The organism is Aeromonas sp. 55A, from assembly GCF_051919665.1.
Classification (GTDB): Bacteria; Pseudomonadota; Gammaproteobacteria; order Enterobacterales; family Aeromonadaceae; genus Aeromonas; species Aeromonas veronii.
On the sequence record NZ_JBQBEH010000008.1, the window covers coordinates 2809886 to 3732631 of the forward strand.

A 922746-nucleotide genomic window follows, 5' to 3' on the forward strand; every position below is an offset into this window, starting at 1 on the left:
AGTGGCTCTCTTGCTGTCTGTTGCTTGGATTATGGGCGCCAATGGCATTGGCCAGGGCCCTGTGCCCCGAGCCCATTCAGGTCGGTTACGATAACTGGCCCCCCTACCATTATTACGAAGCCGACTCACCGCAAGAGGTGCGCGGTTATGCCGCCGAGGTGCTGACGGCTGTGCTCACTTCCATGCACTGCAAGGTCCACTATGTGGAGCTGCCCTGGAAGCGGGTACTGCACGAGATGGAGCATGGCGAGATAGACATGGCGATGGAGGCGAATATCAATGATGAGCGCGCCAGTTATGCCTGGTTTTCCGACTCCTACAATCCGGGTCGCACCTTGCTGTGGATCCCCAAGGGCAGCCACTATCCCGAGCAGGATCTGGCGAGCTGGCTGGCCAGTGGTTACTCCCTCGGCGTCACCAAAGAGTACTTCTATGGCGATGAAGTGATGTCGCTGCTCGCTCGCTATGCCAAACAGGTGAGTGCGGTGAGCGACCAGCAAAATTTTGAGAAGCTGGCCCGCGGGCGGATCGACGGTTTCCTCGGTGACATGCTGGCTACCCCCAGCGCCCTTAACAAGGAGGGGATGAGCGGTCTGTTCACCAGCCACCCCATGGTGGTATCTGAATCGCCGAGCTTCTTTATGTTGGGCAAGCGCAGCTTTTCGCCGCAGTTCTTGCAACAATTTAATCAGGCGTTGGCGCGGTTCAAGGAGACAGATGCGTATGACATTATCTGGCAGCGTTATGCCCCCGGGCGCTAGCAAAGTATTGGCCGTTCACGCATCATGAGCGGCCTGAGCATCGGGTCTGCTTGTCAGGCCTGACAGAGTGAACAAACCGTTTTGAGGTACCCATGGGGATGAAGTATTGGCTGGCCCTTGCCAATCTGGTGTGGCTGGGATGTTTGCCCGCTGGCGCGGTACATGCGACCGAAGCACAAGTTGTGGTGGCGGCCAGTGAAACCGGACACGACTGGTATCAGGGCAGTCAGGCCGAACAGGCCCGTGTCGAGCTGGAGCAGCAGTTGCAAGAGGCTGTGCTTGCCCAGCTGCACCCCGATTTTTTCACGCTGTGGAAGCGCCTGCAGGCCACACCTGCAGACAAGCGTGGTGCCATCTATGACGACATTTTTACCAAGCTCAGTCGTTTCCAGCACGCCTGGCGGGGGATGGATCTGGTCTCTCGTGAGCAGATGAAGACCCTCAAGCTCGATTTGAACCGCCCTGTAGTGACCCAACCCAGCGATGATGACCTACTCACCCAGGTGAAATCCCTGCGCCCTCAGGTGGCGGAATACGAGGCGGTGCGGGCCAAGGTGCACAAACTGCTGGCAATGCCGATGGCCAGCAAGTGGCCAACCCTCGATATGCCGACCCTGCGTGCCGGAGAGAGCTCCGCCGAGCTCGGCCAAATCCGCGCCATGCTCAACGAGCTGGGCGACAGCGCCCCGAGCCATGGTGATCAGATTTACGATGGTGATACCGAGCAGGCCATCAAACAGTTCCAGCGTCGTCACGGTCTCACCGCGGACGGCATCATCGGCCGTCAGACCCGCTCCTGGCTCAATACCGGCCCTCAAGTGCGCGCCAGCCTGCTGCTGCGTAACCTGTGGCGTCGCGATCTGGTGGATCAACTCGCTGGTGGTCGCTACGTGCTGGTCAATATTCCCGACTACCGTCTGAGCGTGGTGGAGTCCGGCAACGAGGTGTTTACCAGCCGGGTCATCGTCGGCAAGGAGCAGCGGGCCACTCCCATTTTGGCCAGCGAAATTCGCTCCATCGTGCTCAACCCCTCCTGGCATGTGCCGCGCTCGATCCTGAGCAAGGACATCCTGCCCAAGCTGGGTCGCGATCCCGCGTACCTGAGTCGCGAGCAGTTCGAGGTGATCGACAGCGAGGGCAATCCGGTCCAGTTCACCGAAGAGGGGTGGCATCAGGCGCTGGCCGCCGGTTTCCCCTATCGCCTGCGGCAAAAGCCGGGGGATCACAATGCCCTGGGGCGCTACAAGTTCTACCTGCCCAACAATGACGCCATCTATCTGCACTCCACCCCGCGCAAGGCGCTGTTCGAGCAGGGGGCGCGCGCCTTCAGTTCGGGCTGCATCCGGGTGGAACATGCGGACGATCTGGCCGAACTGTTGCTGGCAGATTCCCGCTATCAGCCGGACAAGGTGGCCAATATCCTCAAGGAGAGCCAGACCAAATGGTTGCCGCTCACCACGCCTATCCCGGTCTTTACCGTCTACTGGAGCAGCTGGATCGACGAAAATGGTCGCCAGCAACTGCGCAACGACATCTACGGATTTGATCGGGTCAGCTTCCAGAGCCGCCTGCTGTGATCCCTGCCACAGAGTGAAAAGCCCGGCCTGTGCCGGGCTTTTCTATGGGCGATTGAGGTTTGACAGGTCCCCCCGCCGGAGGGTAGTTTCAAGCGCCTGTATCACATTCAATCAGTGATTTTATTCAACTATTTTCGCTTGAATCTGCGATGGACGAACCCCTTATGCTGGAACAAGAGATAAGTCGACGTCGCCTGTTGTTGGGAGCCGGTTGCCTGCTGGGCAGCTCGCTGATCTCCTTCCCTGCACTGGCCAGCCGCAGTACCACCGGGCGTGAACTCAGTTTCTTCAATCTCAATACCGGCGAGCGGGTGCGTGCCAGCTATTGGGAAAATGGCCACTATCTGAGCGACGGGTTGGCCGAGCTCAACCACATCTTCCGCGATTACCGGCGCAATGAAGTGTTCAACATCGACAAGAAGCTGTTTGATCAGCTGTTCCTGTTGCAGCACAAGCTGGGCCGGCGCAGCGAAATCCAGCTGATCTCCGGCTATCGCGCCCCGGCTACCAATCGCCAAAAGCGCCACAAGAGCCGCGGCGTGGCCAAGCACAGCTACCACACCCTGGGGCAGGCGGTGGATGTGCGGATCCCCGGCGTACAGCTGGCCCATCTGCGCAAGGCGGCGCTCCAGCTCAAGGTGGGTGGGGTTGGTTACTATCCCCGTGATAACTTCGTTCACCTCGATACCGGCCCGGTGCGCAGCTGGTAAAGGGGTTGGCAAGCTGCCAAGCTCTTCCCACCAGAGAGGAGATAGCGATGAAAAAGATAGTGATTGGCGGCCTGATCGCCCTGTTGTTGACCGGTTGCAGCAAGCTCAACCGTGAAAATTACGACCAGTTGAAGATGGGGATGAGTTACGCCGAGGCCAGCACCATTCTGGGCAAGGCGGAGCGCTGTGATGATGCCTTGGGCACTACCAGCTGCCTCTGGGGCGGGGAAGGGAAGAACATCAAGATCCGCTTTATCGCCGACAAGGCGACCTTCTTCAGCTCGGAAGGGATTAACTGAGTCGCAGAACGTCCATGAAAAAAGCGCCACTCGGGCGCTTTTTTGTTGCTCGCAATCCAACCTGCTTCGCCAGAAGCTGGCGTACTCAATGGGTCGCGTACTGGTAGTTGAAAGTAGGCAGACCCCACTTGAACCGTACCGCCAGCAGCCGCAGCACAAAGCCGATCCCGATGGAACCGAACGCGGCCCAGTTGGTCGGCAAGCCCTGATCCAGCGCCAGACAGTAGAGGGCTGCGGTGATCAGCGAAATGGCTGCATAGAGCTCGCGACGAAATACCAGTGGAATCCGCTGGCAGAGCAGATCCCGCAGCACCCCGCCAAAGACCCCGGTCACTACCGCCATGATGCAGGCAATACCGGCGCCGTGGCCCATATCCAGCGCCCGGGCCGCACCGAAGATGGAGAAGACCACCAGTCCCAGGGCATCAAGGGCCATGAACAGCTTGCCGAGATAGCGCATCAGGGGGGCGGAGACCACACCCGCCATCGCAGCTGCGGCAACCAGCAGCACATATTCCGGATGTTCAATCCAGAGCAGCGGATAGTGGCCGAGCAGCACATCACGAATGGTGCCACCACCGATGGCCGTCGCCGAGGCGATGATCACCACACCAAACAGGTCCATCCGTCGCCGACCCGCGGCCAGCGCGCCGGTCATCCCTTCGGCCACCAGGCCAACCAAGAAGAGTGCATGTAACATGAGATATCCCAGGGAACGAGAAAGGCCAGAATCCTACCAACTCGTGTCATATGGGACAAGCTATCGAATGCATGCATTAATTTAATTCATGCTAAATGCGAAAAAGGCACCGTTTCGGGTGCCTTTTTCTAATCAATGTTCAAGGGTTAGCGCCCCAACTGCTCTTGCCGGTAGTGATCGACCCACATGGCGGTGGCACCACAGATGGCGACTGGCATCACGAAGAGGTTCACCACCGGAATGGCGGAGAAGAGGGTCACCAAAGCGCCGAAGCTCAGACACTTGCCACGGCGTTGCTTCAAGGCATCGCGCATGGTGATGAAGTCGATCTTGTGGTTGTCGAACGGATAATCCACATACTGGATCGCCATCATCCAGGCGCTGAACAGGAACCAGAGCACCGGCGCCAGGGTCTGGCCCACCACCGGGATCAGAAACAGGATCAGGCAGCCGATGGCCTTGGGCAGGTAATACTTCAGCTTGGTCCATTCGCGGCCGAAGGTGCGTGGCACATCCTTGACGATATCCAGCATGCCGCCGTCATTGGCGGGCTGACCGGTGAGGATCTGCTCCACCTTCTCCGCCAGCAGGCCGTTGAAGGGGGCGGCTACCCAGTTGGCAACCGAGCTGAAGATAAAGGAGAAGACCACCAGTATGGTGATGAGGGCGATGGGCCAGAGCAGGTAGTCCAGCCAGTCGAGCCAGGCGGGGATCTGCTGGTGGAGCCAGGCGAACAGGCCGTCCAGTTGCAGCAGCAGGGCATAGAAGGCCCCGGCAAACAGCACGAAGTTGACCAGCAGGGGGATCAGCACAAAGGTGCGGATGCCCGGTTGGCGAATGAGGGAAAATCCGCGCAGAAAGTAGTCTGCACCGCTGATTGAATCTTTGACCATATGGGGTGATTGGCTCATGTGAGCTCCATCTATGCATGGGAGAACTGCCAGCATATTACAAACAAGCCTTTGATTTGGTAAAGTCGCCGACTATTCCTTATTTCGTGCCGTGGCGACCAAAAATCGGGCATGAATGGGGATGATGCCTGCATATTACACACAAAGCCGGGTCTGGATTTGGTAAAGTCACCTGCCCGCATCCTCTTTATTTAGCCACTGATACAGGTCGCCATGCGTCTGAAACTGATCAAACTCGCCGGCTTCAAGTCGTTCGTCGAGCCGACCCGCATCGAACTGTCGGCAGACATGACCGCCGTGGTGGGCCCTAACGGTTGTGGCAAATCCAACGTCATCGACGCGGTGCGCTGGGTGCTGGGGGAGAGCTCCGCCCGCCATCTGCGCGGTGAGAACATGACCGATGTCATCTTCAACGGCTCCATCAATCGCAGTGCGCACGGGCGCGCCTCGGTGGAGCTGGTGTTCGACAATCCCCATAACCGGGTGCCCGGCGAGTTCGGCCGCTTTACCGAGATCTCGGTGCGCCGCGAAGTGCTGCGCGATGGCTCCAACCACTATCAGATCAACGGCCAGAAGTGCCGCCGCAAGGATGTGACCGACCTCTTCCTCGGCACCGGTCTTGGCCCCCGCAGCTACGCCATCATTGAGCAGGGCACTGTCAGCCGACTGGTGGAGTCGCGTCCGGCCGATCTCAAGCTCTTTATGGAAGAGGCTGCCGGGGTTTCCCGCTACAAGGAGCGGCGCCGCGAGACCGAGCAGCGCATTCGCCACACTCAGGAGAACCTGGAGCGCCTCGGCGATATTCGCGGCGAGCTGGGTTCGCGCCTTGAGCACCTCAAAGCCCAGGCTGAGACAGCCGAGCGCTACAAACAGCTCAAGAGTCGTTCGCGCGCTGCTCGTGCCGAGTTGATTGGCTCCGAGTTGTGGGCGCTGGAGACGCGCCTTGGCGAGGCCAAAACCGAACTGGCGCAGGCCGAGCAGGCGCTGGCGGCGCTCGATGCCAAGCGCACCGCCGATGAGGGGCGCCACGTCACCCTGTCGGTCGCCAGACAAGAGGCGCAAGCCGAGCAGGCGAGCCGTCAACAACAGATTTTTCTCGGCGGGCAGGCTATCGCCCGTCTCGAGCAACAGCAACTGCACCAGAGTGAACTGGGGCGCGATTGGCAAGCCCGTGCAGAGGCGCTGGGCGAGCGGATCGCTACCCGCAAGGCGCAGCTTGCCAGCCAGCAGGATCAACTGACCGAAGGGGTATTGCGCGCAGAGCAGGAGAGCGCCCGGCTGGAGCAGTGTGAGCAGTTGCTCACCGAGCAGCAGGAGGCCCGCCAGCACGCCAGCGAGCAGCTGGAACAGGCCCGCTTGCGCCAGCAGCAGTGGCAGCAACAGTTGGCCGGGTTGCAGGGCCAGCTCAACCAGACTCGTACCCGGTTGGGTGGCTTGCAGGAGTTGCAAGCCAAGACCCGGTTGGCCCGCCTCAAGCTGGAAGATGAACGCGCTGGCCCCCTCGGCGCTGAGAACGATGACCTGCAACCGGCCCTCGATGCCCTGAGTGGTGAGCTGGAGCTGACGCGGGCTGCCAATGGCGAGCTGATCGAGCAGCTGGCGCAGGCGGTCGACGCCCATGAACAACTCAAGCAGCAGCATGGCCAGCAGTTGAGCCTGCAGCGGGAGTTGGAGGCGCGGCTGGCGACCCTGGATCAGATCCTCGGCGAACAGATGGAGGGGGCGACTCTGGCCGACCGGTTGCAGGTGGCCCCCGAGTGGGCACAGGCACTCGACAAGGTGCTGGGTCGCTGGCTCACCGCAACGCCGGCGGACGAGTGCAATCTGGCGCAAGAGGGGCTCTGGATTGGCCCGGCGCAACCGGCGGTTGCCGGTACGCTGGCGGCGCAACTGGGCGGCGAGCATATTCCCGCCTTCCTCAATGCCATCTGGTTGGTGGAGAGCCGGGAGGCCGCATTGGCCCGCCAGCCAAGCCTTGCGGCCGGTGAGTCGGTACTGACTCCTGCTGGCGACTGGCTGGGGCCAAACTGGGCAGATCTGGGGCAGGGCGCGGCGCTTGGCACCATGGCACTGCTCGGTGAGCGTGAGCGGTTGCATACCGAGCAGGAGAAGGTTGCCGCGGGGCTGGCACAGCTGAGCGAGCAACTTGTGGCTGCCGATGCCCGGCGTGCCCAGCTTGCCAGTGCGCAGGAGTTGTCGCAGCGAACCTTGCGCGAGCAAGAGCAGAAATGGCAACAACTGCGCGAAGCCTGGAGTCTGCAACAGGGTCAGCGGCAGGAGCGGTTGCAGCGGCTCGGTCAGCTCGGCGAAGAGCTGATCCGGCTTGATCAGGAGCAGGCCGAAGAGGCAGAGCGACTGGCCAGCGCCCGCGAACAACTGGAACTCGATGAGGCGCGCCTTGCCGAGCTGCAGGAGCAGGGGGAGCCGCTGACGCAAGGGGTGCAGCTCGCGCAGGAGCTGCTGACTCGCTGCGAGCGGGCGGTCGACGAGGCCCGTGCGCGCCGCGAACAGCAACAAGCGACCTGCCAGCGTTTGCAACTGGAGTTGGGCAATCTGCGCCAACTCATTACCTTGGGCGAAGAGGAGTTGGCGAGGCTCGGACTGGAGCTGGCCGGGTTGAAAGGGCCGGATAGCGAGGCAGTGCCGGATCTGGCGCCCCTGCTGGCCGAGCAGCGCAATCTGGAGGCGCAGCAGCTTGCCTGCCATCAACGGCTTGCGGAGCTGGAGCGCCAGCTCGGTGAGCTGGAACAGGCCAGAAGTGCCGATCACAAGCAGCTGGTGACGTTGCAAGAGAAGCTGGCGACCCTACGTCTTGAGCGCGAACGCAACCTCACCCGTCGACAGGGGCTGCACGAGCAGTTCGAAGAGCTGGGGGTTCGACTGGTCGATCTCGATCAGGCGGTGCTCATCGCCGCTGATCGCAGCAAGTTGCGGCAGGAGATCCAGACCCTGGAGGGGCAAGTGGAGGCGCTCGGCGCCATCAACCTGGCGGCGCTGGAGGAGTACGAAGAGGCGAAAACCCGGGCAACCTATCTTGAAAATCAGTGTCAGGATCTCGAGCAAGCGCTGGAAACCTTGAGCCAAGCCATTAAAAGAATTGATAAAGAGACACAAATACGGTTCCGGGACACTTTCGATAAGGTCAACGAAGATTTAAAATCCCTGTTTCCGAAAGTGTTCGGTGGGGGCAGTGCCTGGCTTGAGCTTACCTCCGATGATCTTTTGGAGGCCGGAGTGAGCATCATGGCGAGACCTCCGGGTAAGAAGAATGCTACCATTGCCCTGCTTTCCGGGGGGGAGAAGGCGCTAACCGCGCTTGCGCTGGTTTTTGCCATCTTCAGACTCAACCCAGCACCTTTTTGTCTGCTGGATGAGGTGGATGCACCGCTCGATGAAGTGAACGTCGGTCGCTTCTGTTCTCTTGTCAAAGAGATGTCGAGCACAGTACAGTTCGTTTACATCAGTCATAATAAGGTCTCCATGGAGATGGCTGAGCAGCTGGTTGGCGTCACGATGCAAGAGCCGGGAGTTTCTCGCATTGTGTCGGTCGATATCGGTGAAGCCGTCGCTTTGGCTGAGCAAAACTAGAAAGAGAAGCAGCTAATGCAGGAATTGCGTTACATCTTGGTTGCCCTGGGCGGTATTGCTATTGCGGCATTGCTCATTCACGGGTTGTGGAGCAACAAAAAGAATCGTCAGGCACCGATCAAAGAGAAACCGATTGGACGGATGGACTCCAAGTCGCGGGATCGTGATAACGACGCCTTCGACAGCGATGGCATCGGCCAGGTACGCGTGGTCAGTGGTGGCCGTCGTGCCGAGCCCAAGCTGCGCAGTGAAGAGAGCCGCCAGCCGGAACTCGGTCGTCGCCCTGCCGTCCCCGCCTTTGATGATGAAGATGACGAGGACGATCTGCCGCCGCCCGTAGTGCGCAAGCCTGCTGCCCGCCCGGTTCCGCCGCCTCCTGTCTATGAAGAGGAGGAAGCGTTCGACGAACCGCTGCCCGAGGAGATCGACGAGGCGCCCGCCGCACCGGTGCGCAAACCAGCTCAGGTCAATCGTCGTACCCCGGTCTACCGTTCCCGTCCCCAGCGCGAGCCCATGATGCAGTCGCTGGATGACGAGCCGCTGGTCGAGCCCGCTTACGCGACCGCCCCGACTTTTGGTGCCCGTGCAGAGACAGTCCGTACCGCCGACACCGTTCGTGCCGAACCGGTGCGTGCTCCCGAGCCTGTTTATGAAGAGCCGGCCTATGTGGCACCTGCTCCTGTGGTTGAAGAGCCGCGCATGGCGCCCCATCCGGTCGAGAAGATCTGGCAGGATGTCTATGTCATCAACCTGATGGGCCGTCCGGGTCACGACTTGCAAGGTGCGACCCTGCTCTCATCCCTGATGGCGCTGGGCTTCAAGTTTGGCGAGATGGATATTTTCCACCGTCACGAAGATCCCAACGGCAAGGGTGAAGTGCTCTTCTCCATGATCAACATGGTCAAGCCGGGTACCTTCAACCCGTACCGGATGGAGCAGTTCACCACGCCGGGTGTCTCCCTGTTCATGCAACTGCCGCTGCGCAGCAATGCCGCGTTTGCCTTCGAGGATATGTTGCAGGCTGCCGATCAGCTGGCCAGCGATCTCGATGCCATGCTGACAGATATGGATCGCAGCCCGCTGAGCGACGAGACCATTGCCCGTTACCGTCACGAGCTGGCTGCCTACGAGGCCAGTCGCGACTAATACGCCATGCGGGTCGAGTGAAGAAAAAGTGCGGTACCCAGGTACCGCATTTTTGTTTCTACCCCGACCGTATGTTCAATCACACTTCGAGACTTTTTCATGAGCGACACCCTCTCCCGCCACCGTCAATTGTGTGAACTGCTTACCGAATATGGTCACCAGTACTATGTGCTGGATAACCCTACAGTGCCGGATGCCGAATACGACCGTCTGATGCGCGAATTGATCGCACTGGAGGCTGACCACCCCGAGCTGAAAACCCCGACTTCGCCGAGTGTGCGGGTCGGCGGTCAGCCGCTGACCGCCTTCAAACAGGTGCGCCACGAGATCCCCATGCTGAGTCTGGATAACGTCTTTAGCAGCGAAGAGTTGCTGGCGTTCGAACAACGGATGAGCGATCGCCTCAAGCGTGACGTGCGTTTCACCTTCTGCTGCGAGCCCAAGCTCGATGGTCTGGCGGTGAGCCTGCTCTATGTAAATGGTCAGCTGGTGCAGGCCGCGACCCGGGGCGATGGCGCTACCGGTGAGGAGATCACCGAGAACGTGCGTACCATCAAGGCCATTCCGCTCGCATTGCGGGGCTCTGGCTGGCCCGATCGGCTGGAGGTGCGTGGCGAAGTCTTTATGCCCAAGGCCGGTTTCGAGGCGATGAACGCCAAGGCGCTGGCCGCAGGCGAGAAGGTGTTCGTCAACCCGCGCAACGCCGCCGCCGGCAGCCTGCGTCAGCTCGATTCACGTATCACCGCCAGCCGTCCCCTGAGCTTTTACGCTTACGGTGTCGGTGTTGGCGGCGAGCTGCTCGGTGACTCTCACTTTGGTCGCCTCAATCAGCTCAAGGAGTGGGGGCTGCCGCTCAGTCCAGAGGTGAAGCTCAAAGAGGGGGCTGCCGGTTGTCAGGCGTTCCACGACGACATTCTGGCCCGCCGTGGTGAGCTCCCTTACGAGATCGACGGTGTGGTCTACAAGGTGGATGCCATCCCCCTGCAGGAAGAGCTGGGCTTTGTGGCCCGCGCCCCGCGCTGGGCGACCGCCCACAAGTTCCCGGCGCAGGAGGAGATGACAGAGCTTGAGAACGTCGAGTTTCAGGTCGGCCGCACCGGCGCCGTGACCCCGGTGGCCAAGCTTAAACCGGTGTTTGTCGGCGGCGTCACTGTCTCCAACGCCACCTTGCACAACGCCGACGAGATCGAGCGCCTCGGCGTGATGATCGGCGATACGGTGATCGTGCGCCGGGCGGGGGACGTGATCCCGCAGATCGTGGCCGTGGTGGAGGCGCAACGCCCTGTTGATGCACGCGAAATTCTCTTCCCGACCGAGTGTCCGGTCTGTGGCTCTGCGGTCGAACGGCTGGAAGGGGAAGCTGTTGCCCGCTGCTCCGGTGGCCTGTTCTGCGAGGCGCAGCGCAAGGAGGCGATCAAGCACTTCGCTGCCCGTCGTGCCATGGATGTGGATGGCCTTGGCGACAAGATTGTCGAGCAGCTGGTAGACAAGGGGCTGGTGAAGACTCCCGCCGAGCTGTTCAGCCTCAATGCCATCCAGCTGGCAGGTCTTGAGCGGATGGGGCAAAAATCGGCCCTCAATCTGGTAGCCGCAATCGATGCAGCGCGCAGCACCACCTTGCCGCGCTTCCTGTTTGCTCTGGGGATCCGCGAAGTGGGGGAGGCGACTGCGCTCAACCTTGCCAACCACTTCCTCACCCTGGATGCACTGCGCGCAGCCTCGGTGGAGCAGCTGCTCGAAGTGGCTGACGTGGGCGATGTGGTGGCCAAGCATGTCTACTACTTCCTGCGTCAGCCCCACAACGTGGAGGTGTTGGAAGCCTTGCTGGCTGCCGGCATCCACTGGCCGGCCATCGAGAAGAAAGAGGCCGCGGAGCAACCCTTTGCCGGCAAGACCTTCGTGCTGACCGGTACGCTGACCACCTTGTCGCGCAACGATGCCAAGGCGGCACTGCAGGCGCTGGGGGCCAAGGTGGCGGGTTCGGTATCTGCCAAGACCGATGTGCTGGTCGCAGGGGAAGCGGCCGGTTCCAAGCTGGCCAAGGCACAGGAGCTTGGCATTACCATCTGGAGCGAAGAGGAGTTGCAGCAGGCGCTGCAAGGCCAGAGCTGAGTTCGTCTCTCTGATAAAAAAACAACCCGGTATTCGTGCCGGGTTGTTTTTTATTCCCCCGCTATCACCATTTTTTGCGGGGGTGCAGCAAGCGCCTGAGCAATATTTCCCGAGTGCTCAGTTTGCTCAATCAGTATGGCAACACTCTACAAGGCCACCTGATGCATCAAGCCGAAGGGGGGCATCCTCTCTCGAGGCTTATTCCTGTGGCTTGAGGAAGTTGCGATAGAGCATATAGAGGTGGGCCGAGCTCCAGCTGAAGTTGCTGGCCCCCTGCATGGCGCCGGTCTCCGGATTGTAGTTTTCGCGGATGGGGCCGCTGCCCGCCAAGCCCTCTGCGTTGTTGAATAGCTTGTTGACCAGAGCCTCGGCATCGCTGCGGTAGCCGTAGTTCTCCAGCCCCTTCACCCCGAAGTAGAACTGATCGAGCCATACCCGGCCGCGCCAGTAGATATTGGGGTCGTAGGCCGGGTTGGTGAGTGCGGCTGTGCCCAGCGGAATCTTTGTGTTGAACTCCTGGGCGTTGAGCATCACCTCACGCACCCGCGCCGCTTTCTCCTTGTCTGCGACCTCTGCCCAGAGCGGGCTCCACCCTTCCGGACCACGGCCGCGAGCGGTCAGCAATTTGCCGACGCAGCCGTTGCCGTCAGCAACATCCCCCTGAGCAATCTGACGATCGTAATAGAAGCCTGATGCCTCATCGAACATGCAGCTGTTGATGTAACCAGCCAGCTGGGTCGCGCCATCGCGGTAGCGGCTCGCGTCGTCCGGCTTACCAAGCAGGTCGGCCATATCTGCCAGAATGCGTTTCTCTTTGGCGAGGAAGGCGTTGAGCTCCACTGACTCCTGATCGATGGAGAAACCGATCAAATCGCCATTGTCCTGATGGTTTTCAAAGAAGGCGACGTTCCAGTCCTGACGCGCCTTGGCCAAATCTCCGCCATAGGTCTTGTCGGCATAACGTTGCAGCTGGCCCGGTTCGATAAAGCCGAAGCGGGCGGCGTTGTCCATGCCGGACTCCCAACCGGCGCCGTGCTGGGCACCGATATCCATGTCGCTGTAACCGCCCACGTTCAACACCTGTTGATAGAGCGGCATTCCGGCGCAGGCATACCAGCCATCCCCCTCACTGGTACAGCTGGAGAGATCCAGCCCGGCGGGAATACCGTTGGAGTACTGCACCTTGAAGGTGATATTGCCGTACTCGTCGTTGTGCTCCACATGCTTGGTGGCGCCATATTCGATGATACCGTTGCGGTTGTTGTCCCGCGCGCGGTACCACCAGTCGTGGTAGGCCTGCAGCTTGGGATACATCTCGGCGATAAAGGCCTTGTCCTTGGTGGCGCTGTAGATTTCCCAGATGGCCCAGGCGGAGAGGGGCGGCTTGGTATCGCGCTCGTTCCAGTTGCCACCATCGCCACCGCGATCCGCCAGCTTGTTGTAGAAGACGGCGTCGATCACCATGCCCGCATCCTGCGGTCGTACCGGATCATCCGGCTGTACCTGATAGTCATACATGGCGCGCACGTTGTTCTTGGCGATCTCCGGGTTGAAGTGTGCCATGGCATAGGCGTGCTTCCAGCTGTCCCAGGCCCAGACGCCGTCGAACCAGCGGGCGGTATTGGAGGGGGTTACCCCGTCGTGGAGGATGGCGCCAGCCGGGGAGCGCCAGTTGCCGTTGAGGGTCTCCATCGCCTTGACGGCGATGCGACGCTCCGACTCGGGGATCCCCTGATTGGAGAGACCCTTGGCAAGGTAGCTCTCCCAGCGGCGGATGGAGTCGGCAAAATAGCTGGCCGGGTTGGCCAGCAGGGCTTGACGGCTCTGCTGATGGCGGCTGGCGTCATCTGCGGAGTGGAGATAGCTCTGCAGGGTGTAGATATCTTCGCTCCCCTTGGCGGCCAGGGTAATGCTGGCGTCGCTTTGGTAGCCCAGTGTCTTCTGGTCGAGGGTGGTGCGACTTGGCAGGGTACGGTCGATGCGATAGCGGGCGCTGCCGCTCTGCATGATGTTCCAAGTGCTGCGCAGTTTACCGAACTGGAATTCGATTCCTTTGTCGCTCTCGCTGATGGTGCGAGACCAGCCTGGATATTTGCTGGCAATCGTATCCTTGGCATCCCATTGATTGAGCAACTCACCCTGCCAGTTGAGGTTGAGGGTGAGCGGTGCATCGGTCTGGTTGATGAGTCGGGTGCGGATAAGGGCGGTGCGGGCATCGCCATAACGCAGCTCCAGCTCCAGCGTGAAGGGCTCGAACTCGAAGCGTTGCACCAGCGCACCGGGAATGGCGTACACCTCCTGCTTGCGGGCGCTGGTGAGCGGGAACGGGCGGCCGCTCGCATCGCTCAGGGTGAGCTTGTCCAGCTCGCTGGCAAAGAAGAGGCTGTACTCCTCGGAGATGACCATGGGGCCGGTAAAGCCTCCCCACTCCTTGTCGCTGGCAGGCAGCAGGAAACCGTGCCAGGCCCCCAGATCGAGCAGCGGGTTGTATTTGAGGTTGGAGTAGCTGTCAAAGTCGCGGAATTGGGTCGGTGTTCCCCGACGGTCGATCACGTCCTTGTACTGGATGGCCTGCTCCGGTTTGGCGACTGTGCTGCTCTCTGTCTGGTTATCGTTGCAGGCGGTCAGTCCGAACAGGGCGGTGCCTAGGGCTATCGAGAGTAAAGTTTTACGAAACATTTCTCGCTCCAATTCCGTTTATGTAGGTTAAAAGGAAGATTTTTTACGCTTATTTTTAGTGAAAAGGTGTTCGGTAGCCATTGTATGGCAAGGGGAAAGGGAGCGCTGGCGCGAGATCACACTCTGAAGAGGCGGCAATGTGAGCGGGATCACCGGGTTACATCAGGTTACATAGAATGGTCTTTAAGTAATATTTTACTTTTCGTTGCTCGCCAATCTGGCAGGGCAGGTGTGCAGGTATTGGTGGGGCGTCAGGCCGAACTCCTGTTTGAAGCGGGCGGCAAAGCGACTGGGGGAGTCATAACCGCAGGCGAGGGCGACCTCCAGCGGGGTCAGGCCCTGTTGCAACAGGTTGAGGGCGTGGCTCATGCGTACCTGAGCCAGCAACTGGCGAAAGCTGCGACCTTCGGCGGCCAGCTTGCGCACCATGGAGGCGCGGCTCATGGAGAAGTGGGGGGCCACCGCCTCCAGGGTGTGGTCGATGCCGGGTTCCACCGCCAGGTAGCGTGCCAACCGTTCTGCGAGGGTCATGGTGCTGGCGGGAAAGAGTAACCCGAGGGCGTTGGCGGCCCGCAGCTCGGCATAGAAACCGCGCAGCAGTTCGGCCTGGGTCGCCTCGCTCAGTCCCCGTTCGGCCATGGTGCTGATGAGCTCGAAGCAGAAGGCGAGCCCGGGGGTGACCTTGACGGCGGGTTCCTCCAGATCGGCGTGGGAAGGGGCTGACTCTGCCAGCCATTCTGGTGGCGGCGGAGTGAGCAGCGTGATGGCGTGGGAGCGAAACTTGCCCTGCTCCGGCTGATTGACGAAGGTGAGCTGGTGGCCTGCCGGGATCAGCAGCCACCGCTCCCTGTCAAACGACAGACGTCGCTCGCGCCACCATAGTTGCTTGCTCCCCTGGGTGACCCAGATAAGGGTCGGGGCATAGATGAGCACCCGATGCAGGGGCTGTTGGCGGATCCCGAGATAGTGGCTCTGTTGCAGCAGGGGAGTGCTCATCCGGTTGGCTCCTAGGGGGTGACGAAGGTGGCGGTCAGGGTGGCTTTGCCGAGCGCCATGCTGTTGAGCATGTAGCCTACCATAGCGGGCGGGGTATCAGCCTTTACCTCGAGATCATGGGGCAGGGCCCAGGCGGTGAACTGATAGCGGTGCATGCCCTGACCAGCGGGCGGGCAGGGGCCGCCGTAACCCTGGCTGCCAAAGTCGGTGCGGATCTCCAATCCCTGCTTGAGCTTGCCGGAGGCATTGCTGGCCAGCTCGCTCTGGGTGGCAGGCAGGTTAACCACCAGCCAGTGCCACCAACCGCTGCCGGTAGGGGCATCGGGGTCATAGGCGGTGATGGCAACACTCTTGGTGCCTGCCGGCAGATCCTGCCAGCTAAGTTGGGGCGAGTGGTTGTCGCCGCTGCAGCCAAAGCCGTTGAAGCTGAACTGTTTGGCCATCAGCTGGCCTTCGTGAATATCCGTGCTCTTCAGGGTCATGGCAAAGGCTGGCATGGCCGTCAGGCAGAGCAGTGGCAACAGGGCACTCTGTTTGAGCAATTTCATCGGGTGACTCCTCGTGTGGTAACGGGTTCACTTTAACGAGGGCAGAGTAGAATGTTATTGCAGAACAGCTCAATGTGAGGTCGATTGGTGAGTTAATTGAGCCTTTCGGTGGTTTTATGGCAAGAAGGTAAACGGCAGCCATAAAAAAACCGGCATCAGGGATGCCGGTTTTTTGTTTGACGATGAGAGGTGCGGCTTAGCGCAGGATCATCTCGTCACGGCCCGGGCCGACGGAAACCATCGGAACCGGTACGCCGAGCAGTTCTTCGATACGCAGCACGTACTGCTGGGCCGCTTTGGGCAGCTCTTCGAAGGTGCGGCAGCCGGTGATGTCTTCGCTCCAGCTTTCCATCTGCTCGTAAACCGGCTTCAGGGCAGCGGTTTGCGGCCAAATCGGGTTCTCGGTGTGGGCACCTTCGTAAGCCACGCAGATCTTCAGATCCGGCAGACCGGTCAGGCAGTCCAGCTTGGTCAGGGCCACTTCGGTGGCGGCTTGCAGCTCGACCCCGTTCTTGGTGGCGACGGCGTCGAAGTAACCGACATCACGGGGACGGCCAGTGGTAGCGCCGAACTCATTGGTGATCTTGCGGAACTCGTCCTGGTTCTCCATGGCGGTCAGCAGGGTGCCGGTACCGACAGAGGAGCTGAATGCCTTGGCTACAGCGATGACGCGCTCCGGGCGCAGACCCGGCAGACCGCCACCGATACCGGCGTAGGCGCCGGATACGTGGGAGGAGGTCACCCAGGGGTATTCGCCGTAGATCAGGTCACGGCCAGCGCCCAGCTGGGCTTCGAACAGCAGGGTCTTGCCTTCAGCCTGCAGCGCTTTGAGCGGCATGCTGACGTTGCACACTGCGTCGATCCAGGGTGCAGAGACTTCCAGCAGCCAGTCGGCCATCTCTTGGGCAGTCTGGGTGAATTCGAAGGAGGGGTAGATAGCCTTCATCTGCGGCAGTTTCCAGTCCAGCATGAACTGGATGCGCTCGACCAGCACGTCCGGCTGTTTCAGCCAGCCAACCAGGATCGCTTTCTTCATCACGCGATCGCCGTAGGCAGGGGCGATGCCCTGACGGGTGGAGCCATAGGCGCCGTCACCCAGACGTTGCTCTTCCAGGGTATCTTCCAGTGCGTGCAGCGGCAGGCAGAGAGTTGCGCGGTCAGAGATGGCCAGCTTCGGAGTCACGCCGGAGGCTTTGACTTCCTCGAGCTCGACGGTCAGTTTCTCGGGGCTGATCACCATGCCCGGGCCGAGGACAACCAGGCAATCCGGGTTGAATACGCCACTCGGAACCTGGTGCAGCTTGAAGGTGCCAAGGTCGTTGACCACGGTGTGGCCAGCGTTGTTGCCGCCCTGGAAGCGAATGCTGGCGCCAGCTTGACCTGCCAGATAATCCACGATGCGGCCTTTGCCTTCATCACCCCAGTTAGCACCTACGACTACGATAGACGACATGACTCTTTCTCCTAAGACGTTAGGCGTCCATCCTAGGAGCCTGATGCGGATTAGAAAAATTAATTATCTTTATGATTCCGATAAGAGAGCCATATAATTATGGCCAATTAAGCGGCAAACCGTCCGATTTTTCCTGGCAAGCCCCGCACCTCGCGGGTTGAGGGACTCTTATGCTGGATATTCACTGGCTGCAAACCTTTGTCACTCTGGCCCGATTGCAACATTTTGGCCAGACCGCCACCGAACTGCACATGACCCAGCCCAATGTCAGCCTGCATATCAAGCGGCTGGAGCAGGCGACCCGGGTGCGGCTGATCGAGCGCAGCCCGTTTCGCCTGACGCAGGCGGGGGAGCGACTGCTGCAAAGCGCCGAGCGCACCATTGCCGAGTTGCAGCTCTGCCAGTCCGATCTCAATGCCCTCAACCAGCTGAGTCAGGGGACGCTGGCCATCGCCGCCAGCGACATCATCTCCCGCCTGCTGCTGATCCAGCCGTTCCAGCGCTTCAAGCGGGAGTTTCCCGGCATTGATCTCACCCTGTTCAACACCACTTCGGATCAGGCGGCCGAGCTGGTCAAGGCGGGCAAGGCGGATCTGGGCTTCGTGATGGCGCAAAAGCGCAGCGAGCCGCTCTTCTATACCGAGCTGCAACAGGTAACCTGGTGCGCGCTGGGCCACGGCCTTGCCCGCTGGCAGGCGCGGGCAGTGGCGGGGGAGAGCGATCCCCTCGATGAGCCGACCCTGATCCTGCTCGGTCACGACACCCGCACCCGGGCGCTGATCGACCCATCCCTGCCGCTGTTGGCGTTACCCCCTTGCCGCATCATGGAGGTGGGCAGCGTGGACGCCCAGCTTGATTGGGCCGAGGCGGGCTTTGGTGTCGCCATCGTGCCGGACTTTTCCCTGCATCCGCGCCTCAACCTCACCGCGCCGGTCACCAGCCTCGGCGACTTTCCCGGTACCAGTCTGGGCTACGTGGTGCGCCAGAATCAGGTGTTGTCGCGGGCCATCAAGCAGTTGCTGCACTGGGTAGAGGAGGAGATCCAGAAGCCCAACCCCTATCTGACCCGGGTGATGGAGCCGTAGCGGGGCGGCAAGGTGACTAGGTCTATCGGGGTGACTGTGCCGCCATCAATTGCGTCACTATCGAACGTGCGTAAACAATCAGGGCAGCCGAGGCTGCCCTGATGCATTTGTGGGCGCTGACCATTCAGGGTTGCTGCTGTGTGGCTGCGCTGGCGGCAGGGGAGGGCAGTGTATCGGTTTTATCCTGCGGTGGGGTTTCGTCAGCAACCGGGCTGCTCGCAGGCTGGGTTGCCTGTTCTTGCAGCGCAGTGGCCGCAGAGGCGCCTTGTGGCAACTGAATCGACACGGCAGCCGATGGTGATGGAACCGTTGACGCTGCGGCAGAGGGAGCCACTCTGTCCCCCTCGGTGGTCGGCGTAGCAGTGAGCTCGGAGGTGACCTCAAGTGCCTCTTCGGGCAAGGGATTAACCTCTGTGGCTTCTGTTGCCACTGCGGCCCTGCTGGTGGCGGTCGCGTCAGAGGGCGCAGTCGTCCCGTTGGCGGCGCTCACCGGCCCTGTCGTGGGCACCGCCTCTGAGGCCGATGGCGCTGGTGTTAACGGCTCCGGTGTCAGCTGTTCCGCGGTTAACTGCTCGGGGGTCAGTGGCAAGGGGGCTGGCGGTTGATCCGACATCCCCGCATGGAGGGGCAGCTCGGTTTGCGCCTGCAACTGCTCGGGGGTCACCTTGCTCAGGGCAGGATGCAGCCGACTGAACTGTTTGACCCGGGCCAGCAGGGTATCGCGCACGGTTCGGACGATGGGGTCCGGCAGGCTGGCCAGCGCCACCAGTTCGGCACTCATCCCGATATTGTTGATGGCGGTGGTCTGCCCCGGATAGAGGTTGGCGGCGATGCGGCTGCGCTGGTAATAGGGGTGTTGCTTGAGCAGCGTGTCGATCTGCTCCCCTTCGATGGGGATGAGGCGCACCTTGCAGCGGCTGATCAGGTCGCCGACTGCCAGACTGGGGTGACCGGCCACCACAAAAGCGGCATCCAGCGAGCCATCGCACAGCCCTTCCAGCGGTTCGCTCTCCGACTTGAGCTGATAGGCAGCAAACTGCCCGGGTTGCCATCCCATGGCTGCCATCAGGGCCTGGCTGGTGATCTGCTCACCGGCGCCGTTGTTGCCCGGATAGACCCGTTTCCCTTCGATATCTGCCAGGGTGGTGATGCCGCTATTGGGGGCGGCCAGCAGGGTCAGCGACTCCTGATAGAGGCGAAACAGGCTGCGCAGCTCATTGTTGGCCCCCTGCCCGCTGAAGGGGCCGGTGCCGTGCAGGGCGTGGTGCAACACATCGGATTGCACCAGCGCCAGCTGTACGTCCCCCTTGTCGAGTGCCTTGAGGTTGGCCATCGAGCCACGGGTGCTCTGCACGGTGCAGCTGTCCCCATGCAGGGCATGGCCGGCATTGAGCACCCGGCAGATGGCGCCACCGGTCGGGTAGTAGACCCCATTGAGCGGGCCCGTTCCGATAGTCAGCGCCTGGCTGCCAAATGGGTGCAGCGCAGAGAGTGCACAGAGGGGGAGCAGAAGGTGATGCAAGATCCGTAGAGACATAATTGACCGTTGACTGAGTTGACCGCTGGCTGATGACACAGGGAAAAAGGGATGGGGCTTGCCCATCCCGTTGCTGGCTGATCAGGGCTTGTTGTGGTTGAGGATTGCCCGCTCCATCCGCGCCAGCGCGTCGGTCAGCCGTGCCCTGGTGCAGCCGAAGTTGAGCCGCACGAACTGACCGTCGCCAAACTGGGCGCCGGGGGAGAGGCCAACGCCGGCCTGCTCGAAGAAGGCGATGGGATCGGCAAGGCCAAGGGCGCTCACATCGATCCAGGCCAGATACGTCGCCTGATGACTGGCCAGCTTGACGCCGGGCCAGCGGGCAACTGCTTGCTGGATCAGGGCCAGATTGGCTGTCAGATAGTCGAGTTGCTCGGTCAGCCACTGTTCGCCCCCCTCATAGGCCGCTTCGGCGGCGACAAAGCCCAGCAGGTTGACGTCGGCGCTGATGCCGCGCATCGCCTGTTGCAACCTGAAGCGCAGACGGGCGTTGGGGATAATGGCGAAGGAGCAGCAGAGACCGGCGATATTGAAGGTCTTGCTCGGAGCCATCATCACCGCGCAGCGCTCGGCCGCTTGCGCACTGATGGCGCCGTAGGGAATGTGGCGGGCATTCTTATCCAGCAGCAGATCGCAGTGGATTTCATCGGAGCAGATCACCAGATTGTGGCGCGCGGCGATGGCATCGATGGCCAGCAGCTCGTCACGGGTGAATATGGTGCCGCCCGGGTTGTGGGGGTTGCAGAGCAGCAGCAGATCTGCGGCGGGAGCCTGACGCTCCAGCTCTTCAAGATCCAGCACCCAGCGACCGGCTTCTTCAATCATCGGCACGGTAAGCAGGGGACGATCATTGAAGCCCGGCGCCTGCAGGAAGGGGTAATAGACCGGCTTGGGGGTGATGATACCGCGGCCATGCTGGCTCCACGCCTTGCAGGCAAGGTTGAGCCCCGGCACCACGCCGGGCAGGAACACCAGCCATTCGGGCTCGATGGCCCAGCCATAGCGGGTTGCCATCCGTTCGATAATGAGTTCGATCAGGCGCGGCGAGGGGCGTGAATAGCCGAAAATGCCGTGGGCAACCCGTTTGGTCAACGCCTCAATCACGGACGGGGGAGAGACAAAGTCGGTATCGGCAACCCACATGGGCAGCACATCCTGACCCTTGTACTTGTCCCATTTCAGGCTCATGGTGCCACTGCGGTCTACTTCCTGATCAAAATCAAACATGCGAACTCCTTGTGCTGGCAGGATGGGCTTTCACTCTACGGGGTCGCGGCCTCCCTCGCAAGGCGCACGCCTGCTTATGCATCCTTGAGCCCGCTCTTGATAGTGACATAAGATAGGCGCCGAATTTTCATACGGCTGCCGCCCGTTAGCCCGTATCGTCCCTCCAACCAGTGGTAACCCTATGAGCTTGTCGATAGCGGCGGTCAAACGCCCTGACCCCGTCTCTCTTTCATTTCTTGCCGTGACCTTTATGACCGGCGTCGCGGTGGCACTGCAGGTGCCTACCTTAAGTCTGTTTCTGGCCGAAGAGGTGCAGGTGCGCCCCTTTCTGGTCGGGCTCTTCTATACCAGCAATGCGGTGGTGGGCATTCTGGTCAGCCAGTGGCTGGGCCACCGCTCCGACAACAAGGGGGATCGCAAGCGACTGATCCTGCGCTGCTGTTTTGCCGGGGTGGCGCTCTCCCTGCTGTTTGCCTGGAACCGCAACTACTGGCTGCTGGCGAGTCTGGGGGTCATGCTGGCGGCGCTGGCGGCCACGGCCAGTCCCCAGCTGTTTGCGCTGGCGCGGGAATACTCCGACAGCCGCAACCGGCGGGCTGACATGTTCAGCTCGGTGATGCGAGCCCAATTTTCGCTGGCCTGGGTCATAGGCCCGCCCATCGCCTTCGCGCTGGCCATCGGCTACGGCTTCGAGCTGATGTATCTGGCTTCGGCACTGGCCTACCTGCTCTGCGCCCTGGTGGTGTGGCGCTGGCTGCCCTCTCTCCCTTTGCCCAAGATGGCTGAAGAGAGCGAGCGGGTCAGCAGCTGGCGGGATCCGGCGGTGCGTGCGCTCTTTATCGCCTCCACCCTGATGTGGACCTGCAACAGCATGTACCTCATCAATATGCCGCTTTACATCACCCGCGAGCTCGGGATGGATGAGAAGCTTGCCGGTATCCTGATGGGCACGGCGGCGGCGCTGGAGATCCCCTTCATGCTGCTGGCGGGTTACTACACGGCCCGTTTTGGCAAGCGCCCCATGATGCTGCTGGCGGTGCTGGCTGGTGCGGCCTTTTACACAGGTCTGGTGACCCTCACCGACCAATACGCCCTGATCGCCTTGCAGCTGTTCAACGCCATCTTCATCGGTATCGTGGCGGGGATCGGCATGTCTTACTTTCAGGATCTGATGCCGGGGCGGGCCGGGGTGGCGACCACCCTGTTTGCCAACAGTATCCGCACCGGCTCCATCATGGCAGGGGCCATCGCCGGTGTGGTGGCGGAGGTGTGGAGTTTCCACGGGGTCTTTATGGTGGCGCTGGGATTGGCACTGGTGGCACTGGCCGCCAGCTGGCGGGTGCCCAACGTCTGACGGGGGATCTGGCTGTTATTTGTCGTGTTGGGGCTGGGCGTGCGGAAGCGGCGCTGATTCGCCCTGATATTCGTTGCGCAGGCAGCGCAGCAGCAGCTCGGTCGCGGGGCCGAGAGATTCGGGGGAGAGGGTCAGCAGGTAGGTGTAGAGGTGGCGCTCGTTGCCGCTTTCCAGATCCAGCTGTATGAGTGAACCTTCCGCCAGCTCCCGCTCCACCAGATGACGCGGCAGCCAGGCATAGCCGAGGCCGAGGCGCAGCATGGCGAGCACTTCGTGGTAGTGGGTCGCCTTCCAGCCGGTGTCATCTGCATCGTTCCAGTCCACCGAGCGGTGAATGGGGGGATGAAGGCTGATCTGGTTGTGGCTGGTCAATACGTCGCTGCGGATGGGCCTCTCCTCTTGCGCCAGCGGATGGCTGGCGGCGCAGAGGGGCAGCAGGCACACCTCGTCCAGCAGCAGACCGGTGCGATCGCCGGGCAGGTGCTCGGAGAGCATCAGATCCCCCGGTTGCAGGGCGTTGAAGTGGCAGTGAATGCGTTCGTGCAGGTTGACCCGGCAACCCCGGCTGCGGGGATAGAAGCTGGCCAGGGCCCGATAGAGGCGATCCCTTGGCTGCAGCGCCGAGACATAGAGGTTGATCTGCGGCTCCCACTGCCGCTCCAGGTTGTTGGCCAGATTCTCCAGCTCCTCCACCTGCTGGCTCAACTGACGAGCCCGCTTGAGGAAGATCTCGCCCGCCGGCGTCAGCACCGCCTTGCGGCCGCGCACCTCCAGCAAGGGCACCCCCAGACTCTGCTGCAACTTCGCAACCGCATGATTGAGGGAGGACTGGCTCTTGTTCAGCGCCTCGGCCGCCTGGGCGTAGCCGCCGCAGTCGACCACCGCCTGAAAGATCCGCCATTGCTCAAACGTGCTCTTGGGACGAAACATAGTTCAACCTGATTGGAGATAGGATGGTCAGTGGTTCGAACAGGGAGCCTGTGCCCCCTATTCAATTTAACCCCTGCCGCACAACACTCTGGGTATTTTATTGATTTATTTGGGCTGGGCCACGCAACTTGTTTATTTTGGCTGAGCCACAAAGGTCTGGCCGGTTTTGCCGCGGCTGTCCGACCCCATCAGGTAGAGGTAGAGCGGCATCAGGTCGGCCGGAGTCTTGAGGTTCATGGGATCTTCCGCCGGGAAGGCGCTGGCGCGCATCTTGGTGCGGGTGCCGCCCGGATTGAGGGTATTGACCCGCACACCGGTGTTCTCAAGCTCGTCGGCCAGCACTTCCATCATCCCCTCGATGGCGAATTTGGAGATGGCATAGGTGCCCCAGTAGGCGCGCCCTTTGCGCCCCACGCTGGAGGAGGTGTAGACGATGGAGGCATCGCCCTGCGTCTTGGCAGTCTGGCGTAGCAGCGGCAGCAGCGCCTGGGTCAGCAGGAATTCCGATTTGACGTTGACCTGCATCACCTCGTCCCACTCCTTCTCCTGAATGTGTTCAAACGGAGAGAGGGTGCCAAGCAGACCGGCGTTGAACAGCACGCCGTCGAGGCGGCCAAACTGCTGGGCGAAGGTTTCGGCCATGCCGCGGTAGTGGGCGGCGGTGGCCCCTTTCAGATCCACCGGCACGATGGCGGGCAGCGGATAACCGGCCGCTTCAATCTGGTCATACACGGCTTCGAGTTTGGCGCTGGTGCGGCCGAGCAGGATCACGGTGGCTCCGTGGGCAGCGTAGGTGAGGGCGGCTTCGCGGCCGATCCCGTCGCCGGCACCGGTGACCAGAATGACTTTATCCTTGAGCAGATCGCGGGGTGCCTGATAATCGAGCATGACAACTCCTGTTAACAAATTCCGGCCATAAGTGCATGGCAATCGGCGCCAAGTGTACTGATCCGCGCGCCTGTTTGACCAGCCAGCGGCAAGAAAAATGTGAAGAAAATAGAGAGGTTGTGATGCCCGGGTTGGTTTTTCCGGGCACTGGCTGCGATTTTTTGCGCGCTTCCATCAAACTCCCTAGAATGTGACGAAAACCGATCCATTCTGGAGTCCATCGTGACATTTCTGACCGAATATGGCCTGTTTCTGGCCAAGACAGTGACCTTCCTGCTGGCCATCGGCGCCATCATCCTGATGATCGTCAGCACTCGCCAGCCGAAAGCGCGCAAGGGTGAGCTGGTGGTGACCGATCTCTCGAGCGAGCTGGAGCAGGGGCAGTTTGCGCTCAAGAGCGCGCTCGCCAGCAAGGCCGAGCGCAAGGTGCTGGAAAAGCAGCAGAAAGAGGAGCAGAAAAAGCGCGCCAAGGCCGGTGATGAGCGCAGTCGCCTGTTCGTACTCGATTTCAACGGCAGCATGGATGCCAAAGAGGTGGCCTCCCTGCGCGAGGAGGTGAGCGCGGTGATTGGCGTGGCCCAGCCCGGCGACGAGGTGCTGCTGCGGCTCGAATCCGGTGGCGGCGTGGTGCATGGCTACGGGTTGGCCGCTTCCCAGCTGCAGCGGTTGCGCGATCGTGACATCAAGCTCACCGTGGCTATCGATAAGGTGGCGGCGAGCGGCGGCTACATGATGGCTTGCGTGGCGGACAAAATCCTGTCGGCCCCCTTTGCCATCGTCGGCTCCATCGGGGTGATCGCCCAGCTGCCGAACTTCAACAAGTTGCTGAAAAAGCATGACATCGAATTCGAGATGCACACCGCAGGGCAGTACAAGCGCACCATCACCATGTTCGGCGAGAACGACGATCTGGGGCGCGAGAAGTTTCGTGAGGAGCTGGCGGCGATCCACGAGCGTTTCAAGGCCTTTGTGGCCGAACATCGCCCGCAACTCGATATCGATCAGGTCACGACCGGTGAGCACTGGCTGGCGAGTCAGGCCAAGGGGCTGGGGCTGGTGGATACCCTCTGCACCAGTGATGACTATCTGCTGGCGCAGGCCAGCCACCACAAGGTGATCGGCATCAGCTATCGCAAGCCAAAAAGCCTGACCCAGAAGCTGGGGCAGCAGGGCGCGCAGGCGCTCGAGGCAGGACTTGGGCGGCTGTGGCAGCAGAGCCCCTGGCGCTAAGCCTGGCTCTCTGGCGTTAGCCAGAGGGAAATCCCGCGATAAAAAGGCCAGCCGATGCCCATCGGCTGGCCTTTTTGCATCCGGTTGCACCTTGCTGGCGAGGGTTGTTTCTATTGAGGCCCTCTGTTACAACTGAATGCTTTCCCCGTTTATGACAGGATCTTGTGGTAAGAGCTGCGGGGCATGGAGCATATCGATGTCATGGAGCACCTTCAGGCAATTTACCCCGCTGGTCTGGATCGTCATTCTGGGCACCTTCATGGTGCGCACCAGCTACTACATGGTGTGGCCCTTCCTCTCCATTCTGCTCTATCGGGAGTATGACCTTTCGGCCACCTTCATTGGCCTGTTACTGGGTGGCTCGATGTCCCTCTCTACCCTGGTCAGTTTTTACGGCGGCTGGCTCTCTGATCGCTTCGGACGGCGCAGCATACTGCTGGCCGGTTGTCTGGTGGCGATGATCTGTTCCGGCCTGCTCGGTTTCTCCCATGCGGTGTTCTGGCTCGGGGTCGGGGTGATGGGCAGCGGCCTCTCGTCGGGGCTCATCGATGCCCCCGGTAAGGCGTTGATGGCCGACAGTCTGGCCTCGGCCAAGGCGAGGGAGCTGGCACTGCACCTGCGCTATTTTCTGCTCAACCTGGGGGCTGCGTTGGGGCCGCTGCTCGGGGTGACCCTCGGGATCAACGCCCAGCAGGAGACCTTCCTGTTTCTGGTGGTGAGCTATCTGCTGCTGGCGCTGGCCTTTGGCTGGGGCTTTTGCCGGGCTGGCAGCACAGGCAAGCCGGGGACTGCCGGGCCCGGCTTGCGGGATGCCATCAAGGTGTTGCTGGCGGATCGCGCCTTCCTGCTGCTGGTGATGGCCAATCTCCTGATGGTGCTGGTCTACTCCCAGTTTCACTCGCCGCTGGTGCAATACCTGACTCGGGCCGGTATGCCGCAGGTGGCCGAGCTGGTTGCCCTGCTGGTGGCGACCAATGCCCTGACCGTGGTGCTGCTGCAATTTCCGTTGCTGCGGTTGTTGTCACGCTGGCCGGTACGGGTGCGTCTTCATATCGGTATGGCGCTCTTTCTGGCGGCTCAATTGCTCTTCGCGCTGGGGGACCCGATGGTGCGCAGCCACTGGTTTGGCGCCGTGCTGCTGCTCAGCATCGGCGAGACCATCCTCTTCCCCCTGCTCAACGTGCTGATCGACCAGATGGCCCCCACCCACCTCAAGGGAAGCTACTTTGGTGCCAGCGCACTGGCCGGGTTGGGAGGGGCCGCCGGCGCCCTGCTGGGAGGCTGGATCCTCGAGCAGTGGAGCGGTCAGTGGCTCTATGTGCTGATGGCGCTGCTTTGTGTGGCGATTTTTGCGCTCTATGAGTGGGGGGCCAGAGTACAGCGTCCCGCTGTGGCCACGTCTGTGGTTGAGCGGAGCTGACCCGGTTAACGCGGGGATCTGTGATGCTGAATGTTCAGTGCGTGCTACCCGGCGTCTTCTCTTTGAACGCCTTCTTGGCTGCGTACATCCTCTCGTCGGCGAGCCGGATCAGGTTTAGTCCATCGTCGTAGTGCTCCGGCCCGGTCTGCACTATGCCGATACTGAGGGTGAGATCGCCCAGCTGCTCCTTGACGGTGTTGACCAATCGTTTGAGATAGATATCCCGCGCCTGACTCTCGTTGCAGTTCGGCAGGATCAGGCAGAACTCATCTCCGCCATAACGAAAGCAGCTGTCTTCGGCGCGAAAGACCTGACGGATGCAGTTGCCGACGATGCGCAGGATCTCGTCTCCGCGCTGGTGACCCTCGGTATCGTTGATTTGCTTGAAGTTGTCGATATCGAGATAGGCGATGGCCATGGGTTCGGCACGGCGCTGACAGGTGCGCAGGCTCAGCAGCAACAGCTCGTTGAGGTGGCGAACGTTGAGCAATCCGGTCAGAGCATCGGTGCGGTTCAGCTCCTCCAGTTGTTTGGTACGCTCGCGTACTTTCTGCTCCAGACTCTTGGCATAGTTCTCCGACTTCTCTCTGGAGGACTCTATTTCCGACACCAGACTGCGAATGTAGGTTTCGAAGACCAGAGTGATGTCGAACAGAAAGAGTTTGTCCAGTGCGGCCAGCATGACGAGGCGCTCCGGTTCATCGCGGATCTGCTCGAACATATCCTCGATCAGCAGGGCTTTGAGGGTGTTGATGGCGGCCAGATAGAGCTTGGGTTCGACCCCGATCCGCTTGTGAACCAACCCGATCCGCAGCCGGTTGTTGACGTACTCCAGATCGTAATGGCCGCTGAAGAGATCGAGCACATAGCGCCGTTGCGCGGTGCGCAACCGTATGAGGGTATCGGCATCCCCGATCAACAGGGCGATCTCGGTGATGGCCGTCTGCTGCTGGTAGAAGCGATCCACCAGGGCGTCGATCCGTGGTTCTATCTTGCTGCAATAACTTGCCAGCCGCGCCACATCCTGCTCATTGAGCAGCAATAACTCCTTGCGATGGGCAATTTCGAAGTCGGTGATCCTCATCTGCTCAAGCAGGGTCTGTTCGGTCGGATTCATCGTCGTCCTCGGTTTATTACTGGGCGTTACGCTGTCCGTGAGGTGGGACAAACAAGCAGGCGTGGCAACTGATAGTGTAGTCAGTGAGGCTGGCGGCGCGTGCAATGCCCCCGTATGGCGGGGGCCATGGAGGGTCAGATGAGGGCTAAAGGGGCAAGAGATCCGGAGGGGGAGATCAGAACGTCAGCACCTTGTCGGCGGCGAGGGTCCACTGGGCCAGCATCGGCAGGGTGCCGACCTCAATCCCCTCGATCAGCGGCAGGGCGGTGATGCCACGGGCATCGGTGCAGGTCTTGCACAGGCGAATGGTGACGCCTTGCGCCAGCAGGATCTCCAGCATCTGGCGCAGGTTGTACCCTTCGGCCGGAGCCTGACCGGCCAGTGCTGCACTCACCGCATCGGACATCAGGAACAACTTGAGGCTGGCACCACCCTGTTCGTTGAGGGCGATAGCGAGACGCAGGGCGTTGAACAGGGATTCGCTGCCGTAGGGGGCACCGTTGGCAATGACCACAATTTGTTGATTCATAACAGACTCCTGATTGGAAAGAGCGCCATTGTAGAACCAACAGGGTGCCAATTGCGTGATGTTGAACAACTTCTGTCGCACCTTTTTCCCGCTTGCTTGACCCTGCTGCCGATCGAGGTTTTTATGGTCAGCTCGCAAACAAGAGCGGATGAATCGAGATGTGGAAAGTATTGGGAGCCGGCTTGCTGCTGTTGGCGGGTCAGGCCTTTGGCAGTGAGGCGGTCGGTTGCAAGGCTCGTCTGCAGGCCGTCAACGACCAGCTGGTGTTTGCCAAAGAACACAATAACGCCGGGCAGATTGCCGGGCTGGAACAGGCAGCGCGCAATATCAAGGCCAACTGTACCGATGAAGGTCTGCTCAAGGAGCAGAAAGAGCGGGTTAACAAACTGCGCGGCGAGGTGGACGAGCGCCTGCTCGAGCTGCAGGAGGCGAGAGTCAGTGGCAAACCGGAGAAGATTGCCAAGCGGCAGGCCAGGCTGGAGGAGTCCCAGACCCGGATGCTGGAGGCCCAGCGTGAGCTGGACAAACTGATCCGGCTGGTCGGCAAGTGATGGCCAGCCGCTGAACTCAGGATCAAAAAAGGCCGATTGCTCGGCCTTTTTTCGTTTTATTGCCTGTGCATCCGTACAAATTTCTCCATCAGCTGATCTTCGGTCTCCACATGAGCGGGATCCCAGATGATGCAGTCGATAGGGCAGACACTGATGCAGGTCGGCTTCTCATAGTGACCGACGCACTCGGTGCAGCGACTGGGGTCGATCTCGTAGATCTCCTCACCCAGGCTGATAGCCTGGTTGGGGCACTCGGGATCGCACATGTCACAGTTGATGCACTTGTCGGTGATAAGCAGCGCCATTTCAGGCCGCCGTGTGCGGGTTGCGGGTATCCTGGCTGTCACCCAGATTGCGCAGCAAAATGCCGTAGTTCACATCCAGATCTTTCGGGACCGGCACATAGACTACGTGACCGTTGCCCGGCGCGGTGTCGATAAGCTCGCCCTTGCGGTTCTCCATCTGCTCCAGATTGAAACGGACGTTGCCCTGCGGGGTCATCAGCTCCAGGTTGTTGCCCACCAGGAACTTGTTCTTCACCTCGACCTCGACCATGTCACCTTTGCGACCGGTGATCTCGCCGACAAACTGCTGGGTGTCGGAGACGGAGTAGCCGTAGTCGTAGTTCTGGTATTCGCTGTGGTTGTGACGGCGCAGGAAGCCCTCGGTATAGCCGCGGTGGGCCAGATTTTCGAGGGTGCCCATCAGGCTGCGGTCGAACGGACGACCCGCCACCGCATCGTCGATGGCCTTGCGGTAAACCTGAGCGGTACGTGCGCAGTAGTAGAAGGATTTGGTGCGCCCTTCGATTTTCAGGGAGTGAACGCCCATCTTGGTCAGTCGCTCGACGTGCTCGACGGCGCGCAAGTCCTTGGAGTTCATGATGTAGGTGCCGTGTTCGTCCTCGAACGCGCTCATGTACTCGCCCGGGCGATTGGACTCTTCCAGCAGCACCAGCGCATCAGTCGGCTTGCCAAGGCCCAGGGTGTTGTCCGGACGCACTGCGATGGGCTCCTGACGGTGGACGATCTGGCCCACGTCATCTTCTTTACCTTCGTGCACCTTATACTCCCAGCGGCAGGAGTTGGTGCAGGTGCCCTGGTTGGGGTCTCGCTTGTTGATATAGCCGGAGAGCAGGCAGCGGCCGGAGTAGGCCATGCACAGCGCGCCGTGAACGAACACTTCCAGCTCCATCTCCGGCACCTGCATGCGGATCTCCTCAATCTCGTCCAGCGACAGCTCGCGGGAGAGGATGGCGCGGGTCAGGCCCATTTGATGCCAGAACTTCACCGTGGCCCAGTTGACCGCGTTGGCCTGCACCGAGAGGTGAATGGGCATATCCGGGAAGGCTTCACGCATCATCATGATAAGACCGGGGTCGGACATGATCAGCGCATCCGGCTTCATCTCAACCACAGGGCGCATGTCGCGGATAAAGGTCTTGAGCTTGGAGTTGTGGGGCTGGATGTTGGCCACCACATAAAACTGCTTGCCCAGCGCATGGGCTTCGTTGATGCCCAGTTGCAGGTTTTCGTGATCGAATTCGTTGTTGCGCACCCGCAGGCTGTAGCGAGGCTGACCGGCATAGACGGCATCGGCGCCATAGGCATAGGCGTAACGCATGTTCTTGAGGGAACCTGCGGGGGAGAGCAATTCTGGTTTAAACATGGCGGACTCTTTATATCTGATTGCAAATCAGGACGATGCCACCTGATGGCATCGTAGTGGTTGAGTTGCGGTGCAAGATGCCCTCCGAGAGGAGGCTCAATGCAGCGCGACCCGATGACGGCATATCCGGGGCTATCTAAAGAAGATGCGCCGGATATTCGGGGTGCGAGATTGTACTCGCCCCCACGTCATCATGCAATTTGGCAGGAAATTGTTGGCAGCGCGAGCCGACAGAATGCCGAAATGAAACAGCCGCTCAGGCCCAACGGGAGAGGGGGGAGGGCATGGCGTAGACGTAACCCTGTTGATAGTCACAGCCGAGCTGATCGGCAATCTCGATATGGGTCTGGTTTTCCACCCCTTCGCACACCACCTTCATGCCGAGTCGCTGCAGGTACTCCACCAGTCCGGTCAGCATGCGCAAGGCATGGCTACTCCTGGTCGCTTGCAGCAGCAGAGAGCGATCCAGCTTGATGACCTCGTAGGGGAGCGCCATCACTCGCTGAAAATTGCACTCCTGGGTGCCAAAGTCATCGCAGGCGATATGGGCACCGTGGCTGCGCAACACTTCTATCAGTGCCAGCTCCTTGTGTTGTAGCGGGGAGTGCTCGAGTACCTCGAACCAGATGTCGAGCCCTACCTTGCGCGCCTGGAGCAGTACCAGCAACAACAGGTTCTGGTAGGTGGGGCTGTTCAGTGCTGGGTTGAGGTTGATTGAGAGCAGACTGGTGCTGCTCTGCGCGAGCGTCGGCAGGTCTCGTAGAATCGCTCTGAGCATGACGATGTCCAGATGCAGGGACTCCTCATCGTTGAGGGAGAGAAAGTCGATCCCCTGATAGCGCTGCTGGCGTGGTTCCCAGCGTCTGGCCAGCGCCTCAAAGCCAATGATCTGGCTGTTCCGGTCAACGATCGGGGAGCTGAGGGGGTTAAGCGTACGGTACGAAGAGTCAGTTGTTGTCGAGGGAGAACTGAAATAAGGGGAACTGCTCACTCATAAAATCGCGGGGTGTATGGCCATTACCAGCGCCAGCCAGCCACTCCCAGTCCAGTCTTGGCGAGCCCGCTTTGAAGCGTTGATAGGCAACGCCCTGATGAATGGTCAGAAAGAGGGTCGTGGGGAGTCCCAGCTTGTTGCTGTAGCGCACCATCAGATCGCCCTGATAGTCGTTGCTGATTCTGATTTTGAGTGCCTGCAGTGTCAGACCTGTTGCGTGGCCATGCTCATCCCAGACTTCAAACATGATGTGAACACTCTGATGTTGATGATGCCACGATGAGCAAGGTGGGATGCAATTGCAACTGTCAAATCTGACAAGGGCGGAAAGTGTTAGTGGGCAAGAAAGCGAAAACCCGGCGCAAGGCCGGGCTTTCTTAATGATGGTGGAGGGAGAAGGATTCGAACCTTCGAAGGCAGAGCCGTCAGATTTACAGTCTGATCCCTTTGGCCGCTCGGGAACCCCTCCACAGGGTATTGCATATTGCGTTCAGGAAGATGGTGGAGGGAGAAGGATTCGAACCTTCGAAGGCAGAGCCGTCAGATTTACAGTCTGATCCCTTTGGCCGCTCGGGAACCCCTCCACGGGGTATTTTCCTGAATTTTTGCACTTGAATGGTGGAGGGAGAAGGATTCGAACCTTCGAAGGCAGAGCCGTCAGATTTACAGTCTGATCCCTTTGGCCGCTCGGGAACCCCTCCCCAAGTGCGAGGCGCATACTATCAGATCCAGAGGCTTTGTGAACCCCTTGATTAGGCATCTGGCAGTAAAAAATGACTGTTCGTCGATTTTTTGATACATTCAGCTCAAAATTCAAGCTTATCAGCAAGTTGTGTGCTGCTTTTCTGCACAAAACAGCATCCGTGCAAGCTGGCGATCGCGCTGAAGACAAGGCAGATAGCAGAAGACCGCCAGCGTCGGCAGTCTTCCCGGGCATCACATCTAGCGCTGGAACGGGTAGACTAAACCCAGTTTCAGGATCTGGGTCAGCTCGTCCAGCGCACTGCGGGACTCCTGCACCAGTGCCGGATCCCGCAGGTCATCGAGGGTCAGGCGGTCGCGGTAGTGGCGATCGACCCAGCCATCGAGGCGGGCAAACTGGCTGTCGTTGATAAGGCAGGCCGGATTGACCGCAGCGAGTTCCTGATCGTTCATGGCGACCCGCAGTCGCAGGCAGGCCGGGCCGCCACCATTGCGCATGCTCTGTTTCACATCTATATAGTGGACCGCCTTGATCGGAGTCTCCTGCGTCAGCAGCTTGCCAAGATAGGCCGACACCGCCGGATTATCGCGGCACTCGGTGGGGGCGATGATGGCCATCTCGCCGCTCGGCAGGGTGAGGATCTGGGTATTGAACAGGTAGGATTTCACCGCATCCAGCACCGATACCTCGGCGGTCGGCACTTCGATAAAGTGCAAATCCCCCTCGCCAAACTTGCCGCGGATCTCGGTCAGTACCGCCTCGGTATTGAGGAACGCCTGCTGGTGGAAGAAGAGCACGTTCTGGTTACCCACCGCGATCACGTCGTTATGGAACACCCCCTGATCGATCACCTCCGGGTTTTGCTGAATAAACACCACGCTCTCCTCGCCAAGGCCATGCAGGCGAGCGATGGCCTGGCTGGCCTCCAGGGTCTGGCGGGCCGGATAGCGCTTCGGCGCCGGGCGGGAGTAGTCAAAGGCGCTGCGGCCATAGACAAACAACTCGACCCCCGCCTCGCCATAGGCGCGGCAGAGGCGGGTGTGGTTGGCTGCCCCCTCGTCGCCGAAGTGGTCATTCTCCGGCAGATGGAGGTGGTGGCTGAAGTGGCGATCATTGTTGAACACGGCGCGCAGGATACGGCCTGTAACGTCCGGCTCCAGAGAGCGGTGAAACTTGTTGGTCAGGTTGGCGGGGGTGAAGTGAATGCGGCCATCCTGGGTATCGGCACTGGGAGAGACGGTGGCGGCGTTGGCGGTCCACATGCTGGAGGCTGAATAGCAGGCAGCCAGTACGGCAGGTGCCTGCTTGGCGGCCTGCTCCAGCACCCGGGCATCGTTGCCGGTGAAGCCGAGGCGGCGCAGGGTAGCGAGATCGGGACGCTCTTGTGGCGCCAGCACCCCCTGGGTCATACCAAGCTCGGTCAGCGCCTTCATCTTGCGCAGCCCCTGTTTGGCGGCCTCTTTCGGATTGGAAGCCTCCTGGGCATTGCTCTGGGAGGCAACATTGCCGTAGGAGAGGCCGGCATAGTTATGAGTCGGGCCGACCAGACCGTCGAAATTGACCTCGAAGTGCTTCATTGAGTACATCCTTTCGATTTTTATGATGGGTAGCGGTTCCTTCCGCGCACAATGCGTCGGGGTTGGGCCATTATAAAGAGATTTTATGTTTTTGTAACAAGCCGGTAACCAGCAGACGTTTTTATGTCGTTTCAGATATAAAAAGAGGGGCGGTATGGCAGAAAATTGAAAAAGCGGTTGCGTCCGGCCTGTTGCCTTCGCATTAATAAATAAAGAAGCAATAAAAGAAGCAGTGTGGTTCGGGCTGGTCAGGCAAATTTGCTCACAAGATTGCTTTTTCGCGCCAAATCTCTTATACAGCCCCACAAAACCGCACACCAACCCCGTCGGGTGCAATGAGGATAATAGTTACAGCATGGGCAAATCACTGGTCATAGTGGAGTCTCCGGCCAAGGCCAAGACGATCAACAAATATCTGGGCAAGGACTACGTGGTGAAATCCAGCGTTGGTCATGTTCGCGATCTGCCCACCAGCGGCAGCGCCAGCACTGAGCCCAAGAAACCTGTCATTCGCGGCATCAAGTTGAGCGAATCCGAGAAGGCTGCCAAGGATCGCAAGGCCCTGTTTGCCCGGATGGGTATCAATCCGACCGCTGGCTGGCAGGCTAACTACCAGATTTTGCCCGGCAAGGAGAAGGTGGTCAGCGAGTTGCAAAGTCTGGCCGAGAAAGCCGACACCATCTATCTCGCAACCGACTTGGATAGAGAAGGAGAGGCGATCGCCTGGCACCTGCGCGAGATCATCGGTGGCGACGACAGCCGCTACAAGCGCGTGGTGTTCAACGAGATCACCAAGAGCGCCATCAAGGAGGCGTTTGCCCAGCCGTCCGAACTCAATATTGACCGCGTCAATGCCCAGCAGGCCCGTCGTTTCCTCGACCGCGTGGTGGGTTACATGGTTTCCCCGCTGCTGTGGAAAAAGCTGGCCCGCGGTCTCTCCGCCGGTCGGGTGCAATCCGTTGCGGTGCGTCTCATCGTCGATAAAGAGCGCGAAATCAAGGCGTTCGTACCGGTCGAGTTCTGGGATCTCAATGCCGACCTGCTGACCGCCGACAAGAGCGATCTGCGGATGGAAGTGGTCAGCCGCAACGGGGCCGACTTCAAGCCGGTGACCCAGGCCGAGACCTTTGCCGCCGTGGCGGCCCTGGAAGGGGTCGACTACAAGGTGGTGAACCGGGAAGACAAGCCGACCGGCTCCAAGCCGTCCGCGCCGTTTATCACCTCTACCCTGCAGCAGGCGGCCTCTACCCGGCTGAGCTTCGGGGTCAAGAAGACCATGATGATGGCCCAGCGTCTCTATGAAGCGGGTTACATCACCTATATGCGTACCGACTCCACCAACCTCAGCAAAGAGGCGGTTGAGGCGGTGCGTGAATATATCGGCGAGCAGTATGGCGCTGCCTATCTGCCAGCCGAGCCGAATCTGTATGGCGCCAAGGCCAATGCCCAGGAAGCGCACGAGGCGATCCGTCCCTCCAACGTACAGGTGACTGCCGAGATGCTGGAAGGGATGGAGCCGGATGCCATGCGTCTGTACGATCTCATCTGGCGTCAGTTCGTTGCCTGCCAGATGACCCCGGCTCAGTACGACTCCTCCACCCTGACCGTCAAGGCGGGTGAGTTCGAGCTCAAGGCTCGTGGCCGTACCCTGCGCTTCGCCGGTTGGACCAAGGCCCTGCCGCCGATGGGTCGCAAGGGCGAAGATAGTCAGCTGCCGGCGGTGACCGTCGGCGAGGTGCTGAAACTGGTCAAGCTGGATCCGCGCCAGCACTTCACCAAGCCGCCGGCCCGTTTCACCGAAGCGGCGCTGGTGCGCGAGCTGGAAAAACGCGGCATCGGCCGTCCGTCAACCTACGCCTCCATCATCTCCACCATCGTTGATCGCGGATATGTGCGGGTCGAGAGCCGCCGTTTCTTCGCCGAGAAGATGGGCGAGATTGTCACCGATCGTCTGGTGGAGAACTTCGTCGAGCTGATGAACTACGAGTTCACCGCCAAGATGGAAGACAAGCTCGATGGCATCGCCGAAGGGAGCCTTGAGTGGAAGAAGGTGCTGGACGCCTTCTACGCCGAGTTTACCCAGGAGCTGGAGAAGGCTGACAAGGCGCCCGAAGAGGGCGGCATGCGTGCCAACCAGATGGTGATGACCGACATCGACTGCCCGGATTGCGGCCGCAAAATGGGGATTCGTACTGCCACCACCGGCGTGTTCCTCGGCTGCTCCGGCTATGCCCTGCCGCCCAAAGAGCGCTGCAAGAAGACCATCAACCTGGTCTCTGCCGACGAGTTTGTCTCCGCCACTGACGGCGAAGAGGCGGAAACCGAAGCGCTGCGCGCCAAGCACCGCTGCGGCGTCTGTGGTACAGCGATGGATGCCTACATCATCGATGACAGCCGCAAGCTGCACGTCTGTGGTCGCAACCCGGACTGCGATGGCTACGAGATCGAGAAGGGCCAGTTCAAGCTCAAGGGCTACGAAGGGCCGAGCATCGAGTGCGACCGTTGCGGAGCCGAGATGCAGCTCAAGAACGGCCGTTTCGGCAAGTACATGGGCTGCACCAACGAGACCTGCAAGAACACTCGCAAGATCCTGAAAAACGGTGACATCGCGCCGCCGAAGGAGGATCCGGTGCCGCTGCCGGAGCTCAAGTGCACCCAGTCCGATGCCCACTTTGTACTGCGTGACGGTGCTGCCGGTCTGTTCCTTGCGGCCAGCAACTTCCCCAAATCCCGCGAGACCCGCGCGCCGCTGGTGGAAGAGCTCAAGCGCTTCAAGGATCGCATCTCCGCCAAGCACAAGTATCTGGCCGGTGCCCCGCTCACCGATCCGGACGGCAACCCCGCCATCGTACGCTTCAGTCGCAAGACCAAGGAGCAGTACGTGATGAGCGAGGTCAACGGCAAGGCGACCGGTTGGACCGCTCACTACGACAACGGTACCTGGCAAGAGAGTTTGCCAAAGGCTAAAAAAGCCTGATGAAAAGAGGCCCCGACAAGGGGCCTCTTTGCTTATGGATAGCGGTATACTGAGACAGCTGCAAGGAGTGCAGCTGTCATCAATCGCGAAGTAGACAAGGAGGTTGAGATGGAGATAAACGAGATCCGGCCGGGCATGAGCTGCATGACCCGTGAAGGGGCGGCCTATGTGCTGGAGGTTGACCGGCAGAGCCTGCTGGTGCTGCTGCAGCGCGCGGATGAGACCATACCGGTGCAGGTGCGCAGCGACGAGATCCTGGCGCCGCTGGAGTGATCCGGCTGTGCCCCCCTCAAAACGGCAGTAGAAAAAGCAGCTCGGCCAGATCGGGCTGCCATTGCCACTCCTTCATTCTGACCCGCCCACCGATCACCACGACCCCTTCTTGCTGCAGGCGTCCCGTCTGTTCGGCAAAGCCTGGCGATCCTTTCGGTAACGAGATAGTGCCCGCTGCGCCCAGCACCCGATGCCACGGCAGTACCTTGTCGGTTTCCCGCAGCACCTTGCCCACCAGTCTTGCCCGTCCGGGCAGCCCGGCCAGATCGGCCACCTGACCATAGCTGACCACCCGGCCTGCCGGGATCAGGGCGATGATCGCTTCGATACGGGCCGTTTTGTTCAATGGGGATGGTCTTGGTTCAATGCTCATAAACCCGATTCGTCAAAAACAACAGAAGCGCCATTGTGGCGCTTCTGTCATGGGGCTGGCAATGATTCAGCCGAAGGTCTGGCTAAGCCCCTTCAGTTGCTTGGCCCGTTCCAGCAGAGCCTGACTGGAGTGATCGACATCCAGCATCTTCTGACTGTTGGCGTGGGAGTATGCGGATATCTGGTGGATGCTGCGGCTGATCTCCTCCACGACCGCTTGTTGCTGCTCTGCAGCGGTGGCGATCTGGGTGGAGTGTTCGGTGACCAGCTCTATCTCTGCCAGCACGGTATGGAGGCTGCTGGCGCCCTGGCGGGTCATCTCGGCACATGCGCGGGTCTGTTGCAGGTTCTCCTGCATCATCCCCTTCCAACGTCCCAGCGTGTGCTGGATCTGCTTGATGCTGCCCTGGATCTGCTCGGTCGCCTTGTGGGTGCGGGTCGATAGAGTACGCACCTCGTCTGCGACCACCGCAAAACCACGGCCCTGCTCCCCGGCGCGAGCGGCTTCGATGGCAGCGTTGAGGGCCAGCAGGTTAGTCTGCTCGGCGATGCCCTGGATCTCGCCCATGACACTGCCAATCCGTTCGGATTCACTGGCGAGCTCTACCGCCGAGTTGAACGCCAGCTCTGCCTGTTTGGCGAGCAGTTCGATCTGTTGCTCGGTCTGGTTCAACTGCTGGTTGGTTTGTTCACAACGATTGCGAGCTTCGTTGACCTGACCGTTGGAATCTTGAATGTTGCGGGCGATCTCGTGAGCTGTGTTGGCCATTTGAGTCATAGCCGTAGCCATCTGCTGGGTCTGGGCATCTTGCTCGTTGATATCGAGACAGGCCTGATGAGAGGCCTGCTTCAAATTGATGGCCAGGGTTTGCAGAGGTGCCGTGGCATCGTTGATCCGCCCCAAAACGGTTCGGATGCGGGCCTGCAGCATCTTGATATGAAAATCGGCAATGGCGCCGGGGTTGTCACCGGAGTAGACCAGCCGGGTCAGACTGTCATATTCGCGGCCCAGTTGCTGCAGATAGTGGGGCAGGGCAAAGAGCTCGCGCCAGTAGGCTCCGCCAATAAGCAACAGGGGCAGCAGCATAAGCAGGACGGTCATGGCCCCTTGGCTGGTGAAGGTCCAGCCCATCAGGCCGAGCAGCAGCAGGGTAATGGCCGGGGTGCGCACTCTGGCAAGAGAGGGAAGGTTGCTGCTGTTGCTGCGCTCGGCCTTGAGCAGGGCTTGGTAGGTCTGAGCGGCGATGCGCTTGAATTGGGGCTCTGGCTTGCAGCGTACCGACTGGTAGCCGCTGATCCTGTTGCCTTCATAGATGGGGGTCACATAGGCATCTACCCAGTAGTAACGGCCATCCTTGCAGCGATTTTTTACCATACCGCGCCAGGGTTTGCCCTCCTTGAGGCGGGCCCAGAGATCGGCGAAGGCGGCCTTGGGCATGTCGGGGTGGCGTACCAGATTGTGGTTGTGTCCCACCAGTTCATCGACCGTGTAGCCTGCGATGTCGCAAAAGGCCGGGTTGGCGTAGGTGATCACCCCGCGCAGGTCTGTGGTGGAGACCAGTTGTACGTCGGCAGGAAACTCCACTTCGCTATCCAGGGTATGGACGTCTCTGCGGGTCATAGGAATACGCTCCGATGTTCTTGTTGATAATGTTGTCGTTGTTATTGTGGCAGATCTGGAGGTGGCCGCAGGCTCGCGCCAGCAGGAGGCGGACCAGCTTCATTGGGGGCTGGATTTTGCCAATAATGGCGGATGAATGGTAGGGGGAAGTTGATGTTTTGTTGGTTAATCGTAAAAAAGGCGGCCGATTGGCCGCCAAAGTAGAGACAACATTACCTCTGTGGCATCCGGTAGCGCACCTGCAACTGATCGAGGATCTGCAGCTGACCCGGCAGGCGGGCGGCGAAGTGCTCCCAGCCCTTGTAGGCGGGATCGCTCCAGGCCACCTCGGCCGTGGCCAGCATACGCGGGAACAACATGTAGTCGAGACGATCACGGCTGGTGATCAATTCTGACCACAAGGGGCTCAGCACCCCGAGGATGTTATCGTTGGCATGGAAATCGGCTGGGGCAGGGTCACACGCGTAGATCTGCTCCAGATTGAGGGTCCCCGCCCAGTAGAGGCCGGGTTCATGAATATCGGCGCTCCAGGCGAGATCGAGATAGAGGAACTGGGCGGGCGCCATCACCACCGGATAACCGGCTGCGGCTGCGTCCAGCCCCGCCTGAAAGCTGGTCCAGGCACAGATGGCCGCTTTGCGGCTCACCTTGTCGCCATGCAGGATCTCCTCCCAGCCGATCATCTGTTTGCCTCTGGCGGCCAGATAGCGCTGACAGTGCCGCAGCAGATGGCCCTGCAGCTCGCGGCAGTCGGCGTAGCCCTGCTCGGTCATCAGCTGCTGGCAGGCGGGGCTGTCGGTCCAGACCCCGGTCGGCACCTCGTCACCCCCCATGTGGATCTGCGGGCCGGGGAAGAGTTCGCACACCTCGTCCAGCACCGCCTCCAGGAAGCGGTAGGTGCCGGGCAGGGCGGGGTTGAGCACGTTGTCATCGAAATGCTGGACCGAGCGGTAGCGGGAGTGATCTGCCGTTTCGATCAGCAGCTCGGGCAGCGCCTTGATGGCAGCGTGGCAGTGGCCCGGAATGTCGATCTCGGGAATGATGGTGATGCCGAGCTCACTGGCATAGCTCACCAGCTCCTTCACCTCGCTCTGGGTGTAGTAGCCGCCATAGGGTTCGGCGCCGCCGCTGAGCTGGGGGCCGATCGCCAGATCGTGGCCGCGCCAGGCACCCACATCGGTCAGCTCCGGGAAGGTCTTTATCTCGAGTCGCCACCCCTCGTCATCGGTCAGATGCCAGTGGAAGCGGTTGAACTTGTAGAGGCTCATCAGTTTGAGCAGACGCTTGATGGTGGCTGGGGTGTGGAAGTGGCGGGCGCAGTCGAGAAAAATGCCGCGAAAGCCAAAGCGCGGGGCATCCTCCAGCGTGACGCAGGGCAGGCTCTCCCCATGTTGCAGATACCACTGGGCCAGAGTCACCAGCCCGTGGCGCCAGCCCGCTTCGTCGGCGGCGGCAATCACCACCTCCTGCGGCGTGATGGTGAGTTGGTAGGCTTCGGGTGCCAGTTTGGCCTCGGTCAGCCGGATTTCTGCATCGTGATCCTGCTCCAGCGCCAGCGATGTGAGTTCGTTGAAGTGGGCCAGCAATTTCGGCACATCGTGAGGGGCGCTGACATGAGCCCGCTCGGCCAGCCGGAAGTTCCCCTCCAGCAGTACCAGATGGGCCGGTTGCGGCACGATTCCGGGCAGAGGCTCGACATCCGGCAGGTCGGGGCGGGTTACCGGCGGGTTCTCCAGTCCGAGATCCTGAGCGGCCAGCGTCACCGGCAGCAGCTGGGCACCCGTGGTGGCCTCCGGCAGGCTGAGAAAGAAGCCCTGCGGCATGTCGGAGAGCTTCTTGATGGGGGTCTGGCGGCAGCAAAAGCGCAGCTCGCAGCTGCCAGTTTTTGGGACAATCACCTTGTAGCTGCCGCTCTGGCGCTCCAGCTCGCCCCCTTGCAAGGAGTCGGGGTCGATATGGCGAGCCAGACAGAAGTGCAGCTTCCACTTGGTATCAGGCATGCGTGAGAGGGTGAAGGTGAACCAGACATCCTCGCTGTCACGTCGGGCGACCTGGGTGTGGATCAGGGGTGTAGACATGGAAAATCCTCTGATTGGGCAAACAGGATGGCGCCATCGAGCGCATCTGCCTGGGGGGGGATCAGGTTGAGCTGGCCGAGACGGGGAGCGAGGCGGGTGCCAATCCCCCCCAGCAGGGCGATCTGTCTGGCACCGAGCTGGGTCATTCCCTCCAGCAGGATCCGCAGCTGTTCGCAGGTCTCGTCCAGCAGCTGATTGGCGAGCTCGTCGCCATCGCTGGCGGCATCGAACACCCAGGGGGCAAAGTGGCCATAGTCCGCCGGAATGGCGCGGGCGGCCCAGCGAACCACCTCGGCCTGATCCCGCTTGAAGCGATCCATCAAGCGGATGGCGAGGGTGCTGGGGGGCAGAATGCCGTCGTGGCAGAGCAGGGACTGCTGGATGGCGCGCAGCCCCAGCCAGGCGCCGCTGCCTATGTCTGAAATGGGGAAGCCGCGGCCGGAACAGGTGCGGATCTGCCCCTCCTGATAGACCAGCCCCACCGAGCCGGTACCGGCGATCAGAATGGCTCCCTCCCGGCCGCCAAAGGCGCCGAGGCAAGCGCCGAAGGCATCGGAGGTGAGCCTGACGCTGGCAAAGGGGAAGGGCATCTCGAGCAGGGCGTGATAGCAGTCGGCCAGCTCGGCGGAGGCGAGCGCCAGCCCTACCCCCATCTGCTGTTCGCTCTCGATAGCGATTCCGGCGGCAAGGCGGGCGCTGGCGATGGCGGCCAGCACATTGGCGTGGGCATGGGGGATGCCCAGCTCCAGATTGGAGCCGGCCGCGCGCCCCTCGCCGAGCAGCTTGCCCGCCCGATCCCGAATGCGGGCGCGGGTGTGGGTGCCCCCGCCGTCGACCCCGACCCAAAACTCAATCATGGCGACCTCCCTGCTCATGTCGATCACTCTGCGCACTCTGCCAGCTGATGGCCAGGGCAAACCAGGCGGCGTGGGGGATCCACTGCTCGCCCCAGCGCCAGTTCTGATCCAGCCGATCCTTGTACTCCTCCGGAATAAAGGCCACCTCATTTTCGTCATCAAACCCGGCGGTGATGCCGTTGCAGATCCCCCCGAGCGCATTGGGATACCCGGCGGTATAGGCGGGGTTGTTGATGCCGTGGCCCGCCAGCATGCAGGCGTTGAAGGGGTTTTGCCCGAGGATCCAGTCGAGTTGGCGCTGACCGTAAGTGATGAGCGGCTGGCTCTGGCGGGGGAAGTGGCGGGCGCCGGCAAAGGCCATGGCCGCCAGCGAGGCGAGGCGGGCATTCTCCCCCTGCCACCAGTAACCGGATTCGTTGTTGTGGGGCATAAAGAAGCTGACGCGCGGCGCTTCATCCACCCCTTTCACATATTGGCGGGCGAGGGAGAAGGGGTTGTCCGCTCGGGCGCAGAGCGCCAGCTCGGCGGCCAGCGCCTGCTCCACCACGGTTTGTACCCTAGCCTTGTATTCCTGATCCGGCTCTACGCCCAGATATTCCAGCAGCGCCAGCACCGGCAGGCCCGCCTCGGTGGCGTGATAGTAGGGGCGCGAGCCATCCTCGTTGGCCGACCAGTAGTGACCCAGCTCAGGATGAGGGCGCTGGCGGGCACAGAGCTTGCTGGCGCGGGCTCTCGCCTCATTGAGCCACTCGGCGCCGAAGGTGCGGGTCAGCTCCACCGCTGCCAGCAGCGCGCAGTAATCGTCGATGATGTTCTCGACCCCGTCATCAAGGTAGGCAAGGTTGTGCTCACGCAGATGCAGGTAGCCGCGTTTGGCCGCCTCGGCGTAGCGGCTGGCATCGAAGTCGCCGCTGACGCTCTCGCGGGCGGCGCGGGCCAGCGCGGCGATGGCCATGCCGCCCCCTTGGCGAAAACCCGCCTGCCAGTTGGCGGACTTGAGCCCCTGCTGGGTGGCATAGGCGCACAGCTCGCGCTGGGCGGGATCCTTGCTCCACTTGTCGAACAGGGTCATGAAGAAGAAGCCCGACTCATCCTGCATCCGGCAGAGGAAATCGGCGCCGTGCAGCGCCTCGTCATTGAGCCGCTTGCAGAGGTTCACCCCGTCGATATCGCGGCGCGGGGCCAGCAGTTCGCGGCACTTGAGCAGAGCCCACACCACCATGGGGGTCTGCTGGGGGTTGAGGTAGTTGGCGTAGGAGAGGTGGCTCAGGTACTTGCTCATGTCGCCGCTGGCATCGAACCAGCCGCCGTGCACATCTTTGTGCTGGTCGGTGCCAAACAGGCGGGCGTTGCGGTCGGCTCGATCGAAGGTGCCGCTGGCGCGCTGTCCCTTGAAGTAGTGAATGACGTCCGAGAGGCAGCGGCTGGCCAGCAGGTCCTGGCCGATGGCAAAACGGGTCGAGCGGACTATGCCTTGGGCAGTGATCGCCTCCAGCCGATAGTGGCCGGGCTCCTTGAAGGCGGAGAAGTCGGCACGCCAGTAAGCGCGCCCTTGCCAGCCTGGGACGCTGCCAGCCGGTTGCAGCGGGGCTTCAAACAGGATCTGGCCATCACCCTGGCGTTGCAGCCTGACATAGCCGCCGAGATCAGGGGCGGGGGAGGTTTGCAACAGGGCGACCTTGTGTCCGTCGCACTCGTAGCCCACCTGATTGATCAAGAGTTCCATCAAGGTATTACTCCTGTGGTTCACCGCCGGGCGGTGAGGCACATCACGGGGCTGTGGCCGCCCCGTATCGAGGCATGGCCGGACAGGGTTGTCCGGCCGGTATCGGGTTCACCTTCACTCGTAGAGGTAGCAGCGCACGAAGTGGTTGTCGGCAAGCTTGGTGATGGGGGGGAGCGCCTCCTTGCAGCGGGGCATCGCCTGATTGCAGCGCCCGGCAAAGGGGCAACCGCAGGACTCCGGCGTCCAGAGCGGGATCTCCCCCTTGCGGCCACCCTCCAGCTCGGCGTGGATGCTCTTCTCGGGGTCGGGCACCGCCGAGATGAGCAGCTGGGTGTAGGGGTGCTGCGGGTGATGCAGGATCTCGTCCACCTCGCCCCACTCCACCATGTGCCCTACATACATCACCGCCAGATCTTCCGCCACATAGCGGGCGGTGGCGATGTCGTGGGTGATGTAGAGGATGGAGACGCCGAGCTCATTCTTCATCTGCTCCATCAGGTTGAGGATGCCGATGCGAATGGAGACGTCGAGCATGGAGGTGGGTTCGTCCGCCAGCACTACCTCTGCTTCCACCGCCAGATTGCGGGCGATGTTGACCCGCTGGCGCTGGCCGCCGGAGAGCTGGTGCGGATACTTGGCCGCCGTTGCCTTGGCGGGGGTCAGGCCGACCTTCTCCAGCAGGGCGTAGACCATGTCGGGCAGCTCTTTCTTGTCGATCACCTTGCTGTGCAGCAGCAGGGGGCGGGCGATGTGGTGATAGATGGTGTGGGTCGGGTTGAGCGAACCGAACGGATCTTGCCACACCATCTGCACGCTCTGGCGATAGTCGAGCAGGGCGGTGCCCTTGTTGAACTCCTCCAGATCGTGGCCGCGATAGAGGATGCGCCCGGCACTGAGCTTGTACATCTTGGCGATGATCTTGGCGATGGTGCTCTTGCCGGAGCCGGACTCCCCGACCACCGCCAGGGCGCGGCCCCGGTGCAGGTTGAAGGTGATGTCGGAGAGCGCCCGCATCTTGCCACTCTTGATGGCATTGGAGTTGATGGGGAAGTCCTTGTAGAGGTGCTGGACTTCGATGATGGGTGCATCGGTTTTGGCGATTTGCATGACAGACATCCTTAACAGCCAGCGGCCTTGTCCAGATAGATCACGGAATCTTGTTGCAGTCCCTGCTCCTCATAGAGGTGGCAGGCGGTCTGTTGCCCGGGGCGGATCTCGGCCAATTTGGTGTACTCCTGACGGCAGCGATCGTGCACCTTGCCGCAGCGGGCCTGAAAGCGGCAGCCGACCGGCACCTCCAGCAGGTTGAGCGGTGTGCCCGGGATCCCTTCCAGCACCTTCTTCGGTCCGTGTAGGGGCGGGAAGGAGTTGCCGAGCCCTCTGGTATAGGGGTGCAGCGGCGCGGTCAGGATCGCCTTGGAAGGAGCCACCTCCACCAGTTCACCGGCATACATGATGCCGATGCGATCGCAGAACTCCACCATCAGGGAGAGGTCGTGGGTGATGAACAGAATGGAGAAGTTGAACTTCTCTTTCAGGGCATAGACCTTCTGCAGGATCTCCCGCTGCACCACTACATCGAGCGCCGTGGTTGGCTCATCCATGATGAGCAGCTCAGGGTTCAGCGCCATGGCGATGGCAATCACCAAGCGCTGACGCATGCCGCCGGAGAACTGGTGCGGGTAATCCTTGAGCCGGCTCGGGTGGATATCGACGATGGTGAGCAGCTCCTGGGCGCGCTTGATCGCCTCGTAACGGGTCATGCCGGGGTTGTGGGCCAGCAGCACGTCGCAGAACTGCTCCTCCATCCGCAACACAGGGTTCAGGGCGTTCATGGCGGACTGGAACACCACCGACACCTGTTGCCAGCGATAGGAGCGTAGCCGCTCGTCGTTGTAGTGGAGGATATTCTCCCCCTTGAACAGGATCTCGCCACCGCTGATGTAGGCGGGCGGCTTGTGCAGCCGGGCCACCGAGAAGGCGACGGTGGACTTGCCGCAGCCCGACTCACCGGCGAGACCGAAGATCTCGCCCTGTCTGATATCGAAGCTCACCGAGTTGACGGCGCGCACGTCGCCATTTTCGGTGATGTAGTCGACGCAAAGATTGCGTACTGACAGCAGGGGATGCTTGTTCATGCTGTCTTCTCCTGTGCGGCAGAGAGTGGTGTTGCGACCGGTGTGGCCAGTTTCTTCCAGCGGCTCAACCCTTTGTGGGAGCGCAGCTGCGGGTTGGCAATCTCGTCGATGGCGAAGTTGAGCAGGGCCAGACCGGCACCAAGGGTGGCGATGGCAAAGCAGGGAGCCAGGATCTCCCACCAGGCGCCGACCAGAATGGCGCTGGAAGTCTGGGCGTTGTAGAGCATGATGCCCCAGCTCACCACGGTCGGGTCGCCAAGCCCCAGAAACTCCAGGGTCGCTTCGGTGACGATGGCGTAGATGATGGAGCCGATGAAGCTCACCCCGATGATGGAGATGAGGTTGGGCAGGATCTCCACCAGAATGATGCGCCAGGCCGGCTCGCCCAGTACTTCGGCGGCGATGACGAACTCCTTCTCGCGCAGCGCCAGGGTCTGGGCGCGGATGACCCGAGCGCCATAGGCCCACGAGGTCAACCCTATTATCACGGCAATTACCGCCGGTGACGCCTCCCCGATAAAGCTCGCCAGCACCAGTAGCAAGGGGAGGTTGGGGATCACCAGCACCACGTTCATCAGGAAGGTGAGGCACTCATCCACCAGACCGCCGAAGTAACCGGCGGTGATGCCGATGGCGACGGCCAGGGTGCAAACCAGCAGGCCTGCACTGAAGCCCACCAGCAGCGAAATACGGGCGCCGTTGGTGAACTGGGCCCAGATGTCGTGGCCCATGCGGGTTGAACCCATCACGAACTCGGCACTGGGCGGCTGGTGCGGGCGAGCCACCCGTTTGGTCGGCTCGTTGCTGGCCAGAATGGGGGCAAAGAGGGCCATCAGCACGAAGGCAACCACGATGGCAAGGCCACAGGCAGCCTTCTTGTTGCCCAGCAGGATTTTTAGAATGGTCGGCATACGCATCTTATTTGCCTCCTGTACGCAGACGGGGATCCAGGAAGACGTAGAGCACGTCGGCCAGGAAGTTGAAGCTGAGCATGGTGATGGTCATGATGAGCAGCTGCCCCTGAATGAGCGGGTAGTCGCGGGCCAGAATGCCCTGATAGAGGGTCAGGCCCAGGCCGGGATAGTTGAAGATCACCTCGGTGATGAGGGAGCCACCGATAACGAAGCCGAGCGCCATGGAGAGGGCGGTGACGCTGGGCAGAATGGCGTTGCGGGCACCGTAGTTGAAGATCACACGGTTGCTGGAGAGCCCCTTGGCCTTGGCCATGGTGATGTAATCCTCGCCCAGCAGGTTGATCATGTTGTTGCGCATGGTGATAAGAAAGCCCCCCACCTGCACCATGGCCAGGGTCAGCACCGGCATGATGGCGTGGGTCATGATGCTCTTGATGTGCTCCCAGCCCCAGTCAGCCTTGATCTCCGGGCTGTAGGCGTAGCCGATGGGCAGCCACTCGAGGCTGACCCCGAACAGGAACAGGGCGAGCAGGGAGACCACCACCGGCGGAATGGCCTGCATCACTAGGGTGAGCGGGGAGAGAATGCTGTCCATCCGGCCGCCGCGATACCAGGCGGCGAAGATGCCGACGATGGAACCGAGGGAGAAGCTCAGGATGGTGGAGGTGCCGACCAGAAACAGGGTCCAGCCGATGGCACGGCCCAGCACGTCAGAGACCTGCTGCGGGTAGAAGCGCACCGAGGTGCCGAGATCCCAGGTGAAGACACTCTTCACATAGGTGAGAAACTGGGTGCCGATGGGGCCGTCGACAAAGCCGAAGGTGGCTTTGAGGGCTTCCAGGGCGGCGGGTTCCATCATGGCGCCAGCGCGGGCAAACATCACGGAGACAGGATCCCCTGGCATGGCACGGGGTAACAGGAAGTTGATGGTGGCGGCTACCAGAAAGGCAACCAGATAGAAGGAAAAGCGTCTCAGTATGAATCCCATGATAGTACCTTTTACTGCAAGTCTGCCCCGCGTCGGGTATAGCTACCCCAACCCCGGCAAAGTCGGGCAAGCAGGGGATTAACGGGGAAGATGGCCCCCCGCAGGGGGCCGGGATTGTTTAGCTGTTTGGCTTGAGGGACAACACGTGCAGCAGACGCTCAGGGGTGTCCGGGTGGAGCTGAGGTTTGGCTACCGGGTTATCAGCACTGAACCAGCCGTTGAAGCGCTTGGTGCTGTACTCGTACCAGGTCGGGTTGTTGAAGACCGGAATGATGGTCTGGTTGGCACCAACACGATCCTGGATGGCGAACATGATCTCCTTCTGCTTGGCCGCATCGGCGGTCTGGGTGAAGTCATCGATCAGCTTGTCGAGCTCGGGATCCTTGTAACGAGGCGCGGCGAAGCGGTTGCCACGGTCGCCCATGTTGCGGGAGTGGAACGCGGTCTCGAAGTACTTGTGCGGGTTGGCACCGGCAAAGTAACCCTGCAGGGCGACGTCGAAGTCACCGGTGATCAGGTTCTCGGTCCAGACGGTCGCTTCCGGGGTGGCTGTCTTGGCGTTCAGGCCCAGTGCCTGCAGCCCTTCTACACCAATCTGAACAGTGTTGACCCAGTCGGTCCAGCCGTTCGGTACCAGTACCTTGAACTCGATCTTTTTGCAGCTCGGGGTGTCGAGGAACTTGTCGCCGTCACAATCCTTGTAGCCTGCCTCTTTCAGCAGGGCCTTGGCCCCTTCCAGATCGAACTTGTTGTACTTGCCGTACTTCTTGTCCACTTCGGGGTTGTTCCAGGAGTCAAAGGCTTTGCCCAGACCTGACGGGTACTCGTTGACGGTGGGGTAGCCGTAGCCCGCGATATCCACCATGGACTGGCGGTCCATCGCCATGGAGAAGGCGCGGCGGAAGTTGATGTCGTTGAAGGCTTCGTTATTGCCCGGGTTCTTGGTCTGGAAGTTGACGTTGAACGCCACGGTACCAGAGGCCGGGAACCAGTATTTGTTGTTCTTCGGATCGTTGCCGACGTAGAGGCGCTCGATATCCGGCACGAAGGAGCCGAACCAGTCGATGTCACCTTTCATGACAGCAGCCAGCACCTGGTCGTTGGTGGCCATCTGCGGCATACGCAGACAGTCGATGGCGAGGTTGGCGTTATCCCAGTAGTGCGGGTTGCGGCACTGGGTATAGAGCTGGGCGGAGAAGTTGTCCACTTCGGTGAAGGGGCCAGTACCAACCGGCTTGTCGTTGGTGAAGGCAACCGGATCTTTCACCGATTTCCACTGATGCTCCGGCACGATAGGTACCAGCACCAGATCGTTCACCACGTTGGTGTTGACCTCGGTCAGGTCGAATTTGACCTTGTTGGGGGCCAGCTTCTCGACGCTCTTGATCTGGGTCCAGATTGAGCGCTCATCCAGCGCCTTGTTGGCCTTGACCAGATTGAAGGAGAAGATGATGTCATCGGCATCAAAGGCTTCGCCGTCAGACCACTTCACGCCGTCACGCAGATCGAAGGTGACGGATTTCAGGTCATCGCTGAACGCATAGTTGGTGGCCAGACGATAGACGGGTTTGCCCCCTTGCATATCGTTGAAGATCACCAGCGGTTCATAGATGAAGTGACGGGTGGTGTGCAGCAAGCCCGCTTGCAGGAAGGGGTTGAAGTTCTTGACCCAGGCGGTTTCCTGCTGTGCGACCATGGTCAGCACGGTTTTGTTTTCTGCGGCCATGGCGTTACCGGCGGCACCGGCAAGCATCATGGTTCCCAGCATTACAGCGGTAGAGATTTTGGATACTTTGGCAAGCATATGTTTTCCTTTCTTATTTTTTGGCATTCCCGAGGGTTCGCCTTGTTTTGTGTGAGCACCGGTTTCGCATGCTGATGAAATCGGCCCTCTGTGTTGGTCAGGTGTCTAACCTTTGTCGTTCTGTTTTCCAACGCCCTAAGCAAACCAGAATTAACAGGAAAACAACAACTATTGATTTCGTTGTTTTCGTAAAAATTGACGGTGTTACGTCAATCTCGTCAAAATGCATTTTTATCTGTTTATAATCATTGGTTTGCGTTATTTGCTCTCGCGTAGAAAGTGGCTGTGAAAATGGCGTATATGACAAATTTGTGAATTGGATCTGCTCTCGGTTTCGGGGTCGGGCGGGGCTTTGTTTTGCATAAAAAGAAACCAGATTGCCAATTGTGATCCGGCGCCCGTTTAGGGCGCCGTGTCACGGCTTGCGGTTGGCGAGTTGACGCAGGGTCTGGGCGCTGTGCTGCAACTGCTGGCGCTGGTGGTCATTGAGCGGGCAGTGGCCCAGCACATACTCGGTGGTGGCCACGACCGTCTTCCAGCGTGGCGACTTGGGCAGGGTGTCCAGACTCAGGTATTTGTCGAGGGTGCGGGTCTGCGGGCTGGATCTGTCCATATAGACCCGCCACAGCTTGCTCTTCTCCGCCAGCACGATTTTGCCCTTGCCGGTTCCCTGCTGCCAGGCATCCAGGGTGAGCTGCATGGTCTCTACCAGCGCACGGCGCAGCGGCTCGTCATCCTGCTGGCGAATGAGGTCGTCGGCCAGCGAACGGAACTCGCCACCCAGGCGGCTCAGCTCGCCCAGCAGCTGTTCATCTTCGATGATGGCTTGCCGCGAGAGGTTCTTGAGGGCGTTCTCCAGCGCCATTACCCGGTTCTCATCCTGACGCAGCTCGGTACTCAGAGTGAGGGCGAAAGCGGCCTGTCCTCCGAGCGCGATGGGCAGGGCACGGGCGTTGAGCACATCTTTTTGCCCGGCCACCAGAAACTCCAGATTGTGTTCCCGCTCGCTGGCAAGGTCGGGCCACTGCTGTTGCAGCGGGGTGGCGAGCCACTCATTGAGGGGCTGCCCCTCCATGGCTTCCGGCTCCTGTCCCAGCAGGCGCGCCAGCACCCGGGAGGCAAACAGCACAGTGCCCTGCTCGTCGATAAAGAGCATGGGGTCGGCCCCTTCACCGAGCAGGGCCAGCAGGCGCTGCTGATCCTGATGCAGTCGATCCTGCAGGGTGAGGCGATGTTCGATCTCCTGCTTCAATAGCCGGTTCTCTACCAGCGAGGCACGTCCGGCCTTGGCCTCCAGCAGTGCCTTGACCCGGGCAAACAGCTCCTCCTTGCAGAAGGGTTTGACCAGATAGTCGTTGGCACCGGCCCCGAAGCCCTCCTCGATATCCTTGGGTTGGTTAAGGGCGGTGAGCAGCAGCACCGGCAGCATATCTTTCGGGTGCTGCTGGCGCAGGCGGCGGCAGACGTCAAAACCGGAAAGGGTCGGCATCATCACATCGAGCAGGATGAGGTCCACCGGCTCCTCGGCTAGCTTGGCCAGCGCGTCGTGGCCATCGCTGCTGGGCAGAATGCGGTAGCCGCAGGGCTGCAGCAGATGGCGCAGGATGTGCAGGTTGATGGGCTCGTCATCCACCACCAGAATGAGCGGCGCATCCTCGGGGGAGGGGGCAGATCGTCGCTCTCCCAGTCCGGCAGGATCAGAGGTTGCTGGCGCACCAGCTGATGCTCGATCTGGCGGCTGTCGAGAGTCAGATTGGCCGCTTTGCCGGTGGCAAGGGGCAGGGTAAAGGCGAAGGTAGAGCCTACGCTCGGCTCACTCTCGACGAACAGCTCGCCCCCCATCAGGTGCACCAGCTGGCGGGTGATGGAGAGGCCAAGGCCGGCCCCCTGCTTGCTTACCTCCGGGCTCATCTGAACCAGTGGCTCGAAGATGTGCTCCAGATGATCGGGGGCGATGCCGATGCCGGTGTCGGTGACCTTGATGCGCAGGAAGTTGTTCTCGACGATGGCACTGAGCACCACCTTGCCCTGCGGCGTGTACTTGATGGCGTTACCCACCAGGTTGTAGAGCACCTGTTCGAGCCGCTGCTCGTCGGCCAGCACCGGCGGCAGTTCGGCCGGGCTGATATCCACAAGGGTGAGGGGTTTGGCCTGCACCAGATGCTGGCAGAGATCCAGCACCAGCCGGATAACCCCTTTTGATGAGACGGGCTGGGAGTGGATCTCCAGTTGGCCATAGCGCATCTGATGGTAGTCCAGCAGATCGTCCACCAGACGGGCCAGGCCATCGGCGCTCTTGATGATGAGGCCGAGCTGCTTTTGCTGCCCTTCGGTCAAATCCTGCTGACTGGCGAGCATCGATTCCGCCATCCCCTTGATACCGTGAATGGGGGTGCGCAGCTCGTGGGAGGTGTTGGCCAGCAGTTCATCCTTGAGCTTGTCCGCCTGCTGCAGGCTAAGGTTCTGCTTGTGGGTCAGCTTGACCTGCTGCTGCAGCTCCTGGGTCTGCTGTTCGATCAGTTCGATCTTGTCCTTCACAGAGCGCTGCATATGGCGAAACGCTTCGGCCAGCCGGTCAATATCATCGCCGGTTCGCTCGATGGCGATGGGGTGATCCAGCGCGCCGTCGGCCACCTGCTCGGCTGCTTCGGTCAGGGAGCGCAGCGGCGCCGTAATGGAGTGGGAGAGCCAGCGAGAGAAGAGGATCAGCAGCAGTACCGAGCCCGCCCCCAGCACAATCACCAGAGTTTCCAGCTGGCGGATCGGGGCATAGGCTTCCCGGGTGGAAATCTCGGCGATAAAGGCCCACTCGGTGTCGAACACCTTCACCTGGGTGTAGGCGGCCAGCACCTCGTCATCCTGATAGGAGTGGAACAGCCCGACCCCCTGCTCGCCGGAGAGCGTCTTGGTGATGAGGGGCGTTTGCAGCGGCCGGAAATTGGGGCTGAAGCTGTTCTCGACGCTGAACTCCGGTGCCAGCCAGGCATCGGCGCGCATCCGCTTGTCAGGGCCGATGAGGATGGTCTCGCCGGTCTCGCCCAGCCCCTCCCGCTCCGCCATGATCTGGTTGAGCTTGTCCGGCAGCAGCTCGAAAATCACCACCCCGCGCACATAGTCGTACTGCATCACGGGGGCCGCCATGTAGGCGACCACCTGCCCGGTCAGCTCGTTGCGGCCAAAATCGGTGAATTCGAAGATCTGCTGCGGTTTCTGGCCACCATCGAGGCGGCGTTTGATCTTGGCGAAGGTCTGGCCCAAGCCGCTGCCCTGATAGGGGCCGGAGAGCAGATTGGTGGCAAAGTTAGGGTGCTTGGTGACCGAATAGACCACATCACCGTTGAGGTCCACCAGAAAGATGTCGCTGTAGTTGGACTTGCGCACCATGTCGGCATAGCCGCGATGAAAACGCTGGTGCACCCGGCCATACATCTCGTCGGCGAGGATAAGCGCCGTGATGGAGGGTTCGATCTCCACCTGACTGTCCGGTTTGCGCAGTTGATCCCAGGAGCCGGGCAGATAGCGGGCCTGGGCACGGCTGCGGGCCTCCTGCGGTGTGGTGCCCAACTTCTCGAAGGCGCCGGTAAAGCCATAGAAACGGCCGATACTGTTGCCGGCAAAATCCTGCTGGGAGAAGTTGATGATCTGCTCTTTGAGGTTGTTGAAGTAATCCTCGAGCTGACTCTTCTTGATATTACGAACGGAGACCAGATGGTTGGAGGTCTGGGTGGTGAGATCCTTGCCGTGGCTGTATAGGAAGAAGAGGGTGATGACCAAAAAGGGCACCATGCCCAACATGAAAAAAGCCAGCATTAACTGCGGCCTGAGCCCACGAAGCGTGAAGATCCATTTCATCTTGTGATTTTCAATTGAGAATCCGGTTATTAAGCCGCTCAAGTCTCGAACGAAAGCGTAATCATTTCAACGACTTTATCCCAAATTCGCTTGGTGGGTCACAGCTGGCTGGAGAAAAATGCAGCAAGGCGTTTAAACCCTGAGCAAACAGTCTGCATCAGGGCTTAAATTGCGAAAAAGGGGTTGTGCTGGCGCTCGTGGTACGTATAATGCGCCTCGTTGTCAGGCAACTGGCACGAAAGCAATAACGCGGGAATAGCTCAGTTGGTAGAGCACGACCTTGCCAAGGTCGGGGTCGCGAGTTCGAGTCTCGTTTCCCGCTCCAATTTTCCATCGCACCAACGATGGAACTCACTTTCAAGACAATCAGTCTTGTCAGCATGGCGCGTTAGCAAAGCGGTTATGCAGCGGATTGCAAATCCGTTTAGTCCGGTTCGACTCCGGAACGTGCCTCCATATTATCTCTCTTTTCCCTGATTTATCACTCTTCGAGCCGTGAAGCTTGGTCAGTATCCTTGCTGTACCAGTAACTGCTCGCAGCCAGCCTGTTTCCACTCGCGCTCGAGATAGTGGCTCACATCCGCCATGTTTTGCCCCCGATATTGAAACTGCACCTCGGCACTGTGCTGGTTGAGATCCGCAATCCGTTGCTTCAGTGTGCCGCATTGCCACAGGCTGACGGTGGGCACGCCCCGTTCGGCCAGCACGATGGCATCTTCCCGATTCAGTTGCCACTCCTCCAGTTGTGCCCGTGTCAGGGCAACCATCAGCACCAGCAGTGCCACTTCCGGCAGTTTCATGCGTGTCTCCCTACAGCATGTTTTTCCCCTGATAACTGTGGCAAAGCGCACGATTTTCGCAAGTTTGTTAACTGTTGGTTAATAACGTAACCCGTTTTCAGTATTTCCCGTTTTTCACCATTTTTTTATAAAAAAATGCGTTGGTGATGTAGTAATCCTACATGGAGTGGGGTAATCTTTGCTCAGTGGTCTTACCAGTAAGGAGTTGCATCATGTTTCATCCCTTTTCCCTGACTCAGATTATTCTTCGTCGCATTTATGTATTGCTGGTGGGCATTCTGGCTTTCCCCGTGATGCTGTTTCGCAGCGATCGTGCCCGCTTCTATAGCTATCTGCACCGGATCTGGAACAAAACCAGCACCAAACCGGTGTGGCTCAAAATGAGCGAGCGTGGCGAGCGGATCTTCTACTAAACCCCATTCGCACCATGTGCAAAAAGAGACAGCCAAAGCTGTCTCTTTTTTTATCTGCTTGCTGCAACTCCTGGCTCCCAACATCACTCCAATTGTTTATTTCTTGTTTCTTTAAAGTTGCATCCAGCCCTGCCTGTTGGCGGGGCTTTTTTATGTCTGACGCATCTCTTTTGATGGAAGCAGTGAAGAAGATTAACGGGATGAAAGCACCATATGGCACTTTCCTCGTTCATTAATGGGGGGGCGTCGAGAAATTTTCAATGATGAAATAGTTGTTTAGAATCAATTCATTGAGTGTTTTCCTTTGGGTTTTTTAACTCTTTTTGTGTTTTTTTGAAAGGGAATATCCCGTTTGCCGGTTCTATTGCAGGTACCCGGTTGCGACAAATCGGGGATATCAGCAACATCCAACGACATCAAAAGGAACATGAACATGAATGTTAAAAAAAGCACTGCTATCGCCTCCGCCATGACCGGTCTGCTGGCGCTGGGCGCCCAATTTATCGCGGCACCAGCAATGGCTGCCGATGAAAAGGAGAAGTGCTACGGCGTGGTCAAGGCCAGCAAAAATGACTGTGCGACCAAGAGCAGCTCCTGCGCCGGTACTGCCAAGGAAGATGCTCAGGGTGATGCCTTTGTGGTGATGCCCAAAGGGCTGTGCGAGAAGCTGGTCGGCGGTTCGCTGCAACCCAAGTAAGAGACATCGGGCAGGGTATGGCCAACGGGTCGCCCCCTGCATCTTCTCTGATTGGCGAAAGCGAGTCTTGCGATGAACCCTTTGATTGGTATCGGATTACGCACTCCCCATTACGATGAGATCCGGCAAACCCTGCCGGCAGTCGGTTGGCTGGAGGTGCACAGTGAAAATTACTTCGAACGGCACAGTCACGGTTTTCAGGTGCTCGCCGAACTGGCGCAGCACTACCCCGTCAGTCTTCACGGCGTTGGCATGTCCCTCGGTTCTGCCGACCCGCTCGATCCGCACCATCTGCAGCAGTTGTCGACACTGGCCGCGGCGATCAAACCGGTACGGATCTCCGAACATCTCAGCTGGGGCAGCATTGGCGGGCGTTATTTCAACGATCTGCTACCGGTGCCCTATACCCGCGCCTCTCTGCGCAACATGAGCGACAAGATCCAGCAGGTACAACAGACCCTGAGTAGCCGCATGCTGATTGAAAATCCCTCCTCCTATCTGCAACTGGCCGGGGAGATGAGCGAGTGGGAATTTCTGGCCGAGCTGCAGCAGCGCAGCGAGTGCGGCATCCTGCTCGACCTCAACAATCTCTATGTCAGTGCCTTCAATCACGGTTTCTCTTGCGATGAGTATCTGGCGGCGATCGATCTCGCCACCGTCGGGGAGATCCATCTGGCCGGTTATACCGAGAAGCAGCTGCCGGAAGGCTCCCTCTATATCGATACCCACAGCGCCCCTGTGGTGGCGCCGGTCTGGGAACTCTATCGCCAGATCTGCCGCAAGCAGGCCATTCCCACCCTGATTGAGTGGGACCTCGAGATCCCGCCGCTGCCGGTCTTGCTGGCAGAGGCGGCGCAGACCGGCGCCATTCTGGATGAGGCGCGTGCCATGAGTGCACCACGGGAGGTGGCCCATGGCTGAACTGGCACAGCTGCAACAGCACTTTGTTGACGGTCTGCTGGGGGAGCCTGGCGCCATTGCCCCTCACATCAGCTCCCGGCTCTTTCCTGCCGAATCTGTGCTGCAGGTCTATCGCAACCACTTCATCCTGAGCCTTGGCGAGGTGCTGGCGAGCAGTTATCCCGCCGTCAAGGCCATGGTCGGAGATGACTTTTTTGCAGCGGCGGCCCGTGGCTTCGTATTGGCCGAGCCGCTCAGGGAAGGGAGCGTCATGCACTATGGCGCCGGATTTGGCCAATGGTTGGCCCGCTTGCCGACCACTACCGGACTGCCCTGGCTGGAGGCGCTGGCGCAGTTCGAATGGCAGCTTGAGCGTGCCAGTCTGCTGCCGCTGGAATCCCGCTGCTGGCCAGCTGAGCGTCTGGCCGCATTATCGCCGCAACAATGGGAGCGGCTGCGGCTATTACCAGCCACGGATCTGCTGCTGGTTGCCAGCGATTATCCGGCGCTGGCCCTGTGGCAGATGGCGCTGCACGGTGGTGAAGCGGTAGAGGTGCTTGATGCCCCCGTCTGGCTGGCATTGAAGAAACAGCCGGATTGCCGGGTTGCCCCCTTGCCCCTGACGGCGGGTGAGTGGGTGCTGCTACAGGGTTGTCTCGCCGGTACGGCGCTGGTCGATCTTCTGGCGGCCGGCCCTGCGGCCAGTGAACATCTCACTCGCCTGATAACTCTTGGTCTGCTGGTGGATATGGAGGTGATGCCATGATGGCAAACAAATGGCTGGCGCTGGCCAGCTCGAGTGGTGATTTGCCGCGCTGGAGCAGCGCTGGTGTGCTGTTGCTGGCGCGGCTGTGGGTCGCCTCAGTTTTTTTCACTTCAGGCTGGCTCAAGCTGACGGCGTGGGATTCCACCCTCTATCTGTTTGAATCCGAGTATCAGGTGCCCCTGCTGCCTTGGTTATGGGCTGCTTATCTGGGTACGGCGACCGAGCTGCTGTTGCCGCTCTTCCTGCTGGCGGGGCTTTTTACTCGCCCGGCCGCCTTGCTGCTGTTTGGCTTCAATATCATGGCGGTGATCTCCTACCCGACCCTCTGGGCGGGTGGCTTTTACGATCACCAGCTGTGGGGCTGGATGCTGCTGACCCTGACCATCTGGGGCGGCGGTGTGCTGAGCCTGGATTATTGGCTGACACGTCGCAACCATTGATTTATCAGTGTTTTCCCCAATGACAAAGAGCGCCACAAGGCGCTCTTTGTCATAATGACGGCCGGCGAAATTTCCCATGAGAGAAAAGGAGCAGCCAATGATCATTCGTCAGGCAAGGGCCGCAGATATACCCGCACTGGTGGCGCTGCGCATGGAGCTGTTTTGTGAGGTCGGTGAGCTGGTGACGTCGCAGGCAGACCCGGCCTTGTGGCAGGCCACCCTTGACTACTTTACCCGGGCGATGAGTGAAAAGAGCGCTTTATCATGGCTGGCTGAGGCCGATACGCAGAAGGGCGGCAAACAGATCGTGGCGGCCGGGACGCTGGCACTATTTGTACGGCCACCCTATCCCGGCAATCTGGCGGGGGTGGAGGGGTATCTGCTCAATATGTATACGCGGCCACAATGGCGCCAGCAGGGGATCGCCACGGCGCTGCTCGATGCCATTACAGCCTTCGCCAGATCGCGTCAGCTGGGCAAGGTGTGGCTCCATGCCAGTGAGCAGGGGCGCCCTCTCTATGAGCGGATCGGCTTTGTCGCCAATCCAGTCTATCTGGAGTGGCAACCGGCGGTGGAATAAGGGTTTCAGCTCTGCATGAGTGGCGTTTGGTCGGTGAATTTGATTTACAGCAATAAATATGGCGTCAGATGGGATCGCGGCAACACCGCCAACTATGCTGATGGAGCACGCCACCATTATCTTATTGATCCACTGCGTGGTTTGGCCATGGTGGGTGCCAGTCTGGAGGATACGTTTCGATGTTCAATAGCAAACTGAAAGCCGAGTTGCAGCAGTGCCAGGATCAACTTCTGGAACAGCAGGGATTTTTTGACGCAGTGCACGGCAGCGTGGCGACCATCACCTTTACGCCGGATGGCACTGTGCTGGCCGCCAATGATCTCTTTCTCAACGTAGTGGGCTTCAGTGCGCCCGAGGTTATCGGCCAGCATCACCGTATCTTTTGCGACAAGCTCTATGCCCAGAGCAGCGACTATCAGCAGTTTTGGGCGGATCTGAAGCAGGGGCGTTCCCGTACTGGGGTATTCCAGCGCTTTAACAAACGGGGCGAGGCGATCTGGCTGGAGGCGACCTACTTTCCCGTCAAGTTGCGGGGGGGGTGACCAAGGTGATCAAGATTGCCGCCGACATTACCGAGCACCACCTGCAACTGCTCAGCCAGCAGGCGGTGGTGACGGCGCTGGATCGGTCGCTGGCGGTCATCGAGTTCACCCCCGGTGGGGAGGTGATTTCTGCCAACGGTAATTTCCTCCATACCATGGGCTATACCCTGGCGCAGGTGCAGGGCAAGCATCACCGCATCTTCTGCGACGATCAGTTTTATCGAGACCAGCCCCACTTCTGGGATGAGCTGGGCCGTGGTCAGTTCAAGTCCGGTCTCTTCTGTCGTCAGAACAGTCACGGTAGCAAGGTGTGGCTGGAGGCGACTTATAACCCGATCCTGGATGACAACCGCCGGGTGGTGAAGGTGATCAAGTTCGCAAGCGATATTACCGAGCGGATCAACAAGAGCGATGCGGTGCGGGAAGCGGCCATGTTGGCCCACGATGCGGCCTGGGAGACCCTGAACTGCGCCGAGCGTGGCGCGGGTCTGCTCTCCTCGGTGGTCGATACCTCCAGCCTGATTGCCAGCCAGCTGACTCACAGCATCGGCCTTATCAATCAGCTCAACGAGCAGTCGCGCAGTATCGAGGCGATCGTCTCCACTATCAGCAGCATCGCCGACCAGACCAATCTGCTGGCCCTCAACGCGGCCATCGAAGCAGCCCGGGCCGGGGATCAGGGTCGTGGGTTTGCGGTGGTGGCCGACGAGGTTCGCCAGCTGGCGGCCCGTACTTCCCTCTCTACCGACGAGATCGCCAAGGTGGTACAGAACAACCGGGAGCTGACCGCCAAGGTCACCTCCGAGATGTCCGACGTCGCCAGCAGCGCCGAGCTGGGCAAGCAGCAGGTGGGCGAGGTGAATGAGGTGATGAGCGACATCCGCCGGGAGGCGAACAACGTCTCCAGCACCGTCTCTGATCTGGCGATTTGAACCCCCTGACTTCCTACCATGCCGGGGCATTGACTCATATTTGAGCAGTCAGTGCCCCAATCTGAACCCCTCCTGTATCGTCCCGCCATTGTGAATTGTCCTCTTCTGGCCCCTTGATTAGGCTTGCCGCATCATTTATTTCAGAGCAGGAACAGAACACGATGGCATTACAACAGAAGGGGCGGGCAATGGCCCTGCTGGTTATGGTCGCGAGCATGGGTCTGGGCGGCTGTATGGGGCAGATGGGGCTTTCCGGCATGGTCACCAAGGGCAACCTGAGCGTGGTGGATAACCGCTACGCTCGTGCCGGGGTCTTCATGCTGCTCTCCCCTGTCTACGGTCTGGCCGCGACCGCTGACCTGTTCGTCTTCAATACCATCGAGTTCTGGTCTGGCAAGAACCCCATCACCGGCAAATCTCCGGCAGTGGTGGACATGAAAGCCGATCCGGTAATCAAGGTGAACCAGCATCTGGATCCGGCCCTCAAGACGGTGCCGTTGGCCATGCTGCCACAAGGGGTGCGCGAGGTGGAGATCAGCTACCCGGACGAGCATACCGCCCAGATGGAGGTGCACTATCTGGATGGCCGCCGCAGCATGATGCGTGGCGAGAAGCGTGGCGAGATGATGGATATCTACTTCGATGGCCGCTTTGTCTCTACCCTGAGCCGTGCTGAGCTGGAGCAGATGAGCGAGAACGCCCGCACGGCGGCCTGATCATCAGTGCCTATGCCGACAGGAACGCCCCGCAACTGCGGGGCGTTTTGCATTGGGTCTAGTCCGGCTGCTTGCGATGGGGCGGGGTGAGGATCAGTCCCAGCAGGCGGCGCAGGTGGGTGAGCTGCTCGGTCAGCTGGACGTTGAGCCAGAGGTAGCCATTGATGGCTGCCTCGGTATTGGGGGGGAGCGATACCTGGGTTGCTACCTCGTGCAGGCGGGCGATGGCGGCATCCGCGCCACGCCCGTCACCGGTTTGCATCATCAGGGCAAGCTGGTTGATCGCCTCCTCGGTGGCCAGATGGCAGGCTTGCAGCGCAGCCGTGCTCTGCATCAGGAAGTGGCTCTCCCGATCGTTCCAGTAGGTGTTGGCCAGCATCTCCAGAGTGCAGAGGGTGTTGCGCATGGTGACCTGCACCGCATCAAACAGGGCGATGCTGTGGCGTGTCTCCTTGGCCGCAGGGGCCAGCAGGGCCCGCAGTTTGCCGGTCTGGGCCAGCAGTTGGGAGAGATTGTGCTTGAGGTGCGGGCGCTCCAGCACATTGGGGGAGAGGTGGGTGTGATAGAGCCGCCCCGACTGCTGCAGGATCTGGTGCAGTTGCAGCCGCCAGTGGCTGTAGGCCCGCTGGGGATAGATGCTGCAAAAGAGCAGCGCCAGCAGGGAGCCCAGTATCACGTCGGCACTGCGCCACAGCGCCGTCTCTATGTCCCCCGGCATGGCCCCCATGGTGACTCCCAGGGTGATGCCGATCAGCAGCCCCACATAGGGGCGCTTGCCGAGGGCCAGATAGCCGCAGAGGAACATGATGCACCCGCACCAGATCAGGGTAAGCGGTAGCGAGTAGATCTCGAGATAAAGCGCCACGACCCCGCAACTGGCGCCGAAGATGGTGCCCACCACCCGCTGCAGGGCGCGGGAGAGCACATTGCCCCAAAACGAGATGGGGCCCATCACCACCACCAGCGTGATCAGCGGCCAGGTGCTCTCCGGCAGTTTCAGCTCGCGGGTCAGCAGAAAGGTGAGCATAAAGGCGAGCGCAATGCGCAGGCCATGGACGATCCGGTAGCGGCCATAGACCAGCAGATCGAGTCGGGAGAGGGGGGCATCAAGACGCACGGTCTGCCTCCTGTCAGGTGGGTGACGGGGCGTCGTGCATCCGGCCGACGCCCCGTCGGGATTTAGGCCAGTCGTCCCTGCAGGGGGTGGATCCAGACCCGCTCGCCAACGGCTATCCCGGGTTGATCCGGTACGATTTCAATCAGGCAGTTGGCCTCGGCCATGGAGCTGAGAATGCCCGAGCCCTGCGGCCCCGTTGTGCGCACCCGCAGCTGGCCGTTACGGTCCTGATGGAAGATGCCGCGCAGAAACTCGGTGCGCCCCGGGCGGCTCTTCATCTTCTCGTCTGCCAGTGCCGAGAGGCGCAGCGGCTGCCACCGCTTGCCTTGCAAGCGGGCGATGGCAGGCTCGACAAACTGCAGCACGCAGATCATCGCCGCTACCGGATTACCCGGCAGGCCGAAGAAGGGGGTCTGCCCCAGCTTGCCAAAGGCGAGCGGGCGGCCCGGCCGCATCTGGATACGCCAGAAATCGATCTGGCCGAGCTCCGCCAGTACCAGCTTGATAAAGTCGGCGTTGCCCACCGAGACCCCGCCGGAGCTCAGCACCAGATCGGCGCTGGCGGCGGCCTGCTCCAGCTGCTGGCGCAGAATGGTCTTGTCATCGGGAATGATGCCAAGATCCATCACCTCGCAACCGGCGGCGCGGATAAGGGCCATCAGGGTGAAGCGGTTGCTGTCGAAGATATGGCCGGGGGCGAGCTGCTCGCCCGGCGCCTGCACCTCGTCGCCAGTACTGAACAGCGCCACTTTCAGCGGGGTGCGCACCGTGAGACAGGCCTGACCGAGTGATGCCGCCAGCCCCAGCTGGGGGGCACCAAGCCAGGTCCCAGCCGGGATGGCGACAGCGCCCTTGGCGAGATCTTCGCCGGCCAGGCGCACATTCTGCCCTGCGCGGATCGGTGCGGTGACCGTGACCCACTCACCTTCAATCAGCGTCTCTTCCCGCATCACCACGGTATCCACACCGGGGGGCAGCGGAGCGCCGGTCATGATCTGCACCGCCTGACCGGCCAGCACAGGCTCGTGGCGCTGCTGGCCCGCCAGCACTTCCCCCACCAGTTGCCAGCGACCGGCGGCGAGATCGTCGCTGCGCAGGCCAATGCCGTCCATCGCCGAGTTGGCGTGGGGCGGCACATTGATGGGGCTTATCAGATCGGCGGCCAGCACGGCGCCGTGGCACTGGGCCAGCGGTTTGTCGCTGCAGGCCGTGCTCGGGGTGAGGGCCGCCAGAATGGCGTTGCGGGCCGCCTCGACCGAGAGAAAGCCCTTGCCCGCCTCCGGCTCCTTGCTCTGGCAGCCGTCAAGCCAGCGGCAGACGAAGTCGGCAATGGCCGCCATATCGTTGATATCGAGCCGGGGCAGGCTTGTCTGCTGTTGTTCGCCACTCTGTTGGGGCTGATCGCTGGCCAGCGCGATGATGTCGCTGTCTTCGGGGAAGAGCAGCGGCTTGCCAATTTCGGCGCGGTGCAGCTCGATTTTCGGGAAGTGTTCGTGCTTGAACCCCTCGACCAAGAGCAGATCGAGCTCTGTCTGATCGAAGCTGGCCAGCAGCTGGCGAAAGTCCGCTTCGGCCAGCTCGGTTTCAATCATACGGGCATGACGACGGCGGGAGGCAACCATCATCTGCTTGGCACCCGCCTTGCGCAGGCGATAGCTGTCTTTGCCCGGCTGGTCGATATCAAAGTCGTGGTGGGCGTGCTTGAGCACCCCGATGCGCAGGCCTCGATCCACCAGTAGGGGGATCAACTGCTCCAGCAAGGTGGTCTTGCCAGTGCCGCTCCAGGCGGCGAAGCCGAGCAGGGGAAGAGTGGGGGCCGGGGTCATGAGGTGACTCCTTGTTGGGGGTCGATAGCCGTGGCGAGCAGACGGGCCTCGTAGGCGGCCAGCTCGGCAGGGCTATTGAGATTGATAAAGGCATCCGGCTGATCGGCAAAGCTCACCACCGCCATATTGTGGCGGGCAAACCAGATATCGATTTTGCGCTCTCCCTCTGCCAGCGCAGCGGTGAGGGAGGGGAGCAGGGATTTGTGCAGCAGGGCGACCACGGGTTGCAGCCAGTCGCCATCGTGGGCAACTACCAGCTCGGTATCCGGGGTCAGGGCGGCGTGAAAGCGGCTCATCAGATCCAGCGGCAGGGCGGGGCCATCGCAGGGGACAAACAGCACCCAGTCGTGACGGGCGGCAGCAAGACCTGCCTGCATGCCCGCCAGCGGGCCGAGATAGTCGTTGTTGTCATCGCTGATGACCGGGGCCAGCGCCTGATAGCGGGCCTGACTGCGGTTGGCGTTGATCAGCACCTCATCCACCTGGGGGCGCAGGCGCGCCAAAACATGGTCGATTAGGGGGCGTCCCGCCAGTGCTACCCATCCCTTGTCTTCGCCCCCCATCCGGGTGGCGCGGCCTCCTGCCAGGATCACTGCTGATACGGCAACGGGATCAGAGTGGCTGTCGCTTTTTGAAGTCATGTCGCTCGATGATTTTTAAAGGGGTCGTCTCTTGCAGCTGGCCACGGGCGAGGGTCCATTGCCGCTCGCACAGGTCGGTCAGGGCGTTGCTCTGGTGGCTGATGACGACCAGGCCGCTGCCATGTTCCCGCAGATCTTGCGCCAATGCGGCCATCAGGGCAACCGAATGTGTGTCCAGATTGGCGGTGGGCTCATCCATCAGCAGAAAGGCCGGTTGCAGTGCCCAGGCACGGGCCATCGCCAGCCGTTGCCGTTCGCCACCGGACAAAATGCTGATGTGCTCCCGCGCCAGCCCTTCCAGCTCGACCCGGCGCAGCGCCTCGAACACCCGGATCTCGCTGCCGAGCTGTTTATCGAGCGCCCAGGCCACGTTGTCGTGCACCGAGCGATCGAACAGATAGGGGGTCTGGTGCAGATAGGTGACCCGGCCCGGCCCCAGATCCCGCTTGAGCAACCGGTTGAGCCGCTGTTGCCAGCGCCCCGGCAGATTGGTGTGGCCGCGGGTGGGGGTGAGCAGCCCCGCCAGGATCTTGAGCAAGGTGGTCTTGCCCACCCCGTTGGCTCCATGCAGCCAGATGGCATCCCCCGGCGCGATGGCGAGCCGGTCAATCTCGAACAGCTGGCGCTCGCCAAAGCGCATCGTTAGCTGGTGGGCGGTCAGGGCCATGGGGTACTCCTGTTGATACACAGTGGGGGCATGGTCAGTTCTTCAGATAGCTGTGGCCGCGACACGCGGTCAGCAGCAGGTTGAGCAACAGGGCGAGGGTGAGCAGCACTATGCCGAGCGCCACCCCCTGGGTGAAGGCCCCTTTCTGGGTCTCCAGCGCGATGGCGGTGGGGATATTGCGGGTAAAGTGCAGGATGTTGCCCCCCACCATCATGGAGCAGCCCACCTCGGTGACGATGCGGCTGAAGGCACCGATGATGGCGGCCAGCAGGCCAAAGCGGCACTCGTGCATCAGGCCGATCAGCGCCTTGGGCCAGGAGACCCCCAGGGTCAGGGCGGTCTCCCAGGCGCGCCGATCGCTCTGGACAAACGCCGCGTGAGCCATGGTGGCGATCACCGGAAAGGCGATCAGCATCTGCCCCACCACCATCGCCTGCTGGGTAAAGAGCAGCTTCCAGTCGCCAAAGGGGCCGGCCCGCGACAGCAGCATATAGAGCAAGAGGCCAATCACCACGGTCGGCACCGATTGCAGGGTATTGATGCAGGAGAGCCAGAGCCAGCGGCCGGGCAGCGGCAGATAGGCCAGGGCAAAGCCCAGCAGCAAGGCGGGCAGCAACACCAGCAGCAGGGCGATGCAGGAGACGGAGAAGGAGACCCCCACCACCTGCCACAGTTCGGTGTCACCACTGAACAGCAGGGCGAGGGCCGCCAGCGTGGTATCGATCAAGGTCGGCATGACGCCTCTCTCTCATCGTGCAGGGCGAGGGCCGTCAATACGGTCGTGTCGAGCAGGGTCGGCATCAGGCGCCTCCCTCAGCGAACCGGGGGAGGGCCATCAAGGTCATCGCAGGGGTCAGGGTTGCCATTATTTCCCGTTGGCATCCGCCACAAACAGCGCCTGACCCGCCACCTTGAAGTCGCCGATCAGCTTCTGGCCATGCTCGGAGACCAGCCAGTTTTTCAGGGTGCGGGCCCCTTCGGTGTTGAGATCCGGGTAGCGCTTGGGGTTGACCAGGATCACCTGATAGGGGTTGAACAGGCGCTTGTCACCCTCCAGCAGTACGGCGAGATCCAGCTTGCTCTGGTAGGCGAGCCAGGTGCCGCGGTCGGTCAGGGTGTAGGCACCCAGCTCCGAGGCCATGGTCAGGGTCGGGCCCATCCCCTGGCCGATGGATTTGTAACCGGAAAACTCGGGTTTAACGTCAGCGGCTTGCCACAGGGTCTTCTCCTTGATGTGAGTACCGGACTCGTCACCGCGGGAGATAAAGGTCTGGCCCTGCTCCTTGATGGCTTGCAGCCCCTTGGCTGCGTCGTACAGTTTGCCGAGACCCGCCGGATCTTTGGCCGGGCCGACGATGACGAAGTCGTTGTACATCAGGTGTACCGGCTCGATGCCAAAGCCCGCATCGACGAACTTCTTCTCGGCAGAGGGGGCGTGGGTCATCACCAGATCCGCGTCGCCGTTCTCGCCCATCTTCAGGCTCTGGCCGGTACCGGCCGCCATTACCTGCACCGGATAACCGGTCTCCTTGGTGAACTGGGGCAGCAGCCAGCCCAGCAGACCGGACTGCTCGGTGCTGGTGGTGGTGGCGAGGCGGATCGGCGCTTTTGTGGCATTGGTATCCGCTTCGGCGTGGGCCGCACCGGCGATCAGCAGGCTGGCGGCGAGGGAGAGGGCAAAACGTTTGAGGTTGGTTTTTATCGTCATCGTGATGCAACTTTTTCCAGGGTGGATGAGGAGAGGGCAAGAGTAAGCAAGCAGGGTGCCAAACTGTTCCTGTGCCGCTGCATTCACGGTTTGCCGTTTAAAAACAGAAGCTTATTAGAATCAATTAGGTGAGCTTGTTATCGCTTTTAATAATTGGTGTTGGTGCTTTTGATACGGTAAGGACAAAATGTCCCACTAAGGTTCCGGTTATCGGGACATTCACCGACCGTACGTGCATCCGAGGTACTTTTTTCCATGACACTCCCTCCCAGCCGCTGGTCTGCCCTCTCCCTGCTTATCGTTGACGATGAGCCCGGCATGCGCAGCTTTCTGGCCAAGGCGCTGGCCAAGCGTTTTGCCCAGATTGAGACTGCCGCCAGCGTGGAGGAGGCGGAAGCCCTGCGCTGCCGCCTTCACTTTGACCTTATCATCGCCGACATCCGGCTGCCGGGGCGCTCCGGCATCGAGTGGCACGAGGCCATAGACCCCGCCACCCGCCGCAGCGACATCATCTTCATGACCGGTTTTGGCGATATGGAGACCGCCCTCAAGGCGCTGCGCCTCGGCGCCAGCGACTTTATCCTCAAGCCCTTCAACCTCGATCAGATGGTGCAGGCGGTGGACAGAGTCATCGAGCGCCGCCAGATGGAGCGGGAGAACCTGCTGCTGCGCCGGGAGGTGAGCAAGCTGTTCCCGCCCACACTGATTGGTGACAGTGCCAAGACCCGCGAGCTCAAGACGCTCATCGCCAGAGTAGCCCCCTCCAATGCCGCCGTACTGGTGGAGGGGGAGTCCGGCACCGGCAAGGAGCTGGTGGCCCGCGCCCTGCATCAACTCTCTGGCCGGATGGGGGCCTTTGTGCCCCTCAACTGCGCCTCCATCGCGCCGGAGCTTTTGGAAAGCGAGCTGTTCGGCCATGTGCAGGGGGCCTTTACCGGCGCCCGCAAGGGGCGTGACGGCCTGTTCCGGGTCGCCCATCAGGGCACGCTCTTTTTGGACGAGATCGGCGAGATGCCGCTCGCCATGCAGGCCTCATTGCTGCGGGCACTGGAGCAGAAGGCCATCCGCCCGGTGGGGGCCGAGCGCGAATTGGCGGTGGATGTGCGCATCGTCGCCGCCACCAACCGCAACCTCAAGGCCGAGGTGGAGGCGGGCCGCTTTCGCGAAGATCTCTTCTATCGCCTCAACGTGGTGGCGCTGCCGGTTGCCCCGCTGCGGGAGCGGATCGACGACATCCCCGCGCTGGTACACCACTTTACCCGCCAGCTCACCGCCGAGATGGGAATGGGTTCCTTGAGCTGGACCCACGAGGATGTGGTGGCGATGCAGGCTTACCCCTGGCCCGGCAACGTGCGGGAGCTGCGCAACCTTATCGAGCGCTGCCTGCTGCTGGGCAAACCTCCGGCGGATTACTGGCAGAGCAGCAAGCCCGCTGAACAGGGGGCGAGCGAGGAGGGTTACCCGCTGGCGTGGCCGCTGGCCGAGGTGGAGAAGGCTCACATCCTGCAGGTGGTGGCGAGCCATGATGGCAACAAGTCGGCCGCCTCCCGGGTGCTCGGGGTGGCGCGCAAGACGCTGGATCGCAAATTCAAGGAGTGGGCCATCGAATGAGGAAGGCTGACTGGATGGGGTGGCGATGAAACTGCCCCTGCTCTCCCGCTGCATGCGCGCCCTGTTGCCCCGTTGCGTGCGCACCAAAGTGCGCTGGCGCCTGCTGCTGCTCACCTCGGTACCCATCATGCTCACCCTGGTGGGCATGATTGCGCTCACCCTCTACTGGACCCTCACCTACAGCTGGCAGAACCTGCTCACCACGGTGCGCAGCGATCTCGGGGTGGCCCATCACGCCATCACGGTGCAGCAGCAGCGCCAGACCGAGCATCTGGAGCATCTGCGCGATGCCTGGGCCTTTCAGCTGCGGCTGCGGGAATCGCCGGATCAGCTGCATGACTGGGTGATGCCGCTGGCGGCCAACTATGGCCTCGATTTTCTGCGCTTGCGCCGCGGCCCCGAGCTGGATCAGCTGACGGCGCAGGAGCGCGCCGCCCTCACGGCCGGGCGCAGCGTCAGTCACTTCGTGGTCTGGTCGCAGCAGGAGATGCTCGCCCTCTCCCCGCAACTGGCCAAGCGGGCCGTGCTGTGGCAGCGGGATGGCACCAGAGTGGTGGAGAACAGGGGGCTGATCAGCCTGTCGCTGACGCCGGTGATGGGCCGCGACGGCTCCCTTTGGGCCGTGCTGGAGGGGGGCGAGCTTGTCAACGGCAGCACCCGGCTGGTGGATGAGCTCAAGGGTCAGGTGTTTGCCAAAAATACCCTGCCGGATGGCAGCGTCGGCACCGTTACCCTGTTTCTCGACGATCTGCGGGTGAGCACCAACGTGCCGGTCAGCAGCAGCCGTCAGGTGGGTCGGGCGGTGGGCACCCGGGTCTCGCCGCCGGTGCGCGAGCAAGTGCTGGGGCGGGGGGAGATGTGGGTTGACCGCGCCTTCGTCCACGACGCCTGGTATGTCTCTGGCTACGAGCCGCTGCTGGGAGCCAGGGGCGAGCGGCTCGGCATGCTCTATGTGGGTTTTCTCGAGTGGCCCATTATCCGCACCTACCTCACCAATCTGGTGGAGCTGGGCTCCGGCGTGGTGCTGCTGTTGCTGCTCTCCGGCCTGCTGGTCTATCGCGGCGCGCGGGATCTCTTCTCCCCCATCGAGCGGATGCACAAGGTGGTGCGGCAGGTGCAGGCCGGGGAGTCGGCTCGCATCGGCCCGCTGGCCCTCGACCCCGACCACGAGCTGGCCCAGCTTGGTCGTCAGTTTGACGCCATGCTGGACAGGCAAGAAGCGCATCAGCAGCAGATGGCCCGCAGCGCCGATGAGCTGGAGCAGAAGGTGGCCGAGCGCACCCAAAGCCTCGAGCTCAAGACCGCCGAGCTGGAAGATCATATCCATATGCTGACCGAGGCGCGCCAGCAGCTGCTGATCAGCGAGAAGCTGGCGGCCCTTGGCGAGCTCTCGGCCGGGGTGGCCCACGAGATCAACAACCCGCTGGCGGTGATCCTCGGCAATGTGGAGCTGATGAAGCTGGAGCTGGGGGAGGCGGCCGAGCCGGTCAGCGAGGAGCTGGCGCTGGTGCTGGCCCAGATCGAGCGCATTCGTGCCATCACCCGCAGCCTGCTGCAATACTCTCGCCCTGGCGATTACGAGACCGCGCCGGTGTGGCAGCATCTCAATCCCATCATTGAGGAGAGCCTGACGCTGGTGCGCTCCGCCCTGCGCCAGCAGCAGGTGGAGCTGGTGGCCGATCTCAGGGCCCAGCAGCCCATCGAGGCGGATCGCCAGCAGCTGCTACAGGTGCTGATCAACCTCCTGGTCAACGCCAGCCATGCGCTGGGGGAGCAGGGGGAGATCCGGGTCGAGAGCCGCGACTGGGTCGATGAACTGGGTCAGCTGCGCGGGGCCGAGGTGCGGGTGATCGATAACGGCAGCGGCATCGAGGCGGCCATTATCGACAAGATCTTCGACCCCTTCTTCACCACCCGCGCCACCGGCACCGGTCTGGGGCTGGCCCTGAGTCACCGCATCATCAGCCGCTGGGGCGGCGAGCTCTTGGTGGACTCCACCCCGGGGCAGGGGAGCTGCTTTACCGTGCGGCTGCGCAGCCACGCCCTGCTGCCCAGCGGCAGCGAGCCCGCGAAACTGGAAGGGTGGCGCATCGCCCTCAATGCCGAGGGGCGTGAGACAAGCGATTGATGCTGTTATAAAAAGGCCCATTATAAAAACAGCCCGTCAACATGGTTGACGGGCTGTTTTGTCGGTGGGTGAGTGGTTATTTACTGCGGACTCCACACCAGCTTGCCGCTCTGGGTCAGGTCATAGCCGCCGAGGCGAGCCGCCAGCTCGCGCCCCTCGGGGGATTGCAGCCAGCCGATCAGCTGCTGCAGCAGGGTGCGAAAGAAGACCCCCTGCGGCATCACCAGATCGAAGCACTCCTGCGACAACGGCATAAAGCCGAGGCCAAACTCGGTGGCGGTGCTCTGGGCGCCGGGCCCGACGTCCGCATCGCCGCGACTGATGGCGGCAGCCAGCTCCCGCTCGCTGTTGACCTCGAGGGTGCGATCCAGCCGGGTCAGCGACTCCCCCTGGGTTTGCAGCCACTCCTGCAGGGCGCGCTGGCTGCCGGCACCCTCCTGACGCATGGCCCAGCGCCAGTCGAGCGCCTCTTTCGCCTCCTTGGGCTGCAACCCCTGCCGCAGCACCAGCCCCTGCACCCGGCGAAATCCATGAACGATCACCCATTGCCGGTGGCCCTGATACTGCTGCACCAGCGCCGGATGGCGCAGGTGAGCCTCCTCGGCCTGCCCCCAGTGGATGGCGCACAGATCCACATGGCCGCGGGCCAGCATCGCCAGCCCCTGACGGGTGCCGCACGGGGTGTAGCCCACCAGTGCCTGGGTGCCGAGCTGCCGGGCCAAACGGCTGCTGGCGTAGTGGAGCAGCACGTCGTCCGAGCCCGCCAGCAGCAGCCGGTCGTTCATCACCCCCTCGTGGCAGCTGCCGAGCAGCCAGCGATCGAGCAGGGATCGCGGAAACAGCCACTTGCCGGTCGCCTTGGTGGCGGGGATGCGCGCCTCGTTGGCGAGCTGGTAGACCTTCTTCTCGTTGAGGTCGAGGTACTCAGCCACCTGCTTCACATTCATAAATTCATTCATGGCTTAGTCCCGCATCCCGCGACCGGTTGAACCGGGCGCCAGCACCGGCGGCTTCTCGTCCAGCACCATATGGTTGTGGCCGCTGAATACCTCGAAATGGCGCCCCTTGGCGCGGGCAATCATGGTGATGCCGAGCTGGCGGGCGAGATCCAGTCCCATCTGGGTGACGCCGGAGCGCGACAGCAGCACCGGAATGCCCATCTGCGCCACCTTGATCACCATCTCCGAGGTGAGCCGCCCGGTGGTGTAGAAGATCTTGTCGTGGCCAGCCTCGCCGCGCATCCAGAGCTCGCCCGCCAGCGTATCCACCGCATTGTGGCGCCCCACATCCTCGACAAAGGAGAGGATTTCGCTGCCGCGGCAGATGGCGCAACCATGGACGGCACCCGCCATCTTGTAGGTTTCGTTATGGGCCGACAGCGCCTTGAGCAGGGCGTAGAGGGTGCTCTGTTTAAGCTCGGGCGCCGCCAAAACCACCCCTTCGAGCTTCTTCATCACGCTGCCATACATGGTGCCCTGACCGCAGCCGGAGGTGACCGTCTTCTTCTCCAAGGATTTGTCGAGATCGGCGGCCTGCTGGCTGCTCACCACGGCGGCGGCCTCACTCTCCCAGTCGACGATGACCGACTCGATGGCTGCAATATCCTCGATAAAGCCCTGATTTTTCAGATAACCCAGCACCAGCGCCTCGGGGCGGGCCCCCAGCGTCATCAGGGTCACTATCTCCTTCCAGTTGAGGTAGACCGTCAGTGGCCGCTCACAGGCGATTTGGCGGGTTTGCAACGTGCCCTGTTCATCCATCACCTCGACGGCCATGGTGAGCTGGGCTGCGGCATTGCTTTTGATAAAGGTCGGTGTCATGGGCCCCTCGCGACCGGTTGCCGGGATCTAAGGGGAGGGGCACAGCAAGTTTTGTTCCAGACTACTTTGGGTGAGGCTCTTTTTTTCTACGACCCTAGAGTGGACCGTCTATCTTTTGTCAAAGATGCTCGAAGGACAAGGAAAAAGATAAAAAACAGGACCCTGGACAACCTTATTTCTTAAGGCCCTGTACATGAGCTACGCCTATCTAATTAGTAGTCAACAAGCACTTGCTAATTATCCGAATTCACTTACCCACTCTTTATTATTGGCTTCTATAGAAATTTCAATGACTGAACAGGAATTTGGTACCAAATAAATAGCAGTTTCTCCAAAGTCTAAAACTGCTGCTTTTTTTCTCGCTGCGTCATCTTCGATCACACCTTTAGATGTGGACCATAACGTGGACTCACAATTTTTAGCATTGCGATTTGCGGTAAATTTAGTAATTTTAAGGCCATTCATTTTGCTGGTAATAGAATACCATTTCCATGAGTTTTTTATACCTTCCATAGCAAATCTAAATGGTGGTTCATTTGTCTCGATGGGTATATTTTCTACTTGTTGTTCATCATGTAAAGGCTGTTGCGCTAGTAATGCCTTTTCAATCTCAGCCTGGGTCATCTGATTGCCATGCTCGTCGAGGTCTAATTTGTTATCTTTCGTCCGGCACTGATATGTTCTGGGCTCATTTTTTAATGAAGAAAGAGATTCATTCGCGAGGCTACCAATCTCGCAATAACTACCGTTAATAAGGGAGTAAATTAACCAATTACAAGCATACGCAGCTGCACCGCAATTAGGGCCATAAATAAAGCCAAATTCCTTTTGATTATCCCCATTGATATCGCCCTCTACATAATATATATCGTCCGGTGTGAATTTATCTGTGAATTCTGAAATGTTATTTTCATCGTAATACTTCTTTTTTAAATGCAAAATAAGATTATCATCATTTGCAGCTTGAATGCTAATTGCCGGAAGTATAAAAAATAAAAAAATAGTGATTTTAATTAGCTTTGTAATGCACTTGTACATATTTAAAGTCCTTTGGAGGGACCCTTAATAGGGCTGGGTGATAATTGGAATGTTACATGTATTATTCGAAAAATAGATGAATCGTTGAAAATGATTTTTATTGATGGTGCTGATAGGATTCTGACTTTGTTTTTCGTACTGAATGACTTGCTATAGGCACCACAAATAACATTATTGTCATTAGGTTTCGATAGTATCCACTTTAGAGATTTTTTGCAATTAATCTTGATGGGTTAGTTGATATGAACGGCTGAGTATCCTGTCCGCCTTGAAGGAAAGCCACATCCAGCCTTGGCCCCACTCTTGCTATGTCTTATCCCATTAATGGCCGTGGCCGCCATAAAACTCCTGCTCTGAGCCGCCCCGAACGGGGTGGTTCAAGGGGAGGGCGGCCCGGCAGAGACCTTCTGATGGGAGCCGTGACAGTGCAAGAGACAACCAATACCTTGCCCCCGCAGCGCTGGCTGCAACTGGAGTTAAAGACCATCGACAGCCAGGTTGGCCGCTGGCAGAGCCGCCGTTTCGAGATTGCGGCGCTCCATCCCGCCGAACCTGAGGCTGCCGGTGCCTTGCCCCTTACCCTGTTTCGCGATGAGCGGGGGGATTATCGCTTCAATCTGAGCTCCGGCTCGCCCCGCCTCTTTGTCACCGGAAGCCGTGTGGACAATGGCTTTGTGCCCGATGGTCTCACCCTGAGCCAGACCGTGGCCGCCGCCTATATGGATGGCGAGCGGCAGGTGCTCTCCTGTCCGCTGCCCGAGGCGCTGCAAGCCTGGGTGGAGGCCTTTATCGGCCGCCACGGCGAGCTGCTGGAGGCCCGCCGCAAGGGCAAAAAGGGTAAGGGACGGGCGCAGGATCAGCTCGGTGTCGATACGGTAGATCAAGCCAGCTGCGGCGCCGTCAAAGCCACCGGCCCCGATGGCCGCGAGCGTGGCAGCGACAGCGGAAATCGCGCCCATGAGTGAGTTCCTCAAGCGCTGGTCGTCTCGCAAGAGTGAGGCGCGCAAGCATCAGGCATTGCAGCCAAGGGAAGAGGTTATCCCCGAGGCGGTTTCCGCCCCCATCGAAGGCAGTGGCGAGACTGAAACTCCAGATGTTGCGCTGGATAGCCCCGTAGTCAGCACTGACAAGGGGTGCTGTGACCCCCTTGCCTTTGAAGGGGCCGAGAGTGGCGAACCGCCGCTAACAACAGCCCCGCTGGGCAAGGCCAAACTCCCCGACAAGGAGGCGCTTCGGGCCATGTTTCGCAGCCATAAGCCGGATGGGCTCGACGACTACACCCAGGATTTCAGCCAGCCCGAATTGCTGCCTGCGGCCATGACCGCCGGGCTGCGCAACTGGCTGGTGGATCAGGTGACTGCCCCTGACAGCGAATCGGCCAATCCGGCTAGCGGGTCTGCTGAACCGGTGGCGGTTGTCAGCGAACCTGCCGCCGACGAGCTGGCTGATAACCATTCTCAAACCCACACCGACGATCGGGACATTTTGGTTTCCTCTGGTGGACAAAATGTCCCAACCAAAGGTGGGGGAATGGAACCCTCAGGATCCTGACTCCCTGTCAGTCACTTTTTTTCCGGGGGAGTTGGCTCGCCTCTTGCTCTCTCGGCTTACCAACAAGCGCCCATCCCATGAGGTGGCGCGCACAGGAGCGTATGTGAGCACTGAACAAACATTGCCAAATCTGGCCCCAAATCTAGCCTCCAATCTTGCCCATGGGGCGGGGGCGGCCGAGCATAACGCGCGCGCTCGCGCCTATGCCCTGCAGCATACGGTCAAGACCGACAACCTGATCCCGGCCACTGTCTCTTACCAGAGTCAGGGGCGCCTGCTGCTGGTCGGCCCGGAAGATCGCATTCGCCGCGCTGCCAGCCTGCTGCCCGCCGGGGTGAAGCCCACCCTGCTGGTGACCGAAGCGGTCCACGATGCCGAGGCGGCCGATCTCGAAACCATTTTCGATGCCACCGCATCCCTCGCGGCCCTGACCCTGCGCGAGCCGAGCCTGACAGGGTATCTGGGGCAGTTCCAGCTCACCGGCCTCAATGGGCAGGGGGCGCGGGTTAATCTGGCGGCGCTTTGCTTCCCACAACAAGGCTTTCCACAACAAGCGGCTGCTGTCAGTGAACAGCCACGCGAACCGCGCTTTGACCTGGTGGCCGATCTGGGCCGCGCCCCGCTGTTTGCGCTGGAGCGCCCGCCGGTCGGCTATCTGCATCTCATTGATGACGATGGGCTGGCCGAACGGCTCGCAGAACTTTGCGCGCTGACCGGTATCTTCGACAAGCCGCGCTATTTTCGCCTCGACCCCGAGGCCTGCGCCTTCACTGCCCGCGGCGTGCCCGGTTGCAGCCGCTGCCTCGATGTCTGCCCGACCGATGCCCTCAAGCCCATCAATGGTCGCATCCAGATCGATCCCCATCTCTGTCAGGGCTTTGGCAGCTGCGCCTCTGCCTGTCCGACCGGGGCGATTGCCTATCACCAGCCCGATGCCAACACCAACAGCGACTACCAGTTCCGATTGCTCAAGCATTATCGGGAGGCGGGCGGCGAAGCGCCTCGACTGCTGATCGCCGGCGAAAGCGAGCGCGAATGGGTGGAAACGGAACTCACCCGCCTGCCCGCCAACTGGCTGCCGGTCTGGGTGGAGGAGAGCGCGAGTTTAGGCATCGAGAGCTGGTTCGCCGCACTCGCCTATGGCGCCAGTGCGGTGCGCATTGCGCTGGGCGACGATGCCCCCGAAAGCGTCCGTGCGCTGGTTGAGCGGGAGCTGGCGAGCGCCGCCGTGCTGCTGGCGGGCGCCGGCCTTGCTGCCGATCGCATTGCTCTGTTTGACGCAGATGCTGGTGAGCCTGTTTCCGGCCAGCCGGCCGTTGCCTTGCTGGAGAAGCCGCTCAAAGGAGACAAACGGGAGAACCTGTTTGCCGCCTTCGACGCCCTCTGGCAGGCCAACGAAGGGAGCCGCGAGCCGCTGGCGGTGCCTCACGGCGCCCCATACGGTAGCGTGGAACTCAAAGAAGCAGACTGCACCCTCTGCATGGGCTGCGTGGCGGTTTGCCCGAGCCGCGCCCTGCATGCGGTTGGGCACACGCCCGGCCTCAACTTTATCGAGCAGGACTGCATCCAGTGCGGCATGTGCGAAAAGGCGTGCCCCGAGCAGGCCATCGTGCTGGTGCCCCGCTTGCAGCCTGTGCCCGAGGCGCGCCGCGCCGTGCAGAGCCTGAAAGCCGAAGAGGCCGCCTGTTGTATTCGCTGCGGCAAGCCGTTCGCGCCCGCCTCGATGATCCGCCGCATCCAGCAAAAACTGGCTGGTCACTCCCACTTCCAGAACGAGGCCGCCCAGCGGCTGCTGATGTGCGAGGAGTGTCGGGTCAAGGATGTGTTTGCGACGCTGGCGGCGGATCCCGTCTCCCAGCTCAAGGTATGAGGGGCCAGTGATGAGTGAACAACATAACGAAAAGGCTGACGAACTGACCATGACCGAACTGGAACAGAGCAGCGCCGATCTCTACGCCCTGCTGGCGAGTCTCTGGCGCGCCGCTCCCCGTGGCGAACAGCTCGCCTGGCTGCAAGGGTTGCAGCCGATGCCGGGCCCCTTTGCCAGAGGGCTGGGGCTGGTGCAGCTGGCGGCTAGCAGCCACCACGAAAACGAGCTTGCCGAGGAGTATCAGGATCTCTTTATCGGGCTGGGGCGCGGGGAGATCGTGCCGTTTGCCTCCTGGTATCTCACCGGCTCATTGATGGAGCTGCCGCTGGCGGTGCTGCGCGCAGATCTGCAGTCCCTCGGCTTCGAGCGCCAGAGCGGAGTGTGCGAGCCGGAAGATCATCTCGCCGCCCTCTGTGAGGTGATGGCGGTGTTGATTGCCGAGCAGCACCCGGAGCGCAACCGCTTCTATGAACGCCACCTTGCCCCCTGGGTACTCGCCTGCTGCCGCGATCAGCAACAGGCGAAAGGGGGCAGCTTCTACCGGGCGGTCGGCGCCCTTGCCGAAGATTTCTTCAAGTTGGAAAACGAATTGCGCCTACCGTTTGGCGCCTGCGTGGTGCCGGGCTGAACGCCCTTATCTGCGCATAACAAGAGCTGCGCATAAACGAGCAGACGAGATATCCCATTGGACGCGAAGCTGGCGCGCAGGCGCCGGCAAGAACAACAACAGAGGTCACAAGAATGAGCGATGAACAGCTGAAAGACCCGTCCCGCCGCAATCTGATCAAGGGAGTTGGCGTGGTTGCCACCATAGGCGTGCTGGCCGGTGCCACCGGTCGGGTGGTGGGCAAAGAGGTGCTGACCCACGATACCGAGCCTGACAAGGGCTATCGGGAGACCCCCCATGTTCACGACTTTTATCGCACCCTGCGCGGCACCGACTGAGCCGGATCAGTGCCGAACATAGCGAAGGATAACTTATGAAACTGACAAAACGTGCCGAGCAGCCCCAGGCGGGCGAGCAGGGCAATCAGGCTGTTCGCGGTCAGGGGCTGACCCGTCGCGCCTTTATGGTCAACTCGGGTCTGGTGGCCGGTGGCGCCGTGGCCGCCGGTTGGCTGGCCCCTGCCATGATGCAGCGGGCCGAGGCCAAAACCGTGGCGGCCGGGGTGCCGGTCGAGGTGAAGCGCACCATCTGTTCCCACTGCTCGGTGGGCTGCGGCGTCTATGCCGAGGTGCAGAACGGCGTCTGGACCGGTCAGGAGCCGGCGTTTGATCACCCCTTCAACCTTGGCGGTCACTGCGCCAAGGGGGCGGCCCTGCGCGAGCACGGCCACGGTGAGCGTCGCCTCAAGTACCCGATGAAGCTGGTGGGCGGCAAGTGGCAGCGCATCAGCTGGGATCAGGCCATCGAAGAGGTGGGCAACGAGGTGCTGCGCCTTCGCAAGGAGTCCGGCCCCGACAGCGTCTACTGGCTCGGCTCCGCCAAGCACTCCAACGAGCAGGCCTACCTGTTTCGCAAGATGGCGTCGCTTTGGGGCACCAACAACGTGGATCACCAGGCACGGATCTGCCACTCCACCACGGTCGCTGGCGTCGCCAACACCTGGGGCTACGGCGCCATGACCAACAGTCTGAACGACATGCACAACAGCAAGTCGATCATGTTTATCGGCTCCAACCCGGCGGAGGCCCACCCGGTCGCCATGCAGCACATCCTGCTGGCGAAAGAGCGCAACGGCTGCAAGATTTTGGTGGTCGACCCGCGTCGCACCCGCACCGCCGCCAAGGCGGACATGTACCTCTCCCTGCGCCCGGGCACCGACGTCGCCTTTATCTGGGGCATGCTCTGGCACATCTTCAAGAACGGCTGGGAAGACAAGGAGTTCATCCGCACCCGCGTCTACGGCATGGATGAGGTGCAAAAAGAGGTGGCGCGTTGGACTCCGGCCGAAGTAGAGCGGGTGACCGGCCTCAACGAACAGCAGGTCTATGGCGCCGCCAAACTGCTGGCCGACAACCGCCCCGGCTGCGTGGTCTGGTGCATGGGCGGTACCCAGCACACCACAGGCAACAACAACACCCGCGCTTACTGCATCCTCGAACTGGCCCTCGGCAACGTGGGCAAGAGCGGGGCGGGCACCAACATCTTCCGTGGTCACGACAACGTGCAGGGCGCCACCGATTTTGGCGTCACCTCCGACTCTCTGCCCGGCTACTACGGGCTGGAAGAGGGCTCCTGGAAGCACTGGGCCCGGGTGTGGGATGTCGATTACGAGTGGATCAAGGCCCGCTTCGACAACAAGGCCTACAACGGCAAACTGCCGATGAACAACAACGGCATTCCGGTCTCCCGCTGGGTGGACGGGGTGCTGGAGAACGCCGATCTGATCGAGCAGGGCTCCAATATCCGCGCCATGTTCTACTGGGGCCATGCGGTCAACTCCCAGACTCGCGGCCCCGAGATGAAGAAGGCGATGCAAAAGCTCGACATGATGGTGATTGTCGACCCGTATCCCACAGTCGCTGCCGTGATGAACGATCGCACCGACGGCGTCTACCTGCTGCCGGCCACCACCCAGTTCGAAACCTATGGTTCCGTCACCGCCACCAACCGCTCCATGCAGTGGCGCGACAAGGTGATCGAGCCCCTGTTCGAATCCAAGGTCGACCACGAAATCATGTATCTGCTGAGCAAGAAGCTCGGCTTTGCCGACCAGTTGTTCAAGCACATCAAGGTGGAGAACAACCAGCCGCTGTTGGAAGACATCACTCGCGAATATAACCGCGGCATGTGGAGCGTGGGCTACACCGGCCAGAGCCCGGAGCGGCTCAAGGCGCACCAGCAGAACTGGCACACCTTCCACAAGACCAACCTCAAGGCCGAAGGTGGCCCGGTCAGTGGCGAAGTGTATGGTCTGCCCTGGCCCTGTTGGGGCACCCCTGAGATGAAGCACCCCGGCAGCCACATCCTCTACGACACCAGCATTCCGGTCTCGCAAGGGGGCGGCGGTTTCCGTGCCCGTTTCGGCATCGAGTATCAGGGCGTCTCGCTGCTCGCCGAAGACTCCTGGCCGAAGGGAAGTGAGGTGGAAGACGGCTATCCCGAGATCACTGCCGACTTGATGAAGCAGCTCGGCTGGTGGGATGAGCTGACCGAGGCCGAGAAAAAAGAGGCTGAGGGCAAGAACTGGAAGACTGATCTCTCCGGCGGTATCCAGCGGGTCGCCATCAAGCACGGCTTCGTCCCCTACGGCAACGCCAAGGCGCGCTGCGTGGTGTGGACCTTCCCGGATCAGGTGCCCAAGCACCGCGAGCCGCTCTACACCCCGCGCCGCGACTTGCTGGCCGACTACGCCACCTGGCCCGATGCCAAGAGCCTGTGGCGCCTGCCGACCCAGTACGCCTCGGTGCAGGAGAAGGATGTCAGCAAGGAGTTCCCGATCATCCTCACCTCCGGCCGTCTGGTGGAGTACGAGGGGGGCGGCGACGAGACCCGCTCCAACCCCTGGCTGGCTGAATTGCAGCAGGAGATGTTCGTCGAGATGAACCCGGCGGATGCCAACGACGTCGGCGTGCGCGACGGTCAGGATGTGTGGGTCGAGGGGCCGGAAGGGGGCCGGGTCAAGGTGAAGGCGCTGGTGACCCCGCGGGTCAAGCCGGGGCTCGCCTTTATGCCGTTCCACTTCGGCGGCCACTTCGAGGGCAAGGATCTGCGATCCAAATATCCGGAAGGGTCTGACCCCTATGTGCTGGGGGAGTCGGTCAACATAGTCACCACCTATGGTTATGACCCGGTCACCCAGATGCAGGAGACCAAGGTCACCCTGTGCCGTTTTCGCAAAGTAGGAGCCTGATCCCATGGCCAGAATGAAATTCATGTGTGACACCAAGCGCTGCATCGAGTGCAACGGCTGTGTGACGGCGTGCAAGAACGAGAACGACGATGCCCTCGAGTGGGGCATCCAGCGCCGCCGGGTGGTGACCCTCAACGATGGCCTGCCGGGGGAGACCTCCATCTCGGTCGCTTGCATGCACTGTACCGACGCCCCCTGCATGGCGGTCTGCCCGGCCGACTGCTTCTATCACACCGACGACGGCATAGTGCTGCACAACAAGGATCTCTGCATCGGTTGCGGTTACTGCCTGTTTGCCTGCCCATTCGGAGCGCCCCAGTTCCCGAAAACCGCCGCCTTTGGCGATCGGGGCAAGATGGACAAGTGCACCTTCTGCGCCGGTGGCCCGGAAGAGGATCACAGCGAGGCGGAGCGCCAGAAGTACGGTGCCAACCGCATCGCCGAGGGCAAGCTGCCCATGTGTGCCGAGCTTTGCTCTACCAAGGCGCTGCTGGCGGGGGATGCGCAGGTCATCTCCGATATCTTCCGCGAGCGGGTTGCCTATCGCGGCGCCAAGGATGCGGCTTGGGGTAATGGCGATGAGCTGTTTCACGATGCCAGCAAGCTGAACAAGCAGGGAGGGGCGGCATGAAAACCTGGCTAATGGCCCTGTTTGCTGCCCTGCTGCTGGTGAGTACCGCAAGTTTCGCCGATGCCGAGAAAGAGGCGGTCGGCTTTGCCGGCGCCGATTATTGGCGGGCGGTGAAGGATGGGCAGGAGGGGGTGACCACCTCCCGCTCGCCGGAGCACGGAGTGCTTATCTCGGTGCCGGGCCAGCTCTGGTTCGAGGTGAAGACCAAGTGGGTGTCGCCGCTCGGTGCCATCGCTATCTTTGGATCCTTGGGCATGTGCGGTCTGATGTACCTGGTGGTGGGGCAGACCAAGCTCTCCAAACCGCGCACCGGGCGCAAGCTCAAGCGCTGGAGTCGGCTTGATCGGGCGCTGCACTGGACCACGGCGGCCATGTTTCTGACCCTTTCCGGGTCGGGGCTGGCCATCATCTACGGCAAGTACTTCATCAAGCCGGTGGTGAGCCTCGGGGTGTGGGAGAACTGGATCTGGTTTGCCAAGGTGTTCCACAACTACGTGGGGCCGCTCTTCTTCCTCTGCCTGATGGGGGTGCTCATCAAGTGGTTCCGCCACAACATCGTCAACATGGTGGATGTGCAGTGGTTCATGAAGTTTGGTGGCATGCTCGGCAAGCACAAGGGGAGTCACCCCTCGGCGGGCTTCTCCAACGGCGGCGAGAAGGCGATCTTCTGGCTGCTGATCTGGTTTGGCGGCATTGTGGTTGCGACCGGGCTGTTCCTCGACTTCCCCATCTTCGGCCAGCTGCGCCGTCAGATGGAGTGGGCCAGCTTCATCCATATCGTAGGCGCCTTGATCCTTATCTGCGGCTTTATCTTCCATATCTACATGGGCCTGTTCCAGCTGGAAGGGGCGCTGGAGGGGATGGTGACCGGCGAGGTGGACGAGACCTGGGCCAAGGAGCACCACGACCTCTGGTATGAAGAGGTGAAACACACCCTCGATGAGCCCAAGGCGGGCAAATCAAGCTGATGGTCGACAAAGAGTAAAGAGAAGGGGCGCTGCGGCGCCCCTTTTGATGGCGGGTCGATCGTGATGGCAAATTGATTGAGCGATACCGCGAACGGCGATGGTTTTTTGGGCCACCTTGAGCAACAGTAACAGGGGTTCCATTCACACAAGGGATGACAAATGATGAGAAAAGCATGGCTGGCAGCGGTATGTGCATCTGCGCTCTTCGGTGGTATTGCGGGCGTGGCGCAGGCGGCTGACGGGATCAAGACCCAGCAAGTGCAGTTCAAAAAGGGGGAGTCAGGGGCAACCATCAACGGCACCATTCAGGGTAGCCAGACCCTCGATTACAAGCTGACGGCCAACAAGGGCCAGAGCATGGTGGTGATCCTGACCGGCAAGCCCTACTTCAATATTCTGCCGCCGGGCAGCAAGGGGGAGGCGATGTTTATCGGCTCTACGGAAGGGAACAACTTTGAGGCAACCCTGCCCGCCAAGGGCACTTATACCATTCGGGTCTACCAGATGGGGGCGGCCGAGAGCAGCAAGGCCAAGACGCCGTTCAAGCTGGAGGTGGGCATCAGCGGCTAATGCCAGCAGTTGACAAGCATCACAGAGGTGGCGGCCACAAAGGGCCGCCACCGTTGTTTTATCCCCTCTGTTTTTGCCTCGCCAAGGTTAATAGTCCCCCCGGGCCAGCCGTTCGAAGTAGCGCTGATAACGTCCGCTGGCGATGGTCTGCTGCAACTGTTGATTGAACTGATCCCGCAGTTTGGCTGAATCTGGCATCTTGCGCGGGAACATCACGAAGCTGTCGTTGCGCAGAAAAGGGGTCTGACTGTGGGTGATGAGTGCCGCGCTGGCGGGATCGAGCTGGCTCTGCAGCTCGGCCAGACCGACTCGCAGCTCTTGCGGATAGAGGTCGATCCGTCCGCGCAGCAGCTTGCCGAAATTCTGTTTCACGTCGGTGACTTTCTGTAGGGTTACCTTGCCATCGGCCACCATCTTGTCCAGCTCGGGCCCGTAGCTGTAGGCGATATCGCCCCCGAGGCGCATGCCGATGATTTGCTCAAGGCGCTCGGCCTGCAGCTGCCGTGATTTGAGGGAGAAGAAGACAAACTGCTCCTGCAGCACCGCTTCGCTGAACAGAAAATCCTGCTCCCGCTCCGGTTTGTGCATCCAGACGGCGGTGGCATCGTAGAGCTGGCTGTTGGCCGCCAGCGAATAGACCCGACCCCAGGGGGCGAAGTGGAACTTCACCTGATAGCCCGCTTCCTTGAACAGATCGCTGATGAGGTGGGCCACTGGACCGTGCTGTTTTGATTGCTCGGAGACGAAAGGGGGCCATTCACCCACGATGATGTTGAGCACCCGGCCCGGTGCGGCGAGAGCCGACTGGCTGGTCAGAAATAGCCACAGAGCAAGCAGCGGGATCAGGCGCATGGCAGGAAGAAGGGGGCGCAGGCTGGCAGAGGCGAGGGCATCAGGTCACTCCCGGCTGTGATGCGGTGAAAGGGGCTGGGTTGCCCGCAATGCTAACATGAGTCTCATTCTTTGTCGTGGATATTTGTCTCGTCGGGGCCGCCAGGCGCCTATTTTGGCCGCAGGGTATGCCCAAGCTCACAAAACCGATCGAGTAAACGTCATATGATTGATTTCATTATGAGTCTTGCTCTCCTGCCGAACGGCAATTTCACGTAAATCAAAGAGAATGACTATGGCTACCGGACAATATCTGCTGTGGAAAGATGCACAGGGGCAGGATTTTCGCCCCGTTGCACTGACCGGCACTGATCTGCTTAACAATCGATACCTCAACAAGGGCACAGCCTTCACCGAACAGGAGCGGGCCGATTTTGATCTCGATGGTTTGCTGCCGCCTCAGGTGCAAACTTTTGAAGCCCAGCTCGAGCGAGTGTATGAGGGGTTCAAGAGCGCTTGCAGCGATATCGAGAAGTACCAGAACCTGCGTGCCCTGCAGGATCGCAACGAGACTCTCTTCTATGCCCTGTTGTCACGCCATGTGGAGGAGATGACTCCCTACATCTATACCCCGACCGTGGGCAAGGCGTGTCAGGAGTTCAGCCACCGCTTCCAGAAGCCGCGCGGCCTCTACATCACCCCGGACAACGTAGATGATATGGGCAGTCAGGCCCGTCACTTCGATGCCAAATCGATCCGCATCATAGTCGTCACCGACAGCCAGGGCATTCTGGGGATCGGCGACCAGGGTGTTGGCGGCATGGGCATCCCCATCGGCAAGCTGGCGCTCTATACCCTTGGGGCCGGGATTCACCCCGCCTGCTGCATGCCCATCGCGCTGGATGTGGGCACCGACAACCAGAAACTGCTCGATGATCCCATGTATCTGGGCCGCCCCCACAAGCGTATTCGTGGCAAGGAGTACGAAGAGTTCATCGACAAGTTCGTGCAGGGGGTCAAGCGCCACTTCCCCAATGCCGTGCTGCAGTGGGAAGACTTCAGCAAATCCAATGCCTTCAATAATCTGGCCCGCTACCAGCAGGCACTGCCGTCATTCAACGATGACATTCAGGGCACCGGTGCCGTGGTGCTGGCCGGTATCATAGGCGCGGTCAAGGTCAAGGGGGAGACCCTGGGCCAGCAGAACTATCTGGTCTATGGCGCTGGCGCCGGTGGGGTTGGCGTCGCGGATCAGATCTGCGCGGGAATGATCCGCGAGGGGATGGATCCGCAGGCGGCCCGCGATCGCATCTACATTCTGGATACCCAGGGGCTGGTGTGCGACAACCGGGACGGGCTCGACGAGTACAAGCGCCGCTACGCCAAACCTGGGCTGTTGTTGGCGGGTTGGGATACCGAGGTGCCCGGCAAGGCCAATCTGGCCGATGTGCTGCGTCATGTGCCCATTACCGTGTTGCTGGGTACCAGCGGCTCGGGCGGTGCCTTCCAGGAAGAGCATATCCAGCTGATGCTGCAGCATTGCGAGCGCCCCATGGTGTTCCCGCTCTCCAACCCGACCGCCAACTGTGAAGCGCTGCCGGAAGATATCTACCGTTGGAGCAAGGGCAAGGCGATCGTGGCGACTGGCAGCCCGTTCAAGGATGTGAGCTACGAGGGGCAGGAGTTCCGGGTCGGGCAGGGCAATAACGTCTTTATCTTCCCCGGTGTAGGTCTGGCGGCCATCGTCAGCCAGATCCGCGAGATCACACCCGATGTCTTCACGACCGCCGCCTTTGCGCTGGCCGAGTGCGTGAGTGAGGTGGACCTGGCTAAAGGGGCCGTCTATCCCCGCATTCGCGAGCTGCGCAGCATCTCGGTGCATGTGGCGACCGCCGTGCTCAAGGATATCGTGCGTCGGGATCCCTCCCACCCGCTGATCGGTCAGGATCTGCAGCAGCATATCCTCAACCACATGTGGGAGCCGGTTTACCTGCCCTATCGTCGGGTATAACCGCGTATTCACCGCCCGGATAACGGATCGGTAAAGATGACAAGGGGGTAGCGCTGCTACCCCCTTTCGTTTATCCCCCGTGGCATTCACTAAGTTCGCAATGGCCGCCAGCGCCCTTGCTGATTGCGACAGGCGGTATCCTGCCACTGCTGGCTCGCCTTGCCGATATAGAGTTGCTCGCGATAGTCGCGACACCACTCCCCGCTGGTATGGCGGAAGGTGCGCAGCGGGGTGACGCTACCCGAGTGACGGTTAGCTGGATTGAACCAGGTGAGGCTCTGCCCTTTGGTGCGGGTTTCCAGCGCCTTGGCAAGGGCCTGATTGGCCAGTTGAACATCTGCCTTATCCATCTGATGGTAAAGCGGCGGGGTGTCGACCGTGGCGCAGCCAGCGAGGCCGAGCAGGAGGAGTGGTAACAGATATCGCATTATGGTTGCCCCTGTTGGCGAAAACCGTTGTTGAGCAGCGCCCGCTCCTGCTCATCGGTAAGCACTTGCTGGCGATCATCGACCGTGCCATCACCTCTTAGTTTGTTGCCGTTGGCATCGACAGCATCCACACCGTTGTCATCGACCGTGCCATCGCCCCTGAGTTTGTTGTCGTTGGCATCGACGGCATCCACGCCGTTGTCATCGACTGTGCCATCGCCTCTGAGCTTGTTGCCGTTGGCATCGACGGCATCCACACCGTTGTCATCGATGGTGCCATCGCCTCTGAGCTTGTTGCCATTGGCATCGACGGCATCCACACCGTTGTCATCGATGGTGCCATCACCTCTGAGCTTGTTGCCATTGGCATCGACCGCATCCACGCCGTTGTCATCAACGCCATTGCCAAACCCGCGGCCACCCCCATGGCGTTCTCTCCCTGCATGTTTTTCTCCACCAGCATGCCGTTCACCTCCACCATGCTGCTCTCCGCCGGCATGCTCGCCTTGGCCGCCACTGTCATCGCTGCCCCCATCGCTGTCGCTGCCACCGCTGCTGTTGCTGCCTCCGTCGTTGTCGCTGCCGCCGCTGTTGCTGCCTCCGCCACTGTTGCTGCCTCCACCGCTGTTGCTGCCTCCGCCGCTGTTGCTGCCTCCACCGCTGTTGCTGCCTCCGCCGCTGTCGCTGCCACCGCCGCTGTTGCTGCTACTGCCGCTGTTGCTGCCACCGCCGCTGTTGCTGCCTCCACCACTGCTGCCCCCACTGCCACCATCGCCATCTTTGTTGTGAACGATCAGCTCATTGGCGATGTAGCTGTGGCTGCCATCGAGTAGCAGATTGAAGAGTGCGGTAGTGGGAGATGCCTCGATCCAGCAGAGTGACTCAACCAGCAGTAATTCCGGCTGGGGTTGCAGGGCCAGATTGCCCGTCACCATGGCAGGTGCCGGGCGACACATTATCTGCATGCCGGTAAATAGCGGCAGCACCGCCAGTTGCGGGTTTTCGGTTCGGGTCATGGCCGGTGAGATGGCCGCCCAGCCCCGAGTGGTCAGCAGAGGGTGCTCTGCGGTAAAGAACGGGGGCAGATCATTGATCCCGTAGAGTCTGCGCTTGCCCAGTATGACCCGTTCGATCGCCAGGATCCGGTTACTGCCGCCGTGCTGATCCAGCACCTGTTCACCGACCCGGAGCGTCTCTATGGGGCGGGTGGAACCATCGGCCATCGTGATGCGAGTGCCAGCGATAAAGCAGGACTTGGCATAGGCCTGATTCATTTGCCACTCATTTTGGGCGAAATCATAACTGAGCGGGTTCGCAAACAGGGCGAGTGCGATGGCCGAGCCAATAAGCAATCTGCGCTGGCTGGCCTTGAATGGGGGCTGTGACATGGGGACTCCTTGTCCATCTTGATTCACAGGATCCATTATAGAGCGCGCCCCTGGTGGCGGCATTTTTGACCATGAACACAATAAACATGATGGAAAAACGATTGGCGTTCGTCACAATAATGCGTAAAATCGCATACTCGATGCTTGTAGCAACGAATCCCGCCTAAAAAGCCAGTTTCATGCCCTTCCCAAGCAGTAAAAGGTAACAGGTGACGCATTTGTGTTCATTTTGTGCCTTGGAAAAGTCTTGTGATAACTGAAAAGTGATAAATATCCCCATCAGTTATCAAAAAATTAAGGACATCCATGTTTTCCTTAGTCAAGCAAAGTGTCGCCGGGCTGCAAATCCTGTTTGTCGCCTTCGGCGCCATGGTTCTGGTGCCCCTGCTCACCGGACTGAACCCCTCCATGGCCCTGCTTGGCGCCGGTGTGGGCACCCTGTTGTTCCAGCTCTGCACCCGCCGCCAGGTCCCGATTTTCCTCGGTTCCAGCTTTGCCTTCATCGCTCCCATCATCTACGCCACCCAGACCTGGGGATTGCCATCCACCATGTTTGGCCTGTTTGCCGCCGGTTTCATGTATTTCATTCTGGCTGCGCTGATCCGGGCAAAAGGGATGGGCTTTGTGCACAAATTGCTGCCGCCCGTGGTGATTGGCCCGGTGATCATGGTGATCGGTCTTTCTGTGGCGCAGGTTGCCTGCAACATGGCGATGGGCCGCGCCGGTAGTGAGCAGGTGGTTCCTGCGGGAACTGCGCTGACACTGGCCGGTATCTCGCTGGCGGTCACCCTCATTGCAGCTGTGTTTTGCAAGGGGTGGATCAAGCTGATCCCCATCCTGTGCGGCGTGATTGCCGGTTATGTCTCGGCGGTCTTCATGGGCCAGGTGAGTTTCGATGGCATGGTGAACGCCCCCTGGTTGGCGCTGCCCCACTTCGAAACCCCGGAGATCAACTGGGCTGCTGCGTTGTTCATGTTGCCGGTAGCCATCGCCCCCTGTATCGAGCATATCGGTGGCGTGTTGGCGATTGGTGGCGTGACTGGCAAGGATTACACCAAGGATCCGGGTTTGCACCGTACGCTGGCCGGTGACGGCATCGGCGTCTGCTTCGCCGGTTTCATCGGTGGCCCACCCGTGACCACCTACGCCGAAGTGACCGGTGCCGTGATGATCACTCGCAACTTCAATCCGGTCACCATGACCTGGGCTGCGGTGTTTGCCATCATTCTGGCCTTCTTCGGCAAGTTCAATGCGCTGCTTACCTCCATCCCCATGCCGGTGATGGGCGGTATCATGCTGCTGCTGTTCGGATCCATCGCTGCCATCGGTCTCAAGACGCTGGTGGAATCCAAGGTGGATCTGGGACTGTCACGCAATATCGCCATCGTCGCCGTGACTCTGACCGTCGGTGTCGGCGCGCTGGAGATGAAGATTGGCGACTTCGCGCTGGCCGGCGTTGGCCTGGCCTCCGTTGCCGCCATCCTGCTCAACCTGATCCTGCCTGCGCACTCCGAAGAAGGTGTGATGGACGCCGCCAAGGATTGAGTATCGCCAGACGTTCATCGTTAACTTGTAGAAGGCCACCTCGCGGTGGTCTTCTCTGTTTCGGTTCTCTCGCACCACTTTTCGGCTCTGCGGAGCTCATCTGGAATCTAATTTGGAAGTAGATGAGGGGGTTAGCACTCTCATTTGACGTATCTCTTTTCGTGACCTTAGCTAAAGGACAGGTTTGGCTCTGAGGTCTCCTCGAGCAGTATGGGAAAATGGATGTTGGCGTTTTCTATCATTTCTCTCCCAGACCCTGGTCATTAAACGATGCGCTTCTGCTTCGCCACAGCGCTGTTGTATGGCAGAGGTTTATCCGCCCCCTCCACACTCCCCTTATGCTGCCCAGGCATGTTTCCTCCTCGATTTGTTGTGAGCCTCCCTCGCCGGTTGCGTTTCGTTGCGCACAGGCAAAATCCGGATCTGTTTGCTGCTGCACATGGGTGGGCGGCGAGCCGTGAAAGCCGGCATGACCCCAGCGGGTCAGAGGTGCACCGCCATCGGTAACGGCGGATGTTCAGGGATGAATGGCAAGCAAAGCGAGGTTGCAATGAACTATCAACTGCTGTGGAAAAGTACAATTTTTTCAGTCTCTTCCATGATAGCGATAAGCTCTGTTCAGGCTGCGCCCCTGAACGTGATGACCGAGGATTACCCTCCGTTCAACATGCAGGGGGAGGGGGGCAAGATTGTCGGGCTATCGACCGAGGTGGTCGAAGAGCTGCTCAAGCGTGCCGGCGTCGAATACAAGCTGACCCTGATGCCCTGGAAGCGGGCGTATGAAGATACCCTCAGCACTCCCAACACCGCACTCTACTCCACGACTCGTACCCCGGAGCGTGAGGCGCTGTTCAAATGGGTGGGGCCGCTGGTCAATAACAACTGGGTGTTCTTCTCCAGCTCGACGGCCAATATCACAGTCTCTTCGCTGGAAGAGGCCAAGCAGTATTCGGTGGGGGGCTACAACGGTGATGCGGCAGCCGAGTATCTCAAGGCACAGGGATTTGCCAAGTTGCAGCTGGCAGCCAATGACACCGCCAACGTGAAAAAACTGGAGGCCGGTCGTATCGATCTCTGGGCAACCGGCCAATATCTGGCCCCCTATCTGGCCAACAAGGAGAAAGTGGCTTCGCCCAAGCCGGTCTTCGTGTTCAAGGAAACCCAGATGAGTTTGGCGTTTAACAAGGATACGCCCGATGAACTCATCAACAAGCTCAACGAGGTTCTGGCAGCCATGAAAGCCGACGGCACCATCGAGAAAATCAACGCCAAGTACCAGTAAGTTTTACTGTTCCTGCTGCCGTTAATACCGGGAGGAAGTCATGGATTGGAAAAGTCTGAAGTTCAGGATTGCCGTACTGACTTCCCTCTCGGTGAGTCTGCTACTGGTACTGTTTGGTGGTTATAACTACAGCTCGGTGAGGGAAGAGAGCTACAGTAAACAGGCTCAGCTGGTCGAGCAGGCGATCAAGCGACTGCAGCTCTCCTTGCCTGGCCCTTTGTGGAATTATGAGTCGGCCTTTATCGAGGCATCGCTCAAATCCGAGCTGGCGGCCGATATGCTCAGCACTTTGCTGGTGGTCAACAAGGAGAAGCTGGTGGCCGGGTTTGCCCGCGATGCAGCGGGCACTATTTCCCCTGTAGCGGCCATACCCGCCGATACGGCGGCCTATGGTGGGTATGATCTGGTCTACGACGACAGCGGCCAGAAAAATACCGTGGCCAGATTGCTGGTCGAAACCAGTGATGCGGCCATTCAGGCCAACTTGCGCCAGCAGTTGATCACCACTGTCTGGCAGATCCTGGTACTTGATATCTGTATCATTGCCTTGTTGATGGTACTCATTCATCGCAATGTGCTGAGACCACTTCATCAGATGAATCTGGCGGTGTTCGATTTGGCCAGGGGAGAGGGGGATCTGACCCGGCGTCTCAAGATCCTCCGTCAGGATGAGATGGGCGCGCTGGCCACCAACATCAATCACTTTATTGCCAAGCTTCAGGAGATGGTGGCCGAAATCAACGAGCTCTCTGCCGGCGTGCTGCAGACCGCCGAACGTTGTGACACCCTTGCGGCGGATACTCGGGGCGCCAGTGATGCCCAGCAACAGGAGCTGGATCAGGTCGCGACAGCCATTACTGAGATGAGTCAGGCGGTGCAGGAGGTGGCAGGTAATGCCGTGAAGACTGCTACGGCGACCGATGAGGCCAACCTTTATGTCGAGCAGGGCTACAATCTGGCCGGTCATGCCAATCAGGCGATTCGCCAGCTGGTGGGAGAGGTGGAACGGGTGGCGGGGCTGATGCGTTCCCTTTCTACCGAGAGTAGCAGCATTGGCAATATTATCGAAGTGATCAATGGTATTGCCGAGCAGACCAATCTGCTGGCGCTCAATGCCGCCATCGAGGCTGCGAGAGCTGGGGATCAGGGGCGCGGTTTTGCGGTGGTGGCCGATGAAGTGCGAACCTTGTCAGGTCGTACCCGTCAGTCGACCGAAGAGATCAGTGCCAGCATCAAACGTCTGCAACAGGCGACCCAGAATGTTGGTGCCGGGATGCTGCTGAGCCAGGAGCAGGCCTCTCGTGCGGGAGCCGAAGCAGCTGATGTACAGATATCGGTGGAGAAGATAAAAAACCAGGTCAGTCTGATCCGCGAGATGAACATGTATATTGCCCAAGCCTCGGAAGAGCAACACTCGGTAGCGGAGGCGGTGAGCCATAGCGTGAACCGGATTGCCACCCTCAATAGCGAGAGCGCGACCAGGGTGGTGCAAGTGGCTGAAGCCAGCAGCGATTTGCGCCAGCTCTCCGGTCAGCTCGATACCCTGCTCAAGCTGTTTCGGGTCTAGAGAGCACATACGCCCTGCGGGGATCCTCGGTGCGAGCGGTGGTCGCGATCACGCGCGCAACGGGGGTCGTGGTGTTCTCATATTCTGCCATGCAATCCCGGATCGATATTTTCCCTTTACGGGCCCATGCATGACAGTCTGGAGAGTTGTTGTCTACTCACGACACAGCTTGCACCAGGGACCGGTGAGCTCGCAGTACCCGGTCTCGTCGCCATGCTGCCAGCCAAGCCGATGATAGAAGGCCACGGCCGCCGTATTGCGGGTTGCCACCTTGAGTGATGCCGTGCGGGGATTATTTGCCAGACCATGTTCGAGCAGCGCTCGCCCAATCCCCTGACCATGCCAGTCGCTCGCAACGTACAAATGATGCACAAAGTGCTCGGGTTGCCATACGGCGATAAATCCGCAGAGCGTCCCCCCTCGCTCAGCCACCCATATCTCTTCTCCCCGGGTCTGCTCGATAAAGTCATCCAGGTGAAACAGGGAGGGGTCTACCCAGTGAAAGGTTTGTCTGCGGCCTTGTAAAAACAGCTCGGCCAGCGGGGTGATATCACGTTCTTCCATGCGCCTGATCATCATGCTCTCCCAAGGGCGGTCACTGTTCCCTGTTGCACGCGGGCAAGGTTATCTGGGGCAAATGACAAGGGTGTGATTAAGGGCTGTCCAATACATTTGTCATGGGGCTATACTGCCGAAGTCCCCTGTATGGATGGCGTGAGGATTGTTGATTTATGGACAATAAACAGATTGAAGGCAACATTTTTGTTCCGGCTCATATCGATGACGTGTGGCACGCCTGGACGACAGAGAGTGGTCTGCGCAGTTTTCTGGCTCCCGAGTGTTTGATGGTAGCCGAACCGAATGGCCCCTTCGAAATCTACTTCAGGCCTGATGCTCCACTGGGTGAACGGGGCAGTGAAGGGTGCAGGGTCATGGCTGTCATGCCCTATGATTTGCTCAGTTTTAGTTGGAATTTTCCGCCCAGTCTGCCCCATATTCGTCAGCAGAAGACTCAGGTTTGTCTGCGCTTTGTGCCGGAAGGGCAGGGCACTCGCCTCTACTTCCTGCAAACCGGTTGGGCCAATGATCCTGACTGGAATCAGGGGTATGCCTACTTTAGGGAAGAGTGGCTGGAGACCAGCCTGCCACGGCTGCAGTACCGCTTTACCCATGGCCCCATCGACTGGAACAACCCGCCCGACCAGGCACAGCTGAAGGCGTTGTCCCAGTAATTTCGGGGCACAGAGATAAAAAAAAGGCTATGTCCCAATTACGTGTTGCATGGGGCGCCCCAGCGCCTCATGCAAACATGCTTTGATATTTACGCCTTTTCCGTAACGCTCCAGCATCCTGCGCCAACCCAGGTAGTTCTTCAGGTAGTGCGTTGCCACGCCATGGAACCGCTCCATCCACTCTTTCAACCGATGGTGATACCCGTTTACGTGCTGGGTGTGATACGCACCGACCACCCGTTCGCCTTGACGATTGCGCACCACCTGATGGGTTACACCCTGTTCTTTGCTGAAACAGGCATACACACCCGCTCCATCGCTACACAGCACCGCATCCGGTGACACCAACGGCTTCAACACCGCGATGACCGTCTCGGCATCTATTTTCTCCAACTGGAAATCCGCATGGTGGCCTGCACGGTCTTGTACCACCATCACCGGGATGTAATCTGGCCCGGCTCCACGAGTTCGACCTTTACCACCGCGATGACGTGCCGGACGCGGCAGTCCCCGCTGCCCCTTGAACGATTCAAGGAAGAAGGTCTCATCAACCTCAACGATGTCCTCTTCCCGGGTGGCCTGATGGGTTGCCATCGCGCGCAAGAATCGGTGACGCCAGAGGAACGCGGTGTTTTTGCTGACCCCACAGCGCCGCGCGGCCTGGCGGACAGTCAGTCCTTCGATGAGAGCTTGCGCGTAGTCTTCCCAGCACTGTGCTTTACGCAATCTGGCCAAGGGCGTCTTGGTCAGAACGGTGCTGGTGCGCAGACACAGTTTGCAACGGTAGCGGCGCAGTCCCCGACTCCATCCCCAAGGCGCCAGCTGGGTAACATCGGCCTGACAATGGGGGCAGCCACTGCATGCCGGTAACTGAGTATTGAGCGAGGTAATGGTGTGGGGTGCAGTAAGCTCCTGCTGAGCAACACGGCGCTGGCGCAGGGTTAACTGGGGAAAAAGGGACAACAGGTGTTGAAAGGCTGGGGTATCCATGATGGTAGACCTCAAGGTGATGGCCTACTTCAAGATTATCCTTTCAACACGTAATTGGGACATAGCCTAAAAAAAACCGGCCAAAAGGCCGGTTGAAACAGTTCAGGCTTGTCAGGTGACAAACGTATCCAGCGGATGAGAGTCGCTTTCCACTCCTTGTGAAGTACAACCCTCTTGGTTACGTGCCACTACTATATGCCATCCACACTGAATCGATGCTGAACCACGGATGTTTCAGTTTCACTCCACCTTACAATCAGATGGTAATCCCCATCGACTGGCGCAGGTAAGCGCCAGCGCCGAGCAGGCCAGGTCCTTCATGGGTGATCAGGAATACCGGAATATCCTTGAGGTAGGATTTGAAACGGCCCTTGTCTTCAAAGGCAACCCGGAAACCGGAACTGGTGAAGAACTCCTGGAAGCGCGGCACTATGCCCCCTGCGATATAGACGCCACCAAAGGTGCCCATATTGAGCGCCAGGTTGCCGGCAAAGCGGCCCATCAGCACGCAGAACAGGCTCAGGGTGCGGCGGCAATCCAGACACTCGCCCGCCAGCGCCCGTTCGGTGATGTCTTTGGGAGCGAACGGCTCCGGCTCACGACCATCGGATTTCACCAGCCCGCGATAGAGATTGACCAGGCCCGGGCCGGATAAGAAACGCTCGGCCGAGACATGGCCCAGTTCGCCACGCATCACCTGCAGCACCGCATCTTCCTCTTCGGTGTTGGCGGCAAAATCCACATGACCCCCTTCGCCCGGCAGGCTCAACCACTGATCGCCCGCCTTGACCAGATGCGCAACCCCAAGGCCGGTGCCCGCTCCATAGATGGCGATGGGTTTGCCAGCCACCGGTGCGGCGCCGCCCAGCCGGATGCGATCCGATTCGGCCAATACCGGTACCGCCATCGAGACCGCGGTAAAGTCGTTGATTACTTGCAGGCGCGCCAGCCCGAGATTGCTCTGCATCTCGCTGATGGAGAACTCCCAGCTGTGGTTGGTCATGGCGACCCAGTCACCATTGATGGGGCAGGCGATGGCGATGCAGGCTTCAGCCACCTCGACCTTGTGTTCCTCCAGATAGAGGCGAACCACGGCTTCAAGGCTGGGATGGGCCAGACCTGAGTAGGTCTTTGCCTGAGAGATAGTACCGGTGGCCAGCTCACACAGGGCCAGACGCGCATTGGTACCGCCGACATCGCCGACCAGCGCATGGGTATGCTGCATAACAACTCCTTCGTTACAGGATGGGGACGACTGTGGTGTCCCGACATTATTGTTGGATTATGACGGCCCATTCTATCCGAGCTCAGGCTCACTCACCCGCCGGATCGATACAAACGTGCGCCTGCTCACAGTGTTGTTGCTTTGCAACATTTGTAAGCGGTTTCACAGTGAGGTGACGTTTTGTAACGAAAAGTACGAAATAATTAGAGATGAGTCATACTTTGTACGGCAGGCGTTAGTTGCGATAACCGCTTGTCTTGTATAGTCATCAGCTTGATTGGAAACCTGCTTAGCCGTAGATTTAGTGCAAAGACACTGAAGCTAAATTACAAAAACGTCTGGTGGTGATGATGAATACCCTTGATAAAATTACGAACAACCTGGAAAGTTTCAGTAAATCAGAACGCAAGGTTGCCGAGGTGATCCTGGCGTCTCCCCAGACCGCCATCCACTCCAGCATCGCCGCCCTGGCCAAAATGGCCGACGTCAGTGAACCGACCGTCAACCGTTTTTGCCGTCGCCTCGATACCAAAGGCTTCCCCGATTTCAAACTCCATCTGGCCCAGAGCCTGGCCAATGGCACTCCTTACGTCAATCGTCATGTGGAAGCAGAAGACGGCCCCGATACCTACACGGCCAAAATCTTCGAATCCACCATGGCTTGTCTGGATGCAGCCAAGAACAGCCTGGATATCTCGGCCATCAACCGCTGTGTCGATATCCTGACCCAGTCCAAGAAGATAAGCTTCTTTGGCCTCGGCGCCTCCTCCGCCGTTGCCCGCGATGCCCAGAACAAGTTCTTCCGCTTCAATATCCCGGTGGTGAGCTTTGACGATATCGTCATGATGCGCATGAGCTGCATCAACAGCAGCGAAGGGGACGTGGTGGTGCTGATCTCCCATACCGGCCGCACCAAGGCGCTGGTCGAGATCGCCGCGCTGGCGCGCGAGAACGACGCCACCGTCATCGGCATGACCGCCAAGGATTCCCCACTGGCGCGCGAGTGCAACCTGGTGCTCTCCATGGATGTGCCGGAAGATACCGATGTCTACATGCCGATGGCTTCCCGCATCGCGCAGCTGGCGCTGGTGGATGTGCTGGCAACCGGATTTACCCTGCGCCGGGGGATGAAATTTCGTGAAAACCTGAAGAAGGTAAAAGAGGGATTGCGTGAATCCCGCTTTGAAACACCACACTCTTCCTGAATCGTCGGGGGCTTTGGCCCCCGACTGTCTATGCCACCCTCCTTGGTGTAGTCTTGATGTGGTATTGTAACTTAATAACAAAAACCACCCGGATGGTTTGCTAGCGGGTGCATCGAGCCATCGGCTTGATGGGGCAGAATCTCAAGTTATCTCAACTTCATATTGGAGTCTTTCATGCCTAGACGTACAAAGATTGTAACCACACTTGGTCCGGCCACCGACCGCGAAGGGATCCTCGAAGGGATTATCCGCGCTGGCGCCGACATGGTGCGGATGAACTTCTCTCACGGCACTCCTGAAGATCATATCCAGCGCGCCAATCAGGTGCGTGACATTGCTGCCAAGCTCGGCCGCCACGTTGCCATCATGGGTGACCTGCAAGGCCCGAAAATCCGTGTATCCACCTTCAAAGACGGCAAGATCTATCTCGCCATCGGTGACAAGTTCGTGCTGGATGCAGCCCTGGGCAAGGGTGAAGGTTGTCAGGAGCAGGTCGGCATCGACTACAAGAGCCTGCCAAATGATGTGGTGCCGGGTGACATCTTGTTGCTGGACGATGGCCGTGTACAACTGAAAGTCGAGAGCGTGGAAGGCACCCGCATCCACACCACTGTGACTGTGGCGGGCCCGCTCTCCAACAACAAGGGCATCAACAAGAAAGGGGGCGGTCTCTCCGCGCCAGCCCTGACCGAGAAAGACAAGGAAGATATCAAGACAGCCGCGCTGATGAACGTAGATTATCTGGCCGTCTCCTTCCCGCGCTGCGGTGATGACCTGCGTTACGCCCGCGAACTGGCTCGCGAAGCTGGCTCCAATGCCAAGATCGTGGCCAAGGTTGAGCGCGCCGAGACTGTCGCCACTGACGAAGCGATGGAAGATATCATCCTCGGCTCTGATGCCGTGATGGTCGCCCGTGGCGATCTGGGCGTCGAGATCGGTGACCCCGAGCTGGTTGGCGTGCAGAAGAAGCTGATCCGTCACTCCCGTCGTCTCAACCGTGTGGTGATCACCGCTACCCAGATGATGGAATCGATGATCAACGCGCCGCTGCCGACTCGTGCAGAGGTCATGGACGTCGCCAACGCCGTGCTGGATGGTACCGATGCGGTGATGCTCTCTGCCGAAACCGCCGCCGGTCAGTTCCCCATCGAGACTGTGACCTCCATGGCGAGCGTCTGTGTCGGTGCCGAAAAGCACCCGAGCCTGAACGTTTCCAATCACCGCATGAGCTACACCTTCACCTCGGTGGAAGAGGCGGTTGCCATGTCCACCATGTACGCAGCCAACCACCTGGAAGGGGTCAAGGCGATCGTGGCGCTGACCGAATCGGGCACCACTCCGCTGCTGATGTCCCGTATCAGCTCCGGTCTGCCGATCTTCGCCATGTCTCCCCACAACAAGACCCTGGCCTGGACCAACCTCTACCGTGGCGTGACCCCGGTGCTGTTCGACGGTGACGAGACCAAGCCGGTCTACGAAGTGTGTCGCGACGCGCTGGCCGTGCTCAAGGAGAAGGGGCTGCTGCAAAGCGGTGACATGGTACTGCTGACCCACGGTGACAAGATGGAAACCGTCGGCAGTACCAACACCTGCAAGGTGATGATGGTCGAATAAGCCCGTCCGGTTTTACAGTGTTCAACAAGGCTGCTCCTCTCTGATGAGCAGCCTTTTTATTTCGGGCTGTGGCGGGATAAACAGGACTCAATGATTGCTTAACCGGATTCCCCTTCCGATAATGCGGGAGTGATTTTCACCGGGTAGCCTGTTGTAGGGGATCGCAGGATAACCCAGACACTCGACAATACGGGAGTGAAAAAATGAACAAGCGTAACTGGTTGCTGGCCCTGTCACTGACGTTGGTGGTGTCACCCAGCCATGCCGACTGGGAGAAACTGAAGGCTGCCGCCGCCGATCTCGGCACCGCCGTGAGTGAGACTAGCAAGGAGGTATGGCAGGATGTCAGCGACTTCTCCAAAAAGAGCTGGGCCTCCATCTCTGCCTGGGGTGAAGAGGCGTTCAATACCGCCGGGGTCTGGACCGACAAGAGCATCGCCACTGGCAAGGAGTGGCTGAAGGTAGCCGACAAGAAGCTCGACGAGATGCTGGAGCCCAAAACCCCGCAGGAGGCGCGGGTGGCGCTCAACACCATGGCCGACACGGCACTGGTGCGCCTGTTCAATGAACAGCCTTCAGCCAAGTTGCTGTTTGACAAGGCGTATGGCTACGCAGTATTCGATTCGCGCAAGTTCTCCCTGATGCTGCATACCAATCAGGGCGCCGGGGTGGCCATCAATCGCAAGAGTGGCAAACACACCTATATGAAGATGTTTGGCGCGGGGCTGGCGGCCGGTATCGGTGGCAAGTTCTATCAGCAGGTGATCCTGTTTGAAGACAAAGCCAGATTCGATGCCTTCGTGACCCAGGGTTGGGAGGCCACCTCAGAAGTGGGCGTGGTAGCTGGCAAGGAGAGCGCCGAGCTTACCGCCAAATACAACGGCGGCATGGCCATCTACCAGATCGGCGAGAAGGGATTGCTGTTCGATGCCAACATCTCCGGCTCCAAATACTGGATCGACAAGGATTTGAGTCAGTAACCATTAAGGCGGTGAGCCCTCGGCATTTGCCCTGCTCACCGTGCGGCAGTTGCAGTCAAAGATCGCCCGCACTCATCCTGCGGGCGTGCTTGTTTGTGGTGGCGTGATGCGGGTGTTGGATGGCAAAGCGCCTTTTCCCGTGCGAATGCTGGGGACAAAAAGCCATCGCCCCCCTTGGCTGCAACCGGTATAATGCGCGACCCGAATTTTTCCAGGTGTTCAAAATGCAGCCGGTACCCAACCTTTTCTCCTATCCCCGCTATTGGGCCGAGTGCTACGGCACGGCGCCCTTCCTGCCCATGTCCCGCAAAGAGATGGACAAGCTCGGTTGGGACAGCTGCGACGTCATTCTGGTGACGGGGGATGCCTACGTGGATCACCCGAGTTTCGGCATGGCGGTCATCGGCCGGATGCTGGAGGCGCAGGGCTTTCGGGTCGGCATCATCGCCCAGCCGGACTGGTCATCGAAGGATGACTTTATGCGTCTGGGCAAACCGAACCTCTTCTTCGGGGTCACCGCGGGCAACATGGACTCCATGATCAACCGCTACACCTCTGACAAAAAGCTGCGCCACGATGACGCCTACACCCCGGGGGATGTGGGCGGCAAGCGGCCGGATCGCGCCACCCTGGTCTATACCCAGCGCTGTAAAGAAGCCTTCAAAGAGGTGCCCGTCGTTATCGGCGGCATCGAAGCATCCCTGCGCCGTATCGCCCACTACGACTACTGGTCCGAGACCATCCGCCGCTCCATCCTGCTCGATGCCAAGGCCGATATCCTCATCTACGGCAACGCCGAGCGGCCGCTGGTGGAAGTGGCCCACCGCATCGCAGCGGGGGAGAGCATCGACACCATGCAGGATATTCGCGGCACTGCCGTCATCCGCAAGGAGCCGCTGCCGGGCTGGAAAGGGGTGGATTCGAGCAAGCTCGACCAGATTGGCCGCATCGATCCCATCATGAACCCCTATATGGAAGGGGCTCCTTGTTCTGACGACGCCACCGAAGCGGCACCTGCCGCGCAGGAAGCCCAGCCTGTGCTGGTGCAGCCGGCCAAGCCCAAGCCGTGGGAAAAAACCTATGTGAAGCTGCCGGCGTTCGAGCGGGTGAAAGAGGACAAGGTGCTTTACGCCCACGCCTCGCGCATTCTGCACCACGAGACCAACCCCGGCTGTGCCCGTGCCCTGTCGCAGGCCCACGGCGATCGCATCGTCTGGGTCAACCCTCCCGCCTTCCCGCTCGAAACCGAGGAGATGGACGGCGTCTTCGGCCTGCCCTACCAGCGGGTGCCGCACCCGGCCTATGGCAACGAGAAGATCCCGGCGTTCGAGATGATCAAGACCTCGGTCAACATCATGCGCGGCTGCTTTGGCGGCTGCTCCTTCTGCTCCATCACCGAGCACGAAGGGCGCATCATCCAGAGCCGCTCGGAAGAGTCGATCCTCAAAGAGATCGAAGATATCCGCGACAAGGTGCCGGGCTTTACCGGCGTCATCTCGGATCTGGGCGGCCCCACCGCCAACATGTACAAGCTGCGCTGCAAGAGCCCCAAGGCCGAGCAGACCTGCCGTCGCGCCTCTTGTGTCTGGCCCACCATCTGCCCGCACATGGACACCGACCACAGTCCGACCATCAACCTCTATCGCAAGGCGCGCGACCTCAAGGGGATCAAGAAGATCCTCATCGCCTCCGGCGTGCGTTACGACATCGCGGTCGAAGATCCCCGCTATATCAAGGAGCTGGCCAAGTACCACGTCGGCGGCTACCTCAAGATTGCGCCGGAACACACCGAGGAGGGGCCGCTCTCCAAGATGATGAAGCCGGGCATGGGCAGCTACTACCAGTTCAAGGAGCTGTTCGACAAATACTCCAAAGAGGCGGGCAAGCAGCAGTACCTGATCCCCTACTTCATCTCCGCCCACCCGGGCACCACGGATGAAGACATGATCAATCTGGCGCTCTGGGTCAAAGAGAACCGCTTCAAGCTCGATCAGGTGCAGAACTTCTATCCGTCGCCGCTCGCCAACGCCACCACCATGTATTACACGGAGAAAAACCCGTTAAACAAGGTGAGCCGTACCGGTGGCGATGTGTTTGTCGCCAAGGGCGAGCGCCGTCGCCGCCTGCACAAGGCACTGCTGCGCTACCACGATCCCGCTGGCTGGCCGATGATCCGCGAAGCCCTGCTCGCCATGGGCAAGGGCCACCTGATTGGCAACGGCCCCGGCTGTCTGGTGCCTGCGGAAGGGCGTAACGAGCGTGCCGCCACTGGCAAGGGGATGAAACCGGCCCTGACTCGCCACAGTAACATTGCCCATCAGCGCGGCAACGGCACAGGCAACAAGCCGACGGGCGGCAAGCCAGTGGGTTCCCAGTTGCAGAAAGGGGCGGCTAATGGCAAACCTGCCGGAAAACCCGCCCATAAGGGCAAGGCGCCGACCCGCGCAGGCTCGGCCAAGCCGGGTGCCAAACCCGTCACTCAAGGCAGCAAGCCTGCAGCCAAAGGAAATGGTGCCAAGCGACCGGCTCGGTAAGTTTTCCTGATTGGAAATCGATAGAAATAATAAAGGCGACCGGATGGTCGCCTTTTTATTTGAACGTATTGTATGGAGTGTATGGAGTGTATGGAGTGTATGGAGAATGATTAATGTAGTGGGTGCAGGCTATTTTAAAGTTATTACAGTGTTCTCTATTAAGTTATATTATTTCCCAATGATTAACCGATCTTAAATAGACATAATTTTTCACAAAAAATTTGAATGATTCTTTTTCGTTCAATATTATATTGCCAATACGCTTGATCTAATTTTTTTATTTTGTCTGTACCATCGATTGCTTCATATTCTTGATCAGATAAAATCGTGTATCTAACCCAATTCATCATCCAAGAAAGAGCGGTGTCCATAATGGATTCATCTTCATTCCATAGGCCAATTGCAGAGCTCAGCTCAGTATAGGAAATGCTACCTTGGGAAACTTTTTTAAATAATCCCGGATTAACTACTTTTAGCGTGCTTACGAAAGTAATAATAGGAACCAATCTGAGATGGTTTTTTTCTGATGTACTGTAAATAATAGCTAGGTTTGTAAAAACCTTTTCTAGTTGTCGGAGTGATAAATTGAAGTGTTGACCAAGAGGCTTTAGACAATCATGTATATTATGTTCATCTCCCCATAGTTCTAGTTCATGCAATTGTAGCAATCTATTTATATAGGCGCTTATGTCATGGCCATGATAGCTATTTAATCTTTTGGGAAGAGAAGTTTCAATGTTTATAAATTTATGTAAATAAGTGTGAGCATCAATATTTTCACCATATACAGACTTAATCGCTTCTTCTAGCTGTGATTTATGCATAACCAGAACAAAAACAACATTTTTTACGGAGAAAAAATGTTTAATTTTCTCAAGGATCTCTACAGCGAATGATGGTCGACATCTGTCTAATTCATCAATAATAATAACTAAACGCCCACTTCTATTCTCTTTTATAGCGTTTGGAATTTCTGACAATGACTCTTTGAAGCTTTGAATAAGCTCACTCTCTTTTGTATGTGAGCTCAGTCTTTCTTGAATTAATGCAGAAATACTTTCCGATGTGTCAGAAGCAATATCACTCCCTATTTCTGACAGAGCTTCGATATCTGAGCTCTTGATAGCACCAAGAGTAGCCGCCTTTATTCCTATTTTTGCACTCCACGAGAGAAGGCGAATACCTACTTTTTTTGCCTTATCTGAAAAATGGGCTTTAGCCTCAGTTTCGGGAGCGTATTGTTCTACATATGTATTTATAGAACTGGCTATTGATATAAAGGCATCATCAGTGTAGTCATTCTGAAATGCATCAATGTATATGCTAGGAACTCCATTTTCTTTCAAAAGCCCTTGCCACATCTTAACGAAAGTTGTCTTACCTTCTCCCCATTGACCATCAATGGATATTACAAGGTCATCTGTAGTTCTTGTTACCATATTTAATAAAGCTTCACCAAAATATTTTCTCTGAAGCACATCATTCTTAAATCCATCACCCTGTTCAATTACAAGGCTGGGTGTTACGAATTTCATATCATTCCTTTTTATCGATAGAAAAAATATTTACACTGCGATTGCTGACCTTGAATTTTAATTTTGCATGACTAAAAATATTTTTTGATAAACTCATCCATGGGCATTGGAAGAAGTTGGTCATTTATTCTAATAATGGCCATTAGTAAGCGTTCCCTGATGGCTGATCTCGGTTTTCTATCCTCAGAATTTTCTATTGCAATCAGTATGTCGCTGAGAATTTCAGTGATTTTTTTAGTGTCCACCTTGTGGCTATTTATTTTTCGATAAATTATTTCATCTATAACAGTGTGAGTGGATACTTTGTTTTTTTTATCGCAAGGACATATGCATTTTCGTTCACCTTGATAAAGCTGAATGCCTGTCCATATGTACATGGGGTCGTTGTATTTTACTGATATGCCATGTTCATTTGTTGTTGGGTACCCATCATCAACATTATAGTGACCTTTGTTATGGCAACTGGTATGCCGAGTCACCTTATATATTCCGAAATATTTTGATGCTAGCTTAAAATAAGCACTATATATGTTTTCCAGTTTATTCTTAATCATGTAATTAGGGGTTGTATTATCCCAGTAAATACATCCACCTGAATTTTCCACTCCACTAATGACTTTCAGTAAATCGCCTCTTAGCTCTAAGTAAAAACTATTGATTTTCATTGTTTCTCACAATTAATTATTTCAGTGATATTAAAGCAGTGAAGGAATATTTAGAGTCTCCTTCATTTCGGAGTGGAGCTTCCACGCTACCGCCCGTGGATTACAGCTTCCAATATGCTCCCTTGACCCGCGATAGCAGCAACCCATCGCAGCTCAACAGGTTCTGAATGGCCATGGTAAGCCAAACGAAACTGCCGAGGCGAGCCTTAAAATGACTTAACTATCAGAAACTAATCGTTTTTTGAGCTTGATCAGCAAATGGAACTGGAAGGTGGCTTTATAGCCATATCCCGCTTTGGCAAGCAGGGAAGGGAGTGAATTGGGGCGACATGATGGTCGCCCCTGGTGATTGCCATATCCGGCGCGCGAAGGGTTAGCCGTTATAGCCGTAGCAGCGTTTGAGCTCCTCGAAGTCGTAGTAGTGGCTGCCGCTTCGGTAGGGCTGGCAGCCCGTTTTAAAGGCGATCTCCTTTTCGTTATAGAGCATCTTGACCAGCACCTGCCGCTGCCCGTTCTGGTAGATATCCCACTGAATATTGGCGGTATAGGGGGAGACCCAGCCGCCGCGCCACTCGTTGTTCTGCTGGCTGAACAGCTGATCCGGGCTGGCCCCCTGACGGCTCCCTTCCAGCTTCATCAGGGCGGCGAGGGGGATAATGGCTTCGGCATGGGCAAAGCGCAGGGTGGCCCGTCGGCTCTGCTCGCCCTCCACCACCTGACGCTGCACCTCGCCAAACAGGCCGTCGAGCAGCGGCTGGGCAATGGCGTAGGGGGCGCTCTGGTTGGCAAAGCTCGGCCCCTTCTCGTAGAAATCTTCCGCATCGGAGAGGTAGGAGAACCAGGCAGACTCCTCCGGAGTGAGGAACTGCTCCAGCGCCCAGGGTTCGCTGCCCTGTGCCTGCGCTTCGCGGATCATGCCGGGGCCGATGATAAAGAGGTTGTAGAGCATCAGGGCCGCATCCACTTCGTCGCGCACATAGGTCATGCCGCCATCTTCCGGATTGATGGCGACAAACTCGACGCCGCCCGCCAGATAGTCGACAAAGCCCTTGCTGTAGATACGCTCCAGCATGCTGCGGGCCATCTCTTTGGTCTTGCTCAGGTTTTTAAGCTGCTCCAGCGCCCTGGCCAGCTCGGGAGCCGGTGCGATTCCGGCATCTTCGTCGCCGATAAAGCGCTGGTAGCTCTCATAGGCGGGCAGGTAGTTGGCGTAATCCCCCTCGGGGGTGGTCTTGTGGAAGTAGAGCTCGAACTTGTTGACCAGCTTTTTGTCGATCTTCGAGGGGTCATCCTGCGTGAGGTAGCACTGCGCCGAGTCGCTGACATAGTTCACGTCGCGCTTGAGGCTCTCCATAAAGTAAAAGGCGCTTTCGTTGGCCCTGTCCTTGCCCGAGGTGACCACCTTGATGCAGTGGGGCTCGCTGCTGTTGAGCAGGGTCGGCAGCCGCGCCGCCAGTCGGGTGGCGAGATTGGCGTGCTCCTCCTTGCCCAGCGCCGAGAGCAGGCCATAGCCCAGTTTCTGGTTGGCGGCCGTCACCAGATCGACCTTGCCTCCCAGCCCCTGCCCGAGAGTGGTGAGCGCCCCCTGACGCTGCGCCTCTTCCCATACCAGCTTGGTCAGCACGTCATATTTCGGGCTGGAGAGGGAGCGCGAGCCGTGGCGCGCCACCATTTCGGTAAAGACCGGGCTGAACCCCTGAGGCGCTGGCTCGTAGCTCTCCGCCTGCTGCTGCGGGCTGTAGACCGCTTTGGTGCTGTATTGGTAGGCGGTTTTGCCCTGGTTGTCGGCAGACGATTCGTTCTCTGACTGGCAGCCACCAAGCAAGACCAGCGAGACGGCCAAAGCCACATAAGAAGAGCGCGGGAAAGTCATGATGTTCCTTATCTATCCATATGAAAAATAAGTGAAAAACTCTATGACTTGAAAATGACCGCGGGATGTCAGCCAGATGACAGGCTGATGACTTCTGATAAAGCCGTAAGCAAGGGGAGGGGAGAGAGGATGGCTACAGGGAGGGCAATAGAGGCTCAACCAACCACTGCGCCGGTCACGGCTGAGTGGTCAGTGAGCGCGTTTGGGATGGGGCCTTATTGCCTTACCTCCAGACCCGTCATCTTGATCCAAAGGGGGGGAATTAAAGGTTGCCAATTAAGGGTTGCTTAATACCACGCCAATAAGGCATCGAACATGCGGGTATGGGTCACTTGCAGGTTTGCCGCCTTGGTAGAAATGGCTGCGCTATAGAGCTGGACGCCGGGTTCGTTATGACTCTGCACCAGATAGTTTTTATGGCGACAGGTCCCATAGAGAGAGAGGCTTTTTCTCGCACAGTGGCCGAGAAACAGCACGGCGCCAAGGCCGATCAACAGGCCGGATATATCCAGCAGATTGACGGCGGGCAGGGCAAATTGAGCCTCGGCTTGCAGGGCGAGTTCATAGAGCGACACGGCAAACATGGCGCCGCAGAGCAGCAGTTTGATACGGGCGAGGCTGGTGAGTTTGGTCTGCATCACGTCCGGCGAGACAAAGTAGAGGTTCTCCAGATGTCGTCTCTGCTCTTTGATAAGGATCCCGCGCACATTGACATCAACCTCGACCTGGGTTGATTCGCGATAGACCAGCCCCTGTTTTTCCCACTCGTCCGCCAGCATGGCAACCAGCACCGGATAGACGACAATGGCCAGGCCGCAATAGATCGGCAGCGCATGATATCCGCTGGATATCAGCCCAACTGACAATATTGCGAATATATAGGGCGACAAGGCTTTGAGTGCAATTGATGATTTCATCGTTATACATCCATAAATAACGCGTTTTATAAGTGCCGATAGCGCACAGGCAATAGTGGCCGCGCCAATAAGCTGCGGCCAAACAGGGCGTTGGTCAGCGGTAATCCATTCTGGCAAATAGTCTGCAACAGCCCTTTGCACGGCAACAGGGAGAAGAGCGCCATAGTAAGCCAAACGAGGCCACTCTGACAGTGACCCGGATGACATAAATCTGTGTGCCGCCGTCGAAATGAAATCATATTTTGTCGCTACTCCGGTTCCTCTATGCAAAAAGCCCCGAGAGCAGAGCTTTCGGGGAAGAGGAAAAACATCGACAAGGAATTACAAAGGCATTGGGGTCAGGCCTGAAAAAGATCAGGCATCGACATAGAGCACCTGGCCGCTAATAAAGCCATCGACGGAGCGCTCAAACGCCTTGCCGACCAAAGCACCCGGCACCGGCTGGAAGCCCGGCATCATCTCGCCATATACGTCCCACGCCTCTTCCAGTACGGTCGGGTTGACCACATTGATGCGAATGCCACGGGGCAGCTCGTGGGCCACGCACTGGACAAAGGTATCGATGGCGCCGCTGGTGGTGGCATCGGCAATGGCCAGCGGGATCGGCTTGATATTGAGGATGCCGGAGGTCAGGGTGAAGGAGCCCCCCTGATTGATGTAGTTGAGGCCGACATTGACCAGATTGATCTGGCCCATCAGCTTGCTCTGGATGGTGGTTTGCCACTGCTCGTCGCTCATCTCGCCAAAGGGGGCGTATTCGCAAAATCCTGCGGTATTGACCACCGCATCGAAGGAGCCCACGTTTTGGTAGAGCCGCTCGATGGACTCTCGGCTGGTGATATCCACCTGAAAATCACACCCCTCGCCGGAGCGGCTGGCGGTAATGACCTTGTGCTTGCCCAGACCACTGAGGGCGGCTTGCCCCATTTTCCCCTGAGCACCAATCAGAATGACCGTTTTCATCGTTAACCTCGCTTTGCTGGAAGAGCTGCAAGGTTAGAGAGCCACTGATACAATGTAAATAATGGGTGGTTTGTATGTGATACAACTTTAATTGGTGAGGTAAGGGTGGAGAAGATCGATATCAGGCAGATGCGGGTGCTGGTGCTGCTGGTGAGATACAAGAGTGTGTCGCGGGTGGCCGAGCTGCTGGAGATCTCCCAACAGGGGGTGAGCAGCCATCTGAAAAAGCTGCGCGATATCTTTCCCGCCGAGCTCTTTATCCGCCAGAGCGCCGGGTTGCAGCCGACCGACTACGCTTGCGAGCTGGCTGACAAGTTCGAGCAGATCCTGGCCGATATCGACGGGGTCTTTGTGGCTGCCCCCTTCGATCCCGCCAGCAGCGAGCGCACCTTCAGGGTGATGGCGAACGAATATGCCCAGCTCGCCATTATCCCAAGGCTGGCGAGCGCTCTGCGCACTCAGGCGCCCTCAATCCGGCTCGATGTGGTGGACTTTCAGGCCGAGCAGCATCTGGAGGCGCTGGCCAGCGGCGAGGTCGATCTGGTGATTGGCTTTGATGCCTATCTCGACCCGGGGTTACTGCGCGCCACCCTGCGCCGGGATCACTACTGCTGCGTGCTGCGCCGCGACTCCCGATATCTTCCGGACAACGCCCCGCAGGATCTGGCGGCCATCCCCTTTGTGCAGTTCGCCAACAGCGTCGGCAATTTCGAAGGGCAGATGAGCCCGCAGCAGGTTGCCAGCGCGGCGGTGGCGACGCTCCCCTGTTACACCTCGCTGCAAGCCTTTATGTCGGTCAATGACGTGGCGGCTTGCATTCCGTCGGCCATCGCCGCCCTCGGCGATTTTCGTGTGCTGGAGCTGGCCGGGGCGCCGCAGCCGTTCGAGGTGGTGGTCGGCAGACACCGCAAAAGTCAGGGCAATCTCGCCATCGAGTGGCTGGCCGAGGTGATCAAGTCGGTCAGCGATCTTGCCATGCCCGGATAACGTCGCCGTTTGCACAGAGCGGCCGCCACCAGCCAGCGCGCTAACGGCAGGCTGGATCTGCGGGACAAATCCTGCGATGGTGCGGGCAGTTATCCGCTTGTCCCGTTATCAAGTGAAAAGGAGTTGAGATGCGCATTGCCATGATTGGTCTGGGGGATATCGCCCAGAAAGCCTATCTGCCGCTGCTGGCGAGCGACGAGCGGGTCACCCCGCTGCTCTGCACCCGCAATCCAGCGGTGCTGGAAAAGCTGGCCCGCCAGTATCGGGTCGCCGAGTGCTTTACCGACGTGGCGGCCATGCTGGCCAGCCGCCCCGACGCCGTGATGATCCACGCCGCCACCGCCGTTCACCGCGAGCTGGCCGAGCAGTGCCTGCGCGCAGGGATCCCCACCTTTGTCGACAAGCCCCTGTGCGATAATCTGGCCGAGGCAGAAGCGCTGGCCAATCTCGCCATCGCGCAAAATTGCCCCCTCTTTACCGGCTTTAACCGCCGCTATCTGCCCGCCATGGCCGAGGTGCGGGCTCAGCCGCTCACCGAGCTGAACTGGCAGAAACACCGCTTCGCCCTGCCGGGCAAGGCACGGGATTTTATGTTCGACGACTTTATCCATGTGCTCGACAGCCTCTGCTTCTATGGCGGCGTGCCGGACGGCGACTTCCATGCGGTCTTGCGACCGGATACGAAGGACCACAGCCTGTTGGCCGGGGTAAGCGTCAGCTGGCAGAGCGGCGATCGCGCCATCAGCGGCAGCATGAACCGCAGTGCCGGGATCACCGAGGAGCGCATCGATGCCTACGGCGACAACCTCTCCCTGCACCTCGAGAACTGCACTCGCGGCATCATCACCCGCGACAAGCAGGCACAGATGCTTAGCCCCAACGACTGGCAGCCGGTGCTGGCCCAGCGCGGCTTTGCTGCCATGCTGGAGCACTGGTATCAGCAGATTGCAATCGGCAAGGCGGATAGCGAGCTGATCGCCTCCTACCTGCACGGTCATCGGCTGGCGGAGCAGCTGGTGGCGCTGGCTGACAAGCGGGGATAAGGCTGGCCGAGTCAGTGCGAGGTATATGAATGGACGGTACGCGAAGATAGCGCACCAAACACAACGGGGGGCCGCAGTTGCGGCCCCCCGTTGTTATGGGATGAGATGCATGGGATCAGATGCACTTCACCGGCTTGGGCAGGCCGCCAATCTTGGTCGCCTGCTTGGCGGGCCCTTCCGGGAACAGCTTGTAGAGATAGCGGCTATTGCCCTTCTCGGGGCCGTACTGTTTTTCCATCGCCTTGACCAGCGCGCGGATGGCGGGGGAGGTGTTGAACTCCAGATAGAAGGCGCGCACAAAGCGCACCACTTCCCAGTGCGGCTCCTCAAGCGTGATCCCCTCCTGCGCCGCCAGCACCAGCGCCAGCTCCTCGCTCCAGTCGTTGCTGTTGAGCAGGTAGCCCTTGGCATCGGTCTCGATGAGTTGGCCGTTGAATTCCAGCTGATGTTTTTCGGACGCAGACATGGGGGCTCCTCGCTAATGGGGCTATCAGGATTGGGCGGGCATGGTAGCGCCTTGATCCCCGGTGAGCAACCGGCTCTCGTTGGCCAGATGCAGCAGCTGATCCGCCAGCTCGCTGATCAGGTTGAGCTGCTGGGTCAGCATCAGCTGCTCCTCGCTGCTGTCCGGGCTGCTGTCCGTGCAAAGAATGGGACACTGACTACCGATGGAGCTGGAGGGGTTGCCCGCCAGATGACCGGCGGCCTGCTCCAGGGTGTGGCAGATGTGGTGGCGCACCTCATCCAGCCCGCTGATGGCCTCCAGTTTGTCGCGATGGGCCCCCAGCGCCGAGATGTAGGAGAGCAGGGCGTGGTTGCGCCAGGTGAGGGTAAAGCAGAGATCGAGGAAGCGGCGGCGCTTGTGCGGCTCCACCAGCATGCTCTGCCAGGCGGTGGCCAGTTCGCTGTCCGCCAGATGGGCGCTCTTGCGCGCCACCCGATAGTCGATGGACTCGTCCCGCTGCTGCTTGAGGCTCGCCAGCACCGCCGAGAGATAGCGGGCGTTGGCCGAGAGCGAGTTGGCGATAAGGGTCGGCAGTCGCTTGTACTGCCAGTCCGGCCAGAGCCAGGCCACCAGCCCGTAGGAGATCAGGCAGCCGAGCAGGGTATCGAGCAGGCGGGGCCCGAGAATGGCAAAGCCGATACCATCAAGCAGGTTGAACGCCATCAGCACGTAGAGGGTGATAAAGCAGACCGCGGCGCTGTAGTTGTTGCGCACCTGGGTGAAAAACAGGAAGGCGGCCAGCCCCATCACCACCAGCTGAACGTGCAGCTCAGGGAAGAGCCAGAGCACCGGAATACCCACCAGAATACCGGCGAAGGTGCCGAGCATCCGCTGCACCAGTCGGCGGCGGGTGGCGCTGTAGCTGGGCTGGCAGACAAACAGCACGGTCAGCAAAATCCAGTAGCCCTTTTCCAGATCAAAGGCTTGCAGTATGCCGTAGCCGATCACCAGCCCCAAGGAGAGGCGCAGCGCGTGGCGAAACACCATGGAGTGCAAGGTGAGGTGCTGCTTGAGCTGGGCCAACAGCGGCAGGCGGGGCGGGCGCGCCAATGCGGGCAGCTCTTGCTCCGGCTGCTCGGGGTTTTGCAACACTTCGGCGCTGCCGAGCAGCTGGTTGATGCTGGCCAGATTGCGGCGCAGGAACTTCATCGGCGTCAGCAGGGTTTTCGGGTAGTGCTGCTTGAGATTGGTGAACTCCAGCTGATCGCCAAGGGCCTCCAGCGTCCAGTGGATGCGCTTGTTATGGGCGTAGGGCTTGTGCACCAGAATGGCGTAACCGAGCCGCTGGCACGCCTCGGAGAGTTGCAGGAACACCTCCTGAAATCCTTCCAGTACGATGCCCTGCTTGAGCTCCGCTTCCAGCCGGCTGTAAGGGTAGTGGCTGGAGGTGGCACGCTCGTGAATTTCCAGCGCCAGCAGGTAGAGGCGCAGCAGGCTGGCAAGCTCGGGGCTTGCCGGATGGCGGCGGCTCAGGCGGGCGTTGAGGGCCGACTTGGTTAGGGTCAGTGCGCTCACCAGATTGATGTTGAGCTGGGCCAGATTGTGGCGAATGGCCTGGGCGCCGTGCTCGTCCGCAGGGAAGAAGCGGGACTTTTCCAGCAGGTAGCGGCCAAGGGCGAAGTAGCTCTGGGCCAGCTGCTCGTGCAGGGTTTTGTAGGGCAGCAGCCAGAGCCAGATAAACGAGACCAGCCCGTACCAGAGGGCGCCAGCGCCGAGGGCCAGCGGCTGGTAGAAGAGATCCGGCGCCTTGGCGGCCCCCAGCATGGTGTAGATGGCGATCAGCAGCGAGCCGAAGCTGATGGTGGCGTAGCGGGCACCGAGCGCCCCCACCATCACGAAGATAAAGGTGGAGCTGGCCAGCCCGATGGCAAACAACCAGGGGGTGGGGTAGAGATACTGCACACAGAGGGACGCGAACATGAAGCAGATCAGCGTCATTGCGAGGTTTTTGAGGCGTCCCCACAGGCTGTCGTCGGTTTCGGCGATGGCACCCGCCACTACCCCGAGGGAGAGCAGCACGGTGAGCTGGATATTGCCGGTGGCCAGGGTGAAGGCGAGCAGACCGAGAATGGCCAGCAGCACTTTGAGAGCGAAGTAGATGTGACTATCGGTCAGCAGTCGGCGCAGCAGGCCAGAGAGATCCATCGGCATGAGACAGGTGAAACCCTTGATCGAAACGAGAGCGAGATAGTAACCCGCCAAGCGCGAAGTGGCCCTGATCCAAATCAGGGCCACTTCGCTTCATATCCTTGATTTACAACTTATCCTGACAGAAAGAGGAGCCAATAAAAACCCCGCCGAAGCGGGGTTTTTGATTAGTTGCGGTTGCCGCCAAGCAGGCTCAGCAAGCTCAGGAAGATGTTGTAGATGGAGACATACAGAGTGACGGTGGCAGAGATGTAGTTGGTCTCGCCGCCGCGCACGATCTGCTGGGTAGTCAGCAGGATGGCGCCGGAGGAGAACAGCATGAACATGGCGGACAGAGCCAGGCTCAGGGCGCTCATCTGCAGGAAAATGTTGGCAATCATGGCTACCAGCAGTACCCAGAAACCGACGAACAGCATGCCGCCGATGAAAGAGAGGTCACGCTTGGTGGTCAGGGCATAGGCCGACAGACCGAAGAAGGTGAGCGCGGTGCCGCCAAGGGCGGTCATCACGATCTCGCCACCACCATTGTTCATGTACATGTTGATGATGGGGCCCAGGCTATAGCCCAGCAGACCGGTCAGGGCGAAGGTGAAGACCAGCCCCATGCCGTTGTTGCGATTCTTCTCAGTCAGGAACATCAGACCGTAGACACCGATCAGGAACACGGCCCAGTGCAGCGGCGGCATGTTCATCACGGTAGCGACCCCCGCCACCACGGCAGAGAAGCCCAGAGTGAGGGAGAGCAGCATATAGGTGTTACGCAGCACCTTGTTGGTATCGCGTACGGCACTTTGGGTGCCAGTGTAGATAGAACGGGTATCCATCTTGGGTGTCCTCTTGATGTCCGGGTGAGACGGCGAGCAGCCGCCTCGTGATCGCTGTTTGTTACTGCATGTTTACGCATTGTATGTAGAACAAATAGGGATGACGAGGAACAATTTCAAGCCACCTGCCATTTTGCTCCCGCACACTATCCCACAGGAAATATGTATTGCATATGAACAAGGGCTTAGCGTAGTATGCACGCCGTTCGGAGGGGTGGCAGAGCGGCTGAATGCACCGGTCTTGAAAACCGGCGATGGGCGACCATCCGTGGGTTCAAATCCCACCTCCTCCGCCATATTCAAAGAGAAAGCCCAAGTGATTCAATCGCTTGGGCTTTTTTGTATCTGCGGTTTTTATCGGTCCACCTGATGGCGTGCTGGCTATTGCCACTCCCGATAGCTGGCGAGGCGGTAGCCGCGCTCGGCGATAAGGGCGGGCAGGGACGGGTCGGTCAGGATGGCCAGTTCGTTGAGGCGGGGCTGGCAGTAGGAGCTGCCCTGCATTTCAAGATCGACAAAGGAAGGGTGGCACATGATCTCGAGCGAATGGGCTCTCAGTTCACTGGCCTCATCGAGCAGTTGCAGCAGGCTGGCTTGGGTCAGCTGCGCGCCGTAGAAGCGGTCGTCGAACCGATCGCAGCTCTGCGGATGGTTGACGGTCAGTCCGTGGCGGGCTATTTCGCCCCGGTCGATGCGAAGGGGCAGGCCATGCGCCTTGGCGAAAGCCTCCACCAGCGGGTAGATAGTCGGCAACATATGAACATGGTGGTGGCTGTCGATATGGGTCGGCCGTTGGCCGAAGATCTCGACAAAGCGCTGATACTGACTCGCCAGCTCGCCGGATATCTCGGCCAGATCCAGCTCTCCGGCTTCGCTCTTGTGCCAGATCCCCTTGTTGAGTTCACCCTGCTCGTTGACCAGCGAGGTGAGCGGCGTGAGCGGTTTGCCCCAGCTAAGCATAAAGTGCAGCCCGACTGGCAATTCGGGGAAGCGTTTGGCCAGCCAGGCGGCATGCTCGATGGCGGTGGTGGTGACAATCGCGGTGGTGGAGCTGACGACTCCGTGCTCGAACGCCTCTATGATGCCGTAGTTCTGGGCGCGGCAGAGGCCGAAGTCGTCGGCGTTGATGATCAATCTCTTGCTCATGAGGGTTCCCTTGCGGTTAAGCGCCCCGCCGGTTCGGGCGGGGCGTGCTGGCCTCAGGCGAGGGCGTCGATGGCGGCGGCGAAGTTGGGCAGGTGTTCGCGGTGGGCCAGCAACAGCTCGCGGGCGACGATGCGGGCATCGTTGTCGGAGTGGATCAGCGGGTTGAGGTTCATCGCCAGCAGCAGGTCATCGAAGTTGCCACTGATGGCGGCTTTGGCTGCGGCGATCTCGAAGCTCTTGATGAGGTGCACCAGCCCGTTCACCTTGTCGTCAAAGCGGGTGAGGCGCGGATGGGGAATGGCGCCGTCACGGCCGATCAGGCAGCTCATCTCCACCGTCCAGTCGGCCGGGATATTGGTGACATGGCCCTGATGGGGCACGATGACGTAGTGCTCGCTCTGCTTGTCGTTGTAGATGGCGCTGATCACTTCGCAGGCTGCATCGGAGTAGTAGGCGCCGCCACGCAGCTCCAGCTCCTTGGGCTTTTCGCACAGATCGGGGTTCTGGTAGAGCTCGAACAGTTTCTTCTCGACCTGCTGCACGACTTGAGCCCGGGCGCCGCCTTTATAGAACTCGCCCATCTCGATCCCCAGCATCTCTTTCTCCTTGAAGTAGTAACGCAGGTAGGAGCAGGGAAGCAGGCGCAAGCCGCGGATAAAACCGGGGTCGAACGGCAGGTCGAAGATGTTCTTGACCGAGCTGGCGCGGGTCAGGCTGCCATCGGCGACCCCTTCCAGCAGCTCGTCAAAGCGGGATTCGCCGTTGACCAGCACATCGCCGATAAAGACCAGATGATTGAGGCCGAACAAATCCATGGAGAGGTGATCCTGCTCGGTCAGTTTGAGGGCATCGCGCACAAACATCTGCATACCGACCGGAATGTTGCACACCCCGATAAAGCGGCGGAAGTTGGTATGACGGCGCACCGCTTCGGTCACCATGCCGGCCGGATTGGTGAAGTTAATCAGCCAGGCATCCGGGCAAAGCGCTTCGACGTCGCGGATGATGTCGAAGATGACCGGTATGGTGCGCAGTCCCTTGAACAGGCCGCCTGCGCCGTTGGTCTCCTGCCCCAGCATGCCGTGGCTCAAGGGGATGCGCTCATCCTTCTCCCGCGCCTGCAACTGGCCGACTCGAAGCTGGGTGGTGACGAAGTGGGCGCCCACCAGTGCCTCGCGGCGATCCAGGGTTTTGTGCAGGGTCATGGGGATGCCCGCCTGACGGATCATCCGTTGGCAGAGGTCGAAGATGATGTTCAGTTTCTCTTCGCCAGCGGGAATATCCACCAGCCACAGCTCGCTGATGGGCAGCTCGGCATAGCGCTTGATGAAACCATCGACCAGCTCGGGGGTGTAGCTGCTGCCGCCGCCAATGGTGACTACCTTGATCTTCTCGCTCATAAATCCCTCTTCATCGATCTTTCTAGGTTTGATGGTGGCCGCTCTGTCTTCATGGTGAGAGGGGCCGCAGCCGCCTGTGGCAGGGGCTGGTGACAATGGATTGGTTCTCTTGAACCGGGTTGTTTAGGTCAGCAACTCGCTGGTCTCAGGCTGAACTTTCGAATTTCGGATAGAGATATTTGCGGTAACTGCCCGGGGTAAACGAGGTGAGCTTCTTGAAGTTTTTGATAAAGAGGCTGACGTCGTTGTAGCCGGTCTCGAAGGCGATATCGGCCACCGAGTTGTTGGTCACCTCCAGCTGCATCTTGGCGTAGTTGATCCGGATCTCGTTGATGATTTGCATCGGCGTCTTGTTGTAGTAACGCCGGGTGGCCCTGGTCAGATACTCCTGGCTCTTGCCACAGAGGGAGACCATGTTGGCCAGCGCATCCTCGGCAAAGAGGGGGCGATCGTGCATCCGCTCCACGGTTTCGTGGAGCCAGAGCGGAAGATCATCGCTGGCGGAGGTGTCCTTGTAGTGACGCAGCCGGTTCATCACCGCGTAGGTCACCACTTCGAGAAATTCGGTCAGCGCCTCTTCCCTAAACCCCGGCGAGACCAGCACCGACTCGATGTAGCTGAGGAACTCGCTCTTGAGCGCATAGGCCTGTGAGGCGACGAAGTGTTCCGGCAGCAGGTATTTGAAGTGCTCGTCAAAATAGGTACGGGTGATCCCGACGTTGAAGATGCGGGTGGTGCCGAACTCGTAGTAGCTTTGATGGTGGGAGCCGAGCGGGATAAAGACCACATCCCCCCGCTCCAGCAGCACCCGCTTGCCGTTGACCTCCTGATAGTAACGACCGGTCAGTACCAGGGTGAACTCGTAGTAGTCGTGCTGGTGCAAACCGGTTCCGCTCACCTGTTTGTTGTAGATGAACATGTGGAACGGTTTGTTGTTAAACAGTTCGGTTTCCCGGATTGTTTTAACGCTCATGAGTCGCTTCCTGATCTGCGGGCCGATGACGGGGCCTCTCGCCCCGTCCGGAGGTTATTGGTTCTGCAGCTTTTCGTGCAGCTCGATCAGCTCGCTGATCAGCTCACGGGCCAGCATGGAGGTCATCAGGTGATCCTGGGCATGTACCAGCACCAGGGTGACCGGGATCTTGCCTTCCCCCTGATCGTCCTCGATCAGCTGGGTCTGCACCAGATGGGCGGCATTGAGCGCCTCGCGGGATTGGGCCATCAGTTGGTGAGCGGCGGCCAGATCCCCCTCCTTGGCCTTTTTCAGCGCGGTGTAGGCGAGGCTGCGGGCCTGCCCAGAGTTGATGATAAGCCCCATTACCACCTCTTCCAGATCGTTGCTGGTGGTGGCTTCTTCAGTGATGTTGTCCAGATCGAACATGTGTCGTTCCTTACGTAAATGCGTTAATTAAAACCATGGTTGCGCGCTACCTCGGCAAACCAGTAGCCGCTTTTCTTGATGGTGCGCTGCTGGCTCTTGAGATCGAGGCGGACGAAGCCGTAACGGTTCTTGTAGGCGTTGAGCCAGGACCAGTTGTCGATAAAGGTCCACAGGTGATAGCCGCGACAGGCGCTGCCCTCTTCCAGTGCGCGATGCAGCCACTGGAGGTGCTCGCGAATGAACTGGATGCGGTAGTCATCCTCCACCCGTCCCTCGGGACCGATAAAGCGCTCTTCCCCTTCGACCCCCATGCCGTTTTCCGAGATGTAGCAGGGCAGGTTGCCGTAGTTGACTCGCAGGTCGGTGAGGATGTCGTAGATCCCTTTTTCGTAAATCTCCCAGCCGCGGTGGGGGTTCATCTTGCGGCCCGGCATCTCGTAGTAGTCGAACAGATCTTCCGGCGTACGCGGTACACCCGGCAAAGCCACCTCTTTGGCCTTGACCCGGCGCGGCTGGTAGTAGTTGATGCCGAGGATATCCACCTTGCCGGCGGCGAGCAGCGCCTTGTCACCCTCTTCGATCTGCGGCAGCAAGTCGTACTGCTCTAGCAGCGCGACCAGCTCGGGGTCGTAGCTCCCCTTCAGGGCAGGATCGAGGAAGCTTTTGTTGAGCAGCAGATCCGCGATGCGGGAGGCGGCGAGATCTGCCGGATCCTGCGAGCGGGGATAGGTTGGGCTCAGGTTGAGGATGATGCCGATCTCGCCATCATGCTGGCAGGCGCGATAGGCCTGCACGGCACCGGCATGGGCCAGCGCGGTGTGGTAGGCGACGGTAGCCGCCCGACTAAAATCGACCACGCAGGGGTAGTGGTAGTGGCCAAGGTAGCCGCACTCGACCGGCACAATCGGCTCGTTGAAGGTGAACCAGTGCTTGATGCGACCGCCAAACAGGTCGAAGCAGCGGGTGGCGTAGCGCACATAGGCGGCCATCACTTCCCGGCTCTCCCAGCCGCCACGCTCCTGCATGCACATCGGCATGTCGAAGTGGTAGAGGTTGATAAGCGGGGTGATCCCCTCGGCCAGCAGCCGGTCAAAGACGGCGTTGTAGAAGCTGACCGCCTCCTGGTTGATTTCGCCCACCCCGTCCGGGATCAGCCGTGACCAGGAGATGGAGGTGCGAAAACTGTTGTGCCCCAGCTGCTTGAGCAGCTTGATGTCGCTCTCGAAGTTGTCATAGAAGGTGGAAGTGTCGGTCGGGCCGACCCCGTTGTGGAAACGCTGCGGTTCGATGGAGAACCAGTAGTCAAAGATATTGGTGGATTTGCCGCCGCGGTTGGCGGCGCCTTCCATCTGCGGGGCCGAGCTGGCGCTGCCCCACCAGAAGTTATCCGGAAAACGATACTGCATGGGTTACTTCTCCAGGCTGTTAGGGGAGGAGTTTTGCTCCTCCCTTGCTGTCATTGGAATGGCTGTTATCAGAACTTCAGAGCCAGAGCGATATCCTCTTCGCTCTCCTCTTCTTCATCGATGACGTTCTGCGCTTTGTTGGCAATCAGCACGAAGGGGATATACATCATGGTCGCGACACCCAGGTTGAATATCGCCAGGCAGAAGGCGGCCACGCTGCCGTTGGTGTTGAAGAAGGCACCCAGGCCGGTCGGCATGGTCCATGGCGCTATGTTGGTGATGGGCGGGATGATCCCGGCGTAGTAGGCCGCCATGGTGATCCCCATCAGTACCGGGTGCACCAGGATGAAGGGCACCAGCAGGATGGGGTTCATGATGACCGGCAAGCCGAACAGGATGGGCTCGTTGATCTGGAACAGACCGGAGGGCAGACCCAGCTTGGCCACCTGACGGTAGTCATCGCGGCGTGAGACCATAAAGATGGCCAGGATGAGGCCCAGTGTGGCACCGGTACCGCCGAGGAAGACGAAGGAGTCGGTGATCGGCTTGGCCCAGAAGTGGAACTGCTTGCCTGCCTCCAGCGCCGCTTCGACCGAACCGTACTGGTTGTAGAGGGCGACGTTTTCCAGGGCAAAGGGGAACAGAATGCCGGATTCCAGCGCGGTGAGCGCCAGCATGCCGTGTACCCCGAAGAACCAGAGGAAGGAGGAGAACACCACATAGACCCAGCCGACCAGACCGCTCATATTGGACAGCGGCTTGGCGATGCTGTCCATGATCAGCTGGTGGAAGTTGGTGCCCGCATCGCTCAGCAGATAGGAGATGACCCCCATGATGGAGAGGATGATAAAGCCCGGAATGAGCGCGGAGAACGAGCGGGAGACCGAGGCCGGCACGCTGTCAGGCAGGGTGATCACCCAGTTGCGACGGACGATAAAGGCGAACATCTCGGCCACGACGATACCGATCAGCATGCCGGAGATGATGTTGGCTCCGCCCAGCCAGTTGGCGCCCACCGCATAGGCGTCGCCCACGCTGAACGGCGTGACGGTCATAAAGGCCGCTACCGAGAGCAGGCCCGATGCCAGGGGATCGCTCTTGCGCTCTTCGGCCAGCGCCAGACCGATAAAGAAGGGGGCCATCAGGGACATGATCCCCAGAGTGCCGTTATAGACGTTGCCACCGATGCTTTTGAGGCCGTCTAGGGTGGCGATGGTGGCAGGATCGAGCCGCACACCGATGGAGTAGAAGAAGGAGCCTTCGCCAAAGCTCAGGAACACGTTGTTGATCAGTACGAACATGGCCCCGACCAGTGTCAGGGGCATCAGCTTGATAAAGCCGTTCTTGATGGCGTTGACATGAGGCTGTTTGCCCAGCTTGACGGCAATGGGCAGTATGACCTTCTCCAACGATGCGATGATGTTGCTCACAGGGATCTCCTTACCTATGCGAGGCTCTTCTTGATGGAGGCTACTGCCGCCTTCAGTACGCCGAGGCCATCGACCTTGCCGTAGAGCAGGGTGTCGATCACCTCGACCGGCTTGCCCGGCAGTTGCTGCTGGATCTCCGGCAGCATGTAGGCGATTTGCGGGCCCAGCAGCACCAGGTCGGCATCCTGTCCCTTCTCGCCTGCCAGGGTCTCCGGATAGGCATCGATCAGCACCGGCACATCATATTTTTCTGCCTGCGCCTTCATCTTTGAAACCAGCAGTGAAGTGGACATCCCGGCAGAGCAAAACAGGTAGATACGCTTCTTTTCCATAACCCTTTCCTCAACGCTTGAAAACCAAATGAACAGATCGGTCGAGATGGTTGCCTGTTGTGTTATCTAGACACATCAATCATCTCAAATTGACTTCATTGTATCGGCCTCTGGGTTCCATCTGGTATTTCGATGTTTTTATCAATGGTCTCTGGTTGACCTATTGTTTTGCCGTTGCTCACATTTCTGATGGGTTGGCACAAAGGAAATGAGATTGAATGGGGCGTGAAGAGGATGGTTTTCTTTTTTAATCGTTATTTTTCAGTTAGTTATTTTTATGCTCTGGTGGGCGGCTGTAATGTGGCTGGAAAAGATCAATAACGGGTGACAGCTCACATTTATCAAATGATGCAATCTTATTGATATTTAATTTGGCTATGGCGAGTTGCCACTTTTTGAGCAAGGTGTGTGCTCATTGACCATTTGCGGCAAGTGGATTGACGAGTGAGGCTGGTTGTTGCTGCGCAGAGCGGGTTGAAAGAGAGGGGGATCAGACACTCTTACAGGGGATGTGGCGGTACGTCAGAGTTAAATGAGTAAGGGCTGAGGGGGTCAGTGCAGTGAGAGGAGAAGGCACAAAGGGATAAACAAGCTGACCCCGGAGTGGCTCCGGGGTCAGCGGGATAGGGGGTTAGATCCGCCCCTGATAGCGCAGGGGGAAGCGGCCCTGACTGTCGGGCTGGCCGAGGAAGGGGAGCCCTTGTTGCATCTGCGGTGGCAGTTCTGGGCCCGGTTTCAGGGTGCCCTGGAACAGGTATTGGCCATTGGGTTGCAGCTCGAGGCGACCCATGGTCTGCACCGCATCGGAGCCCTGCTTGAGTTCAGCCACCAGTTTGGAGCCGAGGCAGGTGAGCTTCAGCTCGGGGTCGGCCAGATCCAGCTTGCCCGCCGGGGTATCGGCACTGGCGTTGTACCAGTCGAGGTTGCCGTAGAGGTTGTCACACCAGGGATTGCCCTGGGCAAATTGCTCCACTTTGAGCTGCAGCTGGCCGCTGACGGTGAGCGGGATCGGCAGGCGCATCGGCACCCGGCTCAGCAACCAGGGGGCGGGGGCGTTGAGAGTCAGATCCCGACCGAAGGCGGCGCCATTCCAGCCGACAACGCCCTGACCGTTGAGGCCGTTGCGATCGCCAAAGCGTATGGCTACTTCGGGGGCGAAGCGCAGCAGCGACCAGCCGTTGAGATCCCAGCGCAGTTGGTTCACCGATTCGCTGGCATATTGCAGTCGGGCAATCTGGCCACTCCAGAGGGTGCCGCTCACCCCTTCCAGTTTCAGCAGGTTGGCAACGTTGGCAGGCAGCGGCAGATGGCGAGCCACCAGTGCCGCGGGCAGGGTGGCCAGCAGGAAGAGCAGATAGGCGGCCAGAAACAGGCTGGCAATCAGGATGCGTTTTTTCATTGTGGACGACTCAATTGCAAACGTCTGACCTTGACCAGACCCGGGGCCAGATCCTCGCGGGCGATCTCGATGATTTGAACCTGAATGCCGTGCTGCTCCACCAGCGTGGAGAGCCAGAGCAGCAAGTCATCGAACTGGACTGTGTCAATCCACACTTGCAGCTCCTGCGCCTGGGGTTGCAGCCGGGCAATCTTGATCTTGTGGTTGAAGGCGGTGCGGTTGACCACCCCTTCCAGGGTGCCGCTGGTGTCGATATGGCGACCCGATCCCCCCTGCATGGCCAGCACCTCTTCACCTTTCTCCTTGAGCCAGGCGAGGGTCTGCTGCTGGTTCTGCACCTGCCGCTCCCGCTCCGCGATGCGGTTGGCGATGGGCTGCCAGACGCTCCAGTAGAAGAGACCAACCAGCAGCAGAACGCCGCCTGCGACCACCAGCCGCTGTTCCCGTGCTGTGATGCCGTGCCACCAGCTCTGCAGTTTTTCCATCATGATGATTTACCCTTGAGCACCAGTGCGCCCTCTACCTTGCCCTCGGTGCTGCGCACCTCGCCTTGCTGTACCTCGAATTGCTTGCCAGCCAGCTCGCGGAACCGCTCGATCTCGGCAAAGCCGGGAGCGGTCACCTGCAGCCTCAGCTCGCGGCGACTGGCATCAAAGCGCATCACCTGCGGCTTGAGGCCGGGGACTTCGGCAAAGGTGGGGGCCAGCTCGGTGAGCATCAGCAGTACGCCGTTTTGCGGGGCTTGTCCCATCTGTTGCAGATGCTGGGTCATCTGGCTGCGCACGTTCACGATGCGGCTCTCACCCGGGAAGATGCGGGTATAGACGGCGCGGATCTCCGCTTTCAGCGCCTTGTCCTGCTCGGTGAGCTGATAGAGCTGCACCCCGCGCTGGCCGAGGGCCACCAGCAGCAACAGGCCGGCGGTGATGGCCACCTTGCGCCACTGCAACCAGTAGCGGGCATATTCGGTCTGGGGCCGGTAGGGGCCGGTCAGCAGGTTGGCCCGGCAGGTGAGGGCCCCCTTGGCCAGCAGCAGCATGGGCAGCTCGGGCTCCGCCGCCCGCCAGTTGGCGGCTGCAATGGCGGGCACCGGGGTGTGGCTGTGGATGGTGACCGGCTCGGCTTCGGTTGCCAGCAAGATGGCCAGCAGTAGCTCGTCGGCGACGATCCCCTGACAGGGGCCTTGGCGTACCAGCCACTCATTGCCGAGTTGCAGCGCAGACCAGCCATCAGCGGCCTGTGGCAGCGCCAGCACATCGGGCAGCAGTTGCAGGCTCTTGAGGCCTGCGGCATCGAGCCAGCCGAGCCACTCGGCCATCTTCTGCCGATCCACCGCCATCAGATCGACCTGCTGCCCTTCGTGGGCCAGCACCACCAGATGGAGCTCGTCCACGTCGGAGGCGATCTGCTCCTCCAACAGGTAGGGGAGAGCCGCCGCTGACTGGCGGTTGTAGCGACCCGGCAGGGTGACGCGCCGGAAGATCAGATCGCTGCCCGGCACCAGGGTGACCACGGGGCGGCCACCGGCCCGCTCCTGCAGCTCGCCCAGGGCATCGGCCGAGGGCAGGGTGCCGGAGGCGATGATCTCTTGCTCCTGACTCGACCAGACCAGCCAGGCCACGGGTTGTTGTTTATTGGTCCCCAGTCGGATGACCAGACTTTCGCTCACGCATCTCTCTCCTGCGATACCGGTTTGCAAAGGGCGTTGTGCGCCCTGGCAACCGGTGCGCAGCCCGCAGGCTGCATCCAACATCTCTCGTACCCGCGGGCGATGGCCTGCAGGTGCGCTGTTTATTCGGCGCCGCTACTGAGGCGGCGCAGCATCACCAGTTTATTGTCCTTGCCCCGCTGGAACAGAGTTTCTAGCCAGGCCCGGTTGTCGCCGACCTCGGCCACGACTCGGGCTTCGAAGAAGTCGCTTTTCACCACCAACGCATCTTTCAGCCCTTTCACCGAATCGACCGGAGCGAGCATGTCTGTCATCAGCTTGCTCTCTTTCCACCCCTTCTGTGGCCGCTCGTTCAGCACCCGCTTGGCGTCATCCACCCCGATAGTACCCAGATAGAGGGCGACCAGCAGCTCGGGGCGCTGGGGGGCAAGGGTATTGATATTGATCTTCAACTTGTCGTTGGGCAGGGTGCAGACATAGGGGGCCAGTTTGGCATAGACCCTGGCCGTCACCCCGCGCACCGCCCTCAGCTCGTCCTTGCCCAGCATCCACTGGTTGGCGGTCAGATAGGGTGGCTTGAGACCCTCGTAATAGGCGTCCTCTGCACCAAGGCTGGAGACCAGCACCGTATCCTTGTCGGTCCAGTCACGGATGGCATCGGTGAGCTGGGCCGCCTCGTAATCATCCATCGCCAGCTGCTTGAGCAGTTCGCGAAACACTTGCACCGGATAGGGCTGCTGCGCCAGCTCCTCGCCGCTCCCCGCCTTGGAGGCCACGCTCAGGCTGTTGAGGTTGAAGCAGGATTGCAGGTCGGTCACCTCGCCCTTGAGCTGGCCATCGTCCACCGGAAATACAGTGTTCTTGCGGGCCCAGTTCTGGCTGAGGTTGACCACCTCGGGGTTGTCCTTGAAATCCTGCGTCAGCACCTTGCTCACCAGCGCTTCTGCCGAGAGGGCATACCACCACGCCTGTTTGCCTGTGGTGATGTTGGCGGTGCGGCGCAGCTCAAGCTGCAGGCGGCCGCTCATATTGCTGGCGATGATCACCATCACCGAGAGGATCAGCAGCACCACCAGCAACGCCATGCCGCGCTGGTGACCGGGGGCGGCGAGATTAGCCCGCATTGGCGCCCCCTCCGTTCTGGCTGTCACCATTACCGCCATTGGCATTGGCAGTGCCGTTGTTGTTGCCACCTTGGTCGGGGTTGCTGCTCTGGCTGTTCTCTTCGGCGCGCTGGCCACCGGCACCAATCAGGAACTGGCGGCGAATGGTGCCGTAATCTTCCAGATCCAGCTCCACTGCCAGCCCGTGGGGCAGCACGCTGCGCTGGGTCCACTCCTCCTTCCAGTTGCCCTTGTCGAAGAAGTAGAGGCGAAACGCCGTGACCCCTGTCAGCACTGGCTGGATGCGCGGCTCGGTGCCGATCACCGGATCCGGATAGAGGTAGCTCAGGCGCTCCAGCTTCTGATCCTTGAGGCGCCAGCCGACCCGTTGCAGATGGGAGCGGGGCAGCATGCCGTCCGGGTTGAGCCAGCCGCTGCGCATAAAGGCCATGCCCCAGTCATCGCTCTGCTGGCCGAACCGGGAGGCCGCCAGCAGCACCTTGTTGTTCTCTCCCTCGATGCGGCCGCTGCGCGGCACCATCTGGGTGACGTCTCGCTCCAGCAGGGTGAAGGCGAGCTGCAATTCGTTGAGGCGAGCCTCCTTGCGCTTGGCCACCTCGTCGCTGGTGAGCACCCCCTGCAGCACCTGATAGGCGCCCATGCTGAGAGTGGCGAAGATGGCGATCGCCACCAGCATTTCGAGCAGGGTGAAACCGGCATGGCTGACGGGGTGAGGCGTGCGGGCGGAGTGCTGGGTCATCGGCTGATATAGGTCCGCATCATGGCGACCGGGTTCTCGGCTTTGGCCTCGGTACGCACTTCCATATCGAGCGCCCGGAAGTTGTTGTCGGCGGTGGCGACGCCGCGATAGCGCCAGTACCAGGTGCTGCCCGCCATCTGCTCATCCCCTTCCACCCAGCTGTCTCCGGGCCACTTGTTCTCGAGCTTCTGTTGCACCAGCTGGTTCTCTACCACCCAGGTGGCGAGTGTCTTCTGTTCCAGATAGTTGAGGGCCGAGAGGTGTTCGCTGGCGGTTTTCATTACCGCGAGACCCGCGATGGCAAAGACCGCCAGCGCCACCATCACTTCGAGTAAGGTCATGCCGCGGGCGTTCATTCGCTCACCTCTTCCTCTTCATCGCCGGTGAGCAGGGTGAGGCGGCCGAACTCGTACCCCTTGACAATGCGGGTGTAGCGGGCATCCTCATCCTGCTGGGTGAAGGTGAGCACGAACGGGCTCAGCTCGCCGCCCGGGAAGATCAGTAGCTGCGGCGTGCGCTCCTTCTCGTCGCGCTTCTGTTCGGTTTTCTCGTCGGGATCGGGCTGCCAGCCAAAGCCTTCCAGCTCCAGTGCCAGCGTCATGTTCTCGGCCAGTTGCACCGGCCCAAGTTGCTTGTCGCCAGTCAGGGCCAGCCACTTGCGATCTTTGGCCTGACGCTGCATAAACTGCCAGCCGTTATCCTCGATGCGAATGCCTACCAGCCGACCATCCATCACCGCATACTCCTGCGCCAGCTGCAGCGTCGCCATCAGGCGACGCGCCTGCTTGTCCAGCTCCCTATCTCCTCTGGCGCCTCCCATGCTGAGAGTGACGGCGGTGGCCACCAGCCCCATCAGCATGGCGACCAGCAACACTTCCAGCAGAGTAAAGCCGGATTGGCGACGAGCAGATGGCGCAGCCTTCATTCAGGCTGCTCCAGCAAGGCGGAGTGAATGCGCTGGCGACATATCACTTATTGGAAATCCTTCAGGTTCCAGTTGCCGATGTCGTCATCGGTACCGGCTTCGCCATCCAGACCCATGGAGAAGATGTCGATCTTGCCGAACTGGCCCGGGCTCAGCAGCTGGTACGGGTTGCCCCAGGGATCTTGCGGCAGGCGCTTGATGTAGCCGCCATCGCGGTAGCTGCGCGGCGCCGGATCGATTGAGGGCTTTGTCACCAGCGCGTCCAGACCCTGTTCTGTGGTCGGGTAGCGGTTGTTGTCCAGCTTGTACATGTCGAGGGCATTTTCCAGCGCCACGATATCGGAGACCGCTTTCTGCTGGTCAGCTTTCTCCTTGTTGCCCATCAGATTGGGCACCACCAGACTGGCCAGAATGCCGAGGATCACGATGACTACCATGACTTCCAGCAGGGTAAAACCGGATTGACGACGTTTGTTCATGAGTTGCTCCGTAACGAATGAGATGGGATAGCCCATCAGAGAGTGATCACTGGGTGGGTTCGACGGGCCGCCAGCGGGGCTATCGAACGCCGGAAACTTACATATTCACCATGTTGTTGAGCTCGAGGATCGGCTGCAGGATCGACATCACGATAAACAGCACCACCCCGGCCATGGAGACCACCAGCATGGGTTCGAACACCCCGAGGGCGATATTGACCTGGGATTCAAACTCCCGATCCTGGTTGTCTGCAGCCCGCTCCAGCATGCTGTCGAGCTCGCCGCTCTGCTCGCCGGAGGCGATCATGTGCAGCATCATGGGCGGGAAAATCTTGGTCTCGGTCAGCGACTTGCGCAGACTGGTCCCCTCGCGCACCCGTTCGGCGGCCTCGAGAATACGCATTCTGGCAAAGTCGTTGGAGAGCACTTCGCCGGAGATCTTCATCCCCTCCAACAGCGGCACCGCACTGGCATTGAGGATGCTTAACGTGCGGGCGAAGCGGGCGGTGTTGAGACCGCGACTGACCCGGCCAATCACCGGCAGGCCGAGCAGCACCTGATGCCAGCGTCGGCGGCGCTTCTCGTCGGTGAGCCACCAGCGCCAGACAAAGCAGCCCAGGAAGATCAGCAGCAGGAACCAGAGGCCGTAGGCCTGCATCAGTTCGCTGGTGCCGATGAGAAAGCGGGTGGTGCCCGGCAGCTGCTGGCCCATGTGTTCAAACTGGGCCACTACCTTGGGTACCACGGCGGTAAGCAGGATCGAGATAACCCCAATGGCGACGCAGGTGAGCACGATGGGGTAGATCATCGCCTGCAGCAGCTTGGTGCGCATGTGCTGGCGCTGCTCGGTGTAGTCGGCGAGGCGGTTGAGCACCTTCTCCAGATGGCCCGATTTTTCACCGGCCGCCACCATGGAGCGAAACAGCTGGTCAAATACATGGGGAAAGGCCCCCAGCGAGTCGGCCAGCGAATAGCCTTCCACTACCTTGCTGCGCACGGTGGCCACCAGAGAGCGCAAGTGAGCTTTTTCGCACTGCTCGGCCACCGCCTTGAGGGCCTCTTCGATGGTGAGGCCGGCACCGACCAGAGTGGCCAGCTGGCGAGTGATCAGGGCCAGCTCGGCTGTGCTGGCGCCACGCCGAAACAGGGCGAAGCGGGTCGCCTCCCGTTTCGCCTTCTCGGTGGTCTCGTTTACCTCGAGGGGAGTGAGCCCCTGCTCGCGCAGCAGCTGGCGCACCTGACGGGCCGAGTCACCCTCCATCACGCCGCTCTTGCTACGCCCCTTGTTGTCGAGGGCCTTGTATTCGAATGCCGCCATCTCAATCTTCCCGGGTCACGCGCAGTACCTCTTCGAGGCTGGTCTGCCCTTTGAGCACCTTGTCGATACCGTCGCGGCGGATGCTGGGGGTATGGCCGCGGATCAGCCGTTCAATGGCCATCTCGCCGCTGGCGCCGTGAATGGCTTCACGCACCGCCTCGTCCACCACCACCAGTTCGTGGATGCCGGTCCGGCCACGATAGCCGGTGTGGTTGCACTGTTCGCAGCCGACCGGGCGCCACACCTGCTGATCAGGTTCCAGTGTGATACCCATTGCAAGTCGCTCCTGCTCGGTGGCCGGACGCGAGGCGCGGCAATCGGGGCAGAGGGTACGCACCAGCCGCTGGGCCAGCACCGCCAGCAAGGACGAGGAGAGCAGGAAGGGCTCGATCCCCATGTCCCGCATCCGGGTGATGGCGCCGATGGCGGTGTTGGTGTGCAGGGTCGACATTACCAGGTGACCGGTGAGGGAGGCCTGTACCGCGATCTGGGCGGTCTCGAGGTCACGAATTTCCCCCACCATCACTACGTCCGGATCCTGGCGCAGAATGGCGCGCAGACCGCGGGCGAAGGTCATGTCCACCTTGCTGTTGACCTGGGTCTGGCCCACCCCTTCGAGGTCATATTCGATGGGGTCTTCCACCGTTAGGATGTTGCGATCCCGCGAGTTGATTTCTGACAGCGCCGCATAGAGGGTGGTGGATTTACCGGAACCGGTCGGGCCGGTGACCAGAATGATGCCGTGGGGCTTGCGGATAAGCTCGCTGATGATGCTGCGGTTGGCCGCGGTCATCCCCAGCTGCTTGAGCTCGAGGCGCACGTTGTTCTTGTCCAAGAGACGCAATACCACCCGCTCGCCGTAGCTGGACGGCATGGTGGAGACCCGCACGTCGACGGCGCGGCCGCCGATACGCAACGAGATACGGCCATCCTGCGGTACCCGCTTCTCGGCAATATCCATCCGCGACATCACCTTGATCCGCGAGACCAGCAGTGATGCCAGCTTGCGATGGGGGCGCAGGATCTCCCGCAGTACCCCATCGATACGAAAACGGATCACTAGTGCCCGCTCGAAGGTCTCGATATGGATATCGGAGGCCTCCTCCTTGATCGCCTCGCTCAACATGGCGTTGATGAGGCGAATGATGGGGGCGTCGTCATCGGCATCCAGCAGATCTTCGCTTTGCGGCAGCTCTTCGGCCAGGGCGAAGAAGTCCATCTCGTTGCCGAGATCTTCCATCAGCTGGCGCGCCTCGGAGGAGTCGCGCTGATAGTGGGCCATCAGCAGCTCTTCGAAGGCCTCGTTGTCGAGCTGCTCCACCGCGAAGCTGCAACCCGCGACCCGCCGCACTTCCAGCAGGGCCTGCGGGGTGACGCCGGGGCGGCACTGCAGCACGGGAGCGCCGTCCCGCTCAATCAAGATCACCCCGAAATTGCGGGCAAAGACAAAGGGGAGCTCGGGCAGTGGCGCAGGCCCGACGCTTCCATCCAGATGGTAGGCACTCATCAGGGCTTACTCTGCACAAACGGGGTGGTGGTCTCGACAGTGCTTTGCTGTCTGCTCCGCATCTCGTTGATCTGCTTCTGGATCTCTTTTTGCAGCTCGGGCGACACCATCACATCCTGGCCATAGGCAGGCAATACCTGACGGGCGGGGGAGGTGAGATACCCCTCCTGCGAAGCGGCATTGAGCTGCTCGGCGCGGAACAGGGAGTACTTGTTGCTGGAGACACCGGTATAGACGTCCGCATCACGCAAGATGGTTGGCCGGATAAAGACCATCAGGTTGCGCTTGGAGGTGGTGTTGGAGGTAGAGCGGAACAGATAACCCAGCACCGGGATATCGCCCAGCAAGGGCACCTTGGAGACCTGCTCCTTGGTCTGTTCGTCCATCAAACCGCCCAGTACCACAGTTTCGCCGCTTTTGACCAGCACCGCATTCTTGACGGTACGGGTATCGAAAGTGGGGCCAAGGTTGGCAGTACCGGTCGCCTGGGTCTGGGCGACGCTGGAGACCTCCTGCTCGATATTGAGCAGCACCGAATCCCCTTCGTTGATCTGCGGGGTCACCACCAGCTTGGTGCCCACCGTCTTGCGCTCGATGGTGTTGAACACCTGATCGCTGGTGGTGGAGCTTTGCGAACCGCTCTGGACCGGGACCTCCTGACCGACGTTGAAGGAGGCCTCCTTGTTGTCCATGGTGACGATACTCGGGGTGGAGAGAATATCGTTCTTGGTATTGGAGGCCAGCGCCGTGGCCAGCATGGCCCAGTCGCCGTGATAGAAACCGGCGGCCATGCCGTTGAACTCTTTCAGCAGACCGGCAGCGGTGTCGGTCTTGCCATTCTGGTAATCCTTGCCCGCCGCAATGGCGCTGCCGAGAGGCAGACCTGAGTTGGTGAACTGGGTGCCACCGCCGTTGGCATTGCCCCACTGGACGCCAAGGCTGAGGCCGTCGCCATCCTGCATCTCAACGATGATCGCCTCCACCAGCACCTGGGCGCGGCGGATATCGAGCTTGGCCACCACCTGCTCCAGTTCGGACATCACGTCCGGCTGGGCGGTGATGACCAGCGCATTGGTGGTCTCGTCGGCTGAGATGGCCAGCTTGCCACCGCCGATGCTGGCGCCGCCGCCCTTCTTGTCGGCCTCGATGCTGGAGCTGACCCCCTTGAGCACCTCGACCATGTCTTTGGCCTTGCCATATTTGAGGTAGAAGACCCGGGTGTTGCCCTGGCTCTGCAGGTCGCGGTCGAGCTGGCGCACCATCTGGATGATGCGGGCGCGCGCTTTCGGCTCACCACTCACCACCACAGAGTTGGTGCGCTCGTCGGCCACCACCTTGGGGGAGAGCAGCAGGGAGGCGGTGCCGCCCTGGGGGTTGCCATCCTTGTTGAGGTTGGTCACCAGCCGCACCATTTCCCCCGCCGAGGCGAACTTGAGCTTGATGATGTCTACATCCTGATCGCCTGCGCGGTCGACCCGGTTCACCACCTCCACCAGCCGGTTGACCACGGCGGCGCGGCCGGTGATCAGCAGCACGTTGGAGGGCTCGTAGTGCACCACGTTGCCACCACCGGCGTTGTCATTGAGCTGGCGCAGCAACGGCGCCAGTTCACGGACCGAGACGTTGCGCACCGGCACTACTCTAGTCACCATCTCGTCGCCCATGCCCGGGTTGCTGCCATCCACCACCGGAATGGCGGAGGTCTTGGCATCCCGCGAGCGCAGCACCTTGAGCACTCCGTTGTCCATCGGCACCACGGCAAAGCCGTAGACGTCGAGCACGCTCAGGAAGAACTGGTAGTACTGCTCCTCATTGAGCAGGTCGTAGCTGCGCACGTTGATCTTGCCGCGCACCGAGGGCTCTATGATGATGGTTTTATTGAGGTTCTTGCCCACCGTATTGATGAACTCTTCAATGTCGGCGTTCTTGAAACTGGCAGAGTATTCGGTGGCCCAGGCTGAGCCCGCCATCATCAGTGCCGCTGCGATAGTGGCCAGACGCCAGCATTTCCCTTTAGTGGTCATTATTGGTACGACTCCAAATCATTATTCTGACAAGCGCACATAGATGTCGAACTGTTCGCCCTGTCGCTCGACGGTCACTGTCATTTCCGTTGCGCCAGCCATCTGCTGCATCGCCTGCATGGCTTGCATGTTGTCCCGTAAATCCAGCCCGTTGATGCTGATGGCCAGGTCATTGGCCTGCAGCCCGCTCTGGTTGAAAAACTCAGGATTGCTGCCCGGATTGAGGCGATAGCCGGTCATGCGGCCATCCACCTGAACCGGTGAAATATTGAGGTAATCGGTGATCTTGCCCGGATCGGCCATCAGCTCGCTGCGCAGGGAGCCAAGGGGAGCGGTGTTGGTCTGCGGCAGCGGCTTGCCATACTCCTCGCCATCCAGCATCAGGGTCTCGTCGCGGCCATCCCGCTCGATGATCACCCGATCCGGATAGACCTGCCGGATCCGCGCCTGGGTGCCGTCAATCATGTCACCGACCCCGTAGGAGTTCTGGATGCCGGACATGGCGATGATGGCGATGGATTTGGCGGGATCTGAGCTTGCCAACACTCCGTTGAGCTGGGCATTGAGCTGGGTACGCGGCGCATTGGCGGCCACGGCGGCTTTGGCCTGTGCCTTGGGGATCGCCTTGCCAAACAGCGCCAGTCGGCTTACCTCGCCCAGTTCAAGGCGCGGGTTGCTCTGGCCGTTGACCGCCACTGCGGAGGGTTGCCACGGTTGGCTGGTTTGCGGGCTTGCCAGGGTGAGCAGACGCCAGGTGAGGGCGGCGCTCTGCTGGGCCAGCATGATCAGCAGCGCCAGAAAGGCCACCTGGGTGACTCTGGTCATGGGAAGCCGCCGGCACTGGGCCAGCAGCATGGTCAAAATGTCATCCCTGAATCGTAGCGTCATATTAATCAACAAATTCCAGGCTCTGGGGCGGCTGCGTATTGTGTACGGCCGGTGGCTGTGACACAACGGGTCGGGGCGCGCCAAACCGTAAAAATGGATATTTCATCACACCGTAAACCTTTGAATGCTCACAAAAGTGGCACTCAGGTGAGGTGCATCCTGCTTGCCAGCGAATATCAGGGTACGGTGCGTACTCACCCTCGCCAATCCTGCAGCGCCTTGAGGGTCACGCTCTGTCCGGCGACCTGCAGCACTATGTATTGCTGGTCGATGGTGGCGAGCACGACTCCCGGGGCGATTTCGCTCCCCTCCCGGTATTCCCGGCCATTGAGCACCACGGCGCGCTTGGCGGGGTTGGAGGAGAATACATGAGAGCCATAGCTCAATTGCGGGACCTGCTGGCGCACCGATTGGGGTGCCGAGCCCAGCGCCATCAACTGGGCTGGTTGCACGTTGTCCTGGCCGGTGGCGTGTGGCGTCTCCTGCAATGGGGTTTCATTGAGGGCTTTCATCAGCTGCTCGGCCAGACTCAGCGCGGGGGTATTCCCCTGACTGGTCCCCTCGTCTTTGGCCACTGCTCTGGGTTGTACCACCGGCTCCGGCAGGGGCGGGGGTAGCGGACGGGTGGCCATTGCCTTGGGTTCGACCCGCACGAAGGGTGGAGTGATCACCTCTTTCACCTCCACCTTCTCCTCGATGGGGCGCAGGTGGATCAGATGCCAGCCATAGTTGGCGCCCGCCCCCAGCAACAGGGCCAGGGGTGCCAGCAGCCAGCCGATGCGGCGTGGGCTGCGCTCCTCTTCCCGGGGCATGGGCAAGCCCATGGCCGGAATATGGGCGGAGAGTTGCGGTTGCTGCGCACGGCGCAGCGCCTTGAGCAGGGTTGACATCAGGAGGCCTCCTCCAGTCTGGGCATGGGTTCACCGGAGAGGGCGTTGAGACGCAGCAGGGTGTTGCTGCCCGCGATGCCATCAGGGGTGAGCCCCTGATCCCGCTGGAACTGCTGCAGCTTGTTTTTGAGCTCGCCATCGAAACGGCGCACCTTGCGCTCGGGTTGTTGCAGCGCACGGCTGAGGGCGTTGTCGAGCCACTGGATCTGGGTCTGACCGGCATTGCTGGCGATCAGGCTGACGCCCCCTTTCGGCATGCGCCAGAGCAGGGTGTAGCTGCCGCCCCAGTTGTCGCTGAGCCACTGGCGATCCACCTGCCAGCTCTGGTCACCTATCATCAGGCTGGCCTTGTTCGGCCCCAGATTGACCAAGGTTGCGTAGTAGAGGCCGCCAGTCTGGTCAGTGAGCGTGATCATGGCGGGATACTGCAGGGCGCGCAGCTCGTCAAGGCTTGCCTCTCCCTCCTGACAGCGCAGACCGGCACGGGGTGCGTTGTCACAGGTTGCCTCGAACGGTTCCGGTTCATAACCCCAGACCCGATAGAGATTCTGCATGGCGCTGTCGGGGTCGATGGCCTGATTGATCGCCTCGGTCAGCTGCTCCTGCTGCTCGGCGGTCTCGTCGATGGTGACCGGCACCTCGACCTTGACTACGGGACGGGTGGGGAACACGCCGAAAAATTGCCAGCCCCACCAGCCTGCGGCCACCAGCAGGGCGCCCGCCAGCGTCACCATCAGACCGGAGGCCCAGCTTCCTTCGTCCCGCACGCCATTGACCTCGAAGGCTGCCTGGCTGATATCGCTGTGGACAATCTTGTAGCTGCCACGGGCGAAGGCGGCGATCAGGGCGCGGTCGCAGATGAGGTTGATGAAACGGGGGATGCCGCCACTCAGGCGATGAAGCGTCTTGATGGCGCGCGGGGTGAAGATGGGTTGTACGCAGCCTGCAACTTGCAGCCGGAAGCGGACGTAGGCATCCACATCGCTGTGAGAGAGCGGCAGCAGGTGATAGCGGGCGGTAATGCGCTGGGCCAGCTGACGCAGCAGGGGTTGGCGCAGCATCTGTTGCAGCTCGGGCTGACCGATCAGCACTACTTGCAGCAGTTTTCGTTCGTCGGTTTCGAGGTTGGTGAGCAGACGCAGCTGCTCCAGTACGCCGGGCAGCAGGTGCTGCGCCTCATCCACCAGTACCACGCTGCGCTTGCCTGCCGCCAGGTTGGCCAGCAGGTGATCGCGAATAAGGTCGAACAGCCGCTTGATCCCGGCATCTTCGGGATAGGGGAGTTGAAACTCGTCGCAGATGGCAGCCAGCAGATCCCGTTCGGTCAGGGAGGGGTTGAGGATATAGGCGATCTCGGTCTCGGCGGGCAGCTGTTGCAGCAGGCAGCGGGAGACGGTGGTCTTGCCGGTGCCCACTTCGCCGGTCAGCAGCACAAAGCCGCCGCCATCCTGCAATCCATAGTTGAGATGAGCAAGGGCTTCGCCGTGGCGCTCGCTCATATAGAGGTACTTGGGATTGGGCGAGATGGAAAACGGGTGTTCCGAGAGGCCGAAGAACTGTGTGTACATGAGGGTATTCTTTTGTAGCCGGCGACAGATAAGAAATGTCTCCGGATGATAGCAAACCTCGAATTCATTGGAAGCCATCATTGGCAAAGGATGACAAATTGCAGCCTTTTCCTGTCATCTTGTGATCCAGATATCGCCCCGTTGCACCATGGTACTCAAAAATTGCAACCAATCTGAAAAATAAGTTTTTCATCAATGGCTTGTCGGTATGCGTTGTCACAGTAGTCCGGTGTTTTCGGATCAATAGTCATGGTCTGGCCACTATTTATGCCCGTTTTCTCCTCTCGCAAGGGTGAACCGAGAGAGGGGCTAGCGGCGAAACAGCGCCAAACCCCAATCAGAGTACAGGGCGCGGGCCACTCTCCCCGCGCACTCTGTTACTGTCGTTGTAGCAGCAGGCTACCGATGGAGTAGCCTGCGCCAAAGGAGCACAGTACGCCGCGAGCCCCCGCAGGAAGGTCGCGATTGTACAGATGAAACGCGATGATGGAACCCGCCGAGCTGGTATTACCATAGCTATCAAGAATGACCGGCGCCTCCTGCTGGCTGGCATCGTGGCCCAGCAGCTTGCGACCGATGAACTGGTTCATGGTGAGGTTGGCCTGATGGAGCCAGAGCCGGTTCAGGCTCTCGGCGGGCCAGCCCTGCTCATCGAGCTGGTTGGCAATCTGATCGCACACCAGCGGCAATACCTCCTTGAACACCTTGCGTCCCTGCTGGCGAAACAACTTGTCGTCGCTGTAGCGGGTACGCGGGCTCAGCCGGTTCAGAAAGCCAAAATTGTTGCGGATGTTGTTGGAGTATTGGGTCACCAGCTTGCTGGCTACCAGCTGCCACGGATTGGCCACCTTGCAATCGGTCTCCCGCTCCAGCAGCACTGCGGTGCAGGCATCGCCGAAGATAAAGTGACTGTCTCTGTCCCGGAAATTGAGGTGTCCCGAGCAGATCTCCGGATTGACTACCAGCGCCACGTTGGCGGTGCCTGCCGCCAGCATGTCGGCGGCTGTCTTGATGCCGAAGGTGGCAGACGAGCAGGCCACGTTCATATCAAAGGCCATGCCGCTCGCCCCCAGATAGTGCTGCAGCTCGATGGCCAGTGCCGGATAGGGGCGTGGCATGTTGGAGGCGGCAACGATGACCAGATCGATCTCTCCCGGTTCGCGGCCGGCGGCGATCAGCGCCTGCTCGGCGGCGGCCACCGCCATCTCCACCATGATGGAGGGCATCTCATCGGGCCGCTCCGCCAGCAGCGGCTGCATGATGTCGGGGTTGAGCACCCCCTCGCGGCTCACCAGATAACGGCTCTTGATGCCGGAGGCCTTCTCGATGAACTCGCAACTGGAGTGCTGCTTGGCGGGGAGTTGGCCGGCATCGATGGCGGAGGCGTTCTCCTCGTTGTAGAGATCCACATACTGGTTGAAGGCGGCCACCAGCTCTTCATTGCTGACGGCAAAGGGTGGGGTATAGAGGCCTGAGCCACTGATCACGATAGAGGTCATCTTTGCTCCTCGCCGGGTGCGTTCCCGGCTTGTCGGTTTATAGGGTAGAGAGGGTTAGAGCTGGTCGATCGCCGCAGCGAGACCCGCTAGGGTCAGCGGATGCATCCGTCCGCCAACCACGTCATTCATCAGTTTGATGGAGGGATGCCAGAGCCACTCCCGCCGCGGGGTGGGATTGATCCACACCAGTTTGGGAAAGTGCTGCTGCAAGCGGGTAAGCCACACCTGACCCGACTCCTCGTTCCACTGCTCGACACTGCCGCCCGGCCAGGTGATCTCGTAGGGGCCCATGGTGGCATCCCCCACCAGGATCACCCGGTAGTCGCTGCCGTAGGTGCGCAGCAACCGCAGGGTATCGAACCGCTCCTCAACGCGGCGGGCGTTATCCTTCCAGACGAAGTCGTAGAGGCAGTTGTGAAAATAGAAGTACTCCAGATGCTTGAACTCGTGGCGCAACGCAGAGAAGAGGCGCTGCACCTCGGCCACGTGGGCATCCATGGAGCCTCCCACATCGAAGAAAACCAACAGCTTCACCCCGTTGTGGCGCTCGGGCCGCAGCTTTACATCGAGCCAGCCCAGGCGGGCAGAACTTTTTATGGTGTCGTCGAGATCCAGCTCGTCGGGATTGCCTTTGCGCACCCAGCGTCTGAGTTTGCGCAGCGCGAGCTGAATGGCACGCTGGCCGAGCGGTGAGTCGTCGCTGAAGTTGCGATAGTGACGGGCCTCCCACACCTTGGCCGCCTTACCGTGCTGCCCCTCTCCACCCATGCGCACCCCCTCGGGGTGAAAACCGCCGTGGCCAAACGGGCTGCTGCCACCGGTTCCCACCCACTTGTTGCCACCGGCGTGGCGCTCTTTCTGTTCGCTTAACCTCTGGTTAAGGGTCTCCAGCAGCTTGTCGAGTCCGCCGAGGGATTTGAGCAGCGCTTTCTCCTCTGGGCTCAGCAGCCGTTCGAACTCCTTGCGCAGCCACTCCTCGGGCAGGTTCTCCGGCAGCAGGGGGATGGCTTCCAGCCCCTCGTAGTATTCGGCGAAGGCGCGATCGAAGCGATCGTAGTGGGCCTCGTCTTTTACCAGCAGGCAGCGGGAGAGTTGGTAGAACTCGTCCATATCGACAGCGACCAGCCGGGCCGCCAGCGCGGCGTGCAAGTCCAGCAGTTCGCGCAGGCTGCAGGGGAGCTTGTGGCGGCGCAGGTGGGTAAAAAAGTCGATCAGCATGAGTCAGCTGCCGCGCCGGGCCAAAAAGGCGAGCTTCTCGAAGAGATGCAAATCCTGCTCGGTCTTGAGCAGAGCGCCGTATAGCGCGGGCACCAGCTTGCCGGGCTCGCGGGCGCGCATCGCTTCGGGGGCGATATCGTCGGCCAAGAGCAGGCGGATCCAGTCCAGCAGCTCTGAGGTGGAGGGCTTCTTGCGCAGTCCCTCTACCTCGCGCAGCTCGAAGAAGAGATCCATTGCCTCGGCAAGCAGGCTCTCCTTGAGGTCGGGGTAGTGGAGCTTGACGATGGCCTGCATCTCGGCCTTGTCGGGGAAGCGGATGTAGTGGAAGAAACAGCGGCGCAGGAAGGCATCCGGCAGCTCTTTTTCGTTGTTGGAGGTGATGATGACCACCGGCCGCTGGCGCGCCTTGACTCGCTCGCCGGTCTCGTAAACATCGAACTCCATTCGATCCAGCTCCAGCAGCAGATCGTTGGGGAATTCGATGTCGGCCTTGTCGATCTCGTCGATCAGCAGCACAGGTCGCTGCTCGGCGCTGAAGGCCTGCCACAACTTGCCTTGACGAATGTAGTGGCTGATATCGGCCACTCTGGGATCGCCGAGCTGTGAGTCCCGCAGCCGGGCCACCGCATCATATTCGTAGAGTCCCTGCTGGGCCTTGGTGGTGGACTTGATATGCCAGGCAATGAGATCGGTGCCGAGATGGTCGGCGACCGCTTCCGCCAGCACCGTCTTGCCGGTGCCCGGCTCCCCTTTGATCAGCAGCGGTTTTTCGAGGGTGATGGCGGCATTGACCGCCATCTTCAATGCATCGGAGGCGAGATACTGGCTGCTTCCTGAAAATCCCATAACGTCGGTTCCTTTGACGATTGGCTCCCGGAGTCAGGGGCCAGAGAGAATAAGCTCTATATGTTGTAATACCATATGGTTATAACGAATAGTCACTTCTCATTCAGAAACCACAGGGTAATCTTGTTTCATCGTCGTAACAAACACAGGGATAGCACCATGAGCAAAATTTTTGAGGACAACAGCCAGACTATCGGTCACACCCCGCTGGTTCGTCTCAACCGTGTTACCAAAGGCCGCGTGCTGGCCAAGATCGAGAGCCGCAACCCCAGCTTCAGCGTCAAGTGCCGCATCGGTGCCAACCTGATCTGGGATGCCGAGAAGCGCGGTATCCTGACCAAGGGTAAGGAGATCATCGAGCCCACCAGCGGCAACACGGGTATTGCTCTGGCCTTTGTCGCGGCCGCTCGCGGCTATCCCATCACTCTGACCATGCCGGCCACCATGAGCCTGGAGCGCCGCAAGCTGCTCAAGGCGCTCGGTGCCAATCTGGTGCTGACCGAAGGGCCCCTCGGCATGAAGGGGGCCATTGCCAAGGCCAACGAGATCCTCGAATCCGAGCCGGGCAAGTATGTGTTGCTGCAACAGTTTGAAAACCCGGCCAACCCGGAGATCCACGAAAAGACCACAGGCCCCGAGATTTGGGATGCCACTGACGGTGAGGTGGATGTGTTCGTGGCCGGGGTCGGTACCGGCGGTACCATTACCGGTGTCTCCCGCTACCTGAAGAAGACCCAGGGCAAGGCGGTGGTCTCTGTCGCGGTCGAACCGGCCGAGTCGCCGGTCATCAGCCAGAAGCTGGCCGGGGAAGAGATCAAACCGGGCCCCCACAAGATCCAGGGGATCGGCGCCGGCTTTATCCCGGGCAACCTGGACCTCTCCCTCATCGATCGGGTGGAGAAGGTGACCAGTGACGAAGCCATCGAGATGGCCCGTCGCCTGATGGAGGAGGAGGGGATCCTGGCCGGTATCAGCTCCGGTGCTGCGGTGGTGGCTGCCAGCCGTCTTGCCGAGCTGCCGGAATTTGCGGGCAAAACCATAGTGGTCATCCTGCCGAGCGCGGCGGAGCGTTACCTCTCTAGCGCCCTGTTTGCCGGGGTATTCAGCGAGCAGGAGCTGCAGCAGTAACTGATCGGAATCTTTCAAAACAGCGGCGCTCCCAGGAGCGCCGCTTCTTTATGGGCTAGACTCAACCCCTGTTAGTGTCACTTGATCCTTATTTTTTGGGGTAAAATAACAAGTTCCGGAGTGAGAAAAAAAGCAGACATTCCGCTCTAAATCTCATATCCTGTGCGGCGTCACGCGGTGTTTGCTGGCTGGGTATCACAAAGTAACAAAGTGTTATTTTTCGTTATAAAATAATTTCAGGCCAGTCCTGATGCGGCTTGTAGCCCAATAACTAAAAATTGCCAACCAGCGCGCCGATTACTGCACAGAAACTTGACCTGGATTAAACCATTGCGGGTCTGCTTTCGTTACTTTACAACATATCCATACTGACACGGTGGGTCAGGTTGCTTCAAAAACGACCAACCCACCAAAAAATATCAATAATATGGGGTGAAACCATGTACGAGAAGTCTGTTGTTATTACTGCTGAAAACGGCCTGCACACCCGTCCGGCAGCTCAGTTCGTGAAAGAAGCCAAAGAATTCCAAAGCGAGATCACTGTGGTCTCCGGTGGCAAGTCCGCCAGCGCCAAGAGCCTGTTCAAGCTGCAGACCCTGGGCCTGACCAAGGGTACCAACGTAACTATCCAGGCTGACGGCCCGGATGCTCAGCAGGCTGTTGAGAAGCTGGTTGCCCTGATGGACGAGCTGGAGTAATCCAGCTTTAGATTCCTCCCCCACAGTCGTTTTAATAGGAAGGATTATGATATCTGGCATTCTTGCGTCCCCCGGTATCGCATTCGGTAAGGCGCTTCTTCTTAAAGAAGATGAAATCGTTATCAATCAGGGCAAAATCTCTGCTGACCAGATTGATGTCGAGATCAACCGTTTCCTCGAAGCTCGTACCAAGTCAGCTACCCAGCTGGAAGCCATCAAAGAGATGGCCGGTCGCACCTTCGGTGAGGAAAAAGAGGCCATCTTCGAAGGCCACATCATGCTGCTCGAAGATGAGGAGCTGGAAGGGGATATCAAATCCTTCATCAAAGAGAACAAGGCTTCCGCTGACAAAGCCATCTATGAGGTGATCGAACAGTACGCCAAGATGATGGCCGAGCTGGATGACCCTTATCTGCGCGAACGCGCTACCGACTTCCGTGACATCGGTACCCGTCTGGTCAAGAACGTACTGGGCATCGCCGTTGTCAACCTGAGCACCATCGACGAAGAGGTGATCCTGGTCGCCAAAGACCTGACCCCGTCTGAAACCGCTCAGATCAACCTGAAATATGTGCTGGGTTTCGTCACCGACATCGGTGGCCGTACCTCTCACACCTCCATCATGGCCCGCTCCCTGGAGCTGCCGGCCGTGGTAGGCACCAACGACATCACCGAGCGCGTCAAGAACGGTGACATGCTGGTGCTGGATGCGATCAACAACCAGATCATCATCAATCCGACCGCTGAACAGCTGACCGAAGCCAAGAAGTTCCAGGCTCAGTTCCAGGCCGAGAAAGATGAGCTGGCCAAGCTGAAAGATCTGCCTGCCATCACTCTGGATGGTCACCAGGTCGAAGTGTGTGCCAACATCGGTACCGTCAAGGATACCGAAGGTGCCATCCGCAATGGCGCCGAAGGCGTGGGTCTGTACCGTACCGAGTTCCTGTTTATGGACCGTGACGCGCTGCCGACCGAAGAAGAGCAGTTCAAAGCCTACAAAGAAGTGGCCGAAGCGATGCCGGATCAGCCGATCATCGTGCGTACCATGGACATTGGCGGCGACAAAGAGCTGCCGTACATGAATTTCCCGAAAGAGATGAACCCCTTCCTGGGCTGGCGTGCCGTGCGTATTTTCTTCGACCGTGAAGACATTATGCACGCTCAGCTGCGGGCCATTCTGCGCGCCTCTGCCTTCGGCAAACTGCGCATCATGTTCCCGATGATCATCTCTGTCGAAGAGTTCCGTAGCCTGAAAGCTACCGTAGAGACGCTGAAAGCCGAACTGCGTGCCGAAGGCAAAGCCTTTGATGAATCCATCGAAGTGGGTATCATGATCGAGACCCCGGCCGCTGCCGTGATGGCTCATCATCTGGCCAAGGAAGTGGATTTCTTCAGTATCGGTACCAACGACCTGACCCAGTACACCCTGGCTGTCGATCGTGGTAACGAGATGATCTCCGCCATGTACAACCCGCTGTCACCCTCCGTCCTGACCCTGATCAAGATGGTTATCGATGCGTCCCACGCCGAAGGCAAGTGGACCGGTATGTGTGGTGAACTGGCTGGTGACGAGCGCGCTACCCTGCTGCTGCTGGGTATGGGTCTGGATGAGTTCTCCATGAGCGCCATCTCTGTACCGCGTATCAAGAAGCTTATCCGCAACACCAACTTCGAAGATGTGAAGGCTATGGCTGATCAAGCACTGAGCTTTGCCACTGCTGCTGAAATCGAAGCGTGCGTAGATAACTTTATTAAGCAGAAAGCAGTCTGCTAAGATCGGCTGCAAACAGCGACAAATCATCTCTAGGAGCTTTATATGGGTCTGTTTGATAAACTGAAGAAACTGGTTTCCGACGATAGCTCTGACACCGGCGGCATCGAAATCTTTGCTCCGCTGTCTGGCGAAATCGTGCCGATCGAAGATGTGCCTGACGTTGTCTTCGCCGAGAAGATCGTTGGTGACGGTATCGCCATCAAGCCGGCTGGCAACAAGATGGTTGCGCCGTGCGATGGTACCATCGGCAAGATTTTCGAGACCAACCACGCGTTCTCTCTGGAATCCGACTCCGGTATCGAGCTGTTCGTTCACTTCGGTATCGACACCGTTGAACTGAAAGGCGAAGGCTTCAAGCGTATCGCTCAGGAAGGCCAGCAGGTCAAGCGCGGTGATACCATCATCGAATTCGATCTGGCCGTTCTGGAAGCAAAAGCCAAATCTACCCTGACTCCGGTGGTCATCTCCAACATGGACGAGATCAAAGAGCTGGTGAAGATGACTGGTGCCGTGACTGTGGGCGAGACTCCGGTTATCCGCATCAAGAAGTAATGGTCGGCTGGCCTATGCCAGTTGCCGCAGTAAAAAACCGAAGCCTGGTGCTTCGGTTTTTTTATGGTTGCGTGCGAGCTTCCCTTTCTGGCTATCAGGCTATTGTGCCGAGATGACCACCCGGTTACGTCCCTGCTCCTTCGCCTGATAAAGGGCCCGGTCTGCCATCATCAGCAGATAGTCGATGCTCTCCTGACCCTTCATGCTGGCACACCCCAGACTGATGGTTAGCGCGATCTGTTTTCCTTGCCATGGCAAGCGGGTGGTACTGACATGCTGGCGCAGTTGTTCGGCGCGCCGTGCTGCCTGTTCAATATCGCAACCAGGCAGGATCAGCAGGAACTCCTCCCCGCCCCAACGGGCCAGACTCTCCCCCGGCAACAGCTGGCCCGCCATGGCGTGGGCGACGGCGCAGAGCGCGGCATCGCCCGCAGGGTGGCCGTAGCGGTCGTTGACCTGCTTGAAATGGTCGATATCTCCCAGTACTACCGTGAGGGGCTGGCCCTGCAACCAGAGAGCCTGCAGCTGTTGCTGGGCGCCACGCCGGTTGGTCAGTTCGGTGAGGGGATCGGTGCAGGAGAGGCGGCTCACCTCTTCTACCATGCATTGCAGGTCGTGGATATCGCGAAAGGTGACGATATGGCTATCCGGGATGGCATCTGCCCCCAGCTGGGCGGTGACGATAAACCAGCGAGAGTGGCCACTCTTGCATCGGATCAGCGCCGGCATCTCGGCGACCTCCAGTCCATGGTGCAGGCTCTGCTCTATCTGGTTATGCCAGGCCTGAATTACCGAGTTGCGATAGCTCTCATCGGGATAGGCGAGGTGAAACCAGCTCTCCATGTCCGGCAGATCCTGCAGCTCATAGCCCAGCTGTTCGCGAAAGGCCCTGTTGAGGAAGAGATGGCGACGCAGGGGGATCCGGTCGGGTGACATATGACCCTGGCTGTCGACTCGGACACCAGGATTGGGAACGGGATCACATCAAAGGAGCGAAACAGAATGTGCTCTAGTTGTTGGTCATCCATGGGCGAAAACGCGACTCCCTGCTCTCCCGTTCGTCAGCCTACATTAGGTGAGAGACCGCAGCGGGTAAACTCATTTATCACTCTCCGGCGGTTGCCTGAGGGGACGGTCGTGGCAACGGGAACATAAAAAAGCCGCTCACCTGGGTGAGCGGCTGTTGCTATCAGATTAATGCAGTTCGCTATCAGGCTGGCTGCTTGCCATCTTCCGCGGGCGGCGGCAGGGCGGCGGAGTTGGACTCCACCTTCTGCTCTTCGCCCTGCATGTTCTTGATGTAGACATCCATCTGGTTGAAGGCGATCTCGATGCCGTTCTCGCGGAACAGCTGGTCGATCTTGCGGTTCAACTCGTCCACCGCCGGGTTGCGATCACCCAGTTCGCTCACGAAGAAGCGCAGCTCGTGATCCAGCGTGCTGGCGCCAAAGGTGAGGAAGTAGACGATGGGGGCCGGATCTTTCAGCACGCGGCTGTTTTCGTCGGCCGCCTGTTTGAGCAGGGTACGGGTCAGTTCCAGATCCGAGCCATACGCCACGCCCACCCGCACGATCACCCGGGTGACGGTGTCACTCAGCGACCAGTTGATGAGCCGTTCTGTCATCAGCTGCTGGTTGGGGATGATCACCTCTTTGCGGTCGAAGTCGGTCAGGGTGGTGGCGCGAATGCGGATCCGCGAGACGGTACCGGAGAAGGAGCCGATGGTGACGGTGTCACCGATCCGCACCGGACGCTCGAACAGGATGATGATGCCGGAGACGAAGTTGGAAAGAATTTCCTTCATGCCGAAACCGATACCGACTGACAGACCACCCGCTACCCACTGCAGCTTGTCCCACTGCACACCCATCATGGAGAGAGCGGTCAGGGAGCCGAAACCGATCAGCACGTAGTTGAGCATAGTGGTGATGGCGTAGGCGGTCCCCTGAGCCAGGTTGAGCTTGGAGAGCACCAGCACCTCTAGCAAGCCCGGCAGGTTGCGCGCCAGTGACCAGGCACCGCCGAGCAGCAGGAAGCCGATCAGCACGTCACTCAGGCTGATGGGGAAGAGCACGGCGTTGGCGCCGGTGCCTTCACTGCGGTGCCACAGCACCATGCTGTCGAGGTAGGAGAATACCGCGACCAGATCGGACCAGAGCCAGTAGAAGGCGACGCCAAAGATCAGCAGCAGCACGGTACGGGTCAGACGCAGGGACTGCTGGCTGACATCCTCCAGATCCATGGGCTGCTCTTCGATGGACTCGCCACCTTCCGCATCTTCCGAAGATTTGTGCTCACGCTTGGCCACCGCACGGCGGTAGGCCAGACGACGGGCAGCCAGCTCCAGACCACGCAGGGCGGTGCGGTAGACCAGGCTCCAGATGATGATGAGGTAGAAGGATTCGATCAGGCGACCGGTGAGCTTCAGCGCGGTGTAGTAGTAACCGAGCACCGCCAGCACGATCAGCGCCACCGGTGCCAGCGCCAGGGCAATGGCGATCAGCGACTTCTGCATGCTCGCCTCGCCCTTGATGCGGGCGCGGGAGATGGGGAACACCAGATAGGCGGCCAGTCCCAGCAGGGTCAGGGTCATGGCCTGGCCGATCACATCGTTGCCCAGGGTGGAGGGTTCAACCACCGCCTTGGTCGCGAGCATGATGAGCGGCAGCAGTGGCAACCAGATGTAGCGCATGCTGTTGCGCTTGGCCTGCAGCTCCGCTTTCGGGATCCGGAAGTGGGTTTCGGCGATGCCGCCCGGGCGCATCACCGCCAGATAGACGCTGAACACCAGATAGCCGAGGGCGAGGTTCAGGGTGATCTGGAACATCAGCTTGGGACTGAGCAGACCGCAGTAGGTGAGCAGCAGACCGCCAGCCAGAATGAACATGCTGCCCGGCAGGCGTTGCAGCACGGTATAGAGCAGGGCGCGCGGGGTGTGCCACTGGCTGTCCTGACGGAAACGGCCAAGGTCCTTGGTGATCTTCTTCTCGCGCTCAACCAGCGCCGGACGTTTCCAGACCAGCAGGCCGCCGATCAGCAGCAGCGGGAAGGCAAGCAGGGAGATCCCCAGCAGCTCTTCGCGCCAGCGTTTCCAGTCCGGTTTCAATACCCAGTCGGAGGCCTGTTTGTAGGCCTGGGCGGGCCAGCTGATAAACCACTTGCTGTCGATGGGCTTGTTGCTGCTTACCCAGAAGATATGTTGCTGCAGGGTAAATTCGATAGAGGCATAGACCCGCGCCAGCTGCTGCTGGGTCAGCTGCAGGCTGATGGCGTTGGTGAGCTGGCTGTCGAGTTGGCGGTTGAGCTGATCGAGCAGATTGATACGGGTATCGAGCAGCTTGGCAAGGCTCTCCTTGTCCTCCTCGCTGACCGGATCCTTGCTGCCGGCGATCAGATTGTCCAGATAGAGGTTCTTCTGGAACAGTTGGTCACGCTGCTGGCTCAGTTCAAACTGGGCCAGATGCAGATCGGCGATCTGCTCTTCCAGGTTTTTGACGGCGATGGTGGGCGCCGCTTCCAGCTGCTGGTAGAGCTGATAGAGGATGCGTGACAGCAGCAGATTGCCCTTGAGCATCTGCACCTGTTCATTGAGGTTGCGCTCGGTCTGGATGCCGCGCTCCAGCCAGCTCTTGGCTTGCAGGTTTTTCTGGACCAGTGAGTTGAGGCTGGTGGTGGCACCGATCAGCTGCTGGCTGAGCTGGTGATTGAGCTCCTGCTCTTTTTGCACCAGCGGGCTGTCTTCGGTCGCCACCAGTTCACCGGTCTGCTCGGCGGTTTTTTCGGTGTCGCCGAGGCGCTTGGCGCTGCTCTGATCCTGCAACAGCTGCAGTTTCTGCTCTTCGCTGGCGAGACGGGCACTCTGGTAGTCGCGCTGCTTGATCGCCAGATCCTGCATGCTGGTACGGTTATCCAGCTCCTTTTGCAGGTGGGCCAGTTGCAGGTCGAGCAGGGCCAGCTCGGCACCGAGCTTCATCTTCTCGGCGCTGGAGACGCTTTCACCGGCGTTGAGGCGGGTACGGATCTCCTGACTGCGCTGGTAGGCACGGCTCATGCTGGCCTGGGCCCGCTCCGGCAGGGTCTGCAAGCTGGTGAGCTGGCTGCCGATGGCGCCGAGGGCCTCCTGGGCCGCCTGCATGTTGGCCAGCACTTCCGGCTGACGGCTGTCGAGCTCCGCCAGACTCATGCTGGCGTATTCGCTCTTGATCTGCTCCGCACTCTTGCCCTTGGTCAGGGCATCGAGCTTGGCACTGATCTCTCTGAGCTCGGTGGGCAGGTTGCGGATCCGCTGGGCCTGGGTCTTGGCCTTCGCCTCTTCCTTGTCGATGCTGTCGAGCAGTCCGAGGGTTTCGGTCAGCAACTTCTGATCCGCTTGCTGACTGACGGTCAGGGTCTCTGATTTACCCAGACCATCCAGTGCTCGCTGAACTGCGTTGCGAGAGGGGACATCTTGCGCCATGGCTTGCGGGACGCAGAGGCTGGCGAGGAGACAGAGCAGCGGCAACAGGGTGGCCGAGACTCTTTTAAAACGTATTGAGGGCATATAACTTCCGGGTTATTACGCGATATTCGGGAGATTTCCCGCATAGATTAAATTCGCGTGGATTCTAACACCGGGCTTGGCAGGTAAGCAGGGGGAGGGACAAAAAAAACGGCGCCCGCAGGCGCCGTTTTCAACTCGTTCAGCTCTGATTAAAGAACGTGAACAGAAGCGGTGTTGGTGGTGCCGCTCGGTACCAGAGCACCGGAGACCATCACAACCACGTCACCTTTCAGACCCATGCCGATTTCCAGCGCGGCTTCTTTACCGATGCGATAGAAATCGTCGGTAGAGGCGATGCTGTCAACCACGTGAGCAACCACACCCTTGGTCAGAACCAGCTGGGCAGCAGTCTTCTTGTTGGTGGTGATAGCCAGGATCCAGGCTTTCGGGAAGTACTTGCGAATGGCCTTGGCAGATTTGCCGCCTTCGGTAGCAACCACGATCAGCGGGGCGTCCAGCTTCTCGGAGGTCTCTACGGCGCCTTTACATACGGCTTCGGTGATGCGCAGCTTGTTGCTGTCGTTGGCAGCAGACAGGTTGGACGGCATCACGGCATCGGTACGCTCGCAGATGGTGGCCATGATGGTCACGGCTTCCAGCGGGTACTTACCCTTGGCGGATTCACCGGACAGCATCACTGCGTCGGTACCGTCCAGGATGGCGTTGGCCACGTCACCAGCTTCGGCGCGGGTCGGACGCGGGTTCTTGATCATGGAGTCCAGCATCTGGGTGGCAGTGATAACCACTTTGCGGGCTTTGTTGCACTTGGCGATGATCATCTTCTGGGCGAAGATAACTTCTTCAACCGGGATCTCTACACCCATGTCGCCACGAGCAACCATGATGCCGTCGGAAACAGCCAGGATCTCGTCGAAGTTGTCCAGACCTTCCTGGTTTTCGATCTTGGAGATGATCTGGATGTTCTCGCCACCGTGGGCTTTCAGGTGCTCACGGATTTCCAGAACGTCTTCTTTCTTGCGGATGAAAGAAGCAGCAACGAAATCAACGCCTTGCTCGCAACCAAAGATCAGGTCGCGCTTGTCTTTCTCGGCCAGGGCCGGCAGCTTGATGGAGACGCCCGGCAGGTTAACGCCTTTGTTCTCGCCCAGGTCACCGTTGTTCAGCACTTTACAGATAACTTCGCGCTCGGTGATTTCGATGACGTCCAGACCGATCAGGCCGTCATCAACCAGGATGCGGTTGCCGACGCGCAGATCGTTGGCGAAACCTGCATAGGTCACGGCCACTTTGTCTTTGTTGCCAACCACGGTCTGGTCGGTGGTGAAGGTGAAAGTCTGGCCAGCGACCAGCGCGACGTCGTTGCCGCCTTCCAGCTTCATGGTACGGATTTCCGGACCCTTGGTGTCCAGCAGGATAGCTGCGTGCTTGCCGGTCTCGGCCATCACAGCGCGCAGGTTGCTGATGCGGCTGCCGTGCTCGGCGTAGTCACCGTGGGAGAAGTTCAGGCGCATGACGTTCATGCCGGCGTCCAGCATTTTGGCCAGCATTTCTTTGGATTCGGTCTTCGGACCGATGGTGCAGACAATTTTGGTCTTTTTCATGTCAATCTTCATGGTTAAGGAATTTCCGCCGAGCAATATACACCAGTTTTTGGAATCTTTTTATGATCCAGAAACAACGTTTTGACCAGATAACGTTTTCTTTTCAGGGATAACGTTTTCCTGTGAGTCACATTTTAGAGCATACGGCCACAGGTTCGGGCTGAAGGGATACAAATGTTGCCATCTGTGGTTGTTTGGCCGGGTTGAGGTTCAGATGTTGTAAAATGACCACCCGTCCGCTGTCACCGTCTTGTCACCGGCTTGCGCAAAAATGTTAGTTCATTGGCGCAAGGGTGAAGGAGGTCGGGATGAAAAACAGCCATGAAACCGGATGGGCTCTGCTCTTGCTGGGCGCCGCCCTGCTGCTGGTTCAGATGCTGCCAGCCCGCTACTGGCCTGACAATGCCGGTCTGCTGGCGATCTTCTCCCATCCGGTGAAAGGGGAGGCGGCCGCCGAGGGATTGGCGTGGCGAGAGTGGCAGGATCACAGTGCAGCGACCCGGATGGCGCTTCGTGTAGCCCGACCGCTGCCGGATGCTCCTCAGCCTTGATATCTATTGCCGATTACCTGTCGTGAAGGCGTGAAATTATCAACCATTGGTTGATAGTTCTTATCTATCTTGCTGGATTGTTCACCTTTAATGGCTGGGGGATAATCGATTCCAACAGCGATATCCCCTCCGGTATCGCCCCTGATACTTTGTTGGAGTCTGCTTTATGTCCCTCGCCCCCGTCTGGTTTATCTCGCACGGCGCACCGGATCTGGTGCTGCGTGAGCAACCCGCCACCCGCTTTCTGCGAACCCTGCGTCTGGGTGAGCTCAAGGGGCTGGTGGTCATCTCCGCCCACTGGTTCAGCCGCGAGTTACAGATCAACGTCGAGCCCAAACCGGCCTTGATGTACGACTTTTACGGTTTTCCCGAGCCCCTCTACCGGATGCGCTGGCCTGCCAGCAGCCCCGAGTGGCTGCAACAAGGGGTGAGCGACCAGCTGGCACTGGCCGGACTGACCGCCACCCAGGTGCGGCGCGAGCTGGATCACGGGGTCTGGTCGCCGCTCTCCCTGATCGACCCAAACAGCGAGATCCCGCTGGTGCAGATCTCCATTCCCGCGAGCTTCACCCCGGCCCAGTTGTGGCAACTGGGAGAGGTATTGGGGGCGCTGCGCAGTCAGGGGATTGGCATCCTCGCCTCCGGCGCCATCACCCACAACCTGCGGGCGCTGGCACCGGAAGGCTCGCCAGTGCCGGAGTGGGCCAGCCAGTTTGTCGACTGGCTGGAGCAGAAGATGGCCGACGAGGATCGGCTGGCGCTGCTCGACTATCGCCAGCAGGCCCCCGGAGCGGTGGAGTCTCATCCCCACGATGATCATCTGCGCCCGCTCTTTGTTGCGTTGGGGTCGGCCGATGGTGTGGCGCCCACCCGGCTGCACGAAAGCTGGGATGGCGGCAGCCTCTATATGGGCGCCTACCGCTTCGGCTGATAGCCTCTCAACAAGACCCCGCCAATTGGCGGGGTCTTGTTATTTTCGGCGTAGTGATTTAGCCGATGGTAGTGGTGATTGAGCTGATGCTACTCAGGGGACCACTACCCGGCTCTCGCCGCCGCCGAGGGCTTCGACTCTGATCTGCACGCCAATCCGTTCTACCAGCGTCTGGACGTGGGAGATGACCCCGATCTGGCGACCGGCGGCCTGCAGGGAGTCGAGGCTGGCGAGCGCCAGATCCAGACTGTCCGGATCGAGGGTGCCGAACCCTTCGTCAATAAACAGCGACTCGACCTGGGTCTGGCGTGACGAGAGGCTGGAGAGGGCCAGCGCCAGCGCCAGCGACACCAGAAAACTCTCGCCGCCGGAGAGAGAGTCCACCGAGCGCACCTCGTCCCCCATATCGAGATCCACCACCTGCAGCGCCAGATCGGTGCCGGGCACCCGCTCCAGTCGGTAGCGGGGCGAGAGCTCGGCGAGCTGGGCGTTGGCCTCCAGCAGCAGACGCTCGAGGGTGAGGCTCTGGGCGAAGGTGCGGAACTTGGCGCCGTTGGCCTGCCCGATCAGATCGCACAGCTGCTGCCAGTGGTCGGCCACCGCCTGCTGGGCGGCCAGTTCCTGTTGCAGGCTGCCCGCCTTGAGCGCTGCGGCTTCGGCCTGTGCCAGCTTGCTCTTGCACTCGAACAGCTGCTCTTCAAGGGCGCGACAACGGGCATCGAGCGCCGTCAGCTGCTCGCTCAGCTCTGCATCCGGCAGGGCGGCCAGCTCGGGATGGTGCTCGCGATAGCGATCCCGCTTGCTCTCCTCCAGCGCCAGCGCCCGTTGCCGCTCGGCAAGGCGGGTACGCGCTTCACCAAGGGCATCTTCCAGCCCTTGCAGGGCAGAGCGGCGAGCCTTGAGTTCATCGGGGCTGATGGCGAGCAGGCGGCGAAGGTCGTACTCGGCAATGCCAAGGGTGCTGGCGTGGGCAGCCCAGCGCCCCAGCACCTCCCGCTTGCGGCGGCTGCTGGTCTGCTTTTCCTGCTCCACATGGGTGAGGCGGGTCTTGAGTTCAGTCTGCCGCTCCCGCAGAGCACGGCCGCCGCTTTGCATCAGCTCCAGTTCGCTGGCGAGTTGTTGCAGTCGTTGCTGCCAGCGGCTCTCGACCAGCGGGATCTCCTCGCCACCCAGACAGGCGGCACGGCTGGTGAGCAGCCCCTGACGCTGCTGTTCGTGCTCCTTGTAGTCCCGCTCGAGTTTGTGCAGCAGCTCGCGCTGGGTCTGCAGGCGTGCCTCCTGCGCACTCAGGGCGGGGGTGAGGCTGGCGATCTCGCTGGCCAGCCGCTCCCACTCGCTCTGGCCGTGCAGCCAGGCTTCGCAGGCTCGCTGCCACTCGTGCCACTGCTGGCTGCCGAGCCACTGGCGCCACGGTTGGCCGCCCATCTGCTCGTCGAGGCGGTGGGCGCCTTGCTCAAGGCGCTGGCGCAGGGTCGCCTCCTGCTCGCCCATCCCCTTCACTTCCCCTTCCAGCGCGATGCGCTGGCGATCGGCCTCCTGCCACTGCTGGTCAAACTGCTGGTGCTGGGCAGCCAGTTGGCTCAGTTGCTGACGCACCCCTTGCAGCTGTTGCTGACCAAGCTGGGCCTGACGCAGCTGCTGCTGGCTCTGGGCCAACCCCTGCTCCAGCGCCTGGCCACGGCCAAGCAATGTGCTCATCAGCTCGTTCCACTCAATGGGGCTCTGGCGCAGCGGCAGCGGATGGTCGAGCAGGGTATCGCCCCCCAGCTGTTGCCAGCGCTGGGTCAGCTGCTCGGCGCGGGTTTCCAGCTCCGGCAGATGTTGCTGACGCACCGCCAGCTGGCGGGCCAGCTCCTGACGCTCGCTCTCGCACTGAATGTACTGATGGTTGAGCTGCTCCCATTCGAGTTCGAGGCTTCTGACCCGCTCCGCCAGCTGAGCCAGGATCCCCGCCACCTGGGGCTGGCTCTGGCTGTAGGGGTGCTCCCCGGAACCGCACAGCGGGCAAGGTTCGCCATCGCTCAGGATATGGCGATACTGCTCGAAGCTGGCGATAGCGCGGGACTGCTCCAGCGCGTGGCGCGCCTCATCCCGCTGCAGGGCGAGCCGCTCGCGGGCCGGTGCCAGCTCTTCGCTTAGGGTGGCGAGCTTGCCCAGCGCCTGCTCCAGCTGGGCAATCTCCTGCTGCAAGCGGCCATGTTGCTCGCCGTGGTTGCGGCCATAATCGGCCAGCTCCAGCAGCTGACGCAGCTGACCCAGCTGTTCGGTCTGCTGCTGCCACTGCTCCTGCGCCTTGGCGAGGCGGCTCTCCCACTGTTGCTCCTGCAGCTCGTTCTGTTGCTGTTGCAGCCTGTCTTGTTCATGTTGCCAGTAGTCGCGCTCCTGCTGACCTTGCTCCAGTTGGCGCTGCAACTGTTGCAGGGCGCGCAGCTTGTGATCCCGCAGGGTGAGCAGCTGTTGCAGCTTGTCGGCATCCTCGGCCCAATCCTGCATGGCGGTGAGCAGGGGCTGCCACTGGCGGGCCACCGGTGCCAGCTCCTTGTGCTCTTCGAGCCAAAGGCCCCACTGCTGGTGCTGCTGCTTGAGCAGCTCCACCTGTCTGCTCTGCTCGCGCCAGCCCTGCTCGAGGGTGAGTTGCACTTCTCGCTCCTGCGCCCCCTCCTGCTGGATCTTCTGCAACTGCTGCACTTTTTCCCGGATGCGGGTATCGAGCTCCTGCGCCCGCTTGAGTTCGGGTTGCAGGGCGCCCCACTCCCGCTCGGCGGCAATCTTCTCCGCCAGCAACTGCTGTTCGGTCAGCGCGCTCTGCTGGGTCTGCTCCTCGAGCTTGGCCAGCTCTGGGCCCAGCTCGGCGATCACCTTCTCCTGCTGCTGCACCTCAAGGGTGAGGCGGGCCAGCTCGTCGTGATCGGCGCGGGCTACTTGGGCCTGTTCGGCACGTGCAAACTCCTCGCGCTCGGGGGCCGCGGCGCCGTGGGCCTGCAGGGCGGCATCGAGCGCCGCCTGTCCCTCGGCGCAGCCCTGCAGCTGGGCGGCAATACGGCTGTTGAGGTCGCGCAAGTCCTGCATCAGCTGCTGCTGTTGCTGCTCGTGTTTGAGGGTGGTGGAGAGGCTTACCTGCTGGCTTACCCACTGTTCGCGGGTGGCCTCGTCCATCAGCGCCACATCGCCGAGGCGCTGGGCGATGGTGGCCAGCTTCTGCTGCTCTTCCCGTGCCCGTTCATAGGTCTGGATGGAGATGGCGGAGTAGAGCTCGGTGCCGGTCATCCGTTCGAGCAGGGCGGAGCGCTCGTTGGCATCCGATTTGAGGAAGGCGGCAAATTCCCCCTGCGGCAGGATCACCGCGCGGCGGAACTGCTCCCAGGAGAGACCCACCAGCTCGTCGATGCGATCCTGCAGCTCCCGCTTGCTGCCGGAGAAAACCTGCCCTGACTCCACATCGGTCAGGGTTCGCTCCTGCGCCTGAAAACGCCCCTCCGAGCGGTTTCGCGCCCGGCGCACCGCCCAGCGGGCCAGCCAAATGCGGCCATCGCAGCCACGAAACTGCACCTCGGCAAAGCCGCTGGCGTGGCCGCGACTGAGGATGCCACGCACGTCGTTGGCCTTGAGCTTCTCTTCGTCATCCATGCGGCCCACTTCGGCCACGTTCTTGCGATTGGCAATAAAGCGCGGCATCTCGTCGTAGAGGGCCAGACAAATGGCGTCGAGCAATGTGCTCTTGCCCGCGCCAGTGTTGCCGGTGATGGCAAACAGACCGGCGGCGCCGAGCGCCCCCCTGGTAAAGTCGATGGTGAAGGGGCCGGTCAGACTGGCCAGATTCTCACCTGACAGAGACAAGATTTTCATTGGTTTGACTCCTTCACCTGCTCCAGGATCTCTTCAAACGAGGCGACCAGTTGTGCTTCGGGTTCCCCCTCGAACTGGCGCTGATAGCAGAGGCGAAACACCTCGGTGGGGGAGAGCTCATCGAGCCTGCGCCGCTCGCGACCATCGGCCAGCCCTTCGCCCGAGCCCTGATACTGGGTGCTGATGCGGGCCAGACGCACCGGTTTGTCTGCGATTGCGGCGAGAATGCGCTCGCGGATGCGCGCTTCTGGCTTGGGCAGCAGCAGCCGCACTTCGAGGAAGGGTTGTGCCTCTTGTGGACAAGCAGGCAGCTCGAGCGATGCGATGGCTTGGAGTGCGTCGTCGAGGCTGCTCTGGGGCAGGCGGATCATCTCCACCGCGCGGGGTACAGGGATCCGCTCCAGCCCGGCCAGTTTCCCCTCTGAAAAGGTCACTTCCAGCACCTGATGGTTGTAGTTGGCTTCGGCCAGCGAAAGCGGCAGCGGCGAGCCGCTGTAGTGCACCCCCTCGGCCGGGCTCTGGGCCAGATGGAGGTGGCCGAGCGCCGTGTAGTCGGCACCGGCAAAGAGTTCGGCAGGCAGTGCGTGTTGGTTGCCGCCGAGCACCCGCCGCTCCGACAGCTCCGAGAGCTGGCCCGCCGCCAGATAGGCATGGCCCATGGCGATGAGCGGCAGACCCTCCCCGCAGCGGGCGCGCCCTTCGGCCAATACCTCGGCGTAGATTTGGCGTACCCCTTCGATCAGCCGGTCCTGCCCTTCTTCCAACGGCTCCACCCGCAAGTCGCTGCTGCGCAGGAACGGCACGGCGGCGCACCAGGCGGCAATGTTGCCCTCCTTGTCTTGCAGCGCTACCAGCAGGCGGTCGGTCTCGAGCTTGCCCTCACTGTCGCGACTGATGCTGCCCACCAGATGCAGATCAAAGGCGCGCAGCAGCTCGTGGGGGGCATCGAGCTTGGAGGGAGAGTCGTGGTTGCCGCCGATCAGCACCATGTTGAGGTGGGGCATCTCGGCGCGCAGCCGCGCCAGAAAACGGTAGAGTTGTTGCCAGGCGCTGGCGGGCGGATTGGCGGTATCAAACAGATCGCCCGCTACCAACAGGGCGTCGATCTCGCGCGCCTTGAGGGTGTCGCTTAGCCAGTCGAGGAAGGCATCGTGTTCAAAACGGCGGTCATGACCATGGAGTTGATGGCCAAGATGCCAGTCGGCGGTATGGAGGATTTTCATTGGAAAGCAGCCCGGTTGCAGGGACGATGCCTATGGCACCCGATGGAGACAAGATGAGGATGCCCCGTGCTTTTTTCAAGTAAAACAGCGGTCTGTCATCAGTTCATGCGGGTTCGCAGCACATCTTGTACTGGGGGTGACCGGTGAGAGGATCGGACTCTTCACCCTTGATGACGAAACCGTGGCGACGATAGAAACGTACCGCCTGATCGTTCTCGACGAAGACCCGGGCGTAGAGCGACGCCCCCTGACGCTTGGCCTCCTGCAGCAGGGCGTGGCCGACACCGCGACCCTGACGGTCGGGACGCACAAAGAGGGCGGCGAGATAGTTGTCCACCAGCGCCATAAAGCCGAGCAGATCGCCGCGCTCCTCGAACACCCAGATGGCGGCACGATCGAGATAGCGGGTACGCAGATCCTCCTGGGCCTGCCACCAGCAGGAGGCATCGACGAAATCGTGGGCCTGCAGGGAGGCCAGCAGCCAGATTTCGACGATCTCTTCCATATCTTCCGGGCGACTGGGCCGCAACATAAATCCATCCTTGGTAACAACTTGTACACTCGCAGTCTAGGGGAACTTGACGGCCGTTCAGGTGATATAAATGAGACCCTGTGAGGTCGATCGCCCTTTATTTAGCGAGAATGATTGGCTGATCACAAAGCGCCTCTCTAGTACAATGCCCGCCGGACAATCTAGAGACCGAGGACGCCATGTGGTTTAAAAACCTGCAGATTTATCGCTTTACCCGCCCCTTTGACCTGACCGTGGATCAGCTGGAAACCCAGCTGGAAGCCTGTGCCTTCACCCCTTGCGGCAGTCAGGACATCTCCCGTTTCGGGTGGGTCAAGCCCCTTGGCAAATTCGGCTCAACCCTGACCCACTCTGCCTCCGGCCACATCCTCATCTGCGCCCGCAAAGAGGAGAAGATGCTCCCCGGCACCGTGGTCAAGGAGATGCTGGCCGAGAAGGTAGAAGCGATCGAGTTCGAACAGGGACGCGCCCTCAAGAAGAAAGAGAAGGAAGCGCTGAAAGAGGAGATCCTCCACACCCTGCTGCCCCGTGCCTTCAGTCGTACCAGCCAGACCTTCGCCTGGATCAATCCGGCCGACAATTTGATGGTGGTGGATGCAGGTTCTGCCAAGAAGGCGGACGATCTGCTGGCGCTGCTGCGCAAATCCATCGGCTCCCTGCCGGTGGTGCCGGTGGCCCTCAAGAACCCGCCCGAGATCACCATGACCGAGTGGCTGAACGAGGGCAATCTGCCAGCCTCCTTCACTCTGGAAGACGAAGCCGAGCTGCGCAGTGCCATGGAGCACGGCGGCATCATCCGCTGCAAGCAGCAGGATCTGATGACGGATGAAATCAAGAACCACCTGGCCAACGACAAGCTGGTGACCAAGCTGGCCCTCAACTGGGGCGAGACCGTCAGCTTCGTGCTGGGGGATGATCTCTCCATCAAACGCCTGAAATTCAGCGAAGAGCTGCGCGAGCAGAACGACGATGTCACCAGCGAAGATCCGGCCGCCCGTCTGGATGCGGACTTCGCGCTGGTGACCTCCGAGCTGTCCCAGTTTATCCCGGCGCTGTTTGCTGCCCTGGGTGGCGAAGAGCAGTCCATCTAACCGGACTTGCGCCTGTTTGGCCTCTGCCATCCCATCGTAAAAACCGCCTTCGGGCGGTTTTTTTATATCTATTGCGGATTGCCATTATTGATAGATGAGTAAGATATTGATCTTGCTCAATAACTTGAGCTGTCAGCGCCAATCGTGACATAGTCCCCCTTCATGGTCATAAAACAGACAAGGAGAGTGTCATGTTGCGCAAACCTCTGGGGCTGGCTGTCGCCCTTGCCCTGCTGGCCGGTTGTGCCAGTGACAACGGCTTTCACTACACCCCGCCAGCCCAGACCCTGATCGCGCCAGAAGCCGCCAGTGGCTGGACCGACAAACAGGGCTGGCAGGGCCATGACTTCATGGTGGCGGCCGCCAACCCGCTGGCGGTGGATGCGGGCTACCAGATCATCAAGGCCGGTGGCAGTGCTGTCGATGCCGCCATTGCGGTGCAGCTGGTGCTGACGCTGGTGGAGCCGCAATCTTCCGGGATCGGTGGCGGGACGCTGCTGCTGGTGTGGGATGGCCGCAAGGTGAGTGCGGTGGATGGCCGCGAGACGGCGCCGGCTGCCGCCACCGACCAGCTGTTTATGCAAGATGGCAAGCCGCTGGCGTTTTATGACGGGGTGGTCGGGGGCCGCTCGGTCGGCGTTCCCGGCACCCTGCGCGCTCTGGCACTGGCCCATCAGCGTTATGGCAAGTTGCCCTGGGCTGCGCTGTTCGAGCCCGCCATCACGCTGGCAGAACAAGGATTTGTAATAAGTCCACGGCTGGCCACATTGCTGGCCAAGGATCCCTATCTGGCACGGGATCCGCAGGCGCGAGCCTATTTCTATCAGACGGATGGCAGCCCCAAAACGGCGGGCACCCGGCTGACCAACCCGGCGCTGGCCAGGGTGTTGCGCACTCTGGCCACAGAGGGGGTGGATGCCTTCTATCAGGGGCCGCTGGCGGATGCCATGGTGGCCAAGGTTCGCCAGCATCCCACCAATCCCGGGGTACTGGCGGCCACCGATCTGGCCAGCTATCAGGCCAAACTGCGGGATGGCCTCTGCTTTGACTATCGCCAGAGCAAGATCTGCGGTTTCCCCACTCCCTCGTCCGGCACTCTGGCGCTCGGCCAGATTTTCGGCATGCTGGAGAGCCGTGATATGGCGGCCCTCAAGCCGATCACCACGAAGGAGGGGGGACTGGCTGCCTCCAGCGAGGCTATCCACCTCTACAGCGAAGCGGCGCGTCTGGCCTTCGCCGATCGCAACCAGTACGTCGCCGACAGCGATTTTGTCAGCGTGCCGGTGCAGGGGTTGCTGGACAAGGGCTATCTGGCCGAGCGCGGCAAGCTTGTCGGTCAGCACTCCATGGGGGTTGCCAAGCCCGGTACGCCTCCACTGGCGCTGGCGCGCGGCAAGGATGCGACCCCGGAACTCCCCTCTACCAGCCATGTCTCGATCGTCGACAAGGCGGGGATGGCCATCTCCATGACCAGCTCCATCGAGGATGGTTTCGGATCGCGTCAGATGGTCAACGGCTACCTGCTCAACAACCAGCTCACCGATTTCTCCTTCACCTCGGTGGATGCCGCCGGTCTGCCGGTGGCAAACCGGGTGGAGCCGGGCAAGCGGCCCCGCTCCTCCATGTCACCGCTGCTGGTGTTTGACAAGCCAAGCGGCGAGCTGACCATGACGCTGGGCTCGCCGGGGGGCTCCGCCATCATCAACTATGTGGGCAAGACCCTGCTCGGTACTCAGGATTGGGGCCTGAACCTGCAACAGGCCATCAACCTGCCCAACTTTGGCAGCCGCAACGGCCCCACCGAGCTGGAAGCGGGACGCACCCCCATGTCGGTGGTCGAGGGATTGAAGGAGAGGGGACACGAGGTGGTATTGAACGAGCAGACCTCCGGCCTGCAGGGGGTTGAGCGCAACGCTGGCGGCTGGTTTGGCGCTGCGGATCCGCGCCGGGAAGGGATCGCCAAGGGGGAGTGAGATTCCCATAGCAACAAGGCCAGCATGATGCTGGCCTTGTTGTTGATGGAGCGTGACGGAGCGCTTACTGGATACCCAGCAGCTCCACGTCGAAGATCAGGACTGATCCCGGCGGGATTTTGCCAGCGGCGCGGTCGCCGTAGGCGAGGTTGGCGGGGATGTAGAAACGGGTCTTCTCACCTTCCACCATCAGCTGTACCCCTTCGGTCCAGCCAGCGATCACCTGATTGAGGCCAAACTCGATGGGCTCGCCACGGGCGACCGAGCTGTCAAAGACGGTGCCGTCCAGCAGCTTGCCCTCGTAATGCACCTTCACCTTGCTGGTGGCGGTGGGGTGAACGGTGCCGGTGCCCGGGGTCAGCACTTCGTACTGCAGGCCGGAGGCGGTGGTGGTTACCAGCGGCTTCTCCTTGTTGCTGGCGAGGAACTCGGCGCCAATCCGCACGTTGTCAGCCGCCAGCTTCTTGTTGTTGCTGCTGGAGTAGAAGTAGTAGGCCACACCGGCGATGAGCAGCGCGATCAGTATGAATTTCATCGGTTTTTCCTGTTCCATGAAATGTAAAAAGTGCAATGAGGACGCCATCTTATCGCGCACCGCCCCTGATGGCGAGCCACAGGGCGGGAGGATGTGAGCGGGCAGGCAAAGCCCGGCGAGCTGGACGCAAAAAGGGGCGAGTCGCTGACTCGCCCCTTTTCATGGCAGCTGCGCTTACTTGGCGGCCACCATCATCAGGGCGGGCAGGGCGAAGAAGAGACCCGTTACATAACCCAGAGCCAGCAGCTTGTTCTCGCTGCCTACCCGGGCCAGCCCCTCGGCGGCGCGCACCGGCAGGTCGCGCAGGAAGGGGATGCCATAGATGGTGACCACGGCAAAGAGGTTGAACAGCACGTGGACCAGCGCGATGGTCAGGGCCAGCTGGGCACCGGCTCCACTGATGGCGGTGGCAGCCAGCAGGGCGGTAATGGTGGTCCCGATATTGGCCCCCAGAGTGAAGGGGTAGAGCTGACGGGTGCTGAACACGCCGCCGCCGGCCAGCGGGATCATCAGGCTGGTAGTGGTGGAGGAGGACTGCACCATGATGGTCACCAGCGCACCGGAGGTGATGCCGGTCAGCGGGCCACGGCCCAGCGCCTTGTGCAGCACCTCTTTGGCACGGCCAACCAGTACCTGTTGCAGCACTTTGCCGAGATAAGTGACGCAGGCGAGGATCAGCAGGATACCGATGACGATAGTGGCGATGGCGGCACCCTTGCCCGGCAGGAAGGCGACGGCGCTGTCAATCAGCTGCTGGGCCGGTGCGGTCAGCGGCTTCATGAAGTCCATGCCCTTCATCGACATGTTGGCGGAGCCTACCAGCAGGTTGGCCAGCCACTCGGCGCTGTGTTGCAGCAGGCCGAACATCAGCTCCAGCGGCAGGAAGATGAACACCGCCAGCAGGTTGAAGAAGTCGTGCACGGTGGCGGCGGCGAAGGCGCGGCGGAACTCGGCGCGATCCCGCACATGGCCCATGGAGACGATGGTGTTGGTGATGGTGGTGCCGAGGTTGGCACCCATCACCATGGGGATGGCCATGCTGATGGGCAGGCCGCCAGCCACCAGACCGACGATCACCGAGGTGACGGTGCTGGAGGATTGCACCAGCGCGGTAGCGAGAATACCCAGCAGCAGGGCGACAAAGGGGTTGTTGGCAAAGGCGAAGATCTGGGCTGCGCCCTCGGCGCCGCCGGAGAAATCTTTGAAGCCGTGGGAGATGGCGCCCACGGCAACCAGGATCAGGTAGACCAGTACGATGACACTCATCCAGTTGAACAGGGCGCGGGTCGCGGGCGGCTGTGACAAGGAGTGATGGTGTTGCATAAAGCCTCTTGAGACGGTCGTTCCGTCTTGGGTTGTTGATGACCCGCGCATTTAATCAGTGGTTAATGACAGAAATATGACAACGTGACATTTCGATGATGTTTTTATGACGACGAACTGCGGCGACAGGCGCTGACCGAGCCGGTTGGCTCTGGGGTGGCAAAAGGGGGGGACGAAAGCACTGCCGCCTTGTCAGCCGGAATGTGATCGCTACACTGCGCCCCTTTATTGGCAAGCAGGAGTAAACAAGATGATGCGTGCATGGATCCTCTCTCTGTCGCTGGGGCTGCTCTCGGCAGGGGCACAGGCCAGCCTGTTGAAAACCGACTGCAACCTCGACAAGGCCCTCAAAAACGAAGCGGTGAATGCCACTCTGGGAGTCAAGGGCAACTGTGATACCAGCAAGCTGGTGAAGCAGGAGAAAGAGAAGGTGAAAGCTGAGGTGCAAAAAGGCCGCAACGACCTGCTGGGCGAGAAGCGTGCCGACCTCAAGGAGAGCGGCAACGGTATGCAGCAGAAGATGGACAAGGCAAACCAGCAGCTGCACAAGGCGGAGCAGGATGCCAAGAGCATCGCTCGCGATCCGCTCAAGGCTGCGGCGACCGCCGTACTGGATAAGCAGTAAGCAGACCGGGCCCAAGCCCGTGTGACCGGCCACAGACCGGCAGCAAAAAGGGGAGCCATGGCTCCCCTTCTGTCTATCCATTATCCGCAAAGGATCAGGCGTCAGCCGCCTCTTCGTACTGGCGGAACGGGATGCGGAACACCGCCAGACGCAGGAACAGATAGGTTGCGCCGAGGCCCGCCCAGATCAGGCCCAGCTCCAGCGAGCTCTGCTCCAGGTTGATCCACAGAGCACCTATGGTGGCGGCGCCGAGCAACGGCATCAACAGGTAGATGACGTGATCCTTGAGGGTCTTGTTGCGCTTCTCGCGCACCCAGAACTGACCGATCACCGACAGGTTGACGAAGCTGAAGGCCACCAGTGCGCCGAAGTTGACCAGCGCCAGCGCGGTATCCAGATCAAACGACACGGCGGAGAGGGCCAGACCGCCCACCATCAGCACGTTGATAGCCGGAGTACGGTATTTCGGGTGGATGTAGCCAAATACCCGCTCCGGGATCATGCGGTCACGACCCATCACGTAGAGGATGCGCGACACACCGGCGTGAGCCGCCATGCCGGAGGCCAGTACCGCGACCGTGGTGCAGACCAGCACTACGGACTGGAAGAAGGTGCCGCCAACGTAGAGGGCGATCTCCGGCAGTACTGCATCCGGATGCTGGAAGCGGGCGAGGCTCGGGAAGTAGAGCTGCAGGCAGTAAGAGACCACCACGAAGATGATGCCGCCGATAAGGGCAGTCAGCACGATCGCTTTGGGGATCACCTTGCCAGCGTTCGGGGTCTCTTCGGAGAGGGAGCTCAGACCGTCAAAGCCCAGGAACGAGAAGCAGAGGATGGTGGCACCGGTAAAGAGCGGTACCAGCTGTGCTGACTCGAAGTGGAACGGACGGCTGCTCATCAGGGTGCCAGCCCCTTCACCGTGGTAGATGCCCCATGCCATCAGGCCGATAAAGAGGGTGATGATGGCCAGCTGGATCACCACGATCAGACCGTTGAAGTTGGCCACCAGATTGATGCCGCGCAGGTTCAGGAAGGTCATCACGGTCACCAGACCGAAGATGAACACCCAGGGCTCGACGCCCGGGAACATGGCGGTCAGGTAGATCTTGGCCAGCAGAATGTTGATCATCGGCATGAACATGTAGTCGAGCAGGGATGACCAGCCGACCATGAAACCGACGTAGGGGTTGAACACCTTCTGGGCATAGGTATAGGCAGAGCCCGCAGAGGGGAACTTGCGTACCAGATGACCGTAGCTGAAAGCGGTGAGCAGGATGCCACCCAGAGCCAGCAGATAGGCGGTGGCGACCCGGCCATCGGTGATGTCACCGACGATGGCGAAGGTGTCGAAGACAGCCATGGGGGTCAGATAGGCCAGACCCATCACAATCACTTGTGTCAGGGTAAGGGTCTTGAGCAGCTTGGCGTTTTGCGATGCCATTACGCTTTCTCCTCAATCAGTGCCGCAGCACGTGCTTGCAACGAGCGCAGGGATACGATGGATTCGCAAGCCTGTACATCAAGGGCGCCGGGGAGGCGCATACCGGGCTGTACCGGCAGGAAAGCATTAAAACGCCCCATTGTTATCCTCTCAACGTCGGGAGATTGTTTGGCAATCTCGGATATCACTTCCGGAAATGTTCCGGCCTCTTGTGGTGGGTTTGTACTGCACTTCAAAATAGAAAAACCGATGTCGCAGTGAACATCGGTCCTTTATTGGCGGCGTATTGTGCATTCGGTCAGCCCCCTTGACAAGCAAAAAAGGGCGGATTAACGCATTTTTTTGCATACGCAGGGGGCGGGTAAGTGGTCACTCGCCCCCGGCAGCCGTCCCCGAGCCGCTCCCCCCTTTTCGGGGGGAAGAGAACCCTGTCGTAACGTATGAAAAGTCGGCAAATCGGGGCTGCAGGGTGCATAGCGCCTCAACATTGATCCTGATCATATTTGCCGGCGTTCCCCCGTGCTCGAGTCCTGCGATCTTATCGGCTGGCGGGGGATGGGAGGGGGTGAAATGGAAAAAGAGTGATTGCATATCCATTCACATTAGTGACTAATGATAGGAGGCGACGCGGCTCGGGCCATGGCACGGCGAGCGGTCCGGCTGGGTAGTTATTTGAAATCAGTCACACTTCCTGCAGAAACCGCGTTTCTGGCAACCAGCTCGCCGCAAAAACAACAAGGAGCCCGCAGGCTCCTTGTTTTGTATGGCGGTATGGTTGAGCCGCGATTACTGGGCGATCTCCACCTTGTCAGCAGGTTGTAGCGGGATGCGGAACACGGTGAGGCGCAGGAACAGGTAGATGGCACCCAGCGCCGCCCAGATCAGCCCCAGCTCGAAGGAGGCGGGTTCCAGATTGAGCCACAACACCCCGATGCAGGCGGCGCCACAGAGCGGCAGCAGCAGGTACATCAGGTGATCCTTGAGACACTTGTTGCGGCCTAGCTTCACATAGAAGTGGGCAATCACCGCCAGATTGACGAAGGTGAAGGCCACCAGGGCGCCAAAGTTGATCAGTGCCAGTGCCATCTCGAGATCGAACGATACCGCGGAGAGGGCCAGCAGACCGACCAGCAGCACATTGCATGCCGGGGTCTGCCACTTCGGATGCACATAGGAGAAGAAGCGACTCGGCAGAGCGCGATCACGACCCATTACATAAAGCAGGCGCGACACCCCGGCGTGAGAGGCGAGTCCCGAGGCCAGCACCGCCACCGTAGTGCAGACCAGTACCACCGCCTGGAACAGTTTGCCACCGACATAGAGAGCGATCTCCGGCAGGACTGCATCCGGTTGCTTGAAGCGGGAGATGTCCGGGAAGTAGAGCTGCAGGAAGTAGGACGTGCTGACAAACAGCACACCGCCGATCAGCGCCGTCAGCACGATGGCGCGGGGGATCACCCGATCCGCGTCCGGGGTCTCTTCCGACAGGGTGCTGATGGCATCAAAGCCGAGGAACGACAGACAGAGGATGGAGGCACCCATCAACAACGGCGAGATGTTGATCTGCTCGGAGAAGAAGGGACGGCTGCTGGCCACGGTCCCCAACCCTTCACCGTTGTGGACGCCCCAGGCGATCAGGCCGATGAAGACGGCGATAATACTGAACTGCATGATGACGATCAGGCTGTTGAAGTTGGCCACCAGCTTGATGCCGCGCAGGTTGAGTATGGTCATCACCGCGGCCAGTCCGAAGATATAGGTCCAGGGCTCCACCTCGGGGAAGAGAGCCTGCAGATAGATCTTGGCCAGCAGCATGTTGATCATCGGCATGAACATATAGTCGAGCAGGGAGGTCCAGCCCACCATAAAGCCGACATAGGGGTGAAACACCTTCTGGGCATAGGTATAGGCGGAGCCTGCCGACGGGAACTTGCGTACCAGATGGCCGTAGCTCAGGGCTGTGAACAACATGCCGATGAGGGCAAAGAGGTAGGCGGTCGGCACATGGCCTTCGGTAATTTCGGTGACGATGCCGAAGGTATCGAATACCGCCATGGGAGTGAGGTAGGCAAGACCCATGACCACGACCTGCCACAGTTTCAGGGTCTTTTTCAGACCAACCGGTTGGGCGTTCATCATGCCTGTTCCTCACGCGGTGCCAGGGCGGCACACTCCATCAACGAAACCGGGAGAGAGGCCCGGAAATCAAGGGCGCCGGGGTGGCGCGCGCCGGTCAGAGCCGGCAGGAAAGCATAGAGATGCCCCATGTTGTTCCTCACAGAATGTGGTGTCGGGAGATTGCTGCCAATCTCGCTATCTTTTCCGGGGGTGATCCGGCCTCGTTTATGGGTTTGTTCGCTGCACAAAAAAGGACCGGTGAGATGTGGTGATACCGGTCCTTGCAGTGGCGGCGCATTGTGCATTTGCAGGGCCCCCTTGACAAGTAAAAAAGGGGGGCGAAACTGCATTTTTTTGCACAGGTTAGCGATTGCTTTCCTGCTGGTCAGTCCAGCACGGCCTCCAGCGATTTTTCAAGGAGTCGCAACCCTTCGTCAATCACTGCCGCAGGGGCGGTCAGGGGGGCGAGAAAACGGATGACATTTGCGCGCACCCCGCATGAGAGCAGGATCAGACCGCGTTTGCCCGCCTCGGTCACCAGACGTTTGGTGAGGTCGGGATCGGGCCGGCTGGCATCACGTTGTTTCACCAGTTCCATGGCCACCATGGCTCCGGGTCCACGAATTTGACCTATGCAGTCAAAACGCTCGGCTATGCGTTCCAGTCCCGCCTTGATCTGCTCACCTTGCGCCTGGGCCTTCTGGTTGAGCTGCTCCTCTTCGATCACCTGCAACACCGCCAGCGCGGCGGCGCAGGCAATGGGGGAACCGGCATAGGTGCCACCCAGGCCCCCCGGCTTGGCGGCGTTCATGATCTCTGCCTTGCCGACTACTGCAGAGAGCGGGAAGCCCCCCGCCAGACTCTTGGCCAGGGTCATGATGTCCGGCTCGATGCCGGCATACTCGGTGGCGAAGGTCTTGCCGGTGCGGCAGAAGCCGCTCTGGATCTCGTCACAGATGAGCAGAATGCCGTGCTGATCGCAGATGCTGCGCAGCTTTTGCATAAAGCTCGCGGAGGCAGGATAGAAGCCACCTTCTCCCTGTACCGGCTCGATGATGATGGCGGCAACGCGGGAGGGTTCGATGTCGGCGCTGAAGCAGAGATCGAGGGCGTACAGGGCATCCTCTTCACTTACCCCCAGATAGTCGGCGGGGAAGGGGATGTGGTAGACCTCACCCGGGAAGGGGCCAAAGCCGGTCTTGTAGGGGACCACCTTGCCGGTGAGCGCCATCCCCATCATGGTGCGGCCGTGAAAGCCCCCCTTGAAAGCGATGGTGCCGCTGCGACCGGTATGGGCGCGGGCGATCTTGATGGCGTTCTCGACTGCCTCGGCACCGGTGGAGAGAAACAGGGTGCGTTTCGGGGTCGGGCCGGGCACCAGGGCGTTGAGCTTTTCGGCAAGCTCGATATAGCCCGGGTAAGGGGTGACCTGAAAGCAGGTGTGGCTGAATTTTTCCAGCTGCTCGCGCACCGCCGCCACCACCTTCGGGTGGTTGTGGCCGGTGTTGAGCACGGCGATGCCGGAGGCAAAGTCGATGTAGCGGTTGCCCTCCACATCCCACAGCTCGGCATTTTGCGCACGGTCGATAAAGACCGGCAGCAGGGTGCCGACGCCGTTGACCACGGCCGCTTCACGGCGTGCTTGCCACGCCTTGTTTGATTCTGACTGACTCATCTTTCCTCCCTGAGGGGCCGCAGCCCCGGATATTCCCTGAAAATGTGGTGGGCGATCTGGCGCCCATTACCGCCGAACAGCCCATCGGGCCAGATCGGCGGCCTGTCGTCTCTGTTTTACTGCCCTAGCGAATGGCGCCAAAGCAGAGATATTTGGTCTCCAGATACTCCTCCAGCCCCTCGGCGGCCCCTTCCCGGCCCAGACCTGACTCCTTGATGCCGCCGAAGGGAGCCAGCTCAGTTGAAATGATCCCCTCGTTGATGCCGACCATGCCGTATTCAAGCTGCTCGGCGACGCGCCAGACACGGGCGATATCGCGGCCATAGAAGTAGGCGGCGAGCCCATAAGGGGTATCGTTAGCCAGCGCGATGGCTTCAGCTTCCGTCTCGAAGCGCACCAGCGGGGCGACCGGGCCGAAGATCTCCTCCTGCAGGATGGGGTTGGTTTTATCCACCTTGCCCAAAATGGTGGGTTGGTAGAAGAGGGGGCCGGCGGGGTGGGCTTCGCCCCCCTGCAGCACTTCGGCACCGGCGGCGACTGATTGCTGCACCAACTCGGCCACCTTGCTGGCGGCAGCCGGGTTGATAAGCGGGCCGATCTGGGTGCCCTCCGCCATACCATCTCCCACCTTGAAGGCTCTGACGGCAGCGGTCAGCTTCTCGGCGAAGGCGTCATAGACACTGGCCTGCACCAGAATGCGGTTGGCACAGACGCAGGTTTGCCCGGCGTTGCGGTATTTGGAGGCGAGTGCCCCGGCCACGGCGGCGTCGAGGTCGGCGTCGTCAAAGACGATAAAGGGGGCGTTACCGCCCAGCTCCAGCGACAGCTTTTTCATGGTGTCGGCGCATTGGCGCATCAGCAGCTTGCCGATGCGGGTGGAGCCGGTGAAGGAGAGCTTGCGCACCACCGGATTGCTGCACAGCTCGTTGCCCACCGCGTTCGCCTGATGGCTGGTGACGATATTGATGACACCGGCGGGGATGCCCGCCTGCTCGGCCAACACCGCCAGCGCCAGCGCGCAGAGCGGCGTTTCTGCGGCGGGTTTGATGACGATGGTGCAACCCGCTGCCAGCGCAGGGCCCGCCTTGCGGGTGATCATGGCAATGGGGAAGTTCCACGGAGTGATGGCGGCGACTACCCCGACCGGCTGCTTGATGGTGGCCAGCCGGCGATCGCCGCTAAAACCCGGGATGGTGCGGCCGTAGGCGCGCTTGCCCTCCTCGGCGAACCACTGGATAAAGCTGGCGCCATAGGCCACCTCGCCCTTGGCTTCCGCCAGCGGCTTGCCCTGCTCGCAGGTCATGATGCGCGCCAGCTCGTCGCTATGGGCTGTGATGGCGGCAAACCAGGCGTAGAGCTTGTTGCTGCGCTCCTTGGCGGTCAGCGCAGCCCAGGCGGGTTGCGCCGCGTGGGCGGCCGCGATGGCGCGGCGGGTATCCTCGGCATCCAGGTCGGGCACCTGGGTAATGACGGCCCCGCTGGCGGGGTTGGTGACCTCGAAGGTGCGGCCGCTGGCGGCCTCGCACCACTGTCCATCTATATAGGCGCGGGATGTGATCAAGCTGGAGTGGGATGTTGTTCCTGACATGAGAAGCCTCGAGTGTGGGTCAGAGCAGCTGGTTGCCGGAGTGAGCCGACCCTTCCTGCGCCGCTGCCGTATAAAATAATAAGCACAGGAAGACCATAATTTGAGCTGAAATGTTTTTCAAGTGTTAAATATATTTGAATTGCTGGGGGGCGCCATGCTAGAAAATGGGCTGTGTAGCGCGCTTTCTCCGGTTCGCTGGCAGGCTGCAAGTGGGCAGACGACCGGGGGATGGTAAATCAGGTGTGCAAAATAATGAACGGCTGTGCTGTGTAACATAGTGAACGGCAAGGGAAAGCTGGTTGGCTATTTTAACCAGCAGGGTAAACAGGCAGCGCCTGATCCGATGCGATCACGCGCAATCAGGAGAGGCTGATGATGCAAGGATGCAGACATAGCGCAGCAGGGGGCCTTTCATGAGCGGGCCACAGAGCCGGGAAGGCGTGGCTCGACCGTTGAGTGTGGCTGACGCCGGGGCGCGCACCATGGGGGAACGGCTGGCGGCGGTGCGCCATCAGCTGGGGCTCTCCCAGCGGCGAGCGGCCGAGTTGAGCGGCCTGACTCATGGCGCCATCTGCATGATCGAGCAGGACAAGGTGAGTCCCTCGGTCGCCTCCCTGCAAAAGCTGCTCACCATCTACGGCCTGCCGCTGTCGCGCTTCTTCGCCGAGGAGGAGAGCCGCACTCCGGAGGTGGTGATCAAGGCTGATCAGCTGATCGAGCTGGGCAGTCAGGGGGTCTCCCTCAAGCTGGTGCACAACGGCAACAACCGCCGCCAGCTCGGCTTTATGCTGGAGACCTATCCCCCCGGCACCGACACCGGCGGTCAGGTGACTCATCAGGGGGAGGAGGTCGGCACCGTGCTGGAGGGGTCGGTGATCCTGACGGTGGCGGGCCAGAGTTATCAGCTGGAGGCGGGCGACAGCTATGTGATCGACACCGGCGAGCCCCACAGTTTCAGCAATCCGTCGGGGCAGATCTGTCGCATCGTCAGCGCCCACACCCCGGCGAGCTTTTAATCCTGACAGTAGTTTGGCAACAGAACCGGTAAGGAAACAGGGATCATGACCGAACATGTAAACAGTTACTACGCAGCCAGTGCTAATAAACACGCGCCCTACCCGACATTGACCGAGCAGCTGGAGTGCGATGTCTGCGTCATCGGGGCGGGCTATACCGGCCTATCCAGCGCCCTGCATCTGGTGGAGAAGGGCTACAAGGTGGTGGTGCTGGAGGCTGCCCGGGTCGGCTTTGGCGCCAGCGGCCGCAACGGCGGCCAGATCGTCAACTCCTACAGCCGCGACATCGACACCATAGAAGCGAACTGCCCGCCGGATCAGGCCATGCTGCTCGGTTCCATGTTGTTTGAGGGGGGCCAGATCATCCGCGAGCGGATCAAGCGCTACAACATCCAGTGCGATCTGCAGGAGGGGGGCGTCTTTGCCGCCGAGACCGAGAAGCAGCTGCACGAGCTCAAATCCCAATACGCCCGCTGGCAGAAGTGGGGCAACGACCAGCTGGAGCTGCTCGATGCCAAGGGGGTGCGCGAGGTGGTCGCGAGCGATCGCTACGTCGGCGCCCTGCTCGACAAGAGTGGCGGCCATATTCACCCCCTCAATCTGGCGTTGGGGGAGGCTGAAGCCATCCGCATCCAGGGGGGCAGATCTTCGAACAATCCGCCGTCACCAGTATCACCCCGGGGCAGCCAGCCTTGGTCAAGACCGCCAAGGGGGCTGTGAAGGCGCGCTTTGTGGTGGTGGCGGGCAATGCCTACCTCGGTAATCTGGTGCCGGAACTGGCCAGCAAGAGCATGCCCTGTGGCACCCAGGTGATCGCCACCGAGGTGCTGGGAGAGGAGCGGGCCCGGTCACTCTTGCCGCAAAACTACTGTCTGGAGGATTGCAACTACCTGCTCGACTACTACCGTACCTCCGGCGATCACCGGCTGCTCTATGGCGGCGGTGTGGTCTATGGGGCGCGGGATCCGGCGGATATCGAGCGGCTGATCATCCCCAAGATGCTCAAGACCTTCCCGCAACTGGCCGACGTCAAGGTGGAGTACACCTGGACCGGCAACTTCCTGCTCACCCTGTCGCGGCTGCCGCAGTTTGGTCGCATCGGCCCCAACATCTACTACATGCAGGGCTACAGCGGCCACGGCGTCACCTGTACCCATCTGGCGGGCAAGCTGCTCTCAGAGGTGCTGAGCGGTCAGGCGGAGCGCTTCGATGCTTTTGCCAAACTGCCGCACTACCCCTTCCCGGGTGGCCGCCTCTTCCGTATTCCCTTTACCGCCGCGGGCGCCGCCTGGTACACCCTGCGCGACCGGTTGGGGGTATAAGAGCTGCCCAGCGAGAAATGTGGGCTGGTGGGTGCCGCTTAGATAACGCTGACGCCAGCACCTATATCGGAAACAACAAGGCCACCGCGAGGGTGGCCTTGTTTATCATGCAGCAGCGCGCTGATTAGCTGTAGAAGGCTTCAACGGTGCCTTTGAGCTTGATCAGGATGGGCTGACCACGGCGATCCAGCGCTTTGGGGGAGGGGATCTTTACCCAACCTTCGCTGATGCAGTACTCCTCGACATCGGTGCGCTCTTTGCCGTTCAGGCGAATACCGATCGGGTGCTCGAAGCAGGCGGCCACATAGTGAGGGCTGCGGGGATTGCAGGATAGGTGATCCGGCAGAGCCGGTTTGGTGTTGGTATCGCTCATCGATATAACCCGAAATGAATAAAAAGTGGGTCATTGTAGAGAATGCCGCCATGGCATTCAAGGCGGCCACAAAACAGGCAAAGTGTGCTCGCCATCGCTATGGGCGACCCGCTTATCCTTGTTGCCAATGCATCACCAGCTCGGGGTGGCCGCTATGCTCGCACAACTGCTGCTCACCCTCTTTGAAACCGTTGCGGGAATAGAAGCGCCGCGCCTGCTCATTTTCGGCGTAGACCGTCAACTCGAGTCGATCATATTGGGCTTTGAGGTGTTCGAGCAGTTGGCGACCCAACCCGTGTGATTGGTGATCTGGGGAGATAAACAGGGCGGCGACAGACCCCTGATACCAGGAGATAAAGCCCAGTAGCTGTCCATCCTCCTCATAACCCCAGCTCTTGCTGGCGGGCAGATAGATGTCCCGCATCGCTGCCCGTTGCTCATGCCAAAAGGCGGCGGGAATAAAGTCGTGGGCTTTTACCGATGCCTGATACCAGAGCTCGACGGCGACATCCAGATCGGTTGTTAATAATGGGCGGATCATAGTGGCCTCGACTGTGAAGAGTGGTCGCACGATATGCCCGCTCCATGTCGTGTTATCGGGCATATCGTTTATCGCAGGCTGACTCCTATTTGCGGGTCAGCTTGTCGAGGTAGCCCATGGCGAAGGCCGAGAGGACAAAGGTGATGTGGATCAGCAGGTACCACTTGATCTTGTCGTTGGGGAGGTTTTCGGCATTCATAAACACTTTGAGCAGGTGAATAGAGGAGATGGCGACAATGGAGGCGGCGACCTTGTTTTTCAGAGAGCCGGCATCGAGCTTGCCGAGCCACACCAGTTTGTCGCCCTCATCCCCGACATCGAGGCGCGAGACGAAGTTCTCATAGCCGGAAAACATCACCATCACGATAAGTCCCCCCACCAGGGTGATATCGATCAGCGACAGTGTGACCAGCACCAGATCCACCTCTTTCATCTCCAGTATGTTGGGCAGGATATGGAGGATCTCCTGAAAGAATTTCACTCCCAGTGCCAGCAGTATGAGGCTGAGCCCAAGATAAATGGGGGCCATGATCCAGCGGGATGCGTACATCAATCTTTCAAACATGTTTTCCATAGTGCGATTACAGGTCCATCAAATGGTTAACAAACGAGTCGGCCATAGCTTAACCGAGATGCCTCACATCTCAAGCATCTCGATAGCATATTGCTGAATTGGGTGGTGTCAGGCAGGAGTTTTTAACCCTGGGTAGGGCAGTGCTGCGGGTGGCAGAGGGCCCGTGGTCGGGCCTATCCGGTGTCAGGGAAGGTCCAGTGTAAAGCGGGCGCCGCCGAGGGGGGATTCATCGACCCGGATCTGGCCGCCGTAGCTGTGGACGATTTCGGTCACCACCGCCAGACCTATGCCCTGACCGGGTGAACTGTCTGCCCGCACGCCGCGCTGGAAGATCTGTTCCGATTTGGCCGGATCGATACCCGGGCCATCATCTTCCACTTCGATGCGCAGCCGCTCGAGATGACGGCGCACCGTCACCTTCACTTCGCTGATGGCAAACTTGCAGGCATTGTCGAGCAGGTTGCCCATCAGCTCCATCAGGTCACCCTGTTCGCCGTGAAAGAGGGCGTCATCATCGAACTTGAAGTGGGTTTGCAGCTTCTTGTGGCGATAAACCTTGGTCAGGCTGGCCAGCAGTTTTTCAATCAGCGGTACCGGCTCGGTACCCTTGCTGGCAAGGCGCTGGCGGCCGGTCACGGCCCGTCTGAGCTGATACTGGATCATCTGATCCATGGTGAGGATCTGCTCGTTGATGTTGTCATGGATCTCCCGCCCCAGCTTCACTTCGCGGGTGGTGATCTGGATCAGCGCCAGCCGGGTTTTCAGGCTGTGGGCGAGATCGTTGAGGGCGTGCTGGTAGCGCTGGGTCTGCTGGCGTTCGTTCTCCAGCAGCTGGTTGATGGAGTCGGTCAGCGGGGCCAGCTCCCGCTCAAAATCGCTCGAGAGGTCATCGCGCTTGCCGGCCCGGATATCGTCGATCTGACGGGCGATGGTGCGCAGTGAGCTGAGGCTCCAGAAGGTGGTGAGCAGCAGCAGCCCGGCCAGCAGCATATAGGCGAGCAGCGCCTGTTTGGCGGTCTGGTAGAGATAGGTGCGGGACTCTTCGTGATAGCGTTTGGCCGAGTCGATCATCACCACGTAGTAGGCGGTGGTGCCGCTGCCGGGATTGCGGATAAACCGCAGGCTGTAGACGAAGTAGCTCTCGCCGTTCTTGATGGTGTGCTTCTTGAAGAAGTAGTCGAGATCCATCCCCCCCAGATACTTCATCAGATCGCCGCAGATGGTCTGTTTGGCCTTGATCACCTCCGGCATATGGAGGCTCGACCAGACCAGATCGCCATCGGCGCGGCAGATCAGGGTATCGAGGTTGCGATCCCCTGCACCACGGGATATCCGCCCCAGCTCGACGTTCGACCCCTTGTCATCCGGCTCGGTGGAGGAAAACAACTTGGCCAGGTTCTCCTGCATCCGGGCGCTGGCCTTCTGGGTCTGCTCCTCGACGTGGCCAAGATAGAGGGCGTAGACGGCAAACCCCATGATAAGCGCGATGACCAGCAGTGAGCTGAGCAGCAGTTTGATGTGCAGTGAGCTGCGGATCATCTTGATGGGGCGCGGCAGATGAAACTGCATCAGTTACAGGAGAGGTTGAAGATGTAACCCTGACGCCGGATGGTGGAGATGGGTTGAATCGTCCCTTCCGGATCCAGCTTCTTGCGCAGGCGGCTCACCATCACCTCGATGGTGTTGGGGTCCCCTTCGCCATCGCCGTAGAGCTGGTCGAGCAGTTGCTGCTTGGAGACTACCTGACGAGCATTGCGCATCAGGTACTCCAGAATGAGGTATTCAAAGCTGGTGAGCACCGCCACTTCACCTGCGATAGTCAGCTCCTTGCGGGAGAGATCCAGCTCGTAATCACCGGCCTTCACCTTCGGCGAGATAAAACCGGCGCTACGGCGCACCAGCGCATTGAGTCGGGCCAGCAGCTCATCTTTCTGGAACGGTTTGACCAGATAGTCATCAGCACCTGCTTCCAGTCCTTCAACCTTGTCCTGCCAGTTGCCACGGGCGGTCAGCACAATGATGGGGAAGGGGATCTGCCGTTCGCGCAGTTGCCGGATCAGTTGCAGGCCGTCCATATCGGGCAGACCGAGGTCGATGATGGCCACATCAATGGGATAGTCGGCGGCGTAGTGCAGTGCAATCCCGGCCTGGTCGGTGCTGTAGACCTGATTGTCGGCTTCGGTCAGCAGAGAGGAGAGGTGGTGATTGAGCAGCTTGTCGTCTTCGACCAACAGAATTTTCATGATGTGAGCGGTCATAGGGATCCAGGCTGTCAATTAGAAAGTGTATGTCGCTTCGAGTCAATTCGAATCCTAATGCATCCCGGCTGTATCGGGACTGAATCAGCGGGACTTCAGAGTTCGCGCCAACTGGTCGTTTAACCATGGTCCGGGTTGTCGATGGCCTGCTGGTCGGCAGCCATGCTGCGAAAGGTTTGATGTGATGAGAGAGATGGCCGGGAGGCTGCTGGCGCGATTGCAACAGCGTGAGCGCAGTGACCTCCTCTATATTGTCTGGCTCTGCTGGGGGGCAGCCTTGCTGCTCTACGTGCTGGGGTCGCCCTGTTTTCTGTGGCCAGTGGCGCCGATGCCGCTGGTTCTGCTTGTGTGGTTGGTGGAGAGAGTACGGATGTTTGGAAGAAACAAAGGTGGTGCGGCTACTGGGCCGGCCGGGGCCACTGTGATTGCAGCCGGTGCCCGCTTCAAGGGTGAGTTGCAGGTGGAGGGGGATCTGGAGGTGCGCGGTCAGATCAATGGCACCATCCAGCTCATCGGTGGTGTGCTGCGCATCATGGAGGGCGGTAGCGTTGAGGGGGAGGTGAGTGCACCCCGCGTGATCATCAATGGTCTGCTGGAAGGCACCTGTACCTCCGCCGAGGTGGAGATCCTGGAGAGCGGCAAGATGCAGGGGATCTTCAAGGGGGGCAGTCTCTCCATCTGTAAGGGCGGCAACTTTGTTGGCCAGTCCCAGCCCACCGTGGCCGGCAAGACCGATCCCGTGTTGCAAGCCTTGTCTGAAAACAGTGCGTCTGGGAGCAAACAGCCGGAGAGCAAGAGCAATGTGAAAAAGCTGCCGCACGAGCCGAAAGGCAAGCCGACCGAGGAGCTGGCCAAGCAGGCGTGATGCTCTTTGCCAGCGTGCTGTTCAGGAAACGCAGAGGGGGCCACAATGGCCCCCTCTGCATTTCCTCATTAGCCGTTAGCTGCGGCGCGGCGGCAGCATATTGGTGAGGGTGTTGTCTTTGAGAATATGGTGGTGATAGAGGGCCGCCACCGTGTGCAGGCCGATCAGGGCGTAACCGATATTACCCAGCGTCTCGTGTACCTCCTTGATCAGCCCTTTGAGATCCGGACTGGGGGAGAGCAGAGCAGGCAGCTCAAGTCCGAAGAAGGGGATGGGCTTGCCCGCGGCGCTCAGCAGCAGCCAGCCAAACAGCGGGGTGAGAATCAGAAAACCGTAGAGGGCGAGGTGGGCCAGTTTTGCCAGCTTGTGCATGATCGGGGAGAGCTCGGGCACGATACGCGGCGTCGGGCTCATCCAGCGCAGGGCCAGTCTGACAAAGACCAGGGCGAAGATAAGCAGCCCCAGCATAAAGTGCCACTCCTTCATCAGATCCCGGCCAGGGTCCCCTTTGGGGAAAATATCGCGAAATTCGATCAGGGCGTAGACGGCGATCATGGCCCACAGGGTCAGCCAGTGCAGCCCGATATTCAGGGTGCCATAACGTTGTTCACTGTTCATCAGCATAGGTTTGTTCCTTCGAAGTGCTGTCACATCCGTGTGGCATCCCCGCACTCAAACGTGTCGGGGCGAGGCCAGATCCTTTGGCGGCAACAGGCAGGCTGCCATGCTTGCCATCAACCGGCAGCCTGCGGCTGGCCTCAGTCAGAGAGGAGATGCCCTCTGCTGTCTGCATGGTATCACTGGCAACCGGGTGGATAGTCTGATCAATGCCACACAATTTACAGGCTCATTAAGCCCCTTGTGACGTGAAGAAGGCGTGAAATAGCATCAGTGATGTCGGCCCGCCAAGGTTCAGGCGGGCTCGATGGCCAGCACCACGCAATCCGGCTCGCTGATGCGAAAACGGACGTTGCAGTCAAACAGCCGCACCCCGTACTCCTTCTCATCGGGCTTGCCCTTCTTGTAGGCGGGGCGCGGATCTTGCGCCAGCACTTCGTTTACCAGCTGGCGCAGCTCGGGGTGGGCCTTGAGCCAGGGTTGTAACTGCTGCTCGGCCTCGGCACTGAAGCTCACCGCCAGCGGCGGGGTGGGCGCGTCGGGGGCAAAGCCACCACGGGCATCAGGCAGGCTGTCGGCATAGGGAATATAAGGCTTGATATCGACGATGGGGGTGCCATCGAGCAGATCCACCGCCCCCAGCTCCAGCCACAGCTTGCCCCGTTCGCGGCCGACCCCGTGCAGCTCGACCACCGAGAGCCCTAGCGGATTGGGGCGGAAGGTGGAGCGAGTGGCAAAGACGCCGACCCGTTCGTTGCCGCCAAGGCGCGGCGGGCGCACCGTCGGGTGCCAGCCCTGCGCCATGGTCTGGTGAAAGACGAAGCTTAGCCACAGATGGGAGAACTGCTCGATGCCGCGCAGCACATCCGGCTGATCGTAAGGGGGGAGCAGCTCGAGGCGGGCGCGGGCCGATTTGACCAGTCCGGGCTGGCGGGGGATGGCGAACTTCTCCTTGTAGGGAGAGCGAATGATCCCGAGGGTGTCGATTTCGAACTTCATGGCGGATCCTGACTGAAAACCCCGGCAATTTAGCACAGGCGGCCCCAAAACGCAGGCTCGGCCTCGCTACGCCAATTTCTGCGGCGCTGCCGTGATCCCTGTCCCATCCCGGCCAGTCGGGGGCTGTGCCCGCGCGCCAAGTTGCGTAGGGTGGAGGCAACTGGCGTGTCAGGATGAAATGTGCGCACATGCGCCGAAGGGAGGGAGAGGGATGAAACTGCTGATTATCGGTGGCACCGGCTTTTTGGGGCGCCACCTCACCGCGCTGGCGCTGGATTGGGGCCATGAAGTGACTCTGTTCAACCGTGGCCTGCACCAGCATCCGGACTGGCGCGATCTGGTGCAGCTCACCGGCGACAGGGACAAGAGCCTGAGCGCCCTGCAAGGGGCCGGGTTGCAGTGGGATCTCGTCATCGATACCTGCTGCTATCGCCCCGAGCAGGCGGCGAGCCTCTCGGCGGCCTTGCTCGGGTGCTGCGCGCGGTTGATCTTTATCTCCACCATCAGCGTCTATCGCGATTTCTCAATGCCCGGGATGAATGAGTCGGCGCCGCTGCATGCTATCCCCGAAGGGGAAATGCCCACTGACTATGGCCCCCTCAAGGTGTTGTGCGAGCAGGAGTATCGCGCCCGCTGGGGTGAGCGGCTTTGCATCCTGCGCCCGGGCGTGTTGTGCGGCCCCCATGATCCTACCGGGCGCATGGCCTGGTGGATTAAGCGGGTGCTGCAGGGTGGGCCCTGGTTGCTGCCGGGCAGTGGCGAGGATCGCTTGCAGTATCTCGATGTGCGCGACTGCGCCGAGTTTGTGTTGCGCGCGGCCGAGCAGCAGTTGGGGGGCACATTCAACCTGCTCAAACCCGGTATTACCTTGAGTGACTGGCTGGAGCGGCTGAGCGCCCGGTTGCAGCCCGCCCGCCCCATCCAGCCCGAGTGGCTGCCCTGGCCCACCCTGATGGCGGCCGGTATCGAGCCCTGGCAGAGCTATCCCACCCTGCTACCCTGCGCGCAGGCGGAATTTGCCGGTTACGGCTCTATAAGCGCCGAGGCGGCCATCGTTAAGGGATTGAACTTTCGGCCGCTGGAGGAGACCGCCGCCGACCTTGCCCACTGGCTGGCCATCGAGCCTGCCGCCGGGGGGGCGGCGAATGCCATGACTCAGGCCGAGGAGACTTCGCTGCGGCAGCAGTTGCTGGAGCCCAGTCTGCAATAGGAGAGGGAGCATCGTGCCGCTGCTGCCGAGCGTGGCGCGGCAGGTGTGAATACAACGAGAGAGGGCATCCCGCGGGATGCCCTCTCTGTCTATCCATGCCTGATGGTTGCCGAATACAGGCTGACGCGATTCCCCATCCCATCGCTGTCGCTCACCGAGTTAGCGAATGGCGGCCCCCGCGGCTACCAGCAGCTCTTTCAAAATGGTGCGATGGCAGCGGGACTCCTGCTCGCAGTAACAGCCCACCGATAGGTTGGTGGTGTGGGAGAGGGCGGCCAGCAACGCCAGATCATGCCTGGCGGCAGGTTGCGCCATCTCGGCCTTGTACTGTTTGCCAAACGCTGCCCATTGGGCGGGCGTCTCGGCTGCCTGCCCCAACTTCATGGTCTCGCTGCTGGGGGCCAGGTTGGGGAACCAGACATCGTACCAATGCTGGCTGGCAAATTCGCTCTTGGGTATGCCGCGGGGCGGGCGGCGCACCGTGCCGATCCGCAGCCCCTCATCGGGCAGGCGCGGGCTGCCAAGGCGAACGATGGCGAGGGCCATGACAGCGAGTTACTTCTCTTCGGCCACTTTCAGCGCCTGCCCGTAGCAGATCACCTGTTTCAGGCAGCCCGGGGTGTCGCTGAATTCGGCGCATTTATCGATGGTGACGCCGTTGCCGCCCATGTCGGCTGCGCGGCGGCGGGCCAGGGTGCGCGCTTCACCGGCGTTGGGCACCGGCTGGTTGGCATCGGCCTGGCAGGATTCACCCTCGATGGTGCCGAGGTAGAGGTAGTTGAGGTCAGCCAGCTCATCCTGTTCATAGATGCGCACGCTACCGGGTTTGAAGTATTCGTCGAAGTTCTCTTTATCCAGATTGCTGTTGAAGGCGTAGTTGGCACAGCCGGAGGCAATCAGGGGCATCATCAGGATCAGGCGTTTCATCGTCTCGTATCTTGTGTCGGTGATGAGGACAGTAGAAATGCGCAGGCGCTCCATGTCGGCATCTTGTTGAATAATGAGGGGGACATTATAGGGGCCAGCCGCCTGCGGCGACCAGCCCCGTTTTGCGCCCGGTTGTCAGGGTGTGACCCCCATCAGGCTGATATCAGCCTGATATCAAACAGGAGCCAGTCGCTGATAGAGGCTGCGGTAGTAATCATCCCCCAGCAGCTCGTTGTGAGGGGCGCAGAGGCGGATCTGTCCCTCTTCCATCAGGGCAATCCGGTCCATCTGCTCCATCCCCAGCAGACGGTGGGAGATGAGCAGCAAGGTGCGATCTGCCCCAAGCCGGAACAGCAGATCCATGATCTCCCGCTCGGTCTGGCTGTCTAGCCCTTCGGTCGGCTCGTCCAGCAGCCAGAGCGGCGCATCGTGCAGTAGGGCGCGGGCGATGCCGATACGGCGACGCTCGCCACCAGAGAGGGGGCGGCCGCCGTCACCGAGCCAGGCGTCGAGGCCCGCCTCATCCTCCAGCAGATTGGCCAGTCCGACCTGGGTCAGCACCGCAATCAGCTGCTCGTCAGTGGCGGTCGGGGCGGCCAGTTTGAGGTTGCCCCGCAGGGTATCGGCAAACAGATGCACCCGCTGGCTCACCACCGAGATGGAGGCGCGCAGCGCCCCTTCGCTGTAGTCGGTGAGCGGCTTGCCATCGAGCAGGATCTTGCCAGCCTGCGGGCTCCACTCCCGGGTAAGCAGCCCCATCAGGGTCGATTTGCCGCAGCCGGTCTGGCCCAGCAGCGCCAGCTTTTCACCGGCGTGCAGTTGCAGGGTGCAGCCACGCAGCACAGGTTGGGGGTTGCCGGGGTAGCCAAAATAGAGGTCATTGATCTGCAGCGCACCAACGGTGGCATGGGTCTGTTCGTCGCCCCACACGGGGGCTTTTGCCTCTTGCAGGATCTCGTTCAGGCGGCGTGCCGAGGTAAGGCTGGTGGAGAGGTGCTGGAAAGCCCCCGCCAGCGGCATCAGTGCCTCGAAGCTTGCCAGGGTGGCAAAGACCATCAGTGCGGTAATGGGGTCGGGCGCAGCACCCGCTACCCCATGACCGGCCAGCCAGAGCATCAGGGTCAGGGTCCAGCCGCTCAGCAGTTGCACCGAGAAGTTGGCCAGCCCGCTCACCTTGGCCATGCGGGCCTGCGCGACGAGCAGCGCCTGTTCGGCTTGTTGCAGCTCAACCAGCGCCTTGGGGGCGGCGGCAAACATCTGCAGCTCGGCCTGACCATCCAGATAGTCCACCATCCGGGTGCGCAGGGTCGATTTTTCGGCAATCAGCGCCTGACCGGGGCGACGGCCGAGGAAGTAGAACACCAGCGGCAGGGCAATCATGCCAAACAGCAGAATGGCTCCCAGGGTAAGGGCGAGGCGACTGTCGAAAAACGACAGGAAGAAGACCAGTCCGGCGGTGCTGAGCAGGGCCGCGCCTATGGGGGTGATCAGCCGCAGATAGACGTGGTCCATCGCATCGATGTCTGCCACCAGTCGGTTGAGCAGATCCGCCTGACGGAAACCGGCCAGGGTACCGGTGGAGAGCGGCGAGAGTTTCTGCCAGAACCAGACCCGCAGTCGGGTCAGTACCCGGAAGGTGGCGTCGTGGCTCACGACCCGCTCACCCCAGCGACCGGCGGTGCGGACGATGGAGAAGAAGCGCACCCCGCCTGCAGGGGTCATGTAGTTAAAGGCATGGGTCGTCGCAACTGTCATCCCCGCCACGGCGGCGGCGGAGAGGAACCAGCCGGAGAGGGAGAGCAGTCCCATGCCGGCGGCCAGGGTCACCAGCGCCAGCAGCAAACCAATGGTGAGGCTGAGCCAGTGTTGGCGATAGAGGCGCAGAAACGGCAACAGATCACTCATCGAGAGAACCTCCGGAACGTTGGGAGAGCAGGCGGGCAAAAGGCCCATCCGCCTGACTCAATTGTTGGAAGCTGCCTTGCTCCACCAGCTGGCCGTGGGCCAGCACCATTATCTTATCCATCTTGGTAAGCTGGTCGAGGCGGTGGGTGATCATCAGCAGGGTCTGGCCAGCCATCGCCTGCTCAAGGGTGGTCATGATGGCGCGTTCGGAGTGCCGATCCAGACTGGCGGTCGGTTCGTCGAGCACCATCAGCTGGGTCGATTTGAGCAGGGTGCGCGCCAGTGCGAGGCGCTGGGCCTGACCGACCGAGAGGCCGCCCGCCTGATCGCCGACCGGATAGTCGAGCCCCTTCTCCATGGCAAATTCCCACGCCTGTGCCCGTTTCAGGGCATCTTCCAGCTCGGTATCGCTGGCCGTTGGTTTGGCCAGCAGCAGGTTGTCGCGCAAGGAGGCGTGGAACAGCTGCGGGTTTTGCGAGAGCCAGCCCAGTTGCAGGCGCCACTGGCTCATGTCGAGGGTGGCAAGCTCCTGTCCGTTGACCTTGAGCTCGCCACGATAGGGGGCAAAGCCGAGCAGGGCGTTGACCAGCGAGCTCTTGCCGGCGCCGCTGACGCCGATGAGGGCGGTGCGCGAACCGGCTTCCAGGGTGAAGTCGATGGGGCCGACCAGCACCTTGCCCTCGGCGCTCAGCACTTCAAGGGCTTTGGCTTCTACCTTGACCGGGCTGTCGGCATGGAACGGTGCATTGCCTGCGGCCGGCTCGCTCACCTCGGCTTCGAGGAACTCCAGCAGCTGCTCGGCAGCGCCGATGGCCTGCGCCTTGGCGTGGTAGTGGGCACCCAGTTCCCGCAGCGGGGCGTAGAACTCGGGGGCGAGAAACAGCACGAACAGGCCGGTAAAGAGGGTGACCTTGACCCCATAGCTACCAAAGTTCAGATGGTCGATATAAGAAAAGCCGAAATAGACGGCAACCAGCGCTACCGAGATGGCGGCGAAGAACTCCAGCACTGCGGTACTCAAAAACGCCAGGCGCAGCACCTCCATAGTGCGCTCGCGAAAATCTTCCGAGGCGTCGCGAATGGCGTCACCTTCCGCCTGGGTACGCATAAAGAGTTGCAGGGTACGCAGCCCCTTCAGGCGATCGAGGAAGTGACCGGAGAGACGAGCCAGCGCCTGAAAATTGCGGCGGTTGGCATCAGCGGCGCCCACACCCACCAGGATCATAAAGATGGGGATGAGGGGCGCAGTGCCGAGCAGGATCAGACCTGCCGCCCAGTTGACCGGGAACACGGCCACCAGAATGACCACCGGAATAAAGACGGCGATGGCCATCTGCGGCAGATAGCGGGAGAAGAAATCCTGCATGTTTTCAATCTGTTCCAGCAGCAGGCTGGCCCAGCTACCGGCCGGACGGCGCTGGATATAGGCAGGGCCGAGACGACTCAAGCGAGTGAGCACCAGCTGGCGGATGGTCTGGCGCACCGCGCTGCCCGCCTTGAAACTGGCCACTTCGCGGCCATAGGCCAGCGCCGCTTTGCCAAGCGTCACCAGCAGGAGGGTAATAAAGAGCGTGATGGATTGCTCAGGCGTTGAGCCTTCGATGATAAAGCCGTGCAACAGGGTCGCCAGCAGCCAGGCTTGCGCCACCATAAGAATGCCCTGGCCAAGGCCAAAAGCGATGGATATCGTGATCCAGCGGCGACCGTGACTCGATTGCTTGCGCAACCAGCCATAGAGACGTTTTTGCGTTTTTTTATCCATTACCACCATCCTCGCGTCGAGTGGCGCAAGACTATCCTTGCCGTTTGGCCTTGGCAACCTTGTAAATTATCTGTGTTGAAAATGTTTGATTGAAAAAGCAACCGTCTGTTCAATCCTTGTCCGAACAGATTGATTTATTGAAAAAAGTGGCAAAGGCGCCATTGCGCTCGGCGGCAAAATGCATATAGTAGGAGCCCTGACGCGGGTGTAGTTCAATGGTAGAACGGTAGCTTCCCAAGCTGCATACGTGGGTTCGATTCCCATCACCCGCTCCAAATTTCAGATGCCAGGCGGGCATCGTATAATGGCTATTACCTCAGCCTTCCAAGCTGATGATGCGGGTTCGATTCCCGCTGCCCGCTCCAGCTTCAAAACAAAAAGCCCACTCCAGCGAGTGAGCTTTTTGTTTTTCATCTTTCTTTTGCGCCGTTCGACGTCACGCTCACCGTTTCTCAGCTTTTAAGGCAAATCTCAGAGACAGAAAAGGCGCCCGAGGCGCCTTTTCAGATCAACAGCGTCGCGGGAGCTTATTCCTGCTCCAGCTCACCACAGAAACGGTAGCCTTCGCCGTGGATGGTGGCGATGATCTCCGGAGTATCGTTGACGCTTTCGAAGTGCTTGCGAATGCGACGGATGGTCACATCGACGGTACGGTCGTGGGGCTTGAGCTCACGGCCGGTCATCTTCTTCAGCAGCTCGGCACGGGTCTGGATCTGGCCCGGGTTTTCGCAGAAGTGCAGCATGGCGCGGAACTCGGAGCGCGGCAGCTTGAACATGTCGCCAGTCGGGCTGACCAGTGCGCGGCTGTTGATATCCAGCGCCCAGCCGTTGAACAGGTAGCGCTCAACCAGCTTCTTCTCTTCGCCACCGGCAGCCACGTTCATGGTGCGGCTCAGCAGATTGCGGGCACGGATAGTCAGCTCGCGCGGGTTGAACGGCTTGGTGATGTAATCATCGGCGCCGATCTCCAGACCCAGGATCTTGTCCACTTCGTTGTCACGACCGGTCAGGAACATCAGGGCGATGTTGTCGTTCTCACGCAGCTCACGGGCCAGCAGCAGGCCGTTCTTGCCCGGCAGGTTGATGTCCATGATCACCAGATTGATGGTGTGGGAAGTGAGGGCCTGGTGCATTTCGTCGCCGTTGTTGGCTTCGAGCACGATGTAGCCTTCGGCTTCAAAAATGCTTTTCAGGGTATTGCGTGTGACCAGCTCGTCTTCGACGATCAGAATGTGTGGTGTTTGCATGAGTATTCCCAGATTCTTATCAGTTAATTATCTTAAATTTAACACTCTTTGGCGTTTCAAACCGATTTCCTGACTGATCCTGAAAATTTATTACGTCATCCTGGGTATGAGAGTCAGGTCGGAATATCGCGAATTAGGCATCAGTACCGGCAAGTATCCCTGTGCCACTTATAGGTTCCCGACAAGTCTGGTCGAGCAGAGCCTGGAAAGGTCGTCCATTACGAAAGTGGCCGCATTTTATCAGTTAACAGGAGCATAACAACACTCTTTGCCGTCAGATAGCAACTTTTTAACTCTGATTTGATATAGGTCAAACCCTGGTACAGCAGCATCATACTTGGCCTGAACCGGGTTTTCGCCCCTACAAAATGTAATGGAATGTAACATGTGATTGACATGAATTTGTGGGAAAACTACAAGAAAATCTGCTTTATCGCGCCATTTGAGCCACCAGAGTGGTCTGCCTTTGCCATCATCACAGCCTGGAATCCGGCCAGCCAGTGGGTCACACAACGACGCAATATGCGGCGGGAACGGGCGCTGTGGCGCCATCTGACCGTGGATTTGCAGGTGCCCGTGGTGGGGCCATTTTGGGGATCTGACCCGGACGAACGCTGGCAGGAGTCATCGCTGGCGGTGGCGCTATCCCTGCCACAAGCCCGTCAGCTGGCTGTTCGTTTTGGCCAGAACGCCATCTACTGGGTGGAGGATGGCCAGCTCTGGCTGACACCAGTATTGATGGATAAATCAGCAGCTTATCTGGGTAATATTGAATCCTTCTGGATTGCCAGAAACCTTGCCTGATGAAAGAATGAACACCTTCATGTATCTGAAAGGAATCAAATCATGCTGGATCTCCTGCCCGACCTCTGCGATCAACACGGCGACTTGCTGCAAGTGGCCGACCCGGTGTTTCAGGATTTTGGCGGCAAGGCCCTCTTTTATGGTCGCGCCGTAACGCTCTCCTGTTATGAAGACAACAGTCTGGTGCGGGATCTGGTGACCCGCCCCGGTCACGGCAAGGTGATGGTGATCGACGGCGGCGGTTCGCTGCGCCGTGCGCTGCTTGGCGATCAACTGGCGGTCAAGGCGGTGGAGCAGGGGTGGGAGGGGATCCTGATCCACGGCGCGGCGCGGGATGTGGGCACCCTGGCGACACTGGCACTCGGGGTCAAGGCGCTGGCGGCCTGTCCGGTCAAGACCGAGAAGCGGGGATTGGGAGAGCTGGGGGCTGTGGTCAGCTTTGCCGGGGTGACCATCCACGAAGGGGATTATGTCTATGCGGATCGCAACGGCGTGGTGGTGAGCGCCACGCCGCTGTTGTGATCATCAGAAATTGAAGCCGACGCCCAGGCTCAGCGCCTGATCGGCAGTGATGGCGCTGACGCCGTAGTTGGCGGTGAGGGAGAGTCTGGGGGTCAGCAGCAGGCTGGAGTTGAGCTCCAGCAGGGTGCTGGCCTTGTTGAGATCGAGATGCTTGATCTGGCTGCCGATATTGAATGCCGGAGAGAGCTGGTAGCGTACCCCCGAACTCATATTGAAACCGGATGTGCGATTCTGATCCGCCACCGCCGGGCCCGCTTCCATAAAGAGGGTCACATCATCCACCACCGGATATTGATAGCCGCTATTGACCAGCCAGAGATCAAAACTGTCGCTGTGATGGCTATGGCCATTGAGCAGCACACCCGAGTAACTTTTGACATAGAGAGACGGGTTGGATTGCGGCTGAACCACTGCCCAGTCGGCGGCCTGTGCGGCCATGCTGGCGCAGGTTGCAAGCAGTGTGATGATGAGCGATTTGACCATTCGTTTCCCCTCCCTGGGTCCGGAACTGAGCCTAAGCATGGCACATGCCAGCTGGTAGTAAAGTGAAGCGAGATCACAATAAAATCCTTTGGCATGGGCGCCAGCCATGTTAAACAGGCTGCCGTATTGATGGCTCTAATCATTAAGAGGTGAATCCATGAACAAGAAACTGACTCTGCTGGCCGCGCTGGCACTGGGAGGCTGCGCAATGGCAACGGGTTCCAGCATGGCTCAACTGCAAGCATCCAGCTGGCAGCTGCAAGGCGCCACCGGCGATACCTTCACCCTGCAAGTGGTCGACGGCAAGGTGGCGGGCAAGGGCGGCTGCAACCGCTATTTTGGCGGCATCACCAAGCAGGGTGACGGTGTCTTTACGCTGGGCGCCATGGGCTCCACTCGCATGATGTGCATCGGCGACGCCATGAACAAAGAGACCGAGTTCCTGCAAAAGCTGGAGAAGGTGGCAACCTACTCCATCAACGGCAACCAGTTGACCCTGAGCGATGCCAACAAGGCGGCCCTGCTCACCTTCAACGCTGTGCCTGCTGCCAAATAAGGCACGCGTTTGTCTGATTGCCCCGACAGCGCTGACTGTGCTGGCGGGTCAAACGCTCTGATACGCCCTCCCTCTGGAGGGCGTCTGTTTATCTGCGACGAGCCCTGTTTGGTCGTCCGCAACGGTTGTTCACTCGTCGCTCCCTTTCTGTCCGCTTTGATGCCAGAACCTCGTATCTTCGCTTCGGTACGTATCTTGATCATTTCGATAATTCTTGTATAGTTGAAATGAAAGGTCGCACTAAGGGGAATGAAGATGAACAAAGAGATGGCCACCAAGGTCTTTGAATCGCTGGCATCCGGCATCCGGCTCGATGTATGGCGGCTGCTGGTGAAGGCCGGGCTGGAGGGGCGGGTCGCCGGTGAACTGGCCAGCGAGCTCGATATTGCCCCCAATACCCTCTCGTTTCACCTCAAGGCGATGCTCAACACCGGTCTGCTGTCGGTGGAGCAGGAGGGGCGCTTTCTGCGCTACCGCGCCAATATTCCCCTGATGCTGGATGTGATCGCCTACCTTACCGAGGAGTGCTGCGCCGGTCATCCCGAGGCGTGCGGCGTGATGCGTGCCGAGTCAGCCTGCTCCCCCCATGTTCTGCCTGCGCAGCCCTGCTGCAACAAGGAGTAATGCCATGTCCTCCATTCAGATTTTTGATCCCGCCCTCTGCTGCTCCAGCGGTGTCTGTGGTACCGAGGTTGATCAGGCACTGGTCACCTTCGCAGCCGACCTTGCCTGGGCCAAGGAGCAGGGAGTTGCCATCGAGCGTTTCAATCTGGCCCAGCAGCCGATGCAATTTGCCGAGACACCTGCCGTCAGCGCTTTTATGACCCACGCCGGGGAGGAGGGGTTGCCGCTGGTGCTGGTGGAGGGGCAGGTGGTGTTGACCGGCCGTTATCCGAGCCGCAGCGAGCTGGCCCGTTATGCCGGGCTGCCTGCGCCGCAAGCGGCCATCAAGGGGATCGTCAAGGGCGGTTGCTGCTCTGGCAGCGGTTGTTGCTGAGTCGTGACGCACCATTCGGGAGAGGCTATGTACTATTTTCTGACCAATCCTCCGCCGTTTCTCTTTTTCACCGGCAAGGGCGGGGTGGGCAAGACCTCGCTGGCCTGCGCCAGTGCGGTGGCGCTGTGTGATATTGGCAAGCGGGTGCTGCTGGTGAGCACAGATCCTGCCTCCAACGTGGGGCAGGTGTTTGCCACCGAGATCGGCAATCGGGTCACCGCCATCGCCGCTGTGCCCGGTTTGTCGGCGCTGGAGATAGATCCCCCCGCGGCGGCCAAAGCCTATCGGGAGCGGATTGTCGGGCCGGTACGCGGCAAGTTGCCCGAGAGCGTGGTGCGCAGCATCGAGGAGCAGCTCTCCGGCGCCTGCACCACCGAGATCGCCGCTTTTGACGAATTCACCGCCCTGCTGACCGACCAAACACTGCTGGCTGAGTATGACCACATCGTCTTTGATACGGCTCCAACCGGTCACACCATCCGGCTGCTGCAACTGCCGGGCGCCTGGAGCGAATTTCTGGAGCAGGGCAAGGGGGATGCCTCCTGCCTTGGCCCGCTGGCGGGGCTGGAGAAGCAGCGCAGCCAGTATGCCGACGCGGTCGCCGCACTGGCTGATGCCACTCGCACCCGGTTGGTGCTGGTGGCGCGGGCCCAGCAATCCACTCTGCGGGAAGTGGCCCGCACCCACGAGGAGCTGGCCGCCATCGGCTTGTTGAACCAGCAACTGGTGATCAATGGCCTCTTCCCCGAAGGCGCCATTGCCGCAGATCCGCTGGCAATGGCGCTCTGGCAGCGCGAGCAACAGGCTCTCGCTCAGATGCCGCAAGGGATAAAGGGGCTGGCGCAGGATCATATCCCGCTGCTGGCCACCAATCTGGTGGGGCTCGACAGTTTGCGGCTGTTGCTGCAATCAGAGGGAGCAGCCGCTCAATCCCCGACAGTACCGTCCACTGTCAAACAAGCCCAGCCCGAGTTGAGTTCGCTGGTGGACGAGCTGGCCGCCGATGGTCACGGCCTTATCATGCTGATGGGCAAGGGCGGGGTGGGCAAAACCACCCTGGCGGCCGCCGTGGCGGTGGAGCTGGCGAGCCGCGGTTTGCCGGTGCACCTCACCACCTCGGATCCCGCCGCGCATCTGAGCGAGACGCTGGCAGCTAGTTTGCCCCATCTGGAGGTGAGTCGCATCGACCCCCACGCCGAGACCGAGCGTTACCGCGCCCAGGTGCTGGCCACCAAGGGGGCGGCCCTGGACGAGCAGGGGCGAGCACTGCTGGAGGAGGATTTGCGCTCCCCTTGTACCGAGGAGATTGCCGTGTTTCAGGCCTTCTCGCGCATCATTCGCGAGGCGGGCAAGCGCTTCGTGGTGATGGATACCGCCCCCACCGGCCACACCCTGCTGCTGCTCGACGCCACCGGCGCCTACCACAGGGAGATCGCTCGCCAGATGGGAAACAAGGGGCTGCACTTCACCACCCCCATGATGCAGTTGCAGGATCCCAAGCAGACCAAGGTACTGATTGTGACGTTGCCCGAGCCGACGCCGGTACAGGAGGCGGCCAATCTGCAGGCCGATCTGCGCCGGGCTGGTATCGAGCCCTGGGGCTGGCTCATCAACCACAGCTTGCAGCAAGCCGCGGTCAGCTCACCGCTGCTGCAACTGCGGGCCGAGCGCCAGTTGCCCCATATCGAGGCGGTCGAGCAGCAACATGCCAGCCGCTACGCCGTGGTGCCGCTGCTCGCCGAGGAGCCGGTGGGGCCCGATGCCCTGCGCCGTCTCTGCCAGCACCATTGAGTCGCCGCCCCGGTCTGCTGCCGGGGCGGCTTGAATATGCCGTTACTTGTTATAAACCTGTGTTTTGAACCAATAGAAGATGCGGGATTGCGCCGCATCGGGAGCTGTGATGTCTGCAACATGTGATGCCAAGGCCGTGCCTGCCATCGGCTTTTTTGAACGTTATCTGACCGCCTGGGTCGCCCTCTGCATTCTGGTGGGGATTGGTCTCGGGCAGGGGTTGCCGGATCTCTTCAAGGCGATCGGAGCCATGGAGGTGGCCAAGGTCAACCTGCCGGTGGGGCTGCTGATCTGGGTGATGATCATCCCCATGCTGCTCAAGATCGATTTTGGCGCCCTGCATCAGGTGAAGGGGCACATGAAGGGCATTGGGGTCACCCTCTTTATCAACTGGCTGGTCAAGCCCTTCTCCATGGCCTTCCTCGGTTGGCTCTTTATCCGCGTGCTGTTTGCCGACTGGCTGCCAGCTGATCAGCTCGACAGTTACGTAGCAGGCCTGATCCTGCTGGCGGCGGCCCCTTGCACCGCCATGGTGTTTGTCTGGAGTCGTCTCACCAACGGCGATCCCTACTTCACTCTGTCGCAGGTGGCGGTGAACGACCTCATCATGGTGTTTGCCTTCGCGCCGCTGGTGGCGCTGCTGCTCGGGGTCTCCAGCATCATAGTGCCGTGGGATACCCTGCTTACTTCTGTGGTGCTCTATATCGTCATCCCGGTCATCATCGCCCAACTGCTGCGCAAGGCTTTGCTGAGAAAGGGTGAGGCCCATTTTGACGGCGTCATGACCCGCATCCAGCCCTGGTCGGTGGCGGCCCTGCTGCTCACTCTGGTGCTGCTGTTCGCCTTTCAGGGCAACGCCATCATCGAGCAGCCGCTGGTTATCGCCCTGTTGGCGGTGCCGATCCTGATCCAGGTGCTGTTCAACTCCGGGCTGGCTTACTGGCTCAACCGCAAGGTGGGGGAGAAGCACTCGGTTGCCTGTCCTTCCGCCCTGATCGGCGCATCCAACTTCTTCGAGTTGGCGGTGGCCGCCGCCATCAGCCTGTTCGGCTTTCACTCCGGCGCGGCGCTCGCCACCGTGGTCGGGGTGCTGATCGAGGTGCCGGTCATGCTGCTGGTGGTGCGGGTGGTTAACGCCAGCAAACCCTGGTACGAAGCTGGGCTGGGCCGTTAACTGATGGCCGCTAACAGATGGCCGCGAACTGATGCTATCCATTTTCTATTCACTTGATTAATGAGAGACACGCAAATGAGTGCAATCACCATCTATCACAACCCGGAATGTGGTACCTCCCGCAACACCCTGGAGCTGATCCGCAACAGCGGCGTGGAACCCACTGTCATCCACTATCTGGAGACGCCCCCCTCCCGTGACCAGCTGGTGGCGCTGATCGCCGCCATGGACATGCCGGTGCGCGATCTGCTGCGCAAGAACGTGCCCCCCTACGAGGCGCTCGGGCTGGCGGAAGACCGTTTCAGCGATGATGCGCTGATCGATGCCATGCTGGCCCACCCCATCCTCATCAACCGCCCCATCGTGGTCACGCCGCTTGGCACCAAACTGTGCCGTCCGTCGGAAGTGGTGCTCGATATTCTGCCCGATCAGCAAAAAGGGGCCTTCGCCAAGGAGGATGGCGAGCAGGTGGTGGATTCGAGCGGCAAGCGCCTCAAGTAATCATCTGAGTACTCAAGTACGGATTGAAACAGGGCCAGCGTCACGCTGGCCCTGTTTCGTTGTGTGAACAAGTTGAAAAAGTTACTCCGGCCAATCGTTTTACCGCTTTTTCTGTGACGATGATCACTGTAGCATCGCCGCCCGACCTGCCACCCGGCCGCATCTCCCCCTGCGACGGCGCTGGCGTCACCCGATACATGCTGTCACCCGGAACGTGAATGACCCCAGGATGGGACCCGCCACTAACCTGTAGGTTTGTGGTCTGCGTGTCGCGTGGGTCGGCACTTCTCCCGCCGGATCGCCCGCGACGCCTGTCTGCAGACTTGCCATATGAAACTCCTCTCTTCATAGGTGCAAGATGACACTGTTATTGAGTCTGGTCGGTATGCTGGCCCTGATGTTTATCGCCTGGCTGGCGAGTGAAAACCGCCGAGCCATCCGCTGGCGAACCGTGCTGGGTGCGCTCGCCCTGCAAACCGGTTTTGCTGCCCTGGTGCTCTATTTCCCCCCCGGACAAATCATGCTCGGTGCCATGAGCAATGGCGTCTCCGCCCTGCTCGGCTTTGCCGACAGCGGCATCCGTTTCGTGTTTGGCGATCTGGCCAGCAACGGATTTATTTTCGCCGTGCGGGTGCTGCCGCTGGTGATCTTTATCAGCGCGTTGATCGCCGTGCTCTACCACTTCGGCATCATGCAGTGGGTGATCCGGGTGCTGGGCGGCGCCATTCACCGCCTGCTCGGCACCAGCCGCGCCGAATCCCTGGTGGCCACCGGCAATATCTTCCTGTCGCAAGGGGAGTCGCCGCTGCTTATTCGTCCCTTCCTCGCCGGTATGACCCGCTCCGAACTCTTCGCGGTGATGACCTGCGGCATGGCCTCGGTAGCGGGCTCGGTGCTGGGCGGTTACGCCGGTCTGGGTGTGGATCTTAAATACCTCATCGCCGCCTCCTTTATGGCGGCGCCGGGTGGTCTGCTGATGGCCAAACTCTTGGTACCGGAGCAGCAGCAGGTGAGCGATCAGACCGAGATCACCCTCGACAAGAGCGACTACAGCAACGCCATTGACGCGCTGGCGGGCGGTGCCATGGGCGGCATGAAGATCGCCGTAGCCATCGGTACTATCCTGCTGGCCTTTGTCAGCGTCATCACCATGATCAACGCCGGTCTCACCACTGTCGGCGAGTGGTTCGGCTGGGCCGATCTCTCCCTGCAGCAGCTGCTTGGCTATCTGTTTGCCCCGGTGGCCTGGCTGATTGGCGTGCCCGCCAGCGAGATGATGGCGGCAGGATCCCTGATTGGTCAGAAGGTGATCATGAACGAGTTTGTCGCCTATCTGGACTTTGCCAATATCAAGGCGGATCTGAGCGCCCACACCCAGATCATCATCACCTTTGCCCTCTGCGGTTTCGCCAATCTGGGCTCCATTGCGGTGCAGCTCGGCTCCATCGGCACCATGGCGCCGGAGCGCCGTCACGACGTGGCCAATATGGGCTTCAAGGCTGTGCTGGCGGCGACCCTCGCCAACCTGATGAGCGCCACCCTGGCCGGGATCTTTGTCTCCCTCTGATGAGATAAAACGAGGCTGCGCCAGTAAAAAAGCGCCCGCCCCATGTGGGGCGGGCGCTTTGCTTTATGGGCTGGGTGCTAGCGAGCGTTTGCTTCCCCCAGCCGTGGGTTGAGGGAGAGGATCCGGGTCTTGCTGACCCGGTGGCGATAGATCTCCCGCAGATAGAGCAGCGCCTTTTTCACCGATTCACGACTGAGGCGAATATCGTTGATGGAGACGAACTTCTCTTTCTCGCGGATAAGCTCCCGATATTTCTTCTCATACATGGGCTTGATGGCGTACCAGTTGGTATCGAGGATCTTGGCCGGATTCTCGAACTCGTTGAGCATGCTGTCGAGAAGCGCATCGTTCCACTCCTCATTGCAGATCATCTCGATCACCGCCTTGTCCAGATGCTCATCGAAGCGATAGTGATCCTTGGCAAAGCAGCGCTTGATAAAGGCCACGATCAGGGTCAGGAAGTCATCGCTCAGGCAGGGGCTCTTGACGATCAGGGTGGTGAGGGAGATGTTGGCCGACGCCCCTATGACCAGCGCATAGCGCTTGAGGGTGGTATTGGGGAAGAGCCCGTTGAGGTGAGACTTGAGCCGGTTGAGATCCATATAGGAGAGCTTGTACTCCTTGGGCAGGGAGATGATCGACACCACGGAGGAGCAGTTCTTGAAGAAGTGCAGCTCGTTGAGGTGGGCCGGGTCATGGCCACTTTTTACATAGTCGTCCAGATACTCCCGATAGTTGCCCGCCTCGATGGGCAGCAGACTGATCCCCTCGATGGCCTGGGTCATCTTGTTGAAGTGGGGCAGCTCGATGGAACGGGTGAAGAGATCGTCCACATTAAGCCCGTCCTCCTTGTCAAACAGGCCGCAGGGGGGCGAGATGGACTCGGCATACGCCACCGCCACCGGCCCCGCCAGACTCATAAAGAGGTCGTTGGCATCGAGTCGAATGGTTTCGCTGATATCGATGCCCGCCCGGCGAAAGTAGTTCTCGTCGTAGTCGGTGGTGACGGCCTGAGCGGTAAGAATGTTGAAGATCTGCTGGGAGATGTACTGGTTGGCGTACTTCTCCATGGTGTTGACGTCAACGTGCTGGATCTCGCCATCGTCGCTCTCTTCGGCGTAGCGCATGATGTCGTTGGAGATCAGCATCATGGCATTCCAGGGCCTGATCCGCTTGAGCATGCTGGCATCGCACGCCTGCTCGTTGTCGAAGTGATAGGAGAAGTCCCACTCTTCGGCCAGATACTTGCACAGCAGGCGCCCCGCGTTGATGTGCAGCGCTTCCGAGATCTCGATACCCCGATCACAGATATTGGGCAGGATGCAGATACCGCTGGTGAAGATGGGATCGAACATGAAGTGCTCCCCGAGGGAGAGGTGCTCCTCCTCTTCTGACGGGGGCGAAAAGGTCTTGCTCATGTAGGAGTACTGCTGGGCCAGCCCGAACTCGGAGGCCATGCCGGAGCCGGTGCCGCCCCCGGCACTGAAGATGTAGAAATAGAGGCGGGACTGGTTGGCCTTGATGCCGCAGGAGTCCACCAGATAGGTATGAATGGCCTGCCACTCGGAGTTGGCGAAGTAGTGGGGGCTCTTGTTGAGGATGATCTTGGCCAGATACTGGCCAAGGATAGGGGCGTTACCCGCGCCTCCCGCGTGGATCTCCGACAAGTCCATCACCCGCATCTTGGCGTAATCACGCAAGGAGCCACCTTCGCCGCTGCGATTGGAGTGGCGGATGCGGCCATCGATGTCCTTGTCCAGATCCCCCAGCATCACCATGGGCTCGATCAGAAAGACCGGCCGGGCCCCGTTGTTTGGCAGTCGCAGGTTGCGCCGGATCCAGCTAACCGGACCAAACTCCTTCTCCCGCTTTCGTTGCTCTTCACTATTGAACTCATTGAGATAAAAGCTGCGGGCGTTGTAGACCAGCGAGGCGACATCCTGCGCGATGTTGGAGCCGCAGCGCCCCAGCCCCACCAGACAGACGGACGGAAAGTTGTGGGGCACGGCAGCGCCCGTTTCACTCTCTCCGATGGCGGCCGGAAACACCGCGTGGCGCAGCTGTTCCAGATTGGCAAGAATGCGGGCCAGATCCCCTTCGGTGTAGTAGAGGTAACGGTTGCCTGCGTCCTGCTCATCATCCGTGTTGATAGGTAGCAGATCGATATGCTCGGTCATGAAAAAAGATCCCTCTTGGCGGCGAATGTATATAAATCAGCAGCTTTGCACTGCCCGGTAACTCTAGATGATAAAAAGCGGGGGCGCGGTGAGAGGAGGGCGAGAGTTGTGACTGTGTGATCATGGGCACAGCAACACCCCGGAAATCTGCCGGTACTCCTCACCGGACGGATTGGGTGATGGCACCCCATCCCCCTGACAAACGGGGAGACCGCACTCAATCATGTGTTGGCCGCGTGCCGGATTATCACGCTCTGAGCGGCCTGTTTCCCTTGCGCTGGCGTGGTGGAATAAACAAGAAAAAGGATTTTTAGATTGGTTTTAGCATTTCCAATCGATTATTTGATTGGACAGTAACGGCATTAGCGGTGTCAGATTAGGGGAGCAGGTTGGCCAACGCGCCGTCAGCCAGTCTTTACGCGGTCACACAAGGAGACACTCTGATGGAAACACTTGACCAGAAAATCGACACCATGCGAGAAGCATTTATGCAGCAGGAGCGCAAACAGGCCCACGACAAGTGGCAAGCCAGGGTCGAAGAGCTGCTACAGATACGGGGTGAGGAGAGACAACCGGAGGAGCAGGAAGAGTAGTGCTCGTTCCCGGGCGAAAGTTGAGGTAGCGAACCCTTCATATCGGCTACCCGTTATCTACCACCGATAAAAAAACCACCGACCTTTTGCAGGTCGGTGTTTTTTTTATGGATTGCGGCCGATTGGATGGCCTGACTTCCGGGCCGAGCAATGGGGTCACATCCAGGGGCGTAGGGGCGTGACTACTTCGAATGGGTGACGGGCGGCGTTGTTGCCCAAATTGATGCAGTTTGAATGGAACTAATTGAAAACTTGGTGATCTGATCACCAGCATCCACTTCAAATCTGCATCATGAGCACGTCGCTTCACCCCATCACCAACTGGCCTCAATACAACAAGTCCCTGATTAACCGTGGTTCACTCACCTTCTGGGTTGATGCCGCCGCCATGAACAATTGGTTTCACCACGACCATCATGGGCGGCGGGGCCGCAGCCAGCTTTACACTGACCAGACCATCGCAACCTTCCTGATGCTCAAGGGGATTTTCAACCTCACTCTGCGAGCAACACAGGGACTACTCGACTCCCTGTTCGAGTTGATGAACGTACCGCTGTGTGCGCCGGACTATAGCTGTGTCAGCAAGCGAGCACGCACGGTGACAGTGGCTTATCGACAGCCCCCAAATGGAGGCATTACCGACCTGGTTATCGATTCAACCGGGCTGAAGGTGTTTGGCGAAGGCGAGTGGAAGGTCAGAAAACACGGCGCCGAGAAGCGGCGAGTGTGGCGCAAGTTGCATCTGGCGGTAGACCCGGCAACCCACGATATCGTGGCAGCAGAAGTGTCATTGGAAAATGTCCATGATGCCGAGGTGTTGCCCACCTTGCTCAACCCTCTGCGGCGTAAGCTGGGACGTGTTTATGCGGATGGCGCCTACGACAGCAAAGCCAGCCATCAGCTTATCTCGCTCAAAGGGGCGACAGCCTGTATCCCGCCTCGCAAGAACGCTGGACTCTGGAAAAAGGGACATCCAAGAAATGAGGCTGTGCTGGTAATGCGCAAGGAAGGGCTGGCGCACTGGAAGAAGATATCGGGGTATCACCGTCGCTCGCTGGCAGAGACGGCAATGTATCGGTTCAAGCAGTTGCTGGCGGGAAAAATCAGTCTGCGTAACTACAACGGCCAAGTGGGAGAAGTCATGGCGTATGTCAGCGCCATAAATAAACTGAATACCCTTGGCCTACCTGTCAGAAAGCCCCGAGTGTAGCGGTCACCTGGGGCTGGCGAAGTCATGACTTGCTGGCTGATTTGGGAAACAATGCCGTGACGGGCTCTTCGGAGAGCAACTCGTTGACGAGTCCAACGGCTAAATGAATATTCGACTCCATCTTGTCGCCATCCACCGCATTCTCTTTCCACGATTCGGGGGCTTCGGGGTGTGGCCCGGAAACCGCCACCTTGCCTTTGCCGTATGAGCTGATCAGCGCGGCAATCTGATGGTTTTGAAAATGGGCGATGACCTTGACCTGCTCGGGGCTTGGCACCGGCGTAAATTGCGGGCCGGCCTGGTAATACATCTGGCGCTCTTCACCAAGCCAGCTGATCGGGAAGATCCTGGCGCTAAAGTCGCCGTCATAATCATCGGATGTGGCAGGAACAAGGCCCAGCGCCGGCACAAAGCCCTCTTCTTCTGACCAGCCGGTGGATGCCACAAAGGCACCCCCACAGATCCCGAGGTAGCGGCCACCGTTCTGCAAATAGGTTTTTAACGCCGAACGCGCTTGCGCAGTGAAGCCATTGAGGAGCGGCTCAACATCGTCCTCTGTGCCGCCAACGATAAACACCCTGGCATTATCGAGCTCTGCAGGCAGCGCCTCGATATTGGAGAGATACCTGACTGGCAAGCCCACCTGCTTGACCACATCCGCAATCGCCTTCGTGCTATCCCCATCAGAAATCGGCCCGTTATAGATCAGCGCGTATTGCTCTTGTTTCGGCAGCGCAGAGGCGGCCTCTGCCATGCATCCAGTCACTAACCAAAGGCTGATAACGCTCGCAATCAGCCTGATGCCTTTTGATACATTCATCGCTGCCACTATCCCTGTGATGTGAATCGAAGAGACTACTTAGCACGATCCCGTTCTACATGTCAGCTGGTTTTTAAATGAACATTCCGGGTTTAGTCAACAACGTCACTGAAAAGGATCATATTCGTGAGATTACTCTCTTTCGGGAAGTGCTATACATATCTTCAAATTTAGCTCAACAAAGTGCTCCCAAGTATATTGCTCTGAAAATCGAGATGTATACTGTAGTTTGACCCGACAAATATCAGGCCTATCTTCGTATATTGAACAGAGCTTTGTATTTAAATCGAAATGCTTACAACACCCATCTCCCCTATCAAGAAACTTCGTTTCATTAGATAGATGGACGTTAGAACAGCATTTACCACATTGATAACAAGGGAATGAGTAGCTCATCAGAATTTAAATGAATCCTCTGATAACATAATTTGATCAAATTCTTCAAAAGATTTATATGGCAATACAGAGCCAAATTGTTCACTGATTGTATTCAATGCCTCTATGCATTGATTTGGTTCCCAATCATTCATCCCTAAATCAAATGAATCAAATGCAGATATAAATAACTTTTTTCTTAATTCAAAATGCTGATCAAGTTGCTGCTGAAATGCTATACGATTTTGTCGAATTTGAGGGGCTGCTGCAAGGCAAAGGGCCTGTATCTGAAGTCTTCTCTCCTTCGCTATTTTAACTAATTGACTATCACCCAGAGCTACTAGACCTGCTTGATGGATCAAAGTGCCAATCATATATCCGACACCTGCTCCGACAATGGAACCTACGACAGGGATAGGAATCATAATTTGACCTAGAGCACCATAATAGAATGAGGCCGAACTAGTTATCGCGGTATGTGTAATTTCATCACTAAGTTGCTCTAGCTCTATATCTCCTTTTAGATAGTTAATCATAGATTTACTAGAACTAATAATCCCTGATGCAATTGCGACAGGGGCATTGCTTCTTGCTAACGCTCTTGACACTCCATCACCTAAAAAATGTGTCGCAGAATGTGTTATACCTTTACTTAGTGCTGTTACTATATAACCTGTTGCATAACCTTTTGCTGTCGATATTGCAATATTTACTGTTGCTTCTCCTAGTTCACGCTCTCCGTTATAAACTTGGTAAAACTCTGTCACGGTACTGGTCACCCCACTCAATGCTGCGCCTATGTTTCCAGCCCTTTTCCCTGACTCGTGCATATCAACAAAGGCAGCTTCCAGTTTAGATTTATTAGCTATGTCTGCAGCCACATTTGTATCGGTAGATTTTAGTGCCTCATCATAAGTTGTTCCAGAAGAATGTACATCTTCATGCTCGAGTGACTCCGTTATATTTCTATATGTTTGCTCGTATTCTTCGGCCTTAAGAGTTCCAGCTTCAATTCTCTTCTCAAGCAACTCTTTAATTTTTTCGACTTGGTCTTTAGGTGCCAATCTTTGCATTTCTTGGTATTTTTCATTGGATAATGCGAACGCACTGCGTGCAGCACTATTACAGGATTTGGCTTGCACTGCCCTTAAGGTTTCCTTACCGTTGGAAATGATAATGTCAACAGGATCTGTTGGAAAACCCATGCTTGCTGTAGTTTTGGCGAAAAGCTCACTATCTTTTTTTAGAGCATCCAAGTTGAATTTTATGACTTCAAGCTGTTCGAACATATGTCCTTGAGCCTTATCAGCAGCAACATTCTTCCATTTTTGAGCGAGTTCAACTAAATGCTCACTATCTTCAAAAATCTTGAATGTTCTCTCTGTAAACCGCTTTGTGGCAGTGTCAGCTGTGTATCCACCCAGAATGGATACAAAATCATCTTTTTTTTTCATGATGGGGAAGCCTTGGATTAAACAAGTGGGAAGGCATTATCGCCTTCCCATTTCGTTGCATTACGCAATCATTTTTTGGGTTTCTTCCAACACCTTGCGAGACTCTGGTGTTAGCGTCCCTTCATTGTCGATAATAGGTGTTTCCAGCAAGTTCTTTAAAACTTTTGCAGTAGATGCTGCGATCATTACACCCTTACGATCTTCTTCAGAGTACGTACTATAGTTTGTATTCGATTCTACCAACTCGTTTAATGATTGGAGTAATGGTTGGAATCTAATCTCTAAGCTACATAAAATTTTGGTAATTTCTTCAAACCTCAGGCGTATTCCATTTGCTGCAACTTTAGCCTCTTTCATCTGCTCTGAAGCCAATTCAGCCTTATCAAGGTTACCATATGCATCTTCTTTAGCAGCCTCAGCTTTAGAAGCCATCATCATTCCGCCAACAGCGAGGACAGGCCCTGCGACAACACCACCTAAAACCATCATGCCACCTGCCACACCGTAACCTCCTACAGCGAGTGAGCCGCCACCTAACCAAGCTAGAGTCGCATTAGTAGCAGCGGCACCACTTAATGTGCCTATGGCGGTACCTGTTGAAGCAGTTCCTAAAACACCAACACCACCGTAAGCAGCTAAACCAGCAAGTCCACCACTACCAAGAGCCGTGATTCCACCTGAAAGAACATTTTTAATGTCTAAGACACTAGTTTTCATGCGAGCAAGCTCTCCAGCACTCATAGCTGGTAAATTTGTCGCATCATCTAGAATATTGTCATCAAAAGAGATATTTTTTATTTTTGAAAAAATGTCAACAAAGGGAACGAGCGATTCATTATAAATTTTGTATTTTGCTTGACCTAGTTTTTCCATTGCTTTCTGAGTTGACTCTCGCTCATCTTCTAGCTCAGCCTTTGACTCGTCAAATATAGTCTGCGCACGATTATTGATCCTTTTTGCTGTGTCAAAGTCCTCTTTTGCATCGATACCTTTTTTCACACCGTACCCACCGGCAACCAAGGCCACACCTGCTAATATGAATGGTAAAGGCATCGTTATATCTCCATGAATAAATTAGCTTCTTTAACCAGAATCATTTGACGTTTCACCCAATTTTCCATGTCTGTGAGTAGACTGGGTGAAATATCTAGAGTCTCTGCTAAATTCCTAATGACAGTAATCTCACTTTCTTGATAAGTTTCATCGGCATAAGCAACACCAATGAGCTCCAGCATAAACGCCACTTTTTGGTGCTTAAACTCAAATAAACTATCTAGTTTATCAAATTCAGGTTTACTATCGAAATTCACGTTGGCATCACATTGAGACCGAATTGTTTCCAACATAAGCTTTTCTTTTTCGTCGATATGTCCATCGACAGCGATAATTTTTTTAGTAAAAGCTATCAATGTTGCTTCTTGCTCATTATTTAAATGCTGAATAAACATATTTGTCATTCCTTAACAGACGATTTAACAGATTAATTGAGAGCGCTTAAATAACACTGTAAGTTATCTATGACCCTCATAGGACTTAGTGCTTGGGAGTTGTCGTCCAAACAGACTATTCCACACAAGCTAATAGTTGTCTTTTTTATCCATATTTTTGTTACATAAGCTGTGGTCTTGAAGATCCGCAATAGTGATCGTCTGTTGGGCTTCGCTACGATCTGAGCAAACCTACAAAAACCATGCTACCGCCCCTGAGTAACAGCCCCCAGTTCGCTGCTTTTAACTAATGAGATAGTAATAATTGTTGGCATTACGCCCTGCTGAGAGGTTGATTGTCGTTTGGCTATCTTATGGGGGAGGGTGAAGGGCGAGAAGATTGTTTTGACGGAAATTTGCACTAGATCAATAAAATTATCATTAGCGACGTTTGAGGTGCGTCGTTCACTCTGCTGGGTATGTGCAATACCCCTCCCCCAGCCCTCTCCCGGAGGGAGAGGGGGTAAACAGCCGGGGGCGTTAAGCGGGTACAAGCGGATAAGAAGAAAGGGAGCCGGTCAGGCTCCCTTTCTCATGGTTATGGCGTGGTTATGCGAACTGGCAGATCAGGGTCACAACCAGCTGACCCCAAATCCAACCTTATCTATTGGTCGCGGCCTTCATCCCTTCCACAAACTCTTTCAAACGAGTGAGCATATGTTCCGGATTCTGGTGGTGGGTCTCGATGATCTTCACCACGGCGGAGCCGGAGATGGCACCGGCGGCGCCAGCGGTGATGGCTTCACGCACCTGAGCCGGTTCGCTGATGCCAAAGCCGAGCAGGGCGGGGGGGGCGTTGAACTCGCGCAGGGTATTGATCAGCCCCTCCACCGGCATGCCGGCCTTGGTCTCGGCGCCGGTGACGCCAGCGCGGCTCACCAGATAGGTGTAACCATTGCCGAGCTCCGCCACCTGCTTCAGGGTTTCGGCGTCGCCATTGGGCGGGGCGATAAAGATGCTGTCGATGCCGAACTTGTCGGCGGCCGCCTTGTAGGGGGCGCACATCTGCACCGGCACGTCGGCGACCAGCACCGAATCCACGCCCGCCTGCTGGCACTTCTCGTAGAAGCCGTCAATTTTGCGCACATAGACCAGGTTGGCGTAGACCAAGAGGCCAATGGGCAGCTCCGGGTACTTGGCGCGGATGCGGCCGAGCAGCTCGAAACAGTCGTCCGGGGTGGTGTGGCTGGCAAACGCGCGCAGGGCGGCGCCCTGAATGGTGGGGCCATCCGCCACCGGATCGGAGAAGGGAATGCCGAGCTCGAGGGCATCGGCGCCCCCTTCTACCAGCGCATCGACGATGGCTAGCGACAATTCGGGGGTGGGGTCACCCAGCATCACGAACGGCACAAAGGCGCCCTGATTGGCTTCATCCAGACGGGAGAAGAGTTGTGCGTAACGGTTCATGACAAGGTTCCTTCTTTCTCAAAAATGTCAGCAACGGTGAAGATATCTTTGTCGCCACGGCCGGAGAGGTTGACGATGAGCACCTGCTCTTTTTCCGGTTCACTGCGGGCCATCTTGAGGGCATGGGCCAGCGCGTGGGAGGACTCCAGCGCCGGGATGATGCCTTCGGATTTGGCCAGCTCCTGGAAGGCGTCCAGCGCCTCCTTGTCGGTCACCGAGGGGTACTCGGCGCGGCCGATGGCGGCCAGATGGGCGTGCTGCGGGCCGACGGAGGGGAAATCGAGACCCGCCGAGACGGAGTAGGACTCCTGAATCTGGCCCTGATTGTCCTGCATCAGGTAGGAGTGCATGCCAAAGAAGACCCCCTTGCTGCCGTGACCCAGTGGTGCACCGTGCTCGCCGCTCTCGATACCGTGGCCGCCCGGCTCTACGCCGATGAGGCGCACCGACGGCTCATCGATAAAGTCGGCAAACATGCCGATGGCGTTCGAGCCGCCGCCGACGCAGGCGATCACCGCATCGGGCAGCCGCTCTTCCTTCTCGAAGCACTGGGCCTTGGCCTCTTCGCCGATCATCTTCTGGAACTCCCGCACGATAGTGGGGAAGGGGTGCGGGCCGGCGGCGGTACCGAGCAGGTAGTGGGCCGACTCGTAGTTGGCGGCCCAGTCGCGCAGCGCCTCGTTACAGGCATCTTTCAGGGTGGACGAGCCGGACTGCACCGGAATCACGGTAGCGCCCATCAGCTTCATGCGAAAGACGTTGGGCTTCTGGCGCTCGCAATCCTTGGCGCCCATATAGACCCGGCACTTGAGGCCGAGCAGGGCGCAGGCCAGCGCAGTGGCGACGCCGTGCTGACCGGCACCGGTCTCGGCGATGATCTCGTTCTTGCCCATCCGCTTGGCCAGCAGCGCCTGACCCAGCACCTGGTTGGTCTTGTGGGCGCCGCCGTGCAGCAGATCTTCGCGCTTCAGATAGAGGCGGGTCTTGGTGCCCTTGGTCAGATTGCGAGTCAGGGTGAGCGGGGTCGGGCGACCGGCATACTCGGTCAGCAGGGACTGAAACTCGGCGATAAAGGCCGGGTCATCCTTGGCATCGACAAAGGCTTTCTCCAGCTGGAGCAGGGCCGGGATAAGGATTTGGGGCACATACATGCCACCAAATTCGCCGAAAAACGGGTTGAGCAGGGTCATGGCTTCTTCCTTGTATTAGCTAAATCGAAACATCAAAAAGGGTTGCGTTACAGGTTGCGCAGTGCGCCGAAGGCGGCTGCAATCTTGTGCGCATCCTTCTGGCCCGGGGCACTCTCCACCCCGGAGTTGAAATCAAGGCCGAGGCAGCCCACTTGTGCCGCTTGCAGGGCGTTGTCGGGATTCAGGCCGCCCGCCAGCATCAACTTGGCTTTATCGAGATTTGCCAACAGGGCCCAGTCGAACGCCTGACCGGTGCCGCCGCTCTGGCTGCCTACTTTGGTATCCAGCAGCAGGCGATCGGCCGGGTAGTCGAGGGCGGGCAGCGGTTCGCCACTTTCTTTGCCGAGAGAGACGCCTACGGCCTTCCAGATCTGGCAGCCCGCGGGCAGCAGCGGACGCAGGGTGTCGATATAGGCGGCATCCTCATCCCCATGCAGCTGGACTGCGGCGAGCCCCAGCGCATCCACCGTCTTGGCGATGGTGGCGGGTTGGGCGTTGCGAAAAACCCCGACGTAAGAGAGCGGCGCACCCGCCATCACGGCGCGGGCGGCGGGGATGTCTACATAGCGCGGGCTTTTGGAAACAAAAATCAGGCCGCCAAACACCGCACCCTCCTGATGGGCGGCGGCAGCATCCTCGGCGCGGGTGAGGCCGCACACCTTGTTCTGGCCCAATACCAGCTTGCGCACAGCCGCTTCCAGATCCGGCTCGGCCATCAGGGATGAGCCCACCAGAAAGCCTTTGGCGTGGTGGCGCAGATCCGCCACCTGAGCGCGATGGTTGATGCCGGATTCGCTGATCACCACCCGATCGCTTGGAATGTCTTTGGCCAGCTGTTTGGTGCGGTTGAGATCGACGCTCAAGTCGCGCAGATCCCGGTTGTTGATGCCAATCACCGGCGCGCCCAGCGCGATGGCGCGGGTCAGCTCCTCCTCGTTGCTCACCTCGGTGAGCACGCCCAGGCCCAGCTCTTTGGCCACCGCGAACAGGGCGCGATAGCCCTCGTCGGTGAGCACGGAGAGCATCAGCAGAATGGCGTCCGCCTGATAGTGACGGGCCAGATAGACCTGATAGGGGTCAATCATGAAATCCTTGCAGAGCACCGGCTGCGATACGCGGCAGCGCACCCGCGGCAAAAAGGCGAAATCCCCCTGAAAGAACTTCTCGTCCGTCAGCACCGAGATGGCGGTGGCGTATTTGCCATAGATGTCGGCGATGGCCTCCGGGCTGAAATCGTCGCGGATCAAGCCCTTGGAGGGGGAGGCCTTCTTGCACTCCAGAATAAAGCGGGTGGAGCCCGCCTTGAGCGCCCCGACGAAATCCCTATCGCTTGGGGTCAGCTCGCTCTGGAAGCTATCCAGCGGTTGGGCCAGCTTGCGGGCGGCAACCCACTCCTGTTTGGCCGCCACGATCTTGCCGAGAATGGTCTGGCTGATGGAGGCCATGTTCAGAAATGCATGGGGGGCAATAAGGTCTGACATCTCGTTATCCTTGCGAAGCTGGCTCTTGCCCTGCGGGCGTTCTGAATGACTGTTGTGCAACGTGGTGGCTGACATCATGCCTCCTGATGGCTCAGAGTAGCCAGCCGAGCAGCCAGATCCGCTGCCTTGCCGCTCGCCAGCACCGCCAGCACCTCGGCCGCCGCGCTCTTGAGATCTTTCGCCTTGCCCGCCATCAGCAGCAGTGGCGCCACATTGGCGGCAATGGCGGCGTTGTGAGCCGGGGTGCCACGCCCTTCCAGAATGGCGGCGGTGATGGCGCGGTTCTCTTCAGGCTCACCACCCTGAATGGCGCTGACCGGATAGGTCTCGAGGCCAAAGTCAGCCGGGGTTAACAGAAACTCGCGGATCTCGCCGTCACGGATCTGGGCCACCTGGGTCGGGCCGTGAATGGCAATCTCGTCGAGCCCGGCGCCGTGAACCACCATACCGGTTTTCAGCCCCAGTGCCAGCAGGGTTTCTGCGATGGGACGCACCAGCTCGGGGGCATAGACCCCCATCAGCTGATAGGTGGGGCGAGCGGGGTTGATAAGCGGCCCCAGCACGTTGAACAGGGTGCGGGTCTTGAGGGCCTGACGCACCGGCATGGCGTGGCGCACGCCGGCGTGATACTGGGGGGCGAACAGGAAGCAGATGCCGAGCTCGTCCAGACAGCGGCGCGCTTGCGCCGGGCTCATGTCGAGCTTGATCCCCATTTTGTCGAGCAGATCGCTCGAACCAGACTTGCTCGAGACCGAGCGGTTGCCGTGCTTGGCCACTTTCAGGCCGCAGGCGGCGGTGACCAGCGCCGAAGTGGTGGAGACGTTGATGGTGTTGAGGCCATCGCCACCGGTGCCGACGATGTCGCAAAACTCATAATCCGGACGCGGGAAGTCGCGCGCTTCCGCCAAGAGCGCCTCGGCGGCGCCGGCGATCTCCTCCGGGGTCTCCCCCTTGATCTTGAGGGCGGTCAGCAGGCTTGCGAGCACGATGGGGTCCACTTCGCCACGTACCACCTGACCGAAGGCGTCGCGGGTACTTTCACGGCTCAGAGACTGACCCTGATAGAGGGTGTTGAGATGTTGATGCATGTTGGTCTCCTTACCGCACACTGCTTTCTGGACGGGTGATATGGGCGAGCGCCTGGGTCAGCAGACGGGCCCCTTCCGAGGTCATGATGGATTCCGGGTGGAACTGGAAGCCCAGCACCCGCTCATCCTGCTGCTCGATGGCCATGGGCATGCCCTGATAGTGGGCAATCACCGTCAGATCTTCCGGTACATAGGTAGCGACCAGCGAGTGGTAACGGGCTACCGGCAGCGGGCTCGGCAGACCGGCGAAGGCGCCGTGGCCGTTGTGCTCAATCAGGGACCGCTTGCCGTGGACGATTTCGCCCGCCGCCCCGACGGTGCCGCCGTAGGCTTCGCACAGGGCCTGATGGCCGAGACAGATACCGAGGATGGGCACCTGACCACGAGCCAGCTTGATAAGGTCGATGAGGCAACCCGCCTCGTGGGGGGCGCCCGGCCCCGGTGAGAGCACCAGTACGGCGTCCCCTTCACAGGCGGCGATCTCGCTCATGATGCGGCTCGCCGGCAGGCTGTTGCGGTAGATCCGCACCGGATAGCCGAGGGAGCGGAACTGGTCGACGAGGTTGTAGGTAAATGAATCGAAGTTATCGAGCAGGAAGATGTTAGTCATGGCTCACGTCCTTATGTTGCTCCTGCTGGGCGCTCAGGGCTTGCAGAGAGGTGCCATGGCTGGCAGCGATGGCGGCCAGCACGGCGGCCGCCTTGGCGCGGGTCTCGTCCGCTTCGGCCTGGGGCTTGGAGTCATAGACCACCCCGGCACCAGCCTGTACATGGGCCACGCCATCTTTCACGAAAGCCGAGCGGATGACGATACAGGTATCCATCTCGCCTGCGCCGTTGATGTAGCCGACCGCGCCTCCGTAGCTGCCGCGGCGTTTGCCTTCCACCATGCGAATAAGCTCGCTGGCGCGGATCTTGGGGGCGCCGGTGAGGGTGCCCATGTTCATGCAGGCCTGATAGGCGTGCAGGGCGTCAAGATCCGAGCGCAAGGTGCCGACCACCTTGGAGACCAGATGCATCACGTGGCTGTAGCGATCCACTTTCAGCAGCTCTTTGACGTAGCGGGTACCGGGCTCCGAGATGCGGGCGATGTCGTTGCGCCCCAGATCCACCAGCATCAGGTGCTCGGCCACCTCTTTTTCGTCCTGACGCAGTTCCAGCTCGATGCGGCCATCGAGATCCCGGTTGATGCTGCCATCCGGGTTGAAGCCGCGGCGGCGGGTACCGGCGATGGGGTACATCTCCACGTCGCGGCTGGCGGCGCAGAATTTCACCGCGCTCTCCGGCGAGGCGCCAAACAGGGTGAAGCCCTCATCCTGCACGTAGAACATGTAGGGGCTGGGGTTGGTCTGTTTGAGGCGGCGATAGGCGGCCAGGGGGCTTGGGCAGAGCAGGGAGAAGCAGCGGGATGGCACCACCTGGAAGATGTCGCCACGGCGGATAAAGCCCTTGAGCTTCTCCACCTCGGCGCAGAACTGCTTGTCGCTCTTGTCCACGCTCATGCCACCGGTCAGGGGCTGGGTGGTCAGCTCGGCGCTTAGGGGTTGTTGGCAAATCTGTTTGAAGTCGGTGAGCCGTTCGGTCAGGCGGGTGTATCTGTCTTCAACCTGGCTTTCGTCGCTATCGCCGCCAAAGATGCAGGCCAGCAGTTGAGTGGTGCGTTCGATATGATCGATGGTGATCAGGGTTTCGGCCACGTAGAAGCAGTAGTCGGGGCAGCTGTTGCTCCCTTCCGGCACGTCGGGCAGATCTTCAAAAGAGGCGATGAGGTCGTAGGCAAAGCTGCCCGCCATAAAGAGCGCTTCTTTGCCGAGCTGGCAATCGAGCTCCCGCTGCAGGGTGCGCAGCACGTCCAGCACGCTGCTCCCCTTGAGGCGGGAATCTTCGTCCAGCTCCCGATCGGAGGCCGGGAAGTCGAGTTGCAATTCGCCATCTACCAGCGAGCGAGCCACCACCGCAGGCAGCCGCTCGGCCAGCAGGCTTTGCAACTGGGCACCGTTGTCATTGAGGCTGCGAACCCGCACGGTGCGACCACGGCACTCGATGCGCAGGCAGGCGTCTACCAGCAGCAGGCTCTGCTTGCCTGCCTTGGAGTCGATCTCCACCGATTCCAGCAGCAGGTTGTTGGGGCGACCCTGACAGAGGCGGGTATAGAGCGCCAGCGGATCGGCCACATAGGGGGCGTTGAGCTTGAGGGTATCGAATTCACCCAGAGGAAGGCGATGTGTGGCTGTCATAGTGCGTTCCCTTGCGTGTGATGCGTGTTACCGATGTTCATGACGTTGAATTCCTTGAAAATTTAATTGGTCCGGGGTGGCTGGTTCAGGGGCGCCATCGCCAGGTCAGCTTGCTTGTCTGAATTCTCGGTTTCATCACAGGTCCATTTGCCGGATAATAAAAAAGCCCGCTGGGGTCAGCGGGCTTTTTCTTTGGGTTCTTAATTTGCTGTCAGATTACAGGTACAGCAACGACCACACGCCCGCATGTCAGGGAGTGTGCCACCACCAGATGGTCAGGATGGAAGTCGTTTGCATGATAAAGTCCTGTAAAAAGATGTTTGCAATGAAGTGCCTACAGAAAACGATAAAGCCGCGGCCAAGTCAAGTCGCTTTTTAGCCTTCTTTCACCGATTTGCCATGAATGGTGACCTGACCACGAGAGCGGAATAACCTGATGAGATTCGATCTTCACTGCCATACCACTGCCTCCGACGGGGTGCTGAGCCCAGCCGAACTGGTGCGTCGCGCCGCCGAAAAACAGGTCGAGGTGTTAGCGGTTACTGACCACGATACCCTTGCCGGACTTGATGAGGTGCGCCGCACCATCGACGCCGAGCAACTGCCGCTGCGACTGGTGAGCGGGGTCGAGATCTCCACCGGCTGGGAGCATCACGAAATTCATATCGTGGCGCTGGGGGTGGATGAAAAAAATCCGCAACTGACCGACTTTCTGGCCGGTCAGCTGGCCCGTCGCGAGGCGCGCGCGCTGGAAATCGGGCGTCGTCTGGAGAAGTGCCTCATCCCCGGCACCTATGAAGAAGCCAAGGCGCTCGCCGGTGACGCCGCCGTGACCCGCGCCCACTTTGCCCGAGTGCTGGTGGCACGCGGGGTGGCCGACAATATGCAGAAGGTATTCAAAAAGTACCTGAGCCGTGGCAATAAAGGGTATGCCCCGGCCGAGTGGCCCGAGATGAGCGAAGCTATCGCGGCCATTCATGCCGCCGGTGGGCTGGCGGTGCTGGCCCACCCCAGCCGTTACGATCTCACCGCCAAGTGGATCAAGCGGCTGCTGGTGGCCTTCAAGGCGGCAGGTGGGGATGCCATGGAGGTTTCGCTGCCCCAGCAGAGCCCACAGGAGCGGGCCAATCTGGGCCAGTGGGCCAAGGAGCACGACCTCTATATCTCGGTGGGATCGGATTTTCACTTCCCCTCCAACTGGACCGAGCTGGGCCGCCACCTCTGGCTGCCCAAAGAGGGAATGCCCGTCTGGCTGGCCTATCCCGGTCACTTTGGGCTCACCACCGAACAACATGCCGAGCTGCTGGCGAGTCGCTAACGGCGCCAGCGAAGCAGCCACAAACAGGTTTAAGGTAGTGTCATGGGTCTTTGGCCCGTGACCATACGAGCGGGCAGGTATTGCTGCCCCCATTGCGAGAACAAGCTATGAGTCAGCATTTTTACGTACATCCTGAAAACCCCCAGGCCCGTCTGATCGGTCAGGCGGTACAGATCATCCAGAACGGCGGCGTCATCGTCTATCCGACCGACTCCGGCTATGCGCTGGGCTGCCAGATGGGTGACAAGGGCGCGCTGGAGCGCATCTGCCGCATCCGTCGCCTCGATGCCAACCACGACTTCACCCTGGTGTGCCGCGATCTCTCCGAGATCTCCACCTACGCCAAGGTCGACAACAGCGCGTTTCGCCTGATCAAGAACAACACCCCGGGCGCCTACACCTTCATCTTCAAGGCGACCAAAGAGGTGCCGCGCCGCCTGATGAACGAGAAGAAGAAGAGCATCGGCATCCGGGTGCCGGACAACAAGATTGCCCAGGCGCTCTTGGAAGCCCTCGGCGAGCCGCTGCTCTCCACCACATTGATCCTGCCGGAGTCCGAGATGGCCGAGTTTGACCCGGAAGAGATCTTCGACAAGCTGGGCAAGCAGATTGATCTGGTGGTCAACGGTGGTTATCTGGGCGAGCAGCCCACCACAGTGGTCGATTTCTCTGACGACGAGCCGGTATTGCGTCGTCGCGGCGCCGGAGATCCAACCCCGTTTGAGTGATGTCGCTGAACCGGTGACAGTCCCCTCCGCCGAGACGGGGACTGGCGCCGCGCTACCCATCGCGAAAGTCCTGGGGCAGCCCTATCACGAGCTGCCCCAGGATCTGTTCATCCCGCCCGATGCGCTGGAGGTGTTCCTCGATACCTTCGAGGGGCCGCTCGATCTGCTGCTCTATCTCATCCGGCGCCAGCAGCTCGATATCCTCAATCTGCCGATCCTGCAGATCACCGCCCAGTACATGGAGTACGTGGAGCTGATGCAGGGGCTCAACCTTGAGCTGGCGGCTGAATATCTGCTGATGGCGGCCTGGCTCGCGGAGATAAAATCCCGCCTGCTGCTGCCCAAGGCGCCGGAGCTGGAGGATGAAGAGGAGGGGGAAGACCCGCGGGTGACCCTTATTCGCCGCCTGCAGGAGTACGAGCGTTACAAGGTAGGTGCAGAGAGGGTCAATGAGCTGCCACGGGTGGAGCGGGAGATTTATATCGCCACCGCCTTTCCCCCCGATTTTGGCGCCCTCAAGCCACTGGCGCCCGATGTTTCGCTGGTTGAGCTCGCCCTTTACATGCAAAGTGTGGTAAAACGCGCGACTCATTTCGAACATCACCAGATCCGCCGCGAACAGATCCCGACCCGGGTGCGCATGGCGGAGATCCTCGCCATGCTCACGCTGGGCCAGACCCTGCGCCTTGAGCAGGTGCTGCGTGCCGAAGAGGGACGCATGGGGGTACTGGTGACGTTTCTGGCCCTGCTGGAGCTGTGCAAGGAGCAACTGATCTGGATCCTGCAGGCAGAACCGCTGGGACCAATTCATTTCGCATTGGCCGAGCAGAGCGAGGAGGGCAACCGTGGCGCTGCCCACTGAACGACTCAAGACCCTGATCGAAGCGGCGCTGTTTGTGGCCGGTCGTCCGCTTAATGTCAGCGAGCTGAAAAGCAGCGTGCTGGCGGATTATCCGGTGACCAGTCGCTATGTTCAGCTGCTGTTGGCCGAGATCAGGCAAGATTACAGCTCGCGAGGCGTCGAGCTCAAGGAGGTCGCCTCCGGCTGGCGCTTTCAGGCGCGTCAGGAGTATGCCGAAGAGCTCTCGCGGCTCTGGAGCGAGCGGGCGCCGCGTTATTCGCGCGCCGTGATGGAGACGCTGACCCTGATTGCCTATCGCCAACCCATCACCCGGGCCGAGATAGAAGCGATCCGTGGGGTGGCGGTGTCGAGCCAGATAGTGAATACCCTGAAAGAGCGTGGCTGGGTGCGCAGCATCGGCCACAAAGAGGTGGCCGGTCGCCCCGAGCTGCTCGCCACCACCAGAGAGTTTCTGGATTACTTTAATCTGCAGAGTCTGGAGCAGCTCCCCGAGCTTGATCCTGAACTGCAACCCCTGTTGCCCTCTGCGGTGGACGGGGAGAGCTATGCCCGGTGAATGGTGCCCAAGCGTGCCTATGTCACCGAGATATACATTTTTCAACTGTGGCGAGTGCTCCAACCGGCGTTTGTTACAGTTAACCCCGTTGCCCCTATTACCTGTGGGCAGCGATCAACAATCAGGTAACCCCGATGAGTGAAAAACTGCAAAAAGTGTTGGCCCGCGCGGGTCACGGCTCCCGTCGTGAGATGGAGGCCCTGATCACCGCAGGTCGGGTCAGTGTGGATGGCAAGGTCGCCACACTGGGGGATCGCGTCGAAGTGAACGCCGTGATCCGGGTGGATGGTCACCAGGTCAAGACCCGTGCCGCAGAGGAAGTGATCTGCCGCGTACTGGCTTACCACAAGCCGGAAGGGGAGATGTGTACCCGTCACGATCCGGAAGGTCGTCCCACCGTGTTTGATCGTCTGCCCAAGATGGAAGGTGCCCGCTGGATCGCGGTCGGCCGCCTCGACGTCAACACCTCCGGTCTGCTGCTGTTCACCACCGATGGTGAGCTGGCCAACCGCCTGATGCACCCGAGCCACGAAGTAGAGCGGGAATACGCGGTCCGTGTCTTTGGCGAAATCACCGAAGCCATGCTGCAGCGTCTGCGCAAGGGCGTGCAGCTGGAAGATGGCACCGCCAAGTTCAACAAGATCAAACCGGCTGGCGGTGAGGGTCTGAACCAGTGGTTCAACGTCACCCTGACCGAAGGACGCAACCGTGAAGTGCGCCGCCTGTGGGAATCCCAGGAAGTGCAGGTGAGCCGCCTGATGCGGATCCGCTACGGAGACGTCAAGCTGGACCGCGGCATCCCGCGCGGCGGCTGGCAAGAGCTGAAACTGCCGGAAGTGAACTACCTGCGCGGTCTGGTCAACCTGCCGCCGGAGACCGAATCCAAGGTCGATCTGCAGCAGGATGGCAAAACCAGCCGTCACAAGCAGGCCGCCCAGATCCGTCGCGCCGTACAGCGTCACAAAGAGATGCAGGGCAAAGAGCCCCGTGCCCGCGCCACCACCGCCCGTCGCAAGCCGCAAGCCTCTACCCGCAACTCCGGTACCGGCAGCAAGTAAGCCGACAACCCGTTGCGAACTGCGCGCCGTTCAAGTGCGCAGTCGGCCAAGCAAAGGCCCGCACCAACTGGTGCGGGCCTTTTTGTATCAACCCCCCTGGCTGGTAAAAGGGGGGTTGAGGGGCATTTCTGTCTTCTGCTTGCCCGCAGACGCGCCGCTGCGGTTGCTCTGCTCCGGTGAGCTTGTTAGCCTGTGCGGCTCTGATAGAGGAGTGAACAATGAGCAAGGTACTTGATGAGCTGCTGGCGTTGCTGGCGCTGGAAAAAATCGAGGAGGGCCTGTTTCGGGGCCAGAGCCAGGATCTCGGTCTGCGGGCCGTGTTTGGCGGACAGGTAATGGGGCAGGCCTTGTCAGCTGCCAAGCAGACGGTCGAGACCGGCCGTCAGGTTCACAGTTTTCACTCCTACTTCCTGCGTCCGGGGGATGTGACCCGTCCCATCGTCTATGACGTGGAGAATATCCGTGACGGCCAGACCGTCTCCACCCGCCGGGTCAAGGCGATTCAGGGCGGCAAGCCCATCTTCTATCTCAACGCCTCGTTTCAGGTGCCGGCCGATGGCTTCGAGCATCAGGCGCAGATGCCCACCGGCATCACCCCGCCGGAGGAGCTCAAGAGCGAGCTGGAGCTGGTGCGCCCCTACGAGAACCTGATCCCGGCCTCCCTGCGGGACAAGATCCTCTGTGAGCAGCCCATCGAGATGCGCCCTGTGACCCTGGTCGACCCTATTCGGCCGACGGTGCAGGATCCGGTGCGCCACGTCTGGTTCAAGGCCAACGGTCAGATGCCGGACGATCTGCGGGTGCACAAATACCTGCTGGCCTACGCCTCCGACTTCAACTTCCTGCTCACCTCGCTGCAGCCCCACGGGGTGTCCTACTGGGAGCCGGACATGCAGGTGGCCACCATCGACCACTCCATGTGGTTCCACCGGGATTTCCGCTTCGACGACTGGCTGCTCTACGTGGTAGACAGCCCGAGCGCCAGCAGCGGCCGCGGTCTGGTGCGCGGTCAGTTCTTTACCCGCGATGGAGTGCTGGTGGCGAGCACCATGCAGGAGGGGGTGATCCGCCGTCGCGGCAGTTAAGGCGCAAAGCGGATAGCAAAACGGGGTGGCTTGGGCCACCCCGTTTTCGTTGCTGCGATGTGCGTGGGCGCTGCGGGATCAGCCGCCGCGCTGGTACTTGAAGCGCTTCTTGCGCCGGTAGGGATAGACATCCTCGAACACCCCCACCTTGATGTTGCTCTGCAGCATCTTCCAGTAGTTGGCGTCGAACATCTCCTTGTGCAGCTGCAGCATGATCTCCCGCACCTGCGGCTTTTGCAGCAGGAAGGTGGCGAACTCCTCGGGGAAGATGTCGTTGGGGGCCACCGAGTACCAGGGCTCGGCACTCCACTCATCCTCGGGGTAGCGCGGCGGCGGGATCTGGCGGAAGTTGCACTCCGTCATGTAGCAGATCTCGTCGTAGTCGTAGAAAACCACCCGGCCGTGACGGGTGACGCCAAAATTCTTGAACAGCATGTCCCCCGGGAAGATGTTGGCCGCCGCCAGCTGCTTGATGGCGTTGCCGTACTCCTCCAGTGCGAGCCGGGTCTGCTGCTCGTCCGCCTTGTCCAGATAGAGGTTGAGGGGGATCATCTTGCGCTCGGTGTAGAGGTGCTTGATCACCAGCTTGTCGTCGCTGATGGTGAGCGCCGACGGCGCTACCACCTTGAGCTCGGCAAGGAGTTCGGGCGAGATGCGATCCAGCGGAAACTCGAAGTTGGTGAACTCCTGGGTATCGGCCATGCGGCCAACCCGGTCGTGCTGTTTTACCAGCCGGTATTTCGCCTTCACCTGCTCGTGACTCACATCCTTGGGCGGCGTGAACTCGTCTTTTATCACCTTGAACACCACATCGTAGGAGGGGAGGGTGAACACGCTCATCACCATCCCCTTGATGCCGGGGGCGATGATGAACTGATCCCGACTCTGTGCCAGATGGTGGCGGTAGTGGCGATAGAGCTCGGTCTTGCCATGTTTTTGGCAGCCGATGGCGTTGTAGATCTCGTAATCGGGCTTGTGGGGCATGATCTGGCGCAGGAAGGCGACAAACAGTGCCGGTTCGCGGGCATAAACCATAAAGTAGGCACGGGCGAAGCCAAAGACTATGGAGGCGAGATCCGGCTCGAAGATGACGGTATCCACATAGATGCTGTGGCCGGTGCTGAGCAGTGGCAGGATAAAGGGGAAGACCTGATCCCGGGCCCGGATCAGCCCCACCAGATAGGCCCCTTTGTTGCGGTAGAACACCTCTTTCAATAGCTCGATGGCAAACGGCTCGTCATGGAGTATTTGTGGGCCGTTCTCCGCAAGATGGCGGTGGATGTCGACAATATCCCGCTGCTTGTCCTCGTAGGGGAGGGTGAAGCTGTAATCCCCCAAAAGCTGGCTCAAGGTCTGCGGCAGGTGGGCGAGATCGGTGCGATAGATCCGCAGCAGGGCGCTCAGGTCCGGTTTTTCGCCACGGCTGACAAAGGGGTGGATATAGAGGTTCTCGTCGCGGATATTGCGATGGCGAAAGATCCGGCGATAGACGGAGTTGAAGAAGGACTCCGCCACCTCGAAGTTGTCACAACGGGGCAGCAGATCGCTGAAGGCGCTTTTGACCCGCTTGAGCAGCTCCTGAGTGGCGTGGTGCTCCCCCATCATCTGGCGGATGGAGCTGGCGGTGGCCCCCACATGGTGGTCATAGAGGCGAATACGCTCGCGCCCGGCGAGCTGCACTCCCAGCCAGTCACTGTTCTCGAAGCGGCTCTTGCTGCCCTGGGTTATCTCGAGAAACCGGCTGTAAAACGACTCGAAGCGTTGCAAGATAGTCTCGGCGACGGCCTGTTCCAATGGCTGCTGCATCTCTCTCTTCCTTGTGATCTGTCGGGCCGATAGCGCGAAGGATTGGGTGTAATTTGTTCACACGTCAGGCCACTATCGCAACATTCAAACGTCTGTTCAAGTGGCAATTTTCGGGGATAAACGGTAGATTGCGCCCCTGTTTTGGTGATGGTTTAGCGACTGTTTGCTGTCTGTTTGAGAGGCCGTTTGGCCTGCGAGGAAACCCGATGAAGCTCTATTTTGTCCTGGTGGAACCTGCCCGACCTGCGAACGTGGGGGCGGCTGCCCGCGCCATGAAAACCATGGGATTCGATGCCATGCGACTGGTGGCTAGCCGGGTACACGAAGAGGAGGAGGCGAGCTGGGTGGCCCACGGCGCCCAGGAGATCCTGACTCAGGCCGAGGCGTTCGAGACTTTGCCCGAGGCGCTGGCCGACATGGATCTGGTGATCGCCACCACCGCCCGTGAACGCGGTCGCTACCAGCACTACCTCACGCCGGGGGAGATCCGCGAGCAAATCCGCAGCAAGCCTTCACTCAACAAGGTGGCCATCGTCTTTGGCTGCGAGGAGTCGGGGCTCTCCAACGAGCAGCTGGCCGAGGTCGATCTCATCAGCTATCTGCCCCTCAAGGTGAGCTACCCCTCCCTCAATCTGGGGCAGGCGATCATGCTCTACGCCTACGAGATGAGTCAGCTGATGGATGAGCTGAACGCCGACGGCGCCGCTGCGGTAGCAGAAAATTTTGATAATGCCGGGCAGGTTCGGGTGCTTAAAAGCAAAACAGCAGAATTGCTGGGTGAACTCGGAGTTTCGCAGGATGAAAAACTGCATCAATGGGTGATGGACCGGGTTCCCATGCTGCCGCAGCGGGATTTGAACATGCTCCACCTGCTCTGCAAAGACCTTGCGCGCCGCTTTGGGCGTGAGTAGCGAAGAGGTTTAAGTTGACAGCCCATCGCCCGCCGCGGTATTGCTAAAAGCCAGCTTCGTCAACGAGTGTTCGTCATGCAGTTATTCACCAACGTCATCACCACCACCATTATTACCGGTACCACCACAGGTGGCACTGGGGCCGGTTGATGCGCTGACGAACAAGCACAGAAATCAAAAAAGGCCCGTACCCACCCAGTACGGGCCTTTTTGTTGGATTGGTTTTTAGATTGAATTTCATAGATTTACAGGGAGAGAAAGCGATGAGAGTGTTGAAATTTGGCGGGTCTTCACTGGCCGATGCAGAACGTTTTTTACGGGTGGCCGATATCGCGGTCAACACCCACGGCCAATCTCAGGTAGCCCTGGTGCTCTCTGCTCCTGCCAAGGTGACCAATCATCTGGTGGCGCTGGTGGAGCAGACCAGCCGCGGCATGGATGCCAGTTCCACCCTGTTTGAAGTCAACGGTATCTTCTCCCGACTGCTGGCCGGGTTGAAGGCGGCCTATCCGGCGCTCGATGACAAGGCGCTGCTGGCCCGTCTCACCAGCGAACTGGATCAGGTGGAGCGCCTGATGCAGGGCATCCGTCTGCTGGGCCTCTGCCCGGACAACGTGCAGGCGCGCATTCTGAGCCGTGGCGAGAACCTCTCCATCGCCTTTATGCACGAGCTGCTGCGGGTGCGCGGTCTGGATCTGGAGCTGATCGTGCCGGAAGAGCTGCTGGTCACCGACGGCGGTTATCTGGAAGCCCACGTCGATATCGAAGCCTCCCGCCTGCGCTTTGCCGCCAAGGGGCTGCGCTCGGTTGTAGAGGGGCAGGGCCCCTCTGGTAAAGAGTCATGTCTCTATCTGATGCCGGGCTTTACCGGTGGCAGCGACAAGGGCGAGACCGTGCTGCTGGGTCGCAACGGCTCCGACTACTCCGCCGCCGTGCTGGCTGCCTGCGTCGATGCCGAGTGCTGCGAGATCTGGACTGACGTCGAGGGTTGCTACAGCTGCGACCCCCGTCTGGTGCCGGATGCCTACCTGCTGAAAACCCTCTCCTACAAGGAGGCGATGGAGCTCTCCTACTTCGGCGCCAAGGTGCTGCACCCGAAAACCATCGCGCCGGTGGCCCAGTTCCATATTCCCTGCCTCATCAAGAACAGTTTCAACCCGCAAGGGCCGGGCACCCTGATCGGCCCCGAGAGCGGCGACGATGACCTGAAAGTGAAGGCCATCTCGGATCTCTCCGGCATGTGCATGTTCAACGTCTCCGGCCCCGGCATGAAGGGGATGGTCGGCATGGCCGGTCGCATCTTCTCCGCCGTCTCCCGCGCCGGGGTCAGTATCGTGCTGATCACCCAGTCATCTTCCGAGTACAGCGTCAGCTTCTGTATCCACAGCTACGACCAGGATAAGACTCGCAAGGTGCTGGAGCGCGAGTTCGAGCTCGAATTCAAAAACCAGCTGCTGGAGCCGCTGGATATCATCAGCGATCTGGCGATCATCTCCCTCATCGGTGACGGCATGCGCACCAGCAAGGGGATGGCGGCCCGCTTCTTCACCTCGCTGGCGCAAGCCTCCATCAATATCGTCGCCATTGCGCAGGGGTCGAGCGAGCGCTCCATCTCGGCGGTGGTGCGGGATCGCAAGGTGGCGGAAGCCATCAAGGCGTGCCACCAGAACTTCTTTGGCAGCCAGCAGTTTATCGATCTCTTTGTGGTCGGGGTCGGCGGCGTCGGTGCCGCGCTGGTGGATCAGATTGCCCGCCAGCAACCGGTACTGGCCGAGCAGGGCACCGGCCTGCGGGTAGTGGGCATCGCCAACAGCCGTCAGATGGCGGTCAACAAGGATGGCCTAAACCTCGCCAACTGGCGCGAACAGCTGGCGGAAGCCCGCGACAGCTTCTCGCTGGAAGGGGTGAAAAAGCTGGTGGAAGATAGCCACATCATCAACCCGGTGATCGTTGACTGCACCTCCTCCGAGGCAGTAGCCGTCCAGTATGCCGACTTCCTCGCCGCCGGTTTCCACGTGGTGACTCCGAACAAGAAGGCCAACACCGGCTCGCTCGATTACTACAAGGCGCTGCGTCGCACTGCCCGCCAGACTCGCCGCAAGTTCCTCTACGAGACCAACGTGGGCGCCGGTCTGCCGGTTATCGAGAACCTGCAGAACCTTATCAAGGCCGGTGACAAGCTGCGTGCCTTCGACGGCATCCTCTCCGGTTCACTCTCCTTTATCTTCGGCAAGCTGGATGAGGGGATGGCCTTCTCTGAAGCCACCAAGATCGCTCGCAGCAACGGCTTTACCGAGCCGGATCCCCGCGACGATCTCAACGGCATGGATGTGGCGCGCAAGCTGCTCATTCTGGCCCGCGAGGCGGGCATGGCGCTGGAGCTCTCCGATGTGGAAGTCGAGCAGGCACTGCCGCCCGGATTTGATGTGAGCGGCGACGTGGAAGCCTTTATGGCCCGCCTGCCGGAGGCTGACGGCTGGTTCCGCGACCAGTTCGCTGCCGCCCAGCGTGAAGGCAAGGTGCTGCGCTATGTGGGCTCCATCGAGGGTGGCAAGTGCAAGGTCGCCATCAAGGCGGTCGGTGGCGATGAGCCGCTGTTCAAGGTCAAAGACGGGGAGAACGCGCTCGCCTTCTTCTCTACCTACTACCAGCCAATCCCGCTGGTGCTGCGTGGCTATGGCGCCGGTACCGAAGTGACTGCGGCGGGCGTCTTTGCCGACGTGCTGCGCACCCAGAACTGGAAGCAGGAGCTATAAGCATGAGTTCAGACATGTACCCCTCTTATATGACGGAAGGCGGCAGTGTCGTTGCCTACGCCCCCGCCTCCAGCGCCAACCTGAGCGTGGGATTCGATGTACTGGGGGCGGCGCTCGCCCCCGTGGATGGCTCTCTGCTCGGCGATCGGGTGCAGGTAAAAGCGGCTGACGTGCCTTTTGTGCTGTCCTCTGTGGGCCGTTACGCCCACAAGCTGCCGGACGATCCGAAAAAGAATATCCTCTACGACTGCTGGGTGGCCTATGGCGAGGCGCTGGAGAAGCGCGGCCTTGGCCTCAAGCCGCTCGAAATGGTGCTGGAGAAGAACTTGCCGGTGGGCTCGGGTCTGGGTTCCAGCGCCTGCAGCGTGGTGGCGGCCCTTGAAGGGCTCAACGCCTTTCACGGCGCGCCGCTCAACGAGCACGACATGCTGCTGCTGATGGGGGAGATGGAAGGCAAGATCTCCGGCTCCGTTCACTACGACAACGTGGCGCCCTGTTATCTCGGCGGCATGCAGCTGGTGCTGGAAGAGCACGGCGTTATCAGTCAGGGTATTCCGGTGTTCGATCAGTGGTACTGGGTGGTCTGCTACCCGGGTACCGTGGTTTCGACCGCTGCCGCCCGCGCCATTCTGCCGGCCCAATATCGCCGTCAGGATTGCCTCACCTATGGCCGCCGCCTGGCTGCCTTTGTCCACGCCAGCTACACCGCGCAGGAGGGGCTGGCGGCGAGCGTATTGAAAGACGTGATTGCCGAGCCCTACCGCGCGGCGCTGATCGAAGGCTTTGCCGAGGTGCGGGCGCAGGCGGCCCAGAACGGAGCGCTGGCCACCGGCATCTCCGGCTCCGGTCCCACCGTATTTGTGGTGATGAAGGATCTGGCGCAGGCCGAGCGGATGAAAGATTGGATGGAAGCACATTTCGTGCAGAACGAAGATGGATTTGCCCGGGTCTGCAAACTGGACATGGCCGGGGCACGGGTAACAGGAAGCGAGCTATGAATCTCTACAACATCAAGGACAACAGCGAACAGGTGAGCTTCGCGCAGGCGGTGCGTCAGGGGCTGGGTCGCGAACAGGGGCTCTTCTTCCCCGAACAACTCGAACCGCTCGCCGATGTGGATGCCCTGCTCGATCTGCCGCTGGCCGAACGCTCTGCCCGCATCCTGAGCCACCTGCTGGGGGACGAAGTGCCCGCCGCCAAGGTGAGCGAGCTTGTCAACGCCGCCTTCACCTTCCCTGCGCCGCTGGTCAAATTGAAAGATGGCACCTATGCACTTGAGCTGTTCCACGGCCCGACCCTGGCGTTCAAGGACTTCGGCGGCCGCTTTATGGCCCAGTGCCTCGCGGCCTTTAGAACCAACGACAAAATCACCATCCTCACCGCCACCTCCGGCGACACCGGTGCCGCCGTGGCCCACGCCTTCTACGGGCTGGAGGGGATCGAGGTGGTGATCCTCTATCCCAAGGGCAAGATAAGCCCCTTGCAGGAGAAGCTCTTCTGTACCCTCGGCGGCAATATCCGCACCATCGCCATCGATGGCGACTTCGATGCCTGTCAGGCGCTTGTAAAACAGGCCTTTGACGACGAGGCGCTGAAAAAGGCCATTGGCCTCAACTCCGCCAACTCCATCAATATCAGCCGCCTGCTGGCGCAGGTTTGCTACTACTTCGAAGCGGTGGCCCAGTTGCCCAAAGCCGACCGTGCCAAGGCGGTGATCAGCGTGCCGTCCGGCAACTTTGGCAACCTCACCGCAGGCTTGATTGCCAAGGCGCTGGGGCTGCCGGTGAAGCGCTTTATCGCCGCCACCAACGCCAACGATACCGTGCCGCGCTACCTGAAAACCGGCCAGTGGGATCCGCACCAGACAGTGGCAACCCTGTCAAACGCCATGGATGTGAGCCGCCCCAACAACTGGCCACGAGTAGAAGAGCTCTGCCGTCGCAAAGGCTGGGCGCTGGAGACTCTGGGCTCCGGTATGCGTGACGACGCCCAGACTCGTGATGCCCTGAAACGGCTGCATCAGCTGGATTACCTCTGCGAACCCCACGGCGCCATTGCCTGGGATCTGCTGGGTGAACAGCTGGCCGAGGACGAAGTTGGGGTGTTCCTCTGCACCGCCCATCCCGCCAAGTTCAAGGAGTCGGTGGACGAGATCCTCAATCTCGATGTGCCGCTACCTGGCCCGCTCGCCAAACATGCCGAGCTGCCGCTGCTCTCCGTTAATTTGCCAGCGGAGTTTGCTCGCTTAAGGGCATTTTTGGTGGATTAAGCCGCCGAGCTGAGATAACCGATAGAAATAAAAATCCCCCAGTAATGGGGGATTTTTATTTTCTGGATTGGGAAAGGTGGCTAAATTATGAGTCATCCGAGTAATGACTGACTCAGAAGGGGGGGTAAAAGTTCCTTAAATGAGTTTATTGAAAACGATTGCTGTTTTTTACAAAATCAAAGATACACACCAACTTACAAAAATTACTTGATATACTCGGCATCAATAAAGCATCATCAAAATGCTTTTTAAGGATTTTCAATAAATCATTAATATCGCGTTTTATTAAACCGAAATCCATAAATGGAACCATTCTTAGGAATACGCCAAAATCATCATCGCTGTTGTACAACTCATTTATTCCAATTTTTATTTCAGAATATTTCTCAGCTCTTTTGCTATCACCGCCACTAGATCTAAATGAGCTCTCATCGATATGGAATCTGGCTTTAACTCCATTCGAAAAACTATAATCCTCTATACATGTCCCATCTGTATTTAATAAGCCAGCATTATTTAAAAAATGAAAGATTGGTATTCTTGCATTACCTTTACAGTGCTTAGGCAGAACATCATTGGCAACTTGCTTCCAGTCATAATTACCATTTTCAAATACAACCTCTCGCATAAGATCAAATCGTTCTAGTCCAACTAATCCTTTTGCCGCCATTGATTCTGATTTTTTAACCATCGAAATAGCACCATAACCGACAACAAATTCTGTTTGTGCCTTTGCATCTGCTATTGATTCTGCATCTCGAACGTATAGCTTTCCTTTAGGATCATCCGTTAATACAAGCTCATAAAGCTCATCTTTTATTGTTCTAAACAAGTGGGCTGGAATTCTTTTCTTGGTTTCACTCAACACTTCAAATATTTCTTTGTAAGATGAAGTCCTTACATACTTCACTGGTATTTGTTTATGAATAACTGAATCACTAATACTCGCTTCTTCTGTATCAGGCTTCCACTCAACAAATAATAGTTTATTTTGTAAAAACTCTAAACTTTGCACTGGAAAGCAACTTACTATATCTTCAAGAATTTCTGCTATATGTGGATCAGTCAAAGAATAACCTAAAAATACAACTGGTCTTTCAATAAACATCGTTAGAAGTTTTGATGATAAATAAGGATTATTTTTACGATATTTATCGTAATCTGAAGATGTTAGAACTAAGCTGTTTGGACTTGAGCAACATCCGTGAATTTTATATATTTCAGCGATGCCGTGACTACGACCAGTAATTAACCCATCCTGACCAATAAAAGGCGTAAATCTTGGGTATTGTTGTTCCAAGAACATATCCCAATTAGTTGTAATAATACCATCTATGTTAGCCCGTGCTAATAATGAAATTTCTTCTTTTAGTGACTCATCACTGGTGACATTGTTATGGGAATTACCAATGAATACTGAAATTGATACTTTTAGTGGGGATTGCTCATCTGTAAATAATTCCTCATGTTCTTTAATTAGCTTTTCAGCCTCATCTGTACCCCACCATTTTTCTGAATAGGTTTTAGCAAGCATCTGAGCATACAGGGGCCAATCCTGGCTAGATTTTGCCCGAAGTTGAATATGATTCTCACCAATTTTTTCAGAAAAAATTTTAAGTAAATCTTCCCAACAGCATAATCCTAGATAACGTTTGGAAACCCCCGACCCAACAAATAATATCGGGGATGCATCAAATTGCTTAAAATGATTTTCCAGATCTTTCTTAAAACTCATTTTTGTATCCTTTTTACATTTACCTTATTAGTAGTATTTTTATTCGATTTGAATACAATTCGGTAAATTAGTATCTGTCGAAAATCTGGTACACCAACCTTTCTGAGCACTGGTCGAGGACACGCATGTTGGGCTAAATATCGTAGGTTGGTGCTGAACGAAGTGAAGCCCAACGTTTACCGTGAAAGCTAAAATTTATTTGGTTGTTGATTTTGGTATGATTAAAATTTATCTTGCTTTGGAAGTAATATCTCTCATTTGTTGGGCTTCGCTACGCTCAGCACCAACCTACACGAACTGAAGCCCAACGTTTACCGAGAAAGCTAAATTCGGTTTTTGATTTTATATGGTCAAAATTCATCTTGTTTGGAAAGTCATATATCCCGTTTGTTGGGCTTCGCTACGCTCAGCGCCAACCTACAAAACATTCCAAGCCGATTATTCCCGACCCGAGTCACTATCAATGGCCCAATCTGGCGTTATCCATCCTACGGCGATATGGCGATGAATTGACGAGTAAGGCCAATCGACAGGTTTGGCACAATAACCATGTTTGACCGGATTGAAATGGATGTAATCGACATGGGCTTGCAGATCTTTGTCATCCCGGATCAGATGCTCCCAATAACGGCGTTGCCAGATACCGCGTTCCCGTTTTCTGAGTCGGCTCTCCCGTATCCGCTCTGTTTTGGCGAGATTTCGTGAAAGGCCAGCCTTGATCAGAGACCAGCGCATGGGATAGTCACTGTCATCCGGTGGTAGTTGCCAGATGGCATGGAGATGATCCTGCATCACCACCATGGCAATGATCTCGAAGGGGTGTTGTTGTTTGACGTTGCGGATCACTTCACGCAGAAGGTCGATATGACGTACCAGTAGATCCTGCTTGCGATCAGCCAGGTTGACGGTGAAGAACCAACATGCCCCGCTGGTTGTTGCTCGGCGATAGCGCATGGTTCTCCTTTCCGGTGTAGGGGGTGAAATATCCGGTCTGTTCGGTTACACGAAATGGGAACCAACTAATCGAAGGCATACGTGTTGGGCTTCGCTGCGCTCAGCGCCAACCTACGCAATGCATAAATCACTGTGCAAAACCCACGCTACCGCCCGTGGATTACAGCTTCCAATATGCTCCATTAACCAGCGAGGGTAGCAACCCATCACTGATGAATAGGCACCGGATGGCTATGTTAAGCCAATCGAATCTGGCCACACCAGTCAAAAAATGACGTAAGTGTCAGTAATGACTGATTTTTTGCGCTGGCTCAATAAAAGGGTGTGGGCGGAGGCAGGATTCCCATGACCCTTGATTCTATTGGGGTTGGCGGGAAAGTAGGGGGCAGGCTTGCTGTTGGAGAAGGCTTTACGGGGACAATCCCGCTCAGCCAATCGGCGCTATAGTGCGGGCGATGGTTGCCCTGTGCTCCCTCTCCCAAACTGGCGAGGCGGGGGATCTGCGGCAACAATCAGCTGTTGCCATCACAGCCATTTGCAACACATCGTCATGCAAATATGACCGTGCAAACACATCACCAGATAGAGAGGAGATCACCCATGAAGCGTACCATCCTGTTCGGCCTGCTCTGCGGCAGCGTGCTGCTGGCCAATCCGGTCTTTGCCAACGACACAGCCCAGTTGCATTGCGAGGCGCAGGCCGCGGCCAAAAAGCTTAATGGCGCCGCCAAGACCAGCTTTGTCGGCAAGTGTGTGAAAGATGCCGCTGGCGCTGCGACCGGCGAGTGCGAGAAGGCGGCGGCCGACAAGAAGCTGGCCGGTGCGGCCAAGAACAGCTTTATCCAGAAGTGCGTGAAGACGGGCGCGGCAGTGGATCCGGCGGCCAAGTGCGAGAAGGCGGCGGCCGACAAGAAGCTGGCTGGCGCGGCCAAGAACAGCTTTATCCAGAAGTGCGTGAAGGATAGCGCCGCCAAGTAAGGCATTTTCTCATCCGGTGTGTTTGCGGGGGCCATCAGGCCCCCGTGCTTTTTATGCGTAGTGAACGCCGTGAAGCCCAAGCGTTGTCGGGAACATTAAATTCGGTTGCTGATCTTCTATGACCGGGCTCCCTATCTGGTTTTGGACATATTATCTCCCGCTTGCTGGGCTTTGCCTTGTTCAGCGTCAACCCATGAATGGTATCCATCACGGTTCACCGCCCACGCGATCGCCGATGGATTACCACTTCCGATTTGAGCCATTAACCCGCGAGGGGGCCACCCATCACTGATAAATAGGCATCGGATGGCTGGCGATAAGCCCCTCTTCAGCGGGAAGAGGGGCCGCAATAGTGCTCCCTGGCGGGCCGAGTTAGCCGAGGCTGGCCCAGGCCAACCGCAGTTTCAGTCCCGGGCCCGAGCTCCAGCCAGTGGTGGAGCTCACCACTTTACCCTGCTTGATGATGAGGAAGCTGGGGGTGACGCTCACCTGCCAGCGGGCGGCAAGGTCGCCATGCTCATCATTGTGGGTCGGGAAGGTCAGCCCCTTCCTGGCCATCCCCTGCTGCAACCTGGCTTGGTCGCCGGAGCGCAGCGCCACTGTCAGCACGTTTTCGCCGTCTCGCCATAGCTGCTCCACTGTCGGTGTGGTAACACGGCAGACTGCGCACCAGCTGGCCCAGTAATAGATCAGCAGTGGTCTGTCCCGACTCATTGTCTGCAGGTCGGCCAGAGTGCCATCTTGCAGCAGCAGTTGAGGCAGCGGGCTTTCCTCTGGCAGCGCCGGACTGCGCCAGAGGTCCAGCGCTGTCGAGATAATCACCGCCAACAGCAGCAGCCAGAGGGCCTCCTTGCTCCAGCGGCGCAGACGGAGGATCCGGGATGATGCTGCTGTCATGACTCCCCCTTGATGACCAGTGCGTTTTTGACGTTGCCCCCGCGCGCTATATGAGGGAGATCAGCCGATTGCCGATAATTTCCCCCTTGCGCTGCGGGTATGCCCCGCTCTCCCGGCAGGGTCTGTATGAGCAGGATATATCTCATCTTGTTTCTCCTTGAACAGGGGCGTTCGCAGCGTGCTCCAGAGTGGCCAGCAGAGTTGCACGATCCAGCAGGGGAGAGAGGATCTCGCCACCCGGTAGCCCGGGGCCATAGATTTGGGTGAAAGGAATGGCCACACTGCCGCGTTGGCGCAAGAAGCCGGCGATGCTGTCGGAGGGGCGGCTCCAATCCCCGCGCAAGGCCACCACATCGGGGGCACTCAGGGCTCGTTGCACATCATCGCGCAGCAGCACGTTGAATTTGTTGGCTTTGCAGGTGATGCACCAGTCGGCGGTCACATCGACGAAGACCCGCTTGTGTTGTGCCAGGGCGTCCTGGATGGCCTGCTCCGAGAGAGGCTGCCAGTTGACGTTATCCTGTGGTGGTTTGCCCTCCATGGTGAAGGCGCCGCCGAGCAGCAGGGCTGCGGCCAGCAAGCAGCCCAGCGCCAGCCCCAGGGTTACACCGCGAATACCGTGGCGCCATACGACAGCCAGCAGCAGGGCCACCGATATCAGCACCATCAGGATCACCACCCTGTTATGGCCGATATGGTTGCCAAGCAGGCTGAGCAGCCAGAGGCTGGAGCCCAGCATCATCAGGCCGAGCAGGATTCGCAGGCGCCCCATCCAGCGTCCCGGTTTTGGCAGCCAAAGCGCGAGACGGGGCAGGGCGGCGATGAGCAGCCATGGCAGGCTCATGCCAATCCCCAGTGCGGTAAAGACAAGCCAGAGTTGACCGGATGGTGCCCCGAGCGCAAAGGCGACTGCGGTGCCAAGGAAAGGGGCGGAGCAGGGGGTTGCCAGCAGAGTGGCAAAGCAGCCCTGCAGAAAGTGACCGGCCATGCCGTTGCCACCCGCGGTTGCCAGGCGGGTGTTGACATTGCTGGATAACCTGATCTCGAACAGCCCCAGCAGGTTGGCACAGAACAGCAAGGTCACCACGACCATGAAGCCGATAAACCAGACGCTCTGGAACTGGATACCCCAGCCGACGGCCCCCTGGGTGGCGCGCAGCAGGGTGCTCATCAGTGCCAGCGTCCAAAAGGAGACCAGGATACCTGCGCTTGCCGCCAGGAACTGCAAGCGAACCGGGCGACGCTCACGGGTCTCCAGTTGCAGTACTGATCCCAGCTTGAGGGCCAGCACCGGCAACACACAGGGCATCAGGTTGAGAATAAGCCCACCAAGCAGTGCAGCTCCCAGGATCCAGCGCAGCGAGTGGCCACCAGCGGGTAGTGGCAGGGGATCACCTATGGTGACCTGGCTCTGCCAGGCTTCATCACCATTGACCAGTACCACGCCCAGTTGCTGATGACGGATATCCGGTGCATCCCCTTGCCAGCCATCGCTGACCGGAATGCGGGCAATCAGGGTATTGCCCTGCACCTCCAGGCTGGGCTCGCCAAACTCGACCCCCTCCAGCTGCTGGATGAAAATCTGCGGAGCCCGCCACCCCTCTTGCTGCTTAGCGCTCAGCTGTAGCCGGTTTTGCTGGTAGCCAGCCTGGAGGTTGACGCTCTTGGGCATGGCTTGTGGCAGCTTGCTCATCGCCTGTGCATAGGCAAGATCGAACCCGTCCGGTGCCGTACCATCCAGAGCAAGGGCAAAAGGGTAGTCGGTCAGGATGCAGACGTTGCTGCAGGTTGAAAGGCGTAACGTGCCGGTCAGCGCCTTGCGGTTGCCATGGCCAAGGCTGATGGGAAAGGTAACGGCCTGCTGATACCCCTGGGTCGACATGCCGCTGACCGCGAATCGCTCTGGCACTGGCCAGTGCCATTGTTGAGTGAGTTGGGGATCATCCCAGAGAATTTCAGGGGCAATTCCCCCTTCACCCGGGTTTTGCCAATAGGTTTTCCAGCCGGACTCGAGTGCCAGACTGAGCAGCACCCGGGGCTGTGCCGGATCCCGGCTATCTGCTTGCAGCCGGATTTGTGCGTGATCGTTGCGGGGGCTGGTGAGCCAGCCGGTATCGCTGGCCAATCCGATGGATTGCCACAGCAGGCTGCCCAGCAAGAGGGCAGTCTTGAAGATGTTTGACATGGTGTTGTCTCTTGAAAATGAAAGTCAGGGTTGTTTAAGCCGCGACTGACTCATTCTCGCCAGACACAAAGGGTGAGATGAAGCCGCCGTTCTGGCGGGGAGATATTTCTGGGTGGGGGGAGGGGGGGCGAGCAACGGGGCAGTGGTGCCAGCAAGGCGATCAGGAATGCGATGGCAAAGAAGAGCTGTTCGGCGCATTGCAGGCTGGCGGCACTGAGCCACTTGCCGTTGAGCTGGCAACTGCCGGGTTGCGGCGTTGCGGCGCGGCCATCCTCATCGACATCGATGGCGGAGGATGGGGCGGTCAGCATATGGCAGCCAGCGGCTATCTCCAGCTGAGCCAGCCTGGTCAGCGGCTGGAGTGCACAATTGAGCAGCAGAATGGAGACCAGCAGCAGGAGTCTTGTCGCCACGCGTTGTCGCAAAATCATGTTGCTCCTGCCCTCTTGGAATGGGGCACATCCTATCGATCAATGACAGCCCGGGCAAGCCGGTCGGATGAAGCCCCGTTTCTTGCAACCGGTGAGTCGCCACGTTTGCCCTCGTAGCTGGCCGAGTACCGAGCGTGCTGGCCAGATCAGTCTGCCAATGCTCCGGACAAGGGGGGAGTCGTTCAGCTGCCAATCGCCGATAATGCCCCGCGCATTCCGGCGGTCAGGGCCAACAGCCCCCTCGAGCCCTGAATGGAAATGGGTATATGGGATCCATGCCGCGACGAGGAAGGCCGGGTTGGAGATGGTTCATTTGGTGCAAGATCATCTCTTTAGGTCGTCAAAAATTGAAACCGTTTTCAGAAATCCTTTTCAACTGTGATCCGCTTCAAAGCTTTTTCGGGCGCCAACCTCTAGCATTGGCTCCACGAATTAGGGGCTAGCGCTCCCGATTTTCCCGCTGTGGGAGGTAACCGGATGATCCGGCTATTTCCTTCGTTACTTTCGACGGTCATCATGGATGGCCGTTTTTTTTTGAGTTATTTCACGGTAAAGGGTCGAGCCGCTGGCGCTTTACCGTTAAAATTCCGCTTTTGCACTTGCCCGTGAGTCTTGATGTCTGCGTCCACCCTCTCTTCGGATAGTTATGCCCTGCTCGCCACCCTGCAATTGCAGCGTGTTGCCAGTACCCGTTTGCTGCAAGAACAACTGGCGATAGGCCATGCCCTGATCGATAAACTGACCCGATTGCAGGATGCGGGGCTGGTCAGGTTGCGCGGGGAGCAGCAGTGGAGCCTGACCGCCGAAGGGACGCTGGCGCTGATCCTGGGGGTGCGTGCCGGTCTCTGCCCGGCGCCGGACTGGAGCCGGGTGCCCTCATTGACCGGGCAGGATCTCACCCATGCGGTGGTGCGCGAGCTCTGTCGCGGCAAAGCGGGGGAGATCCCCACCTATTTCTCGGCCAGCGATCTGCTGACCCTGCTCGATACCCCGGACGCTCACCAGTTGTTGGCGGGCTCCAGCCCCGCCTGGCAGCAAATGTTGCTGGAGCACTTCTCGCTGCAACTCTTGCTCGATGCCCCCTATGAAGAGCGCTGGCCGCTGGCCAATGCGCTGGTGCGCTGTGCCCCCGAGGTGCAGGCACGGGCCAAAGCGTTCGAGGCGGAGTGGCGCTGGCTCTGCGGGGATGGCGAGAGCACATCGCCAACCGGCGAGGACAAGGATGCCGCCCCCGGCTGGCCGGCCCTGCAGGCGCTGGCCCAACAGAGCCAGAGCGGCCCGCTTGGCGAGCGACTGCTCACCGCACTGGGCCAGTGGCAGGCAACCGATGAGGGTGAGGCGGGCCAGTGGCCCCGTTCATTCAGCGCCCTGCTCTGGCTTGGCTGGTTGCAGCAGGCCGATCCCGTTATCGCCAGCGAACAGCGCAAGAAGTGGCAGCGCAGCCTGACTGGCCAGTTCCCCCTGCTTGCCGACCTGCTCAGCCAGTGGGCGGGCGATCGCCACGGTCAGGCGGTCGGCCTGTTCGATACCCTGCAACTGCCGGTGGAGGAGCTCCACTGGGGCTATCTCTGGCTCGATCTCTGTGCGCTGGCCCGTCACGGAGCCCAGAGCCCGCAGGTGGCCATGTTGCACAAGTGGGATCTCTCCCATCTGCTCGATGCCGAACCCCATCATCGCCTGATGGCCTTTTGTCAGGATCTGCTGCGCATCTTGTTGGGCGAGGCGGCCAAAGGGGCGCCCCTGTGCCAACTGCGCGGCAGTGAGGAGTGCGCGCAAGAGGGCAGTGACGAGCAGGATGATGACGGGGACGAGGACAAAACCGCGGCCTCTGCCAGCTGGCTCAACTGGTTGCAGGGGCTGGGACGCTCCAGTGGCGTGCGCAAGCCGCAAGAGCGGTTGGTGTGGCTGCTCCATGCCGACGGCCCCGAGCTGGAGTGCAAGATCCAGAAACTGAGCACCAAGGGGGAGTGGACCGCCGGTCGCCGAGTCGATCCGGCCCTGCTCTCTACCCAGTATGCCGCCATGCTCGATGAGCACGACTGGGCACTGGTCCGCACCCTGCCACGGGTGATGGGACGACTGCCGCGGGATGTCTGGGCGCCGCTGGCCGATCACCCCCGTTTGTTCAACGCCAAGGGGCAAAAGCTGCAACTGGCCATCAGCGCCCCCCTGCTGCAGGTGGTGGCCACCGAACAGGGGATGAGCGCGCAGCTCTGCCCCGATGCGGCCGCCCGCGGGGCCCATATCATGCCGCTGGCGCAGGATCTGTGGCAGCTGATCCTCACTCCGCAGCCGCTGCTCGACCGCTTGCCTGCGCTCGAATCTATCCCGCTGCTGCCCGCCGAGGGGCTGGCCGAGCTGCAACGCACCTTGGACGCCATTCCCGAGCTGCCTTGGCACAGTCAGGTTGCGGGGCTTAGCGGCAACGCCGAACTGGCTCCCTGGCCGGGCATTCCTTCGGTGCAACTGGATTGGCAGGATGGTCAGCTGTCGGTCAAGCTGGTGACCCGCTTTGAGGATCTGCCGCCCCAGCCCCTTGGCAAGGGGGAGGCGATCGTGCGGCAGGGGATCAAGGCGTACCACTACTGGCAGCGGGATCTCGCGGCCGAGAAGGGGCAGGCCCAGTTGCTGCGCAATCAATTGCCCATCGGCCTGCCCGGCAGCGAGTGGCTGCTGCAGGGGGAACAGGCGCTGGCGCTGGTCAATGCCCTGCCAGAGCTGGTGGACGCCGGTGTGGTCATTCACTGGCATCAGGACAGCGCTCGCCTCAAGAGCCTCGATGAAGCGGCTCTGAGCCTGCGCATCGAGCGGCGGCAGGACTGGTTCCAGGTCGAAGGGGCGCTGGCCCTCGATGAGCACCAGATCCTCGACCTGCGCCTTATTCTGCGCCAGATGACCCCGGGCCAGCGTACCGTTCAGCTCGACGAGAAGACCAGCCTGATGCTGAGCGACAAGCTGGTGGAGCGGCTCACCATGCTGGGGGCCATGCTCGATGAAGAGCAGCGCATCAACAACAAGCTGGCCTATCCCCTGACCCGTCTGCTCTCGGTCATTACCACCGAAGGGGATGCGGCGTGGCAATCCCTGCAGCAGGAGTGGCAGCAGGAGGTCGATTGCCCGGACGAGTTGCTTACCTCCCTGCGAGACTATCAGAAAGAGGGGGTGCGCTGGATGGCGACCCTGGCCCATCACGGTTTTGGTGCCTGTCTGGCCGATGACATGGGTCTGGGCAAGACGCTGCAGGCGCTTATCGTGCTGCGGATGCGCCAGCACCTTGGCCCTGCGCTGGTAGTAGTACCCAAGTCAGTGGTCACCAACTGGCAGGAGGAGGTGACCCGTTTCGCCCCCGAGCTTGATGTGGTGGTGTTCGAGAACCCGGCCGAGCGGGAGGGGATGATTCGCGAGGCCAAGGCCGGTCAGGTGATCCTCATCAACTACGGCATGCTCGGCAGCCTGGCGGAGGCGCTCAAGTCCCGCCGCTGGTCTTCCATGGTGCTTGATGAGGCCCAGCAGATCAAAAACGCCGGCACCCAGCGCGCCAAGCTGCTGTTCCAGCTCGACGGCGATTTTCGCCTCGCCCTCTCCGGCACCCCCATCGAAAACCATCTGGGGGAGCTGTGGAGTCTCTTCACTTTTATCAACCCGGGGCTGCTCGGCAGCCTTGGCGAGTTCAAGCGTCGCTTTGGCAAGGCGGTCAAGGATCCCCAGCACATGGCGCTGCTGCGGGCGGTGATCAGCCCCTTCATCCTGCGCCGTCTCAAGCAGCAGGTGCTGACCGAGCTGCCGGACAAGACCGAGATCATCCACCACATCAGCCTCTCCCCCGAAGAGCGCCAGCTCTACGAGGCGACCCGGCGGGAAGTGGTGCAGCAGGTGCAAAGCGCCGATGGCCGCGCCCTGATGCATGTACTGAGTGGCCTGACCCGACTGCGCCGCCTATGCTGCTCGCCGGAGCTGGTGATGCCCGAGTGGTCGCAAACCAGCAGCAAGCTGGACGAGGCGATGGCCCTGCTGGAGGAGGCTATTGACGGTGGTCATCGGGTGCTGGTGTTCAGCCAGTTCGTCGACCTGCTGAGCCTGTTGCGGGCCCGCATCGAGCAGAAATCCTGGGATTACTGCTATCTGGATGGCGGCTGCTCCGCCAAGTCCCGTCAGGACTCCATCCTGCGTTTTCGTCATGAGGAGGTGCCGCTGTTCCTCATCAGCCTCAAGGCGGGGGGGACCGGCCTCAACCTCACCCAGGCCGATACCGTGCTGCACCTCGATCCCTGGTGGAACCCGGCGGTGGAAGATCAGGCGAGCGATCGGGCTCACCGGATGGGCCAGACCCAGCCGGTGACCGTGTACCGGCTGGTGTGCGAGCAGACGGTGGAGGAGAAGATTGTCGCCCTGCACGATGAGAAGCGGGCGCTGGCCGATGGGTTGCTGAGCGGCCAGTCCGAGGTGCGCGGGCTGGATGTGGAGAGCCTGCGGGCCCTGCTGATGGGCTGATTGGCGACGCCGCCTTACATACCGTCTATCGATACAGAAAAGGGGAGAACATCCAGAGATGTTCTCCCCTTTCTTATTTGGGGTGCTGATGCGGGATACTTCGTTTATCGCGGCAAGGCGGCCCAGCTATTTCTGATCCAGTCACCCCTGATAGAGATAGAGGTGCAGCCGCTCGATGATGGGCTCGCCGCCAATCTTGCGATCTCGCCGCGCTTGCCGGCTCTTGGGGGGATAGTTGCCCAGATGGGTGACCGCGGGCGGGGTATCCGAGCAGAGCAGTAGTGGCAGGCTCGCCTTGATCTGCTGCTTGCGCGGGGTGCGCTCCAGCCAGAGCAGGTTGATCATCGGGTGAGTCTTGACCGGGCGGCGGATCCGCAGCTCGGCATCGGCGGGCAGACGGCGAATGTCGTACACCTCCTGATCCACCATCTTGCTCCACTCCTCGTTGTTGGAGAGGGCCGGTATATAGCGGCGGCTGCGCTCCAGCATCTCAAGCACCTGCTCGCGACTGAGGCGATTGATGGTCTGCTTGTCAGCCCAGGTAAAGCCGAGGGATTGCAGCTCACCTGTCAACAGGGTCAGCTTGCGGTAGACCTGCAGGGTGATCACGCCGGGCAGGGCAGTATGTACCAGCTCGAACTTCTCGTCCCGTCCCCCCGCCTGCTGCACCAGCGCCTTGAAATCGAGTTTGTGCTGGTTGATTTGGTCGATCAGCGGTTGCAGCAAGGGGGCTGCGGCGGCAGGAAAGCGCAACCAGCCGGGCAGCCGATGAGTTGCCTTGGTGGAGCAGCCGGGGCGGGCGCTGTGGTCCCGATAGGCGGCGAGGGTGGCCGCCAGCGCGGCTTCACCGTTGAGATAGCCCACCTCAATTTGCTCGATCGGGTCGTGCTCTTCCCCCTGTGCAACCGGGGGGAGAGGATAGACATGGGCCTCCTGCAGATCGAGTTGGCCAAGCAGATCGGCCAGCTGCTTGAGAGAGGCTTCAATGGCGGCCATCTGTTGACGCAGGGCGGCGGTCGGGGTAAAGGTGTCCATCGATGATCCTGTGGTTTCATCCGCCTCTGACGGCATAAACGATGGCGTCAGGGCAGGGGAGTAAACTACTGTATAAATAACCATACCAGTATGCCGATTGCGCGCCAAGAGGGGCGTTTTCGGGTCTTCATCGAGGGAGCGCGCGGGAGGAAAAGTAAGTTTTTTTTATGTTTCATTGTGTTAATTTAAGATCGCAAAGAGATCGCAGAATTAACAATCGAATGTAATGACAGGGTTGCCACCCATGGCACGTCCATTGGCGAGTGCATAGGCAATGCGGTAAATTGCATATGTAAGGTGGTGCCATGCAGCACAATATGCTGCGGGCCGTTGATGGTCGAATAGTGACTTAATTATTCTTTATAAATCAAAGCATTAAAATTTTACCAGTCAGCTTTTTACTATTAGTTTTCCTAATGTAACGTATCAAAATTCGTCAATTGAGTCGGCCCTGCTCCCTGACTAAGCTTTGCGCATCAAATAAAGCCCAGTGCGTAAACAAATATTCAGAGGAGCCACATCATGGCCAACATGACTTATACCGAAACCGGTTACCAGCATTCCAGCCAATTGAATCTGGTTGCTCGCGTTAAAATGACCGTTCTGACCTGGCTAGAGCGCAGCCGCAGCCGTCGCCAGCTCTCCGAGCTGCCCGAGTACCTGCTCAAAGACATCGGCCTGAACGAAGCTGACCGTTATCAAGAGACCACCAAGCCGTTCTGGCGTGGTTGATCAGCCGGGCATGGATGCCTTGTTTTTCTGCTGAGTCGTTTGCTGTTCTGCCCCTGTGGCGCCCGGCCGCCATGTCTGTCATTGTCTGTTTTATCTCCCCCCCGCTTTACGTTGATCCTTTTTCCTATCCTCTTTATTCCATATCGCTACCGTCATTGCTGTGATCGTTCGATTGTTATCACACTTGTATCGTTAATGTTTGAATTTGTTTAAAAAACGATTTTAAGCCGCGATGCCTTGCGTATAATCCGGCCATAGTATTCCAGAGCGAGAGGGTGAGACGGATGATTCCCCAGCACGATTTTTTGGCCATGACCCGCAGCCATGAGTGGCAGCTCGATCCCTTTGAATTTGCCCTGCCCGATGGTGCGTGGGTCAGCGTCTGGGATACGGGCGTGCTCTGTCTGGAGCCTGCCAGTGGCGCGGGCGGCCAGCCGGGAGGACGCAAGGATATCGTCCTCTCCTGCGGTATTCACGGCAACGAGACCGCTCCCATCGAGATCTGCAACCAGCTGCTGAGTCGTCTGCTCTCAGGCGAGCTGAGCGCCCGCCATCGGGTGCTGTTCCTGTTTGGCAATCCGGCGGCGATGAATCTGGGGCTGCGGGAGGTGGAGGAGAACATGAACCGACTCTTCTCCGGAGCACACAGCAAGGGAGAGGGGCTCTGCAATCGGGAGCGGATCCGCGCCATGCGCCTTGAGCAGTATGTGAGCCGCTTCTTTGCCAATCCTGCTCGTCCCCGTTACCACTACGATCTGCACACCGCCATTCGCGGTTCGCGCCACGAGAAGTTCGCCGTCTACCCCTTCCCCCACGAGCGGCCCCACTGCCGCGAGCAGGTGCAGTTCCTCGGCGCCTGCGGGGTGCGTACCATTCTGCTCTCCGCCAGCCCGACCACGACCTTCAGCTACTACAGCTCCCGCCAGCATGGTGCCCACGCCTTTACGGTGGAGTTGGGCAAGGTGCGCCCGTTTGGCGAGAACGATATGACCCGCTTTATCGAAACCCGGCAGGCACTGCAGGAGCTGGTCACTCAGGATGAAGTGGCACTGAAGCCGTGGCGGGCGGACGATTTCACCCTGTTTGCCATCGATCGGGTGATCACCAAAAAATCGGAGCAGTTTCGCTTTCTATTCGCCAGCGATGTGGACAACTTCACCGAATTTCCGCAAGGGTTCGTGTTGGCCGAGGATGGTGAGCTGCGCTACACGGTCGAGAAGCCGCGTGAGGCGGTGGTCTTCCCCAATGCCAACGTGGCGATCGGTCAGCGCACCGTGCTGATGGTGGTGCCGACAAGGCTCTGGGAATAGCGGTGATAGTTTTGCCTGCAGAGCGGTGATGCATCCGCAGGTGGCGCCAAGCCATTGTTTTAGTCGGCGGCTCAGACACAGCGGTTAGCCGCAGTAATAAAAAACGGGGCCAGTCAGATGACTAGCCCCGTTTTTTATCGGGTTCAAGCGGTGAGGCTTAGCTGTTGTTCTTCACAAACAGAGTCAGCTCCTGACCGGGTTTGAGGTAATCCCCTTTATCCAGCTGGTTCCAGCGCATCACATCGTTGATGGCCACCTGGAAGCGAGCCGCGATGGAGGAGATGGAGTCGCCACGACGAACCTGATACACCATCGATTTGTCGCTCTTCTTCCCTTGCTTGGGATAGACCACCAGCTTCATGCCTGGCTTGAGCGCCGACTTGGCATTCAGACCATTCCACTTGGCGAGCTCTTCGTGGGAGACACCGTGCGCCTGGCTGATGCTCCACAGGTTGTCACCCGAGCGCACCTTGTAACTGACCTTGGCCTTCTGGCTGCTGCCACGGCTTGCCAGCTGCTGCGGTTTGCTGGCGGAGCTGGCCTTGCTGCTGACCTGACCATGGGTCGGGATCACCAGTTGTTGACCGCGACGCAGGTTGTTGCTGCGCAGATTGTTGGCCAGCTTCAGCTCGCTCACGCTGACGCCGTGATTCTGGGCGATGCGCGACAGAGTATCGCCACTGGTGACCTGATAGGAGCGGGTACGAATACGCTCGCTCTTGGGCAGATCAGCTAGTGCCAGCTCCAGGGTATCGGCATACTCCACCGGTACCAGCAGGCGGTAAGGGCCACGGGGCGACATCACGCCACGGCTCAGGGCTGGATTGACCTCCTTGAGCTGTGACGTGCGCAGACCTGCCAGTTGGGCGGCCACATTCAGATCGATCTGGCTGCCAGTCTCAACCACACGCAGCTTCGGCTCGTTGGCGAGCACCGGCAACTGGATATTGTACTTGTCCGCATTGCTGATCATGTCAGCCATGGCGAGGATCTTGGGCACATACATCCGGGTTTCGCGGGGCAGATCGAGCGACCAGTAGTCGGTCGGCTTGCCTGCGCGCTGGTTACGCTGGATGGCGTTGCGCACCCGGCCTTCACCGGCATTGTAGGCGGCCAGCGTTTGCAGCCAGTCACCGTCAAAGAAGCGGTTCAGGTATTCCAGATAGTCGAGCGCCGCATTGGTGGAGGCCAGCACATCGCGCCGTCCATCATACCAGTTGTCGTGGCGCAGACCGAAGTTTCTGCCTGTCGCTGGCACAAACTGCCAGAGTCCGACGGCATTGCTGCGGGATCGGGCATGAGGATCAAACATGCTCTCGATCATCGGGACAGTAATAAGCTCCATTGGCAGCTCACGCCGTTCAATCTCCTCTACCATCAGATAGAGGTAGGGTTCAGCCCGGCTGGCAATGGTCGCCAGATGCTTATCATTGCGCAACAGCCACTCACGTTGCTGGCGGATGCGCGGGTTGTCCGGAGTTTCCAGTTGCATATCATCGCTGATACGCACCCACAGATTGTCCGTCTCTTCCATTTCATCCAGTTGTTCATCGCCAAACAGGAAATGGGAAGAGTGTTTTTTATGCGCTTTTTTCTTGACCTGGGGGGACTTGATCGGCTCGATTGCCGTTAGCGCCCGGTCATCCTGATGGCTCAGGTTTTGGCAGCCGCTGAGCAACAGCGCTGCCAATAAGGCCGTTCGTACCTTCATCTCGTTCCGGTCATTTTTGGGAAAAACAGCCCGCATCATAAGGGGCAATGGCCCCCTGATCAAGGTTTGTTCAAAAAACGTCCTTCCACTGACGCAAGATGGTGAAGGTATCTACCGGATTTTCCACGCATTTTAGCCCCTTCTTTTCAGCAGAAAATTTTACCGAATCGAGCTCGCAGCGCAGAAAAACATTAAACTTGCGTTCATCCTCCAGCCGGGTGGGCAGGCTTGGCAGCCCTTGTTGCCGCAGTTTGCTGATCAGTCCGATCTGATCACGGATCGCCGGATTGTCCGGTTCAACTGCATAGGCAAAGCGCAGGTTGGAGAGTGTGTACTCATGGGCGCAGTAGATCAGGGTCTCGTCGGGCAGGGCGGCAAGGCGCTGTAACGAGTGGTACATCTGTTCCGGCGTCCCTTCAAACAGGCGGCCACAACCGGCCGAGAAGAGGGTATCGCCACAAAAGAGCATGCCGTTACCATAGTAAGCGATATGGCCACGGGTGTGCCCGGGCACATGGATTACCTCGAGGGCGAGGCCGTGCCAGTTGATCTGATCACCATCTTCGAGCCACTGGCCATGATGATCTGGCATAGGGTCAAGTTTGGGGCCATACAGTCTCGCGTGGGGGAAGTGCTCGAGCAATGTGCTGACGCCTCCCACATGGTCATGATGGTGGTGGGTGAGCAAGATGGCATCAAGCACGAGATCCAGTGCCGAGAGCCGCTCCAGCACGGGGGCGGCATCGCCCGGATCGACAACCAGACAGTGATTTTCGTGTCTAATCAACCAGATGTAATTGTCATTAAAGGCTGGAACTGTGATCACTGGATACATGAGTCTGCTTCTCTTTAGGGAGGGTATCTTATATAACAGGATGGCGTTCGAAACCGCGAGTTGAACCCTATTATGCAGGTGGCACGTACCGAACAACAAATCGAGATCCCGACCAGCTGGTCAGCGCTGCCTATGGGTGACTGGGTGGCGGCCGAGATCCAGGAGCGGCTCGACAGCTGGTGCCCCAACTTGTTCGGGTATCACTTGCTCAAGGTCGGAGCCCTGAGCGCCGAGCTCTCCTGCAAATGTTCATCCATTCGTCATCAGGTGGGCGTCGCGCCTGAGGGACGACTGCTGGACATCTATGGCGATCCCCTCGAGCTGCCGGTGCGAACCGGCAGCGTCGATGCCTGTCTGCTGGCTCACTGCCTCGATTTCTCCGCCGATCCCCATCAGGTATTGCGTGAAGCCGAAAGGGTGCTGACCGATGATGGCTGGCTCATCATCAGTGGTTACAATCCGGTGAGTCTGGTGGGAGTTGGCCACTGTATCCCTTTTTTACGGCGCAAGTTGCCCTGGTCTGCTCGGATGTTTACCCCTGGGCGGGTGACGGACTGGCTGCATCTATTGGGGTGTGAAGTGATGTTTGACGAGCGTTTCGGTTACTCGTTTATGGGTAAACAGAGCTGGCACAGCTGGTGGCGGGAGAGTATCGGGCGGGATTATTGCAAGGCGTTTGCGTCGGTATACGTGATTGCTGCCCGTAAACGGCGTTTTCCACTGATCCCGGTGCGGCGGCGCTGGCAACTGCCAAAGTCCCTCGCTACACCGGGCATGGCCCGTCAGGGCTGGTAACCGGTATCCTCGGCCAGATCCTTGCCGCAGGCGGCATCTCTGGCCAGCTCGTCGCACCGTTCGTTCTCCGGATGGCCGGAGTGGCCCTTTACCCAGAGCCACTCAATCTGGTGGCGACCCACTTCTGCATCCAACTCCTTCCAGAGATCGACGTTCTTGACCGGTTGACGATTGGCGGTCATCCACCCCTTCTTTTTCCAGCCGATGATCCACTGGGTGATCCCCTGGCGCACATATTGGCTATCGGTGGTGAGGCGCACCTTGCAGGGCTCGTTGAGGGTTCGAAGCCCCATGATGGCTGCCATCAGCTCCATCCTGTTATTGGTGGTCAGCTTGAAGCCGGCTGAAATTTCCTTGCGGTGTTTGCCATAAACCATGACTGCGCCATAGCCACCCGGGCCCGGGTTGCCTAGGCAGGAGCCATCTGTGAATAAATCAATCTGTTTTAACATGAGCAATCAATCTGTTTTAGCCAGAGGCTTGGGGTAAACTAGCGAGTAAAGCCGAAGTTTGACATAGATTGGATCATGAACACACCCCAACTGAATCGCCAGATCATTCTGGATACCGAAACCACAGGTATGAATACCGGTGGTGGCCCCGTTTACCTTGGCCATCGCATCATCGAAATCGGCTGTGTGGAGGTGATCAACCGCAAGCTGACCGGTAACCACTATCACGTCTATATCAAACCTGATCGTCCGGTCGACCCGGAAGCGGTACAGGTACATGGTATTACCGACGAGTTTCTGCGTGATAAGCCGTCGTTTAGCCAGATTGCCGACGAGTTCCTCGAGTTTATCCGGGGCGCCGAGCTGATCGCCCACAACGCGCCGTTTGACGTGAGCTTCATGGACTATGAGTTCAGCAAGCTCGGACTCAACTTCAAGACGACGGATATCTGTACCATCACAGATACCCTGGCGATGGCGCGGGATCTCTTCCCCGGCAAGCGCAACAACCTGGATGTGCTGTGCGATCGTTACGGTATCGACAACTCCCACCGTACCCTGCACGGGGCTCTGCTCGATGCGGAGATCCTGGCGGACGTCTACCTGCTGATGACCGGCGGCCAGACCAAACTCAATCTGGCTACCGAGAGCAACGAAAACGAAAGCAATCAGGACACCAGCATTCGCCGGTTGGAGAGCAACCGACCCGCCCTCAAGGTGGTGCGTGCCAGTGCCGAGGTTCAGGCCCTGCACGAAGCGAGACTGGATCTGGTACAGAAGAAGGGAGGGAGTTGTTTGTGGCGGCAATGAGCAAGTGGTGTGCCGGTCTGCTGTTGTTGCTCTCGCTGGGGGCGACGGCGACCGAGGTATTTGCCCCTTCCGATATTCCGCTGCTGGATAACCGCTTTCGCATCGATTACGGGGTGAAGGAGATCACCTTCATTATCAAGCGCAAGCCGGGCACTCCGTCCGTGATCCTGGTTCGCCCCGATGGCAGCAAGCTTTACGTGGGCAAGGTCAAACCTGCCGATGTGGGTTGGCTAGCATTGCCGGAGCATGATCTTATTACTCTGCGCAATCCGATGCCGGGCCCCTGGCAGGCGATCGGCGAGGTAGATCCCGACAATCGGGTTCGTATCCTCTCCGATATCCGGCTTGATATTGCCGCCTTGCCGATGCAGCTCTATCAGGGAGAGGTGGTCAAGCTCAAGGCGTGGTTGCTGATCAATGGCCAGCCGCCGCAAGATAAATACTATCTCTCTGATCTTGGCATGACCGTCAAGCTGCAATCGTTCAGCGATGCCGATAAGAAAGAGGTCGTGCTGGATCAAGTACTTGGCCACTATCGCGATGATGGCAAGGGGCTGGACGAAGTGCCGGGTGACGGCATCATGACGGCGGAAGTGACACTACAGGATATTCCCGCCGGCAAATACCGCGCCATGTTCAGCACAGGTAATCAGGTGTTTGTCCGAGCCCGCTATCAGGATGTGCTGCTCTATCCTTATCCGTTCAGCTATAACCTGACACCCCCTTCGGAAGAGCTGGGCGCCAAATTGTCGCTGCTGATCGATCGTGATGAACTGGATCCGGCCTCTGTCGCGATCAAGGGGAGTGTCACCAGCAATGTGGGTGGCCTCTACGAGTTTAGCGAGACGGCCAGTGAGCCCAAGCTTGATATCGATCTCTCTGCCATCAAGGAGGTCGGTCAGCATGAGGTGAAAGCGACCCTTTATGGCACCACTCGTCTGGGGCGCGAGCTGAAGATCGAGTTGCCGGTGAAAACCTTCAATATCTTTCCGCCCCCTCCGCCTCCCGCAGAGGTGGCATCAGCAGCCGCTCAGGCCTCCAGCGCCGAGTCTACCGAAGAGCAGCCTGAAGAGGGAATGGGGTGGCTACTTTGGGTTCTGGTTGGGGGTGGGGTACTACTGGTGTTGCTGGGAGGCGCAGGTTTTGTGGTGATGCAAAAACGGCGTGCTTTTAAACGTGCGCTAGCAGCAGCTCAGGCTGAAAATCAACAAAACGGCCAACCGGCAGCCAAGCTGGATCTCAATTTGCCAGAGCAGTAGCCCAGACTCGGGAAAAACGATACACCAGAGAGAAGAAACCGCCCTCGATAAGCAGGGCGGTTTTTTAGCTCGAACCCTTAGGATAAGGGATTGGCAGCAATCAGTGATCGCCAATATAGACATCCTTGTTCTGCTCGCGGATTTCGAGGAACTTGTCCAGATTGGCCATCATCAGCTCGACCAGCTGGGGGTCGAAATGCTGCCCCTTCTCCTCTTCAATCAGGGCCAGCACCTTGTCCAGCGGCCACGCTTTCTTGTAGCAGCGATCCGAACCCAAGGCATCGAACACATCGGCCAGTGCCACGATCCGTCCTTCCAGTGGGATATCGGCCCCCTTCAAACCGCGGGGATAACCGCTGCCATTCCACTTCTCATGGTGATTGCCTGCTATGGTGGCGCCAATCTGGAACAACGCCAGATCGCTGCCGGAGAGCATATCCTGACCGAGTTGGGCATGAGTTTTCATGATCTCCCACTCTTCCGGGGTCAGCTTGCCCGGTTTGTGCAAAATGGCATCGGGAATACCCACCTTGCCAATGTCGTGCAGTGGTGAGGCCCGTTTAACCAGCTCGCTCTGCTCTTCGCTCATCCCCAGCAGATGGCAGAAAAGCTCGGTGTAGAGCGCGACCCGTTTGACGTGTAACCCTGACTCCTTGGAGCGGGTTTCGACCAGTTCGCCGATGCGATAGATGATCTCCCGCTGGTTGTCGGCGATCACCTCGTTGAGCCGGATATTTTCAAGTGCCACTATGATGTTTTCGGTAAACAGGGTCAGCAGGCTGGTATCGATCTGACTGAGCTGGCGAGTGGTCTCGATATGAAACAACAGGTGGTGGCGCGGGTTTTGGCAGTAGAGCACCATCTGGTTGGTGTTGTAGATATTGCAGCCCCGGGTCATGGCCTGACGCAGTATCTCGGGTGCCTCTGTCAACCGCACCGGGGGATGACCTGGCAGCAGGGGCTCCAGCAGTTGATCCTTCACTTCGTAGGCATATTGTTTTACATCGTAAATCTGGGTCTCTCCCAGATGGAGCAGGGCGCTCAGCTGCTCTTGGGCGCCTTCGACAAACTGACGCAGCGCCCGTTTCTCAAAGATCCCCTTGGAGGCTTCGATGACTTTTTCCAGCCCTTGCCGGTTGCTTTCCAGGGTGCGGATATCCCGATAGGAGCGCAGGCTGGCACGCAGCAGGGTGCGCAGCTTCTGGGAGGTGAGCTCGGTTTTATCCTTGTAGTCGTTGATGTCGTAGTTGGTCACCACGTCATCTTCCGGCGCTTGGCCGGGTTGGCCGGTACGCAGCACGATTCGTACCATCTTGTTTTGCAGCTCTTCACGGACATATTTGACGACATCAAGACCGGCGTGATCGACCTCCATCACCACGTCCAGCAGCAGCAGTGCAACATCCGGGGTGGTGGCCAGCAATTTTTTTGCCTCTGCTGCCGAATAGGCATGCAGAAACTCGATGGGACGATTGTCAAACTCGAATTTGTTTAAAGTGATCTTGGTGATGCGATGCACTTCCGGTTCATCGTCAACAATCATCACCCTCCAGCCTGCTTGCTGCGCGTCGGGGAGGGAGAGCTCGTCATCATCAATAATCAGGATCTGGTCATCCATCATACAATCCTGTTTGGCATCCTGTGCTTACATTAACTGCTTCACTAAGGATAGGAAACTTATTGAGAAATAAAATTTGATCTCGAAAAACTATGGTCGAAATAGGCAAATGGAACCCTGCGTGACAGTGTTGTTGTCCGGCTGCTTTCTTCGTCCAATCATGGGACTAGCGTGCATAAGCCCGTTTCTCTGTTCGGGGGCTGATGGTAGTGATTAGTGATGTTTGAGCCGGATAGACGAGAAATAATCGCATTTGATAGTGATTCCCATTTGTGTGTAGCATAGGCAACACACTCAACGAGGAGCCTCATTGTGTCCCCATCTCTGCCTCCCAATCGTCCCCGTCTGCTGACTGTCAAAGCCATTACCCAGATCACCCCCCATTTGCGTCGTATCACCTTTGGTGGCAGCGAACTGGCTGACTATCCCTTCACCTGCGGTGGGGCCCATATCAAGGTGATGCTGGCCCAGCCCCATCAGGTAGAGCCGGTGCTGCCTGCAATGACCCCGAGCGGCCCGCGCTGGAGTGACCCGGCTGACAAGCCGGTGATCCGCACCTACACCATCCGCGCGTTTCGCCGTGATGAGCAGGAAATTGATATCGACTTCGTGCTGCACGGTGACGGCGGGCCCGCCAGCGCCTTTGCTACCCATGCCAAGCCGGGAGAGAAGGTAATCCTCTCCGGGCCGGGTGGTCCCAACCCTATGCTGCAACCGGCCGATCACTACTGTCTGGTAGGGGATCTCACCGCCTTGCCCGCCATCATGGCGATGTGCGAGGTGATGCCTGCCGATGCCAGAGGGGAAATTGCGATTCTGGTGCCGGATCAGGCCGATGCTCAGCCTTTGACGCTGCCGGTCGGGGTGCGCTGTCACTGGTTTGTCGGCGAGCCCGAGTCCAGCGGCCTGCTGGAGCATGTGATTGCTCTGCCGCTGGTGCGCGATGGTGGCTTCTTCTGGCTGGGTGGGGAAGAGGCGCTGGTGCTGCCGCTGCGCCGCCATTTTCGTTCCGTGCTCGAGGTGGATCGTCAGTCGCTCTACGCCGTGCCGTACTGGCGCCGGGGCAAGAGTGAAGAGGCCTATCACCAGACCCGTCACGATGTGATGGATAATTAAGCGGATGCGAAAGAATACCTGATTCACGCTTGCAAATAAAAATGATTTGCATTTAGTATTGCGCCGTCCCGATGTCAGTCGGTATGGCGCTTTTGTTATTGATGGCTGCGAGTGGCATAACACAACGCAGGGCCTGCCGTAATGCACTGATGTTCGGGGTGATGGGGCATGGACGACTGTTCATGCCAATGAACTCCATCACTTTGCACCGGGTCTGGCGAGGTCAGATAGGGATGTCGGTGGGGTTGGCCCTGGTTGTTTTATGTGGAGTATTGATGATGCGTACATCATCCCGACGATTTGCAGTGCATCCGCTGGTGTTGTCCCTTTTTACCCTGCCAGTTCTGGCCCAAGGGACTGCGCCTGTTACCGCTCATGAAACCATGGTGGTGACGGCGACCAAAACCCGGCACAGCGAGCTGACCGCCCCGGCCAGCGTCTCTGTGGTGACTCGGGCCGAGCTCGACAAGCTCAATGTCAATGACCTCACCGGCGCTCTGAAACAGTTGCCGGGGGTCAATATCAGCCCTGCCACCAGCTACGGCCGCAGCGAGATCAAGTTGCGCGGGCTGGAGGGGGATTACACCCTGTTGCTGGTCAATGGGCGGCGTATCAGCTCCCGCGATGCTCTTACCTCCGGTTATGGCAATGATTTCGATCTCTCCGCCATCCCGATGGCGGCCATCGAGCGTATCGAAGTGATCCGTGGCCCCATCTCCTCCCTCTACGGTGCCGATGCGCTGGGTGGGGTGGTCAATGTCATCTTGCGCCAACCCGGGGAGAAGACCGAAGCGGCGGCCACCTATACCTTCAGCGACCCCACCGACGGTCACGGCGGGGATATCAACAAGGCGAGCGCCTATGTGGGCGGGGCGCTGATCGACAACAAGCTGCTGGCCAACCTGGTGGTAGAAGGGAACCACAGGGATGCCTGGCAGAGCGAGCAGAGCATCAACCCCAAGGCCGATGCCATCGAGCAGCGTGAAAAGCTGGGGATCCTCTCCAACGTCAAATGGTTGATCGATGATCGTCAGGATCTGGATGTAGGGATGAACTACGCCAAAGACGATCGGGAGGCCCACTGGAACAACTACGGCCAGACGCCGCGCAATATCCAGCAGATGGAGCGACTGGGGCTCAATGCCACTCACGTCGGCCGTTGGGATCAGTTCGACAGCCGGGTCGGCTATGCCTTCGAGCAGGTTGACCTGTTTGACGACTCCGAACTGATGACGGCGCTGAGCAAGACCAGCGGCGATGTGAGCCAGACCAACCACACCTTCGATGGCCAGCTGAGCGGTAATCTGGGCAGCCACCTGCTGACCAGTGGTGCCGAGTACCGCATCACCGAACTCAAGCATAACGTCAACCTCAAGGGGGGCGATGTCAGCGTCAACCAGAGCGCGCTCTATCTGCAGGATGAGTTTGGCTTTGGCGATCTGGCGTTGACACTGAGTGGCCGGGTCGATCACCACGAGACCTATGGCACCGAGTTCAGCCCCCGCGGTTATGCCCTCTACAGCCTGACTGACAACTGGGTAGTCAAGGGCGGCATTGGCAAGGCGTTCAAGGCGCCGACCATTGCCCAGTCCAACCCGGATTATGCCGTAGCCGCCTGTCGCGGTCGCTGCGCCGTAATGGGCAATCCGGATCTGAAACCGGAAACCGCCGTCAGCTACGAGCTGGGCACCGCCTATGATGGTTCGTTCTGGGGCGCCGGGGTTACCGCCTTCCACAATGATATCAAGGACAAGATCCAGAGCGAGGCATGGACCTCCACCTGGCGTCCGGCGGTGATGACCTATCAGAACGTCAGCAAGGCCCGCATCAAGGGGGTGGAGCTGAGCGGCTGGTTTGATATCACCGATACCCTGACCCTTTCCAGCAACGTCACCCTGATCGACGGAGAGGACAAGACCAGCGGCAAGGATCTCTATCGGACGCCGGAGCATACCGCCAACGCCAAGCTGGAGTGGCAGGTCATCGAGAGCCTGAGTACCCAGCTCGGCTGGAACTACACCGGCAGCCAGATCCTTCCGGTTCCGCGCATGAGCGGCACCACCTATGAGACCACCGCCGGATTCCACACCCTGGATATCGGGGCAGTCTGGAACGCCACTCGGGCACTGGATCTGAAGTTCGGGCTCAACAACCTGACCAATACCAAGCGTGACTGGGTTGCCACCGAGGCCGATCAGATCCTCGACGGGCGCACTGTCTATGCCGGTGTGGCCTACAAGCTGTAATGGCTGAGCGGGAGCCCGCACTGGCGGGCTTCCGTTGTTGCCACGGTATCACCTCGGATGACGACTTTTATTAAAACCACATGTATTTCAACAAGATGGCATTGCAATCATAAGGAGTTAAAGGGTGTTTAGAGACCAGACCTCGCTGTTCTGGCTGGGATTGTTCCTCCTGTTCGTACTGCTTTCTCTTTCGCTCGCCACCGGTGCGGGTGTCTATGGTGCTCGCGAGGTGCTCGGCTACCTGATGGGGGATGCCCGCTGGGCTGGCGACGAGAAGCTCGCCATGGTGCTCAATACCTTGCGACTGCCGCGCACCCTCTGCGCCATGGTGGTCGGCGCCTCTTTATCTCTGGCGGCCTCCTTGTTGCAGAGCGCGACCCGCAATCCGCTGGCGGAGCCCGGTCTGCTCGGGGTCAACGCCGGGGCCGTCTTTGCGCTGGTGGTGGGGCTCACCTGGTTCGGGGTGGAGTCCGCCTACGGCTATCTGCTCTGGGCCGGACTCGGTGCGCTGCTCGGCAACGTGATTGTGCTGGGGCTCGGCATGATGATTGGCCGCTCCAACCCCCTCAAGCTTATTCTGGTCGGGGTGGCGCTTTCCGCCACCTTCGGCGGTCTCTCCAGCTTTCTGCTGCTCTCCAACAAGATGGTGCTGGAGCAGTACCGCTTCTGGAACCTCGGCTCCCTGTCGGCGGCCAATCTCGATGCCATCATAGCCGTACTGCCCTTCGTGCTGGGGGCGTTTGTCATCACCTTGCTGCTCTGTCGCCAGCTGACCCTGATGCAGATGGGGGACAGTCAGGCCCAGGCGCTGGGGATCCGCCCAAACCGGGTGCGAATTGGCGTGCTGCTGGCCGCCACCCTGTTTACCGCCAGTGCCATCGCCATCGCCGGCCCTATCGGCTTTGTCGGCTTTCTGGCCGCCTACTGTGGCCGATTGGTGGAGCCGGTGAAGCTGTCGGTGCAGGTCTGTTTCTCCGCCCTGTTCGGCATGCTGTTTCTGCTGTTGGCCGACATTCTGGCGCGCTGGCTGATCCAGCCGTTCGAGCTGCCCAACGGGGTTATTCTGGCCCTGATTGGCGCACCTGTGCTGATCGCCATTGTTCATCGCGGGGGCTTTCGTACCCTGCTGACCGTCAAGTGAGGGGTTGATGCGTACACCTACCGATATGCTCTGCCTGCGGGCCGGCAACCGCTCTTTGCTGCTCCATCTGCCAAGCTGGCGCGGGCTGGCTCTGCTGGCCGTGGCGTTGCTGGCCCTGGCTCTGCTGGCCCTGAGCGTTGGCGGCGGCAAGCTCGGCTTTGCCGGGGTGGTCAACACCCTGATGGGGGAGGGGACGCGGCTTGAGCAGCTCACCCTGTTCAAGATCCGGCTGCCGCGCATCCTTGGGGTGGTGGTGGCGGGGGCCGCAATGGGGCTCTCAGGCTGTCTGGTGCAGACGCTGGTGCGCAACCGGCTGGCCACACCCGACATGGTGGGGGTCAACAACGGCGCCTCTCTGGCCATCATCATCTTCTCCCTCTATCTGACCGTGGGCAGCTGGCCCTGGTGGGCGGCCCCCATCGGCGCCATCTTCGCGGCGCTGGTGCTCTATGCCCTCTGCCGCAAACCGGGTGAGCAGGGCTATCTGTTCGTGGTGATCGGTATCGGCCTCTCCGAGCTGTTCGAGGCGCTCGGCCAGTTCGTGATGTCCACTCAGGCCCTGCTGCACCTGAGCTCCCTCTATTTGTGGAATATGGGCAGCTTTATCGCCGTGGGTTACAGCACCATCACCCCCATCGCCATCCTGTTGCTGCTGCTCTGCCCGTGGATCGTCTATCTCTCCCGCTCGCTGGCGGTGCTGCGCTTTGGCCCCGAGATGGCCAGAGGGCTTGGCGTCAACGGCGATCGGGTGCAATTGGGCATTCTGGCCCAGGCCATTCTGGTGGCGGCGCTCGGCACCGCCATCGGCGGCCCCGTGGTCTTTATCGCCATGGCAGCCCCCATTCTTGCCTCCTGGCTGGTAAAAGACCGGGTGGTGCCGCTCTGGCTGGCGGCACTCAGCGGCGCCCTGCTGCTGCTTGCCAGTGATACCCTGGTTCGGGGGCTGGCCAGCCCCCACGAGGTGGCGACCGGTATCATGACCCGCATTCTCGGTGGCCTGTTGCTGCTGTTTCTTCTCGTTAACGATCGCCAGAGGGCTGACTGATGACGCTCACCGTAAATCGCCTCCACTTCGCCTATCAGCAGACCCCCATTTTGCGGGACATCTCCTTCAGCGTGCCGAGGGGCAAGCTGGTGGGGATCGTCGGCCCCAACGGCTGCGGCAAATCGACCCTGCTCAAGCTGCTATCTGGCCAGATGAAAGCCCAACGCGGCGAGATCCTGCTCAAAGGCAAGCCGCTTGCCAGCTACCCCATGAAGGGGCTGGCGCGGGAGCTCGCCTATCTGCCCCAGCGGCCCACCCTGCCTGCCGGCATTCTGGTGGAGCAGCTGGTGCAGTATGGCCGTCACCCTCATCAGGGCTGGTTCAATCAGTGGGGTGAGGAGGATGCCCGCATGGTGCGTATTGCCTGCGAGCGAATGCAGCTTGAGGGGATCTGGCAGCAGAGCGCTGCGTCCCTCTCCGGCGGGCAGGCACAGCGGGCGTGGCTGGCGATGATCCTGGCGCAGGACAGCGACATGGTGCTGCTCGACGAGCCCACCAGCGCCCTCGATATCGGTCACCAGACCGAGGTGATGGAGGCGATCCATCGCATCACCGCCGAGGGCAAAACCGTGCTGCTGGTGATCCACGATCTGGCGATGGCGGCCCGCTACTGTGACGAGCTGATCGCCATCGGCGAGGGGACCATTGCCGCCATGGGCCCGGCCCGGGAGGTGGTGACCAAGTCCTTGATCGACCGGCTCTACCAGACCAGCGTCGACATTCTGCATGCCCCCGGCGACGGGGCGCCCATTATCGTGCCCCGTCGCCACGAACATGGCCGTGCCCTGCGTTCGGCGAGTTGAGTCATATGGGCCTGCTCTGTGGGCCCACCGAGTGTATTCACGCGGCCGATTATCCGGGCCGTGTAACGAGAAGGAGTGAAATGATGAAGCGTTTTGCCGCCCTGGCAGCAGCCATCCTGATGCTGGCCGCGCCGCAGGTTCAGGCGCAGGAGATGCGTGAAGTGACCGATGCGTTTGGCCAGAAGGTGCAGGTGCCAGCCCAGCCAATGCGGGTGGTGGTGCTGAGCGAGCTCGAACTCGACAGCACCCTGACCCTGGGGCTGACCCCCATCGGCGCCGTCAATGGCCGTGGTCAACCCACCTTGCCCCGCTATTTGCTGAACGAGGCGGGCATGGGTATCCAGGTGATCGGCGATCTCGACAGCCCCAATCTGGAGTCGCTGATTGCGCTGGAGCCCGACCTTATCCTGACCGGCCAGACCCGTCCCGAGCTGCTGACCTTGCTGGGGGAGATCGCGCCGACCGTGGTGACCAGCAAGTGGGGTGAGCCTTGGCAGGATAGCTTTCGCCGCACCGCTCACACCCTCAACCGCGACCAGCAAGGGGATACTTTCTTGCTGCAGTATGCCGAGCGGTTGACTCAGGCCCGCAGCAAGCTGGCCAAGCATCAGGGGGAGAGCATCAGCATAGTGCGCTGGAACCCCAAGGGGCCGAGCTTTATGTATCAGGGCACCTTTGCCAGCAGCGTAGTGGAGTCGATGGGGCTGGTACGCCCAAGCAAGCAGCAGGGGACTGGCGCACCCCACTCACCGGCGCTGAGTCTGGAGTCCCTCAACCTGCTGGATGCTGACTGGCTGGTGGTCGGCACTCTGAGCGCCAGCGGTGATGCGGTGGATGCCATGCGACAGGCGGAGCAGACCCCGGCGTTCCAGCAACTGCCGGTGATCAAGGCCAAGCGCTTTGGCGCCGTTGACGGGTCGCTCTGGACCTCCAGCGGCGGCCCGCAGGCGGCCCTTAAGGTGATCGAGGATGTGGAGCAGTTGCTGGCAACCCGCAGCTGAACGAGCGCGTTATCTGAGGGATGAAATCTGTGCGAATGAACCACAGATAGAGTATCTATCAGTGGTTCATTAATGTGGATGTTAATTTCTTTTATTGGCTCATTCGCAAAAGAGTGCTTTCGTTTATTGATTAATGTGTGAATTGCTGCACGTTCTGGGTACGAGCCTCGCGGTATGGCTTTTGTCGCCCCCATTTTTCCGTATGGTATGAGCGTTTATTGGGTCAAGGGTTAATTGCTGCTTGTTCCCGTTAAGTGCTTGCTACCAAAGAGGAATCTAAATGAACGAGAGTCGACGTAGAGTCACCCTGGGGCTGTTGAGTACCCCCCTGGTCGCCACCCTCACCGGCTGCAACAGCAGCAATGACAGCCAGGGGAGTGCGGCGGATTTTCGCACCACCCTGACCGACCGGCTGAGCGCCGAGCTGCACGACGAGCAGACGGCCCGCCAGCTGGCCCCCTTCATCGAGGAGGCCTGCTTCAACATGACCCCGTCCCGGGTCGCCATCGACCAGGCCCACTGCGTCATCGCCTTTGCCTTCGGCAACCGCCCCAACGCCTCGGGCAACCCGGATGAACTGGCCGAGCCCGGCCCCATGAACGAGGCTCTGGCTGCCTGCTGTGCGGCCCTCTATCGGCAAAAGCCGGTGCCCATGTACGTGCAATGGGAGATTGCCCGCTTCCTCGACTCGGCCCGCTATCCGGACATTCCAGCCCGGGATGTCATCTCCATCGAGCCTTACTGGGATAATGAAGGCAAGCTGGTCTACCTCAGCACGGACGGCGTGGTGGAGGCCATTGTCAGGGATTATGCCGGCGGAGATGCCGCCACCCTTGGCACGGCGGCCGTTATCGGTCACCGCGACCACGTCAAGCGCTGCATCATCACCTGCCGTGCCCGCAAGGTGGCGAGCCATGCCCCGGAGGGGATCGAACTGCCCGTCTGGTACGACGAGCAATCCGATCAACCCTGGACCCGTCGCCGCGACCTCTATGTGCTGCAGGATATCTCGGTTCAGTTGATGGGGGTGGCGCAGGCCAACATAGCCCAAGCCTATCCGAACGGCTGAGGAGGCCGCTCGGCGGATGGTGCAATAACAGAAAACGGCGGGATGATCCCGCCGTTTTTTTTGAAATGACTCTGATTACTGTTTCTGGATAGTGGTTACGGTTAGCTTGCCGTCCGGGTTCTCGGCGTGAAAACGCACCGCATCCCCCACCTTCAGATCCTGGAGCTGGGCCGGGTTAGCTACTCGAAAGACCATGGTCATGGGGGGCATCTTGTTCTCGATCGCCTCGTGCTTGATGCCGACTTTGCCGCGCCCCTCATCGAGGCGGGTAATGACCCCCTTGGTCATCACCATTGCGGCCTGTTCGCTCATCTCACCCGTCTGACTCATATCGTGCCCTTCATGGTGCATCATCTCTTCGGCTTGCAGGTTGGTCTGGGTGGCAAGGCCAAGCAGCAGGGTCAGGGTCAGCGTTTTGTAGTTCATGATGGTTTCCTTATCGTTCAGTCAATATGGATCGTGAAATCGGGTTATTCGGATTGCGGGTACGCGCTCTTGCCAAGGCTGCGACTGCGCCACAGGTAGTAGGCGGCGGGCAGCACCAAGAGGGTCAGCACCAGCGCGCTCACCATGCCGCCGATCATGGGGGCGGCGATGCGCTGCATCACCTCGGATCCGGTGCCGTGGCTCCACATGATGGGCAAGAGGCCAGCGATGATGGTGACCACCGTCATCATCTTGGGGCGTAGGCGCAGGGCGGCGCCGTGGATCACCGCCCGGTGCAGACCCGCCTTGTCCGGCTTGCCACTGGCCACCAGGTCATCCCAGGCATGGTTGAGGTAGACCAGCATCAAGACGCCGGTCTCTACCGCCACCCCCGCCAGAGCGATAAAGCCCACCCCGACCGCCACCGAGAGGTTGAAGTCGAGCAGCCAGAGGGTCCAGATCCCCCCACCACCGCCAGCGGCAAGGTGGTGAGAATGAGCAGCACCTCCTGAACGCGGCGAAACGCCAGATAGAGCAGCAGCACGATAATGGCGACCGTCAGCGGCACCACGTAGGCGAGGCGCGCCTTGGCCCGTTCCATGTACTCGTATTGGCCAGACCAGGTGAGGGCGTAGCCCGCCGGCAGCACCAGATGCTTGCCCACCTCGGCTTTGGCCTCATCGACGAAGGAGCCGATATCGCGGCCGCGAATATCGACGTAGACCCAGCCGTTGAGCCGCGCGTTTTCACTGCGCAGCATGGGGGCTTCATCGCTGATGTAGACCCGGGCTACATCCGCCAGCGCGATGCGAGCGCCACTTGGCGTGACCACCGGCAGCAGCTCCAAGCTGGCTACAGAATCGCGATAGCTCTGGGGGTAGCGCAGGTTGATGGGATAGCGTTCGCGCCCCTCGATGGTTTGGCCCACCTCCATGCCGCCCACTGCGGTGGCGAGCACCGCCTGTACATCGGCGATGTTGAGGCCATAGCGGGCCGCTTTGAGCCGGTCGATATCTACCTTGACGTAGCGGCCACCCGCCACCCGCTCGGCGTAGACCGATGAGGCGCCCTCCACCTTGCCAACGATCTGTTCGAGCTGTTGGCCGAGTTGCTGGATCACCTTGAGATCCGGCCCCGCTATCTTGATGCCGACCGGGGTCTTGATACCGGTGGCAAGCATGTCGATGCGGGTCTTGATGGGGGGCACCCAGGCGTTGGTGAGGCCGGGGAAGCGGATGAGGGAGTCGAGCTCCTCTTTCAGCTTCTCCGGGGTCATGCCGGGGCGCCACTGATCCCGGGGCTTGAGCTGGATGCTGGTCTCCATCATCACCAGATCGGCAGGGTCGGTGGCGGTTTCGGCGCGCCCCGCCTTGCCGAACACGTTCTGCACCTCGGGTACGGTACGAATGAGCTTGTCGGTCTGCTGCAAAATCTCCCGCGCCTTGCCCACCGAGATATTGGCTGCGGTGGTGGGCATATACATGATGTCCCCCTCGTCCAGCGGCGGAATGAACTCGGAGCCCAGGTACTTGAGCGGCCAGAAGCCCGCCACCGTGACCACGGCGGCGATGGCCAGGGTGGTTTTCGGGCGGGCCAAGACGGCTTTGAGCAGCGGCACATAGCCCTGGCTTAGCCAGCGGTTCAGCGGGTTGGCTTGCTCCGCCAGCACCTTGCCACGGATGAAGTAACCCATGATCACCGGCACCAGCGTGATGGCGAGCGCGGCAGCCGCCGCCATGGCATAGGTCTTGGTGAAGGCGAGGGGGTGGAACATCCGCCCCTCCTGCGCCTCCAGCGCAAACACCGGCAGGAAGCTGATGGTGATGATCAGCAGGGAGAAGAAGATGGCAGGCCCCACTTCGATGCTCGCCTCTGTGATGATGCGCCAGCGGTTCTTGTCGGTGAGCGCCTCCCGCTCCATGTGTTTGTGGACGTTCTCGATCATCACGATGGCGCCATCCACCATGGCGCCGATGGCGATGGCGATGCCCCCCAGCGACATGATGTTGGCGTTGATCCCCTGCAGGTGCATCACGATAAAGGCCACCAGAATGGCGATGGGCAGGGTAATGACCACCACCAGTGACGAGCGCAGGTGGAACAGGAAGGCGAGGCAGACCAGCACCACCACGGCGAACTCCTCCAGCAGCTTGCCGGAGAGGTTATCGATGGCGCGCTGGATAAGGTCGGAGCGATCGTAGACGGTGACCACCTCCACCCCCTCCGGCAGGCTGCTCTTCAGCTGAGCGAGCCGCGCCTTGACCCCGTCGATGGTGTGCTGAGCATTCTCGCCATAGCGCATGACGATAATGCCGCCCACCACTTCCCCTTCGCCATTGAGCTCGGCCAGGCCGCGCCGGCTCTGGGGCCCGGTGACCACATCCGCCACGTCGCCCAGCAGCAGCGGGGCGCCGCGCACATTGGTGCCGAGCGGGATCTGCTTCAGATCCTCGACGCTCTTGAGATAGCCGTTGGAGCGCACCATGTACTCCGCTTCCGCCATCTCGATGACGGAGGCGCCGGTCTCCTGATTGCCCTGCTTGATGGCGGTCTCGATAAGGGAGAGCGGGATGCCGTAGGCGCGCAGTTTGTCCGGGTCGACCCGCACCTGATACTGGCGCACCATGCCGCCCACGGTGGCAACTTCGGAGACCCCGTCCACCGTCTGCAACTCGTACTTGAGGAACCAGTTCTGCAGCGAGGTGAGCTGGCTGAGGTCATGCTTGCCGGTTCTGTCCACCAACGCGTACTGGTAGACCCAGCCCACCCCGGTGGCATCGGGGCCGAGCTGGGGGCGGGCGGAGGCGGGCAGGTTGGGGGCCACCTGGCTCAAATACTCCAGCACCCGGGCGCGAGCCCAGTAGAGGTCGGTGTCGTCGTCAAACAGCACGTAGACGAAGGAGTCGCCGAAGAAGGAGTAGCCGCGCACCGTAGTGGCCCCCGGCACCGCCAGCATGGCGGTGGTGAGCGGGTAGGTCACCTGATCCTCCACCACCTGGGGCGCCTGGCCGGGGTAGGAGGTCTTGATGATCACCTGGACGTCGGAGAGATCCGGCAGGGCGTCCACCGGGGTCTGTTTGACCGACCAGAGCCCCCAGGCGGTGAGCATGACGGTCAATAGCAGCACCAGAAAGCGGTTGCCGATGGACCAGCGAATAATCGACGGGATCATGATTGAACTCCTTTCTCACCAAGTACAGAGAGCGGAGAGCGGTTGCCTGCTAGGCAGCGAATGATGGCAGGGATCATGATTTCTTCTCCACCTCGGGCATCGCCATCTGATGCTGGCTATGGTCCATGCCTTCCATCTTCTCCATCTCATCTGCCGCAGGCTTGGCGGTGTCGCCAGTTGCTGGTGCTTGCTCTTGCTCTTGATGGATGGTGGTGATGCGGTACTCATCCCCCTCCTGCATCACCTGCAGATGGAAGGTCTGTCCCTCGGCCAGCTTGCTGATATCGACCCCGTCGGCGACGGTGAATTCCATCTCCATGGCGGGCCACTGCCACTCGGGGATGGGTTGGTGGGAGACCATCAGGGTACGGTTGGCCAGATCGATGCTTTCAACCTCGCCCTGGGTCCATACCTGGGCAGGGCGCACTGCCGTCATACGCTGGAAGTCTGAATCGATGGCCGACTCGGAGTCGAGCAGGAACTGGGCCGAGCTGACGATGTTATCCCCCGCCTCTACCCCTTCCTTGATGGCCACCTTGTCGCCAAACTGGGGACCCAGAGTGACGGCCACCGACTTGAAGCTGCCATCCCCCAGCGCCAGCACCAGCCGGTCCTGGCTGCCGGTACGGATCACCGCTTCGCTCGGCACCACCGGTTGCGGCTCTCCCTTGCCCGCCTGAATCGTCACCTTGGCGAACATATTGGGTTTCAAAAACTCGTCCGGGTTGGCGAAGCGCAGCCGCACCTTGAGGGTACGGGTGGTGGCATCCAGAGTCGGGTAGAGGTAATCGACCCGGCCCTGCCAGTGGCGGCTGGGGGCGTAGTCGAGGGTCATGGTGACCGGATCCCCCACCTTCAGCTGGGCGGCCTGGCGCTCGAACACCTCTGCACTCACCCACACCTGCTTGAGGGTGCTGATGTTAAAGAGCGCCGCGGCGGGCTCCACATACTGGCCTTCGCGCACCTTCAGCTCGGAGACATAACCGCTGCTGGGGGCATAGATACGCACCGTCTCCTGCACCTGACGGGTGCGCTTGAGGGCCGCTATCTGATCTGCCGGTACCTGCAGGGACTTGAGCTTGCCTTCGGCGGCGCGCAGCAGCAGCGGGTTGGCAGTGTTGAGGGCCAGCAGGTATTCGTGCTGGGCGTTGACCAGATCCGGGGCGTAGAGCTCGTAAATAAGGCTCCCCTTGCTCACCTGCTGCCCTTCGCTCTTGATGGCGAGGGTGCGGATCCAGCCCGCCATGCGGGCGTTGACCGCCTCCAGCTTGTCCTCGTCATAGCCGACGTAGCCCACCGTCTCGATCTGCTGGTGGATAGGGAGCTTCTCCACCTTGGCAAGCCGCACCCCCAGGTTCTGCTGGATCTCGGGGCTGATGGTGACAGTGCCCGGTGAGCCGCCCTGTTTTTCCTCATAGACGGGGATAAAGTCCATCCCCATGTTGTCCTTGGCCGGGGCATTGCGCTTGTCGCGCGGATCCATGGGGTTGACCCAGTAGAGCGGCGTCTTCTCCTTGGCCACTGTGCTAGCAGTGGTCTGTTTGGCAGCCCAGTAGCCGCCACCGGCGCCGAGGGCCAGCAGCAGGGCTGATACCAGCAGTTTCTGGCTCATCGCACACCCCCACTTAGTGGCAGGGTGGCAAAGTTCTTGGCGGCGATAAGGCCGGTAACAGGGACAAGTGACATCATATCTCTTCTCTTGTGCAGGCCGCCGGATAAGAGATGGACAAGGCATCACCTAAGGGATTGGCGGCAAACGGGGCGCAGCTGTATCAGCGCGCACGGCTCCCTGTGAGCGGGCCGGTTTGGCCGGGGCACAGGGTCAGGCAAGGCGGCAGGAGACGGGCAAGCCGAGGCTTGCCGCTGCCGCAAGAGAAGCGCTTTCTAGTGGCGCAGCACCGACAGCATCAGATGTCGGCGCGGCCAGGAGGGGGGATGGGTACCGCGTGATCGCAGGAAGGGATCCCGCAACCAGTTATCAAGCAGTGCAGTTGCGAAGTTACTGCCAAGTAGCAGGGGGAAGATCAGCAGGGCGACCAAGACACCCAGCAGAGCCATCGCGCCGAAGGAGAGGGCATTGACGCCGGTCTGCATCTGGCACTCATCGCCCATGGCCGACCCCTCGTCTCCCTGATGGCAGGAGAGGGCCATGGTATCGCTCGGGTGAGACATTGCGGGCATCGCATGAGAGCTCTCGCCATCCGCCATCGCCATGGATGAATCCAACATCACCATTGGCAGGGGGCTGCTTTGGGTCGTCTCGGAGGAGAGGGGAGAACCATGCCAGCTGATGCAGAGGGTCAGATTGCACACGAGCAGCAGAGCCAGCAATAGCCGGGCTAGCAGGGCAGAGGGCAATCTTGTCGCAAGCTGGGTGAGTGACAATCCGGTCATCCTTTAGGATCTGGTATCCAGACTCTAAACCTTGCTTCTGGGAGAAGGTCAAGGCGAGGGCTGGCGCTGTTGTTGCAGATAGATGTAGCTGTATTTCTCCAGCAGCTGATCTATCCACTGCCTCATGCCCGGCGCTTGCAGCATGGGTTCCAGCTGTTCGAGGGTGCCAAGATGGGGAGATTGTAGTGAAACAGAAATATAGAGCTCACCGCGCTGCAGTGGCCACTGCAGATCAGTCATTCCGCTGCTCGGGTAACTTTCGCTCAAAAACAGGCGGCCGGAAGAGCGGCCATAGGGAACGAAGTCGACCCGGTCACTGGCCAGCAGGCCAAATACCTGCTTGAGGGAGTTGACCCTGTAGATGCGGGTATTTGCTTGCAAAAAATCATCCATTTCGCTGCCAAGGCTGACGCCTATCATCATGGCTCCCCGCAGTCCGGTCAGATCCTCCCGTTGCTGCAGCAAGCGGCTGCCGGGTTGGCGCACGAACACCGCCATGTCATTGATGGCCATGGGCGTTCGGGTAAAGCGGGAGTAGTGTGCTCTCTCTTCGTTGCGCAGCGCACAGATATTGATGTCGACCTCTCCTTTCGCCACTTTCTGCTGACAGCGGGCCCAGGGGCCCACATAGGAGAGATCCACATTGAAACCCAACCGTTGATAGAGGGTACTGACTACTTCGGCACAAACGCCGATGATCTTGCCATCGCTCAGCCAGTTCCAGGGGGGATAATCGTGATGACCACAGGCGGAGAGGGTAGTGGTCGTCAAGGTCGTCGCGAGCCAGAGCTGAGCCAGCATATCCGGATCCTGTGCAAAAAAGTCTCGATGTGTGTCATTGAAGCACACCGCAGACAAAAAAATACCCCCGCACGGGCGGGGGTAGTTTGTTATCGGTGGCACGCCCGTGGAGAGCGTTACGGCTTGGCGCGTTTTTCCGACCCTTTCATGATGAGGCGGAAGAAGAGCGGGATAAAGAAGATGGCGATAAAAGTGGCGGCCAGCATGCCGCCGATGACCGGCCAGCCGAGAGCGTGACGGCTTGCGGCACCGGCGCCGCTGGAGGTGACCAGCGGCACACAGCCGAGGATGAAGGCCAGCGAGGTCATCACGATGGGGCGAAAACGCAGGCGCGCCGCCTCCAGTGCCGACTCGATGAGGCTCATCCCCTCCTCGTGCTTCATCACCGCGAATTCCACAATCAGTATGGCGTTCTTGGCGGCAAGGCCCACCAGGGTCACCAGCCCGATCTGGAAGTAGACGTTGTTGGTGAGTCCTACCAGCCAGGTGGCCAGCAGGGCGCCGAACAGGGCGAACGGTACGGCTGTGATCACCGCAAACGGCAGGCTCCAGCGTTCGTACTGGGCTGCCAGGATGAGGAAGATCATCACAATACCGAAGCCGAACGCCATGCCTGCGCTACCGGCAGAGGCCTTCTCCTGATAGGCGGAACCGGTCCACTCCAGCTTGGCATCGTTGCCAAGGGTGCTGTTGGCCACCTCTTCCAGTGCGGCGATCGCCTGACCCGAACTGTAGCCGGGTGCCGGCTGTGCCATGATCTTGGCTGCCTGGAAGATGTTGAAACGCTCTACCAGCTCGGGGCCAGTGGCATCACGGACCGTCACCAGGCTGCTGAGCGGGATCATCTCGCCGGTGTTGGAGCGCACGTAGACGTTGCGGATATCGCTCTTCTTGGCGCGGTAGTCCGCTTCGGACTGCAACTGTACCCGGTAGGTTCGGCCAAACTGGTTGAAGTCGTTGACATAGACCTGACCGAAGGTGGCCTGCATGGTGTCGAACACCGCATTGATCGGTAGCCCCAGCGCCTTGGCTTTCTCGCGATCCAGGTCGAGATAGACCTGCGGCACATTGGCACGGAATGTGGATGTGACACTGGCAAACTCGGGGCGCTCCTTGGCGGCGGCGAGGAAGCGCTGTACTTCGCCCGAAAACTCCTGGGCACTGCCGGAACCCCGGTTTTGCAGGTAGCCTTCCAGTCCGCCGGTGGTGGACATCCCCTGGATGGGGGGCGGGTTGAAGGAGGCAACAAAGCCGTCAGCCAGCCCCATCAGGCTCATCCCCTGCAGGGTTTTGGCCAGCTCGAAGGAGTCCTGGCCTGTCCCCTTGCGCTCGCTCCAGTCCTTCAGGGTAATGAAGGTGAGACCGCTGTTGCTGATGATGGCGTTGGAGAGGATGTCGAAGCCCGAGAAGGTGATCACATCCTTCACATTGGGATTGGCCATGGCGAGCTTGTCGAACTGATCCGCCACTGCCTGTGTCCGGCTCATGGCGGCGGCATCCGGCAGCATGACGGCGGAGATAAGGTAGCCCTGATCTTCGTTCGGTACCAGCTCGCCCGGCACTTTCAGGAAGAGACCGTAGATGGAGAGCAGCAGTACGGCGATGATGGCAAAAGCGACCCCCACCCGACGGTTCAGGAAGGCCACACCCCGTACATAGCCGCGGGTCAGCTGGTCAAATTTATCGTTGAACCAGACGAAGAAACGGGCCGGTTTGTGATGTCCCTCTTTGAGCAACACGGCGCACAAGGCCGGAGAGAGAGTCAGAGCCACCAGACCGGAGATGGCCACCGAGACCGCGACCGTGATGGCGAACTGCTTGTACATCACCCCTGTCATGCCCCCCATAAAGGCGACCGGCAGGAACACGGCGCAAAGCACCAGCACGATGGCGACCACCGGACCTGAGACCTCCTGCATGGCGAGGATGGCAGCCTCTTTGGGCGAACATTTCTTCTCGCTCATGATCCGCTCGACGTTCTCGAGCACCACGATGGCGTCATCCACCACGATACCGATGGCGAGCACCATACCGAACAGGGTCAGCAGGTTGATGGAGAAACCGAGCACCAGCATGCCGGCGAAGGTCCCGATGAGCGACACTGGCACCGCGATACAGGGGATCAGGGTGGCGCGGAAGTTCTGCAGGAACAGGTAGACTACCACGAACACCAGCACGATCGCCTCGAACAGGGTGTGTACCACCTCTTCGATGGAGATCTTCACAAACTCTGTGGTGTCGTAGGGGATCTGGTACTCGATATCCTGCGGAAAGCGCTCCTTGAGCCGCTCCATGGTGGTGTGCACCGCATCGGCGACTGCTACGGCGTTGGCACCGGGCTGCAGATAGGTAGCGATACCGATGGCCGGTTTGCCGTTGGCGCGGGCCACCAGATCATAATCCTTGCCCCCCAGCTCGACCCGGGCGACATCGCGGACCCGGATCTTGGAGCCATCGGGCATGGAGCGAACTATGATGTTCTGGAACTCTTTCACATCTTCAAGGCGACCCTTGGTCTGCACCGTGTAGGTGAAGTCGATGGGGGTCGAGGTGGGCTGAGCGCCGATCTTGCCTGCCGCAAACTGGGTGTTCTGCTCGCGGATGGCGCTAATCACATCACTCGGGGTGAGTTCGAGCTGGGCCAGTCGATCCGGCCGCAACCAGATGCGCATCGCATAGTCGGTACCGCCAAACAGAGTGGTATCACCGATGCCGGGAATCCGCTTGAGCTCGTCGATGATGTTGAGCAGGGCATAGTTTGACAGATAGGTGGTATCAAACGAGCCGTTCGGCGACTGGAGGGTGACCACCTGCAGGATGGAGGTCGATTTCTTCTTGACCGTTACCCCCTGCTTTTTCACCTCTTCCGGCAGCTGGGCCATGGCGGCCGATACCCGGTTGTTGACGTTGATGGTGGCCTGATCCGGATCTGTGCCGATCTCGAAGTAGACGTTGAGGTTCATCTGGCCGTTGGAGGCCGAACCCGATTGCATATAGATCATCCGCTCGACGCCGTTGATCTGCTGTTCCAGCGGTGCGGCGACAGTCTGGGAGATCACCTCCGGAGTGGCCCCCGGATAGAAAGCGGTCACCGAGACCACCGGCGGGGTGATCTGGGGATATTGCTCGATGGGAAGCGAGCGCATTGCCGCCAATCCGCCCAGCACGATAATGATGGAAATCACGCTGGCGAAGATGGGACGCTCGATAAAAAACCTGGAAAACATACGAGCTCCTTACTTGGCCGCTGAGTGGCTGACCATCTTGGCGGTGATGGCTTTCATCTCGTCGGCAGAGACAGGTTTCACCACGCTGCCGGGGCGAGCCTTCATCAAGCCTTCGACGATGTAACGGTCACCGGCATTGAGGCCGCTGTCGATCAGCACCCCCTCGGAGACCACCGGGCCCAGTTTGACCGGACGGGGGATCACCTTGTTCTCGGCATCGACCACCATCACCATGCGGTCAGCCTGGGACTGGACGATAGCGCGGGGCGGCACCACTATGGCATTCTTGCGGGTGCCCAGATCGATGGTCATACGGACAAACTGGCCGGGCAGCAGCACGCCGTCCTTGTTATCGAAGATGGCGCGGGCACGGATGGTGCCGGTCTGGGGATCGACCCGGTTGTCGGAGAAGTTGAGCTTGCCCGCTTGTGGGTAGACAGAACCATCGGCCAGGCGGATATGGGTGCGCCAGTTGGTGGCGTCCTTGGCTTCAATGGTCCCTCTCTTGACCGAGTTCTCGAAATCGAGGCGATCCTGCTCCGAGTAGGAGAAGTTGACGTAGAGCGGATCAAACTGGGTGATGGTAGTGAGCAGGCCGTTGTCGCCACTGGTGGAGATAAGGCTCCCCTCGGACTGGGAGCTCTTGCTCGCCATGCCGTTGATGGGGGCAGTGACCTTGGTATAGCTGAGGTTGAGCTCGGCCTCCTTCACCTTGGCCTGAGCGGCCTGATGGCTGGCGATGGCCGCTTCATAGTTGGCGATGGTGTCGTCATAGTCCTTGCGGCTTACCACCTGGCGCTTGAAGAGGGGAATGATGCGATCCCGATCGGCGCGTGCCTTGTTGAGTCTGGCCTGCTCCTGGGCCAGGGTGCCTTTGGCCTGCTCCAGCGCCACCTTGTAGGGCTCGGGGTCGATCAGGAACAGTTGCTGGCCGGCGGTAACCGGTTGGCCTTCCACATAAGTGCGCTTGAGCAGGATGCCACTGACCCGGGAGCGCACATCGATCTCGCGAAAGCCGGCAGTTTCGCCCACCATCTCGGTGGTGAGCGGCACATCGGTCAGGGTCGCCTCGTTGACTACCACGGGCACGGCCGGCATGGTTTGCGCCGTCTGGTTTGTTTCCCCGCCACAGCCGGCCAGTGCACCGGCCAGCGTCAGAGCGAGCATCCCCTGTTTGAATAATCCTGCTCTGGTGTTTGGCTCCATCATCATTTCACTCCTGTTGGCCCGATTGCGGCCATCATGCACACCTTTTTTTTCGGCTGACGTGATTAACTTCATGATTACAAATTAACTCATTGGATTATTGAAGTTTTTCAATCATAGAGCATGAACATTGAACCCAAGCTGCTTGATCGAAAAAGTTCTCTCTGTTCTTCACAACAGAAGCCGTTCTGCTGCTGAAAAATGGAGTAAAGAGTATCATATGAGAACGAGATTGCCGACAGGATAGTGCTTACGATGACAATAGCCAGGAGGAAAAAAAGGGGGGGAGTATTGTGGCGGGCGAGAGGAGCCCTCGCCCGCACTCAATCAATCAGGCGAAGCAGGCCCAGATGGGAGCGTGGTCGGAGGGTTTCTCGATGCCGCGCAGCTCATAGTCGATACCTGTCTCGGTCACGCTGTCCTTGAGGGCGTCGGAGGCCATGATGAGGTCGATGCGCAGGCCGCGGTTCTCGTCAAAGCCCTTGGAGCGGTAGTCAAACCAGGAGAAACGCTCGCACTCGGTGGGGTTGGCGGCGCGGAAGGTGTCGGTCAGGCCAAACCCTTTCAGGCGCTCCATCCATTCGCGCTCGATGGGCAGGAAGGAGCACTTGCCATCCCGCAGCCAGCGTTTGCGGTTCGCCTCGCCGATGCCGATGTCGAGATCGGTGGGGGAGATATTCATATCCCCGATCAGCACCAGTTGGTCATCCGGGGTGTGGTTGGTCTCCAGATAGTGCTGCAGATCCTCGTAGAACTTCTGCTTGGCCGGGAACTTGGTCTCGTGATCCTGACTTTCACCCTGCGGGAAGTAGCCGTTCATCACCTTGATGAGGGAGCCATCTTCGCGCTCGAAGGTGGCCATGATCATCCGGCGCTGGGCCTCTTCGTCGTCGGTGGGGAAGCCTTTCTCCACCTTGACCGGCTTCTGCTTGCTCATGATGGCGACCCCGTAGTGGGCCTTCTGGCCGTGAAACTCTACGTGATAGCCCATGGCCTCCACATCGGCCAGCGGGAAGGCTTCATCGTGCACCTTGATCTCCTGCAGGCCGATCACATCGGGCTGGTGCTTGTCGATGATGGCTTGCAGCTGGTGCAGGCGGGCGCGCAGGCCGTTGATATTGAAAGAGATGATCTTCATGTCCGGGATGCTCATGTCATTTTTATAAGTGGCTATTGGACTAGGAATCGGCGGTGGATGCAAGTTCGGGGCGCGGGTCAGCACCAGTGGCCGACCCGCTTGGCAGGGAGAGGCGTCAGCGGGTCATCTTTTTGACGAATACCACCACAAACAGCGCCAGCGTGAAGCTGCCGGTAAAGGCTTCAAAGGCGGCGAAGATCCTGGAGAGACCGACCGGAGTGAAGTCGCCGTACCCCAATGTGGTGAAGGTGACCACGCTGTAGTAGAGGCATTCGAGCAGGAAGATGGCATTTTGCTCGAGCGGGGCACCGGGTTGGTAGATGAGGTGCTCGCCCTGAAAATGCAGTCCGCAGAAGAAGTAAAAAATGCTGCAGATAAAGATGAGCAGCAACGAGAAGAGCACCACCCGCATCGGGGCCTCGCCATAGCCGCAGAAGAGATCGACCACCCAGGAGGTAAAACGCTGGGTCGACCAGAACGGCAGTTGCAGGCGGCGCATGGTGAGCTCCTGCTGGATATAGTTGCCGGACATGGTGAAGATCCCCTGTGCCTCGGAGGCTTTGCGCAGATCCCGGTAGGTCTCTTCTGCCTCCTTGAACCAGATGCGCGCCTGTTTGGGATCCCGTTCGCGGCGCCCCTTGCGATCCTGCATCACCCGTTTGCCGGTCTGCATGTTGTCGAGCCGGGTGTTGTGCCAGCGGATGCCGAGCAGGTTGACGTCATCGAGGGTGGCGCACTGGAGGTTGGCATCACTGAGATCGGCCTTCATCAGGCTGCCGCCCTTCATGCGCAGGCCGTAGAGGTGACCACCGCGCAGGTTGGCGCGATAGAGGTTGCACTGCTCCAGCAAAAATCCCTGATCGGACTCCTTGTTGACCAGATTGAGGCCCGCCAGATTGGCCCGTGACAGCTGCAGGCCGTGGCAGAGTCCGCCAGCGCGAACGTACTGTTCAAGCGCCTCGGCGGTGTGGGCTTCCTGATGGGTATGGTGGGGATCATGCCAGTGGCAGAGATCGTGCTCGCCAGCCTCTTCACTGCAGTGGCGGCCATCGGCCACCAGATAACGACACATCGCCATCTTCGTTTCCCTCGCATTGCCGAACTGGTTTCAGCATAGGCGGGGAAAAGGGGGCACGGCGGCGTCTTAGCTGAACTGGTTGAACTCCTGGCGCAGCTTGCGAAAACGCTCCTGCTGGGCCGGGTTGAGGGGGATGCCGTCGAGCACCTCCAGGGTCTCCTTGCATTCGGCACCAAACTCCGGGCTCTTGCGGTTTTTCTGCATCAGTTGCAGCAACACCTGGATCTTGTTGAGGGCGGCACCGGTATTGGCGGGCGCGCGGCGCAGGGCCTCGCGGAAGTGACCGAGTGCCTGTTCAAGCTCCCCGGCCTGATAGGCCTTGATCCCCAGATCGTTGAGCTGCTGGTAGCGCTGACGCCGCTCCAGTACCGTCTTGTCATCCCGGGTTGCCTGAATACAGGTGGTGAGCAGCCGGTCTTCGTCCTCCGCCAGCAGGCTCTGCAGGCTCTCGGCGTACTCAAACTCGCCGAGCTGATAGAGAGCGAGGATGGTTTCGCCAAGCAGGGCGGGGGGCATGGTGGCCGGTTCGTCGAGCCAGTTCTGGTTGGCGCGATAGAGCATCTTCTTGCCCTTGAGCAGCTCGCCCAGCGCGATCTGTACCCGAGCCTGACAGATCTGCTCGAACACCGGGTAGTTGAACTCCGACATCATCAACGAATCGCGGATGCGCGACAGGGCAGAATTGACCTGCTTTTGCAGGTTGGCGATGTGGTAGCTGTCGTTGCTGTTGAGGGCGTAGAGGGTCAGGGTCTGGATATAGGCCCCCAGATAATGGGGCGTGCGGTGGATGGAGTTGCGCGACAGGTCGATCAGCGACATCAGCACATCCTTGGCCTGGGCGTAGTCGTGGCGCTGCAGGCACACCTCCGCCAGCCGACGGGAGAGTTGCACCGACTGGGGGGAGATATCCACCGCCCGTCTGAGCTCCTGCTGCGCCTGCTCGTCATTGCCAAGGGCCAGCAGGGATTCCGCCAGCCAGAGGTGAGCCTCCACCATCAACGGGGTATTTTTGAGGGTCGCCTGCAGATGGCTGACCGCCTCTTCGTGGAGCCCCAGGGTGTTGCAGGCCTTGCCCAGCGTCAGGCGGGCCCAGCTGTTCTCCTGCCCTGCCAGCAGCTGGCGCATCAGGGAGCGCGCCTCCTGCGCCTGACCCAGCTTGAGGTGGGTATCGGCCTGCAGGCAGCGGCAGTAGTTGGCAAAACGGGGCACCGCATCGGCCCGCTCGGCACAGGCGGTAATGAGAGCCTGGAAGTTGTTGTCGGCCAGGGCGGTGAATACCGGTGCCAGGGCATGACGCCGGGCGAGGGCGCGTCTGAGGCGAAACGAGAACTGCTCCTGGGAGAAGGGCTTCATCAGGTACTCGTCGGGCTCGGCCTCCAGCGCACTCAGCACCATGGCGCGGGAGCTGTCGCTGCTCACCATTATCACCACGCTCTGGGGCGGGATCAGGCTCTGGTCACGCAGACTCTCCAGCAACTGGCGGCCATTTTCGCCGACCCCCAGATCGTAATCGATGAGATAGATGTCGAAGCTGCCCTTCTGGCAGCGACGCCGTGCATCCTCGGCGGTATTGGAGTAGGTGATGTTGCTGATACCCAGATTGATCAGCATCGCCTTCATCATCACCTGAAACGAGCGCTGCTCATTGACCATCAGAATGCGTTGGGGCTTGGCAGGGCTCTTCTTTTCTGACGCGTTTTCCGGTGTCTGCATTGTTCTGGGTCGAGGCGCTACGGGCTGATGGGAGAAAGTGTGCCACCAAAGCGCCCGAAGAGGCAATTGGCCAAGTTGTCGATTGCGAACCATCTCCGTTTGTCCGCCTTTTGTCCGCGCTCAGTGAAAGAAAAAGGCCCTGTTGCCAGGGCCTTGAACTCACCGTTTTTTCTCTGCCAGATAGGGAGCAAATTGCGGCGTGTACTCGGCCTTGAACCCCTGTTCTGTCTTGATGATGAGATAGACCGCCAGCTGGTGCTGTTTGGCAAATGCCATCCCCGCTTCAGGCCCCATCACCAGCAGCGCGGTATCGAGGGCATCGGCCTTCAGTGCGGTCGGGGTGATGACGCTGGCGGAGACCAGCTTGTGGGTGACCGGCTGGCCGGTGGCGGGGTCGATGATATGGGAGTAACGCTGGCCATCCAGCTCGTAGTAGTTGCGATAGCTGCCTGCAGTGCTGAGCGCCATGCCGTTGGGGATGACGATATCGGAAAACGCTCCCGGCTGATCGGAGGGTTCGACGATGGCCACTTTCCATGGCGAGCCCTTGCTGTTGTTGCCCTTGCTGCGCACCGCACCGGCCACTTCGATCAGGTAGTTGTGTACCCCCTTGCCCTCGAGCAGGGCGGCGATTTCATCCGATGCCGCCCCTTCGCCGAGAGTAGAGAGGTCGAGATAGAGATCCGGGATCGTTTTTTCGAGCAGGAAGTGATCACCCTGCGAGGTCAGGGTCAGCTTGTCGATCCCCACCTTGTGGCGGGCGGCGGCGATGGCCGCCTCATCGGGCCGCTTGACCGGCCGTTTGTCCGGGCCAAAGCCCCACAGATTGACCAGAGGCCCCACGGTCACATCCAGCTTGCCGTCGGTCAGCTTACCGGCATCCATCCCCTGCTGGACTATGATGGCCATGGCGGGCGGGATGGCAAACGGGGTGTTGGCGGGCCCCTGATTGAAACGGGAGATGAGCGAGCCCGGATCGTAGGTGGAGATCTCCTTGTTCATCCGGGCCAGCAGGCTCTCTACATCGCTTTTGAGGGCGGGCTCCCCACCGGGGTAGCTATCGCTCAGGGTCACCACATAGTAGGTGCCCATGGTCTTGCCCTGAATTCGGGTCTGGGCAGGCGGGGTGGGCTGGCAGCCGGCCAGCGCCAGCAGCAGGGTTAGCAGCAGGCCGCGCAGGGCCGCCACGGGGGTTATCGCAATCATCCGGCGCTCTCATCTGGAGAAGGTTCATATCGGGGCGCTAGCTTAGCCAAGGGGCGCCCTTCGGGCGAGCCCTGATGGGGGTAATCGGAGGGGAAAGGGCAGAAAAAATTAAACAGTTTTGAACCTGTGGCGGGAGCGGGTCGTATCGTCCATCCGTGAGGGAGAGAGTGGCGAGTAGAGCACCGTCTGGTGACCTAGCCCGCAGCTTTGGCCAAAAACCATCGCCGATTGAAAACAATTGAGTAAAATGAAGGTCGATTTAGACGGCATCTTTGCGAAGCGTTCACCGCATCCGCCAAGTCGTTGCCATCCATTGCCAATCAAAGGAGAAGATGATGAAAAAGGCGATTACCCTGCTGTTTCTGAGTACTCTGGCTGCCCCGGTTCTGGCGGATGAGTGTGCACTGGTCATCGAAGGCAATGATGCCATGCAGTACAACCTCAAAGAGATGAGCGTTCCGGCCACCTGCAAAGAGGTGACGGTCACTCTGAACCATACCGGCAAGCTGCCTGTGACCGCCATGGGCCATAACTGGGTGCTGTCCAGCACCGCAGACTATCAGACTGTGGCGACGGCGGGGATGAGCGCCGGGGCCGAGAACGGCTATCTGCCCAAGGATGATCCCCGCGTGCTGGCGCATACCAAGCTGATCGGCGGTGGCGAGAGCAGCAGCGTCACCTTCAAGACCGACGGTCTGGCGGGCAAGGATCTCACCTTCTTCTGCTCCTTCCCCGGCCACTTCGCCATGATGAAGGGCTCCTTCAAGGTCAACTAAGGTGCTGAGCGGCATCGAGCCGGTTGCCTCAATAGAAAAAGCCGGGATTTCCCGGCTTTTTCATATCTGTCGCTTGTTGTGGCGTGGCATGACTGCGCACAGCCGACTTTCGCGTTATTTGGCCTGCAGGGTAAAGAAGGCGATGGTGGTCTTCTTCTGGCATTCGAAGTGAATGCTCTCTTCACCGGTCACCACCAGCGTCTCGTTGATGGCCACCTCTTTGCCCTGCACGGTCAGCTGGCCGCTCAGCAGGTGACAGAGGTAGGTCTTCCCTGGCTCGAGGGTCAGGGTCAGCGGGAAGGGGAGGTTCAGCACCCGCACGTTGGCGCTGATGCGAGCCGGATGGTAGATAAGCCCCAGATCGGTCACCTCTTTTTTCAGCAACTCGCAGTGGATCTCCTCGTCGCCGCTAAAATGCGCCGCCTCGAAGGTGGCGTAGGGGTGGCCGTTGAGCACAAAGCCAGCCCCGCTTACCGGCAGCAAAATGCGCTGATAGCCGGGAAAGGGGGAGAAGGGGCCCGCGCTCTTGATGGGTGCCGAGCTCAGTCGATAGTCAAAGTCGAGTTTGGCAAGGCTGCTCCCCTTGGGGGAGATGAGGATCTGGCTGGTTGTGCCCTGCTGGTTTTTCCAGGGCATCTTCTGGTGGTCAGACTCTTTAATCAGGGTGATCACGGGCACTTCCTCACGATAAAAAACGCAGGGAGCCGGGGACATCAACCCCGGCTCCCTGATAGAGATTGGCGATGGTAAAGGCGATCAGCCCTGACCATCCAGTGCGGCCAGCCGCGCTTCCATGGCGGCGAGACGGCTCTTGAGATCGCTCACCTCCTGCTCCAGCTCGCTCAGGCGGTCGGCGGTAGGGGAGGCATAGGCAGCCGCAGGGGCAGCATCCATCATCGCCTGAATATCCACCTCACCGCTAAACAGGTGGGCGTAGCGGGATTCGCGCTTGCCCGGCTCGCGTGGCAGCTTGACCACGTAGGGGCCACGCTCGATGAGCTGGGTCAGCACCGCATCCACTTCGGTGACATCATCGAAGCTGCAGAGGCGGTTGGTGCGCGAGCGCAGCTCCCCCGGGGTTTGCGGGCCGCGCAGCAGCAGTTCGCAGACGATGCCGAGCTCCTGGGCACTGAATTTCAGCTCGCCAAATTCGGTGTTACAGAATCTGTGCTGATAGCGGGGCACCCGGGCGTTGAAGCCTGCAGTGTTGACCACCAGCCGCTTGCGGATCAGCTCGTCCACCACGGCGCGGATATCGAGCTCGGAGAGCTCCAGCACCGGCTCGCGGTTGCTCTTCTGGTTGCAGGCGTTGACCAGTGCATTAAGGGAGAGGGGATATTGATCCGGGGTGCAGATCTCTTTTTCAATCAGACAGCCGATGACGCGGGCTTCCAGTGGGCCAAGTACTAACTCCATTTCCTACTCCCTTCCAAATCGAGACATCAAGAGCCCCTATCTTAGTCATGGTCCGCGCCGCGTCTAGCGTTGCGCGCCATTTTTGCGAGCTGATCAGGGCGTTGGCGAAAGGCTCGCCAACGCCAGAGGTCTCCGCTTTTAGCGCTGCCCCTGATAGAAGCGCGCCTTGTCGGCATACATGGCGTCATCCGCCACCCGGCTCAGCTCCGCCAGCGGGGTCTGGTCGCTGCTGCTCCAGCCGATGGCAAAACGCAGCGGGAAGCTATGCTCCCCATGTTGCACGATGGCGTGCTGCTGGCTTGCCTCCAACCTGCCTGCCAGCTGCTGGCAGGCGAGGTGATCCGCCTCTGCCAGCAGCACGAATTCGTCTCCTCCCATTCTGAATATGCTCTCATTCTGTCGGCACAGCGTGCGCAGTAGTCGTGCCATCTGGATCAGCAGGGCGTCGCCCGCCTCGTGCCCATACTGGTCGTTGGTGCGCTTGAGGCCGTTGAGGTCGAGCATGAAGAGGGCGAGGTGACGCTCCGGATGGCGCGCCAGCACAGCCTGATAGTGATGGAACATCTCTTCGAACGCCTGGCGGTTGGGCAGGCCGGTGAGGTTGTCGGTGCGGGCGACCCGTGCCAGTTCATCGGTAAAGAGTCGCCCCTCGATGCCCACTGCCAGTTGCTTGGCAAACAGCCGCAAGATAGCCCTGTCCTCCGACTCCAGCCCTTCGGCGCTCACCATCAGATAGCCAAACAGCACGCCACTCTGGCTGCCGGGCAGGGTCATGATCTTCCAGAGTGCGTTATCCCACTGGCATTCGGAGTGTTTGACCTCCTCATCCATCAGTTGGGTCAGCTTCTCCTGCAGGGCATCCCGCAAGGGAGCATCGACCCCCTGGGTCAGGGAGTAGTGGGGCTGGCCATCGCGGCGGATCACCAGCCCCCAGCGGTGACCGGGATAGAGCTGGGAGAGCTGCAACAGGGCGGAGCTAGCCAGCTCGGCGATATCCACATCCAGCTGCTGGTGCAGACCGAACTGCAGCCAGGATTGCAGCACATGGCGGCTGCGCTCCTCCCGGCTCAGGGCCGAGCGCAGGGCGGTCGTTTGCGAGGCAACCTCTTGCTCCAGTTCGTCGTTGAAGCCGAGCAGCCGCTGGTTGAAGGCCTCTTTCTCGCTATTGGCCTGCTGCAGCTGTTCATTTTGTTGATAGAGCGCCCGCACCTGATCCGAGATGGTGCTGGCCATCTCCTGTAGCAACTGGCGCACCTCGTCGTACTCCACAAAGCGCAGCGGCGCCTGCCGTTGCTGGTAATTGCCCTTGCCATAGCTGCGCACCAGCGCGGCCAGCGAGCGCAGCGGTCGGGTTAGCCAGCGGGTGAGCCAGACGCAGCCGATGGCCACCAGCAGCAACATGACGGCGATGCTGACGGTCAGCAGCTGTTGGGATTTGTTGAGCTCGCTGACCCTGTCATTGCTGTAGCTGTAGAGGGTGATGGTGGGGGTGATCTCCTGCTCCAGCTGGGGCCAGCCAATGGCCAGGGGCTGCGCCAACTTGCTTGGCTCCCTGTCATCCATGGCGTTGGCGCTCTGGTGAGCCCCTTCGTAGAGACGGTTCTCGCCCTGGGAGATCACCAGATATTCGCTCCCCTTGAGATAGGGTTCCAGCAACTGGGCCATCTGCCGCCAGGGGAGAATGGCCATCACGAAGCCGGAAGGGGTCTGCATCACCCCTGCTCGCTGGTGGTTGCGATAGATGGGGGCTACCAGCGCCAGCCCGCCGCTGCGGTTTTGCTCCATGTCGTCGACCAGCACGGGATCATCGACGGGCAGCAGCAGATGCTTGCCCTGTTTCGCCTCGCGGGTCTTGCCCCAGGCCATCAGCTGCGGCATCAGGTTGCTCGATTCGAGGTGGGAGGCCTGGCCATTGATGTACTCCACCACCAGCCCCTTGTCATCGATGAGGTAGGCCGAGGTGAGCAGGCTGTTGGACTTGATGAAGGTGGCCAGTGCCAGCCGGGCATGGCTGGAGAAGAGGAAGTTGTCGAGGGCCTGATGGAGCACCCGATCCTGACTGAGCTGATTGATCTGGGTGCCGATCAGCTCGCTGCGAAAGCGGGCTTCGCGGGTCATGCTGGTGAGGGCCCGCTCCAGCTGTGACTGCTCGCTCTGGGCGATGATCTGGTGCTGGCGGATCAGCAGTACAGTGCTGGCCAGCAGTGCCGGCAGCAAGGCGACGGTGAACAGGATGATGATGAGGGTCGGGCCGAGCCGAAAGGTGCGATGTTTCATGGTGTTTTGACCTGCCGGTACTGCTGATCGGCCAGCTGCTGCATATAACGGGCGGTGTCGGCGGCACTGATCCCCTCTTTAAAGCGCTCGAACCCTTTCTCCATCGCTTGCCAGGCGATGGACATGGCGCTGTCGGAGGGCATGGGGGTACTGAGGGTGAACTGCTCCAGCAGCACTTTTTCCTGAGGCGTGGGACGGCGGCTGATGGCGGTAAAAGCCTGCTGATTGACCGGCAGCAACGCCCCCTGATGATAGATGAACTGCTGAATATCCTGACGCTGGATAAAGGCCATCAGTGCCTTGATAACGGGTTGCCGATCCTCATCATCCATCGCCCAGCGGGAGGCTCCCATCACGTAGGCGCCGCTCATGGAGTGCATGGAATGGCTTTGCCAGCGGGGCAGCAGGGCGACACCCAGCTTATCCCCCATATTCTTCACCAGATCATTGAACGCCCAGTCCCCATTGATGAGGTAGGCGCTCTTGCCCTCATTGAAGCGGGAGAGGGCGGTGTCATAGTCGCACTCGGGATCGACCCACTGTTCGCTGGCGACGGTGCGATAGGCCTCCAGCGCCTGCACCATGGCCGGGCTGTCGAGGGTGATGCGCCCTTCGGTCACCGGCGAGCCGCCAAAGGTGTGTAAAAAGGCGGCGAAGTAGTACATGTCGTGATAGGGCCAGCTGACGGGGTAGACCCCCTTGGCCTTGAGGGCCGGGGTGATAGCAGTCAGTTGCTGCCATTGGGTCACCGGAGTCGAGATCAGCGCCTTGTTGTAAAACAGCATCAGATGGTTGCCCTGCATCATGGGCATGCCCCAGCGTTGCCTATCCAGGGTGACATAACGCAAGGCACTGGCCATCAATGAGGGGGAAAACCACTCGGCCGGGAGGGGAGCGAGGGTCATCTGGCGATAGAGGCCGATAAAATCGGAGGGGATTAGCATCAGGTCGGGCAGCCCCCTGGCCTGAGCTGCCAGCAGGAGATCCGCCTTGATCTTGCCCGGCTCAATCTGGGTGACCCGTACTCTGTGGTTCCCCTCCTGATTGAAGCGGGCGATCACGTCGTCGATCACGTAACCGGCTTGCTGGGAGTGCCACAGCTCCAGTTCAGGCTCCTGGGCCTGCAGGGGGTGGCTCAATGCGAACAGGCAAAGCAGCAAGAGATGATAAAAAGATAGTTTTCCGCTCATGTTATCATCACCGTTATTCCCTGAATTCCAAGGGAAAAATGTAACAAACTACCGGCAAGATCGGTAGGCTCGGGTGTCAACTAATTGACTGAAACAACAAAAAGCCCGGCGCGTGGGCCGGGCTGGGGGATAAATTGCTTATCCGCATATTCTTCGAGGCATCTATTGTGGATGTTGTTTGAGGATGTCGTATATCTCCTCTTTCAGTTTGAGTTTCTGTTTTTTCAGATCTCTCACCTCGGCGCTATAGTCGCTGGCGTGATGCTTTTCCAACTTTCTAATCTCCGCATCCAGGTCGTTGTGCAAGTCAAACTTCTTCTGGAAATGGACATCACTGCTCTTCAGTTTCGAGATAAGTTCTCTGTACTCTGGGAACATGTAATGGAGCCTCCTTGGTTTCGTTTGATTGTGCCTGTAAGACCAAAGCTACCCCTTAGTGCCGGGGATAAATGTGATCCTGATCGGATTTGGGGGCAATGATTTGGAGTATTCGGCGGGATATTTATAACTTGTTGAATCAAAACAAGATAAGTGATTTATCAATCTGAATGGTGAGCCAAACTGTGCGACAAGTCACAACAGGGGCAGTGTTGGCGTGAGGGTGCAGGATCAAAAAGGGGCCGACTGGCCCCTCCTTATGGATGCAGGCAACGTTACTCTTTCTCTTCGTCCGCCTGCTCTTTTTTCTTTTTCTTCTCGGGCAGCGGCTTGCCATCGCGGTGGATCACCTTGCCCGCTTCAAAGCCAATCTGGGCGGCCAGCTCTTCCAGATCCGCCGACTTGGCCTGATCCCCGATGGCGTAGCGATAGTTGGCGATGGAGATCTTTTCGGCCACCGGCGTGCCCGGGACGATAGGCTCGCGCCAGCCCTGGCCGATGTGGGCCACCAGGGTGCCGTTCATCAGTAGCTCGCCGACGATCTCCTGGGTCGGATTGCCCTTGCCGTAGGTGAGACCCTGCGGGTGCTTCTTGCCGACCAGCGGCTCGTTGCTGGCGGGGATCAGCTTGGTGCGGATCAGCCACTTGGGCTTTTTGGTGTTGCCCACCGCCTTGCCGGTCTGGTACTCGTTGATCTTGATGGTCTTGATCATCTGGGCCATGAAGTCCTTGGTCAGCGCCTTCTGGGCGTCGCTGGTTTCATCGATGGCGATGGGGGCCACATACCAGGTCTGGGTGGCTTGAGCCTTGGGAGCGGCAGGGGCAGTTTGCGCCATGGCCAGGGGGCTGAGCAGGATGGCAGCCAGCAAGAGTCCTATCTTCTTCATTGTGATTCCGCTTTTGTTTCAACAAGAATTTTGTTTTGCCAGCGACGACTGCGCCAGCGCCAGAACATGGCCAGACCGCGCACCCACTCGTCGCAGGCCAGCGCCAGCCAGATACCGACCAGTCCATAACCCTGCATGATACCGAGGAAATAGGAGAGTGGCACGGCAATTCCCCACATGGAGAGCAACGCCATGTAGAGGGGAAAACGGGCATCCCCGGTGGCCCGCAGGGCGTTGATCACCACCAGATTGAAGGTGCGGCCGGGCTCGAGGATAAGGCTGATAAGAAACAGCTGCGCCACCTGGGTGATGATGTCGGCATCATCGGTAAAGAGGCTGATGATGGTGCGGCCGTTGAGGGCCGCCGCCACGGCGATGACGCAGGTGACCGCCAGCCCCAGCTTGAGGCTCTTGAGCAGCTGCTGATAGGCTCGATCGAACTGTCTGGCCCCCGCCAGATGGCCGATGATGATCTCGTTGCCAAGGCCGATGGAGAGGCCAAACAGCAGGATAAACAGGCAGATCTGGAAGAAGTAGGACTGGGTTGCCAGCGCCTTGTCACCCAGCAGTCCGACAAAGGCTGTCACCACCATAAACTGCAGCATCCAGGAGAGGTTCTCTCCTGCCGCCGGCAGGCCGATATGGAGCACCTTGCCCAGCATCTCCCGGCTGGGGTGGACGATATCGCGCACCACCAGTCGAATTCCGGTCTTGCGGGCCACCAGCCACACCAGCAGCACCACGCCGACCAGTCGGCCAGCGACCGTGCTGATGGCAACGCCTGCGACCCCCAGCTGGGGCAGGCCGAACCAGCCGTAGAGCAGCAGCAGGTTGCCGACGAAGGTGATGAGGTTGACGATGAGAGTCACATACATCGCCTGACGGGTGTGGCCGTGAGCGCGCAGGGTCGCCGCCAGACAGAGGGCCGCGGCCTCCGGCAACAGGCAGAGACCGATGATCTGCAAGTAAAGCGTCCCGTCGCTCATCAGATTGGCAGGCAGGTTCATCAGCGCCAGCATGGTGCTGGCCCCCGCCATCACGCCGATGGCGGCCACCAGACCGATCAGCAGGTTGAAGCCGATAGCGGTGTGGATCACCACCCGACTCTTCTCCCGATCGCCGGCCCCCAGATACTGGGTGATCACCACGCTGGTACCGATGCTGACGAAGCTGAACAATGTGATGGCGAGATCGAACACCTGATTGCCGACCGCCAGCGCCGCGACCCCCTGATAGGAGACATGACCCACCATGAAGGTATTGAGGGCGCCGGTCAGAAAGTGCAGGGCGAGATCGATAAAGAGCGGCCAGGTCAGCGCAAAGAGGGTGCCCGGGCCGGCGTGGGATTGAGATTGCATGGCATGTCCAACAGCTGGGAGGGCACGGGGGAGTGTCCTCTGGGGGCGCATTTAACACCAAGGCCAAGGCCGGTGCAATCCTTGTGCAGGATTGCACCGGCCAGGAGAGCAGGCCAAGGGATCAGGCAGGCGTGGCGCCCGCCTCCTGTTCGCTTGGCAGGGTGAGGCGCGCCGAGTCGGGCAGGGCATCATCCTGCGGCCAATTCGAGCGGATGGCATCTGTGGTACTCTCCACCACCGCATCATCCTTGAACACCGGCTCGCGGTAGCAGCGGGTCAGGCGCAGCGCCTGATACATATCGGGGCAGAGGATGATCCCCTCATCGCCTACCCGCACGCCTGCCTGCTTTAACCAGTGAGTCATCTGGCCGTGGCGACCCGCCATCACCATATGGATGCCGCGCCGTTTCAGCTCTTTGTGCAGCTCTCCCACCATGCTCATCACGCTGATGTCCTGATGGGTGAAGCAGGCGACCGCATCGATCACCAGACACTTGGGGGCTCGGGGATCCTGTACCAGCAGGGCCAGCACCCGCCGTTTGAAATAGGGGGCGTTGAAGTAGGTCAGCGGCGAGTTGAAGCGATAGACCAGAATACCCGGTATCGCCTTGGCCTGTTCGTTATCCCCCAGGGTGCGCACTACCCCCTCGTCATCCATGCCGAGCAGCTGATCGGTGGGGCGCATCACATTGCGCAGGAACTGGAACAGCCCCAGCAACACGGCGAGGGTGATCCCGGGGATCACCCCCATGGTAAGCACGCTGATAAAGGTGACCAGCGCCAGCCAGAAGGCGGAGCGATCGGAATGACGCAGGGCCCAGAGGCCACGAAAATCGGTGAGCGACAGGGAGGCCATCACCAGTACCACCCCGAGGGCGGCGGTCGGGATGTATTTGAGCGGCGCCGTCAGATAGAAGGTGATGAGGGCGATCACCGCCGCTGCGATGATGGAGACCAGCTGGCTCTTGCCGCCGTTGGCGTCGTTGACCGCAGTGCGCGAATCCGCGCCACTGATGGCGAAACCCTGGGAGACTGCGGAGGCGAGGTTGGCCATACCGAGGGCCCGAAACTCCTTGTCCGCGTCGATCTCATAGCCGTTTTTGGCGGCAAAGCTGCGGGCGGTCAGCATCATGGAGACGAAGCTCACCATGGCCAGGTTAAGGGCGGGCAGCACCAGCTCCCGCATCAGGCCGGGAGGAAATTCCGGCATCTGGAACGCGGGCAGGCCGGAGCCCACCGTCCCCAGGGTGGCGATATCAAACTGGCCGAGATTAAAGCCCCACACCAGCGCAGCGGTCACCACCATGGCTACCATGGAGGAGGGCCATGCCGGTTTGTAGCGCTTGGCCAGCAGCAGGGTGAGCAGAGCCACCAGACTCATGGCCAGGGTCGGCAGATGGGTTTGGGTAATATAGGTAGCCCCGCTGGCGATCCGCTCGATGAGGTAACGTTCGCTGAAAGTGAAGCCGAAGATCTTGGAGAGCTGGCCCACCATGATGGTGATGGCCACACCATTGAGCAGCCCCATCAGGATGGGGCGGGAGAGAAAGTCCGCCAGCACCCCCAGCTTGAAGCGGCTGGCAATCAGGCACCAGAAGCCGGTCATGGCGGTCATGGTCATCACCAGTTGCCAGTGACGGGTTGGGTCGCCTGCGGCCAGCGGCGTCACCACGGCGGCGATGACCGCACAGGTGGCGGCATCGGGGCCGACAATCAGCTGGCGGGAGGTGCCAAACAGGGCGTAGACCAGCATGGGCAGGATGCAGGAGTAGAGACCGACGATGGCACCTACCCCGGCAAGCTCGGCATAGGCGATGGCGACGGGCAGCGCCACTGCCGCCACCGAGAGTCCGGCGCGAAGATCTGGCATCAACCAGGCGCGCTGGTAATGCAGCAGGGCGGCGAGGCCCGGTAGCCAGCGTTCGAGAGAGAAGAAGTCGCGCATTATTTAACCCATTGAGTTACAACCAGCTTTTCCCCTAGTGTGCCCAAGGTTATCGAAAGATTGCAATCAGGTTATGGCCAGTTTACCTGAAGGTCAGGCCAGATAGCCTGCCAGCGTTTCTCCTTGATGCGCTGGGTAAAAATCTGTTTGTCCTGACGACATCTGGGGTTGGCACTCACTTGCAGCGACCAGTTGATGGTAAAGCCGTAGGGGGCAAGCCACTCGAACTCGCCATCTCGGGTGAGGCGCACGCCGATGCAGGTGGGCACTTCGACCCAGTGGCTCAGCGCCTCAAGGCTGCTGGCAAACGGCGTTACCAGCTGCCGCGTGTGCATGCGGGCCTGATTGCGCACTTCCCACTGCTGATCCGGCAGCCGCTTTGCCAGCCAGGCTTCATGCGCCGTCTCGGCCAGCCCTTGCGGATCGGTTTTGTCGAGATAGATAAGGTCGATATCGTTGAGCGGGGTGGGCTCCGCCTTGTGGTGAAGGTGATCCCAGATGAGGTTGCGGATAAAACCGGCCCCCAGCGCCCAGTCGGGCAGATTGAGCTCGGCCGCAGCTTGCAGGCAGGCCATCCGCTGCGGATCGGCCCGCAGCAGGGCTTCTGTTTTGGCTTGGAATTGCTGTTCGAGGGCGGAGTTCAGAGGTTCAGTTGTTGGCATTGCGGCGTAACCAGACATCAATGTAGCGGCAGCTCGGCACTATAGTGAGCCCCTCCGCCTGAGTCCAGTTGAAGAAGGCGCGCGCCAGCTGATCGGCAATCCCCTGTACCCGCAGCTCGGGGGGCACGAAGGTGCTGTAGGCGTCGATGGTCTTGGCATCGAGCCGCCGGTAGCGCAGTCTCGACTCTTTTCCCTCCACCATACAGATGAACTGCTGCTGGTTGGCCTGATGGATGATGTCGCTCATGGTGGGCACCTCTGGCATAAAGTTGGGTCTCTCGGCACAACATAACTGTTAGCCAAGGTATAGAACAGATAATGAGAGCCCGTGGTCAATATCATCCCCCTTTGACAGAGGGCGCATCGATATCGCGATGCAGATCAAGGTGCCCGATGGTGAGTCGGGCACCGCGTTAGTGTCAGCACAAGAGTGTTGGCAAAGGGGAGGGATCAGACCCAGGCTCGCTCCAGCAGGGTGAGTAACTGCTCACGGTCGGCGTCCTTGCGATTGAACAGCAGGGCACCGTCGTTGACCGCCAGATCGCGGATCTCGGTCAGTAGCGAGCGATCGCTTACCCCTGCCTCGCTCATGGTGCGCGGCAGCTTGACCGCTTGCCACAAGGTGTCGCGCAGGGTGCGAATGGCTGTGATGGTCGCCTCCGCCCGCTGATGGGCCGGGGTGGCAGCAAAGCGCTCTGCCCCCACCAGCGGCAACAGCAGCCGGGCCAGCTCGTTATCCACCTCGGGGCGGTTGTAGTCGAGCACGGTCGGCAAAAAGAGGTTCATGCACAGCCCGTGGGGCAGATGGCAGCGGGCTCCCAGACTGTGGCCGAGGGCGTGCACCAGCCCCACCATGGAGTTGGAAAAAGCCATGCCAGCCAGCGTGGAGCCTTCCGCCAGTTGCAGCCGCAGCTGTTTGTTTTGCGGGTCGTGGATGATTTGCGGCAGGGCGCTGGCGATCTTCTCCACTGCCATCAGGGCCAGCGCATCGCTCACCGGGTTCTTGGCGGTACCGATAAAGGCCTCGATGGCGTGGGTCATGGCGTCCATGGCAGTGGCGGCGGTGATATTGAGGGGCAGCCCCTGGGTCATGCGCGGGTCTAACACCGCCAGCTGGGGCAGCAGGAAGGGTGAGGTGAAGGGCACCTTGCGCCCGCTCGTCTCATCCTTGATCACTGCAACCAATGTCACTTCTGATCCTGTGCCCGCCGTGGTGGGCACCACCGCCAGCGGCTTGAGGGGACGGGTCAGGCAACCGGTACCCGAGTAGTCGAGTAGATGATCCCCCCCCATGGAAGTGAGAATGTTGACTGCCTTGGCGGTGTCGATGACCGAGCCGCCCCCCAGCGCCACCAGACTGTCGCAGTCAAGCTCGCGGTAGCGTTTGGCGATCCGCTCCACCACGGCAGTGGAAGAGTCAGCCGGGATCTCGTCCCAGATGGCGGCGACCGGCAGTTCCCCCTCGGCCAGCACATTGGCCAGCAGGGTGGCAAGGCCGGTGGCATTGACCCCCTTGTCGGTCAGCAGCAGCGGGCGACGGGCACCCAGGCTGGCCAGCTCGCTGGCCAGCTGCTCCAGCGCCTGTTCACCGGCCAGCAGTTTGACCGGGCAGAAAAAATCGTAATAGCGGCTCATTTCAAGGCTCCTTGCGCGTTAGCCGGTCACCAGACCCAGATAGATGTTGCAGGCCCGGCCGATCTTGTTGGTCGGGGCGGGATAGTGGCGCAGCAGCGGCCGCGCGATAAAAGCGGGCAGGATCAGGGACTGCAACTGCTCAAGCCCCCGCACCAGATGCATGGCAACGGTCAGATCTCCCTCCACCAGCAGCCGGTTTTCGCCAAATGCCTGATTGACCCCGAGCCGAAAGCTCAGGGCGCGAAAGGCGATATTGGGGTGCTTGAAGCGCACCCGCAGCGGATGGATGGTGGCATGAGGGGCGGCTGGCGCACCGGGATACCAGCGGCCACCCTGCTTGTGCATGTTCATGGCGTAGCCGATGCCGCCTACTTCGAGGCGGATTGCCAACCCGTCCGGCAACGGCGCCAATTCACGGCGGACTGCCTCGTCGGTGCGGGCGGCGCGACAGAGTGTACGACCCACCACCCAGAGCAGAGTGGTGATCCAGAGGCGGCGACCAAGGGCGGCTAGAGATTCAACGGTCGGAGTTGTCATAGGGGTTGGCTCCTGAGATGGCTGACCAGAAGAGGGCGAACGCACTGGCTTGCCAGTAGTCGTCCTCTCCCAGCTCCGGTTGATCGACAAACAGTGATGCGCAGGCGAGGAACTGGCCCTGACACACCTCCAGCAACAGTGGCGCGGGGGCCTGCATCAGCTCGCCGCTGGCCTGCCCCTTTGCCAGCAGGGCAGGCAGAAAGCGCAGGGCATCGTTCAGGATCTGGCTGCGGGCCGGTCTGGCCAGCAGCGGAGAGTGAAAGAAGCCCAGCACAAATTTGAGCTCATTGGGGTTAGCCTGCATCCACTCCATCGCCAGCTGCCAGTAGTGGCGGGTCTGGTCGTACAGCGGCAGGGTGGGATCTGCTTCATGGATGGCGCTCCCCATCCGGGTTTTCACATCCTGATAGAGGGCGAGGATCAGCGCCTCCTTGCTCGGAAAGTGGTGGAACAGGGTGCCGTTGGCCACCCCGGCCGCCTTGGCGATGCGGGCGGTGGCGGCCCCCTGCAGACCATCTTCGGCGCAGAGGGCGAGGGCGGCATCCAGGATCTGGCGGCGCTTGTCGGTCATGGTTTGTGGCTGCGGGATAGCCTGGTTCATGGTCATCTCCATCAGCGCAGGAAGAAGGCCATCATCAGCTTCTGGATCCAGCTGTTGTAGGGGGGATGGATCAGGGAGCCGGTGGTGAACTTGCCGCGGGTCAGCACGGTTTTTGCCTTGGAGAAGGTGAGGAACCCCTCGTGGCCATGGTAGTGGCCCATGCCGGAGGCGCCGATGCCGCCAAACGGCACATCGTCGGCAGCCACCTGAAACAGGCTCTCGTTGATCGCCATGCCGCCGGAGTGGGTCTCTCGGGTCACTCGCGCCTGCAACTCGGGATCGAAGCTCATCAGATAGAGGGCCAGCGGGCGGGGCCGCTCAGCCACATAGGCGAGCGCCTCCTCCAGAGTGTCGTAGGGTATAAGCGGTAGCAGCGGCCCGAAGATCTCCTGCTGCATCACCTGACACTGACTTGGTACCCCGGTCAGCAGGTGGGGCACCAGCAGGCGGCGCTGGTCGTCGCGGGCCGGGCTGCCACAGGGGTGGAGCTGGGCTCCCGCCTGCTCGGCTTCATCCAGCCAGCTGACGAGGCGCTGATACTGGCGGTCGTTGATGATGGCGCCGTAGTCGGCACTATTGAGCCCCTGTGGGTAGAGTTTGCTGAAGTGGCGGCGATAGGCGGCGATAAAGTTATCCACCTCGCTACGGGGCAGCAGCACATAGTCGGGGGCGACGCAGATCTGCCCGGCGTTGAGGCTCTTGCCGAAGATCATCCGCTCGACCGCGGTGGCGACCGGCATGTCGGGGGCGATGAGACAGGGGCTCTTGCCACCCAGCTCAAGGGTGAGGGGGGTGAGCTGGGGCGCGGCGGCGGCCATCACCAGCTTGCCCACCATGGTGGAGCCGGTAAAGAGCAGGTGATCGAACGGCAGTGAGCTGAACGCCGCCGCCATCTGGGCATCCCCCTCGATGATGGCGATCTCGTTTTCGTCAAACACGCTGGTGAGCATGGTGCGCAGCACGGCGTTGGTATGGGGGGTGAACTCGGAGAGTTTCAGCATCGCCCGGTTGCCCGCCGCGATGGCGGTGATGAGGGGGCCAAGGCTCAGCATCACCGGAAAGTTCCACGGCACGATAATGCCGACCACCCCGAGCGGCTGGAAGTGCACCTCTACTTTGGCGGGGGCCAGCAGCAGGCCGGTGTGACGGCGGTGGGGCTGCATCCAGCGCTTGAGCCGCTTCTGGGTGTAGTTGATCTGCATGATGCAGGGCAGCACATCGGCGATCAGGCTGTCGTAGTGGCTGCGCTGGCCATAATCTGCTGCCAGCGCCTTGCTCAGCTGCCCCTTGTGGGCGAGCAACGCCTGTTTGAGTTTGGTCAGCTGCGCCCGGCGCTCGGCCAGGGTTGGCATGGGGTGAGCCAGACTCGCCCGCTTGAGCCGCGCCAGCTGATCCGGCAGGGACAATTTGATGGCGAGGATATCCTCAGGAGTGTGTTTAAGCTGCGCCGCACCCATGTTGTTCTCCGCATGAAAAATGACCGACTGATTAGTCGGTCTAAATCTAGCTGTTTGTTACCGGAATGTAAAGCTGGCAAGCTGTCTGCCGTTCACCACGAGCCGGACGCAAGAGAGAACTGTGTGTCTCCCCACACTTTTGTGGTTTGCTCGTTGGTGGCTTATCTAATAAGGGGTAGTTTTTGGCTATTAACCTACACGGAGAGAGCACTATGACCAGGGAACTGAACAGCTTGTTGGCCCGGCTTGAAGATGTGGTTGAGCGGATGCCGGATTGCTTCAACACCTACGAATTCGCCCAGAAGCTGGCATTGCAATATCAGCCGGAATTCTTTGCCGCGGGCCACTCTCTGGCCGAGCACGAGGGCAAGGTACTGCGGGTGCTGCACCAGAAGATCGCCGAGGCGCTGGCAGGCAGCGAGATGGTGATTGAAGGGGCACTGCTCCCCTGCGTCACTCCCTGGGGGGAGAAGGCGACCTCACCGCGTTGGCATCGCAAGCACTGAGGGGCGTAGTCAGGCAGATCACTGCCAGATAGCAGATAACGAACAACGATAAAGGGCGCGGCGCTGGCAACAGGGCCGCGCCGTTTTTTGTGCAGATTGTCGCCAGCAGCGCCCCCGCTGCCGGGAGCAAAGGCCCGGTCTGTGATCCCATGCCGGGATACGGGGCCGTCAGCCGGGTAGACTCTCCCTTTTGTCGCAGGGTTTGTCACCGTAGGAATTTCTCATGACCCATAAAATCATTCTGGATACCGATCCGGGTATCGACGATGCCATGGCCATCCTGTTTGCCGAGGCCCACCCCGCCATCGAGCTGCTCGCCATCACCACAGTTTTTGGTAACGCCACCATCGACAATGGCACCCGCAACGCCCTCTGGCTCAAGCAGAAGTACGGCATGAAGGCGGATGTGGCCAAAGGCGCGGCTGCCCCGCTGCTGCGCGAGCCGGTCGGCCCCACCACCATAGTTCACGGCCCGAGCGGTTTTGGCGACCTGGAGGCGGGGGAGGTGAATATTGCGCCCGATCCCCGTCCCGCCTGGCAGTACATTGTCGAGGCGGTCAAAGCGGCGCCGGGGGAGATCACTCTCGTTACCATCGGGCCCCTGACCAATCTGGCGCTGGCGCTGCAGCAGGCGCCCGAGATTGTTTCACTGGTGAAACAGGTGGTGGTGATGGGGGGCGCTTTTGGTGTCAATGGCCATCGCGGCAACGTCACCCCCTATGCCGAGGCCAATATCCACGATGATCCCGATGCTGCCGACCGGGTCTTTACTGCCGACTGGCCGGTAGTTATCATCGGGCTTGATGTGACTCAGCAGAGCTTCTTCAGCAGCGCCTATCTGGATGAGCTCAGGGACAAGGCGGAGGAGCCGGGCCGCTTCCTGTGGGATGTCAGCCGCTTCTACCTGCGCTTCTACTCCGAGAAGCTGGGGCTCTCCGGTTGCCATGTCCACGACCCGTCCGCCATCGCCTATGTGATTGATCCGACCCTCTTTACCCTGCGGGAAGGGCCGGTGCGGGTTATCACCAGCGGCCCGGCCATCGGCCACACCCTGCAAAAGTTCGATGGCAAACGCCACTCCCACGATGACTGGGCAGCCTATCGTCCGCAGCAGGTCGGGGTGGCGGTGCGCGATGAAGCCTTGCTGGCGCTCTATCGCGAGACGCTGGTGGGCTGGGGCAAGGATTGCTGAGCAAAGAGGCGCTATTACGTTGAGGCGGGGGCTGTGATCGGCGCCAAACAATCGGAACGCTCGGCCGCTTATACTGCCTTATATCAAGAGCTTGGGAGGGATGAAGATGGCCTGGATTTCCTTGATAGTGGCGATAGCCCTGATCTGGTGGTTGATGAAGCTGGGACGTGGCGCCCTGTTCGAGATCCGTCTTGCACCCGGCAAGGTAGTGGTCAAGCAGGGCAAGGTGTCACCCGCCTTTATTGAGCATGCTAAACAGATCCTGCGCCACGACACGGTGCGCGGTCGCATTGTGGGGCAGCGTGATGGCGATGGCGTCAAGCTGATCTTCTCCCGCTCCATCCCCGAGCCGGTGGCCCAGCGTTTTCGCAATATCTTCCCGTATGGCGACTATCGTCACGTCACCGCCCCGGGCGCCAAGCCGCGCAAAGGGTAAAGCAGTCCGAGTGCATCAGATAGCAAACGGGCCTCCAGTGGAGGCCCGTTCTCTTATGGCACTTGGTCAAGAGAGAGCTGACAGCCCTTACTCCTTGCCGTGCAGCTCGCGCTGGGCCTTGACCGCCGCCGCCTTGACGGCGGTGCCTTCATTGCCCCAGGAGGCGCGCAGGGTGTTGACCAGCTCGGCGAGCCGCTCGTCATCCATGGTCCAGCCATAGCCCGGCATGTGGTAACCCAGATGGCCGTGGGTGACCGGGGTCTCGGCGCCGTGCAGCAGCACGTTGATCAGGCTCGACGGATCGCTCGCCAGCACGGTGCGGTTGTTGACCAGCGAGGGGATGACGTGGTCATTGCCCTGGCCGTTGGCCCCGTGACAGGTGGAGCAGTACATGGCGTAGTCCGCCTTGCCGCTGGCACTGGCGTAGGCGCGGGCCCCTTTCTCCGCCATCGACTCATCTTTCAGATCGGTGAGATAGGTGGCGATGCTGGCCAGATCGGCGTCGCTGAAATACTGGCTGCTGTGAGTGATCACTTCCCCCATGGGGCCCGCGACCGCTTCATGCTGGCTGCGGCCGGTTTTCAGCAGGTCGATCAGCGCCTGCTTGCTGTAACGGCTGCCGCGAATGTCGGGGGCATACCAGCCATCCAGCGCTGCCCCGCTCAGGTAGACGGGATCCACCTCGGTCAGCGCTTTCTCCTGCATCCCCAATCCGCGTGGAGTGTGGCAGCTGCCGCAGTGGCCGGCGCCTTGCACCAGATAGGCGCCACGGTTCCACTCTTCGCTCTTGCCCGCCACCGGGGTGAAGCGGCTGTCATCGTGGTAGATCCAGTTCCAGCCCATCAGCGGCCAGCGCATGTTGAGCGGCCAGGGGATGTCGCTCTCCTTGTTGGCGATGGCCAGCGGTTGCACCTCCTTCATCAGATAGTGATAGAGATCTTCGAGATCCTTATCGCTCATCTTGGCGTAGGCGGTGTAGGGCATGGCCGGATAGAGGCGATGACCATCGCGGGCTACCCCTTCGCGCATCACCTTGATGAACTCCGGCAGGCTGTAGTTGCCGATACCGTGGGTCTTGTCGGGGGTGATGTTGGTGGCAAATACGGTGCCGATGGGGGTCGGGAACCCTTTGCCGCCCGCCAGCGGCTTGCTGGTTTCGCTGGTGTGACAGGCAGCGCAATCGCCCAGCTTGGCCACGTATTCCCCTGCCGACATGGCGGGGGCTGCGTGGGCGGCAAGGGCGGGCAGGGCCAGCAGCAGGGCGCTGGCGGTCAGTGACAGAGCGCGGCTCATTGGGCACCTCCCTTGCTCATGGCTACCAGCTCGTTGACGGCGCGCCACGCTTCGTCGATGGCGGCGTGGGCGTAGGGGCTCCAGCCTGCATCCGAGTTGGCGATGGTGATGTTGCCGATCGGTTGGCGACCCAGTTCAATCCATTTTTCGCACTGCGCTTCGTCATCAAACAGGGTGTTGGTGACATAGGAGTAGCCGTGAGACCAGCGGTTGACCGTGATGGCGAGGATGTCCTGCTCATGGTTGAAACCGGCGCTGCCGAGCATCCCCTGCAGCTGTTCGCGGATCATCTGTTCATGCTGCTCGAACGGCATGCCGAGGATCATGGCGCGCCCCTTGCGGGACTGTTCGCGGGCCGACAGACCGCTGCCCGGCAGGGTCGGCACATAGACCATGTGCAGGCACATCGGCTGATCCGGGCTCTTGGGATGCTCGTAGCCACCCATGCTGACCGGATAGTCGAGCTTGACCCGGCTGTAGGGGGCGGCGGGGGAGTAGACCTCGTGTACCCCCAGCTTGACGAAGGCTTGCCAGTTCTTGATCACCACCTTGGTGTAGACCAGCGGCGCCTTGGCATTCTGGCGCAGCGCCTCCTTCTGGGGCTCCGGCATCTCGGGCACCATGTAGGGGATCATCATGTTGTAGCCCGCCATGATCGACTGCTTGGCCCGCACCCGGTGCAGTTTCCCCTCCTTGATGTAGGTGACATCCACCGCCAGCTTGCCGTCGGCGAGGCGCACGTTTTTGGCCTGCAACGCCGTGCTGCCAAGGCGCAGTTGCACCTTGTGCTCCGGCAGGTCGAGCTTGCTGTAGTCAAACTTAGCCAGCACCACATCCTGCATGGTGTGACCCGGCGCCACCTGCGGAATGAGCTTGCGTACCATCAGGCGGGTGAGACCGGCGTTGCCATCGGGGAAGTGGAAGATGTAGGGATCGTCCAGCTCCGCCTGCTCCTCGGCATCCAGCGGCGTCAGATTGAGGCCGTCGAACCCCGGCAAGGCGCAGAGGCGCGCATCGGCGCAGGCGGTGGCGTCGATGCCGACTGCCTGGAAATCGTTGGTGCGCTGCTGGAAGTAAGTGATCGCCCGCTCGCTGAGACCCACTTTATCGCGCAGGAAGGTGGTGTAGCTGTTGCGAGTCACCCACTCGTCCTGCTGCTCGCGGGTCATGCCGCTCAGGTAGTCGATCTTCGATTCGTGCAGGGCCAACAGGGCGGCCTTGTCGGTATCATCGAGGGGGAAGTCACCGATAAACTCTGCCAGTGGCCGGCCGTTCAGGCGATCGCGGGGGATATCGTCCGCCACGTTGTGGCCCGGATCCCCGCTTACTATCTTGTTGACGCCAAAGTGCTTCTCGTCGAAATAGACACCACGGCTCAGCCCCAGATCCGGATAGAAGGTCTGCTGGAAACCGGCGGCTAGCTCGTCGATGTTGACCTCCAGCGCCTTGAGCAGACCCAGCGCCACCGGGCTGTAGACCGAACGCGGTGATTGCAGGGACTCACTGCCGCCGTAACCCAGACGCAGGCCATCGGGGGTGGTGAACTCGTTGCGCTTGGCGTGGCCGCCAAAGTCGTCGTGGTTGTCGAGTAGCAGGATCTTTTTATCCGCGCCGAGCAGTTGCTGATAGAAGCAGGCAGCGGCCAGACCGCTGATCCCGGCGCCGACGATCACCAGATCGTACTCCCCCTCAAGGGGAATATTGGCAAAATCATACTGCTTGCCGTCACGGGCGATGCTGTGGGCCGGTTCGAAAGAGCCCGGGTGGTTGCCGCGCAGGCCGGTGAGGGCGGGCGGGTAGGCCAGGGTTTTATCTGCCAGCGTGCTGCCGCTTTCGGCAGCCTTGAGCAGATTGATGGGGGCGACGCCTGCCGCAATGGTGATGGCAACGCCGTTGAGAAAATCTCTGCGTGTAATACTCATGGCTATCCCTGTGTTAGGAGAAGTAATGAATAAGTGGATTCATTATGGGAGGGAGACACAGATCCTGTTCAGGATTGGGCGCCGAATCTACCGCTATCCTCACGCTGAGTCCATACGATTGCTAATGGATTATTAAGCACCATTTTCCTGCTTGTGACGAGAGTGATGCGCTGATGGGGGGGATTTGCCCTGTTGCAGGGCAAATTATCTTCCGGCTCAGTCGGTCAATGATTGCCGCAGCTGATTAGTTTGGGAGGCGTTCGGGCATCATTGTCGACTCGGGGGGATGATCGCGCTAAGCTCTTAACTACTTGTTTTATCGACTCTCTTTTTTATTCATAGGCATAAAGGCCACTCAGGAGGCGCAATGAACTGGTATATCTCGGTCCTCAAGCAATATGCGGTATTCAGCGGGCGGGCCCGTCGCACCGAATACTGGATGTTCGTGCTGTGCAACGTCATCGTCATGTTGCTGCTCGGCATGGTGGACAAGCTGATCGGCGGCGACAATGAGCTGATAAGCTCCATCTATTCGCTGGCTGTGCTGCTGCCATCGCTGGCGGTGGCGGCCCGTCGTCTGCACGATACCGACCGCAGCGCTTGGTGGCTGCTGCTCGGGCTCATCCCCATTATCGGCACCCTGGTGCTTATCTACTTTATGGTTTGCAACGGCCAGCAGGGGCCGAACCGCTTCGGTGAAGATCCCAAAGCGGCCCCCTCACAGGGCTTTATCGTCAGCTAACGGGCGCGGCTTGGCCAATCATCGGTCAATAAAAGAGAGGGAGGCATCACGCCTCCCTCTCTTTTTCGTGTTGATGGTCGATCAACGCTCAATCAGCGGGGCGGAGCGGTAGCTCCACATGCCGTAGGTACGCAGGGCATCCCGGTAGATGCCGAGCAGCTCGCTCTCGCTCGGGGTGGCCAGCTCCTCGAGGGGCTTGTCGGGGTAGCTGACGCTCGCCACCTTGATGTTGGCCGGGCCAATCTGGTCGCAGGCGATTTCCAGTACCGTCTGGCCGCGGCGTACATGGCTGGCGGAGCTTACCAGCACCGCATAGTCAATCTGGTGGCGGGCGAGGGCATAGGCGCTGTAGAGGGCGTTATCCACCGTGCTGGTGGCGTAGTTCTCTTCAATCAGGCGGCTGCGGTCGATGCCGTGGTTGGCCAGCCAGTCAGCCATCAGCTTGCCCTCGGTCTGGCGGTTCTGGGGCACGCCGCCGGTCAGGATGATCAGCGCTTCCGGATCGGCCTTGGCCAGCTCAAGGGTGGTTTGCAGCCGGCCCAGCAGGATCTTGTCCATGCTGCCGTCGGGATTGAGAGCGTAGCCTAGGGTGACGATGGCGCGCTTGCCCTCCCTGCTGGCCTTGAGCTGATCCTCGGTCAGTTCGGTTTGCAGCGGGGCGGCGGTGATCCGCTGCACCCGAGCGATGATCTCCTCCAGATCGGCAGCGCGGCCACTGTTGCGATCCGCCACTTTCGCCAGATAGCTGCGGGAAGCCTCCTTGTTACCCTTCACCAGCTGCCAGATGGCGAGATAGCTGTTGATGTCGAGATCATCGGGGGCGACGGCCTGCGCCTGCTCCAGCAAGGTGATGGCGCGGCTCAGGTTGCCGTTGTAGAGCTGTGCGTTGGCCGCCGAGATGAGCAGGTCGGTGCGGTAGGGCTCAAGCTGGTAGGCGGCCAGCAGCCGCTCGGTCACCAGCTCCATATTGCTCGGCATCTTGGCGGTAAAACCGGCGTGGGAGATTTTGGCTGGCGACTTGTAGATCTGCAGCGCTTCGCCGAGCAACATGTCCACCGCCTGGCGTTTGCTGACCAGGGTATTGAGGTCGTGCTCCATTTGCATCGAGCTCTCGGCCGCTTGCAGGGCGAGGGGCGAGAGCGCCAACAGGCCGCCGAGGGTGAGGGCAAGAAGGGTCTGTTTCATCAAAAGGTCCTCTGTCGGGCTGAATCGCGCCGTGGGCTCCGGTTTGCGGGCCGATGGGATAAGGCAAATGTGCGTCAATTCAGTCTGTTAGTGCCAAAGAGGGGGCAATATACCAGTTAACGGTGCGGTAAACTGTGAGTCGGGGCGAGTCGTCGGGTGATGCCACACCTGTGGCCGCAAAAATGGCCGCAACGGGTCAGCAGCCATCTGAAAAGGGCAGGGGGAGCGTGACTCCCCCTGCCTCTGTTGCGATGCAAGACAGATGGCGTCTCAATCCATCTGTTGGCGGGTGTTCGCGCTCAGTTCCACATCTGGGAGACGCGGGCTTCCAGCGTCTCTTGCTGCTCTTCGGGCATATCGCTGAAGAAGTTGAGCTGGGTCTGCTCCTCCACCTCGCGTACCGAGACCCGGTAGTCGGCGATCTGGCTGATGGGCACCTCTTCCTGCGGCATGATAAAGGCGATGGCCTGCAGTCTGGCCGGGTCCATCACGATCTTGTAGTAGGCGCTCGGGATCGCCACACCCTGACCGATGGACTCTTCAGAGCCGGTAAAGATGGGGCCGGTGATCACCTGCACATCCTTGCGGGAGACCGCCCACTTGTTCACCTTGTCCTCCAGCACGCGCCACGCCTTCTGGTTGAGCACCCCGATCTGCGGTGTCATGTTGCTCAGCAGGAAGCTCTCTTTCATGGTGTTCTTGTTCGATTTCATGTCTCCCGCCGGGGCCTGATGGCCACGGTCGTAGCCCGAGCCCTTGTAGTCGGAGAGGGTGGCGCGGTAGGCGACCGGGATCTCCCTGTCCTCGGCGAAGGCATCCTTGCGGGGCACTGTGCCCTGTGCGCTTTGGGCGGTCATCCGGTAGGAGACCCAGTCCGCCACCTTGTAGTCGTAGTTGTAGCCGACAGCATACCCTTCACGGCAGAGCTTCTGATCCGATTCGGAGGGCAGACCAAAGCGTACGTGCTCGCCGCACTCCCAATGGGCGGCCAGCAAGGGGGTGGCAGTGAGGGTGAGGGTAACAGCCAGAACCAATTTATTGATTTTTATCATTTTTGTGATGCTCCAGTTTAGTAGGCGGAGCCATTTGACATGAGATCTGACCAGCGCTTCAATTGCTGTTTTTTTACACGTCACCGTTCTGTGACGGCTCGCCAAGATCCGTGATGTGACTGGTTAATATGTTTTAAATCAGTGGCTTGGTCGGTGGGATGATGTGCGGTTGCTCGGCAGGCAACGAAAAGGGGCCCATGATGGGCCCCTCGTACTGGTTGGTCTGACTGCTATCAGGCGGCGTTTGCCTTGTTGCCCAGCGTGCGGGCCAACAGTGCTTCCGGATTGTGAATCGCCTCCTTGGTCTTCACATCGATGACCTCGATATTGGTGAAGCGCTCGCGGTTCTTGATTGCCACGTCGTGGGCGAAGATGACGCAGCGGGCGTTGGCGACATCCTTGGCGGTAATGCGGTTGATGATGCCGTTGGCGCCCTGGGTCTCGACCTTGATCTTGATCCCCTGCTTGGCGGCAGCCTTCTGCAGGCTCTTGGCGGCGAGGAAGGTGTGGGCTACGCCAGACGGGCAGGCAGTGATGGCCAGTACGTCCGCTTCTCCTTCCGCTTCAATGACTTCGAAGCTGGTGTGGGTGGCGGTCACGTCATCTTCTTCGCTCACCGGCTTCTTCAGCAGGTTGACGATGATGGCGGTGGTCAGGGCGCCGAGGATGGTACCCAAGATGTAGCCCATCTTGCCTTCAACAACCGGCAGGACAATCCAGCCACCCCAGGGGGCGTGGTTGATACTGTGCATCATGAAGCCGGTGATGTTGCCGACGATGCCGCCTGCGACGATGGCCGGGATAACACGCATGGGGTCAGCCGCGGCGAACGGGATAGCACCTTCACTGATCCCGATCATGCCCATGATGGCGGCCGCTTTACCGGATTCACGCTCCTCTTTCTTGTAACGCTTCGGAGACATAAAGGTCGCCAGTGCCATACCGAGCGGCGGTACACAGATGGCGATACCGACGCCGCCCATCAGCCAGGGCTGGGTGTTGACCTGAGTCTGGGCAAACAGGGTCGCAACCTTGTTGACCGGGCCGCCCATATCGAAGGCGGTCATACCACCCAGAATGGCACCCAGCATCACTTTACCTGAGCCCGCCATGCTGGAGAGCCAGTGGTTCATCCCTTCCATCATGGCGGCGATCGGGGCACCGATCCCCCACATCACGATGCCACACACCAGGAAGGTACCGATCAGCGGATAGATGAAGATGGAACCAAGGGAGGCCATTGAGTCAGGCAGCTTGATCCGTTTGAGCTGATTGACCACGAAACCTGCGATAAAGCCAACCAGAATGGCGCCAAGGAAACCGGTTTGATAGTGCTGAACGGCAATCCAGGAGCCGATCATGCCCGGGGCCAGGCCCGGCTTGTCAGCCAGCGAGTAGGCGATGTAGCCACCCAGTACGGCGGTAAACAGGGTCAGACCGGCGATACCCATGGTGGCCATGTCTTTGAGGAAGCCCGCCTCCGGCACGGCGCCCTTGCCGCTCATCATCACCGACAGGGAGAGCAGCACACCGCCCGCCACGATGAAGGGGATCATGTGGGAAGTACCAAACAGCAGGTGCTGCTTCATGGTGTTGAGGCGATCCTTGAAGGTGCGCTCTTCGGGGGCCGCCGGGGCAGTGGCTGCCGGTTTGGCGGCTGGCGCCGTTTTTTCCATTTTCGGGCCCTGTTTGAGCAGGGTCAGCGCTTGCTCAACGGTAGTGGCCGCCTTCATCTGCTCGATAAAGCCCGGCTCCAGCAGACGGGTAGAGAGCTCGGCCAGCACTTCTATGTGGTGGTTGGCGCCGCCATCCGGGGAGGCGATCATGAAGATCAGTTGAGTTGGTTTGCCATCTTCGGCGCCGTACTCGATACCCTGACGGCTGACACCGATGGCAATGGCCGGACGGCTGACCGCCTTGCTCTTGGCGTGGGGCAGGGCGACACCCTGCTCGAAGCCGGTGCAGTCCAGCTGCTCGCGGGCCCAGATATCCTTGACGAATTGCTGTTGATCAGACACGGCGCCATCGCGCGCCAGCATCTGTGCCATCTCGTCGAACAGGGCCTCCTTGTTGGTGGCCTTCAACTCCAGGCAGATGAGTCTGCCGTTGGTCATGGTGGGTAACATATTACTCTCCTGGCTCCGTTGCCGAGCCGCATGATGGGGGGAACAATTGACCTGGATATTGTTCTCCGGTTGGCGCGGAGCCGAAATCGGACAAATGTGCCGTTTACTGGATTTTTGTGCGGTGTAAGTCGCCATGTGACCCAGCTCGCATATCATCATGAAAGCCAATTTATACCGATATTTTTATTTTTTTAAATAAAAACAATTAATTATGAATGCATCTTGCTACTTGCATGAGTGCGACGAAAAGGTTTCGCCTTCGGAGGTATGGAGATTTGTGTGCTGCTTTGAGGGCGGAAAATGTGAAGGTGCTGGCAAAACGCGTTGAGAGAACAATCAGAAAGAGGGTGGGCTGCTCTTGATGTGAGTTAATCCATCTACTGATCACTTGTTATGTGCATCATCGGTGTCTTAGGGTTTTGTATGGTTCCTTATTTGACAAAGCCCGCCACTTTTATGAATGGCGGGCTGTTTAGTGCTTCAGCCTTATTGGGCTGATGAATGAGGGGGGGCAATCGGGGCTATGTCCGAAACTTGCGTACAACCTCCTGCAGTTGTGTTGCCAACAGGTTGAGGTCGTTGCAAGCCTGAGCCATTTGTTTGGCGCCGGTCGCCACTTCTTCCGAGGCATTGCTGATGTTGACTACATTGCGATTGAGCTCCTCGCTTACCGCCCCCTGCTCTTCAGTTGCGGTGGCAATCTGAATATTCATGTGGGAGATACTGTTAACCGAGCTGCTTATTTCGGCTATAGAGGCTCCCGCTTCACGAGCTGTGTGGACCGTCTCGGACATCATATCCTGACTCTGTTGCATGGTGACGCCCGCTTCGTTAGCGCGCTGCTGCAGTTCGGAGATGATGTGGTTGATCTGGGAAGTGGAGTCTTGGGTTCGTTTGGCCAGAGTGCGGACTTCATCTGCTACCACGGCGAAACCACGACCTTGTTCACCGGCTCGGGCTGCCTCGATTGCCGCATTCAGTGCCAGCAGGTTGGTTTGCTCGGCAATCCCCTGAATGACTTCAAGCACCATGCCGATATTTCGGCTGTCATCACCCAGCTGGCGGATCACCAGAGCTGTCTCTTCGATGGCGGTAGCCACCTTTTCAATCCTGCCGATTGAGTCATTGACGGTCTCGCTGCCTTGTGCGGCTGTGTCGCTGGCCGACGTTGCTGCGCTGGCGGCGTCGTTGGTGTTGCGGGCCACCTCCCGTACCGTGGCTTGCATCTCGTTCATGGCTGTGGCCAGCTGATTGAGCTCATGTTGCTGGGCGCCCATGTTGTTGGCCGATTGCTGTGCCACCGCGCTGATCTCTTCGGCGGCCGCGCCCAACTGCACTACCGAGCCGGAGACCTCGTTGACCAGCATGCGCAGATTGGATTGCATCTCATTGAACCCTTGAGCCAGCTTACCCAGCTCGTCATGGGAGAATTGCTTCATGTCGAGTTGGCTGGTGAGGTTGCCTGCCGCTACCTGGCGGGTCTGCTCCAGCAGGGTCATCACAGGATTGCGGATCTGCCGGATCAGCAGCCAGGCCACAATAACGACGAACAGCAAGGTTAGCGCACCGACTGTAGTGCTCAGCAGTTTGGCCCGTTCATAGGAAGCCTCACTCTGCTTGGTCAGCAGGTTGGCGACCCGATCGTTCTCCTTGCGAAGCTCCAGACCATCCTGTCCTGCCTGCTCGAGGGCAGCGCGGGATTCGTTTTTGATCAGCGACTGCATCTTGGCAATATCTCCCTGCCGTATGGCTGTTTCTAAGTCACCATGGGCTGAAAAATATTTGGCTGCTGCAGTTTTCAGCTCTGCAAACATGTTGCGATCTCGCTCCGACACAAAAGGCATCGATCCATACCGTTGCTCGGCGGCCATGTACTGACTCTTTGCCGCTTCGAAAGACTGTGTGCTGCTGTTGAGGGAGTCGGGATCCTTGCCCAGTGCATCTATCACCATGTTCAGTTCGGCACGGCGCGCGTCCAGCAAGGACACATGCATCTGGCTGGATGCCCGGATGGAGGGAACGATATTGTCGCTGACCTCACTGGCGTCACGGTAAATATTGGAGAGTTGTAAAGTGGCAAACCAGGCAAAACCCAGCATCAACAAAGCGAGAGTGGTAAACGTCATGGTCAGCTTTTGCCCAATTGTCATTTTTGTCAGCATATATCCTCTTTTATCTATTTTTGTCAGGGGATCTTTGTGTGAAATTTATATCGGCGAATAGATGTGATACCTTAAAAATAAATCAAATAAAAGAGATCTTAATCACAGAGGGTATTTAAGGTCTATTTCTTTACTGCAATGAGGTTTGGCTGGCATATCAAAAATAAATATCAAATCTCTCATTACCCTGCTTTTAAATTGATTGAATTGTCAGTTCATTCGGCCTGGCTTTTTTACGGATTACGTCAGCCTTAAGGTGTGATGTAAAAGAAAAAAAGATATATGTATCATAATCTTATGTTTTTTCTTAAGTTTTTCTTTTCGACAAAGATCGAATGGTTTGCTTAGAGTTAAATTATAGAACGACTAAAAAATAGGGCCGCATCTCGAAAAATCAAAAGAGATCCCTTTCGTTTGCATTATTAATGGTTCTGTATGACTACGGCTGCTAAATGTTTACAGACCGAATGATGATGGCCGGGGAAAGGTTTAATGGTGATGCATCTATGTGCTTTTTTAGTTTTCATCAGAGGGTGAAAATAGTAGAGGGTAGAGTTGTTATTTTTATTGCCTCCATTTTTTCGGATACTCAGAGTGTCGCCGTTGCTTGTGCAGGCTGGAATTTTCTTCGTTTCAGCAGACCCAGTCATCTGCATCAGGGGTGCGCCAAGCTTGGGCGACAAACCTGTGGAGCTGGTTGTGGGCAGGATGCAGTCAGGGATGGACTTCAGAGCGATATGCCTGATGGAAGGTAGGCATAAGAGAGCAGTAGAGATACAGACGGACTTGATTGGTAGGCCATATTGCTCTGTTGGGAGGGGGAGGCATATTCCCCCTCCAACAAGAGTCGACTCTTATGCTGATTAGCAGCGGTTGCCAGCGCGGGCGACCCGCCCTTCGGCCAGCAGTTGATAACTGCCAGTCGCTGCAGGAATAAAGGCAGATTGCCCCTTTTCCAGACGCAGTGACTGTTCGCCTTGCTTGAGGGTCACTGTGTCATCGATGGCAAACAGGATCTCGGCGCTGGCAGTGGTGAGCTGATGCTCGCCAGCCGGGTAGACGCTGAAAGTGAAGTCAGGTACCGGCACGTCGAAGTGCTGTACCGCGCCATCACAGCGGGGGGCCAGCAGGATCTGGTCGTCCGGCTTGGGCAAGCAGCGGGTGCAATCCAAAAGCTCTGCCACATCGATGTATTTGGGGGTGAGGCCGGCGCGCAGCACGTTGTCGGAGTTGGCCATGATCTCGAGACCCGTGCCGCGCACATAGGCGTGCGGGGTACAGGCATCGAGGAACATCGCCTGACCTGGCTCAAGCGTCACCACGTTGAGCAGCAGCGGCGAGAAGAGGCCGACATCTCCCGGGTACTGGGCCGCCAGACTGGTGATGAGGGCAAACGTCTCCTCATCCTGATGGGCGGCGGCATAGGTCAGCAGCCCTGCCAGCGCCTCCTCCTTGCGCGCCCCTTCCAGTACCAGCAGCTGGTGGAAGAAGTGCTGCAGGCCCGCTTCATTCTGGCTGGCGGCAAGGGCAGCGGTCAGATCGGCGATGGCCGCCAGATTGACCCGCTCGAACAGTGCCAGAATGGCGGGAATGGCGCGAAAGCCGTTCATCGCCTGATAGGGGGTGAGGGCAAAGACCAGCTCCGGCTTATGGTTCGGGTCCTTGTAGTTGCGATTGCTCGCCTTGATATCGATGCCTGCGGCCTCCTCTTTGGCAAAGCCCGCTTCAGCCTGAGCCTTGCTCGGGTGCACCTGAATGGAGAGAGCCTTCTCGGCACACAACACCTTGAACAGGAACGGCAGGCTGCCAAAACGGGCGAAGGTGGCCTCACCCAGCGCGGCGGCCGGAGCACTGTCGATCACCGTAGAGAGCTTTTGCACACTGCCCGCCAGCGTCACCTCGGAGCAGCCGTTGGGATGGGCGCCCATCCAGAGTTCGGCCTGGGGTTTGCCTTGCGGGTTGGGAATGCCAAACAGGGTGGTGAGGGAGTCATGACTGCCCCAGTCATAGCCTTGAATCGGGTTTTGCATCAACAGAAAGGAGGGCAGATCGCTACTGCTCATAAGGGACGCCTCGTCTAGTTTGAAGAAAATCGGGTGCAGAAAAGGGTGGCATTACTGCTGTGGACCGGACTATAACATGGGCGGTCGTGCGCGCCGCAACCGCTTGCCTCTCTCTTGATCAGGATCACCATGTCTCTCATCTTCAGCCAACTGCTCGACGGAGCCCTGAGCGAACAGGTTCCATTTGACCAAATCTGGTTTGCCAGTGAACAGGGGGTGCCACCCAGTTTTAGCTATCAGGTCAACTTTCCCCGCCTCGAGCTGGTCTTTAGTGGCGAGTATCTCAACCAGATCTGGGACAGGGAGGAGGGGGTCAGAGAGATCAGTGTATTGCCGGGACAGGCGCTCTATATCCCCCCCAACGGCTGGAACAAGCCGCTCTGGACCACCGACTGCTCGGTGCTGAGCCTGCTGTTTGGCAAACGCCAGCTGGGGTTCAGTCTGGTGAGCAAGCGCCGTGAAGATCCGGACTTTTTCGATGTGCAAAAGCACAGCATCATGGCGCGGGCGGGCCATGTGATCGAACACATTTTGGCGGCGCTGAACGTACTGACTGAGGATCCTGGTCGCTCCCCCACCGATGATCACCTACTGCAGGCTCTGCTGGCGAGTGCCCGTCAGCTGTTGCTGGAGTCCGCCACGGATCGGCCACGGGGGGCAGAGCTCTTTCACGGGATCTGCATCTATATCCAGGAGAACTTTCACCGTCCCATCACCCGTGACTCCATTGCCCACCGCTTCAACGTCTCGGCCAGCCATCTCTCCCACCTGTTCCGCGAGCAGGGTCATATGCGCCTTGCCGATTACATCAGCTGGGTGCGGATCGATCGGGCCAAATTCATGCTGAAAAAGTACCGCTTTCGTCTTGAAGAGGTGGCTAGTCGCTGCGGTTACAGTGACGTGAACTACTTCTGCCGGGTGTTCAAACAGAAGACCGGCTTGACCCCTTCCCAGTACCGTTCCCTGAGTCAGCCGCAGGCGGCGGCCAGCGAGCTGGAGGGATAACGGGGCTGTGTCGGGAAGGCGTGGTGACGGCGCACTGGCGGGTGGCTACCTCTTTGGTCTGACATGCTTTCTTGTCGTTTTATTATGAAAATGAATGGGCTAAGATGGCCGCGCGCAACAAACAAGTTGATAACAAACGGAAGTTAGGAGATGCCGATGGAAAGCAAAGTAGTAATCCCGACCCAAGGTCAGAAAATCACAGTCGATGCCAACGGCAAGCTGCAGGTTCCCAACCATCCGATCATTCCGTTTATTGAAGGGGATGGCATCGGTGTTGACGTAACCCCTGCCATGTTGAATGTGGTGAATGCTGCGGTCGAGAAAGCCTACAAGGGCGAGCGCAAGGTCGCCTGGATGGAGATCTACACCGGCGAGAAATCGACTCATGTCTATGGCGAAGGTGCCTGGCTGCCGGCCGAAACCCTGGATTTCATTCGCGAATACTGCGTGGCCATCAAGGGCCCGCTGACTACTCCGGTCGGTGGCGGTATCCGCTCCCTCAACGTGGCCCTGCGTCAGGAGCTGGATCTCTACATCTGCCTGCGCCCGGTGCGTTACTACGACGGCACCCCGAGCCCGGTGAAGCGTCCTGATCTGACCGACATGGTGATCTTCCGCGAGAACGCCGAAGACATCTACGCCGGTATCGAGTGGAAGGCCGACAGCGCCGAAGCGAACAAGGTAATCGCCTTCCTGCAAAACGAGATGGGCGTGAAGAAAATTCGCTTCCCCGAATCCTGCGGGATCGGCATCAAGCCGATGTCCAAGGCCGGTACCGAGCGCCTGGTGCGTGCCGCCATCGAGTATGCCATCGACAACGATCGCGACTCAGTGACCCTGGTGCACAAGGGCAACATCATGAAGTTCACCGAAGGTGCCTTCAAGGATTGGGGTTATGCCCTGGCCCAGAACGAGTACGGTGCCAAGCTGATTGACGGCGGCCCCTGGTGCTCCTTCAAGAACCCGAAAACCGGCAAGACCATCGTCATCAAGGATGTCATCGCCGACGCCTTCCTGCAGCAGATCCTGCTGCGTCCGGCCGAGTATGACGTCATCGCCTGTATGAACCTCAACGGTGACTACATCTCCGATGCGCTGGCTGCTCAGGTGGGCGGTATCGGTATCGCGCCGGGTGCCAACATCGGTGATGGCGTGGCTCTGTTCGAGGCAACTCACGGTACTGCACCGAAATATGCCGGTCAGGACAAGGTCAACCCGGGCTCCCTGATCCTCTCCGCCGAGATGATGCTGCGCCACATGGGCTGGGTCGAAGCGGCCGATCTCATCATCAAGGGGATGGAAGCGGCGATCCGCAACAAGACCGTCACCTATGACTTCGAGCGTCTGATGGAAGGGGCCACCCTGCGCTCCTGTTCCCAGTTTGCTCAGGACATGATCGACCAGATGTAATCTGCTGCTTGCCAGAAACGCAAAACCGGCGCCATGTGCGCCGGTTTTTTTATCGCGAAAGAGTGCAGGGGCTTATTGCGCCTGCTCTACGTGTTGCTGATAGCGTTGCTGCCATTTGCTGGTTTCTGCTTCATCACCCTGGGCCTTCCAGAAGGCGCAGATGGTGTTGGCAAGTTCCGAAGCCATCGCGTGATCTCCGTCACGTCGACTCATCAGATAATCTCCCAGCCAGCTTTGATATTGTTTCATTACCCGATCTCCTTATCTCATGTGCCCTTGAGGGTGCCCACCTTGACGGGAGCCTGTCGGCTCATCCAGGGGGGAACATCATCAGGCATGATGGTGCAAAGTCACGACCCGGGCAGAGAGCCCGATGGGCAATCTGGCGGCGAACGTGACGCGAGATGTCAAAAAATGAGCGCCATTTTAGCACAAACTGACCAACTTGGGGAAATTGTCGCCATGGATTGCGACAGAACAGCCCCATCCCCTTGTTCCCAAAACAGAAAACCCGCCGTGATGGCGGGTTGATTTGCAGATAAAAGTGGCAAAAAAGCCTAGATCTTGGCGCTGGCCAGGTACTTTACCATCTCTTCGGCGGGCACCATGCCACCGCCGGTGGCCCACACCAGATGGGTGGCCTGTGCCATGGTTGCGGCATCGAAACCGCGCCCGGTGAGCCACTCGGGATGGGCAGCCACCCGCCACGGGCCAGCCATACCCGCCAGAGCAGAAGGCTCGAGTGTGATCTGCTCATCGCGCGCCAGCAGTCCCAGCAGGTTATACATCTCCTGATCGCTCAGGGTGTAGAAGCCATCAAGCAGCCGTTCCATGGCGCGGCCGACGAAGCCGGAGGCGCGACCTACCGCGAGGCCGTCGGCTGCGGTGAGGTTATCGATGCCCAGATCCTGCACCGCAATGGCATCGTGCAATCCGGTGTGGACCCCCAGCAACATGCAGGGGGAATGGGTCGGCTCGGCGAAGAAGCAGTGAACGTTATCCCCGAACGCCAGCTTGAGACCAAAGGCCACGCCGCCCGGGCCGCCACCCACGCCGCAGGGCAGGTAGACAAACAGCGGGTGGTCGGCATCCACCTTGATACCCATCTGGTCGAACTGCTTTTTCACCCGCTCGCCCGCCACCGAGTAGCCGAGGAACAGGGTGCGGGAGTTCTCGTCGTCGATAAAGAAGCAGTTGGGATCGCGCTCGGCCTCTTTGCGTCCCTGTTCCACCGCCACCCCGTAATCTTCGGCATATTCGACCACGATGACGCCGTGTTCGCGCAGCTTGCGCTTCTTCCACTCCCGCGCATCGGCTGACATGTGGACGGTGACGGTAAAGCCCAGTTTGGCGCTCATGATGCCGATGGACATGCCAAGGTTGCCGGTGGAGCCCACTGCGATGCTGTACTGGCTGAAGAACTTGCGAAACTCGTCGCTGAACAGTTTTCGGTAGTCATCCTCTTCGCAGAGCAGTCCCGCCTTGATGGCCAGTTGCTCGGCATGGGTCAACACCTCGTAGATACCGCCGCGGGCCTTGATGGAGCCGGAGATGGGCAGGTGACTGTCTTTTTTCAGCAGCAACTTACCGGTCACTTCGACCCCGTAACGTTCATTGAGGGTGCGTTGCATCGCCGGAATGGCGGCGATCTCGGACTCCAGAATGCCGTTGCTGTCGCGGGTCTCGGGGAAGGCTTCGCACATGTAGGGGGCGAAGCGGGCCAGCCGAGCGGAAGCGTCCGCCACATTGTTGTTATCGAGCCCCACATAGGGCAGACCGGCAGCCAGAGTGGTGGTGTTGGGGTTGAACCAGGTGACTGGCTCAAGCGCGATCAGGGATTGCACCAGTGGAAATTGCGCTGTGAGCTGTTGTACGTCGATGTTTTTCATAGTGTTCTCGGTCTTGTTACACGATAAAGGAGAGCAGGAAAGTACCGGCCAGCGCCATCAGGGAGGCGACCAAGGTGGCGGTGGTGTAGTACTTGAGCGTTTCGTTCAGGGTGGCGCCGCAATACTGCTTGACCAGCCAGAACAAGGAGTCGGTCACCATGGTGCAGCCAATAGCGCCGGAGCCGATGGCCAGGGTCATGATCTCCGGGCTGATGTTCGGGTAGTGCACCATGATGGGGGAGACGATGGCGGTGGCGCCCATCATGGCTACGGTGGCGGAGCCCACGGCGGCGTGCAGCACGATGGCCACCAGCCAAGCGAGCAGAATCGGGTGCATATCCAGCTGGGAGAGAATAGTGGCCAGACTATCGCCCAGCCCGCTTGCCTTGAGCACGCCGTTGAAGGCGCCGCCTGCCCCAATGATGAGCAGGATATTGGCGATGGAGGAGAAGCACTCCTCGGTCTTGTTAAGCAGTCCCTCCATCTTCATCTGCTGGCGGATCCCCAGCACGTAGTAGGCGGTGAAGGCGGCAATGAACATGGCGGTGATGGGGTTGCCGATAAACTCCAGCACGGTGTAGAGGTGGCTGGCGTGATCCATGTTGAGCTCGGCGACCGTCTTGGCCAGCATCAGCAGTATGGGCAGCAGCACGGTGAAGAGCGAGGCGCTCAAGGTCGGGAGAGTTGCTTCATCGCGTGCTTTGATATCGGCAAATGCGGCTGGCACTTCCTTAAACGGTACCCGCTTGCCCAGCAGTTTGAGGAACAGGGGGCCGCCGATAAGGGAGGCAAAGAGGCCGACTGCCAGACCATAGACGATGACGGATCCCACATCGGCGCCCAGCTGATTGGTGACATAGAGGGCGGCAGGGTGAGGCGGTACGATGCAATGCACGGCCATCAGGGCGGTACAGAGCGGAATGGCCAGCTTGAGCAGCGAGGTGTTGGTCTTGCGGGCGATGGAGAAGGCCAGCGGGATCAGCAGTACCACGCCGACTTCGACAAACAGGGTGATGCCACATACCAGACCAACCAGCACCATGATGACCTGTGGCGAGAGCCAGCGGCATCTCTGCAGGGCGAGGCCGATGCGCTCAGCCGCGCCAGACACCTCCATCATCTTGCCGAGTATGGTGCCAAGACCAATGACGGCGGCGAGAAAACCGAGGGTGCCACCAATGCCCGCTTCCATGGCATTGACCATGTTGACCGGGTTCATCCCCATCAGGGTGCCCACATAGAAGCTCGCCAGCAGCAGGGCAAGGAAAGGATGCACCTTGCCCTTCACTATGGTGACCACGATAAGAACGATGCTACTTAGCAAGGTAGCGATGACCCATACCTCTGAACTCATACTGCGCCTCGACATCTGTTGTGTGTGATTGTTTATGCGCTTATTGAATGAAAATGAGGCGGGGCTGACAAATGATGAAATCGACCACTTGGGTGAGCCGAGGTGATGCAAGAGCACTACATTGGTCACAATTTATCGAAATCACACTCTTTGGGTCTTTTGGTTTCATCCTGAAAGTGGCCTGTGGGTGTATCATCGGCGGCCATTGCGAAGAGGGGGATGAATGTATAACGGGGATAATTACATATCGCGCAACAAGCTGTTGAGCGGCTACCAGTTGGCCAAGTTGCACACCTTCGAGGCGGCCGCCCGCCACGGATCCTTTGCCATGGCGGCTGATGAATTGTCGCTGAGTCCCAGTGCCGTGAGTCACCGGATCAGCGCGTTGGAAGAGGAGCTGGGGTTCAAGCTCTTTGAGCGTTTTCACCGCAAGGTAGTACTGACGGCGGATGGGCAGCGGGTGTTCTGGGCGCTCAAATCCTCGCTGGAGTTCATCAATCAGGAGATCCTGGAGATCAAGAATCAGGAGCTCTCCGGTACCCTGACCATCTATTCGCGTCCCTCCATCGCCCAGTGCTGGCTGGTGCCCAGGTTGGCGGATTTCTCCCGCCTGCATCCGCAGATCGAGCTCAATATCATCACCGGCAACGAGAACATCAACCTGCATGGTTATGGCATCGATTTGACCCTCTATTTCGATGAGAAGAGCCCGGAGCGGCTTGCCATCCACCCGCTGATGGATGAGTACATGCTGCCGGTCTGCAGCCCGGCATATGCCGAGCAGCACAGGCTTGTCGGTAATCCCGCCAACTTGTCCTTGTGCCGTCTGCTTCATGATCGGCAGGCATGGGGATTTGACTCGGATACCGACGAATGGAGCAGCTGGGCTCGCCACGCCGGGGTCAGCCTCGAGGCATGCCAGCTGAGCATGGGTTTTGATCGCTCGGATCTCGCCATCATCGCCGCCATGAATCACGCCGGGATCGCCATGGGGCGCAAGAATCTGGTGAGCAAGCGACTGGCACGCAACGAGCTGGTGGCCCCTTTTGCCGGGCTGGAGATCAAGTGCGAGCAGCGTTATTACATGGCGACCCTGCCCAATCGGGCGTGTCCCAAGATCCAGGCCTTTATCGACTGGGCGCAGGAAATGGCTGCCGAGATGGAATGAACAGAGGCCGGTGCGCAAGAGCAAAATGAAGATGGTAAAGCGCGAGTGAACGAAGGTAGCGGTTTAACGTAGCGGGAAAATAGGGGGAGAGGGGTTGGCTGATAGTGGTTGGTCGCGAGTGGCCTTGCTGCCAACACCGGGTGGCTGGCAGCAAGGAAACGGTCGGGATCAGGTGGTCTTTTCCAGATGGTTCTGGTAAATCTGCTGCCACTTGTCCAGTTCGTTTTCATCACCCTGCTGCTGCCAGAACTCGCAGATGGAACTCGCCATCTCGCATGCCATGGCGTGGTCACCGTCACGGCGACTCATCAGGTATTGCCCCAGCCAGCTTTGATACTGTTTCATTGCACGATCTCCTTATCTATTTAACCCTTGATACTGCAGCTGTGGGACACCCGTCCGGCAGTGTTGCGCCACACTCCACTTTCGCCGCGCGCTGCTTGTTATCGCCGCGCGTGTTGTCAATCAGGACAGAGAGCGTATGAGAAAAAGGCAAAAGTGTTAAAAATTGGCCACCACCTTATCACAAAATGGTGTGATATGCAGGCTTTGGGTCCAATTGAGTTATAAGCGCGGGTTGTGTGTCCCGACATCGCGACAGGGATTGACGGAGAGTATCGGCACGCAACTTGTGTCACGAGCAGGCGTGTGGCCGGTTACTGGGTCACCCGACGCGCCTGCCAGTAGCGACTGTTCCAGTAGACGTTGTCGAGGCGGGAGCGGATCACTCCCTTGCTGGTGGAGGCGTGAATAAACTCGCCGGCACCTGTGTAGACCCCGACATGGTACTGTTGCCAGCCGGTCTTGAAGAAGACCAGATCCCCGTGTTGCAGCCGGTAGCGATCCACCGGTTTGCCAATGCTGGCCTGAGATTCGGTGGTTCTTGGCAGGTTGAAGCCCAGCACCTGACTGTAGGCGAGCTGGGTGAAGGCGGAGCAGTCTAGCCCGGCGCGGCTGGCGCCGCCCATGCGGTAGGGAACACCGCGCCATTGTTGGTAGAAGCCATCAAAGGCACTGCTCTGCCGGGGTGCCGGAGGCGGCTCCGGCGTGCTGGAACAGGCGGCCAGCAGCAGAGTCAGCAGGGATAGCAGCAGCTTGCGATACATCGGGCTCTCTCCACGGACGGGTCTACCAAACGAGACATTTATCGAGCGCCATATCCTGCCAAATCGTTCTGGCGGTAGGGGGCGCGACAACTTTTCCATCATAAACAGGGATCTGGCTCCAGACCTAGTCTCCGAGAGGAAAAATGTGGTGGGGAACTGAAAAACGCCAGCCCGAGGGCTGGCGTTTGTTGTCACTCGTTGTGGCTGATCAGCGGTTTAAGCAGCTCGGCCAGCTTGTAGAAGGTCTGCACCCGGGTGGTGCTGGGGCGCCAGACCAGCCCGATCTCGCGATAGGAGGTCTCTCCTGGCAGCGGGATGGCCACCAGATCGGAGTTGGCAAGAATGCCGGCATCGATGGCCATCTGCGGCAGGAAGGTGGTGCCAAGACCCGCTTCCACCATCTGCACCAGGGTGTGCAGGCTGGTGGCGGCGAACGGGTTGATCTTGCTCTTGTCCCGCAGGCGGCAGGCGCTCACTGCGTGCTCGGTGAGGCAGTGCTCCCGCTCCAGCAGGAAGATGCTCTGGTTGGGCAGCTCCTTGTAGTCGAACGGGGTATGCAGACCGGCCGCCATGCTGGCGGGCATCACCATGTGGAACGGATCCTGGCCGACGGTCTTGCAGTGAAATCCACCTATCTCGATGGGCAGGGCGAGGATCAGCAAGTCGAGCTGACCCTGTTCCAGCTGCTTGAGCAGATTGCTGGTGGTGTCTTCACGCAGCAACAATTCGAGGTCAGGATAGGTTTTGCTGCACTCTTTCAGCAGCTTGCTCAACAGGAAGGGGGCGATGGTGGGAATGCAGCCCAGACGTACCGTCCCCTGCATCACGCCACCCTGATGTTGCCCGAGCTCCATCAGATCCCGTGCATCGGAGAGCAAATTGCGAGCGCGCTCGACGATTTCCATGCCGACCGGGGTCATAATGAAGCTCTTGTGGTCCCGCTCCACCAGTTGCAGGTTCATCATGTCCTCCAGCGTCTGGATCCCGGTACTCAGGGTCGACTGGCTGACATGACAGGCCTTGGCGGCGCGGTTGAAGTTCTTGTGCTCATCGAGAGCGACCAGATATTGCAGCTGTTTGAGGCTGGGCCAACGTTGCATAGAAAAACCCGATTAATGCTATCTATTTAATTTGATTTAACTAATCTACCACCGGGTCTATATTTTGTCGCTTGAATTAGATGGACTTGGCTCTAGGTAGCCCAATCCTCACCGGATTGTTCACTTCACATAAAGAGGAATTGAATATGGTATTGGTAGGCCGTCCCGCACCCGATTTTACCGCCGCAGCTGTTCTGGGTAATGGCGAGATCGTTGATTCATTCAACCTGTCATCCCACATCAAAGGCAAAGCTGCCGTTGTCTTCTTCTACCCGCTCGATTTCACCTTCGTCTGCCCGTCCGAGCTGATTGCCTTCGATCACCGTTATGAAGAGTTTCAGAAGCGTGGCGTGGAAGTGATCGGTGTTTCCATCGATTCCCAGTTCTCCCACAACGCATGGCGCAACACCAAAGTGGAAGATGGCGGTATCGGTCAGGTCAAGTACCCGCTGATCGCCGACGTGAAACACGAAATCTGCAAAGCCTATGACGTTGAGCATCCGGAAGCCGGTGTGGCGTTCCGTGGCTCCTTCCTGATCGACAAGAACGGTGTCGTTCGTCACCAGGTTGTCAACGATCTGCCGCTGGGCCGCAACATCGACGAGATGCTGCGCATGGTCGATGCCCTGCAATTCCACGAAGAGCACGGCGAAGTGTGCCCGGCTCAGTGGGAAAAAGGCAAAAAAGGTATGCAAGCCTCTCCGGACGGCGTTGCCAAGTACCTGTCCGAGAATGCTGACTCCCTGTAATCGGGCTGCACTCTCCTTGAAGAACCGGCGTCTTGGCGCCGGTTTTTTTATACCTGAGATTTATCCATCCCCTGACATTGCGGTCACACTCTTCTCGCTCCATCGCTATTCCAAGCTGCCGTTCGCTGGCGTACTCGTTGTTTCGAAATGAGATGCTGATCCGAATGGCTGGGTGGGGGGATATGCCGACAGACAATCGCCATAAAAAAAGCGCGCCATAGGCGCGCTTAGTTCACAAGCGGAGGTGTTATTCCTCAAAGATCCCGAAGTGATCCTTGGCGAAATTGACCCGCTGCTCCACGTTCATCTTCACCTGCCCCAGCTTCTCGATGGTCTTTAGATTGGGCACCAGGCCGCGACCGTTGGCGATCTGGATGGCAAGGCCGGGACGGGCGTTGAGCTCCAGCAGCATGGGGCCGCGGAACTTGTCCAGCACCATGTCTGTCCCGATATAGCCCAGACCCGACATCTCGTAGCAGGAGGCGGCGAGGGTGAGCAGGGTATCCCAGTGTGGGACCTTGAGCTCATAGAGATCGAGGCCGGTATCCGGATGGTGGCGCAGCGGATTGCCAAACTGCACCGCCCGCAGGGCTCGACCGGTACGCAGGCACAGACCCACCCCCACGGCGCCCTGGTGCAGATTCGCCTTGCCGTCGGAGGCGGCGGTGGAGAGGCGCATCATCGCCATCACCGGGAACCCCTTGAAGATGATGACCCGGGCATCGGGTACCCCTTCAAAAGAGTAGCCGTCGAACACATCATCAAAGTTGATAAGGCCTTCGACCAGTGCCACGTCTGGCTTGCCGCCAAGCGAATAGAGCCCCGCCAGAATGTTGGAGACATGGCGCTCCAGATCCTGACCGTTGGAGGCGCTGCCGTTGGGCTTGTAGAAGAGGCCATCTTCCTGACGCAGGATCACCAGGATCCCCTTGCCGCCCGAGCCACGGGCCGGCTTGATGCAGAAGCCCGGCCAATCTTTTACCAGCTCGGTGATGCGACCCACATCGTGCTGGGCACGGATGGTACCGATCAGCTCAGGCACGGTGACCCCTGCATCCAGCGCAATTTGCTTGGTCTGCAGCTTGTCATCCACCAGCGGATAGAGGCTGCGCGGATTGTAGCGGCTGATGTAGGAGTGGTTGCGCTTGTTCATGCCGAGGATGCCTGATTGGGACAGGCTCCACGGGGTTGTGTATTTTTCCCAGAACCACATCGGTTACTTGTCCTTACCCGGGGTGACGCCAGATTTCATCTCGTCCACCAGCGGCTTGAAGCGCTTCAGTTCGCTCAGCTTGTATCCGGTGTAGTTACCCATCAACAGCACGGTCGCCATAAGCACCAGCTGCAGGCCGAGGAAGTTGAAGGTGAGGTGACGAATAAGCTCGTTATCCATGGCCAGATAGGCGATGACTGCAACCAGCAGAGAGCCGCCGCCCTGGCGGAACACCTCTTTCGGGCCCTCTTCTTCCCACAGGATGGACATCCGTTCGATGGTCCAGGAGAGGATGATCATCGGGAAGAAGGTGATCTTCATGCCGTCGGTCAGCCCCAGCTTGAAGGCGAACGCGGAGAAGATACCGATCATCGAGATAACCATGATGATGATGGCCGATATTCGGGCGACCAGCAGCAGGTTAAGCCGCGACAGATAGGATCGGATGATGAGACCGGTGCCGACGATCAGCAGGAAGCCGATGAGGCCGGTGACCAGCGAGGTCTGGATAAAGGCGACCGCGATCAGCACCGGCATGAAGGTACCGGAGGTTTTGATCCCCACCAGAACCCGCAGGAACACCACCATCAGCACGCCGATCGGGATCAGCAGCAAGCCCTTGAACAGGGTCTGCTCTTCCAGCGGCAGGCTGTGGATGGAGAAGTTCATCATCTCTGATTTTTCGAACTTCTGCGCCAGTGCCACGCTGACTGGCTGCTCCTGCTCGATCATCGAGAAGCTGACACGGGAGTTGTGACCACCGGTCACGTCCAGCAGGGCGCCGGAGTTGTATTCCCACAGCAGCAGGTTGGCCGGACGACCCTGTTCACCGGTTTGCGGGTTGAACAGCTTGTAGTCGGTCGGGCTGTTGAATACCTGCAGGTAATCCACCAGCTCCTGACGACGGCGGCCATCTTCCAGATTCAGGGCATGCACCACGCGGGTGGGGACGTCAGCATTGTTGAGCAGTTCGGCGATCAGGTTGGCGCGGCTCTTGTGCTTTTTCAGCAGCTCGGCGTTCTGCTCCTGCTTCTCGATCTCCTTGATGATCTCGCGAGTCAGGGTGTAGCCGTCGGCAGAGCGCTCCTGGGCCCGCTCGAGGATCTGCTTCATCGCGGTGGCGTAAGGCTCACTCTCGATCTGCTTCTCGATGGCAGGCGGCTGCGGATTGGCGGCCGGTTTGGCATGGGCATCCGCCATCATGTCGACGCGGTAGTAGAGCTCCTGACGGCCAGAGGCGGTGCGGATGGACCACTCGGCGCGGGCATCGCCATCTTTCTCAACAAAGGAGAGGCCGTAGCCCGGGCTGGCGGCGTTCTCGTTCATCAGGGTGAAACCGGGCTGGGTGCCCGGAATGGCCAGGGAGGCGATCACCGGCTCACCGGTCGCCTCGAACTCCAGCTTGGCTTCGATGGACCAGATCTGGCGCTTTTCACCGGGCGTCAGCGGTACATCCAACGCGATATGGTGATAGATCGTCATCCCCAGGCCGACAATGTACAGCAGGGCTACCAGCAAATAGAACGGCTTACGGGAAACCATGGATTATTTCACATCCTTGAGCTTGGGTTTGGGTTGGATATATTCGCGGGCCACATCAACCACGGCGATGTCTTTCAAAAATTCGCGACCCAGCAGCACAGGGAAGGTCATGTCGCTACGGTCTTTCAGGGTAAATTCGGCTTTCTCGGTCATGTCGCCAATGCGCACGGCCAGACGCACTACCGGACGGCGGTCCAGATCGTCGGCAGAGGCCTGACGCACCCGCACATGGCGTACCAGCGGCGCTTCGATCTGGATCTTGTCGTCCACTTCCTGATGGCTCAGGAAGAAGCGCACCCAGTTTTTGCCGTTGCGCTCGAAAATGGTGATCTCCTGCGCACTGATGGAGGAGGTGGTCGCACCGGTATCGACCCGCGCCTGGAAGGCGTCGTTGGCCGCATCAACCCAGATCCACTCGGCTTCACCGACCATCAGCTTGCCATCGATGGTGTGACCCTGATTGGGGGCCGGGCACTTCTCGGTGGGGATGGCCATCGGCTTGGGCGGCTCGGAGGGGAGGGTGGCGAGCTTGTGGTCTACTTGCTTGATGGACTCTTTCATATTGGTGACATCTGTGTTGAGCTGAACCAGCAGGTGCTGTTGCTGCACATACTGCTTCTGTTGCTGTTCCATGGATGTTTGCAGGCGCAGCTCGCTCTGGCTCAGCTCGCTACGAAGCTCGGCCAGCGTCAGAGCAGGGACCTGAGGCGCTTTTTCCATATTGACACACCCGCCGAGACTAAGCAGGGAGAGCAGGGTCATTCCTTTTAATTTGCTTTTCATGTCATTCATTTAACTGTGCTTCCTGGAATTGGGTCAGTGTAACTTCCTGAATCGCCATCGGCTAGTCTTTGGCCTTGCGGGCAATCAGTACGGCACGTTTCGGCGCCGGGTGTCCTTCTACCGTGAGTGCCGGATTGTCTGGATCCAGATAGTCACTCAAGGATTCATTAATCATCCAGTCGGTACGACGCTGTTCGTCGGTGCTGGTCATATTCTCGTCTACTATCCGCACGTCGGTGAAGCCGCAGCGCTCGACCCACAGCTTGAGGGCGCGGCTTGAGGGAATAAACCAGACGTTGCGCATCTTGCCGTAACGATCGGTGGGCATCAGCACGTCGTTGACCCCGCCGTCAATCACTAGCGTCTCCAGCACCAGCTCGCCATCATCTTTCAATTGATTGCGCAGCTGCTCGATGTGCTCGATGGGGGATTTGCGGTGATAGAGCACCCCCATCGAGAAGACGGTGTCAAAAGCACGCAGCTCCGGCAGTTCCTGAATACCGAGCGGCAACAGGTGGGCGCGCTGATCATTGCCCGCGAAGTGGCGAATGGCCTCGAACTGGCAGAGGAACAGCGGACTCGGGTCTATGCCGACCGCCAGCTTGGCCCCTTCACCCACCATGCGCCAGAGGTGGTAGCCGCTGCCGCAACCTACATCCAGCACGTAACGCCCTTCGAGCGGGCTGATATGGGGCAGCACCCGATCCCACTTCCAGTCAGAGCGCCACTCGGTGTCGATGTGGATGCCGTGCACGGTGAACGGCCCCTTGCGCCAGGGCATGAAGTGGCGCAGCAGGCTCTCGACCTTCTTGCGCTCCCCTTCGCCAAGGCTCTCGGCCGAGCCAATCTCGACCCGGCTTTTCAGCTCGATGTTGCCGGGGGAGACCACCGGCAGCTTGTTGAGGGCGCGGTTCCAGCGCGGCAGGTCGCCATGCTGGTTGTCATGTTGCCAGGCGTGCAACTGGGCGGGCAGAGTATGCAGCCAGTGGCTCAGCCGGTTTTTGGCAATCAGTTGATAGAAATTGGCAAAGTCGATCATGGCTGGGCGTCGCTGGATTTGATGGCAATCATGGAGCCGAAGTTGAAGCACTGGAACCAGAGATCCTGATGGACGAAACCGGCATCCCGCAGACGGGCCTGATGCACCGGCAGGCTGTCGGTGCGCATCACGTTCTCAAGGGCAGTGCGTTTCTGGCTGATCTCCAGCTCGCTATAGCCATTGGCCCGCTTGAAGTCGAGGTGAAGATCGATGAGCAGCTCGTTGACCGGTTCATCTTCGAAGCGGAACTTTTCGCTCAGGATCAGGATCCCGCCCGGGCGCAGACCATCGTGAATGCGCTGGATCAGGGCGGACCGTTTTTCTGGCTCGACAAATTGCAGGGTGAAGTTGAGCACCACCACGGAGGCGTTCTCGATCTCGATGTCGCAGATATCCGCCTCTACCAGCTCCACCGGCACCTCGGATTTGAAACCGGAGAGGTGGGCGCGGGCGCGCTCAATCATCGGGTGGGAGAGATCCACCGCGGTGATGCGGCAGCCGGACTGGCTGACATGGCGACGCATCGCCTGGGTCGCGGCGCCCAGTGAGCAGCCGAGATCATAGAGTCGGCTCTCGGGTTGGGCGTAGCGGGCGGCCATCATGCCGATGGCAGAGATGATGTTACTGTAACCCGGCACCGAGCGCTGGATCATATCGGGAAAAACGTCGACGACCTGTTCGTCAAAACAGAAGTCTCCCAATCGGGCGATCGGGGCGGCAAAAATTTGATCTTTGGTATGCATGCTGGCGCAACCTGACAGCCGGGACATCACCCGGCTGTATTGTTCAATTGAGTCGTTGGGTGACACCCATCAGAGTAGATTTATCACCTGTTTACGAACGGGTTGGCTGGTCGTGAAATCCTTTGGACCTGTCCTGTTCGTACGGGCCATGTTCCGGACCCTTACTTGGGGCGGTAGTGTAGAGGATTGATGGCCGTTTGTCTTGACGCCAGGGCTTGCCACGCCACAAAAAAGCACTTTTTTTGCAGCGAAACGATGGCCGCAGAATGGGTTGGCTAAAAGCGCAGCACTCCCTGCCGTGCGCGATCGTTTTCCCCCGGCCAGGGGGCCATCTCCTGCTCCAGCAAGCGGGTGATCTGGCGGGCCAGCTCAGGTGCCTGGGCGTTGTCGGCAGTATGTATATAGAGGTAGAGATCTTTCCCCTCCGCGAGCCACTGGCGCCAGTGGGGGAGCCAGCTGGGCAGGAAGGGGTGATTGGCCGCCGGATCCGGCAGGCCGATAAAGCGCACCATGGGAGCGTTGGCGGTGGCCAGCAGATGTACCGGCAGGCGTGGCTTCTTGCCCTGGGCATCGACAAGGGATGGCGTGGTTGCTGGCACCGAGAAGAGTGGCCGGCTGTCGAGCATCACCCGGTTCACTCCCTGTTCCATCAGCAGCCGGTTTAATGCCCGCTCGGCCTCCCCCTTGGCGAAGAAGTCGGGATGACGCACTTCGAGGGCGTAGCGAAACGCCCGTGGCAGCCGCTCGATAAAGGCCGCCAGTCTGGCCAACCCCTGTGGCCCGAAACGGGCGGGCAACTGCAGGGTGAGCAGCCCCAGCTTGTCGTGCAGCGGGGCAAGCAGGCGAATAAAGTCGGCAACCTGTTTGTCTGTGCTCACCAGATCGCTCTGGTGGCTGATGGTTTGCGGAAACTTGAAGTTGAAACGAAAGTGATCGGGCACCGCATCGGCCCAGCGCTGAACAGTATCCGGTGTCGGCAGGGCGTAGAAGGTGGTGTTGCCCTCCACCGAATTGAACACGGTGGCGTAGTGGGCAAGGTGTTCGGCAGGCTTGGCGCCAAGGCCCAGCAACTGGCCGGGCCAGCTGGGGTGGGACCACTGTGGCAGGCCCAAATAGAGGCTCATGATGGCTATTCTCTTCGCTCTAGGTGCATTCGTGCCGATTTTTTGCCCGCTTTTTGCCATCGAGTGCAAAAAACTGGCGAAAGGAGGCCGCTGGCCATTTTACCCAAAAGGGGGTTTTCCTCTATAATGCCAGCCCTTTTGTTTTTCAATTTCTTGTGACCCATGCCTATCTACGAATATCGTTGCGACGTCTGTGGCCATGAATTGGCAAAACTGCAAAAGCTTTCCGATGCCCCCCTGACCGACTGTCCGGCCTGTAGCAAGCCGAATCTGGTCAAGCTGATATCGGCGGCAGGCTTCCGGCTCAAGGGAACCGGATGGTACGAGACTGATTTCAAACCGGGTAAGAAAAAGAATCTGGCCAGCTGTGAGACAGACGGTGCTTGCCAGTCGTGCCCGGCGGCCCAAGGTTAACCGTCTCTCTACAATTTCGAAGGAAGAAGTCCATGCGCTCTATCTATTGCGGACAGGTCAATGAGGCCCATGCAGGGCAGACCATTACATTGTGCGGTTGGGTTCATCGTCGTCGTGATCTCGGCGGTCTGATCTTTATCGATATGCGCGACCGGGAAGGGATCGTTCAGGTGTTCTTCGATCCGTACAAGCCGGACGCGTTCGCCCTGGCCTCCGAGCTGCGCGGCGAGTTCTGCATCCAGGTGACCGGCGTGGTGCGCACCCGTCCCGAGTCCCAGCGCAACAGCGACATGGCCACTGGCGCCATCGAAGTGTTCGCCCACGAACTCAACATCATCAACCGTGCCGAGCCGCTGCCGCTGGACTTCAATCAGGTCAACAGCGAAGAGATCAGCCTCAAGTATCGTTACCTGGATCTGCGTCGTCCCGAGATGGCCAAGTACCTGAAGACCCGTGCCAAGGCCAGCGCCTTCGTACGCCGCTTCATGGACGAGCACGGCTTCCTCGATATCGAGACCCCGATGCTGACCAAGGCCACCCCGGAAGGTGCCCGTGACTATCTGGTGCCGAGCCGCGTGCACAAGGGCAAGTTCTACGCTCTGCCGCAATCCCCCCAGCTGTTCAAGCAGTTGCTGATGATGTCCGGCTTCGATCGCTACTACCAGATCGTCAAGTGCTTCCGTGACGAAGACCTGCGTGCCGACCGCCAGCCGGAATTCACCCAGATCGACGTGGAGACCTCCTTCATGACCGCGCCGCAGGTGCGTGAAGTGATGGAAGAGATGATCCGTAAACTGTGGCTGCACATCCTGAACGTGGATCTGGGCGACTTCCCGATCATGACCTTTGACGAAGCCATGCGTCGCTACGGCTCCGACAAGCCGGACCTGCGTCTGCCGATGGAGCTGGTCGATGTGGCTGATCTGCTGACTGCTGTCGAGTTCGCCGTGTTCGCGGGCCCCGCCAACGATCCGAAAGGCCGTGTGGCAGCCCTGAAAGTACCGGGTGGTGCCGAGCTCTCTCGCAAGCATATCGACGAGTACACCAAGTTTGTCGGTATCTACGGTGCCAAGGGCCTGGCCTGGATGAAGGTCAACGAAGCGGCCAATGGCATCGAAGGCGTGCAGTCTCCGGTTGCCAAGTTCCTCTCTGACTCCATCGTGCGCGAGATCCTGGCCCGTACCGGCGCGGCCGACGGCGACATCATCTTCTTCGGTGCCGACTCCAAGAAAGTGGTTTGCGATGCCATGGGCGCCCTGCGTCTGAAAGTGGGCCGTGATCTGGGTCTGCTGGAGAACAGCTGGAAGCCGCTGTGGGTCATCGACTTCCCGATGTTCGAGGAAGATGGCGAAGGCGGTCTGGCTGCCATGCACCACCCCTTCACCGCGCCGAGCAACATGAGCCCGGCCGAGCTGAAAGCCAACCCGGTGGGTGCTTACGCCAACGCCTACGACATGGTGATCAACGGTTACGAAGTGGGTGGCGGTTCTGTCCGTATCCACAACAGCGAGATGCAATCCACCGTGTTCGATATCCTGGGTATCACCCCGGCCGAGCAGCGCCTGAAGTTTGGCTTCCTGCTGGATGCGCTGAAGTACGGCACCCCGCCGCACGCCGGTCTGGCCTTCGGTCTGGACCGTCTCAGCATGCTGCTGACCGGCACCGAAAACATTCGGGACGTCATCGCCTTCCCGAAAACGACCGCGGCCGCCTGTCTGATGACAGACGCCCCCAGCCTTGCCAACGCCGCCCAACTGGGTGAGCTGGCGATTGCAACCACCGTCAAGGGCGACGAGTAAGCCGATACCGGCACCGGAGGCCGCCGCCGTGCGGCCTCTGTGTTTCCCTTGGGTTAGTCATGATCAGTGTTACTGACATTTAAAAAATAACGGAGAGTCTCTATGGCAGGTCACAGTAAATGGGCCAACATCAAACACCGCAAGGCCGCTCAGGACGCCAAGCGTGGCAAGATCTTCACCAAGCTGATCCGCGAAATCACTACCTCCGCGCGTCTGGGTGATGCCGATCCCGCCAACAACCCGCGTCTGCGTGCTGCGGTGACTGCCGCCCTGACCAACAACATGACCCGCGACACCATCAACCGTGCCATTCAGCGTGGCGCCGGTGGTGGCGATGGCGAACAGCTCGAGACCATCGTATACGAAGGTTACGGCCCGGCTGGCTCTGCCGTGATGGTAGAGTGCCTGACCGACAACCGTAACCGTACCGTAGCCGAAGTGCGTCACGCCTTCAGCAAGTGCGGTGGCAACCTGGGTACCGACGGCTCCGTTGCCTATCTGTTCAGCAAGAAAGGTCTGCTGACTTTCGTGGGCGTAGACGAAGATGCCCTGATGGATGCCGCGCTGGAAGCGGGCGCCGATGACGTGGTCACCGAAGAGGATGGCACCATCGAGGTGTACACCACCCCGAACGACTTCGGTACCGTGCTGGATGGTCTGGAAGCTGCCGGCTTCAAGGCCCAGAGCGCCGAAGTGACCATGATCCCCTCCACCGAAGCGGAGCTGGATGCAGAAACTGCACCCAAGCTGATGCGTCTGATCGACATGCTGGAAGATCTGGACGATGTGCAAGAGGTGTATCACAACGGCTCCATCTCCGATGAAGTCGCTGCGACCCTCTGATCGCTGAATCGTGCTCTCCCGATGGCAGCCTGATGGCTGCCATTTTTTTATCTTTGCATCGTGGCAACTGCTGATGTGTCGGTTGAGCAATCGGCGCAACAATTCTCTTCACTGACAATCTTTCCCGTTTTCTCTGCGAATTATCATTGCTCTGTCTCTGCCAGTTGGTTGGCCCTGTACGTATGCCAGTCGCAGTTCTGCTGCATTGCGTTAGCGAGGCTCCGCTTATCCTGTTTATCACACCTTTAGCTCTTGAGATGGCGTTGACTGCTCATATCTGCCCGTCAGGGTAATTCGTTGGGGGTAGGGGATAGGAGGTGATGGAGTGTGCTCTTGTTATCACAGGTGCCCATCAATACAGAGTGACAGGTTGGGATGTTGATAGCGGATTGGCTGGGGCGAGTTGGTTGGTTGGTTGGTTGGTTGGTTGGTTGGTTGGTTGGTTGGTTGGTTGGTTGGTTGGTTGGTTGGTTGGTTGGTTGGTTGGTTGGGAAGTTAGGGGCTGCACTACCGCAATCGGCTGGAGAGAGGAGCTCTGTGATAAGTGGCAGATAAAAAAAGCCCGCGCAGTGCGCGGGCTTGTTATCTCAGGACTGGTTATCAGGCCTTGGATTTCTTCTTGCCTTCAACCTTGGCTTCAACCGGGGCAGCAGTTACCGGAGCGGCTTCGGTGAACGGACGACCGTAGTAGGAGTCCAGCAGAACCTGCTTCAGTTCGCTGATCAGCGGGTAGCGCGGGTTGGCGCCGGTGCACTGGTCATCGAAAGCTTCGATAGCCAGCTGGTCAACCTTGGCCAGGAAGTCAGCTTCAGTCACGCCAGCTTCGCGGATAGAGGCCGGGATACCCAGGGTAGCCTTCAGCTCGTCCAGCCAGGTCAGCAGCTTCTCGATCTTGGCGGCGGTGCGGTCACCGGCAGCAGTCAGACCCAGGTGGTCAGCGACTTCGGCGTAACGACGACGAGCCTGCGGGCGGTCGTACTGGGAGAACGCAGTCTGCTTGGTCGGGTTGTCGTTCGCGTTGTAGCGGATGACGTTGCTGATCAGCAGGGCGTTAGCCAGACCGTGCGGAATGTGGAACTCGGCACCCAGTTTGTGAGCCATGGAGTGGCACACACCCAGGAAGGCGTTGGCGAACGCGATACCGGCGATGGTGGCTGCATTGTGCACCTTCTCACGAGCGATCGGGTCGTTGGCACCGTTCTGGTAGCTGGATGGCAGGTACTCTTTCAGCATTTTCAGGGCTTGCAGCGCCTGACCGTCGGAGTACTCGTTAGCCAGTACGGAAACATAGGCTTCCATGGCGTGAGTCACGGCATCGATACCACCGAAGGCACACAGGGACTTCGGCATACCCATGACCAGGTTGGCATCAACGATGGCCATGTTCGGGGTCAGCTCGTAGTCAGCCAGCGGATACTTCTGACCAGACACTTCATCGGTTACTACCGCAAACGGAGTGACTTCAGAGCCGGTACCGGAAGTGGTGGTGATACAGACCAGTTCGGCCTTCACGCCCATTTTCGGGAATTTGTAGATACGCTTGCGGATGTCCATGAAGCGCATGGCCAGATCTTCGAACGCAGTGTTCGGGTGCTCGTACATCACCCACATGATCTTGGCTGCATCCATCGGTGAACCACCGCCCAGCGCCAGGATAACGTCCGGTTTGAAGGAGTTGGCCATCTCGGCACCCTTGCGAACCACAGCCAGGGTCGGGTCAGCTTCTACTTCGTAGAACACTTCCACTTCCATATTCTGTGCTTTCAGCAGGCTGACCAGTTCATCGGCGTAGCCGTTGTTGAACAGGAAGCGGTCAGTTACGACCATGGCACGCTTTTTACCTTCCAGGTCGCTCAGAGCGATCGGCAGGGAACCACGACGGAAGTAGATGGATTTCGGAAGTTTGTGCCACAGCATGTTTTCTGCCCGTTTTGCGACTGTCTTCTTGTTGATCAGGTGCTTCGGACCCACGTTTTCGGAGATGGAGTTACCGCTCCAGGAGCCGCAACCCAGGGTCAGGGACGGAGCCATTGCGAAGTTGTACAGGTCACCGATACCGCCTTGGGTAGACGGAGTGTTGATCAGGATACGCGCGGTCTTCATCTTGTCGCCGAAGTACTTGATGCGGTCAGCGTTGCGGTCCTGGTCGGTGTACAGACCTGAGGTGTGGCCGATACCACCGATGTTGACCATGTCACAGGCCATATCAACGGCGTTTTCGAAGCTGCTTGCACGGAACATACCGAGCAGCGGGGACAATTTCTCGTGAGCAAACTCATCTTCTGCACACAGCTTGACGCCTTCACCAATCAGGATCTTGGTATCAGCCGGTACAGTCACGCCTGCCATCTCGGCAATCTTGGTGGCTGGCTGGCCAACGATGTTGGCGTTCAGGGCACCGTTGATCAGGATGACTTTACGTACCTTGTCAGCATCTTCTTTGGAGAGCACATGGCCCTTGTGGGATGCAAAGCGCTCTTTAACCTGGTCGTAGATGGCATCAACAACGATGACTGCCTGCTCGGAAGCACAGACCACGCCGTTATCGAAAGTCTTGGACATCAGGATGGAGGCAACGGCACGCTTAACATCGGCGGTTTCGTCGATAACGATAGGCACGTTACCGGCACCGACACCGATAGCAGGCTTACCGGAAGAGTAGGCTGCTTTCACCATGCCCGGGCCACCGGTGGCCAGGATCAGGTTGATGTCTTCGTGCTTCATCAGGGCGTTGGAGAGCTCAACAGACGGTTGGTCGATCCAGCCGATGATGTCTTTCGGCGCACCGGCGGCAACAGCGGCATCCAGTACCAGCTTGGCAGCGGTATTGGTGGAGTTCTTGGCGCGGGGGTGCGGGGAGAAGATGATGGCGTTGCGGGTCTTGAGCGCGATCATGGATTTGAAGATCGCAGTGGAGGTCGGGTTGGTGGTCGGAACGATACCACAGATGATACCTACCGGCTCGGCGATGGTGATGGTACCCATCTGATCATCTTCGCTCAGAATGCCGCAGGTCTTCTCGTCTTTGTACTTGTTGTAGATGTATTCGGAGGCGAAGTGGTTCTTGATAACCTTGTCTTCGATGATACCCATACCGGATTCTTCCACGGCCATCTGGGCCAGGGGGATACGGGCGTTGTTGGCGGCCAGGGCGGCGGCACGGAAGATCTTGTCTACCTGCTCTTGAGAGAAGCTGGCGAATTCACGCTGGGCTTCCTTAACGCGGGCGACCAGTGCATCCAGTTCAGCCAAATTGGTTACTGCCATGTTTATCTCCTGATTATTTGAAAACTGTTTAGTAAGACGTTGGCAATGCCCGGCAATTATAGTCGCCCTGTCAAGACGGTATCGTTGCAACAGCTTTTTCACATGCCTTACTAAATCGCTTTCTGAGTCGATTATAGAGCGGGGCTGACTCAGAAAAACTTGATCTGGATCATGTGTAACAAAAGAACAAAAGAAATTTTATTTCACAATCCTTGTTTGACTGATGTTATCGGAATGTGCATCAAAGGGAAAGGTGAGAGACTTGTTAATGCAGAGTAATAAACCACATTTATCAAGTGGTTAATTGCACTCGGCCATAGTATTACAGAGCTATTTTGGCGGTATAGGTTAGCAAATATGAGTGAATTGGTTTCAAAATCACCGACAAACGCACTTTATTCCAGCGTTTGTTGCAAAAATGATTGTTGTTTTAATCCATGACTAATCCGCTTTATTCCCCAAGGAGGCTATTTCTGCCCGCTTTCCCGGTTTTTGCATTGTGGCTCTCTTGCCGAGTCAATGAAGTGATGTCTGGCCTGAAATAGTGGGAAGGCAAAGCCTGGATCCTCTCGAGTCGCTTGGTCATTCGGTCAGTCATCGTCGTACTCTCCGGTTATGATTAAGCAGGTTTGCGCTCACTTTTCTAACGCGTGTCGGGCGGTAGAAAGGGCTTTTGGCATCGGTTTATGCCAGTTAGCGCGGATGCATTAGATGAACTAACTAAAAAACCCTCAAAATGGTGAGATTATTTGATTGGTGCCCGCTCTGGCTATGATGTAAATTTACGCACGAAATTAATGGACTGGCCCGCTGGGCCCGAAACTCTATTGGAAGGCGCCTATGGCAGCAATTGACGTCTCGTTGTATCTGAAGTTTTTTGTCGGTTTGTTCGCAATTATCAACCCGCTTGGTTTGTTGCCGGTGTTTGTCAGTCTGACCAGCCACCATACCCAGGCCGAGCGGATGAAAACCAATACCACCGCCAATATCGCGGTGATGGTGATCCTGCTGGTCTCCATGTATATGGGGCAGCTGATCCTCGATGGGTTTGGCATCTCGCTGGCGTCGTTCCGGATCGCCGGTGGGTCGCTGATTACCCTGATTGCCTGGTCGATGCTGCAGGGCAAGCTGGGCGAGGTGAAGCACAACAAACAGGAAAAGGGCGAACTGGCAGTGCGCGAGTCTATCGCCGTGGTACCGCTGGCGCTGCCGCTGATGGCGGGCCCCGGTGCCATCTCCTCGGTGATTGTCTATGCCAGCCAGAGCCACTGGCAGCAGCTGCTCGGCATGTCAGTGGTTGTCGTGGTCTTCTCCTTCTGCTCTTGGCTCATCTTCCGCGCCGCGCCGCTGCTGTTCAAGATCATGGGCAACACCGGCATCAACGTGGTGACCCGTATCATGGGTCTTATCATGATGTCGCTGGGTATCGAGATCATGGTGGCCGGTATCAAGGGGGTTTTCCCCAGCCTGATGTGAGCCAGCTCCGCTTTATGAAAGCCGGTCCTCGTGACCGGCTTTTTATTGGTTGCTTTTTGCCCGGTCTTTTCTAGAATCGGTCGTTTGTGTGAAAAATGAGCGTTTTGTTGGTGTTTTAATACTGAAAAAGCGCACCTCAGCTGATTTTTTGACCAGAAAATGACGATTACCCTGACAATATCTGTTGCATTATCGGAATTGGCAGGGAATTATGCTGGGAGCGGGTTTTAACCCCGTCACTTTAAAAAACGCATGGAATGTTCTTGTTGGAGTAGGGAAATGACTCATAAAAAAACAATGATTAACACATTGCTGATGGCTGCACTGTTTGGTGGCGTCAATGTGGCTCAGGCTGCCGATGTCCCGGCGGGAACCAAGCTGGCTGAAGTCCAGCAACTGGTAAAGGGCAACGGCTCCGAGCCTGCGACCCTTGACCCGCACAAGACCGAAGGAACGGTCGAATCCAATATTCTTCGTGACCTGTTCGAGGGGCTGGTACTTTCTGGTCCCAAGGGTGAAGTACTGCCTGGCGTAGCAGAATCTTGGGAAACCAAGGATAACAAGCACTACGTCTTCCATCTGCGCAAAGATGCCAAGTGGTCCAACGGTGACCCGGTCACTGCCCACGATTTCGTTTTTGCTTTCCAGCGTGCCGTTGATCCGAAGACAGCCTCTCCTTACTCCTGGTATCTTGAGATGCCGACTATCGCCAACGCCACCGATATTATCGCTGGTAAGAAACCCGCTGATACGCTGGGTGTGAAGGCGACCGACGACTACACCTTCGAAGTGCAGCTTGAGAAAGCGATCCCTTACTTCGTCAGCATGCTCTCCCACACCACCACCTATCCGGTACCGAAAAAGGTAGTCGAGCAGTTTGGTGACAAGTGGACCCAGCCGGAGAATATGGTATCCAATGGTGCCTATGTGCTGAAGAAATGGGTGGTCAACGAGCGGATAGAGCTTGAGCGCAACAAGAATTACTGGGACGACGGCAAGACAGTGATCAATACAGTGGTCTATTTGCCGATCCAGTCTACCAACGCCGATCTGAGCCGCTATCTGGCGGGTGAGGTGGATCTGACTTACACCACTCCTATCGAACGTTTCAAGCAGCTCAAGAAGGATTACCCGAATGAGCTGAAGGTGACCGGCTTGGTGTCCACTTACTATTACCAATTCAACTTCAAGCACAAACCGTTTGACGATGTGCGTGTCCGTACTGCGCTCTCCTACGCCATCGATCGCAACGTGATCGCCGACAAGGTAATGGGTCAGGGCCAGACTCCGGCTTACGGTCTGACCCCAGACTATGTGGATGGTTTCAAGCCAGTGGTCGCCGATTGGTCGAAGATGACCCAGGCCGAGCGTGATACCAAAGCGAAAGCCATGTTGAAAGAAGCCGGTTTCGATGCCAGCAAGCCGCTCAAGCTCGAACTGCTCTACAACACCGACGACAACCACAAGAAAGTGGCCGTGGCCGTGGCCTCCATGTGGAAGAAGCTGGGCGTGCAGGTGAGCCTGGTCAACCAGGAGTGGAAAACTTATCTGGAAACCAAGAAACAGGGGCAGTTTGAAGTAGCTCGTGCCGGCTGGAACGCTGACTACAACGAAGCCTCCTCCATGCTGGATCTGATGCAGACCACCCACGGCACCAACGACGGCAAGTACTCCAATCCGGAGTATGACAAGCTGATGGATGAGTCTCGCGATCAGGTTGACGATGTGGCCCGCAACAAGATCTATGCCCAGGCTGAGGCCATCCTTGCCAAGGACATGCCGATCGCCCCTATCTATCAATACGTTACTCCGCGCATGGTGAAATCCTATGTGGGTGGCTACCCGGCTAACCCGCTGGATAACCTCTACAGCAAAGATATGTACATCATTGCTCACTGATTTAAAGCAACAAGTCGCATAACAAGCAGGGCCCGCCAGACGGTGGGCCTTTATTACAACCGCGACCCTTTGGAAGCAGTACAGGACAGGAAATGTCTATGTTGAAATTCATTTTTAAACGGCTATTGGAAGCGATCCCGACTCTGTTGGTTTTGATCACCGTCTCTTTCTTCATGATGCGTTTCGCCCCCGGTAACCCCTTTACCAGCGAGCGTTCACTGCCCCCCGAAGTCATCGCCAACATTGAGGCCAAATACGGGCTCGACAAACCCATTGGCATGCAATATCTCACCTACCTGGGCAACTTGGTGCAGGGTGATTTGGGCCCCTCTTTCAAATACAAGGATTTCACCGTCAATGATCTGGTGAGCCAGGCGTTGCCTGTATCCGCCAAGATCGGGACTACGGCCTTCTTCTTCGCCGTGTTGCTGGGGGTCACCTTCGGCACCATAGCGGCACTGAAACAGAACACCATCATCGATTATCTGCTGATGTCGTCGGCTATGGCCGGGGTGGTGATCCCGGGCTTTGTGCTGGCGCCCTTGCTGGTGCTGTTTTTCAGTATTCATCTGGGTTGGTTCCCTGCCGGTGGATGGCAGGGGGGTGGCATCCAGTTTATGGTGCTGCCGGTGTTCGGCATGATGATGTACTACATCTCTGCCATCTCGCGGATCATGCGGGGCAGCATGATCGAGACCATGAACTCCAACTTCATCCGTACCGCCCGTGCCAAGGGCTTGCCGCTGCGCCACATCATCCTGAAACACGCGCTGCGTCCGGCCATGCTGCCGGTGGTCTCCTATCTGGGCCCGGCCTTTGTCGGCATCATCACCGGTTCCGTGGTGATCGAGACCATCTTCGGTCTGCCGGGGATCGGTCAGCTGTTCGTCAATGGTGCCCTTAACCGTGATTACTCCATGGTGCTCGGTCTGACCATTCTGGTCGGCGCCCTCACCATCACCTTTAACGCTGTGGTCGATATTCTCTACGCCTTTATCGATCCCAAGATCCGTTACTAATTCGGGAGTTCATCATGGTTGTTTCAACTGAAAAACGCGATGCCGTCGAGGCGTTCGCGCAAAAAGTGGAAGTGGTGGAGGGACGCTCCCTGTGGAAGGATGCCCGTCGCCGTTTCCTGCGCAACAAGGCGGCCCTGACCAGCCTGATCATTCTGACCATCATCGGTCTTGCGGTCATCTTTGGCCCCCATTTGTCCCAATACACCTTTGACGATCCGGACTGGGGCGCCATGCAGTCGCCGCCCGATATGGAAGCGGGTCACTACTTCGGTACCGACAGCCTGGGGCGCGATCTGTTCGTGCGCACTCTGCTGGGTGGCCGGATTTCCCTGATGGTCGGCATCATGGGCGCCATGGTGGCGGTCATCATCGGCACCCTGTATGGCGCGGCCTCCGGCTTTATCGGCGGGCGGGTCGACAGCCTGATGATGCGGGTACTGGAGATCCTCAACGCCTTCCCCTTCATGTTCTTTGTCATCATGCTGGTCACCTTCTTTGGCCGCAATCTGGCACTCATCTTTATCGCTATCGGGGCGGTGAGCTGGCTCGACATGGCGCGTATCGTGCGCGGCCAGACTCTCAGCCTCAAGAGCAAGGAGTTTATCGAGGCGGCCGTCTGTGGCGTCTCCAAGTGGAAGATCATCACCCGTCACATCGTACCGAACGTACTCGGTATCGTGGCCGTCTACGCCACCTTGCTGGTGCCGGGGATGATCATGTTTGAATCCTTCCTGAGTTTCCTGGGCCTTGGGGTTCAGGAACCGATGACCAGCTGGGGTGCCCTGCTGGATGAAGGCTCCAAGTCGATGGAAGTGGCCATCTGGCAACTGCTGTTCCCCGCCGGTTTTATGGTGGTGACCCTGTTTTGCTTCAACTTCCTCGGGGATGGTCTGCGTGACGCCCTCGATCCGAAAGATCGTTAATCGAGCATCGGGTCGACAGGAAAGCATCACGAAAGATCGATAAGGAGTTTTTATATGAAGTTACTGGATGTGAAAGATCTGCGGGTCGAGTTCAAGACCCCGGATGGCAATGTGGTGGCGGTCAACGACCTCAATTTTTCTCTCTCTGCGGGTGAAACCCTGGGGATCGTCGGCGAGTCCGGCTCCGGTAAATCCCAGACGGCCTTTGCCATCATGGGGCTGCTGGCCAAGAACGGCATTATTACCGGTTCCGCCAAGTTTCAGGGGGAGGAGATCCTCAACCTGCCGGAGTCCAAGCTCAACAAGATCCGCTCCGAGAAGATCGCCATGATCTTCCAGGACCCCATGACCTCGCTCAACCCCTACATGAAGGTGCAGGATCAGCTGATGGAAGTGCTGATGTTGCATAAGGGCGTCAGCAAGGCGGAAGCATTCGAAGAGTCGGTACGGATGCTCGATGCGGTCAAAATTCCCGAAGCACGCAAACGGATGGGGATGTATCCCCACGAGTTCTCCGGCGGCATGCGTCAGCGGGTGATGATCGCCATGGCGCTGCTCTGCCGGCCGCAACTGCTGATCGCCGACGAGCCGACCACCGCGCTTGACGTGACCGTACAGGCCCAGATCATGACCCTGATGAACGAGCTCAAGCGCGAGTTCAACACCGCCATCATCATGATCACCCACGACCTCGGCGTGGTCGCCGGTATCTGCAACAAGGTGCTGGTGATGTATGCCGGTCGTACCATGGAGTACGGCAAGGTAGACGATATCTTTTATCGCCCGAGCCACCCCTACACCGAAGGCTTGCTGCGCGCCATTCCCCGCCTCGATACCGAAGGGGAAGTGCTGCCCACCATCCCGGGCAATCCGCCCAACCTGCTGCGTCTGCCCACCGGTTGCCCCTTCCAGGAGCGTTGCCACCGGGTCAGCGAGATTTGCGGCCAGCAGTCACCGATCCTGACCCCCTTCAACGACGGTCGGGAGCGAGCCTGTCACTGGGGTTCGGATGCCATGAACAAGGGGGCCAACTAAATGGGTGCCGATAAGAAATTGCTGTTGGAAGTGTCTGACCTCAAGGTCCACTTCAGTATCAAGAGTGGCAAGGCGTGGCCCTGGGCCAAACCGTCCGACCTCAAGGCGGTCGATGGCGTGACCTTGCGTCTCTATGAGGGGGAAACCCTCGGTGTGGTGGGGGAGTCCGGCTGCGGCAAATCGACCTTTGCCCGCGCCATCATCGGTCTGGTACCGGCCACCGATGGCAAGGTGGTGTGGCTGGGTGACGATCTCACCAAGCTCGATCAGAATGCCCTGCGCGAGAAGCGCAAAGAGATCCAGATGATCTTCCAGGACCCGCTGGCTTCTCTGAACCCGCGCATGACCATCGGCGACATCATCGCCGAGCCGCTCATCACCTTCTATCCCAACCTGCCACGGGAAGAGGTGAAGGAGAAGGTGCGCGCCATGATGAGTAAGGTGGGGCTCTTGCCCAACCTGGTCAACCGCTATCCGCACGAGTTCTCCGGTGGCCAGTGCCAGCGGATCGGGATTGCCCGGGCGCTGATCCTCGAGCCCAAGATGATCATCTGCGACGAGCCGGTGTCGGCGCTTGACGTCTCCATTCAGGCGCAGGTGGTCAACCTGCTCAAATCCCTGCAAAAGGAGATGGGGCTGTCGCTCATCTTCATCGCCCACGATCTGTCGGTGGTCAAACACATCTCCGAGCGGGTGCTGGTGATGTATCTGGGCAACGCCGTCGAGCTGGGGACCCGCAAGGAGATCTTTGCCAATCCGCTGCATCCCTACACCAAGGCGCTGATGTCAGCGGTGCCGATCCCGGACCCTGAGCTGGAGCGCAACAAGGTGATCCAGATCCTGGAGGGGGACTTGCCCTCACCGATGAACCCGCCGTCCGGTTGCGTGTTCCGCACCCGCTGCCCGGTGGCTGGCCCCGAGTGCGCTAAGACCCGCCCTGTGCTGGAGGGGAACTTCGATCACGCTGTCTCCTGCCTCAAGGTCGATCCACTCTGATGGGGATGAGTTGAACCTGTTTGCGGGGCTCCTTGATGGGGCCCCGATTTATTTCTGGCGGTAGTGAAGATGCCTCTTGGCGTTATCTTTTACCGCTGCTACTATCCGCGCAACAAGGGGAGTAACTTCTCGCCGGTTTGTCGTCATTACGGTGCACCCATTTCCTGCAGTGCACCCGGCAGCCGGGCAGTCGATGCAAATCAGCTGTAAGTGAGACCTTGCCGAGAGGCAAGGTGTATCTGCTCCAAACGCAAACCCACGCCTCTCGGTCGTGGGTTTTGTCGTTTTTGGGAGAAGTGAACATGGGTGAATGGTGGATGTGGACCGGTTTCTTCAGCATAGTGCTGGTCCTGTTATGGATAGACATACGCTTTGTCGGTGGTGGCAAGTCACACAAGGTGTCCCTCAAAGAGGCGGGTGTCTGGTCCCTCATCTGGGTCAGCGTGGCCCTGCTCTTCAACCTGGCCATCTGGCTCTGGCTCGATCACAGCGCGGGCCGTGAGATTGCCAACCAGAAGGGACTGGAGTTCCTCACCGGCTACCTCATCGAGAAAGCGCTGGCAGTAGACAACGTCTTTGTCTGGTTGATGCTGTTCGGCTACTTTGCCATTCCGGCCGAGCTGCAACGCCGGGTGCTGCTCTACGGGGTGCTGGGTGCCATCGTGATGCGGGCCGGTATGGTGTTCGCGGGCAGCTGGCTCATCGAACAGTTCCACTGGATCCTCTACCTGTTTGGCGCTTTCCTGCTGCTGACTGGTGCCAAGATGCTGTGGGCGGCCGACAAGGAGCCTGACTTGGCCAACAATCCGCTGCTGGGCTGGATGCGCCGTCGTTTCAAGGTGACCGAGACCCTGGAAGGGGAGAAGTTCTTCGTCTGGCGCGATGGTGTGCGCTATGCCACCCCGCTGCTGTTGATCCTGGTGCTGGTGGAGGTGAGCGACCTCATCTTCGCGGTGGACAGTATCCCGGCCATCTTCGCGGTGACCACGGATCCCTTCATCGTGCTGACCTCCAACATCTTCGCCATCATGGGTCTGCGTGCCATGTACTTCCTGCTGGCCGGTGTGGCGGATCGCTTCGCCTTGCTCAAGTACGGTCTGGCACTGATCCTGATGTTTATCGGGGTCAAGATGCTGCTGCTGGATATCTTCAAGATCCCGACCGGCATAGCACTGGGCGTAGTCGCGTTGATCCTACTGGCATCCATGGGGCTGAGTCTGTTTGTGACTCGTAAAAAGGCCGCTTAAACGCAACATCATTTAATACCAAACAACAAGGGCTCCCGCGGGAGCCCTTTTTCATATCGCGTGATCAGCGTTTGATCTTCTTGGGGTTGGTGTAGCCCCAGATGGTGTACATGTCCGCCAGCAGGGCGCCGTTGTACTCCTCCAGATCCGCCTGTTTCACTTCGGCTTCACCCTGACGGCCAAACAGCACCACCTCGTCGCCGGGTTTCACCCCTTTCAGATCAGTCACATCCACCATGATGGTGTTCATGGAGGTCTTGCCGACCACCGGCACCTTCTGACCCTGGATCAGCACATAGGCTTTGTTGCTGAGGGCGCGGCGATAGCCATCGGAGTAGCCCAGCGGCAGGTTGGCGAGCCAGGAGTCACGCTTGAGGGTAAAGGTGCGGTCATAACCGACGGTGTTGCCCGCGGCATAGTGGTTGATCGAGGCGACCTGGGTCTTGAATGCCATCACCCGCTTGTACTCGGTGTGGGAGGGGATGGAGTCGCCGTAGAGCAGGCCGCCCGGGCGCACCATGTCGAAGTAGGCGTCCGGCACAGCCAGAGTGGCGAAGGAGTTGGCGGCGTGGATGGTGATCTTGCTGCGATCCAGCTTACCCGCTTCCAGCAGCCACTGGGAGTCCAGTTTGAACTGGGCCAGTCCCATCTTGACGTCCTCTTTCTCCTCAACCGGGAAGTGGGTCATGATGCCGACCGGGGTGATCCCCTTTAGCTTGAGCATAGCCAGCGTATCCTGCTTGGCATCGGCCAGACGCAGGTCGATGCCGTTGCGGCTCATGCCGGCGGAGTTGAGCGCGATATGCACCGGAATGGTGGTGTGGTGGCGCTGGGCGATCTCGGCGATACCCTGGGCACTCACCAGACTGCCGATCAGCTCCTCCATCTTGTAGGGCAGGGCCTGCTCTACTTCATCCGGGGTGGCAGCACGCACCCGCATCAGACGGCCGGTAAAGCCCTTCTCGCGGGCGACGCGCGCCTCTTCGTTGCTGGCGATGCCGATGCAGGGGATATTTGCCTTGACCACGGAGGGGACCAGCAGGTCGATGCCATGACCGTAAGCGTCGGCCTTCATGATGGCGCAGATCTGCGGGCCCTTGTCGCCGAGACGATCCTTGAGGGTCTGGATATTGTGCTCAAAGGCGCCCAGATCCACTTCCAACCAGGCGTTGCTGGCGGTTTGCTCCTGGCCGTTGCGATGATCTGTCGCAAGGGGCAGATAGGGAGCCGCAACGGCTTGGCCCGCGAGCAGGCCGAAGATCAGGGTAGCCAGCAGAGTTTTCTTGTGCATGGTGATTCCTTTTTGTTGTTCGCGTTGGATAGTTTGGACGGGGTCGGCCACATTGGTGGTGGTTTAACCACAACTTATTGTTATTATTATGATCTTTGTCACTCTCAACAGGCGCTGACTGGTTGGGAGTCTACCGCAACACGGGTTCGGCCGACACTCGTCAGGGGAATAAAATGGTCAATCTTGAGTTACGTTTGCCACCACCGCTGATCTTCCTGCTCTGTGCAGGGGCCATGTGGTGGCTAAGAGGGGAGAGCCAGCCCGGCATCTGGGCAATGACGCTGATGGCTGTGCTGGTCGTGGCGGGGACCATCATGGGCTTTGGTGCCCTGCAACGATTTCGTCACCACCAGACCACGGTCAGCCCCACCAAACCTCAGCACACCAGTCGTCTGGTGACCTGTGGCGTCTATCGTGTCAGTCGCAATCCCATGTATCTGGGGCTGCTTTGCTGGCTGGCCGCCTGGGGCTGTTATCTGGGTGGAAGTTGGGTCTGGGTTGGGCCAATCGTGCTGGTTGCCTGGCTGACCCGCTTTCAGATCATGCCGGAGGAGCGGCTGCTGCGCGCCCGTTTCGGCGACGAGTATGTGGCATATTGCCAGCGCGTTCGCCGTTGGTGCTGACTGGCTGTGAGCTGCGTGAGCTGAGGGATAAGTCGGGTCAGCTGTGCTGGATAAAGAGAACCCCGGGCGGGCCCGGGGTTCTCGAGGAACTGGTTAGAAAAAATCGCCCTTCTCGTCCTTGGTGGGTTCGAGGCTCCAGCCGGTGGCATCGCTGCTGCTGGCAATCTGCCCCTTCTCCTTCCACAGCTTGATCTTGAGGCGCAGGTTGTTGGCCGAGTCGGCGTTCTTCACCGCCTCTTCTTCCTCAATTACCCCTTCCACCACCAGATCGAACAGGGCACTGTCGAAGGTAACCATGCCGAGGGCCTTGGATTTCTCCATCACCTCTTTGAGGCCGCCAAATTCGCCGCGCTTGATCATGTCGCGGATGGTGTGGGTGCCGAGCATGATCTCCACTGCGGCCCGGCGGCCGCCATCGGTGGTTTTCACCAGCCGTTGGGAGACAAAAGCCTTGAGGTTGTTGCCCAGATCGTTGAGCAGCTGGGGGCGGCGCTCCTCGGGGAAGAAGTTGATGATGCGATCCAGCGCCTGGTTGGCGTTGTTGGCGTGCAGGGTGGAGATGGCAAGGTGGCCGGTTTCGGAGAAGGCCAGCGCATGTTCCATGGTCTCGCGATCGCGGATCTCGCCGATAAGAATGACATCCGGCGCCTGACGCAGGGTGTTTTTCAGGGCGGCGTGGAAGCTGCGGGTATCCACGCCAACCTCCCGCTGATTGATGATACTCTTGCGGTGGCGATGAACGAACTCCACCGGATCTTCGATAGTGATGATGTGGCCGCCGCTGTTGCGGTTGCGGTGGTCGATAAGCGCCGCCAGCGAAGTGGATTTGCCCGAGCCGGTACCGCCGACAAACAGCACCAGGCCACGTTTCTCCATGATGGTGTCGAGCAGCACAGGCGGGAGTTTGAGATCTTCAAAGCGGGGGATTTCGGTCTTGATGTTGCGGGCCACCAGAGAGACTTCGTTGCGCTGCTTGAAGATGTTGACCCGAAAGCGGCCGATCTGGGGCAGGGAGATGGCGAGGTTCATCTCCAGATCCTTCTCGAACTGCTGCTTCTGCTCGCCATCCATGATCTCGGCGGCGATCCGCGCCACTTCACCCGGTTCCAGCGGCGTTTCGTTGAGGGGGCGCAGGCCGCCGTTAAATTTGGCGCAGGGGGGCGCGCCGGTCGACAGATAGAGGTCTGAGCCATCCTGCTTGGCCAGGATCTGTAACATGTCTCGCAATTCCATTTTTTTGCCTCGTCGATCAATGAGATGCCATGAGCGGGATGATATTGAGTGTACAGTCTCAGGCGCCGGTCAGTTTCTCGCGAAAGACAAAAAAGACCGCACCGAGAATGCAGAGCCCTGCCCAGAGATAGTCCCATTTCAGATCTTCTTTGAGATAGAAGATAGAGAAGGGGACGAATACGGTGAGTGTGATCACTTCTTGCAGGATTTTAAGTTGGCCCACGCTCATCACCGTATGGCCGATCCGGTTGGCGGGCACTTGCAGCAGGTATTCGAACAGGGCGATACCCCAGCTCACCAGGGCGGCAATGATCCAGGGTTTATGGTTCATGCTCTTGAGGTGAGCGTACCAGGCGAAGGTCATAAAGACGTTGCTGCAGAGCAGCAGACCGATACTGGTGAAAATCGGGTTCATAGGGTTCTCCTTGAAAATCCGGCGCATTTTATCCCTGAACCACGGGTTTTCATACGTGGTGCGGGAGGGTATTTTTAACCAACAGGATAAGCCGTGCGAGGTATGCGACGGGATGGGCAAGTTATGCGGGATAGTGTTGTTACTGTTATTTGCCATGCCGGTGCGTGCGGCCCCGACGCTGACGGTGGCCACTGATCTGTGGCCGCCATTTCGCATCCTGCAAGCGGATGGCCGGTTGCAGGGGCTCGACATGGACATCCTGCGCCGGTTGCAACAGGCGAGCGGCATTGAGTTGCAGGTACGGCGGATGCCGTGGGGCAGGGCGCTCAAGCAGATGCAGACCGGTCAGGTCGATCTGATGATTGGCCTCGCCTATACCGCCGAGCGGGCGCAGTTTATCGACTATCTGCACCCTGCCTACTACCAGTGCTGGCACGCGTTTTATGGTCAGCCGGTCAATGTGGCCCGGATCCACCAATACCGCGATCTGCAGGGGGTGAAGGTGGGCTATGTGCTCAACTCCGCCTACTTTGAGCCCTTCAACAGTGACAGCCGCCTCGACAAGCACGGAGTACCCACCGAAGATCAGCTGCTGCGCATGGTGCAGCGCGGTCACCTGCCGCTGATGATTGGCACCGACTGTCAGGTGGACTATGCCCTGAGTCAGGGAAATGCCAGCCGGATAGGCAAGGCGGACTACCGCCCCGCCACGCCGGTGACCCTCTATCTGGGGATGAGCAAGCACTCACCTCACCAGTCGCTGCGCCAGCCCTTGCTGGTGGCGCTGCAAAATCTGGTGGCCAGCGGCGAGATAAGCGTGATGGCCAAGCGTTACCAGCCTTGACCTTGGGTGGCAAGCCACTGTTATCATGCCTTTTTCCTGCTTCTCCCCCGGCGCTGCGACAGGGCCGGGGGGAAGCCTTGTTATTCGGGGATCCTCCTTGTACCTCTCCCTTATCGCCCGCCAGCAGCGCTGGCAGCGGCGCTGGCTCTGTGGCCTGACGCTGCTGACCCTGCTGCTGTTTCTCTTATCCCTCGTCTGGGGCGAGTTTGTGCTGCTGCCCTGGCAGCCCCTTGGCGATCTCGAACAGCGCATCCTGCTGGAGCTGCGTCTGCCGCGCGCCTTGCTGGCCCTCTTGGCTGGTGCAGCGCTTGCCTGTGGCGGTGCCGTGCTGCAGGTGATGCTGCACAACCCGGTGGCGGAGCCCGGGCTGCTTGGTGTCTCAAGCGGGGCAGGACTGGCTGCCATGGTAGCGATGGCGGTAGCCAAATCCCTCGGTGTCTATCTGCCCGGCTGGGGGCTGTCACTGGCGGCCTTCGGTGGCGCCCTGCTGGTGACCATGCTGCTCATTCGGCTGGCTCGCCGGGCGCGTCTCGGCCATGCCCGCTTGCTACTGTTTGGGGTGGCTATCGGTATTCTCACCAATGCCGCCATGACCTGGCTGATGTACTTTGCCGACGACGGCTCCTTGCGTGAATTCATGTTCTGGATGATGGGCAGCCTCTCTTACGGCAGCCAGCAGTTCGGCTGGTGGTGGCTGGTGCTGCCGCTCACCCTGGGCTGGCTCTGCTGGCAGGGCAAGGCGCTGCAACAGTTGCTGCTGGGGGAGACCCAGGCCCGCCTGATGGGGATGGATGTCGACAGGATGCGAGTACGGCTGGTGCTGGCGGTCTGTCTGCTGACCGGGGTGGCGGTATCCCTGTGCGGGGTGATCGGTTTTGTCGGGCTGGTGGTGCCCCATCTGCTGCGGCTCTGTGGCGGTAGCGATCAGCGTTTCCTGCTGCCTGCGTCGGCGCTCGGTGGCGGGGCCCTGCTGCTGGCAGCCGATCTGGTTGCTCGATCCACCCTGAGCGCGGGGGAGTTGCCTATCGGGGTCATCACCGCCTCGGTGGGGGCGCCGCTCTTTATCTATCTGCTATTGAGGCAAACTGCTGATGGTTCTGCATGATTTGGTCGGGGCGCGCAGTCAGCTTATTTACCCGTTGTTGAGGCAAGATGCCGATGTCGCCCGCTGATCCCATGCCGGTTTCTTCTGGTGCTACTGCGCCGCTGCTGGAGGCGCGCGCACTCGCCATTGCCGGACGGCTCTCTCCCCTGGATATCCGCTGGCATGGCGGCCAGCTGGTGGCGCTGCTTGGCCCCAATGGCAGTGGCAAGTCGACCCTGCTCGGGGCGCTGGCGGGGATTTTACCCGCCGATGGCACAGTGTTGCTGGGGGGGGGAGTGCTTACTGACATGACTTGGCCCGAGCTTGCCAAACGGCGCGCCATGCTGCCCCAGCGTCAGCCCCAGCTGTTTCATATTCCGGTGTTTCAGGTGTTGAGCCTGGGGCTCGATGAGATGGTTGCACCTGCCAGACAGAACGAGGCGATAAATGCATTGTGCGAGGCATTGGAGCTGGAAGCTTTGCTGGCTCGTGACTTCAGCCGGTTGTCGGGGGGCGAGCAGCAGCGAGTGCTGATTGCCCGCACCTTGCTGCAGGTGTGGCCGAGCCTCAATCCGACCGGCAAGGTGCTGCTGCTGGACGAGCCGCTGGCGGGGCTCGACCTGCATCACCAGCTGGCGCTATTGCGGTTGCTGAAAACCCTGGCCGGGCAGGGCTTGCTGGTGGTGCTCGCCATCCACGATATCAATCTGGCCATCGACTGGGCCGACCGCATTCTCTGCCTGCAAGGGGGCGCGGTGGTGCGCGAAGGGGGTGTAGAGCTGGTGGATGAGGCGCTGCTGGCGCAGGTATTCCAGATCCGCACCGACCGCATCGAAGCGGCGGGTCGGGTCTGGTTTATGCCCAGTTTGTGAGAAACAAGAAAGGCCCTTGGCGTCAGCCGAGGGCCTTTTTGAAGAATCGACTCGCTCCGTTTCGGCAAAGCCGAGTCGCTGGTGCATCTGCTGCGAGGCAAGATTGTCGATGGCGGCATCGGAGGCCAGTTCCCGGCAACCCAGCTCGCGGCCCCACTGCGCCACCTGAGCGATCAAGGCTTGGGCCACCCCACGCTGGCGCGAGGCCGGTTGCACATAGACCCCTTCCAGATACATCACAGGGCTGCTGTTGCAGCCATTCACGTAATCGTGGCGCAGGGCTGCATCGGCAAAGCCTACCGCCTGACTCTGCTCATCCAGCGCCAGAAAGGCGTTGAGATGTGCATTGGCCAACATCTCAACCCCTTCCTGCAGGTGGGCCGAAAGTGCGTGATGCGGCCACAGCTGCTGGCGCAGGGTTGCCCACTGCGCCAGCAGCGTCTCATCGAGGGGGACTATCTGCCAGCCGATATTTGTCATCGGGGCTCAGGCTTGCCGCTTGGCAAGGCGCACCTGCGCAGCCTCTGCCAGCATCGCCAGCAGGGTTTCGGTGTCGCTCCATGACAGGCAGGCATCGGTGATGCTCTGGCCAAAGGTGGCGGCGCAGCCGTTCTCCACATCCTGACGCCCTTCCACCAGGAAGCTCTCGGCCATGATACCGGCGATGCCGGTGCGGCCGCGGCGCAGCTGATCGCAGATATCTTGCGCGACCAGCAGCTGGCGACGGTGATCCTTCATGCTGTTGCCGTGGCTGAAATCGACCACCAGCCGCTCCGGCAGGCCCACATCGGCCAGCGCCTCGCACGCTTCATCGACACTGGCGGTGTCGTAGTTGGGTCGGTGGCCGCCACGCAGGATCACATGACCAAAGGGGTTACCGGCGGTGCGGTAGATGGTCATCTTGCCGTCCTTGTCCGGCGAATAGAAGATGTGGCTGTGACGGGCGGCGCGCACCGCATCGATGGCGATGCGGGTATTGCCGTCGGTGCCGTTCTTGAAGCCAACCGGGCAGGAGAGGGCCGAAGCCATCTCGCGGTGTACCTGGGATTCGGTGGTGCGTGCGCCGATGGCGCCCCAGGTGATGAGGTCGGCAATATACTGGCCGGTCACCATATCGAGGAATTCGGTGGCGGTGGGCATGCCGATCTCGTTGATGTCGACCAGCAGTTTGCGCGCCAGTTTCAGCCCTTCGTTGACATCGAAGCTGCCATCGAGGCGCGGATCGTTGATCAGTCCCTTCCAGCCGACGATGGTGCGTGGTTTCTCGAAATAGGTGCGCATCACGATGCAGAGGCTCTCTTTATACTGCTCGCGCAGGGCGTTGAGGCGCTGGGCATACTCGCGAGCAGCAGCGGGATCATGGATAGAGCAGGGGCCGACAATGACCAGCAGGCGCTGATCGTCTCCGGCCAGAATGGCTTCCACTTCGCGACGGGCATCCAGCAGATTCTGGGCAATGGTATCGGTGATCGGAAACGCGTGTGCAAGCTCGCTCGGAGTGATCAGTGACTCCAGGCGACGGGTGCGCAATTCATCTGTGTGAATGGACATACAACTCAAGTCTCGAGTGGGTGGTGTCAGCCGCAAGGGGCGAAAAAGCAAAGAGATAAAATAAAGCAAAAGTCCCCTGATTGAAACCTTGGGGGGCTCTGATAGGATGTGAGGCCAAAATCGATTCCAAATGAGGTAGTTAGCGTGGCAAAGCCAGGGGCAACCGGGGTCACCCGCATCATCAACGCAACCGGTTACAGCATGAAGGGGCTCAAGTCAGCCTGGATTAACGAGGCGGCGTTTCGGCAGGAGCTGATGCTGATCCTGTTGCTGATGCCGCTGGCCTTCTGGCTGGGGGATTCTCTCAACCAGATCCTGCTGCTTATCGTCATCAGCTGGCTGGTGGTAATTGTCGAGATCCTCAACTCTGCCATTGAAGCTGTGGTAGACAGGGTTGGCTCCGAGCATCATGAGCTCTCCGGTCGTGCCAAGGATTTGGGCTCTGCCGCCGTCTTTATCGCGTTGGCCCTGAACGCCCTAGTGTGGGGTGCGCTGGTGGGCCGCAACCTGTTGGGATGGTGGTAAGCCATCACGCAGCTATCAGGCTCCACAACGTAAAAAAGCCCGTCATCACGACGGGCTTTTTGCTGCGCAGATAAGGGTCTATCAGTGGAGGATGCGGGCACGGATGGTGCCGTTGATCTCCTTGAGCTTGGCGAGCGCTTTCTCGCTGTGCTCGGTCTCCACGTCGATCACCACGTAACCTATATGGCTGCTGGTCTGCAGGTATTGACCGGCGATGTTGATCCCCTCTTCGGCGAAGATCTGGTTGATCTGGTTCATCACGCCCGGCTGGTTGCGGTGAATGTGCAGCAGGCGGCTGGAGCCCTTATGGCCCGGCAGCGACACTTCCGGGAAGTTGACGGCGGAGAGGGTGGAGCCGTTGTCGGAGTATTTGACCAGCTTGTTGGCCACTTCCAGCCCGATGTTCTCCTGCGCTTCATGGGTGGTGCCACCGATGTGCGGAGTCAGGATCACGTTCTCCAGCCCACGCAGCGGGCTTTGGAACTCCTCGTCATTGGACTTGGGCTCGACCGGGAAGACGTCGATGGCGGCGCCGGCGATATGGCCGCTCTTGATGACGTCAGCCAGGGCGTCGATATCCACCACGGTACCGCGGGCGGCGTTGATGAAGATGGCGCCCGGTTTCATCATCCGCAGTTGCTCGGCTCCGATCATGTTCTTGGTGGAGGCGGTCTCCGGTACGTGCAGGCTGATGACGTCAGACATATTCAGCAGCTCGACCATGCTCGGCACCTGGATGGCGTTGCCCAGCGAGAGCTTGTTCTCGATATCGTAGTAATAAACCTTCATGCCGATGCTTTCGGCGATGATGCCAAGCTGGGTACCGATGTGGCCGTAGCCGATGATGCCGAGCTTCTTGCCGCGCGCTTCCACCGAGCGGTTGGCCAGTTTTTCCCACACGCCGCGATGGCACTTGGCGTTCTTCTCGGGGATGCCGCGCAGCAGCAGCAGGATCTCACCCAGAACCAGCTCGGCGACCGAGCGGGTGTTGGAGAAGGGGGCGTTGAAGACCGGAATACCGCGGATCTGGGCCGCTTCCAGCTCGACCTGGTTGGTACCGATGCAGAAGCAGCCGATGGCGACCAGCTTGTTGGCGGCATCGAGGACTTTCTCGGTGATCTGGGTGCGGGAGCGCAGCCCGATGAAATGGACGTCGCGGATCTGCTCGATCAGCTCCTCTTCGGAGAGCGAGGTCTTGAGATACTCCACACTGGTATAACCTGCGGCACGAAAGGTCTCTACGGTGTTGGGGTGAACCCCCTCCAGCAGCAGAACCTTGATTTTATCCTTGTCCAACGAAAACTTGGCAGTCATGACGATCCCTCTGTATGTGCAAACGTAAGTGCAGATTTGGTGTGCGAAGAAAACCGTAAAGTAGCAAAAACGTTTGGGAGAGGGAATATTTGTGACGAAAGTCAAATTCTTTGAAGTTATCAACGAATGTTGTAAACATCCGTATGCAACTTGTTGAGGGATAAATAAAAACGGCGCCATCAGGCGCCGTCATTTATTCACAGTGCAATGTTTGGGTCATATCCCATCCCGGGGCTCAATCAACGCCGCTGCTGTGTCAGGGCTGGCACAATGGCGTTGGCGGGCGAGGGAGGATGCCGCTGCACTGTGCTGCCGGTGTCGGGATTACTGGGTAATCACGCCGTCCGGCGTACCGATCAGGACCACGTCTGCGCCGCGGGCGGCGAACAGGCCGTTGGTGACCACGCCAACAATGGCGTTCAGTCGCACTTCCAGCGCCTTGGCGTCGGTAATGGCCATGCCTTTTACATCCAGAATGTGGTTGCCGTTGTCGGTGACCACGCCTTCACGCCACACCGGGTTGCCACCCAGTTTGCGAATTTCGCGGGCCACGTATTCGCGGGCCATCGGGATCACTTCCACCGGCAGCGGGAACTGGCCCAGCACGTCGACGGTCTTGGTGTTGTCGATGATGCAGATGAACTTGTCAGCTACGGCGGCAACGATCTTCTCGCGGGTCAGGGCTGCGCCACCGCCCTTGATCATGTCGCGGGTTGCGTTGATCTCGTCGGCGCCATCCACATAGACGGAGAGGGCGTCGATTTCGTTGAGATCATATACGGTGATGCCGAAGCCCTTGAGGCGCTCGGTAGAGGCCACGGAGCTGGATACCGCCCCTTTGATCTCGTCCTTCATGGTCGCCAGCGCGTCGATAAAGTGGTTGACGGTAGAGCCGGTGCCCACCCCGACGATGGTGCCGGGAACCACATACTTGAGCGCAGCCCAACCGGCCGCCTTCTTCATTTCATCTTGAGTCATGATCGTTCCTTAAGAAAAAAGCGGGCGCATTATATCCAACCCGGTACCCCGTCGCGACCTTGTTGCTCACGTTCCGGGGCAAAAAGAGGGACTTTGTAAATCGTTTGCTTGTTTATTCTGCGTTTGCGCGCACAAAGCAGGGGCTGCCTGCCAAAAACAGCTTATTCAAAGCGCCAGCAGTGGCTCGGGGTGATGATCTGGGGCAGCGGCACATCCCACTCCTCTTGCGGGACGGCATCCACCTGCTGGCAGTCGTGGGCAATGCCGAGTGGCTTGGGGCCCAGTTTGTGCTCATGCCAGATGGCGAGAGTGCGATCGTAGTAGCCGCCCCCCATGCCAAGGCGATTACCCTGGGCATCGAAGGCAACCAGCGGGGTGCAGATAAGATCGAGCGTGCTATGGGGCACCACCTGCAGGATATCCAGCTCGGGCTCTTCGATGCCGTAGCGGTTGCGCACCATGGGGCTGGTGGCGGTATAGCGCAAAAAGAGCAGGTGACCCGGGGTAAAGGGGTGGAGCACCGGCAGGTAGACCTCTTTGTGCTGGGCCCACAGCCAATGGATGGTGGGCAAGGGGTTGATCTCCCCATCATTGGCCAGATAGAGGGCAATGCGTTTGGCGGCGAGGATCTCGGGGTGTTGCTTGAACTGGGCCAGCAGCTGTTGGGCCGCCGCCTGCTGCTCGGCCGGACTCAGATTTTTGCGGCGTTGACGAACCAGTTGGCGCAGGGATTGACGTTCGGGTTGGGACTCATGCATGGGGAACCTCTGGTATAGCTGCGCATCGATGGCTTGAACGCGCTCTACCTTAGCACATTCACTCTTGACGTTAAGGGGGGCAGGGAAACCCCGTTCCGGACGGCGATGCCCGGAACGGTGGGATAAATGCTGGCGGATCCGATAGTGAGTCAACAAGGGCCAGGGTGTGGCTCCTGTTGATGGCATGTCGGTGCGCCAGCGTCTGGTCAGTTACTTCTCAGCCTTGCCGCGCATCTGGTGCTTCACAAACACTGCAATGAGTGCCGCTACCGCGAGTGCCATCGGGTAGAAACTCATGCTTACTACCGCCAACGGCGACAGGGCGAAGATGGATCCCAGCAGCAGCGCCTGTGCGCCCCAGGGGATCAGACCCTGTACCACGCAGGAGAAAATATCAAGCATGGAGGCGGCGCGGCGCGGGGTGACACCGTGGTGTTCGGCCAGATCCCGGGCCACCTTGCTCGCAACGATAATGGCGACGGTATTGTTGGCAGTGCAGAGGTTGGTGAGGCTCACTACCCCGGCGATGCCGAGCTCGGCAGCTTTCTCGTTCTGTTCACCATTGTGCTCGCGAGTGAAACGGGCAATCAGGGCGCTGATGCGCTCACTGATCCAGGCCAGACCACCCTGACGCTCCATCAGGGCGCCGAGGCCGCCGATCAGCATGGAGAGCAGGAAGATCTCCTGCATGCCGGTAAAGCCCTGATAGATATCCTTGCTGAACTGACCGATGGCGTAGCCGTTGATCATGCCCACCACTCCGGCGGCCAGAATGCCGATCCCCAGCACCACAAACACATTCACTCCGGCGAGCGCCAGCCCCAGGATCAGCAGATAAGGCATCACCTTGAACAACTCGATGGCGCTGCCGCTGGCAGGGGATTCACCCACTGAGCCCAGGGTCAGATAGAGCAGGATCACCGCGATGGCAGCTGGGGCCGCAATCTTGAAGTTTTCGCGGAACTTGTCCTTCATCTCGCACCCCTGGCTGCGGGTGGCCGCAATGGTGGTGTCGGAGATGATGGAGAGGTTATCGCCAAACATGGCGCCGGAGAGAATGGTACCTGCCATCAGCACCGGATCGATACCGGCCGCCTGCGCCACGCCCAGCGCGACCGGCGCCACGGCACCTATGGTGCCCATGGAGGTGCCCATGGCGGTAGCAATAAAGGCAGAGATGAGGAACAGTCCGGGCAACAGCGCCCAGCCGGGAATGAGGGAGAGACCCAGCGCCACGGTGGCATCAACGCCGCCGGTGGCCTTGGCCACGCTGGCAAAGGCGCCCGCCAGCAGATAGATAAGGCACATCGCCATGATATTGCTGTGGCCGACCCCCTTGAAGAAGGTCTCCAGATTGCTGTTGAAGCTCTCTTTGCCAAGCAGCAGGGCGAGCATCACCGCAGGCAAGGCTGCAACCGGAGCGGGTAGTTGATAGAAGGCGAACTCGACCCCCTGCAGGGTCAGCCAGGTACCGGTACCGATAAAGAGTGCGAGAAAAACCAGAAGTGGCAGCAAGGCCCTGGCACTGGGTTGGATCTGGATCATGTGTTCCTCTGAAATTGAACAATGACCTCCTGTCATAAACTGCTTTGTACCTGTATCGGATAGGGATAGGGGGAAAACAGGGCGGGCATCCTGCCGCATTGGGGTGCCCACAGTAGTGAGTCAACCTCGCTTGGTCAAGATAGACGTCCAGATGGATAGGTGTTTTTGTTTGATGATTCTGGTGTTATTGAGATGTCCAAAGAATATTCGGAAAAAGCAGTTAGTGCTGTTTATTGTTCATTGCCGTTCTGGCGCAGTCAGCGGGTATCTGGGGGTATCGCGTGCCTTTAATAAGGAAAGAGGTAAACGATAAGATCTCTGCATGCCATCTTGGGCTCTCTCCCGCAGCCAAACGTCAGCCGCACCTCTCTCTATCTCTACGTGAGCATGGTACGGATATTTCCAGAACGCGTGGACACAAGACCTGGGCTGTGTGGTTACTGTGTCAGTTTCTCCACCGCCTGAACGGCTGTTGTGATGGCGTACTGTTCCAGCGTCAGCGGAATGTGGCCAATTCCGGGCAGCAGGGTGACAGGCCAGGAGATTCCGAGACGTCTTAACTCAGGTTCAAGTTGATCTGTTTGGAAGGCTTCGTCATTTGCACCCGCGATCACGGCGCAGGGGCGTTGCACATTGCGCATGTTCTGCTGGTAGTCACGCTCCGGCTGAAAGTTCGAGGCAAGGTTGAAGGAGTAGGAGGGGGTCAGCAGGGATTTCGCCTCATCATTAAGGGCAAAGTTCAGCACGGTCAGATGGTTGAGTGCGGAAATATGGAAACCGTTGAGGATGCTCAGGGCGATGAGGCGAGGCAAGCCGACACGCACCCAGCCACCGCTGTTGGGCCTGTAGTTGGCGGCGGTGGGGCCAAGATAGGGGGAGAGCAGCAGATAGCTCTCGAACAGAGTTTGTCGCGTGCTGCCAGCAACACGCAGCACAAAGCCACCCCCTGACGAGAAGCCGACGAGTGTTGCAGGCTTGCCGGGGGCTACCGACTTGATGAAATCTTCCAGATCGTCTTCCAGTTGGCCTATGTAGGCAATGGTGCCTTTGTCGCCCGATGCGCCATGGCCGCGAATATCGAGGGCGTAGGCGTCATATCCCGCTTGCGAAAAGGCGCTCGCCATCTTGTGCATGCTCTGACTGCTGGCAGAAGAGCCGTGAACCAGTACCACGCTGCCCTTGACCTTGTTGTTCTTTGTATTGCCCTCTGCGCCATAGTGCCGATAGGCCAGCTGCGTGCCGTCACGCGCCGGGTATCTTGAGAGGGGTGGCATGTTGCTCCAGTCACTTCCCTTGAAAGGGTCGTTGATGCTGGCCATCGCCGGTGCCGAGCTCGGCCCGCCAAACAGCAGAGCCGCGGCCAGTATGACTAGGGTCAGTGATATCAACCCCACAGCAAACAGCAATCCTGCGCTCATCCTTGCACCTCGTTTGATATCGACACGGGCGTTGCCCTGATTTTGCTTATGCTGGCATTTCACTCGTTCGAACCTATCAGATGGCACCCGGTCTGCCAAATGATGGAATGAGACGATGAAAAACGGCCTGTGACCAAAAACCAAAAGGAAGTTCTTGGCCAGCCAGCGGGCGCTGCCGTTGGCGAGTGCAGCAAGGAGTGGTGGCATCATGGCTTTTCAAACCCGGCGCGGGCTGGTAAAACGGTCTCTTTCCATAATTAAAAGAGATGAGAGGGTGGAGATGGACAATCCGATCCGTGTGGCCGTGATGGGCTGTAATGGTCGTATGGGCAAGGTGCTGCTGGAGGCCATCACCAACACCGATGGCGTGGTGGTTGGTGCTGCGCTGGAGCGGCCGGGCTCGGCGGTGATCGGTCTCGATGCCGGTGAGCTCAATGGGCTGGGCCATCTCGGTGTGGCCATCAGCGACAGTCTGGACAAGGTGCGTGACGAGTTTGATCTCATCATCGACTTCACTCGTCCGGAGGTGACCCTGGCCAATCTTGCTTTTGCGCTGGCCCACCACAAGCAGATGGTGATCGGCACCACCGGTTTTGACGATGCAGGCAAGGCCGCCCTGAAAGAGGCGGGCAAGCAGATCGGTATCGTGTTCGCCTCCAACTACTCGGTCGGGGTCAACCTGGTGTTCAAGCTGCTGGAGCAGGCCGCCAAGGTGATGGGGGATTACACCGACATCGAGATCATCGAGGGCCACCATCGCCACAAGGTGGATGCGCCATCCGGTACTGCGCTCTCCATGGGGGAAGTGGTCGCCAAAACGCTGGGCCGGGATCTCAAGGAGTGCGCCGTCTATGGTCGCGAGGGGATCACTGGCGAGCGGGATCGCAACACTATCGGCTTTGCCACCATTCGCGCCGGCGATCTGGTGGGGGAGCACACCGTCATGTTTGCCGATATCGGCGAGCGGGTGGAGATCAGCCACAAGGCCTCCAGCCGCCTGACCTTCGCCAACGGTGCTGTGCGGGCGGGCAAGTGGCTTGGTCAGCAGGGTGCCGGTCTTTATGACATGCAGGATGTGCTCAATCTCAAGTGATGCCTCTGAGCGGCACTTTCGTACTACTGCTACCCCAGTGAAAAACCCCGGCTTGCCGGGGTTTTTGCTGTCAGTCAGCCAGAGTTTGTGTAAAAAGACACGCTATCGGCAATTTTTATCTGAATGCCTTATAAATCACACTATTGCGTTATCCACCAGATTTTCCCTTCCTGAATGTCATCACCAGGTAACAGATTTGAGCATCTTTATGGCTGATAAAGCCATTTTTTTACACCGATCGGAAAAGACTAAAAATTCAAACGCAGAAAAACGTTTTCCATTTTTCATGTTCACTTTTGTCATCTTAAAAGCGTTAAATTTGTCATTAATGTTTTTTGTGTAAAAATAAATGCCATTGTTTTAATTAGTTTTTTTGTTTGTTTTTGTCGCTATTGCTGGCTTGGTGTCATCTTTTGGTGGTGGTTTTTCATTTTCTTTCATGGGAGGGGGTTGCAAAGCGATTAAGTGCATAGATAATGGGTAATGTTGCTTTTTTATTGAATTTAGATGCATTTCATCTGAGAAAAGACGTTGAAATGCCACTTTTTTTAAGTAGAATGCGCCCAATTTGCCAGAAATCTGCCGGGTTCGAGTCCTGTCCAAGACCGGAACCGAGCCCGCAACACCCAGGTAAATTGCTGAATTTAAAGCTAAATAACTGGAGGTTGTCTTGAATCACACTGCATTGCTAGTGCTGGAAGATGGAACTGTATTCAAAGGCGTGTCGATAGGCGCCGAGGGATGTTCCGTTGGTGAAGTGGTTTTCAATACGTCGATGACGGGCTATCAGGAAATCCTCACCGATCCCTCTTATTCCCGTCAGATAGTCACCCTCACTTACCCCCATATAGGCAACACCGGCACCAACAGCGAAGATGAAGAGTCCAGTCAGATCCATGCTCAGGGATTGATCATCCGGGACCTTCCGATACTTGCCTCCAATTTCCGCAATCAGCAATCCCTCTCCGAATACCTCAAGTCTCACAACATCGTTGGCATCGCCGACATCGACACCCGTAAACTGACCCGCATCCTGCGCGAGAAAGGCGCTCAGGCTGGCTGCATTCTGGCCGGGAAACAGGTCGATGAAGCCTATGCTCTCGAACAGGCCCGCGCCTTCCCTGGTCTGAAGGGGATGGATCTGGCCAAAGAGGTGACGGTTGGTGAGGCGTACAACTGGACCGAAGGGAGCTGGCAGCTTGGCAAGGGTCACGTCACCCCGGATGCCGACCAGCTGAAATACCATGTGGTGGCTTACGACTTCGGCGTCAAGCGCAACATTCTACGGATGCTGGTTGACCGTGGCTGCCGCCTGACCGTGGTACCGGCCAAGACCCCGGCCGCCGAGGTACTGGCGATGAACCCGGATGGCATCTTCCTCTCCAACGGCCCCGGCGACCCCGAGCCGTGCGACTACGCCATCGAGGCCATCAAGGCTTTCCTTAATACCAACACGCCGGTGTTCGGCATCTGTCTGGGTCACCAGCTGCTGGGTCTGGCCTCCGGTGCCAAGACCGTCAAGATGAAGTTTGGCCACCACGGCGCCAACCATCCGGTGAAGAGCCTCGATGACAACACCGTCATGATCACCGCTCAGAACCACGGCTTTGCGGTAGACGAGAACAGCCTGCCGGATTGCCTGCGCGCCACCCACGTCTCCCTGTTCGATGGTTCCCTGCAAGGTATCCATCGCACCGACCGTCCGGCCTTCAGCTTCCAGGGGCACCCCGAAGCGAGCCCGGGCCCGCACGACTGTGCCGGTCTTTTTGACCACTTTATTGAATTGATTAAGCAGTATCGCGCCTAAGAAATAGAGGAAAGAGTTTCATGCCAAAACGTAACGACCTTCAGAGCATCCTGATCCTCGGCGCCGGCCCCATCGTCATCGGCCAAGCCTGCGAATTTGACTACTCCGGCGCCCAGGCGTGCAAAGCCCTGCGCGAGGAGGGCTACCGCGTCATTCTGGTCAACTCCAACCCGGCCACCATCATGACCGACCCGGAGATGGCAGACGCCACCTACATCGAGCCCATCACCTGGGAAGTGGTGCGCGAGATCATCAAGAAAGAGCGCCCGGACGCCATCCTGCCCACCATGGGTGGCCAGACTGCGCTCAACTGCGCACTGGCACTGGAGAAGCATGGCGTGCTGGCCGAGTTCGGTGTCGAGATGATCGGTGCCACCGCCGACGCCATCGACAAGGCCGAAGATCGCTCCCGCTTTGACAAGGCGATGCGCAGCATTGGCCTGGAGTGCCCGCGTGCCGGCATCGCCCACAACATGGAAGAGGCGTGGGGCGTGCAGCAGATGGTCGGCTTCCCCTGCATCATCCGTCCCTCCTTTACCATGGGCGGCTCGGGTGGCGGCATCGCCTACAACACCGAAGAGTTCGTCGAGATCTGCGAGCGCGGTCTGGATCTCTCCCCGACCAAAGAACTGCTCATCGACGAGTCGCTGATCGGCTGGAAAGAGTACGAGATGGAAGTGGTGCGGGATCGCAACGACAACTGCATCATCGTCTGCGCCATCGAAAATTTCGACCCCATGGGTATCCACACCGGTGACTCCATCACGGTCGCGCCAGCCCAGACGCTGACCGACAAGGAGTACCAGCTGATGCGCAACGCCTCCATGGCGGTGCTGCGCGAAATCGGTGTCGAGACCGGCGGCTCCAACGTCCAGTTCGGTATCAACCCGAAAGATGGCCGCATGGTCATCATCGAGATGAACCCGCGGGTGTCGCGCTCCTCTGCGCTGGCCTCCAAGGCGACCGGTTTCCCCATCGCCAAGATCGCCGCCAAGCTCGCCATCGGTTACACCCTCGACGAGCTGATGAACGACATCACCGGCGGCCGTACTCCGGCCTCCTTCGAGCCGGCCATCGACTACGTGGTCACCAAGGTGCCGCGCTTCAACTTCGAAAAATTCGCCGGTGCCAACGACCGTCTGACGACCCAGATGAAGTCGGTCGGTGAAGTGATGGCCATCGGCCGCAACTTCCAGGAGTCCCTGCACAAGGCGCTGCGCAGCCTCGAAACCGGCAAAACCGGCTTCGACCCCATGGTTGACCTCAATGCCCCGGACTCCCTGACCCGCATCCGTCACGAGCTGCAGGACGCCGGTAGCGACCGTATCTTCTACATCGCCGATGCATTCCGCGCCGGTCTCTCCATGGATGGCATCTTCAAGCTGACCAAGATTGACCCTTGGTTCCTGGTACAGATTGAAGACTTGGTGAAACTGGAAGAAGAGGTGAAAGAGCGCGGCATGGCCGGTCTCGATGCCGACTTCCTGCGCGCCCTCAAGCGCAAAGGCTTTGCCGATGCCCGTCTGGCCAAGATCCTCGGTGTGGCCGAAGGGGAAGTGCGCAAGCTGCGTGCCCGCCACAACATCTTCCCGGTCTACAAGCGGGTCGATACCTGCGCCGCCGAGTTCGCCACCAACACCGCCTACATGTACTCCAGCTATGACGAGGAGTGCGAAGCGGCCCCGAGCAGCCGTGACAAGATCATGATCATCGGTGGCGGCCCGAACCGTATCGGTCAGGGTATCGAGTTCGACTACTGCTGCGTGCACGCGGCGCTGGCCCTGCGCGAAGACGGTTACGAGACCATCATGGTCAACTGCAACCCGGAGACCGTCTCCACCGATTACGACACTTCGGATCGACTCTACTTCGAGCCGGTGACCCTGGAAGATGTGCTGGAAATCGTGCGCATCGAAAAACCCAAGGGCGTCATCGTTCAGTACGGTGGCCAGACCCCGCTGAAACTGGCCCGTGCACTGGAAGCCAACGGCGTGCCGATTATCGGTACCAGCCCGGATGCCATCGACCGCGCCGAAGACCGTGAGCGTTTCCAGTCTGCTGTCGAGCGCCTCGGCCTCAAGCAGCCGGAAAACGGCACCGTCACCGCGCTGGAGCAGGCCGTGCTGCTGGCCGAGCGCATTACCTACCCGCTGGTGGTTCGCCCCTCCTACGTGCTGGGTGGCCGCGCCATGGAAATCGTCTATGACGAGCAGGATCTGCGTCGCTACTTCGCCGAGGCGGTGAGCGTCTCCAACGAATCGCCAGTGCTGCTGGATCGCTTCCTGGACGATGCGACCGAGCTGGACGTGGATGCCATCTGCGACGGCACCGATGTAGTCATCGGCGGCATCATGGAGCACATCGAGCAGGCCGGTATCCACTCCGGTGACTCCGGTTGCTCCCTGCCTCCCTATACCTTGTCCAAGAAAATTCAGGACGAGATCCGCGAGCAGGTGCGCAAGCTGGCGCTGGAGCTCGGCGTTATCGGCCTGATGAACGTGCAATTCGCGGTCAAGGGCGATGACATCTACCTCATCGAAGTGAACCCGCGTGCCGCCCGTACCGTGCCGTTCGTCTCCAAGGCGACCGGTGCCCCGCTGGCCAAGATTGCCGCCCGCGTGATGGCCGGTCAGTCGCTGCAAGAACAGGGCTTCACCAAAGAGATCATCCCGCCCTACTACTCGGTGAAAGAGGTGGTACTGCCGTTCGCCAAGTTCCCGGGGGTTGACCCGCTGCTGGGGCCAGAGATGCGCTCCACCGGTGAGGTAATGGGGGTGGGCAGCAGCTTTGCCGAGGCCTATGCCAAGGCGCAGTTGGGTGCCAACCACGCCGTACCGAAAGAGGGTCGTGCCCTCTTGTCAGTGCGTCACAGCGACAAGGCGCAGGTGGTCGACTTGGCCGCCAAGCTGCTGGAGCTGGGTTACGAGCTGGATGCCACTCACGGCACCGCGGTCGCGCTGGGTGAAGCGAGCATCAACCCGCGTTTGGTCAACAAGGTGCACGAAGGTCGCCCGCACATTCTCGACCGCATCAAGAATGGCGAGTACACCTACATCGTCAACACCGCCGAAGGGCGGGTGGCGATCCAGGACTCCAAGCAGCTGCGTCGCGCCGCCTTGCAAAACAAAGTGGCTTACACCACCACCATGAATGAGGCGTTTGCCACCTGCATGGCCATCAGCGTGGATGCCACCGCCAACGTCAACTCGGTGCAGGAGCTGCACCAGAAGGTGAAAAACCGCTAAGAGTTTGCAGCGGGCATCAGCCCGACTTGCCAGACGACCAACCCCCGCCAGCGATGGCGGGGGTTTCTTTTTATCAGGCGCTCACCGTTCGGTTCGGGCCGGGTGAATCCTTGAAGAAGGTCATGTCTTCCGCATCGCAGACAACGGATGGCGCGTGGGGTGGCAAAAGCTGGCAAGGGGAGGGGATGCTGCGAGCGCGGGTTTCAACTGCAGCAGGCAATCCTCTACAATGGCCCCACTTTGCTTGTCAGTGCAGTGCCAGCGGCGCTGCCTGTAGGGCCAACAAAAAATGGACATGCTTATGACCGCTTTGCCTTCCTGTCGTCTTCTTGCCTTCTGCTCTGCCTTGTTGCTGGCTGGTTGTGCCAGTGATCCCGCCTCCGCGCCCACCAAAGAGGCGAGCGTGAGCAACCCCAAAACGCCGCCTGCCATGCAGCCGCGCAAACCGGCGGATATGAAGAGCCGCATCGTGCGCTTCTTGCCCCGTCAGGTGCCTGACAAACAGGGGTGGGCCAACGACGTGGTGACGGCGCTCACCACCCAGGGGGTGACGGTCAATGATCACAATGTCTGTAGCGTGCTGGCGGTGGCGGAGCAGGAAGCCACTTATCAGGCCGACCCCGTGGTGCCGGGCCTTGGCAAGATCGCCTGGAAAGAGATCAACTCACGGGCAGCCAAGCTGCTGATCCCCGAATTTATGGTGCGGGCCGCGCTCTCCATCAACTCGCCCACCGGCAAGAGCTATGCCGAGCGGATCGACAAGTTGCGTACCGAACGGGAGATGAGTGAAATCTTTGAAGATATGATCAGCATGCTGCCGATGGGCAAGACGCTGTTTGGCAACCTCAACCCGGTGCATACTGGTGGCCCGATGCAGGTGAGCATCGCCTTTGCCGAGGCCAACGCCCGTGGCTACCCCTATCCAATCAAGGATTCCATCCGCCACGAAGTCTTTACCCGTCGCGGCGGCATCTGGTTTGGCACCAAGCATATCTTCGGTTATGAAGCGGAGTACCCCGATACCCTCTACCGCTTTGCCGATTTCAACGCTGGCTGGTACGCCAGTCGCAATGCCGCCTTTCAGGCCGCCGTCAGCCGTTTGAGCGGCAAAACTCTGGCGCTGGACGGGGATCTGATCCGCTATGACTCGGATCTGCCGGGCAACACCGAGCTTGCCGTCTACACCCTCGCCAACCGGGTCAATATGAGCACGCAGGCGATCCACCAGAGCCTGCGCAAAGGGGATACCGCCGAATTTGCCGAGACCGATCTCTACCATCGCATCTTTACCCTGGCCGACAAGCAAGCGGGCAAGCGACTGCCCCGCGCCATCCTGCCCGGCATTCAGCTAAAGAGTCCGAAAATTACCCGCAACCTCACCACCGCCTGGTTTGCCAAGCGGGTGGATGATAGAGAACAACGCTGCGTGCGGCAGATGGCGACTATTCGCTAAGAAGCATCAAGGGCGGCCAATTGGCCGCCCTTGATGTCAGGGGACGTTTGCCCTTGTGTGGCAGTTCATGCCTTGCTGTTCCCTGTGAGATTTACAATGAATCTGCATTTGGGGTATCCACTGCATTCCCAAAACCGATTGCCTCGGTTATCCCCACGTTTGGCGGCACGCAATACCATCAGATTGCCGCATCTGGGGCATAGTGGATTTGCTTGGGTGAGCGATTCGATGGTGATTGGTGCGGCGTTCACCACCTGATTGACGACAGACATTGCAGCTACGGATAAAGGTGGGTGGGGAACCTCGCTGTGACGGGCTTTCAACTGCGCCACATGCTGTTTATGGGTCTGCCAATTGGCGGCCAGTCGTCCTCGCTGGATGGTGTCGATCACTCTGGTGACTTCGGCAGGGGTCAGCACCTGAGTGGTTTTACTCTTGATATAGCGAATAAGCCCGCGGTTCATCACGTTATCCGGCATGGGGGTTTTAAAGGTGCAGTCGCCAATAAAGTAGATAATCGAATGGAGCTGATGATCAGCAAGACCCAGCAAGGATTTGAGCGTCATCAGGTGCAGATAGTTTTGGCGCAGGGGATTTTGAAAGGTATGTCTGCGGCGATAGAGCTGCTGGGTCCAGCTCTTGTGGGCTGGATTGCCAAATATCCACCCCTTGATGTTCTTGGTCTCGATCACAAATAGCCCGAAGCGCGAGACGAGCACATGGTCGATCTGGGTAGTTCCCTGCGGGGTAGGCAGCGTAACATCCTTGAGCAGATGGTACTCCCGCTGGTCGAGAAACAGCCGGATGCCCAAGTTGATAAATGCCTCCCCATCCATCCCCTTAAACCTGGGCGTTTTGATCAGGGTGGCAATCAGCAGAAGGGGCAGCAGATACCAGAGCTGGCCCAGCAGAACCGCAATAACAGGTGTGAAGTCCATTTCAACGCTGTCGTCTGATGTGCAATGGCCACATGTTAACAGTGGGTTCAACAAGCTTGTGTGATCTATGACGCTACTACTCTGCCCGCGCCTGCATTGTTCTGTTTGTTACCCGGTGACGAGATAGTTCAATCGTAAAACCAGATTGAATTGAACTTTTTTATTCGGTTTTTTAAGTGGGTGGTGGGGGGTAGGCTAGTCTCAACTGCGAAGCGAAGGGTTTCGCCGTCATTATGACCACAATGAGGATCTGAAGATGGACAAACACGCTAGCGGGGCCGGTCAGTGCCCCTTTGCCCACGGTGCCAATACCTCTGCCAGCCAGGAGCATCAAGTCTGGTGGCCCAATGCCCTCAACCTCGACATCCTGCATCAGCATGACCGCAAGACCAATCCGATGGATGAGGCTTTCGATTATGCCGACGCCTTCAACAGCCTCGATTACGATGCCCTCAAGGCCGATCTCCATGCCCTGATGACCGACAGCCAGCCCTGGTGGCCGGCCGACTGGGGCCACTATGGCGGCCTGATGATCCGCATGGCCTGGCACTCCGCCGGCAGCTATCGCGCTACCGACGGCCGTGGCGGTGCCAACACCGGCAACCAGCGCTTCGCTCCTCTCAACAGCTGGCCAGACAACGGCAACCTCGACAAGGCGCGTCGTCTGCTGTGGCCGATCAAACAGAAGTACGGCAACAAGATCTCCTGGGCTGACCTGATGATCCTGGCGGGCAATGTCGCCTATGAATCCATGGGGCTCAAGACCTTCGGCTTTGCCGGTGGCCGCGAGGATATCTGGCATCCGGAAAAAGATGTCTATTGGGGCTCCGAGAAGGAGTGGCTGGCGCCGAGCGGCAGCGAAGGGAGCCGTTACAGCGGCGAACGGGATCTGGAGAACCCGCTGGCGGCGGTGATGATGGGGCTGATTTACGTCAACCCGGAAGGGGTGGATGGCAACCCGGATCCCCTGAAAACCGCCCACGACATGCGCGTTACCTTTGCCCGCATGGGGATGAATGACGAAGAGACCGTCGCCCTCACCGCCGGTGGCCACACCGTCGGCAAGGCCCACGGCAACGGCAGCGCTGCCAAACTGGGGCCCGCTCCCGAAGGGGCCGATGTGCACGAGCAGGGGCTGGGCTGGATCAACCACGAGAGCCGCGGCATCGGTCGTGATACGGTGACCAGCGGCCTTGAAGGGGCCTGGACCAGCAACCCGACCCGCTGGGACAACGGCTACTTCAAGATGCTGCTGGGCCACGACTGGTGGATCAAGAAGAGCCCGGCCGGTGCCTGGCAGTGGGAGCCCGTCGCCATCAAGGAGGAAGATCGTCCGGTGGACGTGGAAGACCCCTCCATCCGCTGCAACCCCATCATGACCGATGCGGACATGGCGCTGCGCTTTGACCCCGTATACCGGGAGATCTCCGAGCGCTTTGCCGCGGATCAGGCGCTCTTCTCCGACGCCTTTGCCCGCGCCTGGTTCAAGCTGACTCACCGCGACATGGGGCCGCGCAGCCGCTATCTGGGGCCGGAAGTGCCGAGCGAAGTCATGGTGTGGCAGGATCCGGTTCCGGCGGTGGATTACCAGCTCTCTGACAAAGAGGTGAGTGAGATCAAGGCCAAACTGCTGGCCTGCGGCGTGGCGCCAGCCGATTTGATCGCCACCGCATGGGACAGTGCCCGCACCTTCCGCGGCTCCGATTATCGCGGCGGAGCCAACGGTGCTCGCATCCGCCTCGCGCCGATGAAAGAGTGGGAAGGCAACGAGCCCGCTCGCCTCGGGAAGGTGCTCAACGCCCTGATCGCCCTGCAGGCCACCCTGAGCAAGCCGGTCAGCATCGCCGACCTGATTGTGCTGGGGGGCAGCGCCGCGGTGGAGCAGGCGGCCAGACTTGCCGGCGTCGATATCGTCGTCCCTTTTGCGCCTGGCAGGGGCGATGCCAGCGCCGAACAGACCGATGCCGAGTCGTTCGCCTTCCTCGAGCCGGTGCACGACGGTTTCCGCAACTGGCAGAAGGGGCACTACAAGGTGCAGCCGGAGGAGATGCTGCTCGACCGTGCCCAGTTGCTGGGGCTTACCGCCCGCGAGATGACTGTGCTGGTCGGCGGTATGCGGGTGCTTGGCACCAACCATGGCGGGTCGGCCCACGGCGTCTTTACCGACCGGGTCGGGGTGCTCAGCAACGACTTCTTCGTCAACCTGACCGACATGGCCTATAGCTGGCAGCCGACTGGCCGCAACAGTTACCAGATCGTGGATCGCCAGAGCGGTGCGGTGAAGTGGACTGCTACCCGGGTTGATCTGGTGTTTGGCTCCAACTCGGTGCTGCGTGCCTACGCCGAGGTCTATGCCCAGCAAGATGGCAAGGAGAAGTTCGTCCGAGACTTCGTCAAGGCCTGGGTCAAGGTGATGAACAATGACCGTTTCGATCTGAAATAAGTCACTTCAACCTGAATGAGAACGCCAGCCGCAAGGCTGGCGTTTTTTATGGTGGCGGTGATAGCTGCATGATGCGACTCGGAGGGTGGCCCTCTGGCAGCCCGGGTTAGAAGCTCATGGCCAGCCCGATGGAATAACCGCTGGTGTTGTGGCTGAACATGTAGCGGGCAACCAGCCGGGTACGGGTGACAATGATGTCGTACTTGCTGCTGTCCAGCTCCAGACCGGCGCCGATGGAGTTGAGGGAGTCAAAGCCAAGCAACCCCCGTTGCTCCCCCAGATATGCGGTATGAGCCCCCTCCAGTACATAGCGCACCGGTCTGTCGAGCAGGGTCCAGTGGAACAGCGGGGCGCGGCGGCGCAGATAGAGGCCGAGGTTCTCCGCCTCGGCGTGACCACGGACGCTGGTCGAGGTGCCGCCAAAGCTCTGCAGGTGCTGATAGGAGTAGCGCAGTTCGGCATCTATGTCCTGGGCCGGTGAAAAGAGTTCGTAATCGAGCATCAGCGAGCCACCCAGCCCGTACATATTGAGCTGACCCCCATCGAGAAAGTCCAGCGAGTAGCCCTTGGTACGATCCAGCAGCCAGTTGCCGATCCGCAGGTCACTGGCCATGGTACCGAGCGAGACGTTGGCTATGGGGCGCAGCACCCAGTGGCCGCCACGCGGATCTTTGTGAAGGGTGACATCCCAGCCGATCCCGCCCGAGGCGGTCAGGCTATTCCACTTGGTCGGTATGGTGCGACTTTCGGTACCATTGCTTATCACAAACTGGGGGTCGTAGCGGCTGTAGCCCAGCGCCCCCTCCAGATAGATGGGCACGGCTTCGCTCAGGGTTGCGCCGCCTCCCAGTTGCCCCATGTTGAGCGCAGAAGATTGGCCAGTGCTGCTGCCGATGTCCAGGTTGCTGGCGGTGATGTCCGGCACCACGCTGAAAGTCATCAGCGAGATCACCGCATTGGCCCGTTTTTGCGCCCAGTCCTCCTCCTGATCGTCAAGGTTGTTACTGGCCGCGAGTGACGCCATGGGCAGGGTCGCCGCGAAGAGGGCGCAACCCAGACGGTAAAGCGGGCAGAGCGGGTGTTTCATGGCTGGATTCCCCAAACAAGCGACCTCCTGTCGACCTGATCTACTGTAGCGAGTTTCTCTCTGGCTGTCTCGACCTGACCATTGGGCTGGGCTATGGGGGGGCTGCGTGGCCATCTACAGAAAATGGTTGATGCAGCTCATGGTTCTGGCCAATGGCAGATGTCGTCAGCGGCATAAGCGAGCAGGCCGGATATAATCAACGCGTTGATAAAAATGACAGGAGTGCGGGATGAACAGACTCGGATTGGCCGGCAAGATGTTGCTGGCAATTTGCCTGCCGTTATTGGCGCTGCTGTTTTTCGCCAGCCACTACGCATACGACAGATATCGGGTGACCCATGAGATGACGCAAGCCCTGCAGCAGCTGACTGTGGTCGAACGCAGCGCCCAGTTGGTGCACGAGCTGCAAAAGGAGCGTGGCATGTCGGCGGGGTTTATCGGCTCTGAAGGGCGCAAATTTGCAGATGCCCTGCCACGTCAGCGGCAACAGGTTGATGAAGCCATTCATCGCTTTCAGGGGTTGGAGAGGGAGGTTGCCCACGAGCAGGTGGATCTGGCTTTGCGCGAGTTGATGGGGATCCGCGATCAGGTGGACAAACTGGCCATAGAGGCCCCCCGTCAGGTCGCCTTTTATAGCCAGTTGATTGCTTCTCTGCTCAAGGTCGTGGATGAGATTAGTCTGCGTAGCCAGGATGCCGCTATTGCCTTGCAGACCAATGCCTACGCCGCATTTTTGCAAAACAAGGAGCGTATGGGGATGGAGCGGGCGACACTCAGCAATGTCTTTGCCAAAGGGAGTTTCACCCCGGCTACCTTGCAGCAATTTATGTCCCTGCTCGCTGCCCAGCAGAGCTATCTGGAGCGTTTTCGCGCCGTGGCAAGCGAGCCGCGCGACGCCTGCTTGAGCAAATTGAGAAGAGTCCGGTGATGGCAGAGGTCGCGAAATATGAGCAGCTCGCCCTCGGCAAGATGACCGAGGGGAGCTTTGGCGTCGATCCGGAGCGCTGGTTTGCCGTGAGCACCGAGAAGATCGACCAGCTCAAACAGGGCGAAGATCAGCTCTTCCAGCAGTTGTTCGAACGGGTTGAGCAGATGCAGGGAGAGAGTCAGCGCAACTTCTGGTGGGGGGCTATGGCGGTTCTGTGCTGCCTGCTGTTGACTACCCTCATCAGTTGGAAGGTGCTGCGGGATGTGCATCTGGGCTTCGTCGCTCTGCATCGCACCTTTTCACGGCTCGTCAATGACAATGATCTGACGGTGAGGGTCAACTGGCAATCGGGTGACGAGCTTGGGGCATTGGCGCGGGATCTCAACCACTTTCTGCAGCATCTGGAAGGCTTGTTGCTGGAGGTGCGCCGCTCCTGTGAGATATTGACCCGTAGTGCCAGCAACTCCAGCGAGGTGATTGCCGAAGTGAATGAAGGTGTGGTGCGTGGCGTCGGTCAGGTTGAACTGGTTGCCACCGCCGCAACGGAAATGGCTTCGACGGTGGCCGAAATTGCTCGCAATGCGACCCAGACCTCACTGGCGACCCAGCAGGCCATTGGCCGTGCCCGGCAGGGGGACAAGGAGGTGGATCAGACTATCGCCGCCATCGAGCAGGTGGCTGGCACCCTCGACGAGACCCGGCTGTTGGTCAACAACCTGCATCAGGATACCGAGTCCGCCGTCGAGGCACTCAACCTCATCAAGCAGATCTCCGATCGCACCAATCTGTTGGCCCTCAATGCCGCCATTGAGGCAGCCCGTGCCGGTGAGTCGGGGCGCGGCTTTGCCGTGGTCGCCGATGAGGTTCGTTCACTGGCTGCCCGTACCCAGCAGGCGGCAGATGATATCGAACAGATGCTCTCCCGTTTGCGGGCTGGAGCCCGTCAGGCGGTGGTGGCCATGCAGTCGGGCAGCGAGCAGGCGGGCCTCAGCGTCAGTGAAGCGCAGCGGGCGGGTCACGAGCTGACCGACATCGTCAATGAGGTGCGCAAGGTGAGTGACATGACGGCGCAGGTGGCTACCGCAACCGAGCAGCAGCGCTACGTAACGGACGATATCCAGCACAACGTAATGACCATCCGCGAAGTGTACGAGGCCCATCGCCAGCACTCGGTCACCCTGCAGCAGAATAGTGTCGAACTGGATCAGTTGGCACGGGAGCTGGCTGGACGAATTGCCAGCTTCAAGTTGATAGAGAGAGCCTCTCCCCACTGATCCATTTGCGCTAAAGCTTGTCCCTCCCTGGCCGATACCCCTTGTGAGATCGTGTGGAGGGCAAGCAATTGAACGCTTGGGTGTTGGGGTTGGTCAGCATATCCGTGAGTATGCAGTTACAGGCTGGGGTCACCGAATTTGGTGCCGGTCTGGATCAATCCGTCTGGCGTTTGACCTCCGATACCCAGATTGAGTGTCGCCTCGAGCATCCTATTCCCAACTGGGGAACAGGGGCTTTTGTCAGCCGCGCCGGGCGCAAGATCAACCTCGACTTCGAGCTCAAGGGCAAGCGGCCACAGGCCCAGACCCAGACGGTGAGCCTTGGCATCATGCCGCCGGTATGGCGCCCGGGGATAGCCGGGCGAGAAGTGAGTCAACTGCGCTTCTATCAGCAGTTCGATGGGCTGGTGGAGGGGCAAACCGCCTGGACCATGCTCGACGAGCTGGAGGGGGGGCGGATGCCGACCTTCCAGTATCGGGACTGGTATCGCCAGAACCGCGCGGTGCGGGTGTCGCTGTCGTCGGTCAACTTTCGGGTCAAATATCAGGCCTTTATCGACTGCCTGAGCGGGCTCTTGCCCTACAGCTTCAACGACATCGCCTTTAGCGTGCTTACCTATGACAAGAATAGCGATCAGCTCTCCATCCCCTCCAAGCGGCGGCTGGCGATGATCAGCGAGTTTATCAAGGCGGACAAGAGCATCGACGTGGTGGTGATCGATGCCTACAGCGACAGCTATGGCGGCCGCTGGCCGAACCTGAAACTCTCCGAGAAGCGGGCCGATGCCATCAAGAAGGTGTTTGTCGATCTGGGGATCGATCCCGGCAAGATCTCGGTGGAGGGGCATGGCGAGAAGCAGCACGTCGCCTCCAACGAAACGGAGCAGGGGCGTGCCAAAAACCGGCGAGTGGTGATCAGCATGGGGCGTAACGGCGAGATCTAGCGCCGTCCCCGGTCAGAGAAGCATAAAAAAAGAGCGCATCTGCGCTCTTTTTTGATCCTGCCATTCGGCAGCGGGAATCGGATAGCTTAGAAGCTGTCACCCAGGCCGGTACCGGCATCTTTCTTGGCGATCAGTTCAATCTTGTAACCGTCCGGATCTTCGACGAAGGCGATCACGGTGGTGCCGCCTTTAACCGGGCCCGGCTCGCGGGTGATCTTGGCACCGGCGGCGCGCAGCGCTTCGCAGGTGGCATAGATGTCGTCCGCTTCCAGCGCGATGTGGCCGTAGGCAGAGCCCAGTTCGTACTCGCTCACCCCCCAGTTGTAGGTCAGCTCGATCACCGCTTCATCTTTCTCGTCACCGTAGCCGACGAAGGCCAGGGTGTACTTGTACTCGCTGTTCTCGCTCTTGCGCAGCAGCTTCATGCCGAGGACGCGGGTGTAGAAGTCGATGGAGCGTTGCAGATCGCCGACACGCAGCATGGTATGCAGAATTCTCATTGCTCAGTTCTCCGGGTTGGTGATGTGTACTGCTTTCAATCTCGGTTGCGAGGCTATCAGTTCTCGGGATAGACCTTCTCTTTGTACTCGCAGAGGTCCTCGATGATACAGGAACCACAACGGGGCTTGCGAGCCAGACAGGTGTAACGCCCGTGCAGGATGAGCCAGTGGTGGACATCAAGCTTGAACTCGGCGGGCACCACTTTAAGCAGCTTCTCCTCCACCTGATCCACGTTCTTGCCTACCGCAAAGCCGGTGCGGTTGGAGACCCGGAAGATATGGGTATCGACGGCGATGGTGGGCCAGCCAAAGGCGGTGTTGAGCACCACGTTGGCGGTCTTGCGGCCGACGCCGGGCAGGGCTTCCAGCGCTTCTCGGTTCTCCGGCACCTCGCCGCCGTGGCGCTCCAGCAGGATGGCGCAGGTCTTGATGACGTTCTCGGCCTTGGTGTTGAAGAGGCCAATGGTCTTAATGTACTCCTTGAGCCCGTCCACCCCGAGATCCAGCATCGCCTGCGGGGTGTTGGCCACCGGATAGAGCTTGTCGGTCGCCTTGTTGACGCTGACATCGGTCGCCTGCGCCGAGAGCAGCACGGCGATCAGTAGCTCGAACGGCGAGTTGAAGTTGAGCTCTGTGGTGGGGTGGGGATTGTTTTCCCGCAGTCGCTCGAGGATATCTCTGCGTTTCTGGTTGTTCATGCCTTGCGTCCGATCATAGCTCGGTCGCCCGGACGCGAGCCGGGGCAACGTTGCAGTGGGCTACGGTAGCGGCCTGTTTGCGGTCCCGCCAGTCGTTGATGGCGTTCTTGGCGGCGATCAACAGCCCCAGCCCGATAAAGCCGCCCGGCGGCAAAATCGCCAGCAGCAGGCTGGCATCGGCGTGGAACAGCTCGACGCGCAGGGATTTGGCCCACTCGCCCAGCAGCAGCTCGGCGCCATCAAACAGGGTGCCCATGCCGATGATCTCGCGCATGCCGCCCAGTACCAGCAGCACCAGGGTAAAGCCAAGGCCCATCATCAGGCCATCGAGGGCCGCCAGCAGCGGCGGGTTCTTGGAGGCATAGGCCTCGGCGCGGCCGATGATGACGCAGTTGGTGACGATCAGGGCGATAAAGATGCCGAGCGCCTGATAGAGGCCATAGGTGTAGGCGTTCATCAGCAGCTGTACGCTGGTCACCAGCGAGGCGATGATCATCACATAGACCGGGATGCGAATATCCTTCGGCACCCAGTTGCGCACCAGCGAGACGGCGAGGTTTGAGCAGACCAGCACTGCCATGGTGGCAAGGCCCAGCCCTAGCGCATTGGTAAAGGTGGAGGAGACGGCGAGGGTCGGGCAGAGCCCCAGCACCTGCACCAGCGAGGGGTTGTTCTTCCACAGCCCCTGACTCATCAGCTCCTTGAGCTCGCCCTTGCGGCTTTCCAGCTCGGCAAGCGGGGTTGCGCCCGTTTCAATCTGTTCCATCTGGTTCATGATGGCTCGACTCCGTTAGTTCGCCGCCGGACAAGCCGGGGCGTTGCTGAGCAGTTCGGGTTGCTCCTGCTGCAGTTTAAGCAGGTTCTTCACCGCCTTGACCACGGCTCGCGGGGTGATGGTGGCGCCGGTAAAGGCATCGAACTCGCCGCCATCCTTCTTCACCGCCCACTGGGGCTCGTTGTCATGGGTCAGGAATTTTCCGGCAAAGCTGTTGATCCAGTCCGATTTCTTCAGCTCGATCTTGTCACCGAGGCCCGGGGTCTCGTTGTGAGCGAGCACGCGCACGGCTGTGATGGTGCCCTTGGCATCAAAGCCCGCCACGATGCGGATCGCCCCGCTGTAGCCATCCGGCGCGATCGCCTCCAGCGCATAGCCGGTTACCACGCCATTTTTGCTGGCGGTATAGAGGGCCTGCGGCTGATCGCTGCCGAGATACTTCCTGCTGGTCACCTGCTTGCAGCTGGCCACCAGATCGTTGTCATAGCTTCCCTCCGGCAGCAATACCGAGAGGGTCTGCTGTTTCTCCAGCTGCTGCTGGTGGGCGATTTTATCCTTGGTCAGTTCGTTGGTCAGTACCACCAGCGCGGTACAGCCGAGCGCGAACATCGCCAGAATAAGGCCGTTCTTGCGCATGCTCTTTAACATGTCCGGGCTCCGTCAGCTGTGATGGGGGAAAAGGGCAGAAACATCATTGGCGACGAGCTCCATACACTTTCGGGCGAGTCAGGCTGTCAATAAACGGCACACAAAGGTTGGCCAGCAGCACGGCAAAGGCGAACGCATCGGGATAGCCGCCAAAGCGGCGGATGATGTAGACCAGCACCCCGATCAGCACGCCATAGACCAGTCGGCCGCGCGGCGTGGTGCAGGCACTGACTGGATCGGTGGCGATAAAGAAGGCCCCCAGCATGGTCGCGCCGCTAAAGAGATGGAACATGGGCGTGGCAGTCGCATCCGGGCTTACCAGATAGCCGATGGTGGAGGCCGCCAGCAGGGCACCGAGAATCGCGGTGGGAATGCGCCAGTTGATCACTTTCTGTTGCAGCAGGAACAGGCCGCCCAGCAGATAGCCGAGGTTGACCCAGCTCCAGCCGATTCCGCCCCAACCCTCAAACAGCGGGCCGCTCAGGATCTCGCCGGTGGTGAGACCCTGAGTCAGGCCGGTTTTCAGGGTATCGAGGGGGGTCGCCATGGTGAGACCATCCACCCCCTGCTTGAGCTGGGCCATGCTGTAGCCGTCGAGGCTAAAGCCGGTAAAGATCACCGACGCCGCATCACCAAAGCCGAGGCTGTAGGCGCGCACGCTCTCCGGCGGCAGCCAGCTGGTCATCTGCACCGGGAAGGAGACCAGCAGCAGCACATAGGCGACCATGGCCGGGTTGAACAGGTTCTGACCCAGTCCGCCGTAAAGGTGTTTGGCGACAATGATGGCAAAGGCAGTGCCCACCACCAGCATCCACCACGGCAGCAGCGGCGGCAGGGAGAGACCGATCAGCACGGCGGTGACCGCCGCACTGCCATCCATCAGGGCAGGCTTGATGGCGCGGCCCCGCAGCTTGAGCACCAGCGCCTCGCACAGCAGCGCAGTGACCAGCGCCAGCAGGATCTGGATAAAGGAGCCCCAGCCGAAGAACCAGGTCTGGGCCAGCAAGCCCGGCATGCAGGCCAGGATCACCAGCAGCATCAGGGTTCGGGTCTGTTTGCGGTTATGGGCAAACGGCGCAGTCGCAATATTGAACATGAGTCTGTCGATTACCTTGTGGTTGTTCGGTCGGCTGACGGGGCATCTTCCGCGGCAGTCTCTGCTGCTCTGGCCGCCTCGGCCGCCAGCTTCTTCGCCTTGGCGCGGGCCACCGCGGCTGCAATGGCCGCTTTTTTCGGATCAACCGGGGCATCAGCCACAGGGGCGCTCGCTTCAGGCGCGGCAGTGACGGCAAGTGGTTGCTCACTGCTGGCTGCATCGCTTTGCATCGGCTCGGCCGGTGCGCGCTCACCCTCAGTTCCGGCATTTTCTACCTCAGCACTGGTACTTGCGCTCTGCTGGGCCAGTTTTTTGGCCTTGGCCCGGGCGATGGCAGCGGCGATAGCGGCCTTCTTGGGATCGACCGCTGCACTTGCAGCCGTATCGCTGTGGCTGGTGGTTACTTCGCTCTTGGCTAGCGCCACGTCGCGGGTCTCCGCGCTTGCTGATAGCTCACCTTGCGTACCCTCAGCACCGGCACTTGCGCCCTGCTGGGCCAGTTTTTTGGCCTTGGCACGGGCGATGGCAGCGGCGATAGCGGCTTTCTTGGGGTCAACTGCTTCGCTGGCCGCCGTATCGCTTTGGCTGGTGGTTACTTCGCTCTTGGCTACCGCCACGTCGCGGGTCTGTGCGCTGGCAGTAGGCTCACTCAGCGCACCTTCAGCACCGGCACTCTCGCCCTGCTGGGCTGCCTTTTTGGCCTTGGCGCGGGCAATGGCAGCGGCGATAGCGGCTTTCTTGGGATCAACCGCTTCGCTGGCCGCAGATGGCGCATCGCTTTGGGTTGCAGCCGTTTCGCTGGTGCCGGCGGTGTCTGTCAGATCGTCCTCAGCGCTGTCACCCTGCTGGGCCAGCTTCTTGGCCTTGGCACGAGCGATGGCTGCAGCGATAGCCGCTTTCTTGGGATCGACGGGCGCATCGCTTTGGGTGTCTGGTTCAGTTGCCGCGCTGTTGGCTGCGCTTACCGGCTCGCCACTGGCTTCGGCCTTTTTGGCTTTGGCACGGGCAATGGCGGCGGCAATCGCTGCCTTTTTCGGATCAACCTCTGCCTTTTGCTGATCAGCATCTACCGCAGGGGCAGCAACGGCTTCGGCAGTCACAGGCTCGGCGCTCTCGCCAGCCTGAGCGGCTTTCTTGGCCTTGGCGCGGGCCAGTGCGGCAGCGATGGCTGCTTTCTTGGGATCGCTGGCGGGGTCAACCGCCTCGGTGGATTGCAGCGCAGCGGCTGTTTCGCTGTTTGCGCTTTCCGCCAGTTTGGCAGCGCGGCGCGCTTCCGCTTCCCGTTTGCGCGCTTCGCGGGCAGCAATCACGGCGCTGTTGTCGGGCACGCCTTCGCCGGTGGCCGCAATGGCGGTGATGGGCGCCTCCTGCTTGGCCTTGATACGGGCGAGAGCCGCTGCCACCGGATCTTCCCCGCCTGCGGCAGTCATCGCCTGCCGGCGCTGGGCGGCGGCTTCGGCGTGGCGCGCTTCGCGGGCCGCTTTCTCCCGCTCGAAACGGGCCTGCTTGGCTTCAAAACGCTGCTTGGCGCGCTCGGCCTTTTCGGCCTCGGCGCGGGCTTCGCGAATGTCATCCTTGGCGATCTTGTAGTACTGCACCAGCGGGATCTCGCTCGGGCAGACCCAGGCGCAGGCACCGCACTCGATGCAGTCCATCAGGTTGAGTTTCTCGGCCTTGTCGTACTCTTTGGCCTTGCTGTACCAGTAGAGCTCTTGCGGCAGCAGGCTGGCCGGGCAGGCATCGGCACAGGCGCTGCAACGGATGCAGGCCTGCTCCGGGCCGGGGGCGGGCAGTTCGGCTTGCGTCGGTGCCAGCAGACAGTTGGTCGCCTTGACCACCGGCACCATGGCGTGGGGCAGGGTAAAGCCCATCATGGGGCCCCCCATGATCACCCGCTGATCCGCTTCCGGTTGCAGCTCGAAGCGCTGCAGCAGCCAGCGCACCGGCGTACCTAGGCGCACCCAGGCGTTGCCGGGCTTCTTGAAGCTGTCGCCGGTGAGGGTGACGATCCGCTCGATCAGCGGCTCGCCGTCGATAATGGCGCGCTTGATGGCAAACACGGTGGCGACGTTGAGCACCATGATGCCGATATCGACCGCGCGGCCACCTTTGGGCACCTGACGGCCGGTCAGTAGCTCGATGGTCTGCTTGGCACCGCCCGAGGGGTACTTGGTCGGCACCGTCTTGACCAGCACATCCGGGTCTGTGGCGTGTCGGGTCAGCTCGGTGATCGCCTCGGGCTTGTTGTCTTCCACCCCGATCAGGGTGAGTTTCGGTTTGAGCAGGTGCTTGAGCACCCGAATGCCATCCATGATCTCGTCGGCGTATTGCTGCATCAGCCGATCGTCGGTGGTGATATAGGGTTCGCACTCCAGCCCGTTGACGATCAGGATCTCGGTGAGCTGGCCGCGGCCATCGAGCTTGCTGTGGGTGGGGAAGACGGCGCCGCCAAGACCGGCAATGCCCGCCTGCTGGATGCGCTCGAGCAGTTCGCCCCGCTCCAGATTCCAGTAATCGGGTTTGCCGTCGAGCTCGCCCCACTCATCCTCGCCATCGGGGGTGAGGATGACGCAGAGATCGTCAAGCCCCGAAGGGTGAGCGACCGTGTGGTTGCCAATCTCGGTGATGGTGCCCGAGGTAGAGGCATGGACAGGGACGATCCGCCCCTTGGCATAACGGGTCAGCGGCTGCCCTTTTTTGACCTTGTCACCCACCTGCACCAGCAGGTCACCGGCGGCGCCTGCGTGCTGGCGCAGCGGAATGATCAGGCGCGGCGGCAGACCGGCCTGCTCGACCGGGCTCTGGCTCGATTGCAGTTTGTTGTCGGCGGGGTGAATACCACCGTGAAAGTCCCAGATATTCCCGGCTTTGATGCGTTCAAGTAAAGACTGCATGGTTACTCCACCAACTTAACCGGAATCTTGCCCGGAACATGCACGTTATTGAGATCCCACTTCCAGTTATCGACAGTGGTGGGCACCGGAATCATCTCGATGCAGTCGGTCGGGCAGGGATCGACACAGAGATCGCAACCGGTGCACTCGCTGGCAATCACGGTATGCATCGCCTTGGTGGCGCCGACGATGGCGTCCACCGGGCAGGCCTGAATGCACTTGGTGCAGCCGATGCACTGATCTTCGTGGATAAAGGCGACCTTTTTGACCGGCACTGCGGCCTCGTCACTGCCGCCCAGCGGCTGGGGTTCGACCCCCATCAGGTCGGCAATCTTGCGCATGGTGGCCTCGCCACCGGGTACGCACTTGTTGATCTGATCGCCGTTGGCAACCGCCTCGGCGTAGGGTTTGCAGCCGGGATAGCCGCACTGGCCACACTGGGTCTGGGGCAGCAGGGCATCGAGCTGATCGACGATGGGGTCTGCTTCCACATGAAACTTGACGGCGGCAAAGCCCAGGATAATCCCGAACGCCAGCGCCAGCAGGGTCAGCACCAGAATGGCAAAAAGAATATGGATCATGGTTATATCTTGATGAGGCCGGTAAAGCCCATAAAGGCCAGAGACATCAGACCGGCGGTGATCATGGCAATGGAGACCCCGCGAAACGGCGCGGGCACATCGGCGGCGACCAGACGCTCGCGCATGGCGGCAAACAGGATCAGCACCAGCGAGAAGCCGGTGGCGGCGCCAAAGCCGTAGTTCACGCTCTGCACGAAGTCATGACGCTCGTTGATGCTCAGCAGCGCCACCCCGAGCACCGCGCAGTTGGTGGTGATGAGGGGCAGGAAGATCCCCAGCAGGCGGTAGAGGGTCGGGCTGCTCTTGCGCACCACCATCTCGGTAAACTGCACCACCACGGCGATCACCAGAATAAAGGCGAGGGTGCGCAGATAGGCGATCTCCAGCGGCACCAGAATGTAGTGTTCCACCAGATAGGAGCAGGCACTGGCCAGGGTCATCACGAAGGTGGTGGCGAGCCCCATGCCGATAGCGGTTTCCAGCTTGCCCGAGACCCCCATAAAGGGGCAGAGGCCGAGGAATTTCACCAGCACGAAGTTGTTAACCAGCACTGTGCCGATCAATAAAAGCAGGTATTCAGTCATCGAAGGTCGGGTATCCGGTTTGAAGGCCGCAACATTATCTGATGTTAGGGCACGTTAAACAACCGCAAGGCCGCATGGTTATTAGTCAAATGGCCAATATCAGCGTGGATCTGTGCGAGATCTCATCGGCTTTTTCACCACTCATAGCGGTTAGCCAATCGCGAGCTTGGCTGCCTCTTTCCACATAAAAGGCGGCATTGGGGTCATTAGGCGCCATTTGATGTTCATCGGTTGGCTGCCGCTGTGGGATACGTACTCCACCTCACCAAAGTTCACAAAGCCAAGGGTGCGGCCAAATTCATCTTTGCTCTGCTCACGAACGAACAGAAACACGCGCTTACCCTCTGCCCTGTGGTTTATGTAACTCAGCCCCTTACCTCGCTCTGGGCGAGCGCTGTTTTGGCTCTGCCAATGGAACAGCGACTCGTTGATGGCGTAGTCGTGATAACGGGTGGTGGGGGAGAAGTGCTGCTCCGTTTTGTTCAAGGTAACGAACAGCAACTCGATATTTTGCTCTGCGATGACATAGACCCCTTCGCGAGCCGTGGGTTGCTGCGCGAAGGTGGTCGCGCCAAAGCCAACCAGTACCTGCTCTCTGGCATAACGGGCATGCAGTTGCAGTGGATTGCCGGGAAGGTCAGGCATGGCCAGTTGCTCGTGTTGCACCCGGTTGATCAGCATGGGCAACAGATCTGCCAGCTCGGCTCTCAACTCTGGTTGATTGAGTTGTTTCAGGCTGTGCGCCAAGGAGCTAAAGCCGGCGTTGGGTCCGCTCTGTTGCCAGAAGTCGTAATGGCACATCAAGGCCATCCGCTCATCGTGCTCAGCCGTTAAGGTAAAGGCGCTTTTCACCAAGGTTTGTAAGAAGTGCAAGTAATGGAGCGCATCGCAACCCAATAGTCGGGTTTTGATGGCCCGGGTGTAGAGGGTCGACAGCTTCTCATCGCTCATTTCAGAAACAGTGTGGTTGCGGGCCTGTTTGACCAAGGTGCTCCAATTGCCGCGCTTGTAGATCTCCTCAAGGCTGATGTGGGGGTAGAACTTCAAAAAGTTCGCCAGTGTCAGCGGTAAATCGCAATCCTGTGAGAAACGGCGGATCAGGCCCATGAGGCGCGAGGTATTGAGAGTCGCCTTCTTGATATTGCTCAGAATTAACTCTTGGGTCTGTTTTGAGAGTTCGATGCGGCAACCCAATGGGGCATGGGGAAAGCCTTGTTTGATTTCGTGGCTGATCGCCTTATTGGTTTTACCCACCAGAGCCCGGAATTTCTGGGCAAAATCATACTCTGCGCGAGCATTGCCAACAAAATCCAACACAGTACAGCACTCTTTATCGTTCGCCAGCCGCAGGCCCCGCCCTAATTGCTGCAAGAAAATAGTGAGGCTTTCCGTTGGTCGTAAAAACAGCAAGGTATCGACTTCCGGGATATCGACACCTTCGTTGAAGATGTCTACCACGCAGAGAATATTGATAACGCCGGTACGCAAATCTTGTTGTTTGCTATGACGCTCGTCTCGGTTATCGCTGGTGAGGATGTCAGCCTTGATGCCCTTCAATAAAAAGGCCTTGCACATAAAATCGGCATGTTCACGGCTCACACAAAATGCCAGCGCTTTGATCTTGGTAATATCGGTGACGATCTCATAGAGGCTTTGGACTATTTTCTGTACCCGCTGCTGATTATGGGTGTAGATATTGGTGAGCTCTGTGATGTCATAACGACCATTTTTCCAAGTCACTTGGCGCAAGTCTGTATCATCATCGATACCAAAATATTGGAACGGACAGAGATGGCGACGATTGATGGCCTCTGGCAAGCGGATCTCTGCTGCGATGACACCACAAAAGTCAGCGAGAATATCACTGCCATCATGGCGCTCTGGCGTTGCGGTCAATCCCAACAGAATGTGAGGTGCAAAGGCAGCGAGCAGACCACGATAACTGGCTGCCGCAATATGGTGAACTTCATCGATGACGATGTAATCAAAATAGTCTGGGCTAAGACGTAAATTAGCCAGCTGGTTATTCAAGGATTGCACCGAGGCAAATAGCTGACGGTAGTGAGTAGGCACGGCACCGCCGACCAAGAGTTCGCCAAAATTGGATTGCTTGAGCACACCGCGGTACGAGGCTAATGCTTGGCGCAAGATCTCCTCTTTGTGGGCGACAAACAGGAACTTTGCGTTGGGTTTGGTTTTCAGAAAACGCGCAAAATCAAAAGCGGAGATCAGGGTTTTCCCTGTACCAGTGGCCGCAACCACCAAGTTACGGAAGCGCTGGTGTAAAGTGCGCTCCATCGCCAATTGCTCAAGGATCTCCTGTTGATGGGGAAACGGCGCGATATCAAAGAAATAGGCCGGGTTATTTTTGTCCCCATCCCCACGGGCCTCTTGCAGGGCATGTTGTAATTTCTTGCGGCTTTCGAGCTTGCCATCGAACAGCTCAAAATCATCGGATTCCCAATAGGTCTCAAAGGTACTCAGGGATTTCTCGATAATATGAGGGATCTCTTGCGAGGTGATTTTTAGGTTCCACTCCAAGCCACTGGTGAGAGCAGAGTGAGAGAGATTGGATGAACCTATATAGCCGGTATGAAAGCCGGTATTTCGGCAAAAGAGATAACTCTTGGCATGCAACCGCTCGCGCTGGGTGTTATAGCTGAGTTTGACTTCGGTATTGGGGAGGTTGGCTAAAAATTCAACTGCCTTGGCGTCGGTTGCCCCCATATAAGAGGTAGTAATTACTTTTAATTGGCGGCCGCTGCGGGTGAACTCTTCCAGCTCATGACGGAAAATACGGATACCTGCCCATTTGATAAATGAGACCAGCCAGCAGATGCTATCTGCAGATAATATCTCCCGTTTAATCTCCGACTCCATCGACAAACCCGCATTGCTGCCGCAGAACAGCTCACTTTGTGTCAGTCCGGTCAGAGGGAAAATATCTTCGGCATATTGCTTTAAATTGGCTGAGATGGGGTTATCTAACTGGTAGAGCGCGGTCAGAATTTTCCCCTGACTATCGATGAGGTTCTCGCCAATAAAGTCTGGGTCTTGGGTGCGATCCTTTAGCCAAAGCAATAACTGGTTAGCCAGTTCAATCTGCCGTTGCAGCTGATCCTCTCCAGTAACCGAACCCACCGCATATTCCAAAACCCGGCTCAGAAATCGCGATAACCAGATTGCCGCTTCGGCAGGCTCAAGTTGGCGTTCCCCTACGTAAAAGCGCTCGCGGTCAAGTCGAGATGTCAGCAGTTGAGTAATGAGCTGTTCATAAATACCGCAGTGTTGCATCGCGCTCTGACCTTGCATGAAATAGGGGACGAGGCTGACAAGAGTACCATTTTTTGTAGCGAAATCAGTAAGCTGTTATTCCTATAGGCATTTATTGGCGCTGGTGTAGGGAGCCCAGATAAAAGGGGAGCTAATGCCTCTCTTTGCGCGTCACACCACAGTCGCGGGTGGTTTGGCCCGGTATGATGGAGGGGCTAGCGGGGCGTTCCTGTATCTGTGATGTCTATGGCAAACGAGCGGGGATGCAGCTGGCAAGGCGGACAGCCGGGTTGGCTGGCTGCATGTTTATCACCACCGGCAGCCTTGCCGGCATCAGCACCAGGAGGGAATCATGATCAGCCATATCGACCATCTGGTATTGACGGTAAGTGATATCGAGCGCGCCGTGGCGTTTTACAGCTCGGTGCTCAATATGGAGGCCATCACCTTCGGTGCGGGGCGCCGGGCGGTGGGGTTTGGCAACCAGAAGATCAATCTGCAACTGCTCGGGCAGGAGCCGCGTAACCGGGCGCAGGTGGGGTCGGGGGATGTCTGCCTTATCACCCGCTGGCCGCTGGAGCAGGTGATGACTCAGCTGGCCTGCCACGGGGTAGAGATTGTCGAGGGGCCGGTGACCAAAAGCGGGGCTTGCGGGCCCATCGAGTCCATCTACTTCCTCGACCCGGATCAGAACCTGATCGAGATAAGTCGCTACCCCTGAGTCCGCCGCGGCAGAGGGGAGCTGGGTTGGCGTATCAACCGCTGGCCCCGGCCGCTGGTCGGGGCGCAATCATTCCCTCGTTTGCCTCTCTTGGCGAGCCCCGCGCTCGCCATTGCCAGCAGCCTTTGCTGGCCGTGAAATCGGTTAACCCTGTTTGCCCCATCGCCCCTGATGCGGGGCCTCGCGCTGTGAGCTGGCCCGCAATTGTGTCGCCGGTGCGCCGGAGTTGGCGATAATCCGGCGTGCTGTGGCGGGCGATGTGGTAATGTGTCGCACTTTTTTGCCGGATGGGCCGGCATTGGCCTCGTTGAAATTGGAGCCGTATGCAAAAAATCGACGTAGTGGAGAGGGTGATGCCGCAGATCATGTGTCCGGCATGGCCGACGCACGCAACCGTACAACAGGATGGGGTTCAGCCCCTCTGGCAGGTGACTCATGCTGGCTAACGAATCCATGCGCCTGAACAAATACATCAGCGAGAGCGGCATCTGCTCGCGCCGCGAGGCCGACCGCTTTATCGAGCAGGGCCACGTCTTTATCAACGGCAAGCGGGCCGGGATCGGCGATCAGGTGCAGGTTGGCGATCTGGTCAAGGTGAACGGTCAGGTGATCGAGCCGCGCGAGGCGGACAGTCTGGTGCTTATCGCCCTCAACAAGCCGGTGGGCATCGTCAGTACCACGGAGGCGGGCGAGAAGGACAACATCGTCGATTTCGTCAACCACAGCACCCGGGTCTTCCCCATCGGGCGGCTCGACAAGGATTCGCAGGGGCTGATTTTCCTCACCAACCACGGCGATCTGGTCAACAAGATCCTGCGGGCGGGCAATGATCACGAGAAAGAGTATCTGGTGACCGTCGACAAGCCGGTGACCGACGAGTTTGTGCGCGGCATGGCGGCCGGGGTGCCGATCCTCGGTACTGTGACCAAGAAGTGCAAGGTGAAGAAAGAGGCGCCGTTTGTCTTTCGCATCACCCTGGTGCAGGGGCTGAATCGCCAGATCCGCCGCATGTGCGAGCACTTCGGTTTTGAAGTGACCAAGCTCGAGCGCATTCGCATCATGAACGTCAGCCTCAAGGGGCTGCCGGTGGGCGAGTGGCGCGATCTGACCGACGACGAGCTGATCGATCTGTTCAAGCTGATTGAGGACTCCTCCTCCGAGGTGAAACCGGCCAAAGGCGACAAACCCAAGGCGGCCAAGGCTCCTGCGGCGCAAGCCGCCAAACCGGGGCAGGGCAAGAAGCCGCGCCGCGATGACGATCACGAGATTGGCGGTCGCCCGAATGTGCCGGGCCCGGAAGCCTTCGAGAAGAAGCTGCCGGTGGGCAAGGGTGGCGCGGGCAAAGGTGCTGCCAACAAGGGCGGCGCTGGCAAAGGGGCACCCAAGGGTGGCAAACCGGCCGCAGGCAAGCCGCGCACCGCTAACAGCGGACGGCAGAAGAAGGGGCGCTGAGTTGTCCCTCTGAGTGGCGTCAGCCTCGTCTTGTGATCCTCAACACTGCTATCCCCAACACACCGGCCTCAGGCCGGTGTGTTGCTTTGGGTCGCAGAGTCGGTTGGGCGGGGCGCCGAGATGGTCGGCTCGCTGGCGGTCGGTAACCGCATGACGCGGGGATAGTGGCGTGGGTCGAGGCGCAGCACCAGCAGGCTCATCAGCAGTAATCCCCCCAGTTGCCACTGCCAGGCGGCGGCGAAGTCGCCCATATAGTGAAAGAGCCGCGCCGCCACCCAGGGGCCGGTGGCCGCCAGCATAAAGCCAAACCCCTGCATCAGGGCGCTCAGGGTGCCGGCGCGGCGCGGGTCGGGCAGGTGATCGAGCGCAATCACCATGATGAGCGAAAAGCTGCTGCCAAGACCGGCACCGCACAGCATGCACCAGAGAATGGGGGCGCTGGCTGGCGCCAGCCAGAGGCCGCCGAATCCCGCCAGCTGCATGGCGATGGCAATGCCCATCCACAGCCGCCGATCCAGACTGCGCGCCGCCAGCAGCGGCAAGCCGAGACCGCTGGCGGTCTGCGCCAGTGCCAGCCAGGCGACCAGCTCGCCCGCTTGCGCGGCGCTCCACCCTTGCGCCATATAGGCGGGGGCCAGCCAGGCCACTACGATGCCGTAACCGCTATTGATGATGCCAAAGCAGACGATCAGCAACCAGCTGCGTGGCAGGGTGATCAGCCGCTGTTCGCCGTGGAGAATGGCGACCGCGGCGGCCCGTGGCAGACGCACTTTCCACCCTAGCCAGACGAGGGCCAGCAGCACCGGCAGGCTCCAGAGCGCCAGCGCGCGCGACCAGTCGAGGCTGACTGCCAGCCGTGGCGTGAGACTGGCCCCCAATGCCCCACCCCCCATCATGCAGGCAGAGAAGATCCCCATCACCAGCGGCACCTTGTGGGCGAAGGCCTGCTTGATAAGGGCGGGCAGCACCCCCTGCACCAGTGCCGACCCCAATCCACAAAGCGCCGCGCTGGCGATCAGCAGGGCGCCGCTCTGGGCATCGAAGCGCATGGCGCTGCCAATGCCGAGCAGCAACAGGGCCAGCCCCAGCAGTTGGCACGCACTGGCGCGCCGACGCAGGCTGGGAGTGAGCAGCACGCCAATCCCGATGAGCCACAGCGGCAACAGGGTAAGCCAGGCGAGGGTATCCATCCCCAGCGACAGGGCGCGGCCAATCTCGCCGCTCAGCGGGCCGATGGCGGTAAGAAAGGGGCGCAGGTTCAGGCCAATCAGGATCACCAGCACCAGCAGGGCAGTCTGGCCTGCGGGATGATCCGCATTTTGTTGATTCATCGGGTGCAGTTTCCGGTTCTGGGAAAAGTGGGATTCATTCGGGGTGCGGAGTCATCGGGGCTGAACATGGCGGATCACCGTCAAAGGAGGCAAAAACGCCAGCCTAGCGGGGTCGAAAGTCATTTGGAAATTAAATGATAGAATGGGCTTCAGTGGTTTTGTAAATGGAGTGCCCCATGCTGGATCCCCTGTTACTGCGCAGTTTTGTCGCCATTATCGACACCGGCAGCTTTACCCGCGCCGGTGAACGGGTCCATCTGACCCAATCCACCATCAGCCAGCAGATCCGCCGCCTTGAGCAGCAGCTTGGCTGCCCGCTGCTCGATCGTGCTGGCCGTCAGGTGGTGGCAACGGCGGAGGGAGAAAAATTGCTGGGGCTGGCCCGCCGCATTCTGGCGCTGCTGGCGCAGGCCGAAGAACAAGTGACGGAAGGGAGCGTGGCGCTTAGCCTCGGGGTGCCGGAGGATTTCGCCGCGGGCGCCATTACTCCGGTACTGGCCGCCTTTGCCCGCGATTACCCCGAGGTGCGGCTGGAGGTGCAAAGCGGCCTGAGCCACGAGATCTGGCAGCGCTTCGAGGCGGGAGAGCTGGATCTGGCGCTGGTCAAACAGACTCGCGGTCAGGGTTCGCCCCTTGCCAGCTGGCGCGAGCCGCTGGTGTGGGTCGACAGTCACGACTGGCCCGCACGGGAACGGGATCCGCTGCCGCTGGTGGTATTCCCGAGCGAAGGGCTCTATCGGCGGCAGATGACCGAGGCGCTCGATGGCCTCGGTCGGCGTTGGCGTATTGCCTATGTCAGCGCCAGCCTTGCCAGTTTGCAGGGGGCGGTGAGCGCGGGGATCGGGGTGAGCTTGCTGCCCAAACGGTTGATGCCCGTCGATCAGCTGGCCCTGACCCAGTGGCCCAAGGTGGCGCTGGTGGAGCTGGCGCTCCATGCCGGGGTAAGCGGGAGTGAGCCGCTCACCCGCTTGAGTTCGGCCCTGATCGCCCTCTGTGACGAGGTGATGGGGCCGCAGTAACTTGTGGTATGGGGAAAAGTTGAAGTCTGAAAAAGCGCAACAAAGTGTGAGGGCCGATCAGAGATCCTTCCCCTCCGCCAGCTTGCGCTCGTAATCCTGTTTCACGATGGCCAGCGCCGCCAGCACCAGTTCAGGGGCCAGCTGGTTGGTTTCCAGCAGTTCAATCAGATCCACCGCGAGTTTCACCTCGGGCGGGGCAGTTTCCAGTGACATGGGCAGGGTTCCGGTTGCAGGAAGAGGGGGGATTATACAGGGGCGCCGCCGTTGGCCGAAAGCGCCCGCTCTGTCGGGCTGTGAGGCATGAAGGTCAGAGGTGCTGACGCATCTCCTTGTCGATCTCCTCGCGCAGGGCAATCAGCTTTTTGGCGTACTGCTGCAACTGCAGATCGCTCTCGCTCACCGGTTGCCACTGGGGCACCGGGGTCGGTTTGCCCTGCTCATCCATCGCCACAAAGATGATGATGCAGTGGGTAGTCTTGTGGCGCTCGGTGTCGGTGGGGTGGCGGCTGTAGACATCCACCGCCAGATGCATGCTGGTGGTGCCGGTGTGGATCACCTGAGCGTGCACCTCCACCAGCTGGCCAATCTGGATGGGGCGCAAAAAGCGGATCCCCCCCACATAGACGGTCACCGCATAGCCGCCGCACCAGCCAGCGGCGCAGGCGTAGCCCGCCTGATCGATCCACTTCATCACCATGCCGCCATGCACCTTGCCGCCGAAATTGACGTCGGAGGGTTCGGCCAGAAATTGCAGGGTCAGTTCGCGATTGGGCACAGTTACATCCTTATTGCCTGAAGGGTTTCCCTGAGCTTTGCCCCATCGGCCTGCCCGGTCAAGGGTTCATCCCCGATTCAGGGGGGCGGGGTCACTATCTGGCTCTATTCATCCCGATTTCACTTTTTTGACCCGCAGGAGTGACACCATGAAACAGATGCTGGAACAGTTGCTGGGGGCTGGCAAAGGCTGGCTCAACGAAGGCGGAGACAAGCGCAAGGGGCAGATGCAGGGGGCGCTGGCCGGTGGTGCGCTCGGTCTGCTGCTGGGCAACAAGAAGATGCGCAAATATGGCGGTAAGGCCGCTGCCGTAGGCGGTGCCGCAGCCCTTGGCGGGCTGGCCTATAAGCTCTATCAGGATTGGCAGGCCCAGCAGGCGGCACCCGCCCAGCCGACCCATCCCGTCAGCACTCTGGAAGGCAATGCGCTGGACGCTCGCTCGGCTCTCTTGGTACGCGCCATGGTGGCGGCAGCCCGGGCCGACGGCCATATCGACGGCGCCGAGCGCCAGAAAATTCAGGAGTATCTGACCGAACAGGGCCAGAGCGATGCCGCCCGCTGGATTGACACCGAGCTGGCCCGCCCCCTCGATCCCCACGCACTGGCGCGGGAAGTGACCGACATGGAGCTGGCCACCGAGGTCTATCTCGCCTCCCTGCTCGCCATCGAGGTGGATCACTTTATGGAGCGCGGTTATCTCGACGAGCTGGCGCGCGCCCTCAAACTCGATGACAACCTCAAGGGAAGCATCGAGCGGCAGGTGGCTCAGTTAAACGCCCCCGCCTGATATTGCTCACTGCCATGGACTGCCGATAACGCCCCGCTCAAGGGGCGTTGTTGTTTCTGCGCTTTGGCGATCACCCCTCTGTTTCCAACTGCCGTTTTATCAGGCCCGCAAGCTGGTGGAGCGCCTGCTCCAGCTGCTCGCTCCAGGGATGGGAGCTGTTGAGGCGCAGGCAGTGGTTGTGCTGTCCCTGACTGGAGAAGAGGGCGCCGGGTGCGATGGAGAAGCCGCAATCGAGCGCCTGGGCGTGCAGGGAGCGGCTGTCGAAATGGGCAGGCAGCTCCAGCCAGAGAAAGTAGCCGCCATCGGGGGAGGAGATCCGCACCTCGCTAGGCAACAGCCGTTGCAGGGCCGCCCGCATCTGCTGCTGGCGCTGGGCCAGGGTGTGGCGCAGACGGCGAAAATGGGCATCGACCCCGCCCTGGCGCAGCATCTCGGCCAGTGCCAGCTGGCTTGGCACATTGGTAGAGAGGGTGGACATCAGCTGCAGCCGCTGCACCCGCTCGGCATGGGGCCCCGCCACCACCCAGCCGACCCGAAAGCCCGGCGCCAGACACTTGGAAAAGGAGCTGCAGAGCAGGCTGTCGCCGCGCTGATCCCAGTGGCGGATCGGCTTGGGGCGCTCACGACCGAAATAGACCTCGGCATAGACGTCATCCTCCACCAACGGCACCTTGTGGGCGTTGAGCAGTGCCATCAGCCCCTGTTTGTGCGCATCCGGCATGGTGTGGCCCAGCGGGTGCTGCACATTGCCCATCAGCCAGCACGCCTTGATGGGCATCTGGGTGAGGGCATCTTCCAACAGCGCCAGATCGATGCCCACCCCCGGGATCACCGGGATCTCCACCGCCTTGAGCTTCAGCCGCTCGATGGCCTGCAGGGCACCATAGAAGGTGGGGGACTCCACCACTATCCAGTTACCGGGCTCGGTCAGCACCTGCAGACTGAGGGAGAGCGCCTCCATGGCGCCGGTGGTAATGATGATCTCCTGCGGATTGACTGCCACCCCGTCGCTGGCGTAGCGCTGGGCAATGGCGCGGCGCAGCGCCTCGTTGCCGGGGGGCAGGTCAGCCACCGTGCTGAAGGGATCGAGCTTGCGCATGCAGCTGGCCAGCGCCCGTCCAAGCTGGGGGTGGGGGAACAGGGTCGGGTCGGCCACCGACATGCCAAGGGGTACCAGATCCCGCGATTTACTCGCCTGCAACATCTCGAACACCAGATCGTTGATATCCACCGAGCCGCTGTAGTGGGTCTGGCTCGGCGTGTGCTGTACCAACTTGGGCGAGACGGCCTTGACGTAGTAGCCGGACTGGGGGCGGGCGAGGATCCGCCCTTGGCTCTCCAGTAGTTGATAGGCCTGCAGCACCGTCATCGGGCTCAGGTTGTGGGTCTTGCAGCTCTGGCGAATGGAGGGGATACGCTCCCCCGGTTGCCAGATACCGTCATCGATCTGGCTTTGCAGGCGGTCGGCCAACTGTTGATAGAGAGACATGATCTGGATCAACTGTTATAGGTGAAACTCAATATAACTGCATCTGTTATAGGTGTCATGCTCCGTGTTGTACTTGCCATGCAAAAACATGCAAGGCAAATACAACAAAGAGAGTGACGTATGATCAATCCGGATGACGTGGTCAGCCTGTCGCGCCTGCAATTTGGCGCCACGGCCCTGTTCCACTTCCTGTTTGTCCCCCTCACCCTGGGGCTGTCCTGGATCCTGGTGATCGCCGAGTCGGCCTATGTGATGACCGGCAAGGTGATCTATCAGGACATCACCCGCTTCTGGGGCAAACTGTTTGGCATCAACTTCGTCATGGGGGTCACCACGGGGATCACCATGGAGTTCCAGTTCGGCACCAACTGGGCCTATTACTCCCACTACGTGGGGGACATCTTCGGTACCCCGCTGGCCATCGAGGGGCTGATGGCCTTCTTCCTCGAATCGACCCTGGTGGGACTCTTCTTCTTCGGCTGGGACAAGCTCTCCCACGGCAAGCACCTGCTGGTGACCATGCTGGTGGCGCTCGGTTCCAACCTCTCCGCGCTCTGGATCCTGATCGGCAACGGCTGGATGCAAAACCCGGTGGGGGCCGAGTTCAACCTGCTGACCCAGCGCATGGAGCTGGTGGATATCGCCGCCGTGCTGTTCAATCCGGTGGCGCAGGTGAAGTTCGTTCACACCGTCGCGGCGGGCTATGTGGCCGCCTCCATGTTTGTGATGGGGGTGAGCAGCTGGTATCTGCTGCGCAAAACCGAGGTGCAGTTCGCCCTGCGCTCCTTTGCCATCGCTTCGGGCTTCGGGTTGGCTGCCATCCTCTCGGTCATCGTGCTCGGGGATGAGTCTGGCTATCGCACCGGCGAGGTGCAGAAGGTGAAGCTCGCCGCCATCGAGGCGGAGTGGGAGACCGAGCCGGCCCCGGCCTCCTTTACCCTGTTTGGCTTCCCGGATCAGCAGGGGGAGACCACCCACGCCGCCATCAAGATCCCCTATCTGATGGGGATCATCGCCACCCGCTCCATCGACGAGGCGGTGACCGGCATCAAGGATCTCAAGGTGCAGCACGAGGCGCGCATTCGCAGCGGCATGGTGGCGGCCGAGGCCCTCGACCAGATCCGGCAGGGCGATGACACACCTGCCAACCGCGCCCGCTTCGAGCAGCATGGCAAGGATCTCGGCTACGGCATGCTGCTAACCCCCTATGCCAGCAATATCGCCAAGGCCGGTGAGGCGGAGATTGCCAAGGCGGTCGATGACTCCATCCCGCCGGTGGCACCGCTCTTCTGGGGCTTTCGGGTGATGGTGGGGCTTGGCGTCACCATGCTGGGGCTGATGGTGGTGAGCTTTGTCCAGCTCTGCCGCAACCGGCTGCAAGACTCGCCGCGCCTGCTCAAGACCCTGCTCTGGAGCATTCCGCTGCCCTGGATTGCCATCGAGGCGGGCTGGCTGGTGGCCGAACTCGGCCGTCAACCCTGGACCATCAGCGACGTGCTGCCGGTCTCGGCCTCGGTCTCCCTGCTCCAGCCGGGCCAACTCTGGTTCAGCCTGATCGCCATCTGTTCCATCTACACCCTGTTGCTGGTGGTGGAGCTGTTCCTGTTGCGTCATGTGATCCGCAAGGGGCCCGCCATTCTCCATACCGGCCGCTACAGCGGTGAACAACCCGAACTTGCGAGGATCGCCTGATGGATTACGCAACCCTGAAACTCATCTGGTGGGCGCTGCTGCTCTTCATGATGGTCGGTTTTATCGTGATGGATGGCTTCGATCTCGGCATCGCCATGCTGCTGCCGGTGGTCTCGCAGGATGACGACGACCGGCGGCTGGTGATCAACAGCGTGGGGCCGGTGTGGGAGGGCAATCAGGTGTGGCTGATTGCCGGTGCCGGTGCCCTGTTCGCCGCTTGGCCGCTGGTCTATGCCGCCGCTTTCTCGGGGCTCTACATCCCCATGGTGGTGCTGCTGCTCGGGCTCTTTCTGCGTCCGGTCGGTTTTGACTATCGCAGCAAGCTGGCCGATCCGGTGTGGCGCCGCTGGTGGGATCGGGCCCTGGTGGCCGGTGGCCTGATACCGGCCCTGATCCTCGGCGCCGCCATCGGTCTGGTGATGGAGGGGCTGCCGTTTCGTTTCGACACGGCGCTGCGCCTGCACTACGGCGCGTTTACCTTCCACTGGGGCTGGCTGCTCTCGGTGCTGGCCACTGCCATCAGCTTGCTGCTGCTGCACGGCGCCGGTTTTCTGCAAGCCAAGGTGATCGGCACCCCTGCGCTACGCGCACGGGGGATCGCCATCCTGCTGGCTCCGCTGGTGACCCTCTGCTACCTGCTGGCCGGCTGGCATCTGGTGGATCTGCAAGGGTTTCAGCTGACCGGTGCGGGCACACAACCCTTTGACCCGAATGTTGCCCTCAACCCGCTGCTGAAGGGGGTGATCCCCCACGCCGGTGGCTGGCTGCGCAACTATTTTGACTATCCGCTGCTGTGGCTGGTGCCGGTCATCGGGGCGCTGGCACCGCTGGTGAGCGGGATTGCCTCTTGGCTGGAGCGGGGCCGGATTGCGCTGCTGGCCAGCGCCATCGCCTGCGCCGCCATGCTCTGCTCGGTGGCCATCGCCCTGTTCCCCTTCGTGCTGCCCTCATCCCTCGATGCGGTCAGCAGCCTGACCTTGTGGGACAGCACCTCCAGCTACAAGACGTTGGCCATCATGTTCGGCCTCGTACTGGTGCTGATGCCGGTCAACCTGGGCTACACCGGCTGGGTCTATCGGGTGGTACGCGGCAAGCTCGACCGTGCCCGCATCAAGCGCGACGGCCATCAACTCTACTGACCATAAGGAGGACGCTATGTGGTACTTCACCTGGATTTTGGGCCTCGGATTCGCCCTGCTGCTGGGCCTGTGCAACCTGCTCTGGCTGGAAGCGCGCTGGCAGGCGGACGAACGGGACGGCGACTGACGGCGGGGGGCTCGCGCCCCGCCACGGCCGGTGGTTGGCGTTCACACGTCGCCATCGGCCCCTCTATTCCCTCTTTAAACGACACAAACGACACACTTTCAACCGACAACCAACCGACAGGTAATTGTGATGAAACAGAGATTGAAAGCGGTGGCGCTGGCCATCGGGTGCGCGCTCACCGTCGCCCCGGCCTGTGCCGAACCGGTACAACTGACGCCACTGGACAAGAACTTCACCCTGCAGGTGCTCGGCAGTGGTGGCCCCATCTCCGACGATCAGCGTGCCTCCTCCAGCGAGGTGATCTGGTGGAAGGGGAAATCCCGCATCCTGATCGATGCCGGTGGCGGCGTCTACCTGCGCTTCGGTCAGGCGGGGGCCAAGCTCGAAGAGGTCGATTTTATCGGCATCACCCACTTTCACACCGACCATGTGACCGACCTGCCCGCCCTGCTCAAGGGAGCCTACTTCTTCGAGCGCAGCGATCCGCTGGATCTGGCGGGGCCGCAAGCTGGCTCGGCCTTCCCCAGCATGAGCGGCTACTTTGACGCCCTCTTCAACAAGGAGAAGGGCGCTTATGCCTACCTGAGCGGCTTCAAGGATGGCACTGATGGCCTCTTCCCCATCACCCTGATTGATGTGCCCTACCAGAGCCCGCAGCCTCACACCGTCTATCAGCAGGATGGCTTGACCATCACGGCACTCGGCATCCCTCACGGTGACGTGCCATGTCTTGCCTACCGGATCGAGAGCGCCGAAGGGAGCATCGTCATCTCGGCGGATCAGAGCGGCAGCAACTCGGCCTTTGTGCCGTTTGCCAAGGGGGCCGACATTCTGGTGATGCCACTCGCCATCCACGAGGGGGCCGACCCGGTTTCGGCTTCGCTTCATGCCAAGCCGTCTGTGGTGGCCAAAATTGCCGCCGAGGTGAACCCCAAGCTGCTGGTGCTGAATCACTGGATGGGGGTCGGCCTCAATCACAAGAAAGAGGCGATGGCCATCGTCAAGCAGCAGTTCCACGGCCAGATCGTGGCCGCCCGCGATCTCTCCAGCTACCCCGTTTCATCCGTCAAGGAGTCCGCTCATGAGTAACCCAAGTAGCAACAAAACCACCGGCAAACTGACCCTCTCCATCGCCATGACCGGCCTGATTGCCCTGACCCCGGGGCTGGCGCTGGCGGCCACCCCGAGCGATGCGCCGGTGCAGGCCGCCCCTAAAAGTAGCGGTACCGGGGGCAAGTGTGCGGCGGGCAAGTGTGGCACCGAGAAGCGCTTTGAAAAGCAAGCTTTGGACAGCGATCCGCAGGGGCGGCTGGTGCGCGCCCGTGACGGTAAATGCGGCGTGGCGGGCGAGGGGATTGATGGCGACAGATCCGGTTCCAGCAACGGCAGCAAGATGACGGAGGGGGTATGCGGCCAATAAGCTCCCGCAGTCGGGGGATCGGGCTGCGGCAGGAGCATCTGGATGCGCTCTGCTCCGGCCCCGTCCGCCCCGGCATCGACTTTCTCGAGCTGGCGCCGGAGAACTGGATGGCCATCGGCGGTGCCAAGCGCGAGCAACTGCACCTGATCGCCGAGCGTTACCCGCTGGTGGCCCACGGGCTCAGCCTCTCCCTCGGCGATTGCCAGCCGCTCAACCGTACTCTGCTCAGCCAGATCCGTACCTTTCTGGACGAGTTCGGCATCGGGATCTACAGCGAGCACCTGAGCTTTTCCCGCGACGAGCAGGGGTATCTCTACGAGCTCTTACCGGTGCCGCGCCAGTGGGAGAACATCCCCTATCTGGCCGAGCGGATTGAGCAGGTGCAGGAGGCGCTGGCCCGCCCGCTGGTGCTGGAAAATATCTCCTACTACCACGGCTATGACCACGAGATGCCGGAGGAGGATTTTCTCGCCGAGCTGGTGGCACGCAGCGGTTGCGAGCTGCTGCTCGATATCAACAACGTCTTTGTGAACAGCCGCAATCACGGTTACTGCCCCAAGCGGATGATCGCCGGGCTGCCGGGCAGTGCGATCCGCTATTTCCATATCGCCGGTCATCTGGAAGAGGCGGACGGCACCTTGCTCGGGACTTATCTGTTAGACACGCATGGCAAACCGGTGTGCGAGGCGGTGGTGGCGCTGGCCCGTTATACGGTGCAGACCCACGGCCTGCGCCCCCTGTTGCTGGAGCGGGATCACCATCTGCCACCGCTGGCAGAGTTGGAGGGCGAGCTGGCGCGGGTGCATGGCGCCTGTTGCGAGACTCTCGACCATCAGGTGCGGGAGATGCGCTATGGATAGACGGTTATCACTGCTCACCTCGCCCAAAACGGCGCCGCAGCGGATGCAGCTGCAGACTGCCTGGCTGGCGAGCCGGGTGCGGCTGCCGCAGGATGGCATCGCCTGCCACTATGTCCGCAGCGTGCGCGCCAATGTGGCGTCGGTGCTGGAGAGCGTTTTTCCGCTCACCCACGCTCACTGGGCGCCGGTGGAGAGAGGGCTGCTGGTGGAGGGTTTTGTCATCGCGCACAGCGCCGAGGCCCCCGAGTTTCACCATATCGCCACCGAGTTTGTCCGCTATGTGCAGCATCGCCACGGCGAGTGCTCCCTCAACTGGCCCAGGCAGCGACTGGCGCTGCTGGAGTACGAGTGGGCTTGCCTCTGTGTCGAGATTGACCAGGGGGTGGTGCCGCAAGTTGTGGCGGGGGCGGAGGTGACGGCGGAGAGTCTGCTCAGTCTCAATCCCACTCTGCAACTGCTTGAACTTCCCTTTGCCATCCGTCGCAGCGGCGTGCTGCCTACCCGGCAGGGCAACCACTTCTATGGCCTGTTTCGCAGCCCGGATCATCAGGTGGTGACCCAGCGGTTGCGTGAATGGGATGTGGCGCTGATCCAGCTGCTGCAACAGCAGCCGGGGATCAGCCAAGCCGCATTCCAGCAACAGGTGCAACAGGTACGCCGTGATTTTGATCTGATCGAGTGGGCGCGCCATTTTCACCGGCTGGGTCTGCTTACCCTGCCCGTCGGCGAGCGTCAGCACGGCGCCCCTGTGCCCTGACTCAGGCCCTCATTTAACAAACACCAAGGAGAATTCCCATGAACAACACCCTGATCCAGTGGTACGAGCGGGCGGTGGCCCAGTGCAAGCGGCTCGATTTTCTGGCCCTGCTGGCCATTCGTCTCTATCTCATTCCGGTCATCTATGTGGGGGCCCACTCCAAGGTGGTGGGCTTTGCCGGCACCGTCGCCTGGTTTGGCGCACCGGTCTCGGAAGGGGGACTCAACCTGCCGTTCCCGACCCTGCTCGCCTTTCTGGCGGCGGGCACCGAGGTGCTGGGTTGCATCTGCATCGCCCTTGGCCTCTTTACCCGCATCATGGCCATTCCCACCATCTTCCTGATGAGCGTGGCGAGCGCCATGGTGCACTGGAAGCACGGCTGGGACGCCATCGCCACCGGCAGCATGGAGGCCACAGTACGCCTCAACGGCTTTATCGAGTGGCTGGCTGCCAACTTCCCTGGTCGCTACAACTACATCACCGAGCTCGGGGACCCCGTGATGCTCAACAACGGGATGGAGTTCGCCGCCACCTACTTTGTGATGCTGCTGGTGCTGCTGGTTTACGGCGGGGGCCGCTATGTCAGCCTCGACTACTGGCTCAAGCGTGCGGTGATCGGCAAAGCAGGCGTGCAACAGGCGGCATAAGGCTTGACCACGGATAACAAAAATCATAACGACAGAGCGTGAAAAACAGCGAGCGGCAGAGGCCGCTCGCTGTTTTTGTGCTTTGGGGGGGGATCGGTTGCGTCAGCCGTTACTGGTAGCGGCCGACCGCGATGGGGGACTCCTGCTCAATCTGGCCAAGGCGTTCGGCCCATTGGGCAAGCCAGGCCTCCCGCTCTTCTTGCGAGACTCGCACCGGGGCATAGCAGATATGGGGGCGCAGCACGTCGAAGCCGACGAATTGCAGGATCCCGCGCTGGATGGGGCGCAGTACCCCGTCGATATCGCCATTGAAGCCGTCGGGCAGATAGGTCTCGGCAGGGCCGCCGGTGGTCAGGCTCAGCAGTGCCCGCTTGCCGCGAAACTTGCCGCTCTCGTAGATATGGCCCTGACCGTAGACTCGCCCCATGGCAAAGACCCGATCCACCCACCCCTTGAGAATGGCGGGCAGGCCAAACCACCAGAGCGGGAACTGGAAGATCAGCAGATCGGCCGCCTCCAGCTTTTGCATCTCCTGCTCCAGCTGCGGGGCAAAGCTGCCCTGCTCGGTGGCCGCCAGCTCTTCAAGCTGCAGCTTGAGAAAATCGGGATCGCTGGCGGCGGTGAAGTTGCGCCGATCCGAGACGGGATCAAAGCCCATGGCATAGAGATCGCTGGTCATCACGGTGTGGCCCGCCTGCTCCAGCGCCCTGATGGCGTGACAGAAGAGGGCACCGTTGAAGCTTTTGGGTTCGGGATGGGCATAGACAATAAGCACCTTCATAACAGACTCCGTGGCTAATGATGCGAGGGTGACAGGCTTGGTTGCTGAAAAAGTTACTGAAACAGTTGCTGAAATGGTTGCCGGGTTGACGCTGTATCACAGCATAGAAGCCTGCCACGCCGATTGCAGCAGGCGCCACAGTCTTGCGTGACGACTGCTGGCGCAGCTTATGCCTGACAGGCGGCGAGCCGAAGGGCTTCGCGGCGCTCGCTGACATGAGTCAGCCCGTAGGCCAGCAGCACGATAAGGGCGCCGATCCAGGGGGTGTGCATCAGACCGAGGTGCTCCACCACCAAGCCACCGACCACGGAGCCGAGCGCAATGCCGACGTTGAAGGCGGCAATATTGAGGCCAGATGCCACATCCACCGCCTTGGGGGTGTGCAGTTCGGCCTGTTTGACCACCAGCACCTGCAGACCCGGCACGTTGCCGAAGGCAAAGGCGCCCCACACCAACACGGTGAGCACCGCCAGCACCGGATGGGGGGCGGTGAAGGTGAGGGTCAGCAGCACCAGCGCCAGACCGGCAAACAGCAGCTTGAGGGCGGGCAGGGGGCCCATCTTGTCGGCCAGCTTGCCGCCCCAGATATTGCCGACGGCAACCGATACCCCGTACACCAGCAGGATCAGGCTCACCGCACCGGCGCTAAAGCCGCTCACCTGCTGCAGGATCGGGGCGAGGAAGGTAAAAGCCGTGAAGGCGCCGCCATAACCGAGGGCGGTTTTGGCGTAGACCAGCAGCAGCGGCTTCTTGGTCAGTACCGAGAGTTGCTCGCGGATGGTCGAGGCCGCCCCCTTGGGCAGGTTGCTCGGGATCAGCAGCAGGCTGCCCACCATGGCGACCAGACCCAGCAGGCTTACCACCAGAAAAGTTTCCCGCCAGCCAAAGACCTGACCAATCCAGGTGCCAAGCGGTACGCCGGTCACCAGCGCCACGGTAAGGCCGCTGAACATGATGGCGATGGCGCTCGCCGCCTTCTCTTTGGCGACCAAGCCGGTGGCAATGGTACTGCCCACCGAGAAGAAGACCCCGTGCGCCAATCCGGTCAGGATGCGGGCCACGATCAGGCTCTCGTAACCGGGGGCCTGCCAGGCCAGCAGGTTGCCGGCGGTAAAGAGCGCCATCAGCCCCACCAGCAGCCACTTGCGCGGCACCTTGCCGGTGAGCGCCGTGAGCACGGGGGCGCCGATGGCAACCCCAAGGGCATAGAGGCTGACCAACAGGCCCGCCGAGGGGAGCGAGACATTTAGCTGCTCGGCTATGGTGGGGATAAGCCCCACGATAACAAATTCGGTGGTGCCGATCGCAAAGGCACTTAAGGTAAGGGCAAATAACGCCAGTGGCATAACAACTCCTTGGTTAGGGACTCCCGACGGGAGAATGGCGCCAGTATGCCGAGACAGTTTGTTGGCAAAAATGACGGCACCATCAAATTACTTTTGCCAAATCAGCAGCAATGATGCCGCGAAATGGGATAGTGGGAGTGGTTGCAGCTGCAAAGGCAAAGCACGCAGAGGCAAGGCGTGCCGACCGAGCGGGTAACAATGAAGGTGGGGGAGAGAAAGCGGACAAGGGAAAGATGGCAGGGTTGGAGCGCGCAGTTGAACGGGCGACAGTGGCGCGCGGTATTGGAGACAAAAAAGCGGGAGGCATGATACCTCCCGCGGGTGCTTAGAATGTCGTCAGAGCGTTATTTGCACCCTTCTCCCCTTGTGGGAGAAGGGTTGGGGATGAGGGGGCCATCGCTTGCCCCTCACCCTGACCCTCTCCCATCGGGAGAGGGGATAGCGAGTGGTTGCAATAGGTTTGTGAGGGTTGCCGGTATCCGCCGTCGAAGCGAGAGAGCCCATGCTTCCCTTCCCGCTTAATCCCAATCTGGCGCAAAGTCCGGGTTGGCGCAGCGCTCGCCCCGATCCAGCGTGGCGATGGCGGCCATCTCCTCGCTGCTCAAGGTGATATCGAGAGCGGCCAGATTGGCGGCCTGATTCTCCCGCTTGGTGGAGCTCGGGATCACCGTCATCTCCTGCGCCAGCAGCCAGGCTAGCGACACCTGCGCCGCCGATACCCCGTGGCGTTTGCCAATATCCATCAGCAGCGGCTCGCTCAGCACCTTGCCATAGGCGAGCGGCATATAGGCGGTGACGGCGATACCCTGGGCTTTGCAGAACTCCACCACCTTGCGGTTTTGCAGCAGGGGATGAACCTCGATCTGCTGGTGGGCGATGGCCCCCGGCCCCAAAATCTCGATAGCCTGTTTGAGCTGGGCCACGGTGAAGTTGGAGACTCCGATCTCGCGGGTCAGGCCTTGTGCTTTGGCCTCGGCCAGCTGCTCCAGATAGACCGCCATAGGCACCTCATCCTTGGGGGAGGGCCAGTGGATCAGCACCAGATCCAGATAGTCGGTGCCCAGTTTTTCGAGGCTCACCTCAAGGCTCGGGATCAGCTTGCCCGGGCCAAACTCGCTGGTCCACACCTTGGTGGTCAGATAGATATCCTGACGGGGCACGCCGCTCTCGCGCATCAGCTGGCCCACTTCGGCTTCGTTGGCGTAGATCTGGGCGGTATCGATATGGCGGTAGCCAAGTTCCAGCCCCTGCAACAGAGAGTCGCGCAGGGGTTGACCGGTCAGGCGAAAGGTTCCAAGACCCAGGTTGGGCATCTTCATCATGCTACTCCTCAAACGGGTTGCGAAGGGCGCTCAGTGGCGCAGCGGATCAGGCGTCCAGCGGCTGATAGCGGCGAATGGTGCTACTGGCAAACCAGGGCTCGGCCTTGGCGACAAACTCGGTAAAGTGAGGCTGACCCTGATGGGCACTGAGGGCCGCATCGCTCTCCCACACCTCGTAGAGCATCCAGCTGTGGGGATTGTCCAAATCCTGATGCAGCTGGTAGCGCTGGCAGCCAGCCTCCTGCAAGGTGGCCGCAATCAGCGGCTCAAGGGCGGCACGAAACTGCTCGGCGAATTCGGGTCTGGCTTCAAGCTGGGCAATCACAATCACGGGTGATGACATCTGAACCTCCTTGGCAAAAACGAAGGGTCAGTATGCCTGCCGTGACTTGCTGGAAACAGGGCGCTGGTTGCAAAACAGTATTGAGGGGAGAGCAGCAATGGGATCCGATAAATGACACCGACAAAGTCGGTGTCAAGTGATAGTTAGAGCTGTATAGACTTGCGTAGTTATTATGGAATAGCCAAGATACAGCACTTTTTTTTCAGTTGTTTAGCTTGATATCTGATGCTGTCTCTCAAAAACAGAAGCATGGTGCTGATCTATCTTTTCATTGACATAGTTGTCGGTGGCCTTCACCAAGTCTTTTATAAATCTGATTACTTTTTCAAGTTCGTCACGTTTAATCAAATGAGCTGATGGAATTCCTGAGTTTATAGGTTTTGATCGATGGGCTGCATCCCCACGCTTCTTAATCCATTGATTCAATGTTGATCTGGCTTTATCTGGCTCGTAATTTGACCACCGCCACCCTTCAGTGACATCAAACCCTAAATAGTCTTGAAAAATTCGTTTTGTTTTATCGGAGCTAGGGTTGTGGAATGTTTTCAAATCTGTATGAAGTTTTTTTAATATAAAATCACCAAGATAGCTACCTTGAACAATCGCAAGCTTTTTATGCATTTCTTCGACAACACGATCTTCTACATAGGTTTCCCATGCAGTGAGTGCCATTACAAGTCCTGCTCGTTTTAGTACTTCGCTGTTTGGTGGAGGTGGGTTTGCATTTACACTATCAAAATGGGCTAATAACTCTTCAGCATCCTTTATTGCGTATTCAAATCCTTGAATTGCTTTTGACATAATCCCTTCCAGATAAAACGGTATTTAAATATTGTATGGTTGGTATTCAATGTATGGATATGAAAAACATATATACAAGAGCAGCATCATGCTAATAACAAACATTAGCATTGAATGTCGATGATACTTCATTGTTTCCAAAGAATTGCATCGGCAAGATCACAAAACAAGTTATTAATTAGTATTTTTAGATATTTGTAAGAGATCACGGCTGATTATGGATATTGTTGGGGCGCATCGTGTGGATGCTTCTCCCACTAACCCATCACGCACAAGCCGGTTCAGCCCAGACGGCAAACTCATTGCCGCTGGGCTCAACGAAGTGGAAACGACGGCCACCGGGAAAATCGAAAAGAGGGCGGTTGATGATGCCTCCGTGTTGGCTCACCTTGGCTTGGGTCGCTTCAATATCTGCGCTGTAGAAGACCAGCAGGGCGCCGCCCTGATCTGTCAGGTTGCACTGATCCGCCCGATAGAAGCCGCCATCCAGCCCCTCATCGGCAAAGGCGCAGTAGTCGGGGCCGTAATCGACAAATTGCCAGCCAAATACGGCCTGAAAGAATGCCTTGGTAGCGGCAAGATCTCGCGCAGCAAACTCCACATAGTTCAGTTTTTCATGGGCTTTCATTCAGTTCGTCTCCCTCATCATCAGCATCGCTGGGCTCAGCAAGTTGTTCCCACGGGGTCAGTGTAAGCTGCTTGTGCCGTAGCCAGAGGACACTCGCCATAATGAGGCCGATTAATCCCGCAAAAATGGCGGTTTGACGTAGAGCAAATAGCAGATCCATCCCCATGGGTTGCCAGCTGAAAAACCACAACAGAATGCTCCAGATCAGGCCAAGGCCGATGCCAAATACCAGAAAGTTGGTTAGCCAGCCCTCGTACTGAGGCGGTTTGACAGACCAACCCAGTTGGCGCAACAACCAGAACAAGGGGGGATTGTAGTTGGCATGCCATACCCCCTTGTTAGCCAGCTCCTGATGGGCGGCGGCCAGCCGTTCTTCAAATGTCATGTTATTCATCCTTGTGAAATTAAAGGTGCCATACGGTGCTTTTTAGGCTGCATTGTACTGACAAATCGCGAGCATGATGTGGGCTCGTGGTCACGTTCTTTCTCTGTAGAAAAAAAGAACTGGCCTCACCGCACGCTTGCCAATCCACAGCAGCTACGCCTATAAAGACTCATTACTCTTGTCCGGATAACAGCAATGAAGACCCATTCTGATGAACTGACCCTGTTTGTGGCGGTGGTGGAGGCGGGCAGTTTTCGCCAAGCGGCGGAGAACCTCGGCATGGATAACTCGGTGGTGAGCCGTGGCATCAAGCGGCTGGAGGAGAAGCTCTCCACCGTGTTGCTCAATCGCACCACCCGCCGTGTCAGCCTGACCGAGGAGGGGAGCTGGTTCTATCAGCGGGCGGTGAAGATCCTGACCGAGATGAGCGAGGCGGAGGGGCATCTGCTGATGCGCCGGGAACAACCCGAAGGGGTGTTGAGAGTCGATGCCGCTACCCCCTTTATTCTGCACCGGCTGGTGCCGCTCATCGGCGAGTTTCGCCACCGCTACCCCGCCATCGAGCTACAGCTGCACAGCTCGGAGGGCTTTATCAATCTGATGGAGCGGCGGGTGGACATGGCTATCCGCATCGGCGAGCTGACCGACTCCTCCCTGCGCGCGCTGCCGCTGGGCCGTTCGCGGCTGCGGCTGCTGGCCTCTCCCGCTTATTTGAGCGAGCGCGGCACCCCGCGCCAACCGGCGGATCTGCTGAGCGGTCACGAGCTGCTCGGCTTTTTGCATCCCGATCACCTCAACCACTGGCCGCTGCTAAGTGCCGAGCAGGGGGATCGTTTTGCCATCACCCCCAGCCTGCGTGCCAGCAGCGGTGAAACCTTGCGTCAGCTGGCGCTGGCGGGGCAGGGGATCGTCTGTCTGTCGGATTTCATGACCGGGCCGGATCGGGAGAGCGGCGCGCTGGTGGAGGTGCTGGCCCGCAGCAACAGTGGCGCCTCGCGCCCCATCAATGCGGTCTTCTACTCCGATGCCCAGCGGGATATCCGGCTGCGGGTCTGGCTCGATTTTCTCAAAGAGCAGCTGGGCAACCATACCCTTTAGTGCAGGTTGGTTTGTGCGGTTTGTTTGAACGGTTCGTCGCTGCGGTTTGCTGATTGAAGAACAAGTGCGCCTTCGTTGCGGTCAATCAGCATTAGCCAGGCGGCAGATACACATACGGCCGACTTGAGAGTTGGCTACCGGTTCGGGAAGGTGTGTGAGGTGAAGCGCAGTTAGCGGGGTAGTTTGCCCCATACCCTGCTGAGCAAGGCGCCGCCGATCACCGGCGGAATGGCCAGCAGCAGGGTCCACTGCCAGGAGAGGCCGCCGACGGTGGCGGCCAGTACGATGCTGGTGAGCACCACCAGTTGGGCCACCATCATCAGGAAGGTGCCTTCGCGGGGGGTCAGGGTCTCTTTTTGAGTGGCGACGTGAGCTACGGGCGCTTGAGTGGTGGTGGGTTTCATGGCGATATCCCTCTGTTGAGTCTGATATCACTAAGCAATGGCTGTTCCACATTTTTTCATGTTAATAATCAATGTGTTGTGCTCTTGCTCGTCATTCCCGTTTCGAGAGCGCAGGCAAAATGATTTGCAAAATGAAAACGCCACCCTGAGGTGGCGTCTTGGTTATTGAGAAGAGGAGGGGGAAGCGCCGGGCCTAGCCAATCCGGTATTGGCGGATCTGCTCGTCGATGGCTTTGGCCAATTCGAACAGTTCGCGGCTGGCGGCATTGCTCTCCTCTGCGTGTTCACGCTGATGCTCGGCCACCATGGCGAGCTCGTCAAGCGCAGCTCTGGCTTGCCCCATCTGTTGATCCTGAGCTTGTGCCAGCGCGCTGATTTCGTTGAGTTCCCTTGCTGTCTGGTTAATTTGGCTGGTGGTATCGACCAGCACCTCTCTAGCTTGATGCATCCGGCTATAGCCCTCTTCGCTCAGGGTGTGGGAGCCTGCCATCGAGCTGCTGGCCTGCCGGGTACCCTCCTGCAGACGCAAGATAAGATCCTGCACATCCTTGGTGGCGGTCTGGGTGCGCACCGCCAGTTGGCGCACCTCGTCGGCCACCACCGCAAAGCCCCGCCCCATATCCCCTGCCCGGGCAGCCTCGATAGCGGCATTGAGGGCCAGCAGGTTGGTCTGGTTCGAGACATCGCGGATGAGGTTCATGATCTGGGTGATGTTGTTGCTGTCCCTGACCACCTCTTCAAGCAGCGCGGACGAGGTGCCGATGCTGCTGCGCAAAGTATCGAGACGATCGGCACTCTGGATCACATCCTGTTCGACACTGAGCATGTGGTCAGCGATGCGCCGGGTCACGTCGCTGACCCCCTCGGAACGGCTGGCGATCTGCTCGGCATTGCTGCCGATGGCAGCGACTACATTGGTCAGTTCTTGGATGCTCCTTGCCTGCTGGCACGCTTCTCCCGCCAGTGCCTGCGCCTGATGAAGGGTTTGCGAGGATTGGGCGGAGAGGGCACTCCCCGATTGTTGGAAGCGGGAGAAGCTCTGGTTAAGACTCTGGATCAGCCGGTTGAAGCTCTGGGCCATCTGGCCCAGCTCCGACTCGTCGGAGAAGTCGAGGCGGGTCGCCAGATCCCGATCGGCGGTGATGTGGTGCATGCCATCGGCAGCCTGACGAATCGGGCGACTGATGGAGTGAGCCAACCAGGCGGAGGCCAGCATCGCCAGAGTGCCGATGGCGAGCGACACCATGATGATGAGCTGGCGTGACTCATGTAATCCCTCTTCCAACTCGGCGCTGTTGATCTCGCCAATCAGCAGCCGGTTGAGGGTGGGGATGTAGCGTACAGCAAGAAGGTAGGTTTCTCCCTCCAGCGTCAGTGCCTCAACTGCCACCTGTTCCCCAGCCTTGGGGATAAGCCGTTTGACGGTATCGAGAAAGGATTGTTGATGGTGAGCGGCATCTTTTTGCTCCAGTGCGGGGTGGATCTCGATATTGCCTTCCATGTCCGCCAGATAGACCTGACCGCTCTTGCCGATCCGATAGCTGCTGATGAGCTTGCTCAGGGTGCTCATGTCGATGGAGGTACCGGCCACCGCCAGGGTATTGCCCTCGTGGGTGACGGCGGTATTGATATAGAGGGAGGCACGCTGGTTGAAATCGGAGATGTCGAGGTTCAGTTCGTAAGGTTGATTGCGCTGGAGAAAACCGTAAAACCACTCATCTTTCGGGTCTGACTCGCTCAGCGCTTTCTGGGCGGTGGGGCCGTCACTGAAGTTGAGCAAGGTGTTGGTCTGGCGAGGGGCAATAAAGACGTTACCGCCGAGACGTCGTTGCAGAGCCTGAAAGTAGCGCTCCATCTCGGGCCACTCAGCTTCTGGCATGCCAGCGGTCAGCCAGTCGATGACGAAGCTGTTGCTGGCGAGCGCTTGCGCCTCGGTCAGGTGCTGGGTCAGCTGGGCGGTCAGCTGGTTGGCAATGCGGTCCACACTGCTTGGCAGCTCATAGCGTTCGACCCGCTGCTGTGCCTGCGTGTGGGATATCTGCTCGAGGATCAGGGTGATGCAACTGATGGCGATAACCATCAGTATCGCTACGCCGGAGAGGATCCGGGTGCGGATCCCGAGCCCTGACCAGAGTGAGTGCAGTGTAAAACGGTGTATCGCCCTCTCCATATTTCTCTCCTCCATAAAGAAAGGCCGCATATGCGACCCAGATGATGATTATAGATAGAGAACTCAATTGTGTTGTGACGGTTGGTGAGAACAAGATTCACCAGATAAAAACAGGGGGAGCAACGGGAGGGGAGGGCCGGCAAGGGGTAGACAAAAAGAGGCCGACGTGATGGTCGGCCTCCTTGGTGTTTATCTCAACGGAATGTCGGGAGCCTGATCAATCCTCTTCAGCCCAACGGCGTGAACGCTCAACCGCTTTTTTCCAGCCGTTGTAGCGCTTGGCGCGATCGTCTCTGTCCATCTGCGGGATGAACTCGCGGTCCACGCTGAACTTGTCTTCCAGCTCGTCGGAGCTCTTCCAGAAGCCGACTGCCAGACCCGCCAGGAAGGCAGCGCCCATGGCGGTGGTCTCGATGCGGGTCGGACGTACCACCGGGGTGTGCATCATGTCAGCCTGGAACTGCATCAGGAAGTCGTTGGCCACGGCGCCGCCGTCTACCTTGAGGGCAGCCAGCTTGATGCCGGAGTCTTGCTGCATGGCATCCAGCACATCGCGGCTCTGATAGGCGATGGATTCCAGCGCGGCACGGATGATGTGGTTGCGGTTGGCGCCACGGGTCAGGCCGACCATGGTGCCGCGAGCATAGGGATCCCAGTAGGGCGCGCCTAGGCCGACGAAGGCCGGTACCAGATAGACGCCGTTGGTGTCACCCACCTTGGAGGCGAAGTAGTCGGTATCGCGGGCATCGTGAATGATCTTCAGCTCGTCACGCAGCCACTGGATGGTGGCGCCGCCCATAAACACCGCACCTTCCAGCGCGTAGTTCACTTCCCCTTTCGGGCCGATGGCAACGGTAGTCAGCAGGCCGTTGCTGGAGCGAACCGGCTCGGTGCCGGTGTTCATCAGCATGAAGCAGCCGGTGCCGTAGGTGTTCTTGGCCATCCCTTTTTCAAAGCAGAGCTGGCCGAACAGGGCAGACTGCTGGTCACCGGCGATACCGGCGATGGGGATGCGGGAGCCGCCACCACGGGTGGTGTAGCCGTACACTTCGGAAGAGGGTTTCACTTCCGGCAGCATGGACATGGGGATGCCCAGCTCGTCCAGCATCTTCTCGTCCCACTTCAGCTCGCGGATGTTGTAGAGCATGGTACGGGAGGCGTTGGTCGGGTCGGTGACGTGCACTTCGCCATTGGTCATCTTCCAGACCAGCCAGGTGTCGATGGTGCCAAACAGCAGCTCGCCGTTCATCGCTTTCTCGCGGGCACCTTCCACGTTGTCGAGGATCCACTTCACCTTGGTACCGGAGAAGTAGGCATCCAGCACCAGGCCGGTGTTCTCGCGAACATACTCTTCCAGACCGCGTGCTTTCAGCTCTTCGCAGATGGCGGCGGTGCGGCGGCACTGCCAGACGATGGCGTTGTAGATGGGCTTGCCGGTGGCCTTTTCCCATACCACTGTGGTTTCACGCTGGTTGGTGATACCGATGGCGGCGATCTCTTCGCTGCGAAGGCCAGTCTTGGCCAGCACTTCGGTAAAGACAGAGGATTGGGTCGCCCAGATCTCCATCGGGTCGTGCTCTACCCAGCCCGCTTTCGGGTAGTGCTGGGTGAATTCGCGCTGGGAGGTACCGACAATATTGGCATCCTGATCAAACACGATGGCGCGGGAAGAGGTGGTTCCCTGGTCCAGAGCGACGACATATTTCTTTTCAGCAGACATGATGTTCTCCACGTTTCTATTTTCCACGTTTTTATACGTTGGAGGGGGCCGCTCTTATGCGGCAGCCTCTTCTTTGGCGGTTTGGGTCGCTTGCTCGGTGGTGACGACACGGTTGCCCGGGACGCAGGGAGCCAGCACTTTGACATACAGAGCGGTACCAATCTGGGCGCCAACGATGGGGCCAAGGATCGGAACCCAGAAGTAGGGGTTGTCACGACCACCGGTCAGGGCAACATCACCCCAGCCAGCAAAGAACGCGAACAGTTTCGGACCAAAGTCACGGGCCGGGTTCATGGCAAAACCGGTTAACGGGCCAAGGGAGGCACCGATCACCGCGATCAGGATACCGATCAGCAGGGCGGCAGCGAAACCCTTGGGGGCGCCGTTGTTGTTGTCACCCAGCGCCATGATGCCCAGCATCAGGACGGCGGTGATCACCAGCTCGACGGCAAAAGCTTGCATGTTGGTCAGCAGGGCATTGGGGTAGGTGGAGAAGATCCCGGCGGTGCCGAGGCTCTCGACACTGCCGCGCACCACGTTATGGGTCACTTCCCATTGGGTGAAAAGGTTACCATAAAGGAAGTAGACAAGGGCGGCGAAGCAGAAGGCACCGGCCATCTGGGCGATGATGTAGGGCACCACCTTGCGCTTGTCGAAACCGCAGAAGGTCATCAGCGCCAGGGTGACGGCCGGGTTCAGGTGGGCACCTGAAATACCGCCGGTCACATAGATGGCGATGGCCACGCCCAGACCCCAGGTAATGGAAATTTCCCACTGCCCGAAGTTGGCGCCTGCCAGCACCAGTGCCGCCACACATCCGACACCGAAAAATATCAGCAGGCCGGTTCCGATAAACTCGGCGATGCACTCGCCAAGCAGGGTATTGGGTCTTTGTATGCTCATACTTTTATTCCTTATATCCACCCGTAGAGGTTTGATGTTCCGTTCTATCTTTTTGTGTCTATCCGTTGCTGCCGAAAACGTTTCCTTGTTGTTTTTGCGTCTTGCGCAAACGTTATGCTCGTTTGCGCTCGTTATCGGTCGTGACAGAAAATAACCCTTCCCAATAATTTCACCATCCCCCCTCCATAGGAAATGTGGACAAGATCCCACTCATTGCTAAGAAAATGTGACGTAAAGCATCTTGATAACAGTTAGTTACCACTTAGGGGGTAGCTTGCAACCCTTGCCACACAAGGGCTGGCGCTTGCTGAGCAATTTCTCATTTGGAGCTTTTATTTGTAATAAAACTGCAATATTTGAGCATGCATCACAGATTAAATGAGCGCATATGAGCACAATTGGCTCGCTTGCGAATCGGTGGACTCACATGATTCGTTGGAATGGTCAGGGCATCCTCAACCGCCCATAACAACAATAAGGAAGCAGAACATGCTTAGTCTCTTCAGGCCTGCGGCGCACATCGACAGGCTCCCGGCTGACAAGGTCGACCCCTTCTACAAACGCATGCGTTGGCAGGTGTTTTTCGGGATCTTCTTCGGTTACGCCGGCTACTATCTAGTACGGAAAAACTTCAGTCTGGCGATGCCCTATCTGATCGAGCAGGGCTTTTCCCGTGGTGATCTCGGTTTCGCGCTCTCCGGGGTCTCCATTGCCTATGGTCTCTCCAAATTTCTGATGGGGAACGTCTCTGACCGTTCCAACGCCCGTTACTTCCTCTCCGCCGGTCTGCTGCTCTCGGCTGCCATCATGTTCATGATGGGTACCATGCACTGGGCCACCTCCAGCATTGCCATCATGTTCGTGCTGTTGTTCCTGAACGGTTGGGCACAGGGCATGGGCTGGCCGCCCTGCGGTCGCACCATGGTGCATTGGTGGTCACAGAAAGAGCGCGGCGAAGTGGTTGCGGTCTGGAACGTGGCGCACAACGTGGGTGGCGGCATGATTGGCCCGCTGTTTATCCTCGGGATGGGTTGGTTCAACGACTGGCGCAGTGCCTTCTATGTGCCTGCGGCAGCGGCGGCCGCCATCGCAGTGATCGCCTTCTTCGTGATGCGTGATACCCCGCAATCGGTCGGTCTGCCTCCTATCGAGGAGTACAAGAACGACTATCCGAAGGATTACAACGAGAGCCACGAGCAGGAGTTCTCCGCCAAGGAGATCTTCGTCAAGTACGTGCTGCACAACAAACTGCTGTGGTATATCGCGATCGCCAACGCCTTCGTTTACCTCATTCGTTACGGTGTGCTGGACTGGGCGCCAACCTACCTGAAAGAGGCCAAGCACTTCACCGTCGACAACTCCTCCTGGGCTTACTTCCTCTACGAGTGGGCCGGTATTCCGGGCACCCTGCTGTGTGGCTGGATTTCTGACAAGATGTTCCAGGGCCGCCGAGCCCCGGCCGGTATCCTGTTCATGGTGCTGGTGACCCTGGCTGTGCTGGTTTACTGGTTCAACCCGGCCGGCAACCCGACCATCGACATGATGGCGCTGGTGGCTATCGGCTTCCTGATCTACGGTCCTGTCATGCTGATCGGCCTCTATGCTCTTGAGCTGGCACCGAAGAAAGCAGCCGGTACTGCGGCAGGTTTCACCGGTCTGTTCGGTTATCTGGGCGGCGCCGTGGCAGCCAACGCCATGCTGGGTTATACCGTTGACCACTTCGGTTGGGATGGCGGCTTCATGGTGCTGACCGTCTCCTGCGTGCTCTCCATCATTCTGCTGGCGATGACCCTCAAGCATGAGAACATTGCCGTTGCGGCCAAGAAAGCGGCTGCCCATAAGGCATAAAACGTGATCCTCAGCTTATTGATCCCAAAGGGGATCAGGTAAACTGCCAAAAGGCCCCGCATCTGCCGGGGCCTTTTTTTGTCTCATCATCGGAGTGCAAGCGTGAAGCAAACCCAACGACATCTGGAGATCCTGGACGTCCTGACGCGGCAGGGATTTGTCTCGACCGACGATCTGGTGACCCACTTTGACGTCAGCCCCCAGACCATTCGCCGGGATCTGAACGATCTCGCCGAACAGAACAAGATCCGGCGCCATCATGGCGGTGCCTCCCTGCATTCGAGTACCGTCAATACCGCCTACAGCGCCCGTAAAGTGATGCAACTCAAGGAGAAAGAGCGCATCGCCCGCGAGGTCGCTGCCAATATTCCCGACGGCTCATCGCTCTTTATCGACATCGGTACCACCACCGAAGCTATTGCCCGCGCCCTGCTCGATCACCGCGAGCTGCGCATCGTCACCAACAACCTCAACGTGGCCAGCATTCTGACGGCCAAGGATGACTTCACCGTCATCATTGCCGGCGGCGAGATCCGCAACCGCGATGGCGGCATCGTGGGGGAGGCGACCCGCGACTTTATCGGCCAGTTTCGCATGGACTATGGCGTCATCGGGATTTCGGGGATCGACAACGACGGCTCCCTGCTCGATTTCGACTATCACGAGGTGAAGATCGCCCAGGCCATCATCGCCCACTCCCGTCAGGTGTTCCTGGCCGCCGACCACACCAAGTTTGGTCGCAATGCCATGGTCAATCTGGGCAATCTCAGCCAGATCCACGCCCTCTTTACCGATCAGGAGCCACCGGAAAAGCTGGCGCGATTGATGGCGCAACACCAGATCGCCTGCCACATCTGCTGACGGCGAAACACGCCAAGGCTGTGCCGGTCGCCCGTCAGGGCGGCCTCCTTTCTCTTTCTCTCCCCCAGTCCCGCACTCATCTCACCCCTTTATGGGTATTGCCAAAACCACTATTCAATCAGGTTTTTTTGGCTATTAACCCGCCGGTTTTGGCCCGACGCCATTCGGTCACTTGCCGTATCACTTTTGCCACCTCTGGCGGGCTGTGGCGATCACACTTTCGCCATAAAATGTTCGTTTGTTGTATTTTCATGTTCTAAAATGAGCGAAATCAAACATTGCTGTTATAGCAATCATAAAAATGAAAGTAGGTGAACATGAGCGAACATTATGATCTGGTCGTCGTCGGTGGCGGCATCAACGGGGTCGGCATCGCAGCCGATGCGGCAGGACGGGGTCTGAAGGTTGCCCTGTTTGAGGCGCAAGATCTCGCCTCTGCCACCTCGTCCAACTCCAGCAAGCTGATCCACGGCGGTTTGCGCTATCTCGAGCATTACGAATTCCGGCTGGTGAAAGAGGCGTTGGCGGAGCGTGAGGTGCTGCTCGGTATGGCGCCTCACATCGCCCGTCCCATGCGTTTTCGCCTGCCGCACCGCCCGCACCTGCGTCCGGCCTGGATGATCCGCGCCGGTCTGTTCCTCTATGACAATCTGGCCAAGCGCGACAAGCTAAAGGGGAGCTGTGGCGTGCGCTTCCTGCCGCAAGATGGTTTGACCGCAGGGATCAACAAGGGGTTTGAATACTCGGATGCCTGGGTCGACGATGCCCGGCTGGTTGTGCTTAACGCCATGATGGCCCGTGACAAGGGGGCCGACGTGCAGACCCGCACCCGTTGCATCAAGGCGGTGCGCGGATCCAAACACTGGACGCTCACTTTGGAGCGGGAAGGGGGCGAGCAGTTCACCGTCACCTGCCGTGGTCTGGTCAATGCGGCGGGCCCCTGGGTCAAGACCTTCTATGACGAGAGCCTGCACGAGAAATCCCCCCGCGGCATTCGCCTTATTAAAGGCAGCCACATGATAGTGCCGCGCATCCATGAGCGCGAAGAGGCCTATATCCTGCAAAACGAAGACAACCGCATCGTCTTCGTCATCCCTTATCAGCAGGACTACTCCCTCATCGGCACCACGGATGTGGAGCACCACGGCAGTCCGCGGGAAGCGAAGATCAGCGAGGCCGAAATTACCTACCTGTGCAAGGTGGTCAACGCCCACTTCACTCGCCAAATTGCGCCGAAAGATGTGATCTGGACCTATGCCGGGGTGCGCCCGCTCTGTGACGACGAGTCAGACTCGCCGCAGGCGGTGACCCGCGACTACACCCTCGAGCTCTCTGGCGAGTCTGACGGTGCGCCGCTCTTGTCGGTGTTTGGCGGAAAGCTCACCACCTATCGCAAGCTGGCACAGGCCGCCTGCAACAAGCTCAAGCCCTGGTTCAGCCAGATGGGGGATGACTGGACGGCGACCAGCCGTCTGCCCGGCGGCGAGTTTGACTGCTCGGTACGCGAGCTGGCCCGCGCCTTTGCGCTGGAGTTTGACTGGCTCGATGATCGCAGCGCCCTGCGCATTGCCGAGGCCTATGGTGCCCATGCCCGTCTCTGGCTGAAAGAGGATCGCGGCATTCACTTCGGTGGCGGCCTGTACGAGTCGGAAGTGCGTTATCTCATCGAGCGGGAGTGGGCCTGTTCACTGGACGATATCCTCTGGCGCCGCAGCAAGCTGGGGCTGCGCCTGAACGAGTCAGAGCAGCAAATGCTGCAGATCTGGCTCGACCAATACCATCAGGCTCTGCGCAAGGCGAGCTGATGAGTGACGGTGGGCAGTGCGCTGCTGCCCACCGTAAATATGAAACAAACCTCTGATAGAACAATTACCTACACACAATAATAAAGAGCATCACATATGAAAAAACTCGCCGTTTCCCTCATCGCCTTGAGCCTTGGGGCCTCCCTCTCATTACCCGTGTTGGCTGCCGATGAAGGCAAGGTGGTTATCGCCCACCGTGGCGCTTCCGGCTACCTGCCCGAGCATACCCTGGAGTCCAAGGCGCTGGCATATGGCATGGGGGCCGATTATCTGGAGCAGGATCTGGTGATGACCAAGGATGACCAGCTGGTGGTGATGCACGATCACTTCCTCGATGGCATCACCGATGTGGCGGCGCGCTTCCCCGGTCGTGTCCGTCCGGACGGTCGTTACTATGTGGTGGATTTCACTCTGGATGAGGTGCGTTCCCTGCGTATGACCGAGCCATTCCAGCTGGTGGATGGCAAGCAGGTGCCGGTCTATCCGGCCCGCTTCCCGCTCTGGAAGTCAGACTTCAAGATCCACACCTTCCAGGAGGAGATCGAGATGATCCAGGGGCTCAACAAGAGCACCGGCAAGAACATCGGCATCTACCCGGAGATCAAAGCGCCCTGGCTGTTCCGTCACGAAGGCAAGGATATCTCCAAGGCGGTGCTGAAGGTGCTCAAGGAGTACGGCTATACCGGGAAGGATGACAAGGTCTATCTGCAGTGCTTCGATGCCGATGAACTCAAGCGCATCAACAGCGAACTGATGCCCGCCATGGGTATGGATCTGAAACTGGTGCAGCTGATGGCCGAGACCGACTGGAACGAGACCATGGTCTACGACGCCAAGGGCAAGGCGACCCCCTACAACTATGACTGGATGTTCAAGCCGGGGGCGATGAAAACCATCGCCAGCTATGCCGAAGGGATTGGCCCGTGGAAGCCGATGATCGTCACCGAGCCGGGCACTTTGGGCAAGCCGGTCTTCACCGGCATGGTAAAAGAAGCCCATGCGGCGGGCCTGAAAGTTCACCCCTATACTTTCCGTCAGGATGAGGGGCAGATCCCGGCCTATGCCAAGGACTTCACCGATCTCCTTAATATCTTCCTCTATCAGGCTGATGTGGATGGGGTGTTCAGTGACTTCCCTGACAAGGCGGTGGCCGTCATCAAGGCCCATCAAGAGGCGGCCAAATAGCACTCTGGCGCCATTTGAATGCAAAGCGAGGCCAATTGGCCTCGCTTTTTGTTTCAGGCTCTTGCAACGGGAGTGTGCGCCCTGTCAGAAAATAGCCAGATCACGTCATGGTGTGCCGGATCTGCATCATTTTACGCAGTTTTTACGTAGCAGATCGCTGGCATGAAATCGGCAGAGCGGTTAGTCTAGCGGCGTTGAACCAACCCCATGAGGTACAGATGAAAACCGTATTGCGTTTTAGCCTGCTGGGCGCCTTGTTGCTGGGTGGCCATGCCTTCGCCGCCGAGCCGAAAAAATTTGATATCAGCATGTTCCCAGCCGCTGACGTGAATCAGGAACGTGTGGTGATCCGCCTGCCTGAAGTCGAGAAAGAAGCCGACATGATGGTCGAGCTGCAGGTCGGCAAAAAGATGATGGTTGATTGCAACGTACCGCGTTTTGCAGGCAACCTGGAACAGCACAGCGTCAAAGGCTGGGGCTACAACTACCTGAAACTGGGCAAAGTCTCTGACCCCATCAGCACCCTGATGATGTGCCCGGATAACCAGCAGAAAGAGACCTTCGTCCAGATCTACGGTCAGGGCTTCTTCGTGAACTACAACTCAAAACTGCCGTTCGTGATTTACGTGCCGCAGGAGTATGAAGTGCGCTACCGTCTGTGGCGTGCCGACAACCTGGCCCAACCGGCCATGATTGAGTAAGCATGTTTGAACCAAAGGTTCAGCTGGTTCACCTGATGTGATAAATAAAGCGCCGTATGGCGCTTTATTTTTGCCTGTGCAGTCCCAAAAGTGACGTGCAAATTGGCTGTACGTTTACATAAGTTTATTATTTATCAACGTTTTTTGTGTGTTATGCCACAAAATCGGCGCCAGCGATGGGGCAAAGTGACTTCGATAAAAGATATTTATTAACATAGTGAGAAAATTGATTTTGCACTCAGCGATGGCCTGATGATACTTGCCCGCAAAGGTCAAACTAACCAGAAAAAAGAGCACTATGAGCTTCGAATCAGACAAGCGTTTCAACGACTTCAAACATTTTCCCCGTGGCCTGCGTCGCAGTGGCGAATTCACTGTGGCCGAAGCGGACAGTCTGGAAAAGTATGGTACCGCCATGCTGGCACTCTACCAGGGCAACCTTGCACCCCGTGACGATGTCGAGTCCGCCTTCGTCGAGCAGGTCAAATCCGGCGAAGCCGGTGCCAACCCCCATGCCAAGGTGTGGTTCAAGTACCTCAAGGTGATCGGTCCCAAGCGCGTTCATCGCCTCTGCACCGTCGTTGGCGGCGCCAGCGAAGAGAGCAGCGGTGGCGGCAGCTTTGATGTCGGTGGTGGCAGCGGCGGTAGCAGTGACGAGTCCATCGATTAATGGATACCGAGCTGCTTCGGACCTTTATCGAGGTGAGCAAGACCCGGCATTTTGGCCGGGCTGCTGAAAATCTCTACCTGACCCAGTCGGCGGTGAGTTTCCGGATCCGCCAGCTAGAGCAGCAACTGGGTGTCAGTTTGTTTGCCCGTCATCGCAACAACATCCGCCTGACCGCCTCCGGTGAGCGTCTGCTGCCCTATGCAGACGCCATCTTGCATACCCTTGGTCGTGCCAAGCAGGATGTGGCGCTCTCGCCGGGATTCAGCCAGCAATTGGCCATCGGCGCGCCCGCGGTGTTCTGGGAGCTCGATTTCAACGACTGGCTCAATCACATCTATGCACTGGCGCCCGGTTTGGCGGTGCGGCTGGAAACAGCCTCCCGCGAGCACCTCTGCCGTCAGCTGCTGGAGCGCTCCCTCGATCTGGCCCTGCTCTCCGAGCCCACCAAGATCGACGAGATTGCCCTGCATCCCATCGGTGAGCTGGTGTTCGAGCTGGTGAGTCGGGATCCGGCCGCCAATGCCGACAACCTGATGCAGATGCCGCACATCCACCTCGACTGGGGCACCAGCTTCGAGCCGCAACCCAGCCGCTTGCAGAGCCTGCAAAAGACCCCGGTGCTGCACTCCAGCTCCGCTAGCATGGCGTTGCAGTTCGTGCTGGCCAACGGTGGTGCGGCCTACCTGCCACGGCGCATGGTCAGCCCCTTCCTCGAGAAGGGGGCGCTCCATCTGGTGGAGGGGGGCCAGCCGCTGAGCCGTCCGCTCTATCTTGCATATCTGGAGAAATCCGATCGCCGTGAGCTGATCGATCAGCTGTTGACCCTGCCACTGGGTTGGCACGACGCCGAACTGCGCCTCAACGTCGAATAAGCGTCGAGTGTTATCCAAGAAAGAGCCCACCCCACTGTGGGCTCTTCTGTTTGGAGCAGATTGCAGGGAGCGAGGTCACGTAATTGGCGCGGGAGGCTTGGCGTCATCGGCCTGTAACGGTACCTTTTCAGGCTGTTTATCCGATTGAGCACTGACAGGGATGGATTGTAATTGATCGACTTTAGTCACCCCGAGTGGCGGGCGCTGGCGCAGCAGTTGCTGAGCCACTCACCTGTGGTGATCCGTGGCCGTCAGTGGCAACCGCTGGTGGGCCTGCTCAAGGATAACCAGCTGCTGCTTGCCCACGGCAACCACAGCTATGAGCTCACCCCGGCCGGGCGGCGCTATCTCACCCGCGAGCTGATGCTGGCCGAGATCGCCACCGCTCCCCCCGAGCCCGAGGAGTGGTTGCATGCTCAGGGCTGGCAATTGGGGGAGCAGGTCAACGAACGGGTGCTGGCGGCGCTCTATCGCAAGAGCGAAGTGAACTTCACCCCCAACGAGCAGATCGATTTCGAGGACAAGGGGATCCGGCTCTGTGCCGATCAGCTGTTGCGCTTGCGCGCCGCCCAGCCGTTCAGCCTCTTTTTCAGCGGCGGCACCCTGATCGACGCAGCCCCCTGGTTGCAGGCGCTGGGGGAGGTGGCGCTGCCCGAGCGCACCCTGGCGGGTCTTGGCAAGATCCTGTGGGGGGAGGGGAGCATCGAGCGGGTGATCACCACAGACAGCGTCGGCGCCTTTGCCGAGCTGCCTCTTGAACCCGGCACCTTGCTGGTGTGGGCACCCCCATCGGCTCCCCTTGCCTTGCAGCAGGTGGTGGCCGCCTTGCCCCCCAATGTGCTGTGGAGTCATCTCACCGCCCTCGACCCTGCCGGGGTGGATCGGCTGCAGGCACTGGCCCAGCGCTTGGGTCGTCCGGCCAGCTGGTGGCTGCCTCGTGATCTGGCCCCCATCCTCAGCGCGTATGCCCAACCTTTGACTGAAGCTCGGCCCTGGGAACCGAGCCGGATCCCCAAGCCATTGTTAGCAGTTTGTAGCGGTTTGGTTGAGTCCAATTGTGGCTTGTCGGCCGAGGTGTGTGCGCTGGCGCCAGCGTGGCATGCCGTTGGTTGAAATTGGCCTGAAAGCGAGCCAAAAAGCGGTTTTCCCCCATTGAACGCGGTGATATAAAGAGTTGACGAAGCGCTCGCCAGATGAGCGCTTTTGTTTATCAAGCCGCTTTGCCACCCAACGAACTCAACGGAATACAGGGAATACCATGTTTGAAAAGGTTGTTGCCGCCCCAGCGGATCCGATCCTGGGCCTGACCGAAGCCTTCCGCGCTGACTCTCGCAGCCACAAGATCAATCTGGGCGTAGGGATCTACAAGGACGAGTCCGGTGCCACCCCCATTCTTCACTGCGTCAAGAAAGCCGAGCAGAAGCTGCTGACCGACGAGAAGACCAAGAACTACCTCGGTATTGAAGGCAATATCGAATATGGCCGCATCGTACAGCAACTGCTGTTCGGGCAGCACTCTGCGCTGGTTGCCAGTGGCCGCGCCAAGACCGCGCAAGCGCCGGGCGGTACCGGGGCCCTGCGTATCGCGGCCGAATTCGTGGTGCGCAACGGTCTGGCCAAGACAATCTGGATCTCCGATCCCACCTGGGCCAACCACGTCAGCGTGTTCCAGGCCGCGGGCCTGACCGTCAAGTGGTACAAGTACTACGACGCCGCCACCAAGGGGCTCGACTTTGCTGCCATGCAGGCCTCGCTGGCCGAAGTGCAGCCGGGTGAGCTGGTGCTGCTGCACGGCTGCTGCCACAACCCGACCGGTATCGACCCCACTAGCGATCAGTGGCGCGCGCTGGCCAAGCAGAGTGCTGCCGCCGGCTGGTTGCCGCTGTTTGACTTCGCCTATCAGGGTTTTGCCCGTGGTATCGAAGAGGATGCCGAAGGCCTGCGCATCTTCGCCGAGTGCCATGACGAGCTGCTGGTGGCGAGCTCTTTCTCCAAGAACTTCGGCCTCTACAACGAGCGGGTCGGCGCCTTCACGCTGGTCAGCGCGACCAAAGAGATCGCCGATGTGGCCTTCACCCAGGTCAAGACCGTCATTCGTGCCAACTACTCCAACCCGCCGTCACACGGCGCCGCTGTGGTCACCGCCGTGGTGAGCGATCCGGCTCTCTATGCCGAGTGGGTCGAAGAAGTGGCTGCCATGCGGGTGCGTATTCGCGAGATGCGCGAGCTGCTGGTCGAGAAGCTGGCTGCCCTCGGCGTGAGGCAGGATTTCAGCTTTATCCGCGAGCAGAACGGCATGTTCTCCTTCTCCGGTCTCACCAAGGATCAGGTGGAGCGCCTCAAGAGCGAATTTGCCATCTACATCGTCGGCTCAGGCCGGATCAGCGTAGCCGGTATTACCCGCGCCAATATAGATCCCCTGTGCGAGGCGATCGCCAAGGTGCTGTAATCGCATTGCCTTGTGCTCTGGCACTATGCCATGAAAAAGCCCGTCACCTTGGTGACGGGCTTTTTTGATCGTCAACGGCTGATCGCCAAACAAGGGTAAGGGCGGCTCAGTGGTGGCGGGTACCTTGCCACCATTTGCGCAGTTGCAGCAGCAGCGCGGTCAGGGCGCCGCCGCTCAGGGCGGTGAGTACCGCCAGCAGCAGGCTGCCGAGCAGGAAGGGAGGCACCAGGGTGGCCGCCTCCTGCTCCAGCCAGTGCAGGGTCCAGCTGAGGTGGAAAGGCTCCGGCGTTTTGTGCAGTACCAGACAACCGGTGCGATAGGCGTAGAGATACATGAACGGCAGGGTCAGCGGATTGTTGAACCAGACCGCCAGCAGTGCCAGCGGCAGGTTGAGGCTGAATGCCAGCGCCAGACCGACTGCGATGAGCGAGTGCATCGGGATTGGGAACCAGCAGGCGAAGATCCCGGCCGCCACCGCGCCGCTCAGGGCGCGGGTGCCCCCTTGCCAGAGGGCAGGGGCAAGCAGTCGCTCACCAAACAGGGCAAACCACTTCTGCTGGCGCAGGGTATCGGGATCGAGCTTGAAACGGGCAAACCAGCGACTCAGCATGGGCGGGCCATCTTGCGTTTTTGCCACTGGCGCACCGTGCTGATCCGCCAGAAGGTGCGGATCAGGGTGTAGCCGATAAGGGAACTGAGCAGGGCCAAGATCAGCGAGCCCAGCAACAGCGGCGGTGCCACTGTGCCCAGTACCGAGACCAGCCACTCCCAGGTGAATTCAATCTCGATCTGCTGCGCCGAATGTCCCAGCAACTGGCAACCCACCAGATAGGCGCCATAGAGCAGGGGCGGCATGGTAAAGGGGTTGGAGAGCCAGACCAGCGCCACCGAGAGCGGCAGATTGACCCGGCACAGGATGGCGCCACCGGCAGCCAGCAGCATCTGGCAGGGGAGCGGCACCCAGGCCATGAAGAGGCCCACCGCAAATGCCCCGGCAGCCGAGCGGCGGTTGAGGTGCCAGAGGTTGGCATCGAGCAGCAGTTTGCCGAACAGCCGCAGGTGCTTGTGTTCTTTCAGGGTTTGCTGATCGGGCATCCAGCGTTTAATGAGTCGTTTGGGCATATTGAAACCTTGCTAAATACTTGCTCCATGGATCTGCGTCTGTTGTCGTTTGCCCTGGGGGCAAGCCTCACTGCTCTGGCCATGGTTACCTTCACTCGCATGGGGGGGCCTGTTGCTGTCCCTGCTGATCCCCCTTGCATATTGCCGTGCCTGGCGGTGGCTGTTTCTCCTGCTCGGCATCCTCTGGATGCAGGCCAATCTTGCCTATAGGCTGGCCTGGCTGGAGCGGTTGGGCGATCAGACGAGCCACATGATAACCGCACAGCTGCAAAGTGCAGAGCCCGAGGGGGATAAATTTGTCCGGCTGCTGCTGCGGGTGAGCACCCTCGACGAGCAACCGGTGACACCTGAGCCCCTGATCCGGGTCAATGCCTATCAGGCATTACCCGCCATGACAGTGGGCAGCCGGATCACCCTGGTGACCTCGTTGAAACCGGCTCACGGTCTTGCCAACGAGGCGGGGCTGGATGGGCGGCGTCTGCTGCTGGGCAAGGGGATCACCGCCACTGGCAATCTGCGTCGGGTGATAGATATTCAACAGGCACCTGTGGGGTGGCGTGAACGCTGGTTGGGCGCGGCGACCGAGAGTTGGCGCACTCTTGGCCATGCTCCCTTGCTGGCGGCGCTCACTTTTGGCGAGCAGAGTGGCATCACGGATGCCCAGTGGGAGCTGTTTCGCGGTAGCGGCCTGACTCACATAATCGCCATTTCTGGGCAGCACATTGCGCTGGTGGCGGTGCTCGGGTGGTGGCTGGGCAGGTTGTTTTGCCTGCGTGGCGCCATCATCACCTCCCTGCTGTTTGCCGCCGTCTACAGCGCGTTGGCCGGGTTTGCTGTGGCCACCGAGCGGGCCCTGATCATGGTGCTGGTGTGGAGCGTGTTGCGCTGGAGTCGGCGAGAGTGGCCGGCCTGGCGCATCTGGCTGTGGGCCTTTGTGGTATTGACCCTCTGGGATCCCTTCGCCCTCTATTCGGCCGGCTTCTGGCTCTCGTTTCTGGCGGTGGCCATCTTGCTGCTGGTGGGATATCTCCACGACAAGCCGGGGCTCTGGCAGATCCAGCTCTGGCTGCTACTCGGTCTGCTGCCGTTGCAACTGGCGTTGTTCGAGGGGATCGCGCCCCTTGCCATGGTGATCAACCTGTTGGCGGTGCCGCTCTTTTGTATCGCCATCATCCCGCTGGCCCTGATCGGTGTGCTGCTGGCGCCGCTCTCCACCTCGCTTGCCTACGGCCTGTTCTGGCTGGCGGATCTGGGGCTCGGGTGGGTGCTGACCATCCTGAATTGGCTGGCAGACCAACTGCAACTGTGGTGGCCACTGCCCGGTTGGTGGCTGCCACTCTGCACCCTGCTGTTGCTGCTCTGGTTCGCCGCGCAGTGGCGCTCGGCACGCTGGCTCTGGCTACCGGGTCTGTGTGCGCTGTTGCTGGCGCTCTGGCCAACGCCTGCCCGCTGGCAACTGCGGGTGCTGGATGTGGGACAGGGGCTGGCGGTGCTGATCAGCAAGGGGGAGCGAGCCATCCTCTATGACACCGGCGATCGCTATCCCGGAGGCTACAACATGGCGGACGCGGTGATCCTGCCCCAGCTGAGCCATCTGGGGATCCGGGTGATTGATCGCCTCATCATTAGCCACAAGGATCGGGACCATGCCGGCAATCGCAAGCGACTGCTCAGCGCCATGCCGGTGCGCTACGAGCTCTCCTCTTACCCTTTTAGTGAGAGAACGACGCTCTGCCAGCGTGGGCAACAGTGGCGTTGGCAGGGGCTCTCGTTTGCAGTGCTCTGGCCAGAACATCCCGGTGGCGGGCGCAATAACGATGGCTGCGTGGTGCGCATCAGCGATGGGCAGCGCAGCATATTGCTGAGTGCCGATATCGAACGGCAGGCAGAGCTGAGACTGGTGGCGCTGGAGGGGGAGGGGTTGGCCAGCACCTTGCTGGTGAGCCCCCATCATGGCAGTCGCACCTCCTCCACGCCCCCGTTTGTCGCGGCGGTGGTGGCAAAGGAGGTGATCCACAGCGCCGGTTTTATGAATCAGTGGGGCTTTCCCCGTCCCGATGTAGTGGCCCGCTATCGGGATGCCCGCCAGTGGATCACCGGTCAGCAAGGGGCGATGCTGGTCGAACCCACCGCAGCGGGCTTGAGCGTCACCGCCGAGCGAGATCTGGGGCCCTGGTACCGGCGCAGTGGTGAGTGGTGGCGACCGCGAGTGTGGTTTGAGCAATAATCCGCCATTTCTGCCGTGGAGGAATGCGATATAGGTGGCGGCGCTTGGTGTAAGCCTGCGCTTTGGCTAGAATAGCCCGTCATTTCCATTACTAACGGCTATTCATGCAACAAGAAACCTCACAAGAGAGCTGGCCAGTATTCAAACGCCTGCTCGGTTATGTCCGTGATCGCAAGCTGGGCCTGGTCGGTGGCATCATCGGGATGCTGGGCTATGCCGCCGTGGATACCACCTTTGTCTACTCCATCAAGCCGCTGATCGATCAGGGCATCAATGGCAACGACAGCACCGTTTTGAAATGGATGCCTTTCTTCGTCCTCGGCATCGTGGCCCTGCGCGGTGTCGCCAACTTTCTCTCCAACTACTGCATGGCCTGGGTTGGCAACCACGTCGTGATGCGTCTGCAACAGCAGGTGTTCAATCACATGGTGGCGATGCCGATGAGCTTCTTTGACCGTCAGAACACCGGTCATCTGCTCTCCAAGGTGACCTATGACGCCAGTCAGGTATCCTCGGCGGCGAGCACCACGCTGGTGACCCTGGTGCGGGAAGGGGCGACCGTGGTCGGCCTGCTCGGCCTGATGTTCTGGCACTCCTGGCAGCTGTCGGTGATCTTTTTGGTGGTTGGCCCGCTGGTGGGGGTCATCATCGGCCTTATCAGCCGTCGTTTCCGCCAGATCAGCCGTCACATCCAGCAGGCGGTAGGGGATATCACCACCTCCACCGAGCAGATGCTCAAAGGGCACAAAGAGGTGCTGATGTTTGGTGGCCAGAAGGTGGAAGAGAAACGCTTCTTCCAGGTCAGCAACAACATGCGCCAGCAAACCATGAAGATGGTCGCCGCCGATGCCATCGGCAGTCCTGTGGTGCAGATGGTGGCCTCCATCGCGCTGGCTGCCTTCCTCTATGTAGCCACCATCGACAGTGTGCGCAGCGAGCTGACTGCCGGTACGTTTACCGTCATGATCACCTCCATGATGATGCTGCTCAAGCCGCTGAAAAGCCTGACCGACGTCAACAACCAGTTCCAGCGCGCCATCACCGCCTGCCATAGCCTGTTTGGCCTGCTCGACAGCGAGCCGGAGCAGGATATCGGCACCCGCACTCTGGAGCGTGCTCGCGGCGAGATCGAGTTTCGCAACGTCACCTTCACCTACCCGACCAAGGACACCCCGGCGCTGCACAACGTCAGCTTCAAGGTGGAGGCGGGTAAATCGGTGGCGCTGGTGGGCCGTTCCGGCTCTGGCAAGAGTACCATTGCCAGCCTGTTGACCCGCTTCTACGACATCGATCAGGGCGAGATCCTGCTGGACGGCATCAACATCCGCGAATACAAGTTGAGCGAGCTGCGCAAGCAGTACGCGCTGGTCTCCCAGCATGTTCACCTGTTCAATGACTCGGTGGCCAACAACATCGCCTACGCCGCAGAAGACAAATACAGCCGCGACCAGATCGTGCAGGCCGCCCGTATCGCTCACGCCGACGAGTTCGTCAGCAAGATGAGCAACGGGTATGACACTGTGGTTGGCGAGAACGGTGCATCCCTCTCCGGTGGTCAGCGCCAGCGTGTGGCCATCGCCCGCGCTTTGCTGCGCGATGCGCCGGTTCTGCTGCTGGATGAGGCCACTTCGGCCCTCGATACCGAATCCGAGCGCCACATTCAGGCGGCTATCGATGAGCTTTGCAAGGCGCGTACCTCGCTGGTGATCGCCCATCGTCTCTCCACCATCGAGAAGGCGGACGAGATCCTGGTGATCGACGAAGGCCATATCGTCGAGCGCGGGAACCACGAAGCATTGATGGAGCAGCGCGGCACCTATGCCCAGCTGCGCGCCATTCAGTTTGGCAACGCGGGAAGCAAGGCCTGATGCTGGAACGGCTCTGGTATCGCAAAAGTGGCTGGCGCTGGTTGCTGGCCCCCTTTGCCCTGCTGTTTGCCATCATCAGCGGCACCCGCCGCTACGCCTATCGTCACGGCTGGCGCAGGGGGTATCGCGCCTCCTTGCCGGTGATCGTGGTGGGCAATATTTCGGTGGGCGGCAACGGCAAGACGCCGGTCGTGGTCTGGCTGGTGGAGCAGTTGCAAGCCCGCGGCTATCGCCCCGGGGTGGTGAGCCGTGGTTATGGTGGCAAGGCGCCCCATTATCCCTATCGGCTGGATGAGACCAGCACCACGGCGCAGGCCGGAGATGAGCCGGTGCTGATTGCCCGGCGCTGCGGCTGTCCGGTGGTGGTTGCCCCGAAACGGGCCGACGCGGTACGACTGCTGGAGCAGAGCGGTGAAGTGGATATCATCATCACCGACGACGGTCTGCAGCACTATGCGCTGGCCCGCGACATCGAGCTGGTGGTGGTGGACGGCGCGCGCCGTTTCGGCAACGCCTGCTTGCTGCCCATGGGTCCGTTGCGCGAGCCTGTCACTCGTCTCAAACGGGTGGACGCCATCATCTGCAACGGCGGCGAGCCGGGCAAGGGGGAGTACCCCATGCAACTGGTCGCCGACACCCCGCGCCGGGTGCGCGACGATGCCCCGCTTGCTGCCCCCTTGTCGGGGCCGGTCGATGCGTTGGCTGGGATTGGTCATCCGCCCCGCTTCTTTGCCACCCTGGAAGGGCTCGGCTATCAGCTGGATCAGCAGGCCGCCTACGGCGATCATCACCCCTTCGATCGGGATGAGCTGGTGGGCCGCTTTGCCAGCAAGCCGCTGCTGATGACCGAGAAGGATGCGGTCAAGTGTCGTCCGTTTGCCCTCGATAACTGGTGGTATCTGCCGGTCAGTGCCGAGTTGCCCGCCTCCCTGCTCGATGCCCTGCTGCACAAGCTGGGGACAAAGGGGAAGGGCGCGGCCAGGGCGCAAGATTAATCTCTCTTGCCTCGGTGAGGGAGCAGGGGCTTGATACGCCCCGTACGGAATATCTGGTTGCTCGACATCCATCGCTGGCGTGATAAAGCCGCCAGCGCGACATCGTTGAAGGAGTATCGTTTTGGCTTTGGACATCAAGTTGCTCGACATCATCGCCTGCCCGGTCTGCAAGGGTAAGCTGCACTACAACAAAGCAGTTCATGAGCTGGTCTGCCGCTTTGACAAGCTGGCCTATCCGCTGGAGGAGGGGATCCCGGTGCTGCTTGAGAACCGTGCCCGTCCGCTCAACAGCGATGAGCTGCCATCATGAGTTTCGTCGTCGTCATTCCGGCCCGCTATGCGTCAACCCGTCTGCCGGGCAAGCCGCTGGCGGATATCCATGGCAAGCCCATGGTGCAGCACGTGGTGGAGAAAGCTCTGCAATCGGGTGCCGATCGGGTGATCGTTGCCACCGATGACGAGCGGGTACAGCAGGCACTGCAGAGCACCGGCGTCGAGGTGTGCATGACCTCACCGGATCACCAGTCCGGCACCGAGCGTCTGGCCGAGGTGTGCCGTCACTACGGCTTTGCCGCCGATACCATCATCGTCAATGTGCAGGGGGATGAGCCGCTCATTCCGCCCGCCATCATTCGTCAGGTGGCGGATAATCTGGCCGCCGCCACGGCGCCGATGGCGACCCTGTCGGTGCCGATCAAGGATGCCGAAGAGGCGTTCAATCCGAACGCAGTGAAAGTGGTGACTGACAAGGATGGCTACGCCCTCTACTTCAGTCGCGCCTGCATTCCCTGGGATCGGGATCGCTTTGCCAAGAGCCATGAGCAGATTGGTGACCACTACCAGCGTCATATCGGTATCTACGCCTATCGCGCCGGCTTTATCCAGCGTTATGTCGACTGGGCACCGAGCGTGCTGGAGCAGGTCGAGGCGCTGGAGCAGCTGCGGGTGCTCTGGTACGGGGAGAAGATCCACGTCGCCCAGGCCCTTGAAGCGCCGCCGGTCGGGGTGGATACCCAGGCCGATCTGGAGAAGGTGCGCGCCTTTTTGGCCAAGTGATGGCCACAGCACTCAAGTCATGAAAAACGGTGTCGCAAGGCACCGTTTTTTGTTTTGAAAATTTATATAATTATTTGATTTTAAACGCTAAACATGGGTTTTCTCAAACTTTTGGCGTGCATGGTTTGCCAACGCGACGAGTTTGGTTATGATGCAAGACGCCCTGTTAACCCTAACCGGGCGGCTAAAACGAGATAAAACGGGGTGTTTGGGTGATAAATGTATTCCTGGTCGATGATCATGAGCTGGTGCGTACAGGGATAAGACGCATTCTTGAAGATGTGCGCGGGATCAAGGTGGTGGGCGAGGCACAGAGCGGCGAGACCGCAGTTACGTTCTGTCGCCAACACCATCCGGACGTGATCCTGATGGACATGAACATGCCGGGTATTGGTGGTCTGGAAGCGACCCGCAAAATTCTGCGGATCCGCCCCGATGTGCGCATCATAGTGCTGACCATTCATTCAGAAAATCCGTTCCCCACCAAGGTGATGCAGGCAGGCGCCGCCGGTTACCTGACCAAGGGGGCTGCCCCCGACGAGATGATCCAGGCGATCCGGTTGGTGCACTCCGGTCAGCGCTACATCTCCCCGGAGATTGCCCAGCAGATGGCCCTCAGCCAGTTTGCCTCCGCTGACGAGAATCCCTTCAAGTCCCTCTCCGAGCGCGAGCTGCAGATCATGATGATGATCACCAAGGGGCAGAAGGTGACCGATATCTCCGAGCAGCTCAACCTGAGCCCGAAGACGGTCAACAGCTACCGCTATCGTTTGTTCAGCAAGCTGGGGATTAACGGTGACGTGGAACTGACCCATCTGGCCATTCGCTATGGCATGCTGGATGCCGATACCCTCTAATCGGGTGGCGTGTGGTCACAAAGGCGGCGAGTGCCGCCTTTTTGCTTTTCTGCCCTTTTGCTTTTCAGGCGGCGGGGGCAGTATGCTCTGCCCGTCAATTTTTGCCTTTGTGTGAGCCGAGTAGCTGATGACCCTCTCTCCCGAACCTCTCTTCGACAGCAAGGCGTTTTTGAGCGCCGTCACCCATCAGAGCGGTGTCTACCGCATGTATGACAGCGGTGGCACCGTCATCTACGTGGGCAAGGCCAAGGATCTGAAAAAGCGGCTCGCCTCCTATTTTCGCACCAACTTCGACAGCATCAAGACTCGCACCCTGGTGCGCCAGATCGCAGATATCCAGGTCACCGTCACCCACACCGAGACCGAGGCGCTGATCCTCGAGCACAACCTGATCAAGCAGTACCAGCCCCGTTACAACGTGCTGCTGCGGGACGATAAATCCTACCCCTGGATCATCATCACCGCGCACCAGCATCCGCGCATCGGCGTCCATCGCGGTGCCCGCAAGATCAAGGGGGAGTACTTTGGTCCTTACCCCTCTGGCGGCGCGGTGCGCGAGAGTTTGCATCTGATGCAGAAAATTTTTCCGGTGCGTCAGTGCGAGGATGCGGTCTATGCCAACCGCACCCGTCCCTGCCTGCTCTATCAGCTCAAGCGCTGCGCCGGCCCTTGCGTACCCGGGTTGGTGAGCGAGGCCGAATATGCCCAGCAGGTGGAGCTGGCCAAACTGTTTCTGGCGGGCAAGAACCAGCAGGTAATTGGCGAACTGGTGGGCAAGATGGAGTCCGCCAGCGGTGATCTGCGCTTTGAAGAGGCGGCCCGCTATCGGGATCAGATCCTGGCGCTGCGCCGGGTCACCGAGCAGCAGTCGGTGAGCGGAAACGTGCTGGACGAGCTCGATGTGGTGGGGGTCGCCTTCCAGCAAGGCGCTGCCTGTATTCACGTGCTCTTTATTCGTCAGGGCAAGGTGCTCGGTTCGCGCAGCTACTTCCCGAAAGTGCCGGCTGACACCCCGCTCGATGAGGTGGTGCAATCCTTCCTGCTGCAGTTCTATCTGTCGGGGCAGGGGGGACGGCAGATCCCGAGCGAGGTGCTGCTTGATGTGGCCCTTGAGGATGAAAGCGTCATCGCCGAAACCCTGAGCCAGACCGCAGGCTACAAGGTGCGGGTGGTGAGCCGAACCCGCGCCGAACGGACCCGCTTTATCAAGCTTGCCTCCATCAACGCCGAGACGGCGCTGCGATCGCGGCTTGCTCACAAGAGCACCATCACCGCCCGCTACGATCAGCTGGAAGAGCTGCTGGAGCTGGAGCGCCCCATTGCTCGCATGGAGTGTTTCGATATTTCCCACACCATGGGGGAGCGCACCGTGGCCTCTTGCGTGGTGTTCAACCGGGAGGGGCCGCTCTCATCGGAATATCGTCGTTTCAACATCGACGGTATCACTGGCGGTGATGACTACGCGGCGATGGAGCAGGCGCTAGAGCGCCGCTTTGGCAAGCAGCAGGAGCCGGACAAGGTGCCGGACGTGCTGTTTATCGACGGTGGACTCGGCCAGTTGCGCCGCGCCGAAGAGATCCTGGCCCGTCAGCTGGAGTTTCTCGGCGGTAAATATCCGCTGCTGGTGGGGATTGCCAAGGGGGTCACCCGCAAGGCCGGGTTGGAAACGCTCATCATGGGGGAGAGCCACGAAGAGCTCCATTTGCCAGCAGATATGCCCGCTTTGCACCTCATTCAGCATATTCGCGATGAATCCCACCGTTTTGCCATTACCGGCCACCGGGCCAGACGGGCCAAGGCCCGCACCAGCAGCAGTCTGGAGGATATTCCGGGGGTGGGGCCAAAGCGGCGGCAGGCGCTGCTCAAATATCTGGGCGGCCTGCAGGAGGTCAAAAAGGCGAGCGTGGATGAACTGGCCAAGGTACCCGGCATCAGTCAGGAGCTGGCCCAGACCATCCACGATGGCTTGCACAGCGCCTGAGCAGGGTTAGCAGCATGGCAAAATCGCTAACTCCTTGATGCACAAGAGCCGTGACGCGGGGGGGCCGTAAATGCCATAATGGCCCTCGCATTTTGAGAAGATTGATGGATTAAAAAGACCAAGACGGGCGCCAGTGCGGTTGCATCGCAAATCGGCTTTGGCGCACTATGTAGCGACGTACAAGAAGTGGCTGAAAATAATGACAAACATACCTAACCTGTTGACGTTTTTCCGGATTTTGCTCATTCCCGTCTTCGTCATCCTGTTCTATCTGCCTTATCAATGGTCCTATCTGGCTGCCGCCATCGTCTTTATTCTGGCCGCTGCCACCGACTGGTTTGATGGCTATCTGGCTCGCAAGCTCAATCAGTCCACCGCCTTTGGTGCCTTCCTTGACCCGGTTGCCGACAAGATCATGGTCGCCGCCGCACTGGTGGTTATCGTCGAACACTACAACACCATCTGGGTGACCATCCCCGCCATGACCATGATTGGCCGCGAGATCATCATCTCCGCCCTGCGTGAGTGGATGGCCGAGCTCGGCAAACGCTCCTCGGTGGCGGTCAGCTGGATTGGCAAGTGGAAGACCATGATCCAGATGGTGTCGCTCACCGGTCTTATCTGGCAATACAACGTCTGGATGGTGTGGCTCGCCTATGTGATGCTCTATGTCGCCACCGTGCTCACCTTCTGGTCGATGTTCCAGTACATGAAGGCGGCCTGGGGCGATTTGACCCACCACGCCAACCTGTGAGTCACTTGCGCCGCAAGGTGAGGTTTCCGCTGATTTGAGGCAGGAAACGGCCAAAGGCGCTAAAACTGTTCAAAAAGGGCAAAAAATGCCCGAACGATCAGGTAATTAAATATTTCTGGTTGACTGGGCGAGGAACATCGCTAGAATGCGTCCTCGTAGTCAGGCAGTCAGCCAGACCAATGCGGGAATAGCTCAGTTGGTAGAGCACGACCTTGCCAAGGTCGGGGTCGCGAGTTCGAGTCTCGTTTCCCGCTCCAAATTCAGACAATAGAGAGCCAACTCTCTTTTGCATGGCGCGTTAGCAAAGCGGTTATGCAGCGGATTGCAAATCCGTTTAGTCCGGTTCGACTCCGGAACGTGCCTCCATATTGACAAGCCCGCCACGCGAGCTTGATACCGATTGCGGTGCCCGAGTGGTGAAATCGGTAGACACAAGGGATTTAAAATCCCTCGACGTTCGCGTCGTGCCGGTTCGATTCCGGCCTCGGGCACCATTAAAATTGAAGAAAAAAGCCTTACAGATTAAACAGATACGACGCTTCATTGCGTCGTTTTTGTTTCTGCTCCCCAGCGTTTCCCCTCTCTCACTTTTCCTTTCTTGTCCATTTCTTGTCTAAGCGACTTACTACTTCCTGCGACTCGCTGCAAACAATCTGCCCAGTCTTCCAACATAGCCAAGGACGTTTGGTAGGCTACTGCTCCGGACTTTTCCGGGGTCTGTCTCTGGTACTAAGGCAAGCGTGGCGTGCTGTTACGTCTTGGCCGCGCACTTCCCAAACCCGCATTGAATCCCCTTTGAAACAGATATTAATCCCATGATCTAACCCATCATCGGAGGTATCTATGCAGACCAAATTTCGCTTTACCAATGCAGCCATCAAGGCCTTGCCCGCACAACAACGAGACGCTGCCGCCACTGAACTGGAGTTCTCCGATACAGAGGTCATCGGCTTAAAACTCTTGTCAGGAAAAAGCCAGGGCAGTAAGCGTTTCCTACTGCGCTATACCCTCCAGGGCAAGAAGCGCAGCATCGCCCTGGGGCGATTCGGCGATATTGATGTGAGCCAAGCCAGGACCATTGCCCGCAAGTACAAGGCGATGCTGGCAGAAGGCATCGACCCGGTAGCAGAGCGGGATAGCTACAAAACTGAGCCCACCCTTTCGGAGTTCTTCTGGCAGACCTTTTTGCCGCACCTCAAGACCATCGGCAAACGATCGATCAACAGCGACATTCAGCGGTTTAAACACAACATAGAACCACGCTTTGGTGCCATGCGTTACCGGCAACTCAAGGCGATGGATGTCCTGCAGTTACAATCGGAGATGGTTCACCCTAACAACCCTCAGCAGACGGCCTACGCACCGAGTACCGCCAACCGTGTGCTGGCCCAGTTAAAGACCATGGGCAGCTATGCGGTGCGCTGGGGCATTCTGGACACCAACGAGGCGGCCAAGATCAAGCTGTTGAAGGAGGACAATGCCAGGACGCGTTTCCTATCGATTGAAGAGATGAAACGGGTCATTGAGGTGGCATTGCAGGATCGCAATCAAGCCGCAGGCAGCTTCATTGCGATGCTCTACCTGACGGGGGCAAGAAAATCAGAGGTGTTACTCGCTAAATGGGAACATGTGAACTGGGAGGATAAGACGCTGTTCGTACCCCTGACCAAGAATGGCAAGAGCCGGATCATTTACCTGAGTGCGTTGGCTATCGATATTCTGGAGAAGCTCCCCAGAATAGCCGGTAATCCCTATGTGTTCGCGAGCCAGCATATTCGCTGTCAGGGCAAGCCCATCGGTGAACCCAGATGTGCCTATGAACGGGTGTTGCAGAAAGCGGGTATCGAAGACCGTGATGAGGTCTGCTTCCATACGGCTCGCCATTCGGTCGCCAGCGCCTTGGTCTCTTCCGGTCATGTCACCGCCGATGTAAAAATGACCCACTAACGCCGGAGTAAAGTTGACCCACCTGGGCCAAGATCGTGGCTTTTGAGCCACGCCCATGTTGACCCAGGAGTTATCAGTGGAAATCAGAGTGTTGGCCCGTCAGGGCATGAGCATCCGGGCTATCGCCCAGCAATTGCGGGTGTCCCGTAACACGGTTCGTAAGTATCTGCGCAACCCGGGCCTGCCAATCTATCCCAGCCGAGCTGCCCGACCAACCAAGCTCGATCCTTTTAAACCCTATCTGCAAGCGCGTATCCAGGCAGCGAAGCCACACTGGATCCCGGCGACGGTTCTGCTCAGGGAACTGCGAGAGCATGGTTACACTGGCGGGCTCTCCCAGCTCAAGGCCTGGTTATCTCCTCTGCGCCATGACGCCTCTGGCACTGTCGTCCGTTTTGAAACGGCCCCCGGTAAACAGATGCAGGTCGATTTCACCATTATCCGCCGCGGCAATCGGCCTCTGAAGGCCTTTGTTGCTACCCTGGGATTTAGTCGCGCCAGCTATGTCCGTTTCTTCGATCACGAACGTAATGATGCCTGGTTGACCGGACTGCGTGAGGCTTGTCATTTCTTCGGTGGGGTCCCGCAGGAGGTGCTATTTGATAATGCCAGTACCATCATCCGCGAACGGGATGCCTATGGTGAAGGTGACCATCGTTGGCATCCGGCCCTGCTCGCCTTGGCCGAAGAGTTCGGTTTTCGCCCCCGCGTCTGCCGTCCCTACCGGGCCCAGACCAAAGGCAAGGTCGAGCGCTTCAATGGCTACCTCAAGCGCAGTTTTGTCACACCACTGGCAGCCACCCTCAAGCAGGCAGGACTGGCGCTAGATGTGTCAACCGCCAATGCCCATATAGGCCCCTGGTTGCAAGACATCGCCAACCAGCGTAGCCATGGCACTACCGGTGAAGTCCCGGCTATCCGATTGCAACAAGAGCTGCCTCATTTTCTACCCCTGCCACAGGCGCTACCCGTTAGTCCCGGCACCACGGCCACTGCGCGCCCCATGCCGCTGGAGAGCTTGCAGCATCCGCTATCGGTATACCAAGACCTGCTGGAGGTGAACGTATGAACTTGCAGCATGAACGCCTGATGGCCCTGAGTCAGGCGCTGCGCCTGGAAGGGATTGCTGCCCAGTGGTCAGCACTAGCTCAGAAGGCTGCCAACGAGGAGGCGAGCTTCGCCGATTATCTGGAGTGGTTGCTGCACGCAGAGCAGACCTTGAGGACCGAGCGCACCCGCCAGACCTTGCTCAAACTGGCCACTTTACCCGTGGTCAAAACGCTGGAGCAGTACGACTTCGGCTTTGCCAGTGGCGCACCTCGCAGCCAGTTGCAGGAGTTAGCCAGTCTGGCCTTTATCGAGCGTAGGGAAAACATAGTGCTGCTGGGCCCAAGCGGAGTGGGCAAGACGCATCTTGCCATCGCACTGGCCTATCGGGCTCTGATGGCTGGCATCAAGACCAGATTTATCAGCGCAGCAGACCTGATGTTGCAGCTTCAAGCAGCTCAACGACAGGAGCGGCTTAATGCCTACTTCAGCCGTGTCGTGATGGGGCCGCGTTTACTGGTGATCGATGAGATAGGCTACTTGCCGTTTGGGCGTGAGGAAGCAAACCTGTTTTTCAATGTGATCGCCAAACGTTATGAGAAAGGGAGCCTGATCTTGACGAGCAATCTGCCCTTTAGCCAGTGGGCCAGCACCTTTGCCGATGATCAGACACTGACGGCAGCTATGCTCGATAGGCTGTTACATCATGCACACATCGTTCAGATCAGCGGTGAAAGCTATCGTTTGAAAGAGAAACGCAAAGCGGGGGCCACACCCAAAACCAATTAACCCCATGTCCGGGTGGATCACTTTTCAATCGGCGAAATTAGCCAGAGTGGATCAGTTTTCGGTCGGCGTTGACACGGTCAATACAGCCTGTATGACGTCAAGGCGCAACTGGCCCACGCCAGCATTCAATCCTCCCAGCGGTATGCAAAGCTGACTTCTGAGCGCAGTCGCAATATCAGCGAAGGTCTCTCGTCTATGATCCAGGCGGAGTGACCGAAAAGGTATTGTTTATAAACAGATATTAATAACCAGACAGCGCTGTTACATCGGCTGTTGGTCCACATTTCACAGTTCCCAGGCCCTTAAGTTCATCTGAGCTTAAGGGCCTTTTTGTTGGAGAGAAACACGATGAAAACTTGTATGGAATGGCCGGAGGATACACTGCTCGCGACTTACCCGGCACTCCATGTCTCGGTCATGGAAAGGATTATCAAGCCCTTTTCATCAGTAGAGGAGGCGAGGGCATTCTGGGACGCGACCGGTTGTAGTCTGGTCATTATCGAGATGACGGACTCGGTGAGTGAGTTCCAGGCCATGCCACAGCACACCCAAAATCAGGTGATATTCGGTTTGCGGTACCTGGAGCAAGAATTCGCCATATCCGAAGATTGGCGTCTGCTGCTGGCCATTCTCAACGATGAGGGGGCAGGGATTTACCTGCTGATCCACTCAGATGCACCGCTGCTTCCCACCCTGGAGGCGATGCACCATGAGTAATCCCAGCCATAGCGACATTATGCGCAAGTTAAAAGAGATCAAGGGAATTAAGGAGCTGCTGGAGAAGGCCGTGCTCTTGTATGTCTTGCTCACGGATGGCGATCTGCCGGTCTGGTGCTATGCGCTCATCATCGGTGCGCTGGCTTATCTGGTAAACCCGTTCGACGTGGTACCAGAGCCCATTCCATTTGCCGGTTATCTGGATGACTTATCAGTCATCACCTCGGTATTAGCCGCACTGCCGGTTAAGTCGCACCACCGTCAATCCGCGAAAGACCGCTGGCACCGCTAAACGGCGCAAACACCGTTGCGCACCATGGCAAGCGCAAGGGGCTCACCGCTGTGCTCGCATTCTTGGGCGGCAGCATTGGTCTGCATAAGTTCTACACCGGGAATTGGGGCTGGGGGCTTATCTACTTAGTGCTCTGCACCACCGGACTTCCCCTGATCTTGTCCGTGATCGAGTTCATCCGTGTTTTGTGCCTGACACAGGAGGAGTTTGACCGTCGCTATAACTACCGCCCCATATCCGCGTTTTCATGGGTGTGGTGAGGAGCGCCTTGTATGAACATAAAAACTGCAGTCGGTTTAATGATGCTCTGCTCGACAGGCGCTTATGCTGGCGTACTCAGCATGCTGGATGTGGCAGCCCTCAAGGAAAGCGAGCTGGAGATGTGCCCGGACATCTCCGTCGAGAAGATGGTCAACAGCTTTTTCGAAGACCCCGAGTGGACCGGCGGGAAAGCGGCGGATGGTCGGAAGTTGGTGAATGTCAGCGGCACCATCACCTATGCCAGTCAGCCCGCACGGGCCATGGTGCAGGTCTGGATGCAAGACGATGGTTTTTCTGTGGAGGCGCTGGAGATTAACGGGCGACCACAGCCAGAGGGAATGCTGGATCTGCTGCTAGAGAAAATGTGCCAAAGCGCCAGAGGCGCCGACCATACCGGCGATCCACAGCAACAAGCCGTGGCGCTGCCGTTCACGGGAACCCGCTATTTCAACTTCGGGGGTGAAAATGGGATTCAACAATCCATCACTATCGCCCCCAATGGACGTGTCACATTGAGATCCCATGGTGCGACCTCTGTCTCTGTCGATTATCAGGGCACGTATGAAAACCCACTGCTGACCCCGGCGGGTAACTACCGCGTTCATGCCGACAAGATATATGTCACCGACGAAGGCGGAGACTTCCCCGACTCATCAGAGTGCGAGGTCATCGTGTGCGAGACAGAACTGTCTGCACCTTGATGTGCTGAGGCCGAAACACTGCGAAAAGCGGACGGTACTCATAGCCTGGAATGTGGCACGGACGGCGTAAACTGGGGGTCGTGTCAGTGATCCGGCACCATAGAGCAGAAAACGCAGAGGTCAGGGCCGGTCGGCACTGGCCTCTTTTTCACACAGCTTAGCTATAACTGAACATTCCTGACTAATGGCCGAGCCGCATCCCCCTCCCCTGATTTAGGGTCAATCGCCCACATGAAAATCCATCATCCTGCGCAACACGCTTGAAATGCGCATTGCCGATTGTACGTAACCATCTGATTTATTGACGAAGAGGTTATGGGTGTAACCGCGCTATTGGGGATACACTGAATCGCCCCTGTGCTCTAGACACATCCCATTGACAGACTGGATAGTATGCTCCTTTGGCTGCAGTCCAACTAAGTAAGGAAAACGGCTCGGGAGCTTATCCCCTTTGTCTCAGATTAGCCTAGACCTCATTTGAGCCCCACCCTGGAGCAACCGCAGGCCATTCCCACAGTTTTTGTTCAAATTGAACAATGTCAACTAAATTTTATTATTATAATAAAATTTGATATGCTCATGAAAAATGGATGCATTATAAATCGTCTTGACAGGAAAGCAAAAACTGATGGCAACTATTAATGATATTTGCAGAATTACTGGATTTTCCAAGGCAACCGTATCACGCGCCATTAATGAGACAGGTCCGGTTAAAGAGTCAACCCGAAAAGTAATTCATGCTGCCATGCAACAACTCAACTTTCGTCCTAATTTGGTAGCGCAGGCGTTAGCAAATAAGAGTGGCAGTAGTATTGGTTTGGTTGTATCGGATTTTGACGGTGCTCACTTTGGGCATTTATTAAAGAATGCAGCCTTGGTTGCAGACCAAACAAATAAGCAATTGATTGTGACCGATGGCCATAATGAACCAGAACGAGAAAAGCAGGCTATTTATTCACTGGTAGATCGTCGCTGCAGCGTGTTGATTGTGTATACCCGGCATATGACTGAAATTGATATGTTGTCCATTCAGCAAGAAATTGGGCTGCCAATCATCTTTATCGGACGCTCACTACCTTCCCATTGTGGTTATTCGATTTACTTTGATAATGAACACGCCACCAAACAAGCAGTGAGTCACCTGCTCTCCCTAGGCCACACCAGGATTGCCTATTTTGGTCCACCAGCGATCACACCAACAGGCATTGTTCGTATGGATACATATCGGAAGATGCTATTGGAATGGGGTATTGAGTATCAAGAACACTGGTACCAGTGCAGCAGCTTTAACATCGCGGAGGGTTATCGTGCGGCAAAGCAATATCTCACAAAAGGGGGGGGATGTAGTGCCCTCTTTGCCGCGAGTGACTCGATTGCATTCGGGGCGATGCAGGCATTTCGCGAGGCAGGGCTATTGCTACCTAACGACATGTCCATCGTCAGTATCGACGATGAAGAGATCTCGGCCTATCTATCGCCACCTTTGACCACTTATCGGTTCCCGCTCACTGAGATGGTTCACCATGCCATGGCGATAGCACTCAAGTTGATGGATGGGCAAGAAGTACCTTTCGAGTCTAAAGTGTTTCGGGGGGAATTAAAGATCAGGTCATCCGGGATGACTTGCATCACTTCATCGTGATTCGAACTATACCAAATAAAGACCCTTATCGGGTCTTTATGTTTACCTCCAATGCCTAAACGGCCTCGAATGGGCTCGCCCAATCCTTCGCTTATCTATGGCCGCAGTAGACCGGAGTCTTTCGGCGCTAAAACCAATAACACTAGGCCCTCAGGCGAACTTTGGCCTAGCTTCTGACACGTTCTACGAATGCAGTGAACTGTTATTTCTTGTGAGTTGCAGCACAAAAATGGAACCGGTTTCTGTAACCGGTTCCATTTTTCTTTATAGTCATCATCAAGGTGATTAAACACCACATTCTAACTTAAGTATGTTGAGGACTATGTAATGAATAAAAAAATCTATCTGTTTTGTGCCGCAGGCATGTCTACATCTTTACTAGTCAATAAAATGCGTGAGCAAGCCGCCAAACATTCTGTGCCGGTTGATATTGAAGCTTTTCCCGAATCTCAATCAAATGAAAAAGGTATCGAAGCTGACGTTATTCTACTGGGCCCTCAGGTCGGTTATATGTGTCAAGATATCTCAGCGCGTTTCCCTCATAAGCCAGTCGCTGTGATTGATGCAGGTATGTATGGCCGAGTAGATGGACTGAGCGTATTGAAAGTTGCTATAGCCGAAATTAAAAAATCAGCCAAGCCAGCCTAACCTATAGTACTTCGACGTAAACAAAGCTATACCAAATTATTTTATCAATGATCCTGCCAATGATAATTAGGCGGCATTCATTGGTGCGCGCCACCGTTTTTATTAAAGTGGCAAGGGTAACTTTCATAAACTGACTTGGCAATTATTTAACAAATTTTATTTATATTTAAATAATCAGAGGCACCTATGAATTTCGACGATCTAAACCTAGACGATATAAAAGAAGACGGTTCAGAGGTTCAGCAAATGGATCTTGAAGAGCAGGTAATGGGCATCATTATCAATTCTGGTGAAGCTCGTAGCTGTTCTTACAAAGCCTTGGCATTTGCAAAGCAAGGGGATTTTGCTCAGGCCGATGCGAAAATGGAAGAGGCTCGTCAAGCAGCGAATGCCGCCCATTTGGTGCAGACACAATTGATTGAAGCTGATATGGGAGAGGGTAAGACCCCGATGACACTCATCATGGTCCATGCCCAAGATCACCTGATGACATCGATGTTGGCCCGTGAGTTGATCAAAGAGTTGATCGATCTTCACAAGAAAATTTCCAATTAAGCGGAGCATTATCAATGAAGTTTGCACATGACTTTCTTATGGGCGCAGCCAGCGCGTCTTACCAAGTAGAAGGTGCCTGGAATGAAGATGGCAAAGGCATGACTAACTGGGATGAATTTACCAAGATCCCGGGGAAAACCTTCGAAGGCACCAATGGGGATATCGCGGTTGATCACTATCATCGCTATAAAGAAGATGTTGCCTTGATGGCTGAGATGGGTCTGGAGTCCTATCGCTTCTCCATTTCATGGGCTCGAATTTTCCCAAATGGTGATGGCGAGATTAATCCAAAAGGGATTGAGTTTTACAACAACTTAATCGACGAGTGTCTTAAATATGGCATTGTGCCCTTTATCACACTTTATCACTGGGATCTGCCACTGCCCCTAGAAAAAGAGGGGGGATGGTTGAGTCAGCGTACCGTCGATGCATTTGTTAACTATGCAAGAGTGTGCTTCGAAGCCTTTGGTGATCGTGTAAAACACTTCATCACCATCAATGAGACGATTGTATTTTGTTCTCTAGGTTATATGGCTGGCGCTCACCCACCAGGAATCAAGAATGATCCGAAGAAGTACTTCCAGGCTGTTCACAATGTTTTTTATGCTCATGCCAAGGCGGTGCTGCTATATAAATCCATGAATCTATATGGTGAAATTGGTATCAGTAACGTATTTAGTCCAGCTTTTGGCGTTGATGATAGTGAAGATAGCCAAAAAGCGGCATATCATGCTAATGCGTATGCGACCCATCTCTACTTCGACCCGATTTTGAAGGGTGAGTATCCAGCTTATGTCATGGACGCACTGAAAGTCAGCGGCTTCCATCCAGAGCAGACAGCAGAGGAGTTAGAAACTATCAAGTTGGCTGCTAGTTTGAATGACTTTATGGGGCTCAATTATTATCAGCCGAGTCGGGTTGAATTGATCAAAGGTTCTCTAGAGCCGCGTGAAGCTACCCGTGAAAACTCAACTGGTGCACCGGGAAATCCAAGTTTCGATGGTTTCTTCCGCACCGTGAAGATGGATGATAAACGTTATACCAAATGGGATTGGGAGATTTCGCCAGAGGGCTTTGTAGCTGGTTTGAACATGCTCAAAGATCGTTATGGTCAAGTCAAGATTTACATTACTGAGAATGGTCTTGGTGATGAAGATCCGATTGTGGAAGATGAAATTTGTGATGTCCCACGCATAAAATATATCAGCGAGCATTTAACTGCGCTGAAACAAGCAATCAGTGATGGTGTGAACGTCAAAGGATACTTTGCTTGGTCTGTTATTGACCTGTTGAGCTGGCTCAATGGATATAAAAAACAGTATGGCTTTATTTATGTCGATCACAAAAATAACTATCAGCGAAAGAAAAAAATGTCTTTCCACTGGTTTAGTTCGGTGATTAAAAATCGTGGGGAAGATCTCTAATGAGTAATTTTAACCAAAAAATACAAGCCGTGATGCCCTATGTCATGGGGTTTGTTAACTCCAAGCCGGTCAAGGCAATCAAGGATGGCTTTCTTTACACCATGCCGTTGACCATTATTGGTTCGGTATTCCTATTACTGGCGTTTATTCCTATCCCTGGGTATGGCGAATTGATGGCCAGTATCTTTGGTGACAATTGGCAGGGGCCATTGTGGCAAGTAGTAGGTGCCACCTTTGATATTCTGGCACTCATCGGTGTGTTCGGTATCGCTTATAGCTGGGTTCAAAATGAAGGCTATCAGGGGGTTAGTGCAGGCATTTTTGCAATCGTAACCATGCTGATCCTCAACGATAACTTCATTCTGGCTGCGGATGGTGCCACCTTGGGTGGGGTGATTCCTAAAGCCTATATGGGTGGTAAGGGAATGATCGTGGCCATCTTTGTCGGCATCACTGTAGGTTGGATTTATAGCTGGTGCATGAAGAAGAACCTGACCATCAAGATGCCGGATGGCGTGCCGCAGGGGGTTGCTAATGCGTTTACCGCCCTGATCCCGGGGGCCTTGATCATCCTGACAGCCTGCTTCACCTGGATTTTCTTTAAGTTCGCGTTCGACAAGACAGTGGTCGTGGTGTTGTACGATCTGCTTCAGATACCATTGCAGGGTTTGTCTGACTCTCTGGGGGGTGTCATCGTTGTTGCCCTGCTGATTTCTTTATTGTGGTGGTGTGGTGTGCATGGCTCCGCCATTGTAATGGGGATCATGGGGCCGATCGTGACGGCGAACGCGCTGCAAAACCAAGAATTGCTCATCAAAGGAGAGCAGTTGATTGCCGGGGAAAACGCCAAGATTGTTACTAACCAGTTCATCGATCAATATGTAACGTTTGGTGGTGCAGGCCTGACCCTTGGTTTGGTTGTATGTATGTTGATGTTTGCAAAGTCCACGCAATATAAAGATTTGGGTAAAATAGCGATCATGCCAGGGTTGTTCAATATTAACGAGCCGGTGATCTTTGCTTTCCCCATCGTATTTAACCCACTGATGTTGATCCCGTTCTTGTGCGCACCGATTATTTCTGTACTGATGGTTTATTTTTCCATCTCTGCAGGCCTGGTCGAGCCGTTCACTGCGATTACCGTTCCTTGGACCACTCCGATGATCATCAGTGGCTTCATTGTGGGTGGTTGGAAGGCCGCGTTGCTGCAAGTATCAGTATTCTTGATGACTATCTTTGTGTACTACCCATTTATGAAAGCGCAGGACAATATCGCCTGCAAAAATGAAGATGTGTCAAAAGAGACGTTTGAAGAAGATGATGCTTTGTCACTGCAACTGTGACGATATGATGGCAGGGTGTTGATGTTGAAAAACACCCTGCTATAAGCAGAAACAAATATTTAATTAACAAACATCCCAACCAGTACAGATATTGATATTTTCATACAGTTCTATTCAGCTCATTTCATGGATTGAATGGTAATACTTTACCTGTTGTTTTTTCATTCTCAGAAATACTAAGTAAATTAACATGGAGTTATAATGAAAAAATTTAGCTTACTATATACCGCCGCAGCTGTGGCTGCGGTAATGAGTTCCGCGTCTGTTTTTGCGAATAGCAATGATGATATTGAAGCGCTGAAACTTCGCCTTCAGGAGTTGGAAACTAAGGTCAACACAGAAACTAAATATAAAGATGACCAGCAGCCAGCAACATTGACCAGTGAGACAAAAGTACCGGATGGACTTGTATTTTCTGGTTATGCTCGTTACGGCGCACATTATCAAAACTCAGATAAAGAGCGTGTGAGCAGCTTTGGTAGCTTGAGTGGTAATGCTACTGGTCGCTTGGGTAATGAAGGTAATGGTGGCGAGTTTCAGCTTGCCAAAGTCTTTAAAAACGACAGTGGTGCCATCTGGGATTTAGTCTTGATGCTGGATCATTGGTCTGAAGGTTCCTGGGCCGACGACGGTGGTGTCAACGTCAAGAAAATGTACGCCGGTGTGGCTAATGTTTTTGAGTCGCAACCAGACCTGTATCTGTGGGCTGGCCGAGATTTTCATCAGAGACCTCAGACCGATCTGAATGACTATTTCTGGATGACTCATGATAGCCAAGGTGCCGGTTTCAAAAATTTGACCTTAGGTGGGATCAAATTTGATTTTGCTGGTGTCGGCCAAGTTAATGATGACATGGTAGAAGACAACGGTCGTTATGCGCTGACCAGTAAAGTTCATGGCATCAAGTTGGGTGACGTGGATCTTAGCCTTTATGCAAACTACGGTACTACTTCCGAAAAATTGACTGAAGATGACAAAAAAGAGCTGGCAAACTCTGCTTATCAGTTAGCAAGTGAAGCGGTATGGGCGGGCCAAAAGTTTGTTATTCGTTATTCACACAATGCGCTAAACAGTGTGTTTGATTTGGCTGACAATCAAGACGCTTTGTTGTTCAGCCTAGATGGTGTCATCCCCTTGACCGAGCGGGCAAAAATTCAATATTTGACCTCTTATCAAAAACTTGATTTAGACAAGAGTGATGAGAGCCGCAAAAACTACAGCTTTATCCTGCGTCCGACTTACCAGTGGAACGATGTTCATTCTACTTGGTTAGAGGGGGGTTATAGCATCGTTGACTATGATGATATCGATGCGACTAACACCTCTTGGAAAACAACTCTATCACAAAATATCGCTATCGGTGGGGAAACCTGGTCTCGCCCGATGTTACGTTTCTACGCCACCGTCGGGAATGCAGATAATGAATATACCGGTCGTGATGACAAGGGTGTGTTGACAACATCTGATGATGACACAGTGACCTTCGGTGCCATGTTTGAAGCATGGTGGTAAAGAGAAGCTAGTGTTTCATGACGGCCTTATGGCCGTCATGCTTTTCGAGTTACAGGTGTTTACCCCTTGTACCCACAATAGTTGTCTGGGCGGCGTAAATAGTAGATATGCCATTTATGCCATACAGCCGTTACAATAAAGCCTATTTAGGTTCCATCAAAAATTTCATGATAATTTTATCAAAAATATATTCATTCTCATCTAGATGGAAAAATGTAAGCGGCATCTTCATTTAAAATATGCTGCAAGATCAGCGTGAAGGATTAACGGTATTTTTTATGAATAAAAAACTCAAAGTAGTCACCATTGGTGGTGGTAGTAGCTATACTCCTGAGCTGGTTGAGGGATTCATTAAAAGGTATGCAGAACTCCCTATTGGTGAGCTCTGGTTGGTCGATATTCCTGACGGTGAAAAAAAACAGAATATAATATTTGAGCTGTGCCAACGAATGATTGCCAAGTCAGGCTTGCCGATTACCCTTCATAAGACACTCAATCGTCGTGAGGCCTTGACTGGTGCCGATTTTGTTACCACTCAGTTACGGGTCGGTCTGCTCAAAGCTCGAGAAAAAGATGAGCGCATTCCATTAAGCCATGGTTTGCTTGGCCAGGAAACAAACGGTGCTGGTGGTTTATTTAAGGGGCTAAGAACCATTCCGATCATTTTTGATATTATCAAGGATGTTGAAGAAATTTGTCCAGATGCATGGATTATTAACTTTACTAATCCGGCGGGGATGGTCACTGAAGCTGTCGCGCGTCATACCAATTTCAAAAAATTCATTGGGGTATGCAATGTCCCCATTGGCATGAAAATGTTTGTGCAAAAATCGCTACAGTTAACAGATGCTGATGAATTATCTCTTGAGCTGTTCGGTTTGAATCACTTCGTTTTTATAAAGGATGCTTTCGTTAATGGCGAATCTCGTTTTAATGAGCTATTTGAATATGTAATCGATGGCGCACAAAAGGAATCTGCTTCAGTAAAAAACATATTTAGCATTCCCTTTGAGGCTGATTTTTTGCGCGGCTTACGGTTATTACCTTGTCCCTATCATCGTTATTACTTTAAAGAAAAAGAAATGCTAAGTATTGAGATGGGCGAGTATTACAAAGGGGAAACTAGGGCACAGGTAGTACAACGGGTAGAAAAAGACTTGTTCAAGCTGTATCAGGACCCGAATCTTAATTATAAGCCAGAAGAACTTGAAATGCGTGGTGGCGCATATTATTCAGATGCTGCCTGTGAAGTAATCAGCGCCATTTATAATGACAGTCACAGTGAGCACTATGTGATTGTCCCCCATCATGGTCAGATAAAAAACATTCCTGCTGAATGGACAGTCGAGATGACCTGTCGGATCGGTCGTGATGGTGCTAAACCTGATCCACGCTTTAGTCAGTTTGACGAAAAAGTGCTAGGGAAGGTGCGAATAAGCGGGGAAATTCTTCTCGGCTGACGCAGTCATTTCATTTCTTCATGTTTGAGCCGATTTTTTCTCCCGTAAATGCCTTGAATCAGCCTATTTAGACCGTTTCTTCGCCATTTAAGGCGTTATTCCCAGTTTTTAGTGAGATCTCTCCCACTGACGTATCATTTGGTCCGCCCGAAACAGGTTGGCCAGCGTGAATAACATCGCCAGTTGGTTATCGTTTTTCAGCAACCCCTTGTATCTGGCTTTCACGAAGCCGAACTGTCGCTTGATGATGCGAAATGGGTGCTCCACCTTGGCCCGGATGCTGGCTTTCATGTATTCGATGTTGATGGCCGTTTTGTTCTTGCGTGGATGCTGTTTCAAGGTTCTTACCTTGCCGGGGCGCTCGGCGATCAGCCAGTCCACATCCACCTCGGCCAGCTCCTTGCGCTGTGGCGCCCCTTGGTAGCCGGCATCGGCTGAGACAAATTGCTCCTCTCCATGCAGCAGATTACCCAGCTGATTGAGGTCATGCTCGTTGGCCGCGGTGGTGACTAGGCTGTGGGTCATGCCACTCTTGGCATCGACACCAATGTGGGCCTTCATGCCAAAGTGCCACTGATTGCCTTTCTTGGTCTGATGCATCTCCGGATCGCGTTGCTGCTCTTTGTTCTTGGTCGAGCTGGGTGCCTCAATGATGGTGGCATCGACCAAGGTGCCTTGGGTCATCATGACGCCTGCTTCGGCCAGCCAGCGATTGATGGTCTTGAACAATTGGCGGGCCAGTTGATGCTGCTCCAGCAGGTGGCGGAAATTCATGATGGTGGTGCGGTCCGGCAAGGCGCTATCCAGGGATAACCGGGCAAACAGACGCATGGAGGCGATTTCGTACAGAGCATCTTCCATCGCGCCATCGCTCAGGTTGTACCAATGCTGCATGCAGTGAATGCGTAGCATGGTTTCCAGCGGATAAGGTCGCCGGCCATTACCAGCCTTGGGGTAAAACGGCTCGATGACTTCCACCATGTTTTGCCATGGTAGAATCTGCTCCATGCGGGACAAGAAAATCTCTTTTCTGGTCTGACGGCGCTTACTGCTGAATTCACTGTCGGCGAAGGTGAGCTGATGACTCATGATGAACCCTGTTCCATGGCTCCAGATGACAAACATGATCTCATATCAGGGACTTGTTCGCACCTTCCCTAGGTTTAATCCATGGCATTAAAGCGTTTGAAATTGCCGCAGCCAATGCAGCAGTGAGTGGTAGCCTCAATGATTTGCTGGTTGCCATGAATATCAATCCGCTGGTACATTCTGATGATGATGCAAGAAAGGTGGCAACCGAGTTGCTATTTGCACATAAAAAACATTTGCCACAATTTGCTGAGACTATTTCTGAGCTGGAATAAGACTGCCAATCTCATTTAGCATTAACTGGTTGCTGCGAGAACGGCAACCAGTTGTTAATTTTATAGGGGCAACATGTCTAATTATATTTCTTTTGATATTGGCGGCACCGCTGTTAAATATGGTGTAATAGATGATGCTGGAGCTATTTATGAAAAGGGATCATTCTCGACACCTGATAATTTTAATGAGTTACTAAATGCAATGAAGATGGTCTTGTCGACCTATCAACATCAATATTCACCGATTGCTATCGCTCTAAGTATTCCTGGAGCAGTTAATGAAGTCTCTGGTTTTATTGGTGGTATTACAGCACTGAGATATATCCATGGATTTAATATTAAGGCTAAATTCTCAGAGGTCTTTGGTTTGCCCGTTGGAATGGCCAATGATGCTAACTGTGCCGTGTTATCGGAAGGTTGGATTGGTGCTGCGAAGGACGTTAAATCATATGCCTGTGTTGTAATTGGCACCGGCGTTGGTGGTGGTGTGGTGATCAATGATCATTTAGTGAGTGGCGCCACTCAGCATGGTGGCGAGTTTGGCTACTGGATTATGGATCCATTTAGTCGGACCAACTGGAGTGATCTTGGCTCAACACGAATATTATTGCGCAAAGCGGCATGGGCGCTGGGAGTTGATACTATTGATGGCGAGGATTTTTTTGCCTTGGTAGCAAATGGGAATCCATTGATGATTTCTTTACTTGATGAATTTTGTTTTATCAATGCATTGGGCATTTATAACATCAAGCATGCAATTGATCCGGATCTCATCTTGATCGGTGGTGGAATTAGCAGCCAACCTAAAGTGATTGAGGGCATTAATAATCAATTAAAAATATTATTGAGCCGTGGTGGTAACATGGAGTTTGAGGTTGTTGCATGCCAGCATAGAAATGATGCTAATCTAATTGGCGCAGTTTATAATATGCTACTCAAAGATTAGTTTTCACAACCAAATCTTGAATTAACTATATTTTTAGTGCCAATTATTTAGTAGCTGAAAATTTCATTGGATTGAGTTTTTTTGCATATGTAAAGGTAAATTTTCACAATGGTAGGGGCATTATTTGTTGAAACAACAGCGGCCTCTATCAGAAGCAGATAACTTATGCGGATGGTACTCATAGCCAGGAATGTGGCGCGGACGGCGTAAACTGGGGAGTCTGTCAGTAGCCCGGCACCATAGAGCAGAAAACATAGAGGCCAGGGCTAGTCAGCACAGGCCTCTTTTTCGCACAGCTTAGTTAAAACTGAACAATCCTGACTAATGCCGAGACGCATCCTCTGATTTGGCTTCAATCGCCCACATGAAGAACCATAATCCTGCTCAACACGCGTGAAATGCGCATTGCAGCCTGCACGTAACCACATGATTTATCGACGAAGAAGTAATAGGTGTAACAGCGCCATTGGGGATACACTGAATCGCCCATGTGCTCTAGAAACACCCCATACATAATGGCCACGGGTCTAGAAATCTGCCGGGCTCAGCTGATCATGGTCATGTAGTGGTAAACGTTATATGAATATGGAGAAGATGTGGAATGTAGTGGTCTAATCATCCCGGACACCATTTTAGGTGGTACAGTCGCCACCATGACCTGAGGTGTTCAATGACAAGACTACGTCGCTCATTTACTGCCGAATTCAAACTAGAAGCCGCATCCCTGGTGCTCGACCAGGGATATTCAGTCCCCGAAGCCAGCCGTTCACTGGACGTTGGTGAAACCGTACTGCGCCGCTGGGTTCAGCAGCTTCAATCCGAACGCTGTGGTACAACCCCAATCAGCAAAGCATTGACTCCGGAGCAGCGGAAAATTCAGGAGCTGGAAGCCCGAATCAACCGGCTCGAACGTGAAAAGGATATACTAAAAAATGTATGATCTGCTCCTTATCTGCAAGCTTCAACTGATTTCCAGAAGTCGTTTGCGTCAATGTATCCGGCCTGTCTGTGAGCCGTTTTCCGGCTCTGGCCTTGATGGGATCCGCACGTCATCGTCCTAATAAAGCTACCAGTCACGAGAGACTGCTTTTTTAGCCAGGCTGCAACGTCGTGGGGTAAACGCTTCTTTCATCTGTTTTGGGCTCGCAAAACCGGGTATGAGTTCTATCAGTTAAACGGCTGAACTCGTGTTGGGATACGGTTGGTAATCCCTGCCGGATGTCAGCACTTTCCAGCAAATTCGCATTATCTTGTTGGCCAGGGCGATAAGTACCACATGGTGGTGATGGCCGACCTCTAGCCTGGCGACCCATTCGCCTAACGATGATTTGTCACGCTTCATGTGAATTTTCAGCGCTTTGGCGCCCTGAATAACCATTTGCCTTAAATAGCTATTGCCACGCTTACTGATCCCGCCGAGCGAAGATTTGCCGCCCGTTGAATATTGCCTGGGGACCAGCCCTAACCAGGCTGACAGGTCGCGGGCTTTCTTGAATTGTGAGCCATTGCCAATTGCGGCAATCAACGCGGTTGAGACAATTGGTCCAATGCCGGGGACGGTACTGATTTTTTGGCACAAACTCGATATGCTCGAGGCTTGTCCGAGCATGAGGCTCATCTCATCAATCTGAATATCCAGCTGTTGCCACCGTTCTCTCAGACGCAATACCAGAGCGCGGATAAAGTCAGGCAAGCCATGCTCGGCATCTTCAAGGATCGTCGGCAGAGAGCGCTCGAAGACTTTTCTGCCGACTGGCACGGTGAGCCCATATTCCAGCAGCAACGCTCGCATCTGATTGACAGTGGCGGTTCGTTCGACGATGAAACGCTGACGGACGCGATGAGTCGCCTGCAATGCCAACTGTTCATGAGATTTCAACGGGACACAGCGCATAGTGCCTCTGCTACCAGCCTCGGCAATGGCGGTGGCATCGTTGAAGTCATTCTTGTTCGATTTGAGGTAGGGCTTAACAAATTGAGCGGGAATAATCTTGGGCTCGAACCCCGCCTGTTGGAACAGGCGTCCCCAGTATTGCGAACCAGGACATGCCTCGAAGGCAACCCGACAGGGTGGAGTCGTACTGATGAACTGTTTCAGTTGTGAACGAGTGAGCTTTTGCTTGGTCAATACATGCCCCATGCGATCCATCGCCACCAGGTGAAACCAGTTTTTGCCTAAATCGATCCCGTAAATGTAAATCTGCGCTTGAGTCATGATGAGCCTCCTTGATGCTGGCTCCAGCATAGCGGGGTAGATGGAGCAGACCATCCCATTAGGCTACTGCTCTCTTGATGGCGGACGAGTTCACACGTACGCGCTGATAGACCGATTAGGGAGCAAGCCCCCATCACCCTGGTCTGCTGCGCTTTCGATGTTCCCACCTCCTGTTTTTACGATTATCTGGCTCGCAGGCGGACGATTAACCGTGAACGTATGCAACAGCGCTGTGAGTTGCGCCGGTTGTTCAAAGCGAGCCGGAACTCAGCGGGCAGCCGCGCCTTGATGTCGATGATGCGGGAGTTGGGGTATCAGATTGGTCGATTCAAAGTACGTAACCTGATGAAGGAAGCCGGGCTGGTATCCAAGCAACCGGGCGCTCATCGCTATCAGGTCGCTCGGTCTGAACGACCGGACATTCCCAATCTGCTGGCCCGCGAATTTGATGTCCAGCAACCCAATCAGGTGTGGTGTGGCGATATCACCTACGTCTGGGCAGGTGGTCGCTGGCATTATCTGGCAGCGGTTCTTGACCTGTATACCCGGCGGGTCGTGGGCTGGGCGATGTCAGATAAACCAGATGCCGAGCTGGCCATCAAAGCACTTGAGATGGCGTATCAGCAACGAGGTTGCCCTTCTGGTGTGCTATTTCACTCTGACCAGGGCTGCCAATATGGTAGCCGGGCATTTCGGCAACGACTGTGGCGCTATCGCATGACCCAGAGTATGAGTCGGCGTGGCAACTGCTGGGATAACGCCCCGATGGAACGGTTGTTCAGAAGCCTGAAGTCAGAGTGGCTCCCGGCTATGGGATATATGAGCTTGCGAGAGGCGAAACGAGATATCAGTTATTACCTGATGGATTACTACAACTGGCGGCGTCCACATCAACACAATGACGGGATGACGCCAGCAAAAGCCGAGGATCGGCCTAACCAAGTGTCCGGATTTAGTTGACCACTACAATGCCGGCTATGATGCCGTAAAAAAGCGTGACAAATCCAAATAGCTAAAAAATGCAGCTTGGTTGATATCTGAAAGTTACGAAAGGCCACTAGAAATAGTGGCCTTTTTCTTTTTCCTCCGAATCCACATTTGATCCAAACAGGTGTTGTCCGGTAGAGCCTCCGGCGTTTAATTGCCAGCTCAAGCTCACTATCAGGCTTGCCACCCCCTGACTCGGTGGGGAATACAGATCGAGAAAAAGGGATACAGCGGCCAGTCTGAATATTTCCTTGTCACGTAGCGGCTTGCTCATAAGACCTGCTGAATGACGTCAATTTGAGGCTCTTGAAGTGCCAGAGAACGCGGGGCGATTAGCGTTGATATATTGGGTGTTTTTATAACGTTAGTGACAGATGGATGCGGTCTGTTAAAAAGGGCGAGATCGTTCAGATCTCGCCCTTTTATATCAATATGTCACGTCATCTTTCTTATCGGATCAGGCTCCCTGCTCCGGGCGGGCGTCCGGGATCAGCGGATCGGCTTTGCGGCGGCGCAGCAGGCGTACCAGCGGGGGCAGGGTGATCACTGCAATGGCCAGTACCAGCAGGGTCTGGCTGATGCCGCTGCTCCACAGGATGGCGGTGTCGCCATTGCTGATGGAGAGGGCGCGGCGCAGGTTCTGTTCCAGCATTTCACCGAGTACAAAGCCCAGAATGAGCGGTGACATGGGGAAGTGCATCTTGCGCAGCAGGTAGCCAAAGACCCCGAGGCCCACCATCAACAGCAGATCGAAGGTGGTGCTGTGCACCGCATAGACTCCCACTGCCGAGACGCTGGCGATGGCGGGCACCAGAAACCAGAGCGGGATGGAGAGCATGCGGGTAAACAGCCCCACCATGGGGATGTTCATCACCAGCAGCATGACGTTGGCCAGCAAGAGGGTGGCGATCAGTCCCCACACCACATCGGGCTGTTCGGTGAACATGGTGGGGCCCGGGGTAATGTTGTAGAGGGTCAGCGCCCCCATCATCACCGCCGTGGTGCCCGAACCCGGCACTCCCAGCGTCAGCATCGGGATAAAGGAGCCGCAGGCCGATGCGTTGTTGGCTGCCTCTGGCGCCGCCACGCCGCGAATGTCCCCTTCGCCGAATTTGGCATTCGGCCCAGCCAGTCGCTTCTCGGTCATGTAGGTGATGGCACTGGCGATGGTGGCACCGGCGCCGGGCAGAATGCCGACGAAGAAGCCGATGGTGGAGGAGCGCAACATGGTGCCGGTGCAATGGACCAGCTCCTTGAAGTTGAACAGCATCCGTCCGGTGGTGCGCACCAGCTTGCCGCCGCCGCTGGTGTGCTCCAGCATCAGCAGGATTTCGCTCACCGAGAAGAGGCCGATCACCACCACGATAAACTGCACCCCGTCCGAGAGGTGAACGCTGTCGAAGGTGAAGCGATAGACGCCGGTATTGGCATCCACTCCAACGGTGGCGAGCCCCAGCCCAATCAGCGCCGCCATAAAGGATTTGAGCGGGTTCTGGCTCATCATGCTGCCAAGGCAGGCGATGGCGAACACCATCAGGGCGAAATACTCCGCCGGGCCGAAGGCCAGTGACCAGCGCGCCAGCGCCGGGGCGAACAGGATGATGCCGCCGATGGCGAGCATGGAGCCGACAAAGGAGCTGACCGCCGAGATGGAGAGGGCCACTCCCGCCTTGCCCTGCTGGGCCATGGGGTAGCCATCCAGCGCGGTCATGATGGCGGCGGCATCCCCCGGCACGTTGAGCAGGATCGAGGAGATCCGCCCGCCATACTCGCAACCGATATAGACGGTGGCGAGCAGAATGAGCGCCGATTCGGGGGGCAGTTTCAGCGCAAAAGCCAGCGGCAACAGGATGGCGACCCCGTTGATGGGGCCAAGGCCCGGCAGCAGGCCGACTACGGTGCCGACAAAGCAGCCGATGAGGGCGATCACCAGATTCTCCGGGGTGAGTGCCACCGCAAAGCCCTGGGAGAGGTACATCCAGGTATCCATATTGACTCCTTAAGAGAACCAGACGCCGAGGGGCAGGGTGACATCCAGCAGCCGGTCGAAGGCGAGATAGAGCACCAGACCGCCGACAACGCCGGAGAGCAGGGCAGCCTTGGCAGAGGCGCCAAACAGGCGCCCCAGAACAAAGGTGAGCAGGGTGGTGGCCAGCGGAAAGCCCAGCCACTCGAAGCTGGCACCGTAACCGGCCAGCGCCACCACCATGATGGCGAGGTGGCGCAGGGTACGCAGCGGCGGCCAGCTGACGGTGTCCGGCTGGCGGCGCAGCAGCAACAGGGCGCAGAGCGCCATCAGGCCGATGATGCCGAGCGGGAAGGGGCGCGGCCCCAGCGGCTCATAGCTGTATTCGCTCTGGATCTGCCAGGCGATGGCGGCGCCTGCCAGACAGAGCAACAGCCAGATGGCGGCGAAGATGCGATCGCTCATGGCTACGGCTCCTATTTGGCCAGACCGAAGGCCTTGGCCTGCTCGCGATATTGCGCCACCTGCTCCTTGACGTAGCTGTCGAGAGCCTCGCCGGTGAGGTTAAACTCGAACAGGCCGCGCAGATCCCGCTGCGCCTTGAAGGTGTCGGTCTTCACCAATTGATCGAAGGTCTGCTTCCACCACTGGTATTCGCTGTCGCTTACCTTGGGGCCGACATAGAAGCCGCGGATCACCGGCCACACCAGGTCATAACCCTGCTCCTTGGCGGTGGGGATGGTGGCTAGCTTGCCGGGCAGCCGCTCGGCAGCGAACACCGCCAGCACCCGCAGTTTGTCGCCGCCGATATAGGGCACCATCTCGCTCAGATCGCCGGAGACCGCCTGCACATGGTTGCCCAGCAGCGCGGTGACTGGCTCGCCACCCCCTTCAAAGGCGACGTAGCGCATCTTGTGCGGATCAACCCCGGCCTGCTTGGCCAGCAGCGCCGTCTTCATCCAGTCCTGACTGCCGATGGAGGCGCCCGCGCCGATCACCACGCTGTTGGGGTCGCGCTCCATGGCGCTCACCAGTTCCTTGAGGTTCTGATAGGGGGCATCGTGGCGCACCGCGATCATGCCGTAATCGGTGCCCACCGCCGCCAGCCAGCGCACATCATCCACTCCGTAACGGCCAAATTTCCCCTGTGAGAGGTTGAGCAGGGAGCCGCCGGAGAAGGCGACCACAGTCCCCGCCTCGGCAGGGCGCTGGGCCACGATGGCGTTGTAGGCCACGGCGCCGACCCCGCCCGGCATGAAGGTGACTCGCATCGGCTTGTCGATGGTGCCGGTCTCCTGCAGGCTCACCTGCAGCAGCTTGCAGGTGAGATCGAAGCCACCACCCGGTTTGGCTGGTGCGATACATTCGGTACGGCTCGGGGTCGCGGCACTTTCGGCCGCCTGCAGTGGCAGGGCGCCGAGCAGGGTCAGCAGGGCGAGGGCATGACGTGTGCGTTGCTTCATGGTTGTGTGCTCCATCTTGTCGTTGTTTTTCCTGGGTGTGACTCCGTCGATAGACGAAGTGATGCGAAATTGTTAAAACAACAACCTTTCATTCACCTTTCAATCGCTGACCAAGAGCCGGGAGTGTGACCCTGATCGCACCTTCTCCCGCACTGGCAGTGACGAAGGGATGCAGTTGAAGCACTGCGGCTGAATGCCGTGGTTAGGAACAAGGGGAGAGGGATGCGCTTGCTGTTGGCGGAAGATAATCACGAACTGGCCCACTGGCTGTCGCGGGCACTCACCACCGCCGGTTTCGCGGTGGATTGGGTGGCTGACGGGGCTCAGGCTGATCACCTGCTGCGCCACGAACAGTACGCGCTGGCGGTGCTCGATATCGAGATGCCCAAGCTCGACGGGCTGGCGGTACTCGGCCGGTTGCGCAGTCGGGGGCAGGGGGTGCCGGTGCTGCTGCTCACCGCCCGCGGCGCGGTGGAGGAGCGGATCTGCGGTCTCAATGCCGGAGCCGATGACTATCTGGCCAAGCCGTTCGATCTGGGGGAGCTGGATGCCCGGTTGCGAGCCCTGCTGCGGCGCAGCGAAAGCGGTGGTGCCGAGCTGCGGCTGGGTCGTCTGACCCTGCACCCCGACGGCTATTTTCTGCTGGCCGATGCCCGCCTTGCCCTGACTCCGCGCGAACTGGCTCTGCTGACAGCGCTGATGTACCGCCACGGGCGGCCGGTCGCCAAGGGGCAGCTGTTCGAGCAGGTGTTCAACCTCGATGACGAGGTGGGGCTCGACAGCATCGATCTCTATATCCACCGGCTGCGCAAAAAGCTGGTGGGCAGCGGGGTGGTGATCACCACTTTGCGCGGGCTGGGCTATCTGCTGGAAGCGGCGCCGGAGGCTTCCCATTAGTCGCTCCCTGCTCCATCAACTGCTGCTGTTTCTGGGGGGCCCCTTGCTGATCCTCTGGGCTGCCTCGGCCTGGTACAGCTACTACGGCGCGTTGGCGGCGGCCACCTCGGCCTATGATCGCACCCTGCTCGCCTCGGCCCGCACCGTTGCCGAGCGGCTGACGGCAGCCGAGGGCAGCCTCAGGGTGGATGTGCCCTACGTGGTGCTCGACAGCTTCGAGCGCAACATGCGCGATCGCCTCTTTTATCAGGTGCGAAGCATCGACGATAGGGTCATCTCCGGCTTTGATGACCTGCCCCCCATGCCGGACGGCACGCCCCTGACCGACCGCTATCCGGCGCTCGCCTACTTCTACGACGGGCTTTATCAGGAGGCGCCGATCCGCGCCGTGATGCTGCTGCAACCGGTGGGCGAGGGGGGCGTCAACGGCATGGCCCGCATCACGGTGGCGGAAACCCTGCTCGGCCGCCAGCAGTTGGCGGAGCAGTTGCTCTGGTCGGCCCTGCTGACCCAAGGGGCACTGGTGGTGCTCACCCTGCTGCTCGCTTATCTGTTGCTCAAGCGGCTGCTCACCCCGATGCGGCGCCTGTCGCGGGAGATCCTGCGCCGCGATGCCGCCAATCTCGCCCCCTTGCCGGATTTGCTCCCCTGGCAGGAGACCCGGCCGCTGGTGCAGGCGTTCAACCGCCAGTTGGCTCGATTGCGCCAGCTGGTGGCCCGGCAGGAGCGCTTTAGCGCCGATGCCGCCCATCAGCTGCGCACGCCGCTCACCATTTTGAAAACCCAAGTTGAGGTGGCCCGCAGCAGTGGCGATCCGGCCCTGATGAGCGAAAGCCTCGATGCCATGGCCGTGCGGCTCGATCACACCATCGCCCTGACCGAACGGTTACTGTTGCTGGCCCGGCTCAAATCGGACGAGTGCTCCGGGCTGCGCCAGCGTGAGTCCATGGAGTTGACGCCGCTGGTGCAGCAGGCTTGTTTGTCACGGCTGCCGCAGGCCCGCAGCAAGGGGATCGATCTCGGGTACGAGGGGGAGGAGTCCGCCATCATGGTGGCGGGGGAGCCGCTGCTGCTGGGGGAGCTGTGTGCCAACCTGCTAGACAACGCCATCAAATACACCCCGCCCCACGGCACTGTGACGGCGCGGGTGGTGCGAAGCAACGGGAAGATTTGGCTGGAGGTAGAGGATAGCGGCCCCGGCATCGCCCCCGAGCTGGCGGAACGGGTCTGGCAGCCGTTCCAGCGCCTCGAGCAGGGGAGTGAACAGCCGGGAGCGGGGCTTGGTCTGGCGCTGGTGCGCGATATCGCCCACTACCACCACGGCGAAGTGGTGTTGCTGCCGGCCACCCAGCTGGGGGGCTTGCTGGTGAGGTTGATCGTGCCGCTGGCAACATCGTGAGGGCGATAAAAAAAGAGAGGGCACCTCGCGGTGCCCTGTTTATCTACACATAGATGGCGTTGGGGGTCAGCTGCGGATCTTGTTGAAGACAAACAGGACGATAAGGGCGCCCACGGTCGCCAGCGCGATGCTCGGGATATTGAAACCGGTCACCGAGCCCAGCCCCAGCAGGGTACCCACATAGCCGCCAACCATGGCGCCGACAATCCCCAGCAGGGCAGTCATAAAGAAACCACCACCGTCGCGACCCGGCATGATCCACTTCGCCAGAATACCCACCAACAATCCCAATACGATCCAGGTGATAAAGCCCATGGATTAATCCTCTCTGTGTGTTTGAGTCCGCATTATAGGCAGGGATGCCGGGATGCGAAGGGCCAGACGGCGCTGGCTGGTCACAAGCTGTCGGACGGCGCTAGCCTTATCCGGGCTGCACAGTCCGGTTGTGAGCGGTTGAATGGCGTTATGTGCGCTGCCAAACAGGGGCGGGGACGGGCCCACGTAAAGGCCAAGATGAGAAAAGCCCCGCGAGCGGGGCCGGGTTTGTGACGGGGTTGTGCCCTCACTTCTTGAGGTATTTTCTGATCGCCTTGCCTGAGGTGCCGACTGCCTTGACCGCCCGTTTCAGCTGGACCTCGGTGCACTCGAACATTTTGATCCACTGCTTCATCTCATAGGGATCGTTGACATTGATCTTCTTGGCATCGAACGGGTGAGCGACCACATTGCTGTCAGGCATACAAACCTCAACTTGTTGAAATAGCTGGCGAGAAAGACATTTCTGCCTGAGCGCCATCATCCTCTCAATTGGCAAGGGGCAAGGTGACGGGGTTCACACAACCCGGGGACTGAAAGAGGAGTGCAGGTTTGCTTTGCTGATCTGTGAGCGATCACCACTATTTCACCCTCTTCACATCATCAACAACAGGGCCAGAGGCCGGATAAACAACAAGCGCCCTGCCGGGCGCTTGTTGTGGTTATCGTGATGACCGGCTTCAGGGTGTTGGGCAGGCGCTTGGCGAGCCGCTGTTGCGGGGCCAGAGAGTGGATCCATAGCTTTCAGAGAGCGGCAGGAATGTGACGCCTTCGCTCATGTTGGCTGGGGGCAGGTCATCCTCCAGCACATACATCCCCATCGGCAGGCTGCCATAACGCTGGTTGGCCTGCACCTGAGCGACCGCGAGACTGGAGTAACGCAGGCCAAGCAGATCGAAGTGATTTCGCCAGTCCCAGCCGGTGAGCCGACTGAGTGCAACCAGCATAAAGTCATTGCCCGGTATGTCGCGCACCCGTTTGCCGCCATAGACCGCATGCCCCGAGTAGGGGAACAGGCTAAAGCCGAGCCTATCCTTGCTGGCATTCCACTGCACTTCACTGTCGGCTGCCGCGCCGAAGATCCGTGAATGCTGATAGAGCAGGGTGAAGAGAGTGAAGCCATCGTTCAGCCGGGTGCCATCAGTCAGGATCATACCGTGGGCGCGCAATGCCATCTGGATATAAAACGCCATGCGATAGCCGTTGTGGACGGCGTAGGCATTGCTCTTCCAGGGGGCTTCGTAGCGACTCTCGCCGGTATCGAGCACCTTGCAGTTGGCCCCGAGCACGAGGCGGTTGCCACTCCTGTCCCTTACCTGCGCCGCATCAGACATGAACACATAGAAGAGATCCTTGTGATTCATGTGCCCATCCTTGATGGGCGCCGTGTTGCCATCTCTCAGATAATGGGCGCGCCACTTCACCACATAAGGGAAGATGTTGTTGGAGTTTTCCCCCGCCCGGCTCCCGTAGCCACTCCAGTTGTCGGCATCGTCTGCCGCAGCGTACTGCACGTTCAACCGGTTGGTCTGCAGGTTGTGGCCCAGCTCGTGATTGTCGAGCCAGCCGGTCGGGCTGATGCTGCCGGAAGAGTCCCACGGGTTGCCACTGCAACCGCTGCCGCAATGGGCATTCTGGTCATAGTTGGCATGCTGGATGATGGTGCGGGTATGGAGCGATTCATCGAGACACCCCTCCCCCAACAGTGCCACGCAGGCGTTTTTAACATCCGCAGGCAGCGACTCATCGAGCCCCTTGCCCTGAATTTTCAGGCCCGCCAGGGTGTAGACACCATTGATGTGATCCCGGGCGATGCTGTCGAGCAGGGCATTGGTGTCGGGGATGACGCCACCAACCGCCTTGGTGAAGCGATCCCGGCGCAGATGCTGTTCGGCGCCATCGGCCCGCAGATCGATATGGGGCAGCTCGGTTTGTTCCAGCCGCTCGTTGAACTCGCGGATCTGCTGCTCATCACCGAAATCCATGATGGCCGGATGACGGGTGACGCCCGTGGCGCTCACCTGGACGGCCAGCGATGCTGCCCCCCCTTCCAGATAGAGGTAGATAGGGCCGCCATAAGGAGAGGTGAAGGTGACGCTGCCCCCCTTGGCCAAGATCAGCCGCCCGGTGGTCAGCTCCAGCGGGGCTCGATAGATCTTCTGCTCATAGGCGCGATTGGTGTTGGGCCTGTGGTAGTTGAGTCGGACGGTAGCGGACACATCGGCGTTATCGGTGCGTCTCAGGGTGATGGTTTGTCCCGGCAGGGCATACCAGCCGGTGGTGGTCCACTGCCCGCTGTAGGGAACCGCAATGCGCCGACTGTCGGTGAGCGTTGCGGGATAGGCATAGTGAGTCGCTTGTCCCTTCACTACCTTGCTGCGATCGGTGACGTACTCCCCCAGATCGGGTTGGGCCGGGGTACGAGTGCGGGCATAGCTCACCAGCCAGTCGGCAAACATCGCCTGCTGCCAGGATTGATGCTCATCCCAGGCGATGGGGTAGTCGATGGCGGCCCTGTATTTGTCGGCCAGCAGCAGGGTGGCGGGCAACAGTGTCACGCCGTCACGAGCAAAGGGACTGATCCCGGCCTTGTCGAGGGTGATGGCCGCATTTCTCAGCCAGTCGGCACCCAGCTTGAACTGCTGGTTGAAGCTCTCCGAGCCACCGCAATTGATAAAGTTGCCGCCGCAGCTATCGAGCCACTGGGTCGTGAAGTTGCGATCCAGAAGGTTGCCAAGCAGGGTATCGACCGCCATCAGCTGGGCGTCTGGTGCCATGATGGTGTTCACTGTCAGATCGCTGGCTCTGAGTTTTGACCAGTAGTTGCCCCAGGTGACCAGCCCCATATCGAGATAGAGGGGGCTTAGCAGCGGGCTGGCATCGCGCCGATAGTTGGAGAGCAGCAGCGGGATCCCGGCCGCTTTGGCCTTGGCGATCCCCTGTGCGATCCCCTGATACCCTAGCCCCTGGCGGTCGATATCGCTGATCACGATAAGCTCCGGCGCCATGGTGTCGATGCAGTCGCTCAGCGCCTGATAATCGCAGGTATTGGCCGGGTTGATGCTGTGCTTGTCGGGATAGATCGCCTTGAGCCAGTCCCGCACGCCTTCGTTGTGGGGAAAATAGACGCTATCGGCGCGGCTTGGCATCTGGGCGGTGAGGATGCGCAGGCCATCGCTATCCTTGCCCCGGGTCAGCCAGCCAATCAGCCCCTTGAGCAGCGCCTCGCTCTGCGCTGTGCGGTCAACGGAAAACAGGTTCGCCCCCATGGCGGCCTGACGGTAATCGGCTTGCTCGGAGACCATCACCAGACCCCGGATCTCGCTCTCCCCCTTGCCATTGATGTTGGAGGGGAGCAGGGTCACCGTGCTCTCCGGCTGGAAGCTGGAAAAGGTGATGGAGTCGTGGCTCGGGTTCCAGCTGATCTGTGCCATTCCCTGATAGAGGCTGCGAACCAGTTTGGTGCGGTGCGCCTCACTGTCGGCAATCGTCGCACGGGCATGGGCGATCAGGGATTGCTCGCTGGCAAGGGTATGATCTTCCCGGGCAATGGCATTGGCGGCATCGCTGATAAAGCGGGCCGAGATCTGACAATCGGCGCGCATGGGTGCTGTGGTGTAGGTATTACCCGTCAGTGTTCCCTCACATCCTGCGATCTGTGTCAGTACGAAGCCACTTTCGGGCTGCACGGTGAAACTGCCCTGTTCACCGGCGTTCAGACGCAGGGCGTCGGGGCTTAGCCCGCCCCCCTGAGAAGCTTGAGTGGTGGCGTTGAAATAGACGGCGGCACTCTCCTGCGTGAAGCTGGCCGAGATCTGGCAATCGCTGCGCATGGGGCCAGTGGTATAGGTGAGGCCGTCCAGGGTGCCATCACAGCCGCTTATCCCGGTCAGGAGGTAACCGCTGTCAGCCTGTACCGAGAAGCGCCCCTGTTCACCCGCCGCCAACCGCAGGCTGGTGGGGTTCAACTGTCCGCCCGCGCTGCTCTGGCTGGATGCCTCGAAATAGTTGGGGGTGACAGGGGGGCGGATAGGGGTCTCTTCCTGTTCGCCATCACCGCCGCCACAGCCTGTGATCAACAGCGCCAGTAAGGGGGTGAGAACCGTCTTTTTCATTGTTTGATACGTTCCTTGTGTTACGACGGGTGGGAGGAGTCGGTAGTCTAATGAGCGGTTTCGTTTATTTCAACGCTGATTGAATGGTTAATTATCTTTATTTTCAGCATGTTGGATGTGTTTTTTGGCCGGCGTTTGCCGTATTTGGTGTTGCTGGCGCAGCAGAACCGATAGGGATGGGGCGAGCACCCCATCAGCACAGGCCATACCAGCCTGAGCTCACCGTAATGAGTCGCTTCACCGGGTTAACAGGGGATGCCGGGCCGCAGGTTTTGCCTGCAACCCTCGCAGGGGGGATGTCAGACGGATGGGTGAGCGGCGGGGCCGATCATTGCCAGCGCCCGCATTTCCAGCCGCTGCTCGCCGGGGCGGCAGACCAGCACCGAGCCTTGCTCGAACCAGTCTCCCAGCACGATGCGGCGGGCGGGGTGGCCATCGAGGGTGAAGTCGTGGATGGCGGGTCTGTGGGTGTGGCCGTGGATCATCATCCGGCAGTCGTGGGCGCGCAGGGTGTCGTCCACCGCCGCGGGCGTCACATCCATGATGATCTGGCTCTTGTGGGCATTTTCCATCTGGCTTTGGCCGCGCATCTTGCAAGCGATGGCCTGACGGCGGGCGAGCGGCAGTCGCAAAAAGAGCCAGCGCAGCCACTTGAGCTGGGTGATGCGGCGAAACTTCTGATACCCCTCATCCAGGGTGCAGAGCAGATCGCCGTGGCTCAGCACTACCCGCTCCCCATAGAGGTCGATAACGCAAGGATCCCCCAGCAATGTCATCCCAGCGCGCTTGGCAAACTGCTGGCCCAGCAGAAAGTCGCGGTTGCCGTGGATAAAGTAGATGGGCACGTTCTGCTGGCTCAGGGCCAAGAAGGCATCGGCCATCTGTTGATGAAGCGGATTTGGGTCATCGTCGCCAATCCAGAATTCGAAGAGATCCCCCAGCACATAGAGGGCATCGGCGCCGGGGGCGTCGTGCTCGAGAAAGCGCACCAGTGCCGCGGTCATATCGGGCCGCTGGGCAGAGAGGTGAATGTCACTGATAAAGAGGGTGCTCATGATGTGGGGGTCGGGCTCTCGGTCGAAACAGGGCAAACAGGGGTGGCAGAGATAGTAGACACAACAGGGGACGAACAGTGCGCTGCAGGCGCCATCGCGCCAGTTGCGGTATGGATATCGTCACGGGATGGCGGCTGCCATGACAGCTCGGCCAGATTGCGTCCCTCCAGCGTCAGCAGCGCTTCATAAGGATCGCCCGCCAGACCCAGCAACCGGCACATGGCCGCTTCCCCTTTCAATCCCTCTTCAAGGCGCAGGCGCAGCACTTCGCGGTAGAAGGCATCACCAAACCGCTCGAGCAACGCGGCCATCAGGGTGAGGTGGCGCCAGCCATTCAGCGTCTCGATGGGGGCGGGGGTGACATAGAGTTCCAGCGGCCAGCTGGCCTCGCTCGTGTCAGAACCGGTATCTGCACAGCTCTGGTCGAGACAGGAAAAGGTGCGCTCCAGCAGCCAGACATTGTCGCCCTTGGCGCTCGCCTGCCACCCTTGCTCTGCAAAAGTAGCGGCAAATGCCGCCGGATCAGCATGCTGGCAGAGAATATCGAGATCGCTGCCCGGCCGATCGAGGCCGATGGCGAGCGTGCTCACCAGCGCCAGATCGGCGCACTGCGTTGCCAGCTCATCCCACACACCGGCGGTGAGCAGGGCATGGGCCGAGCGCTGGCGCGGGTTGCCGTGGGCCAGATAGTCGAGGCGGCGCCAGTTTGGTCTGGCAGTTGGGGAGGCAGATGGAAAAACTGCGGCCGGGGCCGCAGTTTTGTCAGTGCCGAGTCGGCAGAGATCAGTCAGCAAGGGTCACCTTGGTGATCACCACGTCTTCTACCGGCACGTCCTGATGGATGCGGCCGTAGTTGCCGGTCTTGACGCCCTTGATCTTGTTGACCACGTCCATGCCGGCGGTCACTTCACCGAATACGCAGTAGCCGAAGCCCTGAGTGGTGGCGGATTTGAAGTCGAGGAAGTCGTTGTTGTTCACATTGATGAAGAACTGGGCGCTGGCAGAGTGCGGCTCCATGGTGCGGGCCATGGCGATGGTGCCGATCTTGTTGGACAGGCCATTGGCCGCTTCGTTCTTGATGGGGGCGCGGGTGTCTTTCTCTTCAAAGCCCGGGGCATAGCCGCCGCCCTGGATCATGAAGCCGTCGATAACGCGGTGGAAGATGGTGTTGTCGTAGTGACCGTCACGGCAGTATTGCAGGAAGTTGGCCACGGTTTCCGGGGCTTTTTCAGCGTTCAGGGTGAGGGTGATGTCGCCGTGATTGGTGTGCAGAGTGACCATGATATGTCCTTTCATTTGATGCGGACGACGAAGTGCCCGCAGGTGTATGGCATAAAGTGGTGGCAATTCTAGCCCATCAGGGGCTGGCGGCATAGTCTCTCAGGCGCCGTAACCGTGCTGGCAGGCGGGATTGGCCACGTTTTCTGCCTCGTTTTCTGCCCCTGAACGGGGTATTATGACCAACCATTTTACTCACAGGCAGTGGTTAGAAGATGCTGAAGATATACAACACACTCACTCGTCAAAAAGAAGAATTCAAACCTATCCACCCGGGCAAGGTGGGCATGTATGTGTGTGGTGTCACCATCTACGATCACTGTCATATCGGCCACGGCCGCACCTTCGTCGCTTTTGATGTGGTCGCTCGCTACCTGCGTTACGCCGGTTACGACCTCACCTACGTGCGCAACATCACCGACGTGGATGACAAGATCATCAAGCGTGCCGCCGAGACCCAAGTGACCTGCGACGAGCTGACCGAGCGGCTGATTGGCGACATGCACGCCGACTTCGACGCCCTCGGCATGGTGCGCCCGGATATCGAACCGCGCGCCACCCAGCACATCGAAGAGATCATCGAGCTGGTGCAATCCCTGCTGGAAAAAGAGCACGCCTACGTGGCCGATAACGGCGATGTGATGTTTATCGTCGAATCCTACGCCGACTACGGCAAGCTCTCCGGCCAGGATCTGGAGCAGCTGCAAGCCGGTGCCCGCGTCGACGTGGTCGATGCCAAGCGCAACCCGCTCGACTTCGTGCTGTGGAAGATGTCCAAACCGGGCGAGCCGACCTGGGAAAGCCCCTGGGGCCCGGGCCGTCCTGGCTGGCACATCGAGTGCTCCGCCATGAACTCCAAGCACCTTGGCAACCACTTCGACATCCACGGCGGCGGCTCCGATCTGCAGTTCCCGCACCACGAGAACGAGATCGCCCAGTCCTGCTGCGCCCACGGTGGCGACTACGTCAACACCTGGATGCACAGCGGCATGGTGATGGTGGATAAAGAGAAGATGTCCAAATCCCTTGGCAACTTCTTCACCATCCGCGACGTGCTGGCTCACTACGACGCCGAAACCGTCCGTTACTTCCTGATGTCTGGCCACTACCGCAGCCAGCTCAACTACTCGGAAGATAACCTCAAGCAAGCCCGCGCCGCGCTGGAGCGCATGTACACCTCCCTGCGCGATCTGCCGGTAGCCGCTGCCGCCGGTGGCGACGAGCAGGTGGCGCGCTTCAAGGAAGCGATGGACGACGACTTCAACACCCCGGAAGCCTACTCCGCCTTGTTCGATCTGGTGCGCGAGATCAACCGCCAGAAGGGTGAAGACATGGCCGTTGCCGCCGCGCTGGGCGCCCGTCTGCGCGAGCTGGGCGCCGTGCTCGGCATCCTGCAGCAAGACCCCGAGGCTTTCCTCAAGGGTGACGAAGCGGACGAAGAGGTTGCCGAGATCGAGCGCCTGATCGCCGAGCGCAATCAGGCCCGTGCCGACAAGAACTGGGCCGCCGCCGACGCCGCCCGCAACCGTCTCACCGAGATGGGTATCGTGCTGGAAGACAGCGCCGGCAAGACCAGCTGGCGCCGTGCCTAAGGCCCGCCGGTTGACGACCTGACGCAGAGCGCAGCCCTTGGGCTGCGCTCTTTTTTTCAGGGCCCGGCGCGTTGTTCAAGGCTCGGCCCATGCAAGCGAACATAAGGAAGATGGCACCATGAAGATATCCAGCTGGCCCGTGCTGGCACTGGCCCTCTCTGCGGCGGCCCTGATCGCCCCGGCCCATGCGGGCACCACCACCAGCGGCAAGCTCGATCCGGCCGCCAGTGCCCGCGCCAAGGCCAAGGTGGCCCAGTTTCTCGACTGGGAGCGCCAAGTCAAACCGAGTGGCCTCTATCAGAGCGATCTTGGCGGCGCGCTGCCCACTATCGTCTCCCCCGAGCTGCTCTGCCTGCTCAATGCCGCCTCCAGGGCGCGCGAAATAGCCACCCGCCAGGCCCCCGACGAGAAGCCCCCCTTTGTCGAGGGCAACCCCTTCCTGCCCAACGCCTGGGATAACCTGCTGGGCTCGGAGATCCTCTCGTCACGCGCCATCGCCGGCAGTCGGGATCGCAGCGAGGTCAAGGTGCGCTTCACCTTTGGCGAGCCGGGCACCCCGCTCGACGCCCCCAGCGGCACCTACCGTTTTGTCAGCACCTATCTGGTACAGGACGGGCCGCAAGGCGCCCGCATCACCGATATCGACGCTGGCGGCAGTTGCGACTTCTGCCAATCCGGCAGCCTGCGCGCCGCCCTCTATGAGACGCTCACCGCTTATCCCGCCGCCGGGGGAGAGCAGTGCAAGGGGTTGGGGAAATAGTTTTTATCTGGAATGAAGGCATGTTTGGGGAATAGAAATAAAAACCGCAGCTCAAGGCTGCGGTTTTTTATTTAGAGAGGGGATAAATGTGGTTTTCTTTGTCGGTAGGGAAAATATATATTTGCAAGGCTTGGTTATTTATCGTAGAGGCATTAGTTCGCCATGTGATAGATAGTCCATTAATTCTTGATCTTCCACTACGCCAGAATAAAAAATATTTTCCCATGAGTTTATATTTTTGGTGGCTGCCATCATTTTAAATGCTAATAAAAGCTCTCTGGTATCTTTGTTAGGTAATGACTCCAATCAGTTGAAATGGTGTCTTTCTATAAAGGCACCAATCACTTTCTCGTGGAGCTCAACGGAACGAGAGAAGCAGATGGTCTTGCGAGCCAATCGCTTGATGCGCATTCTGAGCGTCAGGTTGTTACGCTCGATACGCTGGGTGAATATCTTCCCGGTCAGATGCATCTCGCTCGGCACCTCTCTGGCATAGCTTCCCCAATCATCACTGGTGATAAAGCCTATCTGGAACGGAGAAAGCAGGCTCAGCAACCGACGGCATGTCTCATCGTTGCGTGGGCCAAAGGTATATGCCACGACTCGTTTTCTCTTGGTATCAAAAGCATACCAAAGCCAATGTCGATGCTGTTTGTTGCCAACATAGGCCCATTGCTCATCAAGTTCACAGATAAGTGCCACGTCATCGAGCACCACCTTTTCGGAGGTTACTTGCCTTGGGGTGAGTTTTTTAGGGTGCGTATGACTGTGTTGATGCCAATCTTGAGGACGCGAGCAGTATCACGAACACCTGAGCCGTTGAACGCCATATCAACAATCTTGTCTTTGACGCCAGGCTTGCGGGCTTCATAGGTGTAGGTGAGCTGAAACACGTGCGGACAGACGGGGCAACGATAGCGAACATGGCCGGCAGGGGTCTTCCCATGGCGATATACGTGGTCAGAGTTGCAGCGAGGGCAGTGAACGGTGATGGATGCCATGAAGCTGTCGGTCTCAAAAGAGTTCATCATATCAACTCAACCGATCGGATGCATCACCCCGATAGGGATGGGCACCGCTTGCCGTTATACCCGCCATGATTTTTTCATCTATGCAACCATGTCGATAACGCTTGTTGCATAGGTGCGACAATCTGATCTTGCCATGGGGCGGGCGAGGGGCTGACTCTGAGCTAACAACCCGCCAGATCTTTGCCCCGAATAGGCTGGGGAGTGTTACCGCGGTGCAATGCGCTGCGCTTGGTGCACCCTACGCCTGTTAACCGGCCTCGGGGCGGCTTGCTGGGTGTTGCCCCCTGTTGTTCGTCGAGGTGAGCCCGTTTGTCCAGGCCGCGAGGCAGGACGCCGAGCGAGCGCCGCTGTGCCATGGGCCAAACCGGTATTGGACGAGCAACGCTCGGCCCGGTTTGGCGCAAGGACATGGATGTCCGTAGCGGACTTTGACCGACGCCAGGGATGGCGAAGGTCAAAGCCCATCGGCGCGTGCCGTGGGACAAACGGGTGAACCGAGGGAACCCGACGCAGGAGGGCGAACAAGTGGGGGTGGCCTTTCTTTTGGTGACTTTTCTTTGGCCACGCAAAGAAAAGTCACTCGCCAAGCCGCGCAGCGGCGGCGAAACCCCGTCGAGGACGGAGTCCTCGTGTCCTGCATGGCGAAGCCATGTCCATCAGGCGAGTGACCCCTCACCCTAGCCCTCTCCCGCAAGGGGAGGGGGGACGGTTACCGCGGACGATTACGCTTCGCTAATCGACCCTACGCTAAAGTCGCTACCGCCCCTGACTGTCGCTACCAGATTGCACCGTTGACCATTGATCTCGGAAAAGGGGTCAACAGACGCCCTTCGCCATATTACGGAGCCAGAGTGGTCTTATCTATGGTTTTGATGAGCTAACTATCAGAAAAGAGTGATTTTTTGCGCTGGCACAAACTTTTATTAATTAGCGATTAGTTGTTGGTTGCCGGGGCTTGGAGCTGGCAGGGCGGTGGGGGGACGCCGCGAGAGGCGTGCAAACGGTAAAAAGAGGGGAGCGCAAACGGAAAAAAGCGAAGGGGCCCGCGGTGGGCCCCTTGTTGTTGGCGCTCGACGCCGCTATTTGGTGGCGGGGGTAGGGAAGTATTTGCTGTGCAGCAGCGGGTATTCGCTGCTCGCCAACACCTGGGTCAAGCCGGTCTGGAACTCCTTGACCAGCTCGTCGCTCACTGGATGGCTGAAGGCGAAGCAGAGCTGCTCCGAGCTCAGCACCCACTGCTCCTTGAAGCTGGCTGGGTCGATCTTTTGCTCTGCGACCAGCATCTCCATGGTGGTCTTGTGAGTTGACAGCAGATCAACCCGGCCGGAGGTGAGCATCTTGAGCGCTTGTGATAGCCGATTGGCAGTCATCAGCCTGGTCTCGTCAAAGCCGTTGTTGAGCAGCAGTTGCTCCCCCACATCGGCCCGCACCGCCCCGATATTGAACGCCTTGGCATCGTCGAGCTTGGTGATGGTGATATTGCGCTCGGCCAACCCTACCAGCACGACTTCGATATAGCCGACGGGACAGGCCCACTTGAACAGGGGGTCCCGCGCCTGGGTGCGGGCGGTGGAGAAGAGCACTGCATTGGGTTTTTGGGTCAGCAGGTAGTAGCCGCGCGCCCACGGCATGATGGTGATGGGCTGCGCCGGGGTATTGGTCTTTTTCCACACCAGTTGCAGCAACTCGACTGCGAGGCCGGTGGGGGCGCCGCTGGCATCGGCGTAGTTGTAGGGTTTGTACTCTTCGGTGATGTAGTGCAGTTTGCCAAGCTCAGGACTCGCCTGTGCGAGGGTGGCCAGCAGCGCCCCGGCCAATCCAATCCATGGTTTCATTTTTGCCATCCTGATCAAGGGAATATCTGCTCAAGTGTGACCAAGCTGGCCGATTTCGCCAAGGCGACGGAGCATGTTTGGCAAAAAAGCGCGGGCGTACAGCCCCATCCCGCACCCTATGTCGGCGGCGATCGGGGCGTTAGCGCAGCGGCAGGTATTTGGCTTGCAGGGCCGAGAAATCCGCCGAGGCGACGACATGGGTCAGCGCCTGCTGAAAGAGGGCGACCTCGCTGTCGGGCACCTGACGGCTGAAGGCGTAGCAGAGCGGTCTGGCATCCAGCACGAAGGCGACATGAAAGTCATCCGGCTTGAAGCCGAGCTGCTGCAGAGTTTGATAGCCCGCCAGCTTGTTGGTCGCAAAGAGATCGGCGCGACCTGAGGTGAGCATTTTGGCCGCCTGGGTGAGGCGGTTGGCCAGCATCAGCTGGTGCTCATCGATACCGCGTTCGAGCAGCAGCTGTTTGGAGACGGTAGATCGCACCACGCCGACCTTGTAGCGGCTGATCTCGGCCTCCGAGCCTAGGGTGATGTTGTCCGCCTTGCGCCCCAGCAGCACAAACTCCGAGTGATCGATGGGGCAGGCCCACTTGAAGAGCGCCTCCCGCTGCGGGGTGCGGGCGGTGGCAAACAGCACCACATTGGGTTTTTGTTGCAGCAGGTTGTAGCCCCGGGCCCAGGGCAGAATGCGGATGGGCTGGGGCGACACGCCCCGCGTTTTCCAGATAAGCTGCATCAGCTCTACCGACAATCCGGTCGGCATCCCTTGCTGGTCGCTGAAATTAAACGGGGGAGAGATTTCGCTCAGATACTCGAGCTTGCCCGGATCGGCCTGCGCGAAGGTGGCCCACAAGAGCAGTAGCAGATGAGGTAGGTGCCATGTCCGCACGGGAAAGATCCTTCACAATCAACTATGTAGCCCAGTTTGACTGCTTGTGGCGGGAATAGCTAGCCACCTCTATTGCATTTTTCATCAATAAAATGGGCAGCGAACTGCTGCCCATCGGGTGAGTGAGTGCTCAGCGCACCGGCAGGTATTTGGCCTGCAATTTGCGAAACTCCTCCGAGGCGAGGGCGCGGGTCAGGCCCTGCTGAAAGAGGGTGATCTCGCTGTCGGGCACCTGACGGCTGAAGGCGTAGCAGAGCTGCTCGGCGCTCAGCACCATGGCCACGTTGAAGTCGTCGCTATTGAGCTTCAATTCGCGGATGGCGTCATATCCCGCCAGCTTGCTGGTGGCGAGCAGGTCGGCGCGGCCGGAGAGCAGCATCTTCAACCCCTGCGACAGGCGGTTGGCCGGGATGATGTTGTTGTCATCCATGCCGTTGTTGAGCAGCAGCTGCTCGGCGGCGTCCGAGCGCACGGCGCTGATCTTGTACTGGCTCATCTGTTCGAAGGCGGTCAGGGTGATGTTCTGCGCTTTGCGGCCAAGCAGTATGTACTCCGAGTAGCCGATGGGGCAGACCCACTTGAAGAGATCCTCCCGCGCCTGGGTGCGGGCGGTGGAGAAGAGCACCACGTTGGGCTTCTGGGTTAGCAAGTAATAACCTCGCGCCCAGGGCAGGATGCGCACCGGCTGGGGTGTCACGCCGCTGTGTTGCCAGATCATCTGCAGCAGTTCGACCGCAAGGCCGGTGGGCTGGCCTTGCGGATCGCTGTAGTTGTAGGGGGGGTACTCTTCGGTGAGGTACTCGAGCTTGCCCAGATCAGCCCGGGCCGTCGAGGCCCAGCAGAGCAGCAACAGATGACAGATCAGCCATATCCTCATAGGGAACATCCTTAGCGATCAACCTTCCCTTGAGTGTGACCATGAACAGAGTAAATAGCCACTCACTGCCGTTACCAGCGGGCGCGGATCTGCCCGATGGGCTGGTAGGCCTCATCCCGCAGCCCTACCAGCAGGGTCTTGCCATCCGCTTGCAGCCGGAACTCGCCGTAGCGGGCCGCTTCGTACTGCTCCCCCGTGCCCTCTTCAAAGAAGTAGGCATCGGGGCCAATCTGCCACTGCCGCTCGCTCTGGTGCACCTGCAATAGCCGCTCATCGCTGGCGAGCCGATCCGGTTTGCCATCGGCCACCAGAGTGGCCACCTGATGGGCATCGAGGCGGATCACCAGGGTATCGCTGCCCTTGTTTTGAGTCGCACGGGCATCGCGGCTGGTCAGCTCGCGGGCAATTTCGTAGTTGAGTCGCATGTAATCCCCCTGCATCAGGGAGCGGGGATCGACCGGAGCGAGCCGCAGCAGCACCACTTCGCCACTGCTCATGGCGTGCTCATAGCGCCAGACGGTGGCATTGATGCCTGCCAGGATGGCGAGGCCGCTCAGCAACAGAGCGAGCTGTCGGGTGACGAGTTTCATGAGTCGCTCCTTGCCGCGAAGGCGGTGAGCAGCTGGCGGGCCCCCAGCAGCAGGATGCCGGAGCCCAGCAACAGCCAGGATTTGGTCATCAGGGTGAGTCCCAGATCGTAGTAATAGAGCGAACCATAGCCGAGCAGCAGCAGGGCCGAGAGGGTCATCAGCCCCAGACTGCCGGCATAAAACCCGAGGATCAGCACCAGTGCGCCCGCCCCCATGCCGGGGATGATGGCGCTGATCAGCACCAGCGGCAGGCCAAACAGCAGGGGGAGCCTCAGCTTCACCATCACCGCCAGCAGCAGGGCGGCGCAGAGCAGGGGATTGAGCCAGAGCGGCAGGCGAGAAAGCCCCAGTTCGTCCAGCACGCTGCTGCCGCCATCCCAGAGCGGATGGTGCAGACGGCCCAGCACCAGCAGGGAGAGGGCCAGCCCCAGCGTGATGGAGTGGTAGAGCTGGTGACGCTCTGGATCCCTATCTGCCCGCAGCCAGCAGAAGGTGATGGCCGCCATGACTAGCGGCAGCGCCAGCAGTTGCAGCCCGAGGCAAGCGAGGCCAAGGGTGAGCAGCAGGGCCGCCGCCACGCTGTGAAACAGCCGCACCAGCCAGTGATCGAACAGCACGGCGATGGCAAGGGACAGCAGGCACAGACCGAACCAGAGCAGGGCGTGATGAAGGTCCAGCTGATCGAGCAGGCCATAGAGCAGCCAGGCATCGGCCGCCAGGGTGAGGGCCAGTACGAACTGATCCCAGAGATCGCCGCTTTGGCTGCGATTGAGGGCGTAGGCCCCCGCAAGCAGCACGGCCCCCAGCAGCAGGGCGCTGTTGGCCTCGCGGGTCAGCTGCTCGAAGGTGAGAAACAGGAAAAAGAGCAGGAACAGGGCGGCAATCCAGCCCACCAGCCCGAGCAGAAAGCGGCTCGACCAGTGGGGTTGGGTATCACGGGGCATCTCCCCTTCCACCAGATTGGCCTGTTGCAGCGTTTGCCAAAGGGTCAGATCACTCATGAGACCTCCGTTGTTGTTGCAGCCAGCGGGCGGCGGTGACAGAAAGGCCGATGGCAATCAGGCTCAGCAGCAAGAAGCCGTTGATGTCGGGCTCCATCCACTTGCCCAGCGCCGCGAGGATGACGGTAATCAGGCTGAGGCACCCCATGGCGAGTCCGGCGATAAATTTGTGGTGCCACAAGGCATAGGCCGTGGCCAGCCAGCCAAGCCAGAGTGGCCACACCAGCGGGGAGGCGGCATCAAACAGCGCCAGCAGGGTGAGCAGGGTGGCCCCCAGACCGGCAGCCAGACCCGCCAGCCAGCTTGGCATCAGGCGCCAGCGGGTTGGCGCCAGCAGAAGCAGACCCCAGAGGGCGGCGTTGAGCAGGGTAAGGCACCAGCCCAATCCCTCTTCATCGAAGGTAAAGAAGAACGTGAACAAACCGAGCCGCCAGTAGAGCACCAGCGCCAGCTGGCCGAGCAGCCAGCTTAAGGTCCAGAGCAGCGGGCTTTGGCCAAATACCGCCAGTGGAACCAGTATCAGCGCCCAGGTGGCGAACAGCTGCCAGGGATCAGCGCCGGTCTGGTAGGTTTGACCCACCAGCGCCAGCAGGGCGCCGATATTGAGGGCGATAGCGAGCAGCAGCGCCTGACGGGGGGTATCCCCCAGTGGTTTGCGCCACATCAGAAGCAGCATGGCGAGCAGCGGCGCCTCCAGCAGGGCGAGGCGGGAGACCCGGCCCAGCTCTTGCCAGTTGAAGGCGACGAAGAAGATGAGGCCAGCCCCGATACAGAGGGCGCCGAGCCAGAGCAGCAGCCGGTCAAACAGCCACTGCCAGCGCGCCGGATGGGGGGAAGATCGGCGAGGGTCAGGGCGTCTACCAGCTTCTCTGGCGCCAGCCGTCCCTGTTTGACCCATTCGAGAAGCGTCTCTCTTGATACGTTGTGCATGGGGGGACTCCACGAGGTTTGCCCCATTATGGCATGAGGCACCCGCAACCGTGCACTGCCCCTTAGCTCTACGGCTGGTGGTGCGACAGCGGATTACGCAATAGACACAGCAGCAAACAAAAAAGCCCTCCACAGGGGAGGGCTTGAGCAGCGGAAAAGGCGATCAGGCAAAGATCAGAGTGCTCACCCCGAGGCCGACGAAGAGGATGGCGCAGGCGATGCGGATCCCCTTGAGCGGCAGCTTGTCTGCCCCCAGCTTGCCGATCAGCACCACCGGCACGTTGGCCAGCATCATGCCGAGGGTGGTGCCGGTAATGACCTGCACCAGCGAATCATATTTGGCGGCCAGCAGCACGGTGGCGATCTGGGTCTTGTCGCCAATCTCGGCGATGAAGAAGAGCACGAAGGTGGCCATAAAGGGGCCGTATTTATCCAGCGAGCTCTCCTCGTCATCCATCTTGTCCGGCACCAAAATCCAGATAGCCATGGCGATAAAGGCGATGGCGACCAGCCAGGTCATTATCTTGGGATCGAGCCAGCGGCTGATGAACTCACCAATCCAGGCAGCGCCCGCATGGTTGAGCAAGGTAGCCGCCAGCATGCCGGCGATGATGGGCCAGGGCTTGCGAAAACGGCAGATGAGCAGCAACGCCAACAGCTGGGTTTTATCGCCGATCTCGGCAATAGCAACGCTGAGGGTTGAGGTTAACAAGGCTTCCATAAAAATGACCGGGGGACGGAATTGTTATAAACCAAAGACAAGCCTGCGCCATCCGTCCCCGGTATTGGCACTGGCCCGTCAAAGGTCTTGTCAAATCCATGGCTGGCATGGATCACCCTGACCATGGTGATTTGGCACCAAGTATGTTGATCAGGGTCGCAAACCGGTATTCATGCAATGGATGGCACCGGCGTGCGAGACTACTCCCCCTCGATGGGAGCGGGCATTCTAGGGAAAAACCGCATGAGTGACAAGGGGATCAGCCACCCACCAGCTTGACGCTGAAACCGACTTTCTCCAGCTCGGTTTTGATCAGGTCCCGTTTATCCCCCTGGATCTCGATCACTCCCTCCTTGATACCGCCTCCGGTGCCGCACTTTTTCTTGAGCAGGGTGGCCAGGGATTTTTGCTGATCGGCGGGTACGCCATGAATGGTGATCACCCCGGCGCCCTTGCGCCCTTTGGTCTCGCGGCGAATGCGCACGGTGCCGTCAGTGGGGAAGGGGGAGGCGGATTGGGGAGCGCTCTGCTCCTTGATCATGCCGCCATCTGTGCTGTAAACGAGGCGGCTGTTGTTGTCGTGATTCATGGCATTACTTTATGGATTAGCTAAGCGGAGTTTGATTTTACTCAAATAAAAGTTGAAGACACAGCTTATAATGCCCCAAGTAAAAGAGAATTATTATTGTTTAACTTCAGGAGTCAGTCATGGTACTCACGCAGTTGTCACCGGGACAGAGTGCTCGCATCAAGAATATGAATCAGCTCGCCCGGCCGCTGCGCCGCAAACTGATGGTGATGGGCCTGTTGCCCCAGACTGAAGTCATTTATCTGCGCTCCGCCCCCCTGGGGGACCCGCTCCAGATCCAGTGCCAGGGGATCTGTCTCTCCATGCAAAAGAGTCTGGCCCAGCAAATAGAAGTCGAGCCGGTATAACCCCCTGCTCGGCTGCCGCTCAGGTCAAGAAAGTCACCGGGAGCGGTTCAGAGACAAGAAGTCGAACCTGCAAAGCAGCTTGCCACACGCACGCGGCGGGTTCAGAAGAAAATAGAGGTAGAGCTGGTATGAATTATTCCCTGGTAACGGTAGGTAACCCCAATAGCGGTAAGACCTCCCTGTTCAACGCCCTGACCGGCGCCCGCCAGCAGGTAGGCAACTGGAGTGGCGTCACCGTCGACAAGAAGATGGGTGAGTTCAGCGCGGGTGAGCATCACTTCAAGCTGATGGATCTGCCCGGCATCTATAGCCTGGCGGGTCAGGATGGCAGTCTGGACGAGCAGATCGCCAGCCGCTTTGCCCAGGGCCAACAACCCGACCTGCTGCTCAACGTCATCGACGCCGCCAATCTGGAGCGCTCCCTCTACCTCACGCTGCAACTGCGCGAACTGGGCCTGCCCATGGTGGTGGTGCTCAACAAGCTGGATATCCTGCAAAAGCGCCGCATCGTCATCGACGATAGCAAGCTCGGCAAATCCCTCGGTTGCCCTGTAGTGGCCCTCTCTGCCCACAACAGCAAGCAGGTTGCCGCCTTCAAGCAGCAGATCCGGCAGTTTATCGGTCAGCAGCAAGCAGCCTTGCAACTCGATTACGGCCAAGAGCTTGAAACCGATCTGGCGGAGCTGGAGACCCTGCTCGCCCCGCATCACCTCACTACCCGTGGCCGCGCCCTGCGCCTGCTGGAAGAGGATGCGGTGATGCAGGAGACTCTGCTGCCCGGTCAGCAGGCGGCCGCCGCCAATGTGGTAGCTCGCGCTCATCAAGGGCAGGATATCGACCTGCAACTGGCAGATATCCGCTACGGCCATATCCACCAGTGGGTACAACAGGCTCGCCAGCAGAAGGGCAAGCTCACCGAGGCCCAGAGTGAGTGGCTGGATCGGGTGCTGCTCAATCGCTGGATTGGCATCCCCTTCTTCCTGTTTGTCATGTACCTGATGTTCATGTTCGCCATCAAGGTGGGCAGCGCCTTTATCGACTTCTTCGACATCATGGGCGGCGCCCTGTTTGTCGATGGGGTGCACCACCTGCTGGGGCTGATCAATGCCCCCGAATGGTTGGGCGCCATTCTGGCTGACGGCTTCGGGGTTGGTTTGCAGACCGTGGCCACCTTTATTCCGGTGATTGGTTGCCTCTATCTGTTCCTCGCGGTACTGGAGAGCTCCGGCTATCTGGCCCGCGCCGCCTTCGTGGTGGATGCCCTGATGCGCCGCCTCGGCCTGCCGGGCAAGGCGTTCGTGCCGATGCTGATGGGCTTTGGCTGTACCGTCCCCTCGGTGATGGCGACCCGTACCCTCAACTCCGAGCGGGAGCGGCTGATGACCTCCGCCATGGCCCCCTTCATGTCGTGCGGTGCCCGTCTGCCGGTTTACGCCCTGTTTGCGGTGGCCTTCTTCCCTGAATCAGGCCAGAACCTGGTGTTCGGTCTCTACCTCATCGGTATTCTGGTGGCGGTGCTCACTGGCCTGCTGCTGCGCAATACCCTGCTGCCGGGCAAGAGCGACTCCATGGTGATGGAGATGCCGGATTACGAGTGGCCGCGTCCTGTCAACGTTGCCATCAAGACCTGGCAGAAGCTCAAATCCTTCGTCTTTGGCGCCGGTAAAACCATCGTGCTGGTGGTTGCCGTGCTGAGCGTGCTTAACTCCCTGGGTACCGATGGCAGCTTTGGCCATCAGGAGCAGGAGAGCTCGGTCCTGAGCAAAATCAGCCAGGCGGTGACCCCGGTGCTGCACCCCATAGGTGTACGAGATGACAACTGGCAGGCCACAGTCGGTATCGTCACCGGTATCTTCGCCAAAGAGGCGGTGGTCGGTACCCTCAACAGCCTCTACGCCGGTGGTGGCGATGCAGAGGAGGAGAGCGAGTTCTCGCTGGTGGCCAGTTTCCACGAGGCGATCGATGCCGTGGCGGCCAATCTGGCGGAGATCAACCCGAGCGACCCCATGGGGCTTGATGTTGGCAACCTCGACGACCAGAAAGCTGCCGCCGAGGCGCAGGAGGTGGATGTCTCCACCTACGGCAACATGCAGACCCACTTCGACGGGGCGGCCGGTGCCTTTGCCTACCTCTTGTTCGTGCTGCTCTACATGCCTTGCGCCGCCGCCATGGGCGCGCTGGTGCGGGAAACCGGTCGTCAGTGGGCGCTGATGACGGCGGTATGGTGCAACTATATGGCCTTTATGTGCGCCACCCTCTTCTATCAGGTGGCCACCTTCGCCGCTCATCCGGAGCAGAGCCTGTTCTGGATCGTCAGCTATGGCCTCTCTCTGGGACTGCTCTGGTGGGCCGGTCGCCGTCACGGTGACATCGTCGCCCGCAAGGTGGTGACCTTATGATCCTGCGCGAGCTGGGGGATTACCTCGCCGCGCAGCAGAAGGTGAGCCGGCGTGATCTGGCTCGCCACTTCCACACCTCGGAAGATGCGGTGGAGGCCATGCTCGGCGTCTGGATGCGCAAGGGGCGGGTCATCAAGCGTGAAAGCCGTGTCTGTGGTGGCAGTTGCTGCGGCAAGAGCGAGGAGGTGATGTTCGAGTGGTGTGACGCGGGCCAGATTGGCATCAAGATCCGCTAAACGACTACCCAACCTCATCACCAAACATCGAACAATAAAAAACGGCAGATCCTGCGCAAGGGTCTGCCGTTTTTATTGCTGAAAACAGGCGAGATCAGGCGCTCTGGCGAGCCTCGCTCAGCAGTGCCAGCGCCGGTTGGGCGTTGTCCGGCATCAGCCGGTAGGCCTTGTGATGTTTGACCAGGGTGGTTTTCTTGTTGCCCAGGCTCAGCAGCAGGCCGTGCTTGAAGGCCGCCTCGGCCAGCACCTTCTCGTCACCGCGCACATAGAGGGTGAGGGGTTTGACAAGCTCACCGCCCTCGATATGGCCTTCATATTCGCTGTGGCTTACCACTAGGCTCGCCTGACCGCCCGATTGCAGGCGCAGCTTGGCGTTCACTTCGCTCTCGGTCAGCACCAGCCAGCCTGCCGCTGCCAGCTCCTCCAGCAGGGCAGCCAGCTTGGCTCCCAATTGCTGCGGATTGGTCATGGCGCACTGGTATTGGAAGGCGATGCGCTCCAGCAATCCCTTGAGATCGGCGCCCGCACCCAGCGTGCGGCCAAGCTGCACCCAAGCTTTCAAATCTTCCATCACCAGACGGGAGAAGCGCTTCTCCTTGAGGGAGTCGGCCATCCAGGTGCAGAGAAAGTGGCTCTCTTGCGCCGGAGTGCGCTTGCCCGCCTTTTGCTCGGCGGTGCGGGCCAGTTCGGCCAGGCTCTGGGTGGCCATCTCGAACAGGGCCTGATTGTAGGTCGGAGAGGTCATAAGCAATCCTTGAGTTGACCACCAGGGGCCAACACCGATGACAGAGATGGCAAAGGCGCCAGTGGCGCCTTTGCGGTTCAATAGAGCAACTGCCCGCCTTATTTCGGCTGACGGGGCTTCTTGGCGGCGGCCAGACGCTTGAGGCGCTGACCCTGCAGCTTGGCTTCGGCCATCACCTGGGCCACGGCGTTATCTTCACGCTGCGGGCGCTTACCGAAGCGGCGACGCTCCTGCAACTGCTTGATCAGCTCGTCACGGCTGCTCACCTCATAGCCCGGTACCATGATGCGGCGGATCTTCTGGCCGATCAGGGCCTCGATCTCCAGCAGGGTGCGCTCCTCTTCACGGCTGACGAAGGAGATGGCCATGCCGCGCTTGCCGGCACGACCGGTACGGCCGATGCGGTGGACGTAATCTTCCGCCAGGAACGGCAGATCATAGTTGACCACGTATTCCAGATCCGGAATATCCAGACCACGGGCGGCCACTTCGGTGGCGACCAGTACCCGTACCTTGCCTTCCATGAATTCGCGCAGGGCGCGGCGACGGTTGCCCTGGGCCTTCTCGCCATGGACAACGGCGGACTTGATGCCGTCGAGGTTCAGCTCCTCGACCAGCACATCACAGCTCTCGCGGGTACTGGCGAACACCAGCACCTGCTGCCAGTTCTGCTTGCCAATCAGCTCTGAGAGCAGCTCGCGCTTGCGCTTCTGCTCGACCGGATAGACGGTGTGGCTGACGGTGTCGGCGGTGGAGTTCTGCTTGTTGACGCTGACGATCTGCGGTCTGTCCAGCATCAGGTTGGCCAGCTTCTTCACCGCGTCGGAGAAGGTGGCGGAGAAGAGCAGGTTTTGACGGGTTTTGTTGACCGCTTGCAGGATCTTTTGCACATCGGCACTGAAGCCCATGTCAAGGATGCGATCCGCTTCATCCATCACCAGACACTCGACGCCGGAGAGGCTGAGGTTGCAGGCGGTGAGGTGCTCCAGCAGACGGCCCGGGGTGGCCACAATGATGTGAGCGCCCGCTTTGAGCTTCTTGGCCTGCACGTCCTGCTTGCCACCGCCGACGATGGTGATGGTGGTGATATCGAGATACTTGGCGAAGTCATTGATGTTGCTCGCCACCTGAGCCGCCAGCTCGCGGGTCGGGGTCAGGATCAGCACCCGGGCGTTGGAAGGCTGGACCGGCGCCGGATTGTCTACCAGACGCTGCAAGATGGGCAGGGCGAAGGCGGCGGTCTTGCCGGTACCGGTCTGGGCGCTGGCCAGCACATCGCGGCCACGGCGAATGGCCGGGATCGCCTGTTGCTGCACAGGGGTCATCTCCTGATAACCGCAATCTGAGACAGCACGCAAAATCTCGGGGGCAAAATCGAACGATTCAAATCTCATAATGGGTTCCTGTGTTCCAGCTGGGCTGTGTTTGGCTTGGTTAGCTCGGCATGAGCGAGACGGAGGTTGTAACCACCGACGGCTGCGCCTGACATCAAGTCAGAGAGTGAGCCGGAAAATGGCGGGCGCGAAGTGTAACAGATAGACGTCACAAATTCTGCCTCAAATGGTTGTCCTTTTCTCATCCTTTGTGGTGTGAATGGCGATTGAAAGCAATCATTTGACTCCCAAATGCCAAGCTTGGAGGTGTGGGCTAACGGTTTTGGGCAAGGACGAAAGGGATATCGATGGAACTGGAACAGTTAAAACGCCAGCTGGAGCAGCTGGGCGAGCGCAATGACAGCATGCAGCAGGCACGCCACCGCAAGCTGCTCAATATCACCCGCGACACGGGGGTGTTGCTGTCAGTGCTGGTGCAGACCCGTGGGGCGCAGGCGGTGCTGGAGATCGGCACCTCCAATGGTTACTCCACACTCTGGCTGGCAGAAGCGGTGCGTCGGCTGGAGGGGCATGTAACCACCATTGAGCTGGATGAGGATAAGCGCGTACAGGCCCATGACAACTTTCAGAGGTCAGGGTTGGCCCCCTGGGTAACCTTGCTGGTAGGGGATGCGGGCGAGCTGTTACCGATCTTGCCGCAAGGCGGCTATCAGCTCATCTTCCTCGATTCGGATCGTCAGCACTACCGGGCATGGTGGCCGCAGATCCGCCGCCTGCTGGCACCCCGTGGCCTGCTGGTGGTCGATAACGCTATCTCCCATCGCAGCGAGATGGTGGAGTGGATGAACGAGGTCGGGCAGGATCCGGCCTTTGCCACCTCGCTGGTGCCGGTCGGCAAGGGGGAGTGGCTGGTGGTGCGTGTGTAGGGAGAGTGAGTATGGAATTGAACACCATGGAGCCAAAAGCAGTGGTAGAGGCCTATTGGCAGGAGATGCAGAGCAATGACTTTGCGAAGGCTGCAAGCTGGCTGGGAGATGATTTTTTCTGTGACTGGCCCCAATCGGGAGAACGGATTGTGGGGCGAGAGAATTTTATTGAGATCAATCGTCGCTACCCCGCAGCTGGCCTGTGGCGCTTCGAGATTGTCCGTCTTCTGGCACAAGGGAGTGAGGTGGTCAGTGAGGTGCTAGTCAGCGATGGGGTCGTAAATGCTCGCGCCATCACATTTCACCATGTTGCGGAAGGTAAAATTCAACAGCAGACCGAGTATTGGCCCGATGAGTATGCCGCGCCAGAATGGCGCAGTTCTTGGGTTTGTCCGATGCCAAAGAGTTAGCCATCGCTATTCACTGGCGGCATGTCAAAGAAATCAGCCCCGCATTGGCGGGGCTGATAGTGAAAGTGCATCAGGGTCTTGGCCGGTCGGATCAGACCGCCAGATAGTCCATGATCCCTTCGGCCGCCTTGCGCCCTTCGTAGATGGCGGTCACCACCAGATCGGAGCCACGTACCGCGTCGCCACCGGCGAACACCTTGGGGTTGCTGGTCTGGAAGGCATACTCCGCCTGCTCGCGGGCCTTGATGCGATCCCGGTTGTCGAGCTCGATGCCGAACTCCGCCATCCAGGGCTGGGGGTTGGGCTGGAAGCCAAACGCCATCACCACCGCATCGGCAGCCAGCACCTGCTCGGAGCCCTCGATGATCACCGGATTGCGGCGGCCATTGGCGTCGGGTTCACCCAGCTCGGTGCTCACCACCTTGATGCCGACGGTGCGACCATGGGCATCCAGCTCGACAGCTACCGGTTGCAGGTTGAACATGAATTCAACCCCCTCCTCGCGGGCGTTTTTCACCTCCCGCTTGGAGCCCGGCATGTTCTCCTCGTCGCGGCGATAGGCGCAGATCACCTTGTCAGCCCCCTGACGGATGGCGGTCCGCACGCAGTCCATGGCGGTATCGCCACCGCCCAGCACCACCACCTGCTTGCCGGCGAAGTCGATATAGTCGGCTTGCGCCTTCTCGAACCCCAGCAACCGGTTGGCGTTGGCGATGAGGTAGGGCAGGGCATCATAGACGCCCGGCGCCTCTTCGTTGGCAAAGCCGCCCTTCATGTACTTGTAGGTGCCTACCCCGAGGAAGACCGCATCGAACTCGCCGAGCAGATCGGCGAAGGTGATGTCCTTGCCCACTTCGGTCTCGAGACGAAACTCCACGCCCATCCCCTGGAAGATCTCGCGGCGACGCTGCATCACCTCTTTTTCCAGCTTGAAGGAGGGGATGCCAAAGGTGAGCAGGCCGCCGATCTCCGGATACTTGTCAAACACCACTGGGGTGACGCCATTGCGTGCCAGCACATCGGCACAGGCGAGACCCGCCGGGCCGGCACCGATGACGGCGACCCGCTTGCCGGTCTTGACCACGTTCGAGAGATCCGGCTTCCAGCCCATCTCAAACGCCTTGTCGGTGATGTATTTTTCGATGTTGCCGATGGTCACCGCGCCGAAGCGATCGTTGAGGGTGCAGGAGCCCTCACAGAGGCGATCCTGCGGGCAAACTCGGCCACACACTTCCGGCAGGCTGTTGGTCTGGTGGGAGAGCTCCACCGCCTCCAGAATGCGCCCCTCTTTGGCCAGTTTCAGCCAGTTCGGGATGTAGTTGTGAACCGGACACTTCCACTCGCAATAGGGGTTGCCGCACTCGAGGCAGCGATCCGCCTGCATCTGTACCTGCGGCTGATTGAAGGACTCGTAGATCTCCACAAACTGGATTTTGCGGATCTTGAGTGGCTTCTTGGGCGGGTCGACCCGCTGCACATCGATAAACTGAAATACGTTCTGGCTCATAGGGTTCCCTCCTTATTGCGCCTGGATTCTGAGTTCTGCACTGGAACGGCTGGTGTGACCCAGCAGCGATTTCACGTCGCTGGACTTGGGTTTGATCAGCCTGAACTTGGGCACATAGGAGTCGAAGTTGGCCAGGATCTCCTCGGCGCGCGAGCTGCCGGTCTCATTGAGGTGCGCCGTGATGATGCCGCGCAGGTGCTCCTGATGGATGGCGAGATCCGCCACATCCAGCAGTTCCACCAGCTCGGGGTTGGTGCGCTTGGCGAAGTTGCCGCACTCGTCGAGCACGTAGGCAAAGCCGCCGGTCATGCCTGCCGCGAAGTTGACGCCAGTCTGACCGAGCACGGTGACGATGCCGCCGGTCATATATTCACAACCGTTGTCGCCAATCCCCTCGACTACCGCCAGGGCACCTGAGTTGCGCACCGCGAAACGCTCGCCAGCAGTGCCTGCGGCGTAGAGTTTGCCGCCGGTGGCGCCGTAGAGGCAGGTGTTGCCGATGATGGCTGCTTCATGGGATTTGAACGCCACGCCGACATGGGGCTTGATCACCAGCTTGCCGCCGGTCATCCCCTTGCCCACGTAGTCGTTGGCATCACCGGTGAGGATCATCTCAAGGCCACCCGCGTTCCAGACGCCGAAGCTCTGGCCTGCGGTGCCGTTGAAGTGCACCTTGACCGGAGCCGCCGCCATCCCCTGATTGCCGTGACGTTTGACGATCTCGCCCGAGAGGCGCGCACCCACCGAGCGGTCGGTGTTGCGAATGTCGTAGCGGAACTCGCCGCCGCTTGAGGTTTCCACCGCCTCCAGCAGATCTTCCACCATTTTCAGGTTGAGCGGCCCCTTGTCGAAAGTGGGGTTGTGCTGCTGGCTGAACAGGCTGGAGCCTGCTGGTGCTACCGGACGGGCCAGAATGCCAGAGAGATCCAGCTTGGCCTGACGGGCGGTGAGGCCGGGCAGGGCTTCCAGCAGATCGGTGCGGCCAATCAGGTCGGTCAGCTGGGTGACGCCGAGCTGGGCCATCAGCTCGCGGGTCTCTTCGGCGATGAACTTGAAGTAGTTCATCACCATCTCCGGCAGGCCGGTAAAGTGCTCGCGACGCAGCTTCTCATCCTGAGTGGCAACGCCGGTGGCGCAGTTGTTCAGGTGGCAAATACGCAGGTATTTGCAACCGAGCGCCACCATGGGGCCGGTGCCAAAGCCGAAGCTCTCGGCGCCGAGGATGGCCGCCTTGATGATGTCGAGGCCGGTTTTGAGACCGCCATCCACCTGCAGCCGCACCTTGTGGCGCAGACCGTTGGCGACCAGCGCCTGCTGGGTTTCAGCCAGACCCAGTTCCCACGGGGAGCCGGCATATTTGACCGAGGTAAGGGGGCTCGCGCCAGTGCCGCCGTCATAACCGGAGATGGTGATGAAGTCGGCATAGGCCTTGGCCACGCCGCAGGCGATGGTGCCGACGCCAGGCTCGGAGACCAGTTTCACCGACACCAGACAGCTCGGGTTGATCTGCTTGATGTCGAAGATGAGCTGGGCCAGATCCTCGATGGAGTAGATGTCGTGGTGCGGCGGCGGCGAGATCAGGGTCACGCCGGGCACGGAATAACGCAGCTGGGCGATCTGGGCGGTGACCTTGTCACCGGGCAGTTGGCCACCTTCGCCGGGCTTGGCACCCTGCGCCACCTTGATCTGCACTACATCGGCGTTCATCAGGTAGTGGGGGGTGACACCGAATCGGCCGGAAGCCACCTGCTTGATGCGGGAGTTTTTCTCGGTACCGAAGCGCTTGGGATCTTCGCCGCCTTCGCCGGAGTTGCTTTGACCGCCGAGGCGGTTCATGGCAACAGCCAGCGCCTCGTGGGCCTCAGGGCCGAGGGCGCCGATGGACATGGCGGCGGAGTCGAAGCGGGGGAACAGCTTGTCGGCTGGCTCAACCTGATCCAGCGCGACCGGATTGTCGACCTTCTTCAGGGCAAGCAGATCGCGCAGGGTGGCAACCGGGCGCTCGTTCACCAGGCGGGCGTACTCTTTGTAATCGGCATAGTTGCCGGAGCGCACCGCGGTTTGCAGGGTCTGTACCACGTCCGGGTTGTAGGTGTGGTACTCGCCGCCGTGGACGAACTTGAGCAGGCCGCCATGGGGGAGGGGCTTGCGCACCAGCCAGGCCTGACGGGCCAGATTGTGCTGATCCTGCTGGATATCGGCAAAATCGGCACCCTGAATACGGCTCGATACGCCGCGGAAGCAGGTATCGACCACGGCTTTGGCCAGACCCACCGCTTCGAACAGTTGGGAGCAGCGGTAGCTGGCGACCGTGCTGATGCCCATCTTGGACATCACCTTGTAGAGCCCCTTGTTGATGCCGTTGCGGTAGTTGACCATGGCCTGGCGCAGGGACATGGTGAGCACGCTCTCTTCAACCTGTTTGGCCAGGGTTTCGTAGGCGAGATAGGGGTAGATGGCGGTCGCGCCAAAGCCCAGCAGCACCGAGAAGTGGTGCGGATCGCGGCAGCTTGCAGTCTCCACCAGAATGTTGGCGTCGCAGCGCAGGTTGTTGTCCACCAGGGTGCGCTGCACTGCACCCACCGCCATGGCGGCCGGGATCGGCAGGGTATCGGCGCTGATATCGCGATCCGACAGCACCAGCAGCACGGTACCACTCTTTGCGGCGGTTTTTGCCTCCTCGCAGATACGCAAGATGGCCGCTTCCAGCCCCTCTTCGGGCTTGAAGTTGAGGCTGATCACCTGATGACGGTAGTACTCACCTTCCAGTGCCAGTAGCTGGTGGAAGTCGGAGTAGAGCAGGATCGGCGACTGGAACAGCACCCGGTGGGCGTGGCCGAAGGTCTCGTTGAAGACGTTCTGCTCGCGACCGATACAGGTGGCCAGCGACATCACGTGGTTCTCACGCAGCGGATCGATGGGCGGGTTGGTCACCTGGGCAAACATCTGGCGGAAGTAGTCATAAAGGGTGCGCGGGCCGGAGGAGAGCACCGCCATCGGGGTATCATCCCCCATGGAGCCCACCGCTTCCTGACCGTTTTCACCCAATACCCGGATGATCTGATCCAGCTCCTCGAAGGAGTAGCCAAACAGCTTCTGATAGGTTTTCAGCTGGTCGTCGGAGAACTCGCGGCTACCGGTCTGGCTGTCGTCCATCTGCTCGAAGGGGACCAGTCGGCGGCAATGTTTATCCATCCACTGCTTGTAGGTGTGACGGTTCTTGAGGTCGTCATCGATCTCGAAGCTGGTCCACACCTTGCCGTTGCTGGTATCGACCACGAACAGCTCGCCCGGGCCGACCCGGCCCTTCTCCAGCACTTCGTCCGGGGTGTAGTCCCAGGTGCCGACTTCTGAGGCGAGGGTAATGAACTTGTCCTTGGTGATGACGTAGCGGGCCGGACGCAGACCGTTGCGATCAAGTGCGCAGGTGGCGTAGCGACCATCGGTCATGACGATACCGGCCGGGCCGTCCCACGGCTCCATGTGCATGGAGTTGAAGTCGTAGAAGGCGCGCAGGTCGTCATCCATGTTCGGGTGCTTTTGCCATGCTGGCGGGATCAACAGGCGCATGGCGCGGAACAGGTCCATGCCACCGGCGAGGAAGAGATCCAGCATGTTGTCGAGACTGGAGGAATCCGACCCCGTGGTGTTGACGAAGGGGGCCGCTTCCTGCAAATCGGGAATGAGCGGCGTCGCAAACTTGTAGCTGCGCGCTTTGGCCCACTGGCGGTTGCCGGCGATGGTGTTGATCTCGCCGTTGTGGGCCAGATAGCGAAACGGCTGCGCCAGCGGCCAGCGCGGGCTGGTGTTGGTGGAGAAGCGCTGGTGGAAGACGCAGATGGCCGCCTGCATACGGATGTCGGCGAGATCCAGATAGAAGCGCGGCAAGTCCACCGGCATGCACAGCCCTTTATAGACGGTGACCAGGTTGGAGAGGCTGACCACATAGAAGTAGTCGTCGTTGACGCGCTTTTCGATGCGGCGACGCACGATATAGAGGCGGCGCTCGAGATCCTTGTCGACCCAGCCGGGCGGGGCGTTGACAAAGACCTGTTCAATGCTGGGTAGGGAGGCTTTTGCGATGGTACCCAGTACGTTGGTATCGACGGGCACCTTGCGCCAGCCGACCAGACTCAGGGTCTCTTTTTCCAGCTCTTCGTCGATGATGTCGCGGGTCTGCTGGGCCAATACGGGGTCAGGGTTGAGAAACAGCATGCCGACCGCATAGTTGCGGCCAAGGTGCCATCCCTTCTCCTCGGCGACAGCTCTGAAGAAGCTGTCCGGTTTTTGCAGCAGCAGACCGCAACCATCGCCGGTCTTGCCATCGGCGGAGATCCCTCCGCGGTGCTGCATGCGAGCCAATGCTGACATCGCGAGACGGACAAGCTTGTGGCTGGCTTCCCCTTCCATGTGGGCCAACAGGCCGAAGCCACAGTTATCCCTCTCCAGCTTTGGATCATATAGTGACATTGCATTTCTCCCTTGCTCGGCCTTGTATCGCACAGTCATCACCTGACTGCATAAATTGCGATTGGCTCTTGTGGTTCCGTCTGCCTGACGTGGCGAATCTCCAAACTAATGGGATTTTCTGGCGAGGTCAATCGCAGGTCAGGTTTGTCTTCATGGTTACATTCGCATAACAAAATGTCGGGTTAGGGGGATTAGCTCGCAGTTATGGAGTGTTTATTCTGTATGGTTTGATTTTATTGGTTAAATATATCGCCATTGACGGGCTCAATGGTGCGCTCGGCGACGATGGGCGAATGTAGTAATTTTACCAACCAGATGTGGCCGACAGCGGAAGGGATCACATTTTCAATATCCCATGCTTGCAATTGTGTGCTGTCGGGTCTCTTTGGATTTTTCATTGTTCAACAGTGGGTTATCAGGTCTCATTTTCATATGGATGTTTACTGTTTGAATCGTCAAAGAACTGCAAAAATCCTTTTTTTGCGCTTTTTCTCTATATTTATTCAAAATTGGTCGGGTATTTATATGTTTTACCCTCTCCGCTAGCTTGATCCAGCTCAGCCCCTGTTTTGCGCAAGCTCGTACAATGGCGCTCCTTTAGCGGAGGTGTCATGCAGTTACACGAACTCGTCAATACATTCGGTCAGGATCTCAAGCAGCGTCATGGTCAGAAGATCCACAAACTCTCCATCCACGGGGCCTTCACCTGCCCGAACCGTGACGGCACCCTGGGCCGTGGTGGCTGCACCTTCTGCAACGTATCCTCTTTTGCCGACGAGTCGGCCCAACAACTCTCCGTGGTGCAACAACTGCTGGCTCGCCGGGACGAAGTCACCCGTGCAAAGCGCTATCTTGCCTATTTTCAGGCCTATACCAGCACCTATGCCGAGGTCGAATATCTGCAGCGGATGTATGAAGAGGCGCTGTCGGTGAGCGATATGGTGGGGCTCTGCGTGGGCACTCGCCCCGATTGCGTGCCGGATGCGGTGCTGGATCTGTTGGCGGGCTATCAGGCCCGGGGTTACGAGGTGTGGCTGGAGCTCGGGCTGCAAAGCGCTAACGACAAGACTCTGCAACGGATCAACCGCGGCCATGGTTATGCCGCCTATGAGGATGCGGTAAGACGTGCCCATCAGCGCGGCATCAAGGTATGTGCTCATCTGATCGTCGGCCTGCCGGGGGAGGTGCCGATGGACAGCCTCGATACCCTGCATCGTATCGTTGAGACCGGTGTTGAGGGGATCAAGTTGCATCCGCTTCATGTGGTTGAGGGTAGTACTCTTGGCAAGGCATGGCAGGCGGGGCGCCTTGAGGTATTGACGCTGGAGCAGTATGTGGAAGCGGCCGTTGCCATGATCCAGCACACGCCGCCCGAGGTGGTGTATCACCGGATTTCGGCCTCCGCGCGCCGTCCAACCCTGTTGGCGCCAGCTTGGTGTGAAAATCGCTGGACGGCCATGGCGGATATTGCCAAAGCACTCTCATTGAACGGCCCGCAAGGTCACGCGTTGGGCAGACCCTTCATACTTCCTGACCTATAATTGAGCGCCAGATTATTATTTTCACGTAAAACATAGGGTTATATAAAAAACTTCATACCCTAAACTATAGTTTTGGTACGTGCCGGTTGATATAGTGGTGCGCCATAATAAATGTCATTATCAATTAACTCCGACATTCACCCTGGTTGCAGTGTTAGCATGGTGTTGATGAGCCGATTATTTTTACCAATAACGAATCATGCCACCATTGCTGCTGTGCCGGGAAATTGGCGATGAGTGTCGCGATCTATCTGGACAGGTTTATCCCCTGATCAGTCTTATCAGCGGGAAGGCCACTCGGTTTTAGCGTGGCTATAGCAGGGAAATATGAGCGATGAACGCTCTTATCTACCTCATTTATGCAGTGACAGGATGCTATGCAAGCAGAAACAAGTCGTATTGATGAGTTATTGGAGTGTCTGGTCTTCTTGACCCGTTTTTATGGTGTACCCAACAGTCAGGATGCCCTGACGACCGGGTTGCCACTGGTCTCCGGACGCCTGACAACCGCACTCTTTTGCCGTGCTGCCGAGCGGGGCGGGTTATCCGCCCGTGAAGTGATCCAGCCACTGGCCGATATTTCTCCCTTGCTGCTGCCTTGCGTATTGCAGATGCGCAGTGGTGGCGCCTGCATTTTGCTGGAGTGGAACGAAGATCGCAGCCAGGGGAAAGTGATTTTCCCGCAGGCTGGTGATGCCGCGCAATGGCTGACCGCAGCCCAATTGGGTGATGAGTATCTGGGACGCCTCTTCTACGTGAAGAAGCAGTTCAAGTTTGACGAACGCTCGCCCAAGGTGCTGGAAACCCGTGATGGCCACTGGTTCTGGAGCACCTTGTTCGAATCCCGCGGCATCTATCGCGATGTGCTGATCGCCTCCATTCTGATCAACCTGTTTGCCATCGCCAGCCCTCTTTTCACCATGAACGTCTATGACAAGATTGTGCCCAATCTGGCGTTTGATTCGCTCTGGGTGCTGGCGGTCGGGGCCATGGTGGTCTTTACCTTCGATTTTGTGATGCGGCAGTTGCGCAGTTACTTTATTGATATCGCTGGCAAAAAGTCTGATGTGCTATTGTCTGCCAAGATTTTCGCCAAGGTGATGGGCATGAGGATGGAGTCTCGTCCCGCTTCCACTGGCGCGTTCGCCAAACATCTGCAGGAATTTGAATCGGTGCGGGAGTTTTTCACCTCCGCAACGGTTTCTACTCTTATCGATCTCCCTTTTGCCGTCTTCTTCCTTTTTATTATCTGGATGTTTGCAGGCGTAATGGTGGTGGTCCCCATCGTCGCCATGCTGATCCTCATCGCCTATAGCGTCTATATTCAAGAGCCGCTTAAAAAGTCCATCGAAGAGGGTTCCCGGCTGGCCTCTCAGAAAAATGCCAACCTGATCGAAAGTATTTCTGGGCTGGAAACGGTCAAGATTTTTGGCGCCGAGAGTCTGTTCCAGCACCGTTGGGAGCAGGCTGTTTCCCATATTTCCACTTGGGGTGTACAAACACGGCGAATTACCAACTCCATGTCGTCACTGGCCAGTTATATCCAGCAGGTTGTGACGGTCGGTCTGGTGATCGTCGGTGTTTACCAGATCTCCGAAGGCTTGGTCACCATGGGGGGGATGATTGCTGCCGTGATGCTCTCCAGCCGTGCCATTGCGCCCATGGTGCAACTCTCAGTGTTGTCGACCCGTTATAACCAGGCCAAATCTGCACTGGATATTCTGGAAAAAATCATGCAAACCCCGGGTGAGCAGGAGGAGGGCAAGCAATATATCCATCATCCGGTGATTGCCGGTCGAATTGAATTCGAAAATGTTTCGTTCAAATATCCAGGAATGGAAACCAGCACCCTGCACCATATCAATTTGCGTATTCAGCCGGGTGAAAAGGTGGCAATTATCGGCCGGATTGGGGCGGGTAAAACGACCCTCGAGAAGTTGTTGATGGGGCTGTATCGGCCGACTGACGGTTCGGTCCGGATCGATGGTTTCGAAATAGACCAGTTACCTTCCTCGGTGATTCGTCGCAATATCGGTTGTGTTCCCCAAGATGTCATTCTCTTTTTTGGTTCGGTGCGAGACAACATCATGCTGGGTAATCCGCTGGTGGATGACGTGAGAGTCTTGCGCGCTGCCAAGCGGGCGGGCGTCACCAATTTTACCAACCGTGATCCCAACGGGTTGGATCGGCAGATCGGCGAGGGTGGCCGCCAGCTCTCCGGTGGCCAGCGTCAGGCGATCCTGCTGGCACGCGCCCTGCTCAATGATCCCCCCATTCTGGTGATGGATGAGCCTACCTCCAACATGGACAACCAGTCCGAGATGCAGGTCAAACAGGAGCTCGCCAGACTGGGCCCGGAAACCACCTTGATCCTCATCACTCACAAAACCTCGATGCTGGATGTGGCCTCGCGAGTTATCGTCATCGAGCAGGGGCAGATCGTTGCTGATGGCCCCAAAGAGGTGGTGTTACAGCAGTTGAAGGAAGGCAAGGTGCGCGTGCAGGAGGTGTCCCATGGTTAAGGGGCTCATGGACTGGTTCAAGCGCAGCAAAAAGACGCCTTCCGGCGATGTATTGCCGGCACCCGAGCATCTGGAGTTTGTCGATGACGGCGCGGCAGCTGTGTTGCTTACTACCCCAACCGGTGCCCGCATCCTGTTATGGTGCTGTTTCCTCTTTTTCATGAGTGCCATCGTCTGGGCTGCCTGGGCCGAGCTGGATGAAGTCACCGTGGGTCAGGGCAAAGTTATTCCATCCCGTCAGCTGCAGGTGATCCAGAACCTGGAAGGGGGGATCGTCAAAGAGATCTTCGTCAAAGAGGGGGATATAGTCGAAAAGGGGCAGCCGCTGCTGCGTATTGATGACACCCGTTTCCGCTCCGACTTTAGAGAACGGGAGCAAGAGGTAGTCACCCTCAAGGGGGATGTGGCCCGTCTGCGCGCCGAAATGGCCAGTGTTGAGGTTAAAAATGATCCCGCACTGGGGTGGCGTGAACAGGTAGTGGTGGGAGAAGCGCCAATTCAGTTCCCGGATGGCTATGAAACCGTCTTTCCCGAATATGCCAACCGTGAACGCTCGGTACAACGGGATCGCCTCAATAACCTGAAGAACCAGCTCTATATTCTTGGTCAACAGATCGAGCAGAAAGAGCAGGAGCTGATTGAACTGAATGCCAAAATTCGCACAGTAAATCGCAGTGTGGATCTGGCCAGACAAGAGCTCAATATTAGCCGTCCACTGGCAAAAGAGGGTATAGTGCCTCAAGTGGAGCTAATTAAGCTGGAGCGGCAGGTCAACGAGATGCAGGGGGAGCTGGAGAGCAACCGTCTGCTGATACCAAAACTCAATTCGGTGTTGCGTGAGACTATTTCCAAGCGCAATGACATAGCGCTGAAATTCCGTGCTGACTCCCAGACGGAACTGAATGAGAAGCAGGGGCGACTTGGCCAGTTGTCAGAAGGGCAGGTTGGCTTGCGAGATAGGGTTGATCGGACCAGCGTGATTGCTCCGCTCAAGGGCACCATCAAGAAACTCAAGATCAACACCCTGGGCGGCGTGGTGCAGCCCGGCATGGATTTGATGGAGATAGTGCCGCTGGAGGACACCTTGTTGGTTGAAGCCAAGGTGTCGCCGAAAGATATCGCCTTCCTGCGACCAGGGCTGGATGCCATCGTCAAGATCACTGCCTACGACTTTACAATCTATGGAGGATTGCATGGCAAGGTTGAACAGATAAGTGCGGACTCGATCCAGGATGAGGAGGGGAACTCCTTTTATCTGGTTCGGGTGCGTACCGAGAAGAGTTACTTGGGCGATGAGCTTAACGCACTTCCCATCATCCCCGGTATGTTAGCCAGTGCTGATATCATTACTGGTAAAAAAAGTGTCCTAGACTATTTACTTAAGCCGATTTTACGGGCTAAGCAGTCGGCACTGAGAGAACGATAAGCCAACAATCTAAAAACAAAACATGACTGGAGATAACATGAAAAAAACGATTGTTGCCATGCTGGTCAGTGGCATCACCCTGATCCCTAGTTTGGGTCAGGCCCAGACTCTGGAAGAGTCGGTGGCACAGACACTCGCTACGCATCCCAAGATCAAGGAAGCGTTTGATCTCTACCAGGCACGCCTCTATCAGCATGATGGCGCCAAGGGTGGCTATTATCCTACGATCGATCTGCGTGGCGGCGTAGGCTATGAAAAGACTGACAGCCCTTCTACCCGGGCTGCTGGTTCAAACAGCAATATTGATGACTCCATGACTCGCAAAGAGGCTGGACTCAGTTTGCGGCAGATGTTGTTTGATGGCTTTGATGTCAGCAACAACGTCTCCCGAACTGAAGCTGAAGCCAACGCCCAGCGTCTGGCGATGATCTCCGAAGCAGAGAATACCGCGCTGCGAGTGGCTGAGGTCTACCTCAATATGCTGCGCCAGCAGGAGATCCTGGAACTCTCCAAACAGAACCTGGAAACCCACGAACAGATCCGTAGCGACATTCAGAAACGGACTGATTCAGGGCTTGGTTCTACTGCTGATCAGACCCAGATTGATGGTCGTGTTGCCAGGGCCTACGCCAACCAAGCCGCCGCTGAAAACAACTACCGTGATGCGGAAAGCGAGTTTATTCGGGTGGTTAACGAGGTGCCAAAAGATCTCGTTCAACCGGTACCTAATGCCGAGTTGGTCCCGGCTAGTCTCGATACTGCCCTGAAAACGGCGACAGAAGTTCACCCGACCCTGCTCTCATCCCTGCAAGATATTGAAGCGGCCAAGTATCAGCATGAAGGTGCCAAATCCGGTTTCTACCCTAACGTCACTTTTGAAGTGGACCAAAACTGGAATGAGGATATTGATGCCGTTAAAGGTCGCAATGACGATCTGACAGCTATGGTGCGGATGCGTTACAACCTGTTCCGAGGTGGTTCTGACGTAGCCGAGAGCAATGCAACTTCGGCACTGTACTCTCAGGCGAAAGACATTCATCTGAATGCATTTCGTCAGGTAGAAGAGGGAACCCGTTTGGCATGGAATGCGAAAGAGTCGCTGGCCAAACAGAAAACCTTCCTTAAAGAGCATGTGGATGCAAGCTACGATACCGTTCAGGCATACAAGAAGCAGTTTGGCTTGGGTCAGCGAACCTTGCTGGACGTATTGAACACCGAAAACGAATTGTTCGAAGCGCGTCGCAGCTATATCACTGCCGAGTATGATGCACTGCTGGCTGACTATCGCATTCTCAACGCGACAGGTAGTCTGCTCAATGCATTTAGCGTCAAGCAACCCGCTGAATGGCAGCCCAGGCAATAACCGTTTGCTAATGATCCCGCCGGGATGATGATGAACGCCAACATGGTGACTGCTGCTGGCAGTCACCATGTTTGGCTAAAGCAGGTGGTTGCACGGTTTTTGAGGAGTGCAGTAGCAATCATGCAGCAGGCATATGACGTGACACTCCAGCGTGGTACCGGAAGCAGATGGTGTTATCTTCTCAATGAATGGAGATACCGATCGCTACGCGCTTTGCGCCACTCCTTATGGATCCTGCTGTTACCCTTCTCACTTCTGCTCTGTGCCAGTCAGCCTCTGCCACAGGAAGATCTCAACTTGATCAAACGGGCGGAGCAGACCTATGGTGCCAGAGCCGGCAAGCGTGTAACCAGTTGGCGCATGCTGGTGATGGAAACGAAGGGCAGGGCCCTGAGCGAAGAAAAAAAGCTTGAGCGGGTAAATAATTTTTTTAATCGGATGCGTTTTATTGACGATATCAAGTTGTGGCGCAAAAAGGATTATTGGGCAACCCCGCTAGAATTTTTGGGAGCCGCCGGGGGAGACTGTGAAGATTTCAGTATCGCCAAATACTCTACACTGCTCGAGCTTGGGATCCCGGATGATAAAATGCGGATGGTGTACGTTAAGGCTCTTGATTACAACCAGTTTCACATGGTGGTGGCATATTATGAGACACCCTCTTCCGTTCCGGTTATTTTGGATAATTTGATAGGCTCAATTCGCCCTGCCACACAGCGGCGTGATCTAGTGCCTATTTACAGTTTTAACGGTAGTCACTTGTGGTTGATGAAGGCACGAGGCCAAGGGGAGCTGGCTGGCCAATCATCTCGCTTGGGATTATGGAATGATTTACGCAATCGCATGACATCGGGGCGATTGGCTAGGCCTGTGGTGAATTTGGATGATTAACCTATGACGCTTTATAGACAGTTATTGGCCACCATGTTGCTGTTGTTTGGACTATTGTTTGCAGCTACTTATTGGGTGCAATTCAATTCGACACGAACTTATCTGGCACAACAGCAGGAAACTACGGTAATCAACACCGCTACGTCACTGGGACTGGCATTAACCCCTTATCTTGAAAATGGCGACAAGGTGGGAGCTGAGTCGGTGATTAAGGCCATATTTGATGGTGGTTATTACCGTATGGTTCGTCTTGACCTGCTTGCGTCGAAAGATGTAATTGAAGAAGAAAACAGCAGCCGTATTCAGGGTGTACCTGACTGGTTTATTGAACTTGGCTTGTTTCCTGAAGTATCCAATGAGTCAATTCTGACGTCTGGCTGGCTGCAACTTGGCAAGCTCAAGGTGGTGGGCCACCCGGGACAAGCCTATCACGAACTGTGGGCAGGGATGAGCGAACTGGCGACCTGGTTTGTGATTGGATTTTTGGTAACCACGATCTTGCTTATGCGTGCACTTAATTTCCTGTTAAAACCGCTCAAGCAGATTTGTGAGCAGGCCGTCGAGATTGAATTGCATCATTTTGGGCATACCATTCCAGAGCCCAAGACCTATGAATTGAAGCAGGTTGTACAAGCGATCAACATCTTATCCGGAAAGTTGGCGGTGCAATTCAAAGAGCAGGCCGACGAGGCGGAGAAACTGCGTGAACGAGTTTATGTGGATGCCGTTTCTGGCTTGGGTAATCGAGCTTATTTTGTTGGTCAGGTTAATGCCTGGATTGCAGAATCTGGCCAAGGGGGCATCATGTTGGTTGCGGTAGATATGCTCGATGATATCTACCGTGATGAAGGTTTTGCTGCCCGTGATAATATGGTCAAATCTATAGCACAAATCTTACGCGAACAGCTGAAGGGATGGGATGGTGCAGCTGTGGCGCGGATATCAGCGACCGAATATGCTCTGCTCTGCCCGACAGATGATTTGGGTCAGCTTAAGGAGTTGGCAGAAATTATCAATTCTCGTATTGCTGATCTGGTCGTGAACCCAATGGCGGAGGGTAATCCTCTCTCCGTCATTGGTATTGCTGGCCGTGATGGTAATGATGATCTCTCCGTCCTGTTGACTAAAGCGGATAATGCACTCGGCAAGGCGCGTAATGAACGCCGTGGTGCTGTTGTCATGGAAGGGGGAGCCGAGCAGGGATTGATGGGGCGCTTGGCATGGCGTGATTTGGTTCAGGATGCTATTTCGCATCACCTCTGGCGATTCAAGGCTCAGCCAGCTTGCCGATTTGATAACGGAGCCAGGTTGCATGCCGAGTTGTTTGCTTCTATCTCTCGCGATGGCACGGACTATTTTGCCGGTCAGTTTTTGCCTGCCATCGAACAGTTCAAATTGGGGGGCGAGTTTGATCAGGCAATACTTGATGCATGTGTTCCCTTACTGCACAAACAAGCGGATCTAGTGCTGGCAATTAATATAACGGCAGGTTCGCTTTGTTCGGATGAGTTTTTGACCTGGCTGACGCACTATCTGGTCGAACATGGCGAATTGAAAGAACGTCTGTTATTCGAGATACCCGAGGCAGCCATTATGAAGCACAAAGATCATGTGGCCGCTTTGGTAGGCGCATTGCAGGTCCATGGTTTCCAGTGGGGGGTTGACCACTACGGCCGTCACTTCCAGTCACTGGGCTATCTGGAGGAGTTAGCGCCTGCCTATGTCAAGGTGGATCACGGTTATACCAGTCAGGTCATGGAGCCGGGGGCTGACACCTCATTCCTGGCTGCAGTGTGCCGAGCCGCACACAATGCCGGTGTGACCACCATTGCAACCCGCGTCGAAGATCAACATCAAGTGGAACTGCTTTCCAAGTTGCATATCGATGGTTATCAGGGATTTGTGCATCCTGCTTTCCCCTTGTCTTGATTGATATGTGCAGTGTAGAAATGGCCCCGAATGGGGTCATTTTTTATATCAATACAATATATTTTTTGATTTTTTAATTATCAAATTAATATGGGTGTTATTTGGATCCATTTTTATCATTGTGATTTTAATGAAGAAAAACTAACCTTTCGATTTTATTCTCTGTATCGGTTTGAGGGCAGTCAAACCTATAGATTATTGCAACGGAAAAGCACGTTATCTCCCTCTACGGTGTAGACATCAAGATCTGTCACGTTGGAGCAATGGATATGCGTACCCAAATCATCGACAAGTCCGTGGTTGTCTCAGCTATCGAAGGGAATGTGGAGATTGTGCTGGCTGATGGCAGCAGTCGCCCCCTGCAAAAGGGGGAAATACTCCAGTCCGGTGCCAAAGTGACCATAGCGGATGATGCCAAGCTTGTTCTTTCCCCCTATGACGATACACCAGCGCAGAATGTACCCACCGGTTCCGAATTAGCAGAACCGGGGCAACCGCAAGGTGGTGCCAGCACGGAGGGCACTCCTTCTGACATTGCTGCATTGCAAGAGTCAATTTTGCAAGGTGTTGACCCGACGCAAAACTTTGAGGCTTCAGCAGCAGGTGGTGCACCTGCTGCCGGTGGTGGCGGTATTGGAGGCGTAGCCGGAGCGAGTGGTAATGGTGGTTTTGTCACAATCGATCGAACTGGTGATGCGACCATTGCCGAAGCCGGTTTTGATACTACTTACGATACAGGCATCGTTATCAATGAAAATCAGGCAGAAGATTTAATTCTTGAGAATCAGCTTGATGATTTGGGTGAAGCCGTCGTGACCCTCGAAGACACCCAGGTCAGCGGAAATCTGCTCGAAAATAGCACCAATCCTGACGGACCTGCTGATGCCTCTATCGTTTCATATGACTGGGGTATCAACATCGGTGTGCCTGCTGGAGTTGCTGCCACTATTACTGGTGTGGGCACGCTGATCATCAACCCTGACGGGAGTTATACCTTCACGCCTGCGCCTAACTATGATGGCACAGTTCCCTCAGTGAATTATCAGGTGACTGATGGCCAAGACACAGTGACATCAACACTCGTTATCTCCATCACACCGGTCGATCAAGAGGTGGAGCTTGCTGGGCTTGATCTGGTAGGGGGTGAGGTACAAGTCAGCGATACCAATTTAGCGGATGGTTCAGCTCCCAACGCCGCAGCTTTGACTCAGCTTTGACTCAAAGTGGTGTGTTTACCTTCAATGCTCCTGACGGCGTCCAGAGTTTGACTTTGGGTGGCGTTACATTAATCACCAATGGCCAGTTAGGCGCATCGTTTCCACAGTCCATTATCAGCCCATTAGGAAATGCACTGACCATAACAGCGGTGACCTACAACCCGGTGACCGGTGAAGGGCAAGTCAGTTACAGCTATACCCTTGGCGATAATGGAGACCATACAAGACCCGTAAATGACACCTCCCTGAGCGAAAGCTTCAGCGTTGTGCTGATCGATAGTGATGGTGATACGGTTAGCGATACCCTTGATGTCGCCATTTGGGATGACATACCAACTCTGGTTGATGGGGAAGAACTATCTGTGCGCAGTTTGGTCCATGAAGATGCGCTGACCAGCGGTAACAGCGAAGGGGCTGACCAGAGTGTGAGCGCCAGCGGTGCGGCCGGTATCCTCAATAGCTTGGTCAACTTCGGTGCCGATGGGGCAGGCAGCTTTGGTCTGGGCAGTGATGTCATTAGTCTTGTAGGGCAGGGACTGACCAGCGGTGGTGTAGCGCTCAGCTACAGCGTGGTGGGGAATGTGTTGACCGCCAGTGCAGGCGGTGTGCCGGTCTTTACCCTGACCGTAGGGGCGGACGGCAGCTACATCTTTACCCTGAGTGGTCCGCTGGACCATCCGACAGCGGATGGTGATGACGGCGAACAACTGACTGGCGTGGGCATTGACTTTTCTGGCGTACTGACCGCCACCGATGGTGACGGAGACCCGCTGACAGATAGCTTCCCGGCGGGGATCTTTGTTATCAATGTGGAAGACGATGTGCCGAAGGCGGTGAATGATGGCCCGGTTGCGGTGACAGAAGACGGTACGCTGGCTGTCAGCGGCAATGTGCTGACCGATGGCAGCGATGATGTATTTGGTGCCGATGGCAAGGGAGCAGACTACGTGGTGTGGGACGCCAACGCGGCGGCCAAGGCCGAGTTGGCGCAATATGGCACACTGGTGCTGGATGATGTGACCGGGGCGTACAGCTTTACCCTGAACAACGCCAGTGCTGCGGTACAAGCACTGGGTGCAAATGACCTCAAGAGTGTCGACCTGACCTACTTCATTCGTGATGCGGACGGTGACACCAGTCCGGCCAAGCTGACCATTACTATTCAGGGTGCGAATGATACGGCCAAGGTGACGGTGGCGGCAGAGGGGGCGGATTCGACAGTTTATGAAGCGGGTCTGAACCCGGATGGTTCGGCCGCTGAGGGCAACAGTGAAACCGATAGCGACAGCTTCCAGGTCTCGGCCAGCGATGGGATCAAGGAGGTGGTGATTGGTGGCGTGACCTTCTCGGTGGCGACGCTCAAGACCTTCTCGGTCGGTGCGCCGTCGGCAGGGATCAACACGGGGGAAGGTACCCTCAAGGTGATTGGCTACAGCAGCGCCGACGGGGACAAGAGCGCGACGATCACCTACAGCTACACACTCAATGCGGCGCAGACACACACGCAACCGGCGAATGACACCACCCTGACGGACGTGGTGGGAGTGACCGTGAACGGGGTGGGTGGCAGCACAGACAGCGGCAACCTGACGATCGCCATCATCGACGATGTGCCGAAGGCGGTGAATGATGGCCCGGTTGCGGTGACAGAAGACGGTACGCTGGCGGTCAGCGGCAATGTGCTGACCGATGGCAGCGATGATGTATTTGGTGCCGATGGCAAGGGAGCAGACTACGTGGTGTGGGACGCCAACGCGGCGGCCAAGGCCGAGTTGGCGCAATATGGCACACTGGTGCTGGATGATGTGACCGGGGCGTACAGCTTTACCCTGAACAACGCCAGTGCTGCGGTACAAGCACTGGGTGCAAATGACCTCAAGAGTGTCGAGCTGACCTACTTCATTCGTGATGCGGACGGTGACACCAGTCCGGCCAAGCTGACCATTACTATTCAGGGTGCGAATGATACGGCCAAGGTGACGGTGGCGGTGCATATTCCGGCCGATCATGAACACCGATTCCGGTTCAACGTGAACACCATTTCCGGACCAATGTGAACGCTCATTCCGGCTCAACCTGAACACTTTGCTCCTCCTTTCCGGAAACAGTGTTCAACATCCCGGAATCACTGTTCACATTCACCGGAATCATCCTTAACGCATTGATTTAACAACCTTTGATACGCTCTCCCTTTTGCCAGGGAAGAGCCTATGTCTGCCAAGAGGATTGCAATGCGTAAAATTCGTGAAGTGCTGCGACTGCGGCTGGAAGCTGACCTCTCTGTTCGCCAGATAAGTTGCTGCACCAAGGTCAGCGTTGGCTCCATCCAGAAACTCCTCAAAAGTGCCCAGACGCTCGGCCTGACCTGGCCCTTACCTAGCCAGCTTGATGATGGCCAACTGGCGGCCCTGTTCTATCCGCAGGCCGATACCACCATCTCGGCCCGCCATGTTGTACCGGATTGGCCCTCTGTCCATCAGGAGCTCAAGCGTAAGGGGGTCTCCAAACAACTGCTCTGGGAGGAGTACACCCAGCGCTATCCCAACAGCTGTTACAGCTACTCCCAGTTCTGCGACCGTTACAAATCCTGGTGTCAGTTGCAAAAGCGCTCCATGCGCCAGATCCACAAGGCGGGGGAAAAGCTCTTTATCGACTACTGCGGGCCCACGGTGCCCATCGCCTCGCCCTCCACGGGGGAGGTCCGTCAGGCCCAGATCTTTGTCGCCGTGCTTGGTGCGTCCAACTACACCTTTGCCGAGGCTACCTGGTCACAGTCACTGCCGGACTGGTTGCAAAGCCATGTCCGTGCCTTTGAGTTTTTCGGCGGTACACCTGCACTGCTGATCCCCGACAACCTCAAAAGCGGTGTCAGCAAGGCTTGCCGATACGATCCCGAGCTCAACCCCAGCTACCAGCAGTTGGCCGAGCACTATCAGGTGGCAGTGATGCCAGCTCGCCCTTACAAGCCCAAGGATAAAGCCAAGGCTGAGGTGGGTGTGCAGATCGTCGAGCGCTGGATCCTCGCCCGCTTGCGCCACCAGACCTTTTTCTCGCTGGCCGAGCTCAACCAGTGCATCCGGGCCTTGCTGGACGAACTCAACGAGCGCCCGTTCAAGCAACTGCCCGGTAACCGGCGCGAGGCGTTTGAGCAGTTGGACCGCCCGGCGCTGGGACCACTGCCGGTGCATCCCTATCGCTATGTCGCCATCAAAACGGTCAAGGTCAACATCGACTATCACGTCAGCTATGAGCAGCACCACTACTCGGTGCCACACCAGTATGTGGGCCAGCAACTGGAGCTCCATGCTGGCGACACTTTGCTTCAGGTCTATCACCAGCAACAGCTGGTCGCGAGCCATCCGCGTAAAACCATCCCGGGGATGAGCACGATCCCGGAGCACATGCCGGAACGCCACAGCAAGCAGCAACGCTGGACGCCAGGCCGTCTCAAGCAGTGGGCTGCTGATATCGGACCGGGCACCTTGTGCTGGGTGAGCGAACGGCTGGAAGAGAAAGCCCATGTCGAGCAGGCATACCGACTCTGCCTGGGGCTACTGAGTCTTAGCCGGGAGTATCCGCCATCACGGGTCGAGGCCTGCTGTCAGTTGGCTAATCGGGAAGGACTGGTGCGACTCAAACAGCTCAAGTCGGTGCTGACCAGTGGCCGCGACCAACTGCCCGAAAGCCCGCTGAGCTACCCAGAGTTACCGCAAGAGCACGAGAACATCCGTGGCCCCCAGAGCTTCCACTAAAGAGGATACGCCCCATGACCCAACAAACCCTGACCCGCCTGAGAAACCTGAAACTGACCGGCATGGCGGATGCAGTGCAACAACAACTGGAACAGGCCAGTACCTACGAAGGGCTGCCCTTCATCGAGCGTCTAAGCCTGCTGGTCGAACACGAACAACTGAGCCGGGAGCAACGTAAACAAGCTCGGCTAGTCAAGCAGGCGCGGCTCAAACTCCAAGCCACGGTGCAAGAGGTGGACTACCAGTCTGCACGCAACCTGGAGCGGTCACAGGTTGCAAACCTGGCCCAAGGAGAGTGGCTGCGCCGAGGCCAGAACCTGCTCATTACCGGCCCCTGTGGCTGTGGAAAAACCTACCTGGCTTGTGCGCTGGGCTACCAAGCCTGTCAGCAAGGGCATAGCACTCGTTACTACCGGCTGCCGCGTCTGCTACTTGAGCTGAGCCAGGCCAAGGTAGATGGCAGTTACGCCAGACTGCTGGGTCAACTGGCCAGGATAGAGCTACTGGTCCTCGATGACTGGGGACTGGAAGCGGTGAATGCCGAGCAGCGCAACGCCCTGCTGGAGATCATGGATGATCGGTACGGGAAATACTCGACGGTAGTAGTCAGTCAGCTGCCAACTGAAGAGTGGTACGCGAGCTTGGGTGACAACACCCTGGCAGATGCGATCCTGGACCGGCTGATGCACAACGCTCACCGGCTGTCACTGAAGGGAGAATCGATGAGAAAGAGGAGAAGTGAGTTGACCCAATCTGAACAGTCGAGTTAGAAACGGGATGACGTGAGCGCGTTAAGGATCAGGGTGTTCACGTTGGCCGGAATGGCTGTTCAACTTCGCCGGAATACGCAGGCGGCAGAGGGGGCGGATTCGACGGTTTATGAAGCGGGTCTGAACCCGGATGGTTCGGCCGCTGAGGGCAACAGTGAAACCGATAGCGACAGCTTCCAGGTCTCGGCCAGCGATGGGATCAAGGAGGTGGTGATTGGTGGCGTGACCTTCTCGGTGGCGACGCTCAAGACCTTCTCGGTCGGTGCGCCGTCGGCAGGGATCAACACGGGGGAAGGTACCCTCAAGGTGATTGGCTACAGCAGCGCCGACGGGGACAAGAGCGCGACGATCACCTACAGCTACACACTCAATGCGGCGCAGACACACACGCAACCGGCGAATGACACCACCCTGACGGACGTGGTGGGAGTGACCGTGAACGGAGTGGGTGGCAGCACAGACAGCGGCAACCTGACGATCGCCATCATCGACGATGTGCCGAAGGCGGTGAATGATGGCCCGGTTGCGGTGACAGAAGACGGTACGCTGGCGGTCAGCGGCAATGTGCTGACCGATGGCAGCGATGATGTATTTGGTGCCGATGGCAAGGGAGCAGACTACGTGGTGTGGGACGCCAACGCGGCGGCCAAGGCCGAGTTGGCGCAATATGGCACACTGGTGCTGGATGATGTGACCGGGGCGTACAGCTTTACCCTGAACAACGCCAGTGCTGCGGTACAAGCACTGGGTGCAAATGACCTCAAGAGTGTCGAGCTGACCTACTTCATTCGTGATGCGGACGGTGACACCAGTCCGGCCAAGCTGACCATTACTATTCAGGGTGCGAATGATACGGCCAAGGTGACGGTGGCGGCAGAGGGGGCGGATTCGACGGTTTATGAAGCGGGTCTGAACCCGGATGGTTCGGCCGCTGAGGGCAACAGTGAAACCGATAGCGACAGCTTCCAGGTCTCGGCCAGCGATGGGATCAAGGAGGTGGTGATTGGTGGCGTGACCTTCTCGGTGGCGACGCTCAAGACCTTCTCGGTCGGTGCGCCGTCGGCAGGGATCAACACGGGGGAAGGCACCCTCAAGGTGATTGGTTACAGCAGCGCCGACGGGGACAAGAGCGCGACGATCACCTACAGCTACACACTCAATGCGGCGCAGACACACACGCAACCAGTGAATGACACCACCCTGACGGACGTGGTGGGAGTGACCGTGAACGGAGTGGGTGGCAGCACAGACAGCGGCAACCTGACGATCGCCATCATCGACGATGTGCCGAAGGCGGTGAATGATGGCCCGGTTGCGGTGACAGAAGACGGTACGCTGGCGGTCAGCGGCAATGTGCTGACCGATGGCAGCGATGATGTATTTGGTGCCGATGGCAAGGGAGCAGACTACGTGGTGTGGGACGCCAACGCGGCGGCCAAGGCCGAGTTGGCGCAATATGGCACACTGGTGCTGGATGATGTGACCGGGGCGTACAGCTTTACCCTGAACAACGCCAGTGCTGCGGTACAAGCACTGGGTGCAAATGACCTCAAGAGTGTCGACCTGACCTACTTCATTCGTGATGCGGACGGTGACACCAGTCCGGCCAAGCTGACCATTACTATTCAGGGTGCGAATGATACGGCCAAGGTGACGGTGGCGGCAGAGGGGGCGGATTCGACGGTTTATGAAGCGGGTCTGAACCCGGATGGTTCGGCCGCTGAGGGCAACAGTGAAACCGATAGCGACAGCTTCCAGGTCTCGGCCAGCGATGGGATCAAGGAGGTGGTGATTGGTGGCGTGACCTTCTCGGTAGCGACGCTCAAGACCTTCTCGGTCGGTGCGCCGTCGGCAGGGATCAACACGGGGGAAGGCACCCTCAAGGTGATTGGTTACAGCAGCGCCGACGGGGACAAGAGCGCGACGATCACCTACAGCTACACACTCAATGCGGCGCAGACACACACGCAACCAGTGAATGACACCACCCTGACGGACGTGGTGGGAGTGACCGTGAACGGAGTGGGTGGCAGCACAGACAGCGGCAACCTGACGATCGCCATCATCGACGATGTGCCGAAGGCGGTGAATGATGGCCCGGTTGCGGTGACAGAAGACGGTACGCTGGCGGTCAGCGGCAATGTGCTGACCGATGGTAGCGACGATGTGTTTGGTGCCGATGGCAAGGGAGCAGACTACGTGGTGTGGGACGCCAACGCGGCGGCCAAGGCCGAGTTGGCGCAATATGGCACACTGGTGCTGGATGATGTGACCGGGGCGTACAGCTTTACCCTGAACAACGCCAGTGCTGCGGTACAAGAACTGGGTGCAAATGACCTCAAGAGTGTCGAGCTGACCTACTTCATTCGTGATGCGGACGGTGACACCAGTCCGGCCAAGCTGACCATTACTATTCAGGGTGCGAATGATACGGCCAAGGTGACGGTGGCGGCAGAGGGGGCGGATTCGACGGTTTATGAAGCGGGTCTGAACCCGGATGGTTCGGCCGCTGCGGGCAACAGTGAAACCGATAGCGACAGCTTCCAGGTCTCGGCCAGCGATGGGATCAAGGAGGTGGTGATTGGTGGCGTGACCTTCTCGGTAGCGACGCTCAAGACCTTCTCGGTCGGTGCGCCGTCGGCAGGGATCAACACGGGGGAAGGCACCCTCAAGGTGATTGGTTACAGCAGCGCCGACGGGGACAAGAGCGCGACGATCACCTACAGCTACACACTCAAAGCGGCGCAGACACACACGCAACCAGTGAATGACACCACCCTGACGGACGTGGTGGGAGTGACCGTGAACGGAGTGGGTGGCAGCACAGACAGCGGCAACCTGACGATCGCCATCATCGACGATGTGCCGAAGGCGGTGAATGATGGCCCGGTTGCGGTGACAGAAGACGGTACGCTGGCTGTCAGCGGCGATGTGCTGACCGATGGCAGCGATGATGTATTTGGTGCCGATGGCAAGGGAGCAGACTACGTGGTGTGGGACGCCAACGCGGCGGCCAAGGCCGAGTTGGCGCAATATGGCACACTGGTGCTGGATGATGTGACCGGGGCGTACAGCTTTACCCTGAACAACGCCAGTGCTGCGGTACAAGAACTGGGTGCAAATGACCTCAAGAGTGTCGAGCTGACCTACTTCATTCGTGATGCGGACGGTGACACCAGTCCGGCCAAGCTGACCATTACTATTCAGGGTGCGAATGATACGGCCAAGGTGACGGTGGCGGCAGAGGGGGCGGATTCGACGGTTTATGAAGCGGGTCTGAACCCGGATGGTTCGGCCGCTGAGGGCAACAGTGAAACCGATAGCGACAGCTTCCAGGTCTCGGCCAGCGATGGGATCAAGGAGGTGGTGATTGGTGGCGTGACCTTCTCGGTAGCGACGCTCAAGACCTTCTCGGTCGGTGCGCCGTCGGCAGGGATCAACACGGGGGAAGGCACCCTCAAGGTGATTGGTTACAGCAGCGCCGACGGGGACAAGAGCGCGACGATCACCTACAGCTACACACTCAATGCGGCGCAGACACACACGCAACCAGTGAATGACACCACCCTGACGGACGTGGTGGGAGTGACCGTGAACGGAGTGGGTGGCAGCACAGACAGCGGCAACCTGACGATCGCCATCATCGACGATGTGCCGAAGGCGGTGAATGATGGCCCGGTTGCGGTGACAGAAGACGGTACGCTGGCGGTCAGCGGCAATGTGCTGACCGATGGTAGCGACGATGTGTTTGGTGCCGATGGCAAGGGAGCAGACTACGTGGTGTGGGACGCCAACGCGGCGGCCAAGGCCGAGTTGGCGCAATATGGCACACTGGTGCTGGATGATGTGACCGGGGCGTACAGCTTTACCCTGAACAACGCCAGTGCTGCGGTACAAGAACTGGGTGCAAATGACCTCAAGAGTGTCGAGCTGACCTACTTCATTCGTGATGCGGACGGTGACACCAGTCCGGCCAAGCTGACCATTACTATTCAGGGTGCGAATGATACGGCCAAGGTGACGGTGGCGGCAGAGGGGGCGGATTCGACGGTTTATGAAGCGGGTCTGAACCCGGATGGTTCGGCCGCTGCGGGCAACAGTGAAACCGATAGCGACAGCTTCCAGGTCTCGGCCAGCGATGGGATCAAGGAGGTGGTGATTGGTGGCGTGACCTTCTCGGTAGCGACGCTCAAGACCTTCTCGGTCGGTGCGCCGTCGGCAGGGATCAACACGGGGGAAGGCACCCTCAAGGTGATTGGTTACAGCAGCGCCGACGGGGACAAGAGCGCGACGATCACCTACAGCTACACACTCAATGCGGCGCAGACACACACGCAACCAGTGAATGACACCACCCTGACGGACGTGGTGGGAGTGACCGTGAACGGAGTGGGTGGCAGCACAGACAGCGGCAACCTGACGATCGCCATCATCGACGATGTGCCGAAGGCGGTGAATGATGGCCCGGTTGCGGTGACAGAAGACGGTACGCTGGCTGTCAGCGGCGATGTGCTGACCGATGGCAGCGATGATGTATTTGGTGCCGATGGCAAGGGAGCAGACTACGTGGTGTGGGACGCCAACGCGGCGGCCAAGGCCGAGTTGGCGCAATATGGCACACTGGTGCTGGATGATGTGACCGGGGCGTACAGCTTTACCCTGAACAACGCCAGTGCTGCGGTACAAGAACTGGGTGCAAATGACCTCAAGAGTGTCGAGCTGACCTACTTCATTCGTGATGCGGACGGTGACACCAGTCCGGCCAAGCTGACCATTACTATTCAGGGTGCGAATGATACGGCCAAGGTGACGGTGGCGGCAGAGGGGGCGGATTCGACGGTTTATGAAGCGGGTCTGAACCCGGATGGTTCGGCCGCTGCGGGCAACAGTGAAACCGATAGCGACAGCTTCCAGGTCTCGGCCAGCGATGGGATCAAGGAGGTGGTGATTGGTGGCGTGACCTTCTCGGTAGCGACGCTCAAGACCTTCTCGGTCGGTGCGCCGTCGGCAGGGATCAACACGGGGGAAGGCACCCTCAAGGTGATTGGTTACAGCAGCGCCGACGGGGACAAGAGCGCGACGATCACCTACAGCTACACACTCAATGCGGCGCAGACACACACGCAACCAGCGAATGACACCACCCTGACGGACGTGGTGGGAGTGACCGTGAACGGGGTGGGTGGCAGCACAGACAGCGGCAGCTTGACGATCGCCATCATCGATGACGTACCGGTCGCCCAAGATAACTGTGTTGTCATTGCTGAGACTGGTTTGCCACCGTTCAACCTCGTCATGGTGATCGACACATCAGGCAGTATGCTATGGCAGATTGGTACTAACACCATTGGTTCTCCCAATCGCTTGGAACTGGCCAAGGATGCCCTGAACCACATGATCGACTCGTATGTGGCGCTGGGGGTTCCATTGGTCATTACGGTCATTGATTTTGCCAGTGGTGCAGTCCTGATCCCACAAACCAGTGATCCTGATGTGGCCAAGGCCAGCATTTCCGGTTTGCCGACGGATGGCGGTGGTACCAACTACAACGCCCCCCTGGTACTGGCACAGAATCAACTGACAACGGATTTGGCAAACCCAGCCTTTGTCGGGTATGAAACCAAGGTCTATTTCCTGTCGGATGGCGCGCCCAATGAAGGCAATGTCCCCGCCGGCTGGACCAGCTTTGTGAACAACAACAACGTTGAAGTTTACGCCGTTGGTCTGAACGTGAGCGGCAATGCCTCGGCGATCGCCCAGCTGGGACTGGTGGAAGACAACGGAGATGCGGTGACGCTGGTCAACAATATCTATGACCTGGATGCCACTTTGCAGGCGACTGTGCCGCCTCCTGCCACTGGCAATGTGATCACTGATGTGGATGCCAGTGCTGGCGTAGACAGTGCCGGTGCCGATGGTCCCTCAACTGTTTTGCAGGTCAGCTTTACTGTCAGCAATCCGGGTGATTATGTGGGTGTTGCTGATAGTGTTAATGGCAATGTGGTGACTTTCCTGGTGCAAGGAGGGACGACAGGCCCCATCACTACACCTCTGGGTGGGCGTTTGATCGTGAGTGCAGACGGCACTTACTCCTACACACCGCCCAATGATGTGGCTGTCGATACACAGGAGAGCTTTACCTACACCATCATTGATGGTGATGGAGACAAATCCAGCGCGTTGCTGAAGATACTGGTGCTGGATACCACTCCGATTATGGCCTCGGTGTTTGAGGATGGTTTACCAACCGGGCTGCCTGGTAACAATCCTACCTTGACCACAGTAGCTGGTTCCCTCGCCCATTTGGTGGTTGATAGCGTGGGTGTCAATTTCGGTGTCGGTAGTACAGCCGGTTTGCCTGTTCTGACTTCAGGTGGCGTGGCGATCACCTACAGCATCATTCATGGTGTCGGAGTCGATACCCTAGTGGCGAAGGCTGGCAGCAAACCTATCTTTACGCTGGTTGTCGAGACTGATGGGGATTACACCTTCACCCTGGAAGGGCCAATAGATCATGCCGAGATGGATGGCAACGATCTGGAACTGAAAGCGCTAAATCTCTCCAGTGCGATTACTGCCCACGAAGGCGTGGACAGCGTGACTCTGGTTCGAAATTTCATCGTACAGGTTGAAGATGACGTGCCGGTTGTTATGACGCCAGCCGTGGGCGTTATGCTGAATCAATCCGGGGTGACTGGCACCTTCCTGCTGGATGGTGATGGTACCTTGGCAAACAACTATGGTGCGGATGGTGGGAGCATCCGTTTTGGCAGTGTACTTAATGGTTTCATTAGCGGAATGACGTCGGGTGGCTTACCCATTACGTATACGTTATCAGCAAACGGAACCATACTGACGGCCGCAACAGTTGCTGGGACTGTCTTCATCGCGACCTTGCAGCCCGCCTCTGCCACCTACCAGGTCCAAATGATAGGAGAGGTGGATGGCGGACAGACCACGATAGACTTTAATGGTGGCGGCTATAATTTCGTCGGTGGCAACGGGCCTTGGGCTGGATTCACCGCTGCGGCGAATGACAGCAAGGATCTGCTGCTGACGGCGATGACGGGTGGGGTGGACGGCGGCACAGTCAATACCACAGCCCATAGCGGGGGGATCAGCGGAGGCGCATCTATCGGCATCGGTGAGGCTATGCGGATCGACTTTGTTGTCGATCTGACAGGTTCCCCTGGGAGCAGTGGGTCATATGGGGATCCAGCTACTCATGCTTTCGAGGCACATTACGATGTCAATGGTGCTTCCGCATTGATGACAGCGATAACCAGCAGTTCCAGCGTAAGGCTGGTTGCTCGTCAGGATGTAGATAGTGATAACGACATCGGCGATGGTACTAAGGAGTCGCTGACTGCCGTGGCAATCAGCTACAACGGTGCGACCAGGATTGTGAGCATCGGGGCTGGCATGTCCCAAACCGTTAATGTGGGAGGTAAAGACTTTACAGTCAAGTTTACTGATGATGATCCTGGAGCTGGTGTTGCCTATGTTGCGACAGTGGATGGGGTTGTCTCCAATACCAAGCTGGCAGCCTATACCGCGGATGGTTATAACAGTTTGGAGTTCCATCATGCAGGTGGTAATACCTTCAAGATTGGGGACTTTGGATCCAGTGTTGCGACCCCCGGGGTGCCGCTCAGTTTACAATTGCCTATCACGTTGACGGACGGGGATGACGATGCGGTGCGCAGCAACATAGCCCTTAACCTGTTGCCGGAAGCGCCCTTTACCCTGGATTATGACAACGCCGTCAGCGGCGTGAACGTAACCTTCAACAGCACGCAAGGACATGCTATCGGCTCTGATTTCAATGACAGCATCACGGGCAACAGTCTGGACAATATCTTGTCTGGCGGTGATGGTGATGACTTGTTGTACGGAATGTTGGGCAAGGATAGCCTGGTGGGTGGCAAGGGCAACGATACGCTGGATGGTGGCAGCGGCAATGATACCCTCTATGGAGAAGCTGGTAATGACACACTGATCGGTGGGATTGGTAATGACATATTGCAAGGAGGAGATGGCAACGATCTGCTGATCGGAGGCTTAGGCAGTGAGACCATGACGGGCGGTACTGGCAGTGATACCTTCAAGTGGATTGCTGGCAATGCGGATGGTAGTACCGATACCATTACCGACTTTTCGTTGGGCAAAACGAGCAACGGTGGTGATGTTCTCGATCTGTCGGATCTGCTTGTTGGCGTTCCCTCAGTCGCGAATAACAATGATCTGGCAACAATACTGAACAACTACTTGAAGTTTGATGCCACGGCTAACAAGTTGACCATTGATACTAATGGGCTGACTACTGGAGGCTCCCAACTGACGGTGCAGTTCCAGGGCAGTCTGGACTTGGATCATAATGGTGGGTTGACATCAAACCACGATATCATTAAGCAGTTGCTTGATGACGGCAATCTCAAGGTTGATCCGTAACCAGCGAATGGGGCCTGGCTCTCTCTGGCCCCTGTTTTTTCTCAAGGTGGATGGATAAGATAGCGGCAGTAGAGGAGAGGGGTAATCATGCAGTCATTCAACTGGGTCGACATTGATGGCATCCGTTATAGCTGGGATGGGCAGGGGAACATAACCTGTGCAGGCCAGTTTGGCTATCAGGCATCGATCGCGGGGGATCGGCTGGATGGGATGGAGATTGAGAATGAGGCCGGTGATGTAGCGGGCTCGCTCTATGTTGATTTCGCTACGGCCTCTATCACTTATGTGCCGGTCATGGATACCGAGTCTGCCCATAACATGATTCTGGTTGGCCATCATCAGGGTCAGCAGGAGTATCCGCTGGCCAGTTTTCACTCTCCATTGTTGCAAGATTTGCTAGGGCCGTCTGATACCATCCCTTGGTCTGCGATGGAGGAGGATAGTGGTGGCACCAATATCGGACAGGCGGTGCAAGGACACGTTCTGTCGTGGGACTCGTTCCATTTCGATGATGAGGTGTTGGTCTGTGGCACGGCTCCTGCTCTGGATATGGCAAACCAGAGCCAGGATCCCGGCAGCATGGTCACCATTAGTCTCGATCTGACCAATCAGATACTGGATCAGCTCCCCCCCTTGCACGATATATGAATCCCGTAGCTGCACGGGCATAATGGCCTCAATCTTTCCGATTGAGGTTTTTTCTATGTGGCGTCCCCTTCTTACTCTTTCTGCTTTGGTTGTCAGTGCTCCGCTGCTGGCGATTGAAGTGCCGCAAGCGCCCCATCTGGTGGTGAGCGGTTATGCCGAGCAGAAGACCGAACCCGATATGCTCACCCTCAATGTGGCGGTGAGTGCACTGGATAAGCAGGGCCTCAAGGCCAAGCAGCAGGTCGATACCAAGGTCGCAGCCTTTTTCAGCCAACTGGAAGGGCTGGGGATCAAGCGCAGCGATGTCGAGGCTGGCAACCTGATGGTCTCGCCGGAATATCAGTATGGTGAAAACAAGAAGCCGGTATTGCTGGGATACCGTGCCCAGCGACAATTGGCGGTGAAGCTCTATCAGCTCGACAAGTTGAGCCCCCTGATGGATACCGCACTCAAAGCCGGGCTGGAGTCCGTATCCCAGATTGAGTACGGGTTGAAGTCGCCGCAGGTCATCAAGGAGCAGGCCCGTCTGAATGCAGTTGAGGATGCCAAAACCAAGGCTGAATCTCTGGCCAAGGCGTTCGGGATGAAGCTTGGCAAGGTCTACAGTGTGGAGTACCGCAATGCTTCGCCCATTACCGCCTACAGCCGCAACCTGAAGGTGGTGCAGGCCATGGCGATGGCTGCACCTGCGGCGGATATGGCGGACAACAGCTATCAACAACAGCAGATCACGGTAAGTGATAATATCGAGGCTGTTTTCTTGCTGGAGTGATGCCCGTCGTTTAAGTCCAGTCATGAACAACCCCGCCATTTGCTGCGGGGTTTTTATTGCGCATCGATGCAGATATAAAAAAGCCGACGCTCGTGTTTACTTAATCGAGCATCGGCTTTTTGTTGCGCTGGGTTTATCAGGCGGTCACTGCATCAGCCTTGGTCGCTTCAGGTGCCGGGTTGCGGATGAGGTAATCAAACGCACCCAGTGCGGCGGTGGCGCCAGCACCCATGGAGATGATGATCTGCTTGAACGGTACCGTGGTGGCATCCCCTGCGGCGTAGACGCCGGGCAGGGAGGTCGCGCCCTTGGTATCGATCTCGATCTCGCCAACGCGGGTCAGGGCAATCTCGCTCCCTTTCAGGAACTCGGTGTTCGGTACCAGGCCGATCTGGACGAAGATCCCCGCCACCGCCAGGTGTTTGATCTCACCGGTGGTGCGATCTTCGTAGTCCATACCGACCACCTTGCTGCCATCACCGATCACTTCGGTGGTGCGAGCGCTCATGATGATGTCGATATTGCCCATGGAGCGAGCCTTCTTCTGCAGCACTTCATCGGCACGCAGGGTATCGGCAAATTCCACTACGGTGACGTGTTCGACGATGCCAGCCAAGTCGATCGCTGCCTCGATGCCGGAGTTACCGCCACCGATTACCGCTACTCGTTTGCCCTTGAAGAAGGGGCCATCGCAGTGCGGGCAGTAGGCCACGCCCTTGGTGCGGTACTCGAGCTCACCCGGCACATTCAGATCACGCCAGCGGGCACCGGTCGCCAGGATCACGGCACGGCTCTTCAAGGTGGCGCCAGAGGCGAGATCCACGTTCACATACCCATCTTTGCTGATGGCGGCGGCACGCTGTTCGGTGATCACTTCCACGCCGTATTCTTTGACGTGCTGCTCCAGGCTGGCGGCCAGTTTGGGGCCTTCGGTATAGGGCACTGAGATAAAGTTCTCGATGCCGACGGTGTCCATCACCTGACCACCGAAACGCTCGGCAACGATGGCAGTGCGAATGCCTTTACGAGCGGCATAGATGGCCGCTGCGGCGCCAGCCGGGCCACCGCCTACCACCAGTACGTCGTAGGGCGCTTTCTCATTCAGCTCGGCGGCCTTGCGCTCGGCGGCACCGGTGTCGAGTTTGGCGACGATCTCTTCCAGCGAGAACCGGCCCTGGCTGAACGGTTGACCGTTCAGGTAAACATTCGGTACCGCCATGATTTGACGCTCGGCAACTTCTTCCTGGAACAGGGCGCCGTCGATCATGGTGTGAGTGATGCCGGGGTTCAGGGTCGCCATCAGGTTGAGGGCCTGTACTACGTCCGGGCAGTTGTGGCAGGAGAGGGAGATATAGGTCTCGAAGTGGAACTCACCCTTGAGATTGCGGATCTGCTCCTGCACGGCCGCATCGGCCTTGGAGGGGTGGCCGCCGCTTTGCAGCAGGGCGAGCACCAGAGAGGTAAATTCATGACCCATGGGGATGCCGGCAAAGTGAACGCGCGGGGCTTGGCCCTGCGGCGCGACACTCATGGAAGGCTTGCGAGCGGCAGTGCCAGAGGTCTGGGTGATCTTGGGGGACATCTCGGCGATCTCGCTGGCCAGTGCCAGCAGCTCTGCAGATTTGTCGCTGTCGTTGCCGGACACGCTGATCTCGATGGGATTGACGATGTACTGCAGATAGGTGTTCAGCTGTTGTTTGAGGTTGGTATCCAACATGGTCGAATTCCTTCTTGTAATGGCGAGTTGGCATTAAATGTGAGTCGGTCTGCTTTCAGGTCTATTTGGCAAGGCCGGAAAGCAGACCGGCCCTGAAGCGGGCCGGTCTTGGAAGCGGGAGGCTTAGATCTTGCCTACCAGATCCAGGGACGGGGCCAGAGTGGCTTCGCCTTCTTTCCATTTAGCCGGGCACACTTCACCCGGGTGGGAGGCAACGTACTGGGCCGCTTTGACTTTGCGCAGCAGTTCCAGTGCGTCACGGCCGATACCACCAGCGTTGATCTCGACGATCTGGATGATGCCCTGCGGGTCAATCACGAAGGTACCGCGGTCAGCCAGACCAGCTTCTTCGATCATCACACCGAAGTTGCGGGTGATGGTACCAGTCGGGTCACCAATCATCGGGTACTGGATCTTCTGAATGGTGTCAGAAGTGTCGTGCCATGCTTTGTGAGTGAAGTGGGTATCGGTAGAGACAGAGTAGATCTCGACGCCCAGCTTCTGGAATTCAGCGTAGTTGTCAGCCAAGTCGCCCAGCTCGGTCGGGCAAACGAAGGTGAAGTCAGCCGGGTAGAAGAAGACCACGGACCACTTGCCTTTCAGGTCAGCGTCAGACACCTGAACGAATTTGCCATTGTGGTAGGCGGTAGCATTGAACGGCTTGATTTCAGTGTTGATGTAGGTAGACATGTAATTGCTCCTTGGTGATGTACATATGCCGGTCTGGTGTTGAAGAGTCTTGCCAGACGAGGCGCTTAACTTTCGATGGATTCATCATAGGGGCTTCCGTTAATCGATAAAAGCCGCAATTTTGAATCGCTTAAATCTACTTATTAGATAGCTCACTATGGCTGTACCTAACATGAATATCTCTGGCCTACTGAGATAACTCCTTGTCGTGGTTCAATATCTGTGCGCTACATCGCCTTTTCAAGGCATGAGAAGAGGTGTGCAGAGCCACGATAACGCGATGAGATAAACGGTTGTGCAAACAGGTGGCGCAGGAGGTTGAGGCCGCTGCTCGCAGCGATGGAGATGTGCTGACAAGGGGGAGAGCAGCAAACGCGGATAAAAAAATCCCGGCGCTATCGCAACGACAGGGCCGGGTCATCAAACAAGGAATGGCTATATAAACAAATGCTTTACAGCAAAGACTAACTACGGGGTGTGCAAACTTGCAGACATATGAGAGGAAGATAATGGGTGCACAATCCCTCGTCTCCCTCTCGGCAACTATTGCATGAGAGGGATGATAGTGTGATGCAGATCACAAGGCAAGCATTTGGTGTAATTTTTCAATCAAAATGAAAGTGTTTCATCATTTCAGCTTATTTTGACGGCTGAAAACGCTTTTGCTGTAATTTAATTACATGGCAATCTATCAAAAGTCGGTAGGTGGTTCCTGCTCTTCCATCAATTCCAGCAGGTTGATGGCCACGGCAATGAAGTCCGACTCGGTGACAATGCCGATCAGCTTGCGTCCTTTGAGTACCGGCAGGCAGCCATATCTGTGCCGCTGCAGATAAAGTGCCGCCTCCTTGATGCCGGCGTGAGGATCTACGCTCGCCACTTGCCGTGTCATGATCTCGTCGAGTTGCACGCTGTCGGTAAATTCTGCTTCCCGCTCCGGGCTGATAAGCAGCAGCTTGGATTCCCGGGTGGCCAGGATATCGGTGAGGGTTACCAACCCCAGCAGGTGATGCTGCTCATCGACGATGGGAATGTGGCGGATCCGCTCCTGCTGCATCAGGTCCATCGCCTGTTTGACACTGTTTGACGGACCCAGAGTGAAGGGGTGTTCGGTCATGATTTCGGATAGGGTCATCATGGTGGGCCTCCTTGTGTATCTGCTTTCACCCTAGCCCAGCCCCAACTGGCAAAACATGATCAGGGTCAATACAGAACATTAAAGAATCATTAACCGGATGTGTGTCTCAATATTGCTCGCTACCCCTTGTCTCTCTTGGGTTTTTGGTCTTTTGGGTTGCCTTGGAAGATGGGGATAACTAGACTAGCCGCCGATTCCCCCCGAGGTGAAAGATGCAAGTATCCGATTTTCATTTTGATCTGCCAGACGAGCTGATTGCCCGCTATCCGATGGCAGAGCGTACCGCCAGCCGCCTGTTGCAGCTCGATGGTCAGACTGGCGCCCTGCGCCACGGTCAATTTGTGGATGTGCTGGATCAGCTCAATCCGGGTGACCTGCTGGTATTCAATAACACCCGTGTCATTCCGGCGCGCATGTTTGGCCAGAAGGCCAGCGGCGGCAAGCTGGAGGTACTGGTCGAGCGCATTCTGGACGAGCACAGCGTGCTGGCCCATGTCCGTGCCTCCAAGGCGCCCAAGCCCGGCACCCGGATGATCATGGATGGTGGTGTTGAAGCCGAGATGCGCGCCCGCCACGACGCCCTGTTCGAGATCCACTTCCTCGACCCACGTCCGGTGCTGGAGATTTTGGAGGCCATCGGCCACATGCCGCTGCCCCCCTATATCGACCGTCCCGACGAGGATGCCGACAAGGAGCGCTACCAGACCGTTTACAATCAAAAGCCGGGCGCCGTCGCGGCGCCGACCGCCGGTCTGCACTTTGATGAGCCGCTGCTTGAGAAAATTCGGGCCAAAGGGGTTGAAACGGCCTTCGTCACCCTGCATGTAGGGGCGGGGACCTTCCAGCCGGTGCGGGTAGATAAGATTGAAGATCACCATATGCACTCCGAGTATGCGGAAGTGCCGCAAGAGGTGGTAGATGCCATCGCGGCCACCCGTGCCCGTGGTGGCCGGGTGATCGCGGTGGGGACCACGTCGGTCCGTTCGCTGGAGAGCGCGGCCAAGGTCACCCTGGCGCAGGGCAAACCGCTGGCGCCCTTCTTTAGTGACACCGATATCTTCATCTTCCCTGGTTACCAGTTCCAGATTGTCGATGCCATGGTCACCAACTTCCATCTGCCGGAGTCGACCCTGATCATGCTGGTCAGCGCCTTTGCCGGTTATGACAACGTGATGGCGGCCTATCAGGCAGCCGTGGCCGGGCAGTACCGTTTCTTCAGCTACGGGGACGCCATGTTCGTCACCCGTCGCCAGGTTGAAGCATAAGCTTCAGCTTATTTACCGGGCCGTGAGCGGCCCTCCTATTGTCAGACTGTTTATCTGACGCAGCCGAGGTAGCAATGAAATTTGAACTGAAAACCACCGACGGCCGTGCCCGTCGCGGTCAACTGGTCTTCGAACGTGGTGTGGTACAAACGCCGGCCTTTATGCCGGTCGGGACGTACGGCACCGTCAAGGGGATGACCCCGGAAGAAGTGCGTGAAACCGGCGCCCAGATCCTGCTGGGTAACACCTTCCACCTCTGGCTACGTCCGGGTCAGGAAGTGATGCGTGCCCACGGCGATCTGCATGACTTCATGAACTGGCAGGGCCCGATCCTGACCGACTCCGGTGGTTTCCAGGTGTTCAGCCTAGGCCATATTCGCAAGATCACCGAAGCGGGCGTCCACTTCCGTCACCCCATCAATGGCGAGAAGATCTTCCTCGACCCCGAGAAGTCCATGGAGATCCAGTACGATCTGGGCTCCGACATCGTGATGATCTTCGACGAGTGCACTCCGTACCCGGCCACTTATGAAGAAGCGCGCAAGTCCATGGAGATGTCCCTGCGCTGGGGCAAGCGCTCCCGCGACAAGTTTGATGCGCTGGGCAACAAGAACGCCCTGTTCGGCATCATCCAGGGCTCGGTCTACGAAGATCTGCGTGATGTCTCCCTCAAGGGGCTGCTGGAGATCGGTTTCGACGGTTATGCGGTCGGTGGTCTGGCGGTGGGTGAACCCAAAGAGGACATGCACCGTATCCTCGAGCACGTCTGCCCGAAAATTCCGGCTGACAAGCCGCGCTACCTGATGGGTGTCGGCAAGCCGGAAGATCTGGTGGAAGGGGTGCGCCGCGGTATCGACATGTTCGACTGCGTCATGCCGACCCGCAACGCCCGCAACGGCCACCTGTTCACCACCGATGGTGTGGTGAAGATCCGCAATGCCCAGCACCGCAACGACACCAGCACCCTGGATGCCGAATGCGATTGCTACACCTGCAAGAACTACAGCCGTAGCTACCTGCACCATCTGGACAAGTGCAACGAGATCCTCGGTGCCCGTCTGAATACGATTCATAACCTGCGTTATTACCAACGCGTGATGCAGGGTTTGCGGGACGCGATCGAGCAGGGTAAATTAGACGACTTTGTAACAGAGTTTTACCGTCGGCAAGGGAAGCCTGTGCCTCCGTTAGCTGAAAATGACGTTAAATAACAACAACATATAATTTTGTTTTTTTAAATCTACATCAATAAGAGGTTGTTAAATGAGCATTATCTCCAAGGCGTATGCAGAAGGCGCAGCACCGGGTGCACAGGGTGGTGGTATGGAAATGATCATCATGCTGGCCGTATTCGGCCTGATCTTCTACTTCATGATCTATCGTCCCCAGGCCAAGCGTGCCAAGGATCACCGCAATCTGATGAGCTCCTTGTCCAAGGGTGATGAAGTGCTCACTTCCGGTGGCCTGGTTGGCAAAATTGCCAAAGTGGCTGCAGACAGCGATTACCTGGTGATCGCCCTGAACGACCAGACTCAAGTCACCATCAAAAAGGACTTCGTCTCTGCCGTTCTGCCCAAGGGTTCTATCCAGTCCCTTTAATCTCCCAAGGAGCACAGCGTGTTGAATCGCTATCCGCTGTGGAAATACCTGATGGTGATCCTGGTGATCGCCATCGGTTTTCTATATGCAGCCCCCAATCTTTACGGCGAAGATCCGGCTTTGCAGGTTTCTGCCAGCCGTGGTGCCGAAGTCAAGCTAGATACTCTTGATCTGGTGAAAGAGACCCTTGAAGCGGCCAAGATCCCGGTCAAACATGCTGCATTCGAGCACGGTTTTATCCTGATCCGTTTCAAGAACACCGAAGACCAGCTGAAGGCGCGCGATATCGTTGCCAACAAGCTGGGCGACAACTTCATTACCGCACTCAACCTGGCACCTTCCACTCCCGCCTGGCTCGAAGCCATCGGTGCGGCGCCTCTGAAGCTGGGTCTTGATCTGCGCGGTGGTGTGCACTTCCTGATGGAAGTGGACATGGCCGAAGCACTGACCAAGCAGCAAGAGCAGATGGTGCAGGATTTCCGCTCCGAGCTGCGCACCCAGAAGATCCGTTACTCCGGCGTACGCCGGGTCGGTGATCAGGTGCAGGTGATCTTCCGTGACGAAGCCGATCAGGAACGCGCCGTTTCTCATCTGCGTCGTCAGAACCCTGATTTGACTTTCACTACCGAGCAGAAAGGGGATGAGTTCATCCTGCTGGCTGGTCTGAGCGAAGCCAAGATCAAGGAAGTGAAGAAGTACGCCCTCGAGCAAAACATCACCATCATCCGTAACCGGGTCAACGAACTGGGCGTGGCCGAGCCGCTGGTACAACAGCAAGGCGCCGAGCGCATTGTCGTTGAACTGCCCGGTATTCAGGATACCGCCCGCGCCAAGGAGATCCTGGGTGCAACCGCGACCCTGGAATTCCACATGGTCGATGAGACTGCCGACATCCAGGCTGCGGCAGACGGCCGTGTCCCGCCCAGCTCCAAGGTCTACAACGATCGCAACGGTCGCCCTGTGGTGCTGCAAAAGCGGGTGATCCTGACCGGTGACCACATCGTGGGTGCCCAGTCCGGTTTCGACGAGTACAGCCGTCCCCAGGTCAACATCAAGCTGGATGGCCAGGGTGGCAACAAGATGGCCAACTTTACCAAGGACAACGTGGGTAAAGGGATGGCGACCGTCTTCATCGAGTACAAGCCGGTCGGTCAACCGGGTCCGGATGGCAAGCGCAAGTTCCGCAAGCAGGAGGAGGTGATCAACGTCGCCACCATCCAGTCGCGTCTTGGCAGCCAGTTCCGTATCACAGGTATCGACAATGCCAACGAAGCCCACAACCTGGCGCTGCTGCTGCGTGCCGGTGCCCTGATCGCCCCGATCCAGATCGTGGAAGAGCGCACTATTGGCCCGAGCCTGGGTCAACAGAACATCGACAGCGGTATGGAAGCCATCGGCTGGGCCATGCTGGTGATCGTGCTGTTCATGGGGATCTACTACCGCGCGTTCGGCTGGGTTGCCAACCTGGCGCTCTGTATGAACCTGGTGTTGATTGTCGGCATCATGTCGATGATCCCTGGTGCCACCATGACCCTGCCGGGTATCGCCGGTATCGTCCTGACGCTGGGTATGGCGGTGGATGCCAACGTGCTGATCTACGAGCGTATTCGTGAAGAGATCCGCAACGGTCGTGGTGTTCAGCAAGCCATCCATCTGGGCTTTGATCGGGCATTCTCCACCATCGCCGACTCCAACGTGACCTCGCTGATCACCTGCGTGATCCTGTTCGGTATCGGTACTGGCGCCATCAAGGGCTTTGCCCTGACGCTGGGCATTGGTCTGACCGCCTCCATGTTTACTGCCATCACAGTTTCCCGTGCCATTATCAACCTGGCTTGGGGTGGACGGCGTATCGACAAGCTGCCCATCTGAGGATAGAGAGATGTTTCAGATTCTACATTTTGAAAAACCGATCCCGTTTATGCGCTATGCCAAGCCGGGTGTGGTTTTCTCTTCCGTGCTGATGGTGGTAGCCCTGTTCTTCCTGTTTGATCGGGGACTGAACTGGGGTCTGGACTTTACCGGTGGTACCACTATCGAGGTGGGGTTCCAGCAGTCGGTGAGCCTGGACAAGATCCATGACGCTCTGGAAGAGCAGAAGATTGAAGGGGCAACCCTGCAACACTTTGGCTCCAGCCGTGACGTGCTGTTCCGCCTGACCCCGAAAGAGGGGGTCAAGGTAGAACAACAGGGTAACGAAGTGCTGGCGGCGGCCAAGCAGCTCGACGAGGGCGCAGTGCTCAAACGCGTCGAGTTCGTCGGCCCTTCCGTGGGTGATGAACTGGCGACAGACGGTGCGCTGGCCATGCTGGCCTCCATCCTCTGTATCCTGGCCTACGTGGCAGTGCGTTTCGAATGGCGTCTGGCGCTGGGGGGCATTCTCTCCCTGGTGCACGACGTGGTGATCACGCTGGGTGTCTTTGCCTACTTCCAGTACGAGTTCGACCTGACCGTACTGGCGGCGCTGATGACCCTGGTGGGTTACTCCCTGAACGATACTATCGTGGTGTTCGACCGCTTGCGGGAGAACTTCCGCAAGGTGCGTAAAGGGGATACCGAGTACATTCTGGATCTCTCCATGACCGAGACCCTGAGTCGTACCATCATCACCTCCGGCCTTACCTTTATCGTGGTGCTGGCGCTGCTGCTCAAGGGCGGTGCGCTGATCCACGGTTTTGCCGTGGCCATGGTGATCGGTGTGGCGTTCGGTACCTACTCCTCCATCTATGTGGCGAGTGCGTTTGCCATGTTCCTCGGCGTCAAGCGCGAGCACATGCTGCCAACCCAGGTAGAGAAAGAGGGTGCGGACCAACAGGAAATCCTGCCGTAACAGTGAAGAGCGCCTCATGGCGCTCTTTTCTTATCTCTGCGTGTCGTTTGCTGACGCACATGATTTAAACAACAGGAGTTTGTCATGCATCACAATCCCCGTTTTTTGGCGCTGGTTGACGGGATCCGCTCCCGCATCACCGAAACCGATGTTCACCAGATCAAGCGCTGGCAGGATGAAGGGCGCACGTTTCACCTGATCGACGTGCGGGAAGAGAGCGAGTGGGCCAAAGGCCATCTGCCCGGTGCCCGATATCTGGGTCGTGGCGTGATTGAGCGGGATATCGAGACCCAGTTCCCGGATCTCGAGACCGAGCTCTACCTCTATTGTGGTGGTGGTTTTCGCTCAATTCTGGCGGCGGACAACCTGCAACAGATGGGTTATCGCAAGGTGATCAGCGTCGACGGCGGGTTTCGCGGTTGGTGCGATGCCGGATACCCTGTCGAATCCTGATTTATTTGAGGTAGAGGGGCACAGCTACATGACAAAGCAGCTGCTGACCTTTACCATATGCGGGGTCAAGCGTAAGCGTCGGAGTGTTCATTGAACGTCAGGAAAGGGATTGGATACCTCCTCGGTATCCTGTTGTTGCTTCCCATGTGGGGTTGCAGCAGTAGCAGTCAGGTTAACACCCCCAAGGTTCCCAAGCCGCAGCCTGCTTCACTGGTGTTGGCGACCCCCCTGCAGGTCTCCTACCAGAGTGAGCTGGCGCTCGCCCGACTCGGGCAGATGCTCAGTGAAATGGAACTGACCACCGAGCAACGGGCAGAGTTGTTCTATGAGCGTGCCGTGGTGTTTGATCGGGTTGGTCTGCGTTCCCTCGCGCGGCTCGATTTCAACCGTGCCCTGCGGGAGAAACCGGATTTCGCCGAAGCCTACAACTTCATCGGCGTCTATCTGGTACAGCAGCAGAATTACGACGAAGCCTATGATGCCTTCGATTCCGCCCTCGAACTGGCGCCGGACTATGACTATGCCTATCTCAACCGTGGCATCGCCCTCTATTACGGTAACCGTCCCGAGCTGGCCGCGGCCGATATGAAGCGTTTCTACGAGGCGCAGCCGGAAGATCCCTATCGGGTGATCTGGCTCTATCTGGCCGAGCAGAAACTCGACCCGTCGGCCGCAATGAGCCGGATGCGCGAGCGTCTCAACAAGTACGATGACGATGCCTGGAACTGGGATCTGGTTCGCCTCTATACCGGCGAGATCAACGCTTCCCAGCTGATGGGCAACGTGGTGAAAGGGGTGAAGGATAACCGGGAGCTTGCCGAGCGCCTGTGTGAAACCTACTTCTATCTGGGCAAGTTCGAGCTGGGCAAAGGCAACCGCAAGGAGGCCATCAGTTACTTCAAGCTGGCCTTATCTAACAACGTCTATGATTTCATCGAGCACCGCTATGCGCTGCTGGAGCTGGAGTTGATGGCGCGCAAACCCTTGCCGCCGGGTGCCCAGAGCAAAGGCGAACAGCCCTCCTGAATGGAGATGGCGATTACCCGGTGATAAAACACCTCGGTATGAGGCTAATGCCAGTCAGTAAAGCCTGACTGGCATTGTTTTTATCTGCTTTTTCACACCCACTCCCGTGGCTTGGCTCCATGTCACAGTGAGCTTCGTGTCGCTAATCCACACAACCCCGCCAGTTTTTCCAACTCTGCCGCCCGCCTCTGAATAATGAACGGGCACATCTGATCCATGCAGCTCAACAGATGGATGGGGCCGACTCCGTGTGAAACCCGGTCGGCTCGTCGTATGCCTCCTGATATGGGTGATTCTCTTCCCTATCGCGGTGGGCGACTGGTTGACTATCGCTGCTCTTGTCCGATTCCTGCCGGACTGCCTCTCTCATAATGGGTGAGGCTGACGATAGGGAGTAAATATGCGTGCTGGCCCGTGCTTTTACACTCCGTTACATCTGCTCGTCCTGTGACCGCCCCATAATGGTCCCTGGTCTCCTAACCCTGTTCGATGGGAGGTGGATCAGTAGTCGATAAAGTGGAGATCACGAGCAATTTCTTGTCAGCACGGAGGCCTGGACGGCGGATGTCACAGAGCGTATCAAACCAGGTGATCAGACGAATGCTGGGAGCCTGCCAGCAGCAGGGGGGTGATCCCGAAGCCATTCTGATGGCGGGCGGTCTCACGTCGTTCGACATCGAGCGGGAACAGGGACGGTTGCCGGCCCACAGCCACTACCGGATGCTGCAACTGATGCAGCCCTATCTGGCCAGTTTTCACGAAACCATTCTCTCCTACGACATCGGGCAGCTCTACCAGCACTATCCACCCCTTATCAGCCTGTGCCTGAATCAGCCCTCGCCGCGGGCTGCGCTTGAGGTGCTGCTGGCCTATCGCCCCATCATCGGCAGTTGTGACGAGCTGCGGGTGCTGCGGGGGGCGCAGGCCAGCCAATACCTGTATGTCAATCAGGGGCCCGCCAGCCTGGGGGCGAGTCAGGCTATCCCCAACTTCATCATGCTCTACCGAATTTTGCGAGTCTATCTGGCGGATCCCCGGGTCTCGGTGGGCTTCACGGGGCGGCCGCCACCGCGCCATCAGTTGCTGGACCAGTTCTTCGCCACCCGCTGCCGCTGGGAGCAGGAGGAAAACACCCTTACCATCGACAACGCCCAGCTCGACTGTCCCAGCCAGTGCTACAACGAGCCGCTGGGTCATCTGCAATTGGCTCAGCTGGCGCAGATCTGTGCCGACATCGCCGAGCGGGCCCCCTTTGCCTGTCTGGTGGGGGAGCGGATCCGCCACAAGATCCGGGAAGGGGGGCTGGAGAGCGACGAGAGCCTGCTCAAGGAGGTGTGCACGGCCATGAATGTCAGCCGCTGGACCCTGAATCGCAAATTGCAGGGGGAGGGACGCAGCTTCTCCACCCTGCTCAGGGAGGCGAGGGTGAGCGAAGCCTGCCGCTTGCTGGGGGAGGGTGATCAACCGCTACAGAACATCAGCGATCGGGTCGGCTTCTCGTCCCAGAGCGCCTTCAACCGCTTCTTCAAGGCCAACACCCGGATGACGCCGCTGGCCTATCGCAACTCCTGCCAATAAAAACGGGACCGGCGCAAGGCCGGTCCCGTGGTCGGGTCATTGCTGGGCCATTGTCGGGCAAGGCCGGGCTGGGGGCCCGGCCGTGCCTGCCTTTGTTAGCGGGTGATGGTGGTGACGCTGGCGGGATCCACCCCGGTCGGCAGTGCCAGTGCCCCCGGCGTGGTGTTGCTCACCACGATCTCCTTGCTCACCGTGAAGCTGACCGGCGTGCTGGCGGAGACATCCGATGAGGGGCTGATGTAGGCGCTGTAGCGGCCCGGCTCCACGATCCACTGGTTGCTGGCCTCATCGAAGCTGGCGAGGATGCTGGCCGGAATGGTGAAGCTCAGCTGTTCGCTGGCCCCCGGTGCCAGCTGCGCCGTCTTGGCAAAGGCCTTGAGCTCGATGAGCGGTTTCTTCAGCTTGACCTCGGGGGCGGTCACATAGACCTGGGCCGCCTCCTTGCCTGCCATGGCGCCGGTATTGGTGATGGTGGCGGTCAGCACCAGGCTGCCGGTTGCACCATCGGCCAGGGTATTGTTGGCGATGGCGGGGCTGGTGTAGCTGAAGCTGGTGTAGGAGAGGCCGAAGCCGAACGGGTAGGAGACCGCCTGCTCGAAGGTGCTGTAGTAGCGATAGCCCACGTAGATCCCTTCGTTGTAGTAGAGATCGTCCGGTTCGCCGTCCCCGTTGGTGTCTTCGCCCGGGAAGGTGCCGGCGGAGGGAACGCTGGCGTAGCTGTGCGGGAAGCTCTGGGCCAGTTTGCCGCTCGGGTTGACCGCGCCGGAGAGCACGTCCGCCACCGCGTGACCGGTCTCCTGGCCAGCCATGTAGGCCAGCAGGATGCCATCCACCTTGTCGCTCCACTGGGCGGTGTCGATGACGCCGTTGACGTTAAGCACCACTACCACCTTCTTACCCTGGGCGTGGAAGGCGCTGCTCACCGCGTCGATGAGAGCGCGCTCGTCATCGCCGAGCAGATAGTCCCCCTTGCCGCTGCTGCGATCCGCTCCTTCCCCGGCCTGGCGGCCGATACTGATGACGGCGGCTTGCTGGGTGGCAGCCGCATTGGCGATCAGCGCCGCCAGCTCGCCGCTGATTGGCGCCTCGGCGCAGGTGTAGTAGCCCTTGGCGCCAAATTGCCCCTCGTGATAGACCTTGTTGTTCTCGTAAAAATCGCGGTAGTAGCTCTGCAACGCCTCGTTGACCGGGAAGCGTGCCGCCAGTCCCTGCGCGATGGTGGTGGTGCTGGCGGCGTTCACATCCCCGCTGCCGGTGCCGCCCTTGTAGGTGTTGATCTGATTGATGCCGAAGCTGGCCAGGGTGCTGCTTGCCGCCAGCGGCAGGGCCGCGGCCTCGTTGCGCAGCAGCACCATGCTCTCGGCGCCGGCCTGACGGGCCAGTTTGGCATGGGCGGTCAGATCCGGGTTGTTGCTGATGGCCAACTGACTGTAGGAGGGGCTCTTCATCACCTGGGTCAGGATGTGGATGACGGCCTCGTTCACCTTGGCCTCGTCGAGATCGCCGTGCTCGATGGATTGCTGCAACTGCTCCTTGACGTTCCCCGGCTCGATCAAATCCTGCCCCGCCAGCACCTGCTTGTAGGCATTGTTGGCCACATCGCCAGCAAACCAGTCGGACATCACCAGGCCGTCGAACTTCCACTCGCCGCGCAGCAGGTCGGTCACCGCATCCCTGCGCTCGTTGACATAGGTGCCGTTGACCTTGTTGTAGGAGGTCATCACCGCCCAGGGCTGGGCCTCGTCCACCGCTATTTGGAAGCCGCGCAGATAGATCTCGCGGAAGGTTCTCGGTTCGCCGATGTCGTTGATCTGGTTGCGGTTGGTCTCTGAGTTGTTGCCGAAGTAGTGCTTGATGGTGGTGCCCACCCCGTTGCTCTCCACCCCGTTGACCATGGCGGCGCCGATTTTGCCGGTCAGCAGGGGATCTTCCGAGTAGTACTCGAAGTTGCGGCCATTGAGCGGGTTGCGCTGGATGTTCATGCCCGGAGCCAGCAGGATGTCGACCCCGTACTGGCGCACCTCGTCCCCCATGGCCTCGCCGACGGCCTTGACCAGCTTGACGTCCCAGCTGGAGGCGAGCAGCGAGCCGATGGGCCAGGCGGTGGCGTAGTAGCTGGCGCTGTCACCGTCGCGGTTGGCGTTGATCCGCACCCCGGCCGGCCCGTCCGCCAGTTTGAGGGCCGGAATGTCGATGCCGTCCGCGCTGCGCAGTACGCCGTTGATGTAACCCGCCACGCCGGGCACGTCCTGTTTGACGTTGATGGCGCCGTTGGCACTGCCGTAACCGGGGCCGGAGAGCAGGTCCAGCTTCTCGCTCAGGGTCAGCTTGGCCACCATGGCCTCGGCCTGGCCGCGGTAATAGGCATCGTCCTTGACCAGGGGATCCGAGTCATTCTGGTTGCAACCGACCAGCAGGCCGGCCAGCGCCAGGCTGACACCCAGTGAAACCGCTTTCAATTTTGTGGTGATAGGCATGAAGACGTCCTCGTAACTGTCTGAATAAAAATACAAAGGAGATATCGACACCGGGCGCAAGGCATCCGCCCGGGCTGGGCCGCTCTGCTGGCGGCTGCCATTGGATATCGCAAGGAAGGCCGAACGGGCCGGTGGTCCGGCGTTTGGCTGCAGGCAGGTTAACAAGCCGGGCGATGGCTGCCTTGCCCCGGGGGAGCGAGAAATGTGCCGGCGGGAGCAAGGGGGCCGAGTTGTGAGCAAGGTCGCATCGAAAGGCGGTGCCAAAGCAAAGGTGGGGGTGGCAAGAGGGGAAAGGGCAGGGGAGAAGGAGGGAAAACGGATGGCCTGACGGCCAATGAGGATGGCTGCGATCAACACGCGAGGGGGCCGGCGGCCCCCTCGAAGATCAGCTGATATGCCCGGGCAATGGCCCGGGACGGCTCACTTGGGCTGTTTGAGGGCCCCGGCGAGTTCAATCTGCACCTTGACCCCCTCCTGCTTGAGCGCCGTGGCGACGGCGTTCAGATCGGTGCCCGGCTTGGCTTCCAGCAGGGCGATGCCGCCGCTGCTCTGTTTGAAGTTCAGGCCGTGGCGAGTCGCCAGCGCCTTGGCGCTGGCATCGTCAGCTTCCACCAGCAGGGTGCCGCTTACAGTCAGCTCCGGGCTGGCGGCCCCTTGCATCAACACGTCACCGCGGCGCAGGGTCTGTTGCGGGACCTTGCTGTCAAGGCTGCGGGCGACCCGCTTCTTGCTGCCGTTGTCGGGAATGAGGTAGGTCTGGCCGTTCACCTCTATGGTGCTGTACTGCTTGCCATCCATGGTGACGGACTCTTGGGCGCAGAGCTGTCCCGAGAGGGGGGCCAGCAGGGTTGCCAGAAGCAAGGTAACAGGTTTGTTCATGGTAATACTCCTAGCGTGTTAGCTGCGGTTGGCATCGTGACCCAGGACCCGCAGGGACCATGAGATCAGCTTGCCCGGTTGGCGATTGTTGCGCTCGGTCAGGGTGGTACGCTCACGGGTCTCGCGATTGAGCAGAGAGACCTGACGAGTACCGTTGGCAACGTCGGTCACTTCCAGTCGCCATGTGCCTTGCGCCGATTCGCCGTAGAACTTGTTGGATAGCATCCGCATGTCACGCAATCCCTTGGTTCGCACAAAGCCCAGCTGCTGCTGGTCGAGAGATTGGCCGACCAGGCTGTTGAAGGGGCTCAGCAGGATGCTGCGGGTGCCGGCGGGGGAGACCAGTTCGATCAGCAGATCGGGCAGGCGCTGATGATCCAGACTCACCATCACCTGAACCGCTTCTACCGTCAATGGTGTCGCGATGCGGGTTGTTGAGCTGGTCGGGCTGTTGCCCACATCCGCAATGGCGGCGGCACTGCCGGTGACATTGATCTTCTGCCATGGCAGCTGTACCAGCGGGGGGAGGGGCTGGTGATTGGCTGCCAGCTCAAGGGCCTTGTTGACGTCAATCAGACCAAAACCGTAAGTCGGGCTGAACCACATGCCGGCGGCATTGCGCTCCCACCCTTCCAGTCCCTTGACCTCACGGCGTTTTCCGGTGCTGCTGGTGTAGCTCACCATGACCGGAGGATGCGCAGCATCAACCCGGGTAGCACTGCGTGCCAGCAGATCCCGTTGGTCCCGCACCGACAGATCGGGATAGGCAGACATTAGCAGCGCCATGGCGCCAGCGGTGCTCGGGGTCGCCGAAGAGGTGCCGTTCATCACACCGTTGTAGTCACAGCTGGCATCCAGTTGCAGGTTGCCGTGCAGCCGGTTGCTACTGGGATCATCGGTACGGTTGTAGCCCATGTCGCAACCGGGTAGATCCGTGGTGACCATGGCGGGGGAGTCGGTGCCATATTCGCCACCGGTGGCGCTCAGGAAGACGTTGCTGCCGACGCTGGAGTAGGAGGATCTGACGCCATCGGCGTTGAGAGCACTTACCACCAGGTTCCAGAAGTTGCTGTTGGAGGGATCGAGATTGCTGTTTTCAAACGGCAATTTGGGGCCATTGCCGGTGCGGTTAAGCACATAGCCGCCCGCCGCTATCTTGTTGAAGCCGTTGCCGGCGGCCTTGATATAGGCCGCGCCCTGCGCCTTGAGGGTCTGCTGTTCAAACAGGCGATCAAGCTGGGATTGATCCAGAGAGTTGGCAGAGCGGGGATCCACCACACTCATGCCGTAGCTCTGGTTGAACACCCGGTTGTCGCGACTGGCATCGCTGTCGCCAAGGGCGTAGAGCCAATCCTTCTGCAACTGCTGGCTGTTGTCATCCAGCAGGTTGAATCCCTGCAGCTGGGCTCGCGGGGCTATCCCCTTGGTACCGATGGCGTTGTCTACCGCCGCAATAATGCCGGAGACCGAGGTGCCGTGGGCCGTATCCGGATCGGTCGGTGTCGGGTCATCGCTGCCGGTCACCACGTTTTTCGAACCCGGACGCACGTTCTCCGCCAGATCCGGGTGGGCGATGGCCAGACCATCATCCACCACGGCCACATTGACTCCCTGGCCCAGCACGCCGGTGCGATGAGCCCACCAGAGGTTGAGATCATTGCCCGCTATACCGCCACGGGCGCTGAATCCATCCTGGCCGCTGTTGAGCAGATACCACTGCTGATCCTGCAGGGGATTGGTACCAGGCAAGCAGCGCTCGGTGCTGCTGCGTCCGATATCCATGCCGCTCTCCTTGCCGGTGAGCGGCGCACAACCTTCATTTGCCTGAACGAGCGCACTGGGCAGGGTCGACAGCAGTGCTGTGATCGCCAGTGCTAACGATGTTTGCTTCATTATTTTTTTTACTCCATCTTGGATCGCACCATCCTGAGTGCGACGGAAATCTATACACGGGTGGTAGGGGTTCAAAAAGAGCCATTTTCAAAAAACGCAATGAGGTTCAAAGAAATCCGATTTGGTTTATGGTAGGTATTCCAATGACACTGGTTATGTGTTTTATTGAGAATGGTTCTCACCGTTCGCTACTGATCTTTTTATCTGTAATTCACTCCTCTCGCGACTCTCCTTCGCCGCAGCCATCTCGATTCGGGGCAATCCCGAGGGGAGCTCGTGCGCTCTTGAACGTGAGCGGCATGGTTGTGTGTGCCAACGTGAGTACAGCTATGCATTCGGGGGTGACAGCAAGGGTGATGAGGTGGAACCAGCGGTTTATTGCTTGGCGGCGGTGGATGGCTCTGTTATGGTAACCAAAATAGCCGTTTGGATGGCTAGATTGCTGCGGTTTGAGGGGCCTAATCTCTGAGAGCCACCCCGCCGCAGTCCCATAGCTTGATGCGTACCTGACAGGGAGTCCCTATGCCGTTTCGTTCCTTCTTATCTTCTCCTTTGACTGCTTCCTTGCGCGCCACTGCTGGCGCCAGCACCTTTATTGCCGCGATGGCGGTCGGGAGCCTCTCTTTTTCCGCGGTTGCCGCCGATGCGCCCTTGCCGACCAAACAGGAGATTGTGATTGGTACCACGGTGGGGGATTTTGCCGACATGGTGACCGATTCCATCAAGCCGCAGCTGGAGGCCAAGGGGTACAAGGTCAAGCTGGTGGAGTTCACCGACTATGTGACCCCCAATATTGCTCTGGCTGATGGATCACTGGATGTGAACTGCTTCCAGCACAAACCCTATCTGGAGAGTTTTGCCAAAGATCGCGGCTTGTCGCTTGCGCCCATTACCCAGGTGCCAACCGGTCCGATGGGACTCTATTCCGGCAAGCTGGCAGCACTCGACAAGGTGAAAGAGGGAAGCACGGTGGCCATTCCCAACGATCCCACCAATCAGGCGCGGGCGCTGTTGATGCTGCAGGATCTTGGTTGGCTCACTCTCAAGGAGGGGATCAACCCGCTCAAGGCGAGCGAGTTTGATGTGGTGAACAATCCGCACAATCTCAAGCTGGTACTGCTGGAAGCCGCGCAGTTGCCCCGCTCGCGGGAGGATGTGGACTTCTCGGTGATCAACGGTAATTTTGCCGCCTCCAGCGGAATCCCGTTCAGTGAAGGACTGTTTCTGGAGCGCAGCTACGATTTTATCAACTGGGTGGTGGTGAAAAGCGCAGATGCGGATCAGCCGTTTGCCAAAGATGTGGCGGCGGCCTACAACTCGGCGGCTTTCAAAGCCTATGCAGCCAAGCGTTTCGTCGGCTACAAGTACCCGCAAGGGTGGGGTAGCTAACAGTCGTGAACGTGGCCCGGCTATACAACGAAAAACGCCCCGAATTCGGGGCGTTTTTTATGGTAGCAAGCCATCAACGGGCGCTTCACTGGTTGCGATAGAAGCGGTTCAGCTCGTTCATCACCTGGATCATGGCGCCCATATCCGGGGTGCCGTGCTTGATCGGGCGATAGCTGTTGCGTTCCAGCAGTTCGAAGTCACCCTGCTTGTTGAAGTGGGTGATGGTCTCCCCTTCATAGATGGCGAAGTCGTTCTGATCCCCAGCCAGCAGCCAGTTGCGCGGGCTGGTATCAAACAGCGAGCGGCCAACGCTGTAATCGCGCGCCGGATTGCGCACGCCCAGCATCCCCTGCATCAGGGTCGGCGCCAGATCGAAATGGCTGCTTGGTTGTTCCCGAATGTCACTGCCGCGCCCCGGCCAGGCCAGTACCAGCGGTACCTGCACCTGATAGGGTGAGTAGTTGCTGCCTGCGCCCCAGCTGTTGCTGCGGGTGTCGTTGAACTCCTGGCCGTGGTTGGAGGTGATGACAACGATGGTGTTGCTGTCCATCCCCTGCGACTGCAATTTGGTCAGCATCTGCTCAAGCAACTGGTCGGTATAGAAGACCGAGTTCTTGTAGCGGTTCTCCAGTTTTTGCAGGTTCTCCGCCCGATAGGCGGTCGCCGGATTGAAGTTGGCGAGCTCCGGTTGGAACGGCCCCTTCATGGTGGCGGGCAACTGGTAGTCGCCGGGGCTCGAGAGATAGACCAGCGAGAACCAGGGACGCTCGGGAGAGCGCTTCTCCAGCCACTGCTGCCAGTCGGTCAGCAGCTTGCCATCGTCACTCTGCTCGGAGACAAACACCTGTTTGCGCAGACCGGCGAGGATGCTCTTGCGATACTTCTGGGCATCTTCCATCGCGCCGAACAGCCCGAACTGGTAATCCTGACGCAGCATCTCGTCGAACAGCACCGGCGGACGCTTGTCGCTGCTGATGTCCTTGTAGTAGTGACCGGGCAACCCGTAGAAGAGGCTGAACATACCCATCAGGTCGTCGTTGCCGCCACTCAGGTGATTGCGGAACGTCAGATGCTGATCCGCATAGCGCTGCAGATTGGGCATGTTGATGTTGTTGAGCATGTCAAAACGCAATGAGTCGACCACCACAATCAGCAGATTGTTGTGAGTCAGGGGGGCGTTGACGTTGAGCGGGCGCAGTGGGTAATGCATCCGGCTGTCGCTGTTATCACCCTGGGAGGCCGCCTGCTTCTCGTACTGATCCAGATCCAGCCAGCCATGTTTGGCCAGGAAGGAGCGGGCCGTCATGGGGTAGGAGAGGGGGAAGTTGGCTCTCTGCATGGTGATGGGCTGATAGAGGGTCGCATCCGCCCAGCTGTTGACCACGTGGGTCAGAATAAAGCAGATCAGCAGGGCCAGCCCCACCTGATTGCCGTACTGGCGGCGCTTGCGCTTGTTGATCTTGCGCCAGACATAGGCCGACAGCAGCAGTTGCAGCAGGAAGATAGTGGGCACGGCAACGAAGATGATGCTCCAGATTGAGCCCTCTTCGGTTTGCGCCTGATCCAGCAGCAACTGCCATACCTGACTGTTGAGGTGGAACTTGAACAGCCGGAATACCTGGGTGTCGATCAGCAACAGCACCAGCGCCAAGGTAGCGATGATGGCCGAGATGAACCGCAGCGGTTTCTCTTTGGGCAGCACGAAGCTGAGCGGGAAGATCGTCAACAGGTAGGTGACAAAACTCAGAAACGAGAAGTGGCCAATCCAGCTTACAACGAGGTAGATCACGCCAAGCGTGGTCGATGGCCAGCTGATGGCACCCAGATAACGGGTGGCGATGAGCATGGCCAGAATAATGTTGAAGAAGGAGAACCAATGCCCCCAGGTGATCAGGCGAGAGACATTATCACGATAGGGGTTACCGGTTTCGACCATAGTGATCCATCTGCGTTGAGAAACGTCAAATCAACAGAGTCGGGGACTCAGTGTGCGTCGTGGCGATTATCGACCGATGCGGTCAGGGCCTGGACAAACTTTTCAGTGATGGCCTGGCGCTGGGCCGGTGCCATACCGTTGATGATATTGGTGGTCAGATTGCCAAGCACCATAAGGCTGAGATCCACCGGCGCTTTATGCTTTTCCAGCGCGGTGATCAGGTCGTTCATCAGGGCGTCAAATTGCTCGTTATTGTACTTTGATACGATAGGCATAATCTTCAGTTCATCTCGGTTCAAAGCGCCTTATAATACTTCACCCTTTCGGCTAACACTATGGCTTTGTGACATGAGTCTCGATATCGACAAGATCATTCTTCACTCCTTGCGCCAGGGCGGCGATGGTCAACCTCACGCCGATACCCGCAGCCAGCTTCTGCCTGCTGACGAGGCAGTACAGGGGCTGATGGCGGAGCTGCACCGCATTTACAATGGCAAGGGGGGCAAGGGCTTTGGCTTTTTTGCAGACCCCGAGGCCGCCGTCGCCGAGCTGGCCGACGGCATCGATGCTCCCAAGCAGCCTTCACCCGCGTTTCGTATCGCCCTCGAACAGCTGCTCGACGAGCAGACCGAATTCGTTCCCTTCTCGGTCACCGTGACCCAGATGCTGGTCAAGCAGCTGGTGGAGCACGCCCTCGATGAGCAAGGGGTGCTGCTGTTTGCCAAATATAACTACGTCGGGGTCGATTATCTGCTGATTGCCCTGCTGGAGGGCAAGGAGAGCGTCACCGTCAGCGAAGCGCTGGAATTGCGCCATATCCAGTATCTGGATATCGGCAAACTCAATCTGGTGGCCCGCATTGATTTGACCGAATGGAAAACCCAACCTGATTCGCGCCGCTATATCACCTTCAGCAAGGGGCGCATTGGTCGCAAACTGGGCGATTTCTTTATGGATCTGCTGGGTGCCCGCGAGGGCATGGATGCCAAGGTACAAAATAAAGGCTTGCTGCAGGCGGTCGAAGATTATTGTGACAGTCGTCAGCTCGAACCGACCGAGCGCAATGACTATAAAAAGCAGGTCTTCAAATATTGCACCGAACAGGCGAGTGCCGGTGAAGAGATCGAAATCAAGGAGCTGTCTGCAGAATTGCCTGGTGACGGTGACCTCGATTTTTACAGCTTTATCGGTCAGGAGTATGAGCTGGAAGAGCGCTTCCCGGCGGATCGCTCTACCTTGCGTGGTTTGACCAAGTTTGTTGGCTCCGGCGGCGGTCTGACTCTGAGCTTTGAGCAGAAGCTGTTGAACAGCCGGGTGTTTTATGACCCGCAGACCGATACCCTGACCATCAAGGGGGTGCCGCCCAATCTCAAGGATCAGCTGCTGCGCCAGTCATAATGTGATCCGGCCTTCATTTTTGGCAAAAAGACACCGCAGTTCGCTGCGGTGTCTTTTTATTTAATGGGGCAGGGGGTAGCGAAAGCAACTCGGTGCTTTGTTAACAAATTAAACAGAATTATCCATGTGAAAGGGTTTTCAATGAGGTGAAAACCCTTTCATTCATGTCTTTTTATTTCTATTTGGTAATTTAATTTCTTGTGTTGGCGAGAAATATGCCAATAAATGGCGCTAACCCCCTGAAATAAGAAAATGTTTTCAAAACTTTCTGGAAGGAAATACGTAATTGCATTTCAAAAATGCGAGTTGCGTCATGTGAGCCGTTTGCCGCTTGGGATAATATTCATCTCGCACACAATGCTCTTACAGCGCGGAACTAATACAAGGAAAGGCTCATGAAAAAGAAATTGCTGTCATCCCTGATCGGTCTGGCCACTCTTGGCGTCGCTTGCTCTGCTACTGCTGCTATCGATGAAGGCCAGCTGACCATCTGGATCAACGGTGACAAGGGATACAACGGTCTGGCTGAAGTGGGTAAGAAGTTTGAAGCAGAAACCGGCATCAAGGTTACTGTGGCTCACCCGGATCAGGTTGAAGTGAAATTCCAGCAAGCCGCCGCCACTGGCAACGGCCCGGACATCTTCTTCTGGGCTCACGACCGTTACGGTGAGTGGGTCAAAGCCGGTTTGCTGGTTCCGGTAACGCCAAACGCTGCCACCAAAGGCAAATTTGAACAGCTGGCATGGGATGCCATGACTGTTGATGGCAAAACCTATGGCTACCCGGTTGCCATGGAAGCGGTCAGCCTGATCTATAACAAAGACCTGCTGCCCGAGCCGCCGAAAACCTTCGAAGAGATCGCCAAGATTGACGAGACTCTGAAGAAAAACGGCAAGCGCGCCATCATGTGGGCTTATGACACCCCGTACTTCAGCTATCCGCTGGTGGCTGCCAACGGTGGTTACGCCTTCAAGAAAACCGCTACCGGTTATGACGTGAAAGATACCGGCGTGAACAACGCAGGTGCCAAGATGGGCGTGGGCTACATCTCCGAGATGATCAAGTCCGGTCACCTTGAAAAAGGCATCGACTACGGTGTGATGGACGCCAAGTTCAACAAGGGCGAAGTGGCCATGATGATCAATGGTCCCTGGGCCTGGAGCAACCTGGACAAGAGCGGCATCAAGTACGGCGTAGCGCCGCTGCCGACCCTGAACGGCAAGCCGGCCAAAGCCTTCGTTGGCGTACTGGGTGCCACCATCAACGCCGCCAGCCCGAACAAGGATCTGGCTATCGAGTTCCTGGAAAACTACCTGCTGACCGATGCCGGTCTGGCGCCGGTTAACGCCGACAAGCCGCTGGGTGCCGTTGCGCTGAAATCCTTCCAGAAGACCCTGGAATCCGATCCGCACATCAAGGCCACCATGCTGAACGCCCAGGCTGGCGAGCCGATGCCATCCGTTCCCGAGATGAGCCGTTTCTGGTCTTCCTTCGAAACTGCCCTCAAGAACGTGACCTCCGGTCGTCAGGGTGTTGACGAAGCTCTGGATACCGCTGCCAAGCGTATCGTTCAGTAAGCACGCACTACCCGGGAGGCCGTCATGGCCTCCCACTCTCTCAAATCTCTCTTGGCGTTATAAAGGTTAATTGGCATGGAAGTAGTACCTTCTGTTGAGTCCTATGCCGGTCCGAAGGATAAGCACACCTGGCTTAAGTGGACCATAGCGGCCCTGGTTGCCATCCTCAACGGCTACGCAGCCGTGATGATGTACGCCAGTGGCGAGTGGGTATTCGCGCTGCTGGATCTGGTGGTGGTTTCCGTCGGTCTGTATGTCTTCATGAACAAGAAGACCTATGCCCATCGCTACATCTTTCCGGGTGTTGCGGGCATGGTTGTGTTTATCATCTTCCCTCTTGCCTACACCATTGGCATTGCCTTCACCAACTATTCGGGGTCCAACTTGCTCTCCGTGGAGCAGGCGCGGGACTACCACCTGAAGAAAACCTACAAGGTGGCGGGCGGTGAATTCGATTTTACCCTGCTGGGTGGCGACAACGGCCAGTTCCAGCTGCTGCTGACACAGGATGATCAATCCTTTATCAGCCAACCTGTTTCCCTGATGACCAACAAGGTCCGTGAGCTGGCGTCCCGCGAGGGCCGTGTGCAGAACACCCAGCAAGTGGTCGAGCTGCAGCCCTTCACTGGCGAAGCGGCCAGCAAGGCCGCACCGATCCGCGCCATTGTTGAGCATCGTACTCACCTGAGTGACCTTGATCTGGTACTGCCGGATGGCGGTACCCACCTGACCCTGAGCAGTCTGCGCAAGTTTGCCGCCCAGAAGCAGCACTACACCCGTCTGATGGATGGTGCCGTGCTCAAGTCCGGCGTGGTGATCAAAGACAGCAACCTGCTGCGTGATACCCAGAATGGCGAGCTGATGCTGCCCAATGGCGAGACCGGCTTCTATCAGTACATCGACGAACAGGGTCAGTTTGTCGGCAAGGGTATTGCTCCGGGCTTTGTGGTGAGCGTCGGTTGGAAGAACTTCGCGCGCATCGTCACCGATCCGGGCATCCAGTCACCCTTCCTGCAGATCTTCATCTGGACCGTGATCTTCTCAACCTGCTCCGTCGCTTTCACCCTGGCTATCGGCATGGTGCTGGCCTGTCTGGTGCAGTGGGAAGAGCTCAAGGGGCGCGGTTTCTATCGGGTCATGTTGATCCTGCCCTATGCGATCCCGGCGTTTATATCCATTCTGGTGTTCAAGGGGTTGTTCAACCAGAACTTCGGTGAGATCAACATGTTCCTGGAAGCGGCGTTTGGCATCAAGCCGGACTGGTATACCAACCCCTTCCTGGCCAAGGTGATGATCCTGATTGTCAACACCTGGCTCGGCTACCCCTACATGATGATCCTCTGCATGGGCCTGCTCAAAGCCATTCCGGAAGATCTCTATGAAGCGTCCGCCATGGACGGTGCCGGTCCGGTACAGAACTTCTTCAAGATCACAGTGCCGCTCTTGATGAAGCCGCTGACACCGCTGTTGATTGCCTCGTTCGCTTTCAACTTCAACAACTTCGTGCTTATCCAGTTGTTGACCAACGGTGCGCCCGACATCATCGGCGCCAGCACTCCGGCCGGTACCACCGACTTGCTGGTGAGTTATACCTACCGGATTGCGTTCCAGGGATCGGGTGGTCAGGACTACGGTCTGGCCAGTGCCATCGCCACAGCTATCTTCCTCATCGTGGGTGCGCTGGCGCTGCTCAACCTGAAATTGTCCAAAGCCGACAAGCAGCTGTAAGGAGGCTTCAACATGGCAATCGTACAACCCAAATCAGTCAAATACCGGGTGTGGGCAACTCACCTGGTCATGTGGGGCTTCCTGGCGCTGATCATCTTCCCGTTGATCATGGTTATCGCCATCTCGTTTCGTAACGGTAACTTCGCGGTAGGGGAGATCATCCCCTCCAATCCGACGCTGGATCACTGGAAGCTGGCGCTGGGCATGTCCATCACCAACGCCGACGGCAGCATCACGCCGCCGCCGTTCCCGGTGCTGACCTGGTTGTGGAACTCCATCAAGATCGCCGGCATCACAGCCCTGATGATCGTGACGCTCTCCACCACCTGTGCTTACGCCTTTGCCCGCCTGCGTTTTCGTGGCAAGTCCACCATCCTGCAGGGCATGCTGATTTTCCAGATGTTCCCGGCAGTGCTGGCACTGGTAGCCATCTACGCGCTCTTTAACAAGATTGGTGACTACATCCCCTGGCTCGGTCTCAACACCCACGGTGGCCTGATCCTGGCGTACATGGGGGGGATCGCCCTCCACGTCTGGACCATCAAGGGCTACTTCGAGACCATCGACTCCTCCCTGGAGGAGGCGGCGGCCATCGACGGGGCGACCCCGTGGCAGGCATTCCGTCTGATCCTGTTGCCCCTGTCGGTGCCCATCCTGGCGGTAGTGTTTATTCTGGCCTTTATCGGCTCCATTACCGAGGTGCCCATGGCCTCCATCCTGCTGCAGGATGTGAACAATCTGACCCTGGCGGTCGGGGCCCAGCAGTACCTCTATCCGCAGAACTATCTGTGGGGTGATTTCGCGGCGGCTGCAGTGCTCTCCGGTTTCCCCATCACAGTGGTCTTCCTGTTGGCACAGCGCTGGTTGGTTGGCGGTCTGACTGCTGGTGGTGTGAAAGGTTAAGTTTATGGCCGGGGGAGCTGACTCCCCCCGCTATCACGATTTGCAAAGATTCAAGAGCGGAGCTCGTCATGGCTGAAGTAGTACTCAACAACGTTCGCAAAAATTACGATCCGGCTGTTCACAAGGACACCCTGCGCAACATCAACCTCTCCATCAAGGAGGGCGAATTCATCGTCTTCGTCGGCCCGTCCGGCTGTGGCAAATCCACCCTGCTGCGGATGATCGCGGGTCTGGAAGACATCACCAGCGGTGAGCTGACCATCGGTGGTCGCTACATGAACGACGTGCCGCCGGTAGAGCGCAACGTCGGCATGGTGTTCCAGTCCTACGCCCTTTATCCGCACATGAACATCTACGAGAACATGGCCTTTGGTCTGAAGCTCAAGAAGATGGACAAAGAGAACATCCACAAGCGGGTGATGCGCGCCGCCGAGATCCTGGGTCTCGAGCCGCTGCTGGACAGAAAGCCCAAGGCGCTCTCCGGTGGTCAGCGTCAGCGTGTCGCCATCGGTCGCTCCATCGTGCAGCAGCCGCAGGTGTTCCTGTTTGACGAGCCGCTCTCCAACCTGGATGCCGCGCTGCGGGTCAAGATGCGGATCGAGATCGCCAAGCTGCACAAGGAGCTCAACTCCACCATCATCTACGTGACCCACGATCAGGTGGAAGCGATGACTCTGGCCGACAAGATTGTTGTGCTGAGCCCGCTCAAGGCCGAAGCTGCCACCAACCTGGAACAGTTCGGTTCACCGCTGGATCTCTACCACAACCCGGACAACAAGTTCGTGGCGGGCTTTATCGGCTCTCCCAAGATGAACTTCCTGGCGGGCGAGTTGCTGGAGATTGGCGAGCAGGAGTGCCTGGTCAAGTTGACCTCTGGCGATACCGTGCGTGCCCGGGTCGATGCCCGCAGTGGCGCTGTGGGTGACAAGGTGGAGCTGGGTATTCGCCCCGAGCATCTGATGCCGCTGGATCACCCCCATGCGCACAGCAAGGTGAGCGGGATCGTGCAGGTGGCCGAGCACCTGGGTGCCGAGTCCTTCGTTTATATGGATGTGGATGGTCACGACTTTACCGTCAAGGCCACCTCGGATGTGGATGTGGCGACCGGTCAGACCTACAGCGTGGGTATCCCGGCCGAAGCCTGCTACCTGTTCGATGCCAAGGAGCAGGCGTTCCCCCGTACCGCCAAATATATCCGTACCTGATTTTTTGTTGTGCTGGTTTTCCTTTCTTAATAATCAATGCCTTTTTGCCGGTCGTCAGACCGGCTTTTTATTGCCTGCGATTTGAACACGCAGATAGGCAAGGTAACCCGGTTCAGGCCTCGAGTTCGGCGGTAATATCGGGCACAAAGGTCTGGCTGGCCAGCGGCGGGCGCTCATACCCTTCGGTCTTGATGGGGGGGAGTTTGATGGGCTCGTAGTGGATCGCCTCGTAGGGCACCTTGCTCAGCAGATGGGCGATGCAGTTGAGGCGGGCACGGCGTTTGTCATCCGCCTCCACCACGAACCAGGGACAATCCTCGGTGTCGGTGTAGGTGAACATGTCATCCTTGGCGCGGGAGTATTCCACCCAGCGCGAGCGGGACTGCAAATCCATCGGGCTGAATTTCCAGCGCTTGATGGGGGTGTTGATCCGCTCTTTAAAGCGCTTCTCCTGCTCCTCGTCACTGACCGAGAACCAGTATTTGATCAAGGTGATGCCGGAGCGGATCAGCATCCGCTCAAACTCGGGGCAGGCGCGCAGAAACTCGCGATACTCGGCGTCGCTGCAAAATCCCATCACCCGCTCGACTCCGGCCCGGTTGTACCAGGAGCGGTCAAACAGCACCATCTCGCCAGCGGCGGGCAGGTGGGCCACATAACGCTGAAAGTACCACTGGGAGCGCTCCCGATCGGAGGGGGCGGGCAGCGCCGTGACCCGGCAGACCCGGGGGTTGAGCGGTTCGGTGATCGCCTTGATGACGCCCCCTTTACCGGCGGCGTCCCGTCCTTCGAACAGCACCACTACCTTCAGCCCCTCCTGCTTGACCCACTCCTGCAGCTTGACCAGCTCCTCCTGCAGATGGGCAAGGTGGTGCTCGTAGCACTTCTTGTCCAGACGCGGCCGCTTCTTGCTCTTCTCCTTCGCCATGGGCTTCTCCTTTTGGCATCCTTTCATGGGTGACTTCTTTGAGTCACTGCCAGCTTGCACCAGGGAGGCGTCACCTGCCAAGGGGAGACGTGATACACTGCCCGCCCATCGCTGGCAACAGGAGATAACATGAAGCATTTTATGGAGATAGCGGGCCGCCGGATGGCCTATCTGGACGAAGGGCAAGGGCCGGTACTGCTGTTTGGCCACAGCTATCTGTGGGACAGCGCCATGTGGGCGCCGCAAATCGAGGCGCTCAAGGGCAGCTATCGCTGCATCGTTCCCGAGCTGTGGGGCCACGGTGATTCCGACCTGCTTCCGGAAGGCGCCTGCACGCTGGCAACCCTGGCGCGGGATCACCTGGCGCTGCTCGATGCCCTCGGGGTCGACGAGTTCGTGCTGGTGGGCCTCTCCATCGGCGGCATGTGGGGTGTGGAGCTGGCGCGCATGGCACCAGCTCGCCTCAAGGGGCTGGTGCTGATGGACAGCTTCGTTGGCCTGGAACCGCAGATCACCTGCGAGCGCTACCTCGGCATGCTGGCGATGATCGAGCAGCTCGGCACCGTGCCGGCGCCCATCATCGAACAGGTGGCGCCTATCTTCTTTGCGAACCAGCCCGATGCCGACTTGCTGGCCGATTTCAAGGCGCGTCTGGCCGCCTGGCCAAACGAGAAGATTGCCGCCATGGTAGCGGTGGGCCGCAGCTTTGTGACCCGCGAAGATCGTATCGAGTGGCTGGAGGAGATCACCACTCCCGCGCTGGTGATGACCGGCTGCGAGGACAAGGCGCGTCCGGTGCTGGAGGGCTATCTGATGGCCGAGGTGCTGGGTTGCCCGTTCAGGGAGATCCCGATGGCTGGCCACATCTCGTCGCTGGAAAATCCGGCCTTCATCAATCAGCAGCTGACCGAGTTTCTGGCGGCGTTGTAAGCCTGAATTGGCAGCTTGAGCAGGCTGTACGACCAGCTTGATGGTCGTGGAAAAGGGAGCCGAGGGCTCCCTTTTGTTTGGTCGTGTCTCACGGTTCAAGATTCATAACTGTTACCAGATATAGCCCAGCGCAAAACCCGCATAGAGCTCGCCGTCGTGCTGGACGATGGGGCTGTTTTTGATGTCCCGATCATACCATTCGTAGTTCATGGCAAACATGCCAATCCAGTTGGGGCTGAAGCGGTAACTGGTGATGAGGGCCGTCATCGGGGAGAGGGTGGTACCGGTATCCCAGGCGGGCCGCTGGGCGGTTGCCTCGCTCTCGGAGATGCCGCCGAAGTAGTAGTTGGCCATCTTGTCGCTGCGCAGCATCAGCCCCATCCCCGGCATGATCAGCAGGTTGTCACGCAGGATGGGGAAATCGGCCCACAGCAGCAGCTCCTGTCCCTTGCTGCGGCCGGTGACATCGCTGTTGGCACGCACGGTCAGCAGGGCGTAGGGGGTGATGATGTTGCCACCGATCCCGCCTTCCAGCTGCCATTTTCGCTGCTCCATGCCAGTAAAGGCCGGAGAGTCCTCGGGATCCAGATTGCCAAAACGGACCCGGCCATAGCCGTAGAGGGCCACGTTCTCATCCTTGTGGAAGTAATAGCGGGCCCGATCTCCCAGAAACATAAAGTCGTCGCCGAAGTAGATAAAGCCCGGGATGGCGTAGAGGGCGTTGTCCTGCGCTTCATAACGGGCCTGTCCCCCGATGAGCGCCGCACCGGCGACAAAGCCCTGTGGCACCGGGCTGGTAGGGCTGTCGCTGGTGAGCAGAACCATGGCGCCAAGATCGATATCGGCACGCGCTGGCATGGCGGCAGCGAGGAGCAGGGCCGTTAGCCCTGCCGCTCTGATTTGACGGAAAAATATCATGGACACTCCGTTGTCACGATTGCAGGGGAAGCAGGTTATTTTGCGGCACTGGGCATCTCTTCGCGTTTTGGCCAGGCATTGAGCACCGCCTTGACCAGGGTGGCGAGGGGAATGGCGAAGAAGACTCCCCAGAATCCCCACAAGCCGCCGAAGACCAGCACGGCGATGATGATGGCCACCGGATGGAGGTTGACCGCTTCCGAGAAGAGCACAGGTACCAGCAGGTTGCCATCGAGGGCCTGAATGACCAGATAGGCCACCATCAGCCAGGCGAATTCGGGGGTGAGCCCCCACTGGAACAGGGCGACCATGGCTACCGGTACGGTCACCACGGCGGCGCCGATATAGGGGATCAGCACAGAGAAGCCGACCGCGACCGCCAGCAGCACAGAGTAGCGCAGTCCCATCAGGGCGAAGGGAACATAGGTGGCGATGCCTACGATGAGGATCTCGATCACCTTGCCGCGGATGTAGTTGATGATCTGGTTGTTCATCTCCACCCACACCCGGTTGACCAGGGTGCGGTTGCGCGGCAGGAAGCGGCGCAGGCTGCCCATCAGTACCCGCTTGTCTTTGAGCATAAAGAAGACCATCAGCGGCACCAGAATGAGGTAGATCATGATGGCGACCACGTTGACCAGCGAACTGAGGGAGGCGCTTACCAGATGCTCGCCGCCACTGAGGATGCGTTGGCGAATATTGTCGATGACGGTCTCCACCAGACTGACGTCGATGAGCTCGGGGTATTTGTCAGGCAGGGTGCGCACATAATCCTGAGCGTGGGTCAGCATAGCCGGCGCCTCTTTGGCCAGATTGATCCCCTGACTGACCAGCGTCGGGATAAGACCCAGCAAGGAGGCGACTGCTACCGCAATAAAGAGGATCAGAATGACGCTGGTGGCCAGGGTGCGCGACAGCCCCGCTTTTTGCAGCCGGGCGACCGGCCACTCAAGCAGATAGGCCATTACCAGTGCCACCAGCAGGGGGGCCAGCAGATCGCCAAACAGCCAGATGATGGTGAAGCAGAACACCAGCAACAGGAAAAGGGTAACGGCATCGGGATCGGAAAAACGGGTCTGATACCAGCGCTTCAATACTTCTAACATGACGGCATCCTTACATCACTGGGGCTCAAGATGGTTGTTTCGCCCCGACAACCAACTGCAAAGAGAGGGTTTTGTCCGCTTCTTGCTGCACCTCGACATGGTGGCCCTGACGGTGCAGATAGGCCGGAATATCCTGCCGGGAGCCCGCATCGGCCAGCCGGATGGTGACGGTTTGACCGCTTTTGGCCCCCCTTAACCAGAGCTTGAGCCGGATCAGCGGCTCGGGGCAGCGCCAGGGGGTCAGGTCGAGAATTTCCATGGGGGCTCCATCAGGCAGGTGGCCGCTATTATGGCCGTGATAAGAGCATGAAACAACGCTTGTAGCCCTTGATGGGCAAGGGTATTCTGCCGAGGCCCTTTCTGATGGAGATAGAGATAACGTGGCACGTTTTTCCCCCCTGATGGCATCGCTTCCCCTGCTGGCTTCCCTGATGGGCGCCACGTTTCATGCCGAGGCCAACAATCAGCTTCCCGACATCGGCACGGCCGGGGTTGCTGCCCTGCCCATCGAGCAGGAAGTGCGTTACGGCAACGCTTTTATGCGCTTTGCCCGTGCGGGTCTGCCGATCATCGATGATCCGGTGCTGAGCCAGTACATTGACGATCTGGGTCAGCGATTGCTGACCAACGCCGATGGGGTACGTTTCCCGTTTACCTTCTTCCTCATCAATGATCCCAGCATCAACGCGGCCGCCTTCCTCGGTGGGCGAGTCAAGGTGCACACCGGCCTCTTCCTCTACGCCGACAGCGAGAGCGAGCTGGCCTCGGTACTGGCCCACGAAATTACCCACGTGACCCAACGCCATATCGCCCGTTACATGGAGGCGCAGGCGAGCAGTTCGGCTGTGACTCTGGCCGGTCTGGTTGGCTCCATCGCGCTGGCGGTGATCAACCCGACCGCCGGTATCGCTGCGCTGCAGACCACGCTGGGCCTCTCCATGCAGTCTGCCATCAACTACACCCGCGACAACGAATATGAAGCGGATCGCATCGGCATGAAGACCCTCTATGATGCCGGTTTCGACCCCATGGGGATGGCCAACTTCTTCCAGAAACTGGCTGCCGAATACCGTTACGCCAGCAAGCCGCCGGAGATGCTGCTCACTCACCCGCTGCCGGAGACCCGGATCAGCGAGGCCCGCGCTCGGGCGGGCAGCTATGGTCGCCGCGACTTGCCGCCCAGTCTCGACTTCTGGCTGGCCAAGGTGCGGATTCAGGTGCGTTTTGGTACCGATACTCCGCAGGGGCTGCTGAGCTACTTCGATAGCCGGATCCAGAAGGGGGATTATCCGCTCAAGGATGCCGCCATCTATGGCAAGGCGCTGGCGCTGATCCAGCTCAAGCGCACCGACGAGGCGGATACCCTGATGCAGGAGCTGGCGGCCCGTCATCCGGAAGATCTCTTTATCGTCGATGCCCAGACCGACATCGATCTGGCCAAGGGGCGCAGTGCCCAGGCCATCGCGCGCCTCGAGAAGTTCCGCAGCCGGATGCCGGATAACGAAGTGGTGGTGGTCAACCTCGGCAACGCCTACCTCGAGAGCGGCAACTACAAGAAGTCCATCGCCATCCTCGACCCCTATGCCCGTGCCCATGAGGAGAACAATCTGGCCTGGAACCTGCTGGCCGATGCCTATCGCAAGGCGGGCAGAATGACCGAGCTGCATATGGCGCGGGCCGAGATGCTCGCACTGCGCGGGGATTATCAGGCGGCCATCGACGAGCTGATCGTGGCACGCGGTACCACCAGCGATCGGATGACCCTGGCTCGTCTGGAGGCGCGCATCACCGAGCTGGAGCGGGCCAAGAAGGATCTCGACAGCCTCAAGGGCTAACGAAACATATCAAACAAGGGCGCACTATGGTGCGCCCTTGTTGTTTATGGCGGTGGCGTTGATGTGGGGGACGGTGATAGCAGCGATGGGCTAGTGACTCAGGCTGCTGGCGGTCGCCTTGAGCATCTCGATCTGCTGCTGGTCGAGCTCGCCGACCAGCGTCTGCTTGAGCTTGCCCTCGCTATCGAGCAGATAGCTGGTGGGCAGGCCGCTTGGACGAGGGAAGGGGAGCCTGGCATCTTCATTGGCAATAAGGAGCGGCACCTTGATGTGATACTGCGCAGCCAGCTTGTCCAGCTCTGCTGGCGTGGTCGGGTCGTAGTTGATGGCCACCACTGTGATCTGGCCTTCTGCCGCCAGCCCGTTGAGGCGCGGCATCTCCCGCAGGCAGGGAGCGCACCAGGGGGCGAAGTAGTTGACCAGCAGCGGCTTGCCGGCAAAGTGGCGCAGGCTGACCGACTGCCCTGTTGCATCGGTAAATTCGGGGGCGGGTGTGCAGGCGGCCAGCAGGCCCGCCACAATCAGCCAACAAATTCGTTTCAATTCCTTTCCACTGCCGCTTACCCTGACCATCACTTTCCCCTACAATAGCGCCGTTTCTAGTCCCATCTTGCGATTAATCAGGGAGTTACCATGAGCGAGACCCAAATCTACCACAATCCGCGCTGCTCCAAGAGTCGCGAAACCCTGGCCCTGCTGGAACAGCACGGGATCGCCCCTGATGTGGTGTTCTATCTGGAGCAGGCCCCAAGCGAAGATGAGATCCGCAACTTGCTCTCTCTGCTCGGTTTTAGCGATCCCCGCCAGCTGATGCGCACCAAGGAGGATCTCTACAAGGAGCTGGGATTGGCCGGTGTCAGCGGCGATGCCCTCGTCCGCGCCATGCATCAGCATCCCAAGCTGATCGAGCGTCCCATCGTCATCAAGAACGGTCAGGCCCGCATTGGTCGGCCGCCGGAGCAGGTGCTGGAGATCCTCAAGTGAGCACCCGCTTCGCACGTTGGCTGACTCTGGTCGGCTTCTTCGGCCTGCTGTGCTGGGTCATCCTCTGGCATCTGTGGCTGTCGCCTCATCCGGACCTCAACCCCTGGCTGCTGCCGGTGATCTGGACGGTGCCGCTGCTCTTCCCTCTCAAGGGGATAGTGCAGGGCAACCCCTACACCCACGCCTGGGGCAACTTCGTGTTGATGCCCTATTTCCTCCACGCCCTCACCCTGATCACCACGGATGAGGGGGAGCGGTGGCTGGCGCTGGTGGAGCTGGTCTTCACCACTCTCGCCTTTGTCGGCACCATCTATTACGCCCGACTGCGTGGTCGGGAACTTGGCTTAAGCATTCGCAAAAAGAAAGACGAAGCCAACTGATGACAAACGCCCCGCAAGGGGCGTTTTTTATGGGGAAGCTGCTTTATCCAGAGGGATCACTGTGCCCCTTGGGCTGCCCGATATTGGGCCAGCTGCTGCTGGCTAAAGTCCATCAGCGCGGGATAGAAACGCAAAAACCCCGCCTCGCATGTTTGCCACTGCGACTCATCGAGGGTCAGTAGCGCCTCTCCCAGTTGTACCGGGCGGCGCAGTCGGCGACCGATGCCATTTAGCGCTTGCCCCAACCCCTCCCTGTTGCTGTAGGAGGCGATCCAGTTCTGCTCGGCCATCCGCTTGAGGGGGAGTGGCAGTCCATCCGGCAGGCGTGGGTGATCCGCCAATAGCTGCTCATAACTGCGTTGCAGGAAGCGGGGCAGGGGCTCGGTATTGAACAGCTCCCAGTGCTGGCTCAGCCAGTGGTCGTAGATCATATCCACCACTATGCCGCCAAAGCGGCGCCAGGGGGCCTCGAAACAGGCGACCGCCGCCTTGTGCTCGGGGTGGCTGTCGGTGAAAGCGTCAATTTTGCGGTGTAGCCAGATCCCCTCATCGAAGTGGGCGGCAAGCCCCGTGGGCAGCGTGCCTTTGACGAAATCGCCGAGCAGATTGCCGGTGAGGGAGCTTCGGGTGTGGACTGCCAGATGGAGATGTGCCAGAAAATTCATCGGTCGCGGTGGGTCTGTTATGGGATGGCAAGGTGCTTCGAGCCTAACGGATCCTGCCCGCCTTGACCATGATCGGGATTTTGCTACTGCCCTGCTGCTGCCTCTTGCCGGGCAAATTTGGGGCGTGCTAAGGTGATTGCCATCTTTGTCACAGGACGCGACAAACCACCATGATGCGCAAAGCCAGAGGCTTTTTTCTGGCCTTCTACTTCAAGCCTTTCTATCTCTCCGAGTGGTTCGACGAATAGATCGAACCCCTGGAGCAGTTCACTGACGCCCGCTTGGGCGTGATCTCGCTCATCCAGATTTTGCCGCTTTTGGTCATCGTATGCATTCGCTTGCGGTGCCTTGTCCGCGCCTGTGCGCTTTTTATGTAATGGAGTACTCATGATGAAGATCAGACTGACCCTCTCAGCCCTGTTTGTTGCCAGCCTGCTGGCCACCCCCGCCATAGCCAAGGAGTGGAAAACCGTGCGTTTCGGGGTGGAGGGGGCCTACCCGCCCTTCTCCTGGACCGATGCGTCGGGCGAGATCAAGGGGTTTGATATCGATCTCGCCAACGCCCTTTGTAAGCAGATGGCGGTCAAGTGCGAGCTGGTGGCGCAGGATTGGGACGGCATGATCCCGGCCCTGCTGTCGCGCAAATACGACGCCATCATCGCCGCCATGTCGATCACCGACGAGCGGCGCCAGAAGGTCGATTTCACCGAGAAATATGCCCATATTCCCAATCGCTTTGTGGCGGCCAAGGGAACCGAGCTGACGCTGACCTCGGAAGGCATGGCGGGCAAGCGCATCGGGGTGCAGCGTGCCACCACCCACGACAAGTACCTGACCGACAATTTTGGCTCGAATGTCACCATAGTCCGCTACGGCAATGCCGATGAGGCCTATCTCGATCTGAAGGCGGGTCGGGTGCTGGCCCTGCTGGCCGATGCCTCTGCCATTGAGCAGGGACTGCTTGGCAAAGAGGGGGGCGACAAGTTCGACTATGTGGGGCCCGCCCTGACCGATCGTCAGTGGTTTGGTGATGGCATGGGGATCGCCGTGCGCAAGAGCGATAAGGAGCTCAAGGGCAAGCTGGACGAGGCGATCAAGGCCCTGCGTGCCAATGGCGCCTATCAGCAGATCAACCAGAAGTACTTCAAGTACGATATATATGGTGGTTGACGGGGGGAGGGAGCTTGCTCCCTCTCTTTTCATTGGGCAAGCGACAATTGTGCAAGGAGGATCGCCATGTTGACCCTGATCGAGGGAGCCGAGATCTTCAGCCCCACCCACCTTGGCCAGCAGGATTTGCTGGTGGCCGATGGCCGTATCGCCTGGATGGGCAAGGGGTTGACGGTGCCCACAAACTGGCCGCTGCATCGGGTCGATGGTCGTGGCCGCTATCTGGTACCTGGGCTGGTGGATCCGCTGGCCCATATTACTGGCGGTGGCGGTGAGGGGGGCTTTGCCTTTCGCACCCCAGAACTGGCGGCGAGCGAGGCGCTCAAGGCCGGCGTCACTACCCTGGTGGCGGCGCTTGGCACAGACAGCCTGACCCGCACTCCCGCGCAGGTGCTCGGCAAGGTGCGTGAGTTTCGCGCCGCCGGGGTGAGCGCTTTTATGTATACCGGCTCCTACCATCTGCCGGTCAAGACCCTGACCGGCACGGTGGAGTCGGACATCATCCTGATCCCCGAGGTATTGGGGGTGGGGGAGGTGGCCATCAGCGACCACAGATCCAGTGCGCCGACCCACGATGAGCTGACCAGACTTGCCAGCGAGGCGCGAGTGGCCGGGCTGCTTGCGAGCAAGAGCGGGGTCAGCTTCTTCCATGTCGGGGATGGCAAGGGGGCATTGGCGCCCCTGCGGGCCCTGCGCGATGAGACCGACATTCCGCTGCGCCAGCTCTATCCCACTCACTGCAACCGCAACCCCTGGCTCTTTGCCGAGGCCATCGAGTGGGGCAGGGCGGGAGGCTGGGTCGATCTCACCACCTCGAGCTTTCCCGATCTGCTGGAGGATGGCGAGCGGCTTGCCGCCGATGCGCTCCTCGAGCTGTTGGTCGCCGGTGTGCCTGCCGCGCGCATCACCTTCAGCTCGGATGCCAACGCCAGCCTGCCGCGCTTTGATGGCGAAGGGCGGCTAATCGAGATGCGCTGCGGCCAGATTGCCAGCCTGTGGCAGCAGTGCGTGCGTGCGACCCAACTCGGTGTCTCGCTGGAGACGGCATTGGCCGCGGTGACGAGCAATCCGGCGCAGGCGCTGGGGCTCGGCAGCAAGGGGCGTATCGGGGTCGGGCAGGATGCGGATCTGCTGCTGGTGCACGACCGGACGTTTGCTATCGAGCGAGTGATGAGTGGCGGCCAGTGGCGCGAATAAGGCTGCGGGCAATATCGCAGCCAGTGCGTGGTTGATTCAAACAGCAAAAGCCCGACAACAAGGTCGGGCTTTTTGATCTGCAATGTGGAAATCAGGCTTAGATCGCCAGAAACCCGAGGATCAGGATGGGGCCGAGCAGGCTCAGGATAAAGCCGGAGACAATGGCCACCGGCACCACCTGAATGCCCCCTGATTTCTGGATAACCGGCAGGGTGAAGTCCAGCGCCGTGGCGCCGCCGTAACCGATGGCTGCCGAGGGGTGGCGTCGCATCAGGACCGGGATGATCAGGATGGCGATAAGCTCACGCCCAAGATCGTTGATAAAGGCAGCAGAACCGAGCACCGGCCCCAGTTTGTCGGCCACCAGAATGCCGGAGAGCGAATACCAGCCGAAGCTCGAGCTCATCGCCAGACCATGGGCAAAGGGCATCCCCAGCAATTGGGCCGCCAGCAGGCTGCCAAGCCAGCTGCTGAGGATGACGGTGGCGGCTATCTTCATCCCCCAGGGATTGAGCAGGATCTGGCGCAGCCGCATGCCGGAGTTGCGCATCTGCACCCCGATGAGAAACAGCAGCAGCATCAGGGCCCACTCACTCCACTTGTCGATGGGCAGTGCGCGCAGATCCACCAGTAGACCCAGCAGCACGCCGCCGAGCACCACAAAGCAGAGCTGCAGGGATTCCCACAACAGGTGCAACTTGCCCGGCATCTTGGCATCGCTCGCCTCGTGGGTCGGCGGCGTGCGCTTGTCGAGCCACCAGAGGGCCAGCAGGTTGCAGAGCGTGATCGCGGTGAGCATCACCCCGGCGACCTTGAAGATCACCGCTAGATTGCTGCCCAGGTTCTCCACATAGGCAAGCCCGAGCCCCATCAGAAATAGAATGAGGTAGACCATCTTGCCCAGGCTCTGGTTGACCAGCTTGATCAGTCGGGCAGAGGAGAGGGGAACCAGATAGCCGATTGCCAGTGGCAACAGGATCAGCAACACATTGAGCAGCATCGAGGCCTCGATCACAAAAACTGATAAAAACACCACCTTATCATTACTTATTGGCTCTGTGTCACATATCTCTCGCTTTCATGGCCAAAAACAGCCCTTTTGGGGGCTAATTGTTACTTTTTTGCCACAACCTCTCTGTTTGATAAGGTTCTGTGCGAGCCCGAGTGCACCAATGAAATCAAGTTGATCCGATCTTGGGGTCTGATATTTCGCTCTGCAAGGGTCTGCATAAAGCCATTTTGGTGCCGGTTTGGCACACATCACGCTTTTCTCTTGCCACTGATATGATTGGGGTATAAAAAGGCGGTATCGGAACAGCCATTGAAACGGCTGTTTATGCAAACAAAGTGCTGAAAAATACGCAAGGAGCGAATAAAAATAGAGCGAATCCTCTGAAGACCCTCGTTCTGTATTGTTTTTTCACTATCCGGGTGATATTTTCGCTGAAGGTTGCCATCGGTTAACTTTTTGTTAAATGGACGATGGTTGAGTCACGCCCCTGCGGCGTCTAGGGACAGACAAGGTTGTAATGGATGAGCGACGTTGCCGCACTGGAAGTACGTGATCTGCACAAATATTTTGGCACCCACGAAGTGCTCAAGGGCATCGACATGACCGCCCACAAGGGGGATGTGATCTCCCTTATCGGCTCCTCCGGCTCGGGGAAGTCGACCTTTCTTCGCTGTATCAATCTGCTTGAAACCCCCTCATCCGGCACCGTCTCGCTCCATGGCGAGTTGATCCGGATGAAAACCAGCCGCGCCGGCGAGCGGTTGCCCGAGGATATGCGTCAGGTGGAGCGGATCCGCAGCCGACTGGCCATGGTGTTTCAAAGTTTCAATCTCTGGTCACACATGACCATCATGCAGAACATCATCGAAGTGCCGATCCAGGTGCTCAAGGTGCCTCGCGCCGAAGCACTGGCCAAGGCAGAGCAACTGCTCAACCGGGTTGGACTCTGGGAGCGGCGCGACTACTATCCCGGTCACCTCTCCGGTGGTCAGCAGCAGCGGGCCGCCATTGCCCGTGCGCTGGCGGTAGAGCCCGAGGTGATGCTGTTTGACGAACCCACCTCGGCGCTGGATCCCGAGCTGGTGGGAGAAGTACTTGGCCTGATGCGCGAGCTGGCCGAAGAGGGACGCACCATGCTGGTGGTGACCCACGAGATGTCGTTTGCCCGGGATGTATCGAACAAGGTGATGTTTTTGCATCAGGGGCGGGTGGAAGAGGAGGGCAACCCCAAGGAGATTTTCGCCCATCCCAAATCCGAGCGGTTCAAGCAATTCATCTCCTCCATCTACTGATGGCGGGATGCCTGGTTACCCAATCAACTGTTTTATCAAGGAGAGATACATGAACAAGCTGATGCTGGCGACAGCCGTAGTCACTGCCCTCGCGTCCGGTAGCCTGATGGCCAAGGAGTGGAAAGAGGTCCGGATCGGGGTTGAGGGTGCCTATCCCCCCTTCTCCTGGACCGAGCCCAGTGGCGAGGTGAAAGGCTTTGATATCGACATCGCCAACGCCCTGTGCGAAGAGATGAAAGTGAAGTGCACCCTGGTCAAGCAGGACTGGGACGGCATCATTCCGGCGCTGCTGTCACGCAAGTTTGACGCCATTATCGCCACCATGGACATCACCGAAGAGCGCAAGAAGAAGGTGGACTTCACCCAGAAGTACCAGCACATTCCGGCCCGCTTTGCCGCCAAGAAGGGCACTGATGTGCAGCTCGACAAAGCCTTTATGGAAGGCAAGTCCGTCGCGGTGCAGCGTGCGACCTCCATGGATACCTTTATTACCGACAACTTCCCCAACGCCACCATCAAGCGTTACGGTACGGCCGATGAAGCCTATCTCGATCTGAAATCCGGTCGTGTGGACTATGTGCTGGCCGACTCTGCCGCCATCACCGACGGTCTGCTGAAGAAAGAGGGGGGTGATGCCTTTGAATTCGTCGGCCCTAAACTGACCGATCCCAAGTGGTTTGGCGAGGGTGCCGGTATTGCGGTGCGCAAGGCTGACAAGGATCTGAAAGAGAAATTCAACGCCGCCATTCTGGCGCTGCGTGCCAACGGCAAGTACAAGGAAATCAACGACAAGTACTTCGAGTTCGACGTTTACGGAGAGTAAAACAAAGAGACGTTTACGGCGAGTAAGTCCAAAAACGTCTACGGCAAGTAACGACAGGTTGATCCCGTCAGTAGTCATCGGGCCCGTCACCTCCCTGAGGGAGTTTACGGGCCCGCATTGATTGCAATGGAGCTGCACATATTTCATTCGGACTGCTATGGAGCCTTCTGGTTAGCAGGTGCGTGAAGATTCAGTGGCGATGGAGCTGCATATGTTTGATTTGAAAGGATACGAAGCCTCGCTGCTGGAGGGCGCCTGGGTCACCCTGGAAGTGGCGCTGGCCTCCCTGCTGCTGGCGTTGCTGCTGGGGATGCTGGGGGCGCTGGCCAAACTCTCTCCCTACAAGTGGGCCAGGGCCATCGCCACCGGCTACACCACCATCATTCGCGGCATCCCCGATCTGGTGCTGATGATGCTGCTCTTCTTTGGCGGCCAGGTGCTGATCAACGGTATCTGCACCTGGGTCAACGAGACTTACAACAGCTGGTTACTGGAGAGTAATCCCAATCAGGAGTGGGTCTCCCTGCTTCCGGACTATATCGACATCAGCCCCTTTGTGGCCGGTGTCGCGACCATAGGCTTTATCTTCGGCGCCTACATGACCGAGACCTTTCGCGGCGCCATTCTGGCGGTGGACAAAGGTGAGCTGGAGGCCGCACGGGCCTTTGGCATGCGGGCAACCCAGGTGTTTGTGCGGATCCTCTTCCCCCAGATGATGCGCCACGCTCTGCCGGGGTTTGGCAACAACTGGCTGGTGCTGCTGAAAACCACCGCGCTGGTCTCCATCATCGGCCTCGATGACATGGTGCGCAAAGCCTCGCTAGCGGCGGGCTCGACCCAGCAACCCTTCACCTTCTACATGGCGGTGGCGTTAATTTTCCTGATCTTCACCGCAGTCTCCACCTCGGCGCTCAAGTGGGCCGAGCGTCACTATGCCATCAAGACGAGGTAAGCCATGGATTTCTCAATCATTCTCAAAGAGTGGCCCACCTACTGGGAGGGGCTCTATACCACCGTCTGGCTGGTGGCCCTCTCTCTGATCCTTGGGTTGATGCTGGCGGTGCCCATGGGCATCCTGCGCAACAGCCGCAACTGGCTGATCAAGGGGCCGATCTGGGCCTATATCTACTTCTTTCGCGGCACCCCGCTGCTGGTGCAGCTCTTTATCATCTACTACGGCGCCGCCCAGTGGGAGTGGCTGAAGAACAGTGCCGCCTGGTCGCTCTTCTCCGAAGCCTGGTTCTGTGCGCTGCTGGCCTTTACCCTCAATACCGCCGCCTATACCGCCGAGATCGTGCGCGGGGCGGTACACAATATGCCGCGTGGCCAGATTGAGGCAGCCAACGCCTTTGGCATGACCCGCTGGCAGACCCTGACCCGGATCATTTTGCCCAACTCGTTTCGTCGGGCACTGCCAGCTTACAGCAACGAGGTGATCTTCATGCTGCAGGGCTCGGCGGTGGCGGGCATCATCACCATCGTCGATCTGACCGGCGCGGCGCGGATCATCAACTCCCGCTACTACAGTCCGTTCGAGGCGTTTTTGACCGCAGGGCTGCTCTATATGCTGCTCACCTTTGTCATCGTCTGGCTGTTCAAGAAGTGGGAAGCGCGCTGGCACGCCCACCTGCGCCCGCGCAATGTGTAAGGTGTGATCTGCCAAGATGGCCGAAAATGGCCCCGCCTGTTGCAGGCGGGGTCATTTTTTATCTTTATGCTCCGCCCGTCCGGTTTGCCAAATGGCGGACGAGCAGGGAGAATGCAGCACTCCCGAGCGCCGCCAACTGTTGGCTGCGTGCTTTATCCCCCAGTTCCCGAGGTTTTATGTACCGGATATTGTTTGAGCATCCCGCTTTCCTGGTTATCGACAAGCAGCCCGGCATCGGCATGCATGACGAGAAGGGCGACTGGGAGTCGGTCAATCCGGGACTGGTCAATCGCGTGAAGGCCGATACCGGGCTCACCCTCTATCCGGTGCACCGGCTCGACAAGATGACCTCCGGCCTGGTGCTGCTGGCCCGCACCACAGAGGCGAATCGTGAGCTGAGCATGGCTTTTGCGGCCCGTGAGGTGAGTAAACAGTATCTGGCGCTCTCCGATCGCAAACCCAAGAAGAAGCAGGGCTGGGTGAAGGGGGATATGCAAAAGGGGCGTGGCGGCAGCTGGATGCTGGCACGCACGCTGGATAACCCCGCCATCAGCTGGTTCGATTCACTGTCGGTGCGCGAGGGGCTGCGGCTCTATCGCATCAAGCCCCAGACCGGCAAGACCCACCAGATCCGGGTTGCCCTCAAAAGCATCGGTGCCCCCATTCTCGGGGATGAGCGCTATGGCGGTACGTCAGCCGATCGTGGCTATCTGCATGCCTGGCGACTGAGTTTTACCCTGGCGGGCGAGCCGTTCGACTTTGTCTGCCCGCCCGATGTGGGGAGTGAATTTGTCACTCCCGAACTCACGGCCGCCATCGCAGCCCTTGCGCCCTGATGCTTATGCGCCCAGCGTCTGACACCATTATCCATTCAGCGAAAGCGCGTGATCCTGACGGACGTGCACCGCGCTGGATCCTGGCCGACTTTGACGACACTCTGGCCCCCGGCGACAGCCACGCAGGTCTGCTGCGCTATATCCTGCGCCGCCGGATCTGGCCGCTGCTGCTATTGCCAGTGATTGCGCTGGGTGGCTTGGTCTATCTTCTTCCCAGCCAGCGGCGGCGCGGTATCTCCCTTATCTGGTGGGCCATCACGTTGGGGCTTTCCCCTTTGGGCTGGCGCAAGCTGGTGCGTGCCTATTGCCGCTCTAGGCCGGGACTGTTTCGTCAGGCTCGCGATCTGCTGCAAAGCGAGGGCGCGCGCTGCTGGGTGATCTCCGCCAGTCCCTGCGCGCTGGTGCGAGCCCAGCTCTATCAGCAACTGCCCGGCCAGTTGCCCCACCGGATCATTGGCTCGCAGATGCACTACCGTTTTGGCGGCCTGATGCCGCGCTTCTATTGCCACGGCCAGCACAAGCTGTTACCGGAGATCTGTGCCCTCGATGCCGAATTGGCCTTGAGCGACAGCCTGCACGATCTGCCACTGCTGGGGTTGGGGAAAGAGGCGTGGCTGATCAATCCGACGCCTGTGCGACTGCAAAAGGCCCGGGCCTGCTTGCCCCATCTGATGGTTAAAAACTGGCAACTGTAAGGCAAAGCTGACAGTCCTGCGGGTCGTCACCGTTTGATCCGCAAGGCTGTGGCTTGAATGTCACAATCCATTTACATCTTTTTGCTGCCAGTTGCGAAAAACTATCTGCAACCCGCCTCTTCTCTTCCTGCTACGCCCTGCTTCTAATGAAACAAGTTGTTAACACTTGCCGCGCCGCTGGGTGCCGCAATCCGTTTTAACCGAATCAAGAGCAAGGAGCGCCCGATGAATGCCACCTCTTCCGCCACCCATACCATCAATCCGTTAGGCACAGACGGTTTCGAGTTTGTCGAGTACACGGCCCCCGATGCCAAAGGGATTGCCGCCCTCAAGAGCCTGTTCGTTTCGCTCGGGTTTGCCGAGGTCGCCAAGCACAAACACAAGCAGTGCTGGCTCTACCGGCAGGGGGATATCAACTTTGTGGTCAATGCCGAGCCTCACTCCCAGGCGGAGCAGTTTGCCAGCCTGCACGGGCCGAGCGTTTGCGGCATGGCATTTCGGGTGAGCGATGCGGGCAAGGCCCAGCAGTACGCCATCGCCAAGGGGGCCAAGCCCTTTGTCGGCAAGATTGGCCCGATGGAGCTCAATATTCCCGCCATCTACGGTATCGGCGAGAGCACTCTCTCCTTTGTCGACCGTTATGGCGACAAGGGCTCCATCTATGACGTGGATTTTGTCTTCTACCCCGACTGGCAGTCCCGGATGGCAGAGGTAGATGCCGGTCTTATGGAGATCGATCACCTGACCCACAACGTGCATCGCGGCAATATGGATGTCTGGTCCAACTTCTATGAGCGGATCGGCAACTTCCGCGAAATTCGCTACTTCGATATCGAGGGCAAGCTGACCGGGCTGCATTCACGCGCCATGACCGCCCCCTGCGGCAAGATCCGCATCCCCATCAACGAGTCGGCGGATGACAAGTCCCAGATTGAGGAGTACCTGCGCCAGTACAAGGGGGAGGGGATCCAGCACATCGCTATGGCCTCCAGCGATATCTACCACACCATCCGCACCCTGCGCAGCCGCGGTACCGGCTTTATGCCGACCCCGGATACCTACTACGAGAAGGTGAACAGTCGTGTCGAGGGGCATCAGGAGGATCTGGCGGCCCTCAAAGAGCTGCGCATCCTCATCGACGGCTCCCCCACCAAGGATGGCATCCTGCTGCAGATCTTCACCGATACCGTGATAGGCCCGGTCTTCTTCGAGATCATCCAGCGCAAGGGCAACGAAGGGTTTGGCGAGGGCAATTTCAAGGCGCTCTTTGAATCGATCGAGCTGGACCAGATCCGCCGCGGCGTGCTGGATGGCGGTGAGGATGAGAAGGGTGCCCGCAAAGAGGGAGCGAACAATGCGTAACTGGATTAACTTTTCCCACCGGGAGGGAACCCACTCCCGACAGGCTCATGCTGACCTGCCGGAACAGGCCATCTATGAGCGCGAGCTGGGGCGTAGCGGCTTTTTCGGCCCCGCTACCCATATGCACCACAAACATGCCCCCACCGACTGGAGCAGTTGGGAGGGGCCGTTGCGGCCACGGCTGTTTGACCTCAATGCCCTGCAGGAGGAGGTGAGTTCCCTCTCCCCCTGGGTGGCCCCCGACATTCTCAGCAACCCCCACTGCCGCTATCGCATCTGGCGGCTCTCCGAGGCGATGCCGTTTCTGGTGCGCAACGCCGACGGCGACGAGCTGCTCTTTATCCACGAAGGGAGCGGCGAGTTCTTCTGCGACTACGGCCACCTGACTCTTCGCGATGGCGACTACGTGGTGATCCCCCGTGGCACCATGTGGCGCATCGAGCCGACAGCGCCCCTGTTCATCCTGATGATCGAGGCGACCAACGACAGCTACCAGCTGCCGGACAAGGGGCTGGTGGGCAATCACGCCATCTTTGACCCGGCGGCGCTGGATGTGCCTGCCATCAACGAACGCTTTTTGGCCCAGCAGGATGAGAATCCCTGGTCGCTGCAGGTCAAACGCCACGATCAGGTGTCGGTCATTACCTGGCCCTTCAACCCGCTGGATGCGCAAGGTTGGCACGGGGACTTGTGCGTGGTGCGCCTCAACTGGCGGGATATCCGCCCGCTGATGAGCCATCGCTACCATCTGCCGCCGTCGGCTCATTCGACCTTTGTGGCGAGCCGCTTCGTGATTTGTACCTTCGTGCCGCGCCCCATCGAGAGCGATCCCGGCGCCCTCAAGGTGCCCTTCTATCACAGCAATGACGATTACGACGAGGTGCTCTTTTACCACGCGGGGGATTTCTTCAGCCGGGACAATATCGAGCGGGGCATGGTCACCTTCCATCCCGCCGGTTTCACCCACGGCCCCCATCCCAAGGCGTTTGCGGCGGGGCAGGCCTATGCCAAGAAGTTCACCGACGAGGTGGCGGTCATGCTCGATACCCGCGATGCGCTGAACGTTGGCAGTCTGTGCGAAGGGATCGAGAACACCCGGTATGTCTCCAGCTGGCAGCGACCGGACGCTGCTGCCGGCAAATAAGGAATCGCTTATGAAATTGGCAACATTGAACAATGGCAAGCGCGATGGCGTTTTGGTGGTGGTGAGCCGGGATCTGAGCCGGGCGGTACGGGTGAGCGAGATTGCTCCCACCCTGCAGGCCGCCCTCGACGAGTGGGCCGAGGTTGCCCCCAGGCTGGAGGTTGTCTATCAGCAGCTTAACGAAGGCCGCGTGGCCGAGGCGTTCGCCTTTGACGAAGCGTCTTGCCTCTCTCCGCTGCCGCGCGCCTACCAGTGGGCCGATGGCAGCGCCTACGTCAACCATGTGGAGCTGGTGCGCAAGGCCCGCGGCGCCGAGATGCCGGAAAGCTTCTGGCACGATCCGCTGATGTATCAGGGGGGCTCCGACAGCTTCCTCGCCCCCCGTGGGCCGATTGTCATGGGCTCCGAGGAGTGGGGGATCGATTTCGAGTCGGAAGTGGCCATCATCACCGACGATGTGCCGATGGGGGTGAGCCCGCAGGGGGCTGCCAGCCACGTCAAATTGCTGATGCTGGTCAACGATGTGAGCCTGCGCAACCTGATCCCGGGGGAGCTGGCCAAGGGCTTTGGCTTCTTCCAGTCCAAACCGTCCAGCGCCTTCTCGCCGGTGGCCATCACTCCGGATGAGCTCGGCGATGACTGGCGTGATGGCAAGGTCCATCTGCCGCTTCTGACCCACCTCAACGGTGCCCTGTTTGGTGCGCCCGAAGCCGGGGTGGACATGACCTTCAACTTCTTCGAGCTGATTGCCCATGCGGCCAAGACCCGCCCCCTTGGTGCGGGATGCATCATCGGCTCGGGCACCGTCTCCAACTACGATCGCAGCGCCGGTTCATCCTGCATCGCCGAGCGCCGCATGCTGGAAATTCTTGATTGTGATCAAGCTATAACCCCCTATTTGCAGTTTGGTGATAGAGTGTCGATCGCGATGGAAGATCGCTCTGGCCAAAACCTGTTTGGCACCATCTCTCAACGGGTGGTGCCAGCGAGCGGTCAGGGAGGTTGATGACCAGCGCCGGTTGGCGGCAAGGATATTCGGGATATTTCCGGATCACGACGAGCCCTCAACCGGTGCCGGATACACAAGGAGGCAGGTGGCGAGCACCTGCCGGGCTTCGGGCCCAGATAAAAAGCAGGGACAGATTATGTTGCAGTTGTTTGGCTATTGGCGTTCATCGGCAAGTTTTCGGGTGCGGATCGTGTTGCAGCTCAAGGGGCTCGCCTACGAGCAGCATCCCATCAATTTGCGGCAAGGCGAGCAGAGCGAGAAGGCCTATCGCCGGATCAACCCGCAAGGGCTGGTGCCGTTTCTGGTGGATGGCGATGTGCAGATCGGTCAGTCGGTCGCCATCATGGAGTACCTCGACGAGACCTATCCCGCCTACTCACTGATGCCCTCTTCCCCCGACGCGCGGGCACGGGTGCGCCAGATCGTCAACATGATCGCCTGTGATATTCACCCGCTCAACAATCTGCGGGTACTCAACTATCTGGAAGAGCACTTCAGGGCCAACAACGAGCAGGAGGCCCGCTGGTATCGCCACTGGATTGACGAGACCTTCACCGCCCTCGAACAGCTGTTGATGACCACCGCCGGTGTCTACTGCGTCGGCAACGAAGTGACCCTGGCCGACTGCATGCTGGTGCCCCAGGTCTACAACGCCCGCCGCTACGACATGACCCTGGACGATTACCCCACTATCCGCCGCATCGTCGCCAACTGCGAACAGTTGCAAGCCTTTATCAAGGCCGCCCCCGCAAACCAGCCGGATGCGCAGTGACCTACTGACTTGAATCGCGGGATCGCATCAACACGCCATCCCGCGCGTTATATCTCCTCATCTATTTATTTCCCTTCTGTATGCGCCTTGTGTGCCTCGTGTTGACGGCTGAATGTCGCCAAGGATCCTGCACTTGTCACACTTATCAACATTTTGCATCGATTGAGTCTTTATTGTTGGTGTTTTGGGCTGCCAGTCACACTCAAGTCAGTTGATTGGGCCTCGCCACGCACTCCCAATCCAAATTGACAGGCCGAGTCTCCCCAGCGCCAGAACATATGGTGAAACTTGGCATCGGCGATCTTGATGTCGAGCTTTTCATTGCTGAACGCCTTGCCCAGCTGCAGGGCAAGAATATTGTCATTGGCCATTGCAGACGGACTGGCGAGCAGTGCTGTCAGCAGGCCGATCCTTGATAGAGTGTTAGCGTCCATGCCCCCTCCCGATCCTTGTTGTCATCTTGGTGATCCTGTTGATCACCCTTCAGGCATAGTCAATCGACGCGCTCCCTGTCAATGCATGGTCACTCGGTAAAAAATTAAATATTTATGAAAAATCAACTATCTGCGATGGTCTGATGTGATTTGGCGGGCGCGACCGCGGGGAGATGAAAAAGCCCTTCACCATGGTGAAGGGCTTTTTGCTATCTGACGTTATCCGCTCGGTTTGGCGTGCAGGCTTAGTAGCCCTGCTGGTGCACGTCCATCACGGCGCGGCCTGACGGGTCGGCCATCTCCTTGAACTTGGCATCCCACTCCAGCGCGGTAGGAGTGGAGCAGGCGACCGACTTGCCGTAGGGCACGGTGCGGGCGGCGGCTTCCAGCGGGAAGTGCTCGTCGAAGATGGCGCGGTAGAAGTAGGCCTCCTTGGTGAGCGGGGTGTTGATGGGGAAGCGGAATGCGGCCGCTTCGAACATCTGATCCGTCACTTCGGTCTCGACCATGGCTTTCAGGCTGTCGATCCATGAATAGCCTACGCCGTCGGAGAACTGCTCCTTCTGGCGCCACGCTACTTCGTGGGGCAGCAGATCTTCGAACGCTTCGCGCAGGATGTGCTTCTCGATCTTGCCCTTGCCGCACATCTTGTCGGCGGGCTGCAAGCGCATCGCCACATCCATGAACTCCTTGTCGAGGAAGGGCACGCGACCCTCCACACCCCAGGCGGCCATCGACTTGTTGGCACGCAGGCAGTCATAGAGGTGCAAAGAGGCGAGCTTGCGCACGTTCTCTTCGTGGAACTCTTTAGCGTTGGGCGCCTTGTGGAAGTAGAGGTAGCCACCGAACAGCTCGTCGGAGCCTTCGCCGGAGAGCACCATCTTGATCCCCATCGCCTTGATGTAGCGGGCCATCAGATACATGGGCGTGGAGGCGCGGATGGTGGTGACGTCATAGGTCTCGAGGTGATAGATGACGTCGCGCAGGGCATCCAGACCCTCCTGCACGGTGAAGTGGATCTGGTGGTGGATGGTGCCGAGGTGATCAGCCACCTTGCGGGCGGCGGCGAGATCCGGCGACCCTTCCAGCCCCACGGCGAAGGAGTGCAGTTGCGGCCACCAGGCTTCGCTCTTGCCATCGTCCTCGATGCGGCGCGCCGCATAGAGCTTGGTGATGGCGGAGATGACGGAGGAGTCCAGCCCGCCGGAGAGCAGCACGCCATAAGGCACGTCGCACATCAGCTGGCGTTTGACCGCCGCTTCCAGCGCCGCTTTCAGCTCGGCCTTGTCGCTGACGTTGTGCTCGACCGCGGCGTACTCCATCCAGTCGCGCTTGTACCACTGTTTGAGCTCGCCATCCTTGCTCCACAGGTAGTGTCCTGGCGGGAAGGTTTCGACGCTCTTGCAGACCGGTACCAGCGCCTTCATCTCGGAGGCGACATAGAAGTTGCCGTGCTCGTCGCGGCCGGTATAGAGGGGGATGATCCCCATGTGGTCGCGACCAATCAGGTAGGCATCCTGTTCGGCGTCATAAAGAATGAAGGCAAAGATGCCGTTGAGATCGTCAAGAAACGCCGGACCCTTCTCCTTGTAGAGAGCCAGCAGCACTTCACAGTCGGATTTGGTCTGGAACTGGAAGTCGACCTTGAGGCTCTTCTCCAGCTCTTTGTGGTTGTAGATCTCGCCGTTGACCGCCAGCACATGGGTGCGCTCGGGGTTGTAGAGCGGCTGGGCGCCATTGCCCGGGTCGACGATGGCCAGACGCTCGTGCACCAGAATGGCTTTGTCGGAGCTGTAAACGCCGGACCAGTCAGGCCCGCGGTGACGCAGTCGCTTGGACATCTCCAGCGCCGATTTGCGCAGGGCTACTGCATCGGACTTGATATCCAGAATGCCGAAAATTGAACACATTGGCGGTAATCCTCTTGATTTTTATATGAGCCCCCCACGTTTGGGCTCGAAATTCCATTTACATTCCTCGTCAGACACAATGCCTAGCGGAAAAACCTTTTGCAAGCGGGAAAACCGCAGAAAATCATGCCGTAAGCGTCAAGCGGATCAACAGGATAAGGGCTGCTGCAACAGGGCTGGGTGACGTGAACGTCAAGCAGAGGCGGGTTCGAAGATCACATAGACCTTGCGACAGGGGGTAAGGGTCTCCCACTCGCCGACAAAACCGGCGGGAATCACGAATTGATCGCCGGGTTTGAGGGCTAGCTGGCCGCCCAGACTGTCGTGGATCACCACATCCCCCTCCAGCAACTGGCAATACTCGTGCTCGGTGTAGTGGATGGCCCAGCGGCCAGGCTCGCAAGCCCAGAAGCCCACGTGAAACTGCTGGCTGGGGTCGGAGTAGTGGTTCCACACCGTTTGCGCCGGGTTGCCCGCTTTAATGCGCTCGGGGGCTGGCATCAGCGGGGTAGGGGCTACCTCGTGGCGGCCCGGCAAAATCCAGTCGTTGAGGGTCTTCATGGTGCCTCCTTGGCTTCTGCAGATAGGAACGCGGGGCCATCCCGGCCCCGCGTTTGTTCGTTTTATTAAACGAGGTTGTGCATAACTTAAACGATGCGTTCCTCCTTGCCAAGAGCCCTTGCCAAGGGCTGCTGGCCGACGACTCAAAGCGGCTGCAAGCGGCGGATCACATGGCGAGCAAAGCCGCTGCCCGCTTCGTTGTAGACGTTGAACACCGCATCCACCCCCTGCTCCTGCAAGGAGGCGATATCATCCTCGAAGCGGACGATGGCGGCGATCTTGCCGTTGAACCCGTGGCTGCGCAGCTTCTCGATGGCGTAGAGGTTACCCGAGTGGTGGGGCATCGCCAGCAGCACCAGATTGACCTGATTGGAGAGCAGCACCTTGTCCCAGAAGTCGGTATCGGTGGCATCCCCCTCGATGACGTTCATCCCCTGGGCTCGCAGGGTGGGCAGTTTCTCGCTGTCGTTCTCCACCCCGAGGATGACGTTGCCGTACTTGTTCTCCAGCTCGAAGTAGGCCCCCTGACCGATCCGTCCCATACCGAGGATGATCACCTCGGCATCGCCCAATTCGATGGGTCTGTCTTCCGGATGGAGGTTGCTCGCCTGTAGCCCCCGCAGCCAGTGGCCGATGCGGTGGTAAATGCGCTCGCTCTGGGCATTGAGCGGGGCAGAGATCATAAAGCTCGCCGCCAGTGCAAGCGAGACCGCAACCAGCCACTCGTGGGAGAGCCAGCCCGCCTTGGCGGCAATGGCGGCGACGATGAGGCCAAACTCCGAGAAGTTGGTGAGCGCCAGGGTCGAGAGCAGTGCGGTACGCACCCGCAGGTGGGCGCCGCTGTAGACCAGATAGTAGAGGACACTTTTGAGAGGCAGGGCCAGCACCAGCGCCAGTGCCAGCAACATGGTGTCGTGGGTCGGCAGGCCGTTGAGACCGATGGTGAGAAAAAAGCAGACCAGAAAGAGGTCTTTGAGGTTGAAGAGCGCCTTTGCAAGCCCCGCCGCAGCCGGATGAGAGGCGAGCAGCATGCCGATGATGAGGGCCCCCAGATCCGGCTTGAGGCCGACCACTTCAAAACCGGCAGCCCCGACCACCAGCGCCAAAAACACCCCGAACAGCACCTGCAGCTCGCCGTGCCCGGCCCGCTCCAGCAGCTTGAACAGCAGCGGGCGCAGCAGCGGCAATCCCAGTACCCAGAGCGCCCAGATACTGGGCCACTTGCCGCTGGAGAAGGCCAGAAACGCCACGGCGAACACATCCTGCATGACCAGCACCCCGATGGCGATGCGGGCGTAGAGGGCATTCATGTCGCTGCGATCTTCCAGCACCTTGACCGCAAAGACGGTGCTGGAGAAGGAGAGGGCAAAGCCCAGCAGCAGCGCCAGTTTCCAGTCCAGCGACAGGGCAAGTTCAAGCCCCAGTCCCTTGCAGACCAGCAGCACTACGGTAAAGAGCAGGGTGGAGAGCAGCAGGTGCAGGCTGGTGGTGCCCCACACATCGCGCCGCATCAGGGTTTTGATATTGAGCTTGAGGCCGATGGTGAACAGCAGCAGGGTGACGCCGAGATCGGCCACCTCGCTTAGGGCGGGGGTATTTTCATATCCCATGCCGTTGAGGATAAAACCGGCGGCCAGGAAGCCGAGCAGGGGGGGCAGGCCAATCAGATTGACTACCATGCCGCAGCCAAAGGCCACGGCGATCAGAATGGGTTCCATAACAATCCTGCAAGGGCAGGAGAGACCTGCCCTGTTTAACGCTTGGGTGGTGATTAGACGATATCGATGTCAACCACGGAGTCGAAGATGTGATTCGGCCGAAACGGCATGCGGTCTATATCGGCGACCTTGCTCACCCCGGAGAGCACCAGCACCGTCTCGAGACCGGCCTGAAAGCCCGCCAGAATGTCGGTGCGCAGGTTGTCGCCGATGATGATGGTGTCGTCGGAGTGGGCCTCCATCCGGTTGAGCGCCGCACGGATGATCCAGGCGCTCGGCTTGCCGACATAGAACGGCTTCTTGCCGGTCATCCGCTCGATGGGGGCGCACAGGGCGCCGCAGGCCGGGTGCATCATGGGGCCGTGGGTATCGGGGTTGGTGGCGATAAAGCGGGCCCCCTGATCGACGAACTTGGCCCCCTGTTGCATCATGGTCCAGTTGTAGTTGCGGGTCTCGCCCACCACCACGAAGTCCGGGTCGATATCGGTGATGGTGAAACCGGCCTTGTAGAGCTCGTGGGTCAGTGCCCCTTCACCGATCACATACGCCTTCTTGCCATCCTGTCGCTTGAGAAAGTCGGCGGTACCCATGGCGGAGGTGTAGAAGCACTCCTCCGGCACTTCGATACCTGCGGAACGGAAGCGGTTTTGCAGATCTTTCTGGGTCTGGGCCGGGTAGTTGGTGAGGAACAAGAGCTTGCTGCCCTGCTCCAGCAGGCGATGGACGAAACGGTCGGCACCGGGGATGAGATCGTTGTTGTGCAGGATGACACCGTCGATATCGCAGATGACGTTCTTCTTCATGAAAACTCCTTGTCAGGGCGCAGGCGAGCCGCCAATCGTTAAGATGTTCAATCATTTATGATTTTTGTGACGCCATTATAAGTCTGTTTGATGACAAGTCTCCCCTGTCTCGCCACTTCGGTGCACAATAAAGCTGCCGTCGGGTCAGTCTGGTGGAGGGGCTGACGCCGGATCACTTTGCTGATGGAGCCGTCGCTATGGACACCCCGATTCCCAAGCCAGTCACCCCCGAACACCTCACCGCCGCGCAATTTATCGCCGGACTGCCGAAACTGGAGCTGCACCTGCATATCGAGGGCAGCCTCGAACCCGAGCTGATGTTTGAGCTGGGCCGCCGCAACGGTGTGCCATTGCCCTGGCCCGACGTGGCCAGCGTGCGCGCCGCCTATGACTTTGACTGCCTGCAATCCTTTCTCGACCTCTACTATCGCGGCGCCAGCGTGCTGGTGACCGAGCAGGACTTCTTCGACCTCACCTGGGCTTATCTTGAGCGGTGCGCTGCCGACAAGGTGGTGCATGTGGAGATCTTCTTCGACCCGCAGACCCACACCGCCCGCGGTATCCCCTTTGCTACTGTGCTGGGCGGTATCGAGCGGGCGCTGCAGAGCGGGGAGAAGGAGTTTGGCATCAGCTGGCGGCTGATCATGAGCTTTTTGCGCCACCTCAGCGAGGATGAAGCGTTCGCTACGTTGGCAGAGGCTGAGACCTTCCTGTCACGCATTCACGGCATCGGCCTTGACTCGGGGGAGAAGGGTAATCCGCCAACCAAGTTTGCCCGGATTTTTGCCAAATGCCGCGAGCTGGGGCTGCCGGTGGTGGCCCACGCAGGTGAAGAGGGCCCTGCCGACTACATCTGGCAGGCGATCAACGAGCTGAAGGTATGCCGCATCGATCACGGGGTGCGCTCGGCCGACGATCCCGAGCTGCTGCGCTATCTGGCGGATACCCGCTTGCCGCTCACCGTATGCCCCCTCTCCAACACCCGGCTCAAGGTGTTCGGCAATATGGCCCAGCACAATGTGTTGCGGCTGCTGGAGCAGGGGCTCTGCGTCACCATCAACTCGGACGATCCCGCCTACTTTGGCGGCTATATGAATGCCAACTTTGCGGCGCTGGCCGATGGCCTTGGCGCGACCATGAGCCAGCTCTGCCGCTTGTCGCTCAATGCCGTTGAGGCGAGCTGGCTGTCTCTGGCCGACAAAGCACGGCTGACCCGTGAGATCCGCAGTTATGCCGCGACTCACGGGGTGATCTTGCACTGAGTCAGGCGCCAATGAAGTCGAGATGACATGCACTATATAAAGAGAGGCCCGCCATTACTGGCGGGCCTCTCTTATTTCAAAGACTGGTGTGGTTATCGGGAAAGGTCAGCGTTATGCCACTCGCACCAGAAACTTCTCGCCCTGTCCTTCACGCTTGAAGCGCTCGAGCAGGGTGGGCAGCGCCTCGAAATTGCCGACCATCAGCGGCGGCAGGGTCAGCTCGCCGCTCGCCATCTGCTCCATCATGGCAACACCGGCGGCCACCAGTCGGCTCCACTGCTTGTCGGTGCCAAAGGCGTGCTGGGCGCCCAGCGCAATCTCGTGCAACGAATGGCAATGGGCAAAGGCGGGCAGCGGATTGTGCGGGATGCGCCCGAGCACAGTCACCATATGGCCGTAGTAGCCAAGGGCTGGCAGCAGGCTCTCTGCCTGTTGGCTGGAGACCAGATCAATGATCCCCTCGAACGGCTCGTTGCCGTTGGCGGCCTGCAAGGTGGCCAGCCAGTCGGGATCCCGATAATCGGCTACACCCTGCACACCGATCTGTTTGAGCCAGTGATGGTGGCGTGGACTGACGCTGGCAAAGACCCGCGCTCCCTGTTTAAGGGCGAGCTGCACTGCAAAGCGACCCACACTGCTACCGGCACCGGTAATGAGCAGCGCTTCCCCGTGCAGGCGCGGCAGCTTGGCCAGAGCCTGCCAGGCGGTGAGGCCTGGGCAGGGCAGGGCGGCGGCCGCCTCGTCACTCAGGGCATCGGGTACCGGCAGCAGCGCGCGGGCGGGCACTCTGGTGTGACGGGCAAAGCTGCCGTGGTGGCGCAGGTCGGTGTGATAGGCGACCCGGGCACCGAGGCGCAGATGGCTGACGTTGGTGCCGAGGGCCACGATAGTGCCCATGCCATCGACACCGGGCACCTGACCATCCTGCCAGTTGGAGTGGCCGTATTCGATCAGCTTCCAGTCCACGGGATTGAAGGCGATGACCCGGTTGGCCACCAGCACCTCGTCAGGAGCGAGCGGTGTCAGGGGCAGCGCGGCGAGGGTAAGCTGGGTCGGTTCACCGGGGGCATGCCAGCACCAGGCTTGGGTGTGATCCATGATGACTCCTTGTAAAAGCGAGGGGAGATAGCAACGAGATCTTTGCAACAGCAAGGCCGTGAAACTGCCACTGCTGCGAATGGGCAACAATACGGCAGGCCCCAATCTGTGGGGCCTGCGTTACGTGGCCGGTTGGCCATGGGCAATCAGCGGCTGGCCGCTGCGTCGTCAGCCTGATAGACGGGGTAGTCGGTCAGCCCCTTCTCGCCGCCGCCAAACAGGGTTGCCGGATCGTGGGGGGCCAGCGGATAGCCGTGGCGCAGCCGGTTCGGCAGGTCCGGATTGGCGATGAAGGGGCGGCCAAAACCAATCATGTCGGCCCAGCCCGCGTCGAGGGCGGCACGAGCACGCTCCCCGTCATATTTACCGGCATAGATCAGGGTGTTGGGGAAGGCATCCCGCAGGCCCTGCTTGAAGTTCTCCGGCATCAGGGGAGCATCGTCCCAGTCCGCCTCGGCGATGTGCAGGTAGACCACGTTGAGCTGGCCAAGCAGGCGGGCGGCCGCCAGATAGGTCTCCTGCGGGTTTGCATCCACTGTGCCGTTGAGGGTGGTGAGCGGCGCAAGACGCACCCCGACCCGGTCGGCCCCGATTTCACTACTGACCGCCTCGGTCACCTCTTTGAGGAAGCGCAGCCGGTTTTCCAGCGATCCGCCGTAACTGTCGGTGCGGGCGTTGGATTCGGAGTCGAGGAACTGGTTGATCAGATAACCGTTGGCGGCATGCAGCTCGATGCCGTCAAAACCGGCGCTGATGGCGTTGCGAGCCGCCTGACGGAACTGGCCCACTACCGCATCGATATCGGTCTGGGTCATGGCGCGCGGGGTGACGGTCTCGACAAAGCCCGGCGCATCGCTGCCGTTATCGACGAACACCTTGACGCCCACTGCGGGCAGAGCTGAAGCGGAGATGGGTTGGGCACCGCCGATGTTGTCCGGATGGGTGACCCGGCCCACGTGCCAGAGCTGGGCGAAGATGGTGCCCCCCTTGGCGTGCACGGCATCGGTCACAAGCTTCCAGCCAGCGATCTGCTCGGCGCTGTAAATCCCCGGCGTCCAGGCATAGCCCTTGCCCATGGGGTCGATTGGGGTGCCTTCACTGATGATCAGACCCGCCTCGGCGCGCTGGGCGTAGTAGTTCGCCATCATGGCGTTGGCCACATCACCCGGCTGACTGGCACGGGAACGGGTCATGGGGGGCATGACGATGCGGTTGGCAAGGTGCAACTGACCGAGGCGCAGCGGGCAGAACAGGTGATCGTGGCTCATCTTGAGTTCCTCATGGTGGAAGTGAGGCCACTTTATGCCGCTATCTTGTTGTGAAAAAGAGGGGTAATTGCACAAGAGAATTGCGCGTGATGCAGTAATCAGCGCACACCATCAGGAAATAAGGCGTCGAAGCATAAAAAAGAGGGCCATCTGGCCCTCTTCTGCTCTCTGTTGGTGACGGGGTCAAGCGGTGGCAGGCATCACCTTCACCCGCTCGATACGCCGCTCGCTCACTTCGATCACCTCGAAGTTGAGTTGCTGCAGTTGCAGTTGCTGGCCCGGAGTGGGCAGGGTGCCGAAGTGGGAGAGTAGCATGCCCGCCAGGGTCACATACTCGTCGCTCTCGCTCACCAGCCCCTCGTGTTCCAGCACCTGTTCCACATGGTGGATGTTGGTGCTGCCGTTGATGAGCCAGCCTTCACCATCGCGCACGATATCAGGGGTTTCGTCCTCGTCTGGCAGCTCGCCGACGATGGCCTCCAGCAGATCGTGGGTGGTGACCAGCCCCTGGATCACGCCAAACTCGTCGGAGACCAGAATCAGGCTCCCCTTGGCTTTGCGCAGTTCCGCCAGCAGGCGGATCACGTTGATGGTCTGCGGCACGATAATGGGGTCATTTTGTTTGGCCAGTTCGCTTAAGGATTGTCCTTCGTTCAAGGCAAACAGCAGGTCGCGCGCCTTGACCACCCCGACTACCTCGTCCAGATCCCCGTCACAAATGGGGAACAGGCTGTGGGGCTCGCGCTGCAACAGGGCTCGGATCTCGTTGCTGGAGTCATTGATATCGATCCAGGCCACCTCGGAGCGCGGAGTCATGATGGTGCGGATGGAGCGTTCGGCCAGCGACAGCACCCCCGTCACCATGTAGCGTTCCTCTTCCCCAAAGCTCACCGGCTCGGTGGTCGGTGCATCCATATCGTCATCCGGTTGATCCTGATAGGCCTTGCTGCCCATTAACTTGAAGATGGCGGCAGTGGTCCGCTCCCGTAGTGGCATTCTGGCTTCGTGACGCATGGCACTGCGCTGGGCCAGCTGGTTGAAAAACTCGATCAGCACCGAGAAGCCGATGGCTGCGTAGAGGTAGCCCTTCGGAATATGGAAACCGAACCCTTCCGCCACCAGGCTGAAGCCGATCATCAGCAGGAAGCTCAGGCAGAGCACTACCACAGTCGGGTGGGCGTTGACGAAGCGGGTCAGTGGCTTGGAGGCGAGCACCATGACCACCATGGCGATGGTCACGGCGGCCATCATGACGCCAAGGTGTTCCACCATGCCGACGGCGGTGATGATGGAGTCCAGCGAGAAGACCGCATCGAGCACCAGAATTTGGGCGATCACCACGCCGAAGCTGGCGTAGACACCGACTGGGCCGTCATCCTGGGGTTTGGCTTCCAGCCGCTCGTGCAGCTCGGAGGTAGCCTTGAACAGCAGGAACAGGCCACCTCCCATCAGGATCAGGTCCCGACCTGAGAAGGGGTGATCCCACAGGTGCAAAATCGGAGTGGTGAGGGTGACCAGCCATGACATGACACTCAAGAGGCCAAGGCGCATCAGCAGCGCCAGCGACAAGCCGATGACGCGTGCCTTGTCCCGCTGGGCGGGAGGCAGTTTTTTCACCAGAATGGCGATAAAGACCAGGTTGTCGATCCCCAGCACGATTTCCAGAATGATCAGGGTAAACAGACCGATCCAGATATGGGGATCCAGCAGCAATTCCATTGTATGACCTCAATAAAAACAGACAGAGCAGAGAGTGATCACGGCGCGCGATGGCCGCAGTAACAGCAAGGCAAAGGTGTTATTCAGAGGCGCTGATTAAGCAGAAAAAGATAGGCTTTGACAGAGAGAGACGAAGGGCAACTTCGGGGATTGTCCATGATGGGCAATAAAACCTCGGGTGAAAAATGAGCCCTGATGATAGCGGCTGGCGCCAATTTGGCAAGAGCAGCGTCAGCGAGGCGTGATGGGGTTGTGATGCGACAGGGGGAGGCAGCGGTGCCGCTCTCCCCCGTGCGGTCGTTACAACCAGCGCTTTTCGCGGGTGAAACAGACCGACAGCCAGGCATCGCCCAGGGTGTCGCCAAGGCGAGACCAGAGCTCCTGACGCAGGGCATCCTGACGTTCGACGGGCCACTCCTGACCCGGCGCCACCAGAATGTTCAATTCCAGATCGAAGCGGCGACCGCTTTTGGCCAGATGGCTGTAGCACTCGATGCCGTGGCGCTGGCGCAGCGCCTCGATCTCCTGCTCGACTTGCCGTGGCACATCTCCCTTGGGGGCGATCTTCAACACTTCCCGCAGGTTGCGACCGAGCACCTTGATGGGAATGAGAGTGGCGCAGAGGGCCAGCAGCGAGACCAGCACCGGGTCTATGTAGCGGTTGTATTGGCCGTAGCCGATGGCATCGAGGCCGATGGCGACTACGAAACCGATAAGCAGGGTGGCGCTGAGCAGTGTATCCACCAGCCACTCCTTGGAGTCGACCCGCACCAGCTCGGAGTCTACCTGTTCGGCAACCTGGGCTTCGATGCGATAGATGATGGCGCAGAAAAAGGTGGAGACGGCGGCATAGATAAGGGCGTGGCCGAGATCGATCTCTCGTCCGCCATCTAGCAGGGTGGTGATGCCGCTATAGAGAGCGCCAAGGCAGAGCAGCAGAATAATGGTGCCATTGATGACGTTGGTGATGGGCTCGAAGTGGGCGTAGCCATACTGGAAGCGCGCATCGGAAGGGCGGGTAACGAGATAGGCAGTGACCAGACCGAGGCCTGTCATGCCCATGCTGAACAGGGTGAAGATACCATCGAGCATGATGGCGTTGGAACCGACGAAGAGGCCGTAGCCGATGCCGAAGATGGCAAAGGTGATGCAACCGAACAGCGACAGGGTAAGCGCCTGTTTTTCGGTGGTGACCAGCGTACTGATAACATGGCTGTGGTGAGCCATAAAAGTCCTCCTTTCAAATGGTGAATATTGCCAAGCGCAAGCGGTTTTCTAGCTGATATACTGCCCGCTCACATGTGAGCGGACTGGCCTGATTGCCATTGACAGGCGGCTGGCCAGTCGTAGTCGCCGGGGTGCCGGCATCAAGCAAAATAAGGGAACAAGGATTCATGATCCCGAGACTCGATTACCAGGACAGTTTGTCACCCACAACCCTGTCGTTCCTAGAGTTGCTAGGGCGCAGCGCCTTTCGTGGTGATATCGAAAAGTCTTATGCAAGCCGGTTGGCGATGGCGACGGATAACAGCGTCTATCAGGTAGTACCTCAGGCGGTTCTCTATCCGCGCAGTGCGGACGACATAGCAGCAATGCTCAAGCTGGCCGCAGAGCCGGCGTTCGCCTCCTTGAGTTTTTTCCCTCGCGGTGGCGGTACCGGCACCAATGGCCAGTCATTGGGCGGCGGCATTATCGTCGATCTCTCCCGTTATATGAACCAGATCATGGAAATTAATCTGGAAGAGGGGTGGGTGCGTGCCCAGGCCGGGGTGGTGAAAGACCAGCTCAACGCCTATCTCAAGCCCCATGGCTACTTCTTCTCGCCGGATCTTTCCACCTCCAACCGCGCCACCTTAGGGGGCATGATCAACACCGACGCCTCGGGGCAGGGGTCCCTCGTTTACGGTAAAACCTCGGATCACGTGCTGGGTCTCAAGGCGGTGCTGGAGAACGGTGACATCATGGCCACCGAGCCGCTGACCGGTGAGCGACTGGCCGACAAGCTGGCGCTGGAGAATCGGGAAGGGGAGATCTATCGCACCCTCTATCGCATCGGCAAGGAGCGTCGCGCCGACATCGAGGCGACCTTCCCCAAGCTCAATCGCTTTCTGACCGGTTACGATCTCAAGCACCTCTATCAACCCGATACCGACACGCTGGATGTGAGTCGGGTGCTGTGCGGCTCGGAAGGATCCTTGGGCTTTATCACCGAGGCCAAACTAAATATCACCCCCATCCCGCGCTACCGTACGCTCGTGAACGTCAAGTACGACAGCTTTCCTTCGGCTCTGCGCAACGCCCCCTTTATGGTGCAGGCGCAAGCGCTGTCGGTGGAGACGGTGGACTCCCGGGTGCTTGGGCTGGCCCGTGCCGACATCATCTGGCATTCGGTGAAAGAACTTATTCAGGATGTGCCCGGCAAGGATCTGCAGGGGCTCAACATCGTCGAGTTTGCCGATACCGACGAGGCAGAACACAAGGCCAAGGTGGCGGAGCTCTGCCGCCGTATCGACGACCTGCTGGCCAAGGGCGAGGCGGGGATCATCGGCTATCAGGTGTGTGACCACCTGCCGAGCATCGAGACCATCTACACCATGCGCAAGAAGTCGGTGGGGCTGCTGGGCAACGCTGAAGGACGCAAGAAGCCGGTCGCCTTCACCGAAGATACCGCCGTGCCGCCAGAGTCACTGGCCGATTTCATCATGGAGTTTCGTGCCCTGCTCGACGCCCACGGCCTCGACTACGGCATGTTTGGCCACGTCGATGCCGGTGTGCTGCACGTGCGCCCTGCGCTGGACTTGTGCGATCCCGAGCAGGAGGTGCTGCTGCGCCGCATCTCCGATCAGGTGGTGGCGCTCACCGCCAAATATGGCGGCCTGATGTGGGGCGAGCACGGCAAGGGCTTTCGTTCCGAATACAGCCCCGCCTTCTTTGGCGAGCTGTGGGAAGAGCTGCAGCGGGTCAAGGGGACGTTCGACCCGGCTAACCGCATCAACCCGGGCAAGATCTGTATCCCCTACGGTAGCGGCGCCGAGCTGGTGTCGGTGGATGGCCCCAAGCGCGGCAAGTATGACCGCCAGATCCCGCTCGCGGTGCGCACCAGCTACACCCGCGCCATGGATTGCAACGGCAATGGTCTCTGTTTCACCTTCGAGACCGACTCCCCCATGTGCCCCTCGGTCAAGATCAGCCGCGATCGCCGCCACTCCCCCAAGGGGCGGGCGGGCCTGATGCGTGAATGGTTGCGTCAGCTGGCGGAGCAGGGCTTCGATCCGTTGGCGGAAGAGGTGGCACTGCAATCCGGTGGTGTGCGCTTCAAACAGCTGGTGGACAAGGTGCGCAACAGCTGGGCCAAACAGCGCGGCGAGTATGATTTCTCCCACGAGGTGATGGAGGCGATGGCTGGCTGTCTGGCCTGCAAGGCGTGCACCAGCCAGTGCCCGATCAAGGTGGATGTGCCCGATTTTCGCGCCCGCTTTATGCAGCTTTACCACGGCCGCTACCTGCGTGCGCCGAAGGATTACTTCGTCGGCACGGTGGAGAGCTATGCGCCGTTGCTTGCCAAGGCGCCGAAGCTGGTCAACTTCTTCCTCGAAAAAGAGTGGGCCCAGAAGGCGACCGAGAAGAGTATCGGCATGGTGGATGTGCCGCTGCTCTCGGTGCCGACCCTGGCCGAGAGCCTGCACGATAACCGCGCCCGCTATTTTGATCTGCCGGGACTGGAGCGGATGAGTGCCGAGCAGCGCAAGCAGGTAGTGCTCATCGTGCAGGATCCCTTCACCAGTTATTACGATGCCCCCGTGGTGCGCGACCTGGTGAAACTGGCCAGCAAGCTCGGCTTCCAGCCCTATCTGCTGCCCTTTAAACCCAACGGCAAGCCCCAGCATATCAAGGGGTTCCTGCGCGCCTTTGCCCGCACCGCCGCCAACAGCGCCCAGTTCCTCAACAAGGTGGCGGCGCTTGGCATTCCCATGGTGGGGGTGGATCCGGCCATGGTGCTCTGCTATCGCGACGAGTATGCCAAGGCGCTGGGGTCGGCCCGCGGTGATTTTCAGGTGTTGTTGCCGCAGGAGTGGCTGCTCTCGCTGCCGGCAGATCAACTGCCTGCTAGCGCCAACAAGACCAAGATCGAGGAGGGGAGTGAGCCCTGGTATCTCTTTGCCCACTGCACCGAGAAGACCGCCAAGCCCTCCACTCACGGTGACTGGAGCACCCTGTTTGGCCGCTTCGGGGCCAGCTTGCAGCCGGTCTCTGTGGGTTGCTGCGGTATGGCGGGCACCTATGGTCACGACGTCAAACAGGTGGAGAACTCCAAGGGGATCTATGGACTGAGCTGGGCTGAGCCACTCGCGCACCTGCCCAAAGCGCGCTGTCTGGCGACCGGCTATTCGTGCCGCAGTCAGGTCAAACGGATGGAGGGGGAAAAGCTCAAACATCCATTGCAAGCCCTGCTGGAGCTGCTCTGATGCTGACGTTCCCCAAGCGGTTTCGGGTGCCGAAGGCCTATCGGCATCCACGTTTCTTGCTGTTACCCGCCACTCCCTCTCAGGCGGTGGTGGAGTTTGTCGCCATGTTGCGCGAGCGCGAGCAGCTCCATCAGCTGTTTCGCCCGAACGATCTCTGGCCCTCGGCCAATTTCAGCCTGAGCCAGCACGAAAGGGATCTGGAGTGGCAGCAGTCGGAGTTTCTGGCCAAGCGCTCCTTTGCCTATGGCCTCTGGAGCCCGGATCGGGAGCCGCAATTTTGGGGTGGGGTTTATCTCTACCCCTCGGTGTTGCCAGAGGTAGCGGTGGAGCTCTTCTTCTGGAAGGTGGCCGAGGCGCCCATCGCGGATGAGGAGCTGGAGACGCAGTTGCGCGAGTGGCTCGCCAGTGTGTGGCAGTGGCCAGAACCCCGCCTGCCGGGACGAGATGTGCCCTGGGCTGAGTGGCCCGGCGTTACCTACCCTTGGTGACATCCCGCTTAAGGGCATGATTGTGTAACATGCAGCTCCGGGTCGGGGCTGCGTTGTTACCACGTCACCTGATAACCAACAACTCATATAACAGAACCATGTTGCCGATGGAGGGCGTTTCACTCATATCGGTATGCATTCATCGCTTACATAAGGAGTCTGCTCGCAATGAGTCACGATATTGCGCACATCTGGCGTAAACCCATGAGTCTGGAGGGCCTCAACGCCACCTCTCGCAACACCCTGATGGCCCACCTCGATATCATCTACACCGCTTTTGGCCCCGACTGGTTGGAAGCGACCATGCCGGTGGATCACCGCACCCACCAGCCCCTTGGCATGCTGCATGGTGGTGCGTCCGTGGTGCTGGCGGAGACGCTTGGGTCGCTGGCGGCCAATATGGCGGTGGGGCCAGATAGCTACTGTGTGGGGTTGGAGGTGAATGCCAACCATCTGCGAGCCAAGCGGGAAGGAGTGGTGACCGGGCGTTGCGCGCCGCTCCATCTGGGAGCAACAACCCAGGTGTGGCAGATTGAAATTCGGGACGAACGTGAGCGTTTATTGTGCACCAGCCGACTGACCATGGCGGTGCTCAAACACAAGCGGGGCAAGGACTCCAGCGAGGAGTGATCTGCAATAACGCACTATGAGTGCAAAATAAGCAAGCCATACTCGCCAGATCCCTCTATAATTGCCAACGTCTTGAGAGGCTTATCACATTTTTCAAGACAGCAGAACAAAGTGGCGCTATAATCGCCGCCTTTTTGCTATTCCGCGGTGTTAGCCGCCTGCCTTAATCTGGAAGAATCTATGTCTGATACCGAACAACTGCCCCTTTTTAGTGAGCTTGGACTGGCCGCGCCTGTATTGAAAGCGCTGCAGGACGTGGGCTATGAGCGCCCGTCACCGATCCAGGCCGCAGCAATTCCCCACCTGATGGCGGGACACGATCTGCTGGGGCAGGCGCAAACCGGTACAGGGAAGACCGCTGCTTTTGCCTTGCCTCTGTTGTCTCGTCTGGAAGCTGGTAACCGCAACACCCAGATCCTGGTGCTGGCGCCTACCCGCGAACTGGCGCTGCAGGTGGCTGAAGCGTGCCAACGCTATGCACACCACATGCCTGATTTCCACGTGCTGCCGATCTACGGTGGTGCCTCCTACGAAACCCAGACCCGCGCCCTGCGTCGTGGTGCCCAGGTTGTCGTCGGTACTCCGGGCCGCGTGATGGATCTGATCCGTCGCAAGAACTTGGATCTCTCCGGCCTGAAAGCTCTGGTACTGGACGAAGCTGATGAAATGCTGCGTATGGGCTTCATCGACGACGTGGACTGGATCATGGAGCAGTGCCCGAGCTCTCGTCAGGTTGCTCTGTTCTCTGCCACCATGCCGGAGCAGATCCGTCGCGTGGCCCAGAAGCACCTGAAGCAGCCCAAAGAGATCAAGATCGCCTCCAAGACTGCTACCGCTACCACTATTCGCCAGCGTTACTGGCAGGTAACCGGTCTGCACAAGCTGGACGCCATGACCCGCCTGCTGGAAGTGGAATCCTACGAAGCCCTGCTGGTATTCGTACGTACCAAGAACGCTGCCGAAGAGCTGGCTGGCAAGCTGGCCGCACGTGGCCACGCCTGTGAAGCGCTGCACGGTGACATCCCGCAGAAGCTGCGTGAGCGTACCGTTGACAAGCTGCGTCAGGGCCAGCTGGACATCCTGATCGCCACCGACGTGGTTGCCCGTGGTCTGGACGTTGAGCGTATCACCCACGTAGTGAACTACGACATTCCGTACGACACCGAATCCTACGTTCACCGTATCGGCCGTACCGGTCGTGCCGGTCGCAAGGGCGAGGCCATCCTGTTCGTGGCTCCGCGCGAGCGCCGCATGCTGCGCGCCATCGAGCACGCAACCCGTCAGGCCATCGAGCCGATGAAGATGCCGAGCACCGAGGACATCAACCAGCATCGTCTGGCCAAGTTCAAAGAGCGCATCCGCGAAACCATGATGGGCGAAGAGCTCGAGATCTACCACAACCTGGTAAACGAGCTGATCGAAGAAGATTCTGCCGATCCGCTGGAGCTGGCTGCCGCACTGGCCAAGCTGGTACAGGGCGACCAACCGCTGCTGCTGGATGACTCCATCCCGGATCCGCTGTTCAACAACAGCAACGATCGTGGTGGCTTCGAGCGTCGTGACTTCAACGATCGCGGCGGTCGTGACTTCGGTGACCGTGGCGATCGTCCGGCCCGTCGCATGCCGTCCCTGGAGCCGCGTCCGCTGAAAGACAACCCGGATGTGGAGATGGAGCGTTACCGCGTAGACGTGGGTGCCCATCACGGTGTCAAGCCGGGCCAGATCGTGGGCGCCATCGCCAACGAAGCGAACATCGAGAGCCGCTTCATCGGCAACATCGACATCGCTGACGACTTCTCCACCGTTGACCTGCCCAAAGGCATTAGCGCCGATGTGCTGGAAGTGATCAAGAAAGCCCGTGTTTGCCAGCGTCCGCTGCAGATCACTCGCTACACCGAGGTGCCGGCCGGTGGCAACACCAGCAGCCGTCCGCCGCGCGGTGATCGTCCGTTCCGTGGCGACCGTCCTTTCAACAAGGATCGCCGTCCGCAGGGTGACCGTCCGTTCAACAAGGATCGCCGCGAAGGTGGTTTCAACAAAGATCGCAAATTCGGTGGCAAGCGCCGCGAAAGCTGATTGCTGATCCCGTTATGAAGAAGGCCGCTCATTGAGCGGCCTTTTTTTGTGCCAGCCTCTCGCGAGGCGGTAAGGTGCTGGTGCGCCGAGGATAACAGGAAAACTGTGCTCAGAGCCTTGTGGTGAGCGCTCAGGCTGCCATAAAGCTGTCATGCTGAGGAGATAGATGACGCCGACGTGGCATGCCTCACCATCGCCCTGAGGGTGGTTTGCTGGGTACCCGTCGCTGAGCGTTAGAAAAGGGGGGCATGCCGGCTAATGACACAACGGCGATGAGCAAGCCCATGCCCAACCAGCTGCTCCATGGGAAGTGCCGGGGAGGTGTTGCTCATACAGGCGATGGTCTGGCGAGAGTGCTCACCTGTTTATGTCGTTGTTGCAGTTGTCGGCACCGATGTTTGTGTTTTCCGGAAAGCAAAAAACCGACCATGAGGTCGGTTTTTTAATTTGGCGGTGAGGGAGGGATTCGAACCCTCGATACGTTGCCGTATACACACTTTCCAGGCGTGCTCCTTCAGCCACTCGGACACCTCACCAAATTTTCGTTCGCTGCGCTGTTGCGCTGGAACGGGGCGTAATTTAGGGGAAAGGGCTGTGTGGGTCAACCTCTTTTCCCCTTATTTTTCATAATCTTTTCCGAATGCCTAACCCTTGTGCAGAATGCCGGTTTTTTAAACCGGATCAGGGCTTGTCGAGGATGATCAGACTGTCCGGCAGCTCGTTTTGATCCCGGGTGGCCGGGAAGGCGTCGGTCAGAATGGCGCTAACGCGCTCCACGCACTCCAGAAAACCCTGTTCGATCTCCTTGTTGCGCACGCGCGCCACGAAGTCGTCGATGATCTCCTGCCACTGGCCGTTGTCGATATGCTGGGCGATGCCGTCATCCACCAGTATTTCTACATAGTGCTCGGCGACCGAGACGAAGATCAGCACCCCGAGCCGGTCGCGGGTGCGGTGCAGCCCTTGCTCGACAAATTGCAGGCGAGCCATCAGGGCCGCCCGGTGCTGGCGCACCTTTTTCGGGATGAGCCGCATCTTGATGGGGGTCCAGTGGAACAGCAGGCTCAGCAGCAGCCAGACCGACCACTGCACCAGCAGGATTTCGTACCAGCCGAGCCAGAAGCCGAGCTGGAACACCAGCAGCGGGGTGAGCATCGCCAGCAGCGCCGCCCAGAGGGTGGGAATGTAGCGATAGCCATCGCTGGCCGGGGCCAGCACGGTGACCAGTTCAGCATCAGTCTCTAGCTCCGCTTCGCGCACCTTTGCCTGAAGCGTGTGGAAGAACTGTTTAGAAATCATGATTTGTCTCTTTACTCCTGTTACCAGCCACCGGAGGCTCCGCCGCCGCCAAAACTGCCGCCGCCACCGCTGAATCCGCCGCCGGAGCGACCACCAAAGGAGCCGGCACCCAATCCACCAGCCATATAGGCCGACCGACGTCGTCCTCCCGGCCCACCGCCACCACCCCCGCGCAGGTTGTGGAGCACGATCATCGCAATCACCACCAGAATAAACAGCCAGGGGCCGCCACCGTTGTCACTCTTTGGCTGCTCGACCGGCTGATATTCTCCGGCGAGTGCCTTCATGATGCTCTGGCTGCCCGCCATGATCCCGGCCACCATATCGCCGCGCTTGAAGGCGGGCAGGATGCGGCCATGGATGATGTTGGCGGCGATGGCGTCGGGCAGGGCGCCTTCCAGCCCATATCCCACCTCGATCCGCACCTTGCGCTCATCCTGGGCGATCAGCAACAGCACGCCATTGTTTTTGCCTTTCTGGCCGATCCCCCAGTGGCGACCGAGCTGGTAGCCGTACTCCTCGATAGTCTCCCCATCGAGGCTGTCGACAGAGACCACCACCAGCTGGATGCCGCTGCGTTTTTCAAAGGCCGCCAGTTGCTGGGTCAGTTGATGGGCCTGTTTGCGGGACATCAGACTGGCTTCATCCACAACCCGTCCGCTCAGCGTCGGGAAGTCGGGTGCCGCTTGCAGGGCACTGGCCCAGAGCAGCAGACAGGGAAGAAACCAGCGCAGCATCATCTTCATTGGAAGCTGACCTTGGGCGCCTCATCGGCACCGGGTTTGGCACTGAAACTGGGTTTGGCTTCCAGATCCGAGTAGAGCAGCTTGGACCAGATAACGCCGGGGAAGGTGCGGATCTCGGTATTAAACTGGCGCACCGCCTCGATATAGTCGCGGCGTGCCACCGAGATGCGGTTCTCGGTTCCTTCCAGTTGAGCCTGCAGGGCAAGGAACTGCTGATCCGCTTTCAGCTCGGGGTAGCGTTCTACCACCACCATCAGGCGGGAGAGGGCGCTGGAGAGCTGGTTCTGCGCCGCTTCAAACTCCTTGAGCTGGGCAGGATCGCTCACCTGCACGCTGCCGACCCGGGCACGGGCATCGGTGACCGCCTTGAGGGTCTCCTGCTCATGGCTGGCGTAGCCCTTGACGGTTGCCACCAGATTGGGAATGAGATCGGCACGGCGCTGATACTGGTTTTCCACCTGCCCCCAGCTCGCCTTGACCTGCTCATCCAGGGTCGGAATGTTGTTCATGCCGCAGCCGGTCAGGCCGAGCAGCAGGGTCAGGGTCAACAGGCTCTGCGTGGTTCTGCGCCAGAGTGATGTGGCCATCTTGTTGTTCTCCTTTGATATTTCGAGTCGATACTGCGCCATGGATGGTGTACTACCAAGAGTGCATCACCATACCAGCTTGGGGTCAGTTGCCACAACGCGCAGGTAGCTCAGGTCGCTTGTTGATGCCTGAGACCTTGGGCAACTGGGGCTTGTCTTTTAGCCAGGAGGCCAGCTCTTCCCCACAGCCATTGCCGGGCGGAATGGGAGCCTGGGGTTCACAATCGGGGCTGCCCACCGGGCAGCGCAGCCGCACGTGGAAGTGGCTGAAGTGGCCCACCCAGGGGCGTAGCTTGGCGACCCAGGGTTCGTTACCAGCCTGTTGGCAGACCGCGGATTTGATCACCGGATTGACGAAGATGCGGGCCACCTCGGGTTTGCTGGCCGCAAGCCGCAGCAGGGTGAGCTGCTGGGGGCCAAAGCGGCCCGGTAACATCTTGTAGCTGGGTTCGTCGATCAGCGCCCACTCCTTGGGGGCATCCTGCTCCCATTTGCTGATGGGGCGGTTGGCCATGCGAAACCAGATATCGGCATCAAGTCCGGTCTGATGGCTGCGATGGCCGGAGGTAAAGGGGCCGCCACGGGCCATCGCCAGATCGGCGATATAGAGATCCGGCAGCCCGGCCATGCGGGTCTGGTTGGCCAGCGCTTGCAGATAGTGGATGAGGTCGGGGTGGCCGTAGTAGCGTAGCCGCTTGGTGCGGATCACCTGATAACCCGGCCCTTCGAGGGGCAGGGATACGCCGTTTTTCAGGCAACCGGCGGCATAACCGCCAATGGCTTCCGCTTGCAATACGGTCGCCAGCAACAGGGACGTCAGCATGTGCGTGCTCCTTGTCTTGCTTCGAGTCTGCTCAGCAATACGAACAGACTCAAACATATAAATAAATAGGCCGCGGCCACCAGCAGCCAGATCTCGTAGACCAGTCCGCTGGAGTTGGCCATCTCGGTGCCGACGAAGGTGAGCTCCTGCACCGAGATAAGGGAAACGATGGCGGTATCCTTCACTAGCGCAATGAGCTGGCCGGTGAGGGGGGGAGCATCAGCAGCATGGCCTGCGGCAGGATCACATGGCGCAGCCGCACCCAGGGAGAGAGCCCGAGGCTCTGCGCCGCCTCCCACTGGCCACGGGGGATGGCGGCCAGCCCGGCGCGGACGATCTCGGCGACGAAGGCTGCGCTGATCATGCCAACGCAGAGGGTGCCTGAGATGAGGTTCTCCCAGCGGGCAGGTGGGCCAAACAGCGCCTCTTGCCACGGGGAGAGTGATACGGTGCCGAGCCAGCGGGAGAGGCCGCTCGAAGGCAGCAGCTGGTTGGCGATAAAGAAGTAGAAGATGAAGATAAAGACCAGCGGCGGCAGATTGCGGATCAGCTGGATAAACAGGGTCGCGGGCATCACCAGCCAGGGGCGGCGGCTGAAGGCGGCTACCCCCAGCGCAGTGCCGAGCAGCAGCGCCAGTACCATGCCGAGCAGGGCGATGCGCAAGGTGGTGAGCAGACCGCTGAAAAAGTAGGGCAACTCGCCGTGAGGGCCGGGGGTGAACATCAGGTCGAAGGCTTCATGCCAGCGCCACTGATAGGCCACCCCGATGTGCAAGCGGCTGGCCAGCCAGAGGCCAGCCAGCAGCAGGATCAGGGCGATCGCCCCATCCAGCCAGTTGATGTTCCGACATGGCTTCCGGACGATGCGCCGGATGGTCTGTTTGAGGGCCATCAGCATCAGGGATTGGCGACCTGCGCTTCCCACGCCAGCGACTTGAACCAGTAGTCATGGCGCGCCTTGAGCCAGCCATCGGCCTGACGGGCGGCGATCCACTCGTTGAACTGTTCAGCCAGGGCATCATCCCCCTTGCGCAGGGCAAAGCCTTCATCGCCTTGTGCCAACGGCTCGGCAAACGGCATAAAGAGGGCATCCGGGTGGCGCAGCGCCTCTTGCTCGGGTTTCGGGGAAGAGGAGAGGGCACCGTGGGCGCGGCCGTTCAGCACCTCCTGAAAAACCTGTGACTCGTCATCAAACTGGCGCAGGGTGGCCTTGGGGAAGTGTTCTTTTGCCACCTGTACCGGTGAGGCGCCACGACGTACCGCCAGGATCACCCCGCGCTGGTTGAAGTCCGCCACGGTTTTCTTCTCTTTGGCCATGGTGCTGGAGGCGGCCAGCTGCACCCCCGAATGGGAGTAGGCCTGGGTGAAGCGCACGCTCTTCTCCCGCTCGGGGGTGATGGTGAGGCCGCCGATGATGACGTCATATTTTTTCGCCAACAGGGAGGGGATGATGCCATCCCAGGCGGTAGGCACGAACTCTACCTGCCAGCCGTTATCTGTGGCGAGGCGACGGGCCACGTCAATCTCGAAACCGATCAGGGCCCCCTGCTTGTCGCGCATCGCCCAGGGGGCGAAGGTGGACATGCCGACCCGCAGGGTACCGCTCTGCTCGATCTGTGCCTGGGTGTCGGAGGGGGCAGTTTCTGCCAGTGCCGGAGTGAGCAGGCTTGTCAGCAGCAGGGCAGCGCCCGACAGGGTGGTCTTGAATGACAGATTCATGGTTAGCGTCCTTGTTGATCCGGATTCAGGTGACGGGCCAGCGCCCGCGAACAGGCTGACAGCGTCAGGGTTAACAGCAAATAGAGGGCAGCTACGGTAAACCACACCTCAAAGGTCAGAAACGTATCGGCAACCAGAGTACGCCCTTCGTTGGTCAGATCGAAGATGGCGATCACACTCACCAGCGCCGAATGTTTGATAAGGGAGACCAGCTCGTTGGTGAGCGGCGGCAAGGTGATGCGCACCAGCTGGGGCAGGATCACCTTGCGCAGGGTGATGGCCCGTGACAAGCCAAGCGACTGGGCTGCCTCCCACTGTCCTTTGGGAATGGCATGTACGCCTGCACGCAGCACTTCGGCGGTGAAGGCCCCCTGATAGAGGGAGAGGCTCAACACGGCGCAGGCAAGGGGGGCCAATCCCAGCATGGGGCCCAGCAAGAAATAGAGAATATAGAGCTGCACCAGCTGGGGCGTGGTGCGCACCAGCGCCAGATAGGCGATGGCGAGCCATGGGCCGAGCCTGGAGGGAAGCAGCCGCAGGCTGACCACGCACACCCCGACCGCCAGAGTGCCCAACAGGCTGAGCAGCGCCACCTGCAAAGTGACCAGCAGGCCGTTTAGCAAGGGGCCGGCATAAAAGGTTCCCTCATCCCACTCGCCGAGAAAGGGCAACACCCGCGGCCACTGCCACTCATAGCCCATCTGGCGAGCGCCGCTATAGAGCGCCCAGCCCAGTAGCGCAGAGAGCATCACAGTGCCCGACAGCCAGCCAAGCAGGCGGGGGCGATTGAGCCTAGTCATGATAGCTAAGCACCTGTTCGAGGAAGGCCCGGGTGCGCGGGTGCCGGGGGGCGTTGAACAGTTGGGCGGGCGGGGCCGACTCGATGATTTTCCCCTCATCCATAAAGAGCACCCGATCCGCCACCTGACGGGCAAAGCCCATCTCGTGAGTGACGCAGATCAGGGTCATCCCCTCGTCAGCCAGCTCGCGGATCACATCGAGCACTTCGCGGATCATCTCGGGGTCGAGGGCGGAGGTGGGCTCGTCAAACAGCATCAGCTCGGGTTGCATGCAGAGGGAGCGGGCGATGGCGACCCGCTGCTGCTGGCCGCCGGAGAGCTGGTGGGGGTACTTGTCGGCCTGTGCCTGAATGCGCACCCGCTCGAGCAGCCCGAGCGCCCGGGCTTTGGCCTCCTCAGGGCGCAACCCCAGGGTATGCACCGGCGCCACCATCAGGTTCTCCAGCACCGTCATATGGGGGAAGAGGTTGAACTGCTGAAACACCATGCCGACCCGACCTTGCAGGCGACGCAAGTAGGCGGGGGTTACCGGCTCGCCAAACAGGAACAGCTGGCCGCCGTCGATCCCCTCCAGCCCGTTGATGGTGCGGATCAGGGTCGATTTTCCCGAGCCTGACGGGCCACAGATGACCCACTTCTCTCCCCGTTCAATGGTGAGATCGATGTGATGAAGAGCCTGAAAATCGCCATAGAATTTGTCGACGCCACAAAAGCGCACACAGGGTTGCGAGCTGGTCAAGAAGCGGGTTCCACTGAGAATCATTTACGCCATGGTATTGATTTTATAGGGGGATGACAAAGAAAACCCCCTTGTCAGCATCCTGATGGCTATTCACAATGACGCCATTTCGTGATGACAGGAGCTTTTCATGCGTATTACATCCTTGCTTGCCGGTTCGCAGGTGCAGCTGTTGATGCCGCCAGCGGTGCGCTATCGCTGCGTCATTTTTCTGCTGTTGCTGGTGAGTTGGGGCGTGGTGGCGGCCTCCTTGTGGGATGGCTGGGGCGCCATGGCGCTGCTCAACTGGGTGGGCGTGGTCTTTGGTGGCATCACCGGGATCATGGTTTCGCTGCCCCGCAGCTGGCAGCCCTGGCGCCTGGCGGAGCTGGGGTGGGACGAACAGCATATCTATCTGCTCAATGGCAACAAGGATGAGGCGCTGGCGCTGCCCCGCAACCAGCTGGTGGCGCTTGAACGGGAGCGACGAGTGGGTCACGACGGCCAGTGGCTCGACTTCAGCCTCGATCTGCAACTGAGTGAAGATGAGCTGGCGGCGGCCATGGCCTTGCTGGATCTCAAGGCGGGGGAGCTGCATCTGGTGAGCCCGTCTGTCTATCGCTTCGGCTTTAAACGGGCCTGGCACGGTCGCCGGATGCTGGCGCAACGGTTGTCAGATCTGCAATCGGCCTGAGTCGACTATTTTCTCGACAATTCCCGGCAAAGCTCAGATACTGCCAGTGACTCGAATTGATCTTGTCTGCACTGTTAACCCAAGAGATCAATCACTTGACGACAGTGTGGAGAAGGCCACGGCATGAAGCCATGGCAGGTCCGGCATAGGGGTTGTGCCCTTACCGTTATGCTGGGAATTGCATAGAGAAGGCACCTTGAATCGAGAGTGGATGGAATGAAGATTTACGTAGGAAATCTGTCGTACCGGATGACGGCCGACGAACTGAAAACCCTGTTCAGCCAGTTTGGACAGGTCGACAAGGTTGATATCATCATCGACCGCGATACCGGCCAGTCAAAGGGGTTTGGTTTTATTGAAATGCCGGTCAATGGTGATGCCGAGAAGGCCATCGCTGGTCTGCATGGCACTGAAGTCGGTGGCCGTACCATCACCGTCAACCAGGCCAAACCGAAGACAGATGCTCCCCGTGGTCGCCCGCAACAGCGCCACCGCTAAGGTGCCTCGGCAATAAAAAAACGGCATGGGTTTCCCCCATGCCGTTTTTGTTTCTGTACGTTTTGTTGTGATCAGGGGACGTCGTAACCGAGCGCCGCCTTGCGGATGCGGAACCACTGCTGGCGATTGAGGGCGATGGATTCGGCGGCCACGGCGGCAGCAATCCGCTCCCGTTTGCCGGAGCCAATCAATGGCAGCGGCTGACTTGGCAGCATCATTACCCAGGCGTAGACCACCTGCTCGATAGTCTGGGCGCCCACTTCCTGACGGATCTGCTCCAGTTCGGCACGCAGCGGGGCATAGGCGTCATCGCTGAACAGTCGGCCGCCGCCGAGACATGACCAGGCCATCGGCTTGATGCCAAGCTGCTGGCACTGATCCAGGGTACCATCGAGGGTCCCTTCCTGATGAAGCGGCGAGATCTCCAGCTGGTTGGTGACCAGCGGGAAGGGGAGGCGCGATTGCAGTAGCTCGAACTGACGGGCGGTGAAGTTGGATACCCCGGCGTGCTTGATCTTGCCCGCCTGTTTCAGGGTGATAAAGGCGTCGGCCACTTCATCTGCGTTCATCAGGGGATCTGGGCGGTGGATCAGCAGCAGGTCCAGATGGTCGGTGCCGAGCTTGCGCAGCGAGGCTTCGGCGCTGGCGATGATATGGTCCTTGCCGGTGTTGTAGTGGTTGAGAGCATGCTCCGGCTTGGCGGTGAGGGCGATACCGCACTTGGTGACGATCTCCATCCGGCTGCGCAGGGAAGGCTCGAGGCGCAGGGCGTGACCAAAGGCCTCTTCGCACTGGTAGCCACCATAGATATCGGCGTGATCGATGGTGGTGACCCCCAGATCCAGATGATATTTCATCAGATCGAGCAGAGCGGCCGGAGAGAGCTGCCACTCCATCAGGCGCCAGTAACCCATGATGAGGCGAGAGAAGGTGGGGCCTTGCGGATGCAGGGCGACACGGGATACAGACATGGTTGACTCCTTGAAAAACACGATGCGAAAACGATGTGCAACATAGATGACTGCGGGCATCTTGGCCTCATGTGGCTGGCAAAGCAATAATGGGCAGTGGCATGATTCGAACTTTGGTTCTGATCGCAGAGTAGGAGAGAGAGTTGGATGGAAGGATTTGCCGAGCGCTTGCAGAGCCTGATCGGGGAGATGAGCGTGAGCGCGTTTGCCCGCAAGGTGGGGCTCAGTGAAGCGCTGATCCGCAAATATTTGAAGGGAGCCGAGCCTGGCCTGGCGCGGGCCAACCAGATCGCCATGGGGGCCAACTGCTCGCTGGAGTGGCTGGCAACCGGCTGCGGTTATCTCTACCGTCAGGCGGAAGTGGTGGACAGGGAGGCGCTGGCAGCGGCGCAGCTACTGCTGGGCGAGCAGCAACCCGGGGTGGGGCTGCCCGATGAGGAGGCACTGGTCACCTTGCTCGCCTATTACCAGTTTTTGCGCACCCACAAGAAAGCGGACGGTTTTCTCGACTTGGCGCTGGCGCGGGAGTTTGGTCGCCATCTGGGGGAAGCGTGATGAGGGGCATATTACCCTTTGGTCGTGTCACGGCCGGTTGATTATTCTGATACGCTCTAAGCAAGATAAATCTCCATGGAATGGGCGATGAGCTACTTGATCCTCGGAAGTGGTGCGCTGGGCTCGGCGCTGGCAAGAGAGCTGATGGCAAGGGGGGAGTCCTTCCTTCTTGCCGGGCGCACCTATCCAAAAGGGATCGAGATGGGGGCTTTCTTCCCGCTGCAAGAGGTGGACGCCATCTCGTTCGACGCCCTGTTTACCCTCTACGACACCGATCCTCTTCCCACTGTGGTGATCAACACCATCGGCCTGTTGCACGATGTCAGCTTTATGCCGGAGCGGCGGGTCGAAGAGGTGCACCCCAAGTGGCTGTGCGACAGCCTGCTGGCCAATGCCTGGCCAACGCTGGCGCTGGCTGCCCGTTTCAGTCGGTTGATGGGCAATGACCATCCGCTGTGGCTCTGTGCCATCTCCGATCTGGCGGGCTCCATCACCTCCAATCTGGAGGGGGGGCGTTACAGCTACCGGATGAGCAAGGCGGCCCTCGACATGGGGGTGAAAACCCTGGCCCTCGAGTGGACGCAACGTTTCCCGCAAGCAGGGGTGGTGGCCGTTGCGCCCGGCTTGATGGACTCCCCGATGAATACCCCCTTTCTGAGCGAGTTGCCTGCGGAGCAATTGCAGGAGCCTGCCGAGGTGGCGGTGAAACTGCTCAATCTCATCAAGGGGTTATCGTTGACCCAATCGGGTCAGCTACTGGATCTCAACGGCCAGCCGCTGCCTTGGTAAATCCCGCCTGCGGGTTCTATGGACGTCTATTGGCTTCACATTCTGCTCATGCGCCCCTTGCCAAGCGAGGGGCGCATGGCTAACGTCACTCTCCTGTTTCAGGAGGGATCTCATGCGCTATATCGATTTACGAAGTGACACCGTCACCCAGCCTACTGACGCCATGCGTCAAGCCATGCTCCACGCCGAAGTCGGTGACGATGTCTATGGTGAAGATCCGGGCGTCAACGCGCTGGAGGCCTTTGGGGCCAGATTGCTGGGCAAACAGGCGGCGCTGTTTGTGCCGTCCGGCACCATGTCCAATCTGTTGGCGGTGATGAGCCACTGTCAGCGCGGTGAGGGGGCCATCCTCGGCAACGCAGCTCACATCTATCGCTATGAAGCGCAGGGGAGTGCCGTGCTGGGCTCCGTAGCACTGCAACCCTTGCCGATGCAGCGCGATGGCACGCTGGCATTCGATGATATCAAGGCTGCGCTGGCCCCTGATGATGCCCACTTCGTCCAGACTCGCCTCATCTGTCTTGAGAACACCCACAATGGCAAGGTGCTGCCGCTCCCCTATCTGCAAGAGATGGGGGCATTTGTTGCTGAACGTGGCTTGAAGCTCCATCTCGATGGCGCACGGCTTTTTAACGCCGCCGTGGCCAGCGAGACCCCGGTCGAGGTGATCGCCGCGCCATTTGACAGCATCTCGATTTGTCTCTCCAAGGGGTTGGGCGCACCGGTGGGCTCGCTGCTGGTGGGCAGTCACGACTTCATCGCCCGTGCGCGCCGACTGCGCAAGATGCTGGGGGGCGGCATGCGCCAGGCGGGCATTCTGGCGCAAGCCGGTCTGTTTGCCCTCGAGCAGCACGTGACCCGTCTGGCCGATGATCACCGCCGTGCCAAACGGCTGGCCGAAGGGTTGGCTGCACTGCCGGGCATCGAGCTCGACCTCTCGCTGGTGCAGAGCAACATGGTGTTCCTGCGGCTGCGTGAGGGGGAATCGGCCCCTCTGCTCGCTTTTATGAAGGAGCGGGGGATCCTCTTCTCCGGTTACGGCGAGCTGCGGCTGGTGACTCATCTGCAGATCAACGATGACGATATTGAAGAGGTGATCGACGCTTTCACCGAGTATCTCGGGGCGCGTTGAGACGGCTGGTCAGGTAGAGGTTATACCAAGACCTGTTCATACCGAAATAACAGAGGGCGCCGCGGCGCCCTCTGTTATTTGGTTGTTTGCAGCAAACTTAAGCCTGCCGCTGGCCGCCCATCAGCATGGCCTCATCGGTGGCGTCGTAGATCATCACCGCGATATGGGTCACCTGACCGCCGAAATCGGCCAGTGGCACCAGCGTCAGGTTCTGGAACATGTGGGGGGCCGAGCCGGTAATGGGGCGATAGTTGGAGAAACGCAGCAGGTAGGGCTTCTGCTCCCAGGTGCTGAAGGCTCGGTTGTTGAGCTTGAAGACCATGTTGGCCTTGCGCTCGAACCAGGCTCTGTCCACATCGGGGAAGAGCTCGAACAGCACGCCGTCACGCACGTCACTGGCCAGTCGGCCGCTGTGGCTCTCCATAAAGCCGTTCCACACCTGTACCTTGTACTCCTTGTCGAGCACCACCAAGCCTACGTCCAAGTTCTGGACTATGTTCATCAGCCAATGAAATTCACGGATTTCCATAGTCACTCCTAGAGCATGTGCATGATTTTGTTGTTCATGGTGGCGATGGAATCTTCGGTAAACAGCAGCAGCAGATCACACTGCACCGCGTAGTCCTGGATCCGGTAGTTGATCTCGATGGCGAGCGTGCGGCGCCAGCGACTCTTGTTAGTGTTGATCAGCTCGTTGATGGGTCTGTGCTGGCCGAGCACCACCGGGTGCCCCTGACTGAAGGGAGTATCGAGCTGGTTGGCGTAGCCGCGCAGGAAGGCGCCGATCAGCACGTTGGCGGTATCCATCAGCAGCTCCAGTTCGGCGGTGCGATCCAGCGTTCCCTGATGGTTCATCAGCTTGGCCAAATCTTTGAAGCTGGAGTCATGGAACAGGATCAGCGCTTCGCCGGCGATCCCCGCCCCGATAAACCCCTGACAGACGGCGGAGAGGGTATCCGAATCCGCAGCCGCCGAGAGCGCCATATGCAGCTCGGAGACCTCCAGCACGTTGACGTTGGGGATAGGCAGCACCACGAAGGCGTTGAGCAGACGAGCCAGCAAGTCGGCGGCCTGACCCATGGAGACGTTGGCCAGCTCCTGATAGACATCGCGGATTTCGGGGGTGATCTTGACGCCTGCATCGGCTACCACGCCGCTTGGCAAGGGCTCGGCTGCACTCGGCTGATTACCCGATGAAGCACTCCAGAAGCCATGTTGTTTGAGCAGGGCTAGCAGGGTATCTGGGGCGGCGGGCTTCTTGATGAAATCGAGCGCCCCCAGCCCCATGACCCGCTGATAGGCCTCAGGCTGGATATCTCCGGAGACCACGAAAACCTTGCTGCGTAGTCCTTCCCGTTTCAGGGTCTCCAGCACACCGTAACCGTCCATCTCAGGCATAGTGAGATCGAGAAAGATGAGATCCCCATGGCCCATCAGCACCTGTTCGATCCCTTCAAGGCCATTCGCCGCATAGTGCAAATCGACTTTCCAGTCAGCCGGTAGCGCTCGTGCCAGCTGTTTGCGGGCGAACCCGGAGTCATCACATATCAATACATTCATGGCGTTAGGCAGGCTCTGTTGGCAAGGATTGCTATAAGTGTGGCCCGCTAACAGTCAGATGCAATGTGGGAGGTTGTCACCCTGTGAAAATTGGTTATCCCATTGCCGGTTACGATAGCGTGCGGAGTATTTCTCAACAAATTCAGCGAACATCTTAACACGCAACGGGGCGAACTGGTGCTGGCAACACAACATGTAGAAGGGGCGATTGCCGGTCTGCCAGTCGGTCAGTACCGGTACCAGCTGCTCGTCATGGAGGAAGCTGCTCAGATAGTGCAGCGGGGCGTTGACGATCCCCAGATGACGCCGGGCTGCGCGCACGGCGGCCTGAGTCTGGTTGACGGTCAGTTTGGCGCTGCGTTTGATGCAGACGCTCTGGCCATCCTTGTCGGTCAGTTGCCAGTGCTGGTGTGGCCAGCAGTAGATGAGATCATGTTCTTCCAGCTGGCTGGGGTGGGAGGGGGTTCCCTTCTTGGTCAGATAGAGTGGCGAGGCAAACAGGCCGTACTCGATATGACCGAGACAGATCGCATTGGGCAGCGACTGGGGCAGCTCACCGTTGAAGAACACCAGATCCCGATCATTGTCGAACAGGTGCTGGTGATCATTGGTCTGGGTGATATCGAACTGTACCTCGGGATAGTGCAGCCCGAATTCGGCCAGCATATCGATGAGGATGGTGTTGGAGAGCGCGATCGGCGCGGCTATCCGGATAAGCCCGGTGATGTCTGCTTCTTTACCCCGGATCTCGCTGGTGGCCTGCTCGATTTGTGCAAGCGGTGTGCAGAGACGCTCGTAGTATCTGAGCCCTTCATCGGTAAGGCGGAGTTTACGGGTAGAGCGATGTAGCAGGGAGCAACCCAGTTGCTCTTCCAGCTGGGAAATGCGTCGACTGATGGTGCCTGTTGGCATGCCCAGTGCGGCTGCAGCATGGGAGAATCCTCCCTCTTGCACCACCTTGACGAACAGGTAGAACTCTTCGATGTGCTTCATAAACGCTGTTCTGGGTGTAACAAGGGGGCAACCATAAAAAGAGCCTTATCGCTTGGCAAGGGTAATTCAGCGTTTAATTGATCTGGATTCGATTTCTACTGATACCAGTTTAAATTTTCAATTGTTCTCGAATGAGGATTATTTTCTGCGCCACAGTCATTGTTGCGAGATGTCACCCGTTAGCTCAAGAGAGAGAGGCGACATGGTATGACTACAATACGACCCATCCTCAGGAAAAAGAGGATCGCGCTGGTCAAGAGCAGTTCTTTTTTTCGGCGATGTGAATGTGATGACAGTCGCATATTCATCATGCCGGTCTGGTGAAGGTAGATATTCGGTTTTGAGGTATTTAAGTTCCTTGTTAAGTCGCTATTTGGGGCCGGTTTTGCTCTTTTTTGTCTGTTTATTCAACGCGCTGGTTAATAAATGAAAGTTTTACGAGGGAAATGCCGGCACTTTTTTAGTTGACTTGCTTGTCAGTAAATAAGTGTTTGTTGTGAATCGTAAAAATGTTTTTTGAAGTATCCAGAGTGCAATTCTTAGTGCTTGTTTTTGCTGGGAAAAAAAGTTAAAAACGAACGAGGGATTTGTTCTGATTGACAGGAGTATTGGCTGAGTCCTTTTTTCTGTGGCTGGATTGGCTCTCCTGTTGTTGATTTCTGAAATCAGTTATCTGCTTTTGGCCATCGCGAGAAATAGTGGCCGAGAGGTGTTTTCACCTTGCATTCTGCATACGGCGGTTTGCCCATTTGTTTTCCGGTTCACCAGTGACCATCCAGCATGAATGACTTTGACCAGATGAATACGCTTGACGAACGGTTACTGAAGACAATGGATGTTCTGCATACCCCTATCTGGGTATATGACATCGAACATCACCATATTTTCTGGGCAAACCGCGCAGCACTTCCTCTCTGGGAGGCCACCTCCCTTGACGAGCTCTGTTCCAGGGATTTTTCGGCTGATATGGCCACAGCCATAGCGCTGTTGTTGCAACGCTACCTCGGTGATTTTCAGCAGGGGCGAAGTTACAACGAGTGGTGGACTATCTCCCCAAAGGGGGTCAAGAAGCAGATCTATCTACGCCTCTCCGGCATTCAGCTGGCTGGTCGTCTGATGATGATGACCGAGGCGGTGCTCGACTCCGATACCCTCTATCAGGAGTCCTCGCTGGCAACCGGTGATACCCTGGCCTGCCTGTTCGATAGCAATGGCGCGTTCGAAAGCGGCAACTATCACTTCGAGATGTGTTTCGGTCACCGGATCGCCACGCTCTCCCAGGTTTTTTCCGGTAGTGACGACAGTTTTTACCAGAAGCTCTCCCGACTCGATGAAGTAGTGACCGAAGGGGAGTGCCGAACCCTCAAGGGGATGCGCTGGTTCCAGTATCAGTTCCGCTATATCCAGCAAGGAGCACGGATCCTGCTCACCATGCGCGATATTACCGATCGCAAACTCGAGGAGCTGGAGCATCGCCACCTCGCCTGGCATGACTCCCTGACCGGCCTGCTCAACCGTTATGGCTTGATGAAATCTCTCGAGGCCTATTGCGGGCTGGGGGAGCGTTTCGCGCTGGTATTCATGGATCTGGACAACTTCAAGCTGGTCAACGACAACTACGGCCATAAGGCGGGAGACCGCTTGCTGGAGCGGGTTGCCGGAGGTAACCATCGGCGGCAGTATCGGCATTGCCATCTATCCCGATGATGCGGACGATGGTGATAACCTCATCACCCGCGCCGATATGGCCATGTATCAGGCCAAGCAGATGGGGCGGCTGCGCTGGCAGCGTTTTACCCCCAGCATGCAGCAGACCCTGCAGCGCAAGCTCAATCTTAAGCAGTTTCTGGCCAAGGCTATCGGTCGTCAGGAGCTGAGCCTCTGTTACCAGCCACAGGTCGATGTCGCCAAACGGCGTCTGATCGGTTACGAGGCGCTGCTGCGTTGGTATAACCCGGTGCTTGGCCATGTCTCGCCAGTGGAATTTATCCCATTGGCCGAAGAGATGGGGCTGATCCGCGAGATCGGCAGCTGGGTGCTCTCTACCGCACTTGCCCAGATGGCCAGTTGGAAGAAGCGCCTCCATCACCGGGTGCCAGTCTCCGTCAACCTCTCCGGTTTCCAGCTCTCGTCGGCACTGCCCGGGCAAGTGCGCCAGCAGCTGGCTCTGCACGGAGTGGATGCTTCCCTGTTGACGCTGGAACTGACCGAAACCGTGCTTATGCTGGATATGAAGGGGTGCCTCGATATTCTCGATGACTTGAGTGAACTGGGGATCAAGATTGCCATCGACGATTTTGGTACCGGCTACTCATCCCTTGCCTATCTCAATCGCCTGCCCATCGATACGATCAAGCTGGATCGCTCTTTCGTGGTCGGCCTCAACCTGCCGGTGATCCGGGCGACCGCCGCCATGGCCACCAATCTGGGGTTGGGGATCATGGCGGAAGGGGTGGAGGAGCCTCACGAACTGGCCGCACTGCAGACCCAGGGGTGCCATGTGTTCCAGGGATATCTGTTCAGCAAGCCGCTGACGGTGGCACAAGTCGAGGCAAGCGGTTTCGTGGTGGAGTGTCAGGTTGGGCGTTATCCACTGTTAGATGCCGTGATGGCAGAGTAACAAGTGTGCGTTAGGCCACAACTTGGAATTTTATTCCGCAACATTTAATCAAAATTAATCATTCTTTTGCGATCGGTCATGAGACGGATTGGCTGGAATTGCTAGCATGCGACCTCGTTTCTAGGGAAAGGAGTATCGCAATAATGAGTCATGCTGCTGTCAATGACCGTCCGGCCAGCCCTCCCAAAGGTTGGCTGAACCGTTTCCTCAATGGCGTCGAGAAAGCCGGGAACAAATTACCCGACCCCGCCATGCTGTTCCTCTACGCCTTGCTGATCGTCTGGGTCGGCTCCTGGGTGTTGTCACAATTCCAGTTTGATCTGGTCAACCCCCGTACCGGGGAGGCGGTAGTGGTCAACAACCTGCTGACCGGTGCCGGTCTGGCCGAGTTTCTCTCCACCATGGTGACCACTTTCACCGGCTTTGCCCCGCTGGGCATCGTGCTGGTGGCCATGCTGGGGGTCGGGGTGGCCGAGCAGTCCGGTTTTATCAATACCGGTCTGAAAAAGTTGCTCAAAGTGACGCCTGCCCGTTTTCTCACTCCCATGCTGATCCTGGTAGCGATCGTCAGCCACACCGCCGCAGATGCGGGTTATGTGCTGGTGATCCCCATCGGTGGCATCATCTTCCACGCTGCCGGACGCCATCCGCTGGCGGGGATCGCCGCTGCCTTTGCCGGTGTCTCCGGCGGTTTTGCCGCCAACTTCCTGCCCTCCGGCGGGGATGCGCTGCTGCAGGGCTTTACCCAGTCCGCCGCTCAGTTGCTCGATCCTGACTACATGGTCAACACCCTGTGCAACATCATCTTTACCGGTGCCTCTTCGTTGCTGATCATCTGCGTCGGCTGGTTCATCACCGAAAAGGTGGTGGAGCCGCGCCTCAAGCATGTGGCGCTCAACGAGGATCTGGAGAGTGCCGACGAGATGGGGCGCTACAGCGCGCAAGAGAGCCGGGCCTTCAACTGGGCCGGGTTTGCCATGCTGGCGGCTATCGTGCTGCTGGCGCTGGCGCTCTCCCCGAGCGATTCACCGCTGCGTGCTGCCGATGGCTCCCTGACCACCTTCGCCGCACCGGTGATGAAGTCCATAGTGCCGCTCATTTTCCTGCTCTTTATCCTGCCCGGGATTGTCTACGGCTTTGTCGCAGGCAGCTTCAAGAGTGGCAAGGATGTGATCGACGCTATGTCGGCCACCATGAACAAGATGGGCTCCTACATGGTGATGGCCTTCTTCTGCGCGCTCTTTATCAAGGCGTTTGGCGACTCCAACCTGGGCACCCTGCTGGCCCTCTCCGGTGCCGAAGTGCTTCATGCGCTGGCGCTGCCCGGTGAAGTGACCATCGTCGGGATGATCCTGCTGACCGCCAGCGTCAATCTGGTGGTGGGGTCGGCTTCGGCCAAGTGGGCGCTGATCAGCCCGATCCTGGTACCCATGTTGATGGCGGTGGGGATCTCCCCCGAGCTGACCCAGGCGGCCTATCGGGTCGGGGATTCCGCCTCCAACATCATCACCCCGCTGATGGTCTTCTTCCCGCTGGTGGTGGTCTATTGCCAGCAGTATGTGAAAAGCACCGGGATCGGTACCCTAGTCTCCATGATGCTGCCCTACTCGCTGGCCTTCCTGGTGAGCTGGACGATTTTCCTGCTGCTCTACTGGGCGCTCGGCTTCCCGCTCGGGTTGCAAGCCCCTTACGTCTATCCGGCCCCTTAAGCTGGGTGTGCGAGGGAGCCTTGGGCTCCCTCGTTTTTTTCGCTATGGTGTTACCTCATTTTGGAGGTGCCATGAATCAGACCATCGATCTTATCCTTTCCCATCGCTCCATTCGTCAGTTCACTGCCGAGCCGATCGCCCCGCAGCAGCTGGATGCCATTCTCGCCGCCGCCCAGTCCGCCTCAACCTCGAGCTTTTTGCAGGTGACCAGTATTGTGCGAGTCTGCGAGCCCGATGCGCGTCAGCAGTTGGCCATGCTGGCGGGCAATCAACCCTATGTGGTGCAGGCGGCCGAGTTTCTGGTGTTCTGCGCCGATTACCACCGCCACACCCAGATCGTGCCCGAGGCCCAGACCGGCTATGCGGAGCAGTTGCTGATCGGAGCCATCGACGGCGCCCTGATGGCGCAAAACGCCTTGCTGGCGGCGCAGTCGCTGGGGCTGGGCGGGGTCTATATCGGCGGCATTCGCAACCATCCGGCCGAGGTGAGCGAACTGCTCGGCTTGCCCCATCAGGTGATCCCGCTGTTTGGCCTCTGCCTTGGTCATCCTGCCCAGCAGCCGGAGCAGAAACCCCGTCTGCCCAGGGGATTGGTGGTGCATCAGGAGCGCTACCAGCACGAGCTGGATCGCGGCCTGCTGGCCCGGTACGATCAGCAGATCGCGGACTACTATCAGGCCCGCAGCAGCAACAACAAGCAGCAGACCTGGAGCGGACAGATCCGCGCCATTCTGGGCAAGGAGTCCCGCCCTTTCATGCTGGGATTCCTGCAATCGCGGGGCTTTAACCTCAAGTAATGGCGCTGATGGGCGATACTATGGGGAGGTGACCGTCATGGTCATCATCCCCTGATCCTGCAATCTCTCCCTGAGACCGGGGGCACAGCTTGGTGACAAATCGTGGGCAAGGGGGGATCTGCAGGCTACCTTAAGTGGGTAAGCTGTTGTAGGATCACGCAATTGGATAGGAACAGGGGTTTGGACATCCTATGATTTTAACTTTGGTATTGCTGTCTATTGGCGCACTCCTGTTTTTGGTTATCGCCTATAACGTGGTGCAGCAATATAAGCAGAAGGCAGAGGCGGACAAGCGTCACGCCGTTGCCAGACACAAGACGGTGGCTGACGAGACCGAAGAAGTGTTGCTGAACGTCAATCTGGTGCCTTTCTCCAAGAACATGGTGTTGCTGTTGCAGCACCGGATCCTCGATGCCTATCGCGCCATCGCCCAGGTGATGCCGAACAATCAGATCAAGCAACGCATCGTCGATGTGCAGACCCAGATCAAGAATGTGCAGGAGAACTACAGCGTGCAGGATGAGGGGCAGTTCAAGACCCCGGAGTCCGATCGTCAGGCGATCCAGATGCTGCAGCTGGTCAAGAAGATGCGGGCCGTGCTGCGGGTCGAGCACAACAAGGGCAAGATTGACCCTCAGGGGTTTGCCCAGGAAGAGCGCCGCCTCGAGCTGATGCAGCTCAAGATCAACATCTCCAATCTGGTCAAGCGGGCGATGGATGCCCGCATTCAGGGCCAATATGGTACATGCCGCCAGCTCTATACCAAGGGTCTGTCGGCCATGGCGAGCGTGGGCGACAAGGATCCCTATCTGCTGGCCCGTGAAGAAGATATGCGTCAGGGGCTCAAGGAGCTTGAAGAGCTGCAGCAGCAAAACAGCGCGCAGGATCTGCAAAACATCAAGGACAAGGAAGCTGACGAGCTCGATGTCCTGTTTCAACCCAAGAAGAAATGGTAAGCATGTCCCACCCACTCGATTCCACACTGGGGCCAATGGCCCCATTTGTTTCTCAGCTGTTGGCCGAACTGGCCGCCACTGGCGTCACAATTTCACAGCCAACGGTCGATCACCTCTGTTATCGGGCGGCTACCCTGCAGGAGTACCGCGCGCTATGTGCTGTGCTGGCTGAGGCGGGCTCCTTGCTGGTGGAGGGTATGATTGGCGGACGTCCCATCGCCACTTATCAGTTGCATCAGCCGCTGTTGGCTGGTGAGGTACAGGTACCCTGTATCGAGCTGGCCGCACCGAAACCGGGTCGCGTCCATCAGGCGGGGCTGGAACATATCGAGCTGGTGGTTACTTCACTGCAAGATCTGGTAGCGCGCTATCCCGAGCAGCCATTCAAAACTGGCAACATGCAGGATATCCGCAACCCCGATATTGGCCTGATGTTGCCTTCCGGCCAGATCAAGTTTCATCTGCGCCCGCTGGCTGAGGTGATCGCCGAAGAGGTGGCGACCGGTGCTGTGGTCGCGGTGCCTGCGGATTATTTCGATCAGGAGTGATCCTGCTCTAAATGCGGTGCGAGCCTGACAGGCTCTTGAATAACGCAGCAAAAGGGGTCACCGGTGTGACCCCTTTTGCTATCTGGCGGTGCTGGGTTGCGAGAGCGCTATCTGCTCGTGGGTGACCCTGTTTGCGCTGAGCCCGTTACCCGTGTCGGTGGGGTTGCTGGGTGGGCAGTGGCGATTGGCTTCGCTGCTTGAGACGGCCGAGCCAGAGGCTCAAGCCCGCCGTCAGGATGAGGACCAGTTCAATTCCCATGACCAGACCGCCCAGCTCGCCTTGCTCCCAGAACGGGTGCAGGTAAAGCCCACCCAGACTGGCTCCCAGATAGTAGGCCACCAGATAGAGGGAGGAGGCGAGGGCGCGGTTGTGTTCGACATGATGACCGACCCAGGCACTGGCGCAGGCGTGTGCCAGGAAAAAGCCGAAGCTGGAGATCAGCAAGCCACTCAGGATCCCGAGCAAGCTAGCTTGCAGCAGCCACAGACTGCCGAGGGCCATCAGGGCGATCCCGACCAGCAGCATGCGTTGTGCCCCCCAGCGGTTGGCAAAGCGGCCGCTCAGTGAGGAGGCCACCGTCCCCGAGAGATAGGTGAGAAACAGCATGCCGAGCCATTGGGTGGGCAGCGAGAAGGGGGGCTTGGCCAGCAGGAAGGTGAGGTAGCTGAACTGGTTCAGAAACACCATAAAGTTGAGCCCCCCGATAAGGTAAGCCCCTACCAGCAAGGGGTTGGTCAGATGTTGTTGCAAGGCGCGAGTAAATTGGCCGCGAACGGGGGCGCTCGCCACAAAGCGGGTCTGATGGGGCAGCAGCCAGAAGACCAGCGGCAGCAGTGACAGGCTGATCACACCGATCCCCAGAAAGGTATGCTGCCAGTCGCCAAACCAGCCCGCCAGCAGGCCGCCGACCACCCGACCGGCAATGCCACCGAGGGAGTTGGCGGCAATATAGACCCCCACCGCCGAGAGGAGCGCCCGTTTGCTGAACTCTTCCCCCATATAGGCAATCGCGGTCGCGGGCAGTCCTGCCAGCAGCGCGCCCTGCAGGATGCGCAGCAACAGCAGGGTGCCAAACTGCTCAACCAGCGGGATTAACAGTGAGAGCAGGATCGCCAGGGTGAGGGTACCCAGCATGACCTGCCGACGGCCATGGCGATCCGCCAGTCTGGCGCAGATCAGCAGGGAGGCGGCGAGGCCAGCAGTGCATCCTGCCAGGGTCCAGCTGGCCGAGAGGGAGCTGACCGAGAAGACCTCGGCAATCAGGGGTAACAGGGGATGGGTCTGGTAGAGGTTCAGAAACACCAGAAAAGAGCCCAGGCTGAGGGCCAGGGTTGCACGTATCCACTCGCGACTTCCGACTTCAATCATTGCGTATTGTCCTGACTACTTTTGGTCAGGGTAGAGTCCTTGCAGTTATAAATATAATATATTTAAGTTATCTATCTCATAAGATGAATTGATACATGGATCTGAAACAGCTCACCTATCTGCTGGCGGTCAGGGATGGCGGCTCATTTACCAAGGCAGCCAACAGTCTGCATGTGGCACAGCCGGCCATCAGCATGGCCATCGCCAAGCTGGAGCAGCAGCTCGAATTGCGGCTGTTTGATCGACAGGATCGGGCGGTACGGCTCACCCCGGAGGGAGAGGTGCTCTGTCGCCATGCCGAGCGCTTGTTGCTGCAGATGCATCAGGCCGAGGCCGAGATGGCCGAGCTCAAGGGGTTGGAGCGGGGGGAGGTGCGGATCGGGATCCCCTACATGATGGGCTCCTACTATTTTCCCCCTCGTCTGATGGCCTTCAAGCACCGCTATCCCGGCCTCAAGATCCGGGTCGAAGAGGCCGGCACCCGTGAGCTGCTCAGCCGGATGGTGGATGGCTCCCTCGATCTGGCCATTCTCATCACCAGTGATCTCCCCCCCGCCATTGAGGGGGCACATCTGCTGAGTGAAGAGATGTTGATGGTGGTGGGGGACGATCACCCCTTGCGTGGCGCATCGGCCGTCACCCTCTCTCAGTTTTTCGCTCAGGAGCTGGCGCTGTTTCGCCGTGGTTTCTACCACCGGGAGCATATGGAGGCGCTGGCCCAGAGCCTGGGCGTCGAACCCGATATCGCCTTCGAGAGCAATCTTATCCCTCTGCTCAAGGCGGTGGTGCGGCAAGGCTTTGCGGTGACCACCTTCTTGCGGATGGTGCTGGAAGAGGAGCCGGATCTGAGTGGCGTGCCCTTCGACCCGCCTATCTATCTCGATCTCTGCGTGGCGTGGCGGCGTGGCGATCCGCTCTCCATGGCCAACCGTGCCTTGCGCGATTTTCTACTCAAGGATCGCCCGGCCTGATGGCGGCGGGCCATTGCTGAAAGTTTGTTACTATTAACGGTGGGTTCGCTTGAGGGCTACACCATGAAATTGCAGCAATTGCGCTATATCGTCGAGGTGGCCAACCACAGGCTGAATTTGTCGGCCACCGCCGAGAGCCTCTTTACCTCCCAGCCCGGGATCAGCAAACAGGTGCGGATGCTGGAGGATGAGCTGGGGATCCAGATCTTCGAGCGTAGCGGCAAACACCTGACCCAGATCACCCCCATCGGTCGGGATGTGATCAAAGTGGCCGCGGAGGTGCTGGACAAGGTCGCCACCATCAAGGTAATGGCCAGGCAGCATGTGCATCTGGAGCAGGGAACCCTCACCATTGCCGCTACTCATCTGCAAGCTCGCTATATTCTGCCCGCCATCCTCAAGGGTTTTATGGCCCGCTTTCCCAAAGTTGCCGTAACTGTGATGCAAGGGAGTGCGACGCAGTGCCGCGCAGCCGTGCATGATGGCGCTGCCGATCTGCTGCTGGCGGATGAACCGGAGGATGGGAGCGATCTGCTTGTGCTCCCCTCTTTTCAGTGGCAACGGGGCTTGGTGCTACCCAAGGAGCATCCGTTGGCCAAAGCAACATCGCTGACTCCGGCTGAGCTGGTGGAGTTTGCATTGGTGACCGATGGAAGGGCGCTTTCCACAGCTCATGGCACTGATTGCGCTCATGCCGAGAGCCGGATCTCCTGCTGTGCGAGCGACAGCGATGTGCTCAAGACCTATGTCAGACAAGGAATGGGCATCGGGGTGATGGCAACTTTTGCTTGGGAGCCCCAGCGCGATGGCGATCTGGTGCTCAAAACGGCGCCCTGGCTACCAGGCGGTGTAGCCGCTATCGGGTTGCGCAGAGGGGCATTTTTATGCGGCTATCTCTACGATCTGATTGAACGTCTCGCGCCGCAATTGACCCGCGAGCGGGTCGAACAATACTGTGCTGCCCGCACTGGCGAAGAGCTTGAAGCTCTGCTGGCCAATTTGACCGTACCACAGCTATAGCCAGGGTTGATGTGTGGTCGTTCCAAGAAAAACGCCTCCGATTGGGAGGCGTTTGACTATCTGGCATTCGTCAATGCAGGCTCATTTTTTGAGCATGTGATCCAGCTTGTTGGCCTTGGTCGACAGATAGAACTCGTTGTGGGGATTGCGCCCTTCCTGCAACGGTACCCGTTCGGCCACCGGAATACCGAAGGATTCCATGGCTTTCATCTTGCGCGGGTTGTTGGTCATCAGTTTGAGAGACTTGACCTCAAGCTGCTTGAGCATATCGGCGCAGATGGTGTAGTCGCGCATATCGGCGGCGAAACCAAGGGCCACGTTGGCTTCCACGGTATCGGCCCCCTGATCCTGCAGGTGATAGGCGCGGATCTTGTTGAGCAAGCCAATGCCACGGCCCTCTTGACGCACATACAGCAACACGCCACGACCGGCTTTGGCGATATTCTCCATGGCCGCCTGCAACTGGAAACCGCAGTCACAACGCAGGCTGAACAGGGCGTCGCCGGTCAGGCACTCTGAGTGGATCCGGCCCAGCACGGGCTCGTCACCGGTAATGTCGCCCATCACCAGTGCGGCGTGGTCTTTGCCTGTGCCGGTTTCCTGAAAACCTACCAGCGTGAAGGTGCCCCAGGGGGTTGGCAATTTGGATTTAGCCACGAGGGTAACGCTGCTCATAGGTTGCTCCTTACTACTAACGGCTCAAAAAAGGGGGCCAGTTTAGCGCGCCTTGTCAGGAACGACCATAAGAACAAGTCCCTGCATTGCTTAATGAAATCTCCAAATGAGATACAAGCACAGCTGTCCGGCGGGGTTTTGGCCCTTTGTGCGGATTGATGACTGCCAGGCTCACCACATTCGGGTATAATCGGCGCCCATTAACCCACCCCTTCGGGATGGGAGCAACACAGTGCAGGAGAGAAGTTATGCCTCAGATGGCCCCCGTAATGACAATTGATGGCCCCAGTGGTGCAGGTAAAGGCACCTTGTGTCAGCTGCTTGCTGAGAAGCTGGGTTGGCACTTGCTGGACTCGGGCGCCATCTATCGGGTGTTGTCCCTGGCCGCCCTGCATCACGATGTAGAGCTGGACAGTGAAGCCTCACTGGTGCCGCTGGCTGCCAATCTGGATGTGCAATTTCAGGTTGAGGGCGATTTGGTCAAGGTGATCCTGGAAGGGGAAGATGTCTCCCGCACCATCCGCACTGAAGAAGTGGGTAATGCTGCCAGTAAAATCGCCGCCTTCCCCCGTGTGCGCGAAGCCTTGCTGCGCCGTCAGCGGGCATTTCGTCAGGCCCCGGGTCTGATTGCCGATGGTCGTGACATGGGTACAGTTGTTTTCCCCGAGGCCGAGGTGAAGATTTTCCTCGACGCCAGTGCCGAAGAACGGGCCCAGCGTCGCTATAAGCAGTTGCAAGATAAGGGCTTTGATGTTAACTTTGAGCGTCTTTTAACCGAGATTCGGGAACGTGATGATCGCGACAGAAATCGCGCCACTGCACCCCTGAAACCGGCAGAAGATGCTCTGGTGGTAGACTCTACCGCCATGACCATAGATGAAGTGCTGGCAACAGTACTCGCTTATGCAGAGCAACAACTTGGTGATGCCAGCGCAAGCTGACATCCGGTCGTCTGCACCAAGGATGGCGCAGATTATTTAAAACAGCCCCGCTTGTGCCGGATTGCAAGTGGATGTTTCATTTGTGACATAAACAATGATCGAATCTTTTGCTCAACTCTTTGAAGAGTCCCTGAACGCCGTTGAAACCCGTCAAGGTTCCATCGTCAAGGGTACTGTCGTTGCTATCGAGAACGGTTTCGTACTGGTTGACGCCGGTCTGAAATCCGAGTCCGCTATCCCGGCTGAAGAATTCAAGAACGCCATGGGCGAGCTGGAAATCAACGTCGGCGACACCGTTGACGTGGCTCTGGACTCTATCGAAGATGGTTTCGGCGAAACCAAGCTGTCCCGCGAAAAAGCCAAGCGTCACGAAGCCTGGCTGCAGCTTGAGAAGGCTTACGAAGAGCAAGCTACCGTTATCGGTATCATCAACGGCAAGGTCAAGGGTGGTTTCACCGTTGAACTGAACGGCATCCGTGCCTTCCTGCCGGGTTCTCTGGTTGACGTGCGTCCGATCCGTGACACCGCTCACCTGGAAAACAAAGAACTCGAGTTCAAAGTCATCAAGCTGGACCAGAAGCGCAACAACGTTGTTGTTTCCCGTCGTGCCGTGATCGAGACCGAGAACACCTCCGAGCGCGAAAGCCTGCTGGCTAACCTGCAAGAAGGTCAAGAAGTTAAGGGTATCGTCAAGAACCTGACCGACTACGGTGCATTCGTAGATCTGGGCGGTGTTGACGGCCTGCTGCACATCACCGACATGGCGTGGAAGCGCGTTAAGCATCCTTCCGAAATCGTCAACGTTGGCGACGAGATCGCTGTCAAGGTTCTGAAGTTCGACCGCGAGCGTACCCGTGTATCCCTGGGTCTGAAGCAGCTGGGCGAAGATCCCTGGGTTGCTATCGCCAAGCGTTACCCGGAGACCACCCGTCTGTCTGGCCGCGTGACCACCTGTTCAAACTCAATCCGGAACAGGCTCACGATCTCTCCATGAAATATTTGCCCCGCCTTCTCGGTACGCCACTCGATTGTTTCTTCCGCCAGAATTTGCCGAAACGCCCCGTCACTGTCATGGGGCTTTCTTTGCCAATCCGGTGGGGTTGGCGGCCGGTCTGGATAAAGATGGTGAGTGCATTGACGCGCTGGGCGCCATGGGATTTGGCTTTATCGAGGTCGGTACCGTCACCCCCAGACCCCAAAGCGGCAATGACAAGCCCCGCCTGTTCCGGGTTATTCCGGCAGAGGGGATCATCAACCGGATGGGATTCAACAACAAGGGGGTGGAGCATCTGGTGGCCAAGGTAAAAGAGACCAAATATCAGGGGGTCATCGGCATTAATATCGGTAAAAACAAAGATACTCCCATCGAACAGGGCAAGGATGATTACCTGATCTGCATGGACAAGGTTTATGATCATGCCGGTTATATTGCCGTCAATATCTCTTCCCCCAACACCCCGGGTTTGCGTTCGCTGCAATATGGCGAGGCGCTGGATGAATTGCTGGCTGCTCTCAAGGTGCGCCAGCAAGAGCTGGCCGCCCAATATAAAAAGTATGTGCCACTGGCGGTTAAAATTGCCCCGGATTTAAGCCTTGAAGAAATAGATCAGGTGGCCGCTTCGCTGGTACGGAATGGTATTGATGGGGTTATCGCCACCAATACCACCCTCGAGCGCGAGATGATTTATGACATGCCCCACGCCGGTGAAGCGGGTGGCCTGAGTGGTCGTCCGCTGCAGCACAAGAGTACCGAGGTGATCCGTCATCTGGCCAAGGCGCTCAATGGTGCTCTGCCAATTATCGGTGTGGGTGGTATTGATAGTGCCATGGCCGCCCGTGAAAAATTGGCCGCCGGTGCCAGTCTGGTACAAATTTATAGCGGCTTTATTTATAAAGGGCCGGGGTTGGTCAAAGAGATTGTGACCAATATTTAAGAAATAGATGGCGGGGCCCTTTATTTGACGTTGCTGATTTCCTGCATATGGAATAAAGTCAACTGGTAATTATCAAGTAAGGGCTCCAACATGTTTATCCAACCGACCGATAGCTGGCAATGGCACTATGATGCCCAGAGTGACCGTCTGATGTTGGACCTGTCTGATAACATGTTATTTGCGACCGAGTATAAAGGGCGACAATTGGTGCCCAGCTCATTTGCAACCCAGCCTTTTTGTGTTGATGATGCCGCCCTCTATTATCAGTTGATGGATAAAGCAGCCGAACTTGAGTGGAGTATTCCGCATCAGGTTCAGTTGGTGCTTAATGCCATCGCGGTCAGTCGTTTTTATAAACCCCTGATGCCGCAAAGCTGGTTTTTTAGTGAACAGCATCCGCAAGTGATCCCGCAAAACGGTGATCTGGTCCTGATGAATACACCTCATGGCAACGGCGAATTTATGGTCATTGAGGCAGGGGATCAGGCTAGCGTCTGTTTGAACCTCACTGCCGATCTGGTATTGACCACCAGTAAAACCTTGCCGCGTTTCGGGGTGATCAAGGTGATGAATAACCGGATGAAGCCGCGTATTACCGTGACCGAGCAATATCGTCAGGTCAGTTGATATATTTTCACCAATCTTTTTATCTCTGTGATTATACCGCTGCCTGTTTTTACTGTGATCACCTCAATAGCGCCTCGTTTCTGATACTTCATTGATCCGCGATCATCTTGCCCATTCTCATTGATCTTCATGGTTGTGATCCTGCCTCTCTTGAGGCTTGTTACATCCACTTGCACCTCGTGTTCTGACCCACGCAGTGTCTTGGTCTTTCGTGCTGCAAGCATGGTACCTTCCTCTTGTTTCGTTCTGCTTGCGTGGTGCCTTCACCTCGCTATCAACACATCACTCACTGCTGCGATTTTCTACATACGACATTTTATGCTTGAAACGAGAGCTATTCTCACTTACATTTTGTTATAATATAACAAAATGGAGTTGCTATGAAGCCTCATATTCATCCTGATTATCGTTTGGTGCTGTTCCATGACACGGCGGCAGATGCCTTTTTCCTGGTCGGTTCAACCATCAAGAGCGATCGCCGCTACACGTGGCAAGATGGGAAGGAGTATCCCTACGTATCGCTCGATGTTTCCAGCCAGTCGCACTCGTTCTATACCGGCAAGCAGAAGCAGGTATCGAGCGAGGGGAGTGTAGCCCGTTTCAACAAGCGCTTTGGCGCATTTTCAAGCAAGAAGGAGTCCTGAATGCTTGGTCGTCTGTTCACTCAAATCCGCACGGGCGCGTCATCCCGATTGTCAGTTGGTGCGCCGCCGCGGCAAATTGTTCGTGATTTGCAAAAGCAATCCCCGTTTCAAGGCTCGCATGAAGTGATCCGCTAAATGATGTCTGGCCCCATGATCTCGCCATCGGGTTGTCATGGGGCCTTTTACCTTTTCACCACCTATCAATCTGTTTCCATCCTGCTGTTTGCGCCGACTTTTGCATGCTCCAGCCCGCCTGATGAGGTATAATGCGGCACTATTTTTATGGGTTCCCCGTGAGCGTGATGAAAGAATTTTTTGCAACCTGCCCCAAGGGGCTGGAAAACCTGTTGGCCGACGAGCTGACCAATCTTGGCGCAGAGCAGGTCCGTGAGACCGTGGCTGGCGTCCATTTCAAAGGCGAACTGGCGATTGGCTACAAGGCCTGCCTGTGGAGCCGTTTTGCCTCCCGTATCGTGCTGGTGCTCTCCGAATTCCAGATGAACGATGATCTGGATCTCTATCTGGGCGCCCACACAATCCCCTGGGAAGAGCACTTCTCCGGTACCTCTACCATCGCGGTGGACTTTACCGGTACCAACCCTGCCATTCGCAATACCCAATATGGCGCGCTGAAAATCAAGGATGCCATCGTCGACCGCTTCACCAAGCGCGGTCACGTGCGTCCGGACGTGGACAAGAAGTCGCCGGATATTCGCATCATGGCGCACCTGGGCAAAGGCAAGGCCAATATCACGCTGGACTTGTCAGGCCCGGCGTTGCATCAGCGTTTCTATCGTCAGGGCACCGGTGAAGCTCCGCTCAAAGAAAACCTAGCCTGCGCCATGATTGCCCGTAGTGGCTGGGCCGGTGAGCCCATGATGGACCCGATGTGCGGTTCCGGTACGCTGCTGATCGAAGCGGCCTTTATCGCGGCCGACATGGCGCCGGCGCTGCGCCGCGAGCGCTTCGGTTTCGATCGCTGGCTGCAGCACGATAGTGAGCTGTGGCAGAGCCTGATGATGGAAGCGCAAGTGCGCGCCAAACGCGGTATGCAGCGTTGTGAAGTGAAGCTGTTTGGCTGTGATGCCGACCAGCGCGTGCTGCTCAAAGCTCGCGACAACGCCAAAGCGGCCGGTGTGGCCCACCTCATCACCTTCAAGCAGGCCGATGTCACCAAGCTGGAAAACCCACTGCCGATGCCGACTGTGGAAGGGGAGGCTCGCCAAGTCGGTATGCTGATCTCCAACCCGCCTTACGGCGAGCGTCTTGGCGAGTTCCCGGCGCTGCTGGAAGTGCATCAGGCCCTTGGCGATGCTCTGCGTCGCAGCTTCCAGGGTTGGAAAGTCTCTATTCTTTCCGCATCCCCCGAGCTGCTCAGCTGTCTGCGCCTGCGCGCCGACAAGCAATATCGCCTGTTCAACGGCGCCCTCGAGTGTCAGCTGCGCAATTATCAAATCGCACTGGACTCCGTGGCCTCCCAAAAAGAGGTGGCGCAGGACTTTGCCAACCGTCTGCGCAAGAATCTGAAAACCCTCGAGAAGTGGGCCAACAAAGAGGGCATCGATTGCTATCGCCTCTACGATGCCGATTTGCCGGAATACAACGCCGCCATCGACCGTTATCAGGACTATCTGGTGGTGCAAGAGTATGCCGCGCCCAAAGACATCCCCGCCCAGAAAACCCGTCAACGTCTGCTCGACATGGTTCAGGCCGCCATCAAGGTGACCGGCATGGACGGCGAGAAAGTGATCCTGAAGGTGCGTGAGCGTCAGGAAGGGAAACAACAGTATCAGAAGCTCTCCGAAGAGCAGCACCGGATGGAAGTGCAGGAGTACGGTGCCCGTCTGTGGGTCAACCTCTACGACTATCTGGATACCGGCCTGTTCCTCGACCACCGTCAGACTCGCCGCATGCTGGGTCAGATGGCCAAGGGCAAGCGCTTCCTGAACCTGTTTGCCTACACCGGCAGTGCCACCGTGCACGCAGGTCTTGGCGGTGCCAGCGAGACCACCACAGTGGACATGTCCCACACCTACCTGAACTGGGCGCAGGACAACATGCGTCTCAACTCGCTGGTGGGCCGTCAGCACAAGTTTGTGCAGGCAGATTGCCTGAAGTGGCTGTCGGAAGCGGACGAGCAGTACGACCTCATCTTCATCGATCCGCCCACCTTCTCCAACTCCAAGCGGATGGACGAGAGCTTCGACGTACAGCGCGATCACCTGTTGCTGATGCAGCACCTGAAGCGCCTGCTGGCGGCGGACGGCACTCTGGTCTTCTCCAACAACAAGCGTCACTTCAAGATGGATCTGGCCGGTCTCGAGGCCACTGGTCTCAAGGCCCAGAACATCACCCAGAAGACGCGACCGAAGGATTTCGAGCGCAACCAGCACATCCACAACTGCTGGATCATCACCCATGCACCGGAGCAAGGCGAGGCGTGATGCTGACCCTGTTTCATACCGACGGTTGCCACCTGTGCGAGCTGGCCTGGGCGCTGGTGGAGGAGGCAGGTCTTGCCGCCGCCACCCGCCAGTGCGACATCATGGATGATGAGCAGTGGCTTGCCGCCTATCGGGTGCGCATTCCGGTGCTGCGTGACGAAGCAGGCCGCGAGCTCGGTTGGCCCTTCACACTGGCCGAGCTCAAAGGCTGGCTCGCTCGTCAGGGTTGATTTGTGATTTGACGATGAAACGGGAGCAGACCCAGTCTGTTGCCCGTTTTTTCATATGAGATAAGGAACGAACATGGCTCTTTTAACATTGCACGGCGCGTGTCTGTCGTTCAGTGATTTTCCGTTGCTCGACAAGGCCGAGCTGACCATAGAGCGAGGCGAGCGCCTCTGTCTGGTGGGCCGCAACGGGGCGGGCAAGTCCACCCTGATGAAGGTCATTGCCGGTGAATTGCCCCTCGATGATGGCCGTCTGGTGTTGCAGCAGGACTTGAAAGTGACTCGTCTTGAGCAGGATCCGCCCACCTCGAGCGAGCTCACCGTGTTTGATTACGCCGCCGAAGGGCTGGCCGGAGTCGGTGAGCTGCTCAAGCAGTATCACCACGTCTCCATGGCGCTGGCGAGTGACCCGTCCGATGCCAACATTCGCAAGATGAGCCAGCTGCAGGAGCAGCTCGATTATCAGAATGGCTGGCAGTACGAGACCCGCATCAATCAGGTGCTGACCCTGCTTGGTCTTGATCCTGACGTGACCCTCGACAGTCTCTCCGGTGGCTGGCTGCGCAAGGTGGCGCTGGCCCGTGCACTGGCATGCGATCCCGATCTGCTGCTGCTCGATGAGCCGACCAACCACCTGGATATCGAGGCCATCAACTGGCTGGAAGAGTTCCTCAAGGATTTCCGTGGCGCCATCGTTTTCATCTCCCACGACCGTGAGTTCATCCACAAGCTGGCGACCCGGATCATCGATCTGGATCGCGGCGTGATCACCTCCTGGCCCGGCAACTATGACGAGTACCAGCAGGGCAAAGAGGAGTGGCTGCGGGTCGAAGAGCTGAAAAATGCCGAGTTCGATCGCAAGCTGGCGCAGGAGGAGGTGTGGGTACGCCAGGGGATCAAGGCGCGCCGTACCCGTAACGAGGGGCGAGTGCGCGCCCTCAAGGCGATGCGCATGGAGCGTACCCAGCGTCGCGAACTGCAGGGCAAAGCCAAGCTGCAACTCGACGAGGCGAGCCGCTCCGGCAAGCTGGTATTTGAAGCTGAAGGGTTGGGACTCGACTTTGGTGATCGCACCCTGTTCGAGGGGCTAGATCTGCAGGTGCTGCGTGGCGACAAGATTGCGCTGGTCGGCCCCAACGGTTGCGGCAAGTCGACCCTGATCAAGCTGCTGCTGGGTCAGCTAGATGCCACTCGTGGTTCGGTGCGTCAGGGTACCAATCTGGAAGTGGCCTACTTCGATCAGTACCGCGAACAGCTCGATCCCGAGAAAACGGTGGTGGACAACGTCGGGGAGGGCAAGCAGGAGGTGATGGTGCGTGGCCGCTCCCGTCACATCCTTGGTTACTTGCAGGACTTCCTGTTTGAACCCAAGCGGGCTCGAACGCCGGTCAAGGTACTCTCCGGCGGTGAGAAAAACCGTCTGCTGCTGGCCAAGCTGTTCCTTAAACCCAGCAACCTGCTGATCCTCGATGAACCGACCAACGATCTCGACGTCGAAACGCTTGAATTGCTGGAAGAGCTGCTGGCGGACTATCCAGGCACTCTGCTGCTGGTGAGTCACGATCGTCGTTTCATTGACAATACCGTGACCGGTTGCTGGCTGTTTGAGGGGGATGGCCGCATCAGCGACTACGTGGGCGGCTATGCCGACATGATGGCGACCCGCGAACAGCAGAATGCCCAGCAACAGGTCAAGTGCACACCGGTGAAGGCTCCCGAGCCGCTAGCCACAGTGAGCGAAGCGCCGAAGAAAGGCAAAAAACTCTCCTACAAGCTGCAGCTTGAACTGGATGGTCTGCCGGCGCGTCTTGAGCAGCTGGAAGCCGAACTCGATGCGCTGCAAAGCGAGATCAACCAGCCAGGGTTCTTCTCGCTGCCGGCAGATAAAACCCAGCCGAAACTCGATGCGCTCAATGCCGCTGAAGCCGCGCTGGAACAGGCATTTGCTCGCTGGGAAGAGCTGGAAGGACTCAAAAATCAGGAGTAAGTTCCCTGTAATTAAAACTTAATCCAGTTCAGTGCCTTGTGTCACATAGCCCGGTTAGGGTGGAAGTTTTTGTTTGACCGAGTGCGCTCGCAGGAGTAAAGATGAAAGCGACCGATGCAGAATTGGTCGCTTTTTTTGTTCCACGAAGAGGGTCGTAGATGATGAAGAGACAGAAGCGGGACCGTCTGGAAAGAGCTCGTGCTCGTGGTTATCAGGCTGGCGTGGTCGGCAAACAGAAAGAAGCGTGTCCGTATCAATGCCTGGATGCCCGAGGGCATTGGCTTGGTGGTTGGCGTGACGCCATGGAAGGGCGGGGCTCAGGCCTCTTCATGAAGTAGCAGGTACTTCATCACTCATTACAAAAGGAAAGGGGCCGTTGTGGCCCCTTTGCGTTAATGCTGTTTTACCACCAATCAGAGAGATCAGAATGCGGTGGTATCTTTGAACAGGCCCACTTTCAGGTCGGTGGCGCTGTAGATAGGACGGCCGTCGACTTCGACCACACCATCAGCAATCCCCATCACCAGCTTGCGGTTGATGACGCGCTTGAAGGTGATCTTGTAGGTCACTTTCTTGGCAGTCGGCAGGATCTGGCCGGTAAATTTCACTTCACCGACACCCAGCGCACGGCCTTTGCCCGGGCCACCTTTCCAGCCAAGGAAGAAGCCAACCAACTGCCACATGGCATCCAGACCGAGACAGCCAGGCATCACGGGATCACCCGGGAAGTGGCAATCGAAGAACCAGAGATCCGGAGTAATGTCGAGCTCAGCCAGGATCTCGCCCTTGCCGTGTTCGCCGCCGTTGTCATTGATCTTGACGATGCGGTCCATCATCAACATGTTGGGGGCAGGCAGCTGACTGTTACCCTCACCAAACAGTTCGCCACGGCTGCAAGCCAGCAGCTCTTCACGGGTAAAAGAGTTCTTGCCCTGTTCGCACAGGGAAAGGCGGGCTTCCATGGTGGTATTGTCTACGGTCACGCGGTATTTCCTTCAAATGGGTCAAAGCCTGGCCAATTTAGCTTACAGTTGTTAGCTAAACAACTCCGATCACTTCATCAGCGGCCAAACAGGCGCCCCAACAGGGATTGCAGCAGTCCGACTTTGGCAGTGGAGCCGTTCAACTCGTCCAACCGCTCCTGAATACGGCCAAACAGGGTATCGGGCATATCAGGCTCACCGGCGACACAGCCAGTCAGCAACTCGATGGCCTCTTCCACATGATCCACCGGGTGGATGTGGAACTGGCCTGCTTCAACCGCTGCAATCACCTCGTCAGAGAGGTTCAGCTGCTGGATGTTGGTGCCCGGCAAAATGATCCCTTGCTTGCCGGTGATGCCGTGGATTTTGCACACCCGGAAGAAGCCTTCAATCTTCTCGTTCACGCCACCAACGGCCTGCACATTGCCAAACTGATCGACCGCACCGGTCACGGCGAAGTGCTGATAGATAGGCTGGCGGGCGAGGGCAGAGAGCAGGGCACACAAGCCGGTCAGGGAGGCGCTGTCGCCATCAATTTCGTGGTAAGACTGCTCGAACACCAGATTGGCCGACAGGGGGGAGGGGTTCTCTGCACCAAATTTGTTGGAGAGATAGCCGTGGATAATCATCATCGCCTTGGCGTGGATATGACCGGCCAGCTCCGCTTTGCGCTCGATATCCGCCACATCGCCATCACCAAGGTGTACGGTCGCGGTGAGGCGCACCGGTTCACCGAAGTCATAGGGGTGACCGGAGACCTGAATGACAGACAGGCCGTTGATCTGGCCAATCTCTTCGCCATCGGTTTGCAGCAGGATCTGGCCGTCGATAACCCCCTGATCGGACTGCTCAACCAGATAGTTGAGGCGGTAATCCTGCTCTTCCAGTGCGCCGCTAATATGCTCGTCGGTGACCACATCAGATTCCAGCTCCCGGGCCAGACTGTCAGCCATCCGCATGATGGCGGAGAGTTGCACTTCGGAGAGCGACAGCCACTCCTGATGGTCACAGAGGCGGCTGGCATGACGACAAAGGGCGGCGAGGGCGGCTGGCGTGAAGTCCAGCAGACTCCAACGCTGGCGCAGCCAGGCCAGGTACTGCAGAAATTCCTGCAGATCCTCTTCAATATTCACCTCTGACACCAGATCCGCGCGCAGGAAGATGCGTTCGGACATATCGCGATCCAGCATCTGGAACTCGGCCACGTCGAGTCGGTCACCGACCAGGATCAGCTTGAGCTTGATGGGGGTCGCTTCAGGCGCGAAGAAGGGGGTCAGGGTTTTCCCTTCCTGATAGGCGTTCCAGTCCAGCTCGCCTTTTTGCATGGCATTTTTTAGTTTGAACCAGAGGTGCGGCTGATCCAGCAGCTCGTCCAGTTGCAAAATGAGGTAGCCGCCGTTGGCTTCGCGCAGCAAGCCAGGCTCCAACAGGTGCTGGTTAGCATAGACAGAGCCTTGCTCTGTCTGGTAGTTGATGGAGCCAAACAGGGTATCCCAGTTGAGATCACGGCCATAAATCACCGGCGCTTCCTGCGCTTCGTGATGGATCAACAGGTTGATCAGAATGGGGTGCTGAAACTCCAGACCCAATGCCACGTGAGCCGCCAGATCGGAGAGGAAATCATCGATTTTCGGATCATTGTTCTGCTTGCGCATGATGCGGGTCACGATGCGTTCGGCATCGAGATGGTGGCTCAACAGCTTGAGCAGTTCGCCAACCATTTCGCAAAACTCGACGCCAGTGCCCGGTTGCAGGCGCAGCCAGATAGGCTTGTATGGGTTGTTCAGATTCTCGGTGTAGCAAAGGTCAAACAGGTCACCATCCTTGCCATTTGAGTCGGCAATCAACGTTTGGCAAACGCCTTCGTAATCTGCGCCGGGGAACCCGTTGAGCAGCATGACCGGACAGTCACCATCAAAACTGGCAAGACGTTTGATGCCGGAAATGGCTCTGGGTTGCAGCGCAGCAAAGGGGATAGGTTCAAGCTCGCTGAGCTTGGTGAACTGTTCAATCGCAAAAGCGGGTTTTAATTGTTCTGATGTTAATTCAGCCACTTAAGACATCCGGTCGAAGATAGGATCAATTGTTGCCATTATACACAGTTCAATAAGTGGTGACAGGAAACAAGATAGTTGATTTAACATAATATGCATTATGCGCAGTGATGGGTTTCTACGTTTTGGAGTTATTTCCGATGAAACACAGCCGTCGCCCACAGGATCGACTCTTGCTGGATGCATTAACCGCCGGTGTCGATCTGTTGACACCACTGCGGCGCCATCGGTTTCGGCAGCTAGATATCAGTGTGCCCGATGACCACCAGTTGCTGTGGTTCGACGTGTTCCCGTTGGCCGGTGCGTTGGTGTTGATTCATAAGGACACCCCGTTGTGGATCTGCCGCTGGCAGTTGGTCAACCGTGTGGCGGTTATCCACGACTGGCGGGCCTTTTGGTACACCCATCAACAGGATTTTGCCCATCTGCCGCTGGAGGCGATTTGTTGGCTATCCAGTCGTTACCAGGTTAAATGGGATTCGCCCAGTGGCAGGTACTTTTGGCAGCGCTGCCTGCGGGAGGCCCGCGCCCGTGGCCTGTCGGTGAACGCTAGTGCTATAGGCCAGCCCTAAACATTGCTCACCGGGTTGGATGGCTCAGGCATGATCGATTGGCGCGACCTCGCGGCGTGCAGCATGGAGCTCGTCGGACATTTCCCCTGGGCTGATGCGCCGCACCACATCCACAGGCCAGGCGCTGCCGGTTTGCAGGACGCTGATGATCTCGGTCATTTCTGGGTGAGACATGTTGAAGGTCAAGAATAACAGAGTCTTTACAAATTATGCCGATAACCCCATTTATCGGCATCTCTGTGAGAGATAACATTGAGTGAATTTAACCACTACGGCGACACAACTCCGGTCAATGCGATCCATGATGAAGAACCATCTTGATATCTTGCAGCCAAATGCAGAAGAACCTCACCTAAAGCAGGCAATGCATCGTGCTTGGTGCCATAGCGTTGGCAATAGAATTGGCTAGTTCACCAACTGCTCATTTAGCTGTACCCGAACATGTCTTGGGACCATGTCCCCTCCCCTTAGTCGATATTCTGAAACCACAAATGTCCCATCTTGAGACAAGAGTCCACTATTAGAGGCTGTCTTGACCTGGTTAAAGTAGTCGCCTTAATGGGTGGACAGATCCCCTGCCCTTACTCAAAATGCTAAAAATGCAAATTTCCCGTATTGAATAGTTCACACTTACAACAGTGCCGGATCATTAATGCCCTTGATGCAATAAGCGCTCCCTCCCCTCTTGGTTTTCGTGACTTTTATAATGGTGCATTTAACGTAACCATTTATATATTTTCGTTATGTTGTGTTTGGCTCCTGAGTGTTTTCGGTAGCCCACGATGATGACCATTCGTATAAGTCATCAAATCACCTTTTTAGACCTCAATGCACTCTACAGAGAGAATGAAAAAGACCCGCCTTTTGCGAGACGAGTCTTGTTCTTTCAATCCGGCTGATCAGGCTATTAGCCAATGTTTGCGTTTGGGCATGGGCGTTCGCGGATGGGATATGTGGGCATTGCTGCACATATCCATGATTAGCCTCTTCAGTTCATTCATATCGACAGCGTGAAGTGTTAACGACCAGAATGCTCTCGCCTGGCTGTAGTGCATGCCGTTGGTATAGAGCAGGGTGTCATTTGCAAAATGAAGTTGGCTACAGGGTGCCTCCATCTGCAATCCTGTTTCGGGAAACCAGATATTCAACGTGCCTGAGGGGATAAGGGTAAATTGCGCCATCAGATCGCCTTGTCCGACAATCTTGTAGGTCTTCTTGATGATGTCTATCGGCATAGGGGGTTGTCTCGATGTTTGAGCAAGCGATTTGGTTATTTTTCTCTCTGATACGGAATAAATATTGATCCCGCGGATGGCTACCTGCTCGTTCTTAACAGCCCTGCTGTTCCCTGAACCGGTTGCCATCCAGAGAAGTACAAAATAACGGCACCAGCTTGAATGAGACCTTAATGAATCACTTTTTTTGGTCACGATGCTCACCCGCCCTTTGAACGATTATCTCTCGTTTGTTGGCTCAATCTGTCTAGCGGTTTTTGTTGCGCGCTCTCATGTCGTTCGCTGTTGCTGGTGTGCAGGTATTTCGAAGTGGTGTCGATGCTGTCATGTCCTGCATCGGCTTGTACGTGGGAAAGCGGTCTCCCATGCAGGTTGATGTCATGGGTGATCCCGGTGTGGCGGATCGCATGGGGAGAGAGTTGCCGCATTTCGGCCGCATCCTGGACAAATCCATCCTGCTCTGCCAATTCTGCGCCTTTACCGATGATCACCATGATCAAATCCCGTAACTGGCGAATACCGAGATTGGCGTTGAGTTCCCCTTGCTCGCGGCCGTGGGCTGCCGCTTTATGGCGAACGAACAGCGGTGTCTGTTCATCCGGTGTTGGCAAGGGAGAAAGACCGAGGAAACGGCGGTAGCGTTCGAGTGCCGCCAACAGCGCTTGGGATACCGCTACGGTACGCCGTTTGCCCCCTTTGCTTTGCGGAATAAAGTAGCCCCAGACGCCGGTTTTACGATCCCGCCTGAACTGCCCCATCACAGGGGTAAAGCCCGGCCGGGCTGCAACCTCAGAGATCCGCAGATAGCAGGCGTACATCAGAATGGTGAGAAAACGGCTGCGTTCGTGTTGCTCCGGATGGTCGTTGGCAAGGGTGTCGGCGGCCTGCATAACGTATGACCACTGCAACTCGCTGAAGACCTGCACCTGATCATTGGCCTCCAGCTGTTGCGGCCGTTTGACCCGCTGCAGTAGCAGAGCGGGATTCCTGTCCATGTACTCCTCCTGGATCAGGAACTGGAAGAAGGCGGACAAGATGGCGAGCTTGGTCTTCATCGCCTGCTCGCTTAGGCGATAGGGCAAGGTGCGGCCCAGCTCCCGCTTGCCGAGAAACGGTCGCCATTGCGGGTTGGGCAACCGCTCTCCCCACTCCTTGTCGAGGACAAACTGCGCCACGTTGCGATAGGCGATCAACTCTTCAGGGGGCGACTGACAGTAGTCGAGATAGCGGATCATGATGCGGCGAGTGAGATCTTTCGGGCTGATGGCCGCCTCGCGAAAGCACCAGTGCAAAAAAGTGGTCAGTTCGCTGCGATAGGTTTTGTAGTTGTTTTCGCTGTTGCGCTGCTCCAGCAGCCAATCGACCGCCAGTTCGTAAACCAGCCCGGCATCGGGCACATCGTTGAGGCTGAGGTTGGCAAGGTACTGATTGACCTGTGGGTTACCGGCCTCCAGATAGATAAGGCTGTCAAACAGCGGCATGGCTGGCGGCAAGGATAAAGGTTGTTGAGTCATGGTGTTGCTTGTTGATGCTGAGATGAGTCGGTATGAGCCTGTGAGCCGAGTTGCTAGAAAAGGGCTCGTGATACATGAATGCGGCTTCTATTGGGATTGGTACTGCCTCTTGTTGTTGCTGATTAAGGTCACCAGGAGCGATCTGGATAACGTTCTCTCCACTGTTTGCTCATTATTTCCTCATAGATCTGGCTGGTGTCGCTCAGTGGTGCACGCTATTCAGTTATGCATGGGATATGCAGAATGGTTAAAAAATTCTCGGGGTAAATAGCCGTGAAAGTGGTTTTAAATGCAAATAAAGTGAATGCCGCGAGCTGTTTATCCCGAGAAATAGCAGGTCTGTGCAATCAGGCCACCTGCTTTAGTGGCTTCTCCTTGCGCTTGGCTGCTGGGGCCTCTTCCTATTTCGTGCCTGACTGAACCTTGCCGCCGCGCAGCAGGGTTTGCAGCACATCGCGCTGCTCTGCCAAGTAGAATGCCAGACTCTCTTGCTGCTCTGGCGCCAACTCGATCGGGGCACCAGCCAACAGGGTCATCAACTCGTCGGCCGTATCCAGCAGCTTGTCATAGGCATCGGCCTCTTTTTTGCTGGCAAAGGTCATTTTTTCCACTCCCCCACGAACAACCACATATTTGATCTCGACAGCCATGATGGCCTCCTCTTGGTGATGATGGATAGAGTATATGTATGGATATACAGTATTGCAAATAACCTCATCGGAAAAGAGTTCGCCGGGGGTTAGCGACAAAAGCCGCGCTGGATCAAGCTGTCTCAAAGTGCCGTTTGACTTCCACGCCTGACTGGTCGGATCATGGCCTTATGACGATCGTACGACACCTGTTTATCCTGCTGATGGTAGAGGTGCTGCTCCTTGGGAGTATCGCCCACTTGGTCGTGGGATTCCCCTGGTTGCTGACCCTGCTGTTTGTTGTGTTTGCCCTGCTTGGGTTGCGTTGTCTGGTGGTGCTCGGCAGCTGGCTGTTTACCCGTTTCTACCCCTCCCCGGCTATCGGCCCCTGGCGCAGGGTGAAGATGATGGCGCAGGAGATGCTGGCCTACCTCTACACCTTCACCTTGCTGTTGCCGTTCGAGCCTTTGCTGATGGCACCCGATCGGCTGCGTCCATGCCAGCGCCCCGTATTGCTGGTGCATGGTTACGGTTGCAGTCGCGGGATCTGGCGTACCCAGCGCACCCGACTGGAGACAGCAGGCCATGTGGTCGCCACCATTACCCTGATGCCACCATTTGGTCATATCGATGACATGGTGCCGCTATTGGCCAAGCGAATTGACGATGTGCTGGCGCAAACCGGGGCTGACAAGCTGGTACTGGTCGGCCACAGTATGGGCGGGCTGGTCTGCCGCGACTATCTGGCTATCCATGGTGGTGACAAGGTCGCACGGCTGATCACGCTGGCCACCCCTCATCAGGGCAGTCAGCTTGCCGCCCTTGGGCTTGGGGCCAATGCCCGTGAGATGGAGCCCGGTTCCGGTTGGTTACAGCGTTTTGCCTCGGTGCCGCTTTGCGTGCCCGGTATCTCGGTGCGCACCAGTCACGACAATGTGGTGATGCCGCAGGAGCGGCAACGATTGGCGGGAATGGAAGATATCGAGTTGCCTGCCATTGGCCATCTCTCTCTGCTCTACTCGCGCCGCACGACTGATCTGCTGCTTTATCTGCTGTCCCGAGTCTGACCCTCCTTAACCGTTCTTCAACTGCTATTCCAAATAAAACAGGGGCCTGATTGCTCAGGCCCCTGTTGATCTCTTTATCCCATCACCCGGTTAGAAGTGTATCCCCTTGATCAGGGTCGAGACGGCAACCTGATCGGCGGTGGCCTTGGATTTGTCGCCATCCTTGGGATCGGCAAAGGTGCGGAAGCTGGTGTTCATGATGACCTGAGCGACACGCGGAGCCAGAGCGTGAACCACCTGACCAAATACCCCGAGGCGAGTGGCCAGACGAACATGCTTGTTGATGATGGTATCGCACACCAGATCGGCCGCCTCTTCCGGCGTCATCATCGGTACCTGCTCATAGACCTTGGTCGGTGCGACCATCGGCGTTTTCACCAGCGGCATATTGATGATGGAGAAGCTCACCCCTTTATCGGCAAACTCGGAGGCGGCGGTACGCACCCAGGCATCAAGGGCCGACTTGGAGGCAACATAGGCGGAGAAGCGTGGTGCATTGGTCAACACCCCGATGGAGGAGATGTTGATGATGTGCCCTTTTTTCTTCTCGATCATGGTGGGCAGCACCCCCATGATCACCTTGAGCGCGCCAAAGTAGTTGAGCTGCATGGTGCGCTCCAGATCGTGGAAGCGATCGAAGGAGTCCTCGATGGAGCGGCGGATGGAGCGGCCGGCATTGTTGACCAGAATATCGACGCCACCGTGATCGGCCACGATGCGAGCGGTGATCTCCTCGGCCTGCGCCAGATTGGAGAGATCCCCCTGATAGATTTCGATGGTCAGCCCCAGCTCGGCAAACTCCGCTTTAGTCTCGGCAATCTTCTGCTCGTCGCGAGCGATGGTAACGACGTTGGCCCCCGCACCCGCCAGCTTGCGCGCGGTTGCACGGCCGATACCAGAGGTGGCTCCGGTCACCAGTACCACCTTGCCCTCGACCCGCCCACGCAGGGAGCGATCGATGAAGAGCTCCGGGTCGAGGTGGCGCTCCCAGTAATCCCATAACCGCCAGGCGTAGCTGTGCAGCGGTGGCACTTCGATGCCTGTCCCTTTCAGTACCCGCTGGGTTTCGCGACTGTCGAAACGGGTGGGATAGCTGATAAGGCGGAACACATCCTTGGGCAGACCCAGATCGGCGATGGCGGCATCGCGGATGCGGCGCACCGGCGCCATGGTCATCAGCATGGCGGTCAGGTGGCGGGGAATGAAGTTAAAGAGAGAGGCGTTGATGCGGATCGCAGGCTCCGGCGCATGGGCGGCGCGGGAGAAGGTGCTCAGCATGTCGCCAACCCGCATCGGGTTGGGGTCGGTCAGGTGGAAGGTCTTGTTCTCCTCGCCCTCCTGATGGGCGATATGCACCATGGCATCGACCACAAAGTTGACAGGCACTATGTTGATGCGCCCGCCCTCAACCCCGATGGCGGGCATCCAGGGCGGCAGCAGACGGCGCAGCTTCTGGATGGTCTTGAAGAAGTAGTAAGGACCGTCGATCTTGTCCATCTCGCCGGTGTTGGAGTCACCGACAACGATCCCCGGTCGATAGACTCGCCACGGAACTGTGCACTCGTTTCGCACAATCCCTTCCGCTTCGTGCTTGGTCTGGAAGTAAGGCATGTCGAGGTGCTCGGCTTCATCAAACATATCCTCGCGAAACAGACCATCGAACAGGCCCGCGGCAGCGATGGAGCTGCAGTGATGGAACTGCCCCGTCCCCAGCCGCTCGGCAAGTTGAACGGCTTGACGGGTCCCTTCGGTGTTGACCTGCTGCTGGATCCCGGCCTTGGCGTTCAGATCATAGATAGCAGCCAGATGGAAGAAGTGGTCGATCTTGCCGATCAACTGCTCCTGCATCTCGACCGACACCCCCAGCAGCGGTTGCGTCATGTCACCAAAAACCGGGACTGCGCGCGATTCATCCACATTCCAGAATGCAAATAACTCCGGCAATTTATCCTGATGAGAGGCGCGCATCAGAAAATAGACGATACAGTCGGGATGCTGTTGGAATAACTTTTTGATCAATCGACGCCCGATAAAACCACTACCGCCAGTAATGAAATAGTTCATAAAGAGAATCCTGCTACTGATTAGGGTGTTACTAGGTTGTTAGATATATCACGATTCATATGGGAATCCGCAATTTGATTGTCGGTTCGTGAGCAAACCCTAATTTCGGTGGTGTGCCTGTTCCGTTATTAGGTAGAACCCTCTATTTTTTGTCCCTAGACTGAAGTTGAAAAATCAGTAATGCCACAACCCGATTGCAGTTTCGTTGTCGCCATTACATTTATCTGTCGTTATTCAAGGAGAAGATCATGGCTAAGAAATTGAAAGCGCTGGCAGGGTCAGTGACCGACAACCAACTCACCTCCACCATCAAGGAGTCCACCCAGCAGATCTGGTTGGCGGGTCTGGGTGCCTATGCCAAAGCACAGGAAGAGGGTGGCAAGATCTTTGAAGCCCTGGTGCAAGAAGGTGAAGCGCTGCAAGCAAAAACCCGTCAGAGCGCAGATGAGAAGATTGCCGCTGTGACCGATAAGACCGCCAATACCTGGGGCCGTCTGGAGCAGGTGTTTGAAGATCGCGTGGCACGCGCTGTGGCCAGCCTCGGCATCCCGACACGCAAGGATATCGACAAGCTCTCCAAGCGCATGGCCGAGCTGACCGATGTGGTCCAGCAACTGCTGGATGCACAGGAAGAAGAAGCCCCGGCCGCAGAAGCCAAACCGGCTGCCGCCAAAAAGCCCGCTGCCCGCAAGCCTCCGGTAAAGAAGGCACCGGTAGCCAAGGCTAAAGAGGCCGTGGTTGAGCAGGCCGCCGATCTCCTCTCCGCCGCCGAAGACGCGGTGAAAGAGGTGAAGGCCAAAGCAGAGAGCGTCCTGCCCTGATCCCTCGTGGTGACGGAAGGTAATTGATACCGGCCCATGCCCTGCGCTGGGCCGGTCTTGTCATGGTGAATGTCATGGATAGAGAGGCGACGCTATGAGTACCATCGCAATTGCCCTTGCTGGCGGCGGGCCGCTCGGCGGCATCTACGAGATCGGTGCCTGCGCAGCCCTCTCTGACAGCATCAACGGCCTGCGCCTTGACCATGCTGATATCTATGTTGGCGTCAGTTCGGGGGCCGTGGTGGCCTCGGCGCTGGCCAACGGTATCTCGCCGGCTAAGCTGGTGCGGATCCTGCTCAGCGATGATTCGGGGGAGATGTTTGACCCGGCCACCTTGCTGCGCCCCGCCTTTCGTGAATATGCCGACCGCCTGACCTCGCTCCCGCCGCTGGCGTGGCAGAGCCTGACCTACTATTTGGCGGCGCCCTGGAAGCGCAGCCTGTTTGAATCGCTGCAGGGGCTCTCCAAGGCCATTCCGACCGGACTGTTTGACAACCGCGGGGTAGATCGCACCCTGACCCAGTTTTTCTCTCGTCCCGGTCGCAGCAACGATTTTCGCCAGCTGCGCAGCCGACTGTTTGTGGTCGCAACCGAACTCGACACCGGTCATCCGGTTGCCTTTGGTAGCCCGGGGCTCGATGACGTGCCCATCTCGGCGGCGGTACAGGCGTCGGCCGCTCTGCCCGGTCTCTTCCCCCCTTCATTGATTAACGGGCGTTACTATGTGGACGGGGCGCTGATCAAGACCCTGCACGCTTCGGTAGCGCTGGAAGAGGGTGCGGATCTTGTGTTCTGCATCAATCCGCTGGTGCCCTATGATGCGGACATGGCCGCCGGCGCGCCGACCAATCTGGTGGACAGCGGTCTGCCGGTGGTGCTGGCCCAGACTTTTCGCGCCATCATCCACTCCCGCATGCATGTGGGGATGGATCGCTACAAACACCAATATCCCGACGCCGACGCCCTGCTGTTTGAGCCCTCTTCAGCCGATGGCGAGATGTTCTTCACCAATGTGTTCAGTTACCGGGATCGTCGCCGCCTATGCGAGCACGCTTACCAGCATACCCGCCGCGATCTCTGGCTGCGTCGTAACGAGCTGGCGCCGGTGCTGGCCAAGCATGGCCTCGAGCTCAATCTGGCCGCGCTGGCCGATGAAGATCGCACCCTGCTGGCCCCCGGCATTGGCTCGGTTGCCGCCCTCGACAAGTCGCTGGAGCAGTTGCAGCACTGGCTTGCCAAACGCTATCGCCACGGCGTGCGCCGTTCATCACCAAAGGAGTAGCATGGATCGCAAACTCAAACGTCGTACCCGGGAGCGGATCCTGACCACTGCCCTCACCTGCTTCAATCGACAAGGGGAACCCAGCGTCACCACCTCGGCCATTGCGGCCGAGATGGAGATCAGCCAGGGCAATCTCTACTACCACTTCCACAACAAGGAGGAGATCGTCAACGCCCTGTTCTGCGAATTTGAACAGCAGATGGATCGCCTGCTGGAGGCGGTCAGCACCCCGTCCGATGAGCCAGAAGATATCTGGCTCTTTCTCCACCTGATGTTTGAAGCCATCTGGCAGTACCGTTTCCTCTACTATGATATCGCGACCCTGATGAGTGGTTATCATCAGGTGGAACAGCGCTTTTCCGCCCTGCTGCGCCGCAAGGAGCAGACCGCCATCGCCATTTGCAACCATCTGCAAACGGTCGGGCTGATGGAGGGCACGGCGCAACAGATGCGCACGCTGGCGGCCAATGTGGCGCTTGTTGGCACATTCTGGATCTCTTATCAGCGGGCACTGCACCCCAAGGCGGACGCCGATATCGCCCTCGGCGTCTTTCAGGTGATGCAGCTGGTCGCACCCTATTTGCGGGCCGATGCCCGCGCTCATCTGGGCGCCCTCGCCCATCACTACACCGACAAGGTTTGATTCACATGCTACAGGGAGAACAAGCATGACCACTTCACAACTCGAATTTGTCCCCTTCCCCTACGAGGATGCGGCCTATGAGTATGCTGGCCAGAAGCTGGCGGACAACTGGGAGCGTCTCCATCAGGGGGATGCCGAACCCTGGCCCGAGGATGAGCAGGTACAGGATGCCTGGCGGGCCTATCATGCCGGGGATTTTGCCCGGGCCGTCGCCCTTGGCGAAGCGGTCGGTGAGGCGGGCCTCAATGTGGCAAACAAGGCGCTGGTTATCCACGCCAGCTATCTGCTGGAAGACAAGTATGCCAAGCGCGCCGCCTTCGAGCGGGCAGCCAGCCATGCCGAGAAGCTGCAAAAACGCCAGCCCAAGAACGCCAACGCCTGGTATTTCCACGCGCTGGCCCTCGGTCGCTACAGTCAGGTCATTTCCATCTCCAAGGCCCTCTCGCAAGGAATTGGCGACAAGATCAAGGCAAGCCTTGAGAAGGCGCTGGAGCTGGCGCCAGATCACGCCGAGGCCCATATTGCCTTTGGCGCCTGGCACGCGGAGATCGTCGACAAGCTGGGGGCCATGATCGGCGGCCTCACCTATGGCGCCAAGAAGGAGGAGTCCGAGCGTCACTTCAAGGAAGCGCTGGCGCTGATCCCCGACTCGGCTATCGCCCGCATGGAGTACGCCAACGCACAGGTGATGCTGCACGGCAAGAGCCGCCTGAAAGCCGCCGAAGCCCTCTATGCCGAAGCGGCCGAGTGCGAACCCATGGATGCCATGGAGCGTCTCGATGTGGAGGCGGCGCGGGAAGAGCTGGAGGATTAACCGCCACTCCTGCCACTAAGAGGTAGCAAAACAAGAGGCCAACCCGCGGGTTGGCCTCTTTTATGATGGGTGCTGATCGGTTGGCTACGCCGCCATCGGTCTTTCAAATGCTCGCTTAACCGAGCAGCGCATCCAGCCCGTTGGGGTCAAACAACAGCTCCGGCTCCATCAGCACCAGCAACAGCAGTTGCTCGAATTCCACTGCAAACCGCTCGACCACCCGATCCGGATCCGGAACCAGCTTCTTGTCGGTGATAAGGCCAAGCTGCACCTTGTGATCGTAAGAGAGGATGGAGACGCCGACGCCGATATCCCCCGATTGCGGCACCCAGAACAGCGGCTGACGCAATTTTGCTCCAGCCAGATAGAGGGTCTGCTGCGGGCCAGGCACATTGGTGATCACCGCGCTGGCCTTGGCCGTGAGCAGCTCGACTGCCTGCTGCTGCACCGCATTGGGTGCCATGCCAAGGGCATGTAACAAGTTGAGCACTACCACGGGTTGCAGCGAGGTGCGCAGCGCCTGCATCCGGTCACGTACGGTATAGAGCCGCTGCAACGGGTGTTCAACATCCAGTGGCAAGTCCAGGGCCACCAGCCCGAAGCGGTTGCCAAGTGCCCCCTCATCGTCCGGTGCACGCATATTGACCGGCACCAGGGCGCGGATCTTGACCTTGTTGGCATCATCCCCCTTCTCCTGCAGGTAGTGGCGAAACGCCCCTGCGGTGGCGGCGATCAGCAGATCGTTGACCGAGCAGCCCAGAACCTTGCCCACTGCCTTGATATCCGGTAGATCAATTTGCTCCGACCAGGCCACCCGCTTGGTGCTGGTGGTCTTGCCACGCAGGCGGCAGGGTGAATCATCACCGAGGGTGGCGATATTGCACAGCTCGCTCGCCACATCCCGCCCGGTCTTGAGGTAATCCACCGCCTTGGTGGGATGGGTGACCACTTCGACATATTTGGACCAGAGGCTACCGGTCAGCTTGAGGCCGGCCCGCACCAGACGGCTGCCCTGGTGGCAATCCTCCTCATCCTCGTCATCGCTGTCATCCAGTGGCTCCGGTGACGGTGGTAGCGGCGCCCCTTCCGGGGTGTTATCCATCATGGTCAGCATGGCCCGCACCAGCGAGAAGCCGTCGCCCATGGCGTGGTGAATGCGCACCACCAGCGCTTGCCCACCCAGCGACGTGTCGGTCAGGTGCATATCCCACAGGGGGCGCTGGTGGTTGAGCGGCGTCGAGGCGAGATCGGCCACCAGCTTCTCCAGCTCCAGCTTGCCTGCTTCACCCGGCAGGATCACTCGCTTGAGGTGCTGATCGAGATCGAAATCGGGATCATGACGCCAGTAGTAGGAGCCCCCTTCCAGCACGGCCCGCTGGTGAAAGCGGGGTTGCACCGAAATGGTATGGCGCAATCCGGCCCGCAGACGCGCTTCATCAAGCTCTCCTTCAAACATCAGGACACCGATGATCTGCATCAGGTTGTTGGGTCTGTCCATGCGTAACCAGGCGGTATCGACGCAGGAGATAAATTCACTCAGTGGCATGGTTGTTTCCCTACAAAATGAATTTATCGAGGCGGCAAATTGCTTCTGCCCTCATATCCGGATGAAGACTTGATGCAATCAGAATGACATTAATGAGTGCCGACTCGAAATATGAAATAAAGATGAAAGATTACTTACAAAATAGAATCGAGACCTCGCCGAATAATAAATCTGACAAACCATATGGCTTGCCAACTTATTTCAAACAGCCATCGTTTACAGCTGGTTTATTTAAAGCCAGTGCAACGAAAAGTTTCAAACACGTTTGGGGCAAGGTAAGCGATTGTCGACATAATCGAGGATCTCTTGCTCCAGTACGCTGCGTACCGGCAACAGCATCAAGCCAAGATGCACTTCCAGTTCCAGGGTATCTTCGTCCAGGGTGAGAGTGCCATGTACCCCTGAGCCGCGAAAGTGTAGCTCGGTCTCCTCTTCATCTGCCCATTCGCAATCGAGTTGATAGCTCTCGCTCATGTCCGCAGCGATGGCTTCGGCCGCGAGCCGGGCGGCGGCCAATCCCAGCGGATGCTGACGGCTGATCTGAATGATAGAGAGTGCGCTGCTGCCAGCGAGCGAGTTGAAGAACATGGTCGTTACTCTGGGTCATAAGTTAGTTATTGATATTAAACACATGTTCACAACAAATGAAAGGATGGTTCACATAAATGGGACTCACTTAACAGAGTCGAGAGGGATGCAGGCCATCAGCGGGGCATGGCATTTATTCCCTCCCCCGTGCGCGCTACACTTGTCACGGAACGGTCAGCAAAAGCTGCTTGTTTTTCATTCACTTGTATCTTCGTATCACCCAATCCCTATCAATGGGCCCAAGGCCAGAGAGCTGTAGATGACGCATCAAGAACATGCCCACGACGACGATAGCACCCTGGGTCGGCTCTACCGCCTGCTCAAGCGGGTTGCAGCCTTGCGCGAGCAGATGCGTGCCCACCCGGAAGATCAGCAGGATCGGGATCGGCTACGCCAGTGGCAGGCCGACCGGTTGGGGCGAACCCATCGAGATCTACTGGAGAGTGACCGCTATGGCCCTGCCGCCGAGTTTTTCCTGACCGATCTCTATGGCCCCGGGGATTGCGCCCGCCGCGATGCGGACGTGATGCGGGTGATGCCGACCGCCGAGCGACTGTTGCCGGAGTCCGGCCTCAAGGTGCTGGCGCAGGCGATCGAGCTTGATGCCCTCTCCGAAGAGCTGGATTATCTGATGGTGGTGGCACTGCGGCGCATTGATGGCATTGATCCCATCACGCCGGACCACTACACCATCGCCTATCGTGCCGTGGGTGAACAGGCGCGTCGGGAGCATCAGATTACGCTGGTGAGCGAGCTTGGCATGACGCTGGACAGACTGGCGAGAAAGCCGCTGGTGGGGGCAACCCTCAAGCTGGTGTCAGGGCCCGCCCATCTGGCGGGGCTGGGCGAGCTCTTCTCCTTTGTCGAGCGCGGCTATCAGGTGTGTCATCAGATGGGGCGTGCCAACGAGTTTCTCGAGACCATCGCCAGTCGCGAGACGGCCATCATGACGGAGCTCTTTAACGGCGACAGCAGTGCGCTTGGGTAAGGCTTATCGAGGGATAAGCCGCCAGAATAACAAAGCGGGCCGATGAGCCCGCTTTTCGTTTATCACTGTTTGCCGATATGTTGGCCAATGCAAGAGCGATCAGATCACCAGCAGATCCATAAAGGCGTGCACCGGGGTGGCGGCCAGCTGCTTGCCATCCTGGCAGAGGGCGAGAATATCGCGGACCCGTTTGGCCGGGAAGCGGGTGGCCAGATTGTGCTGGAATTTCTCCACCAGCAGCGGGATCCCCTCTTCCCGGCGACGGCGATGGCCGACCGGATACTCCACCTCCACCTTGGCGGTGTGAGTACCGTCCTTGAAGAAGATCTGGATGGCGTTGGCAATGGAACGCTTGTCTGCCTCCAGATATTCGCGGCTGTAGCGCTTGTCCTCCTGCACCACCATCTTGCTGCGCAGCCCATCGATGCGGGGATCGGCGGCGATATCGTCCTCGTAATCCTCGGCGATGAGGCGACCGAAGATCAGAGGCACCGCCACCATGTACTGCAGGCAGTGATCCCGATCGGCCGGGTTATTGAGGGCGCCGACCTTGCTGATGATGCGAATGGCCGACTCATGGGTGGTGAGCTCGATACGGTCGATCTCGTCGAGCCGCCCCTTCACCTGACCGTGCAGCTTCATGGCGCACTCCACCGCCGTCTGGGCGTGGAACTCGGCGGGATAGGAGATCTTGAACAGCACGTTCTCCATCACATAGCTGCCGTACCCCTGATGCAGGGCGAACTGATTGCCCTTGAACAGCACGTCGTAGAAGCCCCACTTGGGCGCGCTCAGTACGCCGGGATAGCCCATCTCGCCGCTCATGGTGATCAGGGCGAGGCGCACCGCGCGAGAGGTGGCATCCCCCGCCGCCCAGCTCTTGCGCGACCCCGCATTGGGGGCATGACGGTAAGTTCGCAGGCTCTGGCCATCGACCCAGGCTTGGGAGACCGCATCGATTACCTGATCGCGGTTGCCCCCCAGCATATGAGTCACCACGGCGGTGCTGGCAACCTTCACCAACACCACGTGATCGAGACCGACTCGATTGAAGGAGTTCTCCAGCGCCAGTACTCCCTGAATTTCGTGGGCTTTGACCATGGCCACCAGCACATCGCTCATGGTGAGCGGCGCCTTGCCCTCGGCGACGCGGGTGCGGGAGAGCCAGTCGGCAGTGGCGAGAATGCCGCCCAGATTGTCGGATGGATGACCCCACTCGGCGGCCAGCCAGGTGTCGTTGTAATCGAGCCAGCGGATGATGACGCCGATATCCCATGCTGCTTTAACCGGATCGAGGCAGAGCTGGGTACCGGGCACCCGGGCACCATGGGGGACTAGGGTGCCGGGTACGATAGGGCCAAGGTGCTTGGTGCACTCGGGGAAGCGCAGGGCCAAGAGGCCACAGCCAAGCGTATCCATCAGGCAGTAACGGGCGGTGTCGAGAGCCGCCTTGCTGGTAATGGGGTGGTTGCAGACATAATCGGCAATATCGACCAGCACCTGATCGGGCTCGGGTCTGTGGTTGACGTCGACGTTGGCGGACATCGTGATTTCCTTATCGTTGTTGTAGGGAGACAAAGTGACGGGGCGCCGGGCCGACATAATCGGCGCTCGGACGGATGATCCGGTTGTGCTCGCGCTGCTCCATCACGTGGGCGCACCAGCCGGTGACCCGCGAGCAGACGAAGATAGGCGTGAACAGCTTGGTCGGGATCCCCATGTAGTGATAGGCGCTGGCATGGAAGAAGTCGGCGTTGGGAAAGAGCTCTTTCTCCTCCCACATCACCTTCTCCGCCTCGCAGGAGACGCGATAGAGGCGATCATCCCCCACTGCCTCGGCGAGCTTGGCCGACCACTCCTTGATGATGACGTTGCGCGGATCAGAAGTGCGGTAGATGGCGTGGCCAAACCCCATGATCTTCTCCTTGGCCGCCAGCTTGGCCAGCAGTTCGCGCCTTGCCTGCGTCTCATCTTGCCAATGTTCGATCATCGCCATGGCCGCCTCGTTGGCCCCGCCATGGAGCGGGCCGCGCAGGGTACCGATGGCGGCGGTGATGCAGGAGAACATGTCGGAAAGAGTTGAGGCGCAGACTCGCGCCGCAAAGGTGGAGGCGTTGAACTCATGCTCGGCGTAGAGGATGAGGGAGACATGCATCACCCGCCGCTCCAGCTCGCTCGGTGCCTTCTGGTGCAGCAGCGCCAGAAAGTGGCCACCGATACACTCCTCGTCGGTATCGAGGACGATACGAATACCTTCATGGCTGAACTTGTACCAGTAGATCAGAATGCCCGGAAAGGCGGCCAGCAGCCGATCCGCCACTTCATGCTCATGCTCGAAACCATCTTCCGGCTCCAGATCGCCGAGCATGGAGCAGCCAGTGCGCAGCACATCCATGGGGTGGGCATCGGCGGGAATGCGCTCCAGTACCTCCAGCAGCGGCTGGGGCAAGGTGCGCAGACGACGCAGCTCGCGCTTGTAGGCGTCAAGCTGCTGCTCACCGGGCAATTCCCCCTTGAGCAGCAGATAGGCGACCTCCTCGAACTGGGCGCTATCGGCCAGCTCCTTGATGTCATAGCCGCGATAGGTAAGACCGGTGCCGCTCTTGCCTACTGTGCAGATACTGGTCTCACCTGCGCTTTGGCCGCGCAGACCTGCCCCACCCAACGGTTTTTGCTGTCCCATAAGCTGCCTCCTATTCCTTGGCTGTAAACAGACGATCCAGTGTCTGCTCGTAGTGGTGATATCCGAGGAAGTCGTAGAGCGACTCCCGGGTCTGCATGGTCTCCACGACGGCCCTTTGATGACCATCCTGGCGAATATGGTGATAGACGTTGAGGGCGGCCTGATTGGCGGCACGGTTGGCACTCAATGGATAGAGCACCATGTCGACCCCGTGGGCGGCGAGCTGCTCCTTGTCAAACAACTCTGTTTTGCCGAACTCGGTCATGTTGGCAAGGATGGGCACCCCGGCCACCTGCTTGAACAGGTCGTACTGGGCCAGTTCGGTCACCGCCTCGGCGAAGATCATGTCGGCCCCGGCGGCCACATAGGCGGCGGTGCGCTCAAGAGCCGACTCCATCCCCTCTACCGCCAGCGCATCGGTGCGGGCCATGATGACGAACTCGCCATTCTCGCGGGCATCCACCGCTGCCTTGATGCGATCGCACATCTCCTCCAGCGTGACCACCGCCTTGTTGGGGCGATGACCACAACGCTTCTGAGCCACCTGATCTTCCATGTGCACGGCTGCCACTCCGGCGCGCTCGAACGCGCGAATGGTGCGGGCGATATTAAACGCCCCCCCCCAGCCGGTATCGATATCGACCAACAGCGGCACACGGGTTGCGGCGGTGATCCGCTCGGCATCGATCAGCACGTCGTTGAGGGAGGTCATGCCGAGATCCGGCAATCCGTAGGAGGCGTTGGCGACTCCGGCGCCTGAGAGATAGAGGGCTTGAAAACCGCTGCGCTCGGCCATCAGCGCCATATAGGCGTTGATGGTGCCGACGATCTGCAGGGGATGTTCATTGGCAAGGGCGGTGCGAAAGCGCAAGCCTGCCGAGGGGGACAAACTGGACATCATGACTCCTTTCACCTGTCTAGTCTGGCTATCTAATATCACGTTTACGTTAACGTCAATTATACTTTCGTAACATTCCGACCGCAGGCAAGACAGGAAACCGGTTTTAGGGTAAATTTCACCAATTCCTTCAACAGGTTGAATTGTATGATGGAGCCCGGTTCCGTAATTGTCTGTCCGGCGTGCGACTTGCTGATCCAGCGCAAAGCACTGCCGCTGCGTCGTCATGCCCACTGCCCGCGTTGTCATCAGCATCTCTATGGTCGTTATGCCTTTCGTCCCTCTCAGTTGATGGCCCTGACCATCACCGGTTTTTTGCTGCTGCCCTCCGCCTTTTTTGAACCGCTGATCTATCTGCGGCTGGCTGGGGTCAACACCGACGCCGACCTGTTGCGCGGTATTCTGGTGCTGTTTGGCGAGGGCGAATGGTGGGTGGCCAGCCTGGTGCTCTGGTGCGCGGTGTTGGCGCCGGTGGGATTATTGGCGGGGATCTTTGTGCTGGCTTCGGGTCTGGCCAAACGTTGGCACATTCTTCCCGTCACCTTGAAGCTGGTCGAGGTGTTTCGCCACTGGGCCATGCTGGAGGTCTATATCGTCAGCCTGCTGGTTGCCCTGTTCAAACTGATCGACATCGCCGATGTGCGCCTCGGTGGCGGCTTGCTCAGCCTCGGTATTCTGATGCTGCTCAATATGACCCTGCTGATCCTGTTTGACCCCGCCCCCTACTGGGCGAGGATCCCGTTAAAGGAGCCGGAACATGACCAGCGCCCGTGAGATGGGGCTCTGCCGCTGCCATACCTGTGGTTTGCTGGTGCGCTATCAAACCGGGGCAGTCTGCCCCCGTTGCAGTAGCAAATTGCAGGTGCGCATTCCCCGCTCCCTCGCCTGGTCGTGGGGCTTGCTGGCGCTCGCCACCTTCATGTTATTGCCAGCCAATCTGTTGCCCATAACCCATTTCTATAACAAGGGGTTACTGCAGTCAGATACCATCTTCAGCGGTATCATGATGCTCTATCGCAGCAAAATGAGCGGGATTGCCACCATAGTTCTCACCGCCAGCATACTGGTGCCTGTGGGCAAAATATTGGGGCTGGGTTGGATCTGCTGGCAGTTGCAGCGGGCCAAACCGGTGCGGCGCAAGCGCCAGCTGGTGATGTATCGAGTGATCGATTTTATTGGTCGCTGGTCGATGCTGGACTTGTTCGTGATTTCGCTGATGGTGGCACTGGTCGATCGGGGGGTGCTGCTGAGTGTCCGCGCAGGCCCGGGGGCCACCGCCTTTGCCGGTGTGGTAGTGCTGACCATGATGTCGGCCCGCATGCTCGATACCCGTTTACTGTGGGACAAGGCGGCCCGTTGATGATTTCTCTGTTTTTGTCTGATGTGCTGTTTAATCCAGCCAATAAGGAGTCACTATGATCGGGGCTGAACCCGTCATCGAAAAGCGCCGCTGGTTATCGCCGGTCTGGCTGTTACCCCTGATAGCCCTGCTGCTGGCGGGTGGCTTTCTCTATCAGCAGGTATTGAGCCGTGGCCAGCTTATCCAGATCAACTTCGCGCAGGGCAACGGCATCTTGCCGGGTAAAACCCAGGTGCGTTATCAGGGGGTGGCCATCGGTGTAGTGCAAGAGCTGGAGCTGGCTGAAGATGGCCGCAAGATTGCGGTGATGGCCAAGATTGACAGCCGTGCCAGACCGCTGATCCGCAAGGGATCCGACTTCTGGCTGGTGAGCCCCAAGGCGTCGCTCACCGAGATCTCCGGCCTCGATACCCTGGTCTCCGGCAACTACATCAACCTGCAACCGGGGCGTGAAAGCAATCCGCTGGAGGAGACCTTTGATGCCCTAGAGGGCCCTCCCCCCGGCTATCAGGCTCAGGGGCGGATGCTGCACCTGACCGCCGATTCGCTGGGTTCGGTGGGGATTGGCGCCAAGCTCTATTTCCGCGGTATCGAGGTGGGCAGCGTCATCAATACCCGCCTGGGTCAGGACAACCAGAACGTCATTCTGGATCTGGTGATCGAGCCGCGTTTCGAGCATCTGGTCAAAGCTGATACCCGCTTCTGGAATATCAGCGGTATCAAGGGCTCCTTCAGTCTGGCCGGGGTGAGCGTGGAGGCTGGCAGCCTCACCTCCATCCTGAGCGGGGGCATTGCCTTTGACTCGCCCAAAGATTCACCGGAACCGGAGAAGGGACAGACTTTCGTCCTCTATAAAGGGCTGGCGGAAGCAGCGCGTGGCGAGCGTATCGACATTGCGGCTGGCGATCTTCCGGTCAAGGAAGGGATGCCCATCCTCTATGAGGGGATCGAGATCGGTCGTATCGACCCCATTCGGCTTACCGATAAAGGCCGGGTGGTCACAGCGCTGATCAATCCGGAGCAGGCTTACCGCATTACCGACAAGAGTCAACTGGTGTGGGAGAGCGTCTCCCTCTCCGCGACCGGCGTGCAGCATGCAGATCGCCTGCTCTCCGGCCCGGCCATTCGCCTCGACTATGTAGCGGGCAAACCGGTACAGAAGATGACCCTGACCGATCGCGCCCCCCAGAGCGGCACCAAGGTGACGCTGCAGGCTAACGATCTGGCGGGGCTCAATCAGGATGCCCCTGTCTGGTACAAGGGATTGCAGGTGGGCCGCATCAGCCAGCTCACCCTGGATGCGCGCGGCAATGCCAGCGTCGAGCTGGTGATGGCGCCGAACTATGGCCATCTGCTCAACCGTGCCCGCTTCTATCGCGCCGCCCCGTTGCAGATCGATGCCGATCTGAGCGGCATCAAAGTAGAAACCAGTCCGGCCAGTGCCTGGTTGGGGGGCGGGATCAAGCTGGTACAAGCCAGCAGTGGCGAGCGGATTAATCGTCTCTACCCCAGTCAGGAGCTGGCTCTGCTCGGCACCCGTGATGCCAAGCCCCAGCGCTGGTTGCTCAAGGCAGATCAGGCCGATGGCATTGGCATTGGCTCGCCTGTGCTCTATCTGGGGCTGGAAGCGGGCAAGGTCAAACAGCTGCGCGCCGCCAAAGAGGGGGTCGAGATCGAACTCGAGATTGATGGGGTCTATGCTCCCCTCCTCGCCCAGCAACCCCAGTTCTGGAAAAAACCGGCCATCGACACCAAGGTGCGGGTCGATGGGGTGCAGGTCAAGGTGGGCAACCTCGGTACCTTGCTGCGCGGTGCCATCGAGTTCGATCGGTTGGCCAATGGCCGCAGCTGTCATCAACTGTTCGATTCCAGGGAGCAAGCCAAGGCCAAGGTGCGCCAGCTGTCACTGGTGGCAGAGAGCAATCCGGGGCTCGGGATTGGCAGCCCGATCCGCTATCGCGGTGTCGATATCGGCAAAATTGAAGAGATCGAGCTGGAGCCGTCACTGGGTCAGGTGATCTTCAAGGCAGAGCTCGATGGCCACTACGCCGAGCGTTTCCTGCAGTCCGGCGCCCGCTTTACTCTGGTGCAAGCCAAGCTGGGATTAGGCGGGGTTGCGCACCTCGACACCCTGATCAAGGGGGCGTTTGTAGAGGCACAACCCGGTAAAGGCGCTGGCAAAGATCGCTTCCCCTTGAGTCAGGTCGGCCCGGTGGGTCTGGCCCTGACCCTCAAGAGCCCCTCCGTCAATGGCCTGAGCGTCGGCAGCCCGCTGCTGTTTCGCAAGATGGTGGTGGGCAGTGTCACCAAGGTGGCGCTGGCTCGGGATGGCAGCGAGGTGGTGATCGATGTCAACGTGGATCAGGAGTATGCCCATCTGGTGCGAGCCAACTCCCGTTTCTGGAATGTCTCCGGGGTCAAGGCGGATATCGGGCTGACCGGCGGCACTATCGAAGTGGAGACGGTGCAGAGCCTGCTGGCCGGCGGCATTGCTTTCAATACGCCGGAGAAAGAGATGGGTCCCACCGTCAAGGCGGGACACAGCTATCCGCTCTACGGCAAGGCCGAGAAAGAGTGGCTGGAGTGGAGCCCTCGTATCCAGCCCGATCCCAACCCTTTTCATATATCATCCAAGCCCGGCCCAGTGCCGGGCTTTTTTATATTCCGGTGCCTGTTGATAGGGTTCAGATTCAGAATATTCTTAGCCTTGTGGTAGGATATCGCCCCTCTTTTTCGGTCAACGAGACGGCACAGTGCACGACAACACCTTCCTTCCCGATTACTTTTTACGCCACATTGCGGCCATCATGCCGGCCCATCTCTCGATGGATGACTTTATGGCCAGTTGTCGACGTCCGCTGCGCCGCAGCATTCGGGTCAACACCTTGAAGATCGCCGTCTCAGACTTCGTCGCCCTGATGGAGCCACTGGGTTGGCAGCTCGACCCCGTGCCTTGGTGTGATACCGGCTTCTGGCTGACTCGCAGCGATGAAACTGTCCCACTTGGCAACACCGCCGAGCACTTGAGCGGGCTCTTCTACATTCAGGAAGCGAGCTCCATGCTGCCGGTGATGGCACTCTTTGCCAGCGACAAGATCAAAGCGGATGGCATGTTGCTGGATGCAGCGGCGGCCCCCGGCTCCAAGACCACCCAGATAGCCGCCTTGATGAACAATCAGGGGATGCTGGTTGCCAACGAGTTTTCCAGCAGCCGGTTGAAAGTGCTTAGCGCCAATATCCAGCGCTGCGGCGTGACCAATGTAGGTATGACCCATTTTGATGCCAAGGTATTTGGCCAGTGGTTGCCGGAGACATTCGATGCCATCCTGCTCGATGCCCCCTGCTCCGGTGAAGGCACGGTGCGCAAGGATGAAGATGCGCTGCGCAACTGGAGCATCGAGAGCATCGACGAGATTGCGGCGATGCAACAAGGGTTGCTGGAGAGTGCCTTCCATGCCTTGAAACCGGGTGGCGTACTGGTCTACTCCACTTGCACCTTGAGTGAGCAGGAGAACCAAGCGGTCTGCCAATCCTTGCTGGACAAGTTTGGCGATGCCTTGAGTTTTGACTCGCTGGCTGACCTGTTCCCCCATGCAGAGCAAGCCTGCACATCCGAAGGATACCTGCACGTTTGGCCCCAAATCTTCGACAGTGAAGGTTTTTTTGTCGCCAGATTGCGCAAGCATCACTCGGTGCCCAACACCATGTTCAAGCCAGGCAAGCTGGGTAAATTCCCTTTTGCGCCGCTTCCTGCCAAAGAGGCGGAACCCATATTGCGCGAGATCGAAGCCAACTTTGGGGTGGCACCGCAGGGTCAGCTGTTTGGCCGCAATGACGAAATCTGGCTCTTTCCCCAGCAGTTTGATCAGGTGCAAGGCAAGCTGCGCTTCGATCGCATCGGCATCAAGTTGGCAGAAACCTTCAAGAAAGGCTATCGCCTCACTCATGAGTGGGCACTGGCCTATGGCGATAAAGCGAGCAAGGGTGTTGTCGAGCTGGATAGCGCCAATGCGCGGGAATTCATGATGGGACGGGACGTCTGGCCAGAACAGGATGCGGGCGCTGGCGAGGTGATCGTCCGCTATCAGGGGCATACCCTGGGCATGGGGAAATGGGTGGGGAGTCGGGTCAAGAATGCCCTCCCCCGCGAGCTGGTGCGTGACAACAATCTGTTCAATGCGTAGTGGGCCGCTCGGTGCATAAGCACTTGAACGAGTCTGAAATACCCACACTCTGATTGAACTTTTCTTCGGATCTTGAAAAGCCTTGAGCCTTGTCTAAGCTTAAGGCAATCCGAACACCAGTTAGCGCACGGCTCTGCAAAGAGCCAATTCCCCTATGCCAGGTACAAGGAATTCGTACCTGGCTTTTTTTATCTCTTACTTCACTCTTGGCTCTATTCAACAGTCTCTTCGAGCTGTGTGGAGACTCTGTTTTCAAACGGAGGTTCTCTACCCAGCTCATGTTGGTAGAGCATATCGATCGCCTGCTCGATGAGTGATGCCTGACTGTCTTCTAAATGAAGACCCAGAGCGGCCAATCGCTCGGCGTGGCGATTGCTGATCCAGCATTGCAGTCGGGTATGGGTCTCCTGCTTGCGTTTTACATGTTGGCGCTGCCGCTCGGCATTGTTTTGGGGCCCCGCCTCTTGCACTTCACGCCCTGTCATTTCTTGGCTCATATGTCCTTGCGATGTTTAATTTCCAGATTTGTTATCTCTCATCACATGCCATTATCCATAGGAAGATGCCCTTCCCCTTTGGGCTGCTGGCTGCACAGCAAATATATCATCAGATCAACAAGATATCATTTAACATAAAAAACGAAGTGACGCAGTTGTGTCAAAGCAAGCCATCAAGGGCATGATCGGAGAATTTGTGGGCGTCATCGAAGTACTCCTGCAGGGTTCGCATATCCTTGTGGCGCGTCACCTCGATGATCTTGTTCATCGGTTTGCCGGCAGTCACTGCAGAGGTGATAAATCCACGGCGCAGGCTATGGCCACTGACGTAGAGATCGTCGATGGTTTGGCCAGTTCGCCGCTTGATCATCAGATTGATGCCCTGGGGGCCGAGTGGTTCGGCCATCAATTGGCCCCAGCGGTTCATGCGCCGAAACAGCGGCCCCTCGCTGATCCGGCTTTTGCTCAGCCAGTTTTGCAGTGCCGACACAGGACAATAGTGCTTGCCCGGGATCAAGGCTATCTCGGTTTCATGCAGCTGATGCTTGCTCGGTTTGAGGCGAAGGCGGATCCCCTGCCCCACAAAATCGAGATCGCTCACCTCAATTCGGGCTGCTTCCGAGCGGCGCAAGGCGCCACTGAACATCAAGAGCAGCAGGGTGTGATCACGCAAACCCGCGAGGTCATTGGTGTCGATGCCATCCAGCACCTGGGTCAAAGGTTGCAGCGTCAGGGCACCGGTTTTGCGCTTGCGGTTATCCCCCAACCTGACAATACCGCGCATCATCTCCTTGATTTCGGGATGTTCGGTGGGCATGGGGTGAATGCCTTTCTGCTTGAAGGCATAACGGATCCCGGCAAGCCGTCTCACCAAGGTTGCCGGTTTACGAGGTTCACCATTGCGCAGCTCCCCTTTTCCCTCCTCTTTATCCAGCCATACCCAGTCGGCCAATACGCCGTCAGCCTGATCAGCGAGAAAGTTCATGATGTCGTGATGGGTGGTTTGCAGTGGATCCAGCCCGTGCAATTGACACCAGAAGACAAAAATACGGGTATCCGCCTGATAGGCATTGAGGGTGGAATCCGCTTTTGCACTGCGCAAAAAGCGGCGTGCCCGACTATTTAGCTGTGCATCGAAAACAGCCTGCAGTGACTGATGAGCCGGATTGGACAAGGATAGATATGCCACGGAACTCTATGATTCATATGAAGTTTGAGAGGATCTTACAGGATCCTTCCCATACATCAAGTATCGATAATGAATATTATCGATACTTATAGCCTGATGTTTTAATACTCTTTGACCACGGTGAAAAAACGAAACATCGGAATATCATTCACCCAGTTTTGTATGGATGAACGAGTTGAATTGACTGGGTGGGTGAGAGATAACGTTGTGCTAGGTTGATTTTCAGGTGGGTAATCAGCTTGGTATTTGAAATATAAAAGCCCCGAGCAACGGGGCTTCTGTGTTATTTTTTCGCCAGCTTGAACAGTTCAAAGAAATTCCGGCTGGTAGCTTCTGCCAATTCATTAAGCGGAATATGACGCAGATCGGCAATAAACTGCGCAACGTCTCGCACAAAGGCAGGTTCGTTCTCCCTCCCCCGATGCGGAACAGGTGCAAGATAGGGCGAGTCGGTCTCGACCAGCAATCTGTCGAGGGGCAGAGCCTTGACCACTTCTTGCAGCGCAGACGCATTTTTGAAGGTGGCGATCCCGGAGATGGAGATATAGAACCCCATCGCCATCGCGGCTTGCGCCATCTCGAGAGACTCGGTGAAACAGTGCAGCACACCGCCCACCTGATCAGCTCCCTCTTCACGCATGATCTGCAAGGTATCTTGCTGGGCATCGCGAGTGTGGATGATCAGCGGCTTGTTCAACGCGCGGGCAACCCGGATATGTTCGCGGAAAGAAGCTTGCTGCACCTCTTTGTTTTCAGGGGAATAAAAGTAGTCAAGCCCAGTTTCGCCGATGGCGATCACTCTTTCGTCCGCAGCCTGTGTCAGCAACAAGGCTGCATCCACCCCGGGTTCCTGATTGAGCGGGTGTACACCGCAAGAGGCAAACACCTGGGGATAGGGAGCGATCGCCTCGAGCATGGTCGGGAACTGTGCCTGAGTCACACTGACACAGAGAAAATATCCCACGTCCAGTTTCGCGGCCTTGGCAAGTACATCAGACATGCTGGTCTGCTTGCTGCCATAGCTGAGGCGATCGAGATGACAGTGGGTATCAACGAGTAACATATAAAACCTTTCTGCTTGTCGATACTTATAACCAGCGACTGAGCCAGTTCATCAGATGGATGGTGGGATTGGAGAGCTGACCCGGCTGACAGGCCGCTTTCAGGGCAACCAGATCTTGTTCTGCCTCCAGCAGTTTTTCGCTGGAGTGCTGCTCCGCCAACCGCTGGCTCAAGATGGCCAGATCAGGCATGGCCAGCTGATGGTGACCACATCCGGCCTGGGTTTTCAGGGCATCACACAAGAAGAGCTGCAACCAGTGCAACCTGACCTGCGTCTCCTGACCAAGCTGGCTGCACAGTGCCGTCGCCTTGACCGGACTTTGACTCAGGGCGACAAACTGTTCCAGCAGTTCGCGGCGAGTACCGTCCTGTTGCAGCTCGATATAGTCGAGTACCCGCAGCGGTGCCCCCTGACAGATCCGCACCTGAGCCAGAGTGGCCTGATGACCCTGCTCGGCCAACCAGCGTACTGTTTCCCCTTCCGCAGGCAACTGACAGACATGTTTGTGACAGCGACTGAGAATGGTGGGGAGTAGCCGGGAAACCTGGGAGGCAATCAGCAACAGCAAGCTGTCGCCAGCCGGCTCTTCCAGGGTTTTCAGCAGGGCATTGGCCGCGGATTCAGTCATCCGCTCTGCATCAGGAATGATCACCACCTTGCCACGGCCGAGCTGGGCAGAGCCCTGCAGCCGGGTGCAGATCTCGCGAATGGCCTCGACCCCGATGGTCTTGCTGTCGCGAGTTATGGTGCCGAGATCCGGGTGGTTGCCCTTGTCAAACAGCTGGCAAGAGTGGCAGTGGCCGCACGGCTCTCCGCGATCCGGTTGCTGGCAAAGGTGTAAACGCGCCAGTCGCTCGGCCAGTTGCTCCTTGCCAAGCCCAGGATCACCGAGCAACAACCAGGCGTGGCCGAGACGACCGGACTGGGCCGTCTGGCTCAGAGCATGCCAGTCAGGGATCAGCCAGGGATACATAGCGGCTCGTTCGACAGATAGTGATCCAATGCATACTCGATGGCAGCTTTGACCTGTTCCGGCGTTTGCGCCGCATCGATCACCACAATGGAGTCATCCTTGGCGGCCAGTTCGAGATAACGAGTTCGGGTACGCTCGAAGAAGTTCAGTTGCTCCAGTTCGATGCGATCCAGCTCGCCACGATGGCGGGCGCGCTGCAAGCCAAGGGCAGGATCGATATCGAGATAGAGGGTAAGATCCGGCTTGAAGTTGCCGAGCACCGCCTGCTTGATGGCTCCGATAAGCTGGGCATCGATACCACGGCCGCCACCCTGATAGGCCTGGGAGGAGAGATCGTGGCGATCTCCCACCACCCAGACACCGTCGGCCAGTGCGGGTTTGATGCGGGTCTCCACCAGTTGTACGCGGGAGGCATACATCAGCAGCAATTCCGCCTCGATGGTGAGGCGCTCGTCGTGCACCTCTTTGACGATGGCCCGCATCCGCTCGGCCAGCGGCGTACCACCTGGCTCGCGGGTGCACTCGATCCGGTTGATGCCGTGGCGCTGCAGATAGTCGGTCACATAACGCACGGCCGAGCTCTTCCCTGCCCCTTCCAATCCTTCGATCACAATAAATTTAGACATTAGGGTTTCTTCAATATGTATTCGCGAACCGCCCGATTGTGTTCATCGAGGGTCTTGGAGAAATAGTGGGCACCGCCCCCCTTAGCGACAAAGTAGAGATAGTCGGTCGACTTGGGGTTAAGCGCAGCTTCGATGGAGGCCTTGCCCGGCATGGCAATAGGCGTGGGCGGCAGACCATCGATCACATAGGTGTTGTAGGGATTCTTGTCGGTCAGATCGCTGCGGCGAATGTTGCCATCGTAGCGATCTTTCACCCCGTAAATGACGGTGGGATCGGTTTGCAACTTCATGCCCAGACGCAGACGATTGACAAACACCGAGGCGATCTGCGCACGCTCGTCCGGCTGGCCGGTCTCTTTCTCGATGATGGAGGCCATGATTAACGCCTCATAGGGGGTCTTGTAAGGCAGGTTGGCCTGACGTTTCTCCCAGCTCTGCTGCAGGAAAGTCTCCATATCCTGATGGGCACGACGCAGGATTGAGAGATCGCTGGCATGTGTGGTATAGGCGTACGTTTCCGGCAGGAACCAACCCTCCAGCTTGCCATTCTCGATGCCGAGCTCCTGCGCCAAGTCGGCTTCGGATTGCTCAACGGTCAATCGCTCAAGGTATGGGGCGCTGGAGAGCTGCTTCTGCCAATCCTCGAAACGGGAACCTTCGACGAAGGTGAGGCTGAAGTGAAACTCCTTGCCCGATGCGAACAGAGAAAGGGTCTCCTTGAGAGGGGCCCCTTCCTTGATTTCATAGGTGCCCGATTTGATGGCCACCAGTTCGGGATGGCTGCGCAGCCAGAGCCGCACCACCCAAGGGCTGGTCTCCCCCTCACCCAGTTCGGCAATGAGGCGCGCCGCATGGGCACCCTTCTCCACCGTAAAGAGCCGGGTCGGCCCCTTGTTGGTGAGCGTCTCTACCTGTTGCCATTTGTAATGTACATAGCCCCCGGCAGCGGCTACCGTCAGTGCCGCCCCCGCGAGCAGGGTGTAAAGCCGATTAAACTTCAATGACCAAACGCTCCTGTAAACGGCGACTCAATACCGCTGGGGGATAGTGAATATCCTCTATGCCATTGACCGGCACGATCCCCATCAGGGTATTGGTGAGCCACACCTCTTCCGCCTGCCATAGTGACTCCAGAGGAGCCTCTACCACACGCAACTCAATACTAATCTGTTTCAACATCGCCATCACCTGGCGGCGCATGATGCCATCGACACCACCGCGGGCGAGATCGGGCGTAAACACCGTCTTGCCCCGACGCCAAAACAGATTGGCACTGACCCCTTCAATGAGAAAACCGCGACTGTTAAGCACTATCCCTTCGACTGCATTTCGGCTGACAAGTTCGCTTTTCAGCAATACCTGCTCCAGCCGATTCAAGGTTTTAAGCCCGGCCAGCATAGGGGCATCACCGATCCGCTGGCGGCACACCACCATCTCGATCCCCTCCTGTTGCCACTGGCCATAGTGAGTGGGAAATGGCGCCAGAGTGACAATCCGGGTTATGTGCTGACATCCGCTGCCATCATAGCCCCGCCCCCCTTCGCCGCGGGTCAGGATCACCTTGGCCACGCATTGTGGCTGGTCGGCCACCATCTCTTCAACCTCCCGGGTCAAGAGATCCCAGTCCGGTTCAACCAATCCCAGCCGGTTGTTGGCCAGCTGCAACCGTGCCAGATGGGCAGGCCACTGCAACACGCGACCCTCCCTGACCGCCATGGTGGTGAAATGACCGTCACCATAGGCCAGCCCCCGATCATGGGCCGAGATGGTATCAAGCTTCATGCCATTGATAAGCAAAGGGATCCCTCCGATAAAAAAGGCCCGATACCGGCAGTATCGGGCCTGTGTCTTTGCCCTGCGGCAAATTATACGCGTTTGAAGATCAGTGAGCCATTGGTGCCGCCAAAACCAAACGAGTTGGAAAGGGCGTACTCGAAGCTGCCTGACTTGGCCACATGGGGTACCAGATCCAGATCGCACTCATCATCTGGGTTGTCCAGGTTAATGGTGGGCGGCGCCACCTGATCACGCAGGGCCAACACAGTGATGATCGCCTCGATGGCACCGGCGGCGCCCAGCAGGTGACCGGTCATGGACTTGGTGGAGCTGACCATCAGGGATTTGGCATGCTCACCAAACACCGACTTCATGCCACGCAGTTCAGCCACATCACCCAGCGGGGTGGAGGTACCGTGAGCGTTGATGTAACCAATCTGCTCGGGGGCAATGCCAGCATCCTTGATAGCATTTTTCATGGCACGAGCGCCACCGTTGCCATCTGCGGGAGGCGCAGTCATGTGGTACGCGTCACCGCTCATGCCAAAACCGACCAGCTCGGCGTAGATCTTGGCGCCACGGGCCTTGGCGTGTTCGTACTCTTCCAGTACCAGGACACCGGCACCGTCACCCAGCACAAAACCGTCGCGATCCTTATCCCACGGACGGCTCGCTTTTTGCGGCTCGTCGTTGCGGTTGGAGAGTGCCTTGGCGGCAGCAAAACCACCCATCCCCATCGCGGTGGAAGCTTTCTCGGCACCGCCGGCGACCATCACGTCGGCATCACCGTAAGCGATCATCCGGCCAGCCATACCGATGGCATGGGTACCAGTGGTACAGGCGGTCGTCACAGCGATGTTCGGCCCTTGCAGACCTTTCATGATGGAAAGATGACCGGACACCATATTGATAATGGTGGACGGAACGAAGAAGGGACTGATCTTGCGCGGGCCGCCATTGACCAAGCTTTCGTGGTTCTGTTCAATCAGACCCAGACCGCCGATACCGGAGCCAATCGCCACGCCGACACGTTCGGCATTCTCTTCATTGATGGTCAGGCCGGAATCATCCAGCGCCTGCATACCGGCCGCGATGCCGTATTGAATGAAGAGATCCATCTTGCGAGCGTCTTTACGGTTGATACCGTACTGCTCGGGATCGAAATCCTTGACCAGACCTGCGAAGCGGGTTGCAAACTCGCTGGCATCAAAGTGTTCGATAAGGGAAATACCGCTCTGCCCGTTGAGCAGTGCTTGCCAGCTGGATTCGGCAGTGTTACCCACCGGGGAAAGCATCCCCAAGCCGGTCACCACGACTCTGCGTTTTGACACTGAGGTAGTCTCCGAGAGGTGTTTTGAAAAGGAACAAATACAAAAGAAGCGGCCCTTGGGCCGCTTCTTTCAGAACAGGAACTTATTCCTGATTAGCGGTGATGTAGTCGATAGCCGCTTGAACAGTGGTGATCTTCTCGGCTTCTTCATCAGGAATTTCGGTATCGAATTCTTCTTCCAGCGCCATTACCAGTTCAACGGTATCCAAAGAGTCAGCGCCCAGGTCGTCGACGAAGGAGGCAGCGTTCTTAACGTCTTCCTCTTTAACACCCAGTTGTTCGATGATGATTTTCTTTACGCGTTCTTCGATGTTGCTCATGACCTGAATTTTCCTTTAAAAATACGCTATTTGCGTCTGGTTGGGGTAGTTTATTCAATTGACGTGAGTTTGCAAGTAGCTTGCCGCTGGTCAAACCACGAAATGTGCCAAACTTCGGCGTACTATCGCAAATTTGAACAGATCTTACGACAAATTGATTACACCATGTACATCCCGCCATTAACATGCAGGGTTTCGCCGGTGATATAGGCTGCTTCATCAGAAGCCAAGAATACCACAGCTGCGGCAATTTCTTTTGGATCACCCAAACGGGCGGCAGGCACCTGACTCATGATGCCGGCACGTTGATCGTCATTCAGGGCACGGGTCATGTCGGTTTCGATGAAACCGGGAGCAACCGCGTTCACTGTGATACCACGGGATGCCACTTCCCGCGCCAACGATTTGGTAAAACCAACCAGACCGGCCTTGGCGGCAGCATAGTTGACCTGACCGACATTGCCCATGGTTCCCACCACGGAGCCAATGCTGATGATGCGACCGTGACGTTTCTTCATCATGGCACGCAACACAGGTTTGCTCAGACGATAAAGCGAGGTCAGATTGGTATCGATGATCTCGTTCCACTCGTCATCTTTCATCCGCATCAACAGGTTGTCACGGGTGATCCCCGCGTTGTTGATCAGGATGTCGATGTCGCCAAAGCGCGCCTTGATGGCGGCGAAGACGACTTCGATGGATTCCTGGCTGGTCACGTTCAGTGCCATGCCGCAACCATTGTCGCCCAGATAGGCGCTGATCGCCTCGGCACCGCTCTCGCTGGTCGCCGTACCGACCACTTTCGCGCCACGGGCCACGAATGTTTCGGCAATCGCACGGCCGATGCCACGACTGGCACCGGTCACCAACACAACCTTATCGGTAAAGCTCATCACTTGCTCCTGTTTACTTGATCTGGGCCAGCGCCTGCTCGAAAGAGGCGGCATCGTTGGCGTGAATACCTTCCACGCGCTTGTCGATGCGCTTGGCGAGCCCGGTCAACACTTTGCCCGGTCCCATCTCGATCTCGAGGGTAACCCCCTCATTGGCCATCCGCTCGACAGTCTCGGTCCAACGAACCGGGCTGAACAGCTGACGTACCAGCGCTTGCTTGATGGCGGCCGGATCCTGTTCACAGGATACGTCGACATTATTGATGACCGCGATGGTTGGAACCTTGATCTCGATCCCGTCCAGCGCAGCTGCCAGTTTTTCTGCGGCAGGTTTCATCAGCGCGCAGTGAGACGGCACGGAGACCGGCAGCGGCAGCGCACGCTTGGCGCCCGACTCTTTCATCAGCACGTTGGCGCGCTCAACGGCCTCTTTGTGACCGGCGATAACCACCTGGCCCGGGGAGTTGAAGTTGACTGGAGAGACCACCTGCCCTTGTGCCGCTTTTTCGCAGTTGGCGGCGATGGATTCGTTATCCAGACCGATGATGGCCGCCATGGCGCCGGTGCCTTCCGGTACCGCTTCCTGCATAGCCAGACCACGCAACTCGACCAGTTTGACCGCATCGGCAAAATCGAGTGCGCCGCTGCAAACCAGCGCAGAGTACTCACCCAGGCTGTGACCCGCCATCATGGCAGGCGTTGCCCCACCCTGCTGTTGCCACAGGCGCCACAGGGCGACAGAGGCAGTCAGCAGCGCAGGCTGGGTGCGCCAGGTTTTGTTCAGATCTTCAACCGGACCATCCATCACCAGGGCAAACAGGTCATAACCCAGCACCTGACTCGCCTCGGCGAAGGTCTCCTTGATCACGGCATGTTGTTCGGCCAGCTCGGCCAGCATGCCAACGGACTGGGAACCTTGTCCCGGGAAGGCAATGGCAAATTGGGTCATCATTGATTCCTTTTAGATAAGACAAAAATGAAATCGGTGACGGGATGATGGAGACACCATCCCGCCGAAGATCAGAGGCGAACTAGTGCAGAGCCCCAGGCGAAACCGCCACCAAAGGCTTCCAGCAGTACCAGCTGACCCGGTTTGATCCGGCCATCCCGCACCCCTTCATCGAAGGCGACAGGGACGGACGCAGCAGAAGTGTTGCCGTGCTTGTCGAGGGTCAGCACCACTTTATCGAGGCTCATACCCAACTTCTTGGCTGTGGCGCTGATGATGCGGAAGTTGGCTTGATGCGGCACCAGCCAGTCCAGCTCGCTCGGCTCGATGCCAGCAGCGGCCAAGGTTTCGGTTACGATCTCGCTCAAACGGGTGACCGCGACCTTGAAGACATCGTTGCCCTTCATATACATGTAGGCTTCGAGCTCGGCACCCGGCATGCCGCGACGGGGATGAGGCAGCTTAAGCAGCTCGCCATAACGGCCATCGGCATGGAGATGGGTAGAGAGGATGCCCGGCGTCTCGCTGGCACCGACAATCACAGCCCCTGCCCCATCGCCAAACAGGATGATGGTGCCGCGATCTTGCGGATCGCACATGCGGGAGAGCACATCGGCCCCGACGACCAGCACATGGCGGGCGGCGCCGGATTTGACGAACTGATCGGCAATGGAGAGCGCATAAGTGAAGCCTGCGCAGGCAGCTGCCACGTCAAAGGCAGGGATGCCCGGTACGCCGAGCAGCCCCTGCAGCTCGCAGGCGGCAGCCGGGAAAGCATTTTCAGCACTGGTAGTGGCCAGCACTATCATATCGAGATCGGCAGCGGTCAAACCGGCTGCATCCAGGGCGCGCAGGGCGGCCTGGTAAGAGAGGGTGGCAACGGTCTCGTCAGCCCCGGCAATACGGCGCTCACGGATACCGGTGCGTTCCACGATCCACTCATCACTAGTCTCAACCATCTGCTCGAGATCGGCGTTGGTACGCACTGAACTCGGCAGGTAGCTGCCAGTACCCAGAATTTTGCTATGCATAGAGTTCTTATAGATCCCTGTCAGAGAAGACAGCTTCAAGGCGATCTGCTATTTGCAGTGGAAGTTGATGTTTGGCCTCTTGTGCGGCCAGCAGGATCGCATTACACAGAGCGCGCCGTTCGGCCCGCCCATGACTTTTTACCACAATGCCGCGCAATCCTAACAGACTTGCCCCGTTATACTGGTCGGGGTTCAGGTAAGAAAAACGCCGTTTGAACATAAATCCGGCGATCCGGCCAAGAAAAGTGCGCTTCTTGCGGGGATATCCGGCCAGCTGGGCCATCATCCGCACCACCCCTTCTGCGGTCTTGAGGGCGACATTGCCGACAAAACCGTCGCAGACGATCACGTCGCTGTCGCCGCTGAAGATGCGATCCCCTTCGACGAACCCGACATAATTGAGCGCGTGGCACTGACGCAACAATTCGGCGCTGTGGCGCACCAGATCGTTGCCCTTGATCTCCTCCTCGCCGATGTTGAGCAAGGCAACACGGGGGGATGCAATGCCTTCTACCTTTTCGGCAACGACGGAGCCCATCACCGCAAACTGCAACAGGGTATCCGCATCGCAACTGACGTTGGCGCCGAGATCCAGCATCACGGTACGTTTGCCGCTCAATGTCGGCAACGCTTTGATGAGGGCGGGTCTATCTACCCCGGGTAGGGATTTGAGCACGCACTTGGCCATCGCCATCAACGCACCGGTATTGCCGGCACTGACGCAGGCATCGGCCTCACCGGCTTTCACCAGATCGAGTACCACCCGCATGGAAGAGTCTTTCAGAGTACGCAGCGCCACGATCGGTTTATCGCCCATGCCAACTACTTGGGATGCATGTACCAAACGAACGCGGGGATGATTCAGCAAGCCATGTTGCTGCAGCAGAGAAGAGGTCTGGTGCTGGTCGCCGACCAGGATCAGTTTTAGCTGGGGTAAAAGAGACAGTGCCTGCACGGCGGCAGGCACTGTTTCCGAGGGGCCAATATCTCCCCCCATGATGTCTAGCGCGACAGTTTGCGTAGACAAAGGCAATCCTTAAGCGATTACCTTTTTACCGCGGTAGAAACCATCGGCAGTCACGTGGTGACGACGATGAATTTCGCCACTGGTCTGATCAACAGTCAGGGCAGCGGTGGTCAGCGCATCGTGGGAACGACGCATGCCACGCTTGGCACGGGTTTTACGGTTCTGTTGTACGGCCATTGTAGGCTAACTCCTAAATTCACTTACGTTTAAGCTCTTCAAGAACTGCAAAGGGATTCGGCCGCTCATCAGCAGGTTCGATTTCACCCCAGGTCATCTCCATGTTTCCTCTCGGGCATGCATCCAGAGAATGCATTGCGACTTGAGGCAACGAGAGGATGAGTTCATCCTCCAGGATTTGATGAAGATCTATCTCGCCGTTTTCGTCCAACTCAATGGGCTCATAAGCTTCCGGCAGTTCTTCCTCGTTTGTTCTTTCGAACAGCGGAGTGTAGATAAATTCAGCTTCACAGAGATGCTCGAAAGTCTCTCCGCAACGTTGGCAAACCAGGTCAACCTTGGCATGGGCAGTGCCTTTCATAACGGTCAACTTCTGGACATCTTTGCCAAAGTGCAGCGATACCTCGATATCACTCCGCAAGCCAGCGGTTGATTCCTCCAGCCTGGGCATCTGCGACTTTTCCACTATCCCGACGTAATCGAGCAGCTTCAAGGCACTACGGACTGGATCAACCTTAACGGGCAACTTCACCTTTTGCATAGGGCGCGAATAATATAGGTCCAACAACTGATAGTCAAAGGAAAAAGTCCTTACCGCCGATGATTTTAACGCCACAAGTCCCTAGAATGCCGGTACTTGCTTTCATCGGTACCTGATTATGCCACAGAATCTTATCCTCGCCTCAACTTCTCGCTATCGCAAAGCCCTGCTGGAGAAGCTTGGCCTCCCCTTTGAATGTGCCGCGCCCGATGTGGATGAGCAACCACTGGCTGGCGAATCCGCCGAGGCGCTGGTGGCCAGACTGGCTCGTGCCAAGGCTGATGCCATCGCCGGGCAACGTGATCACGGTTTGATCATCGGATCTGATCAGGTGTGTGTCTGCGATAATCACATCCTCGGCAAACCTGGCACCATCGACAATGCCATCGCCCAGCTGATGGCGGCTCAAGGTCGCAGCGTCACCTTCTACACCGGCCTGTGCGTGGTGAATGCCGCAACCGGTGAGGCTCATCAACTGGTGGAGTCTTTCACCGTCCATTTTCGTAACCTCGATGAAGCCGCCATTCGCCGCTATGTAGAGGCAGAATTGCCCCTAGATTGTGCGGGCAGCTTCAAATGTGAAGGAATGGGGATCGTGCTGTTCAAGGGGCTGGAGGGGCGCGACCCTAACGCATTGATCGGTCTGCCACTGATCGGCCTGATCGAGCTGCTGGAGCGCCACGGTATCGCCCTGCCCTGATCGCGGACGAATAGATAAGCTAGATCGAGCATATAAAAAGCCCGGTCAAGACACCGGGCTTCTGTTATCAATCAGATCGATGTCTCTTAAAGAGAGGCGTCTATAACAGCCCGCGAAGAGCCGCCATAGAATCCACCACCGCCACAGGCCCGTGACGACCGAGGGCATCACGACTATCTACACCCCAGGTAACGCCAATACGCGGCATGGCGATTGCTTCGGCCATCGCCATATCGTGAACAGAGTCGCCGATCATGACGGCCTGCCAGGGTGACAGCCCCAGCTCATTCAGGATCTGCTCAAGCATCAGCGGATCAGGCTTGGATCGAGCCTCATCGGCCCCACGACTGGTCACAAACAACGGGCGCAGCCCGGTCTCATCCAATACCCGATCCAGCCCACGGCGCGATTTGCCGGTCGCGACGGCCAGTTGCAGCCCTCGTGACTGCCAGTCATGCAGCAGTTCCCCTGCCCCAGAAAACAGCGGGCTGGGGGTGGTGTCGTGCAGATAGTGATGACGATAGCGATCGATGAGCATGACAATCTGGCGCTCATCAATGGCGGTGCCACTATCGCTACGCAAAGGGAACAGGCGGGACATGGCGACATCAAGGCTCAATCCGATGATCTGCCGGATCTGGGCTGGTGCAGGTACCGCCAGCTCACAATCTCTGGCGGCCCCTTGCACACAGGCAACAATCCGGCCCACCGAATCCATCAGGGTACCGTCCCAATCGAAAATGGCGAGCCGGATATCCTGCATCAGCGTGGCAAGCCGTTGAGGAAGTTGTCGAGTTCAGGCGCCAGCGGCGCTTCTACCTGCATCTCGCGACCATCGGCCGGATGGGTGAAGCTGAGCTTCCAGGCATGCAAAAAGAGCCGTTTCAGCCCTTGGTTGCGCATTTTCTCGTCAAACGCCGCTTCACCGTACTTATCGTCACAGGCGATCGGATGACCGGCATGCAGGGTATGCACGCGGATCTGGTGGGTACGACCAGTAATGGGGCTGCACTCGACCAGAGTCGCTTCGGCAAATTGACGCACGATGCGGAACCGGGTTTCGGAGGGCTTACCATCGGCACTGACCCGTACTACCCGTTCACCGGATTGCAGATCGTTTTTGCGCAGCGGCGCATTAACCACCTTGACGTGAGCCTGCCACTTGCCACGCACCAGCGCCAGATACTGTTTGCGCATGGTCTTGACGCGCAACTGCTCATGCAAGCTGCGCAGGGCGCTGCGCTTCTTGGCAACCAGCAATACACCAGAGGTGTCGCGATCCAGTCGATGAACCAATTCGAGGAAACGGGCTTCCGGCCGCAGGGCGCGCAGCCCTTCAATCACGCCAAAGCTCAGGCCGCTGCCACCGTGTACGGCCATGCCGGAGGGCTTGTTCAGCACGATCATGGCATCGTCTTCGAACAGGATCTGACTCTCCAGACGCTGGATAACCCCGAGGTTGGCTGAAGGCAGCTCATTCTTCTCGGCAACGCGTACGGGGGGAACCCGCACCTCATCGCCTGCGCAGAGTTTGTACTCCGGTTTGATGCGCTTTTTGTTTACTCGCACTTCACCTTTGCGAAGGATGCGATAGATCAGGCTCTTGGGGACGCCCTTTAGCTGAGTCTTGAGAAAATTGTCGATGCGCTGCCCGTCATGCTCAGCTTCGATGGTGAGCAGCTGCACTTGTTGTTGTATCTGTGTCATGGCGCGGATTTTAACACTGCCAGCGCCCCTTGGCTGCATGGTTTGTTGAAAAATGGCGCCTTGCTATAAAAGAGGTTTAAATGGGATAATAAACAAGGTTTTGTCATTGTGTTCAAGCCTTGTACTAAGTGGCCAAAAAGTATGCCACCCAATCCCGAAACACCGTGTATACAAGAACATGACGGTTCCCGGGTGCGAGGTACAACGCATGGAGAACACAAACATCACCGTTTATTTGTCTCCATTTCGGCATCCTTATTCATTCCTTCTCGAGAAGTGATGACCAGAACGCCCTTAGTTTGCGCCTCATGCATACCCCAACCGGGAGGTTGCCCCAGTATGCTGAAGACCCGAGGCCGGCGCTGGCAGGACCCAGATGGAGGAAATCAAAATGACACAATAATGAGAACTCAATGAAAAGAATGCTTATCAACGCAACTCAAGAAGAGGAGTTGCGCGTAGCGCTGGTTGACGGACAACAGCTCTACGATTTGGATATTGAAAGTCCGGGACACGAGCAGAAGAAAGCGAACATTTACAAGGGTAAGATCACCCGCGTAGAACCCAGCCTTGAAGCTGCTTTTGTTGACTACGGCGCCGAGCGCCACGGTTTCCTGCCGTTGAAGGAGATCGCCCGCAATTACTTCCCTTCCGGTTACTCCTATCAGGGTCGTCCCAACATCAAAGAAGTGGTCCGCGAAGGTCAGGAAGTTATCGTCCAGATCGACAAGGAAGAGCGTGGCACCAAGGGTGCAGCCCTCACCACCTTTATCAGCCTGGCAGGTAGCTACCTGGTACTGATGCCCAACAACCCCCGTGCCGGTGGTATTTCCCGCCGCATCGAGGGTGATGAGCGGACTGAACTGAAAGAAGCCCTGAGCGGATTGACCGTGCCGGAAGGCATGGGCCTGATCGTACGTACCGCCGGTGTGGGCAAGTCGCCAGAAGAGCTGGAGTGGGATCTGAACGTTCTGCTCAACCACTGGGACTCCATCCACAAAGCCTCCCAGGAGCGCGCCGCGCCGGTACTGATCCATCAGGAAAGCAACGTCATCGTGCGTGCCATCCGTGACTATCTGCGTCGCGATGTGGGCGAGATCCTGATCGACAATCCGGTGATTTTCGAACGCGCCAAGGCCCATATCGAGCTGGTGCGTCCGGATTTCCTCAACCGTGTGAAGCTGTACAAGGGTGAAGTTGCCCTGTTCAACCACTTCCAGATTGAGAGCCAGATAGAATCTGCCTTCCAGCGTGAAGTGCGCCTCCCTTCCGGTGGCAGCATCGTTATCGATCCGACCGAAGCACTGACCTCCATCGATATCAACTCCTCCCGCGCCACCAAGGGCGGCGATATCGAAGAGACTGCGCTGCAAACCAACCTGGAAGCGGCCGACGAAATTGCCCGTCAATTGCGTCTGCGCGACCTGGGTGGCCTGATCGTAATCGACTTCATCGACATGACCCCGGTTCGCCATCAGCGCGAAGTGGAAAACCGTCTGCGTGAAGCGGTGCATCAGGATCGTGCCCGCATCCAGCTGGGCCGGATCTCCCGTTTCGGTCTGCTGGAGATGTCTCGCCAGCGTCTGCGCCCCTCCCTCAACGAGTCCAGCAGCCATATCTGCCCCCGTTGCCAGGGTCAAGGCGTGATCCGTGACAACGAATCCCTCGCCCTGTCCATCCTGCGTCTCATCGAAGAAGAGGCCATGAAGGACAACACCGAGCAGGTTCACGGCCAGGTGCCGGTGGATGTTGCCGCCTATCTGCTTAACGAGAAGCGTGCCGCCATCGCCAGTCTGGAGCAGCGCAATGATGTGCGTGTTTACATCATTCCGAACCAGCATCTGGAAACCCCGCACTATGAAGTGACCCGCATTCGTCAAAACGAGATCCCGGAAGCGGCCAGTTATGAGCTGAAAACCGAGATTGCCAAGCCGGTCTACCAGCCGAAGCAAGCTCAGGTGATCGAGCGTGAACAACCGCTGCTGCAAGGCTTTGCCCAGCCGACTCAACCCGCTCCGGTTGCAGCACAGCAGCAGACAGCCCCGGCCGTTGCCGCTGCACCTGCCGAAGCAGGTTTCTTCAGCAAGCTGATCAAAGGCATTACCGGCCTGTTCAGCAGCGATGCAACCCCTGCCGAAGTAAAAGCTCCGGCTGATAAACCGGCTGCTCGCGAAGCACGCAAGGAAGAGGGTCAGCGTCATCAGCGCGAAGAAGGTCGTGGCCGTGGTCAGCGTCCTCGTCGTGACGACAATCGTGGCAACCGCAACAATGCAGAAGCTGGCGAGAAGCGTGAAGGTGGCAACCGCGAAGCCGGTGAAAACCGCAATCGCCGTCCCCGCAAAGAGCGCGAGCCTCGTCAGGAGCGTGAAGCCCGTGGTGAGGTGCGTAGCGAACAGCGCATGGAACGTGAGCCCCGTCAGGAACGCGAGCCTCGCGAACCGCGCCAGGAACGTGCGCCACGTCCAGCCCGTGAACCTCGTGCGCCCCGTGAGCCGCGCGCCGAAGTCGTTGTTGAAGCGGTAGATACCGTCGATGCAACTGCCGCCCAGCCACGTCAGGAAAAAGAGCAGAAAGTGGCCGAGCGCCGCGAACGTCGCCAACTGCGCAAGCAGATCCGCGTCGATGTCGCCGCTGCTGACACCCCTGCCCTGCCGGTTGACGAAGTACCAACGCAAGCTGAAGTGATCGATGCTACCGTGGGTAACGAGCAGGAAGAGCAGAGTGAAGGCCAGCGCCGTTCACGCCGTACTCCCCGCAGCCAGCGCATCGAAGGCCAACGTCGCAAGCGTATTAATGAAGAAGCACGTAGCCAGCGTGATGAAGAGCAACAAGCTGAGCCTACTCTGACTACCGCCGCCCAGGCAGATATTGCCAAAGCGCAGGTTGAAGAGCCGGTAGTGCCTGTTGTTACCATCCCGAGCGCTGAAGCCGTCGCTGCTGCCCTGCAAGCCTCTGCGGCACTGACCGAGCATGTGGTTGTCGAAGCCGTTGCTGAAGAAGCTGCCGAGCAGGCTGCTGTTCAGGTTGAAGCAACTCAAGCTGATGTGGCCGCTAGCCCGGTTGTTGACGCTGTCGCAGAAGTCGTGGTTGCAGCAGAGCCGGAAGTTGCCGTTGTCGCCGCTCCGGCTGTCGACATGGCTGTCGACATGGCTGTCACTGAAGTCGTTGAAACTGCTTCAGTTGTTGAAGAAGCCCCGGCTGTCAACACTCCTGTCGTGGAAGCTGCACCGGCTGCAGTCGAAATGCCAGTTGCTGTTGTCGAAGCCCCGGCTCCTGTCGCTGCGGTTGCGGTGGAAGAGACTCCGGTCGTAACCAAACAGGTAGCTCACGGTGCTGGCCTGCTGGCTCGTGCCCGCAAAGCATCCGCGCCGATGGCAACCCCTGCCGAAGCCCCTGCCCTGCCTGCTCGTGAGCCGGTTAACTACCCGCCGCTGGTACGCAACGAAGTGAGCACATCAGGTCGTCATGGTGGCAGCACTGCCGCCGTCAACGTGGCCACCTGCCCGGCCGGTCGCCCCTGATATCCGCCGGTAACGACTAAATCGAGAGCCACACCATTGTGTGGCTCTTTTTTTATTTTCATTACATAGATTGCTCGAGCTTCATCGATAAGGAGTTTGGTGAGGAACCTAATGCAAATATCCTCTTGAACACCCTACTCCGGTCTGTAATACCTCGGATATGGACAAACAAATCCGCTACCGACACGCCGCATGGCATTGACCAAGCCACAGACTGGCTCATGACTCTCTCCTCTGTTTGAACCGGGAGCTTGGCCAGCAAACTGTGTCTGTGTCGTAAAGGTTTGCTAAACCGGCTCAAGATTTTCATTCTATCTTCCGACTCGTTAAAAATGATATTCTATTTCTAGTTTGTTGGCATATAACAGCAAAGCATCGCTCAGTGCATACACAATACAAACAGGGATTAATCGGCATTACTGCGTGACGAGGAAACCCTAGACTGGGCTGCACCAGTAGCGGTACTCGGCCAATATCCGAAACAGCCTGTCCCGCCCGACCTTGAACTAGGCATCATCCTGACCCTGAAGCAGATAATGCAGCTTGCTGGTGCCGACCTGCAGTTGTCGCAGCCGAACCTGACGCACAAATCGCACCACCTGCAGCCCCTGAGCTTAGATGTCCGTCCGCAACCCGATTGCGCTTGTAGAAAGCCTGCCGGCTTATTCCCAGAAACAGGCAAGCCCTTACGATGGTCAGCTTCTCGACTTGCCGCTGCGAGAGGACTTGTCGGGTCGCTTTTTTACGATGGAAACGCCTAGTCGTTCTTCAGCACATCGACGACTTGGGCCTTCAGGCTTATCAGCGCAAGCTGCTCGAGCTCTTTGATACATTGTTGGTGCGTCTGTTTGTCGGGGTCAGGCATGGTGATGCTATTGCCGGCGGGTACAGATACCCCAGGCTCCAATCTTGCCAACCATGTTTACGCAAACCACACCAGAATGGTCGAATTGCCCTGAATGCCATATCGGGCTTGTGCTTGCAGACAGCTGAGCTCGCCTTTTTCAATCTGCTCGACCAACGCCAGTTTAAACGTCAGCGAGTCATCGCGCGGTGTCCGTTTCACACCTTATCCCATAGGACTGTTCATTTATTGGGGGGAAAGGTGTAAACCGTATTCAGGAGAGGACAGGAAACACAAAAAAGGGCCCGCAGGCCCTTTATCGAATATGGTATTGGCATTTAGCCAAACAGATGATGGCTGACGATGAACAGGCCGCCGGAGAGCAGCATGGTCAACGGCAGGGTCAACACCCAGGCCATCAGGATGGTCTTGATGGTCTGGCTCTGCAGGCCGGATTTGTTGGCTACCATGGTACCCGCCACCGCAGAAGAGAGGATGTGGGTGGTGGACACCGGCATACCGGTCAGACTGGCAACCCCGATGGAGGTAGCAGCAGTGATCTGGGCCGCAATGCCCTGGCTGTAGGTCATGCCGGTGGTGCCGATCTTCTCGCCCACGGTATGGACGATACGACGCCAGCCCACCATGGTGCCGCAACCGAGCGCCAGCGCGATGGAGACGATCACCCAGGTCGGTGCGTATTCAGCGGTCGCGGTCAGATCCTTGCGCCATTTGGCCAGATCGGTCAGCTCCTTGGCTGGCAGCGGCAGCTTGGCAGCCTTGCGGGCGGTGTCATCGATACAGAGCAGCAGACGACGCACTTCGCGGCGGTCAGTCAGGCTCATCTGATCATAAGTACGCACGGCACCCAGACGGGCATCCAGGGTGGCCATCGCCTGCAGCACGCCATCGGCGGAGCAGTGGGTCATCAGCTCTTCCTGAGCCGTTGCCGGTGCAGAGAAGTTGATGACGCCAGAGAGGGCGGACTGGTTGCGCTGGTAGATCTCCATAATGCGCTGGTTGGCATCCTGGGTCCGATCCAGGTCATAAGAGCGGCTGTTCATGTCCAGCGCGAAATAGGCGGGTGCCATGCAGATCAGCACCAGCATCACCAGACCGATCCCCTTCTGGCCATCGTTGGAGCCGTGCACGAAGCTGACGCCCATGGCCGAGGCCACCAGGGTAAGACGCGCCCAGAACGGCGGGTGCTTCTTGCCATCCACCAGCTGACGCTCTTCCGGTGTTTTGTGGATCTTGTTGCTGGTCCAGATGCGTTTCATTGCCAGCAGCAGCAGTGCCGCGATGATGAAACCTATGGTGGGAGAGATGATGAGGGAAAGCATGATGTCGATCGCTTTGCCCACGTTGATCCCTTCTGTCACCGGTTTATGGGTGATCCAGGCATAGGCGCCGCCTACCCCCAGAATGGAACCGATCAAGGTATGTGAACTGGAGGCCGGGATCCCGAAGAACCAGGTGCCCAGGTTCCACACGATGGCGGAAAACAGCAAGGAGAAGACCATGATCAACCCTTGGGTGGAGTCCATCCCAAGCAGCAGGTCGATAGGCAGCAGATGGACAATGGCATAGGCCACCCCCAGACCGCCGAACATGACGCCAAAAAAGTTGAAGATCCCCGATGCGACAACCGCCAGGTGAGCTGGCATCGCCTTGGTATAGATAACCGTTGCTACCGCGTTGGCGGTATCGTGAAAGCCGTTGATAAATTCATAGGCAAGCACAAAAAAAACGGCCAATACCAAACCGATTGACCACCACAAACCCAAACCACTAAACATTTCAAACATAAAAAAAAGCCTGTTTATGAGTTGCGGCGGATTATGCCAGATGGCGGCCAACACCATAGCCACCATTGAAATATTTCAGCCATAAAAAAAAAGAGCTTTTTGGAAAAAAATATCCTAGAGCCAGTCTTTATGCGGCTTGCCATCGATTAATTAAAGCCACCTATGATTGCGGGAAAGGGCAAAAATAGCTGACAATTAAGCCAATAATTTCATTTTTATGACGTTTTTATGACAGAAAAACGGGCGAAAGTGGTGATAAAACGTCCCTGCCCCGCCAATCTCATCCGACCAGCACCATCAACCCCATATCCGTTTGATTCCAGATGCAAAAAGGGAGCACCTTGTGCTCCCTTGAATCGTTGCCGTGTTGCCAGTTATCAGTCCTGATTGATACGGCTGGCAACGGCGCCCTGCTGGCTCTTGTACTTGGCATTTTCCCGCTTGTTGTAGGGACGGGCCGCGACGCCGGAGAGCATCTCGAAGTTCAAGGCGCCGATCTTCATCTTCGGACGCAGCGCCAGCGGCAGTTTGCCGCCGTTGTAGAACTCCAGCACGATGCGACCGGACCAACCCGGATCGATCCGGTGCGCGGTCACGTGCACCATCAGACCCAGCCGCGCCAGTGAAGAGCGGCCATCCAGCCAGCCGACGATATCGGCAGGCAGGGTGACGGATTCGTAGGTCACCGCCAGCGCCAGCTGACCCGGGTGCAGGTAGAAGGCTTCCCCATCGGGGATGTGGATCTCGTCACTCATCACCCGATCGATGGCATCGGCCATCTCGCTGCTCGGGCCACTCAGGTCGATATAGGGCGCGGTATGATCGCGAAACACCCGAAACTCGTTACCCAGCAGCACATCGACACTGACACCACTGATCCGCTCTACCCCGGGCCGTGGCTCAATGACGATCTTGCCTTCATCCAGATGGCGTTCAATATCGGTATCACACAGACGCATTGGGCGACTCTCCTGACAAATTGTGCTTTTAAAAAAGCCGGGCATCACCCGGCTTGTTTCATCTTAACCGATCAACATGTGGCGGATACGCGCCTTGAGCATGTCGATGGCGATGCGGTTCTTGCCACCACGGGGCACGATCACATCGGCATACTGTTTGGACGGCTCGATAAACTGCAGGAACATCGGACGCACCGTCTTCTGGTACTGCTTGAGCACGGAGTCCATGGTACGGCCACGCTCCTGCACATCACGCACCAGACGGCGCAACAGGCAGATGTCGAGCGGGGTATCCATAAAGATGGAAGCATCCATCAAATCCCGCAGACGGCTGTCGGTCAGCAGCAGGATCCCTTCCAGAATGATCACCCGACGCGGCGCAAACGGGGTCACTTCACTCATACGGGTGTGTTCGGTGTAGGAGTATTGGGGAATGGCAACCGCGTCACCTTTGACCAGCTGGCTCAGGTGCTGTACCAGCAGGTCGTGATCCAGCGCGTTGGGGTGGTCATAGTTGGTCTTGACCCGCTCTTCCATGGTCAGGTGGGTCTGATCACGGTAGTAGCAATCTTCGGTGATCACACCAATCTGACCTGCGCCCAGTTCGGCCACCAGCTCTTCATAAATGGTCTGGGCTATAAGACTTTTGCCAGACGCAGATGCGCCCGCAATACCGATGATCACACACGAATGTTGAGTATCAGACATGACAAATACCTAAAAGAGAAGAGCAGTGGGGATGGTTTAAACCGATCCATTATATAAAAAAGGGTGGGTCATGCCCACCCTCAATTCCCTTTCAAGTGACCGACCGCCGATTATTCATCCAGCGCCATGGCATAGAGGGGGGTCGCAATCGGTTTTGCGCTGAAAAAGAGTTCAGCCCCTACCCTGCGCGCCAGCTTCAAATAGGCCTGAGCCAGGCTTCCTTCCGGTGCTCCGAACACCGTCGGACAGCCATCATCCATGTGCTGGCGGATGTCGATGTGTAGCGGCAACTGGCCAAGCAGCGCCACTTGATACTGCTCAGCCATCTTCTGGCCGCCACCGGTACCGAACAGCGGCTCATGGTGACCGCAGGCGCTGCAGACGTGGTAACTCATGTTCTCGATGATGCCAAGCACCGGCACATCGACCTTGTTGAACATGGCGATCCCCTTGCGGGCATCGGCCAACGCCACATCTTGCGGGGTGGTGACGATCACTGCCGCCGAAGTCGGCACCTGCTGGGCCATGGTGAGCTGGATATCGCCAGTGCCCGGCGGCATGTCTACCACCAGATAATCCACCTCGCCCCAGCGGGTCTCATGGAGGATCTGCGCCAGCGCCTTGCTCGCCATCGGGCCACGCCAGATGGTGGCATCCTGCTCGGAGACCAGATAGCCGATGCTGTTGCTCTTGAGGCCGCAGGCCATCACCGGCTCCATCAGCTTGCCGTCATGGCTGACCGGGCGCTCCTTGAGGGTGCCCATCATTGTGGGAATGGAAGGGCCATAGATATCGGCATCGAGAATAGCGACCCGCGCCCCCTCTTTTTGCAGCGCCAGCGCCAGATTGACTGCGGTGGTGGACTTGCCTACCCCCCCCTTGCCGGAAGCAACCACGATGATGTTGCGAATGCCCTGCACGGCATTGAGGCCCTGCGCCCGCGGCATGCTGGCGACGTCAATCTCCAATGCCCAGTCGATACGGGCAGCGCCGGTGGCACTACGCAGCCTGGCATCGTAGTTCTCTTTGAGCTGATCGAGCAGCGAGAGACCGGCAAACGGCAATACCAGCCGGATAGTAAGCCCCTGACCCTGATTGATGATCTCGCGAACGAATCCGGCATCCACCAGATCCTTGTGCCAGCCTGCTGGCTTAAATTCGGCGAGGATCTGTTTTACTGAATCAATCACCATTAACTCCTCATTATCTTGTCATTATCTTGAGGTGAACGGTTACCGCACACAAATCAGTGGCTTGCCTGCCATCATAACGGCAGGTGCTGCCAAGGTTGGCACAGCCACAACCCTAGGCAGGCTACCCCCAATTCGGGTAACATGCACGGCACTCTATCATCCCAACAAGCACATCAAGAACGTAATATGGCAACTGATCCTCGTAAAATGCTGGTAACCTGCGCCCTCCCCTATGCCAATGGCTCCATCCATCTTGGCCACATGCTGGAACATATCCAGGCCGATATCTGGGTTCGTTATCAGCGAATGCGCGGCCATCAGGTGCACTTCATCTGTGCCGATGATGCCCACGGCACCCCGATCATGCTCAAGGCACAGCAGATGGGGATCACCCCGGAAGAGATGATTGCCGCTGTCTCCAAGGAGCACCAGGCCGATTTCGCCGGGTTCAACATCAGCTTTGACAACTATCACTCCACCCACAGCGACGAGAACCGCGAGCTGGCGGAGCTGATCTATGGCCGCCTGAAAAATGGTGGCTTTATCAAGAGCCGCACCATCTCCCAGCTGTTCGATCCGGAAAAATCCATGTTCCTGCCGGATCGTTTCGTCAAGGGAACCTGCCCCAAGTGCAAATCTCCGGATCAGTATGGCGACAACTGCGACAGCTGCGGCGCCACCTACAGCCCGACTGAGCTTATCGATCCGAAATCTGCCGTCTCCGGCGCGACTCCGGTAATGAAGGACTCCGAGCACTTCTTCTTCGACCTGCCGCAGTTTGAAAAATGGCTCTCTGAGTGGGTGCGCGGCTCCGGCGCCATTCAGGAAGAGATGGCTAACAAGATGCAGGAGTGGTTCGAAAGCGGTTTGCAGCAGTGGGACATCACCCGTGATGCCCCCTACTTCGGGTTCGAAATTCCCGGCGCCCCGGGCAAGTACTTCTACGTCTGGCTGGATGCTCCCATCGGTTACATGGCTTCCTTCAAGAACCTGTGCAACAAGCGTGGCGACATCGACTTTGACAGCTACTGGAAAGCGGACTCCGACGCCGAGCTCTACCACTTCATCGGCAAGGACATCGCCTACTTCCACTGCCTGTTCTGGCCGTCCATGCTGGAAGGTGCCAACTTCCGCAAGCCGACCAAGGTCAACGTGCACGGCTATGTAACCGTCAACGGCGCCAAGATGTCCAAGTCCAAGGGCACCTTTATCAAGGCATCTACCTACCTGAACCACCTGGATCCGGAGTGCCTGCGTTACTACTACGCCGCCAAGCTCAACAGCCGCATCGATGATCTGGACCTGAACCTCGAAGATTTCGTGCAGCGCGTCAACGCCGACGTGGTCAACAAGCTGGTCAACCTCGCCTCCCGCAACGCCGGTTTTATCGCCAAGCGTTTTGGCGGCAAGCTGGCGGCAACCTGCGCCGAACCCGAGCTCTACGCCGAGTTCGCCAACGCCCGTACCGCCATTGCGGAAGCCTATGAGAGCCGCGAGTTCAGCCGCGCCATCCGCGAAATCATGGCGCTGGCCGACAAGGCCAACCGCTACGTGGACGACAAGGCGCCCTGGGTTATCGCCAAGCAGGAAGGCGCTGATGCCGAGCTGCAAGCTGTCTGCTCCGTCGGCATCAACCTGTTCCGCGTGCTGATGGCCTACCTCAAGCCCGTCATGCCGCTGCTGGCCGAGCGTGCCGAAGCCTTCCTGGCCGAAACCCTCAGCTGGGATGGCATCGAGATGCCGCTGGTCAATCACACCGTTGCACCGTTCAAGGCCCTCTTCTCCCGCATTGAGCCGGCCAAAATTGAAGCCATGATCGAGGCCTCCAAGGAAGATTTGGCCAAGGAGCAGGCACCGAAAGTGACCGGCCCGCTGGCTGATGACCCCATCAGCGAAACCATCACCTATGACGACTTCGCCAAGATTGACCTGCGCGTCGCGCTGATCAAGAAGGCCGAAGCGGTACCGGAAGCCGAGAAGCTGCTCAAGCTGCAACTGGATATCGGCGGTGAAACCCGTCAGGTGTTTGCCGGTATCAAGTCCGCCTACAACCCGGAAGATCTGGAAGGCAAGCTGACCGTGATGGTGGCCAACCTGGCGCCGCGCAAAATGCGTTTCGGCATGTCCGAAGGCATGGTGCTGGCCGCAGGCCCGGGCGGCAAGGATCTCTGGATCCTGGAGCCACAGGAAGGCGCCCAGCCTGGTATGCGCGTCAAGTAAGCATATCGCTGACTGCGACCACAGCCAGATAGAGAAGAGAGGCCAAACAGCCTCTCTTTTTTTTGTCTCACCTGTTTGGCCTGGATAGTTTTTGTAGATGCTGGTCGCGGATGACTTCCGCAGATTGCGGTCTCGGGGCTATCAACAACAGGGATTCGCGGGCGATACATTTTGTTCTGAATACCTGACCAGCCGACTTGGCATGTCATTCATGTTGTGGCCTGCCAGCATCGTCAGTTTGAGCGCCACCAGCTCCGCCTGCTGGCAGTCCAGTTGACGCAAACGGGCGGTGATCTTCCCCTTCAACTGCTGCCGCAGTTTCGCCTGCTTGTGGTTGTTCCCCTGCTCGGCTCGCAACCTCCGCCGCCATTGCCGCCAATCCTGCAACTGGCCGAGTCGCTCCTGCCAGTGAGCCAGGGTACTCAACCAGCCGGGCTCCCCACTCCCCAGATCCAGCAACAGTTCCACGCCATAACGGGCCTGCTTGATCTCGAGGCGCAGCTGATGCCAGCGGCGCAACTGTTGCTGACGGGAGCTGGCAGATCTCCCAACGCAGGGAATAGGTTCATCGAGAGCGCTCTGCGCCTCATCAAGGCACAGGGCCAGATGCTGCTGATAGAGGAACGCCAATGCCCGCGCATCCTGCACCTGCACCACCGCCGCGAGCCAGCGGGCCAGTCGCCGTGACAACAGGGGTACGCGACAGGCAGATTTGTGAGTATTGCCCGTGCTGGCAGGCGGCTTGCCAAAACGCTCGGCGTAGACCTGAGCATCCCGCAGCGCCGAGAGCCGCCCGACCGAGCGCAGCAGACGCCGCTCCAGCTCGGGATGATAGGTGAGCGGCCGCCACAGGGCGAGCAGCGCCAGCAAGCGGCGCGCTGCGATACGGTAGCCATGCACGGCCGGTTCGCTGGCCTCTTCGCGCACCGCCCGCGCCGCCTCCTGATAACGGGAGACCCAGCTTGTTGCCTGAGTCAGCAACAGACCTTCCTTGTCAGCGTCCATCTCGTCTCCGCCCCTTCAGTTGGTGTGAAAGCCCTGACCGGTGGGCGGCAGCGCCTCTTCATACTCCATCCGGGTCACCCTAGCGGTGCGCGGGCCATGCTCCAGCCAACCCAGCATCATCTGCACCCCCTGCGCGGGGCCGCTGATGAGGATCTCCACCGAGCCATCCTCCAGGTTGTAGGCATGGCCCCGCAAACCCAGTTGCAGCGCCCGCTCGCGGGTGAAATAGCGAAATCCCACCCCCTGCACCTGCCCCCACACCCGAATGACAAACGATTGCTCTCCCATTTCTCACACCTTCCGCTTAAGAAAAAATTTTCCGAGACGATAATGTGCCCGACACTCTATCTCTGCAGGATGCAGCTCCATTATGAAAGAAGTTAAATTCCGGTGGGTTGACCGCTATCTCATTCACCTCACCATCAGTGAAAAATTCCATATCGCGTTCTGGTTACCTCTCTTCATCATCGCCTTTCTCAGCTGGTATATGCTGGCGGCCAGCCATCAGCAGGAGATCTCCCTGCGGGTAGCGCAGTTGCAGCAACGGGTTGAGACCACAGCGCAGCTGGTCAGCCAGCAGCCCACTCTGGTGTTGCCTGCTGATCTGCGTCTGACCCGGCAAGGCAGCAGCGGGTTGCAGCAACAAGGAGATCACTACCTCTTTACCGCGCCAGCGGGTCAGGCGGGCTACGTCACCGGTGATCTCGATACCGGCAACCTCTCCATGTGGGAGGGTCAGGGCTCGACCCTGCTCCTGATCGGCGCGCTGGCCGCCCTGATGGCACTGGTGATCCACTACATGATGACCTTTGTCTCCGGAGCGCTTTACTCCACCAACAAGGCGCTGCAAACCGTGGCGGAAGGCGATCTCACCTTCCGACTCAACTTCTTCCCGGTGCGGGACGAGTTCTCCACCCTGGCGGGCAGCATCGACCGCTTTACCGACCGCCAGCACCAGATCGTCAAACTGGTGGAGGAGTCTGCCGAAGCGCTGACCATGGCCGCCGACGAGTTTCGTGACCATGCCCGCGAAGGCGAGAGCATGGCGCGTTCCCAGCGCCAGCACATGGATTCACTGGCCACCGCCATGGAACAGATGTCGGCAGCGATCCGCGAAGTGGCGCGCAATGCCAACGACACCCTGCAGCAGACCCGCCAGTCTAGCGAAGAGGCGGCCAATGGCGCCAACCGGGTAGCCCGCACCATAGAGGCGATCCGCACCCTGGCCGACGAGATTGGCAACGCCTCCGGCGCGGTCGAGCGGCTCACCCACAACGCCAACCGGATCAACGAGGTGGTCAACGTGATCAACGCCATCTCCCAGCAGACCAACCTGCTGGCCCTCAACGCCGCCATCGAAGCGGCCCGTGCCGGTGAGCAGGGTCGCGGCTTTGCGGTGGTGGCAGATGAAGTGCGTACCCTCGCCAGCCGTACCCAGCAGGCGACGGTGGAGATCCAGCAGATGATCGAAGAGCTGCAGACCGGTACCGGCGCGCTAAACGAGATCATGGAGAAAACCGTGGGGCGCGCCGCCAGCAGCCAGCAGCTCATCAGCGAAGTGGGGCTCGATATCGAAAAACTGAGCAACCACAGCGATGCGGTGCTGGAGATGAGCACCCAGATCGCTACCTCGAGCGAAGAGCAAAGCTCGGTCGCCGCCGAGATCACCCACAATCTGGATCAGGTACGCCATGAAGCGGCGCAGGTGGAAGAATCCGCCAGCGCCTCGGTGGCTGGCACGCAAGGGCTCAAAGCCACCGCCAGCGAGCTGACCCAGGCACTCAAGGGGATCACTCTCTGACGCTGCCGAATAGCATCCGGCAACAAGAAGCAATAAGAAAAGAGGCCACCCATTGGGTGGCCTCTTTGTCTTTATGGATAGTGACCATGAATGATAGCGACCAATTGCTATGCCGGCTGGCAGTCCCGCTCAGGATTGCAGCAAACTCAGGGCCGCATTGGGGCGACTGTTTGCCTGACTCAAAATCGAAGCACTCGCCTGCTGCAAGATTTGGGTGCTGACCAAGCGCGCCGATTCCACAGCCATGTCGGCATCCCGGATCCTTGAGCGGGCAGCGCTGAGGTTCTCATTGGCATTGGCCAGATTGCGTACCCGTGAATCCAGCGCATTGGCTTGGGCCCCGAGCCGAGCGCGCTGAACCCCCAGCTGTTTCATACCCACATCCAGGGTTTTGATAGCCCTGCTGGCGTTGTCTTCACTAAGAACATCAATATTATCAACGGTATATTTCTTCTTGTCCTCTTGATAAAAGCCAAGCGCATGCAAGCTGGATCCCTGCATATCAATATTGGAATACTTGTCGCCTGATGAGCGCAGCTCCATCTGACCGATATACGTCGTCGATGTAACATCGGGTAACAGAGAGCTCAGAGAGGAACTACTGATCACCGGAGGCGCCGGTGGTGCTGGCTGCGGAGGGGGGGTTGTGCCATTGGCCAGCGCAAGGCTGTTGCCCTGAGCGCTATGCATGGTCAACGCATTGCTGGCGGGATTGCTGTTGTTGGAGGCACTCACATAAAAACCTAGACCTGCCGATTGCGCAGTACTGTTGATGCGTTGAACCACGGTTGCCATGATGGCACTATTTTTTGCTGTCGGATTGACCGGATCCCATCCGGTCATATCAATGCCTGTGGTCAAATCCACAGAGTGACCCGCCACATCGATATAGGAGGGTAATGCGGATAAATCGACCGCAGAGGCGACAGAAAATGGCAGTTGTTGCGCTTGTACCGGCCCCTGATTATTGGGAAAGGTGGTGCCATTAATATCTGCCACGAACGCTTCCAGGGTTGAATAGTCCTTGTCAAAAGTGACGCCATTAAGGGTGATAGGCTGAGATGAAAGCTTGAGATCAGCAATGTCATACGCCCCTGGCTTGCTTCCTGCCGGACTGCGCGCTCGCCACTCCATCTCCCCCAGATTTTTGGTCTGGGCATTGAGATCGGTAATGACGGTATTCTGTCCTGCATAGGCACCGACCAAGAAGATACCTTCGTAACTCCCCGCCAGCAGATCCTGTCCGGCAAACCGGGTACCTGTGGCAATCCGGTCCATCTCCAACTGCAGTTGCTTGAACTCAGCATTCAGGGCTACGCGATCCTCTGCCGTATTGGCACCGCTTCCCGACTGCAGTGCCAGGGTGCGCATCCGCTGCATCAGGTTCACCGACTCATCAAGCGCCCCATCGGCGACGTTGATCACCGAGATCCCATCATTGGCGTTGCGAATAGCGGTGTTGGTCCCGTTCACTTCACTGGTGAGGCGATTACTGATCTGCAAGCCTGCTGCATCATCAGCGGCACTGTTGATGCGCAAGCCGGATGAGAGTCGTCGATATACCGAATCCAGCATGTTGGATGATTGACCAAGATGGCGAGAAGCATTGAGGGCAGAAATATTGGTAGCGATGGAGAGGGACATGGACAGCTCGATACAGGAAAGATTCAAAATGGTCTTCCCCACTATCGACATCATCAAATGACTCTTTAGCGAAAATCACTATAAAGTAAGGTTAAAACGCTTTATTGACTACATTGTGCACACATAGCGACCAGCACTGAACAAAAAACAAGCACAACCAACTGTGACATATAAGATAAACAGCGTAAAACGCCAACATTGAGATTCTGCAAATCTTGCATATGCAACACTCGGGCGTTGTCCAGACGTACAATTCGTCACTCTGCCATATACCAGCAAAGGCTGGCTTAGCCGCACTATTGCACATAGAATGTGGCCCCTTTTCTTTCTACCATCGGCAAACATCCATGAGCGCTTCCATCTATCTCGTCAAAGGCCGCGAAAAATCCCTGCTGCGTCGCCACCCCTGGATCTTCTCCAAGGGGATTGAGCGGGTTCAGGGCAACCCCATTGACGGCGATACCGTCGAGATCTATGCCAACGATGGCAAGTGGCTCGCCCGTGGCGCCTGGTCAGGCAGCTCCCAGATCCGTGCCCGGGTCTGGACCTTCGACAAGGATGAGACCGTCGATCTCGACTTCTTTATCCGTCGCCTCAAATATGCGCAGGAGTCTCGCGATCCGCTGATCAAGCGTCAGGGCCTCACTGGTTATCGCCTGTGCGCCGCCGAATCCGACGGCCTGCCGGGTCTGACCATCGACCGTTATGCCGATTTTCTGGTGTGCCAAATCCTCTCTGCCGGTGCCGAGTTCCAGCGTGAGCTGATAACGCAAGCACTGCGTACCCTCTACCCAGAGTGCAGCATCTATGAGCGCTCCGATGTGGCAGTGCGCAAGAAGGAAGGGCTGAAAGAGCGCACCGGCGTTATCTATGGCGAGACCCCGAACGAGCCGGTGGTCATCGAGGAGAATGGCGGCGTCAAGATCCTGGTGGATATTCGCAACGGCCACAAAACCGGTTTCTATCTGGATCAGCGTGACAACCGTCAGGCTGCCGCCAAGTACACCGAAGGCAAGCGGGTGCTCAACTGCTTCTGCTACACCGGCGGTTTTGGCGTTTATGCCCTCAAGGGCGGCGCCAAGGAAGTGGTCAACGTCGATCTCTCCCAGTATGCGCTGGATATTGCCCGCCAGAATGCCGAGCTGAACGGGCTGGATACCAGCAACACCCAGTTTGTCCGTCACGACGTGTTCAAGCTGCTGCGGGAATATCGCGAGAAGGGCGAGAAGTTCGACGTCATCGTGCTGGATCCGCCCAAATTCGCCGAGAGCAAGGCCCAGTTGCTGGGTGCCTGCCGAGGCTACAAGGACATCAACATGCTGGCGTTCCAGCTGCTGGCGCCGGGTGGCGTGCTGCTGACCTACTCCTGCTCCGGCCTGATGGAGCAGAGCCTGTTCCAGAAGATCGTCGCCGATGCGGCGCTCGATGCCGGTCGCGATGCCCAGATCCTGGAGCTGCTCTCCCAGGCCTCCGATCACCCCATCGGTACCGCCTATCCGGAAGGCTTCTACCTCAAGGGTCTGGTGGTACGCGCCCGCTGATCGGCAACCACCCTCCCCTTATGATCAATCAGGCCCCTTGCGGGCCTGATTGTTTTGCTTAACCCCTATAGACCTGACCCTCGCCCCGTTGACCACCCTCTCTGCTTTATGGGTGCTCTCTCTCCTCCTCTTTCCCTGCCTGCGTCCCACGTCTTTATCTGTTTAAATTTTTTGCACAATAACTGCACATTTATGATTTAAATCACACCCGTATGACTCTCTTTTCCGTAGTGTGATCCCGCCTGCGGCAGCCAAGCCGGGGCAACCGTCCCATCAGGATTGATGGACGGTACAACAACAAAAATCGATGTCAGGCCAAGCTGAACATCACAAGGGATCCCGATATGAATCAATCATTGCCGCTGTTAACGCCGCTGCGGGGCATCGCTGCCCTGATGGTGGTGCTGTTCCATGCCCGATTATTACTCTTTCCCCAGTGGATGGAGCCGATCGCAGGCCACACCCAACTCATCGAGAACGGCTACCTCTGGGTCGATCTGTTCTTTATTTTGAGCGGCGTGGTGCTGGCCCATGTCTATGGGGAGGCCTTCACCCGCACACCCCGCACCGTGAGCTATGGCCGTTTTCTCTGGCTGCGGCTGACCCGCGTCTACCCCCTCTACCTGGTAACCCTGCTGTTGCTGGTCGGCTGGGAACTTTACAAGGCGCAGCACGGAGTAGGCTTCTATGCCGGCCCCTTGTTCAAGATGTGGGAGTGGGAAGGGATGCCGCCTTTCGGTTCGCCCTTCACGCCAGCCGAAGCGCTGCCCAGCGCCTTACTGCTGCTGCAGGTGGTCACCGATCACGGGTTGACCTGGAACTTCGCCGCCTGGTCCCTGAGCGTGGAGTGGATCAGCTACCTGCTGTTCCCGCTGCTGATCCCGCTGGCGGTGACCCGCAGTCGCTGGAGCCATCTCGCCCCCCTGCTGGCGCTGACGGTGCTGGCCTTTATCGTGCACAGTCGCGGCACCCTGGATGTCACCAGCGGGGCGCTGGCGGTGGGACGCGGAGTAAGTGAATTCGTGCTCGGCCTCTGGCTGCTGCCGAGGGTCAAGGCCGCGAAAGGCTCGCCCATGATGAAGCGAGACCTGCCACTGCTGGTCGCCTTTGTGCAGCCCTTCGCGCTGATGCAGTTCACCATGACGCCGCAGCTGACCCTGCTACTGATCGCCTCCTACGTGCTGCTGATCTGGATTGCCGCCGCCCAGGGGGAGCGCCGGAGTCCGCTGCTGCGCCTTTTGGATAACCGCTTCACCAACTGGCTGGGGGATCTCTCCTACTCCATCTACCTGCTCCATGCGCTGGTGCTGCTCACCGGGTGCGAGCTCATCCACTCTCTGGCGCCGGGGATCACCGAATGGTGGTATGGCCAGACCAACCCGCTGCTGGGGGTAGTGGCAACCTTGCTGATGCTGGCGGTGCTGATCGGACTCTCTGCCTTGAGCTACAACCTGCTGGAGCGACCACTGCAACGGCGCCTGCGCCGCTGGGGCAAGTCACGGCAACCGGCGCTGGAGCGGGCCGGATAAGCTAATCTCGCCCTGTCTGGATGAGTTGACGGTTTTATGCCAACTCATCCAGTACCAGTTCATCCAGATTGCTCATCACCCAGGCGCTCGGGTACTGGCTAAATCCAAGCTTGGGGTAGTATGCAACCGCCTGCGGCGCGGCCAGCAGGATCAGCTTGCAGCCCGGCTGCAATTGCAAGAATGTCTCGCGAATAAGTGCTTTGCCAATCCCCTGCCCCTGCACCGACTCGGCCACCGCCAGATCCGAGAGGTAACAACAAAAATGAAAATCGGTCACCGAACGGGCCACCCCGACCAAGGTCTCGCCCTGCCAGGCGGTGATCAGCAGATTGGCGTTATCCAGCATGCCCTGCAGGGTGGCCGGATGGTCCAGCGGCCGTCTCGCCCCCAGCGAGGTCTGCGCCAACAACGCCGCAAACTGCGCCGTGGTAATGGGGTGGTTAACCAAAAATGTGGTGGTCACTAAGCTCTCCTCCGCGGGGTTGTGGTTGCACGCGCTGTTGCACTTTGACGTTCTCTTTGTTGCATCTGTACTGCAATCAATCAGCCAGCGCCGGATCCAGACCGATGACAGGCAAGTGCGGGCAATTCCCTGCTATTTATGTGAATTCCTGTTCGAACCCCAAGGGGCAAATGTGGCATAATGCCCCGTCCTGTGGCCCTTGGCGGGGCTGCGCTGGCGCACCTTGTCGCCCTTTTCTTCCCCGTCCGGCCTGGCGGTCCTTCATAACTGCCAGTCATCGCTGCCCCTGTTGGCACCGAGGCCACCCATATTTGCGGCTTCTTGTCATTCTCTCTACAAGGCCGCCCATTGACCAAGACGGCTCCACAGAGCCTCTGCTCTGTTTGCAAATAAAAGGGGTAAGTATGTCTTCCATTCGTCTGACCCAATACAGCCACGGCGCTGGCTGCGGCTGCAAAATCTCTCCCAAGGTACTCGACACCATACTCAAGAGCCAGATCCCGGGCTTCAACGACCCGACCCTGATCGTTGGCAACAGCAGCAAGGATGACGCGGCCGTGGTCGATATCGGCAACGGTCAGGGCATTGTCTCCACCACCGACTTCTTCATGCCCATCGTCGATGACCCCTTCACCTTTGGCCGCATCGCCGCCACCAACGCCATCAGCGATATCTACGCCATGGGCGGCAAGCCTATCGTTGCCATCGCCATCCTCGGCTGGCCCATCAATACCCTGGCGCCGGAAGTAGCCCAGCAGGTGATCGATGGCGGCCGTCAGGTGTGCCATGAAGCGGGCATTTCGCTGGCCGGTGGTCACAGTATCGATGCCCCAGAGCCCATCTTCGGCCTCGCGGTCACCGGTATCGTGCCTCTGAATGCCATCAAGCAGAACGACACCGCCAAGGTGGGTGACACCCTCTATCTGACCAAGCCCCTCGGTATCGGCATCCTCACCACCGCCCAGAAGAAGGGCAAGCTGAAACCCGAACACGAGCAACTGGCCCCCAATGCCATGTGCACCCTCAACAAGATCGGCCAGCGCTTTGCCGAGCTGCCGGGTGTCCACGCCATGACCGACGTCACCGGCTTTGGTCTGGCGGGCCATCTGCTGGAGATGTGCGAAGGATCCAATGTCAGCGCCCGCCTCGACTTCAAGGCGCTGCCGCTGCTTGATGAGGTGGATTACTACCTCGCCGAGGGCTGCGTCCCGGGCGGTACCCTGCGCAATCACGACTCCTACGGCCACAAGCTCGATGCCATGGACGATCGCACCCGCAACATCATGTGCGACCCGCAAACCAGTGGCGGCCTGCTGGTCGCCGTGGGGAAAGAGAGCGAAGCCGAGCTGCTCGCCATCGCGCGCGAAGCTGGCCTTGCACTCTCACCCATCGGCCAGATCAAGCCCCTTGAGGGCTCCCGCTTTATCGAGATTGTCCAATGAGTGAATTGCCACTGGCCACGGACTACGCCCAACTCTTTTTGGACGATGTGCCGTTGATTGATGTGCGCGCCCCCATCGAGTTCAAGGAGGGGGCCTTCCCCTGCTCGACCAATCTGCCCTTGATGACAGACGATGAGCGCGCCCAGGTGGGGACCTGCTTCAAGAAGCAGGGTCAGGCCGCCGCCATTGAGCTTGGACACAAGCTGGTGGGGGGAGCAGTACGTGCCGAGCGACTCGAAGGCTGGCTGGCGCAGTTGCGCCAGCAGCCCGATGCCGTGCTCTACTGCTTTCGCGGCGGCCTGCGCTCGCAAACCGTACAACAGTGGCTGGCTGAAGCGGGGGTGACTCGCCCCCGCGTCGCCGGTGGCTACAAGGAGCTGCGCCGTTTCCTGATCGACACCCAGGACAAGGCCTCTGCCGAGTGTCACTGGAGCGTGCTGACCGGCATGACCGGCTCCGGCAAGACCCATATGCTCGATCAGGTGACCCAGGCGGTGGATTTGGAGGGGCACGCCCATCACAGGGGCTCCTCCTTCGGTCAACTGCCCGGCGGCCAGCCCAGCAACATCAACTTTGAAAACAACCTCGCCATCGAACTGCTCAAGCGCCGCCATCGCGGCGAGCAGACCTTCGTGGTCGAGGACGAGAGCCGCCTGATCGGCCGCTGCTGCCTGCCCCTCTCCCTCCATGAGGCCATGAGTCAGGCACCGCTGGTGGTGGTGGACGTTCCGCAAATCGATCGGGCCGAGCAGATCCGTGAAGATTACGTGCACGATCTCTGGCTGCGCTATCAAGCCATGTATGGCCAGGAAGCCGGTTGGCCGCTGTTTGCTGCCTACCTCACCGATGCGCTGGCCCGCCTCAAGCGCCGCCTCGGCGATCAGGCCCACCGCGAGCTGGATGCCCTGATGCAGACCGCCCTCACCGAGCAGGAAAAGAGCGGCGATACCGGGCTGCATCTGACCTGGATTACGTTGCTGCTGACCCGCTACTACGACCCCATGTATCTCTATCAGCTTGGCAACAAGCAGGAGCGCATCGTATTCCGCGGTGACAAACAGGCCTGTCTCGACTATTTCGCCGAGCAGCATGCCAGCGCGCTGCGCGGCTGACCCATCCCAAGAGAGGAACTCTATGTTGAAATTCGAGGTGATCCCGGTCACCCAGTTCGCCCAGAACTGCTCCCTCATCTGGTGTGACGAGACCCATCAGGCGGCCCTGATCGATCCGGGCGGCGAAGCGGACAAACTGCTGGCTGCCATCGCCAAGCGCGGCCTGACCCTAACTCATATCCTGCTGACCCACGGTCATCTGGATCACGTTGGTGCCGCCGCCGAGCTGCGGGAAAAAACCGGCGTCGCCATTACCGGCCCCCACAAGGAGGACGCCTTCTGGCTCGACATGCTGCCCCAGCAGAGCCAGATGTTCGGCTTCGCCCATACCCCCGCCTTCACGCCGGATAGCTGGCTTGAGCAGGGTGACAAGGTGCAGCTTGGCCAGTGCGAGCTGGAGGTCTACTTCTGCCCAGGCCACACCCCGGGCCATATCGTGCTGCTGAACCAGGCCGAAAAACTCGCCTGGGTTGGCGACGTGCTCTTTGCCGGCAGCATCGGCCGCACCGACTTCCCCCGTGGCGATCACGGCACGCTGATCAAGTCGATCACCGAGACCCTGCTGCCGCTGGGTGACGAAATCGTCTTTATTCCGGGCCACGGCCCCAGCTCCACCTTCGGCCGCGAGAAGGTGAGCAACCCCTACCTGACCCAGCCTATCTGGTGATCAAAAAAGGCAGCGGTGTTCCGCTGCCTTTTCCTTTTTTCTGAAGTCCTCATTGCTATAGGTACAAGCGAGTCTTTATAATTCACCATGATTTGTCTCTGACCATCAAAACTTGGGAACAAAAATGTATCTTGCTTTAGCTATTGCCATATTGTTATTTATTTTTTTCCTGAAGAAGTCACGAGCCAGATATAGAATCAGAGATTACAAACGCCCAACAATCATTCATGGGATAATAATACTACTCGTTAATATCGTATTTGAGATAATATATAGAGCTGAGTTTGTCCCCATTCAGGCCATTTACAGCAGCTTACTAACCTATGTACTGCCTCAAGTTATATACTACCTATTGTTGATCACCATTTTTTTAGTTATGGCATATAGATATGGTTTTTTCATATGGCCAGATGATAGAAATGCAATAAATAGACAGCATACAATCAATATCCCCATGTGCTTCTTGTTGACTATTTTTATAGTATGCCCATCTGCCATACGAAATGGAATTATTGAAGCATCACCCTATCTACATGTTTGCTGTCTTATTGGTAGCGGACTTACCTCTATTTATCTTGTAAGAATTTTCACTATCAAGTTTAACAAGACAATTAATGATATATAACTTTTATTGCCAACACAGTCACGAAAAATAAGCTCGTTTATTTCGAACTCTTGTTCTTGAGCCACAATTATTTGATAAGCGACCGCAAGATATTCTGACATTTTAAATCTTAAATATCCCCTGAAAATAAAAAAATCCCCACCCGAGGGTGAGGATTGATTTATAGGTGCAACCGTCAGGTGGCTTATTGTGCCAGCAGGTAACCGACCAGCTCATGACGCCACCCTTGCAGAAGCATCGGCTTGTCGCTGCGGGCCCGCTCTTCGTCGTTCATCCGCCAGCTCCAGGTGAAGTACTGGTGAATGATCTTCTTGCTGGCAATCAGCTCGGGCGGAATATTGCTCGCCTTGGCCTTCTCTTCCACCATGGCCTTGATGCGCTTGAGCTCGGCCTTGTACTGGGGAAAGTCCACCAGCCGGCGAATGGGCTCGGGCCAGCTGTCAGGATCGCTCTGCTGCGCCTTGGCGACGATATCGAGCATCCGCTTGCCGTGGATCTTGATCTCGATGGGCGAGAGGCCCAGCTCGTTGAGATCCCGCAGGGAGGCAGGACGACGCTCTGCCACCTTGAACAGGTGCAGCTCTTTGACCACAAAGTTGAGGGCCAGATCCCGGCGCACCGCCTCTTGCTGGCGCCAGGCGGCCAGCTCACGCAAGATGGCGAGCTCGCGGCGCCCCAGTTGCCAGGCGTTGACGATGTCAAGATATGCCTGACGGGGATCGCTACCCTGGGTCTTTCGGGCGGAGTGGTTCTGACACTCCTGCTCGAACCAGGCAAACTTGCCGCTTTCCCGCAGTTTGGCCATCACCTTCTCGTAGAGCGGCATCAGGTAGAAGACATCCGCCGCCGCGTATTCGAGTTGACGCGGCGTAAGCGGGCGTGCCAGCCAGTCGGTGCGCGCCTGATCTTTTTCCAGCTCGACCCCGAGGAATTCGTTCACCAACGCCCCAAAGCCGACCGAGACACCGTAACCGAGAAATGCGGTAGCCAGCTGGGTATCGTGCATCTGGTTGGGCAGGTGGCCCGCCTGATGTTGGATAAGCTCCAGATCTTCGCCAGAGGCGTGCAGGATGGCGATCTGCCCTTCCCTGCCCAGTCGCTGCCAGAGGGCGGAGAGATCCAGCGTCAGCGGATCCAGCAGCGCCAGATGCTCGCCGTCATAGATCTGGAATAGGCCAAGCTGGGGATAGTAGGTACGGGTGCGAACGAATTCAGTATCGATAGCCAGGGGAACGTCGGCCAGAGAAGCGAGATACTGCTCAAGTTCGGCTTGCTGAGTGATAAGTTGATAGTGCATCTGTGCCTGCGCGGTTGATCAGGGCCAAAAAGAAAAAACCGTGGGATGACCCACGGTTCTGCATAACGACGGTGCTGGTTTGCAGAAAATTCTGCAGCTGCAGTCCGGTTATTGCTTGGCAATCTCCTCGTCGCGCAGTACGCGGCGCAGGATCTTGCCCACATTGGTCTTGGGAAGTTCGTCACGAAATTCTACCAGTTTCGGCACCTTATAGGCAGTCAGATGTTTGCGGCAGTGGGCAATAATCTCGTCCTCCTGCAATTTTGCATCTTTCTTGACCACAAAGATCTTCACCAGCTCGCCGGAGACCTTGTGTGGCACACCGACAGCGGCCACTTCCAGCACTTTCGGGTGCAGGGCAACGACATCTTCGATCTCGTTCGGATAGACGTTGAAACCGGAGACTAGGATCATGTCCTTCTTGCGGTCAACGATCTTGAAGAAGCCCTGCTCGTCGCACACGGCGATATCACCGGTACAGAGCCAGCCATCCTGCATCACTTCGGCGGTCGCCTCGGGACGCTGCCAGTAGCCCACCATCACCTGCGGGCCGCGCACCTGCATCTCGCCCGGGGTGCCGAGGGCGTGGATCACCTGACCGTTGTCATCCACCAGCCGGATCTCGGTAGAGCAGACCGGCAGACCGATGGAACCGTTGTAATCAGTCAGATCGTAGGGGCAGACGCTCACCAGTGGCGAACACTCAGTCAGGCCATAGCCTTCCAGCAGCGGGGTATCGGTCAGCGTCTTCCACTTCTCCGCGACCGCGCGCTGCACCGCCATGCCGCCACCGATGGTCAGCTTGAGCTTGTCAAAGGCGATCCCCTGAAACTCTTCGTTGTTGACCAACGCATTGAACAGGGTGTTAACCCCGGTAATGCAGGTGAAGGGGTACTTCTTGATCTCTTTGACAAAGCCCGGAATGTCGCGCGGGTTGCTGATCAGCAGGTTGTAACCGCCGATGCGCATAAAGAGCAGGCAGTTCACGGTCAGGGCGAAGACGTGATAGAGCGGCAGCGCGGTGACTACGAACTCCTTGCCGCGCTCCAGCATGGGACCGTAGACGCCGAGGCACTGCTCGACGTTGGCAATCATGTTGCGATGGGTCAGCATGGCCCCTTTGGAGAGGCCGGTGGTGCCACCGGTGTACTGCAGGAAGGCTAGATCGTCGTTGGTGATCTCCGGCTTGATGTACTGCAGGAAACGCCCCTTGGAGAGGGCCTGACGCATGGTGGTGGCGTGGGGCAGATTGTATTTCGGCACCAGCTTCTTGACGTACTTGACCACGAAGTTGACCAGAGTGCCCTTGGCCAGCCCCAGATTGTCCCCCATCCGGGTCAGGATAACGTGCTTGATCGGGGTGTCGTAGACCACCTTTTCCAGGGTATGGGCGAAGTTGGAGACGATGACGATGGCCTTGGCACCGGAATCTTTGAGCTGATGCTCCAGCTCGCGCGGGGTATAGAGCGGGTTAACGTTGACCACGATCATGCCGGCGCGCAGGATGCCGAACACGGCGATGGGATATTGCAGCAGGTTCGGCATCATCACCGCAACCCGATCCCCTTTCTCCAGCTTCAGCTCGTTTTGCAGATAGGCAGCAAAGGCGCGGGACTGCTCTTCCAGTCGGCGGTAGGTGATGGTTTGGCCCATGTTGACGAAGGCGGGCTGATCGGCAAACTGGGTCACCGAGGATTCGAACATCTCGACCAGGGAGCTGTATTGGTCTGGATTGATCTCGGCGGGGACCCCTTCCGGATAACGTTTCAGCCAGACTTTTTCCACAAACTTCTCCTGCATAACTAGCACCTGTGCGCTCACTGTGTTGCCTCCGTCCCGGTTCACATCCATTTTAATCGGTTGTTTTAAGCTGATGCTCTAATGCCGCACATATTTACACAGCGCAACATCAATTAACAGCAAATTAACAACAGAAAAATGTGAGGGAGAAAACAAACCTGGAATTATTGAAAGCTGGCGATTCTACCGAACTTGACAAAACTTTACGATACAAACGGCCGTATCAACCGAATTTTCCATATGAAAATGGTGGTTTCCACCCAATATGACCCGCTCGATCTGCTGGAAGGCATCCTGACGGGCCTGCCATTGGGCTTCAAGCGCAGCAAAGCCCTGTTCCCCCTGAATCAACAGCACCGGACAACGGATAGCCGCCATCAGTGCACGAGCTTGTCCTTCGCTCATTCTCAGGGGCGACAGATCCCGCAAGCGGGGGTCGCTGCGCCAGTGCCAGCGCCCTGCCCTCATCTCAAGCTGCCGTTCACAGATAAGACGCGCCGCCTGCGGCGTGATATCCGCCACTTTGCAACGGGCGGCGACAGCCTCATCGATGGAGGCAAAGCCGTTGGCACTGCGCTCCCGGGTGCGGCTGCGGTTTAAAATTGCACGTCGCAGCTGGGCAGGTACCTCCTCATCGGGCTGGCTCAGCGGCCCCAGCCCCTCCAGCATGACCAACCGCTCCACCTGTTCGGGGAACACCCCGGCATAGGCGGAGGCGATCAGCGCCCCGAGGGAGTGACCGAGCAGAGTGAAGCGCGACCAGCCTGCCGCCTGCACGATCTGGTAGAGATCGTCCAGCCAGTCAACAAAGACATAAGGGGTGGTTTTGTGATCGGAGTGACCGTGCCCCGGCAGATCGACACAGATGAGGTGAAAATCCCCCAGATGGGGCGCCAGCGGCAAGAAGCTGGCACTGTTGTCGAGCCAGCCATGCAAGGCGATCAACAGGGGTTTGCCCTGCTGATCATGCTCAGCGGATTGATTCTCCAGCAAGGCCACCTGCCGACCATCCGCCAGCGTAAGCAGCCGCTCGTGCCTGGTGCTCATCATAGCGTTAATCATGGCAAGCCTTAACGACGCAGCGGCCGTCTCGGCCAGAAGGGATCATAGAAGGGGTCGTAGAAGTAGGGGTCCATATAGCGCACCTCCACCTCCTTGACTGGCGGCCACAGCTTGCTGCCCGTCACATTGAGCACCGAGAAGCGGTACTTGTGCTCGCCAATCTGGCTATCAACCGGTTTGCCTATGGTGCCAAGCACTGTCAGGCTGCGCCCCTTGGCGTAGAGGGTCGGATCGACAAAACCCTTCATGATGGCCAGAAAACGGCCCGGGCTCTGCTCGGTCTGCTCCGGCACACCGTTGGACTTGAGCGGCAGATAGACCACTTCAATAACGCTCTGATCCGCCTTGTTGTGTACCGCCGAGATAACGCCGCTCCAGCGGGCCGGTTTGCCCTCCATTCCGCCAAGGGCGGGCTGATAGGCCACCAGCTGGTTTTCTGGCTCATAGGCCAGCTCCTTGGGGACCGAGCTGCAGGCCCCGAGCAGCAGAGCCAGCGCCCCGACCACCATAGTGCGTTTCATCATGTCGCTTCTGGTATTACGCATCATGTCACTCTCCTGTTGCCGGCGTGGCCCGTCGGGCCACCCGCTTGTGTTGCAGCTGATGAGCGGCAAGAGCGACATGACGTCAGTGCTCCTGCCCTTATTCGCGACCCGGCAGTTTTTTCCAGGTCACCTTGTCACGCAAATAGACCGGCGTTGCTTGTTCAACCGGTACCGCCTCCCCCGCCAGCCAGGCGGCACGGGCCAGCGGCAACATGTCTTCTGCCGCCGGGAAACGCACCTGGCTCACCGCCAGCTCATCGGCCAGACCACTCAGGGTCTCGCCATAGGTTTCAAAACCGGTGCCGACGCAGGTCACAGGGCCCGCAAGCTTGCCACGGACGTCAACAAGTGCCGCGGGTTCGCTCACCACCTCGTCCCCCACCAGCTGCATGCGGCCATCAATGAGCTCATAGCAGCCGAAATAGACCTCGTTCATCCGCGCATCGATGGCGGTCAGCACCTGCTCGGCGCCATCCAGTCGATAGGCGCCTTGCGCCATGGCGGCCAGGGTCGAGATGCCAATCAGCGGCACTCCCGCGCCAAACGCCAAACCTTGCGCCACACTGATGCCGATCCGCACGCCGGTAAAGGAGCCCGGGCCGCGGCCGAACGCGATGGCATCGAGGTCACTCAAACTTATCCCGGCATCCTCTAACACAGCCTGAACCATGGGCAGGATTTTTCGGGTGTGATCCCGTGGCGCCTCCTCCCAGCGGGAGAACAGCTTGTCACCCACCAGCAAGGCGGCGGAGCAGGCTTCGGTGGCGGTATCTACGGCCAGGATCTTCAACTCGTTCATGCTTTCCAATCTCTATAAAATCAGTCAATTACATAACCGGCAAGCGAGATATGCTCACCCGTTGTTCAAATCTGTTAGCTGGCGGCAAACTTATTCACCGCGATCGAAAAAGCTCCCCAGCGTCCCCAACTCCCGGGTGCGAGGAATGGCGGGCAGACTCTTGATAAAGGTGGCGCCGTAAGGTTTGTTGACCATCCGTGGATCACAGATCACCAGCACCCCGTGATCACTGCGATCACGAATGAGCCGCCCCACCCCCTGTTTGAGGGCGATCACCGCCTTGGGCAACTGCAGCTCAGCGAAGGGATCACCCCCCTTAAGCTTGCAATCATCCACCCGCGCCTTGAGCAGCGGATCATCAGGGCTGGCAAACGGCAGTTTGTCGATGATAACACACGACAACGCCGCCCCTCTCACGTCGATCCCCTCCCAGAAGCTGCTGGTCGCCACCAACACGGCGCGGCCATTCTCGACAAACTCCTTGAGCAGCCGCTGTTTGTTGTCCTCCCCCTGCAGCAGCACGGTGCGGCCAATCTCCCGGCGCAGCACCTCGGCCACCTGACGCATCACCTGATGGCTGGTGCAGAGGAAGAAACAGCCCCCTGGTGTCTTGTTGATAAGCGGGATCATCAGATTGGCCAGCTGCTCGCCACGGCCAAAGGCGTTGGGCTCCGGCAGATAGCGGGGCACACAGAGCCGCGCCTGCTCGCCATAGTCGAACGGACTGTCGAGGATCAGCTCGGCGCTGCCCGCCAGCCCCAGCTCGGCTTTGAAGTGATCAAACCGCATATCCACCGTCAGGGTGGCGGAGGTGAAGACCCAGGCCACTTCCGGTCTTTGCACCTCGGCACTGAATCGCTCGGCCACCGATAGCGGCGTCAGATTGAGGGTGAAATGAAGCCGTGAGCAGTCGTACCAGTAGGAGAAACCGGTCTGGTTGACCGCCAGCACTTCACCCAGGCGGGTGCGCAGTTCACTGATCCGTTCGAAGGCGTGATCCAGCTGCTCGCCACGGCCGAGAGCGAGTTTCAGCACCTCGTAGCAGAGCCCGATGGCATCGTTAAGACGAGCCAAAGCCTGCCCCCAGAGCGGCTGGCGCAGCATGTCGCGGGTATTACCGCGACCGCCATCCACCCCGAAGGCGAGACGCAGATCCTGACTGGCGATAGCGAGCCGGTCCGCCGCCTTGCCGAGCTGGGCCATGTCGTGGGCCTCTGCCCGATAGGCCAGCTGGATATCCTGCGCCAGATCCTGAATCGTTCGGCTGCCCACCGATTTGCCGAAGTAGTTGGAGGCGATCTCAGGCAGCTGGTGTGCCTCGTCAAAGACATAGACTTGCGCCTCCGGCACCAACTCGCCAAATCCGGTGTCTTTCACCGCCATATCGGCGAAGAAGAGGTGGTGGTTGATCACCACCACCTGGGCGTCCATGGCGCGGCGACGGGCTACCACCAGATGGCAGTCGTCGTAATAGGGGCAGTCGCGACCGAGGCAGTTGTCGTTGGTGCTGGTGACGTGGGCGAGGATCTCGGCGTTCTCCTGCAATCCCGGAATATCCCCCACATCGCCGTTATCGGTCGCAGTGGACCAGGATTTGACCTTCACCAGATCGTTCAGGATTTCAGGCTTTTGCAGATGGGATTCGCTCAAGAGCCGGTTCATCCGCTCGATGCAGAGATAGTTGCTGCGCCCCTTGAGCAGGGCAACCGGCGGGGTGTAGGAGAGCGCCCCTGTGATGGTCGGAAGATCCCGATAGAAGAGCTGCTCCTGCAGGTTCTTGGAGCCGGTGCTGATCACCACCCGCTTGCCGGATTCCAGCGCAGGGACCAGATAGGCGTAGGTCTTGCCGGTACCGGTTCCTGCCTCAACCAGCAGACGGCCACCACTCTTGATGGCGCGCGCGACCGCTTCGGCCATCTCCAGTTGGGGAGCGCGGGCTTTGAAACCGTCGATATGGCTGGCCAGAGGGCCATCTGGCTTGAACAGGGTCTGGATGGTCAAAAGGGCGTCCCGCAGCAAAAGCGGCCATTATGCCAAAAGCGCGGCAAAAGCGGGACAGATAATCTGCCTAGACGAACAGATCGATCTGATGCTCGGGGTCCGGCTTGTGATCGCCCTCCTCCGCCTTGGGCTGATCACGCTTGGCGGGGGTGCTATACGCCTGCTGGCGCTGCTGGGAGTCACTGTTGTCAGTGCCGGTCTTGCGCAGCTGATGCTTCTTGCTGATCTGGTTCACTTCCCGCTTGATCTCTTCGCTGCCGGGCGCGGCAGGTGCCCGGGGCAAAATGGGGAACAACAGGTCCTGGCTGGGCATGATGGCGACTCCTGCAGGGGTTATTGTCTAGTTATCGACCAGAAAACCGTTTTCGCCACTTTAATCGATCAAATCACAATTTCGGGTTGCATTTTCTGTCAAGGCAGGTAGTTTAAATCAGGCGTCAATTACGACATCTTATTTTGTAAAGGATTGATTACATGAAGTTCACCACCCTGAAGACTCATCACCACCATCATCATCCCGACTAGTCTTTCAGGAGGTTGACTGCTGGAGGACACTTAACTGGTGACTTCCAAAAGGACCGCAAGATTCATAAACCCTCGGAAGCACCCACTTCCGAGGGTTTTTTCGTTTTTGACTAGAAGGAAATCGAGCAATGGAAACACAACGTCTACGTATCGCCATGCAAAAGTCCGGTCGTCTGAGCCAGGACTCCCAAGCCCTGTTCAAGAGCTGCGGCCTGAAAATCAACCTGCGCGAGCAGCGCCTTATCGCCCATGTCGAGAACATGCCCATCGATATCCTGCGGGTGCGCGATGACGATATCCCGGGGTTGGTGATGGAAGGGGTGGTCGACCTTGGCATCATCGGCGAGAACGTGCTGGAAGAGGTGCAGCTTATTCGCGCTTCACAGGGACTACCCTTCGAGGTCAAAACCCTCAAGCAGCTGGACTTTGGTGGCTGCCGCCTCTCGCTGGCGGTGCCAGAAGATGTGACCTACACAGGGCCACAGAGTCTGGCGGGCAAGCGCATCGCCACCTCCTACCCCGGGCTGCTCAAGCGCTTCTTTGACGACAAGGGTCTTGGCTTCAAGAGCGTGATGCTGGGCGGCTCGGTGGAAGTGGCGCCCCGCGCGGGCCTGGCCGATGCCATCTGCGATCTGGTCTCCACCGGCGCGACCCTGGAAGCCAATGGCCTGAAAGAGGTGGAGGTGATCTACCGCTCCAAGGCGGTGCTGGTACAGGCCCCCAACCCCTTGTCTGATGCCAAACAGAAGCTCATCGACAAACTGCTGCCCCGCATTCAGGGGATGCAGCAGGCCCGCGAGAGCAAATACATCATGCTGCACGCCCCCAAAGACAAGCTCGATGCCATCACCGATCTGCTGCCGGGTGCCGAGCGCCCCACCATCATGCAACTGGCCGGTGACACCAATCAGGTGGCGCTGCACGTCGTCTCCAGCGAGACCCTGTTCTGGGAGACCATGGAGCAGCTCAAGGCCCTCGGCGCCAGCTCCATTCTGGTGCTGCCCATCGAAAAAATGATGGAATAAGGAAGGGACATCATGCAGACCCTGATCTGGAAGACCCTCTCCTCCGCCCAGCAGGCCGACGTGCTGACCCGACCGGCCTTGAGTGACGAGGCCGATATTGGCACCGTAGTGCGGGATATCATCGCCGCGGTGCGTAGCCGTGGCGATGAGGCCCTGCGCGAGCTGAGCCTGCGCTTCGAGCGCGCCCCCCGTGAACAGTTGCGCGTCAGCGAGTCCGAGATTGAAACTGCCTGCGCGCGGCTGGATGACGACATCAAAAATGCCATCGAAGCGGCCATTGCCAACATTCGCACCTTCCACGCCGCACAAGTGCAGCCAGTGGTGCGAGTGGAAACCCAACCCGGGGTGGTATGCGAGCTGCGCACCCAGCCCATCAGTCGGGTCGGCCTCTATGTGCCGGGGGGCAGCGCGCCGCTCCCCTCCACCGTGATGATGCTGGCTATTCCGGCGGCTATCGCCGGTTGCCGTGAAGTGGTGCTCTGCACCCGTCCCCCGCCAGCGACGAGATCCTGTTTGCCGCCCGCGCCTGCGGCGTCGAGAAGGTGTTCGCCATCGGCGGTGCCCAGGCCATCGCCGCCATGGCTTACGGCACCGAGAGCATCCCCAAGGTGGACAAGATCTTCGGCCCGGGCAACGCCTATGTGACCGAAGCCAAGGGACAGGTATCCCGCGACTGGCGCGGCGCCGCCATCGACATGCCCGCCGGCCCCTCCGAGGTGCTGGTGATTGCCGACGAGAGCGCCAACCCCGCCTTCGTGGCAGCAGATCTGCTCTCCCAGGCCGAGCATGGCCCAGACAGTCAGGTGGTGCTGGTCACCACCTCGCCACTGTTGGCCGATGCCATCGCAGGGGAAATCAAGAGCCAGTTGGCCAAACTGAGCCGCCGCGATATCGCAGCCCAGGCGCTCGGCAGCAGTTTGGTGATCCTCTGTGACGATCTGGCCGAGGCGTGTGCCATCTCCAACGCCTATGCGCCGGAGCACCTGATCGTTCAGACCCGCGCACCCCGCGAGCTGCTGGACCAGCTTGAGAATGCCGGTTCCATCTTTCTGGGAGCATGGACGCCCGAGTCAGTCGGCGATTACGCCAGCGGCACCAACCACACTCTGCCTACCTATGGCTATGCCCGCACCTGCTCCAGCCTTGGCATCGCCGATTATCAGCGCCGCTACACGGTGCAGGAGTTGAGTGAGCGCGGCATTCAGGGCCTTGGCCCCATCGTCGAGCGCATTGCTCAGGCCGAAGGGCTCGATGGCCACAAAAATGCCGTCACCCTCAGATTGAACGCCCTGGCCGCCGCGCCCCAACCAACAGCACAGCAGAAGGATTTGTCATGAGCATTGCCAATCTGGCGCGCCGCGTGGTGCGGGCCCTCACCCCTTATCAATCCGCCCGCCGCATCGGCGGCAAGGGCCACGTCTGGCTCAACGCCAACGAGGCGCCGCAGGCCTATCCCTTCACCATCGAGGGGAGCCGCCTCAACCGCTACCCCGAGTGCCAACCGGCCGAGGTGGTGAACAGCTATGCCGCCTACGCCGAGGTTAATCCAGATCAGGTGCTGGTGAGCCGCGGCGCCGACGAGGCCATCGAGCTGCTTATTCGCACCTTCTGTGAAGCGGGTGAAGATCAGATCCTTATCTGCCCACCCACCTACGGCATGTACGCCATCAGCGCCGAGACCTGTGGCGTGGGCATCGTCGAGCAGCCGCTGACCGCCAACCGCCAGCCGGACTGGCCCGCCATCGCGGACCGTCTGTCTGATGTGAAACTGGTATTTCTCTGCTCCCCCAACAACCCCACCGGGGATCTGGTGGGGCGCGACGGCCTTATCGCCCTGCTGGAAAAAGCGCGGGATCGCGCCATCGTGGTGGTGGACGAGGCCTATATCGAGTTCTGCCCGGAAGCGTCCGTGGTGGACCTGCTGGCCCGCTTCCCCAATCTGGTGGTGACCCGCACCCTCTCCAAGGCCTTTGCCCTGGCGGGGATCCGCTGCGGCTTTACGCTGGCAAGCCCCGAGGTGATCGCCATGCTGGCCAAGGTGATCGCCCCCTATCCCATCCCCGAGCCCATCGCCCAGATCGCGGCGCAAGCCCTCTCCCCCATGGGGCTGGAGCTGATGCACGAGCGAGTGATAGAGCTCAACAAGCAAAAAGCCGCCTTCAAGGCAGAGCTGGCAACGCTTGCCTGCGTGAAGGAAGTATTCGAAGACAAGGGCAACTTCGTGCTGGTGCGCTTTGTGGATGGCGCCGTCATCTTTGCCGCCATGAAGGCCGCCGGCATCATACTGCGAGATTTCTCGACCAAACCCGGCCTTGATAACAGCATTCGCGTCACCATCGGCTATCAGGGCGAGATGGATGCCGTGCTGGCGGTACTGCGTGACCTGCCCTCTCCCACTTTGTAAGACAAGGATGTAGCGATGAAGACCCCGTTTTTGTTTATCGACCGCGACGGCACCCTGATTGAAGAGCCGGTGACCGACAAGCAGGTGGATAGCCTCGCCAAGCTGCGTTTCGAGCCCATGGTCATTCCGGTGCTGCGCGAGTTGCTGGCCGCCGGTTACGTGCTGGTGATGGTGACCAATCAGGATGGGCTGGGTACTGCCAGCCTGCCGCTGGAAAACTTCCAGCCACCCCATGACCTGATGATGCACCTGTTTGAATCGCAAGGGGTGAAGTGGGAGCAGGTGCTGATCTGCCCGCACTTCCCCACCGACGGTTGCAGCTGCCGCAAGCCCCACCTCGGGCTGGTAAAGGAGTACCTCGCCTCCGGCCGCATCGACTTTGCCAACTCCTTCGTGATTGGCGATCGCCAGACCGATCTGCAACTTGCCGAAAACATGGGCATTGGCGGTATTCGCTACCACCCGCAGGATCACGACTGGCTCGCCATCCGTGATCAGCTGTTGTCCAAGGGACGCGTAGCCTCGGTGGAACGGTACACCAAGGAGACCCGTATTCAGGTGGCCCTAGATTTGGACAAGAGCGGCGGCAACCAGATCGTCACCGGTATCGGCTTCTTTGATCACATGCTGGATCAAATTGCCACCCACGCCGGTTTCCAGCTCAAGCTGAACGTCAGCGGCGATCTGCATATCGACGATCACCACACGGTGGAAGATGTGGGGCTGGCGCTGGGTCAGGCACTGCGTCAGGCCCTTGGCAACAAGCGCGGCATCGGCCGTTTCGGCTTCGTGCTGGCGATGGACGAGGTGCAGGCGGTGATCGATGCGCGCCCGCTGACCGAACAGGAGGTGAGCACAGCACTGGATCTCAGCGGTCGCCCCTACTTTGTGTTTGACTGCCCGAGCGGCTTTGGCCGCGACAACGTGGGCGAGATGGCCACCGAGATGGTGCCCCACTTCTTCCGCTCGCTGTCGGACGCCATGGCCATCACATTGCAGATGAAGGTGGGCAGCGGCAACACCCACCATCAGGTGGAGGCACTGTTCAAAGGCTTTGGCCGCGCCCTGCGTCAGGCCATTCGGGTGGAAGGGAGCGAGCTTCCCTCCAGCAAGGGAGTGCTGTGATGGATGTAAGCAAGCAGAAGCTGGTCATCATCGATACCGGCTGCGCCAATCTGGCCTCGGTCAGAATGGCCTTCGAGCGCCTCGGCGTGCAGCCGCTGGTCTCAAGCGTGGCGGCCGATATCGAGCAGGCGGACAAGCTGATCCTGCCCGGCGTCGGCACCGCGGTTGCCGCCATGAAAAACCTCAACGAGCGGGGGCTGGTGCCGCTCATTCGCGCCGCCAAGCAGCCGCTGCTGGGCTTTTGCCTCGGTATGCAGATGCTGGCTGAAGCCTCCGAAGAGAGCATGGGTACGGATGACTCGTCAGAGCAGCTTATCGACTGCCTTGGCATAGTGCCGGGCAAGATCCGGCTGATGGAGGTCGGTAATCTGCGGCTGCCCCATATGGGCTGGAACCAGATTGAGCATGACGAGACCCATCCTCTGCTCAAGGGGATCCCGAGCGGCAGCTACTTCTATTTCGTTCACTCCTATGCGCTGGAGGTGACCGACGCGACGCTGGCGACCTGCGACTATGGCCAGCCGTTTACCGCCATCGTCGGTGGGGTTGCAGAGCACAGCAACTTCTTTGGCGCCCAATTCCACCCGGAGCGCTCAGGCGCAGCCGGTGCCCGTTTGCTGCAAAATTTTCTGGAGCTGTGACTAGCATGATCATTCCCGCAATTGACCTTATCAACGGTCAGGTAGTTCGCCTCTATCAGGGGGACTACGAGCAGAAGACCGAATACAGCAGCAGCCCGCAGGCCCGCTTCGATGAATATGTCTCCCAGGGGGCGGTGCAGCTCCATCTGGTGGATCTGGACGGTGCCAAGGATGCCAAGGCGCGCCAGCTGCCCCTGCTGACCCAGCTGCTGTCGGCCACCGAAGCACCGGTGCAGGTCGGCGGCGGCGTGCGTACCGAGCAGGATGTGGCAGATCTGCTGGCCGCCGGTGCCAGCCGGGTGGTGATTGGCTCCACCGCCGTCAAATCCCCGGATCTGGTTGCCAGCTGGATGGAGAAATATGGCCCCGAGCAGATCGTGCTGGCGCTGGACGTCAATATCGATGAGCAGGGCAATCGCCATATCGCGGTGGCGGGCTGGCAGGAGAACAGCGGTGTGACCATCGAAGCGCTGATCGAGCGCTTCCTCCCCGCCGGGCTCAAACATGTGCTCTGCACCGACATCAGCCGTGACGGCACCCTGGCTGGCACCAATGTCGAGCTCTATCGGGATCTCTGCGCCCGCTACCCGAGCGTTGCCTTTCAGGCCTCCGGCGGCATTGGCGGCATCGCTGATATCGAGGCGCTCAAGGGCTCCGGCGTCAAGGGGATCATCCTTGGCCGCGCCCTGCTGGAGGGCAAGTTCTCGGTGGGTGACGCCATCGCCTGCTGGCAAGCCCCCGCTGCTGATACCACAGGAGGCAACTGATGCTGGCAAGACGCATTATCCCCTGCCTCGACGTGAAAGATGGCGTGGTGGTCAAAGGGGTGCAATTTCGCAACCACGAGGTGATGGGCGGCATTGTCGAGCTGGCGCGCCGCTACGCCGAAGAGGGCGCTGACGAGCTGGTGTTCTATGACATCACCGCCTCCAGCGATGCCCGGGTAGTGGACAAGAGCTGGGTGAGCCGGGTGGCGGAGGTGATCGATATCCCCTTCTGCGTTGCCGGTGGCATTAAAAGCGTGGAAGATGCCCGCCAGATCCTCGAATTTGGTGCCGACAAGGTCTCCATCAACTCCCCTGCCCTTGCCGACCCGACCCTGATCAGCCGACTGGCCGAGCGCTTTGGCGTGCAGTGCGTGGTGGTGGGCATTGACTCCTACTTCGACGCCGAAACGGGCCACTATCAGGTCAAACAGTTTACCGGTGACGAGAGTCGCACCCGCACCACCGCCTGGCACACTCTCGACTGGGTGCAGGAGGTGCAAAAACGCGGTGCGGGTGAAATCGTGCTGAACGTGATGAATCAGGACGGCATGCGTCAGGGTTATGATCTCGACCAGCTCAAGCTGGTGCGCAGCGTCTGCAAGGTGCCGCTGATCGCCTCCGGCGGCGCCGGTGCCATGGCACACTTTCGCGATGCCTTCACCCTCGCCGACGTGGACGGGGCGCTGGCCGCCTCAGTGTTCCACAAAGGCCTTATCCCCATTCCCGAATTGAAACGCTGGCTGAAAAACGAAGGAGTCGCCATCCGTGAATAACTTCTCAGATAACACACAAACAACCGCCAGCGCGCGCCCCCTTGCCGAGCGGCTCGACTGGGAAAAGTGTGACGGTATGATCCCCGCCATCGTCCAGCACGCCGCCAGCGGCGAGGTGCTGATGCAGGGCTTTATGACCCGCGAAGCGCTGGAGAAGACCCAGACCACCGGTCAGGTCACCTTCTTTAGCCGCAGCAAACAGCGGCTCTGGACCAAGGGTGAAAGCTCGGGCAATGTGCTCCAACTCGTGGCCATCAGCACTGACTGCGATCAGGACTCCCTGCTGATTGCCGCCAACCCCGTCGGCCCCACCTGCCACAAAGGGACAACCTCCTGCTTCCATGGTCACCCTCTGCCGCCCCTCGGTTTTCTGGCAGAGCTGGAGCAGGTGCTGGCAGCCCGCAAAGGGGCCGATCCGGCCACCAGCTACACCGCCAGCCTCTACGGCAAAGGGACCAAGCGCATCGCCCAGAAAGTCGGTGAGGAAGGTGTTGAAGTAGCGCTGGCCGCCATGGCCAAGGATCGGGAGGAGCTCATCAACGAATCCGCCGATCTGCTCTACCACCTGACCGTGCTGCTGCAAAACGAAGGGCTGGGATTACAGGATGTGGTTCAGCGGCTTTATGAGCGGCATAATAAATAAACTGAGAGTAAAGCCGGGTTATCCCGGCTTTACTCATTTAAGATAATAAGAACGCTCAACTAAACTTCTATATACAGACATATCATCTTCCAAGTTTGATAATATAACACTCACCCAAATATTTTCTTTGCGACCATGATTACCTTCCTCCGTTGAAATTTTATCCATGATTTTTTTGGGCTCACTGTTTCCATTGCTCATAAAATTCATAATGCAATATGAACTAGCCAAGAAGCCATCAATATATATATACTTTTTATTTGAAGCCCCTTTAACAATATAATTAGGTGCAACATCAACACACTCAGCGTCAGTTATTATATAAGTATGTAATTTGGTTCCATACATGTTGACCTTCAGTTTAAATTCATCAACATCAAGTCTGAAATTTACAACATCATTGTAAAAGTTAGTATCGACCTCATTCAAAGAGATCAAGAAAAGTAACAGCGGAAGATTTAACTTTCTTTCATCTGAATAAGTTAACAATACTATTTTTAATCTATCTAACACAAGAGTAGTCAATCTCAGGTTTAGCGAGAAATGCTCAAACATCATCGTAACAAAATCAGTTAGTGAAGCGTTTTTCTTAAAGCATGGCCATATGCCATCCAAATTAACACTGAGTAATACAAGTTCATTTTCTATAAAATTCTTCAATGAATCTGAGTTTAAAATGAACCTTCTATGAAAAAATCTACTTAGGTAATGTTGAGCGTTAAACCCTTCTCCATATATGACTTTAACTGAATGCTGCAACTGCTCGGTATCCGTTGCCAATACAAAAGCAACTTTGGGAATGTCAAATATATGCTTTATTGTCTCCAGCATTTCCACTGCATAGGAGGGACGGCAGCGATCCAGTTCATCAATCAAAATAAAGGCGGGGTAATCCAGCTCTCCATTACCTAAAGCAACAGCACCTTCCACCCATTGCCGTATCTCTTGTTTAAGATACTGGATAGATTCATAACGCTCTTTCTGATTGCTGCACAAAGCATCGACCAGCTGATTGGCCTCCTCACCTTCCAGAGAGAAATCATCTTCTTCCAATCCAGCCTTCTTGATTGCCGCTTTCAACGCCAGTTTGCCGCCAACCTTAAATAATCCAAGCAGCCGCTGACGCATTCCTTCTGGAATCGGGTTTTCTTTTCCCGCAATCATTTTTAACTGGTCGATAATCGACGAAATCACCGTCAGCAAGGGATCGTCGGAAAAGTCCTGCTGCCAGGCATCGATATAGACGGTGGGATAATGCGCTTTCAGCTCCATATACCAGCGCTTGATAAACCAGGTTTTACCCGCCCCCCACTCGGCATTGAGGTTGAGCACATAGTTGCGCTGCTTGCCTTCGGCGGCCAAGTAGTTGGTCAGAAACTCTGCATAGCGGGCACGATCAAGCCGATCGGCACTCAAGATCTCTTCGCTACCCGCAATGGCCCCCGGCCCGTCCCACTGAACAACGTCATCCCAATTAAACGGTGCCACTGCCATCTCGAATCTCTCCATATTGCGTTGCTGAGGATGATATCAGGGGCACAGTGAAAATTGTTTGATTAAAGACCTGTTTGTTGCCCTTTCTGCCGCTCGGGCTGGCGTATTTAACTGCCGGGCAATTGCTCTGCTGCTCGCCCACGATGCCGGGCCGATATAGGTGGGACGGTTATCTGCATAGCCACGGACTCAGTTGATTTCCTTTGACCACACCAACGATGACAATCGTGTGACATGGCGCAGAACTTGCGGAAATAAACACGAAATATGGCCTGTTCAGTGCTTAATTTAAACCGTTGGTACATATATTAGCGCGGTATACAACGACTCCATTGACCAAGGATGGTTAACCCCATGAAGAATGAACCCTTCTCTATCCAGTTACAGCATGAGCTGGATCACCTCAAAGCCATCTTCAACGAGACGGACGCCTACATGTTTACCAAGGATCTGGCGGGCCGTTACACCTATGCCAATCAGGCGGTGCTGGATCTCTTTGGTTGCACCCTCGCCGAGTTGCAGGGGCAGGATGATCGGGCCTTTTTTGATCTCGAATTCTCCGACACCATTCAACGCAACGACCGGTTGGTAATGGAGCAACAACTCGCCATCGCCCAGGAGGAGATCAACTACCTCAAATCCACCGGGGAAAAGCGCTGCTACTGGACCGTTAAAAAGCCCATCCATGACAAGGATGGCAACCTGATCGGCCTGTGCGGCATCTCCACCGATATCACCGAACACAAGCTGATTGAGGCCCGCATGGCGGAGCAGCATCAGCTGCTGGAAATCATCCTCGCCAACGTGGATGCCCATATCTATATGAAGGACAGCCTGCACCGCTTTCTCTACGTCAACCAAAAGGTCGCCGATCTGCTGGGCCTTCCTGCCGAGCAGATCATCAATCGGCGCGATGATGAGGTGATCCCGGCTGCCAGCGCCTGCCAGCTGTGGCGGCTGGACAACCGGGTATTCGAAACCGGCGAGCTGCAAGCCGGGGAAGAGATGCTGACCGATCCCGAAGGCAATCAGCACTATTACTGGTCGGTCAAGGTGCCCTTTCTACTGGGGGATGGCACACCCACCCTGATCGGTATCTCCTCCGACATTACCGAACTGCACCAGCTCAAGGAGCAGCTGCACCAGCAGTCGGTGCGCGATGGCCTCACCGGTCTCTACAACCGCCGTTTCTTTTTCGAGTTGTGCGAGAAGAACCTCAGTCTGGACATGCGCCACCACCTCGCCTCGGTGCTGATAGTGCTGGATGTGGATCAGTTCAAGTGTATCAACGATCGCTTCGGTCACCCCCTTGGGGATAGCGCGCTGGTGCATCTGGGCAGGGTGATGCAATCGGTGCTGCGCAGCGAAGATGTGCTGGCCCGCATCGGCGGTGACGAGTTTGCCATCTTGCTGCCCAACACCACCCTCTCGGCCGCCGCATCCCTGGCCGAGCGGCTGCGCCTGCAGGTGATGCAAAGCCCACTCCCCCTGCCCGATGGGGATAAACTGGTTATCACCATCAGCGCCGGACTGGTGGAAAATGGCGAGGGGGAGCTGATGGAGAGCCTCTACGCCCGCGCCGATCAGATGCTCTATCAGGCCAAACAGAGCGGTCGCAACTGCGTTGCCTGCAAGACCCCCTAGCCACACAACGGGAGGGCCAGCAGCCCTCCATGCTCCCTCGTTTCTCCCTTCTATGAAAGTCTGTGCTGGCTCCTTACGTACAGGCCGCTACCCCAGCTGTTTGCGCAGCACGAATTTTTGCACCTTGCCGGTCGAGGTTTTCGGCAGCGGGGTGAAGATGATGCGTTTGGGGGCCTTGAAGTGGGCCATCTGCTCCCGGCAAAAGGCGATCAACTCCGCCTGTGTGGTCTCTCGCCCCTCTTTCAGTTTCACGAAGGCGCAGGGCACCTCCCCCCACTTCTCATCGGGCATGGCGATCACCGCCGCTTCGTCCACATCGGGATGGCGATAGAGCACATCTTCCACCTCCAAACTGGAGATATTCTCCCCGCCGGAGATGATGATGTCCTTGGATCTGTCCTTGATCTCCACATAACCGTCCGGGTGCCATACCGCCAGATCGCCACTGCGAAACCACCCCTCCGCCATCGCCTCGGCGCTGGCCGCCGGATTCTTCAGATAGCCCTTCATCACCACATTGCCCCGCAGCACTATCTCCCCCATGGTTTTGCCATCCTTGGCCACCGGCTCGCCAGTGACCGGATTGATAACCCGCATCTCCCCCTGCAGGGGCGACGCAACACCCTGCCGTGCCTTGAGGCGGGAGAGCGCCGTGGCATCCTGCCCTTGCCAGCTTCTTTGCGGTTCGCACAACACGCAGGGGCCATAGGTTTCGGTGAGGCCATATACGTGGGTCACGGCGATCCCCATCGCTTCCATACCGGCGATCACGGTGGCGGGGGGCGCAGCGCCAGCGGTCATCACCTTGATGGGGTGATCCAGCCCCTGCTTGAGCGCCGGATCGGCATTGTTGAGCATATTGAGCACGATGGGAGCCGCGCAAAAATGGCTCACCTTGTGCTCGTGCAGCGCCTTATAAATGGCGGCCGCCTGCACATGCCGCAGGCAGACGCTTACCCCGGCGGTGGCCGCCAGCGTCCAGGGGAAGCACCAGCCGTTGCAGTGAAACATCGGCAATGTCCAGAGGTAGACGGGATGTTTGGGCAGCTCCCAGGAGAGCACGTTGTTGATGGCGTTGAGGTGGGCGCCGCGATGGTGATAGACCACCCCCTTGGGATTGCCGGTAGTGCCAGAGGTGTAGTTAAGGGAGATGGCCTGCCACTCATCTTGGGGCAGCCAGCCGGGCTCATCGCCGTTACCAGTGGCAATAAAGGCCTCATAGGTCAGTTCACTGACAAGCGCCCCTTCCCGGTAGAGGGGATCGTCGATGGCGATGACCAGCGGTTGGCGCTCCAGCAGATCCAGCGCCTTGCGCACCACAGGGCCAAACTCCCTGTCCACCAGCACCACCTTGCTCTGGGCATGCTGGAAGATAAAGGCCATCGACTCGGCATCAAGCCGGGTATTGATGGTGTTGAGCACGGCGCCGCTCATAGGCACCCCGAAGTGCGCTTCAAACATCGCCGGGATATTGGGCGCAACGATGGAGACGGTGTCCCCCTCCCCGATACCGCTAAGCCTCAGGGCCGAAGCCAACTGGCGGCAACGGCGGGCGGTCTCGCCCCAGCTCTGGCGCAGCAAGCCGTGGATCAGCGCCGGATAGTCGGGATAGACCCGCTCCGCCCGCCCCAAAAAGCTGATGGGGGTCAGGGTCTCGAAATTGGCGGCGGTTTTGGCAAGATCACGCTCATAGATGTTCTGCACTGTCATCGGATTCCTTCCTCACAGGTGGCACAAAACGGGCAGTTTCGGGATGATTCAGAGATCAGTAAGCGACATGGGCATCCTGCCCGTCACTGGTCTCTTATGGGGATGACAGCCTAACAGTGAGCCTGCGGCGGCAGGTATTAGCAAAACGTCTTAGAGGAAGAGCGGAAGAGGTATTCGGTGCGAGGACAGGCAAGCGAGCCCCCGCCAATGGCGAAGGCTTTACCTCAATCATCGTTAGTGGCGCACCCGCCCCTGCTGGCGGAAGCAGTAGAGCTTGAGGCTGATGTCGGCGATATCGGCGGGAAGCTCCTCTCCCTGCTCGGCCAGGGGCCGGTAGAGGGATGAGAGCAGACGTTCGGCCTGCTGCACCGTGATGATGTTGGCCTGGATGGCCGGGGTGATCCAGCTGGGTAACATTGACATATCTCCCCCTCGTTGATCCGGTGATCTCGGGTGAACATCTTCATATCAGGTCTTACGCAGTTGTCTGCCGACCCGCTCACCCTCTGCTTCACCCAATCAAAGCAAAATGCTTGCCGTGATCTCTTATCGGCCAACATCCGATGGGGCTGGAACCATTTATCAACCACTTGCGTGGGCATCTCAACGAACAGAGCCCTTGTTCAAGACCTCCCTTGACCTGCCCCCGTCAGCACTTTGCCACTCTGGCATTCTGCTCCCCGCCCGCCTTGCAAATTGCGACTCGAATTGCTCCTTATCACACTGGCACAGTCCACCATGCGCCGGAAACTGGTCACTTTTAGTCCGTTGTCGCCAAAGCCAGACACTTTTTCGGGGTGGCTATTTTTTGACCTTGCCAGCGCCTGTCGCAGACCCATCCCCCTCGCCTTGTCCGGCCAACCGGTTGTGACAAGATAGCGCCAGATTGGAACAGCCCGTGTGGGTATGCAGGAGAACAACAAGATGAACAGATCCATGATGGCAGGTATCGGTATTGGCATCGCCTCGGCCCTAGCGCTCTCGGCCGCGGCCAGCGGCTCCCTCTTTACACCACAACCCACCTTTGCCGAGGTGATCGCCAGCAAGCCGATCACCGAGACCATCAAGACTCCCCGCCAGGAGTGTCGCAACGTCACCGTGACCCACCGTAAGCCGGTGCAGGATGAGCACAAGATCCTCGGCACCGTGGTGGGCGCGGCGCTGGGTGGCGTAGTCGGCCACCAGTTTGGCGGCGGCAGCGGCAAGAAGGTGGCCACCGCCGCAGGGGCGGTCGCGGGGGGTTATGCCGGTAATCAGGTGCAAGGCAATATGCAGGCGGGGGATACCTACACCACCACTGAGCAGCGCTGCAAAACCGTGCAGGATAGCAGCGTTAACACCATTGGTTATGACGTTACCTATCGCCTCGCAGGTCAGGAGGGGGTGATCCGCATGAAGCAAGCCCCAGGCGCCACCATTCCGGTCAAAGATGGCAAATTGGTGATCGACCAGCCAAAAGTGTGATTTCTCCTGACCCCACTCAGCAGCAGGCCCGCCTCTTTCGAGGCGGGCCTGTGTTTTTGGGCGGCTTGATTTCCTTTTTTCAAACAACGGCACGCACCACTCACGGCACCCGAACTATCACCCTTTGCAGCACTTCTTCACCGCCCGAACCACGTTCTGATAACCGGTACAGCGGCAGAGGTTGCCCGACAGCCCGCGGCGGATCTCCGCATCGGTCAGCGGACGACGTTCGGTCTTGTCGAGCAGGGCGGCGCTCGCCATCACGAGGCCCGGGGTACAAAAACCGCACTGTACCGCCCCCTCGTCGATAAAGGCCTGCTGCACGTCGGAGAGCTCATTGCCTTTGCGCTCCCCCTCCACGGTGCGAATGGATTTGCCATCGGCCCAGACCGCCAGATAGAGGCAGCTGTCGATGGCAGTGCCATTCACCCGCACGGTACAGGCGCCGCACTCACCGACACTGCACCCCTCTTTCACACTGATCAGCCCCTGCCCGCGCAGGAAGTGGAGCAGCGACATGGTGGGCGGCACTGCATAGGAGTAAGGCTTGCCGTTGATCTCGCACTGGATCGCAACAGTGGGACAGCTTTGCGGTTGCATCATAGGATCTTCCCTCCGGCACGTTCGACTGCGCAGGCGACCACCCGCTGCGCCAGGGTTTTTATAAGGTGCAGGCGAAACTCCTTCTCTGCCCGCCAGGAGGATCGCGGCGCCACATCGGCCACCACCGCCTCGGCAATCGCGGCCAGTGTGGCGCGAGTCAGCGGTTGCCCTTCGGCCGCCGCTTCCGCGTGAGGGGTGCGCACCGGCGTCGGTGCCGCCACGCCGTAAGCAAGCCGCAAGCGCTTGAAGTGGCCATCCTCAATCTGGCAGTAGGCGGCGCAGCCGATGGTGGCGATATCCATGGCATCGCGCATGGCGTACTTGAAATAGTGGGAGCCCACATGGGGGTGTGAGTCCGGGGCAAAGTGAAACGCCACCAGAATGTCCGCCGGTTGCAGCGCCACCTTGCCAGGGCCGGTGTGAAAACCGGCGATGGGGATGCGGCGTGTGCCATCGGGCCCCGCAATTTCCAGCTCTGCTTCCAGCGCGACAGTCGGCGCTGCCGAGTCTGCACTGGTGGCGCCATTGCAGATATTGCCGCCATAGGTGGCAACGTTGCGGATCTGCGGGCCGGCGATGGTGGCAGCCGCTTCCGCCAGCATCGGCAGGCGGCGCTGTACCAGTTCGTTCTCGATGAGCTCGGTAAAGGTAGTGCCGGAGCCGATACGGATCGATCCGTCAGCCAGCTCGCTCACCCCTTTGAGTTCGGGCAAGTCGTGAATATCGACGATATGTCGATAGGCGGCGTTGAGGTGATGCAGCTGGATCATCACATCGGTGCCACCGGCCAGGAGGCGCGCCTCGGGGTCAGCCTGACGCAGGGCGACCGCCTCGGCTACACTGTGCGCCTTGTAGTAACGGGCAATATCAAACATGGTGTTGCTCCTCCCCTGATCCCTCGCCAATCAAACCCGCCGCGACAAACTCCCGGAACAGGGTTTTGGGGGTGATAGGCAGCTCGTTGATGGCGACACCGGTCGCCATGCGGATGGCGTTACGGATAGCGGGGCCCGGCGAGATGATGGGCGGTTCCCCCAGGGATTTGTGGCCATAGACCGACTGGGGCTCGTAGGTCTGCACGAAGTCGCATTCAAGCTCCGGCAAATCCAGCATGGTGGGGAACTTGTAGTCGAGCAGGTTGGGGTTGCGCACCACGCCGGTCTTGGCGTCGATGATCATCTCCTCGAACAGGGACCAGCCGATCCCCATCCCCATGCCGCCATGCACCTGCCCCTCCGCCAGCTGCGGATTGAGGATCTTGCCTGCATCGTGCAGGTTGATGATGCGATTGATGGTCACCTTGCAGAGATCGATATCGACGCTGAGATCGACAAAGGTACAGCCGAAACTGGGCGGATTGGTGGTGGTCTTGTGGGAGACCTCGGAGGTGATCTGACCGCCGATAGTGAGGTGGTAGTAGGCGTTGACCGACACTTCGGCGACGCTGATCAGCACCTTCTCCGGCGCACCGGCCAGCACCACGTAGCCGTCGATCAGGGTCAGCGATCCTACATCCTGATGGCAGAGTTGGGCCGCCAGCGACAAAATGCGGGCCCGCAGCTGCAGCGCCGCCTGATGGATGGCGGGCGCCGCCACATAACTCTGGCGCGAAGCGAACGAGCCAGGATCATAGGCGGTGATGTCGGTATCCTGAGTCGAGATGACCCGGATCTGCTCAAACGGAATGCCCAACGTCTGGGCCGCCATCTGGGCAAAGACGGTATCCGATCCCTGCCCTATCTCGGTGGCGCCAATCTGCAAATTGACAGTGCCATCCTGATTGAGCAGCATGCGGGCGCCAGCAATTTCGACACCCACCGGATAGGTGTTGGAGCCGTAGCTAAAGCATGCAACCCCGATGCCGCGCCGCACCCGGCTCGCCGGATCCTGCCCCAGACACTCGGCCTTGAGCCGATCCCACTGGAACTGCTCGCCCCCCCGGCGCAGACACTCAGGCAACCCGGCGCTGTAGATGGTCTTCTGGTTGACCTGATTGACATCCCCTTCCCGCGCCACGTTGGCGATCCGCACATCAAGCGGATCCAGCCCCAGTTCGGCGCAGGCGTCATCCAGCATGCACTCGAGGGCAAAAATCGCCTGTGGCGCGCCGTAACCGCGCATGGCACCGGCGGTGGGCAGGTTGCTGTAGAAGGTTTTGGCGTCATAGCCAAAGGCGCTGCGCGGATAGAGGTAGCTGATCTTGTTGCCACCGGCGCTGGCGATGGAGTGGCCGTGGGAGGCATAACCGCCGGTGTTGGAGAGCACGTCGAGCTGATAGCCCTTGAGGGTGCCGTCGCGGTTGAGGCCTATCTTGCCGTCGATTGCAAAGCCGTGGCGGGTGCGGGAGGCAAAAAAGCACTCCTCCCGGCTCAAGGTCACCTTGACCGGCACGCCGCCAAGCTTGTAGCTCAGAAACGCCGCCATCGGCTCTTCCAGCACATCCTGCTTGTTGCCAAAACCGCCGCCCATATAGGGCTTGATCACCCGCACGCTCGACCAGGGCAGGCCGAGGGACTTGGCCACCCGGCTGCGCACTATCTGGGGGATCTGGGTACTGCTGACCACTATGATGTGGTCCGGCTGATCCATGTAGGCGTAGCAGGTCACCGTCTCCAGATGGCAGTGCTGCACCACCGGCGTCCGGTAGTGCCCCTGAAACTGCAGATCGGCCGCCTCAATGGCCTGCTCCGGGTCATTGGCGCGAAGCTGACTTTGGCGCAGCAGATTGCCACTCGGGTGAATGGGATAGGCATCGTCGGCCAGCGCGCTTTGGGCATCCGTCATCACCGGTAGCGGTTCGTAGGTCACCTTGACCAGCGCAGCCGCTTTTTCGGCGACCAGTGGATCGCGGGCCACCACGATGGCGACCCCATCACCAAAGTGGCGTACATGGTCGGTGAGCAGACGGCGGTCTTTCACATCCCGCTTGGCCTCATCGAGGGACCAGGCGTGGCCGGCAGTGCGAAAACAGGTAGTGGGCACATCTTCATGGGTGAACACGGCTTCGACCCCGTGCAGCGCCAGGGCCTCGCTGGCGTCGATAGCAAGCACCTTGCCATGAGCGATATTACTGCGCACGTACTTGGCGTGGCGCATCCCGAGCATGATGTTGTCATCGGTATAACGGGCACTGCCGGTCACCTTGGCCTCGGCATCCACCCGCTTGAGCGGTAATCCTATGGACATGATCAAGTCCTTTTTCAGGGAAGAAAAATCCAGAACCGGGATAAAAAACAGCAAGATATGCGCCTGTTTCCCCCTCTCTCCCCGGCGATGGGAAGAAGTGTGAAGAGGATCCCATCTGTCTCCCTTTTTCTGGCCGGCAAGGTGCCTGCCGGAGACGAAGCAGCAGCCCCCGATGCAACCAGTTCCCACAGCGCTATCAATCTGGTAAGGGGATTTATCAAAATGGTACGGGGTGAAAATCAAATGAACATGCAGGTTTGGCAAAGAAAAGCGGGGCTGCCGATGGCAGCCCCGAAACGGGCGGGTTATCCCTAAATAGCCCACCCCCCAGCATAAAAGAGCACCAGCGCTAGGGCGATGACCACGGTGCCGACGTTGAGCTGGTGCCACTCCTTCGAGCAGATGCGGCCGATCACCAGCGCACTGAAGCCGAGCATGATGCCGGTGACGATGTTGCAGGTGAGCACGATAAAGACCGCGCACACCAGCCCGGACATGGCCCCGACAAAGTCATCGAAATCGAGCTTGGTGACGTTGCTCAGCATCAAGAGCCCCACATACATCAGGGCCGGTGCGGTGGCATAGGCGGGCACCAGATAGGAGAGCGGCGAGAGGAACAGCATCAGCAGGAAGAGGCCGCCGACCACGGTCGCGGTGAGGCCGGTTTTGCCCCCCGCCGCCGTGCCCGCGGCCGATTCGATATAGACGGCAGCGGGGGCCGCCCCCACCAGACTGGAGAAGATGCTGCTGACCGAGTCGGCACTGAGCGCCTTGCCGCTGTTGATGATATGACCATCCTTATCGAGCAGGTTGGCCTGGCCCGCCACGGCGCGGATGGTGCCGGTGGCATCGAATACCGCTGTCATCACCAGCGCCAGCACGCTGGGCAGCACCAGCGGCGAGAGGGCCCCCATGATATCCAGACTGAAGATGAGGGACTTGCCCTGATCGTCCGAGAGGCTCGGAAGGGCGAACAATCCCTGATACTTGACCGCCGGATCGAAGATAAGGCCGAAGATGGAGATGGCGATGATCACCAGCAGGATCCCCCCCGGTACTCTCAGCTTCTCCAGCCCGAAGATCACCGCAAGGCCGATCAGGGACATAATGACCGGCATGGAGGTAAAAGCCCCCAGCGCCACCGGCAGCCCCTCCAGCGGGTTCTTGATCACCAGCCCCACCCCGTTGGCAGCGATAAGCAGCAAGAAGAGACCGATCCCGATGCCGGTGCCGTGGGCAATCCCCATCGGCAGGTTGTCGAGGATCCAGCTACGCACCCCGGTCACCGAGATGGCGGTAAACAGCACCCCCATCAGGAAGACGGCCCCCAGCGCCACCGGAATGGGGATCTGCTGCCCCAGCACCAGACTGAAGGCAGTAAACGCCGTGAGGGAAATAGCGCAGCCGATGGCCATCGGCAACTTGGCCCAGAGCCCCATCAAGAGCGAACCGAACCCCGCCACCAGACAGGTGGCCACAAACACGGCGCCGGGAGGAAAGCCCGCCTTGCCGAGCATGCTTGGCACCACGATCACCGAGTAGACCATGGCAAGGAAGGTGGTGAGGCCCGCCAGCACCTCCTGTCTGACATTGCTGCCCCGCTCGCTGATCATAAAGTAGCGATCAAGAGCCGTGAGCGGCTGTTGCTTTGCTGCGCTCTGGCTGGCGTCATCATTGGCCAGCTGTTCCACGCTGTTTGTCCTGCTGTTTGCTTGGGTCATACCCAACTCCTTCACACGCGCCTGAATGTTCCATGACGAAATGGCGACAGGATCTGCGGGTCTGCCGAGCGCCAGTCTGATGAGAAACAGGCGATGGTGGCAGAGGATGCGACAGACAGACCAGGGCAGGCAGCCTTGACTCAAACGTTTGCCTTGCTGGTCAAAAAAACCGGGCCATTTCACGTTCTATGCGGGGAGATCCCCTGTGGTGCGGCAAGACTGGCGCCCCTGTGGGGCACGCCAGCCGCCGTATTCGTTGGGGCTGCGCCGCGGCAGCCCACTACAAGCCCTACCCCCGTTCATGCACCAGTTGGCCATCCACATAGGTGCGGTAGATGGATCTGTCATCCCCCAGGGTCAACAGCACAAAGAGCTTGTCCCGCAGGGTGGTGGAGTTGTCATAACGCAGCTGCTGCAGCGGGGTGGCGACCGGGTCGAGCACCACGAAGTCCGCCTCCTTGCCCACCACAAAGCTGCCGATCTTCTCGTCCAGCCCCAGCGAATGGGCGCCGCCCAAGGTGGCCAGATAGAAAGCCTGATAGGCCGAGAGCCGTTCGCCCTGCAACTGCATCACCTTGTAGGCCTCGTTGAGGGTCTGCAGCATGTTGAAGGTGGTACCGGCGCCGATGTCGGTGCCCATCCCTACCTTCACCTGCTTGCGCCACGCCTTGTGCAGCTTGAACAGACCGCTGCCGAGATAAAGATTCGAGGTGGGACAAAACGCGATGGTGGAGCCAGTCTCCTTCAGGCAATCCCACTCCTGCTCTTCCAGATGGACGCAGTGGGCAAAGACGCAGTTGTGGCCGGTGAGCCCATGCTGGTGATAGACATCGAGATAGCCCTTGTGCGCCGGGAAGAGGGATTTGACCCAGGCAATCTCGTCCTTGTTCTCGCACAGATGGGTGTGCAGATAGGTGGTGGGAAACTCTTCGCGCAGTCTCCGCGCCATCGCCAGCTGCTCGGGTGTCGAGGTGGGTGCAAATCGTGGTGTGATGGCATAGAGCAGTCGACCGTTGCCGTGCCAGCGCTCGATAAGCTGCTTGCTCTGCACATAGCTGCTCTCGGCGGTATCGAGCAGATAATCGGGGGCATTGCGATCCATCATCACCTTGCCCGCGATCATCCGCATATTGATGCGACTGGCCGCCTCGAACAGGGCATCCACTGACTCGGGGTGAACGGTGCCGAACACCAGCGCCGTGGTAGTGCCGTTACGCAGCAACTGCTTGATAAAGAAGGTGGACATCTCGCGGGCATACTCGAGATCGTTGTAGCGCCGCTCGGCCGGGAAGGTGTGGCGGTTGAGCCACTCCAGCAACTGCTCGCCATAGGCCCCTACCATCTCGCTCTGGGGATAGTGAATGTGGGTATCGACAAAGCCCGGCACTATCATCTTGCCGCGATAATCGCGCACCCGCACTTCGGCCGGAATGCGATCTTTCCCCTCCTCCCACTCACCGAACCAGTCGATGCAACCGTTGCGAATGATCAGCAGACCATCCTCGATAAGACGGGCGTTGGACTCAATCTCCTCGGGCTGATCCACCACCCGGGTGATATCGAAGAAGCTGCCGCGTACCGCTTTGACAGAGTTGTCGTTTTTCATAACCGTTTCCCTGTTTTTCTTGTTCTGTTGACGTTTTTTGCCGGTTTAACCGTCAGATCCGTTCCACTTGTGGCGCCACCGCCTGCCCGGGCACTGGCTCTGGTGACCCCTCACCCTTGCTGGCCGATGACAGGCCCGCGCTGCGGGCGGTAAAGCTCACATCCGGCTTGTCGCTCAGCTGGATCACCTCCACCGCCTCGGCATCCCTGACGGCCGCCTTGCGTTTGCGGCTTTGCGGCAGCACCAGATTCATGATGATGGCGGTGATGCCGCCGGCGCAGATGGGGTTCTCCACCAGCATGTAGATACCCGCCGGCAGCACCTTGAAGACGTTCGGGTCATAGGAAACCCCGAGCCCAAGACCCAGCGAAGTGGCGACAATCAGGGTCTCCCGCCGATCGAAGCCGTGGCTGATGATGATGCGACCACCGGCGATGGCGATCATCGAGAACATGATGACCATGGCGCCCCCCATCACAGGTGACGGTATGGTGGTAAAGAAGCGCCCCACTACCGGGAAGAGCCCCAGCAGCACCAGAATGACGGCGATAAACTTGCCCACATGGCGTGAGGCCACCCCGGTCATCTGGATGACGCCGTTGTTCTGGGCAAAGGTGGTGAGTGGCAAAGAGCCGAGGGCAGAGGCGATCACCGATACCAGACCGTCAGCCAGCACGCCGCCGGAGAGCCGTTTTTGAAACGGGGCCCTGAATATCCCGGTGGGAGACCATGGCGGTGGCGGTGATGTCCCCCACCGCCTCCAGCACGCTCAACAGATAGATGGTGCCTGCCAGCATAAAGGCGTGAAAATCGAAGGTGAAACCGTACTTGAACGGGATCGGCACAGTAATAAGCGGCAGGTCCTCAAGGGCGGAGAAATCCACCATACCGAGCATCAGGGCCACCGCATAACCTACCAGCAGGCCGATGGCGATGCCGCTCATCCGCAGCAGCGGGCTTCGGCTGCAGTTGAAGGCGACGATGACGCAGAGCACCAAAAGCCCCAGCCCGATGTGCTCGTATTTGCCGAAAGTGCCGCTGCTCATGGCGGAGAAGCCGCCGCCAAAGTCGATGATCCCCACCTTGATAAGGCTCAGACCAATCATCAGCACCACTACCCCGCTCACGGTCGGGGTGATCACCCGCTTGAGGTAGGGCAGCACAAAGGAGGAGCCCATCACCAGAAAGGCGCCGACAAAGGAGACCCCGAGCAGAGTCGAGACGATCAGCTCCTCGTGGATGCCATCTTTTTTCATGGCGCCGCCGAGCGCGATCATCACGGTCACGAAGGAGAAGTTGACCGACTGGATGGAGAGCAGCCCCGAACCGATGGGGCCATAACGGTTCACCTGCAGCCAGGTGCCGATACCGGAGGCGATCATCGCCATGGAGACCAGATAGGCGGTGATCTCGGTGGAGAGACCCAGGGCGCCACCGACGATCAGCGCCGGGGTCACCATGGGGACAAAAATGGCCAGCAGATGGGTCACTGCACCCATCAGGGTTTGATAAAACGGGGGTTTGTCTTCCAGCTCGTAAATGAGATCCGAGTGCTTGCGTGTTGTTTTAGACATCGTGTTTGTCCCATCACACAGAATGTAGGCGGAGTACTCATTCCGCCGTCAGGCGCTGGGGGCGAGCTGGCGCCCGCCCCTCACCTTTTCTTTTGTTATGCCGACACTTTTTGCTCCAGCTTGCCCAGTTCGCGCAGGATCTGCTCCGGCGTGAAGTGCCACTTGCGCAGCCAGACACCGCAAGCGTCGTGGATGGCGGTAGCGATGGCGGGCGCCGCGCCGTTCACCCCGATTTCCGAGATGGACTTGGCGCCGTAAGGGCCAACCTTGTCGTCACTCGGCACCAGGAAGGCCCGAAAATCGCGCGGAATGTCGCCAATCTTGGGCGCACCATAGCTCTTCAGATCCCGTGTCAGCGGAATGCCCTTGCTGTCGTAGCAGATCTCTTCGGTCATGGTGTGGCCGATGGCCCGCATGGTCGCCCCGTAGATCTGGCCGAGGGCCAGCTCCGGGTTGATGGGGGTACCGCAGTCGAGCAGGGCGTAGAACTTGTCGAGCCGGATCTCGCCGGTTCTGACGTTGACCGCCACCTCGGCAAAGTTGGCCCCGTACGGGAAGGCGAGCTCAGAGGTGATGTAGCTGGCGGTGCCCACCAGAATGCCGAAGCCGGTACCGGTCTCGGCCTTGTGGGCCAGCTTGGCGAGGCTCACCTCCCCCTGCTTGCCGCGTACTATGCCCGGGTGAACCAGCTCTACGTCTTCGACCGGCTCGCCCAGCATGGCGGCGCCGTGGAACAGGATCTTCGCCTTGAGGTTCTCGGCCGCCATCTTGGCCGCATTGCCGGAGAAGCAGGTACCGGACGAGGCGTAGGCTCCCTTGTCGAATAGCGCATGGTCGGTGTCGCCGGAGATCACATGCACATCGCTGAGCGGGCAAACGAGCACCTCGGCGGTCAGCTTGGCCACCACGGTATCGAGGCCGGTGCCGATATCGGCGCCACCGGAGTGAACGATAAAGGTGCCGTCAGATTCCAGCTTGACCATGCAGTTAGCCTGATCGATATCGGGGATCCCCGATTTTTGCATGATGATGGCGACGCCACGACCGATGCGCCAATCCCCGTCGGCGGGTTTGGGGCTATCCCAGGCAATCAGCTCGCGACCCTGTTTGAGGATGGGCTCGAGGGCGCAACTGGCAGCGTGGGGCACAGAGGTGGGCATCTTGCCCTCGCCGATGGCCCCCAGCACCTTGAGGATGTCCCCTTCATGCACCCGGTTGTGCTCCACCATGTCGAGCTGATCGATACCCAGTTTCTCGGCAAGTTCGGCAATGGCCATGGTCAGCGCGAAGTTGCCCTTGGGCGCGCCATAACCCTGATAGGCCCCGGTCGGGCAGATGTTGCTGTAGTAGGTGTTGACGGTAAAGCGCACGTTGTCGCACGGATAGAGCGGCAGGGATAGCGCCGGGCCGTTGCTTGGCACCGTCAATGAGTGGTTGCCGTAAGGGCCGGTGTTGGCACGAAAATCCATATCGATGGCGGTGATGGTGCCATCTTTCTTGGCCCCCACTTTCACCTTCACCTTGGCCACGTGGCGGGAGGTGTTGCTGATGAACTCCTCTTCACGGGTATAACGGAAGGTGACCGGACGGCCGGTAACCTTGGTCGCCCAGGCGCATACCTCTTCCAGCAGGATATCCTGCTTGGAGCCAAAGCCGCCCCCTACCCGCTCCTTGATCACATGCACCTGATGTTGCTTGAGGCCGACGATGCGCGCTACCTGACGGCGCACGTGCCAAGGCACCTGGGTGGATGCGTGAATAACCAGACGATCCCCATCCATGTAGGTGAAGCAGATGTGCGGCTCGGTCGGGCACTGCTGGGCCTGGGTCGATTCGTAGGTGCGCTCGACTATCTCGTCCGCCTCGGCAAACCCTTTGGCCACGTCACCAATCTGGCCATGGACGCTGGCGGCCAGGTTCTCGTGCGGGCGGGAACCGATGGGGAAGTTGATGATCATGTGCTCGTCGCCGCGGCGCACCGAGCAGGCGTTCTGCTGCTCGAGATCCGCAGGTGCACCGGCCATGTAGACAATGGGTTCATCGTGGACCAGGGGCGCATTGGGGGCCATCGCCTCATCGATAGTCATGACCGCCGGCAGCACCTGATACTCGACCTCGATGAGTTTCAGCGCCGCCAATGCGATGGCTTCGCTCTCGGCCACCACAGCGGCGACCCTGTCACCTACGTGGCGCAGCTTGCGGCTGAACATACGGCGATCGAGCGGTGACGGCTCGGGTGCGCTCTGGCCACCCGGGGTGTAGTAGATATCCGGGCAGTTGAGGTGAGTGATGACATGCACCACCCCCGGCATGGCTTCGGCGCGGCTCACGTCGAGTTTGGTGATCACCGCATGGGGATGGGGGCTGCGCAGCATCTTGATGACCAACGCATCCTCGGTGACCCGATCCTCCACGTAGCAGGGCTTGGCCTGCACCATCTTGGCGGCGTCAACCTTGGGGCAGCTCTTGCCGATGTGGCGCAGATCGTCGCGAAACTCCGGGGCGATCTGGCACAGGTAATCGGGATCCTTCATCCGTGAGCAAGCGAGCTCGATGGCCTGATAGAACTGCTGGTAACCGCCATCACGGTGAAACAGGCCCGAGAGGGCATCGTCGATTTGATCACGGGTGGGCTCGGGATGGCGATCAAGCAGGTCGGTGACGATGAGCGCGGCGGCCGGATCGTTGTAGCCGGACTGCACCACGCCCACATCTACCATCGCCTGCTGTACCAGGCTGAGCTGGTTCCAGCTGCCCAGCGACTCGGCGGTGCGCACCTCTGACCCATCCAGTTGGGCGGCGATCAGCAGGGAGGCGTTGATCACCTTGCCGTTGAAGAGAATGGCGTCGGAGCCGGCAAAGCCAAAGCCGTCGTCGCTGTTGCGCACCGAGTGCATCCGGCACTGGTTGAACAGCACCCGCTGGGCATTCTCGCCAGCCGGAGTGATGACGGTGCGCAGGGCACCGTTCAGGGTAAAGTTGAGTTCCATCATGCCTGTACCTCCTGCTGCTGACACTCGACCAGCAGATCCGCCACCACTACCCCGCTGATATAGCGCTTGTAGGTCACGCTGCCGCCGAGATCCTCGCGCGGTGCAACCAGCTCGCTCACGGCCGCCTCCAGCGCGGCATCGTGCAGATCGCGGCGCTCCAGATCCCGCAGGCGCATCGGCTGCGGCGTAACGCCAGCAACGGCGACCCGCATCTCGCCAAGGGCATCAAGGGCCACGGCGGCAGTCATCACCGCCAAGCCGTCGGCGTTGCGGCTGATGCGGCGAGTGGCGCAGCGCAGTTCAGGCTCCGGCAGCACCACCCCCAGCACCAGCTCCTTGCGCTGGCCCGCCAGATAGGCATCGATGGGTTGCAGCAGGTTGTTCTCCAGCACCACCACGGCTTCGAGCACCAGCAACACCGGCAGCAAGGGGGAGTCCTGCTGTTGGCAGGCAAGTTCGCCACCGAGAGTGGCCTGATTGCGCAGATGGCGGGAGTAGACAAACCCCAGCGCGTCGCACAGGGCGGCCGGGGTGCGGGGATCATCTTTCAGGGTCTGCAGGGTGACGGTGGCGCCGATATGGAGCTGGCCGTGCTGTTGCTCGATCTGGTCAAGCCCCAGCTTGTCCAGTGAGATAGCGACCTTCTTGTCGGTGCGGGTCGGGGCGGCGTTAAGCTTGCTGCCGCCCCCCATGTAGACGGCGTCGTTGCCGAAGCTGGCCTTGAGTTCCAAAGCCTGACCCAGTTGCTCGGGTCGGAAGAATTGCTCAATCATGTGTCGTCCTTACTCTTGCTGCCCGCCGCCGGGGAGATCCACAGGGCGGGCAATCCGGTCCAAAACTGTGGAAGATGGCTCTAGGCCAGCTGATCCATCCGTTGCCACAGGCGGCTCGCCACCTTGCTGGCCTGCTCATAAATGGGCGCGACATCGAACGGGAACTCGCGGTCCTGATAGACCATGCGCCCCTCCACCATCACGCTGTTGACGCTGTTCGATCCCATACCAAAGGCGAGATGGCCACCGAGGTTGCGCGGCGCCAGCGGAGTCGGTGCGTCGTAGTCGCAAATGGTGAGGTCGGCCTTGTATCCCGGCTCCAGGCGGCCAAATTTGGCGCCGAAGTTGCGTTCCAGCAGGGTGTTGCCATTCCAGAGGAAGCGGGCAAAGCTGTCGGGCCACAGCGCGCCACCGGCATCCTTGTGTTTGAAGTAGGCAAACTTGAGCTCTTCGAGCATGTCGGAGCCGATACCATCGGTGCCAAGTGCCAGATTGCGATACTCCGGCAGGTGCATGTTGTAGCCCACATGGTTGTTCATGTTGGAGCGGGCGTTGTGCACCAGGAAGGCATCGCGGCTGTTGAGCAGCTCGATGTCAGCCGGGCTCAGGTAGATGCCGTGGGCGATCAGGGTCTTGCTGTCGACAAGGCCAAACTCGTCCAGCCGGGCGATGGGTTCCTTACCATAGTGGTGGTGGCCGTGGGCCATGTCGTAGCGGTCCTCCGCCACATGGATATGCAGCCCGCGACCGGTGACCTGTACCGCTTCGCGCAGCATGGCCAGCCCCTCGTCGGGTACGGTGAAGGGGGCATGGGCACCGATATGAGCCTCCACCAGATAGGGTTCGCTCCCCTTGGCCTTGGCGGCATCAATGGCCTGCGCGAACAGGATGTTCTCCTCCACCCCGGCCTGCAGTTCGGCGAGGCCGCCGTTGCGATCCGTAGTCTCGAAGCAGGTCATGCCACGCAGACCCGCCTCCATAAACCCTTTGCACAGCACATTCAGGGAGCCCTTGATGAAGTTGGGCGAAGCGTGGTGGTCGATCACCGCACTGCAGCCGCTCTTGATCGCTTCCAGCGAGCAGATGAGACCGCTGTAGTAGAGGGACTCTTCATCGAGCGCCCGATCGAGCCGCCACCAGAGATTTTTCAGGGTGGAAATAAAATCCGGGCAAGGGGCGATATTGGCCATGATCCCCCGCGACAGGCCTGAGTAGAAGTGGTTGTGGGCACAGACGATGCCCGGCATCACCAGCTTGCCGCCCATCTCCCGATAGTTGGCCTCCGGGTAGAGGGCCCGCAGATTGGGCCCCACCGCTTTGATAAGCGATCCTTCGATGGCGATATCCACCCCTTCCAGCACCCGGGTCGGCTCCAGCTGGACAGCGGTGACGTTCTTCAGAATAAACATGGTTTGCTCCTTCGCTTATTCGTGGTTCGCTCAGGCCTCGACGGCCCCCAGCAGGTAGTGGTGATGAGCATGGACATGGCTGATGATCCGGCACATGTCGCCAAGGGCCGCTGGCGCATCCTTGATCCGGCTCTGGGCGTCTATGGTCAGACGATAGGTCTCGCCATCCTGACGCACCCGCAGTTCGCCACTATCCGCCAGATAGAAACCGGGGTTGCGGCTGTTGTCGAAATCCTCGGGCAGGCTGAAGATGGTGACCTTGTCCTGATAGGGCTTGCCCTGCCACGGGCAGAACTGGGCGCAGTTGCCACATTCGTTGCAGTAGGCATCCAGGTGCAGGGTCTGGAACTGGTCTTTGAAGCCCGGCACCGCGATGGCGACGTTGGCCCGGTTGGGGCAGACATCCACGCACTTGCTGCAGAGGTAGTTGCACTCGAGGCAACGGTGCGCCTCTTGCGCCACGAAGGCATCGCGCTCGCTCTTGTCTACCAGGGTGACGGCGATGCTCCCCTTGCGACGGTAGATCTCGTCCTTGCCCGACGGCTGGATTGAGACCTCGGCCTGACTGCCAGCGATATGCTCGCGAGAGAGCACCAAATCCGCGGCGCGGCGGGCACCACCGATGGCACCGACGATCGAGGATGGGCCGCTCTGCACGTCACCGATCAGGAAGACGTTGCGACGGCTGGTTTCGCCGGTCTGGCCATCCACCTCGGGCCAGCCATCGTTGCCAAGAGGAATCCCCATCGCTTTGAGCACCTCGCAGTCAGGCTGCTCGCCGATGGCGGTGATCAGGGCATCCATCTGCATCACTTCGGTCTGCTCGGTAGGCACCGGACGGCGGCGGCCCTGCTCGTCAGGATCCCCCAGCGCCATCATCCGCACGGTGAGCTTGCCATCTTTGTCAAAGCGCTCCGGATTGGTGAGGAAGCAGAAACGCACCCCATCCTCCACCGCTTCCAGATACTCCTCGCGATAGGCGGGCATCTCTTTTTCGCTGCGACGGTAGATCACGGTCACATCGCTGACACCGGGCACCTTGAGGGCAGCGCGGGCACAGTCCATGGCGGTGTTGCCGGCACCGATCACCGCCACATGGCGGCCCAGCGGCAGCGGCTTGCCCTGATTGAAGCTGCGCAGGAAGTGGAAGGATTTGTAAATCCGCTCGTGCCCCCCCTCGAGGCGCATACCGCCATTCTTGTCGGCGCCGATGCCGACGAAAACATAGCTAAAGCCCTGGGCATGCAGCTTGTCGACGGTGAGCGCCGGATCGCAACCAAACTCGAACTTGACCCCGTGGGCGGCAACAAAGTCGATGTCATGCTGGATAAGTTCGGCCGGAATGCGGAACTCGGGGATGATGTGCTTGACCACGCCACCGGCATCCGCTTCGCGCTCGAACACGGTGACCGGATGGCCGGCACGGGCCAGGAAGTAACCGGCGGAGAGACCGGCCGGGCCTGCGCCAATCACCGCGACCGGGTGCTTGTCACCGCTGCCAGCCGGTTTGTGCCAGCGGGCCTTGTACCCTTCCCAGCCGCGCTCCAGCGCCACTTTTTTCAGCTCGCGGATATTGAGCGCGCTGTCGTAGTCGAGACGGGTGCAGTTGTACTGGCACTGGTGATCGCAGATATGGCTGGTGATGGCAGGCAAGGCGTTGCGCTGATAAATCAGTTCAAGGGCTGCCACATACTCTCCCTCGCCCATCAGACGAATGTACTCGGGGATATCCTGATGCACGGCGCAGGCAGTGACACAGGGCGCCACGTAGCAATCGGTCAGCGGCAGGCCGCCACCCACTTCGATGCGATCCTCGGACTTCCACTCCTTCTGGGTGTAATCCATGGTGAGGGCCTTGGCGGCCAGCGCTTCCAGCTTGGCCACATCTACCTGACTCATGCCCCAGCTGTCAGAGGCGTCGATCTCTTTGAGGCACTCAATCTGGCGCAGGTAGCCACCCGGCTTGAGCAGATCGGTGGCCATGGTGATGGGACGGATACCGGTCTCGAAGATCTCGGCGATGTTGAACTTGCTGGCACCGCCCGAGTAGGAGATGGGCAGCTTGCCATCGAAGGCGCGGGACAGCACGGCCGCCACGTTGATGGAGAGCGGGAACAGCGCCCGGCCGGACATATACATCTCATCCCCCGGCAGCGCCCCTTTGCGGTTGATGGTGCCGAGAGTGTTGGTGAGTTTCACCCCGAAGGTGAGCCCCTTCTCGGCGCCCAGCGCCATCAGACGGGTTAGCATGGCCTTGGCCTGATCCAGCTTGAGATCGTGATCGAACGACTCTTCGCTCAGACCAATGTAATCAAAGCCGCAGGTATCGAGGATCTCGCGCACCCGCGGGTAGCCCAGCAGGGTCGGGTTCAGTTTGACGAAGGTGTTGAGCCCCTTCTCTTCCAGCATGTAGCGGCAGATGGCCTCAATTTCGTTCGGTGGGCAGCCGTGCATGGTAGAGAGGGTGACGCCGTGCACCAGATTGGCCGGGATACGATCTACCAGCTGTTGCAGGCGATCGCGCCGCGCCCCCATTCCCAGCTCGGCGATAAACTGCTCGTCGGCCACCAGCTCACGTACCACCTGCTGGTATTCAGCAAATTTCGGACTTTGGCTTGCATCCATCAGGCTGTGGATAAACTGCTGCATTGGTGGCTGTTTGATGCCGTCAAGGTTGTAACCCACGCTCATGTTGAAGATAAAGGACTTGGCCTCTCCGTCGAGGCGCGGGTCAAACACCTCCTCCAGCAGGTAGAGGGCAAACCAGGCTTTCAGATACTCATCAAACGCCTTGGGCAGGGTGAACTCGGTAGACCACTCGGTGTTGAAGCACTCGTCTTCGGCGTCGATGCAGGGCTTTTCCAGTTCGAGACGGTCCAGGATCTGCACCGTCTTGAGCTCGATAAAGCGCCCGCCAGTCAGCCAGGAGGTGACGATGTTCTGGGCCAACTGGGTATGGGGGCCGGCTGCCGGGCCGATGGGGGTCTCGCAGGTTTCACCGAACACCTTGATCTTGCGCTCGTCCGGCTTGCGATAAAATTGTGCGGCGGGAATACCAAAAATGCTCTGACTCTCTTTATATTCCGCAAAAATACGGGTCAGAAGGTTCTTGAAGGGAACGGGTCGCATAATATCGCCCATGGCTATCTCCTTGCAGCTGTTCTGCGCATTGGCAGCATGAATAAATGGGGTATCCCGCACGGGCATTACCCCTTGGCAAGGAGAAGAGCAACTATCAGGCCACTCCATCGGCAAAACTATTTTTTAGGGTAAAAGCGTGAGATGGCTCGAATTAATGAAGGCTGTTTGACATGCCGCCATTATGATTGATGAGAGTGGTTCTCACTCACTTGAAATTTTATTCAAGGCAATGCCAGAGAAAAAAGAGAAGTATCAAATCGGCAGCGATAAATATCACTTTGATAGGGTGAAAATCATCCAGCATTATCGCAAGCCAGCCCCAGCCAATATGGCCGGGGCTGGCTTAAAAGTCACTGCTATATAAAAGGCGGTCGTCGCTATTTCGGTTTATCCAAAGGCTGCGAGATGACTCGGCGTTACCGCCCCGCTGGCTGCCATTGCACGCAAAGGGAGGTGGGTCCCAACGATACGACTCAGCCCTGTGCAGATGTCAGCTCGTCGGCAGAACGCAGCTCCAGTTCGCCGCGGATCAGCGCCTGATATCGCTCGGGGGTATCGATATCAAAGAGGATGGCAGGACTCTCGACCGGTATGCTTCGGTGTGGGCGTTGCAGCAACCAGCGGCGCACCGAACCCTGTGCCGGCGCGGCAGCCAGCGCCCTTGCGAGGGACTTTGGCAGCAAGACCGGATGACCCGCCTCCCCCTCAAAGCTCGGGAACAGGGCGAGCTCTCCGCGCGCCTGCCACAACTGCTGATAGACCTCGCACGGGATACAGGGCAGATCCCCGTGGCTGATAAAGAGGTAGTCAGCATCGCTGGCCGCCAGAGCGCAGCGGATGGAACTGCCCAGCCCCAACTCATAGTCAGGGTTATGGACGATGAGAATGTCGGGGCGATTTCCATAACAGGCTGCGAGTTCGGCCCCGCGATGGCCCACTACCAAAATAATCCGGGAGCAGAAGGCCAGGGCATTTTTGAGACTTGCATCAAGAATTGTCCCCGAGCCATAAGGTAGCATCATTTTCCATGCCCCCATGCGGGATGACAAACCTGCTGCGGTAATTATACAGTCACACTGTTCACGCCCCCGAGCCTGCACCTTTTCATTCACCTCGCTATTTATTTCGGTCATTGCCATGTCCTTGCCACACTCTGTTATTCACGCGTTTCCGGATATTGGTTCGCTTTTAAATCCACTGCTTGAAAATAGTGACAACCATACCACGCTAATTAGCCTTTGTGGTGCCGGCGGAAAAACCAGCACCCTGTTCTGGCTGGCGGAATATTTTTATAAGCAGGGTAAAAGGGTGCTAATTACCACCACCACCCGAATGTTTCTGCCAGCCCCATCACACTATCGGGAATTGATTATCGAGACTGATCCCGTTCGTCAACTTACCCGCTGTCAGGCGCTGCCGGATGGCCCGACCCTGGTTGCCCTGTTCAGCCATCTTGACGAGCGCACCGGCAAGGTTGCAGGGCCGGATCTGCGCCAAATCGACCTGCTCAAAGGACAGCAGCGCTTCGATCTCATCCTGGTCGAAGCGGATGGCGCCCATCACAAGTTATTGAAAGTGCCCGCTTTGCATGAACCTTGCATTCCACACCAAAGTGACTGGGTGATCGCCCTGCTGGGCGGCGCCATGGTGGGAGCCAATGCCGAGCCATCGCAGATCCACCGCTGGGCTGAATTGCAGGCCCTGTGCGGGATTGCGGCGGGTGAGCCACTGGATTGGGCACTGTTTGACAGACTGCTCTCCCACCCCGAGGGGGTGTTCAAGGGCACCCCGCCCGGGGCGCGCCGGATCTGGTTTATCAATGGCGATTATCAAAATGAGGCGTCGTGGCTGGCGGAATTGATAAAGCTGCAGAGCCGCCACCCCGAGATCCACGCCATCTGGCAGGGGGCCGTGCGCGAATCCCCCCCCATCCGTCACCTGATCTGCACAGCTCCGCACGGGGAGGCGCTTTAGCCTCACCCCTGACGTTTTAAGGATGAAAAGAGGTACCTTATGAATCTGTTTGCACACGCAGCCCGACTGGAACAGGAGAACACGCCGTTTGCCATGGCCCAGATCATCGAGAGCCGGGGCTCCACCCCGCGCCATCAGGCCCAGATGCTGGTGATGGCCGATGGCCAGATCCTCGGTACCATCGGCGGCGGCATGATCGAGCGGCTGGTGATCGAGGAAGCGATGGCCGCCATTGCCGAGCGCAAGCCGCGCATCTTCCACGGCCGGATGGCACGCAACGGTGAGCATGCGGTCGGGTCGGATTGCGGTGGAGCCATGTCGGTCTATATCGATGTCTATGGCCTGCGCCCCCGGCTGGTGCTCATTGGTGCCGGTCACGTCAACCGGGCGCTGGCCCATGCTGCGGCGCCACTGGGTTTTGATATCCATGTGGGCGACTGTTTTGAAGGGAGCCTCAACCCCGATCACTTCCCCGTCGGCACCCATCTCAAACAGGCCGATACCATCAGCGCGGTGATCGAGGCGCTGGCCATCGAGCCCGCCAACTTCGTCATCATCGCCACCAACCATCAGGACAAGGAGGCGCTGGAGCGGCTCATCAATCGCCCCCTCGCCTATCTGGGGCTGCTCGCCAGCAAGCGCAAGGTGCAGACCTTCACCCAGGCGCTGCGCCAGCAAGGGGTGAGCCAGGAGCAACTGCAGCAGCTGCACGCCCCCATCGGTTACAACATCGGAGCCGAAACCCCCGAGGAGATCGCCATCAGCATCCTCGCCGAGCTGCTGCAGGTGAAAAACGGCAAATCGGGTGGGCTGATGCAGGACGATGTTCGCCTCAAGCGGGATCAGCTGGTGGTGATGCGTGGCTCAGGCGATATCGCCACCGGGGTGGCGCTGCGCCTGCACAATGCCGGCTTCAAGGTGGTGATGCTGGATCTCGACAAGCCCACGGTGATCCGCCGCACCGTCGCCTTCGCTCAAGGGATGTTCGATGGTGAAACCAGTGTCGAGGGTGTGCGCGCCAAGCGGGTCGAGAGCGTTGAGCAAGCGTTCGAGCAGCTGGATCGGGGCATCATTCCGCTGCTGGTTGACCCCGACTGCACCACCCTCGCCGAGCTCAAGCCCCGCTATCTGGTGGATGCCATCCTCGCCAAGCAGAATCTCGGCACCCACAAGGAGATGGCCCCCATTACGGTGGCCCTTGGCCCGGGATTTGAGGCGGGACGCGACTGTGATGCGGTCATTGAGACCAACCGCGGCCATCATCTGGGCCGGGTCATCTATCAGGGCCCCGCCCAACCCAATACCGGCATTCCCGGGGTGATCGAGGGGCACTCCGCCCGCCGGGTGGTGCGTGCCCCTGTCGCCGGGGTGATGAAGAGCATTATCAAGCTCGGTGATCTGGTGCAGGAGGGGGATGTGATCGCCCATGTGGGGGACGCCCCCATTATCGCGCCGCTCTCCGGCATGGTGCGGGGGCTGCTGAGCGATGGCATCGAGGTGACTGTCGGCTTCAAGATCGGTGACATCGACCCCAGAGGCGAGCGGGCCGACGCCACTACGGTATCCGACAAGGCACGCGCCATCGGCGGCGCCGTGCTGGAAGCCATGATGCATCTGGCCCAGCGCCGATAGCGTCCCCCTCACCAAGCAAAAAGCCCCACCATGATGGTGGGGCTTTTTTCGGCCTGTCGGTTGATGCAGCGCCTTTACATCAGGAGAACCTGCATCACGACCGGGTTCGTTGCAATCGCCAGGCTCGCACCGCCAGCACAACCAGAGTGATGGCGGTGAGCGGCAACACAAAACCGGTTAGCGCTGCACTGAACTGACCTTGCAGCGGACTGGATGTGGCGTGGAGGATCAGCCAGCAGGTGTAGCCGATGTAGTAGGCCAGAAACAGCGCCCCTTCCCAGCGGGCGATGGTGTAACCGGTAAAGAAGATGGGCAGGCAGGCAAGCGCCACCGCAATCATTACCGGAATATCGAACTGAAGGGCGGTGGCCGACACTTCAAGCCCACCGGGAGTGACGATGGAGGTGAGCCCCAGCACGCAGAGGATATTGAAGATATTGCTGCCCACCACGTTCCCCACAGCGATATCCCGCTCCCCGCGTAGGGCTGCGACGATGGAGGTCACCACTTCGGGCAAGGAGGTACCGGCCGCCACTATGGTCAAGCCGATGATCAGATCGCTCACCCCGAAGTAGTGGGCAATCTCAACCGCACTGCCAACCAGCAGACGGGAGCCGAGGATCAGCAGACCCAGACCTGCGGCAATAAAGAGCAGATTGCGCAACCAGTTGCCCGCCGTACTCGCTTCACGGGTACCAAACTCCTGCTCGTACTCCGCCTGCACCGCTTTATTTTCCCGTCGACTCTGGACAAAGAGAAACACGGTGTAGGCGATGATGCCGGCAAACAGCAGCGCCCCTTCCAGTGGCGCAATACGGCCATCGTAGCCCAGCAACAACACCAGAAAAGAGACCACTATCATCAAGGGAACGTCGAGACGTACCAGTTGCTGGGAGACGGTCAACGGTACGATCAGTGCCGAAATACCTAAAATAAACAGCACGTTGAAGATATTGCTGCCAACCACGTTCCCCACCGCTATCCCTGCCTGACCCTCGAGGCCAGACTGGATGCTCACAGCCAGCTCGGGAGCACTGGTCCCAAAGGCCACTATGGTCAATCCCACCACCAGTGGCGATATCCCCATCATGGTGGCGAGGCGAGATGCGCCCCGCACCAGAGATTCGGCCCCCACAACCAGACACACCAGGCCTACAGCCAACCACACCAGCGTCATCATACGGTCTCATCCTTGCCGTTAGGTTCGTTGAAATAATCACAATAAATCAGATACCTGTGCTCCAGCACAGTCAGACCACGCCATTGTAACTAGGGGCTGGTCCCCTGTCGCGGGCTCTTTTGAGTGCTGTTTATCGTGCCACTGGCAGCCCAGTCACCACTCAACCGTGCTTGATACGGGTTTCCCCCGCCACTGACACCACGGAACGCTTGCCCTTGCGACTGATGACAAGAAGCGCCAGCACGATAAGGGCGATACCGCTCCCCTCCACTGGCCCCGGATTTTCGCCCAGCAGCCACCAGGAGAGCAGCACGCCGCTCACCGGCACCGCCAGGGTACCGAGGCTGGCGATACCCGCTGGCAGTTTTTTCAGCACAAACAGCCAGAGACTCCAGGCAATGGCGGTGGCAAAAATAGCGCTATAGGCCAGCGCCCCCATCACGTAGGGCTGCCAGTCGATGGGGCGCTCCGGCACCAGCGCGGCCACCAGCGTCATCACCACGGTGGCGTAGATCATCTGCCAGGTGGTGAGGGACATCAGATCCACCCCGGGATGGCGGGCATACATCCGCTTGGCGATGATGGCGCTGATCCCCCAGCAGATGCCGGAGAGGATCGCCAACAGCGCGCTCTTGAGGGATTCAAGATGCAGCAACCAGGGCTGGATCACCAGCAGCAGCCCGCAGGCGGCCACTCCGACCGCCAAATAGTGAAGCTTGCGCATCCGCTCGCCGAGAAAGAGCGCCGCGAAGATCACCACCCAGAACGGCATGGTGTAGCTCAGAATAGCCACCTTGCCCGCCCCGCCGCTGATCAGCGCCCACTGAGCCAACCCCACCATGCCGCAGGTCTGGAACAGGGCGATGGCGAGGGTATAGCGAAACGGGGTAGGTTTGAGATAACGGCGCCCGCGCAGGGCCAATACCAGCAGCAGAACCAGAGATCCGCACAGGCAGCGCAGAGCGGTGAACTCGAAGGCCCCCGCGTAGAGCATCACCTGCTTCATCACGATCCAGCTGTAACTCCAGATGGCGGTGAGCAGGATCAATCCCACCAGCGCCGCCATATTGATCTTTCCGCTCATTTGCTTGCTACTCACCTCTTGTCACTCATTGCGCCGGGTCTGCTCTCGGCGTCTTGCCCGCGCTTGAAGGCGGCCATCTTACGCCGCTCATCCTCCGCTGACCATGGTCGCCCCCGAAATGAACAAGGGGGCCGACGGCCCCCGCAATCACACTCAACCCGAGCTGGAACGCCTAGCGGCTGATAAGGGTTCCCGTCTTGCCGGCAATGCCCTCGGCTGCCTTTTCCAGCAGGGTGATCAGGGATTTTCGCCCGGGCAAGGATGTAGCGAACGAGAGCGCCGCCTCCACCTTGGGCAGCATGGATCCCTTGGCAAACTGCCCCTGCTCGATAAAACACTGGGCATCACCCACGCTCAGCTGATCGAGCCACTGCACCTCGGGCTTGCCGAAGTTGATGGCCACTTTCTCTACCGCGGTAAGGATGATCAGCATGTCGGCGTCAATCAGTTCCGCCAGCTTGGCACTGGCCCAATCCTTGTCGATCACCGCGCTGGCACCGCGCAGGTGATTGCCCTCGCGCAGCACCGGAATACCGCCGCCCCCGACGGTGATCACCACCTGACTGGCGGCCAGCATGGCAGAGACGGTCTCTTTCTCGATGATATCGACGGGTTTGGGGGATGCCACTACCCGGCGATAGCCGCGACCGGCATCCTCTTTGAGCCGCTCCCCCTTGGCCATCAATGCTTCGGCCTCCTCCTTGCTGAAGAAACCGCCGATGGGTTTGCTAGGGTCGAGGAAGGCGGGATCGTTTTTATCCACCTCCACCTGGGTCACCAGAGTGGCGACCGGCTTGTGGATGCCGCGTTCCAGCAGGGCTTCACGCAGGGCATTTTGCAGGTCATAGCCGATATAACCCTGACTCAGGGCCACGCAGACCGACATGGGCAGATGGGGGGATTTTGGCTCGTGGCGGGCCGCCACTTCGAACGCCTGCTGGATCATCCCCACCTGCGGCCCGTTGCCGTGGGTCACCACCACTTCATGCCCCTGAGCGATCAGGTCGGCAATGGTGCCCGCCGTGCTCTGCACCGCCTTCATCTGCTCGGGCAGGTTGTTGCCCAGAGCGTTGCCCCCCAGGGCCAGTACGATACGCTGTTTCATCTTGTGCTCTCCGATGATAAAGGTGGGCCGGCGTCATACCGGCTCGGTTGTTCTGTCTATCATTGTGCTAATTGCTGTTCTCGGGCCGCTTCGCCCAGCAGCGGATCAAAGGGTGCCCTGGCCAGAAAGCGGCCATGACCACGCAGCCCCAGAAACTCGCCGTCGCGAGCGACTATCTCGCCGCGACTGAGGGTCATTCTGATCTGGCCCGGGCAACGCATCCCCTCGTAGGGGCTGTAGTCGCCGTTGTCATGCAGCAGTGGGTGAGAAATCAGGGTGTCACCACGGGGATCCATCAGCACCAGATCGGCGTCAGATCCCGGTTGCAAGTTGCCCTTGCGCGGCCAGAGGCCAAACAGGCGCGCCGGGTTGGCGCTGGTGAGGGCCACGAAGCGGGACGGCGAGATGCGCCCCCCCAGCACCCCGTGGGAAAACAGCAGCAGCATCCGGTTTTCGACCCCGGGCAAGCCGTTGGGGCAGCGGCTGAAATCGCCTCCCGAGAGGGTCACGCGCTGGGCGTGGGAGAAGTTGCAGTGATCGGTCGCCACCGTGTCGATGTCGCCAGCAGCGATGCCGACCCACAGCTTGTCCTGCTCGCGGCGCGAGCGCAGCGGCGGGCTCAGCAGATAGTCGACCCCGTTCTCCTTGTAATAACACTGCTCATCGAGCAGCAGATATTGCGGGCAGGTCTCCACCCAGACCGGCTGCCCCTGACGACGCGCCAGTTTCAGATACTCCAGCCCCAAGCCGTTGGAGAGGTGGACGATATAGAGTGGCGCATTGCCAGCAAGTCCGGCCAGATTGATCATCCGGGCGATCGCCTCCGCCTCGCACTCCAATGGGCGGCTTTGCGGGTGATACCAGGGTTCATGGTGACCGGCGGCCAGCAGGGCCGCACGGCGCGCCGCGATGGCAGCATCGTTCTCGGGATGGACGGTGGCAAGCGCCCCCACCTCCTTGAGGCGGGCCAGCGCGCGCAACACATCGTGATCTCCGAGCTTGTACTGGTAGGTGAGATAGAGCTTGAAGCTGCTGATCCCCTCCTCCTGCACCATGGCGGCCATCTCGTGGAGGATGGCGTCATCCACATGCTGGACAACGCCGTGAAAGCTGTAATCGACCACCGCCTGATCGGCGGCATAGTCGTGATAGCGGGCCAGCTGGTGATGCAGGTTACACCCCGCCGGGCCAAATCCCATGTGATCGACGATAGTGGTGGTGCCACCACAGGCGGCAGCACGGGTACCGCTGAAAAAGTCATCGCAACTGCGGGCAATGCCCACATCGATGTTGAAGTGGGTGTGGACGTCGATGCCACCCGGCATCACATAGCAGCCGCTGGCATCGATCACGTCGGTCTCGCCATCGGGCTGGATAGCGGCGGCTCGCGCGCGGATCACCCCGTTATCGATCAGCAGATCCTGACGATATTCACCCTGTGCATCGACCAGCACACCGTTTTTGATCAGCCGTTTCATCCCCACCACCTCGAACATCACTTCAAACAGCAAAGCCCCGCCTCAATGGAGACGGGGCACTTGCCACACTTGCGACAGCCGGGCGGCGATGGCAGTCACCACCCGGCAGACCCCTTACTTGTCCAGCTCGGCCAGATAGAGCATGGGGATCACGGCGTACATGGCGGCGCACTTGACCAGATGCTCTTTCCAGGTCTTCTCGTTCGGGGCGTGGGCCTCCGGCTCTTTACCCGGGCCAAAACCGATCACCGGAATACCGTGGCGACCCATGATGGAGACCCCGTTGGTCGAGAAGGTCCACTTGTCCACCACCGGCTCCTTGTTGAACAGCTCGCGATAAGCCTTAGAGAGGGTTTTGACGGTGATGTGATCCTCTTCCACCTTCCAGGTCGGGAAGTAGCACTCGGTCGGGTAGACCAGACCGGTATAGGCCGGACGGTCGTACTGGTACATGGAGACCTCGGCACCGGCGGCTTGCACCGCAGGCAGGGCACGGATCTCGTCGAGCGCACCTTGCCAGGTCTCGCCCCAGGTGAGGCGGCGGTCGATGGAGACGGCGCAGCTGTCCGCCACGGCGCAGCGGCTCGGTGAGGTGAAGAAGATCTCGGAGACGGTCAGGGTGCCCTTGCCGAGGAAGTCGTCATTGCCGAGGTTGTGGCTCAGCTCCTGCAGCTCGCCAAGGATCGGGCCCATCTTGAAGATGGCGTTGTCACCGCGCTCCGGCGCAGAGCCGTGGCAGCTGACGCCCTGCACCTCGACGCGGATCTCCATGCGGCCGCGTTGGCCACGGTAGATCTGGCAATCAGTCGGTTCGGTACTGACCACGAACTCGGGGCGGATCTTGCTCTGCTCGATGATGTACTGCCAGCAGAGACCGTCGCAGTCCTCTTCCTGCACGGTGCCGGTCACCAGCAGAGTATACTCGTCTTCCAGTCCCAGATCCTTGATGATCTTGCCCGCATAGACCATGGAGGCCATGCCCCCTTCCTGATCGGAGGCGCCGCGACCACCGATGATCTCGTGATCTTCCATCCCCTCATAGGGATCGAAGGTCCAGTTGGCCATGTTGCCGACCCCCACGGTATCGATGTGGGCATCCATGGCGATCAGGTGCGGGCCGTGGCCGATATAGCCCAGCACGTTGCCCATGGGGTCGATCTCCACCTTGTCAAAACCAACCTTCTCCATCTCCTGCTTGATGCGCAGCACCACCCGCTCCTCATCGCAGCTCTCGCTCGGGATGGCGATCATGTCGCGCAGGAACTGAGTCATCTCGGCCTTGTACTGGTAGGCCTTCTCCAACACCATTTCAAACGGAATTTGCTTGCTCATTGTGATTCTCCATAACAACTGAGAGTGCGCGGCCTGTTCGTCGGCTGCGCCCTGTGCCCGTTACCGCGCCACGTTGGCGAGGCGCGATCAATGCTTCAATTCGTCTCTCTGCTCTCGCAGGGATTAGTCACAGCCGGGGTTAATCGCAGGCAGGATGTTTGCCTTCCCACACCACTTCCCGGTAGTGCTTCACATCGGTGTCCCCTTCGGTGTTGATGATGAGTACGACCGAGTTGCTATCCAGCCCGAGGCGAGCCATCAGCGCCGCGCGATCCGGGTGGTGACGCACCGCCGCCAGCACGCCGGTACCGACCGAGCCGGATTCGCCGGAGATGATTCGGGGGTCATTGCCAAGGGGGTTGCCGAGCACTCTCATCCCCAGCGCCGACACCTTGTCGTGGCAGGAGATAAACTGGGTGGTGCAGCTTCTGAGCAATGGCCAACCGAGCGGATTGGGTTCGCCGCAGGCGAGACCGGCCATGATGGTGCGCATATCGCCCCCCACGTTGACCATCTCCCCCGCCACGCCGGAGCGGTAGATGCAGTCGGCCTGATCCGGCTCGACCACGATACTGTGCAGGTTTTTCGCCCCGAAGCAGTCCACCAGATAGCCGAGCACACCGCCCGCCAGCGCCCCTACCCCGGCCTGCAGCAGCACGTGGGTCGGCTGCTTGATGCCCATATCCTGCATCTGCTCGACCGCTTCGTCGGCCAGGGTGGAGTAACCCTGCATGATCCAGGTCGGGATCTTGGTGTAACCCTCCCAGGCGGTGTCTTGCACTATGTGCCAACCGCGCTCTTCGGCCATCTTCATGGTCAGGCGCACGGTGTCGTCGTAGTTCATGTCGGTGACGATGCACTCGGCCCCCAGCGCCAGGATGTGGTCCACCCGCTCCTGGGCCGAGCCCTTGGGCATGTAGACCACCGCATGCTGACCCACCTGTTTGGCGGCCCAGGCAACACCACGACCGTGGTTGCCATCTGTGGTGGTGGCGAAGGTCATCGGCTCCTTGATGGTGCGTTTGATGAGATCGAAGGAGAAATCCTCGATGGCCACCCCGTATTTTTCACAGAGCAAGTTGGCGATGGCATAAACGCCACCCAGCATCTTGAAGGCATTGAGGCCAAAACGCTTTGACTCGTCCTTGACCAATATATTTTTCACCCCGATATAGGCGGCCAGATCTTTCAGGTCGCACAATGGGGTCGGCTCATAACCGGCCAGTTTTTTATGAAAAGCGCGAGCCTTTTGTGCTTCAACACGGGAAAACAGCGGTGATGGCTCGGCGGTAAAAAAGCGGTTATCGGCAATATCCATCTTCAGCGAAAATTGGGACATGCTTACCTCACTAGGCGTTACCTGACAAAGAGCTGCCTCGCCGGGAGATCCGTTATTCAGATACCACGGGGAGAAAACTCGAAATAATGGATTCGACAGCGTGGGCAGGATGAATATTCACCCTGCCCCTGCTGTTATTTATTTCACCCGCTTTTGCGCCTCTTTAATCAGATTTTCCAGGGTTTCTGCCGGCGCGGAGAATTTACGGGCCATGATCATGGCGGCGATAATATAGGGCTTCCAGCTCGCCTCTTTGTAAGTGGCGATACGGTATTTCTCGAATACCCCTTCGGTTACTTCGCCCTCTTTGCAGGAAACGCCGGAAATATCGGCCGGCAGGCAGTGCATATAGAGCGCTTCGCCCCCCTTGGTGAGCTTCATCATCTCCTCGGTGCAGTGCCAATCCTTGTGCTTGGCGTTCTGCTCAAGGCAGTGTTTCTCCAGCTCTTTGAGGCCAGCGTGGTCATTGGCACGCAGCAACTCGGTGCGCTGCTCCATCACCTTGTAGGGAGCCCAGGACTTGGGATAGACGATATCCGCATCCTTGAACGCCTCTTCCATGGAGGTAACCTGACGGAAGCTGCCGCCGGAGGCCTTGGCATTCTCCTTGGCCACTTCGATCACGTCCGGGATCAGGTCATACCCCTCCGGGTGGGCCAGGGTCACATCCATACCGAAACGGGTCATCAGGCCGATGATGCCCTGGGGCACGGAGAGCGGCTTGCCGTAGCTCGGCGAGTAGGCCCAGGTCATGGCAATCTTCTTGCCCTTGAGACTCTCCAGGCTGCCGAAGTGCTCCTGCAACCATGCGAGATCAGCCATCGACTGGGTCGGGTGATCAATGTCGCACTGCAGGTTGACCAGTGCCGGACGCTGGGGCAGCACGCCCTTCTCGAATCCTTCGTCCAGTGCTGCGCCCACTTCACGCATATAGGCGTTACCGGCACCGAGGAACATGTCGTCACGGATGCCGATGGCATCGGCACAGAAGGAGATCATGTTGGCAGTTTCACGGACGGTCTCGCCATGGGCGATCTGGGATTTGCCCTCATCCAGATCCTGCTGGGCCAGGCCGAGCAGGTTCAGCGCAGAGGCGTAAGAGAAGCGGGTTCGGGTGGAGTTATCGCGGAAAACCGAGATACCGAGCCCGCTGTTAAACAGTTTGGTGCAGATATTTTCGGCGCGCAGAGTCTTGAGGGATTCGGCCAGTTTCAATACCAGCTCCAGCTCCTGAGGGGTTTGCTCCCAGGTCAGCAGAAAATCTTTTTCATGCAGGTTGGATTTGAGTGCTCTGATCTCTTTGATTAATTCGTTAACTGCTTTCATCGTTCGCCCCAATCATTGGATGAGATATGGATAGCTCCCCTTTCACTCACGATGTCACCAGCATCCCGGTTGTGGGTGAGCGCGTCGGTTAGCGTCGATATGAGGCAATCAATAACCGTGCCAAACCAATAAAATGCAGGCAGATATTAATAAATGGCGAAAGTGTGTGATGCCCCCCACAAAATCAGTGGCTATTTCAGCGGTTTATTCCATAAAAGGATGGATAGGGTAGCCAAGCGATAAAGTAGCAAGGTGATAATAATCAGAGGCAATATCCCTGCGCCGGTGAGAATTATCATCAAAGGTCAGTTTCAGGGGCTGAAATGATATCAGCGGGGTTGCCGTTATCATTATGATAATGCCGTGCAGTGACTTGCTCTTTTGTTACCACCTCTTCTGCAGAAGTGTCACTGCCATTTAACCTCCCTTGCACTCCCCGCCCGTATCGCCTCTCGCCTTATCTTCCGGCCACATTGCTGGGCGCGGTTGGCCCAAGGTGCTAACGTGAATACGCCAGCTGCGCATCTGTCTCGGATGCTCAGGAGAGGCCGACGTTCACTGCCGCAACTGCGCGAATGAACCTGCATGACTTACATCTTTGAAGGATTATCTATGTCCAGGAATGCTGCTCTGCTTATCACCCTGACCCTGCTCGGGATCGCCCCTGCCCACGCCATCAGCGCCAAATATGCCGAGCAACTGGAGCGATCCGGCTGCACCCAGGTTACCGAGGCGCAGGGCTGTGACATTCACAAAACCAAAGCGGAAAATGCCAAGGCGGGATTTGGCACGGCCGCCCCAGCCGCGGAGGGCGGTCTGAATCTGAGCTATGAGCAGAAGCTGGAGCGCTCGGGCTGCACTCAGGTGAGCGAGCTCAATGGCTGCGATATCAACAAAACCAAGGCTGAGAACGCAGCTGCCGGTGTTGGCAATGCTCCGGCCGCGGCAACCAGCAGCAGCCCCTATGCGGGCAACTGGATCGCCACCTTCCCCCAAACCGGCGCCACCGTGGCCAATATCCGCATCGATGGCAAGGATCAGGTGTGGGTCAACGACAAGAAGGTCAATGCCAAGAAATCCGATGGCGCGCTGGTGTTCAAGGATGGCATGGTCATCTACACCATTCAGGGGGATCGCCGCATCAAGGGTGAAGATGGCTGGGTCGATAATGACGCCGGCACCAAGGGGCCCATCAACGCCAAATAAGCAGCTGACCACGAAATGACGGGGAGCGCGGACTCCCCGTTTCACACCTGATTGCCCATCTCCTCCAATGACCAGCTCCGCCAGTGAGGGGCCAGAATCAATACCTCCTGCTCCAGCCAAGTCCCGTCTGTGATCAGTTTATCAAGCCAGGGAACGTCTGCCGGCGAGCCATGATCATCGACCTGATCAGCCTGCGTCGTCACACGCCAGGGTACCTTGCCACTGTCCGTTGCAAAGGTGCGTACCGGACGGGCATAGTGATCCAGATAAGGTTGCAGCTCACAGGGAAGCCAGAGCATGGCCGGTCGATTTAGCTCGCGCGCCAGCTCGATGGCAATATCGATACCCCGTTGATCGAGATCGCCAAAATGTGCCCACTGCACGCCCACAGGCAGCAGCGGGATCAGCTGTTTGGCCAAGGTGGTATTGCGACCGGGGGCAAAGAGCAGCAGTTGCCCGGGTTGCAGCGGGTAGTCGACAAAGGCCCCCTTGTTCTCCACCGTAATGACCCGCTCCCCCTGCCAGCCGATGGCCGCCAGCGTGTCCAGAGTCCGCTCCGGCAACGCCAACTCTCCCAACAACGCCATCATTGCAGTCATATCGTGCTGCTGACCCTGCAGATCGACCAGTGAGAGCGGTTCGAGGGTACGGATGCGGATCACCTCATCCTGCGTGAGCGACAATTCCGCAAGCAGTGGCGCGGCAAGGGATGCTGACCGCGGATGCTTGCTGTCCCCATGCCAGAGGGCATAAAAGCAGGCCTGATTGAGCCGTGCAGGCAAACTCACTCCCATTCGTTGCAGCTGCTCCCCCTTGTCCGGTTCGGGGGGCGCAGCCCGTGCCAGTTGTCCGGTCAGATAAGTCCGCCCCGCGTCGGTCAACGCATAATGAGCACCTCGGCCAACCGGCTTGATCCCGGCCACTGCCTGCAACAGATGCTTCAACTCGCGGCCATGCCGACTCTCAAGGGAGCAGCCCTTTCCGTTCTGGCTATCGAGCAACCGTGCACACAAATCCTGTACTCGCATCTCATCAAACAGCGACATCCTCACCTCTCCATGTAGCTTCATATGACGAAGTAGAGGTGATTTTCCCTGTCATTACCGTGACCGGCTTCGCAAGCGGTTCTTATCAGCCCCGCCATGCATGGCCCGTACTGGTAAACACGCTACAAAGGGCGCAAGCTGGTTTGATATAGAGATACGCTGCGCTCTTCGCGGCACGACAACGCGATACCCGCTTTCACAAGGGCTTGCCATGACCGACGCCACAGACCCATCGCCATCCTCTTCCTGGCATCTTTCGGATATCCGCGAGCTGGCGCACCTGCTGACTCTGACGCTGCCCGCCGCGGTAGAGATCACCGAAGCGGTACATCAGGCGGTACTGAGCGGTATGGGGCTCACGGGACGGGATGAGGGAAAAACAGGCGGGATCACCGGGCTGGTCTACAAGGGGGTACATGGCACCGCCAACACCCTAAGCAGCGGCATCAACCATCTGCTCAGCCGCCTGCCAGCCACACCGCCGCCCCACCAGATCCCCGAAACCCCGAAACGTGCGGCCCTGATCGCCACGCTCAACGGCGTGTTGGGGGACAAGCTGGTCGAACACCATAATGCTCTCGCCACCCCCATGACCTTGCGCTATCAGGGCAAGCCCCTCGATTGGCAGGCGATACCGGAGGATCTACCCCGCGAGGGACGGGTGCTGCTGATGATCCATGGCCTCTGCATGAACGATCTGCAGTGGCAGACCGAGCATCAAGGCAAGCCGGTCAATCACGGGGAGCAACTTGCCAACGCGCTTGGCTATCAGCCTCTTTACCTGCGCTACAACTCGGGCCTGCCCATCGCACAAAACGGGCAGCAACTGGCCCTGTTGCTGGAACAGTTGCGCGCCCACTGGTCGGGAGACCTCAAAGAGATAACGATAATGGGCTACAGCATGGGAGGCCTGGTTGCCCGCAGCGCCTGCCACCATGCCGGCGTGGCCGGGCTCACCTGGCCTGCGCACCTTGCCAACCTGATCTTTCTCGGCACACCACACCACGGCGCGCCGCTCGAACATGCCGGTCACTGGCTGGAGCAGTTGCTGCCCGCTACCGCCTACAGCGAGCCCTTCGTCAGGCTGGCGCGGCTGCGCAGTGCTGGCATCAAGGATCTGCGCCACGGCAAGGTGATCGATGAAGTGGCCCAACCCGACCCCGCCGTGCCCTTGCGCGACCCTCGCGTCCCACTCCCCTTGCCCGGCGGCGTCAACTGTTATGCCATCGCCGCGACCACTGTCGCCAAGCGCAGCCTGCTGGCCGACCGGCTGATTGGCGATGGACTGGTGCCGCTACGCAGCGCCCTCGGTCAGCACAACGAAGCGCGCCATCAGCTGGCTTTTCTTCCTGCCCATACCCTGATTGTCTATCGTACCAGCCATATGGCCCTGCTCGCCAACCCGCAAGTGGGCCAGCAACTGCTGCGTTGGCTTAGCCCCTTGCAGTTATAGCGAACTGGCTATTAAAGCAACAGAGTGCTGGTTCACAAAGGAGCCCTGTGGCACTCTGGGACGTCAAAGGGAAGACCCACACTGACACCTCATGTGTCCCCACTGCAAAGGAGCGCCACCGATGGCCAAAGCAAGCAAGAAAGAGATCAAGAAGAAGATCGCCGCTCGTCTTGAGAAAATTGCCAAGCATGAAGGCAAGATCAAGAAGCTGAAGAAGGCCCTGAAGTAGGGCCCATCGCATAAGAGAAACCGCCAAAAGGCGGTTTTTTCATCCCCCTTTCGCCCCTTTACCATCGTTTTGATACCAATGGCCTTGATGTAAACGCCTCAAGCGCACCTCAGCAGAACAACCCGACTGAAGCCACGCACGTTCTCACCGCTGATATTTGGTCTAACAGCGCCAATCGGGCGCCGCGCGTGCCCATGCCAGCAACTACCTTCAACGGAGTGTTTGATATGAGCCAGCAGTGGAGCGCCATATGTACTCTTACACCCTCACCTTCAAGGAAGATGTCGATCGCCTGACCGCCCCCGAGCAGGAAATCACCTTGCAGAGCCCCGCTCAGGCGGGGGATTTTATTATCCTCTCCGACTGCAGCCGCCATCAGGTGATGTTTGTCACCCACCGCGCCCACTACAGTAGCCTCTATCTCGATAAAGGGGTCAGGGTGCCGCAGAGTTAGTGGCTATCGCCTTCAATTGATGGGGCTGAGTGAAATATTCATGCTGTTGACATAATAATCATCGCATCATGTCAATGTTCCTTTCTCGCTATCACGATATATCTGAGGAAGCGCGATGAAAAAATACAACATTGTCTTATATCAAATTCAATTTATTTAGCCACGAAAAAGCAAATCATACCTCACAAAAACGAACCACCATCACTCAATATCATTGACCACATCCTTGGTCCGTTATAACAATTACTTTGCTGAACATATTTATTCGCAAGCCATTATTAGTGATGGAGTTATCACAATGAATAAAGTTATCTTACCCATAGCATTAATTACCTGTGCCACGCTCGCTCACGCAGAGTCCAGCACTATTATCAACGGTCTGGATTTTGGTCCATTAGCTCAGTTGGCTGGCACATGGAAAAGCACCGATGCTGGTGGTGTAGATGTAGCACCCGGCCAGGAGGGTAGCAAAGTTGGCAAAGGGGGGCCGGCAGTGGAACCCTTTTACGAAGTCATTACTTTTGAACCGGCTGCCGATGCTAAAAATGCCAGCGAACAATATCTGGTAGCCATGTATTACAAGCAGGAAGTATTCAGAAAAAGTGATAATGGGAAATTTCATGACCAACGCGGTTATCTGATTTATGACAAGAACAATCAGCTTGTTTACAACTCATACTGTATACCTCGTGCAGTCTGTGTGGTCACTGAAGGCAAAGCGGGTAACAAAATCGAGTTCAAGACGGGCAAGCGTGGTATTGCGGAAAGCAATTATATGACCATTAATGATTCCACCACGGATTTCTCGATGACTCTGGACTTCTCAGAGAAAGATCTCCTCAAATACAGTCAAACCACCAACCTGATGGTGTATGGCAAGCCATTCACACACTCCGATAGTGCATCCCTGACCAGAACCAATTGATGTTTCATAGCCAAGGTATTCATTACCTTGGCTTTTTTATATTCGTCGATAGTCTATCCTGATGGCATCCCTATCCCACTCGGGATTGAGCACACCGGCATACCAGAGTGTCAGAATGACATCCATCTGATTGTTATGCTTAACAACCTTGCCGCTCTTACAGGCCGAGATCACCTCCAGCCATAACTGCTCGGGATTAATCGGTTTGGTAATATCCTTGTGTGACAATAAATCAATGGCAGCCAACACATATGCTCTGGTTTTGGTCGCAGCTACATAATGAACTGGCATGATGCAACTGATACAACCAAGACTGCAAAGAGTCAAAAAAGTTACCTTTGGATTATTTTTGAATTTTCCTGTACTGATATCACAACCAAATGCTTCAGCAATAGCCATATCCCAGGCGGTGGCATGCCCATAATTATTCTGCACCATCAGATGAACAGCTCTCAGCGCTGCACCACCATATTTACCATAGATAATCATCACTAATCCCTCCGTTTGCCCCATAGTAAGGCCGAACAGGCGAGATAAGCTAAAATAAATATCAATCACGATCATCGATTTTTTCCATTGATAACAAATCCATTTTTAGCTGAATTAAATATTGATCCATGTCAATGTTATATCTTTATCTACCGAAAGGCTGACTGGTCGATGTCAGCCTTCCAATATCATTCATCAACATCCATTTTCGTGTATAAACGGGTTCACCCAGCCTAGAGCACCTCTATTTTTACTTTGATAATCCCGTCGCTAATATTGCCGATGGTGCTAAAGGCAGATTTGGAGAGATCGATAATACGCCCTTTTTTAAAGGCGCCACGGTCATTGACCTTGACCACTACGCTCTTGCCGTTGGCGAGGTTGGTGACCCGCACCATGGTGCCAAAGGGCAATTCCATATGGGCGGCGCTATTGAGGTTGTTGCGATAGAGCTCGCCGCTGGCGGTCTTTTTGCCATGATAACGGTCGGCATAATAGCTGGCGTAACCGGTTTCGCTATAGCCGCGCCAGCTGCCGCCGTGACTCTCGTCATAACGGCTGCTACAGGCCACCAACAGCAGGCAAAGAGATAACAGCAGCCCTTTCTGGATATGTTGCACCTTTCCCCTCTCCTCTCTTCTTCTTTTCGCTATGCGCAATTTTTCTTCTTCGATACGGCAGGTGACGCTGGCGACACGTTTGCAGGCGGGAGCTCTCACCTTGCCATAGCTCCAAGGCACTCACCATGTTACTCGCCTTGTTGTCAGGCAGCAGCGACCGTACCGCTACTTTGCCATATTTTTCCAATAAAAAGGGAGGCAAATGCCTCCCTTTCAACAAGTTACCGGTCATCCCGTGTCGGATGGGCCAGAGACTTCTCAGGCAATCAGCTTGTCGTCGGCAAAACCGAAGCCGCGCAGACCCACCACATGCACGTGCTCGTGCTTGCCCTGCACCTTGCGGATGAGCTTGTAGGTGGTGCCCTTTTCGGGACTGATGTTCTCGGGCGCCGCGATAAGCAGCTGCATATCCTGACGCTCGCACAGTTCGAACAGGGTGGCGATGGATTTGCCATCCAGACGGGCCGCTTCGTCGAGGAACAGCAGACGGCAGGGGGCGATATCCTTGCCGCGCAGACGGCGGGACTCCTCCTCCCAGCTGATCAGCACCATCAGCAGGATGGCCTGACCGGTACCGATCGCCTCACCGGTAGAGAGCGCACCGCTCTCGGCACGCAGCCAGCCATCGGCCCCGCGCTGCACCTCGATCTCCAGCTCCAGATAGTTGCGATAGTCGAGCAGCACGTCGCCCATCACCTGATAGCTGCGATCCCCCTGCTCGATCTGCGGGTTCAGGCGCTGGAACAGCTTGGCCATCGCCTCGGAGAAGCTGAGCTCCTTGTCGGCGAACAGATCGTTGTGCATGGCGGTTTGATCGGCCAGCGCCGTCAGCAGACGGGTGTGAGCCTCGCGGATATTGACGTTGAGGCGCACCCCGCGCACCAGACCGAAGGCGATGTTCTGCAAGCCCTGGTTGAGCACCCGGATGCGGTTCTGCTCGCGGCGGATGATGTTGGTGATCTTGGCCGCCACCTCGTGGGAGGAGAGCGACAGATGGGTTTCCCGCTGCTTGAGCTCGTCAGCCAGACGAGCCAGCTCGATCTCCATCTCCTCAATCGCTTCGACCGGATCATCGGAGCGGATGATGTCGTTGCGGATGCGATCTTTGAGGTAACGGTAGACCTGCACGTAGAAGGCGACCTTCTGCTCGGTGCTGCGGCTGCCCTCAGAGAGACGCAGCGCATCGCGCAGAGCCTCGTCATGGGCCACCGCCACCCGCAGGGCGCCGAGGGCCTTGTCCGACATGGAGCGCAGCTCGTCGCTGTCAAGGTACGCCAGCTCGCGTTTGTTGAGGCGCTTCTCGACGTCGGTCTCCCGCGCCAGTCGCACCACCCGCGACCAGCTCGCCTTGTGACCCACCAGAGATTTACGGGCGCTGTAGTAATCCTTGCCTTCCAGCTTGAGACGGCCACCGAGGGATTCGATCTCGCGCTTGGTGACCTGCAACTGGGCCTCGGCGCTGGTGCGACGGGAACGGGTGCGGATCAGCAGCTCTTCAATCTCTTTCTTGTGGGCACGCGCCTTCTCTTCCATATCGTCAGAGAGAGTCAGCCCCATGGCCGCCAGCTCCTGCTCGAACTCGGTCAGGGTCTGGCGCTTGGCCTCGACGCTGGAGTTGAGGGCGGTGCGCAGCTGCAGCGCCTCGGTGTGGCGCTGGGCAATCTGCTTGTGCTGCTCGCCAGCGGTGCGGGCCGCCAGCTCGGCCGCTTTCAGCTTCTCTTTGAGTCGCTCGCTCATCTCGGAGGCCTTGCCCAGCAGGTCTTGTGCATCCTGATAGGCAAAGTGCGGCAGACGGGCCACCAGCTGATCGAGGGCGTAGCAACGGCGCTTCTGCTCGGCCAGCAGGTCGCTCACCTCATCATAGGCAGCCTGCAGCGCGGCCAGATCCTGCGGATCCTGACGCAGCACCTGCACCATGGTTTCCAGCTTCTCGAGCGCCTTGCCGTGCTTGGCGATAAAGGCTTCGGCCTGTTTCAGGGCTTCCACGTCGGCATGAGCCGCCTCGAGGCGGGCCGCCAGATCAGTCTCGGCAAACAGGTGGGCAAAGGGCAGCATGCCCTGCACCAGCTGGATATGGCGGGTCAGCTGTGCGGCCGCAGCTTTAGCTTCAGCCAGCTGCTTGTCGCACTCACCGATGGCTCCTTGCAGCGCGCGCAGCTCGGCCTGCTTGGCCTGCACTTCGGCTTCGGGGTCGGGGCGGAAGGCGATATCCAGATGCTGGCCAATAAAGTCGCGGAAGTGACCGTAGAGACGGTGATACTTCTGCTGCTCGAAGGCGGCCTTGGCGTAACCCTCGATGAGGCCCTCACGCTCAAGGTCGAGCTGCTCGATCCGTTTTTCCCGGGCGGCGCGACCAAACAGCGGCAGCTCGGGGTAGCGGGAGAAGCGCACCTGACGCTTGCTGGTGCGCACCAGCACGGCGTCCCCCAGCTCGTCCGCTTCCACCAGATCCTCGTCAAAGGAGTCGGGGTTGCCCTGGATGAGGTAGATATCTTCCGGGCAATCTTCCAGCTTTTTCAGCCGCTCGATGGCACCCTCAAGGTCGAGCACCACCAGAGCGCTGCGAGCCGGGCCATAGAGCGCCGAGTAGTAAGGGGCATCATCGATGGAGATGTCGTCGTAGACATCGGAGAGCAGCACGCCCCCCACCTGCTCGGCAATGCGAGCCAAGCGCGGATCCGCCTCGCCTGCCCCCAGCTGCAGATTGCGAATTTGCAGCTCCAGCGCCTGTTTCTGCGCCGCGATGCGGTTGCTCTCCTGCTCGAACTCGCGTTCCTTGTCGAGCACTGTCTGCATGCCAGCCGAAAGCTCTTCAGCGGTGGCGAGCGGCAGGCCGCTCTGCTCGCGCAGCTGCTCGAGCTTCTCGAACGATTTCAGCCAGCGCGGCGCCAGCTTGGTCAGCTCCGCAATATCACGGCCCAGCTGGGTGCCCTGATGCTCGAGGCTGGCGCGGCGCTGATTCACCTCCGCCTGCTGCTCGGAGAGCTCCTCCTGACGGGTACGTTGGGCTTCGAGGAAGATCTCCAGCTCATCGCTGCTGGCAATAAGCTGGCCAGAGGCCTGCTGCAGCTCGTCACGCAACTTGAAGAGACTCTTCTGGCTTTCGCTCTCTTTCTCGAGGCGAGCCAGCGCAGCGCGCAGCCCCTGCCCCTGGGCAATGCGAGCCTTGTCTTCAATGTGACGCTTGAGCAGCGCCTGCGCGGTAGGCCAGGCGGCCTCGCGCACTGTTTCCGGAGCGATGCTCAAGAGTAGCGCCAGCGCCGCTTCGTGCTCGGCCACCGCCGCCTTGGCCAGTGCCAGCTGTTGCTCGGCCCCCAGCACCCGACTGGTGAGGCTCTGCTCGGCTGCGCGGAACTGGTGCAGGGTGTCGCTCGCCTGTTCGGCGGTCAGCCCCTGCAGCTCGCACTGCTCGCGGGCAGCATCGAGGGCCTGCACCGCCTGACGGTACTGGATGGCGCGGGTCTGCTGGATATCGAGCGCCTGCTGGTAGTCGGCCAGCTGGGTCTTGAGGCTGTCGACTTCTGCCTGCGCCAGCTCCTTGCGCTCTTCCACCTCCAGCAGCTGGCCGTGGATCTCTTCCACTACCGCCTGCTGCTGTTCGAGTTTGTCAGAGAGATCCGCCAGATCGGCGCGATACATCTCGATCTTCTTCTGCAAGCTGACAGCCGCCATCACCTTGGCCAGATGCTCGGAGGCAGACTCCAGCTCGTCGGTCAGCAGTTTCTCACGGTTGGTGAGCTGCTCCACCTCATCGGCCAGATAGATGGCGCGCTGTTTCTCTTCGGCCAGAATGCGGCGCTTGTCGGCCAGCTCCTGGCGCGCCTTGAGGGCCAGCTCGGAGAGGCGGCTCTTCTCGGCGGCATTGCGCACATAGTCGGCAGCCACATAGTGGGTGGTCTCGGTGATCAGGTTCTTGAACAGATCCCGCTGACCTTGCGTCTCCTTGATGGCCTCCAGCGTGCGGCGGTTTTCATAGATGGCCGCCTCCATGTCAGCAAACGCCTTGCGCACCCCGGAGTTCTCCGGCAGCAGGTATTCGCGCAGGGAACGGCTGATGGACGAGGAGATGCCGCCGTAGAGGGAGGCTTCGATCAGGCGATAGAACTTGCCGCGATCTTTTTGATCACGCAGCTTCTTCGGGGTGATGCCGAACTCGAACATGAAATTGTGATAGTCGGTCACCGTATTGAATTTGGCGACTTTCAGCGCCCCCAGCTCGGCGGCCGCCCCTTTCAGATCGGTAAAGGCGCGTACCCGCCCCTTGCCGCCATCGAGCTTCTCCAGTAGCAGATCGGTCGGTGCCAGATTCTCCGGCACATCCACCAGCGCAAACGGGGTGATGTTGACCTTGTTGTCACGGTTGGCCACCTGTTCGAGATGGACGCCGACCCAGATCCGCTGTTCGCGGCTGTTCATCACTTCCAGCAGGGAATAGCAGTGGCCGCGCTGCAGCTTGCCGTAAAGCCCCTTGTCACGGGAGGCGCTGCTCGATCCCGCTTCTGTGGTATTGCGGAAGTGAAGCAGTGACTGGTCGGGGATGAGCGCCGCGATAAAGGCCGCCATGGTGGTGGACTTGCCCGCGCCGTTGCCGCCGGAAAGAGTGGTGACCAGCTGGTCGAGATCGAAGGTCCGGGCAAAGAAGCCGTTCCAGTTGACCATGGTCAGGGATTTGAACTTGCCTCGCACCGGTTATACCTCCAGATCCAGTTGTTCTTCATCGAGATCCGCCTCGATGTCATCAAAGAGCGAGTCGCTGCTCGGCATTTCGTCGTCGTGGAAGATGGCTTCACCCTCCTGGATCATCCGCAGTTGAACGGCACGCGGATCTTCATCGGAGCGCACGTCGGCGGCGAAACGGAATACCGATTCGTTGACCCGGAATTTATCCCCGTTACCAAGGGCGGTGATCATGCCAAGACGGCGCAAACGGCGCATGGAGGTACGGATCTTTTCGAGCAGCTTCTTCTTGTCGAGATCGGTACCGCCGGAGCGGCTGTTGACCATCCGCAGCAGCTGCTTCTCGTCGGCGAGGCTCAGCACCTCTTCTTGCAGCTCGGCCATGGCGAATACCCCTTCCGAGGCCAGACGATCCGGGCTCAGGTAGAGGTAGCAGAGCACCTTGCCCACCAGCATATCGAGCTCGGAGAGCACAGTCGTGCCGATGTCGGAGCTCGGGCGCGGGCGCAGGTAGAAGAAGCCTTCCGGCGCCTTGATCAGCTCCACCTGATAGCGGCCGTAGAAGATCTCCAGCTCGCTGTGATATTCGACCAGCGCCGAATGCTGCTCGAACTCGTCGGCACTGATGTGACGGCCGGAGCGCAAGGCGGTGTCGATGCGCGGAAACAAGGGGTTGGCAATCGCCTCTGCAAGGCGCAGCGGCAAGGGAAACTCAGAATTGATCAATGACATAGGCCTGAACCTTGGATCCAGCTTGGTTAATGGGTTTCCATGCGGGTTGGCGATGCAGTTCGCGCTCGCCGCTGGCATGGCCCAGGCGCACGGCCTGGTCGATCAGAAGACGCGCCACATCGAAGTGGGCATGAGCCGGATAGTCCAGCAGATATTCCCGCAGCACATCTGCCAGATCCAGCTGCTGGCCCTGCTCGGGGTAGCGGGCCAGATAGCGTTCGATGCGCTCGGCCAGCTCCTGGTTGATATCCACCATCTCGACGTACTCCATCTCGAGTGGCACCTCACCGGTCACCTCCTCGTCGTGGATGGCGATGGTTTCGTCGCGCAGCTCCAGCAGACGGGGCTCTTCGGCCACCCGCAGCTGCCAGTTGTGCTGCTCGAAATTGCGGATGGACTCGCGCAGCCGCTGGCTGAAGGCACGGTTCTTGTCCATGTCGATGGCGTTGCGGATAAATTTGTGGACGTGTCTATCGTAGCGGGACCAGAGCTCGATGCACTGCTGACCCCAGCTGGTGATGACGTCAAGGCGCCCTTGCAAGGCGTGAGTCAGCTCCTCGACGTGGAACAGATCGTCGCGCCCCTGCGCTGCTTCCTGAATATTGAGCAGCCCCGCCTGCAGGCGGTGACCGGCAGCATCCAGGGTATCTTGCAGCTCGCGCAGGGTCTGGCCGGTCTCGTGCAGCAGCTTTTCGCAGCTGTGAATGGCATCGACCCAGTTCTGGGTCAGCAGGGCCGCGATTTCGCTTTTGACCTGATTCTGCTGCTCATCCATGGCGCGCTGGGTGAGATCGATGCGCCCCAGGGTCTCTTCCAGCGAGAAGGTGAGGCGCGGCAGCACCTCGGCATCCCACTGCTCGCGGGTGTTGGTCTCGAGCGCCGCCTTGCGGGCGGTGTCGAGCTCGGCAGCCAGGTGCTCGAGCAGAATGGAGAGCTTGATGGAGTCAACCTGACGCTGATCCATAAAGAAGTCGACGATGCTCACTCCCAGGCGTGACAGGCGGTAGAGGCTCTCCCCCGCCACCATGTCGGTGTTGAAACGCGACAGCAGTTGCTGGCGAATGAGATCGTTGATGGCGTTGTTGGCGCGACCGGTGAGGGTCTCGTCCATCTGGCCGAAAGCGCTGCTGACATAGCCAAAGGCATCGTGCAGCGCAGCTTCCGACAGGTCCGACTCATCTTCGGACAGGGTCTTGATTGCAATCAGAAAGGCCAGCCGGTCGGTTGGCAGGCTCAACGCCAACCCCTCCTGCCTGACCCATCCCACCATTTCGGGCAGGGTACGGGATGTACTCATCATGATGTTGTCATCTCGTTGTTGTATTGGGCGCAAAATCGTGCGCGCGGCTACATCCGGTAGCATCGAAAACATGGTCCACATCGAAGTGAACCGCGAGCAATCAGCTGGCCGGCTTCTGGGCCATCACATGGATATAGCGACCGAGGGAGACAAAAGGCTCCTGACGACAATATTGCTGCTCCATGGCCAGCAGATCGTCGAACTTCTCCACCTGATCCTGCTTGTGACGCATATAGTCGTGGATCACCCGCACCCCGGTCTTGCCGATGATGCGCAGCCCCCCGCGACCAATCCAGTCATAGACCTGCTCCGGCAGCTGGGGATTGGTGGGCGTAAGCGCAGTCTGGCGCTTCTTGCGAAGACCCAGGCGCACATAGTCAAAATTGCCCACCACCAGACTCTGGAACAACAAGCCATGACGGTTGTAGAAAAGCAGCGACAGTATGCCCCCGGCATTGACGAAAGGGAACAGACCCAGCAAGGTCTGGCGCGGCTCGGCGAGCCACTCCAGTACCGCATGGCAGAGCACCAGATCAAAGGTACCGGTCACGTGTTGCTTCAGATCCTGAATGGGGCAATGGATGAGACGAATTTTGTCTTCCAGTCCCTTCTCGGCGATCTGGCTGCGGGCCAGTTCCAGCATTTCTGCTGACAGATCGCACAGCTCCACCTGATGGCCCATGGCCGCCAGCTTCTGGGCAAAATAGCCAAAACCGCCCCCCGCATCGAGGATGCGCAGCGGTCGGTTGCCAAGGCGGGCCAGGCAGGCTTCGATGTCGCTCCAGACAATGGTGGTGCGGATGCGCCCCTTGGTGGAGTCGTAAATGTTGCGGGCGAACTTGTCGGCGCGCCCGTCAAAACTCTGATCGTGCTTCAAGGAGAAACTCAACATTAGCGCCACAGGGTTGTGGCCATCCCAAAAAAGAGAGGTATTCTGTCACATCCCGAATTTGCTGAAAACTCAAGGAAGTGTCTGTCGTGTTTGTGCTCAAAAAGTGGCTGGGTCAGCTGTTGATGCCGCTCCCCTTCTCCCTCTCCCTGCTGCTGGTCGCCCTGCTGCTGCTCTGGTTCACCCGATTTCAGAAAACCGGCAAGCTGCTGGCCACCCTCTCGCTGCTCATTGTGGCGCTGATGGGAATGCGACCGATGAGCTATGAGCTGGCTCGCGGGCTGGAGCAGACCTACCCGCCGTTCGAGGTGAGCCAGCATCCCAACATCGATGCCATCGTGGTGCTCGGCAATGGCCATATCAGCGACCCGGCGGTGCCGATGCGCAGTTGGCAGAACAATATTGCCCTAGCCCGCACTCTCGAAGGGGTTCGCCTCGCCCAGGCCTATCCCGACGCCGAGCTGGTTTTCTCCGGCTATGTGTCGGGGGATCCCCTCTCCAATGCCGAGGTCAATGCCCGGATGGCCGAGAGTCTCGGCATTCCCCGCGCGCGGATGACGTTGTTTGAAAACAACAAAGACACTCATGATGAGGCGGTCAGTATCAGCCGCCATCTGAAAGGAAAAGAGGTAGCGCTGGTCAGTTCTGCCACTCACCTGCCACGCGCCATGGCCCTCTATCAGGGTCAGGGACTCAATGCCGTGCCGGCCCCCACCGATTACACCGCCAAGCAGAGCCAGGTACCCCAGCCCCTCTACAGTTATTTACCCAAAGGGCGTTATCTGATGTATTCCGAAGCTGCCATCCACGAATGGATTGGGGTATGGTGGGCTCGCTTGCGGGGGCAGGTTAACGAATGAGCGATCAAGCGTTTCATTCCTGATTTGGATCAGGAAAGCGAAAAAAAATTACGTCATTTGCCGCCGGGTCAGCTATCTTGGGCTCGGTTCAATTCATATAATGTCGCGCAATCAAATGCCTAGGAGATATACAAGATGAGACAGCACCTGGTAATGGGTAACTGGAAACTGAACGGCACCAAAGCTTCTGTAGAAGCTCTGATCAAAGGACTGACCCCGGCTGCTGCCGCTCATCCTTCTGTGCAAGTCGCCGTCTGCCCGCCGGTTATCTTTTTGGGTCTGGTTGAGCAACTGACCGCTGGCAGCAAGATTGCCTACGGTGCCCAGAACGCTGACGTTCACGAGTCTGGTGCCTTCACCGGCGAAAACGCCCCCTCCATGCTGAAAGCCTTTGGTTGCACCTACTCTCTGGTCGGCCACAGCGAGCGTCGTACCCTGCACGCAGAGACTGACGACGTGGTTGCTGCCAAGTACGAAGCGATCCAGAAAGGCGGCCTGATCCCGGTTCTGTGCATCGGTGAAACTCTGGAGCAGTTCGAAGCCGGCGTGACCAGGAACGTGGTTGAGACCCAGCTGAAAGCCGTTATCGACCGTTGCGGCATCGCCTCCTTCAACAACGCCGTTATCGCTTACGAGCCGGTATGGGCCATCGGTACTGGCAAGACTGCCACTCCGGAGATCGCTCAGTCCGTTCACGCTCACATCCGTCAGTACCTGGCCGGTTTTGATGCCGCCGTTGCTGCCAAAGTACAGATCCTGTACGGCGGTTCCGTCACTGGCGCCACTGCAGCCGACCTGTTCGGTCAGCCGGACATCGACGGTGGCCTGGTCGGTGGTGCGTCCCTGAAAGTGGACGACTTCTCCCAGATCATCGCTGGCGCTGCCAAGTAATCGCTGATTACGGCAAAGAGAGGGGCTCGTCCCCTCTCTTGTATCGCTTTTCCTATGGTGGCCCCGCATCCCATATGAAAGCCGATATAGTAAAAGTGGCTTGTCTATTTAAACATTCGTATTTGACAACTCAGATCCAGAGGCACTCATGACCAAACAAATCAAACGTATTGGTGTTTTGACCAGTGGTGGTGACGCACCGGGTATGAACGCAGCCATTCGCGCCGTGGTTCGCGCCGGTTTGCATCATGGCCTGGAAGTTTACGGTATTTATGATGGCTACCTCGGTCTGCACCAGGATCGTATCGTCAAGCTGGAGCGTCACAGCGTCTCCGACGTGGTGAATCGTGGTGGTACTTTCCTCGGCTCCGCCCGTTTCCCTGCCTTCAAAGACCCCGCAGTGCGCGCCGAAGCGATCGAAAACCTGAAAAAGCACGGTATCGATGCGCTGGTCGTCATCGGTGGTGACGGCTCCTACATGGGTGCCAAGAAGCTGACCGAAGAGGGTTTCCCCTGCATCGGCCTGCCGGGCACCATCGACAACGATATCGCCGGTACCGACTTCACCATCGGCTTTGATACTGCCCTGAACGTGGTAGTTGACGCCATCGACCGCCTGCGCGACACCTGCAGCTCCCACCACCGTATCTCCGTGGTCGAGATCATGGGCCGCCACTGTGGCGATCTGGCCATGTCCGCCGCCGTTGCCGGTGGTGCCGAATATGTGATCGTACCGGAAGTGGCCTTCGATAAAGAGAAGCTGCTCAAGCAGATCAAGGAAGGCGAAGCCAAAGGCAAGAAGCACGCCATCATCACCATCTGCGAGCACGTTACCGACGTGAACGCACTGGCCAAGGACATCGAAGCCCTGACCGGTCGTGAAACCCGCGCCACCATCCTGGGCCACATCCAGCGTGGCGGTGCCCCGACTGCCCGTGACCGCATCATGTCCAGCCGTATGGGTGCTTACGCCGTTGAGCAGCTGCTGGCTGGTCACGGTGGTCGCTGCGTCGGTATCCAGCGCAACGAGCTGGTCCACCACGACATCATCGACTGCATCGAGAACATGAAGCGTCCGTTCGATCAGGAGCTTTACAACCTCTCCACCACCCTGTTCTAAGCCTCGCGGCTTTTTACCGGCTGTTGATGACAAAAACCCTCCATCGGAGGGTTTTTTTATATCTTGCAAAAACGGGGGCATCGGCACGCTGTGTGGCCCTCACCATACGGGTTGCCTGATTACCAACCCTTGCGCCATCTGACTGATCACCAGCCTTCCTCTCCTCACAGCAACCGGCATCAGCCTACGAACAGAGTTCCGGTATCGTCGTGGATGTTTTATCACTGCGAACCGAATTGCGTTGACCTGCGCTCTGTCGCCCCTGAAACCAACTTGTTCAGCCTCCTCGTCATACGCCGCTTTTTATATCTCAATCTTGTAGAAGGGATTCAGATATCTTACCCAACCATGCTCCGGCGCAGCTCTCGTATTGCAATCACATGACTCACGCAGGTGCATCGCCCACACAAATCGCTGCTCGCGCCCAGCCCAGCCCAGCCCAGCCCAGCCAGAGAGTATGCCTCTGCCCTATTGCGCACCTCACTCTTGCTGCGGCCATGTCTATTCCGAGGCCGACGGGAAAATTGGCGGTGATAAAACAGCCAGCTGCTACTCTGTCCCCCCCCGATGCACGGCTCTCCTCCCTATGACCCCAGTGTATTGCTGTAAAAATGCGAAGACTCCGGACTGATAAAGTGATGGTACGACAAGGGCTGGCGACCAGATTGTCTCCATAGACTTCTTTTGGATGGGCTATCTACGTCAGGAATCGTCAAAGCATGGCCTTACACACTTTTTATGGCTTCAATGACACTATCACGAGGGTGAAAACTTATAAAAAGCCACTAAGGCTCCATACAAAACCCATAATCAAGCCAACCAGCAGCTCACCAACCAATTGAATTTAAATGAAATAATCATAAAAACAGAATCTTGAATGCTAACCCCGCCAGATGAGGTGATAAAATCAGCTCAATATGACAAAAACAGCCATCTCAACCAACCAAAAACATAAAGTGGCCATTTTATCAATTTACACCTTGTTTTACCCCCTTGTTATGGTATCTTGACTACATCAACCAACAACTTAGGGAGAGAAAAATGAAAGAGTTTGTCGTTACTGCCGTTTTCACGGTGTTTTTCACCCTGGTTGCTGTCTCTCTGCCCTCACTGTCACAGTTCTGAGCCGGATAGAGAGGCATCAATCCGGACCGACCCTCTTTGCCATGTCTGTTTAATCGCCACCAACTGGCGCTTTTCAGCAATAATGCCGAGATGGTCAACATAGATATGATTTCATCACGTTGACGCTGTTTCTTTCGCCACAAGGGTGTAACCAGGATGGTTTAACCATATGGCCTGATGGAGTAGAACCAGCAGCAGATCATATCCGAGGGGAGCAAGGCTCCCCTTTTTGTTACCCGTCGTTTGACAATCCCCTACCCCGGCATCTACAACAGGCCGGTTGACGCCATAGGCACATGCCCACAACTGATGTTTTCCCCTCCTGTACTCTCCATTCAACACAGCTAAATCCGTCAGCAATCTCTTGTGCACACCTTTGCTCTGATACTTGTCCGGCAGATATAAAAAAGCCCCCGCCATCATGGCAGGGGCTCGCGTTACCCAGTGTCAGCTTAGGGCTGTTATATCTCAGTCCAGCTCAAAGCAATTATGCCTTGTTCCAGCGCTGCGGGTCATATTCCGGGCTGAAGCGATCAACAATGACAGCACAGGCCGCATCGCCGGTGATATTGAGGGAGGTGCGGATCATGTCGAACAGACGATCCAGCGCGAACAGCAGCGGCAACCCTTCAATGGGGATCCCGGCCGCCAGCAGCACGGCAACCACCAGGAAGCTTGGGCCTGGCACACCGGCCTGGCCGATCGCCCCCAGAGTGGAGGTCACAATGATGGCCGCCCAGGCACCGACGCTCAGATCTATGTTGTAAACCTGCGCGAAGAAGATAGCGACCAGACCGTAATAGATGGCGTTGCCGCTCATGTTGATGGTGGCACCCAGCGGCAACACGAAGGAAGCGGTCGCGTTGGTCACTTTCAGATCATGCTCGCAGGTCTCCATATTGACCGGCAGGGTCGCCATGGAAGAGGCGGTGGAGAAGGCAACGATCTGCGGCTTCTTCATGGCAGAGAGGTACTTCATTACCGGCGTGTTGGAGAACATCATCACCAGCAGCGGGTAGACCACAAAGCCGAAGATGAGGATGGCAGCCACATAGACCACGAACAGCTTGAGTACCAGGGTCAGCACATCGAAGCCATAGGTACCGATGGCTTCCGCCATCAGACCGAACACCCCGAGCGGCGCGATGATCATCACCTTGTTGATCATCCAGACGAAGGCATCCACCAGGGTATTGAGCCCATCGACCAGCGGCTTGGCTCGCTCGCGTGGCTGTTTGGCCAGCGCAATGCCAAGGAACATGCAGAACACCAGGATCTGCAGGATGTTCGCTTCGTTGAGGGAGTTGAAGACGTTGGTGGGGATCATGCCAAGCAGGGTGGCGACTGCATCCGGCAACGCCCCTTTATCGGCGTAGTCACCACCAAACATGGAGGCGACGGAAGCGAAATCGACCCCGACACCCGGTTTGAAGATCTGCCCCATTACCAGCGCCAGCAACACGGCCAACGCTGAGGTCACGAGGAAGAAGGCCAGCGTAGCCGCACCGATCTTGCCCGCAGCCGGGCTGGCGCCCAGATTGGCGGCGCCGGAGAGGATGGCAACCGCCACCAGCGGGATCACCAGCATCTTGATCAGCTGGATAAACAGGGTACCGAGCGGTGCAAACACGGTGGCTTGTTCACCCATGAACGCGCCGACCACTGCGCCCAGTACCATGGCGACCACAACCTGGAAGCCGATGTTTTTAATGAGTCCTTTAGTTAACACAATATGTTCCTTTATGTAGCAAAATTCACACTTTTCCCAGTGCAATTAACCAAACAGGGGAATGAGCGGCTGCCCATTCCCCTGTTTGCGCGTGTTATCTCACATTTAATTGCTGTTTTAAATCAGCAAATCATTAACCTTGGCTATTAATAAGTTTGCGAAAAAGTGAAGATTCAAAGCGGTCTCGGCGATTTTTACCTCATCCCCCATGACAACTGGCAAAAGTTTGTGCTAGTTTGGCAGCACAAACGTACACACAGGGATGTAAAGATGCTGAAAGTTAACGAGTATTTCGACGGAAATGTAAAATCCATCGGTTTCGAACAAAAAGGCGAGAAATCAACCGTCGGGGTGATGAACGCCGGTGACTACCTGTTCAACACCGCCGCCCCCGAGCGGATGACGGTGATCAAGGGCGCCCTCACCATCCAGCTGGCTGATGAAGATGAGTGGCACACCTACAGCCAGGGTGAATCCTTCCTGGTGGCCGGTCACTCCTCCTTCAAACTGGAAGTGAAAACCCCCACTGCCTACCTGTGCGAATTTCTCGACTGATCAGGCCGGTTGAAGGGGAGCAGCCCCTTCAACTTTCTTGGTCCCCCCAGCCCCATTATCTGTGTCCATGTCACAGCACCGCACATCCCCGCTTCCTATCCATGGCAAAAATCCTAGAATAAACAGACATAAACCATCACCGGATTGATGTCATGATCAGCGTGTTTGACCTGTTTTCCATCGGAATTGGCCCCTCCTCTTCCCATACCGTCGGCCCCATGCGTGCCTCCTATGCCTTCGCCCAGCAGCTCAAACTGCAAGGCCATCTGCCGCAGGTCACGCGGGTCGAAGTGGAGTGTTACGGCTCGCTGGGCCAGACCGGCAAAGGGCACGGTACCGGCAAGGCAATCATTCTGGGGTTATCGGGCTTTGAACCGGAATCGGTCGATATCGATGCGATTCCCGCCATTCTGGCTCGAGTGGAAAAGGAACAGAACCTGCCGCTGGCAGGCGAACAACCAAGCCATTTTCCCCGCACCGGTGCCATCATCTTCAACCGTCGCAAAACCCTGCCGGCCCACACCAACGGCATGACTCTGCGCGCCTTTGATAAAGAGGAAAACCTGCGCTTCAGCCAGACCTACTACTCCATCGGGGGCGGCTTCATCATTGAAGAGAGCCACTTTGCCACCGCCAAAGAAGAGGCCGCCAAGTCCGATGCCGAGCACCCAGTCCCCTACCCGTTCGACAGCGGCGCCCAACTGCTGGCCCACTGTCAGGAGAGCGGCCTCTCCATCTCGGGGCTGATCCTCGCCAATGAGCGGATATTTCGCAGCGATGAGCAGATAAAGAGCGGTCTTCGCAAAATCTGGCAGGCGATGCAGGGCTGCGTCGAGCGTGGCTGCAAAAGCGAAGGGGTGCTGCCGGGCGGCCTCAAGGTTCGGCGCCGCGCCCCGGGGCTGTTCCGCCAGCTCAGCTGCGAGACCAACTTCAACAAGGATCCGCTGATGGTGATGGAGTGGGTCGATCTCTTTGCGCTGGCGGTCAACGAGGAGAACGCCGCCGGTGGCCGGGTGGTCACCGCCCCCACCAATGGCGCTGCGGGCATCATCCCCGCCGTGCTGCACTACTACGATCGCTTCGTCCACAAGGTGGATGACGAGACGCTGATCCGCTACTTCCTCACCGCGGCTGCCATCGGCATCTTATATAAGAAGAACGCCTCCCTCTCCGGCGCCGAAGTGGGCTGTCAGGGTGAAGTTGGGGTTGCCTGCTCCATGGCGGCTGGCGCACTGACCGAACTGCTGGGGGGCAGTCCGGCCATGGTGGAGAACGCCGCCGAAATAGGCATGGAGCACAATCTCGGCCTCACCTGCGATCCCATTGGCGGGTTGGTACAGGTGCCCTGCATTGAGCGCAACGCTATGGGCGCAGTGAAAGCGATCAATGCCGCCCGCCTCGCCCTGCGCGGCACCGGCGAGCACAAGGTGTCGCTCGACAAGGTGATCAAGACCATGTGGGAGACCGGCAACGACATGAAGACCAAATACAAGGAGACGGCCCGTGGTGGCCTCGCCGTTAACATTACCGAATGTTAAAAAACGGCAAATGACTCCATTTGGTTCCGAAATGCCCGGCATCGCCGGGTATTTTTATGGGCAAACGCTTAACAAAATGGATAAGCACAAAAATAAATTTTATACTCGCGCCTCAGATTCAACAAAAATAGATCTATTTCAACTTTTTTTAGGCCTGGAGCCGTTACACTACGGTTATCTGGTTCTGTGACCTGCGCTGACAAGCGCGTTCCATGGATCTCCCAAATTTCTGTGAGTGGGCATGCCGCCCCCTTCTACCCTGAGGTAATAGTGACATGATCAGCGTTTTTGATATCTTCAAAATCGGTGTAGGCCCCTCTTCTTCCCACACTGTTGGCCCGATGAAAGCGGCCAAACAGTTTGTTGACGAGCTGCGCGCGGGCGGCAAGATCCGCGATGTAACCCGGATCAATGTCGACGTCTACGGCTCCCTCTCCTGGACTGGCAAAGGCCACCATACCGACACTGCCATCATCATGGGCCTGGCTGGCAACCTGCCGGAAAATGTCGATATCGATGCCATCCCCGAGTTTATCTCCCGTGTTGAACAGACCGAGCGCCTGCCGATCGGCCTGCACTGCCACACCGTCAGCTTCCCGCGCGACGCCATGGTATTCCACGACGAAGCCCTGCCGCTGCACGAAAACGGCATGAAGCTGACTGCCCTGATCGAAGATGAAGTGGTTTACAGCAAGACCTACTACTCCATCGGTGGTGGTTTCATCGTTGACGAAGAGAACTTCGGCAAGGCTGACAGCGGCGACATGTCCGTACGCTATCCGTTCAAGAGCGCCGCCGAGCTGGTTGCCCACTGCAGCCAGACCGGTCTCTCCATCTCTGCCCTGATGATGGAAAACGAGAAGTGCTTCAACACTCCGGAAGAGATCTACAAGAAGTTCGGCAAGATCTGGAACACCATGCGCGAAGGTATCGAGCGCGGCTGCCGTACCGAAGGCGTTCTCTCCGGCCCGCTGCGCGTACCCCGTCGTGCCGCGCCGCTCTACCGTCAGCTCAACACCAACGAGAACCTTTCGAGCGATCCGATGAACATCGTTGACTGGGTCAACATGTTCGCTCTGGCCGTGAGTGAAGAGAACGCTGCCGGTGGCCGCGTGGTCACTGCCCCGACCAACGGCGCAGCCGGTATCATCCCGGCCGTACTGGCCTACTACGACAAGTTCATCCAGCCGGTTGGCCGCGACGAATACACCCGCTTCTATCTGGCTGCCGGTGCCGTCGGCATCCTCTATAAGATGAACGCCTCCATCTCCGGCGCCGAAGTAGGCTGTCAGGGTGAAGTGGGAGTCTCCTGCTCCATGGCCGCTGCCGGTCTGACCGAGCTGATGGGCGGTAGCCCGGAGCACGTCTGCGAAGCTGCCGAGATCGGCATGGAACACAACCTGGGTCTGACCTGTGATCCGGTTGCCGGTCAGGTACAGGTGCCTTGCATCGAGCGTAACGCCATCGCAGCCATGAAAGCGGTCAACGCCTCCCGTATGGCCCTGCGTCGTACCTCCAAGCCGCGCGTCTCCCTGGACAAGGTGATCGAGACCATGTACATCACCGGCAAGGACATGGACTCCAAGTACCGTGAAACCTCCCGTGGCGGTCTGGCCATCAAGGTGATGCAGGTTGCCTGCGAATAAATAGGGGTTGCGACCCTCATCTGAACAAAGGCGGGATATCCCGCCTTTTTTATTGCCCGAATGGGATGCCGGGCACTTATACCGGCATACCGACCATTTCACTGTAGGGCGTCGCTGATATACCCCTGCTACGCCATCGCAATGCGGATTGCCTTGTCTAAATGCCTCTCTAATTACATACCTTGATTAACTATTCTCAATGCATTGAAAGAAAGGGACATTACGCACCGACATGAAACCTGTACCTGCTATCTTGCCCCGGTCACGATTCCACAACTAATCGATATCGAGATGCCCCCTCAGCTCAATATCCCCCCTTTGGTCATACCCTTGTTTGGCAAGACGCGGTTACCGCTCACCCTGCGGATTATCACGCCGCCACATTGATTGCCGCCTATGTGGTACTTTCGTGATCAGGGCAAACAATCAAGCACACAAACAGGGGGTTAGCTCATCATTTTGGCCACAGCGCATCGCGCAAACTGGTTTTAGCACCGTTATCACCGCCCTCTTTACGCGCCCTTTGATGGACAACTCATCACGCAGTGGAGGCCAAAAAAGCGCCCAAGGAAGGGGCTGAAAATAATCGATGAATGAGCCAATAGCCGTTGAAATGGAGGATATGAGTGCGCGCTACTCGCTATTTTTGTGAGCGCCAGCAAAGGTTGAGGATATGGTGTTGGGAGCAGATTGACTTTCTATTTAAACAGCGAAAAGTGAATATCACCAAAGGGAGGGTTTAATTTGGCCAGATCCTGTCACGGGATTATCGCAAGCTACCTCTCCGGAGCCGGAATGCGTCATGCAGAGTCACAAAGAATTAGCCCCGCTGGGCAGAACACACAACGGGGCTGGATATTCAGGATGGTTTTTTAAGGCTGGCCTTATGCTGCTCCAGCAGGTTTTCGGGAGGCGGCGGCACCTGCAGGTAGAACCCCTGGTTGGTCAGCGCGGCCATCACCTTGCCGACATCAGCCAGACCCAAGGGCTTGGCCGGATCCAGCTTGGTCATCAGCACCAGCTCGGGACGCCCGAATGCGCTCAGCAATGGCTCGGGAACGCGGGAGAAATCCTCTCTTTTTTCAACAAAAAGGTAGGTCTCGGCTTTTTTGCGACTTTTATAGACTGCACACAACATGGAAATTGATATAATCCGACGAGTTTATTGCCTCTGATGGGGGCAAACTATAACATCAGGAATTGAATAACAATAACGGATTAGCATCTCTGCCTCGGGGAAGATTCATGGTTGAGCGCGATAACGAATTGAAAGGGACCACCTTCACTATTTCTGTGTTGCATATCAGCGATGGCGAGCCTGAGCGGATACGTCAGTTGTTGGCCGAAAAAGTGGCCCAGGCACCCTACTTTTTTAATTGTGCGCCGCTGGTGATCAATGTTTCCCGACTGGAACATATTCCCGATTTCGAACAGCTCAAGGAGCTGGTGGAGTCCGAAGAGTTTGTGCTGGTTGGCATCACGGGGGCGCGCAGTGAAGAGATGAAGACGGCCGCCAAGGCGGTGGGACTGGCAGTGATGGCCTCGGGCAAGAGTCGCAAGAGCGAACCGGAACCCGAGCCTGCCCCCGCGCCAGCCGCCCCTGAGGTGGTTCCCGAGCCCGAACCCGCCCCCTTGATCCCGAGCAAGGTACATGTGGGACCGGTTCGTTCCGGCCAGCAGATTTATGCCGCCGGTACCTCGTTGGTGGTGCTGGGGTCCGTCAGTCCAGGAGCCGAAGTGCTCGCCGACGACAGCATTCATATTTATGGCACCCTGCGTGGCAGAGCCATTGCCGGTGCCCGGGGAAACACCCAGGCCCGGATCTATTGCCAGCAATTACAGGCCGAGCTGCTCTCCATCGCGGGCACATTCCAGCTGAGCGATGCATTGCCGGCAGGCCTGATCCAGCAACCGGTACACGTCCGGCTGGACAATGAACAACTCCGAATAGACCGTATCAAATAGAGTTACAAGGAAGCGAGAATGGCGCGAATCATAGTCGTTACATCGGGTAAAGGTGGCGTTGGCAAGACCACAACCAGTGCGGCCCTGAGCACCGGCTTAGCCCAGCGTGGTCACAAGACAGTGGTCATTGACTTTGACATCGGTCTGAGAAACCTGGATCTCATCATGGGCTGCGAGCGGCGCGTGGTGTATGACTTCGTCAACGTCATCAATGGGGAAGCAAACCTCAATCAGGCGCTGATCAAGGACAAACGCTCGGAAAATCTGTTTATCCTGCCCGCCTCCCAGACCCGGGACAAAGATGCCCTCACCCGTGAGGGGGTCGAGAAGATCCTGGATCAACTGGCGGAGATGAAGTTCGATTACATCGTCTGCGACTCCCCGGCGGGGATCGAGGCGGGCGCACTGATGGCGCTCTATTTTGCCGATGAAGCGATCGTCACCACCAACCCGGAAGTCTCTTCCGTGCGTGACTCCGACCGCATCCTTGGCATCCTAGCCTCCAAGTCTCGCCGCGCCGAGCGTGGCGAAGACCCCATCAAGGAGCACCTGCTGCTGACCCGCTACTGCCCGACCCGCGTCAACCGCGGCGACATGCTGAGCGTGCAGGATGTGCAGGAGATCCTGGCCATCCCGCTGCTCGGGGTGATCCCGGAGTCCCAGGCGGTGCTGCGCGCCTCCAACTCCGGCGAGCCGGTCATCCTGGACAAGGAGTCCGATGCCGGTCAGGCCTACGAAGATGCGGTGTCCCGCCTGCTGGGCGATGCCAAGGAATTTCGTTTTCTGGAAGAAGAGAAGAAGGGCTTCTTTAGCCGACTGTTCGGGAGTTAAACATGTCATTATTGGATTATTTTCGTTCCAACAAGAAACAGAACACCGCACAACTGGCCAAAGAGCGGTTGCAGATCATCGTTGCTCACGAGCGTTCATCCAGAGGGGGGCCGGATTACCTGCCCCAGCTCAAGCAGGATATCCTCGATGTGATCCGTAAATACGTCAACATTGATCCGGAGAAGATAACCGTTCAACTGGATCAGAAGAGTGATGAGCTGTCAGTGCTGGAGCTCAACATCACCTTCGCCGATGACAACAAGAAGGGATGAGCTGACGCCCTATGCGTGACCCCTTCCCCCAATGAAACCGGATCCCCTGGCAGGATCCGGTTTTTTATTGGCACAAAAACAGGTCACAGCGGCTCGCCTCATCTCGCCAAGGGGTCTGCCGACCGCTAGAATAGCGCCGCCCCGCAGGCAGTGATCTGCGCTGGCACCTTTTTCTCTTTTCTGGAACAGACCGCTTATGTCTATGAATGACGAAATGCACAGCGTCGAGGAACTGCTCGATACCGCCCTCGAACTCTTTATGGAGCTGGCCTCTGACAACCTGCCGGAGCAGGAGATCGCCCGTTTCAATCAGGAGTTCAACGACCGCGGCCTGCTGGCCGAAACCGACCCGGCCGATGACTGGGAAGCGGACGTGGGTTTTGCGGTGAGCGACACCGACTATGCCGAGATCTGGGTTGGCCTTGGCAATGAAGAACAAGAGTATGAGCATCTGTTTGCCCGCATGCTGCTCTCCCGCCGTGTTGACGAGAAGTTCTGCCACATCGAATGGCTGCCCCAATAATTCCGGATCCCGATGATCCCAGCCACTATCAGTGGGAGTCTAGCCCTGACGCCGTGGCCCCCGTGCGCCCATCTGCATCCCTTGGGCGCCGGGTGTTGAGGTGGGCAGGCAAGATCGCGCTGGCCGGGCTGCTCTGCTCGGTCGGCTCGGTCGCCTTGCTGCGCTTTATCGATCCGCCGATGTGGAGCTGGCGTATCGAGCGGGCCCTCTTTCCGCCCGCCAAGATCACCCAGGTGCGCCATGAATGGGTGGCTCTGGAGTCCATCTCCAAGGAGCTGCAACTGGCGGTGATCGCCGCCGAGGATCAGCGCTTTGCCGATCACAACGGCTTTGACATGGATGCCATCAACGCGGCCCTCAAGCACAACCAGCACAGCGAACGGGTGCGCGGCGCCAGCACCCTCAGTCAGCAGACCGCCAAGAACCTCTTTATGTGGAGTGATCGCAGCTTCCTGCGCAAGGGGCTGGAGGCCTGGTTTACCCTGCTGATGGAGCTGGGTTGGGACAAGGCCCGTATTCTCGAGGTCTATCTCAATATCGTGGAGTTCGGCCCCGGCATCTATGGCGCCGAAGCCGCTGCCCGCACCTACTTTGGCAAACCGGCCAGCCGCTTGACCCGCTACGAGTCATCCCTGCTGGCTGCTGCCCTGCCCAATCCGTGGCGCTATCGGGTCAAGCCCCCTTCACCCTATGTGCAGAAGCGCTCGGTCTGGATCCGCCGCCAGATGGGACAACTGGGCCAGATCACCCTCAATCGGGTGCATCAGGCCGACTGATCCTCAGGGCTCATCGGGTTTCTCCGGTGGGCCCAGATGGCCGCCCACCGTTTCGCGGTGAAGCGGCAGATAGTGCCACCACCAGGCCTCGCGCCGTCGCTTGATCTGTTGCCGCCGTCCCCGCTGCTTCATCCCCTCACTCCCTGCCAGATGATCCGCGCCTTAACCATACTCCCCCAACGGCAACTTGGACAGGCCAGCCACGCCCGGCGCACTGGTCTGGCCGCCACAGCCAATAATTGTTACAGTAGCGAACCTCGATGTATCTGGAGTGATTTCATGGAACAGCGTACCCCGGATCAGCTGGTCGAATGGGCCTATGATCAGTTTCTTGAGCAGGCCGCCGATATGCTGGCCCCCGAACAAATAGTCGACATCACCCTGGAGTTTGAGCAGTGTGGCGCCGTGGAGGCAACCCTGCCCAATGCCGACTGGTCGACCGAGCTTGGTGAGCCGGTCGATATGGAGCGCTGGGTCGAAGTGTGGGTCGGTTTGCTGGATCATCAGGATGAGTTTGAGGTGATCTTCGCCACCTTCCTGCTGCCCCGTCTACTGACCGAAGATCAAGTGCATGTGCGCTGGCATCGCCAGCAGCAGGCATAAAAAAGGCGCCATCGGCGCCTTTCTTGTTTCCGTGCACTCTTATTGCTGTTTTCTGCTAATCCTGCGCTGCGATGGCCTTGGCCAGACAGCGGCGGCACCAGCAAGCGCTGGCCTCCTGCATCGGCAATACCGGCAACTGGCTGCACCAGCACTGGGCGATGGTCTGACCGGCAGAGACGGCGCAATAGGCCGGTTCGCCACAACCCGGGCAGCGGTGGGTGCTTTTCGAGCCATTCAGCTCGGCCATCACCGACAGCTGGGCCTTGCTATCCATCGCCGACCAGTGGCCGATCTCGGTCAGGGTGCGGCCACAACCAAGGCAAAGCCCGTCTTTCGCCTTGCAGAGGCCAACACAGGGACTCAGCATCTTATTCGCTATCCACTGCCGAGTCGGTCTCTGTGGCCACCAGAGTGATGGCGTTATCTTCGATGACGATCTTGCCCTGCTTGTAGAGGCCGCCGATCGCCTTCTTGAAGGTGCCCTTGCTCATGCTGAACAGCTTGTAGATGAGCTCGGGTTCGCTCTTGTCACCCACCGCCAGACTGCCGCCCTGCTTTTTCATCCGGCTCAGAATGCGTTCACCGGCATCATCAACCCGCACCAGACCAGGCTTTTGCAGGGTCAGATCGAGCTTGCCATCTTCGCGCACCTGCTTGACCCAGGCGGTTTGCGGCCGACCGGTCATCACCCGGCCAAACACCTCATTCTTGAACAGCATGCCGGGATACTGACCGTTGACGATCACCTTGATGCCAAGGGGCGAGTGCTCCCCCGGCAGCGCGGTCACTTCGTCACCGACCTTGAAGTTGCTGCCAGCCGGGGTCAGGAAGCGCTCGATGCGGCTGGTGCCGACCATGCGCCCTTCGTTATCCAGTTGCAGACGCACCAGATAAACGTGGCCCACCTGCATCGGCTTGTTCTGCTCGCGGCTCGGCACAAACAGATCCTTTTTCATGCCCCAGTCGAGGAAGGCACCAATCTTGTTGGCATTGACCACTTTCAGACCGGCAAATTCGTCCACCATGGCAAACGGCTTGTCGGTGGTGATCACCGGCTCGCAATCGGCATCCAGATAGAGGAAGACCTGCACGCTATCCCCCTCTTTCACCCCTTCCGGCAGTTGACGTTTGGGCAGCAGCAGTTCACCGTACTCATCGGCCGCAAGCCAGGCGCCACGGTCTTCGAGTTCAACAACGGTGAGGGTGTTCATCTTGCCAATCTGTATCATGGTGCTCTCTTTTTTCATTACCCGGATGGGCCAACTGAACATGGCCCCTATGGGCGCGCATGTTACCTCAAGAGCGGTGATCCGGCCTAGTCCCCAAGCCACCACGAGCCGCCCTTTCGCCCCTATCTTATCCGCCAATGGTGATTAAATCGCCAAACAGGCGGCCATTTGCTGCAAATAACCCCACTTTTAGGTAGACTTCGCGGCTGTTCAAATCCAGAGGAACTGTCGATGAACCCATCCACTCGTACCCGCCATCTTAATCAATGGATCCAGAGCCACAGCGATCAGGACATGACCTACCCGGCCCTGCACGGTTTTCTCTGTGCTCGTCTGGTGGGGCCGGAAAGCCCTGACTGGCAACGCCCGCTGGCTGGTTTGCTGGAACAGGATGCCGAGTTGGATGAAAAAAGCGCAGAAGCCCTCAACAACCTGATCGCCGAGCTGGAATCCCAAGCCGACGACGCTCAGCTGGCCCTGCCCAGCCAGTGCCGCCTGCCCAGCGATAACCCCGAGCAGGTGTTCGAACAGAGCCACCCCCTCGGTCAATGGTGTTATGGCTTCAGCATGGGTTTTGCCACCTGGCCCAAGCCGAAGGATTTGAACGACCCGACCACCCAGTACCGCTTCAGTCTGGCCGCCGAGCTGAGCCTGTTTCGCGACAAGCAGATGGCCCAGATGCTCTATAGCGCCGCCGCCAGCGAACTCCCCTTTGTCGAGTTCTGCAAACGCCAGCGCCAGAACATGAAAACCGCCCTCAACCAGTTGCTCAACCTCGACCAGTATCAGGCCGCCCCCAGCGCTGATATGGCCCTCAATGGCGAACAGGCCCAACAGTGGCAGACCTGGTTCGAGCTGGCCGACAGCTGCCGCGATCATCAGGCCCGCCTCGGCTGGTTCGAGAAGATCATTGCCGATGCCATTCCGCTCTTTGACGACGCCTTCTGGCAGCAAATCGCCGGCCACGGCTGGAGTGCCCCCGAGCTGCGTCCTCTGCTGGCAGCCAGAGCCGGCCGCGCCGACTGCCTGCTGCGCCTTGGCAAACTGGGCGAGGCCAAAGCGGAGTATCTGGCGCTGCTGACAATCTGCATGGCCGATGAGCTGGGTTGCCGCTACAACCTCTCCACCCTCTATGCACTGCAAGGGGATTGGCAGGCGTTGGCCGCCCTGCTGGTGCGCTTCGATGAAGCCTCCAGCTGGTTGCTCTATAACAAGGCGCTGATGGTCTTTGCTACCGAGGGTGCCGAGGCAGCCAAGCCCCATCTGCTGGTCGCCATCGAGGCCAACCCGCACATTCCGGCCTGCCTGCTGGGTCAGCGCAAGCTGCCCAAACAGGAGCCACAAAGCTGGCAAGCGGGCAGCCGCGACGAGGCCGCGCTCTACGCTATCCACACTCGTGAGGCCTGGCTCAAGCAGAACGCCCTCATCTGGTTGCGTAAAGGCTGAACAGCGTTGGCTTAAAATCCCGTCGGTCAGACTCGGTTTTTCCTTGAGGGCGTGCGCCACCGCACATTTCATCGCAACCGGGTCAGACAAATCAGCTTGAGTTTCGTATCATCAATGTCAAAGTATCAAAAGAAACTGCATCTGATGCAGCCGTCACAGCAGGGTGTAATATGTCAAAAATCATAGCGTTACTCGCTCACTACCCGCCCTATCAGTTGGTACATGCCGCCGAGATGCTACGGGATACCTTCGAACAGTTTTATGAACAGCGTTACCAGCTGACCGTGCCGCAATGGCGCCTGATGATGGTGCTCGGCCCCAACTACCCCATCAGCCAGAAAGAGCTGGTCGAGGCGAGCGGCATGGACAAGGTGCGCATCTCCCGCGAGATCCGCCGTCTGGTCGAAAAAGGGATCATCTTTACCGAGAGCAGCGAGCAGGACAAACGCATCAGCCTGGTCTCCCTCACCAATGCCGGGCTCGCCCTCTTCCTGCAGCTCAAGAGTGAAGCGGGCAGCTGGCAACATACCCTGACCGACTATCTGCCGAGCGAATCCCGCGAGGCGATCCGCCAGCATCTGCACAGCGTCAGCGCCGCCATCGAGCAGCTGCAATCACTGGATCGGGAGAAATAATCATGGATTTGAAAAAGTTCGCCACCATGGACATCAACATGCTGCTGAGCGTCGTCAATATGCAGCTGCGTGATCGCTATGACGATCTGGATGATCTCTGCAAGGCGCAGGAGATCGATCAGGCGGCACTGGAAGCGCGGCTCGCCAGCGGTGATTTTCACTACCAGCCAGCGCAGAAACAGTTCAGATAAAGAGATCTAGCGGGATCGGGATCACAGCGCCAGTGATGGCGCTGGCTCTGCGGTAAAAACCTGATATGGTCTGAAGAGCCCCAACAGAGTGATGCACGGATACATCACCCTGTCACAAGAGGGCATTAAAATCGTTTCAGGTGAGCAAACCAAGGATGACCCCATGATATTGATGACCCGACAGAGCCTGTTGATCACGCTCTGTACCCTGTTGATGATCAGCCTCTTCACGCCCCACTTGCCACAAAGTACCGAACAGTGGCTGACCACCCTCTTGCTTGGCCTGCTGGTCACGGTGGCATTGCTGCTGGTGCGCGGTTGTCGCCGCTTTATGATGGAGTAGTGACTCCGCCGGAACGTCTATACCGACCGCTTGCCGCGATACTCTCTGTAGCAGTAACGTCTGTCGCAATCACATCTAGCCAAAAAACAAACGCAGCCTGATGGCTGCGTTCTTGTATCTGGCAGGGCAACCCCTAGAGAGAGATAACCCCTGACGGGATAGATAGCCCTTATAGAGAGAGCCCTTAGATAGCCAGAGCCTCAAGCTGCGCTTTGGCCGCTTCCATCCCCTTGCTCTGGGCATCCGGGCCCATACCCATCCCCTCGGCGTAGATGAAATCCACCTCTTTGATACCGATGAAACCGAGCACGGTACGCATGTAGGGGGTCACCAGATCGGTGGCACTGCCGACGTGCATGCCGCCACGGGGGCTGATCACCAGCGCACGGGTATTTTCAACCATACCGACCGGACCGGTCTCGGTGTAGCGGAAGGTGACACCAGCACGAGCTACCAGATCGATCCAGTTTTTCAGCTGGGTCGGGATGTTGAAGTTGTACATGGGGGCCGCAATCACCACCAGATCGCTCGCTTTGAGTTCGGCGATCAGCTCGTCAGACTGGGCGATCACCGCCAGTTGACGTTCATTGAGGTTGTCACCACCGCGCAGGCCGGAGGCCAGCTCGCCATCCAGCACCGGCAGCTTGAGTGCTGCCAGATCACGCACGGTGACGACATCATCCTTATGGTCAGCCAGGAAGCCGTCGATCAGGGCGTTGGATTGGGAATATTGACCCAGGATGCTGGATTTGAGTACGAGGATATTGGCCATGGTGAAACTCCATTTGGTTGTCGGTTGAACAGCGTTGCTGTCGATGGAGGTCACTCTAAACATTGTGCTTATTTGCTGATAGCGAAAATAGATGCTCAACTTGTTCAAATTTTTTGATGCAAGGCCACTTCCTCGCCAGCCAACCTTGCGGCCGCGCTTCAACCCTTGGCAGAACAAACGATTGCCGTTATGATCCGCCGCACTTTTTTCCAGCGACCCGGATCCCATGATACCCTCGCGCAGGCACTCTCCTTTGGCCGGTGCAGTCTGGATGATGGTGGCAGGACTCTGCTTCGCCGCCGTCAACAGCCTGAGCCAGTATGTCAGCTTCAAGCTTGGCCTCCCATCGACCCAGGTCGCTTTTCATCAATACCTGATCGCCCTGATCTGCCTGCTGCCCTGGCTGGTTCGCCACGGCCTGCGCCAATCCCTGATGACCAATCAGTTCCGGTTGCACCTGTTGCGGGTATTGCTGGCAGTGATCGGCATCCAGCTCTGGCTCTGGGCACTGGCGTACCCCGTCCCCATCTGGCAGGGGATCGCCCTGCTGATGACCTCGCCGCTGTTTGCCACCCTGGGCTCCGCCCTGCTGCTCAAGGAGCAGGTGAGCCGCACCCGCATTCTGGCCACCCTGGCGGGCTTTGCCGGCGCCATGCTGATCCTCGCCCCCTGGACTGACGAGTTCAACTGGGCCTCTCTGCTGCCGGTGGCGGCGGCGTTGTTCTGGGCAGGTTACTCCCTGATGGTGCGCTATCAGGCAGCCAACGAATCATCCCACACCATAGTGGTGTATCTGCTTATCTTCAGTACCCCGTTCAACGTCATGCTGGCCCTGCCGGAGTGGCAGTGGCCAAGCGAGAGCCAGTGGCTGCTGGTAGCCGCTTCCGGCGTGCTGACGGCGCTGGCCCAGATGTCCATCGCGCGCGCCTACAGCGTGGCGGAGGCCTCCTTCGTACAACCTTTCGATTTTGCCAAGCTGCCGATGAACGTGCTGGCTGGCTGGCTGGTATTTGGCTGGGCCCCCCCCGGCCGTCTGTGGCTTGGCGCCGCCATCATCATTGGCGCCATTACCTTGCTGACCCATCTGGAGCAGCGCGCTCACAAACCCGTTTCCTGAGGTACGCCATGCGTGCCTCTTTTTTGTCCGCTATTTGTGTAATAGCGATCATCAACAATGACCATCGACATCAGGAGAGATCGTATGTTTGGAACCGCAACCCGCCCCGGCGCCACCCGTGCCCTGCTGCTGGGCTCCGGCGAACTTGGCAAAGAGGTCGCCATCGAGTTGCAACGGTTCGGGATCGAAGTGATCGCCGCCGACCGCTACCCCAATGCCCCCGCCATGCAGGTGGCCCACGCAGCCCACGTGCTGGACATGCTCGATGGCAACGCCCTGCGTGCCCTGGTTGCCGAGGTTAAACCCGACCTCATCATCCCCGAGATTGAAGCGATTGCCACCGATACCCTTGCTGCCCTTGAGCAAGAAGGGGTCAAGGTAGTGCCCAACGCCCGCGCAACCCAGCTCACCATGAACCGGGAAGGGATCCGCCGCCTCGCCGCCGAGACCCTGGGTCTGCCCACCTCCCCCTACCGCTTTGCCCAGAGCAAGGAGGAGTTTGTCGCCGCCGTCGAGGCTATCGGCCTGCCCTGCGTGGTGAAACCTGTGATGAGTTCGTCCGGCAAGGGACAGAGCGTACTGCGCGATCTCGCCAAGCTTGATGAGAGCTGGACCTACGCCCAGGAAGGCGGCCGCGCCGGTCGTGGCAAGGTGATCGTCGAGGGCTTCGTTCCCTTCGAGTACGAGATCACCCTGCTCACGGTTCGCGCCGTCGATGGCATTCACTTCTGCGAGCCGATCGGCCACCGTCAGGAAGATGGCGACTACCGCGAATCCTGGCAGCCGCAGGTGATGAGCGAGCTGGCGCTGGCCCGCTCCAAAGAGGTAGCGGCCAAGGTGGTCGAGGCCCTCGGTGGTTACGGCCTGTTCGGAGTCGAGCTCTTTATAAAAGGCGATGAAGTGTGGTTCAGCGAAGTCTCGCCGCGCCCCCACGATACCGGCATGGTGACCCTGATCTCTCAGGATCTCTCCGAGTTCGCCCTGCACGTGCGCGCCATTCTGGGGCTGCCGGTCGGCACCATCACCCAGTACGGGCCGAGCGCCTCTGCCGTGGTACTGCGCGAAGGGCACAGCCAGGATATCCGCTATCAGGGAATTGGTGAGGCATTGGCGCTGGTGCCGGGCGCCCAGCTGCGGCTATTTGGCAAGCCGGAAATCGCCGGTCGCCGCCGTCTCGGCGTAGCGCTGGCCCGGGGTGAAGATTGCCGCGAGGCGGTCGAGCAGGCCAAGGCGGTTGCCGCCAGCGTCGAGGTCATTTTCTAAACGCTGTTTTTTCGTCGCACCGAAACAAACGTTTGCCGGTGTGATCGGGCGCAAGGGGCATGGCAATGCCCCTTTTGCATTTCCCCGTCAGGCTTATAATCCCCTCTTCAAATTTGTCAGGAGTACAAGATGTTAGCTGCCGTGATCTTCGATATGGATGGTGTTCTGATCGACTCGGAACCCTTTTGGCAACGGGCCCAGATCGCCGTTTTCTCCGAACTGGGTCACCCCCACACCGTCGAGGATTGTGAGTCGACCATCGGCGTGCGCATCGATCAGCTGGTTGCCCACTGGTATCGCCTGCGCCCGTGGAGCGGCCCAACTCAGGAAGAGGTGGTACAGCGCATTCTGGATCGGGTCAACGCCCTGATCCTCTCCGAAGGTCAGGCCAAAGCCGGTGTGCTGGAGGCGCTCGACCTTATCGAAGCCCGCGGCCTGAAAGTGGGTCTGGCCACCTCCTCCCCCTTTGCGATGGTAGAAGCGGTGCTCGGCAAACTTGGCATTCGCGATCGCTTTATGGCGGTGCACTCCGCAGAGGTGGAGCGTTTCGGCAAACCGCACCCGGATGTCTATATCCACGCCGCCGAAAAGCTGGGAGTGGAACCGGTACACTGCCTGGCCATCGAAGACAGCTTCACCGGCCTGCTGGCGGCCAAGGCGGCCTCCATGACTGCGCTGATCGTGCCGGATCCCGCTTTAGTGGGTGACCCACGCTTGGCCATCGCCAACTACCAGCTGAGCTCGCTGGCCGAGCTGAATGCCGACATGTTGGCCAGCTGGGTCAACTAAGCCAGCGAGAGGCGCTGATCGTTCCATGTACCCGGCGTTGGTCGGAGATCCGCGTCTGGCCATCGCCAACTACCAGCTCCGCTCACTGGCCGAGCTCAATAGCGAGATGCTGGCCAGCTGGATCAAGTAACGCCTCCCGGCGCCTCTTAGCACACACATTCTCATGCTCACAGGGGGCATCCAGCCCCCTGTGATTGCCAAACAACCATTGGCAATCCCCTCTTTTCACCGGTCATTCGCAACCAGATTCCCCCTCTCGCACACGACCCGCCCAATCAGTCGCCATCGGTCATCTCTCTGGCTTGATCTCTGTCATAAACGTGCGTTTGCTCGCGGTTAACCACCTTCAGCCCGACTAGAATCAGGGTAGAAAAGCGGCCTCAGGGCCCGAGGAGGTTATCATGATCGAGTACACCAGCAAGCGCATCGTCTGCCCCCACTGTGGCCACCATACCCGGGTCCAGCTGGATGCCAGCCAGGGTGATCAGGAGTTTTACGAAGATTGCATGGCCTGTTGCAATCCAATCCACCTGCGGCTGCATCGGGATGAGGAACGCGACCGTCTGCAGCTCTTTGTGGATGCCGACGACGAACAGATGTTTTGACTGTGAGTCACAAAATGTCGAGCAGGGCATTGTTGCCTAACTCAGCCAGCAAGTCATGACTTCCGAAGCCCCATTGCTGCTACAACACTTGGGGCTTCTTTACAGGCAGACCAAGTGAGCTCCGTTTGTTTATCGCACTCATATGCGCCACCACTTCTCCTACCTGACCGTGGCATTTCCAGAGAATGCTATTCCCTGCCAGCAACTGCTTGAACCGGTAAATTACCGTCACTGCCAACGGGCGATGGTGCGTCCCCTCCCTAATATCTTCTTTCGGTGCACCACTCTCTCCGTTTGCACCGCCTCATTCCTCGTATGCCCCTTTACCTATACCCCCGTATTTTAACGAGGAGGAATAGAGACTGATGCCCATGATGGTCGTGGTGAAACCAGTTGTTCATGACCTCGTTATCAACCCAGCAGGTGAACCAGTTCTCGCTTGGTCGGCACGCGAGGCTCTCTCTCGGGTTGAAAGCCAACATGTTCGATACGTAATTTCGACTTCGGAGAGCCACCCATGAGATTACGTCGCATACAAAAACTCAGAATGGACTTTAACCTGCGCAATAAATGCCCTGCGTTTTTCGGCTTTTTCTTGCCAATCTTATCAAACCACTCCAACCAGCTCGAAAACGGGATCTGTTCCACCGGAATACCAATAAACAGAGGTTCGAAATAGCGCTGCATGGTATGCTCATAGAGCATGACCGTACGAGGCCGCAGCTTGGGCAAATGGTGCTCACGAAAATGCTCGCAGCACTGTTTCAGGGTGACATCATGCTTCTGGTGGAGTTTATCCCAGAAAACTCTGGGATGTTCATTACGTTCAAGAGCGCCACGGATAGCAGGGATCAACGCCCTGGCATCAGCGAGTTTAAGGTCGGGATAGCGTCCAATTTTGAGTCTCGCTGCTTTTCCTTGCCAGCGATAGCGATATTGCCACGAGATGGTGCCTCGCTCGGTGACCCGAGCTGACAGTCCATCACGGTCTGACAATTCCGTCTTGCCAAAGTAGGGCTTACCATAGAGGGCCCGTAGCTTCGTATCAGTAAGTGGCATATGACTCTCCTGTGACTGGTCATCTGATTTTTCACTGACACATTAACGCGTCCTAACGTGTACACAGATATGTACCAAACTGGTCTGAAACGGACTGAATCAAGATCGGACAAAGTGAGACAATCTGAGATAACACTCCGTATAACGACTTGTTTTTCAAGCATATAGACACAATTCAGAACCACGAAATGAACCAGCAGACAAATCCTACCTTCTATTTCCACGACTACGAGACCTTCGGCATCAGCCCCGCCAAGGACAGGCCGTCGCAGTTTGCCGGTATTCGTACCGATGCGGATTTCAACATCATTGGCGAGCCGCTGGTCATCTACTGCAAGCCTCCGGCAGACTACCTGCCGGATCCGGAGGCGTGCCTGATTACCGGTATCACGCCGCAAAAGGCGATGAAGGATGGGCTGTGCGAGGCGGATTTCATTCGCCAGATCCACGAGCAGTTCGCCACGCCGAATACCTGTGTGCTTGGCTACAACAGCATCCGCTTCGATGATGAAGTGACCCGCTACACCCTCTATCGCAACTTCTATGACCCCTATGCCTACAGCTGGCAGAACGGCAACTCCCGATGGGATATTCTCGACATGCTGCGGGCCTGCTATGCCCTGCGCCCGGAGGGGATCGAGTGGGCCTTTGACGAGGAGGGTAAGCCGAGTTTCCGGCTGGAGAAGCTGACAGTCGCCAACGGCGTGGCCCATGCCAATGCCCACGATGCGCTCTCGGACGTGCTGGCCACTATCGAGATGGCCAAGCTGGTGAAAAAAGCCCAACCCAAGTTGTTTGGTTATCTCTTTGATCTGCGCAACAAAAACAAGGTGAAGGCGCTGATTGACGTGGTGACCATGAAGCCGCTGGCGCACGTCTCCGGCATGTTCTCCCCCTGGCAAGGGTGTGTGAGCTGGGTTTCGCCGCTCGCCTGGCATCCTACCAACCAGAACGCGGTGATCATGGTGGATCTGACCCGCGATCCGACCCCGCTTATCGAGCTCACCAGCGAGGAGATCCGCGAGCGCCTCTATACCAAGAAAGAGGAGCTGGGGGATCTGGCCAGCATCCCAGTGAAGCTGGTGCATATCAACAAGTGCCCGGTGCTGGCGCCGGCCGCTACCCTGACGGCGGAGCGCGCCGACCAGCTTGGCATCGACCGGGAGCAGTGCCGCAAGAGCCTGGATCTGCTGCGCGCCCACCCGGAGGTGCGGGAAAAACTGGTGGAAGTGTTTAATCAGGAGTTCGCCGGCAGCAATGAGAGCGACCCCGATACCCAGCTCTACGCCGGCTTCTTTGGCCACGGCGACAAGTCCACCATGGATCTGGTGCGCGCCACCCCCGCAGATCTGCTGGGTGAGCGGGAGTTTGCCTTTACCGACGCGCGGCTGCCGGAGATGTTGTTCCGCTACCGCGCCCGCAACTGGCCACACACTCTGAGCGAAACCGAGCAGAAGCGCTGGCGCCTGCACTGCAGCGACTACTTCAGCCGCCGTCTGCCGGACTATGTGCCCCGTCTCGAGGCGCTGGCAGAGCAGAACCAGAGTAACGAACGGAACTTTGCGATTCTCAAGAGTCTCTATCGTTATCTGGAAGATTTATGAGTTGTGAGTAGTTTCACACTAAATCCTTCCCGCCAGCCCCCTTCTTCAGGTCATAATGACGAAGGGGATTTTCCCAAAAACCAATATCTTGCAACATCCTGAGCGGATGTATCCCAAGCAAGTAATCTCTTTGGCCGAACGGAAGCCATTTGCTGATGCCTCGTCACCACGCACTGCTCGGATTACTGACCCTGCTGCCGCTGGCAGCCAACGCCGCATACCGGTTCGATGTGCCGGATTATCTTGCTCGCCTGCCCGAGCAGACCTATCGCATCGTAGAACAGAATTTCAACACTCTTTATCAGCAGACTGACTTCACCCCCCAGATCACCAACAGCTACTTCAACCGCTCCCATCTGTACAAGTTTGTCGGGGTGCCGCTTGCCATCAGTGCCCAGTCCGGTTTCCAGCTGGAGGTGTTTGGTCAGGTCTATAACCGCGCGTCTCAGGCCTATATGCACCTGAGCGAGGATATGTCCCTCTATCGAGTGATGCGGGTCGATCTGATGGGGAACCCCAATGATCAGCTGGCCATCGGCTTTGGTCTGGGGGTACCCATCACCCCGTTGCTGACCCTCAAGGCGATCGCCTCCGGCAGCGACATCCCGGGCTATGGCTCCGCCAAATACGCCGTCGGGGTCGAGTGGCGTTACTGATACCGTCTCCCAAATCACAAAAACTCAGGCTCCCGAAGGAGCCTGAGTTTTTTGAGAGATGCGCCTTATCAGGCGTAGCGGATCACCCGCCCCTCACCCCCTTGCAGGGTTACGGTTGTGCCGACAGCCTGCTCTTGCCAAAAATCGGTTCCCCCTTCCGGCAACAGAAACTCCTGTGGTAACCCCTCCCAATTGAACAGGCAGAGCAGAGTGCCACCCTCGGGAAGGCTCACTTCACCGCAGGCAAAGTCCATCGACTCGAAACGGGCAGAGGGTGCTCGGGCTGCGCAGAGCGCAAGCAGCTTATGCAGTTGCGCCGCCTGCTCCTCATCGAGATCTTGCAGTCGATCACCAGCCAGCATCATGCCGCCGCTCGCCACCAGCGCTGCCAGATGGAAGCTGTAATCCGCCTTGCTTGCCTGCTGGCTCGGTAGATCCCGCAGGCAGATGCAGTCGGGGTCGAGGGCCCAGAGCTTGTCGTTCTGCCAGGCGCGGCAGAAGGCTTCGCGAGCGATCTGGCGATAGCGGTGGCCGTTGCGTTCCACGTCATCGCTCACCCGCATGCCGTGCACCAACCCAAGGCTTGGCCAAATGGGGGCATTGCAACCGAGCAGGAAAGCGCCTTCACCTGCACCACGCAGGATGGCGGCCATACCGCGCCGATAGGCTTCAACCCGGGTGGCAGCCGGATCGTGGAAACGGCCACCGTGGATGGCGCCCCAGAAGTTGGCATCGAGTTTGAAGTAGTGGATACCCCACTGTTCGCGCAGGGTGCGGAACACCTGCTCAAGGTGCGCCTGCACCTCGGGGTGGGTACCATCCAGCACATACCAGGGGGTACAGCGCCAACCACCATAGGTAACCCGCTCTGAGGGCAGCGGCAAGCCGTCATCCCCCTTCACAAACCAGTCGGGGTGATCCTGAAACACCTGCGAACCGGGCTCTGCAATAAAAGGAGCGACCCAGAGGGCAGGCTCGCAGCCAGCCTGTTTGATCTCCTCAGCCAGTGATGCCACCCCCTGCTCGAACTTGGCCGACGGGGTGAGCCAGTCGCCCATCTTGGCCTGATAGCCGTCATCGATCTGCACGTAACGCAGGGCTGGGAAACGCTCGGCACGCACCTGCAGATTTTCGCGAATATCGGCAGCACTCACCTCGGCGTAGTAGTGATACCAGGAGCACCAACCGCTCGGGCGATCACTCACCTTGCCGATCAGCGAGCCATGCTCGGCCTCGATCAGCCGTGCCAACTCAGCCAGCAGATCTTCGCGCTCCGGCCCTTCGAGGCAGATCAGCGCCTCGCTCTGCCAGTGCTCACCGGCTGCAAGTTTTCGCCCTTCGCAATTCATCAGGATCTGCAAGCGACCATCGGGGTAGAGGCGAAACTCCCCGCCAAAACGGTGGCAGCTGGCAAAGGCGAGCAGCAGCCACCCCTTGCCATGCTCCACCAGCAACAGGTTGTGAATGGTGTGGTAGCCATTGTCATCGGTGATGCGATAGACGCTGGCATCGGGGCAACGGCCGACATGTTGCGGTGATTGCCAGCTACCCATGGTCTGGGCCAGCATCTGGAATCCTTCGCCATAGATGGCGCTCTCCACCGGCAGGCCAAGCTTGCCGTCAAACAGCACCCAGCGCTCGACCGGGGTGGCATCAGAACCTGTGTTGTCGAGTCGCACCCGGCACAGGGGCCCTTCCCACTGACGGGTTTGCAGCAGATGGGGTGGCAACGCATTATCATTCGCCAGCTGGCGAACTCGGGACAAGAGGGATGTCATCACTACTCCTTGTAGTTCGAAAAAGGGTTCTATCAGACGATGTTCAACAGATAATCTGCATACAAATCAGCTTCAAACGAACTGATTTCAGTTGTTATTGTTTTAATGCCGCGACCCGGCCTCTCTGGTAAACTGCGATTTTTCTTCCCAGTCGATGAGGTTCACGTGATCGCGCAACGCGCCTTGCTGTACTTTCGTGACTTTATGGTCATCGTCGCCTGCCTGCTGGCAGGCAAATCCGTGGCAGCCATCCTGCCGTTCGCCTTTCCCGGCAGCATCATCGGCATGCTGCTGCTGTTCGTGCTGCTCTCCCTGCAACTGATCAAGCTGCACTGGGTCGAGCTGGGCGCTGGCTTGCTGCTGCGCCACATGGGCGTGCTGTTCGTGCCGGTCGCTGTCGGGCTGGTGGCCTGGCTTGAGCCCCTGCGCCAATCCTTCGGCGTCATCATGCTCTGCATCGTGCTCGGGATCGTGCTGATCCTCGCCACCGTCGGTCGGCTCTACCAGAGGATGAACAAATGATCTTCTGGCTAGCGATCCCTCTGACCCTGGCGCTCTATTTCGCCACCCGCGCCCTCTATCGTCGCCTGCCCTGGCCCATCATCAATCCGGTGCTGGTGCCGACCGCGGTGATCATCGGCCTGCTGCTCTGGTTTGACCTGCCCCTTGAGCAGTACGAGCGCGGCAGCAGCCCCATTACCATGCTGCTGGAGCCCGCAGTGGTGGCGCTGGCGCTGCCGCTCTATCAGCAGGCGCGCCAGATCCAGGCCAAGCTCAAGCCCATCCTAATCTGTACCCTCGCCTCCGTCTTGATCTCGGTGTGCACAACCCTGCTGATCGGTCATTTTATGGGCACAGATCCGGCGCTGCTCGCCTCCCTTGCCACCAAATCGATCACCACCCCGCTCGCCATGAGCGTCAGCCAGTCCATCGGCGGCATTCCCGCCATCGCGGCCGCCGTGGTGGTGGTGGTGGGGATTGTCGGTGCCCTGATCGGCTACCCGCTGCTCAAACTGCTCAAAGTGACCGATCCGGAAGCGCAAGGGCTCGCCATGGGGGCCTGTGCCCACGCCATCGGCACCGCCACCTCCGCCGAGAAGGGGATCACCCAGGGGGCCTTTGCATCGCTCGCCATGGTGGTGTGCGGCATCCTCACCGCTGCCGTCGCCCCGCTGCTGTTTGCCATCTATCACTGGCTGATCTGATCACCAATTAACCACCCAGAGGGGCCCGCTGGCCTCTCTGGGTGCGACCTGCCGCACAATTTGCACAAGACAAACGTTTCCATTACCATCCCCCTCCGTTTGCCCGTCAGGGCGTGAGCCGGCTCACACATTTACCCGAGCTTGCTCCCTACAATGGCCGCCCAATTGGCCTTTGAGGACACACTATGCATCCCCGTTTTGCCAAGCCATTCGATACCCTCTCTGCCCCGCTCAAAGCAGCCGTGCAGCCCATGCTGGATAGTGCCGACTTCAACGCCCGCTTCACGCCGGAGCAAGTCGCCACCCTGAAAGCCGCCACAGGTCTCGATGATCGCGCCCTGCGCCTCGCCCTGTTGCCACTGGCAGCAGCCTGCTCGGTGGCGCCCATCTCCAAGTTTTATGTCGGTGCCATCGCCTGCGGCCTGAGCGGCACCTGGTACTTCGGCGCCAACATGGAGTTTGCGGGGCAAGGTCTATTCCACTCGGTCCACGCCGAGCAGTCCGCCATCTCCAACGCCTGGTTGGGTGGCGAGACCGGGATCTCTGAAATCACCGTCAACTACACCCCCTGTGGCCACTGCCGTCAGTTTATGAACGAGCTGAGTACCGCCAAGATCCTGAAAGTCTCTCTGCCCGATGACCTGAGCGCCCTGCAATCCTTCCTGCCCCACTCGTTTGGCCCGGCGGATCTCGACATCACTGATGCGCTGATGAGCCCGCAGGATCACGCAGAGCTTGAGCTTCAAAGCGAAGACCCACTGTGGCAAGCCGCGCTGGCCGCCGCCCGTCAAAGCTACGCCCCCTACAGTCAGGGCTATGCCGCGGTGGCGCTGCAGTTTGCCGATGGCCGCATCTTCTCTGGCCGCTACGCCGAGAACGCCGCCTTCAACCCCAGCCTGCCACCGATGCAGATGGCCTGCGCCCATGCGGTGCTTAACGGTGAAGATCTCGCCACCATCCGCCGCGCCGTGCTGCTGGAGAACAAAAACGGCCAGATCAGCCAGCGTGACTCCGCCCAGTCCACCCTCAAGGCGCTGGGCTCCGTCGAGCTGGAGTATCAGGCGGTCTGACCCCTGCTTTGCGTCGATAAACGAAAGCCCCCACACCTTGGTGCGGGGGCTTTTTTACTGGGCCGTTTAACCGGGAGCAGCCGGTTATCCTCACGGCTTGGCTGGGTTGATCACCCAGTCTGACTGGTTGCTGATCAGACAGGTTTCAGCCGCGCCGTGAAGTGGCGCAGCAGCGGCGGCTCGTAGTCAAAGGTGAGCCCGCGAATGCCGCTGGCCCGCGCTTTTACCGCGATCAGGCAGTCGGCCACATAGTCCATGTGATCCCGGGTGTAGACCCGACGCGGAATGGTGAGGCGCAACAGCTCGAAGTCCGCCGCCTCCTGCTTGCCGGTGGCGGGATCACGCCCCAGCAACAGGGAGCCAATCTCCACCCCACGCACGCCCCCTTCCAGATAGAGCTCGCAGGCGAGCGCATGGGCGGGGAACTGCTCGGCCGGAATATGGGGCAGCAGCTTTTTGGCATCCACAAACACCGCATGGCCGCCGGTGGGGGTCTGGATGGGGATGCCCGCCTCGGCCAGCCGCTCACCCAGATAAGCCACCTGACTGATGCGATAGGTGAGATACTCCTCATCCATTCCCTCGCGCAGGCCGATGGCGAGCGCCGCCATGTCCCGCCCGGCGAGGCCGCCATAGGTGACAAACCCCTCCATCGCCACGCAGCGCACCTGCACCGCGCGGAACAGGTCGAGATCTTCCTTGAAGCAGCAAAGCCCGCCGATATTGACCAGCCCGTCCTTTTTAGCCGACATGGTGAAGATGTCCCCCAGTGCGAACATCTGGCGCACTATCTCCTTGATGCTGTGCTTGGCATAGGCCGGATCCCGCTCCTTGATAAACCAGGCGTTCTCGGCAAAGCGGGCGGCGTCGATCACCACCGGAATCTGGTGGCGACGGGCCAGTTCGGAAACCGCCTCCATATTGGCCATGGAGACCGGCTGACCACCGGCGCTGTTGCAGGTCACCGTGATGATGATGCCGGCCACGTTGTCGGCCCCCAGGGTTTCGATGGTGTCGGTCAGGCGAGGGAGATCAAAATCCCCCTTCCAGGCATAAGGCGCCGTGGTATCGAGAGCTTTCGGGGTGAGCAGGTTGATGGCCCGCGCCCCAGCCAACTCCACGTGGGCCTTGGTGGTGTCGAAGTGGTAGTTGGAGATAAAGACCGGCGCCTTGCCCTTGCAGCGCTTGACCAGCTCGGGGAAGAGGATCTGCTCGGCCCCGCGCCCCTGGTGGGTGGGCATCACATGCTGGTAGCCAAAAATCTCGCGCACCGTGCGCTCCAGCTCAACGAAGTTGCGGCTGCCCGCATAGGCCTCATCCCCCATCATGATGCCAGCCCACTGACGGTCGGACATGGCGCCGGTACCGCTGTCGGTCAGCAGATCGATATAGACATCCTCGGCCAACAGCAGGAAGGGGTTCCAGCCAGCAGCCTCGAGGGCGGCGCGGCGCTCGGCGCCAGTGGTCTGTTTGATGGGCTCGACCATCTTGATACGAAACGGCTCGGGTATACGACGCATAAAAGACTCCTCACCGGCGCTAGGCCAGTGTGTTTGAAATCGGGATTGGCAAAGAGGCCGGGGCGATTGGGGTCGTCCGGCTGACAAATTCAAACGGCGGGTGCCGCCAATCAGCGGTGAGGAAAGTCGAAGGTGAGAATGGGATCCCGGGTATACCAGTGGGCGAGCAGGCAAGCTGCTCGGGGCGTAGCTGTCATGATTGGCATCACTCCCCTCCATATCGGTTGTAGACAGTCGGTGGCCAACAAGATCCATAGATGGATGCTGCCAGCGGGCAGCCTCGCCACGTTAACGGCTGGTTAATTGGCAAACAAGGGGCGCACCGACGGGCTGTGCGCCCGCTCACAAAGTGCGCATCTGAGCGGCAAACTGGCAGTGAGGTTGATCCGCCCGCGCCCCCGCTTCGTTATTCTCCCTACCTACACGCCACATCCCCCATCAGCCAGGGCCGGGAGCCATCATGCATCGCAAACCCCATCTGCCCGAGAAGATCTGCCCCGTCTGCCAGCGCCCCTTCAGCTGGCGGCGCAAGTGGGCACGCAGCTGGGAGGAGGTTCGCTACTGCAGCGAACGCTGTCGCCACGCTCGTCTCCGTAGCCATCAACATAATGAAGAGCCAGCCTGATGGAGCTGCGTCTTATTCTCGGCGATCAGCTGAACGCCGCTCACAGCTGGTTTCGTACCCCGGATCCGGCGATCTGCTACCTGATGGCAGAGCTGCGTCAGGAGACCGACTACTGCCACCACCATCGTCAGAAAGTGCTGGCCTTCTTTGCCGCCATGCGCGCCTTCGCAGCGGCCCTCACTCAAGCGGGCCACCGCGTCTGTTACCTGACCCTGGATGAGAGCGCCCGCTGGCCCGACTTGCCCGGCTTGCTGGAGGCTCAGCTCGGAGCACATCAGGCCGACAGCTTTGCCTGGCAGAGCCCGGACGAGTGGCGCCTCGCCAGCCAGTTGAAAAGCTGGGCGGCTGGCCTTGCCATCCCTGCCTCCGAGGTGGAGAGCGAACATTTTCTCACCCCCCGCGATGGCTGGCAGCGCTATCCCCACAGCCGGATGGAGTTCTTCTACCGCGCCTTGCGAAAGCAATATCAAGTGCTGCTCGATGAGCGCGGCCAACCCCTTGGCGGGCGCTGGAATTTTGATGACGAGAACCGCGCCAAGCTGCCGGAGAGCCAGCCAATCCCGGCCCCCCTCACCTTTGCCAATGAGGTGAGCGAGATTGACGCCATGCTGACCCGCCACGGGGTCAGTACTATCGGCGAGGCGGATGCCAGCAGACTGCCGTGGCCAATCACCCGGCGCCAGAGTCGCGAGCTGCTGGCCCATTTTCTGACGCACTGCCTGCCCCATTTTGGCCGCTATCAGGATGCCCTGAGCGAGCGGGGCTGGAGCCTGTTTCACAGCCGTTTGTCGTTTTCCCTCAACAGCAAGATGCTTCATCCGCTTGAGGTGATCCGCGCCGCCGAATCCCACTGGCAGGCCAATCAGGCCACTATCACGTTGGCACAGGTGGAGGGGTTTATCCGCCAGATCCTCGGCTGGCGCGAGTTTGTCCGCGCCCTCTACTGGGAAAAGATGCCCGACTACAAGCAGGCCCATTTTCTCGAGGCCAAGCGGCCGCTGCCGGGTTTCTTCTGGAATGGAGAAACCAGGATGGCCTGCGTGCGCCACGCCATTCGCCAGTCCCTCGAGCACGGCTACGCCCACCATATCCAGCGGCTGATGGTGACCGGCAACTTTGCCCTGCTGGCGGGGATCGATCCTGACGAGGTGGATCAGTGGTATCTCGGCATCTATGTGGATGCCATCGAGTGGGTGGAGCTGCCCAACACCCGCGGCATGAGCCAGTTTGCCGATGGCGGCCTGATGGGCAGCAAGCCCTACGCCAGCAGCGGCGCCTATCTCGAGCGGATGGGCCACTACTGCAAGGGGTGCCACTATCAGGTCAAAGCGCGCCACGGCGACGGAAGTTGCCCCTTCAACAGCCTCTACTGGCACTTTCTCTGGCGCAATCGGGACAAACTTGGCGGCAATCCCCGCCTCGCCCTCCCCTATGCCAACTGGGATGGCCAAGCCGCAGCGCAGCAGCAAGCCATTCTGGCCACGGCGGAGCACTACCTGATCAAGCTGGAGCAGTTGTAAGCGGGCCATGTCCTCTGGCACATTCACACTGACAACAACGCAGCGATTTACGCTGGCAATCAGGCTCACCATCGCACCAAACACCAGCTTGTGACTGGCAAGCAGACGGAGATCCCAATCCTGCGCAGAGCGGTTGAATATCCTGTGGCGGCTGATTATGGTGGTGGCCACATCAGGAGATCAGTCAAGGAAAGACGATATGGAGATAGTGGTTCTCGGTGGTGGCGTGATTGGGGTAACCAGCGCCTGGTATCTGGCCAAAGCGGGTCACAAAGTAACCCTGCTGGAGCGACAAGGGGGCGTCGCCCTTGAAACCAGCCATGCCAACGCCGGGCAGATATCCCCGGGCTATGCGGCCCCCTGGGCGGCCCCCGGCATCCCCCTCAAGGCCGCCAAGTGGATGCTGCAAAAGCATGCCCCCTTCACGGTGCGCCCCACTGCCGACCCCTTCCAGCTACGCTGGATGCTCAGAATGCTCGCCAACTGTACTCCGACCGCCTATGCCACCAACAAGGGGCGCATGGTGCGTCTGGCCGAATACAGCCGCGACTGCATGAAGCTGCTGCGCGACGAGCTGAACATCGATTACGAAGGGCGCCAGCTCGGCACCCTGCAGCTGTTTCGCAGCCAATCCCAGCTCGATGCCAGTCAGCGCGATATCGAGGTGCTGGAGGAGTATGGTGTCCCTTACCAGTCGCTGGATGCCAGCGGCTGCGAAGCGGCAGAGCCTGCGCTGGCGCGGGTGCGCGGCAAAATCGTCGGCGGCTTGCGTCTGCCCGGCGACGAGACCGGCGACTGCTTCCGCTTCACCAAGGCCCTTGCCCTTGAAGCCGAGAAGCTCGGGGTCAAGTTTGTCTTCAACTGCGATATCGACGAGATTGAGCAAGCCCGCGGCCGCGCCGTGGCGGTGCGGGCAGGCGAGCAGCGCTATCGCGCCGATGCCATCGTCTGTGCGCTTGGCAGTTATGCCACCGGTTTTTTGCGGCCACTGCTACGCCCGCTCGGGCTCGAACTACCGGTCTATCCGGTCAAGGGCTACTCCCTCACCCTGCCGATGATCAATGCCGAGGCCGCACCGCGCAGCACCGTGCTGGACGAGACCTACAAGGTGGCCATCACCCGCTTTGACGAGCGGATCCGGGTCGGCGGCATGGCGGAGCTGTCGGGCTACAACCTCGCTCTCAACCCCAGACGCCACGACACTCTGGCGATGGTGGTGGGCGATCTCTTTCCCGAAGGGGGGGATATCAGCCAAGCCGAGTTCTGGACCGGCCTGCGCCCCATGACGCCGGACGGCACCCCGCTGGTGGGGCCGAGCCCCATTCCCGGCCTCTGGCTCAATACCGGCCACGGCACCCTGGGCTGGACCATGGCGGCCGGTTCGGGTCAGCTTCTGTGCGATCTTATCAGCGGCAGCGAGCCCGCCATCAGCGATGAGGGGCTCACTCTGGCCCGTTACGGCTAGACGCCCACACAGTCGGGCTGTTTCACTCGCCAACTACGCCCCCAGACAACAGCAGAGGACGTTCTCAACCGCTTTATTGACAGGCCACCGCCAAAAACGGTGGCCTTTTCGTCTAGATGTTGACCTTCTCCCTCCCCGTCTGCCTGAGCGATAGTCTGGCTGCCGGTTAATGCAGCAAACGGCACAGAATATTGCGCAATTCGACTTGCGCAAGCCGTCACAATCCGTAATGTGGATAGACGCATTTTTCGCAGCGCATATTTTTTAAATGGCCTGTAAACCGCTTGTAAACAGGCGTCGCCAGACAAGGGGTTACGGGTGTCACCGCGAGTTTCTTTAGCAGCAATCCAGGGTAGGACAATATGAAAAAAGTAGGTTTGGTCGGTTGGCGTGGCATGGTGGGATCGGTTCTGATGAGCCGGATGCAGGAAGAGCAGGATTTCGCCCATATTCAACCCACATTCTTCACCACCTCCCAGGCCGGTGAGGCCGCTCCCAACTTCGGCGTCGATGCCGGTACTCTGCAGGACGCCTTCGATATCGAGGCGCTGGCCAAGCAGGATATCATCATCACCGCGCAAGGCGGCGACTACACCAAGGATGTCTATCCGCGCCTGAAAGCCGCTGGCTGGCAGGGTTACTGGATTGACGCCGCCTCCTCCCTGCGGATGGAGAAAGACGCCGTCATCATTCTGGATCCGGTCAACGGCGACGTCATCGAGCAGGCCCTGAACGATGGCATCAAGACTTTCGTTGGCGGCAACTGCACCGTCAGCCTGATGCTGCTGGCCCTCGGCGGCCTGTTCAAGGCCGATCTGGTGGAGTGGGTCAGCGTGGCTACCTATCAGGCCGCCTCCGGTGGCGGTGCCCGCCATATGCGCGAGCTGGTCACCCAGATGGGGATGCTGCGTGACGAAGTGGCGGTCGAGCTGGCCGACCCTGCCTCCGCCATCCTCGATATCGAGCGCAAGATCACCGAGAAGACCCGCTCCGGCACCCTGCCGGTCGACAACTTCGGCGTACCGCTGGCCGGTGGACTTATCCCCTGGATCGACACCAAGCTCGACAACGGCCAGAGCCGTGAAGAGTGGAAGGGTCAGGCCGAGACCAACAAGATTTTGGGTATCGAGAATGCCGTCATTCCGGTGGATGGTTTGTGCGTGCGGATCGGCGCCCTGCGCTGCCACAGCCAGGCCTTTACCATCAAGCTGAAAAAGGATGTGCCGCTGGCGGAGATCGAAGCGCTGCTGGCTACCCACAACGACTGGGTGAAAGTGATCCCCAACGATCGCGATATCACCGCCCGCGAGCTGACCCCGGCGGCCGTTACCGGCACCCTCAGCATTCCGGTGGGCCGTCTGCGCAAACTCAATATGGGCCCTGAGTATCTGGCTGCCTTTACCGTGGGTGACCAACTGCTATGGGGCGCCGCCGAGCCGCTGCGCCGCATGCTGCGTATCCTGCTGGCTCGCTAATCCGCTCCAGAAGCAGAGACAACAAGGGCGGGAAGTCACACTCCCCGCCCTTTTTCATTGCCTGTATTTATAAGCCGTTTAACGGGTTCACAGCCTTGCCATTACTTGAGCAGAATGCGCTGGCACCCGCTGTAGATCTCGGCCCGCCCGGGGCGGCAAAAGCCCACCAGGGTGAGCCCGGTCTGCTCGGCCCGCTCGACCGCAAGCTCGGTGGCGGCGGAGATGGCGAGCAGGATCTCCACTCCGGCGCTGGCGCACTTTTGCACCATCTCGAAGCTGGCGCGGCTGGTTACCAGAATGGCGCCATCCCGCCGACCGCTGCGGCACAGATGACCCACCAGCTTGTCCAGCGCAATATGGCGCCCCACATCCTCGCGGATGGCGAGAATATTGCCCTCACCATCCAGATGCACAGCCGCATGGGTGGCGCCGGTGCGCTGACCCAGCAGCTGGAGCGGGCGCAGTGCGCTCAATACCTTGTCGATATGGCCCACCGCCAGGCGCTGACTATCGGGCAAGCTTGGCTGGGTGCGGATCACCTGCTCCAGACTCTCGCTGCCGCAGATGCCGCAACCGGTACGGCCCGCCAGAGTGCGCCGCTTCTCTTTAAGGCGATGGACGCAGCGGTTGGCCAGGGTGATATGCAGCTCAATCCCCTGACAGCCGTCATGCTGCTCGATGTCGTGGATATCGAGCAGGCTGTCGATGATCCCCTCGGATAGCGAGAAGCCGATGGCGAAATCCTCCAGATCGGAGGCCGAGCACATCATCACGCTGTGGGCGATGCCGTTGTAGACCAGCGCCACCGGCGTCTCGGAGGGGAGCGCCATTTCGCTGTCGCAGGTCAAGGTATCGGCGCGGTAGTGCACCACCTCGCGGTGGATAGCGCAGCGTGCCAGCTCGTTCTGTTCGCTCTGCTCGCTAAGCTCGCCCCGCGCCTCAAGCTCAAGTAGCTCTCTCATGGTGCGACCCCATCGATGATCTCGGGATCTCTGGCAGAAATGCCGAGCCGCTTCATTTTGGAGAGCAAGGTCGTGCGCTTCATGCCGAGGCGGTTGGCTGCCCCCCGCTCGCCAGCGACTATGCCGTTGCAGTCGCGCAGGGCGGCGATGATAGCCTCGCGCTCATCCTCCGGCCCCTCGGCAAAGAGCGGCGTGGCGGGCTCGTCATAGACCAGGGTCTCAATCTTGTGGTAGCCCTTGAGGGGCATCAGCTCATCGGGCGAGAGGTTGAGCACATGGCCGCGGGTCATCACCACGGCGCGCTCGATAACGTTCTCCAGCTCGCGGATATTGCCGTACCAGGGCAGCGACACCAGCATCTTCATGGCATCGGCGGGGATCGAGGTGATGGTGCGGCGCATCCGCTTGGCGATCTTCTTGATAAAGAAATTGACCAAGAGCGGAATGTCCTCGCGCCGCTCGCGCAGCGGCGGCAGCTCGATGGGAAAGACGTTGAGGCGGTAGTAGAGATCGCTTCGAAAGCGCTTGTTCTTGACCATGGAGAGCAGATCGCAGTTGGTGGCGGCCACCAGCCGCACATCCACTGCGATGGGGTTGCTGTTGCCCACCCGCTCCAGCTCGTGCTCCTGCAATACCCGCAACAGTTTGGGCTGCAAGTCCAGCGGCATATCCCCCACTTCGTCGAGGAACAGGGTGCCCTTGTGGGCCCGCTCGAAACGGCCGATCCGCTGGGTCAGGGCGCCGGTAAAGGCCCCCTTTTCGTGGCCAAAGAGATCGCTCTCGATAAGGCCGGTGGGAATGGCGGCGCAGTTCACCTTTACCATCTCGTGGTCGTGGCGGGCACTCAGGGCGTGAATGGCCTGGGCGATCAGCTCCTTGCCGGTACCGGTCTCGCCGAGGATCAGCACGGTACTGTCGCTCTCGGCCACCAGCCGCACCTTCTCCAGCACGCTCTCCATCACCGCGCTCTGGTAGATGATGTGGGGGAATTCCCCCTGCATCTGGGGCTCGTTGATGCGAATGGTCTTCTCTTTTGCGCCGTTGGTGTTGGAGATCTCCTGCTGCGCCTGCACGTTGTTCATGGCAATGGCCGTGCGCGCCGCCACCTGCTCCAGCAAGGAGATATCGATATCGGCAAAAAAGTCGGCGTTGGGGTGCGAGAGGATCAACACCCCCAGCAGGTTGCCCCTATAACGCAGCGGCAAAATGCAGGAACTATCGGCCTCGGGCGGCAGGATCTGGGAGGTAAAGCGGCAGCGATTGCTGCAGCCGTGGCCATGTTCGCGATAGACAAAAAACGGCTCGCTATGGCCAAGGGCCCCCTGCAGGCACTTCTTTTCGAAACAGGAGTGATCGATGATGCCCGGCTGCTCGCTCTGGTGCTGATTGACCAGATAGCTTTTGAAGCTGTCGGAGGTGGCGTTGTACTCCGCCAGACAGAGGCTGCTGATGCCGAAGTGGTGGTGCAGGATGGCAAACAGGCTCTTGGGCAGCTCGGCGATACGCACCAGTTTGATTACCGCGTTGGTCACATCCACCAGAATTTTGCAGCTGTCGCGCTCAAGGCGCAGGGAGTTGGCCTGCTCCAGAGTGCGCTCCTTGTCGAGTACGTTCTCCAGCGCAATGGCGATAATGGCCGCCAGCTGGGTCAGTTTGGCAAGGGTCTCCATGGTGAAGCTGTCGAGCTGGGTGTTGATAAACTCGACCCCGCCAAGGTGGCTGCGGGCGGTGGTGATGGGGAGCTGGCAGTAGGAGCGCAGCCCCCCGTAGACCCCTTCGCGATCCAGCGCCGGGCAGCGATTCTCAAAGCGGGCGGCAGCGAGAATGATGGCCTGTTCCGGGGTCTCTTTGGTAGGACGGGGGGAGAGGTGCAGCTCTGCCTTGGGGCAGACCAGATGCTTTGGGCCGGAATGTCCCATGAAGTAGAAGATGGCCTCCTCGTCCGCACCCATGTTGAGGATCAGGTTGACCCGGGTTACGCCGCCGAAGCTGGCATCTATCTTGTTGAGTTTGTGGATAAAATCATCGAGCGTCACGGCCGACAGGAGGGATTTGGAGAGCAGGAGGAAACCGTCGTCCCAGATGGGAGAGATCTCGTCCAGGGGGATGGCACTCACATTTAGCATTGCGGCCTCACGTTATATCGATTTAGTCACCAGTCAGGCTGTCCATGCCATCGCATCACGACAAGCATCCGTCACCAAAATAAATAGCCGCAGCCCGTAAAAGCGGCTGCCAATAAGAAAAGCGATGACGAAAATTGTCGCATGTTGCAATTCCAGAGTTGTTATTAACGAACGACAACAAAAAGTAACATCGTTATCGGGGGATATATTGGAATGGCGACTCATCATAGATGAGCTCAAATTTCATTACAATCCGATTTAATATATCTGATGGCCATATTTAACCGGTTATTTCATCAGTTCTTGATCTCAATTAAGGCGCCCGAAAAGTGGGCCGCCGTCAACTGTCAGATCTGCCTCTCCTCTTCGCTGACTGCGGAATTCGAGATGGCGTTTGCAACCCATCCATCGGCAGTTTATGAGGTGATGATCCGGCTATGGCAGCACTTCAGGCCACCGAAGATAAAGAGGGCCGACAAGCTCTGGAAGGCCATCAGCAGCCAGCTGGCGTTGTCGGCAAGCTCGGCGGTGACGCTCTGGTGCGTGAGGTAGATCAGCAGGGTGATCACCCCCAGCAGCAGGCCGTTGATCAAGGTGGTGGAGATAAACCCGATCAGCCAGGCACTGGAAATGCTCAAGGCAGAAAATACGCTGCTCATGGCAAGCCGTGCCGCCATAAAACAGCCGAAAAAACCGAAGCCAAGCAGAAATATCATCTCGTCGCGCCAAATATAGCAACCTATTCCCAGCAATATCGCCGCCAGATAGGTGCCAATATAGAAAAGTCCGAATAAGCGACCAATTTCATGTTGCATCATTTACTCCCCTTTTTTGGGTAATAAAAGGGTGCCCGACTCGATAAATCCGAGTCGGGTTCCCTTATTTGTGCAGAACCTCTTTTTTAGGGCGATCAGCCCTTGGCTGCGCTGCGCAATTTCGCCTTGAGCGCGCTGTATTCAGTCTGGACGTACACTTCCGCCTCAGGCTGATTGTCGATGCGCTCGATCTTCACCGCGCAGTACTTGTACTCCGGCGTGTGGGAGACGGGATCGACGTGCTCGATGGTGAGCTCGTTGCAGGCCCCGATCCACCACTGGTAGGTCATGTAGACCACCCCGGCGTTGACCCGGTCGTTGTAGTTGGCCCGGGTGATCACCTTGCCACGGCGCGACGAGATCCAGACCAGCGCCTGATCCTTCACCCCAAGCTTTTTGGCATCGCTCGGGTGGATCTGCACATAGCCCGGCTCATCGGCCAGGGTCTGCAGCGCCGAGCAGTTGCCGGTCATGGAGCGGCAGGAGTAGTGACCCACCTCGCGCACGGTGGAGAGCACCAGCGGGTACTCGGCACAGGGCTGCTCCAGCGGCGGCCGCCACTCGGAAGCGATCAGCTGGCCCTTGCCGCTCGGGGTGGTGAACACATTCCCCTCGAACAAGGTGCTGGTGCCCGGGTGATCCTCGGTCGGGCAAGGCCACTGCACGCTCTTGAGATCGGCCATCTTGTCGTAGCTGACCCCGGCATAGAGTGGGCAGAGCGCACGCATCTCGTCCCAGATCTCTTCGGTGTTGTGGTACTCCATGGGATACCCCATGGCGGTCGCCATCAACGAGAAGATGGCCCAGTCCGGTTTCACGTTCTCGGGGGGCGTCACCGCCTTGTAGAAACGCTGGAAGCCGCGATCCGCCGAGCTGTAGACCCCTTCGTGCTCGCCCCAACTGGTGGCGGGCAGAATGACGTCGGCCATCTCGGCAGTCTGGGTCATGAAGATATCCTGCACGATCACCAGCTCCATCCCCGCCAGAGTGCGGCGGAACTGACCGAGATCTGCCTCGGTCTGGGCCGGATCTTCACCGAAGATATAGAAGGCCTTGCACTTGCCCTCCTCCACCTTGTGGCCAAGCTCGGTCAAGCGGTAGCCGGGCTTCTGGGAGAGCGACGCCACGCCCCACGCCTTGGCGAACTTGGCGCTGATGGCGGGATCGGCCACCGACTGATAACCCGGGAACTGGTGGGGCAGCATCCCCATGTCACAGGTGCCCTGCACGTTGTTCTGACCGCGAACCGGCCCGCAACCGGTGCCGCGGCGACCGAAGTTGCCGGTCAGCAGCGCCAGACCCGCGAGCCCCTTGACCACGTCCACCGCCTGACCGTACTGGGTCACCCCCATGCCCCACAGGATCATGGAAGCGGGCGATTCGGCGTAGGTGCGAATGGCGGCGCGGATATCGGCGGCTTTCAGGCCAGTGATCCCCTCCACATATTCCGGGGTGTACTTGGCCACCGTCGCCTTGAAGGTCTCGAACCCTTCGGTGTAGTTGGCGACAAAGGCCTTGTTGTAGAGCCCTTCATTGATCAACACGTTGGCGAAGGCGTTAACCAGCGCCATGTTGGAACCGTTTTTGAGCGGCAGCCACTGATCGGCGATGCGGGCGGTCTCCACCATGCGGGGATCACACACAATCACCTTGGCCCCGTTTGCCTTCGCCTTGAGGATATGGCGGGCCACAATGGGGTGAGAGTCAGCAGCGTTGTAACCAAACACCAGCAGGCACTTGGTCTCTTGAATTTCGGGAATGGCGTTGCTCATGGCGCCGTTGCCTACAGTTGTCTCCAGACCGGAGACTGAGGGTGCGTGTCACACCCTCGCGCAGTGGTCGACGTTGTTCGTCCCAATCACCGCACGGGCAAATTTCTGCATCACATAGTTGGCTTCATTGCCCGGGCCACGGGCAGAGCCGGTGGTCATGATGGCGTCCGGGCCATATTTCGCCTTGATGGCAGAGAGACGGCTGCTGGCGAACTCGATCGCTTCATCCCAGGAGACTGCCTCGAACTTGCCACCGCGCTCGCGGCGGATCATCGGGCTCTTGAGACGGGGGGTCAGCAGGTTGGTGTCGTTCAAAAAATCCCAACCGTAATAGCCCTTGAGGCAGAGTTGCCCCTCGTTGGTCCGGCCGTTGGCGCCTTCGGCCCCCACCACCTTGTCGTTTTCAACCAGCAGGTTGATTTTGCAACCGGTGCCGCAATAGGGGCACACGGTAATGACTTTTTTCATGACTCACACTCTTGTTTGTTAACGAAAAACGGCTCGGCAAGCCCGCTCACACCCGCGCCGGCATCGCCAGCAGTGCCTCGGCACTGGCCAGCTGCTTCTGCCGGTTCAGGTTTTCAAGATGCTCCGGCGTGACCAGCCGCAGCGCCTGGGTCGGACACACCTCGACACAGGCCGGGCCCGCCTCGCGGTGACGGCAGAGATCGCACTTGAGCGCCTGCGCCTTGGTCTGCGGACGCTTGAAGAGCGAATCGGCAGCGGGTGCCACCTCTTTGAGCACCACCGCCATGGCGCCGTAAGGACAGGCCACCACGCAGGACTTGCAGCCGATGCAGCGCTCCTGCAACACCTTGACGCAACCATCCTCGCTGACGATGGCATTGTTTGGGCAGGCCATGGCGCACGGCTTGTCTTCACACTGGCGGCAGAGCACCGGCGTGGTCACCTTGCTGCCCACGATCACCTTCAGGCGCGGCTGAAAGTAGCTGTCCTTGGAGACCAGATGTCCATCCTCGATGGCAAGATGCAGGCCGCCCTCCCGCTCAAGGGTCCCGCTGCAAGACCCTGACTGGTGTGAAACGGCGCAGGCCACCTCACAGGTACGACACCCAATACAGAGACTGGGATCTGCAATCACGAAGCTGTTCATAGAGAGGGATCCTAAATGGTTCGTTACACCGGGCCGCCCGCCGACAGGCAAAGAGGCGGCCAGCCCCCCATAAAGCATTTATCAGACCAAAACGGGCCAAGGGTGCGATAAAAGTTCACAACCATCTGAAAATAAAGAAGTAATTATAAAGAATGACGTGCTGATTGCCACCCCTGACGAGGGTGACGACGGGCTGGGAAGTGTGATCGACACGACAAAAGTGACGAGCTCGACACCGGCTGACTAAGGCATTTCACCCTGCCCTTTCAGCTCGAGCGAACAAACAACAACCAATCAATGACTAATTTATTGATCTCGGACAGATTATGCGCCGATTGCCCTTTTTACCCCCTACCCGATTGGATAGCATGCTTCAGTTGGCAACCAGCTTCGCTGGGGTCAACAACATAGGAAGGCTGGCTCAAATTGCATCGCTTAGCTACAGTAGGCATTCATGAAAGCATCTACATTGAATACTCTTTTAGTATCGAAAAATATATTTAATAAAACGAAAGCGTTGGTGAACAATGGAGATAAACACTCATGTACTGCTGGAATAATCTTACTACAAGATTTCATTGAATTAGTAATTCTTGCGGTACTAAATGAACTCGATATCAAAGAAACAAACAACATTGAATCAAAATCTTTTGATGAACTGTTAGGGGAGTTAAAGAAACATAAGGTCCCAGTAATAAAATCAGGAACGATTAAGGCTCTCAATAAACAGAGAGTTATTGCAAAGCACTATGGGCAATTAACTGAGCCAGCATCTGTAGTTAACTATTTCTCCACCGCAATTACTTTTACCGACACCATCTTAAAGCATGTTCTAAATATGACTTTGGACGAAATTTTAGTCATAGATGTATTATATGATGGAGCACCAAAAGAATTTATAAAGATAGCTATAGAACTGGCTGAAAAAGGCAGCTACCTAGACGCGTTGGAGAATTTACGCCGTTCCTTTTACATAGCCTACGAGTATAACTATTCAATTTATGGGTTCAGAGATTATGACAATGACAAACCAATATTAGGATTAATGTATATGGCGCTTGGTGGACTAAAGGCGCCTCAGTATTGTAAGAATAAGCAATGGATTTCCCAGTCAGTAAAAACACCATTAGATTATATACAAGTTGACTATGAACGACTTAAGGGTGATTGTATTGAATGGGGTATTAGCACCGCAAGTGTAAATAATTTCTGTCGATTAACCCCACGAGTAATACAAACAGAGTATGAACACTGGCATCTAGATTACACAACAAGTTATGCTGCCAATGAAGTTAATAGGGAGAATTTTAATTTCTGTCTAGATATCCTCCTAGAGTTTTTATTAAAAAAACAAGAGTTTGAATCTAGCCATAAATGGCCAAAAACTGAAAAATCAATTCCGGCTCCACCGATCTATGTAGGCAAACCAGTTTACCAATCACCATCAACATCCTCACAAATTCTTGGTTATGTTCCTGCAGATTATTTTTATGCAGTTGAACGCGTTGTAACTGGATTTAATAAAAATGAAAAGTTTTTATATGTTAGGTTATATCCTCAAGATCAAGCATCTCTTGGTATTAATCATATGCTTGGATACTTGATAATTGAGTGATGTTTTATTTCCATGAAGTTAACTCGAAACAAGTTTACATTTGTCAAAAATATCATTTGAGCACACACTCACTCGGTTTGAGGTTAAAATGGACAATAAACTAGATATAAGTGTAAATACTGAACTAAAAGCAGATCTTCAACCAGTAATCGAACATACTCCAAATGCCATCAATAAGGTTTTTGAACTTTTATTGGGCGTTAAACATGCTAAAGAAAAGCGAATTATCGAGTTAATTAATTTGCAAACCGCTAGAGAAAAAATACTAATCGAGCAAGGTTTAGCTACCTTCGATATTGAATTGAACACCATAGATAATATGGTGCCGTCAAATCATGCTACGTTACTATCGAGTAAAATCAATAATGATGAAGCATTAAATATAACAAACTGTGCAAAATATGCAGTTAATGAACTTGTCGATGTAACATTACCGCCAGACAAAGAAATATCTAACGACTTTTTTAATAGATGGAGAAATGAAGCTAAATTAATTGACAATGAGTACACCCAGAAAATATGGGGGCTAATATTATCTGAAGAAATAAAAAGTCCAGACTCGATTAGCTTAAGAACTCTAGACACTTTAAAAAACCTAAGCCAATATGAGGCTGAGTTATTTAATACGATGGGGAATTATATTGTATTTGGTTCGTGCATATTAACCGGTGAACATATTGATGAATCTCATATAAAAACTCTTGTAGATGCTGGCTTGTGCATTTTTGCTGGTATTTATAGAAGTTCTGATTTTCCAGAAACACAGCTAACATACCATGATAATGCGCCACAGCCAGGCTATTACATTGATTTTAATCACCATATGTTTTTCCACGAAAAAAAACTATCAATTTCTTTTGTGCCACTAACATCAGCTGGAATGGAAATATACAAAATATCCTCAAAAAACAATTCATGGAACCTTGCTTTAGTGGCAAGGGCTATCTTTGAAAAAAATAGTCAAATTTCAGAAATAACTAGTTATAAGTATAATGATCCGGGAAAGAGCAATGTTATCAATATGGATGAACCAATGATATTCCATCGAGATGTTATATTTAAAAAATAACAATACAGTAACACCCTAGGGGGTAATAAACGCAGCGCATTGCACCTCTTGCATTTTAAATTAGCGGTGTAATTCACTTCGTTCATTGCACCCTACCTTTCCCCTCTGGCACATAAAGACTCCATCGCAGCCCAACTGCATCCCCTTTGCCATCCTGCCAGTAATTAATTAGCGATTACTTTATCGTCTATTTATTATCCGTTTTGGTAAAAGAGAGTAGCCAAACCACTTCGCTAGATAAAACAGATAGTTGCCTGCATTATCGCAGCCCATTTCAATCGCCGGATAATTAATTCTCTTACTCAAATTGAACTTTTGATTATTTATAACTGAGCATAGTCCCGCAGAGTGTGTGTCATTATAAGCTTAATGACAGATGAACAGACTGTGTTCCATGACAAGCAGATCACTATTCCGTTAGCGCCCTTTCCCATCGCAATCCATTAATTCTCTCCCGATTAAATATCACGACTTACCTGGTAGGTCGGGCAGCTGTGCGTTGGCAAACGTGTAAACATCAAACTGACAAGATGAACTCATGAACTGTGATAAACAACAAGCCATGTCCGGCGTTATGCTGGCGGCGATTGGCGTAGTCTATGGCGATATCGGCACCAGCCCGCTCTATACCTTGCGCGAGTGCCTATCAGGTCAATTCGGGTTCGGCGTCGAGCCGGCCTCCATTCTCGGCTTTCTCTCGCTGATCTTCTGGCTGCTGATCCTGGTGGTGTCGGTCAAGTACCTCTCCTTTGTCATGCGGGCCGACAACGCCGGCGAGGGTGGCATTCTCACCCTGATGTCGCTGGCGACCCGCAACGCCTCCACCCGCTGGACACCGCTGCTGATCATCCTCGGCCTGATTGGTGGCAGCTTCTTCTATGGCGAGGTGGTGATCACCCCGGCGATGTCGGTGATGTCGGCTATCGAGGGTCTAAGCATTCTCACCCCCGCCCTCGACCCCTATATCGTCACCCTTTCGGTGCTGGTGCTGACCCTGCTGTTTGCCATCCAGAAACATGGCACCGCCATGGTGGGCAAGCTGTTTGCCCCCATCATGCTGATCTGGTTTATGACGCTGGCGGTGCTGGGGCTGCGCGGCATCATCCACAACCCCGAGGTGCTGGGTGCGCTTAACCCCGTCTGGGCGGTGCGTTTCTTTATCCAGTATCAGACCACCTCCTTCTTTGCCCTCGGCGCCGTGGTGCTGGCCATCACAGGGGTGGAGGCGCTCTACGCGGATATGGGCCACTTTGGCAAAAATCCCATTCGCCTCGCCTGGTTTATCGTTGTGCTGCCCTCCCTGGTGCTCAACTACTTCGGTCAGGGTGCGCTGCTGCTGAGCAACCCCGCCGCGATTGCCAACCCCTTCTTCCTGCTCGCGCCGAAATGGGCGCTGGTGCCACTGCTGCTCTTGGCAACCATGGCGACGGTGATCGCCTCGCAGGCAGTGATCTCCGGGGTCTTTTCGCTGACCCGGCAGGCGGTGCGGCTGGGGTATCTCTCCCCCATTCGCATCGTCCATACCTCCGAGCAGGAGTCCGGCCAGATCTATATTCCGGTCATCAACTGGATGCTCTATATCTCGGTGGTGATCGTCATCATGAGCTTCGAGCACTCCAGCAATCTGGCGGCGGCCTACGGCATCGCGGTGACCGGCACCATGGTGCTTACCTCCATCCTCTCCTGCTCGGTGGCCAAGAACAGCTGGCACTGGAACAAGTATCTGGTGGCCATCCTGTTTGCCGCGCTGCTCTGTATCGACGTGCCGCTGTTTGCCGCCAACCTCGCCAAGATCTTCTCCGGCGGCTGGCTGCCGCTCACCCTGGGCGCGGTGATGTTCACCGTGATGACCAGCTGGAAGAGCGAGCGTTTCCAGCTTATTCGTCGCCTGAACGAGCACGGCAACTCCCTTGAGCCGATGATCGCCTCGCTGGAGAAATCCCCGCCGACCCGGGTGGCCGGCACTGCGGTCTATATGTCGCGGGTGGTCAATGTGATCCCCCATGCGCTGCTGCACAACCTCAAGCACAACAAGGTGCTGCACGAGCGGATCATCCTGCTCACCCTGCGGGTGGAGGATGTGCCCTACGTCCACAATGTGCGCCGGGTCTGCATCGAGCAGCTCTCCCCCACCTTCTGGCGGGTGGTAGCAAGCTACGGCTGGCGCGAGACCCCGAACGTGGAGGAGATCTTCCACCGCTGTAACGCCGAGGGGCTCAGTTGCCGGATGATGGAGACCTCGTTCTTTATGGCCCACGAGTCGCTCATCATGAAAGACCGCCCCTGGTATCTCTATCTGCGCGGCAAGCTCTTTGTGCTGCTGCAGCGCAACGCCCTGCGCGCCCCGGATCAGTTCGAGATCCCGCCCAACCGGGTCATCGAGCTGGGATCCCAGGTGGATATCTGATGGCGGGTTGATGGCCTCTTAAAGGCATAGAAAACGTCAGCAAATAGAGAGGGAGGCATTGGCCTCCCTCTGTTGTTTTCGTTACCCCCGATTACCGCCCCTCATCCCCGGCCCTTCTCCCGCAAGGGGAGAAGGGAGCAAACCACGGCAAATCGAACCAGCTCATTTCCCCTCACACAACAGCCGTAGGGTGCAACAAGCGCAGCGCCGTGCACCGCGAACATATGTTGGAGAGCGGTGCAATTCACTCCGTTCTTTGCATCCTACTCATACTGCTTTTTCCATGGTGACGAACCCTCTTGGCGGCTTCGTCACAAGTGACGAACGTCACAGTTCGACAGCCACACCAGCGCGTTCATCCAACCACACGAATATTTTTATTTATTTAAAAAACAGTCACTTAAAACCAATTTGTCTGCAAAAACCATTCTGGCCCGTATCTTGCCAACCTGCCCCTACTTTCTCCGTTCGCGACACGACAAGGTAGGCTATGAACCGCTTCGTTATCGCTGACCCCAAGCTTTGTATCGGCTGTGGCACCTGTATGGCGGCCTGCAGCGAGGTACACAAGGCGCAAGGTTTGCAGCAAGCCCCCCGTTTAACCGTTATGCGACACGAGCAGGCGACCATGCCGGTTCAGTGCCGTCACTGTGACGATGCCCCCTGCATCAAGGTGTGCCCGGTCGAAGCAATTCGCCAGACCGGCGATTGCGTGCAACTCAACGAGTCGCTCTGCATCGGCTGCAATCTCTGCGCCGTGGCCTGCCCCTTTGGCGCTATCCAGAGCGGCGGCAGCCGTCCGGTGGCCGTAGCCACCAGTTACGACACCTATATCCCCTGCTCCATCCGCTCCAGCAACCCCTCCACCTCTGCCGGCCTGCGCTGCTTTGGCGAGGATCTGCTGAGCTGGGAGCCGGGGGTGCGCAGCATCGCGGTCAAGTGCGACCTGTGCGAGTTTCGCACCGACGGTCCGGCCTGTGTCGGTGCCTGCCCCTCCCAGGCACTGAAGCTGGTCAATGACGGCGACACCGAACGCGCCGCGCGTATCCGTCGCCAGCAAGCGGCCGACACCAACCCTCAAGGGGCCTCTGCCTTCCCGGCGCCTGCCACGGCGCTCCCTGCATCCGATTTATCCACCACAGAGGGAGTTCGCTGATGTTGTCCCCCCTTGTTATGGCCACGCTCCTGCTCTTTTTGCTGGGCGCTGCCGCCGGTTTGCTGCTGCAAAAGCTGCCCGCACTGGCCAACCGCCTCAATAGCGGCTTTGCCCTGCTGGGCTCGCTCGCGGGTCTGGTCGCCGCCATCCAGATCTTTGCTCAAGGCACCCCCGTCGACGGCCAGCTCTGGCTGCTGGGTTCGGTTCACCTCGACATGCTGGCCGCACTGATGCTGCTGGTGATTAGCACCGTCGGCGTCGCCGTCGCCCTCTACTCTTTTGCCTATATCCGCGAATATCAGGGCAAGGGCGATGTGGCCATCGGCGCGCTGATGAACCTCTTCCTCTTTGCCATGGTGGGTATGGTACTGGCCGACAATGCGCTCGGTTTCTTGCTCTGCTACGAGCTGGTGACCCTCACCACCTACTGGCTGGTCAAGACCAACCCCGAGGCCGCCAAACAGAGCCGTCTCTACCTGGTGATGAACCATATCGGCATGGCGCTGGTGCTGATCGCCTTCTGGCTGCTCTGCCGCGAATCCGGCTCGCTGGAGTTCGCCGCGCTGCGCGAGCACCATCTGACGGGCGGTTTGGCCTCCCTGGTGTTCCTGCTCAGCTTCTGCGGCTTTGGCCTGCGCGCCGGTTTCGTGCCGCTGCACGGCTGGCTGCCGGTGGCCGAGCCCGTTGCGCCGTCCCATATTTCTGCGCTGATGTCTGGCGTCATGGTAAAACTGGGTCTGTTTGGCATCTTGCGGGTCAGCATCGATTTTCTCGGCGCCAGCCAGCTCTGGTGGGGCTATGTAGTGCTGATCTTCGGCGCCTGCTCGGCAGTGCTCGGGGTGCTGTTTGCGCTGGCCGAGCACGATCTCAAGCGGCTGCTCGCCTACCACACGGTGGAGAACATCGGCATCATCCTGATGGGGATGGGGATCGGCATGATCGGCATCGCCAACCAGCAACCGGCGCTGGTGGTGCTGGGGCTGCTCGGTGCGCTTTATCACCTGCTCAACCACGCCATCTTCAAGAGCCTGCTCTTTATGGGTACCGGCTCTGTGATGTTCCGCCTGCACACCCGCGACATGGACAAGATGGGGGGGCTGGCCAAACTGATGCCCTGGACCGCGCTGGCGTTCCTCATCGGTGCCATGGCCATCTCGGCGCTGCCGCCGCTGAACGGCTTTGTCAGCGAGTGGTTTATCTACCAATCCCTGCTCTCCATGACCAAACTCGGCACCTCTGTCGTCGCCCCGCTCGCGGTAGTGATGCTGGCGGTGACCGGCGCCATGGCGGTGATGTGTTTCGTCAAGGTCTACGGCATCTGCTTCTGCGGCGCACCGCGCAGCGAGAAAGCGAGCCACGCCCGCGAAGTGCCGGGCGCCATGGTGGCAGGCACCCTGCTGCTGGCTGCGGTCTGTCTGGTGCTGGGTCTGGGCGCCCCCTGGATTGCCCCCCATATCGCCAGCTATGGTCAAGCCTTGGTAAGCGACCAAATGAACGTGGCCACCGGCGCCACCCTGCTGCCGCTGGATAGCAGCCAGGCGCTCCTCTCCCCACCCGTTATCGCCATCACCTTGCTGGGGCTGTTCCTCATCCCGCTGCTGGTACTGGCCATCTTCAAGGGGCCCAAGCTAGGTCGTCGTCACGCTGGCACCCCGTGGGCTTGTGGTTACGCCTACGAGGAGCGCATGAGCCTCACCTCCGGCGGTGTCACCCACACCTTGCGCCAACTCTGCGCGCCACTCTATCGCAAGCAGCCGCAGCTCGATCTGGCCAGCGCCCTGCACGGGGTGAGCGATACCAGCGGGACAACCGGCTGGTTGCTGCACGGTGTTGTGCTGGCGCTCTTTATCCTGATGGCTGTAGGAGTCTGATATGCCTGTTCTTGAAATGCCGAGCTGGGGCATGGTTGCCCTCGCCCTGACCCAGGCCATCGCCATGCTGGCGCTGGCGCCGCTCGCCACCGGTTTCAACCGGGTGCTGCGGGCCAAGATGCACTCCCGTCAGGGGCCGGGCCTGCTGCAGGATTACCGGGATATCGCCAAGCTCCTGCGCCGCCAGGAGGTAACTCCCGAACCTGCCGGCATCATCTTCAACCTGATGCCGGCGTTGCTCATCGCCGCCCTCTTGCTGGTGGGGATGGCGCTGCCGACCCTGACTCACGAGTCCCCCTTCCCCATCGCCGGGGATCTCATCACCGACATCTATCTGTTCGCCATCTTCCGCTTCTTCTTCTCCCTCTCGGGGCTCGACAGCGGCAGCATGTTTGCAGGGATTGGTGCCCGCCGCGAACTGACCCTCGGCATTCTGGTGGAGCCCATTCTGGTGCTCGCCTGCTTCATCATGGCGATGATGGTGGGCAGCTCGGATCTGGGCAACATCAGCCGCTATGTGGCGACCCAGCCGCTGGCCGCGCCGATCGCTACCCTCTTGGCGGGCGCCGCCTGCGCCTTCGCGGTGTTTGTCGAGATGGGCAAGCTGCCCTTTGACTGCGCCGAAGCCGAGCAAGAGCTGCAAGAAGGGCCGCTCACCGAGTATTCCGGTGCGGGCCTGGCCCTGCTCAAGCTCTCCATCGGCCTCAAGCAACTGGTGGTGGTGCAGCTCTTTCTGGTGATTTTCCTGCCCTTCGGCAAGGCAGCCAACTGGAGTCTGCCGGCACTCATCGGTGCGGCGCTGATCCTCGCCTGCAAGCTGCTGGTGGCCTTTTTACTGGCTGGCATCATCGAAAACGCCATGGCCCGCACCCAGTTCGTGCGCACCCACAAGCTCACCCGCTACGGCTTGGGGCTGGCCCTGCTGGCGCTGCTCGCCTATCTGGTCGGGATCTGAACCATGCCCGCCAGCACAGCCATTTTTTCGATTTCACCTTTTGTGAATGCTCATTCCCGAACATAAAGTGAGAACTGCATGACCATCGCCATTTCGGATCGCATCGGCTGCGACTACATCCAGCAGGTGCGAGCCCAACTGCCCCACGCCATCATCGACGAGGAGTGGCAAACCGCCGATCAGGCCACCATTACCGTCAAACCCACCAGTCTGGTCGAGACGGCCAGCCTGATCTTCCACCAGCTGGGGGGCTGGCTTCCGCTCTCCTTTGCCAATGACGAGCGCAGCCTCAACGGCCACTTCGCCGTCTACCACGTCTTCTCCATGGAGGGCGACACCAAGTGCTGGATCACCGTCAAGGTGCTGGTGGATGCCGATACCCAGGAGTACCCCTCCATCACCCCGACCATTCCGGCGGCGGTATGGGGCGAGCGGGAGATCCGCGACATGTATGGCCTGCGCGCCATCGGCCTGCCGGACGAACGCCGTCTGGTGCTGCCGGACGACTGGCCGGAGGATATCCACCCGCTGCGCAAGGACGCCATGGATTATCGCCAGCGCCCGATGCCCACCACCGACACCGAGACCTACCCCTTCGTCAATGAGCTCGGCAGTGATGCCAACCGCATCGTGCCGGTCGGCCCGCTGCACATCACCTCGGACGAACCGGGGCACTTTCGTCTGTTCGTCGATGGGGAAGACATCATCGACGCCGACTACCGCCTCTTCTATGTCCATCGCGGCATGGAGAAGCTGGCGGAAACCCGGATGGGCTACAACGAAGTTGCGTTTCTGACCGACCGGGTCTGCGGTATCTGCGGCTTTACCCACAGCGTCGCCTACACCACCTCGGTGGAGAACGCCATGGGCATTCCGGTGCCGGAACGGGCCAAGATGATCCGCGCCGTGCTGCTGGAGGTGGAGCGCCTGCACAGCCATATCCTCAACATCGGCCTGTCGAGCCACTTCACCGGTTTCGACACCGGCTTTATGCAGTTCTTCCGGGTGCGGGAAAAATCCATGACCCTGGCCGAGCTGCTGACCGGCGCCCGCAAGACCTATGGCCTCAACCTGATTGGCGGGGTGCGCCGCGACATCTTCAAGGAAGATCGCATCAAGGGTGCCCAGCTGGTGCGCGAGCTCCGTGATGAGCTCAAACCCCTGGTGGCCATGCTGCTGGATACCGCCAACATCTCTTCCCGCCTCATCGGTATCGGCAAGCTCGAGCCGCAAATTGCCCGCGATTTCAGCTGTGTCGGCCCCATGGTGCGGGCGAGCGGCTTCAAGCGCGACGTGCGCCGGGTCCACGACTTTGCCGGCTACCGCGAGCTGCCGATGGAGATCCAGACCAAGGCGGGTTGCGATGTGCAATCCCGGGTGCTGGTGCGCATCCACGAGCTCTACGACTCCCTCGACATGATTGAGTTTGGTCTTGAGCACCTGCCGGAAGGGCCACTGCTCACCGAAGGCTTCACCTACCAGCCGGGCAAGTTTGCGCTGGGCTTTACCGAGGCGCCCCGTGGCGAGAACGTCCACTGGAGCATGACCGGGGACAACCAGAAGCTGTTCCGCTGGCGCTGCCGCGCCGCCACCTACGCCAACTGGCCCGCTCTGCGCTACATGCTGCGCGGCAATACCGTGGCGGATGCGCCGCTCATCATCGGTAGTCTGGATCCCTGCTACTCCTGTACCGATCGGGTCACCCTGGTCGACCCTAAGAAGGGCAAGTCCACCGTGGTCTCCTACAAGGAGATCGAGCGCTACGGCATCGATCGCAAAAACTCTCCGCTGAAATAAGGGGTCATCATGATCAAGCTGTTCAAGACCATCCTCAAGGCTGGCACCCCGACCGCCAAGTACCCCTTCGCCCCTTACGAGGTGAACCGGGATTTTCGCGGCAAACCGAAATATCAGGCGGATCAGTGCATCGCCTGCGCCGCCTGCACCAAGGCCTGCCCGGCCAATGCGCTGGTGATGGAAGTGGACATGGAGACCGGCGAACGGCGCTGGGAGATCTCCATGGCGCGCTGCATCTTCTGCGGCCGCTGCGAAGAGGTCTGCCCGACCCGCGCCATCGCCCTCTCCCCCGAATTCGAGCTGGCGGTGACCAACAAGGCGGATCTCTATGAGGAGGCCCGCTTCGCGCTGGCCCCCTGCACCCTGTGCGGCACCTACTTTGCCCCGAGCAAGCTGGTGGTGCTGGTGGAGGACACCCTCAAGCAGGCGGGCACGCCGCTGACCACCCCGGAGCGGCTGCACCACTGCCCCGAGTGCAAACGAAAACAGAGCATGCTGAGCCAGCCTAACTCGGCCCTGATCACACCGATAGCCACACCGATGGCCGCACAAAAGGAGTGGATGTGATGAGCAAGATCAAAGGCATAGAACCGGTTGTCGGCCATGCCCATACCCGCGCCGTGCCGCTGGCACAGGATCCCGAGATCACCAAACTCAAGAAGACCCTGCTGAAAGACATTCGCCGCTCGGCCTATGTCTACCGGGTTGATTGCGGCGGCTGCAACGCCTGCGAAATCGAGATCTTCGCCACCATCACCCCGCTGTTCGATGCCGAGCGTTTCGGCATCAAGGTGGTCGCCTCTCCCCGTCACGCCGACATCCTGCTCTTTACCGGCGCGGTGACTCGGGCGATGCGAGTTCCGGCCCTGCGCGCCTACGAGGCGGCGCCCGATCCCAAGATCTGCATCGCCTACGGCGCCTGCGGCTGTGACGGCGGCATCTTCCACGACCTCTACTGCGTCTGGGGCGGCACCGACAAGATCGTGCCGGTGGATGTCTATATTCCCGGCTGCCCGCCTACTCCCGCCGCCACCATCTACGGCTTTGCCGTGGCGCTCGGTCTGCTTGAGCAGAAACTCAAAGCCACCAGCCACGAGGTGCAACCGGGTGAGCGGGTCGAGCTGCGCCACACCGGTATCCCCAATGAAATCCGGGTGATGATCGAGCGCGAGGCGCGCCGCATGGCTGGTTACCGGCAGGGGCGGATCATCGCCGACGAGTTTATGGCCCTGCTCGAAGGGGCAACCCAGCAGGATGTGGATCTGCGTATCCAGAGCTACCTCGATCAGCACGACGATCCGCGCCTGGCGGAGATCGTCAACAACCTCGCAAACGCCTGCCTCAACCGGGCAGCCGGCAAGGGAGAGGCAGTGCATGGCTGACGAGGTTTTCTTCTATCGACTTTCGCGCAAGTTCGTCGACGAGCAGTTCGACGTGCCGGAAGAGGCCAAAGAGGTGATGTACTACAGCCTCGCCATCGGCCACCACCTCGGCATCGTCGATTGCCTGCGAGCAGACCTGGTCTGCTCGCTGACCGGTTATCGCGACTGGGTGGCCAAGCTGCGAGAAGGGAGCGAAGCGCGCCGCAAGATGGAGGGATTTCTCACCTTTGGCGAGATCACCATCTATCGCGAGCACTGCCATATGCTGGCCTGCGCCTTCGACCGACTGCGCAAAGCCGACAATCTGCTCGATGAGCAGGAGCTGGGCTGGACCAACACCTTTATGGATCAGCTCACCGCCCTCTATAACGACCCCCATATGTACCTGATGGTAAGGAGCCGCTGATGGGCTGCAATCTCGTGTTGACCGTGGGCAATGCCATGATGGGGGACGACGGTGCCGGCCCCTATCTCGCCGACAAGCTGCAAGCCGCCCCCCTGCCCGGCTGGATCCATATTGACGGCGGCATCGCGCCGGAAAATGTGGTCTACAAGGTGCGGGAGCTGCAACCGGAGCGGGTGGTGCTGGTGGATGCCGCCGAGATCGGCGAGAAGGCGGGAACCCTGCAGGTGATCCCCCCCGAGACCATCGCCGAGATGTTTATCTTCTCGACCCACAATATGCCGCTCAATTTCCTGATCGACGAGCTCAAGACCTTTGTCCCCGAGGTGATCTTTGTCGGGGTACAACCGGCCATAGTTGCGTTCTCCTTCCCGATGACCGAGATGGTGAGCGAGGCGATGGATTATCTTTATCAGCATCTTGATGCCGCCAAGGATACCGGTCTGTTAATAGATAAACTGGATCAGTGGAATATTTCCAACGCCAAGCGGTGATTATTTATCGAGTTGTTAACGACCGTTATTGACCAACGGTTCCGGCAATGTGATCGAGGCCCGATGTTAAATTAAAAACATCGGGCTAATTGTGCTGAACTTGATATAAAACAAGGTTCTTTGATTTTTTCAAAAAACCGCTAACTCTCGCTTTTTTATGACAAAAAAAGCGTTGCCAGTCACAGAAATTTGCCACAAAATGGCGACCGTTACGGAAGTTGATGGGGTCTGGTGGCCTCCTCGGTCTTCAAAACCGATGTGAGCCGAGAAGGCTTTGGCAGGTTCGATTCCTGCCTCTTCCGCCAAATTTATCTATTGAACAAATACTCTCCCGCTGAATTTTTCGGCCTGAATGTTATTTCCATTGTTTGTTCAATATGTTTGAAGTAATACCTTAAAAAAGGTGCTTGCCGCTTGCCAATATAATCCGAACTCAGGTTATCTCGCTGGCCAACAATTAATTTATCAGCATCGATGCAGCATTAATTTATACCCGCTCATTGATGCACCCAGTTTGCAGTCATCCGCAAATCGCCAGCAGTGCCATAACCCGTCAGCTCGGCCTCTCTATCGGCAAACCGGTGCGCATCCCGAACCCACGCACTGCACTGGTAATCCCATGCCGAACTCGTCTCACGCGCCAGCCATCCCCCACCGCCAGCCCGCATCAGGTACGGCTGCCAACGATTCACAGCGACAAACCCGCCGTCTGCCGCAAGTGGAACAGCTGCTGCAGCAACCCTTTCTCGCCGGGTTTATCGAGGCGCTGAGCCGCCCACTGGTGACTCAGGCGGTGCGCGACACCCTGAGCGAGCTGCGCCAGAGCGAAGATTTTCGCCAGCATGGCGTCGCCCCCGAGCAGATCGAGGCGCTGATTGCCAAACGCTGCCGACAGCAGTTGCGCCAGCGTCAAACCCGGGTGATCAACGCCACCGGCACCCTGGTGCATACCAATCTGGGGCGTTCGCCGTTAAGTGCCGATCTGTGGGACGAGGTGCGCGACCTCAACACCGGCTACAACAATCTGGAGCTGGATCTCGCCACCGGCAAGCGCGGCGGGCGCAAGGGGCTGATCGCCCCCCTGCTCCGTTGCCTCACCCAGGCCGAGGATTCGCTGGTGGTCAACAACAACGCCGCTTCGCTCTTTTTGCTGCTGCAGGAGGTGGCCAAGGGGCGCGAGGTGATCGTCTCCCGCGGCGAGCAGATCCAGATTGGCGGCGGTTTTCGAATTCCCGATATTCTGGCGCTCTCCGGCGCCAAACTGGTAGAGGTGGGCACTACCAATATCACTACCGCCAAAGATTACCTTGATGCCATCACCGATCAGACCGCGCTGGTGTTGATGGTGCACAGATCCAATTTTGCCATTCGCGGCTTTACCGAATCCCCCGATATCGGCGAGGTGGCCCGCGCCCTGCCCGAGCACGTGGTGCTGGCGGTAGATCAGGGCTCGGGCTTGACCAGCGAAGAGTTTGCACCGGATGAAACCTCGGTGCGCCAGTACATCAAGGCGGGGGCAGATCTGGTCTGCTACTCCGGCGACAAGCTGCTGGGTGGCCCGCAATCAGGCATCATCAGTGGCCGCAGCGACCTTATCAAGCGGCTGGAAAAACACCCCATGATGCGCACCTTCCGCCCGAGCCGCATCGTCTACTCCCTGCTCGAACGCCTGCTCATTCACAAGCTCAACAAGTCCCCCATCGGCGAAGGGATTGCCCAGCGCACCTTGAGCAACCCGGCCACCATGCAGGCGAGAGCCTCCCGGCTGATGGCTGCCCTGCCCGGCTGCTTTGTGCCGGTCCCCGCCCAGCTGGTGGTGGGCGGCGGCACCTTGCCGGACGAGTTCTATCCGGCACCTGCGCTGGAGTGCACCGACCCGCGTCCGGCCCAGCAGTTGCTCGATGCGCTGCGCGAACTGCCGGTGCCGGTCATCGCCACCGTGCGCCAGCAGAAGGTGCTGCTCAATATGGCCACTCTGCTGCCGACCGAGATGGAGCTGCTGATCGCCCAACTCAAGGAATTGCTGCTGCCCAGCCCGATCAATGCAACCGAGGAGTCCTGATCCCATGACCCCCTATCGCGCCGTTATCGGCCTTGCCGGCCACGTGGATCACGGCAAGACCCTGCTGATCAAAGCCCTCACCGGCATCACCACCGCCCGCGCCCACGAGCAGGCCATCGGCATGACCCAGGATCTCGGCTTTGCCCACTTTGACGACGGTCAGGGCAACACCATAGGTGTCATCGACGTGCCCGGCCACGAGCGCTATATCCGCAATATGGTGGCAGGGCTCTGGAGTCTGGATCTGGTGCTGCTGGTGATTGCTGCCGACGAGGGGTGGATGCCGATGACCGGCGATCACCTGCGCCTGCTCAAGGCGATGGGGGTGCCGCGTCTCTTGGTCTGCATCAACAAGTGCGATCTGGTCTCCCCCGACGAGCTTTTACTGCTTGAAGAGAGCCTGCTGGAGCGGGTGATGGACGAGAGCGGCATGGTGCCCGATATCGTCAGCGTCAGCGCCAAAACCGGCGCCAATATGGCTGCCCTGCACGCCGCCATCGTGCGCCAGCTTGCCGATCTGCCAGCCTCACAAGCGGCTCGCGAGCAGGGCGCACCGCGCCTCTATGTTGATCGTGTCTTTACTGCCAATGGCACCGGCACAGTGCTTACCGGCACCTTGCAACAGGGCAGCCTCAAGGTGGGAGACAAGCTGCGCCTCTACCCCGCCGATCGGGAGGTGCAGGTGCGCTCCCTGCAAGCCTATCACCAGAGCGTTGATGAAATTGGCGCCGTCTGTCGGGTGGCGGTGGGCCTTAAAAAAGTGCCCCACAAGGAGGTGGCCCGAGGTCACTGCCTCACCAGCGCCGCCGGTCAGTGCGAGGCGGCCACCCACCTTATCGTGCGACTCAACGCCGAGAGCCTGAGCGGCAAGACACTACGCCCCTCTCTGCACAACAAGGAGGTCGAAGTCGCCCTTGGCAGCTGGCATGGCCGTGCGCGCTTTGTACCAATAAAAGAGACCCGGCTGGCGCGACTGATCTTTACCAGTCCCATCCCCTGCTTCTTTGGCCAGCCGCTCGCCATCATTCGCCACGGCAGCAGCGAACTGCTGCACGGCGCCCGCATCGTCTGGTGCGGCGACATCCATCCCGCGAGGCGCAAGGCGCTGCACACCCTGCTGGGTGAGCTACCTGATGACTTGGAGCGCTACAACCCCGCCACCCTGCAGCTTGGCCTCAATGGCTATGTGCTGGCCAGCCGCTTTGACCAGCAGCCAGAGCAGGTCACCCCCCTCGGTGACTGGCTGCTGGATAACTGCTGGCTGGCCCAAAGCCGCGACCAGCTGCTCGCTACCCTGGCCAGCGAACCGCTCAGCGCCGCCGAGCTGGCAACCCGCTTTGGCATCGCCCTACCGGTCACTCAGGCCTTGCTCCAGCAGCTCAAGAGCGAGCAGCTGATCCGCCTGCACCATGACAAGTGGCAACCGGGCAGCGGCGAGTCGGAAGATGATCTGGGGGAAGAGGCGCAGCTGGTGCTCAAAGTGGTGCGAGATCAAGGCAAGGAGGGTTACGAGCCCGGTAAACTGGGCCCCGGCGGTGTGGAGCTGGACCCCTTTATCACCCGCAAGCTGCCCGCCGCCCTGCAGCAGGGCTTGCTGCAAAAAGGCGCGTTGCAAAAGCAGCTGCGCAATCTGGCACGACTCAAGTATCTGGTGCAACTCGATGGCCCCATCTACTACGACGCCGCCCTTTACAACCAGATGGTCGCCGCCGTGCTGGCGGGCCAGCAGGTGGGAGATCTGATCGACATGGCATCCCTCAAGGAGGTCACCGGCTTGTCGCGCAAATACGCCATTCCGTTCTGCCTGCGCATGGAGATGGATGGCTGGGTGAGGCGTGAAGAGAACGAGCGCCGGGTGCTGCGTTTGCCGCAGACTCAAGATGAGATGGAGCCGGCATGAGCGCCACCATTGCCCCCTCTGGCTCTTCCAATCCTGTGGCCAACCGGCTGCGCCGCGAATTTCATATCGACGGCATAGTTCAGGGGGTCGGCTTTCGCCCCTTCGTCTATGGGCTGGCGCTGCGCCACGGCCTTGCCGGTTATGTGTTGAACGATGCCAACGGCGTCACCATAGGTGCCGAAGGATCGCCTGAGCAGCTCACAGCCTTTGCCCGCGAACTCCGGGAACTGGCGCCGCCACTTAGCCGCATCGATCATTTCAGCGAGCGGGAACTGCCCCTTGCTCATGATCCCGACTTCGATGGCCAATTTCATGGCCAGTTTCGAATTAAAGCGAGCCAGCAGCAGAGCGCGGCCACGGTCGCCATCTCGCCGGATCAGGGGATGTGCGAGGCATGCGCCACGGACGTGGCCAACCCCAAAGATCGCCACCACCACTACCCCTTTACCAACTGCACCCACTGCGGCCCGCGCTACACCATCATCCACCGCCTCCCCTACGACCGCCCCCACACCGCCATGGCAGGCTTTGCCATGTGCCCGTACTGCGCTGCGGCCTATGAAAACCCGCTGGATCGGCGCTACCACGCCCAGCCGGTGAGCTGCCCCGAGTGCGGGCCGCATCTGACCTGGCGCAGCGGCCGTGGCGATACGCTGGCCGAGCGCGAGGATGCCCTGCAAGCAGCAGCAAGCGCACTGCAAGCGGGGGCGCTGATTGCGGTCAAGGGGATGGGGGGTTATCACCTGATATGCGATGCCCGTAATGAACAGAGTGTGGCCAGATTGCGAACGCTCAAGCGGCGCGCACGCAAGCCGCTGGCGGTGATGATGGGCTCCCTGGCCGAGGCCAAACTGCATGTCACCGGCAGCGAAGACGAGTGGCAACTGCTCACCTCTCAGGCCAGACCCATCGCCTTGCTGCGCAAGCGCGAAAACGATGATCGGCCGTCAGAATCCCAACTGACAACTGCGCCGCTGGCCGAGGGGATCGCCCCCGGCATCCCCTACCTTGGGGTCATGCTCCCCTATACCCCGCTCCATCAGCTGCTGCTGGACGCCTGCGCCATGCCGCTGGTGGCCACCAGCGCCAATGGTCGCGGCAGCCCAATCCTTATCGAGTGCGAGGCGGTGGTCAGGGAACTCGGCCGCGAGATTGACGGCATCCTGGATCACAACCGCCCCATCCTGCACCCGTGTGACGACAGTCTGGTGCAGTGGGCAGGCGGGCGGCGCCAGACGTTGCGCCTCGCCCGGGGCTATGCCCCCTGCACTCCCAGCCTGCAAGAGGCGGTCAAGGCGCCACTGCTGGCAGTCGGAGCGCAGCAGAAGAACCAGCTGGCGCTCGCCTTCGGCCGCCAGCGCATCTACAGCCCCTATATCGGCGATCTGCACAGCCTGCCGATGCAGGAGCACTTCGAGCAAACCCTGGCGACCTTTCGCGAACTCTACGATCTCAACCCCGAACTGCTGGTCTCGGATCGCCACCCCGGCTACCTCAGCCGCCAGTGGGCCAAAAGCTATTGCCAGGATCAGGGTGCGACCCACCTCGAGGTGCAGCACCATCACGCCCACCTGCTGGGGGTGATGGCCGAGCACAACATCACGGGCTCGGTGCTGGGTGTTGCCTTCGATGGCACCGGCCTTGGCGATGACGGCACCCTCTGGGGCGGCGAGCTGCTGATCGCAGACGTTAAGGGCTTCGATCGTGTTGCCCACCTCGCGCCTTTCAAGCTGATCGGCGGCGAGGCTGCCATTCGCGAGCCGGTGCGCCAGCTGCTGGGGCTGCTGTTTGAATCGCACAGCCCTGAGGAGATCAGTGCCCTCGATATTCCGTTGATCAAGCAACTGCCCCTTAAGCGGATCAGCAACCTGCACCAGCTCTGGCATCTCGGTCGCAACGCCCCCTACACCAGCTCCATCGGTCGACTGTTCGATGCGGTGGCAGCGATCTTGGGAGTGATCGACACCCCCGATTACGAGGGCGAAGCGGGGCTATTGCTGGAGGCGGCTGCCTTGCAGCTGGCCCCTGATGAACAGCCCTTACCCCTTGCCTTTGATCTCAGCCAATCAACAGAGGGGCCGCTGCAGATCGAGTGGGCCGAGCTCATCAATACCCTTGTCAGCGAGCGGCGCCAAGGCACCGCCACCGCCAGCCTGGCCGCCGGTTTTATCCGCGCCATCAGCAATCTGGTGGTTGCCCTGGCCGAGCGCCTCCCCGACTATCCGGTGGCGCTCGGGGGCGGCGTCTTTCAAAACCGGGTGCTGATGGACCAACTTGTTCCCGCTCTCGAAGCGGCCGGTCGGCAGGTATTGACCAGCGAAACCCTGCCGCTCAATGACGGTGGCATCGCCGCCGGTCAGCTCTGGTTTGCCATCCACCATCTTGCCACGCATCAGCCTGTCACCACCGGCTGTGCCACCTTGTCGGAGTCCTGAAATTCATGTGTCTATCCATCCCCTCTCAGGTGGTGCAGCTGCACCCCGAAGACAACTGCGTCACCGTCGATACCCTGGGGGTGCAGCGGCGCGTCAGCTGCATGCTGCTCGAAGAGCCTCTCAACATTGGCGACTATGTGCTGCTCCATATCGGCTTTGTGATGAGCAAGATTGACGAAGAGGAGGCGCAGGCCAGCCTCGAGAGCTTCCGCCAGATGGTGGCCCTGATGCCCAAACAGGATATTTTGCCATGCTGACCCTCAATGACCTGTTTCAGGGCTTTCGCCAGCCCGACGTCATCCGCGCCCTCGCCGCCCAAATTAATGAACTGGCCAAAGATCTGCCCGAACCGCTGCGGGTGATGGAGGTGTGTGGCGGCCATACCCACACCATCATGAAGTACGGCCTGCACCAACTGCTGCCCGCCAGCATCGAGTTTGTCCACGGCCCCGGCTGCCCGGTTTGCATCATGCCAAAAGAGCGCATCGATCAGGCCATCGAGCTGGCGAGCCAGCCCAACGTCATTCTGGTGACGTTGGGGGACATGATCCGGGTGCCGGGATCCAAAGGCACGCTGGCCCAGCAACGGGCCAAAGGGAGCGATATCCGTCCGGTCTATGACCCCCTCGATGCCTTGCGCATCGCCAAAGAGAACCCGGACAAAACCGTGGTCTTCTTCGCCATCGGCTTCGAGACTTCCACCCCGATGACAGCCGCCTTGCTGGCTGCAGCTGAAGAGCAAGAGGTCGAGAATCTGCTGTTTCATATCAACCATGTGCTGGTGCCCCCCGCCATTCATGCGGTGATGGCCGACGGGGTGGCCAAGGTGAACGCCTTTATCGGCCCCTCCCACGTCAGCGTCATCACCGGCGCCGATATCTACCTGCCTATCGTCGATCGCTATCAGGTGCCAGTGGTGGTGAGCGGCTTCGAGCCAGTGGATGTGATGGAGGCGCTCTTGATGATGGTGCGCCAGAAGGTGGAAGGTCGCTATGCGCTGGAGGTGCAGTACAGCCGCGCCGTCACCGCCAGCGGCAATAAAGCCGCCCAGCGGCTGGTCGAGCGCTTTTTCGAGACCCGCGAGCACTTTCGCTGGCGAGGTCTGGGGGATATCAACGCCTCCGCCCTGCGCCTGCGCGATGCCTTTGCCAAGCGCGATGCGGAGCGTCACTTTGCGCTTAATCAGACTCCCATCGATGACCACAAGGCGTGCCAGTGCGCCGATATCTTGCGCGGCCTGGCCAAGCCAAACCAGTGCAAAGTCTTTGGCCGGGGCTGCACCCCGACCCAGCCCATGGGCAGCTGCATGGTCAGCTCCGAAGGGGCCTGCAATGCCTACTACCGATATATGGGGATCCAATGAGAGAAATTCAGTTAAGCCACGGCGGCGGCGGCGTCGAGATGAATCAGCTGATCAACCAGCTATTCTTTCGCCACTTTGGCAACGAGATCCTGCTGCGCGGTGAAGATGCGGCCCTGCTGCCGGTGAGCGGCCCCGTTGCCTTCACCACCGACAGCTTTACCGTCTCGCCGCTCTTCTTCGAGGGGGGGATATCGGCAAGCTGGCCATCGCCGGCACGGTCAACGATCTCGCCATGATGGGGGCCAAGCCCGAGTATCTGAGCTGCAGCTTTATCATCGAGGAGGGATTCCCCTACGCCGATCTCGCCCGCATCGTCGAGTCGATGGCCGCCGAGCTTGCCAAGAGCGGCGCCCGCATCGTCTGCGGCGACACCAAGGTGGTGCCCAAGGGGGCAGCCGACAAGATCTTTATCAACACCAGCGGGGTCGGCACCTTCCCGCTGCCTGAGCAGAGCCGGGGCATTTCGGTGCGGAGCCTCAAGGCCGGTGACGCCATTCTGGTGTCGCGGGATATCGGCAGCCACGGCGCCTGCATCCTGATGGCCCGTGACGCCCTACAACTGGGCTCCGATCTCAAGAGCGACTGCACCACCCTCTGGCCGCAAGTAGAAGCGCTGCTAAAAGCGGGGATTACCCCTCACGCCCTGCGCGATGCCACCCGCGGTGGCATCGCCGCCGTGCTCAACGAGTGGAGCAGCGCCTCCGGCGTTGCCATCGAGCTGGAGGAGTCCGCCATCCCGGTGTGCGATCCGGTACGCGGCCTGTGCGAACTCTACGGTTTCGAGCCCCATGATCTCGCCAACGAGGGGACCATGGTGCTGGCCCTGCCTGCCGAACAGGCACAGGACGCGCTGGGCATCTTGCGGCAATTCAACCCCGCTGCCAGCCAGATCGGCGTGGTGCAGGCGAGCGATCGTCACAAGGTGATCCTCAACAACCCCTGGGGCAGCCGCCGTTATCTGGAGCTGCCGCAAGGGGAACTGCTGCCGCGGATCTGTTGAGCAACCATGCCGTTCCGTCAATTACAGGGAGGAGTCACTGCTCCTCCCCATATCGGTTAAGGAGCCACCATGCACGAAATGTCTCTGGCCATGGCCGCCATCGATCTGGCGGCCGAACAGGCCACCCAGCGGGGCTTTAACAAGGTGACCGCCCTCTGGCTCGAGGTCGGCAGCTTCTCCTGCGTCGACCCGGACACCATAGCGTTCTGTTTCGAGGCGGCCGCCAAGGGCACTGTCGTCGAAGGAGCCCAGCTTCACTTTCAACACAAGGCGGCAGAGGCCTGGTGTTACGACTGCAACCAGACGGTCACCCTCACCGAGCGCGGGCAGGCCTGCCCCGGGTGTAGCGGATACAAATTACGAGTCGCGCAGGGTGATAGCCTGCGCATCACCGACATCGAGGTAAGTTGATATGTGTAGCGTATGCGGATGCGGCCAGGCGCGGATCGCCGGCCATGAGCACGATCACGAGCATGAACATCACCATAAACATGGTCATGAACACGACCATCATCATGCTCATGACGCCCATCACCATCATGATCACGAGCAGAGCGCACCGCGCACCCTGATCATTCACCACCACTACCACCATCAGGGGGATGTCCATCACCACTACCACGGGGTACGGACTCCCATAAGCCATGAGGGGCATGATCAGCCCCATGAGCACCATCATGATCACCCCCACCACCATCATCATGATCATGCCCACTCTCATGACCACGGCCATTCCCACGCACATCCCCATGATCACAGCCACGACCATGACCATGACCATGACCATGACCATCAGCAGGGTGATCTGCACTATGGCAAAGGGGAAGCGAGATTGTCGGTTCCGGGCATGGGGCAGCGTCAGCTGATCGCCATCGAGATGGATGTGCTGGCCAAGAACAATGCGCTGGCCGCCCACAACCGCGAGCACTTCACAGCTGCCGACCAGCTGGTGCTCAATCTGGTCTCTAGCCCGGGTTCAGGCAAGACCACCCTGCTGTGCGAAACCCTGCGCCAGCTGGCCGACAAGCGCACCTGCGCGGTGATCGAAGGGGATCAGCAGACCAGTGCCGATGCGGATCGCATCCGTGCCACCGGTGTCCCTGCTGTGCAGATCAACACCGGCAAGGGCTGCCATCTGGATGCCAAAATGGTCCACGACGCCTGCCACCAGCTGCCCGCCAATGAAGGGGGCATCCTCTTTATCGAGAACGTGGGCAATCTGGTCTGCCCCGCCAGCTTCGATCTCGGCGAGAAATACAAGGTGGCGATCCTCTCGGTCACCGAGGGGGAAGAGAAGCCGCTGAAATACCCGGATATGTTCGCCGCTGCCCAGCTGATGGTGATCAACAAGATCGATCTGCTGCCCTACGTCAGCTTTGACGTGGCCCGCTGCATCGAGAACGCCAAACGGGTCAACCCCTATATTCAGGTGATCCAGGTCAGCGCTACCACGGGCGAAGGGATGGATGCCTGGCTCAACTGGCTGGCTACAGCCTGAACCAGAACCGGTTAAATGCCGTTACCAACGGCGGATAGCAAGAGAGGGAGGCTGATGCCTCCCTCTCTTTATCTACAAACCTTATCAGGCGTTCTCTCTCTATACCGAATGGCCCGCGCCTCATACTCGCGTCCCCTCACCCAGGCCCTCTCCCCAGGGAGAGGGAACCGGTTCGTGGATGCCGCATTCCGTTCCCGTCTCAACATGGAAAAGGGAACCTATTCGTGGATACAGGCAATATGCTGCAACAATACGACTCCCTCAACCCCCTAAGGGAGGCTTCGAGCATAACAACCAGCCATATTTTCAAACCCCAAGGTTCTCCAAACCCTAAACCCTGAGCGTATTGAGATGGCACCTTCAACTCCCTTCTCCCCTTGCGGGAGAAGGGCTGGGGATGAGGGGGAAACACCAATCCTCAGGCCACGCTACGGGCCATCGCCTCCTGCTCCGCAGGCACCTCACCAAAGCGCAGCACCCGATGGCAGATCTGGCGCAACAGCGCCTGCTGGTGACTGAAGATCACCATACCAAGCCGGCGCTGTTCGCACTCAATCATCAACTCCCGCCAGAGCTGGCGCTGAATTTGCGGATCCAGCTGGGCAGTCACCTCGTCGGCAATCAGCAGTCGGGTGCGGGGATCGAGGGCGCGCAGCAACGCGATGCGGGCCAGCTCGCCACCGGAGAGCTGACCGGGTTTACGGCCAAGCCATTCGGGCTTGACCATAAAGCGGGCCAGTATGGCGTCATCGGGGCGCCATACATCCCACAACGCCTGCCCGGTGGTGCGATAGGGATTGAAGGTGAGTTCCGGGTGCTGGGGCACCAGCTGGATGGGGTTATAACCTTTTACCTGTTCAGGTACTGGCTGCCCATCCAGCAGGATCTGCCCGCCGGCCCCAACCGGTTGCCAACCCGCCAATACCCGCCCCAGCGTGGTCTTGCCATAACCGCTCGGGGCGGAGATACCGAGCCGTTCGCCCGCTTTCACCGTCAGCGACAATCCCTGCCAAAGGGGGCGTTCCCCCTGGGCGATAGTGAGATTTCGTACTTCCAACATCAGGAAACCTCCGGCACAGAGAAGATCGCGTTGAATTCCGGCAGTGCCTGCCACTGAACACCCGCAACCAGACAGACGATCCATTCCTGCAACTCAATCATCAGGAGATCTCCGACGTAGCAGCAAAGAGCGCATTGAACTCCGGCAGCGCCTGCCAGTGGGCACGGAGCATCTCGCTCCCCTGCCCCTGGCGCAGATGGTGGCAGCTCAAGGTATCGCTCACCTGCCCCTGATGCAGCGCCACAATGCGATCGGCAAAGCGGGCCGCCAGCGCCAGATCGTGGGTGACCCAGAGGATACCGCTGCCCTGATTGGCCAATTCACGCAACTGACCGAGCAGCAGACAGGCCAGCTCCTCGTCGAGCCAGGCGGTGATCTCGTCTGCCAGAATGTAGCGAGCGCCGCCGAGGGCCGCAGTGCAGGCCAGAATGCGCTTGGCCATGCCGCCGGAGAGCTGGCGCGGGTACCTGTCCAGGGTGGTCGCGGGCAGCTGGTAGCGCAGCAGTTGCTCGCCGAGCCGCTCGCGAGAACCATTCTGGCCACAGAGGCGTGCCGCCCGGCCTAGCTGGCGCTCCACCGTCAGCAGCGGATTGAGGGCGCTTACCCCCTGTGGCACATAGCAGAGGGTGTGGCCGCGCAGGCTGGCCCGGCAGGCATCACACAGAGGCGTGCCATCGAGGGAGATGCTGCCGCGCATCCGCAGATTGTCCGGCAGCAATGTCAGGGCGCTTTGCAGCAGCAGGCTCTTGCCCTCGCCGCTCCCCCCCACCAGCGCCACTATCTCCCCCGGTGCCAGTTGCAGGCTGATATCGGTCAGCAATGGCTGCCAGCTGCGTCGCCCCAGCCAGGAGTAATGGGCCGCCTCTATGGTCACCTGATCAAAACTCAGCATGGTTCACTCCTGTGCCACAACAGCTGTTGCAAGGCGCGGGTAGCCTGATCAAACAGCAGAACCAGCAGCAGCAACATCAGGCCGGGGAAGAGGGCCAGCCACCAGCCGCCACCGGCAAGATAACGCAACGCATCGGCCAGCAGCAGACCAAGCGAGGCCTCGTGGGCCGCCAGACCAAAACCGAGAAAGCTCAAGGCCGCGCTGTGCAGCACCGCATGGGGAAACATCAGCAAGGTGCCGATAAACCACTGGGGCAACAGCCCCGGCAGCAGGTGGATGCGCCAGCGACGCAGCGCCCCCATCCCCTGACAGCGGGCCAGCACCACATAGTCGCTGCAGGCGATCCGCCTCGCTTCTGCGCAGAGAATGAGCGCCAGCTTGGGCCAGTGGGTGAGCGCCACCGCCAGGATCACCCCGCGCATGCCCCCCCCCACGGTAAAGCAGATAAGGATCAAGAGCAGCATATGGGGCAGCGCCAGCATGGCGTCGATCACCATTCGTACCGCCGCATCACATCTGGGGTGAATGAGCGACACGCTTGCCGCCACCATGGCCAGCAGGCCACTGCAGAGCGCCGTGCTGATGCCAAGCTCTAGACTGGTGAGGGTACCCTGAAAGGCCCGCAACCAGAGATCACGCCCCATCTGATCGGTGCCGAACCAGTGGGTCAGCGAGGGAGGCTGCTGGCGCGCCAGCAGATCCATCGGCACATCCTGATGAGAGAGGCTCCAGCCGTAAGTGGCCAGCAGCGCCAATCCGAGCAGGGCAAAAACCAGCCGCAGTATGGAGGGAAGCGGATTAAACAGCATGCTCGCCCTCCCAACCCCGATTGATACGGGCCAGCAGCAAACTGGCCACCGTGTTGCCAATAAAGACCAGCAGGGTGCAGAAGAGCACGATTCCCATCAGCAGGGGGATATCCCCCCGCAGCCCCGCATCCACAGTGGCCTGGCCGAGCCCCGGGTAGGAGAAGACCTTCTCGGCCAAGAGCGATCCGCCAATCAGCTCACCAAGGGAGGCAAACTGCAGGCAGAGCGCCGGGGTCAGGGCGTGGCGCAGCACGTGAAAACGCAGCATGGGCCAGCCGCCATCCCCCTGAGCGCGGGCGTAGCGGATAAAGTCGCTCTCCAGCACCTCGGCCACCCGCGCCCGGGTATGTAGGGCGATATTGCCCACCCCGAGCAGGGCGAGCGTGGTGACCGGCAGCAACAGATGGCGCAGCCGCATGGCCCAGTCCACCTCATCGGCAGCGAGCCCCGGCGTCCAGGCGCAGCAGACAGGGAGCAGTGGCCAGTGCACCGCAAACAGGGCGAGCAGCAACAGGCCGACCCAGAAGGTGGGCAGGGAGGCAAGCAGGTAGGCAAAGCGGCAAATCAGGCGATCGGGCCAGCGGTTGAGATAGCGACCGGCGCAGAGGCCCAGCAAAATCCCGAAAAAGCCGGAGAGCAGCCAGGCACCCGCCAGCAACAGGAAGGAGGCGGCAAAGCGTTGGCCTATTACCTCACCCACTGGTGCGTTATAGAGCATGGAGTAACCGAGATCCCCCTGCAGCACCTGGGTAAACCAGCGCCAGTAGCGCAGCCAGAGCGGCTGATCCAGCCCCCAGCGGGCGGCGATACGGGCGTACTGCTCCGGCGGCACATGGAGCAGGTCGTTGCCGATATAGGCCTTGATGGGATCGATGGGGGAGTAGCTCAGCAGCACAAAGGTGGCGACCGAGACCAGACATAACAGCCCTGCCAGACGCAGCAGGGCTTTTAGCAACAGATAACCTGAATGACTCAAGGGCGAACTTACCGGCACGTCCACCGCCAATCCTGCAGGTTGTTGAGGAGTGACCAGCTACCGTGGATTTCCGGCGCCCCCTTGCCAAGGTCGATGCAACGGTTGGCGAGATAGGTGTGCTGCACGTTGAGCAGCCAGGCCCAGGCGGCATCTCCCTGCACTCCGGCGCCGGTCTTGCCATCCCACTCCACCTGCTGCCAGAACGGCACGGCCGCCTGCCAGTTCGGGGCATCCAGCGCCTGCTTGAGGTGGCCATCCACCACAGGGTTGCTGTAGTAGCCCGGGTTGTAGAACTCCACGCCACCGGAGCCGCTCTGGTAGTGGTGATAGAGCTCCATGGGATCCAGACTCCCCCACCCCATCAGCACCGGATTGGCGTGCATCTCCCGCTCCACCTGCTCCCAGCTGCCGGACTTGAGGCTCACCTCAAGACCGATGGACTTGAGCATGGCGCGCACCGCTTCCGCCAAATCCCGGCGGGTGCTGTCGCCACTGGTGTACCAGAGGGTAAAGGCGGCTCTCAGGTCGCCCTTGTGGCGAATACCGTCACTGCCCATCTTCCAGCCAGCCTCATCGAGCAGGGCGTTGGCATGGGCGGCATCACCATCCTTGAAGGCGGTGGCTTTATTCAGCCAGGGCAAGCCTTCTACCGCGCTGTAGGCGGGGATGGCGTGCCCCTCCAGCAGCTGGTCGGCCAGCAACTTGCGGTCGATGGCGTAGTTGATGGCGCGGCGCACCGCCACATCGGCAGTCACGTCGTTGCCGATGGGATAACCCTTGGCATCCTTGCCACCCGCAGGCGGAATAGGGAAAACGATGCCACGGTTCTCGACACTCGGTCGCACCCACAGCTTGAGGGAAGCTGGCACGGTGGGCGCCAGCGACGGGGCGATGCGCACCACATCAAGCTGGCTGCTCTGGGCCGCGGCATAGGCGCTCTCTTCGTCGATAAAGACAAACACCAGCCGTTTGAAGTCATTGTTGCCACCGGCGTAATAGGGGTTCGCCTCTACCACCAGCTGTTGACCGGGTAGGAAGCTCACCAGCCGGTAAGGGCCGGCACCGACCGGCTTTTGGGCATATGCTTTTGCGTCGTAATCCCGCTTCGACACTATCCCCAAGGATCCCAGCACGTTGACGAAGGTGCTCTGGGGGGCGCTAAGAGTGATGGCCACCTCGGTGGGTGAGAGCACCTTGGCCGAAACAAAGTTGCCCATGTCGATCTTGCCGCCACCCTTGGCTGCGCTGTTATAGGTAAAGGCCACATCCTCGGCGGTGAGCGGCGCGCCATTGGAGAATTTCAGGTCAGGCTTGAGGGTAATGATCCACCCCTTGCCATCCTTGCTCGGGGTCACCGCCTGGGTGAGCACATTCTGCCAGCTGAGATCGGCATTCTGCTTGAGCAGCGGGCTATGCAGCAGCAGGTAGCTGCCGTGACTCCAGCCAAGCAAAGGGTCAAACCCTTCGGTGGGTTCGGCGCCGATGGCGAGCTTGAGCTCGGCAGGCACAGGTTGGGCTGCGGCCAGCGCCGCGTGAGAGGCAGTGCCCAGCAGCAGAGTCAACAGGGCGGCAGCACTGGTGCCACAGTAATGGCGAAGGGAATTGCGTGGAACAGTCATGGGGATCCTTCTTGTTTTGTACCACTCACGGATCATCACTCAAAAAAGAGGTGGAATGCGTGTCTGAACATGGGAGTGAGGGGCCAAAATGGCCCCCTATTCTAAACTTGATTTCGCGTGAAACCTAGCAACTATGCCGGTTGACCGCGCCGGGTACCGAATAGCCGTCTGCGACCCAGATCCACGCCGCCAGCCCCTTGCTGCACCGGCAAGGAGAGCAGCATCTTGAGGGTGCTGCTCACCAGCACGCGCCCCTCCCCGGCACCGAGATTGGGATCGAGCGGCGACATCAGGGAGCAGGACAACAGCTGACCCGTCTCGGGCAGTTCACCCACCATAAAGGTCATGTTGCCGCAGGGGAGCTGCAGGGCGAGTCGATCGCTGCTGCTGCGCACCGGCCAAAGCTGATCCGGCCCCGGCAGCACCACCACGCTCAGCATCCAGGGGGTGAGCACACAGCCAAGCCACTGACCTTCAAACAGCACGCACTCCGCCACTATGGGCATGTCCGGGTGATAGAAGGGCAACGCCTGCATCTCTTCGCGAGCGATCCGCTCGTACTGGGCTACCAGCAAGGGTGCTGGATTGGTGGCAAAACCGGCAAACTCCTGTGCCGTCTCCGGTACTCTCTCCAGCACTCTCTCAACCTCGCTTAAATGGGACTGCGCCATAGGCCCTCCCGCGCTTGTTCAGCTTTCTCCTGCTCAGAGAGCGGGATGGCAGGGGCACCGACACTGGCCAGCAGGGTCAAGATCCGATCCGTCGCCTCCCCCATGGCCGCCACCACCACTGGGGTAAGGCCGATGCGCGGTTCGAGGGATTCAGGCTCTATGCCGATCAGAGTGAGCCGCTTGGGCGACTCCCCCGTCATGTGCAGCGCCGAGAGCACGTCCGCCAGCCCCAGCTGATGGGGGAGATCTTGCGGCCAAACAGGGTCGGGATCTCCTCATCTTTCAGAGTCACTACGGTGCCCGGCGGATTACCGCTGCGCACCGCATCCGCCAGAATGATGTGATCGCGACTGGCCATCGCTTCGAGCAATTCCATGCCAGCCGTGCCGCCATCGAGCAGCTCGATGCCGGGGGCAAAACGGTATTCGCGCCCCAGCGCCTCGACAATGCGGACGCCGACGGCCTCATCGCTCAAGAGCAGGTTACCCACGCCCAGGATCAGGGTGTTCATCACAGCACCTTAACCTGAGTTGTTTCGCCATTCTGGGTATCCACCACGTGAACCGCGCAGGACATGCAGGGGTCGAACGAGTGGATGGTGCGCACCACCTCCAGCGGTTTGGCGGGATCCGCCACCGGGGTGCCCACCAGAGATTGCTCGTAGGGGCCGGGTTCATCGTTGAAGTTGCGCGGGCCCGAGTTCCAGGTCGATGGCACCACCGCCTGATAGTTCTCGATCTTGCCACCCTTGATGACGATCCAGTGGGAGAGCATGCCGCGCGGCGCCTCTTCAAAGCCCACCCCGCGAAACTCTTTATCCGCCGGGATCTCCGCCTTGATGTAGGCGGTGGTATCCCCCTTGCCGATGTTGTCCACCAGCGCCTTCCACTGGTGCGCCAGGGTGTCTTTGAGCACACAGCAGCGCACCGCTCGACCGATGATGCGACCCATGGTGGAGTGCAGCTGTTCGGTCTTGATGGCAGAGCCGGTGAGCGCCTTGTAGATGCCATTCAACTGGTCGAAGTGCGCCACTGTCTCCGGGTGTTTGGCGGCCAGTTTCACCAGCAAGTCGGCGAGCGGCCCCACCTCCACCACCTTGCCGTAGAAGGTGGGGGATTTGACCCAGGAGTATTTGCCGTCATCCTGCCAGCCGGTGTAATTAGGCTCGGTCTTACCCTCCCACGGCTTGAGGGGCTCGTCATCCTTGTACCAGGCATGCTTGTTGCTCTCGGCGATGCCCTCCATCAGCCAGCCATCCTGATGACTCTCGATGGGGCGATAACCCGTCAGATTGCCATTCTCGATATAGCCGCCCGGCATCAGGAAGCTGCCGCCGTCACCGTCGGTGGGGAGCTCCGGCACGCTCAGGTAGTGCTTGGCCCCCTGCCCCAGACTCAGCCACTCGGGGTAGTGGGCAGCGATGATGGCGGCATCCACCTTGTAGACCTGCTCGATAAACTCGCCGAGCCGGTCGATAAAGCTCTTCACATAGAGCAGTCGCTCGAGATTGAGCACGCTAGGTGCATCCAGATTGATGGGGTTGGCCACGCCGCCCACCGCCAGATTCTGGATGTGCGGGCTCTTGCCACCGAGGATGGCGACAATGCGGTTGGCATCGCGCTGGCACTCCAGCGCCTGCAGGTAGTGGGCCACGGCGATGAGGTTTACCTCCGGGCTCAGCTTCATCTCCTTGTGACCCCAGTAACCGTTGGCAAAGATGCCGAGCTGGCCGCTCGCCACCAGCGCGCGGATCTTGTCCTGCACCTTGGTCAGTTCATCGGCACTGTTGAGGGACCAGGTTGATACCCCCTTGAGCATGTCCGCCGCTTTTTGCGGATTGGCCTCAAGGGCCGCGGTGATGTCCACCCAGTCCAGCGCGGAGAGCTGGTAGAAGTGGACGATGTGATCGTGGATGTTGTGGGCCGCGATGATGAGGTTGCGGATGTACTGGGCGTTGACCGGCACCTTGGCGCCAATGGCGTTCTCCACCGCCCGCACCGAGGCGATGGCGTGAATGGAGGTACATACCCCGCAGATGCGCTGCACTATCATCCAGGCATCGCGCGGGTCGTTGCCCTTGACGATCTCCTCCATGCCGCGCCACATGGTGCCGGACGACCAGGCTTTGGTCACTTTACCGCCTTCGATTTCGCAGTCGATACGCAGGTGCCCCTCAATGCGGGTGATGGGGTCTATGGTGATACGTTGGCTCATACGTTGGCTTTCCCTCGGGCCTGATAATCTTGGTGAACACGTTCAAGTGATGGCAGTACCGGCAAGAGCCGGATCAACAGCAAATAGGCACACACCTCGATGGCAACAAAGCCCAGAGAGATCAGCACCTCCTCCGCGGAGGGGAAGTAGTGGTAGCCATTGCCGGGGTTGAAGGCGAGCAAGGAGTAATCCAGTCGCCAGAGGGCGGCGCCCAGCAGCATGCTGAGGGCCCCCAGGAACAACATGCGCGAATCCCGGCGGCTCTTGTCCCAGTGGAACACCAGCAGCGGGAATATCATCAGCGCGATCTCGCTCCAGAACATGATGGAGTAGCGATTGAACTCGGAGAGGTAGGCCGACTTGTCGTGGATGACGATCTCGGCAAAGCGCAGCGCCACAAACAGGATCAGGAAGATGTCGATCACCTGGGTCAGCTTGTAGAAGAGCGACTTCTCGTTGGGGCCACGCCCCGCCAGTCCCGCCTGCACCAAGGAGCCCTCAAATACCACGATGGAGAAGCCCATGATAAATGCGGTCAGCAGCGAAAAGACCGGCAGCAGCTCGTAGCTTTGCCAGAGCGGATGGATCTTCTCCCCCGCCACTATCATCAACGAGCCCATGGAGGATTGGTGCATGGTGGGCAGCAGAGCCCCCAGCGCCAGCACGAAGAACATGATCTTGTTGAGGCGAATGAGTGACGCCTTCCAACCGAACTTCTCCAGCAGCACGGGAGCGAACTCCAGCGCCATAACCCCGATATAGATGGTCATGCAGACCGCCGTCTCGAACAGCACCGAGGAGGTGTTGAAGTGACCGGGCAGGTAGAAGTACGGCAGGTTCCAGTAACGCCCCACGTCGATGGTGATGGAGAGCCCCCCCAGGGAATAACCAAAGAGGCTCGCCAGCAGCGCCGGACGCACCAGGGGGTGATACTCGCCCCGGTTGAACACGTAGACGGCCCAGGCCAGCGCCCAGCCACCGCACGCAAAACCGGTGCCGATCAAGAGATCGAACGAGATCCAGAGTCCCCAGGGATAACCGCCATTCAGATCGGTGACCGAGCCCAGCCCGAAGACGAGGCGTTTTAAAATCAACATGCCGCACAGCACGGCAAAGGGGGCTAGCACCAGCACAGGCCAGCTGACCAGCTTGCCGCCGAGGGGATGTGCCTTGTGGTTACTCATGATCCTTGCCTCCCTTTGTGGTGCCCTGATCCTTGATCTGCACACTCCCCTGATCATGGCCATCATCGTGATGGTGATCGTGACCATTCTTGGTGTTGCGGCGAATGAGCACCGAGAGGCCAGTCAGCACCACCATGGGCAGCACCATCCCCTTGTAGAGGGTGTGCTGGATATGCTCGGAGCGAGCACCGGAGGAGAGCTCCGGCAAGTCGGGCATGTCGAGCTTGGTATAGGGCACCCCGGCCAGCACCAGCACCTGGGTGCCGCCCCCCTCCTTCTCGCCATAGACGTAAGGCTGGTAGTTGGGCACTTCGTGCAGGTAGGGGTCGTTGGCAGAGAGGGTCTGGCGCGGATAGGCATATTCGCTGCCCGGAGTCGCCAGCAGGCGACGCTTGGCCTCGGCCATCAGCTCCTCGCGGGTGCCGAAGATGACGGCGCCAGTGGGGCACACCTCGACGCAGCCTGGCAACTTGCCCTGATCAATCCGCTCCAGCCCTTTCTGGTTGCAGAGCTCGCACTTGTGGATCGCCCCCAGCGGATTGTCGTAGTCATATTTGGGCACATCGAACGGGCAACCCACCATGCAGTAGCGACAGCCGGTGCAGACGCTCGGGTCGTAGTGAACGATGCCGGTCTTGGGATCTTTTTTAAGAGCCTGCACCGGACAGACAGAGACGCAGTTGGGATCGACACAGTGCATGCACTGCTTCTTGATGTAGGCGTAGCCATCCACCAGCTGATCCTTGTGCTCGCCAGTGCCACTCTTCCACACTTGAATGATGTTGTTGGTGTAGGGGGTCAGCTTGTCGTTGTTGGACCAGGTTTGCGCCCCGGCTGGATTGGCCGGATTGCCGTTAAGGTGCTGACACTCCGCCACACAGGCCTGACAGCCGACGCAGAGGGTGGAGTCGTAGAGCATGCCGAGCGCGCCGGGAATGGGCGGCTTGTTCTTGGCCGCCGCCAGTGCGGTGCTAGGTACGGCTGTGCCCGCCGCCAGCGCACCGACGGAGGCGAATTTGAGGAAGTTGCGTCTGTTCACGGTTACTCCTCCCGTGATGGGTGCTGCCCGGCTTCGTGGCGTTTCTGCTGACGACCGAGTTCACGCACCGTCATCAGACTCACCCCCACCAGCACCCCGAGGGCGCCACCGATAAGGCCGGTCGCGGTGGGCGAGGTATAGCCCCCCTCCTGAATTTTCACATCGGGTTTATCCACCCGCGGGGTCGGGTTCTCGACCTTGGCGAGCTGGAAGATCCCCTTGCTAAAGCCGACCCCTTGCTCGTTGCAGCCATAACAGGGGTGACCGATGCCGACCGGCCAGATGCCGCCGCCCACATCGCAGAACTCCAGAGTCGAGCAGTTGCCGTAGGTCTCCGGCCCTTTGCAGCCCAGATGGTAGAGACACCAACCCTGACGGTGACCCTCATCACCAAACTCCTTGGCAAAACGCCCTGCGTCGAAGTGCGGACGACGCTCGCAGTTCTCGTGGATCAGCCGCTCATAGGCAAACAGCGGGCGCTTCTTGCTATCCAGGGCCGGCAGCTTGCCGTAGGTGATGTAGTAGGCAACCGTGGTGAGGAAGTTGTGGGGATTGGGCGGGCAGCCTGGGATATTGATGATGGGAGTGCCGATATTGCCGAGCGCCTCTTCAAGGCTGACAGCGCCGGTCGGGTTGCCACCGCTGGCAGGCACACCGCCCCAGGCGGCGCAGGAGCCGATGGCGATGACCGCAGCCGCGTCGGCGGCTGCACGGCGAATATGGTCGACGATGGGCTCACCGGCCACCATGCAGTAGACGCCACCATCTTTCAGCGGAATGGAGCCATCCACCACCAGCACATACTTGCCTTTGTAACGCTTGATGGCGTTGTGCTTGTTCTCTTCCGCCTGATGACCAAAAGCCGCCGAAAGCACCTCATGGTACTCCAGCGAAATGGTATTGAGGATCAGGTTCTCGATGGTGGGGTGCGTGGCGCGCAGCAGTGACTCGGTACAGCCGGTGCACTCCTGCGCCCCAATCCAGATCACCGGCGGCCGCTCGGGGCTGGTGAGCGCCGTGGCCATCTTGGCGACGGCATTCTGACTTAATCCCAGGGTTGCGGCCATCCCGGCACACAATTTCATAAAATCACGGCGATTAATCCCATGAGCCGATAAAAAATTATCCTCGACCATTCTACTTATTCCCGTAGTGAGCACTTGTTTGATAAATGCTTAATAGCGGAAATGCTAAGGACTCACCCACCCTGCAGTATTGATCTCTATCAATTTCGACCGGCTTACCCCTATTTTCATAGCGAGCCACATCACAAATGAAATTAATTACCCCCAAAGAGATATTTAGCAACTCCGTAAATTTTATGAACTTAATTGGATATTAAATAATTAATCACCGCATATCCTCTCTTTCACTGTGAGCCAAATTAACATGATTAAAATCTTGGCTATACCGCTCATTTCACAATACTGATGCCCACCCATAAATGATCCATTGAATATATCTTTACTCATCTCATTGCATATTCCATACAGTCATCCACGGGACAACCTCCTGACTTGCCTCCCCACACCAGAACTGTCTCACGGCCAGCTGCCACCGGTAGCAAGCACGGCCTGCACGGCACGATTTACCTGCTGTCGCTTGGTTTCAGTTTGCATTTTACCTGCGCTTCAGTGCGACACGTTCTACTGCGAGCCCACACAGCACAACCCCGCTTGGCCTCCCTGAGGTTTAACACCGCTTAATGAAAAGATGCCGCCGAGGTATGCATATCAGTATGACCTCCCCCACTATTTATTGTCTTGGATGCTGGTGAGTAAAATATCGCGATCACGGATATGTTTACGCATCATCGTGAATCTGCATTCAAATTAATGGTAAGATAAAAGGCAAGGTGGAGGCTGCCTGCAACATAGTGTACATATTTAGCTCGCGATGCATTCGCTCATCCGGTTACAGATGTTACTGCACGTATTCACACTATTTACCTTCACGTCACCCTGCGTAATTAACCATAGCGTAAATATCCATATCTATCGATATAGATGATAATTGTTCTTGTTCAATGGCAACCCTAAAAAATGAGTTGGGATGACGATGAACATGACAAGCGATAAGGGTGTTAACCATCACCCAAGCAGTGGTGCCAGCAACTGCAGCGCCTTATCGAACTCGAACTCGTTGACCGCCCGGCTCACCTCTTGAAATGCAGCACGCAGCGGCAATGCACTGCCAGCCAGATCAGCCTCAATCTGCTGACAAAGCGCCAACGCCTGGGCATCGCTCTGTGCCAGCAAGGCCCCCAACTGCTGGAGTTGCGCCGCCAGCATCCCGGCATCGATGCCTCGGGAAGCGCCCATCGTCACAGGGGACACTGCCAGCGCGGCTTCCAGCCCAGACAGCAGGGGCTTCAGCTCGGCCATCAGGGATGGCAAGAGGGTTGCGCCCCTCACGTAATCCCCCTCTTCACAAGCTTGCTCGAGCAGCGCCGCCTGCTCCGCCACACCGGTCGCCCCTATGGTGCTGGCACTGCCTTTGAGGGTGTGAGCCAGACGCCGGGCCGTGACCTTGTCATCCGATGCGCACGCCGATTGGAAACTGGCTGCAAACCCCTGCTGCCCGCTACAGAAGCGCTGCAACATATTGCGGTAGAGCGCACTGTCGCCCCCCATCACGGCCATGCCCCGCTGCACGTCAAGGCCGGGCACGCCTTGCCAAGGGGTCGCATCGTCAGTCACCTGCAACTTGCTGGCGGCAGCCAGAGGTCTGGCAGGTGTGATCCAGTGCGAGAGGGTCGCCAGCAACAGCGGCATATTCAAGGGTTTGGCGATATGGTCATTCATGCCTGCCGCCAGCGCCTTCTCTTTATCCCCGGCCATGGTGCTGGCTGTCATGGCGATAATGGGGATCCGGGCCAGCGCCGGATCGGCGCGGATCAACCGGGTCGCGGTGTACCCGTCCATCACTGGCATCTGGCAATCCATCAGGATGCCGTCAAACCCGCGATCTTGCGCCAACAGGGCGAGCGCCTGTGCCCCATCGCAAGCACAGACCAGGGAAATCTGCTCCTTGCCCAGCAGGGCCAGCGCCACCTCCCGGTTCATGTCGTTATCATCCACCAACAGCAGACGAGCCCCCGCCAACCCATGAGCGGGCAGCGCAACCTGATGATGGGGGCTTGCATCCGATAACGCCTCTCGTCCCACGGCATCGCCCCCCTGCGCCTTACACAATGCCTGACACAGTGCCTGCGGGGTAAACGGATGGGCCAGCACATCACACGGCGCCAACCCCAGCGCAGCAACATAGCTGGCAAGCGGTGCGGGATCGCCCGAGGTGATCAGCAAGATCGCGGGCGGCGCTGCCAGCGTGCCAACCTCCTGCAGCACCTCTGGCAACCAGCTCTCCCCCTCCTGCCAGCCCAGCACAACTCGATCACAGGGTTTGCCCGCCGCGATGCCTTGATGCAGCAGTGCCAGCAGCGCGGCGGGCTCGTCCGCGCAGACAAGCTCAACAGGCAGCGCCGCCAGCTGGTGGAGAATGGCCGCTCGCGAAGCAGGATACGACTCCAGCAACAGCAGACGCTGCGGCGCCAGCGGCATGGCCACACGTTGCTCTTTCTCCTTACCCTGATCCGCCAGGGTGGCGAGACAGATACGGAAGTGGAACTCGCTGCCCTGCCCCGGGGCGCTCTCCACCCGGATCTCACCGTCCATCAGTTGCACCAGATTGTGCGTGATGGCCAAACCAAGACCGGTGCCACCATATTTGCGGGTGGTCGAGCTGTCAGCCTGTTCAAAGGAGTGGAAGAGACGCTGGCACTGCTCGGCTGTCATGCCGATACCGCTATCCTGCACACTGCCCTGCAGCCAGATCTTGCCATCTCGCTCGTTACTGCGTGCCAGCCGGACAATCACCTCTCCCTGCTCGGTGAACTTGATGGCATTGCTGGTCAGGTTGAGCAGGATCTGGCCAAGCCGCAGGGGATCGCCGCACAAACGGTCAGGCAGATCAGCGGCCAGATCGAACAGCAGCGCCAGCCCCTTTTCCCGCGCCCGAAACGCCGTAAGATCCGCCAGCCACTCGAACACCTCGTTGAGCTGGAAATCCACCTTCTCCAGTTGCTGCTTGCCCGCCTCCATCTTGGAGAAGTCAAGGATGTCGTTGAGGATCCCGAGCAGGTTGTTCGCCGCTCTGTCTATCTTGCTCACATAGTTGTGCTGCTCGGGGGAGAGGTTGGTTTGCAGCACCAGATGGGCCATACCGATGATGGCATTCATTGGCGTGCGGATCTCATGGCTCATGTTGGCCAAAAATTCGCTCTTGGCTCGGGTGGCATCTTCGGCGATCTGCCTAGCTTCTAGCATGGCGGCCTCAGCCTGCTTGCGGTCGCTGAAATCGAAGATGATCCCGTCCAGATAGATGGCCTTACCCTCGGCATCATAGGTGGCGAGTCCGATGGAGTAGACCCAGCGGAGCTGACCCCAGCGATCGAAGATGCGGTACTCGTTGATGTATTGCCGATGTTCGGCAATGGCATCGATGGTGTTGCGGTTGCTCAGTTCGAGGTCATCAGGATGGATCAAGTCACCAAAATCGCGGCTGTTATCGACAAAATCGCTGGCGGGATAGCCGGTTAATTTTTCCGCCTCGTCGCTGACGAACAACATGGTCCAGGGATGATGAGGCAAGCAGCGATAGACCATACCCGGTACGTTGCGCACCATGGACTGGATCCGCTGCTCGCTCTCGTGCAGCCGCTGGCGATCTGCCGCTATCCGGTCATGAGCCTCCCGCATGGCCTGCTCGGCGGCACGGATCGGGGTGATGTCGACCAAGCTGCCGACCGCACCGCTTCGCTCGCTCTCGGCAAGCTCGATCCCCGAGAGAAAATAGAGCATGTCCAGAGGACGGCCATCCGGCGAAAACAGGCGCACCTCATGCTGCGTTCTGGCCTGGCTGCCAGCCACCCTCAACAAGGTGTTGTCCTCATCCGCCGAGTCCAACCCGGCAAGTTGGGGCAACTCCGCCAACCGCTTGCCCTCGAGCGGGCGGGCACCACCAAATGAGCTGGTAAAGGCGCGATTTACCCCCAGCAGGCGACCCTGATTATCGGTATAGAAGAGAGGATGTGGCAGGGTATCGATCAATGCCTGCTGGAAGGCAAACTGCTCGTTGCGCTCGCGGATACTGCGGCGACGCAACATCCGCCCCTGCCAGAGCAGGGCCGAGCTCAGACATATCAACAGGGCGGTGCCGAACAAGGCCACTCGCCGCCATCCTGACACGGCCTGTTCCACATTGCCCAACAGCAGCAGCGTCCACTGCCCTTTGGCATCGTGCCACTCGATAGGCATGCGGCTCACCAGATAGCTATCTTTCCCTATCCGAACTTCACTGCCATCGAGTGCAGGCAGGATCACCGGTTTGCGATCCGGGGCAAAGTAGTGTCCATATAGGCGAGAGGCAAAGAGCTGCTGTTGCCTGGCGGCAGAGTTCGGTCCCACCACCGCCATTTGCCAGTCGCTCTTGTTGCTGGCCATCACCACTCCATCTGGCGAGACCAGCAAACCGATGGTATCGCCCCACCCGGCCAGAAAGGTATCGAGCAGCGCCATCTCGTAGCGCGCTACCACCACCCCGGTAATGTCGCTCCCTTGCGCCCGATCGTGAGAGACTGGCGCCGCCACATAGATCATCCGCTTGCCGGTATTGAGGCTAACCCCGGCATCTACTGTTTCCAGCCCTTTGAGCCCTTGCCTGAAGTAGGAGCGAAACGACACATCCTGCCCGACGACATGGCGGCCAAGCGCATCCCAATCACGGACAATCACCCCTGCTTTATTGGTAACAAAGGCATGATTGGCCTTCACCCCCTGCGCCAACACCTGCAGAGCTTCGCTCGGGCTCAGCTCCCCCCGCTCGAGCAGTGACGCTTGCTGGATCTCGCGGTTGAGGCGGCCAGCCAGTTGCACCGCCCCCATCCCCTTGCTTGAGAGGGTCAGTTGCTGCAGATTGTCGCCCTCGCGCTGAATGCGGGTATCCAGCGACTGGCGATACTCCTGCCGCTCCAGCTCCAGATAGAAGGCGTCGACCAGCGTGGCCAACATCAGGGAGAGCAACAGCACGGCAGCAATGTGCCAGAGACGCGATTTCATGGTTGACAGCATGCTCCATCGTTCTGCCTGGCCATCATCAGCACCGCCTCACAGGAGAAGACGTGCAATAAAAGGCACTCACCGAGCAGCGCATTCATCAACTTGTGGCAGCCACTCTTATCATCAACCAGCAGCACCATAGGATGAGCCGCGCTCGGGGCAAGATGTTCCATATCTCGTGATTCTCCCTGCCAAGATGGAGGATGGCGACCCCTGCCAACCTTTCTCACACCATAACGGATCCCCCGACAGGCAGCCATGACAACCCGGTTGAAATGTGCGCACAACCCGACAGGAGCCAGCAACTCACAAGGGATAAATCGGATACAAGAAAAAAGTGGATATGGGGTAATGGCGGTTGTACACCATCAGAAGATGGGTCAGCACCAACGGTATGATGATATCGGATTGCTCTCTTTATCACGTTGGGTGATGAGCCAGCTTGCAGATTTATATTTCCAGCGCAAGGTAGCAGAGGTATCGGTTGACCGGGGTCATGCACCCTATATTATCATGCTCAAAATGAGCTGGCAGGATACAGCGACAGATGGGCACATCAGATAGCCATATGGACATAGCAAAAATAATTTCCGGGCCCACGCTGGTACTGGAAAAAGATAATGTGCACAGCGATGCGCTATGCAATCAGTTACGAGCCATTGGCATAAGCCAGATTACGGTGGTGGAGAGTGTCGAGGCGCTGGAACGTTGCGTGGCTGATGGCCCTGCCGCCATGATCATCTGCAATATCGATCTCGATTCGGCAAACTTGCTCACGCTGCTGAAAAATATTCGCAGTAGGGCACCTCATCACACACTGCCATTTTTGACCCTGACCTCAGGGACAGATCGCCCATTAATCGAACAATTTGTCCAGGCGAAAGTCTCTGACATTATCTTGACCCCGCTCAAGCCCGATACCCTTAAAACCAGGATCACTCGGCTGCTGTTGGCAACCAGCCAGTCGCAGCCCCCACTTTCACAATTTGAGTTCGGTCGTTTACACCGTTTTTCCAACAGCGATCTGGTCGCCAGCAATCAGGATAGTCCAACCATTCTGGTGGTTGACGATGTTCCAGATAATTTGATGCTGATCACCTCGGTATTTCGCAAAGAGTTTCATCTCAAGTTGGTCAAGGATGGCGAAAAAGCGATCAGGATCTGCCAATCGGATAATCCACCCGATCTGGTGCTGCTCGATATCATGATGCCCAACCTGAACGGATTCGATGTCGCCAGAATTTTGCGTGAACATCCCCACTCAGAGCACATCCCCATCGTCTTTATGACGGCACTGGATGATATCTATTCCCGTAAACGGGCGATGAAACTGGGGGCCGTCGATTTTATCACCAAGCCGATCGACATCGAGATGCTGCGTTTTCGCATTGCCAATCTGATGCGGCTGGTGCATGCCAGAAGAGATCTGCAAAAAGAGTTCGATCAGATGCTTGAGCTCAATGCGCTCAAAGAGAGCCTCGAGTTCAATATCCGCTATGAAATTCGGGAGCCCCTGCTCAACGCGCTACACCTGCTGGAAGAGCTGGCGGCCGACTCATCGCTCAACATGCTCCAAAAAACCCAGCTATCCATCACCAGAAAATCTGTAGGCGATGCACTGGCATTGACCCGGCTGGCCAGCGAGATTTACCAGATTGAAACCGGCACCTTTGTTTTGAAAGCGGGTAAAGTCCAGCTCTTTAATATTTTCAACCGGCTTTCGGTGCAATTCAAAAATCTCTATGCCGAGAAAAAGCTCGATATCAAGCTGACCAAACCCAAAAATTACCTCTATGATGAGCTATTCATCGCAGGTGACGAATTTCTCTGTTATTCCGCGTTTCAAATATTGACACGGCTCGCTTGTGAGCATGCGGCACCCTCCTCCTGCGTGGAAATTGTCTGTCTGAAATACCCCGACAGCATTATTTTAAATATTGATAGCTCGACCTTGCTGGATATCAACAATGTCCTCTCTCTGTTCGACAGATTCCCATCCTCTAATAACAACAAAGAAGCACACAGTCACAATGGCTATCATGGCAAAATCATGCTGGAAGCCCATGGCGCCACCGTTACTGTGTCGCTGGATGAAGAAACCAGGCTGCTGAATATCTCGGCGCACTTCCCGCAAAAAGAGGGTTTCAATCCATATCCAGAGTGAAAAGAATCACGATCACAGAACTCTGCGGTAACATCGCCGTGGATCATTTTTGGCTACTGCGATGGGTGAATAAAAAAAAGGATTTATCACCCCTTTCCATTTATTGTCATCTGGTGGTTTACGCAACGGGGGCTCTTTAATGCAAGCAGCAAGGGCGAACACCATGAAGCTACCCATTATCCTGTTGGGTTATCTCATTTATACCCCACTCAACAAACCCATCCATTTAAGGAGATAACATGAGTCTCATTCGCCGCGTTATCCCCTTGTATGTTCATATTGCCCATCTGTTTCTGGGTTTATTGCTGGTGTTTGCCTTGATCACTCTTGGTCACCAATATCGGCAAACCAAAACCATGCTGATGAAAGAGGCAGAAGAGAGATTCAGCCTGATTGGCCAAATCACCACTCAGGCTTTAGAAGGACTGTTCAGCACCTCAGCTTTAAGCGTCAATCTGCTCGCCCAACAGCGCCTGACCGAAGCCAAGACCCTGTCAGAGCGAATGGCCAGCCTTCCCTACATGACAACCCTGCTCAAAGGACAACCTTCTGCCAACGCGGTGTATGCCGGTTACAACAACGGCGATCTATTCTGGCTCATGCGCTGGCCTGCCGACACCGAGGTACAACACCTAACGCCGCCCGCCAATACCCGCTGGATCGTTAAGAGCATCCGGCATCAAGAGGCAACCACTCTTACGGAGACCTTCGCGCTGGCCGACAATCTCACCATCATTGAACGGCAAGAGGAATCAGGACAATTTTTTGATCCAATAGAGCATCCATGGTTTATTCAGGCCAAGCAGAGTGGACAGCTGGTGCAATCCCCTCTCTATATCTCGCACGATACTCAGGAGATGTACCTGAGTTTTGCCGAACCAATGCAAAATGGGGCTGGCGTCATAGGGATGAGCCTGAACCTCCGAGCTATCGAGCGCCTGCTCAAATCCGCCAAGATAACCCCCAATATGCGTCTAGCCATCGTCAATGAGCAGGGCGAGCTAATGACAAGTCATAAAGGTGGGATGGTGATTCATGAACATGGCGCTTATCGACTTGCAAGAGTGACCGAAGCCGACCTGCCTATGATCCAACACTTGATGAATGCCAGTCAGAATCAGAAGGCAGATAGTCTTTCCTTTAAATCAGAGGGCAATGATTGGCAAGGAATGCGTATCACTTTACCGGAAGCCGATGGGTCAAAATTAACCCTCTGGATTGCAGCACCTGTCGATGAGTTGCTGGCCACCGCCTTCACCATTCGCAATCAGACCTTCCTTCTGTCGGGCATCTTCCTGATCTTTGCCCTGTTCGCGGCCATCAAGCTGGCCAGAACCGCCGCCAGGCCCCTTGATGACCTGACTCAAGAAGCAGGAAAAATCGCCCACTTCGACTTCAACGATCCGATCAGAGTCAACTCCTATATTGCTGAAATCATCGATCTCTCCCAGGCCATGGGCGACATGAAATCGACCATTCAGCGCTTTTTGCAGCTTTCCACCTCCCTCTCCAGCGAGACCAGTTTCCCCCGCTTGCTGGTGCGGCTGCTCACCGAAATGCAGCAACTGACCGGTGCAACAGGCTGCATGCTCTACCTCTCCGATAGCGGCAACAAGACACTGGATCTGGCAGGGTTATGCTGGAATGGCGAGGTGCAGGAGCAAACGCCGATCCACAGTATCGGAACCCTCAATCAGCCAAAACATCCACTGTTCCAGAGCTTGCAAGGGGTAGAACTGGAACCCGTTGCATTGGTCACCAGCGAATTGCAGATCCTGTTTCCCTACATTGAGGAGAGCGACACACCGCTGACCTTCTGGCCGATTGCCCTGAAAAACCGTGATGGCCAACTGCTCGGCACCCTGGTGTTTTTGATCGATGAACGGAAGAAGTCCCTGACCCCGCAGCGGATGGCATTTGTCAACGCGCTCTCTTCTACCGCCGCCGTGGCACTCACCACCCAGCGGCTGCTGGAGGAGCAGCGCAATCTGCTGGAAGCCTTTATCCAGCTCATCGCAGGGGCCATCGATGCCAAGAGTCCCTATACCGGTGGCCACTGTCAGCGAGTCCCCGAACTGACCAAGATGCTGGCAGAAGCGGCATGTGAGGCCAAGGAGGGCCCCTTCCAACACTTCTCGCTCGATGAAAAACAGTGGGAAGCAATACATATCGCGGCCTGGCTGCACGATTGCGGCAAAGTCACCACTCCGGAGTTTGTGGTCGACAAGGCCACCAAGCTGGAAACCCTGTGCGATCGCATTCACGAGGTCAGGATGCGCTTTGAAGTGCTGAAACGGGATGCCGAGATTGCCTACTGGCAGGCACGTCTCCAAGGGGGTGATGAGGCCACGTTACAGGCCACGCTGCAACAGCAGTGGCAACAGCTGGATGAGGAGTTTGCCTTTATCGCCCGTTGCAACGAAGGGGGCGAATTTATGGCCACAGAGGATATTGCAAGGCTGCAGCAGATCGCGGGCCGCACCTGGCAGCGCACGCTCTCTGATCGGATTGGGATCTCTCAGGATGAACTGGCGCGCAAACAGCGGGCCGCGGAGTCACCGCTGCCGGTCACCGAACCCTTGTTGGCCGATCGCCCGGATCACCTCTTCACCCGCAGCAACCGCGACCGCCTTGCCCCTGACAACCCTTGGGGATTTCAGGTCAACCCCCCCGAATACCTCTATAACCGCGGCGAGCTCTACAACCTCGCCATCCGCCGGGGCACCCTCACAGATGAGGAGCGCTACAAGATCAACGAGCACATGATCCAGACCATCATCATGCTCGAAAAACTCCCCTTCCCCGCCAACCTGAAACAGGTGCCGGAAATCGCAGGGGGACACCATGAGAAGATGGATGGCACCGGTTATCCCAAGCGGCTGAAACGGGACGAGATGAGCATCCCTGCCCGGATGATGGCCATCGCCGATATCTTCGAAGCGCTGACCGCCGGCGATCGCCCCTACAAGAAAGCCAAATCTCTTTCGGAGGCCATCCGCATCATGGGATTTATGCAACAGGATCACCATATCGACCCCGAGCTGTTTGCGCTCTTTCTCCGCTCTGGCGTCTACCTGCGCTATGCCAAGCGTTACATGAGCCCGGAGCTCATTGACGAGGTGGATATCAGCCCCTATCTCGCCAGCCATTGATCGCAGCGAGGCACTCTGGGTTACCTGATGCCTGCAGTCTGGGGATCTGCATGCAGACCCGCCGTCTTGTCACCGGTGGTCAACCCGATGCGCAATAGAGATGGGGAGGATATGCACCGGACAGCCATGCTAATCCTCTCCATGGTACCTTGTTCTGACTGACCTTACGGACACTTGCCAATAACGGTAATCGAACAAAAAAACGAGAAAAATCAAAATAGATAGCCAACTAAAATGACATAATTGACTATAGTTCAATCGAACGTTTGAAAAACGTGACCACTTCACATGGGCCCAGCGCAATGACCACTGAACGGGAACAGTTGATCCGCTCACTGTTTGATGAGTACATCGAGCTGTATTCATCACGGGATGATCGGCTCACCACGCGGTTTAGCGACAATTTCAGCGGTTTTGCCGGCAGCAGTGATGTTCTGGTTACCGATAAAGATGAGTGGGTCCGGATAACCCGCCGCGATTTTACCCAGACCCCGGGCAGGATCCGCCTGGAAATACTCGATGTGACCCTGCAAGATCTGGCCGCGGATGTGGTGGCTGTCACCGCCTTCTTCCATATCCATCTACCGAAATCCGAACCTATACTCTCCCGCAGAACCGCCAGGCTGGTGCTGATTTTTCGACACGAAGCCATGGCGTGGAAAATTGCTCACAGCAGTATCTCCATCCCTTACAGTGCTGCTCGGGAAAGCGAAATTTACCCGATGACCAGTCTGGAGGAGCGCCAACATGAGCTGGAGCTCATTATCGAGATCAGAACCAAGGAGCTGGCGGAAGCGAACCTGAAACTGGAAGCGCTCAGCAATACCGACGGGCTAACCAATATCGGCAACCGTCGTCTGTTCGACAACTCATTGAACCAGGCCTGGGAGCACTGTATTCAGACAGAGATGCCGATTGCGCTCATCATGCTCGACATCGATCATTTCAAGCAGTTCAACGACCTCTATGGCCACGTTGCCGGTGACGAGTGCCTTCGATTGCTGGCCCATACCCTGGCGCTATCCGGGCGCCGCTCGGGGGAGTTGGTGGCTCGCTACGGTGGAGAGGAATTTGTCATCCTGTTGCCACATGTCGAGCGTCAATCCGCCTATGAAATTGCCCAACATATCCAGCGGCTGATTTTTGCACTCGCGCAGCCACACGCACAAAATGCCACCGGTCTGGTGACCGTTAGCATGGGTGTTGCCTGCCTCAGACCATCGAGTTACTGGCAGCCCTCTGAACTGGTCAAACTGGCTGATGCTGCGCTCTACACCGCCAAATCATCCGGCCGTAACTGCATCAGAGTGGCGGAGTCACCCAGCCTCCCGTAACCCCTCTGCCCATAAGTCCCTCATCCCCCCCCATCCTCCCCACGGGGAACCACTGCGCGCTAACCATGCACGGCAAGGCTCAACGCATCCCATCGCAACATACTTTCCCACTGATCCACTGTGCTTTGATAGGTATCTGCCGCGTTGTAATGGACCATGGCATGCAGGCGGGCATGATGGCCAAGTCGCTTGACCACGTCGGGCATGGCATTGAGGCTGGCCAGCACCCGCGCCAGATCGCCGGGATCGTTTGGCTGATATTTGCGGCAATTCACGTCATCGATGAGGTGTCGATCCCACCAGGCGCCATCGGCCGGGATCACTACGCATAATCCCGCCGCCATGGCCTCCAGAATGGAGAGACCAAACGGTTCCTGATGGCTGGTGGAGACAAAAATGCCGCATTGAGATCGGATCTCGTCAAGATTTGCGGGGTTGGCATACCAGTGCGTGTCTGGCAGTTGTGGCTGAGGCTGGCTGCAGGGTTGCAGCGTGCCCTTGGGCTGCAGATAGCACACCATCAGCTCGGGGCGAGCGTCAGGGATCAGTTGATGGGCGGCCAGCATGGTCTCCAGCCCCTTCCAGCGCAGCAACGAGGCCGCCCACAAAATACGAGGCCCCCCCAGAGTCGCTTTGGGCCAATCAATCTCGCTCAAACCATTGGTAAATGGCTGCCAGTGTGACGGGAACTCGGTCTCGCCAAGCCGGGCCAGCAGCGCCGCCAGGGAGCTGCGAGTTGATTCGAGATAAAAGACAAAACTCGCCCGTTGCAGGGCTCTGGCAGAGAGCCCCGAGCACCCCACAGGGCCATGGATCAGCTGAACCACCCGGCACCGCAACCAGCGGGCCGCCCAGTAACAGCAGAGATCCACTCCCGGTCCGGACGCCGCCACCAGGCACTTCACCTGCCCCAGACGCAACACCAGCCAGAGGATCAGCAGGGTCTGCCACCCCTGTTTGAGCAGATAGCCGATGCCGGACTCCCGCCCCTTCAATATGTGGGGCAACCAAAGGGAATGATGCTGACAACGGGACCAGGAGTCGGGATCCTGGGTCAACACATGGCATGTGAGCCCGGGCATCCGTTTGGCCAACTCATCGAGCAGCACTTCGGTCGCAACCTTGGAGCCACCGCGAAACGGGATGGGATCCACGACGATGACCTTTCCAAACACCGGCTCAGTTTGCATGCTCATCTTGCTGCTCCCTTACTCTGGTACCTTGCGGCGGCCAAACCCCAACTGCACTTTTTGCGCCACTCTTGTCATCCCACTCGCCAGCATATTGCGCCCTCTGGCAAGGAGTCGTTGCCCCGCCCAGTGAATGAGTGGTCGGAAGGGTGTGGGGGCCGTGGCGTGCCAACGACCAGCCAGCGCGGCGTCCCACACCGCCGTGACTCCGTCAACGTAGCGCGCCACAGTGAACAACTGTGCGGCACGCAACTGAGCGGCACGCCCCATTTCACATCGGCGCTGCGGATTGCTCAATTGCCGCCAGTGATCAGCCATCTCGGCCCAATCCCCCGGGGTTGCCAGCAAGCCGGTCACTCCCTCCTCCACCACTTCGGGGATGCCGCCCACTCGGTAGGCACTGACCGGAAGCCCCAACATGCCCGCCTCCGCCAACGTCAGACCAAACACCTCCTCACGGGCGCCGGAGACCAGCAGATCCACCCCGCCTCGCAAGATAGCGGCACTGTCCGGCCGCTCGCCGAGAAAGTGGACACGCTCGGCCACCCCGAGCTCGACAGCCAACGCCATCAGTGCTTCCCGCTCCGGGCCGCTGCCAATGATCAGCAACTGGGCCTCCTCCCCCGATGCCATCAGGGCAGCCAGCGAGCGGATCAACAGATCAATCCCCTTGCGTTTGATCAGGGAGCCAACGGTTGCGATGATCATATCCCCCGGGGGCAAGCCCAGCATGCCGACGACCGGCCAGTGAGCACCACCATTCAGACGAGCGGCATCCACCCCGTTGGGTACCCGGATCAACCGATCGGCCGCGCAGCCATCCTGGCGCCAGCCGGTCAACACCGGCTCGCTCACCCCGATCAGCACGCTGGCCTGATGGACCCGCAGGCTGAACCTGTCTCTGGGCTGGTAACGGGCATGGAGGTGGCACACCAGCGGCACCTGCAACGCCCGACAGACCCCCGCCAGCCACTGACAAGGAGCCGCGCTGTTGGCGTGCACCAGCCCAATCTGCCGCTCGGTGATGAGCTCTCTGGCTCTCCAGGAGAGGCGCCGATGGGCAGCAAGATCAAAACGGGGCGCCTGCCATCCCAGCAGCAGGCTGAAGGGCTCGACCATGGTTTCTACCCCGAGGGTGGCCGCCTCTGCCGCCAGCGTTGGGCTATTGCACCAGAGCAACGGCGTAAACCGGCTGCGATCGAGGTGGGCCAGCAGATCCAGCAGGCAGCGTTCGCTGCCGCGGATCCAGTCCTCTCCGTAGTGAACCAGCAAAACAGGGGTTGCGTTCATCCTCTTGCTCCCTTTGGTGGCACTGCCGGCAACCGGGTTGCCTCCTGATGATCCTCAGAGGTGGCCTTCACCTCAGTGGCCGCCTGCTGCACGTACTTGATGGCGGCGACGGCCAGCGCCAATTCCAGATAGATGGGCCAGGTAAAGCCCTGGGTCAGGAAGGATCCCGAAATCACAAACCCCACCATGCTGGCCATCACCCCCTGCATCGCCGTGATCACTGCAGGAGGCATGCCAGCAAGCTGGCAACGCCAGCAACTGCGCAGGGTCACCGCCACCATGCCGATAAACAGCGCCAGCCCGACAAAGCCGGTTTCAGCCAGCACCCCGAACCAGGTGGAGTGCACCGCATGATTGAGTCCATCCCAATGGGGGCTGTAGAAGAAGTAGTTGTAATAGAAATTGGACAAGCCCACCCCCACCAGCGGATGGCCCAGAGCCATGCCCCAGGCCGCTTGCCAGGCGTAGATCCGCCCCATGGCCGAAGCATCGACACCGCTCTCGGCGGCGCCGCCAGATGCCCGGTCGCTGATCCCGGCAGCGGCAAACAGCACCACCAGCGCGACCATCCCCAGCGAGATCAACAGGGTTTTCGACTTCACCCGCTGCCAGGCAAACAGGCCACCAACGGCGCAGATACCCAGCAGACCACCGCGGCTCTGGGTGGCGATAATTGCGGCGGCGGTCAGCGCAAAGCCAAGCCCCCCCAGCAAACGCCCCCCCACCCCATTGCCCTGATTGAGCAGCAAGCTCAATGAAAAGCCGGCAGGAAAGAGCAGCACCAGCGCCAGATCGTTGGGATCCCCCAGCACAGAGCCCAGCTCGCGCCCTATGGTCACCCGGGTGCCCTCCACCAGCCCGATCCCGCTCGCCTTGTTGTAGAGGGCCACCAGCGCCACCAGACAGCCCGCTACCACGAAGGTACGTACCGCCAGCGCAAAATCCCCCGGAGTGCGCACCAGCCAGGCGGTGGCCAGGGTCATCAGATAGATCTTGCTGTAGCTGCCGGTCCAGGTGGCGATCGCCTCGCCCCGGTTGCTGGCAAACAGCACACCGATGGAGACCATCACAAAGAAGGCCGTCAGCCAGCTCAGGGCTGGACTCCAGTAGGGCTTGATCCGACCGGTCAGCAAAATGTGCCAGACCAGCGCACCGATGGCGGCCAGCGAGAAGAGCAGCGGGATCTTGAGGGGATAGAGCTGGGGGAACACCTCATGCAGCCGAAAGAAGGAGAAAGTGACAAACCCCAGCACCATCAAGAAGGGCCAGCGCAGGGCAAACCAGATGGCGGGAATGGCAAGGCCGAGCACCGGCAGCAGCAAGGGATGGGGCAGCCGCCACCAGAGCAGTGCCAGCACCAGACAGATGGCGCTTGCCCAGATGGCTGGCGTTAGACGAGCCATGATCCTGCCCACCATTGGCCGAGCCAGACCATCGCCAGCGCCCCGAGCGAACTGGCCCAGAGGGTCGAGAGGCGATACGGCAGCGGCAGCAACCGCTGGCTCACCAGATAAAAGGCCAGCGCCCGCACCAGATAGACCAGCAGTAGGGTCCAGATCACCCCGGCGACCCCGAAGGGGGGGATGGCGAGCAGAAAGCCTGCTACCCCAAGGGCGCTGCAGCCCAGATTGATCACCATCTGGGCATTGCTCTTCTCGCCGCTAAAGCAGCCGACATTGAGCAAGTCCGAAACATTGCGCACCGCCATACCCAGCACCAGCAGCGGAATATAGGCGATCGCTCCATGATAGCTCTCCGGAGTCAGCCAGCGAATAAGCAAGGGGGCGGTAAGCCCGACAATCCCCGCAGTAACAAACCCCAGTACCGACCCCATCACGCTGTAGTGGGCATTGAGCCGCAGTCCATCCGGCTCGCGCAGCAGCATGAAACGGCGGGGATACCACCAGAGAGCAAAGGGTTGCAGCAACAGCCCCACCGCCAGCGCCAGCTTGCCCGCCACCGCGTAGTAGGCAAGCAGCGCCTCCCCCACCACATCGGCCAGCAGCCAGCGATCCAGTCCGCTCAGGGCAAAACCTGCCAGCCCGCTCACCACCAGGGGCAATCCATAGCGCAGCAGCGGCCGATAGTGCTGCCAGTCAAAGCGGATCCCGCTATCTCGCCACTGCCAGAGGCTCAGCAGCAGCGCCAGTGCAACGCAGGTCAGGGTGCCGGAGGCCAGCACCCCGCTCACGCCCCAGCCGAGCCAGAGCCACCAGCCGGTCAGCACCGACTGGATCACCGCCTTGCCTGCGGTCGCCACGAAAAAGAGCCGCGCCTGATTGCGCATCCGCAGCCATGCCAGTGGCACGCCGATCACCCCTTCAAACGGCAGGGCGCAAAGCACCCAGCGCACATCCGCAAGGCGGGTTTCCACCGGCAGCCAGGCTTGCACCACAGGTGCCAGCAGCCAGAGCAGCACCAGACTGGCCAGGGCGATCAGCCAGACCAGACCAAACATGCGGGCCACTACCTGCTGGCGCTCCTGCTCATCTTTCGCCAATCCGGCAAAGCGGTAGAGGGCATCCACCAGCCCGAAGCCAAGGATCAGGGAGCCCAGATTGATGAGGGTCAACAGCACCTCCAGCTGGCCGTATTCACGAGGCAGCAGCTGATGGGTCAGCACCGGCAGCATCAGCAGGGAGATCCCCTTCATCAGGAGCAAGCCGCCGGCGTAGTAGAGCATGGCAATCTGGTTCACACCAAGTTTCATAGGGCCTCCCAGCCACCCGAAGCATCTCGCTTCGGGTCAGCTACCGCTAATGCAAAGCCCACGCCACTCACTCCCGCCCAGAGACGATAGCTTCTCTGTGCGGTTTAACCGGCCTAAGCAAGCCCAGAATGAGACTGGCATTTGCGTTTTGCACAACGCTGGCTGCAAATTGCACCGACCGGCGCAATCTGCCCCTCCTCTTAGCCCCATTTGGCCCGATCACACTGGGGTCGTCCTGTTGGCCCGATCCCTGCTTTCTGCATAGCGAGCAACGGACTGCACCAGAGGGAGAGGTCGCCATGAACACCATCAACCTGCACCGGATGAAAAGCTGGGCCAAACAGGGGGAAACGCCACTGGCTCGCCGGGTATGGCGACTGGCCAAAAGTGCCCGCCACTGGTCATTCCCCGTGATCCCTCCCCTGCACCGGCTGCTTTATCGGCTCTATCTGCTCGGCAGCAACGCGCTGGCGACCCTGACCCGCACCCTTTGGTGGACCCCCTTGTTTCAATCTCGCCTGACGGCCCCCGCCCCGCGCCTCTATCTATATGGCGGCATCCCCTATATCAGCGGTCCGGTCACCATCGAAATTGGTGCCGACTGCCGCCTCAGCGCCGCCATGACCATCAGCGGCCGGGCATCGAGCCAGACACCAAGGCTGGTCATTGGCCGCAATGTCGGGATTGGCTGGCAAACCACCCTGGCGGTGGGCAGCAAGATAGTGCTGGGGGATAACGTCAGAATTGCAGGGCGTGCCTTTCTGGCGGGCTACCCGGGGCACCCGGTAAATGCCCGCGATCGCGCCCGGGGCCTGCCGGATCGCGATGAACAGGTGGGGGCCATTGTGCTGGAGCAGGATGTCTGGCTTGGCACCGGGGTGATGGTGATGGCCGGTGTCACCATAGGCGCCGGCACCATTGTCGCCGCAGGCAGCGTCGTCACTCGGGATCTGCCCGCAGGTGTGCTGGCAGCGGGTGTACCGGCCACCGTACTGCGCCCCTTGCAGCCACAGGATCACAGCGACCCCGCACACGCTTCGGAGACCTTTGCATGAAACCACACTCACTGCCGCAACTGGTGGTATTGGGAGAGGATTGGGGGCAGCACCCCTCCAGCACCCAACACCTGATCAAGCGTCTGTTGCCCGATTATCAAGTGCTCTGGGTCAACTCCATCGGCATGCGTTGCCCCCGCTTTACCCTGCATGATCTCACCCGCATCGTCCGCAAACTGGGGGCCGTGCTGCGCGGCGCGCGCCATGCTGGCGGCCAATCGGTTGCGCCATCAGAGGTCAGCAGCCCCCGAGTTCTGCCGCCGCTCGCCTTGCCACTGCCCGGCAGTCGTCTGGCGGGCAAGATCAATGGCCACTGGCTGGCGGCGCAGATCCGGCGCCAGTTGCCCGAGCTGGATCGCCCCCTGCTCTGGATCTCCCTGCCCAGCGCCGTCGATCTGATTGGCAAGCTCGAAGAGCGGGCAGTGATCTACTACTGCGGCGATGACTTCTCGGCGCTGGCGGGGGTAGATCATCAAGCCATTGCCCACTGCGAAGCCCGACTGGTGGAAAAAGCCGATCTCATTCTGGCCGCCAGCCCCGCGTTGGCCAGCCGCTTTCCCCCCCATAAAACCCGGCTGCTCAGCCACGGTGTGGATCTCGAGCTGTTTATGCCCCCCAGAGAGCGTCCGGCAGATCTCCCCTCCGGCCGCCCCATTGCCGGATTTTACGGCAGCCTGAGCGACTGGATTGATATCCCCCTGCTGGCAGAGACGGCCGCCGCCCTGCCCCACTGGGATCTGGTGCTGATTGGCCCGGTCCAGACCGATATCTCCCCCCTCAAGGGGCTCCCCAATATCCATCTGCTGGGGCCCCGTCCCCACCACACGCTGGCGGCCTATGCCCAGCACTGGCAGGTGAGTCTGCTGCCCTTTGTCGACAACGCCCAGATCCGTGCCTGCAATCCGTTGAAATTGCGCGAGTATCTGGCCGCAGGGCGACCCATCGTCAGCACCGATTTTCCGGCCCTCGATGGCTATCGGGATCAGATCCAGCTCCCCCACGATGGGGAGAGCCTGGCCCAGGCCATCAACTGGGCCGCCTTTGATCAACCCAATCCGGGCTGGTTTCAGGAGAGTGGCTGGGAGGGGCTCACCCGCAGCGAAGGGCGCCACACTCGCCAACAGCAGGTGGCCCAGCAAAGCTGGGATCACAAGGCTGCCGAGCTGAACAACTGGTTGAAGGGGCTGGCCGGATGAGCAGAGGGCTCTGGCTGGTTATCCTGCTCTGCTGCCATGCAGCAATGGCCGCCCCCCGGCTGGAGGGGCAGACCCCGCTGCCCATGACAGGCAACCAGACACCCCAGCGGCTCGATCTGAGCACCCACAACTGGCCAATAGGCAGCGATGATGAACTGGTGATCGAGGGCCATAACCCCAGCGCCCACCCGCAAACCCTGATCCTGCGTATCGACGACGAGGCCTCGGTCAACTACCGCAGCCGGGTCAATCTGGAGCGGATTGTCGCCCCCGGCCCCTTCACCCAGCGCTTTGCCTTGAGCGAGTGGCGCACCAGCCAACCCAGAGCGCTGGCGTTGGACAAACTCACCAAGCTCTATCTCTTTATGGCCGATAACGCCCCCTCCATGACCATTCACCGCTGGTACTGGGTGCCCGGTCTGACTCTGCCTGATGGCACCATTGCGCTGGATCTGGGGGCCTCCACCGCCCCCCGCTTTACCGGCTTTGAGCCCCTGAGCCCGGGGGATCCCCGGCTGATTGGCCATCCCACCCCCATCTTGCGCCCCTCCGGCGATGCCCTTGTGCGCGATGGGCTGCGCAATCTGGATGGCGTACGGCTGGAGGTCGCCAAGGGGCGCTACCAGCTCACCCTCTGGCTGGATGACCCAGGTGAATGGGAGTACCTGCCCCATCCCTTCGAGCGCAGCGTGCTGGTCAATGGCGAGCCCATCTGGGCCGAACAGTGGCAACCGCAGGAGTGGCTAACGCAGCGCTATCTGGCGGGGCAATCTCGCGAGGCGCTGCCAAATCCGGATCCCTGGCACCTGTTCGGGGCACGACAGGGCGGCCCGGTTCATGTCACCCTGAACCACCCCGGCGGCCCGCTCACTATCACACTGGTGGGCCACTCACCGGATGCCAAATACCTGGCAGGGCTGCTGCTTGCCCCCTCTCCGGCCCCCACCAGCAAAGAGGCTCTCCCGAATAGTGGAAAAGATCTCGCCGTATTGGCCGACGCTACCGCAAGCGTGCTGACCAAGCAGCGCCAGCTGTTTTTGGAAAAGTGGACTCTGGCCCCCTATTCCCCAGCCCCAGCTGCGCAGCAATTGAGCCTCACGCCGATTACGGATGCCGCCCCAACCCTGCAGATCGCCCCGCTATCTACGGCCGATGCGTTGCAGCAGGCTGCGCAACCCGTGCTGGCCGCCCGTGGCAGCCAGCTGTTGCTGGAGTTTGCCATCCACGCCGCCACCGACGATCCGGCCCCCTTGCTGGTGATCCAGCCCCCTGAGCAAGCAGGATCGCCGCTGGCGCTGACCCCCTATTACGGCAAGTGGCATCTGGTTCGCCCGCAGGCGAGCGGCACCCTGCTGGCTCCCTCGGATCAAGAGCTGGTCGAGGGGATCGCCGGACTCACCCTGCTGGCAGGCGTGCCCCGGCGTCTGGTGCTGCAGATCACCGTCCACCGCGATGCGCCTGCGGGGCGCTATCTCGGCAATATTCAGCTGCTCAGCCAACAGCAACTGGTGCAGCTGCCACTGACTATCGAGGTGCTGCCGTTGACCCTGCCCGCGGCCAGCAAGCCCGTCGGCATCTATGTCGAAGCCCCCCCCTATCTGAACTGGCTGAGCCCCGACCCCGAGGCGCTAAAAGAGCAGATCGCCACGGCCAGTCGCTGCGATCTGGAGCGGCTCGCCAAGCTGGGGATCAGCGGCCTCTCGCCCGCCCTGCCACAAGATGAAGCAGGGATGCGGGAGGTCATGGGAGAGGCAGCCGGACTCGGTTTTGTGCCCCCCCTGCTGGCCTATACCCCGCTCAAACGCTGGGGGAGTGACCCTGCCAGCCAGCTCGAACAGTGGCAGGCGCGGCAACAGGGGCTGACCGCCAGCGGCTTGCCGCCAGTGGCATGGAGCCTGTTTGATGAGCCGGATCTTGCCACCCTGCCCGCCATCACCACCCTGGCGCGGGAGATGAAACGGCGGGATCCGGCGGTGATCCGTGCGGGCCACTTCAACCACCCGGGTCAGGTTGGTCTGTTGGCAGAGGTGGAGATTGCCCTGATCAACGCAGGTTTTGGCGCCGACAAGACCGATGTGGCGCGAGTGCGCCAGCACAAGATCACCCCCTGGTTTTACAATCTGGGCACCCCGAGAGCCGCCGGTTTTTATCTGTGGCAGAGCGGCGCCGAGGGCTATTTGCAGTGGCATGGCCGCATGCCCACCGCCCTGCCTTATGACCCCACCGACGGGCGGGAGAGCGACTTTATGCTGCTCGGCCCGCAAGCCTGCGAGGCGCACCGCCTCTCCCACGATCTGCTGCTGTTGCAGCAAGCCATCGAGGATCTGCGCTGGCTCGCCTGGCTGGAGCAGGAGGCCCGCTATCAGGTGGAAGCCGCCCTGCTGCTGGAGCGTCTGCGCGATCAGCTGCCGACCCGCTGGCAGGTGGCAGAGCAACTGCCCTCTGCCGCCTGGATCCAGTGGCGCCGCGAGATTGAACAACTGGCCAAGGGATTGAAAACATTGCAAACTGGTGCCAACTCATCCTCCTGAAGTGACTGCGTATGGCCAACCAGACTCCCCGCTCCACAGCCAAAGACAGCGCCCTGCGCCGCCTGTTGCCCCTTATGCTGCCGCTGCTGATCCTCACCGGTTGCGCCCGTCAGGAGCCGGTCAATGAGACCCTGCCGATCCTCAACCAGTTGCGGGAACAGCAAATGGCCGAACAGCCCCAGCTGCAACTGCAGTACCAGCAAGCGGAGACACAACTGCCAGCAGATCAGGAGCAGCTGCTGCATCAGTTTTTAGGACGCAAGGATCCGGCCCGAATTGCGCTGGTAAGCGGCCCCGGGCTGCAAACTGACATGCTGGAGAGTGCGCGGATGGCGAGCGTGCGGCTGACCGCACTCACCCGCTTGCTGGGAGCTCGCGCCATTGAGCTGGAGCCACGCTATGACCCCATGCTGGCCCCCAATACCTTGCTGATCCGCATTCTGCCAAACGGTGAACCGGGGTCGGTCACCCCAGCGGCGGCGCAATAAGGTCAATGCAAGACGTCGGCAAAGCCACCCGATAGAGGGGATAAGGGGTCAGCCCCCACAACTTGCGCCAACCCTGGGTCAGACGGTAAGAGAGCAGCGGCGGGCTCTGGTGCAACTCGCCTAAAAACATCACCCCCTGACTCATCCCTTCACTCGCCAGCGTCACTGACATCGCCTCGCTATCCGGTGCCACCAGCATGGCCTGCAACAGGCCGTCACAGCGGGGATGGGCCAGCTGATAGCTGACATAGGTGCCGCCCAATACTGGCGTAGCCACCCGCAAGCGCCAGCCCATCTGGACCAGCTCCATCAGCATGGGTTTGGCCCCCTCATTGATCGCCCGGTTCTGATAACGCCAGCCCATGGCGGCAGCACTGAGCAGCGCCACCAGCAACAGCAGCAGATATCCCCTAGATAGATGCATCACGGCGCCCCCGGATAAAGAGAATGCTCATCACCAGCAGCATCATATTGACCACCCGGCTCTGATAACGCCACCAACCGCAGATATCCCTTAGACAGTCGCATCACGGCGCCCCCTTAGAAACAGGATGGTCATCACCAGCAACATGATGGCCCACTGGTAGAGCTGGGCCAGCGAGCCGGTATGCAGCCAGCCATACCAGCGCAGATCCAGGCTCATCAGCACCAACCGCAGCTGATTGGCCCCGATATAGAGCAGGCAAACCAGCAGCAACATGGGCCACTGCCGGTAGAGGGGCCGCTCCGGCGCCAGCCAGCAGCAGGAGACCAGCCAGGAGAGCACCACCAGATAGAGTTGAGAAAACGAGGAGCACCCCTTGAGCACGATCAGCGCATGGCCCCCCAACCGCTCGATGCGATTGCCATCAAGGCGAGTCTCCCAACCCAGCAGCTGCAACCACTGGCCCACACCCCAGGCATCGAGCGCCAGCACAGGGCCGGAGAGCAGGGCAAACACCTGCTGCCCCCACAACACCGCCACGGTAAAGGCGAGCACAATCTGCAACACCGCCCGCTCATCACCACTCTGATGACGGCGCCATAGCGAGGCCACCAACAGCAGACAGGCCAGCGCCTTGCAACTGGCGCTGGGGATCAGGATCAGCAGGATAAAGAGGGCGAGCGCCAGTGGATGCGGACGCCAGCTCGGTGCAACCCGCGATGCAATTTGCCACCAGATAGCAATCAGCAACACCACCAGCAAGTTGAAGTGGCCCATATTGAGCCACACCATGCCCCACTGATTGGCCAAACCAAGTAGCAGCCAGTTGGGTGCCCACTGCCAGGGACGGATCTCCATCGCAACTCCTGCCGGTTATCAGCGCTTTTGACCGCTGTCGCAAGTTCCATGCCTGCCCGCTCTCACCCGGACCAAGCCAAGTCAGAGGATGCAACAAAGCTGGCACGCTTTATTCATTCCCCCTGCTGGCACTAGCGCCAAGGAGAAGGAGTGGGCAATGAAACTCAAACCGTTGGCAGGGCTGCTGGGGATGTTATTGGTAACCTCCCCCGCATACGCCTTGACCGAAGTCGATACCGAACTGCAACTGCTGATGGATGTGTCGGGCAGCGTCAGTTCATCGGAATTCAATCTGCAATTACAGGGCTATGTGGACGCCTTTTACAGTCAGGATGTACAGAGCGCCATCCTCGACACCAGTGGCGACAAGCTGGGGTCCATTGCGGTACAGATGGTGATGTGGAGCGGCTCGACCCAGCAGAGCGTGATGACTGACTGGTTCCACCTCTACGATATGACCTCCATCAACAACTTCGCCGCCACTCTGGATGCTCTGGTCCGCCCCTATGCGGGGATGACGGCCCCCGGTTCGGCCATGGCCTTTGGTGCCCAGCAGTTTGATACCAACAACTACACCGCCGCCCGCCAGGTGATGGATGTGTCGGGTGACGGTATCCAGAACAACGGGCTGGATACCTCTACCGTGCGGGATCAACTGCTCGCCTCCGGCATCGATACCATCAACGGCATCACCATAGGTCAGGACTATGCCGATGGGGTGTTGCAAGAGTGGTATGTGGAGAACGTGGCGGGCGGTCAGGATGCGTTTGTTATCAATGCCACCACCTTTGCCGACTTTGGCAATGCGCTGGAGCTCAAACTGGCGGCCGAAATTGAGGGGGGCATTATTCCGGAAGGGGCACTGGCCGCCCCCATCGAGGAGATCCCGCTGGCCGCCCAGCTGCTGCTCGGTATGCCGCTACTGCTGGCCTGGCGCTATCAACGCCGTAATCAGGGACGCCAGCAGCCCGTCAACGGGCAACTGGCACCCGCCATCGGCTGATTTATCCCCCCGTGTGTTGCGATTAGGGAGCTATGGCTCCCTGATTTTTTTGTGGCGGTGATGATCTGAATGCAGAGCGCAAAGGCTAGTCGCCCTGACGAAATTAGCCCGATTGACCAATATGCCAGGTCTGACCATATGGATGCTGCACCGCTTGTTCTTCTGAGGGCAACAACGATAACGCCTCCAGAGTGGATGCGATAAGTTCGCTCTTGCCCAGCGCCTGGCGTAGAGAGAGCGCCTCTGACAGCACGGCGCGAGCGTTGTCATAGGCGCCAGTCTGTGCGAGAGCCTTGCCAAGATGATGCAGTGCGAAATGCCGCATAAGGGATGTTGGTTGCAACCGTTCAACTACTTGGGTGGCCAAGCTGACAGCTTCGCTCGCACGGTCGAGCCGCTGCAAAACCTGCACCAGGCGTAGTTCTGAGCTAACGCGAGCAGCAACATCCTCTGAAACCATCTGCGCGGAGATCACCTCTCGGAGAATGGCTTCTGCCTGCGCGGCTCGTCCCACACATAGCAACATAAAGGCGGCAGCGCTCCGAGCTCTTGAAGCATCTCGTGACAATGCAGCACCGGGATGTAGGTCGAGGGACTGATTGGCAGCAGCCAGCATGGCTACTGGGTCTAGCGCTTCGGGGAGCAGAAAAGGAGCGCACAAGCGGTATTCCGTACCGGTGCCTGCGATGCAAAACGTGTAGCCATCAGTGAGCGCCATGGGTTGATTCATCGATCCTCACGTTTGAAATAAGCTGCCTTGCAGCATTCGATATTTTCCGGAAGCAAGGGCTGTAGGTTCGATTAGCGAAGCGTAATCGGACATTCGCGGTCTTTTTGCAATATTTCTATTAAACTCACCAAAACCCTCCCAGCTTGCCACTTCGCCCCCCAAAAAACTGACTCTCGAACTGGCGTCGGTCGTGACTTTATTGCCGCATTGACATGGAATTTCACCGCGTTCGTCCGATTACGCCTACCGGCTAATCGAACCTACGAGCTACAAGAAAGATTAATCCAAGGTCATATGTCAACTTCCTCAGCTACAACCTTATAACCACTTTGATGAATTCCAACTTTAAATGTTTTCGCTTTTGGGAAATATGCTTTTACGATAGCAAATAAGACTCGTTGTTTACCCTCCGGCATCCGCTCACCAATATAAATTGCATCGAGTGCATCAGGTGAATAGTGATGAAGTCCCTCTCTTTGGGAAATAAACCGCAGTTCCCCCTCATAGCTCCACTGCTCATGTTTAGTTAAGATCGGCCTACAGTATTCAACACTATCTTGGCATAAACAATCCAAGATGTTTATATTTTTAGGGCTATCAACATAATCAACTGTACTCCAAGCAAGCGTTGACTGGCTTTGTTTTAACGACTCATATAATCTCTGTGCTGAAAATTGTAAACAAAAGCCAGAAAAACCACTTCCATAATGGGCCCACATAAGCATATTGGCATAGTGCGGATAAGGGTAGTTTGGAATGTCAGCTGACATTGATAGCACACACAAAGATTCGATGAATGACTTACGTTTATTTAACAGGGTATTAATTGAGTCATCTACTCTTTCTATGAATTCATCTTTTCCATTTAGATAACCTTGCATAGCAAGCTCTAATGCTTGTTCTGGAGAGGTATTCTCTTTTATACACTCAGCGGCAAATCTTATAGCTCTAGCCACTTTCTTCTCTTCACTTAATGATTCGTCGTATGTAACAAATCCTTCGAACGGATCGTTTAGCGCACTAACATTCGAAAACCAGACTGAACTACTAGCTAAAGCTGATATTGAATTTTCATTAAATGACGAAAATTTATATAAACGATCGCTCGGGAATTTCACAACACCTCCGAATACAAAACTTTATTTATATGTTAAGAGGGTAACTTTAACTCCATTTCAAACAATCTTCAAATGTAAAATCAGCGTGCGAACAAGATGCGACTCATTCATACACTTTTTATGAAAATCGTACTAGATATTTTCCCCGGGGGATACAATCCAAGCAGATAACACATGGGGAATGATATTAATCTCGTATGTTGGGCTTCGCAGACGCAGCACCAACCTACCGATTGTGTAGGTTGTGGCTGAGCGTAGCGAAGCCCAACGTTTACCGAGTAATCTCTTTTTTTTCTTCCCTCTTGTTTAATAACGGGGAGAAGGGATATGACCCCGTGGCTATCTCTCGAATTTACAAGCCATTGCCATCGCCATCTCCCCCGAGGCTGCATGAGCCCCTATCTCTTTGGGAAAGGGAATCTCGCGTAGCGCGGCTATGTGGGATGGGACAAAGGGATCTATGGCTTGTGTTCAAATTCTGGGGAGTTGTAGCGCCAGCGAACACTGTCGTTGGTGGAGATGTCCGAGCGATTGGGGGCACTCCTCAGACGTGACGGCCCCCAATCGCTCGGGCCTGCATCGAGAAAAGGGATTACTCCCTATCTGTCGCGTTGTGTACGTCAAGCCCCGGCCAGTGAACAGTTACCAACTGATATTGCACCAATCAACTCGGTTCTGGTGACAAGGGCAACACCTGCCCATCCAGCGCATTATCACTATTGGATGGATAGTCCGGCACCGGCTCGCAGTAGGGAATCCGGCTTAGCACCGGCGCCTTGACCAGGGCGGCCAGCTGATCGGAGCGGCGCAGGCTGGCATCCGCCAGTTCGGCCACCAGCGCCAGACCGCAGCCGAGCCCCAGCCCGCCAACAATGCCCGCCAGCAGAAACAGCCAGAGCGGGTAGTTGCTCGGCTTGCTGGGGGCAAAGGGCTTGTCGATCACCTTGATCCGCTCCCCCTGCTCGAAGTTGCCCAGATCGCCGGTCACCTTGGCCTTCTCATAGCGCAGCAGCAAATCCTGATAGAGGGTGCGTTTGACCGCCAGATCCCGCTCCAGCTCGGCGAGCTGACGCTCGGTATCTCCCTGGGAGTCGACCACCTTGTCCAGCCCATCCAGCTGACTCTTCAAGCCAGCGGCGTTTTGCTCTGCCTCCGTCAGCTGCGTTTGGGCCAACTGCCACTCGGGCCCGCGGGCCATATCCGGCTGGGATTTGAGCTGCTCGAACTCCTGCTGCAACTGGTCAATCTGATAGCGCAGACTCTGCACCTTGCTGTGCTCGTCGCTGTAGCGGGCCCGCAGCAACACCAGCTCGGTGCGCATCAGCTGCAGCTTCTCATCCAGTTGGCGGGCCAGCTGGCTCTCCTGCCCCAGCGATAGCTGATCGACCCGGGCCTTGGCCTGCTGCTGGGTGATCAGGCTCTCGGCATAACGCTCCTGCAAGCCATAGAGACGGGCGATGTTGGTACTCTGCTGCTGGGGCAAGGCGCTGGCATGCTCCCGTTTGAAGTCGGCTAGCAGCTGCTCGGCCGCTTGCAGTTCGCTGCGGCGGCTGTCGAGCTGGCTTTGCAGGAAACGTTCGGACGATTCCGCCGACTGGCGCCCCTTGCTGAGCAGGTTGAAGAAAAAGCGCCGTGAAATGGCTTCGAGCAAACCGGCGCTGTTGGCCGCCGAATCCGCTTTGACCTTTATCTCGATCACCTCATCGCCAATCAACCGCAGCGAGACGGCACTCGAGAGCCAGTCCATGATGGCATCGCGCTGGGCTGGCGGGGTCTCGTCATTGACCAGACCGCGATCCCGCGCCACCCCGTCCAGTACATAACGGCTGCGCAGCAGGGCTTCGAGCACCGCAAAGCGGTCTTTCAGGCTCTCCTGAGTGATCAGATCCTTGAGGGTCGGGGTCTGGTTGGCATCTTGCGGCACCATAAAGGTGGTGCGGCTCTCATACTCCTTGGGGGTGAGCAGGCCGATCGTCACGCCCACCAGCGGCATCACCAGTACCGGGATCACCAGCAGATAGCGACGGCGCCAGGCGGCAAAGAGAATGATGTAGAGGTTGTAATAGAACTGGACAGGCATGGCATCACTCCCTGAGAAAAGCCCTCCCCCGCACGATGCAAAGGCAATGCCACCAGAGGAGCTGATCGCCTCTGTGGGCAGATCGCAAGAGTGGTACAAGATTCGCATTCTCCCGCTATCCGGGGTGTCACCCCTTCCCTTGCCGGAGCGCGAACCATGTTGTCATCAACCCCGTCGCACAGACCCCATCCCCACGGGAGCGCCAGCGCCCAGCCCGTCTTACAACCTGTCTTGCAACCTGTTGTTCAACCTGTCGTACAAATCGTGCAGCACCTGCAGCCCGGCGGGCTGGAGACCATGGTGCTCAACCTCACGCAGGCGAGCCCTGCCGAGCAGCCGGTGCATATCATCTCCCTCGAAGGGCGCAAAGGGGATGTGCTAAGGGCGTGGCCCGCCCTGCATCCCTTTGCTGGCAATATTCACTGTCTGGAAAAACCCGCGGGCTGGTCGATCGTAACCCTCTGGCGGCTCACCCGACTGCTGCGCCAACTCAAGCCCGTCGCGGTACATACCCACCATCTGGGGCCCATGCTCTATGGCGGTCTGGCCAGTCGGCTGGCACGGGTGCCCACCCTGGTACACACAGAGCACGATGCCTGGTATCTCGATGATCCCCATCAGCGCACGCTGGCCCTGTGGGGGCTGCGCGCCTTCAAACCCATTCTGGTGGCCGATGCCACGCCGGTGGCTAACCAGCTGCTGGCCAAGCTGGGCCAGCTGTCGCCAACCGTGATCCCCAACGGCATCGATGAGCAGCGTTTTGCCCCGGGCGCCGCCGTCCTCGCCCGACAGGAGATGGGATTGCCGCAAGGGGTCAAGTTGATTGGCTGCGCCGCCCGCCTTGAGTCGGTCAAGGGGCATACCTTGCTGCTGGAAGCGATCCGCGCCCTGCCGCAGGAGGTGCATCTTGCGTTGGCAGGGGTCGGCAGTTTGCAAAATGCGTTGCAACAACAGTGTCAGCAGCTGGGGATCGCCCATCGGGTCCATTTTCTGGGGCTGGTCGAAAACATGCCGCGCTTCTATCAGGGGCTGGATCTCTTCTGCCTCCCCTCGCTGGCGGAGGGGATGCCGCTTTGCGTGCTGGAAGCACAGGCGTGCGGGGTACCGGTGGTGATGAGCGACGTGGGGGCGGCCAGAGAGATCGTCTGTCAGGACAGCGGCCATATCCTGTCGGAGCGGGATCCCGGCCGCCTTGCCCAGCTTCTGGCACAAGGGTTGCTGCACTGCCATAGCCTGCGTGCCGTCACCCGTGAGTTTGTGTGCCAGCAAAGCAGCTTGAGCCGGATGGCTCAGGCCTATCAGCAGCTTTACAGCCGCTGATCAAGCGACCCGATGACCAGAGGAGCATCCCATGGAATGGATCATGATCGTGTTCTGGCTGTGCGCTGTACTGGTGGTCTACCACCATGTCGGCTATCCCCTGCTGCTCAAATTCGGTGGTCGGCAGGCACGCAAGGTAGCCAATCCGCCCCGCCCCCTGGCTCGGGGATTCAAAACAGATGCCACCGATGAGGCGCTGCCGACCATCACCCTGCTGATGCCGGTTTATAACGAGGCGGCGACCATCGCGGCCAAGCTGCAAAACCTCGCCAGCCTCGATTACCCCGCCGACAAGCTGTGGGTGCATGTGCATTTCGACGGCTGCAGCGACAACAGCTACCCCATTGCGCTGAGCCAGCTCGGTGATCCCGCCCTGCAGCAGTTGCAGATCAGGCTGTTTGATCACCCCCGCAATCGCGGCAAGGTCGCCGTGCTCAATGAGGCCATGACCCGGGTACACAGCGATCTGGTGGCCCTCACCGATGTCTCGGCCCTGCTGCCCATCGACAGCCTGCTGCTGGCGGTCGCCCATTTTGCCGATCCCAAGGTAGGGGTAGTCGGGGAAGCGTACCGCTTCTGGCAACCGGGCTCTCAGGGCGAGGAGAGTTACTGGCACTATCAAAGCCAGATCAAACTCTGCGAGTCGGCCCTTGGCGGCATGCTGGGGGCTCACGGGGCCTTTTACATGATGCGCCGGGAGTGCCTCACCCCGCTGGCTGCCGATACCATCAACGACGATTTCATCTTGCCGATGCAGGCCATCGCCAAGGGGTATCGCGCTGTCTACGACAATCGCTGCGCCGCACTGGAGCTGGAAGTTTCCAATGCCGCGCTGGAAGCGACACGGCGCCAGCGGATCGGTGCTGGCAACACCCAGCAGCTGTTGCGGTTGCTGCCCCTGCTGCACCCCAAGTTCGGCTGGGTTGCCTTCAACTTTGCCAGTGGCAAGGGGCTGCGGGTGTTGATGCCGCTCTGCCTGACCCTGCTGTGGCTCTGCGCCATCCCGCTGGCCACCCAATCCCTGCTGTTTCAGCTGTTGCTGGGGCTGCAACTGCTGGGGTATCTGCTGGTCATCTTGATCCAGCTGACCCCTGTGCACCCCTGGCCCAATCTGTTTCGCAAGATCCACTATCTGGTGCTCGGACACTGGTACAACGGCATGGGCACCCTGCGCTACTGCCTGCGCGCCCCCATTCGCTTCATGTCACAGGAGAAAGCCGTATGACACACCCCATTCCAAGATTGACCCTGGTGGTCAAACGCAGCATGGATCTGCTCGGTGCCACTCTTGGCCTGCTGCTGACGCTGCCGCTGTGGCCGCTGATCATGCTGGCCATCCGGCTCGATAGCCCGGGGCCTGTGTTCTTTCGTCAGCTGCGGATCGGGCGCAGCCACGCCACCCATACCGAGCTCTTTTTCATGATCAAGTTTCGCACCATGCGCGCCGACGCCGAGGCGGCCACCGGGCCGGTCTGGTGTGGCAAGGGGGACAGCCGGATCACCCGCAGCGGCGACTTTCTGCGCAAAACCCGGCTCGATGAGCTGCCGCAGTTTATCAATGTGCTCAAAGGGGAGATGTCGCTGATCGGCCCCCGCCCGGAGCGACCCGGGATTGCCAACCGGCTGGAAGATGCGGTGCCGTACTTTATCGAACGCACCTATGAAGTAGCCCCCGGAATCACAGGTCTGGCGCAGGTCAATCAGGGTTACGACGAGTCGCTGGATGATGTGCGCAGCAAGCTGGCGTTCGATCTGGCCTACTCGGTCGCCCTGCTCCACCCCTGGCGCTGGCTGGTGCAGGATGTGCATATCATCGGCAAGACGATCGCCATCATGGTTGGCAAAAAGGGGCGCTAATCCCGCTGTGCCAACCTCAACCACACCCCAACCCCATCAGGCCATTGCCACTGCAATGGCCTTTTTTATGGCGCATCTTTGTTGCACGTCCGCGGTGATCACAGAGAAGTCAGCGACCTGATCGCCATCATCTGGCCCCATCCATCCAAAGGCCTGATGCCAGTTTGACCAACAGCAGAAACCCAAGCGTTGCGTGATCACAGAAGCAATCCGCCCCTGCAACCCCTAACACCGGCACATAAAAAAACGAGTAGCCAGCGGCCACTCGTTTTTGGCGGGTTTCCCCTTGGGGATTCAGGCGCCGTAGACAGCCAGAATATCGGTCACTCTGTTGCTCACGCTGTACCCGCGGGCTATGGTGTTGCGGGCCGCCTGACTCATTTTGCTGCGCACCACCCCATCGCTGCGCAGCCAGTAGTTGACCAGCTCCGCCATATCCCTCACATGGCCGGGCTCCACCAGCCATCCATTGGATTTATGGTCGATCAGATTGACTAGGCCCCCCACCGCAAAGGTACAAACCGGTATGCCGTGAGCCATCGCCTCCAGGGCCACCAGCGGCAACCCTTCAAAGCGGGAGGTGATGCAGAGCAGGTCGATGTTGTGCCACTCATTGGCCATGTTCTGGAAACCATGAAGCTGGACGCGATCACCATACTGCTGCAACAAGGCACTTTTCATGGGGCCATCCCCGTAGAGATGAAACGTCCCATCCGGGCAGAAGGCGGCCAGCTGGCAGAACGCCTCCGGCCCCTTTTCCGGCGAGAGGCGGCCGACAAAGGCAATCCGGTTGCCAGTTACCGTAGCCGGCGTCGCAGGCATGGGGACAAAGTTGCTGATCACCGTGCTTGGCACAGGCAATTTGCGAGCGATGGGCTCGCTTACTGCAATACACTTCGCAAAACGCGCTGTGGTGCGATCCAGCCAGCTGTAAAACTTCAGCAAGCCTTCCCCGTCATCCCCGCTGTGAAAGGTCGAGACCACCGATTTTCCGCTGAACCAGGCTGTCAGTCGCCCCAGCACCCCGGCCTTGTAGCCGTGGGTATGGATCAGCACAGAGGCAGGCTGGCGGGCCAGACGGCGCATAAAGTCGCGGCTGTTGTGGCACACCTCGTAGGGTAAGCCCTGTTGTTTTAGTAAGATCGTAAAGGGGGTCATGCCGTGGTTGCTCACCAGCACTATGGTGGGGCGAAATCCCCTGGCCAGCAGATCGTTGGCCAAGTGGATAATGTGAACTTCTATTCCACCGACCTGACGCGCATCGATGGCCAGCCAGATCTGCTGCATGGGTAACATAGGCACCTCCTCCCGTGGCTCCATGCCACCTGAAATGAGGCGCTGCATAGAGCGGGCCAGTCAGGCAAAGAGGGGCTGGATCAGGCGCCGGGACAGGCGACCAGCAGGAGGGTCATGTCATCGAGGGCGGCATCATTGATGCGCTCATCAAACCAGCGGGCAATGCGATGAGCCAGTTGCTCAAGACCGGGCCCCGAAGTCAGGCAGATCTCCTTGAGCTGCGCCTCCCAGCACTGGCGCTCTGCGGCATCACGGCTATCGAGCAGACCGTCGGTCCAGAACAGCAGGATCTCGCCGGGCTTGAGCTGACGCTCATTGGTCACGAAGTGGGGATCCGGGCGCAAACCGGGCAAGGGGCCGGTCACGCCGACCTGACGGAAGGTGCCGGGCCCGACCAGCCAGGGCGCCGGGTGGCCCGCGCTGGCCCACTGCACCCGCCCCTCGTTGCCGAGCTCAATACAGAGGGTGGTGAGCAGGGTAGCCCCAAGAAGCGGATCACTGTGAACCGCATTGGACAAGATGGTCAGCAAACGGGCGGGGGCGCGCTCCAGATCGTGTGCCGTCAGCAAACCGCGCAGATAACCGGCATAGGCATGGGCAAAGAACTTGGCTTCTGCATCGTGGCCCATCACATCCCCGAGCCACAGCACCCGATCCTTGACCAGCAGAAAGTCCCCGCCCCCCACGGTGGCCGCGCGGGTTTGCAACGCCAGCTGGTATCCCCCTATGGAGGTGGCGGGCAATAACGGGCGCAGCGCCGAGGTCATGCGCTGATCCAGCTGTTCGCCCCATTGCGACTTAAGCTGCTGCGAGCGTTGCAGCACCCGCGAAACCGCCAGCAACAGGTCCTGCTTGGTGATGGGTTTGACCAGAAAGTCATCGATCCCCAGCGCCCCCGCCCGACTCTGGGTCCACTGATCCTGATGACCTGTCAGGAAGATAAAGGGCACCCCCTTCATCTTGGGATCCTTCATCAACTGCTGGCGCAGCCCAAAGCCATCGATCCCCTCCATCTCGATATCGGAGAGCACCAGCGCGGGGGGCTGCTTTCCAAGCGCCAGCAGGGCGGCATGGGAGTCGGCATAACTTTCAACCCGGTAGTGCTCATGAAGGTAGGCGGTGAGCAAGGCACGCATCACCTTGTCATCGTCGATCACCGCGATCACCGGCAGTTGGTTGACCGGGCCCTGCTGGCGAAGGGTCACGCGATTGCGCTCACCGTCGCGAGAGAAGTACACCTCGGCAAACAGCTGGTGCACCAGCGCCAGCCCGTATCCCCCCTCCTGTAGTTCATCGGGTAACGGCGCACTGGCAAGACCGGGTTGCGGGCCGCCATCATCTTCCAGTATCAGACTCAAGCCCGTTTCATCCTCTTTCAGAGTGAGCCAGAGCCGGGTCGCGGGAGGAGCTGTGTGTTTGACGCTATTGGTGGCCAGCTCACTGAAACAGAGCAGCCAGTTGGCTTGATCCTTTGGGGAGACCTGAAACAGGGAGAGTCCCTGCGCCAGCCGGTTGCGCAGTTCGCGCACCGACTGCAGGGTTGCCGGAGCAGATCGCAACCAGTCATCCATATCGGGCCTCCATCAGCGGGCGATCAGATCCGGAAATTGAGCAAGGCACTGCGCCGACACCAGCGCTTGAGCCATTCGGTCACCCGGTTGCTGGGCAGCCGGTTGAGTTCGCGCAGGATCTCGCTGGCCAGCCCCGGGTTGAGTTTGTCGTTATAGACAGCGCCAATCAGATTGGCCTCGGCACGGGTCAGTTTATCCACCGCACTTTGTACCACGGTCGTCGGCGTCACTCCCGCCAGCACCACCAGCAGTGCCCCTTCACAGGCCCCGCACACCTGATCGGCCGGAATATTGCCCCGATTGAGGGCGGTGAGCGGCGAGGTATCGAAGATCACCACATCGTAATGTTCGAGCCAGCGAACCAGCAATTGGCGCAAGGTATCCTTGTTGCGAAAGGCCATCAGATCCTTGCCCGGCGCAGGGAGCAAGGACAAGGAGCGGCCATTGGCCACAGGCTCGGGCACATCATTGGGCCCCCAGGCAACCGCCGGGGCGCGGCCGGGGTGATAGAGATTGAGATCCACCAGCAGGGTGCGCAGCCCATCCGCTTCCGAGCGCCTTGCCAGCGCATCGCAGATGGAGCTCACCCCCTCTCCCCCTTCCGACGAGGTGACCGCCAGCGAGCGGATCCCCCGGGCGACCGTCGCCGCGTAGAGGGATTCGAGCTCCAGATATTGAATGGGGATGCTCATATCAAAGCGTCCCGACCAGGGCCACCACCGAGATCGTGGTCAGAATGTCGCGCATGCCATCCATGAAGATGGCCCAGTTGCTGCTTTTGCTATCAGGGATAAAGACGGTGTCCCCGGCACGCAGCACCGGCAACTGGCTAAAGTCGGGCTCTTTGGCAAAGCCGTCGAGATCGAAGCTGCGGGCCTGATCCCCCTGACCACTGGTAGCCATGTTGATCACCACAATCTTCTTGATATAGGCGCTGCTGGTCGGGCCCCCTGCCTCTGCCAGCAGATCCAGCAGGGTCATGGAGGAGTCAAAGCGGTAGCGACCGGGACGGGCAATCGCCCCCAACACCCGAATGGTGTTCTCCTTCGGCTCGTCGAGCCAGGGGCGATTCTTCTCCGGCAGATAGATGGAGTCGCCGGGCAGCACCTTGGGCAGCAAGGTTTCATCGCCGGTTTCAAAGTAGAGGGCAAGATCGAGCTTGCTGACCCGCGCCGTGCTGCCACTGCGATGGGCGATGCGCACATTGCGCAGATCCGCCGCCGCAGTCGGACCATCGGCGGCCGACAGGATGTCGATAAAGCCCATCTGCTCATTGAAGGCATAGCGACCGGGCGCCCCGACCTGACCGAAGATATAGATGGAACTGTCCGGTGACTGGCGCACCCACTGGGACTTGTTGTCACTGGGATCGGTGGGCAGCTCGGGGATCATGATGGTGAATCCGGCCCGGATCTTCGGCAGGCTGGCCAGCGCCCCGCCCTGATGAAGGAACTTGTCGAGATCAAACAGGGTCGGCGTGGCCTGCCCCCCTTCGGCGGTCAGGATCTGCACCTTGGCGATATCGGCCCGCTCGTTGGGTCCTCCGGCGTGGGCGATCAGATCCAGCAACGACATCTCGTCAGACCATTCATAGCGGCCCGGGATCCGCACCGCCCCCATCACCATCACCGCCCGCCCTGGTGCCACTTTCAACCAGGACTTCTCGTTGATATCGGTCTTTTCCGGCACAAAGATGGCATCACCGGGTTTGACTTGGGGTAGCGCCTTTTGCATCCCTTCGGTATAGGCCTGCAAGTCGATGGGTTCGATCGTGCCATCGGTGCGCAGCAAACGGATCTGGCGACTCTCGGCATAGCGGGTCGGGCCGCCGGCATTGGCCAGAATATCGAGGAAGGAGTCCCCTTCCCGCCCCTCATAGGCGCCGGGTTTGAACACCTCGCCCATGATGTAGATGGTGCGCGCTCCCCGTTTTATCTGCTCTTCATCCTTGGGCACGAAGATGGTGGCGCCCGGCGCCAGATTAGGGAGCAGCTTGTTGTTGCCGGAGTCGAGATAGGCTTTGAGATCGAACAGTTCGGGGGCATCACCATTGATCACCCGGATCCGCTCCACCCCGGCAAAGCGGGTCACCCCACCGGCTCGCATCAGCAGATCCACGATAGAGTTGCCGCTCTTGAAACTGAAGGCGCCGGGGCTGTTGACCTCGCCAAATACCTTGATCGCCTTGCCGGTATCGCCATCCCCGCCTGCCGCCAGGGTCGCCGCATCAAAATCGATCTGCACGTTGCCGATCAAAGGCGATGCGGGCACGAACACCACATCGAGGGATTGCAATGGCGGCAACACGCTGGCATCGCCGGTATCGAGATAACGCTTGTAGTCGAAGCTAGAGACCGTGCTGCCACGCCGCACCTGCATATTGTTGAGCTGGGCACCGGGCACCAGACCGCCAGCGGCATCGAGGGCCATCTGCACGTTGCCATCGGGCGCCAGATCATAACTGCCGGGTTTTTTGACATAGCCCATCACGCTGATCAGCAGCCGCTTTTCCAGCAAGGTGACGGTCAATTGAGAGAGGTTGTTGTAAACAGGTTTGAGGGCAGTGCGGATCAGCTCATCCGCCTGTTGCAGGGTCTTCCCCCCCACCACTAGGTTGCCGACTTCAGGCAGTGCAATCTCCCCCTGCTTGTTGATCTGGAAAGGCTGATCAAAAGCAGGCTCACCGGGTTGCACTATGGCCAACCGATCACCGGGAGCCAACAAGGTGGAGGCCAGTAACGGGCAGGTGAACAACAGCAAGAGAACACAGATCAATCCTTCGAGAGCGCCCCGTTTCATAGACATCCTTTTCGTCTGTTACGTCTGCCCCCATTGGCGTAAGGGGAGCCCTGACCAATCAGCACGACAGCCATCCGCTGTTGTCTGTTGCAGCCGCAAACGTACTTGTTGTAGTGATTGTGCCAACACGGTCTGACGCCAGGCTACATCCGACCAGAGCCGTCCGTGCATATCCCGTTCGATATCAATACGTTGAGATTGTAGTCGTTTCAACTCGGCAGGCATACACCCCTGCAGACTCGCTTGCTTTAATTCCGTCAGCTGCAAGTCGAGTTCCTTCTGACGCTCATCATAACGAGACCAGACCCGCCGTTCATCCTCATTGACCGGAATACGGGTAGGTCTTGCCTCTGCCATGCCGCCATACCCCTGTGGCGGCCACTGTGCACAACCCGACAGCAGAATGGACGATAGCAGGATACCAAAGCGTTTCATGATGCCGCGGCCATCATGCCACGGGAACGCATATAGGCCTTGATGCTCTCATGGCAGGGGATCACCCGGTCGATATGCAACATCTCCAGCAGGTCATGGGGTTGACCGGGTCCGCAGACAAGGGCCATCTGATGCCCGTTCATAATCAATCTTTTATAGAGAAATACCAAGGCTCCGATCCCCGACGAGTCGATAAAATGAACATCGCTGATATCGGCCAGGATATCTCCCGGGTGGGTCGAGAGGGTTTCAAACAACGGGCGGAGCTCACTGACGGCCATCGCGTCAAACTCGTTTTCCAGTACCACTACCTGGATATCATTAATGGTGTAAGTCATGCTTTCCATCGCTAGCTCCTTGTCGATTCTCAGACTATTTGCTGTCACGGCATTCAGCACGTTGCAAATGTTATGCCGGGCAGTGCCACGGCACTTGTTCTCCAAATGATACTCTTTGCGCCTTATTCACCGACACCCACTCCTCGTTTTGATTGCCAAATTGCAATTGACCTCCCCCGCACGTTGCAAACTGCAATTCACCTTGGCCGAGATCGCCAGATAACAGGCTAAATGGCTGATAATTCAAGCCCATTAGACTGGGCCCGATTATTGCTTGCCTTTGGACACACTTCACAAGCCACCGTTGGCTCGGCCCCCCATGCCGCCATTTTCCAGGAAGGAGAGATCATGAAAGCAGGCCTTTACATCGCACCACTGTTGGCAGCCCTTTGCGGCACCGCATACGCAGCCCCCTCCCCTGACAGCGCCGTGTTGAAGGTTGAAGGCGCCATCAGCAGCCCCACTCATCAGGCTCTGGCCCTGTGGGACAGCGCCATGCTGGATCAACTGCCGGTACACGAAATCAAAACCCATACCCCCTGGTATGACGAAGCCAAGACTTTTCGCGGCCCGCTGCTGCAAGATGTATTGGCCAAGGTCGGGGCAACCGGCAAACAGCTCACCATTACCGCGCTCAATGACTACTCGGTACAGGTGCCGACAAGCGATGCCGAGCAGTATCGGGTCATCCTCGCCCGCACGATCAATGGCAAGCCACTGTCGGTGCGTGACAAAGGGCCGCTGTACCTTGTCTATCCGTTCGATCAATATCCTGAACTGCAAAACAAGCTCTATTACGGTCGGGCTATCTGGCAGATCAGCGCGATAAAAGTGGAGTAAATCCCATCATGCGTTCCATGGCGGCCAGTCAACGTTTCTTGTTTGTGGTGCTCTGCGTGCTGCTCCTTGCCTTTGCCGGTATTGGTACCATCCAGTACCGGCAATTTCAGGATCTGCAGCGCAGTACCAGCCAGGGCGAAGACAACGTGATGTGGAACTATTTCCAGCTCTATAACGAAGCGCTGCGTTTTCAAAGCTCGCTGCTCCATGAGTCGCAACCGACCTTCCAGCTCAGATACGATATTCTGGTCAGCCGCATGGATCTGGTGCTGGAGAGCAAGGATCGCAGCCTGCTTCAGCAAACAGAGATCTACCAGCAGGCAAGCAAAGCCATTCGCTCCTACATCTCTCTGGCGGATATCTGGCTCGGCCCGGAAGCCACCAAGCCGCTGGACAATCTTGCCCATCAGGAGCTGCGCCAACAGCTTGCCTCCCTGCTCCCCCTGCTCCATCAGCTGACTCTGGAGGTGAACCAGCAGGCGACCCTGTTTGATGTGGCGCGTCGCGACAGCGTGAGGGAGCAGATCATCACGACGACACTCATCGCGACCCTGCAATTTGCGCTGCTCTTTGTGCTCGCCCTGCTGATCTGGCGGCAAATGAATATCTCGTTTCTGCAGCACAAACTGATGCAGCAGCTCAATGACAAACTGCTGCGGGCAAATCAGGCTGCAGAGGCAGGCACAAGAGCCAAAAGCAGCTTTTTGGCCAACATGAGCCATGAAATTCGCACCCCCATGAATGGCATTCTCGGCATGCTCTCACTGCTGGCCGACCGGGATATGGATCCGAGGGAGCGAGACTATCTGGAGACGGCGCGCGAATCGGCAAACCATCTGCTCGGTCTGCTTAACGACATTCTCGATGTATCCAAGCTGGAAGAGGGCAAGATCGAGCTGCAACTGGCGCCCCATCACTTGCCCCAGCTGCTGGAGGATATCCGGGCCCTGATGCAGAGCAACTGCGATGCAAAAGGGATCAAGCTGACCCTGGCTGTTGCCCCTGATACGCCGGAGTGGTTGATGATCGACCCGCTGAGGGTGCGCCAGATCCTCTTCAATCTGGTGAGCAATGCCATCAAGTTCACCCATCAGGGGGAAGTAAAGATCCACGTTGATAGCACCCTGTTGGAGCAGGATCGCTACTCGATACGCATCTCGATCCAAGACACCGGGATCGGCATGAGCAAAAGTCAGCTAAAGAACCTGTTTCAACGTTTCGCCCAGGCGGATGTCTCGATCACCCGCCAATATGGCGGATCGGGCCTGGGACTTGAAATATCCCGTAACCTCGCACGCCTGATGGGCGGCGATATCTCGGTAGAGAGTAGCGAGGGACATGGCAGTACTTTTACCTACATCTGGCCCGCCAGAGCCACTACCCCCTCGATTGTTTGCCTGCCGTCCAAGCCGCTGGATCAGGAGAGCTATCGCATCTTGCTGGTTGATGACAATGCCACCAACCGCAAGGTGATCGGCGCCATGCTCGACTCCGTGGGCCATCAGGTCACACTGGCCGTTCAGGGAGAAGAGGCGCTGGAGAAACTGGGTCACACCGAATTTGATCTGGTGTTGATGGATGTCCAGATGCCAGTGATGGATGGCCTGGTGGCCACCACCCGGATCCGCACCTCCCAGATGCCTTGGGCAGATATCCCCATCATCGCCCTGACGGCTGATGCGATGCCGGAATCCAAGCAATACTATCTATCCCATGGCATGAACGGGTATATCACCAAGCCCATCAATAAAGAGACGCTACTGAGCGAGATAAACAGACATATTTCCCATGGGCGGCTCAAATACAACACAGCCATGCGTGTCACCAAGCAATAACCCCCCCCTGATTCCGGGCTACTGATTGCTCATGTGGGGCAACATTGACCTCTGCAGGCAACTGAATGGGCTTGGGTCTGGAATGCACACAGGAAAGCCGCTTCGCAACAGCTGCACGGGCCGTCGGCTTGTCTCGGGTATGCAGGGATTTTTTGATCTCTTTACGACGACCACAGGGGAGCGTGGTGACTTTCCGGTAATACCAGATGCCGTGGGGACTGAGCCAGAGATTCATCGATGAGCTCCTCGTCGTCCACATAAAGTGGATGACCAAGGGCTTTAGGAAGCTAACTTATTGAATTGCAGAAACAAGTGGTGGCCCTACCAGCCACATCCCGGCACTCGAGTCCCCCGCCTTGGCTGCTACCTTCCGGTCCTGACCAGGTCGACGGGTTATCAATGCGAGCCCAAATAAATCAGGCACTTGGGGATGGAACTGATTGCCATCAACAAGATTTCTAAAATCAAGATGTAACAACTAACCCGACCAAAGTAATCCACATGAAGTGGAGTAGCTATAGGGGCAATTGAGGAGCCCATGATAACTGCCCTCCCCTAATGCTTCAAGCCAATGAAGAACAGACGTAGTAAGCCAACGTAAAACAGCGCCACAGGTGAAAGAAAAGCGGGTAATAGAAGCTCACTGGAAATCCAGTAGTTGGCCTTTGGCTCTGGTATCTAAGGGATGTTGTGAAGAGGATCAAGTAACGATGAGAGACCTTTCAGCATAATAAGCTCCATAGTGAATCGGAGACTTTTATGCGTATTTTAAGTGCTAGCTTATTTTCCCTTCTTGTCGTGTTTGGATTGCCTATTGCTGCCGCATCTGAAGATTCAGAAGAGTGCATTCAAGCAAGAGAAGAGGCTGAGAGTGCGGCAGACGTTCTTGCAACAGCAGCGAGCTCATTACATTCATGCGCAACAAATCTGGATCTTGAAGATGACTGTTCGTATGAGATGAGTAATGCGCAAAGTGCACATTCTGATTATGAATCTAGTGTTGCTGATGTCAGCAGTTACTGTGAATAACTTACCATTCTTAGAGACACCTGCATTCCAAACAAACACTGTTCAATAAACAGCCAGAAAAACTCGTTCCAGCTTAGACCAACTTGGCATTGCCCCAGCTTGTACAGATCTGGTCTTCATTAGACCTCCCTCTATTCCAGCAGGAATGGGGAGATCCCCAAAGTATGGAGATCACCGAGTTTGAGGGGGGGGGGGGCTGATAGGTATCTTATAGATAAGATTATTGGGATAGTCTTTATTGGTAATCATCACTAGCCAGAGCAGGCATTCATTCCCAATGAGCAAACGATGTCAGATCTGATAGAAGGTCTGGTAGATAATACTTTTTTGATAATCATCCCAGACCAAGATCGATGGATTCAGACTATCCCTGTAAACTCAAGCCTATGCTGCCTGACACTCCGACCAGACCGAGGAGTGATCTGACGGATTACTAAATAATGTCAGACTATTTCCAGTTGGCCCCCTTCCGATTTGTTCCCCAAGTTCTAGCTTAGCAAGGTAGTAGTCGATTGATTTACTCGCACTAATAGCAGCATTAGCTAGCTGACTCACGTATTGCTTGCTGACAGTGTCTGCCATTCGAGACTCGAGGAACGCCTTCACATTGGCATTGGTCAGCGTGGGGAAAGCCATGAGTAGCTTGATGATGAGTGTTGTATTTAATGGTTTTCCTGTGTACTTCTCGGAATTGTTCAACCTTGCAGCTCCAACAATCACATCATTGCACCAGCTTGGCAACTCGTAGATAGACGGGACTTTAAAAGGTAGCAGCAACCCATCTTCCAACGGGAGAGAAGTGCTATAGCGGTAAAGCCATTGGCGGACAAAGCGATTATCGTGGGTAAATACTGGACGGCCACGCTTAGGGGTAGCGATGGAATTAGTCAGTTCGGTCATTCAGTTATCTCTGGTTTGGTTGGTTTATCTCATGGGCTGTTCTCCATTAGTCAGGGTTTATTGGAAGGCAATTTTACAAAGGAAGGATCACGAGGACAAGCTGGCAGACTGTCCAAAAACAGGGGCGGTAAGAAAGAGGGTCGATAGATTTGTTCTCTCCTATGGTCAGGGTTTATTCAAATCAGCCAAGCATCGGACAGGTGATAGGCTGCCAGTGGATAGAGGCATCGACAGGAAGCCATCTCCATGATCCTCTGTGATTATCCATGGCCAGCACCTAAGCTACCCCATAGGCCAGTTATGCGATTGCTCAGAGATCGTTTGGTGCGTGTAGTGGTCAACTCATGGTGGAAGATTGAATGATGAAGCAGAGCGAGAGGAACCTGACTCCTCTTGATGTCTATAGGTTACTCGGATAGTTCCCCGCTCTCTCGCGCCTTCTTCAGCACTCGCATGACGGTAGCTCGTGACATACCTGTCATCTCCACAATGTCCCCCACTGATACGCCATTGCGCCTGAGGTCAACCATGACTTTGTGCTTGGCAACATCAGCTGTGCTTCCCCTGTACTTGCCCGCCTCCTTAGCCTTGGCAATGCCTTCAGCTTGTCGCCTTCTGCGATCCTCATAGTCTTTCCGAGCAAAGGCAGCAAGAAGTTCAAGCATCATCAGGTTCACCGCCCCAAGGATCCTCTGAGTCATGTCTGCGGCTCCAACCTGTCCCTTGTCCATAGCTCCCCAAGAGGTGGGTAGATCCAAAGCGACTATACGCACCCCTGCATCTTCAACGGCTCGTTTGAGTTGCTGCCATTCGGATTCAACTAGACGACTCAGGCGATCCACTTGCTCCAGCAGCAAGACATCTCCAGGTTGAGCGTCAGCCAGCAGACGGGTCAACTCGGGACGCTCCAAGTGTGCGCCAGATACGTTCTCCGCATACCACGCTGCTACTGTATGGCCTCGCTCTTGGGCAAAGTCTGCAAGTGTCTGACGTGCCCGTTGTGCATCTTGTTCTTGTGTACTGGCCCGCAGGTATGCCCTCACAAACATCTTTTCTCCTTGTCTCTCAGTCGTAATGTCAGTGCCGATCATTCATCAGTCATGTCTCAATCAAGTAGGCTCACTATAGTTGTCTCATTGAAGTAGGGTCAATGATTTTTTTATCACTTATTGGGGCACATAAACTATGTATCGTTGATGTATACCTAAATGAGACAAAAAGAGCAGGTAGTAGAAGTAGGAACACACGGTAGGAAGACATAGGGGTCTGCTACGCGCTGACACAATAGGATGCTTGAGGCTGTGACACATAGAGGTGCAGGCATGCGACAGGCTGTGGGATAAAGATAGTGATCAGGCGGCCTGCTAGCTGGCTCTTAGGGGGACGGGGGGAATCGTCACGGCTTCATTACTCAATGATACCCCCACAGATTTTTTACAGAATTTGTTCTGGTTCCATTAAACCCCTCGTGACACAAAACCTGCTCTGCTAGTTTTCTTCGGCGTAGCCATCTTTTTCTTCTCTTCAATACATGGAAGCGCCATCATTACTTCGAATTGAATTCTGCTGGTTTCCTGTTTCAAATCTGTCTCTGTTGTTTTACCTCCAAAATTTAGCAATGAAGCAACAGTTAGCTTGCCACCGATCTCACCTGCACTTGTATCACTGACAGTAAGCGCTACATCGAATGAGACATTCGTCTCTCTACGTTTTCCCCAGCCTTCCTCTGGCCTCGGGTTCACAACAGCGCCAAACTCTGCTGCAGCTTCCTGTGCCTCTTTCACTCCTTTGACAACCTACATAAGAGTTGTTTTAACAAACTCGTCTAGCTGCATAGACACTCTCCAACGATTGGGATTTCATCAAAAAACTGGTGATGCATCCGATCGGTTGAGTTGATATGATGAACTCTTTTGAGACCGACAGCTTCATGGCATCCATCACCGTTCACTGCCCTCGCTGCAACTCTGACCACGTATATCGCCATGGGAAGACCCCTGCCGGCCATGTTCGCTATCGTTGCCCCGTCTGTCCGCACGTGTTTCAGCTCACCTACACCTATGAAGCCCGCAAGCCTGGCGTCAAAGACAAGATTGTTGATATGGCGTTCAACGGCTCAGGTGTTCGTGATACTGCTCGCGTCCTCAAGATTGGCATCAACACAGTCATACGCACCCTAAAAAACTCACCCCAAGGCAAGTAACCTCCGAAAAGGTGGTGCTCGATGACGTGGCACTTATCTGTGAACTTGATGAGCAATGGGCCTATGTTGGCAACAAACAGCATCGACATTGGCTTTGGTATGCTTTTGATACCAAGAGAAAACGAGTCGTGGCATATACCTTTGGCCCACGCAACGATGAGACATGCCGTCGGTTGCTGAGCCTGCTTTCTCCGTTCCAGATAGGCTTTATCACCAGTGATGATTGGGGAAGCTATGCCAGAGAGGTGCCGAGCGAGATGCATCTGACCGGGAAGATATTCACCCAGCGTATCGAGCGTAACAACCTGACGCTCAGAATGCGCATCAAGCGATTGGCTCGCAAGACCATCTGCTTCTCTCGTTCCGTTGAGCTCCACGAGAAAGTGATTGGTGCCTTTATAGAAAGACACCATTTCAACTGATTGGAGTCATTACCCTCCATTAATTATTTTGTTCGGAGTTACAATACCCCACTACATCGCCAACCATCGAACGTGAAGTAGTCCAGCTATTGTCCGGTGCGTTTATGACCTTGGTATAGAGCACTTTTTTATCAGTAGTTATTGACCAGGTTTCAACTGTTGTAAAATTTGTGTCGTGGTAAAACCCAATTAAGGTATTTTTTGATACCTCTACATACACCAACCCGTCCCCACTCAAGCTCTTGCCTACGCTTGTCACTTTGCTGTTGTCGCCATCTACCGCCACTTGGAAGACTCCATTGGTTATTTTGTCTTCGGTGAAATTATAGTTGTCATGTGCTGTAGCGCCATAACCACTAATGTTTGTAACAATCCAACAGTCAGCGATAGCGTAAGGAGTCGAGAGACCAAGCAGGGCTGCACAACAAGTAGATGCAAATCTCATAAACAATCCTTAAAACAATAACATACCCCGTAAGAGGGCATACTATCATTTACCCAAGGCTCGACCAATTACAGTTTCTGTGAACATGTTGGTATGGGCAACTCTCAGCAAAGTGGCCCTCAGCAGAGAGCCTTTGCATTGAACCTCGGACCAGTCCTTCAGCCCTACACACGTCCAGGCCGTTTGCTCCCGTTCATAGCGCAGCTTCGATAGCAGCCTGCAGCTTATCAACTGCTACTCCACCACCGTACCTGTCGTAGCTGATGGCACCATTGGTATGCCCCAAGATTGCCGCCGCATACTGTAACGGCACCCCATGATCCTTCAACGCTGTTGCCACAGTATGCCGTAAGCTGTGGAAGTCTTTGTCTACAGGACGATGACGACTGAACCACTGCCCCCAAAGATGGCTGTAACCGTCTTGTCGATGAGGTAGCTCTGGGAACAACCGTCCCCCTTCCCTTTCCTGCACAAAGTCGATAAAGCCACCAGCAATCAGCGAGGAGTGAATAGGGATCAGGCGGGCACTGTTGGCCGTCTTGAGCTTCTGGTCTGGGCGGTTGTCTCTGATGTTCAGGCACCACACCTTGTCGACCTGCTGCACATCGTCCGCGTACAACTGGCAGATCTCATTGGCTCTCGCTCCGGTATACAGGCCGAGCAGCGCTATCCACTTACGGTATGGCTCCTGCTGCTTCGCCCATTGGATCAACCGTTGCTTCTCCGCAGATGTATAGCTGCTTCGAGCATTGACCTCTTTGACCCGCTGTAGCTTGAGCCCAGCGAAGTGATTGACGATGCCCTCGTGGTGATTGCCCAGCCAGATGAATAACAGAGAGAGCTTCTGGAGATACTTGTTGATAGTCGTCGGGCTCTTGCCTGAGTTCAGTAGCTCGTTCTTGAACTTGACCACATCGGCCTTGCTGTAAGCGGTGGGAGATCGATCCCCTAGCGCCTTGATGAAGTAACCGATGTAGTTCTTCTGGTTGCTGAGCTCTTTGGGCGCCCAGGACAGCGCCTTCTCTTTCAGATAACGCTCACTGAGTTCTGAGAGTACTGGGGATGCAATGGCAGAGGGTCCCACAGGGGCTGACTGAGAGGCTGGATTGGCCGCTGAGGGTGTCTGTTGCGGTAGCCGCTGAGGCTCTGGCAGGGAGTTTGACTGAGGTTCTGGCTGGACAGCCGCAGGTTTTACCCGAGAACGCGCACAGGCAAGCATCTGAGCCACCTGTTCACGAGCAACCAGCTTGTCCCGAGTACGGAGAGATTTCTTGATGTCTTTGCGGCGACCACAGGGGAGCACTGTCACCTTGCGGTAGTACCAGATACCTTGAGGACTGAGCCAGAGATTCACAGAGAAGACTCCTGATTCATCCACACAAAGTGGATTACCAAGAGGTCTGAAGGGTGCTATAAGCTGTAACTTATTGATTTACAAAAACAAGTGGTGGCCCTACCAGCCACATCCCGGCACTCGAGTCCCCCGCCTTGGCTGCTACCTTCCGGTCCTGACCAGGTCGACGGGTTATCAATGCGAGAGGACCAATAGGACCACCGGCGAGGAGAATAGGCAAACTGGGCGTTCAATGCAACGGCTTTCTACCCTCCAATAGATCGTTTGCCTTATTTTTCAACAATCTGCCGAATGAATCAGCTAAACAGCATAAATTTCGCCCCCACCAGCAGCATCAGCAGGGCAAAGGCCTGCTTGAGACGTGTGGGTGACAGGCGGTGTGCCAGCTTGGCACCAAGGCGGGCAAACTGGGTACTGGTCAGCACAATGCCCAGCAGGGCGGGCAGATAGATGTAGCCCACACTCCACTCGGGCAGATCGGCATGACCCCAACCCGCATAGAGGTAGCTGAGGCTCCCCGCCAGCGCGATGGGCATGCTACAGGCTGCAGAGGCAGCAACCGCATTGCGCATTGGCACCGAGTTCCAGCTCAGATAAGGGACGGTCAGCGAGCCACCGCCAATACCAAACAGCGCTGACATCCAGCCAATGATGGTACCGGCAATGCCGGTGCCGAACGCTCCAGGAAGGTGTCTTTCCGCCTTGGGCTTGAGGTTAAGCCCCATCTGCAGCGCCATAGTCCAGGCGAAGCATCCGATGATGATATTGAGGGTACTGGTGCTAAGCAGATTGGCGGTCATGCCGCCAAGCCAGCCCCCAATCAGCATGCCGGCGCCGAGTCGGCGGATCATCACCCAGTCGACGGCGCCCGCTTCCTGGTGCGCTCTAAGCGAGCTGAATCCGGTAAAGATCATGGTGGGAAGGGAAGTGCCCAGGGCCAAATGGGTAATGATTTCAGGTTCAAATCCCATCGCCCGAAAACTGACCACCAGCACGGGAACAATGATCAATCCACCGCCAATCCCGAACAACCCCGCCAGCATACCGGCAAAGGCGCCCAGCAGGAGGTAACCCATAAACAGCATAAAAATTCCTGTGTTAAACAAAAACTGGCCAACACGGCCGGGCAACAGTGGATATCTGCATGAAAAAAAAGAGATGGCGCGAGGGCCATCTCTTCATTGTGCCGGTTAGTGCAGTGGAATGGTACCGTCCATCACCTTGTAGAAGGCCAGCACGGCACAGCCAAGTAGGGCCGCCGTCATCCCCTGCTCCAACCGGTTAAGGCCGCGCAGACCGTGATGCTGACGCGCCTTCCAGTAGATGAAGATGCCCGGGCTGTAGAGCAGCGCCACCAGCAACAGGTACTCCACACCGGCAGCGTAGACCAGCCAGCAGCCGTAAACTGTCGCCACCAGGGCCAGCAGCAGGTCACGCTTGCGCTGATGAGGTTGACCCTGATAGGTCTCCCCTTTCAATGCCAGCTTCAGGCCATAGGCACCGGAGAAAACGTAGGGCACCAGCGCCGCCGAGGTGGCGATGTTGACCAGCGCCAGATAGGTGCTGCTCTGGAAGTAGATGATGATCAGGAAGATCTGCACCAGACAGGTAGAGCACCAGAGGGACACCTGCGGCGAGCCGTTCTTGTTCTCCTTGGCAAACCAGCCCGGGAACACACCGGTCTTGCCTGCGATATAGGGCACTTCAGCGGCCAGCACGGTCCAGCTGAGCAGCGCCCCCATCACCGACACCACCAGACCGATGTTGATAAGCCAGGCCCCCCAGGGGCCGACTACGGCTTCAAGGATCATGGCGGTAGAAGGGTTCTTGAGCGCCGCCAGTTGCGGCTGGCTCATGACACCCAGCGAGAACAGGGTCACCATCACATAGAGTGTCAGGGCGCCGAGCAGCGCCAGCACGGTGGCACGGCCCACATCCTTGCGATGACGGGCACGGGCAGAGACCACCACGGCCCCTTCAATCCCGATAAAGACCCAGAGGGTCACCTTCATGGTGGACTTGACCTGATCCATCACGGAGCCCAGCTCCATGTTGTTCTGGCCCCAAATATCCAGAGTGAAGGTATCCATGTTGAAAGCCAGCAGGATCGCAACACAGAAGACGATGAGCGGCACCATCTTGGCGATGGTGGTGACGATATTCACCAGCGCAGCAACCTGTACCCCGCGCAGCACCAGCGCATGCACCGACCAGATCAGGATGGAGGCCAGCGTGATGGCCACCGGCGTATTGCCGTCACCGAAGATGACGTTGTCAGGTGTATCGAAGAAGTAGCTCAGGGCGCTGAACACCACGATGGCGTAGGAGACGTTGGCCAGCAGTTGGCAGAGCCAGTAACCCCAGGCGGCGTTGAAACCGATAAAATCGCCGAAACCGGCTTTGGCATAGCTGAAGATACCGCCATCGAGATCGGGGCGGCGCATGGAGAGGTTCTGATAGACCAGCGCGAGACAGATCATGCCCAGACCGGTGATGGCCCAACCCAGGGCGACCGCCCCGGCACTGGCATGCGCAGCAATGTTTTGTGGCAGACTGAAGACCCCGGCGCCGACCATGGAGCCGATCACCAGCGAAATGAGGGCGCCCAGCCCTAGTTTCTTGTCCATTTCAATCCTGTTTATTTAGGCGGCGGCAGAGCGTCCGTATTCATACTGCGCGCAATATGGGAGGGGCTGGGAATCCTGACCCCGTGAAAAAGGCGGCAACTATATTGCATGACTATTCCGACCGCAATCCCTCGTCCCGTCAATCATGCACCGCCTTGACCGCGCGCAATTTTACAGCACTGACCCATATGGCCTGTGAGCTGGCTCAAATTAACCAAGACCCATTGATATTTCTCATTTTTCTGCCAACACAACCTGACTCGCATGGTTCCTATGCATCGCCATTCAGGCGCTCTCTGTATAAATAATCTGCATAAAAAAGCCCCGGTGGAAACACCGGGGCCCATTATGTAAATCCCTATAAACGCAAACCGCCATCCAGTTCTATCATCCGCCCCGACAGATAGTCGTTGGCAAAAATAAAGCTCACCGTCTCGGCCAGCTGTTGCGCCTCGCCAAGGGTGCCGACCGGAATGGCCTGCTGCATCCGCGCCATCGCCTCCGGCTTCATCGCCGCCGTCATGTCGGTGGCAAACACCCCGGGGGCAATCCCCATGACCCGAATGCCATGGCGCGCCAGCTCCCGCGCCCAGGTCACCACCAGCGAGGCAACCCCTGCCTTGCTGGCGGCATAGTTGCTCTGGCCAATATTGCCGGCGCGGGCGATGGAAGAGATGTTGATGATGACGCCCCCCTGCCCCCCTTGGGCCATCAGCGCCGCCCCTTCGCGCCCACAGAGGAAGGTACCTGTGAGGTTGACGTCAATCACGCTCTGCCACTGGGCCAGCGTCATCTTCTCCACCAGTTCACCCTCTTTCACCTTGATCAGCATGCCATCGCGCAAAATGCCGGCGCAGTTGATAAGACCGTGCAGCACGCCAAAACGCCCTTTGATGGCGGCAAACGCGGCTTCAACCTCGGCTTCGCTCGCCACATTGCAGACAAACAGCTCGCACTGACTATCTTGATCACACTGACCATTCTGGCTGTGAACCATGGCGGCGGTCGCCTCCAGATCGGCGCGATTGATGTCTAGCAGCGCCAGCTTCGCCCCCTGTGCGCCCAGGGCCAGCACAATGGCCCGTCCCAAGCCACGTCCGGCACCGGTAATAACGATGACCTTATCTTTGATATCCATCAATGCTCCTTGTAGCTGGTCGAGGGGAGATGCCTTGAAGAGAGGTGGCCCGTCAGGCGGGATCCTGTTTATCCAGATAGAGTTCGACGATGCTGGAGAAATCGCGGCTCCCCTGCCCCTGGGCGGCATGCAGGTTGAACAGGTTACGTGCCAGCGCCCCCATCGGCACAGCGCTGTGGCCATGCTCGGCCAGCGCCATGGCCAATCCCAAATCTTTCACCATCAAACGGGTCATAAAGCCCCCCTGATAGTTGCGGGCGGCAGGGACATTCTCCATCACCCCGGGCCAGGGGTTGTAGCGCTCCAGACTCCAGTTGTTGCCGGAGCTCTTGCCCATGATGGTGGAGAGCACGGCGGGATCCAGCCCCTCCTTCACCCCGAGGGCCAGCGCCTCGGCAGTGCCCGCCATATGGATCGCAAGCAGCATGTTGTTGCACATCTTGGCGATCTGCCCAGCACCCAGCGCCCCGGCGTGAAACAGGTTCTGCCCCATGCAGGCGAGCAAGGGTTTTGCCGCCTCGAAATCCGCCGCGTCGCCGCCAACGATAAAGGTGAGCGTCCCGGCGGCCGCACCGGCGACACCGCCCGATACGGGGGCATCGATAAAGCGCAAACCGCGTGCGCGGGCCGCCTCCCCGACCTGACGGGCAGAGTCGACATCGATAGTGGAGCAGTCGATCACCAGTGCACCAACCGGCAGGGCGGCCAGCAGATCCTGCCCGTCAGACAACCAAAGATCGCGCACATGTTCCCCCGCCGGTAGCATGCTGATCACCACCTCGCAGCCGGTCACCGCCTCACGGGCATCCCCCGTGGCGATGCAGCCAGCGGCGATAGCGCGCTCAATGTTTTGGGCCACCAGATCAAACACCTGCACCGTGTGCCCGGCCCTGGCCAGATTGGCCGCCATGGGCCCCCCCATGTTGCCGAGCCCGATAAACCCTATCCTTGTCATCCGCTTGCTCCTTGCGTTGCTGATGGCGGCGTCCGCCGGTTACCAACCTGTTATTCCTTGCAGGCCAACGGATTGCGCCCCTGCGGCCAGCGATAGAACTCATCCAGCCACTCCCCCTCCGGTGGCAACTGTTGCCAGCGGGGATCTTTATCCTTGTCGATCAGCAGTGCCCGTACCCCTTCCACAAAATCCCCCTTCAGCACGCAGTTGACCGAGAGGGTAAGCTCCTCGGCAAATACCTCTGCCAGTGAGTTGCGGCGAGCCTGCCAATATTGGCGCCACAAAATGGCACGGCTGATGGGGCTGCCGGTGCGGCAAATCTGTTGCGCCTGCTGAAGTACCACCTCCTGTTCATCGAACTGAGCCTCGAACAACCGCGCCAATACCCCTTGCAACGTGCGCCCCGCCAGCAGGGCATCGATCCTCTGTTGATGGGGCAGCAACACTGGCGCTGGCAAGCGGGTAGCCACCTCACGGTGCAATCCCCTGAGCAGCAGATCGATCTGCTCGCGGGGAGCACCACTGGCAGCCCAGTCGAGTACGGCGAGGCGTGACAGCAGCTCACTGCGCTCGCCACTGGCGATGGCGTGATCCGCCAGCCCAAGACCGATGGCATCACTCCCGTTGAAGCGGGCGCCAGTCAGACCGAGCCAGAGCCCGAGTCGCCCCGGCATCCGGCTTAAAAACCAGCTTGCCCCCACATCGGGGTAGAGGCCGATGGTCACCTCCGGCATGGCGAACAGGCTTCTTTCGGTCACCACCCGAAAATCGGCTCCGGCAAACAGGCCAATGCCGCCCCCCATGCAGATACCGTCCGCCACGCAGATCAGGGGCTTGCGGTAAGAGTAGATGTGGTGGTCGAGCCGGTACTCCTGCTCGAAAAAGTCGCGGGCATATTCGAACAGTTCCGATCCGCTTGCCTCCTGTTTGCGGTAATAGAAGGAGCGGATATCGCCACCGGCACAAAATGCCTTCTCACCCGCCCCCTGCAACAGCACACAGACGATGGCGGGATCCTGCTCCCAACGGGTCAGCGTCTGTTGCAGGATCTGGATCATCGGCAGGCTCAATGCGTTGAGAGACGCCGGGCTGTCGAGGGTCAACACCCCGATCTGATGACCATCTTCGGTGGGATAACAGCTAACCTTGACCGGCTCACTCATAAACGGCTCCGTATGGATTTATTTTGTTGGGCCATATTGCCAGCGCGGTAAGCGTTTCTCCAGGAAGGCGGCCACCCCTTCACGCTGATTGGCATCGCTAAAGAGATCGAGAAACAGCGACCGCTCAAGGGGCAAGGCTGCATCCCGTGGGCCACTGCGGCCCTGATTGATCAGGGTTTTGCAGGCGCGCAGAGCGCTCGGGCTCTGGCGCTCCACCAGATGGGCCATCTGGTGCGCGGCCTCCCACGCCTGACCGGTTTTCACCACCTCCTCCACCAGCCCCATCTCGTAGGCCAGCGAGGCACTCACCTTCTCACCGCAGAGGATCATCCGCTTGGCCCAGCCCGGCCCCACCAGCTCGGTCAAACGCTGGGTGCCACCGGCACAGGGAAGCAAGCCCACCGAGGCTTCCGGAAGTCCCAGCAACGCCTGCTGCTCGGCGATGCGGATATCACAGGCCAGCGCCACTTCCAGCCCGCCTCCCATGGCATAACCATTGATGGCGGCGATACTGACGCCGTGAAAACGGGCCAGCGCCTCGAAGGCCTTGCCAAAGGCCTCGGCTACTTCGCAGGCCAGCTCGACATTCCCCTCGACAAACATATTGAGGTCGGCACCGGCGCAAAAAAATTTGTCGCCCGCACCACGGATCACCAGCGCCACCACATCGGGACGACTGTCGAGCTCCACCATCATCTGCAAAAAGGCCTGCAGGCTGGCAAGGGTCCAGGTGTTGGCAGGGGGATGGTCGAGGGTGATATAGGCCACGTGGCCATGATATTCGAGTCTGATCCTTGTCATAACATTGTCCTTGTCGATGAAGCTGCCGCCATGATGACAGGCTTGAATGACACCAACCTGTGGCTGGCTCACAAAGCCGAAACCGGCATGGCATGGTGCAAATAGGGTGGCAGGCAACACACCCTTGATGCGACCACCGGTTAGCCCAGCGACAAACCGGGATCGGCCAGCAGGCGGCGCGCGATGATGAGTCGCATCACCTCGTTGGTGCCCTCCAGAATGCGGTGTACCCGGGTATCGCGCAGATAGCGCTCGAGCGGATACTCGCGGATATAACCATAGCCGCCAAAGAGTTGCAGAGCCTCATCACAGATTCGATAACCCACATCGGTGGCAAACCGTTTGGCCATGGCACACCAGGCACTCTTGTCGGGTGCCCCGCGATCCAGCTTGTCGGCGGCCTGACGCACCAGCAAACGGGCGGCAGCCAGCTCGGTCGCCATATCTGCCAGGCGGAACTGCACGCTCTGGAATTCGCTGATCGGGTGACCAAATTGCTGGCGCTGCTGCACATAGGCCAGCGTATCGTCCAGTGCCTGCTGGGCAGTGCCCACCGAGCAGGTGGCAATATTGATGCGCCCCCCATCAAGCGCCTGCATGGCGAACTTGAACCCTTCCCCCTCTTCGCCCAACCGATAACAGACAGGAATGCGAACCCCGTTGAAAACAACCTCCCGAGTCGGCTGGCTGTTCCAGCCCATCTTCTCTTCTGCCTTGCCATAGCTCACGCCGGGGGCATTAGCCGGTACCATAAAGGCAGAGATCCCCTTCGCACCTTCACCACCGGTGCGCGCCATCACCACCAGCACATCGCTGCTGCCTGCCCCCGAGATAAAGACCTTGGTTCCCTCGATGAGGTAGCTGTCACCCTCGCGCACCGCCCGGGTCTTGAGTGCCGCCGCATCGGAACCCGCCCCCGGCTCGGTGAGGCAATAGGAGCCCAGCAGCTCGCCGCTGGCCAGTTTGGGCACCCACTCTTTGGCAACCTCGGTGGGCAACCAGCTACCCAGCATCCAGCTCACCATGTTGTGGATAGTCAGATACGCCGTGGTCGAGGTACAGCCCATGGCGAGGCGTTCGAAGATGAGGCTCGCATCGAGACGAGGCAGCCCCAATCCGCCAAACTGCTCCGGGGTATAGAGACCACAAAAACCTAGCCCGGCCGCCTGCTTGATGGTCGGGATCGGAAACTCATGCTCCTTGTCCCAGCGCGCGGCATGGGGTTTGAGCGCCTCATCGGCAAAGGCGGCGGCCGCCTCCACATACGCCTGTTGATCATCGGTCAGGGTAAAATCCATCTCGTCTTTCTCTCCCTTGTTGCCCCGCGCTTCTTTTCCTGAGTTAGTGCTTTATGACGCGGCACCCACACGCTGCGTCTGTCGGATCTGCCACTATGGCGCTGTTGTCGTGGCAGCTGATGACGCTCTCACTACCACCGCTTTATCAACACACAACAGATTAACAATTGATTTACGTTTACGCTAACGTAAACTTATGGCAGAAGTGAAGTACAAAATGGACCGACCACTACCAGCCGTAACGCCGAGTCAGCCGGTCGAGCCAACCTTCCTACCCGACTGTCATATCCGCAAGGAGAGCATGGATGCAGATGGATGAGACCCTGAATGCCCTGACCGAACAGGTTGCGGCCTTCTGCCAGAAAGTGATCGCCCCGCGCGCCAGCGAGATCGATCAGAGCAACGCCTTTCCCCGTGATCTCTGGCCCCGGATGGGTGAGCTGGGGCTGCACGGCATCACGGTGGCGGAGGAGTATAACGGGGTAAACCTCGGCTATCTGGCCCATGTGCTGGTGATGGAGCAGGTGAGCCGCGCCAGCGCCTCGGTCGGCCTCTCCTACGGCGCCCACTCCAACCTCTGCATCAACCAGATCCACCGCCACGGCACACCGGAGCAAAAAGCGCGCTACCTGCCCCCGCTGGTGAGCGGCGAGCATGTGGGGGCGCTGGCCATGAGCGAACCGGGCGCCGGGTCCGATGTGGTCAGCATGCGCCTCACCGCGAAGCGCGAGGGCGATCACTTCGTGCTGAACGGCAACAAGATGTGGATCACCAACGGCCCGGATGCCGACACCTTCGTCATCTATGCCAAGACAGATACCAGTGCGGGCCCCAAAGGAATTTCTGCCTTTATCGTTGAAGCCGGCACTCCCGGTTTTTCTACCGCCCAGAAGCTCGACAAGCTGGGGATGCGCGGCTCCAGCACCTGCGAGCTGGTGTTCGACAACTGCCGGGTGCCGCAGGAAAACCTGCTGGGCACCCTGCACGGCGGGGTCAAGGTGCTGATGAGCGGGCTCGATTACGAACGGGTGGTACTGGCGGCCGGCCCCCTTGGCATCATGCAGGCCTGCATGGACGTGGTGCTGCCCTATGTGCGTGAGCGCAAACAGTTTGGTCAAGCCATCGGCGAGTTCCAGCTGGTGCAGGGCAAGCTCGCCGACATGTATACCCGCCTCGCCAGCAGCCGGGCGCTGGTCTACTCAGTGGCGAGCGCCTGCGATCAGGGGCGCACCAGCCGTAAAGATTGCGCCGCCGCCATCCTGTTTGCCGCCGAAAACGCCACCCAGATGGCCCTCGACGCTATCCAGCTGCTCGGCGGCAACGGTTACATCAACGAATACCCCACTGGCCGCCTACTGCGGGACGCCAAACTCTACGAGATCGGCGCCGGCACCTCGGAGATCCGCCGCTGGCTCATCGGCCGCGAGCTGATGGGAGAAAATGCATGAGTCGTATCCACTCCCGTCTCGACACGGCGAGCCCGGAATATGCGGCCAATCGGGCCGCCATGCAGGGGCTGGTCGACGATCTCCACGCCCGCATTGCCGAGATCGCGCTAGGGGGCGGCGCGGCCAACAACACCCGCCATCAGGCCCGCGGCAAGCTGCTGCCCCGCGAGCGCATCAATCAACTGCTGGACCCGGGCTCCCCGTTTCTCGAACTCTCGGCGCTGGCTGGCTGGCAGGTCTATGACGAGCCAGTGCCCGCCGCCGGTATCATCACCGGCATCGGCCGGGTCTCGGGCAGGCTCTGCATGCTGGTGGTGAACGACGCCACCGTGAAGGGCGGCACCTACTACCCGCTCACGGTGAAAAAACACCTGCGCGCCCAGGCCATCGCCGAGCGGCTGCGTCTCCCCTGCCTCTATCTGGTGGATTCCGGCGGCGCCTTTTTGCCGATGCAGGATGAGGAGTTCCCCGACCGGGATCACTTTGGTCGCATCTTCTACAACCAGGCCCGCATGTCGGCCCAGAATATCCCTCAACTGGCAGTGGTGATGGGGCTCTGCACCGCAGGCGGCGCCTACGTGCCCGCCATGGCGGACGAGTCGATCATGGTCAGGGAGCAAGCCACCATCTTTCTGGCGGGCCCGCCGCTGGTCAAGGCCGCCACCGGCGAGGAGATCAGCGCCGAGGCCCTGGGCGGCGCCGAAGTGCACTGCGCCCACTCCGGGGTGGCGGATCATATGGCCCGTGACGATGCTCACGCGCTGGCCATCGCCCGTACCCTGCTCACTCATCTGGGCAGTGACCATGATCCGATCTCGGGCTTGGCATCGACCTACGATGAGCCAAGCTACCCCATAGAGGAGCTCTACGGTCTGGTGGGCACCAGTCTCAAACGCCCTTACGACGCCCGCGAACTGATTGCCCGGCTGGTGGATGGCTCTGACTTTGACGAATTCAAGGCGCTGTTCGGCACCACTCTGGTGACCGGCTTTGCCCGCATTTGCGGCATGGAAGTGGGGATCCTCGCCAACAACGGCGTGCTGCACAGCGACAGCGCCCAGAAGGGGGCCCACTTTATCCAGCTCTGTAACCGGCGTGCCATCCCGCTGCTCTTTTTGCAGAACATCACCGGCTTTATGGTGGGGAGCAGCGCAGAAAAAGAGGGGATCGCCAAGCATGGCGCCAAGCTGGTCACCGCCGTGGCCTGCAGCCGGGTGCCCAAGATCACCCTGATCGTCGGCGGCAGCTTTGGTGCCGGCAACTACGGCATGTGCGGCCGCGCCTATGAACCCGATTTTCTCTTTAGCTGGCCCAACAGTCGCATCTCTGTCATGGGTGGCGAGCAAGCTGCCGGGGTGCTGGTGCAGGTGCGTCGGGACAAGCTGGCGACCGAGGGCAAGGACTTGAGCGAGCAGGAGGCAGCCGCCATCCGCGCACCGGTGATAGAGCAGTATGAGCGGCAGGGCCACCCCTATTACGCCAGCGCTCGCCTGTGGGATGACGGCGTCATCGACCCGGCCCAGAGCCGCACCGTGCTGGCGCTGGCGCTCGCCGCCTGTCAGGGGGCCCGCATTGAACCCGAGCAGTACGGCATCTTCCGGATGTAAGGAGCAAAACTATGTCATATCCACTTACTTCCTCCCAAAACCCGTTTCGGCTGGAGCGGCACGGCCCGCTGGCCGAGCTGGTGCTGTCGCGCCCGGCCCGCCACAACGCCTTTGATGCCGACCTGATGCTGGGGCTGCTCGACTGCCTCGATGATCTGGCCCATCTCCATGGTCATGCTCTCGCCGAACGCCCTCACGCCCTGCTGCTGCGGGCCGAGGGCAAGCACTTTTGCGCGGGCGCCGATCTCAACTGGATGCGCAATCTGGCCCACGCCGATTTCGAGCACAATCGCGAAGACGCCCGGGTACTGGCCCGGCTGATGCAGACCCTCGACGAGCTCCCCTTCCCCACGGTAGCGCTGGTACAGGGCGCCGCCTACGGCGGGGCGCTGGGCCTCATCTGCGCCTGCGATCTGGTGCTGGCCAGCGATGATGCGCGCTTTTGCCTCTCCGAGGTAAGCCTTGGTTTAGTGCCTGCGGTGATCAGCCCCTACGTGGTACGTGCCATGGGAATGCGTCAGGCGCGCCGCTACATGCTCAGTGCCGAGCCGTTTGATGCCATCACCGCCTGTCGGCTCAATGTGGCACACCAACTCTGCCAACCGGATCAACTGCTGGCGGAGGGACGGGCGCAGGCCCTGCGTCTGTGCCGCAACGGGCCGGAAGCGATGAAAGAGACCAAACGACTGCTGGCGGCGATAGAGGCCCATCCTTCCCGCCTGCACGAAGAGAAAACCGTCGATACCATCTCCCGGGTTCGGGTCGGGCTCGAAGCCCAGGAGGGGATGCAGGCCTTCTTCGACAAACGTCCTCCCGCCTGGCGTCCCCGTTTCAAGGATGAGACATGAACTATCACACCCCGATTAAACGTCTGCTGATCGCCAACTGTGGTGAATATCACTGTCGTGTGGCTCAACACGCTTCGTACTTGTGCGCCTTGAGCAGCAGGGAGCCCAAATGACCCATCACACTCAGATTAAGCGCCTGCTGATTGCCAATCGCGGCGAAATCGCCGTACGCATCATCAAGACGGCGAAACACCTTGGCATCCACACCATCGCCCTCTACTCCGATGCCGACGCCCACGCCATGCACACCCGTCTGGCCGATGAGGCCTGGCATCTGGGGCCTGCTCCGGCCAGAGAGAGCTATCTGGACACCGGCAAGGTGCTGAAGATTGCCAAAGAGGCGTGCGCCGATGCCATCCATCCCGGTTACGGCTTTCTGTCGGAAAACAGCGATTTTGCCACGGCCTGCGAACAGCGCGGCCTGCGCTTTGTCGGCCCAAGCGGCGCCGCCATTCTCGCTATGGGCGACAAATCGGGCGCCAAGGCGCTGATGCAGGCTGCCGGCGTACCTGTGCTGCCCGGCTATCACGGCACGGATCAACGACCGGACTTCTTGCGCGATCAGGCGAGCCAGATTGGCTTCCCGCTACTTATCAAGGCCGCCAGTGGCGGCGGTGGCAAGGGGATGCGCCGGGTCGATCAGCTGGCCGACTTTCACGAGTCGCTGGCGGCAGTCAAACGGGAAGCCAAGGCTGCCTTTGGTGACGATCTGGTGCTGCTGGAGCGCTATCTGCCCCGGGCTCGCCATGTGGAAGTACAGGTCTTTGCCGATAGCCTCGGCAACACCATCTATCTGGGGGACAGGGACTGCTCCTTGCAGCGACGCCATCAGAAGGTGATCGAAGAGGCGCCAGCCCCCGACATCCCTCTGGCTCTGCGCCGCGCCATGGGGGATGCGGCCGTGGCAGCTGCCAAAGCCATCCACTATCAGGGGGCTGGCACCATCGAGTTTCTGCTCTGCAAGGATGAGTTCTTCTTTATGGAGATGAACACCCGGCTGCAGGTGGAGCATCCGGTCACCGAAGCCGTAACCGGGCAGGATCTGGTGGCCTGGCAACTGGCCGTGGCCGAAGGAAAGCCGCTACCACTCACCCAGGAGCAAGTGGTGCTGCACGGCCATGCGGTGGAGGCGCGCCTATACGCTGAGGATGTGGCGGCCGGTTTTCTGCCTGCCAGCGGGCCTATCCACTGGCTGCAGTGGCCGGATGGCGTGCGCATCGACACCGGCGTTACCGTTGGCGATGAGGTGAGCCCCTATTACGATCCCATGATCGCCAAGCTGATCGCTCACGGCCAGAACCGCGCCGAGGCGTTCGCCCAACTGGCCGATGCGCTGGCTGCGCTGGATCTCGGCCCGCTGGTGCACAACGGAGCGCTGCTGCTGCGCCTGTGTGAAGAGCCTGACGTCCTGGCCATGCGCCACCATACCCAGTGGCCCATCCCCACCACAGCACAGCCCATTCCTGAACTCGCCTGGCCGCTGGCCACCCTCTGGCTGGCGAGCCGCCCTGCGGGCACCTCCCCCTGGCAGCAAGCCTGCGGATTTCGGCTGGGGCCGGATCGCTGCTGGACAGCGGCGGTGCGCATCGGTGATGAGCACCGGGTATTGACCCTTAACGATCATGGCAGCCAGTTTGAGTGGCAAGGGGAGACTCATTGCTACCACAGAGGGGACGACCATATCCGGCTGCAGCAGGGTGGCTGCTGGCAACAGATCCCCATTCAGAGGGCCACAGGCTCGGAGGCAGCCTTCATCATGACCCTGGGGGGCCAGCGCATCCGCTTCGCGGCCGATGATCGGCAGCACAGCCACCATCATGATCAGACAAATGAGAAGGCGCAGGGCGCCATCGCTCCCATGCACGGCATAGTGGTAGCCGTGATGATCGAACCTGGCCAAACGGTCAGCAAGGGGCAACCCCTGCTGGTGCTGGAGGCGATGAAGATGGAACACCAGTTGCGTGCAGAGCGGGACGGGGTAATTGAAGCCCTGCAGTGCAAACAGGGCGAGCAGGTAAGCCAGGGGGCCGTACTGGTACGCTTTGCCGAAGAGATAGCCATACAGGAGGATCACCCATGAACCGATCACAGGACGTCCGTGACGACAGGGTCACTCTGGTGGAGATGGGGCCGCGAGATGGACTGCAAAATGAAGCTGCGCCCCTCTCCCTGGTACAGCGGCTGGAGCTGATCCAGCGCCTTAGCGACAGCGGCCTGCAACGCATCGAGGTGGGTGCCTTTGTCTCTGCCAAAAAAGTGCCGCAGATGGCGGACTCCGCAGCGCTGTTCGAGGCACTGCCGCGCAAGGGCTCAACCCGTTACGGCGCTCTGGTGCCCAATCTGCAAGGCTTGCAGGCAGCCATTGCCGCCCGCGCCGATGAGATTGGCCTCTTCACAGCCTGCTCCGACGGTTTTACCCGCGCCAATATCGGCATCAGCGTGGAGGAGTCGCTGGTGCGCTTCGCCCCCTTGGTACAGGAGGCGCGCCGACTCGGCATCAAGGTGCGCGGCTACCTCTCCACCGTCATCGCCTGCCCGTTCGATGGCCCGACCCGCCCGAAACGGGTCGCCGCCATGGCCGAACAGTTGCTGGATCTCGGCTGCCACGAAATTTCGCTGGGGGACACCATAGGCGTTGGCACCCCCGGCACGGTGGCGCCCATGCTGGATGCGGTGCTGCACGAGATCCCGGCGGGGCGACTCGCGGTCCATTTTCACGACACCTACGGTCAGGGCTTGGCCAACCTGCTACCCGCGCTGGAGCGTGGCATTCGCACCATCGACTGCTCGGTGGCGGGGCTTGGCGGCTGCCCCTATGCGCCGGGCGCCTCCGGCAATGTGGCGTCAGAAGAGGTGGTCTACCTGCTGCACGGCCTTGGCATGACGACGGGGGTGGATCTCGACAAACTGGCGGCCACCGGCCAGTGGGTGAGCGAGCAGCTCGGCCGCCCCAATGGCTCGCGGGTCGGTCAGGCCCTGCACGCCAATGCCGAGCGGCTGCGTGCCCGCCTCTGCCAGCCACACGCCCAGCAACAGGAGTCATGACCATGTCCCGTTCCCTGCCCGGCAAGGAGATCACCTACAGCATTTCGGAGCTGGCCCACGAGTTCGATGTCACGCCGCGCACCATCCGCTACTACGAGGATGAGGGGCTGCTCACCCCGCTGCGGGAGGGGCAAACCCGCATCTACAGCCATCGGGACAAGATCCGGCTCAAGTTGACTCTGCGCGGCAAACGGCTGGGGTTTAGCCTGGCCGAGATCCGCGAACTGTTCGATATGTACGACACCGACAAATCGAGCAAAACCCAGCTCCACTCCATGATCCAGCTGATCGAGGCAAAACGCGGCGTGCTGCGCCAACAACTGGAGGATATCCAGATGGTGATGGCCGAGCTGGAAGCCGCCGAACAGCGCTGTGTTAATTCCCTTAACAGCTTGAAAACTGGCGCAGATTAACCGAATCTGGGAGCAAGCTATTGCCTTGGGGATCCCATGAGATATTGGTGCTGGTTTTTGCTCTTGTTCAGCCTCTCTGGCTGGAGCCATCCCCTCATCAAGGTTGGTGGATACCCCTATGCCCCCTTTGTGGTCAAACTCCCCGATTCCCGCTATGAAGGGCTGACCCTGGAGCTTATCGACCAGCTCAATACCGTACAGAAAGAGGTGACCTTCGTCTTTGTCCCCACCTCGGCCGCCAACCGTTACAAGGCGCTCGATCTGGGCCGTTTCTCGCTGATGCTGTTTGAAGACACCAAGTGGGGCTGGGACACCGATAAATTCAAGATGACAACCCCCTTCCTCGGTGGTGGCGAGGTCTATGTGGCCCTGAACAAAGCGGGCCGGGATCAGCGCTTTTTTGACGATCCTGCCAGCCATCACCTCATCGGGGTGACCGGCTATCACTACGGCGTCGGCCAGTTCAATGCCGATCCCCTCTACCTGCAGCGCAAGCTCAATATCACCCTGGTCAAGGACAACGTCAGCGCCCTGCAAGCGCTACTCAAGGGGCGCGGCGAGGTAGCCATTCTCAACGTTTCGTACCTTAACCAGTATCTGCAGGCCAATCCCGACACAGCCGACCAGCTGCTGATCTCGCAAAAATGGGATCAACAGTATCAACACCGCGCCATCCTTCACCCTGAGGCCCCCATTACCCCTGCCCAGCTGGAACAGTGGCTGGCAGCGTTGCAACAAAAGGGTGAACTGGATCGCCTTTGGACAAAGTACGGCGTACAACAGCACGCAACCCCATGATTACTATCCAGCTTTTCTGTACCATGGTGGGAACCAAATGGGAGTGCACCAAATGAACACCACCGAGCCCTCGTCCCCCAAGCTCCGCTTGCTGCGCTACCTTGCCTACGCTTTCCTGCTGCTTCTTATCCTGATCCCCCTGCTGCTGTGGCAAACCCCCCGTCTGGTCCAGCGCTATCTGCCCGGCTGGCTGGCCGAGCACTACGGCCTGCAGCTGACGCTGGGGGAAATTGACCTAGGTCTGCGCAACCCTTCTCTCACCCTCGGCGCGACTGCCCTGCTCGATGCCAAACAGCAGCCTATCATCCGTTTTGAGCAGCTCTTTATCACCCCAAACCTGCAAGCCAGCTGGCAGCAGAAAGGGGTCGTGCTTTCCGCCGTCACCCTGACCAAACCCGTGGTGCTGCTGCAACGGCTGGCAGACAAAAAGGGGGATGTTCGGCTCAATCTGACCGATGCGCTGGCGACCCTGCTCGCCCCTGCGCCCTCCCCCGAGCCCGAAACAGCCAGCGCCCCGCTGCTGGTCGATATTGCCAGCGTCAATGTCACTGACGGGCATGTGCGCTATCAGGATCAACGCAAGGAGAGCGAACCCGGCTGGTTGCCGCCTCTCAATCTGGAGAAAGTGACCCTCAAGCTCGATAACCTGCGTACCGAGGCAAACCATCCGACCGCCTATCAGCTGAGCGCCGCCATCAACGGCAAAAGCAGCCTCGCCGCTCACGGCAAACTCGATGTGATGAGCGGCATGGGTCAGGGTAAGGTGAGCCTCAAGCAGGTCGAGCTGAAACCCTTCGCCCCGCTCTGGGCACCCTATCTCAAGCTGGATCTGGCCAAGGGCCACGCCAATGCAGAGGTGGAGTACCAGCTTAAAGAGGGCAAGCAAGGAGTGCTGTGGCAATTGTCCAAAGGCAAGCTGACCCTGGACAACTGGCAGCTTAAAAAACACAAGGGCGACGAATTTGCCCGCTTCGGCCAGCTGGCCCTGAGCGATCTGGCTGTCGATGGCCAGAAACAGTCGCTCCAGATCGGCAAGGTGACCCTGCAACAGCCCCTGCTCAAGGCCACCCTCAACCCACAGCAGGAGCTGGATCTGGCTGACTTGCTGATTGAACAGGCCCCCGCTAAGCCCGTCAAAGGGGCCCACGCCGCAAACGAGGTGGCCAGCAATGCGGCGCCCAAATCGGCACCACAAGCAAAGACAGCCGGTAACGGCAAGAAACATGTGCCAGACAAACTCTGGCAGTGGCAGATCAAGCAGATCCTTATCGACAAGGGTGATCTCACCCTCACCGAATCGAGCAGCGGCAAACCGCAGGCACGTCAGCTCTCCGGCCTCAAGCTGGCGTTGGGGCCACTGGGCAGCAAGGGGGAGCAACCGAGCAAACTGACTCTGGCCACCCAGTTCAACCAGAGCAGCCCCCTCGCCTTTGATGGCCAACTGACCCTGACTCCTTTCACCTTAAGCGGCGACATCAACCAGCAGGGGCTACCCCTGACGCTGGCACAGCCCTATCTGGCCGATCTGGTACGCATCAAGGTGCAAAACGGGCTGCTGAGCAGCAAGACCAGACTTGATCTCGCCACCACCGCCCAGGGAGATCTGAGCAAGCTGACCCTGCAAGGGGGGCTCGATGTCAACGGGCTCAAAGTAGTCGATCGGGCAGACAATCAGCGGCTGCTGGAGTTCAACACCCTGGCTCTCACCGGTTTGACGTACGACGGCATCAGCCAGCAGATGCGGATCAAGGACATTGCTCTGAACAAGCCCTTCGCCCGCATCGAGATCAACGAAGATGGCACCACCAACCTGCAACAGCTGCTGTTGCCACAACCGGCGGCAGCAAAAAGTACTGAAGCAAAGGCAGGCAGCAAGGCTCCCGACTTTCGTTTCACCATCGACCAGCTGCGCACCGATCAGGGCAACCTGCGCTTTGCCGACCGCAGCCTGAGTCAGGATTTTGTGGCCGATATCGCCTCGCTGGGCGGCCAGAGTCGCCATATCAGCAATATTCCGGGGCAACGCTCCGATCTCGCCTTCAACGGCAAGGTGGATCGCTATGCGCCAGTGACCATTCGCGGCGGCACCAACCTGCTGGTGGCCAACCCGATCCTCGACATCGCGGTCGCTTTCCACAATCTGGAGCTCACCACCTTCACCCCCTATTCGGGCACCTATGCCGGTTATGCCATCGACAAAGGGCAGCTCTCCATGAAGCTGCACTACAAGCTGGAGGGCAATCGGCTGGAGGGGGATAACGACATCACCATCAAGAAGCTGCAACTGGGCGAGAAGATCAAGAGCGATCAGGCCAAGGATCTGCCGCTGGGGCTAGCCATCGCCCTGCTAAGCGATGCCAACGGGGTGATACAGATGAACCTCAAGGTGAAGGGGGATCTCGATCAACCGGACTTCAGCATCGGCAATATTTTCTGGGATGTGCTGGGCAACACCCTGAGCAAGGCGATCACCTCCCCCTTCTCCCTGCTCGCCTCGCTGGCCGATGGCACCGAAGATCTCGACGAACTTCCCTTCCTGCCGGGAGATCCCGATCTCACCCCCACCCAGCAGGAGAAACTGGTCAAACTGGCGCAGGCCCTCAAGGATAGACCCAAGCTCAGCATGAACATTCGCGGCAAGGTCAACTTCAACGAGGAGCGCCCCATCCTGCAACGGCAAAAGCTTGAACGGGTACTAGCCAAGCTCACCGGCAATCAGGCGGATCTCGACCTGCTGGAACAGGACCCCGCCCTGCAAGAGGCTCTGGCCCAAGCCTATGAAGAGCGCTTTGGCGAAGATCTGGAAGATCTGGCGGACCGCCTCCATCTGGATGAAGAGAGCGCGGCACTGCGAGCCCAGGCGGTGATCCTGCTACGGGATCAGCAGCTCATCACCGCCAAATCCCTGCGCAATCTCGCCATGCGCCGGGCGCAAAATACCAAGGAGTTTCTGGTCGACAGCCAGGGGATCGCCCCGGAGCGGCTGTTCGTGCTCGACAGCCAGGTCAAGGAAGAGGACAAGGAAGCCAAAGTGATCCTGACACTGGATCAGTAAGGCCGCCGCACTGCGCAAATGCGTAATAAAAATACAACTCCTCAACTATTTTGACACCTTTTGCTCACCAAACAGCCTGTCCTGGTGAGCATTTGGCCTCTGATGCAAATAATTACGTAGTTTTTTTACGATTTATCCCCCTTGCCCCCTTGCGGGCACGCCACAGCCTGCCTAAAATCGCGCGTCTTTTGTTAACCCCCACCTCTATTTTTGGAGAACGCCACGTGAGCGAAAAATTGGCCAACCCTGCCCCTCTGGGTCTGATGGGTTTCGGTATGACCACCATTCTGCTGAACATCCATAACGCAGGTTTCTTCCCCATCAGCGCCATGATCCTGGCCATGGGCCTGTGCTACGGCGGCATCGCCCAGATCATTGCTGGCATCATGGAGTACAAGCGTGGCAACACCTTCGGTGTGACCGCGTTCACCTCCTACGGCCTGTTCTGGCTGAGCTTGGTGTTCCTGCTGATCATGCCGACCATGGGTCTGGCCGAAGCCACTCCGCACGCCTACATGGGTTGGTATCTGCTGATGTGGGGCATGTTCACCCTGTTCATGCTGGTTGGCACCATCAACTACCCGCGCGCCAAGCAGTTCGTGTTCGCCTCCCTGACCGTGCTGTTCTTCCTGCTGGCCGCCCGTGACTTCACCGGCAGCACCCTGATCGGCACCATCGCCGGTTTCGAAGGCATCATCTGTGGCGCCAGCGCCATCTACCTGGCCATGGCCACCGTGATCAACGAGCAGTTCGGCCGTACCGTGATGCCGATCGGCGATCACAAGAAAGCCGCCGCCGTACAGCTGAAAGCCGCTGCCTGATAGGCAAGCCACTCAAATTGTAAAAAAGGCACCCTCGGGTGCCTTTTTGCTATTTATACGGTCTGAATTACCTTCTATTTCTCAGTAAATTACAGCACTACCACCCCTTATTCCCTCTCCAAATGGGCCAAAGTGTGGACGCTATGTGGTCACGCCATTTCAAGCTTTCCCCTTAGCGGATTGAGCATCATCACATCATGTAGGTAGTCTGGCGCAAAATGGGCAGCGACTTAACCTCCTTGAAATACCTTGGCCACACCCCGCGCAATACCAACACCTATTTAGGCACTCTCTGGAAGCGCTGCCGCGCCGCGATATCGAATATTTCGGCTTTCGGGTGGTCGAACCCCATCACGATGGCACCCCGCACTAGCACCTGTTGCTGTTTGTGCGCCCTGACCAGCAGCATGAGCTGATTAGTACCATGCAACGCTATGCCCTGAGCCATGACCGAGCAGACCTTGAGCGCAAGCGCCACCCACTAACCAAGCGACCCTATAGCGACATTACCCCCCGCTTTGACTGGAAAGTGATGGATCCAGCCAAAGGGGGCGCGGTGGGCTACATCGTGAAATACATCGCCAAGAATATCGACGGCCACCAGATAGGTGATGAAGGCGACCTAGAGGCAGAGACCACGGCCAGCGAAGGAGCAAAACGCGTCAGGGCGTGGGCCTCGCTATGGGGCATTCGCCAGTTTCAGCAGTTGGGCGGGCCGCCAGTCAGTGTGTGGCGGGAGCTGCGCCGACTGCCCGGGCGAGCACAAGAGCAGGAAGGCCGGACGGTGGCACCGCTGGCCAGCGAGATCATGGAAGAGTGCCGCCGCTATGCCGATGCGGCGAACTGGAAAGAGTTTACCTACTCCATGGGCGGCCCAGTCTGTCCACGGGATGCGCGGCCTGTGCGGCTGCATCACCTGATAGACCACGCAAAGAACAAGTACGGGGAAGATGTGATCCGGCTGGTCGGTGTGGCCGCTGGCAAGACCATCAAGGCAACCCGACTTGATGGCTGGGTGCTGCGCCGCAAGGTGGCAGAGACTCCTGCTGAGGGCACGGTGGAGGGGTTGAGCGAGCGCAGCGAAGCAGGGTTAGGCGAGCCGAGCGAGTTGCCCTCAAGCAGCGCCAGCTGCGCTCCTTGGAGCTCTGGCAATAACTGTACTTAGGGTCATATACCATAGAAATAAAGAGGGACAAAAATTATCTGGTGATGCATCCGATCGGTTGAGTTGATATGATGAACTCTTTTGAGACCGACAGCTTCATGGCATCCATCACCGTTCACTGCCCTCGCTGCAACTCTGACCACGTATATCGCCATGGGAAGACCCCTGCCGGCCATGTTCGCTATCGTTGCCCCGTCTGTCCGCACGTGTTTCAGCTCACCTACACCTATGAAGCCCGCAAGCCTGGCGTCAAAGACAAGATTGTTGATATGGCGTTCAACGGCTCAGGTGTTCGTGATACTGCTCGCGTCCTCAAGATTGGCATCAACACAGTCATACGCACCCTAAAAAACTCACCCCAAGGCAAGTAACCTCCGAAAAGGTGGTGCTCGATGACGTGGCACTTATCTGTGAACTTGATGAGCAATGGGCCTATGTTGGCAACAAACAGCATCGACATTGGCTTTGGTATGCTTTTGATACCAAGAGAAAACGAGTCGTGGCATATACCTTTGGCCCACGCAACGATGAGACATGCCGTCGGTTGCTGAGCCTGCTTTCTCCGTTCCAGATAGGCTTTATCACCAGTGATGATTGGGGAAGCTATGCCAGAGAGGTGCCGAGCGAGATGCATCTGACCGGGAAGATATTCACCCAGCGTATCGAGCGTAACAACCTGACGCTCAGAATGCGCATCAAGCGATTGGCTCGCAAGACCATCTGCTTCTCTCGTTCCGTTGAGCTCCACGAGAAAGTGATTGGTGCCTTTATAGAAAGACACCATTTCAACTGATTGGAGTCATTACCGCCTCTCGGTTATTGAATATACCGTGACTATACTACGCACCACCAGCAAAGGATTCAATCAAAACCCAACTTAATGTTACATTAAAGCTACGAGCCGAGAGGCTGAAAAACAAAACCCCGACAATGCGGGGTTTTGGGTTTTTCTCAATGTGGTCGACGTGTGGACATCGAGCGAAACAAATCCTTTTGTTTCATGCGCTTACATCGTTTTTTAAACGCACCCTCGAGTGCCTTTTTGCTATCTCGAATAACCGTTCAACAGATCGGTTATCAACTAAGTCACTTGGCGTCCACCTCCCCCGCCAGTAAGCGGGTCGCAGGAAAACGCTGCGCGGGATCCTGGCTAAAGAACTGGCTCAGTTGCCGGTATACCGCGGGATAGACCTGCTGCAGCCGCAGCGGATCGGTAAAGAAACATTCGCAGCTGACGGCAAAAAACTCGGCGGGATGTTCGGCGGCATAGGGATCGATATCGGTCACTTCGTCCCGTTCAAGCTGCTGGCACAGCGTATCGAAGGCGCTCTGAAATGCCTGTTGCCAGAGCTGGCTGCTCATCTGCCCCGGCAACGGCGGTGCGCCGTCCGCCTCCCCCCCCAGCATGTCGAGCTTGTGGGCCAGCTCGTGGATCACCAGATTAAAGCCGTCCCAGTCGCCATCTTGCTGCAGTTCGCTCCAGGCCAGCACCAGCGGCCCTTGCGGCCAGGATTCGCCTGCGTTCTCCTCTTCAAACTCGCTCACCAGCCCGAACTCATCCTGCACCTCCTGACGCCGGGTGACGGGCTCGGGAATGATGATGATTTCGTGAAAGCCGCGATACCAGTCGATACCGAGATGAAGAATGGGCAACGCCGCCTGCAGCGCCAGTACCGCCTGTTGACGGCGGCTGAGCTCGACCCCGATCAGGGTCAGGGTCTTGCGCTTGAGCAGCTGTTGCCCCAAGCCGATAAGCGTCGTCTGCTCGGCATCGCTGAGCCCTTGCAAGATGGGCACAGCCGCCAGAGCCTGACGCCACAGCGCCAACTCATCCTCACTCATGGACGTTTGCGGGCGACCACCCAGCCATTTGAACCATCCCAGCACGCCTACTCCTTCTTTTGATGCAAAAAACAGGTTACAGCTGTTTGACGAACCGTTTCGGCCGCTCCTGATAATCCTGCGCCAGATAGAAACGGTGGGCCGCCTCGCGCTTGAGACTGCTGGAGAGTTCCAGCTGGGCGCAACCAGCGGCCCGCGCCATTGCTTCGGCGCCCTTGAGCAAGGCTGCGCCCACTCCCGCCCCTCTTGCCCCTTCATCGACAACCAGCGCCGAGATCAGGCCCCAAGCTGGTGCAACATGCAGCGGTGCCAGCTTGTGCCACACCAGCACGCCGACCACCTTGTCGGCCAGAGATGCCAGCAGCACAACGCTCGCGGGATCCGGCGCCAACAGGCGCGCCGTCACGTCAGTGCCTTCGGCAGGATACCCCAATTGGCTGAACAGGTGGGCGATGGCGCTCCCGTCGTCGGCCTCAGGGGGACGGATCGTCAACGTCTCAGGGGCATTTTTCATTGTTGGCCTCATGTTTGCTTTCCATTGTGTTACGCCCGTCACATTGTCCGGCGCAGATCAACAAGGAGGATCTCATCTTTACTCATAGGAAACGCTGCCTGCCATTATCCCCCCACCCTTGTCAATTCACAAATTTGCAACAAGGCAACATTTTTCGCTGGGAAGCACCGATACAACTCGATATGTTACAAGCCATGCATGGCGCGTGTTTGCGCTCTGCTTAACCCCTCAACCTCGCGCTCATTTGTTAACTGGATTGTTAACAAACAGGGCCGAAAACAGTGACAGAGAGCGAGGCCAAGATCTCGCCAAAACAGCGCCACAAACACAACAAAGGAGTTGTTGTACATGAATGAAATCGTCAATGCCATCAATGGTGTAATCTGGAGCCCTGCGCTCATCTACCTGTGTCTGGGGGTCGGTCTTTACTTCTCCCTGCGCACCCGTTTTTTGCAACTGCGTCATATGAAAGAGATGGTGCGCCTGATGTTTGATGGCAAGAGCACCGATGCCGGTGTCTCCTCCTTCCAGGCGCTCGCTATGACCCTGGCCGGTCGTGTGGGTACCGGTAACATCGCCGGTGTGGCCACCGCCATCACCTTCGGTGGCCCAGGCGCCCTGTTCTGGATGTGGATGGTCGCCTTCCTCGGCGCTAGCTCCGCCTTCGTGGAGTCCACTCTGGGTCAGGTTTACAAAGAGAAGATCAACGGTGAATACCGCGGCGGCCCGGCCTTCTATATCGAAAAAGGGCTTGGCATGAAGTGGTACGCCTGGACCTTCGCCATCGCCACCGTCTTCGCCTGCGGCGTGCTGCTGCCGGGCGTGCAGGCCAACTCCATCGGTTCAAGCCTGCAGACCGCCTTTAATATCGATCCGAACGTCACTGCCGCCGGTCTGGCGCTGCTGCTCGGCTTTATTATCTTCGGTGGCGTCAAGCGTATCGCCAACTTCGCCAGTACCGTAGTGCCCTTTATGGCGCTGGGCTACATCATCGTGGCTTGCGTCATCATCGCCCTCAATATCGGCCAGCTGCCGGGCGTGATCCTGCTGATCTGGAAGAGTGCCTTCGGTCTGGATGCCGGTTTCGGTGCCATTCTGGGTCTGGCCATCATGTGGGGGGTAAAACGCGGGGTCTACTCCAACGAAGCGGGCCAGGGTACCGGGCCGCACGCCTCCTCTGCTGCGGCAGTGAGTCACCCGGCCAAGCAGGGTCTGGTGCAGGCGTTCTCCGTCTATATCGACACCCTGTTCGTCTGCTCCGCCACCGGCTTTATGCTGCTGATCACCGGTCTCTATAACGTACAAGGGCCGGACGGCGCCGCTATCTACACAGGTATTGCCGGTATCGCAGCAGGCCCGGGCTATGTGCAGACCGCCATGGAGAGCATGATGCCGGGCTTTGGCAGCATTTTCGTGGCCATCGCGCTGTTCTTCTTCGCGTTCACCACCATCGTTGCCTACTACTACATCGCCGAAACCAACATCGCCTACATCAACCGCAAGATAAATCGCCCCTGGCTCACCTTCTTGCTGAAGATTGCGCTGATGGCAGCCACTGTCTACGGCACCGTCAAGACTGCGGATCTGGCGTGGGGCATGGGTGATATCGGAGTCGGCCTGATGGCATGGCTCAACATCATTGCCATCCTGCTGCTGCAAAAGACAGCCTTCACCTGCCTGAAGGATTATGAAGCGCAGCAGGCGCAAGGGCTGGACCCAGTATTCCACCCGGAGAAGCTCGGCATCAAGAACGCCGATTACTGGGTGGGCAAGCGCTCCGAAGAGAACCTGGAGCTGGAGAAATCGGGCCATCCGTTCGAACCGGATCAGGATCGCAAGATTTCTTGACACCCACGAATCAAAGGCCCACGGAGTGTCGCAACGACACCATGATGAGTCAACTGGTCGGATCCCCAAGCACTGCTTGGGGATTTTTTATTGTCCAGTTGGTGTCCCTTGGCAAGCACGGGATCACAACAAGGGACACTGACAAGCACATAAGGTATTGACCTTAGAGTTACTCGAATCACTACCATGAAGCCTCTCTCATGGATTGATCTGGAGGTAAATACAGATGAAATGCCCACTTCTTATTGGATTGATAGCGGGACTGCTCTGCACCCCGGCGGCACTGGCCGCAATACCGGACGTGCCCATGCCCAGCGACTGGCATGGTCGCAAGATCCAAGGCCCCCCTTCGGGACCAAACAGCTGTGGTATGGCTCCCGATGTGAGCCGAATAGCACACAAGTATCTCGATGTACCCTATGCCAACCGATCCGCAGCCCAAAAGATGGATATCTATCTGCCAGATCAGTGGCAAGCCAGCTATCCGGTGATCATCAATGTACACGGAGGAGCCTTCTTCGGCTGCGACAAGATGGATAACCAGCTGGTGCCGGCTCTCTATGGCTTGCAAAAGGGCTATGCCGTAGCCAACATCAACTATCGTCTCAGCCCTGAAGCCCGCTGGCCTGCACAGATCCATGATCTCAAGGCTGCCATCAAATTTGTGCGTGCCCATGCCAAACAGTACAGTTTTGATCCTGACCGAATCATCCTGATGGGTGGCTCGGCTGGCGGTCATCTGGTGGCATTGGCCGGGGTAAGTGCGGATGTCAAGGAGCTGGAAGATGCTACCTTGGGTAACCAGGATGTCTCCACCCGGGTACAAGCGGTAATCAGCTGGTATCCACCGATCAACTTCCTCACCATGGACGCACAGTGGAAACAGATCGATATTGCTGGCCAACCTCACTCCACTGAAGATTCTTTCGAATCTTTTTTGATGCGCAAGCAAATTACTCAAGTCGCGGCGGCTGAGATGGCGACCACCAATCCCGAGACCTATATCCGCCAGGATGCGCCCCCTTTTATGATCCAGCACGGCTATCTGGACGATACCATTCCACGCCTGCAGAGCCAGGAATTTGCGGCCAAGCTTGCAAGAGCCATCGGCAGTGACAAGGTGGAGTACAACCTGCTGATGCAGGCCAAACATGCTGATGACCGTTACTTTCACAGCCGTAACAATCTGGAGCGTAACTACGAGTTCCTCGCCCGTCACCTCAATTAGGGTTAAATAGCGGGCTGACTCTCCGCGATCGGGATATCGATGCGGATAATAAAGTCGCACTTGCTCCGCTCCAGTGCCGGGCCACTTACATTCCTTATGTAAATGGGCCCGGCCGGGCAATGGCCAGCAACATGCAGTTGTGCCAGCAGTTGATACACCGCTGGATTATTTTCCAAACTACCGCGGCTATACATCGCCATCACCCTGGTCGCAGCCAAGGTACCGGGACTCCTCGCAACATGGGCGGGCACGCGGGTAAACATCTGTCGCAGTGGATAACCCGCGGCACTCACCTCCGCTGGTGTCAGAATAAACCCGTAGTCATGCAACAGATACCAAGCCGGGTTTGCAGACAAGAGCGCAATCTCGGCAAAGAAATCACCAATAGGTGGTCCATCCAACTCAAGCAAACCGACCTCAGTAGCCTCCAATGTGGCGTAAAAAGGACGATCGAGCTGCATGGCCCCCTGCTGTGCCTGTGCCAATACTGTGAGTTGCAACCCCAATATATAGTGGGCTTGCTGGAGTGACTCAATTTCTGCGGCAAGGTCCTGTCGATATTGCGTCAACTGCGACAGACCGGTTTTGCCCAGCGCTCCTGCCAGCAATTCCTTAATCATCGCATTGGGTATACGCGCTCGCTGCAGTAGCTGCAGCATATGCGCTTGTGCTACTTGCGCTTCTGAATAACGTCGATAACCGTTACTGTCTCGCTTGGGAGACAGCAGCCCGATACTGTCAAAAAAACGCAAACTGTGAGCACTGATCCCGGTCTTTTTTGAAAAGGCACCAATACCTAAATACACCACCTTGCCTCCCGCACCAGCTCAATCTCCCCTCACTACTTGCCACTCAGCAAGCCAACCGGAGCATGCTGTATTACACGCAGATTGTTGCCAAGGGTAACCATGATAACATGCTGCCATACCGCTATTTTTGCTATTTGTGACCGAGAGGGTACGAGAGAGTTCGGTCAGCGCAACGGACGACATGGCCCGAATGGCAGCCGCCAGCGAAACAGACTGTTAAAGGTGGCTCTCCACTGATTGGGCCGCCCCAATATCTGCTTTTGCAGGCGGGTCTCCTCTTTGAGCATCGCCTCATCGCTGCGGGCCCAGGCCTGGCTGTAGAGCAACTTGATCCCCGCCAGTGCATCCGGCGACTTGGTGATAAGAGTGCGGGCAAACTCCCGCGCCTCCACCAGCGGATCGGTGCAAACCCGGCTCACCATCCCGAGGGATTTGGCCTCGACGGCATCCAGTTCCCGCCCGCTCATGGCCAGCTCCATGGCGGTATCCAGCCCCATCAGGTTGCGCATGGTGACGCTGCCGCTCATGTCGGGGATGATGCCCCACTTGATCTCCATCACCGAGAAGCGGCAATCGGGGGTGCTGAAGCGAAAATCGGCCCCTAGCGCAATCTGCAAACCACCGCCAAAGCAGACTCCCTGGGTCACCGCAATCACCGGCACCGGCAGCTGATGCCAGCCATAGGCGACCCGCTGGGCCAGATTGGTCGCTTCATCCGCTTCACGCTTGAGGATATCGAGCGCCGCGACAGGCTGTCTCAGCATCGATTTCACATCCAGCCCGGCGCAGAAGGCACGCCCCTCGCCATGCAGGATCACCGCCCGCAGCCCCTTGTGCCGGGCGAGCTGCGTCAGCGTCTCGTCGATAGCACTGAACATGGCGCGGTCCAGCGCATTGAGTTTATCCCCCCGCGTCAGCATCACTTCGGCAATCCCGTCGTGGATCTCGCACTTGATCCTTGGTTTTTCCATTTCCCTTGTCCTCTCCTTGATCCCTGAAACTGACCCACTGGTCATACCACCACGTTATCAGAGTGTGAACAGGCGGTACAGCTGAGACTAAAGTCGGCTGGTCGCCTCCCCCTCCCTTTGTCACACTGGGAGCTGCATGAGTGCCGCAAGCCAGCAGAGGACGCTGTCATGTCAACCCTGTTCAATTTTGCCAGACCACCGTTCGACCGACTGGATGAGGAGGCGCGCGAGCGGCTCTCTCGTCACCTCTCACTCTGCTATTTTCGCTCTGGCGATATGCTGCTCAAGGAGGGGGACGAGCCTCCCGGCCTCTATCTCATCATCAAGGGGGCGGTGGAAGAGTCAGCCCCTCACCACCAGTTTGGTGATTACGGGGTTGATGACCTGTTCGATGTACGCGCCCAGTTTGATGGTCGCTGCCGCCACCGTTTCACCGCGCTGGAAGATAGCTTGTGCCAGCTCATCCCTCGCCACACCTTTCTGTCGCTCTGTGAGCAGGATCCGCAGTTTGCCAGCTACTTCACCGCCAATCTGGCCGAGCGTCAGCGCCAGCAAGAGCAACGCGAACAACTGGGTCAGAAGAATCTGGCGGAATTTATCCTGACCCGCATCGAACCCGGCCACCTGCAAGCACCGCTTATCGTCGACAGCAAGCTGTCACTGCTGGCGGCCACCGAAGCCATGGTGAGCAAGGGGACCGATTGCCTGCTCTACCCCGCCCACGATGGCTCCCTCACGCTGGCAACCCGCAAGACTTTGCTCCACGCCCTGACCCTCAAGGGATTGCCGCTGACGGCCCCCCTCTCGGTGCTGACCCCAACGCCGCTCATCGGTCTACCAGTGGAGAGCTATCTGTTTGATGCCCTGCTGCTGATGACCCGCCATCGCATCAAGCGACTGGTGGTGTGGCGTGGCAACGAGGTGGCGGGGATCCTGCAACTGACCCAGGTGCTGGGGCTCTTCTCTACCCACTCCCATGTGCTGACGTTGCGCATTGCCCGCGCCGACAGCCTGCCCGCACTGGAGGCGGTCGCCCGCGAGCAGCAACAATTGACCCGCTCGCTGTTTGCCCAAGGGATCCACACCGCCTTTTTGATGAAGCTGATCGCCACCATCAACGAACAGCTGATCGCCAAAGCCTTTGCGCTGGTGATCCCCCCCGAGGTGCAGAATAACGTCTGCCTGTTGATGCTGGGCTCGGAGGGGCGCGGCGAGCAGATCCTCAAAACCGATCAGGACAACGCCCTGATCCTGCCAGAGGGGCTGACATGGCCCACCCAGGCAGCCGATCTCGCCGAATTCAGCGCCCTGCTGGAGCGCCTCGGCTACCCGCTGTGCCCCGGGCAGGTAATGGTGAACAATCCGGCCTGGGTAAAAACGGGCAGCGAGTGGCAAAGCGCCATTGCCAGCGCCTGCACCACGGCAAAAGAGGATGAGCTGCTCTGGCTCGCCACCCTGGCCGATGCTCATCCCATCGCAGGGGATCGTCAACTCCATCTACCTGTTGCCAGAGCGCTGCGCGAGCAGCTGGCCGACAGACGGGATCTGCTGGCGGAGATGGTGCGACCGGCAGTGGCCTTTCATGCCCCCCTCACCCTGTTTGGCCGGCTGGAACAGCCACCGGAAGGGCTGGATCTGAAGCGGGGCGGCCTGTTCCCGCTGGTGCACGGTATCCGCATGTTGGCCCTTGAGGCAGGCATTCTGGAGACTTCAACCCTGGGGCGTATCGACGCACTGGTGGCCGCCGATCGGCTCAGTGCCGACTATGGCAGCAATCTGGCAGAGGCGTTCCGGCTCTTTATCCGGCTGAGGCTGCGCAGCCAGCTCAAGGGGGGCAATAGTCGGGTACAGACACAGGATCTCAGCCACAGCGAGCGGGATCTGCTTCGCCAGGCGCTACATCAGGTGAAGAAGTTCCAGCAGTGGCTCACCTTGCACTTTCGTCTGAGACAATAGCCATGTTGAGCAGCGTTCGACGCTACTGGTATGGCCGCACGTTCCGAACGGGCGAGTTCGCGCCGCTCTTTGCCACCCCACCCGAAGATGAACGGATCGCCCTCGATTTCGAGACCACCAGTCTCGATCCCGAGCAGGCCGAGATCGTCTCCATCGGGGCGGTGCGCATTCAGGGCAACCGGCTGCTGACCGGCGAGGCTCTCGCCATCAAGGTGCAGCCACCGGCCAGCCTGACCGGCCAATCGGTGGTGATCCACGGTCTGCGCCATCAGGATCTGCAACAGGGGATGACGCTGGAAGCCGCGCTGCGCCTGCTGCTCGACTTTATCGGCCCCCGTGAACTGGTGGGCTATCACATCGCCTACGACCTGCGCATTCTCAATCTCGCCTGCCAGAAATTGTGGGGATTGACCCTGCCCCAGCGAGGGATCGAGGTGAGCCAGCTCTATCACGACCACCTCTATCGCCGCTATCCCGATGCGGCCATTGACCTGCATTTAAGTTCCATATGCAGCCACCTTGAACTCCCATCCCTGCCCGCCCACGACGCCCTTGCCGATGCCACCACGGCCGCGCTCATCTACCTGCGCCTGACCTGTGGCTCGCCGCTCACTTATCCCAAAGTCTAATTGTCGAGAAATAACATTTAATTCACATTTTGCTTACATGAGCAGATTGCCTGCTCGTCGGGGTTACCCCATCCACCGCTGACACTCATGTCATGGAGAACTGCAATGGAACAGCAAAGCTATCTGAGGATCCAGCAAGATCCCAACTTCCAGGAGCTGGTCGCCAAGCGCCAGCGTTTTGCCTGGGCCCTCTCGGCTCTGATGCTGGGACTCTACCTGGCGTTTATTCTGCTCATCGCCTTTGCCCCCGGTTGGCTGGGCACCCCGCTCAGCGACAGCACCACCGTCACCCGTGGCATTCCGGTCGGGGTAGGACTCATCCTCTCCTCCTTCGTATTGACCGGCATCTATGTGTTTCGGGCCAACGGCGAGTTTGATGAACTGAACCAGAAGATCCTCAAAGGGGTGCAATCATGAAAGGCAAGTTGCTGCTGTTGACCTCACTGGCCTCCTCTCCCCTGCTGGCGGCCGATGCAATCTCTGGCGCCGTGGAGCGTCAGCCCCTTAATGTCGCCGCCATCGTGATGTTTCTGGTGTTTGTGGCCGCTACCCTGTTCATCACCTACTGGGCCTCCAAGCGCAACCGCTCGGCTTCCGACTACTATGCGGCCGGTGGCCGTATCACCGGCTTCCAGAACGGTCTGGCCATCGCCGGTGACTATATGTCCGCCGCCTCCTTCCTCGGGATCTCCGCGCTGGTCTACACCTCCGGCTATGACGGCCTCATCTACTCCATCGGCTTTCTGGTGGGCTGGCCCATCATTCTGTTCCTGATCGCCGAACGGCTGCGCAATCTCGGCAAATACACCTTCGCCGATGTCGCCTCATATCGTCTCAAACAAACTGAAGTGCGCACCCTCTCCGCCTGCGGTTCGCTGGTGGTAGTCGCCCTCTACCTGATCGCCCAGATGGTCGGTGCCGGCAAACTGATCGAGCTGCTGTTTGGCCTGCAATACCATGTGGCCGTGGTGCTGGTTGGTATCCTGATGGTGCTCTACGTGCTGTTTGGCGGCATGCTGGCCACCACCTGGGTGCAGATCATCAAGGCAGTGATGCTGCTCTCCGGTGCTAGCTTCATGGCCATCATGGTCATGAAATCGGTCAACTTCGACATCGGCGCCCTGTTTAGTGAAGCGGTCAAAGTGCACGAGAAAGGCTCCGCCATCATGAGCCCGGGCGGGCTGGTCTCCGACCCCATCTCCGCCATCTCGCTCGGTCTGGCATTGATGTTCGGTACCGCCGGCCTGCCCCATATCCTGATGCGCTTCTTCACCGTGAGCGATGCCAAAGAGGCGCGTAAATCGGTGTTCTACGCCACTGGCTTTATCGGTTACTTCTACATTCTCACCTTCATCATCGGTTTTGGCGCCATCCTGCTGGTAAGCACCAATCCGGCCTTCAAGGATGCCACCGGCGCCCTGCTGGGCGGCACCAACATGGCAGCCGTCCACCTGGCTGATGCAGTGGGTGGAAGTCTGTTCCTCGGCTTCATCTCTGCCGTGGCATTTGCCACTATTTTGGCGGTAGTTGCCGGATTGACCCTGGCCGGTGCCTCTGCGGTCTCCCATGACCTCTATGCCAGCGTGTTGAAGAAGGGCAAGGCCAACGAGACCGATGAACTGCGCGTCTCCAAGATGACGACTCTGGTGCTGGGTGTGGTTGCCATTGGTCTGGGGATCCTGTTCGAGAAGCAGAACATCGCCTTCATGGTCGGTCTGGCCTTCTCCATCGCCGCCAGCTGCAACTTCCCGGTGCTTTTCCTCTCCATGTTCTGGTCACGCCTGACCACCCGTGGCGCCGTCTACGGTGGCTGGCTGGGACTGGCGAGCGCAGTGACCCTGATGATCCTGGGTCCGACCGTGTGGGTGAAAGTGCTGGGCCATGCCCAGGCCATCTTCCCCTACGAATACCCTGCCCTCTTCTCCATGGGGTTGGCCTTCATCGGGATCTGGTTCTTCTCCATCACCGACAGTTCCCAGAACGCCGCCGACGAGCATGCCAAGTTCCTGCCGCAGTTCGTTCGCTCCCAAACCGGGCTGGGGGCCTCTGGCGCAACTTCCCACTAACAGATCAAGTTCATCCTTCCAAGCCGGCTTCAAGCCGGCTTTTTTTATTGCCCATCAATCGGCTGCACGCCCCGCTTGCCCCGATCAAGATCACACTTCTCGCTAAAACTTTCGGGGGATCTGTGCCATAATGCGCGCCATTTGACAGACCAATCGGGACACATACCTTGTTAAGCAGCAACAACATCACCATGCAGTTCGGCGCCAAGCCGCTGTTTGAGAACATCAACGTCAAGTTTGGCGGCGGCAACCGCTATGGCCTTATCGGCGCCAACGGCTGTGGCAAGTCCACCTTTATGAAGATCCTCGGTGGTGATCTGGAGCCCACTGGCGGTAATGTGAGCCTGGACGTCAACGAGCGCATCGGTAAGCTGCGTCAGGATCAGTTCGCCTACGAAGATATGCGCGTACTGGACGTGGTCATGATGGGTCACACCGAGCTGTGGGCGGCCATCGCCGAGCGCGATGCCATCTACGCCAACCTCGAAGCCACCGACGAAGACTATATGAAGGCCGCCGAGCTGGAAGGTCTGGTTGCCGAGTATGACGGCTACACCGCCGAAGCGCGCGCAGGCGAGCTGCTGCTGGGTGTCGGCATTCCCCTTGAGCAGCACAACGGCCCAATGAGCGAAGTGGCCCCAGGCTGGAAACTGCGGGTGCTGCTGGCACAGGCCCTCTTCTCCAACCCTGACATCCTGCTGCTGGACGAACCGACCAACAACCTGGATATCAACACCATTCGCTGGCTGGAGCAGGTGCTCAACGAACGTGAAAGCACCATGATCATCATCTCTCACGACCGTCACTTCCTGAACTCCGTCTGTACCCACATGGCGGATCTGGACTACGGCGAGCTGCGCGTCTACCCGGGCAACTACGACGACTACATGCTGGCCGCCACCCAGGCGCGCGAGCGTCTGCTGGCCGACAACGCCAAGAAGAAGGCCCAGATCGCCGATCTGCAATCCTTCGTCTCCCGTTTCAGCGCCAACGCCTCCAAGTCCCGTCAGGCGACCTCCCGTCTCAAGCAGATCGACAAGATCAAGATTGAGGACGTCAAGGTCTCCAGCCGCCAGAACCCCTTCATCCGCTTCGAGCAGGACAAAAAGCTCTATCGCAACATCCTGGAAGTGGAAGGTGTATCCAAGGGTTATGGCGACGGTCCCCTGTTCAAGGGCCTCAACATGATGATGGAAGTGGGCGAGAAGGTCGCCATTCTGGGTACCAACGGTATCGGTAAATCCACTCTGATCAAGACCCTTGTCGGCGCACTGGCTCCGGATACCGGCAGCATCAAGTGGTCCGAGAACGCCCAGATCGGTTACTACGCTCAGGATCACGCCGAAGATTTCGACACCGATCTCAACGTGTTCGACTGGATGGCCCAGTGGAAACAGGAGAACGAAGACGAGCAGGCTGTACGCTCCGTACTGGGCCGTCTACTTTTCTCCCAGGACGACATCAAGAAGCCGGTCAAGGTGCTCTCCGGTGGTGAACAGGGCCGCATGCTGTTCGGCAAGCTGATGATGCAACGCCCCAACATCCTGATCATGGATGAGCCGACCAACCACCTGGACATGGAATCCATCGAATCCTTGAACATGGCACTGGAGCTCTACCAGGGGACCCTGATCTTCGTCTCCCACGATCGCGAGTTCGTCTCCTCCCTGGCGACCCGCATCCTGGAGCTGACTGAAGATGGTATCCGCGACTTCGGCGGCACCTACGAGGATTACCTGCGCACCCAGGGCGTGGTATAACCCCGCAAGTGCGCAATGCAAAACCGGCACTCATGTGCCGGTTTTTTTATATCCCGTATTTAGACGACTGAGATGGCGTATAGCAGTGGTGTGACTACACGCCACAGAGCAGAGAGCAGAGAGCAGAGAGCAGAGCTTGAATATCCCCCCTCTTGCCCACAGATAAAAAAACGGCTCCATCAAGGAGCCGTTTTCACTGAATTGAACTGACGATTACTCGACGGTCGCTTCCACGCTGGTGAAGTACTCGATCTTGGCCGCTTTACGCAACTCGTCGATCAGAGATTTGTAATCCACCTGGGCTTTGCCCTGACCCAGCTGAGCTTGCAGCATGGCGGCCATACCGGATGCGGCGGCAGGGACGTTGACCTTGTCCAGCGCAACCACAACGCGGTCACCATTGGTCTCGGCAACCAGAGCCACGCTCGGCTTGCCGTCGATCGGATGGGGCAGCGTGAACGCCTGGGCAATCAGGTTCTGATCCAGCTCGCGATCGAAGCGGGCAACCCCTTTGTGGGTCTCCACTTTCAGACCGAGTGCAGTCAGATCGGCTGTGATGCTCTCACCGACCTTCAGCTTGTCCAGCAGGCCCTGGGCCTTGCCACGGGCCACTTCGCTAGCCTTGTCATGCTTGATGGCGGCAATCACCTGCTCTTTCACCTCGGCCAGCGGCTTGACCGCTTTGGGCTTGTGACCCGTGATGTGCAGCACCAGCGCCTTGCCGTCAGCCAGCTCGATCACGTCGGAGTTAGTGTTGTCATCGCGCAGCTGTTCGGAGAACGCAACAGAGAGCACCTTGGGATCGTTCAGCGGAGCCGGAGCAGTCGCCTGGGTGAAGAAATCGGAAGATTGAACCTTCATCCCCATGGCATCAGCGGTCAGATCCAGCGAGTCCGGGTTTTCGAAGCTGTTGTCAGCCATCTTCTGCTGCTCGGCGAAGAATTTCTCCTTGGCCTTGTCAGCTTGCAGACGAGTGATGGTCTCTTCTTTCACATCGGCAAACGGCTTGGTCTGGGCTGCTTCAACCCCCAGCAGCTTGATGATGTGGAAACCGAACGGGCTCTTCACCACGCCGGAGAGATCGCCAGCCTTGTTCAGGGCGAACGCGGCTTTCTCGAAGGCCGGATCCATCACCCCTTTCTCGAACCAGTCCAGCTCGCCGCCTTTTTTGGCAGAGAAGGTATCGGAAGAGTCAGCCTTGGCCAGCGCGGCGAAATCATCGCCCGCCTTGGCTTTGGCCAGCACGGCTTCTGCTTTCTGCTCGGCCGCTTTCTCATCCTTGCCAAACGGGATAAGGATGTGAGCCACGTGGCGACGCTCGGCACGCTGGAACAGATCCTGGTGCTGATCGTAGTAATCCTGGGCATCCTGCTCGGTGACCTTGATATCCTTGGCGAGGTTGGCAGCGTCCAGCAGCAGATAGTCGACCTTGACCTGCTCGTCGTTCATGAAACGGGCGCCATTGGTCTTGTAGTACTGCTCCAGCTCGTTGTCGGAGACCTGAACGTCAGCCATGTAGTTGGCAGCAGCCAGACGCACCAGACGCAGATCGCGAGTCTGGTTGTAGAGCTTGTCGAGCTGCTCCGCTTCACCCTTGAGGGAGAATTCGGTGCCCAGCAGGGCGCTCATCAACTGTTGACGCACCATGTCCTGACGCAGGGAGTCACGGAACATTTCGGGAGTCATGCCGGCACGACGGATCAGTTGCAGGTAACGGTCATTGTTGAACTTGCCGTTCTCGGCAAACTCCGGCATCGCTACGATGGCTTGCTTGATCTGCTCGTCACTGATGCGCAGACCCAGTTCACGGGCCTTGCTGTCCAGCAGAGCCTGGTCGATCAGCCGATCCAGCACACCGCGGCGGAACTGTTTCATGTAATCGGGGTTCGCGGCCAGCTGGCTGAATGCCTCTCCCATCTGGGATTCCATGCGGGCGCGCTCGTTACGGTAGGCATTTTCCAGTGCCGCAGCACTGATCTCGGTGCCATTGACGGTGGCGGGGGCGGTACGGGCCGGGCCGTTCAGGTAACTACCTACACCAGCCAAGGCAAAGGAGAGGATGATCAGGCCCAAGATAACCTTGGCTACCTTGCCCTGCGCCCCTTCGCGTAGTTTATCCAACATCATGTTTGTACTTATGCTCCCGAACTCGATGGGCGTAAACAATAAAAAGGCGCACCGATTGCGATGCGCCTTGGTCAATCAGTATGAGAGAAGACTCTCTAACTTGTCTGGTCTGCGACCAAGGACGGTAGCCGACGGATATCAGCGACCGACTTAGTTAACAGCGTCTTTCAGGGCCTTACCGGCTTTGAAGGCAGGAACTTTACCAGCAGCGATTTCGATGGTCGCGCCAGTCTGCGGGTTACGGCCTGAACGGGCAGCACGCTCGCGTACAGCGAAAGTACCGAAACCAACCAGAGCAACCTGGTCACCCTCTTTCAGCGCTTCACCAACAGCATCAATGAAGGCATCCAACGCACGGCCAGCGGCAGCTTTGGAGATATCGGCACCGTCTGCAATCTTGTCAATCAGTTGAGATTTATTCACTCTTATATTCCCCTTTTATCAAACACCGCTGCGGCGCTGATTTCCCTGGCCACAACAAGTGGAGGTTTTATAGCAAGCCTCCTGATCAGTTGCAAGTGACAATCTGGCGCAAACCCGCGCCACACAACGCATTGCGACTCATCACGAGTACCCGATCGGTGGTCAAGGCTACTTCCGTTATCGGGCGCATGCAAGCCTTAACCACCCGCCGAATGCGCCAAATTTGCGGCGCATCAACATTTACACGACAGAAACGCGCTCAAACCCCTGTGGATTGTCCTGCAACGCCAATTCCAGCACCTCGTCAATCCAGCGAACCGGATAAATTTCAAGGTCTTGTTTGACGTTTGCCGGGATCTCCTCAAGGTCACGCTCGTTCTCTTTCGGAATAAGCACTCGCTTGATGCCGCCACGGTGGGCTGCCAGCAACTTCTCCTTGAGACCACCGATGGGCAGCACTTCGCCGCGCAAGGTGATCTCCCCTGTCATCGCCACATCAGCACGAACCGGATTACCGGTCAAGCTGGAGACCAGGGCGGTACACATGGCGATACCGGCGCTCGGACCATCTTTCGGGGTTGCCCCTTCCGGTACGTGCACGTGGATATCGCGCTTCTCGTAGAAGTCGGCGTTGATGCGCAGCTTCTCGGCACGGGCCCGTACGACCGTCATAGCCGCCTGGATGGACTCCTGCATCACGTCACCAAGGGAACCGGTATAAGTGAGCTTGCCCTTGCCCGGCATGTTGGTGGTCTCGATGGTGAGCAGATCGCCCCCTACTTCGGTCCACGCCAGACCACACACCTGACCCACCTGGTTCTGGTCGGTGGCCTTGCCGTAATCGAAACGCTGCACCCCGAGGAACTCCTTGAGGTTCTCCTGATTGACCTGAACATGCTTGATGCTCTTGTCCAGCAGGATGCGCTTGACCGCCTTGCGACAAATCTTGGAGATCTCGCGCTCCAGACTCCGCACCCCCGCCTCGCGGGTGTAGTAGCGGATCACTCCGACCAGGGCAGAATCTTCGATGGTGATCTCGGAGGCTTTCAGGCCGTTGCGCTGGATCTGCTTGGCAACCAGATGCTGCTTGGCAATGTTGAGCTTCTCATCTTCGGTGTAACCGGAGAGACGGATCACTTCCATACGGTCCAGCAACGGACCCGGGATGTTCATGGAGTTGGAAGTGGCCACGAACATGACGTCCGACAGGTCGTAATCCACTTCCAGATAGTGATCGTTGAAGCTGTTGTTCTGTTCCGGATCCAGCACTTCCAGCAAGGCGGATGCGGGATCGCCACGCATGTCCGAGCTCATCTTGTCGATCTCGTCGAGCAGGAACAGCGGGTTCTTCACGCCGACTTTCGCCATCTTCTGGATAAGCTTGCCGGGCATGGAACCAATATAGGTACGGCGGTGACCGCGGATCTCCGCTTCGTCACGCACCCCACCGAGGGCCATCCGCACATATTTGCGGCCTGTCGCCTTGGCGATGGATTGGCCCAGCGAGGTCTTGCCCACACCGGGAGGCCCAACCAGACAGAGGATGGGGCCCTTGAGCTTGTTCACCCGTGCCTGTACCGCCAGATATTCGAGGATGCGATCCTTGACCTTCTCGAGGCCATAGTGATCGGCATCCAGCACCTCTTGCGCCTTGCCAAGATCTTTCTTGACCTTGGATCGCGCCTTCCACGGCACCTGTACCATCCAGTCCACATAGCTGCGAACCACGGTAGCCTCGGCGGACATGGGAGACATCATCTTCAGCTTGGCAAGCTCGGCCTGGGCCTTTTCACGGGCATCTTCCGGCATGCCAGCCTCTTCAATCTTACGATTGAGGGCTTCAAACTCATCCGGGCTATCTTCCAGCTCACCCAGCTCTTTCTGGATGGCCTTCATCTGCTCGTTGAGGTAATACTCGCGCTGGCTCTTTTCCATCTGCTTCTTGACGCGAGTACGGATGCGCTTCTCGACCTGCAGCAGGTCAATTTCCGACTCCATCATCGCCATCAGGAATTCGATGCGCTCGGAGACCGAGACGATCTCCAGCACCTTCTGCTTGTCTTCCAGCTTGAGCGGCATGTGGGCCGCCATGGTGTCAGCCAGACGCGCAGCATCGTCGATCGCCGAGATCGAGGTCAGTACCTCGGGCGGGATCTTCTTGTTGAGCTTGATATAGCCTTCAAACTGGCCGATGGCGGAGCGAACCAGTACTTCCTGATCCTTCTCCTCAATGGCTTGGGAGGGGATGTACTGGGCCTCGCAGACAAAGAAATCCTTGTCGTCGATCATCCGCTCCAGGCGGGCACGCTGTCCCCCCTCTACCAGCACCTTGACGGTGCCGTCCGGCAGCTTGAGCATCTGCAGAATATTGGCCACTGTCCCGACGGTGAAGATCTCCTCCACCGTTGGCTCATCGGTTGACGCATCCTTCTGGGCCACCAGCAGAACTTTCTTGTCCTGCTCCATGGCCGCTTCCAGACAGCGAATGGATTTTTCCCGCCCCACAAAGAGTGGAATGACCATGTGGGGATAAACCACCACGTCACGAAGAGGCAGGACGGGAATCTCGATGCGTTCTGAACGCTCTAGGTTCATATATGTCCTCTCGGCTTGTTATACCGTTGGCAAAGCGCTTGGCTGAGTATATGGGGGCGCTGAGATGAGATTCAATCGCCGAAACCGTAAAAAGCATGAAAGGGGCAAAAAGCCCCTTCCATTTGATTAAAAATCAGACATTTACTCTGATGCAGCAGCCTGGGTTTCGGGATTTTCGTAGATCATCAAGGGCGCAGAGTCCCCTTTGATCACGGTCTCGTCGATCACCACCTTGCTGACCCCTTCCAGAGAAGGCAGGTCATACATGGTATCCAGCAGCACGGCTTCCACGATGGAACGCAGACCACGAGCACCGGTTTTACGCTCCATCGCCTTGCGGGCAATGGCGTTGAGTGCGTCGTCACGGAACTCCAGTTCAACCCCTTCCAGATCGAACAACGCAGCGTACTGTTTGGTCAGCGCGTTTTTCGGCTCTTTCAGGATCTGGATAAGGGCAGACTCGTCCAGCTCGGTCAGGGTCGCGACCACCGGCAAACGGCCGATGAACTCGGGGATCAGACCATATTTGATCAGATCTTCCGGCTCCACCTTGGCGAAGGTCTCGCTCAGGGTGGCCTTGGCATCCTTGGATTTCACCTCGGCGCCAAAACCGATACCGGTTCCCTTCACGGAACGCTGCTCGATCACCTTGTCCAGACCGGCAAAGGCACCGCCACAGATAAAGAGGATCTTGGAGGTATCAACCTGCAAGAACTCCTGCTGCGGATGCTTGCGACCACCTTGCGGCGGCACGGAAGCGATGGTCCCTTCGATCAGCTTGAGCAGTGCCTGCTGTACCCCTTCCCCGGAGACATCGCGGGTGATGGAGGGGTTGTCCGACTTGCGGGAGATCTTGTCGATCTCGTCGATGTAGACGATGCCACGCTGGGCTTTCTCTACGTCGTAGTCGCACTTTTGCAGCAGCTTCTGGATGATGTTCTCCACATCCTCGCCCACATAACCGGCTTCGGTCAGGGTGGTCGCATCGGCCATGGTGAACGGCACATCCAGCAGACGAGCCAGAGTCTCGGCCAGCAGGGTTTTACCGCTACCGGTCGGGCCAATCAGCAGAATGTTGGATTTGCCGAGCTCCACACCACTGTTTTCGCCGCTGTTGCGCAGACGCTTGTAGTGGTTGTAGACGGCTACAGCCAACACCTTCTTGGCGTACTCTTGCCCGATCACATAGTCATCGAGATGAGCGCGGATCTGATGAGGGGTCGGCAGCTCGTTACCATCGCGCTTGGGCGAGATCTCGCGGATCTCTTCGCGGATGATGTCGTTGCACAGCTCGACGCACTCATCACATATGTAGACGGAAGGGCCAGCGATCAGCTTGCGCACTTCATGCTGGCTTTTGCCGCAAAAAGAGCAGTAGAGCAGCTTATCACCCTCACCCTTGCGTTTCTCTGTCATTCAGCAACCTCGTTTTATCAATAGAGGATGGATCGGCCTGTTGAGTTTACAACAGACCGGGACACCCTGCTCAGCTACGCTGGCTCAGGACACCGTCTACCAGACCATAGGCCACGGCCTGCTCGGCGGACATGAAGTTGTCACGATCGGTGTCACGCTCGATGGTAGCCATGTCTTGACCGGTGTGGAACGCCAGGCGCTCGTTCAGGGTATTTTTGATCTTCAGGATCTCCTGGGCGTGGATCTGGATATCAGATGCCTGACCCTGGAAGCCACCCAGCGGCTGGTGGATCATCACGCGGGCGTTAGGCAGGCAGAAACGCTTGCCCTTGGCGCCACCGGCCAGCAGGAAGGCACCCATGGAGCAGGCCTGCCCCATGCAGACGGTGCTGACATCCGGCTTGATGAACTGCATGGTGTCGTAGATGGACATGCCCGCAGTCACCGAACCACCCGGCGAGTTGATGTAGATATAGATGTCCTTGTCCGGATTCTCGGATTCGAGGAACAGCAGCTGAGCCACCACCAGATTGGCCATGTGATCTTCAACCTGACCAGTCAGGAAGATCACCCGCTCTTTCAGCAGACGGGAGTAAATATCGTAGGAACGTTCACCCTTGGCAGTCTGTTCGACCACGATGGGGACCAGCGCATTGCTGGGAGAATCGGTCATATCGTTATAGTTCTTGTACATAAGGCATTGTCCCTAAAATAAAATGGCCCGAGTGGAGATCACACGAGCCATTATACTTAACAGTCTTGACCTTAAGTCAAATGTTCTTAGGCAGCGGCGCCAGACTTGTTGATCACTTCGTCAAAGGCAACTTCTTTTTCGGTCACTTGCGCTTTGGACAGGATCAGGTCGATGGCTTGATCTTCTACTGCCAGGTTACGAACGCCGTTCAGCATCTGTTCGTTCTTCTGGTAGTACTCGATCACTTCCTTCGGATCTTCGTAGGCAGTCGCCATGGACTCGATGATGCTGTTTACACGGGCATCGTCAGCCTTGATCTCGTTGGTGCGGATCACGTCACCCAGCAGCAGGCCTACGCGTACACGACGCTCGGCTTGAGCTTGGAACAGTTCAGCCGGCAGCTCGGGAGCGTTGCCGCCCTGGAAGCCACCGAAGCGCTGCAGAGCCTGCTGACGCAGTGCGTCGATCTCTTGAGCAACAGCTGCTTTCGGCAGGTCGATTTGGTTGGCTTCAACCAGACCGTTCAGAACCTGCTCTTTCACGCTGTTTTTCAGGGCTTGAGCCAGTTCGCGCTCCATGTTCTTGCGCACTTCGGCTTTCAGCTCTTCAACAGAACCGCTTTCGATACCGAAACGCTTCACGAACTCTTCGGTCAGCTCAGGCAGGATCTGCTCTTCAACCTTGATCAGCTTGGAAGCGAACTTGGCTTCTTTGCCTTTCAGGTTTTCAGCGTGGTAGTCAGCCGGGAAGGTCACTTCGATGGTGAACTCGTCGCCCGCTTTCTTGCCCAGGATGGCGTCTTCGAAGCCCGGGATCATGCGGCCAGCGCCCAGCACCAGGTTGAAGCCTTCAGCTTTGCCGCCGTCGAACTCTTCACCGGCGATGGAACCGACGAAGTCCATGGTCACACGCATACCATTGGCAGCGGCAACATCGGCATCAGCCCAGGTAGCGTGCTGCTTGCGCAGGGTGTCGATCATGTTGGCCAGATCTTCATCCTTCACGGTCGCAACCGGCTTCTCGACCTTGATGGTCTCGAGACCTGCAACTTCGAACTCCGGATACACTTCAAAAGTGGCGGTGAACTCGAAATCCTGACCTTCTTTGATCTCTTTCGGGTCCATGGTCGGGGCACCGGCCGGGCTCAGTTTGTTTTCGATGATGGCTTTGATGAAGTTGCTCTGCATCATTTCATCAGCAACGCGGGCGTGAGCCATGGCGCCGAACATCTTCTTGATGATGGCAACCGGAGCCTTGCCAGGACGGAAACCGTCGATGCGACGAGTTTTGGCCAGGCCATTCAATTCTTTACGCACAGCGGCGTCTACGGTAGCGGCCGGTACAGTGATGGTAAGACGGCGTTCCAGACCCTGGGTTGTCTCTACAGAAACTTGCATTCTTCTACCTCGTTCAACTCAGCACTGTGTGCTGACCCTTTATTGCCCCTGGGCAAAGCCCGGAGTCTTCCTGTTTATAAAGACAACGATATGTCTTTGTGATGAGAAAATATGACGCGGCATTATAGCGGCGCACTTTGGTCGAGTCGAGCCACACATCCCCCACATTGAGCGGCGTGCAAGCACAATTCGTGCAAAACTGCCCTTTATATGGGGAGATAGGTGCCAGACTTCAACTATACGATGGCAATAATTTTGCGTTTGCTCACCTTTTTTCATCTGAACGCCGCTTTATTACCCATCTTTCGCCGAAACACAGCCCACCGTTGCGGGCGGCGACTCAATTTGACCAGCCAAATGGCGATTGAACCAATCAACCATTGCGTCCCTACCCCTCCCTCGTTATGGTGGCAACCAAATTGATGATCTGGAGTCACTCACATGGCCTTTTTCCGCTTCTTGTTCAATCTGCTCTGGTTTGTACTGGGAGGTGTCTTTATGGGCCTGGCCTGGTGGCTGGCCGGTCTTGTCTGCTTTATCTCGCTGGTCGGCATCCCCTGGGGACGTGCCTGCTTCGTGATCGGCACCTTTACCTTCTTCCCGTTTGGCAAGCAGGCGGTCAATCGCAAGACCATGACTGGCCAGAGCGATATCGGCACCGGCACTCTGGGGCTGATTGGCAACATCCTCTGGTTCGTGCTGATCGGTGTCTGGCTGGCCATAGGCCACATCGCTTCCGCACTGGCCTGCTTCGTGACCATTATCGGTATTCCGTTCGGTATCCAGCACCTCAAGCTGGCGCTGATCAGCCTAGCGCCCATTGGCCAGATGATTGTGACCAATCAGGAGGCTGAATCGGGCCGCTATATCCGCTAACTGCGGGAAATGCGCGGGCAGACGCTGCCCTGCAACGAAAAAAAGGGCAGACTAGGGTCTGCCCTTTTCTATTCTCTTTTGTTGAGGCCATCATGTTACCCAGCCACTTTTTCGCCAATCTCGCCCGCATGAAACTCATCTACCGCTGGCCCCTGATGCGCAACATCCAGCCGGAAAACATTGCCGAGCACAGCCTGCAGGTGGCCATGGTGGCCCATGCCCTAGGCATCATCAAAAATCGACTGTTTGGCGGCAGCGTGAATGCCGATCGCGCCGCCGTGATGGCCCTCTACCACGATAGCAGCGAGGTGCTGACCGGCGATCTGCCTACCCCGGTCAAATACTTCAACCCCGAAATTGCCCGCGAGTACAAGAAGATAGAACTGGCCGCCGAACAGCGTCTGCTTGGCATGCTGCCGCCAGAACTGATCGATGACTTTCGCCCCCTGCTCGATTCGGCAGCCCAGGATGACGAGCTGGCCAGACTGGTCAAGGATGCCGACACCCTCTGCGCCTATACCAAGTGTCTGGAGGAGATCAACGCGGGCAACCGGGAGTTCGAACCGGCTCGCAAACGCCTTGAGGCCATGCTGGCAGCGCGGATGAGCGAGGAGATGCGCTACTTTATCGACACCTTCGTGGCCAGCTTCTCCCTGCCACTCGATGAGCTGAACGCTCACTAAGCCAGTCTACATGACCAGAAAACAGAAGGGCCCGCCGGTTTAACACCGACGGGCCCTTCGTTATTTATGGCGCATTAGATACGGCGCATCAGTGCCCCAGCTCGCGGGACGGTACCAGACCGCTCGCCCGCCAGGCGGGATAGAGGGTAGCCACCAGGCTCATCAGGATGGCGGCGCCCGTCACGATGAGCAGATCCTGCATATGCAACTCGGTCGGCAAAAAGTCGATAAAGTAGATATCCGGATTGAGGAAGCGGTGGCCAATAAGCTTCTCGATGACACCCAGGATCTGGGTCAGCTTGCTCGAAAGCAGCCCGCCCAGCAGGGCGCCGAGCAGGGCACCGGCCACGCCGTTGACCATCCCCTGAATGACGAAGGTAAGCCGGATCTGGCCAGGGCTCGCCCCCATGGTCTTCAGGATGGCGATTTCGCTGCGCTTCTCGTTCACCGCCATCACCAGGGTGGAGACGATATTGAAGCAGGCCACGGCCACCACCATCAGCATCACCACATACATGACGGTACGCACCATCTGGATGTCCTGATAGAGGTAGCCCTGGCTGTTCATCCAGCTGCGGATATAGACGTGATGAGGGAACTGCTGCGCCGCGGCGATCGTAATATTTTGTGCATTAAGCACATCGCTCACCCGCAGGCTGAAGCCCTCCACATCGCTGCCCATGCCGGTGATCGCTTGCGCATCGGCCAGATGCATAAAGCCGAGCAGGCCGTCGAGCTGACCGCCGATCTCCAGCAGCCCGACCACGGTCAGGGCTTCGCGGCGGGGATTCTTGATCCCCGCCTGATCGCCCCCTTGCGGCAGCAGCAGGGCAACAGAATCCCCCACCTTGACCCCCAGCTTGTCGGCGATGGTCTTGCCAAGGATCACCCCACGTTCACCCGGTTGCAGCTCACGCAGACCACGGCCCGTCATGTATTTGCCGGCATCCGACAGATTGGCTTCCAGATCGGGCAGCACGGCGCGCAGTTGCACCCCCTTGAGGGCAGAGCCATGCTCCAGCAGGCCATTGAGGCGAATGACCGGCGCAGCCGCCTCAACGCCCGGCTGGGCCAGCAGATAGTCACGCAGACGTGGCCAATCCGGCAGCGGCCGCTCGACGGCGTCCAGCTCACCTTGCGGCACGACCGAGAGCACCCGATCTTTAAGCTCCCGCTCGAAACCGTTCATGGCGGAGAGGCCCAGGATCAACGCCATCACCCCGAGGGCAATACCGATCAGGGAAGAGGCAGAGATAAAGGCGATAAACCCGTTGCGACGGCGGGAGCGGCTGTAACGCAGGCCCAGAAAGAGGGGCAGCGGTTTGAACATCAGGCAACCTCCGCCATCACGCCGCTCACCAGGGTCACTCGGCGATGGAGCTTGGCCGCGAGGCTCAAGTCGTGAGTCACTACCACAAACGCAGTGCCCAGTTCACGATTCAGTTCACACAGCAGTTCGTACACCGCGGTGGCACTGGCGTGATCCAGATTGCCGGTAGGCTCATCCGCCAGCACCAGACTCGGTTCGTTGACCAGCGCCCGGGCGATCGCCACCCGCTGACGTTCGCCACCGGAGAGCTCGGAGGGACGGTGATTCAAGCGATGGGAGAGCCCCACCCGCCCCAGCATCTTGGTTGCCTTTTCGGTGGCAACCGCCACCGACTCACCGGCGATCAGCAGCGGCATGGCCGCATTTTCCAGCGCACTGAACTCGGAGAGCAGGTGGTGGAACTGGTAGACAAAGCCCAGCTCGCGGTTGCGAAAACGGGCCTGGCTACGGCTGTCCCAATGGTGGATATCCTCCCCCTTGAACAGCACGGCGCCGCTGGAGGGGTTGTCCAGCGCCCCCATCAGATGCAGCAGAGTGGTCTTGCCGGAGCCCGAGCTCCCCACCACCGCCAGCATTTCACCGGGCGCGACGCAGAGATCGATCCCCTTGAGCACCTGAGTCTCCAGCTCCCCCTCTTTATAGACATGATTGAGCGCCTGGCAGCGCAGCAGAGGTTCACGGGATACGGCTTCATTCATAACAGGGGCTCCACTTGCCTCGGTAACAACGCTGGCACCCGCAACTACGGGGGCACCAGTCACAACAGAAGATGTATTATTCACGGCATTACTCATAACGCAGCGCCTCGGCCGGTTTCACCCGCGCAGCGCGGGCCGCCGGATAGAGGGTGGCACTGAAGCTCAGCAGCACGGCGCCCAGCAAGATGGTGATGACCTGAGCCGGCTCGACAATCACCGGCAGGCCACTGCCGCCCGCCGCCATATAGAGGTTGAGCCCCACCGCATTGAGCAGAGGGTTGAGACCCAGGGAGAGCGCAAGGCCTGCCAGTCCGCCAAACAGGGCGCCAATCACCCCGCTGGAGGCGCCAAGCACCATGAAGATTTTAACGATCCCTGATTCACTCATACCCATGGTGCGCAGGATGGCCACTTCGCCCTCCTTGTCCGTCACCACCATCACCAGCGCGGAGAGGATGTTGAAGGTAGCGACGGCGATGATCAGCACTAGCATCAGCCCCATCATCCGTTTTTCCATGGCGACCGCCTGGAACAGCTCGCCCCGCTCGCGGCGCCAATCCTGCCAGACCAATCCGTCAGGCAACGGCGTCTTGATCACCTCATCGGCCGCAAACGGATCATCGAACCAGAGGCGAATGCCACCGACGGTTTCTGGCGGCAGACGCAGCAGCCGCTGGGCATCCCCCAGGGCGATCAGCGCAATCTGGTTATCCACATCGGCGCCAACCCCGAAGATACCGGAGACGGTAAAGAGGCGCTGGGCCGGTACCCGGCCAAACGGGGTGAAGCGGGTCCCTTCGGTCAGGATCAGACGAACCTGATCGCCGATGGAGACATTGAGGCGGCGTGCCACCCCCTGCCCCAGCACGATGCGGTAGTGGCCGGCCTGCAGGGTATCGAGGCGCCCCCCCAGCATCTGGCTGTGGAGGATGTCATCCTTGGGCCACTTCGCAGGGTCGATCCCCTGCACACTCACCCCGGTCAGCTGGCCGGGGCTTTGCAGCATCCCTTCGCTGTCGAGCATGGGGGCCGAGGCAACCACATGGGGTAATTTGGCCAGATCCGGCAAGCCTTGCGGGTCGGCATCAATACGGCCAGCCTGATTGGTCACCACCACATGGGGGATCACCCCGAGGATGCGCCCTTTGAGCTGCCCTTCGAAACCGTTCATCACCGAAATGACCACCATCAGAGCGGCGACCCCGATGGCAATGCCAAAGGTAGAGAACAGGGAGATAAATGAGACGAAGCGATTGCTGCGCTTCGAGCCTGCATAACGCAGGCCGATGGCCAGCGAAAGGGGCTGAAAAAGTCCGGTCTTCAAGGATATGTACGTTGCCAACAAAATAAGATACCGGATAATAAAGGGAAACCGTCCATGACAACAAGGGATAGCCTCCATGCAGGAACAGTTCTTCAGCGTCACTCATGCCACGCCGGTCAATGTGATCCCCATGCCGGCCGACTTCCACCTCCCTTCGCTGGAGGAGCTGGACGCTGAGCTGCCGGAGCCCTTTCGGATCTCTTCGGCCATTACCTCCATCGATCTGGTGACTACTCGCCTGCTGCGCAACCAGAACGAGTCGATGCACGATCTGATCGAGATCGTCAATCAGCAGTCCCGCAAGATCGACATGATCATGGGCTATGTGCTCTCCCTGCAAGACCATCCGGAGCAGCGCTTTCACACCCTGCGCTTCGGGGCAGGTCAACTCACCTACCTGCACCCCTATCATGGTCACGGGGATGCGCCGCACCTGCACCAGATCGTGCGTCTCAAGATCTTCCTGCGCGAAGAGGCCGCCGCCATCTACTGCTATGGCCAGGTCAAACAGCTCGACGGCGGTGAACATGGCACCCATGTGCAGCTCGACTATGTGCGGATCCGCGAAGATGACCGTGAACTGCTGGTTCGTGCCAGCCTCCACGTGCAATCGAAACAGCTCAAACTGCGCGCCCAAGAACGTCAGCGCTAACCAAAGCGAACGTCAGCGATAGATAACGTCAACGTTAAAAGAATCGAACCATGCCAATGATACTCCCCGCCTTGCCCGCCAAAGCGGGCCAAAAGATCACGCTCGGCCAGCTGGTCGGCAGCAGCCTCTCGCTGATTGCAGCCCGTCTCACCAGTGAAGCCAAGGGGCCGGTACTGCTTATCACCGCCGATACCCCGAGCGCCCTGCGCCTGGAGCAGGAGCTGCAGTATTTGCTGGCAGACAAACAGCTAGCCGATCAGTCCGCCCCCGTATTGCTGTTCCCCGATTGGGAGACCCTGCCCTACGACACCTTCTCTCCCCATCAGGACATCATCTCCCAAAGGCTCGAGACCCTCTACAAGCTGCCGCAGATGAGCAAGGGGGTATTGATTGTCCCCATCTCCACCCTGATGCTGCGCTGTGCCCCCCGGGTCTATCTCGACAAATACAGCCTGATGGTGAAGGCCGGTCAGCGCCTCAATCTGCAACAGCTGCGCGGCCGCCTGGCCGAGGCGGGTTACGTGGCGGTGGATCAGGTGCTGGAACATGGCGAATTTGCCGCCCGCGGCTCCCTGCTCGATCTCTTCCCCATGGGCAGTAGCAGCCCCTATCGCATCGACTTCTTCGACGATGAAGTGGACTCCATCCGCCCATTCGATCCCGAGACCCAGCGCTCCAGCGAACCGGTCAAGACGGTCAGCCTGCTGCCCGCTCGGGAATACCCCACCGACGAGGCAGCCATCGAGCTGTTTCGCGGCCAGTTCCGCGAGCAGTTCGAGCTGTCGCGGGCCGAGGGCTCCGTCTATCAGGAGGTGAGCAAGGGGCGCTGGCCCGCCGGCATCGAGTATTATCTGCCGCTCTTCTTCAACCAGACCGCCAGCCTGTTTGACTACCTGCCGGAAGAGACCCTGCTGCTCACCGTGGGGGATATCTACCCCGCCGCCCAGCGTTTCTGGAACGATATCGGCCAGCGCTATGAAGACAGACGCTGGGACAATACTCGCCCCCTGCTACCCCCGGCCCAGCTCTATCTGCCGGTGGAGCAGCTCTTTGCCTCTCTGGGCCAATATGGCGCGGTGCGGCTGCAAGAGGCCGCCACTGCGGGCGATGCTGGTCAGCACGATCTGCCTATCTCGGCGCTGCCCGACCTGCAACTCGATCACAGCAAGGAGCAACCCTTGCTGGCGCTCAACCAGTTCCTGCAAGGCTTTGCCGGGCGCACCCTGTTTGCGGTGGAATCCGAAGGGCGACGGGAGGTGCTCGGCGATCTGCTGGCGCGTATCTCGCTGCAACCTAAAGAGTTCCCCTCCCTTGACGCCTTTATGGCGAGCCCGGATCGACACGGCTTGCTGGTTGCACCGCTTGAGCGTGGCTTCCTGTGGCAGGAGGCAGGTCAGGATCCACTGGCGCTGATCACCGAGACCGAGCTGCTGGGCGGCAAGGTGCGCAGCAAGCGAGCGCGGGAGAAGAGCAAAAACTTAAGCTCCGATGCAGTGATCAGAAACCTGGGCGAGCTGACCCAGGGCCAGCCGGTGGTCCATCTGGATCACGGGGTCGGCCGCTATCTGGGGCTCGAAACCATCGACGCCGGTGGTCTGCCCACCGAGTTTTTGACTCTCGAATATGCCGGCGGCGACAAGCTGTTCGTGCCGGTCACCAGTTTGCACCTTATCAGCCGCTATACCGGTTCTGATAACCCGCCCAGCCACAAGCTCGGCGGCGAGGCCTGGAGCAAGGCACGGCGCAAGGCGGCGGAGAAGGTGCGCGACGTGGCAGCCGAGTTGCTGGATGTCTACGCTCATCGCGCCGCTCGCGCCGGTTTTGCCTTCAAGCACGACAAAGAGGCCTATCGCCAGTTTGCTGCAAGCTTCCCATTCGAGGAGACCGACGATCAGCTCAACGCCATCAATGCGGTGCTGGGGGACATGTGTCAGGCCAAGAGCATGGACCGACTGGTGTGCGGCGACGTGGGTTTTGGCAAGACCGAAGTGGCGATGCGGGCGGCGTTTGTGGCCGTACACGGCGGCAAGCAGGTTGCCGTGCTGGTGCCCACCACCCTGCTCGCCCAGCAGCACTACGACAACTTCCGCGACCGCTTCGCCAACTGGCCGGTGCGGGTCGAGGTGCTGAGCCGCTTCCGCTCCGCTAAAGAGCAGAGCGCTGTGATGAAGGAATTGGCCGAAGGCAAGGTGGATATCATCATCGGCACCCACAAGCTGCTCGGCTCCGAACTCACCTTCAAGGATCTGGGACTGCTCATCGTCGATGAGGAGCACAGATTCGGGGTGCGCCAGAAGGAGAAGATCAAGGCGCTGCGGGCCGATGTGGATATCCTCACTCTCACCGCTACCCCCATTCCGCGCACCCTCAACATGGCGATGTCGGGCATGCGGGATCTCTCCATCATCGCCACCCCGCCTGCCAAGCGACTCGCCATCAAGACCTTCGTGCGCCAGCACGAACCGGCTGTGGTGCGCGAGGCGGTGCTGCGGGAATTGAAGCGTGGTGGTCAGGTTTACTACCTGCACAACGACGTGGAGAGCATCGAGAAGTGCGCCGCCGATCTTGCCGAATTAGTGCCGGAGGCCCGCATCGGCATCGCCCACGGCCAGATGCGCGAACGTGACCTTGAGCGGATCATGTCTGACTTCTACCACCAGCGCTTCAACCTGCTGGTTTGCACCACCATTATCGAGACCGGTATCGACGTACCGAGCGCCAACACCATCATCATGGATCGGGCGGATCACCTGGGATTGGCCCAGTTGCACCAGCTGCGTGGCCGGGTTGGTCGCTCTCATCATCAGGCCTATGCCTACCTGCTCACCCCCCATCCCAAGCTGATGACCAAGGATGCGGCCAAGCGGCTGGAGGCGATCGCCTCGCTTGAAGATCTCGGCGCCGGGTTTGCGCTGGCGACCCACGATCTGGAGATCCGTGGCGCAGGCGAACTGCTCGGCGACGATCAGAGCGGCCAGATCGAATCGGTCGGCTTCACCCTCTACATGGAGATGCTGGAGCAGGCGGTCGAGGCACTGAAAAATGGCAAGGAGCCGTCGCTGGAGCAGCTGATGAGCCAGCACACCGAGGTAGAACTGCGCCTGCCTGCGCTGCTGCCGGATGACTATATTCCGGACGTCAACATGCGCCTCTCCATGTACAAGCGGATCGCAAGTGCGGCGGACGAGCAAGAGCTGCAGGAGCTCAAAGTGGAGCTGATCGACCGCTTTGGTCTCTTGCCGGAGGCGACCAAAACCCTGCTGGAGCTGGCCGCCTTCCGCCAGCGTGCCACCGCCCTTGGCATTCGCCGGGTGGAGATGAGCGAGCGCGGCGGCTATCTCGACTTCACGCAAGAGACCAAGGTCAATCCGGCCTATCTGGTCAAGCTGCTCTCCAGCCAGCCAAGGGTCTACAAGATGGACGGGCCAACCCGGCTGCGTTTCCAGGTGCCGACCCAGGACCGCGCCATGCGCCTGAAACTGGTGGATGGATTGCTGGCTGATCTGGCCAACAACAGCCTGTGAATATCTGCAACGCTGGCGGCGAGCCAGAGAGATAATGCCAACTAAAACGGGAGCCACATTGGCTCCCGTTTTGTTTATGTTGGCTGGTGACTAGCATCTCCCCTTGTGGGAGAAGGGTCGGGGATGAGGGGGGGGCAGTGAAAACCATTCCCCTCACCCTGCCCTATCCCAGGGGGAGAGGGAATCGCGCCAGTAAATGTTGGGCTTCGCTGCGCTCAGCACCAACCTACACCTCTGACGATCAGCCCTGGTTGGCTGGATCCTCATGGGCGGAGAACTCGCGCATAAAGGCTTCGGCCCGCTCCACCATCTTGGTCGAGCCAACAAAGTAAGGGGTACGCTGGTGCAGCGCGGTGGGCTGGATATCCATGATCCGGCCAAAGCCATCGGAAGCCTTGCCGCCTGCCTGCTCCACCAGAAACGCCATCGGGTTGCACTCATAGAGCAGGCGCAGCTTGCCGTTCGGGGAATTAGTGCCGGACGGATAGATGTAGATACCGCCCTTGAGCAGGTTGCGATGGAAATCAGAGACCAGGGAGCCGATATAGCGGGAGGTGTAGGGTCTGTGGGTCGCTTCGTCGCGCTCCTGGCAATATTTGAGGTACTTCTTCACCCCGTCCGGAAACTTGATGTAGTTGCCCTCGTTGATGGAGTAGATCTTGCCCTCTTCCGGAATGCGGATGTTCTCGTGGGAGAGGCAGAAGCAGCCGATGGAGGGATCGTAGGTAAAGCCGTTGACGCCAAAACCGGTGGTGTAGACCAGCATGGTGGAGGAGCCGTAGACCACATAACCGGCGGCGACCTGACGGTTGCCCGGTTGCAGGAAGTCCTCCAGGGTCACCGGCGAACCCTGCGGGCTCAAACGGCGGTAGATGGAGAAGATGGTCCCGACCGAGACGTTGACGTCGATATTGGAGGAGCCATCGAGCGGGTCGATCAGTACCACATACTTGGAGTTTTTGGAGAGTGGCGAGTCAAAGGCCACGAAGTCCTCTTCCTCTTCCGAGGCCATGCCGCACACCTCGCCGCGCGCTTCCAGCGCCGCCTTGAAGCGTTCGTTGGCGTAGACATCCAACTTCTGCTGCACCTCGCCCTGTACGTTTTCAGCGCCCATGGAACCGATGATATCCGCCAGTCCCGCCTTGTTGATCTCCCGGTTCACCACCTTGGCAGCAAGGCGGATCGAGCTGAGCAACGAGGTCAGCTCGCCGGTCGCGGTAGGATAATCCGCCTGCTTTTTGACGATGAACTCACCCATGGTGATCATGTTTCGCATTTTTGTTCCTTTAGATCGCATCCGTTGGCATTGAAAACGTTTGCAGGCGTCAGCAAAAAAAATGCCGATCACCGGCGGCCTTGATTTGTAACCTAATGTAACGCCTGTTTTTTGTTTTTGCAGCGAATTAAGCGGCCTATTAAATAGGCTATTTCGCCTCACGTTATGGTAAAAGACGCATTTTATTCGGTTTCAATCGATAACTTTCGGACCCTTAATTCGTGGCGATAACCTGCGACAAGCCATGAGCTGACTGGCCTTGGGCCATTAAAAATGGAGTCTGATGGGCCTGCTGCTCCCTTAGCCATTGCCTCTTGAGATCCGATCGCCAATCCAGCACACTGATTTCGCTTTGGAAGCAAATAAAACTCAAGGATTATCAATGAACAAGACTCTCATTGCCGGCATGGTAGCCGGACTGTTTGCACTTCCCGCCTGGGCTGCCCAGGTGCCTGCCGGTACCAAGCTGCTGCCGGATGCCCAACAAATCTACGTGACCAATATCGGCACCGAACCCACCACCATCGACCCCCAGCTGGTGGAAGAGACCGCCGGTAGTGCCATCGTCAACGATCTGTTTGAAGGGCTCTATGAGCTGGATAATACCGGCAAGATCAAACCAGCAGGCGCCGTCAGCTACGAGGTCGACAAGACAGGTACCGTCTACACCTTCAAGCTGAGGCCCGAGGCCAAGTGGTCAAATGGTGAACCGGTCACCGCCGCCGATTATGTCTACGGCTGGCAACGGGCGGCCGATCCCAAGACGGCCTCCAACTACGCCTGGTTTATCGAGTTGACCGGTGTGGTCAATGCAAGCGAGGTGACACAGGGCAAGAAGAGCCCGTCAGAGCTCGGGATCAAGGCGCTCGATGACTACACCCTGCAGGTCACCCTGAAAAATCCGGTTCCCTTCTTCCTGAAGACGCTGGCCCACTACACCACGTTCCCGGCCCCCAAGGCCACCATTGAAAAATTCGGCAAGGATTGGGTCAAACCGGGCAATATCGTCTCCAACGGTGCCTTTGTACTCAAAGAGTGGACCCCCAACGAGCGGCTGAGTGCCGAGCGCAATACCCACTACTGGAACAACCAGCACACCGTTCTGAACAAGGTGATCTATCTGGAGATCGTCTCCGAAACCGCCGCCTACAACCGCTATCGCACCGGTGAACTGCACTACACCACTTATCCGCTGGAGCAGTACAAACAGCTCAAGAGCAAGAGTCCGGAAGAACTGGTCAGCGTCCCCACACTGGCCAGCTATTACTATGTCTTCAATACCCAGCGCAAACCGTTCGATGACCCCAAAGTACGCAAGGCGCTCTCGCTTGCCATCGACCGGGAGACCATCACCGACAAGATTCTGGGACAGGGACAAATTGCCGCATATAGCTTCACGCCCCCCATTGTGGACGGCTTTGAATTGAAAAAACCGGCCAGCCAGCTGCAGAGCAAAGAGGAGCGGATCAAGCAAGCCAAAGCCCTGTTGGCCGAAGCGGGATATGGCCCGGACAAGCCACTCACAGTGGACATTCTCTACAACACCAACGAGAGCCACAAAAAGATTGCGCTGGCCGTCTCCTCCATGTGGAAACACAACCTGGGTGTCACTGCCACCCTCAACAACATGGAGTGGAAGACCATGGTCTCGGCACTCAACGAGGGGGATTTCGGGGTTAGCCGCTATGGCTGGAACGGGGATTATAACGATGCCTCCACCTTCCTCGACATCATGACCTCCAGCAGCAGTGCCAACAGCGGCAAGTGGTTCAACAAGGAGTACGACGCCCTGCTGGCCAAAGCCCACGACTCGCTGGATCCCGCTGAACGCAATGCCCTGTATCAACAGGCAGAGGCACTCATTGATGCGGATGCCCCCATCGCGCCCATCTATTTCTCGGTCAAATCCAGGTTGCTCAAGCCTTTCGTGAAAGGCTATCCCCACCTTAACCCGCAGGATGTGGTCTACAGCAAGGAGCTCTATCTGGTTGCCCAGTAACCGGCTAGGAAGATGTAACCATAAAAAAGCGCCTGCATTGCTGCAGGCGCTTTTCATTGGCGGCCAAACGGGCCATTGGGCCCACTTACGCTTTCACGCAAGATTACTCTTCGGGACAGGGTGCCAGCACTACCCGGCGGCGACCCATCACCACCGGACGCACCAAGAGCTGTGCCAGCAAGACACCCAGCAGGGTCAGACCGCCCCCGATCAGGTGATAGCTGGTCAACCGCTCACCCAGCAGGGTGATGGCAAGGCCAGCCGTCATCACCGGCAGCAGGTTCATAAAGATGGCGGTACGGTTGGCGCCGAGCAGGGCGATACCCTGCATCCAGAGCCAGGGCGAGAGCGCCGAGGTGGGGATACCGGCATAGAGGATCAGCCACAGGGCCCGACCATCCGGCCACTGGCCATCCACCAGCAAAAAGAAGGGTGTCAGGATCACCACACTGCAGATCACCTGACCGTAGAGCAGCGACCAGTTGTCGAGCCCAAGATCCCACTTCTTGAGCAGCACACTGTAAAGAGCATAAGTACCCGCCGAAATCAGCATATAGACAGAGCCGATATGAATGCCTTGGGTAAACAGCCGGGTAGGATCCCCCTGCCCCAGCAAGATAGACAAGCCAAGGAGGGAAAGCAGCGCCCCCAGCACGGCGCCCCAGGTGGGCCGCTCGCGCAGCAGCCAGATGCTGAACAACACGGTCAGCAGCGGCGTCAGTCCCATCATCAACCCCATCTCGGTGGCTCCCAGGGTTTGCGCCGCGTAGTAACCAAAAGTCTGGTTGAGCACCATGCCCAGCGAGGCCAGCATGGCGATCTGCCAAAGGCCAGTGCGCAGACGGGCACGCGCACGCCATACCCGACGGGCCAGAAACGGACTTAATACCAGCGCAGCCACCACCCAGCGCGACCAGGCCAAGGCTGCCGGGGACAACACACCAACCGCCAGTTTGCTGACGATGCCATTGCCAGCCCAGATGGCAATGCAGGAAAAGGGAAACAGAAAGGCAAGGGGCATGAGAGGATCCAGACCGAAGAGACAACAGCGGGCCAGTATAGAGGGCGATGGGAGAGAAACAAAGGTGTGGGCCTGAACAGCGACGCGGTGAACACCAGCCGCCAGAAACAAATATGCCCGCAAAAGTGCGGGCATATCAGTGCAGAAACAGGTTCAGAAGCGCATCACGCGGCATCCATGTGCAGTCTGGAAATCAGCTCGTTGACCTCGGTGACTGTCTGGCGGTGGGGAATATCCGCCGGATTCGGCATCAGCAACAAACCGGATTGGAAATCAAACCGCCCCCGACCATGGATGTAAATCCGACCTTTAAAGAAGGTTTTGACATGCTTTGCCACCATCAGTGGCAGGTACTTCTTGAACACTCTCATCGTTTGCAACCTCTTGCAGTTGTATCCGTATGACAGCAGCTTCTGCGAATTAATTCCGTAAAATATTTATAAAAATCCGGAAAACTCGCCCATCTCTTCCCAAAAAATTCAATCTATAACTTTTTATTAACTTTTAGCCTATTGTATGTGGCCCTTCGAGCCAGAGCAAGGCTCCTTTGCCATCGTGCCACTCGATACAGGCGATCCCTGAGGTGGCGAACATGGGTGCTCCTGCGGCCGGGCAGAGGCTTTGCACCAGATAACCCACCAGCGGCAGATGGCTGACCATCAGGATCTGGTCATGTTGCTGCGCCAGGGTGGTGAGGTAGCTGGCCACGAAAGCGGGATCACCGTAAGGGGTAATGTCGCCACTCTCTTCAACGGCTGCTGCGTCAGGTAATTCACTGCATATGGCTTGCCAGGTCTGGCGTGCCCGCAGATAGTTGCTGTGGATCACCCGATCCAGCGGGCCAATCAGCTGAGGCGCCAGCCAGCGGGCCATCTGGATAGACTCTTCAATACCCTGCTCGGTCAATGGACGCTGTTCATCTGTTTTCGCATTCATGCCAGCCTGGCCATGACGCATGATATAGATCTTCATTACAACCTCGCCCAACGGGCCTGTTTTGATAGCCGGGGGATCTTACCCCGCCACGGGTGTGGAAACAATTGCGCTACCTCTCAGAAAAGGGTTTGCCTGACGGGATAGCGGGGTCGATAATCATGTTTAAATTCAAATAAATCCAACGTGAGTCACACGCCAATGAGCCCATATGCCAGTCCCAATGACCATCGGCAATACCATTTTCTGGAGCTGACCAACCGGCTCAGGGTCTTGTTGATTTGTGATCCCGACACCGACAAATCCGCCGCCTCACTGGCGGTCAATACCGGCCATTTTGACGATCCCGCCGACCGGCAGGGAATGGCCCATTTTCTGGAGCACATGCTGTTTCTCGGCACCTGCACCTACCCCAAGCCTGGTGAGTACCAGCAATTTATGAGCCGTCATGGCGGCAGCAACAACGCCTGGACCGGCACCGAATTCACCAACTTCTTCTTCGAGATCGACAACGGCTTCTTCGAAGCGGGGCTGGATCGCTTCTCCCAGTTCTTTATCTGCCCCACCTTTGATCCGGAGTGGGTGGACAAGGAGCGCAACGCGGTCGACTCCGAGTATCGCCTCAAGCTGCAGGACGACATGCGCCGCAGCTATCAGGTGCATAAAGAGACAGTCAACCCGGCGCACCCCTTCTCCAAGTTCTCGGTGGGCAACCTCGATACCCTGGCCGATCTGCCGGGACGAGATCTGCGCTCCGACCTCATCAACTTCTACGAGAGCCACTACAGCGCGGATCGCATGGCGCTGGTGATGATCTCGCCGGAATCCATCGATACCCAGTTGCAGTGGTGCTGTCGCTACTTTGCTCCCATTTTGAATCGCAATTTGGGAACCCCGACCCTCACCATGCCACTCTACCGGCTCGATGATCTCGGCGTGCGCATCCACATCAATCCGGTCAAGGAGACCCGCAAGCTTTCGCTCAGCTTCCCTCTGCCCAATGTGGACGAGTTTTACGACAAGAAGCCCCTCACCTTCCTGAGCCATCTGATCGGTTATGAGGGGGATGGCAGCCTGCTCTCCCTGCTCAAGGCGAAAGGCTGGGTCAACCAGCTCTCGGCGGGCGGTGGCATCAGCGGCGCCAACTTCAAGGATTTTGGCGTCAACTTCGGCCTCACACCTCTGGGCCTTGAGCATGTGGACGACATCCTCGCCGCCCTGTTTGGCTATCTGAAACTGATTGGCCGCGAAGGGTTGCAGAGCTGGCGCTACGACGAAAAACGGACCGTGCTCGAATCGGCGTTCCGCTTTCAGGAGCGCGGCCGCCCCCTCGATACGGTGTCAGGGCTGGTGCTCAACCTATTTAGCTACAAACCTGAGGATCTGCTCTACGGCGACTACATGATGCGCGAATATGACGAGGGGCTGATCCGCCGCTTCCTTGCCAAGCTCAGCCCGCATAACCTGCGCATCACCATCACTGCGCCGGAAGTGGCGACCGATCGGCTGGCCCGCTGGTATCAGACCCCCTACAGCGTGGCGACTATTACCGAGGCCGAGAAAATTCGCTGGCAGCAGAGCGAACCGGATCCGGCGCTGGCGCTACCCAAGCCCAACCCCTTTATCAGCAGTAGGCTCGATCCGCGCACACCCGAACTTGCCGCCGACATGCCAGCCTGCCTTATCGATCGCCCCGGTTTTCGCCTCTGGCACCTCCATGAGCACCTGTTCAGCGTGCCCAAGGGCAATCTCTACATCTCCATCGACAGCGAACATGCGGTCAAAAATCCGCGCAATATCGCCATGGCGCGCCTCGCCGTGGAGCTGTTGGCCGACCACCTCAACGCCCTCACCTATCCGGCGGAGCTGGCGGGGCTGGGTTACCAGATCTATGCCCATCAGGGGGGCTTTACCATCAACCTGAGCGGTTTTGCCGACAAGCAGCCGCTGTTGCTCGACATGATCCTCGGCAACCGCACTCTGGGGTATCCGGATCCGGGTCGCTTCGCCGAAATCAAGGAGCAGCTCATCCGCAACTGGGACAACCAGTCCAAGGCGCGCCCAATCTCCCAGCTCTTTAACCAGCTCACCAGCTTGCTACAACCGAACAACCCGCCGTTCGAGCAGTTGCTGCGCCACCTGCGCACGGTAGAGTTGGAGGAGATGCCCGGCTTCGTGGCCCAGCTGTTTGGCGAGGTGCATGTCGAGGCACTGGTGCATGGCGACTGGACTGCCGCGGAAGCACTGGAGCTGGCCGCACTGATGGAGCGCCACCTGAGCGACATCAATGGCACCAGCAGCAAGCCGAGCGGCGAGACCCGCCGCCCGCTCATCTCCATTCAGGACAGGGGTACCCTTATTCGCGAGCAGGGTTGCGATCACGAGGACTCGGCACTGCTGGTCTACTACCAGTCCCGCACCACCCGGGCGCGGGATCTCGCCTGCTTCACCCTGGCAAACCACATCATGTCCTCCACCTTCTTCCACGAGCTGCGTACCCGTCAGCAACTGGGGTATGTGGTGGGCGCAGGTAACCTGCCCCTCAATCGCCACCCAGGCCTGATCTTCTATATCCAGTCGCCGGTGGCGGGGCCGCAGATCCTGCTCGATGCGGTGGAGGAGTTTATCGACCTCTTCCCGCTCGCCATGCTCGAATTCACCGAGCAGCAGTGGCAGGAGAGCAAGGCGGGGCTGCAAGCCCAGCTGAGCGAGCGGGATGCCAATCTGCGCAGTCGCGGCCAGCGGTTGTGGGTCAGTATTGGCAACAAGGATCTGGGGTTCGATCAGCGGGAGCGGGTCTGCGACGAGGTGGGCAAGTTGAGCCGCGCCGATCTGGTGCGCTTTATCACCCAGTTGCGATCGCGCACCTCCGATCGGCTGATCCTCTGCAGCTATGGTCAGGGGCACGAACATGACGAGCGGATCACCGGCCAGTTTATCGATGATCCACGGGCATTTCGGCTCAATGCCGCCACCTTCGAGGCCTGATCAGGCCTCGACATCCCCCGTTTTTCCTGCCCACCGCAAATCACAGACAATAAAAAGCCGACCCATCAGGGTCGGCTGGAAAAACCATAACAATTGCGACCAAAGCCGCCAAAAGTGAACATGAGCGTGAAAATCAGACACTGAGTTGCTGATCAGCAAGCGGGAAAGACCCGATACTCGCTTTGCAATGCCAACAGTGATTGAGAAACAGCCTCATATTAGGCACTCCCCCCGCCAGTCACGTTGATCTACGTCAAAGGAGGTAGCGAAGAGCGCGTAGCCCGATGATTTGTCGGCGCAGATCACCCTTTGCCCGCCCGTAGCTGCCCGTTAGCCACGGCGAACCAGCCGGTAGGCTACCTCATCGAAGTAGGAGAGCTGACCCGACAGCACCCGCGGGTGATCCACCTCGGCGGCGCGCCCCAGCACCTCGATACGAAAGTCCCGTTCAAACAGCGCCCGCACCTCCATCTCTCCCACCGAGAAGGGGGGATGACTCTGCTGCTCAGGCTGATATTCGAGGGTTACCAGCAGGATCTGGCCACCGGTCTCGACCAGCGAACTGATCAGGGCTGCATACTGGCGGCGCATCGCGGTCGGCAGGGCGATCAGCGCCGCGCGGTCATAGACCAGCCGGTAACGGCGACCCAGACTGGGGGCGGCGAAAAAATCCCCCTGAAAAATGCGCAGGCTGTCCACCTGATGGCACTGATAAGGGCCCACTTCGCTGACGGTCGCGGCGAGCTGGTTTTCACTGAAGAACTGGCTGACGGCAAGGCTCGATAGCTCGAAACCGTCGACCGGATGACCCTGAGCGCTCAGCCAGAGCATGTCGCGGGACTTGCCACACAGGGGAACCAGCACCGGCTCGTCCGCTTGCTGGGCTGACCACCAGGATTGCAGCCAGTGGTTGAAGTCCGCCTGATGAAAGCCAATCCGGTTCTCTTCCCAACGCTGATGCCAAAACGCAGCTTCCATCGTTATTACCCTTCTGTACTAAAGATGCCTCAATATCACAACTTAACCGGCACCACGCAACCCTCTGCCATTCCCTTTTTGCTGCGCAGCCTCTGCGTGTTATCGAGCGAATGACGGGACGTCACTTTGCCGTGCGCCTCGCAGTCGCAATGAGCGCTATTGGGTGCGTTTATGACGGGCAGAGGTATACCAACCCATGCAAAAACGTCATGGGTGTATGGCGATGAATGAATAAAAGGAATGACGTTGGCAGGCCACAACGTGCCTGCCAACGCCAGAAAGATCACGACAGCGTGGCGCGAGCAACCACCAGCTGACGCTCAATATAAGCAAAATCGGGGCGTTCGGAGGGGAGTTCCGAGAGGCAGGCCGCTTTGAGCTGATGCAACCTATCGAGCGGTGAGTCTTGCGTATCGCAATGGGCCAGCAGCTCCTCCAGCAGGCAGCCAAAAGCGCGCACTTCCAGTCGTTCAAGGCCCAGCGCCCGCTCGCGGTCGCTGCGGTCATATAAAGAAGCCGCACCAAAATCCCCCAGCAGGGCGCGAGCCGGTGCGTCAGGCCCGCGGGCAAACAGGATATTGTGACCGTAGAGATCCCCGTGCATGATGCCCGCGCGGTGCAGATGGCCCGCCACCGAGGCGATGCCGTGGGCCATCGCCAGCGCATCCGGCACACTCAGATGCAGCCCCTCGGGATAGACATCTCGGGTGCAGGAGTCCAGGCTCGGCGGCCCGGCCAGATTGGCAAAGGCCGGGTCGATCAGCTCCATTACCAGCACCGGAATACCGGAGGGGTGATCCGCCACCTTGCCTATCACCTTGATAAGGTTGGGATGAGTGCCCGCCGCCAGCGACGCCGCCATCTCGCACTGGGGCAAGCCATCGCTGGTCACCGCCCCCTTGAACAGCTTGACCGCCACCTGACTGGCATCGCCTCTGCCGCTGGCCTGAATCACTGCATCAGCAGGATTAGCCACTAGGGTGGCGCGATGGATAACGCCGGATGCTCCCTGCCCCAGCAGCTCGCCCAGCGCCAGCGTCTCCCAGGCAATCGGCGTGACATGGGCATCATCGATGGCCCGCGCCTCCTCCCCTTCGCTAAAGGGGTTGCCGGAGTAGGCAAGCCATGAAAGGCGCGGCAGCGAGAGCAGCCACTCGGGGAAGCGTTCGATGCGATTGGCGGCGATGCGCAGTAGCTCAAGACGGCGGCAATTGGCAAGACTCGCAGGCAGCTCGCGCAGGCGGTTGCCCGCCAGCATCAGCTTTTGCAGAGCGTCGCACTGGCCCAGCTCATCAGGCAGGTGCTCAATTGCGTTATCGGTCAGGATCAGCCAGCGCAAACCCGCAGGCAGCGCCTTGGCCGAGACGGTAGCAATCCGGTTGGCCTTAAAACCCACCATGGTGAGCGCCGGGCAGCGCCCCAGCACCTCGGGCAGCTCGGTAAAGCGGTTCTCGGAGCAGAAGATAATGCGCAGTTTGCTGAACCCGGCCAGCTCGTCAGGGAGTGCGCTTAGCTGGTTACCGGTGAGATCCAGCACCTCCAGCGTCTCTTTCAGGCTCAAAATCTCGCTGGGGAACTCCGTCAGATTTTCAGAGAGCTTCAGATGGCGGGCACCGCACAGTTCACCTGCGCGCAGCTGTTCCAGAGTATGCATAACCGTTTCTCAATCCTGATGATCTGCCTGATGACGTAGCAAGCCATCAGCGCGCGCCGAACCGGGATCCGGCGGTTTTAAAGGGGGGAATTATAAAGAATCAGGGGGGCAGATCACCCCTTGTAGCTTGAAAGTATGCGGCTTATACGATCGCCAAGACAGCGACATCTATTGCACGTTGGCAGCGCTTTGCTCGCGGCTGCTTGCAATGCCGCTGTGGCATGACCTGAATGCGCAGCGTAACGAATCCTTATTTCCGTCCGCCCCCCAGCGATTGAATAAATGCCAGCGTACGACGATTAAACTGCTCCGGCTGTTCCACATTGCAGACATGGCCACACTGTTCAATGACCGCCAGCGAGGAGCTGGCATCGCGGGCCACCTGTTCGCGCACCGGGGCCAGAAACATATGATCCTCCTCCCCCATCACATAAAGGGTGGGAATGGGCAGGGAGCGTTCGCGGAAGTAACGCATCAGGGGGTTAACCTCGGTGGCGAGGCGGAACCAGCGTTTGAACTCTTTCTGGCAGAGCTTGCGGGCTTCGCGCACAAAGAGGTTGCGCGACTCCTGATGGTGCTGGCGCGGCATGATGATGAAGGCAAACAGCCGGTAGAGCCACATATAGGGCAGGAAGTGCTGGCCGAGTCGGCCCAGTTGCACCAGCACCCGCGAGCGGATATCGAGCCGCAGGATAGCGCCCCCCAGTACCATGCTTTTCACCCGCTCCGGGCAGAGCTCGGCCAGATGGCGAATAAGGATGGTGCCAAGGGATATGCCGACAAAGTGGGCGCGGCGGATATCGAGATGATCGAGCAGCCGAACGATATCTTCGGTCACTTCCCGAAAGCTGTAGTGGCCCTTGACCACCTGTTGCAGCTGGTGGGACTGGCCGTGGCCGCGCAAGTCCAGCAACAGCACGTTGAAGTGCTCGCGATAGGCGCGCAGCTGCTTGAACCAGATGGAGGAGCTGCCACCGGCGCCGTGGACAAACACCACCCAATCCCGCTCGGGACCCAGTTCGAAAGTCTTGTGATACAACATCCAATAGGCTCCCTTGGTGATGGGGGGTATACTCGGCTGCGCGCATATTAACAGAACAGGCCCGCCGATAGATATGCGCCTGACATGACCCGGATCACCCCTTGCGCGAGAACTTTCCATGGATTTGACCCGTTTGCGCCACTTTCTGCTGACCCTGCCGGGCACCACCGAAGATACCCCGTTTGGCCCGGAGATCCTGGTCTACCGCATCGCGGGCAAGATGTTCGCGCTGGTGGATTGGCAGGCCGAGCCGCTCACCATCAACCTCAAATGCGAGCCCGAGCTGGCGTTGCTGCTGCGCGAGATCCACCCCGAGGTCAAACCGGGCTGGCATATGAACAAGCAACACTGGAACACAGTGACCCTGAACAGCACCTTGCCAGATGATCTGTGGCAAGGCTGGGTGCACCACTCCTATGAGCGGGTTGTCGCGGGTCTGCCCAAAGCCAAACGACCACAGGCGCCGCGCCCCCTCCCCCCTACTGACGGCCCGACCTTATGACGCCAGCACTTAGTCCAGCACTTTGCATTGTCCCCCTTGGCGAGGCACATATCCCCGCTCTCGTAACCCTGTTTGAGCAGGCGGTGCGACGCTGCGGCCCCGAACACTACAGCGCCGAGCAGGTGGAGCAGTGGGCCCTCGGTTCACAACATCCGGGCTTTGTCAGCCAGCTGCGCGAGCACCACGGCTGGGTGGCGGAGCAGGCAAATGTGCCCCTCGGGTTTGTCACTCTGAGCCCCGATGGCCACCTCAGCCTGCTCTATGTGAGCGCCGACTATCAGCGCCAGGGACTAGGCAATCTGCTGCTCACCACGGCGCTCGCGGGGGCCAGAGGGCTCGGTCTGACCCTCATCACCACCGAGGCCAGCGCCTTCAGTTATGAGCTATTTTTACGACATGGCTTTACGTTGACCGGGCTGGAGTGCGTGGAGCGGGGCGGAGTCAGTTTTACTCGCCATCGCCTGCACTGCTGCTTGCCAAGCTAGGGCAAGCCACTAAAATACGCTTAATTTTCGTATTGTTACTGTATTGAGGCAGCAACCATGGTGGTAGAAAGTGAAGGCTATATCTCGCTGATCGAGTATCTGGTGGAGAGTTTGGGACTGTTTGAATCCCAACAGCAGAACGATGGTGAAGAGACCATCGAAGATCTGGTCAGTGGCCGTGTTGCCAGCAACCTGATGGCCATTTGCGAGCAAAACCCCCAGCTCGATGCCAAGGTGCGTTTCGCCATCATGCAGGAGGCCGACGCCGTGGTCGCCGATCTGGAAGAGGTGCTCTCTGCCGTCTGGCTGCGCGCCCCGACCCCGGAACAGAAAACCTTCCTCATCGAGTTTATCGATCTCATCAAGAACCTGTTCGACAGCGCCATCGGCTGATGTGCCGTCCGGCTCTCCCGCCCAACGCAAGATTTCAAAGCAGCAGATAAGGAAAAGGGCCGCCTTGGTGGGCAGCCCTGCTTGCTATCATTTTCAACCCGCCAGTGCGTTCATTCATCAGGCGGTTATCAAGGCAAGAAATGTGTCTGGACTTTGCATCCGATCCCTGGACGCTACCTAGTTAGTCCCGACTGGTCGCAATAAGTTCCCTCCTCCGACCATTTATTTTCACTTTTATTAAGAAATCGACTACAAACCTGTTCAGCGGTTCAGGCTGGGCGGCAAACAGACTCCAATGCCACCCAATCCGCAGTAACCATCCGGGTTTTTCTCCAGATATTGCTGATGGTAATCCTCGGCGTAGTAGAAGGGCGCCAGCGGCAGAATGCGGGTAGTGATGGCACGGCTGTCACCGCTTGCCGCCATCGCCTGCTGGTAGGCCGCCATGCTCTGCTGGGCAATGATCTGCTGGCTCTCGTCACCATAGAAGATCACCGAGCGATACTGGGTGCCAATGTCCCCGCCCTGACGCATCCCCTGAGCCGGATCGTGCTGCTCCCAGAACAGTCTGAGCAGATCGCCGTAGCTGATCACCGCCGGATCAAACACCACCTGCACCGTCTCGGCATGGCCGGTCAGGCCACTGCACACCTCTTTGTAGGTAGGATTCTGGGTCACGCCGCCCTGATAACCTGCCGCGGTGGAGTAGACGCCCGGCTGCTGCCAGAACAGGCGCTCCACGCCCCAGAAGCAACCCATGCCAAACCAGGCGATCGCCATGTTCTCGGGCCAGGGACCCTGGGTCGGGTTGCCGTTCACCGCATGCTGCTGACCAATCACCATCGCTTCGCGTCGTCCCGGCAGGGCATCTGCCGGTGAAATAATCTGTTCCATGAATTCTGTCCTTGTATAAAACCCTGTGAAATCACACAGCTGACGAAAAGAAGCATCGAAGATAGCAGTTTATCGCGCCGGATCAACCGGCGGCCCCCTCCCCGCTCGCCCCAACGGCCATCTGCGCTTCCAACCATCCTTTCCCGATCCGCACTGCCAAGCCGCCCCTCGTAGACCAGAAACGGCCAAAATCAATATTTAGTCTTGATTTGTGAATTAATTTTCATATATTGAGCCAATCGCTGTTTTTTTATGGAAGAAATATCAAGTGCGTGAACGCGAACCCAGTCTGGTCAATGCCTTCCGGCAATCCACCCCCTATGTCAATGTGCATCGGGGTGCCACCTTTGTGCTGATGATGGGGGGAGAAGCCATCTGCCACCCCAACTTCGCCAATATCGTCAGCGATATCGCTCTGCTGCAGACACTGGGCATACGCCTGGTGCTGGTGTTTGGTTCACGTCCGCAAAACGATGAAGCGCTGGCCCGCGCCGGTATCGAGGCCCAGTATCACAAGCGGATCCGGGTCACCGATGACGAGAGTTTTACCATCATCAAACAGGTGTGTGGCGGCCTGCAATACGACATCACCGCCCAGCTATCCATGGGGCTCGCGAACACCCCAATGCAGGGGGCGCGGATCAGCGTGGTGAGCGGCAACTTCGTCACTGCTCAGCCGCTGGGGGTGGATGATGGCATCGACTTTTGCCACAGCGGCCGGGTGCGCCGCATCGACGTGGAGGGGATCACCCGCCAGCTCGATCAGAAGAGTCTGGTGCTTATCTCCCCCATCGGCTGCTCGGTCACCGGCGAGAGCTTTAACCTGAGCTCGGAAGAGGTGGCCCGCCGGGTGGCGGTCGACCTCAAGGCGGACAAGCTTATCTGCTTTAGCAGCACCCAGGGGGTAATGGACAGACGCGGCGAAGCCATCTCCGAGCTCTTCCCCGAGCAGGCCGAAGAGCTGCTGGTGGAGCTGGAACAAGCGGGCGAAGAGATGTCTGGCACCGCCCGCTACCTGCGCGCGGCCATTGCCTCCTGCCGTGGCGGGGTGCCCCGCTCCCATCTGGTGAGCTATCAGGATGATGGCGCCATGCTGCAGGAGCTGTTCAGCCGTGACGGCCTCGGCACCCAGATAGTGCGGGAAAGTGCCGAGCAGGCCCGCGCCGCCACCATCGAGGATATCGGCGGCATTCTGGATCTGATCCGCCCGCTGGAGGAGGAAGGCATTCTGGTGCGCCGCTCCCGCGAGCAGCTGGAGATGGAGATCGACAAGTTCACCATCATCGAGCGCGATGGCCTCATCATCGGCTGCGCGGCCCTCTACTGCTTTATGGAAGAGGCGATGGCGGAGATGGCCTGCGTCGCCATCCACCCAGACTATCGCAACTCCAACCGGGGGGATCAGCTGGTGGCCAAGGTGGCCGAGCGGGCCAAGCGGCTCGGCATTCGCCGCCTGTTCGTGCTTACCACCCGCTCCATCCACTGGTTCCGGGAGCGGGGCTTCGATCCGCTGGAAGTGGAAGATCTGCCGGTGGCGCGCCAGCGTCTCTACAACTGGCAGCGCCGTTCCAAGGTTTTGTCAAAGACCATTGCCTAAGTCATTGATCCTGCGTTGAGTTAACCGACAATTTGAACTTTTTCACAAACTCGATTGACAGTGCAATCCAACGCAGGGTATTTCTAAATGCACTCCACCGCCCTAGTGGAGCCAGAAGAGGAGCGCTGCCCAGGCAGCCCAAGGGAGGACGCCAGCGTCCGGTGAACTTGGGTCAGGGGGAGCAGCGCCGAGACGAATGAGGAGACTGGTAACCTCAACGTCGGCTGCGGGGGCTGAATCCCCCGGGTTGTCATCGGTAGTGATCATCCCCCACCGCGCCCTGTCAGGGGCGGTACGGGATGGGCTCTGCAGGTGGAGTGCTTCTGGCCGGGATAGCTTCGTTCATTCCTGCCATTTTCAGCCTCCTCCTCTCTTTTTTGCCCGATGGAACCGGAATCTTAAAATAAGACAGGAGTAAGCAATGAGCCCGATCAATGTCGCCAAGTTTGGCGGAACCAGTGTCGCCAACTTCCCGGCCATGAATCACTGCGCCGACATCGTGCTGGCCAATCCCGCCACCCGGGTGGTGGTACTGAGCGCCAGCGCCGGTGTCACCAACCTGCTGGTCGCTCTGGCACAAGGGGAGCAGGACGAAGCGGGCCGCGACGAGCAGCTGGCCAAACTGGCCGGGATCCAGCAAGCCATTCTGGCCGATCTCGGCAACCCCGTTGATGTGAGCGCCCTCATTCATGGCCAGCTGGACGAAATTCGCCTCATGGCCCAGCAAGCTCACCAGCATACCGATGCGGAGCTGGCCGACCGCCTCATCGCCTGCGGCGAGCTGATGTCTACCCGCCTCTTTACCGAGCTGCTGCGCCAGCGCGGCGTCAAGGCCCACTGGCAGGATGTGCGCCAGCTGATGCGCACCGACAGCCGCTTTGGCAAGGCCACCGTCGATCTGGCCACCACCCGAACCCTCTGCCAGCAGACGCTGGGCCCGCAGCTTGGCGACAGCATGATCATCACCCAGGGCTTTATCGGTGCCGATGGCGATGGCCGCACCACCACGCTGGGGCGCGGCGGCTCTGACTACAGCGCAGCCCTGCTCGCCGAAGCGCTCGATGCCGCCAGTATCGAGATCTGGACCGATGTGCCCGGCATCTACACCACGGATCCGCGCCTCGTCACCCGCGCCCGCCCCATTCCCGAAATCAGCTTTGTCGAAGCGGCCGAGATGGCAACCTTCGGCGCCAAGGTGCTGCACCCCGCCACCCTGCAACCGGCGGTACGCCAGAATATTCCGGTGTTTGTCGGCTCAGCCAAGGATCCCGCCGCCGGTGGTACCTGGATCCGCGCCAGCACAGATTCAAGCCCGCTGTTTCGCGCCGTCGCCCTGCGCCGCCAGCAGGTGCTGGTGACCCTGCACAGCCTCAACATGTTCCACGCCTACGGCTTTTTGGCCGAAGTGTTCGGCATTCTGGCCCGTCACCGCATCTCGGTCGACCTCATCACTACCTCGGAAGTGAGCGTGTCACTGACGCTGGATCACACCGGCAGCCAGAGTAACGGCGAACCGATCCTGAGCGACAAGGTACTGACCGAGCTGGGGCAGCTCTGCAAGGTGGAGGTGGAAACCGGTCTGGCACTGGTGGCGCTCATCGGCAACCGGATGAGCGAAGTGAACGGGGTGGGCAGTCAGGTCTTTGACGCCCTGCGCGAGCACAACATCCGGATGATCTGCTACGGCGCCAGCGCCCACAACCTCTGCTTCCTGGTCAAGGAGAGCGAGGCGGGCAATATCGTCAACCGCCTCCATCAGGAGTTGCTGGACTGACCCTCACCCGAGGCAATTCCGGCCATGCAACAGGGCGCCAACACGGCGCCCTGTTCATTTGTATTCCGCGGATGTGTTAGCTCAGGCAAGGCTGGTGGCTGGCAACTGACAGGCGACGGCTTCCCGGCGCAGTTGCTGCAAGCGGGCCAGCAGCCCGGTCTGGCCCAACTCAGTCTCCTGGGGCGAGAGATTGTCCACCAGCAGCGGATAGTGATCCGTCACCGCCTGCATCAACCAGTCGAGGCGACGCAGGGTGAGCGGGCCGCAGCTCTGCCCGCTCAGATCATCGGCCACATCGAGTCGGTGGCTGCGATACATGTCACGCCACCAGTTGGCGACCAGCGCCTCGTCGCTCGCCAGCGC

Annotated in this window: 785 protein-coding genes, 13 tRNA genes, 2 other RNA genes, 22 pseudogenes, 1 riboswitch and 1 other annotated feature (2 of these 824 only partly in view); of the genes and pseudogenes, 390 read left to right on the plus strand and 432 right to left on the minus strand. The window is 58.9% G+C overall.

Going from position 1 to position 922746, the window contains the following annotated elements; all coding sequences use genetic code 11:
• The 4 genes from ACTG2G_RS17115 to ACTG2G_RS17130 form a co-directional block, all read left to right on the plus strand.
• Window positions 1–761, plus strand: partial view of a substrate-binding periplasmic protein gene (locus tag ACTG2G_RS17115; RefSeq protein WP_257687145.1) — the 3' portion only. It extends 4 nt beyond the left edge of the window; the window shows 761 of its 765 coding nt (coding positions 5–765); its start codon lies off the left edge, out of view; its stop codon occupies window positions 759–761.
• Between the two features lie 92 nt (window positions 762–853).
• Window positions 854–2338 carry a L,D-transpeptidase family protein gene (locus ACTG2G_RS17120; RefSeq protein WP_005358830.1) on the plus strand — a complete coding sequence of 495 codons (1485 nt, stop codon included), beginning with the start codon at window positions 854–856 and terminating at the stop codon, window positions 2336–2338.
• A 164-nt stretch (window positions 2339–2502) separates the two neighbouring features.
• The gene (locus ACTG2G_RS17125) at window positions 2503–3048 is read left to right on the plus strand and encodes a DUF882 domain-containing protein (protein ID WP_005338458.1); all 546 of its coding nucleotides are present in this window, start codon (window positions 2503–2505) and stop codon (window positions 3046–3048) included.
• A 47-nt stretch (window positions 3049–3095) separates the two neighbouring features.
• Window positions 3096–3347, plus strand: coding sequence for a lipoprotein (locus ACTG2G_RS17130; protein WP_005338457.1), 252 nt, complete (start codon window positions 3096–3098; stop codon window positions 3345–3347).
• 85 nt (window positions 3348–3432) lie between these two features.
• On the opposite strand, the gene ACTG2G_RS17135 is transcribed toward ACTG2G_RS17130, so the two are convergent.
• Both ACTG2G_RS17135 and cysZ read right to left on the minus strand, forming a co-directional pair.
• Window positions 3433–4047 carry a trimeric intracellular cation channel family protein gene (locus ACTG2G_RS17135; RefSeq protein WP_005338456.1) on the minus strand — a complete coding sequence of 205 codons (615 nt, stop codon included), beginning with the start codon at window positions 4045–4047 and terminating at the stop codon, window positions 3433–3435.
• A gap of 146 nt (window positions 4048–4193) precedes the next feature.
• Window positions 4194–4958, minus strand: a complete 765-nt coding sequence (gene cysZ / locus ACTG2G_RS17140; protein ID WP_100654293.1) for a sulfate transporter CysZ — start codon at window positions 4956–4958, stop codon at window positions 4194–4196.
• Between the two features lie 213 nt (window positions 4959–5171).
• Between cysZ and ACTG2G_RS17145 the strand changes: the two genes are divergently transcribed.
• The 3 genes from ACTG2G_RS17145 (at window position 5172) to ligA (ending at window position 11804) form a co-directional block, all read left to right on the plus strand.
• Window positions 5172–8546, plus strand: a complete 3375-nt coding sequence (locus ACTG2G_RS17145; protein ID WP_439985668.1) for an AAA family ATPase — start codon at window positions 5172–5174, stop codon at window positions 8544–8546.
• 15 nt (window positions 8547–8561) lie between these two features.
• The gene (gene zipA, locus ACTG2G_RS17150; protein WP_439985669.1) at window positions 8562–9692 is read left to right on the plus strand and encodes a cell division protein ZipA; all 1131 of its coding nucleotides are present in this window, start codon (window positions 8562–8564) and stop codon (window positions 9690–9692) included.
• 99 nt (window positions 9693–9791) lie between these two features.
• Entirely contained in the window at window positions 9792–11804 is a 2013-nt protein-coding gene (gene ligA / locus ACTG2G_RS17155; protein WP_439985670.1) for an NAD-dependent DNA ligase LigA, read from the plus strand.
• Between the two features lie 198 nt (window positions 11805–12002).
• Here the strand turns inward: ligA and ygjK are convergent, their stop codons facing one another.
• The 4 genes from ygjK to ACTG2G_RS17175 form a co-directional block, all read right to left on the minus strand.
• Complete coding sequence (ygjK, locus tag ACTG2G_RS17160; RefSeq protein WP_421386205.1) at window positions 12003–14483, minus strand: alpha-glucosidase; 2481 nt, start codon at window positions 14481–14483, stop codon at window positions 12003–12005.
• A 195-nt stretch (window positions 14484–14678) separates the two neighbouring features.
• On the minus strand, window positions 14679–15479 hold the full coding sequence (locus tag ACTG2G_RS17165) for a helix-turn-helix transcriptional regulator (RefSeq protein WP_042054529.1): 801 nt from the start codon (window positions 15477–15479) through the stop codon (window positions 14679–14681).
• Between the two features lie 11 nt (window positions 15480–15490).
• Window positions 15491–16027, minus strand: coding sequence for a YbhB/YbcL family Raf kinase inhibitor-like protein (locus ACTG2G_RS17170; RefSeq protein ID WP_421386206.1), 537 nt, complete (start codon window positions 16025–16027; stop codon window positions 15491–15493).
• A 196-nt stretch (window positions 16028–16223) separates the two neighbouring features.
• On the minus strand, window positions 16224–17480 hold the full coding sequence (locus ACTG2G_RS17175) for an adenylosuccinate synthetase (protein ID WP_005362191.1): 1257 nt from the start codon (window positions 17478–17480) through the stop codon (window positions 16224–16226).
• 170 nt (window positions 17481–17650) lie between these two features.
• Between ACTG2G_RS17175 and ACTG2G_RS17180 the strand changes: the two genes are divergently transcribed.
• On the plus strand, window positions 17651–18565 hold the full coding sequence (locus ACTG2G_RS17180) for a LysR family transcriptional regulator (RefSeq protein WP_005353868.1): 915 nt from the start codon (window positions 17651–17653) through the stop codon (window positions 18563–18565).
• Window positions 18566–18689: 124 nt separating this feature from the next.
• Here ACTG2G_RS17180 and ACTG2G_RS17185 read toward each other — a convergent pair whose 3' ends face one another.
• Window positions 18690–20102, minus strand: coding sequence for a TAXI family TRAP transporter solute-binding subunit (locus tag ACTG2G_RS17185; RefSeq protein ID WP_421386207.1), 1413 nt, complete (start codon window positions 20100–20102; stop codon window positions 18690–18692).
• A gap of 81 nt (window positions 20103–20183) precedes the next feature.
• The gene (locus ACTG2G_RS17190) at window positions 20184–21329 is read right to left on the minus strand and encodes a MalY/PatB family protein (RefSeq protein WP_421386208.1); all 1146 of its coding nucleotides are present in this window, start codon (window positions 21327–21329) and stop codon (window positions 20184–20186) included.
• Between the two features lie 181 nt (window positions 21330–21510).
• On the opposite strand from ACTG2G_RS17190, the gene ACTG2G_RS17195 reads away from it, so the two are divergent.
• The gene (locus tag ACTG2G_RS17195) at window positions 21511–22683 is read left to right on the plus strand and encodes an MFS transporter (RefSeq protein ID WP_421386209.1); all 1173 of its coding nucleotides are present in this window, start codon (window positions 21511–21513) and stop codon (window positions 22681–22683) included.
• Between the two features lie 15 nt (window positions 22684–22698).
• Here the strand turns inward: ACTG2G_RS17195 and ACTG2G_RS17200 are convergent, their stop codons facing one another.
• Complete coding sequence (locus tag ACTG2G_RS17200; protein ID WP_421172063.1) at window positions 22699–23613, minus strand: LysR family transcriptional regulator; 915 nt, start codon at window positions 23611–23613, stop codon at window positions 22699–22701.
• 132 nt (window positions 23614–23745) lie between these two features.
• A complete protein-coding gene (locus tag ACTG2G_RS17205; protein ID WP_040069067.1) occupies window positions 23746–24501 on the minus strand; it encodes a YciK family oxidoreductase in 756 nt (251 codons plus the stop codon).
• A gap of 222 nt (window positions 24502–24723) precedes the next feature.
• On the opposite strand from ACTG2G_RS17205, the gene sohB reads away from it, so the two are divergent.
• Both sohB and ACTG2G_RS17215 read left to right on the plus strand, forming a co-directional pair.
• Window positions 24724–25731 carry a protease SohB gene (sohB, locus tag ACTG2G_RS17210; RefSeq protein ID WP_439985671.1) on the plus strand — a complete coding sequence of 336 codons (1008 nt, stop codon included), beginning with the start codon at window positions 24724–24726 and terminating at the stop codon, window positions 25729–25731.
• A gap of 196 nt (window positions 25732–25927) precedes the next feature.
• Complete coding sequence (locus ACTG2G_RS17215) at window positions 25928–27151, plus strand: MFS transporter (RefSeq protein WP_429205241.1); 1224 nt, start codon at window positions 25928–25930, stop codon at window positions 27149–27151.
• A gap of 34 nt (window positions 27152–27185) precedes the next feature.
• Here the strand turns inward: ACTG2G_RS17215 and ACTG2G_RS17220 are convergent, their stop codons facing one another.
• On the minus strand, window positions 27186–28268 hold the full coding sequence (locus ACTG2G_RS17220; RefSeq protein ID WP_439985672.1) for a diguanylate cyclase domain-containing protein: 1083 nt from the start codon (window positions 28266–28268) through the stop codon (window positions 27186–27188).
• Window positions 28269–28443: 175 nt separating this feature from the next.
• Window positions 28444–28797 carry a DsrE/DsrF/TusD sulfur relay family protein gene (locus ACTG2G_RS17225; RefSeq protein WP_005334901.1) on the minus strand — a complete coding sequence of 118 codons (354 nt, stop codon included), beginning with the start codon at window positions 28795–28797 and terminating at the stop codon, window positions 28444–28446.
• 158 nt (window positions 28798–28955) lie between these two features.
• Here ACTG2G_RS17225 and ACTG2G_RS17230 point away from each other — a divergent pair, with 158 nt between their 5' ends.
• Window positions 28956–29348 carry a DUF1090 domain-containing protein gene (locus ACTG2G_RS17230; RefSeq protein WP_139463471.1) on the plus strand — a complete coding sequence of 131 codons (393 nt, stop codon included), beginning with the start codon at window positions 28956–28958 and terminating at the stop codon, window positions 29346–29348.
• Between the two features lie 56 nt (window positions 29349–29404).
• On the opposite strand, the gene ACTG2G_RS17235 is transcribed toward ACTG2G_RS17230, so the two are convergent.
• The 8 genes from ACTG2G_RS17235 to astB form a co-directional block, all read right to left on the minus strand.
• Entirely contained in the window at window positions 29405–29653 is a 249-nt protein-coding gene (locus ACTG2G_RS17235) for a YfhL family 4Fe-4S dicluster ferredoxin (RefSeq protein WP_005334896.1), read from the minus strand.
• A gap of 1 nt (window position 29654) precedes the next feature.
• Entirely contained in the window at window positions 29655–31016 is a 1362-nt protein-coding gene (gene trhP / locus ACTG2G_RS17240) for a prephenate-dependent tRNA uridine(34) hydroxylase TrhP (RefSeq protein WP_005334895.1), read from the minus strand.
• A 256-nt stretch (window positions 31017–31272) separates the two neighbouring features.
• A complete protein-coding gene (locus ACTG2G_RS17245) occupies window positions 31273–31926 on the minus strand; it encodes an EAL domain-containing protein (protein ID WP_439985912.1) in 654 nt (217 codons plus the stop codon).
• 37 nt (window positions 31927–31963) lie between these two features.
• A complete protein-coding gene (locus tag ACTG2G_RS17250; RefSeq protein ID WP_421386212.1) occupies window positions 31964–32257 on the minus strand; it encodes a hypothetical protein in 294 nt (97 codons plus the stop codon).
• Between the two features lie 137 nt (window positions 32258–32394).
• Window positions 32395–32479, minus strand: a tRNA-Tyr gene (locus ACTG2G_RS17255).
• A 30-nt stretch (window positions 32480–32509) separates the two neighbouring features.
• A tRNA-Tyr gene (locus tag ACTG2G_RS17260) sits at window positions 32510–32594 on the minus strand.
• A 32-nt stretch (window positions 32595–32626) separates the two neighbouring features.
• Window positions 32627–32711, minus strand: a tRNA-Tyr gene (locus tag ACTG2G_RS17265).
• Between the two features lie 241 nt (window positions 32712–32952).
• Window positions 32953–34290 carry an N-succinylarginine dihydrolase gene (gene astB / locus ACTG2G_RS17270; RefSeq protein ID WP_421387738.1) on the minus strand — a complete coding sequence of 446 codons (1338 nt, stop codon included), beginning with the start codon at window positions 34288–34290 and terminating at the stop codon, window positions 32953–32955.
• 355 nt (window positions 34291–34645) lie between these two features.
• Here astB and topA point away from each other — a divergent pair, with 355 nt between their 5' ends.
• Both topA and ACTG2G_RS17280 read left to right on the plus strand, forming a co-directional pair.
• The gene (topA, locus tag ACTG2G_RS17275) at window positions 34646–37267 is read left to right on the plus strand and encodes a type I DNA topoisomerase (protein ID WP_005362158.1); all 2622 of its coding nucleotides are present in this window, start codon (window positions 34646–34648) and stop codon (window positions 37265–37267) included.
• A 108-nt stretch (window positions 37268–37375) separates the two neighbouring features.
• Entirely contained in the window at window positions 37376–37540 is a 165-nt protein-coding gene (locus ACTG2G_RS17280) for a hypothetical protein (RefSeq protein WP_005334891.1), read from the plus strand.
• 16 nt (window positions 37541–37556) lie between these two features.
• Here ACTG2G_RS17280 and ACTG2G_RS17285 read toward each other — a convergent pair whose 3' ends face one another.
• The 11 genes and pseudogenes from ACTG2G_RS17285 to ACTG2G_RS17335 all read right to left on the minus strand — a co-directional run bounded on the left by ACTG2G_RS17285 (window position 37557) and on the right by ACTG2G_RS17335 (window position 53890).
• Window positions 37557–37913, minus strand: coding sequence for an MGMT family protein (locus ACTG2G_RS17285; RefSeq protein ID WP_139460466.1), 357 nt, complete (start codon window positions 37911–37913; stop codon window positions 37557–37559).
• A 66-nt stretch (window positions 37914–37979) separates the two neighbouring features.
• Window positions 37980–39533 (minus strand): methyl-accepting chemotaxis protein, encoded by a 1554-nt coding sequence (locus ACTG2G_RS17290; protein ID WP_439985673.1) that lies wholly within the window; start codon window positions 39531–39533, stop codon window positions 37980–37982.
• 212 nt (window positions 39534–39745) lie between these two features.
• Complete coding sequence (locus ACTG2G_RS17295; RefSeq protein ID WP_439985674.1) at window positions 39746–41611, minus strand: beta-N-acetylhexosaminidase; 1866 nt, start codon at window positions 41609–41611, stop codon at window positions 39746–39748.
• On the minus strand, window positions 41596–42468 hold the full coding sequence (locus tag ACTG2G_RS17300) for a BadF/BadG/BcrA/BcrD ATPase family protein (protein WP_005347722.1): 873 nt from the start codon (window positions 42466–42468) through the stop codon (window positions 41596–41598). The genes ACTG2G_RS17295 and ACTG2G_RS17300 overlap by 16 nt, the downstream gene beginning before the upstream one ends.
• Window positions 42461–44194 (minus strand): glycoside hydrolase family 9 protein, encoded by a 1734-nt coding sequence (locus tag ACTG2G_RS17305; protein WP_439985914.1) that lies wholly within the window; start codon window positions 44192–44194, stop codon window positions 42461–42463. The genes ACTG2G_RS17300 and ACTG2G_RS17305 overlap by 8 nt, the downstream gene beginning before the upstream one ends.
• Window positions 44195–44308: 114 nt before the next feature.
• Window positions 44309–45301 (minus strand): ABC transporter ATP-binding protein, encoded by a 993-nt coding sequence (locus tag ACTG2G_RS17310; protein WP_421387729.1) that lies wholly within the window; start codon window positions 45299–45301, stop codon window positions 44309–44311.
• Between the two features lie 11 nt (window positions 45302–45312).
• Window positions 45313–46332 carry an ABC transporter ATP-binding protein gene (locus ACTG2G_RS17315; protein ID WP_019446723.1) on the minus strand — a complete coding sequence of 340 codons (1020 nt, stop codon included), beginning with the start codon at window positions 46330–46332 and terminating at the stop codon, window positions 45313–45315.
• Window positions 46329–47249 carry an ABC transporter permease gene (locus ACTG2G_RS17320; protein ID WP_005353820.1) on the minus strand — a complete coding sequence of 307 codons (921 nt, stop codon included), beginning with the start codon at window positions 47247–47249 and terminating at the stop codon, window positions 46329–46331. The genes ACTG2G_RS17315 and ACTG2G_RS17320 overlap by 4 nt, the downstream gene beginning before the upstream one ends.
• 1 nt (window position 47250) lies before the next feature.
• The gene (locus ACTG2G_RS17325; protein ID WP_439985675.1) at window positions 47251–48234 is read right to left on the minus strand and encodes an ABC transporter permease; all 984 of its coding nucleotides are present in this window, start codon (window positions 48232–48234) and stop codon (window positions 47251–47253) included.
• Between the two features lie 118 nt (window positions 48235–48352).
• Window positions 48353–50038, minus strand: a complete 1686-nt coding sequence (locus ACTG2G_RS17330; protein WP_005362139.1) for an ABC transporter substrate-binding protein — start codon at window positions 50036–50038, stop codon at window positions 48353–48355.
• A 415-nt stretch (window positions 50039–50453) separates the two neighbouring features.
• Window positions 50454–53890: pseudogene (locus tag ACTG2G_RS17335) on the minus strand (ATP-binding protein).
• A 249-nt stretch (window positions 53891–54139) separates the two neighbouring features.
• Between ACTG2G_RS17335 and ACTG2G_RS17340 the strand changes: the two are divergent.
• Both ACTG2G_RS17340 and ACTG2G_RS17345 read left to right on the plus strand, forming a co-directional pair.
• A tRNA-Gly gene (locus ACTG2G_RS17340) sits at window positions 54140–54215 on the plus strand.
• Window positions 54216–54272: 57 nt separating this feature from the next.
• Window positions 54273–54346: transfer RNA gene (locus ACTG2G_RS17345), tRNA-Cys, on the plus strand.
• A 50-nt stretch (window positions 54347–54396) separates the two neighbouring features.
• Here the strand turns inward: ACTG2G_RS17345 and ACTG2G_RS17350 are convergent.
• Window positions 54397–54690 carry a hypothetical protein gene (locus tag ACTG2G_RS17350; protein WP_005347702.1) on the minus strand — a complete coding sequence of 98 codons (294 nt, stop codon included), beginning with the start codon at window positions 54688–54690 and terminating at the stop codon, window positions 54397–54399.
• A gap of 212 nt (window positions 54691–54902) precedes the next feature.
• Between ACTG2G_RS17350 and ACTG2G_RS17355 the strand changes: the two genes are divergently transcribed.
• The 8 genes and pseudogenes from ACTG2G_RS17355 (at window position 54903) to ACTG2G_RS17390 (ending at window position 60676) form a co-directional block, all read left to right on the plus strand.
• Window positions 54903–55103 (plus strand): YbfA family protein, encoded by a 201-nt coding sequence (locus ACTG2G_RS17355; RefSeq protein ID WP_005334863.1) that lies wholly within the window; start codon window positions 54903–54905, stop codon window positions 55101–55103.
• 433 nt (window positions 55104–55536) lie between these two features.
• Window positions 55537–55800, plus strand: coding sequence for a BufA1 family periplasmic bufferin-type metallophore (locus ACTG2G_RS17360; protein WP_005334862.1), 264 nt, complete (start codon window positions 55537–55539; stop codon window positions 55798–55800).
• A gap of 72 nt (window positions 55801–55872) precedes the next feature.
• Window positions 55873–56721, plus strand: a complete 849-nt coding sequence (gene bufB / locus ACTG2G_RS17365; RefSeq protein WP_439985676.1) for an MNIO family bufferin maturase — start codon at window positions 55873–55875, stop codon at window positions 56719–56721.
• On the plus strand, window positions 56714–57466 hold the full coding sequence (locus ACTG2G_RS17370; protein WP_439985677.1) for an HvfC/BufC family peptide modification chaperone: 753 nt from the start codon (window positions 56714–56716) through the stop codon (window positions 57464–57466). Before bufB ends, ACTG2G_RS17370 begins: the two co-directional genes overlap by 8 nt.
• Entirely contained in the window at window positions 57463–57906 is a 444-nt protein-coding gene (locus ACTG2G_RS17375) for a DoxX family protein (RefSeq protein ID WP_118853487.1), read from the plus strand. The genes ACTG2G_RS17370 and ACTG2G_RS17375 overlap by 4 nt, the downstream gene beginning before the upstream one ends.
• Before the next feature lie 97 nt (window positions 57907–58003).
• The gene (locus ACTG2G_RS17380; protein WP_439985678.1) at window positions 58004–58486 is read left to right on the plus strand and encodes a GNAT family N-acetyltransferase; all 483 of its coding nucleotides are present in this window, start codon (window positions 58004–58006) and stop codon (window positions 58484–58486) included.
• Between the two features lie 179 nt (window positions 58487–58665).
• Window positions 58666–59960: pseudogene (locus ACTG2G_RS17385) on the plus strand (methyl-accepting chemotaxis protein).
• Between the two features lie 161 nt (window positions 59961–60121).
• The gene (locus ACTG2G_RS17390; protein WP_439985679.1) at window positions 60122–60676 is read left to right on the plus strand and encodes a DUF3332 domain-containing protein; all 555 of its coding nucleotides are present in this window, start codon (window positions 60122–60124) and stop codon (window positions 60674–60676) included.
• Window positions 60677–60734: 58 nt separating this feature from the next.
• Here ACTG2G_RS17390 and ACTG2G_RS17395 read toward each other — a convergent pair whose 3' ends face one another.
• The 6 genes from ACTG2G_RS17395 to ACTG2G_RS17420 form a co-directional block, all read right to left on the minus strand.
• Window positions 60735–61793: an FUSC family protein gene (locus ACTG2G_RS17395; RefSeq protein WP_439985680.1), complete on the minus strand. Its 1059-nt coding sequence runs from the start codon at window positions 61791–61793 to the stop codon at window positions 60735–60737.
• 62 nt (window positions 61794–61855) lie between these two features.
• Window positions 61856–63619, minus strand: a complete 1764-nt coding sequence (locus tag ACTG2G_RS17400; protein WP_439985681.1) for a bifunctional molybdopterin-guanine dinucleotide biosynthesis adaptor protein MobB/molybdopterin molybdotransferase MoeA — start codon at window positions 63617–63619, stop codon at window positions 61856–61858.
• Window positions 63616–64260, minus strand: a complete 645-nt coding sequence (mobA, locus tag ACTG2G_RS17405) for a molybdenum cofactor guanylyltransferase MobA (protein ID WP_199415407.1) — start codon at window positions 64258–64260, stop codon at window positions 63616–63618. Before mobA ends, ACTG2G_RS17400 begins: the two co-directional genes overlap by 4 nt.
• Entirely contained in the window at window positions 64232–64927 is a 696-nt protein-coding gene (locus ACTG2G_RS17410; protein WP_058055709.1) for an energy-coupling factor ABC transporter ATP-binding protein, read from the minus strand. Before ACTG2G_RS17410 ends, mobA begins: the two co-directional genes overlap by 29 nt.
• 34 nt (window positions 64928–64961) lie before the next feature.
• On the minus strand, window positions 64962–65663 hold the full coding sequence (locus ACTG2G_RS17415) for an ABC transporter permease (protein WP_019446238.1): 702 nt from the start codon (window positions 65661–65663) through the stop codon (window positions 64962–64964).
• Between the two features lie 129 nt (window positions 65664–65792).
• Window positions 65793–66635 carry a substrate-binding domain-containing protein gene (locus ACTG2G_RS17420; protein WP_439985682.1) on the minus strand — a complete coding sequence of 281 codons (843 nt, stop codon included), beginning with the start codon at window positions 66633–66635 and terminating at the stop codon, window positions 65793–65795.
• A 255-nt stretch (window positions 66636–66890) separates the two neighbouring features.
• On the opposite strand from ACTG2G_RS17420, the gene ACTG2G_RS17425 reads away from it, so the two are divergent.
• Together ACTG2G_RS17425 and ACTG2G_RS17430 are read left to right on the plus strand one after the other, a co-directional pair.
• A complete protein-coding gene (locus tag ACTG2G_RS17425; RefSeq protein ID WP_058055711.1) occupies window positions 66891–68246 on the plus strand; it encodes a sigma-54-dependent transcriptional regulator in 1356 nt (451 codons plus the stop codon).
• Between the two features lie 25 nt (window positions 68247–68271).
• Window positions 68272–70374: a sensor histidine kinase gene (locus tag ACTG2G_RS17430; RefSeq protein WP_439985683.1), complete on the plus strand. Its 2103-nt coding sequence runs from the start codon at window positions 68272–68274 to the stop codon at window positions 70372–70374.
• An 80-nt stretch (window positions 70375–70454) separates the two neighbouring features.
• Here ACTG2G_RS17430 and ACTG2G_RS17435 read toward each other — a convergent pair whose 3' ends face one another.
• The 3 genes from ACTG2G_RS17435 to ACTG2G_RS17445 form a co-directional block, all read right to left on the minus strand.
• The gene (locus ACTG2G_RS17435; protein WP_263678251.1) at window positions 70455–71321 is read right to left on the minus strand and encodes a helix-turn-helix transcriptional regulator; all 867 of its coding nucleotides are present in this window, start codon (window positions 71319–71321) and stop codon (window positions 70455–70457) included.
• A 15-nt stretch (window positions 71322–71336) separates the two neighbouring features.
• Window positions 71337–72194 (minus strand): formate dehydrogenase accessory sulfurtransferase FdhD, encoded by an 858-nt coding sequence (locus tag ACTG2G_RS17440; protein WP_439985684.1) that lies wholly within the window; start codon window positions 72192–72194, stop codon window positions 71337–71339.
• A gap of 237 nt (window positions 72195–72431) precedes the next feature.
• The gene (locus ACTG2G_RS17445) at window positions 72432–73232 is read right to left on the minus strand and encodes a hypothetical protein (RefSeq protein ID WP_439985685.1); all 801 of its coding nucleotides are present in this window, start codon (window positions 73230–73232) and stop codon (window positions 72432–72434) included.
• Window positions 73233–73642: 410 nt separating this feature from the next.
• Here ACTG2G_RS17445 and ACTG2G_RS17450 point away from each other — a divergent pair, with 410 nt between their 5' ends.
• The 9 genes from ACTG2G_RS17450 (at window position 73643) to ACTG2G_RS17490 (ending at window position 82679) form a co-directional block, all read left to right on the plus strand.
• Entirely contained in the window at window positions 73643–74197 is a 555-nt protein-coding gene (locus tag ACTG2G_RS17450; RefSeq protein WP_439985686.1) for a DUF3305 domain-containing protein, read from the plus strand.
• Window positions 74190–74783, plus strand: a complete 594-nt coding sequence (locus tag ACTG2G_RS17455) for a DUF3306 domain-containing protein (protein ID WP_439985687.1) — start codon at window positions 74190–74192, stop codon at window positions 74781–74783. Before ACTG2G_RS17450 ends, ACTG2G_RS17455 begins: the two co-directional genes overlap by 8 nt.
• Before the next feature lie 103 nt (window positions 74784–74886).
• Entirely contained in the window at window positions 74887–76653 is a 1767-nt protein-coding gene (locus ACTG2G_RS17460) for a 4Fe-4S dicluster domain-containing protein (RefSeq protein ID WP_439985688.1), read from the plus strand.
• A 10-nt stretch (window positions 76654–76663) separates the two neighbouring features.
• On the plus strand, window positions 76664–77281 hold the full coding sequence (locus ACTG2G_RS17465; protein ID WP_439985689.1) for a TorD/DmsD family molecular chaperone: 618 nt from the start codon (window positions 76664–76666) through the stop codon (window positions 77279–77281).
• A gap of 113 nt (window positions 77282–77394) precedes the next feature.
• Window positions 77395–77598 (plus strand): transcriptional initiation protein Tat, encoded by a 204-nt coding sequence (locus tag ACTG2G_RS17470; RefSeq protein ID WP_005303194.1) that lies wholly within the window; start codon window positions 77395–77397, stop codon window positions 77596–77598.
• 35 nt (window positions 77599–77633) lie between these two features.
• A complete protein-coding gene (locus ACTG2G_RS17475) occupies window positions 77634–80510 on the plus strand; it encodes a formate dehydrogenase subunit alpha (RefSeq protein ID WP_439985690.1) in 2877 nt (958 codons plus the stop codon).
• Between the two features lie 4 nt (window positions 80511–80514).
• A complete protein-coding gene (gene fdh3B / locus ACTG2G_RS17480; protein WP_005334799.1) occupies window positions 80515–81141 on the plus strand; it encodes a formate dehydrogenase FDH3 subunit beta in 627 nt (208 codons plus the stop codon).
• The gene (locus tag ACTG2G_RS17485; protein ID WP_421283304.1) at window positions 81138–82109 is read left to right on the plus strand and encodes a formate dehydrogenase subunit gamma; all 972 of its coding nucleotides are present in this window, start codon (window positions 81138–81140) and stop codon (window positions 82107–82109) included. Before fdh3B ends, ACTG2G_RS17485 begins: the two co-directional genes overlap by 4 nt.
• 159 nt (window positions 82110–82268) lie before the next feature.
• A complete protein-coding gene (locus tag ACTG2G_RS17490; protein WP_013723543.1) occupies window positions 82269–82679 on the plus strand; it encodes a hypothetical protein in 411 nt (136 codons plus the stop codon).
• An 87-nt stretch (window positions 82680–82766) separates the two neighbouring features.
• On the opposite strand, the gene ACTG2G_RS17495 is transcribed toward ACTG2G_RS17490, so the two are convergent.
• Complete coding sequence (locus ACTG2G_RS17495; protein WP_439985691.1) at window positions 82767–83531, minus strand: substrate-binding periplasmic protein; 765 nt, start codon at window positions 83529–83531, stop codon at window positions 82767–82769.
• Window positions 83532–83805: 274 nt separating this feature from the next.
• On the opposite strand from ACTG2G_RS17495, the gene ACTG2G_RS17500 reads away from it, so the two are divergent.
• On the plus strand, window positions 83806–85521 hold the full coding sequence (locus tag ACTG2G_RS17500; protein WP_064339679.1) for an NAD-dependent malic enzyme: 1716 nt from the start codon (window positions 83806–83808) through the stop codon (window positions 85519–85521).
• Between the two features lie 89 nt (window positions 85522–85610).
• On the opposite strand, the gene ACTG2G_RS17505 is transcribed toward ACTG2G_RS17500, so the two are convergent.
• Window positions 85611–85952, minus strand: coding sequence for an RT0821/Lpp0805 family surface protein (locus ACTG2G_RS17505; protein WP_064335766.1), 342 nt, complete (start codon window positions 85950–85952; stop codon window positions 85611–85613).
• Window positions 85949–87337, minus strand: a complete 1389-nt coding sequence (locus ACTG2G_RS17510; protein ID WP_439985692.1) for a hypothetical protein — start codon at window positions 87335–87337, stop codon at window positions 85949–85951. The genes ACTG2G_RS17505 and ACTG2G_RS17510 overlap by 4 nt, the downstream gene beginning before the upstream one ends.
• Before the next feature lie 306 nt (window positions 87338–87643).
• Here ACTG2G_RS17510 and ACTG2G_RS17515 point away from each other — a divergent pair, with 306 nt between their 5' ends.
• The 3 genes from ACTG2G_RS17515 (at window position 87644) to ACTG2G_RS17525 (ending at window position 91731) form a co-directional block, all read left to right on the plus strand.
• Window positions 87644–88882, plus strand: a complete 1239-nt coding sequence (locus ACTG2G_RS17515) for a uracil-xanthine permease family protein (protein WP_005334784.1) — start codon at window positions 87644–87646, stop codon at window positions 88880–88882.
• 550 nt (window positions 88883–89432) lie between these two features.
• The gene (locus tag ACTG2G_RS17520) at window positions 89433–90164 is read left to right on the plus strand and encodes a substrate-binding periplasmic protein (protein ID WP_439985693.1); all 732 of its coding nucleotides are present in this window, start codon (window positions 89433–89435) and stop codon (window positions 90162–90164) included.
• A 40-nt stretch (window positions 90165–90204) separates the two neighbouring features.
• On the plus strand, window positions 90205–91731 hold the full coding sequence (locus ACTG2G_RS17525; RefSeq protein ID WP_421387676.1) for a methyl-accepting chemotaxis protein: 1527 nt from the start codon (window positions 90205–90207) through the stop codon (window positions 91729–91731).
• 153 nt (window positions 91732–91884) lie between these two features.
• Here the strand turns inward: ACTG2G_RS17525 and ACTG2G_RS17530 are convergent, their stop codons facing one another.
• Window positions 91885–92307, minus strand: a complete 423-nt coding sequence (locus ACTG2G_RS17530; RefSeq protein ID WP_421387740.1) for a GNAT family N-acetyltransferase — start codon at window positions 92305–92307, stop codon at window positions 91885–91887.
• Between the two features lie 155 nt (window positions 92308–92462).
• Between ACTG2G_RS17530 and ACTG2G_RS17535 the strand changes: the two genes are divergently transcribed.
• On the plus strand, window positions 92463–92963 hold the full coding sequence (locus ACTG2G_RS17535; RefSeq protein ID WP_421387673.1) for an SRPBCC family protein: 501 nt from the start codon (window positions 92463–92465) through the stop codon (window positions 92961–92963).
• 27 nt (window positions 92964–92990) lie between these two features.
• Here ACTG2G_RS17535 and ACTG2G_RS17540 read toward each other — a convergent pair whose 3' ends face one another.
• Together ACTG2G_RS17540 and glk are read right to left on the minus strand one after the other, a co-directional pair.
• The gene (locus ACTG2G_RS17540; protein WP_439985694.1) at window positions 92991–93953 is read right to left on the minus strand and encodes an IS1595 family transposase; all 963 of its coding nucleotides are present in this window, start codon (window positions 93951–93953) and stop codon (window positions 92991–92993) included.
• 256 nt (window positions 93954–94209) lie between these two features.
• Window positions 94210–95181: pseudogene (gene glk, locus ACTG2G_RS17545) on the minus strand (glucokinase); the annotation flags it as partial.
• A 347-nt stretch (window positions 95182–95528) separates the two neighbouring features.
• Here glk and ACTG2G_RS17550 point away from each other — a divergent pair.
• The 4 genes from ACTG2G_RS17550 to ACTG2G_RS17565 all read left to right on the plus strand — a co-directional run bounded on the left by ACTG2G_RS17550 (window position 95529) and on the right by ACTG2G_RS17565 (window position 101511).
• Complete coding sequence (locus ACTG2G_RS17550; protein WP_005334759.1) at window positions 95529–96383, plus strand: MurR/RpiR family transcriptional regulator; 855 nt, start codon at window positions 95529–95531, stop codon at window positions 96381–96383.
• A gap of 174 nt (window positions 96384–96557) precedes the next feature.
• Entirely contained in the window at window positions 96558–97997 is a 1440-nt protein-coding gene (gene pyk, locus ACTG2G_RS17555; RefSeq protein WP_337072373.1) for a pyruvate kinase, read from the plus strand.
• A 203-nt stretch (window positions 97998–98200) separates the two neighbouring features.
• Window positions 98201–98977, plus strand: a complete 777-nt coding sequence (gene befA / locus ACTG2G_RS17560; RefSeq protein WP_323912847.1) for a beta cell expansion factor BefA — start codon at window positions 98201–98203, stop codon at window positions 98975–98977.
• Between the two features lie 224 nt (window positions 98978–99201).
• Window positions 99202–101511, plus strand: coding sequence for a YgiQ family radical SAM protein (locus tag ACTG2G_RS17565; protein WP_439985695.1), 2310 nt, complete (start codon window positions 99202–99204; stop codon window positions 101509–101511).
• A gap of 182 nt (window positions 101512–101693) precedes the next feature.
• On the opposite strand, the gene ACTG2G_RS17570 is transcribed toward ACTG2G_RS17565, so the two are convergent.
• The 5 genes from ACTG2G_RS17570 to ACTG2G_RS17590 form a co-directional block, all read right to left on the minus strand.
• Window positions 101694–103046: a KAP family P-loop NTPase fold protein gene (locus ACTG2G_RS17570; RefSeq protein ID WP_429011645.1), complete on the minus strand. Its 1353-nt coding sequence runs from the start codon at window positions 103044–103046 to the stop codon at window positions 101694–101696.
• A gap of 71 nt (window positions 103047–103117) precedes the next feature.
• Entirely contained in the window at window positions 103118–103711 is a 594-nt protein-coding gene (locus tag ACTG2G_RS17575) for a hypothetical protein (protein WP_429011646.1), read from the minus strand.
• 373 nt (window positions 103712–104084) lie between these two features.
• Window positions 104085–105584 carry a histidine-type phosphatase gene (locus tag ACTG2G_RS17580; RefSeq protein WP_439985696.1) on the minus strand — a complete coding sequence of 500 codons (1500 nt, stop codon included), beginning with the start codon at window positions 105582–105584 and terminating at the stop codon, window positions 104085–104087.
• Window positions 105585–105871: 287 nt separating this feature from the next.
• Window positions 105872–106501 carry a hypothetical protein gene (locus ACTG2G_RS17585; RefSeq protein ID WP_236351271.1) on the minus strand — a complete coding sequence of 210 codons (630 nt, stop codon included), beginning with the start codon at window positions 106499–106501 and terminating at the stop codon, window positions 105872–105874.
• 354 nt (window positions 106502–106855) lie between these two features.
• Complete coding sequence (locus ACTG2G_RS17590) at window positions 106856–107464, minus strand: short chain dehydrogenase (protein ID WP_204482905.1); 609 nt, start codon at window positions 107462–107464, stop codon at window positions 106856–106858.
• A gap of 105 nt (window positions 107465–107569) precedes the next feature.
• Here ACTG2G_RS17590 and ACTG2G_RS17595 point away from each other — a divergent pair, with 105 nt between their 5' ends.
• Both ACTG2G_RS17595 and ACTG2G_RS17600 read left to right on the plus strand, forming a co-directional pair.
• Entirely contained in the window at window positions 107570–108451 is an 882-nt protein-coding gene (locus ACTG2G_RS17595; protein WP_439985697.1) for a LysR family transcriptional regulator, read from the plus strand.
• 128 nt (window positions 108452–108579) lie between these two features.
• Window positions 108580–109494, plus strand: a complete 915-nt coding sequence (locus ACTG2G_RS17600; RefSeq protein WP_439985698.1) for a Gfo/Idh/MocA family protein — start codon at window positions 108580–108582, stop codon at window positions 109492–109494.
• A gap of 115 nt (window positions 109495–109609) precedes the next feature.
• Here ACTG2G_RS17600 and ACTG2G_RS17605 read toward each other — a convergent pair whose 3' ends face one another.
• From ACTG2G_RS17605 to ACTG2G_RS17615, 3 genes are all read right to left on the minus strand, one after another.
• Complete coding sequence (locus tag ACTG2G_RS17605) at window positions 109610–109960, minus strand: TusE/DsrC/DsvC family sulfur relay protein (RefSeq protein ID WP_019446869.1); 351 nt, start codon at window positions 109958–109960, stop codon at window positions 109610–109612.
• 24 nt (window positions 109961–109984) lie between these two features.
• A complete protein-coding gene (yccS, locus tag ACTG2G_RS17610; RefSeq protein WP_439985699.1) occupies window positions 109985–112150 on the minus strand; it encodes a YccS family putative transporter in 2166 nt (721 codons plus the stop codon).
• Window positions 112151–112314: 164 nt separating this feature from the next.
• The gene (locus tag ACTG2G_RS17615; protein ID WP_005338308.1) at window positions 112315–112971 is read right to left on the minus strand and encodes a Bax inhibitor-1/YccA family protein; all 657 of its coding nucleotides are present in this window, start codon (window positions 112969–112971) and stop codon (window positions 112315–112317) included.
• A 208-nt stretch (window positions 112972–113179) separates the two neighbouring features.
• Between ACTG2G_RS17615 and ACTG2G_RS17620 the strand changes: the two genes are divergently transcribed.
• A tRNA-Ser gene (locus tag ACTG2G_RS17620) sits at window positions 113180–113267 on the plus strand.
• A gap of 85 nt (window positions 113268–113352) precedes the next feature.
• Here ACTG2G_RS17620 and chbG read toward each other — a convergent pair.
• From chbG to ACTG2G_RS17740, 24 genes are all read right to left on the minus strand, one after another.
• The gene (chbG, locus tag ACTG2G_RS17625; protein WP_421386051.1) at window positions 113353–114117 is read right to left on the minus strand and encodes a chitin disaccharide deacetylase; all 765 of its coding nucleotides are present in this window, start codon (window positions 114115–114117) and stop codon (window positions 113353–113355) included.
• A 53-nt stretch (window positions 114118–114170) separates the two neighbouring features.
• Window positions 114171–115517: a 6-phospho-beta-glucosidase gene (locus tag ACTG2G_RS17630; RefSeq protein WP_421386052.1), complete on the minus strand. Its 1347-nt coding sequence runs from the start codon at window positions 115515–115517 to the stop codon at window positions 114171–114173.
• Between the two features lie 145 nt (window positions 115518–115662).
• Window positions 115663–116490: a transcriptional regulator ChbR gene (chbR, locus tag ACTG2G_RS17635; protein ID WP_421205446.1), complete on the minus strand. Its 828-nt coding sequence runs from the start codon at window positions 116488–116490 to the stop codon at window positions 115663–115665.
• A gap of 54 nt (window positions 116491–116544) precedes the next feature.
• On the minus strand, window positions 116545–116898 hold the full coding sequence (gene chbA / locus ACTG2G_RS17640) for a PTS N,N'-diacetylchitobiose transporter subunit IIA (protein ID WP_005350025.1): 354 nt from the start codon (window positions 116896–116898) through the stop codon (window positions 116545–116547).
• A gap of 23 nt (window positions 116899–116921) precedes the next feature.
• The gene (locus ACTG2G_RS17645; protein WP_421386053.1) at window positions 116922–118304 is read right to left on the minus strand and encodes a glycoside hydrolase family 1 protein; all 1383 of its coding nucleotides are present in this window, start codon (window positions 118302–118304) and stop codon (window positions 116922–116924) included.
• A gap of 68 nt (window positions 118305–118372) precedes the next feature.
• Window positions 118373–119734, minus strand: a complete 1362-nt coding sequence (chbC, locus tag ACTG2G_RS17650; RefSeq protein WP_421205442.1) for a PTS N,N'-diacetylchitobiose transporter subunit IIC — start codon at window positions 119732–119734, stop codon at window positions 118373–118375.
• A gap of 14 nt (window positions 119735–119748) precedes the next feature.
• Window positions 119749–120066 (minus strand): PTS sugar transporter subunit IIB, encoded by a 318-nt coding sequence (locus ACTG2G_RS17655; RefSeq protein ID WP_033135185.1) that lies wholly within the window; start codon window positions 120064–120066, stop codon window positions 119749–119751.
• A gap of 631 nt (window positions 120067–120697) precedes the next feature.
• Window positions 120698–121465, minus strand: coding sequence for a GspN family type II secretion system protein ExeN (exeN, locus tag ACTG2G_RS17660; protein ID WP_421386054.1), 768 nt, complete (start codon window positions 121463–121465; stop codon window positions 120698–120700).
• Complete coding sequence (gene exeM, locus ACTG2G_RS17665; RefSeq protein ID WP_151286681.1) at window positions 121462–121953, minus strand: GspM family type II secretion system protein ExeM; 492 nt, start codon at window positions 121951–121953, stop codon at window positions 121462–121464. Before exeM ends, exeN begins: the two co-directional genes overlap by 4 nt.
• Window positions 121950–123134, minus strand: a complete 1185-nt coding sequence (gene exeL, locus ACTG2G_RS17670) for a GspL family type II secretion system protein ExeL (RefSeq protein ID WP_439985700.1) — start codon at window positions 123132–123134, stop codon at window positions 121950–121952. Before exeL ends, exeM begins: the two co-directional genes overlap by 4 nt.
• Before the next feature lie 122 nt (window positions 123135–123256).
• A complete protein-coding gene (exeK, locus tag ACTG2G_RS17675) occupies window positions 123257–124258 on the minus strand; it encodes a GspK family T2SS minor pseudopilin variant ExeK (protein ID WP_439985701.1) in 1002 nt (333 codons plus the stop codon).
• Entirely contained in the window at window positions 124248–124997 is a 750-nt protein-coding gene (gene gspJ, locus ACTG2G_RS17680) for a type II secretion system minor pseudopilin GspJ (protein ID WP_439985702.1), read from the minus strand. The genes exeK and gspJ overlap by 11 nt, the downstream gene beginning before the upstream one ends.
• Window positions 124994–125353 carry a GspI family T2SS minor pseudopilin variant ExeI gene (gene exeI, locus ACTG2G_RS17685; protein ID WP_005338301.1) on the minus strand — a complete coding sequence of 120 codons (360 nt, stop codon included), beginning with the start codon at window positions 125351–125353 and terminating at the stop codon, window positions 124994–124996. The genes gspJ and exeI overlap by 4 nt, the downstream gene beginning before the upstream one ends.
• Window positions 125350–125922, minus strand: a complete 573-nt coding sequence (gene exeH, locus ACTG2G_RS17690) for a GspH family T2SS minor pseudopilin variant ExeH (protein WP_439985703.1) — start codon at window positions 125920–125922, stop codon at window positions 125350–125352. The genes exeI and exeH overlap by 4 nt, the downstream gene beginning before the upstream one ends.
• A gap of 47 nt (window positions 125923–125969) precedes the next feature.
• The gene (exeG, locus tag ACTG2G_RS17695) at window positions 125970–126401 is read right to left on the minus strand and encodes a GspG family T2SS major pseudopilin variant ExeG (protein ID WP_005338297.1); all 432 of its coding nucleotides are present in this window, start codon (window positions 126399–126401) and stop codon (window positions 125970–125972) included.
• A gap of 97 nt (window positions 126402–126498) precedes the next feature.
• On the minus strand, window positions 126499–127719 hold the full coding sequence (gene exeF, locus ACTG2G_RS17700) for a GspF family T2SS innner membrane protein variant ExeF (protein WP_202000670.1): 1221 nt from the start codon (window positions 127717–127719) through the stop codon (window positions 126499–126501).
• Window position 127720: 1 nt separating this feature from the next.
• Entirely contained in the window at window positions 127721–129226 is a 1506-nt protein-coding gene (gene exeE / locus ACTG2G_RS17705) for a GspE family T2SS ATPase variant ExeE (protein WP_439985704.1), read from the minus strand.
• The gene (exeD, locus tag ACTG2G_RS17710) at window positions 129226–131250 is read right to left on the minus strand and encodes a GspD family T2SS secretin variant ExeD (protein ID WP_439985705.1); all 2025 of its coding nucleotides are present in this window, start codon (window positions 131248–131250) and stop codon (window positions 129226–129228) included. The genes exeE and exeD overlap by 1 nt, the downstream gene beginning before the upstream one ends.
• Before the next feature lie 21 nt (window positions 131251–131271).
• Window positions 131272–132105: a GspC family type II secretion system variant ExeC gene (gene exeC, locus ACTG2G_RS17715; protein WP_129504515.1), complete on the minus strand. Its 834-nt coding sequence runs from the start codon at window positions 132103–132105 to the stop codon at window positions 131272–131274.
• A 227-nt stretch (window positions 132106–132332) separates the two neighbouring features.
• The gene (gene exeB / locus ACTG2G_RS17720; protein ID WP_439985706.1) at window positions 132333–133028 is read right to left on the minus strand and encodes a GspB family T2SS assembly factor variant ExeB; all 696 of its coding nucleotides are present in this window, start codon (window positions 133026–133028) and stop codon (window positions 132333–132335) included.
• Window positions 133028–134596 (minus strand): ExeA family protein, encoded by a 1569-nt coding sequence (locus tag ACTG2G_RS17725; protein ID WP_040065846.1) that lies wholly within the window; start codon window positions 134594–134596, stop codon window positions 133028–133030. The genes exeB and ACTG2G_RS17725 overlap by 1 nt, the downstream gene beginning before the upstream one ends.
• A gap of 377 nt (window positions 134597–134973) precedes the next feature.
• Entirely contained in the window at window positions 134974–136095 is a 1122-nt protein-coding gene (locus ACTG2G_RS17730; protein ID WP_439985707.1) for a beta-ketoacyl-ACP synthase III, read from the minus strand.
• 54 nt (window positions 136096–136149) lie between these two features.
• Window positions 136150–137313, minus strand: a complete 1164-nt coding sequence (locus tag ACTG2G_RS17735; RefSeq protein ID WP_439985708.1) for a vWA domain-containing protein — start codon at window positions 137311–137313, stop codon at window positions 136150–136152.
• Between the two features lie 3 nt (window positions 137314–137316).
• A complete protein-coding gene (locus ACTG2G_RS17740; RefSeq protein WP_201914074.1) occupies window positions 137317–138159 on the minus strand; it encodes an AAA family ATPase in 843 nt (280 codons plus the stop codon).
• A 159-nt stretch (window positions 138160–138318) separates the two neighbouring features.
• Here ACTG2G_RS17740 and cysK point away from each other — a divergent pair, with 159 nt between their 5' ends.
• From cysK to crr, 4 genes are all read left to right on the plus strand, one after another.
• Window positions 138319–139287 carry a cysteine synthase A gene (gene cysK / locus ACTG2G_RS17745; RefSeq protein ID WP_047440293.1) on the plus strand — a complete coding sequence of 323 codons (969 nt, stop codon included), beginning with the start codon at window positions 138319–138321 and terminating at the stop codon, window positions 139285–139287.
• Window positions 139288–139727: 440 nt separating this feature from the next.
• Window positions 139728–139985, plus strand: coding sequence for an HPr family phosphocarrier protein (locus tag ACTG2G_RS17750; RefSeq protein ID WP_005338266.1), 258 nt, complete (start codon window positions 139728–139730; stop codon window positions 139983–139985).
• Window positions 139986–140031: 46 nt separating this feature from the next.
• Window positions 140032–141759, plus strand: a complete 1728-nt coding sequence (ptsI, locus tag ACTG2G_RS17755; RefSeq protein ID WP_075115645.1) for a phosphoenolpyruvate-protein phosphotransferase PtsI — start codon at window positions 140032–140034, stop codon at window positions 141757–141759.
• A 42-nt stretch (window positions 141760–141801) separates the two neighbouring features.
• Window positions 141802–142311, plus strand: a complete 510-nt coding sequence (gene crr / locus ACTG2G_RS17760; protein WP_005303134.1) for a PTS glucose transporter subunit IIA — start codon at window positions 141802–141804, stop codon at window positions 142309–142311.
• A 99-nt stretch (window positions 142312–142410) separates the two neighbouring features.
• Here crr and ACTG2G_RS17765 read toward each other — a convergent pair.
• The 3 genes and pseudogenes from ACTG2G_RS17765 to pykF form a co-directional block, all read right to left on the minus strand.
• Window positions 142411–143339: pseudogene (locus tag ACTG2G_RS17765) on the minus strand (GGDEF domain-containing protein).
• 182 nt (window positions 143340–143521) lie between these two features.
• Complete coding sequence (gene mscK, locus ACTG2G_RS17770) at window positions 143522–146851, minus strand: mechanosensitive channel MscK (protein WP_439985709.1); 3330 nt, start codon at window positions 146849–146851, stop codon at window positions 143522–143524.
• Window positions 146852–147000: 149 nt separating this feature from the next.
• Window positions 147001–148413, minus strand: a complete 1413-nt coding sequence (gene pykF, locus ACTG2G_RS17775) for a pyruvate kinase PykF (protein ID WP_031227651.1) — start codon at window positions 148411–148413, stop codon at window positions 147001–147003.
• Window positions 148414–148721: 308 nt separating this feature from the next.
• Here pykF and ACTG2G_RS17780 point away from each other — a divergent pair, with 308 nt between their 5' ends.
• Both ACTG2G_RS17780 and ACTG2G_RS17785 read left to right on the plus strand, forming a co-directional pair.
• Window positions 148722–148964: a hypothetical protein gene (locus ACTG2G_RS17780; protein ID WP_270656213.1), complete on the plus strand. Its 243-nt coding sequence runs from the start codon at window positions 148722–148724 to the stop codon at window positions 148962–148964.
• Window positions 148965–149130: 166 nt separating this feature from the next.
• On the plus strand, window positions 149131–149895 hold the full coding sequence (locus ACTG2G_RS17785) for a DODA-type extradiol aromatic ring-opening family dioxygenase (protein WP_201990819.1): 765 nt from the start codon (window positions 149131–149133) through the stop codon (window positions 149893–149895).
• 93 nt (window positions 149896–149988) lie between these two features.
• On the opposite strand, the gene ACTG2G_RS17790 is transcribed toward ACTG2G_RS17785, so the two are convergent.
• The 3 genes from ACTG2G_RS17790 to ACTG2G_RS17800 form a co-directional block, all read right to left on the minus strand.
• Window positions 149989–153741, minus strand: coding sequence for an AAA family ATPase (locus ACTG2G_RS17790; protein ID WP_439985710.1), 3753 nt, complete (start codon window positions 153739–153741; stop codon window positions 149989–149991).
• The gene (locus tag ACTG2G_RS17795; protein ID WP_439985711.1) at window positions 153738–154964 is read right to left on the minus strand and encodes an exonuclease SbcCD subunit D C-terminal domain-containing protein; all 1227 of its coding nucleotides are present in this window, start codon (window positions 154962–154964) and stop codon (window positions 153738–153740) included. Before ACTG2G_RS17795 ends, ACTG2G_RS17790 begins: the two co-directional genes overlap by 4 nt.
• Before the next feature lie 103 nt (window positions 154965–155067).
• Entirely contained in the window at window positions 155068–155496 is a 429-nt protein-coding gene (locus ACTG2G_RS17800; RefSeq protein WP_216978334.1) for a GNAT family N-acetyltransferase, read from the minus strand.
• Between the two features lie 179 nt (window positions 155497–155675).
• Here ACTG2G_RS17800 and rdgC point away from each other — a divergent pair, with 179 nt between their 5' ends.
• Both rdgC and ggt read left to right on the plus strand, forming a co-directional pair.
• On the plus strand, window positions 155676–156587 hold the full coding sequence (gene rdgC / locus ACTG2G_RS17805; protein WP_005350107.1) for a recombination-associated protein RdgC: 912 nt from the start codon (window positions 155676–155678) through the stop codon (window positions 156585–156587).
• A gap of 191 nt (window positions 156588–156778) precedes the next feature.
• A complete protein-coding gene (gene ggt / locus ACTG2G_RS17810) occupies window positions 156779–158560 on the plus strand; it encodes a gamma-glutamyltransferase (RefSeq protein WP_429205311.1) in 1782 nt (593 codons plus the stop codon).
• Window positions 158561–158624: 64 nt separating this feature from the next.
• Here ggt and ACTG2G_RS17815 read toward each other — a convergent pair whose 3' ends face one another.
• Window positions 158625–159095: an FKBP-type peptidyl-prolyl cis-trans isomerase gene (locus tag ACTG2G_RS17815; protein WP_005347462.1), complete on the minus strand. Its 471-nt coding sequence runs from the start codon at window positions 159093–159095 to the stop codon at window positions 158625–158627.
• A gap of 174 nt (window positions 159096–159269) precedes the next feature.
• The gene (locus tag ACTG2G_RS17820) at window positions 159270–160418 is read right to left on the minus strand and encodes a Na/Pi cotransporter family protein (protein WP_429205309.1); all 1149 of its coding nucleotides are present in this window, start codon (window positions 160416–160418) and stop codon (window positions 159270–159272) included.
• Between the two features lie 250 nt (window positions 160419–160668).
• On the opposite strand from ACTG2G_RS17820, the gene ACTG2G_RS17825 reads away from it, so the two are divergent.
• The gene (locus tag ACTG2G_RS17825; protein ID WP_227342259.1) at window positions 160669–161043 is read left to right on the plus strand and encodes a hypothetical protein; all 375 of its coding nucleotides are present in this window, start codon (window positions 160669–160671) and stop codon (window positions 161041–161043) included.
• A gap of 94 nt (window positions 161044–161137) precedes the next feature.
• On the opposite strand, the gene ACTG2G_RS17830 is transcribed toward ACTG2G_RS17825, so the two are convergent.
• From ACTG2G_RS17830 to ACTG2G_RS17850, 5 genes are all read right to left on the minus strand, one after another.
• Window positions 161138–162484 (minus strand): APC family permease, encoded by a 1347-nt coding sequence (locus ACTG2G_RS17830; RefSeq protein WP_021230506.1) that lies wholly within the window; start codon window positions 162482–162484, stop codon window positions 161138–161140.
• The gene (locus tag ACTG2G_RS17835; RefSeq protein WP_005338239.1) at window positions 162484–162624 is read right to left on the minus strand and encodes a hypothetical protein; all 141 of its coding nucleotides are present in this window, start codon (window positions 162622–162624) and stop codon (window positions 162484–162486) included. The genes ACTG2G_RS17830 and ACTG2G_RS17835 overlap by 1 nt, the downstream gene beginning before the upstream one ends.
• A 646-nt stretch (window positions 162625–163270) precedes the next feature.
• The gene (locus ACTG2G_RS17840; protein ID WP_216954322.1) at window positions 163271–164620 is read right to left on the minus strand and encodes an APC family permease; all 1350 of its coding nucleotides are present in this window, start codon (window positions 164618–164620) and stop codon (window positions 163271–163273) included.
• A 367-nt stretch (window positions 164621–164987) separates the two neighbouring features.
• Window positions 164988–166277, minus strand: coding sequence for a 4-aminobutyrate--2-oxoglutarate transaminase (gene gabT / locus ACTG2G_RS17845; RefSeq protein WP_421171739.1), 1290 nt, complete (start codon window positions 166275–166277; stop codon window positions 164988–164990).
• 124 nt (window positions 166278–166401) lie between these two features.
• Entirely contained in the window at window positions 166402–167865 is a 1464-nt protein-coding gene (locus tag ACTG2G_RS17850) for an NAD-dependent succinate-semialdehyde dehydrogenase (RefSeq protein WP_439985712.1), read from the minus strand.
• Between the two features lie 413 nt (window positions 167866–168278).
• Here ACTG2G_RS17850 and puuR point away from each other — a divergent pair, with 413 nt between their 5' ends.
• Together puuR and ACTG2G_RS17860 are read left to right on the plus strand one after the other, a co-directional pair.
• Window positions 168279–168881 (plus strand): HTH-type transcriptional regulator PuuR, encoded by a 603-nt coding sequence (gene puuR / locus ACTG2G_RS17855; protein WP_429214508.1) that lies wholly within the window; start codon window positions 168279–168281, stop codon window positions 168879–168881.
• A gap of 45 nt (window positions 168882–168926) precedes the next feature.
• Window positions 168927–170203 (plus strand): annotated as a pseudogene (locus ACTG2G_RS17860) (NAD(P)/FAD-dependent oxidoreductase).
• Window positions 170204–170327: 124 nt separating this feature from the next.
• Here ACTG2G_RS17860 and ACTG2G_RS17865 read toward each other — a convergent pair.
• The 5 genes from ACTG2G_RS17865 to ACTG2G_RS17885 all read right to left on the minus strand — a co-directional run bounded on the left by ACTG2G_RS17865 (window position 170328) and on the right by ACTG2G_RS17885 (window position 173934).
• Complete coding sequence (locus tag ACTG2G_RS17865) at window positions 170328–170576, minus strand: DUF3297 family protein (protein ID WP_204419334.1); 249 nt, start codon at window positions 170574–170576, stop codon at window positions 170328–170330.
• A 112-nt stretch (window positions 170577–170688) separates the two neighbouring features.
• Window positions 170689–171117: an N-acetyltransferase gene (locus tag ACTG2G_RS17870; protein ID WP_362784310.1), complete on the minus strand. Its 429-nt coding sequence runs from the start codon at window positions 171115–171117 to the stop codon at window positions 170689–170691.
• Window positions 171118–171202: 85 nt separating this feature from the next.
• The gene (locus tag ACTG2G_RS17875; RefSeq protein WP_230848197.1) at window positions 171203–171682 is read right to left on the minus strand and encodes a TIGR00645 family protein; all 480 of its coding nucleotides are present in this window, start codon (window positions 171680–171682) and stop codon (window positions 171203–171205) included.
• Between the two features lie 192 nt (window positions 171683–171874).
• The gene (locus ACTG2G_RS17880) at window positions 171875–173260 is read right to left on the minus strand and encodes an ATP-binding protein (RefSeq protein ID WP_005338217.1); all 1386 of its coding nucleotides are present in this window, start codon (window positions 173258–173260) and stop codon (window positions 171875–171877) included.
• The gene (locus tag ACTG2G_RS17885; RefSeq protein WP_040066247.1) at window positions 173260–173934 is read right to left on the minus strand and encodes a response regulator transcription factor; all 675 of its coding nucleotides are present in this window, start codon (window positions 173932–173934) and stop codon (window positions 173260–173262) included. The genes ACTG2G_RS17880 and ACTG2G_RS17885 overlap by 1 nt, the downstream gene beginning before the upstream one ends.
• A 199-nt stretch (window positions 173935–174133) precedes the next feature.
• Here ACTG2G_RS17885 and ACTG2G_RS17890 point away from each other — a divergent pair, with 199 nt between their 5' ends.
• Window positions 174134–174814: a bactofilin family protein gene (locus tag ACTG2G_RS17890; protein WP_429205304.1), complete on the plus strand. Its 681-nt coding sequence runs from the start codon at window positions 174134–174136 to the stop codon at window positions 174812–174814.
• Between the two features lie 75 nt (window positions 174815–174889).
• Here ACTG2G_RS17890 and ACTG2G_RS17895 read toward each other — a convergent pair whose 3' ends face one another.
• Window positions 174890–175438 carry a cytochrome b gene (locus tag ACTG2G_RS17895; RefSeq protein WP_005350133.1) on the minus strand — a complete coding sequence of 183 codons (549 nt, stop codon included), beginning with the start codon at window positions 175436–175438 and terminating at the stop codon, window positions 174890–174892.
• 288 nt (window positions 175439–175726) lie between these two features.
• Window positions 175727–176431 carry a tRNA (N6-threonylcarbamoyladenosine(37)-N6)-methyltransferase TrmO gene (gene tsaA, locus ACTG2G_RS17900; RefSeq protein WP_204380019.1) on the minus strand — a complete coding sequence of 235 codons (705 nt, stop codon included), beginning with the start codon at window positions 176429–176431 and terminating at the stop codon, window positions 175727–175729.
• 211 nt (window positions 176432–176642) lie between these two features.
• Between tsaA and ACTG2G_RS17905 the strand changes: the two genes are divergently transcribed.
• Window positions 176643–177641 carry an NAD-dependent epimerase/dehydratase family protein gene (locus ACTG2G_RS17905; RefSeq protein ID WP_429205301.1) on the plus strand — a complete coding sequence of 333 codons (999 nt, stop codon included), beginning with the start codon at window positions 176643–176645 and terminating at the stop codon, window positions 177639–177641.
• A gap of 159 nt (window positions 177642–177800) precedes the next feature.
• Here the strand turns inward: ACTG2G_RS17905 and ACTG2G_RS17910 are convergent, their stop codons facing one another.
• The 4 genes from ACTG2G_RS17910 to cydD all read right to left on the minus strand — a co-directional run bounded on the left by ACTG2G_RS17910 (window position 177801) and on the right by cydD (window position 182235).
• A complete protein-coding gene (locus tag ACTG2G_RS17910) occupies window positions 177801–178187 on the minus strand; it encodes a DUF488 domain-containing protein (RefSeq protein WP_019445626.1) in 387 nt (128 codons plus the stop codon).
• 9 nt (window positions 178188–178196) lie between these two features.
• Entirely contained in the window at window positions 178197–178568 is a 372-nt protein-coding gene (gene rcsF, locus ACTG2G_RS17915) for an Rcs stress response system protein RcsF (protein WP_013723982.1), read from the minus strand.
• A 174-nt stretch (window positions 178569–178742) separates the two neighbouring features.
• Window positions 178743–180473, minus strand: a complete 1731-nt coding sequence (gene cydC, locus ACTG2G_RS17920; protein ID WP_429205299.1) for a heme ABC transporter ATP-binding protein/permease CydC — start codon at window positions 180471–180473, stop codon at window positions 178743–178745.
• The gene (gene cydD / locus ACTG2G_RS17925) at window positions 180466–182235 is read right to left on the minus strand and encodes a heme ABC transporter permease/ATP-binding protein CydD (RefSeq protein ID WP_429214511.1); all 1770 of its coding nucleotides are present in this window, start codon (window positions 182233–182235) and stop codon (window positions 180466–180468) included. Before cydD ends, cydC begins: the two co-directional genes overlap by 8 nt.
• A gap of 201 nt (window positions 182236–182436) precedes the next feature.
• On the opposite strand from cydD, the gene ACTG2G_RS17930 reads away from it, so the two are divergent.
• Both ACTG2G_RS17930 and ACTG2G_RS17935 read left to right on the plus strand, forming a co-directional pair.
• Window positions 182437–182510: transfer RNA gene (locus ACTG2G_RS17930), tRNA-Gly, on the plus strand.
• A 15-nt stretch (window positions 182511–182525) separates the two neighbouring features.
• Window positions 182526–182600: transfer RNA gene (locus tag ACTG2G_RS17935), tRNA-Gly, on the plus strand.
• A gap of 162 nt (window positions 182601–182762) precedes the next feature.
• Here the strand turns inward: ACTG2G_RS17935 and arcA are convergent.
• A complete protein-coding gene (gene arcA / locus ACTG2G_RS17940; RefSeq protein WP_005338193.1) occupies window positions 182763–183482 on the minus strand; it encodes a two-component system response regulator ArcA in 720 nt (239 codons plus the stop codon).
• Between the two features lie 396 nt (window positions 183483–183878).
• On the opposite strand from arcA, the gene ACTG2G_RS17945 reads away from it, so the two are divergent.
• A complete protein-coding gene (locus ACTG2G_RS17945) occupies window positions 183879–184286 on the plus strand; it encodes a DUF3293 domain-containing protein (RefSeq protein WP_429214513.1) in 408 nt (135 codons plus the stop codon).
• Between the two features lie 42 nt (window positions 184287–184328).
• Window positions 184329–184808 carry a putative 4-hydroxy-4-methyl-2-oxoglutarate aldolase gene (locus tag ACTG2G_RS17950; protein WP_118854119.1) on the plus strand — a complete coding sequence of 160 codons (480 nt, stop codon included), beginning with the start codon at window positions 184329–184331 and terminating at the stop codon, window positions 184806–184808.
• A gap of 3 nt (window positions 184809–184811) precedes the next feature.
• Here the strand turns inward: ACTG2G_RS17950 and ACTG2G_RS17955 are convergent, their stop codons facing one another.
• Window positions 184812–185291, minus strand: a complete 480-nt coding sequence (locus ACTG2G_RS17955; protein WP_064338427.1) for a hypothetical protein — start codon at window positions 185289–185291, stop codon at window positions 184812–184814.
• Window positions 185292–185448: 157 nt separating this feature from the next.
• Here ACTG2G_RS17955 and ACTG2G_RS17960 point away from each other — a divergent pair, with 157 nt between their 5' ends.
• The 7 genes from ACTG2G_RS17960 (at window position 185449) to ACTG2G_RS17990 (ending at window position 191877) form a co-directional block, all read left to right on the plus strand.
• Complete coding sequence (locus ACTG2G_RS17960; protein ID WP_429214515.1) at window positions 185449–185847, plus strand: META domain-containing protein; 399 nt, start codon at window positions 185449–185451, stop codon at window positions 185845–185847.
• Between the two features lie 255 nt (window positions 185848–186102).
• Entirely contained in the window at window positions 186103–186471 is a 369-nt protein-coding gene (locus tag ACTG2G_RS17965) for an ArsR/SmtB family transcription factor (protein WP_005338181.1), read from the plus strand.
• A 4-nt stretch (window positions 186472–186475) separates the two neighbouring features.
• On the plus strand, window positions 186476–186844 hold the full coding sequence (arsD, locus tag ACTG2G_RS17970) for an arsenite efflux transporter metallochaperone ArsD (RefSeq protein ID WP_429214517.1): 369 nt from the start codon (window positions 186476–186478) through the stop codon (window positions 186842–186844).
• Window positions 186845–186871: 27 nt separating this feature from the next.
• Window positions 186872–188635, plus strand: coding sequence for an arsenical pump-driving ATPase (gene arsA, locus ACTG2G_RS17975; RefSeq protein WP_429214519.1), 1764 nt, complete (start codon window positions 186872–186874; stop codon window positions 188633–188635).
• A gap of 109 nt (window positions 188636–188744) precedes the next feature.
• The gene (arsB, locus tag ACTG2G_RS17980) at window positions 188745–189809 is read left to right on the plus strand and encodes an ACR3 family arsenite efflux transporter (RefSeq protein WP_429214521.1); all 1065 of its coding nucleotides are present in this window, start codon (window positions 188745–188747) and stop codon (window positions 189807–189809) included.
• A gap of 75 nt (window positions 189810–189884) precedes the next feature.
• Entirely contained in the window at window positions 189885–190310 is a 426-nt protein-coding gene (arsC, locus tag ACTG2G_RS17985; RefSeq protein ID WP_429214523.1) for a glutaredoxin-dependent arsenate reductase, read from the plus strand.
• 358 nt (window positions 190311–190668) lie between these two features.
• Entirely contained in the window at window positions 190669–191877 is a 1209-nt protein-coding gene (locus ACTG2G_RS17990) for a NupC/NupG family nucleoside CNT transporter (RefSeq protein ID WP_021230483.1), read from the plus strand.
• 77 nt (window positions 191878–191954) lie between these two features.
• On the opposite strand, the gene ACTG2G_RS17995 is transcribed toward ACTG2G_RS17990, so the two are convergent.
• Complete coding sequence (locus ACTG2G_RS17995; RefSeq protein ID WP_429214525.1) at window positions 191955–194054, minus strand: hypothetical protein; 2100 nt, start codon at window positions 194052–194054, stop codon at window positions 191955–191957.
• Between the two features lie 443 nt (window positions 194055–194497).
• Between ACTG2G_RS17995 and ACTG2G_RS18000 the strand changes: the two genes are divergently transcribed.
• Both ACTG2G_RS18000 and ACTG2G_RS18005 read left to right on the plus strand, forming a co-directional pair.
• Entirely contained in the window at window positions 194498–194647 is a 150-nt protein-coding gene (locus tag ACTG2G_RS18000) for a hypothetical protein (protein WP_005338159.1), read from the plus strand.
• A 292-nt stretch (window positions 194648–194939) separates the two neighbouring features.
• Entirely contained in the window at window positions 194940–195857 is a 918-nt protein-coding gene (locus ACTG2G_RS18005) for an IS5 family transposase (RefSeq protein ID WP_270657252.1), read from the plus strand.
• Window positions 195858–195879: 22 nt separating this feature from the next.
• Here ACTG2G_RS18005 and ACTG2G_RS18010 read toward each other — a convergent pair whose 3' ends face one another.
• The 11 genes from ACTG2G_RS18010 to ACTG2G_RS18060 all read right to left on the minus strand — a co-directional run bounded on the left by ACTG2G_RS18010 (window position 195880) and on the right by ACTG2G_RS18060 (window position 207396).
• Window positions 195880–196677, minus strand: a complete 798-nt coding sequence (locus ACTG2G_RS18010) for a BPL-N domain-containing protein (RefSeq protein WP_429213867.1) — start codon at window positions 196675–196677, stop codon at window positions 195880–195882.
• A 132-nt stretch (window positions 196678–196809) separates the two neighbouring features.
• Window positions 196810–197073, minus strand: coding sequence for a YkgJ family cysteine cluster protein (locus ACTG2G_RS18015; RefSeq protein WP_080741217.1), 264 nt, complete (start codon window positions 197071–197073; stop codon window positions 196810–196812).
• Window positions 197073–198506 carry a hypothetical protein gene (locus ACTG2G_RS18020; RefSeq protein WP_429213869.1) on the minus strand — a complete coding sequence of 478 codons (1434 nt, stop codon included), beginning with the start codon at window positions 198504–198506 and terminating at the stop codon, window positions 197073–197075. The genes ACTG2G_RS18015 and ACTG2G_RS18020 overlap by 1 nt, the downstream gene beginning before the upstream one ends.
• A 60-nt stretch (window positions 198507–198566) precedes the next feature.
• On the minus strand, window positions 198567–199559 hold the full coding sequence (locus tag ACTG2G_RS18025) for a hypothetical protein (protein ID WP_429213871.1): 993 nt from the start codon (window positions 199557–199559) through the stop codon (window positions 198567–198569).
• A 2-nt stretch (window positions 199560–199561) separates the two neighbouring features.
• Window positions 199562–199954 carry a TerB family tellurite resistance protein gene (locus ACTG2G_RS18030; RefSeq protein ID WP_439985713.1) on the minus strand — a complete coding sequence of 131 codons (393 nt, stop codon included), beginning with the start codon at window positions 199952–199954 and terminating at the stop codon, window positions 199562–199564.
• Window positions 199955–200593: 639 nt separating this feature from the next.
• Entirely contained in the window at window positions 200594–201400 is an 807-nt protein-coding gene (gene trpA, locus ACTG2G_RS18035) for a tryptophan synthase subunit alpha (RefSeq protein WP_429213873.1), read from the minus strand.
• Window positions 201397–202590 carry a tryptophan synthase subunit beta gene (gene trpB / locus ACTG2G_RS18040; protein ID WP_429213874.1) on the minus strand — a complete coding sequence of 398 codons (1194 nt, stop codon included), beginning with the start codon at window positions 202588–202590 and terminating at the stop codon, window positions 201397–201399. The genes trpA and trpB overlap by 4 nt, the downstream gene beginning before the upstream one ends.
• Before the next feature lie 47 nt (window positions 202591–202637).
• The gene (trpCF, locus tag ACTG2G_RS18045) at window positions 202638–204146 is read right to left on the minus strand and encodes a bifunctional indole-3-glycerol-phosphate synthase TrpC/phosphoribosylanthranilate isomerase TrpF (RefSeq protein ID WP_429213954.1); all 1509 of its coding nucleotides are present in this window, start codon (window positions 204144–204146) and stop codon (window positions 202638–202640) included.
• Window positions 204146–205159, minus strand: a complete 1014-nt coding sequence (gene trpD / locus ACTG2G_RS18050; protein WP_429213876.1) for an anthranilate phosphoribosyltransferase — start codon at window positions 205157–205159, stop codon at window positions 204146–204148. Before trpD ends, trpCF begins: the two co-directional genes overlap by 1 nt.
• Before the next feature lie 10 nt (window positions 205160–205169).
• Window positions 205170–205769, minus strand: a complete 600-nt coding sequence (locus ACTG2G_RS18055; protein ID WP_429213877.1) for an aminodeoxychorismate/anthranilate synthase component II — start codon at window positions 205767–205769, stop codon at window positions 205170–205172.
• Window positions 205762–207396 (minus strand): anthranilate synthase component 1, encoded by a 1635-nt coding sequence (locus tag ACTG2G_RS18060; RefSeq protein WP_429213879.1) that lies wholly within the window; start codon window positions 207394–207396, stop codon window positions 205762–205764. The genes ACTG2G_RS18055 and ACTG2G_RS18060 overlap by 8 nt, the downstream gene beginning before the upstream one ends.
• 436 nt (window positions 207397–207832) lie before the next feature.
• Between ACTG2G_RS18060 and rnm the strand changes: the two genes are divergently transcribed.
• The 6 genes from rnm (at window position 207833) to tesB (ending at window position 213003) form a co-directional block, all read left to right on the plus strand.
• Window positions 207833–208714 carry an RNase RNM gene (gene rnm / locus ACTG2G_RS18065; RefSeq protein ID WP_335833053.1) on the plus strand — a complete coding sequence of 294 codons (882 nt, stop codon included), beginning with the start codon at window positions 207833–207835 and terminating at the stop codon, window positions 208712–208714.
• Between the two features lie 107 nt (window positions 208715–208821).
• A complete protein-coding gene (locus tag ACTG2G_RS18070) occupies window positions 208822–209442 on the plus strand; it encodes an L-threonylcarbamoyladenylate synthase (RefSeq protein WP_021231208.1) in 621 nt (206 codons plus the stop codon).
• The gene (locus ACTG2G_RS18075; RefSeq protein WP_421386080.1) at window positions 209435–210304 is read left to right on the plus strand and encodes a segregation and condensation protein A; all 870 of its coding nucleotides are present in this window, start codon (window positions 209435–209437) and stop codon (window positions 210302–210304) included. The genes ACTG2G_RS18070 and ACTG2G_RS18075 overlap by 8 nt, the downstream gene beginning before the upstream one ends.
• On the plus strand, window positions 210288–210860 hold the full coding sequence (gene scpB, locus ACTG2G_RS18080) for an SMC-Scp complex subunit ScpB (protein ID WP_374845677.1): 573 nt from the start codon (window positions 210288–210290) through the stop codon (window positions 210858–210860). The genes ACTG2G_RS18075 and scpB overlap by 17 nt, the downstream gene beginning before the upstream one ends.
• Before the next feature lie 134 nt (window positions 210861–210994).
• Window positions 210995–211918: a 23S rRNA pseudouridine(2605) synthase RluB gene (gene rluB, locus ACTG2G_RS18085; RefSeq protein WP_005347347.1), complete on the plus strand. Its 924-nt coding sequence runs from the start codon at window positions 210995–210997 to the stop codon at window positions 211916–211918.
• A gap of 218 nt (window positions 211919–212136) precedes the next feature.
• Window positions 212137–213003 carry an acyl-CoA thioesterase II gene (tesB, locus tag ACTG2G_RS18090; protein WP_005338122.1) on the plus strand — a complete coding sequence of 289 codons (867 nt, stop codon included), beginning with the start codon at window positions 212137–212139 and terminating at the stop codon, window positions 213001–213003.
• A 78-nt stretch (window positions 213004–213081) separates the two neighbouring features.
• On the opposite strand, the gene aceK is transcribed toward tesB, so the two are convergent.
• On the minus strand, window positions 213082–214809 hold the full coding sequence (gene aceK / locus ACTG2G_RS18095; RefSeq protein WP_335841484.1) for a bifunctional isocitrate dehydrogenase kinase/phosphatase: 1728 nt from the start codon (window positions 214807–214809) through the stop codon (window positions 213082–213084).
• A 206-nt stretch (window positions 214810–215015) separates the two neighbouring features.
• Here aceK and ACTG2G_RS18100 point away from each other — a divergent pair, with 206 nt between their 5' ends.
• The 4 genes from ACTG2G_RS18100 to thrC all read left to right on the plus strand — a co-directional run bounded on the left by ACTG2G_RS18100 (window position 215016) and on the right by thrC (window position 220745).
• On the plus strand, window positions 215016–215720 hold the full coding sequence (locus ACTG2G_RS18100) for a tRNA/rRNA methyltransferase (protein WP_421386081.1): 705 nt from the start codon (window positions 215016–215018) through the stop codon (window positions 215718–215720).
• A 263-nt stretch (window positions 215721–215983) separates the two neighbouring features.
• Window positions 215984–218476: a bifunctional aspartate kinase/homoserine dehydrogenase I gene (thrA, locus tag ACTG2G_RS18105; protein WP_421386082.1), complete on the plus strand. Its 2493-nt coding sequence runs from the start codon at window positions 215984–215986 to the stop codon at window positions 218474–218476.
• A gap of 2 nt (window positions 218477–218478) precedes the next feature.
• Window positions 218479–219474: a homoserine kinase gene (gene thrB, locus ACTG2G_RS18110; protein WP_421386083.1), complete on the plus strand. Its 996-nt coding sequence runs from the start codon at window positions 218479–218481 to the stop codon at window positions 219472–219474.
• On the plus strand, window positions 219471–220745 hold the full coding sequence (gene thrC / locus ACTG2G_RS18115) for a threonine synthase (protein WP_421386084.1): 1275 nt from the start codon (window positions 219471–219473) through the stop codon (window positions 220743–220745). Before thrB ends, thrC begins: the two co-directional genes overlap by 4 nt.
• Before the next feature lie 145 nt (window positions 220746–220890).
• Here the strand turns inward: thrC and ACTG2G_RS18120 are convergent, their stop codons facing one another.
• Window positions 220891–222480, minus strand: a complete 1590-nt coding sequence (locus ACTG2G_RS18120; RefSeq protein WP_439985714.1) for an SIR2 family protein — start codon at window positions 222478–222480, stop codon at window positions 220891–220893.
• Window positions 222481–222918: 438 nt separating this feature from the next.
• On the minus strand, window positions 222919–223434 hold the full coding sequence (locus tag ACTG2G_RS18125; protein WP_429205130.1) for an REP-associated tyrosine transposase: 516 nt from the start codon (window positions 223432–223434) through the stop codon (window positions 222919–222921).
• A 600-nt stretch (window positions 223435–224034) separates the two neighbouring features.
• Here ACTG2G_RS18125 and ACTG2G_RS18130 point away from each other — a divergent pair.
• Entirely contained in the window at window positions 224035–224412 is a 378-nt protein-coding gene (locus tag ACTG2G_RS18130; protein ID WP_421386087.1) for a hypothetical protein, read from the plus strand.
• A 372-nt stretch (window positions 224413–224784) separates the two neighbouring features.
• Here ACTG2G_RS18130 and ACTG2G_RS18135 read toward each other — a convergent pair whose 3' ends face one another.
• The 3 genes from ACTG2G_RS18135 to ACTG2G_RS18145 all read right to left on the minus strand — a co-directional run bounded on the left by ACTG2G_RS18135 (window position 224785) and on the right by ACTG2G_RS18145 (window position 227925).
• Complete coding sequence (locus tag ACTG2G_RS18135) at window positions 224785–225309, minus strand: protein disulfide oxidoreductase (RefSeq protein WP_421386088.1); 525 nt, start codon at window positions 225307–225309, stop codon at window positions 224785–224787.
• A gap of 142 nt (window positions 225310–225451) precedes the next feature.
• Window positions 225452–227494, minus strand: coding sequence for a protein-disulfide reductase DsbD family protein (locus ACTG2G_RS18140; RefSeq protein WP_421386089.1), 2043 nt, complete (start codon window positions 227492–227494; stop codon window positions 225452–225454).
• A 50-nt stretch (window positions 227495–227544) separates the two neighbouring features.
• Window positions 227545–227925 (minus strand): hypothetical protein, encoded by a 381-nt coding sequence (locus ACTG2G_RS18145; RefSeq protein ID WP_421386090.1) that lies wholly within the window; start codon window positions 227923–227925, stop codon window positions 227545–227547.
• Window positions 227926–228540: 615 nt separating this feature from the next.
• Between ACTG2G_RS18145 and ACTG2G_RS18150 the strand changes: the two genes are divergently transcribed.
• The gene (locus ACTG2G_RS18150) at window positions 228541–232416 is read left to right on the plus strand and encodes a DEAD/DEAH box helicase (protein WP_274160315.1); all 3876 of its coding nucleotides are present in this window, start codon (window positions 228541–228543) and stop codon (window positions 232414–232416) included.
• Window positions 232417–232557: 141 nt separating this feature from the next.
• Here ACTG2G_RS18150 and ACTG2G_RS18155 read toward each other — a convergent pair whose 3' ends face one another.
• Window positions 232558–233451 (minus strand): DNA replication terminus site-binding protein, encoded by an 894-nt coding sequence (locus ACTG2G_RS18155; protein WP_274160314.1) that lies wholly within the window; start codon window positions 233449–233451, stop codon window positions 232558–232560.
• Between the two features lie 522 nt (window positions 233452–233973).
• Here ACTG2G_RS18155 and ACTG2G_RS18160 point away from each other — a divergent pair.
• A complete protein-coding gene (locus ACTG2G_RS18160; protein ID WP_005337823.1) occupies window positions 233974–234183 on the plus strand; it encodes a DUF1127 domain-containing protein in 210 nt (69 codons plus the stop codon).
• 284 nt (window positions 234184–234467) lie between these two features.
• On the plus strand, window positions 234468–235493 hold the full coding sequence (gene astE, locus ACTG2G_RS18165) for a succinylglutamate desuccinylase (RefSeq protein ID WP_439985715.1): 1026 nt from the start codon (window positions 234468–234470) through the stop codon (window positions 235491–235493).
• Between the two features lie 157 nt (window positions 235494–235650).
• Here the strand turns inward: astE and ACTG2G_RS18170 are convergent, their stop codons facing one another.
• Complete coding sequence (locus tag ACTG2G_RS18170) at window positions 235651–237204, minus strand: lytic transglycosylase (protein ID WP_216978394.1); 1554 nt, start codon at window positions 237202–237204, stop codon at window positions 235651–235653.
• Window positions 237205–237274: 70 nt separating this feature from the next.
• On the minus strand, window positions 237275–238039 hold the full coding sequence (gloB, locus tag ACTG2G_RS18175) for a hydroxyacylglutathione hydrolase (protein ID WP_042055494.1): 765 nt from the start codon (window positions 238037–238039) through the stop codon (window positions 237275–237277).
• A gap of 72 nt (window positions 238040–238111) precedes the next feature.
• Between gloB and ACTG2G_RS18180 the strand changes: the two genes are divergently transcribed.
• On the plus strand, window positions 238112–238834 hold the full coding sequence (locus tag ACTG2G_RS18180) for a methyltransferase domain-containing protein (protein WP_202003466.1): 723 nt from the start codon (window positions 238112–238114) through the stop codon (window positions 238832–238834).
• Here the strand turns inward: ACTG2G_RS18180 and rnhA are convergent.
• Window positions 238822–239286, minus strand: a complete 465-nt coding sequence (rnhA, locus tag ACTG2G_RS18185; RefSeq protein WP_227342319.1) for a ribonuclease HI — start codon at window positions 239284–239286, stop codon at window positions 238822–238824. The two genes, ACTG2G_RS18180 and rnhA, sit on opposite strands and share 13 nt — an antisense overlap.
• A gap of 75 nt (window positions 239287–239361) precedes the next feature.
• On the opposite strand from rnhA, the gene dnaQ reads away from it, so the two are divergent.
• The gene (gene dnaQ / locus ACTG2G_RS18190) at window positions 239362–240096 is read left to right on the plus strand and encodes a DNA polymerase III subunit epsilon (protein WP_266135550.1); all 735 of its coding nucleotides are present in this window, start codon (window positions 239362–239364) and stop codon (window positions 240094–240096) included.
• A complete protein-coding gene (locus ACTG2G_RS18195; protein WP_421386092.1) occupies window positions 240093–241355 on the plus strand; it encodes a TIGR03503 family protein in 1263 nt (420 codons plus the stop codon). Before dnaQ ends, ACTG2G_RS18195 begins: the two co-directional genes overlap by 4 nt.
• Window positions 241356–241455: 100 nt before the next feature.
• On the opposite strand, the gene ACTG2G_RS18200 is transcribed toward ACTG2G_RS18195, so the two are convergent.
• Window positions 241456–242973 (minus strand): HD domain-containing phosphohydrolase, encoded by a 1518-nt coding sequence (locus ACTG2G_RS18200; RefSeq protein ID WP_216954328.1) that lies wholly within the window; start codon window positions 242971–242973, stop codon window positions 241456–241458.
• Between the two features lie 312 nt (window positions 242974–243285).
• Here ACTG2G_RS18200 and ACTG2G_RS18205 point away from each other — a divergent pair, with 312 nt between their 5' ends.
• The 7 genes from ACTG2G_RS18205 to ACTG2G_RS18235 all read left to right on the plus strand — a co-directional run bounded on the left by ACTG2G_RS18205 (window position 243286) and on the right by ACTG2G_RS18235 (window position 251394).
• Entirely contained in the window at window positions 243286–244089 is an 804-nt protein-coding gene (locus ACTG2G_RS18205; RefSeq protein ID WP_069526731.1) for a siderophore-interacting protein, read from the plus strand.
• 278 nt (window positions 244090–244367) lie between these two features.
• A complete protein-coding gene (locus ACTG2G_RS18210) occupies window positions 244368–246335 on the plus strand; it encodes a TonB-dependent receptor domain-containing protein (RefSeq protein WP_439985915.1) in 1968 nt (655 codons plus the stop codon).
• A gap of 124 nt (window positions 246336–246459) precedes the next feature.
• Entirely contained in the window at window positions 246460–247476 is a 1017-nt protein-coding gene (locus ACTG2G_RS18215) for a FecCD family ABC transporter permease (protein ID WP_421347727.1), read from the plus strand.
• Window positions 247477–247483: 7 nt separating this feature from the next.
• Window positions 247484–248521 (plus strand): FecCD family ABC transporter permease, encoded by a 1038-nt coding sequence (locus tag ACTG2G_RS18220; RefSeq protein WP_100645521.1) that lies wholly within the window; start codon window positions 247484–247486, stop codon window positions 248519–248521.
• Window positions 248521–249324 (plus strand): ABC transporter ATP-binding protein, encoded by an 804-nt coding sequence (locus tag ACTG2G_RS18225; protein ID WP_100645522.1) that lies wholly within the window; start codon window positions 248521–248523, stop codon window positions 249322–249324. Before ACTG2G_RS18220 ends, ACTG2G_RS18225 begins: the two co-directional genes overlap by 1 nt.
• A gap of 83 nt (window positions 249325–249407) precedes the next feature.
• On the plus strand, window positions 249408–250325 hold the full coding sequence (locus tag ACTG2G_RS18230) for an ABC transporter substrate-binding protein (RefSeq protein WP_421323376.1): 918 nt from the start codon (window positions 249408–249410) through the stop codon (window positions 250323–250325).
• Window positions 250326–250605: 280 nt separating this feature from the next.
• Window positions 250606–251394, plus strand: coding sequence for a hypothetical protein (locus ACTG2G_RS18235; protein WP_429205122.1), 789 nt, complete (start codon window positions 250606–250608; stop codon window positions 251392–251394).
• Between the two features lie 75 nt (window positions 251395–251469).
• On the opposite strand, the gene ACTG2G_RS18240 is transcribed toward ACTG2G_RS18235, so the two are convergent.
• The 11 genes and pseudogenes from ACTG2G_RS18240 to ACTG2G_RS18290 form a co-directional block, all read right to left on the minus strand.
• Complete coding sequence (locus ACTG2G_RS18240; protein ID WP_439985716.1) at window positions 251470–251820, minus strand: copper-binding protein; 351 nt, start codon at window positions 251818–251820, stop codon at window positions 251470–251472.
• Window positions 251821–251864: 44 nt separating this feature from the next.
• Window positions 251865–254992: pseudogene (locus ACTG2G_RS18245) on the minus strand (efflux RND transporter permease subunit).
• A 73-nt stretch (window positions 254993–255065) separates the two neighbouring features.
• On the minus strand, window positions 255066–256604 hold the full coding sequence (locus ACTG2G_RS18250) for an efflux RND transporter periplasmic adaptor subunit (protein ID WP_439985717.1): 1539 nt from the start codon (window positions 256602–256604) through the stop codon (window positions 255066–255068).
• 272 nt (window positions 256605–256876) lie between these two features.
• Window positions 256877–257377, minus strand: coding sequence for a hypothetical protein (locus ACTG2G_RS18255; protein WP_421386093.1), 501 nt, complete (start codon window positions 257375–257377; stop codon window positions 256877–256879).
• A 57-nt stretch (window positions 257378–257434) separates the two neighbouring features.
• Window positions 257435–258187: a substrate-binding periplasmic protein gene (locus tag ACTG2G_RS18260; protein WP_439985718.1), complete on the minus strand. Its 753-nt coding sequence runs from the start codon at window positions 258185–258187 to the stop codon at window positions 257435–257437.
• Between the two features lie 116 nt (window positions 258188–258303).
• A complete protein-coding gene (locus ACTG2G_RS18265) occupies window positions 258304–261414 on the minus strand; it encodes an efflux RND transporter permease subunit (protein WP_421309561.1) in 3111 nt (1036 codons plus the stop codon).
• Window positions 261415–261423: 9 nt separating this feature from the next.
• Window positions 261424–262581, minus strand: coding sequence for an efflux RND transporter periplasmic adaptor subunit (locus ACTG2G_RS18270; RefSeq protein ID WP_421205504.1), 1158 nt, complete (start codon window positions 262579–262581; stop codon window positions 261424–261426).
• 370 nt (window positions 262582–262951) lie between these two features.
• Window positions 262952–263758, minus strand: coding sequence for an exodeoxyribonuclease III (gene xthA, locus ACTG2G_RS18275; protein ID WP_005353222.1), 807 nt, complete (start codon window positions 263756–263758; stop codon window positions 262952–262954).
• Between the two features lie 115 nt (window positions 263759–263873).
• On the minus strand, window positions 263874–264836 hold the full coding sequence (locus ACTG2G_RS18280; protein ID WP_005353221.1) for an ion channel: 963 nt from the start codon (window positions 264834–264836) through the stop codon (window positions 263874–263876).
• A gap of 66 nt (window positions 264837–264902) precedes the next feature.
• Window positions 264903–266549 carry a tetratricopeptide repeat protein gene (locus ACTG2G_RS18285; protein WP_421386095.1) on the minus strand — a complete coding sequence of 549 codons (1647 nt, stop codon included), beginning with the start codon at window positions 266547–266549 and terminating at the stop codon, window positions 264903–264905.
• A gap of 159 nt (window positions 266550–266708) precedes the next feature.
• Window positions 266709–267755 carry an FAD:protein FMN transferase gene (locus ACTG2G_RS18290; protein ID WP_421386096.1) on the minus strand — a complete coding sequence of 349 codons (1047 nt, stop codon included), beginning with the start codon at window positions 267753–267755 and terminating at the stop codon, window positions 266709–266711.
• A gap of 335 nt (window positions 267756–268090) precedes the next feature.
• Between ACTG2G_RS18290 and azu the strand changes: the two genes are divergently transcribed.
• The gene (gene azu, locus ACTG2G_RS18295; RefSeq protein WP_227343020.1) at window positions 268091–268531 is read left to right on the plus strand and encodes an azurin; all 441 of its coding nucleotides are present in this window, start codon (window positions 268091–268093) and stop codon (window positions 268529–268531) included.
• Window positions 268532–268645: 114 nt separating this feature from the next.
• Here the strand turns inward: azu and ACTG2G_RS18300 are convergent, their stop codons facing one another.
• The 14 genes from ACTG2G_RS18300 to ACTG2G_RS18365 all read right to left on the minus strand — a co-directional run bounded on the left by ACTG2G_RS18300 (window position 268646) and on the right by ACTG2G_RS18365 (window position 282874).
• On the minus strand, window positions 268646–269203 hold the full coding sequence (locus ACTG2G_RS18300) for a HutD family protein (RefSeq protein WP_421386097.1): 558 nt from the start codon (window positions 269201–269203) through the stop codon (window positions 268646–268648).
• Window positions 269204–269287: 84 nt separating this feature from the next.
• Window positions 269288–269947, minus strand: a complete 660-nt coding sequence (locus ACTG2G_RS18305; protein WP_266135122.1) for a YceH family protein — start codon at window positions 269945–269947, stop codon at window positions 269288–269290.
• A 138-nt stretch (window positions 269948–270085) separates the two neighbouring features.
• Complete coding sequence (locus tag ACTG2G_RS18310) at window positions 270086–272224, minus strand: diguanylate cyclase domain-containing protein (protein ID WP_439985719.1); 2139 nt, start codon at window positions 272222–272224, stop codon at window positions 270086–270088.
• On the minus strand, window positions 272221–273414 hold the full coding sequence (locus tag ACTG2G_RS18315; RefSeq protein ID WP_368221398.1) for a sugar ABC transporter substrate-binding protein: 1194 nt from the start codon (window positions 273412–273414) through the stop codon (window positions 272221–272223). Before ACTG2G_RS18315 ends, ACTG2G_RS18310 begins: the two co-directional genes overlap by 4 nt.
• Window positions 273415–273576: 162 nt before the next feature.
• Window positions 273577–273792 (minus strand): YdcH family protein, encoded by a 216-nt coding sequence (locus tag ACTG2G_RS18320; RefSeq protein ID WP_005337763.1) that lies wholly within the window; start codon window positions 273790–273792, stop codon window positions 273577–273579.
• 275 nt (window positions 273793–274067) lie between these two features.
• Window positions 274068–274679 (minus strand): hypothetical protein, encoded by a 612-nt coding sequence (locus ACTG2G_RS18325; RefSeq protein ID WP_257686632.1) that lies wholly within the window; start codon window positions 274677–274679, stop codon window positions 274068–274070.
• The gene (locus tag ACTG2G_RS18330; protein WP_005361670.1) at window positions 274676–276037 is read right to left on the minus strand and encodes an MATE family efflux transporter; all 1362 of its coding nucleotides are present in this window, start codon (window positions 276035–276037) and stop codon (window positions 274676–274678) included. Before ACTG2G_RS18330 ends, ACTG2G_RS18325 begins: the two co-directional genes overlap by 4 nt.
• Window positions 276038–276158: 121 nt before the next feature.
• Window positions 276159–277982: a SulP family inorganic anion transporter gene (locus tag ACTG2G_RS18335; RefSeq protein ID WP_021230679.1), complete on the minus strand. Its 1824-nt coding sequence runs from the start codon at window positions 277980–277982 to the stop codon at window positions 276159–276161.
• 71 nt (window positions 277983–278053) lie between these two features.
• Entirely contained in the window at window positions 278054–278644 is a 591-nt protein-coding gene (locus tag ACTG2G_RS18340) for a nucleotidyltransferase family protein (protein WP_216953238.1), read from the minus strand.
• On the minus strand, window positions 278631–278891 hold the full coding sequence (locus ACTG2G_RS18345) for a GNAT family N-acetyltransferase (protein WP_005337747.1): 261 nt from the start codon (window positions 278889–278891) through the stop codon (window positions 278631–278633). Before ACTG2G_RS18345 ends, ACTG2G_RS18340 begins: the two co-directional genes overlap by 14 nt.
• Window positions 278892–279094: 203 nt before the next feature.
• Complete coding sequence (locus ACTG2G_RS18350; protein ID WP_439985720.1) at window positions 279095–280279, minus strand: iron-containing alcohol dehydrogenase; 1185 nt, start codon at window positions 280277–280279, stop codon at window positions 279095–279097.
• A gap of 18 nt (window positions 280280–280297) precedes the next feature.
• On the minus strand, window positions 280298–280816 hold the full coding sequence (locus ACTG2G_RS18355) for a hypothetical protein (RefSeq protein WP_069555457.1): 519 nt from the start codon (window positions 280814–280816) through the stop codon (window positions 280298–280300).
• Complete coding sequence (locus tag ACTG2G_RS18360) at window positions 280797–281417, minus strand: TetR/AcrR family transcriptional regulator (protein ID WP_069555480.1); 621 nt, start codon at window positions 281415–281417, stop codon at window positions 280797–280799. The genes ACTG2G_RS18355 and ACTG2G_RS18360 overlap by 20 nt, the downstream gene beginning before the upstream one ends.
• A gap of 11 nt (window positions 281418–281428) precedes the next feature.
• The gene (locus ACTG2G_RS18365) at window positions 281429–282874 is read right to left on the minus strand and encodes a coniferyl aldehyde dehydrogenase (RefSeq protein ID WP_439985721.1); all 1446 of its coding nucleotides are present in this window, start codon (window positions 282872–282874) and stop codon (window positions 281429–281431) included.
• A gap of 212 nt (window positions 282875–283086) precedes the next feature.
• Here ACTG2G_RS18365 and ACTG2G_RS18370 point away from each other — a divergent pair, with 212 nt between their 5' ends.
• The 3 genes from ACTG2G_RS18370 to ACTG2G_RS18380 all read left to right on the plus strand — a co-directional run bounded on the left by ACTG2G_RS18370 (window position 283087) and on the right by ACTG2G_RS18380 (window position 285008).
• Window positions 283087–283380: a hypothetical protein gene (locus ACTG2G_RS18370; RefSeq protein WP_005353197.1), complete on the plus strand. Its 294-nt coding sequence runs from the start codon at window positions 283087–283089 to the stop codon at window positions 283378–283380.
• A gap of 223 nt (window positions 283381–283603) precedes the next feature.
• Window positions 283604–284572 (plus strand): nucleoside hydrolase, encoded by a 969-nt coding sequence (locus ACTG2G_RS18375; protein WP_429205105.1) that lies wholly within the window; start codon window positions 283604–283606, stop codon window positions 284570–284572.
• Between the two features lie 106 nt (window positions 284573–284678).
• Window positions 284679–285008, plus strand: a complete 330-nt coding sequence (locus ACTG2G_RS18380) for a DUF3634 family protein (protein ID WP_439985722.1) — start codon at window positions 284679–284681, stop codon at window positions 285006–285008.
• 87 nt (window positions 285009–285095) lie between these two features.
• Here the strand turns inward: ACTG2G_RS18380 and ACTG2G_RS18385 are convergent, their stop codons facing one another.
• Together ACTG2G_RS18385 and ACTG2G_RS18390 are read right to left on the minus strand one after the other, a co-directional pair.
• Window positions 285096–286301 carry a c-type cytochrome gene (locus ACTG2G_RS18385; protein ID WP_439978243.1) on the minus strand — a complete coding sequence of 402 codons (1206 nt, stop codon included), beginning with the start codon at window positions 286299–286301 and terminating at the stop codon, window positions 285096–285098.
• The gene (locus ACTG2G_RS18390) at window positions 286298–288223 is read right to left on the minus strand and encodes an NAD(P)-binding protein (RefSeq protein WP_421266947.1); all 1926 of its coding nucleotides are present in this window, start codon (window positions 288221–288223) and stop codon (window positions 286298–286300) included. The genes ACTG2G_RS18385 and ACTG2G_RS18390 overlap by 4 nt, the downstream gene beginning before the upstream one ends.
• Window positions 288224–288590: 367 nt before the next feature.
• On the opposite strand from ACTG2G_RS18390, the gene ACTG2G_RS18395 reads away from it, so the two are divergent.
• A complete protein-coding gene (locus tag ACTG2G_RS18395; protein ID WP_421337903.1) occupies window positions 288591–288965 on the plus strand; it encodes a DUF805 domain-containing protein in 375 nt (124 codons plus the stop codon).
• Window positions 288966–289046: 81 nt separating this feature from the next.
• Here the strand turns inward: ACTG2G_RS18395 and ACTG2G_RS18400 are convergent, their stop codons facing one another.
• The 5 genes from ACTG2G_RS18400 to manA all read right to left on the minus strand — a co-directional run bounded on the left by ACTG2G_RS18400 (window position 289047) and on the right by manA (window position 297553).
• Window positions 289047–290150 (minus strand): YdcF family protein, encoded by a 1104-nt coding sequence (locus ACTG2G_RS18400; RefSeq protein ID WP_216978424.1) that lies wholly within the window; start codon window positions 290148–290150, stop codon window positions 289047–289049.
• Window positions 290151–290449: 299 nt separating this feature from the next.
• Window positions 290450–291202 (minus strand): DNA/RNA non-specific endonuclease, encoded by a 753-nt coding sequence (locus tag ACTG2G_RS18405; protein ID WP_075115225.1) that lies wholly within the window; start codon window positions 291200–291202, stop codon window positions 290450–290452.
• 233 nt (window positions 291203–291435) lie between these two features.
• On the minus strand, window positions 291436–293328 hold the full coding sequence (locus tag ACTG2G_RS18410; protein ID WP_439985723.1) for a PTS fructose transporter subunit EIIC: 1893 nt from the start codon (window positions 293326–293328) through the stop codon (window positions 291436–291438).
• Window positions 293329–293849: 521 nt separating this feature from the next.
• Window positions 293850–295490, minus strand: a complete 1641-nt coding sequence (locus ACTG2G_RS18415) for a methyl-accepting chemotaxis protein (protein WP_439985724.1) — start codon at window positions 295488–295490, stop codon at window positions 293850–293852.
• Between the two features lie 863 nt (window positions 295491–296353).
• Window positions 296354–297553 carry a mannose-6-phosphate isomerase, class I gene (manA, locus tag ACTG2G_RS18420; RefSeq protein WP_439985725.1) on the minus strand — a complete coding sequence of 400 codons (1200 nt, stop codon included), beginning with the start codon at window positions 297551–297553 and terminating at the stop codon, window positions 296354–296356.
• A 129-nt stretch (window positions 297554–297682) separates the two neighbouring features.
• Here manA and ACTG2G_RS18425 point away from each other — a divergent pair, with 129 nt between their 5' ends.
• Together ACTG2G_RS18425 and icd are read left to right on the plus strand one after the other, a co-directional pair.
• Entirely contained in the window at window positions 297683–298558 is an 876-nt protein-coding gene (locus ACTG2G_RS18425) for a helix-turn-helix transcriptional regulator (protein ID WP_005361632.1), read from the plus strand.
• Window positions 298559–298714: 156 nt separating this feature from the next.
• A complete protein-coding gene (gene icd / locus ACTG2G_RS18430) occupies window positions 298715–299968 on the plus strand; it encodes an NADP-dependent isocitrate dehydrogenase (RefSeq protein ID WP_421326276.1) in 1254 nt (417 codons plus the stop codon).
• Window positions 299969–300040: 72 nt separating this feature from the next.
• Here the strand turns inward: icd and ACTG2G_RS18435 are convergent, their stop codons facing one another.
• The 3 genes from ACTG2G_RS18435 to dsdX all read right to left on the minus strand — a co-directional run bounded on the left by ACTG2G_RS18435 (window position 300041) and on the right by dsdX (window position 303211).
• The gene (locus ACTG2G_RS18435; RefSeq protein WP_005337712.1) at window positions 300041–300217 is read right to left on the minus strand and encodes a hypothetical protein; all 177 of its coding nucleotides are present in this window, start codon (window positions 300215–300217) and stop codon (window positions 300041–300043) included.
• 308 nt (window positions 300218–300525) lie between these two features.
• Complete coding sequence (locus ACTG2G_RS18440; RefSeq protein ID WP_429205096.1) at window positions 300526–301857, minus strand: D-serine ammonia-lyase; 1332 nt, start codon at window positions 301855–301857, stop codon at window positions 300526–300528.
• Between the two features lie 16 nt (window positions 301858–301873).
• Complete coding sequence (gene dsdX, locus ACTG2G_RS18445; protein WP_429205094.1) at window positions 301874–303211, minus strand: D-serine transporter DsdX; 1338 nt, start codon at window positions 303209–303211, stop codon at window positions 301874–301876.
• Between the two features lie 223 nt (window positions 303212–303434).
• Between dsdX and dsdC the strand changes: the two genes are divergently transcribed.
• Window positions 303435–304379 (plus strand): DNA-binding transcriptional regulator DsdC, encoded by a 945-nt coding sequence (dsdC, locus tag ACTG2G_RS18450; RefSeq protein WP_236367363.1) that lies wholly within the window; start codon window positions 303435–303437, stop codon window positions 304377–304379.
• Between the two features lie 168 nt (window positions 304380–304547).
• Here the strand turns inward: dsdC and ACTG2G_RS18455 are convergent, their stop codons facing one another.
• The 3 genes from ACTG2G_RS18455 to ACTG2G_RS18465 form a co-directional block, all read right to left on the minus strand.
• Complete coding sequence (locus tag ACTG2G_RS18455) at window positions 304548–304724, minus strand: hypothetical protein (RefSeq protein WP_005337704.1); 177 nt, start codon at window positions 304722–304724, stop codon at window positions 304548–304550.
• 311 nt (window positions 304725–305035) lie between these two features.
• Window positions 305036–305485: a C40 family peptidase gene (locus ACTG2G_RS18460; RefSeq protein ID WP_005337703.1), complete on the minus strand. Its 450-nt coding sequence runs from the start codon at window positions 305483–305485 to the stop codon at window positions 305036–305038.
• A gap of 191 nt (window positions 305486–305676) precedes the next feature.
• Window positions 305677–306585, minus strand: coding sequence for a hydrogen peroxide-inducible genes activator (locus ACTG2G_RS18465; protein ID WP_005337702.1), 909 nt, complete (start codon window positions 306583–306585; stop codon window positions 305677–305679).
• Window positions 306586–306731: 146 nt separating this feature from the next.
• Here ACTG2G_RS18465 and ACTG2G_RS18470 point away from each other — a divergent pair, with 146 nt between their 5' ends.
• Window positions 306732–307334: a peroxiredoxin C gene (locus ACTG2G_RS18470; RefSeq protein WP_005337701.1), complete on the plus strand. Its 603-nt coding sequence runs from the start codon at window positions 306732–306734 to the stop codon at window positions 307332–307334.
• 247 nt (window positions 307335–307581) lie between these two features.
• On the opposite strand, the gene ACTG2G_RS18475 is transcribed toward ACTG2G_RS18470, so the two are convergent.
• The 6 genes from ACTG2G_RS18475 to ACTG2G_RS18500 all read right to left on the minus strand — a co-directional run bounded on the left by ACTG2G_RS18475 (window position 307582) and on the right by ACTG2G_RS18500 (window position 313778).
• Window positions 307582–308547 (minus strand): alpha-L-glutamate ligase-like protein, encoded by a 966-nt coding sequence (locus ACTG2G_RS18475; RefSeq protein WP_005337700.1) that lies wholly within the window; start codon window positions 308545–308547, stop codon window positions 307582–307584.
• 3 nt (window positions 308548–308550) lie between these two features.
• Complete coding sequence (locus tag ACTG2G_RS18480) at window positions 308551–310089, minus strand: inactive transglutaminase family protein (protein WP_005337699.1); 1539 nt, start codon at window positions 310087–310089, stop codon at window positions 308551–308553.
• Window positions 310090–310092: 3 nt separating this feature from the next.
• Entirely contained in the window at window positions 310093–310881 is a 789-nt protein-coding gene (locus ACTG2G_RS18485) for an ATP-dependent zinc protease family protein (protein WP_058055899.1), read from the minus strand.
• A gap of 52 nt (window positions 310882–310933) precedes the next feature.
• Window positions 310934–311911 (minus strand): tRNA 5-methoxyuridine(34)/uridine 5-oxyacetic acid(34) synthase CmoB, encoded by a 978-nt coding sequence (cmoB, locus tag ACTG2G_RS18490; protein ID WP_013723597.1) that lies wholly within the window; start codon window positions 311909–311911, stop codon window positions 310934–310936.
• Complete coding sequence (gene cmoA, locus ACTG2G_RS18495; RefSeq protein ID WP_158109346.1) at window positions 311908–312654, minus strand: carboxy-S-adenosyl-L-methionine synthase CmoA; 747 nt, start codon at window positions 312652–312654, stop codon at window positions 311908–311910. The genes cmoB and cmoA overlap by 4 nt, the downstream gene beginning before the upstream one ends.
• A gap of 275 nt (window positions 312655–312929) precedes the next feature.
• On the minus strand, window positions 312930–313778 hold the full coding sequence (locus tag ACTG2G_RS18500) for a DUF72 domain-containing protein (RefSeq protein ID WP_158109345.1): 849 nt from the start codon (window positions 313776–313778) through the stop codon (window positions 312930–312932).
• A 162-nt stretch (window positions 313779–313940) separates the two neighbouring features.
• Here ACTG2G_RS18500 and ACTG2G_RS18505 point away from each other — a divergent pair, with 162 nt between their 5' ends.
• The 3 genes from ACTG2G_RS18505 (at window position 313941) to ACTG2G_RS18515 (ending at window position 316834) form a co-directional block, all read left to right on the plus strand.
• Window positions 313941–314192 (plus strand): FmdB family zinc ribbon protein, encoded by a 252-nt coding sequence (locus ACTG2G_RS18505; RefSeq protein ID WP_005337686.1) that lies wholly within the window; start codon window positions 313941–313943, stop codon window positions 314190–314192.
• 32 nt (window positions 314193–314224) lie between these two features.
• The gene (aspS, locus tag ACTG2G_RS18510; RefSeq protein WP_439985726.1) at window positions 314225–315991 is read left to right on the plus strand and encodes an aspartate--tRNA ligase; all 1767 of its coding nucleotides are present in this window, start codon (window positions 314225–314227) and stop codon (window positions 315989–315991) included.
• 102 nt (window positions 315992–316093) lie between these two features.
• A complete protein-coding gene (locus ACTG2G_RS18515; protein ID WP_005337681.1) occupies window positions 316094–316834 on the plus strand; it encodes a YebC/PmpR family DNA-binding transcriptional regulator in 741 nt (246 codons plus the stop codon).
• A gap of 600 nt (window positions 316835–317434) precedes the next feature.
• On the opposite strand, the gene adhE is transcribed toward ACTG2G_RS18515, so the two are convergent.
• Window positions 317435–320101 carry a bifunctional acetaldehyde-CoA/alcohol dehydrogenase gene (adhE, locus tag ACTG2G_RS18520; RefSeq protein WP_019446648.1) on the minus strand — a complete coding sequence of 889 codons (2667 nt, stop codon included), beginning with the start codon at window positions 320099–320101 and terminating at the stop codon, window positions 317435–317437.
• A gap of 840 nt (window positions 320102–320941) precedes the next feature.
• On the opposite strand from adhE, the gene ACTG2G_RS18525 reads away from it, so the two are divergent.
• From ACTG2G_RS18525 to ACTG2G_RS18555, 7 genes are all read left to right on the plus strand, one after another.
• A complete protein-coding gene (locus ACTG2G_RS18525) occupies window positions 320942–321577 on the plus strand; it encodes a YchE family NAAT transporter (protein ID WP_005337678.1) in 636 nt (211 codons plus the stop codon).
• A gap of 279 nt (window positions 321578–321856) precedes the next feature.
• Window positions 321857–323476 (plus strand): ABC transporter substrate-binding protein, encoded by a 1620-nt coding sequence (locus ACTG2G_RS18530; RefSeq protein ID WP_421386109.1) that lies wholly within the window; start codon window positions 321857–321859, stop codon window positions 323474–323476.
• Between the two features lie 98 nt (window positions 323477–323574).
• Entirely contained in the window at window positions 323575–324495 is a 921-nt protein-coding gene (gene oppB, locus ACTG2G_RS18535) for an oligopeptide ABC transporter permease OppB (RefSeq protein WP_005337672.1), read from the plus strand.
• A gap of 14 nt (window positions 324496–324509) precedes the next feature.
• Window positions 324510–325418: an oligopeptide ABC transporter permease OppC gene (gene oppC, locus ACTG2G_RS18540; RefSeq protein WP_439985727.1), complete on the plus strand. Its 909-nt coding sequence runs from the start codon at window positions 324510–324512 to the stop codon at window positions 325416–325418.
• Window positions 325419–325472: 54 nt separating this feature from the next.
• Window positions 325473–326453 (plus strand): ABC transporter ATP-binding protein, encoded by a 981-nt coding sequence (locus ACTG2G_RS18545; protein ID WP_429205841.1) that lies wholly within the window; start codon window positions 325473–325475, stop codon window positions 326451–326453.
• Complete coding sequence (gene oppF, locus ACTG2G_RS18550) at window positions 326454–327449, plus strand: murein tripeptide/oligopeptide ABC transporter ATP binding protein OppF (protein WP_439985728.1); 996 nt, start codon at window positions 326454–326456, stop codon at window positions 327447–327449.
• Between the two features lie 302 nt (window positions 327450–327751).
• Entirely contained in the window at window positions 327752–328696 is a 945-nt protein-coding gene (locus ACTG2G_RS18555) for a TerC family protein (RefSeq protein ID WP_005337664.1), read from the plus strand.
• A 64-nt stretch (window positions 328697–328760) separates the two neighbouring features.
• Here ACTG2G_RS18555 and alr read toward each other — a convergent pair whose 3' ends face one another.
• A complete protein-coding gene (alr, locus tag ACTG2G_RS18560; RefSeq protein ID WP_429205839.1) occupies window positions 328761–329987 on the minus strand; it encodes an alanine racemase in 1227 nt (408 codons plus the stop codon).
• A gap of 173 nt (window positions 329988–330160) precedes the next feature.
• Here alr and ACTG2G_RS18565 point away from each other — a divergent pair, with 173 nt between their 5' ends.
• Window positions 330161–330610 (plus strand): methyltransferase family protein, encoded by a 450-nt coding sequence (locus tag ACTG2G_RS18565; protein WP_429205837.1) that lies wholly within the window; start codon window positions 330161–330163, stop codon window positions 330608–330610.
• Window positions 330611–330703: 93 nt separating this feature from the next.
• Here the strand turns inward: ACTG2G_RS18565 and tapW are convergent, their stop codons facing one another.
• Window positions 330704–331843 (minus strand): type IVa pilus ATPase TapW, encoded by a 1140-nt coding sequence (gene tapW / locus ACTG2G_RS18570; RefSeq protein WP_005353124.1) that lies wholly within the window; start codon window positions 331841–331843, stop codon window positions 330704–330706.
• A gap of 58 nt (window positions 331844–331901) precedes the next feature.
• Window positions 331902–332258, minus strand: a complete 357-nt coding sequence (locus ACTG2G_RS18575) for a DMT family protein (protein WP_005337656.1) — start codon at window positions 332256–332258, stop codon at window positions 331902–331904.
• Between the two features lie 112 nt (window positions 332259–332370).
• Here ACTG2G_RS18575 and ACTG2G_RS18580 point away from each other — a divergent pair, with 112 nt between their 5' ends.
• The 3 genes from ACTG2G_RS18580 to ACTG2G_RS18590 all read left to right on the plus strand — a co-directional run bounded on the left by ACTG2G_RS18580 (window position 332371) and on the right by ACTG2G_RS18590 (window position 335058).
• The gene (locus ACTG2G_RS18580) at window positions 332371–333102 is read left to right on the plus strand and encodes a substrate-binding periplasmic protein (protein WP_429205835.1); all 732 of its coding nucleotides are present in this window, start codon (window positions 332371–332373) and stop codon (window positions 333100–333102) included.
• 97 nt (window positions 333103–333199) lie between these two features.
• Complete coding sequence (gene btuC / locus ACTG2G_RS18585) at window positions 333200–334207, plus strand: vitamin B12 ABC transporter permease BtuC (protein ID WP_429205833.1); 1008 nt, start codon at window positions 333200–333202, stop codon at window positions 334205–334207.
• A gap of 53 nt (window positions 334208–334260) precedes the next feature.
• Window positions 334261–335058 (plus strand): ATP-binding cassette domain-containing protein, encoded by a 798-nt coding sequence (locus ACTG2G_RS18590; RefSeq protein ID WP_216954334.1) that lies wholly within the window; start codon window positions 334261–334263, stop codon window positions 335056–335058.
• A gap of 22 nt (window positions 335059–335080) precedes the next feature.
• On the opposite strand, the pseudogene aac(6') reads toward ACTG2G_RS18590, so the two are convergent.
• Window positions 335081–335538: pseudogene (aac(6'), locus tag ACTG2G_RS18595) on the minus strand (aminoglycoside 6'-N-acetyltransferase).
• A gap of 6 nt (window positions 335539–335544) precedes the next feature.
• Window positions 335545–336609 (minus strand): 3-deoxy-7-phosphoheptulonate synthase, encoded by a 1065-nt coding sequence (locus ACTG2G_RS18600; protein ID WP_216953269.1) that lies wholly within the window; start codon window positions 336607–336609, stop codon window positions 335545–335547.
• Between the two features lie 144 nt (window positions 336610–336753).
• Here ACTG2G_RS18600 and ACTG2G_RS18605 point away from each other — a divergent pair, with 144 nt between their 5' ends.
• Window positions 336754–337134, plus strand: coding sequence for a diacylglycerol kinase (locus ACTG2G_RS18605; RefSeq protein ID WP_005337641.1), 381 nt, complete (start codon window positions 336754–336756; stop codon window positions 337132–337134).
• Window positions 337135–337215: 81 nt separating this feature from the next.
• Here ACTG2G_RS18605 and serA read toward each other — a convergent pair whose 3' ends face one another.
• From serA to ACTG2G_RS18630, 5 genes are all read right to left on the minus strand, one after another.
• A complete protein-coding gene (serA, locus tag ACTG2G_RS18610; RefSeq protein ID WP_005337639.1) occupies window positions 337216–338448 on the minus strand; it encodes a phosphoglycerate dehydrogenase in 1233 nt (410 codons plus the stop codon).
• A 324-nt stretch (window positions 338449–338772) separates the two neighbouring features.
• Complete coding sequence (rpiA, locus tag ACTG2G_RS18615; protein WP_005353106.1) at window positions 338773–339426, minus strand: ribose-5-phosphate isomerase RpiA; 654 nt, start codon at window positions 339424–339426, stop codon at window positions 338773–338775.
• A gap of 161 nt (window positions 339427–339587) precedes the next feature.
• Complete coding sequence (locus ACTG2G_RS18620; RefSeq protein ID WP_005337635.1) at window positions 339588–340184, minus strand: 5-formyltetrahydrofolate cyclo-ligase; 597 nt, start codon at window positions 340182–340184, stop codon at window positions 339588–339590.
• A 210-nt stretch (window positions 340185–340394) separates the two neighbouring features.
• Entirely contained in the window at window positions 340395–341729 is a 1335-nt protein-coding gene (locus tag ACTG2G_RS18625) for a Na+/H+ antiporter NhaC family protein (RefSeq protein ID WP_267517541.1), read from the minus strand.
• Window positions 341730–342166: 437 nt separating this feature from the next.
• The gene (locus ACTG2G_RS18630; RefSeq protein ID WP_439985729.1) at window positions 342167–343147 is read right to left on the minus strand and encodes an alpha/beta hydrolase; all 981 of its coding nucleotides are present in this window, start codon (window positions 343145–343147) and stop codon (window positions 342167–342169) included.
• 280 nt (window positions 343148–343427) lie between these two features.
• Between ACTG2G_RS18630 and dapB the strand changes: the two genes are divergently transcribed.
• From dapB to ACTG2G_RS18650, 4 genes are all read left to right on the plus strand, one after another.
• Window positions 343428–344240: a 4-hydroxy-tetrahydrodipicolinate reductase gene (gene dapB, locus ACTG2G_RS18635; RefSeq protein ID WP_005347132.1), complete on the plus strand. Its 813-nt coding sequence runs from the start codon at window positions 343428–343430 to the stop codon at window positions 344238–344240.
• Between the two features lie 670 nt (window positions 344241–344910).
• Window positions 344911–346047, plus strand: coding sequence for a glutamine-hydrolyzing carbamoyl-phosphate synthase small subunit (gene carA, locus ACTG2G_RS18640; protein ID WP_005337628.1), 1137 nt, complete (start codon window positions 344911–344913; stop codon window positions 346045–346047).
• 20 nt (window positions 346048–346067) lie between these two features.
• Complete coding sequence (gene carB, locus ACTG2G_RS18645; RefSeq protein ID WP_043825646.1) at window positions 346068–349292, plus strand: carbamoyl-phosphate synthase large subunit; 3225 nt, start codon at window positions 346068–346070, stop codon at window positions 349290–349292.
• Between the two features lie 301 nt (window positions 349293–349593).
• Window positions 349594–350745: a DUF1615 domain-containing protein gene (locus ACTG2G_RS18650; RefSeq protein ID WP_439985730.1), complete on the plus strand. Its 1152-nt coding sequence runs from the start codon at window positions 349594–349596 to the stop codon at window positions 350743–350745.
• 65 nt (window positions 350746–350810) lie between these two features.
• Here ACTG2G_RS18650 and ACTG2G_RS18655 read toward each other — a convergent pair whose 3' ends face one another.
• Window positions 350811–351683 (minus strand): NERD domain-containing protein, encoded by an 873-nt coding sequence (locus ACTG2G_RS18655; RefSeq protein ID WP_429205823.1) that lies wholly within the window; start codon window positions 351681–351683, stop codon window positions 350811–350813.
• Between the two features lie 256 nt (window positions 351684–351939).
• Here ACTG2G_RS18655 and katG point away from each other — a divergent pair, with 256 nt between their 5' ends.
• The gene (gene katG / locus ACTG2G_RS18660; protein WP_421254903.1) at window positions 351940–354126 is read left to right on the plus strand and encodes a catalase/peroxidase HPI; all 2187 of its coding nucleotides are present in this window, start codon (window positions 351940–351942) and stop codon (window positions 354124–354126) included.
• A gap of 106 nt (window positions 354127–354232) precedes the next feature.
• Here katG and ACTG2G_RS18665 read toward each other — a convergent pair whose 3' ends face one another.
• Complete coding sequence (locus ACTG2G_RS18665; protein WP_227343024.1) at window positions 354233–355150, minus strand: autotransporter domain-containing protein; 918 nt, start codon at window positions 355148–355150, stop codon at window positions 354233–354235.
• Between the two features lie 484 nt (window positions 355151–355634).
• On the opposite strand from ACTG2G_RS18665, the pseudogene ACTG2G_RS18670 reads away from it, so the two are divergent.
• From ACTG2G_RS18670 to ACTG2G_RS18680, 3 genes and pseudogenes are all read left to right on the plus strand, one after another.
• Window positions 355635–356227 (plus strand): annotated as a pseudogene (locus tag ACTG2G_RS18670) (nitrate- and nitrite sensing domain-containing protein); the annotation flags it as partial.
• 462 nt (window positions 356228–356689) lie between these two features.
• The gene (locus ACTG2G_RS18675) at window positions 356690–357415 is read left to right on the plus strand and encodes a methyl-accepting chemotaxis protein (protein WP_439985916.1); all 726 of its coding nucleotides are present in this window, start codon (window positions 356690–356692) and stop codon (window positions 357413–357415) included.
• Window positions 357416–357483: 68 nt separating this feature from the next.
• Window positions 357484–358359 carry a flagellar protein MotY gene (locus ACTG2G_RS18680; RefSeq protein WP_005337611.1) on the plus strand — a complete coding sequence of 292 codons (876 nt, stop codon included), beginning with the start codon at window positions 357484–357486 and terminating at the stop codon, window positions 358357–358359.
• An 86-nt stretch (window positions 358360–358445) separates the two neighbouring features.
• On the opposite strand, the gene gloA is transcribed toward ACTG2G_RS18680, so the two are convergent.
• From gloA to ACTG2G_RS18725, 9 genes are all read right to left on the minus strand, one after another.
• On the minus strand, window positions 358446–358859 hold the full coding sequence (gloA, locus tag ACTG2G_RS18685) for a lactoylglutathione lyase (RefSeq protein WP_005337610.1): 414 nt from the start codon (window positions 358857–358859) through the stop codon (window positions 358446–358448).
• 56 nt (window positions 358860–358915) lie between these two features.
• Window positions 358916–359557: an endonuclease III gene (nth, locus tag ACTG2G_RS18690; RefSeq protein WP_439985731.1), complete on the minus strand. Its 642-nt coding sequence runs from the start codon at window positions 359555–359557 to the stop codon at window positions 358916–358918.
• A 13-nt stretch (window positions 359558–359570) separates the two neighbouring features.
• Complete coding sequence (locus ACTG2G_RS18695) at window positions 359571–360332, minus strand: electron transport complex subunit E (protein ID WP_407704662.1); 762 nt, start codon at window positions 360330–360332, stop codon at window positions 359571–359573.
• A 15-nt stretch (window positions 360333–360347) separates the two neighbouring features.
• Window positions 360348–360980, minus strand: coding sequence for an electron transport complex subunit RsxG (rsxG, locus tag ACTG2G_RS18700; RefSeq protein WP_005359614.1), 633 nt, complete (start codon window positions 360978–360980; stop codon window positions 360348–360350).
• 43 nt (window positions 360981–361023) lie between these two features.
• Window positions 361024–362076, minus strand: a complete 1053-nt coding sequence (gene rsxD, locus ACTG2G_RS18705) for an electron transport complex subunit RsxD (RefSeq protein WP_307895127.1) — start codon at window positions 362074–362076, stop codon at window positions 361024–361026.
• 11 nt (window positions 362077–362087) lie between these two features.
• A complete protein-coding gene (gene rsxC, locus ACTG2G_RS18710; protein ID WP_439985732.1) occupies window positions 362088–364970 on the minus strand; it encodes an electron transport complex subunit RsxC in 2883 nt (960 codons plus the stop codon).
• Between the two features lie 2 nt (window positions 364971–364972).
• Window positions 364973–365551, minus strand: a complete 579-nt coding sequence (gene rsxB / locus ACTG2G_RS18715; protein ID WP_033113573.1) for an electron transport complex subunit RsxB — start codon at window positions 365549–365551, stop codon at window positions 364973–364975.
• Between the two features lie 2 nt (window positions 365552–365553).
• Window positions 365554–366135 carry an electron transport complex subunit RsxA gene (gene rsxA, locus ACTG2G_RS18720; RefSeq protein WP_439985733.1) on the minus strand — a complete coding sequence of 194 codons (582 nt, stop codon included), beginning with the start codon at window positions 366133–366135 and terminating at the stop codon, window positions 365554–365556.
• Window positions 366136–366285: 150 nt separating this feature from the next.
• Window positions 366286–369429 carry a DUF3427 domain-containing protein gene (locus tag ACTG2G_RS18725; RefSeq protein ID WP_439985734.1) on the minus strand — a complete coding sequence of 1048 codons (3144 nt, stop codon included), beginning with the start codon at window positions 369427–369429 and terminating at the stop codon, window positions 366286–366288.
• Between the two features lie 331 nt (window positions 369430–369760).
• On the opposite strand from ACTG2G_RS18725, the gene ACTG2G_RS18730 reads away from it, so the two are divergent.
• Both ACTG2G_RS18730 and rluF read left to right on the plus strand, forming a co-directional pair.
• Window positions 369761–370129 (plus strand): VOC family protein, encoded by a 369-nt coding sequence (locus ACTG2G_RS18730; RefSeq protein ID WP_040067818.1) that lies wholly within the window; start codon window positions 369761–369763, stop codon window positions 370127–370129.
• 435 nt (window positions 370130–370564) lie between these two features.
• On the plus strand, window positions 370565–371581 hold the full coding sequence (gene rluF, locus ACTG2G_RS18735; protein WP_439985735.1) for a 23S rRNA pseudouridine(2604) synthase RluF: 1017 nt from the start codon (window positions 370565–370567) through the stop codon (window positions 371579–371581).
• Between the two features lie 68 nt (window positions 371582–371649).
• On the opposite strand, the gene ACTG2G_RS18740 is transcribed toward rluF, so the two are convergent.
• Window positions 371650–372912, minus strand: coding sequence for an MFS transporter (locus tag ACTG2G_RS18740; RefSeq protein ID WP_368166729.1), 1263 nt, complete (start codon window positions 372910–372912; stop codon window positions 371650–371652).
• A 176-nt stretch (window positions 372913–373088) separates the two neighbouring features.
• Between ACTG2G_RS18740 and ACTG2G_RS18745 the strand changes: the two genes are divergently transcribed.
• Window positions 373089–373931 carry a LysR family transcriptional regulator gene (locus ACTG2G_RS18745; RefSeq protein WP_368166730.1) on the plus strand — a complete coding sequence of 281 codons (843 nt, stop codon included), beginning with the start codon at window positions 373089–373091 and terminating at the stop codon, window positions 373929–373931.
• Between the two features lie 57 nt (window positions 373932–373988).
• Here ACTG2G_RS18745 and rsmS read toward each other — a convergent pair whose 3' ends face one another.
• Together rsmS and ACTG2G_RS18755 are read right to left on the minus strand one after the other, a co-directional pair.
• The gene (gene rsmS / locus ACTG2G_RS18750) at window positions 373989–374144 is read right to left on the minus strand and encodes a pleiotropic regulatory protein RsmS (RefSeq protein WP_021230652.1); all 156 of its coding nucleotides are present in this window, start codon (window positions 374142–374144) and stop codon (window positions 373989–373991) included.
• A 94-nt stretch (window positions 374145–374238) separates the two neighbouring features.
• Window positions 374239–374706: an acyl-CoA thioesterase gene (locus tag ACTG2G_RS18755; RefSeq protein WP_021230653.1), complete on the minus strand. Its 468-nt coding sequence runs from the start codon at window positions 374704–374706 to the stop codon at window positions 374239–374241.
• A gap of 148 nt (window positions 374707–374854) precedes the next feature.
• Between ACTG2G_RS18755 and ACTG2G_RS18760 the strand changes: the two genes are divergently transcribed.
• The gene (locus ACTG2G_RS18760) at window positions 374855–375493 is read left to right on the plus strand and encodes a tellurite resistance TerB family protein (RefSeq protein ID WP_439985736.1); all 639 of its coding nucleotides are present in this window, start codon (window positions 374855–374857) and stop codon (window positions 375491–375493) included.
• Window positions 375494–375563: 70 nt separating this feature from the next.
• Here the strand turns inward: ACTG2G_RS18760 and ACTG2G_RS18765 are convergent, their stop codons facing one another.
• The gene (locus ACTG2G_RS18765; protein ID WP_439985737.1) at window positions 375564–376982 is read right to left on the minus strand and encodes a PLP-dependent aminotransferase family protein; all 1419 of its coding nucleotides are present in this window, start codon (window positions 376980–376982) and stop codon (window positions 375564–375566) included.
• Between the two features lie 120 nt (window positions 376983–377102).
• Here ACTG2G_RS18765 and ACTG2G_RS18770 point away from each other — a divergent pair, with 120 nt between their 5' ends.
• From ACTG2G_RS18770 to ACTG2G_RS18805, 8 genes are all read left to right on the plus strand, one after another.
• Entirely contained in the window at window positions 377103–378674 is a 1572-nt protein-coding gene (locus ACTG2G_RS18770; RefSeq protein ID WP_439985738.1) for a cytochrome ubiquinol oxidase subunit I, read from the plus strand.
• Window positions 378674–379813, plus strand: a complete 1140-nt coding sequence (gene cydB / locus ACTG2G_RS18775) for a cytochrome d ubiquinol oxidase subunit II (RefSeq protein WP_439985739.1) — start codon at window positions 378674–378676, stop codon at window positions 379811–379813. Before ACTG2G_RS18770 ends, cydB begins: the two co-directional genes overlap by 1 nt.
• A gap of 16 nt (window positions 379814–379829) precedes the next feature.
• A complete protein-coding gene (gene cydX, locus ACTG2G_RS18780) occupies window positions 379830–379940 on the plus strand; it encodes a cytochrome bd-I oxidase subunit CydX (RefSeq protein ID WP_439985740.1) in 111 nt (36 codons plus the stop codon).
• 129 nt (window positions 379941–380069) lie between these two features.
• Window positions 380070–381029 carry an MBL fold metallo-hydrolase gene (locus tag ACTG2G_RS18785; RefSeq protein WP_439985741.1) on the plus strand — a complete coding sequence of 320 codons (960 nt, stop codon included), beginning with the start codon at window positions 380070–380072 and terminating at the stop codon, window positions 381027–381029.
• Window positions 381022–381360: a hypothetical protein gene (locus ACTG2G_RS18790; protein WP_439985742.1), complete on the plus strand. Its 339-nt coding sequence runs from the start codon at window positions 381022–381024 to the stop codon at window positions 381358–381360. The genes ACTG2G_RS18785 and ACTG2G_RS18790 overlap by 8 nt, the downstream gene beginning before the upstream one ends.
• On the plus strand, window positions 381348–382220 hold the full coding sequence (locus ACTG2G_RS18795; RefSeq protein ID WP_439985743.1) for a DUF692 domain-containing protein: 873 nt from the start codon (window positions 381348–381350) through the stop codon (window positions 382218–382220). Before ACTG2G_RS18790 ends, ACTG2G_RS18795 begins: the two co-directional genes overlap by 13 nt.
• Window positions 382213–382977, plus strand: a complete 765-nt coding sequence (locus ACTG2G_RS18800) for an HvfC family peptide modification chaperone (protein ID WP_439985744.1) — start codon at window positions 382213–382215, stop codon at window positions 382975–382977. The genes ACTG2G_RS18795 and ACTG2G_RS18800 overlap by 8 nt, the downstream gene beginning before the upstream one ends.
• 38 nt (window positions 382978–383015) lie before the next feature.
• Window positions 383016–383624, plus strand: a complete 609-nt coding sequence (locus tag ACTG2G_RS18805; RefSeq protein ID WP_439985745.1) for an HvfX family Cu-binding RiPP maturation protein — start codon at window positions 383016–383018, stop codon at window positions 383622–383624.
• Window positions 383625–383733: 109 nt separating this feature from the next.
• On the opposite strand, the gene ACTG2G_RS18810 is transcribed toward ACTG2G_RS18805, so the two are convergent.
• From ACTG2G_RS18810 to ACTG2G_RS18840, 7 genes are all read right to left on the minus strand, one after another.
• The gene (locus ACTG2G_RS18810; protein WP_005359664.1) at window positions 383734–384405 is read right to left on the minus strand and encodes an NAD(P)H-dependent oxidoreductase; all 672 of its coding nucleotides are present in this window, start codon (window positions 384403–384405) and stop codon (window positions 383734–383736) included.
• Window positions 384406–384572: 167 nt separating this feature from the next.
• Complete coding sequence (locus ACTG2G_RS18815; protein WP_005347056.1) at window positions 384573–385751, minus strand: MFS transporter; 1179 nt, start codon at window positions 385749–385751, stop codon at window positions 384573–384575.
• Window positions 385752–386269: 518 nt separating this feature from the next.
• On the minus strand, window positions 386270–387073 hold the full coding sequence (dkgB, locus tag ACTG2G_RS18820) for a 2,5-didehydrogluconate reductase DkgB (RefSeq protein WP_439985746.1): 804 nt from the start codon (window positions 387071–387073) through the stop codon (window positions 386270–386272).
• Window positions 387074–387119: 46 nt separating this feature from the next.
• On the minus strand, window positions 387120–387416 hold the full coding sequence (locus tag ACTG2G_RS18825; protein ID WP_439985747.1) for a putative quinol monooxygenase: 297 nt from the start codon (window positions 387414–387416) through the stop codon (window positions 387120–387122).
• A 210-nt stretch (window positions 387417–387626) separates the two neighbouring features.
• Window positions 387627–388217 carry a HEPN domain-containing protein gene (locus ACTG2G_RS18830; protein WP_082044030.1) on the minus strand — a complete coding sequence of 197 codons (591 nt, stop codon included), beginning with the start codon at window positions 388215–388217 and terminating at the stop codon, window positions 387627–387629.
• Between the two features lie 265 nt (window positions 388218–388482).
• A complete protein-coding gene (locus ACTG2G_RS18835; protein ID WP_227342406.1) occupies window positions 388483–388845 on the minus strand; it encodes a VOC family protein in 363 nt (120 codons plus the stop codon).
• On the minus strand, window positions 388832–389230 hold the full coding sequence (locus ACTG2G_RS18840) for a DUF6404 family protein (RefSeq protein WP_421313037.1): 399 nt from the start codon (window positions 389228–389230) through the stop codon (window positions 388832–388834). The genes ACTG2G_RS18835 and ACTG2G_RS18840 overlap by 14 nt, the downstream gene beginning before the upstream one ends.
• A gap of 195 nt (window positions 389231–389425) precedes the next feature.
• On the opposite strand from ACTG2G_RS18840, the gene ACTG2G_RS18845 reads away from it, so the two are divergent.
• Window positions 389426–390328, plus strand: a complete 903-nt coding sequence (locus ACTG2G_RS18845; protein WP_421313036.1) for a LysR substrate-binding domain-containing protein — start codon at window positions 389426–389428, stop codon at window positions 390326–390328.
• A gap of 170 nt (window positions 390329–390498) precedes the next feature.
• On the opposite strand, the gene ACTG2G_RS18850 is transcribed toward ACTG2G_RS18845, so the two are convergent.
• From ACTG2G_RS18850 to ACTG2G_RS18865, 4 genes are all read right to left on the minus strand, one after another.
• Complete coding sequence (locus ACTG2G_RS18850; protein ID WP_421249557.1) at window positions 390499–390732, minus strand: hypothetical protein; 234 nt, start codon at window positions 390730–390732, stop codon at window positions 390499–390501.
• Between the two features lie 193 nt (window positions 390733–390925).
• Window positions 390926–392902 (minus strand): methyl-accepting chemotaxis protein, encoded by a 1977-nt coding sequence (locus tag ACTG2G_RS18855; RefSeq protein ID WP_439985748.1) that lies wholly within the window; start codon window positions 392900–392902, stop codon window positions 390926–390928.
• Window positions 392903–393119: 217 nt separating this feature from the next.
• A complete protein-coding gene (gene glpK / locus ACTG2G_RS18860; protein ID WP_204477386.1) occupies window positions 393120–394622 on the minus strand; it encodes a glycerol kinase GlpK in 1503 nt (500 codons plus the stop codon).
• Window positions 394623–394676: 54 nt separating this feature from the next.
• Complete coding sequence (locus tag ACTG2G_RS18865) at window positions 394677–395525, minus strand: MIP/aquaporin family protein (RefSeq protein WP_005350866.1); 849 nt, start codon at window positions 395523–395525, stop codon at window positions 394677–394679.
• A 489-nt stretch (window positions 395526–396014) separates the two neighbouring features.
• On the opposite strand from ACTG2G_RS18865, the gene glpT reads away from it, so the two are divergent.
• The 9 genes from glpT to ACTG2G_RS18910 all read left to right on the plus strand — a co-directional run bounded on the left by glpT (window position 396015) and on the right by ACTG2G_RS18910 (window position 405916).
• Window positions 396015–397373 carry a glycerol-3-phosphate transporter gene (gene glpT, locus ACTG2G_RS18870; protein WP_005337540.1) on the plus strand — a complete coding sequence of 453 codons (1359 nt, stop codon included), beginning with the start codon at window positions 396015–396017 and terminating at the stop codon, window positions 397371–397373.
• Window positions 397374–397475: 102 nt separating this feature from the next.
• Window positions 397476–398234 (plus strand): DeoR/GlpR family transcriptional regulator, encoded by a 759-nt coding sequence (locus ACTG2G_RS18875; protein ID WP_005337538.1) that lies wholly within the window; start codon window positions 397476–397478, stop codon window positions 398232–398234.
• Window positions 398235–398551: 317 nt separating this feature from the next.
• Window positions 398552–400039: a glycerol-3-phosphate dehydrogenase gene (gene glpD / locus ACTG2G_RS18880; protein ID WP_005350869.1), complete on the plus strand. Its 1488-nt coding sequence runs from the start codon at window positions 398552–398554 to the stop codon at window positions 400037–400039.
• A gap of 96 nt (window positions 400040–400135) precedes the next feature.
• A complete protein-coding gene (gene glpQ / locus ACTG2G_RS18885; RefSeq protein WP_439985749.1) occupies window positions 400136–401224 on the plus strand; it encodes a glycerophosphodiester phosphodiesterase in 1089 nt (362 codons plus the stop codon).
• 218 nt (window positions 401225–401442) lie between these two features.
• A complete protein-coding gene (gene eco, locus ACTG2G_RS18890) occupies window positions 401443–401925 on the plus strand; it encodes a serine protease inhibitor ecotin (protein WP_005337529.1) in 483 nt (160 codons plus the stop codon).
• A gap of 298 nt (window positions 401926–402223) precedes the next feature.
• The gene (locus tag ACTG2G_RS18895) at window positions 402224–402595 is read left to right on the plus strand and encodes a DUF413 domain-containing protein (protein ID WP_421171905.1); all 372 of its coding nucleotides are present in this window, start codon (window positions 402224–402226) and stop codon (window positions 402593–402595) included.
• Entirely contained in the window at window positions 402595–403467 is an 873-nt protein-coding gene (gene hdfR, locus ACTG2G_RS18900; protein ID WP_005337525.1) for an HTH-type transcriptional regulator HdfR, read from the plus strand. Before ACTG2G_RS18895 ends, hdfR begins: the two co-directional genes overlap by 1 nt.
• Window positions 403468–403638: 171 nt before the next feature.
• Window positions 403639–404580, plus strand: coding sequence for a hypothetical protein (locus ACTG2G_RS18905; protein ID WP_421324313.1), 942 nt, complete (start codon window positions 403639–403641; stop codon window positions 404578–404580).
• Window positions 404581–404725: 145 nt separating this feature from the next.
• Window positions 404726–405916 (plus strand): amino acid aminotransferase, encoded by a 1191-nt coding sequence (locus ACTG2G_RS18910; protein ID WP_439985750.1) that lies wholly within the window; start codon window positions 404726–404728, stop codon window positions 405914–405916.
• 106 nt (window positions 405917–406022) lie between these two features.
• On the opposite strand, the gene ACTG2G_RS18915 is transcribed toward ACTG2G_RS18910, so the two are convergent.
• Together ACTG2G_RS18915 and ACTG2G_RS18920 are read right to left on the minus strand one after the other, a co-directional pair.
• On the minus strand, window positions 406023–406526 hold the full coding sequence (locus ACTG2G_RS18915; RefSeq protein ID WP_421324317.1) for a DUF2062 domain-containing protein: 504 nt from the start codon (window positions 406524–406526) through the stop codon (window positions 406023–406025).
• Window positions 406520–407038 (minus strand): DUF2062 domain-containing protein, encoded by a 519-nt coding sequence (locus ACTG2G_RS18920; protein WP_005350890.1) that lies wholly within the window; start codon window positions 407036–407038, stop codon window positions 406520–406522. The genes ACTG2G_RS18915 and ACTG2G_RS18920 overlap by 7 nt, the downstream gene beginning before the upstream one ends.
• A gap of 27 nt (window positions 407039–407065) precedes the next feature.
• Between ACTG2G_RS18920 and ACTG2G_RS18925 the strand changes: the two are divergent.
• From ACTG2G_RS18925 to ACTG2G_RS19045, 25 genes and pseudogenes are all read left to right on the plus strand, one after another.
• Window positions 407066–409265, plus strand: a pseudogene (locus ACTG2G_RS18925) (DNA internalization-related competence protein ComEC/Rec2).
• A gap of 104 nt (window positions 409266–409369) precedes the next feature.
• The gene (msbA, locus tag ACTG2G_RS18930; protein ID WP_429067301.1) at window positions 409370–411133 is read left to right on the plus strand and encodes a lipid A ABC transporter ATP-binding protein/permease MsbA; all 1764 of its coding nucleotides are present in this window, start codon (window positions 409370–409372) and stop codon (window positions 411131–411133) included.
• Window positions 411133–412128, plus strand: coding sequence for a tetraacyldisaccharide 4'-kinase (lpxK, locus tag ACTG2G_RS18935; protein ID WP_421171908.1), 996 nt, complete (start codon window positions 411133–411135; stop codon window positions 412126–412128). Before msbA ends, lpxK begins: the two co-directional genes overlap by 1 nt.
• 121 nt (window positions 412129–412249) lie before the next feature.
• Entirely contained in the window at window positions 412250–412438 is a 189-nt protein-coding gene (locus ACTG2G_RS18940) for a Trm112 family protein (protein WP_005347033.1), read from the plus strand.
• On the plus strand, window positions 412435–413184 hold the full coding sequence (gene kdsB / locus ACTG2G_RS18945) for a 3-deoxy-manno-octulosonate cytidylyltransferase (RefSeq protein WP_421171909.1): 750 nt from the start codon (window positions 412435–412437) through the stop codon (window positions 413182–413184). The genes ACTG2G_RS18940 and kdsB overlap by 4 nt, the downstream gene beginning before the upstream one ends.
• Before the next feature lie 212 nt (window positions 413185–413396).
• Window positions 413397–414041, plus strand: a complete 645-nt coding sequence (gene uvrY / locus ACTG2G_RS18950; RefSeq protein ID WP_005337448.1) for a UvrY/SirA/GacA family response regulator transcription factor — start codon at window positions 413397–413399, stop codon at window positions 414039–414041.
• A gap of 127 nt (window positions 414042–414168) precedes the next feature.
• A complete protein-coding gene (uvrC, locus tag ACTG2G_RS18955) occupies window positions 414169–416022 on the plus strand; it encodes an excinuclease ABC subunit UvrC (protein ID WP_429205658.1) in 1854 nt (617 codons plus the stop codon).
• Between the two features lie 199 nt (window positions 416023–416221).
• Complete coding sequence (gene pgsA, locus ACTG2G_RS18960; protein ID WP_005337443.1) at window positions 416222–416776, plus strand: CDP-diacylglycerol--glycerol-3-phosphate 3-phosphatidyltransferase; 555 nt, start codon at window positions 416222–416224, stop codon at window positions 416774–416776.
• A 181-nt stretch (window positions 416777–416957) separates the two neighbouring features.
• A tRNA-Gly gene (locus ACTG2G_RS18965) sits at window positions 416958–417033 on the plus strand.
• A gap of 35 nt (window positions 417034–417068) precedes the next feature.
• Window positions 417069–417142 (plus strand) — tRNA-Cys (locus tag ACTG2G_RS18970).
• A 41-nt stretch (window positions 417143–417183) separates the two neighbouring features.
• A tRNA-Leu gene (locus ACTG2G_RS18975) sits at window positions 417184–417270 on the plus strand.
• 349 nt (window positions 417271–417619) lie between these two features.
• A complete protein-coding gene (locus ACTG2G_RS18980; RefSeq protein WP_439985751.1) occupies window positions 417620–418723 on the plus strand; it encodes a tyrosine-type recombinase/integrase in 1104 nt (367 codons plus the stop codon).
• Between the two features lie 55 nt (window positions 418724–418778).
• Window positions 418779–419792, plus strand: coding sequence for an IS21-like element ISAeme17 family transposase (gene istA / locus ACTG2G_RS18985; protein WP_069785377.1), 1014 nt, complete (start codon window positions 418779–418781; stop codon window positions 419790–419792).
• Entirely contained in the window at window positions 419789–420559 is a 771-nt protein-coding gene (gene istB, locus ACTG2G_RS18990) for an IS21-like element ISAeme17 family helper ATPase IstB (RefSeq protein ID WP_429203991.1), read from the plus strand. Before istA (ACTG2G_RS18985) ends, istB (ACTG2G_RS18990) begins: the two co-directional genes overlap by 4 nt.
• A 360-nt stretch (window positions 420560–420919) precedes the next feature.
• On the plus strand, window positions 420920–421276 hold the full coding sequence (locus ACTG2G_RS18995) for a hypothetical protein (RefSeq protein WP_421387880.1): 357 nt from the start codon (window positions 420920–420922) through the stop codon (window positions 421274–421276).
• The gene (locus tag ACTG2G_RS19000) at window positions 421269–421568 is read left to right on the plus strand and encodes a YkvA family protein (RefSeq protein WP_421387881.1); all 300 of its coding nucleotides are present in this window, start codon (window positions 421269–421271) and stop codon (window positions 421566–421568) included. The genes ACTG2G_RS18995 and ACTG2G_RS19000 overlap by 8 nt, the downstream gene beginning before the upstream one ends.
• Window positions 421556–421828, plus strand: a complete 273-nt coding sequence (locus ACTG2G_RS19005) for a TM2 domain-containing protein (RefSeq protein ID WP_421387894.1) — start codon at window positions 421556–421558, stop codon at window positions 421826–421828. Before ACTG2G_RS19000 ends, ACTG2G_RS19005 begins: the two co-directional genes overlap by 13 nt.
• A 12-nt stretch (window positions 421829–421840) precedes the next feature.
• Window positions 421841–422530: a hypothetical protein gene (locus ACTG2G_RS19010; RefSeq protein WP_421171925.1), complete on the plus strand. Its 690-nt coding sequence runs from the start codon at window positions 421841–421843 to the stop codon at window positions 422528–422530.
• Between the two features lie 628 nt (window positions 422531–423158).
• Window positions 423159–424172, plus strand: coding sequence for a LacI family DNA-binding transcriptional regulator (locus ACTG2G_RS19015; protein WP_266135747.1), 1014 nt, complete (start codon window positions 423159–423161; stop codon window positions 424170–424172).
• 327 nt (window positions 424173–424499) lie between these two features.
• Window positions 424500–424820, plus strand: a complete 321-nt coding sequence (locus ACTG2G_RS19020; protein ID WP_266135748.1) for a PTS sugar transporter subunit IIB — start codon at window positions 424500–424502, stop codon at window positions 424818–424820.
• A gap of 186 nt (window positions 424821–425006) precedes the next feature.
• Window positions 425007–425375 carry a PTS N,N'-diacetylchitobiose transporter subunit IIA gene (gene chbA, locus ACTG2G_RS19025; protein ID WP_266135749.1) on the plus strand — a complete coding sequence of 123 codons (369 nt, stop codon included), beginning with the start codon at window positions 425007–425009 and terminating at the stop codon, window positions 425373–425375.
• Window positions 425376–425389: 14 nt separating this feature from the next.
• Window positions 425390–426799, plus strand: coding sequence for a glycoside hydrolase family 1 protein (locus ACTG2G_RS19030; RefSeq protein WP_266135750.1), 1410 nt, complete (start codon window positions 425390–425392; stop codon window positions 426797–426799).
• Window positions 426799–428142, plus strand: coding sequence for a PTS sugar transporter subunit IIC (locus ACTG2G_RS19035; RefSeq protein ID WP_266135751.1), 1344 nt, complete (start codon window positions 426799–426801; stop codon window positions 428140–428142). Before ACTG2G_RS19030 ends, ACTG2G_RS19035 begins: the two co-directional genes overlap by 1 nt.
• A gap of 201 nt (window positions 428143–428343) precedes the next feature.
• Window positions 428344–429654 (plus strand): carbohydrate porin, encoded by a 1311-nt coding sequence (locus tag ACTG2G_RS19040; RefSeq protein WP_421335547.1) that lies wholly within the window; start codon window positions 428344–428346, stop codon window positions 429652–429654.
• 278 nt (window positions 429655–429932) lie between these two features.
• Window positions 429933–431114: a 6-phospho-beta-glucosidase gene (locus ACTG2G_RS19045; protein ID WP_439985752.1), complete on the plus strand. Its 1182-nt coding sequence runs from the start codon at window positions 429933–429935 to the stop codon at window positions 431112–431114.
• A 108-nt stretch (window positions 431115–431222) separates the two neighbouring features.
• On the opposite strand, the gene ACTG2G_RS19050 is transcribed toward ACTG2G_RS19045, so the two are convergent.
• The gene (locus tag ACTG2G_RS19050) at window positions 431223–432203 is read right to left on the minus strand and encodes an IS5-like element IS5 family transposase (protein ID WP_232093577.1); all 981 of its coding nucleotides are present in this window, start codon (window positions 432201–432203) and stop codon (window positions 431223–431225) included.
• Window positions 432204–432256: 53 nt separating this feature from the next.
• Here ACTG2G_RS19050 and ACTG2G_RS19055 point away from each other — a divergent pair, with 53 nt between their 5' ends.
• From ACTG2G_RS19055 to ACTG2G_RS19065, 3 genes and pseudogenes are all read left to right on the plus strand, one after another.
• Entirely contained in the window at window positions 432257–432478 is a 222-nt protein-coding gene (locus tag ACTG2G_RS19055) for a hypothetical protein (protein ID WP_439985753.1), read from the plus strand.
• Between the two features lie 73 nt (window positions 432479–432551).
• On the plus strand, window positions 432552–433424 hold the full coding sequence (locus tag ACTG2G_RS19060; protein ID WP_421387886.1) for an ROK family protein: 873 nt from the start codon (window positions 432552–432554) through the stop codon (window positions 433422–433424).
• Window positions 433425–434094: 670 nt separating this feature from the next.
• A pseudogene (locus ACTG2G_RS19065) lies at window positions 434095–434355 on the plus strand (transposase); the annotation flags it as partial.
• Between the two features lie 240 nt (window positions 434356–434595).
• On the opposite strand, the gene ACTG2G_RS19070 reads toward ACTG2G_RS19065, so the two are convergent.
• The gene (locus ACTG2G_RS19070) at window positions 434596–435639 is read right to left on the minus strand and encodes an IS110 family transposase (RefSeq protein WP_439985754.1); all 1044 of its coding nucleotides are present in this window, start codon (window positions 435637–435639) and stop codon (window positions 434596–434598) included.
• Window positions 435640–435700: 61 nt separating this feature from the next.
• On the opposite strand from ACTG2G_RS19070, the pseudogene ACTG2G_RS19075 reads away from it, so the two are divergent.
• Window positions 435701–436599 (plus strand): annotated as a pseudogene (locus tag ACTG2G_RS19075) (IS3 family transposase); the annotation flags it as partial.
• A 97-nt stretch (window positions 436600–436696) separates the two neighbouring features.
• On the opposite strand, the gene ACTG2G_RS19080 reads toward ACTG2G_RS19075, so the two are convergent.
• The 4 genes from ACTG2G_RS19080 to ACTG2G_RS19095 form a co-directional block, all read right to left on the minus strand.
• Window positions 436697–436900 carry a hypothetical protein gene (locus ACTG2G_RS19080; RefSeq protein ID WP_082182259.1) on the minus strand — a complete coding sequence of 68 codons (204 nt, stop codon included), beginning with the start codon at window positions 436898–436900 and terminating at the stop codon, window positions 436697–436699.
• A 183-nt stretch (window positions 436901–437083) separates the two neighbouring features.
• Window positions 437084–438616 carry a tripartite tricarboxylate transporter permease gene (locus ACTG2G_RS19085; RefSeq protein WP_439985755.1) on the minus strand — a complete coding sequence of 511 codons (1533 nt, stop codon included), beginning with the start codon at window positions 438614–438616 and terminating at the stop codon, window positions 437084–437086.
• A gap of 9 nt (window positions 438617–438625) precedes the next feature.
• The gene (locus tag ACTG2G_RS19090) at window positions 438626–439057 is read right to left on the minus strand and encodes a tripartite tricarboxylate transporter TctB family protein (protein WP_005350923.1); all 432 of its coding nucleotides are present in this window, start codon (window positions 439055–439057) and stop codon (window positions 438626–438628) included.
• An 11-nt stretch (window positions 439058–439068) separates the two neighbouring features.
• Window positions 439069–440055, minus strand: coding sequence for a Bug family tripartite tricarboxylate transporter substrate binding protein (locus tag ACTG2G_RS19095; RefSeq protein WP_439985756.1), 987 nt, complete (start codon window positions 440053–440055; stop codon window positions 439069–439071).
• A gap of 222 nt (window positions 440056–440277) precedes the next feature.
• On the opposite strand from ACTG2G_RS19095, the gene tctD reads away from it, so the two are divergent.
• Together tctD and ACTG2G_RS19105 are read left to right on the plus strand one after the other, a co-directional pair.
• Complete coding sequence (gene tctD, locus ACTG2G_RS19100; protein WP_069555689.1) at window positions 440278–440952, plus strand: transcriptional regulator TctD; 675 nt, start codon at window positions 440278–440280, stop codon at window positions 440950–440952.
• A 43-nt stretch (window positions 440953–440995) separates the two neighbouring features.
• Entirely contained in the window at window positions 440996–442351 is a 1356-nt protein-coding gene (locus ACTG2G_RS19105) for a sensor histidine kinase (RefSeq protein WP_439985757.1), read from the plus strand.
• A gap of 66 nt (window positions 442352–442417) precedes the next feature.
• Here the strand turns inward: ACTG2G_RS19105 and ACTG2G_RS19110 are convergent, their stop codons facing one another.
• From ACTG2G_RS19110 to ACTG2G_RS19135, 6 genes are all read right to left on the minus strand, one after another.
• Window positions 442418–442666, minus strand: a complete 249-nt coding sequence (locus ACTG2G_RS19110; protein ID WP_005359720.1) for a GlsB/YeaQ/YmgE family stress response membrane protein — start codon at window positions 442664–442666, stop codon at window positions 442418–442420.
• Window positions 442667–442913: 247 nt separating this feature from the next.
• Window positions 442914–443090 (minus strand): DUF3606 domain-containing protein, encoded by a 177-nt coding sequence (locus ACTG2G_RS19115; RefSeq protein WP_139434670.1) that lies wholly within the window; start codon window positions 443088–443090, stop codon window positions 442914–442916.
• Window positions 443091–443346: 256 nt separating this feature from the next.
• Window positions 443347–446781 carry an ImpA family metalloprotease gene (locus ACTG2G_RS19120; RefSeq protein ID WP_421388248.1) on the minus strand — a complete coding sequence of 1145 codons (3435 nt, stop codon included), beginning with the start codon at window positions 446779–446781 and terminating at the stop codon, window positions 443347–443349.
• 299 nt (window positions 446782–447080) lie between these two features.
• Window positions 447081–447836, minus strand: coding sequence for a UDP-2,3-diacylglucosamine diphosphatase (gene lpxH, locus ACTG2G_RS19125; RefSeq protein ID WP_421223329.1), 756 nt, complete (start codon window positions 447834–447836; stop codon window positions 447081–447083).
• Window positions 447833–448630 (minus strand): DUF4269 domain-containing protein, encoded by a 798-nt coding sequence (locus ACTG2G_RS19130; RefSeq protein WP_421388246.1) that lies wholly within the window; start codon window positions 448628–448630, stop codon window positions 447833–447835. Before ACTG2G_RS19130 ends, lpxH begins: the two co-directional genes overlap by 4 nt.
• A complete protein-coding gene (locus ACTG2G_RS19135) occupies window positions 448620–449117 on the minus strand; it encodes a peptidylprolyl isomerase (protein ID WP_005337417.1) in 498 nt (165 codons plus the stop codon). The genes ACTG2G_RS19130 and ACTG2G_RS19135 overlap by 11 nt, the downstream gene beginning before the upstream one ends.
• 212 nt (window positions 449118–449329) lie before the next feature.
• Here ACTG2G_RS19135 and cysS point away from each other — a divergent pair, with 212 nt between their 5' ends.
• Together cysS and ACTG2G_RS19145 are read left to right on the plus strand one after the other, a co-directional pair.
• Window positions 449330–450706, plus strand: a complete 1377-nt coding sequence (cysS, locus tag ACTG2G_RS19140; protein ID WP_421236714.1) for a cysteine--tRNA ligase — start codon at window positions 449330–449332, stop codon at window positions 450704–450706.
• 118 nt (window positions 450707–450824) lie between these two features.
• A complete protein-coding gene (locus ACTG2G_RS19145) occupies window positions 450825–451466 on the plus strand; it encodes a hypothetical protein (RefSeq protein WP_201929571.1) in 642 nt (213 codons plus the stop codon).
• A gap of 306 nt (window positions 451467–451772) precedes the next feature.
• On the opposite strand, the gene ACTG2G_RS19150 is transcribed toward ACTG2G_RS19145, so the two are convergent.
• From ACTG2G_RS19150 to ACTG2G_RS19190, 9 genes and pseudogenes are all read right to left on the minus strand, one after another.
• Window positions 451773–452467 (minus strand): IS1 family transposase gene (locus ACTG2G_RS19150; RefSeq protein WP_270657729.1). Its coding sequence is split into 2 segments (ribosomal slippage): window positions 451773–452221 and window positions 452221–452467, totalling 696 coding nucleotides; the frame shifts between segments, so codons are not numbered across the junction.
• Window positions 452468–453576: 1109 nt separating this feature from the next.
• Window positions 453577–454332: a substrate-binding periplasmic protein gene (locus ACTG2G_RS19155; RefSeq protein WP_005337410.1), complete on the minus strand. Its 756-nt coding sequence runs from the start codon at window positions 454330–454332 to the stop codon at window positions 453577–453579.
• A gap of 139 nt (window positions 454333–454471) precedes the next feature.
• Window positions 454472–455218, minus strand: coding sequence for a substrate-binding periplasmic protein (locus tag ACTG2G_RS19160; protein ID WP_421388110.1), 747 nt, complete (start codon window positions 455216–455218; stop codon window positions 454472–454474).
• A 130-nt stretch (window positions 455219–455348) separates the two neighbouring features.
• Complete coding sequence (locus ACTG2G_RS19165) at window positions 455349–456095, minus strand: substrate-binding periplasmic protein (protein ID WP_421388111.1); 747 nt, start codon at window positions 456093–456095, stop codon at window positions 455349–455351.
• Between the two features lie 71 nt (window positions 456096–456166).
• Window positions 456167–456685, minus strand: a complete 519-nt coding sequence (locus ACTG2G_RS19170; protein WP_158113996.1) for a GDYXXLXY domain-containing protein — start codon at window positions 456683–456685, stop codon at window positions 456167–456169.
• A complete protein-coding gene (locus ACTG2G_RS19175; RefSeq protein WP_429205855.1) occupies window positions 456682–457686 on the minus strand; it encodes a DUF4401 domain-containing protein in 1005 nt (334 codons plus the stop codon). Before ACTG2G_RS19175 ends, ACTG2G_RS19170 begins: the two co-directional genes overlap by 4 nt.
• Window positions 457679–458616: pseudogene (locus ACTG2G_RS19180) on the minus strand (DUF2157 domain-containing protein). Before ACTG2G_RS19180 ends, ACTG2G_RS19175 begins: the two are co-directional and overlap by 8 nt.
• A 163-nt stretch (window positions 458617–458779) precedes the next feature.
• Window positions 458780–459337 (minus strand): TMEM165/GDT1 family protein, encoded by a 558-nt coding sequence (locus ACTG2G_RS19185; protein WP_005337386.1) that lies wholly within the window; start codon window positions 459335–459337, stop codon window positions 458780–458782.
• 259 nt (window positions 459338–459596) lie between these two features.
• On the minus strand, window positions 459597–459926 hold the full coding sequence (locus tag ACTG2G_RS19190; protein ID WP_439985758.1) for a translation initiation factor: 330 nt from the start codon (window positions 459924–459926) through the stop codon (window positions 459597–459599).
• Window positions 459927–460045: 119 nt separating this feature from the next.
• On the opposite strand from ACTG2G_RS19190, the gene ACTG2G_RS19195 reads away from it, so the two are divergent.
• The 3 genes from ACTG2G_RS19195 (at window position 460046) to ACTG2G_RS19205 (ending at window position 462908) form a co-directional block, all read left to right on the plus strand.
• The gene (locus tag ACTG2G_RS19195) at window positions 460046–460273 is read left to right on the plus strand and encodes a FeoA family protein (protein WP_005337384.1); all 228 of its coding nucleotides are present in this window, start codon (window positions 460046–460048) and stop codon (window positions 460271–460273) included.
• 128 nt (window positions 460274–460401) lie between these two features.
• Window positions 460402–462672: a Fe(2+) transporter permease subunit FeoB gene (gene feoB, locus ACTG2G_RS19200; protein ID WP_439985759.1), complete on the plus strand. Its 2271-nt coding sequence runs from the start codon at window positions 460402–460404 to the stop codon at window positions 462670–462672.
• Window positions 462669–462908 carry a FeoC-like transcriptional regulator gene (locus ACTG2G_RS19205; RefSeq protein ID WP_005350974.1) on the plus strand — a complete coding sequence of 80 codons (240 nt, stop codon included), beginning with the start codon at window positions 462669–462671 and terminating at the stop codon, window positions 462906–462908. Before feoB ends, ACTG2G_RS19205 begins: the two co-directional genes overlap by 4 nt.
• Window positions 462909–463002: 94 nt before the next feature.
• On the opposite strand, the gene ACTG2G_RS19210 is transcribed toward ACTG2G_RS19205, so the two are convergent.
• Both ACTG2G_RS19210 and ACTG2G_RS19215 read right to left on the minus strand, forming a co-directional pair.
• Window positions 463003–463653 (minus strand): DUF2913 family protein, encoded by a 651-nt coding sequence (locus ACTG2G_RS19210; protein ID WP_368225370.1) that lies wholly within the window; start codon window positions 463651–463653, stop codon window positions 463003–463005.
• Window positions 463654–463751: 98 nt separating this feature from the next.
• Entirely contained in the window at window positions 463752–465047 is a 1296-nt protein-coding gene (locus ACTG2G_RS19215) for a DEAD/DEAH box helicase (protein WP_005337380.1), read from the minus strand.
• 287 nt (window positions 465048–465334) lie between these two features.
• Here ACTG2G_RS19215 and ACTG2G_RS19220 point away from each other — a divergent pair, with 287 nt between their 5' ends.
• Entirely contained in the window at window positions 465335–465913 is a 579-nt protein-coding gene (locus ACTG2G_RS19220; protein WP_439985760.1) for an O-methyltransferase, read from the plus strand.
• A gap of 11 nt (window positions 465914–465924) precedes the next feature.
• Window positions 465925–466323 carry a nuclear transport factor 2 family protein gene (locus tag ACTG2G_RS19225; protein ID WP_064341968.1) on the plus strand — a complete coding sequence of 133 codons (399 nt, stop codon included), beginning with the start codon at window positions 465925–465927 and terminating at the stop codon, window positions 466321–466323.
• A 91-nt stretch (window positions 466324–466414) separates the two neighbouring features.
• Here ACTG2G_RS19225 and ACTG2G_RS19230 read toward each other — a convergent pair whose 3' ends face one another.
• On the minus strand, window positions 466415–467830 hold the full coding sequence (locus ACTG2G_RS19230) for an FAD-dependent oxidoreductase (protein WP_236297570.1): 1416 nt from the start codon (window positions 467828–467830) through the stop codon (window positions 466415–466417).
• 12 nt (window positions 467831–467842) lie between these two features.
• Window positions 467843–472300: a glutamate synthase large subunit gene (gene gltB / locus ACTG2G_RS19235; RefSeq protein ID WP_439985761.1), complete on the minus strand. Its 4458-nt coding sequence runs from the start codon at window positions 472298–472300 to the stop codon at window positions 467843–467845.
• A gap of 611 nt (window positions 472301–472911) precedes the next feature.
• On the opposite strand from gltB, the gene ACTG2G_RS19240 reads away from it, so the two are divergent.
• From ACTG2G_RS19240 to ACTG2G_RS19300, 13 genes are all read left to right on the plus strand, one after another.
• The gene (locus tag ACTG2G_RS19240; RefSeq protein WP_042083735.1) at window positions 472912–473841 is read left to right on the plus strand and encodes a TIGR01212 family radical SAM protein; all 930 of its coding nucleotides are present in this window, start codon (window positions 472912–472914) and stop codon (window positions 473839–473841) included.
• A gap of 377 nt (window positions 473842–474218) precedes the next feature.
• Window positions 474219–476363: a type I secretion system permease/ATPase gene (locus tag ACTG2G_RS19245; protein WP_429205865.1), complete on the plus strand. Its 2145-nt coding sequence runs from the start codon at window positions 474219–474221 to the stop codon at window positions 476361–476363.
• The gene (locus ACTG2G_RS19250) at window positions 476356–477789 is read left to right on the plus strand and encodes an HlyD family type I secretion periplasmic adaptor subunit (protein WP_421388125.1); all 1434 of its coding nucleotides are present in this window, start codon (window positions 476356–476358) and stop codon (window positions 477787–477789) included. The genes ACTG2G_RS19245 and ACTG2G_RS19250 overlap by 8 nt, the downstream gene beginning before the upstream one ends.
• Before the next feature lie 37 nt (window positions 477790–477826).
• Window positions 477827–479152 (plus strand): TolC family outer membrane protein, encoded by a 1326-nt coding sequence (locus tag ACTG2G_RS19255; protein ID WP_216953335.1) that lies wholly within the window; start codon window positions 477827–477829, stop codon window positions 479150–479152.
• Between the two features lie 138 nt (window positions 479153–479290).
• Window positions 479291–480043, plus strand: coding sequence for a transglutaminase-like cysteine peptidase (locus ACTG2G_RS19260; protein ID WP_005350994.1), 753 nt, complete (start codon window positions 479291–479293; stop codon window positions 480041–480043).
• A gap of 3 nt (window positions 480044–480046) precedes the next feature.
• A complete protein-coding gene (locus ACTG2G_RS19265; protein ID WP_421388127.1) occupies window positions 480047–481972 on the plus strand; it encodes an EAL domain-containing protein in 1926 nt (641 codons plus the stop codon).
• Between the two features lie 269 nt (window positions 481973–482241).
• Window positions 482242–483189: a retention module-containing protein gene (locus tag ACTG2G_RS19270; RefSeq protein WP_439985762.1), complete on the plus strand. Its 948-nt coding sequence runs from the start codon at window positions 482242–482244 to the stop codon at window positions 483187–483189.
• 362 nt (window positions 483190–483551) lie between these two features.
• On the plus strand, window positions 483552–485246 hold the full coding sequence (locus tag ACTG2G_RS19275) for a T1SS-143 repeat domain-containing protein (RefSeq protein ID WP_439985763.1): 1695 nt from the start codon (window positions 483552–483554) through the stop codon (window positions 485244–485246).
• 153 nt (window positions 485247–485399) lie between these two features.
• On the plus strand, window positions 485400–486941 hold the full coding sequence (gene istA, locus ACTG2G_RS19280) for an IS21 family transposase (RefSeq protein ID WP_059296349.1): 1542 nt from the start codon (window positions 485400–485402) through the stop codon (window positions 486939–486941).
• Between the two features lie 14 nt (window positions 486942–486955).
• On the plus strand, window positions 486956–487711 hold the full coding sequence (gene istB / locus ACTG2G_RS19285) for an IS21-like element ISAs29 family helper ATPase IstB (protein WP_059296348.1): 756 nt from the start codon (window positions 486956–486958) through the stop codon (window positions 487709–487711).
• A 33-nt stretch (window positions 487712–487744) separates the two neighbouring features.
• The gene (locus ACTG2G_RS19290) at window positions 487745–496162 is read left to right on the plus strand and encodes a beta strand repeat-containing protein (RefSeq protein WP_439985764.1); all 8418 of its coding nucleotides are present in this window, start codon (window positions 487745–487747) and stop codon (window positions 496160–496162) included.
• Between the two features lie 87 nt (window positions 496163–496249).
• Window positions 496250–496810 carry a hypothetical protein gene (locus tag ACTG2G_RS19295; RefSeq protein ID WP_111899599.1) on the plus strand — a complete coding sequence of 187 codons (561 nt, stop codon included), beginning with the start codon at window positions 496250–496252 and terminating at the stop codon, window positions 496808–496810.
• A gap of 55 nt (window positions 496811–496865) precedes the next feature.
• Complete coding sequence (locus ACTG2G_RS19300; protein ID WP_005337338.1) at window positions 496866–497582, plus strand: SIMPL domain-containing protein; 717 nt, start codon at window positions 496866–496868, stop codon at window positions 497580–497582.
• A 136-nt stretch (window positions 497583–497718) separates the two neighbouring features.
• Here the strand turns inward: ACTG2G_RS19300 and ahpF are convergent, their stop codons facing one another.
• The 3 genes from ahpF to ACTG2G_RS19315 form a co-directional block, all read right to left on the minus strand.
• On the minus strand, window positions 497719–499299 hold the full coding sequence (gene ahpF / locus ACTG2G_RS19305) for an alkyl hydroperoxide reductase subunit F (protein ID WP_429204363.1): 1581 nt from the start codon (window positions 499297–499299) through the stop codon (window positions 497719–497721).
• Between the two features lie 123 nt (window positions 499300–499422).
• On the minus strand, window positions 499423–499989 hold the full coding sequence (gene ahpC / locus ACTG2G_RS19310; protein ID WP_005337335.1) for an alkyl hydroperoxide reductase subunit C: 567 nt from the start codon (window positions 499987–499989) through the stop codon (window positions 499423–499425).
• A 691-nt stretch (window positions 499990–500680) separates the two neighbouring features.
• Window positions 500681–501127, minus strand: a complete 447-nt coding sequence (locus ACTG2G_RS19315; protein ID WP_013723842.1) for a CBS domain-containing protein — start codon at window positions 501125–501127, stop codon at window positions 500681–500683.
• A 212-nt stretch (window positions 501128–501339) separates the two neighbouring features.
• Here ACTG2G_RS19315 and queA point away from each other — a divergent pair, with 212 nt between their 5' ends.
• The 8 genes from queA to ACTG2G_RS19355 all read left to right on the plus strand — a co-directional run bounded on the left by queA (window position 501340) and on the right by ACTG2G_RS19355 (window position 509878).
• On the plus strand, window positions 501340–502392 hold the full coding sequence (gene queA / locus ACTG2G_RS19320; protein ID WP_040066529.1) for a tRNA preQ1(34) S-adenosylmethionine ribosyltransferase-isomerase QueA: 1053 nt from the start codon (window positions 501340–501342) through the stop codon (window positions 502390–502392).
• Between the two features lie 74 nt (window positions 502393–502466).
• Window positions 502467–503603 carry a tRNA guanosine(34) transglycosylase Tgt gene (gene tgt, locus ACTG2G_RS19325; RefSeq protein ID WP_005337329.1) on the plus strand — a complete coding sequence of 379 codons (1137 nt, stop codon included), beginning with the start codon at window positions 502467–502469 and terminating at the stop codon, window positions 503601–503603.
• Window positions 503604–503655: 52 nt separating this feature from the next.
• Entirely contained in the window at window positions 503656–503991 is a 336-nt protein-coding gene (gene yajC / locus ACTG2G_RS19330; protein ID WP_005337327.1) for a preprotein translocase subunit YajC, read from the plus strand.
• 18 nt (window positions 503992–504009) lie between these two features.
• Window positions 504010–505863, plus strand: coding sequence for a protein translocase subunit SecD (secD, locus tag ACTG2G_RS19335; protein WP_005337324.1), 1854 nt, complete (start codon window positions 504010–504012; stop codon window positions 505861–505863).
• A gap of 10 nt (window positions 505864–505873) precedes the next feature.
• Window positions 505874–506821, plus strand: a complete 948-nt coding sequence (gene secF, locus ACTG2G_RS19340; RefSeq protein WP_005337322.1) for a protein translocase subunit SecF — start codon at window positions 505874–505876, stop codon at window positions 506819–506821.
• An 84-nt stretch (window positions 506822–506905) separates the two neighbouring features.
• Window positions 506906–507274: a rhodanese-like domain-containing protein gene (locus tag ACTG2G_RS19345; RefSeq protein WP_019446086.1), complete on the plus strand. Its 369-nt coding sequence runs from the start codon at window positions 506906–506908 to the stop codon at window positions 507272–507274.
• Window positions 507275–507364: 90 nt separating this feature from the next.
• Window positions 507365–508300 (plus strand): lipoprotein NlpI, encoded by a 936-nt coding sequence (nlpI, locus tag ACTG2G_RS19350; RefSeq protein ID WP_421387378.1) that lies wholly within the window; start codon window positions 507365–507367, stop codon window positions 508298–508300.
• 600 nt (window positions 508301–508900) lie between these two features.
• Window positions 508901–509878 (plus strand): AraC family transcriptional regulator, encoded by a 978-nt coding sequence (locus ACTG2G_RS19355; protein WP_421387379.1) that lies wholly within the window; start codon window positions 508901–508903, stop codon window positions 509876–509878.
• Window positions 509879–509973: 95 nt separating this feature from the next.
• On the opposite strand, the gene ACTG2G_RS19360 is transcribed toward ACTG2G_RS19355, so the two are convergent.
• The 3 genes from ACTG2G_RS19360 to asp all read right to left on the minus strand — a co-directional run bounded on the left by ACTG2G_RS19360 (window position 509974) and on the right by asp (window position 515127).
• Complete coding sequence (locus ACTG2G_RS19360) at window positions 509974–512355, minus strand: beta-glucosidase (RefSeq protein ID WP_421173002.1); 2382 nt, start codon at window positions 512353–512355, stop codon at window positions 509974–509976.
• A gap of 420 nt (window positions 512356–512775) precedes the next feature.
• The gene (locus ACTG2G_RS19365; RefSeq protein WP_421387382.1) at window positions 512776–513234 is read right to left on the minus strand and encodes a serine protease chaperone; all 459 of its coding nucleotides are present in this window, start codon (window positions 513232–513234) and stop codon (window positions 512776–512778) included.
• An 18-nt stretch (window positions 513235–513252) separates the two neighbouring features.
• Entirely contained in the window at window positions 513253–515127 is a 1875-nt protein-coding gene (gene asp / locus ACTG2G_RS19370; protein ID WP_439985765.1) for a serine protease Asp, read from the minus strand.
• Between the two features lie 603 nt (window positions 515128–515730).
• Here asp and ACTG2G_RS19375 point away from each other — a divergent pair.
• Window positions 515731–516516, plus strand: coding sequence for a MetQ/NlpA family ABC transporter substrate-binding protein (locus tag ACTG2G_RS19375; RefSeq protein ID WP_439985917.1), 786 nt, complete (start codon window positions 515731–515733; stop codon window positions 516514–516516).
• 85 nt (window positions 516517–516601) lie between these two features.
• Here the strand turns inward: ACTG2G_RS19375 and ACTG2G_RS19380 are convergent, their stop codons facing one another.
• Together ACTG2G_RS19380 and ACTG2G_RS19385 are read right to left on the minus strand one after the other, a co-directional pair.
• Window positions 516602–518452: a DUF3413 domain-containing protein gene (locus ACTG2G_RS19380; protein WP_439985766.1), complete on the minus strand. Its 1851-nt coding sequence runs from the start codon at window positions 518450–518452 to the stop codon at window positions 516602–516604.
• Between the two features lie 47 nt (window positions 518453–518499).
• Window positions 518500–518727, minus strand: coding sequence for a YejL family protein (locus ACTG2G_RS19385; RefSeq protein WP_005333874.1), 228 nt, complete (start codon window positions 518725–518727; stop codon window positions 518500–518502).
• Between the two features lie 73 nt (window positions 518728–518800).
• On the opposite strand from ACTG2G_RS19385, the gene yejK reads away from it, so the two are divergent.
• The 5 genes from yejK (at window position 518801) to ACTG2G_RS19410 (ending at window position 525263) form a co-directional block, all read left to right on the plus strand.
• Complete coding sequence (gene yejK, locus ACTG2G_RS19390; RefSeq protein ID WP_439985767.1) at window positions 518801–519850, plus strand: nucleoid-associated protein YejK; 1050 nt, start codon at window positions 518801–518803, stop codon at window positions 519848–519850.
• A gap of 395 nt (window positions 519851–520245) precedes the next feature.
• A complete protein-coding gene (malE, locus tag ACTG2G_RS19395) occupies window positions 520246–521427 on the plus strand; it encodes a maltose/maltodextrin ABC transporter substrate-binding protein MalE (RefSeq protein WP_005333871.1) in 1182 nt (393 codons plus the stop codon).
• 75 nt (window positions 521428–521502) lie between these two features.
• Window positions 521503–523155, plus strand: coding sequence for a maltose ABC transporter permease MalF (gene malF, locus ACTG2G_RS19400; RefSeq protein ID WP_236285403.1), 1653 nt, complete (start codon window positions 521503–521505; stop codon window positions 523153–523155).
• 12 nt (window positions 523156–523167) lie between these two features.
• A complete protein-coding gene (gene malG / locus ACTG2G_RS19405; RefSeq protein WP_005333868.1) occupies window positions 523168–524058 on the plus strand; it encodes a maltose ABC transporter permease MalG in 891 nt (296 codons plus the stop codon).
• 68 nt (window positions 524059–524126) lie between these two features.
• Entirely contained in the window at window positions 524127–525263 is a 1137-nt protein-coding gene (locus ACTG2G_RS19410) for an ABC transporter ATP-binding protein (RefSeq protein ID WP_005333867.1), read from the plus strand.
• A 112-nt stretch (window positions 525264–525375) separates the two neighbouring features.
• Here ACTG2G_RS19410 and ppk2 read toward each other — a convergent pair whose 3' ends face one another.
• The gene (gene ppk2, locus ACTG2G_RS19415; protein ID WP_005361444.1) at window positions 525376–526191 is read right to left on the minus strand and encodes a polyphosphate kinase 2; all 816 of its coding nucleotides are present in this window, start codon (window positions 526189–526191) and stop codon (window positions 525376–525378) included.
• 129 nt (window positions 526192–526320) lie between these two features.
• Between ppk2 and ACTG2G_RS19420 the strand changes: the two genes are divergently transcribed.
• Entirely contained in the window at window positions 526321–527121 is an 801-nt protein-coding gene (locus ACTG2G_RS19420) for an alpha/beta fold hydrolase (protein ID WP_421231717.1), read from the plus strand.
• Between the two features lie 111 nt (window positions 527122–527232).
• Here the strand turns inward: ACTG2G_RS19420 and ACTG2G_RS19425 are convergent, their stop codons facing one another.
• Genes ACTG2G_RS19425 through ACTG2G_RS19435 form a run of 3 tightly spaced genes read right to left on the minus strand, consistent with a single transcriptional unit; the run spans window position 527233 to window position 529404 of the window.
• On the minus strand, window positions 527233–528039 hold the full coding sequence (locus ACTG2G_RS19425; protein ID WP_421387393.1) for a MipA/OmpV family protein: 807 nt from the start codon (window positions 528037–528039) through the stop codon (window positions 527233–527235).
• Window positions 528040–528074: 35 nt separating this feature from the next.
• The gene (locus tag ACTG2G_RS19430; RefSeq protein ID WP_005361434.1) at window positions 528075–529145 is read right to left on the minus strand and encodes an AI-2E family transporter; all 1071 of its coding nucleotides are present in this window, start codon (window positions 529143–529145) and stop codon (window positions 528075–528077) included.
• A gap of 25 nt (window positions 529146–529170) precedes the next feature.
• A complete protein-coding gene (locus tag ACTG2G_RS19435; protein ID WP_100654019.1) occupies window positions 529171–529404 on the minus strand; it encodes a sulfurtransferase TusA family protein in 234 nt (77 codons plus the stop codon).
• 121 nt (window positions 529405–529525) lie between these two features.
• Here ACTG2G_RS19435 and ACTG2G_RS19440 point away from each other — a divergent pair, with 121 nt between their 5' ends.
• Window positions 529526–530980 carry a beta-barrel assembly-enhancing protease gene (locus ACTG2G_RS19440; protein ID WP_005333848.1) on the plus strand — a complete coding sequence of 485 codons (1455 nt, stop codon included), beginning with the start codon at window positions 529526–529528 and terminating at the stop codon, window positions 530978–530980.
• A 90-nt stretch (window positions 530981–531070) separates the two neighbouring features.
• On the opposite strand, the gene ACTG2G_RS19445 is transcribed toward ACTG2G_RS19440, so the two are convergent.
• Entirely contained in the window at window positions 531071–531553 is a 483-nt protein-coding gene (locus ACTG2G_RS19445) for a TlpA family protein disulfide reductase (protein ID WP_421283974.1), read from the minus strand.
• A 60-nt stretch (window positions 531554–531613) separates the two neighbouring features.
• Here ACTG2G_RS19445 and arsC (ACTG2G_RS19450) point away from each other — a divergent pair, with 60 nt between their 5' ends.
• Together arsC (ACTG2G_RS19450) and ACTG2G_RS19455 are read left to right on the plus strand one after the other, a co-directional pair.
• Window positions 531614–531964, plus strand: a complete 351-nt coding sequence (arsC, locus tag ACTG2G_RS19450; RefSeq protein ID WP_005352924.1) for an arsenate reductase (glutaredoxin) — start codon at window positions 531614–531616, stop codon at window positions 531962–531964.
• On the plus strand, window positions 531961–532344 hold the full coding sequence (locus tag ACTG2G_RS19455) for a DUF2069 domain-containing protein (RefSeq protein ID WP_439985768.1): 384 nt from the start codon (window positions 531961–531963) through the stop codon (window positions 532342–532344). The genes arsC (ACTG2G_RS19450) and ACTG2G_RS19455 overlap by 4 nt, the downstream gene beginning before the upstream one ends.
• Before the next feature lie 56 nt (window positions 532345–532400).
• Here ACTG2G_RS19455 and ACTG2G_RS19460 read toward each other — a convergent pair whose 3' ends face one another.
• Window positions 532401–533009 carry an ACP phosphodiesterase gene (locus tag ACTG2G_RS19460; protein ID WP_439985769.1) on the minus strand — a complete coding sequence of 203 codons (609 nt, stop codon included), beginning with the start codon at window positions 533007–533009 and terminating at the stop codon, window positions 532401–532403.
• Between the two features lie 83 nt (window positions 533010–533092).
• Entirely contained in the window at window positions 533093–533398 is a 306-nt protein-coding gene (locus ACTG2G_RS19465) for a hypothetical protein (protein WP_319920542.1), read from the minus strand.
• 1 nt (window position 533399) lies between these two features.
• On the opposite strand from ACTG2G_RS19465, the gene ACTG2G_RS19470 reads away from it, so the two are divergent.
• Together ACTG2G_RS19470 and iadA are read left to right on the plus strand one after the other, a co-directional pair.
• A complete protein-coding gene (locus tag ACTG2G_RS19470; protein ID WP_439985918.1) occupies window positions 533400–534179 on the plus strand; it encodes an ABC transporter substrate-binding protein in 780 nt (259 codons plus the stop codon).
• A 66-nt stretch (window positions 534180–534245) separates the two neighbouring features.
• Window positions 534246–535376, plus strand: a complete 1131-nt coding sequence (gene iadA / locus ACTG2G_RS19475; protein ID WP_439985770.1) for a beta-aspartyl-peptidase — start codon at window positions 534246–534248, stop codon at window positions 535374–535376.
• A 97-nt stretch (window positions 535377–535473) separates the two neighbouring features.
• On the opposite strand, the gene ACTG2G_RS19480 is transcribed toward iadA, so the two are convergent.
• Window positions 535474–536376: a lysine exporter LysO family protein gene (locus ACTG2G_RS19480; RefSeq protein ID WP_265776377.1), complete on the minus strand. Its 903-nt coding sequence runs from the start codon at window positions 536374–536376 to the stop codon at window positions 535474–535476.
• A 533-nt stretch (window positions 536377–536909) separates the two neighbouring features.
• On the opposite strand from ACTG2G_RS19480, the gene ACTG2G_RS19485 reads away from it, so the two are divergent.
• From ACTG2G_RS19485 to maiA, 10 genes are all read left to right on the plus strand, one after another.
• Window positions 536910–537680 (plus strand): ABC transporter ATP-binding protein, encoded by a 771-nt coding sequence (locus tag ACTG2G_RS19485; protein WP_005337310.1) that lies wholly within the window; start codon window positions 536910–536912, stop codon window positions 537678–537680.
• Between the two features lie 49 nt (window positions 537681–537729).
• Window positions 537730–538503: an ABC transporter substrate-binding protein gene (locus tag ACTG2G_RS19490; protein WP_005337307.1), complete on the plus strand. Its 774-nt coding sequence runs from the start codon at window positions 537730–537732 to the stop codon at window positions 538501–538503.
• Between the two features lie 211 nt (window positions 538504–538714).
• The gene (locus tag ACTG2G_RS19495) at window positions 538715–539455 is read left to right on the plus strand and encodes an ABC transporter permease (protein WP_005352911.1); all 741 of its coding nucleotides are present in this window, start codon (window positions 538715–538717) and stop codon (window positions 539453–539455) included.
• A 3-nt stretch (window positions 539456–539458) separates the two neighbouring features.
• Window positions 539459–540151: an ABC transporter permease gene (locus ACTG2G_RS19500; RefSeq protein ID WP_005337302.1), complete on the plus strand. Its 693-nt coding sequence runs from the start codon at window positions 539459–539461 to the stop codon at window positions 540149–540151.
• Window positions 540152–540327: 176 nt separating this feature from the next.
• Complete coding sequence (locus ACTG2G_RS19505) at window positions 540328–540987, plus strand: TIGR01621 family pseudouridine synthase (protein WP_421387406.1); 660 nt, start codon at window positions 540328–540330, stop codon at window positions 540985–540987.
• A complete protein-coding gene (locus ACTG2G_RS19510; RefSeq protein WP_421387408.1) occupies window positions 540987–541682 on the plus strand; it encodes an HAD family hydrolase in 696 nt (231 codons plus the stop codon). Before ACTG2G_RS19505 ends, ACTG2G_RS19510 begins: the two co-directional genes overlap by 1 nt.
• Window positions 541683–541907: 225 nt before the next feature.
• Window positions 541908–543044, plus strand: a complete 1137-nt coding sequence (gene hppD, locus ACTG2G_RS19515; RefSeq protein WP_421387409.1) for a 4-hydroxyphenylpyruvate dioxygenase — start codon at window positions 541908–541910, stop codon at window positions 543042–543044.
• Entirely contained in the window at window positions 543037–544188 is a 1152-nt protein-coding gene (locus tag ACTG2G_RS19520; RefSeq protein WP_421387411.1) for a homogentisate 1,2-dioxygenase, read from the plus strand. Before hppD ends, ACTG2G_RS19520 begins: the two co-directional genes overlap by 8 nt.
• Before the next feature lie 10 nt (window positions 544189–544198).
• The gene (locus ACTG2G_RS19525) at window positions 544199–545194 is read left to right on the plus strand and encodes a fumarylacetoacetate hydrolase family protein (protein WP_421259288.1); all 996 of its coding nucleotides are present in this window, start codon (window positions 544199–544201) and stop codon (window positions 545192–545194) included.
• A gap of 139 nt (window positions 545195–545333) precedes the next feature.
• Complete coding sequence (maiA, locus tag ACTG2G_RS19530; protein ID WP_005361400.1) at window positions 545334–545969, plus strand: maleylacetoacetate isomerase; 636 nt, start codon at window positions 545334–545336, stop codon at window positions 545967–545969.
• Window positions 545970–546139: 170 nt separating this feature from the next.
• Here maiA and ACTG2G_RS19535 read toward each other — a convergent pair whose 3' ends face one another.
• The 5 genes from ACTG2G_RS19535 to ACTG2G_RS19555 all read right to left on the minus strand — a co-directional run bounded on the left by ACTG2G_RS19535 (window position 546140) and on the right by ACTG2G_RS19555 (window position 551395).
• Window positions 546140–546403: a hypothetical protein gene (locus ACTG2G_RS19535; protein ID WP_421387412.1), complete on the minus strand. Its 264-nt coding sequence runs from the start codon at window positions 546401–546403 to the stop codon at window positions 546140–546142.
• A gap of 245 nt (window positions 546404–546648) precedes the next feature.
• A complete protein-coding gene (gene asnB, locus ACTG2G_RS19540; protein WP_158109284.1) occupies window positions 546649–548313 on the minus strand; it encodes an asparagine synthase B in 1665 nt (554 codons plus the stop codon).
• A gap of 192 nt (window positions 548314–548505) precedes the next feature.
• Window positions 548506–548874, minus strand: coding sequence for a cupin domain-containing protein (locus ACTG2G_RS19545; RefSeq protein ID WP_120414499.1), 369 nt, complete (start codon window positions 548872–548874; stop codon window positions 548506–548508).
• Window positions 548875–549017: 143 nt separating this feature from the next.
• A complete protein-coding gene (locus tag ACTG2G_RS19550; RefSeq protein WP_005344770.1) occupies window positions 549018–550592 on the minus strand; it encodes a cation:proton antiporter family protein in 1575 nt (524 codons plus the stop codon).
• Between the two features lie 53 nt (window positions 550593–550645).
• Window positions 550646–551395, minus strand: a complete 750-nt coding sequence (locus tag ACTG2G_RS19555; RefSeq protein WP_005337281.1) for an HAD-IIA family hydrolase — start codon at window positions 551393–551395, stop codon at window positions 550646–550648.
• A gap of 197 nt (window positions 551396–551592) precedes the next feature.
• Here ACTG2G_RS19555 and ACTG2G_RS19560 point away from each other — a divergent pair, with 197 nt between their 5' ends.
• Window positions 551593–552657, plus strand: a complete 1065-nt coding sequence (locus ACTG2G_RS19560; protein ID WP_439985771.1) for an adenosine deaminase — start codon at window positions 551593–551595, stop codon at window positions 552655–552657.
• A gap of 111 nt (window positions 552658–552768) precedes the next feature.
• On the opposite strand, the gene ACTG2G_RS19565 is transcribed toward ACTG2G_RS19560, so the two are convergent.
• The 4 genes from ACTG2G_RS19565 to ACTG2G_RS19580 form a co-directional block, all read right to left on the minus strand.
• Window positions 552769–553755, minus strand: a complete 987-nt coding sequence (locus tag ACTG2G_RS19565; RefSeq protein ID WP_236302838.1) for a zinc-binding dehydrogenase — start codon at window positions 553753–553755, stop codon at window positions 552769–552771.
• Window positions 553756–553901: 146 nt separating this feature from the next.
• On the minus strand, window positions 553902–555023 hold the full coding sequence (locus ACTG2G_RS19570; protein ID WP_236302839.1) for an alkene reductase: 1122 nt from the start codon (window positions 555021–555023) through the stop codon (window positions 553902–553904).
• Window positions 555024–555206: 183 nt separating this feature from the next.
• Complete coding sequence (locus ACTG2G_RS19575) at window positions 555207–556742, minus strand: TerC family protein (protein WP_236302840.1); 1536 nt, start codon at window positions 556740–556742, stop codon at window positions 555207–555209.
• Between the two features lie 300 nt (window positions 556743–557042).
• A complete protein-coding gene (locus ACTG2G_RS19580; RefSeq protein ID WP_005361338.1) occupies window positions 557043–557969 on the minus strand; it encodes a cation diffusion facilitator family transporter in 927 nt (308 codons plus the stop codon).
• Between the two features lie 167 nt (window positions 557970–558136).
• Between ACTG2G_RS19580 and ydiJ the strand changes: the two genes are divergently transcribed.
• From ydiJ to ACTG2G_RS19600, 4 genes are all read left to right on the plus strand, one after another.
• A complete protein-coding gene (gene ydiJ / locus ACTG2G_RS19585; protein ID WP_439985130.1) occupies window positions 558137–561208 on the plus strand; it encodes a D-2-hydroxyglutarate dehydrogenase YdiJ in 3072 nt (1023 codons plus the stop codon).
• Entirely contained in the window at window positions 561208–561696 is a 489-nt protein-coding gene (locus tag ACTG2G_RS19590) for a hypothetical protein (RefSeq protein WP_439985129.1), read from the plus strand. Before ydiJ ends, ACTG2G_RS19590 begins: the two co-directional genes overlap by 1 nt.
• Before the next feature lie 168 nt (window positions 561697–561864).
• Window positions 561865–562326 (plus strand): hotdog fold thioesterase, encoded by a 462-nt coding sequence (locus ACTG2G_RS19595; RefSeq protein WP_216963333.1) that lies wholly within the window; start codon window positions 561865–561867, stop codon window positions 562324–562326.
• Window positions 562327–562506: 180 nt separating this feature from the next.
• Entirely contained in the window at window positions 562507–564402 is a 1896-nt protein-coding gene (locus tag ACTG2G_RS19600; protein ID WP_199258754.1) for a DEAD/DEAH box helicase, read from the plus strand.
• 448 nt (window positions 564403–564850) lie between these two features.
• Here the strand turns inward: ACTG2G_RS19600 and ACTG2G_RS19605 are convergent.
• The 10 genes from ACTG2G_RS19605 to ACTG2G_RS19650 form a co-directional block, all read right to left on the minus strand.
• Window positions 564851–564938, minus strand: a tRNA-Ser gene (locus ACTG2G_RS19605).
• Window positions 564939–565083: 145 nt separating this feature from the next.
• Window positions 565084–565701: a TPM domain-containing protein gene (locus ACTG2G_RS19610; protein WP_167569456.1), complete on the minus strand. Its 618-nt coding sequence runs from the start codon at window positions 565699–565701 to the stop codon at window positions 565084–565086.
• Window positions 565702–565721: 20 nt separating this feature from the next.
• Window positions 565722–566447, minus strand: a complete 726-nt coding sequence (locus ACTG2G_RS19615; RefSeq protein ID WP_005346567.1) for a TPM domain-containing protein — start codon at window positions 566445–566447, stop codon at window positions 565722–565724.
• Window positions 566444–567034, minus strand: a complete 591-nt coding sequence (locus ACTG2G_RS19620; RefSeq protein ID WP_005346564.1) for a LemA family protein — start codon at window positions 567032–567034, stop codon at window positions 566444–566446. Before ACTG2G_RS19620 ends, ACTG2G_RS19615 begins: the two co-directional genes overlap by 4 nt.
• An 85-nt stretch (window positions 567035–567119) precedes the next feature.
• Window positions 567120–567857 carry a penicillin-insensitive murein endopeptidase gene (mepA, locus tag ACTG2G_RS19625; RefSeq protein WP_005359850.1) on the minus strand — a complete coding sequence of 246 codons (738 nt, stop codon included), beginning with the start codon at window positions 567855–567857 and terminating at the stop codon, window positions 567120–567122.
• Window positions 567851–568042: a hypothetical protein gene (locus ACTG2G_RS19630; protein WP_257691729.1), complete on the minus strand. Its 192-nt coding sequence runs from the start codon at window positions 568040–568042 to the stop codon at window positions 567851–567853. The genes mepA and ACTG2G_RS19630 overlap by 7 nt, the downstream gene beginning before the upstream one ends.
• Window positions 568042–568782, minus strand: coding sequence for an ABC transporter permease subunit (locus ACTG2G_RS19635; protein WP_439985772.1), 741 nt, complete (start codon window positions 568780–568782; stop codon window positions 568042–568044). The genes ACTG2G_RS19630 and ACTG2G_RS19635 overlap by 1 nt, the downstream gene beginning before the upstream one ends.
• On the minus strand, window positions 568755–569576 hold the full coding sequence (locus tag ACTG2G_RS19640; protein WP_064340006.1) for a transporter substrate-binding domain-containing protein: 822 nt from the start codon (window positions 569574–569576) through the stop codon (window positions 568755–568757). Before ACTG2G_RS19640 ends, ACTG2G_RS19635 begins: the two co-directional genes overlap by 28 nt.
• Before the next feature lie 2 nt (window positions 569577–569578).
• A complete protein-coding gene (locus ACTG2G_RS19645) occupies window positions 569579–570376 on the minus strand; it encodes an amino acid ABC transporter permease (protein ID WP_439985127.1) in 798 nt (265 codons plus the stop codon).
• Window positions 570369–571139 (minus strand): amino acid ABC transporter ATP-binding protein, encoded by a 771-nt coding sequence (locus ACTG2G_RS19650; protein ID WP_416004607.1) that lies wholly within the window; start codon window positions 571137–571139, stop codon window positions 570369–570371. Before ACTG2G_RS19650 ends, ACTG2G_RS19645 begins: the two co-directional genes overlap by 8 nt.
• A 106-nt stretch (window positions 571140–571245) precedes the next feature.
• Between ACTG2G_RS19650 and ACTG2G_RS19655 the strand changes: the two genes are divergently transcribed.
• Together ACTG2G_RS19655 and ACTG2G_RS19660 are read left to right on the plus strand one after the other, a co-directional pair.
• Window positions 571246–571788, plus strand: a complete 543-nt coding sequence (locus tag ACTG2G_RS19655; protein ID WP_416004608.1) for a hypothetical protein — start codon at window positions 571246–571248, stop codon at window positions 571786–571788.
• Window positions 571789–572004: 216 nt separating this feature from the next.
• Window positions 572005–572286 (plus strand): RNA recognition motif domain-containing protein, encoded by a 282-nt coding sequence (locus ACTG2G_RS19660; protein ID WP_005337180.1) that lies wholly within the window; start codon window positions 572005–572007, stop codon window positions 572284–572286.
• A 71-nt stretch (window positions 572287–572357) separates the two neighbouring features.
• On the opposite strand, the gene ACTG2G_RS19665 is transcribed toward ACTG2G_RS19660, so the two are convergent.
• On the minus strand, window positions 572358–573257 hold the full coding sequence (locus ACTG2G_RS19665) for an aldo/keto reductase (protein WP_139411973.1): 900 nt from the start codon (window positions 573255–573257) through the stop codon (window positions 572358–572360).
• Between the two features lie 147 nt (window positions 573258–573404).
• Here ACTG2G_RS19665 and ACTG2G_RS19670 point away from each other — a divergent pair, with 147 nt between their 5' ends.
• The 3 genes from ACTG2G_RS19670 to ltaE all read left to right on the plus strand — a co-directional run bounded on the left by ACTG2G_RS19670 (window position 573405) and on the right by ltaE (window position 575733).
• The gene (locus ACTG2G_RS19670) at window positions 573405–573812 is read left to right on the plus strand and encodes a helix-turn-helix domain-containing protein (protein WP_005351138.1); all 408 of its coding nucleotides are present in this window, start codon (window positions 573405–573407) and stop codon (window positions 573810–573812) included.
• Window positions 573813–573899: 87 nt separating this feature from the next.
• On the plus strand, window positions 573900–574601 hold the full coding sequence (locus ACTG2G_RS19675; RefSeq protein ID WP_416004609.1) for a short-chain dehydrogenase: 702 nt from the start codon (window positions 573900–573902) through the stop codon (window positions 574599–574601).
• A 112-nt stretch (window positions 574602–574713) separates the two neighbouring features.
• A complete protein-coding gene (gene ltaE / locus ACTG2G_RS19680; RefSeq protein WP_416004610.1) occupies window positions 574714–575733 on the plus strand; it encodes a low-specificity L-threonine aldolase in 1020 nt (339 codons plus the stop codon).
• Between the two features lie 97 nt (window positions 575734–575830).
• Here ltaE and ACTG2G_RS19685 read toward each other — a convergent pair whose 3' ends face one another.
• From ACTG2G_RS19685 to ACTG2G_RS19695, 3 genes are read right to left on the minus strand one after another with little or no spacing between them, the layout of a single operon-like run.
• Window positions 575831–576262: a PAS domain-containing protein gene (locus ACTG2G_RS19685; RefSeq protein WP_180993760.1), complete on the minus strand. Its 432-nt coding sequence runs from the start codon at window positions 576260–576262 to the stop codon at window positions 575831–575833.
• An 8-nt stretch (window positions 576263–576270) separates the two neighbouring features.
• Complete coding sequence (locus ACTG2G_RS19690) at window positions 576271–577293, minus strand: response regulator (RefSeq protein ID WP_103251765.1); 1023 nt, start codon at window positions 577291–577293, stop codon at window positions 576271–576273.
• Window positions 577294–577347: 54 nt separating this feature from the next.
• A complete protein-coding gene (locus tag ACTG2G_RS19695) occupies window positions 577348–578286 on the minus strand; it encodes a LysR family transcriptional regulator (RefSeq protein ID WP_216953384.1) in 939 nt (312 codons plus the stop codon).
• 831 nt (window positions 578287–579117) lie between these two features.
• Here ACTG2G_RS19695 and ACTG2G_RS19700 point away from each other — a divergent pair.
• From ACTG2G_RS19700 to ACTG2G_RS19720, 5 genes and pseudogenes are all read left to right on the plus strand, one after another.
• A pseudogene (locus tag ACTG2G_RS19700) lies at window positions 579118–580906 on the plus strand (putative bifunctional diguanylate cyclase/phosphodiesterase).
• A 143-nt stretch (window positions 580907–581049) separates the two neighbouring features.
• Window positions 581050–582615, plus strand: a complete 1566-nt coding sequence (locus ACTG2G_RS19705; RefSeq protein ID WP_005351146.1) for an AbgT family transporter — start codon at window positions 581050–581052, stop codon at window positions 582613–582615.
• Between the two features lie 71 nt (window positions 582616–582686).
• Window positions 582687–583412 (plus strand): oxygen-insensitive NADPH nitroreductase, encoded by a 726-nt coding sequence (nfsA, locus tag ACTG2G_RS19710; RefSeq protein WP_421387429.1) that lies wholly within the window; start codon window positions 582687–582689, stop codon window positions 583410–583412.
• Window positions 583413–583603: 191 nt separating this feature from the next.
• On the plus strand, window positions 583604–584368 hold the full coding sequence (locus ACTG2G_RS19715) for a hypothetical protein (RefSeq protein ID WP_005337161.1): 765 nt from the start codon (window positions 583604–583606) through the stop codon (window positions 584366–584368).
• Window positions 584362–584916 carry a VOC family protein gene (locus ACTG2G_RS19720; protein WP_421387430.1) on the plus strand — a complete coding sequence of 185 codons (555 nt, stop codon included), beginning with the start codon at window positions 584362–584364 and terminating at the stop codon, window positions 584914–584916. The genes ACTG2G_RS19715 and ACTG2G_RS19720 overlap by 7 nt, the downstream gene beginning before the upstream one ends.
• A 145-nt stretch (window positions 584917–585061) precedes the next feature.
• Here ACTG2G_RS19720 and ACTG2G_RS19725 read toward each other — a convergent pair whose 3' ends face one another.
• Entirely contained in the window at window positions 585062–586285 is a 1224-nt protein-coding gene (locus ACTG2G_RS19725; RefSeq protein ID WP_429204330.1) for an MFS transporter, read from the minus strand.
• Window positions 586286–586380: 95 nt separating this feature from the next.
• Here ACTG2G_RS19725 and ACTG2G_RS19730 point away from each other — a divergent pair, with 95 nt between their 5' ends.
• Both ACTG2G_RS19730 and ACTG2G_RS19735 read left to right on the plus strand, forming a co-directional pair.
• Complete coding sequence (locus ACTG2G_RS19730; protein ID WP_421387433.1) at window positions 586381–587256, plus strand: LysR family transcriptional regulator; 876 nt, start codon at window positions 586381–586383, stop codon at window positions 587254–587256.
• Between the two features lie 63 nt (window positions 587257–587319).
• Window positions 587320–588276 (plus strand): LysR substrate-binding domain-containing protein, encoded by a 957-nt coding sequence (locus tag ACTG2G_RS19735; RefSeq protein WP_439985125.1) that lies wholly within the window; start codon window positions 587320–587322, stop codon window positions 588274–588276.
• Between the two features lie 81 nt (window positions 588277–588357).
• Here ACTG2G_RS19735 and ribA read toward each other — a convergent pair whose 3' ends face one another.
• Window positions 588358–588951, minus strand: a complete 594-nt coding sequence (gene ribA / locus ACTG2G_RS19740) for a GTP cyclohydrolase II (protein WP_005351157.1) — start codon at window positions 588949–588951, stop codon at window positions 588358–588360.
• A gap of 248 nt (window positions 588952–589199) precedes the next feature.
• Between ribA and cmk the strand changes: the two genes are divergently transcribed.
• The 4 genes and pseudogenes from cmk (at window position 589200) to ACTG2G_RS19760 (ending at window position 592453) form a co-directional block, all read left to right on the plus strand.
• Window positions 589200–589892 carry a (d)CMP kinase gene (gene cmk, locus ACTG2G_RS19745; RefSeq protein WP_019444698.1) on the plus strand — a complete coding sequence of 231 codons (693 nt, stop codon included), beginning with the start codon at window positions 589200–589202 and terminating at the stop codon, window positions 589890–589892.
• Between the two features lie 94 nt (window positions 589893–589986).
• Window positions 589987–590853, plus strand: a pseudogene (locus ACTG2G_RS19750) (S1 RNA-binding domain-containing protein); the annotation flags it as partial.
• Window positions 590784–591826, plus strand: a pseudogene (pyrD, locus tag ACTG2G_RS19755) (quinone-dependent dihydroorotate dehydrogenase). The pseudogenes ACTG2G_RS19750 and pyrD, both read left to right, overlap by 70 nt.
• Before the next feature lie 90 nt (window positions 591827–591916).
• The gene (locus tag ACTG2G_RS19760; RefSeq protein ID WP_005345444.1) at window positions 591917–592453 is read left to right on the plus strand and encodes a cell division protein ZapC; all 537 of its coding nucleotides are present in this window, start codon (window positions 591917–591919) and stop codon (window positions 592451–592453) included.
• Here the strand turns inward: ACTG2G_RS19760 and ACTG2G_RS19765 are convergent.
• On the minus strand, window positions 592441–592584 hold the full coding sequence (locus tag ACTG2G_RS19765) for a hypothetical protein (protein ID WP_439984992.1): 144 nt from the start codon (window positions 592582–592584) through the stop codon (window positions 592441–592443). The genes ACTG2G_RS19760 and ACTG2G_RS19765 overlap by 13 nt on opposite strands.
• A gap of 249 nt (window positions 592585–592833) precedes the next feature.
• On the opposite strand from ACTG2G_RS19765, the gene ACTG2G_RS19770 reads away from it, so the two are divergent.
• The 6 genes from ACTG2G_RS19770 (at window position 592834) to rmf (ending at window position 598093) form a co-directional block, all read left to right on the plus strand.
• A complete protein-coding gene (locus tag ACTG2G_RS19770) occupies window positions 592834–593097 on the plus strand; it encodes a type B 50S ribosomal protein L31 (protein ID WP_005336598.1) in 264 nt (87 codons plus the stop codon).
• A 4-nt stretch (window positions 593098–593101) separates the two neighbouring features.
• Window positions 593102–593224, plus strand: a complete 123-nt coding sequence (gene ykgO / locus ACTG2G_RS19775; protein WP_439985773.1) for a type B 50S ribosomal protein L36 — start codon at window positions 593102–593104, stop codon at window positions 593222–593224.
• A gap of 139 nt (window positions 593225–593363) precedes the next feature.
• Window positions 593364–595541 carry a bifunctional 23S rRNA (guanine(2069)-N(7))-methyltransferase RlmK/23S rRNA (guanine(2445)-N(2))-methyltransferase RlmL gene (gene rlmKL / locus ACTG2G_RS19780; protein WP_219263899.1) on the plus strand — a complete coding sequence of 726 codons (2178 nt, stop codon included), beginning with the start codon at window positions 593364–593366 and terminating at the stop codon, window positions 595539–595541.
• Window positions 595541–595771, plus strand: a complete 231-nt coding sequence (locus ACTG2G_RS19785; RefSeq protein ID WP_421386466.1) for a glutaredoxin family protein — start codon at window positions 595541–595543, stop codon at window positions 595769–595771. The genes rlmKL and ACTG2G_RS19785 overlap by 1 nt, the downstream gene beginning before the upstream one ends.
• A 73-nt stretch (window positions 595772–595844) precedes the next feature.
• Window positions 595845–597755, plus strand: coding sequence for an ATP-binding cassette ATPase Uup (uup, locus tag ACTG2G_RS19790; protein ID WP_439984989.1), 1911 nt, complete (start codon window positions 595845–595847; stop codon window positions 597753–597755).
• Window positions 597756–597913: 158 nt separating this feature from the next.
• Entirely contained in the window at window positions 597914–598093 is a 180-nt protein-coding gene (gene rmf, locus ACTG2G_RS19795; protein ID WP_005315693.1) for a ribosome modulation factor, read from the plus strand.
• 84 nt (window positions 598094–598177) lie between these two features.
• Here rmf and fabA read toward each other — a convergent pair whose 3' ends face one another.
• Both fabA and ACTG2G_RS19805 read right to left on the minus strand, forming a co-directional pair.
• Window positions 598178–598738: a 3-hydroxyacyl-[acyl-carrier-protein] dehydratase FabA gene (fabA, locus tag ACTG2G_RS19800; protein WP_005336586.1), complete on the minus strand. Its 561-nt coding sequence runs from the start codon at window positions 598736–598738 to the stop codon at window positions 598178–598180.
• 77 nt (window positions 598739–598815) lie between these two features.
• Entirely contained in the window at window positions 598816–600792 is a 1977-nt protein-coding gene (locus ACTG2G_RS19805) for a Lon protease family protein (RefSeq protein WP_421386462.1), read from the minus strand.
• A gap of 140 nt (window positions 600793–600932) precedes the next feature.
• Between ACTG2G_RS19805 and ACTG2G_RS19810 the strand changes: the two genes are divergently transcribed.
• Complete coding sequence (locus ACTG2G_RS19810; RefSeq protein WP_216953578.1) at window positions 600933–601364, plus strand: hypothetical protein; 432 nt, start codon at window positions 600933–600935, stop codon at window positions 601362–601364.
• 24 nt (window positions 601365–601388) lie between these two features.
• Here the strand turns inward: ACTG2G_RS19810 and ACTG2G_RS19815 are convergent, their stop codons facing one another.
• The 4 genes from ACTG2G_RS19815 to ACTG2G_RS19830 form a co-directional block, all read right to left on the minus strand.
• On the minus strand, window positions 601389–601538 hold the full coding sequence (locus ACTG2G_RS19815) for a hypothetical protein (RefSeq protein WP_216953579.1): 150 nt from the start codon (window positions 601536–601538) through the stop codon (window positions 601389–601391).
• A 725-nt stretch (window positions 601539–602263) separates the two neighbouring features.
• Window positions 602264–602794, minus strand: a complete 531-nt coding sequence (locus ACTG2G_RS19820; RefSeq protein WP_266134645.1) for a hypothetical protein — start codon at window positions 602792–602794, stop codon at window positions 602264–602266.
• Between the two features lie 5 nt (window positions 602795–602799).
• Window positions 602800–604080: a tyrosine-type recombinase/integrase gene (locus ACTG2G_RS19825; protein ID WP_421386490.1), complete on the minus strand. Its 1281-nt coding sequence runs from the start codon at window positions 604078–604080 to the stop codon at window positions 602800–602802.
• 434 nt (window positions 604081–604514) lie between these two features.
• Window positions 604515–604763, minus strand: a complete 249-nt coding sequence (locus ACTG2G_RS19830) for a YebG family protein (protein WP_439984988.1) — start codon at window positions 604761–604763, stop codon at window positions 604515–604517.
• Window positions 604764–604933: 170 nt separating this feature from the next.
• Here ACTG2G_RS19830 and ACTG2G_RS19835 point away from each other — a divergent pair, with 170 nt between their 5' ends.
• Window positions 604934–605809: an esterase/lipase family protein gene (locus ACTG2G_RS19835; RefSeq protein WP_439984987.1), complete on the plus strand. Its 876-nt coding sequence runs from the start codon at window positions 604934–604936 to the stop codon at window positions 605807–605809.
• Window positions 605810–605899: 90 nt separating this feature from the next.
• On the opposite strand, the gene ACTG2G_RS19840 is transcribed toward ACTG2G_RS19835, so the two are convergent.
• On the minus strand, window positions 605900–607873 hold the full coding sequence (locus ACTG2G_RS19840; protein WP_124929443.1) for an SDR family oxidoreductase: 1974 nt from the start codon (window positions 607871–607873) through the stop codon (window positions 605900–605902).
• Window positions 607874–608121: 248 nt separating this feature from the next.
• Between ACTG2G_RS19840 and ACTG2G_RS19845 the strand changes: the two genes are divergently transcribed.
• The 4 genes from ACTG2G_RS19845 to ACTG2G_RS19860 all read left to right on the plus strand — a co-directional run bounded on the left by ACTG2G_RS19845 (window position 608122) and on the right by ACTG2G_RS19860 (window position 611433).
• Entirely contained in the window at window positions 608122–608694 is a 573-nt protein-coding gene (locus ACTG2G_RS19845) for a phasin family protein (RefSeq protein WP_005333118.1), read from the plus strand.
• Between the two features lie 94 nt (window positions 608695–608788).
• Complete coding sequence (locus ACTG2G_RS19850; RefSeq protein WP_439984985.1) at window positions 608789–609976, plus strand: patatin-like phospholipase family protein; 1188 nt, start codon at window positions 608789–608791, stop codon at window positions 609974–609976.
• Window position 609977: 1 nt separating this feature from the next.
• Window positions 609978–610619 (plus strand): TetR/AcrR family transcriptional regulator, encoded by a 642-nt coding sequence (locus ACTG2G_RS19855; protein WP_421386450.1) that lies wholly within the window; start codon window positions 609978–609980, stop codon window positions 610617–610619.
• Window positions 610620–610644: 25 nt separating this feature from the next.
• Entirely contained in the window at window positions 610645–611433 is a 789-nt protein-coding gene (locus ACTG2G_RS19860; protein ID WP_429205375.1) for a hypothetical protein, read from the plus strand.
• Window positions 611434–611548: 115 nt separating this feature from the next.
• Here the strand turns inward: ACTG2G_RS19860 and ACTG2G_RS19865 are convergent, their stop codons facing one another.
• The gene (locus ACTG2G_RS19865) at window positions 611549–612979 is read right to left on the minus strand and encodes a wax ester/triacylglycerol synthase family O-acyltransferase (RefSeq protein WP_421386448.1); all 1431 of its coding nucleotides are present in this window, start codon (window positions 612977–612979) and stop codon (window positions 611549–611551) included.
• Window positions 612980–613234: 255 nt separating this feature from the next.
• Window positions 613235–613567, minus strand: a complete 333-nt coding sequence (locus ACTG2G_RS19870; protein ID WP_139494332.1) for a polyhydroxyalkanoic acid system family protein — start codon at window positions 613565–613567, stop codon at window positions 613235–613237.
• 259 nt (window positions 613568–613826) lie between these two features.
• Here ACTG2G_RS19870 and ACTG2G_RS19875 point away from each other — a divergent pair, with 259 nt between their 5' ends.
• Window positions 613827–614555, plus strand: coding sequence for an FFLEELY motif protein (locus ACTG2G_RS19875; RefSeq protein WP_421386446.1), 729 nt, complete (start codon window positions 613827–613829; stop codon window positions 614553–614555).
• A gap of 99 nt (window positions 614556–614654) precedes the next feature.
• Here the strand turns inward: ACTG2G_RS19875 and ACTG2G_RS19880 are convergent, their stop codons facing one another.
• Genes ACTG2G_RS19880 through prpB form a run of 3 tightly spaced genes read right to left on the minus strand, consistent with a single transcriptional unit; the run spans window position 614655 to window position 618136 of the window.
• Window positions 614655–616100 carry a bifunctional 2-methylcitrate dehydratase/aconitate hydratase gene (locus ACTG2G_RS19880; RefSeq protein WP_421386444.1) on the minus strand — a complete coding sequence of 482 codons (1446 nt, stop codon included), beginning with the start codon at window positions 616098–616100 and terminating at the stop codon, window positions 614655–614657.
• Between the two features lie 10 nt (window positions 616101–616110).
• On the minus strand, window positions 616111–617238 hold the full coding sequence (prpC, locus tag ACTG2G_RS19885; RefSeq protein WP_421386443.1) for a bifunctional 2-methylcitrate synthase/citrate synthase: 1128 nt from the start codon (window positions 617236–617238) through the stop codon (window positions 616111–616113).
• Between the two features lie 10 nt (window positions 617239–617248).
• Window positions 617249–618136 carry a methylisocitrate lyase gene (gene prpB, locus ACTG2G_RS19890; protein ID WP_421386489.1) on the minus strand — a complete coding sequence of 296 codons (888 nt, stop codon included), beginning with the start codon at window positions 618134–618136 and terminating at the stop codon, window positions 617249–617251.
• Window positions 618137–618283: 147 nt separating this feature from the next.
• Here prpB and ACTG2G_RS19895 point away from each other — a divergent pair, with 147 nt between their 5' ends.
• From ACTG2G_RS19895 to rsmF, 4 genes and pseudogenes are all read left to right on the plus strand, one after another.
• Entirely contained in the window at window positions 618284–618910 is a 627-nt protein-coding gene (locus tag ACTG2G_RS19895; RefSeq protein ID WP_005345516.1) for a paraquat-inducible protein A, read from the plus strand.
• Entirely contained in the window at window positions 618894–619496 is a 603-nt protein-coding gene (locus tag ACTG2G_RS19900) for a paraquat-inducible protein A (protein ID WP_058057039.1), read from the plus strand. The genes ACTG2G_RS19895 and ACTG2G_RS19900 overlap by 17 nt, the downstream gene beginning before the upstream one ends.
• A 55-nt stretch (window positions 619497–619551) precedes the next feature.
• A pseudogene (locus tag ACTG2G_RS19905) lies at window positions 619552–622101 on the plus strand (MlaD family protein); the annotation flags it as partial.
• A 148-nt stretch (window positions 622102–622249) separates the two neighbouring features.
• The gene (rsmF, locus tag ACTG2G_RS19910) at window positions 622250–623680 is read left to right on the plus strand and encodes a 16S rRNA (cytosine(1407)-C(5))-methyltransferase RsmF (protein WP_439985774.1); all 1431 of its coding nucleotides are present in this window, start codon (window positions 622250–622252) and stop codon (window positions 623678–623680) included.
• Between the two features lie 212 nt (window positions 623681–623892).
• Here the strand turns inward: rsmF and ACTG2G_RS19915 are convergent, their stop codons facing one another.
• The 15 genes from ACTG2G_RS19915 to yceD all read right to left on the minus strand — a co-directional run bounded on the left by ACTG2G_RS19915 (window position 623893) and on the right by yceD (window position 636072).
• Window positions 623893–624165: a RepB family protein gene (locus tag ACTG2G_RS19915; RefSeq protein WP_421257766.1), complete on the minus strand. Its 273-nt coding sequence runs from the start codon at window positions 624163–624165 to the stop codon at window positions 623893–623895.
• Window positions 624166–624337: 172 nt separating this feature from the next.
• Window positions 624338–625279, minus strand: coding sequence for a tyrosine-type recombinase/integrase (locus tag ACTG2G_RS19920; protein ID WP_421332375.1), 942 nt, complete (start codon window positions 625277–625279; stop codon window positions 624338–624340).
• Window positions 625280–625649: 370 nt separating this feature from the next.
• Window positions 625650–626429, minus strand: coding sequence for a TatD family hydrolase (locus ACTG2G_RS19925; protein ID WP_429205368.1), 780 nt, complete (start codon window positions 626427–626429; stop codon window positions 625650–625652).
• A 25-nt stretch (window positions 626430–626454) separates the two neighbouring features.
• The gene (gene holB, locus ACTG2G_RS19930; protein WP_421386438.1) at window positions 626455–627402 is read right to left on the minus strand and encodes a DNA polymerase III subunit delta'; all 948 of its coding nucleotides are present in this window, start codon (window positions 627400–627402) and stop codon (window positions 626455–626457) included.
• Window positions 627387–628028, minus strand: a complete 642-nt coding sequence (gene tmk / locus ACTG2G_RS19935) for a dTMP kinase (protein ID WP_421386437.1) — start codon at window positions 628026–628028, stop codon at window positions 627387–627389. Before tmk ends, holB begins: the two co-directional genes overlap by 16 nt.
• Entirely contained in the window at window positions 628028–629029 is a 1002-nt protein-coding gene (mltG, locus tag ACTG2G_RS19940; protein WP_421386435.1) for an endolytic transglycosylase MltG, read from the minus strand. The genes tmk and mltG overlap by 1 nt, the downstream gene beginning before the upstream one ends.
• The gene (gene pabC / locus ACTG2G_RS19945; RefSeq protein WP_421386433.1) at window positions 629019–629825 is read right to left on the minus strand and encodes an aminodeoxychorismate lyase; all 807 of its coding nucleotides are present in this window, start codon (window positions 629823–629825) and stop codon (window positions 629019–629021) included. Before pabC ends, mltG begins: the two co-directional genes overlap by 11 nt.
• A 68-nt stretch (window positions 629826–629893) precedes the next feature.
• Window positions 629894–631135 carry a beta-ketoacyl-ACP synthase II gene (gene fabF / locus ACTG2G_RS19950; RefSeq protein WP_123173047.1) on the minus strand — a complete coding sequence of 414 codons (1242 nt, stop codon included), beginning with the start codon at window positions 631133–631135 and terminating at the stop codon, window positions 629894–629896.
• Window positions 631136–631217: 82 nt separating this feature from the next.
• A complete protein-coding gene (gene acpP / locus ACTG2G_RS19955; RefSeq protein WP_005300909.1) occupies window positions 631218–631454 on the minus strand; it encodes an acyl carrier protein in 237 nt (78 codons plus the stop codon).
• Between the two features lie 158 nt (window positions 631455–631612).
• On the minus strand, window positions 631613–632347 hold the full coding sequence (gene fabG / locus ACTG2G_RS19960; RefSeq protein WP_429205364.1) for a 3-oxoacyl-ACP reductase FabG: 735 nt from the start codon (window positions 632345–632347) through the stop codon (window positions 631613–631615).
• A gap of 13 nt (window positions 632348–632360) precedes the next feature.
• Entirely contained in the window at window positions 632361–633296 is a 936-nt protein-coding gene (gene fabD, locus ACTG2G_RS19965) for an ACP S-malonyltransferase (RefSeq protein ID WP_005333161.1), read from the minus strand.
• A gap of 71 nt (window positions 633297–633367) precedes the next feature.
• Window positions 633368–634327, minus strand: a complete 960-nt coding sequence (locus ACTG2G_RS19970; protein ID WP_040065495.1) for a beta-ketoacyl-ACP synthase III — start codon at window positions 634325–634327, stop codon at window positions 633368–633370.
• A gap of 7 nt (window positions 634328–634334) precedes the next feature.
• Complete coding sequence (gene plsX, locus ACTG2G_RS19975; protein ID WP_421386432.1) at window positions 634335–635354, minus strand: phosphate acyltransferase PlsX; 1020 nt, start codon at window positions 635352–635354, stop codon at window positions 634335–634337.
• Window positions 635355–635363: 9 nt separating this feature from the next.
• On the minus strand, window positions 635364–635531 hold the full coding sequence (gene rpmF, locus ACTG2G_RS19980; protein WP_005300935.1) for a 50S ribosomal protein L32: 168 nt from the start codon (window positions 635529–635531) through the stop codon (window positions 635364–635366).
• 19 nt (window positions 635532–635550) lie between these two features.
• Window positions 635551–636072, minus strand: coding sequence for a 23S rRNA accumulation protein YceD (yceD, locus tag ACTG2G_RS19985; RefSeq protein WP_408841566.1), 522 nt, complete (start codon window positions 636070–636072; stop codon window positions 635551–635553).
• Between the two features lie 118 nt (window positions 636073–636190).
• Between yceD and ACTG2G_RS19990 the strand changes: the two genes are divergently transcribed.
• Window positions 636191–636772, plus strand: coding sequence for a Maf family protein (locus tag ACTG2G_RS19990; RefSeq protein WP_421386429.1), 582 nt, complete (start codon window positions 636191–636193; stop codon window positions 636770–636772).
• Window positions 636773–636872: 100 nt separating this feature from the next.
• On the opposite strand, the gene ACTG2G_RS19995 is transcribed toward ACTG2G_RS19990, so the two are convergent.
• Together ACTG2G_RS19995 and rluC are read right to left on the minus strand one after the other, a co-directional pair.
• On the minus strand, window positions 636873–637535 hold the full coding sequence (locus ACTG2G_RS19995) for an HAD-IA family hydrolase (protein WP_219263917.1): 663 nt from the start codon (window positions 637533–637535) through the stop codon (window positions 636873–636875).
• Window positions 637535–638479 (minus strand): 23S rRNA pseudouridine(955/2504/2580) synthase RluC, encoded by a 945-nt coding sequence (gene rluC, locus ACTG2G_RS20000; RefSeq protein ID WP_205759536.1) that lies wholly within the window; start codon window positions 638477–638479, stop codon window positions 637535–637537. Before rluC ends, ACTG2G_RS19995 begins: the two co-directional genes overlap by 1 nt.
• 413 nt (window positions 638480–638892) lie before the next feature.
• On the opposite strand from rluC, the gene rne reads away from it, so the two are divergent.
• Window positions 638893–642000 (plus strand): ribonuclease E, encoded by a 3108-nt coding sequence (gene rne / locus ACTG2G_RS20005; protein WP_421386428.1) that lies wholly within the window; start codon window positions 638893–638895, stop codon window positions 641998–642000.
• A 443-nt stretch (window positions 642001–642443) separates the two neighbouring features.
• On the opposite strand, the pseudogene ACTG2G_RS20010 reads toward rne, so the two are convergent.
• The 5 genes and pseudogenes from ACTG2G_RS20010 to apbC all read right to left on the minus strand — a co-directional run.
• Window positions 642444–643066 (minus strand): annotated as a pseudogene (locus ACTG2G_RS20010) (IS3 family transposase); the annotation flags it as partial.
• Between the two features lie 116 nt (window positions 643067–643182).
• On the minus strand, window positions 643183–644652 hold the full coding sequence (locus tag ACTG2G_RS20015; RefSeq protein ID WP_181224080.1) for an inorganic phosphate transporter: 1470 nt from the start codon (window positions 644650–644652) through the stop codon (window positions 643183–643185).
• A gap of 377 nt (window positions 644653–645029) precedes the next feature.
• Window positions 645030–645611: a dCTP deaminase gene (gene dcd, locus ACTG2G_RS20020; protein WP_005336719.1), complete on the minus strand. Its 582-nt coding sequence runs from the start codon at window positions 645609–645611 to the stop codon at window positions 645030–645032.
• Window positions 645612–645674: 63 nt separating this feature from the next.
• On the minus strand, window positions 645675–646319 hold the full coding sequence (udk, locus tag ACTG2G_RS20025; RefSeq protein ID WP_005345570.1) for a uridine kinase: 645 nt from the start codon (window positions 646317–646319) through the stop codon (window positions 645675–645677).
• A gap of 110 nt (window positions 646320–646429) precedes the next feature.
• Window positions 646430–647512: an iron-sulfur cluster carrier protein ApbC gene (gene apbC / locus ACTG2G_RS20030; RefSeq protein WP_058057670.1), complete on the minus strand. Its 1083-nt coding sequence runs from the start codon at window positions 647510–647512 to the stop codon at window positions 646430–646432.
• 186 nt (window positions 647513–647698) lie between these two features.
• Between apbC and metG the strand changes: the two genes are divergently transcribed.
• Window positions 647699–649732, plus strand: a complete 2034-nt coding sequence (metG, locus tag ACTG2G_RS20035) for a methionine--tRNA ligase (protein ID WP_439985775.1) — start codon at window positions 647699–647701, stop codon at window positions 649730–649732.
• Window positions 649733–649873: 141 nt separating this feature from the next.
• On the opposite strand, the gene ACTG2G_RS20040 is transcribed toward metG, so the two are convergent.
• Together ACTG2G_RS20040 and ACTG2G_RS20045 are read right to left on the minus strand one after the other, a co-directional pair.
• Window positions 649874–650737 carry a CHAD domain-containing protein gene (locus ACTG2G_RS20040; protein ID WP_439985776.1) on the minus strand — a complete coding sequence of 288 codons (864 nt, stop codon included), beginning with the start codon at window positions 650735–650737 and terminating at the stop codon, window positions 649874–649876.
• Between the two features lie 15 nt (window positions 650738–650752).
• Window positions 650753–651025, minus strand: coding sequence for an acylphosphatase (locus tag ACTG2G_RS20045; RefSeq protein ID WP_005345583.1), 273 nt, complete (start codon window positions 651023–651025; stop codon window positions 650753–650755).
• Between the two features lie 82 nt (window positions 651026–651107).
• On the opposite strand from ACTG2G_RS20045, the gene ACTG2G_RS20050 reads away from it, so the two are divergent.
• Window positions 651108–652538: a methyl-accepting chemotaxis protein gene (locus ACTG2G_RS20050; RefSeq protein WP_439985777.1), complete on the plus strand. Its 1431-nt coding sequence runs from the start codon at window positions 651108–651110 to the stop codon at window positions 652536–652538.
• Window positions 652539–652667: 129 nt separating this feature from the next.
• Here ACTG2G_RS20050 and ACTG2G_RS20055 read toward each other — a convergent pair whose 3' ends face one another.
• Window positions 652668–654236: a flagellin N-terminal helical domain-containing protein gene (locus ACTG2G_RS20055; RefSeq protein WP_439985778.1), complete on the minus strand. Its 1569-nt coding sequence runs from the start codon at window positions 654234–654236 to the stop codon at window positions 652668–652670.
• A 293-nt stretch (window positions 654237–654529) separates the two neighbouring features.
• Here ACTG2G_RS20055 and ACTG2G_RS20060 point away from each other — a divergent pair, with 293 nt between their 5' ends.
• Both ACTG2G_RS20060 and ACTG2G_RS20065 read left to right on the plus strand, forming a co-directional pair.
• Window positions 654530–655723: a class I SAM-dependent methyltransferase gene (locus ACTG2G_RS20060; protein ID WP_439985779.1), complete on the plus strand. Its 1194-nt coding sequence runs from the start codon at window positions 654530–654532 to the stop codon at window positions 655721–655723.
• Window positions 655724–656067: 344 nt separating this feature from the next.
• The gene (locus tag ACTG2G_RS20065) at window positions 656068–657252 is read left to right on the plus strand and encodes an acyltransferase family protein (RefSeq protein ID WP_201950979.1); all 1185 of its coding nucleotides are present in this window, start codon (window positions 656068–656070) and stop codon (window positions 657250–657252) included.
• Window positions 657253–657286: 34 nt separating this feature from the next.
• Here the strand turns inward: ACTG2G_RS20065 and ACTG2G_RS20070 are convergent, their stop codons facing one another.
• Entirely contained in the window at window positions 657287–657715 is a 429-nt protein-coding gene (locus ACTG2G_RS20070; RefSeq protein WP_439985780.1) for a GNAT family N-acetyltransferase, read from the minus strand.
• A gap of 404 nt (window positions 657716–658119) precedes the next feature.
• Between ACTG2G_RS20070 and selD the strand changes: the two genes are divergently transcribed.
• The 3 genes from selD to ACTG2G_RS20085 are packed head-to-tail and all read left to right on the plus strand — an operon-like array spanning window position 658120 to window position 660936.
• Window positions 658120–659157, plus strand: coding sequence for a selenide, water dikinase SelD (gene selD / locus ACTG2G_RS20075; protein WP_150997707.1), 1038 nt, complete (start codon window positions 658120–658122; stop codon window positions 659155–659157).
• Complete coding sequence (gene mnmH / locus ACTG2G_RS20080; RefSeq protein ID WP_439985782.1) at window positions 659154–660269, plus strand: tRNA 2-selenouridine(34) synthase MnmH; 1116 nt, start codon at window positions 659154–659156, stop codon at window positions 660267–660269. The genes selD and mnmH overlap by 4 nt, the downstream gene beginning before the upstream one ends.
• Before the next feature lie 22 nt (window positions 660270–660291).
• Window positions 660292–660936 (plus strand): MBL fold metallo-hydrolase, encoded by a 645-nt coding sequence (locus ACTG2G_RS20085; RefSeq protein ID WP_159143753.1) that lies wholly within the window; start codon window positions 660292–660294, stop codon window positions 660934–660936.
• Between the two features lie 809 nt (window positions 660937–661745).
• Here the strand turns inward: ACTG2G_RS20085 and rnd are convergent.
• The 7 genes from rnd to ACTG2G_RS20120 form a co-directional block, all read right to left on the minus strand.
• Window positions 661746–662858 carry a ribonuclease D gene (gene rnd, locus ACTG2G_RS20090; protein WP_201950968.1) on the minus strand — a complete coding sequence of 371 codons (1113 nt, stop codon included), beginning with the start codon at window positions 662856–662858 and terminating at the stop codon, window positions 661746–661748.
• 108 nt (window positions 662859–662966) lie between these two features.
• A complete protein-coding gene (fadD, locus tag ACTG2G_RS20095) occupies window positions 662967–664643 on the minus strand; it encodes a long-chain-fatty-acid--CoA ligase FadD (protein WP_085942148.1) in 1677 nt (558 codons plus the stop codon).
• 198 nt (window positions 664644–664841) lie between these two features.
• Window positions 664842–665720 (minus strand): alpha/beta fold hydrolase, encoded by an 879-nt coding sequence (locus tag ACTG2G_RS20100; RefSeq protein WP_201950965.1) that lies wholly within the window; start codon window positions 665718–665720, stop codon window positions 664842–664844.
• An 8-nt stretch (window positions 665721–665728) separates the two neighbouring features.
• Window positions 665729–666244, minus strand: coding sequence for a Slp family lipoprotein (locus ACTG2G_RS20105; RefSeq protein WP_021230054.1), 516 nt, complete (start codon window positions 666242–666244; stop codon window positions 665729–665731).
• A 118-nt stretch (window positions 666245–666362) separates the two neighbouring features.
• On the minus strand, window positions 666363–667064 hold the full coding sequence (tsaB, locus tag ACTG2G_RS20110) for a tRNA (adenosine(37)-N6)-threonylcarbamoyltransferase complex dimerization subunit type 1 TsaB (protein ID WP_439985783.1): 702 nt from the start codon (window positions 667062–667064) through the stop codon (window positions 666363–666365).
• A 90-nt stretch (window positions 667065–667154) separates the two neighbouring features.
• A complete protein-coding gene (locus tag ACTG2G_RS20115) occupies window positions 667155–669065 on the minus strand; it encodes an ATP-dependent DNA helicase (RefSeq protein WP_201950952.1) in 1911 nt (636 codons plus the stop codon).
• A 67-nt stretch (window positions 669066–669132) separates the two neighbouring features.
• Window positions 669133–669378, minus strand: a complete 246-nt coding sequence (locus tag ACTG2G_RS20120; RefSeq protein WP_159158900.1) for a hypothetical protein — start codon at window positions 669376–669378, stop codon at window positions 669133–669135.
• A 187-nt stretch (window positions 669379–669565) separates the two neighbouring features.
• Window positions 669566–669694: a sequence feature (His leader region), on the plus strand.
• 24 nt (window positions 669695–669718) lie between these two features.
• Here ACTG2G_RS20120 and hisG point away from each other — a divergent pair.
• The 8 genes and pseudogenes from hisG to hisIE all read left to right on the plus strand — a co-directional run bounded on the left by hisG (window position 669719) and on the right by hisIE (window position 676968).
• On the plus strand, window positions 669719–670615 hold the full coding sequence (gene hisG, locus ACTG2G_RS20125) for an ATP phosphoribosyltransferase (RefSeq protein WP_110303732.1): 897 nt from the start codon (window positions 669719–669721) through the stop codon (window positions 670613–670615).
• Between the two features lie 12 nt (window positions 670616–670627).
• A pseudogene (gene hisD, locus ACTG2G_RS20130) lies at window positions 670628–671952 on the plus strand (histidinol dehydrogenase).
• Entirely contained in the window at window positions 671949–673019 is a 1071-nt protein-coding gene (gene hisC, locus ACTG2G_RS20135) for a histidinol-phosphate transaminase (RefSeq protein WP_429206203.1), read from the plus strand. The pseudogene hisD and the gene hisC overlap by 4 nt, the downstream one beginning before the upstream one ends.
• A gap of 15 nt (window positions 673020–673034) precedes the next feature.
• Window positions 673035–674144, plus strand: coding sequence for a bifunctional histidinol-phosphatase/imidazoleglycerol-phosphate dehydratase HisB (hisB, locus tag ACTG2G_RS20140; protein ID WP_429206202.1), 1110 nt, complete (start codon window positions 673035–673037; stop codon window positions 674142–674144).
• Window positions 674144–674785: an imidazole glycerol phosphate synthase subunit HisH gene (gene hisH / locus ACTG2G_RS20145; protein WP_439985784.1), complete on the plus strand. Its 642-nt coding sequence runs from the start codon at window positions 674144–674146 to the stop codon at window positions 674783–674785. The genes hisB and hisH overlap by 1 nt, the downstream gene beginning before the upstream one ends.
• A 5-nt stretch (window positions 674786–674790) precedes the next feature.
• Window positions 674791–675552, plus strand: a complete 762-nt coding sequence (gene hisA, locus ACTG2G_RS20150; RefSeq protein ID WP_042030922.1) for a 1-(5-phosphoribosyl)-5-[(5-phosphoribosylamino)methylideneamino]imidazole-4-carboxamide isomerase — start codon at window positions 674791–674793, stop codon at window positions 675550–675552.
• Window positions 675552–676325 carry an imidazole glycerol phosphate synthase subunit HisF gene (gene hisF / locus ACTG2G_RS20155; protein WP_043850847.1) on the plus strand — a complete coding sequence of 258 codons (774 nt, stop codon included), beginning with the start codon at window positions 675552–675554 and terminating at the stop codon, window positions 676323–676325. Before hisA ends, hisF begins: the two co-directional genes overlap by 1 nt.
• Window positions 676318–676968 (plus strand): bifunctional phosphoribosyl-AMP cyclohydrolase/phosphoribosyl-ATP diphosphatase HisIE, encoded by a 651-nt coding sequence (gene hisIE / locus ACTG2G_RS20160; protein ID WP_439985785.1) that lies wholly within the window; start codon window positions 676318–676320, stop codon window positions 676966–676968. The genes hisF and hisIE overlap by 8 nt, the downstream gene beginning before the upstream one ends.
• A gap of 33 nt (window positions 676969–677001) precedes the next feature.
• On the opposite strand, the gene ACTG2G_RS20165 is transcribed toward hisIE, so the two are convergent.
• Complete coding sequence (locus ACTG2G_RS20165) at window positions 677002–678462, minus strand: KAP family P-loop NTPase fold protein (protein ID WP_439985786.1); 1461 nt, start codon at window positions 678460–678462, stop codon at window positions 677002–677004.
• 354 nt (window positions 678463–678816) lie between these two features.
• Between ACTG2G_RS20165 and ACTG2G_RS20170 the strand changes: the two genes are divergently transcribed.
• On the plus strand, window positions 678817–680106 hold the full coding sequence (locus tag ACTG2G_RS20170) for a sensor domain-containing diguanylate cyclase (protein WP_439985787.1): 1290 nt from the start codon (window positions 678817–678819) through the stop codon (window positions 680104–680106).
• Between the two features lie 87 nt (window positions 680107–680193).
• Here ACTG2G_RS20170 and ACTG2G_RS20175 read toward each other — a convergent pair whose 3' ends face one another.
• Both ACTG2G_RS20175 and ACTG2G_RS20180 read right to left on the minus strand, forming a co-directional pair.
• The gene (locus ACTG2G_RS20175; protein WP_439985788.1) at window positions 680194–681816 is read right to left on the minus strand and encodes an acyl-CoA synthetase; all 1623 of its coding nucleotides are present in this window, start codon (window positions 681814–681816) and stop codon (window positions 680194–680196) included.
• Between the two features lie 234 nt (window positions 681817–682050).
• Window positions 682051–682239 (minus strand): hypothetical protein, encoded by a 189-nt coding sequence (locus ACTG2G_RS20180; protein ID WP_005345660.1) that lies wholly within the window; start codon window positions 682237–682239, stop codon window positions 682051–682053.
• A gap of 501 nt (window positions 682240–682740) precedes the next feature.
• Here ACTG2G_RS20180 and ACTG2G_RS20185 point away from each other — a divergent pair.
• Window positions 682741–683280, plus strand: coding sequence for a glycine zipper 2TM domain-containing protein (locus tag ACTG2G_RS20185; RefSeq protein WP_042062616.1), 540 nt, complete (start codon window positions 682741–682743; stop codon window positions 683278–683280).
• A gap of 117 nt (window positions 683281–683397) precedes the next feature.
• Here ACTG2G_RS20185 and xdhC read toward each other — a convergent pair whose 3' ends face one another.
• The 3 genes from xdhC to xdhA are packed head-to-tail and all read right to left on the minus strand — an operon-like array spanning window position 683398 to window position 687069.
• Window positions 683398–683883, minus strand: a complete 486-nt coding sequence (xdhC, locus tag ACTG2G_RS20190; RefSeq protein WP_421386400.1) for a xanthine dehydrogenase iron sulfur-binding subunit XdhC — start codon at window positions 683881–683883, stop codon at window positions 683398–683400.
• Window positions 683880–684758 carry a xanthine dehydrogenase FAD-binding subunit XdhB gene (xdhB, locus tag ACTG2G_RS20195; RefSeq protein ID WP_100653699.1) on the minus strand — a complete coding sequence of 293 codons (879 nt, stop codon included), beginning with the start codon at window positions 684756–684758 and terminating at the stop codon, window positions 683880–683882. Before xdhB ends, xdhC begins: the two co-directional genes overlap by 4 nt.
• A complete protein-coding gene (gene xdhA / locus ACTG2G_RS20200) occupies window positions 684751–687069 on the minus strand; it encodes a xanthine dehydrogenase molybdenum-binding subunit XdhA (protein ID WP_429205455.1) in 2319 nt (772 codons plus the stop codon). Before xdhA ends, xdhB begins: the two co-directional genes overlap by 8 nt.
• A 57-nt stretch (window positions 687070–687126) precedes the next feature.
• On the opposite strand from xdhA, the gene ACTG2G_RS20205 reads away from it, so the two are divergent.
• On the plus strand, window positions 687127–687384 hold the full coding sequence (locus ACTG2G_RS20205; RefSeq protein ID WP_421386396.1) for a hypothetical protein: 258 nt from the start codon (window positions 687127–687129) through the stop codon (window positions 687382–687384).
• Here the strand turns inward: ACTG2G_RS20205 and ACTG2G_RS20210 are convergent.
• From ACTG2G_RS20210 to ygfK, 7 genes and pseudogenes are all read right to left on the minus strand, one after another.
• Window positions 687381–688682: an NCS2 family permease gene (locus ACTG2G_RS20210; protein ID WP_421231045.1), complete on the minus strand. Its 1302-nt coding sequence runs from the start codon at window positions 688680–688682 to the stop codon at window positions 687381–687383. The genes ACTG2G_RS20205 and ACTG2G_RS20210 overlap by 4 nt on opposite strands.
• Before the next feature lie 397 nt (window positions 688683–689079).
• Window positions 689080–690396 carry a guanine deaminase gene (gene guaD / locus ACTG2G_RS20215; protein ID WP_259588288.1) on the minus strand — a complete coding sequence of 439 codons (1317 nt, stop codon included), beginning with the start codon at window positions 690394–690396 and terminating at the stop codon, window positions 689080–689082.
• A 52-nt stretch (window positions 690397–690448) separates the two neighbouring features.
• A pseudogene (locus tag ACTG2G_RS20220) lies at window positions 690449–691970 on the minus strand (nucleobase:cation symporter-2 family protein).
• Between the two features lie 95 nt (window positions 691971–692065).
• Window positions 692066–694963: a molybdopterin-dependent oxidoreductase Mo/Fe-S-binding subunit gene (locus tag ACTG2G_RS20225; protein ID WP_439985789.1), complete on the minus strand. Its 2898-nt coding sequence runs from the start codon at window positions 694961–694963 to the stop codon at window positions 692066–692068.
• Window positions 694960–695736, minus strand: coding sequence for a molybdopterin-dependent oxidoreductase FAD-binding subunit (gene ygfM / locus ACTG2G_RS20230; RefSeq protein ID WP_421212357.1), 777 nt, complete (start codon window positions 695734–695736; stop codon window positions 694960–694962). The genes ACTG2G_RS20225 and ygfM overlap by 4 nt, the downstream gene beginning before the upstream one ends.
• Window positions 695737–695816: 80 nt before the next feature.
• Window positions 695817–697145, minus strand: coding sequence for a putative aminohydrolase SsnA (ssnA, locus tag ACTG2G_RS20235; protein WP_421212358.1), 1329 nt, complete (start codon window positions 697143–697145; stop codon window positions 695817–695819).
• 30 nt (window positions 697146–697175) lie between these two features.
• The gene (ygfK, locus tag ACTG2G_RS20240) at window positions 697176–700286 is read right to left on the minus strand and encodes a putative selenate reductase subunit YgfK (RefSeq protein ID WP_439985790.1); all 3111 of its coding nucleotides are present in this window, start codon (window positions 700284–700286) and stop codon (window positions 697176–697178) included.
• 181 nt (window positions 700287–700467) lie between these two features.
• On the opposite strand from ygfK, the gene ACTG2G_RS20245 reads away from it, so the two are divergent.
• Window positions 700468–700650, plus strand: coding sequence for a hypothetical protein (locus ACTG2G_RS20245; protein ID WP_181222331.1), 183 nt, complete (start codon window positions 700468–700470; stop codon window positions 700648–700650).
• 109 nt (window positions 700651–700759) lie between these two features.
• On the opposite strand, the gene mocA is transcribed toward ACTG2G_RS20245, so the two are convergent.
• Window positions 700760–701425, minus strand: coding sequence for a molybdenum cofactor cytidylyltransferase (mocA, locus tag ACTG2G_RS20250; RefSeq protein ID WP_439985791.1), 666 nt, complete (start codon window positions 701423–701425; stop codon window positions 700760–700762).
• Here mocA and yqeC point away from each other — a divergent pair.
• The gene (gene yqeC / locus ACTG2G_RS20255; protein ID WP_104014758.1) at window positions 701424–702260 is read left to right on the plus strand and encodes a selenium cofactor biosynthesis protein YqeC; all 837 of its coding nucleotides are present in this window, start codon (window positions 701424–701426) and stop codon (window positions 702258–702260) included. The two genes, mocA and yqeC, sit on opposite strands and share 2 nt — an antisense overlap.
• Before the next feature lie 39 nt (window positions 702261–702299).
• Window positions 702300–703892 (plus strand): selenium-dependent molybdenum cofactor biosynthesis protein YqeB, encoded by a 1593-nt coding sequence (yqeB, locus tag ACTG2G_RS20260; protein ID WP_439985792.1) that lies wholly within the window; start codon window positions 702300–702302, stop codon window positions 703890–703892.
• A 94-nt stretch (window positions 703893–703986) separates the two neighbouring features.
• On the opposite strand, the gene ACTG2G_RS20265 is transcribed toward yqeB, so the two are convergent.
• From ACTG2G_RS20265 to ygeW, 7 genes are all read right to left on the minus strand, one after another.
• A complete protein-coding gene (locus ACTG2G_RS20265; protein ID WP_151285962.1) occupies window positions 703987–705072 on the minus strand; it encodes a calcium/sodium antiporter in 1086 nt (361 codons plus the stop codon).
• A 160-nt stretch (window positions 705073–705232) separates the two neighbouring features.
• Window positions 705233–706156: a DMT family transporter gene (locus tag ACTG2G_RS20270; RefSeq protein ID WP_421386381.1), complete on the minus strand. Its 924-nt coding sequence runs from the start codon at window positions 706154–706156 to the stop codon at window positions 705233–705235.
• 172 nt (window positions 706157–706328) lie between these two features.
• Window positions 706329–707261, minus strand: coding sequence for a carbamate kinase (gene arcC / locus ACTG2G_RS20275; RefSeq protein WP_421386379.1), 933 nt, complete (start codon window positions 707259–707261; stop codon window positions 706329–706331).
• A gap of 59 nt (window positions 707262–707320) precedes the next feature.
• Complete coding sequence (gene hydA / locus ACTG2G_RS20280; RefSeq protein ID WP_429205508.1) at window positions 707321–708739, minus strand: dihydropyrimidinase; 1419 nt, start codon at window positions 708737–708739, stop codon at window positions 707321–707323.
• A 114-nt stretch (window positions 708740–708853) separates the two neighbouring features.
• Window positions 708854–710071, minus strand: a complete 1218-nt coding sequence (locus ACTG2G_RS20285; protein ID WP_236268137.1) for a YgeY family selenium metabolism-linked hydrolase — start codon at window positions 710069–710071, stop codon at window positions 708854–708856.
• Between the two features lie 139 nt (window positions 710072–710210).
• Window positions 710211–711410 carry a diaminopropionate ammonia-lyase gene (dpaL, locus tag ACTG2G_RS20290; RefSeq protein WP_421386378.1) on the minus strand — a complete coding sequence of 400 codons (1200 nt, stop codon included), beginning with the start codon at window positions 711408–711410 and terminating at the stop codon, window positions 710211–710213.
• A gap of 138 nt (window positions 711411–711548) precedes the next feature.
• A complete protein-coding gene (ygeW, locus tag ACTG2G_RS20295; RefSeq protein WP_005336811.1) occupies window positions 711549–712736 on the minus strand; it encodes a knotted carbamoyltransferase YgeW in 1188 nt (395 codons plus the stop codon).
• 612 nt (window positions 712737–713348) lie between these two features.
• On the opposite strand from ygeW, the gene ACTG2G_RS20300 reads away from it, so the two are divergent.
• Window positions 713349–713942: a hypothetical protein gene (locus ACTG2G_RS20300; protein ID WP_323894470.1), complete on the plus strand. Its 594-nt coding sequence runs from the start codon at window positions 713349–713351 to the stop codon at window positions 713940–713942.
• Between the two features lie 41 nt (window positions 713943–713983).
• Here ACTG2G_RS20300 and ACTG2G_RS20305 read toward each other — a convergent pair whose 3' ends face one another.
• Window positions 713984–714988: a Wadjet anti-phage system protein JetD domain-containing protein gene (locus ACTG2G_RS20305; RefSeq protein WP_421386376.1), complete on the minus strand. Its 1005-nt coding sequence runs from the start codon at window positions 714986–714988 to the stop codon at window positions 713984–713986.
• A gap of 211 nt (window positions 714989–715199) precedes the next feature.
• Here ACTG2G_RS20305 and ACTG2G_RS20310 point away from each other — a divergent pair, with 211 nt between their 5' ends.
• From ACTG2G_RS20310 to ACTG2G_RS20320, 3 genes are all read left to right on the plus strand, one after another.
• Entirely contained in the window at window positions 715200–716441 is a 1242-nt protein-coding gene (locus tag ACTG2G_RS20310; RefSeq protein ID WP_429205475.1) for an esterase/lipase family protein, read from the plus strand.
• Window positions 716442–716920: 479 nt separating this feature from the next.
• Entirely contained in the window at window positions 716921–717124 is a 204-nt protein-coding gene (locus ACTG2G_RS20315) for a hypothetical protein (protein WP_429205477.1), read from the plus strand.
• A 298-nt stretch (window positions 717125–717422) separates the two neighbouring features.
• Window positions 717423–718049: a heme-binding beta-barrel domain-containing protein gene (locus ACTG2G_RS20320; RefSeq protein WP_429205479.1), complete on the plus strand. Its 627-nt coding sequence runs from the start codon at window positions 717423–717425 to the stop codon at window positions 718047–718049.
• A 36-nt stretch (window positions 718050–718085) separates the two neighbouring features.
• Here ACTG2G_RS20320 and ACTG2G_RS20325 read toward each other — a convergent pair whose 3' ends face one another.
• From ACTG2G_RS20325 to cmoM, 6 genes are all read right to left on the minus strand, one after another.
• A complete protein-coding gene (locus ACTG2G_RS20325; protein ID WP_439985793.1) occupies window positions 718086–718613 on the minus strand; it encodes a DUF6979 family protein in 528 nt (175 codons plus the stop codon).
• 158 nt (window positions 718614–718771) lie between these two features.
• Window positions 718772–719158: a septal ring lytic transglycosylase RlpA family protein gene (locus ACTG2G_RS20330; protein ID WP_429205481.1), complete on the minus strand. Its 387-nt coding sequence runs from the start codon at window positions 719156–719158 to the stop codon at window positions 718772–718774.
• 258 nt (window positions 719159–719416) lie between these two features.
• Window positions 719417–723844, minus strand: a complete 4428-nt coding sequence (gene mukB / locus ACTG2G_RS20335) for a chromosome partition protein MukB (RefSeq protein WP_439985794.1) — start codon at window positions 723842–723844, stop codon at window positions 719417–719419.
• Window positions 723845–723847: 3 nt separating this feature from the next.
• Window positions 723848–724567, minus strand: coding sequence for a chromosome partition protein MukE (gene mukE / locus ACTG2G_RS20340; protein ID WP_005336835.1), 720 nt, complete (start codon window positions 724565–724567; stop codon window positions 723848–723850).
• On the minus strand, window positions 724548–725867 hold the full coding sequence (gene mukF / locus ACTG2G_RS20345) for a chromosome partition protein MukF (RefSeq protein ID WP_041207658.1): 1320 nt from the start codon (window positions 725865–725867) through the stop codon (window positions 724548–724550). The genes mukE and mukF overlap by 20 nt, the downstream gene beginning before the upstream one ends.
• A 100-nt stretch (window positions 725868–725967) precedes the next feature.
• Entirely contained in the window at window positions 725968–726744 is a 777-nt protein-coding gene (gene cmoM, locus ACTG2G_RS20350; RefSeq protein ID WP_033113262.1) for a tRNA uridine 5-oxyacetic acid(34) methyltransferase CmoM, read from the minus strand.
• A gap of 101 nt (window positions 726745–726845) precedes the next feature.
• Here cmoM and elyC point away from each other — a divergent pair, with 101 nt between their 5' ends.
• The 3 genes from elyC (at window position 726846) to pfkA (ending at window position 729627) form a co-directional block, all read left to right on the plus strand.
• A complete protein-coding gene (gene elyC, locus ACTG2G_RS20355; RefSeq protein WP_439985795.1) occupies window positions 726846–727616 on the plus strand; it encodes an envelope biogenesis factor ElyC in 771 nt (256 codons plus the stop codon).
• A 135-nt stretch (window positions 727617–727751) separates the two neighbouring features.
• Window positions 727752–728507 (plus strand): triose-phosphate isomerase, encoded by a 756-nt coding sequence (gene tpiA / locus ACTG2G_RS20360; RefSeq protein ID WP_429205485.1) that lies wholly within the window; start codon window positions 727752–727754, stop codon window positions 728505–728507.
• A 148-nt stretch (window positions 728508–728655) separates the two neighbouring features.
• On the plus strand, window positions 728656–729627 hold the full coding sequence (gene pfkA, locus ACTG2G_RS20365) for a 6-phosphofructokinase (protein ID WP_005336840.1): 972 nt from the start codon (window positions 728656–728658) through the stop codon (window positions 729625–729627).
• A 1612-nt stretch (window positions 729628–731239) separates the two neighbouring features.
• Here the strand turns inward: pfkA and ACTG2G_RS20370 are convergent.
• Window positions 731240–732481 (minus strand): dicarboxylate/amino acid:cation symporter, encoded by a 1242-nt coding sequence (locus ACTG2G_RS20370; RefSeq protein WP_005352303.1) that lies wholly within the window; start codon window positions 732479–732481, stop codon window positions 731240–731242.
• A gap of 270 nt (window positions 732482–732751) precedes the next feature.
• On the opposite strand from ACTG2G_RS20370, the gene ACTG2G_RS20375 reads away from it, so the two are divergent.
• From ACTG2G_RS20375 to ACTG2G_RS20385, 3 genes are all read left to right on the plus strand, one after another.
• On the plus strand, window positions 732752–733036 hold the full coding sequence (locus ACTG2G_RS20375; protein WP_005336842.1) for a pyrimidine/purine nucleoside phosphorylase: 285 nt from the start codon (window positions 732752–732754) through the stop codon (window positions 733034–733036).
• A gap of 152 nt (window positions 733037–733188) precedes the next feature.
• Window positions 733189–734574 (plus strand): L-serine ammonia-lyase, encoded by a 1386-nt coding sequence (locus tag ACTG2G_RS20380; protein WP_421386365.1) that lies wholly within the window; start codon window positions 733189–733191, stop codon window positions 734572–734574.
• 275 nt (window positions 734575–734849) lie between these two features.
• Window positions 734850–736220 carry an L-serine ammonia-lyase gene (locus ACTG2G_RS20385; protein WP_005336844.1) on the plus strand — a complete coding sequence of 457 codons (1371 nt, stop codon included), beginning with the start codon at window positions 734850–734852 and terminating at the stop codon, window positions 736218–736220.
• An 859-nt stretch (window positions 736221–737079) separates the two neighbouring features.
• Here ACTG2G_RS20385 and ACTG2G_RS20390 read toward each other — a convergent pair.
• Window positions 737080–737358 (minus strand): YcgL domain-containing protein, encoded by a 279-nt coding sequence (locus ACTG2G_RS20390; protein WP_005360946.1) that lies wholly within the window; start codon window positions 737356–737358, stop codon window positions 737080–737082.
• Window positions 737359–737465: 107 nt separating this feature from the next.
• On the opposite strand from ACTG2G_RS20390, the gene minC reads away from it, so the two are divergent.
• The 5 genes from minC to mtgA all read left to right on the plus strand — a co-directional run bounded on the left by minC (window position 737466) and on the right by mtgA (window position 740587).
• The gene (minC, locus tag ACTG2G_RS20395; protein WP_013723728.1) at window positions 737466–738185 is read left to right on the plus strand and encodes a septum site-determining protein MinC; all 720 of its coding nucleotides are present in this window, start codon (window positions 737466–737468) and stop codon (window positions 738183–738185) included.
• Between the two features lie 18 nt (window positions 738186–738203).
• Window positions 738204–739016: a septum site-determining protein MinD gene (minD, locus tag ACTG2G_RS20400; protein WP_005336847.1), complete on the plus strand. Its 813-nt coding sequence runs from the start codon at window positions 738204–738206 to the stop codon at window positions 739014–739016.
• 2 nt (window positions 739017–739018) lie between these two features.
• Complete coding sequence (gene minE / locus ACTG2G_RS20405) at window positions 739019–739288, plus strand: cell division topological specificity factor MinE (protein ID WP_005345779.1); 270 nt, start codon at window positions 739019–739021, stop codon at window positions 739286–739288.
• A 196-nt stretch (window positions 739289–739484) separates the two neighbouring features.
• Window positions 739485–739811 (plus strand): HI1450 family dsDNA-mimic protein, encoded by a 327-nt coding sequence (locus ACTG2G_RS20410; protein WP_005352317.1) that lies wholly within the window; start codon window positions 739485–739487, stop codon window positions 739809–739811.
• Complete coding sequence (gene mtgA / locus ACTG2G_RS20415) at window positions 739796–740587, plus strand: monofunctional biosynthetic peptidoglycan transglycosylase (RefSeq protein ID WP_421386364.1); 792 nt, start codon at window positions 739796–739798, stop codon at window positions 740585–740587. The genes ACTG2G_RS20410 and mtgA overlap by 16 nt, the downstream gene beginning before the upstream one ends.
• A 3-nt stretch (window positions 740588–740590) precedes the next feature.
• Here the strand turns inward: mtgA and ACTG2G_RS20420 are convergent, their stop codons facing one another.
• Window positions 740591–740719, minus strand: a complete 129-nt coding sequence (locus tag ACTG2G_RS20420) for a hypothetical protein (RefSeq protein WP_019445852.1) — start codon at window positions 740717–740719, stop codon at window positions 740591–740593.
• A 147-nt stretch (window positions 740720–740866) separates the two neighbouring features.
• On the opposite strand from ACTG2G_RS20420, the gene ACTG2G_RS20425 reads away from it, so the two are divergent.
• On the plus strand, window positions 740867–741190 hold the full coding sequence (locus ACTG2G_RS20425; RefSeq protein ID WP_429205488.1) for an HI1450 family dsDNA-mimic protein: 324 nt from the start codon (window positions 740867–740869) through the stop codon (window positions 741188–741190).
• A 55-nt stretch (window positions 741191–741245) separates the two neighbouring features.
• On the opposite strand, the gene ACTG2G_RS20430 is transcribed toward ACTG2G_RS20425, so the two are convergent.
• Window positions 741246–741557: a DUF1289 domain-containing protein gene (locus ACTG2G_RS20430; RefSeq protein WP_421386362.1), complete on the minus strand. Its 312-nt coding sequence runs from the start codon at window positions 741555–741557 to the stop codon at window positions 741246–741248.
• Window position 741558: 1 nt separating this feature from the next.
• On the minus strand, window positions 741559–742419 hold the full coding sequence (locus tag ACTG2G_RS20435) for a CvfB family protein (RefSeq protein ID WP_421386361.1): 861 nt from the start codon (window positions 742417–742419) through the stop codon (window positions 741559–741561).
• Window positions 742420–742650: 231 nt separating this feature from the next.
• Here ACTG2G_RS20435 and ACTG2G_RS20440 point away from each other — a divergent pair, with 231 nt between their 5' ends.
• The 4 genes from ACTG2G_RS20440 to ACTG2G_RS20455 all read left to right on the plus strand — a co-directional run bounded on the left by ACTG2G_RS20440 (window position 742651) and on the right by ACTG2G_RS20455 (window position 745034).
• Window positions 742651–743865 (plus strand): UPF0149 family protein, encoded by a 1215-nt coding sequence (locus ACTG2G_RS20440; RefSeq protein WP_429205490.1) that lies wholly within the window; start codon window positions 742651–742653, stop codon window positions 743863–743865.
• Between the two features lie 170 nt (window positions 743866–744035).
• Window positions 744036–744500, plus strand: a complete 465-nt coding sequence (locus tag ACTG2G_RS20445) for a MarR family winged helix-turn-helix transcriptional regulator (protein WP_005336856.1) — start codon at window positions 744036–744038, stop codon at window positions 744498–744500.
• Between the two features lie 2 nt (window positions 744501–744502).
• Window positions 744503–744691 carry a DUF4250 domain-containing protein gene (locus tag ACTG2G_RS20450; protein WP_019445848.1) on the plus strand — a complete coding sequence of 63 codons (189 nt, stop codon included), beginning with the start codon at window positions 744503–744505 and terminating at the stop codon, window positions 744689–744691.
• 163 nt (window positions 744692–744854) lie between these two features.
• Window positions 744855–745034, plus strand: coding sequence for a hypothetical protein (locus tag ACTG2G_RS20455; RefSeq protein WP_005345799.1), 180 nt, complete (start codon window positions 744855–744857; stop codon window positions 745032–745034).
• A 184-nt stretch (window positions 745035–745218) separates the two neighbouring features.
• Here ACTG2G_RS20455 and ACTG2G_RS20460 read toward each other — a convergent pair whose 3' ends face one another.
• The gene (locus ACTG2G_RS20460; RefSeq protein WP_245096823.1) at window positions 745219–745806 is read right to left on the minus strand and encodes an FMN-dependent NADH-azoreductase; all 588 of its coding nucleotides are present in this window, start codon (window positions 745804–745806) and stop codon (window positions 745219–745221) included.
• Window positions 745807–746032: 226 nt separating this feature from the next.
• Here ACTG2G_RS20460 and ACTG2G_RS20465 point away from each other — a divergent pair, with 226 nt between their 5' ends.
• The 4 genes from ACTG2G_RS20465 (at window position 746033) to ACTG2G_RS20480 (ending at window position 749580) form a co-directional block, all read left to right on the plus strand.
• The gene (locus ACTG2G_RS20465) at window positions 746033–746923 is read left to right on the plus strand and encodes a DMT family transporter (protein ID WP_069528158.1); all 891 of its coding nucleotides are present in this window, start codon (window positions 746033–746035) and stop codon (window positions 746921–746923) included.
• 84 nt (window positions 746924–747007) lie between these two features.
• Complete coding sequence (gene purT, locus ACTG2G_RS20470; RefSeq protein ID WP_421386356.1) at window positions 747008–748186, plus strand: formate-dependent phosphoribosylglycinamide formyltransferase; 1179 nt, start codon at window positions 747008–747010, stop codon at window positions 748184–748186.
• A gap of 129 nt (window positions 748187–748315) precedes the next feature.
• Window positions 748316–748975 carry a hexitol phosphatase HxpB gene (gene hxpB, locus ACTG2G_RS20475; RefSeq protein WP_421386354.1) on the plus strand — a complete coding sequence of 220 codons (660 nt, stop codon included), beginning with the start codon at window positions 748316–748318 and terminating at the stop codon, window positions 748973–748975.
• 401 nt (window positions 748976–749376) lie between these two features.
• Complete coding sequence (locus ACTG2G_RS20480; protein ID WP_421386353.1) at window positions 749377–749580, plus strand: CPXCG motif-containing cysteine-rich protein; 204 nt, start codon at window positions 749377–749379, stop codon at window positions 749578–749580.
• A gap of 79 nt (window positions 749581–749659) precedes the next feature.
• Here the strand turns inward: ACTG2G_RS20480 and ACTG2G_RS20485 are convergent.
• Window positions 749660–749904, minus strand: a pseudogene (locus ACTG2G_RS20485) (IS5/IS1182 family transposase); the annotation flags it as partial.
• 87 nt (window positions 749905–749991) lie between these two features.
• Window positions 749992–750639 (minus strand): integrase arm-type DNA-binding domain-containing protein, encoded by a 648-nt coding sequence (locus tag ACTG2G_RS20490; protein WP_421386351.1) that lies wholly within the window; start codon window positions 750637–750639, stop codon window positions 749992–749994.
• Window positions 750640–750827: 188 nt separating this feature from the next.
• On the opposite strand from ACTG2G_RS20490, the gene sbcB reads away from it, so the two are divergent.
• A complete protein-coding gene (gene sbcB / locus ACTG2G_RS20495; protein WP_429205496.1) occupies window positions 750828–752243 on the plus strand; it encodes an exodeoxyribonuclease I in 1416 nt (471 codons plus the stop codon).
• 155 nt (window positions 752244–752398) lie between these two features.
• Window positions 752399–752899: a hypothetical protein gene (locus ACTG2G_RS20500; protein ID WP_216978696.1), complete on the plus strand. Its 501-nt coding sequence runs from the start codon at window positions 752399–752401 to the stop codon at window positions 752897–752899.
• Window positions 752900–752967: 68 nt separating this feature from the next.
• Here the strand turns inward: ACTG2G_RS20500 and ACTG2G_RS20505 are convergent, their stop codons facing one another.
• Entirely contained in the window at window positions 752968–754677 is a 1710-nt protein-coding gene (locus tag ACTG2G_RS20505) for a glycoside hydrolase family 36 protein (protein ID WP_429205498.1), read from the minus strand.
• A gap of 165 nt (window positions 754678–754842) precedes the next feature.
• Between ACTG2G_RS20505 and ACTG2G_RS20510 the strand changes: the two genes are divergently transcribed.
• The 3 genes from ACTG2G_RS20510 (at window position 754843) to cdd (ending at window position 756952) form a co-directional block, all read left to right on the plus strand.
• Window positions 754843–755199 carry a CidA/LrgA family protein gene (locus tag ACTG2G_RS20510; RefSeq protein WP_005333279.1) on the plus strand — a complete coding sequence of 119 codons (357 nt, stop codon included), beginning with the start codon at window positions 754843–754845 and terminating at the stop codon, window positions 755197–755199.
• On the plus strand, window positions 755196–755882 hold the full coding sequence (locus ACTG2G_RS20515; RefSeq protein WP_005333281.1) for an LrgB family protein: 687 nt from the start codon (window positions 755196–755198) through the stop codon (window positions 755880–755882). The genes ACTG2G_RS20510 and ACTG2G_RS20515 overlap by 4 nt, the downstream gene beginning before the upstream one ends.
• Window positions 755883–756067: 185 nt before the next feature.
• Window positions 756068–756952, plus strand: a complete 885-nt coding sequence (gene cdd, locus ACTG2G_RS20520) for a cytidine deaminase (protein ID WP_005333283.1) — start codon at window positions 756068–756070, stop codon at window positions 756950–756952.
• A gap of 134 nt (window positions 756953–757086) precedes the next feature.
• On the opposite strand, the gene ACTG2G_RS20525 is transcribed toward cdd, so the two are convergent.
• Window positions 757087–758472: a tryptophanase gene (locus tag ACTG2G_RS20525; protein ID WP_421386345.1), complete on the minus strand. Its 1386-nt coding sequence runs from the start codon at window positions 758470–758472 to the stop codon at window positions 757087–757089.
• A gap of 460 nt (window positions 758473–758932) precedes the next feature.
• Between ACTG2G_RS20525 and ACTG2G_RS20530 the strand changes: the two genes are divergently transcribed.
• From ACTG2G_RS20530 to asd, 4 genes are all read left to right on the plus strand, one after another.
• Complete coding sequence (locus ACTG2G_RS20530; protein ID WP_074042620.1) at window positions 758933–759097, plus strand: DUF2256 domain-containing protein; 165 nt, start codon at window positions 758933–758935, stop codon at window positions 759095–759097.
• The gene (locus ACTG2G_RS20535; protein ID WP_421386344.1) at window positions 759097–760617 is read left to right on the plus strand and encodes a cryptochrome/photolyase family protein; all 1521 of its coding nucleotides are present in this window, start codon (window positions 759097–759099) and stop codon (window positions 760615–760617) included. Before ACTG2G_RS20530 ends, ACTG2G_RS20535 begins: the two co-directional genes overlap by 1 nt.
• Window positions 760618–760774: 157 nt before the next feature.
• A complete protein-coding gene (locus tag ACTG2G_RS20540; RefSeq protein WP_323670585.1) occupies window positions 760775–762082 on the plus strand; it encodes a D-amino acid dehydrogenase in 1308 nt (435 codons plus the stop codon).
• Window positions 762083–762444: 362 nt separating this feature from the next.
• Complete coding sequence (gene asd / locus ACTG2G_RS20545) at window positions 762445–763557, plus strand: aspartate-semialdehyde dehydrogenase (protein WP_005360250.1); 1113 nt, start codon at window positions 762445–762447, stop codon at window positions 763555–763557.
• A gap of 101 nt (window positions 763558–763658) precedes the next feature.
• Here the strand turns inward: asd and fdhD are convergent, their stop codons facing one another.
• From fdhD to ACTG2G_RS20570, 5 genes are all read right to left on the minus strand, one after another.
• A complete protein-coding gene (gene fdhD / locus ACTG2G_RS20550; RefSeq protein ID WP_439985796.1) occupies window positions 763659–764519 on the minus strand; it encodes a formate dehydrogenase accessory sulfurtransferase FdhD in 861 nt (286 codons plus the stop codon).
• Window positions 764516–766645 carry a sigma 54-interacting transcriptional regulator gene (locus tag ACTG2G_RS20555; protein WP_201991532.1) on the minus strand — a complete coding sequence of 710 codons (2130 nt, stop codon included), beginning with the start codon at window positions 766643–766645 and terminating at the stop codon, window positions 764516–764518. Before ACTG2G_RS20555 ends, fdhD begins: the two co-directional genes overlap by 4 nt.
• 416 nt (window positions 766646–767061) lie before the next feature.
• The gene (locus ACTG2G_RS20560) at window positions 767062–767460 is read right to left on the minus strand and encodes a hypothetical protein (protein ID WP_064337654.1); all 399 of its coding nucleotides are present in this window, start codon (window positions 767458–767460) and stop codon (window positions 767062–767064) included.
• 95 nt (window positions 767461–767555) lie between these two features.
• Entirely contained in the window at window positions 767556–769700 is a 2145-nt protein-coding gene (fdhF, locus tag ACTG2G_RS20565) for a formate dehydrogenase subunit alpha (protein ID WP_080771385.1), read from the minus strand.
• A gap of 46 nt (window positions 769701–769746) precedes the next feature.
• On the minus strand, window positions 769747–770346 hold the full coding sequence (locus ACTG2G_RS20570) for a 4Fe-4S dicluster domain-containing protein (protein ID WP_033112617.1): 600 nt from the start codon (window positions 770344–770346) through the stop codon (window positions 769747–769749).
• A gap of 454 nt (window positions 770347–770800) precedes the next feature.
• On the opposite strand from ACTG2G_RS20570, the gene ACTG2G_RS20575 reads away from it, so the two are divergent.
• The 19 genes and pseudogenes from ACTG2G_RS20575 to hypA all read left to right on the plus strand — a co-directional run bounded on the left by ACTG2G_RS20575 (window position 770801) and on the right by hypA (window position 792666).
• The gene (locus tag ACTG2G_RS20575; protein WP_439985797.1) at window positions 770801–771961 is read left to right on the plus strand and encodes a hypothetical protein; all 1161 of its coding nucleotides are present in this window, start codon (window positions 770801–770803) and stop codon (window positions 771959–771961) included.
• Window positions 771962–772049: 88 nt separating this feature from the next.
• Window positions 772050–773030, plus strand: coding sequence for a DUF2806 domain-containing protein (locus tag ACTG2G_RS20580; RefSeq protein ID WP_439985798.1), 981 nt, complete (start codon window positions 772050–772052; stop codon window positions 773028–773030).
• A gap of 538 nt (window positions 773031–773568) precedes the next feature.
• Window positions 773569–775437: a low affinity potassium transporter Kup gene (kup, locus tag ACTG2G_RS20585; RefSeq protein ID WP_439985799.1), complete on the plus strand. Its 1869-nt coding sequence runs from the start codon at window positions 773569–773571 to the stop codon at window positions 775435–775437.
• A 490-nt stretch (window positions 775438–775927) separates the two neighbouring features.
• A complete protein-coding gene (locus ACTG2G_RS20590; RefSeq protein WP_268017418.1) occupies window positions 775928–776593 on the plus strand; it encodes a 4Fe-4S dicluster domain-containing protein in 666 nt (221 codons plus the stop codon).
• Window positions 776593–778464 (plus strand): hydrogenase 4 subunit B, encoded by a 1872-nt coding sequence (gene hyfB, locus ACTG2G_RS20595; RefSeq protein WP_429111672.1) that lies wholly within the window; start codon window positions 776593–776595, stop codon window positions 778462–778464. The genes ACTG2G_RS20590 and hyfB overlap by 1 nt, the downstream gene beginning before the upstream one ends.
• A 1-nt stretch (window position 778465) precedes the next feature.
• Window positions 778466–779419 (plus strand): respiratory chain complex I subunit 1 family protein, encoded by a 954-nt coding sequence (locus ACTG2G_RS20600; RefSeq protein ID WP_421317698.1) that lies wholly within the window; start codon window positions 778466–778468, stop codon window positions 779417–779419.
• 78 nt (window positions 779420–779497) lie between these two features.
• Window positions 779498–781216, plus strand: coding sequence for a hydrogenase large subunit (locus tag ACTG2G_RS20605; RefSeq protein WP_202002672.1), 1719 nt, complete (start codon window positions 779498–779500; stop codon window positions 781214–781216).
• Window positions 781217–781225: 9 nt separating this feature from the next.
• Complete coding sequence (locus tag ACTG2G_RS20610) at window positions 781226–781783, plus strand: formate hydrogenlyase complex iron-sulfur subunit (protein WP_439985801.1); 558 nt, start codon at window positions 781226–781228, stop codon at window positions 781781–781783.
• Window positions 781783–782598 (plus strand): NADH-quinone oxidoreductase subunit B family protein, encoded by an 816-nt coding sequence (locus tag ACTG2G_RS20615; protein ID WP_005301886.1) that lies wholly within the window; start codon window positions 781783–781785, stop codon window positions 782596–782598. Before ACTG2G_RS20610 ends, ACTG2G_RS20615 begins: the two co-directional genes overlap by 1 nt.
• Window positions 782591–783004: a formate hydrogenlyase maturation HycH family protein gene (locus ACTG2G_RS20620; RefSeq protein WP_439985802.1), complete on the plus strand. Its 414-nt coding sequence runs from the start codon at window positions 782591–782593 to the stop codon at window positions 783002–783004. The genes ACTG2G_RS20615 and ACTG2G_RS20620 overlap by 8 nt, the downstream gene beginning before the upstream one ends.
• Window positions 783004–783495, plus strand: a complete 492-nt coding sequence (gene hycI, locus ACTG2G_RS20625) for a hydrogenase maturation peptidase HycI (RefSeq protein ID WP_439985803.1) — start codon at window positions 783004–783006, stop codon at window positions 783493–783495. Before ACTG2G_RS20620 ends, hycI begins: the two co-directional genes overlap by 1 nt.
• Window positions 783496–783708: 213 nt before the next feature.
• A tRNA-Sec gene (locus tag ACTG2G_RS20630) sits at window positions 783709–783800 on the plus strand.
• 314 nt (window positions 783801–784114) lie between these two features.
• On the plus strand, window positions 784115–785557 hold the full coding sequence (gene selA, locus ACTG2G_RS20635) for an L-seryl-tRNA(Sec) selenium transferase (protein ID WP_421265731.1): 1443 nt from the start codon (window positions 784115–784117) through the stop codon (window positions 785555–785557).
• A gap of 4 nt (window positions 785558–785561) precedes the next feature.
• Window positions 785562–787457 carry a selenocysteine-specific translation elongation factor gene (gene selB / locus ACTG2G_RS20640; RefSeq protein ID WP_439985804.1) on the plus strand — a complete coding sequence of 632 codons (1896 nt, stop codon included), beginning with the start codon at window positions 785562–785564 and terminating at the stop codon, window positions 787455–787457.
• Complete coding sequence (gene hypF / locus ACTG2G_RS20645) at window positions 787454–789892, plus strand: carbamoyltransferase HypF (protein ID WP_439985805.1); 2439 nt, start codon at window positions 787454–787456, stop codon at window positions 789890–789892. The genes selB and hypF overlap by 4 nt, the downstream gene beginning before the upstream one ends.
• Window positions 789893–789897: 5 nt before the next feature.
• Window positions 789898–790149: a HypC/HybG/HupF family hydrogenase formation chaperone gene (locus tag ACTG2G_RS20650; RefSeq protein WP_043819819.1), complete on the plus strand. Its 252-nt coding sequence runs from the start codon at window positions 789898–789900 to the stop codon at window positions 790147–790149.
• The gene (hypD, locus tag ACTG2G_RS20655; protein WP_439985806.1) at window positions 790143–791255 is read left to right on the plus strand and encodes a hydrogenase formation protein HypD; all 1113 of its coding nucleotides are present in this window, start codon (window positions 790143–790145) and stop codon (window positions 791253–791255) included. The genes ACTG2G_RS20650 and hypD overlap by 7 nt, the downstream gene beginning before the upstream one ends.
• A pseudogene (hypE, locus tag ACTG2G_RS20660) lies at window positions 791252–792255 on the plus strand (hydrogenase expression/formation protein HypE). Before hypD ends, hypE begins: the two are co-directional and overlap by 4 nt.
• Before the next feature lie 69 nt (window positions 792256–792324).
• The gene (gene hypA, locus ACTG2G_RS20665) at window positions 792325–792666 is read left to right on the plus strand and encodes a hydrogenase maturation nickel metallochaperone HypA (RefSeq protein WP_421265736.1); all 342 of its coding nucleotides are present in this window, start codon (window positions 792325–792327) and stop codon (window positions 792664–792666) included.
• Here hypA and ACTG2G_RS20670 read toward each other — a convergent pair.
• Complete coding sequence (locus ACTG2G_RS20670) at window positions 792644–793006, minus strand: hypothetical protein (protein ID WP_439985919.1); 363 nt, start codon at window positions 793004–793006, stop codon at window positions 792644–792646. The two genes, hypA and ACTG2G_RS20670, sit on opposite strands and share 23 nt — an antisense overlap.
• On the opposite strand from ACTG2G_RS20670, the gene hypB reads away from it, so the two are divergent.
• Entirely contained in the window at window positions 792893–793753 is an 861-nt protein-coding gene (hypB, locus tag ACTG2G_RS20675; RefSeq protein WP_439985920.1) for a hydrogenase nickel incorporation protein HypB, read from the plus strand. The genes ACTG2G_RS20670 and hypB overlap by 114 nt on opposite strands.
• Window positions 793754–794171: 418 nt before the next feature.
• Here the strand turns inward: hypB and ACTG2G_RS20680 are convergent, their stop codons facing one another.
• The 13 genes and pseudogenes from ACTG2G_RS20680 to ACTG2G_RS20740 all read right to left on the minus strand — a co-directional run bounded on the left by ACTG2G_RS20680 (window position 794172) and on the right by ACTG2G_RS20740 (window position 810509).
• On the minus strand, window positions 794172–794813 hold the full coding sequence (locus tag ACTG2G_RS20680) for an ATP-binding cassette domain-containing protein (RefSeq protein ID WP_227340652.1): 642 nt from the start codon (window positions 794811–794813) through the stop codon (window positions 794172–794174).
• 100 nt (window positions 794814–794913) lie between these two features.
• Entirely contained in the window at window positions 794914–795705 is a 792-nt protein-coding gene (locus ACTG2G_RS20685; protein WP_421265737.1) for an ATP-binding cassette domain-containing protein, read from the minus strand.
• Window positions 795699–796514, minus strand: coding sequence for an ABC transporter permease (locus ACTG2G_RS20690; RefSeq protein WP_076492989.1), 816 nt, complete (start codon window positions 796512–796514; stop codon window positions 795699–795701). The genes ACTG2G_RS20685 and ACTG2G_RS20690 overlap by 7 nt, the downstream gene beginning before the upstream one ends.
• The gene (locus tag ACTG2G_RS20695) at window positions 796504–797514 is read right to left on the minus strand and encodes an ABC transporter permease (RefSeq protein ID WP_421265738.1); all 1011 of its coding nucleotides are present in this window, start codon (window positions 797512–797514) and stop codon (window positions 796504–796506) included. Before ACTG2G_RS20695 ends, ACTG2G_RS20690 begins: the two co-directional genes overlap by 11 nt.
• The gene (locus tag ACTG2G_RS20700) at window positions 797499–799109 is read right to left on the minus strand and encodes an ABC transporter substrate-binding protein (RefSeq protein ID WP_421265739.1); all 1611 of its coding nucleotides are present in this window, start codon (window positions 799107–799109) and stop codon (window positions 797499–797501) included. The genes ACTG2G_RS20695 and ACTG2G_RS20700 overlap by 16 nt, the downstream gene beginning before the upstream one ends.
• Before the next feature lie 131 nt (window positions 799110–799240).
• Complete coding sequence (hybE, locus tag ACTG2G_RS20705) at window positions 799241–799780, minus strand: hydrogenase-2 assembly chaperone (RefSeq protein WP_439985807.1); 540 nt, start codon at window positions 799778–799780, stop codon at window positions 799241–799243.
• Window positions 799762–800291 (minus strand): annotated as a pseudogene (locus ACTG2G_RS20710) (HyaD/HybD family hydrogenase maturation endopeptidase). Before ACTG2G_RS20710 ends, hybE begins: the two are co-directional and overlap by 19 nt.
• Window positions 800291–801994 carry a hydrogenase 2 large subunit gene (hybC, locus tag ACTG2G_RS20715; RefSeq protein ID WP_421230779.1) on the minus strand — a complete coding sequence of 568 codons (1704 nt, stop codon included), beginning with the start codon at window positions 801992–801994 and terminating at the stop codon, window positions 800291–800293. Before hybC ends, ACTG2G_RS20710 begins: the two are co-directional and overlap by 1 nt.
• The gene (hybB, locus tag ACTG2G_RS20720; protein WP_421267398.1) at window positions 801991–803178 is read right to left on the minus strand and encodes a Ni/Fe-hydrogenase cytochrome b subunit; all 1188 of its coding nucleotides are present in this window, start codon (window positions 803176–803178) and stop codon (window positions 801991–801993) included. The genes hybC and hybB overlap by 4 nt, the downstream gene beginning before the upstream one ends.
• Window positions 803171–804217 (minus strand): hydrogenase 2 operon protein HybA, encoded by a 1047-nt coding sequence (hybA, locus tag ACTG2G_RS20725; RefSeq protein ID WP_439985808.1) that lies wholly within the window; start codon window positions 804215–804217, stop codon window positions 803171–803173. The genes hybB and hybA overlap by 8 nt, the downstream gene beginning before the upstream one ends.
• Before the next feature lie 2 nt (window positions 804218–804219).
• Entirely contained in the window at window positions 804220–805353 is a 1134-nt protein-coding gene (gene hybO / locus ACTG2G_RS20730; protein WP_216978671.1) for a hydrogenase 2 small subunit, read from the minus strand.
• Between the two features lie 954 nt (window positions 805354–806307).
• A complete protein-coding gene (locus ACTG2G_RS20735) occupies window positions 806308–810336 on the minus strand; it encodes an ATP-binding protein (RefSeq protein WP_439985809.1) in 4029 nt (1342 codons plus the stop codon).
• Window positions 810333–810509, minus strand: coding sequence for a hypothetical protein (locus tag ACTG2G_RS20740; RefSeq protein ID WP_158113075.1), 177 nt, complete (start codon window positions 810507–810509; stop codon window positions 810333–810335). Before ACTG2G_RS20740 ends, ACTG2G_RS20735 begins: the two co-directional genes overlap by 4 nt.
• A gap of 374 nt (window positions 810510–810883) precedes the next feature.
• On the opposite strand from ACTG2G_RS20740, the gene ACTG2G_RS20745 reads away from it, so the two are divergent.
• The 3 genes from ACTG2G_RS20745 to ACTG2G_RS20755 all read left to right on the plus strand — a co-directional run bounded on the left by ACTG2G_RS20745 (window position 810884) and on the right by ACTG2G_RS20755 (window position 816986).
• Entirely contained in the window at window positions 810884–812500 is a 1617-nt protein-coding gene (locus ACTG2G_RS20745) for a response regulator (RefSeq protein ID WP_421265745.1), read from the plus strand.
• A 239-nt stretch (window positions 812501–812739) separates the two neighbouring features.
• Window positions 812740–815652: an HD domain-containing phosphohydrolase gene (locus tag ACTG2G_RS20750; RefSeq protein WP_439985810.1), complete on the plus strand. Its 2913-nt coding sequence runs from the start codon at window positions 812740–812742 to the stop codon at window positions 815650–815652.
• A 302-nt stretch (window positions 815653–815954) separates the two neighbouring features.
• Window positions 815955–816986 carry a diguanylate cyclase domain-containing protein gene (locus ACTG2G_RS20755; protein WP_439985811.1) on the plus strand — a complete coding sequence of 344 codons (1032 nt, stop codon included), beginning with the start codon at window positions 815955–815957 and terminating at the stop codon, window positions 816984–816986.
• Window positions 816987–817045: 59 nt separating this feature from the next.
• Here the strand turns inward: ACTG2G_RS20755 and ACTG2G_RS20760 are convergent, their stop codons facing one another.
• The 4 genes from ACTG2G_RS20760 to ACTG2G_RS20775 are packed head-to-tail and all read right to left on the minus strand — an operon-like array spanning window position 817046 to window position 822176.
• Window positions 817046–818182 carry a glycosyltransferase family 4 protein gene (locus ACTG2G_RS20760; RefSeq protein WP_439985812.1) on the minus strand — a complete coding sequence of 379 codons (1137 nt, stop codon included), beginning with the start codon at window positions 818180–818182 and terminating at the stop codon, window positions 817046–817048.
• Window positions 818183–818194: 12 nt separating this feature from the next.
• Window positions 818195–819466 carry a glycosyltransferase family 4 protein gene (locus tag ACTG2G_RS20765; RefSeq protein ID WP_421329931.1) on the minus strand — a complete coding sequence of 424 codons (1272 nt, stop codon included), beginning with the start codon at window positions 819464–819466 and terminating at the stop codon, window positions 818195–818197.
• Window positions 819463–820869, minus strand: coding sequence for an O-antigen ligase family protein (locus ACTG2G_RS20770; RefSeq protein WP_216950692.1), 1407 nt, complete (start codon window positions 820867–820869; stop codon window positions 819463–819465). Before ACTG2G_RS20770 ends, ACTG2G_RS20765 begins: the two co-directional genes overlap by 4 nt.
• The gene (locus ACTG2G_RS20775) at window positions 820857–822176 is read right to left on the minus strand and encodes a lipopolysaccharide biosynthesis protein (RefSeq protein WP_043819779.1); all 1320 of its coding nucleotides are present in this window, start codon (window positions 822174–822176) and stop codon (window positions 820857–820859) included. The genes ACTG2G_RS20770 and ACTG2G_RS20775 overlap by 13 nt, the downstream gene beginning before the upstream one ends.
• Window positions 822177–822475: 299 nt before the next feature.
• Between ACTG2G_RS20775 and ACTG2G_RS20780 the strand changes: the two genes are divergently transcribed.
• Genes ACTG2G_RS20780 through ACTG2G_RS20795 form a run of 4 tightly spaced genes read left to right on the plus strand, consistent with a single transcriptional unit; the run spans window position 822476 to window position 827446 of the window.
• Window positions 822476–823231: an acyltransferase gene (locus tag ACTG2G_RS20780; protein ID WP_201997830.1), complete on the plus strand. Its 756-nt coding sequence runs from the start codon at window positions 822476–822478 to the stop codon at window positions 823229–823231.
• Window positions 823228–824427, plus strand: coding sequence for a glycosyltransferase (locus ACTG2G_RS20785; protein ID WP_439985813.1), 1200 nt, complete (start codon window positions 823228–823230; stop codon window positions 824425–824427). The genes ACTG2G_RS20780 and ACTG2G_RS20785 overlap by 4 nt, the downstream gene beginning before the upstream one ends.
• Window positions 824424–826958 (plus strand): hypothetical protein, encoded by a 2535-nt coding sequence (locus ACTG2G_RS20790; RefSeq protein ID WP_439985814.1) that lies wholly within the window; start codon window positions 824424–824426, stop codon window positions 826956–826958. The genes ACTG2G_RS20785 and ACTG2G_RS20790 overlap by 4 nt, the downstream gene beginning before the upstream one ends.
• A gap of 11 nt (window positions 826959–826969) precedes the next feature.
• A complete protein-coding gene (locus ACTG2G_RS20795) occupies window positions 826970–827446 on the plus strand; it encodes a hypothetical protein (RefSeq protein ID WP_439985815.1) in 477 nt (158 codons plus the stop codon).
• Here the strand turns inward: ACTG2G_RS20795 and ACTG2G_RS20800 are convergent.
• Both ACTG2G_RS20800 and ACTG2G_RS20805 read right to left on the minus strand, forming a co-directional pair.
• Window positions 827424–827870 (minus strand): hypothetical protein, encoded by a 447-nt coding sequence (locus ACTG2G_RS20800; protein WP_139740440.1) that lies wholly within the window; start codon window positions 827868–827870, stop codon window positions 827424–827426. The two genes, ACTG2G_RS20795 and ACTG2G_RS20800, sit on opposite strands and share 23 nt — an antisense overlap.
• A gap of 90 nt (window positions 827871–827960) precedes the next feature.
• Window positions 827961–828728 carry a hypothetical protein gene (locus ACTG2G_RS20805; protein ID WP_429115445.1) on the minus strand — a complete coding sequence of 256 codons (768 nt, stop codon included), beginning with the start codon at window positions 828726–828728 and terminating at the stop codon, window positions 827961–827963.
• Window positions 828729–828885: 157 nt separating this feature from the next.
• On the opposite strand from ACTG2G_RS20805, the gene ACTG2G_RS20810 reads away from it, so the two are divergent.
• Window positions 828886–829731, plus strand: a complete 846-nt coding sequence (locus tag ACTG2G_RS20810; RefSeq protein ID WP_429115443.1) for a DUF1194 domain-containing protein — start codon at window positions 828886–828888, stop codon at window positions 829729–829731.
• 103 nt (window positions 829732–829834) lie between these two features.
• Here the strand turns inward: ACTG2G_RS20810 and ACTG2G_RS20815 are convergent, their stop codons facing one another.
• The 3 genes from ACTG2G_RS20815 to ACTG2G_RS20825 all read right to left on the minus strand — a co-directional run bounded on the left by ACTG2G_RS20815 (window position 829835) and on the right by ACTG2G_RS20825 (window position 833659).
• Entirely contained in the window at window positions 829835–830461 is a 627-nt protein-coding gene (locus tag ACTG2G_RS20815; protein ID WP_335874205.1) for a hypothetical protein, read from the minus strand.
• A 290-nt stretch (window positions 830462–830751) separates the two neighbouring features.
• A complete protein-coding gene (locus tag ACTG2G_RS20820) occupies window positions 830752–831579 on the minus strand; it encodes a DUF2971 domain-containing protein (RefSeq protein WP_335874204.1) in 828 nt (275 codons plus the stop codon).
• Between the two features lie 664 nt (window positions 831580–832243).
• Window positions 832244–833659, minus strand: coding sequence for a GumC family protein (locus ACTG2G_RS20825; protein ID WP_439985816.1), 1416 nt, complete (start codon window positions 833657–833659; stop codon window positions 832244–832246).
• A gap of 264 nt (window positions 833660–833923) precedes the next feature.
• On the opposite strand from ACTG2G_RS20825, the gene ACTG2G_RS20830 reads away from it, so the two are divergent.
• Genes ACTG2G_RS20830 through ACTG2G_RS20840 form a run of 3 tightly spaced genes read left to right on the plus strand, consistent with a single transcriptional unit; the run spans window position 833924 to window position 836836 of the window.
• Window positions 833924–834979 (plus strand): glycosyltransferase, encoded by a 1056-nt coding sequence (locus tag ACTG2G_RS20830; RefSeq protein WP_439985817.1) that lies wholly within the window; start codon window positions 833924–833926, stop codon window positions 834977–834979.
• Between the two features lie 31 nt (window positions 834980–835010).
• Window positions 835011–836204, plus strand: a complete 1194-nt coding sequence (locus ACTG2G_RS20835) for a glycosyltransferase family 2 protein (RefSeq protein WP_439985818.1) — start codon at window positions 835011–835013, stop codon at window positions 836202–836204.
• Window positions 836201–836836 carry a sugar transferase gene (locus ACTG2G_RS20840; RefSeq protein WP_005333398.1) on the plus strand — a complete coding sequence of 212 codons (636 nt, stop codon included), beginning with the start codon at window positions 836201–836203 and terminating at the stop codon, window positions 836834–836836. Before ACTG2G_RS20835 ends, ACTG2G_RS20840 begins: the two co-directional genes overlap by 4 nt.
• 294 nt (window positions 836837–837130) lie before the next feature.
• On the opposite strand, the gene ACTG2G_RS20845 is transcribed toward ACTG2G_RS20840, so the two are convergent.
• The 6 genes from ACTG2G_RS20845 to ACTG2G_RS20870 all read right to left on the minus strand — a co-directional run bounded on the left by ACTG2G_RS20845 (window position 837131) and on the right by ACTG2G_RS20870 (window position 843284).
• Window positions 837131–838132 (minus strand): glycosyltransferase family 4 protein, encoded by a 1002-nt coding sequence (locus ACTG2G_RS20845; RefSeq protein ID WP_439985819.1) that lies wholly within the window; start codon window positions 838130–838132, stop codon window positions 837131–837133.
• Window positions 838133–838212: 80 nt separating this feature from the next.
• Window positions 838213–839703, minus strand: coding sequence for a SpoIIE family protein phosphatase (locus tag ACTG2G_RS20850; RefSeq protein WP_439985820.1), 1491 nt, complete (start codon window positions 839701–839703; stop codon window positions 838213–838215).
• A 23-nt stretch (window positions 839704–839726) separates the two neighbouring features.
• On the minus strand, window positions 839727–840395 hold the full coding sequence (locus ACTG2G_RS20855) for a tyrosine-protein kinase family protein (protein ID WP_040068147.1): 669 nt from the start codon (window positions 840393–840395) through the stop codon (window positions 839727–839729).
• A gap of 1 nt (window position 840396) precedes the next feature.
• The gene (locus tag ACTG2G_RS20860) at window positions 840397–842502 is read right to left on the minus strand and encodes an SLBB domain-containing protein (RefSeq protein WP_005351417.1); all 2106 of its coding nucleotides are present in this window, start codon (window positions 842500–842502) and stop codon (window positions 840397–840399) included.
• An 18-nt stretch (window positions 842503–842520) separates the two neighbouring features.
• Complete coding sequence (locus ACTG2G_RS20865) at window positions 842521–842937, minus strand: hypothetical protein (protein ID WP_019445317.1); 417 nt, start codon at window positions 842935–842937, stop codon at window positions 842521–842523.
• Window positions 842934–843284 carry an STAS domain-containing protein gene (locus tag ACTG2G_RS20870; protein ID WP_439985821.1) on the minus strand — a complete coding sequence of 117 codons (351 nt, stop codon included), beginning with the start codon at window positions 843282–843284 and terminating at the stop codon, window positions 842934–842936. Before ACTG2G_RS20870 ends, ACTG2G_RS20865 begins: the two co-directional genes overlap by 4 nt.
• A 339-nt stretch (window positions 843285–843623) precedes the next feature.
• Here ACTG2G_RS20870 and ACTG2G_RS20875 point away from each other — a divergent pair, with 339 nt between their 5' ends.
• The gene (locus ACTG2G_RS20875; RefSeq protein WP_439985822.1) at window positions 843624–844115 is read left to right on the plus strand and encodes a molybdopterin-dependent oxidoreductase; all 492 of its coding nucleotides are present in this window, start codon (window positions 843624–843626) and stop codon (window positions 844113–844115) included.
• Between the two features lie 8 nt (window positions 844116–844123).
• Window positions 844124–845950, plus strand: coding sequence for an ATP-binding protein (locus tag ACTG2G_RS20880; protein WP_439985824.1), 1827 nt, complete (start codon window positions 844124–844126; stop codon window positions 845948–845950).
• Here ACTG2G_RS20880 and ACTG2G_RS20885 read toward each other — a convergent pair.
• Together ACTG2G_RS20885 and ffs (ACTG2G_RS20890) are read right to left on the minus strand one after the other, a co-directional pair.
• Window positions 845937–846185, minus strand: coding sequence for a hypothetical protein (locus ACTG2G_RS20885; protein ID WP_421385893.1), 249 nt, complete (start codon window positions 846183–846185; stop codon window positions 845937–845939). The two genes, ACTG2G_RS20880 and ACTG2G_RS20885, sit on opposite strands and share 14 nt — an antisense overlap.
• A gap of 84 nt (window positions 846186–846269) precedes the next feature.
• Window positions 846270–846363: signal recognition particle sRNA small type (ffs, locus tag ACTG2G_RS20890), an RNA gene on the minus strand.
• Window positions 846364–846709: 346 nt separating this feature from the next.
• On the opposite strand from ffs (ACTG2G_RS20890), the gene ACTG2G_RS20895 reads away from it, so the two are divergent.
• A complete protein-coding gene (locus ACTG2G_RS20895; RefSeq protein WP_124245252.1) occupies window positions 846710–846979 on the plus strand; it encodes a hypothetical protein in 270 nt (89 codons plus the stop codon).
• A gap of 384 nt (window positions 846980–847363) precedes the next feature.
• On the opposite strand, the gene ACTG2G_RS20900 is transcribed toward ACTG2G_RS20895, so the two are convergent.
• From ACTG2G_RS20900 to ACTG2G_RS20910, 3 genes are all read right to left on the minus strand, one after another.
• Window positions 847364–847879, minus strand: a complete 516-nt coding sequence (locus ACTG2G_RS20900) for a hypothetical protein (protein WP_182963760.1) — start codon at window positions 847877–847879, stop codon at window positions 847364–847366.
• A 407-nt stretch (window positions 847880–848286) separates the two neighbouring features.
• Window positions 848287–848928, minus strand: coding sequence for a recombinase family protein (locus ACTG2G_RS20905; protein WP_064341587.1), 642 nt, complete (start codon window positions 848926–848928; stop codon window positions 848287–848289).
• A gap of 408 nt (window positions 848929–849336) precedes the next feature.
• Entirely contained in the window at window positions 849337–849663 is a 327-nt protein-coding gene (locus tag ACTG2G_RS20910) for a hypothetical protein (protein WP_439985825.1), read from the minus strand.
• 146 nt (window positions 849664–849809) lie between these two features.
• Between ACTG2G_RS20910 and ACTG2G_RS20915 the strand changes: the two genes are divergently transcribed.
• Window positions 849810–850504, plus strand: a protein-coding gene (locus ACTG2G_RS20915) for an IS1 family transposase (protein ID WP_270657729.1) whose coding sequence is annotated in 2 segments (ribosomal slippage) — window positions 849810–850056 and window positions 850056–850504 — 696 coding nt in all. Because the reading frame shifts where the segments join, the coding sequence is not laid out codon by codon here.
• A 19-nt stretch (window positions 850505–850523) separates the two neighbouring features.
• Here ACTG2G_RS20915 and ACTG2G_RS20920 read toward each other — a convergent pair.
• From ACTG2G_RS20920 to ACTG2G_RS20965, 10 genes are all read right to left on the minus strand, one after another.
• Window positions 850524–850949 carry a hypothetical protein gene (locus ACTG2G_RS20920; protein WP_439985826.1) on the minus strand — a complete coding sequence of 142 codons (426 nt, stop codon included), beginning with the start codon at window positions 850947–850949 and terminating at the stop codon, window positions 850524–850526.
• Window positions 850950–851142: 193 nt separating this feature from the next.
• On the minus strand, window positions 851143–852303 hold the full coding sequence (locus tag ACTG2G_RS20925; protein WP_429206079.1) for a tyrosine-type recombinase/integrase: 1161 nt from the start codon (window positions 852301–852303) through the stop codon (window positions 851143–851145).
• 97 nt (window positions 852304–852400) lie between these two features.
• An RNA gene (gene ffs, locus ACTG2G_RS20930) (signal recognition particle sRNA small type) lies at window positions 852401–852497 on the minus strand.
• 102 nt (window positions 852498–852599) lie between these two features.
• Complete coding sequence (locus ACTG2G_RS20935; RefSeq protein ID WP_429206081.1) at window positions 852600–853388, minus strand: sulfite exporter TauE/SafE family protein; 789 nt, start codon at window positions 853386–853388, stop codon at window positions 852600–852602.
• Window positions 853389–853493: 105 nt separating this feature from the next.
• A complete protein-coding gene (gene arcD, locus ACTG2G_RS20940; RefSeq protein WP_005336921.1) occupies window positions 853494–854930 on the minus strand; it encodes an arginine-ornithine antiporter in 1437 nt (478 codons plus the stop codon).
• A 358-nt stretch (window positions 854931–855288) separates the two neighbouring features.
• Entirely contained in the window at window positions 855289–856068 is a 780-nt protein-coding gene (locus tag ACTG2G_RS20945; protein WP_421385904.1) for an SDR family NAD(P)-dependent oxidoreductase, read from the minus strand.
• A 52-nt stretch (window positions 856069–856120) separates the two neighbouring features.
• Window positions 856121–857023: a 3-hydroxyisobutyrate dehydrogenase gene (mmsB, locus tag ACTG2G_RS20950; RefSeq protein ID WP_439985827.1), complete on the minus strand. Its 903-nt coding sequence runs from the start codon at window positions 857021–857023 to the stop codon at window positions 856121–856123.
• A 50-nt stretch (window positions 857024–857073) separates the two neighbouring features.
• Window positions 857074–858186 (minus strand): enoyl-CoA hydratase/isomerase family protein, encoded by a 1113-nt coding sequence (locus ACTG2G_RS20955; protein WP_439985828.1) that lies wholly within the window; start codon window positions 858184–858186, stop codon window positions 857074–857076.
• Between the two features lie 18 nt (window positions 858187–858204).
• Window positions 858205–858987: an enoyl-CoA hydratase gene (locus tag ACTG2G_RS20960; RefSeq protein WP_439985829.1), complete on the minus strand. Its 783-nt coding sequence runs from the start codon at window positions 858985–858987 to the stop codon at window positions 858205–858207.
• A 140-nt stretch (window positions 858988–859127) separates the two neighbouring features.
• Window positions 859128–860285 (minus strand): acyl-CoA dehydrogenase family protein, encoded by a 1158-nt coding sequence (locus ACTG2G_RS20965; RefSeq protein ID WP_439985830.1) that lies wholly within the window; start codon window positions 860283–860285, stop codon window positions 859128–859130.
• A gap of 305 nt (window positions 860286–860590) precedes the next feature.
• On the opposite strand from ACTG2G_RS20965, the gene ACTG2G_RS20970 reads away from it, so the two are divergent.
• The 11 genes from ACTG2G_RS20970 (at window position 860591) to ACTG2G_RS21020 (ending at window position 874278) form a co-directional block, all read left to right on the plus strand.
• On the plus strand, window positions 860591–861733 hold the full coding sequence (locus ACTG2G_RS20970; protein ID WP_439985831.1) for an isovaleryl-CoA dehydrogenase: 1143 nt from the start codon (window positions 860591–860593) through the stop codon (window positions 861731–861733).
• Window positions 861730–863340: a carboxyl transferase domain-containing protein gene (locus ACTG2G_RS20975; protein WP_429206089.1), complete on the plus strand. Its 1611-nt coding sequence runs from the start codon at window positions 861730–861732 to the stop codon at window positions 863338–863340. Before ACTG2G_RS20970 ends, ACTG2G_RS20975 begins: the two co-directional genes overlap by 4 nt.
• 11 nt (window positions 863341–863351) lie before the next feature.
• A complete protein-coding gene (locus tag ACTG2G_RS20980; protein ID WP_429206090.1) occupies window positions 863352–864188 on the plus strand; it encodes an enoyl-CoA hydratase-related protein in 837 nt (278 codons plus the stop codon).
• 109 nt (window positions 864189–864297) lie between these two features.
• Window positions 864298–866268 (plus strand): acetyl/propionyl/methylcrotonyl-CoA carboxylase subunit alpha, encoded by a 1971-nt coding sequence (locus ACTG2G_RS20985; RefSeq protein ID WP_439985832.1) that lies wholly within the window; start codon window positions 864298–864300, stop codon window positions 866266–866268.
• Window positions 866265–867233: a hydroxymethylglutaryl-CoA lyase gene (locus ACTG2G_RS20990; protein WP_429206094.1), complete on the plus strand. Its 969-nt coding sequence runs from the start codon at window positions 866265–866267 to the stop codon at window positions 867231–867233. Before ACTG2G_RS20985 ends, ACTG2G_RS20990 begins: the two co-directional genes overlap by 4 nt.
• A gap of 2 nt (window positions 867234–867235) precedes the next feature.
• Window positions 867236–867646, plus strand: coding sequence for a MerR family transcriptional regulator (locus tag ACTG2G_RS20995; protein WP_026034924.1), 411 nt, complete (start codon window positions 867236–867238; stop codon window positions 867644–867646).
• Between the two features lie 36 nt (window positions 867647–867682).
• Window positions 867683–868444: a substrate-binding periplasmic protein gene (locus tag ACTG2G_RS21000; protein WP_257699828.1), complete on the plus strand. Its 762-nt coding sequence runs from the start codon at window positions 867683–867685 to the stop codon at window positions 868442–868444.
• 52 nt (window positions 868445–868496) lie between these two features.
• Window positions 868497–871499 (plus strand): DUF748 domain-containing protein, encoded by a 3003-nt coding sequence (locus ACTG2G_RS21005; RefSeq protein WP_429206097.1) that lies wholly within the window; start codon window positions 868497–868499, stop codon window positions 871497–871499.
• Between the two features lie 224 nt (window positions 871500–871723).
• Window positions 871724–872320 (plus strand): acetate uptake transporter, encoded by a 597-nt coding sequence (locus tag ACTG2G_RS21010; RefSeq protein WP_005336948.1) that lies wholly within the window; start codon window positions 871724–871726, stop codon window positions 872318–872320.
• A gap of 379 nt (window positions 872321–872699) precedes the next feature.
• On the plus strand, window positions 872700–873485 hold the full coding sequence (locus tag ACTG2G_RS21015) for a replication endonuclease (protein WP_429206099.1): 786 nt from the start codon (window positions 872700–872702) through the stop codon (window positions 873483–873485).
• A 98-nt stretch (window positions 873486–873583) separates the two neighbouring features.
• Window positions 873584–874278 (plus strand): IS1 family transposase gene (locus ACTG2G_RS21020; protein WP_270657729.1). Its coding sequence is split into 2 segments (ribosomal slippage): window positions 873584–873830 and window positions 873830–874278, totalling 696 coding nucleotides; the frame shifts between segments, so codons are not numbered across the junction.
• Window positions 874279–874571: 293 nt separating this feature from the next.
• Here ACTG2G_RS21020 and ACTG2G_RS21025 read toward each other — a convergent pair.
• Together ACTG2G_RS21025 and ACTG2G_RS21030 are read right to left on the minus strand one after the other, a co-directional pair.
• Window positions 874572–875327, minus strand: a complete 756-nt coding sequence (locus ACTG2G_RS21025) for a zinc-dependent peptidase (protein WP_429203982.1) — start codon at window positions 875325–875327, stop codon at window positions 874572–874574.
• Between the two features lie 76 nt (window positions 875328–875403).
• Complete coding sequence (locus ACTG2G_RS21030; RefSeq protein WP_421344845.1) at window positions 875404–875841, minus strand: GNAT family N-acetyltransferase; 438 nt, start codon at window positions 875839–875841, stop codon at window positions 875404–875406.
• A gap of 348 nt (window positions 875842–876189) precedes the next feature.
• Here ACTG2G_RS21030 and ACTG2G_RS21035 point away from each other — a divergent pair, with 348 nt between their 5' ends.
• Both ACTG2G_RS21035 and ACTG2G_RS21040 read left to right on the plus strand, forming a co-directional pair.
• Window positions 876190–877689: an alanine/glycine:cation symporter family protein gene (locus ACTG2G_RS21035; RefSeq protein WP_429203833.1), complete on the plus strand. Its 1500-nt coding sequence runs from the start codon at window positions 876190–876192 to the stop codon at window positions 877687–877689.
• 226 nt (window positions 877690–877915) lie between these two features.
• Complete coding sequence (locus tag ACTG2G_RS21040; protein ID WP_439985833.1) at window positions 877916–878917, plus strand: alpha/beta hydrolase fold domain-containing protein; 1002 nt, start codon at window positions 877916–877918, stop codon at window positions 878915–878917.
• Between the two features lie 2 nt (window positions 878918–878919).
• Here the strand turns inward: ACTG2G_RS21040 and ACTG2G_RS21045 are convergent, their stop codons facing one another.
• Both ACTG2G_RS21045 and ACTG2G_RS21050 read right to left on the minus strand, forming a co-directional pair.
• Complete coding sequence (locus tag ACTG2G_RS21045; protein WP_429203837.1) at window positions 878920–879726, minus strand: MerR family transcriptional regulator; 807 nt, start codon at window positions 879724–879726, stop codon at window positions 878920–878922.
• A 164-nt stretch (window positions 879727–879890) separates the two neighbouring features.
• Entirely contained in the window at window positions 879891–880697 is an 807-nt protein-coding gene (locus ACTG2G_RS21050; RefSeq protein ID WP_429203839.1) for a crotonase/enoyl-CoA hydratase family protein, read from the minus strand.
• 168 nt (window positions 880698–880865) lie between these two features.
• Between ACTG2G_RS21050 and ACTG2G_RS21055 the strand changes: the two genes are divergently transcribed.
• The 5 genes from ACTG2G_RS21055 to ACTG2G_RS21075 all read left to right on the plus strand — a co-directional run bounded on the left by ACTG2G_RS21055 (window position 880866) and on the right by ACTG2G_RS21075 (window position 887108).
• Window positions 880866–882653, plus strand: coding sequence for a putative nucleotidyltransferase substrate binding domain-containing protein (locus tag ACTG2G_RS21055; RefSeq protein WP_429203841.1), 1788 nt, complete (start codon window positions 880866–880868; stop codon window positions 882651–882653).
• A gap of 2 nt (window positions 882654–882655) precedes the next feature.
• Window positions 882656–883282: a 3'-5' exonuclease gene (locus tag ACTG2G_RS21060; RefSeq protein WP_429203843.1), complete on the plus strand. Its 627-nt coding sequence runs from the start codon at window positions 882656–882658 to the stop codon at window positions 883280–883282.
• A gap of 105 nt (window positions 883283–883387) precedes the next feature.
• Window positions 883388–883699, plus strand: coding sequence for a DUF485 domain-containing protein (locus tag ACTG2G_RS21065; RefSeq protein WP_005336970.1), 312 nt, complete (start codon window positions 883388–883390; stop codon window positions 883697–883699).
• Window positions 883696–885348, plus strand: coding sequence for a cation acetate symporter (locus ACTG2G_RS21070; RefSeq protein WP_040068108.1), 1653 nt, complete (start codon window positions 883696–883698; stop codon window positions 885346–885348). The genes ACTG2G_RS21065 and ACTG2G_RS21070 overlap by 4 nt, the downstream gene beginning before the upstream one ends.
• A gap of 167 nt (window positions 885349–885515) precedes the next feature.
• Window positions 885516–887108, plus strand: a complete 1593-nt coding sequence (locus ACTG2G_RS21075) for an ABC-F family ATPase (RefSeq protein WP_158110080.1) — start codon at window positions 885516–885518, stop codon at window positions 887106–887108.
• Between the two features lie 213 nt (window positions 887109–887321).
• Here the strand turns inward: ACTG2G_RS21075 and ppiD are convergent, their stop codons facing one another.
• The 6 genes from ppiD to tig all read right to left on the minus strand — a co-directional run bounded on the left by ppiD (window position 887322) and on the right by tig (window position 895760).
• A complete protein-coding gene (ppiD, locus tag ACTG2G_RS21080; protein WP_058057477.1) occupies window positions 887322–889235 on the minus strand; it encodes a peptidylprolyl isomerase in 1914 nt (637 codons plus the stop codon).
• A 150-nt stretch (window positions 889236–889385) separates the two neighbouring features.
• Entirely contained in the window at window positions 889386–889658 is a 273-nt protein-coding gene (hupB, locus tag ACTG2G_RS21085; RefSeq protein WP_005315375.1) for a nucleoid-associated protein HU-beta, read from the minus strand.
• A 240-nt stretch (window positions 889659–889898) separates the two neighbouring features.
• Entirely contained in the window at window positions 889899–892253 is a 2355-nt protein-coding gene (gene lon / locus ACTG2G_RS21090; protein WP_139412025.1) for an endopeptidase La, read from the minus strand.
• A gap of 141 nt (window positions 892254–892394) precedes the next feature.
• Entirely contained in the window at window positions 892395–893669 is a 1275-nt protein-coding gene (gene clpX, locus ACTG2G_RS21095; protein ID WP_005336977.1) for an ATP-dependent protease ATP-binding subunit ClpX, read from the minus strand.
• 70 nt (window positions 893670–893739) lie between these two features.
• Complete coding sequence (clpP, locus tag ACTG2G_RS21100) at window positions 893740–894363, minus strand: ATP-dependent Clp endopeptidase proteolytic subunit ClpP (RefSeq protein ID WP_005336979.1); 624 nt, start codon at window positions 894361–894363, stop codon at window positions 893740–893742.
• Between the two features lie 86 nt (window positions 894364–894449).
• Window positions 894450–895760: a trigger factor gene (gene tig / locus ACTG2G_RS21105; RefSeq protein WP_421385911.1), complete on the minus strand. Its 1311-nt coding sequence runs from the start codon at window positions 895758–895760 to the stop codon at window positions 894450–894452.
• 441 nt (window positions 895761–896201) lie between these two features.
• Here tig and ACTG2G_RS21110 point away from each other — a divergent pair, with 441 nt between their 5' ends.
• Together ACTG2G_RS21110 and yfbR are read left to right on the plus strand one after the other, a co-directional pair.
• Entirely contained in the window at window positions 896202–896636 is a 435-nt protein-coding gene (locus ACTG2G_RS21110) for a YccF domain-containing protein (protein WP_005336982.1), read from the plus strand.
• A 92-nt stretch (window positions 896637–896728) separates the two neighbouring features.
• Window positions 896729–897319: a 5'-deoxynucleotidase gene (yfbR, locus tag ACTG2G_RS21115; RefSeq protein WP_043825506.1), complete on the plus strand. Its 591-nt coding sequence runs from the start codon at window positions 896729–896731 to the stop codon at window positions 897317–897319.
• Between the two features lie 88 nt (window positions 897320–897407).
• Here yfbR and lolE read toward each other — a convergent pair whose 3' ends face one another.
• From lolE to ACTG2G_RS21130, 3 genes are all read right to left on the minus strand, one after another.
• A complete protein-coding gene (gene lolE / locus ACTG2G_RS21120) occupies window positions 897408–898649 on the minus strand; it encodes a lipoprotein-releasing ABC transporter permease subunit LolE (RefSeq protein ID WP_421211283.1) in 1242 nt (413 codons plus the stop codon).
• The gene (gene lolD / locus ACTG2G_RS21125) at window positions 898649–899347 is read right to left on the minus strand and encodes a lipoprotein-releasing ABC transporter ATP-binding protein LolD (RefSeq protein ID WP_421249221.1); all 699 of its coding nucleotides are present in this window, start codon (window positions 899345–899347) and stop codon (window positions 898649–898651) included. The genes lolE and lolD overlap by 1 nt, the downstream gene beginning before the upstream one ends.
• An 88-nt stretch (window positions 899348–899435) precedes the next feature.
• The gene (locus tag ACTG2G_RS21130; RefSeq protein WP_439985834.1) at window positions 899436–900671 is read right to left on the minus strand and encodes a lipoprotein-releasing ABC transporter permease subunit; all 1236 of its coding nucleotides are present in this window, start codon (window positions 900669–900671) and stop codon (window positions 899436–899438) included.
• A 76-nt stretch (window positions 900672–900747) separates the two neighbouring features.
• Here ACTG2G_RS21130 and ACTG2G_RS21135 point away from each other — a divergent pair, with 76 nt between their 5' ends.
• A complete protein-coding gene (locus ACTG2G_RS21135) occupies window positions 900748–901323 on the plus strand; it encodes a hypothetical protein (RefSeq protein WP_064336238.1) in 576 nt (191 codons plus the stop codon).
• 56 nt (window positions 901324–901379) lie between these two features.
• Window positions 901380–904847, plus strand: coding sequence for a transcription-repair coupling factor (mfd, locus tag ACTG2G_RS21140; RefSeq protein ID WP_439985922.1), 3468 nt, complete (start codon window positions 901380–901382; stop codon window positions 904845–904847).
• Window positions 904848–905088: 241 nt separating this feature from the next.
• Here the strand turns inward: mfd and fbp are convergent, their stop codons facing one another.
• Entirely contained in the window at window positions 905089–906123 is a 1035-nt protein-coding gene (gene fbp / locus ACTG2G_RS21145; protein ID WP_005336993.1) for a class 1 fructose-bisphosphatase, read from the minus strand.
• Between the two features lie 382 nt (window positions 906124–906505).
• Between fbp and ACTG2G_RS21150 the strand changes: the two genes are divergently transcribed.
• The gene (locus ACTG2G_RS21150) at window positions 906506–908122 is read left to right on the plus strand and encodes a peptide ABC transporter substrate-binding protein (RefSeq protein WP_374995656.1); all 1617 of its coding nucleotides are present in this window, start codon (window positions 906506–906508) and stop codon (window positions 908120–908122) included.
• Window positions 908123–908225: 103 nt separating this feature from the next.
• Here the strand turns inward: ACTG2G_RS21150 and ACTG2G_RS21155 are convergent, their stop codons facing one another.
• The 3 genes from ACTG2G_RS21155 to sixA all read right to left on the minus strand — a co-directional run bounded on the left by ACTG2G_RS21155 (window position 908226) and on the right by sixA (window position 910115).
• Window positions 908226–909143, minus strand: a complete 918-nt coding sequence (locus ACTG2G_RS21155; RefSeq protein WP_421385914.1) for a DMT family transporter — start codon at window positions 909141–909143, stop codon at window positions 908226–908228.
• A gap of 164 nt (window positions 909144–909307) precedes the next feature.
• On the minus strand, window positions 909308–909514 hold the full coding sequence (locus ACTG2G_RS21160) for a DUF1107 domain-containing protein (RefSeq protein WP_005336998.1): 207 nt from the start codon (window positions 909512–909514) through the stop codon (window positions 909308–909310).
• A 133-nt stretch (window positions 909515–909647) separates the two neighbouring features.
• On the minus strand, window positions 909648–910115 hold the full coding sequence (sixA, locus tag ACTG2G_RS21165; RefSeq protein WP_005351311.1) for a phosphohistidine phosphatase SixA: 468 nt from the start codon (window positions 910113–910115) through the stop codon (window positions 909648–909650).
• A 162-nt stretch (window positions 910116–910277) separates the two neighbouring features.
• Between sixA and ACTG2G_RS21170 the strand changes: the two genes are divergently transcribed.
• Complete coding sequence (locus ACTG2G_RS21170) at window positions 910278–913064, plus strand: insulinase family protein (protein WP_421385915.1); 2787 nt, start codon at window positions 910278–910280, stop codon at window positions 913062–913064.
• 330 nt (window positions 913065–913394) lie between these two features.
• Here ACTG2G_RS21170 and ACTG2G_RS21175 read toward each other — a convergent pair whose 3' ends face one another.
• The 3 genes from ACTG2G_RS21175 to ACTG2G_RS21185 form a co-directional block, all read right to left on the minus strand.
• A complete protein-coding gene (locus ACTG2G_RS21175) occupies window positions 913395–914042 on the minus strand; it encodes a thiopurine S-methyltransferase (RefSeq protein WP_429203850.1) in 648 nt (215 codons plus the stop codon).
• 283 nt (window positions 914043–914325) lie between these two features.
• Window positions 914326–915696, minus strand: coding sequence for a leucine-rich repeat-containing protein kinase family protein (locus ACTG2G_RS21180; protein WP_429203852.1), 1371 nt, complete (start codon window positions 915694–915696; stop codon window positions 914326–914328).
• A 250-nt stretch (window positions 915697–915946) separates the two neighbouring features.
• On the minus strand, window positions 915947–916738 hold the full coding sequence (locus ACTG2G_RS21185; protein ID WP_005333728.1) for an alpha/beta fold hydrolase: 792 nt from the start codon (window positions 916736–916738) through the stop codon (window positions 915947–915949).
• Between the two features lie 118 nt (window positions 916739–916856).
• Here ACTG2G_RS21185 and ACTG2G_RS21190 point away from each other — a divergent pair, with 118 nt between their 5' ends.
• From ACTG2G_RS21190 to ACTG2G_RS21200, 3 genes are read left to right on the plus strand one after another with little or no spacing between them, the layout of a single operon-like run.
• The gene (locus tag ACTG2G_RS21190; protein ID WP_429203854.1) at window positions 916857–917240 is read left to right on the plus strand and encodes an MmcQ/YjbR family DNA-binding protein; all 384 of its coding nucleotides are present in this window, start codon (window positions 916857–916859) and stop codon (window positions 917238–917240) included.
• Window positions 917237–917725 carry a GNAT family N-acetyltransferase gene (locus ACTG2G_RS21195; protein ID WP_429203856.1) on the plus strand — a complete coding sequence of 163 codons (489 nt, stop codon included), beginning with the start codon at window positions 917237–917239 and terminating at the stop codon, window positions 917723–917725. The genes ACTG2G_RS21190 and ACTG2G_RS21195 overlap by 4 nt, the downstream gene beginning before the upstream one ends.
• Before the next feature lie 57 nt (window positions 917726–917782).
• On the plus strand, window positions 917783–918118 hold the full coding sequence (locus ACTG2G_RS21200; RefSeq protein WP_043819587.1) for a DUF3802 family protein: 336 nt from the start codon (window positions 917783–917785) through the stop codon (window positions 918116–918118).
• 261 nt (window positions 918119–918379) lie between these two features.
• On the opposite strand, the gene msrA is transcribed toward ACTG2G_RS21200, so the two are convergent.
• Window positions 918380–919012, minus strand: coding sequence for a peptide-methionine (S)-S-oxide reductase MsrA (gene msrA / locus ACTG2G_RS21205; RefSeq protein ID WP_005333739.1), 633 nt, complete (start codon window positions 919010–919012; stop codon window positions 918380–918382).
• Between the two features lie 268 nt (window positions 919013–919280).
• On the opposite strand from msrA, the gene argA reads away from it, so the two are divergent.
• Both argA and lysC read left to right on the plus strand, forming a co-directional pair.
• Window positions 919281–920609 (plus strand): amino-acid N-acetyltransferase, encoded by a 1329-nt coding sequence (argA, locus tag ACTG2G_RS21210; RefSeq protein WP_005345063.1) that lies wholly within the window; start codon window positions 919281–919283, stop codon window positions 920607–920609.
• A 107-nt stretch (window positions 920610–920716) separates the two neighbouring features.
• Window positions 920717–920940: riboswitch (Lysine riboswitch) on the plus strand.
• A 90-nt stretch (window positions 920941–921030) separates the two neighbouring features.
• Window positions 921031–922383, plus strand: coding sequence for a lysine-sensitive aspartokinase 3 (lysC, locus tag ACTG2G_RS21215; protein WP_429203858.1), 1353 nt, complete (start codon window positions 921031–921033; stop codon window positions 922381–922383).
• 81 nt (window positions 922384–922464) lie between these two features.
• Here the strand turns inward: lysC and ACTG2G_RS21220 are convergent, their stop codons facing one another.
• A protein-coding gene (locus tag ACTG2G_RS21220) for a hypothetical protein (RefSeq protein WP_429203860.1) crosses the window boundary here: on the minus strand, window positions 922465–922746 show its end. The gene runs 804 nt beyond the window's last position; the window shows 282 of its 1086 coding nt (coding positions 805–1086); its start codon lies off the right edge, out of view; it ends in the stop codon at window positions 922465–922467.

What these genes read in the sequence shown, in the direction of transcription:
- ACTG2G_RS17120 (WP_005358830.1), top strand. Translation starts at nt 854, where the DNA reads ATGGGGATGAAGTATTGGCTGGCCCTTGCCAATCTGGTGTGGCTGGGA.
- ACTG2G_RS17125 (WP_005338458.1), top strand. Translation starts at nt 2,503, where the DNA reads ATGCTGGAACAAGAGATAAGTCGACGTCGCCTGTTGTTGGGAGCCGGT.
- ACTG2G_RS17130 (WP_005338457.1), top strand. Translation starts at nt 3,096, where the DNA reads ATGAAAAAGATAGTGATTGGCGGCCTGATCGCCCTGTTGTTGACCGGT.
- ACTG2G_RS17135 (WP_005338456.1), bottom strand. Translation starts at nt 4,047, where the DNA reads ATGTTACATGCACTCTTCTTGGTTGGCCTGGTGGCCGAAGGGATGACC.
- cysZ (WP_100654293.1), bottom strand. Translation starts at nt 4,958, where the DNA reads ATGAGCCAATCACCCCATATGGTCAAAGATTCAATCAGCGGTGCAGAC.
- ACTG2G_RS17145 (WP_439985668.1), top strand. Translation starts at nt 5,172, where the DNA reads ATGCGTCTGAAACTGATCAAACTCGCCGGCTTCAAGTCGTTCGTCGAG.
- zipA (WP_439985669.1), top strand. Translation starts at nt 8,562, where the DNA reads ATGCAGGAATTGCGTTACATCTTGGTTGCCCTGGGCGGTATTGCTATT.
- ligA (WP_439985670.1), top strand. Translation starts at nt 9,792, where the DNA reads ATGAGCGACACCCTCTCCCGCCACCGTCAATTGTGTGAACTGCTTACC.
- ygjK (WP_421386205.1), bottom strand. Translation starts at nt 14,483, where the DNA reads ATGTTTCGTAAAACTTTACTCTCGATAGCCCTAGGCACCGCCCTGTTC.
- ACTG2G_RS17165 (WP_042054529.1), bottom strand. Translation starts at nt 15,479, where the DNA reads ATGAGCACTCCCCTGCTGCAACAGAGCCACTATCTCGGGATCCGCCAA.
- ACTG2G_RS17170 (WP_421386206.1), bottom strand. Translation starts at nt 16,027, where the DNA reads ATGAAATTGCTCAAACAGAGTGCCCTGTTGCCACTGCTCTGCCTGACG.
- ACTG2G_RS17175 (WP_005362191.1), bottom strand. Translation starts at nt 17,480, where the DNA reads ATGTCGTCTATCGTAGTCGTAGGTGCTAACTGGGGTGATGAAGGCAAA.
- ACTG2G_RS17180 (WP_005353868.1), top strand. Translation starts at nt 17,651, where the DNA reads ATGCTGGATATTCACTGGCTGCAAACCTTTGTCACTCTGGCCCGATTG.
- ACTG2G_RS17185 (WP_421386207.1), bottom strand. Translation starts at nt 20,102, where the DNA reads ATGTCTCTACGGATCTTGCATCACCTTCTGCTCCCCCTCTGTGCACTC.
- ACTG2G_RS17190 (WP_421386208.1), bottom strand. Translation starts at nt 21,329, where the DNA reads ATGTTTGATTTTGATCAGGAAGTAGACCGCAGTGGCACCATGAGCCTG.
- ACTG2G_RS17195 (WP_421386209.1), top strand. Translation starts at nt 21,511, where the DNA reads ATGAGCTTGTCGATAGCGGCGGTCAAACGCCCTGACCCCGTCTCTCTT.
- ACTG2G_RS17200 (WP_421172063.1), bottom strand. Translation starts at nt 23,613, where the DNA reads ATGTTTCGTCCCAAGAGCACGTTTGAGCAATGGCGGATCTTTCAGGCG.
- ACTG2G_RS17205 (WP_040069067.1), bottom strand. Translation starts at nt 24,501, where the DNA reads ATGCTCGATTATCAGGCACCCCGCGATCTGCTCAAGGATAAAGTCATT.
- ACTG2G_RS17215 (WP_429205241.1), top strand. Translation starts at nt 25,928, where the DNA reads ATGTCATGGAGCACCTTCAGGCAATTTACCCCGCTGGTCTGGATCGTC.
- ACTG2G_RS17220 (WP_439985672.1), bottom strand. Translation starts at nt 28,268, where the DNA reads ATGAATCCGACCGAACAGACCCTGCTTGAGCAGATGAGGATCACCGAC.
- ACTG2G_RS17225 (WP_005334901.1), bottom strand. Translation starts at nt 28,797, where the DNA reads ATGAATCAACAAATTGTGGTCATTGCCAACGGTGCCCCCTACGGCAGC.
- ACTG2G_RS17230 (WP_139463471.1), top strand. Translation starts at nt 28,956, where the DNA reads ATGTGGAAAGTATTGGGAGCCGGCTTGCTGCTGTTGGCGGGTCAGGCC.
- ACTG2G_RS17235 (WP_005334896.1), bottom strand. Translation starts at nt 29,653, where the DNA reads ATGGCGCTGCTTATCACCGACAAGTGCATCAACTGTGACATGTGCGAT.
- trhP (WP_005334895.1), bottom strand. Translation starts at nt 31,016, where the DNA reads ATGTTTAAACCAGAATTGCTCTCCCCCGCAGGTTCCCTCAAGAACATG.
- ACTG2G_RS17250 (WP_421386212.1), bottom strand. Translation starts at nt 32,257, where the DNA reads ATGTTTGAAGTCTGGGATGAGCATGGCCACGCAACAGGTCTGACACTG.
- astB (WP_421387738.1), bottom strand. Translation starts at nt 34,290, where the DNA reads ATGAAGCACTTCGAGGTCAATTTCGACGGTCTGGTCGGCCCGACTCAT.
- topA (WP_005362158.1), top strand. Translation starts at nt 34,646, where the DNA reads ATGGGCAAATCACTGGTCATAGTGGAGTCTCCGGCCAAGGCCAAGACG.
- ACTG2G_RS17280 (WP_005334891.1), top strand. Translation starts at nt 37,376, where the DNA reads ATGGAGATAAACGAGATCCGGCCGGGCATGAGCTGCATGACCCGTGAA.
- ACTG2G_RS17285 (WP_139460466.1), bottom strand. Translation starts at nt 37,913, where the DNA reads ATGAGCATTGAACCAAGACCATCCCCATTGAACAAAACGGCCCGTATC.
- ACTG2G_RS17290 (WP_439985673.1), bottom strand. Translation starts at nt 39,533, where the DNA reads ATGACCCGCAGAGACGTCCATACCCTGGATAGCGAAGTGGAGTTTCCT.
- ACTG2G_RS17295 (WP_439985674.1), bottom strand. Translation starts at nt 41,611, where the DNA reads ATGTCTACACCCCTGATCCACACCCAGGTCGCCCGACGTGACAGCGAG.
- ACTG2G_RS17300 (WP_005347722.1), bottom strand. Translation starts at nt 42,468, where the DNA reads ATGATTGAGTTTTGGGTCGGGGTCGACGGCGGGGGCACCCACACCCGC.
- ACTG2G_RS17305 (WP_439985914.1), bottom strand. Translation starts at nt 44,194, where the DNA reads ATGGAACTCTTGATCAATCAGGTGGGCTACGAGTGCGACGGACACAAG.
- ACTG2G_RS17310 (WP_421387729.1), bottom strand. Translation starts at nt 45,301, where the DNA reads ATGCAAATCGCCAAAACCGATGCACCCATCATCGAAGTCCAGCACCTC.
- ACTG2G_RS17315 (WP_019446723.1), bottom strand. Translation starts at nt 46,332, where the DNA reads ATGAACAAGCATCCCCTGCTGTCAGTACGCAATCTTTGCGTCGACTAC.
- ACTG2G_RS17320 (WP_005353820.1), bottom strand. Translation starts at nt 47,249, where the DNA reads ATGCGTATGCCGACCATTCTAAAAATCCTGCTGGGCAACAAGAAGGCT.
- ACTG2G_RS17325 (WP_439985675.1), bottom strand. Translation starts at nt 48,234, where the DNA reads ATGGGATTCATACTGAGACGCTTTTCCTTCTATCTGGTTGCCTTTCTG.
- ACTG2G_RS17330 (WP_005362139.1), bottom strand. Translation starts at nt 50,038, where the DNA reads ATGCTTGCCAAAGTATCCAAAATCTCTACCGCTGTAATGCTGGGAACC.
- ACTG2G_RS17350 (WP_005347702.1), bottom strand. Translation starts at nt 54,690, where the DNA reads ATGAAACTGCCGGAAGTGGCACTGCTGGTGCTGATGGTTGCCCTGACA.
- ACTG2G_RS17355 (WP_005334863.1), top strand. Translation starts at nt 54,903, where the DNA reads ATGTTTCATCCCTTTTCCCTGACTCAGATTATTCTTCGTCGCATTTAT.
- ACTG2G_RS17360 (WP_005334862.1), top strand. Translation starts at nt 55,537, where the DNA reads ATGAATGTTAAAAAAAGCACTGCTATCGCCTCCGCCATGACCGGTCTG.
- bufB (WP_439985676.1), top strand. Translation starts at nt 55,873, where the DNA reads ATGAACCCTTTGATTGGTATCGGATTACGCACTCCCCATTACGATGAG.
- ACTG2G_RS17370 (WP_439985677.1), top strand. Translation starts at nt 56,714, where the DNA reads ATGGCTGAACTGGCACAGCTGCAACAGCACTTTGTTGACGGTCTGCTG.
- ACTG2G_RS17375 (WP_118853487.1), top strand. Translation starts at nt 57,463, where the DNA reads ATGATGGCAAACAAATGGCTGGCGCTGGCCAGCTCGAGTGGTGATTTG.
- ACTG2G_RS17380 (WP_439985678.1), top strand. Translation starts at nt 58,004, where the DNA reads ATGATCATTCGTCAGGCAAGGGCCGCAGATATACCCGCACTGGTGGCG.
- ACTG2G_RS17390 (WP_439985679.1), top strand. Translation starts at nt 60,122, where the DNA reads ATGGCATTACAACAGAAGGGGCGGGCAATGGCCCTGCTGGTTATGGTC.
- ACTG2G_RS17400 (WP_439985681.1), bottom strand. Translation starts at nt 63,619, where the DNA reads ATGACCCCGGCCCCCACTCTTCCCCTGCTCGGCTTCGCCGCCTGGAGC.
- mobA (WP_199415407.1), bottom strand. Translation starts at nt 64,260, where the DNA reads ATGACTTCAAAAAGCGACAGCCACTCTGATCCCGTTGCCGTATCAGCA.
- ACTG2G_RS17410 (WP_058055709.1), bottom strand. Translation starts at nt 64,927, where the DNA reads ATGGCCCTGACCGCCCACCAGCTAACGATGCGCTTTGGCGAGCGCCAG.
- ACTG2G_RS17415 (WP_019446238.1), bottom strand. Translation starts at nt 65,663, where the DNA reads ATGCCGACCTTGATCGATACCACGCTGGCGGCCCTCGCCCTGCTGTTC.
- ACTG2G_RS17420 (WP_439985682.1), bottom strand. Translation starts at nt 66,635, where the DNA reads ATGACGATAAAAACCAACCTCAAACGTTTTGCCCTCTCCCTCGCCGCC.
- ACTG2G_RS17425 (WP_058055711.1), top strand. Translation starts at nt 66,891, where the DNA reads ATGACACTCCCTCCCAGCCGCTGGTCTGCCCTCTCCCTGCTTATCGTT.
- ACTG2G_RS17430 (WP_439985683.1), top strand. Translation starts at nt 68,272, where the DNA reads ATGAAACTGCCCCTGCTCTCCCGCTGCATGCGCGCCCTGTTGCCCCGT.
- ACTG2G_RS17435 (WP_263678251.1), bottom strand. Translation starts at nt 71,321, where the DNA reads ATGAATGTGAAGCAGGTGGCTGAGTACCTCGACCTCAACGAGAAGAAG.
- ACTG2G_RS17440 (WP_439985684.1), bottom strand. Translation starts at nt 72,194, where the DNA reads ATGACACCGACCTTTATCAAAAGCAATGCCGCAGCCCAGCTCACCATG.
- ACTG2G_RS17445 (WP_439985685.1), bottom strand. Translation starts at nt 73,232, where the DNA reads ATGTACAAGTGCATTACAAAGCTAATTAAAATCACTATTTTTTTATTT.
- ACTG2G_RS17450 (WP_439985686.1), top strand. Translation starts at nt 73,643, where the DNA reads ATGGGAGCCGTGACAGTGCAAGAGACAACCAATACCTTGCCCCCGCAG.
- ACTG2G_RS17455 (WP_439985687.1), top strand. Translation starts at nt 74,190, where the DNA reads ATGAGTGAGTTCCTCAAGCGCTGGTCGTCTCGCAAGAGTGAGGCGCGC.
- ACTG2G_RS17465 (WP_439985689.1), top strand. Translation starts at nt 76,664, where the DNA reads ATGAGTGAACAACATAACGAAAAGGCTGACGAACTGACCATGACCGAA.
- ACTG2G_RS17470 (WP_005303194.1), top strand. Translation starts at nt 77,395, where the DNA reads ATGAGCGATGAACAGCTGAAAGACCCGTCCCGCCGCAATCTGATCAAG.
- ACTG2G_RS17475 (WP_439985690.1), top strand. Translation starts at nt 77,634, where the DNA reads ATGAAACTGACAAAACGTGCCGAGCAGCCCCAGGCGGGCGAGCAGGGC.
- fdh3B (WP_005334799.1), top strand. Translation starts at nt 80,515, where the DNA reads ATGGCCAGAATGAAATTCATGTGTGACACCAAGCGCTGCATCGAGTGC.
- ACTG2G_RS17485 (WP_421283304.1), top strand. Translation starts at nt 81,138, where the DNA reads ATGAAAACCTGGCTAATGGCCCTGTTTGCTGCCCTGCTGCTGGTGAGT.
- ACTG2G_RS17490 (WP_013723543.1), top strand. Translation starts at nt 82,269, where the DNA reads ATGATGAGAAAAGCATGGCTGGCAGCGGTATGTGCATCTGCGCTCTTC.
- ACTG2G_RS17495 (WP_439985691.1), bottom strand. Translation starts at nt 83,531, where the DNA reads ATGCGCCTGATCCCGCTGCTTGCTCTGTGGCTATTTCTGACCAGCCAG.
- ACTG2G_RS17500 (WP_064339679.1), top strand. Translation starts at nt 83,806, where the DNA reads ATGGCTACCGGACAATATCTGCTGTGGAAAGATGCACAGGGGCAGGAT.
- ACTG2G_RS17510 (WP_439985692.1), bottom strand. Translation starts at nt 87,337, where the DNA reads ATGTCACAGCCCCCATTCAAGGCCAGCCAGCGCAGATTGCTTATTGGC.
- ACTG2G_RS17515 (WP_005334784.1), top strand. Translation starts at nt 87,644, where the DNA reads ATGTTTTCCTTAGTCAAGCAAAGTGTCGCCGGGCTGCAAATCCTGTTT.
- ACTG2G_RS17520 (WP_439985693.1), top strand. Translation starts at nt 89,433, where the DNA reads ATGAACTATCAACTGCTGTGGAAAAGTACAATTTTTTCAGTCTCTTCC.
- ACTG2G_RS17525 (WP_421387676.1), top strand. Translation starts at nt 90,205, where the DNA reads ATGGATTGGAAAAGTCTGAAGTTCAGGATTGCCGTACTGACTTCCCTC.
- ACTG2G_RS17530 (WP_421387740.1), bottom strand. Translation starts at nt 92,307, where the DNA reads ATGATCAGGCGCATGGAAGAACGTGATATCACCCCGCTGGCCGAGCTG.
- ACTG2G_RS17535 (WP_421387673.1), top strand. Translation starts at nt 92,463, where the DNA reads ATGGACAATAAACAGATTGAAGGCAACATTTTTGTTCCGGCTCATATC.
- ACTG2G_RS17540 (WP_439985694.1), bottom strand. Translation starts at nt 93,953, where the DNA reads ATGGATACCCCAGCCTTTCAACACCTGTTGTCCCTTTTTCCCCAGTTA.
- ACTG2G_RS17550 (WP_005334759.1), top strand. Translation starts at nt 95,529, where the DNA reads ATGAATACCCTTGATAAAATTACGAACAACCTGGAAAGTTTCAGTAAA.
- pyk (WP_337072373.1), top strand. Translation starts at nt 96,558, where the DNA reads ATGCCTAGACGTACAAAGATTGTAACCACACTTGGTCCGGCCACCGAC.
- befA (WP_323912847.1), top strand. Translation starts at nt 98,201, where the DNA reads ATGAACAAGCGTAACTGGTTGCTGGCCCTGTCACTGACGTTGGTGGTG.
- ACTG2G_RS17565 (WP_439985695.1), top strand. Translation starts at nt 99,202, where the DNA reads ATGCAGCCGGTACCCAACCTTTTCTCCTATCCCCGCTATTGGGCCGAG.
- ACTG2G_RS17570 (WP_429011645.1), bottom strand. Translation starts at nt 103,046, where the DNA reads ATGAAATTCGTAACACCCAGCCTTGTAATTGAACAGGGTGATGGATTT.
- ACTG2G_RS17575 (WP_429011646.1), bottom strand. Translation starts at nt 103,711, where the DNA reads ATGAAAATCAATAGTTTTTACTTAGAGCTAAGAGGCGATTTACTGAAA.
- ACTG2G_RS17580 (WP_439985696.1), bottom strand. Translation starts at nt 105,584, where the DNA reads ATGACTTTCCCGCGCTCTTCTTATGTGGCTTTGGCCGTCTCGCTGGTC.
- ACTG2G_RS17585 (WP_236351271.1), bottom strand. Translation starts at nt 106,501, where the DNA reads ATGAAATCATCAATTGCACTCAAAGCCTTGTCGCCCTATATATTCGCA.
- ACTG2G_RS17590 (WP_204482905.1), bottom strand. Translation starts at nt 107,464, where the DNA reads ATGAAAACGGTCATTCTGATTGGTGCTCAGGGGAAAATGGGGCAAGCC.
- ACTG2G_RS17600 (WP_439985698.1), top strand. Translation starts at nt 108,580, where the DNA reads ATGCGCATTGCCATGATTGGTCTGGGGGATATCGCCCAGAAAGCCTAT.
- ACTG2G_RS17605 (WP_019446869.1), bottom strand. Translation starts at nt 109,960, where the DNA reads ATGTCTGCGTCCGAAAAACATCAGCTGGAATTCAACGGCCAACTCATC.
- yccS (WP_439985699.1), bottom strand. Translation starts at nt 112,150, where the DNA reads ATGCCGATGGATCTCTCTGGCCTGCTGCGCCGACTGCTGACCGATAGT.
- ACTG2G_RS17615 (WP_005338308.1), bottom strand. Translation starts at nt 112,971, where the DNA reads ATGGATACCCGTTCTATCTACACTGGCACCCAAAGTGCCGTACGCGAT.
- chbG (WP_421386051.1), bottom strand. Translation starts at nt 114,117, where the DNA reads ATGAGCAAGAGATTGATCATCAACGCCGACGACTTCGGCCTCTGCCGC.
- ACTG2G_RS17630 (WP_421386052.1), bottom strand. Translation starts at nt 115,517, where the DNA reads ATGAGCGAGAAGATCAAGGTAGTCACCATTGGCGGCGGCAGCAGCTAC.
- chbR (WP_421205446.1), bottom strand. Translation starts at nt 116,490, where the DNA reads ATGAGCGTTAAAACAATCCGGGAAACCGAACTGTTTAACAACAAACCG.
- chbA (WP_005350025.1), bottom strand. Translation starts at nt 116,898, where the DNA reads ATGTTCGATCTGGACAACATCACTGAAGAAGCCACCACCAGCAACGAT.
- ACTG2G_RS17645 (WP_421386053.1), bottom strand. Translation starts at nt 118,304, where the DNA reads ATGCAGTATCGTTTTCCGGATAACTTCTGGTGGGGCAGCGCCAGCTCG.
- ACTG2G_RS17655 (WP_033135185.1), bottom strand. Translation starts at nt 120,066, where the DNA reads ATGGAAAAGAAGCGTATCTACCTGTTTTGCTCTGCCGGGATGTCCACT.
- exeN (WP_421386054.1), bottom strand. Translation starts at nt 121,465, where the DNA reads ATGAAAAAACGCATCCTGATTGCCAGCCTGTTTCTGGCCGCCTATCTG.
- exeM (WP_151286681.1), bottom strand. Translation starts at nt 121,953, where the DNA reads ATGATGGAAAAACTGCAGAGCTGGTGGCACGGCATCACAGCACGGGAA.
- exeK (WP_439985701.1), bottom strand. Translation starts at nt 124,258, where the DNA reads ATGCGGGCTAATCTCGCCGCCCCCGGTCACCAGCGCGGCATGGCGTTG.
- gspJ (WP_439985702.1), bottom strand. Translation starts at nt 124,997, where the DNA reads ATGACCCAGCACTCCGCCCGCACGCCTCACCCCGTCAGCCATGCCGGT.
- exeI (WP_005338301.1), bottom strand. Translation starts at nt 125,353, where the DNA reads ATGAACGCCCGCGGCATGACCTTACTCGAAGTGATGGTGGCGCTGGCG.
- exeH (WP_439985703.1), bottom strand. Translation starts at nt 125,922, where the DNA reads ATGAAGGCTGCGCCATCTGCTCGTCGCCAATCCGGCTTTACTCTGCTG.
- exeG (WP_005338297.1), bottom strand. Translation starts at nt 126,401, where the DNA reads ATGAACAAACGTCGTCAATCCGGTTTTACCCTGCTGGAAGTCATGGTA.
- exeF (WP_202000670.1), bottom strand. Translation starts at nt 127,719, where the DNA reads ATGGCGGCATTCGAATACAAGGCCCTCGACAACAAGGGGCGTAGCAAG.
- exeE (WP_439985704.1), bottom strand. Translation starts at nt 129,226, where the DNA reads ATGAGTGCCTACCATCTGGATGGAAGCGTCGGGCCTGCGCCACTGCCC.
- exeD (WP_439985705.1), bottom strand. Translation starts at nt 131,250, where the DNA reads ATGACCACTAAAGGGAAATGCTGGCGTCTGGCCACTATCGCAGCGGCA.
- exeC (WP_129504515.1), bottom strand. Translation starts at nt 132,105, where the DNA reads ATGCTGCTGGCCCAGTGCCGGCGGCTTCCCATGACCAGAGTCACCCAG.
- exeB (WP_439985706.1), bottom strand. Translation starts at nt 133,028, where the DNA reads ATGTCAACCCTGCTCAAGGCGCTGCGCCGTGCGCAGCAACCGCAACTC.
- ACTG2G_RS17725 (WP_040065846.1), bottom strand. Translation starts at nt 134,596, where the DNA reads ATGTACACACAGTTCTTCGGCCTCTCGGAACACCCGTTTTCCATCTCG.
- ACTG2G_RS17730 (WP_439985707.1), bottom strand. Translation starts at nt 136,095, where the DNA reads ATGACCTCTATCGTGATCAGTGGCTCAGGCCTCTATACCCCACCCTTT.
- ACTG2G_RS17735 (WP_439985708.1), bottom strand. Translation starts at nt 137,313, where the DNA reads ATGCTGATCGACTTTTTTACCCACCTGCGCCGCCACAAGCTCCCCTGC.
- ACTG2G_RS17740 (WP_201914074.1), bottom strand. Translation starts at nt 138,159, where the DNA reads ATGGGATTTTCAGGAAGCAGCCAGTATCTCGCCTCCGATGCATTGAAG.
- cysK (WP_047440293.1), top strand. Translation starts at nt 138,319, where the DNA reads ATGAGCAAAATTTTTGAGGACAACAGCCAGACTATCGGTCACACCCCG.
- ACTG2G_RS17750 (WP_005338266.1), top strand. Translation starts at nt 139,728, where the DNA reads ATGTACGAGAAGTCTGTTGTTATTACTGCTGAAAACGGCCTGCACACC.
- ptsI (WP_075115645.1), top strand. Translation starts at nt 140,032, where the DNA reads ATGATATCTGGCATTCTTGCGTCCCCCGGTATCGCATTCGGTAAGGCG.
- crr (WP_005303134.1), top strand. Translation starts at nt 141,802, where the DNA reads ATGGGTCTGTTTGATAAACTGAAGAAACTGGTTTCCGACGATAGCTCT.
- mscK (WP_439985709.1), bottom strand. Translation starts at nt 146,851, where the DNA reads ATGCCCTCAATACGTTTTAAAAGAGTCTCGGCCACCCTGTTGCCGCTG.
- pykF (WP_031227651.1), bottom strand. Translation starts at nt 148,413, where the DNA reads ATGAAAAAGACCAAAATTGTCTGCACCATCGGTCCGAAGACCGAATCC.
- ACTG2G_RS17780 (WP_270656213.1), top strand. Translation starts at nt 148,722, where the DNA reads ATGAAAAACAGCCATGAAACCGGATGGGCTCTGCTCTTGCTGGGCGCC.
- ACTG2G_RS17785 (WP_201990819.1), top strand. Translation starts at nt 149,131, where the DNA reads ATGTCCCTCGCCCCCGTCTGGTTTATCTCGCACGGCGCACCGGATCTG.
- ACTG2G_RS17790 (WP_439985710.1), bottom strand. Translation starts at nt 153,741, where the DNA reads ATGAAAATCTTGTCTCTGTCAGGTGAGAATCTGGCCAGTCTGACCGGC.
- ACTG2G_RS17795 (WP_439985711.1), bottom strand. Translation starts at nt 154,964, where the DNA reads ATGAAAATCCTCCATACCGCCGACTGGCATCTTGGCCATCAACTCCAT.
- ACTG2G_RS17800 (WP_216978334.1), bottom strand. Translation starts at nt 155,496, where the DNA reads ATGTTGCGGCCCAGTCGCCCGGAAGATATGGAAGAGATCGTCGAAATC.
- rdgC (WP_005350107.1), top strand. Translation starts at nt 155,676, where the DNA reads ATGTGGTTTAAAAACCTGCAGATTTATCGCTTTACCCGCCCCTTTGAC.
- ggt (WP_429205311.1), top strand. Translation starts at nt 156,779, where the DNA reads ATGTTGCGCAAACCTCTGGGGCTGGCTGTCGCCCTTGCCCTGCTGGCC.
- ACTG2G_RS17815 (WP_005347462.1), bottom strand. Translation starts at nt 159,095, where the DNA reads ATGAAATTCATACTGATCGCGCTGCTCATCGCCGGTGTGGCCTACTAC.
- ACTG2G_RS17820 (WP_429205309.1), bottom strand. Translation starts at nt 160,418, where the DNA reads ATGCAACACCATCACTCCTTGTCACAGCCGCCCGCGACCCGCGCCCTG.
- ACTG2G_RS17825 (WP_227342259.1), top strand. Translation starts at nt 160,669, where the DNA reads ATGATGCGTGCATGGATCCTCTCTCTGTCGCTGGGGCTGCTCTCGGCA.
- ACTG2G_RS17830 (WP_021230506.1), bottom strand. Translation starts at nt 162,484, where the DNA reads ATGGCATCGCAAAACGCCAAGCTGCTCAAGACCCTTACCCTGACACAA.
- ACTG2G_RS17835 (WP_005338239.1), bottom strand. Translation starts at nt 162,624, where the DNA reads ATGGGGCGTTTTAATGCTTTCCTGCCGGTACAGCCCGGTATGCGCCTC.
- ACTG2G_RS17840 (WP_216954322.1), bottom strand. Translation starts at nt 164,620, where the DNA reads ATGAACGCCCAACCGGTTGGTCTGAAAAAGACCCTGAAACTGTGGCAG.
- gabT (WP_421171739.1), bottom strand. Translation starts at nt 166,277, where the DNA reads ATGAGTCAGTCAGAATCAAACAAGGCGTGGCAAGCACGCCGTGAAGCG.
- ACTG2G_RS17850 (WP_439985712.1), bottom strand. Translation starts at nt 167,865, where the DNA reads ATGTCAGGAACAACATCCCACTCCAGCTTGATCACATCCCGCGCCTAT.
- puuR (WP_429214508.1), top strand. Translation starts at nt 168,279, where the DNA reads ATGAGCGGGCCACAGAGCCGGGAAGGCGTGGCTCGACCGTTGAGTGTG.
- ACTG2G_RS17865 (WP_204419334.1), bottom strand. Translation starts at nt 170,576, where the DNA reads ATGAGCGATACCAACACCAAACCGGCTCTGCCGGATCACCTATCCTGC.
- ACTG2G_RS17870 (WP_362784310.1), bottom strand. Translation starts at nt 171,117, where the DNA reads ATGATCCGCCCATTATTAACAACCGATCTGGATGTCGCCGTCGAGCTC.
- ACTG2G_RS17875 (WP_230848197.1), bottom strand. Translation starts at nt 171,682, where the DNA reads ATGTTTGAAAGATTGATGTACGCATCCCGCTGGATCATGGCCCCCATT.
- ACTG2G_RS17880 (WP_005338217.1), bottom strand. Translation starts at nt 173,260, where the DNA reads ATGCAGTTTCATCTGCCGCGCCCCATCAAGATGATCCGCAGCTCACTG.
- ACTG2G_RS17885 (WP_040066247.1), bottom strand. Translation starts at nt 173,934, where the DNA reads ATGAAAATTCTGTTGGTCGAAGACGACAAGCTGCTCAATCACCACCTC.
- ACTG2G_RS17890 (WP_429205304.1), top strand. Translation starts at nt 174,134, where the DNA reads ATGAGAGAGATGGCCGGGAGGCTGCTGGCGCGATTGCAACAGCGTGAG.
- ACTG2G_RS17895 (WP_005350133.1), bottom strand. Translation starts at nt 175,438, where the DNA reads ATGCTGATGAACAGTGAACAACGTTATGGCACCCTGAATATCGGGCTG.
- tsaA (WP_204380019.1), bottom strand. Translation starts at nt 176,431, where the DNA reads ATGAAGTTCGAAATCGACACCCTCGGGATCATTCGCTCTCCCTACAAG.
- ACTG2G_RS17905 (WP_429205301.1), top strand. Translation starts at nt 176,643, where the DNA reads ATGAAACTGCTGATTATCGGTGGCACCGGCTTTTTGGGGCGCCACCTC.
- ACTG2G_RS17910 (WP_019445626.1), bottom strand. Translation starts at nt 178,187, where the DNA reads ATGGCCCTCGCCATCGTTCGCCTTGGCAGCCCGCGCCTGCCCGATGAG.
- rcsF (WP_013723982.1), bottom strand. Translation starts at nt 178,568, where the DNA reads ATGAAACGCCTGATCCTGATGATGCCCCTGATTGCCTCCGGCTGTGCC.
- cydC (WP_429205299.1), bottom strand. Translation starts at nt 180,473, where the DNA reads ATGAGTGATCTGTTGCCGTTTCTGCGCCTCTATCGCCAACACTGGCTC.
- cydD (WP_429214511.1), bottom strand. Translation starts at nt 182,235, where the DNA reads ATGGATAAAAAAACGCAAAAACGTCTCTATGGCTGGTTGCGCAAGCAA.
- arcA (WP_005338193.1), bottom strand. Translation starts at nt 183,482, where the DNA reads ATGCAAACACCACACATTCTGATCGTCGAAGACGAGCTGGTCACACGC.
- ACTG2G_RS17945 (WP_429214513.1), top strand. Translation starts at nt 183,879, where the DNA reads ATGAATTTGTGGGAAAACTACAAGAAAATCTGCTTTATCGCGCCATTT.
- ACTG2G_RS17950 (WP_118854119.1), top strand. Translation starts at nt 184,329, where the DNA reads ATGCTGGATCTCCTGCCCGACCTCTGCGATCAACACGGCGACTTGCTG.
- ACTG2G_RS17955 (WP_064338427.1), bottom strand. Translation starts at nt 185,291, where the DNA reads ATGGTCAAATCGCTCATCATCACACTGCTTGCAACCTGCGCCAGCATG.
- ACTG2G_RS17960 (WP_429214515.1), top strand. Translation starts at nt 185,449, where the DNA reads ATGAACAAGAAACTGACTCTGCTGGCCGCGCTGGCACTGGGAGGCTGC.
- ACTG2G_RS17965 (WP_005338181.1), top strand. Translation starts at nt 186,103, where the DNA reads ATGAACAAAGAGATGGCCACCAAGGTCTTTGAATCGCTGGCATCCGGC.
- arsD (WP_429214517.1), top strand. Translation starts at nt 186,476, where the DNA reads ATGTCCTCCATTCAGATTTTTGATCCCGCCCTCTGCTGCTCCAGCGGT.
- arsA (WP_429214519.1), top strand. Translation starts at nt 186,872, where the DNA reads ATGTACTATTTTCTGACCAATCCTCCGCCGTTTCTCTTTTTCACCGGC.
- arsB (WP_429214521.1), top strand. Translation starts at nt 188,745, where the DNA reads ATGTCTGCAACATGTGATGCCAAGGCCGTGCCTGCCATCGGCTTTTTT.
- arsC (WP_429214523.1), top strand. Translation starts at nt 189,885, where the DNA reads ATGAGTGCAATCACCATCTATCACAACCCGGAATGTGGTACCTCCCGC.
- ACTG2G_RS17990 (WP_021230483.1), top strand. Translation starts at nt 190,669, where the DNA reads ATGACACTGTTATTGAGTCTGGTCGGTATGCTGGCCCTGATGTTTATC.
- ACTG2G_RS17995 (WP_429214525.1), bottom strand. Translation starts at nt 194,054, where the DNA reads ATGACCGAGCATATCGATCTGCTACCTATCAACACGGATGATGAGCAG.
- ACTG2G_RS18000 (WP_005338159.1), top strand. Translation starts at nt 194,498, where the DNA reads ATGGAAACACTTGACCAGAAAATCGACACCATGCGAGAAGCATTTATG.
- ACTG2G_RS18005 (WP_270657252.1), top strand. Translation starts at nt 194,940, where the DNA reads ATGAGCACGTCGCTTCACCCCATCACCAACTGGCCTCAATACAACAAG.
- ACTG2G_RS18010 (WP_429213867.1), bottom strand. Translation starts at nt 196,677, where the DNA reads ATGAATGTATCAAAAGGCATCAGGCTGATTGCGAGCGTTATCAGCCTT.
- ACTG2G_RS18015 (WP_080741217.1), bottom strand. Translation starts at nt 197,073, where the DNA reads ATGAGCTACTCATTCCCTTGTTATCAATGTGGTAAATGCTGTTCTAAC.
- ACTG2G_RS18020 (WP_429213869.1), bottom strand. Translation starts at nt 198,506, where the DNA reads ATGAAAAAAAAAGATGATTTTGTATCCATTCTGGGTGGATACACAGCT.
- ACTG2G_RS18025 (WP_429213871.1), bottom strand. Translation starts at nt 199,559, where the DNA reads ATGCCTTTACCATTCATATTAGCAGGTGTGGCCTTGGTTGCCGGTGGG.
- ACTG2G_RS18030 (WP_439985713.1), bottom strand. Translation starts at nt 199,954, where the DNA reads ATGTTTATTCAGCATTTAAATAATGAGCAAGAAGCAACATTGATAGCT.
- trpA (WP_429213873.1), bottom strand. Translation starts at nt 201,400, where the DNA reads ATGAACCGTTACGCACAACTCTTCTCCCGTCTGGATGAAGCCAATCAG.
- trpB (WP_429213874.1), bottom strand. Translation starts at nt 202,590, where the DNA reads ATGACCCTGCTCAACCCGTTTTTCGGCGAATTTGGTGGCATGTATGTG.
- trpCF (WP_429213954.1), bottom strand. Translation starts at nt 204,146, where the DNA reads ATGTCAGCCACCACGTTGCACAACAGTCATTCAGAACGCCCGCAGGGC.
- trpD (WP_429213876.1), bottom strand. Translation starts at nt 205,159, where the DNA reads ATGCATCAACATCTCAACACCCTCTATCAGGGTCAGTCTCTGAGCCGT.
- ACTG2G_RS18055 (WP_429213877.1), bottom strand. Translation starts at nt 205,769, where the DNA reads ATGACTAACATCTTCCTGCTCGATAACTTCGATTCATTTACCTACAAC.
- ACTG2G_RS18060 (WP_429213879.1), bottom strand. Translation starts at nt 207,396, where the DNA reads ATGACAGCCACACATCGCCTTCCTCTGGGTGAATTCGATACCCTCAAG.
- rnm (WP_335833053.1), top strand. Translation starts at nt 207,833, where the DNA reads ATGAGATTCGATCTTCACTGCCATACCACTGCCTCCGACGGGGTGCTG.
- ACTG2G_RS18070 (WP_021231208.1), top strand. Translation starts at nt 208,822, where the DNA reads ATGAGTCAGCATTTTTACGTACATCCTGAAAACCCCCAGGCCCGTCTG.
- rluB (WP_005347347.1), top strand. Translation starts at nt 210,995, where the DNA reads ATGAGTGAAAAACTGCAAAAAGTGTTGGCCCGCGCGGGTCACGGCTCC.
- tesB (WP_005338122.1), top strand. Translation starts at nt 212,137, where the DNA reads ATGAGCAAGGTACTTGATGAGCTGCTGGCGTTGCTGGCGCTGGAAAAA.
- aceK (WP_335841484.1), bottom strand. Translation starts at nt 214,809, where the DNA reads ATGCAGCAGCCATTGGAACAGGCCGTCGCCGAGACTATCTTGCAACGC.
- ACTG2G_RS18100 (WP_421386081.1), top strand. Translation starts at nt 215,016, where the DNA reads ATGAAGCTCTATTTTGTCCTGGTGGAACCTGCCCGACCTGCGAACGTG.
- thrA (WP_421386082.1), top strand. Translation starts at nt 215,984, where the DNA reads ATGAGAGTGTTGAAATTTGGCGGGTCTTCACTGGCCGATGCAGAACGT.
- thrB (WP_421386083.1), top strand. Translation starts at nt 218,479, where the DNA reads ATGAGTTCAGACATGTACCCCTCTTATATGACGGAAGGCGGCAGTGTC.
- thrC (WP_421386084.1), top strand. Translation starts at nt 219,471, where the DNA reads ATGAATCTCTACAACATCAAGGACAACAGCGAACAGGTGAGCTTCGCG.
- ACTG2G_RS18120 (WP_439985714.1), bottom strand. Translation starts at nt 222,480, where the DNA reads ATGAGTTTTAAGAAAGATCTGGAAAATCATTTTAAGCAATTTGATGCA.
- ACTG2G_RS18125 (WP_429205130.1), bottom strand. Translation starts at nt 223,434, where the DNA reads ATGCGCTATCGCCGAGCAACAACCAGCGGGGCATGTTGGTTCTTCACC.
- ACTG2G_RS18130 (WP_421386087.1), top strand. Translation starts at nt 224,035, where the DNA reads ATGAAGCGTACCATCCTGTTCGGCCTGCTCTGCGGCAGCGTGCTGCTG.
- ACTG2G_RS18135 (WP_421386088.1), bottom strand. Translation starts at nt 225,309, where the DNA reads ATGACAGCAGCATCATCCCGGATCCTCCGTCTGCGCCGCTGGAGCAAG.
- ACTG2G_RS18140 (WP_421386089.1), bottom strand. Translation starts at nt 227,494, where the DNA reads ATGTCAAACATCTTCAAGACTGCCCTCTTGCTGGGCAGCCTGCTGTGG.
- ACTG2G_RS18145 (WP_421386090.1), bottom strand. Translation starts at nt 227,925, where the DNA reads ATGATTTTGCGACAACGCGTGGCGACAAGACTCCTGCTGCTGGTCTCC.
- ACTG2G_RS18150 (WP_274160315.1), top strand. Translation starts at nt 228,541, where the DNA reads ATGTCTGCGTCCACCCTCTCTTCGGATAGTTATGCCCTGCTCGCCACC.
- ACTG2G_RS18155 (WP_274160314.1), bottom strand. Translation starts at nt 233,451, where the DNA reads ATGGACACCTTTACCCCGACCGCCGCCCTGCGTCAACAGATGGCCGCC.
- ACTG2G_RS18160 (WP_005337823.1), top strand. Translation starts at nt 233,974, where the DNA reads ATGGCCAACATGACTTATACCGAAACCGGTTACCAGCATTCCAGCCAA.
- astE (WP_439985715.1), top strand. Translation starts at nt 234,468, where the DNA reads ATGATTCCCCAGCACGATTTTTTGGCCATGACCCGCAGCCATGAGTGG.
- ACTG2G_RS18170 (WP_216978394.1), bottom strand. Translation starts at nt 237,204, where the DNA reads ATGAAGGTACGAACGGCCTTATTGGCAGCGCTGTTGCTCAGCGGCTGC.
- gloB (WP_042055494.1), bottom strand. Translation starts at nt 238,039, where the DNA reads ATGTATCCAGTGATCACAGTTCCAGCCTTTAATGACAATTACATCTGG.
- ACTG2G_RS18180 (WP_202003466.1), top strand. Translation starts at nt 238,112, where the DNA reads ATGCAGGTGGCACGTACCGAACAACAAATCGAGATCCCGACCAGCTGG.
- rnhA (WP_227342319.1), bottom strand. Translation starts at nt 239,286, where the DNA reads ATGTTAAAACAGATTGATTTATTCACAGATGGCTCCTGCCTAGGCAAC.
- dnaQ (WP_266135550.1), top strand. Translation starts at nt 239,362, where the DNA reads ATGAACACACCCCAACTGAATCGCCAGATCATTCTGGATACCGAAACC.
- ACTG2G_RS18195 (WP_421386092.1), top strand. Translation starts at nt 240,093, where the DNA reads ATGAGCAAGTGGTGTGCCGGTCTGCTGTTGTTGCTCTCGCTGGGGGCG.
- ACTG2G_RS18200 (WP_216954328.1), bottom strand. Translation starts at nt 242,973, where the DNA reads ATGGATGACCAGATCCTGATTATTGATGATGACGAGCTCTCCCTCCCC.
- ACTG2G_RS18210 (WP_439985915.1), top strand. Translation starts at nt 244,368, where the DNA reads ATGCGTACATCATCCCGACGATTTGCAGTGCATCCGCTGGTGTTGTCC.
- ACTG2G_RS18220 (WP_100645521.1), top strand. Translation starts at nt 247,484, where the DNA reads ATGCGTACACCTACCGATATGCTCTGCCTGCGGGCCGGCAACCGCTCT.
- ACTG2G_RS18225 (WP_100645522.1), top strand. Translation starts at nt 248,521, where the DNA reads ATGACGCTCACCGTAAATCGCCTCCACTTCGCCTATCAGCAGACCCCC.
- ACTG2G_RS18230 (WP_421323376.1), top strand. Translation starts at nt 249,408, where the DNA reads ATGAAGCGTTTTGCCGCCCTGGCAGCAGCCATCCTGATGCTGGCCGCG.
- ACTG2G_RS18235 (WP_429205122.1), top strand. Translation starts at nt 250,606, where the DNA reads ATGAACGAGAGTCGACGTAGAGTCACCCTGGGGCTGTTGAGTACCCCC.
- ACTG2G_RS18240 (WP_439985716.1), bottom strand. Translation starts at nt 251,820, where the DNA reads ATGAACTACAAAACGCTGACCCTGACCCTGCTGCTTGGCCTTGCCACC.
- ACTG2G_RS18250 (WP_439985717.1), bottom strand. Translation starts at nt 256,604, where the DNA reads ATGAGCCAGAAACTGCTGGTATCAGCCCTGCTGCTGGCCCTCGGCGCC.
- ACTG2G_RS18260 (WP_439985718.1), bottom strand. Translation starts at nt 258,187, where the DNA reads ATGCTGGCTCAGCTCTGGCTCGCGACGACCTTGACGACCACTACCCTC.
- ACTG2G_RS18265 (WP_421309561.1), bottom strand. Translation starts at nt 261,414, where the DNA reads ATGTTTTCCAGGTTTTTTATCGAGCGTCCCATCTTCGCCAGCGTGATT.
- ACTG2G_RS18270 (WP_421205504.1), bottom strand. Translation starts at nt 262,581, where the DNA reads ATGCTCGCTCTGACGCTGGCCGGTGCACTGGCCGGCTGTGGCGGGGAA.
- xthA (WP_005353222.1), bottom strand. Translation starts at nt 263,758, where the DNA reads ATGAAGATCATCTCTTTCAATATCAACGGCCTGCGCGCCCGCCTGCAC.
- ACTG2G_RS18280 (WP_005353221.1), bottom strand. Translation starts at nt 264,836, where the DNA reads ATGGCGATGTGTCGTTATCTGGTGGCCGATGGCCGCCACTGCAGTGAA.
- ACTG2G_RS18285 (WP_421386095.1), bottom strand. Translation starts at nt 266,549, where the DNA reads ATGCAGACACCGGAAAACGCGTCAGAAAAGAAGAGCCCTGCCAAGCCC.
- ACTG2G_RS18290 (WP_421386096.1), bottom strand. Translation starts at nt 267,755, where the DNA reads ATGATTGCGATAACCCCCGTGGCGGCCCTGCGCGGCCTGCTGCTAACC.
- azu (WP_227343020.1), top strand. Translation starts at nt 268,091, where the DNA reads ATGAAAAAGGCGATTACCCTGCTGTTTCTGAGTACTCTGGCTGCCCCG.
- ACTG2G_RS18305 (WP_266135122.1), bottom strand. Translation starts at nt 269,947, where the DNA reads ATGGAGTTAGTACTTGGCCCACTGGAAGCCCGCGTCATCGGCTGTCTG.
- ACTG2G_RS18310 (WP_439985719.1), bottom strand. Translation starts at nt 272,224, where the DNA reads ATGAAACATCGCACCTTTCGGCTCGGCCCGACCCTCATCATCATCCTG.
- ACTG2G_RS18315 (WP_368221398.1), bottom strand. Translation starts at nt 273,414, where the DNA reads ATGAGCGGAAAACTATCTTTTTATCATCTCTTGCTGCTTTGCCTGTTC.
- ACTG2G_RS18320 (WP_005337763.1), bottom strand. Translation starts at nt 273,792, where the DNA reads ATGTTCCCAGAGTACAGAGAACTTATCTCGAAACTGAAGAGCAGTGAT.
- ACTG2G_RS18325 (WP_257686632.1), bottom strand. Translation starts at nt 274,679, where the DNA reads ATGAAGAAGATAGGACTCTTGCTGGCTGCCATCCTGCTCAGCCCCCTG.
- ACTG2G_RS18330 (WP_005361670.1), bottom strand. Translation starts at nt 276,037, where the DNA reads ATGCAATCTCAATCCCACGCCGGCCCGGGCACCCTCTTTGCGCTGACC.
- ACTG2G_RS18335 (WP_021230679.1), bottom strand. Translation starts at nt 277,982, where the DNA reads ATGCGCGACTTCTTCTCTCTCGAACGCTGGCTACCGGGCCTCGCCGCC.
- ACTG2G_RS18340 (WP_216953238.1), bottom strand. Translation starts at nt 278,644, where the DNA reads ATGCCAACAACTGAACCTCTGAACTCCGCCCTCGAACAGCAATTCCAA.
- ACTG2G_RS18345 (WP_005337747.1), bottom strand. Translation starts at nt 278,891, where the DNA reads ATGAGCGACATCATCCATCAGGCCAACCAGCAGCAGTTCATCTGTATG.
- ACTG2G_RS18350 (WP_439985720.1), bottom strand. Translation starts at nt 280,279, where the DNA reads ATGAGCCGCTATTACGATTTTTTCTGCCCGGTCAAACTGCTGGCCGGT.
- ACTG2G_RS18355 (WP_069555457.1), bottom strand. Translation starts at nt 280,816, where the DNA reads ATGACAACTCCGACCGTTGAATCTCTAGCCGCCCTTGGTCGCCGCCTC.
- ACTG2G_RS18360 (WP_069555480.1), bottom strand. Translation starts at nt 281,417, where the DNA reads ATGAACCAGGCTATCCCGCAGCCACAAACCATGACCGACAAGCGCCGC.
- ACTG2G_RS18365 (WP_439985721.1), bottom strand. Translation starts at nt 282,874, where the DNA reads ATGGGTGCGGCGCAGCTTAAACACACTCCTGAGGATATCCTCGCCATC.
- ACTG2G_RS18370 (WP_005353197.1), top strand. Translation starts at nt 283,087, where the DNA reads ATGACCAGGGAACTGAACAGCTTGTTGGCCCGGCTTGAAGATGTGGTT.
- ACTG2G_RS18375 (WP_429205105.1), top strand. Translation starts at nt 283,604, where the DNA reads ATGACCCATAAAATCATTCTGGATACCGATCCGGGTATCGACGATGCC.
- ACTG2G_RS18380 (WP_439985722.1), top strand. Translation starts at nt 284,679, where the DNA reads ATGGCCTGGATTTCCTTGATAGTGGCGATAGCCCTGATCTGGTGGTTG.
- ACTG2G_RS18385 (WP_439978243.1), bottom strand. Translation starts at nt 286,301, where the DNA reads ATGAGCCGCGCTCTGTCACTGACCGCCAGCGCCCTGCTGCTGGCCCTG.
- ACTG2G_RS18390 (WP_421266947.1), bottom strand. Translation starts at nt 288,223, where the DNA reads ATGAGTATTACACGCAGAGATTTTCTCAACGGCGTTGCCATCACCATT.
- ACTG2G_RS18395 (WP_421337903.1), top strand. Translation starts at nt 288,591, where the DNA reads ATGAACTGGTATATCTCGGTCCTCAAGCAATATGCGGTATTCAGCGGG.
- ACTG2G_RS18400 (WP_216978424.1), bottom strand. Translation starts at nt 290,150, where the DNA reads ATGAAACAGACCCTTCTTGCCCTCACCCTCGGCGGCCTGTTGGCGCTC.
- ACTG2G_RS18405 (WP_075115225.1), bottom strand. Translation starts at nt 291,202, where the DNA reads ATGATAAAAATCAATAAATTGGTTCTGGCTGTTACCCTCACCCTCACT.
- ACTG2G_RS18410 (WP_439985723.1), bottom strand. Translation starts at nt 293,328, where the DNA reads ATGTTACCCACCATGACCAACGGCAGACTCATCTGCCTGGAGTTGAAG.
- ACTG2G_RS18415 (WP_439985724.1), bottom strand. Translation starts at nt 295,490, where the DNA reads ATGCTGACAAAAATGACAATTGGGCAAAAGCTGACCATGACGTTTACC.
- manA (WP_439985725.1), bottom strand. Translation starts at nt 297,553, where the DNA reads ATGAGCAGTAGCGATCTGCCCTCCTTTCTGTTGATGCAAAACCCGATT.
- ACTG2G_RS18425 (WP_005361632.1), top strand. Translation starts at nt 297,683, where the DNA reads ATGTCTCTCATCTTCAGCCAACTGCTCGACGGAGCCCTGAGCGAACAG.
- icd (WP_421326276.1), top strand. Translation starts at nt 298,715, where the DNA reads ATGGAAAGCAAAGTAGTAATCCCGACCCAAGGTCAGAAAATCACAGTC.
- ACTG2G_RS18435 (WP_005337712.1), bottom strand. Translation starts at nt 300,217, where the DNA reads ATGAAACAATATCAAAGCTGGCTGGGAGATTATCTGATGAGTCGACGT.
- ACTG2G_RS18440 (WP_429205096.1), bottom strand. Translation starts at nt 301,857, where the DNA reads ATGAAAAACATCGACGTACAACAGCTCACAGCGCAATTTCCACTGGTG.
- dsdX (WP_429205094.1), bottom strand. Translation starts at nt 303,211, where the DNA reads ATGAGTTCAGAGGTATGGGTCATCGCTACCTTGCTAAGTAGCATCGTT.
- dsdC (WP_236367363.1), top strand. Translation starts at nt 303,435, where the DNA reads ATGTATAACGGGGATAATTACATATCGCGCAACAAGCTGTTGAGCGGC.
- ACTG2G_RS18455 (WP_005337704.1), bottom strand. Translation starts at nt 304,724, where the DNA reads ATGAAACAGTATCAAAGCTGGCTGGGGCAATACCTGATGAGTCGCCGT.
- ACTG2G_RS18460 (WP_005337703.1), bottom strand. Translation starts at nt 305,485, where the DNA reads ATGTATCGCAAGCTGCTGCTATCCCTGCTGACTCTGCTGCTGGCCGCC.
- ACTG2G_RS18465 (WP_005337702.1), bottom strand. Translation starts at nt 306,585, where the DNA reads ATGCAACGTTGGCCCAGCCTCAAACAGCTGCAATATCTGGTCGCTCTC.
- ACTG2G_RS18470 (WP_005337701.1), top strand. Translation starts at nt 306,732, where the DNA reads ATGGTATTGGTAGGCCGTCCCGCACCCGATTTTACCGCCGCAGCTGTT.
- ACTG2G_RS18475 (WP_005337700.1), bottom strand. Translation starts at nt 308,547, where the DNA reads ATGTGGTTCTGGGAAAAATACACAACCCCGTGGAGCCTGTCCCAATCA.
- ACTG2G_RS18480 (WP_005337699.1), bottom strand. Translation starts at nt 310,089, where the DNA reads ATGGTTTCCCGTAAGCCGTTCTATTTGCTGGTAGCCCTGCTGTACATT.
- ACTG2G_RS18485 (WP_058055899.1), bottom strand. Translation starts at nt 310,881, where the DNA reads ATGAATGACATGAAAAGCAAATTAAAAGGAATGACCCTGCTCTCCCTG.
- cmoB (WP_013723597.1), bottom strand. Translation starts at nt 311,911, where the DNA reads ATGATCGACTTTGCCAATTTCTATCAACTGATTGCCAAAAACCGGCTG.
- cmoA (WP_158109346.1), bottom strand. Translation starts at nt 312,654, where the DNA reads ATGCATACCAAAGATCAAATTTTTGCCGCCCCGATCGCCCGATTGGGA.
- ACTG2G_RS18500 (WP_158109345.1), bottom strand. Translation starts at nt 313,778, where the DNA reads ATGAGCCTCTATTTGGGCCTGCCACAGTGGTCCCACCCCAGCTGGCCC.
- ACTG2G_RS18505 (WP_005337686.1), top strand. Translation starts at nt 313,941, where the DNA reads ATGCCTATCTACGAATATCGTTGCGACGTCTGTGGCCATGAATTGGCA.
- aspS (WP_439985726.1), top strand. Translation starts at nt 314,225, where the DNA reads ATGCGCTCTATCTATTGCGGACAGGTCAATGAGGCCCATGCAGGGCAG.
- ACTG2G_RS18515 (WP_005337681.1), top strand. Translation starts at nt 316,094, where the DNA reads ATGGCAGGTCACAGTAAATGGGCCAACATCAAACACCGCAAGGCCGCT.
- adhE (WP_019446648.1), bottom strand. Translation starts at nt 320,101, where the DNA reads ATGGCAGTAACCAATTTGGCTGAACTGGATGCACTGGTCGCCCGCGTT.
- ACTG2G_RS18525 (WP_005337678.1), top strand. Translation starts at nt 320,942, where the DNA reads ATGGCAGCAATTGACGTCTCGTTGTATCTGAAGTTTTTTGTCGGTTTG.
- ACTG2G_RS18530 (WP_421386109.1), top strand. Translation starts at nt 321,857, where the DNA reads ATGACTCATAAAAAAACAATGATTAACACATTGCTGATGGCTGCACTG.
- oppB (WP_005337672.1), top strand. Translation starts at nt 323,575, where the DNA reads ATGTTGAAATTCATTTTTAAACGGCTATTGGAAGCGATCCCGACTCTG.
- oppC (WP_439985727.1), top strand. Translation starts at nt 324,510, where the DNA reads ATGGTTGTTTCAACTGAAAAACGCGATGCCGTCGAGGCGTTCGCGCAA.
- ACTG2G_RS18545 (WP_429205841.1), top strand. Translation starts at nt 325,473, where the DNA reads ATGAAGTTACTGGATGTGAAAGATCTGCGGGTCGAGTTCAAGACCCCG.
- oppF (WP_439985728.1), top strand. Translation starts at nt 326,454, where the DNA reads ATGGGTGCCGATAAGAAATTGCTGTTGGAAGTGTCTGACCTCAAGGTC.
- ACTG2G_RS18555 (WP_005337664.1), top strand. Translation starts at nt 327,752, where the DNA reads ATGGGTGAATGGTGGATGTGGACCGGTTTCTTCAGCATAGTGCTGGTC.
- alr (WP_429205839.1), bottom strand. Translation starts at nt 329,987, where the DNA reads ATGCACAAGAAAACTCTGCTGGCTACCCTGATCTTCGGCCTGCTCGCG.
- ACTG2G_RS18565 (WP_429205837.1), top strand. Translation starts at nt 330,161, where the DNA reads ATGGTCAATCTTGAGTTACGTTTGCCACCACCGCTGATCTTCCTGCTC.
- tapW (WP_005353124.1), bottom strand. Translation starts at nt 331,843, where the DNA reads ATGGAATTGCGAGACATGTTACAGATCCTGGCCAAGCAGGATGGCTCA.
- ACTG2G_RS18575 (WP_005337656.1), bottom strand. Translation starts at nt 332,258, where the DNA reads ATGAACCCGATTTTCACCAGTATCGGTCTGCTGCTCTGCAGCAACGTC.
- ACTG2G_RS18580 (WP_429205835.1), top strand. Translation starts at nt 332,371, where the DNA reads ATGGGCAAGTTATGCGGGATAGTGTTGTTACTGTTATTTGCCATGCCG.
- ACTG2G_RS18590 (WP_216954334.1), top strand. Translation starts at nt 334,261, where the DNA reads ATGTCGCCCGCTGATCCCATGCCGGTTTCTTCTGGTGCTACTGCGCCG.
- ACTG2G_RS18600 (WP_216953269.1), bottom strand. Translation starts at nt 336,609, where the DNA reads ATGTCCATTCACACAGATGAATTGCGCACCCGTCGCCTGGAGTCACTG.
- serA (WP_005337639.1), bottom strand. Translation starts at nt 338,448, where the DNA reads ATGACTGCCAAGTTTTCGTTGGACAAGGATAAAATCAAGGTTCTGCTG.
- rpiA (WP_005353106.1), bottom strand. Translation starts at nt 339,426, where the DNA reads ATGACTCAAGATGAAATGAAGAAGGCGGCCGGTTGGGCTGCGCTCAAG.
- ACTG2G_RS18620 (WP_005337635.1), bottom strand. Translation starts at nt 340,184, where the DNA reads ATGCATGAGTCCCAACCCGAACGTCAATCCCTGCGCCAACTGGTTCGT.
- ACTG2G_RS18625 (WP_267517541.1), bottom strand. Translation starts at nt 341,729, where the DNA reads ATGATCCAGATCCAACCCAGTGCCAGGGCCTTGCTGCCACTTCTGGTT.
- ACTG2G_RS18630 (WP_439985729.1), bottom strand. Translation starts at nt 343,147, where the DNA reads ATGAGCGCAGGATTGCTGTTTGCTGTGGGGTTGATATCACTGACCCTA.
- dapB (WP_005347132.1), top strand. Translation starts at nt 343,428, where the DNA reads ATGGACAATCCGATCCGTGTGGCCGTGATGGGCTGTAATGGTCGTATG.
- carB (WP_043825646.1), top strand. Translation starts at nt 346,068, where the DNA reads ATGCCAAAACGTAACGACCTTCAGAGCATCCTGATCCTCGGCGCCGGC.
- ACTG2G_RS18650 (WP_439985730.1), top strand. Translation starts at nt 349,594, where the DNA reads ATGACCGCTTTGCCTTCCTGTCGTCTTCTTGCCTTCTGCTCTGCCTTG.
- ACTG2G_RS18655 (WP_429205823.1), bottom strand. Translation starts at nt 351,683, where the DNA reads ATGGACTTCACACCTGTTATTGCGGTTCTGCTGGGCCAGCTCTGGTAT.
- katG (WP_421254903.1), top strand. Translation starts at nt 351,940, where the DNA reads ATGGACAAACACGCTAGCGGGGCCGGTCAGTGCCCCTTTGCCCACGGT.
- ACTG2G_RS18665 (WP_227343024.1), bottom strand. Translation starts at nt 355,150, where the DNA reads ATGGCGTCACTCGCGGCCAGTAACAACCTTGACGATCAGGAGGAGGAC.
- ACTG2G_RS18675 (WP_439985916.1), top strand. Translation starts at nt 356,690, where the DNA reads ATGGCTTCGACGGTGGCCGAAATTGCTCGCAATGCGACCCAGACCTCA.
- gloA (WP_005337610.1), bottom strand. Translation starts at nt 358,859, where the DNA reads ATGAGAATTCTGCATACCATGCTGCGTGTCGGCGATCTGCAACGCTCC.
- nth (WP_439985731.1), bottom strand. Translation starts at nt 359,557, where the DNA reads ATGAACAACCAGAAACGCAGAGATATCCTCGAGCGACTGCGGGAAAAC.
- ACTG2G_RS18695 (WP_407704662.1), bottom strand. Translation starts at nt 360,332, where the DNA reads ATGAACCAGATGGAACAGATTGAAACGGGCGCAACCCCGCTTGCCGAG.
- rsxG (WP_005359614.1), bottom strand. Translation starts at nt 360,980, where the DNA reads ATGTTAAAGAGCATGCGCAAGAACGGCCTTATTCTGGCGATGTTCGCG.
- rsxD (WP_307895127.1), bottom strand. Translation starts at nt 362,076, where the DNA reads ATGTTCAATATTGCGACTGCGCCGTTTGCCCATAACCGCAAACAGACC.
- rsxC (WP_439985732.1), bottom strand. Translation starts at nt 364,970, where the DNA reads ATGCAGTCTTTACTTGAACGCATCAAAGCCGGGAATATCTGGGACTTT.
- rsxB (WP_033113573.1), bottom strand. Translation starts at nt 365,551, where the DNA reads ATGATCCATATTCTTTTTGCCATTCTGGTGCTGACCCTGCTGGCGCTG.
- rsxA (WP_439985733.1), bottom strand. Translation starts at nt 366,135, where the DNA reads ATGACTGAATACCTGCTTTTATTGATCGGCACAGTGCTGGTTAACAAC.
- ACTG2G_RS18725 (WP_439985734.1), bottom strand. Translation starts at nt 369,429, where the DNA reads ATGCAACACTGCGGTATTTATGAACAGCTCATTACTCAACTGCTGACA.
- ACTG2G_RS18730 (WP_040067818.1), top strand. Translation starts at nt 369,761, where the DNA reads ATGATCAGCCATATCGACCATCTGGTATTGACGGTAAGTGATATCGAG.
- rluF (WP_439985735.1), top strand. Translation starts at nt 370,565, where the DNA reads ATGCTGGCTAACGAATCCATGCGCCTGAACAAATACATCAGCGAGAGC.
- ACTG2G_RS18740 (WP_368166729.1), bottom strand. Translation starts at nt 372,912, where the DNA reads ATGAATCAACAAAATGCGGATCATCCCGCAGGCCAGACTGCCCTGCTG.
- ACTG2G_RS18745 (WP_368166730.1), top strand. Translation starts at nt 373,089, where the DNA reads ATGCTGGATCCCCTGTTACTGCGCAGTTTTGTCGCCATTATCGACACC.
- rsmS (WP_021230652.1), bottom strand. Translation starts at nt 374,144, where the DNA reads ATGTCACTGGAAACTGCCCCGCCCGAGGTGAAACTCGCGGTGGATCTG.
- ACTG2G_RS18760 (WP_439985736.1), top strand. Translation starts at nt 374,855, where the DNA reads ATGAAACAGATGCTGGAACAGTTGCTGGGGGCTGGCAAAGGCTGGCTC.
- ACTG2G_RS18765 (WP_439985737.1), bottom strand. Translation starts at nt 376,982, where the DNA reads ATGTCTCTCTATCAACAGTTGGCCGACCGCCTGCAAAGCCAGATCGAT.
- ACTG2G_RS18770 (WP_439985738.1), top strand. Translation starts at nt 377,103, where the DNA reads ATGATCAATCCGGATGACGTGGTCAGCCTGTCGCGCCTGCAATTTGGC.
- cydB (WP_439985739.1), top strand. Translation starts at nt 378,674, where the DNA reads ATGGATTACGCAACCCTGAAACTCATCTGGTGGGCGCTGCTGCTCTTC.
- cydX (WP_439985740.1), top strand. Translation starts at nt 379,830, where the DNA reads ATGTGGTACTTCACCTGGATTTTGGGCCTCGGATTCGCCCTGCTGCTG.
- ACTG2G_RS18785 (WP_439985741.1), top strand. Translation starts at nt 380,070, where the DNA reads ATGAAACAGAGATTGAAAGCGGTGGCGCTGGCCATCGGGTGCGCGCTC.
- ACTG2G_RS18790 (WP_439985742.1), top strand. Translation starts at nt 381,022, where the DNA reads ATGAGTAACCCAAGTAGCAACAAAACCACCGGCAAACTGACCCTCTCC.
- ACTG2G_RS18795 (WP_439985743.1), top strand. Translation starts at nt 381,348, where the DNA reads ATGCGGCCAATAAGCTCCCGCAGTCGGGGGATCGGGCTGCGGCAGGAG.
- ACTG2G_RS18800 (WP_439985744.1), top strand. Translation starts at nt 382,213, where the DNA reads ATGGATAGACGGTTATCACTGCTCACCTCGCCCAAAACGGCGCCGCAG.
- ACTG2G_RS18805 (WP_439985745.1), top strand. Translation starts at nt 383,016, where the DNA reads ATGAACAACACCCTGATCCAGTGGTACGAGCGGGCGGTGGCCCAGTGC.
- ACTG2G_RS18810 (WP_005359664.1), bottom strand. Translation starts at nt 384,405, where the DNA reads ATGAAGGTGCTTATTGTCTATGCCCATCCCGAACCCAAAAGCTTCAAC.
- ACTG2G_RS18815 (WP_005347056.1), bottom strand. Translation starts at nt 385,751, where the DNA reads ATGCCACTGGCGTTATTTGCCCTTACCTTAAGTGCCTTTGCGATCGGC.
- dkgB (WP_439985746.1), bottom strand. Translation starts at nt 387,073, where the DNA reads ATGATGAAGATGCCCAACCTGGGTCTTGGAACCTTTCGCCTGACCGGT.
- ACTG2G_RS18825 (WP_439985747.1), bottom strand. Translation starts at nt 387,416, where the DNA reads ATGTCATCACCCGTGATTGTGATTGCCCAGCTTGAAGCCAGACCCGAA.
- ACTG2G_RS18830 (WP_082044030.1), bottom strand. Translation starts at nt 388,217, where the DNA reads ATGTCAAAAGCAATTCAAGGATTTGAATACGCAATAAAGGATGCTGAA.
- ACTG2G_RS18835 (WP_227342406.1), bottom strand. Translation starts at nt 388,845, where the DNA reads ATGAAAGCCCATGAAAAACTGAACTATGTGGAGTTTGCTGCGCGAGAT.
- ACTG2G_RS18840 (WP_421313037.1), bottom strand. Translation starts at nt 389,230, where the DNA reads ATGACATTTGAAGAACGGCTGGCCGCCGCCCATCAGGAGCTGGCTAAC.
- ACTG2G_RS18845 (WP_421313036.1), top strand. Translation starts at nt 389,426, where the DNA reads ATGAAGACCCATTCTGATGAACTGACCCTGTTTGTGGCGGTGGTGGAG.
- ACTG2G_RS18850 (WP_421249557.1), bottom strand. Translation starts at nt 390,732, where the DNA reads ATGAAACCCACCACCACTCAAGCGCCCGTAGCTCACGTCGCCACTCAA.
- ACTG2G_RS18855 (WP_439985748.1), bottom strand. Translation starts at nt 392,902, where the DNA reads ATGGAGAGGGCGATACACCGTTTTACACTGCACTCACTCTGGTCAGGG.
- glpK (WP_204477386.1), bottom strand. Translation starts at nt 394,622, where the DNA reads ATGTCTGCTGAAAAGAAATATGTCGTCGCTCTGGACCAGGGAACCACC.
- ACTG2G_RS18865 (WP_005350866.1), bottom strand. Translation starts at nt 395,525, where the DNA reads ATGAGCATACAAAGACCCAATACCCTGCTTGGCGAGTGCATCGCCGAG.
- glpT (WP_005337540.1), top strand. Translation starts at nt 396,015, where the DNA reads ATGCTTAGTCTCTTCAGGCCTGCGGCGCACATCGACAGGCTCCCGGCT.
- glpD (WP_005350869.1), top strand. Translation starts at nt 398,552, where the DNA reads ATGAGCGAACATTATGATCTGGTCGTCGTCGGTGGCGGCATCAACGGG.
- glpQ (WP_439985749.1), top strand. Translation starts at nt 400,136, where the DNA reads ATGAAAAAACTCGCCGTTTCCCTCATCGCCTTGAGCCTTGGGGCCTCC.
- eco (WP_005337529.1), top strand. Translation starts at nt 401,443, where the DNA reads ATGAAAACCGTATTGCGTTTTAGCCTGCTGGGCGCCTTGTTGCTGGGT.
- ACTG2G_RS18895 (WP_421171905.1), top strand. Translation starts at nt 402,224, where the DNA reads ATGAGCTTCGAATCAGACAAGCGTTTCAACGACTTCAAACATTTTCCC.
- hdfR (WP_005337525.1), top strand. Translation starts at nt 402,595, where the DNA reads ATGGATACCGAGCTGCTTCGGACCTTTATCGAGGTGAGCAAGACCCGG.
- ACTG2G_RS18910 (WP_439985750.1), top strand. Translation starts at nt 404,726, where the DNA reads ATGTTTGAAAAGGTTGTTGCCGCCCCAGCGGATCCGATCCTGGGCCTG.
- ACTG2G_RS18915 (WP_421324317.1), bottom strand. Translation starts at nt 406,526, where the DNA reads ATGCTGAGTCGCTGGTTTGCCCGTTTCAAGCTCGATCCCGATACCCTG.
- ACTG2G_RS18920 (WP_005350890.1), bottom strand. Translation starts at nt 407,038, where the DNA reads ATGCCCAAACGACTCATTAAACGCTGGATGCCCGATCAGCAAACCCTG.
- msbA (WP_429067301.1), top strand. Translation starts at nt 409,370, where the DNA reads ATGCAACAAGAAACCTCACAAGAGAGCTGGCCAGTATTCAAACGCCTG.
- lpxK (WP_421171908.1), top strand. Translation starts at nt 411,133, where the DNA reads ATGCTGGAACGGCTCTGGTATCGCAAAAGTGGCTGGCGCTGGTTGCTG.
- kdsB (WP_421171909.1), top strand. Translation starts at nt 412,435, where the DNA reads ATGAGTTTCGTCGTCGTCATTCCGGCCCGCTATGCGTCAACCCGTCTG.
- uvrC (WP_429205658.1), top strand. Translation starts at nt 414,169, where the DNA reads ATGACCCTCTCTCCCGAACCTCTCTTCGACAGCAAGGCGTTTTTGAGC.
- pgsA (WP_005337443.1), top strand. Translation starts at nt 416,222, where the DNA reads ATGACAAACATACCTAACCTGTTGACGTTTTTCCGGATTTTGCTCATT.
- ACTG2G_RS18980 (WP_439985751.1), top strand. Translation starts at nt 417,620, where the DNA reads ATGCAGACCAAATTTCGCTTTACCAATGCAGCCATCAAGGCCTTGCCC.
- istA (WP_069785377.1), top strand. Translation starts at nt 418,779, where the DNA reads ATGTTGACCCAGGAGTTATCAGTGGAAATCAGAGTGTTGGCCCGTCAG.
- istB (WP_429203991.1), top strand. Translation starts at nt 419,789, where the DNA reads ATGAACTTGCAGCATGAACGCCTGATGGCCCTGAGTCAGGCGCTGCGC.
- ACTG2G_RS18995 (WP_421387880.1), top strand. Translation starts at nt 420,920, where the DNA reads ATGGAATGGCCGGAGGATACACTGCTCGCGACTTACCCGGCACTCCAT.
- ACTG2G_RS19000 (WP_421387881.1), top strand. Translation starts at nt 421,269, where the DNA reads ATGAGTAATCCCAGCCATAGCGACATTATGCGCAAGTTAAAAGAGATC.
- ACTG2G_RS19010 (WP_421171925.1), top strand. Translation starts at nt 421,841, where the DNA reads ATGAACATAAAAACTGCAGTCGGTTTAATGATGCTCTGCTCGACAGGC.
- ACTG2G_RS19015 (WP_266135747.1), top strand. Translation starts at nt 423,159, where the DNA reads ATGGCAACTATTAATGATATTTGCAGAATTACTGGATTTTCCAAGGCA.
- ACTG2G_RS19020 (WP_266135748.1), top strand. Translation starts at nt 424,500, where the DNA reads ATGAATAAAAAAATCTATCTGTTTTGTGCCGCAGGCATGTCTACATCT.
- chbA (WP_266135749.1), top strand. Translation starts at nt 425,007, where the DNA reads ATGAATTTCGACGATCTAAACCTAGACGATATAAAAGAAGACGGTTCA.
- ACTG2G_RS19030 (WP_266135750.1), top strand. Translation starts at nt 425,390, where the DNA reads ATGAAGTTTGCACATGACTTTCTTATGGGCGCAGCCAGCGCGTCTTAC.
- ACTG2G_RS19035 (WP_266135751.1), top strand. Translation starts at nt 426,799, where the DNA reads ATGAGTAATTTTAACCAAAAAATACAAGCCGTGATGCCCTATGTCATG.
- ACTG2G_RS19040 (WP_421335547.1), top strand. Translation starts at nt 428,344, where the DNA reads ATGAAAAAATTTAGCTTACTATATACCGCCGCAGCTGTGGCTGCGGTA.
- ACTG2G_RS19045 (WP_439985752.1), top strand. Translation starts at nt 429,933, where the DNA reads ATGAATAAAAAACTCAAAGTAGTCACCATTGGTGGTGGTAGTAGCTAT.
- ACTG2G_RS19050 (WP_232093577.1), bottom strand. Translation starts at nt 432,203, where the DNA reads ATGAGTCATCAGCTCACCTTCGCCGACAGTGAATTCAGCAGTAAGCGC.
- ACTG2G_RS19060 (WP_421387886.1), top strand. Translation starts at nt 432,552, where the DNA reads ATGTCTAATTATATTTCTTTTGATATTGGCGGCACCGCTGTTAAATAT.
- ACTG2G_RS19070 (WP_439985754.1), bottom strand. Translation starts at nt 435,639, where the DNA reads ATGACTCAAGCGCAGATTTACATTTACGGGATCGATTTAGGCAAAAAC.
- ACTG2G_RS19080 (WP_082182259.1), bottom strand. Translation starts at nt 436,900, where the DNA reads ATGAGCAAGCCGCTACGTGACAAGGAAATATTCAGACTGGCCGCTGTA.
- ACTG2G_RS19085 (WP_439985755.1), bottom strand. Translation starts at nt 438,616, where the DNA reads ATGGATACCTGGATGTACCTCTCCCAGGGCTTTGCGGTGGCACTCACC.
- ACTG2G_RS19090 (WP_005350923.1), bottom strand. Translation starts at nt 439,057, where the DNA reads ATGAGCGATCGCATCTTCGCCGCCATCTGGCTGTTGCTCTGTCTGGCA.
- ACTG2G_RS19095 (WP_439985756.1), bottom strand. Translation starts at nt 440,055, where the DNA reads ATGAAGCAACGCACACGTCATGCCCTCGCCCTGCTGACCCTGCTCGGC.
- tctD (WP_069555689.1), top strand. Translation starts at nt 440,278, where the DNA reads ATGCGCTTGCTGTTGGCGGAAGATAATCACGAACTGGCCCACTGGCTG.
- ACTG2G_RS19110 (WP_005359720.1), bottom strand. Translation starts at nt 442,666, where the DNA reads ATGGGCTTTATCACCTGGATCGTATTGGGATTGTTGGTGGGTATTCTG.
- ACTG2G_RS19115 (WP_139434670.1), bottom strand. Translation starts at nt 443,090, where the DNA reads ATGCCTGACAGCAATGTGGTCGCTCACCCGTTCGATGCCAAGAAGATC.
- ACTG2G_RS19120 (WP_421388248.1), bottom strand. Translation starts at nt 446,781, where the DNA reads ATGAAAAAGACGGTTCTCACCCCCTTACTGGCGCTGTTGATCACAGGC.
- lpxH (WP_421223329.1), bottom strand. Translation starts at nt 447,836, where the DNA reads ATGAGCACCCTCTTTATCAGTGACATTCACCTCTCTGCCCAGCGGCCC.
- ACTG2G_RS19135 (WP_005337417.1), bottom strand. Translation starts at nt 449,117, where the DNA reads ATGGTCACTCTGCACACCAATCACGGCGACATCACCCTCACCCTGAAC.
- cysS (WP_421236714.1), top strand. Translation starts at nt 449,330, where the DNA reads ATGCTGAAGATATACAACACACTCACTCGTCAAAAAGAAGAATTCAAA.
- ACTG2G_RS19145 (WP_201929571.1), top strand. Translation starts at nt 450,825, where the DNA reads ATGAAGATATCCAGCTGGCCCGTGCTGGCACTGGCCCTCTCTGCGGCG.
- ACTG2G_RS19155 (WP_005337410.1), bottom strand. Translation starts at nt 454,332, where the DNA reads ATGAAACCATGGATTGGATTGGCCGGGGCGCTGCTGGCCACCCTCGCA.
- ACTG2G_RS19165 (WP_421388111.1), bottom strand. Translation starts at nt 456,095, where the DNA reads ATGAGGATATGGCTGATCTGTCATCTGTTGCTGCTCTGCTGGGCCTCG.
- ACTG2G_RS19170 (WP_158113996.1), bottom strand. Translation starts at nt 456,685, where the DNA reads ATGAAACTCGTCACCCGACAGCTCGCTCTGTTGCTGAGCGGCCTCGCC.
- ACTG2G_RS19175 (WP_429205855.1), bottom strand. Translation starts at nt 457,686, where the DNA reads ATGAGTGATCTGACCCTTTGGCAAACGCTGCAACAGGCCAATCTGGTG.
- ACTG2G_RS19185 (WP_005337386.1), bottom strand. Translation starts at nt 459,337, where the DNA reads ATGGAAGCCTTGTTAACCTCAACCCTCAGCGTTGCTATTGCCGAGATC.
- ACTG2G_RS19190 (WP_439985758.1), bottom strand. Translation starts at nt 459,926, where the DNA reads ATGAATCACGACAACAACAGCCGCCTCGTTTACAGCACAGATGGCGGC.
- ACTG2G_RS19195 (WP_005337384.1), top strand. Translation starts at nt 460,046, where the DNA reads ATGGTACTCACGCAGTTGTCACCGGGACAGAGTGCTCGCATCAAGAAT.
- feoB (WP_439985759.1), top strand. Translation starts at nt 460,402, where the DNA reads ATGAATTATTCCCTGGTAACGGTAGGTAACCCCAATAGCGGTAAGACC.
- ACTG2G_RS19205 (WP_005350974.1), top strand. Translation starts at nt 462,669, where the DNA reads ATGATCCTGCGCGAGCTGGGGGATTACCTCGCCGCGCAGCAGAAGGTG.
- ACTG2G_RS19210 (WP_368225370.1), bottom strand. Translation starts at nt 463,653, where the DNA reads ATGACCTCTCCGACCTACAATCAGGCCCTGTTCGAGATGGCCACCCAG.
- ACTG2G_RS19215 (WP_005337380.1), bottom strand. Translation starts at nt 465,047, where the DNA reads ATGAGATTTGAATCGTTCGATTTTGCCCCCGAGATTTTGCGTGCTGTC.
- ACTG2G_RS19220 (WP_439985760.1), top strand. Translation starts at nt 465,335, where the DNA reads ATGGAACTGGAACAGTTAAAACGCCAGCTGGAGCAGCTGGGCGAGCGC.
- ACTG2G_RS19225 (WP_064341968.1), top strand. Translation starts at nt 465,925, where the DNA reads ATGGAATTGAACACCATGGAGCCAAAAGCAGTGGTAGAGGCCTATTGG.
- ACTG2G_RS19230 (WP_236297570.1), bottom strand. Translation starts at nt 467,830, where the DNA reads ATGAGCCAGAACGTATTTCAGTTTATCGATGTGCAGCGGGTCGACCCG.
- gltB (WP_439985761.1), bottom strand. Translation starts at nt 472,300, where the DNA reads ATGTCACTATATGATCCAAAGCTGGAGAGGGATAACTGTGGCTTCGGC.
- ACTG2G_RS19240 (WP_042083735.1), top strand. Translation starts at nt 472,912, where the DNA reads ATGCAGTTACACGAACTCGTCAATACATTCGGTCAGGATCTCAAGCAG.
- ACTG2G_RS19245 (WP_429205865.1), top strand. Translation starts at nt 474,219, where the DNA reads ATGCAAGCAGAAACAAGTCGTATTGATGAGTTATTGGAGTGTCTGGTC.
- ACTG2G_RS19250 (WP_421388125.1), top strand. Translation starts at nt 476,356, where the DNA reads ATGGTTAAGGGGCTCATGGACTGGTTCAAGCGCAGCAAAAAGACGCCT.
- ACTG2G_RS19255 (WP_216953335.1), top strand. Translation starts at nt 477,827, where the DNA reads ATGAAAAAAACGATTGTTGCCATGCTGGTCAGTGGCATCACCCTGATC.
- ACTG2G_RS19265 (WP_421388127.1), top strand. Translation starts at nt 480,047, where the DNA reads ATGACGCTTTATAGACAGTTATTGGCCACCATGTTGCTGTTGTTTGGA.
- ACTG2G_RS19270 (WP_439985762.1), top strand. Translation starts at nt 482,242, where the DNA reads ATGCGTACCCAAATCATCGACAAGTCCGTGGTTGTCTCAGCTATCGAA.
- istA (WP_059296349.1), top strand. Translation starts at nt 485,400, where the DNA reads ATGTCTGCCAAGAGGATTGCAATGCGTAAAATTCGTGAAGTGCTGCGA.
- istB (WP_059296348.1), top strand. Translation starts at nt 486,956, where the DNA reads ATGACCCAACAAACCCTGACCCGCCTGAGAAACCTGAAACTGACCGGC.
- ACTG2G_RS19295 (WP_111899599.1), top strand. Translation starts at nt 496,250, where the DNA reads ATGCAGTCATTCAACTGGGTCGACATTGATGGCATCCGTTATAGCTGG.
- ACTG2G_RS19300 (WP_005337338.1), top strand. Translation starts at nt 496,866, where the DNA reads ATGTGGCGTCCCCTTCTTACTCTTTCTGCTTTGGTTGTCAGTGCTCCG.
- ahpF (WP_429204363.1), bottom strand. Translation starts at nt 499,299, where the DNA reads ATGTTGGATACCAACCTCAAACAACAGCTGAACACCTATCTGCAGTAC.
- ahpC (WP_005337335.1), bottom strand. Translation starts at nt 499,989, where the DNA reads ATGTCTACCTACATCAACACTGAAATCAAGCCGTTCAATGCTACCGCC.
- ACTG2G_RS19315 (WP_013723842.1), bottom strand. Translation starts at nt 501,127, where the DNA reads ATGATGACCCTATCCGAAATCATGACCGAACACCCCTTCACTCTGGGT.
- queA (WP_040066529.1), top strand. Translation starts at nt 501,340, where the DNA reads ATGCAAGTATCCGATTTTCATTTTGATCTGCCAGACGAGCTGATTGCC.
- tgt (WP_005337329.1), top strand. Translation starts at nt 502,467, where the DNA reads ATGAAATTTGAACTGAAAACCACCGACGGCCGTGCCCGTCGCGGTCAA.
- yajC (WP_005337327.1), top strand. Translation starts at nt 503,656, where the DNA reads ATGAGCATTATCTCCAAGGCGTATGCAGAAGGCGCAGCACCGGGTGCA.
- secF (WP_005337322.1), top strand. Translation starts at nt 505,874, where the DNA reads ATGTTTCAGATTCTACATTTTGAAAAACCGATCCCGTTTATGCGCTAT.
- ACTG2G_RS19345 (WP_019446086.1), top strand. Translation starts at nt 506,906, where the DNA reads ATGCATCACAATCCCCGTTTTTTGGCGCTGGTTGACGGGATCCGCTCC.
- ACTG2G_RS19355 (WP_421387379.1), top strand. Translation starts at nt 508,901, where the DNA reads ATGCTGGGAGCCTGCCAGCAGCAGGGGGGTGATCCCGAAGCCATTCTG.
- ACTG2G_RS19360 (WP_421173002.1), bottom strand. Translation starts at nt 512,355, where the DNA reads ATGCCTATCACCACAAAATTGAAAGCGGTTTCACTGGGTGTCAGCCTG.
- ACTG2G_RS19365 (WP_421387382.1), bottom strand. Translation starts at nt 513,234, where the DNA reads ATGAACAAACCTGTTACCTTGCTTCTGGCAACCCTGCTGGCCCCCCTC.
- asp (WP_439985765.1), bottom strand. Translation starts at nt 515,127, where the DNA reads ATGAAGCAAACATCGTTAGCACTGGCGATCACAGCACTGCTGTCGACC.
- ACTG2G_RS19375 (WP_439985917.1), top strand. Translation starts at nt 515,731, where the DNA reads ATGGCGGTCGGGAGCCTCTCTTTTTCCGCGGTTGCCGCCGATGCGCCC.
- ACTG2G_RS19380 (WP_439985766.1), bottom strand. Translation starts at nt 518,452, where the DNA reads ATGGTCGAAACCGGTAACCCCTATCGTGATAATGTCTCTCGCCTGATC.
- ACTG2G_RS19385 (WP_005333874.1), bottom strand. Translation starts at nt 518,727, where the DNA reads ATGCCTATCGTATCAAAGTACAATAACGAGCAATTTGACGCCCTGATG.
- yejK (WP_439985767.1), top strand. Translation starts at nt 518,801, where the DNA reads ATGAGTCTCGATATCGACAAGATCATTCTTCACTCCTTGCGCCAGGGC.
- malE (WP_005333871.1), top strand. Translation starts at nt 520,246, where the DNA reads ATGAAAAAGAAATTGCTGTCATCCCTGATCGGTCTGGCCACTCTTGGC.
- malF (WP_236285403.1), top strand. Translation starts at nt 521,503, where the DNA reads ATGGAAGTAGTACCTTCTGTTGAGTCCTATGCCGGTCCGAAGGATAAG.
- malG (WP_005333868.1), top strand. Translation starts at nt 523,168, where the DNA reads ATGGCAATCGTACAACCCAAATCAGTCAAATACCGGGTGTGGGCAACT.
- ACTG2G_RS19410 (WP_005333867.1), top strand. Translation starts at nt 524,127, where the DNA reads ATGGCTGAAGTAGTACTCAACAACGTTCGCAAAAATTACGATCCGGCT.
- ppk2 (WP_005361444.1), bottom strand. Translation starts at nt 526,191, where the DNA reads ATGGCGAAGGAGAAGAGCAAGAAGCGGCCGCGTCTGGACAAGAAGTGC.
- ACTG2G_RS19420 (WP_421231717.1), top strand. Translation starts at nt 526,321, where the DNA reads ATGAAGCATTTTATGGAGATAGCGGGCCGCCGGATGGCCTATCTGGAC.
- ACTG2G_RS19425 (WP_421387393.1), bottom strand. Translation starts at nt 528,039, where the DNA reads ATGATATTTTTCCGTCAAATCAGAGCGGCAGGGCTAACGGCCCTGCTC.
- ACTG2G_RS19430 (WP_005361434.1), bottom strand. Translation starts at nt 529,145, where the DNA reads ATGTTAGAAGTATTGAAGCGCTGGTATCAGACCCGTTTTTCCGATCCC.
- ACTG2G_RS19435 (WP_100654019.1), bottom strand. Translation starts at nt 529,404, where the DNA reads ATGGAAATTCTCGACCTGACCCCCTGGCGCTGCCCCGAGCCGCTGATC.
- ACTG2G_RS19445 (WP_421283974.1), bottom strand. Translation starts at nt 531,553, where the DNA reads ATGGTCAGGGTAAGCGGCAGTGGAAAGGAATTGAAACGAATTTGTTGG.
- arsC (WP_005352924.1), top strand. Translation starts at nt 531,614, where the DNA reads ATGAGCGAGACCCAAATCTACCACAATCCGCGCTGCTCCAAGAGTCGC.
- ACTG2G_RS19460 (WP_439985769.1), bottom strand. Translation starts at nt 533,009, where the DNA reads ATGAATTTTCTGGCACATCTCCATCTGGCAGTCCACACCCGAAGCTCC.
- ACTG2G_RS19465 (WP_319920542.1), bottom strand. Translation starts at nt 533,398, where the DNA reads ATGAGTACTCCATTACATAAAAAGCGCACAGGCGCGGACAAGGCACCG.
- ACTG2G_RS19470 (WP_439985918.1), top strand. Translation starts at nt 533,400, where the DNA reads ATGAAGATCAGACTGACCCTCTCAGCCCTGTTTGTTGCCAGCCTGCTG.
- iadA (WP_439985770.1), top strand. Translation starts at nt 534,246, where the DNA reads ATGTTGACCCTGATCGAGGGAGCCGAGATCTTCAGCCCCACCCACCTT.
- ACTG2G_RS19480 (WP_265776377.1), bottom strand. Translation starts at nt 536,376, where the DNA reads ATGCTGCTCAATGTGTTGCTGATCCTGTTGCCACTGGCAATCGGCTAT.
- ACTG2G_RS19485 (WP_005337310.1), top strand. Translation starts at nt 536,910, where the DNA reads ATGAGCGACGTTGCCGCACTGGAAGTACGTGATCTGCACAAATATTTT.
- ACTG2G_RS19490 (WP_005337307.1), top strand. Translation starts at nt 537,730, where the DNA reads ATGAACAAGCTGATGCTGGCGACAGCCGTAGTCACTGCCCTCGCGTCC.
- ACTG2G_RS19495 (WP_005352911.1), top strand. Translation starts at nt 538,715, where the DNA reads ATGTTTGATTTGAAAGGATACGAAGCCTCGCTGCTGGAGGGCGCCTGG.
- ACTG2G_RS19500 (WP_005337302.1), top strand. Translation starts at nt 539,459, where the DNA reads ATGGATTTCTCAATCATTCTCAAAGAGTGGCCCACCTACTGGGAGGGG.
- ACTG2G_RS19505 (WP_421387406.1), top strand. Translation starts at nt 540,328, where the DNA reads ATGTACCGGATATTGTTTGAGCATCCCGCTTTCCTGGTTATCGACAAG.
- ACTG2G_RS19510 (WP_421387408.1), top strand. Translation starts at nt 540,987, where the DNA reads ATGCTTATGCGCCCAGCGTCTGACACCATTATCCATTCAGCGAAAGCG.
- hppD (WP_421387409.1), top strand. Translation starts at nt 541,908, where the DNA reads ATGAATGCCACCTCTTCCGCCACCCATACCATCAATCCGTTAGGCACA.
- ACTG2G_RS19520 (WP_421387411.1), top strand. Translation starts at nt 543,037, where the DNA reads ATGCGTAACTGGATTAACTTTTCCCACCGGGAGGGAACCCACTCCCGA.
- ACTG2G_RS19525 (WP_421259288.1), top strand. Translation starts at nt 544,199, where the DNA reads ATGAAATTGGCAACATTGAACAATGGCAAGCGCGATGGCGTTTTGGTG.
- maiA (WP_005361400.1), top strand. Translation starts at nt 545,334, where the DNA reads ATGTTGCAGTTGTTTGGCTATTGGCGTTCATCGGCAAGTTTTCGGGTG.
- ACTG2G_RS19535 (WP_421387412.1), bottom strand. Translation starts at nt 546,403, where the DNA reads ATGGACGCTAACACTCTATCAAGGATCGGCCTGCTGACAGCACTGCTC.
- asnB (WP_158109284.1), bottom strand. Translation starts at nt 548,313, where the DNA reads ATGTGTTCAATTTTCGGCATTCTGGATATCAAGTCCGATGCAGTAGCC.
- ACTG2G_RS19545 (WP_120414499.1), bottom strand. Translation starts at nt 548,874, where the DNA reads ATGAAGACCCTCAACGACTGGATTTTGCCGGGCCGCCACGAGGTAGCC.
- ACTG2G_RS19550 (WP_005344770.1), bottom strand. Translation starts at nt 550,592, where the DNA reads ATGGAACCCATTCTGATCGCCGTGGCCTTTGGCTGCGGCATGGTAGTC.
- ACTG2G_RS19555 (WP_005337281.1), bottom strand. Translation starts at nt 551,395, where the DNA reads ATGAAGAAGAACGTCATCTGCGATATCGACGGTGTCATCCTGCACAAC.
- ACTG2G_RS19560 (WP_439985771.1), top strand. Translation starts at nt 551,593, where the DNA reads ATGGACACCCCGATTCCCAAGCCAGTCACCCCCGAACACCTCACCGCC.
- ACTG2G_RS19565 (WP_236302838.1), bottom strand. Translation starts at nt 553,755, where the DNA reads ATGGATCACACCCAAGCCTGGTGCTGGCATGCCCCCGGTGAACCGACC.
- ACTG2G_RS19570 (WP_236302839.1), bottom strand. Translation starts at nt 555,023, where the DNA reads ATGAGCCACGATCACCTGTTCTGCCCGCTGCGCCTCGGTCAGTTGCAC.
- ACTG2G_RS19575 (WP_236302840.1), bottom strand. Translation starts at nt 556,742, where the DNA reads ATGGAATTGCTGCTGGATCCCCATATCTGGATCGGTCTGTTTACCCTG.
- ACTG2G_RS19580 (WP_005361338.1), bottom strand. Translation starts at nt 557,969, where the DNA reads ATGGCTCACCACAGCCATGTTATCAGTACGCTGGTCACCACCGAAAAA.
- ydiJ (WP_439985130.1), top strand. Translation starts at nt 558,137, where the DNA reads ATGATCCCGAGACTCGATTACCAGGACAGTTTGTCACCCACAACCCTG.
- ACTG2G_RS19590 (WP_439985129.1), top strand. Translation starts at nt 561,208, where the DNA reads ATGCTGACGTTCCCCAAGCGGTTTCGGGTGCCGAAGGCCTATCGGCAT.
- ACTG2G_RS19595 (WP_216963333.1), top strand. Translation starts at nt 561,865, where the DNA reads ATGAGTCACGATATTGCGCACATCTGGCGTAAACCCATGAGTCTGGAG.
- ACTG2G_RS19600 (WP_199258754.1), top strand. Translation starts at nt 562,507, where the DNA reads ATGTCTGATACCGAACAACTGCCCCTTTTTAGTGAGCTTGGACTGGCC.
- ACTG2G_RS19610 (WP_167569456.1), bottom strand. Translation starts at nt 565,701, where the DNA reads ATGATTTCTAAACAGTTCTTCCACACGCTTCAGGCAAAGGTGCGCGAA.
- ACTG2G_RS19615 (WP_005346567.1), bottom strand. Translation starts at nt 566,447, where the DNA reads ATGAAGATGATGCTGCGCTGGTTTCTTCCCTGTCTGCTGCTCTGGGCC.
- ACTG2G_RS19620 (WP_005346564.1), bottom strand. Translation starts at nt 567,034, where the DNA reads ATGGCCACATCACTCTGGCGCAGAACCACGCAGAGCCTGTTGACCCTG.
- mepA (WP_005359850.1), bottom strand. Translation starts at nt 567,857, where the DNA reads ATGCTGACGTCCCTGTTGCTGGCGACCGTATTGCAAGCGGAAGCCATT.
- ACTG2G_RS19640 (WP_064340006.1), bottom strand. Translation starts at nt 569,576, where the DNA reads ATGAATCTGTCATTCAAGACCACCCTGTCGGGCGCTGCCCTGCTGCTG.
- ACTG2G_RS19645 (WP_439985127.1), bottom strand. Translation starts at nt 570,376, where the DNA reads ATGACTAGGCTCAATCGCCCCCGCCTGCTTGGCTGGCTGTCGGGCACT.
- ACTG2G_RS19650 (WP_416004607.1), bottom strand. Translation starts at nt 571,139, where the DNA reads ATGATTCTCAGTGGAACCCGCTTCTTGACCAGCTCGCAACCCTGTGTG.
- ACTG2G_RS19655 (WP_416004608.1), top strand. Translation starts at nt 571,246, where the DNA reads ATGCGTATTACATCCTTGCTTGCCGGTTCGCAGGTGCAGCTGTTGATG.
- ACTG2G_RS19660 (WP_005337180.1), top strand. Translation starts at nt 572,005, where the DNA reads ATGAAGATTTACGTAGGAAATCTGTCGTACCGGATGACGGCCGACGAA.
- ACTG2G_RS19665 (WP_139411973.1), bottom strand. Translation starts at nt 573,257, where the DNA reads ATGTCTGTATCCCGTGTCGCCCTGCATCCGCAAGGCCCCACCTTCTCT.
- ACTG2G_RS19670 (WP_005351138.1), top strand. Translation starts at nt 573,405, where the DNA reads ATGGAAGGATTTGCCGAGCGCTTGCAGAGCCTGATCGGGGAGATGAGC.
- ACTG2G_RS19675 (WP_416004609.1), top strand. Translation starts at nt 573,900, where the DNA reads ATGAGCTACTTGATCCTCGGAAGTGGTGCGCTGGGCTCGGCGCTGGCA.
- ltaE (WP_416004610.1), top strand. Translation starts at nt 574,714, where the DNA reads ATGCGCTATATCGATTTACGAAGTGACACCGTCACCCAGCCTACTGAC.
- ACTG2G_RS19685 (WP_180993760.1), bottom strand. Translation starts at nt 576,262, where the DNA reads ATGGAAATCCGTGAATTTCATTGGCTGATGAACATAGTCCAGAACTTG.
- ACTG2G_RS19690 (WP_103251765.1), bottom strand. Translation starts at nt 577,293, where the DNA reads ATGAATGTATTGATATGTGATGACTCCGGGTTCGCCCGCAAACAGCTG.
- ACTG2G_RS19695 (WP_216953384.1), bottom strand. Translation starts at nt 578,286, where the DNA reads ATGAAGCACATCGAAGAGTTCTACCTGTTCGTCAAGGTGGTGCAAGAG.
- ACTG2G_RS19705 (WP_005351146.1), top strand. Translation starts at nt 581,050, where the DNA reads ATGAGTCATGCTGCTGTCAATGACCGTCCGGCCAGCCCTCCCAAAGGT.
- nfsA (WP_421387429.1), top strand. Translation starts at nt 582,687, where the DNA reads ATGAATCAGACCATCGATCTTATCCTTTCCCATCGCTCCATTCGTCAG.
- ACTG2G_RS19715 (WP_005337161.1), top strand. Translation starts at nt 583,604, where the DNA reads ATGATTTTAACTTTGGTATTGCTGTCTATTGGCGCACTCCTGTTTTTG.
- ACTG2G_RS19720 (WP_421387430.1), top strand. Translation starts at nt 584,362, where the DNA reads ATGGTAAGCATGTCCCACCCACTCGATTCCACACTGGGGCCAATGGCC.
- ACTG2G_RS19725 (WP_429204330.1), bottom strand. Translation starts at nt 586,285, where the DNA reads ATGATTGAAGTCGGAAGTCGCGAGTGGATACGTGCAACCCTGGCCCTC.
- ACTG2G_RS19730 (WP_421387433.1), top strand. Translation starts at nt 586,381, where the DNA reads ATGGATCTGAAACAGCTCACCTATCTGCTGGCGGTCAGGGATGGCGGC.
- ACTG2G_RS19735 (WP_439985125.1), top strand. Translation starts at nt 587,320, where the DNA reads ATGAAATTGCAGCAATTGCGCTATATCGTCGAGGTGGCCAACCACAGG.
- ribA (WP_005351157.1), bottom strand. Translation starts at nt 588,951, where the DNA reads ATGAGCAGCGTTACCCTCGTGGCTAAATCCAAATTGCCAACCCCCTGG.
- cmk (WP_019444698.1), top strand. Translation starts at nt 589,200, where the DNA reads ATGCCTCAGATGGCCCCCGTAATGACAATTGATGGCCCCAGTGGTGCA.
- ACTG2G_RS19760 (WP_005345444.1), top strand. Translation starts at nt 591,917, where the DNA reads ATGTTTATCCAACCGACCGATAGCTGGCAATGGCACTATGATGCCCAG.
- ACTG2G_RS19765 (WP_439984992.1), bottom strand. Translation starts at nt 592,584, where the DNA reads ATGAAGATCAATGAGAATGGGCAAGATGATCGCGGATCAATGAAGTAT.
- ACTG2G_RS19770 (WP_005336598.1), top strand. Translation starts at nt 592,834, where the DNA reads ATGAAGCCTCATATTCATCCTGATTATCGTTTGGTGCTGTTCCATGAC.
- rlmKL (WP_219263899.1), top strand. Translation starts at nt 593,364, where the DNA reads ATGCGGCACTATTTTTATGGGTTCCCCGTGAGCGTGATGAAAGAATTT.
- ACTG2G_RS19785 (WP_421386466.1), top strand. Translation starts at nt 595,541, where the DNA reads ATGCTGACCCTGTTTCATACCGACGGTTGCCACCTGTGCGAGCTGGCC.
- uup (WP_439984989.1), top strand. Translation starts at nt 595,845, where the DNA reads ATGGCTCTTTTAACATTGCACGGCGCGTGTCTGTCGTTCAGTGATTTT.
- rmf (WP_005315693.1), top strand. Translation starts at nt 597,914, where the DNA reads ATGATGAAGAGACAGAAGCGGGACCGTCTGGAAAGAGCTCGTGCTCGT.
- ACTG2G_RS19810 (WP_216953578.1), top strand. Translation starts at nt 600,933, where the DNA reads ATGAAACACAGCCGTCGCCCACAGGATCGACTCTTGCTGGATGCATTA.
- ACTG2G_RS19815 (WP_216953579.1), bottom strand. Translation starts at nt 601,538, where the DNA reads ATGTCTCACCCAGAAATGACCGAGATCATCAGCGTCCTGCAAACCGGC.
- ACTG2G_RS19825 (WP_421386490.1), bottom strand. Translation starts at nt 604,080, where the DNA reads ATGCCGCTGTTTGACAGCCTTATCTATCTGGAGGCCGGTAACCCACAG.
- ACTG2G_RS19830 (WP_439984988.1), bottom strand. Translation starts at nt 604,763, where the DNA reads ATGGCTGTCGAGATCAAATATGTGGTTGTTCGTGGGGGAGTGGAAAAA.
- ACTG2G_RS19835 (WP_439984987.1), top strand. Translation starts at nt 604,934, where the DNA reads ATGACGATCGTACGACACCTGTTTATCCTGCTGATGGTAGAGGTGCTG.
- ACTG2G_RS19840 (WP_124929443.1), bottom strand. Translation starts at nt 607,873, where the DNA reads ATGAACTATTTCATTACTGGCGGTAGTGGTTTTATCGGGCGTCGATTG.
- ACTG2G_RS19845 (WP_005333118.1), top strand. Translation starts at nt 608,122, where the DNA reads ATGGCTAAGAAATTGAAAGCGCTGGCAGGGTCAGTGACCGACAACCAA.
- ACTG2G_RS19850 (WP_439984985.1), top strand. Translation starts at nt 608,789, where the DNA reads ATGAGTACCATCGCAATTGCCCTTGCTGGCGGCGGGCCGCTCGGCGGC.
- ACTG2G_RS19855 (WP_421386450.1), top strand. Translation starts at nt 609,978, where the DNA reads ATGGATCGCAAACTCAAACGTCGTACCCGGGAGCGGATCCTGACCACT.
- ACTG2G_RS19860 (WP_429205375.1), top strand. Translation starts at nt 610,645, where the DNA reads ATGACCACTTCACAACTCGAATTTGTCCCCTTCCCCTACGAGGATGCG.
- ACTG2G_RS19865 (WP_421386448.1), bottom strand. Translation starts at nt 612,979, where the DNA reads ATGCCACTGAGTGAATTTATCTCCTGCGTCGATACCGCCTGGTTACGC.
- ACTG2G_RS19870 (WP_139494332.1), bottom strand. Translation starts at nt 613,567, where the DNA reads ATGTTCTTCAACTCGCTCGCTGGCAGCAGCGCACTCTCTATCATTCAG.
- ACTG2G_RS19875 (WP_421386446.1), top strand. Translation starts at nt 613,827, where the DNA reads ATGACGCATCAAGAACATGCCCACGACGACGATAGCACCCTGGGTCGG.
- ACTG2G_RS19880 (WP_421386444.1), bottom strand. Translation starts at nt 616,100, where the DNA reads ATGTCCGCCAACGTCGACGTCAACCACAGACCCGAGCCCGATCAGGTG.
- prpC (WP_421386443.1), bottom strand. Translation starts at nt 617,238, where the DNA reads ATGGGACAGCAAAAACCGTTGGGTGGGGCAGGTCTGCGCGGCCAAAGC.
- prpB (WP_421386489.1), bottom strand. Translation starts at nt 618,136, where the DNA reads ATGTCCAGTTTGTCCCCCTCGGCAGGCTTGCGCTTTCGCACCGCCCTT.
- ACTG2G_RS19895 (WP_005345516.1), top strand. Translation starts at nt 618,284, where the DNA reads ATGATGGAGCCCGGTTCCGTAATTGTCTGTCCGGCGTGCGACTTGCTG.
- ACTG2G_RS19900 (WP_058057039.1), top strand. Translation starts at nt 618,894, where the DNA reads ATGACCAGCGCCCGTGAGATGGGGCTCTGCCGCTGCCATACCTGTGGT.
- ACTG2G_RS19915 (WP_421257766.1), bottom strand. Translation starts at nt 624,165, where the DNA reads ATGACAGGGCGTGAAGTGCAAGAGGCGGGGCCCCAAAACAATGCCGAG.
- ACTG2G_RS19925 (WP_429205368.1), bottom strand. Translation starts at nt 626,429, where the DNA reads ATGTTACTCGTTGATACCCACTGTCATCTCGATCGCCTCAGCTATGGC.
- holB (WP_421386438.1), bottom strand. Translation starts at nt 627,402, where the DNA reads ATGTATCCCTGGCTGATCCCTGACTGGCATGCTCTGAGCCAGACGGCC.
- tmk (WP_421386437.1), bottom strand. Translation starts at nt 628,028, where the DNA reads ATGTCTAAATTTATTGTGATCGAAGGATTGGAAGGGGCAGGGAAGAGC.
- acpP (WP_005300909.1), bottom strand. Translation starts at nt 631,454, where the DNA reads ATGAGCAACATCGAAGAACGCGTAAAGAAAATCATCATCGAACAACTG.
- fabG (WP_429205364.1), bottom strand. Translation starts at nt 632,347, where the DNA reads ATGAGCTTTACCGATAAGGTTGTGTTGGTGACCGGTGCCAGTCGTGGC.
- fabD (WP_005333161.1), bottom strand. Translation starts at nt 633,296, where the DNA reads ATGACCCAATTTGCCATTGCCTTCCCGGGACAAGGTTCCCAGTCCGTT.
- ACTG2G_RS19970 (WP_040065495.1), bottom strand. Translation starts at nt 634,327, where the DNA reads ATGCATAGCAAAATTCTGGGTACTGGCAGCTACCTGCCGAGTTCAGTG.
- rpmF (WP_005300935.1), bottom strand. Translation starts at nt 635,531, where the DNA reads ATGGCCGTACAACAGAACCGTAAAACCCGTGCCAAGCGTGGCATGCGT.
- yceD (WP_408841566.1), bottom strand. Translation starts at nt 636,072, where the DNA reads ATGCAAAAGGTGAAGTTGCCCGTTAAGGTTGATCCAGTCCGTAGTGCC.
- ACTG2G_RS19990 (WP_421386429.1), top strand. Translation starts at nt 636,191, where the DNA reads ATGCCACAGAATCTTATCCTCGCCTCAACTTCTCGCTATCGCAAAGCC.
- ACTG2G_RS19995 (WP_219263917.1), bottom strand. Translation starts at nt 637,535, where the DNA reads ATGCAGGATATCCGGCTCGCCATTTTCGATTGGGACGGTACCCTGATG.
- rluC (WP_205759536.1), bottom strand. Translation starts at nt 638,479, where the DNA reads ATGACACAGATACAACAACAAGTGCAGCTGCTCACCATCGAAGCTGAG.
- rne (WP_421386428.1), top strand. Translation starts at nt 638,893, where the DNA reads ATGAAAAGAATGCTTATCAACGCAACTCAAGAAGAGGAGTTGCGCGTA.
- ACTG2G_RS20015 (WP_181224080.1), bottom strand. Translation starts at nt 644,652, where the DNA reads ATGTTTGAAATGTTTAGTGGTTTGGGTTTGTGGTGGTCAATCGGTTTG.
- dcd (WP_005336719.1), bottom strand. Translation starts at nt 645,611, where the DNA reads ATGCGTCTGTGTGATACCGATATTGAACGCCATCTGGATGAAGGCAAG.
- udk (WP_005345570.1), bottom strand. Translation starts at nt 646,319, where the DNA reads ATGTCTGATACTCAACATTCGTGTGTGATCATCGGTATTGCGGGCGCA.
- apbC (WP_058057670.1), bottom strand. Translation starts at nt 647,512, where the DNA reads ATGGTGATTGATTCAGTAAAACAGATCCTCGCCGAATTTAAGCCAGCA.
- metG (WP_439985775.1), top strand. Translation starts at nt 647,699, where the DNA reads ATGGCAACTGATCCTCGTAAAATGCTGGTAACCTGCGCCCTCCCCTAT.
- ACTG2G_RS20040 (WP_439985776.1), bottom strand. Translation starts at nt 650,737, where the DNA reads ATGGACGCTGACAAGGAAGGTCTGTTGCTGACTCAGGCAACAAGCTGG.
- ACTG2G_RS20045 (WP_005345583.1), bottom strand. Translation starts at nt 651,025, where the DNA reads ATGGGAGAGCAATCGTTTGTCATTCGGGTGTGGGGGCAGGTGCAGGGG.
- ACTG2G_RS20050 (WP_439985777.1), top strand. Translation starts at nt 651,108, where the DNA reads ATGAAAGAAGTTAAATTCCGGTGGGTTGACCGCTATCTCATTCACCTC.
- ACTG2G_RS20055 (WP_439985778.1), bottom strand. Translation starts at nt 654,236, where the DNA reads ATGATGTCGATAGTGGGGAAGACCATTTTGAATCTTTCCTGTATCGAG.
- ACTG2G_RS20060 (WP_439985779.1), top strand. Translation starts at nt 654,530, where the DNA reads ATGAGCGCTTCCATCTATCTCGTCAAAGGCCGCGAAAAATCCCTGCTG.
- ACTG2G_RS20065 (WP_201950979.1), top strand. Translation starts at nt 656,068, where the DNA reads ATGAATCAATCATTGCCGCTGTTAACGCCGCTGCGGGGCATCGCTGCC.
- selD (WP_150997707.1), top strand. Translation starts at nt 658,120, where the DNA reads ATGTCTTCCATTCGTCTGACCCAATACAGCCACGGCGCTGGCTGCGGC.
- mnmH (WP_439985782.1), top strand. Translation starts at nt 659,154, where the DNA reads ATGAGTGAATTGCCACTGGCCACGGACTACGCCCAACTCTTTTTGGAC.
- ACTG2G_RS20085 (WP_159143753.1), top strand. Translation starts at nt 660,292, where the DNA reads ATGTTGAAATTCGAGGTGATCCCGGTCACCCAGTTCGCCCAGAACTGC.
- rnd (WP_201950968.1), bottom strand. Translation starts at nt 662,858, where the DNA reads ATGCACTATCAACTTATCACTCAGCAAGCCGAACTTGAGCAGTATCTC.
- ACTG2G_RS20100 (WP_201950965.1), bottom strand. Translation starts at nt 665,720, where the DNA reads ATGATTAACGCTATGATGAGCACCAGGCACGAGCGGCTGCTTACGCTG.
- ACTG2G_RS20105 (WP_021230054.1), bottom strand. Translation starts at nt 666,244, where the DNA reads ATGATGAAACGCACTATGGTGGTCGGGGCGCTGGCTCTGCTGCTCGGG.
- tsaB (WP_439985783.1), bottom strand. Translation starts at nt 667,064, where the DNA reads ATGAACGAGTTGAAGATCCTGGCCGTAGATACCGCCACCGAAGCCTGC.
- ACTG2G_RS20120 (WP_159158900.1), bottom strand. Translation starts at nt 669,378, where the DNA reads ATGCCCAGCCAGGACCTGTTGTTCCCCATTTTGCCCCGGGCACCTGCC.
- hisG (WP_110303732.1), top strand. Translation starts at nt 669,719, where the DNA reads ATGGAAACACAACGTCTACGTATCGCCATGCAAAAGTCCGGTCGTCTG.
- hisC (WP_429206203.1), top strand. Translation starts at nt 671,949, where the DNA reads ATGAGCATTGCCAATCTGGCGCGCCGCGTGGTGCGGGCCCTCACCCCT.
- hisB (WP_429206202.1), top strand. Translation starts at nt 673,035, where the DNA reads ATGAAGACCCCGTTTTTGTTTATCGACCGCGACGGCACCCTGATTGAA.
- hisH (WP_439985784.1), top strand. Translation starts at nt 674,144, where the DNA reads ATGGATGTAAGCAAGCAGAAGCTGGTCATCATCGATACCGGCTGCGCC.
- hisA (WP_042030922.1), top strand. Translation starts at nt 674,791, where the DNA reads ATGATCATTCCCGCAATTGACCTTATCAACGGTCAGGTAGTTCGCCTC.
- hisF (WP_043850847.1), top strand. Translation starts at nt 675,552, where the DNA reads ATGCTGGCAAGACGCATTATCCCCTGCCTCGACGTGAAAGATGGCGTG.
- ACTG2G_RS20165 (WP_439985786.1), bottom strand. Translation starts at nt 678,462, where the DNA reads ATGGCAGTGGCACCGTTTAATTGGGATGACGTTGTTCAGTGGGACGGG.
- ACTG2G_RS20170 (WP_439985787.1), top strand. Translation starts at nt 678,817, where the DNA reads ATGAAGAATGAACCCTTCTCTATCCAGTTACAGCATGAGCTGGATCAC.
- ACTG2G_RS20175 (WP_439985788.1), bottom strand. Translation starts at nt 681,816, where the DNA reads ATGACAGTGCAGAACATCTATGAGCGTGATCTTGCCAAAACCGCCGCC.
- ACTG2G_RS20180 (WP_005345660.1), bottom strand. Translation starts at nt 682,239, where the DNA reads ATGTCAATGTTACCCAGCTGGATCACCCCGGCCATCCAGGCCAACATC.
- ACTG2G_RS20185 (WP_042062616.1), top strand. Translation starts at nt 682,741, where the DNA reads ATGAACAGATCCATGATGGCAGGTATCGGTATTGGCATCGCCTCGGCC.
- xdhC (WP_421386400.1), bottom strand. Translation starts at nt 683,883, where the DNA reads ATGATGCAACCGCAAAGCTGTCCCACTGTTGCGATCCAGTGCGAGATC.
- xdhB (WP_100653699.1), bottom strand. Translation starts at nt 684,758, where the DNA reads ATGTTTGATATTGCCCGTTACTACAAGGCGCACAGTGTAGCCGAGGCG.
- xdhA (WP_429205455.1), bottom strand. Translation starts at nt 687,069, where the DNA reads ATGTCCATAGGATTACCGCTCAAGCGGGTGGATGCCGAGGCCAAGGTG.
- ACTG2G_RS20205 (WP_421386396.1), top strand. Translation starts at nt 687,127, where the DNA reads ATGCGCCTGTTTCCCCCTCTCTCCCCGGCGATGGGAAGAAGTGTGAAG.
- ACTG2G_RS20210 (WP_421231045.1), bottom strand. Translation starts at nt 688,682, where the DNA reads ATGATCAGCGAGCGGGGCAGCAATGTCAGACAGGAGGTGCTGGCGGGC.
- guaD (WP_259588288.1), bottom strand. Translation starts at nt 690,396, where the DNA reads ATGAAAAACGACAACTCTGTCAAAGCGGTACGCGGCAGCTTCTTCGAT.
- ACTG2G_RS20225 (WP_439985789.1), bottom strand. Translation starts at nt 694,963, where the DNA reads ATGATGGAACTCAACTTTACCCTGAACGGTGCCCTGCGCACCGTCATC.
- ygfM (WP_421212357.1), bottom strand. Translation starts at nt 695,736, where the DNA reads ATGATTGAGCAATTCTTCCGACCCGAGCAACTGGGTCAGGCTTTGGAA.
- ssnA (WP_421212358.1), bottom strand. Translation starts at nt 697,145, where the DNA reads ATGTTTATTCTGAAGAACGTCACCGCTGTCCAGCTGGAGCCGACCCGG.
- ygfK (WP_439985790.1), bottom strand. Translation starts at nt 700,286, where the DNA reads ATGGGCGATATTATGCGACCCGTTCCCTTCAAGAACCTTCTGACCCGT.
- ACTG2G_RS20245 (WP_181222331.1), top strand. Translation starts at nt 700,468, where the DNA reads ATGATTGATGAGAGTGGTTCTCACTCACTTGAAATTTTATTCAAGGCA.
- yqeC (WP_104014758.1), top strand. Translation starts at nt 701,424, where the DNA reads ATGTCCTTGCCACACTCTGTTATTCACGCGTTTCCGGATATTGGTTCG.
- mocA (WP_439985791.1), bottom strand. Translation starts at nt 701,425, where the DNA reads ATGGCAATGACCGAAATAAATAGCGAGGTGAATGAAAAGGTGCAGGCT.
- yqeB (WP_439985792.1), top strand. Translation starts at nt 702,300, where the DNA reads ATGAATCTGTTTGCACACGCAGCCCGACTGGAACAGGAGAACACGCCG.
- ACTG2G_RS20265 (WP_151285962.1), bottom strand. Translation starts at nt 705,072, where the DNA reads ATGATGACGCTGGTGTGGTTGGCTGTAGGCCTGGTGTGTCTGGTTGTG.
- ACTG2G_RS20270 (WP_421386381.1), bottom strand. Translation starts at nt 706,156, where the DNA reads ATGAGCGGAAAGATCAATATGGCGGCGCTGGTGGGATTGATCCTGCTC.
- arcC (WP_421386379.1), bottom strand. Translation starts at nt 707,261, where the DNA reads ATGAAACAGCGTATCGTACTGGCCCTGGGGGGCAACGCTCTGGGCAAC.
- hydA (WP_429205508.1), bottom strand. Translation starts at nt 708,739, where the DNA reads ATGAAACGGCTGATCAAAAACGGTGTGCTGGTCGATGCACAGGGTGAA.
- ACTG2G_RS20285 (WP_236268137.1), bottom strand. Translation starts at nt 710,071, where the DNA reads ATGAGCAAGCAAATTCCGTTTGAAATGGTGTTGGAGAAGGCCTACCAG.
- dpaL (WP_421386378.1), bottom strand. Translation starts at nt 711,410, where the DNA reads ATGTCCCAATTTTCGCTGAAGATGGATATTGCCGATAACCGCTTTTTT.
- ygeW (WP_005336811.1), bottom strand. Translation starts at nt 712,736, where the DNA reads ATGAAAGCAGTTAACGAATTAATCAAAGAGATCAGAGCACTCAAATCC.
- ACTG2G_RS20300 (WP_323894470.1), top strand. Translation starts at nt 713,349, where the DNA reads ATGTCCAGGAATGCTGCTCTGCTTATCACCCTGACCCTGCTCGGGATC.
- ACTG2G_RS20305 (WP_421386376.1), bottom strand. Translation starts at nt 714,988, where the DNA reads ATGTCGCTGTTTGATGAGATGCGAGTACAGGATTTGTGTGCACGGTTG.
- ACTG2G_RS20310 (WP_429205475.1), top strand. Translation starts at nt 715,200, where the DNA reads ATGACCGACGCCACAGACCCATCGCCATCCTCTTCCTGGCATCTTTCG.
- ACTG2G_RS20315 (WP_429205477.1), top strand. Translation starts at nt 716,921, where the DNA reads ATGTACTCTTACACCCTCACCTTCAAGGAAGATGTCGATCGCCTGACC.
- ACTG2G_RS20320 (WP_429205479.1), top strand. Translation starts at nt 717,423, where the DNA reads ATGAATAAAGTTATCTTACCCATAGCATTAATTACCTGTGCCACGCTC.
- ACTG2G_RS20325 (WP_439985793.1), bottom strand. Translation starts at nt 718,613, where the DNA reads ATGATCGTGATTGATATTTATTTTAGCTTATCTCGCCTGTTCGGCCTT.
- mukE (WP_005336835.1), bottom strand. Translation starts at nt 724,567, where the DNA reads ATGTCATTGATCAATTCTGAGTTTCCCTTGCCGCTGCGCCTTGCAGAG.
- mukF (WP_041207658.1), bottom strand. Translation starts at nt 725,867, where the DNA reads ATGATGAGTACATCCCGTACCCTGCCCGAAATGGTGGGATGGGTCAGG.
- tpiA (WP_429205485.1), top strand. Translation starts at nt 727,752, where the DNA reads ATGAGACAGCACCTGGTAATGGGTAACTGGAAACTGAACGGCACCAAA.
- pfkA (WP_005336840.1), top strand. Translation starts at nt 728,656, where the DNA reads ATGACCAAACAAATCAAACGTATTGGTGTTTTGACCAGTGGTGGTGAC.
- ACTG2G_RS20375 (WP_005336842.1), top strand. Translation starts at nt 732,752, where the DNA reads ATGCTGAAAGTTAACGAGTATTTCGACGGAAATGTAAAATCCATCGGT.
- ACTG2G_RS20380 (WP_421386365.1), top strand. Translation starts at nt 733,189, where the DNA reads ATGATCAGCGTGTTTGACCTGTTTTCCATCGGAATTGGCCCCTCCTCT.
- ACTG2G_RS20385 (WP_005336844.1), top strand. Translation starts at nt 734,850, where the DNA reads ATGATCAGCGTTTTTGATATCTTCAAAATCGGTGTAGGCCCCTCTTCT.
- ACTG2G_RS20390 (WP_005360946.1), bottom strand. Translation starts at nt 737,358, where the DNA reads ATGTTGTGTGCAGTCTATAAAAGTCGCAAAAAAGCCGAGACCTACCTT.
- minC (WP_013723728.1), top strand. Translation starts at nt 737,466, where the DNA reads ATGGTTGAGCGCGATAACGAATTGAAAGGGACCACCTTCACTATTTCT.
- minD (WP_005336847.1), top strand. Translation starts at nt 738,204, where the DNA reads ATGGCGCGAATCATAGTCGTTACATCGGGTAAAGGTGGCGTTGGCAAG.
- minE (WP_005345779.1), top strand. Translation starts at nt 739,019, where the DNA reads ATGTCATTATTGGATTATTTTCGTTCCAACAAGAAACAGAACACCGCA.
- ACTG2G_RS20410 (WP_005352317.1), top strand. Translation starts at nt 739,485, where the DNA reads ATGTCTATGAATGACGAAATGCACAGCGTCGAGGAACTGCTCGATACC.
- mtgA (WP_421386364.1), top strand. Translation starts at nt 739,796, where the DNA reads ATGGCTGCCCCAATAATTCCGGATCCCGATGATCCCAGCCACTATCAG.
- ACTG2G_RS20420 (WP_019445852.1), bottom strand. Translation starts at nt 740,719, where the DNA reads ATGAAGCAGCGGGGACGGCGGCAACAGATCAAGCGACGGCGCGAGGCC.
- ACTG2G_RS20425 (WP_429205488.1), top strand. Translation starts at nt 740,867, where the DNA reads ATGGAACAGCGTACCCCGGATCAGCTGGTCGAATGGGCCTATGATCAG.
- ACTG2G_RS20430 (WP_421386362.1), bottom strand. Translation starts at nt 741,557, where the DNA reads ATGCTGAGTCCCTGTGTTGGCCTCTGCAAGGCGAAAGACGGGCTTTGC.
- ACTG2G_RS20435 (WP_421386361.1), bottom strand. Translation starts at nt 742,419, where the DNA reads ATGATACAGATTGGCAAGATGAACACCCTCACCGTTGTTGAACTCGAA.
- ACTG2G_RS20440 (WP_429205490.1), top strand. Translation starts at nt 742,651, where the DNA reads ATGAACCCATCCACTCGTACCCGCCATCTTAATCAATGGATCCAGAGC.
- ACTG2G_RS20445 (WP_005336856.1), top strand. Translation starts at nt 744,036, where the DNA reads ATGTCAAAAATCATAGCGTTACTCGCTCACTACCCGCCCTATCAGTTG.
- ACTG2G_RS20450 (WP_019445848.1), top strand. Translation starts at nt 744,503, where the DNA reads ATGGATTTGAAAAAGTTCGCCACCATGGACATCAACATGCTGCTGAGC.
- ACTG2G_RS20455 (WP_005345799.1), top strand. Translation starts at nt 744,855, where the DNA reads ATGATATTGATGACCCGACAGAGCCTGTTGATCACGCTCTGTACCCTG.
- ACTG2G_RS20460 (WP_245096823.1), bottom strand. Translation starts at nt 745,806, where the DNA reads ATGGCCAATATCCTCGTACTCAAATCCAGCATCCTGGGTCAATATTCC.
- ACTG2G_RS20465 (WP_069528158.1), top strand. Translation starts at nt 746,033, where the DNA reads ATGATACCCTCGCGCAGGCACTCTCCTTTGGCCGGTGCAGTCTGGATG.
- purT (WP_421386356.1), top strand. Translation starts at nt 747,008, where the DNA reads ATGTTTGGAACCGCAACCCGCCCCGGCGCCACCCGTGCCCTGCTGCTG.
- hxpB (WP_421386354.1), top strand. Translation starts at nt 748,316, where the DNA reads ATGTTAGCTGCCGTGATCTTCGATATGGATGGTGTTCTGATCGACTCG.
- ACTG2G_RS20480 (WP_421386353.1), top strand. Translation starts at nt 749,377, where the DNA reads ATGATCGAGTACACCAGCAAGCGCATCGTCTGCCCCCACTGTGGCCAC.
- ACTG2G_RS20490 (WP_421386351.1), bottom strand. Translation starts at nt 750,639, where the DNA reads ATGCCACTTACTGATACGAAGCTACGGGCCCTCTATGGTAAGCCCTAC.
- sbcB (WP_429205496.1), top strand. Translation starts at nt 750,828, where the DNA reads ATGAACCAGCAGACAAATCCTACCTTCTATTTCCACGACTACGAGACC.
- ACTG2G_RS20500 (WP_216978696.1), top strand. Translation starts at nt 752,399, where the DNA reads ATGCCTCGTCACCACGCACTGCTCGGATTACTGACCCTGCTGCCGCTG.
- ACTG2G_RS20505 (WP_429205498.1), bottom strand. Translation starts at nt 754,677, where the DNA reads ATGACATCCCTCTTGTCCCGAGTTCGCCAGCTGGCGAATGATAATGCG.
- ACTG2G_RS20515 (WP_005333281.1), top strand. Translation starts at nt 755,196, where the DNA reads ATGATCTTCTGGCTAGCGATCCCTCTGACCCTGGCGCTCTATTTCGCC.
- cdd (WP_005333283.1), top strand. Translation starts at nt 756,068, where the DNA reads ATGCATCCCCGTTTTGCCAAGCCATTCGATACCCTCTCTGCCCCGCTC.
- ACTG2G_RS20525 (WP_421386345.1), bottom strand. Translation starts at nt 758,472, where the DNA reads ATGCGTCGTATACCCGAGCCGTTTCGTATCAAGATGGTCGAGCCCATC.
- ACTG2G_RS20530 (WP_074042620.1), top strand. Translation starts at nt 758,933, where the DNA reads ATGCATCGCAAACCCCATCTGCCCGAGAAGATCTGCCCCGTCTGCCAG.
- ACTG2G_RS20535 (WP_421386344.1), top strand. Translation starts at nt 759,097, where the DNA reads ATGGAGCTGCGTCTTATTCTCGGCGATCAGCTGAACGCCGCTCACAGC.
- ACTG2G_RS20540 (WP_323670585.1), top strand. Translation starts at nt 760,775, where the DNA reads ATGGTGGTGGCCACATCAGGAGATCAGTCAAGGAAAGACGATATGGAG.
- asd (WP_005360250.1), top strand. Translation starts at nt 762,445, where the DNA reads ATGAAAAAAGTAGGTTTGGTCGGTTGGCGTGGCATGGTGGGATCGGTT.
- fdhD (WP_439985796.1), bottom strand. Translation starts at nt 764,519, where the DNA reads ATGAGAGAGCTACTTGAGCTTGAGGCGCGGGGCGAGCTTAGCGAGCAG.
- ACTG2G_RS20555 (WP_201991532.1), bottom strand. Translation starts at nt 766,645, where the DNA reads ATGCTAAATGTGAGTGCCATCCCCCTGGACGAGATCTCTCCCATCTGG.
- ACTG2G_RS20560 (WP_064337654.1), bottom strand. Translation starts at nt 767,460, where the DNA reads ATGCAACATGAAATTGGTCGCTTATTCGGACTTTTCTATATTGGCACC.
- ACTG2G_RS20570 (WP_033112617.1), bottom strand. Translation starts at nt 770,346, where the DNA reads ATGAACAGCTTCGTGATTGCAGATCCCAGTCTCTGTATTGGGTGTCGT.
- ACTG2G_RS20575 (WP_439985797.1), top strand. Translation starts at nt 770,801, where the DNA reads ATGAAAGCATCTACATTGAATACTCTTTTAGTATCGAAAAATATATTT.
- ACTG2G_RS20580 (WP_439985798.1), top strand. Translation starts at nt 772,050, where the DNA reads ATGGACAATAAACTAGATATAAGTGTAAATACTGAACTAAAAGCAGAT.
- kup (WP_439985799.1), top strand. Translation starts at nt 773,569, where the DNA reads ATGAACTGTGATAAACAACAAGCCATGTCCGGCGTTATGCTGGCGGCG.
- ACTG2G_RS20590 (WP_268017418.1), top strand. Translation starts at nt 775,928, where the DNA reads ATGAACCGCTTCGTTATCGCTGACCCCAAGCTTTGTATCGGCTGTGGC.
- hyfB (WP_429111672.1), top strand. Translation starts at nt 776,593, where the DNA reads ATGTTGTCCCCCCTTGTTATGGCCACGCTCCTGCTCTTTTTGCTGGGC.
- ACTG2G_RS20600 (WP_421317698.1), top strand. Translation starts at nt 778,466, where the DNA reads ATGCCTGTTCTTGAAATGCCGAGCTGGGGCATGGTTGCCCTCGCCCTG.
- ACTG2G_RS20605 (WP_202002672.1), top strand. Translation starts at nt 779,498, where the DNA reads ATGACCATCGCCATTTCGGATCGCATCGGCTGCGACTACATCCAGCAG.
- ACTG2G_RS20610 (WP_439985801.1), top strand. Translation starts at nt 781,226, where the DNA reads ATGATCAAGCTGTTCAAGACCATCCTCAAGGCTGGCACCCCGACCGCC.
- ACTG2G_RS20615 (WP_005301886.1), top strand. Translation starts at nt 781,783, where the DNA reads ATGAGCAAGATCAAAGGCATAGAACCGGTTGTCGGCCATGCCCATACC.
- ACTG2G_RS20620 (WP_439985802.1), top strand. Translation starts at nt 782,591, where the DNA reads ATGGCTGACGAGGTTTTCTTCTATCGACTTTCGCGCAAGTTCGTCGAC.
- hycI (WP_439985803.1), top strand. Translation starts at nt 783,004, where the DNA reads ATGGGCTGCAATCTCGTGTTGACCGTGGGCAATGCCATGATGGGGGAC.
- selA (WP_421265731.1), top strand. Translation starts at nt 784,115, where the DNA reads ATGCCGAACTCGTCTCACGCGCCAGCCATCCCCCACCGCCAGCCCGCA.
- selB (WP_439985804.1), top strand. Translation starts at nt 785,562, where the DNA reads ATGACCCCCTATCGCGCCGTTATCGGCCTTGCCGGCCACGTGGATCAC.
- hypF (WP_439985805.1), top strand. Translation starts at nt 787,454, where the DNA reads ATGAGCGCCACCATTGCCCCCTCTGGCTCTTCCAATCCTGTGGCCAAC.
- ACTG2G_RS20650 (WP_043819819.1), top strand. Translation starts at nt 789,898, where the DNA reads ATGTGTCTATCCATCCCCTCTCAGGTGGTGCAGCTGCACCCCGAAGAC.
- hypD (WP_439985806.1), top strand. Translation starts at nt 790,143, where the DNA reads ATGCTGACCCTCAATGACCTGTTTCAGGGCTTTCGCCAGCCCGACGTC.
- hypA (WP_421265736.1), top strand. Translation starts at nt 792,325, where the DNA reads ATGCACGAAATGTCTCTGGCCATGGCCGCCATCGATCTGGCGGCCGAA.
- ACTG2G_RS20670 (WP_439985919.1), bottom strand. Translation starts at nt 793,006, where the DNA reads ATGGGGATGTGCGTGGGAATGGCCGTGGTCATGAGAGTGGGCATGATC.
- ACTG2G_RS20680 (WP_227340652.1), bottom strand. Translation starts at nt 794,813, where the DNA reads ATGTTGGAAGTACGAAATCTCACTATCGCCCAGGGGGAACGCCCCCTT.
- ACTG2G_RS20685 (WP_421265737.1), bottom strand. Translation starts at nt 795,705, where the DNA reads ATGCTGAGTTTTGATCAGGTGACCATAGAGGCGGCCCATTACTCCTGG.
- ACTG2G_RS20690 (WP_076492989.1), bottom strand. Translation starts at nt 796,514, where the DNA reads ATGCTGTTTAATCCGCTTCCCTCCATACTGCGGCTGGTTTTTGCCCTG.
- ACTG2G_RS20700 (WP_421265739.1), bottom strand. Translation starts at nt 799,109, where the DNA reads ATGACTGTTCCACGCAATTCCCTTCGCCATTACTGTGGCACCAGTGCT.
- hybE (WP_439985807.1), bottom strand. Translation starts at nt 799,780, where the DNA reads ATGGCGCAGTCCCATTTAAGCGAGGTTGAGAGAGTGCTGGAGAGAGTA.
- hybC (WP_421230779.1), bottom strand. Translation starts at nt 801,994, where the DNA reads ATGAGCCAACGTATCACCATAGACCCCATCACCCGCATTGAGGGGCAC.
- hybB (WP_421267398.1), bottom strand. Translation starts at nt 803,178, where the DNA reads ATGAGTAACCACAAGGCACATCCCCTCGGCGGCAAGCTGGTCAGCTGG.
- hybO (WP_216978671.1), bottom strand. Translation starts at nt 805,353, where the DNA reads ATGGTCGAGGATAATTTTTTATCGGCTCATGGGATTAATCGCCGTGAT.
- ACTG2G_RS20735 (WP_439985809.1), bottom strand. Translation starts at nt 810,336, where the DNA reads ATGAAATCGCGTCTCTGGCACATTGCTGCCGTGCTGTTGCTCTCCCTG.
- ACTG2G_RS20740 (WP_158113075.1), bottom strand. Translation starts at nt 810,509, where the DNA reads ATGGAACATCTTGCCCCGAGCGCGGCTCATCCTATGGTGCTGCTGGTT.
- ACTG2G_RS20745 (WP_421265745.1), top strand. Translation starts at nt 810,884, where the DNA reads ATGGGCACATCAGATAGCCATATGGACATAGCAAAAATAATTTCCGGG.
- ACTG2G_RS20750 (WP_439985810.1), top strand. Translation starts at nt 812,740, where the DNA reads ATGAGTCTCATTCGCCGCGTTATCCCCTTGTATGTTCATATTGCCCAT.
- ACTG2G_RS20755 (WP_439985811.1), top strand. Translation starts at nt 815,955, where the DNA reads ATGACCACTGAACGGGAACAGTTGATCCGCTCACTGTTTGATGAGTAC.
- ACTG2G_RS20760 (WP_439985812.1), bottom strand. Translation starts at nt 818,182, where the DNA reads ATGAGCATGCAAACTGAGCCGGTGTTTGGAAAGGTCATCGTCGTGGAT.
- ACTG2G_RS20765 (WP_421329931.1), bottom strand. Translation starts at nt 819,466, where the DNA reads ATGAACGCAACCCCTGTTTTGCTGGTTCACTACGGAGAGGACTGGATC.
- ACTG2G_RS20770 (WP_216950692.1), bottom strand. Translation starts at nt 820,869, where the DNA reads ATGGCTCGTCTAACGCCAGCCATCTGGGCAAGCGCCATCTGTCTGGTG.
- ACTG2G_RS20775 (WP_043819779.1), bottom strand. Translation starts at nt 822,176, where the DNA reads ATGAAACTTGGTGTGAACCAGATTGCCATGCTCTACTACGCCGGCGGC.
- ACTG2G_RS20780 (WP_201997830.1), top strand. Translation starts at nt 822,476, where the DNA reads ATGAACACCATCAACCTGCACCGGATGAAAAGCTGGGCCAAACAGGGG.
- ACTG2G_RS20785 (WP_439985813.1), top strand. Translation starts at nt 823,228, where the DNA reads ATGAAACCACACTCACTGCCGCAACTGGTGGTATTGGGAGAGGATTGG.
- ACTG2G_RS20790 (WP_439985814.1), top strand. Translation starts at nt 824,424, where the DNA reads ATGAGCAGAGGGCTCTGGCTGGTTATCCTGCTCTGCTGCCATGCAGCA.
- ACTG2G_RS20795 (WP_439985815.1), top strand. Translation starts at nt 826,970, where the DNA reads ATGGCCAACCAGACTCCCCGCTCCACAGCCAAAGACAGCGCCCTGCGC.
- ACTG2G_RS20800 (WP_139740440.1), bottom strand. Translation starts at nt 827,870, where the DNA reads ATGCATCTATCTAGGGGATATCTGCTGCTGTTGCTGGTGGCGCTGCTC.
- ACTG2G_RS20805 (WP_429115445.1), bottom strand. Translation starts at nt 828,728, where the DNA reads ATGGAGATCCGTCCCTGGCAGTGGGCACCCAACTGGCTGCTACTTGGT.
- ACTG2G_RS20810 (WP_429115443.1), top strand. Translation starts at nt 828,886, where the DNA reads ATGAAACTCAAACCGTTGGCAGGGCTGCTGGGGATGTTATTGGTAACC.
- ACTG2G_RS20815 (WP_335874205.1), bottom strand. Translation starts at nt 830,461, where the DNA reads ATGAATCAACCCATGGCGCTCACTGATGGCTACACGTTTTGCATCGCA.
- ACTG2G_RS20825 (WP_439985816.1), bottom strand. Translation starts at nt 833,659, where the DNA reads ATGCCTGTCCAGTTCTATTACAACCTCTACATCATTCTCTTTGCCGCC.
- ACTG2G_RS20835 (WP_439985818.1), top strand. Translation starts at nt 835,011, where the DNA reads ATGGAATGGATCATGATCGTGTTCTGGCTGTGCGCTGTACTGGTGGTC.
- ACTG2G_RS20840 (WP_005333398.1), top strand. Translation starts at nt 836,201, where the DNA reads ATGACACACCCCATTCCAAGATTGACCCTGGTGGTCAAACGCAGCATG.
- ACTG2G_RS20845 (WP_439985819.1), bottom strand. Translation starts at nt 838,132, where the DNA reads ATGTTACCCATGCAGCAGATCTGGCTGGCCATCGATGCGCGTCAGGTC.
- ACTG2G_RS20850 (WP_439985820.1), bottom strand. Translation starts at nt 839,703, where the DNA reads ATGGATGACTGGTTGCGATCTGCTCCGGCAACCCTGCAGTCGGTGCGC.
- ACTG2G_RS20855 (WP_040068147.1), bottom strand. Translation starts at nt 840,395, where the DNA reads ATGAGCATCCCCATTCAATATCTGGAGCTCGAATCCCTCTACGCGGCG.
- ACTG2G_RS20860 (WP_005351417.1), bottom strand. Translation starts at nt 842,502, where the DNA reads ATGAAACGGGGCGCTCTCGAAGGATTGATCTGTGTTCTCTTGCTGTTG.
- ACTG2G_RS20865 (WP_019445317.1), bottom strand. Translation starts at nt 842,937, where the DNA reads ATGAAACGCTTTGGTATCCTGCTATCGTCCATTCTGCTGTCGGGTTGT.
- ACTG2G_RS20870 (WP_439985821.1), bottom strand. Translation starts at nt 843,284, where the DNA reads ATGGAAAGCATGACTTACACCATTAATGATATCCAGGTAGTGGTACTG.
- ACTG2G_RS20875 (WP_439985822.1), top strand. Translation starts at nt 843,624, where the DNA reads ATGAAAGCAGGCCTTTACATCGCACCACTGTTGGCAGCCCTTTGCGGC.
- ACTG2G_RS20880 (WP_439985824.1), top strand. Translation starts at nt 844,124, where the DNA reads ATGCGTTCCATGGCGGCCAGTCAACGTTTCTTGTTTGTGGTGCTCTGC.
- ACTG2G_RS20885 (WP_421385893.1), bottom strand. Translation starts at nt 846,185, where the DNA reads ATGAATCTCTGGCTCAGTCCCCACGGCATCTGGTATTACCGGAAAGTC.
- ACTG2G_RS20895 (WP_124245252.1), top strand. Translation starts at nt 846,710, where the DNA reads ATGCGTATTTTAAGTGCTAGCTTATTTTCCCTTCTTGTCGTGTTTGGA.
- ACTG2G_RS20900 (WP_182963760.1), bottom strand. Translation starts at nt 847,879, where the DNA reads ATGACCGAACTGACTAATTCCATCGCTACCCCTAAGCGTGGCCGTCCA.
- ACTG2G_RS20905 (WP_064341587.1), bottom strand. Translation starts at nt 848,928, where the DNA reads ATGTTTGTGAGGGCATACCTGCGGGCCAGTACACAAGAACAAGATGCA.
- ACTG2G_RS20920 (WP_439985826.1), bottom strand. Translation starts at nt 850,949, where the DNA reads ATGAGATTTGCATCTACTTGTTGTGCAGCCCTGCTTGGTCTCTCGACT.
- ACTG2G_RS20935 (WP_429206081.1), bottom strand. Translation starts at nt 853,388, where the DNA reads ATGCTGTTTATGGGTTACCTCCTGCTGGGCGCCTTTGCCGGTATGCTG.
- arcD (WP_005336921.1), bottom strand. Translation starts at nt 854,930, where the DNA reads ATGGACAAGAAACTAGGGCTGGGCGCCCTCATTTCGCTGGTGATCGGC.
- ACTG2G_RS20945 (WP_421385904.1), bottom strand. Translation starts at nt 856,068, where the DNA reads ATGGATATCAAAGATAAGGTCATCGTTATTACCGGTGCCGGACGTGGC.
- mmsB (WP_439985827.1), bottom strand. Translation starts at nt 857,023, where the DNA reads ATGACAAGGATAGGGTTTATCGGGCTCGGCAACATGGGGGGGCCCATG.
- ACTG2G_RS20955 (WP_439985828.1), bottom strand. Translation starts at nt 858,186, where the DNA reads ATGAGTGAGCCGGTCAAGGTTAGCTGTTATCCCACCGAAGATGGTCAT.
- ACTG2G_RS20960 (WP_439985829.1), bottom strand. Translation starts at nt 858,987, where the DNA reads ATGACAAGGATCAGACTCGAATATCATGGCCACGTGGCCTATATCACC.
- ACTG2G_RS20965 (WP_439985830.1), bottom strand. Translation starts at nt 860,285, where the DNA reads ATGGATTTTACCCTGACCGATGATCAACAGGCGTATGTGGAGGCGGCC.
- ACTG2G_RS20970 (WP_439985831.1), top strand. Translation starts at nt 860,591, where the DNA reads ATGCAGATGGATGAGACCCTGAATGCCCTGACCGAACAGGTTGCGGCC.
- ACTG2G_RS20975 (WP_429206089.1), top strand. Translation starts at nt 861,730, where the DNA reads ATGAGTCGTATCCACTCCCGTCTCGACACGGCGAGCCCGGAATATGCG.
- ACTG2G_RS20980 (WP_429206090.1), top strand. Translation starts at nt 863,352, where the DNA reads ATGTCATATCCACTTACTTCCTCCCAAAACCCGTTTCGGCTGGAGCGG.
- ACTG2G_RS20985 (WP_439985832.1), top strand. Translation starts at nt 864,298, where the DNA reads ATGACCCATCACACTCAGATTAAGCGCCTGCTGATTGCCAATCGCGGC.
- ACTG2G_RS20990 (WP_429206094.1), top strand. Translation starts at nt 866,265, where the DNA reads ATGAACCGATCACAGGACGTCCGTGACGACAGGGTCACTCTGGTGGAG.
- ACTG2G_RS20995 (WP_026034924.1), top strand. Translation starts at nt 867,236, where the DNA reads ATGTCCCGTTCCCTGCCCGGCAAGGAGATCACCTACAGCATTTCGGAG.
- ACTG2G_RS21000 (WP_257699828.1), top strand. Translation starts at nt 867,683, where the DNA reads ATGAGATATTGGTGCTGGTTTTTGCTCTTGTTCAGCCTCTCTGGCTGG.
- ACTG2G_RS21005 (WP_429206097.1), top strand. Translation starts at nt 868,497, where the DNA reads ATGAACACCACCGAGCCCTCGTCCCCCAAGCTCCGCTTGCTGCGCTAC.
- ACTG2G_RS21025 (WP_429203982.1), bottom strand. Translation starts at nt 875,327, where the DNA reads ATGAGTGAGGATGAGTTGGCGCTGTGGCGTCAGGCTCTGGCGGCTGTG.
- ACTG2G_RS21030 (WP_421344845.1), bottom strand. Translation starts at nt 875,841, where the DNA reads ATGAAAAATGCCCCTGAGACGTTGACGATCCGTCCCCCTGAGGCCGAC.
- ACTG2G_RS21035 (WP_429203833.1), top strand. Translation starts at nt 876,190, where the DNA reads ATGAATGAAATCGTCAATGCCATCAATGGTGTAATCTGGAGCCCTGCG.
- ACTG2G_RS21040 (WP_439985833.1), top strand. Translation starts at nt 877,916, where the DNA reads ATGAAATGCCCACTTCTTATTGGATTGATAGCGGGACTGCTCTGCACC.
- ACTG2G_RS21050 (WP_429203839.1), bottom strand. Translation starts at nt 880,697, where the DNA reads ATGGAAAAACCAAGGATCAAGTGCGAGATCCACGACGGGATTGCCGAA.
- ACTG2G_RS21055 (WP_429203841.1), top strand. Translation starts at nt 880,866, where the DNA reads ATGTCAACCCTGTTCAATTTTGCCAGACCACCGTTCGACCGACTGGAT.
- ACTG2G_RS21060 (WP_429203843.1), top strand. Translation starts at nt 882,656, where the DNA reads ATGTTGAGCAGCGTTCGACGCTACTGGTATGGCCGCACGTTCCGAACG.
- ACTG2G_RS21065 (WP_005336970.1), top strand. Translation starts at nt 883,388, where the DNA reads ATGGAACAGCAAAGCTATCTGAGGATCCAGCAAGATCCCAACTTCCAG.
- ACTG2G_RS21070 (WP_040068108.1), top strand. Translation starts at nt 883,696, where the DNA reads ATGAAAGGCAAGTTGCTGCTGTTGACCTCACTGGCCTCCTCTCCCCTG.
- ppiD (WP_058057477.1), bottom strand. Translation starts at nt 889,235, where the DNA reads ATGATGTTGGATAAACTACGCGAAGGGGCGCAGGGCAAGGTAGCCAAG.
- lon (WP_139412025.1), bottom strand. Translation starts at nt 892,253, where the DNA reads ATGAACCTAGAGCGTTCAGAACGCATCGAGATTCCCGTCCTGCCTCTT.
- clpX (WP_005336977.1), bottom strand. Translation starts at nt 893,669, where the DNA reads ATGACAGAGAAACGCAAGGGTGAGGGTGATAAGCTGCTCTACTGCTCT.
- clpP (WP_005336979.1), bottom strand. Translation starts at nt 894,363, where the DNA reads ATGTACAAGAACTATAACGATATGACCGATTCTCCCAGCAATGCGCTG.
- tig (WP_421385911.1), bottom strand. Translation starts at nt 895,760, where the DNA reads ATGCAAGTTTCTGTAGAGACAACCCAGGGTCTGGAACGCCGTCTTACC.
- ACTG2G_RS21110 (WP_005336982.1), top strand. Translation starts at nt 896,202, where the DNA reads ATGGCCTTTTTCCGCTTCTTGTTCAATCTGCTCTGGTTTGTACTGGGA.
- yfbR (WP_043825506.1), top strand. Translation starts at nt 896,729, where the DNA reads ATGTTACCCAGCCACTTTTTCGCCAATCTCGCCCGCATGAAACTCATC.
- lolE (WP_421211283.1), bottom strand. Translation starts at nt 898,649, where the DNA reads ATGTTCAAACCGCTGCCCCTCTTTCTGGGCCTGCGTTACAGCCGCTCC.
- lolD (WP_421249221.1), bottom strand. Translation starts at nt 899,347, where the DNA reads ATGAATGAAGCCGTATCCCGTGAACCTCTGCTGCGCTGCCAGGCGCTC.
- ACTG2G_RS21135 (WP_064336238.1), top strand. Translation starts at nt 900,748, where the DNA reads ATGCAGGAACAGTTCTTCAGCGTCACTCATGCCACGCCGGTCAATGTG.
- mfd (WP_439985922.1), top strand. Translation starts at nt 901,380, where the DNA reads ATGATACTCCCCGCCTTGCCCGCCAAAGCGGGCCAAAAGATCACGCTC.
- fbp (WP_005336993.1), bottom strand. Translation starts at nt 906,123, where the DNA reads ATGCGAAACATGATCACCATGGGTGAGTTCATCGTCAAAAAGCAGGCG.
- ACTG2G_RS21150 (WP_374995656.1), top strand. Translation starts at nt 906,506, where the DNA reads ATGAACAAGACTCTCATTGCCGGCATGGTAGCCGGACTGTTTGCACTT.
- ACTG2G_RS21155 (WP_421385914.1), bottom strand. Translation starts at nt 909,143, where the DNA reads ATGCCCCTTGCCTTTCTGTTTCCCTTTTCCTGCATTGCCATCTGGGCT.
- ACTG2G_RS21160 (WP_005336998.1), bottom strand. Translation starts at nt 909,514, where the DNA reads ATGAGAGTGTTCAAGAAGTACCTGCCACTGATGGTGGCAAAGCATGTC.
- sixA (WP_005351311.1), bottom strand. Translation starts at nt 910,115, where the DNA reads ATGAAGATCTATATCATGCGTCATGGCCAGGCTGGCATGAATGCGAAA.
- ACTG2G_RS21170 (WP_421385915.1), top strand. Translation starts at nt 910,278, where the DNA reads ATGAGCCCATATGCCAGTCCCAATGACCATCGGCAATACCATTTTCTG.
- ACTG2G_RS21175 (WP_429203850.1), bottom strand. Translation starts at nt 914,042, where the DNA reads ATGGAAGCTGCGTTTTGGCATCAGCGTTGGGAAGAGAACCGGATTGGC.
- ACTG2G_RS21180 (WP_429203852.1), bottom strand. Translation starts at nt 915,696, where the DNA reads ATGCATACTCTGGAACAGCTGCGCGCAGGTGAACTGTGCGGTGCCCGC.
- ACTG2G_RS21185 (WP_005333728.1), bottom strand. Translation starts at nt 916,738, where the DNA reads ATGTTGTATCACAAGACTTTCGAACTGGGTCCCGAGCGGGATTGGGTG.
- ACTG2G_RS21190 (WP_429203854.1), top strand. Translation starts at nt 916,857, where the DNA reads ATGGATTTGACCCGTTTGCGCCACTTTCTGCTGACCCTGCCGGGCACC.
- ACTG2G_RS21195 (WP_429203856.1), top strand. Translation starts at nt 917,237, where the DNA reads ATGACGCCAGCACTTAGTCCAGCACTTTGCATTGTCCCCCTTGGCGAG.
- ACTG2G_RS21200 (WP_043819587.1), top strand. Translation starts at nt 917,783, where the DNA reads ATGGTGGTAGAAAGTGAAGGCTATATCTCGCTGATCGAGTATCTGGTG.
- msrA (WP_005333739.1), bottom strand. Translation starts at nt 919,012, where the DNA reads ATGGAACAGATTATTTCACCGGCAGATGCCCTGCCGGGACGACGCGAA.
- lysC (WP_429203858.1), top strand. Translation starts at nt 921,031, where the DNA reads ATGAGCCCGATCAATGTCGCCAAGTTTGGCGGAACCAGTGTCGCCAAC.